Genomic DNA, 922,746 nt, shown 5'->3' on the forward strand with positions numbered 1-922,746 from the left:
AAGACTATTTACCCACTGCCGATCTCGCTGACGCCGATCATGCCGCACTGCAATCTATTCTTGATTATGCCAATGAGAGTGCAATGGCGTGCCAGGCAGAAGAACAGCGTCTCACCAGCGGCTGGGCTCGCTCACAGAAACTGCGCCTCTAATCACAAGGCAGCCCGAACGATGACCGATAACGAACTGAACTACTACGCAGATACTGCCTATAACAGCGAAAAGCCCCGCGATCTGCCGCCGGCCAGAGATCGCGGTGATGACGGCTACTTTCTCAATAAGTCACTCGGCAAACCTGTTAATCTTCCTAAGAAATCGCATTGCCAGGAATTTCTTGGACTAGAAACTGCCGGTCACTGGCACAAGGTTGCAAAACGCCGTGGCATTTGGTCTCGGCCACCATCGCAGGAGGATGGTCCTCATGTGAAGAAAATATGGGGAAACATCTTCGAGTGGCCTGTTTTCATTCGAATGCTTAATCATATTTTTGGGGTAATGCTACTTATAGGCGGGGGAGGTGTAAGTATCATGTCTTTACTTCCCTCCGGCCCGTCAGCGGAGGAAGTTTTCTTTTTCCTTTTTTTTCCCGTATCCATATGGATTATTGTAAAATTCTTAACACGTAAAGAGCCAAAATTAAAGACCGATACTCGATTCCTACGCCGTACCGGTATGGTCAGCATCTATCTGGGCAAGGGAAATCGGCAAGAAATACCCTTCGACGAGTTTGACCCCTATGTCAGTTTCACCACCGGCCCCACAGGCAGCTCAAATCTGGTTTTGAATCTGGTTCATCGCTATTCCAATACCGCAGTTGGATACCATAATTCCTTCATGTTCGAGGAAGATTTAAAAGCCGAATGGGAGCAGCTATGCGATTTCATGGATATCTCCCGCCCTCTACCAGAGACCCCCGTTTACGAGCGCTGCCGCCATTGGGACCCCGTATCTCGCATGTACGATGAACAACATAACCGCACCAGAGATTACTGGTTCAATATGAGCAAAGGTGCCATTCATGCTCTTAGCATGCATTCCTATCGAGCAATCCGCGAATACCCTTGGGGTCAGACCCGCCAGCAAGCTCTAGCCCAAGGCTGGAAGCCCTCCGAACAACGCTGGCGAGAGGAGCAAGAGGCAAGAAGACAGGCTCAGGCAGATGATCTTGTCTGATGCTCATCCTTGATGTCCCTTATGTCTGCCGCGAAGCTCCAACAACATGACGTCACGCAGTACGTTGAGCGCCCTATGAACCCAAATGACAAGACTTCGGTGTATTCCGATACCGCCTACGACAGTCGGAAGCCGCGCTCGATGCCGCCGGAGCCCGAACACAAAGACGGGTTCCTTATGCGCACGGCAAGGGGGCAGCGCATTACGCTCCCGGCGGGCGCACACTGCAAAGAGCATGCCTCTATGGGCTATATGCCCTCGGACGTCAAAGGTAGCATCCAGATCGAGCAGTATGAGCAGGAAAACCGCGGCGGACACAGAATGGTCACATGGCCTGATCTGCTTGAGTGGCCGGTCCTTCAGCGGTCATTACAGTATGTAATCGCATGGTTCACTTTTGCCGGCGGCCTTTTTTCTGCTATCTTTATAGGAATCTTCACCGGATTAAGTAATGGAATTTACTTATTTACATACTTCTTTTTACCGCTATTTTCAATCTGGGTCATTCTTCGTTATTTGAACAGAGGCGAACCCAAACTAAAGAAAGACACTCGCTTCTACCGCCGCACTGGCATGGTCAGCCTGTATCTCGGCAAGGATCAGCCTCGTCAGGAGATTCCCTTCGACGAATTCGACCCGTACATGAGCTTTCGCACCGGCCCCACCGGCTCCAGCAGCTTTGTCCTGCAACTGGCTCACCGCTATTCAGAAACCCTGATCGGACACCCCAACCAGTTTGATCACGTTCATGGGGTTTATCTGGCATGGGAAGAGCTACAGCAATTTATGGATGTCTCGCAGCCCCTGCCTGACACCGTGTACAACGAACGCTTCCGCCCCTTCGACCCTGTCACGGTGGAATTTGATCGCGAGACCAACCGAAAGCCAGATCACTGGCGCCGCTTCGATAATCGCACTTATCTGGATTACTGCGTCGTGGCCAGTGATGCCGCAAAAGACTACCCATGGGGCAAAACGAGGGAACAGGCTCTGGCCGAGGGCTGGAAGCCGTCTGAGCAGCGCTGGCAGGAAGCGCAGCAACGCCGCGAACAGCGTCAGGAGAACGACATCGCATGAGTGCTGCCGGGGTTACTGCTCGTCAGCAGCACGCCAACTGATCCCGGCAGTCACCCCCAACGTGTCCCCTGCCCCCACGAGTACGGCAGCATCCAGATGCAGCCGGCGCACGGCCAGCCCGGCGCCCAGGCTTACGGTGTGGGCCACGTTACCGTCGAGGTCATGGCGGTATCCGGCGGATACCCTGCCCTGGCGGCCCACGCGATATTCACCGCCAACGCGGGCCATGCGGCTACTGTCCAGCTCGCCGTAGCCGGTCCGGCGGGTGACATCTACGCCCAGTTCCGCCTGCCAGCGTTCGCCGCCTTGTCCCAGCGCCACAGCAATCAGGGGCCGCTGGTGGAAGTGCACGCCATCAGGCCCGGAGAAGCGTTGCGGCACCAGATTCTCCACGGTAGCCGCCACCGCCAGGGGGCGTGGGCCATCACTGTGCCACAACGCTGCCAGGTCGATATTCGCGGTGTCATGGTGTCGGCGCTCGGCGCCGCGCAGCAGTTCGCTGATATCGAATCGTGACGCGCGCTGGCTGCTGTTGAGCAGTGATACGCGCTGGTATTTCAGCGTGCCAGCCAGGCGCAGGTTGACGTCGTCATGTTGCCAGCCCTGACGGATACCCAGATCGGTCACCGCTACGCCCGTGGCGATGACTCGAGACTCGATATCGTCGCGTTCAAAAAAAGGGGTGCCGAGCAGGTCGCCAATCAGGTCGATCAGGCCCGGTGTGTTGGCCGCGCGGTTCAGGGTCTCGCGGTCACGCTCATCGTAGCGAAAGCGGATACCCACACGGGTCTGCTGGCGCAGCATCAGCGTCGGCTGCGCGGTTATCGGCGCCACGGTCAACTGACCGCCAAGGTCCACTTGGGCAATCTTGCCGTCGGCCGCTTCCATGCGGTCGGCCAGTGCGTCGCCATCGGCGACCACGGCATTCTGCTGCCGCTCCAGTTCCTGCTCGAACTCGTCCACATCACGCAGCAGGCGATCTTCGTCGCTGGCCAGCACACCCAGCTGAAGGGACATGATGTCATGGGCTGGCCAGCGGCCGGGGCTGTCATCGAACGTCAGACCTACGCCGCCCCGCCCGGCCTGGCGGGCGTCTCTCACGTCTACCTGAGCCGCCTGAACCGCCGCTGGCAGCAGCAGCGCACACGCGACGGCCCACCCATTGATACTGCGTCGTGTCATTCAGGCCTCCTGATCCTCAGCCCCAGCTTAATAACAAAAAACCCGGCAGTGCCGGGTTTTTTGTGGGGCTTGCGTAAGCCGCGTAACGGATTGCGGTGTCTCAGCAACCGTATTTGGCTTTCGCCTCGATGCGACGACGGTGCAGAACCGGCTCGGTGTAGCCGCTGGGCTGCTCGCGGCCCTTGAACACCAGCTCGCAGGCGGCTTCGAAGGCGACGTTGCCTTCGAAATCCGGCGCCATGTTGCGATACGCGGGATCGCCGGCATTCTGCTCGTCAACGATCTTCGCCATACGCTTCATGGCTTCCATCACCTGCGCTTCGGTGCACACGCCGTGGTGCAGCCAGTTGGCGATGTGCTGGCTGGAAATCCGCAGGGTCGCGCGGTCTTCCATCAGGCCGACATTGTTGATGTCCGGCACCTTGGAGCAGCCGACGCCCTGGTCGATCCAGCGCACCACGTAGCCCAGGATACCCTGGCAGTTGTTGTCCAGTTCCTGCTTGATCTCGTCAGCAGACCAGTTGGTCTCCGGCGCCAGCGGGATGGTCAGGATGTCGTCCAGGTTGGCCCGGGTGCGGGACTTCAACTGCTCCTGCACGTCCGCCACATTGACCTGGTGGTAATGCATCACGTGCAGCGACGCAGCCGTCGGAGACGGCACCCAGGCGCAGTTGGCACCGGCCTTCGGATGGCCGATCTTGGCTTCCATCATGGCCTTCATCTCGTCCGGCATGGGCCACATGCCCTTGCCGATCTGGGCGTGGCCCTTCAGGCCTGCGGCCAGGCCGATATCCACATTCCAGTCTTCATAGGCATTGATCCACGCCTGCTGCTTCATGGCCGCCTTGCGCACCACGGCGCCCGCTTCCATGGAGGTGTGGATTTCATCGCCGGTGCGGTCGAGGAAGCCGGTGTTGATGAAGATCACCCGTTCTTTCGCTTCACGGATACAGGCTTTCAGGTTCACCGTGGTGCGGCGTTCCTCGTCCATAATGCCGATTTTCAGGGTGTTGCGCGCCAGGCCCAGCGCGTCCTCGACGCGGCCGAACAGCTCCACGGCAAAGGCCACTTCTTCCGGGCCGTGCATTTTCGGCTTCACGATATACACGGAACCAGTGCGGCTGTTGCGCGCGCCGTCCTGCTTTTTCAGGTCATGCATGGCGGCCAGCACGGTGACCATGCCGTCCAGAATGCCTTCCGGCACTTCTTCGCCGTTGAACAGCACGGCGTTGTTGGTCATCAGGTGACCGACGTTACGCACCAGCAGCAGTGAACGGCCCGGCAGCACCAGCTTGCCGCCGTCAGGCGCGGTGTACTCGCGATCCGCATTCAGCTTGCGGGTCAGCGTCTTGCCACCTTTCTGGAAAGACTCCTGCAGGTCGCCTTTCATCAGGCCCAGCCAGTTGCGATAGACCACGGTCTTGTCGTCCGCGTCCACGGCCGCCACCGAGTCTTCGCAATCCTGAATCGCGGTAATCGCGGATTCCAGCAGCAGATCCTTGATATGGGCCTTGTCTTCAGCACCAATCGGATGGCTGGCGTCGAACTGGATTTCGACGTGCAGGTTGTTATTGCGCACCAGCACCGCAGTCGGCTTGGCCGCATCGCCCAGATAACCGGCCAGCTGGGACGGGTCCTTCAGGCCCGTCTCGCCGCTTTCCGTGCGCACCACCAGGGCACCGTTCACGATGGCATAGCCGGTCGCCGCCTTGTGCGAACCGGACGCCAGCGGCGCGGCCTGATCCAGGAAGTTGCGGGCATACTCGATGACCTTGGCGCCACGCTTCGGGTTGTAGGCGCCACCACGCTCGGCACCGCCTTCATCGGAAATCACATCGCCGCCGTACAAGGCGTCATACAGGCTGCCCCAACGCGCGTTCGCAGCGTTCAGCGCATAACGTGCGTTCATCACCGGCACCACCAGCTGCGGGCCGGCGACGGTGGCAATTTCGGCGTCCACGTTCTGCGTGGTCACCTGGAAGTCATCGCCTTCCGGCAGCAGGTAGCCGATCTCGCTCAGGAACGTCTTGTACTCGTCCATATTGATCGGCTGGCCCTGACGCGCCTGATGCCAGGCGTCAATGCGGGTCTGGATCTCATCACGCTTGGCCAGCAGCGCCTTGTTCTTCGGCACCAGGTCGGTCAGGATCTTTTCCAGCTCGCTCCAGAAGTGTGCGGTATCCACGCCGGTGCCCGGCGCAATTTCCTTTTCCACCAGATCGTGGAGAACTGTGGCGATCTCAAGCGCGCCATGGGTGATGCGATCAGTCATAGTGCTGCTACCCTTTCGGTCAGGAAATGCGGAAAGCGCGGATTCTAGCGGAAAGCCGCCGTCAATTCATGCGCCGGGCTGCACCAGGCGTGACTCGGCGGTCAGCCGCTGGCGCTCAATTGAACAGATTGACCAGGTCCAGTCGGTGCGCCTGGCTGCCGCCACGGGCCACACCCTGCTCCAGCGTGGCAAAATCGAACAGCTGTGCATCCGCAAGCTGCGACGGCGACACGTTCTGGATCGCCGAGAAGATGCTCTCGATGCGCCCCGGATGCTCACGGTCCCACTGCTGCAACATGGCCTTCACCGCCTGGCGCTGCAGATTCTCCTGCGAGCCACACAGGTTGCAGGGGATGATCGGAAATTCGCGATGCCGGGCAAACCGCTCGATGTCCTTCTCACGACAGTACGCCAGCGGGCGAATGACCACATTGCGACCATCGTCGCTACGCAGCTTGGGCGGCATCGCCTTCATCCGGCCGCCAAAAAACATGTTCAGGAACAGCGTCTCGATAATGTCGTCACGGTGATGCCCGAGCGCGATCTTGGTGGCGCCGATTTCCTCGGCAAAGCCATACAGGCTGCCACGGCGCAGGCGTGAACACAGCGCACAGGTGGTCTTGCCCTCGGGGGTCTTCTCCTTGACGATCGAATAGGTGTCCTTCTCCAGGATGTGGTACTGAACACCTTCTTTTTCAAGGTAGTCCGGCAGCACCTGCTCCGGGAAGCCTGGCTGCTTCTGGTCCAGGTTTACCGCCACCAGCTCGAAGCTGACCGGCGCCGAACGCTGCAGGCTGCGCAGGATATCCAGCATGGTGTAGGAATCCTTGCCGCCCGACAGGCAGACCATGATCCGGTCACCGTCCTGGATCATGTTGTAGTCTTCGATCGCCCGCCCCACCTCACGCCGCAACCGCTTTTGCAGCTTGTTGAAGCTGCCGGAACGGGCGGGCGCCGCTCCCTGCGCGGGAGAAGCCGGATAAGCCAGATCTGAGGCGGACATCAGGTTACCTTTATACGACGGATGACTTTGCGGTAGAGCGACGGGAAGAAGCGCTTGAGCCAGATCCCGGCCACTTCGCGGCCGCCAATGATAACCTGCTCGCGGCCACGCTGCACGGCACGCACAATGCGCCCTGCACAGACATCCACATCCAGCCCGGCGGCCTGATGGTCGTCCATCACGCCATGTGCCGAGCCGTCCGCCGTGATGGCGTTGATCGAGACGTTGGTGCGGATAAAGCCGGGCATCACCATCAACACCCGGATGCCCCGGTCATGCTCTTCAGCCCGCAGTGCCTCGAACCAGCCGTGCAGGGCATGCTTGCTGGCGCAGTAGGCCGAGCGCATGGGCGTGGGCAGCTCTCCCACCAGGCTGGATATCACCACCACCTGCCCACCTCCTGCCTCGCGCATGGCGGGCAGCACGGCCTTGGTCAGGCCAATGGCGCCAAAGTAGTTGACCTCCATGACCCGGCGGTCCACTGCCAGATCGGTGTCGATAACGCGCGATCGCTGGCTGATACCACCGTTATTGACGAGGATGTCGATTCGTTGGCATTGCTCGAGCACGCTCTGCGTGGCGGCGGCGAAGCTGTCGCTGTCGGTGAGGTCCAGGGGCAGCACTGTATGCCGGTCGGGATCACGCAGGCTGGCGCGCACACGCTCCAGCTCATCGCGGCGGCGGGCAGACAGCACGAGCCGGGCACCCTGGTGACTGAAGGCGCGGGCCAGGGCCTCGCCGATGCCGCTGGAGGCGCCGGTAATCCAGATAACCTTGTTGTGCAGTGCCATGTGCTGTCCCCGCCTTGTGATCATTGGTGGGGGCAACAATAGGCAATCAGGCGCGATTTCGCCAGCGGAGAGGCTCTTCCGACCGGGGTCACCCTCCAGCAAAGAGGCGTTGAGGCGGGGTGCGCCCTTCCGGGACAGCTCAAGCCATCCATGGGCGCTCTTTCTTTGCCCATCCCTGGGCAAAGATGTCCCTACAGGGCGCACCCCGCCTCAACGCCGCAGCGAGATTCGAGGTCAGGTGGCTATAGAACGTGCTGGAGGAACAAAACCATCGGCCGTCTGCCGGCTTGAAGATCGGGTTGCGCGTGACGGCCCTCGGGGGGCGGGTAAAGGGTTTCTGGACCTTCGAGAGGCATGGATGCCGAACGAGAGCCCCCAGGGATGGGTTCACGGCGTGTCCAGAAACCCTTTACCCGCCCCCCGAGGGCCATAACCACCACAACTGAACAGAATGGCCCAACCAAGGACGATTACTTGAGCTCGCGCGAAGACAACCCAAGCAAGTTACGGGCAACAATCAGTTGCTGGATCTGCTGCGTCCCCTCGAAGATGTCGATGATCTTGGAGTCACGCGCCAGTTTCTCCAGCAGCAGTTGCTCGCTGTAGCCCATCTCGCCACACAGCTCCACGCACTTCAGCGTCACGTAGTTGCCCATGCGCCCGGCCTTGGCCTTGCACATCGACGCCTCCTTGGAGTTAGGCTGGCCGTTGTCCGCCATCCACGCCGCCTTGTAAGTCATCAGGCGCGCCGCTTCCAGGTCGGCTTCCATGCGGTAGAGCTCGGCTTCGATGGCAGTGCTGTTATAAAGTGATTTCGAGTAATCCGCCTTAACCCCTTCTTTTTCAAGGATTTCACGAGTTATCTCCAGCGCAGCACGGGCCACACCCAGCGCCATGGCAGCCACCGCCGGGCGGGTGTTGTCGAACGTTTGCATCACCCCGCCGAAGGCCTTCTTGCGCGCTTCTTCGGTGTCCGCGATCTCCGGCGATCCGAGGATGTTTTCCTTCGGAATACGGCAGTTGTCGAACGACAGCGCGGCGGTATCGGAGATACGCAGGCCCATCTTGTCCTCGACGCGGACCAGGGTCAGGCCCGGCGCGCCCTGGGGCACGATAAATGACTTGATAGCGGCCTTGCCCTTGCTCTTGTCCAGGGTCGCCCAGACCACAATGGCGTCGCCACGCTGGCCAGCGGTGCAGTAGATCTTCTCGCCGTTGAGGACCCACTCATCACCCTCAAGGCGTGCCGTGGTGGAAATGGCGGCGGAATCGGAACCGGCGCCGGGCTCGGTGATGGCCATGGCGCAGTAGAGCTTGCCGAACTTTTCTTTCTGTTCCGGGGTACCGACCGCGTTGATGGCGGCATTACCCAGGCCGGAGCCGGGAATCGACAGCAGCAGGCCGACGTCGCCCCAGCACAGCTCCTCGCCGCCGACGATGCCGGACAGGTTGGCGCCGTTCACGGTACCCGCATCGGCCGATGGCGCTTCTTTCTTGCCGCCGCGTGCGGGGCGGATCGAGGCCATCATCTGCGCCACCGGCTTCAGCTCTTCCGGGGTGTCGCAGTGCTCGATACGGTCGTACTTGCGAGAAATCGGGCGGAAGACGCCACTGGCCAGCTGGTGCGACATCTTCTGGATGTTAAGCAGTTTCTGAGGCAGTTCGAGATTGATCATGACTGTCTACTCCGTATCAGACCAGCGTGGCGGCGTCGAGCAGCGCCACGGCGCGCAGGTTCCGGTACCACATTTCCAGGGGGTAATCGCGCACGAAACCGGCGCCGCCAAAGAGCTGGACGCCGTTGGTGCCGATCTGCATGGCTTTCTCGGCGGCATAGGTCTTGGCCAGATGGGCTTCGCGATGGAACGGCAGGCCCTGTTCGGCGCGGCTGGCGGCGCGCCAGACCAGCAGGCGCATGCCTTCCAGCTCGATCGCCATATCGGAAATCATGAAGGCCACGGACTGGCGCCAGGCAATCGGTTCGCCAAACGCCTTGCGCTCCTTGACGTAAGGGATGCAGTAGTCGAGCACGGCCTGGCAGCAGCCCACGGCCAGCGCCGCACTGCCGATACGGCCCAGGTCGACCAGGCGTTCCAGATCAAAGGCCGCCAGGCGGTGGCTGGCGGGCACGCGCACGCCGTCCAGGGTGACGGTGGCGGTCTCGACGGCACGCAGGCCCATGTAGTCCTGTGCTTCGGCGCTCAGGCCGTCAGTGCCCTGCTCTACCACAAAGGCGGCGGGGCCCTCGCCTTCCAGGTCAGCCACCACCAGCAGCAGTTCGGCGCTGGCGCCGAGGATAACCAGGCGCTTTTCGCCGTTGATGACGTAGCTGTCGCCGTCCTGGCGGGCTTTGGTGGCCAGTTGCGTCGGGTCGAAGGTAGCGCGGCCTTCGGTCAGCGCCACGGTGGCGGGCACGAAGTGCTCCTGGGCCAGGCGCGGCAGGAAGGCTTCGTGCTGGGCCTCGTTGCCGAAGTCCAGCACTGCATTGATGAAAGACAGTGGCGCCAGGGTACCCAGGGCCAGGGAGATATCGCCGTGGGCGAGGTCTTCGGCATTGAGCACGTTGGACATCGGCGAGCGCGGCATGCCCGCGCCGCCATGGGCTTCCGGTATCGGCATCAGGCCAAGCCCGAGTTCCATGGTGGCGGCGTAGAAGCCCTCGGGGGCGGCGCCCGCTTCGTCCGCGTCGCGGGCGATGGCGCGCAGTTGGCGCTCGGCGTAGCGGCGCATGCTTTCCCGGGTAATGCGCTGCTCTTCCGAGAGCGACAGATCAAACGGCAGGTCCTGACTCATGACCACGACTCCTGTACGGCAAATTAGCCAATTAAACGCTTGTTTGAAATCGGTCCACATCGTGACACAGGCAACCAGAACCGGCAAGTCATGTACAAAAACGTGACCTGTGTCATGATATCGGCTGAGAACAGCGTCAACCGTGCGGCTCTGGCCAGGGCACGGTTGATCTCCGGGGGAGCCATCCGTGCCGCATCAACACCATGCACATGATCACCGTCGCACCCTGCGCTTGCGGCGCCAGCGGATGGCGATCTACTCCTATCTGCTGGTATGGGGTGGTGTGCTGCTGGGCATCGAAATCGGTTATTTCGAACCCTACACCCCACACTGGTGGTTGTTCGGCAGCACCCTCGCCGCCAATGTTGTCATCTTTCTGCTGCTCGCCTCCGGTGCGTCGGAACAGTGGGGCGAACGCTTTGGTGATCCGAGCCTGACGATACCGCAGATGATGATCGGCATCATCCTGATCACTGCCCTGCTGCATTTTTCACGGGAACTGCGCGGCGCCATCATGGCGATCTATTTCATGGCCATGACCTTCGGCGTGTTCGCGCTGTCGCGACACCGGATGATCCTCATGGCCCTGTTCGTGCTCGGCTGCTTCACGGCGCTGGAGGTCTGGGAATACCTGGATGCGCCGGAATCGAAGATCATCAGCCTGTCCATCGGTCATTTCGGCATTCTCAGCATGGGCCTGGCCTGGTTCGTCTATGTCGGCGGGCATATCCACAACCTGCAGCAGCGCAATCGCGAGCAACGCAGTTCCCTGCAGGCACAGCAGCGTCATCTGGAGAAGGTCAATCAGCAGTTGCACGACACCATGGCACAGCTGGAAGAAGTCGCCATTCGCGACAGCCTGACCGGGCTGTTCAATCGTCGGCATTTCATGGAACGCATCGAAGAAGAACTGGCGCGCGCCGATCGCCGCCACTCGCCTCTGCATCTGGCGCTGATCGATCTGGATCACTTCAAGCAGATCAATGACAACTGGGGGCATCAGGCCGGTGACCAGGTGCTGGTGCGGTTTGCTGAAACGGCGCGCAGCACGCTGCGACGTGCGGATCTGCTGGCGCGCTATGGCGGGGAGGAGTTCGTGATTCTGTTTACCGATGGGTCGGCAGAGGATATCCGCCATGTGCTGGAGCGACTGCGTTCAGCGCTGTCGGTGCTGCACTTCGGTGGGCGCCCGGGCTTCAGTGTTACGCTCTCCGCAGGCCTGGCCTCCTGGCGCCCCGGCGACACCGTCGATTCACTCTTCCAGCGCGCCGACGACGCCTTGTATCGCGCCAAGGAAACCGGCCGCAACCGTCTGGTCGAGGCGTAGAACCGGTTCGGTCCTAAACCGCTGGATACTTGCGGGACGCATCCCTACACTCTCCAGCACACGCCTTCGCCTCTGAATCACCCACCTAACAGGGTCCCGTCATGGAACTTACCGACAATCCCGGCCTGCGCGCACGCATTGATGCCCTTATCGAACGTTATGGCGAAGATGCCATGAGCTGGACGGAAATCCACGGTTTGCTGTGCGCCGTTTCCGCTGGCCCCGGCCACCCGGAAGGCTGGCAACAGATGGTGCTCGGTGATGCCGGCCCGGTGGACGACGACACCGTTGCCGCGCTGCACGCGTTACAGCAGCGTGTGGCCACCCAACTGGGCGCAGGCGATCGCATCCAGTTGCCGTGCCGCCTTGACCCCTACAGCGAGGACGACAACGGCAACGATCTGGGCGGCTGGTGCGCCGGTTTCATGACCGGGGTGCTGCTGCAGGAAGACGCCTGGTATGCGCAGGACGAAGAGCGCGCCGCCAATCTGCTGCTGCCCTTCGTACTGATCAGCGGTTTCGATGATGATGATCCGGATCTGGATGCCCTGTGGCAGGACACCAAGGTGGTCCGTGGCATGGCGATGGCACTGCCGGAACTGCTTGAAGAACTGTTCCTGTTCTTCAATGCGCCGGACGCACCGGACCAGGGCGACGAGGGCAGCGACGAAGATTAATCGCTTCGCTGTTCCTCTGCGTCGTCACTGACCTCCGGGTTGTGCTGCACTTCCGGTCCCAGCAGCACAGCCAGCCAGCGCGTTTCCTCGCGGCTCTCCAGAGCAATCCGCAGAATCATCGTCAGGGGCACCGAAAGCACCATTCCCACGGGCCCCAGCACCCAGCCCCAGAATACCAGGGACACGAACACCACCAGGGTCGACAAGCCCAGACTCCTGCCCATCAGACGTGGCTCAAGCAGATTGCCCATGCCGGTATTAATGGCCACAAAACCGGCCACGGCGATGGCCGCGACACCGAATCCGTGCAGCACATAGGCCAGCAGGCAGGCCGGAATGGCCGCCAGGAAAGAACCGATATTCGGAATGTAGTTGAACAGGAAGGCGAGCGCCCCCCACAACACCGGGTAATCCACATCCAGCATCCACATCCACAGCGTGACAAGAATACCGGTGGCCAGGCTGACCATCGATTTGATCGCCAGATACTGGTTGACGCCGCTGGCAAACTTCTGGAACACCGACATGCCGGGGCCTTCATCGCCCAGTGCCGCCTTCAGCTTGGAGGGGAAACGCGCCGCTTCCAGCAGGATGAAGGCCACCGTCAGCAAGACCAGCATCAGATTGCCCAGTGCCGAGCCGAAGTGCCCCGCCACCTTGCCGGCCATATTCATCAGGGTGCCGGCATCCAGCTGGTCCTTCAAAATACCCGTATCAAGATGCACGCCAACGCCACCCAGCCATTCCAAGACCCCGGCAAGACGTTCGTTGAGGGCCTCTTCGTACTTCGGCAGTTCGCGCACAAAACCGTTGATGGAGGCGCCCAGCCCGGTCGCGGCACCGATCATGACCACAATCAGGCCGATCATCACCAGCAGGACCGCCAACGCTTCAGGGACGTGATGACGTCGTAACCAGGCCACGCCAGGGGCGCAGACAATGCTCAGGAAAACCGCGAGCAGGAAAGGCTCCAGCAGGCTGGACGATGCGCGCATGCCGGCCACCACGACCACCAGGGCAGCCAGCATTCCAATCCATGGCCAGGAGGCCCTTACATCCGACATATCATTTCACCCGTTTACAAGACCTGCATTGTGCCGACGCGGCCGAGGCCTATCATACGTTGCCAGCACCTGTACCGGACACCCTGACCATGCAAACGATTTCACGTCTCTCGCTGCTTGTTGCCCTGGCGCTGGCAACGCCGTTGCTGGCTGCCGAGGAATGCCCTGAGGTGGATCGCGCGGGGTTCACCTCGGCCATGCAGGCCCGTGAACCCGGAGACCTTCTGGCGCAGGTGCCATCGGAGGCCCGCACCCTGTACTTCTTTACCGACGTGCGCGGTGGCCGGGGTGAGACGCTGATTCATCAATGGCAACACGGCGACACCGATACCGAAGTGCGCCTGCGTATCGGCGCTGACCGCTGGCGCACCTGGTCGAGCCATCGGGTGCCCTCGGCCCAGGGTCATTGGCAGGTCAGTGTCCGCACCGGGCATGGATGCGACCTGGGCAGCTGGTCGCTGGCCGGGGCGCCCGCCCCCTCACAACCCGCTGCACAGCCCCCTGCCCGGGCCAGCACACCTGATACCCCCGCCCCGGCCACACAGCGGGCGCACACGACTCGGGCCGAGCGCCTGGACCAGGCCGCCATGCAGGCCCTGCTGGCGGACAACGACGTCATTGGCTTGCGCATGCTGCTGGATGACGCCGAAGCGCGAGGCGTGAACCGGGACGAGATTTCCAGAGCACGGCGCATCACCCTGGTGCTGGCCAGCGCACGCCGGGAAATCGAGCACGACAGATTGCACACCGCCCGCGCCCGCCTGCTGTCGCTGGCGGGCCAGACCGATATGAGTGAGGAAGAACAGGCGAGCCGGGAGGCGTTGCTTGCCCTGGCAGACGCGCGCGCCAGGGCCCTGTCGCAGGACTACCTCTACTGGCTGGCCGCCTGGGACATCACCCTTAATCGCGGGCTGGCTGGCGGTGCCCTTTGCGCCGACCCGTCCGCTTTTGCCAGCGACTGGCCGGCGCACGTCAATGACAGCCTGGCCTGGGTCGATCGGCAGGACACACCCGGTGGCTATCGGTTCATCCTGCTGGACCACCGCACGGCACAGAGCCATACGCTGACACTGCACTGCCCGATGCGGCACATGCAGTATCTGCGCGGTGGGCAGGTCAGTCTGACAGGGACAGGTGACTGATATCCGGGTTAACCGGCGCCTGTTTCGGCTTCAGTTCTTCCAGATCAGCGCCCGCTGGCGCCATGGACAAGTGACTGATGTCCGGGACCTCGGCGGCAACCCCGCTCTGCCCTTCGGCCATGTCGGCGCCCACCGGCGCCACATCGAAGGGTCCGCTGAAACCGGCACCGCCGGTGCGAATAGTGCCGACCATTTCGCGGTCACCGGCCCGCTCTGCGGGCATGGTCATGGCCGACGTGGAAGCCGAAGCCGACGCCTCAGGGGCCGCCGGGGCCGAGGCGGCGGTGGGCGCCGGTTCTGTCACCGGACTTTCCTCGCCAACCGGCACCAGTTGGCACTGGGCACCAGCCTGCTTCAGCGCCGCGCGGAATTTCATCGCCGTCGCCTGGTCTGCATCGCGCTTCAGGATCACACGCTTGCCGGAAAACAGCGCTGCCACCTTTTCCGGCGGCATGCGAAACAGTTTGCCCAGGTTGGCCTCCACCGCCTCACGGGCGGCACCGGCCACCAGCTGGCCCTCAAATACGATGTGATAGCGAATGTCGTCAGTCATGGTCCGAAGAATACTAATCAATGTGTGAAGCGGCAAACTCTGCCAGTGCCGCGATGGTGCGCGAGGGATTGAGTCCCAGTGCCACCGGCACGACCGCACCGTCCATGACGAACAGGTTGGGATGGCCGAAGACCTCACCGCGATAATCCACCACCCCCTGGGCGGCCGAATCGGCCATCCTGCAACCGCCCAAAGGATGTGGGGTCACCAGGTTCCGGAACCAGCGCCAGGTGGGCGGCACCGACGAACGCCCCCCCGTGGCCTCTGTCAGCTGCACATGCGTGTCCACCAGTGCCTCGACGGCCTTCTCGGCAGCGCGATAATCCCATTTCAGACGCAGGTGGTCCCGTCGCCAGGGGGCGTACCAGCGGCGCCCCAGCGACAGGGTTCCGCCCGGCTCATCCACCGCCTGACCGAACCACAGCATCATCGACGACAACGGGTCGCGCCGGTCGATCATGCCACGCAGCACCCGCGCCAGCAGATTACGCTCCAGCGGCACGCGACCCGTCAGGGCGCGCTTGCGGCGTCGCAACAGGTTCGCCAGCACATCGGGAAAACCGCCATCCTCCACCAGAAAGCGCTCGCCACTGCGGCTGCCGTCAAGAAAATCGATGGCCGCTGAAATGGTCGGCCCTTGCGAGGGTGACAGGTCCCGGCCCGGATAGAACGCGGGCGTCAGAAAGTCGCCATTGGACAGCCAGCCCTGCCCCAACTGCTGGCTCAGATTCGGCAAGGTGCGGTACTGGTCCCGGCATCGCAACAGCAGTTCCGTCGAGCCGACACTGCCCGCAGACAACACCACACGATCCGCCCGCAACGCCAGATCAAGGCCGGCATCGAGGTCGCGCGCATAAACGACATAGCCACCGTGCTCATGCGGGCGAATACAGCGCACATGATGCAACGGCCGGATATCGGCGCCGTGCTGCTCGGCACAGGCCAGATAATTCAGGTCCAGCGTGTTCTTCGCTTGCACCGGGCAACCGATATCACAATTGCCGCAATGCACGCAGGTCCCCTGCTCACGACCATGCGGATTGACCCAGCGCCGGGAATGGGCCAGATCAAAGGGGCGCTCCAGCCCGTAATGCCAGGCGCTGTCAAAAGTCACCGCCTGAGGCAGCACGTGGAATCGGTCCCCCGCACCGATGGCTTCGGCGGCATCCCGCATCAGACGCGTGCGCGCCGTGAACTGGTGGGCAGGCAAAGGCGCCACCGCCAGCATATCGCCGGTCGTGGCAAAGTGCGGAGCCATGGCGTTCCAGGTCACCGCTTCCGGCCAGCCCTGGTCAAAGGTATCCGGGCGCGCCGCGATGCTGATGTTCGCGTAGATCAGCGACCCACCACCGACCCCGGCCCCAGCGACCACGCTCATGTCACCGAACCGGCGAAAGTCGATCCAGCCGTTACGCCGCTCCGGACGGCGTTCATCCCAGAACCAGTTGCGACCGCTGACACTCGGGTAGTCCTTGACCGCCCAGCGCCGACCGCGCTCCAGTACCACCACGCGGCGGCCTTTTTCCGCCAACCGCAAGGCCATCACGGCGCCGCCAAACCCACTGCCGATGATCAGTGTGTCGATATGTTCCATCGCACGCCCCCGCTCCCCAATGTTCCTCCCTGTTGTGCCTCAAGAACGGGGGCGTGTCACGCTTTTTTGTGACTGATTTCTCAGAATGAGAGCGTGGCCTGCGCCCACAGCTTGCGGGTATCGGTCGCGAAATCTCGCGCGTCGTACTCCGCCGCCTTGACCAGCAGGTGCAGCCACGGACGCGCCTGCCAACCCGCCGAAAGGTTCAGCTCACGACCGTAGTCCGCGCCGCCCGTATCCGCCTCGAAACGGTGCGCGGTTACCGTCAACGCCACCGGACCCACCGGCATCCCGGCCCGCACCCAGGTATCACGCAAGCCATCGGCAGGTGTGGCCAGGAACAGATCGGTAAACCCCTGGAAGGCGTGCAGGGTGGCCAGCGGCGTCTGTACCGCCACGCCCGCATCACGGTCAGCACCAAGCTGCTCGTAACCCAGCGTCAGCGTATAACCCGCCTGGCGCACCCCTGCCTCGGCGCGCAGATAATCGGCGGCAAAATCCGTCGGGTTATCGCCATGATCCCGCTGACGCGCGTAGGCCAGCGCCAGCGGAAAGCGCCAGTCACCAAGGTGTGCGTCACCGGACATTTCCAGGCCGGTGGTCAGGCTGGAGAGGCCGGGCGCATTGTCGAAGTCGAGCGCGTAGGCAAAGCCCACCAGCTTGACCGGCCCCAGCGTGCCCGCCAGGTTCAGCAGGTGGCTGTCGCTCTCCAGAGCAGCGGGCGGAGTGCCCTGCTCCGGGCCAAAGATGCGCCGCACCTGATCGATCCACGCATAGCGCAGTGTCACCCCGCCGGGCAGCGTCGCGGTACTGCTCACCGCGTCGAACGTCTGCTCGTTCTGACGCCAGCCCACACCGCCAACAAAACGCTGGTTATCCAGATTGATACGCTGGCGTCCCAGGGTAAACGCCAGAACATCGCTGGCCTGATAATCCAGGGCCAACTGGTTCAGATCCGCCCCTTTCGGGTCAGCCACTACGGGAAAATCGGTGTTGCCGTTGCGGGTATTGTTGAAACGCTGCTCGGTCAGATAGCCGACATGATCCATTTCCACGCGCAGGCGCAGGCCGGACCAGTCACCGCTGGCATAGGTAAGGCGGGTACGCACACTGTTGGCGTTGGCATCCCGATCAAGCAGGTCGGGTTGGCGCACCTGTTCGAACCGATAACGTACGCCGAGGGACACGTTTCCCTCCGTCAGTGCCTCAACCAGTGAATCCGCTTCGACGGCATTGACGCCGCGAACCCCGGTCAGACTGACACAACACAGCACCATGGCTGCAAGCCGATAATGACGCGACATGGACATCTCCGTAATTCCTGTTCAGGTGGATGACGATGCCTGTCCCAAAAAACAGCCTGCACGGGGTCCGCCGTGCCGGCTGTAACGGCCGACGCTATCTCAACGCGGGCGCTTTGCCCTGGCCGGTAGCGCCGTACCTGTTGCCTCTCAAACGTCGGCCGTAGCCTCCAGGCGGTGCTTCACCCGCTCAGGATCCGCCAGGGTGACCACATCGCCGATCATGACCAGACACGGCGACGGTAACTGCGCCTGCGCGGCCGCATCGGCCATACTGGCCAGCGTGCAACGCAGTGCCCGCTGGCGCGCTGTGGTGCCTTCGCTGACCAGGGCCACCGGTGTTTCTGGTGGCAGACCATGGCGCGTCAGTTGCTGGCTGATTTCAGCCAGCTCCGACAGCCCCATGTAGCACACCAGGGTGCGATGCGGGTCTGCGGCCAGCGCGGCCCAGTCCAGCGCGGGGGCGCCATCACGCCGATGCGCGGTAACCAGGCAAACGCTGGCCGCATGATCACGGTGCGTCAATGGAATCCCCGTGCTCGCCGCGCATCCTGCCGCCGCCGTAATGCCCGGCACAACGGAGACGCGCACCCCGGCCTCGCGCAGCTCGGCCATTTCTTCACCGCCACGCCCGAAGATAAACGGGTCGCCGCCCTTCAGTCGTACCACGATACGCCCGGCTTTTGCCTCGCGGACCAGCAGCGCATTGATATCCTGCTGCGGCACACTGTGGCGACCACACTGCTTGCCGACATACAACTTGCGCGTGCCACGCGGGCAATAATCCAGCAACGCGGGTGCCACCAGACGGTCGTAAATCACCACATCGGCCTGTTGCAGCAGGCGCATGCCCCGCACCGTGATCAGTTCCGGGTCTCCCGGCCCCGCGCCCACCAGAAACACTTCACCGCAGCCGCCTTGAGCGGTGGCACGGCGCGACTGCCACCACTGCGTCAGCTTGTCACCGCTGCCTTGCAGCACATCAACCCACGGCGCGAACAGGTGCATGGCTCTCTTCCTTCTCGGTGGCGACCAGCAAGGCGCGCAGTTCCGGTATACAGGAACCGCAGCCGCTGCCAGCCTGGGTGCAGGCGCTGATGGCGGCCACATCGGTGCAACCGCCTTGAATGGCTTCTTCGATACGTGCCTGCCGCACCTGATGGCAACTGCATACCATCGGGCTGTTGTCGCGGCGCCCGCCCGGCACACCGGACAGCAACTGCATCACGTCACTGTCGCCCGCCTCCAGGGCACGGGTCAGCCAGTCTTCATCGAGATCCGGCAGGCTCGGCGCCAGCACCGCCACGCAGGCCGGCTTGCCATCGCGATAACCCACCAGCCGGTAATGGCCCATCGCCTCGTCGGCCATTACCGCAAACTGCTCGATGTCCGGGCAGCGCGCGCGCAACCACTGGGTGTCCACCGGGCGCGTACCGGCGCAACGCAAACGCGTTACCCGCTCGCCCGGAATACGGCACCAGTAGTGCTGGCTGTCCGGCACGTTGATCTCGCCCCGGGTCACAATCAGTGCCTGCCACGACGGCGCATAGGCCAGCAGCTGCACCGGGGTCTGCTTGAATGCGGGCTGGCCGGATTCAGCATCGCAAATCGCCGCCACCAGGGCATCCACCCGCGCAGCACTGGCAAAACAGTCGTTCCAGTGAATCGGCATGAATACGTGGCCGCGCTGCTGGTCGTCGCTGGCGCGCGCCGTGACCACACACCGTGACTGCGGGCTCTGCACATACACCAGATCACCGTCGCGCAGCCCCGCGTCGGCCAGGTCATCCGGGTGCACCGCAACAAAGGGCTCGCTGGTATGGCTGAGCAGGCGTGCAGCGCGGGCCGTACGCGTCATGGTGTGCCACTGGTCGCGCAACCGGCCGCTGTTGAGCAGCAATGGCCAGTCGCGACTGACCGCCGCCTGCGGCAAGCGTGGTGTGACGGGTGCGAAACGGGCGCGCCCGTCGGAATAAAAAAAGTGGCCGTCAGCAAAAAGGCGCTCGGTGCCCACAGCACCGTGATCACCCGGACCAAGGAGACTGACCGGCCACTGGACAGGTAAAAGGTGTTCGTAATCGGCGTCGCTGATCTGCGCCAGCGCACCGATATCGAAGGCACGTTCGCCCTGGTTCTCGAAACCGGACAAGGCGGCATGCTCACGGAAAATGGTGGCCGGCTTTTCATAGTCGAAGGCGTGCCCGTAACCCATGCGCTGCGCCACCTGCGTCATGATCCACCAGTCCGGACGCGCTTCGCCCGGCAAGGGCAGGAACGCACGCTGGCGGGAAATACGCCGTTCGGAGTTGGTCACGGTGCCGTCTTTTTCGCCCCAGCCCGCGGCGGGCAGACGGATATGCGCCATGCGCAGTGTGTCGGTGTCCGACACGCAATCAGACACGATCACCGTAGGACACTGGGCCAGGGCGGCACGCACCAGATCCGCTTCCGGCATGGACACTACCGGGTTGGTGGCCATGATCCAGATGACCTTGATGCGCCCCTCGCCCACCGCGCGGAACAGGTCCACCGCCTTGAAACCCGGCGAGCGTGCCAGCCGTTCCGTTCCCCAGAAGCGGGCCACGCGATCGCGCGATGCCGGCTCAAACCCCATGTGCGCGGCCAGCATATTTGCCAGGCCGCCGACTTCGCGCCCCCCCATGGCGTTGGGCTGGCCGGTGATGGAGAACGGCGTGGCCCCGGGGTGCCCGATACGGCCGGTCGCCAGATGGCAGTTGATGATGGCACTGGCCTTGTCGACGCCGGTATCCGACTGATTGATGCCCTGGGAAAACACCGTCACGGTACGCGGGCAATCGCGGAACCATTGATAGAACTTTTCCAGTTCTGCTTCTGACAGGGCGCACGCCGCGGCCACCGACGCAAGATCCGGGCAGGCGGCTTCGGCCGCCGCCAGGGTGTCGTCGAACTGAACGGTGTGCGCATTGATGTAATCGTGGTCCAGCGCTTTCTCGCGCGCCAGCCAGGCCAGCAGCCCGGCAAACAGATAGCCGTCTGCCCCGGCCTGTAACGGCAGATGCAGATCGGCCAGATCGCAAGTGGCGGTCGCACGCGGATCGATCACCACCACTTTCATGTCCGGACGCGCCTCGCGCGCGGCGACAATGCGCTGATACACCACCGGGTGCGTCCATGCCATGTTGCTGCCGACCAGTATCACCAGATCCGCCAGTTCCAGATCACGATAGCTGCCCGGCACGGCATCCGCACCCAGCGTCTTCTTGTGCGCGGCCACCGCGCTGGACATGCACAGGCGCGAATTGGTGTCGATGTTGGCGGCGCCGATAAAGCCCTTCATCAGCTTGTTGGCCACATAATAGTCTTCGGTCAGCAACTGACCGGACACGTAAAAACCGACCGCTTCCGGACCATGCGTCTCTATCGCCTCGCGCATCCGCACGGCGATGGTGTCCAGCGCCTGGTCCCAGTCCACCCGGCAGCCGTTGATCTCGGGATACAGCAGCCGCTCACGCAAGCCGACCGTTTCACCCAGGGCACTGCCCTTGACGCACAGGCGACCGAGATTGGCAGGATGACTGCCGGTGCCCTGCGCCTGCCAGCCATCGTCCTGGCGTTGCATGGTGACGCCGCAACCGACGCCGCAATAGGGGCAGGTTGTGCAGACGTTGTCTGTCGCGCTCATGCCGCCACCTCCGGAAGTCGTTCTGCAAACAACAGCGTGTCACGCCAGGGAGAAATATCTTCACCGATATGTTTTCCGTACCAGGCACCGGCGCTGGTGTCGCCATACAGCACGACGCCCGCCAGACGGTTACCGTCAAGCCACAGGCGTCGATAATGGCCGGAGACGGGATCACGCCAGTACAGGGTGGCATCCCCTTCCCGCTCACCAGCGGAAAACAGCGAAACGCCGCTGACTTTCAGCCGTGTGGCCGTGTCACGCCAGGCGTAGCGGCGATGGCCCATTTCTGCCAGATGCGCGGCGCAGACCCGCGCCTGTTCGTAAAGCGGCGCCACCAGGCCGAAGGTCCGGTGGCGATGCTCGACACACTCCCCCACGGCATAGATCGTCGGGTCATAGGTTTGCAGGGTGTCGTCGGTCAGCACGCCGTGTCGGCAGGCCAGCCCGGCGTCTTCGGCCAGCGATATGTCCGGGCGAATACCGATGGCCTGCACCACGAGGTCCGCTGGCAAGGTCTGCCCGTCCATCAGCGCCACCGCGCGCACGCGGTTGTCCTCGCGGCGCCCGATAAAGGCGCGGGTGCGCGCATTGAGGCACAGCTGCAGACCACGGCGGGTCAGATCCCGTGCCAGCAGTTCGCTGGCTTCGGCATCCAGTTGCCGGTTGAGCAAACCCGGTCCGGAGTGCACCAGCGTCACGGCAACACCGCGCTGGCGCAGCCCCTCGGCAGCCTCGATACCCAGGAAGCCGCCACCAATGACGACGGCAGCGCGCACTTCGCGGCTGGCCTGGATCAGGGCGCGCGTGTCCCGAAGGTCGCGGAAGGTCATGATGCCGTCGAGCTCACTGCCGTCGCAGGCAAGACGCCGGGGGCGCGAACCCGTCGCCAGCACCAGACGTTGATAAGGCAGTACCTCGCCACTGGCGGTGACCACCTGACGGCGACGGCGTTCGATACGCACGGCGGGATCGCCGGCAATCAGTCGGATATCGTGCCGCCGGTACCAGTCCGTGTCGTGAGTCACCACCGACGCCTCGTTCTGCTCACCGCTGAGCACCGGCGACAGCAACACACGGTTGTAACCCGGAGCCGCTTCAGCGCTGACCACAGTAATCGCATAGCGCTCCGGTGCGAGGGCCAGCAGCTCTTCCAGCAAACGCGTCGCCGCCATGCCGTTGCCAATAATGACGAGGGGGGCTTTCATCGACATTCAGGCCGCCGCAGGCTGTGCGGCGATCAGGATGCGACCGTCGCGTACCGTTACGGGCCACACCGGCACCGACACCGTCATGTCTTCCAGGCAGATGCCGGTGTGCAGGCAAAAATGCTGCTTGTACACCGGCGAGGCCACCACCAGCTTGCCACCGATATCCCCGACTATGCCCCGTGCCAGCACATTGGCGTCACTGAACGGATCATGGTTGCCGACAGCAAAGAAGCCATCATCGGTATGAAACAGCGCCACCTGCATGCCATTCACGCGCGCGGCCACGCCGGTGCCACGCACCACATCGGCCGTCCCGCAGATGTCTTCCCAGCCCACTACATTGGCCTTGACGTTCATGCCGGCTCTCCCTTTTCCTCGGTGACACGCAACCGTTGTTTTTCTTCCGGTCGCGCAGGACGTTTCTGACCCCGTTCGCGCACATAGACGATATGTTCGTCCGGTGTGTCGTCGTTGACGAACGCGTTGAAGCGCTTCACGGCCTCGGCGTCTTCGATGGTGCGTTTCCATTCGCAAACATAGGTATCGACCACCGACTGCATCTGCGCTTCCAGCTCTCCGGCGATGCCGAGCGAGTCATTGATGATGACGTCCTGCAGGTATTCCAGGCCGCCCTCCAGGTTGTCGCGCCACACGGAGGTCCGTTGCAAGCGATCCGCCGTGCGGATATAGAACATCAGGAAACGATCGATATAGCGGATCAGGGTCTGGTCATCCAGGTCGCTGGCAAACAGCTCCGCATGGCGCGGGCGCATGCCGCCATTGCCGCACAGATACAGGTTCCAGCCTTTCTCGGTGGCGATCACGCCGACATCCTTGCTCTGCGCTTCGGCACACTCACGGGTGCAACCGGACACCGCCATCTTCAGCTTGTGCGGCGAACGCAGCCCGCGATAACGCTGTTCCACAAAGATCGCCATGGCCACGGAATCCTGTACGCCATAACGACACCAGGTATTACCGACACAGGATTTCACGGTGCGCAGTGATTTACCGTAGGCATGCCCGGATTCAAAACCGGCTTCAATCAACTCACCCCAGATCAGCGGCAGCTGCTCCACGCGCGCGCCAAACATATCGATGCGCTGACCACCGGTAATCTTGGTGTACAGGTCATACTTCTGCGCCACCTCGCCGATCACGATCAGCTTTTCCGGTGTGATTTCACCGCCAGGCACGCGCGGTACCACCGAGTAGGTGCCATCCTTCTGCAGGTTGGCGAGGAAGTTGTCATTGGTGTCCTGCAGGCCGACATGCTCCGGCTTGAGCAGGAATTCGTTCCAGCAGGAGGCCAGGATCGAGGCCACCGCCGGCTTGCAGATGTCGCAACCGCGCCCCTGTCCGAACTGGCCCAGCAGGTCGTCGAACGTGCGAATGCCATGCACCCGCACCAGGTGGTACAGCTCCTGCCGACTGTAGGCAAAATGTTCACAAATGTGGTTGTTGACCTCCACACCCTGGCGAATCAGTTCGGCATCCAGCACCTGCTTCACCAGCGCTGCGCAACCGCCACAGGTCGAGGCGGCTTTGGTTTCGCTTTTCAGCGCGCCCACCGTGGTGCAGCCGCCGCTGATGGCGCCACACAGATCGCCCTTGCTGACATTATTGCAGGAACAGATCTGCGCCGTGTCCGGCAGTGCATCCACGCCCAGCGCCGGTTTATCGGCCCCCGCAGGCAGGATCAGCGAGGCGGCCTGATCCGGCAGTTTCATATCGTTGAGGCAGTATTGCAGCAACATGCCGTAATCGGCGGTATCGCCGACCAGTACGGCACCGAGCAGCTTCTTGCCGCTTTCGTCGATCACCAGCTTCTTGTAGATACCCGCCGGGCCATCCTCGAAGACACAGCTGGTCGCACCGGGCGCCATACCGTGTGCATCACCGATGGACCCCACTTCCACGCCCAGCAGCTTGAGTTTGGTGCTCATGTCCGCGCCTTCAAAACCGCGCGCGGTATCGCCGCTCAGATGCGCGGCGCAGACACGGGCCATTTCATAACCCGGCGCCACCAGGCCATAAATGCGCCCGGACCAGAGCGCCACCTCACCAATGGCAAATATCGACGGGTCCGAGGTGCGGCAGGCATTGTCGACCACCACACCGCCCCGCTCGCCGGTTTCCAGACCGGCCTCGCGGGCCAGTGCATCGGCTGGCCGGATACCGGCAGAAAACAGCACCATGTCGGTATCCAGCGTTTCACCGTCGGCAAATTCCAGCCGGTAGCGGGACTGCTCCCCGGCCACGATCTGTTGTGTCGCCTTGCTGGTGTGCACCTTGACGCCCAGCGCTTCGATCTTGCGGCGCAGCAAACGGGCACCGCCATCGTCCAGCTGCACCGCCATCAGGCGCGGCGCAAATTCCACCACATGGGTCTCCAGACCCAGATCCTTGAGCGCCTTGGCGGCTTCCAGACCCAGCAGCCCCCCGCCGATCACCACGCCGCTTTTTGATACCGACGCGCTGTCACGAATGGCTTCCAGGTCCTCGATCGTGCGATACACCAGACAGTGCGGCTGATCGTTCCCGGGAATCGGTGGCACGAAGGGGTAAGAGCCAGTGGCCAGCACCAGCTTGTCATAAGGCACGCGCTCGCCGTTGCTGCTGACCACCACTTTGGTATCACGCTCGATCCGCTCTGCGCGCTCCCCCAGCCGCAACGTCATGCCGTGCTCATCAAAGAACGCCAGCGTGGTCAACGCCAGGTCCTCGGTGGTCGCCCCACTGAACCAGCTGCTCAACTGCACCCGGTCGTACGCCGGGCGGGGCTCTTCACAGAACACCGTGATGTTGTAGCCATGCTCGCGGGCGGCCAGCGCCTCCAGCAGGCTCTGTCCCACCATACCGTTGCCGATAACCACCAGTTCCGGTTTGCTCATGAACACACCGCTCCTTCACCTGTCCGGCCTTTCACAAGGCACAAAAAAAAGGCACCCACCGCCCGGAGGTGACCGGGCCGTGAGCGCCTTTGCTCGCAATTTCGTCGTGATCTGTTCTGCGCCCCGCGCGGCTCGCCATTGAGCCGGGCGCGGCATACACCAGGGAAAGAGCAAGAGTTATGCCAGCTTGCTGCTGCGGATCACCCGGGACCCGGCAAACGCCTTCACAGCGCAGCCCTGGCGCGCTCTGCCCGCCCACCGGAGCGCCGCTGATCGGGTACACGGCGCGGCACCTGCGTCGTCTGCCTGCTTCACGCTTGTGCACCGCGCACCACAAGAAGGCACGCCGCCACCGTGGCGCCCCCCATGCCACCGCCGGAATCCACCTTGCGGCCACGGAATATGCCGTGCACGGATATGTGGCATACATCGTGCATCGTTATGGACAGCGCGCAGCAATGGTGCCGCGCGCAACGATTCAACGGGCAACGGCGCCCACCCACCCGGCCTTTATTGCCTGCCGGGCAGGTCTGTGGCCGGTGCCCTTCCATGCAGCGTGCCCAGACGGGTGGCCCGGTCCTCGATATCCGCGAGTACGGAGACTTCATGGCTACACAGCACGCGCGACTCAATCTGCTGAAACTGTCCGAACCCCGCATCCGTCTGCTGCACCTGAGCTGGATGGCGTTCTTTGTCAGCTTTGTGGTGTGGTTCTCCCATGCCCCGCTGATGGGCGAAATCCGCGAGGTGTTCGATCTGACCAGCGATCAGGTCAAGGCCCTCCTTATTCTTAATGTGGCCCTGACGATCCCCGCGCGGGTGGTGATCGGTTCACTGGTGGATCGCTTTGGTCCCCGGCGTGTGTTCGGCGGGCTGCTGATCATCGCCGCGTTGCCCTGCTGGGCGTTTGCGCTGTCCACGACCTACGAACAGCTTGCCGTGACCCGTCTGCTGCTCGGGTTTGTCGGCGCTGGATTCGTGGTCGGTATCCGCCTGATCAGTGAATGGTTTCCGGCCCGCGAAGTGGGCCTGGCAGAAGGCGTCTACGGCGGCTGGGGCAATTTCGGTTCCGCCGCCGCCGCCATGACGTTGCCAACCCTTGCGATGCTGTTCGGCGGCGAAAACGGCTGGCGCTGGGCCATTGCCAGCACCGGGCTGTTGTCCTGCATCTACGGGGTCATCTTTCTCTGGCGCGCGCGTAATACCCCGGCCGGCGCTTCCTATTTCCGCCCCAAGAAGGCCTCGGCCCTGGAAGTCAGCAGCCGTCGCGATCTCTACTTCTATATGGCCATGTGCGTGCCCCTGTACAGTGCGCTGCTGGTCATCGTCTGGCGACTGGGCCCGGGCCAGTTGGGCCTTTACGGCCTGAACGCGCAACTCGCGCTGGTGGCCATCATCGTGAGTCTGGCCATCGTGCAGCTCTGGCAAATCTGGCGCGTGAATCACGCACGCCTGCGCGAAGGCGTGCCACAACACGACCGCTACCGCTTCCGTCAGGTCGCCATTCTTGATCTTGCCTATATGGTGACCTTCGGCTCAGAACTGGCCGTGGTCTCCATGCTGCCGTTGTTCTTCATCGACACCTTCGCACTGAGTGCGGTGTTGGCCGGGGTCCTGGCCTCAGGCTTTGCCTTCATGAACCTGGTGGCCCGTCCGGGGGGCGGCTGGCTGTCTGACCGCTTTGGCCGCAAACGCTCCCTCAGCATCCTGCTCTGCGGCCTGATGCTCGGCTATGGCCTGATGAGCCAGATCGGTAGCACCTGGCCTCTGGTGCTGGCCGTCATGGCGACCATGTGTTGCTCGTTCTTCGTGCAGGCCGGCGAAGGCGCCGTGTTTGCCACCGTGCCCCTGATCAAACGCCGTCTGACCGGACAGATCTCTGGCATGGTCGGTGCTTATGGCAATGCCGGGGCGGTGTGCTTCCTGACCGTACTGACGTTTGTTGATCCGTCGGTCTTCTTCCTGGTGATCGCCGGTTGCGCTGCCGTGACCCTGGCGGCGGTACAGTGGCTTGACGAACCCCGCGGGCATATTGCCGAAGTGGATGAGAACGGTCAGGTCCAGTTGATCGAGGTAAGCTGATGACGAGTATGCCGGACATGGCGGATACCCTGGACGTGCCACAAGGCTCACCACCCGGCACACCCCAGGGCGCCACGCAAGACGCGGCCACCAGCAGCTTGCGTGTGCGCGTGGGCCAGTGCAGCGAGTGCGGCGTAAAACCGCATAATCAGGATGCTGTGGCGGTGCGCTTGCCGGCGGGCGAACCGCTGCGCACCAAGGGTCTTGTGGCGGCGCTGGCCGACGGCCTCAGCTCCGCCGAGGCCGGTCGTGAGGCGGCGGAGGCCTGCGTGCTCGGTTTTATCAATGACTACTACGCCACCCCGTCACTCTGGAGTGTGCCGCGCTCGGCCCAGCGCGTGCTGGAAGCGCTTAACCGCTGGCTATGCCGCCGCACGCTCGCCGGTGAAGATCACCTGTGCACCCTGTCGGTGCTGATTCTTCGCTCGCGACTGGCGCACCTGTTCCAGGTGGGCGATTCACGTATCTGGCGGCTGCGCGGGCGACAGCTGGAATGCCTGACCGAGGACCATAGCCGTCAGGCCGGTGGCCGGCGCCTGCTGACCCGCGCCATGGGCGGGGACACGCGGCTGGATGTCGATTACCGGCATTGCGATCTGCAACAGGGTGACATTTTTCTGCTGACCAGCGATGGCGTCCATGATGCCCTGCCCTGGCCCGTGATCGAGGACACCCTGCTCGGCTCGGAAAACCCGCAAGTGGCGGCCGACAACCTGGTGCGTTTTGCCCTGAATAATGGCAGCCGCGACAACGTCAGCTGCCAGGTGCTCGAAGTGATCAGCCTGCCGGATGCGAGCGCGGACGACGCTCTGGCCAGCCTGCGCGAGCTGCCCCTGCCGCCCCCCCTGGCACCAGGCATGCGCATTGACAACCTGACCGTCGTGCATGAACTCTACGCCAGTGCGCGCAGTCATCTTTATCTGGTGCGCGACGGTGAAGGGCAGCTCAGCGCCCTCAAGGCGCCGTCGATCAATCTGGAAGACGAACCGGAGGCACTCACCCGCTTTGCCCTGGAGGGCTGGATCGGAGCACGTCTGCGTAGCGCACATTTGCTCCGGCCGCTGCCACCGGAGGGCCCGCAGAGTTGCCTCTATCAGCGACTCGAATACATCGACGGCGTCACCTTGCGGCAGTGGCTGCGCGAACACCCCGATGCAGCGGTGGAAGAAAAGCTCTACCTCGCCGATCAACTGCTCAATGGCCTGCGTGCCCTGCACCGCGCCGATGTCATTCATGGCGACCTGAAACCGGACAACATCATGGTCGACCGCCACGGGCTGGTGAAACTGATCGACTTCGGCAGCTGCTATTGTCGCGGCCTGGATCAGCCGCCACCACCACTGCCGCTGGGAACACGACACTACACCGCACGTCATGTCAGCGCCGGCGCTGCACCCGATGAACGCGCAGACTTGTATGCCGCCGCCGTGATTATCCACGAAATGCTTACCGGCACCCTGCCCGACCCGGACAAACCCGCCCTGCGCCTGCAGCAACACAATGCCTTTGTGCCCATGTGGCTCAACCAGGCACTGCAACGTGCCCTGCACCCGGATGCCATCCCCTATGCCGATGCCGCCGAATTCCGGGCAGCACTGCGCAGCCCGGCCCATCATCCGGCGGTCATCACTTCGCAGCAACGCAACACCTTGCGCGCCTGGCAGGCCAGCACCGTGGTCCTGCTGCTGTTGCTGCTGCTCAGCCTCGCCTTGCATGTGTGACCCTGGCATGCGGCGTCGTCCTCGCTCATTTTTCGGGCATGGTTGCACCGGGATAACGCAACTCCGGTGCCACCTGCTCTCCTGCCAGCCAGGGAACGGACCTTTCGCTCACGCGTCGTAAGCCTCACAAGTCACTGATAAATATTTACTTATCCTGCGCATACCGCTGTCTGACCCGAGCCTTCCAGTAAAGCTGGCACACTTCCTGCTTTTATCCCTGTGTGCAACAGGATCAATGCGGGTCCTGTTTGCACAGGTCAATTTGTCGGGCAATGGCGCCCACACGTATTTCGGCTTCGGCCTGGTACGCGTGGGCGTTTTTTTTGGATTTTTTTTCGGGAACGGAAAGAGGGATACGTCATGAGCAAGGTACCGGGCCAGGCACAGGACAAGGCGTCACCGCTAAGCCACAGCGGCCAGCAACGCCGGGATTTTCTCAAGCAATCGGCAGCAGCGCTCGGCGGCGCCACGCTTGCTGCCCCGCTGCTGACAGGTCGGGCGCGGGCCAGTGCCGGCACGCCTGAAACACGCACGGCCAAGTTGGGTTTTATTGCGCTGACGGATGCTGCCCCGCTTTTTGTCGCAGCGGAAAAAGGTTTCTTTGCCAAGCACGGCATGCCCGATGTCGAGGTGCTCAAACAATCGTCCTGGGGCACCACGCGGGACAATCTGGTGCTGGGGTCGCGCCGTAACGGCATTGATGGTGCGCATATCCTGACGCCCATGCCCTACCTTATTTCCACCGGCGCCATGACGGCCAACAATCAGCCGACCCCGATGTATATTGTGGCCCGACTGAACCTGGCCGGGCAGTGCATTTCTGTGGGCCGGGAGTACGCCGATCTGAAAGTCGGCGTGGACACCACGGAGTTCGCCAGCGCGCTGGCCGCCAAACGTGCCCGGGGCGATGCCGTACGCGCGGCCATGACCTTTCCGGGCGGCACCCATGACCTGTGGATTCGTTACTGGCTGGCTGCCGGTGGCATTGATCCGAACAGCGATATTTCCACCATCGTGGTCCCACCCGCACAGATGGTGGCCAACATGCGCGTCGGCAGCATGGATACCTTCTGTGTCTGCGAACCGTGGAACGAACAGCTGATCCGCCAGAATATCGGCTACACCGCCAACACCACCGGCGAGCTGTGGCACAACCATCCGGAAAAAGCACTCGGCCTGCGCGCCGATTATGTCGAACAGAACCCCAATGCCACGAAAGCACTGATCAAGGCCGTCATGGAAGCGCAGATGTACTGCGAGCAACCGGAAAACATCGAAGAAGTGGCGCGCATCTGCTCACGCCGTCGCTGGATCAACGCACCCTATGACGACATCATCCAGCGCATGCAGGGTCACTTCGACTATGGCACCGGTCGTGTGGTGGAAAACAGTCCGCATCGCATGCGCTACTGGAATGATCAGGCATCCTACCCGTTCAAGAGCCATGACCTCTGGTTCCTGACAGAAAACATCCGCTGGGGCTATCTGCCCCGTGATCTGGATATGCAGGCCCTGGTGGACAGCGTCAATCGCGAAGACCTCTGGCGGGCCGCCGCGGCGGAACTGGGTATCGACAAGTCAGCGATCCCCGAAGGCACCTCACGCGGCAAGGAAACTTTTTTTGACGGCAAGGTGTTTGATCCTGAAAACCCGCTTGCTTACCTGGACACCCTGGCCATCAAGCGCATGCGCTGAGGCCCTGAACCGGAGATGCTGTCATGACGACTCACGCTTCTGTTTCTCCCCTGGCTTCCCTGGCCTCGCGTATGTCGGCGGCCAGCGACGTCTGGCCGCGCCTGCGCTATGTTTTGCTGGAGCGCATCCTGCCACCCGTACTGGTCACCACCGCGCTGCTGGTCATCTGGGAACTGCTGTGCCGTGGTGAAGGTGCGCTGCTGCCCGCGCCCAGTACCGTGGTCACAGACACCTGGGACCTGATCGTCAACCCCTTCTATGACTATGGCGGGAACGACGTCGGCATGGCCTGGCAGATCCTGGCCTCGCTGGAACGGGTGGCCTACGGCTATACCCTGGCGGTGTTTGCCGGTGTCGGACTGGGCGTGCTGATCGGCCAGTCTACCTGGGCGATGCGCGGCCTTGATCCGATCTTCCAGGTACTGCGCACCGTACCGCCCCTGGCCTGGCTGCCCATTTCCCTGGCCGGTTTCCAGGACAGCAACCCCTCGGCCATCTTCGTGATCTTCATTACCGCCATCTGGCCGATCATCATCAATACCTCGGTCGGCATCCGGAATATTCCCGAGGACTACCGCAACGTCTCGCGCGTGGTGCGTCTCAATGGCCACGAATATTTCCGCAAGATCATGTTACCGGCGGCCGCACCCTACATCTTCTCCGGGCTGCGCATTGGTGTGGGCCTGTCCTGGCTGGCGATTGTCGCCGCCGAAATGCTCATCGGTGGTGTCGGTATCGGCTTCTTTATCTGGGACGCCTGGAACGCCTCGCTCATCAGCGACATCGTTCTGGCACTGGTTTACGTCGGCATCGTCGGCTTCATGCTTGACCGGCTGGTAATGCTGGCAGGCAACTGGGTAACACGCGGAGAAGGAGGCAAATAATGAGCGCACATTATCTGACCATCGAGAATGTCGACAAGACCTTCGTCAAGGGCAAAACCAGCAGTCACGTGCTCGACAAGGTGAACCTCAAGGTCGACAAGGGCGAATACATCTCCATCATCGGCCATTCCGGTTGCGGCAAGTCCACGGTGCTGAATATCGTCGCCGGACTGCTGCCGGCCTCCTCCGGCGGGGTGATTCTGGATGGCGCGGAAGTCACTGCACCCGGACCGGATCGCGCGCTGGTGTTCCAGAACCATTCGCTGCTGCCCTGGCTGACGGTTTACGAGAACGTCGCCCTGGCCGTGAACAAGACGTTCCGCAAGACCATGAGCCGCGCCGAGCGTCACGAATGGATCTTGCACAATCTGGCCCTGGTGAACATGGGGCATGCTCTGGACAAGCGACCGGCGGAAATCTCCGGGGGTATGAAGCAGCGGGTCGGCATCGCCCGGGCGCTGGCCATGCAGCCCAAGGTGCTGCTGCTCGATGAACCCTTCGGCGCGCTGGACGCGCTGACCCGCGCTCACCTGCAGGATGAGGTCATGCGCATTCAGGGTGAGCTGCACAACACCGTACTCATGATCACCCACGACGTGGATGAAGCGGTGCTGCTGTCGGACCGTATCGTGATGATGACCAACGGCCCGTCGGCAACCATCGGTGAGATACTGAACATCGAATTGCCGCGCCCGCGGGACCGCATCGCCCTGGCCGATGACCCCCGGTACAACCATTACAGGCAGGAAGTGCTGCGATTCCTGTACGAAAAGCAGCGCAAACTGGAGAAAATCGATGCCCATCGAAACAGCCGCAAGGCCACGGACGGCGCCGCCTTCAAGGCAGCGGGAACATAAATCCTTCCGCTATATACCCCTGTTCGATTGACAGAACTCATGGGTTCTATCGTATCCTCGGGGCATGAGTTCTCCGCATGCCCCCGAGGTTACAATGCTGTCACTGGACGCCCTGCGCGCGAAAGTAGAAAACCAGAAGACCCTGATCCCGTCACTGTACGGTGATATCGATTTCTCCATGACGCCGGAACGCTTTACCGCCGACATCGCGGATACCTCACTGCTGCCGGCTGATTTTGCGCGCCGTTATCGTGCCGGCATCCTGGCTGACAGCGAACGCGTCGAACGCGCCCGACTCTACACGCTGCTCGGCGACAATGTGGCCGATGCCTATGCCGCGCTGGCACCGCAGTACGGCATGCGCAAACTGATCAACATGCTCAAGCAGGCCTGCGACGAAGGCGTGGAGAACGTGGAGGACGCGCCACAGGAACTGGTGAATTTCATCCGCGAAATGGAACAGGTGCCCGACTGGGTGGATATGGACCTGGTTCGCCAGGGCGCGCGCATCAGCCGCACCGTGATGGCCACCCTCAGCCCTTTTGCCATTCGCGGGGCCTTTATTGCCACCTTCATGAACAAGTATTCCGGCCTGCCCATGGCGCTGACCGGGGCGCTGTCCGGCCAGTCTGCGGTCCAGCGGGTCAACGAAACGGCCAGCTTCTTCACCACCGCCGCCCTGCCCGGCGCTCTGGAGCGCTACGGCCAGGGCTTCAAGGCCGCCGCCATGGTGCGGCTGATGCACTCGATGGTGCGCTTCAATATTCTCAAGCGCTCGAAAGTCTGGGACGTGGGCGTCTACGGGATTCCCATTCCCCAGGTGGACCAGATGCCGGCGGGCACCATTCCCGCGTTTCTCGCCGCCTTCAACACCGTGCGCAAGGGCAAGAAGGCATTCGGCCCCTCCGACCGTGCGGTTGCGGAACTGTGTCGCTACCAGAGTTATCTGCTGGGGCTGCCCGAGGATCTGCTGCCTGCCGACCCGCAGGACATTTTCGATGTGATGATCACCTACTCCGGCACCCTGCGTGACGGCTATGACGACGCCACCTGTGGCGAACTGGTGCGCGCCACCATGGGCGCCTACCGCCCCAGGGACAAGTCGTTGCGCAGTCGTATCTTCAACACCGCCGAGCGGGGCTTTGCGCGGGTTTTCTTCACCCGCACCTTCCTGCGTGGCGAATCCCGATCACGCGCGAGTCTGATGGGCGTCGAGCCGCGCCTGTTCGATTACGCCATGTTTGCCGCCAGCAGTCTGTATATCCTGCCGCAGATGCAGGCCCACGCCCTGCTGCGCCGTGTTCCCGTTGCCAACGAGATTGCCGACGCGTTCCTGATCCGCAAACTCAATCGCATGCTGGTGGAATACGGCCACGCGGAATATGTCACCGATGCCAGCCAGTATCGCGAACACGGCAGCAGCGAGACCCCCGCCAGAAAGAGCGCCTGACGCGTCAGTTGCCCAGCACATCGGCCATGGCCACCACGGCACGCGCTACTTCGATCAGACGCTTGCCCTGGTTCATGGCCATCTGCCGCAGCAGGCGATGGGCTTCGTCTTCCTGCAGCTTGCGATGTTTCATCAGCAACGCCTTGGCACGCTCCAGCACCTTGCGCTCTTCCAGCGCTTCGCGTGCCGCATTCAGTTCATCCTGCATGCGCTGCAGACGCTGCCCCTGGGTCTGCACCATCTCGATAATCGCCCGCCCCAGTTGCGGGCTGACGCCTTCGGTGTCATACCGCTCCGGCGTCTCACCCTGCCCGTCCGCACTGCTGCCGGTGGCACAGAACACCATGAAAGACTCCCCTTGCCCGTCATCGGCATCCAGCAGTTGTTCGATCAGTGACTGATGGCGGGCCAGCCGCTCACGGGCTTCATGCAGTTTTTCTTCACACAGGCTTTGCAGGCGCTGCTCAAGATGGTCTTCCACCCGCTTCATGGCATCGATGCGTTCTGTGGTCACCTGGAACCAGCGATCTGCCTGTTCTGCTGTCAGCGACGACGGCAACAGCCCGGTGCAGGCCATGCGCCGGAAACGCTCGACCTCCGCCTGGTCGGTGCCCGCCAGCAGCGCCTGCCAGAGCGCCACGCTGTCCGGGTCGGCAAAGCCGGTGAAGATTTCGAAACAGCGCTCCTGTGCCTCGATCAGGTGCTGCATGCGCCGCGCCTGCTCGATATCGAATTCACCCCGGGCGAACCCGGCCGCACCCACCGCCCGTTCCTGACCGGCCGTTTCCTTGCCCTGCATCAGGTTGAACATGGCCACCAGCATCGCCGAGATGGTCGGGTCCATGGCGCTGTCTGCAGCCTCGAACACCACAGCCAGCAAGGCACGCACCAGTTCGCTGTATTGATGAACGGCCTGTTCGGGTGCGAGTTTCAATGCCCGTACCCGGGCGCGCATGGCCGACAGATCACCCAGCACATGCACAGCATGGGCGATGCGGCTGAACAGACGCGCACCACCCTGCACTCCGCTGGTGCGCGTGCCGACCTGTTTCAGTGCAGAAAAGAAGCCCTGCATGGCGCCATCGGCGTCCGCGCTCAGTGCCTGGAGCTGGTGGGCAAAGCGCTCGCCATCAGACCCCAGGAACACGTTGGACGCGCCGCGCTCGCGCTGCAGGGCATGGACCAGGTTGCTGATCGCCGCCACCAGCTGCCCCATGCGCAGAAAGTGCGCGAGACCGTCGATCTCGCACTGTTTGGATGCAATCAGAAAATCGGTGGCGCAGGGGCGCGCGCTATCCGCTTCGGACATGGGCAGTCCCTCCTGGGGAGCGTGAATGCAAGGATCACGCCATACGCAGCCTGGCAGCGCTCCGGGGCTCAGGATTCGGCGCGCGGGTCCTGCCCCAGATGGGCACGCCCCCGCTGCCGCGCCAGTTCGATCTGTTTCTGGCGCTCGGCAAAACGCGCCTTCTGCTCGTCGGTCAACTGGTCATGGCAGTGCGGGCAGGCCACGCCCGGCTGGTAGAGAGGAGACGCCTTGTCGTCGGCGGAAATCGGACGGCGACAGGCATGGCACTGATCGAAACTGCCCGGGCGCAGGCGGTGGTCCACGGTGACGCGTTCGTCAAACACGAAGCATTCGCCCTGCCACAGCGACGTGTCTTCAGGCACGTCCTCCAGATATTTCAGGATACCGCCCTGCAGGTGGTAAACCTCATCAAAGCCCTGCTCTTTCAGAAACGCCGTGGATTTCTCACAGCGAATGCCGCCGGTGCAGAACATGGCAACCTTCTTGTGTTTTGCCGGGTCCAGATGGGTGCGCACGTATTCCGGGAATTCGCGGAAGCTGGTGGTTTCCGGATTCACCGCGCCCTTGAAGGTTCCCACAGCCACTTCGTAGTCGTTACGCGTATCGATCAACAGCACCTCGGGATCGCTGATCAGCGCGTTCCAGTCCTTCGGCTGCACGTAGGTACCCACCACATGGCGCGGGTCAATGCCTTCCACCCCCATGGTCACGATTTCGCGCTTGAGCTTGACCTTGGTGCGCAGGAACGGGTGCGCATCGGTGTAGCTTTCCTTGTGTTCGATCTGCGTCAGCGCCGGCTCCTGCGCCAGCCAGTCCAGCAGAGCATCCACGCCTTCACGCGACCCGGAGACGGTACCGTTGATGCCCTCCACCGCCAGCAACAGGGTGCCGCGCACCTCCAGGCGTTTCATTTCCGCGAGCAACGGCTGTTGCAACGCCTCGAAATGCGGCAGACGAACAAACTTGTAGAGTGCAGCGACAACGATCTGTGACATGGCGTTCGGTAACCTGACCTTCTCTAATCTGACAATATGCTCTGTAGCAAACGGATCAACCGGCCTTGCTGCCCCCACGGCACTGGGGCGAGGCCGCCGTTTCCCCACCGCGCGCCGTCCATTCCTCCGGGGTGAGGGTGTGCAGGGCCAGCGCATGCACCGGCCCCGCCATTTCTTCGCTGACCAGCGCATAAATGCGCTGATGACGTCGCACCAGCGACAACCCCTCGAAATCCGGCGATACCACCACCAGACGAAAATGGGATTCCGCAGCCGGACCACTGTGCAGGTGGCTTTCATTTTCCAGTGACAAGTGTGCCACGGCCAGGCCATCTCGAACCTTGCGCTCGATCAATGCAGCGACTGACATGATCATCCACTCTTGCTGATGCGGGGCGCCATGATACGCCGGTTGCCTTCAGGCTGCATCGTCCCGCTGACCCGGCACCTCTATCACCTCTGCCCAGAAGGCCTCCAGGGGCGCATCGATCAGCGGCCCCTGACCAGCCTGTCGCTCCCCGGCCTCACGACCAAAGTGCTGCGCCTCGGCACGCCGTGCCCAGTCTGCCCAGCCCGGCTGGCCGCTGCGGGCGAAATCACCCCAGGCCTGTTGCACCCGCCCACTCAACGCGGCCGCCTCAGCCCCGCCTCCGGTGAACAGCTGGCCCACCGGCGTGTCGGTGATGCCGAACACGAACGGCACATCCGAGACATGGCAGGCCCCCAGCGGCAACCCGAACGCCGTGGTTTCCCAGGTAAACTCGAAGCCCCAGGCCGCACCGCCCGCAGCCACCTGCGCATCGAGCAGACGGCGGGTGGGTACGCGGAACAACCGGTCCGACTCCATGGCGCTGAAGATATCCAGATCGCAACGTTGCGGGTGGGGGGCCACATGAGCCCGATACAGCTCAAAGGCCTGTTCGCCACGCCCGGGCAAGGCGCGCTCGAATCGACGGCGGATTTCAGCCCCATCCAGTTCCCGCAACCGCTCCATACCGACACCGCCATTGAAGGGCGGCGCATACTGGAACAGATGCCATTCATCCCGGCAGGTGCCGGCCATTATCTGCTTGTCGCGCGCACTGCCCGCTGCGATGGCGTCCACCGGACGGTACGGCAAAAGCCCGGCATCAATAACCGGCAAGAAGGTCATACCAAACTGCGGCGTGCTCTCTCGCAGGCCGCGCCGTACCACACACTTCACGGCCTCCCGCTGGGCACGCACCACATCCTTCGCGGTGGCATGGCGCAGCTTGTCAGCGGCACTGCCGTTGCCCGGCAGACCGGCCACCAGACGCTCGGCCACCAGACTGGCGTCATCCGGCGCCAACACCATATCGCCAGCGCCGGATTGCAGGATCGCGCGCTGAAACAGCGACGCCGCCTCGGGCGCTGCCAGCAGCGTCGCCACACTGAACGCGCCCGCCGATTCGCCGAATATCGTCACCTTCTCCGGGTCGCCGCCAAAGGCAGCGATATTGATGCGCACCCATTCCAGCGCCGCGATCTGGTCGCGCAGCCCGAGATTGCTTTCCGCCTCCAGGGACGGCGCGATATCCGCGAACCAGCCGAACCCCCAGGCCCCCAGACGGTAGGCGGCATTCACCACAATCACCTGCTGTGAGCGGGCCAGTTGCTCGCCGTTATACAGCAGTTGCGATGGCGACCCAGCCAGATAGCCGCCGCCATGAAACCAGACCATGACCGGGAACGGGCCGTCACCTTCCGGCACCCACAGATTGACTGCCAGACAATCGTCACCGATCTCGTCGACGCCCATCAGCGGGTTCTTTTCCTGCCAGGTGGCCACGGCAAAGCGGTCTGCCGCACGCACGCCCTGCCAGGGCTGCACCGGCTGCGGACCACGAAAGCGTGCCGCGCCAGTGGCCGGAGCCGCATAGGGAATACCGCGATACTCGGTGCAGCCTTCACGGGCCAGCCCACTGACCTGACCGCTGCTGATGTCCACCTGCCTCATACCTTCTCCTGAAAATTCCTGACACCTGTTTAATTGTCGGACAGCAGAAACAAAAGTGTCAGGAATGACTGCCTACACTTGCCGCTGTCCTCATGGAGCCACAGGACCTGCTGCCGGGGACCTTAACCTGACATCCAGTATCTGCAAAGGAGCTTGATAATGCCCCAGTTGAACAAGGAAAGCCTTGACCAGGCCCGTGAAGAACTCACTGCCGCCCGCGACAAGGCCATCAAGGCCCTGCGTGGCGCCGTCAGCCGCGCCGAGCAGCGTGGTAATGACCTGTTCCAGGAGCTGGTGAAAGCTGGCGAGGCGCTGCAAAAAGAGCGCGCCAAGGCGCAGAGCAAGGTACAAGGCAAGGTCAAGGCTCAGAAAGCCAGCGCGGAAAGCACCCTGGACACCCTGCGCCAGCGCACCGCCGAACTGCTCGGCCTGCCGACCCGCGACGACGTTGACGCCCTGAACAAGAAGCTCAACAGCCTGACCCGCAAGGTCCGCAAGATCGAAAAAGCCACTGCCGACGCCTGATGTCGGTGCATGACCCCGGCCACGGCCGGGGTCATGCTATTGACACATCTACAGCGCTTCCGTTGACTATGCGGTCTGACTCCTCGGGCTGCATTGCATGAATAATCCGAACAACATCCGCCCCGGCACCCTCACGGTGGCGTCTTACTGGATCGAATACCTGCTGGATGCCGCGCTGCACCTGGGCTGCGATCTCAGTGGCGACCTGCTGCGCCTGGGCATCACCGAAGAGCAACTGGAGCAGCCCCACGCCCGTGTGGCCCTGCGCACCGAACAGGCCCTGTTGCAGGCGGCCGTGAGCCGCACCGCCGACCCCTGCTTCGGCTTGCACATGGGCGAAATGATCCGCCCCCGCTTCATGGGGGAACTCGGCTACGCCACCATGTCCAGCGCCAACCTGCGTCAGGCGCTGGAGCTCACCATCCCCTTCCAGCGCGTGACCAACGAGTTGATGACCCTGGATGTTGAACGTGAAGACAACCGGCTGATCCTGATGTGGGAGGCGATCCTGCCGGATCAGCCGGATAATCACCATCGGGTCGAAGCCCTGTGCGCCGGGGCGGTGACCTTCGGCCGCTGGATTACCGGCACCAGTGAGAATCCGGAGTCCGTGCACTTCCAGCATGCCGCCCCCGAAGACCTGAGCGAATACCAGCGCATCTTCCGCTGCCCGGTGCATTTCAACGCGCCACACAACGCCGTGATTCTGGACAAGCGCCTGCTGGATCTGCCGATTCGCGACGCCGACCCGGAAGTGCACCGCATCATGCGCCAGCGGGTGCATCAGGCGATGACCCAGTTCATGGCCCGCGACAACCTGCTGGACCAGGTGCGTGCCGAGATCCAGCGGCAACTGCTGGACGGCACCCCGCAACTGGAAAGCGTGGCCGAGGCCATGAACGTGAAACCCTGGACCCTGCGCCGCCGGTTGCGCGCCGAGGAAGCCGACTTCACTACCCTGCTGGATGACGAGCGCAAGGCGCTGGCCACCGACTGGCTGATCAACAGCGACCGACCCGTCAGCCAGATCGCCGCCGACCTGGGCTACTCCGAACAGAGTGCCTTCAATCGGGCCTTCCGCCGCTGGTTTGCCTGTACCCCGGTGGCCTATCGTCAGCAGCACCGGGGCTGAGCCAGGCCCGTTTGCTCTGCACCAGCGTCAGGCCCGCCGCAAACCCCTGCATCAAAGGCCGATGCAGGCCCAGCCGCAATAACGCGTATCCGCCCGGCAAGGTGCGATAGAAGGCCCGGGCCAGATGGCGCGTTACCCGCAGTTCACGACGCCAGCTGCTCATCAGCGCCTGATACCGGGCGGCAACCTCCGGCACCCCCTGCGGGGCCCCGAGCAGGGCCGCCGCCGCCATTTGTCCACTCAGCAAGGCCCCGTAAATCCCCTCGCCCAGCAAAGCCTCGGCCATACCGGCGGCATCCCCCGCAAACAACACCCGCCCGGCAGTGATGCGGCGCTGATCGCCGTTGACCGGAATCGGGTAGCCCTGGATACCGGTGAGTGCGTCACTGCCCAGACGCCGCCGGGCATAGTCCAGCAAACGCTCGCGGCTGACACCGTGGCGCTGCCCGTTGCGGCTGTAAAGCCCGACGTTGACGTGATCGCCTTTGGGAAAGAGCCAGCCGTATCCCCCCGGCTGATCGGCAAAATCCAGCTGCATGCCCGGCCATTCGGCCCCGCACTGCGCACGGTCCAGCAATCCCTCGATGGCCACCGCCGCGACGCCCCGGGGTTGCCCGAGCAGCATCCGCCGCACCGGCGAATGCGCGCCATCAGCCGCGATCAGCCAGCGGCCCCGGAACACCTGGCCGTCCTTGCCGGTGACGCTCACTCCGTCGCCATGCTGCGCCACCCGCGCCAACCCGTGCAGCGTGGCCGCTTGCACGCCCGCTGCCACCGCCGCCTCCCGATGCCATTGATCCAGTTCCGGCCGATGGGTCATCAGGCAAACCGTGGAGGCTGCGCTGAAACGATCCGGCCAGCGACCGGCATGGCTCATGTCGATCGCACAGACGGTTTCACGAACCACCGGCGTAATATCAATACGAAAACGCTGCAGCGCCTTGATCGTGACCCCGCCGGCGCAGGGCTTGCTGGCGCTGCCGTCGGGGCGATCCAGCATCAGCACCGACAGGCCACCGCGCACCAGATCCAGCCCCGCCGCCACGCCCGCAGGCCCGGCACCGACAATCAGTACGTCCGCATCCAACACAGCAGGCATGGCATCATCCTGAGTCCACAAGGCACGAAAACCGCAGTGTGCGTGGCCTCGGCGCCGAGGTCCATGACCGCGACAAGGCGGCGCATGGCCTGCACGGCATTCCCCGCCGAAAGTCCAACCCCGGCACAGGCCCCTGCCCCGTGCCATGCGCGCGCGACTCGACTATAATGCGCCCCCTCACCGGGTCATCGCCGTCCAGCTCACAAGGCCGGATGTCGCCGGAAGACTCATCTATCTAGGAGACTGTTCATGAAAGCACCCGTACGCGTCGCGGTCACCGGCGCCGCAGGCCAGATCAGCTATTCCCTGCTGTTCCGCATTGCCTCCGGCGACATGCTCGGCAAGGATCAACCCGTTATCCTGCAACTGCTGGAGATCACCCCGGCCCTGGAAGCGCTGAAAGGCGTGGCCATGGAACTGGATGACTGCGCCTTCCCGCTGCTGGCCGGCATCGTGCAGACCGACGATCCGATGGTCGCCTTCAAGGACGCCCAATATGCCCTGCTGGTGGGCGCGCGTCCGCGTGGCCCGGGCATGGAGCGCAAGGACCTGCTGGAAGCCAACGCCGCCATCTTCTCGACCCAGGGCAAGGCCATCAATGCCGTCGCCAGCCGTGACATCAAGGTGCTGGTGGTCGGCAACCCGGCCAACACCAACGCCCTGATTGCCCAGCGCAACGCGCCGGACATCAACCCGCGTCAGTTCACCGCCATGACCCGTCTGGACCACAACCGCGCCATGGCGCAACTGGCCCAGAAGACCGGCACCACCGTGAACGACATCAAGAAGATGACCATCTGGGGCAACCACTCCTCGACCCAGTATCCGGATCTGCACCACGCCGAAGTCAACGGCAAGACCGCCATCGATCTGGTCGAGCAGGACTGGTACACCGGCAGCTACATCCCGGACGTGCAGCAGCGTGGCGCCGCCATCATCAAGGCCCGCGGTGCGTCCTCCGCTGCCTCCGCGGCCAGTTCTGCCGTGGACCACATGCGCTCCTGGGCGCTGGGCACCGCTGAGGGCGACTGGGTCTCCATGGGTATCTACAGCGATGGCTCCTACGGCATCGAGGAAGGCCTGATCTACTCCTTCCCCTGCACCTGCAAGAACGGCGACTGGGCTATCGTCCAGGGCCTGGACGTCAACGATTTCTCCCGCGAGCGTATGCTGGCGACCGAGAAAGAGCTGGCTGAAGAACGTGATGCTGTGAAGCATCTGCTGCCGTAATCATCTTTTCAGGCAGTATGAAAAAGCGGGGCCATTGGCCCCGCTTTTTTTATGCCGGGGCCAGAGACCCCGGGCGATATGTTCAGGCCAGTGCCTGCGGTGAGGTAATGATGCCGTTATTGTCGGCATAGACAAACTGCCCCGGCTCGAAGGTGACGCCGCCGAAGCAGACCGGAATATTCAATTGGCCTTCACCCCGCCGCACGCTCTTGATGGGTACACAGCCCAGCGTCATGACGCCGATATCCAGCGTGGCCAGAGCATCCACATCGCGGCAGGCGCCGTAAATAATCACCCCTTCCCAGCCGTTTTCCACGGCATTCTCGGCGATCATGTCGCCGATCAGGGCGTTGCGCAGCGAGCCGCCGCCATCCACGACCAGTACCTTGCCAGTGCCGGGGGTGGCCAGGTGTTCCTTGATACGGCTGTTGTCTTCGAAACATTTCACGGTCTGGATTTCGCCGGCGAAGGCATTGCGGCCACCGAAGTGGCGCCAGTTCAGGCCGGTAACCACCGACACTTTTTCGGCATGATCATCACACAGATCACAGGTTACAAACGTCACGGGATACTCCTGACTCACACATGAAGGGTTCAATGCATCACGGCATGCATCACGGCATGCATCACTGGCTGCTGGCTGCCAGACTGCGCAACGCGGCATAACGCAGCCGTCGCGTCCCGGGTTCGGGCAAGGCCGCTGCGGCCACCATGGCCTGCGCCACCGTATCAGACTCGATGGGCAGCCAGCTGGCATCGCTCCAGCCGGCCAACGGCTTCAGCGCTTTGGCGGACCAGATACCCACTTGCTCACCGAGCCGGAACTCTTGCCGGTTTCCCAACAACAGGGACGGCTGGATGATGCTCAGGCTGGGAAAGTTGAGCGCCTCGACCGCGGCTTCCATCTCGCCTTTTATCCGCGAGTAGAAAACCCGGGCACGCGGATTCGCGTTCACCGCAGACACCACCAGGAAATGGTCAGCGCCCTGGCGCCGTGCCAGCCGCGCGGCCTCGACACAGTAATCATGATCAACACGACGGAAGGCGGCTTTCGAGCCCGCCTTGCGCAGGGTGGTCCCCAGACAACAGAACACCTGGTCCACGGCAAAATCATCCGCGCAGGCGTCCATGTCATCCAGCCCGGTCTCGCGTACCACCAGTTTGTCATGGGCCAGCGGGTTGCCCGCCGCATCCACCAGCGGCCGACGTGTGAACACCGTGACCCGGGCCCAGGCAGGATGGGCCAGCAGGCGCGCCAGCACCGCCTGGCCGATCAGGCCGGTGGCACCCAGCAACAAGGCGCGATAGGCAGTGGTCATGAAGATTCCCCCGGGGTGTCATGCTGTTCGTCATCATTCGTTGCCGGCGCCTCTGCGGGCAGCCAGTGGCGCAGCACGGTTTCCAGCCGGTCGAGTTGCAGCGGCTTGGCCAGAAAGTCATCCATACCGGCGGCCAGGCAACGCGCCTGCACGCCTTCCATGGTATTGGCGGTAATCGCGACGATGGGCACACGCCGCAGGGGCGTCTGGGTGATGGCATGCTCGGCCTGTTCGCGCTCGCGAATGCGCCGGGAAACATCGAAACCGTCCATCTCCGGCATCATGCAGTCCATCAGGATCAGATCGAAGGTTTCCTGCTCCATCAGAGCGAGCGCCGTTTCACCTTCGCTCACGCTCTTGACCTGATACCCCAGCTTGGCCAGCATGCCGCGCATCACACGCTGATTGATCTCATTGTCTTCCACCAGCAGCAGACGGTAGTTGCGCCGCCGGGCAAGATCTTCCGGGGTTTCCTTGTATTCGTCATCGCCGGGCAGCGCCTCCTCGATGCCGTACAGGGGCGCCAGCAGGCTGCGCAGACCATAACGGTGCACGGGTTTGGTCAGCACCGGCAGGGCATGCTGTTGCGCCAGCTTCTGCACACTGGCATGGCTGCGTTCATCCACCGTCGCCAGCAATACCACGTGCACGCCGCGCAGGGCCGGGTCATCCAGCACCGCACGGCACAGGTTCAGGGCGCTTTCGCGGCGCTCGCGGGTATCCACCAGCAGCAGATCAAAACCCTGCTGCTCGCGCTGTCCGGCGCGCAGGGTTTGCAAGGCATGGTCGTAATCCGTCGCGGCCTGGCAAGCGGCTTCCAGCACGTCCAGTTCCTCGACCAGAGCGCTGACGGTGCCCGGTGCCGCGCCCGCCACCAGACAACGCTTGTCACGCAGCGCACGGCGCAGTTCACTGCGGTCCCCCAGTTCCGGCTGCATCGGCAACCGCAGGGTAAACCAGAAGGTACTGCCCTGCCCCGGTACGCTCTCGACCCCGATCTGCCCGGCCATGGCTTCCACCAGGCCCTTGCAGACCAGCAAACCAAAGCCGGTATGGCGACTGCTGAACGGGTCCGCGTCAGGGCCCAGGAACTCGTCCTCGAACAGCCGCCGCGCTGCCAGGGGTTCCATGCCGATGCCCTGATCCACCACGCGCACCTGAAGCAGGCCATCGCGCTCGGCATCGCCGAGGTGATCGACCTCGATACGGATTTCACCTTCATCGGAAAACTTGATGGCATTACTGAGCAGGTTGTTCAGCACCTGCAGGAAACGCTCGCGGTCACCCCGCACCCGGCGCGGCAGATGACGGCTCATCACGCAGGTCAGCTCCAGCCCCTTGCCCTGGGCAATATTGCCGTAGGCATCCAGCGACTGTTCCAGCGCGCCGCGCAGATCGAAAAACTCGTAATCCAGCACGATACGCCCGGTGAGAACGCGGCTGTAGTCGAGCACATCATCGATCAGCGACAGCAGCAAACGGCCGGACTGAGCCGCCACCTGATGGTATTCCTTCTGCTCGCGCGACAGGCGGGTCTCTTCCATCAGGGCCAGCATCCCCAGCACGCTGTTCATGGGGGTGCGCAGTTCATGGGCCAGGCGATACACCAGGCTCAACTGGACGTCGCGGGAGCGCTTTTGCGGGTCGGCGTCTGGCAGGGTTTCCGCAGCATGCCCGGGGCGACGTTCCCGTGACAGCGCGTGCCAGAAGGTGTCGTACAGCCCGGCAAACATGCGGTACAGGTAAACGGCATAGACCGCGAGCAGCAACGCCAGTATCAGCGACTGCGCGCCGCCCACCAGCACCAGGGCGACAATGCCGGGCACCAGCATCAGGCCGATATAGCTCTGCCGGGTGGGCAGCGCGGCCATCCAGGCACCGGACAGCGCTGTCGTCACGCCGATGTTGTAGACCGCCACCGCAAAGAAGTTGAAGCTGATGCCATAGCGCAGCGTCACGACGGCCAGCAGCGCGCCCCAGACGATGGCATGGGCCAGCAGGCCAATCCCGAACAGGCGCCGCCAGCGCGCCGGACCGGCGGCGTACAGACTGTCGAAACGCAGTGCGACCAGCAGCCGGTAGGCCGTGACGACGAGAATGGCCAGGCCGAAGCCGATGACCAGCCCTTCGTCGTCGAAGTACAGGCGGCCCCAGTAGGCGACCAGGACAAAAACGGCAAGGGCCGCCAGAAGTCCGGTGACGGAATTCCAGGCGGCCCCATGGTCGATACGGCGGAGAACCTTGCGGTCCTTGCTTGCGGGTGCGGCGGTGCGGGTCATTCAGCGCCATCTCCTTGCGATGACGCGCTAAGGTACCACCGGCCTTCCGGTGCCGCCAGCCCCGTTCAGACGACGCGGATCTGCACTTTACGTTAACGTAAACTTGCGGTAGCGTTTGCCCCCATGAGTGAGCGCAAGACCTACAGCATCGGCGAACTGGCCCGGGAACTGGATATCACCACCCGGACCATCCGCTTTTATGAGGACATGGGGCTGCTGAGCCCCCGGCGGCGTGGCCAGACCCGCATCTACAGTCCCGCTGACCGGGTGCGGCTGAAGCTGATCCTGCGCGGCAAACGGCTGGGCTTTTCACTGGCCGAGAGTCGCGAGCTGATCGAGCTGTACCGCCCTGACCGGGACAACAACCAGATACAGCTGCAGGCGCTGCTCGACAAGATCCAGGAAAAGCGCGACCAGTTACTGCGCCAGTTGCACGACATCGAGGTCATGCAGATCGAACTCGACGAGGCGGAGCAGCGTTGCCGCGACGCGATGCGCACCGCAGCAGATGCCACCACAGGCCCTGATACCACCACAGGACAATAACCATGAGCCACTACCCGACTCTCGACTTTGCTCTCGACGATACCCTCAATGCCCTGCGCGACAGCGTGCGCGCCTTTGCGGACAAGGAAATTGCGCCGATTGCCGCCCAGGTGGACCGCGACAATGCCTTCCCCAACGCGCTGTGGCGCAAGCTGGGTGATCTGGGCGTGCTGGGCATCACCGTGAGCGAGGAATATGGCGGCGCCGCCATGAACTATCTGGCGCATACCATCGTGATGGAGGAAATCTCCCGCGCCTCGGCCTCCATCGGCCTGTCCTACGGCGCGCACTCCAATCTGTGCGTCAACCAGATCTACCTGAACGGCACGGCCGAACAGAAAGCGAAATACCTGCCGAAGCTGGTCAGCGGTGAGCATATCGGCGCCCTGGCCATGAGTGAGCCCGGTGCGGGCTCCGACGTGGTCAGCATGAAACTGCGCGCCGACCGTCAGGGTGACCACTATGTGCTCAACGGCAACAAGATGTGGATCACCAATGGGCCGGACGCCCACACCTATGTGATCTACGCCAAGACCGACATCAACGCCGGGCCACGCGGCATTACGGCCTTTATCGTTGAACGCGATGCACCGGGTTTTTCCCGCGCGCAGAAGCTCGACAAACTCGGCATGCGCGGTTCCAACACCTGCGAACTGGTGTTCGAGGATTGCAAGGTGCCCGCCGAAAACGTGCTGGGCCAGGAAGGCGATGGTGTGCGCGTGCTGATGAGCGGCCTCGACTACGAACGCACCGTGCTGGCCGGTGGTGCCGTGGGCATCATGCAGGCGGCACTGGATGTGGTCGTGCCCTATCTGCACGAGCGCAAGCAGTTCGGCCAGGCCATTGGCGAGTTCCAGCTGATGCAGGGCAAGCTGGCCGACATGTATGTCACCCTGAACGCCAGCCGCGCCTATCTGTATGCCGTGGCGCAGGCCTGTGATCGCGGCCAGACCAGCCGCAAGGACGCTGCCGGTGTGATTCTGTACTGCGCCGAAAACGCCACGAAGATGGCGCTGGAATCCATTCAGTGTCTGGGCGGCAACGGCTATATCAACGACTACCCTACCGGACGTTTGCTGCGCGACGCCAAGCTGTACGAGATCGGCGCTGGCACCAGCGAAATCCGGCGTATGCTGATCGGCCGGGAACTGTTCAACGAAACCCGCTAACGCCAGCACCACCCGCTACCGGAGCGTGCCATGCCCCGCATTCTGAGTCAGATCAATCCGGCCAGCGACGACTTTCGCCGCAACCGGGAGCATAACCTGGCGCTGCGCGACGACTTGCGTCAGCACCTGGCCGCCATCGCCCACGGCGGAGGCGAAGCCGCAGAACAGCGTTTGCGCGAGCGCGGCAAGCTGCCGGTGCGCGAACGGATTGCCCGTCTGCTGGACCCCGGCTCGCCGTTCCTCGAGTTGTCGCCACTGGCGGCCATGGGGGTCTACGGCGAAGACGTGCCCGCTGCCGGTTGCGTCGGCGGCATCGGCCGTGTCCACGGTGTGGAATGCGTCATCGTCGCCAACGACCCCACCGTCAAGGGCGGCAGCTATTACCCGTTGACGGTCAAGAAGCACCTGCGTGCCCAGGCCATCGCCGCCGAGAACCGCCTGCCCTGCATTTATCTGGTGGACTCGGGCGGCGCCAACTTGCCGCGCCAGGATGAAGTCTTTCCTGATCGCGAGCATTTTGGTCGCATCTTCTTCAATCAGGCGAATATGTCCGCGCGCGGCATTCCGCAGATTGCGGTAGTGCTGGGCAGCTGCACCGCCGGAGGCGCCTATGTGCCCGCCATGGCTGACGAAACCATCATGGTGCGCAATCAGGGCACCATCTTTCTGGCGGGGCCGCCGCTGGTCAAGGCCGCCACCGGCGAGGACGTCACGGCGGAAGAACTGGGCGGCGCCACCCTGCATTGTGAAAAATCCGGTGTCGCCGATCACCTGGCCGAAGACGAGCCCCATGCGCTGGCGTTGGCCCGCCAGGCCATTGCGCGCATCAACTGGCGCAAACCGGATCAGGTGACACTGGCCACGCCCGACGCCCCGGCGTGTGATCCGCAGGAACTGTACGGCATCATTCCCGACAACCTGCGCCAGCCGATGCCCGCGCGGGAGATCATTGCCCGCATCGTCGATGGCTCGGAGTTCGACGAATTCAAGGCCCGCTACGGCAGCACCCTGGTCACCGGCTTTGCCCGCATCCACGGTTTTCCGGTGGGCATCCTCGCCAATGACGGCATCCTGTTTTCCGAGTCCGCACTGAAAGGCGCGCATTTCATCGAGCTGTGCAACCAGCGCGGCATTCCGCTGGTGTTCCTGCAGAACATCAACGGCTTCATGGTCGGCCCGAAATACGAAGCCGAGGGTATCGCCAAACACGGCGCCAAGATGGTCAACGCGGTGGCCTGCGCCAGTGTGCCCAAATTTACCGTGGTTATGGGCGGCAGCTATGGCGCAGGCAACTATGGCATGTGCGGCCGCGCCTATGACCCACGTTTCATGTTCATGTGGCCGAATGCCCGCATCAGCGTCATGGGCGGCGAACAGGCGGCCAGCGTGCTGACCCAGGTCAAGGCCGCCTCCATGAAAAAGAAAGGCCAGCCGTGGCCCGAGGACGAAGCACAGCAGTTCCAGCAGGACATGGTCGAGCAGTACGACAACATGGCGCACCCCTACTACGCCAGTGCACGCCTGTGGGACGACGGCATCATTGATCCGGTCGACACGCGCGATGTGCTCGGCCTGGCCATTTCCGCAAGCCTGAACGCGCCCATCGGGGAAACCCGCTACGGCGTGTTCCGCATGTAAGGAGCACGGCATGCCGGTACAACTGCATTACGACGACGCGGTAGCCCGCATCACCCTGAGCCGACCGGAAAAACACAACGCTTTTGATGACCGGGTTATTCGCGATCTCACCGGCGCCTTTGACGAGGCCGGCCAGAGCAGGGCCCGGGTCATCGTCCTCGCCGCCGAAGGCAAGCATTTCAGTGCCGGTGCCGATCTCGGCTGGATGCGCCGCATGGCGGACATGAGCTGGGAAGAAAACCGTGCGGATGCCCGCCTGCTGGCAGGCCTGATGCGCACCATCGACCAGGCCGGCAAACCGGTCATCGCCCGGGTCCAGGGCGCGGCCTTCGGTGGCGCCCTGGGGCTGATCTGTGCCGCAGACATTGCCGTGGCCGGTGACAGCAGCCGCTTCTGCCTGAGCGAAGCACGGCTGGGCATACTGCCCGCCGTGATCGGCCCTTATGTGGTACGCGCCATGGGCGCACGTCAGGCACGCCGCTACATGATGACCACGGAAGTCATGTCCGCAACACGCGCCCTGACACTGGGTGTGGTGCATGAAGTGGTCGCCGATGACGCGCTGGACGACACGGTAGCGGCGCTGGTGGCGCAGCTGCTCAATGGCGCCCCCCATGCTCAGTTGCGCGTGCGCGAACTGGTCAGCCGGGTCAGCGAAGCGCCGCTGGACGATGTACTCACCGACTGGACCGCCGAACTGATTGCCGGCCTGCGCACTGCCGAAGAAGGCCGTGAGGGTCTGGATGCCTTCCTGAACAAGCGCACCCCGGCCTGGCGGCCGCGCGTCGACGGAGATGAATCATGATCCAGCGTCTGCTGATCGCCAACCGCGGTGAAATTGCCTGCCGCATCATGCGTACCTGCGCCCGGCTGGGTATCGAAACCGTGGCGGTCTACTCCGATGCCGACAGCGACCTGCCCCATGTACGCATGGCCGACCACGCCGTGCATCTGGGTCCGGCCCCGGCCCGCGACAGTTATCTTGATATCAGCAAGATCATGGCCGCCGCCCGGCAGAGCGGTGCTGATGCGATCCATCCCGGTTACGGCTTCCTGTCGGAAAACCCGCACTTCGCCGAGGCCTGCGAGGCGGCAGGCATCACCTTCGTCGGCCCGCAGGCCGACGCCATTCGCCTGATGGGCGACAAGGCGGCCGCGCGTCAGCATATGGCCCGCCACAAGGTGCCGGTACTGCCAGGCTTTGATGAAGAAGGCGCCGACGATGCGGCCCTGAAGCACGCCGCAACGGAGGTGGGGTTCCCGCTGCTGATCAAGGCCGTTGCGGGCGGCGGCGGCAAAGGCATGCGCGTAGTCAACAACGCACAGGGTTTTGAAGAAGCCCTGCAGGCAGCACGCCGTGAAGCCCGCAACGCCTTCGGCGACGACCGTGTCTTGCTGGAACGCTACCTGCCCCGTGCCCGACATGTGGAAGTGCAGGTGTTTGCCGACACCCACGGCAATGCCGTGCATCTGTTCGAGCGCGATTGCTCGGTACAACGCCGTCACCAGAAAGTGATCGAGGAAGCCCCGGCCCCCGGCGTAGACCCGACCCTGCGCGAGCGCCTGGGCGAGGCCGCTGTGCGCGCCGCTCAGTCCATCCAGTATCGCGGCGCTGGCACGGTGGAGTTCCTGCTGGCACCGGACGGCGAATTCTTTTTCATGGAGATGAATACGCGCCTGCAGGTCGAGCATCCGGTGACCGAATTGATTACCGGCGAAGACCTGGTGGCCTGGCAGTTGACCGTGGCGGATGGAAAACCATTACCGAAAGCGCAAAGCGCCTTGCAGTTCCGTGGCCACGCGATGGAAGTCCGCCTCTATGCGGAGGACCCGGCGCAGCAGTTCATGCCCTCGTCGGGCCTGCTGGAGGTGTGTCACTGGCCGACCCTGCCAGGCCTGCGCATCGACACCGGTTTTGTCGAAGGCAATCGTGTCAGCGACCATTACGACCCGATGCTGGCCAAGGTCATCGTGTTCGGTGAAGACCGCGAACAGGCGCGCCGTCAGTTGCAGCGCAGCCTGTGCGCGGTGCATCTTGGCGGCGTTCGTCACAACACCGGCTTTCTCGTCAAGGTGCTGAATCACCCGGCATTCATTGCCGCAGACCTGTCCACCCGTTTTCTGGAAGAACACGACGAACTGCTGACCTCCACCCACCTGCCAGACCGCGTGACCCTGTTCAGCGCGGCGGCCCTGCTGTGGCGTGACCTGCTGTCCGATCACGCCGGGCAGGACCCGTGGCAACGGCTGAGCGGCTGGCAGGGGCTCCTGCCCGCCCGCTTCCATACCCGCCTGGCTCTGGACGACGAGGCGGACAGCGTGATGCTCGAGGCCAGCGGAGAGAACTCATGGCAGGTGCGCGTGGGCGAGACTGTGCGCACGCTGCGCTGGCGCAGCGCTCCGGAAGGCACGGTATTCCGGCGCGGGCGTTTGCATACCGAAGAGGCAGATCGCGAGTTCAGCGCCTGCGTGGTAGGCCGCCACTTGCATCTGTTTGCCGACGGCTACAGCTGGTGTCTGACACTGGACCCCGCCTTCGAGAGCGGCGCTGCCGGGCAACGCGGCGCGCCCTTTGCCGCGCCCATGAGCGGCACCGTGGTGGCCCTGCATGTAAAGCCCGACAGCCGCGTCGCCGCCGGTGATCCCGTGATCACCATGGAAGCGATGAAAATGGAACATACATTGCGGGCGCCCGTCGCCGGCAAGGTAACGGCCCTGCCCTTTGCGGCCGGCGATACGGTCAGCGAAGGCACCCTGCTGGTGACCTTCGACCCCGACGAGACGGAGGCCTGAGGATGGCCGACAACCTGCTCTGGCAACCCCCCGCTGATGCCCGCACGCGCACGCGTCTCGGGCAGTTCTGGCAACAGGCCGAAGCACTCAGCGGCGAACGCTTTGCCGATTACGAGGCGCTGCACCAGTGGTCACTGACCGCCCCGGAGGACTTCTGGGGCCTGGTCATGCGATTCAGCGGCCTGATCGTGCAGGGCGAAACGACGCCGCATCTGAGCATGCCGGATGGCGCCGCCACCCCCATGACACGCCAGCGCTGGTATCCGCACCTCACCCTCAACTACGCTGAAAACCTGCTGCGCCGCCGCGATAACCGGGTGGCCATGACCGCCATCACGGAAGACGGCCAGCGCAGCACGCTGACCTTTGCCGCATTGCATCAGCAGGCGGGCCGGGTAGCGGCACAACTGCTCGCTGCGGGCGTGCGGCCCGGCGATCGCGTGGCGGGCTGGCTGCCCAACCGCATGGAAACCGTGATCGCCGCTTTGGGGTGCGCCTGGGTGGGTGCCGTCTGGTCATCCTGCTCCCCGGATTTCGGCGTCAGCGGGGTCACGGATCGCTTCGGCCAGATTGCACCGCGTCTGCTGTTCGTGACCGACGGCTATTTCTACAACGGCAAATGGCAGGACCTGAGCGACAAGGTGGCCCAGGTGCGCGCGCAGCTGGCGCCGGAACAGGTCATACAACTGTCGGGCGGCAAGCAGCGTCTGCCAGAGACGCAGGACTGGGACACCTGGCTGCTACAGGCGGGCACGGCCCCCGATTTTGCGCAGCTGCCGTTCGATCATCCGCTGTATATCCTGTATTCCTCCGGCACCACCGGCAAACCCAAATGCATCGTCCACGGAGCCGGTGGCACCCTGTTGCAGCAGACCAAGGAACATGTGCTGCACGGTGACCTGCACGACAGCGACACGCTGTTCTACTTCACGACCTGCGGCTGGATGATGTGGAACTGGCTGGTGGGCGGTTTGCAGACCGGCGCTGGGATTGTGCTGTATGACGGCAATCCGGCCTGGCCCGATGCCGGGCGGCTGTTTGCCGTGTGCCAGGATGAAGGCATCACCCATTTCGGCACCAGCGCCAAATTCATCCAGGCTGTGGAAAAAGCCGGTGTCACGCCGGGCAGCCAGTTCGATCTGTCAGCGCTGCGTGTGCTCATGTCCACCGGCTCGCCCCTGCTCCATGAAAGTTTCGATTTCATCTATCGCGAGATCAAACACGACCTGCTGCTGAGTTCGATTTCCGGCGGCACCGATATCATTTCCTGCTTTGCACTGGGCAATCCGCTGTTGCCGGTGTATCGCGGCGAACTGCAATGCCTGGGGTTGGGCATGGATGTCGCCGTGTTCAATGACCAGGGCCAGCCGGAGGAAGGCGAAAAAGGGGAACTGGTCTGCCGCCGCCCCTTCCCTTCCATGCCGGTGGGCTTCTGGCAGGACGACGACGGCAGCCGTTATCACAAGGCCTACTTCGCGCGCTTCGAGAACATCTGGGCCCACGGCGACTATGCCGAGATCCGCCGTCATCGTGGCCATCGCGGCCTGGTGATTCACGGGCGTTCGGATGCCGTGCTCAATCCCGGCGGCGTGCGTATCGGCACGGCGGAAATCTATCGTCAGGTGGAAACCCTGGCAGCCGTTCGCGAAAGCATCGTGGTGGGCCAGGACTGGCAAGGTGACGTACGTGTCGTGCTGTTTGTGGTGTTACAGGCCGGGCATACACTCGACGATGCCTTGTGCGCAGAGATACGTGCCGCGATTCGCAGCGGCGCCAGCCCCAGACATGTGCCCGCGGTGATTCTGGAAGTGCCGGAAATCCCACGCACCGTCAGCGGCAAGATCGTCGAACTGGCGGTACGGGAAGTGATTCACGGGCGCCCGGTCAGCAACGAAAGTGCGCTGGCCAACCCGCAGGCGCTGGCGCACTTTCGCCATCGCCCCGAGTTGACGTAGGCCGGGCACACTACCCTTTCAGAAACAGCTCCTGCCCCCGCGCATGAATACCCTGCGCCACCTGCTTGGCCAGCGTCTGCACCGTCCAGTGCGGCGCGCTGGCCATGGGTTCGGGCAACAGGCTGGCATCGGCCACAAACAGCCCTTTCACGTCGTAAACTTCCCCGCGCGCATTGGTCACCGCCTGGTAGCGGTCGACCCCCATGCGGCAGGTGCCATGGCTGCTGAAGGAATTGATCCGCAACGAGTACATGCCGCGTACCCCGTAGGTGATCTCGTCCAGCCGCGCATCCAGATCGAACACGCTGGGCGCAGACAGGCGCTGGAACGATGGCAGATAGATTTCTTCAGCACCGGCGGCAAAGAACACCCGTGATGCCAGCGCCGCGCCATGTTTGAGTTTCTCGAATTCCGAACGGCTCGGGTTCCAGCTGATGACCTTGCGGCCATCCGTATGGCTGCCTTTCCATTTCACTTCGCCACGCCCTTCATCTACCGCGAAGGCATTCAGCCCCGCCAGATGCTTGTAGCTTTTCATGAAGTTGATATGGTCCGGCCCGGCGCCCTGATTGCCCTGGATCATCAACTGTTCGGGTTCTGCCAGTGCCGAGAAGAACATGTAGCCGTCGGTTTCAATAAACTCGTCGATCTCGACGCCCACCAGCGCCCCCCGGAACCCGTGCAGTTCCTCGCGAAAACGCGCCAGCACCTGCACGAAAGGCTGCACCGCCAGATTCTTGCCCAGCTGGCCACTGACATCCGGGATCTCGCTGCGTTGCAGCAGCAACGGCGTCTGGATGGCACCGCCAGCAGCCACCACCACTTCGGCATCAATGCGCAGGTCGGCGACTTTCTGCCGGGTGCGCGGATCGCGCACCACGGCTTCGACGCCATAAGCGCGGCCGTTGCGAATCAGTACCCGGGTCACTTCGGTGTCCGCCATCACCCGCGCGCCGTGGCCCACGGCCCATGGCAAGTGGGTGACCAGGGCCGACATCTTGCGATCCGAGGGGCAACCCGCCAGGCAATGGCCAGTCAGCGCGCACTGGCGCACATTGCGTGACACCGGCTTCCAGCTGAAGCCCATGCGCTCGCAGCCCTGAATCACCTTGTGCGCCGTGGTATTGATCTCATGGGCATCGTTGAGGTGCACATACTGTTCGCGCCCCACTTCCTCGAACAGCGGCTTGATCACGTCCGGCGCCAGGTTCTTCAACCCCAGTTCTCCGGACCAGCGGCGCAGTACGCTGTCCGGCGGCTGCTGCATCACGCAGGCGCCAATCACGGTGGAGCCGCCGACGCAGGCCCCCTCCGGAAACAGCACGTCTGCGGTGGCATTCAACTGGGCCGCCTGCTCCCGGTAGATCTCGGTCATGGTGTCGCCCAGATGCTCGGTAAAGGCGCTGCTGGGATGGTAGGGCCCGGCCTCGACCACCAGCACCTGGCGCCCGGCACGGGCCAGCTCCCAGGCCACCATGGAGCCCCCGGCGCCGGAGCCGATCACCACCACTTCGGTCTTCAGGGTGAAACGGCCGCTGATGCTGTCGTCACGAGCCATATCCCGGGCGGTCGTCACCGGCAGCCCGTCACGGGGAATATTGATTGCACGCATGTCGAGTCTCCCCCTCAGGCCGTGGGCATGGGCGCATTGCCCAGACGGCGCACACCCCAGATGCCCGTCACCGGGCCGTGGTAATCCAGGCCCGGCCAGGTGCGGCTGTCACGCCAGTAGTTGACGCAGACGGCGGTGTGCAGGGTGGTCATCAGACCGCGCTCGAAGAAGGTGCCGGATTGCATGGCACGGACATAGCGCAGCGCCTCCTCGTCATCCAGACGGGTAAAGCGGCTGAAACGGAAGCTGGCCATCGGCCGACGCTCGAAGATCCACAGCACCATGGCCATCAGGTCACGGGTCTGGGGCGCCATATCGCCCGCCATGTCATTGATATTGGCGACAGTGGGCACTTCACCGGTGCTGGAGGGCAAGCCGAACTGCTCTGTAGGCAGCAGGATTTCGGTCAGGCGGGTCAGGACGCGGGCTTCTTCTTCGGAAAGGTGTGCGTAAACCGCCTCGCCATTCGGCGTGCGGCGACCTCCCAGTGAGGCGCAACCGGCGGTCAGTGCCATGCCGGTCAGGGTGGCGGCGCGCAGAAAACCACGGCGGGTCAGCGGTTCAAGCCCTGCTGTTGGCAGGTTGTTGTTATTCATGGCGCTGTCTCGGGCATTGTTGTTTTTATGTAAACGCTGCGAGACAGTCTAGGGCACCTCCGGATAATTATCCAGAGTCGCCCTGCGCCAGTTTTGGCCGCTCAGGTCACCCGGTCCGCCACGTAATTGGCCAGGGCGTAAACCGTGACCTGGGGGTTCACGATCAGCGACGAGGGCAGCAGGCTGGCGTCGGCCACATAGACCCCCTCGACCCCGCGCAGGCGCCCCTGGGGATCACAGGCGCTGTGGGCCGGATCAGTCCCCATGCGGCAACTGCCCTGCGGATGGTAGGAGACCATGCGCAGGTGCTGCGGCTTGTTCACCAGCTTGTCGACCTGGCGGTCGATATCGGCCTCACGGGTGACCGACAGGGCCTCGCTGGACGGCAGGAAGACTTCTTCGGCGCCGGCCGCCAGGTGCATGCGCACGGCCGCCTTCAGTGACGCCATCATGGACGGGAAGTCCTTGTCACTGAGTTGATAGTGAATCGCCTTGTGGTCCCCCTGCCAGCGGATCTCACCCACGTTATGGTCGTGGATCAGGGTCACGATGCCCGCCATGTGGGGGGCGTTCTGCATGTACTCGACAAACGGCTTGCCGGTGCCAGGCTCGTTGATCATGCACAGCTCGGCGATACCCAGCCCACCGACTTCCAGCACGAAGCCGCCCTTGTCGGGGTGCATGAACTCATCCACGTAAACGCCCAGCATGGCGCCGCGCCAGGGGTGAATCGGCTGCGGGTAACGGGCGCCAACATAAAAGGACGGATGGCAGGCGAAATTGCGCCCCACCTGATCATTGCCCAGCCCGCTGCGCTGCAGGATCACCGGGGTCTGCACCGCACCGGCGGCCATAATGACGCGCGGCGCCGTGACCCGGATATCCGCCACATGGCGGCCAGTCCGGTCCACCACCCTGCCCTCGACGCCCACGGCGCGGCCGTTTTCGGTCAGCACCTTGTCAACCCGGGTATCGCTATGGATGCGCGCACCGTGGGCCGCGGCCCAGGGCAGATAGGTCACCAGCATGGACTGCTTGCGCTCGGTCTTGCAGCCGGACAGGCAGTGGCCGGTCAGCGCACATTCGCGGATATTGCGTTTGAAGGGCTTCACCGACCAGCCCAGCTTGCGGGCGCCTTCGCTGAGCACCATGCTGTGCCGGGCGATCTCGTGCGGGCGGTTCTCCTGTATCGACAGGTTCCGTTCCACGCGCTCGAAATAGGGCGCCATACTTTCGGGGGTAAAGTCCGTCAGCCCGTAATCGCGGTGCCATTCCTCAAAGATGAAATCCGGGGTGCGGAACGACACACAACCGTTGACCACGGTGGAACCGCCGACACAGCGCCCCTGCAGTACCAGCAGATCGCCGTCGGTATTCGCCTGGCCGCCGTGATCCTCGTACAGGGTTTCCAGGCTCTCGGTGAAATCCTCGGTAAAGTCCTTCGACGGCACATAAGGCCCGGCTTCCAGCACCAGCACATCCAGGCCACGGCGGGCCAGCTCGTAGGCACTCACGGCGCCACCGGCCCCTGAGCCGATGATGACGACATCGGCACTCAGCTCCAGGCGCTCGCTGCTGATGTCGCTGGCCTGAACCACAGCCAGCCCCTCGCGCGGCATCTCCACGGTATCGATTCGGTCTGCAGTGTCGCTCATGGGCGGCTCTCCACGGTCTGCGCGCCGGTCTGCGGCAGCGCGGATTCATCAGGCAAGGGGGCATTGCCCAGATAGGCGATACCCCAACGGTCGGATACGGGGCCGTCGAACTCCACTGGCGGCCAGGTCTTCGGGTCGCGCCAGTAGCTCACGTAAACGAACTGCTTGATCACGGCATTCATGGTGCGCTGGATGACATTGCCGGTGGACCAGCGGTCGAAATAGGCCACCGCCGCCGCATCGTCCAGATCGACAAAGCGACGCCCGTGCCAGCCCGACACCACCGCCGCGTTATCGAACAGAGCCAGACCGGCGCCGACGTCCTTGCGCAGATGCGCCGGCAGCATGCCGATCATGGCGTCGATATAGGCCACCACCGGCACCTCCTGCAGAGCGGTCAGGGGGGTACCGGCCACGGGCAGCAGCACCTCGGCCGCTCGCCTGAACAGGTGATACTCGCTGTGGCTGAGGTGGCGAATACCGTCAGGCACCGGCATGCCATCCACCGGCGAGCGGCGCAGCACGGCAAAGGTGCCACCGGCCACCACGGCCAGCCCGGCCGTACCCAGCAGGGCGGTCTTGAGAAAGCGACGGCGTGAGACCGCTGCCATGGGCGCAGCGGCCTGACGGGCGGCAGCGCGATCGGATTCGGGGGACGAGGTCATGGTTCCTGCTCCAGCCTGTGACGCATCGGTCATCGTCGCAAGACATTACCCAAGGCGGGGGGACGAAACAAGATGTTTACCTGCACACCCTCACTTGACCGGAGAGTGCATTCAGGTGAAGGCAGAAACGACAACGCCGGCGGTTGCCGGCGTTGTGTTATTCCACTGTCCACGAACGCGCATCTAGCGGCGGGTCATGTCCAGCGTCTTGGTCAGTGCCGCCACGGCAGAACCGATATCGCTCAGCTCGGCGGGCAGGATCATGGTGTTGTTGGTCTGGGCCAGCTTGCCAAACTCACGGACATACTGCTCGGCCACACGCAGCGACACCGCGTCCTTGCCGCCCTCGTTCTGGATGGCCGCGGCTACCCGCTCCAGGCCGCGTGCCGTCGCCTCGGCAATCAGCTCGATTTCCTTGGCCTTACCCTCGGCTTCGTTGATCTGCTTCTGCTTCTCGGCCTCGGACAGGTTGATGGTTTCCTGCTTCTGACCTTCAGACACGTTGATCTTCGACTGACGCTCACCTTCGGACTGCGCCACCACGGCCCGACGCTCCCGCTCGGCTCGCATCTGCTTTTCCAGCGCGTCCAGAATGGTGGCCGGCAGCTCGATGTCGGCAATCTCGTAACGCATCACCTTGACGCCCCAGGGCTTGGCCGCCTCGTCCAGCGCCTCGACCACCTGAGAGTTGATCGTCTCCCGCTCTTCGAAGGTCTTGTCCAGATCGATCTTGCCGACCACCGAACGCAGGGTCGTCTGCGCCAGCTGCATGGCCGCATAACGGTAGTCATTGATGCCGTAGCTGGCCTGTTTCGGGTCGATGACCTGCAGGTAGATCACGCCGTTGACGACCACCTGGATGTTGTCCTTGGTAACACAGGACTGGCGCGGTACATCAATCGCTTCTTCCTTCAGGGTGTGGCGGTAGGCCACCTTGTCGATAAACGGAATCAGCAGGTGGAAACCCGCGTCCAGGGTGGTGGCATACTTGCCCAGTCTTTCCACAACATAGGACGACCGTTGCGGTACGATACGCGCCGTTTTTACGATCGCCGTGACGATGAATGCCAGAAACAGAAGCGCCAGAATAGTCGCTATTTCCATGTAGAACTCTCCCGATTGAATGGTAGTGACGGTTGCGTGATCTTTATGGTTGTGTAGTCGAAACGCGCAGCAGAATGCCCCGGTTGCCGACTACCCAGGCGACCTGGCCAGCCTGCAGCGGCTCAGATGATTCGGCGTCCCACTTGGCGCCATTGAGTTGGACCTGCCCTGCCCCGGCGACAAAATCGGTCAGCACCGTGACCCGGGCGCCGATATGCCCACCGGCCATGTCCCCGCCAGAGCGGTCGCTGACGTTGCCCTTGAACCAGCGCTGGAAGCGCCGCCGCAGCGCAAACAGGGCACCCAGACTGACCAGGCTGAACAGCAACAATTGCATGGGTAACGTCTCGACGATCCCCAACAGCGTCAGCACACCGACCACCAGGGCGCCGATGCCGAAGAAAATGGCGATGATGCCCGTGGCGAAGAACTCGGAAATGATCAGCAAGAGGCCGAGAATCAGCCAGAAGGCGTATCCTGAAAACATGTTTGTCTATCCCTGTATACCCCGGAACCAGAGGCGCATGATAACCGATTGCGCCCTGCTTCAGGGCAAAAAAATCCGGCGCAAAAAAAACCCGGCCGAGGCCGGGTCTTTTCGTGACCGCGTTGTCAGATCTTGCCTTCCAACTCGGGCACCGCTTCGAACAGGTCTGCCACCAGGCCGTAGTCCGCCACCTGGAAGATCGGGGCTTCTTCGTCCTTGTTGATGGCCACGATGACCTTGGAGTCCTTCATGCCCGCCAGATGCTGGATGGCGCCGGAGATACCGACCGCCACATACAGCTCGGGCGCGACGATCTTGCCGGTCTGACCAACTTGCATGTCGTTCGGTACGAAGCCCGCATCGACAGCCGCGCGGGAGGCACCGACGGCAGCACCCAGCTTGTCAGCCACCTTGTACAGCATCTCGAAGTTGTCGCCGTTCTGCATACCACGGCCACCGGAGATCACGATCTTGGCTGCAGTCAGTTCCGGACGGTCGGACTTGGCCAGTTCTTCGCCAATGAAGCTGGACAGGCCAGCGTCCTTGGCCACGTCGATGCTCTCGACGCTGGCAGAACCGCCTTCCGCTGCCACGGCGTCAAACGAGGTGCCACGCACCGTCATCACCTTGATGCTGTCGCTGCTCTGCACGGTGGCAATGGCGTTGCCCGCGTAGATAGGACGCTTGAAGGTATCAGCAGACTCGACCGAAGAAATTTCGGAGATCATGCCGACATCCAGCAGTGCCGCCACACGCGGAGCGAAGTTCTTGCCCGTGGTGGTTGCGGCCGCCAGGATATGGCCGTAGTCCTTGCCCACTTCGGCAACCAGATCACCGATGTTCTCGGCCAGCTGGTGGCCGTAAGCCGCGTTGTCGGCCAGCAGCACCTTGCTGACGCCGTCAACCTTGGCGGCTTCTTCCGCTACGGCAGCGCAGCCTTCACCGGCAACCAGGATGGTGATGTCACCACCGATGGCCTTGGCAGCTGCCACCACGTTCAAGGTGACCCCTTTCAGAGCGGCGTTGTCGTGTTCGGCGTAAACTAAAACACTCATCAGATCACCTTCGCTTCATTCTTCAGTTTATCAACCAGCTCCTCGACGGAAGCCACCTTGATACCCGCCTGGCGCTCGGCCGGCGGCTCGACCTTGATGGTCTTGACGCGCGGCGTCAGGTCGACATTCACGTCCGCCGGGGAAAGGGTTTCCAGCGGCTTCTTCTTCGCCTTCATGATGTTCGGCAGGGACGCGTAGCGCGGCTCGTTGAGGCGCAGGTCGGTGGTCACCACCGCCGGCAGGGACAGCTCAACGGTCTGCAGACCGCCGTCGATTTCACGGGTCACCTTGACCTTGCCGTCGGCCACATTCACTTCGGAAGCGAAGGTGCCTTGCGGCATGCCACACAGGGCGGCCAGCATCTGACCGGTCTGGTTGTTGTCGTCGTCGATGGCCTGCTTGCCGAGGATGACCAGGTCAGGCTGCTCTTTCTCGACCAGGGCTTTCAGCACCTTGGCCACGCCCAGCGGCTGGGCCTGCTCTTCGGTTTCGACCAGGATGGAACGGTCGGCACCCAGGGCCATCGCCGTACGCAGCTGCTCCTGAGCCGCTTTCGGGCCAACGGTAACCGCCACGATTTCGGTGACAACACCCTTCTCTTTCAGGCGCACCGCTTCTTCCACGGCGATCTCGCAGAAGGGGTTCATGGCCATTTTCACGTTGGCGAGGTCAACACCGCTCTGGTCCGGCTTGACGCGAACCTTGACGTTGTAATCCACGACCCGCTTGATCGGTACAAGAACCTTCATAGGATCCTCGGAATAATTCCATTGGTGACAGGACAGGAGGCGTCTGGCGCTTGCCCGAGCTACCCCCGCGCAAATGAGGCGGCTATGTTGACGGCTGGTTTCGCCAAGGTCAATAGCCTGAAATGACCGAACCTTTTGATTTTCCAGCAAATAGATTCCGGAAATTTGACGCGCCGGTCACGAACGGCCTGGCAGCACCGGGCGCTTTTCCTTGTAAATCAAAGGCTTTCGGGGTGATAATTTAAACACTCGTTTGAATCAGCGCACGTGACTGGCCCTGCATCCTGCACCGGTGTCACCTTCGGCCAACCGGCACGACGCTGATGCAGTGGTCACTCCGCAGGCGGCTATATATACTGCGCGCCCTTGTGACTGTGACAAAAGTGACTGTGTCAAAGACCACTTCAGGTACCTAGAAGGAGACAGGCTGTGGAACGCGAAGCAATGGAAGTCGACGTCGTCATCGTCGGCGCAGGCCCTTCAGGGCTGGCAACCGCCTGCCGTCTCGGGCAGATCGCCCAGGAGACCGGCCAGGAACTCAGCGTCGTGGTGGTGGAAAAAGGCTCCGAAGTCGGCGCCCATATCCTCTCCGGTGCCGTACTGGAGCCGCGCGCCCTGAACGAACTGTTCCCGGACTGGAAAGACCGGGGCGCCCCCCTGAATGCCCCCGTGACCGGCGACGACATTTTCTACCTGACCGGCGCCGAGAAAGGCATCAAGGTCCCCGGCCTCTTCGTGCCGAAGACCATGCACAACGACGGCAACTATATTGTCTCGCTGGGCAATGTTTGCCGCTGGCTCGGCGAGCAGGCCGAACAGCTGGGCATCGAGATCTTCCCCGGCTTCGCAGCGACCGAAGTGCTGTATGACGAGAACGGCGCCGTGCGCGGTATCGCCACCGGCGACTTCGGCATCGGCCACGATGGCGAGAAGAAGCCGAGCTACGCCCCCGGCATGGAACTGCATGCCAAGTACACCATCTTCTCCGAAGGCTGCCGCGGCCACCTGGGCAAGCAGCTGATGGACAAGTACAACCTGCGCGACGGCGCAGACCCACAGCACTACGGCATCGGCATCAAGGAGCTGTGGGACATCGACCCGGCCAAGCACAAGCAGGGCCTGGTGATGCACAGCGCGGGCTGGCCACTGACCGAATCCGGCTCCCTGGGGGGCGGTTTCCTCTATCACCTGGAAGGCAACCAGGTCGCCCTCGGCCTGATCACCGACCTGTGCTATTCCAACCCGCACGTCAGCCCGTTTGACGAAATGCAGCGCTGGAAGACCCACCCGGAAGTGAAGAAGTACCTGGAAGGCGGCAAGCGCGTCAGCTACGGCGCCCGCGCCATTGCCAAGGGTGGTCTGCAATCGCTGCCGAAGATGAGCTTCCCGGGCGGTCTGCTGGTGGGCTGTGATGCCGGCACCCTGAACTTTGCCAAGATCAAGGGCAGCCACACGGCCATGAAGTCCGGCATGATCGCCGCCGAGCTGATCGCCGAGGCCCTGAAAGCGGGCCGTGGCAACGACGAACTGAGCGAGTACAAGGCCGCCTTCGAAAGCAGCTGGGTGTATGAAGAGCTGCACCAGCAGCGCAACTTCGGCGCCTACCAGCACAAGTTCGGTAATTTCATCGGCTCCGGTCTGGCCGTGCTGGATCTGAACTTCCTGGGCGGCAAGATGCCGTTCACCCTGCGTGACACCACGCCGGATCACGACACCCTCAAGCCCGCTGCCGAGTGCAAGGAAATCACCTACCCGAAACCGGATGGCAAGCTGACCTTCAACAAGCTGGATTCGGTGTTCCTGTCGAACACCAACCATGAAGAAGACCAGCCCTGCCACCTGCAGCTGAAAGATCCGGACGTGCCGATCAAGCTGAACCTGCCCAAGTGGAACGAGCCGGCGCAGCGCTACTGCCCGGCGGGCGTTTACGAGGTGGTGGACAACGACGACGGCTCCAAGCGCTTCCAGATCAACGCGCAGAACTGCGTGCACTGCAAGACCTGTGACATCAAGGACCCCACCCAGAACATCAACTGGGTGGCGCCGGAAGGCACTGGCGGGCCGAATTACCCGAACATGTAATTCGCCGCACAGGCTTTCGTGTCACCCCGGAAAGGCGCCTTCATCGGCGCCTTTCTGCTATGCGGCCCCGCCGCAGGCCCCAGCCATAGCTCCCCTGACGCGATGATACAAATAAATTCATATGTCTCATTGTGTCGCCCGGACCCGCTCGCTACCATGCCAGTAAAACAAGCGTACGACTGGCGACAGCGAGGACAGCATGACTGCACAAGCCACCACACCGGACAAGCCCCGGCTGGCGCATCAGTGGCCCACGCCCCCCACGGCCAAAGAGCTGGACGCCCGCTTCCCCGGCATTCTGGATGGCGCCATGCTGCTCTCGGGCGGTGCCAACATCATCCTGCAACTGGCCCTGCCCGCCGTGGGCTATGGCGTGGCCGAGAGCCGCGTCACCAGCGGTTCTATCCTGCATCACCCGATCAAGCGCTCGCGCACCACCTTCACCTATCTGACGGTGGCCCTGATGGGCAGCCGCGAGGAGAAGCTGGCCTATCGCAAGGCGGTGAACCGCTCTCACGCCCAGGTGCATTCCACCGAGGCCTCGCCGGTCAAGTATGATGCCTTCGATGAAAACCTGCAGATGTGGGTGGCCGCCTGCCTGTACTGGGGTTTCATGGACGCCCACCAGAAGCTGCACGGCCCCGTGAGCCGGGACAAGCAGGCCGAGTTCTATGCACTGGCACGCCCGCTGGGGACCACACTGCAGGTGCGCGAGGACACCTGGCCACAGGACCTGGACGCTTTCGAGGCCTATTGGGAGCAGGGCCTGGCCAGACTTCACATCGACGACCGCATCCGCGATTACCTGATGATGATCGCCGACCTCAGGTTTCTCGGCCCGGTCCCCCGCGTCCTGTTCGGCCGCTTCAACCGCTTCATGACCACCGGCTTCCTGCCACCGCTGCTGCGCGAACAGATGCAGTTGCCGTGGAACGAGCGCCAGCAGCGCCGTTTCGAGCGCACGGTGCGCACCGTGGGCCGTTTGAGCCTGCTGCTGCCACGGATCATCCGGCAGATGCCCTATAACCTGGTCATGTGGGATTTTCGCCGCCGCCTGAGACGCGGCAAACCGCTGGTATGAGGCCGACCGGGAAAAGAAATGATTGACTTGACGCCAGTTTGGCCTAAGCTGGTCACAGCGTTAAGGCACGCTGCCGTCTTATCAAGTTCAGTCGAAATCGTCCCGTGTTGGCCCATTCCGTTCCGTTCTTTATAAGTAGCTCATGCATTCAAGCGCCATCGGCCCTGCTGAAGCAGGCGCCATTACTCCATAAAGAACAGGAATTTGCATCATGTCCAATACCGTTACCGGCACCGTCAAGTGGTTCAATGAATCCAAAGGCTTCGGCTTCATTTCCCAGGAAGGTGGCCAGGACGTATTCGCCCACTTCAGCGCCATCACTGGCTCTGGCTTCAAGACCCTGGCCGAAGGCCAGCGCGTTGAGTTCACCGTGACCCAGGGCCAGAAAGGTCCGCAGGCCGAGAACATCGTTCCCCTGTAAGGCACGCTGAACTGGCTCCATACTGAACTGGCTCCATAAAAGCCGTTTCAGAAAAGGCAGTGCTCCGGCACTGCCTTTTTTATTGCGCCACGCCTGTGGCATACTGCGCCCCCGCTCACGCCCTGCCCTGCCAAGTCGTGCCCTGCTTCCCCTGATCCGGTATAGATAACAGTGCTGACCACCGCCAATATCACCATGCAGTTCGGCCCCAAGCCGCTGTTCGAGAACGTCTCCGTCAAGTTCGGCGACGGCAACCGCTACGGTCTGATCGGCGCCAACGGCTCCGGCAAATCCACCTTCATGAAGATTCTGGGGGGCGATCTGGAGCCCAGCGCGGGCAATGTGTCCAAGGACCAGAACGAGCGCATCGGCAAGTTGCGCCAGGACCAGTTCGCCTATGAGAAGTATTCGGTGATCGACACCGTGATCATGGGCCACGACGAACTGTGGAAGGTGAAAGCGGAACGCGACGCCATCTACGCCAAGGCCGAGATGACCGAGGAAGACGGGCTGCGCGCCGGCGAGCTGGAAGGCGAGTTCGCCGAAATGGACGGTTACACGGCCGAATCCCGCGCCGGTGACCTGCTGCTGGGCGTCGGCATCCCGGTGGAGCAGCACTTCGGCCCCATGAGCGAAGTGGCCCCCGGCCTGAAGCTGCGTGTCCTGCTGGCCCAGGTGCTGTTTTCCGACCCGGACATCATGCTGCTGGACGAACCGACCAACAACCTGGACATCAACACCATCCGCTGGCTTGAAGGCGTGCTCAACCAGCGTGACTGTACCATGATCATCATTTCCCACGACCGCCATTTCCTGAACAGCGTCTGCACCCATATGGCAGACCTGGATTACGGCGAGCTGCGGGTTTACCCGGGCAACTATGACGAGTACATGACCGCCGCGACCCAGGCGCGCGAGCGCGTGCAGTCGGACAATGCCAAGAAGAAGGCCCAGATTGCCGAACTGAAGACCTTCGTCAGCCGCTTCTCGGCCAACGCGTCAAAATCAAAGCAGGCCACCTCGCGGGCCAAACAGATCGACAAGATCAAGCTGGAGGAGATCAAGCCTTCCAGCCGCCAGAACCCTTACATCATCTTCGAGCAGGACAAGAAACTGTTCCGCAACGCGCTTGAGGTGAAGCAGCTGGCCATGGCTTTCGACCAGCCACTCTTCTCTGGCCTGAATCTCCAGGTCGAAGTTGGCGAGCGCATTGCCATCATCGGCCCCAACGGCATCGGCAAGACCACGCTGATGCGTTGCCTGGTGGGCGACCTGATCCCCACCGCCGGCGAGATCAAATGGTCCGAAAACAGCCGCCTCGGTTATTACGCCCAGGACCATGCCAGCGACTTCGCCGAACCGCTGGATCTGATCAGCTGGATGAACCAGTGGGGTCAGGAAAAGGATGACGAACAAGTGATCCGGGGGACCCTCGGCCGTCTGCTGTTTTCACAGAATGATATCGCCAAGAAAGTGAATGTGCTGTCTGGTGGAGAACAGGGACGTATGCTGTTCGGCAAGATCATGCTGCAACGCCCTAACATCATGCTGCTGGACGAGCCCACCAACCACCTGGACATGGAGTCCATCGAGTCGCTGAACCTGGCGCTGGAGAACTACCCCGGCACCCTGCTGTTCATCAGCCACGACCGCGAGTTCGTGTCGTCACTGGCCACACGCATCATCGAACTGACGCCCACCGGCATCGTCGACTACCACGGCAGCTACGAAGACTACTTGCGCAGCCAGGGCGTGTAAGCCAAAGCAGGACGGCCTGGCGCCGTCCTGCTTCGGAAACGGCTAGCCTCTTGTCCCGCCTGACGCGGCCTGCGCGGCGTCCTCGATGATCACCTCTACGCGCCGGTTCTGCTGCCGCCCATTCGCCGTGCTGTTGCTCGCGACAGGGCGTTGCAGGCCTACCGCCTCGACAGACAGGCGCTGAGCCGCGATACCGCTGCGAATCAGGTATTGCTGAACGGACTCCGCGCGCTGCCGGGAAAGCTGCAGGTTAAACGCGGCACTGCCCACATTGTCCGTGTGGCCTTCGATCAGCAGGCGTTGGTCCGGATACTGCTTCAGAAAACTGGCCAGCTTGTCGAGGTTGGTGTTGGCGCTGCTGCGCAGTTGCGCGCTACCGGTATCAAACAACACATCGCCCAATGTCACCACCTGGCCCCGATCGGTCTGCTTCGCCTGCATGTCGTCAAGACGTCGCTGCATGTCTGCCTCGGACGTACGTGCCTTGGCTGCATCGGCATGAGCCCTGTCTGCCTCGAGGGTGCGCGCCTGCAAGCGTGCATCGCCGCGCGCTTCATCCAGTTGCGAGCGCTGGTCTTCGGCCAGCTTGGCCGCTGCCCTGGCGCGGGCGATTTCAACCTGCTGGTCCGCCATATAAACGCGGTGGGCGCCCAATGCCGCCTGGTCACGAGCCAGCGGCTGTTCCGCCACCTTGACGGCGTCCTCGGCTTCACGGATTTCCACACGCGCACGGCTGGACAGCTCGGGGTCACTTTGCAGCGTGGTGAGTTTGCCACGCACCTCAGCGGCACCGTCCGGGCTGACGGGACCTGAAGCACAGGCAACGAGCAGGAACGCGGACCCGATCAAGAGCGCACACGTCCTTGCGGGATTCATCTGTTTCATCACTCTGTTCATCGTTGCTCTCCCATACGCTTCATTTCTTCATTCAGAGCATCGGCATCGCGGCCCATCTGACGGTTGACCTCGGCCGCCTTGGCGGCGGCCGTCCTGGCCATCGCCAGCTCGGCGGCAATGCGAGACTGATGCGCGAGATGTTCAGCTTCGTTCATCCGTTCAGCAGCCACTGCACGTTCAGCCTGCGCCAGCTTCCGGCTGGCTTCATCCAGTTCGCCACCGGCATACTGCCGGGCATCGGACTGTTCGGCGCTGGCGATCGCATTCCTGGCCGCCTCCAGCGACGAGGTCGGCGCCACAGGGGTCGAGGCACATGCAGCGAGCATCAACGCGATAACGGCCATACCCACGGTAGCAGGCAGGCGTCTCAGAAAGGCGGCTTGTCGTGATTTATGCATCATCATTCTCCATCGGAAGTACACCCCGGCATACGCCATGCGGGCTGACCTCTCGGTACGCCAACGTACTAATGCGGATTGAACAGGCAGGGACGGGGCACGCAGGATCTGTAAAACACAGCCTCGGCGCGCCCCTGTCTTCTTGACGCTTACTTCTTGATGTCGTTCTTGGCATTGCCGTAAGTACTTTGCACTTTTCCTTCGGCATTCTTGGCTTTGCCTTTGCCTTCCATCTCGCTGTTATCCAGCGCCTTGCCGGTCTTTTCCTTGACCTTGCCTTCAGCCTGCTTGAGCTTGCCCTTTACCTGGTCCTTGTTCATGTGATTCTCCTTGTATGATGATTCCCGAGAGCCGAGCCGACACACGCTCGTGCACAGTTCAGGTTATGCGCCTTGCGTCCGGTGATCTGTACGCCAGCACACCGATGCCCGGCCTTGCGTTTACAGGTTTGGTTCGCGCTTGATGACAAGCAGTATGAAGCCGCCGAGCGCCGCCGCAGAACCGGCGACAAAGTACCAGGTGGTGCTGTCGGTGAAACGACCGGCAAAGGTTTCAAATACCTGTTCACCCACGCTCTGTGAGGCCTGATAACCGAAGTACAGCAATACGGCTCCAGCGATCAGGAGAAGAATACCGAGTATGTGTTGAGTGGCCATAAGGGGTCATCCGTGTTATGAAGTATCATGCCAGGGCATGCCTTACCATGAGCCGGCCACCTCCTCGACGTCTGTACGCTGGCCAACATAACCGGGCTACCCAGGACAGTCTCCATGATCAAGGCGCCCCGATATCAGGACAATCAGTTGCTTGGCGCCCTCTCCCACGATGCCAGAGAGCGCCTCTATCCCCACCTGCGTCTGGCCGAGCTTCCCCTTGAGTCGGCGCTTTATGAATCCGGGGATGTCATGAAAGATGTGTTCTTCCCCACCGACGCCGTGATCTCCCTGCTTTATGTCATGGAAGATGGCCATGCTTCCGAGATTGCCATGATCGGCCATGAAGGCATGGTCGGCATTGCATTATTCATGGGGGGATTGAGCACACCCAGTCGCGCCATCGTGCAATGTCAGGGGCATGCCTGGCGCCTCGGCAGAAAACAGTTGATGGCAGAATTTGATCTGCATGGCCAGTTTCATCATCTGCTGTTGCGCTACACCCAGACACTCATTACCCAGATGGCCCAGACGGCCGTCTGTAACCGCCATCACAGCATTGACCAGCAACTCTGTCGTTGGCTGTTGCTGTCACTGGATCGCCGCAAGGGTGACAGGCTGGATGTGACTCAGGAGCTGATTGCGGGCATGCTGGGCGTGCGTCGGGAGAGCGTCACCAAAGCAGCGAGCAAGCTACAGGACGCTGGCGTCATTCAGTACCATCGTGGGCATATTCATGTTCTGAATCGCCCCGAGATAGAACGACGCTGCTGCGAATGCTATGCCGTCGTCAAAAATGAATTTGACCGACTCCTGGATGATGCCAGCAAGATACCGCGGCACCTGAAGGCGCCGACAGAAAAATGAGATGATGTCGTCGCCGATGCCTCGGGCAGGAGGGCACAGCCGCGCCCCCCGCCCGGCCCGCCTCAGAGCTGGATCATGGGTACAAAACCACCGAATATCAGACGCTTGGCGTCAAACGGCATCGGATTGACGTGCGGCTGCAAGCGCGGGTCCTCCATTACCTTCTTCATCCCCGCATCGCGCACCGCCTTCGACGGCCATATGACCCAGGAAAAGATCACGGTTTCGTCCGGTTGGCACTTCACTGCCATGGGGAAGGACGTCACCTCACCGTCCGGCACATCATCCCCCCAGCACTCCACATATTGTGTCGCCCCGTGCTCCATGAACACTGGCCCGGCCTCGTTGATATGCTTCTGAAAGTCAGCCTTGTTTGCAGTGGGTACTGCAGCCACAAATCCGTCTACGTACGACATGCTTGTCTCCTGTGTGTCGCCTTATCACAACGGCAGCACGATGCCGCCGTATCAGACTGTCGTCTCGCTGGCCGCCGTTTCGACAGCCGGTCGAAAACCCCGTGACGACAGCAGGACCATCCCGCCATGAAAAGCACATCACGGCTCATCACCAGATCAATACCGAAGGCGCTGAAGCCATCTGACAATGCCCCGGCCTTGCAGACATAGCAGAAGCCCGACGGCAATGCGCAGCACATCATAAACCAGCTGCGCGCGAATACGTCCCTGGGAAGTCCCTGCGAAACCGCGCTGATCCTGCCAGAGAAACACGGTGTTATAAGCCAGAGAAGGCAGCGCCAGCGCGATCAGGCCAACGCCGAGTACCGCATAGGCAGCAACCTGGAATTCCCCGGCAACAGGGGCCATGGCATTCGCCTGAGACGAGGGGGGCATATCCGGCATCAGGGCCCGGGCCAGCGCCGCTGGCCAGGCTATGAGTGACAGAACCAGAACGAAATAAGCAGCAAACAGGACGGCGTAATACAAATGCCAGCGATCAGGAAACCCCGCGCTGTCCAGCGTGATCATCTCGAGCGCTGCGAATGAGTACAGCAGCATCTGAATACCCTTGAAAACGCCATAGATGCCCAATAAACGAAGGGCCAGCGCAAGCAGCGGCAAAGGGGTCATGGTCGTCTCTATGTGGCATGATCTGCGTAATACTAACCTCACAGATGCGGCAATCCCACACGGTCCGCATCGACACACTCACTCTGAACTACACCATCGAAGGTGATGACAAGCCGCTGCTGCTTGACTGGTTTCGGCAAAAACACCTCGCTCAAGGCGACATAAAATACACCACCATCCGCAAATGCCGGTGTTCGTCCACGGTCAGCATTTCGTGATCGAACTGATGCACCCTGCCCGCCGCATCGCCGACCTCATGGAAGCCCCGCGCATAACCGCTGGGGTCGGATGACGCCCACCAGCGGCGGAAGTCCGGTGATACGGCTTTCAGCCCCTCGACCAGGGCCACCATTGCCGGATCATCCGGCGTGGCCGCCATATCGCAGCGGAACTGCGCCAGCAAACGTGGTGCTTCGTCTCGCCACTGCGGCAGCCGCTGACGCAGCGCCGGGTCGGCAAACAGCATGTGCAGGATATTCCGTTCCTGCCGGGGGCGCTGTTCCAGATCCAGCAGTTGCTGGGCCGCAGCATTCCAGGCAATCACATCCCAGCGCAGGTTGGTGACGTAGGCAGGACGGAGCGTCAGATCATCCATCAGTTGCTGCACACGGGGCGACACCTGGTCCCACTGGTACGCTTCCACCGGCGGCGGGCGGCGCTGGGCGAGCAGAAAAAGATGGCAACATTCCGCGTCATCCAGCTTCAGGGCTTTCGATAACCTGAGAAGGACCTCTTCGGAGGCATTGATATCACGGCCCTGTTCGAGCCAGGTGTACCAGGTCAGCCCCACCCCGGCGAGCGTCGCCACTTCTTCCCGGCGCAAGCCCGGGGTGCGGCGGCGGCCGGTGGGTGGCAAGCCGACATCCACCGGCCGCAGTGTTTCCCGGCGTTGGCGCAGGAAAGCGGCCAGTGCATCGCGACGTCGTTCGAGGCTGCGTTCGGGCATGGTGCGGCTCCCGGCAAGGGTATGGCGACGGATAACGGTATTACTCTGAATACCAGGATAAGCAGCTATATTGTACCTGTATAAATCACAGCACAGACTGACGCCTCCCGTCCACATTCCAGGAGGCACCATGCAGGCCTGCTCCACCGACCTCACCCTTGAAGACGCCCCGCCACCACCCGCCGATGCCCGGGCCTGGGCGGGGCTGGCGGTGCTGGCCCTGCCCACCTTCCTGCTCGGGCTGGATGTCACCGTGCTCTATCTCGCCCTGCCCGCACTCGCCGCCGATCTGCAACCCGGCAGCACCCAGGCCCTGTGGATCATGGATATCTACGGCTTCATGATCGCCGGCTTCCTGATCACCATGGGCGCACTGGGCGACCGCATTGGCCGCCGTAAACTGTTGATGATCGGTGCGGCGTTGTTCGGCCTGGCTTCCGTGCTGGCGGCCTTTGCGCCCAGTGCCAACGCGTTGATCGCCGCGCGGGCGATGCTGGGTATCGCCGGTGCGACCCTGATGCCCTCAACACTGGCGCTGATCAGCAACCTGTTCAGCCAACCCCGGCAGCGGGCCCTGGCCATTGGTGTCTGGGCAACCCTGTTTGCGCTGGGCATGGCTGCCGGGCCGGTGGTGGGTGGCCTGCTGCTGAGTCTGTTCTGGTGGGGCTCCGCATTTCTGGTGGCGGTGCCGCTGGTGCTTCTGCTGCTACTGCTGGCGCCTCGTCTGCTGCCCGAACACCGGGCCAGCAGCCAGGCGCCTCTGGATCTCGGCAGCGTGGCGCTGTCGCTGGCTGCCATTTTGCCGGTCATTTACGGCATCAAGGAACTGGCGCGGCTTGGCCTGCATGGCAACGCGCTGCTGAGTCTGTGTGCCGGGCTGATGCTGGCCGTGGTGTTCGTACGGCGACAACAACGTCTGGCCCATCCCCTGCTGGACATGACCCTGTTTGCCAGCCGCCGTTTCAGCGCCGCACTGGTGGTCTTGCTGGTGGGCCTTGTGGGGGTTGCCGGAGTGATGCTGCTGGTCACGCAATACCTGCAATTGGTGGCGGGCCTGTCACCGCTCGCGGCGGGGCTATGGATGGGGCCGCCAGCCCTGATGATGGTCTGCGCCGGGATCGGCGCCCCCCTCCTTGCGCGGCGTTTCAGGCCCGGGCTCGTGGTCGCCTCGGCCCTAACGCTGTCCACCCTTGGCTATCTGCTGCTGGCCCGATTATCCGCATCGGCCGAAGCCGTACCCGTGGCCATCGCTGGCTTCTCGCTGGTATATCTGGGTCTGGGCACGATCGCCGCGCTGGGCACGCATCTGGTGGTCAGTGCGGCACCGCCTGCCCAGGCAGGCTCGGCCTCTGCCATGTCCGAGATGGTGCAGGAGATGGGCATCGCCCTGGGCGTTGCACTGCTGGGCAGCCTGGCCACCCTGCTCTATCGGGTTCGCATGGCGACGCTGCCGGAAGTCACCGCAGGGGAGCTGGCGCCGGACCACCCGGCTCTGGACAGCCTCTGGGGTGCCGCCCGTGACGCGGGCACGTTGATATCGCCGTCGATGCTGGAGGAGGCGCGCGCCGCGTTTGTGCACGGGCTGAACATCACGGCGGGCCTCAGCGGCCTGGCGATACTGCTGCTCGCGCTGCTGGCCGCCCTGACATTACATCATGTCAGGGCGCTGGATGACGGAAGCCACGCGTGATCCGCGACTGTCGATCTCGGTTGCGGTCAAGCGACTTCATTGACGGCATTGACAAACATACGCTGGAGGGAGAAGCCCATGCATGACGATGCGCGCGCCTACAACGCCCGCCAGACACCGGACGATCGGGCCATCTGCGATCTGCTGGCCCACGAAATCGATCGCCATCTGCCGGAGGCAGAAAGCCGGGTATGGCATGCCCACCCGGTCTGGTTTCTGGATGGCAATCCGGTGGTCGGCTACAGCAAGCTCAAGCACTGCGTGCGCCTGCTCTTCTGGAGCGGCCAGTCGTTCGAGGAACCCGGCCTGAAAAAGGAAGGCCGCTTCAAGGCGGCCGAAGCCCGTTACACCCATGTGGATCAGGTGGACACCGATGCCTTGGCTCGCTGGCTCGGCAAGGCCCGGGACATACAATGGGATTACAAGAACATTGTGCGCCGCAAGGGTCAGCTGGAACGCTTGTAAGCCGCCGCCCATGGCGGACTATCGCCGGTGACGGCAATGCATGATCGCCGGCGACGCCTCGGGCATGTCCATGGCCAGGCCGGCCTGATGCCTGAGCACATTCAGGATGCCCAGTTTGCCGGGTAAAGGACTTTGCGGTGCTCCCCAATGCCGGTACAGGGTAAAGGCGCTGCTGATGGCCCGCTCCGGTGATCCCCAACGGGCGAACGGCGTGCTGCGGAAACGGGAAGACAGCAGTAACTCACGGGCCGCGTCTTGCGGTGGCACGCCGCGAAGGCAGGCCGTGTACAACTGCGCTTGCAAGAATTCCCAGTAGTCGATTTGTTGGCGTACCATCTTGCGCGTGGCCAGCGGCCCGTGGCCCGGTACCAGCACATCTGCATCCAGCTGCAGCAACCGTTGCAGCGCACGAACCAGATTCTCCACCGGCCCGGCCCAGGCAACAGGCGTCGAATCGGCGAATACGATATCGCCGGTGTAAGCCACCCGCCGCTCCGGCACAAATACGATGATATCGCCATCGGTATGGCCCGGGCCCACCTGGGTCAGTAGCAGTTCCACACCATTGATGCGCAGCGCCGTCTCTTGCACAAAGGTTTGCGTGGCGGCTTTTACCCGCACACCCCGAAAATCATAGGGTGACAACATCTCGCCCATGTAGCAGCCAAAGTCAGAGACGGTGCGCATGGGAAAATGCCGCGACACCGAAGCCGCGTGCTTGAGCGCGGTCATGGCGCGGGGGCTGGTGTGGTGCATCTGATCGACGCAGGCTTGCGACGCAATAATGGTCTGCTCCGCAAACAACTGGTTGCCCCAGCAATGGTCACCATCGGCATGTGTATTGATGACATGGCTGATGGGCGAATCCGCTGTAACGGTCTGCATCGCGTCCAGCATTTCGGTGGTATGCCCCAGGTCCCAGCAGGTATCAATCAGGACGCTCTGGCCCTTGCAATCCAGCAAGCCGATATTGGTTTCGCCCCAGGCGCCGTTGGGCACCATCCAGGCATAGCTGTCTTGCGCGACGCGATAGAGCCCCTCACGAAACAGTGGCCGCTCGCCGAAGCGTGTCAGCAACCTTCCGGGGCCCGTCAGCCATGTTGCGCCCATGCCGTCTCTCCGTTACAGGATGGTATGCGTGATCTCGCCGACGCCTTCGATAGCAAGGCGCAAGGTGTCGCCGCGTTCGAGCAAGCGGCCCGCTTCCATCCCGCAGCCGCCGGGCAGTGTGCCGGTGCCGATCAACTCGCCGGGGAACAGGGGCTCGTTACATGACAGAAAAGACAGCAGCTCGCCGAGCGAGTAACGCATGCCGGCCGTAGAGGTGCGTGTCACCAGATCGCCGTTGAGATGAACGGTGCCCGCCAGTGCGTCAATGCGCGGCAGCACTTCGTCGGCGGTGACCAGCTGCTGCGAGATTGACGACATGAAATGTTTGCATTTTTGCGGACCGAAACCGGATTGCATTTCTGCGCGCTGAATGTCCCGGCCTGAAAAATCATTCAACACGACGAAGCCGCCAATGGCGTCCAGTGCTTGCTCGGGTGAGGCGTTGTGCAGCGGTTTGCCGAGCACGATGCCGAGCTCCAGCTCATAGTCGAAAGCGCGGGTGTGATCGGGATAGGCGACGGCGGTATCACCGGCAACGATGCTCAGATGATTGCCGAAGTAATAGATCGGCTGGCGCTGCCACAGGGCGGGTGGCCGGAAGGCCGGGAAGGGCCGGCGCATCACGGTTTCGTACAGCCGCGTCAGGGGATACACCGACGGCATGAAGCGGCGCACATAGCCGCGCGAGGATTGAATCCAGTGGCGCTCGAACAACATGCCGTCGCGAAACGAGCGCGGCTGAAACGGCAGTAATGCGGTTTCCCCGGTCCGGGTAACGTCAGGTTGCAGCCCTGCGACAGCAGGCGCGAGCGGCAACAACCAGTCCGGCGGCTGTGCGCCAGGCGGACCATCGATGACCACCAGGCGTGAGCCTTCCGGGGCGGCTGCGTCGCGCAGGCGTTTGATTTTCATCCACAAGTCCTCCGTGATGCGCTAGCATGTATCCAACTGGATACCTGCGATATGCCGTAAAGTATCCAGTTGGATACCCCCTGTCAAACGGAGCAACGGGATGGCAAAGGTGTCAGGCATCGTTATGCCGGAAGGCAAACGGCTGCTGCTGAACGCTGCGGCACGATTGGCCGCACGTCGCGGCAGCGCGCACGGACTGGTGTTGCGAGAAGTCGCGCGGGAAGCCGGGCTGAACCACAACACCTTCTATCGCCACTTTGATGATATGGACGCGATGTTGCAGGCCATCGCGGAAGACTTCGCCACCCAGCTGCGCCAGGGCATTCGTGCGGCACGGGCGAACGCGGCACCCGGCGCGCCGCCTTCCCTCGACGTGGTCGGCTGGCTGTTCGATCACGCGCAACAGTATGCGGACGTCTTCACCGTCGCCCTGCGTGAACTGCACGGCCCACCGGGGCCGCTGCGTGATGTCGTGCGCCAGACCCTGGCGGATATTGCCCAGGACATGCACGAGGACCTGTGCCGGTTTCCCGGACTTGGCGCGATCGACCCGGTTCTTCTGCGTCAGGCCGTCGACCTGCTGGTGCGCCATAGCGTCTGGCTGTGCCTGGATTTCCTGGAGCAACCCGAGCGCCGCGAGGCGTTGCTGGATAACGCCCGGGAAGCCTTTACCACCCTCACCCTCGGCGTCCTGGCCCGCAGCAAGCCCTGAGCGATCGTCATCTTTCAGTGACGCACGTGGTCGATCAATGCCCGTAACTTTGGCGCCAGGTTTTTGCGCTGTGGGTAATAGAGATAAAACCCGGGGAATGGCGGCAGGAAGTCCTCAAGTAACCAGACCAGCTCGCCGCGTTCCACGTAGGGCCGGAAGGTCTCGCGCGTCGCAAAAGTGATACCGGCACCACACAGCGCCGAACGCAGCATCAGGCGCAGGTCATTGGTGGTGATTTGCGGTGCCACGGCAACGTCAAAGGCAACGTTGTTTTCTTCAAACTCCCACCGGTAAGGCGCAACACTCGGCGCCCGGCGCCAGCCGATGCAGCGGTGGTGAATCAGATCGCGGGGATGGGTGGGCGCGCCATACGTGGCCACGTAGGCCGGTGCGGCCACAACGGCTTCTCGTTGGGCGCCGGTAACGGGCACGGCAATCATGTCCTGTTCAATCACCTCTCCCAGTCGCACGCCCGCGTCGAAACCGGCCGCAACGATATCGAACTCCTCATCGGTGACCGTCACATCAAGGGTGATCGCCGGGTGGGCCTCGGCAAAAGCCGCGAGCAAGGGACCGGATAGAAACTCCTCGGCGATCGAGGTCACGGCGAGCTTCAACAGGCCGCGCGGCTGATCTTCCGCCGCCAGGCTTTCCAGCACCCCGGTAATGTCGGACAGCGGTCGCGCCAGCGCCGCTGACAACCTCTCACCGGCTTCGGTCAGCCTGACCGAGCGCGTGGTGCGCGTGACCAGCGCAGTGCCGATGCTGTCTTCCAGGCGCCGCATGCCCTGGCTTACGGCGGAGCGGGTCACACCGAGTCGGTCCGCCGCAGCGCGGAAGCTATCTGCTTCCGCCACCGCCTGAAACAAAGAGAGCAAATTCAGATCGATATTCATTGTCAAGCACCGCTAACCGCCGAGTCCAGAAGTGAAGGGATACCGGCTACAACGGGAAATGTCTACCTTTCCTTCATCCACACAGAAGGAGAGCACAATGAACAAAATTGTTCTGGTAACCGGCGCGTCCGGCGGCATTGGTGAAGGCATCGCCCGGGAGCTCGCTGCCCACGGCGCCAAGGTGTTACTCGGGGCGCGTCGAGGCGACCGTATTGACGCCATCGCCAAGGAAATTCGTGCAGCCGGCGGCACGGCAGAGGCTCGGATACTGGACGTCACTGATTGCAGCGCCATGGCAGCGTTCGCCCAGGCCGCCCTGGACCTTTGGGGGCGCATCGACGTTTTGGTCAACAATGCCGGTGTCATGCCTCTGTCCCCCCTTGCCGCCGGGAAACTGGATGAATGGGAGCGCATGGTCGACGTGAACATCAAGGGGGTGCTCTGGGGCATCGGTGCCGTGCTGCCGATCATGACGCGGCAGGAGAGCGGTCAGATCATCAACATCGGCTCGATTGGCGCGTTGCAGGTCGTGCCCACTGCCGCCGTCTATTGCGCCACAAAATTTGCGGTGCGCGCGATTTCCGATGGGCTGCGACAGGAAAGCAGTGCCATCCGCGTGACCTGCGTGAACCCCGGCGTGGTGGAAAGCGATCTGGCGTCGACCATTACGCATGAAGACACCAGGGCGGTGATGGATCAGTACCGTGCCATTGCGTTGCAACCAGAGGATATCGCCCGGGCGGTACGTCAGGTGATCGAAGCACCGGATAGCGTGGATACCACCGAGATTACCCTCCGACCCACAGCCTCCCCGCAGTGAAGCGCGGGCATGAGAGGAAGCACCTATGACAGTTTCCCTGGATAATCGCCGCTCGAATCACGTCGCATATGCCGTGCTGATCACGCTGACTTGCGTGATCAGCGCCATGCCGGCGTACGCCACGAAGACATCGGCGGCAGCGCGCAATCAAGCTATCGTGCAGCACGCTTTTGACAACTGGGCTCGGGGCAGCAATGTCTTTACCGAACTTCTGGCCTCTGATGTCAGATGGACAATACACGGCTCGGGCCCGATGGCCGGCACTTACGTCGGTCTTGAACATTTCATTGCGCAAGCTGCTGCGCCGCTGACCAGCCGCCTGATGAGCCCGCTGATTCCCGAGGTTCATGATATCTGGGCGGTGGGCGACGCCGTGATTATCCGCTTCGACGCATCGGCCACAACAACCTCGGGTGGCATCTACACCAACCAGTTTGTCTGGATCTTCAGGATGCACGAGGGTCTTGTCACGGATGCGGAGGCGTTCCTGGATCTCGTGGCCTATCAGGACGTGGTCGACAACAATGTTGCGAGACAGCCGTGATCCCTGGCTTCCGGTTGTGGAGAGGATGTCGAATTGCCACCGCGCCTTTCGACTAACGGCGACCAATCCGGTCAGCCTGATGTGCAGAGCGTTTGTGGAGAGCGTTATGGCAGAAGAGAAAAAGGTACAGGGTCCGGCGTCCTACTTCCCGTCTATCGAGAAGCGCTACGGGTTCCCCATCAGCCACTGGCTTGAGCTGCTGGAAGCACAAAAAGAACTCAAGCACATGGAGATGGTGGCGCTACTGAAGAATGATCACGGGCTTGGCCATGGGCATGCCAATGCGTTGGTCGCTTATTTCCGTCATCAACGCGGCGCTGAGCATTAAACCGTACACAACAACGATCCATGTGCAGTATGGCGTACATTCTGGTGTGTCATGCGCGGGCAATGATGCAGGTTTTCAGCGGGTGCGCAGTAGCAGGCTCATTCCCACCGTGCGCGGTGCGCCCGCCAGGGCGCCGTAGTCGCCGCCGCCATTCAGGGCAAAGACAGCCGTCATGTAATCTTCATCCGTGAGATTGCGCGCCCACAATTCGACCTCCCAGCGCGCATGACGCACACCAACGTGGGCATCCAGCAGTCCCCTGCTGTCGACATGACTGCCGGTGCCGCGCTCGGTGGTGCCGTGATAACCGCTGCGCCAGTGGTAATGCAGGCCGCTGTACAGCTGGCGGCCGTCGCTCAGCAGGTAGACGTGGCGCAGGTCGGCGTAGGCGGTCCAGCGCGGTGCATTGGCCATGCGTTCACCGCTGAGGTCACAGAACAGCTCGCCGGATTCCGGCGGGCACGGTGCTTCCGGAAAATCGAGGTAACGCGCGTCGTTGTAGCCCGCCCCGGTGGCCAGATTCAGGCTGCCAGGCAACGGGGTCTGCGCCTCCACTTCCACCCCGCGGGAACGCACCCGTTCAACATTGATGATGTTATTCATCTGCGGGATCAGTGGCGACGAATCCGGGTTGTAGGTCAGCGCCTGGTAATCACGAATCTCGATCTGGTACAACGTCATGCTCACCTGCGCCTGGCCGGGCAGCGGCGCGATCACGCCGGCTTCCAGACTGCGGCTTTGCTCCGGCCTGAAGGTCGGCGGCACACTGCCAGACACCGTCTCACCATTGATGCCCCCTGGCTTGAAGCCGGTGCTGACGCCGGCCTGATAACGCACGCCCGACGCCATGGTGTAACCGCCATACAGGCCACCATCCAGACTCTCGTCGCGGCGCCGGTGACGGGCATCGCTGTTCTGCCCCAGCAGCGCCGCACGCAGGGCCAGAAACTCGGGGATCGGCGGTATCGGTTGCAGGCCGCCCACGCGTCGCGCTGTGGTGCCGTGCGTACGATCGTGGCTGTGGCGCAATACCGCGCTGACATCAATGCCGGGCCGGGGTGCCCAGTCTGTCTGCGCATAAAGGGCTCGGTGACGAGCGGATTCCGTGCCCGGCGACACCACCGTGCCGCCATCGAGCACACTCGCCAGCAGCGCATCGTCCATCGGCGGCAATCCCATGCCGGCCGTAAACCAGCGCGCCGCATCCGGGCCATATTGCAGGCCTCGCACCCGGTCATGGGATTGCTCCAGATAATAGGCGCCCAGGCGATAATCCAGTGACACGCCCAGCGCCCCTTCCAGACGCAACTCCTGACTCCACTGCTGATGCGCCATGCTGGCCCCACCGCGCGGCGCCACCGCCAGATCGATGCTGTCCAGGTCATACCAGGCATCCATCTGCCAGTCGCGCCAGCCGGTCACACTGACCAGGCGCAGCGCGGGCGACACCCAGGCATCCAGGTGCAGGGTGGCGGAATCCTGATCCATCAGTCGGCGATTGTCCGAGTCTTGCGCCACCTGGCGCGAGTAAGGGTTGGCGGGCAACAGCGGATGTCCCAGTGCAGCCGCCCGGGCCTGCGAGGCCTGGCTGTAGTGCGCGACAGAATAGGCGCAGCACGCTTCATCAAGCCGCGTGCGTTCAAGCAGCAGGCGCGCCCGCATATCCGCCAGCGGCTGCCACAACAGTTGAACCCGGGCGCCATCATGATATTCGTTGTTGAGCTTGCGGCCATCAAACCGGTTGTCGACCACACCGTCGCGCCGGTGACGATAGGCCGATACGCGGGCAGCCAACTGCCCCGGCAGCATTTCGCCGTTGGCCACCAGTTGATGCTGCATCAATCCGTGACTGCCCAGCGTGCTCTGCAAGGCCGCGCCGGTATGCCACTCAGGTGGGCGATGACGCAGATGCAATGCGCCCACGCTGGTCGCCGGGCCAGGCCCGGCCAGTGCCGGCGTACGCACAATCTCCACCGATTCCAGATCGTAGAGATGCGCAGGAAACAGGGCCTGGCGCCCCAGATACACCTCATCCACAGTGACGCCAACACTGCCGCGCATGCCATCATTGAACGCGGTGGTGCCGAGGCCACGCAGAAAAATGCCGGTATTGCGATTATCCGGCTGGGTCATCTGCAACGACACGGTGCGCAATGCCAGCTGTTCGGCATCGATACGATGGTCGCTGATCGACCGGGGCACGTCAGCGCCTTGCTCCGCGACCACATCAATGACCGGTAGCTGCGCCGCCCGGGCGACAGACTGCAAGGCCACCAGGCCCAGCACACTGCACCATAGCGCGACGGTATATGACCACCGCCTGAAGAAGTCGGCCTGACTGCACCACATCCCTGGATTCCCCCCAGAACAGTTTCTTTTTTTATGCCTGCGGACCACCACCCAGCAGTGGCAATCGCAAGCGGGCCACCGTGCCGCACCCGTCTTGCGCCGGCAGCAACGCAATATCGCCGCCATGATGGCGAACGATCTCACGACACACATACAGGCCCAGCCCGGACCCCGCGGTGGTCTGCTCGTTGGCAGCGCGGTAATACTTCTCGAATACCTTTTCCACATCTGCCGGTGGCACGCCCGGCCCCTGGTCGCGCACGGTAATCACGGCATGATCCCCCTCGCGGGACAGGCTGAGCGCCACCGGCGTATCAGCGGGCGCGTATTTCAGTGCATTGTCCACCAGATTGGCCACCACCACCCCGACAAGATCGGGATCAACGCGGGCCGGAATGGCCTCGTCCGGCAAGGAGATATTCAAGCGTTCATCGGCGCTCGGGGCAATGCGACTTTCCAGAATATGGCGCAGATCACAATATTTCAGACGCAGGCGCGACGGGGATGCAATGCGGTCGTCCGCCAGCAGGTTCTCGATGACGCCGATCAACCGGGCCACCGACCGGCGAATACGCGATACGCGGCGATGCACCGGCTCGTCCACCGGCGTCGCTTCGGCCGCCAGGCCCTGCGCGGCGGAGTCGATCACCGCCAGGGGTGTGCGCAACTCGTGGGACAACATGGCGACAAACTGGCGCTGGCTCTGCAGCGCGCGCCGTTCGCTTTCCAGCGCCTCCCGCAAACGCCCCTGAGCGTCGGTGCGCTCGGCCACCTCCGTACGCAAGCGATCGTTGGCCACATCAAGATCGTGCGTGCGTTCCCGCACCCGGGCTTCCAGCGCCCGTTCGGCAGCCTGGGCGGCCTGCAGCGCGGCCTCCTGGGCACGACGGCGCCTCAGTTCCGTGCGCCCGGCGCGTTGCGCCAGCACCAGATTGAGCAGCACCAGATGCACCAGCGCGCCGACGTTCGGCAGATGATCCACCAGCGGCACTGTCTCCAGCAGCTCGAACGCCCTGGCAATCACCGCCAGCAAACCCGCCACCAGCGGCATGAACGCGATGGCATAGACCCGCACGCTGCGATGCCGGAACAAGGCGTGCAGCATCATGCCGGCAAAGCTGACGATGGCCACCACGGTGAGCAACCTGAAGGCGCGTACCGGATCAAACCCCGGCTGCAGGCCTGCCGCGCCGGCCGCCCCCAGTATGATGAAAGCGGCAATCAGCACGCGCCCGAACTGGTAAAGACGCGGATAGTAAAGTCGCGTCCTGAAGGCCAGCAGGACAAAAGACGTCATGAACACCGCACTGGCGGCAAACAGGGTCCGCGAGGTCGGGTAATACCAGGCCGCGAAGGCGGGCACCATCTGTAGCAGGTAGCCGCCGACCACCAGCGAAAACAGCGCCGTGGACAACAGCGCGAGAGCGTAGCGCAGGTAAAGCGGGTCTTTCAGACCGCGCCAGAAAAACAGGTTGATCACCACCACCAGCAGCATCATGCCAAAGTACAGCCCGAACCCGGCATATTCGGCAGCCACAAAACGCGACATGGCGGTATGTTCGAACAGCAGCAGGTCTATCGCCAGGCGCGGTGTGGTGATTTCCAGATAATAGACCGTCACACTGTCGGCGGCGGGAGACAGCAGGAAGGCCGCGCCACGATAGGGAATATCACTGTCATTGCGGCCCTCGGTCAGCGCGCGCACCCGCGTCCTGAAGCCCTCATTCGTCACATCGTGCAGCGCCACGTGCGCGACATAGGCAGGCAGCAACTTCAGTACCCAGTCGCGACGCGCCGTATCGCTGCGTTGCAGGCACAGCCGCAGCCACACGGTTTCATGGTTTTTCACATGCACACCGGAACGGGGCAGCGGCACAAAGGCACTTTCCGGCAAAGCTGCCACCTCTTCCACCGACCCCGGCGACAGCTCCGGGGAGACACGTGTCAGCCCGGCACCCAGTGTGGCGACACCGAATTCGCCCGCTTGCGTGAGCTGTGCCGCCGTACAGCCGGGCGCGGCGGCCGCAGGCGTGCACCAGGACAGCAGCACCAGAGCCAGGCCCCAGCACAAGGCGCCGCCACGCAACATGATCACGGTCTCACCACCGGCAGCCATGTGCTGCGAGCACCTGGCAAGCTGGCTATACTGGCCAACGGACAACGTCGGGCCGGGAAAGGCAACATCAGAAGGGGATACATGATAGGCAAGGGAATCCGTGTCTGTGTGGTCGAAGACGACGAAGACCTGCGCGAGGAGCTGGTCTGCGCCCTGTCGCGGGAAGGCTTCGAGGTACGCGCCTTTCCCGGATCACGAGAGCTTTACGCCGCATTGCTGCATCAGAGCACCGACCTGTTGCTGCTTGATCTGGGTCTGCCCGGTGAAGACGGCCATACCATCATGCGTCGTCTCAAGGATGCCATGCCCGTCGGTATTGTCATCTGCTCTGCCCGCAGCGCCGTGGATGAACGTGTTCTCAGCATGATGACCGGCGCCGATGCCTATCTGGTCAAACCGGTCGACATGCGCGAGCTGGTGGCCACGCTGATCAGTGTTTATCGCCGTCTCGGCAAGAGCACCGCCCCTGCCCTCCCCGATGCCCCACGCTGGTCTCTGGCCGATGAAGGCTGGACACTGCGTGCGCCGGATGGCGCCTCCCTGCCGTTGAGCCCCTCCGAAGGCACAGTCCTGAAACTTTTGTTTAGCACCCCCGGGCAGCCGGTCTCCCGCGACAGTATCGTTCAGGCGCTGGGCCACAACAGCGACTATTATCTGGATCATCGCCTGGACATGCTGTTCAGTCGCTTGCGCCGCAAGGTACGGGAGCATTGTGGCGAGCGCTTGCCTGTGCGTGCGGTGCGAGGTATCGGCTTTATTCTGCGTCCCTGATTTTCCACCGGCGAAGCGGCTCTTCGCAATGCCCCCGGTCGTAATGTGAGTTAGCGGTGAGTTTCGCAACCATCCGTGAGTGTCCCCGTCTTCCCCCGCGTCTAGATTTACCCCCATGTAACGTACCGTAGCTGGATCGTCGCTGCGCCGTAACAGGCCGGGCCAGGCGTTGTGCCTGCAGCCAGGCCAATAACAAACGCTCCTTGGGGGAGATTATCCAATGTATTTGCCTGCTAGCGGCCTTCGCGCCCGCCTGGCCTTGCTGATGCTGGTCCTGCTGACCACGCTGTCCAGCGTGGCCGGGGCCGACATCATTCGCGCTTTTGATACCCGTGCCAGCTTTGATCAGCGCGGTGACATTCAGTTGATCGGCAACACGCTGCTCACCTGTACCGGTACCGGGTGTGCCAATATCCAGAACGGGACGGACACCGGCGGCAGCGCCCATAACGGCAATCGCAACATGGTGTACGTCAATGTCGACGCCATGGCGGGCTTCCCCAATTCTTCCTCTGCCGATCTCGCACTGCCCGCCGGGGCCACGGTGCAGTTCGCCGGCCTTTACTGGGGCGCCCGCGCGGCGGAGACCTCCCTGACCCGGGGCGATATCCGCTTCCGCGTTCCCGGCACCCCCGGTTATCACCAGATCAGTGCCGCGGTAGTCGACACCGTGCCCAATCAGTGGACCAACGCCTCCTCCCATCCTTACCAGGCGATGGCCGATGTCACCGCCCTGGTCGCAGCGGCGGGCTCCGGCACCTACACCGTGGCGGACCTCACCGCCAACAACGGTAACGGCGGCACACTGGGTAACTATGGTGGCTGGGGTCTGGTGATCATCTACCAGGATAGCAACGAGCCCTTCCGTCGGCTGATGGTGTATGACGGCGCCGCCGAAGTGGACAACAGCAACAACGTCAACATCACCGTCGAAGGCCTGCTGACGCCCCTGACCGGCGCGTTCAGCACCTATCTGGGTGCCCTGGTGTGGGAAGGCGACCTGAGCTACTCCGGCGACCAGTTCCGCCTCAATGGCACCGCATTGAGTGATGCCCGCAACCCGGCCAACAATTTCTGGAACAGCACCATCACCCGGCTGGGCCAACACATCACCACCAAGAATCCGCATTACGTCAACCAGCTTGCGGTGGACATCAACTACGTAGATGCCTCCGGCATTCTGGCCAACGGCGCTGACAGCGCCACGCTGACCTTTTCCACCACCATGGACGCCTACGCCCCCCATGCTGTGGCGTTCGTGGTAGAGCTGCATGCCCCCGACCTGATCAGCTCGCTGGATATCGACGGTGTGGATGTGGACGGCGGGTTGCTGCTGCCCGGCGATGAAATCGAATACACCATTACCTTCAGCAACACCGGCGCCGACGATGCCACCAATGTGCTGCTGGAAGCACCGCTGCCTGCGGGCGTGACCCTTGTGCCCGGCAGCCTGGAGATCATGACCAACGCCAGCGGAGCCCCGACAGGCCCGCAAACCGACGCCGTGGGCGACGACCTGGCCGAGTTCGACGGCAATAGCGTGATCTTCCGCGCGGGCACCGGCGCCTCGGGCTCCGAGGGCGGCGCCATGCCGGTGGGCGAAAGTGCCAGCCTGCGTTTCCGGGTGCAGGTGGATAGCACGCCGGCCGTGGTCGGCGAGACCCTGTCCAGCGAAGTCTTTGTGACCTACAACTCCGCCACGCTGGGTACGGAATACAATGCCTCCGGCAGCGTCACCCTCAACCTCAGCGTCGCCAGCGAAGCCGAGATCGAGGACGAACTCGAACTGACCCTGCTGGACATCACGGCCGGCACGCCCACCAGCGTCACGGTCGGTGGTCAGCTGACCTACACCTTTACCGTCGCCAACAGCGGCAACCTGAGCCTCAGCAATCTGAGCCTGGATATCGACCTGCCGGTGACCGGTGTGAGCTGCACCAACGCCAGCCTGGCGCCCTCGGCGCAGACGACCTGCCAGGCCACCGTGACCCTGACCCAGGACATGCTGGACAACGAAGAAGTCAGCTTCAGCGCCAGCGCCACGGCCACCGGGCCACTCGGGACGTTCAGTTCGGTGTCGGTCAGCGAAACCACGCCGCTGGATCTGTTGCCGGAACTGGTCAGCATCGCCCGCTTTGCGCCCATTGATGCGCTCACCAATGCCGACCCGGTCGGCTTCCTGGTGACCTTCAGCAAGGAGGTTACCAACGTCGATGTTAGCGACTTCATGCCTGTCGGCGCCGCCGCAGGGACCGCGTCGATTCTGAGTGTCGCCACGCAAGGCGGCGCGCACAGTTATCTGGTCACCGTCACGGGCATCGCCGAAGCCAACGGCACACTGGGGCTGGCCCTGTCCCCGGCCAATGACATCGAGGACAACGCTGGCGCGGCGCTGGCAGACCTCGCGCCCACCGGCATCAACCAGACCTATACGCTGGACAACACGCCACCGCCAGTTCCTGTGGTGAGCGGCATCAGCGATGACACCGGCGTCAGCGACAGTGACGGCATTACCCAGGACAACACCCTGCTGTTCCAGGGCACCGGTGAAGCAGGCAGCCTGATCACCGTCTACCTGGACGGCACACCGCTGGGCACCACCCTGGTCGACGGCACTGGCGTCTGGACCTTCGACCACAGCGGCACCACGCTGCCCGACGGGACCTACGCCATCACGGCCACCGCCGAAGACAGCCTGGGCAATACCTCTGCACTGTCCGGCGCACTGACCGTAGTCATCGACACGCAAGCCCCTGTCCCGACACTGGATCAGGACGGCGCTCAACTGAACGACAGCACCCCGACCCTGACCGGCACCACGGAACCGGGCGCCTCGGTGGTCGTGGTGGTGGACGGCGAGACCTACACCACCACCGCTGATGCCACCACCGGCCAGTGGAGTGTCACCGTCACCGAGGAACTGGCGGACGGCCAGCACCCCGTCGAGATCACCATTACGGATCTCGCTGGCAACAGCGGCAACGACACCTTCAGCCTGGACATCGACGGCGAGCCGCCTGCGCTGGAAAGTATCCAACGCCACGCCCCCACCGAAGAGATCACCAACGCCAACATCGTGACCTTCCTGGTGAGCTTTGACGAAGCAGTGGTGAACCTGGACGTCACCGACTTTGTGCTGACCGGTGCTGCCGCAGGCGACGCCATGATCAGCAATCTGGTGCCGCAGCCGGGTGGCCTGCAATACCTGATCGAGGTCTCCGGCCTCGACACCGCCGACGGCCTGCTGGGCCTGGCGATTTCCGCCACGGCCGACATTCTCGACAGCCATGGCAATGCCCTGGTGCCCGCCGTGCCGCCGATCAACGAAGGCTATGTTCTCGATAACACAGCGCCAGTGCTGGACGGGGCCACTGTCGACGAGGACACCCTGACCCTGGGCTTCGACGAAACACTGGATGACGCCAGCGTGCCCGCACCCGGCGATTTCACGGTGGTGGTCGATGGCAACCCCGTCACAGTGACCGGCGTGAGCGTGGTCGGATCAGACGTGATACTGACGCTGGAAAACAGCGTCTCCAGCACCGCCGACGTTACCGTCAGCCATACCCCCGGCACCAATCCGATTCAGGATCTCGCGGGTAACCCGGCGACCGGCTTCAACGACGAATCTGTCGCCAACAACACCGCCGACAACGTGCCGCCGCAACTGGACAGCATCACCCGCCACGATCCGGCGGACGAACTGACCAACGCCGACACGGTGATCTTCCAGGTGAGCTTTGACGAAGATGTCGTCAACGTGAGTGCCAGCGATTTCATCGCCACCGGCGCTGCGGCGCTGGATGCAGAAATCACCACGGTGACCGGCAGCGGCAGCGTCTGGTTCGTCACGGTCAGCGGTATTGCTGAGGCCGACGGTGAACTGGGTCTGGCGCTGAGCCCGAGCCAGAACATCGAAGATCTGGCGGGCAACGCCCTGGTCATGCTGACACCTGTGGGCAGCAACCAGACCTACACGCTGGACAACACGCCGCCCACCGTGCCGAGCATCACCGGCATCAGCGAAGACACCGGCGTCAGCGACAGCGACGGCATTACCAGCGACAACACCCTGCTGTTCCAGGGCGAAGGCGAGCCGGGCAGCACCGTGATCGTGCGCCTCAATGGCGATGTGATCGGCACCACCGTCGTGGCCGGCAACGGCACCTGGACCTTCGACCACAGCGGCACCCCGCTGGCGGATGGCAGCTACACCGTGACCACCGTGGCCGAAGATGCGCTGGGCAACACCTCGGACGCCTCGGAGCCCTTTACTGTCGTGGTGGATACTGACACCGCTGACCCGACACTGAACCAGGACGGCGCCCTGCTCAACGACAGCACGCCAACCCTGACCGGCACCGCCGAGCCAGGCGCGACCGTGGTGGTTGAAGTGGATGGCCACAGCTACACCACCACCGCTGACGGCACGGGCCAGTGGACGCTGACCGTGACCGATGAACTGGCTGACGACGAGCACCCGGTGGTCGTTACCGTGACCGATGTGGCGGGCAACACGGCCACCGAGACCTTCACGATCAGCATCGATGGCGAGCCGCCCGCGCTGGAAAGCATCCAGCGGCATACACCCACGGATGCCATCACCAATGCGAACACCGTGACCTTCCTCGTGAGCTTCGACGAAGAAGTGGTGAACGTGGACGCTACCGACTTCGTCCTGACCGGCGCCGCCGCAGGTGATGCGATGATCAGCAACCTGGTGCCGCAAGCCGGTGGCCTGCAGTACCTGGTTGAAGTCTCCGGCATCGACAGCGCTGACGGTCTGCTGGGTCTCGCGATTTCCGCGACCGCTGACATTCTCGACAGCCACGGCAATGCACTGGTCCCCGCCGTGCCGCCGATCAATGAAGGCTACCTGCTGGACAACACGGCGCCCACGCTGGATAACGCCGTGATCAACGACGACACCCTGACGCTGCACTTCGATGAGGAACTGGATGGCGGCAACGTGCCCGCCCCGGCTGACTTCATCGTGCTGGTGGACGGCAACCCGGCCACGGTGACAGGCGTCGCTATTGTCGACGAGACGGTGGTGCTGACCCTGGACGAAGGCATATCCAGCAACGCCACCGTGACCGTCAGCTACACGCAGGACGCCACGCCGCTGCGCGATCTGGCTGGCAACCCGGTGGACAGCTTCAGCGACGAACCGGTCGCCAACAACACGGACGACAATGTGCCGCCGCAGCTGGACAGCATCACCCGTCATGACCCGGCGGATGAACTGACCAACGCCGATACGCTGATCTTCCAGGTGACCTTTGACGAAGACGTTGCCAATGTGGACGCCGGTGATTTCATCGCTACCGGCGCTGCGGCAATTGATGCGCAAATCGCCACGGTGACCGGCAGCGGCAGCGTCTGGTTCGTCACGGTAAATGGTATTGCTGATGCCGACGGTGAACTGGGCCTGGCGCTGAGCCCGAGCCAGAACATCGAAGATCTGGCAGGCAACGCGCTGGTTATGCTGACACCGATTGGCAGCAACCAGACCTACACGCTGGACAATACGCCACCCGCCGTGCCGAGCATCACCGGCATCAGCGAAGACACCGGCATCAGCGACAGCGATGGCATCACCAGCGACAACACCCTGCTGTTCCACGGCGAAGGCGAGCCGGGCAGCACCGTGATCGTGAGCCTGGATGGCGACGTGATCGGCACCACCGTCGTGGCCGGTGATGGCACCTGGACCTTCGACCACAGCGGCACTCCGCTCACGGATGGCGAATATATCGTGACCGCCGTGGCCGAAGATGCGCTGGGCAACACCTCCGATGCCGCCGAGTCCTTTACCGTCATCGTGGTCACGCAGATCGACCCGCCGACCCTGGACCAGGACGGCAGCACGCTGGATAGCGGCACCCTCACCGGCACCACCACCCCCGGCGCCAGTGTGGAGATCGAAATCGATGGCCATACCTGGACCGTCATCGCCGACGAAAACGGCGACTGGTCTGTGGATCTGGACGAGCTTGGCGAAGGCAGCCATGACGTGGTCATTACCGTGACCGACGAGGCCGGCAACAGCGATACCCACACCGGCACCGTCACCGTGCAGGCACCGACGGTGCCCGTGATCAGCGGTATCAGTGACGACACCGGCGTCAGCAACAGCGACGGCATCACCGCCGACAATACCCCGGCCATTCATGGCAGTGGTGCGCCGGGGCAGCTGATTGTGGTCTCCCGCGATGGTACTGAAATCGGCACGGCGCTGGTCGACATGGACGGTCTCTGGTCGCTGCCGCACAGCGGGCTCGCGCTGGGCGACGGCGCCTATGTCATCACGGCGGTGGCCGAAGACACCCTGGGTAATACCTCGGCGATCTCGCAGCCCTTCGCGCTGGTCATCGATACGACCACGGCGATCCCGACGCTGGATCAGGACGGCGAGACCCACGACGCCACCCCGACCCTGACCGGGGACGCGGAGCCGGGCGCCACCATCACCCTGACCGTGGGCGGTGACACCTGGACCACCACCGCTGACGCCAGCGGCCACTGGAGCGTGGAGATCGTGGACGGCCTGCCCAACGGCGATTACACCGTCACCGTGGAAGCCACCGACACGGCGGGCAACACCGCCTCGGGCGATTACACCTTGAGCATCGACATCGATCTGAGTGTGTTGCGCCGCATCGAACGCGATGACCCGCAGCAGCGTGAAACCAACGCGACCCAGGTGCACTTCCTGCTCAGCTTCAGCACGCCGGTGGCTGGTGTCGACGCGACCGATCTGGCCCTGACCGGCCCGGTGGCGAGCGACGCCATGATCAGCCTGGTGACCCCGCTGGGTATGAACACGGACGGCGAGGACATCTACCGTGTCACCGTCATCGTGAGCAACGCACCCAACGGCCAACTGGGGCTGGCGCTGGACGGCGGTCAGACCATTGTGGACCAGTACGGCAACCCGCTGGGCACGACTACTCCTGGCCAGAACCAGAACTACCTGCTGGATAACCGCGCGCCAGAGCTGGCGGCAGATAACGGCGCCACCGTGAACGGGCCGACCCTGCTGCTGGAGTATGACGAGCCGCTGGACGAAAGCGCCGTGCCCGACACGAGCGATTTCACCGTGATCGTGAACGGCACTCCGGTCGCCGTGACCGGCGTCAGCATCAATGGCCCGACCGTTGCGCTGACGCTGGAGACCCCGGTGTCTCCGGGTGCCCAGGTGTCGCTGAGCTACACCCCCGGGACCACGCCGCTCAGCGATCTGGCGGGCAACCATGCAGACGGCCTGACGGACCAGATTGTCAGCAACCGCACCCTGCGCGAGGTCGAAACCGGCCTGCGCGGTGTCGGCAACGGCGGCCTCGGTCTGCTGTTGCTGCTGGGCCTGGCGGCGGGACGGCGGCGCAAGGCCACCTGGCGCGCCGCCGTCGCCGGGCTGGGCCTGCTTGCCACCAGCCTGTTCTCAACCAGTGCACTGGCTGCCAATGATGCCGCGAACGGCCACTACCCTTATGTGGGCGGCGGTATCGGCCAGTCGCGCCTGGCGCCCGACACCCACAACACCGGCTACCGCGTCGATGACAAATACGACACCGCTTTTGACCTGTTCGTCGGCTACCAGTGGCACGCACACTGGAGCGCCGAACTGTCCTGGCATGATCTGGGCGCCGCCGAACTGGCGCCCACCCTGCCGGGCCTGGACCCGCTGGATGTGGACTACCGCTTCCTCGGCCTGTCCGGTATCGGCTACCTGAACGGCTTCGACTGGGACGCTCGCGGCTGGGACCTGTTTGGTCGCCTCGGCGTGGGCACCCTGGATACCTCCGGCAACGGCGGTGTCAGCGTGGATCAGGACAAGGACTGGCAGGTGTTCTTCGGCGCTGGCGTGGAATACCGCTTCGCCCGTGGCTGGGCCACGCGCCTGCAAGCCACGAGCTTTGACAAGGACGCGGCCGTGGTGACGCTGGACCTGCTCAAGCGCTTCGGGCGCCGACCGGCACCGCCCGCACCGCCGCAGGACAGTGATGGTGACGGTGTGATGGATGAGCTGGACCAGTGTCCGGATACCCCGGCGGGTGTCCAGGTGGATGAGGTGGGTTGCCCGATCGACAGCGACGGCGACGGCGTACCGGATTACCTCGACCAGTGCCCGAACACGCCGCGTGGCGTCAAGGTGGACGACACTGGCTGCCCGCTGGACTCCGACGGTGACGGCGTACCGGATTACCGTGATGCCTGCCCCGGCACGCCGCCCGGCGCGGTCGTGGACGAACAGGGCTGTGAGGAAGCCTTTGCACTGGAAGTGCGCAATATCCTGTTCGCCACCAACTCGGCCGCTCTGACGGAGCGCGGTCTTGCCGCCGTAGCACGGGTCGCGGAGTACCTCGGCCAGAGCGACACCCGCTTGCGGATTGTCGCGCACACCGACAGCCAGGGTGCTGCCGCGTACAACCAGCAGTTGTCTGAACGGCGTGCCGCGAGTGTCATGGAGGCCCTGATCGCCCAGGGTGTTGATCCGACCCGGCTTGAATCACAGGGTCGTGGTGAAGAAGCGCCCATTGCCGACAACAGCACGGCCGAAGGCCGTCAGCAGAATCGTCGGGTGGAGTTCATTGTGATCGACGACGACGGAGCATGACGATGAGCACTCGGAGCCGTGCCTATTCCTCCAGCTTCATGGCCATGGTGGCTCTGAGTGCCCAGCGCTCGCAACGTCCCCTGACCGAACTCGCCCGCGAGTTCGGTCTTCCACCCCAGCTTGTCGAGGCGTGGCGGCTGCGACTGGTGACCAACGCCTTTCTGGTGTTTGAAAAGACAGTCCGGCCTGGAGAGGCCGGGCCTGGAGAGGTCCGGCATGGAGAGGTCCGGCATGGAGAGCTCCGGCATGGAAAGCTCCCGCCTGAAAAAGCCGCGCCCGGCAAGGCCCGGCCTGCGGCTCACGCTTCTTACGGCCGTCTGCTGCGGGAACTGAAGATCTTCGATGATTTCCAGGCAGGTTGCTGAACCGCTTCACGCCCTCACGGCGTCAGCCTTGCGGGTCCACCTGCTGGCTGCGCCACTTGAGCCGGTACATGTCGTGGCGGCGGTCCTTGAGGTTGGTGACCGACCCTTCCGTATGCAGCAACTTGAGTTTTTCCAGATCGACGTCGGCAAACAACAGCATTTCGGTATTCGGCACCGCCTCGCTGATGATGCCGTCATGCGGAAAATAGAAATCGCTGGGCGTAAACACTGCTGATTGCGCGTACTGGATATCCACGTTGTCCACACGCGGCAGGTTACCGACGCTGCCGGAAATGGCGACGTAACATTCGTTCTCGATGGCCCGCGCCTGGGCACAGTGGCGCACGCGCAGATAACCGTTCTTGGTGTCGGTCCAGAAGGGCACGATCAGGATCTCCATGCCCTGCTCCGCCAGGATGCGGCCCAACTCGGGGAATTCCACGTCGTAGCAGATCAGGATGCCAACACGACCTGCGTCCGTCTCGAAGACCTGAATCTGGTCACCGCCTTCAATCCCCCAGTCACGGCGTTCGCTCGGGGTGATGTGAATCTTGCGCTGCTCTTCCACGGTACCGTCACGTCGACACAGGTAGGCCACGTTATAGACGTTGTCATTCTCCACCAGCGGCATGGAACCGGCGACGACATTGATGTTGTAGCTGACGGCCAGCTCTGAAATCGCATCACGGATATCATCGGTAAAACTGGCCAGAAAACGGATCGCTTCCAGGGACGGCATATCCAGCTCCAGGCCCATCAGCGGCGCACTGAAGAACTCCGGCAGCACGGCAAAATCAGCACGGTAATCCGACAACGCATCGACAAAGAATTCCACCTGATTGAGCAGGTCCTCCACCGAGCGGGCCGCACGCATGCGGCGCTGTACCACGCCCAGCCGCACCATGGTCTTGCTCTCATAGAAATTCTGGTCGGGGGGCACATAAAGAATATTGTCCCATTCCAGCAACGTGGCATAACCACGCGAGTCTTCGTCCTCCGGCAGATAACGCTTGAGCAGCCGTTTGACATCGAAACCGTTGGAGAGCTGGAACGACAGGATCGGATCATACAGCTTCTGCCGCTCGACCTGATCGATGTACTCCGTCACCGGCATTTCGTCCGCATGGTTGCTGTAACCCGGCAGCCTGCCTCCGGCCAGGATGGCGCGCAGGTTTTCCTCGCGACACAGCTCCTTGCGTGCTTCATACAAACGTCGACCAAGGCGATAGCCGCGATATCCCGGGTGCACAAAAACATCCAGGCCGTAGAGCGCATCGCCCTCGTCATCATGGGAATGCACCTGATTCTCGGTGATCAGGTCTTCGTAGCGGTGCGGGTTGGAAAAACGGTCGTACTTCACCTTGATGGTCAGCGCCGCCGCCACCAGTTCGTCATTGTCGACGATACAAAGCTGGCCCTCGGGAAAGATACGCATCAGCGTGCGCACGGTGTCTTCCGGCCAGGCACCGCCGATGTCGGCGTACACCAGGTTCATCAGACCGGCCAACTCGGCGTAATCGTCGTTGGTCAGTTCACGCAAGCGCAGTTTGGTGCTTTCCTCACCCATCAAGCTCTCCTCGAACGTCGTCTCGGTTCAATGTCGTGCGGCATAGGGAATCAGCCACTGCATGGACTGATTGCGCAGCGCACTGGGCCCGTCAGGATACAGGGCAACACCGTCCGGCCGGATGAACAGCACCGCCCCGCCATGCAGGCCGACAAACCCGGAGGCCTGCTCGCGCACGTAGCCGCTATCGTGCTGCCAGGTCGGGCGCAGGGTCTCGGGAATAGCCTCGTAGCCGAGCACCCCGTTGCCCAGGGGGTCCTCCACGGCGGCGCGATCACGGTATAGCCCGACCGCGGCCGCGCTGATCAGGAGTACCATGTCATGATGAAAGTAAAGCAGGCTGACCGGACCCCGGTCGCCCAGTGTGCAGGTTTCGCGATGGCGGATGATGGTATCGTTCATGGGCCAGAGTATACAGGAAACGGGAGACGCTCCATGCACCGTGTTGTGATCCTGACCGGCGCCGGCATTTCTGCCGAGTCCGGTATCCGCACCTTTCGCGGCGCCGATGGCCTGTGGGAGAACCACCGCCTGGAAGACGTGGCCACCCCCGAGGCCTTCCTGCGCGACCCCGCCCTGGTGCAGCGCTTCTACAACGAGCGCCGGCGCCTGCTGCACAGTGCAGAAATCCGCCCGAACGCGGCCCATGAGGCACTGGCCCGGCTGGAGCAGGCGCTGGGCGATGACCTGCTGCTGATCACCCAGAATATCGACAACCTGCATGAGCGCGCAGGCAGCCAGCGGCTGATCCCCATGCACGGCGAGTTGCTGCGCGGGCGTTGCCGCCTGTGCCACCAGGTCACGCGGGTCGAGGGCGATATCACCCCGGAGAGTGTGTGCGATCATTGCGGGAGTCGGGGCTGTCTGCGCCCGCATGTGGTCTGGTTCGGCGAGATGCCGCTGCAGATGGAACGCATCTACGAGGCGCTGGCGCGCTGCACGCTGTTCGTGAGCATCGGCACCTCCGGCAACGTCTACCCGGCGGCCGGATTCGTCGAGGTGGCCAACCAGGCGGGCGCCCACACGCTGGAGCTGAACCTGGAGGCCTCGCGCGTGCGCAGTGCCTTCCGCGAACACCGTGAAGGACTGGCCAGTGTCCTGGTGCCCGAATGGGTGGAGAGCCTGCTGGCACAGCGCCATCGTGTTTCTTCAGACGTGCGATTCCGCTAGACTGCTTGCCTTTGTTGCATTCCCGGACACGTCATGACTGAAAAGCAAGTAGATGATCTGAATATCGAGTCGCAGACCCTGCTGACCACCCCGCGCGAGCTGAAAGCCAAGCTGCCGCTGTCTGATGCTGCACGGGAAACGGTGGCTGCCGGGCGCGACACCGTGCGCAACATTCTGGATCGCAAGGACCCGCGTCTGTTCATCGTCATTGGTCCCTGCTCCATCCATGATCTGGACGCCGCCAACGAATACGCTGGCCGCCTGAAGAAGCTGGCCACCGAAGTGGAAGACACCCTGGTACTGATACAGCGGGTCTATTTCGAGAAGCCGCGTACCACGGTGGGCTGGAAGGGGCTGATCAACGACCCCTACATGAACGACACCTTCAAGATCGAGGATGGGCTGCATATCGCCCGCAAGTTGCTGCTGGACATGGCCGAGATGGGCCTGCCCACAGCCACCGAGGCACTCGACCCGATCACTCCGCAGTATCTTCAGGATCTGATTACCTGGTCGGCCATCGGCGCCCGCACCACCGAGTCACAGACACACCGGGAAATGTCCTCCGGCCTGTCCAGCCCGGTGGGCTTCAAGAACGGCACCGACGGCGGCCTGGATGTGGCCATCAACGCCATGCTCAGCGTGCGCCACCCGCACCGGTTCCTGGGCATCGACATGGACGGCAAGGTGGCCATCACCGTGACCCGTGGCAACCCCTACGCGCATGTCGTGCTGCGCGGCGGTGGCGGCAAGCCGAACTACGATTCCGTGTCGGTGGCACTGGCTGAACAGGCCCTGAGCAAGGCGGGGGTCTCCACCAACATCATGGTGGATTGCAGCCACGCCAACTCGAACAAGGACCCGGCCCTGCAATCCCTGGTGATGGACAACATCACCAACCAGATCATCGAGGGCAACACCTCGATCATCGGTCTGATGGTGGAGTCACACCTGAAAGCGGGCAATCAGAGCATTCCGGCAGACCTGTCGCAGCTGGAGTATGGCGTCTCGGTCACCGATGGCTGCATTGGCTGGGATACGACGGAAGAGGCTATTCGCAAGATGGCCGATAAGCTGCGCCAGGTTCTGCCCGCGCGCGGCTGAGGCGGGTACGGCAGGTCAGGCTCTCAGACTCACAGGCTCAAGTTGAAAGGCGCACCCTCAACGGTGCGCCTTTTCGCTGTCCAGCACCTTGAGGAAGGCCTGCGGCCGGGGCCGCAACCGGTAGTTGTCGCTCTGATCGACATACACCACATCGCCCTCCTTGCTGGTCACCACCAGCGTAGGCATCAGCGTATGCTGGCCGTGGCCGAGCAGCCGTAAACCTGCGGGCACACCGTAGCGCAGCTCGATGCCCAACGCCCTGGCCGCCTGACCATCGCGATCCTGCAACCACATCAGCGGCACATCGAAACGACGCGCCAGGGCCTGCGTTCTGGCCAGTGGTTGCGGGCTGACCAGCACGACACGCACACCGCGTGCGGTCAGGTCCTCATGCAACGCGACGATCTCCCGCACCTGGGCCACACACAGCGGACACCAGTTGCCGCGGAAGAAAATCCAGACTGTCGGCGTGCCGACCAGACTGTCGGAGGTGACGGGCGTACCGTCGAGCTGATACGCCGTGAACGACGGCAGCGGTACCAGGCGTTGCAGCAGGCGCCGGCGCGGCAAGCGGCTGTACCACAACAGATACAGCAGGAAGCCGCCCAGCCCCAGCGGCAAGGCAAAGAGCACCGGCCACCACAGGGGATCGCGGGATGTCAGGGTGCCGAACACGGCCAGGCAGGCGCCCAGCCAGGCGTAGGCCGTCACGCCGAACAGGTGCGCACTGGTGCGCGCCGGGCGCCGCACATACAACCAGAGGAAGAAGCCCGGCATGGCGGAACAGGCCATCAGGGCACCGAGCAGCTCGATACGCAGATGCTCCACCAGCTGCATGAGCAGGAACACGCAGGCCAGCGTGGCCAGCAACAGGTAGCTACTGAGAAACCAGGATTTCAGACGTTCCATCGCCCCTGCCGCCCTTCAGTGGTCAAGCCGCCCCACCGGGAAACGGACGCCGCGGCTGTGCACCACAAGCCATTCCGTGCCATCAATCCCGGCGCGCTGCCCCTGCTCCACCAGCGCGTAGAACACATTGCGGTGCACCAGCGCTTCCATGCCATCACGCACATACAGATAGGGTGACGGCTCGCCGGTCTCGCTGTCGATGTCCACGCGCAGGGGGTGTTCGGCGTCCGCCACCACCGTAGCGCCCACATTGGTGGTGAAGGCCAGCACCGGCTCGCCCTGCTCTTCCAGCACCTCCAGCGTCACCGCCACAAACGGCGCATCCTCGACCACGATACCCAGCTTTTCCACCGGCGTGACCAGATAATAGCGGTCGCCCTCACGGCGCAGGATGGTGGAAAACAGACGCACCATGGCGGGCCGGTTGATCGGCGTCCCCTGGTAATACCAGGTGCCGTCACGGGCAATGCGCATATCGATATCGGCAACATGCTCAGGGTGCCAGGCGTGCACCGGAGGCAGCCCGCTGGCATCCTTGTCGGCCTGCTCCAGCACCTGCATCAGCTTGTCCGGATCGCGTGTATCGGTCATCGGCCGCGCTGTCCCTTGTTCCCCATGCGGATCCCGATACTGATCAGGAAATCGATAAAGTCTTCCTTGTCGTCGATGAACTTGCGGTAGAACGGCGACTCCATCAGGCCCACAGCGCCATGGGCCAGGGCCCAGGCGGCGGCGATATGATAACTGGCCGGCACATCTTCCAGGGCACCCTCCCGGATGCGCGACTCGATCACCCCGGTCAGGTTATCCAGATTGGCGGCACGGATGGCATGCAACTTCTCCACCAGCTCGGGTACCGCCTGGTCCTTGATGACCTTGTGCTCCAGCCGGTCAAACAGCTGATAGCGGCGCGGATCACCGATACGAAAACGGAAATACTCCCGGGCCAGCTGCTCCTTGTCGGGAGACGGGGCGATCTGACGAAACAGTTCAGCCAGATCCTCTTCATAGCGGATCATCAGGAGCAGGTAGATTTCGTTCTTGGTTTCGAAGTGTTTGTAGATGGTGCCCTTGCCGATACCAACACGATCAGCAATCATCTCTACCGTAACGCGGTCTTCCCCCTGCTCCAGAAACAGCGCCAGCGCGGCATCCAGAATCTCCCTTTCACGCTGCCGGAACTCCTGCGCCTTGCGCGCCGCTTTCTCCAGATCGCCCATCTGTGCTTTTCTCCTCTGCGCATCATCGCGCTCAACCACTGCTTTGGCAGTCTAGCCCACGCCTGCCCCACGGGCCAAGCGGGCGCCTGGCGCGCTATGATGAAGCCCGATCAATGAATGCGCGGATGATACGCCAACCAACACGAATCGCAACGAGGCGCCCATGACCAACATCGCCGACGAGTTCCCGCAGGATCCGGACCTGCTCTACCTCAACCATGCCGCCGTTGCGCCCTGGCCGCGCCGGGCCCGTGATGCGGTGACGGCCTTTGCTGCCGAAAACCTTCATCAGGGTGCCCGTGACTATCCGCGCTGGCTGGCCACCGAGCAGCGGCTGCGCCAGCAATTGCAGGCCCTGATCAATGCCCCGGACAGCGCCGACATCGCTCTGCTCAAGAACACCTCGGAAGGCCTGTCCGTGCTGGCCTGTGGTCTGGACTGGCAGGACGGCGACGAAGTGATCATCAGCAATCAGGAATTCCCGTCGAACCGCATCCCCTGGCAGGCCCAGGCACGTCACGGTGTGACGACCCGGGAGGTCGACATCTCCATGGCCGATCCCGAACAGGCGCTGATTGATGCCATGACCCCGCGTACACGGGTACTGGCCATCAGTTCGGTGCAGTACGGCAGCGGACTGCGCCTGGATCTGGCTCGGCTGGGGAAGGCCTGCCGCCGGGCTGGCGTGCTGTTCTGTGTGGACGCGATCCAGAGCCTCGGCGCCCTGCCCTTCGACGTGCAGGAAATCCAGGCCGATGTGGTGGTGGCGGACGGACATAAATGGATGCTCGGGCCAGAGGGGCTGGCGCTGTTTTATTGCCAACCGGACCTGCGCGAACAGCTCACCCTGTTCCAGTTCGGCTGGCATATGGTGGCGGATGCGGGCAACTACGACCGGCACGACTGGGAGATCGCTGCCGATGCACGACGCTTCGAATGTGGCAGCCCCAATCTGCTCGCCGTGCATGCCCTGTCGGCCAGCCTGTCGCTGCTGCTGGAGGTGGGTATGGACAGCGTCGGTGATGCCGTTCTGGCCCGCAGTACCTGGCTCGACACTGCCCTGCGCGCCTGCGGTCGGGGACAGGTGCTGAGCCCGGCCGCGCCGGAGCGGCGGGCGGGCATCGTGACCTGGCGGCCCGAGGAACCGCTGGATGCCTGTTTCACGCGCCTGCGGGACGCCGGGGTGGTGTGCGCCCAGCGCGGCGGCGGCATCCGCCTGTCGCCGCACTTCTACACTGACCACACGGTCATGGAACGTGCCGTGGCATTGCTGCTAGGATAGCGGCCATGAAACCGGCACACCCCGCCCCGCCACTGCCCGTTGATCAAGGGCCGTCACTGCGTCACTGGTTGCAGCAGGAGCGTCCGCGCCCGGCGTTGCACCTGAGTGACACCGAGCGGCTGCGGCAGCTCCTGCAGCCTTGCGACGTGCTGCTGATCGACGGCTGCACCCGGCTGGACGCTCGCCTGCGGACCATCAGCGGCAGCCGCTGGACCCGTGTCGGCCTGTATATCGGGCGTCTGCATGATCTGCGTGATCCCGCCCTGCGCGCCACCGTCACCGAATACCTGCCCTGCGAGCCGGATACCCAGCTGGTACTGCTGTCGACGGCTGATCGCGGCCTGACCCTGATGCCGCTGGCCAGCCTGTCGGCAGAGCACCTGCGCCTGTGCCGCCCGCGGGGCCTGGAAGGCGATGATCCGCAAACGGTCATCCGCTATGGGCTGAGCCGTCTGGGCACCCACCGGGCCATGAACTGGAGCGATGCCCTGGCCCTGCTGTTGCCCTGGGGCCTGCTGCCACGCCACTGGCGCCCGGGGCTGTTTGCCCGCCTTGCCGGTCGCACCCTGCGCAGTCTGACCGGCAGCATCATTGGTGATGCCTTTTCCTTCATCCAGTTCCCGGTGCTGCCTCTGGTCAAACGCACAGAGAAAGACATGACGCGCCTGTATCGCCGTCATCCTCGCTTGTTCCATGCCGCCGATTTCGACCACTCACCTTACTTCGACATCATCAAATACCCGTTCGTCGACCATAATGACGACCGTCGTATTCGCCTGTTGCCGTGGAAAGGGCGCATTGGTGCCCTGCAAGAAGAGAACCGGCACACGCCGGGGGAGAACGCAGGCAGCGACGCTGCTGCGACAAAACCTTGATTCAGCGCCCGATACGACGGCGATATCCTGCAACCAGCAGCATCAGCCCGGCCATCAGCCCGGCCCCCCCACCGCTGCCACCGCCGCGCCCCCCCACGGGGGCTGCCAGCTCGCCAACCGTCATCTGACGGCTGGCGGCGGTGGCCGGGAAGTTGCCGTTGGCCGCACTGACCTCCATACGCACCACGCCGGAAGACTGAGTACCCAGCACTTCCAGTTGCAGCGACTTCTGTGCGCCGGGGGCCATTTGCCCCAGCGGGCATTCCACCGGGTGACGATCCAGACAGCCACTCTGGTCAGGATTGACCAGCCGCGCGCCAGCAGGAAGGAAAACCTGCAAGGTGGCGCCCTCGGCGGTCACATCCGGTGCTTCATTGACCACCTGGATGCGCAGGCGCGCGCCCTGCTCCCCGTCGCGCTGCACCGGCTCGCGGGTCAGTTGCAAGGTCAGGTCAGGCTGGTCGGAAAAGCGCAGTGCCACGCTGTCTGTGGCCCGCTTGCGGTAGTTGTGTTCGCTGGCAATCGGTGTCACCGCCACCGCCACATCGGCATCCTGATGGCCCGTATAACTGATCTCGAACCGGCGCGCGCTGAGCTGCTGGCCCACCGGCACGTTCCCTGCATTGCGGCACTCGGTATGGTTGGCTGACACCTGCACACAGTTCAGGCCATCAAGACTGCGCACCGCCAAGGGGCGATCGCTGTCCAGGCGCCAGCCCACGGCTGAGGCCTGAGTCGCTGCACTCTGATTGGCGATATCACTGCTGAGCACACGGCGGGTGCTGCGCCGCCCGACAGGCTGATCGGCCTGCGAGGCCGATGCCAGATCCACCAGACTTGCCCAGGCGGTGCGCTCCATCCAGCCGGTGTAATGGGATGCCGCAGTGTAGACCCCTGGTACCCCCACGGTGCCGCACTCGGACGCGCCATAGCTGGTGACCCCCATCAGCCAGTGACGGCCCTCGTGGTACATCACCAGCGGGCCACCGCTGTCCCCGTTGCAGGTATCCCGCGGTGTATCGTCGCTCCCGGCACAGATCTGATGCCCGTTGAGGTTGCGCCAGGTGCGTCCGCAGACACTGCCGGGCACATAGTCCAGATTGACCTCCTGCAGGCGCTGGGCGCCGCTGGACGGATCGTTGGCGCGGGTACGGCCCCAGCCCATGGCGGTGAACAGGTTACGGTGGCTGGTGCGGCCCAGATAGTGGTGCTGCGCCGGCCCGGCCATGTTCACCGGGGTCGTCGAAGAGGGCTGTGCCAGCCGCAGCAAGGCGACATCGTGATGCAGGGTGGCGCGGGTGTACTCCGGGTGCACGTAGACATGGCTGACCGGAAGGGTCTCACCACCACTACCGTCCCGATGAATACTGCCCAGCACGACCTGGAGGTTATGGGCATGCAATTGCTGCCCGGCATTGGTGGTCACGCAATGTGCGGCGGTCAGCACCCAGCGAGGTGCGATCAGCGTGCCACCACAGATCAGGGATTGTTGAGAGTTGTTGGCACCGGACACGAAGTTCACTGCGGCCATCCAGGGCCACTTGCCTGCTGCTGTCTCCGTGCCGCCAATGATTCGGGCCTGTGCTTCGTCCCCCGCCACCCCCTGGCTGGTCAGGCAGGCTGCCATGACCAGGCCAAAGCCCAGCTTACGAAGCATAATGATTTCTACCTACTGTTTTTATGTTTGTAGTAGGTAGACTGGATTAGCAAATGGCGCCCGTACAGTACCAAATGCTCAATTTGTGACCTGAATCATTACACAAACATGCACAACGTAACGAAGCATTACACTTTGGTCGAAGCCGAACGGCAGGAAGGAAGGCGGGAAATCAGACCAGGGAGCGCTCAGGCGTCGCGGTCGTCGCGGTCAGCGTCGGCCATACCCGACAGTTCATCATCGTCCTGAGGAGCGTCCAGGGCATCCGGCAGGGCTGGCAGGTCCTTGCGGGCCTTGGCCCCCAGATCGCGCAGTTGGTGGGCCTGGCGCAGCAGATTGCCCCGCCCTTCAGTAAGGCGTTTATAGCTGGTGTCCCAGGCACTCTGGGCCTGGCCAATGCGGTCCCCCACTTCGCGCAAGGCGCTTTCCAGCAAGGTGATCTGGTCGCAAATCCGGCCAGCTCGGTCGGCGATGCTGATGGCATGGCGGTTCTGGTACTCGGTGCGCCAGATGTTGTTGATGGTGCGCAAGGTGACCAGCAGCGTGGTCGGGCTGACCAGCACGATATTCCGTGAATAGGCTTCGTTATACAGCTCCGGCTGGCGCTCGATGGCGCTCAGGAAGGCCGCCTCCACCGGAATGAACAGCAGCACGAAGTCCAGGGTGCGGACCCCTTCCAGCCCCTCATACTCCTTCTTGTTCAGCCCCTTGATGTGGCTGCGCAGCGACAGGATATGCTGCTCCAGCGCCTGCTGGCGCTCGGTCTCGTCCTCGCTGCTGGCAAAACGCTCATAGGCCACCAGCGACACCTTGCTGTCGATGATCACATCCTTGTTGTCCGGCAAATGGATGATCACATCCGGCTGGCGCCGCTCACCCTGCTCGCCGGTCAGAGAGACCTGGGTATCGTACTCGCGCCCCCTGGTCAGGCCGGACTCTTCCAGAATGCGCTCCAGAATCATCTCGCCCCAGTTGCCCTGCACCTTGGTCTGGCCTTTCAGGGCATTGGTCAGGTTACGCGCATCCTGGTGCATCTGCTGGTTGAGATCATGCAGGCTGCGAATCTGCTCGCCCAGCGTGGCCTGCAGGCGGGTGTCTTCACTGTGGATGTGATCCACCCGGCGGCGGAAGTCGGACAACTGCTCACGAAACGGCTTGAGCAGGTCATCCAGACCGGTGCGGTTCTGTTCCTGAAGCTGTTTGCTGCGATGCTCGAAAATCTTCGCGGACAACTGCTCGAATTCCTGGCGCAACTGCTCGCGGCTGTTCTCCAGCCAGGCCAGCTTTTCCTGCTGGCCCTGCTGGCGCTCTTCAAGGCGTGCCTGTTCAGCGCGCAAGCGGGCGTTCTGTTCGCGGCTCTCCTGCAGCTCACGCGTCAGGGCGGCACTCTGCTGCTGCAACGCCTGAATCTGTTCGCGGGCGGCCTGCAGCGCAGCATCGCGGCTGGCCAGGTCGCTACGCAACGCGTTATCGGCGGTGCGCGCCTGCTCCCGTTCGGCTGCGACACGCCGCTGCATGAACAGCAGCCCCGTCAACAGCCCGGCGGCGCCAGCCAGCAAGGCGACCAGGATCGGCATCAGCAACGGGCTCATGCGGGCACCACCGGCTGCGCCTTGCTGAACAGACGGAAAAAGTTGTCCCGGGTCACCGTGGCCACCGTCCCCGGGGAGACACCTTTCAATGACGCCACCTGAGCGGCCACCTCGGCCACGAAGCGCGGTTCATTGGGCTTGCCCCGGTGCGGCACCGGCGCCAGCCAGGGCGAGTCCGTTTCGATCAGCAACGATGACAGCGGCAAGGCCCGCACCACATCGCGCAGGGCGTCGGCGCTGGCGAAGGTGGCTATACCGGAAATGGAAATCATGAAGCCCATGTCGATGGCCGCTTCGGCCATGGCCAGATCCTCGGTAAAGCAGTGCAGCACGCCACGCACCTCGCCGCCGCCGTGCTCACGCAGCAACGCCAGGGTGTCGGCACGGGCATCACGGGTATGAATGACCAGTGGCAGGCCGGTATCACGGGCGGCCTGGATATGGGTGATGAAACGCTCATGCTGCCAGCTCGGATCGTCACCGGCATAGAAATAGTCGAGGCCGGTTTCACCAATGGCCACCACCTTGGGATGGCGCGCCTGTTGAACCAGTTCTTCGCGGGTAGCGGGGCGTGACTTGCGATACAGCGGATGCACGCCAACGGTGGCATAGACCTGTGGCCAGTCCTCGGCCATGGCCAGCACATTCGGGAAGGTCTCCATGTCCACGCCGATGCACAGCATATGCCCGACCCCGGCGGCTTCGGCAGCGCGCATCACGGCGCCGAAGTCACCCTCATGCGCCTTCAGATCCAGGCGATCAAGATGGCAATGGGAATCCACCAGGGGCAACGCGGGTGCCCCGGCAGCGGCAATGTCTGTCATGACGAATCCGTTGTCCGGCTGCGACTGAGCCTACATGGTATGTGTCGGGCGGTCTGATTCAAGGGACCCGGCCAGATAATTTTCGATGGTGCGGCGCGCCGTGTCGTCCTGATCGGAGAATTGCACGCCGATACCGGCGGCGCGGTTGCCCTGGGCACCCGCCGGGGTAATCCAGACCACCTTGCCCGCGACGGGGATCTTGTCACTCTCTTCCATCAGACTGAGCAGCAGGAATATCTCCTCGCCCAGCTTGTATTGCTTGCTGGTGGGAATGAACAGACCGCCATGCTTGATGAACGGCATGTATGCGGAATACAGGACGGCCTTGTCCTTGATGGTCAGCGACAGAATACCACTGCGACCGCCCGGCATTTTCATAAACTGTTCCCCGACTTGCCTGTTTTCGCTTGTTATAAGCCTAGCATGGTAGCCGCTGGCCGGCTCAGATTTCCAGCGCGGCGGCGTGCTCCGCGGTCACATGCCCGGCCAGGATCAGCAGCAGTTGTTCCAGCAGCAGATCACGATTCGGATTGGCCCCTGACAGAAACAGCCGCCGCGCCCGCGACACGGCGGCCGCAAAATCCAGCAACCGCGTCGCCGGCAATCGCGCCAGCTGCGGCATGGCCCGCGCCAGTTCCGGATCGACCACACTGGTCGCGCCCTGGGACAGCCGCAGTGCCTGGCGTGTCCAGCCGTAGCAGGCTTCCAGCAACGCCTGGGTGTCGTAACCGGCAAACTGGCGTGCAATCACCACCGGGCTGGCCTGGCCAGCGCCGGTACGGGCCAGCGCCTGGACCAGCGCGGCGCGCTCACCGAACCAGTCTGTCTGCTCCAGTGCCACCGCTTTGAGTGGCGCGCCCCCGGCCGCAGCCAGCAGCGCTGCGGCACGCTCCGGCACGGCCAGTTGGCCGGCCACCCAGGGCTCGGCCACCGAGGCAGCCGGCACCGGCAAGGTCTGCTGCTGGCAGCGACTGCGTACGGTGGGCAACAGCGCGCTGAGCTGGTCACACACCAGAATCAGCAGGGTATCGGCGCCGGGTTCTTCCAGCGTCTTCAGCAAGGCGTTCTGGGCGTTGCGGTTCATCGCCTGGGCAGGCATCAGCAGGGCAACACGGTGACCGCCGTACTGGGGCGTACGGCTGGCAAATTCCATCAGTTCCCGCACCTGATCGATGCGGATGGCCTTGCCCGGCTCCGCCGGCATGACCCGGCACAGATCCGGATGTGTGCCAGCGGTGCTCATGTGGCACCCATGGCAGCGACCACAGGCCAGACCGCCACGCGGGGATTCGCACAGCAGCACCTGCAGCAGGCTTTCTGCCAGGCGCCCCTTGCCGATACCGGCAGGGCCGGTGAACAGCAGCGCATGGGGCAAACGCCCGGCATCGCGGCGCGCCAGCACCTGCTGCAGCGTGTCACGATGCCAGGGGCAAGGGGCTTCGATGGCTGCGCTATCCCCCATGCTGTGCCACCAGCGCGTCGATCAGGGTCTGCACCTGCTGACGCACTTCATCCAGCGGCGCCCCGGCATCCAGGCAGCGGAAGCGTTCCGGTTCAGCCTCGGCGCGGGCCAGGTAAGTACTGCGAATTCGTTCAAAAAAAGCGCGGTCTTCACGCTCGAAGCGATCCAGCGTTCCACGCTTGCCTGCCCGGGCCAGCCCGGTGAGCACGTCGATATCGAACAACACGGTGCAGTCGGGGCGCAGATCACCCTGCACCAGCTGCTCCAGCGCGCCGATGCGGGTCATGGACAGGCCTCGACCACCGCCCTGGTAGGCATAGGTGGCATCGGTGAAGCGGTCGCACAGCACCCATTTACCGGCATCCAGTGCCGGGCGGATGACCTGCTGCAGATGCTGGGCCCGCGCCGCAAAGATCAGCAGCAGTTCGGTATCCGGCGCCACCGCTTCCTCATGCGGTGCCAGCAACAGGTTGCGCAGCGCCTCGGCCAGCGGTGTCCCCCCCGGTTCGCGGCTAATCACCACCTCGATACCCGCCGCGCGCAGCAGTTCCGCCGCCCAACCCAGGTTGCTGGACTTGCCTGCACCTTCCACCCCTTCAAAGGTGATAAAGCGACCGCGACTGCTCATGCCCTGTCTCCGTGCTGCTTAGGGGCTTGCCGGCGGGCTCGCCGGAGGGCTTGCTGGCGGCGGCGAGGAACGATAATCCTCACGTCGGTTCAACTGATAACGACGTACCGCGGCGTTGTGTTCTTCCAGTGTTGCCGAAAAGTGGTGTGACCCGTCGCCCCGGGCCACGAAGAACAACGCCTCGGTGCGTCGTGGGTTGACGGCTGCGCGAATGGCCGCGGCGCCCGGCATGGCAATCGGTGTCGGCGGCATGCCGCGAATCACGTAGGTGTTGTAAGGCGTCGGCTCGCGCAAGTCTGCGCGACGGATGCGTCCGTCGTATCGCTCCCCCATGCCGTAGATCACCGTCGGGTCCGTCTGCAAACGCATGCCCAGTTCCAGGCGTCGTACGAAGACACCGGCAATCTTGTCCCGCTCATGCGCCACACCGGTTTCACGTTCGACGATGGACGCCATGATGAGCGCATCATAAGGATCGTTGTAGGGCAGATCATCGGCGCGCTCTGCCCAGGCGTCCTCAAGCAGGCGCTGCTGACGATTCAATGCCCGGCGCAACAGCGCCAGGTCCGTTTCACCGCGCGTATAGAAATAGGTGTCGGCCGCAAACCAGCCTTCCGGATGCATGTCCGGCAAGCCCAGCTCCGCCATGATCTCCGCATCACTCAGTGGCAGGGTCAGGGATTCAATGCCCGGCGCCATGCCCAGCTGGGCACGCAGATCGCGGAACGTCGACCCCTCGATAATCACGAACGGCCGCTGGATCACCTCACCGTTTTCCAGCTTGTCCAGCAGCGACGCCAGGTTCTCACCCGGTTTGACCCGGTACTCGCCGGTATGGATACGGCGCGCGGTGTCGTGCGTCAACGCATACAGGCGCACACTCCAGTGGCGCAGACGGGCCTCGTTGGCGTCGCCAAGCAGGCCTTCGCGGTCCAGTTGCCGGATCACACCATGCAGGGAACCACCACGCGGCACCTCGAGAATATATTCTTCTTCCAGTTGCAGCGGCCGATGCAGATGCCCGGCCAGCCAGGTCAGACCGAGCGGCACCAGCAGCAACGGCAGAAAGACAAGCAGTACAAAATATTTGATATGTCGTTTTTTCATTCGAATCGCTGTTCCAGCCGCCCCTGTATGCTGCGGGTGATCTCACCCACGGGCCATACCCACTGCGCCAGTTTACGGACCGGCAGGATTCCGGCAACACTGTTGCAGGCAAAAACTTCCGTCGCCGCGTCGAGTTGTGACAACGGCCTCGCTGTCACCTGGGTGCTCAGCCCCAGCGCAGGCGCCAGGTCCTCAAGAATCAGCCCCCGGGCCACCCCGGCCACACCGCACTCGGTAACCGGCGGCGTCCACAGCTCACCGGCCACCACGGCGAACAGGTTCATGCTGGTAAATTCCACCGGGCGCCCCCGGGTGTCGCACATCAGGCCCTCCTGCCAACCGGCCTGCTGGACCTCGTGGCGCGCCATCACCTGCTCCAGCCGGTTCAGGTGCTTGAGCCCGGCAAACGCCGGTTGCAGCGCCAGACGCTGCTGGCACAGGCCAGCGACAATACCGTCCGTATAGTCGTGCGGCGAACGCACCGGGCGCGGATGCAGGCTGGCGACCAGTCGCGGCACCATGGCCTCGGGCCAGGCGTAGCCACGGCCACCACTGCCCCGGGTGAGGATAAGCTTGAGCACCTCCGCTCCGGATTCTGACGCACGCCCCAGGGCACTGACCAGCGCCATGTCCAGTTCATCGGCAGAAAGCGGGATGCCCAGACGGGAGGCCCCCGCCAGCAGGCGCGCCCGGTGGCGCGACCACAGGGGGGCCGCACCGGGCGTCAGACGCAGGGTCTCGAAGCAACCGTCCCCGTAGGCCAGGCCACGATCATCGGCGGGCAATTGCTGCCAGACCAGCTCCGTCACAGGCGGCGAAATACCAGCGAGCCGTTAGTGCCACCAAAACCGAAGGAATTGGACAGCGCCACGTCGATCGGCCGCTGCTGGGCGGTATGCGGCACAAAATCGAGATCGCAGCCGTCGTCCGGGTTATCCAGATTGATGGTCGGCGGCGCCACCTTGTCGCGGATGGCCAGCAGGGTAAAGATGGCTTCCACAGCACCGGCCGCGCCCAGCAGATGTCCCACCATGGACTTGGTGGAGCTCACGGCAAGGCCGCGCGCATGGTCACCAAACACCGTCCGGATCGCATTGGCTTCGGCCAGATCGCCTGCCTTGGTCGAAGTGCCGTGGGCGTTGATGTAGCCCACCTCTTCCGGATTGATACCTGCATCGCGGAGTGCATTGCGCATCGCCTGCGCCGCACCGGCGCCGTCTTCGGGCGGCGCCGTCATGTGGAACGCATCACCGCTCATGCCGTAACCGGCCACTTCCGCATAGATATGCGCCCCCCGGGCACGGGCGCGCTCGTACTCTTCCAGCACCAGAATGCCGGCACCGTCAGCCAGTACGAAGCCATCCCGGTCGCGATCCCAGGGACGGCTTGCCGCCTGCGGATCGTCATTACGGGTCGACAGCGCCCGGGCCGCAGCGAAGCCACCCAGACCCAGCGCGCAGGAGGCCTTTTCCGCGCCGCCGGCGACCATGACGTCGGCCGTGCCCAGCATGATCTGCTGCGCAGCAAAACCGATGCTGTGGGTGCCCGTCGTGCAGGCGGTGACCGTGGCAAAGTTGGGGCCTCGGTAGCCATACATGATGGACAGGTTGCCGGAGATCATATTGATGATGCTGCCGGGCACAAAGAAGGGCGATATCTTGCGCGGGCCGCCATCAAGCAGTTTCTGATGATTTTCCTCGATGCCGGTCAGGCCGCCGATACCAGAGCCGATGGCCACACCGATGCGCTCGGCGTCCGCTTCATCGTCGGTCAGCCCCGCATCGCGAATGGCCTGAATGGCCGCCACCAGCCCGTACTGCACGAAGACATCCATCTTGCGTGCGTCCTTGGCCGGCATGTAATCCGCCACCTCGAAGTCCGGCACCAACCCGGCAAAGCGGGTGGAATAGGCGCTGACATCAAAGTGAGTGATATCACGGATGCCACTCTCCCCCGCCACCAGCCGTTGCCAGGTGCTCGCCACATCGGTCCCCAGCGGGCTGAGCATGCCCACGCCGGTGACGACTACTCTGCGTCTTGCCACTGCCTCACCTCCTTCGGATAAAAAAAAGCCGCAAGTCCACTCGTGAACCCGCGGCTTTCTTGATCAGGCCAGAACCGGATCAGGCGTGTGTCTTGACGTAGTCGATGGCAGCCTGAACAGTGCTGATCTTCTCGGCTTCTTCGTCAGGAATCTCGGTCTCGAATTCCTCTTCGAGCGCCATCACCAGCTCCACCGTATCCAGTGAGTCTGCGCCCAGGTCTTCTACAAAGGACGCTTCCGGCTTGACGTCTTCCGGTTTCACACCCAACTGCTCCACGATGATCTTGCTGACGCGTTCTTCAATGCTGCTCATGATCCTGACTCTCTCCTGTTAGTGGTGTCCCTGCACCTCAGGCGGGTATTCTAGGGGAACGCCGTTTGCGCATGCAAGTTACGATCCCGACCCGCCCTGGCACATGTGTTGCGAATTATTCGCCTTTGATTTCAGTACGTTGAGCGATCACTTACCCTGTAAACATGCCACCATTGACATGCAGGGTCGTACCTGTGACATAACCGGCACCGTCTGAAGCCAGCCAAACGACCGCGCTGGCTATCTCATCCGGCTTACCCAGGCGACCCAGCGGTATCTGGCCCAACAGCGTATCACGTTGTGCCTCTGGCAGGGCATCGGTCATGTCGGTCTGGATGAAGCCCGGCGCCACGCTGTTCACCGTGATGGCGCGAGAACCCACTTCCCGCGCCAGGGCACGGGTAAAACCCTCTGCCCCACCCTTGGCGGCCGCATAGTTGGCCTGCCCGGCGTTGCCCATGCTGCCGACCACCGAGCTGATGGTGATGATCCGTCCCCAGCGCGCCTTGGTCATGCCTTTCAGGCACGCCTTGCTGACCCGGAACAGGGCATTCAGATTGGTGTTGATCACCGCATCCCACTCGTCTTCCTTCATGCGCAGCATGATGTTGTCGCGGGTGATACCGGCATTGTTCACCAGCACCAGCGGTGCGCCCCAGCGCGCCTGGATCTGTGCCATGGCCGAGCTGACGGACGCCGTGTCGCTGACATCCATCACCACACCCCCCCCGGCATTGCCCTGAGCGGTCAGTGCCTGGGTGATCCCTTCGGCACCGGCTTCCGTGGTGGCAGTACCGACCACGGTAAAACCGGCCTCGACCAGTGCGGCTGCAATGGCCTTGCCGATGCCACGGCTGGCGCCGGTCACCAGCGCCAGTTTCTGTTCTGTTGTTGTCATCGCGTTACTCCCTGATGGGGCACTCAACCGTTCGGGGTTTCTGCGCGCAAGGCGTCCGCGCTTTCCAGCGCCACCACATTGAGCCCCCGCTCGATACGTTTTACCAGCCCGGCAAGCACCTTGCCCGGGCCACACTCATAGGCCTGTTCGACCCCTTCAGCGCTCAACCGTTGCACGGTTTCCACCCAACGCACCGGCGAATGCAACTGGCGCACCAGGGCATCACGCACGGCGGCGGTGTCCGTTTCCACGGCCACGTCCACGTTATTGATCACCGGGATTTCCGGGGTGTGCAGTGCCATGCCCGCCAGCACCTCTGCCAGCCCTTCGGCGGCCGGGCGCATCAGCGCACAGTGGGACGGCACACTGACCGGCAGCGGCATGGCACGCTTGGCGCCAGCAGCCTTGCAGGCCTCAATGGCACGGGCCACGGCGTCCTTGTCACCCGCAATCACTACCTGGCCGGGCGCATTCAGGTTGACGGCTTCCACCACCTGACCCGCTGCCGCGTCGGCGCAGGCGGAGCGCACCTGGTCATCGTCAAGCCCGAGTACCGCCGCCATGGCGCCAGTGCCCGCAGGCACCGCCTGCTGCATCAGCTGGCCGCGCTTCTCCACCAGGCGCACGGCATCGCCCAGGCTGAACACACCGGCGCAGGTCAGCGCGGTATATTCCCCCAGGCTATGGCCCGCCAGCAGCGCCGGACGATATCCCCCCCGGTGCAGCCACAGGCGCCACAGGGCCACACCAGCGGCGAGCAGCGCAGGCTGGGTCTTGTCGGTGCTGTTGAGGTCGCTCTCAGGGCCATTCTGGATCAACGCCCACAGGTCATAACCCAGCGCGCCGGAGGCTTCATTGAAGGTGTGCTGTACCACGGATTCATCCGCGTAATCCGCCAGCATGCCGACGGACTGGGACCCCTGACCGGGAAACAGAAACGCAGTCTTGCTCATGATTGACATCCACTCCCTGCACAACTGGGCGGCATTATGCGTGCCCCGGCGCCGGATTGCGCGCCGGGCTTGCAACAAAATCTTATCGCGCCTTCCTACAGTGTCTTGCCGATCAGCCCGGGTACGTTGCGACGTGCTTCCAGCAACGCCACTTCCAGCGCCGCAGTAAAGCCCTCCACACCGGCCCCGCCATGGCTTTTCACCACGACACCATTGAGACCGACCAGACTGGCGCCGTTGTAGCGCTCCGGATCCAGACGGCCTTTCAGGCCTTTCAATACCGGTAACGCGAGCAGTCCGGACAGCTTCTTCAGCCAGCTGCGGCCGACTTCCTCGCGGATCATATGGCTGATCATGGACGCCACCCCTTCCATGGTTTTCAGCGCCACATTGCCGACAAAACCATCGCACACCACCACATCGGCCTCGCCGGCAAAAATACCGTTGCCTTCTATATAGCCGATGTAATGGAGTTGAGGGTGGGCCTGCAACAGACGCGCGGCCTGCTTGATCTGCTCACTGCCCTTGATGTCTTCCTCGCCGATATTCAACAGCGCCACACGCGGCTGTTCGACGCCATCCACCGCCCGCACCACGGCCGCGCCCATCAGGGCGAACTGCAACAGATGCTCGGGTTCGGAATCCACGTTGGCGCCGAGATCCAGCATATGGCAATGCCCGGTGCGCGTGGGAATGGCGGTACAGATAGCAGGACGATCAACACCGGGCAACGTTTTCAGCACAAAGCGGCTGACCGCCATCAGGGCGCCGGTATTGCCAGCGCTGACGGCGGCCTGGGCCTGACCGTCACGCACCTGGTTGATGGCCACACGCATGGAGGAGTCGCGCTTGCCACGCAACGCCACCGTGATCGGGTCTTCCATGGTCACGACTTCGCTGGCCGCCACCAGGGACAGACGGGGATGATTGTCCAGCCCGGCCTTCTTCAGGGCCGCAGCCAACGTATCCGGCTGCCCCACCATCAGCACGGCTACTTCTTCATGACGACGTAGCAGCTCTGCCACTGCAGGGACAGTCACCGGTAAACCGGCATCACCGCCCATGGCATCCACCGCCAGGGTCAACTGGGCCATGTCACAGCCTCTCTGGTCTGGTTTTCAAGCCCGCAAAGGATGGAACAGCGGCGCCACATTGGCAAAGAAAAAAATGTGCACAAATAAAAACGGGAGCCGCAGCTCCCGTTTCTTCTTGCCTGGTGTTACTCGTCTTCGTCGGTATCGACGCTGGCGATCACCTGGCGGCCACGGTAGTAGCCGTCCGGCGAGATGTGGTGACGACGATGTACCTCACCGGTGTTGCTGTCTTCGGTCAGGGTCGGCGCGCTCAGGGCATCGTGCGAACGACGCATGTCGCGCTTGGAACGGGTTTTACGGTTCTGTTGAACTGCCATGATCGGCTCCTGTCATGCAAAGCGTTTTACTTCTGGCTTCCTTTGAGGCTCGCCAGAACAGCAAAGGGGTTATCCGCTTTCCCGGCACTCGCGTTGTCCTCGGGTTCATCACCCTCGGGCAGGCGTGTGGGGCATTGCTCGTGCGTGGCCACCAGCGGCAGGGCCAACAGCAATTCCTCTTCCAGCAACGTCGCCAGCGGCATCTTGTCGTCGGTGACGAGCCAGGGATCGTAGCGCTCAGGAAGCGCCTGAATCTCCTCCTCGCTCCAGACCAATGCCAGCATGACCTCTGCGGTGACCGTGCAGGAGACCGGCTCAAGGCAGCGCTGGCAGGTCATCACCAGTTCGGTGGACACCGTGCCGTGGACAATGCGCTGACCATCATCGGCGTCCCGCTCAAAGGTGAGCGCCACCCCGACCGGCTGCGACTGACTGTGCTCGAAATCACCCAGTCTTGGCAGTGCGGAAACGGTGGTCTGGCCACTGATGAGGCCGCCCTGGTCCGCCAGCTTGCGCGGCTCGACGTAGTGCGGCAATTGCCCTGAAAACATAAGCGCGCAATTCTAGGGCCGTGGCCGCCCCCTGTCAAAGCGTTATTGAAAAGCTAACCCTTTGAAGGAAAAGGGGTTTCCCGTGCGCCGCGAAAAGAGTGCCCGTATAATGGCCGCACAGAGCAGAAACCGACCCGAAAACCGCCCCGGAGACACCATGTCCAGCGCCCCCGACCGCGAGCCCATGCCCCTCGTCCTGGCCTCCTCCTCCCCCTTCCGCCGCAGCCTGCTGGAGCGGCTCGGGCTGGCCTTCAGCTGTGACAGCCCGGACATCAACGAGCAGGCGCAGCCCGGCGAGACACCACAGCAGCTGGTGTTACGCCTGGCCCGGGAAAAGGCCCATGCGGTGGCAGCCCGCCATCCCGACGCCCTGATCATCGGCTCGGACCAGGTTGCCGTCACGCCCGAGGGCCAGGTACTGGGCAAGCCTGGAGGCCGCGAGGCCGCCATCGAGCAGTTGCGCGCCAGCAGCGGTCGCAGCGTCACCTTTCTGACCGGCCTGTGCCTGCTGAACGCCGCCAGCGGTCGCCACCAGAGCGGCTGCGAACGCTTCCAGGTGCATTTTCGCACGCTGCGGGATGCAGTTATCGAGCGCTACGTGGATAGCGAGAAGCCCTTCAATTGTGCCGGGAGCTTCAAGTCGGAAGGCCTGGGGATCGTGCTGTTCAAGGCGCTGGAGGGGCGCGATCCCAACGCCCTGATCGGCCTGCCGCTGATCATGCTGACCGATTTTCTGGCGGCCGAAGGCGTTACCCTTCCCCTGTAAGCGCTGCAGTGCCGGGCCGCGGCCACAGATCATCCCCGTCACACGGATCGGCCACCCGTACCGGACCTGCAACGAAGGCGGCTGCCTCGCCAGCGACACCGCATCCCGGCCAGCGCGGCCCAGTTAGGCTTGCCCAGACCGGGCAGAGTAGCAGGCCCACATGTCACCTGATATAAGAACGTCTATCCGATTCGGGAAGGGAGCGTTGCAGTTGCACGGAGAACCTCGCCATGCTTGCCGAGTGAGAGCAACGACACATAACAATACACTGAGCCTCTGAATCTCATGAATCCAGATTATCGTTTAGCGGGATGGATATCACTTCTGAGTGCAGCCTTGATCTTTCCCCAGCTCCTGCTAATCATCAGCGGAGCGCTGGCAGAGGTCTTTCTTGGCAACAATGCAATCACCAGACTGTCCCATGCTGTGGACTGCATACAGTTTGCCTTGAGCTATTACCTTTTGTGGTGCATCAAGCATTTTCTTGACGCACCGAGGCTTGAGCGAACCATCAATGGCCTCATGATCCTGATGGTCGTCTATATTGGGATTTCCTTCCTTCAAATATTATATCTACAGCATGAACTTGTCATAGCATCTATAGGGTTAATCCTGCTCATTCCATCTGGTTTTCTGTATATCTCTCTGGGGATAAAGCTTCGCAAACTGAATACACCAGCCGCCACCTCCTTGCATACTTATGCCGCACTTCTGGTTGCCAGTGGCGCCATGCTGATGACAATCATACTCGCAACCATCGCACTGCCATTATTGATTATCATGAATATAATACTGGCAAAGGTATTTTTCCGCGCCGCCAAGCCCGGCCACGCACAATCCGGGACATCAAATCCGGAAAGCCAGAACAGCCCCGCGAATCACCCTGGAACAGAAATACATATCGCACCGATAATGGCAGCAGGAGCAGCAGTCCTGTTACTTTCTGCTCTTGGTTTGTACGGCTACCGGATACTCAATCTATACAATGTATTGCAGTTCAAAATTGTAATGCATGACACTGTGGTCAGATCCTTGACACATCTTGTGACCGCTGGTGTTGCAGGCATGCTTATCGCGACTGTTGGTTACAGACAGCTATCAACCCAGATCACCTTCTGGCTTTTCGCACTGTTAGCTTTGTCCCTGGGGTTGTCCGGGCATGGCTTTTATCAGATCTATGGCGCGAGCGGCAAACCAGATTTCCCAGAGTGGATCCTGGCCTTCATTCTTGGCGGCATATTCCAGTACCTGGCAACCTTGTCCCTGGCGTTCACTTATTTCATGCTGGGCAGCCACCTGGTCAGCCAACAGAGATCCTTATGGGGCTTCCAATGGCCACTGGCAGCAGGTTGCTTTACAACAGCCTTCTTTCTGGGGACCTATTTTTTCACCACAGCGACCATGGCATCCCTCTGGTATCTGCATTTTGTCCTGCTATCCATGCTGGCCTTCGCCACACTGGGCTGGCCTGGGCTTTTGAAAAAATCAAAGCAAGGAAAAATGTACTACATAGGTGTATTCCTTTGCCTACCCTTGCTACTGATGTCTGCGCGCCCCCTTTACACCGCAAGCAAATTTTTATTTGACCATCAGGAATGGGTGACAGACACCTTCAGGCAACTGATCGACATGGAGTGGACCTCCATGGAAAGGGTCGATACGCTTCCCGAGAAAATCGGACACTACCACGCAGTCCACTTTCAACCACTTTTCATGGATATCTGGTTCAATTCTCGTGAGGAGCGACTGGCCTTCGATGGAACATACCTCTACCGCACCAGTGACGCCGGTCAATCATGGGAGAAAGACCGCGCCCTGGGCTTTACTTGGCCGCGGAGGATGCAGTTCAGCGAGGATGGTCAACGTGGGTGGATCGATTACTCCTGGCAGGGGATGGAAATTACGACAGATGGAGGAAAAACATGGACCGCTCTGACCGAAGAATCTATAAACGAGTCCATACCGGAAACCGACATAATATTTCTGGATGATATCTTCAAAAGCTTATACCTTGACATCGAAACAGGTGCTGGATTTTTTATATACAGATGCCAGCAATTTGAAACCATGGATTTCGGTAAATCCTGGAACATTTATGATTTCAAGGGTGAAAAAGGTGAAAACATATGCATTTACAGCTCTGCATTTTCAATAAACCTTGAAAAAACGCTCATGATCTCCAGGGAGAGTCCTTTCTCCAGGCATCTTTATCGCAGAGATCCGAGCAAAGAATTCTGGCATCCAGTCTGTGATATCGGATACCGATCCGGAAGGAACGAGTATTGCGAAGACCAGCCTCTGGCCGATCATGAAGAAGCTTTCCTGATGTCCCTCAGAGAAGGCGAGGAAGACCGCCACATTGAGTCCTTGCTGTATGATCCTGAAATCAGGAAAGCAATTATTGAGGACAAACATATCCCGATTTCCATGCTGCCAGAATCGCCACGGAGTACCAAAGGCATACACTGGATATCTGATGGCAAGACAATTGCCTATACCATTAATGAGGGAGAGAGCTGGATAGTTGAGCAAACCTACAAGGATTTTGATCATCTGGTTCCCATTGACGACAGCCGGGCATTTGCATGGGACGCCTATGGGGAATCGCTTGATTTCAGTAGTGACAGAGGAAAAACATGGTTACCTCTCCTGGATCTTGGCGAGCCTCCGCATCGCGGCTTGCAGAGTCATTACTCAGATGAAAGGAAACTTATCTGGATACTTTCAAGTAAAGGATTGTTCATGATTGATATTCCTGGCGGCGAACATAAAAAAGTCATTAATACCGAGGATGCCAGTTACGATTATTTGAGAGTATCCCCTGATGGCAGCTCACTATGGGTACTCAATGGAGATGATGGCACCGGAAAGGCAAGCTTCGATGCCGGCGCAACCTGGAATGACTTCGATATTTCCAATCTCTCAGGCAATACAACCGACGACGAATATGAATATGATAATGAGTGGGTTTTCATACAAGCCATGGATTGTCTGACAGACTCAATGCGATGCTTCGTGCTGCTCAGCAATCGCCGTATCTATCAGTCAGACATCTTTGATGGCCATCTTCAGTTTGACGACAACTTCATTGCGCAAGTGCCAAAACCTCGCCAGAGCGAATATCACGACGAAATCAGGGGCGATCTGGTTGTAGACCAGGATGGAAAAAGGATGGTTTACGTGCCGGAAGAATCGCTCTATTTCTATACATCCGGCAATGCAGGCAAGCGCTGGAGAAGGCAATCCATCAAAGTTCATGGCTATTGGATGCCGATGGAGAAAACCCTGGATGGTAAATTGCTGGCAAATGGCGAGAAGGCGCTGGCTATGTCTTCTGATTTTGGTGACACCTGGTCAACGATTCGCCCTTCGGGCTTGCGCGGCGGCACAGCCTATTGCCGTGATAAAGCCACGGAAACATTGCTACTGCTTACTGACTCTTCATCCGGCGGCTACCATGAAATCGCGTTCAGCGGCGATGGCGGCATGAATTGGGCACAAATGGACAACCAGGGAGCCACGCTCTCTCTTTGCGGCATGACCGAGGACTATCTATGGATAATTCGAGACGGCATGCATGTTTACCGTCGAGGTAATTTCTGATCCTTCTCCGGGCGCGATAGATACAGGCCACAGATCATCCCCGTCACACGGATCGGCCACGCCGCCCGGGGTCAGGGTCTCCAGCACCCGAGGGCGGTACTTCGCCAGCAGCGCCCAGAGCCGCGCCAGGGTTTCCGTGTCCAGCACACCATCATGGCGACGCTGGCGAAAATGCAGCTGGAAAGCCCGCACCACATCCCGGGTGGCCGCATCCATCTGCCCACTGACCTCCAGCGGATAACCGTAACCGCGCAATGCCGCCTGCACATCCGGCAGGGATGGCGGTTGTGCTGCCAGCAACACCGTATAGCAGGCCACGGTTTCTTCATCCGGCCAGGCACCAATGCCAGCCTCGTAAAGCCGCTGCCACGGGAAGCGCGGCCCCGGATCCAGCTTGCGCGAGGGGGCAATATCCGAATGGGCTACTACATTGACCGGATCAATATCGTGCCGGGCCACGATATCCCGGGCCAGCGCGATGACCGCCTCGATCTGATCGTCGGGATACGGCGCCCAGTAGAGGCCGAAGAGCGTGCCACGCGGGCCCGCGTTGATGATTTCGATACCGATGGAGGTATCGTTGATGTTGCTGCGCGGCCCCCACTCACTGACACCCGCATGCCAGGCGCGCCGGTGCTCTTCCACCAGTTGATAGACCAGCGGCTCACCGCGATGAAAACGTGCCGGCAGGGGCATCACGTAATGGGCGCTGACATGCGGCCCGGTCAGGGTGCGCAGGGCGCGGGCTTCATGATGTCCGGTGTAATGAATGACGAGATGGTAGATGCGGCTACTGTGACCCGGCGCCACGTGGCTGTGGTCCACCCGGTAGCCTTCGCGCCGTTCGGGCATGGCACAGGCCGCCAGCAACAGCGACCATACCAGAAGCGCCAGGCCGCTCAGCAGCCTGGCGTGGCGCGCGCCCGCAAGCCCGCTTCTGTCAGCGCAGACTCCAGCTATCAACACCCATCACCTGACCAATGCCCTTGCCAATACTGACGCCAAACCCGCGCAGGAAGCGTTCGAACGGATGTGGCAACACGGAATAATCGACAATCTCTTCGTGCCCGATCACGTCGCGGGCCACCTGGCCCGGACTGCCGTGCCCGTCAGCCAGGCCGATGGTCACGGCTTCATCACCGCTCCAGACCAGCCCGGAAAACACTTCAGGGTACTCGTCGACACGCAAACGCTCGCCCCGCCCTTCACGCACGGCGCCAATGAACTGCTCATGCACCCGGTCCAGCATGCGCTGGATATGCACCTGCTGCGACGCTTCCACCGGACCAAACGGGTCGAGCAGGGCCTTGTTGTCACCGGAGGTCATGACACGACGCTCGACGCCCAGCTTCTCGATGGCTTCTTCAAAACCGAAACCGGCCATGATGACACCGATGGAACCGACGATGCTGGCCGGGTCGACATAGATCTCGTCTGCCGCCGCCGCAATATAGTAGGCGCCGGAAGCCCCCAGATCGGTAATCACCGCATAGACTTTCTTGTCCGGGTGCTCGCCCTTGAGCCGCATGATTTCGTTATACACGTACCCGGACTGCACCGGCGAACCGCCGGGGCTGTTGATGCGCAGCATCACTGCTTCAGCGAACTCGGCCTCGAAGGCGCGTCGCAAACCGCTGGTAATGGCGTCGGCACTGGCCTCGGCGCCATCGGCAATGATACCGCTGATATCCACCATGGCCGTATGCGGCTGCGTGGGCGCCGTGAAGCCGCCGGTGCCCAGACGCATCGGCAGGAACAGCATCAGCACCAGAAACAGGTACCCCAGGGTCGCGGCACGGAAGAAGATGCTCCAGCGGCGCTGCTTGCGCTGCTCGTCCTGCATCGACATGACCACTTTTTCAATAAGCTGCCATTCGCGATTGCTTTGCGGTGGCATCGGGCGCTGCCCGTCGTTCCGGTCATTATAGTCAGCCATTGCGTTTTCCCGTTCAGTCAGCGGCTACGCGCTGCGCCACCCCGATCCAGGGCAGCACCTCATCAATCTGTGCCAGCAGGGCCAGCGGTGTATGCGGCATCAGGCGAGCAGGCGGATGCGCACCATATATTACGCCGATTCGATCCACGCCGGCGCGCTCGGCCATTTCCATGTCGAACGATGTGTCACCCACTACCAGCGCCCGGTCAGGCGGACAGTCCAGTTCCTCAAGCAGTTCCTGCACCATGGCCGGGTGCGGCTTGGAGCGGGTCTCGTCGGCACAGCGCGAGGCCTGAAAAAAACGCCCGAGGCCAGTATTGCCCCAGACCCGATCCAGCCCCCGGCGGCTCTTGCCGGTGGCCACCGCCAGTTGCAGGCCTTCGCCCTGCAGCGTCTCCAGCGTCGCCAGCGCCCCCGGAAACAAGGGGCTGGGGGTCTGTTCCGCCGCGATGAAATGCGTCGCATAACACTGACGCATTGCCTCGACATGCTCGCCGCCGGCGTGCGGATACAGCACGCGGATGGCTTCCTCCAGCCCGAGGCCGATGATCGATTGCAGGGTTGCCGCCGGCAAGGGTGGCAACGACACCTCAGCCGCCGCCGCGGCCAGACACTGAACAATGCGACCCGTGGAATCCATCAAGGTGCCGTCCCAGTCGAAAATCACCAGTTGGTAGTGCATTCAGGCCGCTCCCCTTCAGGCCTTGCCCGCGCGCAAGCGTTGCAGCGCCTGCTCGAACGGTTCGTCCAGCGGCGCCTCGATGCGCAGCAGCTCGCCGGTCTGCGGGTGTCGCAGCACCAGTGATCGGGCATGCAGGAACATGCGCGGGTGCCCCAGCCGGGCCGCCCAACCGGCATTGGCGTCTTCGTTGCCGTATTTCGGGTCGCCCACCAGGGGAAAGCCACCATACTGGGCATGCACCCTTATCTGATGGGTCCGCCCGGTACCCAACGTCGCCTCGACCAGTGCCAGGTCACCGAAACGCTCCAGCAGGCGGAAATCTGTGCGCGACGCCTTGCCCTCGCGCGACACCCGCACCACGCGCTCGTTGCCATGGCTCTGCTTCAGCAGCGGCGCCTCGATGGTACGCTGACTGCCGCGAAAACCGTGGCACAGCAGCCAGTAGCGCTTCTCGATGCCTCCGTCCTGCATCAGCCGCTGCAAACGACGCAGAAAAGGCCGGTTGCGCGCCAGCATGATGGCCCCGGAGGTATCCCGGTCCAGCCGGTGTACCAGCTCCAGATGGCGATCCTCGGGCCGCAGCACACGCAACGACTCGATCAGCCCCAGACTCACCCCGCTGCCGCCATGCACGGCCAGACCGAACGGCTTGTTATACACCAGCAGGTGGTCATCGTCGTGAATCAGGCTGCGGCTGAGACGGTCCCCCAGCCCCTGCCCCACCGCTGGCGCCTCACCGGCACTGGCCATGCGCACAGGAGGAATACGCACCTCATCGCCCTCTTCCAGCCGGTAGGTCTGCTTGCAGCGCTTGCGATTCACGCGCACCTGACCGTCGCGGATGATGCGATAGATACGGGACTTCGGCACCCCTTTCAGGGTGGCTATCAGGAAGTTGTCGAGGCGCTGGCCAGCACGGTCGGCATCAATGCGAACGTAGCTGACCGAGGGGGCCACCGACTGGATATCTGACGAGGTATCGGACATGGCGGCGATTCTAGGCGCTGTTCCCGGCAAATGCGATAGCCGGTATCTGATTGATGTTCGGCGGGTTTTCCTGCTATAGTCACGTGTCGGCTGTTATCCGGCCCCGGCGACGCGCAGCGGACATTCGCCGGGCAAGATGCGGAAACACCCGACTGATTGTTACCAGAAATGTGACAGAACCATGACATGGCGCTGATCTGCCTCGCACAACGAAGGCACCGCGCCGCAGGGATTCACCCAGGAGATGCCGCCCGGCCTGATAACCGCTGGCGGCAATGTAACCAACCCAGGTGGCCTGCAGAGACGCCCCGACGCTATGGGCGACAGACACGAAAACGATAGCGGTGCTGCCCCGAACGACGCAGCATCGCAGTGACACGAGACGAACCAGGTTTCATGCCGTCACGGCCCATCATGCCGCGACGCAGACAAGCCGCGTTATCTCCGCTCCATATCGGGGAACCGCGACCACGACGACTGACCGGGATACCCCGGCAGTGGGACATTCCGGCGTTATCGCCGGGCAATGGCCCCGCAACAGTCCGTCTGTCCGGCTCCCGGTCTGATGCCCCCTCGACGGGCCCTCTCAGTGCTGCCCCGTTAATGTGGTAGACACATGAAACGTATGCTGATCAACGCGACCCACCCCGAAGAGGTGCGTGTCGCCCTGGTAGACGGCCAGAAGCTTTACGATCTGGATATCGAACACCGGACCCGCGAACAGAAGAAAGCCAACATCTATAAAGGCAAGATCACCCGCGTCGAACCCTCCCTGGAGGCCGCCTTCGTGGACTTCGGCGCCGAGCGCCACGGCTTTCTCCCGCTGAAGGAAATCTCACGCCAGTATTTCAGCAAGGACCCCAAGGACATCCAGGGCCGCATCAACATCAAGGACGTCATCCGCGAAGGCCAGGAAGTCATCATCCAGGTCGACAAGGAAGAGCGTGGCAACAAGGGCGCCGCCCTGTCGACCTTCATCAGCCTGGCGGGCCGCTATCTGGTCCTGATGCCGAACAACCCCCGTGCCGGCGGCATCTCCCGCCGCATCGAGGGTGACGAGCGCCAGGAACTGAAAGAGGCCATGAGCGCCCTGAAGATCCCCGCCGACATGGGCGTGATCGTGCGCACCGCCGGCCTCGGCCGCACCCCGGAAGAGCTGCAATGGGATCTGGACTACCTGCTGAAGCTGTGGGACAGCATCGAAACGGCCTCCAAGGACCGTCCTGCCCCGTTCCTGGTGTACCAGGAGTCGAATGTCATCATCCGCGCCATCCGTGACTACCTGCGCAAGGATATCGGCGAAGTCCTGATCGACTCCGACGAGACCTTTGCCGAAGCCAACGGCTTTGTCGCTCAGGTGATGAACGACTTCGCCCACAAGATCAAGCTGTACAAGGACGAGACCCCGCTGTTCTCGCGCTATCAGATCGAATCCCAGATCGAGACCGCATTCCAGCGCGAAGTGAAGCTGCCCTCGGGCGGCTCCATCGTCATCGACCCCACCGAAGCCCTGGTGTCCATCGACATCAACTCCTCGCGCGCCACCAAAGGCGCTGACATCGAGGAAACGGCGCTGCAGACCAACCTGGAAGCCGCCGACGAAATCGCCCGCCAGCTGCGCCTGCGCGACATCGGTGGCCTGATCGTGGTCGACTTCATCGACATGGGCCCGGCGCGCAACCAGCGCGAAGTGGAAAACCGCATGCGCGAAGCACTGGAAGCGGATCGCGCCCGCGTCCAGGTCGGCCGCATTTCCCGCTTCGGCCTGATGGAGCTGTCGCGTCAGCGCCTGCGTCCGTCGCTGGGCGAAACCTCCAGCATCGTCTGCCCGCGCTGTAACGGCCAGGGCCATATTCGCGATGTGAAATCCCTGGCGCTGTCCATCCTGCGTCTGGTGGAAGAAGAAGTCATGAAGGAGCGCACCGGCGAGATCCAGGCCCAGGTGCCGGTGCCGGTCGCGACCTACCTGCTGAACGAAAAACGCCAGGCGCTGCGAGACATCGAAGCGCGCTACAAGGTGCGCGTGCTGGTGATTCCGAACCAGAATCTGGAAACCCCGCATTTCGAAGTGCAGCGCATACGCGACGATCAGGTGCAACAGAACGTCACCAGCCATGAAATCGGCCTGCTGGAAGGCGAAGAAGATCCGAGCCTCGTGTCCGCCCAGGACACCGAGATCAAACGCCAGGAGGCGGCGGTAAAACTGGTGGCACCGGATACCGCACCACCGCCGCCGAAACCGGCCCCCGAACCCGTTGCCGCGCCCGTTACCCCGGGCCTGCTGGCGCAGTTCTTTGCTTTCATCGTGCGTATTTTCAAGGGCGATGGCGAAGCGAGACCGAAAAAGTCCGTTGCCAAACAACCGGCACGTAACAACCAGCGCAACCCGAATGCACGCCGTGGCCAGGACAGTAACCGTGGCGGCCAGCAGACCCGCAATCGCCGTGGCGACAACCGCCAGAACGAGAACCGGGGTCGTCGTGGCGGCGAAAACCGCCAGGAGCGCGACGGTCGTCAGGACTCCCGTGGAGATAACCGCAAGGATGCCCGCCAGGAAAAACCTGACAACCGCGGCAACCGGGGTGGCCAGAATCGTCCCGAGCAGCAACGCCCGGAACAGCCACGCCAGGAGCAGCCCACCAAGGCCCGCGACGAAGGTCGTCAGGACAAGCCCCAGGCAGACCCACGCCCTGCCGACCAGGACGGCGGCCAGCAGGAAGCCTCCCCGCCGCGTCGTCGCCGTCGGCGCAACCGCGGCGGTGGCGGTGGTGGCAACGCCCAGAACCCCCAGAACGCCCAGCAGCAGGACGGCCGTCAGCGCCCGCCGCGCGACAGCGATGACGACGAGATCAGCGACAACAACGATATCCGCAGCCAGGACAACGCCGAGCGCCGCACCCAGGCCAAGGATGACCGCCCGCTGCGCCAGCGTCAGCGTCCACAGCGCAAGCAGGACGATGTTGTCGTAGCGTCGGCTGCCACAGCAACGGCTGCCGCAGCAACGGCTGCCGCAGCAACGGCTGCCGCCAGTGATACTGCTGGCGATCACACCAGTGACAAACCCGCGGCCCGTGCGGAAGAAAAACCGCAGCAGGCCAGCAAGGCGCCAGAGCAGACCGCAAGCCCGAACACCGAGCTGAAGAACGCCGAGCCAGCCCCCCAGGCCGAGGCGCCGACGGCCCGGCAAGCGCCGCAGGAAAAACCCGCCGCCAGCGAGGCCCCGAAGGCGGAAGCCGCACCAGAGCAGACCGCGCAGGCACCTCGTGCAGCGGCACCGGCTGCGGATATGGCCACGCCAGCGCCGAGCGACAAGGCGCCGACTGACGCCACCGCATCCGCACCAGCATCACAGGCGGACAAGGCTGCCAACCCCGCCGTCGAAACCGCCGCCGGGCAAAAGCCAGCCCGTACCGCCGTGAGCGAAGCGGCTGCTGAACCGGCCGCAGCACCGAAGGCGCCCCCCGCAGAGCCTGCGGCGGCAGCTGAAAAAGCCAGCAACGCTGAAGTAGCCGAGCCGTCTGAGAACGTCGAGAACGTGGAAAAAGCAGACAGAGCGGACACCGAAGCACCTGCCGAAAAACCGGCAGAGTCAGCCCCGGCCAAGCCCGTACCGGCTACCGAGGAAGCGCCAGCACGCGCCTCCAACGATCCGCGTGTGCTGCGTCGCCAGCAGCAACAGGAAGGCAAATGATCGCCTGAACCTTTACGGCGACCGGGAAAAAGCCCGCTACATCATGTAGCGGGCTTTTTTTTGATTCATCGCGGCAACAACCCCGCCACCGCATCAAACAACACCCGTGTTTCATCACAGATCGCCTCCAGCCGGGCGGGATCATCGTCGCCCAGCAGTAACTGGAAGCGCTTGCCAAAGCCAATGGCGATGCACAAGGCCGCGTAGGTCTGCGCGAGTTGCTGCTGTGCCGCACTCGGGCGAGCGCCGCCGAGCGCCCCCGCAATGGCGCTGGCCAGATGCTGTTTTTCCTGCCCGAAGATCTGCTGCTCCAGCATGCGGCCGATGGCCGGGTCATGCAGCGCCTCGCCGCAAAATAACCGCATCAGACGGTTCTCCTCGACATCCCGCCACAGGGCAAACAGCAGTGTCAGCAGGCGCTCATGCAGCACCGCAGGGCTCATCGGCGGCGCCAGGTCGGCCAGGGCACGGGTGATGCGCGCCGGGCCCATCCGTTCCAGCAGCGCCACCAGTATCTCGCGCTTGCCGCCAAAGTGGTTGTACAGCGACGGCGCACGAATGCCCACCTGGCGGGCGATCTCGCGCATGCCGGTGGCCGCATAGCCACGCTCGGCGAAGCAGATCAGCGCCGCATTGAGGATGCGCTCCCGGGTCGGCTGGGTGGGCTCTGTGTTGGCAACAGTAGTCACGCCGTGTCCTGTCCTGTCATTGACGAACTAACGATCGTTAGTATTATCAGGGGAGCATAACAACAGATCAAGGCCACCGGGAGAGCCATGATGACCGCGACAACAGACCTGCTCATACGCCACGGGACCGTCCACGACGGCACTGGCGCCCCACCCCGCCAGGTGGATATCGCCATCCGCGATGGCCGCATCAGTGCCATCGGCACTGACTTGCCGGCATCCGGGGGGCGCGAAATCGACGCCCGTGGCTGTCTGGTGATGCCTGGCGCCATTGATATCCACACCCACTACGACGCCGAAGTGGAAGCCCATCCCGAGTTGAGCGAGTCCCTGCGCCATGGGGTGACATCGGTGATCTTCGGCAATTGCTCCCTGTCGGCCGCCCTGGGCGATGCCGAGGACATTGCCGATATGTTTGCCCGCGTGGAAAACCTGCCCAGGGATGTGCTGATGCGCTGGTTCCGCGACAAGGACTGGCAAACCCCGGCGGAATACTACGCGCACCTGGAGAAGAAGCCGCTGGGCATCAATATCGCCAGCTTCCTGGGGCACTCCAACCTGCGTCTGGCGGTACTGGGCAAGCAGCGCTGCATGGCGCCCACCGATCTGACCTGGGGTGACAAGAGCGCCCTGCGCACGACGCTCAGCGAGGCATTGGATGCAGGTTATCTGGGCATGAGCGTAGATATGTTGCAATGGCATCGCTGGAAGGGCTTCAAGTACAACGGCGCTTCAGCCCCCTCACACTACGCCACCATGAACGAATTCCGCTTTCTCGGCGATGTATTGCGGCACGGTGGACGCATCATGCAGGCAACCCCGGATGCCGGACGACGTCATCTGATCCCGATCCTGGCAATGATCAGCAGCGGGCTGGGCCGCAAACCGATGAAGCTGTCCATGCTCACCAGCCTGGACTTTACTGCCAACCGCCGTCTGGGCCCGCTGACCCAGCGCCTGGCCACAATCATCAACAAGCTGTTTCGTGGCGACATGCGTTTTCAATCCCTGGCCGTCCCCTTCGAACTCTGGAGCGACGGCTGCAACACGCCCGTGTTCGAAGAAATGCACGCCAGCGCCTGCCTGATGAATGCCGACACACGCGCGCAACGGGAAGCGCTGTACCGTGATCCGGACTGGCGCGGCCAGATGCGGCGCGAGTGGCTGAAGAAATTCAACACCAGCTTCCACAAGGACCTGTCGCTGATGAACGTGGTGGCCTGCCCGGACGGCACGCTGGTCAACCGCACCTTTGCGGATATTGCCCGCGAGCGCGGCACCTCGGCCGTGGATACCTTCATCGACCTGATTTCTGAATTCGACGAAAGCATCCGCTGGCATACAGTGATTGCCAACGATCGCCCGGCATACCTGCGCCAACACCTCAAGCACCCCTATATCCAGCTCGGCTTTTCCGACGCCGGCGCACACAACCGCAACATGGCCTTCCAGAACTCACACCTCTGGTTCCTGCGCGATGCGTTGCTGCACGACGATGCCATGCCGCTGGAAAAAGCGATCTGGCGCGTGACCGGTGAACTGGCAGACTGGTTCGGTCTGGACACCGGCAAGCTGGCCGAGGGCAAACCCGCCGATGTGCTGGTGCTGGATCCGGACGGCCTGAAAAATGATCTCACCGGCCCACTGGAAACCACCGACCCGCGCTTCGATAACGCCATGCGCATGGTCTCCGGCTCAGGCAGTGCGGTACGTCAGGTGATCGTCGGGGGTCACGTGGCGATGGATCAGGGCCAGCCCCACGCTGATCTCGGCAAGCGTGCCTTCGGCCGCCTGCTGCGCAGTCAGCTTCGCGCCTGAAGGAGGTCGTATGCGTTATTCCCTTGAAAACTGGCGTCAGCTGGGCCAGATGCACACGCTGTGCGGTCGCTCGATCTTCGTCGTCGACAGCCTGCGGCACGACCCGTCGGCCAGCAACAAACCCGTGCTGTTGCTGGTACACGGCTATCCCACCTCAACCTGGGACTTCAATCTGATCTACGACGAACTGTGTCGCGATTTTCGCGTGCTGGGTCCGGATCTGCTTGGCCTGGGTTTTTCCGAAAAGCCGTACCCACATCCCTACAGCATCATGGAGCAGGCGGATATCGTCGAGGCCACCCTGGCGGCCACCGACACCGGGCCCTGCCATGTGCTGGCCCATGACTATGGCGACACGGTGGCACAGGAAATGCTGGCCCGGGACAATGCTCGCAGCGCCGCCGCCGGGAACCCCGGCGGCAGTGGCCGCTACCTCAGCGTGACCCTGCTCAACGGCGGCCTGTTCCCGGAAACCCATCTGGCCCGGCCGATGCAGAAACTGATGGCCGGGCCGCTCGGCCCGCTACTGGCCAGACTGGCGTCCCGGCGTAACCTGCTGAAGACATTCTGTTCGGTGTTCGGCGCCGCCACGCAGCCGTCCGAGGATGAACTGGAAGCCGTCTGGCAACTGGTGAATCATCATCAGGGCATGCGTTGCCTGCCGCCATTGCTCGGTTACATGCGTGAGCGGCGCGAACATCGGCGTCGCTGGGTAGCAGCGCTCACCGATACCCGTTCACCACTGGCCGTCATCAATGGCAGCGCCGATCCGGTGTCCGGCGCGCATATGGTGGCGCGCTTCCGTGAACTGGTGGGCGCGCAGCATTTCATTCATGCCTTGCCCGATATCGGCCACTACCCGCATATGGAAGCGCCCGCAGCGGTCCTCAATGCCTGGCGTCATTTCATCGCCGGTTTGCAGGGCCGCACCGACTGAACTGACAACCCGACCGCCGGCTTCACCGGACGCCGCGCCACTGGCGCGGTGTCTGGCCTGTCCAGCGACGAAACGCCCGGGAAAAATTCGACACGTCGTTATACCCCAGCCGCCAGGCAATCTCGCTGACGGCCAGGCGCGGCTCTTCAAGCAGCGCACAGGCACGCTCGCACAGCCAACCGTCCGTGATATCACGATAATTCATGCCTTCTTCCTGCAAGCGGCGCTTGAGCGTGCGACTGGACAGATGCAGCCGCTCTGCCGTGGTCTCCAGTGACGGTATCGGCTCCCCTTCCGGCCAGTTTGCCAGCAATTGACGCAGCCGCTCGGCGACCGATTGCACGGACGCAAACAACTGCCTGAATTCCAGTTCACACTGCTCCTGAGCCAGCGCCGCAACCGTCGGGTCCGCGAGACGCGGGGCCGCCGCCAGCAACACAGCGGGCACCCGCAACTGACACGACTCGCTGCCATAGTGCAGCGGTACAGGCATCTCCCGGGTCAGCGTGTCGGCATAGTCAGGCGGTTCGCCGGTCAGCCATATCTGCCCGCCCAGCAAGGGCGCACCCAGCAACTGCTGGGCCATGTGCGCCAGCCCCACCAGCATGGACTCCATGATGAAACGATCCAGCTCACCCAGGTCCCAGAGGGAGCGCACATGAATCACCGCCACCTCCCCGTCACGCCCGCTCTCCCGGGACTGCGACACCGCCAGGAACGGCGCCCGCAGCGTCACGTAGCGCGCCGCTGCATCCAGGGCGGCACCAATTGACGGACTCGACAGCGCCATCATGCCCACCGACCCATGCAGGGTGACATTCAGCGCCCGGGCATAGGCCAACCCGAGGCCACGATCCCCGGCCAGCGCCACCGCCCGGCAGGCTGCCGTATGACAGATCTGCAGCGACACCCGCCGTTGTCCGTCGAGCAGACTGGCGCGGTCCACACCCAGCCCCTCGATCAGCGCCTGGTCATCCAGCCCCCACCGGCGCACCACATCGCACAGCAGCAGCAGATAAATGGCGGGCACACCCGGCTGATTCGCCCCTGTTGAACGCAACTGGCCTGATTGCACTGGAAATTGGCCTCCGTTTACCAGAATTCAGCGTGTCATCGACCCCACCATATAACCAAGCGCTCGCTTGGCCTGCCATGATTCCACAGCGAACCGGCCAGGCGCAGCAGTCAATGACCACTGGAGTTTATCGTCATGTCCCGAAGCAACGCCGTGAAGAAGCCCGACCAGGTCAGCATCACACCGCAACGCATGGGCTTTACCTTCGACGACGCGCCACGTTACTGGTGCCGCAACGACCCGGTGCTGACGCATTTCCTCAACGCCCTGTCGCTGACGTTTCCGGATGGCGAGCGCTTTTTCGTCGACGCCGTGCGCGCTTTCCGCGATACCGTGACCGACCCGCAACGGCAGAAGGACATTTCCGGCTTTATCGGCCAGGAAGCCATGCACTCCCTGGAACACGACACCTTCAACCAGATGCTGGCCAGTCAGGGCTATCAGGAAGAAGCCGAAGGCGGCCAGAAACTGGCCCGCTATCTGATCAACGAAGGCCGCAAGCGCCTGTCGAAAGAACAACAGCTCGCCGCCACCGCCGCGCTCGAGCACATCACTGCCATCCTCGCCAACCGCCTGCTCAAGGACCCGTCCCTGCTGGCCGACATGCACCCCAGCGTGCGCCAGCTATGGATGTGGCACGCCATCGAGGAAATCGAGCACAAGGCCGTGGCCTACGACCTCTACCAGGACGTGGTCGGCAGCTACCGCATGCGCGTTCGCACCCTGCTGGCCGCCACCCTGGCCCTGGGCAGCTACACCTCGAAATACACCTGGGCCTTCCTGAAGAAAGACGGCATGCACCGCCGCCCCCTGGTACTGGCTCGCGGCCTCTGGCGCCTGTTCGGCATCAACGGCATGCTGACCCGCACCCTGCCCGATTTCATCAGCTTCCTGCGCCCGGACTTCCACCCCTGGCAGGAAGACAACAGCGCCCTGATCGAGGCCTGGCGCGCCCAGTTGACCGCCATTGAAAACGGCGAGGCCACGCAGACACCCGCCTGACCCACCCCCTCCGGGGCGCCTCGCGCCCCGCATTCATACTTTTTCCCTAGCCGGCTGGCCAGCTGGACATGAATCACATTATTATGACTCAATGTGACATCGACCACTGTCATCATAACGGTCGCAGGAGAAGAATATGAACAAGACGCTGCCCGACAGCTTTATCGAATCCGTAGGCGCCTCCTTCCTGGCACGCAGCGCCGAACCCGACCACGACCTGCTGACCCGCTGGCGCCCCACCCGCAGCGCCTGGAACTGGGCCCGCCGCAGCCAGGTGGCGATTTCCGGCCTGCGCCGCAAACACATCTGGCTCGACCAGCACCGCGTCACCCTGCTCGAAGGCGGGCGCATGGACGGCGATCCGGTGGTGCTGGTGCACGGCTTCGGCGCCAACAAGGAAAACTGGCTGCTGATGGCCGGCCTGCTGGCGCGCCGCTACCGCCTGATCATTCCTGACCTGCCCGGCTTTGGCGAAAGCCACTTCGTGGCCAGTTCCAACTACCGCCTGGCCACCCAGGCGGAGCGCCTGAGCCGCATCATCCAGCAAGTCGGCTGCGGCCCGGCGCATCTGGTGGGCAATTCCATGGGCGGCGCCATCAGCGGCATCACCGCCGCCCGTTTCCCCGAGCAGGTGCGCAGCCTGTCGCTGATGAACGCTGCTGGCCTGCGCGGCCACCAGGCCAGCGATTTCGAGGCCGCACTGATGCGCGGCCACAACCCGCTGATTCCGGCCAGCCTCCTCGATGTGGCGCGCCTGTTCCGCATTGCCACCTGGCGCAACCGGCACAGCTTCAGCGCCATGCTGACGCCGCTGATGTACCGGGAAATGGTGCACCGGCAGCCGGTCAACTACCGCATCTTCCGCGACATGCTGGACATCGACGAAGCGCCGGAAGCCGTGTTCAGCGAGATCGAATGCCCGACCCTGATCATGTGGGGCGATCGCGATGCGGTACTGGACGTGAGCTGCGCCGACACCTTCCAGACGGTCATTCCACACGCCCGCAAGCGCATCTTCCAGGGCGTGGGGCACCTGCCCATGCTCGAAGCCCCGGGGCTCAGTGCCCGCGTCCTGCGCAGTCATTGGCGGGAGGCTCGCCAGATATTGGGGCACTGATTGTTGGTGTGTTCCGTTCTTTCCGGTTGTGGTGGTAATGGCCCTCGGGGGGCAGGTAAGGGTTTTCTGGACACGCCGTGAATACATCCATGTAGGCTCTCGTTCGGCATCCATGCCTCTCGAAGGTCCAGAAAACCCTTACCCGCCCCCCGAGGGCCGTCACGTGCAGCACGATCTTCAGGCTGGCAGATGGCTGGCCTTTTTGTTCCTCCAACACGCTCTATAACCACCGAACGTAGAATCTCGCTGCGGCGTTGAGGCGGGGTGCGCCCTGGAGGGACATCTTTGGCCATGGATGGCCAAAGAAAGAGCGCCCAGGGACGGCTTGAGCGGTCCCGGAAGGGCGTACCCCGCCTCAACGCCTCTCTGCTGGAGGGTGACCCACTCCGGAGAGTCTGGCCGCTAACAGGCAACCGCCCAGCGACTCAGGTAGAATGCCCACTTTGCCAAACCCGGAACACCGTGATGAACGCCCTGACCCTGCCCAAAGCCGCCAACGCGCTCTACGACTACCCGCGCTACTGGGCCGAATGCTTCGGCACCGCGCCGTTCCTGCCCATGAGCCGGTCCGAAATGGACCAACTCGGCTGGGACAGCTGCGACATCATCATCGTCACCGGCGACGCCTACGTCGACCACCCCTCCTTCGGCATGGCCATCATCGGCCGCCTGCTGGAAGCCCAGGGCTTTCGCGTCGGCATCATTGCCCAACCGGACTGGCACAGCAAAGACGCCTTCATGGCCCTCGGCAAACCGAACCTGTTTTTCGGCGTCGCCGCCGGCAACATGGACTCGATGATCAACCGCTACACCGCCGACCGCAAAGCACGCTCCGATGATGCCTATACGCCCGGCGGCATGGCCGGCAAACGACCCGATCGCTGCTCCCTGGTGTACAGCCAGCGTTGCCGCGAAGCCTATGGCGATGTGCCCGTCGTGCTCGGCGGTATCGAAGCCTCATTACGCCGCATCGCGCATTACGACTACTGGCAGGACAAAGTGCGGCGCTCCATTCTGGTGGATGCCGCTGCCGATATCCTGCTGTACGGCAATGCCGAACGCGCCGTGGTGGAGATCGCCCACAGGCTGTCGCGCGGCGAGGCGATTACCGACATCACCGATGTGCGCGGCACAGCGTTCATGCGCCGAAACACCCCCGCCGACTGGCTGGAACTGGATTCGACCCGGGTGGATCGACCCGGCCAGGTGGATCGCATCATCAATCCCTATGTGAATACCCAGGAACTGGACAGTTGTGAGCTGGAACGCCGCAATGCACAGCAGATCGACCCGAATGCGGAACAGGTGGTGCAGATTCGCTGGCATGCCCACCGTGATCGTGACCGCACGGTAATTCGACTGCCGAGCTTCGAGAAGGTACGCAATGATCCGGTGCTTTACGCGCACGCCAATCGCGTACTGCATCTGGAAACCAATCCGGGCAATGCGCGGGCGCTGGTGCAGCGCCATGCGGAACAGGACATCTGGATGAATCCACCGCCGATTCCGTTGTCCACGCCGGAAATGGACTATGTCTTTGGCCTGCCCTATGCACGTGTGCCGCACCCTGCGTATGAAGGCGAAAAGATCCCTGCCTATGACATGATACGTTTTTCGGTGAATATCATGCGCGGCTGTTTTGGTGGCTGTACCTTCTGTTCCATTACCGAGCACGAAGGCCGCATCATTCAGAACCGATCCCAGGATTCCATCTTGCGAGAAATCGGCGAAATCCGTGACAAGGTGCCGGGTTTTACCGGGGTCATCTCCGATCTGGGCGGGCCGACCGCCAACATGTACCGCATTGCCTGCAAGACGCGCGAGATTGAAGCCGCCTGTCGCAAACCGAGTTGTGTCTATCCCGGTATCTGCGAGAACCTGAATACCGATCACAGTGCGCTGACGCAATTGTATCGGGAAGCGCGTGCCCTGCCCGGCATCAAGAAAATCCTGATTGCTTCGGGGTTGCGTTACGATCTGGCGGTGCAGGACCCCGAGTATGTGCGCGAGCTGGTCACGCATCATGTCGGTGGCTATCTGAAGATTGCGCCGGAACACACGGAAGACGGGCCGCTGTCGAAAATGATGAAACCGGGCATCGGCGCCTACGATACCTTCAAGCGCATGTTCGAGAAATACTCGAAGGAAGCGGGCAAGGAGCAGTACCTGATTCCCTATTTCATTGCGGCGCATCCCGGCACGCGCGATGAAGACATGATGAATCTGGCGCTGTGGCTGAAGATCAACGGCTTCCGTGCGGATCAGGTGCAGGCGTTCTATCCCTCGCCAATGGCCACGGCGACCGCCATGTACCACACCCGGCGCAACCCGCTGCGGCGGGTCAGCTACAAGAGTGAGCAGATGGAGATCGTGCGCGATGCCGATCAACGACGTCTGCACAAGGCGTTCCTGCGCTATCACGATTCGCGCAACTGGCCGCTGCTGCGCGAGGCGCTGAAAAAAATGGGCCGGGCGGATCTGATAGGCAACGGCAAGCATCAGTTGATTCCCCGCGACCAACCGGAGGCTGGCAACGACTACCGTGCGCCCCGACGCAAGAACTCGCAACAGGCGCACAATACGCGTCGCGGCCGCAAGCTGCTGACCCAGCACACGGGTTTGCCGCCGCGCAAGCAACGCTGAGCTGAGCGCGCCATGTCGTTGCCAGTCACCCGCGATTACCTGGATCTCTTTCTCACCGGGGCGCCGTTGCTTGATGTGCGCGCGCCGGTAGAGTTTGCCAAGGGCGCCTTCCCCGGCGCATGGAACCTTCCGCTGCTCGAGGACAGTGAGCGGCATCAGGTCGGCATCCGCTACAAACACGCCGGCCAGGATGCGGCCATCACTCTGGGGCATGAACTGGTTGGCGGTGCGGTGCGCGCAGCGCGCACTGCCGCCTGGGCGGCCTGGTGTCGGCAACACCCGGAAGGCTACCTCTACTGTTTTCGCGGCGGGCTGCGCTCCTGCACCGTGCAGCAATGGCTTGCCGATGAGGGCGTCACGGTGCCGCTGGTTCAGGGCGGCTACAAAGCCATGCGACGTTTTCTGCTGGAGCGGTTCCAGCAAGATCTCGCGCGCACGCCGCTGCTGCTGGTCTGCGGCCGCACCGGTACCGGCAAGACGCGGGTGATCGAGGCGCTGGACCGGGCGCTGGATCTGGAAGGCCGGGCGCATCACCGTGGTTCAGCCTTTGGTCGCCGTCCTGGTGGCCAGCCGGCACAGATCGATTTCGAGAATGCCCTCGCCATTGACCTGCTGCGTCTGCGTCACACCGGTGATCGCCCGGTGGCGCTGGAAGACGAAGGTCGTCTGGTGGGCCGGTGTGCATTGCCGCTGCCCTTGCAGGCGGCCATGAAAACGGCACCGCAGATCATGATTGAGGAATCGCTGGCCAGTCGCGTTACCGTTACCCTTGAAGATTATGTGATCGCGCCGGTCGACGAATACCTGCAGCTCGGCGACGCGGGCCAGACCGAGCAGGATGCCCGGGCGCGACTGGGTGAATCACTGCTGGCGGCGCTGGACAGGATTCGCAAACGCCTGGGCGGGCTGCAGCATGCGCGCCTGCGCGCCCAGTTGCAGGATGCGCTGGCGCTGCAGGCACGCACGGGCAGCCCCGACGCGCACCGGGTCTGGATAGAAAGCCTGCTGCGCGATTACTACGATCCCATGTATGACTACATGCTCGGCAAGCGCGATGGCCAGGCGCTGTTTACCGGCAGCCGCGCCGAGGTGCTGGCCTGGCTGCGCGAACGCTGCGCATAATCCTGATGATGCACTGGCTCATGCACTGATTGCCGGACACAGTGCCTGAGCGTCATAACCGTCCGGTCTGACTCCCTATTGAACGGAGTGACACCATGATCCACAAGATCCGCGCCCGCCTGATGGCGGCGGCGTTACTGCTGTCTGTTAGCGGCGCCGTGCAGGCCGACACCTTTGTCTTTACCGCCATTCCCGATCAGGACGAATCACGGCTGATGACCCGTTTTGGCCAGGTCGCCGACTACCTGGCCGCCGAACTGGGCGTCGAGGTCCGCTACATTCCGGTCAAGTCCTATGCGGCGGCGGTCACCGCCTTTCGCAATAACGAAGTGCAACTGGCCTGGTTCGGTGGCTTCTCCGGGGTGCAGGCGCAGCGCCTGGTGCCGGGCAGCCGCGCCATTGCCCAGGGCGTGGAGGACCCGCAATTTCTCAGTTATCTGATCGTCCATGCCAGCACCGGTATCGAGCCCGGTGACGACTTTCCCATGGCCCTGCGCGGCAAGCGCTTTACCTTTGGTTCGCGCAGTTCGACGTCCGGGCGCCTGATGCCGGAATACTTCATGCGCGAAGCCACCGGCGAAACCCCGCAGCGCTTCTTCAGCCGGGTGGGCTTCAGCGGCGATCACAGCGCCACCATCGCGTTGGTGCAGAGCGGTGCCTGGGATGCCGGGGTGGTCAACTACAAGGTCTGGGAACAGGAACTCCGCGAAGGCCGCATTGATGAAAACGTCGTGCGCAAGGTCTGGGTCACTCCCCCCTATCCCGACTATCACTGGGTCATTCGCGGTGATGTTGATGAGCGCTTTGGCGAGGATTTTGCCCGCCGCGTGCAAGCGGCACTGATCGGTATTACCGACGAGACATTGCTGGCGGCATTTCCGCGCCAGGGTTTCATTCCTGCCAGCAACGATGACTATCAGCCGATCATCGACACCGCCCGCGCGCTGGACCTGCTCGACTGATGGCAGCACTGTTCCGCTTTCAGGACGACAGCCTGTATCAGGGCACACATGCGGTGCTCACGGGGCTGACACTGACCCTGCAACCGGGCGAGAAAGTCGCCTTGCTGGGGCCCTCCGGTGCTGGCAAGTCGACCCTGCTCGCCGCCCTGCGACGCCAGCGGCCGCAGCAAATTGCCTGGTGTCCGCAGGATGGCGCCCTGGTGCCGATGCTCAGCGCATTTCACAACATCTATATGGGTGCGCTGCCGCGTCACAGCAGCGCCTACAGCCTGCTCAACCTGCTCTGGCCACAACCTCGGGAACGCGAGGCCATCGCCGCCCTGGCCAACCAGCTGGGCATCGCCGAGTGCCTGGGCACCAGTATCGACCGTTTGTCCGGCGGGCAGGCGCAACGTGTGGCGCTGGGCCGGGCGCTCTATACCCGGCGCACCATCCTGCTGGGCGACGAGCCGGTATCCAGTGTTGACGAACACCAGGCGCGGCGTCTGCTGGACCTGGCGCTATCACAGCACGACAGCGCCGTGGTGGCATTGCATGACCGCAGCCTGGCCCTGGCCTGCTTCGACCGGGTGCTGGGGCTGCGGGATGGCGTCCTGGCGCTGGATGCGCCCGCAACCGGGTTATCCCTGGCGGATCTCGATGCCCTCTATGCCTGATCCGCAGCGCGGCAATGCTCGCGATGTGAATACGCTCCATTGGCATACCACGGCAGGCCGCTTCCGGCGTGCCTCCCTGTGGCTCGGATTGTTCGGTTTGCTTGCGTTCCTGCTGGCCGATCTCGAGATCACGACCCTGTCGCCGGGGACCGAACTGGCTCGTATCGGCAGCGGTTTCCTGACACCGGATTTTGCCGCTACGGAATTTCTCTGGCACGCCCTGGCCAACACCCTCGCCTTTGCCTTCCAGGGCGTTGCGCTCGGCGTGATCGCGGGCTTTGTGCTGGCCCTCTGCTGGCAGTACCGCGCCGTGCGCACCGTCAGTGCCGTCATTCGTGCCGTGCATGAACTGTTCTGGGGGCTTATCTTTCTGCAACTTACCGGTCTGTCACCGCTGACCGGCGTGCTGGCGATTGCCGTGCCCTATGCCGGCATCTTCGCCAAGGTGTTCGGGGAATTTCTGGAAGAGGCCGACGGGCGTCCTGCCCGGGCGCTCCCCACTGGCAGCCCGCGCCTGGCTGCTTTTTTTCACGCCCGCTTGCCGCTGATCCTGTTCCCGCTGCGCACCTACAGCGCCTACCGGCTTGAATGCGGCCTGCGGGCCTCGGCCATCCTCGGCTTCATTGGCCTGCCGACCCTGGGTTTTCATCTGGAAACCGCATTTCGCCAGGGCGATTACAGCGCCGGGGCCGCCATCCTGTATCTGTTCTTCCTGTTGATCGGCACCCTGCGCTGGTGGCTGCACCGGCGCCTGCTGCCGCTTTATCTGGGCGCGGCCCTGTGGTGGGCGCCGCCGTTATCGACCGCCCCGGCGGGCACCTTGTGGCGTTTTCTGAGCGAAGATATCGTGCCCGCGCCACTGCGCCAGGGCGCCGGTCTGGAAGGACTGTGGCACTGGACCCTGCGCCTGATGGGCGAGCAAGCCCTGCCGGGGGTGTGGCATACACTGGTGCTCTCCAGCGCGGCGCTGCTGCTCACCGCCCTGCTGTCGCTGCTGCTGTTTCCGTTGATCTCGCCCCGCTTCGGTTCACCATGGCGTCGCGGGATCGGCCATCTGCTGCTGGTCGTCTTGCGCACCACGCCGGAATTCCTGCTGGCGTTCATTCTGCTATTGTTATTCGGCCCGTCGATGCTGCCCGGGATCATTGCGCTGGCGCTGCATACCAGCGCCATTGTCGCCTGGCTCAGCGGACGCTTTACACTGCAATGGCCAGCGCGCGCCGACGGCGCCACCGGGGTGCGCGGCTATTTCTTCGAGGTGCTGCCACGGGTCTATCCAAACCTGCTGGCACTGCTGCTTTACCGTTGGGAAATCATCATGCGTGAAACAGCCATTCTGGGCATTCTCGGTATCACGACACTGGGCTTTTTCGTCGATGCCGCCTTCGCCGAGTTCCGCTTTGACCGCGCCATGCTGCTGATCCTCGTCAGTGTTCTGCTCAATCTGGCGGTGGATGCCTTTTCCCGACGCCTGCGCCAGCACTTGCGTCTGTCGCTCAACGAAGGGCGCACCCTGGCTCGCCTGACACCCGCCATGCCGGGTGCCGCGCGATGAACGGCGCCGCCTCGTCCGCCACGACACATCAGGATCTGGTGCTGGTCGGTGGTGGCCACAGCCATGCCCTGGTCCTGCGCATGCTGGCCATGACGCCGCCGCCGGGGGCACGGATCACGCTGGTATCGCCGGAATCCCTGACGCCCTACTCCGGCATGCTGCCCGGCTTTGTCGCGGGTCATTACCAGGCGGACGACATGCATATCGACCTGGCGGCCCTGTGCCAGTGGGCCGGGGTGCGTTTTGTTCGCGCGCGCGCGGTCGGGCTGGATACCGCGCAGAAGCAGGTACTGCTGGATCAGGGCCCGGCGCTGGCGTATGACGTACTGAGCCTGGATACCGGTGCGTTACCGGACACCCGGGGCGTGCCCGGCGCCGCGGAACATGCAGTGCCGGTCAAGCCGGTGAGCCGTTTCCGGGCGCGCTGGGAGGCATTGCTGTTGCGCCTGCATGATAGCCGTGCCCCCTTGCAGATTACGGTGGTCGGCGCGGGCCCGGGCGGCGCCGAAATGTGTCTGGCGGTGCAACATGCCCTGGCCCGGACCGCCGTGCGCGCCCACCTGCGTCTGGTCAGTGCCGGGCCGCTGTTGCCCGGTCTGGCCCCCGGCGCCCGCCGGGCCATGCAGCGTGCGCTGGCGGCGGCAAACGTCGAGCTGGTGATGGATTTTCCGGTGGCCCGCGTCAACGCCGACTGGATCGAAGGCCAGAACGGGCAGCGCCTGCCAGTGGACTTCGTGCTCTGGTGTACCGGCGCGCGCGGTGCCGACTGGTTGGCGGACTCGCCGCTATCCTGCACCGATGACGGCTTCGTCCGGGTCAGCGACACGCTGCAAAGCCTTTCCCATGCCAACATCTTTGCCGCAGGCGACTGTGCCTGGCCCGAGCCACTCGCCTTGCCACGGGCTGGCGTCTATGCGGTACGCCAGGCGCCGATACTGGCCGCCAATTTGCGCGCTGCACTGAGCGGCGCGGCCCTGACACGCTATCGGCCACAGCGACAGGTGCTGGCCCTGCTGTCCGCCGGGCGGCAACACGCCATCGCCAGTCGTGGCCGCCTCAGCGTGTCCGGCGACTGGGTCTGGCGCTGGAAAGACCGCATTGATCGCCGTTTCATGGCCCGCTTTACCGACCTGCCCGCCCGCCACATGGTCGCTCCGGGCAGCGATGATGGCATGGCCGTGATGCATTGCCAGGGTTGCGGTGCCAAGGTCGGCGCCCAGACGCTCTCGCAGGCGCTGGGCGGACTGCAGGGTGTTCACCATCCGGAAGTGCTGAGTGATTACCGCAGCATAGACGATGCCGCCGTGCTGCAGTGGCCAGCCGGTGAACTGCTGGTGCAGAGCCAGGATTATTTCCCCGCCTTTATGGATGAACCCTGGTTGTTCGGGCGCATCGCGGCGCTGCATGCACTCAGCGACCTGCATGCCATGAATGCGCAACCCCACTCGGCCCTGGCGACCGTGGCAGTGGCTTACCAGCATCCGCGCTTGCAGCAACGAGATCTGCGCCGCCTGATGGAAGGCGCCCTGCTGGAGCTGGATCGCGTTGGCTGTGCCCTGATCGGCGGACACACCATCGAGGGGCCCACCATGGCCGCCGGTTTCATGGTCAACGGTCGCGCCAGCCCGACACACCTGTTGCGCAAGCAGGGCGCCCGACCCGGGGACCGACTGATACTGACCAAAGCACTGGGCAGCGGCACGGTCCTGGCGGGCATGATGCAGGGACGCACGCACGGCGCCTGGCTGGACGCGGCACTGGCAAGCATGCTCGAAAGCAACGCGACAGCCGCCGCGCTGTTTGCCCGGCACCATGCCCGTGCCTGCACAGACATTACCGGCTTCGGCCTGATCGGCCATCTGCGCGAAATGCTTCAGGGGCAGACCTGTGGCGCTCGTCTGAACGCCCACGCGGTACCCCTGCTACCCGGTGCCTTGTCGCTGGCGCATGCCGGCGTGCGCAGTTCGCTGGCACCGGCCAATGTCATTGCACTGCAACAGTGCACGATTGCCCGCTCGCTGACAGATCACCCGTTGCTCAGTCTGCTGACCGATCCGCAAACCAGCGGCGGTCTGCTGGCTGCCATCCCGATGGCGGATTACGACAACTGCATGGTCGCACTGCGCCGGGCGGAGCAACCGGCCTGGCTGATCGGTGTCTGCACGGATAAACCGGGCAACATCGAAATACAGGAATGACTTCACGCTCGGGGTTATGGTGCCGCTGCGGAAACCCCGTTATCATCGCTGCATGAAACCGACCCAGCTGACACCCTCCGCCATCCTGCAAAGCCTGCGCAAAGTGGCACGGGCGCCAGAAGCGCCCGTGGAACACAGTGGCCGCAAGGAATTCACCATTGATGAACTGGCACGCGAGGCCAGCACCACGGTGCGTAATGTCCGTGCCTATCAGGATCGTGGGCTGTTGCCACCGCCGGAAAAGCGTGGCCGCACCGGCATCTACTCTGACGTGCATCTGGCGCGCCTGAAGATCATCGGCCAGTTGCTCAATCGCGGCTTTACCCTGGCCAACATTCGCGACCTGCTGACGGCCTGGGAACAGGGCCGCGACCTCAACGATATTCTCGGGCTTGAGGTGGTGGTCACCAGTCCCTGGAGCGACGAAGCGCCGTCTTACATGAGCTATGAAGAGCTGCTGGAGGCGTTCGGTGACGAGCTCACTCAGGACGTGCTGCTCAAGGCAGTCAATCTCGGTTACATGATTCCGGAAGGCAACCGCCTGCGGGTGCCCAGCCCCCGCATCCTGAATGCGGGGCGGGAACTGGTGGAGGCCGGCATTCCGCTGGATGCCCTGCTGGATGAAGTCAACTCTGTCCGCTCGGAAGTCGACCGCATTGCTGACGGCTTCGTGCGCATGGTGGTCACTCACCTGGTCGATGCGAAGTATGGCGACAAGGAGCTGCCGCGCGGCGACGATGTACCCCGTCTGGCACAGTTCATCCAGCGCGTACGTCCGATTGCCGACATGGTGGTCAGTGCAGAGCTGGCGCGCATCCTCGACAAGGCGATCAACAAGGTCCTGGTTGATCGCCTGGCCACCGTGCTGACGCACCTGGAAGAACAGGAGCAGCAGGACGACGACCCGGCAGGCTGAGACCCGCCTGCCGGGCGCACACCGCCCCACGCTTTCCCCGACATTCTCCCCGACATGCTCCCGGATTTGGCGATCCCGGCACCAGACAGGCACACTGGAAGCCGTTGGTACGCAGAGAAAGGAGATTCCCATGCGCTTCAAGACCATTCATGAGGTTCTGGCCTGGACCGGCAGCTTCCACCAGCATCTGGCTGAAGAGTACCAGCGCTTGTCCAACGGCGAGTCCCGCGAACGACTGCGCCTGATCCTGCAATATCTGGCCGACCATGAACTGGCGCTACAGCAGGCGCTGGCCGCCTACTGCGACGGCGGCCACGACGGCGCCCTCGATACCTGGTACGACTCGGCCCCGGACATTCCCCTGCCCACCCCATCCAGCACCCTGCTCAGCGCGGCACAGCCCGAAGCGGCCATCATGCTGGTGCATGCTGCGCTGGCGTTTCATGACACGGTGATTGAGCTGTACACCAAGATGGCAGCCATTGCACCGAACGAAACGGTGCGGGAAATCTTCGAGAACCTCTGCGCGCTGGAAAACCACGAGAAGTTGCGTCTGGTGCGCGCCACCACGGCGCTGGATGACTGCTGACGCACCGGCGCGAAGGCGCCGGTGCACGGCGCTTCAGCGATGGCTCTTGAGCAAGCCCTCCACCTTGTCGATATACTTCTGCATCGCCTGCTCACGCGGCATACCCTTGATCTTGGCCCAGGCGTCGTACTTGGCACGGCCGACCATGTCGAGCATGCCCGGGCGTTTGCCGCTGACATCACCCTCTGCGCCCTGCTTGTAGTGCGCATACAGGAAAAGCAGATCATCATTGCCCGGCCGCTTGGTCAGGGTCTTCACATCTTTCTGGGCTTGGTCAAATGCCTGCTTGTCGGTCATGGTGTGCTCCTGTCTTTGAATGGCTGTCCGCAACAGGATACATCAGCAATGCCCCGGGCGCGCCAGCGCCGATGTATCCGTCTGATCACCTTTGCTGTTCACCTTTCTCGTCGCTTTCGTCACCCAGGGCTTTCAATGGCGCCGAGAGGCGCTCAGGGCGGCGAGCGACGGCGCCGCGATAATGGACCAGGATGCGTTCCAGATCTGCCGCACTGTCGTCGCCCGGGTAAACCACATCGGCAAAGCGCAGCTCGCGCCGGCCATAGTCCAGCACCGCAACAATGATCGGCACACCCGCTCGCCGCGCGATCTGGTGAAACCCTGTTTTCCAGGCCAGGGCGGCTGTGCGCGTGCCCTCCGGTGCAATACCCAGAAACAGCTTCTCGCGTTCGTTGAACTTGTCGACCGACTGATCCACCACCCCGCGCTTGCTGCGCCGGTCGATCGGAATGCCACCGAGCCAGCGAAACAGCCCACCCAGAGGCCAGCGAAACAGATTGTCCTTGGCCATCAGGCCGATGCGTACGCGCAGACTCAACACCACCGCAGCCGTCACCAGCGCATCCCAGTTGGAACTGTGCGGGGCACCGATCACCACCGCCTTGGGCACATCGGGAAAGGTGCCGGTAATACGCCAGCCGATACAGCGCAACAGCAACCGTCCGAGCCCTTCACTGAAGGCATTTCCGCGACGCGGTACGCAGGGACCCAATGTAACCAGCACGCGCTCTTTATTTTTCATTTTCATTCTTCATCTGTATGGCACATTGCCATCATTATCCAACACTTTTTCGTGACCTCAACCAGCAGCCTGTGCAGGGCCTTATAATAATTGGTTCTACCGTACCAATTGCTTGTATACCCCTTCTCTGCCTAGGCTGACAGCAGGTGGCACGCAAGTACAACAACCCTTCAAAGACCACCGACTCCCTCTGTTTCCCGGCCGTACTCAGAGGACACCGCCATGCCCGCGGTGGGTATGGCGTATAACAAGGACGAGGAGAGCAATAACCATGATATTACGACTGAAACTGCTTGCCATTGCCCTGGCAACATCCCTTTTCGCCCTGCCCGCGCATGCGGAGCTTGGCGACTATAGCGCCTGGAGGACAATGCTCAATCTGGTGAGTCCCCCGGCGCCGGACAACCGCATCACTCCGGGCGATCTCGACGGCCCCTACCCGCTGCTGGCGAACCCCTCAGGCTTCAACGATGGCTTCAGTCCAGGCAATTACTACGCCTGGCAAACCATCCAGATGGCACCGGAAACCGGCGCGGTGTGTGGCAATGGTTCACCGTTCAAGTTTTTCGTCAATCGCGTCCCCAACACCAGCAACACCATCGTCTATTTCGAAGGCGGCGGCGCCTGCTGGGATTACGAAAGCTGCAGCGGCGATTTCGGTATTCGCGGTGCACGCAACCCCGATGGCATTCCCGACGATTACATGAGCCTGCTCAATCCGGGCGCCAGCCTGGTCAGCCCGTTCGTGGTCCGCGCCCATCCGTGGACACGGGTCAAGACGCAGAACTGGAATATCGTTTATGTGCCCTACTGCACCGGCGACATCTATTCCGGTGACACCGTGGCGGTATACGAGGACCCGACGGGTCAGAACGATCCGCTGGTCTGGCATCACAACGGTATTCGCAACACCCGCGCGGTGGTGGCCTGGATGAAGGAAAACCTGCAGCGCTCCGGGCAAATGCTGGCCACCGGGTGCAGTGCCGGGGGTGTCGGCAGCTTTACCAATTACTACACCAACCGTCGCGATCTGGCGCCCACCCGCAGCTATCTGATCAATGATTCCGGCCCGGTGTTCACCGCACCGGTCAATGGCGACCCGGAGGTCTATCCCTCGATCCCGTTGCAGAATCATATCCGTCAGGCCTGGGGACTGGACGCCCCGAACGGCCCGCTGGAGTACATCGCCGAAGAACTGCCGCTACTGGACCTGACAGATCTGGGCACCCTGTATCCGGCGCTGTCTGCCGCCCTGCCCGGTGACCGCATGGGACACACCCATTTCTGGGACGACCTGAACTATTCGTCCTATTCCTATGAGCGTTTCTATGAGGAGATCGAGAACGAGCCGGATCAGGCCGTGCGCGAACAGCTGATTCACGAACGCTGGTATACCGACACCGAACGACTCAAGAATGAGCTGGCCAATCTGGATAACGTGGGTTATTACCTGCCGCGTTACCGGGCCGTCAACGAAAGCCACTGCACCAGCATTATCGAGTTCGCCAATTCAGACATTCAGGAACTGGGGCTTGAGCTGGATCATTTTGTCACTAACGTGATGGAAGGCAGCGGCTCTGTCATGCAAGCGTCCGAAACCGATCAGGTCGCGGACTACCAGAAACCCTTCAACCTGCTCTACTGGCTGCTGGATCAGCTGCTGTAAGTCTGTCGCTGGCCCCCTGGTCATTCACCGGGGGGCTGGCGCTTCCTCTGCGGCGAGCTGCTCTCGCTCGGCCTGTAAACGTTCGCGCAAATATTGCCCCCGGGTCATACCGCCCGGAAAGCTGGTCATCCCCTCCACTTCCTCAATCACTGCCCGTTCGCGCTCACGATAGGCCGCCATCTGTACTGCCTGCTCCTCGCGCCAGACGCGCTCACGCTCGGCGCTGACCTGCGCGGTGTCCTCTATCAGGGCCGTCGCCGCCGCGTCATACTCAGCGTCCTCCACCTGATGTCGCAACAGGGCCAGCTGCAACAACATCACCTCGGCCGCTGACAACTCACCACGCTCGGCATAATCGCGCAATGCGTTCATGCGCGTTGCCGCATACGCCGCCCGTTGCTCAGGCGGCACAAGAGAAGGGTCATCCAGAAAAGCCTGCAATGAGGTAAAGAACGCCTGCCGCGCCTCGTAGCGCGCCACGACCTCGAGGGGCACGCTCTCCCCGCTCATCGCCGGGTCGGTCCGGGCGGCCAGCTGGCCGCTCAATTGCGCGGCTTCTGCGTTCGGATTAACCGGTGGGGGTACCGCTCGCGGCAACAGCCGGGCCGCCATGAACACCCCGACCGCCACCACCAGCAGCACCACGATCATTCGACGTTGCACGGGTTTTCTGAACATGCGGCTCTCCTGTCTGGCTATTTCCCTGCCTGGCTATTCCCCTGCCTGGTCACAATCCTGCGCCGGCAAACTGTCGATCCAGTCGCTGATCAGTGCCACCCCTTCGTCGTGCACCAGAGATCGACCCAGTGGCGGCATGCGATCGCGGGCACCATTGTGCCCCATACGATACGGTAGCACTGACGCCGCCGCATTGCCGGGCACGATGTCGTAATCCAGCCCGGCCGCACCGCCGTCATAGCCCGGTGGTTGCTTGCAGACGCCATAGCGCAAGCTGCCGGGGTCCTCTTCATAGCCGAGTCGCAGACCGGACAATCCACCGCCTCCGCCATCACTGTGGCAGTGACGGCAATTGATATCCAGGTAGCCACGCGCCCGCTCCCCCAGACCGGTATCCGCAGCGTCCGCTGCAGGGACTCGCAACAGTCCGTCCAGATCCGCCGGCACACCCTCGATCAGTCCGCGCTGCGCCCAGTCATGCAGTTGCGCCACGCCGCCCGGGTGACGTGGCTCGTGCAGATACCGGGCACGTACCCCGATCGGCTGCATCGCCCGTACCCCGCTGTCCAGCTGACGCTGATGACATACCCCGCACTGGTTGGCGTCCGGAACACGATAGGTAAAGGCCAGCGTCTCGCCATCACGCAGAATCTCGCGCGGCAACAAGGCACCGCCGAGGCGCAGGTCCGCATCACTGCCATCATCACGCCAGCGATAGGGCAACCCCAGCCAGCGCCCCTGACGATAGATCAGCAGACGGGTTTCTTCGGCGGTATGCGGCAAGTCGCCTGTGGTGCTGGCAGGCAACAGAAAGGTTTTCACCAGCACGCTGCCTTCGGGAAAGGCAAAGGGGGCCTCGGCATCAAAGGTCATTCGCGTGCCCGGTGGCACGAAGACGGCACGTTGCTTGATAGCATAATCAGTAAACAGGGCCACGGGCGGCACGAATGCCACACCCGGTTCGCGGGGTGCACCGTCCGCCTCCAGCAGACGGTAGTCACTCAGCTGCGGGCAATTGCGCTGCGCCAGCGCCGCCCAGTTGACGCCCTCGCCGGCGGCGGTGCACGGGTCGCCGGTGGCCGTGCCCGAACCGCCACCACATCCGCCCAGCAGCGCGAACAGCAACCCTGCCGCGACCATTCTGCTCATCAGGAACCGTTGCAATCGTCTTCAGGCATGCGATCAATCCAGGCGCGCACCAGCGCCAGTCCCTCGTCATGCAAGGTCGCCTTGCCCAGAGTCGGCATGCTATGCCCGGGCGCAACAGTGTTCATGCGGTAAAACAGAATCGACGCCTCGGCGTCCCCGGGCACAATGTCGTAACTGAGGTGCCCTCCGCCATAAGCAATGGGGCGCTTGCAGACACCGTGACGTTCCGGGTCTTCGGCAAAATCACGCCAGAACTCCAGAAACAGCCCTGAGGTGCTGGCACTGCCTTCCTGACGATGACAATGGGCGCAATTGATGTCCAGATAACCTTTCGCATGCCGCAGCAGTGCCGCATCGGTCATGCCATCAATCAGTGAAGCATCCTCGTTTTCGTAGGCGGGCACGGTATCCACCTCCGCCAGCACCGGCGGCGCACCCGTCAGCACGCCGGCATCAATCCAGTGCTGCAACTGGCTCACCGTCTGGTCACCGAGCGTGATCTCCCGGTTCAGGAAACGTGCCTTGGGGCCAATCAGACTCATGGCTGGCACGCCATCGGTCCGCTTCTGGTGGCACGCCGCACACTGGTTACTGTCGGGCACTCGATAGGTAAATGCCCGCTGCGCGCCGTTATGTATCAGCGACACCGGGATGCTGGCGCCTGTCACTCGCAAGACAGCCTCGGTGCGCTCCGCATTCCAGACATAGGGCAGTGCCACCCAGCCACCACTGCGCCGAATCAGCAGTCGCGTCTCCAGTACGGTTTCATGTTCAGGCCCGGTAAAAGCCGTATCCTCAGGCATGGAAAAGGTTTTTGTGATAACGGTGCCGACTGGAAAATCGAACGCTTCCTGATCATGCCAGGCCACGTGCTGGCCCGGGGGCACAAAGATAAAACGGTACTTGCTGGTGTAGTCGGAAAACAGGCTGGTCGTCAGCTCATAGCGCAAACCGTTCTCACGTGGGTTCGCCGTGGGATCGGCGGGATCGACAAACAGATTATAGGTGGACAACGTCGGGGCATTGGTGCGCATCAACGCATCACGATTGATGCAGCCGTTAGCAAATTCGCAGTTGCTCCCCCCACCACTGCCACCACTGCCACCGCAGGCGCTCAGCAACAGCGCAGCGAGGCCAAGACAAAGCGGTACATGACGTACTGCAGACATGATCCGGTTCCTCATACAGGACAGCACACTGCCCGCTGCGCTCAGGCGCAGCGGGCAGACCCATGCAGGTATCAGAGCTGGCAGGCATCGCCATCATCGTCAGCACCACAACCGAAGACGACACCGTTAATGGTCGCCGTGGCAGCGGGCAGGCGTGGTTGCGCACAGTGGATCGAACTGCTGTTACCCGTGTGCACAGCCGGACGCGGAATGGGGTTGAAGTCGCCATCGAATTCAAGCGTGCTGTCATCCGCCGGATCAAACAGATAGCCGACGCTCACTTCGCCATTGTCGCGGGCACAGACGTTATCCGAACCATCTGCGGCAAAGGGCTCTTCCATCAGTGGTGCACTGAACCCCTGATTGGCCAGCACCTCGCCAAGACCGTCATACAGAATCGCCGGGATACCTTCACCGATCAGGGTGAACACCGGCAGCACGATTTCTTCGATCAGTTGGCCGCGTGGATCGCTGCCGCTGGCCCCGATGGTGTTGTCGTGAATATGGATGTTGCGTGGTGTGACCCGGAACCCATCCTCGATAATCGACATCGCTGGCGTGCCGGCAATCTGGTAATCGGTAATGGCAATCGCCGTGGTGTCATGGTCGCTGATCCGGTTGTTGTAGATCTCCACATCGCGGGTGGCGAGCACGATCACACCCGTGCCCGGCGGTACGATATGCACACCGGCGGGGTTACTGCTCTGGTTGGCAAAGTTGTCGGTATTGTTTTCTTCGATATCGTTATCGAACACCCGCACGGTGGACCCGTAGATGGCATTGCCAATAGGCAGATCGAACACCAGCACACCCCCGGTATTCAGGCGCGCGATATTGCTGTAGACATCGGCATTACTGGAGTTCTCGATTTCGATACCGGCAACGTTCTCCTCGGCAATATTGTGTCGCACCACGATATTCTGCGACTGGCCCACATAGATGCCGGCGTCCGCCGAACCACGCACGTAGGAATGCTCGATGACGATATTGGAAGACTCCACCGGATACAGGCCATAGGCACCATTGTCCGAGGTCAGTTCGCCACGCCACTCGGCACCCACGCGCAGCATGTGCACGCCATCTACATTGAGCAGCTTGATACCATTGTTGTTGGCCTCGATCACCGTCAGATCACGAATGGTGATGTTGTTGGCGTTCTGCACATAGATGCCGTCGCCGCCCGCCGAGCTGGAGAAATCCAGCACCGTTTCCTCACGACCCTGGCCGCGCAGGGTCACGTTGTGCAGGCCGTTGGTCAGGCCATCGAGCGTCAGGGTGTCCTCGATCTCGAATTCCCCTTCGGGGAAGACGATCACGTCACCCGGTGATGCATTGATGAACGCCGCCTTGGCGCTCTCGGTCAGGTCGTCAGGGTCCAGCAGGATGGTACGCCCCTCACCAGGGCGATTGCTGGAACTGCTGCCGCCACAGGCCAGCAGCAAACTGGCCGCCAGTGCCAGCACAAGGCCGGTCAGTGGCTTGCTGTAATGGTCCACGATCATGATGCTCTCCCGTTTGCTCTTCTTATGCCCGGTCGGGCGGAACCCTATCGATACTCACGGGCGGGGTGACGGCCCACAATGGTGCGAAGCGCCTCACTGTTTCATGCATGTCGTGTGGCACCACCGTGCCAACGAGAGTAGGGTTAAGGCATGCAGTAAAAGAAGAACAACGGGATACCGCCATGCACCTGACCAAGCACCCTGCTCTGCTGGCCAGCGATGTGCGCTACTGGATGAGCCACGGCCTGTCACTGGAAGAACTGACCCGCGCTGCCGGCGTGCCGGTCTCACCCCATGTGTTGTCCGGCGAACGCTCTGACGCGACAACGATCTATCGCCTGTACTGCTATGCCAGCCGTCGTCTGAACGACCCGCTGATGGGCCTGCGCATCGGCCACCAGACGCTGATCAGCGATATCGCGCCACTGGTGTCGCTGGTCCATTACGCGCCGGATGGCTGGCACATGCTGCGGGCGGTGCAACACTTCTGGCCCCTGCTCAGTGAAGTTGATCAGTTGGAGATCCACGTTGAAGGGGGTCTGTGCCATGCGCGGTTGCGGCCGCTGGCCGATGCGTTGATGCATCCCCAGCAGAGCGAAGCCATGATCAGCGGCTTCCTGCGCCTGGCAGGCGTGGTGCTGGGGATCGACCAGACGCCGGAGGTCTGCGTCCGTCTGCGCCGGGACTGCCCGGCACAACCCGCCCTGTGGCGCGCCCTCAGTGGCGTGCCGGTCCACTTCGGCAGCGCCATGGACGAAGTGTGTTTTGGCCCGGACCTGCTTGACACCCCCAACCCGTCTGCCGACGCCGCCGCGTTTCGCCAGGCGCAGCAGGTGGCCCAGCGCGAGTTGACCCTGCTGCGGCAGCAGTTCTTCAGTGACGATATTGCGGCGCTGATCCGCGACCGGCTTCCCGAGGGGGTACCTGAGATTGCTGATGTGGCGGCGGGTCTGCATGTCAGCGTGCGCTGTCTGCAACGCCGCCTGCAGCAACAACAGACACGCTTCCGCAGTCTGGTGGACCAGGTCCGCTGCCATCAGGCCCGGGCGCTGGTGGCCGGCACCGCCCTGGGCTTCGCCGACATCGCCCAGCAGCTGGGATACACCGAAACCGGCACCCTGTTCCGCGCATTTCGCCGCTGGACGGGCATGACACCCGGGCAGTATCGGGCCCGCCAGGGGCTATCCGCGCCGGGGGCAGGCCCTTCAGGGGTGCGGCCCGCTTAGGCCTTGCCCCGGACGCCGCGCTGCGGTGCGGCGCTGAGCGGATCCTCCGGCCAGGGATGTTTCGGATAACGGCCACGCAGATCACGGCGTACCTGCGGATAGCCCTGCTGCCAGAAACTCACCAGATCGGCCGTCACCGCCACCGGCCGTCGCGCTGGCGACAGCAGATGCAAGGTCACCGGCACTCGCCCGCTCGCGACCGTGGGCGTCTGCTGCTGACCGAACATTTCCTGCAGCTTGACCGCCAGCACCGGCACGCCATCCGCCTGCAGCGTCGGCAGGTAATCCAGCGCGATGCGGCTTCCGCTGGGCACACTGAGGTGGGTCGGCGCCAGCGCCTCCAGTTGCTGACGCGCCTTGTGATCCAGCAACGCCATCAAGGCCTGCGCCAGCGGCAGGTCTGCCAGCTGTTTCAACCGGGTGATACCAGGCAGAAACGGCCCGCACCACCCTTCCAGCGCGGCCGCCAACGCCGCATCACTGACATCCGGCCAGGCATCACCCAACTCGCGACGCAGCAACAGCACCCGCGCCTGCCACTGGCGTAAATCCGGCGTCCATGGCAGCACCGCCAGTCCTGCCTCGCGGATGCCGGTCAGCAGCGCCTCCGCCACAGCCGCAGGCTCCGGCTGCGGCAGCGGCATCCTGCGCAGCACCAGCGCGCCCAACTGCTCGACCGTCTCTGCACGCACCAGTCCCTGCCGCGCATCCCACGCCACCTGCGCACGGCGCACCAGCGCGTCAGCACAGGCCTCCCGTAGCGCCGCCTCGGACACGGCCACCGCCAGGAAGATACGCGCTTCCCGCGCCTCACCATCCAGTTCCACCGCCACCAGATAGTCTGCCGCCGCCAGCGGATCCTCCTCGGGCAACCAGGCACCCCGGCCGTTACTCAGCAGAAAGCGACCGCCCTGCCCGCGCCGCTGGGCAACGCGATCAGGCCAGGCCCGGGCGAGCCATTCCCCGACAAGCGCCTCGGTCGGCGGGGCCGTCTCCGTCTGCCCCTTCGCCAGGCGACGTGCCAGGGCGCGCACCCGATCCAGCGCCGCGCGAGATACCCCGGCCGGGGCCGCACCGTGCAGTGCCTGCCAGCGCCGGAGCAGGTCAGCGCCCTGCTGGCGCGCGAGCGCACCGCTGAACAGGTCCCGCTCACTGAGCAGCGCCGCCAGCTCCGCCGCCTGACGCCCATGGCCTTGCGCTTGCCCGGTCAACAGCAGGTGCCCCAGCCGCGCGGGCAAGGGCACCCCCTGCAGGGCCTGCCCATGGCGGGTCATGCGGCCCTGTGCATCGAGGGCGCCCAAGGCTCGCAGCAGAGCGACCGCGCGGGCCAGCGCGGCCTGTGGCGGCGGGTCCAGCCAGATCAGCGTGGCCGGATCGGTGGCTCCCCAGGCGGCCAGCTCCAGGGCCAGATCCGTCAGATCAGCATGATTGATTTCAGCGGGCGCAAAGGCCGCCAGGCGCTCCGACTCGGGCCACAGGCGCAGGCACTGCCCGGCACTCAGGCGGCCCGCGCGCCCCGCCCGCTGGGTCGCCGCCGCTGCAGACACGCGTTCGGTCAGCAGCCGCGTCAGCCCGGAACCGGGATCATAATGCGGGCGTCGTGACCAACCGCAGTCCACCACGGTGCGCACCCCCTCGATGGTCAGGGAGGTCTCGGCAATGGCGGTGGTCAATACCAGCTTGCGCTGGCCCGGCGGCGGTGGCGCTATGGCCGCGTCCTGGTCGGCCTGGCTCAGCGTGCCCGCCAACGGTCGCAGCTGCACATCCTCGGGCAGCCCCTCCTCAAGGCGAGCCTGCAAGGCGCGAATTTCCCCTGCTCCAGGCAGAAACACCAGGACGCTGCCGGAGTCGGTACCCAGTAACTGGCGGATTTCCCGGGCCGCATGATCCAGCCAGGGCGTGCGCCCCGGCGCGCTGTAGCGCAGCGTCACCGGGTACTGACGTCCGGCGCTGATGATGATCGGCGCCTGATCCAGCAACGCGGCAATGCGCTCGCCGTCCAGCGTCGCTGACATCACCAGCAGGCGCAGCGTCGGCCGCAAGGCCTGTTGCGCCTCCCGCGCCAGCGCCAGCCCCAGATCCGCCTGCAAGGAACGCTCGTGGAATTCATCAAAGATCAGCACGCCGTAGCCGTCCAGCATCGGGTCCTGCTGCAGCATGCGGGTCAGCACCCCCTCGGTCACCACCTCGATCCGGGTCGAGGGTCCGATGCGGGTGTCCAGCCGGGTCCGGTAGCCAACGGTGTGCCCGGCGGTTTCGCCACATTGCCGGGCCATGAAGGTGGCCGCCGCACGGGCCGCCAGACGGCGAGGTTCAAGCATCAGGATGCGTTGCCCGGCCAGCCAGGGTGCGTCGAGCAGCGCCAGCGGCACCCGCGTGGTCTTGCCCGCGCCCGGCGGCGCCTGCAACACCACGGCATCATGCGTCTGCAAGGCTTCTGCCAATGCCGGCAACACGTCATCTATAGGGAGGGACACCCTGGTCTCCGCTGGCTGCAACGCGGCAGAGTGTAGCGGATTTCACCGCTTGCGCGCCGCTGGCGAGGGCGCCCGGGGGCATGCGATACTCGCGCGTCTTTTTTGATGCGGAGCAACCATGTTCAAGGTAAACCAGTATTTTGACGGCCAGGTGGCCTCCATTGCCTTCCAGACCGAGACCCTGCCCGCCACGGTCGGTGTCATGGCCCCCGGCGAGTACGAGTTCGGCACCAGCCAGCACGAAATCATGCAGGTCGTCAGTGGTGCACTGACGGTGCACTTGCCCGGCGCCGACGACTGGCAGACCTTCGCTGCCGGCGAGACGTTCGAGGTGCCCGCCAACAGCCGCTTCCAGCTCAAGGTGGCCGTGGATACCGCCTACCTGTGCCTGTATCGCTGATTACCCCCGATCAGGCCATTCAGGCCGGGTCCAGCAGGCTGTCGAGATTGCGCAGGTCGTCGGCAGCCAGCACCCCCGCCTCGTAACGCAGGTTCAGCAGGTTGACCAGGTACTGATAGCGGGCAGCGGAAAAACCTCGCCGCGCTTCCGCCAGACGTGCTTCGGCATCCAGCAGATCAAGAATGGTACGGGTGCCCGCCTCGTAACCGTGGCGGGTCGCCTCCAGCGCCTCGGCGGCGGACTCTTCACCACGCCGCAGGGCATCCACTTCCAGCAGGTCGGCCTGCACGCCGCGGAACAGCTGGCGAATACGACGATCTGTTTCCAGCGTCAGTCTGGCCAGCTCGGCACGGGCCGCCTCGGCACGGAAACTGGCTTCCCGCCCGCGCGCCCGGCTGACGCCGCCCTGATACAGCGGCACCTGCAATTCGATCCCGACACTGGCCTCACGCCGCTCCAGACCATCGGCAAAGTCCCGGGTGTCGGCATAGTTGTACCCCGCCACGGCATCCAGCGTTGGCGTGTAATCGGAGCGCCGCGCCGCCAGCTCGGACTCGGCATTGACCAGATTCTGTTGCGCCTGCAGCAGCACCAGGCTGTGACGGCGCGAGGTGTCCAGCCAGTCCTGCGCCGTCGCCGGCATCAGAGGTGGCAATGCGGTATCACGCCCCAGGGACGGCAGCTCGGCGTAGCCGTTATTGGTAATTTCATTGAGGGCATCCTGGGCGGCGTCCAGTGCCGCTTCCGCACGGATCGTCCGGGCCCGGGCCAGGTCAGCGCGGGCACGGGCCTCGGTCAGTTCGGTGCGCGCCACCACCCCGGCTTCAGCGCGATTACGGGTATCGTCCAGCGCCTTGTCCAGCGCATCCTGCTCCAGCAGCGCCAGAGCGCGGCCATCACGCGCTTCCAGAACGCCGAAATAGCGCTCGGCCACGCGCAGGATCAACAACTGGATACGGTCCTCGCGACCGATGTCCGCCAGACGGTCGAGCGCCTCGGCCTGGCGGCCGCGGGCCGACCAGTCACGCCGATAGAGCGGTTGCCGTAGCTCGACCCCCGCGTTGTACACGTTGCCCTCGTCCTCACCACCGGGGAACACATTACTCTCGACCCGTGCCCGACCCACGGCAGCACTGCCAAACGCATTCAGCGACGGACGCAGGCTGCCACTGACCTGGCGACCGCGCAGCCGGTCGGCTTCGTAAATGGCCAGCGACTGGGGAATGGCGGGATCGAATTCCGTGGCCAGATCGAACGCCTCGGACAGGCCCATGCCCTGGGCAGAAACAGTAAAGGACAGCATGGCAGCCAGCAGCAGCGGTCTCCCCGGCATGATGGTATCTCCTTGTTATGATTCACGGTGGCGCAGAAACGCGCCACAGCATGCCAGCCTCGTCGGCCAGGCAGAAGGGAACATTATCGCGATAAATGACTACCCCGCCGGTGTGCCGGCGCGGCGCAGACGCCAGCGCAACTGACGACGCAAGCGGCGCAATTGACGGCGGCAGTCTGTGGCCTCGTCGCCAGCATAGGCCGCCTGTTCATAGAGCCCTGCCCAGCGGCGCATGTCATCAGCCACCGCAGGCCATAATTGCCCGGCCCGCTGCGCCAGTTCACGCGGCGGCAAATGCTCCGGCTGAGGCAAACCGGCACGCCGCAACTGGCGTCCCATGGCGTGGTATTCCCGCTGCAGGGGTGACCGGGCCGGGCCACGCTGGCGCAACAGGACCCACAACGCCACCGGCAGCAGCAGGATCAGCATGCCGATCAGCAACGCCTGGGCCAGGCGCCAGGGCGATATTTCCCCCAGCCAGCGTTCCAGAAACGCCAACTGGGCCGTTTCATCGTAACCGAGCACCCATTTCTGCCAGCTGAACTGAATGTAATCCAGGCTGTTACGCAGCCGCGCCAGCATCGGGTGGCTGCCACCACGGCCGCCAAACAGGTTCTGCAAACCGCCCCCGCCCCCGTCGCGGAAGGGTTCCATCCCCTGTTCGATGCGCTCCGGCGCCACCGCGCCAGTGGGGTCGTACTCCACCCAGCCCTCACCCTCGATCCATATCTCGACCCAGGCATGGGCGTGGTACTGGTGCACACGCAAATGATTGCCCATCGGATTCAGTTCGCCGCCCTGGTAGCCCGCCACGATGCGCGCGGGCACACCGGCGGCCCGCATCAGGTAGGCGAACGCCGACGCATAGTGCTCGCAGAAGCCGCGCCGGGAATCAAACAGGAAAGCGTCCACCGTGTCGCCGCGCAGCAAGGGCGGTTCGAGGGTGTAGAAGAATGCCTCTTCACGGAACCAGCGCAGGATACGCTCGGCATACCGGCGCGGGTCTCCCTCGGCCCGCCGGAACCAGTCTTCCGCCAGCAGGCGGCTGCGGCCATTACCGGACTCCGGCAGCGAGAGATTGAAATCACGCTCCCAGTCCGGCAACGGCATGGCGGCCTTAAGCAAGGGGTAGCTGGTAACGGTGTACGCGTAGCGCTGCTCCAGGTCCGCATCGCGCACCAGACGAAAATCCCGCACCAGGCCGATATCGCGCTGCTCGGCAAAGGGCACCGCCAGCGCATACAGCCACGGACGTCGGCTCGGTTCCTGCACCACGCGATAGCGGTATACCGGGCCGGGCACCTGTTCGCGCGCCACGCTGAGCCCCGGGTACCAGGTATTCGCTGGCCCCCGGTTGCCCGGCCCCTGGGCAAACTGCACCAGTTCGTCACGGGGTATCTCCCGGGGCGAGGCCTGGCTCCAGCGGCGGCCATCGAACCAGGAGTACGTGAGCCCGCGCCAGTAGCGCGCCGCTGGCGGCGGCACCTCGCCGTCGAACTCGACCCGGAAGGCGAGTTCGGCAGACTGGGTCAGGTGGCTCACCTCCCCCGGTGCCATGGAATCGGACATGCCGGTACGCGCCTGCTCCTGGCGTATCTCCAGCGCCCACAGGGGCCCGACACGGGGCACCAGCACGAACAGCAGCAGCATCAGCGGCAAGGCCTGCAGCAACATCACGCTGGCCAGGCGGACATGGGCACTGGCCCGGGCCCGCGTTTCCGGCTTGTTGATGCCCACCAGCGCCGCTGTCAGCAACAGCATCGCCAGCAGCACATAGAACGCCGCCAGCGGCCCCTGATAGAACAGGAAGGTGGTGGCCAGCACGAAATAGCCCAGCACCAGCAGCACATAGGCGTCGCGCAGCCGGAACATCTCCAGCAGCTTGAGGCCGAACGCCGCCACCAGCAGGCAGGCCCCGGCCTCGGGACCGGCGATGGTGCCATGGCTGTACACCGTACCGGCAACAATGCCGCCCAGCAGCAATACGCGGATGCTGCGCCCGGGCATGCGCAGGCGACCACGCTGCACCAGCACACGCGCCACCAGCAGCGCGGGAATGAGCAGCTGCAACCAGAGCGGCCCCATCCACAGATGCGGCAGCGCCGCCAGGAAGGTACCCAGGGTCAGCAGCCAGAAGGTATGGTGTGGCACCTGATAGACGCGCATCAGCCCCCCTGCTCCGGCTCACCATGGCGGCCCAGGCGGTCCAGCGCCTGGCGTTGCTGGTCGGCCCCGCTGCCGGGCGCCAGTTCGCCTTCGGGCAAGCGCAGCCCATAGCGCTGCTGGCGTTGCTCCAGGGCCAGCACCCACCAGGCCAGTCGCGACAACCGGGTCTCGATATCCAGGCCGGGCAAGCGCTCCCACTCCAGCCACAACCAGCCTTCCTGGGGATCAGAAAAATCCTTGCTGAACAGGCCGCGCCCGCCGGCATAGGCTTTCCAGTCCACCTGGCGCGGCGAGTCACCGAGCTGGTAACTTCGCAGGCCCTGAAAATCCTCACTGCCACGCTGGCGTGCCCGGTGCGCGCCGCTGCGCTCCTCGCCGCCACCCGCAGGGCACAGGTCGCTGGGCATGGGGCGCGGCCAGCCCAGGCAGGTGTGCGCCATATCCAGCACGCTCCAGGCGCGCAACAACCCGAGCGGGTAGCGGCTCTCGACCCGCAGGCGGCCCGGTGCGTTATAGCCACGTCGGCGCAGCCGCACCGTCAGCCACAGGGATTTTTCCTCGCCGGGCGCGACCGATACTTCCTCGGCGGGCACGCCGGGGTAATGCAGCCACAAACCGGTGTGGGCATGGCGGTCGCCAGCGTGCAGCACGATCTCGAGCGCCCCTTCCCCACCAGCAAAACCCGGCGCCTGCTGGCCCGCCCGCAGCACCAGCCCGGAGAGATTACGAAAGGTGTGCAGGATGGCGATCATGAACAGGCTGGCCATGAGAAAGGCCAGTGCCATGATCAGATTGTTTTCGTAGTTGATGCCCCCCACAAACAGCGCGGCGGCAATCACCAGAAAGAGCAGGCCATAGCCCGTCGGCAGGATGAAGATACGGCGCTGGTTCAGCCGCTGCTGCCGCGCCCCCGGCATGCGCCGGTCGAGCCAGCGGCGGTAGGCCCTGCGCAGCGCGCCAGCCATCAGCGCACCACCGGCACGGCCTCCAGCAGGCGGCTGGCACTGCCTGCGGAAGCGCCCGAGACAGACTGCAGCCGATGCTCGCACACCGGCCTGAATACGGCCTGCACGTCTTCGGGAATCACATAACGCCGCCCGTCGAGCAACGCCCAGGCACGCGCGGCGCGGAGCATGCCCAGCCCGGCACGCGGTGACAAACCGGCCACGAACAGGCCACAACTGCGGCTGTGCTCCAGCAAGCGCTGCACGTAATCCAGCAGATCGTCGGACGCGTGCACCTCGCCCACCTCGGCCATCAGCGCCTGCAGGTCCTCAACACTCAACGCGGGCGCCAGATCCAGCGCGCGCTCGCGCAGGTCACCGGCACGCAGCAGGGCACGCTCGGCATCCGGCGCCGGATAGCCCAGACTGATGCGCATGAGAAAACGGTCAAGTTGCGATTCAGGCAGCGGGAAGGTGCCGCCCTGGTCCACCGGATTCTGGGTGGCGATGACGAAGAAGGGTTGCGGCAAGGGACGTGTGCTGCCATCCAGAGTGACCTGGCGCTCTTCCATGGCTTCCAGCAACGCGCTCTGGGTTTTCGGCGTAGCCCGGTTGATCTCGTCGGCCAGCAGCAGCTGGGTAAACACGGGGCCCTGGCGCAGCACGAATTCACGCGTATCGGCGTTGAAAACCGACACGCCGAGAATGTCGGCGGGCAACATGTCGCTGGTGAACTGCACCCGTTGATAATCGAGAGAAAATATACGTGCCAGCGCATGCGCCAGCGTGGTCTTGCCCATACCGGGCAGGTCTTCGATCAGCAAGTGGCCGCGTGACAACATACAGGCCACGGCGAGGCGCACCTGTTCTTCCTTTCCCAGCACGATGTTGCCGACACGGGTCAGTGCGTCCGTCAGTTTCTGCATCGGGATCCCCCGGAAATGAATGGTAGCGCTCAGACCCTCGAGGTATGTCCCAGGGCCTGAAGGCCGCGCACCATGTCGGCCTTGAGGTCATCGAGCGCCTCCAGGCCCACGGCAAGACGGATCAGGTTTTCGCTGATGCCGCTGCGGCGTTTTTCGTCGTCGCTGACCCGGGCATGGGTGGTCGAACCCGGGTGCGTGATGGTGGTCTTTACATCGCCCAGATTGGCCGTGATGGAGACCAGTCGTGTCGCATCGATAAACCGCCATGCCGCCTGCCGGTCGCGCTGCCCATCGCTGTCTTCCACCTCGAAGGACAGGACACCGCCAAAGCCGCTTTGCTGGCGCGCCGCCAGTTCATGATGCGGATGCGACGTGAGGCCCGCGTAATGAACGCGAGCGATGCCCGGCTGCTGCGCGAGCCACTCCGCCATGCCCAGCGCATTGCGGGAATGGGCCTGCATGCGCAGCGACAGGGTTTCCAGTCCGGACTGGAACACCCAGGCATTGAACGGGCTCATGCTGGCACCGGTGCTGCGCAGGAAACTGTAGACCTCGGTCATGCGCGCTGCCGGGCCGATCACGGCGCCGCCGAGGCAACGGCCCTGCCCGTCCAGATATTTGGTGGCACTGTGAATGATGAAGTCGGCGCCCAGGTCCAGCGGCCGTTGCAGTGCCGGGGTGCAGAAGCAGTTGTCCACGATCAACTCGGCACCATGCGCGTGGGCCAGTTCGGCCAGCGCGGCGATATCGCCCACTTCCGCCAGCGGATTCGATGGCGTTTCCAGATAGAGGAATCGGGTTTGCGGGCGGATCGCCGCACGCCAGGCCTCCAGATCGGCCAGGTCCACCAGCGTGGTGTCGATGCCGAACTTGCGCAGATACTTGTCGTACACCACGTGGGTGGTGCCGAACACGCCACGGGAACTGACGATATGATCGCCCGGCGACAGCAGCGCCATGAAGGTGGCCGTGATGGCCGCCATACCCGAGGCAAACGCCACACATTGTTCGCCACCCTCCAGCGCCGCCAGGCGTTGCTCGAAGGCACGCACCGTCGGATTGGTAAAGCGGGAATAGACGTTCCCCGGCTCCTCACCGGAGAAGCGCGCAGCGGCCTGGGCCGCCGTTTCGTAGACAAAGCTGGAGGTCAGGAAGACCGGATCAGAGTGCGCCATTTCATCCGTGCGCAACTGCGCCGCCCGGATCGCCAGGGTATCAATACCAAGATCATCCGGTAACGGCCTGTCCGACATCACCCACTCCTCTGCTTGATGTTGCTGCACTTGTTCAGCTGCACTTATTCAGCATTGTGCAGGTCGATTACCCCGTTTTCAGCCAGGGCAGCGTTGCGCTGACGATTGCTGTCACGCTTGGCGGCATCATTGCGCAGTTGCTCGAGATAGTCGAGGTAGTCGCGATTGATGTTGCCCGCCAGATAATTGCCGTCAAACACCGAGCACTCGAACTGCTCCACGGCGGGATTGCCCTCGCGGCAGGCTTCGATCAGATCGTCAAGGTCCTGATAGATCAGGCGGTCAGCCCCGATCAGTTCGCAGACCTCTTCCACCGTGCGGCCATGGGCAATCAGTTCCTTTGCCGCCGGCATGTCGATGCCATACACATTCGGATACTGCACCGGCGGGGCCGCCGAGGCAAAGTACACCTTGCGCGCGCCCGCCTCGCGGGCCATCTGGATGATCTCGTTGCAGGTGGTGCCCCGCACAATCGAATCATCCACCAGCAGCACATTCTTGCCGCTGAATTCCAGCTCGATCGCATTGAGCTTCTGGCGCACCGACTTCTTGCGCTGCTGCTGACCCGGCATGATGAACGTACGGCCGATATAACGGTTCTTGATGAAGCCTTCGCGGTACTTCACATCCAGCGTATTGGCCAGTTGCAGGGCCGATGTGCGGCTGGTGTCGGGAATCGGGATCACCACATCGATATCGTGGTTCGGCCATTCGCGGCGGATCTTCTCGGCCAGCTTCTCGCCCATACGCAGGCGCGCCTTGTAGACCGAGATATCATCAATGATGGAATCCGGACGGGCCAGATAGACCTGCTCGAAGATACACGGCGACAGCTGCGTGTGCGCAGCACATTGCTGGGTATGCAGAACACCCTCATCAGTGATGTAGATGGCCTCACCCGGCGCCAGATCGCGCTCCAGGTGAAAGCCCAGGGCCGACAGCGCCACACTCTCCGAGGCCACCATGTACTCCGTGCCCTGCGCTGTTTCGCGCTTGCCATAACAGACCGGCCGCACACCGTAGGGATCACGGAACGCCAGGATGCCGTAGCCGGTAATCATGGCCACCACGGCGTAGGCGCCCTCGACGCGCTCATGCACGCGCCGCACGGCGGCAAAGATATCCTCCGGCCCCGGCACCAGCTTGCCCAGCGACTGCAACTCATGGGCGAACACGTTGAGCAGCACCTCCGAATCGGACGTCGTGTTGATATGACGCAGGTCGGCGCGAAAGATGTCTTCCGCCAGGGCATTGGAATTGGTCAGGTTCCCGTTATGCGCCAGCGTGATCCCGTAAGGGGAATTGACGTAGAACGGCTGCGCTTCGGCCGAGCTCGAGGTGCCCGCCGTGGGGTAACGCACGTGACCGATCCCCATGTTGCCCACCAGACGGCGCATGTGCCGGTTGCGGAACACGTCCCGCACCATGCCATTGTCCTTGCGCAGGAACAGACGGTCGCCGTCGCAGGTGACGATCCCCGCGGCATCCTGGCCACGATGCTGGAGAACGGTCAGGGCATCATAGATGCTCTGATTCACGTTCGAGTGCCCGACAATGCCCACTATGCCGCACATGCTCGGTTCCTCTGCAATTGACTGAAAAACATTATCCGAAACGGGTCACGAATTCGATGAACGCGGAGGCCATCTGTCGCGACCAGTCTTCCATCATGGCGAACTGTGGCACCAGCACCGACTGCTGCCACCACACATCGTCCACAAACATCGGCCCTGCCAGGGCCACCAGCACGATCACCACGACCATGCCACGTACTGCACCAAAGACCATGCCAAACAGGCGGTCGGTGCCGCTGAGGCCAGTGACACGCACCAGTTCACCCAGCAAATGATTGATCAGCGCGCCCACAACAAGCGTCGCGGCAAACAGGGAACCGAACGCCACCGCCATACGGATACTCGGCGTCTCGATAGAAGGTTCCAGCATGACCTCAAGGCCCGGCCCGAACAACCGGGCGATGATGAACGCGGCCACCCAGGTGACCAGGGAAAAGGCTTCGCGCATGAACCCGCGTCGCACACTGATCAGCGCCGACACGGCAATGATGAAGAGAATTACCCCGTCCGCCAGGTTCATAGGCCTACCCGTTGATGAGGACGCGAATGGTAGCAGAGGCGAAGCGGCTTGCCCACGCCGGAAACCGGTTTCCGGCGTGATCCGGGCAGGCCTGTGGCGGGCGGGTTCAAGGCCCCAGGGAGACCACCAGGCCTTGCAGGGCGAAGGCCTCGTCAGCGGCAATCCGCTCACGCAGGGCCGCCGCCCGATCACGTTGCAGTTCAGGCCCCAGATAGACCCGGTGCAGGCGCTGTTCCCCCTGTTCGAACGGTTGGGTGAACGCCCGATAGCCTGCATCACGCAGCGCAGCGGCCAGTTCCGCTGCGCCCTCGGCGCGACTGAAACTGCCCACCTGCACTGCCCAGCCACTCAGGGGCGGATCGTCTTCCGGTTCAGCGGCCACGGGCTCGCGGATCGTCTCCCCCTCCCCGGCCTCGTGCTCATCCTCATGAGCGGGGTCCGGCACCACGGCCAGCGCCTGCTCACCATCGCGCCGCACCTGGTCGCGCTCCTCATCGATGCGCAGCTCCGCCTCGGCCACCTCCTCATCGCTGACCGCCGGCACAATCGGCATCGCCGGGGAGGCCGGCGGCGTCGGCAGTTCCATATCCAGGGCCACACGAACCTGCTCGGGGCTGCGCAGCAGAAACGGGGTGACGATTGCCGCCAGCAGCAGCAACAGAATGGCACCGACAATACGCTGCCTGAGCTGTTTATCCATCAGTCTGCCTCAGGATTCCGGGAGAGCATTCCGGGAAAGCACCGGAGTAGCCTCCGCCACCGTATAAAAAGATCCGAATACCAGAACACGGTCGCCGGGCGACGCTGCCCGCAACGCCGCCTCCACGGCGGCCTCGACCGTGGCGTGGCAGCGCGCGGGGGCCACCGCCGCCGCCAACCGCTCGGCCGAGCCACCCCGGGGGCCGGCCAGATCGGCCAGAAACCATTCATCCACCTGCCCGTGAAACGGCGTCAGCGCCGCCACCGGCTTGTCCGCGAGCATGGCACATACGGCCAGGGTACGACCACCGGCAGCCGCAGGAACGCGAGCCAGAAAGCGTGCCAGCGCCTCCCGATTGTGGCCAACATCCAGATACCAGTCGACGCCCGCGCGCCGCAGATGCTGACAGCGCCCCGGCAAACGCAGTTCCGTCGCCACGGCCGCAATCCGCTCGGGCACGGGCGCATGCCCGAGCAGCACCAGCGCCTGCACGGCAGCGGCGAGATTATCCTCGCCCAGCCAGACATGGGCCAGCGGCAATCTGAGGGTGGCCTCTTCCTGGCGCCACCAGATCTGCCCCGGCTCGCCACCGAACACGTCACCCGCACGCCACAACGGCACCTGATCAGCGTCGGCCAGCGTGGCGATCACCGCCGGCATGTCTCGCTCGCCATACAGCAGCGGTCGCCCGCGGCGCCGGATGCCCGCTTTCTCCGCCGCAATCAGCTCCCGGGTATCGCCCAGCCAGTCAGTGTGATCCAGCCCCACAGAGGTAATGATGGCCACATCCGCATCCACCAGATTGACCGCATCCAGGCGGCCACCCAGGCCCACTTCCAGAATCAGCAGATCCGGTGCCTCGCAGCGGAATACCCAGAACGCCGCCAGGGTGGTGAACTCGAAGTAGGTCAACGGCACCTCGCCCCGGGCGGCGTCGACCGCTTCGAAGGCGCGGCACAGCAGCGCGTCGTCGGCCTCATGGCCGTCGACACGGACGCGCTCGTTGAAACGCAGGATATGCGGGGAAGTATAGACACCGGTGCGCAGGCCGTGATCGCGCGCCAGCGCATCCAGCAACGCCACCGTCGACCCCTTGCCGTTGGTACCGGCGACAGTGATCACGGGCATGGCCGGTTTCAGCAGTTGCAGCCGCGCGGCCACCATGGTCAAACGATCAAGGCCCATCTCGATCTCGCGATGGTGCAGCGATTCGATATGGGCCTGCCAATCGGCCAGCGAGCGATTCATGGCAAGCACCGGCTCATGGGAGGGGCGTCAAGTCAGGCGCTTTCCGCTTCGGCGGGCGGCGCATGCATCATGCTGGCCAGCACACGATGTAGCGTATCGCGCATCTCATGCCGGTGAACGATCATGTCGATGGCGCCATGATCCAGCAGGAATTCACTACGCTGGAAACCTTCGGGAAGCTTCTGTCGCACGGTCTGCTCGATCACCCGCGGGCCGGCAAAACCGATCAGCGCGTTGGGCTCGGCCACGTTGATGTCGCCCAGCATTGCCAGCGACGCCGATACCCCGCCATAAACCGGATCGGTCATCACCGAAATGAACGGCAAACCGGCTTCGCGCATGCGTTGCAACGCGGCGCTGGTCTTGGCCATCTGCATCAGCGAGAACAGCGCTTCCTGCATCCGCGCACCGCCACTGGCCGCGAAACAGACCAGTGGAATACGCCGTTCCAGACAGACATCCACGGCGCGGACAAACCGGGCCCCGACCACAGACCCCATGGAACCGCCCATGAAGTTGAACTCGAAGGCGCACGCCACCAGCGGCAAGGTCTTGAGCTTGCCGCGCATCACGATCAGGGCATCCCCTTCACCGGTCGCCTTCTGTGCCGCGTTCAGACGATCCTTGTACTTCTTCGAATCCTTGAACTTGAGCCGGTCCACCGGTATCAGCTCTGCCCCGATTTCCGCCTGCGGGCTGTCATCCAGGAACAGCTTGAGGCGCTTGCGGGCACCGATACGCATGTGATGGTCGCATTTGGGACACACATCCAGATTGCGCTCAAGCTCCGGCCGGTACAAGACCCCGTCGCAGCGCGGGCACTTGCGCCACAGGCCTTCCGGTACGCTGGCCCGGCGATCTTCGCCGGTGCGGCGGATGGCGGGGAGAATCTTTTCCAGCCAGTTATTTGTGCTCATGCTTCGCTTCGCCTTATTCGCTCTGGTCCATGGCGGCACGCATTTCCGCCAGCAGACCCGCTACCTGCGCCGGAATCGCCTCCGGCTGCTGTGCATGATCGGCGATACGCTGAACCAGCGCGCTGCCCACCACAACCCCATCGGCAACCCGCGAGACCGCCTGTGCCGATGCAGCGTCCTTGATACCAAAGCCGACCCCGATGGGCAATTTCGCATGTTTGCGAATTGTTTCCACCTTGGCCGCGACTTCCTCGGCATTCAGCGACGCGGAACCGGTCACGCCCTTGAGAGAGACGTAGTACAGGTAACCCGTACCGGCCTCGGCGATGGTCTGCATACGCGCTTCGGTGGTGGTCGGCGCCAGCAGAAAGACCCGGTCCAGACCATGCTGATCAAACAGCGGTGCCATCTCGACCGCCTCTTCTGGCGGCAAGTCCACCAGCAGAACGCCGTCGACACCCGCCGCCGCCGCCCGCTCCGCGAACACCTCGTAACCCATGGCTTCCACCGGATTGAGGTAGCCCATCAGGACCACCGGCGTGGTGTCGTTGTCCTGACGGAACTGGCGCACCATGTCGAGGACACCCAGCAAGGTCGTCCCGGCGGCCAGCGACCGCTCACAGGCGAGCTGAATCACCGGGCCATCGGCCATCGGATCGGAAAACGGCATGCCCAGCTCGATGATGTCGGAACCCGCCTCCACCATGGCGTGCATCAGGGGCACCGTCACCGATGCGGACGGATCACCCGCCGTCACATAGGGAATCAGTGCCTTGCGCCCCTGCGCCGCGAGTGCGGCAAAACAACCTGCAATACGACTCACCTGAAACTCCTCGGGATGAATTACTGACCTTCCATGGCGGCGACAGTATGGATGTCCTTGTCGCCCCGCCCGGACAGGTTGATGATGATGCTCTGCTGCGGCGACATGGTCGGCGCCAGCTTGGCGGCATAGGCCACGGCATGTGCCGTTTCCAGGGCCGGCATGATGCCCTCGGTCCGCGTCAGTTCGTGGAACGCCGCCAGCACTTCCTTGTCCGTGGCCGCCACATACTGCACCCGCCCGATGTCCTTCAGCCAGGCATGCTCGGGGCCGACACCGGGATAATCCAGCCCGGCAGACACCGAATGCGTATGGATGATCTGGCCGTCAGCATCTTCCATCAGATAGGTCCGGTTGCCGTGCAGCACCCCGGGACGTCCCGCTGACAACGGCGCCGCATGACGGCCCGTCTCCAGACCGTCACCACCGGCTTCCACGCCATACATGGCAACGCTGTCGTCATTCAGGAACGGATGGAACAGGCCGATGGCGTTGGAGCCACCGCCCACACAGGCCACCAGCGCATCCGGCAGGCGCCCGGTCTGCTCCAGATGCTGGGCGCGCGCTTCGCGACCGATGATGCAATGGAAATCACGCACCAGCGTCGGATACGGATGCGGCCCGGCCACGGTGCCAATGATGTAATAGGTATCATCAACGTTGGTCACCCAGTCACGCATGGCCTCGTTCATGGCGTCCTTGAGCGTGGCCGAACCCGAAGTGACCGGAATCACTTCTGCGCCCAGCAACTTCATGCGAAACACATTCAGCTTCTGCCGCTCGACGTCCTCAGCGCCCATATAGATCTGGCACTTGAGCCCGAGCCGCGCCGCCACCGTGGCGGTGGCCACACCGTGCTGGCCCGCCCCGGTCTCGGCAATCACCCGCGGCTTGCCCATGTGCTTCGCCAGCAGCGCCTGACCGATGGTGTTGTTCACCTTGTGCGAGCCGGTGTGATTCAGATCTTCGCGCTTGAGAAAGATCTGCGCCCCACCCAGTTTCTTCGACCAGCGTTCTGCCAGATACAGCGGCGACGGACGACCCACGTAGTGCGCCATATCACGATCGAAATCAGCCCGGAACACGGGGTCATCACGTAGCTGGACATAGGTGTCTTCCAGCTCGGCCAGTGCCGCCATGAGGGTCTCGGACACGAACCGGCCACCGTAAGCACCGAAGTGCCCACGCGGGTCGGGAAAGGCTGCATAATCGGGACGTTCTGTCACCTGCTACTCCTCGCGTTGGCTGCCGTGGCAACCTGCTCTATGAAGGCGTTGATCGCCGTGGCGCTCTTGATGCCCTTGCACGCGCTGCCTGTCGCATCATGCGCCTCGACACCGCCGCTGACATCCACGGCCCAGGGCTGTACCTGCTGCACCGCCACGGCCACATTGGCAGGCGTCAGGCCGCCCGCCAGAATCAGGGGCAATGGCATGGACGCCGGAATCCGCCCCCAGTCGAAGGTCGCGCCCGTGCCGCCCGGCAGGCCCGGCACCCAGGCATCCAGCAGGATGCCGCGCGCGCCGGCCTCGGCGTAACGCTGCGCTTCGCGCGCCGGGTCCAGCCCGTCGCGCATGGCCAGCGCCTTGAACCAGGGCCGCCCGAAGCTGGCGCAATAGTCCGGCGTTTCCTCACCATGGAACTGGAGCATGTCCAGCGGCACCCGCGCCAGCAGGTCCTGCACCTGTGCTGCGGGCCAATCCACAAACAGCCCGACACTGGTGACAAACGGCGGCAACACGGCACACAGCCCCGCCGCCGTCTCGGCACTGACGGCGCGAGGGCTGGGCGGGTGAAACACCAGCCCGACAGCATCTGCCCCCGCCTGCGCTGCGCTGAGCGCGTCTTCCGGCCGGGTAATGCCACAGATCTTGGTGCGGGTGCGAAACAAAAGACGTCTCCGACGGTGGGCGCCCGGCACCTGTGGCGCCAGCGGCTTGCCCGATGATAACAAAATTCGGTGAGCAGAGCGTAACGGCAGCAGCGCTACCCGCCATCCAGATCGTCCGGCAGCCACTGCGGCCCCAGGCGCCGCGTCGGCAAGGCAAAGTCACTGTCGTAGGTCACCCCCACCAGATACAGCCCGAACGGCGGCGCCGTCACGCCGCCCTGCCGACGATCCCGGGCCGCCAGGACTTCACCGGCCCATTCCGGCGACTTCTTGCCACAGCCGATGGCCATGAGCACACCTGCAATGTTGCGCACCATATGCATCAGAAAGGCATTCGCCTCCGCCTCCAGCACGATCAATGGCCCCCGCTGGTACAGTTCCAGCCGATGCAATGTCTTGATGGGCGACTTGCCCTGGCAGGCGATACCGCGATAAGAGGTAAAATCGTGGGTGCCCCGCAAGGCGGGCAACGCGGCACGCATGCGCTCGACGTCCAGGGGCCGGTAGTTCCAGGTGATCTGCCGGTTGAACAGCGCCGGACGGATCGGGTCGTTATAGATCACGTAACGATAACGGCGCGCCTGGGCGCCGAAGCGAGCATGAAACGTCTCGGGTACCGGCTTCGCCCAGAGAATGGCAATGTCCGGGGGCAGATTGGTGTTGGCGCCGTACACCCAGCCCCGCTCGGTACGCTCGGCATCGGTGTCAAAATGGATCACCTGCCCGGTGGCGTGCACACCGGCATCGGTGCGTCCGGCGCAGCTCAGCGCCACACGATGATTGGCCACCTTGCCCAGTGCTTGCTCCACCGCCAACTGCACAGACGCCACACCCGGCTGCTGTGTCTGCCAGCCGTGGTAGCGGCTACCGTCGTATTCAACACCAAGGGCAATACGGGTCATGGGCTCGGGCACGCGCGCGTTCAGTTACGGGCTGCACAGGATAGCCCCCAACGGGCCGGATGCAAGCGCAGCTTGTTATGATGGCGAGTGGCTGCATCGCACACGCGCCGTGGCAAAGAGGGTCACCCTCCAGCAGAGAGGCGTTGAGGCGGGGTACGCCCTTCCGGGAACGCTCAAGCCATCCATGGGCGCTCTTTCTTTGGCCATCCATGGCCAAAGATGTCCCTCCAGGGCGCACCCCGCCTCAACGCCGCAGCGAGATTTGATGTCCGGTGGCTATAAAGGGTTCTGGAGGAACAAAACCATCGACCGTCTGCCAGCTTGAAGACCGGGCTGCGCGTGACGGCCCTCGGGGGGCGGGTAAAGGGTTTCTGGACCTTCGAGAGGCATGGATGCCGAACGAGAGCCCCCATGGACGGGTTCACGGCGTGTCCAGAAACCCTTTACCCGCCCCCCGAGGGCCATAACCACCCAACCAAAAAAGAATGGAATCACATCCACAAAAAAACCGCCCGAAGGCGGTTTTTTTATCGTGCAACCGAGGCAGGAAATCAGCCCACCTGGGCCAGCAACTCCCGCGCTTCGGATTGCTGCTGGTCGTTGCCCTCAGCGACCACCTCGTTGAGGATGTCGCGGGCACCATCCGTGTCGCCCATGTCGATGTAAGCCCGCGCCAGATCCAGCTTGGTCGCGTTCTCGTCGGTTTCGCCGAGGAAATCGAAGTCATCGTCGTCACCCAGACCGGCATCCTCCGACAAGCGAACCGCCGGTGCAGGAGCGGCCGGGCGCGGCGCTTCAACAGCCGGGGTACTGGCCGCCGGCGGCGCCGGTTCCGGCGTGTCGTCCAGAGACAGGATGTCATCCAGATCATCCGCGCGCGATGCAACAGGCTCCAGCTCGATATCGTCCAGCGAAATCTCGTCATTCAGACCGCTGTCATCCAGATCGACATCCTCGAGACTGATGTCCTCCAGCTCCGGCATGTCCAGGCTCAGGCTGTCATCCGCTGCCGGACGCGGCGCAGGCTCGTCCAGCGTCAGATCATCCAGTGACAGATCCAGATCGTCCTCGTCCACGCTTGCGGTTTCGGTCGTGACACCAGAGAACTCATCGCTGACGTCATCCAGCTTCAGTTCGCCGAAATCCATGTCACCGCCAGCGTCATCCAGCAGACCCGCCCCCGTGTCGAGTTCGAGCACCGGGTCCGCTTTCAGGCTGGCAGAGATTTCTTCGTCCGACAGGCTCTCTTCATCACTGTCGTTGATGCTGTACTTGTTGCTGGCTGCGGCGGGTGTGCGCGGGGCTTCCGGGGCAGGCTCGGACGGCACATCCAGATCGAAATCACCGAAATCGTCGAGGCTGTCTTCCAGCTCCAGTATCTCGTCGTCCTGTGCATCATCCGCACTGTCATCCAGCGTCAGGATATCGTCATCGGCGCTGTCGACCGACGGACGCTCGTTGCGGGGCGCCGGTTGCGCGGTCAGGTCCATGGCCAGGTCGTCAAACGACAGGTCGTCGTCGGCCGCGGTGTCACCGCCACCCAGCCGGGGGCGCAGTGCGGCAATATGCTTGTCCAGATCGCCATTCAGACCACCGAGCTTGGTCGCTTCCTGTTCGAAGGCGGCACTGTCCTGGCTCTCGACCAGTACATCCAGCAGCCGCTTCTTCAGATCAATTCGGCCCGGCTCCTGGGAAATGGCATTGCGCAGATGGGCGGTGGCCTGCGGGTACTGGCCATAGGCCATGAACACTTCGACCTGCTCCAGCGGGTCCTGGCGACCGGCCGCGGGCGCCGCGTCTGCGCCGTCGTCGCTGTCGGCAAACGGGTCTTCGTCATCACTCGCGGACAAATCCGGCAGGAAATCGTCATCGTCACCGAAGGCTTCCATCTCGGCGTCATCGTCCGCCCCGGCGGCGGCGTGCTGACGGCGGCGCTGCAATACCGCCAGCAATACCAGCAGCAGCAACAAAAGGGCCGCACCGGCCAGCACCAGGGGGTTGCCCAGCAGGTTGTCCATCAGCGAGGGCTGTGGCGGGGTCGGCGGCGCGGTCTGGGGCGGCGTGGTCGGCCGCTCGCGCTCGGCCGGGGTGGCCGGGGCAACCGCTACCGCCTCGTCGTCTTCGTCTTCGCGGGTGGCGTCATCGGCATCGGTGATGCGTGCCTCCGACTCGGTAGCGTCTTCACTGCGCTCCTCGTCGTCTGCCTCGTCAGCACCGATCAGTGCAGGGACTGGCGCCAGCAGGCTGTCGTCTTCGTCGGCGTCGATGCCGCGCTCTTCCCGCAGGCGGCGCAGCTCTTCCTGCAGGCGGGTAATCTGGTCGTTGCGCAGCCGCAGGATATCCTCACCGGTATTGACCTGGTCTTCGAGGTCGCGCAGCCGGTCGGCCAGTTCGCGATTCTCGCGGCGCATCTGATCGAGCTGTTCGTCGCGTTGCAGCAGTTCGTTTTCCAGTGCGGCGCCGTCGCCGGCCCGGGCGGAACCGGCTCCCGTGCCGGCCCCGCTGCCCTCGGTGTCCGGTGCCACCAGGGTCACGCGGCCCTGATCCGGGCGCGTGGTCGCTACATCTGTATCACGGGTACGTGGTGTGCCATCCAGCTGCTGTCGGCCAGGCTGCTGGATACCACGTGCCTCCAGCAGCGCACGCCACTGCCGGTTCTGTTCGGCCACCGAAGCCAGTGCCTCGCGGGTGCTGAGGCGGCGGGCCTCTTCTTCGCTGGGCAGGCGCAGTACGGCGCCTTCGCGCACCAGGTTCACGTTATTGTTGATGAAGGCATCCGGGTTCATCTCCTGGATCACCATCATCATCTGCTGCACGGACACGCTGTCGTTGGGCCGGTTGTCACGGGCGATGCGCCACATGGTGTCGGAACCACGAACCGTATGGGTGCGCGTGGTCGCAGGCTCGCGGGTTGCCGGGCGCGGCGTGGCCGGGGCAGCCACGCGCGGCGTATCACGCTCGGGCGCGGTCTCCGGACGCGGTTGCGGGCGCGGCTGCGGAGCCGGGTCCGGGCGCGCTGGCGGGGCCGTCGCGGCCGGTGCCTGGGGGCTGCTGCGCCGATCCGCCGCATAGCTGGGCGGGTCCAGCAGCACCGTGTATTCACGCAACATGCGTCCGGTAGGCCACAGGTATTCGACGAGGAAGTTCAGATAGGGTTCGCGCACCGGCTGCCGAGTGGTAACACGCACCACCCCGCTGCCGTCTTCAGAGAGATTGACTTCGAAGCGAAGCTCGCTGTGCATCGACTGGCGGTCGACACCCGCCACCGCGAAATCGCGATCCGAAGCCAGGCTGACCAGCAGCTGCTCCTGATTCAGGTCGCCGGTATCACGCAACGTGATCTTCATGTCCAGCGGCTGATTGAGGTAGGAATTGAGCGTGTAATCCCCGACACCAAGCGCCGACGCCAGCCCTGGCAAAAACAATGCCACTGCGGTGAAACCGATCCCAAGTCTTCGCAACATGGTTGAACCCTTTATTTATTATGCCTGCCATCCGCGGAGGGATTCATGGCATGTCATCACCCAGCATCACCGAATTGTGCATTCCCAGTCTGCACAAACCTAGAAACTGTGTCACATATTGCCAGTAAGTATCCATCACAGATGGTCTTTTATCAATAATCGGGCAATTTGTACACAGTTGAGGGCGGCGCCCTTGCGCAGGTTATCGGCCACCAGTGACAGATTCAGGCTCTGCTCGCGGGACACGTCCGCACGCACACGGCTGACACGTACGCTGTCCTGCCCCACGGCATCGTCCAGTGCCGTGGCGCCGAGCGGCCCGTCGCTGACCACCAGGCCCGGGGCATTGGCGAGGGTAATGGCCGCCTCTTCCGGCGCCAGCGGCTGGGCAGTTTCCAGCTGCACGGCAAGACTGGTGCCGAAAAACACCGGGATGCGCAGGCAGGTGGCGTTCACCCGCAAGCCCGGATCAGCCAGCAGCCGCAATGTTTCCAGAACCAGCCGCACCTCGGCGCGGCTGGCGCCGCTCTGCAACGCCGGTGAGGTTTCCGGGTGCGCATTGAAAGCGATCTGGCGGCCGAACTGCTTCACTTCCGGGCTCTGGCCGTTGAGCAGGCGCGCCGTCTGGCCCGCCAGCTCATCCACCCCGGCCCGCCCGGCGCTGGACACGGGTTCGCATACGGTCACGTTGACCGCGCCCAGACCCGCCTGATCTGCGAGCGGCTTCAGCACCATGGCCAGCTGTATCGCGGCCGGCGACGGGCTGGCGATGATGCCGCGCTCACGAAAGTCGGCCAGCATGTCGGGGTTGACCTCCGGCACGATCACCGGCACATCCTGCTCGGCGGCAAAGGCACCGCTGCAATCAATGACGATGGCCCCGGCTTCGGCAGCACGCTGGGCCTCATCGCGGGCCACCTCTTCCGGTACCGCAAAGAAGGCCAGCTGCACGCCACTGAAGTCGAAGCCGTCCAGTGCCCGGATGGCCAGATGATGCCCGCGCAACGCCAGCCGTCGCCCGGCGGACTCTTGCGAGGCCAGCAGCGTTACATTGCCCAGGGGCAGATCACTCTCCCCCAGGATCTCCAGCAGCATCTCGCCCACCAGGCCGGTGGCGCCGACAATGGCGATATCGAACTGGCGTCCAGTCTGGTCATCGGTCATACATTGTGCTCAAGCAGGATGCGCAACATGCGACGCAGCGGTTCGGCAGCGCCCCACAGCAGCTGGTCGCCGACGGTAAAGGCGTTGAGGTACTCCGGCCCCATGTTCAGCTTGCGCAGGCGCCCCACGGGCACAGTCAGGGTGCCGGTTACGGCGGTCGGCGTCAGGTCACGCAGGGTCGCTTCACGCTCATTGGGCACCACTTTCACCCAGTCGTTGGCTTCTGCCAGCATGCTGTTGATCTCGTCCATGGGCACATCGCGGGTCAGCTTGATGGTCAGTGCCTGGCTGTGGCAGCGCATGGCGCCGATGCGCACACAGGTGCCGTCCAGCGGGATCGGGTTGCCGCTGCGACCCAGGATCTTGTTGGTTTCCACCTGGGCTTTCCATTCTTCCTTGCTCTGGCCGTTTTCCAGCTGCTTGTCGATCCAGGGCAGCAGACTGCCGGCAAGGGGATGACCGAAATGTTCGACTGGCAGATGACCGCGCATGGTCTCAGCGACCTGGCGATCAATGTCCAGGATGGCACTCTTCGGGTCGGCCAGCAGGCCGCTGACGTCGGCGTTGATCTTGCCCATCTGCGCAATCAGCTCGCGCATGTTCTGTGCACCGGCACCGGACGCTGCCTGATAGGTCTGGGCACTGGCCCACGCCACCAGACCGGCATTGAACAGGCCGCCCAGGGCCATCAGCATCAGGCTGACGGTGCAGTTGCCGCCAACGTAGTTCTTCACGCCAGACTGTACCGCTTCGTCGATCACCCGGCGATTGACCGGGTCCAGAACGATCACGGCATCATCCTTCATACGCAATGCCGAGGCCGCATCAATCCAGTAGCCCTTCCAGCCTGCTTCACGCAGCTTCGGGAATACCTCGTTGGTGTAGTCACCGCCCTGGCAGGTGATGATCACATCCAGCGCTTTCAGCTCATCAATATTGTGCGCGTCCTTGAGCAGCGGGATGTCCTTGCCCACATCCGGGCCCGGCTGGCCGGTCTGGGACGTGGAAAAGAACACCGGCTCGATGTCGGCAAAATCATTCTCGGCGCGCATGCGCTCCATCAGTACCGAGCCGACCATACCGCGCCAGCCCACAAATCCTACCTGTTTCATAATCTGCTCCTGTTGCTCAGCAAGTGTGTGTTCAGGAAGCCTTCAGACGCGCCGCCACCGCATCGCCCATTTCGGCGGTGCTCACCTTGCGGCAGCCGTCTGTATGAATATCCGCTGTGCGCAGGCCGTCCTCGAGCACAGCTTCCACCGCTTTCTCGATGGCGGTGGCCACATCACCCCGATCGAGGCTGTAACGCAGCAACATGGCCAGCGACAGAATGGTCGCCAGCGGGTTGGCAATACCCTGACCGGCAATATCCGGGGCTGAGCCGTGACACGGCTCGTAAAGCCCCTTGCGCTGCTGGTCCAGCGACGCAGACGGCAGCATGCCGATGGACCCGGTCAGCATGGCGGCTTCGTCGGACAGGATGTCGCCGAACAGGTTGCCAGTCACCATGACATCAAACTGCTTCGGCGCGCGTACCAGCTGCATGGCGGCGTTGTCCACATACATGTGTGACACCTCGACATCCGGATAATCGGCAGCCAGTTCGTTGATCACTTCTTTCCACAGCTCGGTCACTTCCAGCACATTGGCCTTGTCGACAGAGCACAGGCGCTTGCCCCGGGCGCGCGCCAGTTCGAAGGCCACCCGGCCGATGCGGCGGATTTCGCTCTCGCTGTAGACATCCGTATTGAAGCCGACGCGCTCACCGTTTTCCTCACGAATGCCACGCGGCTGACCGAAATAGATGCCGCCGGTCAGTTCACGCACGATCAGGATATCCAGACCGCTGACCACTTCCGGCTTGAGGCTGGAAGCACCGGCGAGCTGCGGAAACAGGATCGCCGGGCGCAGGTTGGCGAACAGACCCAGTTCGGCGCGCAGGCGCAGCAGGCCGCGCTCAGGGCGCTTGGCGCGTTCAATAGTGTCCCACTTGGGGCCACCAATAGAGCCGAACAGGATGGCGTCGGCGGCTCGCGCCTTGTCCAGCGACACCTCTGGCAGCGGGTCACCGTGCACGTCATAGGCCGCCCCGCCCACCAGCGCTTCATCAGTGCTGATGTCCAGACCGAAACGTTCGGTCGCCGCATTCAGTACCTTCACCGCCTCGGCGACAATCTCGGGCCCGATACCGTCACCGGGCATGATCAGAATCTGTTTGCTCACTGCGCTTGTCCTGTCTGTCGTGTGGGGGCGTCAACAAATACCCAGGGTTCTTTTTTTGCCCGCTTCGCTTCATAGGCGCGGATCGCATCGGCGTCCTGCAGCGTCAGGCCGATATCATCCAGTCCGTTGAGCAGACAATGCTTGCGGAACGGATCGATCTCGAAGGTAAACCGCTCACCGTCGGGACAGATCACCGCCTGCTCGGCCAGATCAATGGTCAGCTGATAGCCTTCCTGTGCCTGCACCGCCTGGAACAACTGCTCGATCTGTGCTTCGGACAACACAATCGGCAGCACACCGTTCTTGAAGCAGTTGTTGAAAAAGATATCCGCAAAGCTCGGCGCCAGAATGGCGCGGAAGCCGTAATCCAGCAACGCCCAGGGCGCATGCTCGCGGCTCGACCCGCAACCGAAATTACGCCGGGTCAGCAACACGCTGGCGCCCTGGTAGCGCGGTTGATTGAGTACGAAATCCGTATTCAGCGGGCGCTGGCTGTTGTCCTGCCCCGGCTGCCCTTCGTCCAGATAACGCCATTCATCAAACAGGTTGGGACCGAAGCCGGTGCGTTTGATCGACTTCAGAAACTGCTTCGGAATGATCTGGTCGGTATCCACGTTGGCACGATCAAGCGGTGCCACGAGCCCTTCATGTGTCGTGAACTTGTCCATCCTCAGCTCTCCCCGCCAAAGGCGCGAATATCGACAAAATGACCGGCAACAGCGGCTGCGGCCGCCATCGCCGGGCTGACCAGGTGCGTGCGCCCGCCATTGCCCTGGCGCCCCTCGAAATTGCGGTTCGACGTCGAGGCGCAATGCTCGCCCGGCATCAAGCGGTCCGGGTTCATGGCCAGACACATGGAACAGCCCGGCTCACGCCACTCGAAGCCGGCCTCGATGAAGATACGATCCAGACCTTCTTCTTCAGCCTGCTTTTTCACCAGACCGGAACCTGGCACCACCAGCACCTGCTTGACCGAGTCTGCTTTGCGGCGTCCTTTTGCGACGACCGCCGCCGCGCGCAGGTCTTCGATGCGCGAGTTGGTGCAGGAGCCGATAAAGACCCGGTCAACATGAATATCACTGATCTTCATGCCCGGCGTGAGGCCCATGTATTCATAGGCCCGCTGCATGCCGGAACGCTTCACCGCATCGGTTTCTGCCGCCGGATCCGGCAAGGTCGCGTCCACCGGCAAGACCATCTCCGGCGAGGTGCCCCAGGACACCTGCGGACGAATGTCCGCCGCATCGATCTCCACAACGGTGTCGAACACGGCATCGTCGTCGGAATGCAACGTACGCCAGTAGGCCACGGCCTCGTCCCACTGCGCATCGGTGGGCGCAAACGGCCTGCCCTTGCAGTAGTCGATGGTCTTGTCGTCCACGGCCACCATGCCCGCACGGGCCCCGGCTTCGATGGACATGTTGCAGATCGTCATGCGACCTTCCATCGACAGGCCACGGATGGCACTGCCGGCAAATTCGAGGGCATGGCCGTTGCCGCCCGCCGTGCCGATCACACCAATGATATGCAGCACCACGTCTTTCGCCGTCACGCCCGGGCCCAGTTCACCCTCGACACGCACCTGCATGTTTTTCATCTTCTTGGCCACCAGACACTGGGTCGCCAGCACATGTTCGACTTCGCTGGTGCCGATACCGTGGGCCAGACAACCCAGAGCACCGTTGGTGGAGGTGTGGGAATCGCCGCACACCACGGTCATGCCGGGCAACACGGCGCCCTGCTCCGGCGCCATGACATGCACGATGCCCTGACGCGGGTCGCCGATACCGAATTCACGGATGCCGAAACTGCGGGTATTGTCCTGCAGGGTCTGCACCTGAATCCGCGAGGTATCGTCAGCGATCTCGGCAGCACTCTTGTAGGGGGTCGTCGGCACATTGTGGTCGAGCGTGGCGAAGTTGGAGCCCACCCGCCAGGGTTGGCGCCCGGCCAGACGCAGACCTTCGAAGGCCTGGGGCGAGGTCACCTCGTGGATGATCTGCCGGTCGATGTAAATGAGCGCCGAACCATCGTCCCGTTGGGTAACGAGATGGGCGTCCCAAAGCTTGTCGTACAGTGTCTTGCCAGCCATCGGGTGACTCCTGAGGGTCTATTACCCGACAGAGGATAGGGGCTTGCTATCCATAAATCCAATTCATATTATTTATCTTATTGATTCCATAATGGAATGGATGAATGGACACCCACAGCCTTCAGGCCTTTCTCGCGGTCACCGAAACCGGCAGCTTCTCTGCCGCCGCTGAAACGTTGTATGTGACCCAGCCAGCGGTCAGCAAACGCATCGCCCTGCTGGAGCAGCAACTGGGCGTGCGCCTGTTCGACCGTATCGGCCGTCAGGTACACCTGACCGAAGCGGGCCGCGCCCTGCTGCCCCGGGCACGCGGCATACTGCGCGACATGGAAGACACCAGCCGCGCCATCAGCAACCTCTCCGGGGAAGTCAGCGGCACCCTGCGTATCGGTACCAGCCACCACATCGGTTTGCACCGGTTGCCACCAGTGCTGCGGCAGTTTTCCCGCGACTACCCGCAAGTGCAGCTGGATATCCATTTCATCGATTCGGAGGAAGCCTGGGAGGGCGTGCTGCATGGTGATCTGGAGCTGGGCGTGGTGACCTTGCCGCCGGTGGCGGACCCGCGCGTCACTACCCGGGTCATCTGGGAAGATCCGCTGGTCTTCATGGCCGCACCGGAACATCCGCTGGCGAAGGCGCGCCGGGTGACCCCGGCCATGCTCACCCGTTACAACGCCATCTTGCCGTCACCGGTCACCTTCACACGGCGCATCGTGGAGAACCTGTTCAACGACCAGGGGCTGACACTGAACATTTCCATGTCGACCAACTATCTGGAAACCATCTACATGATGGTGTCCATCGGACTGGGCTGGAGTGTATTGCCCGCCACCATGCTGGATGATCAGGTGCGCGCCTTACCGGTGAGTACCACCCTGCCCGTGCGGCAACTGGGTTACGTCATGCATCCGGCGCGCAGCCTGTCCAATGCCGGGCGGCACTTTCTTGAGACGCTGGTCTCAGCGGACACCCCGGCCTCAGGCGTGACCGATAGCATCCGGTGACAACGCCATCTTGTGGCCCCAGGCACGCTCGTAGAACGGCTTGCCCTGATCAAAGAACCACGCATCCAGGCCGTCACGCTCGCGCCTGACGCGGCACAGATCGAGAATCTGCCGGCCACCCACGTATTCACTGACCACATGCCCTGCTTCCCGTAACACCTGCCCGGCATTGCCGTCGACTTCAAGCCCGACCACCAGATGCGCGGAAACCCGGTCGTCCCCGTTGGGCACCACCTGCGCAACCCAGGCGGTGCGCACCGAAGGGTGCCGCCCGAGCAGACGGGTCAGCGCCTCCACCAGACGCTGCGGGTACTGCAGCGGATGATCCAGCTCACAATCCTCTATATCGATGCTGTCCTGGTGCAGCAGCAGCTCGATCTCCCAGGGCTGCAATATCTTGCCCACCGGCTGGCGCGGGTTCAGCACCAGCGTCGAGCCGCGCGTCAGCATGAACAGCTCCCGGGCCGAGATGGCGCGATAACAGGTATCCTCGCTGATCGCCGCGCGCAAAGCCCACAGCGATGTGAACACCGGCAGTACCCGGCTGCCATCGCCCAGGTGCCAGTATCGCAACTGCATGGTGTCCCCGGCTTCAAGGGTACGTGGGCGCATCATGATTTCGCCGCAACCGGGCGACTCGGGACCCAGCACATAAACCGTGGCATTGATCAGCGCGCTGTAGAACCGGCTTCGATAACGCAGGTCCCGTGTCGCGCGATCCAGTAACCGCTCCAGGTTTTCGGCATAATCGTACATCGTGGCTTCCCCTTTATGCGCTCCCGTTTCTTCCGCGCGGTGAAAATGGCGTTCCCGCAACGGCATGTAAAAGGGATGCCACAGGCTGATGGCAAGATGCAATTGTCACGAAAAAAAATTCTGGCGCACTGCTGTTCACCGTAATTGGTCATCACAGGCCTTTTGGCCCCACCTGACCACCCACCGACGTGCAGGAGAGAAAGCCCTGCCGCAGGACATGAATGAGCGGTTCAGCCCGCCTCCCCGGCCACGGCGCCAGAAAAATGAGCTCATCACCTTGATTTACAGGGGTTTGCGCGCTCCGGGCGCTCAGGGCGCGATGATCGACAATGACCGGGGCGTCCCGGCCAGTGCCTTGCACACTCGCCGGGACGCCTCAATCTGGTGCGACACAAGACTCGCCAGTCTTCAAAAAACGGAAAGCTGCTTTTCCATTTTTTATTGACTTTTTTTCACCCGGTTAACAGGTGTACCGGTTTAGAACTGATAGTTGACCTGCACACCGAGGCTGTGCAGCGCACCGTCGTATTCACCTTCGATGCGGTGCTGGGAGCCCGCCGGGTTCTCGCGGTTGTTGATGTCCGAAGGCTCCAGCCGTGTGAACGTATAGGCCGCATCCACACTCAGGTTGTCACGCAGTTGCCAGCCGGCACCAAGCCCGAGGATCAGGCGGTCACTGTCAGGTCCACGGGGCGTACGCCGTTCGGCATTGGGCACGGGTGATTCGTCATAGCTGATACCGGCGCGCAAGGCCCAGCGCTCGATGCCGGTGTAGATGGCACCGATGCCGTAACGGAAGGTATCTTCCCATTCGAAGGGCACCACCAGATCACGGCGGCGCACGTCATCCCCGGTGCCGGTAATGTCGCTGCCGCCACGGTCGGACGAATCCGGATAGGTGAAACGCAGTTCATCCACCCGGCTCCAGTTGGTCCAGGTGACGCCGCCGGTAATGGCCAGGGTATCCAACAGCTGATGATAACCACTCAACGTGGCCACTTCCGGGAAGGTCGTAATCAACTGGATCTTGCCGCCCTGGGCGCCCAGCGGACCTACAGCACGCGCAGCGCCTTCCTCCGCAGATTCCGGTTGCTGGCTGCCAATCGTGCCCACATTGGTCCATATTCCCAGAATACGTGCCTGCAAGCGCAGCGACGCTATTGCATCCTCAAGTGACTGCTGGAAAGCTGGATCGGTCGTCTGGGGTCTGTCTGCCGTACCGTCCGCAACATGCCGGACCGCGCTGGCATAATTGAAGCCTATTCTGGTGCGCTCTGAGGGCTCCCACAAAACACCAAAGTTGAAGCCGTACCCCCAACTGTCCACGGTCATGGTGTTGTCGACGTCAAACTGGTGCGCCAAGGTGTCTACCGCACCCTGATTCCCGTCGCGGAGACGTACATCAACACCAAAGGGACCCTCGGCGTCCTGAATTTCTTCAATCACCGCTTCGGCGACCAGATAGCCAAGATCAATCGTATTACGGAAATCCCCCTCAAAACCCTGGATGACGACTCCCAGACCAAAAGACAAGGTGTCCGTGGCTTGCCAGGCAAAAGCGGGGTTGAAGTTGACCGCCGTGATATCCGTGTCGGTGGCGTGGTAACGCCCCGCCCAGTCATTCGGGTAGCTGGTGGTCGTACCAAAGGGTGCATAGATACCGAAGCCGATGGCCACGTTATCCGCCAGACGCTGGCTGTAGTAGACGTGTGGTGCCACTGAAACGGCGGAGATGCTGCCGCTTTCCCGACCAGGCACTGTGCCCCCCGTCCCCGGGATGAGCTCCCTGTTGACGGTGACATCGTAATCGAACCCGGATCGGATCACCTTGAGGCCACCCACCACCTGCTGACCCTGCAGACGCATGAGGCCCGCCGGGTTATTGGCCACCGCCGAGGCGTCCTCCAGCAGGGCAGCGGAGCCGCCAAAGGCGATACCCATCTCCTTGATGCCGCGCTGGGGCAATTCATAACCGGCGCCCAGGGCCACCACCGGCAACATCAGGGCGCTCAGCGATACAGCACGAGCAAGGGGTTTTACGGCAATACGGAATGAGGGAATCCCGCTCACAGACATAATCAACTCCTGAACTGTTCTTATTAAGGCCTTCTTCTGTTCGTGCGGACGTGTTGCAGCGCTGTCCGCAGGTCTCGCCATCACGGCGAACCCGGCCCTGGCAGATATAGTGACACTCTGTTCACTGGAAAGGCGTAAGGCAAAATAACCAAACTACCGTACCAGGTTCTCATTTTTACATCCTTTTAACGCTGGCTCCGGCTGGCTGCGCTCCTTCGCCCGAGGCATACTTGCCCGCATGGTCGACACCCCCTCCGCTCCGGGACCCCGGCGCCGCACGCTCCTGCATGCCGCCGCAGAGTCCACTCCGCGCCTGAGCTGGCCCTGGCGCAGCCGCTGCACCCTGTCGATACAGGCTGGCGGGCAACGCTATCTGCCGCATATCCGCACCGCGATGCAGGGTGCCAGAAAAAGCATCTGCGTTGAGTTATACATGTGTAACGCGGGCGCGCTTTTCGATGAGTGGCTGGGCGTCTGGGCCGCTGCCGTGGCCAGGGGGGTGGAGGTCCGGCTGCTGCTGGATGCCATCGGCAGCCTGGGGCTGCGCGACGAGGACGCCGAGCGGCTGTGCGCGGCGGGCGTCACGCTGCAGTGGTTCAACCCGGTGCGCACCGGCCATCTGATCGCAACGCTGGTGCGCGATCACCGCAAGCTGATCATCGTCGATGACCAGCGCGCCTGGGTGGGTGGCATGGGCATCGACGATCGCTACGACCCGCGTATCAGCGGCGAGGAGGCCTGGATGGACGCCATGGTGGCCTGCGAGGGGCCGGTGGTGGCGGACTTCCGGAGTCTGTTTGATCAGGCCTGGCATCTCGCTGCTGCTGGCCCCCTGACCGGCGCCGTGCGCTGGCGTCTCGGTGGCCACCCTCGTCCGGCAGCCCGTCGCGCCCACGCCGACACCACCTGGGCCCGGGTCAATGGCTCCCGGGGCGGGCGCAATAATCCGCTCATGCGCACACTGGTGCGACGCGTCCTGCGCGCCCGGGAAGGCGTCTGGCTGTGCACACCCTACTTCCTGCCACCACGCTCACTGCTGAAAGCCCTGCTGTATACCGCCCGGCGTGGCGTACCCGTGCACCTGACCCTGTGCGGCCAGCATACGGATCATCCATGGCTGCGCTATGCCGGCCAGCATTACTACCAGCGGTTACTGGAAGCCGGTGTCCACATCAGCGAATACGATGCGCGCTTTCTGCATCTGAAGGCCGCTCAGGCAGATCAATGGAGCACCCTGGGTTCTTTCAACTATGACCGCTGGAACAGCAGCTGGAACCTGGAAGCCAATGTGGAGGCGGTGGATGGCGAGTTCGCGGACCATGTGCGGGCGCTGCGCGAACGACTGGACAAGGAATCCGTGCACATCAGTGCGGCCGACTGGGCGGCGCGCAGCCACTGGCAGCGCTGGCGCAATGCCTTCTGGAACCGCGCCGGGCTGCGGCTGATCAAGGTGCTGGGCGGTCTGTGGCGCGTTGCCCGTCAGCGTCCGGGGGGCGATGGCTAGGTGACTCGGGGTCTCGCAGGCCGAACCAGGCCAGTATGGCTGCCAGCAATGCCACCCCCGCCGCCAGCAGGAAACTCGTCCCGCCAAGCCGATCCCAGAACAGCCCCGAGAGCGTCGCTCCTGCAGCCCAGCCGGCGCCAAAGCCCAGGCTGGAATACAGCGCCTGCCCCTGGCCCGCCAGCCCGCCCCGAAACGTGCGGTGCAACCAGGCAATGGCCGCTGCGTGAAAGCTGCCGAAGCTGGCCGCGTGCAGCAACTGCGCCAGCAGCAACATCAGCAGACTGTCCGCCAGCGTGCCGATCATCAGCCAGCGCAGGGCCGCCAGCAACAGGCTGACCCGGATCAACGCCACCAGCGAGACATGCGCCAGCAACCGATGCATCAGCAGGAAGACGCCCACTTCGGCCATCACGCCCAGCGCCCAGAGCTGCCCGGCCAGGGTGCGGCTGACACCGAGATCGACCAGGTAGATGGTATAGAAGGTGTAATAAGGCCCGTGCGACATCTGCATCAGAAAGGCACACAGGAAGAAAACGGCCACACCGGGCTGGCGCAGCACCGCCATCAATCCGCCCGGGGTCCTCTGCCGTGATGCCACCTGCTGGCCGGGAAGCGCCAGGGTGCACAGCCAGATGGCCCAGAGCAACGCCAGCAGCACCCAGGGCACCAGACTGACGGGCGCATCGTCAAGCACCCGGCCAAGCACCAGCACGGCCAGGATGAACCCCACTGATCCCCACAGCCGCACCTGACTGTAGCGGTCACTGTGACGACCCAGGGTGTTCAGCGTCACCACTTCGAACTGCGCCAGCACCGCATTCCAGAAGAAGCTGAAGGCCGCCAGCACCAGCAGCATGCTCCAGAAGCCGTCGGCGAAGAACACGCCGGTGAACAACAGGGCCGCCAGCAGATTACCGGCACGAATGATGCGCAGACGCTGGCCGGTGACATCCGCCAGCCAGCCCCACAGGTTCGGCGCCCCGATCTTGGTCAGTTGCGGCACCGCCATCAGCAGGCCGATTTCGGCCGCACTGAAACCGTCCTCGCGCAGGTACAGGCCCCAATAAGGAACCAGTACGCCGAGCAAGGCGAAGTAACACAGATAGAAGGCGGACAGTCGCCAGTAATACGGCAGGTCAGTCATGCGATCCGGCGCGCCGCGCCGTCAGTCGCTGTTCCGGCCCGCCGGCACGGCCACCCCGCTGGGAGAGACATCACCACACTGGGCGCGATGGCGCAGATAATGGTCCATCAGCACCAGCGCCAGCATCGCCTCGGCAATGGGCGTGGCCCGCACACCGACGCAGGGATCATGGCGACCCTTGGTGATCACCTCGACCGGCTCCCCGTCGGCATTGATGGACTGGCCCGGGATCAGGATGCTGGAAGTCGGCTTGAGGGCCATGGAAACCCGCAGGCGCTGGCCGGAGGTAATGCCGCCCAGCACGCCACCGGCGTGATTGCTCAGAAAGCCGTCCGGTGTGATTTCGTCACGGTGCTGCTCGCCGCGCTGTTCCACCACCGCAAAGCCGTCACCGATCTCGACCGCCTTGACCGCATTGATGCTCATCATGGCCTTGGCCAGATCCGCATCCAGGCGGTCGAACACCGGCTCGCCCCAGCCCGCAGGCACACCGTCGGCGTAGACATTGACCCGCGCACCGATGGAGGAGCCTTCCTTGCGCAGGTTATTGATCAACTGCTCCAGCGCCGGCACCTGGGCCGCATCGGGGAAGAAGAAGGGATTGTCATTGACGGTATCCCAGTCAAGGCGCGATGCCCGGATCGGGCCGATCTGCACGACGCCGCCGAAAATGCGCACGCCCAGCCGGGTTTCCAGATATTTGCGCGCGATGGCGCCGGCCGCCACGCGCATCGCCGTTTCCCGTGCCGAGGAGCGACCGCCGCCCCGGTAGTCCCGCTCACCGTACTTGCGGTGATAGGTATAGTCGGCGTGGCCGGGGCGAAAGCGCTGGGCGATTTCGGAATAGTCTTTCGATTTCTGGTCGGTGTTCTCGATCAGCAAGCCGATGGGGGTGCCGGTCGTCCGGCCCTCGAACACACCGGACAGAATCTTCACCTGATCCGGTTCCCGGCGCTGCGTGGCGTAGCGACTGGTGCCGGGCTTGCGCCGATCCAGTTCCTGTTGCAGATCGGCTTCGGTCAGTGGCAGCCCCGGCGGGCAGCCATCGACGATGGCACCCAGCGCTGGCCCATGGCTCTCGCCAAACGTGGAGACTCGAAAAAGTTCGCCGAAACTGTTACCTGCCATGCTGTTCCCCGATTACGCTCATCGTCGGTAGGTGCTGGCGACGTCAGGCCGCAAATGCAGCGCGGTGTGCCAGCAGCTGTTCACGGCTGAGCATGAAGACACCCTGCCCGCCGCGCTCGAATTCAAACCAGAAGAAAGGTACCTCGGGCCAGATGCCGAGCATCGTTTCCCAGGTATTCCCGACTTCCACGATCAGGACGCCCTGATCCGCAAGATAATCCGGCGCCTCGCGCAGCAGGCGCCGGGTGAAGTCCAGCCCGTCGTCGCCGGAGGCCAGGGCCAGCACCGGCTCGTGCCGGTACTCGTCCGGCAGGCTTGCCATGTCGGCGGCATCCACATAGGGCGGATTGGAAATGATCAGATCATAGCGCCCCTCGGCGGCGGACAGACCATCCCCCAGCAGCGGGCGGACCTGACTCTCCAGCCCGTGCAGGGCGATATTGTCACGGCAGACCGCCAGCGCCGCTTCAGAAATATCGCTGGCATCCACCTCGGCATGGGGCAGCGCGCAGGCAGCGGCGATGGCGATACAACCACTGCCGGTGCACAGGTCCAGTACGCGGCCGACCTGCTCCGGCACCAGCCAGGGCTCGAAGCGTTGCTCGATCAGCTCCGCCAGCGGTGAGCGCGGCACCAGCACCCGCTCGTCGACGCGGAATTCCAGGCCACAGAACCAGGCGCGGCCGCTCAGGTAGGCCGCCGGCAGACGCTCGTTGACGCGACGGGTCATCAGGCCCACAAAGGCGTCCCGCTCCATAGGCAGCAAACGGGCGTCCAGCAGACGCGGATCGCTGTCCCAGGGCAGGCCCAGCACATGCAGCAGCAGATTCAGCGTTTCATCGCCGTAATCATCCGTGCCATGGCCCAGAAAGACACCGCCCCGACGCAGGGCAGATTCACCCCAGCGCAGACAATCGCGCACGGTGTGCAGGGTGGCGCAGGCCTGTTGCTGTTCCTGTTCGCTGATCATGCCGGAAGGGTCCTGTTCTGTACGGCCCGGCCGCACGGCCGGGGTCGGCAAGATTAGCACAGAGATGCGTTACAATCTCGCCATCACGGAGACGACAAGAGGGCATTCCCATGGCCTGGTGGCTATTCAAGACCGAACCGGATACCTATGGCATTGATGACCTGCACTTCGAGGGGAGTTGCCACTGGGAAGGCATCCGCAACTATCAGGCGCGCAACCGGCTGCGGGATGACGTACGCTGCGGCGACCAGGTCTTTATCTACCATTCCAGCTGCAAGGTGCCCGCCATCGTCGGGCTGGCCGAGGTGATCGAGGCAGCCCACCCGGACCCGACCCAGTTCAACCCGGCATCGTCCTGCTACGATCCCACCTCCGACCCGCAGGCGCCACGCTGGCTGCAGGTGGACGTGGCCTACCAGGCGCATGCCGGTACGCCGCTGACCCTGGAGGCCGTCAAGGCCGATCCGCGACTGGCCCATCTGGAACTCGTCAACCGCAGCCGACTCTCCATTCAGGCCGTGGACGATGCCACCGCGCAGTATATTGTCGAGCGACTGGCACCACTGATCCGACACCCCTGACGCACGGGCGCACCATCGCAGTGCGCCGCGCCGCCACCACCCCTCGCGGCGTGCCCCCGAACGGCGCCTGACGGCAGCGCACCGCGCGCGACGGGGGCACACAAGCTGGCACGGCGGTTGCAGCAGTTCTGCCACAACGGGGCCTTCCCGGCGCCCCACCTTGTGGAGCTGTAGCACCATGCCAAGCCTGAAACGCCCCACCCTGCCCCGGGTCGCGCTGCTGACCCTGTTGCTGGCCCTGCTTCCCACCGCCGCCCTGGCGGATGACGGCGCCGCAGGCAATATGGTCTGGCTGGCCACGGCCGCCGCGCTGGTCTTCCTGATGCAAGCCGGTTTTGCCCTGCTGGAATCGGGCATGTCCCGGGCCAAGAATGCGCTCAATGTGGTCATGAAAAACTACATGGATGTGTGTATCGGTACGGTCATTTTCTGGGCCCTGGGCTACGGGCTGATGTTCGGTGCCAGCCACGGCTGGTACGGCACCGATCAGTTCATGATCGGCGCGGCCGACAGCGATACCTACGGCATGCTGCTGTTCCAGACCATGTTCGCGGCCACGGCGGTGACCATCGCCAGCGGCGCCATGGCCGAGCGCACGCGATTCGGCGCCTATCTGGTTGGCGCCGTGGTCATCACCGGCCTCATCTATCCGGTGTTCGGCAGTTGGGTCTGGAACGATAACGGCTGGCTCGCCACCATGGGCTTCATCGATTTCGCGGGCTCGTCCGTGGTCCACTCGGTGGGCGCCTGGTGCGCGCTGGCGGGTATTCTCGTGCTGGGGCCGCGTCTGGGCCGCTTCGACGATCAGGGGCGCCCGCGCGAGATCCGCGGCCACAACCTGACCCTGGTCGCCCTGGGGGGCTTCATCCTCTGGTTCGGCTGGTTCGGCTTCAATGGTGGCTCCACGCTGGAAGCCTCCACCGATATCGGCCTGATACTGCTGAATACGCAACTGGCGGCCGCAGCCGGTGCCTGCGGCAGCATGCTGCTGGCCGTCACCACCCGCCGTCCCATCCTGCTCACCGAAACGGTCAACGGCAGTATTGCCGGACTGGTGGCCATTACCGCCGGGGCCGACAGCATGCTGCCGCCCTTTGCCCTGCTCAGCGGCTTCATCGGCGGTATCCTGTGCAGCCTGAGCATGCACACACTGCTGCGCCTGCGGCTGGATGATGTCGTGGGGGCCGTGTCGGCACACGGCATCGCGGGCGTCTGGGGCACCCTGGCCGCCGGACTGTTCCTGGCGGGCGACATGTTCAACATGCAGGTGGTGATGGTGCAGGTCATCGGCATCCTCGCCTGCTTTGTCTGGACGTTCTTCAGTGCTCTGTTGATGTACGGCCTGATCGCATTACTCATGGGCCTGCGCGCGCCGTCGCTGCACGAGCAGCGTGGCCTGGATCTGAGTGAGCATGCAGAGATCGGCTACCCGGAATTCCCCTCCGAAAATACCGCCTATACCGCTGAGCGGGCTGCCGCCATGGAGGGCCGCGCATGATGAGCAACGCACTGAGCGACAAACGGCGCGCCGTCTACACCGGCCTGAAACCGTTTCTGCCCCGCGAAGATCTGATGGAAGCCCTGCATCATTGGGAAACCCACTATGCTGACCGGCCGCGCTTTACCCTGCAGCGCTTTGTCGCCGACATCTGCCGCGATGACAGCCTGCGCGCGCGCCGCTCGGACATACTGCTGAGTCTGGTGCAGGCCATGAACCTGCCCGCCAACGCCCTGCTGCCGGACCCCCTCAAGGGGGATGCCTTGCGCCGTCCGGCAGCGGATGACCACTCCGCCGACACCGCCAGCGCCTTCTGCGCCCTGATGGAAGCCTTGCTGACACGCATTCCACTGTCACAGCGGCACGCCTTTCGCCTTGACCTGCTGGGCTCCGTCAATCGGCAGCAATGGCCTGTTGCGCTGGTGGCCTCGCTGCAGAGCTGGCTCGGCAGCGACCATGCCCCTCTGAAAGTACCCTCAGTGCCCGACCCGCTGTTGCAGGCCCTGGTCAATCGCACCTATGTGGTGCTGGCAGAACGGCTTGGCCCGGTGCCTGCGGACCGGGCGCTGGCCGACGCGTTGCGCCACGTCAAGGCAAGCCAGCCCGCACTGGACAGGCATCTTGCCATGTTGCTCTGAGAAGCCTGGCCGGCGCAGCATGGTTGCCGCCGTCGGCGTCGCCTGCGTATGCTACCCCGTCATAAAAAGGAGACGGGCGTGAAGCTGCACAACCAGATATTCATCGCCATGGCCCTGGCGGCCATAGCAGGCTGGCTGACCACGGAAGAGACGCGGCTGCTGGATATCCCGCTGCTGGCGATTTACGACACCGTGGGGGCCCTGTTCATCAGCGCGCTGCAGATGGTCGTGGTGCCGCTGATTACCAGCGCCATCATCGTCAGTCTGGTGAACCTGGGCGATGGCCGCGACCTGGGGCGCCTGGGCGGCAAGACGGTGCTGTTTTACCTGAGCAGCAGCCTGGTCGCCATTCTCGTCGGTCTGCTGATCGTCAACCTGATCGCCCCGGGTGTGATCGGCGGCGAGCCGGCGGGCGACCGCCTTGGCCTGGCCGAAAACACGGCGGATGTGCTGGCCCGCATCGAGGGACGGGGCGCCGGGGATTTCGCCGGCATCATCATGCAGATGGTGCCTTCCAATCTGATTCATGCTGCCGCCACCGGCCAACTGCTGGGCCTGATCGTATTCTCCCTGCTGTTCGGTTATTTCCTGCGCCAGGTCGAGGGTGAACCCGGTCGGGCGCTGACCCGGGCACTGGATGGCCTGTACCAGACCATGGTGCTGATCACCATGTTCATCATCCGGTTTGCGCCACTCGGCGTCTTCGGTCTGATCGCCGCCACCGTCACACGTACCGGCTTCGATGCCATCGCGCCCCTGGCCTGGTTCTTTGTCACGGTGCTGCTGGCACTGGCGGTGCATGCCTTTGTGATAATGCCGCTGGCGATTCGCCTGCTGGCCAAACGACCGCCCATCCGCCATCTGAAGGCCATGACGCCGGCCCTGCTGACCGCCTTCTCCACCGCCAGCTCGGCGGCCACGCTGCCCCTCACCATGGAATGTGTGGAAAAACGCGCCGGCGTATCGCGCCGCACCGCCAGCTTTGTGCTGCCTCTGGGCGCCACCGTCAACATGGATGGCACCGCGCTGTATGAATGCGTGGCCGTCATTTTCATTGCCCAGGCCTACGGCATGGATCTGACCCTGGCCAACCAGTTCATGATCGTCGTGGCGTCGCTGCTGACCTCCATCGGTGTGGCCAGCGTACCCGCTGCCAGTCTGGTGGCGATCACCCTGATTCTCGGCATGGTGGGGCTGCCACCGGAAGCCATCGGTCTGATTCTGGTGACTGACCGAATTCTCGACATGTGCCGCACCGCCGTGAATATCTGGGGCGACAGTGTCGGCGCCGTACTGGTTGCGCGCAGCGAAGGCGAGGAAGGCGTGCTCTCGGTGCCCGCCCATCAACTGTAAATCCGGTCTACGTGTAAACACACCACAAGAAGGACAACGCACCATGAGCCACCCTGCCGCGCCCACTGTTCTGATTACCGGCGGCGCTTCCGGTCTTGGCCGCGAACTGGCGCTGATCGCTGGCGAACGCGGCTACCGCGTGGCCATCGCCGACATCAACAGCCTGCGTGGCGATGAGGCCTGTCGGGCCCTCGCAGACCTCAATGCCGAACATCTGTTCATCGACTGCAATGTGCGCCGCGAAGGCGATCTGCGCCAGGCCGTGGACCGGGTCGTCAGCCGCTGGGGGCAACTGGATCTGATGATCAACAATGCCGGCGTGGCTGCTGCCGGCCTGTTCGAAACCCTGCCCGCCGATGACTGGGACTGGGTACTGGATATCAATCTGATGGGGGTGGTGCGCGGCACCCGCGCGGCGCTTACCGCGATGAAACGCCAGAGTGCCGGTCGCATTCTGAACATCGCCTCGATGGCCGGCCTGACGCCACCGCCAGGCATGAGCAGCTACAACGTCAGCAAGGCGGCGGTGGTCAGCCTGTCCGAGAGCCTGTACAGCGAACTGCTGCCACTGGGCATTCGCGTCAGCGTTGCCTGCCCGTCCTTCTTCCGTACCAATCTGGGTGAATCACTGCGTGCGCCGGACCCGGTCACCCGGGCCCGTTTCGAAAAGCTGCTGGAAAAACAGGATTACTCGGCGCGGGAAATTGCCGAACGGATTTTTTCGGGACTCGACCGCGATGAGTTCCTGATTCTGCCCCACCCGGCGGCGCGTCGCGCCTGGCGCAGCAAACGCTGGCGCCCGGCGCGATTCCTTGCCGGGATGGCGGCGCTGGGCGAACGGATGCGGCGACGCTGATCAACGCACGCCGCGCCCGACCTCACTGACCAGGCCCGCCTCGATCAGATAGCGATGCGTGGCCTGCGAGTCCTTATCCAGACCCCGGTCCACCTGGTCCGCGATCAACTGGCACAGCTTGCCGCCCACCAGCGGCACACTGCTGCGAATGTGCGCCCGCAAGACCTGGCGGCACCCTCCCGCCACATCAAGCAACTGCATGTCGCCGCTGACGGACACCGGCACACCGCTCACGTCGACACTGAAACGGGCCCGGAACGGCGCCGTCTGCGCCGGCAACCAGACAAACTCGGTCTGCAGCGCCGCTGAACCGGGAATGAAGCGCCTGGCAAAGCCGGGCACCTTGCCGCGCCCCGTATCGGTGCGCAACTGGCGACTGAAGCGAATGGTCAGACTGCCATCATCGTGACGGCATTCCTCGTAACCGTAGTCACTCACCCCGGACATGGCAAAGCGGGCCGCATAGAAGTCGCGGCTGGCGAGCACCTCATACAGGGTTCTGGCAGAAACGGGAAACGATCGACTGCGATCCAGATTGACACTCACACGCTGCTCCGGCTGATAGCGAGACGGGGGCCATGGCCGATTATTACAGCAACGCCAGCAACGGGGCCAGCTGCTGGCGCAGCGCGGGCAGCTGCGCCTTGACCTCCTCGGTGCGACCGGCCTTGAGCATCGCCAGGGCCTGCTCGACACTCATCGGCGGCGGCGAATAGGCCGCCTGCACCGGATCGCTGGGCGCGGAGGGCAACCGGTCCCGCGCCAGACGCCGCAGATCCGCGTCTGTGGCCACGCGATCGCCGCCCGCACTGGCGGCATGCTGGAGCACGGTGGCCGTTTCTTCCAGTACCGTGCGTGCAGTCTGGCCGGGATGGAATGCCGGCGTCAGCACGCCCACCGACAACGTCACCGGCAAGCGGCGCCCGCCGTGGCTGATGACCTGCTCACGCACCTGGCGGCATAGCCGCTCGGCGAACACGCGCGCCCCGGGGCTGTCCGCCGTGGGCAAGGTAATGGCGAACTGCGCCAGACCAATGCGTGCTGCCGTGTCTTCCTTGCGAATAAGGCGGCGCACCAGATCTGCCACCACCACCAGCAACTGATCGGCCGCTTCCTTGCCCGCACGGATGAACAGCTTGTTGAAATGATCCACTTCGACACGCACCACCGACAACGCGTGACGATGGCGTGCCGCAAACGCCAGATCCTGCTTCAGACGGCTATTGAAGAAGGTAGCGTTGCCGAGCCCGGTCAAGGCATCGATGGTGGTGTTTTCTTCGAGTGCACGGCGCGCGCGCTGATAATTGGCATGGGCCGTGGCCCGTGCTGTCAGGTCGGTGGTATTGAATGGCTTGGTGATGAAATCGGTGGCACCCAGCTGCAGCGCTTTTTCGCGCGCGGCTTCGTCGTTTTCGGCGCCGGTGACGACGATGACCGGCAACCCGGCAATGCCCGCATCGTCACAGGTACGGATACGTTCAATCAATCCGTAACCGTCCAGTTCCGGCATGGAAAGATCAGTAAAAACGACCTGGATACTCTGGTCCGAGCGGATGGCCTCCCACCCCTTCTGGCCATCTTCGGCAACCACCACGTCAAAGCGGTCGCCGAGCATCTTGGTTGCCGCTGTGCGCATGACCCGTGAATCATCCACCATGATGAGGCGCGGCTTGCCCCCCGGGCGGCCGGGTAACTGTGTCATCGGATTGTCCTGCCTCTTGTCCGGGCGTCGCGCCGCAGCGTCGTCAACAGATGCTGCGGCCCGACCACCTGCGGGCGTCTGCGGTATGTGTTGTTACTGTGCCCCCCAATGGGCCCTCACAACCATGACAGCATACCGCACCTGCGCCGTATCGGGATGGGACAATACCCCACTTTCGGTGAAAAGGGGTCAGACGAAGTACATCACCAGCCACTCGGCCACCAGAGCCGGCTTGTCCTCACCCTCGATGTCGACGGTGTATTCGAATTTCAGCAACCACTGCCCCGGCTTGCGCTCCGTCGCCTCCAGCAGCGTGGCCCGGGCACGGATGCGTTTGTCCACCTTGACCGGGGCCATGAAGCGCAGCTTGTCGAAGCCGTAGTTCATGCCCATCTTCAGGCCCTTGGGGACCATCAGCCCATCAATGGTGGTCTGCAGGTACGGCAGCAGCGACACGGTCAGATAGCCATGGGCAATGGTCGTCCCGAACGGCGTCATCTTTGCCTGCTCCGGATTGACGTGAATGAACTGATGATCCAGCGTCGCGTCGGCGAAGGCATTGATGCGATCCTGATCAATCCGGAACCATTCCGAGGCACCCAGTTCCTGCCCGACAAAATTGACCAGTTCGGCCGGTTCGACAACCTTCATGCTGTTCTCCTTGTACATGGATCTGTGGATGAGGACCCGTGGATATGAGTCCGGAAATCATACCCGTCCCCTGCACACAGCGGATGACGCCAGCCGATCAGGATTGAGCGATCCGGTCAATGAAGGGATTGATGACTTCCGCCACGGACGCCGCAGCCTCCATGTGCACGTGATGCCGACCGGGCACCCGCACCACCTCGAGATCGGCCACATGACGCACCCGCTCGGCGAAGGCGCCGCCGCCCTCCAGGCCCTGCTCAGCGCCAATCAGCAAGGTCGGCGCGGTAATGGCGGCCAGGAATCCGAGGACCTGTTCCTCGGTCAGGCGCAGCGACGACGGCAACCGCAGACGCGGGTCTGCCCGCCAGGTCCAGCCGCCCGCCACGGATTCCAGCCCCCGTTCGCACAGCAGCCGCGCCGCTTCCTCGGACAGGCCGCCAAACCCCAGGGTGCGCGCTGCCACCGCCTCGTCCACCCGCGTATAGCGCGGCTTGCGCTTGGCGCCCAGCCCCTGCATGGCCTTGATGGCCTTGCGCAGGGTCACCGGCGCTTCGTCACCGGGCGTGGTGGGCGGCCCCAACCCCTCCAGCAACACCAGGCCAGCGATACGTTCCGGGAAGGTGCCAGCAAACAGGCTGGCCACGCCGGCCCCCATGGAATGCCCCAGCAGAATGAAGCGTTCCCAGCGCAACGCATCAGCCACCGCCAGGACATCACGCAGGTTATCGATATAGTGGGTCGCGCTGTGGAAGGGCCGATGCGCTGATTTGCCGTGCCCGGCAAAGTCCAGTGCAAACAGCGGCTGGCGAAGGTGTTCCGACAGCGGCACGAAGGAGTTGGCGTTATCCAGCCAGCCATGCAGCGCCAGAATCGGCACGCCCTCACCGGGCCAGAAACGACCTTGCAGGGACAGGCCCCAGGCTTCGATACGACGCTCTTGCGGGCGCGGTGCAGCACTGCGCGACATCATGACTCTCCGCTTGTCAGGCTTTTTAACCCGTCAAGAATGATGTCTGCCGCCGCCTCAGGATGCTCCAGTGGAAACATATGCCCGCCCGGCGCCAGACGATGAACCATTCCATGGCGCTTTGCATGGCGTCGGGCGGCTGGCAGGAACATGGGTTCCGATTCAGCGCCTGACACCATGAGCCCGGGCACCCGCAAGGGGGGCATGCGTCCTGTATTGCCCGGTGTCGTGCGGAAGACTTCAACTTCCACGTCCGGAGCATAACGCAAGCGCAGCGCCCCGGCATCCCCGCCAGCCGGGTCGGGCTCGAGTCCCGCCGCCAGGTAATCGGCCAGACAACGCGGATCCAGACGCTGGAAAAAAGGACGACGGGAGAAGTAGGATTCGGCCTCAGCACGGCTCGGCCACCCGGCACGGCGCCCCTTGCTGCGTCCCGCTGGCGACACCCGATCCACCTGCCCGAGCCTGCGAGCCGTATTGAACAGCACCCCCTGCCAGCCATTCACCAGCGGGGGGTCAAGCATCACCAGCGCACGAAACCACTCCGGCCGGCGGCTGGCCACCAGACACATGAGCACGCCGCCCATGGAGTGCCCCATGCCGACAATCGGATGCGGCAGGGTCTCCAGCATGGCTTCCAGCTCACGGGACAGGCTGGCCCACCCGGCATCGACCGGGTAGGCCGGATTGTGGCCCAATCGGTCCACGACCTCGACGTCATAGTATTCATGGAAGGGTTCAAGGAAGGTGCGATAGCTGCCGCCCGGAAAACCGTTGGCATGGGAAAACACCAGGGTACTGCGTTGTGTCATGGGGCGCCCTCTGTAACGATGCCCGTATGGAAGCATGCCCGGCACAGTTGTGCCAACTGTCAAAAAACGATGCCGACCGCAAAAACTGGTGGCCTGCGCGAGCTGCCCCTACAATGCCAGCGGACAACGGAGGAAGGCATGAAGCTGGTTTCATTCAATATCAACAGCATCCGCGCCCGGCTACCCCAACTGGACGCCGTGATTCAGCAACATCAGCCCGACCTGATCGGCCTGCAGGAAACCAAGGTGCAGGACGACGAGTTTCCGGTGGAAGCCGTGACCGCCATGGGCTACCACCCCTACTTTTTTGGCCAGAAAGGCCACTACGGCGTGGCCCTGATCAGCCGCGAGCCCCTGCACCATGTGCAGTACGGGTTCCCTGGCGACGATGCTGCCGCCCAGCGGCGCATGATCATCGGCCAACTGGGTGAAGGCGACAATGCCGTCACCGTGCTCAACGGCTATTTTCCGCAGGGCGAAAGCCGCGACCATCCGGTGAAATTCCCGGCCAAGCAAAAGTTCTATGCTGATCTGCAACGCTATCTGCAGGACAACCACTCGCCGGATGAGCAACTGGCGGTGATGGGTGATTTCAATATCTCGTCGCGCGATACCGACATCGGCATTGGCGAGAGCAACCGCAAGCGCTGGTTGCGCGAAGGCAAATGCAGCTTCCTGCCGGAAGAGCGCGCCTGGTTCGAGGAATTGCTCGACTGGGGCCTGGCGGACACCTACCGCATCCTGCATCCCGACGTTGATGACCGTTTCAGCTGGTTCGATTACCGCTCCAAAGGCTTTGAACGCGAGCCGCGCCGGGGGCTGCGCATCGACACGGTGCTGACCACTGCCCCGCTGACCTCGCGTCTGCAAGACTGTGGTATCGATTACGCGATCCGCGCCATGGACAAACCGTCCGATCACTGCCCCGTGTGGGCAGCGTTCCGGGACTGATCCGTGGCCTGGCGCCTGCACCCGGAACGCCTGCGCGGCGGCAACCCGCTGGACCTGCTGGGTCTGCTGATTGACGTCTTCATGATCCTGCTGGTGGTCGTGAACCTGGCGCTGATCGTGTTCGATGCCCTGTTCGCGCTGTCCTGGGTGCAGTCGCAACTGGAAAATGCCACCCCGGCATTTTTCCAGTTCTACCACGACACCATCCATGCCGATTTTTTCTATTACGACCTGTGGTTCGTCGCCGTCTACCTGACCGAGTTCATGATCCGCTGGATAGTGGCCATTGCCCGGGGCACCTACCACCGCTGGTTCTTCTTCCCGTTCGTGCACTGGTACGACCTGCTCGGCTGCATTCCGGTGGGCGGCTTCCGCTGGCTGCGTACGCTGCGCATCATCAGTCTGCTACTGCGTCTGCAACGTATCGGCGTCATCGATCTGCGTGAAACCTATCTGGGTGCGACGGCGGTGAAGTACTACAAGGTACTGGTGGAAGAAATCTCCGATCGCGTGGTGCTCAACGTGCTGGACGGCGTGCAGCGGGAAATCCGCCAGGGCAATCCGCTGATGCAACGCATCCAGACGGAGGTCCTGCAACCACGCCAGAGCGATCTGGTGGACTATGCCGCCGGCCGCCTGATTGCCGCCGCCGAAGCCACCCACGCCGACTACCGTGAACCGCTGGGGCACTACCTGTCACGGCTGACCGACGACGCGCTCGCCAATACCCGCAGCGGCGCCCGCCTGGCCGCCATTCCGGTGGCGGGACCACGGGCCATCGCCCTGATCGGTGATGCAGTGCGCGACGTGGGCGTGGCGCTGATGGACCAGCTGATCCAGGACATCGCCAACCCGGATCATCGCGAGACCGTCGATCAACTGCTCAATGACCTGATCGAGCACGCTGCGGGCGATGCAGAACAGCTCAACGCACTGGTGCGCGACACGCTGCTGGATGTCATCGACCAGATCAAGGCGCAGGTATCGGTGCAGAACTGGAAACTCGAAGAAGAGCGCGCCGAAGCAGAGCGCCGTGCCGCCAGGGCGGCGCGCTCCCGTCATACCTGATCGCGACCCCTGTCGCCGAGGATGCACAGCATGGACTTTGCGGATCTGCCCACCCATCTCACCATTACTGAGGACCGTGTCCCGGGGCTGTTGCGCCGCGGGCGGGTCCTGGTCATTACGCTGGAAGCAGAGGACATCGATGCCTTCAAACCACGCTACGAAGCGTTCAGCCGAGCGCTGGAGCAGTGGTACGGCAAGCGCGGCAAGCGCTGCGCCGGGGTGCGTATCCATGCGCTGATTCATCCCTGGATTGGCGGGCGGGTGCGGGACTATGTAAAGCGACTGCGCGAGATTCCGGCCCATGCCGCGCTACGGCATATGCCCTTGACCCTGATACTCACCGGCACCGATGGCGCCCCGGTCGACGGGCTCGAGCTGCCACCGGAAGATCACTGACGGCAGAACAAAAAAAAACCGACCAGAAATGGTCGGTATCGCGTTGACTCCCGGAAAGGTCGCCCGGTTTCAGGGCCGCCTCCAGCGGCTTCGTTACTCGCCCCCCGGCGCATCGATCAATCCCGGCGCTGCTCAGCGCAATCAGGCGGCATTGATCTGAAGATTACCCAGATCGAGTGTGACTCGACCGGCACGCAGACATCCTGCCACAGCCAGCGGCTGTCCTTCTGCGTCCTGCTGCACATTCATGAGATCAAGAATCCGTGGCCGCTCTAGCGCCTGACCGGCACGGTCCCGGACCACCATCACCTGAGGACGCAAACGGCGGCTCGGGTTCTGTGCCACCACCACACCGACCTCACCCGTCGACAATTCCACCGGCGTGCCGGTCGGGTAGACGCCAATCGCCTGGATGAACTGCTCCACCAGCGTCGACTGGAAACCGGTGTCGCGCAATTCATACAGTACCGACACGGCTTCAGTCGCGGTGCGGGCAGGCGCCCAGGGGCGTTCACTGGTCACCGCATCATAGGTATCCACAATACCGGCAATGCGCGCCAGCAACGGAATTTCACCGCCGCTCAGGGCAAACGGATAGCCGCTGCCATCGTGACGTTCGTGGTGGTACTGCACCACCGCCAGCATCTGGTCGTTCACACCACTGCTGTGTTGCAGCAGGTCCACGCCGTACTGGACATGTTCGCGCATCAACGCCCATTGCTCGGGGCTGAGCGGCTCGGGGCTGGTCAGCATGCTGCGTGGTAAACGGGTCTTGCCGATGTCCATCAGCAGTACGCCGGTGGCCAGATTCTCCAGCACATCCTTGGGCAAGCCGATATGCCGACCGAACACTGTGGCCAGGATCGAGGCCCGGATGCTGTGGGCGTAACCGTAGCTGTCACGATCACGCAGCCGCGCCAGCCAGACCATCGCGTCCGGATTGCGCAGAATGCTGTGCACCATCACAGCAGCGGCTTTTCTGGCCACGCGCAGGTTGAGGCCTTTTTCGGCACGCAGGTCGTTGAGCAGATGGACGACGGCCCGGGTCACCTCCCGGTGATACAGGGTGGCCGACACGACCTCCTGCTTGAGCGTCTGGGTAGCGGTGTAGCGGACCGGTGTGAATTTACCGATGGCACCACGCACACGGTGACGTGACACGGGCGCTGCCACGGGCTCCAGCGGACCGGTACTCAGTTCCCGATCAATGTAGACATGCTGGCACCAGGCCTGCAGCTGGCGGATGTCGTCATCGTTGCGGATATGAAATCCCTGTAACGGGAAAGGCGTCTCGATCCACGGGCGATCCAGCTCGGACACGTACATGCCGACGCTGAGATCCTGTGTGACGATACGCTCTGTTCTGACGGCCATGACGGCGCCCCCGCTCAAGGCATGCCTAATACATTAGTACCAGACACATAACCCATTTAAGCTTATAGTATGTGAAGCTGTCCACAACTACCAGCCCCTCCGGGCCGTCGGTTTAACCGGCCGACGAACGGCTTTCCGGGTCGTGGCTGATGGCGGCGGTCTTCCAGATGGGCCTGACCCGATCACTCCAGAAACAGATCGCCCGGGGCACGCAACCAGAGCAGACGGGCACCGGCCACGGCGGGCACTTCAACCTCAAGCGCCGCCACCGCCCCCACCCCCATGGGCAGACGAGCCCCCGGGCCTTCGCTGAGCTGACCGACCAGATGCGCCACCAGCGGCATATGGCTGACCAGCACCAGAGGGCCACTGTCGTCTCGCGCCAGCAGCCAGTCGAACACCCGTTGCGGATGGCCGTCGGGCACCAGCAGATCGCAGGTGTCGTCCACGGCCAGTCCGCACTGGGCAGCGATCTCATCGGCCGTCTGCCGGGCACGCACGTAAGGGCTGCTGATCAGCGTCGCCGGGCGCACCCCCTCGGCCAGCAGATTCTGCCACAGGCGTTGCACGCCCCGGCGACCCGCATCGGTCAAGGCTCTCGCCTCATCCGTTGTACGCTGCGCTTCCGCCTCGCCATGACGCACCACATACAGACGCATCAGCTCACCGTCCCGTGGACGAATTCCACATCATGGTTATGCTCGCCGCGCATCAGGGCATCAATCACCTTGTGCAGGGGGCGCTGGTTAAACAGGATGTCATAGAGGCCACTGGCCAGCGGCATGTAGATGTCCATCTCACGGGCCCGCTCCGCCACCAGACGGATGGTGTTCACGCCTTCAGCGGTCTGCCCGAGGCTCGCCACTGCCTCCTCGACGGTCTTGCCCTGGCCGATCAGATACCCCACCTGATAATTGCGCGACAGACTGGAGGAACAGGTCACGATCAGATCCCCCACCCCGGCCAGCCCCAGGAACGTCATCGGGCTACCCCCCAGATGCGCGGCAAAGCGGCTCATCTCGGCCAGACTGCGGGTGATCAGCAAGCCCCGGGTGTTGTCACCTACGCCCAGGGCGGCGGCCATGCCGGTGGCAATGGCATAGATGTTCTTCAGGGCGCCACCCAACTCCACGCCAAACATGTCCTGGCTGTCGTAGACCCGGAAATACTCACAGGAAAGGGCTTCCTGGATGCGCTGGCAGACGGTCGGATCAGGGCTGGCAATCACGGTGCCGGTGAACTTGCGCTCGACAATTTCCTTGGCCAGGTTCGGACCGCTGAGCACGCCGACACGGGTGTGCGGCCATTCGCGCTGCAGCAATTGGCTCATCAACAGAAAGCCGTCGGCATGAATGCCCTTGGTGCAGCTGACCACGATGGTGCCCTCGGCGACATCGTCACGCGCCTGGGACAACACCTCGACAAAGGCTTTCGACGGCACCGCCATGAACACCAGTGTCGCGCCGCGCAGCACCTCGCTCAGATCTTCGCTGGCGAGCACGCCCTCCGGCAATTCTGCGCCGGGCAGGTAACGGGGATTTTCGCGGTCATTATTGATGGCGGCGGCGGTCTCCGGATCACGTACCCAGAGCCGTGTCGCGTGGCCTTTCTGCGCCAGTATGGTGGCGATGGCGGTACCAAAGCTGCCACCCCCGAGTACGGCGGCCACTTCTGTCGCGTGAGTCATGATGATGTCGGTTCTCCTGAGGCCATGACGGCGTCTGGCATCCCGGACGCTGGCAGAGTGCCAGCGTGGGCTTGCCGGGCATCATAAGCATCCGTCCCATACACCGCAACGAGCACCGCACCACGCTCAGTCATCCGCAGCGCCGAGCACGGCGTCCAGGGCGGCACTCATCTCCGGATAGCGAAACGCGAACCCCTGATCCTGCAGGCGGCGCGGCAGTACCCGCTGGCCACCCAGCAACAACCCCGACATCTCGCCCAGTGCCAGCTTCAGCGGCCAGCCCGGCACGCGCATGAACCCGGGCCGTCGACTCTTTTCGGCCAACAGACGGTGAAAACGCCCATGGGGCAAGGGCTGGGGCGCCACGGCGTTGTACACGCCGCTGGCGGCGGGCGTGTCCAGGCAACGCAGGATCAGCGCCACCAGGTCGTCAACATGAATCCAGGACATCCACTGCTGGCCATCACCCAGCTGGGCCCCCAGACCCAGCCGATACACCGGCCGCAGACGTGCGAGCATCCCGCCCGGCCCCATGACAACGCCGATGCGCAGGATACACAGGCGCAAGTCCCAGGCCTGGGCCACCTCACGGGCGGCCTGCTCCCAGGCATCGCAGAGCAGATAGGTGAAATCCCGTCTGACCGCAGGTGACGTTTCGGTGAGCTCCGCATTGCCCGCATCGCCATAGAAGCCGATCGCAGAGCCGCTGATCAGCACCTGCGGACGCTGCGCCAGACGTGCCAGCAGATCGCCCAGCGCCTGCGTCACCCCGACACGGCTGTCCAGCAAGACCTGTTTGCGGCGGGCGCTCCAGCGAGCGTCGGCAATGCCCTCGCCGGCCAGATTGATGACCGCATCGAACACCTCGTCCGAGCCGATCTCGTCAAAACGGCGCACACAGCGACTGCCTTCGGGCAGGCGCTGGCGGGCTTGATCGGGATGCCGGGTCAGCACGGTAAGCTGGTGGCCATGGCGCGCCAGTGCAGGACAAAGGTGGCCACCGACAAAGCCGGTGCCACCGGTAATCAGGATGTTCATTGGCCGGATACCTGTTCCAGGTCAGCAATCTCGTCGTACCGGTAGTAGTACTCCAGCGTACCCGAACCCACCGGCACCTCAAGCGTCAGTTGCGATGACCCGATATGCGTGACCACGCCCGTGCGCTGCCGCCCGTCCCGGCCGTGCACACGCACCTGCCGGCCAAGATACTCGCTGAACGGCAACGCCTCTTCCGGCGCGTCGGCGGCAGCGGAATCCGCGGCACCGTCCGGCGTCTCTTCCTGCGTCTGCTCCGGCACGCCCTGTTCATCCGGCACGGGGCCGCTGCCCTCGATATAGATGCGCTGGCCATCGGCCAGTTCGAGCATGCGCACTTCATCGGCGCTGACCGCGTACGACAGGGTGCCGCTGCCGACCGTGGTCTCCAGCAGCAGCCGCTCGCGCGACATGCCACGGATGATCCCGGTCTGGCGACTGCCATCGGTTCGCGTCATGCGCACCTGACGCCCCTCATACTGATCCAGCGCATGGAAAGGCTGCGTGATCGGTCGCGGCGGCGCGCTGGCTTCCTCTTTATGCGTGCTGCGGGGGGCGCTCTCAACGCGTCGCAGCCCGCCCTGCTCACCTTCCTCGATGACGATGACCTCGGCACGCCCCGGGCGTACCGACCAGCCCACTTCAGCACGCGTCAGGTGCAGCAGGCGCTCCTCGATGCGGCCATTGAACAGCACCACCCGCACCCGGCTTGTCGCGGTGCTTTCGCGCCGCTGCATGCGTGTTTCAAGAATGCGCATCTCCTGCACGGCGCCTTCCGGAAACTGCCCGTGCAGGTGCTCGCGCACCAGATAGTTCAATGTGTCGACATGGTCGAAGGTGACATCTACACGGCCATCGACATAACGCAGGCGATTGGTGTGGGCGGTAAAGTCACCGGACAGGAAACTGCGGCGTGTGTCCGGCAGGATCAGCTGCAGGAACCCGGTCAGGCGGTTGTTATCCAGCGGCGCCAGTTGCAACTCCATCCGGTAGCCACTGCGAATGATGCGGGTCTCGGGCAACTCACTGTCCGAGGTCCGCCAGGAGACATGGATCTCCGGCGGCGAGGGATCGTCCGGCCGTACCAGCACGGTACGGCGCTGGGTAATGGGCAGCGGGTCCTGATGCAGCATGATGCGCACCGACAGATCACTGAGGAAGCCATCCCCCTGTTGCGCGGTCAGTACCCCGTTGACCAGTTCCACCCGGTCGTACACGAACGGCTGCCCGTTCAGGTTGCCGCTCAGGCGCGGATTGTCGTCATTGCGAATGGCAATACGAATGGCGTCCTCGGAGCTGACAAAGGTGTTCAGGTCGGCACGCTGACTGCCCGCCAGCATGGGCACACCCTGCTCGCTGGCAAACAGCCGCAGGGGCGACTGCAACAGCAAGGGATCCCGTACCAGCGCCAGCCCCAGGCCAATCAGCACCAGCGCCACGCCAAGCACGCGCATCAATGCCGCCCACCAGACCTCCGCAAAGTGCTCCTGCACATAGCGCAGGCCCACCAGCGGTAACAGGAACCACAATGGACTGCGGCCACGGCCAGCAATGTCGCGCATCAGCGCCAGGGTGCCCAGCAGCACCAGCGTCAGGCCGGCTATCAGTGTCGCCTCGATCATTAGAGTCCCATCTCCCCGGGGGCTTTTGATATTATTCGCTGCACACGCACTGCGCCACCTGCATCACTTTACAAAGCCTGTCGGTCACTGACCAGCAGGCCGGGGACACCATCCTTGGCAACGCTTGACCGCCATCACATTCCGCTGGGTGTTTTTTACGCCGTGGCGACCACGATCGTTGCCAGCACGGCGGCGGCGACGGTGAAGTACATCAGCGCCGACGGCATCTCGCCCTGGCTCATCGTCTGGGTGCAATACGGCCTGTGCACCCTGCTGCTGTTGCCCTGGTTATGCCGCCATGGCGGGCGCGCTCTGGCCACCCGGCGCCCGTTGCTGCACACCGTGCGTTCGCTGGGCGGCTGGCTCGGCTTTACCTGCTATTACCTGGCGCTGCCGCATATTCCGCTGGTGGATGCGACCCTGTTGCGCAGCGCCGCGCCACTGTGGGTGCCGCTGGTGGTGCTGGTGGGCATGCAACAGCGCATTCCCGCTGTGCGCTGGATCGCCCTGCTCGGCGGCTTTATCGGTGTGCTACTGATCCTGCGGCCGGGCCAGCACGGTATTCACGGAGGCCACCTGCTCGGTATCGTCGCCGGCCTGGCGCTGGCCGTCTCCATGGCCACCACCCGCGCGCTCTCCAGCAGTGAGCCCGCCAACCGTGTCCTGTTCTACTACTTCGGCATTTCCTTTCTGGCCAGTACCCCCATGGGCCTGGCCCACCTGCAACCGGTGTCGCCCCAGGCGCTGGCCGGCATGGTCTATGTCGGGCTGTCTATCTTCGTCACCATGGTGCTCTACACCCGTGCCTATAGCCACGCCCCGACCACACTGATTGCGCCCCTGAGCTACGCCGCCGTCCCCGTCGCCGGGTTGCTGGACTGGTGGCTGTGGCGCCAGTTGCCAGACGGCGTCGCTCTGGCAGGGGTCGCGCTGGTCATCGCCAGCGGCGTGCTGGCGGTTCTGGTTGGCGCCCTGAGGGCGCCGTCCGCCATGTCCGGCACTGCCGATCGCCAGCGCTCAGAGCACTGATCCGGCGCGGCAAAGCGCCGCAGGACGGGCTCGCCATCCATCGTCCGACAGGCGGCACAAATTAGTGCAATATTTTTCTTGTCAAGGAAAAAAACAGGCGGTATACAGGCGCTGAGGGTCCTGATCCGGTATCGGTGCCAGGCCGGTTCCCTCCCGTCACGGCAGGCCGCGGCGGCAAGACAGTCAAGTTGAGTGGTACACGCAGGAGGCCCTGCCATGACCGATCATCGCACTGAGCATGACTACGACGAAACGGATGAGATGCTGATGAACGAGGATATCGATTTTCTCGAAGAAGATGCTGAAGAAGAGCAGGAAGACAGTGCTCCGCGTTCGCGCGCCTTCAATCTGGACATGCGCCATCGCATTGAAGACCGGCTGGAGCAGCGGCGACTGGCTCGAGAGATCAATGATTATGAATTCTTCGATCTGGATGATGACGACACATTACACTGATTCCGGAACGTGAAAAGCCGGCTCAGAAGAGCCGGCTTTTTTTATGCCCGGGCTTTTATGCCCGCACTGTCGTGCGGGCCAGCCAGGTTTACCAGCCCGTCAGTTCCTTCAGCGCCTGGCCGATCTGGGCCGGGTTGCGGACGGTTTTCACGCCAGCCTCTTCAAGCACAGCGAACTTCTCGTCTGCCGTGCCCTTGCCACCGGCGATAATGGCACCGGCATGCCCCATGCGCTTGCCGGCAGGGGCGGTCACACCCGCGATGTAGGACACCACCGGCTTGGTCACGTGCTCCTTGATGTAGGCCGCCGCTTCATCTTCGGCCGTACCGCCGATCTCACCCACCATGATGATGGCTTCGGTCTGCGGATCGTTCTGGAACAGCTCCAGCGCGTCGATGAAGGTGGTGCCCGGAATCGGATCGCCACCGATACCAATGCAGGTGGACTGACCAAAACCCAGCGTCGTGGTCTGGTTGACCGCTTCGTAAGTCAGGGTGCCCGAACGGGAAACGATGCCCACCTTGCCCGGCTTGTGGATATGGCCCGGCATGATGCCGATCTTGCACTGGCCCGGAGTAATGATGCCCGGGCAGTTCGGGCCGATCAGGCGTACACCCTCCTTGCGGGTGATGTATTCCTTCACATAAAGCATATCCAGCGCCGGGATGCCTTCGGTGATGCAGACAATCAGCTCGATACCGGCATCAGCCGCTTCGATGATGGAGTCCTTGCAGAAAGGCGCAGGCACATAGATGACCGACGCGGTCGCGCCGGTCTTTTTCACGGCTTCAGCCACGGTGTTGAACACCGGCAGGCCCAGATGCGTCTGGCCACCCTTGCCCGGCGTGACACCGCCCACCATCTTCGTGCCGTAGGCGATCGCCTGCTCGGAATGGAAGGTGCCCTGCGCGCCGGTGAAGCCCTGACAGATGACCTTGGTGTCTTTATCAATCAGTACGCTCACGCTGCACCCCCGACTGCTTTCACGATCTGCTCAGCGGCATCGTCGAAACTCTTCGCCGCAATGATGTTGAGGCCGCTCTCGGCCAGCTTCTGCGCACCCAGCTCGGCATTGTTGCCTTCCAGACGCACCACCACGGGCACCTTGACGCCCACTTCCTCTACCGCGCCGAGAATACCGTCCGCGATCAGGTCGCAACGTACGATACCGCCAAAGATGTTCACGAGTACGCCTTTCACCTGATCATCCGAGAGAATGATCTTGAACGCTTCCGTGACACGCTCCTTGGTGGCACCACCGCCAACATCCAGGAAATTGGCCGGTGCCCCGCCTTTCAGCTTGACCAGATCCATGGTGCCCATGGCCAGACCGGCACCGTTCACCATGCAACCGATATTGCCGTCCAGTGCCACATAGTTCAGATCCCACTCGGCAGCACGACGCTCACGGGCATCTTCCTGGGTCGGATCTTCCAGCGCTTTCAGTTCCGGGTGGCGATACAGGGCACTGCCGTCAATGTTCAGCTTGGCGTCCAGGCAATGCAGATCGCCCTGCTCGGTGATGACCAGCGGATTGATTTCCAGCAGGGCCAGATCCTTTTCTTCGAACAGCTTGGCCAGGCCAAGGAAAATCTTGACGAACTGCTTGATCTGGTCGCCTTTCAGGCCCAGCTGGAAAGCCAGCTCACGGCCCTGATACGGCTGCGCGCCCACCAGCGGGTCGATGATCGCCTTGAGAATCTTCTCAGGCGTTTCCTCAGCCACCTTCTCGATTTCCACGCCGCCTTCGGTCGACGCCATGAACACCACACGACGGGTGGCACGGTCTACCACGGCCCCCAGGTACAGCTCATCGGCGATGTCGGTGCAGGTCTCCACCAGAATCTTCGATACCGGCTGGCCACGCTCGTCGGTCTGGAAGGTCACCAGGCGCTGGCCCAGCCATTTCTTCGCAAATTCCGCTGCGGCTTCCGGGCTTTCCACCAGCTTGACGCCGCCCGCCTTGCCACGGCCACCGGCGTGCACCTGGGCCTTCACCACCCAGCGATCGCCACCGATCTCTTTCGCCTTGGCCGCCACTTCTTCCGGGGTATCACAGGCAAAGCCTGTGGATACCGGCAGCCCGTACTCGGCAAAGAGCTGCTTGCCCTGATATTCATGCAGGTTCATGTCAGGTTTCCACCATCTGTTTGATTAATCGATCGGGCCGCTTTCCTTTTGAGAAAGCGGCCCGAAACCCGTTTTACTTCTTGCGGCGACGTTGTGCCACATGAATGGCCCGGTAATCCGCCGCCAGAGCCGCCTCGTGGACGGTTTCCGACAGCGCCGGATGACTGAACACCATCAACTGCAGGTCTTCGATGGTCGAACCGAACTCGATGGCGATCACACCTTGCTGCACCAGCTCGGAGGCCTGCGGACCGATGACATGCATACCGACAACGCGGTCAGTCTTCTCGTCAACCACGAACTTGACCATGCCGTCAGCATCATCAGCAGCCAGCGCCCGACCGTTGGCGGCAAAAGGCACCACGCCGGTCTTGTAGGCTTCACCAGAGGCCTTCACCTCGTCTTCCGTTTTACCCACCCAGGCCACTTCCGGATGGGTATAGATCACAGCGGCAATCGCGTCGTAGTTCACCTGGGTGTGCTCCCCGGCAATCACTTCTGCCACCATGACGCCCTCTTCCAGCGCCTTGTGCGCCAGCGCCGGGCCACGCACCAGATCACCAATGGCATAAACGCCCGGTGCATCCGTGCGGCACTGGCTGTCGACATAGATGAAATTGCGTTCATCCAGCGATACGCCAGCATCCTGAGACAGCAGGTCGCTGGTCATGGGGCGACGCCCCACCGCCACGATCAGCTTGTCGAAGGTTTCACTGTGCTCACCGGCGCCGTCTTCATAGCTGACGGTGATCTTCTTGCCCTTGGCCTCGGAACCGATGACCCGCGCGCCCAGGCGGATATCCAGCCCCTGCTTGCCCAGCAACTTGAAGGCTTCCTTGCTGATCTGGCTGTCGACATTGGGCAGGAAGGTATCAACGGCTTCGAGCACCACCACTTCTGCGCCCAGACGGGCCCAGACACTGCCCAGCTCCAGGCCGATGACACCGGCGCCGATCACACCGAGGCGCTTGGGCACCGAGGTAAATTCCAGTGCGCCAGTGGAATCCACCACCAGATCGTCCTGCAACGGCGCCACGCCGATCTCGGTAGGCACCGAACCCGCCGCCAGAATGATGTTTTCGGCCTGCAGGGTTTCGGTGTCGCCCTTTTCGTTCGGCGTGAACTCCACCTGCTTGCCACTGAGCAGCTTGCCCGTGCCCTGCAGCCAGGTCACCTTGTTGGCCTGGAACAGCGCGCCGATACCGCCGGTGAGCTTGAGCACCACCTCGTCCTTGCGCTTCTGCATCTGCTTCATGTCAATCTTCGGCGCATTGACCACCACACCGTGGTTGGCCAGCTTGTTCTTCGTCTCGTAATACTTCCAGGACGAATCCAGCAGCGCCTTGGACGGAATGCAGCCCACATTCAGGCAGGTGCCGCCCAGCGCGGGTTTGCCCTGCTTGTTGATGCGCTTCTCGATGCAGGCCGTCTTCATGCCCAGCTGCGCGCAGCGAATCGCCGCAGCGTAACCGCCCGGGCCACCGCCAATAACAATTACGTCGTACTTGTCACTCATAATCTTGTCTTCCTCAGATATCCAGCAGCAGGCGCGCCGGATCTTCGATGAAGTTCTTCACCGCCACCAGGAACTGCACTGCTTCCTTGCCATCAATCAGGCGATGGTCATAGGACAGCGCCAGATACATCATCGGCAGGATCTCGACCTTGCCATCTACGGCCATGGGTCGTTCCTGAATCTTGTGCATCCCGAGAATCGCCGTCTGCGGCGGATTCAGAATCGGCGTAGAGAGCAGCGAACCGAACACACCGCCGTTCGAGATGGTGAAGGTGCCACCCGTCATTTCCTCGATCGACAATTTGCCGTCGCGGGCCTTCTTGCCGTATTCGATGATCTGCGATTCCACCTCAGCCAGACCTTTCTGGTCGGCATCACGCATCACCGGCACCACCAGCCCCCGATCCGAGGACACCGCCACGCCAATGTCGTAATAACCGTGGTAGACGATGTCATCGCCGTCAATGGAGGCGTTCACCGCCGGGAAGCGCTTCAGCGCCTCGACACAGGCGCGGACAAAAAAGCCCATGAAGCCCAGCCGCACGCCATGCGTCTTCTCGAAGTCGGTCTGGTAATGCTTGCGCATGTCCATGATCGGCTTCATGTTCACCTCGTTGAAGGTGGTGAGCATGGCCGCGTCCTGCTGGGCAGACACCAGACGTTCGGCAATACGCTTGCGCAACCGGGTCATGGGTACGCGGCGCTCTTCGCGCTCGCCCGGCACAGCAGGCACCTCGGCATGACCAGGCTGGGGAGCCTTGGCCGCCGGATCGCTGGCACGCCGTTCTTCACGCGACTTGAGTGCCTTCTCGACATCCTCGCGGGTAATGCGGCCACCCTTGCCGGTGCCCTCCACCGAGCCCGCATCAATGCCGTGCTCGCTCATCAGCTTGCGGGCGGCCGGGCCGGCGGCAGCGTCGTCATCACCAGCGGCAGCCTTGCTGTCGCTGGTGCTGTCGCGCTTGCTGTCACCGGAGGCAGCGGCTTCTGCGGGTTTCTTGTCCTCGCTGGCGGCGTCCTTGCTGTCCGAAGACGCAGACTTGCCTCCGGCAGCATCGGTGTCGAGACTGCCCAGCAGTTCCTGGCTCTCGACGGTGTCACCTTCAGCCTTGAGAATCTTGCCCAGCACACCGTCGGCGGTGGCCACGACTTCCAGCACCACCTTGTCGGTTTCAATATCAACCAGTAGCTCGTCCCGCTTGACCTGATCCCCTTCCTGCTTGTGCCAGGTGGCGACCGTACCGTCTGCTACCGATTCCGGAAATTGTGGCGCTTTGATTTCGATTGACATGTTATGCCCTTGATTCCGTGTTCATTCTGGAAATTACTCAAGCCCGAAAGCGTCCTGCACCAGCTTCTGCTGCTGCGCTACATGCTGGGACATCAGCCCGGCCGCAGGCGCGGCGGCGGAATCGCGGCCAGCGTATTGCAGATTCAGCTTCGGATTCAGTCGTGCAACCACATTGCGCATATGGTGCTGGCTGCAATACCAGGCGCCCTGATTCATCGGCTCTTCCTGGCACCACACCACATGCTTGAGCTTGCTGTACTGCTCGATCACCTCGTACAAGCGGTCCTCCGGGAACGGGTACAGCTGCTCGATACGGACAATGGCGGTGTCGGTCAGCCCCTCGGCTTCCCGTTTTTCCAGCAAGTCGAAATACACCTTGCCGCTGCACAGGACCAGACGCGTCACTTTTGCCGGATCGAGCGCTTCCACTTCAGGCAATACGGTCTGGAAGCGGCCACCGGCGAGTTCGTCCAGCGTGGAAATGGCGCGCTTGTGACGCAGCAGGCTTTTCGGGCTCATCACTACCAGCGGCTTGCGCAACGGACGGATCGCCTGGCGGCGCAGCAGATGGAAAATCTGCGCCGGCGTGGTCGGCATGCAGACCTGCATGTTGTGCTCGGCGCACAGCTGCAGGAAGCGCTCCAGACGCGCAGACGAATGCTCCGGGCCCTGCCCTTCATAACCGTGCGGCAGCAGCAGGGTCAGGCCACAGACACGGGCCCACTTGGCTTCACCGGAGGAGATGAACTGGTCGATCACCACCTGGGCGCCGTTGGCAAAGTCACCGAACTGGGCTTCCCAGATCACCAGCGACTTGGGCGCCGTGGTGGAGTAGCCGTACTCGAACGCCAGCACCGCTTCTTCAGACAGCAGCGAGTCGTAAATCTCGAACGGCGGCTGCTCCTTGTAGAGATGCTGCAAAGGCACATAGGGCTCGCCGTTCTTCTGGTTGTGCAGCACGGCGTGACGGTGCGAGAAGGTACCACGACCGCAATCCTGGCCGGTCAGCCGCACCGGGAAGCCCTGATCGATCAGCGTGGCGTAGGCCAGCGTCTCGGCGTAGCCCCAGTTGATCGGCAAGGCACCGGCGGTCATCTTGCGGCGGTCTTCCAGAATCTTCTTCACCTGACGCTGGGCCACGAAGCCTTCCGGCATGGTTTCCAGCTGCGTCGCCAGGCTCTGCATCTTCTTGAGCTTGAAGCCGGTATCCCAGTCGTCCACCACGTCGTGACCGATATACGGCGACCAGTCCACGAACAGCGCCTTGTTCGGCTCACGCACCAGGGACTTCACCACGTGATTCCCCTGATCCAGGGTATTGCGGTAATCCTCGGCCATGCTGCTGCTTTCGCCTTCGGACACCACCGAGGCGCTGATCAGACGCTCGGCATACAGGGTACGCGTGGTCGGATGCGACTTGATCTTCTTGTACATCAGCGGCTGGGTGGCGGACGGTTCATCCGCTTCATTGTGCCCCAGACGGCGATAGCAGATCAGGTCGATGACCACATCCTTCTTGAACTGCATGCGGTAATCCATCGCCACCTGGGTGACGAAAAACACCGCTTCCGGGTCATCGCCGTTCACATGGAAAATCGGGGCCTGCACCATCTTCGCCACGTCGGTGCAATATTCGGTGGAACGCGCATCTTCACGGCGGCTGGTGGTAAAGCCGACCTGGTTGTTGATGATCACATGCACCGTACCGCCGGTCTTGAAGCCGCGGGTCTGGGACATCTGGAAGGTTTCCATGACCACGCCCTGCCCCGCGAAAGCGGCATCACCGTGCAGCAACAGCGGCACCACCTGGTCGCCTTCATCGTCATCACGACGCTCCTGGCGAGCCCGCACCGAGCCCTCTACCACAGGCGAGACGATTTCCAGGTGTGACGGGTTGAAGGCCATGGCCAGGTGCACTTCGCCGCCAGGCGTCTGCACGTTGGACGAGAAGCCCTGGTGGTACTTCACATCACCCGAGCCCTTCTCGTTGAAGGTCTTGCCCTCGAATTCACCGAACAGGTCCGCCGGGCTCTTGCCCAGGGTATTGACCAGTACGTTGAGGCGGCCACGGTGGGCCATGCCGATGACGATTTCCTTGACGCCATAGCTGCCAGCGCGCTGGATCACTTCGTCCACCAGCGGAATCAGGGATTCACCGCCCTCCAGGCCGAAGCGCTTGGTGCCGGGATAGCGGCTGCCCAGGTACTTCTCCAGCCCTTCTGCAGCGGTCAGGCGCTCGAAGATATGCTTGCGCACCTCGTCGCTGTACTGCGGGTGGCTGCGCACACTCTCCATGCGCTGCTGCAGCCAGCGCTTCTCGGCGGTGTTGACGATATGCATGTACTCGGCGCCTACCGTGGAACAGTAGGTGCCGCGCAGGCAGTCAACGATCTCGCGCAGGGTGGCTTCCGGCTTGCCGATAAACAGGTTGCCGGTCTGGAATACGGTATCCAGGTCTGCCTGACTCAGGCCGTGATGGGCCAGGTCCAGATCCGGCACTACTTCACGCTCCATCAGGCCCAGCGGATCCAGGTTGGCCACCTGGTGCCCCCGGTTGCGGTAGGCCGCAATCAGGTGCAGCACCCGCACCTGGCGTCGCTCGTGCTCGGTGCTCACGGCACCGGCACCGAACTTCTGCACCCGGGAGCGGTTCTTGGCCTGCAACAGGAAGTATTCGCGTACGGCGCCGTGGGGCAGATCGGATTCCACGTTGCCTTCGACGCTGGGGAGCTTTTCGAAGTAGGCGCGCCAGTCTTCCGGCACGGAATTGGGATCAGTCAGATAGGATTCGTACAGTTCATCAACATAGGCGGCGTTGCTGCCCCCGATGTGGGAGGTGGCCCACTGGTGCTGCATGGAACTGTCTTGCATCGTGTCCGTTCCTTCTCGGGAGAAGGGACAGGCCCCCTGAGGCCAGTTACTGCGCAGGGGGATCGCCCGATTCCCGCGTGTAGATTACAGAGACGGCGCTTTGTGAGCGCCGACCCTCCCGATACAGATTTCAGGTCGAGGTGGGTAACCCCGAACCCTTATAAGTGTATCGACTTTCACGCCCTATTGTTAGACGCAAAAAGCAAAAAAATTGACAGACTTGCGTGGACTTTGGTCGAAAGTGCGTACAAAAAAGCGGCCCGAGGGCCGCTTGATTGTCAGACACCGGATCAGACCGCCCGCTCAAGGAGCATGGAGCGGATATGACCGATGGCCCGGGTCGGATTGAGCCCCTTCGGGCATACGCTGACGCAGTTCATGATGCCGCGGCAGCGAAACAGCGAGAAGGGATCGTCCAGGTTGCCCAGACGCTCGCCGGTGGCCTGATCGCGGCTGTCCGCCAGGAAGCGGTAGGACTGCAGCAGGGCCGCCGGACCCAGGAACTTCTCCGGGTTCCACCAGAACGACGGGCAGCTGGTGGAGCAGCAGGCGCACAGGATGCACTCGTACAGACCATCGAGCTTGGCCCGCTCTTCCGGGCTCTGCCGCCGCTCGATCGCCGGCGCCGGAGACTCGTTGATCAGATACGGCTTCACCTTCTCGTACTGGTTGTAGAACATGGTCATGTCCACCGCCAGATCACGAATCACCGGCAAGCCGGGCAGCGGGCGAATCACCAGAGGCTTGCGCCCCTCCAGCACACCAGGGGCCACCTCGGACAGCGGCGTGATGCAGGCCAGCCCGTTCTTGCCATTGATGTTCATGCCGTCGGAACCACAGACGCCTTCGCGGCAGGACCGGCGATAGGTCAGAGACGGGTCCTGCTCCTTCACCAGTGCCAGCACGTCCAGCACCATCACATCCTTGCCCTGCGTATCGACCTCGTAGTCCTTCATGAAAGGCTCGCGGTCGGTCTCCGGATTGTAACGATAGATACTGACTTTCATTCCGGGCCTCCGTTAGTAAGTCCGAACCTTCGGCTGGAAGGTCTCGACAGTCTTGGGCGCAAAGTTCACGGCACGCTTGCCGAGCTGCTTGCCCGCAGGGTCATAGATGGAGTGGCACAGCCAGTTCTCATCGTCACGATCCGGGAAATCGTAACGTGAATGCGCGCCACGGCTCTCGGTACGCCCTTCTGCAGCAATGGCAGTCGCTTCAGCCACCTCAAGCAGGTTGTCCAGCTCCAGCGCTTCCACCCGGGCCGTGTTGAAGGCATTGCTCTTGTCCTCGAGGTGCGCATTGGCAATGCGCTCCCGCAGGTCAGCAAGCTTCTTCACGCCTTCTGCCATCAGATCCCCTTTGCGGAACACACCGAAGTGGTTCTGCATGGTCTTCTGCAACTCGGCGCGCAGGGCCATGACAGCCTCACCGCTGGTGCTTTCATTCCAGCGACGCTGGCGGGACAGGGCCGCATCGATATCGTCGGACGACGGCTCCGCCTGCTCCATGCCCTGGCGCAGCGCGTCTTCGATATACAGGCCCGCAGAGCGGCCGAATACCACCAGGTCGAGCAGCGAGTTGCCGCCCAGGCGGTTGGCGCCGTGTACGGACACACAGGCGACTTCACCCACGGCAAACAGGCCGTCAATGATCTGGTCGTCGCCCTGGCTGCCTTCCGACAGGCGGAGTGCCTGACCGTGGATGTTGGCCGGAATGCCACCCATCATGTAATGGCAGGTGGGCACCACCGGAATCGGCTCCTTCACCGGGTCGGCATGGGCAAAGGTCTTGGACAGCTCACAGATCCCCGGCAAGCGGCTGTGCAGCACTTCTTCACCCAGGTGATCCAGCTTCAGGAACACGTGATCGCCATTCGGGCCACAACCGCGACCGTCCAGGATCTCCATCATCATGGAGCGGGCCACCACGTCGCGGCCAGCAAGATCCTTGGCGTTGGGGGCGTAACGCTCCATGAAGCGCTCGCCGTCCTTGTTGACCAGGTAGCCCCCTTCACCACGGCACCCTTCGGTGACCAGGGTGCCTGCACCGGCGATGCCGGTCGGGTGGAACTGCCACATTTCCATGTCCTGGGCCGGTACGCCGGCACGCAGGGCCATCCCCATACCGTCGCCGGTGTTGATCAGGGCGTTGGTGGTCGAGGCATAGATACGCCCGGCACCGCCGGTGGCGAATACCGTTGCCTTCGACTTGAAGAACACCACTTCGCCGGTTTCGATGCACAGGGCAATGACGCCACACACCTGACCCTTCGCGTTCTTCACCAGATCGGTGGCCAGCCACTCGCTGTAGAACTGGGTATTGTGCTTGACGTTCTGCTGATACAGGGTGTGCAGCAGCGCGTGACCGGTACGGTCTGCGGCGGCACAGGTACGGGCCGCCTGGCCACCCTCACCGTAATTCTTGGACTGACCCCCGAACGGGCGCTGGTAGATACGGCCTTCCTCGGTGCGCGAGAACGGCAGACCCATGTGCTCGAGTTCGAACACGGTTTCCGGACCCACGGAGCACATGTACTCGATGGCGTCCTGGTCACCGATATAGTCGGAGCCCTTGACGGTGTCATACATATGCCAGCGCCAGTCGTCATTCGGGTCGGAACTGGCAATGGCGCAGGTAATGCCGCCCTGGGCCGACACGGTATGCGAACGGGTCGGGAATACTTTGGAAATCAGGGCAGTCTTGAAACCCGACTGCGCCAGTTGCAGCGAGGCACGCATGCCCGCGCCGCCGCCGCCGACAATAACGGCATCAAAGGTAACGGTTCTGATCGACATGATTTACGCGCCTCCCCAGATCATCAGCAGGCCCCAGAGCACATAGACCAGGAGCACCAGTACTACCAGCGACTGCACCAGCAAACGCACACCGGTGGCCGCACCGCCAAGCTGGGTGCGGGTAAGATAGTCGGTGGTGACAATCCACAGACCGATCCAGGCGTGCGCGGCAATGGCCAGCACCACCAGGGTGTTGATGATCAGCATCGGCGTGGACGTCATCAGCGCCTTCCACGCCTCGAACTCCAGACCGGGGTTGCAGACCAGATAGCCGATCAGGCCAATCGTGTAGAGTGCCAGCAGCACCGCGCTCGCGCGCTGCACCAGCCAGTCGGACAGGCCGTTACGGCCAAAACTCGTGACGCTGGTTACCATACCCAGACTCCCGCCAGCAGAATCAGTACTACAGATACAGCGATAACCGTGAAAGCGCCGCGACGGCCGCCCTCCAGGGTTTCACCGATCCCCATGTCCATGATCAGGTGTTTGATACCTGCCGCCAGGTGATAGATGAGTGCGGCAAGAATGCCCCAGACCACCAGCTTGGCGAGCGGTGAGGCGAGCAGGTCCTTGAGTTCAGCAAAGCTTTCCGGAGACGCCAGAGAGCGATCCAGCATCCACAGCAGGATCGGCAATGCCACAAACAGGGCAATACCGGCAATACGGTGGGTAATGGAAGCCAGGGCGCTGACCGGGAACTTGATGGTGGTGAGATCCAGATTTACAGGTCGCTTGTCGTTCACGGTAGCCATCACTATTAGCCGGGCCCCGGGGTCACCGGAGCAGTTGTCGGGAACGTCTGGAACCCGGAAACCCCACTCGTGTCGTAATGGACAGCCGGGGATATCTCGAGCTCCCGCACACCGGCCGGGGAGGGTCCGGCGCGCAACGGGGCGGAAGTATATCCCTGCCCCTGCCCGAAAACAAACCACTTTATGCCGCCGGAATACGGCAACACACTGTTTTTCAAGGGCAAGCCGCCTGCTATCGCCTAAAGTATGAATTACCTGTCGCCCTGATAGGCTTATCGTATCGCCGCACTTTCCTGTCGGGCTCATCCGGCGCGCGTCGTAACACCTTGTTTACCGGGCGGTTTGTGACTCGCCGGTTCCGGTGGTGGAAAGCACGGTAAACAGCGCAACTGCGTTGACAAAGGTGTATCAAAACCTTAACGTCCGTCGCGCCTGACGTGCAGCGCCGTATCGGACCGCGCCGTACAGCATATAGTGGGCTATCCAGAACGCCCCCGCGTAGGAGATTTCCATGACCGAGAAGAAAGCCATCCTCAAGGTGGACGGCCGTGAGGATATCGAGCTGTCGGTATACTCCCCGTCTCTGGGCCAGGACGTTATCGACGTCGGCTCGCTGACCGCCAAGCAATTGTTCACCTTCGATCCGGGCTTTACGTCCACCGCATCCTGCGAGTCCAAGATCACCTATATTGATGGTGAAGCGGGCAAGCTGCTGCATCGGGGTTACTCCATCGAGGAACTGGCCGGCCAGTCCGACTACCTCGAAGTCTGCTTCCTGCTGCTGCACGGTGAACTGCCGACTGCGGCACAGAAGGACGAATTTGTCAGCACCATCAAGAACCACACCATGGTGCATGAGCAACTGCAGTTCTTCTATCGCGGTTTCCGTCGTGACGCGCACCCCATGGCCGTCATGTGCGGTGTCGTCGGCGCCCTGTCCGCCTTCTATCACGACTCCACCGACATCAAGAACCCCAAGCATCGCGAGATCACGGCCATGCGCCTGATTGCCAAGATGCCGACGATTGCCGCCATGTGCTACAAGTACGCGGTAGGCCAGCCGTTCATGTACCCGCGCAACGACCTGACCTACTCGGAAAACTTCCTGCACATGATGTTCGGCACGCCGTGCGAGGAATCGAAGATCAGCCCGACCCTGGCCAAGGCCATGGACCGCATCTTCATCCTGCACGCCGACCACGAACAGAATGCCTCCACATCGACCGTTCGCCTGGCCGGTTCTTCCGGTGCCAACCCGTTCGCCTGTATTGCTGCCGGCATCTCGGCCCTGTGGGGGCCGGCACACGGCGGCGCCAACGAAGCAGTGCTGAACATGCTGGACGAGATTGGCGACGTGTCGAACATCGACACCTACATCGCCAAGGCGAAGGACAAGAGCGATCCGTTCAAGCTGATGGGCTTTGGTCACCGGGTCTACAAGAACTACGACCCGCGCGCCAACGTGATGCGCGAATCCTGCCACGAAGTGCTCAGCGAGCTGGGCATCCAGGATCCGCAGCTGGAACTGGCCATGAAGCTGGAAGAGATCGCCCTGAGCGACCCCTACTTCAAGGAGAAGAAGCTGTTCCCGAACGTGGATTTCTACTCGGGCATCATCCTCAAGGCGATGGGCATCCCGACCTCCATGTTCACCGTGATCTTCGCCCTGTCCCGCACCGTGGGCTGGATCGCCCACTGGAACGAGATGATCTCCAACCCCTACAAGATCGGCCGCCCGCGCCAGCTCTACACCGGCGCCACGGAACGCTCTTTCGTACCGGCAGACCAGCGCAAGTAATCTGCGCCCTGCCCGGCATGACAGAAAGCCGCCTTCGGGCGGCTTTTTTGTGTTCGTCTGCCGAGGCGCTTGCGCCATGCCCGGCAAAAAACGAAGCTTGCACATCAGCCAGCAGAAATCGGGGCACCTCCATGAGTGAACGCATTGCCTTTATCGGTCTCGGTGTCATGGGTTACCCCATGGCCGGGCATCTGCAACAGGCAGGGCATACCGTCTGCGTCTATAACCGCACCGCGGCCAAAGCCGACAAGTGGGTCGCCGAACATGGCGGCCTGAGTGCCCCGACCCCTGCCGAGGCGGCGCGGGACGCCACGCTGGTGATGACCTGCGTCGGCAATGATGACGACCTGCAAAGCGTCCTGCTGGGAGACGATGGCGTGCTGGCGGGCATGGCACCCGGCGCCCTGCTGATCGACCACACCACCGCTTCGGCCAATGTGGCCCGTCTGCTGGCCAGCCGCGCCCGCGAGCGGGACTGCGACATGATTGATGCGCCGGTCTCCGGCGGCCAGCAGGGCGCTGAACAAGGCACCCTGACCATTATGTGCGGTGGCCGGGGCGACAGCTTCGAGCGCGCCCGCCCGGTACTGGAACACTATGCCCGCGCCGTCACGCTGATGGGTGAGAACGGTGCCGGACAACTGACCAAGATGGTCAATCAGATCTGCGTCGCCGGGGTCGTGCAGGGCCTGGCGGAAGGCATGGCCTTCGCCGAAAACGCCGGGCTGGACCTGCAACGGGTGATCGACGTGATTTCCCAGGGCGCCGCCAGTTCATGGCAGATGCTGAACCGCCACGGCACCATGATCCGTGATGAATATGAACATGGCTTTGCCGTGGACTGGATGCGCAAGGATCTGGATATCTGCCTGAACGAAGCCACGACCAATGGCAGCGAACTGCCGCTGACCCAGCTGGTCAATCGCTTCTATGCCGAGTTGCAGGAAATGGGCGGCGGACGCTGGGACACCTCAAGCCTGTTCAAGCGTTTGCAGGCGCGCCGGGTCCGCCACTGACCCGGCGGCCTCGCCCGTCAGGCGAACAGATGGCGGGCGTGGTAACGCAGGTGGTCTTCGATAAACGTGGCGATAAAAAAATAGCTGTGGTCATAACCCGGCTGCCGGCGTAGCGTCAGCGGGTGGTCATGCTCGGCGCACACTGCCTCCAGCCGCTCTGGCAGCAACTGCTCGACAAGAAAGTTGTCCGCCTCACCCTGATCCACCAACAACGGCTGCCGAGAGTGGCCCGCCGCCACCAGCGCGCAGGTGTCGTAGGCGCGCCATGCCGCTTCATCTTCGCCCAGGTAGCCCGCCAGCGCCTTGCGGCCCCAGGGGCAATCCACCGGATTCACGATCGGCGCAAACGCCGACACCGAGGCGTAGCGGCCCGGCTGGCGCAGGGCCAGCACCAGCGCCCCGTGACCGCCCATGGAATGCCCGCTGATCGCTTCGCGCTCGCTCACCGGACAATGCGCCCGCACCAGCGCCGGTAATTCTTCGGTGACGTAATCGTACATGCGGTAATGGCTCGACCAGGGCGCCTGCGTGGCGTTGACGTAAAACCCGGCACCCGAACCAAAATCATAGCTGTCATGCTCGCCGGGCAAGTCCAGCCCGCGCGGGCTGGTGTCCGGGCATACGATGGCGATGCCCAGCTCGGCCGCTACCCGCTGGGCGCCCGCCTTCTGCATGAAATTTTCATCGTTGCAGGTCAGGCCGGACAACCACCAGAGCACGGGCACCTTGCCCTGCTCCGCCTGCGGCGGCAGATAGATGGCAAAAATCATGTCGCAATCCAGCACCGCCGAACGGTGCTGGTAGCGCTTGAGCCAGCCACCGAAACTGCGCGTTTCGGACAACAGCACTGGCGCCTGTTTCTGCTGAGTCATGGTGCGCTCCTGCTCGCTCAGTAATGCAGTACGGTGCGGATACTCTTGCCCGCGTGCAGCAGATCAAAGGCCTCATTGATCTGGTCGAACGGCATGTCGTGGGTCACGAATTCGTCGATCTTCAACTCGCCGTTCATGTAGCGATCCACATAACCCGGCAACTCGCTGCGCCCTTTCACACCGCCGAACGCGGAGCCGCGCCAGACACGCCCGGTGACCAGCTGGAACGGGCGCGTGGAAATTTCCTGCCCCGCTCCGGCCACACCAATAATCACTGACTCGCCCCAGCCCTTGTGGCAGCACTCCAGCGCCGAACGCATCACGTTGACGTTACCAATGCATTCGAACGAGTAATCCACCCCGCCATCGGTCATGTCGACGATCACCTGCTGGATCGGATCGCTGTAATCCTTCGGATTGACGAAATCGGTGGCACCGAACTGACGCGCCAGCTCGAACTTGGCGGGATTCATATCGATGGCGATGATACGCGCCGCCTGCGCCATCTGCGCCCCCTGGATCACCGCCAGACCAATCGCGCCCAGACCGAACACCGCCACGGTCGAGCCCGCTTCCACTTTCGCGGTATTCAACACGGCGCCGATCCCGGTGGTGACACCACAGCCGAGCAGACAGATCTTGTCCAGCGGCGCCTCCGGCGACACCTTGGCCAGGGAAATTTCCGGCAGCACGGTATATTCACTGAAGGTGGAACAGCCCATGTAATGGTGTAGCGTCTTGCCTTCCAGTGAGAAGCGCGAGGTCCCGTCCGGCATCAACCCCTGCCCCTGGGTCGCCCGCACCGCCTGGCACAGATTGGTCTTGCCGGACAGGCAGAACTTGCACTGGCGGCACTCTGCCGTATACAGCGGGATCACATGATCGCCAGGCTTGAGGCTGGTCACGCCCTGCCCTACTTCCTGAACGATACCGGCGCCTTCGTGCCCCAGCACCGACGGAAAGACGCCTTCCGGGTCATCGCCAGACAGAGTATAGGCATCGGTATGACAGACGCTGGTGGCCTTGATCTGCACCAGCACTTCGCCGGCTTTCGGCCCCTGAACGTCAATCTCTGCAAGTTGAAGCGGCTTGCCCGCTTCCAGCGCAATGGCAGCACGGGATTTCATCGGCGTCTCCTGTTTCGGTCATGCTGCCTAACCTAGCAGGCGAGGCCACGCGGGGCATCAACAATCCTGTATTTTTTACCCCCCTGTTACCCCTCGCGCTGCAACACCTGATGGGCCAGCGCGGCCAGCGGCGCAAACAGGGCGGCGCGTTCACGTGCACTCGACGACGCCGCCGTGCCGCGCAATACCCGCCCCTGAATACCATGGAGAATCGCCGCAAGGCGGAAGATATTGAACGCAATATAGAACGGCCAGTGATCAATGCCACGGCGTCCCGTGCGCTGGCAATACGCCTGAATACAGGCCGTCTCGTCGGGAATGTTGAGGGCCTTGAGGTCCAGCCCGGCCAGCCCGTTCATGCCCTGGGCGGGCATGTGGTACATCATGGCGTGATAGGCAAAATCCGCCAGCGGATGACCGAGCGTCGACAGCTCCCAGTCCAGCACGGCCAGTACGCGCGGTTCGGTGGGGTGAAAGATCATGTTGTCGCAACGAAAATCACCATGGGCCACCACCGTCTCATCCCCCGGCGGAATCATCTCGGGCAGATCGCGCACCAGGGCATCCATATTCGGGTCGCGCCCGGCTTCGGGGTCACCCAGATACTGCTTTGACCAGAGCCCGATCTGCCGGGCAAAGAAGTTGCCGGGGCGGCCGTAATCCCCGAGCCCCGCCGCCTGCGGATCAATGCGGTGCAACTGCGCCAGCGTGGCGTTCATGGCGTCGAAGTAGTCGGCGCGCGCTGCCAACGGCACCTCCGGGAAGGTGGGGTCCCAGAAAATACGCCCCTCAACATGATCCATCACATAAAAGGCACTGCCGAGCACATCGGTGTCCTCGCACAGGGCGTGTACACGCGGCACCGGGAACCCCTGCCCGGCCAGTGCCTGCTGCACGCGCGCTTCGCGTTCGACGCTGTGCGCGCCCTTGAGGATCGGACCATCAGGTTTGCGGCGCAGCACATAGGTGCCGGAGCCGGCATCGATGCGCCAGGAGGGAATCGACTGCCCGCCGGGAAAGCGGGTCAGCGTTATCGGGCCCTTGAAGCCATCAATATGCTGCGCCAGCCAGGTGTTCAGCGCGGCAGCCTCGAAAGGGAGCGTTTCAGCCTGTGCCATCCTTGCCTCCGGTGATCGGGTTAACGACCCGGATCACCGTATACCAGCCTGGCGGGGGCGAACCATGACCCGGAATGACAGGCTTCCTGACCGGAAAGGCCGCTGACGACCAATAAAAAAGCCCGCTTCTTGCGAAGCGGGCTTTTTTATAATGGCGTCCCCTAGGGGATTCGAACCCCTGTTACCGCCGTGAAAGGGCGGTGTCCTAGGCCTCTAGACGAAGGGGACGGAACCCTGGAATCTGGTGGAGCCAGGCGGGATCGAACCGCCGACCTCTACAATGCCATTGTAGCGCTCTCCCAGCTGAGCTATGGCCCCAGATCGGTCAAACGGTGATGTTGGCAAGCAACGCCCCCGGTTGAGGCTGCGCATTGTAGCAGCCGCCCGGGGGCTGTCAAGCAGTTGAAACACAGGAACTTACTGATCGTCTGTTCCTTGATCAGCCTCGCCCTCGCGCAGTGCGGCCCAGGCCTTTTCCAGCTTCTTGGTCTGCTTCTTGGAGACACCGCCCAGCACCTCGATAGCGTGGCGCAGACGGGCGCGAGACAGGTCCGGGCCAATCACAGCCATGCTGTCCACCACCGAAAAGCTGGCCGGGGTCCCGGCAATGGCCACGAACACGGGGAACAGGAAATCCTTGACCTTGACCCCCTCCCCGTCCGCCAGAGCCTTGGCCTCGGCAAACAGCGCGTCCCGATCCCACTGGCGCAGGGCTTCCAGCGACCAGAGCAGATACTGCAGCCAGACTTTCATGTCTTCGACGTCGAGCTTGTCATGCTGGAAGCTGGCCGCAGTGATGGCTGGCGCATCGCCAAAGCAGAAGCCCGCCTTGTCGACCACCTGGCTCAGGGTCTCGACGCGGGTCTTGATATGCGGGATCACCTTGAGGGCATGGTCGCGGTTGAACAGCCATTGCTGCAGGGTGTCGAGGAAAGCCTCGTCGTCCAGTTCACGCAGCCAGAGGCCGTTGAGCCAGGACAGCTTTTCCAGATCGAATACCGGACCGCCCAGGGACACGCGCTGGATATCGAACTGGGCCTGCATCTCGGCCAGAGAGAATTTCTCGCGCTCGTCCGGCATCGACCAGCCCATGCGGCCCAGATAATTGACCAGCGCCCGGGGCAGGAAGCCCTTGTCGCGATAAAAATTGATGCTGGTGGGGTTCTTGCGCTTGGACAGTTTCGATTTGTCCGGATTACGCAGCAAGGGCATGTGGCACAGCACCGGCATGTCCCAACCGAAGTATTCGTACAGCAGCTTGTGTTTTGGTGCCGAGTTGAGCCACTCCTCGCCGCGGATCACATGGGTGATCTGCATCAGGTGGTCGTCCACCACGTTGGCCAGGTGGTAGGTGGGCATGCCGTCAGACTTGAGCAGGATCTGGGCGTCGGTCAGTGACCAGTCGAGCTCCACCGGGCCGCGCAGCAGGTCGTCCACGACGCAGCGGCCGGTTTCCGGCACACGCATGCGCACCACGCTGGGCGCGCCCGCCGCTTCACGGCGCGCGACCTCGTCGGCGGGCAATTCCAGGTCAGCGGGCTTCAGGGCGCGTTGTTCGCCCTTTTCCTTCAATGCTTCGCGCAGGGCCTCCAGTTCTTCCGGGGTGCGGTAACAACGGAAAGCATGCCCCGCAGCCAGCAGCTGCTCGGCATGCTGCCGATAAATGTCGCCGCGCTCGCTCTGCCGGTAAGGGCCGTGGGGGCCGCCCACGTCCGGGCCTTCGTCCCAGTCCAGGCCGAGCCAGCGCAGGGAATCCAGGATCGCCTGCTCCGAGGCCGCCGTGGAGCGCTGCTGGTCGGTATCTTCGATACGCAGCAGGAACTGGCCACCGTGGGCGCGGGCAAAGCAGAGATTGAACAGCGCAATGTAGGCGGTGCCGACATGGGGGTCGCCAGTGGGCGACGGCGCAACGCGGGTACGGACGGTCATGGTCACTCCGACAATTCAGACTGGCGCGGATTATACCTGCGTTGGCAGCCAGTATCGCCCCCGCTTCACGTCAAGGATGGTCATGATAAGCTGTCAACGATATTCACTCAGAACGAGGGAGCACAATGAACACGACTCATCGCATCACCTTGCTTGCCAGTCTGATCGCCGGGGCACTGCTGACCAGTGCCTGTTCCGACCGCGATCCCCCGGCACCGGAAGCCACCGCTCCGGGCGAAACCGCCGAGCATGCCGCAGACACCCACGCGCATCACACCATGGAAGACACTCGCGGCGAGGGCATTGGCCTGCCACGCAGCCCGGCCCCTGAGGACGCACGGCTCTACTTCGTCTCGCCGCAGGACGGCGATACCGTCAGCAGCCCGGTGAAAGTGGAGTTCGGCCTGGAAGGCATGGCCGTGGTGCCCGCTGGCGAGGAGCGAGACCACGCAGGTCATCACCATATCCTGATCAATGTGGAGGAGCTGCCGGCGATGGATTACCCGTTGCCCGCCACCGAGCAGATCGTGCATTTTGGCGGCGGCCAGACCGAGGCCGAGCTGGACCTGCCGCCGGGCACGCACACCCTGCAACTGCTGCTGGGCGATCACCTGCATATTCCCCATGAACCGCCGGTGCTGTCCGAACAAATCACCATTACCGTCGAGTAATGCCCTCGCCCGCCGGGTGTCCTGCCCGGCGGGCAGATTGATCTGCTTCATGTCATAATGCGCGCCCCGCAGCCATCTCGCGATCATCCTGCCATGTCCGGTCACCCTGCCCCGCTGAATCGCCGCCTGTCCGTTGCGCCGATGATGGACTGGACCACGCGCGACTTCCGTTACCTGTGTCGCCTGATTACCCGGCAGACACTGCTGTACACGGAGATGGTCACTGCGCCCGCCATCCTGTTTGGCCCCCGTGACCAACTGCTCGGGTTCGATGCACTGGAGCACCCGCTGGCGGTACAGCTCGGCGGCAGTGACCCGGTACAGTTGGCCGAAGCCGCGCGGATTTGTGAAGGCTATGGTTACGACGAGATCAACCTGAATGTGGGCTGCCCGTCCGATCGGGTGCAGTCCGGCCGCTTCGGTGCCTGCCTGATGGCCGACCCGGATCTGGTGGCCGAATGTGTGGCCGCCATGGCCGATGCCGTCTCACTGCCGGTGACGGTGAAAAGCCGGATCGGCATTGATGACCGGGACGACTATGCATTCCTGCATACCTTTGTGGACCGGGTGCGCGGCGCGGGCTGCCGCAGCTTCACCATCCATGCCCGCAAGGCCATCCTCAGCGGGCTGAGCCCGAAGGAAAACCGCGACATACCGCCACTGGTTTACGAGCGTGCCTATGCAGTGCGGCGTGATTTCCCCGACTGCGAAATCATCATCAATGGCGGCATCCGCTCACTGGAGGAGATCCGCGAGCATCTGGACCAGGTGGACGGCGTCATGATCGGCCGTGAGGCCTATCATAATCCCTGGTTCCTGCATGAGGCCGACCCGCTGCTGTTCGGCAGCCCGGCGCCCAGTGCCGACCGGCATGCGGTCGCAGAAGCCTTCCTGCCCTATGTCGAGCGCCGCTTTGCCGAAGGGGTGCACCCCAAGCATGTCTTGCGGCATATCCTCAACCTGTTCCAGGCCGTACCCGGCGCCCGCGCCTTCCGCCGTCATCTGAGCATGAATGCCCACAAGCCGGAGGCCACCCCTGAGGTACTGCGTGAGGCCTTGCGGCTTGTGCCGCGTTAACGCAGGCTTGTCATCTGTTATGGATACTCTTACCCGGACTGGCAAGGCAGCACGATCATGAACAGCAAGCGCGTACAACTGGCCCAATGGAGCACCCTGGTTGCCGACACCGGCGACATGGAGGCGATTCGCACCCTGACCCCGGAGGATGCCACCACCAATCCGTCCCTGCTCCTGGCCGTGGCGCAGGCGGGGCGTCACGCCTCCCTGCTGGACGATGCTGCGCATCTGGCTCGCCAGCTGGGCCGCGACGACAGCATGGCGCTGCGCTGCGACGCCTTCGCCACCCTCACGGGCCAGGTCATTCTGGAGACCATCCCCGGGCTGGTGTCCACCGAGGTGGACGCGCGGCTGTCTTTTGACACCATGGCCACCGTCGAGCGGGCCCGGGGGCTGATCGCCCTGTACCGGGAGCTGGGGGTGGATACCGACCGTATCCTGATCAAGATCGCCGCGACCTGGGAAGGCATCCGCGCCGCAGCGGTGCTGGAACAGGAAGGCATTCGCTGCAATCTGACGCTGGTGTTCTGTCTCGCCCAGGCGCTGGCGGCGGCGCAACATTGCGCCACGCTGATCTCACCGTTCGTGGGCCGCATCTACGACTGGCACGTCAAGCGTGGGCTGGAGGTCAGCGGCCCGGAGAATGACCCCGGTGTGCAGTCGGTACGGCAGATTTTCCACACACTGAAGTCCCAGGGGCTGGACACCATTGTCATGGGCGCCAGCTTCCGTAATGTCAGCCAGGTGGAAGCGCTGGCCGGTTGCGATCGGCTGACCATCAGCCCGGCGCTGCTGGAAGCGCTGGACGCCGACCAGGGCGCCCTGGCGCGCCAGCTCGACGCCGGCGACGTGCCGCTGGGCGAGGCCGCGCCCCCACTGGAGGAGGCCGCGTTTCGCTGGGCGATCAACGATGACCCCATGGCCAGCGAACTGCTCAGCGACGGCATCCGCCGCTTTGCCCGGGATCAGGAAGCCCTGGAGCGTCTGCTGGCATGAAGCGCCTGTTCAGCCAGTTGATGGGGCGCGCGGCCGCGCCGGAAGCCGATGCCGACGATCTGCATCTGGCGGCCGCCGCGCTGCTTTATGAAGTGGCCCGCGCCGACGGCCAGATCGATCCGCGCGAACGCGACACCCTGCTCACGAAGCTGGCCGCGCGCTGGGATTTGCCGAGGGATCAGGTGGTGGAAAAGTTCGACGCGGCTGAAGAAGCGGCCGAACAGGCGACGGATTACTTCCAGTTCACCCGGCCCCTGCGCGAGCACTGGTCAGCGGATGAGCGTCGCGCGCTGATTCATGACATGTGGAGCGTGGCCCATGCGGACGGCAAGACCCATCCGCAGGAAGAATACGTGATTCGCAAGGTGGCTGATCTGTTGTACGTGGCGCACAGCGATTTTATCCGTGCTCGCCATGCCACACAGCCAGACAACGACTGACGGCGCTATCCGGCCCGTCCATTACCAGTCGTCGTCATCCCAGTCGTCCATATCCGCACCGAACTCGAAGTCGTCATCCGCGGTGCGCTGGCCTGCGGCGGTGCGCCGGCTTTGCAGGTAATAGTCGCGCAGGAAGGCGTAGCGGTCGCCACTGATGGCGTCTTCGAAGTCCAGAATGCGGGCACGCACATCCAGGGCAAACACCCCGGAATACACCCAGGCGGTGGGCCGGTGCCTGATCTGGCGCTGCAGGCCGATATAGTAATCCGGGTACATGGCTGGCGCGTCACGCAGGGTGGACGGCCCCAGCCCCGGCAGCATCAGATAAGGACCCTCGGGCACGCCCCAGCGCGCCAGGGTAATACCGAAATCGCTGTCGCGTTTGGCCAGTTCGATACTGCTGGCCACATCAAAGAACCCGGCAACCCCCAACGTGCTGTTGATGCTGAAACGGCCCAGATTGTTACCGGCATCGCCCCAGCGCCATTGCAGGATATTGTTCACGCCGCTGCGGAAATCGCGCACGTTCTCGAAAAAATTGCCGACCGGGCGACGAATGAAACCGGGGACAACACGGCGGTAGCCCTGGGCGGCGGGTTTCGCCGCATACTTGTCCACCGTCTCGTTGAACGAGAAGATGCGACGGTTCATGGCCTCCCACGGGTCATTCGGATGGGTCAGCCCTTCATAGGTCTCGCCGCGCTCGGCGGCATGCAGAGCGTCGTCGAAGTCTGCCTGGGCAGACAGCGCCAGACAGCACAGCACGGTGCCTGTCAGGAATGCCACTGTTCGACTCACAACCCCTCCTTCGATGACGTCGATGCCGGCCGCGGAGTATAGCAGATACCCGCGATCACCCCGCGCGCCTGAAGATCCGCCAGCAGATCGGCACCAAACGCCAGCACGCTGTCGGGGGAAGGGTGTTGCATCGCCGCAGCCAGACCGTGCAGCAACGCCTGCCCGGTCTGTGTCCCGTTGCCCTGCATCTGCTGCACCAGTGCCGCCGTCAGCGCATTGAGCTCCATGAAGCGCACCTGCTCTTCCCGGTCGCGATAGACCAGCAGCCAGACCGGTGCCGCCAGCGGCTCGGTCGGCTGGAAGGTCGCGCACAACCGATGCACAGGCCAGTCATACGCCAGTACGGCACACCAGGGCGACAGCACCGGAATGTGCTGCATCAGATCGCCGTCCGGGCTGTCCACCTCCGGCGCCGGGGTGTCGTCGGTATCCAGCACCAGCTCCATCCATTCGTAATGCGCCAGAGCACCCAGCCAGGGAGGGTCATCGGCGTCGGTGCCGCTGTCGGCCAGAAACGTCAGGAAGGCTTCCGGGATATCCCGAAAATACGGGGAGTGGCTGCGGTGCAGGCGCAGGAAGTCGCGCACCAGCGTTTGCCATCGCGCGGCGGGCAGCAGGCTGGTCAGCACCGGAAAGGTGCCGCTCAGGAATTGCGACACATTATTGAAAACCAGGGAGCGGTAGATCTCGACGCGGCGCGCCTCCAGTCCCGGCGGGACGGGATGCGCCGCAGGATCGCGCAAATGCGCGGCAAAGGCCCGTTGCACGGCCTGGAATGGCGGACCACTCCTGTCGCCACTCATGTCGCCACTCATGTCGCCACCCATGCTGCACCCCTGCCCTGCGCCTGGCGCCGCCGGATCTGCTCCACTTCTTCCAGCAGCACCGGCACCTCGGGGAAGTTGAAATCCCGCTCCAGCAAGGTGGGCAGCACACCAAAGCAATCATAGGCATGTTCCAGCAAGGCCCAGACCGGATCGATGACCGGGCTGCCGTGGGTATCCACCTTGAGGTCTTCCGCTTCGTCATAGTGCCCGGCCACATGGACATACATGATGCGCTCGCCGGGCAGCCCGGCGATGAACGCCGCCGGGTCGTAGCCGTGATTGATGCTGTTGACGTAGGCATTGTTGACGTCCAGCAACAGGCCGCAGTCCGCCTCGTCCAGCACGGCACGCACAAACTCCAGTTCGGTCATGGCCTGCCCCGGCAGGACCCCGGGCGGCGTGTAGTAGCTGACATGTTCGATCCCGATACGCTGTTCCAGGGTGTCTTGCACCTGGCGAATGCGCGCTGCCACGTAATGCACCGCTTCTTCGGTGAACGGGATCGGCATCAGGTCATAAAGGTGGGCATCGTCGCTGCAATAGCTCAGATGTTCGGTATAGCACCGCACCTGATAACGCTGCAGGAAGGCGCGAATGTCGGCCAGCAGCGTGGTGTCCAGCGGCGCGGGGGCGCCCAGGGACAGCGACAGTCCATGGGTTACCAGGGGATAGTCCCGGGCAAACGCTTCGAAACGTGATTGCCAGCGGCCGCCCAGACGAATCCAGTTCTCCGGCGCCACTTCCATGAAGTCAACGCGGGAGGCCACCTGGTCGGCGTGCGCGCGCAGGCCGGTCATGAGGCCGCGGCGCAGCCCCAGACCGGCACCGGATACCGGCTGCATCAGTGCGCGCAGCGGGTCATCAGATCAGGCTGAACCACACTTGCCCTCGCCGCACTTGCCTTCACCACATTTACCTTCCCCGCACTTGCCTTCACCGCACTTGCCCTCGGCATCCTTGTCGTGATGCCCGGCAAGCTGGTAGCCCGCATCAAGGTCGGTGGCCGAGAACGGGTTCTCTGCCGCCTGGGCCGGCAGGGACATGCCGCCTGCCATGAGGGCCGCACCAAAGGCAGCAGCCAGGGTCTGGGTCTTCTTGGACATGGTGTTCTCCTTGGTTATGGTGCCATTCTTGGTTGTAGTGCCATCAGAAACGCAGGCAACCTGGCCTGCCATCCCGGTAAACATACCGCACTCCGCCCCCGGGGATGTGAAGACCAGATCGCGAAATACTGTTTTTCCCATAAAGAAACGGAGCCGGCAAATGCCAGGCTCCGTTTCCTTTGTGCGTCCCTGCACGAGTCAGCGATTCAGGCCAGCCCCGAAGGGCTGACCGTCACGCATTGGACTTACCAGCCAGGCTGCTGGGTATCGTCCTGCTCGTCTTCGTCTTCCTCGTCAGCGCCGTCCCAGCCCTGGGCGTCATAGCTGATCATGCTCTGATCGGGGCCCTGGTCTGCCGGTGCGGCGTGAGCCATCGGTGCAAAGGCTGATGCAGCCAGAAATGCAATAGCGGCGATAGCGGCGAACGGGTTGAACTTCTTGATATCCATAATGCTACTCCTCAAATCACTTTGTGGGTTGCATAGTTTTCGTCACCCCGAACGCGCTGATGTTCCTCCTGCGTTGCTCGCCACCTCGTCCTTTTACACCGTTTAATATTCAGACCTGACCAGTTCACAATTACCCGGGATTCAGCACGAATCCTCAGCGTTTCTGCACCACCACACTGCCGATCGAGTAACCCGCACCGAAGGAACAGATGACGCCACGGTCCCCGGACTGCATGTCCTGATTGTGCTTGTGAAACGCAATGATGGACCCGGCGGAACTGGTATTGGCGTATTCATCCAGAATCACCGGCGCATCCTCGCGCGTTGCCGGGCGGCCCAGCACGCGACGGGCGATAAATTCATTCATGCCCAGATTGGCCTGGTGCAGCCACATGCGGCGCAGGTCTTCTGCCGTCATGCCCAGATCGGCGATGTGCCCGCTGATCTGCTCCGCCACCATCGGGCAGACATCCTTGAACACCTTGCGGCCTTCCTGACGAAACAGTTTGTCACGTGCACCCACGCCGGATTCGTCAGCCCGGTTGAGAAACCCGAAGTTGTTGCGAATGTTGTTGGAGAATTTTGTTTGCAGGCGCGTGCCCAGCACTTCCCACTGATTGTCAGAGGTCGCGGCGTCTTTCGCTTCCAGTACCAGCGCAGTGGCCACGTCACCGAAGATGAAATGGCAATCACGATCTTCCCAGGCCAGATGCGCAGAGCAGATTTCCGGGTTCACCACCACCACACAGCGAGCGCTGCCGGTGCGAATGGCATCCACCGCCGCCTGCAAGCCGAAGGTGGCGGCGGAACAGGCCACGTTCATGTCATAGCCCCAGCCACGCTCCATGCCCAGATAGTGCTGGATCTCGATGGCCATGGCCGGGTAGGCACGCTGCATGTTGGAACAGGCCACCAGCACGGCATCCACATCGGCCGGGGTCCGGCCGGCATTGTCCAGCGCCTGGCGGATGGCCTTGACGCCCATCTCGGCCTGCACGGACATCTCGTCATCGCTGCGCTCGGCAATACGCGGCGCCATACGTTCCGGGTCCAGCACGCCATCCTTGTTCAGGACATAGCGCTGGCGGATACCCGAGGCTTTCTCGATGAATTCGGCGCTGGAGGGCTGCAGGGGCTCCACACGCCCGGCCTCGATGTCGGCGGCATGCCGTGCATTGTAGAGTTCGACGTACCGGTTGAAGGACACCACCAGTTCTTCGTTGGTGATGGTCTCCTGCGGGGTCCAGAGACCGGTCCCGCTGATTACTACTGCCTGCTGTGTCACTGCGCTGTCCTCGCATCAGAAACGCCGACGCCTTGGTGCGCCGGCAAGCTGTTCGTGATTTAGTTGTGGATTATCGCGGTTAAGGCGGCGATAGGCAAAGACCTCATTCACGCGGCGCTGATCGTTTCAGCACGTCTCCCACTGCTGGCGCAGGCGCTTGGCCGATACCGGCATGCGGGTCCCCAGTTGCTGTGCAAACAGGCTGACACGGTACTCCTCCAGCATCCAGCGGTACTGCTGCAAGGGCTCCGGCCACTGCCAGGCCGGGCGCGCCCCGGCCCGCGTCGCCAGTTGTGCCATCAGGGCCTCCAGTTCGGCCACCTGAGCCCGGTCCTTGCCAATCTGCCCGCCAAGGCGATCCAGCCGATGTATCAGCGCCTTCACGTAGCGGGGATACTCCGCCAGCCAGGTCTCCGGCACCTCCAGCAGGAAGCCGGGATAGAACAGCCCCGACAACTGCGTCTTGATATCCCGATGGGCATGCGCCCAGGCCAGCGGGAACTGCTTGTCCAGCTTCACAGCAATGCTGCGGTAGTCTGCCAGCAACGCGCCCCAGTCACGCAGCCGGCGTTCCGAGGCCGCCACGAAGTCACCTCGCCCCGCCGCCAGACAGGCCTGGAAGGCGGCCTCGTCGCGCACAGCCGCAAGGCCCGGAAAGTGGTCGCGGGCGCAGCGCAGCAGCGCTTCTTCAAGCACGCCACGCCCCAGCGCGGACTTCTCCGCCGCCATCTTCTGGAAGCCTGGCTGCTGCCCGGCGCTCCGGCGCAGCATGCGGACCTGCTCGCCCAGACGCAGCAAGGCCAGGCGAGCCACACCCCAGGGATGGTGCCAGGCGGCCTCCTCTTCGCTCTGGAACAGGCTGGCAGCCACCGTTTTGCCCTGATCCTGCAGCCCCGGCCAGACGCGCAGCGTTACGCCACCTCGCGCCCGCTCCTCCAGCGGTGCCAGCGTGCCGAAGACCCAGTCCGTGCCGGTCACGGTCTCACCGCCCTGCTCCGCCGCCACGGCGGCCACGGCACGCTCGGAGAAGCGCGCCTGCAGGGCGGCCAGATCACGGCTCTCGGCCAGGGTCGCCCTGCCATCCAGAACGCGGATATTGAAGTGCAGATGCGCGGGGATCTGCTCGGGCTGCCAGGCCTCCAGCTCCACCCGCGTGCCACTCATGCGGGTCAGTTCACGAATCACGGCGGGCAACAGCGGCGTCTCGCCCGGGGTCAGGACCTCCAGCAGGGCCCGCACATAATCCGGTACCGGCACGAAATGCCGGCGCAGGGCCTTGGGCAGGGCACGGATCAAGGCTTCCAGCTTTTCGGCCAGCAGGCCCGGCACCAGCCACTCCAGTCGCTCGGCGGGCACCTGATTGAGCACCTCCACGGGCACCTGCAAGGTCACCCCGTCACGGCTTCCGGTGGGATCGAAACTGTATTCCAGCGGCAGCTGCAGATCACCACAATCCAGGGTGTCCGGAAAGGCCGCCTCGACCATATCGGGATCACGCACCAGCAGGTCCGCCTCGGTCATCAGCAGCGCCTGTTGCTGCTCCGGTGTGGCCTTGCGCTGATACCAGCTTTCCACATGGGTCAAGGTGTACAGGTCTTGCGGCAGGCGCGCATCATAGAAGGCAAAGCGCACCTCTTCATCGGCGATCAGATCACGCCGACGCAGCTTGTGTTCGTAGGCTTCCAGTTCGGCCAGCCGCTCGCGATTGGCGCGGACAAATGCCGGTTCGCGGCTGAGCTGCCCGGCCACCAGCCCTTCGCGAATCAACAGCTCACGGGCCAGCAGCGGATCATGGGGGCCGTAATGCACGCGTCGCCCGGCCACCAGCAACAGTCCGAACAGGGTCACCTGCTCCTTGGCCTGCACGGCGCCACGCTTCTTTGACCAGTAAGGTTCGACGTATCGACGCTTGACCAGATGAGCGCCTTCTTCCTCGATCCATTCGGGCTGCACCTGAGCCACACAGCGGGCGAACAGCCGACTGGTGTCCACCAGCTCAGCCGCCATCAGCCAGGGCGATTTCGTCCGGGACAGCGCCGAACCCGGCCATATCTGCGGCTTGCGATTGCGCGTCGACAGCCAGTCGCCTTCATCGGTGCGGCGGATGACATTGCCCAGCAGACCGGCCAGCAGGGCACGGTGCAGCGCCTCATACGTGGCGGGCGCCGTGTTGCGCTGCCAGCTCATCTCCCGGCACAACAACAGCAACTGGCGATGGGTGTCGCGCCATTCGCGCATGCGTGTCGGCGACAGGAAGGTTTTTTTCAGCAGTTTTTCATACTGATTACGCGACAGCGTCTCCCGCTGTGCTTCGGCCCAGCGCCACAGGTTCAGGAAAAATACGAAATCGGATTGCTTGTCGAGGAACGACTGGTGGGCCTGATCTGCCTGCTGCTGTTGATCGTGCGGACGCTCACGCGGGTCCTGAACAGCCAGGGCAGAAACAATGATCAGGGCTTCTTCCAGCGCATCCAGCGATACGGCCCGCAACAGCATGCGCGCCAGACGCGGGTCCAGCGGAAAGCGTGCCAGTTGGCGGCCCGTCTCCGTCAAGGTGCGTCCCTTGATGGCACCCAGTTCTTCCAGCAGCCGGTAGCCGTCGCGCACCAGGCGACCATCCGGGGGATCAATAAACGGAAAATCTTCCAGCTCACCCAAACGCAGATCCGCCATCTGCAGGATCACAGCGGCCAGATTGGTGCGGCGAATTTCCGGATCAGTAAACGCCGGGCGGCTCAGGTAATCCTCTTCGCTGTACAGGCGATAACAGATACCGGGCATGATGCGCCCGCTGCGCCCCTTGCGCTGATCGGCACTGGCCTGCGACACCGGCTCTATCGGCAGGCGCTGCACTTTCGAGTGCACGCTGTAACGGCTGATCCGTGCCGTGCCCGCATCAATCACGTAGCGAATGCCCGGCACGGTCAGCGAGGTTTCCGCCACATTGGTCGCCAGCACCACCCGGCGCCCCCGATGTGGTGCAAACACACGGTGTTGCTCCTGCTGGCTCAGGCGGGCATACAGGGGCAGGAATTCGGTGTCACGAAACTGGCACCGGCGCAGGTGGTGATGCAGCTCGCGAATGTCCCGCTCGCCGCTGAGAAACACCAGCACGTCGCGGGCGGCGGGCAACTGGCCTCGCTCTTCCTCCTCGATCTCCCGCAGCACGGCCTCAACATCGCGGCGCAGGTCCCGCTCGCCTTCTTCGCCGCTGTCACGATAGCGCACCTCCACCGGAAAAGTGCGGCCGGATACTTCGATCACCGGCGCCCCGCGGAAGTGATTGGCGAAGCGCTCATGGTCGATGGTGGCCGAGGTAATGATGACTTTCAGATCGGGGCGTTTCGGCAACAGCTGGCGCAGGTAGCCAAGCAGAAAATCAATATTCAGGCTGCGCTCATGGGCTTCGTCGATGATCAGCGTGTCGTACTGGTCCAGATACCGATCCTGCTGCATTTCGGACAACAGCATGCCGTCGGTCATCACCTTGATCAGCGACTGCTCACCAAGCTGCTCCTGAAAACGCACCTTGAAACCAACAGTGCCGCCGAGGTTGCTGTCCAGTTCTTCCGCCAGACGTGCCGCCACCGCCCGAGCGGCCAGACGGCGCGGCTGGGTGTGGCCGATATAACCGCGTCGGCCGCGCCCGAGTTTCAGGCACAGCTTGGGGAGCTGGGTGGTCTTGCCGGAACCGGTCTCACCGGCCACCACCACCACCTGATGTGCCGTGATGGCGGCCTCCAGTTCGTCCAGGGCCGCCACCACTGGCAGGTCCGGCCAGCGCAGCGGCACCGGCACGGTCTCGCGCTGCGCCCGGCGGGCAGCGGAAGCGGCCAGCTCGGTCTGCAGGCGCTCGGCGCGGCGGGCATCGTAGCGCTTTTCCAGTTGCCGCACGGCGCGTCTCAGACGCCCCTGGTCAGCACCGAAACAATCGTCGAGCGCGGCACGCAACGCGCGGGGGGCGAGCGTATCGGTCACAGGGCGCGGGGATAACGCAGCCAGTGGCGCGCGGCCTCGTTCAGCTCGTTATCCTGAAGTGTCAGCACCGCCGTATTGGCCTCGCCCGGTGTCAGGGCCACGTCGAACTGCATCAGCTCATCGCGGCGGAACGCGTGCACGCGAATCCGTTCGCCCGGTTGATAGACCGCCAGTTGCTCATCGAAGCGACGGGCATCGGTTTTCAGGCCGTTCAACGCCACAATCACATCCCCTGCGGACAGGCCCGCCGCCATGGCAGGCCCTTGATCGTGGGCCATCTGTATACGCGCCCCGAGGGGGTCTTCGGCCAGTCGCACGCCGAGCCACGCTGGCGTTGTCGTGGCCGCCTTGCCGCCGGCGTCGGCATGCCCTGCAGGAGGGCGCCAGTGCAGCTGCACGCCGCGTGTTGCCAGCAGATCTTCCAGCGGCAACGGAGCCGTGCTGTACAGCGCGAGATCAAAAAAGTCGGCCATGGACTGCCCGGCCAGTTCTTCCGCAATGGCCTGGATGGCCCGCTCGGGTACGCCCTTGTCCTGTTTGCCGTAGCGTTGCCAGAGCAGCCGCATCAGGTCATCCAGGCTCTTTTCCTCGCCAGTGATATCACGCAGCGTCAGATCCAGTGCCAGGGCAACCAGTGCGCCCTTGGCGTAATAGCTGACAATCGCGTTGGGCGCGTTCTCGTCCTGTTTGTAGAAACGCGTCCAGGCATCAAAGCTCGATTCGGTCACCGTCTGCCGTTGCGCGCCGCTGCCACGCTGCACACGGGTCAGCGTCTGCGCCACCAGTTCGAGGTACGCCTGCGGGGTAATCAGCCCGGTGCGCACCAGGGCCAGATCATCGTAGTAGCTGGTGATGCCCTCGAAGGCCCAGAGCAGTTCGGTATGCACTTCCTGGCGCAGGTCAAACGGCGTAAAGGCTTCCGGTTTGATGCGTTTGATGTTCCAGGTGTGGAAATACTCGTGGCTGCACAGGCCGAGATAGGTGCGATAACCGTCACGCAAACTGTCCGGGGCGTCGGTGCGCCGCGGCAGATCATTGCGGGCACACATCAGACTGGTGGAATTGCGGTGTTCCAGGCCGCCGTATCCGTCCCCGGTGACCAGTGTCATGAACACATAATGATCCATCGGCGCCGGTTCACCGAACAGGCGGATGTGCTCTTCACAGATCGGCACCAGATCCCGACACAGGCGCGCCAGATCGGTGAAGTGACGGCCACTGATGACCACTTCGTGGGGCACACCGCATGCCTCGAAAACGGCGTGCTCAAAACGCCCCATCTCCACCGGGTAATCAATCAGCGCATCGTAGTTGTCGGCACGAAAGCGCCCGAAAGTCAGTGCTGCGCCGCTGACCCGCGGCATGCCGGTGGCCAGGCGCCAGCCGCTGCACTGCGGGTGCGCCGGGGCCTCGATCTCGACCTCACAGGGCTGGTCTTCGTGTCCCATGGCGGCGAGGAACACACAGCTGCCATTGAAATAACCGTGCGTGGTATCCAGATGCGCGCCGCGCACCGACAGGTCCCAGGCGTACACTTCTATACGCACCGTCACCGGCCCTTCGACCGGCGCCAGCTGCCAGGTCTGTTTGTCCAGCTTGACCCAGTCCACGCTCTGGCCGGCGGCCCGGGCCTCGAACGACACGATATGCCGGGCGAAGTCACGGATCATGTAGCTGCCGGGGATCCAGGCAGGCAAGGTGAACGCCTGCCCTTCCGGGGTCGGTTCGGACACCGTGACCTCGACGGCAAACAGGTGGGCTTCGGGGCGATGCGGCTGGATGCGATAGTGAATCACACGGACTCCGGTTTACTGCGCAGGATGCCCATAGTATACAGGTCAGCGACACGATTTAAGGAGCCAGCATGGCCAGTGTACTCCCGGATACTCACGTCTCGTCAGGCACCGTCGATAGCGGTGACGGACACGCCATCGCCACACGCCTGTGGGTGGCCGACAACGCCCATGGCGTCGTGCACTGGCTGCATGGCATGGCGGAGCATGGCGCCCGTTATGCCGTGCTGGCGCAGACGCTCAACGCGGCTGGCTGGCACCTGTGCGTGCACGATCACCGGGGGCATGGCGACAGCCAGTCGGCCGAATGCCCGCAGGGTCACTTTGCCGACGAGCATGGCTGGCAACGGGTTATCCGCGACGTGAGCCAGGTGCAACACTGGCTGCGCGAACGCTATCCCGATCTGCCCCACGTTCTGGGCGGCCATTCCATGGGCAGTTTTATCGCCCTGGCCTGGGCGCAACACCATGCTGACGACGCCAGGACACCACTGGCAGGGCTTGTGCTGTGCGGCAGCGATTACCATCCCGGCTGGTTCTACCATCTTGCGCGCCTGCCGATCCTGCTGGAGCGTCGTCGGCATGGCCCGCGCGGCACCAGCCCGCTGATCCGCAGCATGACCTTCGACGCCTGGGCAAAGACCCTGAAGACACGGCACACCGACTTCGACTGGCTGAGCCGCGACAACGACGAGGTGCGGGCCTACATCGATGACCCGGCCTGCGGTTTCGATTGCACCACTCAGCTATGGAGCGACCTGCTGGCTGGCCTGAGCCGCACCCATGCCCGCGCCTCGCTACAGCGCCTGCCTGCCGATCTGCCGGTATTGCTGATGGCCGGTGACCAGGACCCCATGAGCCGCCAGGGCAAGGGAATGAAAGGCCTGCACCGGGCGTTACAACGCCGCGGTCTGCGCGACCTTGTCTTCAACGAATATGCCGGTGGCCGCCATGAAATCCTCAACGACTACTGCCGCGCCGAGGTGATGGCCGGGCTGCAGACCTGGCTGGAAGCTCACCGGCCGTCGTCAGCATCGCCCGCCTGAGCACCACGGACGCGGGGATGCCTCTGTTCGGCCTCTTCCCGGAACAGTGCCAGCCAGTGCCCGGCATGTGAGCGCGCAAGACGCGCCAGCACCCGGGCACGCTGCGTAGCAGCATCGGGGGCGCCACACTGATCCAGTGCCTCGACAATGGCCCCGTTCACCGCTTCCAGATATTCCAGCTGCTCGATGGACAAGGTCAGCGCGTCATAAAGCGCCACCGTCGAGCGGACCTCGCGAATCGGTGCGGGGCCGCCCAGCGGATACACTGCCCCCATGGACGGGCTGATCGGGGTCACTGTCGCGCCTGCGCTGACAAACGGGTGGGTAACGCATTGATTATCGGTCATCTCCGGCTCCTTCCACACAACAACACCGGCATCATGGCACGACCCTCGACAACTGTCCATATGGACAGTGTCCGACATAAAAAAAGCGCACCCTGAGGTGCGCCGTGGTGATGCCGTTGCAAGATGACCGGCGGTCAGCCGAACAGCTTGCTTTTCATGTCGCGGATGCCTTCGGAGACCGAATCCCACGTCTCATCCATCTGCCGCTTGAGATCGTCCCAGGTGTCGTCCGCGCTGTTGCGCGCCTTGTCCATGCGACTGCTCAGATCCTGGCGTTTTTCCTTGAGATCCAGCTTGCGCTTTTCCCACTGGTGGCGCAGGTCCTCGTTGGCCTGACGGGCCTTGATTTCCATCTTGTCGATCTCGTTATCCCACTCGCTCAGCTTGTCCTTGAGCTTGTCGATATATTCCTGACGGGATGCCATGTCTCAACCTCCTGTTAATGAGTGAACGTTTACAGCCTAACCGTCTGAACCCGCTGCTCAAGCAAACAGCCGTTAAATGACGTTAAAGCTGCTCCGAGGATGTCGGGGCGCCCGCAGGGGCGCCCGCAGGGGCATCTGAAGGCGGGCGGTACACGCGCCGGTCCCCGGCCACCATCTCCGCGAAGGCCCGGGCGATCTGTTCGAACTGGATCATCCCCGCCAGCGTGGCACTCGCTTCCTGGAACACGTGTCGTCGCGGCATCAGACGTTCAAAGCCAAAACCTGCCAGAAAGGCCACCGGCAACCACTTCGGCCGGGCAATATGGGGGTACCAGCGCCGGTGTGTATCAACCAGGCGGGCGTGCAGGATCGTCCGGCGATCCGTCACCCTCTGGCGTAGCGCCTGCACCTGACGATGCTCCCTGTGCTGCTTCATCAACATCGCTGTTCTCCCGAGGCAATGTCATACGTAAAGCCGCCAGGGCACGGACGGCCTCGCGGCTGCCGGCAAAGCGCATGTCTGCCGTCAATCGCCGGATCCAGAGCCAGGCCAGACCGGTAGCCACCAGCAGAAAACACACCATCGCCAGTCCGGCCATCAGCGGTGTGAGCCTGCCCGCATCCACCAGTGCCCAGGCGGTGCTGCCACCGATCACCATCAGCGTGCCCGCCAGCAGCAACCCGGTCATGGCGGCCAGCATGATGATGGTCAGTAACGTCGTCAGAAAAAGGCGCAGCTCGGCCTTGAGCAGCACCAGCGTATCGCGGGCGAGCGCCGAAGCGTCACCACCAATGTGGCGAAGATCATCCAGTGCGGCGAACGGGTCCCCGCCCCCCGCGCTGGCCTCTTCCTCAGGCCATGGCGCCCCGGCGTTCTGTTCTGCTTTGCCATGCGCCTGTTCAGAAGGCGTCATTCGACGCCCCTCAACGGCGAGTCAGCGCAGAGAACAAGGTCCCCGCTGCAAAAGCCAGGCCCAAAGCCGTCATCGGGTTCTCGCGAACATAACCCGTGACATTATTGAGTATCTGCTCGGAACGACTGCGGGCATAGTCACCTGTTTCGCGCAGCCGCGCCGCCGCATCGGCAGCTTCCTGGCGCAGCTTTTCTTCTGCAGGGGCGGCGCGTGAGGCGGCGGTATCCACCGCGCCATGAAGAGACTGGGCGACCTTGTCAGTGGTCTGGTGTTGGGTCGAGTTTCCTTTGGCCATGATCTGTTACCTCCTTTCAACGATGCACGGTTGGCAAGACGCCGTAGCGCCTTGACACCATACAAACATACTCCTTCCCGACGAAAAAAGGCAGGCACGCAGAAAGCGCGTAAAAGGCCGTAAAAAGGTGTAACGCCAATCAGCCTCAGGGGTCAGCGACTGAGGTAACGCATGGCCTCTTCCAGGCCCTTGATAGTCAATGGATACATATGGTTATCCACCAGCTGGCGAGTCCACACCGTCGAGGTGGTCATATCCCAGCTGCGCTGCGGCTCGGGGTTGAGCCAGACCACCTTGTCGTAGGTCTCCACGATGCGCTGCATCCAGACGGCACCCGGCTCATCGTTCCAGTGCTCCACGCTGCCGCCCACAGAGTTGATTTCGTAGGGGCTCATGGCCGCATCGCCGATGAAGATCACCCGGTAGTCCGAGGCGTACTTGTGCAGCACATCCCAGGTGGCCGTCTTTTCGTCCCAGCGACGACGGTTGTCCTTCCACACATATTCATAGATGAAGTTATGGAAATAGAAATATTCCATGTGCTTGAACTCGGTGCGCGCCGCCGAGAACAGCTCTTCACAGATGCGGATGTACGGGTCCATGGAGCCGCCGATATCGAAGAACAGCAGCACCTTGACCCGGTTCTCCTCTTCCGGGCGCATGCGGATATCCAGCAGACCGGCGTTGCGCGCCGTGGAGCGGATGGTGTCATCCAGATCCAGCTCTTCCGCACGGCCGGTGCGGGCGAACTTGCGCAGCCGGCGCAGCGCCAGCTTGATGTTGCGAACACCCAGCTCCACCGAATCATCCAGATTACGGTACTCGCGTTTCTCCCAGACCTTGACGGCACGCTTGTTGCGCGACGGCCCGGTAATGCGAATACCCTCCGGATTGGCACCGTGCCCGCCATAAGGCGAGGTGCCGCCGGTGCCGATCATCTTGTTGCCACCCTGATGACGCTTGTGCTGTTCCTCCATGCGCTTGCGGAACTCTTCCAGCAGCTTTTCCAGGCTGCCCATGCGCTGCAAGGCATTCAGCTCTTCGGGGGACAGGTTCTTCTCGATCTGTTTGCGCAGCCACTCTTCGGGGATAGCCTTGGAGAACCAGTCAGGGTCGATGCTGTCCAGACCCTTGAAATAATGGTCAAAGGCACGGTCGAAGCGATCGTAGTATTTCTCATCCTTGACCATGACCGCGCGCGACAGCAGATAGAAGTCATCCACACTGCCGAAGGCCAGATGAGCACCCATGGCATTATGCAGATCCAGCAGTTCGCGCAGGGTCACAGGCACCCGGTGCTCGCGCAGTGTCTCGAAGAAACGAACCAGCACAGCAATCAGCCCTCGCGGCGGGACATGAACGCCAGCCGCTCCAGCAGTTGCACATCCGCCTCGTTCTTGACCAGCGCCCCGTAAAGCGGCGGGATCGCTTTCTTGGTGTCACGGTTCTTGAGGATGTCCTCGGGGATATCATCGGCCAGCAGCAGTTTCAGCCAATCGATCAGCTCGGAGGTGGACGGCTTCTTCTTCAGACCAGGCACCTTGCGCAGGTCGAAGAATATCTCCATGGCTTCCTTCACCAGGCTCTGCTTGATGCCGGGGTAATGCACGTCGATGATCTGCATCATCGTCGCCGCATCAGGGAAGTTGATGTAGTGGAAGAAGCAGCGGCGCAGGAAGGCATCCGGCAGTTCCTTCTCATTGTTCGAAGTGATGATCACGATCGGGCGGCGCACCGCCTTGACCAACTGCTGGGTCTCATAGACATAGAATTCCATGCGGTCGAGTTCCTGCAACAGGTCGTTGGGGAACTCGATGTCCGCCTTGTCGATCTCGTCGATCAGGAGCACCACCTGTTCGTCAGCCTCGAACGCCTCCCAGAGCTTGCCCTTCTTGATGTAGTTACCCACATCCTCGACGCCCTCGGAGCCCAGCTGCGAGTCACGCAGGCGCGACACGGCGTCATACTCGTACAGCCCCTGCTGGGCCTTGGTGGTGGATTTGATGTTCCAGCTCAGCAACCGCAGACCCAGCGATGCCGCCACCTGCTCGGCCAGCAATGTCTTGCCGGTACCGGGCTCCCCCTTGATCAGCAGCGGCCGCTGCAAGGCAATGGCCGCATTGACAGCCATGCGCAGGTCGTCGGTGGCTACGTACTGGTCGGTCCCCTGAAACTGCATCGGTCGATCTCCACTGCGGAATTAAGCCAGCGCCCTACTCTAGCAAGCGGCGGGGCCATGGCAAGGTGAAATCCGGTCAGGGAACTGAGCAGTCAGGTCACCCCGGCGGAAAACCCGCGGGTACTGCCGCCTGCGCGCCGCCTGTGGGATAATCCCGCGCCATGAACCTGCTGCTTCTGACCCCACAAGACCGCCGCGAAGATGGTCACTGGCAGATTGCCGACCGTCGGGCCCACCATGTCCGCACCGTCCTGGGGCTGACACCCGGCGCTACCCTGCGCGCCGGTCTGCTCGATGACGGGCTGGGCCATGCTCACCTGGTCAGCGACGACGGCCGCAACATGGTGCTGGCCTTCAACGCGAGCATGCCACCACCACCGCCACTCCCCCTGACGCTGATCCTGGCGTTACCCCGCCCGAAGATGTTGCGCCGCATCCTCATCGATGCCAGTTCACTGGGCGTGAAGCGAATCGTTCTGCTGAACAGCTACAAGGTGGACAAGAGCTACTGGCGAACACCGGAACTCGGCATGCCCTTACTGGAAGAAAAACTGCGCCTCGGACTCGAACAGGCGGGCGACACCGTCATGCCCTCGCTGTGGTTGCGTGATCGCTTCAAGCCTTTCATCGAAGATGAACTGCCGACCTTGTGCGAAGGCAGCCAGAAGTTGCTGGCCCACCCGGCACCGGGACAGACACAAACACCTCCTGGCGATTGCACCGTCGCCACCACCCTCGCGATCGGCCCCGAGGGTGGCTGGACACCTTACGAAGCATCGCGATTTCTTGACGCAGAATTTACGCCCTGCACACTCGGGCAACGCATCCTGCGTGTAGAAACGGCGGTGCCCGCGCTCATCGCACGAATCATGCGCCTGCCCTGAAAAAAAAGGCGAATGTAATATTCTGTTTTGTTTCTCTCCGCCACCTGTACCGTTCGCCATCAAGCGCAGACAATGTCTTCAAGGCATCGCCGTCGAGCTTTGCCCGGCGGTGCGCCGGCAGTACGAGGGTACGGCGATGGCAAGAACAGGCTGATGACAAAGAATTAGTTTTTTAATGACTCTTTATTATTAGCCGTTACGAAAATCATACCGCGCACCTACGGATTGAACATGAGCCTCGGGTGCATACTACAGCGGTGCCAACATCGTCGGCACCAGGGACCAATTCAGGCTACGATCAAGGAGCAGACATGAAAGCGAAGCTGTTATCCGTTGCGGCGCTTCCGATACTTTCCCTTCCCGCACTGGCTGTAGCCAGCGGCAACATGCCGGACAGCTACGGTTATATCGGTGGGCGAGCGAGCTACAACTTCTTTTACGAGAACAGTGTGTACCTGCGCGATCAGGATGGCCTGGAGAACGACACCTTCTTCGGCGGCCAGGTTGGCTGGCGCTTCAGCCCGGCATGGTCTGTTCAGGCCACCTACGAGCAGGCGGACAGCCGACTGGAAAGCAAGTATGACTCGGGCGCTCGCGTCAACTCCGAGACCTATTTTGCCAGCCTTCGTCACCACTTCCACAACACCAGCATCCTCGGTTTCGAGCCCTATGCCGGCATCAATGCCGGTGAGCTGGATATCCGTCCGACCGCTGGCTCGGCCGGTGACCGCGAGAAGGATTTCATGGCCGGTGTGGAGCTGGGCGTACAACGCGCACTGATCCAGGACCGACTGGCGCTGGACCTGGGCACGCGCCATGCCTACAGCCACGACAACTATTTCACCTACGGCCAGGTGTATGCCGGTCTGAACCTGATGTTCGGTGCACGCACCCAGCGCGCTGCCGAACCGGCGCCAGAACCGACACCGCGTGCAGAACCGACACCGCCGCCGCAGCCGCAGGTCACGCGCCGTCAGGTCGAGGAAACGCACACCGCCAACTTCGACTTTGATGACGCCAGCATCAGCGATGCCAACCGTGCAGAACTGGTCGAGGCCGCGCGCTTCATGCGCCAGCACCCGCAGACCCGCGTTACGCTGGAAGGCCACACCTGCACCATGGGGCCGGAAGAGTACAACCAGCGTCTGTCCGAGCGCCGGGCCGAGAACGCCAAGCGCCTGCTGGTTGACCAGGAAGGCATTGCGGAAAACCGGGTAGAGGTTGTCGGCAAGGGTGAACACGAGCCTGTTGCAGATAACAGTACTCGCGAAGGCCGTGCGCAAAACCGTCGTGTCGAAGCCATCATCACAGGCACGATCGAGGAGCGCCGCTGATCCTGGCGCGCTCAACAATAAAAGCCCGGCATTGCCGGGCTTTTTTTATGCGCCTTGTCAGCGCCGATACGGATTCCGGCGAGGCTTCCGCGGCGGTTTGTCACCGCTGCGCTGGGTGCGCAGCCGGGCACGACCATAAAGCCCGGTGTACTGCTTGCCTTTCAGATCCACGCGAGCCGTAAGGGCCTCGAACTGTTCCGGCGGCAACTCCATCCAGCGCCCCTGGCGCAACTGGGGTGGCAGAGGAATATCGCCGAAGCGAATCCGGATCAGCCGCGCCACTTCCAGCTCCTGGGATTCCAGCAACCGGCGCACTTCCCGGTACTTGCCGCCGACCAGTGACACCTTGTACCAGTGATTGGCACCCTCTTCTGCGCCGCCTGCATCGCTGATGCTCTTGAACCGGGAGATGCCATCTTCCAGCATCACCCCGTCCAGCATCGCCTTGCGTTTTTCCGGCGTCAGCTCACCGCGAACGCGCACCGCGTACTCGCGAACAAAGCCGTTCGACGGGTGCATCAGGCGATGCGCCAGTTCGCCATCGGTGGTGAACAGCAGCAGCCCGGATGTGTTGATATCCAGACGTCCCACCTGCACCCAGCGCATACCCTTGAGACGCGGCAGGTTGTCAAACACCGTCGGACGCCCTTCCGGGTCGTTACGCGAGCACACTTCTCCCGACGGCTTGTGATACATGATGACCCGGCTCACTATCTCTTCCGGGGCCTGAGTACGAATGATATGCCCGTCCACGCGGATAGTATCCTCTGCTTCGGCGCGATCGCCGAGGGTGGCAATGCGACCGTTGACCGACACACGGCCATCGCTGATCCAGGTTTCCAGCTCACGCCGTGAACCCAGCCCGGCTCGCGCCAGGACTTTCTGAAGTTTTTCACTCATCGTCTTCGTTTTCGGCTCCAGCGGTGGAGGGAACCTCCGTCGCTTCAATGGCCTCCCTGGGAGACGCAGGCTTGCGACGGTACTGGGCATCAAACTCCGCCAGCACCGCGTCCACCTTGTCCATGTCCATCAATGTGGACTCGTCGATTTCCGGTTCAGCATCGGCCGGGAGCATACCCAGACCGCCCTGCTGCGGCGCTTCTTCAGCGCCGCCGTGTTGCACTCCTTCCGCACTGTCGTCCAGCGCCGCTTCACGCGGGCGATCATCCAGTGCCAGTTCTTCATTCAGCTTGTCCAGATCCTTGATCTCGGCCAGTGACGGCAGATCCTCCAGACTCTTCAGATCGAAGTAGTCGAGAAACTGCCGGGTGGTCGCGTACATGGCCGGTCGGCCCGGCACATCGCGATGTCCCACCACCCGCGCCCAGCCCCGTTCAAGCAGCGTGCGCACGATCTGGCTGCTTACGGCCACGCCGCGAATCTCTTCGATCTCGCCACGCGTGATGGGCTGCCGATAGGCCATGAGTGCCAGCGTTTCCAGAATGGCACGGCTGTAACGCGGCGCCTTTTCCTGCCACAGGCGGCTGACCCAGGGGCCCATTTCCTTGCGCACCTGAAAACGGAAACCGGATGCCACTTCGCGCAATTCGATACCCCGCCCGGCATAGCTCTCGGCCAGGTCATCCAGCACCTTGCCCAGCGTGGCCTTGTCTGGCCGCTCTGCCTCATCAAAGAGCATCAACATGGCATCCCGGTCCAGCGGACCTTCCGATGCAAAAATCGCGCCTTCGACAATGTTTCTGATCTGTTCCGCGTCCACCTGTGTCTTATCCTTCCTGTATCAGGTCATCAGCGTCGTCATTCTCTTCGAGGATCACGGTACGCGCCTTGACATGGATCGGGGTAAACGGCTGATTCTGGATCAGCTCAATCAGGGATTCCTTGACCAGCTCCAGCACCGCCAGAAACGTCACCACCACCCCGGCACGCCCTTCCTCGATCGGGAAAAGGGCCACAAACGGCACGAATTCCCGACCGCGCAGCCGCTCCAGCACATTCGCCATGCGCTCCCGGGTCGACAGCTTCTCGCGCGAGATATGGTGGCTCTCGAACATGTCCGCCCGGTGCAGCACATCCTTGAAGGCCAGCAGCAACTCACGCAGGTCGACATCCGGCTCCGGGCGCTGGCGGCTGAACTCCGGGCGCTTCGCGGCGGCCAGGAACACATCGCGCTCCAGTCGCGGCAAGGCATCGATGTCTTCGGCGGCCTTCTTGAAGCGCTCGTACTCCTGCAGGCGCCGGATAAGCTCGGCTCTGGGGTCCTCGCCATCCTCGTCGCCTTCGGCTTCCGGGCGCGGCAGCAGGCTGCGCGACTTGATCTCGCCAAGCAGGGCCGCCATCACCAGATATTCTGCCGCCAGCTCGAAATTCAAGGCCTTCATCAGTTCCACGTACTGCATGTACTGAGCGGTAATCTGGGCCACCGGGATATCCAGGATATCCAGGTTCTGGCGCTTGATCAGGTACAGCAGCAGATCCAGCGGGCCTTCGAAGGCTTCGAGAAACACCTCCAGCGCGTCCGGCGGGATATACAGGTCATCGGGCAGCTTGGTGATGGCCTGGCCATACATCAGGCCAAACGGCATCTCGTTCTGCTTCGGATTGAGGGCATCAGCGGCACCGGCACCGGTCTGCACCGGTGTCTCCTGCTGTACTTTCTCCTGTACCTTCTGCTGCAGTCCGGCGTCCGCTGTGTCGTCCATCTTGCCTGGCTCCTAGCGGTAATTAAGGCCCATGGCGCTACGCACCTCTTCCAGCGTGGCGCGGGCTGCCTCGCGAGCTTCCTCGCACCCTTCCGAAACAATGGTACGCACCAGATCGGGATTACGCATGTGTTCCTCGGCCCGGCGCCGGATCGGCTCCAGCTCCGCCTGCACGGCATCGATCACCGGCTTCTTGCAATCCAGACAGCCGATACCTGCACTGGTGCAGCCTTCCTGAACCCAGGCGCAGGTGGCCTCATCGGAATAGACCTTGTGGAATTCCCACACCGGGCACTTCTCCGGCGTTCCTGGATCGTCCCGGCGGACACGGGCCGGGTCGGTGGGCATGCGGCGGATCTTCTGCTCCAGCTCATCCGGGTCCTCGCGCAGGCTGATGGTGTTGCCGTAGGACTTGGACATCTTCTGTCCGTCCAGCCCGGGCATCTTCGATGCCGGCGTCAACAGCGCCTGAGGCTCCGGCAGGATGACCTTGCCGCCCCCTTCCAGGTCACCCAGCAACCGTTCGCGATCGCCCAGGGTGATGTTCTGCTGGTCCATGACCAGGGCGCGGGCCGTTTCCAGTGCGCTTTCATCGCCCTGCTCCTGATAGCGGCGCCGGTTGTCCGCATAGATGCGCGCCTGCTTCTTGCCCATCTTGCGAATCGCCGCCTCGACCGCTTCCTCGAAGCCGGGCTCACGCCCGTACAGGTGGTTGAAGCGCCGCGCGACCTCGCGCGTGATCTCCACATGGGCCACCTGGTCGGCCCCCACCGGCACCATACCGGCACGGTACATCAGAATGTCCGCAGACTGCAGCAACGGATAGCCCAGGAAGCCATAGGTGGCCAGGTCTTTCTCCTTGAGCTTTTCCTGCTGGTCCTTGTAGGTCGGCACCCGCTCCAGCCAACCCAGCGGCGTCATCATCGACAGCAGCAGATGCAGCTCGGCATGCTCCGGCACGCGCGACTGGATGAACAGGGTCGAGGAGCCAGGATTGACACCAGCCGCCAGCCAGTCGATCACCATGTCCCAGACCGCTTGCTCGATCTTCTGCGGGTTCTCGTACTCAGTGGTCAGGGCATGCCAGTCCGCCACAAAGAAGAAGCACTCGAATTCATGCTGCAGACGCACCCAGTTCTTCAGCACGCCATGATAGTGACCCAGATGCAGGCGCCCAGTAGGGCGCATGCCGGACAGAACGCGCTGGGAAGAAACCGCAGAACTCAAAACAGACTCCTGGAAAGACTGGCAGGTGAAGGGCGGCAGTATACCGGCTCAGGGGACCTGTGTTCCACGCTTGATAGCGCTCAGAAAATGCCTTCGAGGCTGCCAGCCCCTTCACGCACCACTTCAGGGCCGTCCCCCTCTGCCAGGGAAATCACCGTGGTTTCGGTAAGACCGCAGAAGCCGCCATCAATGATCAGGTCAACACGACCTTCCAGCACGTTGCGCACATCCACCGGATCGGTCAGCGGGTATTCGTCCCCCGGCAACAACAGGGTCGAGGTCATGATCGGCTCGCCATGCTCGGCCAGCAGACCCTGGCAGATGGCATGTTCCGGCACGCGGATGCCAATGGTGCGCTTCTTCGGATGCATCAGTCGACGCGGCACCTCTCCGGTCCCCTTGAGAATCCAGGTATAGGCACCGGGGGTATGCGCCTTGAGCAATCGGTAATCCGGATTTTCCACCTTGGCATAGGTGGCCAGCACCGACAGGTCCGCACACAACAGGGTGAACTGGTGCTTGTCATCCAGGCGACGCAACTGGATAAGCCTGTCCAGCGCCGCCTTCTCCCCGATACCACAGCCCAACGCATAGGTCGTATCCGTGGGATAGGCAATCAGCCCACCGGCACGCAGCACCTCGACCGCCTGACGCAGCAGACGCGGTTGCGGTGTTTCCGGATGGATATGCAGTATCAGGGTCATGCGGTCGCCCGAGGCTCATGGGAGTGCGGCGGCCATTGTAGGGGCCAGACGCCGCCCCGGCCAGCCTTCAGGCCGCCAGGGCCGCATCGGGCCGGAACAACTCGGCCACCGGGCGGGCGCCCTCGGGCAGCGCAGGCAGGCGGCCCAGAGTGAGCCATTTCTGCGCCGGGGTGTGGAAATCCGAACCGCCCGAGGCGTGCAGCGGGAAATCCCGCAGGCATTCGCGCAGCAGGGCCTGCTGGACGTCATTGAGGCGCGGCATGGCGACTTCCAGCGCCTGCCCACCGGCGTCACAGAAATCCGTCAACAGCTGCCGCAGCTTGCGCCGGGTCAGCCCGTAACGCACCGGGTGCGCCACCACCGCAACCCCCCCGGCCGCCCGCAACACCGCCACGGCCTCGGCCATGTCGACCCAGGGCGTGCTGACATAGGCTGACTGGCCCGCCTTGAGATAGCGATTGAAGGCATGTTCCTCATCGCGCACCTTGCCCGCAGCCACCAGCATGCGCGCGAACCAGGGGCGCCCCGGGGCATCGGTGTCCGCCAGCGCCGCCGCCCGGTCGTAGCTGCCCGCCAGACCGGCCGCCTTGTCCAGCCGCTTGCCGATCATTTCGGCGCGGCGTACCCGCGCCTCCTGCTGCGAGGCCACCAGACCCACCAGCCCGGCATCCGCAGTGTCCATGCCCAGCCCGACGATGTGCAGTTCGCGCCGGGACCAGGAGGCCGACACCTCGATGCCCGGCAGCAGGCTGATACCGTGCACCTGTGCAGCCCGGGCGGCCTCCGGCAGCCCGGCCAGGGTGTCATGGTCGGTCAGCGCCAGCTGCTGCACACCGGCGGCAGCGGCAGCATCGACCAGTGCGGTCGGGCTCAGGGTGCCGTCCGAGGCCGTGCTGTGGCAGTGATAATCGTAGATGACAGACAAGCGTCTCTCCGAGCTGGCTTTCCGGGCAGGTTTCGCGCAGCGTACCCCAGCCCCGGCGACTCCGCCAGCAGCCTGTGCCAGCCGCAGCAGTGGCTGTAGCGCATGCCGCCCCCTATACTATCCGGCTCTTGCGGACTGGAGCCGGCATGAAAAAGGTCTTCGATTACCTGCCAGTGGTGGTGTTTTTCGCGCTCTACTTCCTGAGTGGCCGCGACATCTACCTGGCCACCTGGGGCATCCTCATTGCCTGTCTGGTTCAGGTCAGCGCCGGCTGGCTGATCTGGCGCAAGGTCGAGCGCATGCACCTGCTGGTGTTCGTGGTCACCGTGATCTTCGGCGGCCTGACCCTGCTGCTGCGCGACGATGTCTTTATCAAATGGCGCCCCACCGTCATCTATGGCCTGCTCGCCATGGTGCTGCTCGGTGGCCAGTTCCTGCGTGAACGCATCCTGCTGCAGCGCATGTGTGAAGCCATGATGATCACCGGTCTGGGCCATATCGTGCCGCTGAGCCGGCGCCACTGGACCATACTGAACTTCGCCTTCGTGCTGTACTTCAGCTTCCTCGGCGTACTGAATATCTATGTGGCCTACCAGTTCAGCACCGACTTCTGGGTCAACTTCAAACTGATCGGCTTTACGGCCCTCAATTTCGTCTTCTACATCAGCCTGTTCGGCTACGTTTACACCCTGTTGCCGGAAGAAGAGCGGAACCGCCTGTTCCGCGAAAGCGGCGCCAGCAAGGGCGACAACACAGACGCTCAGGCGAACCCCGAAGACAAAGGATAACTGCACCTATGTTCTACGCGATCATCAGCGAAGACGTTCCCGACAGCCTGGCCCTGCGCAAGCAGGCGCGGCCGGACCACCTGGCCCGGCTGGAGGCCCTGCGCGACGCCGGACGGCTGCTGCTGGCCGGCCCGCATCCGGCGGAAGACTGCGAAGACCCCGGCGAGGCAGGCTTTACCGGGTCCCTCGTGGTGGCAGAATTCGACTCGCTCGAGGCCGCCCGGGCCTGGGCGGACGCCGACCCCTACATGACAGCGGGGGTCTACCGCGCGGTGACAGTGAAACCATTTCGTAAAGTTCTGCCCTGATGTGATGCCGGTCACAACTCTGCAAAAGCGCCTTTCCCTACACTGCGCCCGCACTCAAACATGATTACGGAGAGAAGATTCCGATGCGTCACCTTGCGCTTTGTCTGCTTGCCCTGCTGATCCTCGGCATCACCACACCTCAGGCCGCCCAGGCCAGCACCGGCTGGATCGGCGACACCCTGTTCGTACCGGTACGGGCTGGCGCCGGCAACGGCTTCCGCATTGTCCATCGTGGCCTGCGCACTGGCACCCGGGTTGAAATCCTGGAATGGGAACAAGGCGCAGAATGGGCCCAGATTCGCACCGGCGATACCGAGGGCTGGGTTGAAACCCAGTACCTGAGCCGTTCGCCCATCGCCCAGGTGCGTCTGGAGCAGGCACAGCAGAATGCCCAGCGCATGGAACAGCAACTGGCCACCGCACGGGAAGAGCTGGCCAGCGTGACCCGTGAGCGGGACCAACTGGCCGGGCGCGCTCGCGAACTTGACCAGAGCCTGAACGCTCGGGGGGAAGAACTGGAGAAGTTGCAGGAAGTGGCCGCCGATCCGATGCGTCTTGATCGGGCCAACCGTCAGCTCAATGAGGAAATCAGCCTGCTGCGTACCGAACTTGACCAGGTGCGCGCCGAGAACAGCCAGTTGCGTAACGACCAGACCTTCAAGGGCTGGATGTTTGCCCTGCTGACCATCTTCGGCGGCATGCTGCTGGGCTGGTACTTCAAATCACGCAGTGGGCGCCAGCGCAACAGCTGGGTCTGACGCCTCAGAGAATCCCGAACAGGGTCTCGACCCGTAACACGACCCCCGTGGCCGTGCGGTAGCCTGTCTCCCGCGGCCACAGCAGGTACGGCTCGATCTCGTAGTAGAACCAGGGCCGCCAGGTGTTGCGGCGATAGGTCACCCCGGCCCGGTAGTTTTCCACCTTCGGGTCCGGGCGGGTAAATCCCTCGACACTGACCAGATAACGCATGGCTGACCGCCGCGTCAGCTCGCGGCCGACCACCGCGCTTTGCTGCCAGAACCAGCCTTCCCCCTCGTCGATCAGTTCGTTACTGATTTCCGCGTAGCTGGTCAGACGAAACAGCGTATGGCTGTCCAGTGGCCGGTCGAAATCGAACACGCTGCGTGAACGAAAGCCACGTGTGTCACGCCAGTCCACCGTTTCCGTGAGACGAAACGACCAGTTCTCCGAAATCGGTTTCTGATACCGGTAGCGCGCTCGCCAGAACGCCTTGAAGTTGGAACGCAGGCCGATGTCCATGTCCAGGTCCATGTCATCCGCCGTGCGCAATACCCAGTTCACGCCAGCGCGAAAGGTGTTGTCCTCCCGCTGACCGGTAGTCTCCGGCGAGCCGGGCAAGCCGGCATTGTCATCCTCGAAGTCCCGCTCACTGGCAAACACCAGACTCAGTCGCCGCTCCAGCCCGGGCAGGTGCGCACGCACGCGAAAACGCACATCACTGTCGCGCTCACCGTCGTCCTGCAGCAACTGGGCGGCCACCACCCGCACCGAGGTGCCGGAGCTGCTGCGGCTCTGATCGTCGGGGTCGCCAAAGACACCATCCAGCCATTGGGTGGGCCAGCACAGGCCACGGGAAAACGCGTAATGGGTGCGATCGACCCAACGCAGTTCGTCAACCGACCAGGGGTCACAATCATCAGGAACACGGTAGGCCTGCCCGGTTTTCTCATCCACCTCCAGCACGATGCTGCCGTCGGCTTCTTCCTGCCAGCCTTCCGGGTCGAACAGGGGGGTGTCGTCAACCGGTTCGTCATCCTCCTCGTCCGGGCCTGGATCCCAGAGCATGACGTCACTGTCCAGAGGCTCCTTGTTGCCCTCCAGGGCAGAAGCCGGCACGCACAGCCACCACAACGCCAGGCACCACAGCAGTCGCCGCACCGGGCGCGGCCGTTGTATGGCTGCCGATGTCCTGCGCCCGCACTGCACGCTTCCTGCGCCCGGTCTGATATGAGCTACTGCCACAGCCACCTACTCGCCCTGCCTTGGACGAGCATAGCCCCGCCCATGGAGGCAGGACCAGCAGCGGATTGCAAAATCTGGCCATGGGTCAGAGAATTGCGCCGGATTTCCGCAACGCAGCAATGTCCTCTTCACTGAAGCCCTGCGCTGTCAGCACCTCGGCGGTATGCACGCCCAGCCGCGTGCCGGCAAACCGGTATTCCGGCTTCGACACCGAAAAGCGCATCGGTGACGCCACCTGACGCTGGGTTCGGCCCTCGCCCATCGGCACATCCACCAGCATCTCGCGCGCCTTGAGCTGGGGATGCTCGCAGGCCTCGGACAGGCTCAGCACCGGCTCCACGCAGGCATCAATGGCCGCAAAGATATCCAGCCACTCACTGTAGTCCTTCTGCTTCATCGCCTCGGCGATGCCGGCCTTCACCTCGGCCACGATCTCCGGCGCCATGGCCAGCCCCTTGCCCGCCAGATCGGGGCGCCCGATGGCCTGGCAGAACTGCATGAAGAACTGCGGCTCGATGCCCGCGACAGAGAACCAGCGTCCGTCCCGGGTTTCGTAGCAATCGTAGAAGGAACCGCCGTTGAGCTGGGTGCGCTCCAGCTGCGGATCTTCGCCACCCACCAGCGCCGGAGGCGCCGTCAGGGCATGCAGGCTGAAGGCCGCGTCCGTCATGGAGATATCGATATGCTGACCTTCACCGGTGGCCTGGCGGTGGATGACCGCCGCCAGGATGGCCATCACCGCATGGCAGGAGCCACCTGCCACATCGGCCACCTGAAACGCCATCGGCGCCGGGCCACTGTCGCGCCGACCGTTGTAGCCGGTCATGCCGGCGATCGACAGGTAGTTCAGGTCATGCCCGGCCCGATCCCGGTAGGGGCCGGTCTGGCCGTAGCCGGTGATCGAGCAGTAGATCAGCCCGGGATTGATCGCCCGCAACGCCTCATAGCCCACGCCCAGCCGGTCCATGACCCCGGGACGGAACTGCTCGACCACGATGTCGTAATCCTGCACCAGACGACGGATGACCTCGACGCCTTCGGCCTTCTTCAGGTCTACCGCCACCGAACGCTTGGAGCGGTTCAGGTAGCCGTGCACCGCAGAGACGCCCTCGTCCATCGGCGGCAACATGCGCACCATGTCGGGCCGGGTCGGTGATTCCACCCGCAGCACATCCGCGCCCAGGTCGGCCAGCACCAGCGTGCCGAAGGGTCCGGGCAGCAAGGCGCTGAAATCAAGGACTTTGAGGGTAGAAAGTGGACCAGCCATGGGGGATGCCTCTGCAAGTGATCAAGCGGAAAACTGCCGGCGAGCATAGAAAGCCGCCAGGCCCGCGCCAATGACGCCAATGTTCAAAAAACCTGACCGGAAACACCAGCGGCCAGCCTGTTGACCCGGGCGCCACCCTGCGCCGTCGTGAATGGTCGCCAGACGCCCGCTTTTCCGCTAGGATGGCGCCCCTCTGAATTACTATACAAGTGTATGAATATTATCCATCACCTGCGCGCTGTACTGGCCCTCACCCTGATCGCCGTGAATACGCTGATCCTGGCCATCCCCCTGTACCTGCTGACCCTGGTCAAGCTGGCCATTCGTCGCGAGGGCCTCCAGGTCACCCTGTCGCGCTGGCTGGTGCGCATTGCCGAGCTGTGGATGTCGGTGAACAATACGGTGATCGCCCTGATCAGCCGCCCCCGCTTTCATGTCGAAGGCACCGAGTCCCTGCGTTACGACGACTGGTATCTGGCCACCAGCAATCACCAGTCCTGGGCCGATATCCTGATCATGCAGAAGGTGTTCAACCGCCGGGTGCCGATTCTCAAGTTCTTCCTCAAGCAGGAACTGCTCAAGGTGCCGGTGCTGGGCCACGCCTGGTGGGCACTGGATTTCCCCTTCATGAAGCGCCATACCCGCGAGGAAATCGAGAAAAACCCGAGCCTCAAGGGCAAGGACCTGGAAACCACCCGCAAGGCCTGCGAGAAATTTGCCTACTTCCCCACCTCGGTGATGAACTTCTTCGAGGGCACACGCTTCACCCCGGCCAAGCATGACCAGCAGCAATCGCCCTACAAGTATCTGCTCAAACCGAAAGCCGGCGGCACCGCCTTCACCCTCGGCGCCATGGGCGGGAAATTGAAAACCCTGCTGGATGTGACCATTATCTATCCCAAGGATGCACCGCGATCGCTGAATGCCTTCCTCGGCGGCGCCATTCGTGACATCCAGGTGGTAGTGCAGATACGGGATATCCCCGCCTGGACTGCCGAGGGGGACTACGAAAACGACCCGGCCTTCCGGGCCCGTTTCCAGCAATGGATTTCCGAACTGTGGGCCGAAAAGGACGCACTGTTACAGGCTCGTCTGGATACCTGAGCAGCGCTCTGGCGCTGCTGTGGCTGCTGGCGCCGCTGACGGCGCCCGCCAGCGCCCTGTACCGCTGGCAGGATCACGACGGCCGCTGGCATTTTTCTGACCGCGCCCCCGATCATGACCTGGTGGAAGACCTGTCCGAGCGCTACCGCCAGCCGGACGCTCCGGATATCCGTATCGAGACCCGCGATTACACCCTGTCCCCGGCACTGCGCCAGCGCCTTGAGCTGTCCATCACCCGTATCTTCACCATCTACCGCCAGGCCCTGAGCGTTACGCCGCCCACCGACACCCCTTTCGACATACTGCTTTACGGCGACGCCGAGGCCTATCGTGCCTATGCCCGCGCCACCGCGCCGCAACTGGAAAACCCTGCCGGCTTCTTCAACGGCCAGACCCGCCGTATCACGGCACTCGCCCTGCCTGATCACGATGCCCTGCTGCGCCTGATCACGCACGAGTGTTCCCACGCCATCTCTGCCACCCAGGGCGGCTATGTGCCGATCTGGCTGAATGAGGGGCTGGCCGAATACTTTTCCCAACTGCAGCTCTACGGCATGACCGCCGAGGTCCCGGTGGCCGATCACTGGCTGCGCCAGCTGCGCCGCCAGCCGCTTGCCGCCGATACCCTGCGGCGCACCGTGGACGCCCCGCCCAAAGACTGGCAAGCCGCAGCGGGCTCGGGCCACAGCTACGCCGTCAGCTGGTCACTGGTCTGGTTCCTGATGGACAGCCCGGAGGGTCGCGAGCTGCTGCGCACCCTGCTGGCCCGCGTGGCCGACGACCCACGCCCGTTGCTGCACAGCGTGGAACTCATCGACGCGCACTGGCCCGGCGGCTTCAACGCCCTCGAACAGGCCTGGCGGCAATGGCTGCCGCGCGCCAGCGGTCGGCATCGGTACTAGCCTTATTGTGGTGGAGTGCTGCGCTGGGGCTTATTACCTGAGCGGCTTATGATTATGATGGGCGCCCAGGCACACAGTAAGCGCACAAGGGGACATGCATGCTCGGCAAACTGTTCAAACCGCGCTGGCAACACGCCAATGCAGAACATCGCCTGCGCGCCATCAATGAACTGGCGCCGGACGATCCGCAACGCACACAGATACTCAGTACCCTTGCCCGCGGCGACAGTGCCGCCGAGGTGCGCGCCGCAGCGGCGGGCCACATCACCGACTTCAGGTTTCTTGATCAACTGGTGCATCAGGACCCGGACAACCGCGTGCGCGACGCCGCCGCCACCCGCATCAACCAGCTGCTGGCCGGGCTGGCCAGCGACGGCCCCAGTCTGGATAACCGGCTGCGGCTGGTCCGCCTGACCGACAACCCGGCGGCATTGGCGTTCGTTGCCCGTCACAGCCCGGACAGCATCTGCCGACTGGCCGCCATCGCCCGCACGCAGGACAGCGCCCTGCTGCTGGACCTCGCCGTGCACGGCGAAGACGCCGCCATGCGCATCGCCGCTGCGGAACGACTCACCGACGAAGACAGCCTGCGTCTGTTGCTGCGCGACGGCAGAGACAAGAAGGTACTGCAACATGCGCGCGAACAACTGCGTCATTACCAGCAGGCCCGTGATGCCGCACAAGCCCGCCGCCAGGCACGCAGCAATGTGATCGCCGAGCTCACCCAGCATGCTACCCGTGTCCCGGACGCGCTCTACGCGGCACGACTGACGCAACTGTGCCAGCAATGGCAGACCGTGACCGAAGACGCCGACAGCCATGAACAGCAAGCCTTCGATAGTGCCCGCACCCGTTGCCAGGCGGTTATCGATGACCTGCAACGCGCCCGTGATGAGCAGGCGCGACTGACCGCCGCGCGCAGCGAACAGGAGGCCGCGCTGGCCCAGCTCGAACAGCTGCAAGACGCCCTGGATATCGACATGCTGCCGGAGCAGACCGGCAGCCTGCGTGCCCTGCTGGATACGCAGCAACGCCGCTGGGAAGAAGCCGTCGCCGTGGTGGAACCTGATGCGACCCGGAGCGCCCGCTTCCAGACCTTGCTCGACGACTGGCGTCAGGCGTTGCAGCAACTGCACACCTACCAGAACGCCGAGGACGCCCTGAATCGACTGACGGCGCTGTTGCAAACCCCGGACGACGGCGCAGCCTCAAACGACGACTCGTCCGAGCGCGAAACCCTCGCCGCCCAGGCCCGTGCGCTGGATGCCGACTGGCCGTCGATGCTGCCCAGACCAGCCCTGCTGACCCAGGTCATGGCGTTGCTGACGCCAAAGCGCCCGCCCCCCGAGGCAGCGCCCCGCAAGGCCAGCGGCAAGACGGCGCGCAGCGCCGAACAGGACTCCCTGGACGCCCTGCTGGGCGCGCTGCAACGCGAACTGCGCCAGCGCAACCTGCGCCATGCCAACCGGCTGTGCCACAAGGCCGAAGCCCTGCTGGCCGAGCATCCCGATGCCAGCCGTGCAGCGCGGCTGGAGAAACTGCGCCCGCAACTGGACGAATTGCGTGACTGGCATGCCTTCGCGGCCGAACCGAAAAAGCAGGCGCTGTGCGAACGCATGGACACCCTGTGTGCCGCGCCGCTGGACCCGGAAGAGCAGGCCAGCGCCATCCAGGCCCTGCACGATGAATGGCGCAGCCTGATGTCTTCGGACCAGGACAGTGACCAGCACCTGTGGGATCGCTTCAAGGCGTCATCCGATCGCGCCTACGAACCTTGCCGCGCGCATTTTCGTGAACAGGATGCCGAACGCCAGGCCAACCTGCAGAAACGCGAGGCCCTGTGCGATCAGTTGCAAACCCTGCTGGACAACCAGGACTGGGACAAGGCCGACTACCCCGCCTTGCTCGATATTCGCCGCAAGGCGCCGGAAGAATTCCGCGCATTGCAGCCGGTGCGCTTTACCGACGCACGGGAGGCAGGCCGACGCTTCAGCAACCTGCTGAAACGTTTTTCCGATCAGTTGCAGCGCGTCAGCGATACCCATGCCGCCATCCTGGAACAACTGGCCAGCGAGGCGGAAGCCTTGCTGGAGCAGGACGACCTGCGCCGCGCCACGGACGAGGCCAAAGCCCTGCAGCAGCGCTGGAAAAATGCGGGCTGGGTGATGCCGCAGCAGTACCGAGGCCTGCACAAGCGATTCCGCAAGGCCTGTGATGCTCTGTTTAACCGTCAGAAGGAACTCCGCCAGGCGCAACGTGCCGACGAGGTCCAGGAGCGCGAGGCCGCTCGCGAGGCCCTGACCCGGCTGTCGGGTCTTGCCAACGACCACGACACCCGCCACGACGCAGACACTCTGAAGACCGCACTGCGGGAACTCGAAGCTGTCGCCATCCCGCGCCGCGACAATGCCCTGCAGCAACAACGCCAGGCACTGGCCACGCAACTGCGTGAACAACTCGCCGCCCAACCACGCCGGGCACTGGTGGAACAGTTACTGTCCGATATTGATGCGGCGCCGGATGCCGGCGAGGCGTGCAACGCGCAGCGTACCCTGGCCGTCGCCCTGGAGGTGAGCGCAGACGTGCCCAGCCCCGACGATGCACGCGAAGAAAGGATGCGCTGGCAGCTGGAACAATTACCGAAAGCCATGAAGCAGCAACAGACCCCGGATCGCCTGAAGGCCTGTGCCGAACACCTTGCCGCACAGCGCCCTCTGCTCGGCAGCGGCCTGGCGCCGGGCATTCGTCAACGGCTGCGCAGCGCCGTGCAGGCCTGCGTCCGCTAGGCCCCCCCGTCCGGCAGGCGGGCCCGCGCTATTGTCCGTAGCGCGGGCCTTTTTCGAGAAAGGCCAGCTCGGCCGCCGTACTCTCCCGCCCCAACACCGCATTGCGGTAAGGAAAGCGGCCGAACCGTTCGATGATGTCGGCATGCTCGCGTGCGAAGCGAATATTGCTCGCCAGCTTTTCCCTGATGGCCTCAGGTGCCTCGGCCCGGGCGCGCTCGAAGCAGTCGATGCCGCGCTGTTGCAGATCCAGGTCTTCCGCGTGCATCAACGGCATGTAGAAAAACACCCGCCCGGCCCACGGCAACCCCTTGTCCATGCCGATGGCCAGCCCCTCATTGACCAGCGTCACAGCACGGTGATCGCCGGCGAAGGCCTGTGCCGTACCGCGATACACATTGCGTGCGAACTGATCCAGCAACAGGATCAATGCCAGTCGCGAAAGCGGTTTGCTTTCCCAGTCCACCAGCTCACTGCAAAGCGCAGCGTCCACCAGACCACCGAACTGTTCCGTGATCTCCGCATCCAGGGCAGCGCCGCCAGCGAACCAGCGTTGCTCGAAGAACGGCGCGGGCCACGCGCTTTTCGTATCCTCGCTCTTCATATCCTCGCCGAACCAGAATGCCAGCACCGGTTGCCACAGGGGTTTGACCTCAAACCCGGACGTCTCGAACATCTTATTGCCCTCCCCGCGCCGAGCACAGACGCGCCACTTCAGGTGCCAGCACCGACCAGGCGTTCTCAAGCAGACGCGGTTGCGCGTCAGCCGTCGGATGGATGCCATCACTCTGCATCAGCCGTGGATCATCGCCTACGCCTTCCAGGAAAAACGGCTTGAACGGCAGCTGTTCCTCTTCCGCCACCTGCGCAAAGGCACGCTCGAACAGGTCGCTGTAGGCCGCACCATAATTGGGCGGAATCAACATGCCAAAGAGTACCGGAGTGGCCCCGGCCTCACGGCTGGCAGCCACCATGGCACGCAGGTTTTCCGCCATGCGCGCGGGCGGCTGCCCGCGCAACCCATCGTTACCGCCGAGCTCAATCACCACAATCTGCGGCGCGTGCCGTGTCAGCAACGCAGGCAGACGCGCGCGCCCGCCCGCCGTGGTCTCGCCACTGACCGACGCGTTATTCACTGTCAGCCCCGGACACTCCTCATCAATACGCTGTTGCAGCAACGTGACCCAGCCCTGTTCCTTGTCAAGGCCGTACGCCGCACTGATACTGTCCCCCACGATCAGTACATCGGCTGAGGCCACCAGGCTCAGACAGCCGAACACAATACCGAGTACATACCGCATGACGTCTACTCCAATCCTTACTGCCGACCACCTCGGCAAACGGGTTCCGGGCCCGGAAGGCGAACTGACCCTGCTGGACCATATCGCATTACAGGTGCAACCCGGTGAAAGCGTGGCCATCACCGGCCCCAGTGGCAGTGGCAAGTCTACCTTGCTTGGCATTCTGGCGGGACTCGATCGTCCCAGCGACGGTGAAGTGCGCCTCGACGGCGAGCCTTTCAGTGCGCTGGATGAAGATCAGCGCGCCCTGCGCCGGGGCGCGCTGTGCGCCTTCGTATTCCAGTCGTTTCACCTGGTCAGCGATCTCAATGTACTGGAAAACGTCATGCTGCCGCTGGAAATCAAGGGCACCCGCCAGCCTGCGCAGGTAGCACGGCAATGGCTTGAGCGTGTCGGCCTGGGCCACAGGCTCCGGCATTTTCCCACCACGCTGTCTGGCGGTGAGCAACAGCGTGTGGCCCTGGCCCGCGCCTTCGCGGTCGCGCCCCGGCTGCTGTTTGCGGATGAACCCACCGGCAGTCTGGATCATGCCAACGGCCAGCGCGTCATCGAGCTGCTGTTCGACATGAACCGCGAAGCAGGCACCGCCCTGGTGCTGGTCACCCACGACGACCAGCTGGCCGCGCGCTGCCAGCGCCACCTGCGCCTGGAAGAAGGCCGCCTGCTGACCCCGGAGCCCGTCTGATGCCTGCAGCCCTGACGCGTCCCTGGCGCGATCCGGCGTTTCGCATCCTGGCGCTGGCGCTGGCGATTGCCGCCCTGTCGCTGGCGTCCGTGGTGCTGCTGCGCGCCGAGCTGGAACAACGATTCGATGTGCGCACTGCCGAAGTGCTCGGTGGCGATCTGGTGCTGGCGGGCAGCTACCCCGCTGACGATGCCCAGCGCGCCCTGCTGGCCGCGTTGCGGCAGACCGAGATCGCCGATTTTCCCACCGTGCTGGTGCACGACGATGACATGCTGCTGGTGTCCGCCCGCGCCGCCGGTGACGACTATCCCCTCTATGGCCAGCTGGGTGTGGCCGACGACCGTTTCGCCGCCACCCACGGCATCGACCACGGTCCGGTTCCGGGTGAACTCTGGGTCGCCGATCAGGTGCTCGACCGCCTCGGCGTGGCGCTCGGCGATACCGTTACGGTGGGCCGCCAGCCCCTGACCGTCACACAGATCATCCGCCAGGAGCCGGATCAGGGCGCCGGTTTCTACAGCATGAACCCGCGCATCCTGTTCCACCGCGATGACCTGACCGCCACCGGCATTCTCGGCCCCGGCACCCGGGTCGATTACCGGCTCCTGCTGGCCGGTGACACCACTGAAGTGGCTCGCGCCGCACAGGCCTTGCCCGACACGCTGCGCGAGGATCAGCGCCTGGACACCGTGGCCGATGCCGCCACCCGCTCCATGGGCCCGATGCGGCAACTGACCCTGTGGGTCAGCCTGGGCGTGTTGCTGGTCAGCCTGCTGTGCGGCGCCGCCATCTATCTGGCCACCACGCAAAGGGTGCGGCGCCGGGCCCGCATGGCCGCCCTGCTGCGCAGCTTCGGCGCCCGCCGTCGCCAGGTGCTGACCCGTCTGCTCGGCGAAGAAGCCTGGGCGGTGGTGCCTGCCGTCCTGACAGGCACCTTGCTGGGCATCGCCCTGATGCTCGGCCTGCGCCGCGCCCTCGGTTGGGATGGCCCGCTGGCGGCCGGTGTCGCCGACTGGCTGACCTTGCTGCTCGGGCCGATGGTGTTGTGGCTGGCGTTTGCCCTGCCCCGGCTGAGTGCGCTGGTGCGCACGCCCGCCATGCAGGTCCTGAATGATCGCCTGGCGCCGCGCCAGCTTGCCGGCGTGATCGAACTGGCGGCGGCGCTGGGCGCGCCGGTGCTGCTCGCTGCCCTGCTGACCGGCTCCCTGGCCGAACTGGCGCAACTGCTGACGCTGCTGGTGGTGCTCGGCGCCCTGCTTCCCGCCCTGCTCTGGCCGCTGCTCAAATTGCTGGATATCGCCAGCGCCAGGCTGCCGCTGGCCGCCCGCCTGGCCGTGCGACGGCTGAGCCGCCGCCCGGGCCTGACCCTGCCCTTGCTGGCCTCGCTGACGGTGGCCCTCGCCGTGCTCGGCATGGCCGGGCAGACCGGCAACCAGCTGCTCAGCGACTGGCGCCAGAAGCTGCCGGACGACGCCCCCAACCATTTTGTCTTCAACCTGTTCGACGATGATCTGCCCGCTTTTGCAGACTGGCTGCGCGAACACGAGGCACGCCCGCAACCGGCCTACCCGGTCGTGCGCGGCCGCCTGTCCGAGATCAACGGTGTGCCCGTGCGTGAGGCCGTGACCAAGGAAGACGATCAGACCGAACGCACCCTGAACCGCGACCTGATCCTGACCGAAGCCGACGCGCTGCCGCCCAGCAACCGTATCGCCGCCGGTCGCTGGCAGGCCGACGCCACCGGCGAGGTGTCGGTGGAACAGGAACTGGCCGAACGGCTCGGCCTGGGCCTGGACGATGTGGTGCAGTTCACCACCAGCCAGGGCATCGTCAGCGCCCGCATCACCAGCATCCGCGAGGTCGACTGGGAGAGCTTCGAGCCGAACTTCTACTTCATGTTTGCCGGTGACGGGCTGGCCGGGCAGGACATCACCTGGCTGACCAGCTTCTGGCTGGCCGAGGGCGATGGTGCCCGGCTCGCCCGCCTGCTGCGCGCAATGCCGCATATCACCCTGCTGGATGTGAACGCATTGCTGGATCAGGCCCAGGACATCATTCGCCAGGCCAGCCGCGCCACCGGCCTGATGGCGCTGCTGCTGATGGCCGCCGCCATGCTGGTACTGGGCGCCGCCTTGCTCGGCGCTCAGGCCCAGCGTGGCCGCGACAATGCACTGCTGCGCACTCTGGGCGGCAGCCGCGAACTGATTCGCCGGGTTACCGCACTGGAGTGTCTGGTGCTGGGCGGCGGCGCGGCGCTGGGCGCCACCCTGATCATGCTGGCCGCCCTGTATCCGCTGGGCCAACGGCTGTTCGATGGCGCCCTGCCCTGGTCGCTGTGGTTACTGCTGCCAGCCTTGCTCGGGCTGATCGTCGCCATGACCGGCATGGCCCTGGGACGCGGCGCCCTGCGCCAGCCGCCGCTGGCCCTGTTGCGGCAGGACGCCGGCTAGGATCGGCGGCGTGGCGCCGATTGACCCGCTCGGGCCTGCCGCACCGCCGGCAAATGGGTACCATGGTGCATTATTGATAATGAAGATGGATCTGACCCATGACCCGACGTCGTCGCCGCTGGCCCTGGTTACTGGCTGCCTTGGCCCTGCTGGCCGGGGCTGGCCTGTTGCACACCGCCTGGCCCTTTATCGCCTATCCGGTCACCCACCTGACGATCGACCGCCCGGCGCCGCAGCCCGCTGAAGCCATCCAGGTGCCCCTGGCAGGTGTGGCCGAAGTCGATATCACGCCGCCCATCGGCATCCCCAAGTTCGGCTATTCCGCCTGGGCTCGCCCCGCCGACGGCTTCCGCACCCGGCTGCGCGCCCGCGCCTTTTATCTGCATGCCCCGGACAGCACACCTCTGGCGCTGGTCACGCTGGACCTGGGGGCCGGGTCGCGCGTGCTGCACAGCCGCGTGGCCGAACTGATTGCCGCGCGCACCGATGTGCCCGCCCACGGCCTGAGCCTGCTGGCCACGCACACCCACTCCGGGCCGGGCCAGTACATGGATAACGATTTCTACAATGTGTTCGGCAGCGACAGCCCCGGCTTCGACCCGCAGCTGGCCGAATTTCTGAGCCTGCGGATTGCCGACGCCGTGGTCAGCGCCTTCAACGAACGGCGCGCCGCCCGTGTCGCCACCGGCCAGCGCGAGGTGCGCGGCTTTACCCGCAACCGCTCGCTGGCGGCCTGGGCGCGCAATCCCGGCGCACCGCACGACCCCGACGAGACCGACGCGCTGCGCGCCATCAACCCGCGCCTGACCATGCTGCGCATTGATCTGGAAGCCGACGATGGCCGCTACTATCCGGCCGGGGCCCTGACCGCCTTTTCCATCCACGGCACTGCGATTCCCGCCTTTACCCGCCCCTGGCATGCCGACGTCTGGGCCTGGCTGGGCCGTGATGTCGCGGTCGGCATCGCCGCCGACCATGACACCCCCTTTGCGCCCGTGCACGGGGCCTACCAGGCCACCCACGGCGACAACAACCCGGCCTGGGTGCGCGGCCAACGGGGCGACCGTGAGGCGCGCCGTATCGGTGAAGGCCTGGCGGGACAGGCCCTGCAACTGTTCAACCGCCTGGGTGAGCAGCTCGATGGTGAACTGCGCACCGCCGTCGCCAGCCGCGAACTGGATCTGCTCGCCTTGCCCGACGGGCAACGCCATGGCCTGTGCCCGCGTGCCATCGTGGGCGCGGCCACAGCCGGCGCTGCCGAGGGCGACGAGGTGTTCCCGATTTCCTGGCTGCCGTACCTGCAACATGGCTGGCCGCGCCGCGTCTTCACCGATGGATGTCAGGCTGAAAAACAATGGATGCTGTCGCACCTGCAACGCCTGCTGCCCGCCTCACGTTTCCCGCACCGGCCATTGTTGCAGGTGATCCAGGTGAACGATCTGGTGCTGGTCGCCCTGCCCTGGGAAGTCACGCTGGAAAGCGGCAACCGCCTGCGGGAAGCCGTTACCGCTGAATTGCCGCGGGGCAACTGGCTGGTGGAAATCAGCAGCGTGGCCAACGGCTATATCGGCTATGCCACCACAGCGGAAGAATACAGCCTGCAATATTACGAGGGCGGGCATACCCTCTACGGCCCCGGCACGCTCGCCTTTCTGACCGCCCAGAGCCAGCGGCTGACCCGTGATCTGGTCACCCACGGCGAGGTCGATGAGGCTGGCGGGCCCTGGCATTACCGACTACGCAGCCGTACATACTGGCCCGCTACCGACCTGCCCGTGGCCACCCGCCAGGCCGAGAGCACACCCGCCTTCATGCCGGCTGAAGGCCCGGACGAAGCCCACTGGCGCTTCCGCTTCAGCGGCGAGCATCCCGCCCACCTGGACCTGACCCAGCCATTGCTCAGCGTGGAAGCGGATCACGGCAACGGCTGGTATCCCCTGCTTCGCAACGAGGTGCCGGAAAACGACCAGGGCAGCAATCTGCGCCTGCGCTGGCTGGGCGACACCGCCACCGGTGCCGACTATGCGGTGTACTGGTACAACCCGCCCGCGCCCGATCCGGCGGTCCGTTTCCGTGTGCGCATCGACGGCGACCCGGTGCTGTACTCGCCACCGTTTTAATCCAGGTTCCCCTCCGCATGGAGCATTCCCTGCTATGCTGGCAGCTACCGTGATTGTGGCTGCCGGAGTGCCTGATGAAACGTCTCTCGAGAACGACCGCTTCGCTTTTGCCCATGATGCTGGCGATGCTGAGCGGTTGCGCCAGCACCAGCAGCGTGGAGGTGCACTACACCAGCGACACCCAGCACGGCACCCACCTGCTGCTGGCCGCGCGCACGCCGGAAGAACGCTATCGGGCCGAGTGGGAAAGTGCCTGCGCCCCGATTCTCGCCCGGGCCGGTTATCAGGTGACGCAAAGCCATCGGGTCATGCCCGGCTGGTATGAGCCGGGTAACACAGCCCTCAAGCAGCGTGCGCAGGACTTGCAGTTGCAGAACATTCTGGTGGCGGAACTCACCGCCTTGCTGGTAGCGCAATTCCCGGAAATGCATGAAACCCGCCTGAACCCGGAGGCCGGTTCCGGCATCGCCGGGGTGCATGAACAGATCACGCCGATCCGTGATTACCGCGCCATGCGCGATGTGCCCCCCAGCGACCAGAATGTGGAAGCCACCCTGCTCACCACAGACGGACATCCACTGTGGCGTGGCGATATCACTACCCGTGAGGCCAACAGCATCAAGGCCATTGCCCGCAGCCAGTGCCGCGCCCTGGTCAAGGCGCTTTGAGCAAGGTGCGTTGAGCACACGCTGAATTCCCGGTCATTGCGGGCACCGCGGCGGCTCGCCACAATCCCGGCGAACCGATTTTTCGCAAGGAGCCCGCCATGACAGGCACCCCCACATCCACGCCCACGCCCCGCAGCGGTCCGCTTTCCGGCCTGCGTATCATCGAGCTTTCCGGCATCGGCCCCGGGCCCTTCTGCGGCATGATGCTGGCCGACATGGGCGCCGAGGTGATTCGCGTGGACCGCCCGGGCGGCAACCCGGTGGCGGAAACCGGCCATCAGGTGCTGTTTCGCAATCGCCGCAGCATCAGCCTGAACCTCAAGCACCCGGACGGTGTGGCCGCCCTGCTGACGCTGTGCGAAAGCGCCGACGGCCTGTTCGAGGGCTACCGCCCCGGCGTGACCGAGCGCCTGGGTATCGGCCCGCAGGACTGCATGGCCCGCAACCCGAAACTGGTCTATGGCCGCATGACCGGCTGGGGCCAGGACGGCCCACTGGCCCAGGCTGCGGGCCACGACATCAACTACATTGCGCTCTCCGGTGCCCTGCATGCCATGGGGCGGCGCGGTGACAAGCCACTGCCGCCGCTGAATCTGGTGGGCGACTTTGGCGGCGGCGGCATGATGCTCGCCTTCGGCATGGTCTGCGCGCTGCTGGAAACCGGGCGCAGCGGCCAGGGACAGGTGATCGACGCCGCCATGACCGAAGGTGCCGCCGCCTTGATGGCGATGTTTTACGGCCTCAACGGCCAGGGCCAATTCAGCAACGGCCGGGGCGGCCATATGCTGGATACCGGCGCCCATTTCTACGAGGTCTACGAAACCGCCGACGGCGGCTACATTTCCGTCGGCAGCATCGAGCCGCAGTTCTACGCCCTGTTGAGCGAAAAAGCCGGGCTGGACAGCGACACCTTCGGCGTGCAGATGGACCCGGCCCGCTGGCCGTCGCAGAAGGCACAGCTCGCCGCCCTGTTCCGCCAGCGCAGCCGCGATGAATGGTGCGCCCTGATGGAAGGCACCGACATCTGCTTTGCCCCCGTACTGGATCTGAACGAAGCACCGCACCATCCGCATCACCGCGCCCGGGGCAGCTTCGTCGAGGTCGCCGGTATCACCCAGCATGCCCCGACCCCGCGTTTTTCGCGTACCGCTGCCGCCACACCGGACGCCGCACGCCCCCCCGGCACGGACACCCGCGCCGTGCTGCGTGAGGCGGGCTTCGACGACACCCGCATCGAACACCTGCTGCAAAGCGGCGCCGCCACGCAACTCTGAGCATCGGGGGGGCGACGCCCGGCGTGGCCCTCCTGGCGCGGCCTTCTGACGCGCTTTCCTGACGTTAGTGTCCAGCCGAGCTGTACACCCCTGTCATTGCCTTTCGCGCGCGGCGCCCTACCATGGTATGACCCGAGAGTCACAAGCGAAGTCATAACCCGACATCAGCCCGCGCGCAGGAGAGAGCGATGAACGCCGTGCCACCGATCAAGGACCGCAAACAGGAAAGCGCCGAGGAACGCTGGGCGCGCTTCCCCGTCATCACCACCGGCGAGGAATACCTGGCCAGCCTGCGCAATCGCGGTACCGACCTGTATCTGTTCGGCGAGCGCATTGAAGAACCGGCAGATCACCCGATCATCAAGCCGTCCATCAATGCCCTGCGCGCCAGCTACGATCTGGCCATCGAAGACCCGGATCTGGCCACCGCCTGGTCGCCGCTGATCGACGCCCGCGTGAACCGCTTCCTGCATATCGTGGAATCGCCCGACGACCTGGTGATGAAAAACCGCATGCAGCGCCGCATGGGTCAGATCACCGGCACCTGCTTCCAGCGCTGCACCGGGCTGGACACCATTTCCGTACTGCATTCGATCACCTACGAGATCGACGAAAAACACGGCACCGAGTACCACCAGCGTTACCTGCGCTTCCTGAAGGAAGCCCAGCGCAAGAACATCCTGATCGCCGCCGGCATGACCGACCCGAAAGGCGATCGCTCCAAGCGCCCCCACGAGCAGGCCGACCCGGACATGTTCATGCACGTGTCCGGCCGCAATGACAAAGGCATCTTCGTACGCGGCGCCAAGGCACACATGACCGGCGGCTGGAACCAGCACTGGATCTGCGTGATGCCGACCATGAACCTCACCGAAGAAGACAAGAACTATGCCGTGGTCGGCATGATCCCCGGCGACGCCGAGGGCATCACCTATATCTATGGCCGCCAGTCCTGCGATACCCGCGCCATGGAAGAAGGCAATATCGACCAGGGCAACGCCGAATACGGCGGTCAGGAAGTGCTGGTGTATTTCGACGATGTGTTCATTCCCTGGGAACACGTGCTGATGGATGGCGAGTACGAATTCGCCCAGGACATGGTGGCGCGTTTTACCGCGTATCACCGCGCGTCTTACGTGTGCAAGACCGGCCTGGGTGATGTCCTGGTCGGCGCTGCGGCGTCCATCGCCGAGTACAATGGCCTCGACAAGGTCAGCCACATTCGCGACAAGCTGGTGGAAATGGTGCACCTCAACGAAACCATTTTCTCTTCCGGTATTGCCAGCTCCCACGAAGCAAAAAAACTGCCCAGCGGCATCTTCATGAACGACGCCATGCTGAGCAATGTGTGCAAGCACAATGTCACCCGCTTCCCCTATGAAATCTCCCGCCTGGCCCAGGATCTGGCCGGCGGCCTGATGGTCACCATGCCCAGCGAACAGGACATGAATTCCGAGGAAGTGGGCGGCATCATCAAGAAGTTTCTGAAAGGGCGTGACGATATTGCCGTGGAAGACCGGGTGCGCATCCTGCGCCTGATCGAGAACATGACCCTGGGACGTAACGCCGTCGGCTACCTGACCGAATCCATGCACGGTGCCGGCAGCCCGCAGGCGCAGCGCATCCAGATCCTGCGCGGCATGAACGTCGAAGACAAGAAGTGGCATGCGCGCAAACTGGCCGGGGTGAAACAGGCCTGACCTGAACAGGCCTGATTGACGGTACTGGCGCGGCGTTCTGATCCCGGATTATGATCAAAACGCCAGACCGTCCCGGCGAACCTCAGCGCCCCCGGATGTGCGCGGCATTATCCTGAACGCCATATCCGGAGGGCTCTCCATGCGCCTTGTCATATTGCTTGCCACACTGGCGCTCACCGCCTGTGCAACCCCCTTGCCCAATACCTACGAAAACGTCGAGTTCTTTATCACCAGTCAGTCCCGCGAACCCGTGATGGTGGAATTCTATTCCCAGCATCGCAATGCCGCCTGGCCCGGCGGCGGCAAGGCCTATGTGGTGCGTGACTACGAAGAGCACCGCTTCGCCCTGCACTGCCGCAGCACCGAGCAAATCTGCTACGGCGCCTGGGTGGAACATCGCCCCAACGAATACTGGGGCGTCGGTATGGACGACGCCCATTGGTGTGACAAATGCTGCATGACCTGCAGTGAAGGCAACCGCGCTCGCTTTACCCTGCATGACTGACCGCGCCGAGGTCAGCCGTCAGTCACAGCCGGCCAACAGGCCATCGCAGGTCTGACGGCGACCCGCGCGATCCGTAAAGTCACGAGCGCTGGCGTGATAAAAACTCCAGCGCTCCGACCAGTCCTCATCGGCCAGCAGCCGGGCATCTGCATCATCAAAACCCGGCTCCCCCGGCTGCTTCAGATAGCGATCAAACCAGGCCAGCGTATAGTGCTGCGCCATCGGCAAGCCCCACCCGCCCACGCAACGTCCCTGCTCGATGCGCGGGCACCAGGAGGTCGTGGGAAAGCTCGGCAACAAGGACCACTCGTAATGCGAACTGCCCCGAATGGTGAAGCCGAAGGCGGGCACCTCCGCCGCCTGCCAGGCATCGAACCAGCCCAGGCGCGCACGCGGCTCAGGTGGCGAGCTGAACGGCACTGGCGTCAGACCGTATTCGGAATCCTGGCTCATCATCGGCACCCGGGGCACAAACACCGGCCGCTCGACATCGCCCCCCAACAGACCGAAGACCAGGCTGAGCGGGCTGCCACCGCCGCCACCCTCGGCAGGCACGCTGGCCGGCGGCGTCGCCGCACCGTCCCAGGCCACGGCCACTTTCACCGGGTTCTCCACGTCGAGCTGGCCGTCCCAGGGATCAGCACCGACCCCGCCCAGCCCCTGCACCACCGACACCCCGGTACCGCCCAGTGAATGCCCGGCAATGCCCAGACGCTCGGCGTCGATATGATCGTGATAAGGGTTGAAGGCGGTCACCGGCGTAGGCCAGGTCCCCGCGCAGGTGTCGTTATGCGGATACGGTTGCTCCGGCGCGGAGCGGAAGAAGTCGATGGCGTCCACCAGCCCTTCCCAGAACACCGCCGGATTGAAGTTGCTGCCCTGGACACCCTGCGGCGTGGTCAGATCAGAACGGCCCTGACCGCGCGGATCAAAGGTCAGCACCACATAGCCATTCTCCACCAGCATCTGCGCCGCCCACCAGTAGAGCGTCTCCGGTGCCTGCACCGAACCGTTCTGGATCACCACACCCGGCAGCGTGGCGCCCGCCGGGGTATTCAGCGGACGCCAGACCCGACCGGACAGCCGCGCACATTCCCGGTCGTAGAACACCACCGGCTCTACCGTGCCAACACTGCCGTAGAAGCTGTCCACACCCGGATAGCGGAACGGGTCCCCGGCGCACTGTGCTGCCCAACTGGTGCACAGCGGCGTCACCGGCGTATTGCCGAGCAGGCCGATGGCCGCCATGGGGTCGTTCTGCAGGGCCTCGGCGGTGTCCGTCACCGTATCCTGCACCAGCGTCAGCAGCGCCTGCGGGTCCGTCAGGTTATTGACGATCCCCCCCAGCAAGCCCGTGATGCCGCCCAGCAGCCAGGTGTTATCCGCCGCCGCGCGCTCGGTAAAGCTGGCCGCATTGGCCAGGCTCTGGCTGGTCCAGCGCAGCATAAAGGCCGGGCTGGTGACCTGCTCCACGGGTGCTTCCAGCACGCGTGCATAATTCTCCGCCTCGCGGGCGTACCACTCGGGCGACGGGAAGGCCGGGCCCTGCGCCTGCGCCGCATCATCATCGGCTATCGGGTCATCATGTCCGGGCGCGTCTTGCTCCGGCGCATCGGTACGCGGGCCGCCGTCATCCGGGGCCGCAGACAGGTTGTCGCTGCTGCTGCCACCGCAGGCGGACAACAGAAACAGAGTGAGCGTGGCGACGCCCAGCGTGGACAGGTAGCGCATAATCTCGATCCGGTTGTTGTTTTAAATCGAGTATCCGCGCCCTGCCACCAGGCTCAATTACCCTGCGTTGGCTTTATGTTGGTGATTGGTACGCCCGTGCGCCCTCACGGCTATTGATGCCAGTGGCCCGCGCGATTAAACTCTCGCGCTTCGCCGGTGTAGCTCAGTTGGTAGAGCAGCGCATTCGTAATGCGAAGGTCGTAGGTTCGACTCCTATCTCCGGCACCATATTCAAATGCTCGATCGGCAACTGGCCTCGGCGAATGCGTCGGGGCCTTTTGTTTTTCAGGGAAATGAGTCCCGCAACCGCTGCGAGGCTTTCTGCGCCTCTGCCAGGAGCTGATCCCAGTCATCCGGTGGGTGCCCGCTTTCCAGCATCTTGCGGAAGACCCGGTAGGCGTCGTCGCTGCTTTCATAGGCACGCTTGGTGCCTTCGTCATTCACCCAGGCGTAGACGATCACCTTACTCGCGGCATGGTAGCGGAAGAAAAGCCGGTATTGCTGGAAGAACTTGGCCCGGAACCAGTGCTTGTGATCGCCACCGAGCGTCCCACCCTGGCGGTACTCGGATCGAGTCGGGTCTTGAGGGATGACATCGAAGGCCAGCCTGATGATCGCGGCCAGTCGTTTACTGGCATTCTTCCTGACATACCCGACGGGGTCCTTCTGCTTCAGGCTACCAACCTGCCGCTCTAGCGCCTCAATCTGCGCCAGGAAGAGCGGATGAGCAAACACGGTCCAGCCATGAATGACCAGGGGCTCAGGCTTCCCTGGACTCATTCATCGTCTTCCGACAAAGCGGCATCAAGGTCCACCTCTACGCCACTGACCAGCGACTGGAGCCGCTGAGCGAGACCGGCATCCACGGCTTGCAGCCGCTCGGGATGGCGAGCAATGTCGGCGGCCAGGAAGCCCAAGAACTGACCGAGCACCGGATCCTCATCGCCTGGCGCTTCGGCGCGTGTCAGCACCACCTCTCCGCCGGGGCGGATGGTGTAGTGGATCTTGTCGCGCTTGCCCAGCTTGAGGGCGCGGCGCACGGTTTCCGGCACGGTGGTCTGGTAGCGGTCGGTGAGTGTGGATTCGACTTCGAGGGTCGCGGACATGGCAGTCTCCGGCGGATCTGGGCGATATCCGGATGGTAATGCGGTCGCATTGCCATGTCAATGCAACTGCATTACCGCGAGAGGCCCCGACAGCCTCAATGGGTATTGATAGGCGGTGACGAGAGAATGCTACTTTCTTAAGCAACCCTACTTTTCGGGGGGATTACCCACCGGACCTTGCTGGACGAGCACTTCCGCAATTCGACTAACTTAGAATCGAAACATACTCACCAATAACCCTTAAATCTATGGCTTGATCTTCCGTCAATGGAATGTCCTTGTACCCAAGCGCACTCGTTTTTGGTCTAAGTATGATTCTAGAGTGGCGCCATCCTCCATCCTCAGTATAAGCCTTATCACTATGATACTCCTTAACCGTGTAATGACCTCCCTGCTCAACATCCTGAATGTCTCTGTGTTGCACCAAAACAATCTTTCCTTCGCGAGAACCACCAGGGTCGGCTTTAAAAAGGCACCATGATCCATTGGGAATTCGCCGATTCATGGACTCGCCCAAGACCTGTGCTACAAAGTATCCATCGGACATACGAATATGTTCCGGTAGTTCAACCCAGTCAAAATCACCCGAAGCTTGGTATTCACTGAAATCACCAGCGGCGATTTTCAGGTTATACACAGGCACGGAGTTTATATAGGGCCTAACATCCTTCGCTGGTAAGATATTCAGGTTCAACCCAGGATATTTTTCTTCCAGAGTTATTTCTTTTACTTGTCGAGCCTGATCTATCAATTTTGAAAAGTGCTCGTTAGTTTCTCGGTCGGTGCAAAACAAATAGCAGCCCTTTTGCCCTCGCGTCATCAGTGTTCGATATGTATTCTTAACAATATCGTCGACAACTCTGGCTGCGTCTTCAGGATTTTCCTTCAAGAGCTTTTTGTAGCCCCTGATAGTTTTATCCCTACCATCTCTCTTGCCTGCATCGGTAATAATCTTGCCATTGCGTACGACCAAATCAGGGCCGATAATCACTCCAATGTAATCTACTTCCAGACCTTGACATGTATGGATGCAACCTATCTCTCTAACAGACTCTGGTGAAATAATCCACAGGCTACCATCATTCGTCAAATTCCATTGCGCCTCAAAACCATATTCTGGAATCTGGATGTCCATTGCGTTTTTATCTTTCTTACTTGCCCACTTCCAGCAATACCCGGCAACTAATCGAGCCTTATTATTAATAGCATTCTTCCTGAAAATTTCATCGCGCAAAACGATAGGCGAGTCGAACACTTTGAAATCGTAATCGATATTATCAAGCGTAGTGTTTGCCGTGTCTCGTATCTGTAAAGATGAGTCAAGCCATGCAAGATACCCATCTGAGCCATTGCAGCGGAATTGAGACTTTAATTCCATACGGGAAACGTTCGCACCCAGCTTACTCGACCAATATTCAATCTCCTCAAGCGAACCTATGTCGTTCAGGGTTACACGCTGCTTTTCATCAATAAAAAATACTGAGAGCTTAGATGCATTAATGATTTCCTTTATCTGGTGTTCACCTTGGTTCCCGTAAAGACCTGACTTTTCATTTAATCGGTGGGCTTCATCAACAATCAGCGCATCAAAGAAATTAGTTTCCGCTCCAATATAAGAACCTGAGCCTTTGAACATGTTGTTGATCTTTGTTTTAGTCATGGTCCCGGTCAATTTTGCAGCAAACACAGCCCGAGGCGCTGCGTTCTTAGAAACATACTGGGCATTCATTTCTCGCTTGGTAAGCTCGACCAGTAAATTGATGGCGACCACTGATTTTCCTGTACCCGGCCCACCCTCAACAATCAGCACCTGCTTCCTGCCTTTGTTCGCCTTATGTGCCAGATCAATAGCGGCCTCATAAACCAGCTTCTGATCATCAATCATCAGAAACTCCTGATTACCACTTAACATTGAGACGAGACTATCTGCCAACCCCTTTGAAGGCTTGATTCTGCCATGCTCGATACGATACATGATGTTATCGCTATCGCCGTATCTGACATACTTTTTGAGAAAATCAGCTAGTTTTTTTGCATCTTTTGAAATGAAAATAGGTGCCTTACTGGTGTGTGCTATATAAAAAGGGTCATTAATCGCCGAGTCGGAAATCAAGTTATGCAGATAGGCACAAGGCATTATTCTTATATCTTCTTGCCGAACGGTTTCATTGTAGTCCTCGATCAAAGCCGCATATGTCCAAGCTTGATAGGAGGGGTGACTAGTTTCCCTTTCACCTCCGGCCAAAAAGGTTCTTACTATGCCATCCTTGCTTGTCTTTTTTACTTCACTCCATTGCTTGAGCTCGATGATTACAGCAGTCTCGCGTTTTTTCTCATCTTTTCCCGTCAGAATAAAATCGATGCGCTTGCTAGTTAGAGGCAGCACATATTCAATCGAAACACCAGAGTCATGCGGAATATCTGGATCAATAAGAATCTTGAACATGTACTGCATGGAATTCTTCCATGAAAGAACTTCATTTTTTGATGGGCGCTTTAGTAGCTTCCTTTCAAATTCTGTCAAAATGATACTTTCTATAGCATTCGCGCCGACATCTTCGATAAATTTTTTCTTATTCCCACTGTATACCAGCATGATTAATATTCCGTATACTTCTTGGAGCTACCCTTAACTTTATCTACCGGGTATTTATTTTCATTTATAATTATTTTGTTTTTAGCCACTTCCAGTAAATCAACACCCAGCCTGTCTGCCAACCTGAGCAAGTAAAGAAAAACATCCGCCACCTCCTCCTCCACGGCCTTACGCTGCTCCCGTGTTAGATTATTTGACTGTTCTTCCGTGAGCCACTGAAACAATTCTAATAACTCGCCAACCTCACCTGCCAAAGCCATTGACAGATTTTTGGGAGAGTGAAATTGGTCCCAATCACGTGCTAGCGCAAACTGACTAAGCTTTTCTTTGATTTCATCTATATCATTCATCGCTAATTTTCACTTTAGGGCTGGCCTTCCTTCGATTGATTTGAAATTTGGAACTCTAACAGATCACCGATCTGCGCAACCTAATAATAGACAGATTCTTTCTATCGTTTCCAAATCTACTTTTGAGCAGTTTCTTTATAGAGCAGCGTAACCGTTGCCCGGCTAAGGCCAGTTTTTCTGGCAACGTCGGCAATATGCAGCTTGAGTTCACCCATCATTCGGGATGGTTTTCGGTATTCACGGAGACTCCCTGTATTGTTATGGCTACTGCTACAGGCGCGGCTGCCTTCCTGTGGCCGAACCGAGCGGTCCTGGCGGCAAAGGCAGTGACCGCCCGTGTCCGGGAAAGCGGACATGCTACTACGAAGGTTAACCTGGCTCCAGGCAAGCACCGAGGATCGGACGCGCCCACTCCGGCGTGCGCTCCATCTGCTCCGGGGTATCCGGCCACACCAACCTCCCCTCCTCAATCCGCGCCACCGGCAACGGATCAGGAATCGGTGTGCCGGGCGGCACGGTGTGGCTGTTATCGAACAAATTGACACGCTGCACGTGGGGCAGCAGGCCGATCAGGTTGGCGCGGGCGCTGTCGAAGCGGGCGCGAATCTTGTCTTCGGGGATGTCGTGGCCGCCGACTGCGACGCGGGCCAGGACGCGCTCACGGTGCAGAGCCGGTGAGGTCAGGCCGCAGAACCAGATCAGGACGTCATGGGTCTGGGTCGCGGCGAGAATGCGCTGCGGCAATGTATTGCCGCCCAGGGTGGTTTCCAGGGCGTGGTGTTCTCCGGCGGCCAGCGCCTGATCCAGGCGCCTGACGCCTTCCTGCCAGGCCAGCGCGTTGGCCTGTTGCTGCGGGCAGCCGGTGGCGTCTCTGAGTTCCCGGGCAAAGGTGTCGGGGTTAAACCAGTCGAGGCCCTGCCGACGAATCAGATGGCCGCCAATAGAACTCTTGCCGGCGCCATTGACCCCCGCCAGCACGAACAGGACCGGGCGCGCCACTAATGGCTCTCGCCAGCCCCGACGTCACCGCCCAGGGTGGCGGGATCATCCATCAGTGCCCGCAGGCGGTCTCCGGCATCGGCCTGCTTGAGTCCGGCCAGATGGGTGTCGAAACGCTGGCGCAACTGCGCCAGGGCCGACGCCTGGGTGCTGTCTGCCTGCTTGAGCAGCTGCATCAGCTCGCTGTAGGCCTCGGCCGACAGGATCACGGCTTCCGGCTGGTTGTGGTTGGTCACCAGCAGGCGCCCGCGCTCGCGGACCGAGCGCATGACATCGCGCCAGCCCGCTCGCTTCAGGTCAGAAGCCGGGCGCCGGTCAAGTTCGTCAAACGCTGTATGGGTTGCCATGGGGAGCACCTCGCTCGTTGCCTGACCCTGATACTAGGGCAAACGGGCAAATATGGCAAATTTACCCATTTTGGCCTATTGCCGAACAAAAAAAGGCCCGCCAAAGCGGGCCTCGAAGTTTATCAACAAGGCTACTTACTCAAGACGTTCGGAACACTCGGCCCGGGCGCCATCGTGACGGCAACGGATATTGCGCAGCAGCGACATCATGTCGGCGTTGTAGACACCCTGGCGGGTCAGATCGACACGCGCTTCGCGCATCATCTCGTCATAACGCAGCGTGTCTTCCTCGTTGATGCGGATCCAGCGATCATCGCTCACGTCACTGTAGGAATTGTCCACCACGGCCTGGGCGCGCTCATGCAGGTTCTCGAACACATACTGGCGCGACCAGTCGGCAAAGCCGTTTGGCAGTTTTTCATGACGCGCCACCAGCTGCATGGTCAGTTGCCCCAGCGTGTAGTCCACGATACCGCCGTCCGGCCCCATGCCCCGGTACAGTTCCAGCGCGCTGTAGGCCATCATCGGCGCAAAGCAGATGTCCACGCTGTGGTTGTTGAAGCGACCGGCGAAGTTGGTGATGTCTGACATCACCGGGGACATGCCGACACGCGCCGCCATGCGACCCTGGGCCACATCATGCTCGAGCACGGAAATGGACTTCCCGGCCAGGGCATTGACGTTATTGATGCTCTGGTCTTTCACGAACAGATAGGCCGCTCCCATCGGCGCCATGCCGATCACTTCATAGGAACCGCTGCGCATGTTGGCCTTGATGCGCGGGTTGTTGCTGGCCAGCACCTGCGCCACGGTGCGCATGACATCGTAGTTCGGAATCGCACCGATGGAGTCGAGGCTGCCGACGTAGCTGTTGAGGTTACGCGACCGCAACCCGGTCATGGCGACCAGATCACATTGCCCGCTGAGAAATTCCTCATAGGCAATGTTCTCATCGGTAAACGCGCGCATGCGCAGGTCGACACCCTGATTCAGGGCGGCGGTACGGTAATCCCGCAGCAGATTGAAGGTATCCCCGGAGGTACCGATGATGTCGAAAACGCAGAAGTTGATGCGCGTAGTGGCCTGTGCGGTGCTGACCATCCCCATCATGCCCAAGGCAAGCAAGGCAGAAACAAGACGTTTGCAAAACATGTCACTTCTCCATTTACAGCAGGTCGTCGATATCGATCTGCTCACGGTCATCACGATCATCCCAGAAGGTGCCCAGGCGCCCGTAGGGGGTGCGCTGGCCGGTATTTTCGGTCCACATGCGATCGGATACGCCCTTCACCATCTCCCCGGCAATGGCATCCAGCAGTGCGTTGTCCGGATCCAGTTCGCTGGTGTCGTAGTTGGCGAAATCACGGATGCCACGGCGTACGTGTTCGTCGTTACCCACGCTGTAGGCCGCCACCACATACAGGGCGCTGTTCAGGCGCACACCGGCATCGAAGCCCTTGCGTACGGCGCCTTCCAGTTCAGCCCAGTTGTCGGCGCCTTCCGGTGCCAGCATCGGCAGGATGGTCCACAGGGTCGCGCGGATGCCCTGCGGCACGCCCCACCATTTGTCGTTATCCAGACAGGTCGCAGCACGCTCTGCCTTGGCAGCAATATCGCGCGGCACACCCACGGTGACATCGGCGGTGGCATCATGCAGCAGTGCCTGGGAACCACTGATCTGGCCGACCATGAACACCAGTTCATCGAAGTCGCTGCGCAGGCGCGGGCAGTCCTGGTCGACATCCACTTCACCGTACTGTTTCACGGCACGCTGGTAGGATTCATACAGGCGACGGGCGGCCACTTCGGCGTGCTGTTTCTGCTCGGTGCGCGCGTCCTGTGCTTCCGCGGTATCACCACGGTTCATGGCCCGGTTGTAGCGCAGCTCGGCATCCAGCGCACGCTGATCGGCGCAGGCGGCGGCCATATTGTTGGTCAGCACGGCCAGGCGGGTCGGATTGGCGTGAACGGACTCGAACGACACCAGGAAAGGCGTCAGCCCCTCACCGGTAGCGCAAGCCATGCCTACATCGGTGTAGGTGAGCAGGTAAGGCGTCATTTCGGAACGCCCGTAGTTGACCAGGATATCCCCGGTGGTCTTGTAGATGATGCTGCAGCCCTGCACCAGCATCACGCCAGCCAGAAGGCCAGCCAGGTGCAGAGAACGGAACAGCGGAACGCGTTGTGACAGATTAAGCCTCATGCCGGAAATCTCCTTGTGTTCTTCTGGCTCGTTATTGTTGTGAAACAGCCGGTGTGAACTGAGTCATGTGAAGGCTAGTATCTAAGTCATCAAATCGAAACTGACTATTAAGAAAAGCTGGTTTTCATAAAGTTAACTTCCAGCGCTGAACCGCCCGTCACACGGGCCCTGATGGCACTTTGCCAGCACCCGATGCCGTCACTCGCCCCTCAGACATGGCGCGCCTTCCCTGCCCCGCTCGCCCGGGTTACGAAGCCTTACACAAGACCCCATAAACCACATTCGTTATTTCACGCCACATTGGCCCGCCAGAACGCCCACTGTCAGCGAAGGGCCAGCTCATGACCTGGCTCGAAAGCGATGGAGAGCTCCATGAAAAACAGTGACTTCCTGCTACCTCTTTTTGCCGCCGCCGCCTTGCTGACCGGCTGCGGCGGCAGCTCCGGCGGCTCCCTGCAGCCCGCTGATCCGCCCATGATGGATGAGCCGCCACAGCTACCGGGCAGCGCCCTGCTGATCCTGAGCAGTGACCTGGAGGATGACAGCCCGATCTTCATCCTCTCGTCTGTGGAGGCCAGCAATCCGGGCGAGGCGACCGGCAGCGTCGCGATCACCGGCCTGGCCGACAATGACATACTGGTGGGCATGGATTTCCGCCCGGCCACCGGCGATCTCTATGCAGTGGGTCGGCTCGGCAACCTCTATGTGATCAACCCGCACACCGCGGTGGTGGAAACCACCGTGGCGCTGGTGGCTGCGCCTGACAGCACACCCACCTTCGAAGCGCTGGACGGCACGCATTTCGGTGTGGATTTCAATCCGGTGCCGGACCGCCTGCGCGTCACGTCGGACACGGGTCAGAACCTGCGCATCAACGTGGACAATGGTGCCACCCTGGTGGATGGCCCGCTCGACAGTGGTTCGGGTGAGACCCGTATCACCGGCTCGGCCTACACCAACAGCTTTGCCGGGACGACCTCGACGCGCCTGTTCAATATCGATACGGGCGAACAGATGCTTTATCTGCAAGATCCGCCCAACGACGGCACGCTGGTCAACGGCGTGACCCTGGGCATCGACGCGGACGACGCCAACGGCTTCGTGATCGACGGACGCAATAACGCGGCCATCGCCGCGCTGACCGTCAACGGGCAACCCGGCCTTTACCGCATCGACCTGACCGCCGAGGCCGATGTGGCCTCACTGATCGGCACCCTCAATATACCCGGCACCCTGCTGGGGATTGCGCTGGCGCCCCCTGCACCCCCCGTCGTCATCGGCCTGACGCGCGACAACGCTCTGATCGAGTTCGCTCCTGGCTCACCGGGCATGGTGTCGGCGCCGGTGACGGTAACCGGGCTGATGGAAGACGGTGAAACATTGGTGGGTGTGGACGTGCGTCCGGCCACGGGCGAGCTTTACGGCGTGTCCAACCTCGGCAACCTCTACACCGTCGACGCCCATTCTGGTGTCGCCAGTTTCCAGGCGGCGCTGGTGGCTGCACCGGACTCGGGTTTTGATGGGCTGCTGGGCGATGACTTCGCCATGGATTTCAACCCGGTGCCGGATCGGCTGCGGTTGATCAGCGATCAGGGGCAGAACCTGCGCATCAATGTGGACAACGGCGAGACGATTGTCGACGGTGACATCGCCTATGCAGAAGAAAGTGATCTGGGCGGGATCGAAGACATTCCCCTGCTCGGTCCGCTGCTGGGGCTGATCGGCAGCATCCTGTTGCCCGAGGACGACGCTGCGGTCCCGGCGTTAACCGCAGCGGCCTATACCAACAGCTTCGCCGGCACGGCCACCACGCAGCTGTTCACACTGGACACCGGGAACGATTCCCTCAATCTGCAGAACCCGCCCAACGACGGCACCCAGGTGCCCTTGACGGATACGCCCATCGCGATCAGCGGCGACCAGGGCTTTGACATTATCGGCGGCGATAACGGTCTGGTGCTGGCTGCACTCAGCGGCAACGGCATGGGGCCCTACACGCTCTACAGCATCAATCTGATGACCGGCGCCTTTACCGAGCGCGGTCAGATTGGTGGCGCGGACGGCCCGGCACTGCGCGGCATTACTCTTCAGCTGCGCTGACCTGTTCAACCGGCTCCTGCCAACCGCCCCCCAGTGTGCGGTAGAGCGTGACAATGGCCTGCATCCGCGCCAGCCGGAGCAGGCCGTTGTTTTCTTCGGCCTGATACAACGACTGCTGGGCGTCCAGCAGGGACAGCAGGTCATCGGCCCCCTCCCGGTAACGGGCTTCCGCCAGGGTGAAGGCACGACGTGTCTGGGCCAGTTCTTCATCCTGCTGGAACGCTTGCTCGGCCAGCGTTTCGATGTTGCTCAAGGCCAGGTCGACCTCCGCAAACGCCTGCAAGGTGGCTCCGCGATACTGCTCCAGTAACTCCAGCTGGCGCGCCTCGCTCAGGTCGCGCTGCGCGCGCAGCCGCCCGGCGTTGAAGATGGGCTGCGTCAGTGAGGCACCGACGTTATAGAGCAGATCACCGCTGAACAGCTCACTGAATACATCACTGCGCGTACCCAGGGCGCCGGTCAGGCGTACGCTGGGAAACAGCGCCGCGCGCGCCACCACAATATCAGCCTCGGCAGCTCGCAGACGCGCTTCCTGCTGGCGAATATCGGGGCGCCGCGCGAGCAGTTCCGAGGGCAATCCGCCCATCACCTCGGGAATCGCCAGCGCCGCCAGACGACCTTCGGTCTGGAAACCCTGCGGCGTACGCCCCAGCAGCAACGCCAGCGCCGCCCGGGCATCACGCTCCTGCTGCCGCAGTGGCTCAACGCTGGCACGCTGGCGGGCCACCACGGCCCGTTGCCGCGCCAGATCCAGCGGTGTACCGGCGCCATTGCGCACCCGCGCTTCCACCACGCGCAGAATTTCTTCCGCCAGTTCCAGATTCAGACGCGCAATCTCCAGCCGCTCCTGCAGCGACAGCACTTGCAGATAGGTGTTAGCGACCCCCGCCGTCAGCGTCAGTGCCACCGTTTCACGGTCATAGGCGCTGGCCAGCAGATTGGCGCGCGCGCCAGCCCGCTGCGCCCGGTTGGCGCCCCAGAAATCCAGCTCATAGCTGGCGCCCAGGCTGGCGCTGTAGCTGCCGCTGGCGCCGCCCTGATCCACAATCCCGCTGCGTCCGGCATCCAGCCCGGCGTCCACATTCGGCAGCAGGCTGGCTCCGGCCATGCGAGCCTGGGCCTCGGCCTGCAGAATACGCGCCGCCGCCGCGCCCAGATCCGGGTTATTGGCTTGCGCTTGCTGCATCAACGCATCCAGTTCCGGGCTGGCAAAGCTGAGCCACCAGTGGCGCGCAGGCCAGGCCTCAGTGGCGCCCAGTCCGTATTCCCAGCCTTCGGGCGGCGCGGGCGGCGTCTGTTGTACCGGTGTCGTACCACACGCCACCAACAATACCGGCAAAGTCAGGCTCAACAGGGTCCGTTTCATCATTCGCTACTCAACGCTACAACGGGGTTCAGCCGCGCGGCTTTCAACGCCGGAGCAAAACCGAACACCAGCCCGGTGCCCGCCGCACAGGCGAACGCCAGCACCATGATCGGCACCGAGAACTGCACCGGCATGGCCAGCGCGCCGATCAGTGCGCCGACCCCCACACCGGCCAGCACACCCACCACGCCGCCCATGGCCGAGACCACCACCGCCTCCACCAGGAACTGCTGCAGAATATTGCGCGTGCGTGCACCCGTGGCCATGCGAATACCGATCTCTCGCGTACGCTCAGTGACGCTGACCAGCATGATGTTCATCACGCCAATGCCCCCCACCAGCAGCGAAATCGCGGCAATGGAACCAAGCAGGATAGTCAGGGTGTTTTGCGTGGCAGAGGCCGTTTCGACAATCGCCGCCATATTACGGATGCGGAAATCCTCAACGCCATGCCGTTCCCGCAGCAGGTCCGCCACCATTGCTTCGGTCGCATCCATCTGGCTGACATCGTCCACCGCCACGGTGATCGAGCGCAGGTGCCGTTGACCAGACAAACGCAAGCTGCCCGTGGACAGGGGCACAAAAACGATGTCGTCCGCGTCGTCGCCCCAGGCCGTGGCGCCCTGCTCACTCATCACGCCAATAATCTGGAACGGCACATTATTCAGCAACAGGAATTCACCCAGCGGATCACTCTGCGCAAACAGGGTGCGCGCCACCGTCTGCCCGATCACCGCCACGGCCGCATAACGATGCTGGTCTTCATCACTCAGAAAGACACCACGTTCAGGCTGCCAGTTGCGCAACAAGGGATACGCCGCCGTGGTGGCGTTGACCTGCGTGGTGGTGTCGCGGCCCGCCGCCCGGGCGGTGGCGCGGCTGGTATTTTCCGGCACCGCAGCAATGATGTTTGGCAGGGCCGCCACCGCAATGGCGTCTTCCGGTGTCAGGGTGGCGATGTCACCGTCGACACTGCGACGACCGAAACCCTCGAAGCCCGGCCGCACCACCAGCAGGTTGGTGCCCATGGCGCTGATCCGCTCCATCACCGAGGTGCGTGCCCCCTCACCGATGGCCAGCATGGCCACCACCGATCCGACACCGATCACCACACCGAGCAGCGTCAGCAAGGTACGAAACAGATTCGCGCGCAAGGATCGCAGCGCCATGCTGCACGCCTCCAGCGCTTCGGGAATCACGGATACTGGCGCCACGGTGCCCTGTGCGCCTGGCACCGGCACGGCTCGCGGCTGATGCCGCACCGGGGTACTGCCGCTGTCGCGCACGATTTCACCGTCGGCCAGCTCGATGACCCGATCCGCATGGGCCGCCACAGTGGCGTCGTGGGTAATCAGAATCACGGTGTGCCCTTCCCGGGCCAACTCACCCAAGAGGGCCATCACTTCGGCACCACTGTGGCTGTCCAGCGCCCCGGTAGGCTCGTCCGCCAGAATGATATGCCCGCCATTCATCAGGGCACGGGCAATCGACACGCGCTGTTGCTGCCCCCCGGACAACTGGTTCGGGCGATGATCCATCCGCTCGTCCAGCCCCAGCCGTGACAGCAGCGCCTGGGCCCGGGCGCGGCGTTCGGCACGCGGCGTGCCCGCATACACCGCAGGCACCTCGACATTTTCCGTGGCGGAGCCCGCCGCAATCAGATGGTAGCTCTGGAATACGAAGCCGAAGGCTTCCCGGCGCAGCCAGGCCAGCTGGTCATCATTCAGCGTGGCCACGTTTTCGCCATTGAACAGGTATTCGCCATCACTCGGCTGATCGAGGCAACCGAGAATATGCATCAGTGTGGACTTGCCTGACCCCGAGGCACCCATGATCGCCACGAATTCCCCGGCATGGATATCCAGCGAAATACCACGCAGCACATCCACCGCCACATCACCGGTGACGTAGCGTTTGCGCACCTCACGCAGGCGGATCAGCGGCGTGCTCAAAACAGCCCTCGTGGCATACGCTGCTGCTGCGGGCGGTTACCGGCACTGGCGCGCCCACCGGGGGCCGCATTCACCAGCACGGTCTCACCCTCTTGCAGACCGCTGCGGATTTCCATGGTGATGCGATCACTCACCCCGGTCTCGACCTCGCGCTGCTCACGCTGACCGTTGCCGGTGATGACCGTTACCAGCCCCTTGCCACCACGCAGCGGCTGCACGGCGGACACCGGCACCCGCACCACATCGCGCGCTTCATCCAGCACGAAGAACACCTGGGCCGTCATCTGCGTCATCAGGCGACCATCGTCGTTATCCACGTCGAACAGCGCCGTGTAGAGCACTACGTTATTGAGAATTTCCGGGGTCGGCAGGATTTGCCGCAGCTGGCCTTCCCAGCGCGTGCCGGGCATACCCAGGGGCGAAAAGTAGGCGGGCATGCCCGCGCGCAGGCGGCTGACATCCGCTTCAGAAACTTCGGTCCATACCGTCATGGTGGACAGGTCGGCAATGCGCATCAGAATCGGCGCCACCTGATTGGCGTTCAGGGTCTGCCCCTGGCGCGCCTCCATGGACACCACCACCCCGTCCATGGGCGCAAAAATACGGGTGAAGCCGAGCGTCGCTTCCTCGGCCCGCAGGGAGGAACGGTTCTGCTCGATCTGTGCCTGCAAGGCGCGAATCTGCGCTTCGGTGGTCAGCACCGTGGCCCGCGCAATCTGGAAGGCATCCTCACTGGTGGCGTCATCGGCCAGCAAGCGCTCCTGACGCTGGAACTGCTGCCGTGCCAGGGCCAGTTGCGCCTGCCGTTCGGCCAACTGCGCCTGCAACGCCACCAGCTGCGCACGACCGGCTTCCACCCGCGCCTGCTGCACGTCCGCATCAATCTCGGCCAGCAGATCGCCTTCGCTGACCTGATCCCCCACGTCCACATGCAAACGTACCAGTTGGCCCGATACCTGGGCGCCCACATCCACATAGTGGCGCGGCTGGAGGTTGCCCAGCGCCGTCACCACATACTCGATATCCCCGCGCGTGGCTTCGGCTGTTGGCACTTCGGCCTGCACCGGCTGGCGAAATGCCTGCCAGCCAAACCAAGCGGCCAACAACAGCAAAGGCACCAGCCAGTAAACCAGCCGGCGCCCGCGGGGCGATAAACGATGGACCATGGGAATGCGTGCAACCACCAGATTTGGCTCCTGTCGATATCAAGGGCATGACAACCGGGAACAGGGCAGAGTCTATGGCAGTATTATGGAAAGATTATGGAGTGCGGCAGCCGTACAGCCGCGCATAGCGCTGCGCCGCCCAGCGGCGATAGACGCGCGTGGCCAGTGGTCGCACCGGACCCCAGGCCAGCCACTGCCACAGCAGCCCGATGGGCGTATGCCGCCAGGCGCGCACCGTGGCGTCGACGCCTGTCACCCAAAGCCCGTCCGACGTGCGCAGATGCAGCACTTCGAGCATGTCACGCCTGGGCAACGGTGTCGCATCCCCGAGCCCGTGGATGTCGACCAGATGCAGGGATTCGCGTTTCAGTCTCGCCAGCCATGCCATTTCCCGGCGGCACAGGGGGCATCGACCATCGTAGTAGAGCGTATCCATCGGTATCTCCGCTGACATGGGCGTAGTATCGTTCCCGCCATCACCAGAAAGAGTGAAGATCGCGAGGACCTGTTCATGCCCCTGCTGCTGTGGCTCGACCTGTTCGGCACCATCGTATTTGCGGTTTCCGGGGCCCTGGCCGCCGGGCGCAAGCAAATGGACCTGTTCGGGGTCATGGTGCTGGCCTTCGTGACCGCCATTGGCGGTGGCACCGTGCGTGATCTGGTGCTCGGGGCTACGCCGGTGCTGTGGATCGCCAAGCCGATGTATATCTGGCTGGCCCTGGCCGCTGGCTTTGCCACGGTAGCCCTGGCCCGACACGTCCGCGTGCCCCGCCATGTCTTGCCATTGGCCGATGCCCTGGGCCTGGCCACCTTCTGCGTGATCGGCACCGAACGCGCCCTGCTGCTGGGCTTCGGCCCCGGCGTGGCGATCGTGATGGGGGTGATGACCGCCGTGGTCGGCGGCATGATTCGCGACATCCTTTGTGGCGAGGTGCCGTTGATCCTGCGCAAGGAAATCTATGCCACCGCCGCCCTGCTGGGCGCGGCGGTGACGGCAGGGTGTGTCATGATCGACATGCCCTTGCTGGGCACCTGGGCGGGGTTCAGCGCCGCCCTGGCCTTGCGGCTGGCGGCGCTGTATCGCAACCTTTCATTGCCGCTGTTCACCTTGAGCGACCGGCGTTAGCGGATACCCTCGAGGTCATAGGCGTAGCCCAGCACATCATTATCCGCATCAATGGTCCAACCGGGCGGTACATCGCCGTCCACTGAAGAGGCATTGTTCCAGACCACAACCTGCTCGCCATTGGCGTCAAGCACGTACAGCCGGTCGGTCAGCGGATTGATCACTACATCAGAGGGGCCCTCGAGCGTGGTGTTCTCACCCATAATCGTCCGATCCGGTGTGGTAGCGCCACCCTCCCGTTGACTGGCCTCGTGAAACGCAAATACCGCCTTTGCCGACTGGTCACCGACATAAAGCATGTCCCGCCCTTCGTCCAGGCTGAGACCCCAAGGGTACCAGCACTCCGTATAGGAGATCTGCGCATCCACCGCCGCCGCCCCATCCTGGGCACTGGCATTGGCGAGCCTGATAAGCGAGCAGCTGCCCGGATCAGCGACGTACAGCAGATTCCGTTGGACATCAGCAGCCAAGCGGCTGTCGGCGCTAATGTCCAGCCCGGTGATCACGGCGGCAGGCGCTGCATCCCCATCGATGCTGGCCAGCTCATCGAAGACCAGGATATTCGGATACGCGACCACATACAGCAGGCCCCGTGACGCGTCCAGCGCGGTGTCCGTGGCTGCATTCAACTGCGTGAGCGGGCCACTGATGCTTCGGGAAGGGAGTGACTCTCCGGTGACCGATGAAAAGCCATCGTAGACATGAATTACGTCCGTGTAACCGGCCACGAAAAGCGCATCAATGCCCCGGTGGTAGGTCAGCCCCGTTGGATCAAAAGAGCTACCGGGTACCGTCAAGATCAACGACGGGTCGCCGTTGATATCCTGTTTGCTACCGATATCAAACACTAGCAAAGCGCCGTTACTGTTATCGGTCACCACCAGATGGGTGAAGCTCGCATTGCCACCGCCACCACCACTGCCCCCACACCCCACGACCCCCGTAACCAACAGGCTGGCAAACACCTTCGTTGCTGCGTTCATTCTCATCCCCCGGTAGAGCCGCATTCAGGGCGGCATTTTTTCCGCAAGGAGCATAAGCCCAAGGAAGAAAAATGGACACAAGAAAAAGAGGTCCGAGACATGGAAGCCCCAGAGTCTGCGGCTGGCCACCCTCCAGGGTAATCTGCTGCCATCGACACTGAGCGACCCCAAGTGCTAGCGGATACCCTCGAGATCATAGCTGTAACTCAGCACGTCATTATCCGCAGAAATGGCCCAATCGGGCGGTACATCGCCGTCCACTGTGGACGCATTGTCCCAGACCACAAGCTGTTCGCCATCGGCGTCGAGCACGTACAGCCGGTCGGTCAGTGGATTGACCACTACCTCAGAGGGGCCCTCGAGTGTGGTGGCCTCACCGGCAATCGTGCGATCCGGCACCCTCGCACCGCTCTCCCATTGGCTGGCGCGGTGAAACACAAATACCGCGCCTGTCACCTGATCACTCACATACAGCATGTCCCGGCGTGCATCCAGACTGATACCCCAAGGGTAATCGCATCCGGCATAGGTGATCTCGGCACTGATGACCGCCGCCCCGTCCTGCGCGCTCGCATTGGCAAGCCGGAAAAGCGAACAGCCGCCCGGGTCCGCCACATACAACAGGTTTCGCAGGGGATCAGTGGCCAACCGGCTATCCACAGCGATACCCAGCCCGGTAATCACGGCAGCAGGCGCCACATCCCCATCAATGCTGGCCAGCCTGTCAAAGACCAGAATATCCGGATACTCGACCACGTAGAGCAGACCCCGTGACGCATCCAGCGCCGTATCGGTGGCCTCGCTCAACTGCGTCAGCGGGCCGCTGATGCTCCGGGAGGGCACTGATTCCCCTGTTGCCAGCGAAAAGTCATCATAGATGTGGATGATGCCCATGTAGCCGGCCACAAAGAGCGCATCAATGCCCCGGTGGTAAGTCAATCCGGTCGGATCAAAATGAGGCGTGGGCAACGCCAGCGTCAGCACCGGATCGTGATTGATGGCCTGCTTGTCGGTGATATCAAACAGAAGCAGACCGCCATTGTCGTTATCGGTAACCACCAGATGACTGAAATTCGGATCGCCTCCGTCCCCCACGCTACCGCCGCCACTGCCGCCGCACCCCGATGCCGCCATAGCCAGCATGACCACAAGCCCTTTTGTTGCTGTTTTCATTCTTGTCCCCCATCGCCGGTTCAGCTACCGCATGATACAGACCTCAGAAGCAGAGACGGGGAACAGCTGCACGATTTGGAGGGCCAGCACACACCGAAATTGCCTGCGACCAGGTAGCACAGTAGTCTGGGCATGGTGGTAAGCCGCAAAAAAGCCCACAGAAGGAGTTCAGGGTGCGCTTCAATATCCTCGTGCTGGCCCTGCTCTGGGGCACTACCACGTTTGCCAGCCCCCCCTTCAATGACCTCAGCACCGACTGGCGCCAGGGCGAGCGCTGGCTGACGGTAGAAACGCCCCACTTCCGTATTCATTACCGTGGAGGAGCCCAGGACTGGGTCGCACATACGGCAGACCGGGCCGAAGCGGCGCATGCGCGGCTGAGCAAGGAGCTGAACTGGCAACCCCGGCAGCGCACCGAACTGGTGCTCACCGATAACTACGATCTTGCCAACGGCTGGGCCAGTGCCCTGCCCTTCAATCAAAGCCGCCTGTTTCTGTCGCCACCGGATCGCTTCAACAGTCTGGAAAATCACGACGACTGGCTGGACATGCTGATCACTCACGAATACACCCATGTGCTGCACCTGGACAAAGCCTCGGGCAGCCCGCTGGGAATGCGCCGGGTGCTGGGGCGCTTTCCGTTTCTGTTTCCGAATCAGTTCCAGCCCACCTTCATGATCGAAGGGCTGGCGATCCAGAAGGAGTCCGATGCCGAGCGCCTCCGTGGCCGTGCCTACAGTGCGCTGTACGAAGGGGAGATACGCGCGCAGGTTGCCGCCGGGCCGCGCAGTCTGTCGCAAGTCAGCGTCACCAACCGGCGCTGGCCGTCGGGGGATGGCTATCTGTATGGCGCCTTTTTCTATCGCTTTCTGGAAGAAACCCGGGGTCAGGCACGCATTGATGCGCTGATCGAAGACTACAGCAGCAACCTGCTGCCCTTTGCACTGAACAGCACAGCGCAGCGCGTGTACGGCGAGCGTTTCCCGGCGCTGTGGGCGGCATATCAGCAGTGGTTGCATGATCATTTTGCCGAAGACGGTGAGCCGCTGTCGGGGCAGCCACTGACGCATCACGGGCTGACGAGTTATCCGCCGGTCGCCCGTGGTGAGTCGGTCTATCGCATTCAGGACGACGGCCATGCGCACCCACGGCTAGTGCGTTACCGCGACGGCCACCCACCGGAAACCGTGACGCGGCTGCGCAACCCCGGTCTGTTCGATGTCAGCGCCCAGGGCGATATCGTGATGGCCAGCACGCGGCTGCGTCGGGAAAACCGCGCCTGGAGTGATCTGTATCGCTACACCGGGCGGCGCTGGCAGCGGCTGACGCAAGATGGCCGCTACCGTGAGGCGCGCTGGCTGGGCACCGACACACTGCTCGCACGGCGGATGGTCAACGGCCTGCCCGAACTGCGCCGGCTCGATCGCGACGGCAACGATCTGGGTGCGGTGTGGCAAGGCCAGCCCGGCGAGGTGTTGGGACCTTTCAGTCTGCACCCGGACGCAACGCATCTGGTGGCGGCCTTCAAACCTGCTGGCCGCAGCTGGCAACTGGCGCGCATCGATCTGGCCGACGGCACCCTGACCCTGCTGACCGACAACGCTTTCATTCAGGGAGAGCCGAGTTTTACGGCGGATGGCGGCCTGCTGTTCAGTGCGGACTATCCCACCAGTCCGTCGCGCAGCCGACGTTTCAACGTCTGGCATTGGCCTGCCGACGGAAGTTCACCCCGGCGACTCACAGACGTGAATACCGCCGCACTGACGCCGGTGCAAACCGATGATGGAAAGCACTATGTCCAATATCTGTCAGACAGGGGCTATGACCTGTGGCAACTGGAACCGACCAATGAACCGCTCGACGAACCGGGCGAGCCAGCACCGCTGACGGCCGCTATGCCCCCTGCCCCCGGCCCGCATCCGGGCAGCGAGGCAGGCGCCACTCCCGTCGTCCTCTCCACGCCTCAGCCTTACCGGCCCTGGCACAGCCTGCGGCCACGCTGGTGGTTCCCGGTGTTGCTGGCCAATGACGACAGTACCCAGGTGGGGTTTTCCACGAGCGGCCAGGACAGCCTGGGCGAGCATCAGTATGCGCTCACGCTGACCTGGGAAAACCGTAGCGAGGAACCGGCAGGCTTTGCCGCCTGGCAATTCAGTAACCGCTGGCAACTGTTCGGCGAGCGCGACCTGTCTTTCTCCAGCAGCGACGGCGAGGTCACCCGGGTACGCGCCTCAGACACCCTGAGCCTGTCGCGTCTGAATCTGTGGAATGCGCTGGATGATCGGCTGGAGCTGCGCGCGGGTGTCTTCATCGAGCGCGACAGCGATCGCTTTGTTGCCGAGGGCACAACGCCCTTTATCGACCGCCAGCGCGGCCTGGCAGGCATGGCGTTGCTGTATGACAACCGGCAGTCGTTCCGTTTCAGCATCAGCCCGGCCGCCGGGCGTCGCCTGGCCCTGATCGCTGAAACCAACGAAGCCATCACCAGTGATTTTACCGGCGAGGTGTACAGCCTGGATTACCGCGAATTCATTCACCTGGGGCGTTCCCATGTCCTGGCGCTGCGCGCGGCAGGCAGCTGGGGGAGCGACGCGCCCAAACCGGTCAGGCTGGGCGATCACCACGGGGAAAGCCTCGGCGTATTCGGGCGCGACCGCTATCTTCTGCGCGGCTACCCGGATAATGAACTGTTTGGCCGTCGGGTAGCACTGGGCAGTGCCGAGTGGCGTTTCCCGCTGGCCAGAATCCAGCGCAACGCGCAAACCTGGCCGGTCGGTGTGCGCGATCTGCATGGCGCCCTGTTCAGCGATACAGGCGCCGTATGGAACGACACGCCGGGGCCTTATGACGAGCAGGCCTTTACCGGCGTGGGCGCCGAACTCACCACAGAGCTGGTGCTGGGCTACAACCTGATCCTGCCGCTGCGCGCTGGCGTGGCACGCGGCCTGGACAACGACCTGGGCGAGACCCGGGGGTACATCGCCCTGGGCGCGGCCTTCTGATCAGAAGCGATGCTCGCCACCATTGATCTCCGCCGCAAGCTCGGCGGTCAGGGGCTGGTAATCGATCTGCCCCGGCAGTAATACATAGAGCGGATTATCCTGCCGGGACAGATCATAGCCTTCTTCCTTGAGACGGTTTTTCTGGTATTTGAAAGTGCCGGTGGTCTCCACGGCGTCATAACTGATACGCAGGAAAACCGGTACGGCGTAGATCGGCAGATAACGGTAGAGATGGTTAACAAAGGCCTCGAAATCAAACGCCGCCAGCGATACCTTCAGACATAGCCGCGCCATACCGGCACGGCCGTTGGTGTCCGGAATCTCCACGCCATACACCACCGACTCCTGCACATCCGGGTACTGATCGATGATCTGCTCCACTTCGGTAGTGGAAACGTTTTCCCCTTTCCAGCGAAAGGTGTCCCCCAGCCGGTCCACAAACTGCGCATGGCGATAACCGATATCGCGCATCATGTCGCCGCTGTTGAACCAGGCATCGCCCTTGCGGAAAACATCACGAAAAATGGATTTCTCGGTCTTGTCCTGATCGGTGTAGCCGTCGAAGGGCGTCTTGGCGGTAATTTCACCGATCATCAAACCGGCTTCGCCTTTTTTTACTTTTTTCATGAATCCATCGGCCCCACGCACGGGCTTGTCGGCATCCTTGTCGTACTCGACGATGGCGTAGGAGACGGTGGAAAAACCGACCGTGTTGTCGAAACCGAAGATATTGGCGAAAGCAACATTGCCCTCGGAAGAGCCATAGATCTCGACCACCCGCTCGATACCGAAACGGTCCTTGAAGGCCCGCCAGATGCCGGGCCGCAAACCGTTACCGACAATAATCCGCACCGGGTTGTTCGCATCCCCCGGGCGACGGGGCGCATCGTGCAGATACCGGCACAGCTCGCCTACATAACCGAATGACGTGCATTCATAACGACGCACGTCATCCCAGAACCGGCTGGTGGAAAAACGCCGCGCCAGCACCAGCGCCGCCGAAGCGCAGATGATCGCGCTCCAGCAGGCCACCATCCCGGTAGCGTGATAAAGCGGCAACGTGCAGTACATGCGATCGTCCTTGCTCAGGCCCACCGCAGCATGCCCCAGCCCCCCGTACGCTTTCCACCAGCGCCCGTTGTTGAAAATCACGGCTTTCGGCATGCCGGTGGTGCCCGACGTATAGATATAGAACAGCGGATCCCGAAGCACGATACGGTTCACGGCGTCGGGGTCATGATCGGACATGTCACGCAGTGCTTCCGCAAGGTTCACATAGCCTGGAGGGGCAACACCGGCCTCCTCGCGCGTATTGCGATCCGCCCAGAACAGAAAACCACCGCGCTCCAGGCTGAGTTCGGAACGCACCGCTTCAACGGCCTGATGCATCTCCTCGCCCACAATGATGGCTTTCGGTTCCACCAGGTTGATGCTGTGGATCAGCACTTTTTCACGTTGCGACGTATTGAGCAGCGCCACGCAGATGCCCTGCTTGGCGCAGCCCAGGACCGTCGCGATCAGCTCCGGGCGATTCTCGATGGCCACCGCCACGGTGTCACCCTTGCGCAACCCGCGTGCGGCCAGCGCATGCGCCACCCGGTTGGCCCAGGCATTAAGCTCGCGATAGCTGAAGCGCTGATCCTCGAACATCAGCGCCACACCTTCAGGGTTATTGTTTACCGCCAGCTGAAATCCCCGCGCCAGACCCACCGGTGTGCGGGTATCGGTGATTTTCGACATGCGGGCGCCCTTGATCAGGCCCGGAAGATTGGCGAGCACTCTGGGCAGTCTGGCGACCAGACGCGGTAACGTAATCACATCCGTATTGTGCACAAGCGTATCCCTCTGCTTTGTTGTGGAGGGTTCGAGAATAGCGGTGCAGGAGGCAATGCCTCAACCCGTATCTCGGTTAAGGCTGTGTTGAACAACAGGTGGGCTTTGCGACGTGCGAAGCCTGATATGGAGCGCCCACCACAAATCAGATGGGAAGTTGCGGGTCAGAGATCCTGAGCCAACCAGGGCAGCTGGGTGGTAAGTTCGTGCAGGCGGGCGTGCAGCGATGCCGCATCGCGGGTAAACAGATTGAAGTGCCCCATCTTGCGCCCGGGACGTACCGGGGATTTGGCATACCAGTGCAAATGCAGGTCGGAGATGTGCAGCCACTCCGGGTCCCAGGCTTCACCAATGATGTTGATCATGGCAGCGCACCCGTGCAGTTGCGGGGCGGCCAGCGGCAGATTGCACAACGCGCGCAGGTGCAATTCGAACTGGCAGGCACTGGCCGCGTCCTGGCTCCAGTGGCCGGAATTGTGCACGCGCGGCGCCAGTTCGTTGACCAGCAGGCCTCTGTCGGTATCGAACAGTTCCATGGCCATCACGCCGACATAACCCAGATGATCCATGATGCGGCCCAGCCAGTCTTCCGCTTCGGCTTGCAGATCGGCCACGCAGGCGCCCATCTCGGCCACGGGTGCCAGGGTCAGACGCAGAATGCCATCGCGATGACGATTTTCCACCAGCGGCAGGAATACTTTTTCGCCGTTGGCGTTACGCGCGCCGACCAGCGACAGTTCGCGACTGAAATCAATGTGCGATTCGATGATGGCGCTGTCGGCGGGGGGCAGATCGCCGCCCTTGTTCAACGCCCACTGGCCCTTGCCGTCGTATCCGCCCCGGCGGGATTTGAGCCGGGCGCGGTCACCGAAATCCGCCATGGCCGTCGCGGCGTCACCATGCCACAGGCCCCAGGGCGCGGTAGCGATGGCCAGTTCATCCAGCATGGTTTTCTGCTGCGCGCGGTCCGGCAGCAAGGCATAGGTGTCGGCGTTGGGGAACTTGTTATCGCTGATCAGGGCCTGCACCAGCGGCGTTTGCGGAAAATGTTCCCGCTCGGACGTGATCACGTCGTAACGCGCCAGCACGGCGTCGGCGTCCAGGGTCTGACGCAGGTCAGAGCCGCCGGCAATGATGTCGCCTTCTTCCGGGTGCAGCCGGTCGACCACCACCCCCAGGCGCACGCCGGCCTCGGCCAGCATCATGCCCAGTTGCCCTTCACCGATCACCAGTACATGACGCATCTGTGCTTACTTCCCGGAGTCCAGTTCGGAACGGTCGATGATGGCGGTCTGGCGCACTTCATCGGCACGCTCGGCCTTCCAGTCCGCCAGTTTCTGCAGCAGCGCCGGATCATGGGACGCCAGAATCTGCACCGCCAGCAGGCCTGCGTTATAGGCGCCTGCAGCGCCGATCGCCAGGGTGCCCACGGCCACGCCACGGGGCATCTGCACGATGGACAGCAGGCTGTCCAGGCCAGACAGTGCCTTGCTCTGCACCGGCACACCCAGCACCGGCAGTGGCGTCATGGAAGCAATCATGCCCGGCAGATGGGCGGCGCCACCGGCACCGGCGATGATCACCTGAACACCCCGGGTGTGCGCGGCCTTGCTGAATTCGAACAGGCGCTCGGGCGTGCGGTGCGCAGACACCACCTCCGCCTGCCAGTCGATACCGAACAGATCCAGCACTTCGCAGGCCTCGCGCATGGTGGGCCAGTCGGAACGGGACCCCATCACCACCGCCACGGGGGGCTGTTGCATCATCCTTCTCCACCTTGGTTCCGGCGCCATTCAGGCGGCACCGGCCGGCTTACGCCAGGGCGGCGCGCGGCCCCCGGGCAGTGTCCCGCCAGCAGAAATACCGGCCCCGTCACCGGCCAGAGGGGCGGCGATGCGGGCAATACAGTGAGGCGGGGCGGCAATCCTAGCATCATGGCCGGGGCAAGACCAATGGCCGTATCAGCCCACGGTCATGGAGAGGGTACGGCTGATATGGGCCTGGGGCAGCCCGGATTCCGCCTGCCAGGTGTTGAAGGCCGCCTGGGCCGCACGCCGGTCACGCTGGCTGGCCAGCGCCCGGTCCACCACGCCATTGGCAATCAGACCGGCCAGCACATCGCCGGTGGGGTACCAGGTATCACGGCCCACCATGCGCAGGAAGGCCGGGGCCGAACTGCCCCCCAGCTGTTTGCCCCGGCGGCTGAGGTCACGCCACAGCTCCACCAGGCGATCATCCGGCCACTGGCCGATAAAGCGCCCGAAGCTGCCATGTTCGCGGGCCACATCCAGCACCAGCTGGGCATTGTGGCGGATCGCACGCATCTTGCCGTAATGGCGGATCAGGCGGGTGTCCTGCATGCGCGCGTCCAGCATGTCGTCGGGCATCAGCACCAGCTTTTCCGGGTCGAAGCCGAAGAAGGCGTCTTCAAAGGCCGGCCATTTATTGTCCACCAGCCGGTGCGACAACCCGGCGCGGAAGATGCGCCGCATCATGTTGGACAGATAGAAGGCATCCGGCTTGCGCGCCAGCGCCGCTGGCGTCAGGACCTTGGGCATGGCGGCACGCACCGCCGCCTCGCCGCCGTGGCGCTGGCAGGCCAGGGCATGAATGTCAGCAAAGGATTTCATTCAGGGTCCAGCTCCAGCGAAGCCGAGTTGATGCAATAGCGCAGCCCCGTGGGCGCCGGGCCATCCTCGAACACATGCCCCAGATGCGCGTCGCAGCGGGCGCACAGCGCCTCAACGCGGATCATCCCCAGGCTGGTATCCCGCTGCTCACGGATCACCGCCGGGTCCAGCGGTTGCCAGAAGCTTGGCCAGCCACTGCCGGAGTCATACTTGGTGGACGACCCGAACAAGGGCGTGCCGCAACAGGCACAGCGATAGGTGCCCGGTGTCTTGGTGTCCCAATAGCGTCCGGTGAAGGCGCGTTCGGTGCCGTGCTGACGGGTAATGCGGAAAGTCTCTGGATCAAGCGTGGCACGCCATTCGTCGTCGGAGCGCCTTACCTTGTCATCTGCCATGATCATCTCTCCTGCCTTCATATACAGCGCAGGAAGCGGCATTGTAGAATGCTCGCTCCCTTTCCTGACCAGTCTGATATTCATGAGTGCGGATCAATCCCTGATTCTCAAGTCCGAAAAGCTCAAGGGTGTATGTTACGACATCCGCGGCCCGGTGATGCGTGAAGCCAACCGCATGGAAGAAGACGGCCACCGGATCATCAAGCTGAATATCGGCAACCCGGCGCCGTTCGGTTTTGGCGCGCCGGACGAGATTCTGCAGGACGTGATTCACAATCTGGCAGACTCCACCGGCTACTGCCATTCCAAGGGGCTGTTCCCGGCACGCAAGGCGGTGATGCACTACTGCCAGGAAAAGGGCATCGACGGTGTCACCATTGATGACATCATCCTCGGCAACGGCGTCTCTGAACTGATCGTCATGGCCATGCAGGCGCTGGTCAACAACGGTGACGAGATCCTGATTCCGGCACCGGACTACCCGCTCTGGACCGCCGCCGTGCGCCTGTCCGGCGGCACCCCGGTGCATTACCTGTGCGACGAACAGCAGGACTGGCAACCGGCACTGGATGACATCCGCGCCAAGATCAACCACCGCACCCGGGCGCTGGTGATCATCAACCCGAACAACCCCACCGGCGCCAACTACAGCCCGGCGTTTCTTGAAGAACTGCTGGAGCTGGCCCGGCAGCATAACCTGATCGTGTTTGCCGACGAGATCTACGACAAGATCCTGTACGACGGCGAGCAGCACACCTCCATTGCGGCCATGGCCGATGACCTGCTGTGCGTGACCTTCAACGGCCTGTCAAAAAGCTACCGCGTGGCGGGCTTCCGGGCGGGCTGGATGATCATCTCCGGCACCAAACACCGTGCGGCAGACTTTATTGAAGGCCTGGAAATGCTGGCCTCCATGCGCCTGTGCGCCAACGTACCGGCCCAGCATGCCATCCAGACCGCCCTGGGCGGCTACCAGAGCATCAACGATCTGGTGTTGCCCACCGGGCGCCTGGGCAAGCAGCGTGATCTGGCCGTGTCCCTGCTCAACGACATCCCCGGCGTGTCCTGCGTGACGCCCCGTTCGGCGCTGTACCTGTTCCCGCGCCTGGACCCGAACCTCTACCCGATCGAGGATGATGAAGCCTTTGCCCTGGACCTGCTGCGCCAGGAGAAGGTCCTGGTTGTCCAGGGCACGGCCTTCAACTGGCCGAAGCCGGATCACTTCCGCATCGTCTTCCTGCCGAACGTGGATGACCTGACAGAATCCATCCAGCGTATCGGCAACTACCTGGAACGACTCAGAAAATAATGGCGGACCTTCACATCGACGACTTCTGCCGCGATGCGGCCCGCATCCTGATGCACCTGTACAACGGCTTTCCCCGCCCACAGGCGGTGTACGTGGAGGACATCTCCGGGCCCGATGAACCCGACGAGGTCGGCCTGCATTCACGACGCTATATGGCCTGCCTGGGCACCATGCTGTGGCTGGCCGATGAAGGCTTCCTGCGTTACGCCAACCTGATCTATCAGGACGGTATCGATCAGGCGGTGCTGACCAACAAGGCGTTCGTGCTGCTGAGTGCGGCCAGCGACGTACAGCTGGCCCCCCTGCAACCGGAACTGCCGCGTTCCCTGCTGGCCGAGCGGCGCACCCTGGTGGAGCAGATCCGCACCGCCCTGCGGGCCGGTACCTCTGATGACATCAGCACCATCATGCGCTTCTTTCTGTCACGTCGGCCGGACGCCGTCATCAGCCCCGCCGCTGTGGAGCAATTTCCATCCGGCGGTTGTCAGACCGATATCACTTGAAAACCAGGCAAAACCCCACAATATTGAGGGGCAACGCATAACTCGACTGGAGATTGCACAACAATGATGCGAATCGGCCTCTTTCTGCTGACTAACCTTGCGGTACTGGTAGTGGCGGGTATTGTTCTGAGCCTGCTGGGCGTGGATTCCACGCTGCAGTCCAACGGCGTGGACCTGGATCTGCAGGCCCTGCTGATCTTCAGTGCCGTGTTCGGTATCTCCGGCTCCCTCATCTCGCTGCTCATGTCCAAGTGGATGGCCAAGCGCGCCGCCCGCGTGCGGATCATCGACCAGCCGCGCACCCCTGGCGAGCAGTGGCTGGTGGCCACCGTGCGCGAGCTGTCCACCAAAGCCGGCATCCAGATGCCGGAAGTGGGCATCTTCCCGGCCCAGCAGGCGAACGCCTTCGCCACCGGCTGGAACCGCAACAAGGCCCTGGTCGCCGTCTCCGAGGGCATGCTCCAGCGCTTCTCGCCGGACGAAGTCCGCGCGGTCATGGCCCACGAAATCGGCCACGTGGCCAACGGGGATATGGTCACGCTGGCGCTGGTTCAGGGCGTGGTGAACACCTTCGTGATCTTCTTCTCCCGCATCATCGGTCATGTCGTCGACCGGGTGGTGTTCAAGACCGAGCGGGGTTATGGCCCGGGTTACTACATCACGTCCATCGTGGCGCAGATCATGCTGGGCATTCTCGCGTCCGCCATCGTCATGTGGTTCTCCCGCTTCCGTGAATACCGCGCCGATGCCGCGGGTGCGCAGCTGGCCAACCGCCAGGGCATGATTTCGGCTCTGGAGCACCTGAAAGCCGAATCCGGCGTACCGAACCAGATGCCGGAATCCATGACCGCCTTCGGTATCAACATGGGCGTGCGCAAGGGCATGAAAGCCATGTTCGCCTCGCACCCGCCGCTGGACGACCGGATCGCCGCCCTGCGCGAAAATCGCCACGGCTGATTCCACCCGTCATCAACAAAAAGCCCGGTACACCACCGGGCTTTTTTGTTGGTGCCACCATGCAGGCTGCGCTACGGCGTACCGGCATCCGTGGCGACACGGTAAAGCACTTCGTCTTCGTAGCCAGCGATGACCGGCAGCAGGCCACACAGGGCCCGGTCCAGCGCCGCATCGCCGGTATCCACCAGCAAGGGCCGCCCGCCCAGCGACGCGAGCTTGCTGCGCGTCGCCAGCACATGCAGGTTGTCGCGGCCCACACGGCGAATCACTGCCGGGCTGAGCTGCTGGTTCCCCCGCCCGAACAGATGGCCCTGCCCCCCGATCACCGTCAGCACCGCCCGCGCAGGCCCGTCACCCAGTTGCGCCAGAATCTGGTCGGCCGTGACGTCGCTGGCCAGCAGGGCGCCATCGCGCACCAGATCCACCCCCAGCAGGGTATTCGGCAGACCCAACTGGGCCATCAGCTCGGCTACGGTCGAGCCTGAGCCCATCAGATACGTCACCCCAGGCGCCAGACGCTCTACCAGCCAGGCGCAGGCTTCCGTCACCTGCAAGTCCTCCTGCTCCGGCGCCCCGCACTTCACCTGCTGCAGCAGTTGCGCATCCGCGGGCACGGTCAGGCTGCCGTAGTAACGTGCCCGCACCTGCCCGGCACGGAAGGCCTCCTCGTCGATATCGCGCACCTCGCCCTCGGTGACATTCACCATCTCGCCCCGGGCCAGCGCCACCAGCAGGCGCCCCGCCGCTTCCGGGTTCACCGCGTAAACCGCTGAATGCATCTTGCAGCCCGCCGGAATACCCAGCACCGGCACCGCCGCGCCGACACTGTCCAGCACATCCCGCGCCGTACCATCGCCGCCGGCAAACAGCAGCACGTCTATGCCCGCCGCCAGCAGGGCAGCGGCGGCGGCCCGTGTATCCCCGGCGGAGGTCATGCCCGCGCCCGGCTGGCCAACGACCTCCGCGGACAGTCCTGCGGCATCCGCCCACCGGGCGCCCATATCGCCCCCCCAGACCCGCAGCCGCACCGGCACCTGCGCCTCGGCCAGCAACGCCAGCGCCCGCTGTGTGCGTGGCCCGGCCTGCGGCACCGCCCCCCGCGCCAGCGCCTCCTGCACCACCTGCGCGCCGTCGCTGCCCTTGAGCGCCACGGCACCGCCCAGCCCGGCGCAGGGGTTGACCAGAAGACCGATAACCAGCGGATTTTCCTGAGAATTCATACGGGTGTCATATCTCGAAACAATACTTCACTTGGAGGCAGCAGGAGACCGGCGTTAGGGTAATCCTGTCGGCAAGCCCCACGGGCTGCAGCCTTCAACATCATCAGCCCCCATTAAAGGTGCTCCATGAGCCAGAAAACCGCGAAACTGTACGCCGTAAAGCAGAAGCCGGATTTCCACGGTGCGGCCCTCATTGATGCCCAGGGGCGCGAAATCCCGATCACGGAAGACATGATACAGCAGGCCTGCGAGCGCCTCGAACATGTCTGGCATTATCCTGCACCGTCCCACGCGGCACACCACCGCGCGGGCTGATAGCGTCGGCGCCTGCACGCCGTCCCTGTCCGCAGTAATCAGTACCCTGTAGCAGTAAGGTCCGAACGCCCGGTGTATACCCCTGACACCGGGCTTTTTTATGTGCCCGGTTTACGTGTCAGATTCCGGTGCACGGCGGATTGTCACGCCCAGCGCGGCCAGTAGCGGCTGCCAGCGCGGCGCCACCAGACCCTCCACCGTCACCCCTGCCAGTTCGTGCCGCACCGGAAACTGCCTGCGCAAGCGATCGAAGCCTGCTGCCTTGCCTTCCGGGTCGTCCTCCGCCAGCACCGCCGCCAGCGCGGCATGGGTATCACGCATATCCCAGCGCTGGCGCAACAGCGCCAGCACATCCTCAGGCCCGGTCACACCCGCCTGCCAGCGCATCGGGGCAGGCTCGATCTGCGAGGACACCGCAGGTGGCACCCCGAGGTGCTCACACAGCGCCTGGTAGACCATCAATGAGCCCCGAGTGCGTCCCTCCACACTGTATCCGGCGATATGGGGACTGCCCCGACGCACCCGCGCAAACAGCTCGGCGGGGACCTGCGGCTCGGTTTCCCATACATCCAGCACCACAGAAGGGCCGCCGGACGCCAATCGGGCCAGCAACGCAGCGTTATCGATCACCGGCCCACGGCTGCTGTTGATGAGCAGCTGGGCTGGCCCCAGACGCGCCAGCGCAACCGCATCCAGCAGATGACGTGTGGCATGCGGGCCCTGCTCTGTGAGCGGCACATGCAGCGTGACGACATCACAGGTCAGCACCTCGTCCAGCGGCTCATCCAGCGCCAGGCCGTCGCCGTCCATGCGCTCCCCTGCCGCCACCCGGGGCGGATCGCAACCCCGCACCTGGCATCCCGCAGCGGCCAGCAGCCGTGCCACGCGCCCGCCGGCATTGCCGACACCGACCACGCCCACCGACAGCGAATCCAGCGAACGGCCCTGCTCACAGGCCCATTCCAGCACCGCCTGCAATACGTACTCGGCCACCGCCATGGCATTGCAGCCCGGCGCATGGGCAAAGCCGATGCCCGCCTGCGCCAACCAGGCCGTGTCCACATGATCGGTACCAATGGTGGCAGAACCGACAAAGCGCACGGGCGTATTCGCCAGCAAGGCGGCATCCACCCGGGTCACGGAGCGCACCAGCAGCACCTGTGCTTCGCGCAGATCGGCCTGCGTCAGCCCACGACCGGCACAGCGCGTGACCTCACCCAGGGGCGCAAACAGCGCCAGGGCGGGCATGTTTTCATCGGCGGTGATCTTCATGGTGTGGCGTCATCATCCGGCACGGCATCATTTTCCAGGCACAGGGGAACCCCGCAGTGCTGGGTATGCTCGCGAGTATAGACTGCCTTCAGACCATTGTTCAGGCTGTCTCACCCCCATCATTGATGAGCCATCATCCGGGCGTTATTCAGAAGCACCCGGCTCCAGCACACGCGTGATCACATAACCCACTTGCGCAATCGGCGCCAGATGATCATTGAACTGATAGTACTTGACGTCGTAGTGCCCCGGTTTCCAGGCAGATTCCGGCCTAAAACTGACCCAGTTCTGGTGAGCATCCGCAGTGATATTTTTCTGCGTGAACAGGAGCAGCCGACCGGTATCGCGGTGCTTCCAGCGAATGAACACCTGCCCATCGTGGGGCACGACGCCATAGGTATCAAAATGCGCGAACAGGGTCTGACGAGGCTCAACCTCGAAGACATCCGTAGAAAAACCGGGAAACTCCCGAGAGCTTGACATAAAAGCCTGCCCTGAAAGGAGCGTGGAGGGATCAAACTCCTTCAATGCTTCTTCAACCAATCGGGTGGCAAAGGCTCGTCGGTCATGAATATGATCATTGAGATCACTGTCGCGAAGGACTCTGCGTAATTGCCGGTCGATTTCATGGTCCGGAAGTCGCTGAACCAGAGCAAGCAGATGATCCGGGGCAAGCCCCTCAACATCCGCCAACAAATCCGACGTTTCTTCCGGGCTCTGGTCGCCTTGCGCTACTTGCAAAGCCAGAATCTGATCGCGCAAATGCTCATCATCTGCGAACCAGGAAACGTCTGGCGAGGCAGACTGGCTCGCCGTAGCAAGCCAGTAACCCGCACCAAACGCTGCCACTATGCAGGAAGCCAGCAACAGTCTATGCATGATGTGCATGGCGCGGCCGCCCAACCCTTGTCATTCACAATTCAGGGTTATGCCGTTGATACTCAAGCCATTGGAGAACTGAGACCCTGAGCTGACGACCTGAGGTGCGGTAAACCCCGTTCCGGTCAACAGCCTGATCGCGCTGCCAGAGGACACACAAACCCCGGTCTGATCATTGCCGGACATCTGGAAAATGCATCCTGCGTCAGTCACAGTGACTGAGGTGCCGCTGACACTGCAATGCTCAGTGATCACCGGAGCATCGCCCGGGCAACCGGACTGGCAGGAACAACCGCTGCAATCGCCGCCCTGACAGTCAGTGAAAGCGGACTGGGAGGTGCAGTGATACGTCACACCACCGCTCGTGAAACTTCCGGAAAAAGAAGAGTCGCTACTGCCGCCGCCCCCACAACCGGCCAGCATAAACATCACCATAACGCCGAATACCAAGACAACCTTTTTCATCCCCAAGGACTCCATTTCCAATGAAAGTTCAGAATTATAATCACACCCATAAACCGCAAAATCCTGACGCAGCGGTACCACCTGATACCGTCACGGGTGTCTTTTCAAAAGCAGAGATGATGAGACAAGGAAACCGTATGCCAACGACATCGGTGATGCTGCGTACACGCTTCCTTGCCTGTTTCCCCATGCCCCCGGGAAAGACTGATCCTGCAGTGGCGGCGGAGTGTAAGAACAAAGCGAGATACAAAAAGTGACACGGCTCACAACTTGCAAACCAGGCGGCTCACCTCTCCCCGATGCATTTCAGCGGCCCTGGAACCCCTCAGGAGACCCGGAAGGCACGCAAGCGTTAGCACATGCTAACTTGATTTAAGCCTTTCTTCTCAGTTACAAATAGCTACATCCGCTGATCCCCGAGGGGAGGACGGTGGAGTCAGAACAATAAGAATGCCCATAACAAGAAGACTGGCAGCATCCAACATCAGGCCAATAACAATGAAAATTCGTAATGGATTCATGGCCTTGGCGGTCATGTTCCTGCTCTCTCCGGGGTCCTCTGCCTATGCATCCGATGCACTGGCCGCCACACCACTGTCCCAGCGCATCGAAACCCTGCGCCAGGAAGTCCTTGCCCTGAACCGGGACATCACCCTGCTGGAGGAAGAGCTGCTCTACCCCAGCTCCCAGACGGCCGTGTTCCTGTCCGTGGATGTGGGCACCCCGATCCGGCTGGTGGACGTCAACCTGACCCTCAATGGTCAGCATGTCGGCTATCACTCCTATACCGAGCAGGAATTCGAGGCCCTGACCCAGGGCGGCATCCAGCGGCTGTTCAACGGCAACGTGAAAAGCGGCCGTAACGTGCTGGAAGCCACCATTACCGGCTACGACCCGCGCGGCAAGGACTACCAGCGCAACGCCACCTACACTTTCGAGAAAGGACCAGGACGCAAGTGGATCGAGTTGCGCGTCGTCGATGACCTCGACGCCATGCAGCATCGCTTCGAATTCCACGAATGGGACCAGTGACCATGGCTCGCAATGCCCGGCTTGCCGCGCTGCTGGCCTGTCTCCTGACGTCCGCACCCGTTGTGGGGGGCAACCCTACACGGCTGGTGCTGTTTGACGATCTGCCCACCGGGCCCATGGCCCTGGGGAAAGAGGAGCAGCGCTACCTGGCGTTCGGCGAGGCGATCTTCGATTTCTACAGCGATCGGCAGTTCAGCACCCTGTCCAGCCTGGTGGTGAACCAGGCGCGCGGCTTGTTCAACCCGGACACCACCTATGCCGAACTGCTGATGGGCGAGTTGTATGTCAGCTATGGCCTGCCGGGCGAGGCCGAAGCGATCTTCGACCGCTTGCTGCGCCAGGACATCCTCGCCCAGACGCGGGCGGAAACCTTCCTGCACAAGGCACAATTGCATTATCGCCAGGGCGAATATGCCACGGCACGGCGGCTGCTGGAGAGCCGGGCCTTGCAGGCCCTGCCAGCGGAACTGGCCGGGCAACGCCAGCTGATGCTGGCCAATATCCTGATCAACGAAGCGGACTTTACCGGCGCCGCACGCCAGCTGGAATCCGTGGACCCGGGCAGCGTGGCCGGTGCCTATGCGCGCTATAACATGGCGGTGGCGCAACTGCGCGGCGGCGACATCAGCCGCGGCATGCGAGCCCTGTGGGAGGTGATCCGCCTTCCTCCGCAGGACGGCCAGATCAATGCGCTGCGCGACCGCGCGGCCCTCACCGCCGGGCTCACTGCCCTGCGCGAGGGGCAGCCGGACGACGCCCGCAACGCGCTGCTGCAGGTGCGGGCCGATGGCCCTTTTTCCAATGAAGCCCTGATGGTGCTGGGGCTGGTCAACTTCGAACGCGGCGATGCCCGCGCGGCGCTGCCGCTGTGGCTGACCCTGGCGCGCCGTCACCCTGCCCATGAATCCGTACAGGAAGCCCTGCTGCTGGCGCCACGCGCCTACGAAGAACTGGGCGCCGACAATCAGGCTCTGGCCGGGTACCGCGTGGCGGCGGAGCGCTATCGCAGCGCACTGCATCAGGTAGAGCAAGCGATCCGCAACGTGGACCAGCCCGACTGGCTGAGCACGCTGGCCGATAACGGCGGGCAACGTCGCGACGTCGATCCGATGGCGCGCCTGACCCGTTTCGAGCAAGCCACCGGCGAAGAAATGCCCTATCTGTATGCCCTGTTTGCCAGCCACCGGTTTGCCGAACAGCATCATCAGTACCAGCAGATCGTGCGCCTGCGCGAGCTGCTGGAACGGCACCAGCGGGAATTGCCCGTGCTGATCGACACCGCCCTGCAACGGCAACGGCAGCAGGAACGTGTCCTGGGCAATGCCGAGCAACGCCTGAAGGCACTACGCGCTCGCCAGGAACAGCTCAGCGAACAGGCGGAAATGCTCGCCATGGCCATGCCCTCGCGCCTGGATATGCAGGCCCCCCAGGACGTTGCCGACCTGCCGCAGTCGTTCATGTGGCAGCGGATCGAAGCCTTGACGGCACAGCCCATGGATGCCCGCCAGCGACAGCGGCTCGAACGGGTACGCGGCCTGCTGTTGTGGGAAATTGCCAACGACGCCGAACCCCGGCGCCGCGCCCAGAGTGAGCGCGTCAGCGGGCTGCGCGATGAAACACGCGTGCAAGGGCTGCGCACAGCCGCCCTGGCACAGCTGCTGACAGACAACCGCGAGGCATCGCGCAGCAATCTGCCCGCACGTCTGCGCGCGGAATCGACACGCATCGACGCTCTGCTCCGTGACACCGACGACACCCTGGCCGAGCTGGGCCAACAGCTCAAGAACGAGGCGCTGCGGGTGCTCGCCGATCGTCGCGCCCGACTGGGTGAACAACTCGGCGAGGCCCATCTGGCCATCGCCCGTATTCAGGATGCCGCCTACAGTCGGCGTGGCACCGGGGAGGCACGCCCATGAACCCCTGCACAGGACGCACAACGTGGCGGCCCACCCTGCTGGCGCTGGCACTCGCCACGCTGAGCGCAGGCTGCACCTCGACACCGGCTGACCCTGCACCGCGCTATGGCGGCGCCACCCTGGCAGACCTGGAGCACGCCGACATCACCATCGAGACGGGCAGACTGGAAAACGCCTCGCCCGAGGCCGCGCTGGAAAGTTACCGGCGCGCCATCGAACTGTTTCATGATCCGGCACAGCGCGCTGCGCCACTGCGGCGCATGGCCGATCTCGCGGTGTCCGCCGCCGAAGACCGTGGTTACGCAGAACAGGACCTGAGCGAGCAGCCGCAGGTCGATACCGCTGAAGCGTTCGACCGCAACATCGACAGCATGCTGTATGAAAATTTCATGCGCGATGCCGAACGCACGCAGGACCGCGAGGAACGCTTTGCCCTGCTGGGGCTGGCCAGCGGCATGGCGGCGGAGCTCGACGGCACCACGCTCGACACCAGTTTCGATACCGCCATTCGCCTGTATCACGCCCTGCTGGACAGCACCCGCGATCCGCAGGAACGCGCCGATGCCTGGTACCAGCTCGCCAAAGCCTACGACCTGGCCGGCGACCTGGACAATTCCCTGCGCGCCCTGGACACCCTGGTGCGCGAACACCCCGACAGCGAATACGTCACAGAGGCCCAGTTCCGCCGGGGCGAGTTGCTGTTTGCCGACAATGAGTTCGACACCGCCGCCGACGCTTACGCCGCCGTGGTCGGCGTCTCGCCACGCAGTGAGTTCTTCGAGCAGGCTCTCTACAAGCAGGGTTGGAGCCATTACCGGCTGGGTGACTACCAGCGCTCGCTGAAGGATTTCTTCCAGCTGCTGGACACCTTGCAGGCCGACCGCCAGAGCCAGACCGACGGCAGCATGCAGTCGAAACTGCTCGTGGATACCCGTCGCGTCATCAGCCTGGCCTTTATCAATCTTGATGGCCCGGCCAGCGTGCAGCGCTGGTTCGCCGATCACCCGCCGCGCGAGTATGAAGCCGATATTTACCAGAGCCTGGGCGAGGTCTATCTGCAACAGGAGCGTTTCCGCGATGCGGCGGACACCTTCGACATGTTTGTCAGCGTGCACCCTGGCGACGCGCGCGCGCCGGACTTCTCCACCCGGCAGATCGAGGCGTTCCAGCGTGGTGGTTTCCCCGCCCTGGTACTGCCCGCCAAGGAACAGTTCGTAATGCGCTACGGCGTGAACAGTCCCTTCTGGCAAGCCAATCCGGCGCAGCGCGCGGATTATATCGACCAGCTCAAGGGGCATATCCTGGATCTGGCCCGACACTACCATGCGCTGGCGCAGCAAAGCGGCCTGAGCAGCGACTATCCACATGCCGCGCGCTGGTACCGCGAGTATCTGGACACGCCACCGGCCAGCTCCGATCAGGCGGACATCAACCACCGTTACGCGGAAGTCCTGTTTGCCGGCGAGCAGTTTGCCGAGGCAGTCGTGCAGTTTGAGCGCACAGCGTATGAGTACGAGGCCTATGCCGACGCCGGCAATGCCGGCTACTTCGCCCTGGTGGCCTGGCAGGCACGAATCGGCCAGCTCCCCGCCGCTGATGAAGCCCAACAGGCACAACGCGATGAACTGCTGGGGCACAAGATCGACAGCGGCTTGCGCTTTGCGCGTACCTTCCCGACCCATGAGCGCGTGCCCATGGTGCTGCGCAGTGTCAGCGAAGATCAGTTGGCTGCCGGCGACCTGGAGGGCGCGGTGCGCACGGCCGGGCTGCTGGTCAACCTGACGCCACCGCCGGACGACGCCCTGCTGCGCTATGGCTGGGCCACCATTGCCAACGGTGAATTCGACCTGGGCCGCCACGACGTCGCCGAATACGCCTACAGCACCCTGCTGACCCTGCCGGGCCTGAGCACTGAGGATCGCGTGACCTATCGTGAGCGCCTTGCTGCCAGCGTCTATCGCCAGGCGGAAGCCTTGCGCGATGCGGGCGACCCCATGGGCGCCGCCACCCAGTTTCTGCGCGTGGCAGAGGTCTACCCTGACGCCAGTATTCGGCGCAACGCGGAATATGATGCGGCCAACCTCTACATCGCTGCGGATGAACACCAGGCTGCGATTGCCGTGCTGGAGGACTTCCGCCGCCGTTATCCCGACGACGTGCTGGCCGAAACCGTGCCGGACAAGCTCGCCGTGGCCTATGAAGCCATTGGCAACTTCGGCGCCGCCGCCCGCGAGCTGGAACGCATTGCCGATCTGCATCAGGAAAGCGACCCCGAGCTGTCGCAGCAGGCCCTGTGGCAAGCCGCTCAGTTGCAGGACAAGGCCAACGACCCCGACGGCAGCATTCGCCTGTATCGCAAGTACGTCTGGGCCTGGCCGGAACCCATTGATCTGCGCGCCGAAGGCCAGCACCGGCTGACCGAACTGTATGCCGGCACCGGCGATGAAGAGCGCCGCGAATTCTGGCTGAACAAGCTGGTGGAAACCCTGGCCGACGCCGGCAACGACGCCAGTGACCGGGTCGCCTGGCTCGGCGCCTGGGCCGCCTTCTCGCTGGCCGAAAAAGACTTCGAGACGTTCAGCCAGATCCGTCTGACACAACCCCTGCGTCGCAGCCTGGAACAGAAGACCCGCGCCATGCGCACGGCACTGCAGGGGTACGAGGATGTGGCGGCCATCGGCGTGGCCGAATATGCCACCGCCGCGCAATTCCAGATTGGCGAAATGTACCGCGTGCTGGCCCGCGACATCATGGATTCCGAACGGCCACGCGGGCTCGACGAGCTGGAGCTGGAAATGTACGAGCTGCTGCTGGAAGAACAGGCGCTGCCCTACGAAGACCAGGCCATTGACCTGTATATCGCCAACACCGACATGGTGGTGGATGACATCTACGACGACTGGGTAAAACGCAGCTTCAAGGCGCTGGGCGAGTTGTTGCCGGGCCGCTATGCGAAATACGAACAGGTGGAACCCTATGTCGATATCATTTACTGACCTGCGCGCGGCGGCCGCACCAGCGCTGCGCGTCATGCCGCTTCTCCTGCTGCTGCTCGGCGGCTGTGCCAGCCGCCCGGATATCGGCCTGGACGGCGCCAGTGGCGACCGCACGTTGTCACGCCATGCCGAGCAGCGCGATGGCGCCGCGGCCAGCGACAGCGATGCTGAACATATTCCGCCGGTGCCCCATGACCCGGCGGTGCGACCGATTGCGGAAGCGGCCACTCAGGACTATTTCCGTGGCTTGCAGTATCTGCGCAACAACGAGCTGGAGCGCGCCCTGGTGGTATTCCAGTCGCTGACCAGCCGCTACCCTGCGCTGTCCGGGCCGTGGGTCAACATCGGTCTGATCCACCTGCGTCAGGAAAACTGGGCGGCGGCAGAACGCAGCCTGCGTGAAGCGATTGATACCAACGCGCGCAACCCCTATGCCCACAATGCGCTCGGGCTGGCCTTGCGTGAGCAGGGTCGCTTCATCGACGCGAAACAGCATTATCAGCACGCCGTCACCCTCGACCCGCTCTATGCCCGCGCCCATTTCAATCTGGGCGTGCTGGCCGAACTGTATCTGCAGGACCTGCCCGCCGCACTGGGTCATTTTCGCGAGTACCAGGCACTGCAACGGCAACCGGACCCCACAGTGGCCAACTGGATTGCCGACCTGGAACGGCGCGCGCCCGCCCTGGCTGACCGGAACACGGAGGAACACTGATGCGCCCACCGATCCGTTTGCTCATAGCCCTGCTCACGACATTGCCCCTGGTGCACCCCGCCCTGGCCGAGACGCCGCGCGGCGAAACCGGCACCAATATCATCGGCACGCAGGAAGCCCCCACGGTGCTCAACGTGGTGCCATGGAAAGACCGGGAAGTGCGGCTTGAACGCAAGGACCCGACCACGGCCCTGCTGGACCGCGTACTGGAACCCCTGGATCAGGATGTGCTGCTCAGGGAAATCGATTACCACGAACGGCTCAGTGTTCAACCCGATTAATCAGCCCGAATAACAAACAAAACCTTGATACAGGAGATACACATGTCAACGTCCACCCTCGACGCCGCCACACCGGTGGCAGATCCGGGTCTGCTGGCCACCGTGATCGGTTTCATCCAGGACGGGGGGCCTTTCATGTATCCGATCCTGCTGGTGCTGGCCGTGGGCCTGGCCATCGTGCTGGAGCGGGTCATCTACCTGCAGAGCGTCAAGTTCCGCAACCAGAAAACCTGGCGCGAAGTATTCCCGATGCTGTCCAAGGCGCAGTTCCGCCAGGCCCTGGAAAACCTGCGCGACCAGGAAACCGGCCTGGCACGGGTGATCGGATATGGCCTGGAGCGCGCCCGCACCTCACGCCGTCATGAGGATGTTGAACTGGCCATGGAAGAAGGCCTGATGGAAGTATTGCCGCGCCTGGAAACCCGCACCGGCTACGTCGGCACCCTGGCCAACATCGCCACCCTGCTGGGTCTGCTCGGCACCATTCTGGGCCTGATCGCCGCGTTTACGGCGGTGGCCAACGCCGACCCGGCGCAGAAAGCCGACCTGTTGTCGGCGTCGATTTCCGTGGCCATGAACACCACCGCCTTCGGTCTGATGACCGCCATCCCGCTGTTGCTGGCCCATGCGTTTATCAACTCGATGACCAACAAGATCGTCGACAGCATGGAAATGGCCTCGGTGAAGTTCATCAACGTATACCGCCAGGCCCTTTTGCAGCAGGAACAGCGCAAGGCTGACGGCGAATAATCGAGGAGCCCGGTATGCGCTTTCGCAGACGAGAACGTGATACCGAGGTGGAACTGAACATCACTGCCTTCCTGAACCTGATGGTAGTGCTGATTCCGTTCCTGCTGCTCAATGCAGTATTTGCCCAGGTAGCCATCCTGCAGCTGAACCTGCCCTCGGATGATGCCGCGCCCTCGGAATCAGAAGACAAACGCCCGATCGTGCTGGAAGTACTGATCTATCAGGACCGTTATGAAGTGGTCGACCGTCAAAGCGGCCCTTTGAAGATCCTGCCGAATCAGGACGGCGAGCATGACCGCGATGGCTTGCACCAGTATCTGCTGGAGGTGAAAGAGCGCTTTGCTGAGGTCACCGACATCACCTTGCTGTGCGAGGATGACACGCCGTACGAGTTGCTGATCCATACCATGGACACCGTGCGCCTGCGTGATGTGCGGCTCAATGGCCAGATCATCAAGCGCGAGCTGTTCCCGGATATCGGCATCGGTGCCGCACCGCCCGATCCGCAGCGCGCGGCCGGAGGTGACGCATGAAACAGCAGCAATCGGCACGCAGCCGCCGCAAGGTGCGTCACTACCGTCGACGCCGGAAAACCAATCCGCTGAACCTGACGGCGCTGATGGATATTTTCACCATCCTGGTGTTTTTCCTGCTGGTCAATCAGACCAACACGCAGCAGCTGCCGGACAACCCGGATCTGCAACTGCCCACCTCCATCGCGCAGGAAATGCCCGACGATGTACTGACCGTGCAAGTCAGCAGCCGTGACATTCTGGTGCAGGAGCGCCGCGTGATGAGCGTCAGCGACGCCATGGCCGGCGACGAACGCGTCATTCCCGCATTGGCTGAGGTGCTCAACAGCTACGCCGAGCGCGCCCGCCGTCTGGGAGGCGCCGACGAAGAACGTGAGCTGATGATTCTCGGAGACCGGTTGATGGACTTCGCGCTGTTGCAGCGCATCATGTTCACCGCCAGCCAGACGGATTACAGCCGCGTTGCCTTCGCCGTGTTGCGCACCCACGGGGAGGACGACGAATGAGCAGACAATTCGACGGCACCCTGCCCTGGGACCCCTTGCCCGGAGAGCGCGTCAGGCAGTACGGCATTCTGTTGCTCCTGCTGCTGCTCTGTGTGGTCCTGATCTGGCTGATCCAGAGCACCGAGGTGCCACGCCGGGACACCAGCGCCGACCCGATTCCCGAACGGCTGGCGCGGCTGGTGATCGAGCAGAAGCAGGAACCCCCTGCCCCGCCCGAACCGGTACGCGAGGAAGCCGAACCGGAAGCGCCGCCCGAAGAGGTGCCGCAACCGGAACCGGAGCGCCCGCGCCCCGAACCCACACCGGAGCGTATCGAACAGGCCCGCGAACGCGCGCGCCAGGAAGTGCGCGTGTTCGAGGATTCACTGGCCGGTCTGCGTGATCTGGCGCCGCCGGTGTCGTCCTCCCGCGATCTGCGCCGCGGGGGTGACACCCAGACAGAGGTGCAACGTGATCTGCTCACCAGTCGTTCGGGACGCAGCTCCGGGGGCATCAATACCGGCAGCGTCTCCAGCGGTGGCGGCGGTGGCGGCGAACTGGCCGGGGGTGATGTGGCTCAGGTGGAAAGCGGCATTGCAGCCTCCGCCGCAGCCGCCTCGGAAACCGAACGTCGGCCGGACGGCACCAGTCGCCGTACCAGCGAGCAGCTCCGGCAGACCTTCAATCGCTATGCGGGCCGTTTCAACAGCCTGTATCAGCGGGCGCTGCGGGAGAACCCCGCCATGCAGGGCACGGTGGTACTGAATCTGGAGATTGCACCGGATGGCAGTGTCAGCGATGCGTCGATCCGCTCCTCGGAGCTGAACGATGCAGAGTTGGAACGGCGCATTCTGCTGGTGGTCCGCAACATGGACTTCGGTGCCCTGCCCGTGGAGACCTGGAAAGGCGACTATCCGCTCAACTTCTTCCCGGGTTGATAGAAGCCGGAGAGGGTGTGTAGCCAGCGTGCCCAGCGCTGGTTACGCCTCTGCGCACGATAATGCAGCGCCTGGTGTGCCACCGCCGTCGCAAAGGCCGTGGCATCACCCGTCTCCCCCTCCAGATTGTCCAGCGATACCGCAAAGGGATGCCCGCAGGCTTCACAGAACAGCAATTCCAGCGCCTGCGGCTTGACCTCCACCTGCTCGAAAGCACGTTGCTGCGCCGCATCGCGGCCATCCGGGGCATACCAGTAACCGTAATCCGGCAACTGCCGACGTGCCGCGCCGGCCACACACCAGTGCGCCACCTCATGCAGCGCGCTGCGAAAATAATCACGGGTGTACAGAATCCGGTGCGGCCGCCCCGGCTGATAAAACGGCTCTTCGGCGCCACCACACAACAGCGTGTCGTGGCTGTCGGCAAAGGTCTGCGCGAACAGGCGCTCCAGGTCCCGGGCATCAAATCGCGCCTGCGCCGCGACGGCCGGTTGCGCTATACTGTCCGGGCCGCTGTACCGGTTCTTGTCGATCATCGAATTATCGATCCTCTGCCACAGGACACTGCCTGACGTGCTACCCCGCGCCACTACCCACCGGGCCGAGCTGGGCCTGCTGCTGCGTCTTGCCCTGCCGATTCTCGGCGGTCAACTGGCGCAGACCGCCAACGGCTTCGTCGACACCGTGATGGCCGGTCGGGTCAGCCCCACCGACCTGGCGGCGGTGGCCGTGGGCGCCAGCATCTGGGTGCCGCTGTATCTGTTCATGACCGGCGTGCTGATGAGCGCCACGCCCATCCTGTCACGCACCCTCGGGGGCGCAGCTTACCACCGCATCAGCCCGCTGACACAGCAGGCCCTGTGGCTGGGCCTGGCCCTGGGTGTGGGGGGCTTTGTGCTGTTGCGCAGCGTCACCCCGGTGCTGGTTCTGATGGATGTCGATGAGAGCATGCGTCCCATGGTCAGCGGTTACCTGAAGGCGCTGAGCTGGGGCATGCCGGGCGTGGCCCTGTTCCTCGCCCTGCGCAGCTACACCGAAGCCATGAACCACACCCGCCCGGTGCTGTGGATCAGCATCATCGGCCTGCTGATCAATATTCCCGCCAACTACGTGCTGATTTACGGCAAGCTCGGCTTCCCCGCGCTCGGTGGCGTCGGCTGCGGCTGGGCCACCGCCCTGGTGATGTGGTGCATGGCCCTGATGATGGCCGCCTATGTCGCCCGGCACCGCGTCTATCACCAGGCGCGCCTGGCCCTGCTGCCGTTGCGCCTGGAACCCCGCGCCCTCGGCTACATGTTGCGCCTCGGCCTGCCCGTGGGCCTGTCGATCTTTTTCGAGGTCAGCATCTTTGCCGTGATCGCCCTGCTGATCAGCAGCCTCGGCCCCGTCGTGGTGGCCAGCCACCAGATCGCGCTGAACTTCGCTTCGCTGCTGTTCATGGTGCCGCTGAGCGTGGCCATTGCGGTGACCGTGCGCGTGGGACACGAACGCGGCCGCCGCGATGAAGCGGCTGTGCGCCTGGCCGCCAATACGGCCCTGCGTGTGGCCCTGGCCTGCGCCCTGGTCGCGGCCTCCCTGTTGCTGCTACTGCGCCATCAGGTACCGCGCATTTATACCGACGATGCCACCGTGCAGGCCATGGCGGCCGGGTTGCTGTTGTACGCTGCCCTGTATCAACTGTCGGATGCCTTTCAGGTCACGGCCAATGGCGTACTGCGCGGCTTCGAAGACACCACCGTACCGATGCTGTACACCCTGCTCGCCTACTGGGGCATCGGCCTCCCGGTGGGCATTGTGCTCGGTCGCACCGATCTGCTGGTACCGGCCATGGGCCCCGCCGGCTTCTGGATCGGCCTGCTCGCCGGCTTGACCAGCGCCGCAGTATTGCTGGGCTGGCGACTGCGCCATCGCTTGCGCCAACCCGCGATCTGAACCGGCGCCCCTTGCGGCGCCACGCACAAGCGGCTAACGTGATAGAAACTGGTGAAACGCACTGCAAGGAGGGCACCATGCCCAACATGCACCACCAGCACGGCACCGGGCAGCACGACAACAAGATCGTCTCCCTGTGTGATCACCGCGCCCGGCATCGTGACGAGTCACCGCGCGGTACCTCGCCCCGCATCCTCCGGCTGTCGCCGGAATATGACGGCATAGAACTCCTTTACGCCAACGACCGCCACCCGGACAAACTCTTCTCGTTGAAAGTGCTGGCCTGGGCCCGACTTGATGACGGCAGCGTCACGGCGCTGGTGCCGTGGCTCAAGAAGGTGGCGCCCGCCGAGGCACTCGCCGACCCACTGAACGGACGCTGGATGGGTTATCGCCTGCCGGAAAGCGAGTACCTGTTTACTGAGGCCCCGGAACACAAGGTGCAGGAGCTGGATGCCGCTGTCGCCTTCTTCGGCGAGCCCTCAGCCAGCACCGACATCATTCCCCAACAGATCCCCGACACCATCGGCACCCATGCGGTCTTTTCCAGCGACGGCTTTCACACCATCAGTCTGGTGGAGGTAGTGAGCTGGCAACTGGACCGGCATGGCACGGTACACGCACTGGTGGCCGATGAAACCCGTATCACCCGCACCCCGGTGCTGCCCAATGATCCTTGCCTGATCGATGCCCAGAAGAAAACGGATTTCCGCTATTTCTTCCAGCACGGCATCGCCAACCGTATCAAGGATCAGGATCCGGAGGCGCTGGCGGCGATCGCCACGCTGGCCGACTAGACACCCTCGCTGAGCGCGCCCTGCCGACGTGATAGCAGTTTGCTATCAGAGGCATCAGTGATTTGTACTTCCGCAACGACAGGTGAGCCCCTACTCTGGCACCCATGGGCTGCTGTGGCCCAAACTGTTTACCTGGCGCTCACCGCCAATATGGATGCCCGCCCGCGATCAAGGGAGACGCGAGCGGGCATTTTTTTGTCTCTCGTTTCCAGAGCGTTCCATTCTGCCTGGACCAGTGGCCATGGCCCTCGGGGGGCGGGCAGGGGTGTTCAGGACACGCCGTAAATACGTCCCTGTAGGCTTGCGTTCGGCATCCATGCCTCTCGACAGTCCTGAACACCCCTGCCCGCCCCCCGAGGGCCGTCATGTGCAGCCCGTTCGGAATGGACTCAGCCAACGGCGAGTTTTGTTCCTCCAGAGAGCTCGATAGCCGCTAAAGGCTGAATCTTCCACCAGCGGTGAGGCGGGGTATGCCCTGGAGGGACATCTTTGGCCATGGATGGCCAAAGAAAGAGCGCCCAGGGAGGGCTTGAGCGGTCCCGGAAGGGCATACCCCGCCTCAACGCCTCCCTGCTGGAGGGTGACCCACTACCCGACATCATCAAACCTATTTACGCCGAATCCAGTAGCGAAACAGCGGTCCGCTTTCGGCAGGTTCTTCGTGCTCGTGCAGCAGGGTATGCCCCAGGAACTGGCAGAATTTCGGGATATCGCGCTGGGTGGATGGATCGGTGGCCAGGACCTCCAGCACCTCCCCGGACGCCATGTCGCGCACGCGGTTGTGCAGCAGCATCACCGGCTCCGGACACACCAGGCCGCTGGCATCGAGATGATGGGTCGCCTCGGGAGGCAGGCTGGCAGAAGCATCAGTCACGGCAGGGTTTCCAGGTCGCGAGTGGTCGAAGCATGGCGGCGCAGGTGCCACCATACAGGGATCGCCATTATAGCGGCCAGACACAGCCCCGCCGAGAGCAGGAAATGGTGGCTGTAGCCGAACCAGTGCGCGCTGAAGCCGCTGCCCAGCGAGAACAGCCCCACCGCCATCAGTTGCATGGAGGCCTGCAACGTATAGTCCGCGCCCTCATGCCGCGGCCGGCAGTGGTCCATCATCACGGTGAACAGGGCCACCGTGGCCATCGCATCCGCGCATTGTTCCCAGATCGCCACCGCCCAGATCTGCCAGGTCAACGGCGCTCCACCCGCCAGCCAGGCCCAGCCCGCAAAGGCCGCCGCATGCAGCAGGCCGAACACCACCAGCGCCATGGCCCGTGACCAGCGCATCATCAGCATACCGCCGACGAAGGCGGCCGCCAGGCCAATCACCGACACACTCAGGTCGAGCACACCGATCTGCGGCAGCGACCAGCCTGCGTCGACCAGAAACGGCTTGAGCATACGCGAGCCGAAGCTGTCACCAACCTTGTAGCCGAGCAGCAGCAACAGCCACCAGAGCATGCCGGGGCGGCCCCAGAAGCGCACGATCGCACGGCGCCAGGCGCGAAAATCCAACCGCTCGTGCTGACCCGGATCGCGGGCCACCGCCGGCTCGGGAAAACGCCAGATCGGGTACAGCATCGCCAGCAAGGTCAGCGCCACCAGCAGGAAGGTGGTGGTCCAGCCGAGCAGGCCGACCCAGATCAGCAGCGCGCCGCCACCCAGCATCAGGCCGACCTTGTAGCCGGTCACCTGGATACTGTTGCCGGGTCCGCGCAGCGCCGGGGTCAGCATCCGCACCGCCAGGCCGTCGGCGGCAATGTCCTGGGTCGCGCAGGCGAGATTGAGCAGGCCGATCAGGAAAATCAGCACCATGAAGTGGGTGGTGAAGAGCGCCGCCGGATCAACGAAGGCAATGCCCAGCACCACCAGGGCAGCGGCTGTCTGGCAGGCGACGACCCAGCGCTTGCGGTGGTTGGCGCGGCCCGCGCCGAGGCGGTCCACCCACGGCGCCCAGATAAATTTGAGCGCCCAAGGCAGGGCGGCCAGCGACAGCAGGCCGATATGCGGCAACGGCATGCCGGCATCACGCGCCAGCGCCGGCAGCGCCTTGGCCATCAGCCCGGACGGCAGGCCCTGGGCAAAATAGAACAGGGCCAGCACACCGAGCAGTTGGCGGTGCTGCCAGAAGGGGTGGCGGTGCCAGCCCATCAACATTGGCCCTCTGGCCATGACTGGGCGAGACGGCGCACAGACGCTACACTTGCGCCCGCACACGACCACGAGGGAGCGCAAAGGTGATCCGGGTACTGATTGAAAGACAGATCGTTGAGGGCCTTGAACAACCCTACAGCCAGGCCGTCACCGGCATGATGCAAGCCATCGTCCGGGCGCCCGGCTTCCTGTCCGGGGAATCCCTGCGTGACGCCAATCGCCCCCAGCATCACTTCATTCTCTCCGCCTGGCAGAGTCGTGCCGCCTGGATGCGCTGGCTGCATTCCAGTGAGCGCCGCGAAGCGCTGGACGCGATCAGCCCGTTTCTGGAAGAGCCCGAGCGCATCACGCTGCTGGAGCCCCTGTATAATCGGGGATGAAGGTATAACGGCACCGTCATGCGCCCCCCTGCCCCGGCAACACGACTACGGTGATTTCCTCGCGGTCATGGTAAAGCTGGGCCGCGCGGATCTGCATCGTCAGACCGGCCTCGGCCAGAGAGGCTTCCAGCCGCGCCAGCAAGCTCGATACCGTCGCCTGGCGCTGCTTCATGGGCAGCTTGAGGTTGAACAGCGCCACCTTGGCCCAGCCACGCACCAGCCACTTCTCCATCAGCGCCAGGCTGCGTGACGGCTTGTCGACGATATCGCAGACCAGCACGTCCACGGGCCTGGGCGGGCGCCAGGTGAAGGCGTCCGCCGACACGTGGCTGACGGGATACTCATCCAGCAGGTGCGCCGCCAGTCGGCCATGGTCCACGCCGGTGACGCGCAGGCCACGACGGGCCAGTTGCCAGGTCCAGCCGCCCGGGGCCGCCCCCAGGTCCACGGCGGTGCGCCCGGCGGCCAGCCAGTGGGCCTGCTCCGTGTCGCTCATCAGCCGTAACCAGGCTTCTTCCAGTTTCAGCGCCGAACGGCTGGGGGCCGCGGCGGGCAAGCGCAAGCGCGGGATGCCCTGCTCCCAGGGCGATACCGACGCAGCGGCGGCGCAGCCAAACAGGCCGCGCCCCGAGTCCTCGAAAAACAGATGCAGAATCCGGTCGGCACTTTCGTCCCACAGCTGTGCCTTTTTCAGCGCGGGTTCCAGTGCCTTGCGAAACCCCCGCAGGAAGCGCTGCAGGGTACGCCCGGTGTTGGTATCGGCATGCTCCAGCCGCAGCGCACTGAAAGGACCGGCGGGGGCCACCTGCGCCAGCAGCGGGCTGATACGGTCGTGCTGTGGCAGGTCCTCGAAATGCCCCAGCACCGGCCAGGCCGTGCGCGCAAACACCAGCCCTCCGCTGTGCAGGGTACGCGGCATCAGGGCGGCCACGGGCTGCCCCGGCTGGTGCCAGGTCAGCCAGCCCGCCTCACGGGTCGCACGGGCGTAGCCGCCCTGCCCTTGCCCGGCAGCGCGCTCGGTCAGCTCGGCGGCGCAGTCAGCCTCGAACCCGGCCCGGCAGAGCAGCAGCAAGGTATCAGCGTCGCGATCATGGATGATGGCCATTTATCACCTGGGGTGGTTACAATGGGCGCTATTGTCGTCTCTATAACAAGTAAAACAAACATGACAACACCACTGAAAAAACGTAACGCCCTGCACACCCTCGCTCTGGCGGCCCTGCTGCCGCTGCTGGCCGGTGCCGACACCCTCGAACCGCCTGATGTCGATCTGTTTGCCGAGCTGCAATACAGCCAGTCCGACCTGCGCGCCTTTGGCGAGGACCACCGCGCCGAGGGCTACCGCCTGCGCGGCGGCATCTGGTTCAACAGCCTGGCACGCCACGGGCTCGAATTCGGACTCGAAGCCGCGTTCAACCAGCTGGTGCGCAATACCCGCGACACCGCCTTCAATCGCGCCCCCACTGCCGCCGAGCTGAACAATCCCCCGAACGGCATTGGCACCCTGGAAAGCGTGGATGTGCGCGCTCAGGACCGGCTGGATATCAGCGGTTACGAGATCGGCGGACGCATCATGCATGAACGGCTGGTGTATCTGCGCGGCGGCCTGCTGGCCTACAACATCAAGACCCGCTTCAGCGAAGTGCTGACCTACCGGGGCAGCAGCGACGACCTCACCGGGCCGCCGTTCACGGATGTCGACAGTGTGACCGGCACCGGCCTGTATGCCGGTCTGGGGCTGCATATTCCGCTGGTGCGGGATATTGCGCTGGTGATTGATGCCAGCCGCTATCGTATCGAGTCGGAAAATGTGGACAGCTTTGCCGCCGGGGTGCAGCTGCGCTTCTGAGGTGCCGCGACGCAGGGCCACCCGCCTCAGCGGGTGAACACCACGGTCTTGTTGCCGTCCACGATCACCCGGTCTTCCAGATGCCAGCGCACGGCGCGCAGCAGCACGCCGCGCTCCACTTCCTGCCCCAGTGCCTTGAGTTCCGCCGGGCTGTGCCGGTGTGACACCCGCGCCACGTTCTGCTCGATGATCGGCCCCTGATCCAGATCATCCGTCACATAGTGACTGGTAGCGCCGATCAGTTTGACGCCGCGCTCCCAGGCCTGCTGATACGGGTTGGCGCCGACAAACGCCGGCAGGAAAGAATGGTGGATATTGATGATGCGGTGCGGATAGTGCTGCACGAAATCCGGACTCAGGATCTGCATGTAACGCGCCAGCACCACCAGGTCGGCCTGACCTTCCAGCAACTGCAACGCCTGCTGTTCGGCCTCGACCTTGTTGTCACGGGTCACCGGAATATGGTGGTAAGGAATACCGAACCGCTCCACCTCACCACGCAGGTCATCATGATTGCTGATGACCATGGGAATCACGGCAGGCAGGTCGCCGCCCATGGTCCGCCACAGCAGTTCCAGCAGTGCGTGGTCATGGCGTGACACCATGATCGCCATGCGCTTGCGATCTGCCGCCAGGGTCAGTTGCCAGTCCATGCCGTACTGGCGCGCGACCCGGGTCTCGAAATTGCTTTTCAGGGTATCCCAGGAGCAGTCCAGCCCCGGGGTCTGGAACTCCATGCGCAAGAAAAAGGTACCGGCGTCCGGGTCCGAAGCGTGCTGGTCGAAATCCGTGATATTGGCGCCATGGTGGTACAGGAAGGTACTGACAGCACTGATGATACCCGGCTGATCCGGGCACACGATCAGCAGGCGAGCGGTGGTGGCAGCCACGGCCTCCCGCACATCAGACGATGAGGCATCAGAACTGGGCTGCGTCGCCAAAATACTCTCTCCGGTAGGCGGACGGCGTCTTGCCGGTCCATTTCTTGAAGGCACGGTGGAAGGAACTGGCTTCACTGAAGCCCATCAGCAGCGCGATCTCGTCGATCGACAGCTCCGGCTGCGACAGGTAGTAGATCGAGGCATCCTTGCGGATCGTGTCCTTGATCTCCTGATAGCTGGTATTGCCTTCCTTGAGGCGACGGCGCAGGGTTTGCGGCGTCATGTTGAGCTTTTCACAGATCTCCGAAAAATCCGGGAAGTTGTTGCCGTATTCCTTGGAGATGATAGCCCTGATCTGTGCGGGCAGGCCGACATTGTGGATATTGCCCTCAAGCAGCTGGGCCAGCGAGTCCTTGAGGAACCGCGACAGCGACAGCTGATTCTGAACCAGTGGCAGGTCGAGATAATCGCTGCTGAACACCAGGCAGTTGGTGCTGCTCTCGAAGGTCACCGGGCAGGTGAACACCGACCGGTAATCGTCATCGGCACTGCTGACCCGGGAAAAATCGAACTCCACGCGCTGCGCCTCGATGGCCTTGCCGACCAGCCAGTTCATGAAGCGCAGCGACAGCATCAGGGTCGACTCGATGATGACCTCACGGAAATCCAGCCGCGGATCAGCGTGCACTTGCAGCCAGGCCGTGTCTTCCGAGCGATGCAGCGTGGTATGCACGTCCAGATCGAACAGCTCGTAGAACTGGATACCGCGGCGCACCGCCTTCTCCAGATTCGAGCAGTTGATCACCGCGTGCGCCATCATGCTGAAGGTGCCGGGCTTGGACTTGCGCCCCTGGCCGAAGCCCAGGAACTCATCCTGGGTCTGCTGCATGACTTCCAGCATCAGCCGGATAAAGGTATCCCGCTCGATGCGGGCGTCCGGGTCATCCAGCATACGCCGGGGAATCCCGGCCACCTCGAGCAGCGCCGGGATCGAGGCGCCAGCCCGCGCGGCCCCCTGCAAAACCCGGATCACATGACTGATAGCAATGGTGTTGCGCTTGAACATCCTGAAAGCCACTGCGGCATCCGCCGCCCTTCTGGGTTAATTTTGTATTGTAAATCATGGCGTTGCAGTTTCCATCCCCAGCGCCATCCCGAATCCGGCGCTGGCCCCGGCGGTAAACCGGCACCCATGATAAATAATGTCAGCCAGATTGGCACATTGCGTCATTGAGAGGCCGGCGCCGGGGTTCCAATAATGCCGCCTGTAGGGACAGCCACCAAAACACAACCCGGGACCCGCCATGAAACGCACGCTCTTCACCGATGACCATAGCATCTTCCGCGACAGCTTCCGCAAGTTCTGCCAGGAAGAAGTGCTGCCTCACCAGGAACGCTGGATCGAACAGGGCATTGTCGACCGCGATGTCTGGCTGAAGGCCGGGGCCAACGGCTTTCTGGCGCCCTTCGTCGAGGAACAGTACGGCGGCCTGGGCCTGGAGGACTTCCGCTACGCCCAGATCATGATCGAGGAGCTGTCCCGCATCGGCGAGTCCGGCTTCGCCCTGAGCCTGCACAACGACGTGATCGCCCCCTACCTGCACACCTATGGCACCGAGGAACAGAAAGCCCGCCACCTGCCCGGCGTGGTCAGCGGCGAGACCATTCTGGCGATCGCCATGACCGAACCCGGCACCGGTTCGGATCTGCAGGCGATCCGCACACAACTCGAAGACCAGGGCGACCATTATATCCTCAATGGCCAGAAGACCTTTATTTCCAACGGCATCCTTGCCGATCTGGTGATCGTCGCCGCCAAGGCACCGGAAGGCATCACTCTGGTGCTGGTGGAGCGCAGCATGGAAGGCTTCAGCCGTGGCCGCAACCTGAAGAAGATGGGCATGAAATCCCAGGATACCGCCGAGCTGTTCTTCGAGAACGTCGTGGTGCCGAAGGAGAATGTGCTGGGCAAGCCGGGCATGGGCTTCATGTACATGATGCAGAAACTTGCCCAGGAGCGCCTGGTCTGCGCCATCGGCGCCATCTCGGGGGCCTGGTTTGCCTTTGAAGAAACCCTCAAGTACGTCAAGGAGCGCACCGCCTTTGGCAAGCCCATCGGCAAGTTCCAGAACACCCGCTTCATGATGGCGGAAATGAAGACCGAAATTACCATCGGCCAGCATTTCGTCGACAACCTCGTGCAGCAACATCTGGCGGGCGAGGTCACGCCGGAAGAAGCCTGCATGGCCAAGTACTGGACCACCGACCTGCTCAACAAGGTGGTGGATGACGGCGTGCAATTGCATGGCGGCTATGGCTACATGCAGGAATACCCGATCTGCCGCGCCTATACCGATGCACGCATCACCCGTATCTTTGCCGGCACCAATGAAATCATGAAAGAAGTGATCGGCCGCGGCATGGGGCTGTAAGCCAACACAGAGCGAGGAGCACACGATGTCCACACTGCGTTTTGATGACAAGGTCGTGGTGGTCACCGGCGCCGGTAACGGCCTGGGCCGCAGCCACGCCCTGTCCTTTGCCGCCCGGGGTGCTCGGGTGGTGGTCAACGATCTCGGCGGGTCGGCAACCGGAGAAGGCGCCGACCGCAGCGCTGCGGATCAGGTCGTCGAGGAAATCACCGCCGCCGGTGGCGAGGCGGTCGCCAACCATGACTCGGTCACCGATGGCGACAAGATCGTCCAGTGTGCGCTGGACAACTTCAACCGCGTGGACATCGTCATCAACAATGCCGGCATCCTGCGCGACAAGTCGTTCCACAACATGACCGAAGAAGACTGGGATCTGGTCTATAACGTGCATGTCAAAGGCGCCTTTAAAGTCACCCATGCGGCCTGGCCACACCTGCGTGAGCAGGAATTCGGGCGCGTCATCTTCACCGCCTCGGCCGCGGGCATCTACGGCAATTTTGGTCAGGGCAACTACGCGATGGCCAAGCTCGGCCTGCACGGCCTGGCGCAAAGCCTGGCCATCGAGGGCGCCAAGCGCAATATCGTGGTCAATACCATTGCCCCGATTGCCGGCAGCCGCATGACCGCAACCATCATGCCACCGCAGATCGTCGAGCAACTGAAACCGGAATTCGTCACCCCGCTGGTCCTCAAGCTGTGCCATGAGGAACACCGCGACAGCGGCCAGCTCTATGAGGTCGGCGCGGGCTGGATCGGCAAGCTGCGCTGGGAACGCACCAAGGGCCATGGTTTCCCGATCTCGCAACCGCTGACGCCGGAAGCCATTGTCGAGCAGTGGTCAGGCATTACCGATTTCAGCAACGCCGATCATCCCGGCAATGGCCAGGAAGCCATCATGGCCATCATCGGCAACCTGCAGAACCGCTGACCTGCCCCGGCCGGTCGGGGCGCGGTTGACGCCACCTTGACCGGCACTCACCAATACTGACTGGATACCTTCACGGGGGATCCAGTATGACCGACATCGACACGCTCACCGGGCTTTACCGTCAGGTGCTTGAAACCGTGGGCGAAGACCCGCACCGCGAAGGATTGCGCGACACCCCGAAACGGACCGCCAAGGCGGTGGCCTTCCTGACCGAGGGCTACACCCGATCACTGGCGGAAGTCACCAACAACGCCGTGTTCGAATCCGCCAATGACGAAATGGTCGTGGTGCGGGACATCGAGTTCTACTCGCTCTGCGAACACCATATCCTGCCCTTCTTCGGCACCTGCCATATCGCCTACATCCCCGACGGCAAGGTTCTGGGCCTGTCCAAATTTGCCCGCGTGGTGGATATGTTCGCTCGCCGTTTGCAGATTCAGGAGACGCTGACGCATCAGGTGGCGCATGCCATTCAGGCAGTCACCGGTGCCCGGGGCGTGGGGGTGGTGATGGAAGCACGCCACCTGTGCATGATGATGCGCGGCGTGGAGAAACAGAATTCATCCACCACCACCTCGGTCATGCTGGGCACCTTGCGGGAGTCCGCCGCAGCCCGCAGTGAGTTCCTGTCATTGATCAAGGGTTAGGGCGTGAGCGGCAAGCTGGTACTGATCCTCGGCGACCAGCTCACCGACACCCTGAGCTGTCTCGCCGCAGCGGACCCGAAGCGCGACAAGGTGGTCATGGCGGAAGTCCTGGCCGAGGCCACCTATGTGCGCCACCACAAGAAGAAGATCATCCTGATCTTCTCGGCCATGCGTCACTTTGCCGACACCTTGCGCCGCAAGGGCTGGCACGTCGACTACTTCACCATCAACGATGGCCTGCCGGATATCGCGGCGGCCGTGGCCCGTAGCGCCGCGCAACATGACAGCGAACGGATTGTGACCACCGAGTGTGGCGAATGGCGACTGGACCAGGACATCCGCAGCTGGCCTGAGCAGCTGAAATTGCCCGTCGACATCCTCACCGACGACCGTTTCCTCTGCGACAAGGCGCAATTCGCTGATTGGGCCAGCGGCCGCAAGCAACTGCGCATGGAGTACTTCTACCGGGACATGCGTCGCCAGACGGGTCTGCTGATGACCCCGGACGGCAAGCCCGAGGGCGGCCAGTGGAATTTTGATGCCGAAAACCGCAAACGCTTTGACGGCAGCCGCCCTCTCGCACGCCCGATGCAGTTTACGCCAGACGCCATCACCGACGCGGTCATTGCGGATGTCGAAACACACTTCCCCGATCATTTCGGTGACAGTACACCCTTCTGGTTACCGGTGACACGAAAACAGGCACGCCAGGCGCTGACGCATTTCATGGACCAGGGCCTGCCCGCCTTCGGGGATTATCAGGATGCCATGACCAGCGCCGACGACTTTCTGTTTCATTCGGTGTTATCGCCGGCCATCAACTGCGGCCTGCTGACTCCCGGTGAGGTCTGCCATGCCGCCGCAGAGCGCTACTACAGCGGTCATGCACCGCTGAATGCCGTGGAAGGTTTCATCCGGCAGATCATCGGTTGGCGAGAATACGTGCGCGGTATCTACTGGCTGACCATGCCCGGGTATCTCGACGAAAACCGCCTGGAGAGCCATGCCCCGCTGCCCTGGTTTTACTGGGACGGCAACACGCGCATGCGCTGTGTCAGCGAGGCGGTCCGCGCCACCCGCGAACACGCCTACGCCCATCACATCCAGCGCTTGATGGTCACCGGCAATCTGGCGCTGTTACTGGGGGTGGACATCAAAGCCATTCATGAATGGTATCTGGCGGTCTACGCAGACGCGTATGAGTGGGTGGAGTTGCCCAACACCCTGGGCATGGTCATGCATGCGGACGGCGGTTATCTGGGCTCCAAACCCTATGCCGCCAGTGGCAAATACATACAGCGCATGTCCGACTATTGCGCTGACTGCCCCTACTCCGTGAGCACCGCAGAGCAGGACAACAGCTGCCCCTTCAACAGCCTCTACTGGCATTTCATCCAGCGGCATGAAAAGCGCTTTGCCAACCACCCACGAATGGCAATGATCTATCGAAGTTGGGGAAAAATGGACAAGGGCAAACGCGAGGCGATTCTGGCGCGCGCGAATACCTTGCTGACCCATGTAGAAACGCTCTGACAGGGCGTCGGAATACGCCGCCCCTGAGTGCGCCCCGGCCTTGCTCGCAGCCGGGGCTTACCTCGGCTCAGGGTTCTGCCGGTGCTGAAATGATCGGTTCAGACACATACTCCAGTTGCGCGTCGCCGGTCTCGATGCCGAGGTAGAGCGCGCCGGTCAGCAGCACCGGCTGGCCGATTTCCAGCTCAATGGTCAGCGCGATCGGTGACAGGTTTTGCTGTCTAATTTGCAGGCGGCCATCATCAAGAAACGTCAGCGCCCCGCTCAGCTCCAGCGTCAGCGGATAGCTGCGCAGGTTGTGCGCCACCGGCAACAGTTCACCGCCCAGATTATGATTCACGACCTCGGGGTCCAGTTCCGGCGCGTCCAGGTACAGTGACAGTTGCGCCATGAAACGCGCCTCGCCGGCCTCCTCAACGATCCACCCCTTGATGCGGCCGTAATCCGGCGCTTCACATTCTCCAGAGGCCGCGTTACAGGTATAACGCATGCGCATGACCTGCGGCCCTGTCTGCGCGGGGAGCGCCTCAAAGTTCAGCGATGCGGCGACATCAGACAACTCGACGTGCACCACGGTACCGGACAGCAGCACCTGGGTGGGATGGATATAGGCCAGCACACCCCCCTGATCCTTGACCTGATCGGGAATGCCCGGATCGGCCGCGTCGATGTCTTCCGGTGGTACATAGCCGTACACCTCCACATCCAGATTGCCGTTCAGAAACAGGTAGGTCTCGTCAGGGCAATCCAGCGGCGCATCGTCGGCATCAAAACCACACCCCACATTGGCGTCGCGGAGGGCATTGCCCGAAGCCGCCGTGCCATCAGCATCAGGGTTGGCATCCGGATTGCGTGACAGCCGCGTGCTGTTTGCCAATGCCATCGGGTCCACCGAAGGCAGCGTCTCACCGGCGTCCAATATGAAATTGGCATTCACGTCCGCCCCGGGCAGATTGCGCAAGGCTTGCATCACGGCATGCGACGGCGGCGCACCCAGAAAATGAATCGCCATATCCGGCCCGCCTGCCGTCGCCGGCACGGCCTCGTCGGGAGTTTGCGCCAGTAACCGGGTTTGCAGTGGCAAGCCGCGCCGGTCACAGATGGCGTCGCTGCCGCAGACCGGATCCAGCTCGGACGAACGCAGGGTATAGCGATACAGACTGCCGACCGTCCAGGGCGCGGTCGGGGTAAACGTCAGCGTGCGCATCCCGACCGTCACCTGGCCGTCAACCGGATCACCCACCGGATCGCCTGCGGCGTCAATCTCCTCCACCACAAGGGTGTCTGCGGTCACCGAATCCGGATCCATGTCCTGGGAGAAGGTAACCCTCAAGGAACGATCCGCGGGCAGGCGCGCCAACGGCAGGTGATCGTCGTCCGGCTTCCCACCCAGGCAACGGCCGGCATCATGGTTCGCCAGGTCGGCTTGTTCGGTAACGCAGGGGAAGCCCGGATAGGCACTCAGCACCACCGGGGCACGCGGCTGCTCCGTGACAAAGGTCGGCAAGGCAAACGTATCTTCCTGCACCGCCAGGGCATTGCCCGCCAGGTCGGTAATGCCGTCCTCCAGCACCAGGCTGTATTCGCGCGGCGTGGCATCAGGGCTGTAGATCAACGGTTCCACCGGTCGAATGACCAGGGCGGCACCGTCGGTGTGAACACGGGGCGTCTCCGCCAGCAGACCGTTCTCATACAGGTGCACACGCCCGACCAGTGTGGTGGGGTCGAGAACCTTGGTGAAATTCAGGACCAGCGGATCGCCGGGACGGATCAGCTCAGGGTGGGTGCCGGGCAGCCCGCTCTGCAGCTCGGGCGGCGTCGTGTCGTCCAACGGGGGCGGCGGGTGGTTTTGATCCAGATAGGAGCGCATGGAAAAACTCAGCACACTGCACGCAGATTCGTCGCCCAGGATACGAGGCTCCGCCACGCCCACCGCATCGACGACCAGCCTGCCCTCCTCGACAAACACGGTGCCCACCAGCTCAAGATGCATCAGGTTCTGCGTGACGGCCGCATTGGCCCGGGGATCTTCCGTGGTAATGGCCACGTCCATGTACAGCTTCAGCCAGCGCGGCGCACCGGGCAGGCTGCTGTAGGGATTCTCCAGCATGTAACCCATGGCGTCCGACACAAACTGGATCTCCACCGCGCCCGAGTCGAAACCGGCCGGCACGGCGCCGCCAATCAGCACCTCGAGAGACGTACCGCTCAGGCGCGAGCCGCGCGCAATACGCAACGGTGAGGTATCCGGAAACGTGGGGATATGGGCCAGCTCGGCCCGTATGTCGCCGCTCTGCTGGGTGCTGTTGTCCTCGCCCAGCAGTACCGAGGCCATGGGCACCATATTGACCGGCTCGCCGGTCAGCGGCGACACAACTGCCCCGCCCTGCGCGTCCGGCACTTCCTGCACCAGGGTGGAGCGATTCCCGGTGTCCTGCGGCGAGAACGTCAGGCTGTACGCGTCCAGCGCATCACCATAGGCACTTCGGATGCCACCGAGCAGTTGCAGGGTGTAGTCCTCACCCGGCAGCAACTCGGTCAGGGGATCAAGCGTCAGGTGACGCCCGCGCACCAGCACCTGCGCTGGCACCAGCGCACCCTCGCTGTCGGTCAGGCTCAGGGTATCGCCATAGCGCACCGTGTCCCGCGCCAACGGTTGCGTAAACAGCAACCGGAAGTTGGAGAACGCCAGAATGGGCAACGCCTCGCCATCCGGAATCTGACGCTGCACAGTAAAACCCGTGCTGCTGGCCATCTGTTCACGCGGGCCTTCTGCGGCCGCGCCCGTGGTGAACGAGAAACTGGTCGGTGCCATCTCTCCGGCAGCCAGACTCAGTGCCTCGATCTGCAAGGTGTATTCACTCAAGGGCGCCAGGCGTGCCTCGGGCACAAGCACCAGGCCGCGCCCCTCGCCCACCTCGCGATGGCTGAACGCCACCGTCTCCCCCTCGCCATCCAGTAACGTCAGACGACTCTCCGGGTGCGACGCGGTGATCTCGCTGCTGAAGCGCAGCACCAGCGGTGCCGACGCGGGCACTTCAATCTGTTGCGGCGCCGGATAGCTGTATACCAACCCTTGCTGGCCGGCGTAGCGATCCGGCCCTTGCCGGATGTCCGCCTTGTCATCCCCGCAACCGGCCAGCAGCAGCGCGCCCATCAGCAGCGCCCCGATCAGCGGCGCATTGAATGCAGGTAACCTGATGCCTGTCATGATGTGCTCCTTACTACGCCCGGTCAGAATCGCAGCGTCACGCTGCCCGCAAAAACATGCACCTCGCCCTTGGTGCGCACGGTTTCCAGTGGGTCGGGGTCTGACGGGTCCGACGTCACCAGATCAAACTCGCGATGTTTGAGATGATGGAACTGGTAGCCGACATCAATCTGTACCGGATGCGCCATGAACGGCAGGCGGTGGGCCACCACGCTCAAACCCAGACCCAGCACCAGCTTGTCGTTATCCAGATAATTGACGTCCGGGGTGCGCGTGCTGCGCAACGCCGAACGCTCCCAGGCGGCGCCAGTCTTGACGGTAAAATGCTCACTGACGTCGTGTTCAAGGCCGAGGCGTGGAATCACGATATCGCGAAAACGTGCTTCGGCCTGATCGCGCACGGTGTCCCCTTCGAATTCGCGGCTCAGCCGTTGCCATGCCTGGTATTCCCCGGTCAGCCCCACACGGGTGCGGCCAGCAAACGCGTACTGTATGCCCAGGGTGGTAATCTCCGGCTGAAATGAATCGATGGCTCTGATGGCCAGCTCGAGTCCCGGCCCGGTCACGGTGCCGGGAATTTCTGCCTCGGCATCCACGCGCACACGGGTGTTGGAATAGCCGCGATAGCCCAGTGCAATATCCAGATGATCCATCCAGCAGTCTTGCACGCTGCAGAACGTCTCGCCCATGTTGACGTGGAACCCGAGGATCGGCCGCAGCACCGGCTCGGCGGTGACATCCAGTCGTTCGCGGCGGGTATCTCCCTGGAGATTCGTCTCGGTATACAGCTTGGCGTCACTGTGCAGCGTCAACCGGAGCGCTGCGCCGAAATTAATGCCTCGCCACAATTGGGTGCCGACGCCGATCGACAGGAACAACGGTTGCCGACCGTAGTGCAGGAACTGGCCGAACTCGGATGTCTCGGCATTGAACGCCAGCATCTCCTGCGCATACCGCTCTGATCCCAACATGAAACCGAGGTACAGGGGATGCCGGAACGTTGTCAGGTTGCTCAGATCGGTTTTCAGGCCCAGCAACAACTGCTGCGACGGGGTGTCGTCCAGCACACTGCCACTGCGTTGCGCGGGCGCCGCGCCGCCGAGGCTTTCCGCACGCAAGGTATGGTCCGCATGGAACAGACCGCCCGTGAGTTCACCTCGGCCGTCCCGCGCCAGGGCGGCGGGATTGTAGTAGACCGACGAGACCTGTGTGCTGAACAGGGACAGTGCTTGCGCCGTGGCCACATCATGAGGCAACACACCGTAGGTGGACGGCGCGTTGCCCATGGCGGCCAGCGTCGGTGTCGCCGCCAGGCTCAGCGCCGCACCGAAAAACGTACCCGCAATCGTTGTTATTTTCATAAGGTTGCCTCCGCGATACCGCTCAGGGAAAACAATGGGATGCCGGCAGCTGCCCGGCCAGCCGCTGTTCGATAAAGGCGTTGACGCCCTCATTGCCGTGATAGACCAGATTCAGATGACGGATCACGCCGGTGTCGCCGCCGGTGTCATGGCTTTGCCAGGTCACGTCCACGCCGAGGGCGCAGTAGTCATCGCGCAGGGTTTGCGCCTGCCCATAGGCCACCAGACTGTCCTGCTGCTCGTGGTACAGATACACCGGCACCGCAATGGGTTGATCACCAAGCTGGTTCTCGGCAATGCGATTGAAACGCTCGGCATTGAGGGGATTGATGTCGGTGAGATCATCCAGCGTGATACCCGCAAACCCCTGCAGCAGCTCCAGCACGCACATGTCCTCCTGCATTGCCTGCAACGCCGCCATGCCAGCCTGATTCACAAAGGGCGCCAACGACAGCTCGGGGTACGCATGGTCCTGCCCCAGCAAGGCATAAAACATGACGCCAAAACCGGGCTCCCCGTTGAGCGGCAACGCCACCGCCGCCAGATTGGCGGGCACACCGCCCCCGGCCACACCCACCAGATTCAGGGTCGGCGCGTAATCCGGTTGCATCTGCCCGGCCCACATCGCCGCACCGCCGCCCTGGGAATAGCCACGAAACAGCACGGGCGCCAGATCGGAAAGGCCGGCCTCGGGAAAGCGCTGCGCCGCACGCACGCCGTTGATCAGGGCGGCGCCCATGGATCGGCCGACCATGTAGGTGGTGGCCGGGTCCGGGTGATAGCCCTCATAGTCGGTCACCAGCACGGCATAGCCACGCTGCAGCATGTCGTTGAGGGTGGCCTGTTCATAAAAAGCACCCTTGTCGATCATGCGCGAAGGTGCACAGCGCGCCGCCGGCCCATGCGTCCCCGGGCCCATGCCGATCAGCGGCATGCTGCCCGGATCGCCCGCGCGCGGTACCACCAAGGTGCCCGTCACCGCATTCGCTTCACCGAGGGCATCCGTGGAGCGGTACATGACCTGCCAGGCACGTGCCATGGCGCGCGCGGACGGCGGCCCCGCGTTGACCTCACGCGTTTTGATGATGTCGCCCGGCTCACCGGCAGGCAGCGGGACCGGGGGCTGATACCAGTCATCGGCGACGGCGATCAGCGGGCCGCTGATCACTATCGTCGCCAGCGCCGTCAGCAGCGCGGTCAGCAACACCGTGAGACGTCCTCTGGTGCGTCTTGTGTCAATCCTGGTTGCGTCGATCATGGTTGCGTCCTCTCTGTTGCGCCCGGTGCCAGACTCGGTGCCAGGCCCATTGCCAGCGCCATACGATTGCCCGTGCCGGTCATGAACAGATTGATAAAGCTTTCCAGGCCGCCACAATTCTCGAACGTCGGCATATCGTAGGTCCCCTCCAGATAGACGCCCTCCAGAACGCCTCCCGCTTCCACGTCAAACGCACCACCGGAGGGGGTTGCCAGATGCAGCGTTATCGGTGTGGCGGTTCGACAGGTTTCGCCGCCACCCGACAGCAACGGCAGACCCAGCATGCGCACGCTGATGGCGGGCACCCGCACGTGCATGAGCGTTTCCGTTGTCAGGATGTCGCTGTCGAGGTGACCCCGGGTCTGTGCCACCGGCTCGAACAGCAACTCGGCGTCGGCCATCAGCAAACGCAACAACCAGCGCATGTGCAGCCGGGTGTGGGCAGGCGCGAAATGCATGTCGGCGGCCAGCGCGCCGTCGTCTTCCAGCACGCCGCTGATCTGGCCCTGTAACGCCGCCATGCCGTCTGCGGCACGAATCAGCGTCTGCCCGCTTATCGGCAAGGCAAATTCTCCGCCTGCGCTACCTTCACCCACGATCAGGGTATGCAGGACGTTATCCTGATCCGGTTCAAGCAGACACTCGGCTTCAAATTCGCCGATACCGGTCAGTGCGCCCTGCGCGTCCAGCGGTCGCAGTGTCATGACCAGATGCTCAACCCTGATCGCCACCTCGCCCGCATTCTGTTGTTCAAATATCAACGGCGGCGTCTCGCCCTGCGCGTCAATCTGAAAATCGCCGGGCGCGCCCGGCATGGCTTGCTCGGGCACCGTCATGGGCACCGAGAGGTCCAGCGTCAACGCCGGGCCGTCGATCCGGGCCTGAGCCTGAACCGTGCCCGAAAGCGTGCGCGAACCGAGAAAATCCAGCGCATTGCCAGCTTGCCCGCTGACCAACGCCTCGGCGTTTATCCGGAACGCCTCCGTCAACTCACCCACCGGCACCGTATCCGGTATCTCGGCGGTGATCGCCACCGTGAGGGGCTGTTCTTCCAGCAGCGGGAATACACAGGTGTACTCCAGCATCAATGAGGGGGTATCGTCTTCGGCATGAGCCGGTGCCAGGGTGGCGATGCCGCCCCAGAACGCCGCAGACAGCACACAGGTGCTGATCAGTCGGCCCGGCCGTATCACTGATTTCATGCAGGTATCCCGAAAAAAAAGCCGGATTGCCCAGGCAGGCCAGGCAATCCGGGGGACTGACTTCAGAGGTCAGCCTCAAGTGAGACATGAATGGTGTTATCCGGACCGGCCATGAACATGTTGATAAAGCCGTCGAACCAGCCACCACAGTTTTCAACCGGAGGCAGGGTGTAGGTCGCCTCGAGGTTACCGCCCAGGAAGGGATCAAACTGCTCGCCTTCAGGCGTCTTCAGCTCAATCTCGATTGCTTCGCTGGTCCGGCACTCATCACCCCCGCCAATCGGCAGCGGAATGCCCAGGCCGATCACTCGCACGCGCGGCAGTTTGATATACATGGTCGCGTGAGCGGTGAGCACGCCATCCACCAGGGTGCCGGTGGTTTGCCCGACCATCTCGAACTCCACATCCGCGTCCGATGTGATCCAGCCCATGATCGGACCGAGGAACGGAATATTGTAAAGCGGATAGAGAATCTCGAATTCGCCGTGGGACGGATCAAGCGTGAGATCAGCGACGAAGTCACCCGTTGCCAGATCCAGCACGGCTTGAATGCCACCCGTCAGCGGTACCGTGCCGTGAGGTTTCTTGATGAAAGACTCACCTGTCAGGCTCATCGGGAAATCGACGGTATTCCCGCCCCCGGTGGAACCCTGACCGCTCAGCGGCACCAGCGTGGCGGTGTCCGCCGCGTTGGATTCGATTTCAAGCGTGGCCGCGCGATTGCCGGTGGCCGTGGGCGAGAAAGAGATGGTGATGGCGCAGGTCGCATCCGGCGCGACCGTCGTGCAGTCATTGTTTTCAATAAACTCGCTGGCTTCAGAACCGGTAATGCTGATGCTGTCGACAAACAAGGATTCCAGGCCCGTGTTGCCTATCGTCACCGTCTGCGTCGCGGCGTCGCCGACCTGCACCATGCCGAAGCTGACAGACTCCGGGTTCACGGTGATCTCCGGGGTCGGTGTCATGACACTGGAACCCATCAGCGCCACAGAGACGCTCGGCTCTTCGGCGTCGTTGGACTCGATCACCAGTTCCGCGCTGAAGCTGTCCTCATTGACAGGATAGAAGGTCACATCAATCGTGCAGCTGTCGCCGGCCGCAACGGTGGTGCAATCGTTGCTTTCAGAGAACGCACCGGCATCAGGACCTGCCAGGGTAATATTATGGATACCCAGCTCTGCGCCGCCCGTATTGGAGACGGTGACAGATTCCGTGACGGTCAGGCCACCCTGAACATTGCCGAAATCAAGCTCGTCCGGCGTCACGCTGATACGCGGATCGGTCGGGGTATCGCCCCCCACGGTGAAGCGATGCAGCTCCTGATCCTGCCCGGCATCCGCAGTACAGGACACGATAAAGGCTTCCGGGTTATCCGGATCCGAGTGCCAGCTGCCGCCGAAATCAACGTAGCTGCCATCGGCGCGGCGCGCGATCATGGCCATGCGCAGATTATCTTCGACCACAATGATCACCTCGCCTTCATTGTTCTCCATGAAGGTCAGTGATGGCGTTTCGCCATAAGCGATCAGGTCGAAATCCCCGGCAGATGGGGGCACCGGCTGCTGATCGATGATCATCGGCACGGTCAGATCAAGATTGAGATTGTTGCCGGACAGATTTGAATCAGCATAGGCCATGCCTTCAATCGTCGTGGCGCTGACGATATTCAGGCCGGTCCAGGTGTTGCCCATCGCCGTGGCAACGATATTCAGATCAAAGGCCCCGGTGGGCTCGTTGACCGGTATGGTGAGCGGCATATGCGAACTGATATCCGCACTCAGTGGTTGCACACCGATCAAGGGGTATTCACAGCTGTACATCAGCTGCAGGTTAACGTCGACCGAGTCGGCAATGGCCAGGCTGCTGCCCGCCCCCCCGACGGCCGCGGCCAGCACGGCTGCGGCCAGTTTCTTTTTTATCCCGCATGGCGGGCGTCTGTTACTCGTGGACTCCATGATACTTTCCTCCGTATCCCTGTTATTGGCGTTCTTGATGCAGAATGCTCCGATAGGGACTGCTCAAAACAACGAAGCATGATCAGCGCGATCATTATCTGTTCGGGGAGACGGAGGGGGTCATTGATGTAAACGGCAATGATGTTGTCAAATCGGGAAGGATGGAAAAACCTGTGAAATACGTCATGACCCTTGGTACGTCATGCATCATTTTTCTTTTTGCGACGGCGAACCTCACCGGGTGTTGTGCCCGTCCAGACCCGATAGGCTTTGGTAAAACTGGCCTGATCGCTGTACCCGAGCACCTCGGCAATACGTTGCAAGGAAAGACGAGTCTCCGTCAGATAGCGCGTCGCGAAAGCCTCGCGTATCTCATTGCGCATATCATGGAAAGAGGCGCCAGCCCGGCGCAGATGATGGCGCACTGAGCGGGGGCTCATCTCCAGACGCTCCGCCACGCGCTCCAGGGTGCTGTCGCGCCCCGGGTTATCCAGCAATTTCTGGCGAACCAGTGCGACCACCTCCATATCGTCACTGGCCTGCAAGGATTCGCGCGAGCGCGCACCGGCCAGATAGTAGGACAGCGATGCATCATTGCTCCAGGGCCGTCGGCCTGACAGCGGCATCAGTACCTGGCTGACAGGCGCGCCGAACACCACGCGCGAGCCTTCAACCATGCTTTCCCACTCGCTCGCCGGTCGTTGTGCATGAAAATCGAATTCGAAGCGCAACTGGCGGCACACCAGCGACGCGAGCGAATGAATACTGCCCATATAGATGGCCACCACGAACGGCCTCAAGTCACCCAGATCCCATACATCCTCCAGGCGGACGCTGATGTCCTTGCCCACACATTTGATATCCATGTCCATGATGGGCAGTGCCACACGGATGTACTGCACGTTCATCCTGATCAGATCGCGCTGGTCTTCCTGCCACAGCAATGAAAAGCCAAGGAGTCCGTGCCCGAGCAAATCCAGTTTCTGGCCGAACCGGAAACCGGCCCGTTCATCGTCCAGCAAGCGTCGCGCCTGATTGAGAAGGTGCAACGTCTGGCGCATGCTCAGCATCATGCCGGGGTCGTCGAGTTGCTGCGTGTCCAGATCGGAGCCATGCAGCACAGCGCCCCGGGAAATGCCTTGCGCCTCGACAAAATCAAGAAACTGTCGCGCATAGCGGACCGGGATCAACGGCACCTCGTAGGCCATGGTGTTCGTTTTATGCAACATAATGGGTGTCGCTCGCCTCGACGTTCATCACGCCTTGTCTGGATCGCCACCTTGCGGATCAAAGCGGGAACGCATAGCTGCTGTGAAATATCTCTCCTTCCGGATCACCGTCTTCGGTCAGACCGAACAACTGCGGCAAGGCCCCGTAAGCCCGCAACGATACGGCCTGCTGCTCCAGGCGGGCCCGCAGAAGCGTCTCGCCCCCGGGGCCCGTCATGGAGAATTCCGGATAGGTCTCCACCAACGACAAGACGCCGTCCAGAGGCGGCACGCTGACAGGGTCCAGTTCACCCCAGGACACCTTGCCGCCGCCATAGCGCAAGGCGCCATCGGCACGTTCTACTGCATTATCACGTCGTGTCAGTGCGTTGATACGTATCTCGACCATGCCCTCAGCACGGATATCCGGGAGCAGGTCTTCCACCAGCAGGACGGGCAATGTGACCAGCCACTGCTCCAGTCGCCACCCTCGCCAGCCTCCACCCGCCCAACCCGACGCGTGAAAGTCACCGGCTTCCACGCTCAGGCGCAGACCCGGCGTCAGGCCGCGCCGCTGCAGTGTCCAGCGCCCGAGGAAGCGATGCCCCTGCCAGTTGCCCTGAACCGAGCCGTCCCACCAGACACCGCGTATGCGCGTAATGATCGGACGCTCTGCTTCGGCATCGATGGCCCGCAGCGGCGCCAGTACTGTCGCGGCGGGGAGACCGGCCAGCAGAAAACCACATAGACTGGCCAGAAAAATAGCGCCCAGTATGGTGTGCTCCCTCGCCATCACAGCACTCGACTTGCGCGCCGCACATCACCTGGCGTCTTGCCCGTCCAGGCCCGGTATGCCTTGGTGAAACTGGCCTGGTCGCTGTATCCCACCTTTTCTGCGATGCGGCTCAGCGGCAAGCGCGTATCCTTGAGGTAACGGGTGGCGTAGGTCTCCCTGATACTGTTGCGAATATCGTGAAAGGCGAATCCGGCCAGGTTGAGGTGATAACGCACCGATCTCGGGCTCATGCCCAGCTCTTCGGCAACGCGATCCAGCGAGCCATTGCGGCCCGGGTTGTTCATGACGTGCTGCTTGACCCGCACCACCACCTCGACCGCACTCCCGGATGGCGGCGTGGCCGTCTTTCCGGGGCTATCCGTGCCGATGCTCTCCCTGGACCTTACCGCCGCCAGGCGGCGCGCCAGGCTCTCGTCGCTGCCCCACGGCCGGTAGCCTGAAAGCGGCATCACAATGCGGTTTTCGTTACAGCCAAAACGCACCTCGGCACCACGGACCAGTGTGGCCCAAGCGGCCGCGTTCCGGTCTGCCTGAAAATCGAACTCGAAGACGAAATCGCGACACACCAGCGACGCCAGCGTATGAATGCTGCCCATGTACATTTTCGCCACAAAGGGCCGCAGCGACCCCAGCTCCCAGGTATCCGCGAGCGCAATACAGACCTCATCGCCGAAACACTTGATGCGCATGTCCATGATCGGCAGGGCAACACGCAGATAATCGACGATCATCCTTATCAGTGTGCGAGGATCACGTTTTTGCAGTAATGCGAATCCGAGCACACCATGCCCCTGAAGGTCGAGGCGCTGGCCAAAGGCAAAACCGGATTGCTCGTCTTCCAGCAGCTCCTCGGCACGGCTCAACACGCGCACCACCTGAACCATGGAAAAGAACCGGTTGGGGTCATCCAGGGTTGCTTCGCGCACGCCCGTGCCATTGAGAAGCATCTGTCGGCTGACGCCTCTGCTTTCCACGAAACTGACAAATGCGCGCACATAACGGACTGATATGATAGGCACTTCAAATGCCATGCTGTCTGCTCTGTACATTATTCTTCTCACGCCAGATACAGGTTAATTTTTATTTTCCCCCCAAATCCGTCGTTTTCTTATTATGGCTTTCTTGTCTTATTATTATTCTCCTGCTCGGGCATTCATTGATCTGATCGACAAGATTCTTGTCAAAAGCGGGCACAGATTATTAATTCTGTAAAAAAGCAGAAACCAGGCATCTTTCCGTGAACCAGCGCACACCTGCCGAACCGGAAACGGTACGTTCGCACCGCTTCAGGCCTGTGCTTCGGCATGCTCCTGCTCAACGTCCGACTCGTTGCCGGTCTCCAGGCAGGTCTGGACGGCACGTATCAGCCCCACCAGACTCTGATCAAGCTCGCGGGTCACGTTCAATGCTGTGGAATGCAACAGACCTTGCCAGCCACGCTGCTGAAGCTGCATCAGCAACTGATGCATCGCCTCATTGTGGCGTTCTGCCAGTGCCGCAAGGGTGTGCGCTGAGACACCGCTGTGTGGCACCTCCTCCTGCGACAGGTCCAGCTTGCCGATCAGCAAGGTCTCCAGCGTGTTCAGGGTCGACAGCACATGAGCGCCCAATTCACTGACCCAGGCACTGGTCGCGGTGCGCAGGCGCATATCATCCAGATTGCTGCGCACATCCTTGACGGCCTTGCAGGCATACACGGCGTCTCGGGTTGCTGCCGTCAGCGCGTTCAAACGCCCGGCATGCCCGGGAGACAACTCGCTGGCCTGCATGGCTGTGGCAAACGTCAGCATTTCCCCTTCCAGATTCTTCAGCGCCTGATATTCATCCAGAAAGCCCGGCGCCCCGGCAAGACGGCGGCGCGGCAATGCCGCAGGGCGCAGGGCCTGGCCGGTTCGACCACCGAATACGCTGGCCGTGAGCTGCATTGCCCTGCCCAGAACATGCAGGGTTTCCTTCTCCATGCTGGCCATGGCGGCGTCGCTGATTGACGGCGGTACCTTGCTGACAAACTGACTGACCTGATTACGACGCCCCCCCACATGTTTTTCCAGAAGCGGCGCCGCATACCCCAGCAAGGGGTAGAACAGGAGCACGCCGAGCAGCGTGAAAAAGCTGTGGAACGCCACCAGGCTATACAGTGGATCAGTGATGTTCAGCCAGGCTTGCAGCGGCGCCACAAATGGCAGCAGCACGATGAGGGCAAAGACTGCGGTCGCGGTGCTGTAGACCACATTGAACACCGCCACACGGCGGCTGGCCGCATCGCCACGCAGGGCACCGAGGGCCATGGTACTGGTGGTGCCAATATGCGCGCCGATGGTAATCGCGGCCCCCATGGGCAAGGTAATGACACCGGCATGCAGCGCCGACAGGCTGATCATCATGGTGGCCGAGCTGGACTGCAGCAGGGTGGCCAGCACCAGCCCCACCACCGCGAACACCGCCACCGGGTAGTCCGCCAGCCAGGCCACATCCACCTGGGCGGCGAAGGTCTCCACGCCTTCCTTCATGAAGGCCAGACCAAACAGCAGCAAACCAAATCCCAGCAACAAGCGCGCGGCAGCACCGGGCCGGTTATGTTCCGCCATCATGGCGACACCCAGCCCGCCCAGACCCAGCAGCGGTAACGACAGCGCCCCCATGTCGAGCTTGAAACCGACCGTGGCCACAATCCAGCCGGTCACTGTCGTGCCAACATGGGTGCCTACCACTACACCCAGCGCGTTCTTCATCGGCATGATGCCCGCGCCCACAAAGGCGAGCACCAGCAGGCCCACGAGCGAGCTGCTTTGCATCAGCGCCGTAGCCGCCGCACCGACCAGCACCGCAGTCCAGGCACGCCCGGTGCTGCCGCGCAGCACCCGCACCAGCACATCGTTGCCCAGCCCCTTGAGGCCGCGCTCGATGTAGTCCATACCCAACAGGAACAGGGCCAGGCCCGCCAGCAACTGCCATCCATCCAGCATCAGGTCCCCCGGCTCCGTTAAAACAGATCAGACGCTCTTGCCATGAGCCTCCTACTATACGGGGACTTCGCTGCTCAGCGTAACGGGCGCCCGAAACGGCGGCGACGGGCGTGGCGTCGGGCACCGGGCTGCCCATCACCTGGCCAGTCGATGGGCACCTCCATGGGCGGCACCCGGGTGGGCTCGATACCGATCATTTCGTTATAGGGTGAGGCGTGCAGCAGCGTGGCGTCCAGCACCTCCAGGAAGGCCAGCGCCTTGCGCACGGCTTCCATGCTGCGGAAGCTGAGCACCTTGCCCTGATCGTCCACCAGCACATGCCAACCGCCGCCCAACTGCACCTCGACAGTGTAGAGCGACAGATCCACCGAGCGGATACGCAGACGCCCGACGACCACATTCCGTAACTGGCCAACACGCATTTTCATGCCGTCAGCCTGCCTCGACCAAGGTCAGGTGCAAGTGAAGACGCCGATACGGCAGCATGGCGTATATACTGTTTCCGGATTGCCGCCTCGGGGGATGCATGGCCGACCGCTCTCATCTGACCACCGTGCGCTTTGCCAGTGCGCTGCAACAGGCCTGCCTGCGTGAGCCCTACACCGGTCAGCGCCTGCGCCGCGATCTGCTGGCCGGGCTATCGGTGGGCATCATCGCCATTCCGCTGGCCATGGCGCTGGCGGTGGCCATCGGCGTGCCGCCCCAGTACGGCCTCTATACCGGTATTGTCGCCGGGCTGGTGATTGCGCTCACCGGCGGCGCGCGCTTTTCGGTCTCCGGCCCCACCGCGGCCTTCGTGGTGGTGCTGCAACCGGTGGTTTACCAGTTCGGCCTGGGCGGCCTGCTGCTGGCCACGTTGATGGCAGGCGTGATTCTGGTGCTGATGGCACTGGCCCGTTTCGGGCGCTTTATCGAATATATTCCCGAGCCGGTTACCCTGGGTTTTACGGCGGGTATCGCCATCGTTATCGTCATGCTGCAGCTGCGTGATTTCTTCGGGCTGCCGCTGGCCGAAGTGCCGCCGGATTTTCTCGACAAGCTTCAGGTGCTGGGCAGCCACTTGCCCGCCCTGCACTGGCCCACCTTGCTGACCGGCGCCGCCACGCTGCTGGCGCTGATCCTCTGGCCGCGTCAGCGCACCGGCATTCCGGGGCATCTGCCCGCTGTGCTGATCGGTGTGCTGGTGGCGCAACTGCTGGGGCTGGGCGGGCACAGCATCGATACGCTGGGCAGCCGTTTCAGCTTTACCTGGCCGGATGGCAGTCTGGGCCAGGGCATCCCCCCGTTCCTGCCGGAGTTTCGCCTACCCTGGCACTGGGATACCCCGTCCGGCGCCAGCCTGCTGTCCACCGAGGTCATGCGCGCCCTGCTGCCAGCGGCCTTTACCATTGCCATGCTTGGCGCCATCGAATCGTTGCTCTGCGCGGTGGTGCTCGATGGCATGAGCGGGCGGCGACACAATGCCAACGGCGAGCTGCTGGGCCAGGGCCTGGGTAATATCGCCGCACCCTTCTTCGGCGGTTTTGCGGCCACGGCCGCCCTGGCACGCTCCACCGCCAACTACCGCGCCGGGGCCACCTCGCCGGTGGCGGCCATGGTGCATGCGCTGGTGCTGCTGCTGGCTGTGCTGCTGCTGGCCCGCTGGCTGAGCTACCTGCCCATGGCCTCGATGGCGGCATTGCTGTTGATGGTGGCCTGGAACATGAGCGAGGCGCCCAAGGTGCTGCATCTGTTGCGCAAGGCGCCGCGCGAGGACGTCATCGTGCTGCTGGTGTGTCTGTCGCTGACGGTGGTCTTCGACATGGTGATCGCCATCGCCGTGGGCATTGTGCTGGCCTCGCTCATGTTCATGCAGCAACTCGCGGGCATGACCCGCATCAGCGACGTCAGCGCGCAACGCAAGCTGATCGGCGATACGCCGCTGCCGGAGGACTGGCGTCTGATCAAGATCGTCGGCCCGCTATTCTTTGCGGCGGCAGACCGGGTGTTTGATGATCTGCTGGACGAAACGGCGGGGCGCCGTGGCCTGGTGCTCTACATGGACGGCGTGCCGATTCTGGATGCCGGCGGCCTGAATGCCTTCCTGAAGTTTCTCGACCGGGCCGCCGACCGGGGCACGGAAATCGTGGTGGCTGATCTGCAATTCCAGCCCCTGCGCACCCTGGCCCGGGCGAATGTGCTGCCCAGGCCAGGCCAGTTGCGTTTCACCCCGACGCTGGCCGCCGCGCTGGAGAGCCTGCAACCGGGCGCCGTCAGGGAGTGAAGACAATCTTGCCCGCGCCGCCCTGCTCCAGCGCGCGGTATGCGGATACGCCGTCCGCCAGCGACCATTCGCGGGGCGCCGCCGGCAACGGCAGGTCACCCCGGGCAAACAGTTCCCCCAACCGCTCGAGCATGCCAGCGCAGGTGGCGCTGTCATGCAGCAGCGAGTTCACGCCGATCAGGGTCGCCGCACGGCGATAGAAGCCCAGGATCGGCATCTCGGTGACACCACTGGGCGGCGCCGAAATCGCCACCAGGCGCCCGCCGTTGCCCAGCACTTCCACTCCCGGTGCCAGCCAGAAGCCGGTGGTATCGATGACCACGTCCGCCCCCTCATCACCCCCTTCGCCAACCCGGGCGACGAAGTCATCCGGGTTACCCAGCAGGATGCCCTGGCACCCCGCTGGCACCTCCGCCAGCTGGGCGTCACGACGCACCGCCCCCACCACCGTGGCGCCGCGTGCCAGCGCCAGCAGACTCATGGCCTGACCGACCGCGCCACTGGCGCCGATCACCACAACGCGCGTGCCGGCACGGATGTCCGCGCGCTCAACCCCTTCCAGCGCCGTAATCCAGGGCACGCCGCAACTGGCCGCCTGGGCAAAGCTCAGACAGTCCGGCTTGATCGCCACCGCCTCGGCGGGCAACACCAGATATTCGGCATGGCTGCCATCCCGGGTAAAACCCACCCCTTTGCCCGACCCCCACACCGCCTTGCCTCGCAGTGCGGCGGGGCCTTCGACCACCACCCCGGCAAAATCACGGCCGGGGATGCGCGGCACCGTCGTGTAGGGAAACCGGCCCAGCACATTCTTCAGATCGCTGGGGTTCAGACCTGCGGCTTCGATACGAATCAGCACGTCACCGTCTGCTGCCACGGGTTCAGGCACCTGTTCGTTGAGTATCAGCTTGTCCAGGCTGCCGGTTTCGGCGAACTGAAGGGCTTTCATGAGCATCTCCCGGAAAAAAACACTGTGATCCTGTGCGGAAGTATAGACCATCAGACCTTTGGCCAAGTGTCCTCAAACGGTGTGCTACAGTTCCAGGACCTATCGGAGGCAGGAGCCCGCCATGACGTCAGAGGCATCACCCCGCATTCTTGTGTTCGCAGGCAGCGCCCGCCGCGCTTCCCTGAACAAGCACCTGGCCCGCGCCGCCACGGACAGGCTGCGCCAGCAGGGCAGCAACGCCACGTTCGTGGACCTGCGCGACTACCCCGCGCCGCTGTACGACGGCGACCTGGAAGCCGAGTCCGGCATTCCCGACAAGATCCGCGATCTGAAACGACTGTTTGCCAGCCACGACGGGCTGGTCATCGTGTCACCGGAGTACAACGGCTTCATCACGCCGCTGCTGAAGAACACGCTGGACTGGATTTCACGCCCGGATGGCGACGCCAGCGGCCTGGCCCTGTTCCAGGGCAAGCTGGCCACGGTGATGGCCGCCTCCCCCGGCGGCTTCGGCGGGATGCGCAGCCTGCTGCTGATCCGGCAATTGCTCGCCAACCTTGGTGTCACCGTATTGCCGGAACAGGTCTCTGTGCCGCGCGCTACGGACGCGTTCAACGACCAGGGCGAGATTGTCAGCGACGATCTGGACAAACGTCTGGACAAGGCCTGCAAGGCGCTGGTGACACACCTGCAGCGCCTGCATGGCAAGGGCTGATCAGCTGTCGCCCGCCGCGCGGCGGCGGGCCAGATGGCGCCAGACCCAGCCGTCAGGACGATGCGCGCCGGTATGCACATAGCGCAGGGAATTCAGGTGATGCAGGTTCCAGCCCAGCAGGGCCTCGGCCTGCGGCGTGCCACACCAGAGCATGCGGTCGCCTGCCTGCAGCAAGGTGTCGTCGTCGGGCAGCAGCAGGCATTCCCCGCCACGGCGTAACATCAAGGGCACGGCATTCAGTCGATCCCGTCGCTTGCGCGGATCACGACACAGGTTGCCAAGCTGCACCGGCTCACCGAGCGCCTGCGCCTGCATGACGGCAGGCGCCTGCCTGTCGCCCAGGGTGATGGTCCAGCAATCCGGGGTCATATCACCGCTGATCTCGGCCAGGCGCTTCACCAGCGTGTGATTCCAGTCATTGCCCTGCCGCGCGGACTGCTCCAGAAAATCCCGCAACATGGGCGCACTCAGCACCGAAAGAAAGCGGCTCGCCGTCAGATAGCTGGCCTGCACCGGCAGCGCCGGGTTGGCGGCGCGGAAGAGTTCGCGGTTATACAGACGATTCTCCAGCGACACCATGTAGATATCCGGATTGAGTTGTCGTGCCGTCACCATGATCGAGAGGTTGTCAGCGTCATCGTCCGTGCAGGCCACCAGGGCATCTGCTTCGGAAATGCCAGCCTGATTCAGGGTCACCGCCTCGGTACCCTTGCCCGGGATGCTGCCCGGCGGGCAGTCGTCCACGGCTTCGGCCACCACCAGCACAGACAGCCCGGCCTCGCGCAGGGCGCGATAGACGGCCCGGCCGAAATCACCAAAACCGCAGATGATCCAGCGGCCCTGGGGCGGCTCCGGGCGGTGCGGCAAGGGCGCATTGGGCAACGATGTCAGCCAGTCATACACGCGGTGCGCATCCGGTTCACGCATCCCCATCACCAGCCGCTGGGCGAAGTCCTCACACGGGTTGACCACCAGGTCCGTACCGAACGACAGCATGTTGTTGGCGGTTTCTTCCGTATCAACGCGGCAGAACACCAGAATGTCCCGGTTCAGCAGTTTGGTGGCTATCGCCACCTTGAGATTGGTGTGATCGTTGTCGGTGACAGCAAGCACCCCGGCACACCAGGGGTGTTGCAGCCCGGCATCAATCAGGTTGCCGGGCACCTCCGCGTCCATACAGAAGGCGGGCACATAAATGCCACTGTCGCGGCTACGCAGCTCTTCCACATTGGTCATGTCCCGATCAATCACGACCACGCGCTGCTTGCGCCCCAGCAGCGCCCGGGCCAACAGCTTGCCGGTATCACCATAACCGCAGATCAGATAGAAGGGTTCGCGAATGCCGTGAAGGCTGCGCAACAAGCGCGTGCGCAACAGCGCGTTGCGAAAATCCGTATCCTGGATCAGGGCAATGATAGTGCCCACCGAATACAGCCAGGCGAATACGGTGAGGTAGATGCTGACCATCGTCCACAAACGCTGGGCATTGGAGAAGTCATAGGGCACTTCCCCGAAACCGATGGTGCTGCCGGTGTAGCTGACCACATAAAAGGCCTGGAAGAACGTCATCCGCCAGGGTTCACCCTGATCGTCCACGCCGGGCATCAGGGTGAAGCCGAACACCGCTAACGCGTAAGCGGTGATCAATACAATGATCGGCACCCGCATACGGCGCAGGATGATCGGCACTATGGAGCCCCGCGCCGCGACCGGAGTGGTCATGATGGCTTACCGATGCAAGGTGACCGTTTCCACGGTCAGCAGGATGGTGGACACGGCGTTGGCCAGCAGGGCGCCGCCGGACAGGGAAACGATGCTGGCCATCACGGCGGGCGTCAGCCCGATATCCAGCACATGCACCGCCACGGCCCAGACAATGGCAGCGCTGATCAATTGCAGATCCGCCACCAGACTTGATGCCAGCAACACCGCACCGATCTGGGTGCGCTCACCGAATTTCAGCACCGTGGCAATCAGGCTGACGATGATCGCAGCAAACAGTTCATAGACATTGTGGTGTTCGGGGTTATCGATCTCGCCCAGAAAGAAGCCGAAGTTCAGCGTCAGGGCGAGCAGAATGAAGAAACCGAAGACAACTTTTTCGAGATTCATGGGGCAGTCCTTGTGCGGGCCTGCCCCCGAGACTAGGACATGGCATGAACCGCTGTCCAGCCGCTCATTTCTGGTACTTCGCTTTCCACTCGCTGTAGGGCATACCGTAAACGTGCTCCCGGGCCGCGTCATAGTCGATCTCGACGCCACGCTCCGCCGCTTCGGCGGCGTACCACTTGGCCAGGCAGTTGCGGCAGAAACCGGCCAGGTTCATCAGGTCGATATTCTGCACCTCCTTGTGGGCATCCAGATGGGCCAGCAGGCGACGGAATACGGCGGCTTCGATATCGCGGGTGTCGGTCATGGGCATTCTCCTGTGATCCGGCGGCGCATGTAAAATATGGCCACCAAAGGGTCGGCAGTGTGCGCCGGGGCATGGCACCCCGAGGCAGTCATGTTACGCTGATCCTCCTTGTGAAGCAGCCCGGAACACCGTTCATGTCCTCTCTGAACTCACCACAGACTGACGCCCCGGACAGCGCTCCCGTGCGCCGCATATGGCTGGTCTATGACACCGAATGCCCGGCCTGCGACTACTACTGCAACCTGGTGCGTATCCGTGAATCCGTGGGTGAACTGATGCTGGTGGACGCCCGCGAAAACGGCCCGCTGATGCAGGAAATCACGGCGCGCGGGCTGGATATCGATCAGGGCATGGTGCTGATGGTGGATGAGCAGATGTACTACGGCGCCGATGCCATTCATGCGTTGTCGCTGCTGGGCAGCGACAACGGCCTGTTCAATCGGCTCAACTATCTGGTGTTCCGCTCACCGAAACTGGCCCGGGTGCTGTACCCGGTCTTGCGCAGCTGCCGCAACCTGCTGCTGAAGCTGCTGCGCAAGACCCGGATCAACAACCTGGATCAGCCCGGTAACGACCGTTTCTGATGGCGCCCTGCCCCTCAGGGCTTGAGCACCACCTCAACGCGGCGATTCAGGGCGCGCCCTTCACGGGTGGCGTTATCGGCCAGGGGTGAGGCACTGCCCTGCCCGTCGGCCTCCAGCCGCCCGGCGTCTACGCCCTGCGCTTCCAGCAAGGCCACCACACGCTGCGCACGGCGCAACGACAGCGCCCGGTTGTAGGCCTCCGGACCGCTGCTGTCGGTGTAACCGCGCACCACGACCGACGTCCCGGGATGGCGTTGCAGATAGTCCACGACCTGGTCCAGCTCGGCTTGCACCGGTTCATCGGTACCGAAACCGAAGGTGACGACCCCGACCGTGAACGGTTCCGTCGGCGCCCTCGCCGGTTCGGGTTGCGCAGCGGGTTCAGGTGTCATCTCACGCTCAGGTGCGGCCGCAGGTTCTGTCCTGACGGGCGGCTCGGGCGCAGGCGCGGGCGCGGGCGCAACCTCCGCCGCCACACGCGGACTGCGCCCGAAACGATACAGCAGGCCGATCGCCAGCAGATCGGTGTCATCGTCTTCCACCGTGTAACGGTCCCAGGACGCCCGCACCAGCCAGTGCTGGCCCAGCGCCCAGTGAACGCCCGCCCCGAACGTGGCGTCGGTCCCGGAAAAGGTCTGGCTGTCACCCGCCAGGCCGTACTCGGTTTCCCAGCGCAGGGCCCCGCCCCGCAGGTACGCCGCCAGGCGCTCGGTAAACGGATAGCGCAGCAACACCGCCGCTTCGGCGCCGTTGCCCGAAGCGGCCGGGATACCGCGCAACTGTTCGATGGTCACCGGGCCGGTACCGGCCAGGCCGGTGGCGATTTCCCCCAGATCGACATACCCGGCTTCCACGGCCAGGTAGCGCCAGCCGTAGCCGCCCAGGAGCTTCCAGCCCAGACGATCCTCGTCATCGACGGTGGCCGTACCGGGCAGACCTTCACTGGCCAGACGGGCCTCCACGTCACTGGCGTCGATATCCGTCATGGCCCAACCCAGAGCACCACCCAGATACCAGCCATCACCGGCGTGAGCAGGCCCTGCCAGTGACGCCAGCAGCAGACCGGAGAGCAGCAGGGCCCGCCGCTTCACGCGCAGCAGCATCAGCGCCAGCAGCGGCAGCAGCGACCAGGCCGCACCACCTTTGCTGGTGAAGCGCGCATCACGGAAGGTGTAGGTGGCTTCCGCCACCTCGGACACATTCAGGCCCACCTGATAGGCGATCACCTTGAGCGTGGTCTCGCTGTTCAGCAGCAGTTCGGTGTTGTTCGCCACCTCGGTGCCATGGGACAGCGTGGGGGTAGTGCCGTCTGTGGTGTAACGCAGCATGGCGCCCACCGTCGTGCTTTCCATGCGCACCGTGACCCAGCCTTCGTACTCACCGGCAGGCGGGTTGAAACGTGGCGTTTCGGCGGTCACGGCGGCGACCATGGTGAGGTCGCAAGAGGTGGTGCAGTCCGCGCTCGGCACTGTCACGCTCTGGTAGCCCGCCGCCATCACCTCGACCCGATGATCTGACTCAATCGGGGGCGCGATCAGCGTGAAGTCACCGTAGGTATCCGTCAGGGTTTCATAGCGCCCGTCGCTGTCCTCAATCGGCGTGGTATCCGACAACAGGGTCACGATGCCGCCGACAACGGGTTCGCCCAGTGGTCCGCTCACGCTGCCGTGATAAAGCTGCGCTGCCAGCGCCGCCAGCGTCGCCTGCCCGGTCGGCAGGCCTGGACCTTCTGCACTCAGTGACACTGTGGGCAGCGAGCCCGCCAGATCATCCGGCAAGGTCACCGTGAACACGGCCGGATGACCCGCCTCGGTATCGTCGGTCGCTTCACCGCTGCCGCTGACCAGAATACCCGCAGCGTCCGCCGTGGCATCCACCGTCAACTGCGTGGTGACACCCGGTGCCGCACCCGACACCAGCACCTCGGTGTGGTTACGTGCGGTATCCAGGCTCAGCAGCACCGGACGCGCCACGCTCACACGCAACGGTACGTCGACCAGCAACGAATCGGACCAGTCGGTATGGGGGTCGACGACCGCTACGGTATAGGTCCCGGCAAACGCGCCAGTCTCCGGCGCGGTGAAGCGGTACGTGCACGGTGACGCGGTGCAGGTCACCGAGGTGCTGAACGACTGCGGCCCGTTGACGACGATGTCATAGGTGCTGCCCTCGCCCCCGGCGAGCAGCAGGTCACGACCACTGCCCGGCTGCAAGGGGCCGCCCTGCGGATCACTGACGCTGACTGCATCGAAGATCTCAACCGTCACCGTCTGCCAGTCACTGGCCGCATGGGTCGCGTTACCGGCAAAACGGGCACGGAACTGCTGCGCACCCGGCGCACTGGTCGGTACCGTCAGGCTGGCCGTATCGTCCACCAGCGCAGCCGGCGACAGCGCCACCCACTCCTCGTCTTCCAGCCGCTGGAACACGATATCGCCGCTCGGCAGCGCACCATTGGCACTGAGCACGGCGGTCAGCACGATGTCATCGCCGCTTTCCAGCATGGCCGCATTGCTGCTGAGCAGCAGCGAGGTGGTGATGATCAGGTTGTCCAGATCATAGTGCAGCGGCGCAGCGGCACCGGCGGTATCCGCCGTCACCTGGTAACTGCCCACCACGCCGTTTGCCGTCACCGGCAGCGCTACGGCGCCCTCGGCAGCAATTGACACGACGCTGACCGGATCGGCCAGCGACGCGCCCGTGGCGGGGGCGGTGAACGTCACCTGCCCGCCCACGACGGGCTCGTCGAAGTCGCTGGTCACGGTTGCGCTCAGCGGTACCGGGAAGTTGCTATTGATCGGGGTTTCCTGCTCATCCCCGCCCGCCTCGGCCAGCACGAAGCCGCGCGACTGGAAGGCACCGGCATCACAGCGACCACCGTCGAGGTCGCGCACAATGCCACGGATGTCCGTGTCAGCACAGGTGGCGATATCAGCCGCGCCCAGTGCAGCACTGCCGGGCAGCAGCGCCACATAGGGCAAGGCACCCGCACTGCTGACGGGGAACAGCAACGGATCGCCATCGCGGATCGCTTCGCCGCCGGAGCCACCCTCTGTCACGTTATGACGCAATGTCAGCACATCCCCGGCGGTACCCCAGAGACGGTAATTGCTGCCAGCGTTGTTCCAGAGCACGCTGTTCTCCACCAGAATGGTGGTATTGGCATCGAACCGCTCCAGATAAATCGCACCCTGGGCGTCATTTTCAACGACCGTCATGTGCCGCAATGTCAGTTGCCAGTTGCTCCAGTTCTCGGTAAATGCAAAGGCACCGAGCCCACCGCTCTGATGGCGGATCACCACGTTTTCCAGGGTGGCGACGATGGTGTCACCGCCGATCGCCTCACCGCGCAGGTAGATGGCCCCGCTACCGCTCTGCCCGTTCTCGATGACCACATTGCGGACCAGAACCTCACCGCCCGCGATCTGGGGAGAGATCCGTACAGGACCATGATGCCCGGTAAAGATCACATCCTCGATCGTGGTACTGGTGCCACGGAACTCCAGAGGGCCTTCGCTGCCATGCAGGCTGGCACGGCCATCACTGACCCGCAGGTTACGCAGGGTGAAGGACACGGTCCCGGGGGCCACGTACAGGACCGGCGAGGTGCTTTCCCCGGTCAGTTCGATATCCGCCCCGGCCCCGTCTATCGTCAGGCTCTGATCGATATTGAAGGGACCGGCGGCGGCCGCCGAAATGGCGTTTTCACCACGACAGCTCAGCGCAGGCTCGAATTCGATGCGGTTACCACTGACGGCGTAATCCAGCAGGCGATCAAGACTGCCCCGCTCGCCGCTGTCACACCGGGTCACCCGCCATACCGCGTCCGCCGTGGCGGTCACGGTAAAGCTGCGCTGCAATTGCACGGCCTGGTAGTTGGCGTCGCCATCCGCTGTGGCCCGTACCGTGATCTCACCCGCGCCGAACACCTCCAGTTCATCATCCTGGAGACTGGCCGGACCACTGAGCACCTCAAAGCTGACCTCCGCGCCGGACGAGGCGCTGGCAGTCAGAGTGATCGTGAACGCCTCGCCACTGATGCTCGTGTCACTGATAGCATCGAAATCCAGCGTCTGGGCGGCTTGCTGCACCTGCAGCGTACGCACCACGTCCACGGCGGCCGCATAGTCGTCATTGCCTGCCTGGCTCGCCGTGATATCCACCTCGCCTGCGCCAACGATGGTGACGGTGTTGCCGGATACGGTCGCGACGCTGTCATCCGACGACGCAAAGCTCACCGGCAAGTTGGAATCCGCTGTCGCCGTCAGCGTAAAGGGCGCATCACCAAACGTCACCGGCGCCAGCGCAGCAAAGGTAATGACCTGCTCGGCACGGTTCACTTCCAGTGTGCGGACCACTGCGGTGGCTGCGTTGTAGTTGTCGTCACCGGCCTGACTGGCGGTGATGTCGGTGTCGCCCGCCGCAACAATCGTCACGGTGTTACCGGAGACGGTAGCCACCGACGGGTCTGAACTGACATAGCTGATCGGCAGGCCGGAATCCGACACGGCATCCAGCGTAAAATCTGCATCGCCGACGGTACGCGCTGCCAGGGCATTGAAGGTAATGACCTGATCCGCCTTGCTGATCACCAGCGTGCCGGTTTCCCCGCCTTCGTAATTGTCGTCATTGATCACGACCGCTACGTCATAGGTGCCGGCATCCGTGGGCGGCTCGGTGCTGCCTTCATAGGTCACGGTGACACTGACACCCACCGGATCGGTGGTCACGGTGACGGCACGCGGTGTGCCGTCATAGACCTGCTCGGTGTTGCTGATCGACGCGTTGGCCTGCGCGCGCTGCACGATGAAGGTGTGTTCAACGGGCGTCGCGGCCAGATAGTTGGTGTTACCTGCCTGCGTCGCGGTGAGCGTGCTGCTGCCCGCACCCACGATCGTCAGGGTGGTGCCACTGAGGGTGGCTACCGTGGGGTCACTGCTGGTCAACGTGACCGGCAAGCCCGAGCTGGCCGACGCGCTCAACGTGACCGGGCTATCCCCGAACGTCGCACCGCCCGGTGAGGCGAAGGTAATCGTCTGCGAGGCCTGGGCAATAGCATGGGAATGCGAGCCTGATTGAGACCCTCGATGAGCGGTGTCACCGGAATAAATCCCGCGGAACGACTGGAAGCCCGCATCGTAGGCCTCGCCATCAACGGTAAAGACCGCCACATTAGCAGCCAGCGGCGCTGTGCCGATATCGACCCAGTCGCTGCCGTTATACCGCTGGAACACCACATTGCCCGTCACATCCGTATCGTCAGGCTGAACCGTGGCGACGAGTTCGAAGTCCTGACCATAGGTGCTGCCGCCGCTGCTCAGCGAGGTGCTGGTGGCGTACAGGATCGTGGTCGGGTCCGTCGTGCTGTCCCCGTCGGCATCACCGCCACCGCTGACCGCCGCGGCGTTCACCAGTTCGGCTTCAGCGTCAGTGGCCACAGAGACGGTCAGTGTCACGGCCGGATAGCTCTCGCCACTGGGCAGCACGTCACTGCGCTGGCATGCCAGCGGTGACAGGGTACAGCCCCAGCCGGTGCCTGCCATGCTGACCGCCGTCATGCCGTCCGGCAGGGTATCGGTCAAGGTGACGGCGGAGCCGTTCGTGGGACCCTGACCGGTGTTGCTCACCACCAGGGTGTAGGCGGCATCCGTCTGCCCCTGATAGAAGTTGCCTTCATGGGATTTGCTGAGACTCAGCGCAGGTGGCGCCACGATCGTCAACGTAAAGGTTTCATCGCGCTCGCGCTGGTTGCCGCTGATTTGGCCCGAGACGGAAAGCGTGATGTCCGTGACCCCTTGCGACGACGGCGACAAGGTCACCACCAACTGGCGTTCATGCCCGGTACCGGTTAACGACAAGGCGCTGTCCGGCAGCACACTCTGGTTCGAAGAGGTGGCACTCACGGTCACGCCCAGGCTGGCGTCGCCAACCAGGAACGGGATGCTTTCCGTACGCGTGCCACTGAGCGGGGCCATGGCCGTCTGATCGGCGATGAGGCCCAGCGTCGGATGGGCCTCGTAGGCGCCGATGTCGGTCTGGTTTGTCGGGGTCGATGAGGCGGCGGCCACCGCACGCGGCCAGCCGCGCTGGTCGATAGCGGTCACGCCGGGCAGTGTGGTGTTACCCGCATCCAGTGCCGGGCTGCCGTTACGCAAGGCGTGGGTTTCCGTGGCGCCGTGATAATTCGCCAGCGGGAACAGTCCGGGGTCCGCCACACCGATCTGGTTGGCATTGGCGCCATGCGACAGGCCACCGGCGCCGCCGGTGCCGATCAGGTTGTGCTGGCTGCTGCTGTGCAACACACCGAAGATGTCATCCGCCGTGTCACCGGCGCCGCGGAAGTTGGCGGCCACCAACGTGTTGTACAAGCGCGTCGGCGCGTCGGTGGTGACAACACGCAGCCCGCCGGCGCTGGCATTAGCGTTAACCAGCCCGGAGCGGTTGTCGGCGATGGTGACGTGCGTCAGCCGTGCCTCATTGGCGCTCTCGTGGGGCGCCAGTTCCAGCCCGCCCACCGTGCCTGATGCGGTGTTCCCCGAGATGGTGCTGTTGGTGATCCGCACATCGCCGTAATACTCAAGAATTGCCAGACCGCCTACGCTACTGGTCGCATCCCCTTCAGCACGGTTACGCGACACGGTGGTATTTTCCATCACCAGATTGCCCAGCCGAGTGATGGCCGCGCCGCCTTGCACTTCGGCGCTGTTATCGTCGATGGTCACGCCGCGCAGCACCACATTATTGGTGCCGATGATTTCCAGTGCCCCGGCAGCACCGCCGGTGCCCAGGGCGCGGTTATTGCGAAATTCGGTGCGTTCGATGGTGATCTGCTCACCAAAATAGGCGCCCAGCGCACCGCCGTGGCCCACGTTGGTATTGATGACGTTATCGGAAAAAACCGTGTTGTAGATGCTCAGGGTGCCGACATGCGGCACCAGCTCTCCTTCACTGCCATCCCAGTCGATGGCGCCACCGTACTCGCTGGTGGTGTTGTAACCATGGCGGAACCAGAGCGCTTCGAATACGGTATCGAAGCCGGTATCCCAATCCGGATTGACCAGCATGATCTGACCGTTGGCGGGATTGTTCGCCGTGGCACCGGCCTGAATGATGGTGGCGCGCGGATCACCTTCGCGGTTACCGCCACTGCCCACAAAGGTCATGCTGCGACGCACTTGCAGCACATCACCCAACGTATAGGTGCCCGCCGGAATATGCACGGTAATCACCGGGTGGGCCGCCTCGGGGATCGCGTTGGCCTCACTGATGGCAGCACGCAGTGTACAGGTGTTGGTGCCACCGGCCTGGCAATGGGTGCCCGCCGTCGTGTCCGCGGTACTGTTGACCACGAAGGTCAGTGCCGACGCCGTAGCGGGCATAACCACCATCAACATCAGCAGCAGACCCATCAGCCAGCTGCCGGACTGACGATACCCTCTGCTGCGGGATGGCTGCTTCAGCTCGCCTCCCTGCGCTACCGAATCAAACTCCATTTTTTGTGCCCCCAAAATGTTACGTGTTCAGCGTCGTGTGTGCGCCGTTCTTTCTTGCTTGTCTTTTTCCACCCGGCTTCAGCTACGCGGCGGGAAAATGCCCTGCAGAGCGATACAGAATCTCAGGCCCAGACAGGGCTGACGATTGTTATGCGGTATGCCGCTCCCCGTGGGGGCCAGCGCGGCGGGCGACATCTGCACATCGGCCTGGCCGCTGGCGGCATAATGGGTGACCTGCGCCCGGGCGGTTCCCGCCCAGCCGGCATCGGCCGGCGAACGGCTGGATGGCGTACCCGGCAACGCCCGAAACTGGTGCGCATGCGGGGGCAGGTTCGCTTCCGTCAGCGTCACCGTTTCCGCACCGCCCATCTCGCCCTGGTCATACGCACTCAATCCGGGGCCCTGCCCCCACATCAGTGGCGTGCGACCTTCCAGATTCGGCAGCGCGAAGGTGCTCTTGCCGTCACCGCCGTACATGGTGCCCAACAAGGCAAACAGCGCCGTGTTCTGGGAAAGGGGCATCAACTGCCCGTTACATTCTGCCCAGCTCCTTGGTGCAAAGTTGAATGAGAAAATACTGATTTCGGCCACATAGGGTTCAGACATTCTGAAGACTCCTTGTCAATTCCGGCTGGGGAAGAGGCCCTGAAGGGCCACGCAGAAACTCAGCACGGTATAGGGCTGCATATTGTTGTGCGGCTGCGACCCGCCCGCTTCGGTGACCAGATCACCACGCATCGCGGTTCCACTCACCGGCTCACCGTAGGCATTGGCAGCCGGGCGCGCCCAGATGTTACCCACCGGCGTGGTGCGATCGGCCGCTGTATTACTGGCCGACACCGGGTGTGTATGGGGCGGCATCTCAGCCTGGCTCAGCGTCACGGCGGCGCTACCGAGCGGTTGCCCCTGAACGATGCCACCGTCGACATGTAGCGGGGCACGACCGCGCAGGTCTGGCAACCCAAAGTTGACTTGCCCGTTGCCGCCATACATGGTGCCCATCAAGGCAAACAACGCCTGGTTCTGGTTGATCGGCAACAGCTGCCCATTGCACAAGGCCCAACCCTTGGGGGCAAAGTTGAACGAGAAGACCGAGATCTGGCCAAGATAGGGTTCGCTCATAAAGATGTCCTCCGACGTCGGCCGCTCAGGTCTGGGTGGGAAAAATGCCATACAGGGAAATGATGAAACTGACCGCCAGATACGGCATGCGATTTTCGTGCGGCTGGCCACCGCCGACGCCGTCGCTCAGGTTGGGCGCCATGGCTGAGGGGGAGCCCGCTGTCGCATAGGCATTGCTGGCTGTTGCGGCCCAGACTTGCCCGGCAGGATTGGTACTGCTCGCTTCCGCCGACGACGCCACCGGCACATGGGAATGTGCCGGAATCTGCTGCAGTGTCAGCGTTTCCATTTCCGTACCGCCCCACTGCCCCATAACGAACGTCTGCCCGCCGGCGCCGGTGCCCTGATGCAGCGGAAGCCGGCCACGCAGGTCCGGTACCGCGAAGGTCATCTGGCCGTCACCGCCATAGGTGGTACCGATCAGTGCGAACAGCGCGTCATTCTCGGAGATGGGCAGCAAGGCCCCATCGCAGAAGACCCATCCCGCAGGCGCAAAATTGCCGCCGAACATTCTTATTTCGCCCAGATAACGGTTCCCCATAATCTTCTCCCTTCAGTCTGTGAGGTGGCTGAAAAACGCCACGTAGCCTTCCCCGGCCACACTGTCGTCACTGCTGCGCTGCATGAACAGATCGAAGCGGCCACCCTGGGCGTGCTCGACACGGTAGAGCGCATCCTGAAGCGCGCTGCCCGGCGGCAACTCGAAGCGCAGCGCGAACTGTTCCAGTTGCGCATCGCGTGTGTTGTCTTCCACCCCGACAAGGCGCGCATCCACCGACCCGTAGCGCGGATGGGCGACATAAAAGATGTCACCTTCCAGCGCGCCGAAGTCATGCCGCCGCGAGAGACCCTGCGGCACGACCGGTGCGGGCGGGTGCCCACTGGCGCCCGAACGGTTGCCTTGACTGTCTGCGCCGCAGCCCGCCAGCACCCAGGGGGCAGCGGCCAGACCCGCGACAAAAGTACGTCGTTTCATAGTATTCCCCGGACAACGCTTAACCCTGGCAACTGCAAGCCGCCTCGTAACACATCTGTTCTGCATCCCTGCCCGTCGGTACAAGAAACAATGGCCCCTCACCCAGCACCGGATGACGGATCAGATAGGTGCCCTGCATTAACGGCGCGTCCAGCGGCCCGGAGAAATACAGGGAAAACTGACGAAAACCCTGGTCACTGCGGGCCTCGTTCACGCTGTCCAGTCGCAGGGTCACGGGGGCGCCCTCTGCCACCTCGAACGCGAAATCACTGCCTGTCAGGGGCTGGAGCTGCTCAGGGGTCAGGATCATCGGTTGCCCCCCGCCCGCAGGGCGCCCGTGAGGGTCGCCGGGTACCAGACCATGCGCGCATGGACGCCCGCCTGCTGTTCGATCTGAAAGCCAAGACGCTGGTAGAGGGCAGCCGCGGCCAGGTTGTCCTGCCGCACCGACAGCGTGACCGGCGCGGGCATGCGCGCCGCCACCTGCTGCATGGCACGGATCACGGCGCTGCCGTGGCCCTTGCCGCGCGCCTCGGCACGCAGGGACAGGTCAACCAGGTGTACGCTGCCCTCACTGAAGTCGAGAATCAGGCGACCGATCTCGGTATCCAGCTCTCCGATAATGAGGTGCATGGCGTCGGGATAGCGCTGCCCGTAAGCGTTGCTCTGGGCGGTGAATTGCATTTCGATAAGGGATTCAGACAGGTCGCGATCGCCGATCAGGCGCAAGTCATTGCGGGTCGAGCTGTACAGCCCGGCCAGAAAGCCAGCGTCTGACGAACGGACAGGCCGGAGATACAGCCCGCCAGGAAGATCCACTCCCGACCCCAACATACGCCCCCCTCAGGGCACCCATCGTTATTTATCTGTTATCTATCTGTTTTTTCTCTATTTTTTATATGCTTTGCTGCGTCCCGTTTTATGGGATCTGGTTCACTGCATAATGTAGCGAAATGTATCAGCGCCCGGACGTGAGTGTCCACAGACTTTCTCAGGGTATGGCGCCGGACATGAAAAAACCCCGCTTGTGGCGGGGTTCTCTCAACAAGCCGGATGAGCTTCAGGTTACTTGAAGATTTCACCCTTTTCGGCTTTCTCTACCAGCAGGGCCGGCGGGGTGAAGCGATCACCGTATTTGGCTTTCAGCTCCTCGGCGCGCTTCACGAAGCCACGCAGGCCGCCTTCGTACTGATTGATGAACTGGATGACACCACCGCTCCAGGCGGGGAAGCCGATGCCGAAGATGGAGCCAATGTTGGCATCCGCCACCGCTTCGATCACGCCTTCCTCGAAGCATTTCACGGCCTCGATGGCTTCCACGAACATCAGACGCTCTTTCATGTCCTCGAACGGGATTTCCTTGTCGCCGCCAAAGGCTTCCTTCAGGCCCGGCCACAGGGATTTCTTGCCCCCTTCCGGATAGTCGTAGAAGCCCTTGCCCTGCGCCTTGCCCGGGCGACCCAGCTCTTCGACCATCTTCTTCATGACCTTCTCGGCCGGGTGCTCCGGCATTTCCGGCTTGCCTTCACGCTTGGCATCATCACGGGCCGCCTTGCCGATACGCAGCGCGGTTTCCATGTTGATCTCGTCGATCAGGTTCAGCGTGCCCACCGGGTAACCGGCCTGCATGGCCGCCTGCTCGATGGACTGGGCGCTCAGGCCCTCGCCCAGCATGGCAATCCCTTCGTTGGCGAAGGTGCCGATCACGCGGGTGGTGAAGAAACCACGGGAATCGTTGACCACGATCGGCGTTTTCTTGATCTGCTGCACGTAATCGTAGGTTTTCGCCAGGGCTTCCGGGCTGGTTTCTTCACCGCAGATGATTTCCACCAGCGGCATCTTGTCCACCGGGCTGAAGAAGTGAATGCCGATAAAGTCCTTCTGCCGCTTCACGCCCTTCGCCAGGCCGGTGATCGGCAGGGACGAGGTGTTGGAGCCCAGCACGGCATCCGGCTTGACCACGTCTTCGATTTCCTGGAACACCTTGTGCTTCAGTTCGGTGCTCTCGAACACCGCTTCAATAACAAAGTCGACGCCGTCAAAGTCTTTCGCATCTGCCGTGGCGATGATGCGGGAGAGGACTTCTTCTTTCTTCTCCTTGGTCATCTTGCCTTTGGACACTTCCTTGTCGAGCAGCTTGCTGGAATAGGCTTTGCCCTTCTCCGCATTTTCGATGGAGATGTCTTTCAGTACCGCGACAGCACCGGAACGGGCGGTCACATAGGCGATACCGGCGCCCATCATGCCCGCGCCCAGAATACCGACTTTCTCGGCCTTGAACTTCGGCACGTCTTTCGGCCGGCTGGCACCGGCATTGATCGCCTGCAGGTTGAAGAAGAAGGCGGTGGTCATGTTCTTCGCCACCTGGCCGGTCACCAGGCTGATGAAGTAGCGCTCTTCGATCTTGAAGGCGTTATCCACGTCCACCTGGGTGCTTTCTACCGCAGCGGCCATGATCGCCTTCGGCGCCGGGTAGTTGGCGCCCTTGATCTGCTTGCGCAGGTTAGCCGGGAAGGCCGGCAGGTTCATGGCAAAGGCCGGAACGCTCGGCGTGCCGCCCGGAATCTTGTAACCCTTCACGTCGAACGGCTGCTGGGATTTCGGGTTGGCCTTGATCCACTCTTTCGCCTTGGCGATCATTTCTTCCGGGGTGTCCACCACCTCATCGATCAGACCGACCTGTTTGGCCTTGTCGGCTTTCATGCGCTGGCCTTGCATCAGCACATTCATCAGCGCGTTCTGCACACCCATCATGCGCACGGTGCGCACGATACCGCCCGCGCCGGGCAGCAGGCCCAGGCTGACTTCCGGCAGGCCGAACTGCGCCTTCGGGTTGTTCAGGGCGATACGGCGATGACACGCCAGGGCGATTTCCAGACCACCCCCCAGTGCCGTGCCGTTCAGGGCCGCCACCACCGGAATGCCCAGGGTCTCCAGGCGACGCAGGTCACCTTTCAGCACCCGGCCACCCTCGGCCATCTTGCCAGAATCTTCTTTCTTCACCTTGACCAGGTCCTTCAGGTCGCCACCGGCAAAGAAGGTGCTCTTGGCGGAGGTGATGATGACACCGGCGGTGTCCGCCTTCTCTTGTTCCAGACGGTTCACCATCTCGTGCATCGAGCGGGTGTACCGTTCATTCATGGTGTTCGCAGACTGCTGCGGATCGTCAAGGATCAGGGTGACGATGTTGTCCGCGTCTTTTTCCCAGCGAATGGTTGATTCAGTCATGTCTGTTCTCCGTGTCCGGTAGCCGCTCAGAGGCGCTCAACGATGGTGGCGATGCCCATGCCTGCACCGACGCACAGGGTGCAGAGGCCGAACTTCTTGTCGCGGCGTTCCAGCTCATCGAGCACGGTACCGACGATCATGGCACCGGTGGCGCCCAGCGGGTGCCCCATGGCGATAGCGCCACCGTTCACGTTGGTGATGTCGTGGCTGATGCCCATGTCCTTCATGTAGCGCATGGCCACCGAGGCAAAGGCTTCGTTGATTTCAAACAGGTCGATGTCCTCGACTTTCATGCCCGCCTTGGCCAGCACTTTCCACGAGGCTGGCGCCGGGCCGGTCAGCATGATGGTCGGGTCTGCACCGCTGACGGCGGTGGCGACGATACGGCCACGCGGCTTGGCACCGATCTTGTCGCCCATCGCCTTGCTGCCGATCAGCATCAGGGTGGCGCCGTCCACGATCCCGGAGGAGTTGCCCGGGGTGTGAACGTGGTCGATCTTGTCGACCCAGTGGTATTTCTGCAGGGCCACGGCATCGAAGCCGCCCATTTCGCCCATCATGGCGAAGGACGGGTTCAGGCCAGCCAGTGCGTCAGCGGTGGTGCCCGCACGCACATGCTCGTCACGATCCAGCACGGTCAGGCCGTTCATGTCTTTCACCGGCACCACGGAGCGGGCGAAATAGCCCTTTTCCCAGGCGGCGGCAGCACGGCTCTGGGACGCAGCGGCATACTCATCCACGTCACGGCGCGAGAACCCTTCGATGGTGGCGATCAGGTCGGCACCGATACCCTGGGGGATAAAGCCGGTCTCGTAGTTGGTTTCCGGGTCCATGGCCCACGGCGTACCGTCAGAGCCCATGGGCACGCGGCTCATGGACTCCACGCCACCGGCCAGCACCAGGTCTTCAAAACCGGAGGCCACTTTCTGGGCGCCCAGGTTCACGGCTTCCAGACCGGAAGCACAGAAACGGTTGATCTGCAGACCGGATACGGTTTCCGGGAGGCCCGCCTTGAGGGCGGCAATCTTGGGCAGTACACCACCCTGATCGCCCAGCGGCGACACGATGCCCATGACGATGTCATCAATCATCGCCGGGTCCATGTTCGGGAAGCGCGCCTTGATCTCGTCGATCAGGCCCACCACCAGGGAAATCGGCTTCACCGTATGCAGGGAGCCGTCCTTCTTGCCCCGGCCACGGGGCGTACGAATCGCGTCGTAAATATAGGCTTCGGTCATGGAGAGGGTCCTCTCGCCTTCTTGTCAGCGTGTGAATGGCTGTAGTCGCCGGCCCGGCGCGTCCGCAAAACAGGCATACGCCCGGCCGAAGGGGGCTCTAGACTGCCCCAGCCCCGGTATACAGACAATGACAGGAGTGCTCAAAGCGCTTGATCGAATATGTAAAATGTCAATTGGCCTGCCCGGCGGCCCCGGGGACATTGACCCGCCCCGGGTGCGGTCGTAGTGTTCGTGCCACCCCCGCAGCCCGGACCCTGAGGACACCCTGATGAATGCTGTGCTGGATTTGACAACTTCCCTGCTGGCCACGGTCAGCGAACAGGGACGCGGCGTGCAGAGCAGTGCCGCCGGGCAGCAGCCCGCCGAGCTGCTGGAGCTGTACGATATGGAAGGCTGCCCCTTCTGCCGGGTGGTGCGCGAGGCCCTGACCGATCTGGACCTGGACGCCATGATCTACCCCTGCCCCAAAGGCGGGGTCCGCTTCCGGCCGCTGGTGGAAAAACTGGGCGGGACGCAGCAGTTTCCGTTCCTGATGGACCCGAACACCGATGAAGCCCTGTACGAGTCGGCAGACATCGTTGAATACCTGTATGCCACCTACGGCAGCAAACCGGCCCCGGCGCGCTGGCTGACGCGCTCGGCCCGCACCCTGGGCTCCTTCGGGGCCTCGACACTGCGTATCGGCAAGGGGCTGCGTGCCCGTGACAGTCTGGATATCGGGGAACCACTGGAGCTTTACAGTTTCGAGGCCAGCCCGTTTGCCCGGCCAGTGCGTGAGCTGCTGACCGAACTGGAGTTGCCTTACATCCTGCGCCAGACCGGACGCACGCAGGGACTGGACTGGGTGCTGCCGCCGATACGTGAGCGCATCGCGCCTGATTACATCCCGACCCAGCGCAATCGGGTGGCGCTGCTGGAGCGCACCGGGCGCGTGGCCGTGCCTTATCTGATCGATCCGAACCAGGATGTCGAACTGTACGAGTCACGCCGTATCGTCAGCTACCTGCTGGACACCTACGCCGTCTGAACGACAGGCTCAATCGGGCCGCCCCGGCGGCGGCCTGTTTGCCCGGGGTGCATCGGGGTCTTCGTAATAGGAAGGCTCCGACGTATCCCGCACTTCATCCGGCTCCGCTGGCGTGTCCCCGGCATCCGCAACCAGCATCTCCAGCTTGTCTGCAATATCCCACTCCGCTGGCTCGCCTGGATGATGCTCCTCGAACTCCTCGTTACGCGGATCGATCTCTGTAAGCACCGGTGTGGACGAGGGGGTCACCGTCACGTACTCGCCCTGCTCTTCCACCGGCACCATATCGCTGGCCCGGAAGACATAGAAGACAGCGGCCCCGGCCACCAGCAGACACAGGCTGATGAAGATGAACAGGGCCGGTGCGCCGAGCACCCCCATCAGCACCCCCGCCAGAAGCGGCCCGACCATGGTGCCGACACCATAGGTCCGCAGCATGCTGGCGCAGGCCGCCACCAGTTGATCGTTGGGCAACTGGTCATTGGCCAGCGCCACACTGACCGGATAGGTACTGGCCGCCACCGCAAAGAAAATGCCGCTGAACAGGAACAGGGCGACCACCGAGAAGGCGCCCAGCACCGCCGTAATCGCCGCCGCCAGCGCACCGCAAAACAGCAGCCCGGTGAGCACCGGCAGACGACCGATGCGATCCCCCAGCCAGCCCGCTGGCCATTGCAGCAGCACCGCGCAGATCACGGAAAACCCCATGTACATCGACAGTTGACTGATATCCAGCCCGACACGCAGGGCATACACCGGCGCCAGCGAGAGGAAGGCGCCCAGCGCAATACCCGAAGCCAGCACGCCGGTCATGCCCGCCGGTGCCTGGCGGATCAGCTTGCGCACGCCGAGCGTCTCGGTGTGCGACGGCGAGGTGGGAATCAGGCTCTGCGTCAGCGCCAGTGGCACCAGTGACAGCACGATCAACATGGCCACCACGCTGAACACCACGTATTCCATGGGGTTGCCAAGGCCAACCAGCAGCTGGCCCGAGGCCGAGGCCAGATAGAAGTTGATGGTGTAGATGCCAAGCAGCTTGCCGCGCGATTCATTGGTGGCACGGTCATTGATCCAGCTCTCGGCCACCGTCATCAGGCCCGCCAGACAGATACCGACGACCACACGCATCAGCGCCCAGGACGCAGCCGAGACGATAAGGGGATGCATCAGGGTGGTGGCGCAGGCCACGGCGGCAAACACCGCAAAGGCGCGGATGTGGCCAACCTTGCGGATCACATCGACCGCATAGGTGGCACCGATGATGAAGCCCAGCGAGTAGGCGGCCATCACCACACCCAGGGCCGCATCGGCGACACCTTCCATGTCCAGGCGCAGGGCGATAAGGGTACCCAGCATGGCGCTGCCGCTGACCAGCAGCGCCAGACTGAGAAACAAGGCAATAACGGAGAGCACGACGGTCTTCATGGCGGCCAGTGTACCAGCCCTTTCGTCGCGTTGCGTGGCGGCGCCCCGATTCTTCAGGCTGGCAGACCGAGTCGGCGGGCCTCCATACGGCGCAGGAACTCGAGCATGATCTGCCGGTACAGGTCCACGCCCAGCCAGGCATCCTCAACCCCGGCATCCACATTCGGATTGTCGTTGACCTCCACCACCACCACACGCTCGCCGGACTGCTTCATGTCCACGCCATACAGGCCATTGCCCATCAGCCGGGCCGCCTTCAGCGCCGTGCGCAGCACCTTGGCGGGCACCTCCTGGATCGGCACCGTGCGCGCATTGCCCGACACGGTCTTGCCGCCCTTGTGGTTGTAGATCTGCCAGTGGCCCTTGCTCATGAAATACTGGCAGGCAAACAGGGGGCGGTTATTGAGCACACCGATACGCCAGTCATAGTCCGTGTACATGAATTCCTGAGCCAGCACCACGGCACTCTGCCGGAAGTATTCACCCAGTGCCGTTTCCAGAGCCTCGGCGCTGTCAGCCTTGGTGATACCCCGGGAAAAGCTGCCATCAGGAATTTTCAGCACCACCGGCAAGCCCAGGTCCTCGACCATGGCCTGCACATCATGCTGGCCGTCGCGGAACAGAAAGCGGGTCTTCGGCACCGGTACCTTGTTGGCCTGCATCAGCTCCGCGAAATAGATCTTGTTGGTACAGCGCAGGATCGAACCCGGATCGTCCATCACCACCATGCCCTCCTGCTCGGCCTTGCGCGCGAACTGATAGGTATGATGGTCCAGTGCCGTGGTCTCGCGGATAAACAGGGCGTCGTACTCCGCCAGCCGGGGGTAGTCTTCACGGCCCACTGTTTCCACGTTGATGCCCAGCTCGGCCCCGGCCCGGGTAAACAGGCGCAGCGCCTTGCTGTCGCTCGGCGGCAGGGCTTCGTCCGGGTTCACCAGCATGGCCAGGTCGTAACGGAACTTGCGGCGGCTGCCGACCTTGCGCCATACCCGCGCGTTGAAGGCCTCCAGCGCTGTCGCAAAGGCATCCTCTTCCTTGCCCTTGAGCTGGTGCAAGCCCAGGGGGCGCACGGACTCCACCGTCCAGCTGTCCCGCCGCCGCAGCTCCAGTTGCAGGATCGGCGCGGGCAGCTGATCGAAGATCTGCCGTGCCAGTTCCGCCAGCCCGGCATGTTCGGTCTGGCCAAAGAACACCTTCAATGACAGCCGCTCACCATCCTGGCGGTGCTTCTTCATGGCCTTGTCCAGCGCCGCATCGAACGACTCGAAGTGCAGGCCGTAGAGCGCCTTGCGCGACAGATCGTTGACGGTGCGCACCGATGGCAGCACACGGTGGCCGCGTGCCTCGGCCAGCAGCGAGCAGTAATAACCCGGGCTCAGGTATCGGTAGTTACGGCACAGGTTGATGACCTGGACCCGGCCACTGGGAAAGCTGGTGGTACTGTCCAGATACTCCCGGGCACTCATCAGATGCCGGGCCGGATAATAGGCGGCCCAGTCTCGGCGGTCTTCGACCACCAGAATAACGTTGGTCATGCTGCTCCCTCGACGGTCCCTGCAAGGCTGAAAAGCGTCAATGTTCGCACTGTAGCGTGCCGGTGGCAGGGTCCGCTACAGGCGCAGCGGAGGAAGACCGCGAAATGCATCCCGCAGGCTGTCGGACCAGGCCTCGCGCAGCGCCGTGTAGAAGGCATGCCGCTCGTCGATATGGTAATGACGGCTGCTGTCGAAGCTGTCCTGGGTATAGAGCAGGACATCCAGGGGCATGCCCACGGACAGATTGGAACGGATGGTGGAGTCGAAGCTGATCAGGGCACATTTCATCGCTTCATCCAGAGGCAGCCGATAATCCACCACCCGGTCGATGATCGGCTTGCCATACTTGCTCTCGCCAATCTGGAAATACGGCGTGTCCACCGTAGCTTCGATGAAGTTGCCTGCCGGGTAGACATGGAACAGCCGGCATGGCTCGCCACGAATCTGCCCGCCCACCAGGAAGCTGCCCCCGAAATCGACACCGCTGCCCTGCCCCTGGCCGCCATCACGATGGATCACTTCACGCAGGGTGCTGCCCACCAGTTCGGCGACGTCATACAGGCTGGTGACCTGATACAGGTGACGCGGTGCGTCGTCCCGGATGCGGTTGCGCAGCAGGCTCAGAACACTCTGGGTGGTGGCCAGATTGCCGGCACTCATCAGCACGATCAGGCGTTCACCCTCGCGCTCGAAACGGTGCAACTTGCGAAAGGTGGCAATGTGGTCCACCCCGGCGTTGGTGCGGGAATCCGCCGCGAAGATCATGCCCTGCTCCAGGCGCATGGCCACGCAGTACGTCATGCCAGTTCTCCGTTAATGCGCACCGGGGAAACCCGGGCGCCGATGGCGCAGAGCATAGCGCCGCGGGCCCGCTGGCGGCCAGCGGATTTATTACTGATCGAGACGCTCGACGGTCGCCGTGGCGTGCATCGACTCGGGGCCACCACCGTACCGCACGCCACGCACCGGGCAGGCATCCAGGTAATCCAGCCCGACGGCCAGCTTCAGGTGCTGACGCAGCTGGCGCGTCTGGTTGACCACGTCATAGCTGTGCCAGGCGTCCTGGAACCAGACCTCCGCCCAGGCATGGCTGGCGACGTGTTCCTGATCCTCACTGTACAGGTAGCCACTGACATAGCGGGCGGGCAGACCGAGCAGGCGGCAGCAGGCCAGAAACACATGGGTGTGGTCCTGGCAGACCCCGTGCCCCCCGGCAAAGGCCTCACCGGCAGAACTGCCTGCGTGGGTCATGCCCGGGGTGTAGGCCATACGTGCCAGCAACGCCGCCATCAGCCGCTCCAGGGTCGCTTCATCGGCGCTATCCCCCAGCTCGGCAAGGAAGCTGCGGATCGCCGAGCTGGGGCGAGTCAGCCGCGTGTGCCTGCTGTACACCAGGGGCGACAGGGAAGAGTCATCCTGCTCACGGTCATCATCCGTGATCTCCACCTCGCCACGCGCCAGAATGGAAATACTGGAATGCGGCTGGTCCAGCGTCAGCACATGCAGGATATTGCCGAAGCCGTCACTGCTGACCAGCGGCGTCTGCGGCATTTCCAGCTGCCAGCTGAGTATCCGCTGGCGCGGCGATGGCCTCGGTGTAAGGCGCACATACTGGGTGCTGTGGCGCGCCTCGTGGTCGTACCGATAGGTCGTCAGATGTTCAATCGACAGTCGCATGATCGCCTCACACCAGTTCCAGGTAGGCGGACTGGATGGTATCCGCCAGTTCGTTGATACGGCGCAGGAAATCCGTCAGGTATTCATGCAGCCCGACCTCGAACACATGACTGATATCGCCATACTGCAGACGCGCAAACTGGACCGCCACCAGCCGCTTTGCATCCATGCCTGCTTCACCTTCCACCGACGGCAGCAGCTCCGCGAGCATTTCCACGCAGGAACGCAGGGAACGAGGTACTTCGGCGCGAAAAATCAGCATCTCGGCGATATGCTCAGAGGTGACACGATCGGTATAAATCTCGCGATAGGCCTCGTAGGCGCCAACAGAACGCAACAGCGCATTCCAGCGGTAATACTCCACCGCACTGTTGCCGACGCCGGTATGAATCTGGTGTTTCACATCAAGGATACGAGCCGTGTTGTCGGCCCGCTCGATAAAGGTACCCACGCGCAGGAAGCGGAACGCATCGTTACGAATCATGGTGCCGTAAGCCGCCCCCCGGAACAGGTGCGAGCGCTCCTTGACCCAGTCCATGAAGGCACTGGCACCCATGGCAATCAGACCGTAACGGCGAATGCTCTGCAATTCGATCCAGGTGGCGTTGATGCTCTCCCACACCTCACTGGTAATGCGCCCGCGCACGGCATGCGCATTCTCCCGCGCGCTGCGGATACAGTTGTAGATGCTGCCGGGATTTTCCTCGTCCAGCGAAAAGAAGTGCATCACATTGTTGATCTGCACCGTGTCGTAACGACTGATATAGCGATCCCAGGTCCCCGAGATTTTCAGCGGCGCCGCCACTTCTTCGTCCACCGTCGCTGCAAACGGAATCAGCGACAGGTTCCAGGCCACATCCAGCATCCGCGCCGTGTTTTCCGCACGCTCCAGATGACGGGACATCCAGTAGAGTTCCGAGGCAGTCCGGCTCAGCATGGCGCGTCCTCCAGCACCCAGGTGTCCTTGGTGCCGCCACCCTGGGACGAGTTGACCACCAGCGAGCCCTCCTTCATCGCCACCCGCGTCAGCCCGCCGGGCACCAGACGCACCTCACGGCCACTGAGCACAAAAGGCCGCAGGTCGATATGCCGGGGCGCGATGCCCTCTTCGACAAACACCGGGCAGGTGGACAAGGACAGTGTCGGTTGCGCGATATAGTTCTCCGGCGCCGCCAGCAGCTGCTCGCGGAAGCGGGCAATCTGTTCGCGGGTACTGGCTGGCCCGATCAGCATGCCGTAACCGCCTGCACCGTGGACTTCCTTGACCACCAGTTCATCCAGGTGCGCCAGCACATGGGACAGGTCCTGCGGCTCACGACACAACCAGGTGGGCACATTCTTCAGGATCGGTTCTTCATCCAGATAGAAGCGGATCATGTCCGGCACATAGGGATAGATCGACTTGTCATCAGCCACCCCGGTGCCGATGGCATTGGCCAGCACCACATTGCCTTCGCGGTAGGCCGACAACAGGCCGGGCACGCCGAGCATGGAATCCGGATTGAACGCCAGCGGATCGAGAAAATCATCATCGATGCGCCGGTAGATCACGTCCACCCGCTGCGGGCCCGCCGTGGTGCGCATGTAGACCACGCCATCGCGGGTAAACAGGTCTGCGCCTTCCACCAGTTCAATGCCCATCTGCCGGGCCAGAAAGGCATGTTCGAAGTAAGCGCTGTTGTAACGCCCCGGTGTCAGCAGCACCACACAGGGGTTGGTGACGTGGCAGCTCTGCTCCAGCATCTCGTGCAGGAGTGCGGGGTAGTGATCCACCGGCGCCACCCGATGCCGGGCAAACAGTTCCGGATACAGACGCATCATCATGCGCCGGTTCTCGATCATGTAGGAGACGCCAGAGGGCGTGCGCAGATTGTCCTCCAGCACATAATAATCGCCGTCATTGTTACGGATCAGGTCGACACCGGCGATGTGCGCGTAGACGTCATTGGGCAGGTCGATACCCTGCATGCAGGGCTGATAGTGGGCGTTGGCAAACACCTGCCTGGCAGGAATGCGGCCGGCACGCACAATGGCCTGCTCATGATAGATATCACGCAGGAACAGGTTCAGCGCCTGCACCCGTTGCAACAGACCCCGCTCCAGCATCCCCCATTCGGACGCTGGAATGATGCGTGGCACACTGTCGAAGGGAATCAGCCGTTCGGTACCCTCCTCTGCACCGTAGACATTGAAGGTAATCCCCACACGGTGGAACAGCAGGTCCGCTTCCTTGCGCTTGCGCTCGATCGTGTCCATGGACACGCCCTCAAGCCAGCGCCAGTAAGCGGCGTAGTGGGGTTGTGCCGCGCCAGGCGCGGAAAACATCTCGTCGTACCCCCCGGGCGGCGGGCTACCAGCCTTGATCATGCGGTCCCATCCTCGGTCATGCCTGCAATGGGTCAAGCGAAGCATAAGCCATGCCAGCTTTACGCCTGTGGTGGCGCGCCATGGCGGGGCAAGCGGGCGGCAGCGCACCGTCGGCGCGCATGTGAGCGCACTGCTTTGGGGCGCACCCTTTATGAACCTTACTATGAACCACTGAGCGATACCTGGAAATGATTCCGCTCTGCCGAACCTCCCTGCCTGCGCGGGATGGATAGCTGGATGGGATGAGATTGACCAACGTTCACCACCCCGACGGCCTCAAGGGGCTAGAGTGAGGGAGCGCTTGCGGAGTGGCTGGTGCCACCGTCGGGGGCGCGTTGCGCCCCTGAGGGAGGGATTGATTCGGCCTGCGGCCTCACCCCTTCGGGGCGCGCTGCGCGCGTCCTGCGCCGCTGCGCGGCTTGTCGAACGTAGGGGTCGAATCACCCGGCCACGGCGCCTGCATGCGCCGCGGCGTTCGCTCGCTCGCGACGCTGTGCGTCTGAAACAGAGCGGCTCACCCCTCACCGCCAGATACAAAAAAACCCGCGTTAGCGGGTTCTTTTGTATCTGGCGGTGAGGGAGGGATTCGAACCCTCGATACGCTATTAACGTATACACACTTTCCAGGCGTGCTCCTTCAGCCACTCGGACACCTCACCGAAAACTTGTCGCTCACAGGTTGCTGGCTTGGGGCATACCTGTCGCACGCAATGCGTGCTCTGCTATTCGCCGGTTGCACCGGCTCACCCCTTCGGGGCCGTCGCGGCCATGCCGCAACGTTCGCTTGCCTGTGGCAAGGCGTCAGCCACTCGGACACCTCACCGAAAACCTGGTCACCGTAAAGCCGGTCTCTGCCAGGCTGGCTACAGAGGGCGCGTAGATTACCCGAGTCCTCCGGTGATCGCAACGCGCAAACCAACGCCGGAACTCAATCCACGCGGCCATCGGGGCGGGACAGGTCACGGGCCAGATAATGGGCGGTGAAACGTGCCGCGATCTCGCCGCTGGGGGACGACAGGGTGGCGCTGATGGCCAGGCGGGCGCGCCCGCGGCGGACCAGGCGGCGGGCAAAGCGGGACAGGTCGTCCTCGCTGGCCTGAATATGCAGGGTGGCATCACTGGCCAGCGGCGCCACGTACTGCAATGAGGATTCGGCCGCGACCACATCCACCTGCGGCACCCGTGCTTCGCCTTCCAGCGTCGTCAGGGCCCAACCACCCAGCGTCAGCAGCGCCGCCTGACTGCCTGCGAAGAAGGTGCCCTTGTCGTTCACGTTGGGCGCCAGGGGCGCGGCCAGCAACAGGTCGCCGGGGTGCCAGCGGGTGAAGCTGAAGTCCAGATGCCGGGTCAGCGGAATGGCGCCGCGCACGCGCTCGGCCAGAGCCGTCAGATCACTCATGCAGGCAGCGTCCTGGTATAGCGGCGCGGATCGTCCTCCGGCACCCGTTTGATGGCGCCTGCCGGGGTGCCCAGATAGATGAAACCGACAATCTCGTCCTTGTCGGCAAAGCCCAGCGAGGCCTTGACGTGGCGATGGCGGGCCATGCTGCCGGTACGCCACATGGCCCCTACCCCCAGGGCATGGGCGGCCAGCATGATGTTCTGCACCGCCGCGCCGGTGGCCACGATCTGCTCGAGCACCGGCACCCGGTTGTGTTCATCCGTCTCGGCCACGGCCACCAGGATCAGGGGCGCCCGGAACGGCTTCATGCGCAGCTTGTCCAGGGCCTCGGCGTCGGCGTCAGGCTCGTCCTGAAGGCGCGCCTCGACGAAGATCTGCCCCAGCCGCTGGCGCTGTTCCCCCTCCAGAAACAGAAAGCGCCAGGGGCGCAACACACCATGATCCGGGGCGCGCATGGCCGCCCGCAGCATGACATCCCGTTGCGCTGCATCCGGAGCCGGGCCGCCGAGTACGGCAATGGAAACCCGGTTGTGCAGTGCGCTGATTGCATCCATCTGTGGTCCTCAGGCAGGGCATGGTTCACGAGGTTCCCAAGTCTACATGAGACGCACTCACCCTGCCCGGGCTCCATCATGCCTTTTTACTTCCGCAGCGAGTGGTTTAAGCTTGCCGGACCCAGGGCACATGCAGGCAGTCATGAGACCGGCAAAAGATAACAAGAAGCGGCGCGCGCGGCAGGAAGATCCGCACGCCAGATCACGCCGCCAGGCCAACTACATCCGTTTGCTGGAATTTGTGGTCGCCGCCATCATTCTGACGGCGGGCATCTACTGGCAGCTCTACCCCGAGCTCTACATGCTGATGGTCGCCCTGCTGCTGGGCTACCCGCTGGTGGCGCAGAGCATCGCCTATACGCTGGAACGCAAGGGCCGGCGCCAGCAGGAAGCCCATCGTATTCTGGTGCAGGTCGATGCCGTGCTGATCGGCCTGACCATCGCCGCCCTGCACTTCTCGCTGATTCCATCACTGGCGCTGCTGATCATTGTGCACGCCAATGCCGTCTCCAGCGGCGGTATCCGCCCCTGGCTGCTGAATATCCTGCTCACGGGCACCGGCTGCCTGGCCGGCTGGTTCATCTTTGACGGTCAGGTGCTGGCCCCGGAGGCCACGCCGGTGCTGCTCAACCTGCTGTCCATGGTCGGCCTGGGCATCTACGTGGGAGGCTCGTCGCTGTATGTGCTGAACCAGACACGCAACGTACGGCTGGCACAGGCCTATCTGGCCCGGCAGCAGAAACAGGCCATGGACCTGTCGCGCAAGCTGGCCAAGTACCTGCCGCCGCAGATCTGGGGGCAACTGTTCTCCGGCAAACGTGATGCCAAGCTGGAAACACGACGCAAGCGGCTGACCGTGTTCTTCTCCGACATCAAGGGGTTCAGCAATATTTCCGAAGACTTGCCGCTGGATCAGCTCACCCGATTGCTGAACAGCTACCTGAATGAAATGACCCGCATCGCCCTGCGCTACGGCGGCACCATCGACAAGTTCATCGGTGATGCCGTGATGGTGTTTTTCGGTGATCCGGTCAGCAAGGGCTCGAAGGAAGACGCCTTCAACTGCGTGGCCATGGCGGTGGACATGCAGCGGCAGATGAAACTGCTGCGCCAGCGCTGGGAGCGCGAGGGCATCACGCAGAAACTGGAAATCCGCATTGGCATCAACAGTGGCTATGTGACCGTCGGCAACTTCGGCGCCGACTCGCGCATGGACTACACCATTCTGGGCACCGACGTGAATCTGGCCAGTCGGCTGGAATCCCAGGCACGCCCGGGACGCATCCTGATTTCCGAAGCCACCTGGGAGCTGGTCAAGGACCGGGTGATTTGCCGCAATATGGGCGAGGTCGAGGTCAAGGGCTTCAACCGGCCGATCCCGGTTTATGAAGTGCAGGAGCTGAAAGAAGACGCCGCAGGCCGTGACAAGTTCGTCTCCGTACGCACTGAAGGCTTCGCCCTGCACCTGGATGTGCGGCGGATACGCAACTTCGATCGTGACCGGATTCTGCGCGCACTGGCCGCCACGGCACGCGACCTGCGCCGCGATGCTACACTGGTGCGCGACACAGAAGCCGAAGGCTTCGCCCTGCATGTTGATCGCGCCCGCCTGCGCGACAAGGATCTGGGCAAGGTCATCGAGATCATGGGCAAGGCCGCTCAGCGTATTCGCAAGGAGGTCGTGATTTAATGACTTCACCCCGCCGACATGGCTGGCTCGACCGGCTGGAGCGGCTCGGCAACCATATCCCCCATCCTACGCTGCTGTTTCTCTGGCTGTGTCTGCTGCTGCTACCGCTGTCGGCACTGCTGTCCTGGCTTGACGCCGTTGCCCTGCATCCGACGTCCGGCGAATTCGTGGTGGTCAACAGCCTGCTCTCGGTCGAGGGCATCCGGCAGATGTTCACCGGCGCGGCCAGCAACTTCACCGGCTTTGCCCCGGTGGGCCCGGTGATCGTCGCGTTGCTCGGTGTCGGCATCGCCGAGCGTAGCGGCCTGCTCGGTGCGGCACTGGGGGCACTGGTACGTCGGGCTCCGGGCATGCTGCTGGTGCCCGTCATCGCGCTGGCCGGGGTGCTGTCCAGTGTGGCGGTGGACGCCGGTTATGTGGTGCTGATTCCCCTGGCAGGGTTGATGTTCCAGCTTGCCGGGCGTCACCCGCTGGCCGGCATTGCGGCCGGTTTCGCCGCCGTCGCCGGCGGCTTCAGTGCCAACCTCCTGATCGGCCCGGTGGATGTGATACTGGCTGGCGTCACCACGGAAGCGGCGCGCATGGTCAACCCCACGGCGCTGATCACGCCCAGCGCCAACTACTGGTTCCTGCTTGCGTCGTCCCTGCTGGTGGTGAGCGTGGTGACCGGGGTGACGGTGCGCTGGGTCGAGCCCTGGCTGAACCGGCGCAACGATGTGATCGAGACATTGCCCGGCGACGGCGACCAGGGAGACCGGCGCGCATTGCAACATGCCGGTCTGGCCTTGCTCGCTGTCGTTCTGGTCCTGACGTGTCTTGCCTGGCCCGAAGGCGGTCCGCTGCGCAGTGCCGATGGCGCCCTGCTCACAGGCCCACTGGTCAGCCAGAGCGCCGTGGTGATCGCGGTGATCGCCGCCGCCTGCGGCATTACCTACGGCCGCAGCAGTGGCAGCCTGCCCCACGCGCGGGCGGTCATCGAAAGCATGGAAGAGACGCTGCGCACCCTCGCCAGCTATCTGGTGCTGATGTTTTTTGCGGCGCAGTTCGTGGCCTGGTTTGCCTGGTCGGGCATGGGCCTGGTGCTGGCGATTCGCGGCGCCGACCTGCTTGCCAGCATGGCCCTGCCGGGACCGATACTGCTGGTGCTGGTGGTGCTGCTGATGGCGAGCCTGAATCTGGTGATCGGCAGTGCTGGCGCCAAATGGACACTGGTGGCGCCGGTGCTGGTGCCGATGCTGATGGTGTTGGGCATCAGCCCGGAGATGACCCAGGCGGCCTACCGCGTGGGGGATTCAGGCACCAACATCATTACGCCGCTGATGCCCTACTTTGTGCTGGTGCTGGCGTTTGCCCGGCGGCATGTTGCCGCCACCGGGGTCGGTACGCTGATTACCCTGATGCTGCCCTACAGTCTGGCGCTACTGGGCGGCTGGCTGGTGCTGCTGGGTCTGTGGGTGGCGTTTGACTGGCCACTGGGATTCTGACAACACTCGGTGCTCAACACACCCGACACTCAGCGCTCGCTACGCGCGCTGTCGCGAATCTGGCGCGCCTCGGCAAGCACGTCGTCCACGGTCATGCCATCCAGACCGGCGAAGGGTGACGGCATCTCATCCGGCGGTGTATCCATCTGTGCAGCCATCATGTCGTCACGGGTGATATTGTGCAGCATCACAATCAGCAAGGCCTCGGCAAACGCCTCGCGCTCCTGCTCGCTCATGTTTTCCACCACCTGTTCCAGCGACTGCTCGAACGCCTCTTCGCTGCTGGCATCAAGACGTGGGTCACTGCAACCGGCAAGCAATGCAATACACAGCAGACAGGCGAACAGCTTTTTCATGGTGAACTCCGATAGGGATGGCAGACAGCATCATGCCTGCCTGCGTGGCCTGACGCCAGCCTGTGGTTACTGACGCACCATGCGCAAACGCGGTGCCGGCCCCGGCGTGGTGCTGCGCCAGGGATTGATATCCAGCCCGCCACGGCGGGTAAACAGTGCCTGCACGGACAGCGCCCGGGGCTGGCAGCGACGCATCAGGTCGCAGAAAATCTTTTCCACCACCTGCTCATGAAAGCCGCTGTGGTGGCGGTAGGACACCAGGTAACGAAACAGCCCGGCCGGCTCGATCTCGGCACCACTGTATCGAATGATCACCGTGGCCCAGTCCGGCTGGCCCGTCACCGGGCACAGGCTGCGCAGGCCATGCGTATAGACCTGATGGGCGTCCACCTCGTCAGGGCCCGTTTTCAGGTCACTGTCGCCATGCCCATCGATACCCTCACAGGACACTGGCAACGCATCCAGGCACTGCCCCGCAGGTTTCGCCGCCATCTGGCCGAGCAAGGCGTCCACCTGATCCAGCGTCACCAGCGTCACGCCCACCGCCTGCCCAGCGGCAGCGGACAGATCCGTCACCAGCGTCGCCTGCACCTGCGCCGCATCGGCAAAGCGTGAGCCGGCAAAGCTGTTCAGATACAGCTTCAGGGATTTCGATTCGATGATGCAGGGGCTGCCGCAGGGCACACTGAACTGCGCCATGGCCATCACCGGCTTGCCCTGGTCATCCAGCCATGACAGCTCATAGGCGTTCCACAGGTCTTCCCCGAAAAACGGAGACCGGTCCGGGCCCAGAATGTCCCGCGCCAGCTGGCGCGGAATCGGCGCCAGCAGGGAAGCGTCGTACTCGTGCACATAGTCGGTCTGCCGACCCAACGGAATGTCACCCCAGTCTGCCATGGGCCTGTCTCCTCAGTGACGGATGCCGACGCCGCGATGCAGCAGCCACAAACAGAAGCAGAACATCGCCACCGTGATGGTGAAGATGGCGCCCAGCGATATCCATACGTTCACATCGCTGACGCCCAGAATGCCGTAGCGGAAGGTGTTGACCATATAGACCACCGGATTGAGCAGGGACACGCCACGCCAGAACTCCGACAGCTGATCCAGCGAATAGAAGACCCCGCCCAGATAGGTCAGCGGCGTCAGCACGAAGGTCGGGATGATCGAGATATCATCGAAACTGTTGGCAAAGATGGCATTGATGAAACCGGCCAGCGAGAACAGTACCGAGGTCATCAGCACCACCAGCAGGGTCAGCCACAGATGCTCGGGACGCAGATCGGTAAAGAACAGCGCCAGACAGGTGACGATGGCACCCACCGCCAGCCCGCGCGCCATACCCCCGGCCACAAAGCCGCTGAGAATCACCAGCGAGGACATCGGCGACACCAGCATCTCCTCGATGGAGTGCTGGAACTTGGTGCCAAAAAAAGAGCTGACCACATTGCCGTAGCTGTTCTGGATCACGCTCATCATGATCAGCCCCGGCACGATGTACTGCATGTAGTCGAACCCCCCGACCTCGCCGACACGACTGCCGATCAGGTTCCCGAAGATGACAAAATACAGGGCCATGGTGATGGCCGGCGGCAACAGGGTTTGCGGCCAGATACGCAGGAAGCGGCGAATTTCCTTGGTCAGGATAGTGGTGAAGGCGACCCATTGTTCATACAGGCTCATGCACTGGCCTCTTTCGGCAGGTTACGTTCCACCAGACGCAGGAAAAGCTCTTCCAGCCTGTTGGCCTTGTTGCGCATGCTCATCACGGAGATATCCCGGGCGGCCAGTTGCTGGAACACGCTGTTCAGCGCCTCGCTCTTCGGCACCGCCACTTCCAGCGTGCGGGCATCACGCAACCGCACTTCAAAACCGTTCAGCACCGGCGCCTCGGATACCGGCTGCGCCAGATCAAGAATAAAGGTCTCCACCTGCAATTTTTCCAGCAGGGATTTCATGTCCGTGTTTTCGACGATGGTGCCATGATCAATGATCGCAATACGGCGGCACAGCGACTCGGCCTCTTCCAGATAATGCGTCGTCAGGATAATGGTCTTGCCCAGACCATTGAGCTCCGTCAGAAAATCCCACATGGAGCGACGCAGCTCGATATCCACGCCTGCCGTCGGTTCGTCCAGGATCAGCAGTTCCGGCTCATGCACCAGCGCCCGGGCGATCATCAGGCGTCGCTTCATGCCCCCGGACAGCTGCCGCGCCTGACTGTTGCGCTTTTCCCACAAGCCCAGCTTGCGCAGGTACTTTTCTGCCTGCTGCATCGCCCGTGCCCGGGGAATGCCGTAGAAACCCGCCTGGGTGACCACGATGTCACCCACCTTCTCGAACTGGTTGAAGTTGAATTCCTGCGGCACCACACCAATCATCTTTTTGGCCAGACCGCGCTCGCGCGACAGCGAATGGCCAAACACGCTGACCTCTCCGCCGGAGGCATTGATCAGCGAACTCACAATACCGATGGTGGTGGACTTGCCCGCCCCGTTGGGGCCAAGCAGGGCAAAGAACTCGCCCTTTTCCACATCCAGGCTGATATCGCGCAGGGCCTGGACGCCGCTGGCGTAGGTCTTGCTCAGGTGACGGATCGACAGAGCGGTCAAGAAGTTACCTCGCTGCTTCACGGGGGAATGTCGGAAATCAGGCGGGCAGTATAGCCAGCATCGCGTGAAGGTGGGTCCATGCGGGGCCTTTTTCAAGCCCCCTTCAGCGTCACAGGCGCCGTTTGCCCGGCTCGCCACGCCAGACCCAGTGCAACTGCTCGCCTTCAAACCAGAGCCAGGCACCCTCCATCATCCATGGCCAGTCGGCGTCAGTGATCTGCTCGCGCCCGGCCAGGCCCGCCATGAAGGCCGCCAGAATGGTGTCGTGGGTCACGTGCACCGCCAGCTCTCCGCCACCCGGCTCGCGCTCACGCAGATATTGCCCCAGCTTCTGCAAGCCTTCCTGCGGCGCCAGCACCCCGGCCAGATCGCCCTGCAGGTGGCGGTTGATGAAACCCACCGCACCCAGCTCGAAAAACAGCGGGCCCACACGGATGATGTCCTCCACATAGCAACCCGGCTCGACCAGCACCGTCTCGTGGCGCACCTCCAGATCATGCCCCGCAAGACCACACTCGCGGCCGCCCTCATACATGGCCAGGGCGGTATCCACGCAACGGCCCACCGGGCTGGAATGGAAAGCGGAAATCGGGCGCGGCAACTGACGGCCCCAGTCCCGGGCCATGGCCACGCCTTCCGGTGTCAGCGGCAGGCGGTAGTCAGCAAAGCCGTTCTTCGCCAGCTCGCGCACGGAATGACGGGTCAGCAGGTGAACCGGCCGGTCGGTCGGCAGCAGGGGCAAGGCATCTTGCAGGCGGGGATGCAGGCGCGCCATGAAGCGAGGGTGTCCATGTCATCAAAAGGGGTCACCGGATCATCGGTGAGGCAGACGCAGAGGTCAAATCAGCGGACCAGTTGCAGCACCTCGTCGGCCGCCCGTAACCCGGAGCGCACCGCCCCTTCCACATAACCGTTCCAGTGACTGGCCGTTTCCGTGCCCGCCCAGTGAACACGCCCGTGGGGCACCCGCATCGACTCCCCATAGCGGCTCAACAGTCCCGGCCCGGCCACCCCGGCATAGCAGCCCCGCGACCAGATTTCATCGGCCCAGACATGATCCAGATACTGCAACGGCTGCTGCGCTCGCGGCCCGAAAAAGCGACCCAGCGAGGCCGTCACCACGCGCTGCCGCTCCGCCATCGACGCCAGCCCCCACTGATGCGCCGCACGGCCTTCGATAAAGGCCATCAGCACGCCACGCTGGCTGCCCGGTGGCGTCGCATCGAACGCCACATGCACGGGTGGCAGGTCACCTACCGCAGCCCCTGACAGCCCTTGTTCACGCCAGAAAGGCCGGTCGTACACCGCAAAGCACTTGATCACCCGCCCGGGTGTCAGCTGTTCACACCACCGCTGCCGCGCCACGGGCTGGCCAGGACGAAAATCCACCGCCGCCGCCAGCACCGGTGGCAGCGCGCAGATCACCCGCGCCGCCTCATAACGAGCGGCGCTGGTATGCACTCGCACGCGGTTGCCGGTTTGCTCCACCACCTGAACCGGTTGCGACAACAGCAACGGCACCTGCTGCTCTTCCAGATCAGCCGCCAGCGCACCGGCCAGCCCCTGCAGACCGCCGGTGACCCGGTCCTGCTGGGCACCATTGCGGGACGAGGTCAGCGAGGCCAGGCCCCCACCGCTGTGCAGATAGAACAGCGCATGCAGCAAGCTGATGTCGTCCGGGTGCGCCGCAAACACGCTTTCCACCGCCACCCGCAGGACATTGAACGCGACCCGGCTGTGCAGGTTACGGCGCATCCAGTCGCCCATGGTCTGGCCATCCAGATCCGCCGCCCCCGGCGTCTTCCAGGGTGCATCCAGAGACACGCGCCGTGCCAGCTGCTCCAGCCGCAGGAATCCCCAGGCGATATTGGCCAGCGCCCAGGGCGAGACACGCCAGGGAATCAACCCGCGATAGGTGCGTCGGCGACGGTTCACCAACAACACGTTCTGCCCGGCCACATGCATCGGCCAGACGGTTTTGCCAAAGCGGGCCGCCAGGGCATACATGTGTGTCTGCCCGGGACCGAGCCATTGCCCGCCCAGATCCAGCCACAGATCATCACCATAATGTTCGGTCCGCGTACGCCCGCCCACCCGGTCGCGGGCCTCGATCAACAGCACGCGACGCCCGGCACGGGTCAGGGCATCTGCCGCACTCAGGCCGGCAAAGCCGGCACCCAGCACAATGATTTCTGCATCCATCAGGCAAGCGTCTCTCTTGTTCTTGTCGTACCGCCACGCTGCCCCGGCCCCGCCCTCGGGTCAAGCCTCTGCGCTCCAGTCAACGCCGGGCGGTTTGCGGCCTGCGCCGTGCGGCGCTCACGGCATCTCCCGGCATAGCTGCAACCAGCGCTCGATGCCCCGGCTGCGGTACTTCTGCCGATGCAACACGAAGTAGAACTGGCGCGAAAAATCCCGGTGCGGCACCGATAACGGCACCAGACTGCCACGCCGGAACGCCTCCACCAGCGTCACCTGCGACAGGCAGCCGATGCCCAGCCCGGCCTCCACCGCCCGCTTGATGGCCTCGGTATGCTGCAGCTCCAGCAACACGTTCAGCCCCGGCAACAGACCATGCAGGGCGCGCTCGAAGGTCTGCCGGGTACCGGAACCGCTTTCACGCAGGATCCAGGTCGCCGCACGCAGGTCATCGTCACTCAGCGTACCCTTCGCCGCGAGGGGATGATCCGGGGCACAGAAGACTGTCAGGGCATCATCACGCCAGGGCGTCACCTCCAGATCCGGGTGATGGAATTCCCCCTCGATCAGCCCGACATCCAGACGGAAATGCAGTACCGCGTCGGCAATGTGCTCGGTGTTTTCCACATCCAGCAGCACCCGCGCACCCGGCAACTGCCGGCCGGGTTCACCCTGCATGTAACGCGCGACGATGCCGACGGCCAGATAGTTGCCGATGGTCAACGTGGCCCCCACCCGCAACTCCCCGACCTCCCCCTTGCCCGCCAGCGCATGCTCCAGTTCGCTGGCCTGCTCCAGCAGCCCCTCGGCACGGGGCAGCAGCATGCGCCCCAGCTCATTCAGCTTGAGGCGCTTGCCCGCGCGCTCGAACAGCGCAATGCCGAACTGCTGCTCCAGCTCACGCAACGCGCCACTGGCCGCCGACTGGGACATGGCCAGCGTTTCGGCCGCGCGGGTGATGTTCTCCGACCGGGCGGTGGCCAGAAAGACTTCCAGTTGCCGCAAGGTATAGCGCATGACCCCTCCTGATCGAATAAACCGATTAACTTAATCAGAATATCCCATTTTGCCGATTAAAGACCAGTGGCTATGCTGTCCCCATCAAGCCCACAGGAGTGCGAAACCATGTCGAATCTGAACCGGGAAACCGTGACCAGCGTACGCCACTGGAACGACACGCTGTTCAGCTTCACGACCAGCCGAGACCCTGGTTTCCGTTACAAGAACGGGCACTTCACCATGATCGGCCTGGAGGTCGAGGAGCGGCCACTGCTGCGCGCCTACAGCATCGTCAGCGCCAATTACGAGGAAGAGCTGGAATTCTTCAGCATCAAGGTGCCGGATGGCCCGCTGACGTCCCGCTTGCAGAAGATCCAGGTGGGCGATCAGGTGCTGGTCAGCCGCAAGCCGACGGGCACGCTGGTGGCCGACCACCTGTTGCCGGGCCGCAATCTGTATCTGCTCAGCACGGGCACCGGGCTGGCGCCGTTCATGAGCATCATCAAGGACCCGGACGTGTACGAGCAGTACGACAAGGTGATTCTGACTCACGGTGTGCGTCATGTGTCGGAGCTGGCGTACCGCGACATCATCGAGGAAGAGTTGCCGAACAACGAGTTCTTCGGTGAGCTGGTGCGGGACAAGCTGATCTATTATCCCACGGTGACGCGGGAGCCGTTCCGCAACCAGGGGCGGCTGACCACCTTGATGGAGAACGGCAAGCTGTTTTCAGATATCGGCCTGCCGGACATCGACCCTGAACACGACCGTTTCATGCTGTGTGGCAGCCCGTCGATGCTCAAGGATCTGTGTGCCTTGCTCGACAGCCGTGGCTTCCGCGAAACCCGCGGCGGGGAACTGGGGCACTATGTGATTGAACGGGCTTTTGTTGAGAAGTAGCTTGCTCAGAGGGGCGGACCATTCTGCTTGGTCTGGTGGTCATGGCCCTCGGGGGGCGGGTAAAGGGTTTCTGGACACGCCGTGAATACATCCATGTAGGCTCTCGTTCGGCATCCATGCCTCTCGAAGGTCCAGAAACCCTTTACCCGCCCCCCGAGGGCCGTCACGCGCAGCCCGGTTAACGACTTCCAGCCAACCGAAAGTCTGGTTCGTGCGTCGAGCTACGAAGTGCTGGGCTTGCAGTGACTACTGAACTGAGGCCTCGGTGCGGGGTAACCCCTTCCAGAAGTGTGTGAGGCAGGAGCCGAACGCAAGCCCCCAGGGATGGGTTCACGGCGGCTTCTGGAAGGGGTTACCCCGCACCGAGGCCGGGCTACGGAGCACCGCAACCCGACACATCACCCGACAAAGTTGAGCAGCACCCCGGCGGCGACCGCCGAGCCAATCACGCCGGCGACATTGGGCCCCATCGCATGCATCAGCAGAAAGTTCTGGTTGTTGGCTTCCAATCCCACCTTGTTGGCCACACGCGCCGCCATCGGCACTGCCGACACACCTGCCGCGCCGATGATCGGATTGATCGGCGTGCGTGACAGCTTGCTCATCAGCTTGCCCATCAGCACACCGCTCGCGGTACCGATGCAGAACGCCACCAGACCCAGCACGATGATGCCCAGGGTCTGCGGTACCAGGAAGCCTTCTGCTCCCAGTTTGGCGCCCACCGCCAGCCCCAGCAGGATCGTCACCACATTGATCAGCGCATTGCTGGTCGTGTCCACCAGACGGCTGACCACCCCCGATTCTTTCATCAGGTTACCCAGACAGAACATCCCCAGCAGCGGGGCCGCATCCGGCAGCACCAGCGCCACCAGCAACAGCAGGATGATCGGGAACATGATCTTCTCGCGGCGGCTGACCGGGCGCAGCTGCTCCATGCGGATGCTGCGCTCCTTTTTGGTCGTCAGCAGACGGATGATCGGTGGCTGGATCAGCGGCACCAGGGCCATGTAGGAATAGGCGGCCACGGCCACGGCGCCGAGCAGTTCCGGGGCCAGGCGCGAGGTGACGTAGATGGCCGTGGGGCCGTCCGCACCGCCGATGATGCCGATCGACGCCGCCTGGGCGATGGAGAAGTCCAGGCCGACATAATTCAGTGCCAGGGCGCCCAGCAGTGCGGCAAAGATACCGAACTGGGCCGCAGCGCCAAGCAACAGGGTGCGCGGGTTTGCCAGCAAGGGACCGAAATCGGTCATGGCGCCCACGCCGAGGAAGATCAGCAGCGGGAAGACGCCGGTGGCCAGGCCGACGTTGTAGATCAGGTACAACAAGCCGTCGGTGTAGTTGGCGTCCAGGGCCACTTCATGCACCTGGGCACGCACTGCCGGTTCGGCAGCATGATAGGTGTTGTACAGGGTGCGGGTGCTGCTCTCCGGGTCCGCGCCCAGCAGTTGGCCAATGCCGGCGATCACGTCGGCGCTGCCCAGATGCAGCGCCTGGCTGACGGCGGATTCTGCCAGCCCGGCAATGGGGATATTGGCCATCAGGCCGCCGAAGCCGATGGGCAACAACAGCAGCGGCTCGAACTTGCGGGCTATCGCCAGATACAGCAAACCGAGACAGATCAGGATCATCAGCAACTGGCCCGGTGCCATGTGATACAGGCCGGTGCTGTGCCAGAGTTTTTCCAGTTGTGCCATGCCGGGAAGCCTCCGTCAGCTCAGCGAGACCAGGGCATCGCCCACGGTCACCGCATCGCCTTCCTTCACGTTCACGGCGGCAATGGTGCCGGCGCGGGGAGCGGAAACATCGGTTTCCATTTTCATGGCTTCCAGCACCATGATCTTTTCGCCTTCCTTGACCTGCTGGCCAGGCTTCACCATCACCTTGAAGATATTGCCCGACAGCGGCGCCGGAACCGGCTCACCGCCACCGGCTGGCAAGGCCGCCGGGGTGCCGCCGGTCTCGCCGCTCAGGCTGCGAATGCCGGTGATGTCACCCCCGTTGCTGACGGTAACGGTATAGGCGTTGCCGTCCACTTCAACGGTGTACACCTCTTCACCGTTATCGGTGGTGACCAGGGCCCCTTCATGGCCCGTGGGCACCGGCTCGAAGGCGTCAGGGTTGCCACGATTTTCCAGGAATTTCAGGCCGATCTGCGGGAACAGGGCATAGGTCAGCACGTCATCAATGCGGCGCTCACCGTCGGCCAGCGTGATGCCCTTTTCTTTCGCCCGGGCAGCCAGTTCATCGGCCAGGCTGTCCATTTCGTTGTCCAGCAGATCCGCCGGGCGGCAGGTCACCGGCTCGTCGCCATCCAGCGCGCGCTCCTGCAAGATCGTGTTGAACGGCGCCGGGGCGGCGCCGTACTCGCCGCGCAGCACGCCACGGGTTTCTTTCGACAGCGCCTTGTAGCGTTCGCCGGCCAGGACATTCATGACCGCCTGGGTACCGACAATCTGTGAGGTCGGGGTCACCAGGGGAATGAAGCCGAGATCTTCGCGCACGCGCGGGATTTCCTCGAGCACGGCATCCATGCGGTCGGCGGCGTTCTGCTCGCGCAACTGGCTTTCCATGTTAGTGAGCATCCCGCCGGGCACCTGGGCCACCAGAATGCGCGAATCGACGCCGCGCAGGCTGCCCTCGAACTTCGCGTATTTCTTGCGGACTTCGCGGAAATAGGCCGCGATCTCTTCCAGCAGCAGGATATCGAGGCCGGTGTCGCGCTCCGTGCCTTCGAGAATGGCCACGACGGCCTCGGTGGGGCTGTGACCATAGGTCATCGACATGGAGGACACGGCAGTATCCACATTATCAATGCCCGCCTCGGCCGCCTTGACGATGGTTGCCGTGGACAGGCCGGTGGTAGCGTGGCATTGCATGTGGATCGGGATGGAAACCGTCTGTTTGAGGCGCGTGACCAGCTCATAGGCCGTATAAGGTCGCAGCAGCCCCGCCATGTCCTTGATGCAGATGGAATGCGCGCCCATGTCTTCGATCTGACGCGCCATGTCCAGCCACATCTCCAGCGTGTGGACCGGGCTCACGGTGTACGACAGGGTGCCCTGGGCGTGTTTGCCCTGCTGCAACACCGCCTCGATGGCGCGGCGGATATTGCGCATGTCGTTCATGGCATCGAACACGCGGAACACGTCCACACCGTTCACCGCTGCACGCTCGACAAAACGGTCCACCACGTCATCGGCGTAGTGCCGGTAGCCGAGCAGGTTCTGGCCGCGCAGCAGCATCTGCTGCGGCGTCTTCGGCATCGCCGCCTTCAGCTCGCGGATGCGATCCCACGGGTCTTCGCCAAGATAACGGATGCAGGCATCGAAGGTTGCCCCGCCCCAGGATTCCAGTGACCAGAAGCCCACCTCGTCCAGCTTGCCGGCAATCGGCAGCATGTCGTCGATGCGCAACCGGGTGGCAAACAGCGACTGATGGGCGTCACGCAACACCACATCGGTTATGCCAAGCGGCTTTTTATCACTCATGATGCAATCCCTGATGCTGACTCGGTGGCCGGTGTCACCAGCCCTGTCGACGTTTAAGGAAGGCTCAGCCTTGCCGGGCGCGGTGCTGGCGCACGGCTTCCTGAATCACGGCAAGCACATGGGGGGGCACTGTGTCGCCCCCCGCCTGGGGGACCTCGGGAGCCGGCATGGCAGCGACCGGCTCGGGGAAGAAACGGTTGATCAGGGCGGACATGATGGTCATCAGTACGACCAGCACGATCAGGAAGGCAAACACCACACCGATACCGGTGAGCATCAGTTCCAGGCCTTGTGACATCAACTCGTTCATGGGACACCCCTTTCCTGAAGTGGCCGGGTCGCCGGTGCTGGCCGGGCCTTTTGAACCCGCAGGCACCTGTGCCCGAAGCGCCGAAATGTACCGGGATTGTCGACAATGCGCAATCGCATGAAGGGGTGACCAAAACGCTCACAAAAAAAGGCTTCCCGTTGGGGAAGCCTTTTCCTGTATGGCGCACCCGGAAGGATTCGAACCTCCGACCTTCTGGTTCGTAGCCAGACGCTCTATCCAACTGAGCTACGGGTGCATTGACCTTTCTCTCTGAAGCATACCGCCCTGAGAGGCTGCGCATTATTCCGAATAGGTCTGGCCCCGTCAAGGGTGTAAATGCTGATCGCGCAAAAGATCGCCAGACGACAGGTGTCAGCCCTCTTCCGCCGTGGCCATGTTCTTCTGCAGGTAGTTCTCCAGCCCGACCTTGTCGATCAGGCCCAGCTGGGTTTCCAGCCAGTCGATGTGTTCTTCCTCGGATTCCAGAATGCTGTTGAACACATCACGGGACACATAGTCACGCACCGAATCGCAGTAGGCGATAGCCTCACGCAGCACCGGCAAGGCCTCATGCTCCAGCTTCAGATCGCACTCCAGCATCTCGCGGGTGTTCTCACCGATCTTCAGGCGGCCCAGGTCCTGCAGGTTGGGAATGCCCTCCAGAAACAGGATGCGCTGGACCAGTTGATCCGCATGCTTCATCTCATCAATGGACTCTTCGTATTCCTTCTCGGCCAGCTTCTCCAGACCCCAGTCCTTGTACATGCGCGCATGCAGAAAATACTGATTGATGGCAACCAGCTCATTAGCCAGTGCCTTGTTCAGGTACTCAATAACCTTGGTGTCGCCGCGCATCGTGACTCTCCATGCAACAAAACTCGGGAATCCCCTATTGTCAGTGCGACGCCCGGGCACCGCAACCGCACATTCCCAACGGCAACAGAAAACAGGAATACAAATAAAAACGACTCTCAGCGGATTGACCACTGAGAGCCGTCGTCAGGGGAGCCTCTCTGCAAACAGTCTCGTCTGCGAACAGAGAGTGAGATCAGGCCGGCTGGGGGGTGAAGAGTACCGGCCCGCTGGATCGGGAAGCGGCTGCCGCCACCGCTGCATAAGGTTGCACAGATGCCTGGGCACGGGTATCCCGAAGCACCTCTCGCGCATCCCGGGCGCACTTGCCACACTGACCACCAACCCCGAGTTCCCGACGAAGATCGCGCAAACTGTCGCAGCCCTGTTGGACTGCTTCCCGTATCTGGCCGTCAGTGATGCCCTTGCAGAGACAAACGTACATAGACCGCATCCAAATCCTGATCTCAAGACGGATACTAACCATAATGATAATGATTATCAAGTATATCCGGGGAGAAATTTGCCCTCCCCTCCCTTTTCCCGTTAACTGCCCCTGTCGGGGGACATGTGCAAGACGCGCATGCGACTGTTTAATAGCACTCAAGGAATTGATAATGAACAAAAAAACTCTGATCAGCCTGCTGGCGCTGGGGCTGACCGGGCCCGCTTGGGCCACTGAAGGTCACAGCCAGATGGGCGGCTTTTTCGGCCTCAAGGCAGGCCAGATGATGGTGGATGCCGTAGATGACGGTATCGGCATGGATTTCGACGATAGCACCAATATCGGCTTTTACACCGGCTATGTCGGCGAGAGCGGCCTGGGCTTCGAGATCGAGTACACCCAGCCCACCTCCAAGGCTGGCACGGGCGTACCCTCGGTGGACTATGAACTCACGACCATCGCCGCCTATGGCACCTTTCGCAGCGATGGCAATGTCTACCTCAAGGGCAAGGCCGGGCTGTTACGCGAAGAAGTGAAGGTGTCCGGCCCCGGCGGCTCCTTCTCAGATCGGGACTCAGGCCTGTCGGTAGGCGCCGGGCTGGGATTTATGCTTGGCCGTTCACGGCTCGAGGTGGAGTTCACGATCATCGAATCGGACGTGAACTACCTGAGTGTCGGTTTCATTTTCTGAGCCGCCACGTTCTTCGCTCCCCCGGCATTCCCAGGGGTCAGTAACTGACCCCTTCTTCCGGCTCCGGCCCCGGTTCACTGGCGGCCGGATGCCCGGCCCGCTGCAGGGCTTCCATGACTTCCGGCGGCATGTATTGCTCATCATGCTTGGCCAGCACCTCCGTGGCCTCGAAGCGCGTCGTGCTGACCAGCGTGCCGTTGGCGACGATGCCCTGCCCTTCGCGGAACAGATCCGGCAGGATGCCGGTGTAGTAGACCGTGAAGGTGCCAATGCCGTCCGTCAGGTCGAACTGGTTCTCCAGTGTGTCCTGATCGCGGCGTACCGAACCTTCCACCACCAGCCCGCCCACGCGCATGCGCTGGCCCAGCGGCGCCTCGCCTTCGGCCACCTGCTGCGGCGTGTAGAACAGATTCAGGTTCTCCGAGATCGCATACAGCAACAGCCCTGTCGCCAGTGCCACGCCCGCCAGGGCGCCGACAATTATCAGCAGACGTTGTTTGCGTACCGGATTCATTGTTTCTCCTGCAGGGACTGTCGCCGTATCAGACCACGGATATCACGGCGCACCCGGCGACCCCGGTGTACCGCCCAGACTACATTCAGGGCAATCAATGCCACGCAGATGCCGTAGGCACTCCATACCCAGGGGCCATGTACCCCCATCTGCCAGAGCTCGGCCAGCGAATCGAAATACATCAGGCCACCTCCTCGCGCACCCAGGCGCTCTTGCGTTCACGCCAGAGAATCTCTGTGCGGGCGCGTACCAGCACCGTTACAGCAAACAGGAAGTAGGTGCCGAACATGCACAGCAGCAGTGGCGCCAGCATGCTCGGGTGAATGGCACTGCCCGCAGTACCGAACATGCTCATCGAACTGCCCTGATGCAGGCTCTGCCACCAGTCCACGGAATAACGCACGATGACGACGTTGATCACGCCCACCACGCTGAGCAGGGCGGCCGCCCGCCCCGCCTGGCGCGGGTCACGAATGGCGTTCTGCAGGGCCATCACGCCCAGGTACATGAAAAACAGGATCAGCATCGAGGTCAGCCGCGCGTCCCAGATCCAGTAGGTGCCCCAGGTCGGCCGCCCCCAGATAGCGCCGCTGATCAGCGACACCGCCGCCATGACCGCGCCGAAGGGCGCAATGGCCTTGATCGCGATTTCCGCCATCTTCAGGCGCCAGACCAGCGCCACCAAGCCAGCCACGCCCATGGCGACATAAGCCATCAGGGCCGCGCTGGACGCCGGCACATGCAGATAGATGATGCGATAACTGTTGCCCTGCTCATGGTGGGGCGGCGCAAACGCAAGCCCCCAGACCACGCCCACGACACACAACACGGTCGCAATAATCACCAGCCACGGCAGCCACAGCCCGGCAATACGATAAAAATGCGGCGGCGAGCCCAACTGGTGATACCAACGCTCCAGTGTCTGCCAGTACCAGTGCGGATAGCGCAGGGCGCCGTAATAGAACAGCACCCCCACAGTCCAGCCGCCTGCCAGCCAGACCGTGCGCGCCACCGGCGGCGCGGACCAGATGAACCAGGTCACCAGGGCCAGCAGGCCAGCACTCAGGCTGACAACAAAAAAATGCGCGGGCAGTCCGGCACGGGATACGGCGTCGCTACTCATGCTGCTACTCACTCCCACTGCTCACTACACTGTTCAGTCGATAGCTCATTTGCTCAATCACCACTGCTGATACGCAGCCCCAGGGCGACGGCAAACGGCCCCAGACTCATGGCCATGGCCAGCATGGCACCGAGCACCGCCATCACCGGCGACACCGGCAGACCTTCCAGTGCCCGGCCCAGGCTGCCGGCGCCGAACACCAGCACCGGGATATACAGCGGCAGCACCAGCAATGCCAACAGCATACTGCCTCGCCGCAAAGCCACCGTGAGGGCCGCGCCAATGGCGCCGATAAACATCAGCGTCGGCGTGCCCAGCAACAGGCCCAGCATCAGACTGCCCAGCACCTCGGGGGGCAGTTGCAGCATGTAACCCAGCAACGGCGCCACCAGCACCAGCGGCAGCCCGGTCAGCAGCCAGTGCGCCAGCACCTTGGCCAGCACCGTGAAATACAGCTCCACCGGCGCCACCAGCAACTGGTCCAGCACACCGGCTTCCTCGTCGCTGCGGAACAGGCCATCCAGCGACAGCATCACCGCCAGCAGAGCAGCAACCCAGACCACCCCGGGCGCCATCGCTTCCAGCAGGCCCGGCGTGGGCGGCACCGCCAGCGGAAACAGGCTCACCACCACCACGAAAAAGAACAGTGGGTTCACCATATCCGCCGGGCTGCGTGATGCCAGCAGCACCTCACGGCGCAGTGTGGCGCTGAAACCGCTCACCCGTGCACCGCCATACGCACTTCTGCCGCACCCTGGCCCAGCAGGATCTGACGCGTATCCGCCGCCAGCCGATGGTGCGAGGTATAGATCACCAGCCCGCCTTGCGCAGCGTGATGACGCAGGCGCTCCTCCACCAGCGCGATGCCTTCGGCATCAATGGCGGTAAAGGGTTCATCCAGAATCCAGACCGGCTTGCCCGGCAGCCACAGGCGCGCCAGCGCCACCCGGCGTTTCTGACCCGCAGACAGATGCGCCACAGGCAGGTCCTCGAAACCGGCCAGCCCGGCAGCAGCCAGCGCCTCCATCAGGGCATTGTCATCGCACTGGCCATGCAGGGCACTGAGCCAGGTCAGGTTTTCCAGCGGCGACAGTTCTTCCCGCAAACCGGGGCGATGCCCCAGATACAGCATGGCCTGGCGCAGCACCAGATCCTGTCGCCAGCGCAGCACGCCCTCATAAAAGCCGAACAACCCCGCCAGAATGCGCAGCAAGGTGGTCTTGCCAGCTCCATTGGGGCCCGCCACCTGCCAGATTTCCCCGGCCCGGGCCGTGAACGCCATATCGCTGAACAGCAACCGGTCATCGCGTTCGCAGGCCAGGGCTTCAACGGTCAGCAGCGGATGTTCGCTCACGCAAGGCTCGCTCTGTACTGGGATTCGGGGGGCGGGGCCCCGGCGGGCGCGCAGTATAGCATGCAGACTGCGCATTGTGGCCTGGCGGGCTGGTCAGGCGGCGGCCCCGTTGTTTAGAGTGGAGGCTCAGGGGGAAACACAAGAGAGCGTCATATGAAACGCCTGCAATGGCCGGGAGGGGACCGGTCGTGACCGAACACCATGTCTATTTCGCCATTTTCGGCTTTTCCGAGGACCCGGAGGCGATCACCGCACTGGCAGGCAGGCCACCAGACGACTGCTGGCGCCAGGGCGAGCCCTACAGTGAACTGCTGCCCGAGGCCCGACGGCTGGACAACCGCTGGCTGCTGACCAGCGGCCTGGATCAGCAGGCCAGTCATCAGGAGCACTTCGAGGCCTTGGTGGAGAAACTCGAACAACTCGGTGATCGTCTGCCCGCGCTGCGACGCCACTACCGTTGTGGTATAGGTGTCTCCCAGTATTTCTTCATGGACGATCCGGCTTTTTACCTGCCCGCTGAACTGATGGCCCGCTTCAAGGCACTGGGCCTGACCCTGACCTTCGACCAGTTGGGCCTGGACAGCGACTGACTCCTGACACAGGTATCCCATGGGCACTGAAATCGAACGCAAATTCCTGGTCCGCCACACCAACATGCTGGCCAACGTTACCGGCACCGAACTCAGCCAGGGCTATCTCAGCCACACCCCGGAGGCCACGGTGCGCGTACGCATTCAGGCCGATCAGGCCTGGCTGACCGTCAAGGGGCGCAATGACGGCGCCCGCCGGGCCGAGTTCGAGTACCCGATCCCCGTGGAGGATGCCCGCGCCCTGCTGGCGCTGTGCCCGGCCGGGCGTATCGAGAAGACCCGCTATCGCCTGCCGATGGCAGGGCATATCTGGGAAGTGGATGTGTTCCACGGCGATAACGACGGCCTGATCGTGGCCGAGGTCGAGCTGGACCACGAAGACGAGGCCATACAGCCGCCGGACTGGCTTGGCGAGGAAGTCACCGGCGACGTGCGCTATTACAACAGCGCGCTGAGCCAGCACCCCTACCGCCACTGGAGCGCGAGCGACTGAAGGCTTGAAATACTGTTCATAGGAACAGTATTCTGGAGGTATGGATATCCCGCCCCCGACCACCCCAGCCGAGCCCCCCGTCCTGGACACACTGCTCCAGCGAGCGGATATCTGGCGTGGCCGCGATACCGGCGACACGGCGGCGGAGCCCGTGCTGGACAGCGGCTTTGCGGCGCTGGATCAGGCCTTGCATCGGGGCGGCTGGCCCGCCACCGGGCTGACCGAATTGTTGGCGCCAGCCCCGGGGCCCGCACTGCTGCGTCTGCTGCTGCCCGCGCTGTCCCGTCTGCACCGTGACGACCCCGGCCTGATCCTGCTGGCCAACCCGCCCGCCAGACCCGCTGCGGTAGCGATGAAGCAGGCGGGCATCGACATTGATCGCTTGCTGGTGCTGCACAGCGACGACCCCCAAGGCACCCTGATGCGCGCCTGCCGGGAAGCCGCCGCCTCCGATGCGGTGGCTGCGCTGATCTGCTGGTGGCCCGACACCCTGCGCGACCCGCGCTTGTTGCGGCGCCTGCACCGGGCCGGGCAACAGGGCCGCTGCTGGGTGGTGATCCTGAGAGATCAACGCCATCTTCGTGACAGTTCACCCGCGCCACTGCGCCTGCACTGCCAGCCGCAACTGCACCACGACGCCCCGTGGCAGCTTCACCTGCATATCCTGAAACAGCCCGGTGGCTGGGCAGGTCAACAGCTCACCCTGCCCTGGCACCCCCCGGCCCTGCACAGCGCGCTGGGCCGCGCGGCACGGCTGCTGGCGCCGCATGGCATGCAACAGCGCCTTCAGCAACATGCTCCACAACATGAGCCACTTCCGGCCACGCCCGCCATACAACCACCGCCCGCCGAACCGGTCATCTACCGGCTCGGTCTGCCGGGAAAAGTGCCCGCCATACCACCGCTGGATCTGGGCCCGGTACCGCATGCGGTACCGCCCCCCCTGCCGGACACCACACCGGAACCAGAACCGCTGCCGAGCACAACATCACGGCCGGAGCATGCCTGATGCCCCGGCCCCTGTGGTGTGCCATTCGTCTGCCGCAATGGCCCTTGACGATCTTCCCCGGCGACAACGGCGGCCCCCGTGCCGTGGCCACCCGGCATCATGTGCTGCGTTGCTGTGCACGCAGCCAGGCGGCCGGGGTAACCCCCGGCATGAAACTGGCCACCGCCCACGCACTGATAGATGAATTGCAGGTATTGGAACGGGATCCGACCCGGGAACAGGCGGCACTGACCCGGCTGGCCTGGCAACTGCTGCACTTCACTCCGGGCCTGTGCCTGCACCAACCCGGCCCGGCCGAAGATGATCAGGCCGACCCCGGCCTGTTACTGGATATTGGCGGTAGCCTGAGACTGTTTGGCGGCAGCGAAAACCTGCTGGTAGCCCTGCACACCCTGCTGGGCCACCTGGGGCACGACTGGCATACCGGCGTGGGCCATACCCCACTGGCCGCCTGGCAACTCAGTCATGCGCCGCCCGAAGACAGTCTGCAGGCACTGCGCCAGGCCGATCAGGCCGACACCGCCCGGGCCGCCGCCGACGCCTTCTGCGCGGCACTGGCACGCCAGCCTGTGGCCCGCCTGGCCCTGGCCGCCCCCCTGAAAGGCGCTCTGGCGGCACCGGGTTTTCGCACCCTGGGTGAATTACTCGCCCTGCCCCGCCCGGCACTCGGGCGTCGCTTCGGCAAGGCCCTGCTGTTGTGGTGCGAACAACTGCTCGGCGAACGCCGGGATCCACGCCCGGCCCTGTCGCCGCCGGAACGGTTTATGCTGACCCGGGAATTCAGTGATCCGGTGCGCAACAGCCAGTACCTGTTACCCGTCATGCGGCAGCAACTGGATGCCCTGAGCGCCTGGCTACGGCATCGCCAGCAAGCCGTACGCACCCTGCACTGGCAACTCACCGACCATCAGGGAGACAGTGAAACCCTGCGCATTCGCCGGGCCCGCCCTTGCGCAGAAGCGGCCCTGTGGCACCAACTCACCGAACGGTATCTGGAACAACATCGCCTGCGCGCCCCGGTGCTGGCCCTGACCTTGCGTTGCAGCCGCCCGCAGGCGGCCGCCCCGGAACACCACACCCTGATACAGGCCCACGGCGCCCGCGCAGACGCCCGCGACCTGCTGGAAAAACTCGCCTGCCTGCCACAACTGGCGTTGCAGCGCCTGTCACTGGTGGATGCTCATTTGCCCGAACAGCGCCAGCAGGAAACCGACCCCCTGAAGCCCATGACGGAGCAGGCCGCGCCAATATCCACTGAGCCCGACACGCCCCCCCCCTTGCAGCGCCAACCCCTGTGGCTGCTGAGCCCGGCAGAGCCCCTGCAACAGACGCGACAGGGCGAGTTACGTTGGCGCGGCGGCAAACTGGTGCCCCTGCTGGCCGACCGGCGCCTGAGTCTCGACTGGTGGAACACCAGCGCCGCAGATCAGCCCGGCCAGCGTGATTATTTTCTGGCGCGACATCTGTCCAGCGGCAACCTGTGCTGGATCTATCGCACCGGAGGCAGCGGCGCTCAGGAACGCCAATGGTTCATGCAGGGATTTTTCTAGGCTATTCCAGCGCCTGTGCGGCCACCTCACGCTGCAATTGCGGGTACAGCGTCAGGAAAACCTGCTCCAGCACGTCGTAGTGCTGTGCCAGTTCCTCGGCCACGCCCTGAAAACGGTTGGCAAACCGGATCCGGCCAGCGATCCGGTCCAGCGCCTGCCCCACTTCCTCCAGCGAGCGGTAATAGCGCAAGCCATCATGGGCCACCAGACGGGAAACATGCTCACGCATCGGCGCCGGCATCAGCGGGCGGCCCTGCAACAACAGCTGGTAATCCCGCGCCACACTGGCCGCCAACGCCTCATCATGAAAACGCGCCCAGTGGCGCAGCAGGAAATGATCGAACAACACATCCATCGCCACCCCGGCAAAGCGTCGCCGCGGCGGCGAAAACAGACGCCGGCATGCCATCACATCAGGATGCCGGTCCGTAAGACGGTCTACCAGACGATGATTATGCAGCCCCAGCCTGACCGGCTCGGGCAGCTGCGCAGCGTCCACCCCGCGCATGAAATCACCCAGCAGGTTACCCACCTTGGACGGCACCGTCGGCTGCGCCAGGGCCAGATGTGCCAGATAATTCATGGATGCATGACATTGAAAACAGCACTGGCGCGGGCCACCAGCTGCCCTTCCACCCGGAACAGGCAATCGGCAAAGGCCAGGCTGCGGCCCACCTTGCGCACCTGCGTGTCCACTTCCAGCCAGTCGCCCTCTTTCACGCTGCCGATAAAGTCCATCGTCTGGCTGGCGCTGACCATGGGCGTCGGTGGCTCGGAGGCAAACGCCGCGTTATAGCCCAGCGCAATGTCTGCCAGACTGCAGAACACACCACCATGCATCAGGCCGCGCGCATTGCAATGCTGCATGGCCACCCGCAGACCGAGTATCAGCGCACCCTCATCGGTACGCCGGTTGTGAATCGGCCCGATCAGGTCGGTAAAGGGGCTGGCGCGAAACAGCGGGGTAAAACCTTCGGGAATCCCTGACATGACATCACCTGTGCTCAAGCACTGTCTTCCGAGCATACCTGCCCGACAGCACCGGCGCACGCCTGCCCGAAGGCATCACCCCCGGGTACAAAACAGACAGGAAAGTCGGCACCAGACTGCGTACCATGGTGAACCATCCTTGCCACTGCCACCCCATGACAGAGGACACCATGAACACATCTTCCACTGCACAATTTGATCTGGTGGTGTTCGGCGCCACCAGCTTCGTCGGCCAGATCCTGTGCCGCTACCTGCGGGATACCTTCGGCACCGAAGGCAGCCTGACATGGGCCATCGCCGGCCGCTCGCAATCGAAACTCGATCAGGTACGCAGCGAGCTGGGCCTGGACGCCGCCAGCCTGCCCGCCCTGATCGCCGATGCGGCCGACGACACTGCCCTGCGCGAACTGTGTCAGCGTGCCAACACGATCGTGTCCACTGTCGGGCCCTACGCCCTCTACGGCGAACCCCTGGTGCGCGCCTGTGCCGAAACCGGCACCCACTACTGCGACCTGACCGGCGAGGTGCAGTGGATCCCGCGCATGATCAGCCGCTACGAAGACGCCGCCCGCGCCTCTGGTGCCCGCATCGTGCACTGCTGCGGCTTCGACTCTATTCCTTCCGACCTGGGCGTATATTTTCTGCAAAAAGAGGCAGAAAAGCGCTTTGCAGCGCCATGCAGCACCGTAGCGATGCGCGTCAAGGCGGCCAAAGGCGGCGTCTCGGGCGGCACCGTGGCCAGCATGATGAACGTGGCGCGCGAAGCCGCTTCCGACAGTGACCTGCGCAAGCAACTCGCCAACCCCTATGCCCTGTGTCCGCCGGAGCATGGCTTCACGGCACGCCAGCGCAATGTGTCAACGCCGGTGTTCGACGCCGACTTCCAGGCCTGGAGTGGTCCGTTCGTGATGGCGGGCATCAATACGCGTATCGTGCATCGCAGCAATGCGTTGCTGGGTAATGCCTATGGCGCACAATTCCGTTACGACGAAGCGATGCTGACCGGCACCGGCTTCGGCGGCCGCATGAAAGCACTGGGGCTGGCCACCGGCATGGGGGCCTTCCTGGCGGCGGCGGTGCTGCCCCCCACCCGCTGGGTACTGGAAAAGTTTGTGGTGCCGAAGCCGGGCGAAGGACCGACTCCGACAGCACAGAAAACCGGCTTTTATGATCTGCGCTTTATCGGCAAGACCGAGGCGGGTGAGTCGCTGCAGGTCAAGGTGGTCGGTCAAGGTGATCCCGGCTACGGCTCCACCGCAAAGATGCTTGGCCAGGCAGCGGTGGCGCTTGTGCAGGATGTGGACGACAAAGTCCCGGGCGGTTTCTGGACACCGGCCTCACTGATCGGTGACGCGCTGCTGAAGCGACTGCCCGAGGCGGCGGACGTTCGCTTCGAGGTCGTCGACTGAGGGTCGGGGGTTTTCCATTCTGTTTGGTTGTGGTGGTTATGGCCCTCGGGGGGCGGGTAAGGGGTTTCTGGACACGCTGCAAGTACATCCCTGTAAGCTCTCGTTCGGCATCCATGCCTCTCGAAGGTCCAGAAACCCCTTACCCGCCCCCCGAGGGCCGTCACGCGCAGCCCAGCTAACAACTTCCGGCCAACCGCAAGTCTGGTTCTGGCGACACGCTACGAAGTGGTCTTCGTGTCGTTGGCACTGAACTGAGGCCTCGGGGAGGGGTAAGCCCTTCCAGAAGTGTGTGAGGCAGGATGCCGAACGCAAGCCCCCAGGGACGGGTTCACGGCGGCTTCTGGAAGGGCTTACCCCTCACCGAGGCCGTGCTACGGAGCTACGACACTCCAGAGACCAGCCATCTGCCACCAAACCTAATCCCGACGCCACTCCGGCGCACGCCACAGGTGCTGCAAGCGCCGCCACAGGCCACCACGGCCCTCGGACGAGACCATATCGCGGAACATGTCCTGGTACTCGTGCGTCCACAAGGTCACCAGATCATCCTTCGGTGGCGGCCGGGTAATACCGTATTCGATGCTGTCCTTGTCCTGCTCTTCCACGAAGGTGCCGAACAGACGATCCCAGATAATCAGCACACCACCGTAGTTACGATCAATGCAGCCCGGATTCTTGCCATGGTGCATGCGGTGGTGACTCGGCGTATTGAAAACGAATTCGATAGCCGGGTGCAGCTTGTCCACCAACGTCGTGTGGATGAAGAACTGGTACACCAGCGATAGCGCGAAGGCCGTGCCGATCCAGACCGGGTTCAGGCCCAGCAAGGCCAGCGGCACATAGAAAAGCCAGCCGCCGTTGAAAATGTTGGTGGCGTTCTGGCGCATGGCCGTGGTGAAGTTCATCCGGTGGGACGAGTGATGCACCACGTGCGCAGCCCAGAACCAGCGTATGCGATGGCTGCTGCGGTGCATCCAGTAAAAGCAGAATTCGACACCGATAAAGGTCAGCAGCACCATGCCCCACGTCAGCGACGGATCAAAGAGACGGTAGTGATAGGCCAGCGTGTAGAGCGGGAAAGCGATCAGACCGGCAAACAGCAACTCGGTCATCTGGTAGCCCGCGCCAAGCATGAAATTACGCACGGCTTCGCGACCGTCCATGCGTGCCGGGTCGTTGCGAATGCGGCGGTACTCCCACAGCGCCACGCCAATAAACAGCGGTGTGGCAAAGACGAACACCAGTTGGCGCAGATCCAGGGCCAGCCAGGCGGGCGCCAGATCGAGCAGCGCGTACAGGCCACTGTTGGCCAGCATCTCGTTGATCATGTCAGTAAAAGCCACGGTGACCTCCTGCCAGGCCCATATCACGTCTATTTTTTAGCCTGAGCGCCAAACCTTATTGACCTTTCATGCCTTTGTTTTGACAATCAGTGCCATACAGAGCATGAAAGCAGAAAGATGAGCGTACTGAGACTGACCGGTGCCTGGACACGGCTGCTGACAGACTGGCTGGAAGCCGAGCAATTACCCGCGCCGGAGATCCGCGCGGCGCTGCTGCGTTATGCCCCGGACGACATCGTGCCCGTGCCGGTGTGGCGCCGCCTGCTGGAGCGCGGGCTGGCCTTGCGGCCTGCGGAGGCAGCGCCGGAGCTGGCTGTCGGGGCCGGTGTGCAGCCTCATCATGTGGGCGTGCTGGGTTATCTGGTGCTGGCAGCGGAAAGTCTCGGTGAGGCGATGTTGGCCTACCAGCGCTACGAGAAACTGTTCTACGGCGTCAATGTGGCCGAAGTGCTCGCTGTGGATCAGGACGTGGAGATCCGCTGGCACGGGACCAGCGAACTGCTCGGGCAATCCGCCGACGGGGTCGCCATCGCCGCGCTGATTACCTTCCTGCGGCGGCAGCTGGAAGACCCGCCGCCGCCGTCCCTGGTCGCCTTTGCCGGTGCCCCGACGCGGCCCGGATCGGCTGACGCTTACCGGACGTTTTTCGGCTGCCCGGTGCATTTTAACGACAGCCATGTCCGGGTGCGCTTTCCGGCAGCGTATCTCGGTATCCCCATGCCACAGCGGGACCCGGCGCTGCGTGCCTTGCTGGATCGACAAGCTCAGGCCCTGCTGGACACGCTGCCGGACGACGACCCGTTTGATCGCGCCCTGCAACAACTGCTGCCCCGCCTGCTCGCTGATGGCCGCGCCACGCTGCCGATTGCCGCCCGCGCGCTGCATGTGTCGCCGCGCACGCTGCAACGGCGGCTGGCGGCGCACAATATCAGCTGGCAGACCTTTCTGGACCAGGCCCGTGCGCGGCTGGCGCAGGAATACCTCAGTGACACGTCGCTGTCGCTTTCTGATGTGGCGCTGCTGCTGGGTTTTTCCGAGCAAAGCGCGTTCAATCGTGCGTTCCGCCGCTGGACCGGCAGTACACCCGGTCGCGAACGGCGTCTGCATGGCATGCGGGGCTGAGCATGGAGCTCTGACATGGAAATACTGACACGCGACGATCTGCCGCTGGGCGGCTTCGCCGGTCTGCGCGAGCGGCTCTATGTGATGTCGCCGAGGCAGTTCGGCGACCAGGCGCTGCCGGATACGCATCCCGGACTGGGCAATCTGGTCTATCTGGCGGATGCGTTCTTTCGGCCGCAGGGCAGCACGGGCAGACATTTTCATCGCAACATCGATATCGTGACCTGCCTGATTCGGGGGCGGTTGCTGCACCAGGGCAGTCTCGGGGACGGCGAAATACTGGAAGCCGGTGCGATCCAGATCCAGCAGGCGGGTGCAACGGGTTTCGATCACAATGAAATCAACCCGGATACGCAGCTCAATCACATGATCCAGTTATGGCTGCGCCCTGAGCACCTCATCACGGACGCCAGGTACCGCACGGCCCAACCGGAACCCGACGCACGCACCCGCATTTATGGCAGTGACGACACCGTGCCCAACAGCACCTGGCTGGATATCCTCATCAGCACCCGCCCCCACACCCTGGCCTTGCCAGGCCATACGCTGGGGTATCTGGTGCGTGGCGGCGGTGAACTGGAAGAAGCGGGTCAGCGCCAGGTTCAACGCCAAATTCAACGAGAGACCCTGGCTGCCGATACGCTGTTCACCGTCCATGACGGGCAACTGCAACTGGAGGCAAACAGCTACCTCATTCTGGCGGGGCCGTCGGCGGTGTGATGGCGTGCAGGGCTGCCCGGCCACCGTCGGTGACCCGGATATGCGCAATACCACCGCGCATCAGGTCGCGCTCGAGCGCCAGGGCTTTGTCCTTCGGTGCAAACCAGGCTTCGATGCCGTAGCGCAATCGCAGGATGTCGCCACTGCGATACATGATGCGGCCCCGCACGAAAACGCCGCTGTCCGGGCGCTGGCGGTGAATGGCCGTGGCCTGCCAGGTATTATCGCCGTTTTCCGACTGCTCCAGCATGACATACACCCGACTGCCCGCTTGCAGCGGCGCCCGGTAATCGGACGGCTGCTGCGATACCAGCAGCCCGGCATCCAGCCTGGTGATGGCGTATTCCAGGCGCGCATAATTGCCACGAAACAGATCGCGCGGGTCCACCGGCACCACTTCCAGGGCCACATCGCGACCAGCCCACAATGGATAGCGCGCCGATCCCAACACACCCGCCAGCACCAGCAGTTGCCCCAGCAACACCAGCAGCAACAGCCAGCCGCGCCAGTTCATCGGGCGCTCGGAAATCGCATGTTCGACACTGTCCACCAGTTTATTCGGCATCGGCGCTCTCCTGAAGGCGGCCATTCCGACGGTCATGCCGCTGCCAGTAGCGCGCGGCCAGGAACAGAATGACGCCCGCCACGGCAAACATCAGGGCGCTGCTCAGGTAATCACCGATCAGCGACAGGTAACGCAACATGACCAGCAACAGCAGTAACACCACGCCACCGTAAAAACGCGATGACACACCGTGCTGCATGCCCTGCCGAATCATGGCGATACCCAACCCCAGCAACAGCAGATTGATGCCCACCGCCAGCCACAGCGCCAGGCCCTGGAAGGGCCAGAAGGTCACCAGCAGCAGTACCAGCGTCAGCCCGGCGGCCGAGGCGATGATGGCGCTGCGCTCTGGCATGCGTGTTTGCCAGGCCAGCGCAGCCACCAGCAGCCACACCAGTGGCAGCCACCATTGCAAGGGCAGGCCATGCCGCAACCAGGCCTTGATGAACTCGTCCCAGGCACCGACATAACTGAACACCAGCAGCCCGAGCAGCGCCAGCCGCATCAGCCAGTGGGTCGCCCATTGCGCGTGGGCACGGCGGCCACGGAGCGGATGATCCAGTTGCGTCAGAGTGAGCCCGCGCACCAGCAATACCAGCCAGGCGGTCAGCACCAGGTGTGCGGCCCAGATACCGGGGGGTGGTGAAAAATAATGCCCCATGCTCCAGGCATACAAACCATTGGCCCAGACCAGCAGCAGCACCAGCGCCGCGTCACGGAGCACACCGGAGTGGCTGCGATAGAGCACCTGATACAGGGCGGCCCCGGCAAACAGCGGTAGCAGCCAGGGCAGCCCATAGCGCCACTGGGTCATCATCCACAGGGCGGCCAGCAGCAACTGCAACGCATGCAGCAGGCGGCTGGTGGTCAGCCAGGCCAGCGGCAGGATACCCAGCGCCCAGAGCAGCAGCCCGTCGGGGAAATGTTCGCCAAGATGATAGATCTGGGCGATCAGCATGATACTGGCGCCATAAAGAATGCCGCCGGCAAACAGCCAGAGCACAGCCTGATCGCGATAGCCGCGCACCCACTGCCGGAACCCCAGGGCATTGACCAGACCGGTGGCGCCGATCAAGCCGGCCATGCGCCCGGCGCGGGACAGCTCGTCCCAGTTATGCGACAACAGCAGCAGGACCGCCGCCCCGGCGAAGATGATGGCCAGCGCAGTCAGCACCCTGTAGGCGAGTGGCGTCCGCCCCGAGCCCTCCAGAGACAGGCCGTACCGCGCCAGAATCTGCTCTCCCTGCGCGGCGCTGATCAGCCCCTCGGCCACCCAGTCGCGCACCTCGTCAGCCAATTCACCCCTGAAGAACCGCAATAGCCGCAATGCCCTGCTTCCCTGTCCTGCCGCACTCTGGCGACGTTGCACCAAGCATGGCGGCAAGCCCGCATTCCGGCAAGCCCACATTCCCGCAAACCCAGACTCCGGCAAAAAACAGACTCCGGCAAACCAGAGACCGCCGCCATGTCACTACGGCCAAGGCGCGTGCCCGGGGAAGCCGCTAGTCTGCGAGGCAGTGCTTTCTCACGACATCGCCAACACAGGACAGCCGACCCATGACGGACACGCAACAGGCCAAGGCCGATCAACTGATGAATGCCCAGATTGCCTGGATCATTGCGCAACTGGACAAGAAAACCCTGACGAAGATCGTGCGCGAGGAAGTGGACCTGGCGTTCAAGGCGGCGAAGACCCTGACCCTGAATGAGGTGGTCAGTGTCGACACCGTCAAGGCGACGGCCAGACGCTATGCCATCGACATGGACATTTCCGGCGCCATCCCCGAGCTGATCGGTGAGATTGCCGACCGTCTGTACAACCATCCCGGCCACGACAAGAACAGCTTCGAGGACCTGATCAGCGATCAGGAAGTGGCCGAACTGCTGGATGTGGCCCTGGAAATGAAAGCCCTGCGCCAGCGCCTGATCAGCGAGATCGGCGGCAGCCCGCTGACCCTGAACCTGATTTCCGACATGCTCTATCGCGGCATTCAGGGCTTTATCAATCAGGGCACCAACATGGCCGGCAGCATTCCCGGCGCCAGCTCGCTGCTGAAGCTGGGCAAGTCGGCGGTCAGCAAGGCGGCCCCGGGGCTGGAAAAATCAGCGGAAAGCAGCATCAAGAAATACATTGCCCACAACACCCGCAGCATTATCCGGCAAAGTGAAAAACGTCTGGAAAAGACCATCGAGAGTGGCGAGTTCCGCCAGGCCGTGCTGGATTTCTGGGACGAGATCAAGGAACAGAAAGTCGCCAGCCTGCGCCGCTATGTCACCCGCGATGAGCTGGAAGATGCCATGGTGACCGGCCTCGAAGCCTGGAAGCAGTTCCGGGCCACCCGCTACTTCGGCAACCTGCTGGATGCCGGGGTGGACTTTTTTTTCCAGAAGTACGGCGAGACCTCGCTGGACAAGCTGGTCAAGGAAATGGGCGTGACCAAGAAGATGGTCAGCGACGAAATCATGCACTATGCCCCGCAGGCTATCGATGCCCTGAACGAGAAAGGGCTGATCGAAGCCGCCTTGCGCCGCCGCCTGACGCCCTTCTGGCATGCGGACTCCACGCTGGCGCTGCTGTGACAGGCGAGGCTTGACATACTGCTCATACGGACAGTATTCTGGCTGTCCGGTGAGCACACGGTCATCTGAGTCTGACACCTGATCTGAGTCTGACACCTGAAAGGTACTGCAACCCCTGACAGGTTTACTGCCGTGAGATCTCCCAGGGCCCCCAGTCCCCGCTGTCGGGCCCGCGCCAGGGACGGCGCATTGCTCCCGGGTCTGTTTTTCTCAGGCCGGCACCCCCGGCGTGCCACGGGCGCCCATCATGTTTGCCGAACTGCACGCACAATCCAGCTTCAGTTTTCTGACCGGTGCCAGCCAGCCGGATGAACTGGTCTGGCAGGCCGCCAGTGAAGGCTATGCCGCCCTGGCCATCACCGATGAATGCACCCTGGCAGGCGTTGTGCGTGCCCATCAGGCGGCCCGTGAAGCGGGCCTGCACCTGATTATCGGCAGCCGCATGACCCTCACCGACGGCACCCGTCTGGTGTTGCTGGTCACCGATCGCGCCGCCTACGCCAACCTGTCCACGCTGATCACGGCCGCCCGCCGTGACAGCCCCAAAGGCGAATACCGGGTCACCCCGGCACGGCTGGCCGCCCATGCCGATGGTCTGCTGTGCCTGTGGCGCCCAGGCTGGGAGGCCGAACGGGCCGATCAGCAACTGGCCATGCTCAAATCGCATTTCCACGACCGCCTGTGGCTGGCCTGCGAGCTGCACCAGGACGGCGACGATGTGGCCCAGTATCAGTACCTGTTGCAGCGCGCCAATCACCATGAATTGCCCATGGTGGCCAGCAACGACGTGCATATGCACAGCCCCGCGCGGCAACCCCTGCAGGATGTACTCACCGCCCTGCGTCATCGCACTACCGTGGCGGAACTGGGCCAGCGCCGCTTTGCCAATGGCGAGCGCTATCTGCGCCCGGTGGCGCGCCTGCGCCAGCTCTATCCCGAAGCCCTGCTGGCGGAAAGCCTGCATATCGCCCGGCGCTGCACCTTTTCACTGGATGAATTGCGTTATCAGTACCCGGCGGAAGTTGTCCCGGCGGGCAAGACCCCCGCCGCCTGGCTGCGCCAGCTGACCGAGGAAGGCGCCGCCCGGCGCTGGCCCGAAGGTGTCCCCGACAAGGTCCGTGCCCTGATCGAAAAAGAGCTGGCCCTGATCCGCGAGCTGGATTATGAGTATTACTTCCTCACCGTGCAGGACATCGTCGCCTTCGCCCGCCGCCAGGGCATCCTGTGTCAGGGGCGCGGCTCGGCTGCCAACTCCGCTGTCTGCTACTGCCTGTTCGTGACCGAGGTGGACCCGGTGCACAGCAGCCTGCTGTTCGAGCGCTTCATCAATCGTGAACGTAACGAACCCCCCGATATCGATGTGGATTTCGAACACGAGCGGCGTGAGGAGGTGGTGCAGTACATCTATCGCAAATATGGCCGCGAGCGGGCCGCCCTCGCCGCCACGGTCATCAGTTATCGCATGCGCTCCGCCGTACGGGATGTCGGCCGCGCCCTGGGCTTTGACCGGCACCGGCTGGACCTGCTGAGCCAGCAACTGGCCTGGTGGGACAAACCCGACACCCTGATTGAGCGGTTTCGCGAAGCGGGCCTCAAGGACACGCAGCTGGCGCGGCAATACCGCGCCCTGGTCCTGGAGCTGCTCGGCTTCCCGCGGCATCTGTCACAGCATGTTGGCGGGTTTGTCATCAGCCGCGACCCCATCGCCACGCTGGTGCCGATCGAAAACGCCGCCATGCCCGAGCGCACCATCATTCAATGGGACAAGGATGATCTGGAAGCCCTGGGTCTGATGAAGGTGGATGTGCTGGCGCTGGGCATGCTCACCGCCATCCGCAAGATGCTGGATCTGATCAACGGGTATCGGGCTACGCAGGGCAAGACCGCGCTCAGTGTCCAGCAACTGCCCCGGGAAGACCCGCAGACCTATGCCATGCTCTGCAAGGGCGACAGTGTCGGCGTGTTCCAGGTGGAATCCCGCGCGCAGATGAACATGCTGCCGCGTCTGCGGCCACAGCAGTTCTATGATCTGGTGATTCAGGTCGCCATCGTGCGGCCCGGCCCGATCCAGGGCGACATGGTGCATCCCTATCTGCGCCGCCGGCATGGCCAGGAAGCGGTGGACTATCCCGATGACCGCATTCGCGATGTGCTGTCACGCACCCTCGGCGTACCCATTTTCCAGGAACAGGTGATTCAGTTGACCATGGTCGCCGCCGGATTCAGCGGTGGCGAGGCCGATCAGCTGCGCCGCGCCATGGCACGCTGGGGCAAAAGCGGCGAGTTGATGCAATTCCGTGACAAGGTGATTCACGGCATGCTCGCCAATGGCTACACCCCCGAGTATGCCGAGCGCATTTTTGAACAGATGAAAGGCTTTGGCGGCTACGGCTTCCCCGAATCCCATGCCGCCAGCTTTGCCCTGCTGGTGTATGTCTCGGCCTGGCTCAAGCGGCACCATACGGCGGCATTTTATGCTGGCCTGCTCAACAGCCTGCCCATGGGCTTCTATTCGCCGTCGCAACTGATCCAGGATGCCCGGCGCCATGGCATTGAAACCCGCCCTGTCTGTGTCGATCACAGCCACTGGGATTACACCCTGGAAGACAGCACGCGCCTGGCCTTCGGCATGCAGCCCGCCCTGCGCCTGGGCCTGCGCCAGATCAGTGGCTTCAACGAAGACGCGGCGGCACGCCTTGTCGCCGCCCGGCGCCAGGCGCGTTTCACCGACGTGGAAGACCTGTGCCGCCGGGCACAGCTCCATCGCCAGGAGCGCGACGCCCTGGTGGCCGCCAACGCCCTCGCCCGCCTGACCGGCCATCGGCATCAGGGCCATTGGGAGATACAGGCGGTGCAGGAAACACTGCCGCTGTTTGAACACAGCGCGTCAGACAGCCCGACCGCATTGCACGACGGCGTGCGTCTGGATGCGCCCTCAGAGGTCGACAATCTGCTCAGTGATTACCGCAGCCTGGGGCTGACCCTGGGCCGTCACCCGCTGGCCCTGCTGCGCCACCGGCCCGAATTCGCCCGCTGCAAACGCGCCCGTGACCTGCGCCATCTGGACAGCGGCCGGCTGGTCCATGTGGCCGGGGTGGTCACCAACCGGCAACGACCGGGCACGGCCTCCGGCGTGCTGTTCATGACCCTGGAAGACGAAACCGGCAATACCAACGTGGTGCTCTGGCAAGGCATTCAGGAACAATACCGGCGCGCCATTCTCGGTGGCCAGTTACTGATCATCACGGGCACGGCAGAAAAGACAGAAGAGGGCCTGATCCACCTGATCGCCGGCAAGGTCGAGGATGTCAGCGATGCCCTCGCCAGCCTGAAAAGCCGCTCGCGCGACTTCCACTAGGAGGCATGTTCTTCAGGCAAAAAAAAGCCCCGCCGGGTACGCGGGGCATGTACGCTGCTATCAGGCAGAAGCAGAACAAACCGATCAATTCATGCTCAATTCCAGATTCGGGTTGAAACTGGCGTCGCCGAGATCCGCCAGCCAGGTCTCCACAAAGGTCTTGAGTGTGTCATCGCCCCGGGCACCCCGGGCACGCAAAAAGGCTTCGAAGGACACGCGTCGTCCCGCGTATTCCACCACCGGCGCGTTCAGATCCAGGTCCAGATCAATCGCCAGATACTCCAGATTCTCGGCCAGTTGACCGTTCACTACGGTAGCCAGCAGGGTCTGATCCCCACATGGCAGGTTGAGCACGGCTTCCACCTGGTGATAACCGATCAGCTCAGCCTCCAGCAGGGCCTCCATCTGCGGTGCCAGCGCGCTGTCTTCTGCAGCGGCGCTGCACAGGGCGCTACTCAGGGCGGGATGCAGTTCTGCGCGAGCCGACAGCATGAGGCTGAGCAGGAACAGCGCAGCAAGATAGCGGCGCATGGGAATCTCCAGTTATTTTCACTGGCGGCAATTATACGAAAAAATAACCAAAAGAAACCCTTTCAAAACACATTTACTACGCCGAACGGATGAACGGCGGGTCAGAGTACGCGGCGTGACCCACATGGCCGTTCAGCGAAACAACTGGCCTACGAACAGATTCACCGAACGATGGCCGCCTTCCGCCAACCCCAACGACAGGTAGGCCGGGCCCACCGGGGTGTCCATCCCGAGAAAGGCGCTGCCCGCCGTAATGGCATTGCGGGCACTCATCTCGCTGCGTATTTCCCAGACATTCCCGCGCTCCAGCGAGGCTCCGGCAAACAGCGGCAAGCGAGAGGGCATGCTGCTTTGCGGGCCCAGCGGCACCAGGGTCACCAGCCGCGTCATGGCGCGATGCATGCCCCAGCGACTGCGCGGCGCCAGGCCGGACAATTCCAGAAAACCACCGATGGGCACGATATTGGCCAGATCCTGTTCGTCGGTGTCGCTGACACTCAGGTCGCCTTCCAGCAGCCAGCTGACCCGCCCGGTGGACAGCGCCCAGGTGGCCTCGCCGCTGAAGCGGCGAAAGCGCTGCTCTGCGCGCAGCTCGGGGTCATGCCACTGCCACTGGCTTTTCCAGCGCAGGCCGCGACGCGGAAAGGCCAGATCATCCAGCGTATCCCAGCCCAGACCGACCAGATAATAACCATCGTCGTAGCTGCCCTCGCCGAGGTCCATTCCACCCCGCAACGCCACATCACCGCGTTTGCGCACCACACCGACCCGCACTTCACCGCGCTGACGATAGAGCTGGCGCCCCAGCGCCAGGCCGGCCTGGCGTTCACGGCGCTGATAGGAGGCAATGGCCTCGTCCTGGATGGTGTCATCAAACAGATCAATGCGCTCTGCCTGGTAGAGCAGTTGCGGCTCGATGAAATAACGCATGTGGTAATCCAGCGGCTGTACAAAACGCCCTTCCAGACGCGGCGTCGTGCCGATATCCGAGCGCAGGAAGGCGGTGCCCCCCAGCCGGTTCAGGCCCGCCATGCGCAGACTGGCCCCCACGCCGAACTCCGAATCCCCGCGAAAGTCATCGCTGATGCGCAGCCCCACACGCAGGAAGTTGCTGCCTTCCTGACGCCGCTGGGACACCAGCAGCAAACCGGTCTGCCCGTTCTCCTCGATCACCCGGTAACGGATCTGGCGAAAATAATCGAGCCCGTAGATCGCCGAGATATCCTCGTGCAGGCGCGCCCGATCCAGCGGCTGATGCAGCGGCTGGCGCAGCAGATTGCGGATCACCCGGTCGTCCACCGGGCTGTCATTATTGACGCGAATGAAATGAATGACCGGTGGCTCACCGGGCGCCACCGGTCGGTCTCCGACCGGCACCGGCACCGGCACCCTCCCCTGTGCTTGCAGCGCCGCCACCGCAGCGTGGTATCCGGCTTCCAACGCCGCATCCACTTCCCCGAAACTGCTGTTGGACACCGATTCCAGCTGCGGGCGAATCAGCAGATCGTGCGCCGCCAGCGAGGCCAGTTGCTGGTCACTGTTGCCGCGCACCATCAGTCCGGTCAACTGATCCATCACGTCCACCAGAGACTGGATATCCTCCCGTTTCCGGCGCGGCGTCCCGACATCCACCACCACCAGACGGGTCGCTCCGAGGTCGCGCGCCACATCCACCGGGATGTTGTTGACCACACCACCGTCCACCAGCAGGCGCCCATCCAGGTCCACCGGCTCCAGCAGTCCGGGGATGGACATGCTCGCCCTGACCGCCGTACTCAGACGGCCGCCATCCAGTACTACCTGCTCGCCCGAGACCAGGTCTGCCGCCACGGCACGAAACGGGATCGACAAGGCATCAAAGTCATCCACCCGATCCACTGCCACAAACAGGTCATCCAGCATGGCGGTCATGTGCTGACCCTTGAGCACACTGCGCGGCAACACGATACGCCCGCGGGCCATATGCAGCCGGTAATCCGCCGCCAGCCCGGCATCCAGTTGCCGGAAGATATAAGGCTGATCCTGACGCGGCGACCGGTCGGTAAAGGCCAGCCCCCAGTCCGTGCCCCGGGCCACCCGCTCCAGAGCCTCCGCATCCAGGCCCGAGGCTCGCAAGGCGCCGACAATGGCGCCCATGCTGGTGCCCACAATCAGATCCACCTGCACGCCATATTCCTCCAGCGCGCGCATGACCCCGACATGGGCAAGACCGCGCGCGCCACCGCCGCTGAGGACCAGCGCCACACGTTCTGCCCCGTCCTGCTCCGCCTGCACCTTCCCCGGGCTCCACGCCAGACCACCCGCCAGCACGATAGCGGCCAGAACAACACCACCCACTCGTTTCCTGCGCACCGTACCGTCCTCCGCTGACTTAACCTTCACCACCCGTGCCGATACCTTAACGCATCATGCCATCCTCAACCTCTGAACCCGTTCTGACAGCGCCGCACCTGCTTCGCTATACTCCGGCCATCCATACCCGATACGCCCGGAACGAGGACCTGTCGCGAATGATGCCGCGTCTGTTGATCACTGCCCTGCTGTGCACCCTGTTGCTGGCCACCACAGGCTGCACCCGCGAACTCGTGATGACCGATCAGGAGCGGATCAACGAGCGCATCCCCTGGGAAATCCCGACCCCTGAGGTGGACCTGAATGCCTGGCAAGCCCCGGCGCAGCTCGGCACCTTCAGCTATCAGGGCGATATCAGCCTGGACCAGCGCCATTTGCGCATGCTGCGCTATACCCGTCTCCGCGACGGCAAGGAACAGCGTCTGGAGCTGCAACTGTTCCCCATCCCCGGCGGCTGGGACGACATGCCGCCCAGCCGTCTGATCGCCGGTCAGTACGGCCCGCAACGCCAGCAACTCGGTGAGCGCGCCCTGCATCGCGGCGCGCTGGAAGTGGTGGTGACGGAAGAGCGCGCGGACGTTGAAGACGCCTTGCCACTGCCTGTGGCGGTCGGCCATCTGCAGCAACAATACCGGAACACTCGCGCCGTCACGCTGCTCAGTGTCACCGCCCTGCCCCCCGTGTTTGTCAGCGCCACCGTGACCGGCCACCCCGATCAGGCGGATGATCTGGATGTGGCCGTACGCGAAGCGCTGCTGGCGTTTGCCGCCGCCAACGCCGGGAGCGCTGACGCCTCACCATGACACCCGGCCCCTTCGCCACCCCGATCACGCCAGCCGAACTGGACTGGCAGGCCGACACCCCCGTGGCACTGGCCTACGATGATCCCTACTTCTCACGTGAGGACGGGGCGGCCGAAAGCCGCCATGTCTTTCTGGACGGCAATGCCCTGGGCCGTCGGTTTGCGGCCCTGCCTGCGGGGGCACAGTTCGTGATTGCCGAAACCGGCTTTGGCACCGGGCTGAATCTGCTTTGCGCCATGGATCAGTTTCTGGCCAGGGCGCCCGCAGACAGCACCCTGCATTTCATTTCCATTGAAAAGCATCCGCTGAGGCCTGCGGACCTGCGCCGCGCGCACAGTCACTGGCCACAGTTTGCCCCCCTGACCGAGGAACTCGCACAGGTCTATCCGCCGCTGGCACCGGGCCTGCATCGACGCTGGCTGTGTGGCGGGCGGATAGCCCTGACCCTGATCTTTGCCGACGTGCAGGAAGCGCTGGCACACCTGCACGCCCGGGTCGATGCCTGGTTCCTTGACGGCTTTGCCCCGGCACGCAATCCGGATATGTGGCAGCCGACTCTGTTTCGCACCATGGTCCGACTCAGTGCGCCGGGCGCCAGCTTCGCCACCTTCACCGCCGCCGGGTTTGTGCGCCGGGGGCTGGCCGCCGAGGGCTTTGCGGTGCAGCGGGTGCCGGGCTTTGGCCGCAAACGCGAGATGCTGGTCGGTACCGCCGCCGGTGACTGGCGCCCGGCACAGCCGACCACCGGGCGGGCGGCCATCATCGGAGCAGGCCTGGCGGGGGCCACCTGCGCCCGCGCCCTGGCAGAGCGAGGCTGGCAGGTCACGGTCTTCGATCCCGAAGGTATCGCCCAGGGCGCCTCCGGCAATCTGGCCGGTGTGGTCTACACCACGCCCAGCCCCCATGCGACGGCGCAGAACCGGTTCTATCAGAGCAGTTACCTGAACGCCCTGCACTGGTTGCAGCGCTACACCTTCCCGGCCACCGACAACGACGGCGCGCTCAGTGGTGTGCGCCAGTATCCGCCCGACGGGCGCCAGCAGGCACGCCAGACCGGCGCCCTGCACAGCGGCCTGTGGCCGACGGATCAATTGCAAGCCTGCCCCGATCACGATGGCCTGCTGCTCCCCGGCGGCGGCTATATTCGCCCCCCGGCCTGGTGCACCCATCTGCTTGAGCATCCCCGCATCACGCTGGTGAAACGGCGTGTCATCGACATGGGTGAGCACCACAACGGCTGGTATCTGACGCTGGACGCTGGCGCCCCTCATGTCGCCGACATCACCGTGCTCGCCAATGCTGCCGCCGCCCGTGAACTGTGCGGCCTTGACTGGCTGCCGCTGAAACAGATTCGCGGCCAGGTCACCTATTGCCGGGCCACGGACGCCAGCCGCCGCTGGTCACAGGCCATTTGCCACAGTGGCTATCTGACACCGGCTCTGGACGACCTGCACTGTGTGGGGGCGACCTTCGATCTGCACCGCCATGATCTGCAGCCTGAGGCCGCCGATAACGAGCGCAATCTGGCCGAACTGGCCGCTCAGGTGCCGGATCAATGGGCTGAGTTGGGTGGCGCCGAAGTACGCGTCGTTGGCGAGCGCGTCGGCCTGCGCTGCCAGAGCATCGACTTCCTGCCACTGGCCGGGGAGGTGCCCGATGCCCGGGCCGTACCGCACGCGGTACGGCCCGGACTCTACATGAGCATTGCCCACGGCAGTCGCGGCATCACCGGCACTCCCCTGTGCGCGGAACTGATCGCCGCCCTGGTCAATGACGAACCCCTGCCCGTGGACAGCGCACTGCGTGGCGCCCTGGCCCCGGCACGCTTTATTCTCAGACAACGCAAAAAACAACCGGAGTGGACCCCATGAATACCGCACTGCTGCTACCTGTCACCGCCCTGTACACCGGCCTGTTCCTGCTCCTGATACTGGTGTTGGCAGCCAACGTGGTACGCCAGCGTCTTGGCGGCCAGGTGTCCCTGGGCGACGGCGGCAACCGGACCCTGGCGCAGGCCATTCGTGCCCACGGTAACGCCACCGAATATGTGCCGGTGGTGCTGATCGGCCTGGCCGTACTGGAACTGACCGGCGCACCGGGCGCCGCGCTGCATCTGTATGGCGGGATCTTTTTCCTGGGGCGCCTGCTGCATGCCATCGGCATGACCCGCCCCCGCGCCGTCAACAAGGCGCGCCAACTGGGCATTGCGCTGAGCTGGCTGATCATGCTGGCGATGGCCATCCACCTGATCGGCTGCAAAGTCCTGGGGCTTTCTTGAAGGAGCTTGCCTGAAGGCACTTGTTGCGCAGTGCGCATCACGCTACACTGCGCATCATGATTAAATCATTCCGCCACAAGGGACTGCAGCGGTTCTATAGCACAGGCAGCACACGCGGCATCCGTGCTGACCACGCAAACAGGCTGCGCATGCAGCTTGCTGCGCTTGATACTGCCACGGTCGTCAGCGATATGGACATCCCCGGCTTCTACCTGCATGCCTTAAAGGGCAAAAGCCGGGCGCGCTGGTCAGTCCGCGTCAACGGCAACTGGCGGCTCACGTTCGAATTCAGGGATGGAAACGCCTATATACTTGATTACGAGGATTATCACTGATGAGCATGCATAATCCGCCACATCCCGGTGAATTCATCCGCGACGTCTACTTGTTGCCTTTTGGTATCAGCACCCGTCAGTTGGCCGCCAGGCTGGATGTTTCACCCTCTACGCTTTCACGGCTGCTGAAGGGTGATAGCGGTATCAGCCCCGAAATGGCGCTGCGCCTTGCCAAAGCCATTGGACGCTCACCAGAAAGCTGGCTTGCCATGCAGGACATGTATGACCTGTGGCTGGCACGTCAGAGTGTCAACCTGGATCACATCAAGCCGATGGATTTTGAAGCTGCCTGAGGACCACTCGGCATCAGCGCTCTTCTCCGGTACCGAGACCCGCCTCCTGCATCTGGCGGCGGGTCAGCAGTGACACGGTTTCGGTGGCCTCGTCGAACCAGATCGCCATCTCGCCCTGCGCCAACAGGCGCTCCACTTGCGTGACGCGCTCGGACAGCGATATTTCCCGCTCACCGTAGTCAGTGCCATCGCGGGTCACGAACTCTTCGATCAGGTTCTGCAAGGTCTCGGCGGGGATAGCCTGGGGAGGGACACGCATGTTCGGTTCCGGGGCAGTAACTCGGGGCACACAGTCTGGTATGGGAAGCCCTGATATGCAAAGCCCCGGCGCCCCTTGAGGGCACCGGGGCCGGGCATGGCGATCCGTCTCAGGCCGTTGCGGTCTTCGGGCTCACCGGCACCGCGCTGAAGCTGTAATCGTCACGGCGGTAACGACGAGTGCGCAGCCAGAACTGGAAGGTGAAACCCGGCCACAGGGCGGTGATCTTGCCGTTCTTGTGCTTGTACCAGCTGTCGCAGCCGGTGGCCCAGATCGAGCCCGCCAGACGCTCCTGCAAACGCCGGTTGTAACCGGTCTGCACCGCCTCGCGCACTTCGATCTCCTCACTGCCCTGCTGCTGCATGTCATTGATCAGGCGCTGGATCAGCTCCGCCTGGCTTTCGATCATGAACACCATGGAGCTGTGCCCCAACCCGGTATTCGGGCCGATCATCAGAAACAGGTTCGGGAAGCCATGTACGGTGGTGCCCAGATAAGCCTCTTCCCCATCCACCCAGGCGTCGGCCAGCGTCTGGCCACCGCGTCCGGTGACCGCATGGGCGATCGGATTCTCCGTGGCGTAAAAGCCGGTGCAGAAAATGATGGCATCGATCTCACGCTCGGTACCGTCGGCCGTGACAATCGAGTGCTCGCGGATCTCACGAATACCGTCGGTAATCAGCGACACATTGTCCTGCTGCAACGCCGGATACCAGTCGTTGGAAATCAGAATACGTTTGCAGCCGATGGTGTAGTCCGGTGTCACCTGCTCGCGCAGTACCGGGTCTTTCACCTGGCGACGGATGTGCAGCTCGGCCACTTTCTGGAAAACCTTCATCAGTGCCGGATTGAGCACCATGCCCATGACGCGGGCTTCATGCCCCCAGTAGATAGCGTTGCGATGCAAACGACGGGTGGCGGGCAACGCCTTGAACAGCGTCTTTTCCAGCCCGGTGTAAGCGCGGTCGGGACGCGGGATCAACCAGTTCGGCGTGCGCTGGTACACATCCAGACGACCCGCCACCTTCGCGACTTCCGGCACCAGCTGAATCGCCGACGCCCCGGTGCCGATGACGGCCACACGCTTGCCGCTCAGATCATAGTCATGATCCCAGCGCGATGAGTGGAAGGTCTTGCCCTGGAAACGCTCGACACCGGCAATCTCGGGCAGCTTCGGTTCGGCCAGGCCGCCATTGCCCATGACCAGCGTCCGACTGGTCAGGCTGGATTGGCTGGTGCGCACCGTCCAGCAGGCACGCTGCTCGTCATACTCGGCCGCTTCCAGCGTATTGTCGAAACGGATATGGCGCAGCAGGTCATAATCCCTGGCGATACGCTGCAGGTAGGCATACAGCTCCGGCTGGGTCGGATACTTGCGTGACCAGGCCGGGTTGGGGGCGAAGGAGAACGAATAGAGATGCGAAGGCACATCGCAGGCCGCACCGGGATACTGATTGTCGCGCCAGGTACCGCCGACATCCTGCGCCCGCTCAAGAATCACGAAGTTGTCCTTGCCCTGCTCCTTGAGACGAATGGCCATGCACAGGCCAGCAAAACCACTGCCGATGATGGCGACGTCGAATTGGGGGTGCGTCACGTTATGCATCCTCTTGGGTAAGCTTCTTTTTCTGACAACAGATGATGTCACTTTACTTCTGACAATATGCCATGTCAACATGGCGCCATGACAGACACGCCTTCCACCTCACGCTCCACGGCCAACCGCCCGGCACACGGCCGCGCCTATCGCGGCGTCAGCATTGAACAGCGCCGGGCCGAGCGGCGCGAGAAGCTGATTCAGGCCGGGATCAACGTCTTTGGCAGCACCGGCTTCCAGGGCACCACCGTGCGCGCCCTGTGCGCCGAGGCCGGGCTGACCGAACGCTATTTCTACGAGTCCTTCAGCAACAGTGAAGCCTTGCTGTGCAACATCTATGTGCGCCTGACGGACCAGATCCGCGACAAGGTCAGTGGCGCCATCAGCCGCCAGCAAGGCGAGCCCGACGCCATGGCCGACGCGGCGTTGACCGCCTATTTCGAATTCCTGCACGACAACCCCGGCGCCGCGCGCATCATCATGACCGAGATCATTGGTGTCAGCCCCGAGGTCGATGCCCTGTACCGCAAGGTCATGAACGATTTTGCGGCGTTTCTGCTGGTGGTCTTCCGGGGGCTGCATCCCGAGCGAAGCCCGCATGCTGTTCAGGACACGTTGATCGCCACCGGCATGATCGGCGCGCTGGTCAACATGGCCATGCGCTGGCTGCTGAATGACTTCAAGGAAAGCGTCACCGACATGGTGGCCGCCGCACACTTCATACTGATCGCCGTCAACAATCAGTTGTTACGCACAAAGCCATCGTTGATCCGCGACCGATCGCCGTCGTAGTGCTTGATGACGCGCGGGTCCATGACCCGAAACCACAACGGCGGCACCCACGCCAGAACGATCATCGAGGCATAGCCTCCGGGCAACTGCGGCGCTTCATCAAAATGTCGCAGCGACTGATAGGAGCGAGTGGGAAACGCATGGTGATCGGAATGACGCTGTAGCTGATACAGAAAGATATTGGTCACCCGGCGATTACTGTTCCACGAATGCTCCGGTCGACAGGGCTCATAGCGACCATTGTCTTTCTTCTGCCGCAACAACCCGTAGTGCTCGATATAATTCACCACCTCCAGCAGCTGGAAGCCGAACACCGACTGGATCAGCAGGAACGGCAACACGCCCCAGCCCAGCCAGACCAGCAACACGCCCCACAGCAGCACCGACATGCCCCACGCCTGCAGATTATGGTTGTGCCAGTGCCACACCGGTTTGCCTTCTTTCTGTAACCGCACCGCTTCCAGCTCCCAGGCCGAACGCAGGCTGCCAAATACCACCCGCGGCAAGAACCGGTAGAAACTTTCGCCGAAGCGCGATGAAGCCGGGTCTTCCGGCGTGGACACGCGCACATGATGGCCCCGGTTATGCTCGACAAAGAAATGCCCGTAAAACACTGGCGCCAGCGCCAGCTTGGCCAGCGTGCGCTCGAAACGATTGGTCTTGTGGCCGAGTTCGTGGGCCGTGTTGATGGCGATGCCCATGGCCGTGCCGGTGGTAATGGCCAGGCCCAGGTAGCTGTACCAGGGCAAGGACGCCGTGGCCGCCACCTGCGCCGCAACCAGGAACGCCCCGTACTGGAACACCACCGCGATCCACACCGCCACCCGGTAATAGCTGTCCTGCTCCAGATGCGGCACCACCGACTCGGGGGGATTTTCGGTTTCCTCGCCCAGCAGATGGTCGAGAATCGGGATACCGATAAACACGAAGATCGGACCGAACCACCAGAACAACGCCAACCCGGTGCGCTCCACCAGGCCAATCGCGGCCAGCGGCAACAGCATCGTCAGCGTACTGAGCAACCACAGATAGCGGCGCTTGTCGGTCCAGCCCTGTTGCAGCGTTGCCTCGCCCACGGCACACCTCCGACTGATCGTTTTTTATACAAACAGATTACGCCTGCACTCTGCCGTGGGCAATATTGGTGCACGACCACTAACGCAACACTGTTGCGTTAGTGGTGCCCATCTCGCTAGACTGCCCACACTCGACAACCCGGGACTGACCGACAAACGCTCATGAATGCCCCCGCGCGCACCCAACTTGCCGAGGCCGGCCTGCGCTGCACACCGGCCAGCGAAACCCTGCTCACCCTGTTCATGGCACAGCCGGGCCGTTACCTGTGCCACCATCAGGCTGCCGAAGCCCTGCACAGTGAAGGGGTCGCCATTCACCGGGTCACGCTGTATCGACTGCTCAACCGCCTGGCCGGGGCCGGGCTACTGAACGAACAGATCGGCGAGGACCGCGTCAGCCGGTTTGCCTGGCTGACCAGCCCTGAGCCTCGCTGTGAAAGCCATTTCGAATGCCGCCGCTGTCATAACCTCTACCAGCCGGGCGCCCCTGACGCGCCCCTGATCCGTTTGCTGGAGCAACTGGCCACCGACCCGGCCTGGCAGGCCCATCAGGCAGACCAGATCAGTCTGACCTTGCGCGGCCTGTGCGCCCGCTGCCGGGAAGACCGCCCATGCTGAAGCGCCCCCCTTCTCCACATTCCCCGCATCGTCTGGCTCTGGCAATGCTGTCAGGGTTACTGGTTGCCGCCCTGATCGCCCTGCGCCCTGCCCCGGTGACCGGCCACCTGGTGCACCGGTCCGATGGCTGGCTGACACGGCAACTGGCTCCACCGGCTGAGGCCCACGAACCGCTCGAACACCACTATCAGGTCAAACCCGGCGATACGCTCGGCGGCATCTTTGGTGATCTGGGGGTGGATCGCGCCGCCCTGCGCGGCGTGCTCGCGGCCGATACGGAATTGCTCGCCCTGGATGTCCTGCACCCCGGCCAGCAGCTGCGCTTCACCTTCGACAGTGACCACCGCACACTGGCGCAACTGACCCTGATCCTGCACCCGGGGCACCGGATTCATTATCACCGCGCCACGGCGTCGGTGTTCGAATTCGAGGAAGAAGTCCAGCCTACCTACTGGCGCCAGCAGACCTATGCCGGCGTGATTCAGGGCACCTTCTATCAGACGGCGCGGCATGCGGGATTGCGTGACCGGGACATTATCGAAGCCCAGCGAATCTTCGATGAACGTATCAATTTCCGCCGCGATCTGCGCGCCGGCGACACCTTTGCACTGGTGCTGGGCAGCGAGTTCACCGAAAGCGATGAACCCACCGGCCGCCGCCGTATTGAAGGCGTGCGCCTGCTGGCCCGGGGTACGGCCCACAACGCCTTTTTGCACGATGACGGCAACTACTACGACAGCCACGGCGAAAGCCTGAACCGCGCCTTCCTGCGCTACCCCACCGTGGCCCGATACCGCATCAGTTCCCCGTTCAACCTGCGCCGCAAGCACCCCGTTACCGGACGTATCGCGCCCCACCACGGCGTTGACTTCGCCACGCCGATCGGCACGCCGATACTCAGCACCGGCGACGGCGTGGTGACCCGCGTCGGCAACCACCCTTTCGCCGGCAAGTATGTGGAAATCGAGCATCACGGGGCCTTCAAGACACGTTATCTGCACCTGGATCGCATTCTGGTGGCACGCGGTCAGCAGGTCAGCCGTGGCGATCGTATTGCGTTGTCCGGCAATACCGGGCGCAGTACCGGGCCACACCTGCATTTCGAACTGCACGTCAACAACCGGCCGGTGGATCCGATGACCGCCGACATCCCCATGGCCCAACGCCTTGCGGATAGCGAACTGGATGCGTTCAGGCAACGCGCCGCGCAGTTGGCCGCACGACTGGACCGCAGTGACCTGCGGCTGGCACAGCAGCAAATGCGCAGCGCCCCGCCGGGCACATGACCCTTTCTTTCCTGCCCACAAGGACACCGCATGGCCTCCCCCTCCCGCTTCGCTGATCTGATCATTCGCCAGGGCACGGTCATTACGCCCGGCGGGCCGGTGCTCGCAGATGTCGTGTGCAGCGACGGCCTGATTGTGGCGCTGGACAGCCGCGGCTGGCAGGCAAAGGACACCATGGAGGCCCAGGGCCTGCACGTCTTGCCAGGCGTCATCGACAGCCAGGTGCACTTTCGTGAACCGGGGCTGACCCACAAGGAAACGCTGGAAGCGGGTACACGCGGCGCGCTGCTCGGCGGTGTCACCGCTGTGTTCGAAATGCCCAATACGCACCCCCTGACCCTGTGGCAAGACGATCTGCAGGACAAGCTCGACCGCGCAGCCGGGCGCGCCTGGTGCGATTACGCTTTCTATATGGGCGGCGCAGCCGCCAACGCCACACACCTGGCAGACCTGGAAACCCTGCCCGGCTGTGCAGGCATCAAGGTCTTTATGGGCAGCTCTTTCGGCGATCTGCTGGTCGACGAGGATGATGTTCTGCGGCGCATTCTCAGCCACGGCCATCGCCGGGTGGCCATCCACGCCGAAGATGAAGCCCGGCTGATGGAGCGCCGCGCCCTGGTGGAGGCCTCTGCGGACGTACGCGATCATCCCCGTTGGCGCGATGAAGAAAGCGCCCTGCTGGCGACCCGCAAGATCCTTCGTCTGGCCGAGGAAGCGGGTCGCCGCCTGCACCTGCTGCACGTTTCCACGGCGGCAGAAATGGCCTTGCTGGCCCGACACAAGCGCAGCGTCAGCGTCGAGGTCACACCGCACCACCTCACCCTGACGGCACCGGAGTGCTACGAGCGACTGGGCAGCCTCGCACAGATGAACCCCCCGGTGCGCGACCGCCATCATCAGGCGGCGCTGTGGCAGGCCGTGCGCGACGGTGTGGTGGATGTGCTGGGCAGCGACCATGCGCCGCATACTCTGGAGGAAAAGGCCCGCCCCTACCCGAACAGCCCCAGCGGCATGACCGGGGTGCAGACACTGCTGCCGATGATGCTGGATCACGTCAACGCCGGTCGGCTGAGCCTCATGCGCCTGGTGGACCTGACCAGCGCAGGGCCAGCCCGGCTCTTCGGCCTGCCCGGGCGCGGTCGCATCGCGGTAGGCCAGAGCGCCGCCCTGACCCTGGTCGACATGAACGCCCGCCGCCGCATCGAAAACCGCTGGATCGCCAGTGTAAGCGGCTGGACGCCCTATGATGGTGTGACGGTGCAGGGCTGGCCGGTGGCCACTGTACTGCGCGGCCAGTTGGTCATGCGAGACGACGACGTCATCGGCCCGCCTCTGGGCAGCCCGGTGCGCTTCGACGAGACCCGCCGCTGACCGGGCGGCCAGAGAACAGGCCAAAACGCAGCAGACAAAAAAGCCGGCGCTTTTCAGGGCCGGCTTTTTCGAATTTGGAGCGGGAAACGAGGCTCGAACTCGCGACCTCAACCTTGGCAAGGTTGCGCTCTACCAACTGAGCTATTCCCGCATTAAGTGGCGTCCCCTAGGGGATTCGAACCCCTGTTACCGCCGTGAAAGGGCGGTGTCCTAGGCCTCTAGACGAAGGGGACCCCGGACGCCCCGGGGTTACCCCCGAAAGCGGCGCAAAGGATAACAGGCGCTGCGATGACGTCAAGGGAAAAATCGTTCGATGGTTGCTGCCATTGACCCCTGCCCGGCACCTTGTTCTGATAAGCCGCATCATGAACAGATGAGGCTCCTCATGGCGATCAAACTCTATGGCGCGGCGCTGTCGCCCTTCGTCCGCAAGACCCGGGTGTTTCTGGCCGAAAAGGACATTCCCTTCGAATCGGTGCATGTCGATCCCTTCAATGCGCCGGAAGACTACAGCAACATCAACCCCCTGCGCCGCATCCCCGCCATGGAGCACGATGGCCGGCTGCTGGCCGACTCGGCCGTGATCTGCGCCTACCTGGAGCGCGCCTTCCCGGAGACACCCGCGCTGTATCCCATGGACGCGGCGGATTACGCCCATGCCCTGTGGCTGGAGAAATACGCCGACTATGAACTGGCCCCGCTGACCACCTTCACCGTATTCCGCAACCGGGTGATCATGAAGTTGATGGGCAAGCCCAGCGATGAAGAACGCATCGCGCGCGCCCTCACCGAAAAACTGCCGCCGCACTTCGCTTACCTGGAAAGCCAGATCAAGGGCCGGGAATGGCTGGCCGGAGAGCAGTTCTCCATCGCCGATATCGCCGTGGCGTCCCAGTTCGCAAACTTTGCCCACGGCGGCGAGCATCTCGATCCGCAGCAGTACCCGTCGCTGGCCGCGCATGTGGACAAGGTGCTCTCCCGGCCCAGCTTCAGCGCCCTGCTGGAGCGTGAAAACAGCTTCGTGGCCAAGCTGCGCGGCGGCTGACGCCTGCACTCTGCCTTATCCCCCCAAGGGCAGGTATGCTAGGGCAACACTGATAACAACCATTGGGGGGACCAGACGTGATCAGTCTGGCCATGGTGGAAGATGATCCGCAGTTCCGGCATGCGGTGCGCCGGGCTGTGGAGGCCACCGACGATATCCGGTTAACCGCCGAAGCCGGGAACTGCGCCCAGGCCAACACCTTGCTGGACGGACCCGCCCACGACGTGCTGCTGGTGGATCTGGGGCTGCCTGACGGCTCCGGCATCAGCGTCATTCAGGCCGCCCGCAGGCGCTGGCCGGATTGCGCCATCATGGTGGCCACCCTGTTTGACGAGGCCCAGCCGGTGCTGGACAGCGTGCGCGCCGGCGCCACCGGTTATCTGCTCAAGGACGCCCTGCCCCCACAGGTCGCTGCCCACATTCGCATGCTGCACCAGGGCGGCAGCCCGATCAGCCCCATGATTGCGCGGCATCTGCTGGTTGAAATCGCCCCGGAAACCCCGCAACCCGAGACCGCACTGTCAGCACAGGAGCAGAATGTCCTGGCGCTGATCAGCCAGGGCCATGCGATGGCGGACATCGCCCAGCGCCTGGGCGTCTCCCCCTGGACCGTACAGACGTATATCCGCCGCATTTACCAGAAGCTCGGGGTGAACTCGCGCGCCGGTGCCGTCAGCGAGGCCTGGCGGCTGAATCTGCTGGGCAGGCCAGACTGAGCATGGCCCCGGGCGCGCGGTTACTGTGGTGGGCCAGCCTGTGCCTGCTCTGCGCCGGCACGCACGCCGCCAACGCCGTGCATCAGGCCGAGCGCCTGACCCTCACTGCGGACAGTCCGCACTTCATGGCGCCACCGCCCCGGATCGACGTCCTCCCCGACACAGGCTGGCAGCGGGTCTCGCTACCCGATGTCGCCCTGCCTCGGGACGGCCAGGGTGAGGGCATCACCACCACCTGGTATCGGCTGCCCGTCCCCGCGCCCCACGACAACCCCACCCTCTACCTGCCCCGCTGGCAGACCGTGGGGCAGGTCGCGATCTATGGCGATGGCGTCCTCTTGTGGCGCTCATCGGGCGACCTGGTATGGAACGGTTTCAATCGGCCCGTCTGGCTGCCGCTGACACCCCTGGATGGCCGTGCCGCCCCCGGCGAACTGTTGATCAGGATGGATTCGGTCACCGGGTTGGGCGGCGGCCTGAGCCGGGTTTATCTGGACGATACAGATGCCCTGATCTGGCGCTACCGAACACGTCTGTGGCTGCAAGCGGTACTGCCCGGCGCCATCGCGCTGGTCTTCCTCACGCTTGCCGCCTTCGGGCTCAGCCTGCGCCACTCACGAGAAGACCGCACCCTGTCACGCCTGTTTCTGGCAGCCGCCCTGCTGTTTGCCCTGCGTGGCCTGCATTTCTCCGGGCCCCTGGATACCCGCCTGATGTCGTCAGACTGGTTCGGCTGGCTGACGGTCAACGCCCTGCTGGGGCTGGTTCTGGTCAGCCTGCTGTTCAATCTGCGCTTGTGCCAGCGCCGGCTGCCCTGGCTGGAATACACCCTGGGAGGCTCCCTCCTGCTGGCGTTGCTCACCAGCCTGCCGCTGTTTCAGGCGTCCGAGCAGATTGTCGCCCTGGCAGGGGCCACCTACGGTATCGCCCTGTTGCTCTCGTCAGGGGCTTTCACGCTGGTGGCAGTTCTGGCCTGGCGCAGCGGCATCCGCTCGGCGCAAGTGCTGGCCACCTGTAATCTGATCGGTTTGCCGCTGGCCGCCCATGACCTGCTGCTGATGCAATACCAGATCAATCTGGAACATCCTTATCTGCTGGTGTACTGGGAAATCACCTTCTGCCTGCTGTTCAGCCAGATTCTGTACCGCCGCTACCGGCAAGGGGTGGACGCCCTGGAGCATCATCGCCGCATCCTTGCGGACACGCTGGCCCGTCGTGAACAGGAGCTGGACGCCAGCTACCGCAAGCTGCGCGAAGTGGAACAGCGGGAACTGCTGGCGCTGGAACGACAGCGGCTGATGCGCGACATGCACGATGGCCTGGGCGCCACCCTGACCAACGCCCTGCACATCGCACAGCAGCATCGCGGCGAGGACGACACCCTGACCCGAACACTGCAGGAGGGCATCGACGAGCTCAGGCAGACCCTGGACTCACTGACCCCGGTCGGTAACGACCTGACCACCTCGCTGGCAACACTGCGTTATCGCTTGCAGCCCCGACTCGAAGCCGCCGGACTGACGCTGCACTGGAGCATGGACGCCCTGCCGGCACAGCACACGCTGACCGCAGAGCACATTCGCCATGTGCTGAGCATTCTTCAGGAAGCCATCACCAATATTCTCAAGCACAACCGCGCCGACACCCTGCATTTCAGCACGCGGATGGATCACGGCGACGTGCTCATCGAACTCACCGACAACGGCACGCCGTTCTCGCCCCAGAACTTGTCTACTGCCGAGACCTCGTCTGTTGAAAGACGCGGCCGAGGGCTGACCAATATTCTCAGCCGCGCGGCCACAATCCAGGCCAAGGCCAGTTGGCAACCTGACACTGTCGGCACCCGCTTCACATTGCGCGTGCCCGGCACTCGCCCAACACACCACCAACCGGTACCGCATCAAACTCCGTCCTGAGGCGTGTCTTTTTTATCAACCCGTCTAGACGCCTGATAACTTTTTGTATAGTTACGGCGCGAACCGTCACTTTCTGTGCCTCCGACTGATGCTTTCGGTCAATCAGGCTCCCCCCCACCGCTAGAGTGCGCCCGCTCCCCATGGAACACTCGTGGGTCACTTCCGCTGCTGCATACACATATACCACCAGGAGGCCAAGCATGGGCGCATTACCGGAGAGCCATATCTCAAGCCAGACAGAAGACTGGGCCGCAGAGGCTGTTGCCCGGCAACGGCGTTACTTTGAATCCGGCGCCACGCGAAGCCTGGCCTTTCGAATGCAACAACTGCGCACGTTGAAAGACGCCATCGTTGAATACCAGAGTGACATACAGGACGCTCTGAAAGCCGACATCGGCCGCCCGCCATTCGAAGCCTATATCGAGATCAGCACAGCCATCGAAGATCTCAAGCACACGCTCAAACACCTGAAAGGCTGGATGAAGCCGCGCCGTGTCAGCACGTCCATGTGGGCGCAACCCGGCCGCAGCCGGATTGAATCGACACCGCAGGGCGTGACCTTTCTGCTCGGGCCCTACAACTACCCGTTCCTGCTGCTGATCCAGCCGCTGATCGGCAGCATCGCGGCAGGCAATACCGCCGCGCTGAAACCGTCATCGCTGAACCCTACCGTGGCCGATGTGGTCGAGAAGATCATCAAGCGGTGTTTCAGCGAGGAGTATGTGTCCGTCTTCAAGGGCAGCACTGAAGTGACCAACGTGCTGCTGGAACAGCGTTTCGATCATATCTTCTTTACCGGCAGCCCCCGCGTGGGCCGCATTGTCATGGCCGCTGCCGCGAAACATCTGACCAAAGTCACGCTGGAACTGGGCGGCAAGAGCCCCACCATCGTGCACAAGGATGCCAACCTGAAAGTGGCGGCCCGCCGTATCCTGGCCGGCAAGATGCTCAATGTCGGGCAAACCTGCGTGGCACCGGATCATGTCCATGTACACGAAGACATCAAGGAGGCGTTCGAGCAGACCCTGGTCGCCACCCTGAAAGAATTCTATGGCGACGATCCGAGCCAGAGCCCGGATCTGGGGCGCATGATCAATGAACGTCATTTTGATCGTGTGGCGGGCCTGATCGACACCGGCAAGGTGCTCGCCGGTGGCCAGACCGACCGCGCACAGAAATACATCGCGCCGACCTTGCTCAAGGATGTGACGATGGATGATCTGATCATGCAGGAGGAAATCTTCGGGCCGGTGCTGCCGCTGCTCACCTACCGTTCTATCGAGGAGCTGGTGGGCAATCTGAAAAAACTGCCGGAACATCCGCTGGCCCTGTACCTGTTCACGGCCAGCGAACAGGTGGAACGGCAAGTGCTCGACAACACACAGTTTGGCGGCGGCTGCATCAACAATACCGTGATGCACGTGGCCAACCCGAACCTGCCGTTTGGCGGTGTGGGGGAAAGCGGCATGGGCGCCTATCACGGCAAGAATTCGTTCGATGTCTTCTCGCACCAGCGCGGTATTCTCAAGGCCACCACGCTGTTCGACATCAAGTTTCGTTATGCGCCCTACAAGGACAAGGTGAATCTGATCAGGAAGATGATTCGCTGAAGCTGCTCGCCCAGGCGCGGCCATCGCCGCGCTCCAGGTCCAGTGCAATGCCCGCCAGCAACTGACCGTCACTGTGGCCACACCAGGCCACGGTGCCATGCAGATGGCAAAGCCGGTCATCGTCCTCGGACAGCACCAGTGACAGTTCCACGTCGGTATCCGGTCTGATGGGTTCAGGCAGCAGCACACTGATGCCTGCCAGCGAGATGTCGTGCGTGCTCACATGCAGTCCGCGCGAGGCTTCCGCAGAGCCCGGAACCCGGGGCCGCAGAATGAGCGAAAGGGTCACCGCGTGGGCTGTTCTGGGGTAGCGTCGCTTGTCCTTTGCTGTTGCCATGGGCCTGATCCATCCCGTGTCACGTCATCTCTCCGGGTGGGCGTCACCCGCAGGGCATAACTGGCATGGTAGCCCGATCAGGGGCCAGGCCTCCAGTGATCGGCACCCTGGGCGGCTCTGGCCAGCGGCCGCCATACCCAGCCCTGTCGGCCGCCTGTGGCACCCGGCCCTCGCGTGTTACCTCGTTTGTGTGGTACTCAATCCCCCGCTCCACCCCATAGCATGTCCGGACGATTGCTATGGAGAGACCCTATGTCACGCAGACACCTCGCCCTGCCGGCCGGAACGCTCGCCGCCAGCCTTGCTGCGACGGCCCTGCTTGCGGCCTGTGGTGGCGGCGGCGGTTCATCGTCGTCCGACCACCGCATCTCCGTGGACGCCCCTGAGGGCCTTTCCGCCACCCCGGGCAACGCCGAGGTCACCGTTGAATGGGATCCGGTGGACGACGCCGACAGCTATAACCTTTACTGGGCTCCCGCCGCGACAGGCCTTGATATGGAGAACCCTGGTGCCGGCGATGCCGGTTGGCAGCCCTCGGTCACCAGCCCGCACACCGTTACCGAGCTCGAGAATCACCAGAATGTCGTGTTTGTGGTGACAGCCGTCGCCGAGAGCCGGGAAAGCGAGCCCAGTAACGAGGTCACCGCGCTACCGGCCCCACCACTTTCCGGCTACTCGATTGAAACGAACGACAGCACCTTGGACGCGGGGGATTACGACATGCTGGGCGCGTCCTGCGGTGCGCAGCGCATTCCGGTCAGCGGCGGCCTGCGCGTCATGAATGTGGACAGCGACACACGGCCTGGCTTGCATGTTCAGGAGTCATGGCCGACTCAGGTCAATCTCGGTGGCGGTAATATCCATAATGTCTGGGCGATCAAGGCGCTCAATGACAGTGGCAGTGCCCGAGAGATCAGGGCCTATGCCATTTGCATTGAGCCACCGGACGATCTCGAAACCCTGAGCCGTGAGATCACGCTGGCAGCGGGCGAAACGCGCTCGGAAACCCTCGATTGCGCAGAGAGCAGCGGGCGCGTCATGCTGGGTGCAGGTGTTTCCCACGACACCGGATCCACCAGCCCGAACGTCAGGATTAACAGTTCGGAGCCTGCCTTTGCCCGGAATGATCGCTGGTCCTTCCGACTGGCCAACGACAGCGCCGTGACGCGCACTGTCACCTTGCACGGGTTCTGTGCCCTGCAGCCGCTGGGCTACAGGAGAGGGGGCAGCGGTGGCCCGTTCATTGACGGGGGCACCTACGATCACGACAGATCTTCCGCTTGCAACTCGATACTCTACGACGAGAACTCGGTCGTGCTGGCGGGCGCACACCGGGGCCACGACGCATACAGTGCCTCATTGCGCCTGGAGCAGAGCTACCCGAGCGACGACGGCACACGCTGGCGCGCTGGCGTCTTCCACACAGGCAGCGACAGAATGCCCTGGTATCGCTCCCCGCTGTGCGCCATCCGGGAACCGTAAATCACATCGATAAAAGGCTACTGCCTGCGCACCTGTAACTGGTAGGCGCCCTGCTCGGGGCTGAAGGCTCGGGCAATCAGCAGGTACTCACCCGCAGGCAGATCGACGTTGAGGCGTGCATCGGTACCGGTGCCGCCATCATCGTCAAGCCAGGCGCCAGCGTCACCGTACAGCTCCAGAAAGGCATCCAGTTCCTGCGACCGCATTTCCACAATATAGCGGCCCGGCTCGGGGACGATCAGGCGATAGTGATCGGCGTCAGCGATCAGGCGATGGCTGCTGTCGGCACCCGGGCGGAGCGACGGCAGACCGTTCACCGCCTCGGCCAGCACAAACGGCGCCACCGTGGCGCTGAGTTCGAACAGGCCTTCCTGGCCGCTGATGTCGCTGGCCATCACCTGATAGGTGCCGGGAGCCAGCAGCGCATCGATCCGGGCATTGAGGTCCTCGCCACCGTCGTCGTCAGCGTGCGCCACGCCGTTGCCCGCCAGTTCCAGATAGGGGTCCAGCAGCGGCGAGGTCATGTCGATCTGCACCCGGGACAGTGCCTCCACCACCAGGGTGTAGGTCAGCGCGGCCCCGGCCATCCAGCCCTCGACGGTCTCGCCCGGCCGCAGCGGGCCGCTCTGCCGCAGCGACACCCCTTCGGGCACCGGCAGGGTCTCCACCGCCAGGGTATACAGGCCCCGGCTCTGCTGCTGGGTCCAGCCCGCATCGATGTCGTAATGCCCCGGCAACAGGTAGGCCGTCAGCCGCGCATCCAGGCCGCCAGCGCTGTCATCATCTTCCTGATGTATCGGGTCACCGTCGTCCGTCCTGCCGCGCAGGGTCAGATACGCATCCAGCGCCTCGGAGCGCATGATGATCTGGTAAAGACCGGCTTCGGTCACGGCCAGCGTGTAGGTATCCACCACACCGTCGAGCCAGCCGGCACGCTCCTCCCCCGCCTCGATCGGCCCGCCCTCTGCCACGCTCAGCAGGCGACTGCTGACACGAAAAGGCCCATAGCTGCGGTGATCCAGGCCACTGACGGCCAGCAGATAAAGCCCCGCCTCATCGGCACGATGGCTGAGAGACATGCGGTCAGCGCCACCCTGACTCGCCGCCAGGAACTCGCCTTCCGGCGTATGCAGCGAGAGGCTGCCCTGCAAGGCTCCCGTCAACTCAAAGCGCGCGACCTGCCCCGCCTGCAGCGGCACGGCGAAACGCTGGAAACGGCTGCCGTCGTTGACGTTATAACTGCTGCGCGAGGTCAGTTCGCCGCGCCGGGTTTCCCCGGGGTTCAGGCGATCCGCCGTACTGTCTGCGCCGCCGACCGGCCGCTGTTGGCAAGCCCCCAGGATCAGTGCGACAGCCACTATCCCGAGCATGACTCCGTTGCGAAGCATCATTCCCATCATCTTCCCCATCCCAAGCGCCTGTGCATTATGAACCGACGTGATTCTGACACACCCTTGGAGGGCACAGTGAGGCGTTGTTAACACCACACGAACACCACAAACTGACTATTTCCCTTACCCTCGCCTCGCGCTAAGGTGAATACCTGTGCACCGCTACAACAATATCGTTACAACAAGAAAAGGAGCCCCGGATGGCCGAACAGCAAGCGCAACCGACACCCGAAAAGGGCTGGCTCTCACGACTGGCCGTGCTCACCGACATGTTCGCCTACCCTCTGCGTACCTCCCATTACGTGGAACTGGTCAATCCGCTGTGGACCACCCACCGGATGCAGGCCCGGGTGGTGGATGTCTGGGATGAAACCCGCGACGCCCGCACCGTCACCCTGAAACCCGGCGCCCACTGGCGCCTGCACCGCGCCGGCCAGCATGTGCGCGTGGGCATCCCGGTGGACGGTCGTCACTACACCCGCACCTACACCATTTCTTCACCGCCGGAGCGCGACGACGGCTGTTTCACCATCACGGTCAAGGCCATCGACGGCGGCCGCCTGTCGCACCACATTGTGCGCAAGCTGAAGGTCGGTGATTACATTCCTGTGGGGCTGCCCCAGGGCGACTTCTACCTGCCGGATGCGTCACCGATCCAGCCGCTGTTCATTACCGCCGGTAGCGGCATCACGCCAGCCATGAGCATGCTGCGCAGCCTGATCCTGCAGCAGCGCCTGCCCGACACGGTGCACATCCACTATGCGCCCAACGAATTCGATACGGTCTTCGGCAAGGAGCTGCGCCAGATCCACCGCGAGCAGCGCTACTACCATCTGCACGAAATCCACACTCGGGCCGTGGGCGATACCACCCCGACAGCCGGGCATTTCAGCCCGGCGGAGCTGGCCCGCCTGTGCCCGGACTGGCGCGAGCGCGACTGCTATGCCTGCGGCCCGCCGGGGTTGCTGGCGGCGCTGGAGCAGACCTGGGCCGAGGCGGGCCTGTCGCACAAGCTGCATATCGAGCGCTTCCGGGCCGAACTGGCGCGAATTCCCGACGACGCCGTGGGCGGCACAGTGCGCTTTGCCAGCAGCGGTGTCGAGGCGCAGGCCGATGGCCAGACCAATCTGCTGCGCGTGGCCGAAGATGCCGGCATGAACCCGCCCCACGGGTGCCGCATGGGCATCTGCCACACCTGCAACACCACACTGAAATCCGGCTGCGTGCGCGATCTGCGCAGCGGCGATTTCATCAATGAACCCGGCGCCATCGTGCAGACCTGTGTCTGTGCCGCCGCCGGTGATTGCGAACTGGACCTGTAGGAGATCAGCATGGGTACGAAGAAACCGTTGCCGGTGGATCTCACCGAGGCACAGATCGACGAGTTCGGCCGCGAGATGGATGCCATCTACTATGACACCCTGGCCTCGCGCGGTGAGAAGGATCGCCTGTATATCCTGCGCCTGATCCGCACCCAGCGCAGCCTGGCACTGGGGGGGCGGCTGGTGATCTATGCCAGCCTGTTCCTGCTGCCCGCCTGGCCGCATGCCCTGGCCAGTTGGGGCACCGCACTGATCGTCATGGCGCTGGGGGTCATCATGCTCGGCGTGGCCAAGATTCTCGAAAACATGGAAATCGCGCATAACGTGCTGCACGCCCAGTGGGACTGGATGAAAGACCCGGAAATCCAGTCCAACACCTGGGAGTGGGACACCATGAGCCCGTCGGATCGCTGGATGCATTCGCACAATGTGGTGCACCACACCTGGACCAATGTGCTGGAAAAAGACCTGGATGTGGGTTACGGCATCATGCGCGTTACCCCGTTGCAGCCCTGGAAACCGGCGTATCTGCTCCAGCCGATTTATTTTCTGCTGCTGATGCTGTTCTTTGAGGAGGGCGTGGCGGTGCACGAGCAGGCGATCATCGATGTGGGCGAAGGCAAGAAGAAGCCGCGCGAAATACTGCCGTTGATGAAACATATCGGCCGCAAGGTCTGGGGTCAGGTGCGCAAGGATTACATCATGTGGCCAGGGGCGGCGGCACTGGTGGCCGTGCCGATCTCCTTCTTTATCCCGGAATCACCGTGGCTGATTTTTCTGCTGGTGGCCGGAGCCAATGCGGTGGCCAATATCATTCGCAATATCTGGGCCTTCGTAATCATCTTCTGCGGGCATTTCCCCAGCGGTGTTTATAACTTCACGCCGGATCAGGTGGAGGGCGAATCCAAAGGCCAGTGGTATATCCGCCAGTTGCTGGGTTCGGCCAATATCAGCGGCGGTCCCCTGTTCCACGTGATGTCCGGCAACCTGAGCCACCAGATCGAGCATCACCTGTTCCCCGATCTGTGCAGCAACCGCTACCCGGAAGTGGCCCCACGCGTGCGTGCCCTGGCCGCCCGTTATGGCCTGCCCTACAACACCGCCCCGCTGTGGCGGCAGTTCGGCACCACTTGGCTGAACAACCTGCGCCTGGCGTTTCCCGGCGGCACACCGCCACCGGAACCGGCCCGGGGCTAGCACGACGGGCGGGGCGGCCTACTGCCCCGCCCGCACCAGCAACACCCTGACATTACTTCTATCAAAGGAATCCGTGGTCACGTTGGCCGTTCCGGTTGTGATGTACCACGCATGGCCATGCGAGCTGCTGCGCACGGGCGACGACGTCCAGACGGCTGCGGAAGGCCCAGGGAATATGGCGGCGTTTACAGCCCCGCCAGAACAACGCTGTTCCGTAATTGAAAGCAGCTCTTTCACGTTGGGTAATCGCCAGTCGTTGTAACCCGCAAAACCCGCGCCCGAATCGGATGCATTGACCGTTTGTGCCCGTTGCAAAGCCTGCTGCCAGTTAAAGGAACCTCCACCACCGCCGCAGGTGTTATTGCTACTGTTCCAGGTTTGCCCTTCAACGCACCGTTTCCACATCAGTCCGGTGGGCGTATGGGTCACCGTACCGTCACCATGGTCAACGAAATCCGCCGTCGGCGTGCTCGCCAGCATATGCAAATTCTCCGTGCCCGCACAGGTTGTCGCGCCCCCGACCAGAGGCTGCCCACCCGCCACCAGGCGCACACCACGACCGGCACCGTCCTTGCTGTAAAGATTGTAGCCGCCTGAGTGGTTGATGATCGCACGCGCCAGATCAGGTCGAGAGGCCAGCGTCGCTGCCGACCAGTAGTCGCTCAACATCATGTTCGGAAAATAGTCCGTATCCAGTGCCGGGTAGCTGCGCCCGTAATGAGCAATGGACTGCAATGCCACGCGATCGGGCATGCGCCAGTCGTTCACACCGCACAGGCCGTTACCCTCATTCAGCCCATTGATGGCGGCCACATAAGCCTGGGTGTCGCAGGCGCTGCCCGCGCAAGTGCCGCCGTCGGGCCTGCCGGCATCCCCGCCGTTCGTGTCCGGATCAGTGTTGTACCACGTATAGGTATGCCCGCCATGACGCAATTGCCCAGGGTCATCAAGCTTGACCTCCCAGATCAGCCCGGTCACGTTGTCGCGGGTGCAGGCCCAGTCGTTAGGCCCATCGCCCGGCGTCGGGTTCTCCGGGCATTCGCCGAAACCGGCAACCGCACCGCTGCCGCAAAGACGCGTAAAGTCGAAGCCTGCGGCACCCGCACCGATCTTCTGGAAATCCTCATCATCCCGCGCCTGGGCGTCCCGGCCGTGAACCGCGTCCTGTCCGGGGTAATCGGTCACCGCCGCATCATCACAGGGAAGACTCGCCTCGGAGCTGGTTGTACACGTATCAATGCCAGTATCGTTCAGCCCGCCCACCGGCACGAACGGCTGCGGCGTGGCCGTCACCTGTTCGCTGCCCGCGCTCTCGGCCTGTCCGTTCAACGCCGTAACCCGGAAATAGTAGTGCGTGCCGTTTTCGAGCCCGGTCACTGTGTGAGGGCTGGTCACATCCAGCACCAGTTCCGCACCGGGAATGCTGCCGTGGTTATCGATGTCATCAATGCTTTCTGTGGCGTAGTAGAGGTGGTATCCGGTGGCATCACTGACGGAATCCCAGCGGATGGCCACCTTGCTGTCGCCCGCCTGCGCCTGCACATTCTCCGGCGGCTCCCCTGCCATGTCTCCCGGGGAGATGCCCACACGAGACTCTGCGCCGCAGCCCGCCAGCGTCAACGCCAACGCCAACGCCAACGCAAGCAAGGCTCCGAAGACGCGCGATCTGGTGGTACCGAGTGCGTTACGATTCATTGCTCGTCTCCTCCCGGCAAGGTGATGTCGACCCGGCGGTTCAATGCCCGGCCTTCCGGCGTGTCGTTGTCGGCCAGCGGCTCGCGACTGCCTGCACCACTGACCCGCAAGCGCTCCGCCGCGATGCCTTGCGCCATCAGCAGCGCCGCTACCGCTCTGGCCCGCTCCAACGCAAGCTGCTCGTTGTACTCCTCCGGTCCCTGATTGTCGGTATGGCCCCGCACGATCACCCTCGCCTCGGAATGACGATCCAGATAGGTGACGATCTGGGCCAGTTCGGTCGTGGTCGGCTCGCGCTCACCAAAATGAAAGGTCAGCACACCGATGGTGAACGGGGAAGCATGGGGGTCAGGCGCCGTATCGGACTCCGGAGCGGACGGGGGTGACATGGGAGAAGCAACAGGCGCTGGTTCGGGCAAGGGTTCGGCCACCCGTTGATCTGTTGCAGCCGGAGCACGACCGACATAACGCACGAGCGCCAGGCTGATCAGATCGGTGTCATCCGGACCGACCTGATAGCGGTCCCAGCCAAGCCGCATGCGCCAAGGGCCAGGGCTGCGCCATTCCAGCCCGGCGCCCCAGGTCGGGTCGGTGCCGGTAAAGCGCTTGCGCGTCTGCGCACGCAGGCTGTATTCCCAGTGAAACAGACCGCCGCGCAACCATAGACTCATGTGATCGGTAAAAGGGTATCGTGCCAGCAGCGCCACTTCCGCGCCGTTACCCGAAGCTGGCGCCACATCCCCCAGATCGTCAACGCTGATCGCGCCGACGTTCTGAAAATCACTGTCGGGGGTATCCAGATGCACATAGGCCCCTTCCAGCAACAGATAACGCCAGCCGTATCCAGCCAGCACCTTGCCTGCCAGGCGATCCTCATCCTCCACCTGCGCAGTGCCGGGAATACCGGCGGCGGCCATGCGCTCCATCACCGTGGCACTGTCAATATCGGTCATCGCCCAACCCAGGGCACCTCCCAGATAAAACCCCTGCCCGGCCTGTGCCGGCAGCATCGCTGCCAGCAGGCAACCTGTCAGGAAAAAGCGAAACATCAGCAAACACCCCAAGCCTTAATCATGCATTTTTTATGATCAGCGTCATTATGCGCAGTAACGCTCGGGGTGACATGTCCCTCAAACAAGGGACATGTCAGGTTTTCAACGCGCTATGTTCTGGAACAGAATCGACACCGTACCCGGAATGCCTGAAATACCGATAAAGCCACGTCTTATCAGTTCCTGCTCGGTGCCTGCGTCAATCACAGCGACCATCATGACCGCCGGAATATCCTTGGGCAGCCGCTTCAGCTTCTGTATGTCCTCGTTGACACTGTTCAGAAAGTTGCTCTGTATCGATTTCACCGTTTGCGCCTTGAGATTCACAGCGACGGGCGATGTCGTGGTCAGGCTGTTGATCAGCCAGTCGACGCGGACACCAGCCCCCTCAATCGTGACTTCGCGGCGAAAATCATACTGCTCACCCTCCGCGGCGCCCTGACTCGCATCGAGCCAGGCCGGGAACTCGATCTGCCACCAGTATTCCCAACCCCATTCCTGCCAGGGAATGGGCGCCATGAAGCGTTGTGCCAGCCAGTTACCGGTATCAGTCGCTACGCGACCGAAGAAATCATAACTTCTCATGTTCGTTCTCCCTGTGGTTCGGGCATGCCCGCACACGGACATGCCCGGGCCAAATCAGTCTTTCTCGGTGAATTTGCCGATCTGCGGGTTGTACTCCAGCGTCAGATCCGTGACATCACCGCCAAAGCGCGCGATGGTCGGCGCCCCGAAAATCTTGGTGATGATGGTTTCACTGGAAAATTCCGCCTGCAGCCAGATATAGACCTGGGTAAACGGCGTCATGGCAGCCGCCTGGGTGGCCAACACCGGCGTAGCCGAAATCGGTTTGCGATCCACCGGCATCTGGTTGATCAACGCCGACTGCGTCAGCCCGAACGTCAGCGAGGGATACTCGTCATAGGGCATCTGGTTGTGGGCAGCGAAGGTACCGCGCGGGACTTGCTGATCCGCATTCGGACCTTCAAAAAGGGCCTGGGGCGTCAGGGTGTAATAGGCGCCGTCCTGCGCCGGGACCCCCGTTTCAGAGATCTTGGTGATCTGGGCGCCATGCTGGATGGCCGCGTTGGAGGCGTAAATACCGTACTCCTCCTTCCATACCACTTCCGTACTCTGGAACGGATCGATGGATTGCCAGACCACGTTCGGCGTTCCGCTGTTCACGGGCTTGGCCAGCATGATCCGCTGCCGGGCATTCTTCACTTCCCGCAGGGCTTTCTTGTCAAACAGCAATTGCAGACGGTATTCCATGATGTTGCTCCTTGTCAGATAGAAATATCGGACAGCCGGCGTTTGCCTGACTGCAGGAGCACTGTCTCGCGCTAGCGACCTCGGCGCTGTTCCCTGGGGAACAGCAACAAGGGATCGATCATTTCATCTCTGCGGCCTGCACCAGCGCAGACAGCTTGTCCCTGTCCACGGAAGCAATAGCACCACCGCGCAATGCAATGGCGCCGGCCCGGTGAAAACGCTGAAGCTGACGATTGACCTTGGGGCGCGAACCGTTCGCCATGGCAGCGATCAGCCCCTGATGAAAATGACGCGGGTGCATGGCTTCCATACCCTCACCTTGCATATCCAGCATGCAAAGCACTTTGGCCAGGCGCACATCCAGTTCATCCAGCGCCAGGCTTCCGGTCTGGGCCAACACAGCGCGCCACTGTCGGCATACGGCCTGACAGAGCAGATCATCCAGAAGGGTTGAATGCAGTGCGCGCCCCGCAGAATACGGAACGCTTACAACGCGCAAGGGGGCCATTACCGTACAGTCTGCTTCCCGTGGGGCACCATCAAAGTAGGCGGCAGCCCCCACCAGATCCCCGGGACCCGCTACACAGGAAATGAACTCACGGCCCGAAGAGGACAACAGTGAGGTGTACACCACCCCTTCTGCGATCACGAAAAAGCAGTCGGCACGATCACCGCGGCGAAACAGGAGGCTGCGAGTGCCATGGCGCTGGCTGGTGGCGCGGCGAGCAATCTGCGCGCACAGATCCCGACACAGCGCCTGCAAGCAGCGGCACCGTGCTATGACATCAAGGTGATCGTCGTATCTGCTGATTCCGCCCATGTTTTGCCAGGGCCGGAATCAGCCATTCGAACAAGAACAGCATCCCGCCATCATGTGCCCCCGCACCCGCTTGCATCCCGGTACCGTCCGGGTGGGCGCGTCGTGTCTTTCCTGCGCGCCTTGCAACGACTGCACACTGCATTATCGTCAGGGCATTATCAATGGTGGCGAATTGCCAGCCTCAGCGTTGCCGGATAGCCGCCTGCATGGCCCTGACCGCATCACGATGACTTTGCGGCGTAAAGCAGATCGGCTCCGCAAATTCTTCCATTACGATGGCCTGATCCCAGGGCATGTCGACCACCTTGCGCATCTGTACCTTGGCCATTTCCACTACGTTGGCCGGTAATGCGCAGACCCGGTTTGCCCAGGCTTGTGCCTCGTCGAGGAGACGATCGTGCGGCACTACCCGATTCACCAATCCCAGTTCCAGTGAACGCTCGGCAGACAGCCGTTCTCCGGCGATGAACAGCTCCATCGCTTTCTGGTAGCCGAGTCGGCGCGTCAACTGCCAGTTGCATCCGACTTCCGGCACCAGACCAATGGCCGCGAATGCCAGCACCAGTCTGGCGCGCTCGGACGCCAGCAGGTAATCCGAGGCAAATGCAAACGACAAACCGACGCCGGCGGCAGGGCCGTTCAGTGCCGCGATAATATATTTGTCACTCTGCGCCAGCAGCCGCGCCACACCACCGAACTGACGTCGAATCCAGCGCCATACCGTTACCGCGCCTTCGTTACCATGACGCAGTGAATCCTCCGCCATGAGGATAAAGTCCAGATCGCCGCCCGCACAGAACGCCGGGTCGGTGCCCGTCAGCACGATGACCCGCACATCCGGCGTTTCAACCACTGAACGTAAAGCCTGTTGCAGCTGGTAGCACAACACCGGCGTGAGGGAGTTGAGCCGCTCGGGATTGTTCAGGGTAACGGTGGCTATCGGCCCCTCGGTGGAGACCTCCACGTACTGACGCGTCTGCGCCCTGCACGCGCGGATCAGGTCCGCATAGGTCATTTCTGTCATCAGATTGGTGGTCATCACATGCCCTCTTTTAATATTAGAGAATACTCTCTATAATTATCATCCATGGGACGACCAGGCAAGTTCACAACCGATATCGTGCTGGACGCTGCACTCGATGTGCTGGAGCGTGATGGCATGCGCGCCCTGACCATGACCCGGGTGTGCGAGCAACTGAATGCCCCCAGCGGGTCGCTGTATCATCGGTTTCCTTCACGGGATGCATTGCTGGTAGCACTGTGGTTGCGCTGCGCGGAGCGTTTCCAGAGCGGCATGGAGGCCGTATTGCTGGAGCATGACGACACACGCGCTGCCGCCCATGCGGCGGTGCGTTACTTCATTGCGCGCACGCGGCAACACCGAGCCGAAGCGCTGGTGCTGATGGCCTGGCGGCGCGAAGACCTGCTTGGTTCACACTGGCCCCCCAAGGTGCGCAAACGGGCCGAAGCACTCGCGGCCGATCACCATCGCGTGGCGAAAGATTTCGCCAGACGCCTCTGGCCCCATGGGCAGGGCGACCTGGCGCGACTGAACTACGCCCTGAGCGGCTTGCCCATGGCTGCCGTACTTGACGAACTGCGCGGCAGCAGGCCAATGCATAACGCCGAAGACTGGGTCATTACTGCACTCGATGCCGTACTACAGGATTGCTGGTAACAAAGGCGGAAAAGCAGGGGTCAACGCGGCATGCGAATGCCGCTGAGATCGCGAAAGCACAGCTCCCGCGCCATGGCGAGAAAATCCTGGATATAGGCGGCCTGCTCCTCCTCCACACGCACCGCCGCATAGAGCGTACGCCACACGCCGTCCTCGCCCAGGCGACACGTCGCCAGCAGTTTCTGTGACAAATATTCCGTCAACGCCCAGTTCGGCAACGCCGCGACACCGCGGCCACTGGCGACCAGCTGCGCCATCATCGTCGTCAGTTCGGCGGTACGTAGCGCAGCCGGTTCGACGCCCGCCGGATCAAGAAAGGCCGTAAACACATCCAGCCGGTCCCGTTCTACCGGGTAGGTGATCAGGGTCTGGTCAGCGAGTTGTGCCGGGCGCACAAAACGTGCCGCAGCCAGCGGCGCATCGCGGGCCACCGCCAGCACCAATTCATAGCGGAACAGCGGGATATAACTCACTGCCTCCATCTCGATCGGGTCCGACGTAATCACCAGATCCAGATCACCGCGCACCAGCGCCGGCAGCGGCGCAAAGGAAAAGCCCGCCGACAGGTCCAGTTGCACTTCCGGCCATTGGCCGCGAAACACATCCAGCGTCGGCATCAGCCACTGGAAACAGGAATGGCATTCGATAGCCAGATGCAGCCGCCCGGTCTGCCCCGCAGCCAGTCGCTTCAGCTCGCGTTCGGTGCCGCGCAAGCGCGGCAGCACCTCGTCGGCCAGGACAAGGAGGCGCAGCCCGGCGGTGGTAAACCGCACCGGGCGGGTGCGCCGGTTCAACAGTTGCAGCCCCAGACGATCCTCCAGGTCGCGTAATTGATGAGACAACGCAGACTGGGTGACATGCAGCCGCTCGGCGGCCTCCACCAGACTGCCGCCCTCGCGAATGGCGGTCAGGGTCTCCAGGTGGCGAATCTCTATCATGATGAACAAATCTCATAGTATGGATGCATATGTTGATTTTTACTCAACAAGCATACCCAGCACAATAGCTGCCATCGTTCATCAACCATGGAAAAGACCGCACATGAGCAGCCAACGCCCGACCCTGCATAACCTGGGCTTCCCCCGTATCGGCGCCCACCGCGAACTGAAGAAGGCCCAGGAGGCCTACTGGGCTGGCACCCTGCAAGCCTCCGAACTGGCCCATGTGGGCCGCGAACTGCGCGCCCGCCACTGGGCCGCCCAGGCCGAGGCCGGGCTGGACACCGTGCCGGTGGGCGATTTCGCCTGGTACGACCAGATTCTGGAGTGGACCACCCTGCTCGGCGCTGTGCCGCCGCGCTTCAACCAGCGTGACGATCAGTCGGTCAGCCTGGACACCCTGTTTCGCATGGCCCGTGGCCGGGCGCCCAGCGGCGAACCGGCGGCCGCCTGCGAGATGACCAAGTGGTTTGATACCAACTACCACTACATCGTGCCGGAGCTGCATCCGGAACAGACCTTCCGCATTGCCCGCGAGGAGCTGTTCCAGCAGGTCAGCGAGGCGCAACAGCAGGGGCATCAGGCGCGGCCGGTGATCCCCGGCCCCCTGACCTGGCTGTATCTGGGCAAGGGCGACGCGTATGACGGGGCCGCCGACGCAGCCAAACTGGACCTGCTGGCACGGCTGATCCCGGTGTACCGCGAGGTGCTCAAGCGCCTGGCGGCTCAGGGCGTGACCTGGGTGCAGATCGACGAACCGATTCTGGTACAGGACCTGCCGGAGGCCTGGCAGCGGGCTTTCGTGCGCGTCTATGAACAACTCGCCGCCAGCCCGGTGAAACTGCTGCTGGCGACCTATTTCGGCGGCCTGGACGACAACCTGTTCACCACCCTGGCGTTGCCTGTGGCGGGTCTGCACCTGGACCTGGTGCGCGCGCCGGAGCAACTGGCGACGGTACTGCCGCGTCTGCGCGACGATCAGGTGCTGTCCGCCGGGATCATCAACGGCCGTAATATCTGGCGCACCGATCTCGACGCCGCGCTGGAAACACTCAAGCCCGCCGCCGAGGCGCTGGGCGAGCGCCTGTGGCTGGCACCCTCCTGCTCGCTGCTGCATGTGCCGGTGGATCTGGCGCACGAGAAAAAGCTGGATGACGAACTCAAGAGCTGGCTCAGCTTTGCGCATCAGAAGCTGGATGAACTGGCGCTGCTGGGCCAGGCACTGGTCGACCCGGCCGTGTGCGCCGACGCCCTGACGGCACAACGTAACGCGCTGGCTGCTCGCCGTACGTCGTCGCGCATCCATAATGCAGCCGTTCAGACGCGCTTCAGCAACATCGGTGAGATCCGCCAGCAACGCCCGCCGTTTGCCGAGCGCATCGCGCAGCAACAGAGCGCCCTGCAACTGCCCGCCTACCCCACCACCACTATCGGCTCCTTCCCGCAAACGCGCGAAATTCGTGCGCTGCGCCGGGACTGGAAAAAAGGCACGCTGGATGATGCGGCATACACCGACGCGATCCGCGCCGAAATCACCCGCTGCATCCGCTTCCAGGAAGAGGCGGGGCTGGATGTGCTGGTCCACGGCGAACCGGAGCGCAACGACATGGTGGAGTATTTCGGAGAGCTGCTGGACGGCTTTGCCTTCACCCAAAACGGCTGGGTGCAGAGCTACGGCTCTCGCTGTGTGAAGCCGCCGGTCATCGTTGGCGACGTATCGCGCCCCGCGCCGATGACAGTAGCGTGGACAGCGTTTGCGCAGTCGCTCACCGACAAGCCGGTCAAGGGCATGCTCACCGGCCCGGTGACGATCCTGCAATGGTCCTTCGTGCGTGATGACCAGCCGCGCCAGCGCACCTGCGAACAACTGGCGCTGGCGTTGCGCGATGAAGTGAACGACCTGGAAGCTGCCGGCATCCATGTTATCCAGATCGACGAACCCGCGTTCCGCGAAGGCCTGCCCCTGCGCCGCGCGGACTGGGGCGCCTACCTGGACTGGGCTGTGGCCTGTTTCCGCCTGAGCACCACCGGCGTGCAGGACAGCACCCAGATTCACACGCACATGTGCTATTCAGAGTTCAACGACATCATCGAAGCGATTGCCGCACTGGACGCGGACGTGATCACCATCGAGACATCCCGCTCGAACATGGAGTTACTGGAAGCGTTTGAGAAATTTCACTACCCCAACGACATCGGCCCGGGCGTGTACGACATTCACTCGCCGAACATTCCCGAGGTGGACTGGATGGTGAACCTGATGCAAAAGGCAGCACGGCAGTTGCCGGCAGAACGACTCTGGGTCAATCCCGATTGCGGGCTGAAAACGCGCGGCTGGCCGGAAACCGAAGAGGCCCTGCTGGCCATGGTGGAAGCGGCGCGGCAACTGCGCAGCGCCGCCTGAGATCGGGAACCGGGGATCAGGCGATAGCGCCTTCCCTGGCCCATTCACAGCGCACGCGCAGGGGTTCGTCACCGGGTTCGTGGCAAACCTCTGCGCAATCCCAGACAAACGTGTGGTGGCCGGCCAGCTCGGTTTCCAGATGCACGACCGCACTGACCCAGTACATCTGCTTGAGCAGCGACTCGAACTTGTGCAGCCAGTGCTCCCACTCGTATTCCACCGCCTGGTAGGACATGCCGAAGTGAATCACCTGGGTCTGGAAGGTGCCGCCCATCAGATCATCGCCCGGCACGGAAAACATCTCGCGGCACAGGAACGGCCATTCATCAGCCTGCGGCAGTTGCCGGATCACGCGCCGGTTCCGGACATAGCTGGCCTGGCGCTGCACCTTGTCGCCGAAGGGCAGATGCTTGATGCAGCCATAGACAATCGATTCGTTATCCATCGCTATTCGTTATCCATGACTACAGGCGCCCGCATTGGCGCAACTGGCGTTCATAGGTATCGGACATCGAGGCCACCCTGGCTGCCGCGTTGATGATGGTACGGTTGTTGCGATAGTTACCCCGCGCATAGCCACCATGCCCGGAATAGTAGGCCAGGTAAAGATTGTAGGCGTCGGTCTTCGCGATGCCGTTACGCTGATGCGACTGATCATGGTACCAGCCGACAAAATGCACGGCGTCCTTGAAGCGCGTACGTCGCGCCCACCAGACGCGGTTGGCATCTTCCTTGTACCAGTCCCAGGTGGAATTCAGTGCCTGGGCGTAACCGAAGGCATTGGACGGGCGACGCCAGGGAATAAAACCGAGCAACTTGCGCCGGGGCGGGCGCGCACGCGGCTGGAAGCGCGATTCCTGATAGATGGTGGCCATCATCACCGGCACCGGCACGCCGAATTCACGTTCAGCCTTGCGCGCCTGGCGGTGCCAGTTGTTGAACAGGCTGTTGCGCTGGTCAAAGATCGCACAGGCGTTGTCCACGTTATCCGGCGCACGCATGGCACAGCCGCTTGTCAGCGACACGATCAGCAACAACGGCAGTAGTAGCGCAAGTTTTATCATGAGTCAGGAGTTAACCCGTGTTCGGCCAGCAAGGCAAGCAGCGCGTCTTCGTCCTGCACCGGGATGCCAAGCTCTTCCGCTTTTTTCAGCTTGCTGCCCGCCGCTTCACCGGCAAACACGCGGCTGGTCTTCTTCGATACGGAACCTGCCACCTTGGCACCCAGCTGTTCCAGCAGCGCCTTGGCGTCATCGCGTGTCAGGCGTGACAGGCTGCCGGTGAGCACCAGGGTTTCACCCGCCAGCGGCAGCGATGCCGACGATGACGCGGGCGCCCGGTCGCGCAGGGCGTCACACTGGGCTTGTGCGTGCGCCAGCCGCGCACACCAGCTTCTGTCAGCCTGAAGACGGCGCACCGCCTCGACCCCGGCGGCATTCAGGCCGGATTGCAACAGCGCCTCGTCATCGGCGTCACGCAACGCAGCGAAAGTGCCGAAGTGCGCGCCCAGTTTTTCCAGCGAGGTCTGCCCGATGCCGTCCAGCGGCGCCTGCAGGGCCTTGGCAGAGACCAACAGGTGCACCAGATCCAGCCGCGCCACGAATTCCGCTGAGGGGCGGTCCTCGCCCTGAGCCTGCACGCCCTGGGCCAGCAAGGCATCAATCACGTCCTGGTTATGCTGCTCATGAAAAAAGGCGGCAATGGATTGCGCGACCTTCTGGCCCACATCCGGCACCGCCAGCAACAGCAAGGGGTCCGCCTCACGCAACGCGTTCAGGTCGCCAAAGGCTCTGGCCAACGCCTTGGCGGTTTCCTCGCCAATCTGCATGATGCCGAGCGCAAACAGGACGCGCGCCAGCGGCATCTGCTTGCTCTTTTCCAGCGCCGCCATCAGGTTCGCGGCGGATTTCTCACCCATGCGCTCAAGGCGGGCCACCTGTTCGGCATCAAGCCGGTACAGATCGGCAATGTGGTTTACCAGCCCCTGATCCACCAGGGCTTCCACCAGCTTGTCGCCCAGGCCCTCGATATCCATGGCCCGGCGCGACGCAAAATGCTTGATCGCCTCCTTCTGCTGCGCGCCGCAGATCAGGCCGCCGGTGCAGCGGGCAATCACTTCGCCTTCCGGGGTAAAGATGTCGCTGCCGCACACCGGGCAGGCGGCCGGCAACTGCACCGGCCTTGCGTCATCCGGGCGCCGGTCGGCCAGCACACTCACCACCTTGGGAATCACATCGCCGGCGCGATAAATCACCACGCTGTCGCCGATGCGCAGATCCAGGCGGGCAATTTCATCCATGTTGTGCAACGTGGCGTTGCTCACTGTTACGCCGCCCACCTGCACGGGTTCCAGGCGCGCTACCGGCGTGATGGCACCGGTACGCCCTACCTGAAACTCGACATCCCGCAGTACCGTGATTTCTTCCTGGGCAGGAAACTTGTGTGCCACAGCCCAACGCGGTGCCCGAGACACAAAGCCGAGCTGCTCCTGCCAGTCAAGCCGATCCACCTTGTAGACCACGCCGTCGATGTCGTAGCCCAGCGCAGCGCGACGCTCGAGAATATCGTGATAAAACGCCAGCAGTGCGCTTACGCCCTGGCACTGGCGCACTTCCCGGTTGACGCGGATTCCCCAGTCGCGCACCCACGCCAGCAGATCGCTGTGCCGCCGGGGCCAGTCGCGCCCCTCAAGCCGGGCCACGCTGTAAGCGAAGAAATCCAGGGGGCGCTCTGCGGCGATGCGTGAATCCAGTTGCCGCAAACTGCCTGCCGCCGCATTGCGGGGATTGGCAAAGACCTTGTTGCCGGCCTCGCGCTGACGCGCATTGAGGGCCTCGAAGCCCTGGTGGGTCATCACCACTTCACCGCGAATTTCCACCAGCGCGGGCACATCACCGCGCAGCCGCAATGGCACGCTGCGCAGGGTACGAATATTGCTGGTGATGTCTTCGCCGGTTTCACCGTCGCCACGGGTGGCGCCTCGCACCAGCTCACCCTGTTCATACACCAGGCTCACGGCGAGGCCATCCAGCTTGGGCTCCGCGATGTAGTCGATATCGCCGGACACGTTCAGCCGTTCGTGAACGCGCCGGTCGAAATCCGTCAGGTCGTCATCATCGAAGGCATTGCCCAGTGACAGCATGGGCACTTCATGACGTACTTCTTCGAAGGCATCCAGAGGCCGGTCACCCACCCGCTGCGTGGGCGAGTCAGGGCTGACCAGTGCCGGATAGTCTGCTTCCAGCTTGCTCAATTCGCGAAACAGGCGGTCGTACTCGACGTCCGGGACAGCCGGATCATCCAGCACGTAATAGCGATAGCTCCAGTCGTTCAGCTTGTCGCGCAGCGCGCTGGCCTGCTCGGTGATCTCAGCGGGCGGGGGGGTACTGCGGGTCATCGGTGATTGCGTCCATCAGTGTCAGCTGCCCTGGTGCACACGCATACGGCGCTCGAATTCCTGCACCCGCTGGCGCATATGCTCCATGGTCTGCGGGGTCAGCACGCTGCGCTGTTCATCCTTGAGTTCGCCATCCAGCGCATCGGCCAGGCGGCGTACGGTCTCCAGCATCCCTTCCAGGGCCGCAATCGGCTTGCCGGGCCCAGGCAACTTGAGGAAGAAAGTAACGCCTGCGAAGGCCTCGCTTTCCATATGATCGATATCGAAAGTACCCGGTTCCACAGCGTTAGCCATGCTGAAGTGCAGCACGTCCCGGCCCGCTTCGCGGCGATGGCAGTGGAAGATATTCATGTCACCGAAACGCAGGCCATTCTCCAGCAGCTGCTCCAGCAGCAGGCGGCCATCGAAGCGGCTGCCGCGCGGGGCAATCAGATGGACCACAATCACCTCCAGCAGGTCCGGCGCCATGCGCGGCGGCTCTGCCCGGGCGGCCGGACGTGCCGCCTCACGCGGTGCCGGCTCCCGGGGCGCCGTAGCCCGCGGCGCGGGCGGCGCGGAGGCCTCCTCGCGGGTGGCGCGCAGTGCGGGCATGGCCTCGTCATCGGCGTCGTCATCATGACGGATCGCCGCACGGGGCGGCTCGGCCGCCGGGGGCGGTGCGGAGGTGGACCGGGCAGAGGGCCGGGCAGCGGGCCGGGGCGTCGGCGCGGCAGGGCGCGGGGCGGAGATCTCCCCTGCCGCATCATCGGCATCATCAAACAGGGGTTGCTGGGTGGCACGGCTCACCGGGGCCTGACGGACATCTTCCGGTTCCATCACCAGCGGCGGCGATACCCGGCCGCCATCACCGGCATCGGCCTCGGCGGCTTCGCGCGCCTGGCGGGCGGCATCGGCGGCCTCCTGTTCGGCGCGCTGGGCCAGCATACGCTGCACCACCCGCGCGCCGCCCGACGGCAGTTCCGGATTGTGCTCAACGGGTTCGGCAGCATCATCGTCATCACGGTGGCGACGGGGCTCGATCTTCATCCGCAACGAAGAGTGCCGTTCACGCAGCATGCGACGCAGGCCGTCTGCCATGATAAGCAGGATCAGAATAACCAGTATGCCGACCAGGGTCTCAAGATTCAGGCCCATAACCTTGCCTCTTCCATGTTGCGCCGTTTCATATGCCGCTGCTCAAAGCGCTGCCATTTCGGCAGCCTGATCCACATCCACGGAAACCAGACGTGACACGCCCGGCTCATGCATGGTGACGCCCATGAGCGCGCTGGCCATTTCCATGGTGATCTTGTTGTGCGTGATATAGATGAACTGCACCACCTCGGACATTTCGCGCACCAGATTACAGAAGCGCCCCACGTTCGCGTCATCCAGCGGTGCGTCCACTTCGTCAAGCATACAGAAGGGGGCCGGGTTCAATTGAAAAATTGAGAAAACCAGCGACAGCGCCGTCAGCGCCTTTTCCCCACCCGAAAGCAGATGAATGGTGCTGTTCCGTTTGCCCGGCGGCCGCGCCATGATGGCCACGCCGGTATCCAGCAAGTCTTCGCCCGTCAGCTCCAGGTAGGCATGCCCCCCACCGAAGACTTTCGGGAACAGCTCCTGCAATCCCTTGTTGATACGATCGAAATATTCCTTGAAGCGGGTCCGCGTTTCGCGATCGATCTTGCGAATGGCGTTCTCCAGAGTACGCAGGGCATCTTCCAGGTCTTCGTTCTGCCGGTCCAGATAGTCCTTGCGCTCCGCCTGGCTCTTGTACTCGTCGATGGCCGCCAGGTTGATCTGGCCGAGGCGACCGATACGCGCGGCAATGGCTTCCAGTTCCTCGTTCCACTGCTGCTCACTGGCATCGTCCGGCAGGTTCGCCAGCACAGTCTGCAGATCGAACTGCTGTTCCTGCAATTGCTCCTGCACCGTGGTGCGGCGCACCTTGATTTCCTGCCATTGCATGCGCTTGGCATCCAGTGCACTCCGCACTTCCTGAGCCTGCTGCTCAAACTGCTGGCGCTGACCATCCAGATTGCGCACTTCGTGATCGATGGTTTCCAGTTCGCGACGCACCTCTTGCAGGCGCTGCTCGGCCTCCAGCCGCAGCTCCAGCTTTTCCTCCAGCTGCGCTTTCAGCTCGATGCCCGGATCGTCACCTTCATCCAGTTGCTTTTCCAGCAGTGCCTTGCGTTCGGTCAGGCTGGCCACCTGCACATCCAGACGGGCCAGCCCCTGACGCAGTGAATCAGCCTGGGTACGGGCGCCCTGCACTTCCATGGCCAACTGGTGCGTCTGATCGCGCTGCTGGCGCGCCTTCTGGCGTGCTTCATCCAGCCGCGCGCGGGCAGCATCACGGTGCGACAACAGCTGCTCGCGCTGGCCGCTGTCCTGCTCCATGGCATCCAGCGCTTCTGCCAGAATGGCGCGGGCCTCTTTCAGTTGTTCCTGTTCCTGCTCGCGCTGGGCGCGGCTTTCATCAAGCTCACGCCCCAGTCGTTCGCGACGCATGGTGATCTGCTCCAGCCGTACCTGGCGGGCGCTCACCTGCGCATTGATCTCACCCAGTTCGCGGTTGATGCGGGTGGTCTGGCGCTGGCGCTCCTCGCGCTCCTGCTCCAGTTCCTGCACCTGCTCGCGCCCGGCGTCCAGTGCCTCGCGATTGGCGGCCACACGGGCCTCCAGTTCCGGCACCCGGGTTTCCAGCTCTTCGAGCTCACGACGGCGAGCCAGCACACCGGCTTCCTGATCCTGCTCACGCGCCACACGCAGCCAGTCCGGCCCCACCTGGATGCCGTCCCGGGTCACGGCAGACTCGCCCGCGCCCAGCTGCGCCCGCAGCGCCAGCGCGTCGCCCAGGCTTTCCACAGCGTGCACCTGACCCAGCAGCGCCGGGGCCGGCCCCGATACCAGACTGGCCAGTGTGCGGCCCGAGGCCTGCGCGGAGCCGCCCGTGGCATTGCCGGACACCAGCAGGGTGACGCGCCCCTGGGTCAGGTCACCGAGCCAGGATTCCACCTGGTCCAGTCCTTCCACACACAGCCCCTGCAGCGCGTCACCGAGCACCACTTCCACGGCGCGCTCCCAGCCGGGTTCAACGCTCAACTGGTCTGCCAGACGCGGCCGCTCACTGAGTTGATGGCTGGCCAGCCAGTCGCTGACACTGCCGTCATCCCCCATGGCCGCCTGCTGCAGGGCCTGCAGGGTGGCCTGGCGACTGGTCAGTTTCTGCAAGGTCTCGCGGTCGGCATCCAGGGCACGGCCCCGCTCACCGTTCTCGCGGCGAATATCGCTGATCTGCTCCTGCACCGCCTCGGCGCGCATTTCCGCTTCTTCAAGCTGCTCGCGCAGCTCCGCCTGCTGTGCCTCGAACTGGCGCATTTCCTCCGCCAGCGGGCCAGAATCCAGACTGCCCTGTTCCTTGCCCAGACGGTCCATACGGTCGGTCAGGCGCTCGATAGACGTTTCCAGATGCTGGATGCGTGACTGTTCCACTTCCGCCTTGCGGCGCGACTCGGCGCTGCTGTGGTTGAAGCCTTCCCATTGCTGCTGCCACTGCTGCATCGCTTCTTCGGCCTCAGCCAGCCCTTCGCTGGCTTCGGCTTCCTGCTCACGCAGCATCTCCAGCTGCGGCTCCAGCTCGGCCAGCTTTTCATCCAGTTCAGCGATACGCTCGCCGTCGCTGCTCAGATGGCTGCTGGCCTCGCGCCAGTTCTGCTCCACCTGCATCAGCTCTTCGTTCAGTTGCTGCTTGCGCTCACGCTGATGCTGGATGCTCTGCTCCAGGCGCGCCACTTCGGCACCCAGCCCGTAATAGTGCTGCTGTACCGAGTTGAAGCGATCCTGCACATCCGTGTGGCTGTCGCGCAACCGCTCCAGTTCGGCATCCACCCGGCGCTGCTCGGCAATACGTGCTTCCACCGCCACTTCCAGTTCGCGCATCACGTGCTCGATCTGCTCGACCTGGGTATTCAGCGAACGCCAGCGCAGGGCGCGCACCTGGGCGCCAAGCTGGCGCTCTTCTTCCTTGTACTGCTTGTATTTTTCTGCCGCGGCGGCCTGCCGTGACAGGCGCTCCAGCTGACGCCCCAGCTCGTCGCGAATATCGGTCAGCCGCTCCAGGTTTTCCCGGGTGCGGCGCATGCGGTTCTCGGTTTCACGGCGGCGTTCCTTGTAGCGTGAAATCCCCGCCGCCTCTTCGATATAGACGCGCAGTTCCTCCGGCTTGGCCTCGATCAGCCGCGAGATCATGCCCTGCTCGATAATGGCATAGCTGCGCGCGCCCAGGCCGGTGCCCAGAAACAGGTCGGTGATGTCCTTGCGGCGGCACTTGGTGCCATTGAGGAAGTAGGCAGACTGGCCGTCGCGGGTGACCATGCGACGCACGCCGATCTCGGCAAAGCTGGCGTATTCGCCACCAATCTTGCCGTCGCTGTTGTCAAATACCAGTTCGATAGAGGCCTGGGCCACCGGCTTGCGGCCGTTGGAGCCATTGAAGATGACATCGGTCATCGACTCGCCGCGCAGGTGCTTGGCCGAGGACTCCCCCATCACCCAGCGCACAGCGTCGATGATGTTCGACTTGCCACAGCCGTTGGGACCGACGACAGCGGTCAGGTTCTCCGGGAACAGGGCGGTGGTCGGGTCTACAAAGGACTTGAATCCCGCGAGCTTGATACTTTTCAGTCGCATAGCCGTGATGAACCTGGTCGTGGTGCCGCGTCCGGCGGCGCCTGTGAAATCAAACACTTGCCTGTCCCGGCGCGGCGCCTGACGGGCAATACCGGAAAAACGGCTAGTGTATATAAAACACGCCAGAAATGCCCCTACTTGCGGCGGCGATTGCCCCAGGCGGCCTCGATCTGGCGTGCCCGCACAATGGACTCCTGCACCAGTGAAGACTGGTGCTCGGCGAACTCGCGAATGATTTCCAGAGCAGAGCGCACATCGCGGCGGAAGATGGTCTCAATGATCGCCTTGAAGAAGGCCAGGCATTCCTTCATCTCATCCTGGTCGATGTGCAAGGCCATGTAGTAGGCCCGCTGGATGGCGGGCTCCAGATTGTCGAGGATATCCTCGACAAAGGCGTTGCGGGCAAAGGGATAGGCCAACCCGAAGAAGGCGAAACTATGCTCGAAGAAGGCCTCGGTGTCGCGTTCCTCCACCTGGACCTGGAGCAGGTGAATCAGCTCGATAAAGGGATCGAGGTCGTCTTCCTTCATGACCTTGATGGCCTTGCGAATCACCAGCCCCAGCAGCACCTGCATGACCTCGTAGAGGCCACGCACATGGGCCTCGGACATGTCCTTCACCACCGCGCCCCGGCGCGGCAGGATGTCGATCAGATGGCGACGTTGCAAAATCAGGAGGGCTTCACGGACAGAACCGCGGCTCACCTCCAGTTCGGCAGCGATACGCAGTTCCTGAATGCGGTCGCCGGGCAACATCTCGCCACGGATGATCTGGCGGCCCAGATGCTGGGCAATTTGCTCGGACAGACTGTCGTTGGCTTTGAAACTCACCGGCATCCCTTCGATTTGTTCAACAATTCACGCGCCGTGCTCTGCAAGCTGTCCGACTATACTACAACCGGATGCCGGGAACAGTGCCAGAAATGCAACGCTCAAGTTACCCACAGAATCTGTGGATAACTCTGTGCGTAATAGTGTGGGAAACTGGCGCAAGCCCCCTGAGAAGCGGCGAACCGGCAAACTGACGAAAAAGTGCTCAAAAAATAAATCTTATGTTTTTCATTGGGTTACACAATCACCCGGAGAAATCAAGGGGTTACGCCATGATGCTGAAACATTCGTGAAATATGCTCAAAAGCTGTGCAAAACTTCGTAGCACCACTGCACCCTTGCGGGCCGAAAAGCTCAGACAACCCCCTCATCGACGCAGGCTGAGGGTCACACCCAGGGTGAGTTGCGGCTCTGCATCCAGGTCATGACGACGGCGTTTTGCCTCGGTGTCACACTGTGCAGACGGTCGATAGTCGCCACAATCCAGCGGCTCCAGCACGGCCAGGCCGGCACTGAGTGTCAGGCGGACATGGTTGCCCACCCACTGATGCCCCATTTCGGCGCCCAGCCCCAGGCGTTCGTAACGTTTCTCGCCGCCCAGATCGCCCGCCAGCAGGCCGCCGAAGAAACCGTTGGTCACGGTCGTCCCGCCATCAAGGCGACGGCGCATGCCGACCGCCCAGCGCAGATCGTCATCCTGGAAGCCCTGGCTACCGATATGCGCACCGGGCAGTGCCCAGACGGAGGTATGCCGCCAGGCCCATTCGATATTCGGGCCGACCACGCCATTGAGGAAGCCGGCACCCACCAGCAGTTCGGCACGGGCAAAGCCCGGCGACAGCAGCAGCGCCAGCAGAAGTACGCGAATCAGGGTCACGGAGGAGTCCTCTTTATTGTTGTTATGAGCTGTTGTTACCAGCTGTGGGGACTTATTGTGGGCAAGCGGCCGGAGTATGACAAGCCGCCAGACCCTTCAGGTGGCAGGCGGCGGCAACTGGCGCACATTCACCACGCCCTCAATGGCCGCGATGCGGGCCAGCACGTCGGGCGCCGGGGCGGTTTCCAGATCCAGCAGGTTATAGGCAATCTCTTCACGGCTCTTGTTGAGCATATCGACCACATTCAGCTCGGCGTCCGCCAGCACCGACAGCACATGACCCAGCATCTTGGGCACATTGCGGTTGGTGACCGCCAGCCGGACACCGCCGTTGCGCTCCAGTACCAGCGTCGGGAAATTGACGGCATTGACGATATTCCCGTGCTCCAGAAAGTCGATCAGTTGATCCGCTGCCATGCGGGCGCAGTTCTCCTCGGATTCGCCGGTGCTGGCGCCCAGGTGGGGCGTTGCCACCACGCCGGGCACGCCCTGCAACAAGGTCGAGGGGAAATCCGTAAGGTAGGCACGCAGCCGCCCGCCCTGCAACGCCTCCAGCGCCGCCCGATCATCAACAATACCGTCGCGGGCAAAATTGAGCAGGCAGGCCCCCGGCCTCAGCGCGCCCAGGGCATCGCCATTGATCAGGTGACGGGTCGCGGGCAACAGGGGCAAGTGCAGGCTGATATAGTCGGCCCGTGACATCAGCGCCGCCAGGCTGTCCATGCGACCGACCTGATTGGGCAGCCGCCAGGCGGCCTCCACCGACAGCGCCGGATCATAGCCGATCACCCGCATACCCAGTGCCAGCCCCATTTCGGCCACCTTCGAGCCGATGGCCCCCAGGCCGACCACCCCCAGGGTTCGCCCGGCCAGCTCACGACCACGGAACTGCTTCTTGCCCGCTTCAACCGCCGCATGCAGCGCCGCCTCGTCGTTGATCTCCAGACCGCGCACCCACTCGATGCCCTGCATGATGCCGCGCGACCCCAGCAACAGGGCCGCCAGCACCAGTTCCTTGACGGCATTGGCGTTGGCGCCGGGCGTATTGAACACCGGGATACCCGCTTCGGTGCAGGCGGCCACATCAATGTTGTTGACCCCGGCACCCGCGCGGGCAACGGCCTTCAGACCCTCGCCGAGTGCGTCAGCGCCCAGCCGGTGGGACCGCAGCAGGATGGCATCCGGCTGGGTGAATTCGCTGGCCACTTCATAACGATCGCGGGGAAACCGCTCCAGACCGCAAACGGCTATCTGGTTGAGTGTCTGGATATGAAACATCGGCGCTCCCTGTGCAGAGCCGACGCGGCAACGCCCCCGTTCAGATCGGGATGTCGTCGATACGATCGGCCACCTTGTCAATGGAGGCATTGGCCTCACGAAATACGTCGTTGATCGGGTTACCCACCACCGGCAGCACCGACAGGGTTGATCCGACCACTGTCCCCGCAGACCCGACCAGTCGCATGGGCGTCGTCACGATCTTGGTCAGGAAACAGCCGGAAAGCAAACTCACCAGCAGGCTCAACAGGACTATTCTTGTCAGCGTTTTCATGATTCACCTGTTCGTTATTGTTATGGGTCTTGCATGGTTATTAAGTGACCAATTCAAAACCAGGCGCAGGCCAGATAGCAAGCGCCGCGCGCAGGAATACGACCAAGTGCACAAGCAGGGGGAGCGTACAGGGGAAAACGGGGACAGTGCTCCCCGGACGGGGAGCACTGGACAGGAAGTGTGAGGGATCAGTATTCGAAGGTCATGCCCAGGCGGCGACCCACTTCTTCGTAGGCTTCCACCACACCACCAAGGCCCTGGCGGAAGCGGTCCTTGTCCAGCTTCTCGCGAGTCTCGGCATCCCACAGGCGGCAGCCGTCGGGGCTGAATTCGTCACCCAGCAGCACCTCGCCATCAAAAACGCCGAATTCGAGCTTGTAGTCCACCAGCAACATGCCGCCATCCAGAAACAGTTGCTTCAGGATGTCGTTGACCTTGAAGGTCAGCACCTTCATCTGTTCGATCTGGCCCGGCTCGGCCCAGCCGAAGCTGCGCACGTGGAATTCGTTGATCATCGGGTCGCCCAGGGCGTCGTTCTTCAGGAACATCTCGAAGGTGGGCGGATTCAGTTCCTTGCCCTCTTCCACGCCCAGGCGCCGGCACAGGCTGCCGGCGGCCAGGTTGCGCACCACGCACTCCACCGGAATCATCTGCAACCGCTTGACCAGTGATTCGTTGGCCGACAGGCGTTTGACGAAATGGGTAGGAATACCCGCCTCGGCGAGCTTTTCCATGATGAAGGCATTGAACTGGTTGTTCACCGCCCCCTTGCGCGCCAGCTTCTCCATCTTCTTGCCGTCAAACGCTGAGGTGTCATCGCGAAAACTCAGCACCATCAGGTTGTCATCGTCCGTGGTGAACACGGATTTGGCCTTGCCGGAATACAGTTCTGTGCGCTTTTCCATCTGTTCCATCCGTTCGTCATTCCACGGCCAGCCAGGGGAAGCCCTCGGCCTGGTTCGCCACCCGCAGGCGGCGCCTGTCATCGAATCCCGCTTCCGCCACCGCTTCCAGGGCGTGAGCCGGGGTGTTGTTTTCCTCGCTCAGGTGCGACAGCACCAGATGCTGAAGCCGGTCCTGCTCCAGCTCGGCCACCAGCGAGGCGGCCTGCCGATTATTCAGATGCCCCCACTGACCACCCACACGCCGTTTCAGCGACAGCGGATAGCGGCCATTGGCCAGCATGTCCATATCATGATTGCATTCCAGCACCAGTGCATCACAGGCGGCGTAAGCCTCGCTGACATGCGTGGTGATCATGCCCAGATCGGTAAGCACCCCAAGCCGGTAGCGGGCGTCTGCAAGCACATACTGGCAGGGCTCGCGTGCATCATGGGGTACCGGCACCGGCGTGATGGTCAGGGCCCCGACCGTTACGTCGCGCCCCGGTCGCACCTCATGCAGGGTCACGCCGCCGGCGTCGTGCCGGGCGCCGCGCTCCGCCAGCGCACGGGCGGTGCCGTGGCTGAGGTAGACCGGCACCCCGAGGCGCCGCGCCAGCGGCAAGACGCCACGCACATGGTCACCGTGCTCGTGGGTCACGAAAATGGCGGTCAGCCGGGCGGGATCAATACCCTGTCCGGCCATGCGTGCCAGGGTTTCCCTGACCGAAAAGCCGCAGTCCACCAACACCAGGGTGTCATCGCTCTGCACCAGGGTGGCATTGCCCTTGCTGCCACTGCCGAGCGAGGCGAACTTCACAGGTCACTCTTCACAATTCGTTGTACAGGCGCTCGAGAATCGCCTGCCCCGGCGCCTGCTGCACCAGGGTGGTACCACGCTGGTTCAGCACCGCCACCTGGATGCCGTTGACCGTATGGCTCAACTTGATCTGTGCCTGCCGCTCGCTGAGACCGTAGCTGGACGGCACGCGAATGTAATAGATACCGGATTCCCGGTTGCGGTCTTCAATGTTCAGGTCGGTGCGCCCGAGTGCCTGGCCCACATACTCCCACGCCCAGACAAACTGGGTGCTGAGCATCAGGATCGGGTAGCCGTTACCGTCACGCCCCATGATGGCCGTAAGGCGACCAGGGTCTTCGCTCTGCGCGGCGTCGGCGTCCTCACCCAGGCGGCCAAGAATCGCCAGCTGCGGCGGGGAAGGCGCCCGGAAACGCTCTCCGGAGGGCGCCACCCGGTCTTCCGCGTCAGGGATCGGGTAACTGTCCTGGAAGCCGACGAAATGCATGCCCTCGGGCACCTCCATACGTTCGGCCGTCTCCGCATCGCGATAGACCAGGGTGCGATCCGGCAACCAGCTGCAGCCGGTCACCAGGCTGCTGCCCAGCACGAGCAGCCATGCGGCCACCGGCAGCGCCCTCATTTGACCTTCTCTCATTTCACCTCCAGCAAACCGCACTCACGCAGGGTTTGCCGCACACGTTCCTGGGCTGGCGCCGACAACGGGGTCAACGGCAGACGAATACCCCGATCAATGCGCCCCATCTCGTACAGGGCCCACTTGACCGGAATCGGATTGGATTCCACGAACAGCACCCGATGCAGGGCTTCCATCTGCGCGTTCAGGCGGCGCGCCTCGTCACCCTCACCGGCCAGTGCCGCATTACAGGCCGCAGCCATGGTGCCCGGCACCACGTTGGCGGTCACGGACACATTGCCATGGCCACCCAGCAGGATGAAATCGATGGCCGTGGCGTCATCACCGGAGTACAGCATGAAATCCGGGCTGCAACGCTCCATCAGTTCACGGGCACGATCCAGGTTGCCGGTGGCTTCCTTGATGCCGACGATGTTCGGCACCTTGCTCAGGCGCTCCACCGTCTCCGGCAGCATGTCACAGGCCGTGCGCCCCGGCACGTTATAGAGAATCTGCGGGATATCCACTTCCCGGGCGATGGCCAGGTAATGCTGGTACAAACCTTCCTGGGTCGGCTTGTTGTAGTACGGCGTCACCAGCAGACAGGCATCGGCACCAGCGCGCTGGGCGTCGCGGGTCAGGCGAATGGCCTCTTCGGTGGAATTGGCGCCGGTGCCGGCAATCACAGGGATACGCCCGGCCGCCGCCGAGATGATCTCGCGGATGACCAGATCGTGTTCCTCGAAGCCGAGCGTGGCAGACTCGCCGGTGGTGCCCACGGCAACAATGGCATGGGTCCCTTCGGCCACATGCCAGTCAACCAGTTTTCTCAGGCGCTCCCAGTCCACCGAACCATCGGCATGCATCGGGGTAACCAGCGCTACAATACTGCCGCGAATGTCCACGTTTGCTCCGGCATCATCATGGTGAAAGGCGCCATATGGTACTGGCCGCCCCCGGCGGCGACAACTGGCGCCGTGTACGGCCCGACGCCGTGCTGGCTTCAAGCCATCCGCGCAGGCCGGTACACTCTTTCCCCTGGCCCTACACCCCAGGCCCTACACAGGCACACACAAGGAAAGCAGGCATGGATCAATTGATCGTCATTTCGGCGCTGGGTTCCGACCGCCCGGGTATCGTACGCGCCCTCTCCGGCGCCGTGCTGGCCGAACAGGGCAATATTCTCGACTCCCGAATGACCGTGCTCGGCGGCGAGTTCGCCGTGCTGATGCTGGTCAGCGGCAATGAGGCCACCCTGGCCCGACTGGAGGAGGCCCTGCCGCCGGTCGCGGGCGAACTGGACCTGACCCTGACCCTGCGCCGTACGGCACCTCGGGAAGCGCCCGCAGGCGCCCGTCCCTACCAGGTGGAGGTGGTGGCCATGGACCATCCGGGCATCGTCCATGAGATCGCCCAGTTCTTCTCCGCCCGGGGTATCAACATCAGTGATCTGAGTACCGGCACCTATGCCGCTCCGCATACCGGCACGCGCATGTTCAGCCTTCACCTGACGCTGAGCGTGCCGGTTGAAGAATCCGTGGCCCGGTTGCGCGATGCCTTCCTGGATTTCTGCGAAGAACGCAATCTTGATGCCACCCTGCAACCCCGCCGTAGCTGAAGCCTGCCACGGTTCAACAGAGGACAGCCGATGAGCAAGACCGCACAACTGGACAAGACCATTCCTGCCTTCACCGCCGCCGCCACCAGCGGCCAGACCGTCCGTTCACGCGACTTCAAGGGGCACAAGGTGGTGCTCTATTTCTATCCCAAGGACAACACGCCGGGCTGCACCACAGAGGGCAGTGACTTCCGTGATCTGCACAGCGATTTCGAGAACGCCGGTTGCCTGGTGTATGGCGTGTCCAAGGACAGCCTGCGCAGCCACGAGAATTTCCGCAACAAACTCGGGCTGCCCTTCGAGCTGATCTCGGACGAGGACGAAACCCTGTGTCGGCTGTTCGACGTGATCAAGCTGAAGAAGATGTACGGGCGTGAGTTCGAGGGCATTGAACGCAGCACCTTCCTGATTGACGCCGACAGCACCCTGCGCCGGGAATGGCGCAAGGTAAAGGTCAAGGGCCACGCTGAGGACGTGCTCGAGGCAGCGCGCGCGCTGTAGCGCGCCGCCGCTCCGGGCTGCCCACTCAGAGCGGCCCGTTATGCGCCTCGTCCGCCGCCACGGAGGGTGGCGGCGGATCCACCACTATCCCGCCCTGCTGTTGTCGCGGCCAGGCATACAGCACCGCCTTGATCAGCGTCGCCAGCGGAATGGCGAAGAAGACGCCCCAGAACCCCCACAGGCCCCCGAAGAACAGGATGGCGGTGATAATGGCCACCGGGTGCAGGTTGACGGCCTCGGAGAACAGGAACGGCACCAGGACGTTGGCATCGAGAAACTGGATCACGCCATAGACGATCATGACGAGGGCGAATTCCCCACCCCAGCCGAACTGCACCCAGGCCACGGCGGCCACCGGAATCGTCACCACCGTGGCACCGATATACGGAATCACCACCGACAGGCCTACCAGCACCGCCAGCAGCAGCGCGTAGTTCAATCCGAGCACTTTGAAGGCGATATAGGTGACCACCCCGACGATCAGGATTTCGATCGCCTTGCCACGCACATAATTGGCAATCTGCTGATCCATCTCGGCCCAGACATTGCCCAGTACGCGGCGCCGGTTTGGCAGCATCGACGCGCTCCACTCGAGCAGGCGCTTGCGGTCGGCCAGAAAGAAGAACACCAGCAGCGGCACCAGCACCAGGAAGATCATCACATCGACAATGCTGGGAATGGTCGCCAGGGACAGGGACAGCACGGCCTGGCCGGCGTTGGCGAGCTGATGCTGCGCCGTGTCGACAATCGCATCCACCTGGCGCATGGAAATCATGTCCGGGTAGGCGGCGGGCAGCTCGCGCAGCCAGCGTTCGCTGTTATTGAGAATACGTGGCAGCTGGTCCTGGACCAGATTCACGGTCTGCTTCCAGATCACCGGCAACAGCAACACCAGCGTCGCCACCAGCAGGCTGACGAACAGCAGGTAGACCAGCAGCACCGCCAGTTTCTCCGGCAACCCCCAGCGCATCAGCGCGCTCACCAGCCCCTGCATCAGGTAAGCCAGCACCAGCGCCGTGAGCACCGGCGCCAGCATGCCGCCAAAGAGCAGGATGACCAGCAATCCCCCGGCGAGCAGGAAGAACAGATATACCGCCTCTTCGTCCGAGAAATAGGCGCGAAACCAGTTACGGACAATATCCAGCACTTAAGAGTCTCCCTTGGCTGTGCGGATCAGGAACCAGAATTCTTCATCGACCTCGCCACTGCGAACCAGTTCATGTCCTGATTGTCTCAGATAGGCGGGAATGTCGCGTCGTGAACCGGCATCGGTGGCGCGCACCAGCAGGGTGTGCCCCGACGGCAAGTGGCGCAAGGCCTGCCGCGCGCGCAGCAGGGGCATGGGGCAACGCAAGCCGCGCGCGTCAAGGACGTCGTCCGCGGTGGGCAGTGGTCCGGTGGCAACTGTGCCGCTGGTCATGGTCATGGCCCCCTGGCGCGCATCACGTCATAGCATCGTTGAGTGCATTATACTGATCGCAGGCATGAACAGGAGATCACGTTGATACGGTTGTTGCCACTGGTGCTCATCATGGCACTGGCCAGCGGCTCCGTGGGCGCCAATACCCAGCTTCCGGATCTGGGGGACCCCACCGGCACCATTCTGACCCCCGAGCAGGAGTACCGGCTCGGGCGTGCCTGGCTGCGCAGCCTGCGCAGCCAGGCGCCTATCCTTCAGGACCCGCTGGTGCAGGATTACGTGGAGCATCTGGTCTATCGGCTGGCATCGCACAGCGATCTGGCGGAGCCGGATCTGGCCATCGTGGTGGTGAATAATCGCGAGATCAACGCGTTTGCCGTACCCGGAGGCGTCATCGGGCTCAATGCCGGCCTGTTCCTGAACGCCGAAACCGAAGACGAAGTGGCCGCCGTGGTCGCCCACGAAATCGCCCACGTGAGCCAGCGTCACTTCACCCGTCGCTATGCCGACAGCCGCCGCATGAACCAGGCCATGCTCGCCGCCATGCTGGCCAGCCTGGCGGTGGCCATCGCCGGCGATGCCCAGGCCGGCATGGCCGGTATCGCCACCAGCCAGGCGGCCGCCATCCAGTCACAACTGGCCTACTCCCGCCACCACGAGCGCGAAGCGGACCGGGTGGGCATGCAGACCCTGGTCAACGCGGGGATGGACCCGCATGCCATGCCGCGATTCTTCGAGCGTATGGCCCGCAGCCGCCAGTACGCGGGGTCGCCGCCGGAATTCGTGCTGACCCACCCGGTCACCGAAACGCGGATTGCCGACAGCCGCAACCGCGCTGAGTCCCTGGCCCGGCCACGCCTGCGAGCCACCCCGGAGTTCGATCTGATCCGCGCCCGTATTCAGGCCGCCTTCATCAGCGATGCCCAGCAGGCCCTGACCCATTTTCGCGGCCAGTACGAAGGCGGCAGCAGTATCGCCCAGCAGGCCGCCGGCTTCGGCCTGGTCATGAGCGCCCTGCGCGCGCGTCAGTATGATCTGGCGGAAAGCACATTGCATCGACTGATGGAACATGACCCGGACCAGTTCTGGTACCGCCTGGCACTGGCCGAAGTGGCCGAAAACCGCGATGACCATGCCCGTGCCATCGAGATTCTGGAACAGGTGCTGGATCTGATGCCCGGCAACTATGCGACCTCGGTGATGCTGGCACGCAATCTGATTGCCACCGAGGACTACGCCGAGGCGCGCCGCCTGCTGGATCGCCTGCTGCTGAAACGCCAGGACCCGATGCTGTGGAGCATGATGGCCGACGCCTGGGGCAGGGAGGGTGATCGCGCCCGCGCCCATCAGGCCCGGGGGGAGTACCTGTTTGCCATTGGTCAGGAACAGCGCGGCCTGGAGCAGATGCGCTTTGCCCTGAACCAGAGCAACGAGCGGTTTGCCCTGCACAGCCAGGTCCGTGCCCGGCTCCAGGAAATGGAACGGCTGGCCAACGAGCGCTTCTGAGGGCTATACTGCCGCGTCGCTTCCAGTCAGCGACGGCGCCGATTGCGCCCTATTCCCGATTTTCTTTACGCCCGTGACTGGTCCTGAATGCAGCGACGGGCGCCCGACTTTTTCCGGAGCATCATGTCCTTTTCTGAACTTGGCTTGTCCGAAGCCATTCTGCGTGCCGTGCGCGAGCGCGGTTATGACACCCCCACCCCGATCCAGCGCCAGGCCATTCCCGCCGTACTCCAGGGCGGTGACCTGCTGGCAGGCGCCCAGACCGGCACCGGCAAGACCGCTGGCTTTACCCTGCCGATCCTGCAGCGTCTGAGCGAAACAGCGCCGCGCAAACGCGGCGCCGTGCGCGCCCTGATCCTCGCCCCGACCCGGGAGCTGGCCGCCCAGGTGGAAGAATCCGTGCGCCTGTATGGCCAGCATGTGGATCTCACCTCCATGGTCATGTTCGGCGGTGTCGGCATGCAGCCGCAGGTGGATCGCCTGAAGAAACGCGTCGATATCCTGGTGGCCTGCCCCGGCCGTCTGCTTGATCACGCTGGTCAGGGCACTGTCGATCTGTCGAATATCGAGATCCTCGTCCTGGACGAAGCCGACCGCATGCTCGACATGGGCTTTATCCATGATATTCGCAAGGTCCTGCGGCTGGTGCCGAAGAACCGGCAGAATCTGCTGTTCTCGGCAACCTTCTCCGATGAGATCAAGACGCTGGCCGATAGCCTGCTGAACAGCCCGGCCCTGATCGAAGTGGCGCGCCGCAATGCCACTGCGGATACCGTCGCACAAACGGTCTACCGCGTGGACCGCGAGCGCAAACGCGAATTGCTGGCCGAACTGATTACCCGCCACAACTGGTATCAGGTGCTGGTCTTTACCCGCACCAAGCACGGTGCCAACCGCCTTGCCGAACAGCTTGCGAAACAGGGCATCAGTGCCCTGGCCATCCATGGCAACAAGAGCCAGTCAGCACGGACACGCGCCCTCGCCGAGTTCAAGGCGGGCAGTCTGCAAGTGCTGGTGGCCACCGATATTGCCGCACGCGGTATCGATATCAGCGAATTGCCCCATGTGGTGAATTTCGAATTGCCGAACGTGGCAGAAGACTATGTGCACCGTATTGGCCGCACGGGCCGGGCTGGCGCAGTGGGGGAAGCCATTTCCCTGGTCTGCGTGGACGAAGACAAGCTGCTGGCCGGGATCGAAAAGCTGATCAAGCGACGCCTGCCGGTCGAAATACTGCCCGGCTTCGAACCGGACCCGCGCATCAAGCCGGAACCGATTCCCAACGGGCGCCAGCAACGCGGTGGCGGTGGCGGTCGTGGCAATGGTGGTGGCGGTCAGGCCCGCAGTCAGGGTCGTGGCGGCAACGGCGGCGGACAACGCCCGCAGGGCAGCGCCCCCGGGGGCAACAAACCGGCCAACAGCCGTCCTCGCCGTCGCCGTACCCCTCAGCCCGCCTGATACGGCGGCACGCAGGCTGGGTCGAGCCCAGCCTGCTGCGCGTCAGCGTTTCAGAGAGGCGCCGAAGTCGAGCATGCGGTTCAGGGGGATCATGGCCTGTTCCGCAATCTTCGGATCGACGAAGATTTCCTGTCCCGCGCCATGCTCGTCCTCGAGCACCCGGCACATGTTGTCCAGCGCGTTCATGGCCATCCACGGGCAATGGGCGCAGCTGCGACAGGTGGCGCCGCTGCCGGCGGTGGGCGCTTCAATGAAGGCCTTGCCGGGTGCCAGCTGCTGCATCTTGTAAAAGATGCCCCGGTCAGTGGCCACAATCAGGGTCTGGTTGGGCAGATCACAGGCCGCCTTGATGAGCTGGGAGGTCGAGCCCACCACATCGGCAATGTCCACCACCGCCTGCGGTGATTCGGGGTGCACCAGCACCGCCGCGTCCGGATGCGCCTTCTTCAGTTCCAGCACCCCGCGCGCCTTGAATTCCTCATGCACGATACAGGCACTGTCCCAGCACAGCACATCGGCGCCAGTCTGGCGGGCCACGTAATCGCCCAGGTGCTTGTCTGGCGCCCACAGGATCTTTTCGCCCTGACGGTCCAGATGTTCGATCAGCTCCACCGCAATACTGGATGTCACCACCCAGTCGGCGCGGGCTTTCACGGCTGCCGAGGTATTGGCATACACCACCACGGTGCGATCCGGATGGGCATCGCAGAACGCCGAGAAAGTCTCTACCGGGCATCCCAGATCCAGCGAGCAGGTCGCCTCCAGCGTCGGCATGAACACACGCTTCTCCGGGCTCAGGATCTTGGCCGTCTCGCCCATGAAACGCACACCGGCCACGATCAGGGTCGAGGCCGGATGTGCCTTGCCGAAGCGCGCCATTTCCAGCGAATCCGCGACACAGCCGCCAGTCTCTTCCGCCAGCGCCTGGATTTCCGGATCGGTGTAATAGTGAGCCACGAGCACCGCGTCGCGCTGCTGTAACAATTGCCTGATACGCTGGCGGAATGCTTCGCGCTGAACGTCATCAAGCTCGGTGATCGGGTGAATGCGGTCCAGGTGCTCCCGGACCAGCTCTTGGGCCTGTGCTGTCATCGGCATCACAGGGAAGTTTTGCTTCCCTTTCAACAAGTTGACACGAGGCGCCCGGCGCGGCATCGCGCCAGGCACCAGGGTGCTTTATGGGCACCGTGAAAGGTCGATCATAGCATAGGTGGGGGTATTGCCGACATCAGCGGCCCGGTCGGTAGTCGGGCCCGGCTCCCAGCAGTTGTACCGTACTGATGGCACGTTCCCGGAAGGCCCCCTCGCAATAACACAGATAGTATTCCCACATGCGCTGGAAGCGACCATCGAAGCCAAGGGCCGTCACCTGCTTGCTGGCGGCCATGAAGCGCTCCCGCCAATCGGCAATCGTTTTTGCATAGTCGATGCCTATGTCCTGCACATCCAGGGGGGTCATGCGAGTGCAGACGGACAGCTTGTCGCACATCACACGCAGAGACGGCAGGAAGCCGCCCGGAAAGATGTAGCGCTTGATGAAATCCACATGGCTGATGGCATAGGCATAGCGCTGATCGGGAATGGTGATGGCCTGCAACAGAATCAGGCCGTCGTCGGTGAGCAGTTCATCGAGCTTGCCGAAGTAGTTGTTCAGATACTGGTGCCCCACCGCCTCGATCATCTCCACCGACACGATGCGATCGTAGCGGCCCTGCAACAGCCGGTAATCCTGATCCAGCACCGTGACACGAGACTCAAGCCCCTCGGCGGCCACCCGTTCACAGGCATGCTTGTGCTGTTCCGCCGAGATGGTGGTGGTGGTGACCCGGCAGCCGTAATGTCTGGCCGCATGCACCGCCAGCCCGCCCCACCCCGTGCCGATTTCCAGCAAATGGTTGTCCGGACCCAGCTTGAGCTTCTGGCAGATCACATCCAGCTTGTGCACCGCCGCCGCATCAAGACTCATGTCCTCACTGGCGTAGATGGCACTGGAATACATCATGGTTTCGTCCAGAAACAGACGAAAGAAATCGTTGCCCAGGTCGTAATGTGCCGCGATATTGCGGCGGGAGCCGGTGATCGAGTTGCGATTCATGTTGTGCAGCACAGCCAGCAATGGGCTGAACAGCCGCGCGGCGCCCTTTTCCAGATCCTGCATGGCACTGACATTGGCGGCGAAGTAACGGATCACGCCGGTCAGGTCCTCGCTGCTCCAGAGCTTTTCCATGAAGGCTTCACCCGCACCCAGGGAGCCGCCGGTAAACAGCATGCGGTAGGTGCGCCAGTCGTGCATCATGATCCGCCCGGTGGGCTGACCATGGCCGATGACCGTCTGGTTGCCGTCCGGTTCGGTGATGACAAGTTGCCCGGCAGGAAACTGCCGCAGCGTCTTCAGCACAAAACGCCGCGCGACGCGGTCCAGCAATCCGGTATCCGGTATCGCGCCCGTATCCTGCAGTTTCATCATCCCCATTTGCCTGTCTCCACCTGTGAATACGTCACTGCTTGTCGGGATGCCCGTGAAACGGCACCCCCTTGCGCCACAGGCGGAACGCCTGGGCATAAATGCCTGCGCTGACTCGCAGTGATTGCCAGCCAAAGCGCCGTATGACCTGCCCCATGTTCAGGGCGTCGGCCTCCTGCCGGTCGAGGGTCATGCCCGCCGTGAACAACTTGCCATCGCTGTCCCAGTTTTCTATGCGCACCGTGAGGCTGGCGTCATGCAGCACCACCGTCCAGCGGTAACGCTGCGCCATGGCCATAAAAGGCGACACATGGAAACCCTTGTCATGTTCTGCGGTATATTCATTCCCCCCGGCAGGCGCCAGCACCAGCGGATACCAGTGCGTCTGGTGCCACGGGGTATTGCTGACCTCGGCCAGCAGTTGATCCGGCACCGGGCTGCCCGGGGCAAAATGCCAGTACAGCACCAGCGGATTGAACAGCCAGCCGAACAACCGCGGCTGCGCCAGCATGATCACCCGCCCCTGCTGCCAGTCCATCCCGAGCGCTGCAGCCTTGTCACGTACTGCCGCCGACAACCCCCTGTCGCCGCTCGCCTCACCGGCAAGATAATCGCGATCGCGCAGCACTACCGGACGCCGTTTCCGGCCCCACCAGCGATGTCGCGCCAGCAACGTCGCGGTATCGTCAATATCCACCGCCAGCAGCCACAGGGGGTAGCTGAAACGGTGCACTACCGGGCGCTCACGCTGATGCCAGACGCACCCGCTGTAGAGCCCGTGCTCCGGCTTCACAACGTCTCTCCGAAGGCTTCCGCCACGCGCAACGCCGACACCACCCCGTCTTCGTGAAAACCGTTGCGACACCAGGCGCCGCAGAACCAGGTATGACGTGCGCCGTTGGCGGCCTCGATCGCATGCCGCGACGCTATGCCCGCCGGGGTGAACACCGGGTGAGCAAAGCGGTGTCGGCTGATAATCGACGCAGGATTGATACGATCTGTTGCATTCAGGGTGACACAGAAGGTTTCCGGCGCCTCGATGCCTTGCAGGATATTCATGTTGTAGGTGACCTGGATAAGATCGCCCGGTATCTCCGGCAACAGGGCGTTCCAGCTCGACCAGACCTTGCGGCTGCGCGGTAACAGACGAGTGTCGGTATGCAGCACCACGTCATTATCCTGGTAGGGAATGTCACGCAGGCGCTGTTGCTCCTGTGCATCGGCATCCGCCAGCAAGGACAGTGCCTGATCGCTATGACAGGCCAGGATCACCTCGTCATAGTGCTCGCTGCCGGCGGCGCTGAGCACCGTCACACCCTCGTTCTGCCGGGTCACCTCGAGCACCCGGCAGCCGCGACGTATCTCGGCATTGATGGCCGGCACCAGCTTGTCCAGATAGCGCGAGGAACCACCGGGCACCACATGCCATTGCGGCCGGTTCTTCAGGCTGAGCAAGCCGTGATGATCGAAAAAGCGAACGAAGAACCTGGCCGGGAACTCCGCCATGCGCTTCTCGCTGCAGGACCAGATGGCGCCCCCCATGGGCAGGATATAGTGGCTCATGAAGCGCTCACTGTACCCCTCACGACGGAGGTACTCCCCCAGGGGCAACTCGCCATCCTGGTTGTCGAGCAAGGCTGGCGCCTCACGATTGAAACGCAGGATGTCACGAATCATCCGCCAGTGGGCCGCTGACACCAGATTGCGGCGCTGGGCGAACACACCGGCCAGGTTGCGGCCGCAATATTCAACGCCGGTGCGCTCGCAACTGATGGCAAAACCCATCTCGGTGTCTTGTCGACCAACACCGATCTGGTCCAGCAGGCGATTGAAATGGGGATAGGTGCGGTCATTGAAAACGATGAAGCCAACGTCTATCGCATAGTCGCCGTGCGGCCGGGTTACCGGCACGGTGTGAGTGTGCCCGCCAAGCGTCTGTTCTGCTTCGAACAGCGTGACCTGATGCCGACGACCGAGCAGCCAGGCCGCTGTCAGACCACTGATACCTGCGCCAATAATGGCGATTTTCTTGCTCAACGGGTTTCTCCCTTGCGGTGATGATCGGTGTCATGAGTGTTGTCGTAGATATCCCGGGCTGCCTGGAATGCAGCGGTAACACGCTCTCGCACGCCGTCCAGGGCAACAACAGGTGTCGGGTAATCCGGTGCCAGCATGGGGCTGCGCCATGGCTGGTGAATGCTTTTGCCATCAAGATGCGCCAGCTCGGGGATCTGACTGCGAATGAAGTGGCCTTCCGGGTCGAAGCGCTCGCTCTGCCGCACCGGACTGAACACGCGGAAATAAGGCGCGGCATCCGTACCGGTGGACGCACTCCACTGCCAGCCACCGTTGTTGGCGGCGAGGTCTCCGTCAATCAGCGTCTGCATGAAATAACGCTCGCCCAGGCGCCAGTCGATAAACAGGTTCTTGGTCAGGAACATGGCGCTGACCATGCGCAGCCGGTTATGCATCCAGCCGGTGCTGTTCAGCTGGCGCATGGCCGCATCCACCAACGGGTAACCGGTGCGCCCTTCGCACCAGGCCTGGAAGTGTTCGTCGTTGCCCGACCACTGCACGAAACCGGTTTCAGGACGGAACGGTTCGCCCCGGGCCAGATGCGGGAAATTGGCCATGATCTGCCGGTAAAAATCACGCCAGGCCAACTCACTGATCCAGGTCGCCACACCCTCGCGCCCGGCGCTGCGCCGGGCATCTGCTTCAATAAAGCAACGCGCCACGCTGAGCGTGCCTGCCGAGAGCGCGGTGGACAACAGGCTGGTGCCCGGCAAGGCTGGCATGTCACGGTCACGCTTGTAGTGCGGCAAGGGGCCATCAACAAATGCCTTCAATTGCGCCAGCGCCGCCTTTTCGCCCGCCTGCCAGCCTTGTGTCATCGAGGCGGGCAGCGACAGTGTGGTCAGCGCCTTGTCCAGCACGCGACTCTCGAACGACACCGCGCGGGTCGAACGGGTCGGCCCGGGCGTCAACGGCAAGGTCGGCGGCTGCTCCGCCAGCAACGCATCCCAGCGGCGACGGTACGGGGTAAACACCGTATAGGGCGTACCCTGCCCGGTGCGCAGGCTGCGTGGCGGCACCAGCACCGCGTCATCGAAACCCTTGAGGTCCACGCCCAGTGGCCGCAGGGCATCCACCACCGCATGATCGCGGCGACGCTCATTCAGCGGGTATTCACGGGTGCTGAACAGTGTCCGGACGGCGTGGCGGCCGCAGTAATCCGCCAACGTCCTCGGCACCGCAGCGAAGTCGCCACAATCCAGGATGTCCAGCGGGATACCCAGTCGACCCAGGCTGCTGCCCAGTTCACGCAGCGAGGCCAGCACATACCAGCGCCGCAAGGGCGCGACGTCATGGGCGTCCCACTGTGCCGGACACAACAGATACAGGGCGCGCACCGGCTCGCCACTGGCCAGCGCCGCGCTCAGCGCCTGGTGATCCTGCACGCGCAGGTCATTGCGGTACCACACCAGTGTGGTCATGACGCACCCCCCTGTTGTCGTGCCAGCTTCTGCACCACGGTATCCATATCGCCGGATAGCGCTACCAGCCCCTCCGGCAGGCTGTTCAGTGTCAGCAGCCCCTCGCCACAGGCCCACAAGCGGCCATGCAGGTGCCGTGCAGCCGCCCCCAACCCACGCCGCAACAGCGTAACGGTGATATCGGCAGGCAGCACCAGCAGCAGACCTTGCACGTCCTGGCGATGTGCGAGCACGCGCAGTGTTTCTGCGGGTGGCATGCCCGGTAACAGTATGCAGGGCAGATCGGCTTCGCCACACAGGGCGGCCAGCATCAGCGGCGCCAAGGCCGTGCCCTGTCCCATTGGCAGAATGACCCAGCGCGGCGTTCGGCCTGCGCGGCGTTGGGCGGCCAGCAGCCGTGTCCCCAGCTTGGCCCGGACAAAGGTTTCAAGCACCCCGGATGCGGCACAGGCCCCGGGCAGGGCCGCCTGTGCCTTGAGGGTCGCCCGCAGGGGCGCCAGCCAGTGACTGAACACGCGGGCCAGCGGATACTCAGATGCGAGCCGATTGAACTGCTGCTCCAGACGATGCGGCGCCAGCGCCATGGCCGCCTGACGCCCCGCCTCCACGGCCTCGGCCCAGTCCGGGGCGATGTCCGTCATGTCGGGGCGCTCGGCATCCAGCAACGGGCGCACGCGACTGATCGCCACGCCCTTGTCCAGCCAGAGGACAATCTGTCGTATGCGCTGCACATCCGCATCGCGGTAAAGCCGATGCCCCTGCTCCGTGCGGTGTGGGCGCAACAGCCCATAGCGACGCTCCCAGGCCCGCAGGGTGACCGGATTCACGCCCGTCAGCGCACCCGCGGCGCTGATCGACAGCAACGGTTCGGCGGCCGCGCTCACAGACGATTCCTCAGGCCCAGAGCATCCGGGTACGGCGCCAGATAGTGTTGCCGCGCCAACCAGGCATCCGGCGCCTGTTGCTGCATGAGCCGCAGCAGCGTCAGCGGCACCACCAACGGCACTTCACCGCGCTGATAAGCCGCAATCTGGGCGTCTGCAGCCTCGCGCAGCGCCGCATCCGTATTGCGGCGAAAATAGCCCAGCACATGTTGCATCACGTTCACATGAGCACCGGGCGAGACACGCTGTCGCATCAGGTGCATGACCCGGGCGATGTACTCGTCCGCCAGGGCGTTCAGATCCACCCGCTTGAGATCCGCCAGCAGCCGCCCGAGCTCACGATAGCCCTGCTGGGAATGGGCCAGCATCTGCAGTTTGTGGCGGGTATGGAAATCCAGCAGGGTGGCGGCACTCAGACCCGCAGCGCGCAGCCGGCACCAGTCATCGTAAAGAAACACCCGCTCCATGAAGTTCTCGCGCAAGGCGTCATCATTCAGGCGCGCCGCTTCTTCCACCGGCAGCAACGGATAACGCTGCATCAGGGCCACAGCAAAGAGCCCGCTGGCATCACGGCGCACGACATCCCCTTCCGGGTTGTACACCCGAATCCGGCTCATCCCGCAACTGGGCGACTTGGCTGTCAGAATGAAGCCGCGCAGGTCGGCCAGGGCATCCAGCTGGCTGGCGCTCCACGCCATCACGGCATCGGTGACATCATGGTCGTTACGCGGACTGATCAGACGCACGGCCTCGCCACGCTGTTCCAGCCGCATGCTGGGCCGGGGGGTGCCCAAACCGGCGCCCGCCTCCGGGCACAAGGGGCGCAGGGTGAACCAGCGCGACAGCACCTCGGTGCAATAGCGGGAGTGCTTGTGCCCCCCGTCGTGGCGCACCGTCTGCCCTGTCAGGCAGGCGCTGATACCTACTGGAATCGTGCTCATGACCTGTCCACCCGTTGCTTGTACAGATGATTCTAGCTGTACAGGGCGTGACCGGACTGTGAAGGAACAGCGGCACAAACAAAAACGCCCCGGCAGGAGCTGCCGGGGCGTTTCTGAAGATGGTGGGCCGTGATGGATTCGAACCATCGACCAATTGGTTAAAAGCCAACTGCTCTACCGCTGAGCTAACGGCCCGTCGAAGAGGCGCAAATGATACTAATTTTTTGCCCGGTTACAAGGGGCAGCGGGTAATTAGTTTGTCATGACTGATATCGCGTGGGATCAGGCACCCCGGCATCGTCGAACCCGGCGCGGCGCAAGCGGCAGCTGTCGCAGCGGCCACAGGCCCGCCCCTGATCGTCAGCCTGGTAACAGGACACGGTCAGGCCGTAATCCACACCAAGCTTTGTACCGGTGCGAATGATGTCGGCCTTGCTCAGGGTCAGCAGCGGTGTTTCGATGAAGGGACCGTGCCCTTCCACCCCGGCTTTGGTCGCCACCGCCGCAAGCGTCCGGAAGGCATCGACAAAGGCCGGGCGGCAGTCCGGGTAGCCGGAATAATCCACGGCGTTGACCCCGATATAGATGGCCCTGGCATCCAGCACTTCCGCCAGCCCCAGTGCCAGCGACAGGAATACCGTGTTGCGGGCGGGCACATAGGTGATCGGGATGCCTTCGCCGCCGTTTTCCGGTACCGCCAGGGAGGTATCGGTCAGCGCCGAGCCGCCGATGCTGCCCAGATCCAGACGAATCACCCGGTGGCTCGCCGCGCCCTGCGCCTGGGCAATACGTTCCGCAGCCAGCAACTCGGCCCGGTGCCGCTGGCCATAGTCGAACGCCAGCGTATGCACGGTAAAGCCAGCCTTGTGGGCCAGTGCCAGGCAGGTGGCCGAGTCCAGACCGCCAGAAAGCAGCACCACGGCGGTATCGTTGGCATGTTCCATCTGTCAGCCTCGCTGTCAGCGCCCCCGGGCATCTTCCCAGAGCAGCTTGTGCAACTGCATCTGGAAGCGCACCGGCAGGCGATCTTCAAGTATCCAGGCGGCCAGATCCGCCGGCTTCAGCTGCCCCCAGACCGGCGACAACAGCACATCCTGCACCCGGGTCGCCAACTGATGCAGATCAATCTGCATGCGCGCCCAGTCATAATCACTGCGGCTGGCCAGCACGAACTTGACCTGATCAACAGACTTGAGCAGCGGAATATTGGCCAGACGGTTGTTGTGCATTTCGCCCGAAGCCGGTGCCTTCAGGTCCATCACCACCACCACACGCGGGTCCACGCCGGCAATATCCATCGCGCCGCCAGTCTCCAGGCTGACCTCGTAACCCGCGTCGCACAAGGCTGTCAGCAGGGGCAGACAGTTCGGCTGGGCCAGTGGCTCACCGCCGGTGACCGTGACGTAGCGGGCGCCAAACCCGGCCACGGTCTCCAGAATCTCCCCCAGGTGACGCCTCTCGCCGCCCTGGAAGGCGTACTCGGTATCACACCATACACAGCGCTGAGGGCACCCTGTCAGGCGCACGAATACCGTCGGGCGGCCCACGGTGCGGGCTTCGCCTTGCAGGGAATGGAAAATCTCGGTGATGCGCAGGTCCACGGTGAACTCGCCCGAATGCCGGAGAATACAGGGGCGGCGATTCTATCACAGCTGGCCGAAACGGGGTTCAGCTGTTGTCGCCGAGCTGCTCCAGCATGCTGCGCGCCAGACGCGCCTCGGAGGAATCCTCGTACTGGCGGATAATGCGGTTCAGGGTTACCCGGGCGCGGTTGGTGTCGCCGGTTTCTGCCTGCAACGTCGCCAATTTGTAGAGGGCGGCAGGCACCTGACTGTGGTCGGGGTACTCATCCACCACGATACGGAATTGCTGCATCGCCTTGTCACGATCAGGCGTGCTGCGGCTGCGGTAGATTTCACCCAGCCAGAAATGGGCGAATGGCCGGAACTGGCCCTTCGGATAGTCGGAAAGGTAGCCCTCAAAGGCCTTGCCAGCCTCCTCGAACTGTCGGCCCAGCAATTTCTCACGGGCAGCCGCATAGGCGGCGCGGTCATCTTCCGCGCTGGCGCTGTCACGGGTACCGCCACGTGCCTGGGCGGTCTGGCGCTCACCCTGCTCAATGGAGGCTTCTGCCAGCGCATTGATGCGGGTATCCAGATCCAGATAGCGCTCGCGTTCGGCACGGCGGCCGGATTCGAGCTCGTGTTGCAACTCTTCTACACGCCCTTGCAGGCGCTGAATCTCGTCTTCCATCTGGCTCATCTGCTGCATCAGCAGCATCAGGCCATCCTGGGGCACGGCCTGACCGCCACTGCCAGCGCCCTGATGGGGCGGTGCGGGGCTGCCGGACTGCGGCCGCGGATAGACGCGATCCTCAACGGATAAAGGCCCGGTCGGGGGCTGCGCGAACGCAGCCCCCGCCAGGCTACCGATAACCAGACCTGCGAGCAGGCGTTTCATCGGTGTCAGCACGACCTTACGGACGGCCAGCGGTGTAGTTCAGCTCTACACGGCGGTTCTTGGCCCAGGACATTTCGTCAGAGCCACGCGCTGCCGGCTTCTCTTCGCCGTAGCTGACGGTCTCGATCTGGGAAGCAGACACGCCCTGTACACGCAGGAACTGCTCAACGGCCTTGGAACGACGCTCGCCCAGGGCAACGTTGTACTCGCGGGTGCCGCGCTCGTCAGTGTGACCTTCCAGACGGATGCGCGCGTTGCTGTTGCGCTTCAGGTGGTTGGCGTGGGCGCGCAGGCTGTCGAACGCAGCGGCCGGGACTTCAGAGCGGTCAAACGCGAAGTAGATGACGCGGGTGTTGGTGGTGCCGTCATAGTGAGACGGATGGTTGTGGTAACCCTCGGCAGTCAGCGGAATGTGGCTGTAATCCGGGCGCGTCGGCTCGGCCGGGGTCACCGGACGGGTGTCAGCGTCACGCTCGACCTGCTGGTCGGTAGCGGAGGTGTCGTCCTCGGTCGGCGTGCTGGAGCAGGCTACCAGCATTGCAGACGCGATCAGAGCGACTGAAAAACGGCTAAAGATGGATGAAGCGCGCATGTCTAGAACTCCTGTTATTACCCATTGGTAGGTCCGAAAAAAACCCTTTGTCAGAGGAACGGCGACCACGCCGGTTCCCTCACTTCCCCTTCCTTCGATGGCAGCCTTACACGAACCCTGCCATCGATGGATACGGCTTCGAGGACACCTGCCCCCCCCTGTTGTGTGCCATAAATTATCATAGTTCCATTAGGCGCAACACTGGGGGACTCGTCCATATTTGATGCGGTCAGCACATTGAAGGTGCCGCGCCGCATATCCTGCACACCAATCTGGAAACGTCCGTCCACCCGGTGAACGAACACCAGGTAGCGGCCATCCGGCGTCACGTCGGCCCGCGCGTTGTACGGACCCTCGAATGTCAGCCTGCGCACCGAGCCGTCGCGCAGGTCCAGACGGTAAATCTGCGGGCCGCCGCTGCGGCTCGACGTGAACACCAGCGACTCGCCGTCCGGCAGCCAGCGCGGCTCGGTATCAATCGAGCGGCTGTTTGTCCGTCGCACCAGGCGATTGGTTTCCAGATCCAGCGTATATATTTCCGGGACACCGTCCCGCGACAGCGTCAATGCAAGACGCGTACCGTCTGGCGAGAAGGCTGGCGCACCATTAATGCCCGTTTCGCGCGATACCACCCGACGCTGGCCGCTGTTCACTTCGTGAACATAAATCTTCGGCAGGCCGTCCCCCTCGAAGGAGACGTAGGCCACCTTGCTGCCATCCGGCGACCAGGCCGGGCTCATGATCGGCTGGCGGCTGCTCAGGATGGTCTGCACCCGATGCCCGTCAGCATCGGCGTATTGCAGCTGGAACGGCTGACTGCGCCGCTCGTCCACCGTCACGTACAGGATCTTGGTACCGAAGGCCCCCGGGATCCCGGTCAACTGCTCGAACACCTTGTCGGAGATCGAGTGCGCCATGTCACGCAGCTGGCTGGCGCTGCCGGTGTAGCTGGCGGCAATCATGCGCGCCCCGCGGGCGACATCATGCAGCTCATACTCGACGCGGTAACGCCCGTCATCCTGGCGGTTTACCCGGCCCAGCACGACGTATTCCATGTTCATGACCCGGAAATCGCGCCATATGATGTCCTCACCGCGGGCAGGCCGACTCAGCAGGTCGCCGCTGTCCAGCGGCCGGAACTGGCCACTACGATGCAGGTTGGCAGCAATAATAGACGCAACATCCTCTTCTGGCTGGCCTCCGCTGGTGGCAAACGGCACCACCGCAATCGGCAATGCATCATCACGCCCCTGGGTAACCTCGATCACCAGACTGGCGTGCACCATATTCGCGCAAGCGAGCAACATCATCAGCAGCAACTTTCTCACAACCGCATATCCTCCGGTCGGAACAGGAAATCAAATTGACGAAAATTTTCAAACTCGCGACCGGAAGGCACCGGCAGCGGGCTTGCGTTTCTGACCGCAGCAACGGCAGAACGATCCAGCGCGCCATCACCGCTGGGCGTAATCACCGATACGTCCAGCACATCACCACCGGGCGCCAGGCGCACACGCAAGCGGACTTCCATGTTGTTGCGCGCACTCGGCGGCCGGGTCCAGCGGCGACTCACGGCATTACGGATATCGCGCTCATAGCCTGCCATTTCGGCGCTGTCGCCCAATGCACGCCCCGCAGTATCGGTGAGGGCGCTGTCGGCCGCCGCCTGGTCCTCGCGATCACGCTGCGACAGCGCCATCTCTTCCTCGGCCAGCAACGCATCCAGATCGGGCTGGCTGAAATCCGGGCGCGGCTCAGGCCGGGGCTCGGGCTTCGGCTCAGGCCTGGGTTCCGGCTTCGGTTGCGGTGTCGGCTCAGGCCGGGGCTCGGGGCGCGGCTCAGGACGCGGGCGCGGCACCTCTGCCGGCGGCTCGGGCCGTGGCTCAGGGCGTGGCTCAGGACGAGGCTGAGGCTGGGGGCGCGGTTGCGGCTGCGGCTGGGCGCGCGGCGGCGCCGCCGCAGGCCGCTCGATCACCACGGCCTGCACATGCCGGGGCGCACTGGGCTTGATCTCCCGCGCGGTGGTGCCAAACCAGGTAACGCCCACCAGCGCCACCACCGCCACATGCAGTGCCAGTGAAAAGCCGATCGCCGGGGCATGCTCACGCCAGCTCATCAATCGGCCCGATCCGGCGGTTCCGTGACCAGCCCGAGCCGCTCGATGCCCGCGCTCTGCAGCGCCGCCATCAGTTCGATGATCTTGCCGTAAGGCACCTGGGTATCGCCCTCGACCAGGAACAGGGTCTGTGGCGCGTTGCGCTGAATGCGCTGGGCATGTCCTCTCAGGGTATCCAGCGAGGCCGTGGTCTGCTGGTTCTCACCGATATTGATATAGTAGCCGCCGTCACGGCGCACACTGACAATCACCGGTTCATCATCGACAGAAATGGGGTCACTGCTGGTGCGTGGCAGATCCACCTGAATACCCTGCGTCAGCATCGGCGCGGTGATCATGAACACGATCAGCAGCACCAGCATCACGTCGATGTACGGCACCACATTGATCTCGGCCACCAGCTTGCGTGGCGCGCGCACCTTGATCATCAGCCTTCTCCCCGCCCATGGGCCTGGCGATGCAGGATCGAGGAAAACTCTTCGGCAAACATTTCGCTGTCGCCCACCAGGCTGTCGGTGGCTGACGCATAGCGGTTATAGGCGACCACAGCCGGGATAGCGGCAAACAGGCCCATGGCGGTCGCGATCAGCGCCTCGGCGATGCCCGGCGCCACAATGGCCAGACTCGCCTGGGTCACATTGGCCAGCGCGAGGAAGGAATTCATGATCCCCCATACCGTACCGAACAGACCGATATAGGGACTGGTGGACCCCACGGTGGCCAGAAACGGCAGGCTGTCTGTCAGGCGCGACTGCTCGCGCTGCAGGGCCACACGCATGGCACGCTGGGCCCCCACCATCACCGCATCGCCATCGCGGGAGCTCTTGGACAAGCGCACAAATTCATGGAAACCGGCACGAAAGATGGCTTCCTGGCCACATTCCGGGTTCGGGGACTTCTTGACCTGCTGGTACAGGGTCGACAGATCCTCACCGGACCAGAAGCGCTCTTCGAAGGCCGCCCCGGCACGGCGCGCACCACCAATGACCTTGTAGCGGCGATAGATCATCGCCCAGGACGCCACCGACAGGCCCACCAGCAGCAGCATCACCGCCTGCACCACCAGATCGGCGCTGGCGATCAGATACCACATGGACAAACTGTTACCGTCACCCATTTACCCGTTCTCCTCGTTGAGCTTGCATGGCATCCCGCAGTGCGGCGGGCAATGCCGTCGGCCGCAGGTCGCTGGCACGGACACAGGCCACACGGACCTCAGCCTCGCACAATAATTCCCCATCGCGGCGTACTTGCTGTAAAAAATCCAGCGCTGCCCGGCCCACCTTCTTCAGTGTGGCCGTCACCACCAGCGCGTCATCAATACGCGCGGGGCGGTGGTAGCGCACGGCGCAGGAGTGCACCACAAACTGGTAGTCCTCCTCCGCCAGGGTGTAATGCTGGTGCCCGAGACTACGCAGCAGCTCGGTGCGCGCACGCTCCATGAACTTCAGGTAGTTCACATAATAGACAATGCCGCCGGCGTCAGTGTCTTCGATATAGACGCGCAGCGGCAGTATGAATTCCCCGGTACTGGTCATGGTTTTACGAACCGACTCAATCATCAAACAGATCCGGTGCCGTCGCTGACCCGGGTGGCCGCAAGCCGAAATGGCGCCAGGCGTGGTTGGTCACCTGGCGGCCCCGTGGCGTGCGATGAATGAAGCCCTGCTGAATCAGGTAGGGCTCCACCACTTCTTCCAGGGTACCGGCATCCTCGTTCAGGGCAGCGGCCAGACTCTCCAGCCCCACCGGCCCACCGTCGAATTTTTCCATCATGGTCGTCAGCAGTCGCCGGTCGGTGCCGTCCAGACCGCAGGCGTCGACCTCAAGCATATCCAGCGCAGCCCGAGCAATATCCCCGGTGATGCGGCCATTGCCACGGACCTCGGCATAGTCACGCACCCGGCGCAGCAGGCGGTTGGCGATACGCGGGGTTCCCCGTGCACGGCGCGCCACCTCTGCGGCGCCGTCATCATCCGCATCCAGGGCGAAGATGTCGCAGGCACGGCGCACAATACCGGTGAGATCTTCCACCGAATAGAATTCCAGCCGCTGCACGATACCGAAACGATCCCGCAGCGGCGCCGTCAGCAGGCCGGCGCGTGTCGTCGCCCCCACCAGCGTAAAGGGCGGCAGCTCGATCTTGATCGAACGCGCCGCAGGGCCTTCGCCGATCATGATATCCAGCTGATAGTCTTCCATCGCCGGGTAAAGGATTTCCTCGACCACTGGCGACAGGCGATGAATTTCATCCACGAACAGTACGTCGCCCGCTTCCAGATTGGTCAGCAGCGCGGCCAGATCACCGGCTTTTTCCAGCACCGGGCCAGAGGTGCTTTTCAGCTCGGCGCCCATTTCCCGGGCAATGATATGCGCCAGCGTGGTCTTGCCCAGCCCGGGCGGGCCGAACAGCAGCGTGTGATCCAGAGCTTCACCGCGCATGCGCGCCGCATCAATAAAGATCTCGAGACGCTGGCTGACCTTCGGCTGACCACGGTAGTCCGCCAGACTGGCGGGGCGGATAGCGCGCTCGACCTGCTCGTCGCCGTCGGCGCTGTGCGCGGAAATGATGCGTTCGGTATCCATCGGTGTCAGCTCCGCGGCCAGGTCAGCGCGACAGTGATTTCAGGGCCAGCCGAATCATGCTGGCGCTGTCGAGGCTGTCATCCTCGACCCGCGCCACCGCCTGTTCGGCGTCGCGTAAACGGTACCCGAGCGCTTCCAGCGCCGCCACCGCATCCTGCCGGGCGCCCACAGCCGCCGTGCTGACGGCAGGCTGGCCCGGGACAATCGGCGCGCCCTCGAGCCGCCCCAGCCGGTCTCGCATCTCGATCACCAGCCGTTCGGCGGTCTTCTTGCCGATACCCGGCACGCGCACCAGCGACGTGGTGTCCTGCTCCTCGATGCAGCGTACCAGCCGCGCCGCCTCAATGCCGGACAGGATAGCCAGCCCCATTTTGGGGCCGACGCCGTTGACGCGGATCAGCGCACGGAACAGCTCGCGCTCGAAGCGCTCGGAAAAACCATAGAGAAGCTGTGCATCTTCGCGCACAACAAGATGAGTATGCAGGATGATTTCCTGGCCCGGCACGGGTTGCTGGTAAAAGGCGGTCATCGGCGCCTCGACTTCATAGCCGACCCCGCCGGCCTCCACCAGCAACCAGGGCGGGCGGGCTTCAAGCAGGATGCCGCGGAGACGTCCGATCATCGTATTCTTCTTCTGCGTATGGCGGTGGCGCCCGCCATGCGCGCGAGGCTGACTCGCATATGCGCATGGCAGATGGCGATCGCCAGGGCATCGGCAGCATCTGCTTGCGGCGCTTTTTCCAGCCCCAGCAGATAACACACCATCTGCGCCACCTGGTGTTTTTCCGCGCCGCCACGCCCCACCAGTGCCTGCTTCACCTGTCGTGCCGAATACTCGAACACGGGCAGATCATGCTGCACCACGGCGGCAATGGCAGCGCCCCGTGCCTGACCCAGCTTCAGCGCCGAATCGGCATTGCGCGCCATGAATACCTTCTCGATGCTCACTTCGACCGGCGCATGCACGCCAACCACGTCATTGAGTTCACGGAATATCTGCCCCAGGCGCGGGGCAATATCGTCACCCCGGGTGGCGATGGTGCCGCAGGCGACCAGGCGCGAGGACTGGCCAACCTGGTCTATCAGGCCGTAACCGGTAAACCGGGATCCGGGATCAATGCCGAGAATGCGCGTCATGCGGCATTGATACTCAACTTATGGACAGTATGCAAGCGCTACCGGACCCGGACGGCGCTCAGCCTTCGAAATCATCCGGGAAGCGCACATTGGTGTAGACGTTCTGCACGTCGTCCAGGTCTTCCAGGTGATCGATCATCTTCATCACCTTCGGCGCGATCTCCGCATCCACGTCGGCCTCGGTGCCCGGGTGCATGGTGACCTCCGCATTGGCCGGTTCGAAACCGGCCGCCTTGAGGGCATCGACCACCTCGCCGAAGCTGCGGTCCGCTGCAGTAATCACGGTAAAGGACCCGTCATCATGAGTCTGCACGTCCTCGGCACCGGCCTCCAGGGCGGCCTCCAGCAGCACATCCTCGTCCGGGCCGGGCTCCAGGAATACCTCGCCGCGTTTGCTGAACAGGTAGGCCACCGAGCCGTTGGTGCCCAGATTACCGCCATGTTTGGTAAAGGCATGGCGCACGTCGGACACCGTGCGGTTGACGTTGTCGGTCATGGTTTCCACCAGCACCGCTACACCGCCCGGGCCATAGCCCTCATAGGTGATTTCGGACATGTCGGCATTGTCGTCACTGCCAGCACCACGCTTGATCGCCCGATCAATCGTGTCGCGGGTCATGTTGGCGGTCAGCGCCTTGTCCACCACCGCGCGCAAACGCGGGTTGTCGTTCGGCTCCGGACCGCCCAGACGGGCGGCCACGGTAATTTCACGAATCAGCTTGGTGAACACCTTGCCACGCCTGGCGTCCTGGGCCGCCTTGCGATGCTTGATGTTTGCCCATTTACTGTGACCGGCCATACCAACCTCGTATTATCGGTCCTTGTTCTCAAGGTTGCGCAGCTGAATGCCCAGCTCGCGCAGTTGCTTCGGCGCCACCTCGGCCGGGGCCTGGGTCAGCGGGCAGGCCGCCGTCTGGGTTTTCGGGAACGCGATCACGTCGCGAATCGACTCGCAACCGGTCATCAGCATCACCATGCGATCCAGACCGAACGCCAGGCCACCGTGCGGCGGCGCGCCAAACTTCAGCGCATCCAGCAGGAAGCCGAATTTCTCTTCAGCTTCTTCGTCGCTGATACCCAGCGCCTTGAACACGGCACGCTGCATGGTGGGCTCGTGAATACGAATGGACCCCCCACCCAGCTCGGTTCCGTTGAGCACCATGTCATAGGCTTTCGACAGGGCGGCCCCCGGGTTGGCCGCCAGTTCGTCGGGCGAGCAGGAAGGCATGGTGAAGGGGTGATGCAGCGCCGCCCAGTGGCCGTCGTCATCTTCCTCGAACATCGGGAAGTCCACGACCCACAGCGGCGCCCAGTCGCCCTCGACCAGATTGCGATCGTGGCCGACACGCACGCGCAGCGCGCCCAGTGCTTCGTTGACGATCTTCGCCTTGTCGGCGCCGAAGAAGATCAGGTCGCCGGTCCGGGCGCCGGTGCGTTCCAGAATGCCGGCAATGGCGTCATCGGTCAGGAACTTGAGAATCGGGGACTGCAGGCCATCGTTGCCCGCCGCCAGATCATTGACCTTGATGTAGGCCAGCCCCTTGGCGCCATAAATACCGACAAATTTCGTGTAGTCGTCGATCTCCTTGCGGCTCATCTCGCAGCCACCCGGCACGTTCAAGGCGGCCACCCGGCCTTTCGGATCATTCGCCGGGCCAGCAAAGACCTTGAATTCCACCTTGGCGAGCAGATCGCCAATGTCCACCAGCTCCAGCGGAATGCGCAGGTCCGGCTTGTCAGAACCGAAACGGCGCATGGCCTCGGCAAACGGCATGCGCGGGAAGGCGGGCAACTCCACCTGAAGCAACTGGCTGAATACCTGGCGCACCATGGTCTCGGCCACCTGAATCACGTCTTCCTCGGTCACGAAGGAGGCTTCCAGATCGATCTGGGTGAACTCCGGCTGCCGGTCGGCACGCAGATCTTCATCGCGGAAGCACTTGGCGATCTGGTAATAGCGATCGAAGCCCGCGACCATCAGGAGCTGCTTGAACAGCTGTGGCGATTGCGGCAACGCAAAGAAACTGCCTGGATGCGTGCGGCTGGGCACCAGGTAATCGCGCGCGCCTTCCGGCGTCGCCTTGGTCAGGATCGGGGTCTCCACATCCATGAAGCCCTGTGCTTCCAGCGCCGTGCGCACCGCAGCCGTCAGCCGCGAGCGGAAGCGGAAGTTGGCCAGTACATCAGGACGACGCAGATCCAGGTAGCGGTACTTGAGGCGCACCTCCTCCCCGGCCTGGCTGTACTCGTCCAGCTCGAACGGGGGCGTTTCAGCCGTGTTCAGCAGTGTCAGCGCGGTGCCCAGCACCTCGATGTCGCCGGTGCTCATACGGCTGTTACGCACCGCTTCATCGCGCAGCCGTACCCGCCCCGTGACCTGCACCACATACTCGCTGCGCAGGCGATCTGCCAGGGCGAAGGCCTCTACCGTATCCGGGTCGAATACCACCTGCACCAGCCCGGCGCGGTCACGCAGGTCGAGGAAGATCACCCCCCCGTGGTCACGGCGGCGATGCACCCAGCCGCACAATGTCACCGCTTCCCCGTCGTGGGAGGCTCTCAAGTCACCGCAGTAATGGCTTCGCATAACATCTCGTTCCGCTGGATCTGACGGCGCGGCCCGGGGAGCCGCGAAAGGCGCAATAGTATAGCGATTCACCTCGCGCGCAGCCATGCCAACGCATTGTCCGGGCCAGCCCGCGCCAGGCGGCGACCTCCGGCACGGGCAACCCCCTGCCCCCTCAACCGAAAAAATACAAAAAAACCCTGAAAAACAGGGCCCGGACGCTTGCTGACACCTGCGCCATGGCATATAACTGGCGCGGAAGCCGCTTGAATACAGGCTTCCGGGTCGTTCAAGGACAGACTCAGACACACCAGGACCTGCCCGGACAGCCTTCTCCAATAACCCGGGCAACGTCGACAACCGGCTGCTCGACGCAGCTGCATCAACCAACAGGGGTACGCACAGCAATGGCCGTAAAGAAGAAAGCCGCCGCCAAGAAAACCGCCGCCAAGAAACCGGCTGCAAAGAAAGTCGCAGCCGCCGCCGCACCGGCAGCCCGCAAGGTCAAGCCGATCACTGAGCCGATGAGCAAGACGCAAGTTACTGCCAACATCGCCGAAACCACCGGTCTGACCAAAAAGCAGGTGTCTGCGGTACTGGAAGAGCTGACCGGGATCATCGAAGGCCATGTGAAAAAGCGTGGCGCAGGTCAGTTCACCCTGCCCGGCCTGATGAAGATCACCACCGTGAAGAAGCCCGCCACCAAGGCGCGCAAGGGCATCAACCCCTTCACTGGCGAAGAAACCGTGTTCAAGGCCAAGCCGGCCAGCATCGCGGTCAAGATTCGTCCGCTGAAGAAACTGAAAGACATGGCTGCCAGCTAAGCGGCCTCGCGGTACGGGGCCAACGCCCCGTACCGCGCCCTGCCCCACCACTTGCCCCTTCCGTCACGTCCTGTGATGCTATCTTTCTGTGTACCGTTGCGGCTGACCTGACAGGGCTCCCATGGTCATTCATGAGCAGGCACCCGAGTTCGAGCGCTTCGTACTGTTGCCCAATCGCTCGGCAAGCTGGGCGCAGATTCGTGGCCTCATCCTGATCGTCCTGGGCTTTTCTCTGGCCATGATGCTGTTTTTTCTGTGGATCGGTGCCTGGCTGGTGGTGCCCTTCTGCGGCGCGGAAGCGGCGCTGCTTATATGGGCCCTGTGGTACGCCAACCAGCGCACCTGCTGGCGAGAGGTCATTACCCTGACACCCGAGCGCGTCGACATTGCACGGGGGCGGCGCGGGCCGGTAGAGACCATCTCGCTCGAGCGCTACGGGCTGCATCTGCACAGCCATATCCCCGATAACGATTTTTACCTGCCCCATCTGGCGCTGCGCCGCCACGCCCGCGACTGGGTGATCGGTGAAATGCTCAACCGTGAGGACAGGATCACGCTGATACGGGGCCTCAAGCGCACCCTCGGGGGGCAACGCTGAGGCCTCCCTGGCCAGGAGCACCACGAATCTGGCAAAAAATGTCCCTCCCAATCGAGTGACCCGGTGGTCATGAGGCCCGAGTATTGCTAACTTTGCCCCACGCCAGATTCTGCCTTCAGCCACGGATACGCCCGACATGAAACTTGTTCTGTCTCCGGAAGACCAGCAGTTCCGCGAGGAAGTCCGCGACTTCCTCAATGAGCACCTCAGTGCCGACCTGCGCCGCGCCGGCGCCCTGATGACCAGCGTCTTCGCGGACTTCGATGCCGCCATGACCTGGCAGCGTATCCTGCACGAGAAGAAGGGCTGGGCAGCCCCCAGCTGGCCAAAGGCTTTTGGCGGCACCGACTGGAGCATCACCCGGCACTATATATATGCCGTAGAGTCGGCCGCTGCCGATGCACCGCGCCTGCTGCCCATGGGCCTGGACATGTGCGGCCCCTGCCTGATCGGCAAGGGCACCGACGCCCAGCGAGCCGAATACCTGCCGCGCATGCTCAGCGGCGAGCATTTCTGGTGCCAGGGCTACTCCGAGCCTCAGTCCGGTTCCGACCTGGCCTCACTGAAACTGAAAGCCGATCGCGACGGCGACCACTATGTGCTGAACGGCTCCAAGATCTGGACCACCTACGCCCACCATGCCAGCCACATGTTCCTGCTGGTACGCACGCGCAGCGACGGCAAGCCCCAGCAAGGCATCACCTTCCTGCTGCTGGACATGAACACCCCCGGCATCACCATCGATCCGATCATCAGCATCAGCGGCGAGCACGAACAGAACCAGGTGTTCTTCGAGGATGTACGCGTACCGGTGGCCAATGTGGTGGGCGAGGAAAACGACGGCTGGACCGTGGCCAAATACCTGCTCGAATTCGAACGCGGCGGCCAGGCCTACAGCCCGCGCCTGCAAGTGTCGCTGGACAAGGTGCGCCATCTGGCCGCCCAGGGACAACCGGGCGAGCGGCCGATTGACGACGAACTCTTCCGCCTCAAACTGGCCCGCGCCGAAGTCAGCGTGCGCGCTGTGGAGGCTGCCGAACTGAAGGTGATGTCGGCACTGTCCAGCGGCCAGAACCCGGGCGCCATTTCCTCCATGCTGAAGATCATCGGCTCGGAAGCCTCACAACAGGTCACCGAAATGGCCATCGAGGCGCTGGGCAGCTGGGCGCAAATCTGGCAGCCCCAGGCCCTGAACCCGGCCACTGCGGGCAACGCGTCTGCCATCGGGCCAGTCTCCGGGGTACCCGTCCTGTCGACCTACCTGAACACCCGCGCCACCACCATCTATGGCGGCTCCAACGAGATTCAGCGGAACATCATCGCCAAACAGGTGCTCGGGCTCTAGGAAGAGGGCCCTTAGACTTTCTCCCCGGATTTATGTCATAAAGAAGCCTCACCGGGGAGTCACTATGCCATCATCATCCGCCCGTCCAGCGGCCAGCACGCCGCGTCTCATCTGGCACGGGCGCAGTCGCTATGTACGGGTGCTGGGCACCATTCGCCAGTTGCAGCAGGCCCTGTGGCTGCATCGGGACCTGTTGCGTGCCAGCAGCGAAGCCGACCGCATGCCGCTGCATCAGGACGTGGCCGATGCCTTTGCCGCGCTGTGTCGGCGCAACGGCGGCGCCTGGATCAAGTTTGCCCAGTTCCTGAGCTGTCGCCCGGATCTGCTGCCGCCGCCCTATATCGCGGCCTTCACCGCCCTGCGCGAGGACGCGCCCAGCGCCCATTTCGATGACGTGCAGCCCTGGCTGGAAGAACTGCTCGGCAAGGACTGGGCGCAGACCTTCAGCGCCTTCAACATTATTCCGGTCGCCTCGGCCTCTATCGCCCAGGTACACCGCGCCTGCCTGGCCGACGGCACCGAAGTCGCGGTCAAGTTGCAACTGCCCCGGGTACGCCAGGAATTCTACGAAGATGCCGCCGCTCTGCGTGCGCTGAGCCGGGTGCTGGCACCTTTGCTGCGGGAAATCGACCTGCGCCAGGTGGTCAACCAGCTGATCACCACCACCGAACGTGAGCTGGATTTCACCGAAGAAGCGCGCCACCTGGAAGCCTTTGCCGCCCTGCCCCACCGCGCCGGCATCCGGGTACCGAAAGTCTTCCCGCAACTGTGCAGCGAACGCCTGCTGGTGACCGAGTGGATGGAAGGCCCGAGCCTGTCACAGGTACTGGAAAGCGAGGACGATGCGCGTATTCGTCCTCTGCTGGAAACCCTGCTCGACAGCACCTTGCAGCAGGTCCTGGAATTCGGCCTGTTCCACGCCGACCCGCACCCGGGCAATTTCATTGTCACCGCCCCGGACACTCTGGCAGTGCTGGATATGGGGGCCGTGGAAAACCTGACCCCCGAGGCACGCCTGCAGTACACCGCCTTGCTGATGCGCCTGCTGGGCCAGGGGGAGGCACCGCTGCAGCCCCTGTTCGAGGCCGCCGGCTTCGGCGGTGTGGACGAGGCACGATTGCAGGCACTGTCTCAGGCATTGGTTGATGCCCAGACCCGCGACGACACCCTGGTGGACAACCTGCGCACGCTGATGGATGAATTCCGCCGCCTGCGCCTGGTGATCCCCGACCCCTTCGTGGCCATGGTGCGCGTGCTGATCACCATCGGCGGCCTGATGACCCGTCACCAGATCCCCTTCCGGATGCGAGGTTGAATCCCTGCGCACGGGGCCGGATAATCCCCGCCCGCACAGCGAAACCCCGACCGCAGGCACGACAAGAGAGCAACCCGGCATGAGCGAACGCAAGGACAAGAAGAAAGTCATCGGCGAACCGATGACCGACGAGCAGATCAAGGTGTTTCTGGACATCGAACCGGAAAGCGGCCTGAACGCAGACTTCCATGCCTTGCAGCGCGCTTACCGCAGCCTGCGCGAAGAAGACTTTGACCGCTTCCTGGGCTTTTTCACCGCCGCCGGCCGCAACCCGGCTGCCACCGACCCGCAGGGTCGTACCCTGGCCAGTATCGTGAGCCAGCATGTCCGTCATGCGGCCTACGCAGAGATCCTCAAGCGCCACGGCGGCTGACTCGCCCCGGTTACAATAATCCGACGAACTTCCGGCGCCGTTCCTCTCCCCCCTCTGGCGCCGGGCTTGTCCGCCACTCAAGCACCAACTCCTTGATTTTAATAAATTCGTCATCCTGATGTCGCATTCCCCCGGGGGGCCGCCACCGTCAATACCGTACGATTGTCCCAATTGGACCCCGCGTGCGGGGCTGGACGGTCTGTTCAAATGCGCCAGGACTGTGGCATGGTTCCTCTGATTCCGTTGGCCCCTCGCCGACGGATAAAAAAATAAAAGCGTTACGCTATTCAGCCAAAAGAGTCCCAGACCATGGATACGACCTCTGTTTCGGCCGGAGCCCGCTGGCTCGCGCTATTGCTTGCTTTGAGTCTTGCCCTCTCCGCCTTGCCCCGCCTCGGTTACGGCCTGATTGACGACGACGGCCCCGATGACGAGAGCGACGAAGTGACCGCAGAAGAACTCTCGTACATCGACATTCCCGTCGATGAACGCATCTTCCTGGTGCGCTGGAACGAAGTGCCCTACAACAAGCGCTTCTTTGACTATTCCCACGCCGAAATCGAACAACGCTGGGATGAATTCATGGTCGGTGTGCGCGCGCCCTTTCCGTCCGCCGGCTACCTGGAATACATGGGCTCCAACTACCCGGAGATGCTCAATGGCATCGAGAATTTCCAGGGCTATGAGGACCTCAGTCGCCGCCTGATCGAGGTATGGCGCCTGTTCCTGCGTGGCGATTTCCAGGACGCCCGGGAAGCGGGCCTGAAACTGGGCATCATGGGCCTTTATCCGGCCATGTTCGCGCAGATCACTTATGCCATCTATCTGGCTGACCGGCAGACCGAGAAATACATGATGCTGCAGGACGTGGCCAACCGCGTACGCGAGCATATCGACCTGATCGAACGCGCCGAAAACGACCCCATCGCCGCCGAACTGGTCGCCTTCACCAAGCTCGGCTACGCCTATGCCATCGCCCGGATCGCAGAAGAATCACCGGTGCCGGTGATCGTGGTGCGTGGCTATATCGGCCGCATCAAGGACAACGCGGAAGAAATCGTCGAACTGATCCCGGACCATCCGCTGGGCCATGCCTTCCGCGCCGCCGTAGACGCCAACATCATGCGCCGCGTCGGCCGCGCCACTGGCCGCATCACCTACGGCGCCCGCAGCACCGTGGTGGACGAATCCTTCGGCAAGGCGTTCAAAATGGCGCCGGACATCCCCATTCTGAACTACGAGTACGCCAACGCGATCATGTACATGAGCCGCAAGCGCGACCTCAACCAGGCCATCGACTATCTCAACAAGGCCACCCGCTACACGCCCACCTGGTCGATGGACGCCCTGGACACCATGTACGCGTTCAAACGACTGCAGGAAGCGCACCTGTACGACCAGCATTACCGCAGCTTCCGCGCCTTCGAGCGTCATCGCCGCCGGTTCAGCCGGGTGACCGACCACAACCTGACCAACGTGTTGAGTCCGCCGCTGAACATGCACATGATGGAGAACCCGCACGAATACAAGTTGCCGGACGTTGAGTAACCTGTAACGGAGGCCTGATGGGCTGGTACGCCGACACGCTGTTTCCGCCCCTGCTGGACTGGGCCACCCGGCCGCTGAACCGTGATCGTGACGCCCTGCTGGCCGGGGCGCGCGGTCGCGTACTGGAACTGGGCGTCGGCACCGGCGCCAACTTCGGTCGTTACACCGCTTCAGCCACCGAAATACACGGCATCGAACCCGGTGCCGCCATGCTCGCCAAGGCACAGGCCACAGCGGCCGCCCTGCCGAACCCGGGACGTTTTCATCTGATCGAAGCGGGCGCTGAAGCCCTGCCCTACCCGGATCATCACTTCGACACCGTGATTGCCTGTCTGGTGTTCTGCACCATCCCCGACCGTGAGGCCGCCGCCCGCGAAGTCGCCCGCGTACTGCACCCCGACGGCCAGTTACTGGTGCTGGAACACGTACAGAGCGAGCGACCGCTGACCCGTCGCGTGCAGCACGGCCTGAACCCGGTGTGGCGACATCTGGCCTGCGGCTGCCAGTTGACCCGCGACACCGGCACCCTGCTGGCCGACCACGGCTTTGACACCTCCGCCCTGCGCCGCTGGCGCCACCCCAAATTGCCCGGCTTCGCCGGTGAACTGCTCCAGGGTATCGCCACCCGCAGGATCTGAGGGCGACGGGGCAATTTGCCGCACCCGGCACTCCCCGCGAGCCGCTAGAATAAAGCGTTGTTTTACTTCTTCGATCGGGACATCGCGATGCTGAGCCACTGGAACGATCCCCGCGCCTGGCGCCGTCGACTGCTGTACCTGCGCGGCGGGCTGGTCACCGCGCTGGGCCTGCTGTTTCTGGTGGCCGACATGCAAGCCGCCTCACCGATTCCCACGGTGCTGGCGCTGTTCTGGCTGGGTCTGCTGTGGCTGCCGTCGCTGTTGTTCCTGGCCACCCGCAACCGCCCCGGACGCCAGCAATGGCCGCTGCTGTGGCTGGACGTGCTGCTGGATCAACTGCTGTTCCTGGCGCTGCTGCACCAGCTCGGTGGCTCCACCAATCCGCTCGCCTTCTATCTGCTGTTGCCGGTACTGGTGGCCGCCATGGCCCTGCCGCTGACCGCCAGCGCTGCCCAGACGCTGATCGCCGTCACCGGCTATGGCCTGACCCTGCACTGGCATCAGGTGCCCGGCCATGGCACCCACCTGCATGCCCTGACCCACGACATGCATCCGGATCACGGTGTCGGCATGTGGCTGGCCTTCAGCCTGGTGGCCGTGGTGCTGACCGCCCTGGGGCACCTGTTGCGACAAAGCCAGCAGCGCAGCCTGCGGCATCAGGGCACTGCGCTGGCCCTGGCGCTGCAACGCGAACGTATGTACCAGGTGGGTGCCACCCTGGCAGACCGGGCCCATGAACTGAACACACCGCTGTCGACGCTGCTGCTGCTGTCCGACGATCTGGCCAGCCGCGACGGCATGCCGGAGGATTGCCGCGAAGATCTGGATCAGATCAGCGCCCTGAGCCGCCGCATTGCGGCCTTGCTGCGCCCCCCCGCCAGCAATGCGGAGGACAACAGCGCGAAACGCCCCCTGTCCGAGCTGTGTCAGGAACTGGCCGCCACGCTGCGCCATCTGGCCCCATCGATGCGGGTCACCTGGGAAGGCCCCGACGATCCGGTGCTGGGCAACATCGCCACCTGGCAGCGCGTGCTGGCCAACCTGGGCTATAACGCCTGCGATGCCGGGGCCAGCCGGTTGCAGGTCGCCTGCCGCCGCGACGGGGATGTTATCCTTGTGCAGATCAGCGACGATGGCCCGCGACAGACCGCGCAGCGCGACCGCGACGGCCTGGGTATCGGCCTGGCGCTGGTGGAAACCAGCCTGGCCGCCCTCGGCGCCACCCTGACCCTGGATTTCGACCACCGCTGGACACAGGCCCGCATTGCCCTGCCAGCGCGCCACACTGACTGAGGACCCCGGATGCAGCATCTGCTGGTTGTGGAAGATGACACCGCGCTGCGCACCCAGATGCAGCGGCTGCTGACGCGCCGGGGGTTCACCGTGGGCAGCGCCGAAGACGCCGAGACCTGCCGGGCCTGGTTGACACAGCACAACACCTCACTGGATGCCGCCATCCTTGACCTGAGTCTGGGAGAGGACAACGGCCTCGACCTGATTGCCCCGATCCTCGCCCATTCCCCGGGCTGCCGGGTGCTAGTGCTGACCGGCTACGGCAGCATCCCCACCGCCGTCACCGCCACCCGGCGCGGGGCCTGCAACTACCTGACCAAACCCGCCAGCCTGGATGACATCCTGGCGGCCCTGGCCACCGACAACCTCGGCGCCACCCCGGCCCTGCCCAGTTCGCCCCCCTCACTGGAGCGGCTGGAATGGGAGCACATCCAGCGGGTGCTGGAAGATCACGACGGCAACATCTCCGCCGCCGCCCGGGCCCTGGGCATCCACCGCCGTACCCTGCAGCGACGCCTGAAAAAAAGGCCCAGCGCCATGGATTTTGCACGGGATTTCGGTGCCGTGGATGACCTGCCTGAATGACTGCACGGCCCTTCTTCACGACATTTCCCTGTTTTTTTCATGCTTCGCCCTTCTAAGACACAGCAACGCACTGCAAACTGGCGATACCTTCTGGTAGTGTGACGCGCCCTGACCTGAAGGCCCCATGGCGGCACCGGGATACGAACCCGCCCCGCCCTTTCCGGTCAGAACCCTGGACGCCGGTCGAACCTCGGATACAGCGCGTCAACTTGCTTTGGTCAGGGACTCCGTCTTGATGCCCAGAATCAGAATACAGCCGGGTCGCATACTGGCGCTGCTGGCACTGTTATGGGCCGGACAGGCCATGGCCAACTCACCCACCGTCCGTGTCAGCGGCGGCGACGATGCCGTGCAGGACAATATCCGGGCCCATATCTCGGTGAGCAGCGAACCCTGCGACCTGCCCGCCTGGCGCGAGCGCGCCATGCTGCGCAATGCGCGGCAGAACGCCGACCGGGGGTTGCGTGCGCTGGGTTACTACCGCGCGCAGATCGATGCCCGCCTGGAACGCGACAATGGCTGCTGGCGACTGCTGGTGGATGTCGAACCCGGCCAGCGTGTGATCGTGCGCGAAGTGAATGTGCGAGTGACCGGCGAAGCAGAGGAAGACAACGCGTTCCGGCAGATTTTTGTCAATCGCCGCATCCGCGAGAACGAACCCCTGATCCACTCACACTACGAAGATACCAAGAACCTGCTGGTGCGCACCGCCGCCGACCGCGGCTACTTCGAAAGCCGGTTGCGTGAACATCGCCTGGAAGTCGACGCCGATGCCGGCGAGGCGCGCATCCACTTGTGGCTGGATTCCGGCCCCCGCTACCGCTTTGGCAGTGTCACCCTGGAACAGGACGTCCTCAACGATGACCTGGCCTATCGCTTCATCCCCTTTACCGAGGGCGATTACTACGACAGCCGTCAGTTGATCTCGCTGCAGCAGTCGCTCAATGCCAGCGGCTATTACGCTAGCGTACGCATTGACACCGACCCCGACGAAGAGGCCCTGCGGGTGCCCGTGCACGTCACGGCAACGCCCCGTGCCCGGCACGGCTATATGGCCGGCATCGGCTTCTCCACCGATATCGGCCCGCGTCTGCGTCTGGGTTACGAGAATCGGCGCGTGAACCGGCGCGGGCATCGTTACAACACCGAACTGGAAGCCTCGCCGGTGCGCTCCGGTGCCGGTATCAACTACGAGATTCCGCTGGATGACCCGAACCGCGAACGGATCAACCTGTCATCCAGCTTCCAGCAGGAAGAAACCAGCACCAGCGAGAGCGAACGATACCGCGTGGGTGTTGCGTATTTGCGCGAGCTGCGCACCGGCTGGATTGCCACCACGTCACTGGAATACGAACGTGAATACTTCACCATCGCCAGCCAGCGTGACCGCACCGACCTGCTGATGCCGGGCTTCGAACTGTCGCGCACGCGCGGTAACCATCCGATCTACCCGACCCGCGGCTGGACCGTCAGCGGCAAGGTCCGCTTCGCCGAAGAACAGGCACTGTCCAGCGTCAGCTTCATCCAGGTGCGCGGCCGCGCCAAAGCCGTCATGCCCTTTCTCGGTGGCCGCGTGCTGACACGCGTCGAGGGCGGTGCCACCGAAGCGGATGAAGTCATCGAGCTGCCCACCTCCGTGCGTTTCTTTACCGGCGGTGACAACACGGTGCGCGGCTACGGCTACCAGCGCCTGGGCCCACGCAATGACGACGGCGAAGTGATCGGTGGCCGGCATATGGTCGCCAGCAGTATCGAGTATGACTACCTGTTCCTGCCCAGCTGGGCCGTCGCCGTATTCGTGGATGCCGGCAACGCCTACGACACCCTGAACGACTTCGAAGCCCTGTACGGCTACGGGATCGGCGTGCGCTGGCGCTCGCCCATCGGCCCGATCCGTATCGACGTGGCGCGACCGTCTGACGGCCGCGATCCCTTCCGCCTGCATGTCAGCATGGGGCCGGATCTGTGACGGCGGGCGGGCGCGTCATCCGTATCCTCCGGGCACTGGTGCGCTGGGCACTGGTGGGTACGCTTTTGCTGCTTATCCTGCTGCCCGCCGCCCTGCTCGGACTGATGGCCCATGAAGGCGGCAGCCGCTGGCTGCTGCTCAAGGCGGCTGAACTGGCCCCCGGCGAGGTCAGTGTGGCGGAAATCCAGGGCACGTTACTGCACGGCATCACCTTGACAGACGTGCACTATGCGCACCCCGCCGTGACCGTGGAAAGCGATCGCTTCAGCCTGGCGGTGGTCATGCCTGCCCTGCTGCAACGGCGCGTTGCCATCAACACCCTGCAGGCCGACCGCCTGCGCGTTACCCTGCATGCCAGCGAGCGCGATGAGGACGATCTGCCCGATGACGAGGCCCCGTTCCATATCGACCAACTGGACGATATCCGCCTGCCGGTGGCCATCGCCGTATACGGCGCTCACGTCACCGACTTCACCCTGACCCTGGCCAACGGCACCGACATCCACCTTGACGAGATACTGCTGGCTGCCAATACCGACGGCAACCGCTTGCATGTACAGCAACTGTTCGTGCGCGAGGATACCGCCCGCATCAGCCTCAGTGGCAACATGGGTCTGGCACAGCCGTTTGCCCTGGACACCTGGCTGGACTGGCAAGCGCCACTCCCCGAAGCCTTGCACGGGGCGCTGGCGGGCCCCGAGGCCGACCCGGCGGAACCGCTGATGGCGCGCGCCGATGCCCGCGTACGCGGCACCCTGGCCGAACCCACTCTGGTCCACCGCCTGCATGCCCCCGTCACCCTGCGCAGCGAAGGGTCACTGCGGCCCTTCGATACCCCGCTGGCCTTCGATCTGGACAACCACTGGGACGCCTTCACCCTCTACGGCGCCGACGGTCAGGCTCTGGCCCTGGCCGACGGCCGACTGGAGATTGATGGCAGCCTGGAGGACTACCGCCTGCAACTGGCCAGTGGCACCACCCTGCCCGACCTGCCCGCCATCGGCGTCGAAGTCCGCGCTCACGGTAATCTGCAGGCCGCCCATATCGAGCGGGCGCGCCTGGACGTAGCAGACAGCCGCATCGAGCTGGCCGGCGATGTGACCTGGGCGCCCGACCTGACCTGGGATATCCAGCTCGGCATTGAAGACTTCGACCCCGCCCTGCTGGTAGCGGAATTGCCCGGCCGTCTGGCTCTGGATACCCGCGTGCAGGGCAGCCTCAAATCAGAGCACCTGACCCTGGACCTGGCATTAAACCGCCTGAGCGGCGAGGTGCGCGGCCAGCGCCTGGACGGCGGCGGCTCGCTGCAACTGACCCGCGCCCCGGATCAGGCCATCAGCGAGGCGCGTCTGCGCAGCGACCTGCAACTGCGTGCGGGCAATAACCGCGTCAGTCTGCGCGGCAGCGCCAACCAGCGTCTCGACCTGCATCTGGCACTGATCGGCGACGACCTGGCTGCCCTGTGGCCCGACCTGCACGGCACGCTGCACCTGGATGCCCGGGTGCACGGCACCCGCAGCGCCCCCGTGCTGCAAGCCCGCATCAACAGCGAGGAGATCGGCTACGCCGAATGGCGCCTGCACGACCTGTCGCTGGTGGCCGATGCCACCAACGGCCCCGACGCCCCGCTGATGAGCCTGGCGCTGGGCACCGGCCACCTCACCCGCAGTGGCGATGTTGTGCTGGAACGCGTGGCGGTCAACGGGGATGGCGACGCTTCGGATCACCGCATGACCTGGGCCATCACCGCCCCCCAGGGCAGCACCCGGGGTGCCGCCGCAGGCATGCTTGAGGACCTGCGCGCCTGGCAAGGCATGCTCCGCGCCCTCGAGATCGACAGCCCGATCTCCGGCCTGTGGCAGCTCGACCGCCCGGTAGCCCTGGGCGCTTCCGCCGAAGCTGCTCACCTGGCGCCCATGTGCCTGGTGGCCGAAGAAAGCCGCCTGTGCCTGGATGGCCACTGGCGCGCCGAGGGCCCCACCGAGGCCCGCCTAGATCTGACCAACCTGGCCCTCGCCTACCTGGCCCGCGAACTGCCCGAAGACGCCGCCGAACTGGAAGGGGTCATCAACCTGAGCGCGCGCTTCAACCAGCGCGACGGCCGCAACACCGCCGAGGCCGATCTGCAAGTGAGCGCAGGCCGCATGGCGCTGTCCAGCGGCCGCGACGAACCCTATGAACTGGCCTGGCGCGGCCTGTCGGCCCACCTGAACCTGGACGGCACCCAACTCACCAGTCACGCCCACTTTGACGTGGACGACACCAGCGGCACCCATGCGCGACTGAATGCCGAACTGGACGGCGACAACACGCGCCTCGACGGCGAACTGAACACCTATCTGGACGACCTGGGCTGGGTGGAAGTTTTCGTGCCCGACCTGCGCAATATTCGTGGCCGCGTCCGCGGCGACCTGACCTTGCGCGGCACCGTGGCGGCTCCCCGATTCGGCGGCCAATTGATACTGGACGAGGCGGCCGCCGATGTGCCCGAGGTCGGCCTGTCGCTGACCGATATCCGCCTGCTGGCCGAGGCCGAGCGTGGCGGCGACCTGACCCTGACCGGGCAAGTCACCTCCGGCGACGGCACCCTGAACCTGGACGGCGTTCTGGACACCAGCGAACCCCTGCCCTGGCCGGTGCGCCTGCAGGTACGCGGCGAGAATTTCCTCGCCGTGCAACGCCCGGATGCCCGCGTACTGATCAACCCGGATCTGGATATCCGTGTGGCCCGCAATCTGATCACCATTCGCGGCGACATTACGATACCGCAGGCCCGTTTCGAGCCCCGCGATCTGCCCCAGCAGGCGGTGTCCGTGTCGCGCGACGAAATCATCGTCAGCGACGAACCCGACGAAAGCTCCCCCTGGCAGGTGGACACCGAAGTCACCGTGCGGCTGGGCAACCGCGTCAGCATGCAGGGCTTCGGCTTGCAGGCGCGCTTTGTCGGCGACGTGCGCATTGAAGACAAACCCGAGCGCACCCCGCGCCTGATCGGTGAAATCCGTATCGAAGACGGTCGCTACCGGGCCTACGGCCAGGATCTGCACGTGGAACGCGGCACTCTGATCTTCCAGGGCCCGCCCGACAATCCCGGCCTGGACATCGTCGCGGTGCGTATCGTTACGGCCTACAACGTGCGCGCCGGCCTGCGGATCGGCGGCACCCTGCAAGACCCGCGCTCGCGTGTCTTCTCCGAACCGAGTATGGAAGAAACCGAAGCCATGTCCTTCCTGCTCACCGGCCGCCCTCTGGACAGCGGCTCCGACGCCGACGCCGTCATGATCATGCAGGCCATCGCCCTGTACGGCATCGAACGCGGCGAATTCATCACCGAGCGACTCGGCCAGACACTGGGCCTCGAGCTGGGCGTCGATACCGAAGGGGAGTTCGAGGATACCGCCCTGATGCTGGGCAAGCAGATTTCATCGCGCCTGTATCTGCGCTACAGCGTCGGGCTGTTTGAAGCCCTGAACACCGTCATGCTGCGCTACACCCTGAGCCGCAGCCTGAGCCTTGAGACACGCACCAACTCGAAAGAGAACGCGATTGATCTGATCTTCAGAACCGAGCGCTAAGCACATCGGGGAACCCCGGCCGTCACGGGGTGCCTAACGCGGCATGGACACAACAGGTGAAGCGCATAACCTCGAAGCGCTGATACAGCAGATTCGGGACGCGTCCGAAACGTCCGGGGAGGTTTCCATTGGCCAGATCATGGAGGCCATCGGTCGCCGCTCTTTCGGGCCGATCCTGCTGTTTGCGGGCGTCATTACACTGGTGCCGGTCATCGGCGGCATCCCCGGCGTGCCGACCGCAGTGGCCATTCTGGTATTGATTGTCGCCGCCCAGCTGATCGTGAAACGCGACCGGGTCTGGCTTCCCGACTGGCTGCTGCAGCGCGCCGTGTCTCGCGACAAGGTACTGAAAGCCCTCGGCTGGTGCGAACGTCCCGCAGACTGGCTGGACCGCATCATGAAACCCCGGCTGGAAGTCTTCGTTGAGGGCACCGCCTTCTATGTCATGACAGCCCTGTGCATTGCCGTAGCCGCCATGATGCCCGTCATGGAGCTGGTACCGTTCAGCGCCATCGCGGCAGGCGCCGCGCTCACCGCGATGGGGCTGTCACTGATTGCGCGGGATGGTGTGTGGGCGATTATCGCGATCGTCATTGTGCTGATCGGTGTGGCCGGATTGCTGTACTACTTCTTGTAGCGGCTCTGCGTTTTAGCCGCTCCTGTCCACCCCTTCCCTGAATCCCCCTTCATGGCAACGCGTAAATGCCTGTCACATGCGCCACCGGTGCGTCTTCAGGCTGCCCGGCCCCGTCATCCGAAAACAGACTGACTTCCAGCACCACCGAACGCCGTCCCAGGCGAATGATGCGGCATTCGGCGATCAGGTCGCGGGGCGCCGGGCGGCGCAGAAAGTTGATGTTCAGGTTCTGGGTCACCGCCATTTCCACCCGGCCCAGGGTGCCGAGGATGGCGGCATACATGGCGGCGTCGGCCAGGCCCATCATGGTGGGGCCAGACAAGGTGCCGCCGGGACGGATCATGCTGTCGCGGAAAGGCTGGCGCACCCGGGCGCTGTGGTTGCCGGCCTGCTCCACCTGCAGGCCGGTGTCGGCGGTGGCAGGCAGGCCACTGTAAATCACGTTCTGGACTTGTTCGGCGCTGAGCATCGGTTCTCCCCGGCGGTGATAGGCGCGGACTCATCATAGCGGCATGTGGCGGTGGTGGCACCGTGGACATGGGGCGTGGCTGGCTTACAATGGCGACCTTGTTGGCTTTCATTCACCCCGACTATCAGGATTGAGCAATGCGCGCTTCCCGTTACCTGCTGGCCACCGTCAAGCAAACCCCCGCCGATGCGGTCGTTACCAGCCATCAGTTGATGCTGCGTGCAGGCATGATCCGCAAGCTCTCCTCGGGCCTCTACAGCTGGCTGCCGCTGGGGCTGCGGGTGCTGCGCAAGGTCGAGAACATCATCCGTGAGGAGATGGACCGCAGCGGCGCCCAGGAGGTGATGATGCCGGTGGTGCAGCCGATGGAGCTATGGGAGGAGTCCGGTCGGGCCTCGGCCTATGGCCCGGAGCTGCTGCGCATCACGGATCGCCACAACAATCCCTTCTGCCTGGGGCCAACGCACGAGGAAGTGATCACGGATCTGGTGCGCAACGAGCTGCACAGCTACAAGCAGTTGCCGATGAACTTCTACCAGATCCAGACCAAGTTCCGCGACGAAATCCGGCCGCGCTTCGGGGTGATGCGCTCGCGCGAATTCATCATGAAGGACGCCTACTCCTTCCACCTGGACAACGAGAGCCTGGCCGAGACCTATCAGGTGATGTACGACACCTACTGCCGCATCTTCGACCGGCTGGGACTGGATTACCGGCCGGTGGCGGCGGATACCGGCGCAATAGGTGGCTCTGCGTCGCATGAGTTCCATGTGCTGGCTTCTTCCGGAGAGGACGATATCGCCTTCTCCGACAGCTCGGACTACGCCGCCAATGTGGAGCTGGCCGAAGCCATTGCTGAAGGCGAACGGGCCGCGCCCGCTGAAGCGATGAAGCAGGTGGACACGCCGAACGCAAAAACCATTGCCGAACTGGTGGAGCAGTTTTCGCTGCCCATCGAGAAAACAGTGAAGACGCTGATCGTGCAGGCCAGCGACAGCGCTGGCGGCGGGCTGATCGCACTGCTGGTGCGCGGCGATCACGAGCTGAACGATATCAAGGCAGAAAAGCTGCCCCAGGTGGCGGCGCCCCTGCGCTTCGCGACGGATGAAGAAATCCGGGCGGCCATTGGTGCAGGGCCGGGCAGTCTGGGTCCGGTCAAACTGCCGATTCCGTGCATTATCGACCGCAGCGTGGCGCTGATGAGCGACTTCGGTGCGGGCGCCAATGAAGACGGCAAGCACTACTTCGGCATCAACTGGGAGCGTGATCTGCCGCTGCCGGAGATCGCTGATCTGCGCAACGCCGTGGACGGCGACCCCAGCCCGGATGGCGAGGGCCGCCTGACCATCAAGCGCGGCATCGAGGTGGGGCATATCTTCCAGCTGGGCACCAAATACTCCGAAGCCCTGAAGGCCGCCGTGCTGGATGAAAACGGCAAGAGTGTGGTGATGCCCATGGGCTGCTACGGCATCGGCGTCACCCGGGTGGTGGCCGCCGCCATCGAGCAGAATCATGATGAGCGCGGCATTATCTGGCCGCAGGCGATTGCCCCGTTCCAGATCGCCCTGATTCCGGTAAATCTGAAGAAGAGCCCGCGCGAGCGGGAGCTGTGCGAGCAGCTGTATTCTGACCTGACGTCGGCGGGCTATGAGGTGTTTTACGACGACCGCGAGAAAGAGCGGCTGGGCGTGAAGCTGGCCGATGCCGAGCTGATCGGTATTCCGCACCGTATCGTGGTGGCGGAACGCGGTCTGGATGCCGGGGAACTGGAATACCGGGCGCGCCGTGACGATGACAACACGCTGGTGCCGGTGGAGGACATTCTGGACTTTATCGAGCGACGGCTGAGCCGCGGATAAAGGGTTCCCTCAGGAACGCCGCCGGGCGAGCAGCTGGCTCATGGCCTGATCACCCAGCGGCGTCAGTTGCCAGGCCACCTGGGTGCGGCCGGGGCGTGGCGGGCATTTTCGGATCAGTCCCAGCGCGCGCAGGTGAATCTTCACCTGATTGAAGCTGTCGGTATCCAGCACCACATTACGCACAGCGTGGGCCTTGGGCATACTGACCTGCACGTCGCTCAGGGCATGACGGGCAATATGCTCTTCCAGGGCCTGGCGCATCACGTTTTCCGGCACTTCATCCAGCATCTGTGGTGCCACACAGGCGGTCACCTGATCCCAGGTCATGCTGGTCTGGGCACTGCTCACCTTGCAGTCCCCCTTGATGAAGACATTGCAGCTGTAGCCCAGCGTGACCCGATCGCTGCCACGCGCCAGGTGCTCCAGCGGCGGGCGCAGGCCCTGGGTCAGCTCTTCTTTCTCGCGCTCCAGCGCTTCGATGCGCTGTTTCAGCATCTGTACCTCCAGATCCGACGCGGCATCCGAGGTGGCGGCGCGCACCCAGCCGGATGACGGGGCCTTCTGCACCAGTGCGGGCATGCCCTTCCTGACGGCTTCGGCCAGATCAGCGGGGGCGTTCCAGTAGCGCACCAGGCACTTCTGTTGCAGCAGCTTGCGGAAATCGTTGAAGCGCACATCGCCTTCGCGGGTGGCTTCGCGGCGCTCCGACGGCAGGAAATCCGGGGCGTCATGCAGAAGCGCCAGCACCGGCTTGCCCTTGGTGGCCGCATAAACGTATTCGCGGTGGGTATACGACAGGCCAATGGGCGACAGGGTGCCGTAGCGGCCCCCTACCAGCACCAGATAGTAATCACACTCGTTGATCAGCTTCTGGATCATGGCCCAGTGGTTATTGGACTCGGTCGGGTACAGCTCCATGCCCACGGGAATCATGCCCAGTGACAGCAAGGCCAGCATCAGCTCCTGCCGCGCTTCGGGCAGGTCGCTGTAGGTGGAGCTGACGAAAACCTGGTACTTGCGCTCGATACTCAAGCAGACTCCTGTCGCGGGCGCGGTGTCGAAATGGCTGTGAGAGGACGTATTAAATCCACTTTGCCCCCCGGTCACAAGGTGCGGTCGCCCGTGGCCGCCACCGGAACCCTGGGGTACAGTACGGGTTCCAGGGTTTCGGGGGCCTGGCCCCGGGGAGCGTCCGATGCAGACGATTGCCTTCTACAACCTCAAGGGCGGCGTGGGGAAGACCGCCGCCGCCGTCAATGTGGCATGGCATGCCGCGCGCTGGAAGCACCGCACCGTGCTGTGGGATCTTGATCCTCAGGGTGCAGCCAGCTTCTATCTGGGCGTCAACGGCGAGAAAAGCTACAAGGCCGGCAGCCTGGTCAAGGGCAAACAGCCCGTCGGCAGACTGCGCGTGCCGACCCGCTATCCCCAACTGGACGTGATCCCCTCTGATATCAGCTTGCGCAATATGGACCTCAAGCTGGCCGAACCCGGCGCCGGGCGTGGCAGCCTCAAACGTCTGCTGGAACCCCTGGGCGAAAGCACCCGTCTGGTCATGCTGGATTGCCCGCCCACGCTCAGCCCGGTGGCCGAAAGCATCTTCGCAGCGGCGGATTGCCTGGTGGTACCGGTCATCCCCACACATCTGTCGTTGCGTGCTCTGGAGCAGGTCAGACAGTGGCTGGACGACAAGGGGCTCAGGCATCTGCAGGTGCTGCCCTTCTTCAATATGGTGGACCGGCGTCGGCTGCTGCATGTGGAGATGCTGGTCAAGCCACCCGCCGCCATGCGTGGTGGTCTGAAGACCTGGATCCCCTACTCCACGCATGTCGAGCAGATGGGTGAACACCGTGCGCCGGTGGGCGAGTTCGCCCCGCACACACCGGCGGCACGGGCCTTTCAGTCGCTCTGGTTCGAACTGGCCAAGCGACTGAAGCTGTAGCTCAGAAGCTCACCGACAGGGCCAGATAGGGGCCACCGAATTCCAGGTCGGCATCCAGGCCACTCACGTCATCCAGCTTGATGTTGAAGTGGCTGTAACCCAGTTCCACCCCCAGCAGGAAGTCGGAAACCCAGCCCACGCGTGCGGTGTAGTCCTCAAGGCGGCTGCCGTCATAGCGGATGGTGTTGATTTCGCCTCCGGCATAGAAACCGCTGAACGGCAGATTGACCCGCGCGCCCAGGTGCAGCATCGGGAAGGTTTCGCGGGCAGACTCATTACCTTGCACCGCAGCGGGTTCGGTACGCACATCGAACTCGGCGTCGAGGCGGCGTACATTCAGGCCCGCATCCAGCTTCACCATATTGTCCAGCGGCGTGTAATAGAGCGTCAGGTCTGTCATGTCGAGATCGAAGCTGGAACGCACATCCCCCGCAAAGGCCTGGCCGTCAAATACGAAGCCAGCGGTGGTGGCACGACCGGAATCCGACAACGCCATATGCCGCAAACGCACGTTCGGCACCAGCGGCACAAAGTGCTCCAGCCCGAAATACAGTACATTCTGGCGCGAGCGATCAAATCCCAGGTCGTCTTCCATATCCACCCGATCACCGTCGGTATCGACATAGCCCGACACGTCGGCGTTCCAGGTATAGGCACCCGCGTAGATATTCACCAGCGGGGCGGCGTGTGCGGCGGGGGCGAGGGCCAACGCGCCTGCGGCGGCCAGCACAATGGTCTTGCGCATCATGGAATCTCCTTGGTCATTTTTGCTGCTTTTTATGCAGCAAGTATGGCATCCAGACCGCACCACCACCACCGGCAGCGCTTCAGCGACCATAATCCAGACACAGTTTGCCGGTGTGCCCGGCCGCCTGCATGGTCTGCAACGCCTGTGGCAAGCCATCAAACCCGAACACGTCGCCCACCACCGGACGCAGCTGATGCAGTGATATGGCCCGATTCATGGCCTCGAACTGCTCACGGTTGCCCACGGTAATGCCGCGCACGGTCACATTCATGGCCATGATCTTCGCCGTGGGCACATTGGCCGCCACACCGGCCAGCACGCCGATCATCGAGATATGCGCACCGATACGCACGGCATTGAGTGATTCCGGCAAGGTGCCCGCACCGCCAATTTCCACCACCAGATCCACGCCTTCACCAGCACAGGCCTCACGCACAGCCCGACCCCAGCGCGGTTCACGCTGGTAATTGATCAGATGATCCGCGCCCAGGCCTCGCGCCAGTTCCAGTTTTTCGTCACTGGAGGAGATCACCACGGTTTCCGCACCGAGCAGACGAGCAAACTGCAGCGCAAACAGGCTGACACCGCCGGTACCCTGAATCAGTACCCGATCACCGGCCTTGATCCGGCCCTCGACCACCACCGCCCGCCACGCGGTCAGGGCAGCGCATGGCAGCGTCGCCGCTTCAATGTCGGTGAGATGCGCCGGGCATGGCACGAAGGCGCTGGCCGGAGCGACCATCTGCTCCTGCAGGGCACCCGGCAGGGTTTCGCCGGTGACGCCGCGCAGCACCGCCAGCGAGGGCCCGCCCGCCACCCAGCCAGGAAAGAAGCTGGTGGTAACCCGATCTCCCACGGCCAGCGTGGTCACGCCATCGCCCAGCGCCTCAACCACCCCGGCGCCGTCCGACAGGGGCACCTGGGGCAGCGGCATCTTCGGGTTGGCCATCCCCATCACTGTGGCCAGATCGTGGTAGTTCAGCGACGCCGCGTGCATGCGCACCCGGACCTGACCCGGGCCGGGCTCGCCAACGGCCTTGTCTACCGGGACCAGGCCATCGGGGCCGAAGCGTTCCAGCTGTATCGCGCGCATGAGATTCTCCTTCTGGTCTGAAGGCCGCAGCATACATGACCAGCCGGTCACTGTTACACCCTGAAATATCACGCTGCTATGCCCACAGGGCGCATTTGTTTACACTTTCTTCACCTTTTCAGGCCATTTCTCGACAACAACTATGACTTTCTGGTTTGGTCTCGACCGCCTCTTCTTCTTCATTGCCCGCCTGTTTCTGACCTGGTGTACCCGCGTCACCTGCTTTCCCCGGGATATCAGCGAGCTGGAACTGGATGCCACCCGGCCGATCCTCTATGTGCTGCGTGATGCCTCAGTGGCCGACATGCTGCTGCTGGATCGTGAAACGCGGCGCATGGGGCTGCCGAGCCCGCTGGACAACCTGGCCCTGCCCGGGCACACCTTGCGGCGCAGCTACTACTCGCTCTACCGGCGCAACAATCTGGTCGGTCGCGAACGTGTCAGCCCGCCGCCCCGGCGATTGCTGCGCGCGGTGGAGCATCTGGCGGAATATGTCGATGAAGATGTGCAGATCGTGCCGGTCGCCCTGTTCTGGGGTCGCCGACCAGAGAAGGAAAACTCCCTCTGGAAGATCATGTTCGCCGACAACTGGTCGCCACCGGGCTTCATCAAGAAATTCTTCATCATCCTGACCCAGGGGCGGCAGCTGTTCATGAATATCAGCGCGCCGATTTCCCTGCGCCAGCTGGTGGACCAGCCTGCGGATGTGGAGCGCACCGTACGCAAGACCCAGCGCATTCTGCGGGTGCATTTCCGCCGCCAGCGCGAGGCCATGATCGGGCCTGACCTGTCACACCGCCGTACCCTGGTGAATACCCTGCTCGACAGTGCCCCCGTGCGCGAGGTGATTCGCAAGGCCGCCGACGAGGCGGGCGAGCCCTATGAAAAGCATGAGGCGCATGCGCGTCGTTACGCCATGGAAATCGCGGCGGATTATTCACACACCGTCATCCGCTTTCTCGAAGTGGTACTGGAATGGGTCTGGAACCGGCTGTACAGCGGTCTGCGGGCCTACAACATGGATACCCTGCAACGCATCGCGCGCGATCATGAGGTGATCTACGTGCCCTGCCATCGCAGCCATGCCGATTACCTGCTGTTGTCCTATCTGGTCTACAAGCATGGCCTGGTACCGCCGCATATTGCGGCGGGCATCAACCTGAACCTGCCAGTGATCGGGACGATCCTGCGCCGGGGCGGCGCTTTCTTCATGCGCCGCAGCTTCAAGGGCAATCCGGTTTATGCCGCCGTATTCAATGAATACATGCACATCATCCTCAGCCGCGGCTATTCCATCGAATACTTCGTCGAAGGCGGTCGCAGCCGCAGTGGCCGCATGCTCAAGCCACGCCCCGGCATGCTGGCCATGACCGTGCAGAGCTTCCTGCGCGATCACAGCCGCCCGATTGCCCTGGTGCCGGTGTACATCGGCTATGAAAAGCTGATTGAAGGCAGCACCTATATCGGTGAAATGCACGGTCAGAAGAAGGAAAAGGAAAGCATCTTCGGCTTCCTGAAATCCCTCTCCGTGCTGCGCAAGCATTTCGGCGAAGTCCATGTGAACTTCGGTGATCCGATCAAGCTGGGCAGCTTTCTCGATGAGCAGACCCCTGGATGGCGCCGCATTGATCTGAAGCAGCCGCTGCCGGACAGCATCAAGCAAACGGTGGACGCGCTGGGCACCGAGGTGGTGACGCGTATCAATGCGGCGGCCGTGGCCAACCCGGTCAACCTGCTCAGCCTGGCCTTGCTGGCCACGCCGAAACACACCATGGACGAGGTGCAACTGGGCCGCCAGTTGGCCCTCTATGCGCACCTGCTGGGCGAGGCGCCTTACAGCCGCTCAGCGATGCTCGCCCGCAGTGAGCCTGGCGAGATCATCCAGTACGGCATGGATAACCATTTCATCCATCGCATCGAGCATGCCATGGGCGACCTGATCAGCACCGATCCGGTCACCGCGCTGCAAATGGCGTATATCCGCAACAACAGCCTGCATCTGTTTGTGTTGCCGGGGCTGGTGTGTTCACTGCTGGGCGATGGCCGCGATATTCCACAGCGTCATCTGCAACGCCTGGTCCGACTGTTGTATCCGTTCTTCCGTTCGGAGTACTTCCTGCACTGGCGCGAAGACGGCGAGCTGGATCAGGCGGTGGAGCAGATTCTGCGCGTGCTGGCCGATCAGGGCCTGATCCTGCGCGAAGGCGACATGGTGCGCAGTGCACCGCTGCATACGCTGGAATCCGACCTGCTGGCGCACCTCGGGCAGACCGTGGCGCAGGCGCTGGAACGCTACTACCTCACCATCCGCATCCTGGTTCAGCACGGCAACGCCCGGCTGGACGCCGAAACGCTGGAGGAACTGGCGCACCTGACCGCGCAGCGGCTGTCGCTGCTGTACGAGTTCAATTCACCGGAGTTTTTCGACCGCGCCGTATTGCGCAACTTCATTCACCAGCTCCAGGTGTACAAGCTGGTGGAGCGGGATGACCACGGCATGCTGTGCTTTGATGATCGCCTGCAGGCCATGGATGACGAGGCCCGGCGCATCCTCAGCCCGGACCTGCGCCAAGGCATCGTGCGCCTGACGCGACTGTGTGAGGCCCGGCAACAGGCAGCGCAAACTCAGGCCGGCAACACGCCGTAAACATCGAAGCGCACCGTCTTGCCGCTGTGGGCATGGGACGGTGCGCGACCTGCCAGAGGCGCGGCTCGCAGGGGCCGCTTCACCACCACCCGCTTGCTGGCCGTCGCCAGGGCCGCCGCCAGCAGTGCGGCCTCTTCCGTCTCATCGGGCGTAGCGTCGGTCAACCACTGCAGCCAGACCAGTTCCTTCTTCACCGCCGCCGACTTGTCGCGGGCCGGAAACATCGGGTCCAGGTAGACCACCGTCGGTGCCTCACTGGACTGTGCCAGCCAGGCGCAGCTGTCTGCCTGCACCAGAGTGAGGCGCCCGGCCAGCAGCGGCGCGCGGGCCAGGCCATCGGCCAGCAGCGCATGCAGCACCGGGTGCCGTTCCAGCATCACCACCTGCCAGCCTGCCGCCGCCAGCAGGGCGGCGTCACGGCCCAACCCGGCCGTGGCATCCACCAGCAGGCCGCCCTCATCCGGCAATCGCCCCGCTGCGCGCACCAGACGCTCGTGACGCGCCCGTTCCGCTGACAGACGATAGCCCATGCGGCCACCGGAGAAATCCACGTAGAGCGGCGTCTCGCGCCCCTGAGGACGCCACAGGGCCAGCACACCGTCTCGCGTGCCGAGCACCAGCGGATACGCCGCAGCCGCAGCCTCGTCCGGCAGGCGTGGCCCGGCCAGCTGCGCCGGGGCGCCCGGCAGCAGGGCCAGCCGGGCCGGGCCGGTTGCCTGACAGGCGTCGGTCACAGGAAGATCGGTCACAGGAAGAACAGCACCAGCAGCAGCCCCAGCGCCAGGCGATAGATCACAAAGGGCAGCATGCCCAGACGTGTCACCATGGCGATAAAAAAGGCGATGGTCAGATAGGCCACCACGCCGGAGATCACGCAGGCGACCAGCAACTGCATCAGGGTAAAGATCTGCTCGGCCTGAGCCAGATCGGTGCTCATCAGCACGATCGCGCCGAGAATCACCGGGATCGACATCAGGAAGGAGAAGTTGGCGGCATCCTCGCGGCGCAGGCCAAGCAGCAACGCAGCCGTAATGGTGACGCCGCTGCGAGACGTGCCGGGGATCAATGCCAGCGCCTGCGCCAGACCGATCAGCGTGGCGATACCGAGCCCCACGCCCATCACCGTCAACTCGCGACGGCCGACAACATCAGCGACCCACAGCAGCACACCGAACACCAGCGTGCTGGACGCAATCACGGCCACCGAGCGGGTATGTTCGGAAATCAGGTCCTTGCCAAGAAAACCGACAATGACCGCTGGCAGCGTCGCCCAGCCAATCAGCAACGCCAGGCGCAGGTCGGGATTCAGTTGCCGGGTGCGCAATCCCCCCAGCGCCCCGCCCGCCATGGCCCCCAACGAACGGCGGTAATACCACATCACCGCAAACAGGGTGCCGATATGTACGGCGACATCAAACGCCAGGCCCTGATCTTCCCAGCCCAGCATCTGCGCCGGCAGGATCAGATGTGCAGAACTGGAAACGGGCAGGAATTCGGTCAGGCCCTGGATCACCGCCAGGACAATCGTTTGCAGCCAATCCATCAGGTGTCCTGCTGTTGCGGCAACGATTGTTGCGATGACGGCGCCTCAGGTGCCGGGTACCCGCGCACAAATTCTTCCGGCATGCGCTTCGGCTTGCCGCTGTCCAGCGCCACACAGACCCAGTCCGTATCGCCCCGCACCAGCGTCTCACCGTCGCGCTCGCGCACGATCTGGTAATGCCGCGTCATGCTCAGGCGCTGATCATTGCGGGCGATCCAGGTGGCCACCAGCAGCGTCTCACCGGCCAGCGCCGGGCGCAGGTACTGGATTCGGGTTTCCCGGGCCACAAAACCGCGATTGAGGCGCTGGTACAGCGCCCAACCCAGGCCCAGTGCTTCAGTATGTGCCCAGGCCGCCACTTCAAACCACTGCACATAGGCCGTGTTGTTGGCATGGCCCATGCGATCAATGACATCGTCGCCGACCGTGATGCGGCTGATGAAAGGTTGCGGATAATCCCATTGCGTCATGGTGTCTTTCTCGCCTGCGCCGCTTTGGTGTGGACCACCCGATCACGCAGGTACACCGGCAACGCCTGCTCTGCCGGCACACCTTCACCGGCCGCCAGGCGCGGCGCGGCGAGCCGGGCAACCGTGCCTGCCCGCGGGTGAATGGTTTCGTCCCAGTTGGCCAGCGCCGGCTCCACCGCCTGCAGCGCCGCCCGATGTACCCCTCCCGAACCGGCACCGCCGCGCAGTCCTTTCGGCAGCACGGGCAGCGCCTGGGGATGGGCCAGGCAGTCCGGTAACAATACTTCCAGGCGGTCGGTACCGGCACTGCGATAGGCGCCCAGATAAAGTTCGTCCATACGCGCATCGAAAGCAATCAGCAGCGGCGCATCAAGGCCACGATCCAGCGCCGCCAGCGCCGCCGAGGCCAGGGTCGAAATCCCCATCACCGGACGATCCAGCGCAAAGGCCAGGCCCTGGGTCACGGCCACCGCGACTCGCACGCCGGTAAAGGCCCCGGGACCCTGCCCGAAGGCAATGCCATCCAGTTGATGACGGCTGATACCTGCCTCGGCCAGCAGGCTGGCCACCATCGGCAGCACCCGCTCGGTCTGGCGCCGCGGCGCCAGTTCGAACTGCTCCAGCAGCCTGCCATTATCCAGCAGCGCGACAGAACAGGTTTCCGTTGCTGTTTCAATTGCCAGTATTTTCATCCTGCGCCTTCAACATGCGAAAGAAGCGCTCCACAACCTCCTGCTTTCGGGTCCGGGTCATGCCCGGCAGGCTGTCGAGAAACAGGCGGCCATAGCCGCGATTAACGATGCGTGGGTCAGCCACCACCAGCAAGCCGCGATCCTGCGGATCACGAATCAGGCGGCCTGCCCCTTGCCGCAACGTCAGCACGGCTTGCGGCAGTTGAAATTCACGAAACGGCTGCCCGCCACGCTGGCGAATGGTTTCAATACGCGCAGCCGCCACCGGATCTCCAGGGGAACCGAACGGCAGCTTGTCGATGATCACGCAACTGAGCGTGTCACCGCGCACATCGATACCTTCCCAGAAACTCGCCGCACCGAGCAGCACGGCATTGCCACGCTGGCGAAACTCATCCAGCAACTGGCGACGCCCGGCCTCGCCCTGCACCAGCAGCGGAAAATCCAGCCGTGACCTTAGCAGTTCAGCGGCTTCACGCAAGGCCCTGTGACTGGTAAACAGGAAGAAGGTTCGGCCTTCGGCGGCACGAATCACCGGAATCATGACCTCCACCACAGCACGGGTGTAATCCGGTGAATCCGGCATGGGCAGATTTTCGGGCACATAGAGCACCGCCTGACGGCGAAAATCGAAGGGGCTTTCCAGCCGCAAGGTGCGCGCCTCCCCCAGCCCCAACCGATCGGTAAAGTGACGGAAGTCCCCGGCCACGGACAAGGTCGCCGACGTAAACACCCAGGCACACCGATGTCGCGTGCGGTGCGCATCAAAGGCATCCGCCACCGTCAGCGGCGTAGCGTGCAGCACGAACGCCCGGCGGAAATTCTCGAACCAGTAGACCTGCTGCGGATCAGCCGCCGCCACCAGTCGCCGCAACGTGGCCAGCAACTCACTGCATCGTCGGCAACAGTTATCCAGGCCACGACTGGTCTTGTGCAGCGGCGTCAACGCCTCGTCCAGCTCCTCCAGCCGCGCCAGTAACGCATTGACGGCCTCGTTCACCGCCGGCAGACCCGCCACCTCCGACCAGGGCGCACGGCGCCCCTCATCGCCCATTGCCAGGCGCATGTCCGCCACAGCTCGATCAATGGCCGCGCACAGGCTGTTCAACGCCTGCAGATCGGCCGCCGTATGCCCGGCTTCGCTGAGCAGATCGCGGGTCAGCTCGTTGACCTGACGGGCACTCAGGGATTCGCCAAAGAACGACGCCGCCACATCCGGCAACTGATGCGCCTCATCAAAGATCACTGCATTGGCGCTGGGCAACAGCTCTGACACGCCCTCGCCCTTGAGGGCCGCATCAGCAAAAAAAAGATGATGATTGACCACCACCAGGTCGGCCTCCTGCGCCGCCTGACGTGCCCGCATCAGCGGACACTCGCTGTATTGCGGGCAATCCTGCCCCAGGCAGTTGTCGGTGGTACTGGTCACCCATGGCCAGACCGGCGCGTCTTCGGGCAGCTCTTGCAGTTCCGCCAGATCACCGGTGCGCGTGCGCCCCGCCCAGTGCGCCACCACCTGCAACTGCTCGGCCGTTTCCCGCGTCAGAAAACGAGCCTCTTCCCGGTGCAACGCCAGGCGGTAGGGGCACAGGTAATTGGCACGGCCTTTCAACAGCGCCACCTGGCGACGCACACCCAGCGCGCGAATCACGACCGGCAGATCCTTGAAGAACAACTGATCCTGAAGGCTCTTGGTCCCCGTGGACACAATCGTCGGCCCATCCGCCAGCAGCGCGGGCACCAGATAGGCCAGCGTTTTACCGGTGCCGGTTTCAGCTTCCACCACCAGCGTGCCCAGAGTCTCCAGCGCATCGGCCACGGCCGCCGCCATATCCAGCTGCGGCGCCCGCGCACTGAACCCGGGAATGGCAGCGGCAAACCGCTCGCTGTCGCGCAGCACCTGAATTACCTGATTCGCCGCTTCCGTTGTCATCCTGGGCCTGTTGAAATAGGGCAGTGAAAGGCATGAGTGCCGCGCGAAGCATAACGGATGCCGCTGACCGACCCAACCCGGGAGATTCAATGCCAGTCTGCTCACTGATCCTGCTTGCCGGTGGCGCCGGACGGCGCATGGGCGGCGTCGACAAGGGATTGCTGCCCCTGGAAGGCCAACCGTTGATCAGCCACCTGCTGTCGCGCTTCGCCGGGGGGCATCAGGTGCTGATCAGCGCCAACCGCAACCAGCTCGCCTACCACGCCCTCGGCAGCCCCGACATCAAGGTCTGCCCTGACCTGCGTCCGGATTTCCCCGGTCCACTGGCGGGCATCGAAGCCTGTCTACCCTTCGCACAACATGATCGCTGCGTGGTCTTGCCGTGCGACATGCCATGGCTACCGGAAAACCTCGTGCAGGCCCTGCTTGACGCACGCCATGACCGCGCTCAGATAAGCACCCTGCACGACGGAGAACGCCGACAGCCACTGTGCATGGCATTTTCCCGGCGGCACTGGGCGAACAATCTGCGCGATTATCTGGATCACGGCGGCCGCAGCGTGCATGGCTGGCTGGACGACAAGCCGGTCATCGACGTGCGCGTGAAGGGCAAAGCGCGCGACTTCGACAATCTCAATACGCCCGACGCCTGGCCACACTGAAAAGTGTTACCAATCGGAACAGTTCGCCCATAAAAAAACCCCGCCGAAGCGGGGTTTTCTTTACTGCGTGCTACCTTCAGCTGGCTTTCGCCTTGGCCTTCGGCGGACGACCACGACGGGCTGCTTTCTTGCGCGCCGGTGTCTTGCGGGCCGCTTTCTTGCGAGCTGGCGTCTTGCGAGCCGCCGTCTTGCGCGGTGCTGTCGCTTTTTTCACCTTGGTTTTGGCTTTGCGAGCCTGCTTCTTGGCCTTGGCGGCAGCCTTCTTGGCCGCCGCTTTGGCTTTGGCAGCCGCTTTCTTGGCAGCAGCCTTGGCCTTGGCAGCCGCTTTCTTCTGCGCAGCCTTCTCTTTCTTGGCGTCTTTGGCCGCCTGAGCACGCACCTTGGTCGCGTAGTTACGCTCTGCGGTACGCAGTTTCTTGCGCTCACGGGTGACCAGTTTCTTGGCCGCCGCCTGCTCGCCACGCACCAGCTTCATCTGGTCACGCAGTTCCTTGACCTTCAGACGCAGGGTGTTGACCTTGGCGCGTGCAGCTTCCACGGTGCGCTTGGCCGCAACGGTGTTGCTCTTGCGAGCCTTTTCACGCTTGGTTTTCAGGTCGGCGCGGGCCTTGACGAGCTTGGCGTTCTCCGCGTCTACCTTCTTGCGCTGCTGGGCCAGCTTGGTGGTGGCCTGATCTACCTTCTTGGCGGCCTGATCCAGGACTTTCTGCTGGAGTTTGACCTTCGCTTCTGCATTGCTCACCGACTTCGGCACTGCCACTTTCTTCACTGCCGGGGTCTTGCGAGCAGCAGCCTTTTTACGGACTGCCTTCTTCTTCGCTACTCGAGCCATGATTGATCTCCTAAGCCATTACTCTGTTTTTGGTACTGCAACGGCTGAAAAGTAGCATAAAAAAAAAACGGTTGGTACATAAAATAGCCAACATTTTTTCCCGAAAGTAAAAAAAACGGCCGTTGAGCCCCCTTGGTTGCCCTTAAAACCCCTTTTTCAGAAAAAAATCACCGGCGACCACATTTTTACGCAGATCGACGGGACTCTCCCAGTGACGCAGATTGTCACCCGAAAATCATGCTGTTCAAGGGAGAGAGTATTCGTCTTGAGTGGGTTCCATTCTGTTTTTTTCAGTGGTTATGGCCCACGGGGGAGGGGTAAGGGCTTTCTGGACCTTCGAGAGGCATGGATGCCGAACGAGAGCTTACAGGGACGTACTTGCAGCGTGTCCAGAAAGCCCTTACCCCTCCCCCGAGAACCCTGACCGCCAAACCAACCAGAATGGAGCCCAAAAAAAGCCCGCTGTGTTGGCAGCGGGCCGGGTATTGCGTGCCGTCAGGGCAGCAGATGGATCAGGACGGGTGGTTTTCTGGCAGGGTGATGTTCAGTTCCAGGATTTCGCAGCCGGAATCCCGATCCACCTGGACATTCACCGCATCCGGGTCCACCGGCACGTACTTGCGCACCACCGCCAGCAGTTCTTCCTGCAATTGCGGCAGGTAATCCGGACCACCCCGCGTGCTGCGCTCCCGCGCCACAATAATCTGCAAACGCTCCTTGGCGACCGCCGCCGAGCGCTGCTTTTTCGGTAGCAGATAACTGAAAATGCTCATCACTGCCCCCCGAACAGACGACCCAGCAGGCCCTTGCGCCCCGCGGTCAGGAAACGGTGCGGCACCTCGTCACCCAGAAAACGCGCCACCGCGTCCAGATAGGCCTGGCCCGCATCGGATTCCGTGTCCAGAATCACCGGCGAACCGGCGTTGCTGGCATTGAGCACCGCCTGGGATTCGGGAATGACCCCCAGCAGGTCGATCGCCAGGATTTCCCGCACATCGTCCACCGACAGCATCTCGCCCCGGATCACACGCTCGGGGGAGTAGCGCGTCAGCAGCAGACGGGCCGGGATATCGCCACCGCCCTGCTCTGCGCGCCGGGTCTTGCTGGCCAGAATGCCCAGCATCCGGTCTGAATCGCGCACACTGGAGACTTCCGGGTTGGTCACCACCACGGCCTCATCGGCATAGTAAGCCGCCATCAGGGCGCCCTTCTCGATGCCAGCGGGGCTGTCGCAGATGATGTAGTCCATGGCCATGTCGTCGCGCAAGGCATTGAGCACACGCTCCACGCCTTCCTGGGTCAGGGCGTCCTTGTCGCGGGTCTGCGAGGCAGGCAGGATGAACAGGTTGTCCACCCGTTTGTCCTTGATCAACGCCTGGCGGATGTTGGCGTCGCCATTGATCACGTTGACCAGGTCGTACACGACGCGGCGCTCGCAACCCATAATCAGGTCCAGGTTACGCAGGCCCACATCAAAATCGATGACAGTGGTCCGGAACCCCCGCAGGGCCAGTCCTGTGGCCAGCGCCGCGCTGGTGGTGGTTTTGCCGACACCACCCTTGCCGGATGTCACAACCACGATTTTCGTCACGCAATACTCTCCTTCAGATTAACGACGCTTCAAAGAGGGAATGAGCGGCGAGAACTGCATGATCTCGCCGTCCAGGGAAATCTGTACCGGCTTGTCCCGGCAGTCATCAGGCAGGTCTTCCGCCACGCGATAATGGCCGGCGATGGAGATCAGCTCGGCATTGAGTTGCTGGCAGAATACACGCGCTGACGTGTCACCCCGCACGCCGGCAATGGCGCGGCCACGCAGGTTGGCATAGACGTGTATGTGCCCTTCGGCGAGCAGTTCGGCACCGGTGCCCACGGGCGCCAGCACGATCATGTCACCCCGGCTGTAAAGCTGTTGCCCGGAACGCACTGGCTGATCAACGACCAGGGTTTCGGCGCGATTGGCCAGCAGCGGCGGCTCGGCCTCTTCCCGGGCGGCAGGCGCAGGGGCCGGCTCACGCTTTACCGGGCGGCCGTTGCCCAGCGCCATCACCCCCAGACCCAGGGCGCGCATCTCGGACTCGTCCACCGCCGGAGAGGCAGCCACCGCCACCAGATTCATCTCGCGATCGCGCAGCAGCTCCAGAATCAGCGCCAGCTCCACCACGGAGGCACCGCTGGCAGGCAGGTCAAGGACGATAGGCACCTGCCGCAGCCAGTCGGGGGACTCGGCCAGATTACGGTCCAGTTGCGTGCCCAGGGTGTCAGTATCGAGGGTTTTCAGATGCAGGACCGTCATCATCAACATGCGGCCCTTGAATTCAAGAACGGTATTTTCTTCAACCACGGCGGTCATTCAGATCTGCCTTGAAAAAGATGATCTCCGATGGAGCATGCGCGCGGAGCAAAGTTTCTCGGGAAATTGTAAAAAAAGGAAACGGTGTGAACCTGGCCCCGGCCAGCATGAGAGGGCCGGGGCGCGCGGGAAGTCTTACTTGCTGCCGAGTCCGGCAAAGATGCGGTCACGGATATCCTGCATGGAACCGATGCCCGGGACGCAGATATACACTGGCACCTTGTCGTTGCCTTCCACGGCCGCCAGCTTGCGGTAGAAATCCACCAGCGGACGGGTCTGTTGCTGATAGACCTCCAGCCGCTTGCGCACCGTCTCTTCCTTGTCGTCGTCACGCTGTACCAGCGCTTCGCCGGTCACGTCGTCCTTGCCCGCTTCCTTCGGCGGGTTGTGGTCGATGTGATAGACGCGGCCCGAGGCCGGGTGGACGCGACGGCCGGACAGGCGAGCGATGATCTCCTGATCATCCACGTCCAGCTCGACGATAAAGTCGATGTCGATGCCCGCATCGACCAGCGCCTGTGCCTGGGGAATGGTCCGCGGAAAGCCGTCAAACAGGAAGCCGTTGGCGCAATCCGGCTGCTGGATGCGTTCCTTGACCAGGCCGATGATGATGTCATCCGATACCAGGCCGCCCGCATCCATTACCTTTTTGGCTTCCAGGCCCAGGGGCGTGCCCGCCTTCACCGCGGCGCGCAGCATGTCGCCGGTGGAAATCTGCGGGATACCATACTGTTCCATGATGAACTGCGCCTGAGTGCCTTTACCGGCCCCCGGCGCGCCAAGCAGGATAACGCGCATAGAACTCTCCATCTGTGGCCCAGGGCCCCGAAAACGCGCCACTTTACCCGCAAGACCGGCAGCGGACAAGCGCCGCCGCCTCGTAGAATGGTCGAACGCCGGGCCGCATCAGCGCAGGATGACGCGGGTTTCCTCGCCGCCGAACGGCACCCGCTCGGCCTCGAACTCGCTCTGGTCCACACCCGCGGCAGTGCGCGGACTGTAACGGGCCCCGGCCACCAGCGCCTGGTCCGCATCCGGATAGGGCTGCAGCCAGTCCTGGCCGCGCAGCGTTACCCGCACCGGGAAGCGCTCCGCCAGAACACGCCGGGCCGCCAGTGGCTGCCCGGGGTTGTCCGGGTCGCGCAAGAACACGAACAGGGAGCCACCGGGCGGCACGTCACCCTCGACCTCGACCCGCACAGCGACATCGGCAAAGCGCGGTGCATTGGCCAACTGGTGGCGAGCAAACGCCAGGCTGCGGCGCAGCACCGGCGCCGCTTCACCCTCATCGTGACGGCTCAACAGCTCGGTCCAGGCTTCTTCAGCCAGGGCATAATCACGGTTCTGGCTGGCGCCCATGCCCAGCAGCATCCAGGCACCATCGTGGGCAGGCTGTTCAGCGACCACCCCCCGCAGCAGGGCCTCGGCCTCGCTGTTCATGCGCCCCTCGCCCTCTTCCACCAGGCTCTGGGCCAGCAACATGCGCGCCGACACGCTTTCCGGGGCCGTCTCCAGCGCCTTGCGCGCCGCGGTCACCGCCATGTTCGGCGCGCCCAACTGGCTGTACAGCAGCCCCAGCGCGTACCAGCCCTCGCGGGACGGCGTCATCACCAGCTGGCGCTGCAGCACCCGTACCAGCGCGGCAGGCGGGATGTCCTGTGGCAAAGCCTGCGGGGGCTGACCGGCCACCAGCTGCTCCGCCACCGGCCGCAGGGCCGCGTAATCTTCCAGCCACTCGCGGGTCTCGGTGTGATACCCCCAGCCCAGATACACCAACACCCCGAATGCCGGCGCCAGCACCCCGGCCAGCAGCATCGGCGCGCTCAGGGGTTGACCCTCCCGGCGTGCCTCGCGAGCCCACAGCCACAGCAGCCATAACAGGGTCAGGGCCGCAACGGCACCGCATAACAGAAACAGCATCATCAGTGGGTCTCCGGTGGCGGAAGGTCGTCGTCATCCTGATCGGCCGCTCTGGCCGCCCGACGCATCAGGCGAAATATCAGCAAGCCGCCAAACAGCAGCACGATGCCCGGCCCCAGCCACAGCACCGCCGTATTGGCCGCCAGCGGCGGACGATAGCTGACGAAATCGCCGTACCGCTCGCGGAAAAAATCCACCACTTCGCGATCACTGTGGCCGTCGCGGATCATCTGCGCGGTACGTGCGCGCATGTCCCCGGAAATATCGGCATCAGAATCGGCAATGCTCTGGTTCTGGCATTTCGGGCAGCGCAATTCCTGAGTCAGGCTGCGAAAGCGCGCCTCCTGCTCCGGCGAGTCAAATTCGTAGACATCAATGGCGGCCAGTACCAGCAATGGCAGTGCGCAAAGCAGGCTTGCCAGGCTGCGGCTGATCATGACTCTCATGGCGTATCCTCCCCGCCACCGTGATAGGCCTCATACCGGGCCATCAGCGGCACGAACTTTTCTTCCCACACATGGGCATTCACCTCACCGGCATGACGCAGCAGAATCTTGCCTTCCGGGCTCACCAGGAAGGTTTCCGGCGCGCCGTACACGCCCAGATCCAGGGCCAGATTGCCCTGCTTGTCGACCACCACTTCGGTGTAGGGGTTACCCAGCTCCGCCAGATAACGACGCGCCTTGTCGTCATCATCCTTGTAGTTGACGCCGACAATGGCCACCCCGGAACGGGCCAGCTCGATAAAATACGGATGCTCCACATAACAGGTCGGACACCAGGTGGCCCAGATGTTCAGCAGCGACCAGCGGCCCTTGAAAATTTCCTGGTCATAGCTGTCGCGGTTCGACGCCAGCGCCGGCAGATCAAAGGCGGGCACAGAGCGCCCCACCAGCGCAGAAGGCATGGACTCGGTATCACGGCCCAGATTGGCGTTGAGCAACAGGGCCAACGCCGCGAACAACGCGAGCGGTATCAAACCCCACAGATACTTCATGCCGTTGTCTCCTGCTGCATCGGCTTGCGGTAACGCTTGTCGGCCACCGCCAGCAGACCGCCCAGCCCCATGAGCAGGGCACCGGCCCAGATCCAGCGCACGCCGGGCTTGAAGTAGACGCGCACCGCCCAGGCGCCGGGGGCATCCAGCGGCTCACCCAATGCCACATACAGGTCATTGATGACTCCAGGGCGCAGCGCCACCTGCGTCATCACCTGGCCGCCCACCCGATAGGTGCGTTTTTCCGGATACATGGTGGTCACGCGACGCCCGTTACGGGTCACCTCGAAAACGCCGCGAATGGCATCGAAGTTGGGCCCGGCACGATTACCGATATCGGCAAAGTGGAAATCATAACCGCCCACGTTGACCGTATCGCCCGGCACCATGCGCACATCACGCTCGATTTCGTGGTGCGTCACCATGACAATCCCCGCCACCAGCAACGCCAGGCCACAGTGCGCCAACACCATGCCTTTGTAGCCGCGGGACAGCCGCCCGAAACCACGCACCAGTCCCACCCGGAACGCCAGCGACTTGCGCAGCACGTCCTCGACATGCGCCAGCACCACGAACACCACCGCAATAAAGCCAAGCGTACCCAGCCAGCCGGTGGGGCCCGGCAACCGACTCACAATCAGACCGCCCACCACCGCCGAAGGCACCAGCACATAGAGGCGGCGCTTGAGCGGATCAGGTTGCTGGGATTTCCAGTTGCTGAGCATGCCCGGCACCAGCAGCGCCATCAGCACCAGCGTCAGCGGCACAAAGAACTTGTTGAAATAGGGCGCACTGATGGAGATGCGCAAATCCATGGCATCGCCAATCAGCGGGAACAGCGTGCCCAGCAGCACCACAAAGGTGGCGGTGAGCAGCAACAGGTTATTGCCCAGCAGGAACGTTTCCCGCGACAACATGCGGAACCCCGACGTGCTGCGCAGCGATGGCGCACGCAGCGCGAAGAGGGCCAGTGAGCCGCCTGCGACCAGCGCCATGAAGATAAGAATGAAGCGCCCTCGCTCCGGATCATTGGCGAAGGCATGCACCGACGTCAGGATGCCCGAGCGCACCAGGAAGGTGCCCAGCAAGCTCAGCGAGAAGGTCAGGATCGCCAGCAGCACGGTCCAGGCGCGGAACATGTTGCGCTTTTCCGCCACCGCCAGGGAATGGATCAGGGCGGTGCCCGCCAGCCAGGGCATCAGTGAGGCGTTTTCCACCGGGTCCCAGAACCACCAGCCGCCCCAGCCCAGTTCGTAGTAGGCCCACCAGGAGCCCAGGGCAATCCCTACGGTCAAAAACGCCCAGGCCACGGTGCTCCAGGGCCGCGCCCAGCGCGCCCAGGCCGGGTCCAGGCGGCCTGCCAGCAGCCCTGCCACGGCAAAGGAAAAGGCCACCGAGAAGCCGACATAGCCCATGTACAGCATGGGCGGGTGCACGATCAGGCCCGGGTCCTGCAACAGGGGATTCAGGTCACCGCCGTCAATGGGGAACCAGGGCAAGGTGCGATCAAACGGATTCGAGGTGAACAGCATGAACGACAGGAAGCCGATGCTGACCATGGCCATGACCGCCAGCACCCGCACCACCATGTCGCTGGGCACCGAGCGGCTGAAAAAGGACACCGCCGCGCCCCAGCCTGCCAGCATCCATACCCAGAGCAGCAAGGAGCCCTCATGCCCCCCCCAGATCGCAGAAATCCGGTATCCCCAGGGCATCGCCGAGTTGGAGTGCCCGGCCACGTAGCTGATGGTGAAGTCATTGAAATAAAAGGCATAACCCAGGGCAAACAGGGCACCGGACAGCAGCATGAACTGCATCAGCGCCAGCGGTCGGCCCGTGGCGATCAAGGCCCGGTTACCGCGCCAGGCGCCCCACAGGGGAAGAACCGCCTGCAACAGGGCAAGCGCCAATGCCATCCAGACTGCAAAGTGTCCCAGTTCCGCTGTCACGCTTGCTCCTTCGGGGTCAGAGGGCCCGGTCATGTTCGCCACACAGGCCGCCAGGGCCGCAGGGCATGGGAATGGGGTCAGGTCATGGGGCGCAACGGATCACACCAGCGGTGTACCAGCGCACAGATCCATTGCCTTCGGGGCTGCATAGCTTGGTGCAAAAAACACGCTATTTCAATCCTTTGCGGCACTTTAGCAGCACTTTTCAGCGCCTTTCCCTGTTCCACGTCAATAACGGAAACACCCTGACATAATTCTGCTGCCCTGTGACGCGCCCCTGTCACGACGCCTTTGCTATGATACCGGCGCCCGCATCATGACAGCGGCAAGGAGACCCATAAACAGATGGCATCACGACAACATAGCTACGACCGCGAGGCCCTGCTGGCCTGCGCACGGGGCGAACTCTTCGGGCCGGGCAACGCCCGCCTGCCCCTACCCAACATGCTGATGATGGACCGTATCACCCATATCAGCGACGCCGGCGGCGCCTACGGCAAGGGCGAGATCCGTGCCGAACTGGATATCGACCCGAGCATGTGGTTCTTCCAGTGTCATTTTGAAAGCGACCCCGTGATGCCCGGCTGCCTGGGCCTGGATGCGCTCTGGCAACTGGTCGGCTTTCACCTGGGCTGGCTCGGCCACCCGGGCCGCGGCCGCGCCCTGGGTGTGGGTGAAGTGAAATTCTCCGGCCAGGTCCTGCCCACCGCCAAACGGGTGACCTATCAGCTTGATATTCGTCGGGTGATCGCTCGCAAGCTGATTCTGGGTCTGGCAGATGGCACCGTGTACGTTGACGGCCGCGAGATATACGCTGCGAAAGAATTGCGCGTAGGTCTGTTTACTTCCACCGACGGTTTCTGAGGAATTCTGGCAATGAGAAGAGTCGTGATCACCGGCCTGGGCATCGTATCCTGTCTTGGCAATGATGCCGCCACCGTCACTGATGCGTTGCGCAAGGGCCGCTCGGGCATTCGCAGCAAACCCGAATACGCCGAACGCGGTTTGCGCAGTCAGGTTGCGGGCTACCCCGACGTTGATCTGGACAGCCTGATCGACCGCAAGACGCGCCGCTTCATGGGCGATGCCGCCGCCTACGCCTACGTTGCCATGCAAAACGCCATGGACGACGCCGGCCTGACCCGCGAACAGATCTCCGGCCCGCGTATCGGCCTGATCGCCGGTTCCGGCGGCGCCTCGGCTGCCAACCAGGTGGAAGCCATCGACATCGCCCGCGAGCGCGGCGTCAAACGCATGGGGCCTTACATGGTCACCCGGACCATGGCCAGCACCGTGTCCGCCTGCCTGGCCACGCCCTTCGGCATCAAGGGCCTGAACTACTCGATTGCCTCCGCCTGCGCCACCAGCGCGCACTGCATTGGTGCAGCGATGGAGCAGATCCAGCTGGGCAAGCAGGATGTCATCTTCGCCGGCGGCGGCGAGGAAGAGCACTGGACCATGAGCGCCATGTTCGACGGCATGGGCGCCCTCTCCACCAAGTACAACGATGACCCGGCAAAAGCTTCCCGCGCCTATGACGCCTCGCGCGATGGCTTCGTGATCGCAGGCGGTGGCGGGATGGTGGTGGTAGAAGCGCTGGAACATGCCCAGGCACGCGGCGCGAAAATCTACGCCGAACTGGTCGGCTTTGGCGCCACCTCGGATGGCGCCGACATGGTCGCCCCCAGCGGCGAAGGCGCCACCCGCTGCATGCAACAGGCCATTGAGGGCCTGGAAGGCCCCATCGACTACATCAACGCCCACGGCACCAGCACACCGGTGGGTGACGTCGCCGAACTGAAAGCCATCCGCAACGTGTTTGGCGATCAGATCCCGCCGATCAGTTCCACCAAGAGCCTGTCCGGTCACTCGCTGGGCGCCGCCGGGGTCCACGAGGCCATTTACTGCCTGCTGATGATGCAGGACGGTTTTATCGCCGGCTCCGCCAACATCGAAACCCTGGACGAGGCGGCCGACGGCATGCCTATCCAGCGCCAGACCGAAGAACGTGCGCTCAATCAGGTGCTGTCCAACAGCTTTGGTTTCGGCGGTACGAATGCGTCGCTGGTGTTGCGACGGTTTGAGGGCTGAGCTGGTCTTGCCGGGCAAAAAAAGAAAAGGGGCGCTTCAGCGCCCCTTTTTCATGGCCCGCTCAGAAGCGAACCTTCAGCTCCGCTGCAATTGACTCGAAATCGTCGAACTTCTCGTACTCGAGCCCGCCACTCACCAGCGGCGTGAAGAAGTAACGCGTTCCCAGTCCGAACCCTGAATCGCTGACATCATCGTCATCCAGGTGAAAATAGCGCGCACCGAGACTGACACGGTGATTCAGATAATAATCCGCTGCCAACGTCAGAGAGGAAGAATCCACAGCATCATCCCGGGTCTGGTAGAAAGCTAACAGGTTGAGAGCAGTCTCTCCCTCAAGCGCCGTGACGTACTTGGCGCCCACCGACAAGATGTCGAAATCGCTGTCTACGCCACCGTCACCGCGACCATATCCGGCGAAAAGAAGCAGGCTTTCTGCCGGGAAAAAACCGATAGTGGCGCCATAATCCGTCAGTGAAGAGCCATTTGAAAGACGCTGCACCTGAGCCGAGAAGAAAAGATCGTTATGATAAATCTGTACATCCGCATCAAGGATGCTGAGGCTGGCGTCATCCAGTGACACATAGCTCACGCCGAAGCTGCTGACGCGGTTCAGAAAGGAGGCTTCAGCCAACGGCACATTTGCCGTTGGAACCATATCGAAGTGATAACGGAAGTCAGCCCCGTATAGCACATCGGTTCCCAGATCCGGATCATCTGAATCCAGGTAGCCAAGCACAACCCCGAATTCCCCCTGATAATCCATAGCGTGCACTGCGGGCACAAGAGCAAGCATGGCGACGGAGGCCGCCAGAACGGTCTTTTTGAACATATTGATCCCCACTTTTTGTTAGATAAAAAAAAGGGGCCTGAAAAGGCCCCTTCTGTTCACACCGTCAGAACCGGTGTTCTGCACCGATACCGACCACGGCGAAGTGGCGGTCACCGTCAACTTCCTGACGGGTGGTGTAGATGTAGGTTTTGGTTTGCTGGCCGAGCATATAGTCAGCGCCGATAGTAGCCTGGCGTGCCTTGATGTCGGTAGCGCGGAAGTCCGTCTCACCATACTGTGCCTTCAGCTTGACCATGTCAGTCAGCTCGAAGCCAGCGCTCAGCAGGTAGGAACGGTTCTTGTTGTCAGAGTCATTGACGTCTTCAGCTTGCTGAAGCAATACGCCGATTTCCAGTGCGTCCATATTAATGCCGGCAACCACACGGTAGATATCGTTGCTGACACCCAGATCCAGGCTGGAAATACCAAGGCCGGTATCCGCATAGGCGTCGCTCAGGTAAAGACCGTTGCCACCCTGAATACCGTAGTTGTTCTTGTCGTAGCCCAGACCGGCGTAGAAATCACCCAGGTCCAGCATTGCCGAGATGGACAAGGTATCGAACAGCTTGTTGTTCGGGTTGCCGCTGCCGGTAGCATCGTCCTGATTTTCAGCTGCGACCGTCGCCACAGCAACCGTCAGCATGTCGGCGATCTTCGGCGTGGTGTACTGGATGACATTGTCTGCACGCCATTCACCGGCAACGATGTTGGCGAAATCTGCATAACGAATGTCGCGGAACTGGTCTACACCAGCACCCATGGCGCGCAGCGGGGTATCAAACCGGCCGGCCTGTACAGAACCGAAACCGCTTTCCACACCCAGGAAGCTGTTACGGGTGAAGAGCAGATCATCGCCGGTCACACCTTCATCAACATTCACACCGAACTCGAGCTGATAGAAGCCGCGCAGCCCAGCTGTCAGGTCCGCGCCACCACGAATACCAAAGAACGACTTGTTGGAGTTGAGTTGATAGGTGCCAGCTTCCTCATCGAAGCCAATCCCTGCAGGGACGCCAGCTTCCTTGCCGTCAAAGTGATCAATTGCAAGATTGATACGGCCGTACAGTTCAGCATTGGCCAGTGCGGAAACCGGAGCGGCAATCACTGCGCCCACGGCAAGTGCAAGCAACTTCTTTTTCATTGGAGATCTCCCTGATAAAGCGTTGGTCCTCATTAATATTAATGGCCGGTACCTGCATACCGACTCACCCGACTATATGACAGAAGGATTTCAGTGAAAAGACCTTTTGGTATAGGTCTTGTGACCAACCATCGGCTCATGCGCGCGCATCAAACGAGCGTGAAAACGCAGTCGCAAGGTTTTAATTAACAGTATTTTACAATTCGATCCGGACATGACATGCCGTGAAGATCATGCGAATTAAAAAGCGAGGAGTGTTTGAGCAGGAATGCAAGGCAGGAGGAAGTGCGGGCAAGCCGTCAGGCCTGCCCGCTGGTACATCAGAAGCGTGCAGACAGCCGCACACCAATGGTGTCAAAACTATCCTCAGTCTCGTACTCCAGTTCGCCGCTGATCGTCGGCGTAAAGAAGTAACGGGCTCCAACACCGTAAGCGGTCTTCTCTCCGCTCACACCACTGTCAGATACGCGCACACCCGCACTGAATTCATTGGTGAAAAAGTAGTCGCCCAGCACGGCGATGCCGGTATCCCCGTCCGTATCACTGATGGATGCTTCCAGGTTCACGAAGTTGTTGCCCAGCTTGGCCACATACTTGGCGTTCAGGGAAATGGTCTCTTCTTCGATTTCCTCGCCATCATCGTAGCCGACACTGAGCAGGAGATTGTCGGACAGCATGTAACCCAGCCGCACGGCGTACTCTGCGTCTCCATCAAAATCGGTATAGGCAGCGGCCACATAAAAGTCATTGATCCAGAATTCACCACCCAGAGCGAAAACGTCGACATCCAGCTCATCGACCGTAACGTAGCTGGCAAAAATATTGTTGTTACGGCCCAGAAAGGCCGCTTCAGCCAGCGGACGACCCGCTGTTTGCACCTGGTCAAGGTAGAAGGTGCCGTCAACGCCAATGGCATGATCGTCACCGTCCAAGTCAATATAGAAAATACCGGCTTCTACCTGGTAATCCTGGGCCTGGGCAACCCCATGAAAGGAACAGGCAGCGGCCACAGCCAACGCCAGACAGGTCTTTTTCATTGTGCGAATCCTTTTGTCTTGAGTTATTGGTATCCATGCCCCCCGAACAGAGGCTCTACGAATATATGACGATGGGATGACAATGTGAAGCCCCGTTCAGGTGCGTCCGCACCGCATCGGTGCGCGCAGAGGGGGTCCATGCGGGATCGAGGCAAGCCCGGCACAAAAAAAGGCCCGCTTTCGCGGGCCTTGAAGGTGTTACCGTTTTACTCAGCCTTGCATCTTCTTATGAGGGTTGTCCTCAGAAGTCGTAACGCAGACCCAGGGAGAAGCCACTGGCGTCTTCGCCCGCCGCACCCGATGCGTCGGTGCTGCGGCCTTGCTGCCACGGAGTCAGGGCGATGGCATCGTCATTCATCGCTACGGCGTAGTTAACGTAGACACGCAGAGCGCGGTCAATACGGTGCTCGAAGCCCAGAGCCACCAGGTCGGTGCTCAGGTCATCGTTGTCAGCATCGCGGGTCAACCACATGCCGCGCACGTAGTTCTTCGGTGACACCTTGAACTCCGCACCCAGGCCGTACACGTCAGCGTCCAGATCATCGTTCACGTCGTGATCAACCGTCTGATAGAACGCTACCAGCTTCAGCGGATCCGTGATCTGGTAAGACAGGGCCAGACGAACGGCGTTACGCTTGTCGCGGCTATTGTCTTCACCATACTGCTCATAAGCCAGAGCGGAATCCAGGGCGCCGTTCTTGTAGGTGACAGACACGGACATACCCTCGTCCTTCTCACCATCACCCTTGTTTGTACCTTCATGCACAGAATAAGCGATGTTGAGTTGCAAGCCGTCGAAGCTCGGGGTCTGGTAGTGGATGGTGTTAGGCATACGCTCATCAAAGCGCGCGTCACCCACCCGCGTCAGGTTACGCATGTCACCGACCTGATCACCAAACAGGTTGGCCGGGTTACGGGCGCGCTTGAACGGCGAGTCGAACTGACCCACGCGGAACATACCGAAGTCACCCTTCACCCCCACGAAGGTATCGCGGCCGGACAGGTTGCTGTTGCCCTGGTTATAGGTAATCTCACCTTCCACCTGGAAAATACCGGAAATACCACCGAAGTCCTTCTCGCCCTTGAAGCCCAGACGGGAGGAGTTGCTGGAGACGTTCAGTTCGCTGTAATCGTCGCCGTCATCCAGATAATCCAGAGATACGTGCGCGCGGCCATAAATGCTGACATCAGCAACCGCGGCCAGCGGCATTGCAACCGCAGCCCCCACAGCAATGGCAAGCAGCTTCTTGTTCATTCGGGTTCTCCCTCAATAAGGCTTCTGCATACTTTGGTGACGCAACAACATGCTGCGACTGGCGTGAAGTATGGAAATGAGGGATGACCGTCAGGTTGCTCTTGTGTGAACTTTTCATGAACGGGGAACTATCGCGTCTGGATACCGGTAACCACCACATCCACGCGCCGATCCGGGGCCAGGCAGGCGATCAGTTCGCAGATCACCAGGTCCTGCGGGCATTCGCCGTCTTCGGTCAGGGGCTGGTCCGGCCCCCGGCCTTGCACGGTGATGGCCTCGGCGGGCAGGCCCTGCTCCACCAGGCGGGCCTTGACGGCGGCGGCGCGCTGTTCCGACAGCTGCTGGTTGGCCGCGCGGGTGCCGATCCGGTCGGTGTGGCCGGTCAGAGTGATATGCAGGTTCCCGGCCCGACGCAGGCGGATACGCACCGCCAGCTGGTCCACAGCGCGTTCGCCGGCCAGACTCAGGCGATGGTGACCGAAGTGAAACGAGGCATCCGCGTCGAGTCGGAAGGGCCGCTCTGCGGACATCTCCGGTTCCGGTTCGGGCTCAGCCTCGTGGTGAACCACGTCGTCCTCCACTGGCCACTCCTCCTCCACGGGTCGGGCCATGGCGGTGCGGTCCAGCGGCGCCTCATCGGGTTCCGGTTCGGCGCGCAGCCGCTGGCGCCGGGCCACTTCCGGGTCGCATTGCGGCACGGCAAACGCCGGGCGCCAGGCGGCGGTGCGCCAGCACTCGCCGTGTTCGTTGAACAACAGCTGGCCGTCAGGGGTGGTCAGATAGCCGGGGATACGGCTGTCCACCGGGGTGGCCTGGCAACCGGCGAGCAGCATCAGGATAAAAAGCATGCAGAACCGCATCATGTCACCACCGCACATTCAGGCTGAGCAAGGCGCTGTGTTCGTCCACCGCGCCGCCAAAACGCCCCTGATAGCCGCCCCACAGGGAGACGCCACGGGCCAGATAGACTTCACCGCCGAGGGCGGTGGCCAGTTGCAACGCATCGTTGTCGGCGCCGCTGACCGTAAAGGGCACCTCGGTGCCGCTGAAACGCGCCTGCTGGGTAAAGCGGGTGTCACCAAACGCCTTGATCAGGCTGGCGCCCGCCTGCACCTGGGCCCAGCGGTCGGCGCCGAGCAGCCAGGGGCGCGATACCTCCAGCCCGGCACTGGCCTCCCCGGTGCTGAATCGCCCGGTCTCTACTTCCAGTCCGGCGCCGCCGGCCTCGCTCTCGTCAAAGGCGTTGCGCTGGATGCGCTGCCATTGCAGGCCCAGATGCGGGCGCAGGCCATAGTTGCCGAGGTGCAGGCCGGTGCCGGCTTCCAGTGCCAGGGTGGTGACATCGGTGGCCGCTTTCGAGCGCGCGCCCTGATTGCCGGGGGGCACGGTGCGGCGCAGCGCGGTGTCGGTGCGGCCGTGACTCAGGGCACTGGTGACATGCAGGTCACCGAAGCTGTTCCAGCGGCTGTAAGCGCCCACTTGCCAGGTATCCAGATCCCCCTGCGCGTCACGGTCGTCGAAGCGCAGATCGCCCTGCCCCAGCCCGACCCCGGCACCGACAATCAGTTGTTCACTCCAGTAGCCGTCGAGCCCGGCGGAGACCAGTTGCCCGTTCAGGGTAAAGGCGGCGTTGCCGGTGGCGTCATCCTGCTTTTCCTTGAGTTGCAGGGCGCGTGCCTGCACCCAGGCGCCTTCCAGGGGGCGCACCGGGCCGCCAGCCTGATGCGGGGCCAGGGTGTCGGCCACCACGGGAGCATTGCCGGTCAGGGCACCCAGATGATGATCCAGGCGCTCTTCAACGCGCCCGCGTGAGGTGCTGCCGAGGCGGCTGGTGCGTTGTTGCAGATGGTCGCTGAAAAGGCGGCCCATGCGGGCGCCGCCGGTCAACCCGGCGGTCAGGCTGTCGCCACTGAGCTGATCGTAGGCGCGGCGTGCCCCCTGCGCATTCAGGCCGGAAACATAAGCCGCCACGGGGTTGGCCGGGTCCAGTTCATCCAGCGCCCCGGCGACGGCGCGCTGGTTGCGGGTCAGGGACACCTGCACGAACTGGGTATCGTTGCGGCCCAGGATCAGGTCGACATAATTGCTGCCCACGTTCAGCGTCGGGGTCAGGAACACCAGATCCGAGGCCACGGAGTCGAATTCGCCGGACACGCTGGCGGCATTGAGAATGCGGTAGACGGTGCCATCGGCATAGTCGCCCCCGCCGCCCCCACCCACCAGCACCAGCAGATCACCGCCCAGTTGCGCGCTGCCCGCCACCTGCAAGGGGGTCACACCGCCGTCGGCGCGGACACCCAGTTGCCAGAGGCTGCCGGGTTCGAACACCAGATGCCCGCCCACCGTCAGGTTGCCACCGAACGCCGGGTTGGCCAGGGTGCCGCCGCTGGCCAGACGCAGGTCGCCGTCGAGTATCCCGGCGCCCAGCAGCATGCCGCCGGTCACGTCCAGATCGCCGCCCAGACGGCCGTCCAGATACAGGCGCCCGGCGCGCACTTCGGTGATGCCATTGAAGGCGCTGCTGTTGGCGGTCAGATACAGGCTGCCCGGGCCGTGCTGCTCGATACGGCCGCTGCCACTGAGGGCACCATTGAAGCCCAGGGTGTCGGCGCGTTCGAAGCCCAGCGTGGCACCACTGTCGACAAACACGTTACCCAGAAGGGTGCCGCTGTGGCCGCCGTCACCGATACGCAATTCACCGCCAGTCACGTGGGTGGTGCCAGCGGCAATCAGGCCGGTCAGGCTGAGCACGCCGTCGCCGGCCTTGGTGAAGTCGCCGCTGCCGCTGATGATGTTGCTGTACACCACATCAAAGCCGTTGGTATCCAGCGCGCCGCCCACGCTGGTCAGGCGCACGCCGCGCAAATCGTCAAAGGCCTGCGCCCAGGCGAAGGCGCCGCCGTCCAGAATCAGGTCCCCACTGCCCAGGCGGTGGTCGGCATCCGCCGCCAGTCGGCCATCGAGCACGCGCACATCGCCGGTGAACGCATTGTTGCCGGTCAGCACGGTGGTGCCCGTCCCCACCTGGTACAGCCCGCCCGCGCCGCTGATATCACCCGCCAGGGTCAACAGGTCGCTGCGATCCAGCAGCAGGCCCGTACCGGCATCCAGCTGCACCGGGCCGCTGAGGCTGCCCTGGGTGCCGCCGTCGCCGATTTGCAGGCCACCACCGGCCACCCGGGTGCCGCCGGTATGGCTGGCGTCGCCGGTGAGGATGAGAATGCCGCTGCTGGTGGTCGCCAGCGCGCCGTCGCCGCTGATGTCCCCGGCAAACAGGTAGTCGTCACTGCGATCGAACAGCAGGCGAGCACCGGCATCGATCACAGCATCGCCAAGCAGACTGCCTTCGGTGCCGCCCAGGCCCACCCGCACACTGCCGGATTCCACATGCGTGCCGCCGGTGTAGTGCTGATCGGTGAGCATCACCAGTTCCCCGGCGCCGCGCATGATGACACCGCCTTCGCCACTGATAGTGTGGGCGTAACCGGACAGGTCATCACGGCCGAAGGCCAGCGCCGCGCCGGCCTCCACGGTCACGTCGCTGGCCAGTATGCCGCGCAGCCCTTCGCCCACTTGCAACACGCCCTCGGCCACATGGGTACTGCCGCTGTGTTCGGCCACGCCGGTAAACACCAGGGTGCCGTCACCGCTTTTCAGAAGGTCGCCGGTGCCGAAAGTGTCGCCGCGCAGCTCAAAGGTGTCGGGACCATCCACACGCAGTTCGCCGCCACCGGTGGCGATTTCCAGATCCGCACGCAGGTTGCTGCCGAACAGCAGACCGCCGCCATCCAGTGTCACCGGACCCAGCCCCAGCAGCGCCTCGGCATCGAAGCCCACATAGCCCTGCTGCACGCGCAGGCCGCCGGTGAACATATTCATGTGCGTGCCGGAAAACTGCAGCACGCCGGGGCCGTCCATGACGATGCTGCCAGCGCCGTGGATACGGCCATCCAGTGTCAGCACCCCATCGCGATGCACATCCAGTCGGGCGTCCTGAGCAATAAGGATATCGCCTGCCAGCGATCCCGACGTGCCGCCTTGCCCCAGCTGCAAGACGCCTTCGGCAATATCGGTGAGGCCGGTATAGGCATTGTCGCCGGTCAGGATCAGGGTGCCGCTGCCCAGTACACGCAGGCCATCGCTGGCCGTGGCGCCGGTAATGGCGCCGGAGGAAATGACCTGATAGACACCGGTATCGAGGGTGCCCCCGCCGTTGGAAAGCAGGATCGGCAGCAGGTCATCCGTATCGGTCAGCAACCGCAGGCCGCCCAGCCCGGACAGTTCAAGCTGCCCCTGGCCAAGCGCCTGCTCCCGCGCCAGGGCCAGAAAACTGTGCTGGCCTTCTACGATGGTGTTGCCGACATAGGTGTTGTCGGCATCCAGAATCACGGTGCCGTCACCACTGATGCGCAAGTCACCGCTGCCGGAAATGGCACCGGTGAGGGTCACTGTGGTGCTGTTGAAACTGTTGAGGGTACCGCTGCCTTCCAGCACCAGTTCATGGGCGCTGACCGTGCTCTCGGCAAAGCGCAGGCCACCCCCGGCCAGCGTGAGCGGACCGAGGCCCAGGTTGTGATCGCCCTGCACATTGAGAAGGCCGCTTTCGACGCGCGTGCTGCCGTGGCTGTTGTGGCCGCGCAACAGGAATTCACGGCCGCCAGACAGGACCAGTTGGCCCGCGCCGGTCAGGGTGCCCTCAAAAAGGCCCGCATCGCCGTCCCGGGCCTCCGCCAACAGCAACCGCAACTGCCGGTCCTCCAGGTTGACGGTGCCCTCCCCGGACAGGTCGGTCAGCACACGATCGGCACCGCCCAGATTCCAGTTGGCATCCGCAGCCACATCCAGCGCCGACACACTGACGGCGCCCGTGACGGTGCCGGATTCAATGTACGTATTCCCGGCGTACAGCGCCGGACCGGTCACGATGAACTCGCCGTCGCCGCGATAACGCACATCGCCAATCCCGGCGAGCGCATTCGGCAAGGTAATGCTGTGGCCGCCATTATCGAAACGGGCGCCGCCCTCACCAATCAGCACCGTGCGCAAGTCATCAAAGGCATCGCTGAACAGGATGCCGCCGCCATCCATGATCAACGACGAGCTGCCCAGCCGGGCATCGCTGTCCAGCACCAGGTTGCCGCCACGCAAGATCCAGCTCCCCGCAAAGGCGGTGTCCGTGGCCAGCACCAGATTGCCCTCGCCCGCCAGCGTCACGCTGCCCTCGCCGGTGACATCGCCCTGCACCGTGGCCGTGCCGCCCGCCTGCACCGCAAAGTGCCCGCCACCGCTGTTGATCATCACGTCGCGGGTCAGGTTGAATCCGTTCCCCATGCCCAGGCCGCCACCGTCGAGCACCACAATGCCGTTGCTGCCGCCGAGGTTGGCATCCTGTTGCACCACCAGCGTGGTGCCGGTGACATAGGTGTCGCCACTGTAAGTATTGTTGCCACGCAGATGCACCTCGCCCTCAAGGCTGGTGCCGGTGACGATCAGGTTCCAGCGATCATAATCATTGGCGCCCGCCAGCCCCGCGCCGACACTGTCCGCAATGCTGTCGGCGATCACCAGTTGCTGGCCGCTGCCCGGGCCGCGCAGCGTCAGGTTGCCGGAGCCCTGCAGGAACAGGCCCTCGCCCGCCGCCTGGCCCTCGCCCGCCCCGGTGCCGCCCAGGCCGCCCTGCACGCCACCGCCAGACAGCGACGACCTCCCGGCCACGGTCAGCCCGCCTCCCTCCGCCACAAAGATCGCACCGCCCAGACCGGCACCACCGCCGCCTCCCGTGCTGCTGCCCTGGCCGCCACCGACACCGCCCGCCCCGCCTGTGCCCCCGGCACCACCACCGCCGCCCAGGCCACCGGCACCCCCCTGGGTGCCACTGCCACCGCCGCCCCCGAAACCACCGTCACCGCCCACACCGGCGACGGCACCGCCACCACCTCCCCCGGTGCCGCCCTGACCGCCCGCCGCCGTGCCAGCACCGCCGCCACCGCCGCCGCCAAACCCACCGGAGCCCGCGCTACCGGAGGCACCGTCCGCACTGCCGCCACCGCCGCCCAGAGTGCCGCCCGCGCCGCCGGACGCAGCGCTGCCGTCCTGGCCGTCAAAACCACCGCCGCCACCCCCACCGGGCAGGGCACTGTCACCCGCACCGCCGCCACCGCCCTGCTGACCGCCACTGCCGCCGCCGTGCCCCGCACCCGCCTCAGCGTTCGCCCAAGGCTGATCCCAATGACCGTCCGCACCGTCTTCTTCACCCGGCCGGGCATGGCCGCCCGAGGCCAGACCACCGCCGCCACCACCACTGGCCGCGCCCCCGTCGCCGCCCGCCGCCAGACCACCGCCGCCGCCACCACCGATCTCCCCGGCGCCGCCATCGCCTTGCAGGCCACCCCCGCCGCCACCGCCATCAGCGCCCGCCGCACCGCCATCACCGCCAAGACCACCGCCGCCGCCACCCAGGCCATCGCTGCCCTGCCCACCGCTGGCCGCGTTGTCCGCCAGCGAGACATTGTTCAGCACCACATCTGCCCGGCTGTTGACGAACACCGCCCCCCCGGCCCCCATCCCACCGCCGCCGCCATCCTGGCCAGCGCCCCCCTGGGCATGCCCCTCGCGCAGCACGATGTCATTCAGGTTCACCAGAATGCGCGGCCCACCGGCATCCGGCCCGGCCCCGATCAACAGCAGCCGCTCATCCCCCTGACCGCTGAGCGTGTGGCCATGCCCCTTGATGGTGACGCTGTTCAGCACCGGCGGCAGCGGACCGGACAACGCAATGGATTGGGTAAATTCGATGAAGTGCGGCCCCTGGCTGCCATTGACGCTTTCCAGCGCGGCCACCAGCTCGGCTTCATTGCTGACATGGAACGTGGCCGCCGCAGCGGGGAGGGTTACACAAAGCAGGACACCACAGCAGAGCCGGGCGCACAGGCGAATACCTGCCCGGCGGGCGAGAGAGACGGGGCGCATGGTGGCTCCTTCGTTATTATTCTGTTTGTCGTTATTGTTTTTGAACTTTCAAACTAGCGCGCGACGCCGCACAGCGCAATACACAAGAATGTTTACCCGTTTATTCCTCCTTCTGCTTGGCCGCCCGCCACAGCGCTTCCAGCGCCTCCGCATCCAGCGTTGCCAACCCCGTGTCACGCTCCCCCGCCAGCGCCTCCATCATGCGGAAACGACGCTCGAACTTGTGCGTCGCCCCACGCAACGCCTGCTCGGCCTCCACATGCACATGACGCGACAGATTGACCACCGTGAACAGCACGTCACCCAATTCATCCGCGACCGCCCCCTGATCCCCCGACGCCATGGCCGCCTCCAGCTCGTCCAGCTCCGCACGCACCTGCGCCAGCACCGGCCCCGCCTGCGGCCAGTCAAACCCCACCCGCGCCGCTTTTTTCTGCACCTTGGCCGCCCGCTGCAAAGCCGGCAACCCCGCAGGCACGCCATCCAGCTGACTTTCGCGCGGCGCTCCCCGCTGCGCCTGCTCCGACGCCTTGGTGGCCTCCCACGTATCCTTGATCTCGGCCAGACTCGCCCCCTGCCGATCACCAAACACATGCGGATGCCGACGCACCATCTTGTCGATCAGCCCGCGCGTCACGTCATCAAAATTGAACAGCCCCTGCTCTTCCGCCATGCGCGCATGAAAGATCACCTGCAACAGCAAATCCCCCAACTCATCACGCAGCCCTTCATGGTCTCCCGCTGCAATGGCATCAGCGACCTCAAAGGCTTCCTCGATGGTATAGGGCGCAATACTGGAAAACGTCTGCTGCAGATCCCACGGACACCCCGTCTCGGGGTCGCGAAGACGCGCCATGACTGCAAGCATCTCTTCGATACTGTTCGCTTCACCCATAACTGCTCCACTTTTTTCGTGACGACAGCCCCGAACGCAGACAGGCCCTCGGGGGCGGGTACTGCTTTTCAGGACTGTCGAGAGGCATGGATGCCGAACGCAAGCCTACAAGGACGTATTCACGGCGTGTCCTGAAAAGCAGTACCCGCCCCCGAGGGCCGTGACCACCGCTCCCTGCCAGATACGATGCTTCATTTTTTGTAGCGTCGTACTTCAAGCACCCCAGGCAACTGATCCATCCGCGCCAGCACCTTGCCCAGATTCCCCAGACTGGAAATCTCGATCGTCAGCAACATCGTCGCCGTGTTGTCCTCCACATGCGATTCCGTATGCACCGCCGTCACATTCACCCGCTCATTGGCCAACACCGACAGCAGATCACGCAACAACCCCTGCCGGTCCCACGCCCGGATATAGATATCCACCGGATAACTGATCCGGTCCGCATGCCCCCAGCTCACCTCGATCACACGCGCCGGATCATCCGCCTGCATGGCCAGCAGGTTCGGGCACGTCGCCCGATGCACCGTCACGCCACGCCCGATGGTGATATACCCCATGATCGGATCGCCCGGAATCGGCTGGCAGCAGGCCGCGATATGGGTCATCAGATTGCCCACACCTTCGATGGTAATGTCGCTGGCGTCCTCACGGCGCGCATCCCGGGACTTGCGTGGAATGAATTCCAGCTCACGCTGCGTCCCGTCAGCATCCAGCTGCCCCTGGACATGATTGACGACACTGGCCGGACGCAGATCGCCCGCCCCCAGCGCCGCCAGCACATCTTCGCCCGTCTTCAGATTGAATTGCGGTGCCAGCTGGTCCAGGTCTATATGCCCGAGTGCCAGACGCGACAGCTCGCGTTCCAGAATCGCCTTGCCCTGGCTGATATGCGTGCCGCGATCCTGACGCTTGAACCAGTGCTGAATGCGAGCACGGGCCGACGCACTGTGCACATAGCCCAGCGATGCCGTCAGCCAGTCGCGGCTGGGGCCGCCCTCGCGCGTCGTCAGGATTTCCACCTGCTCACCGGTCTGCAAGGTGTAGTTCAGGGGCACGATATGCCCATTGACCTTGGCGCCCCGGCAACGGTGCCCGACTTCAGTGTGAATCTGGTAGGCAAAATCGACCGGCGTGGCGCCCGCCTCCAGATCGACCACATGGCCATCCGGGGTGAACACGTAAACGCGCTGGCCGGTTTCCTGGCTGCGGAAATCGTCGACCAGATTGGCAATACTGGTTTCACCAAGCTCGTCGTGCCACTCCAGCACCTGGCGCAACCAGGCGATCTTGTGTTCGTAGTCGGCCCCCTTGCGGCGCGGCCCACCCTCCTTGTAACGCCAGTGGGCACAGACACCCAGCTCCGCATCCTCGTGCATATCGAAGGTCCGGATCTGCACTTCCAGCATCTTGCGTTCCGGCCCCACTACGGCGGTGTGCAGACTCTGGTAACCGTTCTCCTTCGGCGTGGCGATATAGTCATCGAATTCTTTTGGCACATGCTGCCACAGCGAATGCACGATACCGAGAGCCGCATAGCAGTCACGCATTTCCGGCACGCGAATACGCACGGCACGCACATCGTAGACTTCATAAAAGTCCAGATGCTTTTTCTGCATCTTTCGCCAGATGCTGTAGATATGCTTGGCGCGGCCATCTACCTGCGCGCCGTGAATGCCGGAGCGCTCCAGGTGGCCCTTGAGTTCATTGATGACATTGTCGATGTACTGCTCGCGATCGAGCCGTTTTTCATCGAGCAAACGCGCGATCTTCTTGTAGGCGCCCGGTTGCAGGTAACGGAACGACAGGTCTTCCAGTTCCCATTTCAACTGGCCCACACCCAGACGATGGGCCAGCGGTGCATAGATATCGAAAATCTCGCGGGCCACCTTGCGGCGACGCTCTTCATCGGCATCCTTGAGGGCACGAATGATGACCGTCCGTTCGGCCAGCTTGAGCAGGGCCACGCGCACATCATCGACCATGGCCACCAGCATCTTGCGGACGTTGTCGAGCTGTCCCTCCTGCTGGCCCAGCACCGGTTTGCGCGTCGGGTTGAGCACGGCACTGATGGCCGCCATACGCAGTACACCCTCCACCAGCCGGGCGATGGTCTCGCCGAACTCGCGCTCGACTTCCAGCAGCGACAGGTGGCCCTCACGCACGGAGCGGTAGAGCACGGCGGCAGGCAGGATTTCCCCGTCGGCACGAAGGTCTGCGAGGATTTCGGCCATTTCCAGGCCGATGCGGTAACAACCGATACCATAGGGCCAGCGGCGCCCGGCAAGGTCACCCGCTTCCTCGCACTGTCGCGCGCGATCACAGGCCCGCGCCAGCAGCTCCGTGTCCGGCAGGTGGCAACGGGCCTCCACGCTGGCCAGCCAGGTGGGCAAGTCGGTGTACTCTCCGGCCAGCGGCGGCTGACGGCGGACGGTAACCATGTTTCTACTCCCTCGGGCCCGGTACCGGAATCAGTACCCTCAGCACCGCTCGAACAGGGCGATGGATTCCACATGGGTGGTATGCGGGAACATGTCCATCACGCCCGCACTCACCAGATCGTAGCCCAGTGCCTTCAACTCCCCCGCATCACGGGCCAGCGTGGCCGGATTGCAGGAGACGTAAACCAGTTTACTGGCCCCGAAATGGGGCATCAGACGAACCATTTCAAGCGCCCCGCTGCGCGGCGGGTCGATCAGCACCCGGTCAAAGTGGCTGTCTGCCCACGCCTGACCACTGATGTCCTGGCTCAGATCCCAGGCATGAAACGCCACATTATCCAGGCCATTGGCCCGCGCATTTTCGTAGCCCCGCGCCACCATGGTGTCGCTCAGTTCCACACCCACCACCTCACGGGCGCGGCGCGCCAGTGGCAGGGTAAAATTGCCAAGACCACAGAACAGATCCAGCACCCGATGGTCCGGCTGGATATCCAGCAAGTCCAGTGCCAACGGCACCATGCGCTGGTTGATCTCGCTGTTCACCTGGGTGAAGTCGTTGGGGTGAAACGCCATGCGCAAATCAGCGCCGGGGTGCCGATAATGCAGCCGTGTCGGGACCGCATCCCCTTCCGGCGGCGCCACCCGATGCACAGTGCTTTCGTTGCCGGGCTGCAGGTAGCAGTGCCAGCCACGGGCCACACAAAAATCGATCAGTCGCTGCTGGTCCGCCGCGCTGAGCGGGTCCATATGGCGAAACACCAACGCGATGGCATCCTCGCCTGCGGCCACTTCTATCTGCGGAATACGGCGACGGCTTTCCAGGCTGTTGAGCAAGGCGCGCAGGTCCATGAAGGCATGGCCCACTTCCGGAATCAGCACCTCGCAGCCTTTCAGGTCGGCCAGGAAGTTGCTGCGCTTTTCACGAAAGCCGACAAACGCCGTCTCCCGGGCATCCACATAGCGCGCGCCAAGACGCGCCTTGGTCCGATACCCGGTGCGCGGGCCAAGTAGCGGGTCCAGCCAGGTGCGCGGGGTCAGGCCGCCAAAATGATCCAGCTGCTCGGCCAGCACCTGCTGTTTCAGGCGTATCTGCGCCTCGGGGTGCATGTGCTGCAGGCTGCAACCGCCGCAGATGTCGGCATGCTGGCATGGCGGGGCGACCCGCTCTGGCGCGGGCTGGCTGATGGTTTCGGCCACACCCTCATCAAACTTGCCGCGGCGCCAGGTGTAGCGGAATTCCACGGTCTCGCCCGGCAGGGCATTGGCGATGAAGGTGGTCTTGCCGTCCAGACGGGCAATACCACGGCCGTCGTGGCCCAGCGTTTCGATCTGTGCAGTGAAGGTGCCCTCGGGCAGGGGCTTGCGGCGCTGACGTCGACCCATCAGACCGCTCCGGCCGGCGCCCGGAACACCCCGGTGGACAGGTAACGGTCACCCCGATCACAGACAATAGCGACGATCACGGCGTTCTCCACCTCACGGCTGAGTTGCAGCGCCGCCGCGATGGCGCCGCCCGAGGACACCCCGCAGAAGATGCCTTCCTCACGCGCCAGGCGGCGCATGGTGTCTTCCGCCATCTGCTGGCTCATGTCCACCACCCGGTCCACCCGGCTGATATCGAAGATGCTGGGCAGGTACTCTTTCGGCCAGCGGCGGATGCCCGGGATCTGCGCGCCATCCGTCGGTTGCAGACCGATGATCTCGATATCCGGGTTCTGTTCCTTGAGGTACTTCGACACCCCCATGATGGTGCCGGTGGTGCCCATGGAGGAAATGAAATGGGTGATGCGGCCGCCGGTATCACGCCAGATCTCCGGGCCGGTGGTCTCGTAGTGGGCCAGCGGGTTGTCCGGGTTGGCGAACTGGTCCAGCACCCGGCCTTCTCCCCGGGCCTGCATCGCCTGCGCCAGATCGCGGGCACCTTCCATGCCCTCCTCCTTGCTCACCGAGATCAGCTCGGCGCCGTAGGCCGCCATGGCATCACGACGCTCCTGACTCTGGTTGGCGGGCATGATCAGCTTGATGCGGTAGCCGCGCATGGCCGCCGCCATGGCCAGGGCGATGCCGGTGTTGCCACTGGTCGCCTCGATCAGCGTATCGCCCGGGCGGATCTCGCCACGCGCCTCGGCTTTCATGATCATGTTCAGGGCCGGGCGGTCCTTGACGGAACCGGCCGGGTTATTGCCCTCCAGCTTGGCCAGGATGACATTCGAGGTGTCCCCGGGCATGCGCTGCAGGCGCACCAGCGGCGTGTTACCGACGGTGCTCTCGATATTGGGGTATGGGGTGGATGCGCTCATGGGCGCCATTGTAGGCGCCACCGCGCCGCGCCGCCAGCAGGGGTGATGCCGGCCCCGTGGCCGTGCATAATGCCGGAATGCCAGGACACAATAATGACTGATCTCAATCTGCGCACACGTATCCTGCTGCTGACCGCCGTGCCGGTAGTCATCGCGGCATTGGCGCTGGGCGGCTATGTGCTGTCGAGTCGCGTCAACGAGATTCGCGACAACACCCACAACCTGCATCGCCTGATTCTGGACAGCTACGCCGCCCGCCTGCAAGCGCTGGACGCCGCAGATCTGGCCGGCCACCAGCGCGTGATGCAGGCCCTGCTCGATGAAGCCGACGTGCGCGCCGCCACCCTGCGCCAGGGCCCTGATGCCGTGCACGCCGGGCCGCGCATGCGCCCGCTGAATGGCGACAACCAGACCTTCAACAGCCTGTCGCCGGACACCCACATCCTGCCCACCGGCGACACCTGGCGCTGGCGCCAGCAGTTGCACGCCGACCCCGAACGGGTACTGGAAATCGAGTTCTCCGGTCACCGGCAACGTATCGAGATGCTGGAGACCCTGCTCACCCTTGTTCTCAGCACCCTGACCATCATCGGCCTGGCCCTGATTCCGGCCCTGCGCTTCAGCCGCCGTATGACGGCGCCGATGACCGCCTTTACCGAAACCCTGCAGCAGATCCGCGACGGCGCCCTGAACAGCCGCGTGCATGTGGGGGCCGGGGGCGAACTGGGCCAGCTTGAACGTGCCATCAACGCCATGGCCGAAGCACTGGAAGAGGCGCAGACGGAACTGCAACAGAACGTCGATCAGGCCACGGAAGACCTGCGCGAAACACTGGAAACCATCGAGATCCAGAACATCGAACTGGACATGGCACGCAAGCAGGCGCTCAAGGCCAGCCAGATCAAGTCCGAGTTCCTGGCCAACATGAGCCACGAAATCCGCACGCCGCTGAACGGCATTATCGGCTTCACCCGGCTACTGCTGCGCTCGGAACTGAGCCCGCGCCAGCGCGATTACCTCAGCACCATCCGCAAGTCCTCCGAAGCCCTGCTGTCGATCATCAATGACATCCTCGACTTCTCGAAGATCGAGGCCGGCAAACTGAGCCTGGATCGCGTGCCCCTGAACCTGCACGACCTGATCGAGGAAGTGCAGACCATGCTGGCGCCGCTGGCCCAGGAAAAGAGCCTGGAACAGGCCGCCATCATCTATTCCGACGTGCCACTGCACCTGCTCAGCGACCCGCTGCGCATCCGCCAGGTGCTGACCAACCTGGTCAACAACGCCATCAAGTTCACCGAGCGCGGCTCGGTGGTAGTGCGCACCATGCTGGAAGAAGAGCGCGACCATATGGCCACCATCAAGGTGGCCGTGACCGACACCGGCAGCGGCATCAGCGAAGAAATGCAGAAGGAGTTGTTCAGCGCCTTTACCCAGGTGGACCAGAGCAGCGCCCGGCGCATGGGCGGCACCGGCCTGGGCCTGGCCATCTCGAAACGCCTGGTGGAAGAAATGGGCGGCGAGATCGGTGTCGACAGCACCCCCGGCCGCGGCTCCACCTTCTGGTTCACCCTGCGCGTGGAAATCGACGAACACACCCCCGTCACCGACAGCTTCCGCGCCTTTCGCGGCGCCACCGCCATCCTGATCGAACCCAACGAGCATGCCCGCCTGGGCCTGTACCACATGCTGCGCGCCTGGGGGCTGGAAGTGACCACCCTGCAAGCGCTGGATGCCCTGCTACCCATGCTGGAAGACAACAGCCTGCCCGCAGCAGACTTCGCCATCATCGGCATGCCCCCCGGGCACGATCAGGACGACGAAGTGCGGCGAGCCGCGGAGCTGCTCTGCGGCCAGCAACAACGCCGCCTGGTGGTGCTGTGCAACCAGGCTGACCGCCTGAGCCGGCGACTGCCGGAATACCCGCAACTGCATCGCGTGCTCGGCAAACCCGCCACCCGCATGCGTCTGTATGACGCCCTGCTGGAATTGAGCGGCCAGGAGAATGACCACCGCAGCCAGCGCGGCGGCGAGCCACGCTCCGATCTGAACCTGAACGTCATGGTGGTGGACGATCACCCCGGCAACCTGCGCCTGGCCACCGTATTCCTGGAAGAAATGGGCGTGCGTGTGCGCGCCTGCCACAGCGGCGCCGACGCCATCGCCGCCTTTGCCGAACAGACCTTCGACCTGGTGTTCATGGACATCCAGATGCCGGACATGGACGGCATGCAGACCACCCGTGAACTGCGTGCCCTGGAGCAGGACCAGCGCCACACCCCGATCATCGCCCTGACCGCGCATGCTCTGGCCAGCGAGCGCCAGACCCTGCTCCAGGCCGGGATGGACGACTATCTGTCGAAACCGGTGAGTGAAGGGCACCTGCGCCACATGCTGGAAAAATGGGTCGCCGCCCCCGACGTGCAGCGCATCAGGACTGCCGCGCCGACCGACGACCCGCAGGACGACGACGCCCCCTTGCCCGGCGAAGAAACCCTGCCGGTGTTCGACCCCGCCCTGGCGCTGGCCCGCGCAGGTGACCGCCCGGCCCTGGCCCAGGAGATGCACAGCATGTTGCTGGCCAGCCTCGACCAGGATGCACCGCGGATCAGCGCCCAGGCCGAAGCCGACAGCCTGACGCCGTTACTGGAAAGCGTGCACAAGCTGCACGGCGCCACCCGCTACTGCGGCGCGCCGCGCCTGGAACGGGCCGCCCGGACCCTGGAAGAAGCCTTGAAGACCGACGCCCCCGACAACGTGCGCAACGACGCCGTGGATCGCCTGCTGCTGGAGATCGAAGCCGTGCGTACTCAGGTGCCGGATTCAATTACCGCAAACGCCAGCACATAGTCCTGTTCATCGCTGATCGACACATGCGCACGGCAGCCGCCCCCGGCGCGCTCAAGCCGCGCCGCCCCGGCACCGAACCAGAACACCTCCGGACGCCCCAGCGCATCAGGCAGCACCGCCATGTCACGCCAGCTCAACCCCTGGCGCAACCCGGTCCCCAATGCCTTGAGCAACGCCTCCTTGGCCGCAAAGCGCTTGGCCAGCCAGCGCACCGGGTCCTTGTGCGCCTGCCATATCTGTAATTCATCATCGTGCAGCAAGCGCTGCGCCAGCGCCGCACCGCGCCGCCCACAGGCCGCCTGCATGCGTGCAACCGCTACAATGTCCGTACCGATACCGACGATCACACCCGCCGCCCGGCGCGCACCGCCGCCTGATCAATCAGCGCCCGCATGCTGCGCACCGCCTCATCGAGCCCGGTAAGCACCGCGCGGGCGACAATGGCATGGCCGATATTCAGCTCATGAATACCCGGCAGCGCGGCAATGTCCTGCGTATTGTGATAGTGCAGCCCATGCCCGGCATTCACGATCAGACCGTTTTCCTTGCCCAGATCCAGCCCGGTGTGGATACGCCGCAGCTCCTCGATACGCGTGGCCTCGTCGTCTGCCTCTGCGTACTGCCCGGTGTGCAATTCAATCGCGGCGGCACCGCAGGCCACGGCGGCCTCGATCTGCGCGGGCACGGCATCAATAAACAGCGACACCTGAATACCCGCATCATTGAGACGGCCACAGGCGGCTTTCAATTCCTCGAAATTCCCGACCACATCCAGGCCACCTTCGGTGGTGAGTTCTTCGCGCCGTTCGGGCACCAGGCAGCAATGCGGTGGCCGCAGGCGGCAGGCAATATCGAGCATTTCGCGGGTGGCGGCCATTTCCAGATTGATACGGGTCTGGGCGGTCTGCATCAGCAGTTCCACATCCCGGTCGTTGATATGACGGCGATCTTCACGCAGGTGCACGGTAATGCCGTCGGCGCCGGCCTGTTCGGCCATCAGCGCAGCCTGCACGGGCTCGGGATAACGGGTGCCGCGCGCCTGGCGCAGCGTAGCGATGTGGTCGATATTCACGCCCAGCAGGACACGTTGCATGATGAGTCGGTTTCCCTTGGTCGTCGGATGGAAGCTCTGGTTTGTCAGTATAAACCCTTGGGCTGTGAGTTGTCGGTATGGACCATTGCTTCCTGGTTTGGTGGTTATGGCCCTTGGGGACGGGGACTGCGTTTCAGGACACGCCGTGAATACATCCCTGTAGGCTTGCGTTCGGCATCCATGCCTCTCGACAGTCCTGAAACGCAGTCCCCGTCCCCAAGGGCCGTCACGTGCAGCCAGTCCCAAAGGCTGCCAGCCAACCGGGAGTCATGTTCTTGCTGCCGCCGCGAGCCCGGACCAGACAATGAAGTCCCAGCACGAACCCATCTTGCCGTTCGCTGAACGTCCATTGATCCCACTGAACGTGCCGGTCCAAGGGGGCGGGCATTCCCTTTCAGGACCTTCGAGAGGCATGGATGCCGAACGAGAGCTTACAGGGATGTACTTGCAGCGTGTCCTGAAAGGGAATGCCCGCCCCCTTGGACCATGACCACAGGACGATGAAGAATGGAACAATCAGCGAAACAGCTCACGACTGACCAGAGGCCGATCACCGAGCAAGGGCGCAAGGGCCTGGCGCAGCAGGTCGCGGGCGACGCGGCGGGCGGTGTCGTGCCAGTCGCCGGCGGCGATGGCCAGCAAGGCGTCGCCTGGGAAGCCTTTGGGGTCGGGGATCAGGCCGAGGGTGGTGTCGAGGCGGTAGCCATGGCCGGCGTTCAGGGGCTCGCCTTCCGCGTCATGGTCGAGGGAGAAGCCATAGCCCAGGGCCTCCAGCAGCGTCAGCTCGAAACGGCGCAGCAGCACATCCTGCGGCATGTCCGCGTCAGTAAGCAGCGACAGCGTGGCGCGGTACGGCTCCAGCAATTCCGGGTGAGGGTCAAAGCGATGCAGCAAACGCACCAGGATTTCGTTCAGGTAAAAGCCGCAGAACAGCGCCCGGCCCTTGAGCGGCAACGCCGGGGCTTCCGCTTCGCAGTGGATCAGGGTGAGCAATTCGCCGCGACCGCTGAAGCTGGCCAGCAACGGACGAAACGGCTGCAGCAGCGTATTGCGCCGACCGCCACGGGCGACGGCACCGATGCGACCCTGGCGGGCACCAAACAGCTCAAGAATAACGCTACTGTTGCGATAGGGACGACTGTGCAGCACCCAGACGGACTCCAGGCCGCCGGGGCCGGGTGCAGCGTCCGTCGTCATACTCAGTCGCCGTAGCCCAGCGAGCGCAACGCGCGGCTATCGTCAGACCAGCCGGAGCGGATTTTTACCCACAACTCCAGCATCACCTTGCGTTCGATCAGCGCCTCGATGTCCTGGCGGGCTTCGGTGCCGATCTTCTTGATGCGGTCGCCGCCGCTGCCAATCAGGATTTTCTTCTGCCCACGGCGTTCCACCAGAATGGCCGCATTGATGCGCGTCACCGTGGGCGTGTCTTCCCACAGCTCGACTTCCACGGTGATCTGGTGCGGCAGTTCCTGGCCGAGCTGTCGGAAGACCTTTTCGCGGATCATTTCCGCCGCCATGAAGCGCAGGCTGCGATCCGTGATCTGGTCTTCGTCGTACCAGAAGTCTCCGGCTGGCAGACGTTGCGCCAGGGCGGCTTCCAGAGCGTCGAGGTTGTGCCCGCCGAGGGCAGACACGGGAATCACGTCAGCGAAATCGTACAGGGCACTCAGCCGCTGGATATGAGGCAGCAACGCGGCCTTGTCTTCCAGGCTGTCGACCTTGTTGATAATCAACAGTACCGGCACCTCGGCGCGCTGAAGCAGGGCCAATACATGCTCATCGGCGTCGGTCCACTTCAGGGCGTCGACCATGAAGCAGATCAGATCGATCCCCGCCAGGGCCGTCAGGGCCGACTGGTTCATCGCCTTGTTCAGGGCGCGCTGGGCGTCCTGATGAATGCCGGGCGTGTCGGCAAAGATAATCTGGTAGTCCTCGCGGGTCAGAATCCCGTGGATACGGTGCCGGGTGGTCTGCGGCTTGCGCGAGGTGATGCTGATCTTCTGCCCGATGAGGTGATTCATCAGGGTGGACTTGCCCACGTTCGGGCGGCCGATGATGCTGACCACGCCACAGCGGGTGGTCGAGGCGGACTCAGTCACGCAATTGCTCCTCAAGCCAGGCCAGGGCCTGGGCGGCCGCGGTCTGTTCTGCCCGGCGGCGGTTGCTGCCCCGGGCGGTTTCCTGATGATCATACCCCGGCAGGCGGCAGATCACCTCGAAGGACTGGCGCGGGGGCTGGCCGCTCACGGTCAGTATGTCGTATTCCGGCAGCGGCATCTGGCGCCCCTGAAGCCGTTCCTGCAGTTGTGTCTTGGCATCCTTGACGGTTTCGGTGGGAGACACGCCATCCAGGCGGTCACCGAACCAGGCGAGCACGCGCTCGCGGCATACCTCGGGGCCCGCATCCAGCCGCACAGCGCCGATAATCGCTTCCAGGGCGTCGGCCAGGATGGAGGCGCGCCGCTCACCGCCGCTTTTCATCTCGCCGCCCCCCAGACGAATGCAGGGGCCCAGGTCCAGCCCGCGGGCAACGTCAGCCAGGGTCTGGCCACGCACCAGGGCAGCGCGCATACGCGTCAGCTGGCCTTCGCTGGCCTCGGGAAAGCGCTGGAACAGCCAGTGGGCGATGATCTGCCCGAGCTGGGCATCGCCAAGGAACTCCAGACGTTCGTTGTTCACCTGACGGTGGGCGCTGCGGTGGGTCAGGGCCTGCTCGAGCAGGGCCTGGTCTGTGAAGTGGTAACCCAGCCGCTTGCACAGCCGGGTCAGTTCAAGCTCGGTCATCGGGTGCTTTTCTCGTAATCCTTCTGGAAAGCGATCACGAGATCAATATTCCCGAACAGTGGCTCACGGACTTCGTAATCCAGGCCGATATGCAGACGCCCGCCATCCTTGCTGATGGCCAGATCACGGGACGATACCGCCGTGACATTGTTGACCGAAAAACGCCGGTCGATGGCCTGCCGGATTTCGTTATCGGACTGCATGATGATGCGGCTGTCCTGCAAGGTATTATTGATCGCCGTATTGATCGTGCTGTATTCCAGATAGGCGGGAATAATGCGAATCGCCGCAGTGCCAAGCACAACGGCGATGACGATGACGACCATCCACCCGACCATGGACAGCCCACGCATACGCGATGGCAGTGTTGTCATTATTGTGTCTCCACCTCAACCTTGTCGATGGCCCCGTTACGGGAGAAGCTGGGCAATGACAGCCCCGGCCGCCAGTGCATCCAGATCATGAACGCCTTGCCGACGATCAGGTCTTCCGACACCGCGCCCCACATGCGGCTGTCGCTGCTGTTGTCCCGGTTGTCGCCGACCATGAAATAATGCCCTTCCGGCACTTCCCAGTCATTATCCTCGCTGCGCGACAGCGTCTGGCCTGTGAACCGATTCACGACAGACTCGGTGCGCACCAGATGGACTGCCTCTCCCAGCGTTTCGATATACAGGTCTTCACGGTAGCGGCCCGCGCTGCGGCTGTCGACCTGCTCGCGCTCGACCGGCTCGCCGTTGATCAGCAGCCGGCCATCGCGCTGGCTGACCACATCACCGGGCAGACCGACGACCCGCTTGATGAAATTCTGGTTCCGGTTCAGCGGGTAGCGAAACACCATGACGTCGCCCCGCTCCGGGTCGGCGATGCTGACGACGCGGGTATTGGTCACCGGCAGGCGTAGCCCATAGGCAAACTTGTTCACCAGAATGAAGTCGTTCACTTCCAGGGTCGGCAACATGGAGCCCGAGGGGATGGTGAAGGGCTCGACCAGGAACGAGCGAATCAGCAGGACCACCAGGAACACCGGCAGCAACGAGTTGGTGAACTCCACGGTCTCGCGCACGGCCTTGCCGCCACGCTCGCGCAACCGCCATTTCTTGTCCGCCAGCCACAGCACCCCCGAAACCAGTACCGCCAGCGTCAGCCAGAAGCCGATATCAATATCCATCAATCACTCACCTTGAGCACGGCCAGGAAGGCTTCCTGGGGGATTTCCACACTACCGACCTGCTTCATGCGCTTCTTGCCGGCTTTCTGTTTCTCAAGCAGCTTGCGCTTGCGGCTGACATCACCGCCATAGCATTTTGCCAACACGTTCTTGCGCAGGGCCTTGACCGTCTGGCGGGCGATGATCTTGTTGCCAATGGCCGCCTGGATGGCCACGTCGAACATCTGCCGGGGCACCAGCTCCTTCATCTTCTCAACCAGGATACGGCCACGATACATGGCCTGGTCGGCGTGGCAGATCATCGCCAGGGCGTCCACTTTCTCACCGTTGATCAGCACGTCCACACGCACCAGCCTGGCCGCCTCGAAGCGATCAAAGCTGTAATCCAGTGAGGCATAACCCCGGCTGCAGGACTTCAGCTTGTCAAAGAAATCCAGCACCACTTCCGCCATCGGAATGTCATAGGTGAGCGCGACCTGCTTGCCGAGGAACTGCATGTTCTTCTGCACGCCACGGCGCTCGACCGACAGGGTCATCACGGCACCGACATACTCCTGCGGCACCAGAATATTGACGCGGGCGACAGGCTCGCGGAATTCCTCGACCTTGTTGGTTTCCGGCAGGTCAGAGGGGTTGTCCACATGCAGAATGCTGCCGTCCGCCAGCAGCAGTTCGTACACCACCGTCGGCGCCGTGGTAATCAGGTCCAGATCGTATTCGCGCTCCAGACGTTCCTGAATGATTTCCATGTGCAGCATGCCCAGGAAACCCACACGGAAGCCAAACCCCAGGGCATCGGAGCTTTCCGGCTCATAGAACAGCGAGGCATCATTGAGGGCCAGCTTGGACAGGGCGTCACGGAAGTTTTCGTAATCGTCGGCACTGACCGGAAACATGCCGGCGTACACCTGCGGCTTGACCTTCTTGAAGCCAGGCAGGGCTTCCACTTCCGGGGTCTTGGCGTGGGTCAGGGTGTCGCCCACGGGGGCGCCGAGAATTTCCTTGATGCTGGCGCTGATCCAGCCCACCTCGCCCGCTTCCAGGACGGTGCGTTCGGTGCGCTTGGGGGTAAAGATGCCGAGCAGGTCCACCGAGTGGGTCTGGCCGGTGGATTTCACCAGGATCTTGTCGCCTTTCTTCAGGCGGCCGCGGGTCACTCGCACCAGCGACACCACCCCCAGATAGTTGTCGAACCAGGAGTCGATGATCAGGGCCTGGAGCTTGTCCTCGCGCTCACCCACCGGTGGCGGAATCCGCTCGACCAGCTGTTCCAGCAGATCTTCAATGCCGACCCCGGTCTTGGCCGAGACACGGCAGGCATCGTGGGCATCCAGGCCGATGATTTCCTCGATCTCCTGGATCACCCGCTCGGGCTCCACCTGCGGAAGATCGATCTTGTTCAGCACCGGCAGCACTTCCAGATCCTGCTCGATGGCGGTGTAACAGTTGGCCACGGACTGCGCCTCGACACCCTGGGCAGCATCCACCACCAGCAGGGCCCCTTCGCAGGCAGACAGGGAACGGGACACCTCGTAGGAGAAATCCACGTGGCCGGGGGTGTCGATGAAGTTGAGCTGGTAGGTCTCGCCGTTACGTGCCTTGTAATACAAGGTCACGCTCTGCGCCTTGATGGTGATGCCGCGTTCGCGCTCCAGATCCATGGAGTCCAGCACCTGCTCCTTGAGCTCGCGATCAGACAGCCCGCCGCAGACCTGGATAAAGCGGTCCGCCAGGGTGGATTTGCCATGATCGATGTGGGCGATGATGGAGAAATTTCGAATATGGCTGATATCAGTCACGCAGGAGCCTCAGGGTGGCGCGCAGTCACGGGCGCAGTTGCCGGTCATAAGGCGGCTGATTCTAGCGGATTTGAAGCCGTGGGGCGATGATGCCCCACGGCCGGGGAGCACTTATTCCTCGCTCTCGGCGTCGCCGTCGGCTTCCACCCGCAACGCCAGGAAGCGCGGGTTCTCGCCCCGCTGGATCAGCGCGGGCACCCAGGCGTTCTGCGGCAGGGTCGTCAGAATCTCTTCCAGTGCCTCAGGGTCATCCACCGTCATGTTGTTCAGGGTGCGCAGGATGTCACCCCGGCGGATACCCGCGCGGGACGCCGGGCCAGGCCGTACATCCGTAATCTTCACGCCGTGGTCCAGACCCATGTTCTCGCGCTCTTGCGCGGTCATGGGCTCCACAGTCAGACCCAGTGGGTCGGCTTGTACTTCGGGTGTTTCGACTTGCGCGTCGCGGCTGCGGCGACCGCCGTCTTCCGGCAATTCACCCACCGGCACCTTCAATGTCACCCGCTTGCCATCACGCATCACCACGGCCTCTGCCTCGGTGCCGGGCACCACACGCCCCACCACATGCGGCAACTGCGAGGAGCGGTGAATACGCTCGCCGTTGAACTCCAGCACCACATCACCGGCCTGGATACCGCCTTTCGCTGCGGGCGAGTCGGACATCACCTGAGCCACCAGCGCCCCGGCAGGCTTGTCCAGCCCGAACGACTCGGCCAGATCACGGTCCACGTCCTGGATCAGCACGCCAAGCCAGCCCCGGGCCACCCGGCCGGTCTCGCGCAGCTGCTTGACCACGTCCATGGCCATGTCGATGGGAATCGCAAAAGACAGCCCCATGAACCCGCCCGAACGCGAGACGATCTGGGAGTTGATGCCCACCACTTCGCCATCCAGATTGAACAGCGGGCCACCGGAGTTGCCCGGATTGATGGCCACATCCGTCTGGATGAAGGGCACATAGTTCTCATTCGGCAGGCTGCGACCCACGGCGCTGACGATCCCGGCGGTCACGGTGCTTTCGAACCCGAACGGTGCGCCGATGGCCAGCACCCAGGCGCCGACCCTCAGATCGCGGGACGAACCGATGCGCACCACCGGCAGGTCCCCGGCCTCGATACGCAGCAGCGCCAGGTCGCTCTGCTCGTCCTGCCCCACCAGTTCGGCTTCCAGTTCACGGCGATCCTGCAGGCGCACCAGTATCCGGTCAGCGTTACGCACCACATGGTAGTTGGTCAGGATGTAGCCATCGCGGGAGATGATGAAGCCCGAGCCCTGGGATTCGGCATCCCGGGGCGGGGTATCGAAATGGTCTTCCATGCCTTCAAAAAAGTGCCGGAAGAACTCCGGAACACGCTGCCCCTGGCCACGGCGCCCTTCGACACGCTGCAGGGTGCTGATGTTGACCACCGCATCCTGATTATCTTCCACCAGCGCGGTGAAATCCGGCAAGGTCCCGGCATGCGGCCGACAGCTGATCAACAGCCCGACCAGAAACACGAAAATCCAGCGTGCAGGCACTTGTGTCTTCATCAGATGTCATCCCCTGTTTTCCGACGTGGCATGCGTATCAGCGTCGCATGCTCTCAGTGATGGCAGAGCGAAACAGGCTGCGCGGCAGCGGCCGGCGCACCGGCCCGGCGGACGACCTGTGGATGCAGGGCGGGGTCGCGGGCGTGCTGTTGACTGTACCAGCGATTGACCAGAAAACCGATCGCCAGACCGGCAACGCCGAACGGTGCAGCCAGATCGCCGCCGGGCAGGCCGGACGGCAGCGCCGCACCGACCAGTGCCGCCACAAACATCAGCAGCAGCGGCACCAGATAAAGCATCACGGCGCCACGCAACAGCGCCCCTTCGGGGATACCCACGACCACGGCATCGTCCACCGCCAGCGTCAGGGTCGGGTTCAGCGCCCGCACCCGAGCCCGGGCACCGGCACGTTCGCTGTCCATCAGGCCATGGCCACAGCCCTTGCGGGCGCTGCAATCACGGCAGGCGCTGAAACGCAGCGTTTCCACCCAGACGGCGCCGGGCTCTACGGCCACTACGCGTCCGGATTCCTCAATCATTGCGCGGCATCCAGTCGCACACTGGCAGCCGCCAGCACGCGCTCGGCGGTGGCCTGCGGGATCTCTCCCACCAGCGTCACCAGCCAGGCACTGTCACCCTGCTCCAGGCGACGGCTGACCGCCACGGTAGGCCCCATGCGTGACATGCCCTCCTCGACCGTCGACTCGGCAGTGACCGGCTCGACAAACAAGGTGAACGAGGCGAGGCCATCGCCATAGGCCAGCGCGGACACCGGCACCTGCTCGGGCGTAGCCCGGCGCAGGTCACGGTCCAGCGCGGCAAAGCCTTCCGGCAGCCACTCGATATCAATCTCCAGACGCCCCTGCGGGTAGGCTCCCGGCTCCACCCCTTCGATGGCGGTTTCCATGGCCGCCTCCGGGGTGGCGAAATCGTCGGCGGTCAGCGTTGCCGCGGTGTCCAGCGCCACGAATTCCATGCGCTCCAGCACCATGCCACTGGCATCCACCATCTCGGATTTCAGCAGCAGCTTGCTGTCCTGATCGATCCACAAACGATAGCCATGCCGGTGGCTGTCCAGCGGCGCAATGCGCAGGTGCCAGGTCTGACGCCCGGCGACACGGCCTTCTCCGTCGAGCAGCACGTTGTACTGCTCCGGCAGGGCCCGGTCGAGACGATCCTGGAACGGCATCGGCGCCAGGCCGGACTGCGCTGGCAGGCGGGTAATACTGCGGTCGGGGTGGATGCAGATCACCTGGTCATCCCGGCGGATCAACTCGGCGAGTTGACCATCCAGATGCGTCAGGCGCTCGTACTCATGCCCGTCAATCACGGCATGCCGCACCTTCATGGTGGACAGCTCATTGCCGTGCATATAGAGAAAGCGGCCCTGGTAATCGAGGCTGCGATTCGCCTCGGCCATGGCCGCCAACAGCGTGCGGGGTTCGGAGTCAGACTGCGACGTGTCCGCGAAGGCCCAGGTCGACAACAGAATCGGCAACAGAGCAAGCCGCAGGGCAGCACGACGCAGCATGTGAGTCATCTCGTCTTACTTGTCCTGTTGCCGGGCATCCGCGCTGACCAGCCGGGCGTAGGGCACCATGCCCTGGCCGCCGTGGCGCGCTGCCATTTCACTGTGCCGGATCATCAGCGGATTGATCTGGCTCCCGGCGTCAGCCCGCAGGCCGTCGCTGCGCGGCGTCGCCGTCAGCCCCTGGCCGACCAGGAAGGCATCACCAAACGGCCGGCTGCGGGATTCCACCACCGGTGCAGACGCCACCATACCCGGCGCCTCGCCAGCGTGCTGCGCGCCCCAGAACTGCCAGCCCACGGTCACCGTCGCCGCTGCCACGGAGGCCGCCACGGCGGTCCGGGCGATACTTCCCAACCAGTGATTGCGGCTGCGCCCTTCGGCGTTCAATGCCGCGCTGAGACGCGCATTGAAGTCCGCCGGCACGGCCGCCACCGGCTGCTTGCGCGCGACATCGCCGGCCAGCTGCCAGCGCTGCCACAGGGCTGCACCTGTGTCGTCCAGATCACGCAGTATGCGCCGCGTCTCCAGTTCGCTGGTTTCACCGTCCAGCAGACTGGACAGCAGTTCCCGCTCGCGTTCTGTGCTCATGGCATCACCTTCTGCTTGCCATCAAGAAAGGCCTGGTGTCATTACCGCTGCATGAGCGGACGCACCACCTGATCTATCGCCTCACGGGCGCGGAAGATACGTGATCTTACCGTGCCCACCGGGCAATCCATTACCGCCGCGATGTCCTCATAGCTGAGACCGTCGAACTCCCGTAACGTTACCGCAGTTTTGAGCTCCTGGGGCAATCCGTTGATGGCCTCATGGATGGCGGTCTCAAGTTCATGGGACAACGCCAGTGACTCCGGGGTTCCAACTTCGTGCAATCCGTCGGCACCGATGAACTGCTCGGCGTCGGCGGCATCCACATCTGATCCGGGGGGGCGCCGACCGGCGGCCACCAGGTGATTCTTGGCTGTATTGACCGCAATGCGGTACAGCCACGTATAAAAGGCGCTGTCGCCACGGAAACGGGGCAAGGCCCGCCACGCCTTGATAAAGGCCTCCTGGGCGACATCCTGCACTTCATCATGGTCACGCACATAGCGGCTGATCAGCGCAAAGATCCTGTGCTGATACTTGCGCACCAGCAGATCAAATGCCCGTGAATCACCCTTCTTGGCGCGTTTGACCAGTTCCTCGTCAGTCACCCGTGCTCCCCCGACTGGCCGCTCGGGCCCTGAATGCGTGTTCAGATGCCCGCAGACGGCACAAGTTCCGTATTGGTGTCCGTGATAGCGTCCACGATAGCGTCATAGTCTCATCCCGACCGGTTCTCCGGTCGCGCTTGCAAAGCGGAGCATTGTAGCAAAGCCGCACTGGCGGCGTCCCCTGCCGCCCGCGCTGTTTTATGAATTGATACAGTCGGGCCGCGCCTGCGTTCACACGCTCGGGCATGGTGCGAATGCCCCGCCCTTCTTATACTGGCCGCCTGCCCAATGGAGCACTTATGGCCACCTTTCATCACGATGTTCTGATTATCGGCAGCGGGGCTGCCGGTCTGACCGTGGCGCTGCACCAGCCCGCCGACAGCTGCATCGCGCTGCTGTCCAAGGGCGAGTTGACAAGCGCCAGCACCTATTACGCCCAGGGTGGCGTGGCGGCCGTCATGGACCAGAAGGACTCGCTGGAGTCCCATATCAAGGATACCCATGTCGCCGGTGCCGGGCTGTGCCACGATGATGCCGTGCGCATGACCGTGGAACATGGCCCGGCGGCCATCAACTGGCTGATCGACCAGGGGGTGGGGTTCACCCGCTTCGAGGAAGACGGCCAGCAGCGTTATCACCTGACCCGCGAAGGGGGCCACAGCCATCGCCGCGTCATCCATGTGGCCGATGCCACCGGCCTGGCCATCTCCGGCGCCCTGATCGACCAGGTCAGGCAGCGCGACAACGTGACCCTGTACGAGCACCGCGTGGCCGTGGACCTGCTCCACGACACCGGCCCGGACGGTCGCCGCCGCTGCATTGGCGCCTATGTCCACGACAGTCTGCGCGGCCAGACTGATGTCTTCCTGGCCAAGTGCGTGGTGCTGGCCACCGGCGGCGCCTCCAAGGTCTACCTCTACACGTCCAACCCGGACGTGGCCACCGGTGACGGCGTCGCCATGGCCTGGCGCGCGGGCTGCCGGGTGGCCAACATGGAGTTCATGCAGTTCCATCCCACCTGCCTGTACCACCCCAAGGCCAAGTCCTTTCTGGTCACCGAAGCCATTCGCGGCGAGGGCGGGCGCCTGTTGCTGCCCGACGGCGAGCGCTTCATGCACCGCTTCCATGAGCGTGCCGAACTGGCACCCCGGGACGTGGTGGCCCGTGCCATCGACTTTGAAATGAAACGCCTGGGGGCAGACTGCCTGTACCTGGACATCAGTCATCGCCCGGCGGATTTCATCATCAACCACTTTCCCACGGTCTATGCCAAGTGCCTGCAACTGGGCATCGATATCACCCGGGAACCCATGCCGGTGGTGCCCGCTGCCCATTACACCTGCGGCGGTGTGATGACCGACCTGAACGGCCAGACCGATCTGGATGGCCTCTATGCCATCGGTGAGACCGCCTTTACTGGCCTGCATGGTGCCAACCGCATGGCCAGCAACTCACTGCTGGAATGCTTCGTCTTCGGTCAGGCGGCGAGCCAGCATATCGCCAGCCGTCTGGCGGACCTGCCCGCCCCCGAGGCGGCACCGGAGTGGGATGCCTCCCAGGTCACCGATTCCGATGAGGACGTCATCATCAGTCACAACTGGGACGAGCTGCGCCGTTTCATGTGGGACTACGTGGGCATCGTGCGCACGGTCAAGCGCCTGGAACGCGCCTCACACCGGATCGAGCTGCTGAAGCGGGAGATTGCCGAGTACTACTCCAACTACAGCATTTCCAATGACCTGCTGGAGCTGCGCAACCTGGTGGTGATCGGCGAGTTGATCATCCGTTCGGCATTGCAGCGGCGCGAATCCCGCGGGCTGCACTACATGCTGGATTATCCGGATACCCGTGCCGAGGTGGCCGACACCGTACTGGTGCCGGAGAATCCGGCACGCCCCTGACGCAGCGACTCACGCTGCCTGCAACAGCATCAGCAACCGGCGCCAGGCGTGCGCCGGCAGTTGATCGCGGTACACCACCCCCTCAGCAAACACCACGCAGCCGGGCCAGCGCACCGCCGACAGGGGCTGCTCATACACCACGCGCTGCGCCATGGGCTGTCGGCCCCGGCGCCAGGTGATCGATACCGCCGAGGGCCAGACGATCAACTGGATGGCGCATGGCCGACGCCAGGCCGCGCCGCACCACAGCAGCGTCAGGACCAGCATCACCAGCAGGCAGAACAGGGGGGATATCGTCTGCAGGCCGGAAAGCCAGCAGGCACACCACAAGGCAGGCAATGGCAGCAGCGGCATGACGCCCCGCCACCGCCCCGGCAGCACCTCAGTCTTTTGCCCCCACGAGGGTGAGCATGTGGCGGACGAAGGCATCCAGTTCTCCGTCATCAGGGCGACTCCGGCGGGTAAACCATTCGAACAGGTCCGCATCCTGACACGCCAGCAAACGTTCGAAGGTCTGCTGATGAGCAGACGTATCGTGCAGAAAGTGCTCGTCCAGATAAGCGTTCAGCACCACGTCGGTTTCCAGCAGGCCTCGACGGCACTGCCACACCAGGCGGCGCTTCCTTTCCTCGGCGGTAAGTCTCGGCATGGTCATGCGTTCCTGCCCATCTCGTTTGCAGCGGGAGTTGAGCGCGCATTATCGGTGCATTTTGCACGCTTTGCCACGAGGCCTCCCGCCAGGCCACCGCTCACGACGTACATTGTTCATGCACCGCGCTTCGCGTACCTTGCTTTAACACAGGGTGCACCACATATACTGCACCCGCTGTCAGCCAGGAGTGATAGATCATGTCCGCCATCCACGATACCCGCCCCGCCGCCTGGACATCGTTGCTCGATGACGCTGGCGCCCGGCGCGACCAGGACGGTATTGCGCGCGATCTTGGCACCCTGCCCGGCGACGCCGCCGCCGACATGGCCTATGCCTGTGACCACCTGCAACTGCTCGCCCTGCGCGGCCCGGATGCCGCCACCTTCCTGCAAGGCCAGGTCACGGCCGATATCCGCGATCTGAGCCAGCAACGCAGCCGCCTTGCCATGCACCTGAGTCTGAAAGGGCGCGCTCTGGTCAGCTTCCGCGTGCTGCCCGCCGAAGAGGGCCTGGATCTGCTGGTGCCAGCGACCATGGCCAGCGCCCTGCAGGAAAAACTGGGTAAATACATGGTCTTTTCCAAGGCCACACTGACCCTCGACACGCAGCGCGTGGTGATCGGACTGAGCGGCCCCGGCGCCTCCGAGACGCTGTCCGGTGCCGGCCTGCCCCTGCCCCGGGACAGCGACGCCTGGGCCAGCAACGACACCATCAGCGTGGTGCGTGCGGGCCACCGCTATCTGGTGGTCGCGCCCGTGGAAGACGCGCTGGACCTGTGGCCGTCCCTGACCGACGACCACGACACCGGCGCCGCCGACCATGCCCTGCTGGCCGACATCGCCGACGGTGAAGGACACATCTTCCCTGGCGCCGAGGATCTGTTCCTGCCGCAGGTGCTCAACTATGACCTGATCCACGGCGTCAGCTTCAACAAGGGCTGCTATACCGGCCAGGAAGTGGTGGCCCGGATGAAGTTCAAGGGACAACTCAAGCAGCGCATGCGCCGCTTGCAATGGGAAAGCGACCGACCGCTGCCCCCGGGCACCGTGCTGCGCAACAACGGCGGCCAGTCCGTGGGTGAGGTGGTGGTCAGTGTGCTGACCCGCCAGGGTGTGCAGGCCCTCGCGGTGCTGCGCCACGACGCCGAAGGCCCTTTGCTGGTGGACGGCCTGCCGCTGGGCCACCGTCCCGCGCCACTGCCCTACGCACTGCCCGAGGACGCGCCAGCCAACGACTGAGCGCAGCCTATGGGCTACGGGCGTGCCGATCTGGTTTACATGAGGGGGCGCAGGAAACCGAAGAAACGGCTGACCACGCCCGCCTGCACGCGGCGGCTGCGCAATGCCACTTCGGGAAACTCGCCTTCCGGTTCATAGTGCAGCAGAAAATCCGGATCATCCGGCAACACCGGGCGCCCCCCGTCGACCAGCGAATAATTCTGGCTCATGTGGGCGGGCCACAGGTCGAGGGTCGGCAGGCGCCGGGAGACACGGGCCGCCCCGCGATTGACGGCGCCCAGCACCGGCACCCGCGAGGGCGTCAGCCCGTGGGTCCAGCTGTTGCTGTCTGCCATCAATCGCTCCAGCTTGTCTGCCATGACGCCCGCGAAAGCAGCGTCATGGATGATCAGGCCATTTTCGGTGTTGTACACCTCCGAGCGCGGATCAAAATTGTGCGAGGTAATCACCGCCACTTCCCGGTCTATCACCAGCACCTTGCCGTGCACACTGACCCGCGGCCCGGGGCTGTCCGCCACCGGCGAGCGCGGATCACCGCTCATGGGCATGGCAATACCTGCCGCTTTTTCCTCGATCAGCAGATCGTAACGCGGCACATAATCGGCAATGTCCTCGGGGAAGGGGCGCAACTCGTGAATCGTCAGATGATGCTGGCGCAGCATCCGCTCGCGCTGGCGTCGACTGATGGCATAGACCGGGAAGGCATCCGTCGCGGCCAGCGAGTTGGTGCTGATACGCCAGGTCACTGCGGGGTCGCGGTGCTCACGCAGGAAGCGCTCGAAATCCCGCGACATGACCCAGTACGGGCTTTGCAGGTGGATGGAGTGCTGTGCTGAGGCCATCAGCGCGCGCAATTGCCCGGTGCTGTCTTCCTCCGGCTCCTGCGGTGCCACCCGGATCTTGTCCGGCGGATCATTGAAATAGCTGACCTCGCCCACCACATGGCCGAAATGCTCGATCAGTTCGGCCAGCCAGTCCGGATCACGCGCCAGATCAATGAACGGCGCGATGCGTGCCGAGCCGATCTCCGGCCACAATACCGGGCTGCCTTCCAGCGCCTCGGCCACATCGCGGGTGTGACGCGGCGACCGCACCCGGTCATGATCCCAGTAGCGGAAAAAACCCGCCTCAGCCTCGTGTACGATCTGCCCGGTGACCAGCACCTCGAAATCGATGAAATTCATGCGCGTGTCGAGATCGAAGTAACGCCCGGCCGTATTCCGCCCGCCGACAATCATGTGCCGACCGTCCACCGCGAACAGCTTGTTGTGCATGCGGTGGTTAAGCGTGCGGAAACAGCACAGGGCCGAGGTGATCACATGGCGACCGCGCGCCACCGCCAGCTCGCGCCGGGGCCCGCCCAGGGGATTGTACAACCGCACCTGGAAATTCGGATGGGCCATTTCCAGCGCCGCCTGCACGGCAGGGTCAGGCAACGACAACAGGGCGTCCACCAGGATATGGACCTCCACCCCTCGCCGGGCGGCGGCCAGCATTTCCGCCAGCAGCAACTGTCCGGCCTCGTCGTCATAGAGGATGTAGTTCTGTAACAGAATACGCTCGCGGGCGCTGCGGATCAGATGCAGGCGGGCAGCCAGCGCATCCGTTCCACGTTGCAGGGTAATCACATGATGACTGTCGCCGCTGCCGTCGTACAGGTCAGCCAGCGGGCTGTCGGGCGCACAGACACGGGGATGGCCCGGCGGGCAGGTGCGCTGGTCCTGCTGCAGGGCGGCCACGCGCTGGTCCATGCGGTCCGGGTCCACGGGTGTTGCGCTGCAGGCCCCCAGGCACAGCAGACTGATGATCAGGGCGACCCGCATGGCCACCTCCTGTCGGCAGACAATACCAGCCCTCCAGCACAACACAGCGAGCGTGACCAGCGCGCCAAACCCCTCATCATTTTTTGTGTATGATCAGCAAGCCAGAACCAAGGGAGACGACCCGTGATGCGTGTGCCTGCCGCGCTGCTGATTGTTCTACTGCTGTTACTCAACACCCTGATCCTGATCGGCCCGATGATGCTGATCGCCCTGCTCAAGCTGGTACTGCCCGGCCAGACGCTCAAGGATGCCTGTTCCCGTGCTGTCATGTGGATTGCCGAAACCTGGGCCGAGCTGTGCAAGGCCACCTTTGCCCTGCTGACGCCCACCCACTGGGACATCCGCTGCGACGTGCCGCTGCGCCAGGACACCTCCTATCTGGTCGTCAGCAACCATCAATCCTGGGTGGATATTCCGGCACTGGTACAGGCCTTCAACCGCAAGACACCCTATTTCAAGTTCTTTCTCAAGCAGGAGCTGATCTGGGTGCCGTTCCTCGGGCTGGCGTTCTGGGCACTGGATTACCCCTTCATGAAGCGCTACAGCAAAAGTGTGCTGGCAAAACACCCCGAACTGCGCGGCAAGGATCTGGAAATCACCAAAGCCGCCTGCCAGAAATTCCGGCGCATGCCCGTCACCGTGGTCAACTATCTGGAAGGCACCCGCTTTACCCCCGCCAAACATGCTGCCCAGCAGTCACCGTATCGCAATCTGCTGAAACCGAAAAGCGGCGGCGTTGCCTTTGTGCTGGGCGCCCTGGGCGAACAGATTGACGCCCTGCTGGATGTCACGGTGGTCTATCCGGACGGCCCACCCCCGGGCTTCGCGGACCTGCTGATGGGTCGGGTGCCACGGGTCATCGTCGATATTCGCGTCACACCGCTGGAGGACTGGCTCTGGCAAGGCGACTACGAGAACGATCGGCAATTCCGTGCGCGCATCCAGCGCTGGGTCAGCGACCTCTGGCACGCCAAGGATGCACGGATCGACGCCCTGAAACAGGCCAGCGGCTGACAGCGGCGACCGCCCCCTCTTACAGGTCAGCAAGAGGATGGCTGGCCGCCGGCAGTTCGAAAAAGCCGTCGATATAGCCCACCGGCACCTCTTCCGGCTTGTGGTAGCGGAACTGCGGCGCGCCATCCTTTTCGATCAGCAGCGCCCGCACACCCTCACGGAAATCCGGGTGCATGGCGCACTGCACCGACATGATCCATTCCATCCGGAACACGTCACCCAACGACAGATGCCGGGCGCGACGCAACTGCTCCCATACCAGCCAGGCGGTCTGGGCACAGCCACGCTCGAAGGTAGATACCGCCCGCTGCATCCAGTCGCTGTACCCCTTGCTGTGCAACAGGGCTTCGCCCACTTCCACCAGGGTGGCGCCATCACAGACACGATTGATGTCGTCAAAATGCTCGCGCACTGGCGAGGCAGGCGTCTCCTGCGGTGACGCTTCCCGCAACAGCCGGTGCACCAGCGCATGATCGGTGGCCGCATCGCCGCTCAGTGACAGTGCCTGCAGCGCCGACAACACTGCATCGCGACGCTCGGCGTGGATAAACACGTCGGCCATGCCCATGAACAGCGCGTCTCCGGCGTTCAGATGCACGCCGGTCAGCCCGGCAAACAGGCCGGTCTTGCCCGGCGTGCGATTGAGGAAGAAACTGCCGCCCACATCCGGGTACAGGCCAATGGTGATTTCCGGCATCGCCAGTTTTGTTTTTTCCGTCACCACCCGTTGCGACGCACCCTGCATCAGCCCCATGCCACCGCCCATGACAATGCCATGGGCCCAGCAGATCAGGGGTTTCTCATAGACATGAATCAGATGGTCCAGACGGTATTCACTGGCGAAGTAATCTTCGATAAACGCGTTGCGCTCGCCCACGGGCGTCATGCTCCGGTACATCTCGACGATGTCACCGCCCGCACAGAAGGCTTTCTCGCCCGCCCCTTCCAGCCAGACACAAGCCACCCGCTCATCGGCAGCCCAGGCGGTCAGCTGCTCATGCAGCAGATGAATCATCGGCAGGCTCAGGGCATTCAGGCTACGTTGGGCATTGAGCCGGGCCAGACCGATCACACGATCGGATTCACAGGGCAGTTCTTCAAAGACAACCGGGGCGTCGGTGCTCATCGACAGGCTCCTTCAGGCTATTGGTTTCAGGCGGACTGGCCAGCGATCAGGCGCAGAATGCTGGCAAAGTCCAGCCGCCCGGCCCCCTGCCCGCCGTGCAGACCATACAGGTTGCGAGCCAGTGCGCCCAGCGGCGTGCGGGTGCCAGCACGCAACGCATTGTCCATGGCCAGCCCCAGATCCTTGTTCATCAGATCCACCGCAAAACCGCCCTGGTAATCATTCGACGACGGCACCCCGTCCATGACACCGGGCCAGGGGTTGTAGACTTCCAGCGACCAGTTGCGGCCGGAACTGGCCAGCATGATCTCGGACAGCACCTTCGGGTCCAGACCATTGTCTGCGCCGAGTTGCAGGGCTTCGCAGGTGCCGATCATCTGGATCGCCAGCAGCATGTTGTTGCACAGTTTCGCCGTCTGCCCGGCACCACTGTCGCCCGCGCGGAACACCTTCTTGCCCATGGCCTCCAGCACCGGCCTGGCCCGCGCTACCGCGTCGGCCGGGCCGCCACAGATGAACGTCAGGGTCCCGGCCCGCGCACCGCCGACACCACCGGATACCGGCGCATCAATCATCACCCGCCCGCGTGCGGCGGCATCGGCCGCCACCGCCTTGGCGGTATCCGCGTCAATGGTCGAACAGTCGATAATCAGCGCCGTGGCAGGAATCTGCGCAAGAATGCCCTGCTCCCCCTGGTACAGCCCCGTGACCGCCGCCGCCGAAGGCAACATGCTGATCACCACCTCGGCCTCCGCCACGGTTGCAGCTGGCGACGCCCCGGTCTGCACGCCGTCACCCGCCACCAACTTGAGCAACTCGGCGGACAGATCGTACGCGGTCACCACGTGCCCGGCCTTGACCAGATTGATGGCCATGGGCCCGCCCATGTTGCCCACGCCAAAGAATGCGATCTTCATGCCTGTCTCCCTGTTGTGATGTCGATGGTGCGTCGATGGTGCTGTCAGCGCCCGGCCAGCAGATGCCGGGCAATGATGACGCGCATGATTTCGTTGGTGCCTTCCAGAATCTGGTGTACCCGGGTATCGCGCACATAACGCTCCAGCGGATATTCGCGGATATACCCGTAGCCACCGTGCAGTTGCAGCGCGTTGTTGCAGATATCGAAACACAGATCGGTGGCCAGCCGCTTGGCCATGGCACAGGCCGCCGTGCGATCCGGCAGACCCGCGTCGAGCTTCCACGCCGCCTGACGCACCATCAGCCGCGCCGCCTCCAGCTCGGTGGCCATGTCCGCCAGACGGAACTGCACCGTCTGGAAATCCGCCAGCGGCTGATCGAACTGGCGCCGCTCACTGACGTAGGCCAGTGACTGATTCAGGGCCGCCTGCGCCGTACCCAGCGAGCAGGAGGCAATATTGATCCGCCCGCCATCCAGCCCGCGCATGGCAATACGAAAACCCTCGCCTTCTTCACCCAGGCGATAACGCGCCGGGATGCGCACGCCCTCGAGCTGCACCTGCCGCGTCGGCTGGCTCTTCCAGCCCATCTTGTCTTCATTGCGGCCATAGCTCACACCCGGCGCATCGCCGGGAATCAGGAAGCAGGAAATGCCTTTCGCCCCCGCCTCGCCGGTACGCGCCATCAGCACCAGCACATCGGTGCTGCCGGCGCCGGAAATAAAGGCCTTGCTGCCCTCCAGCACATAGTCATCGCCATCACGACGCGCGCGGGTTTTCAGCGACGCCGCATCCGAACCCGCATTGGGCTCGGTCAGGCAGTAGGACGCCAGCGCGTCCCCCGACGCCAGGGCCGCACACCATTCGTCACGCACGGCATCACCGCCGAAGGTGGCCACCATCCAGGTCGCCATGTTGTGAATGGTGATATAGGCCGTGGTCGAGGTGCAGCCCTCAGCCAGCACCTCGAAAATGAGGCTGGCATCCAGGCGCGACAACCCGAGACCGCCCTGCGCTTCCGGGGTGTAGAGCCCCATGAAACCGAGCTGTCCGGCCGCGCGCAACACCGGCACCGGAAAATGGCTGTTGGCATCCCAGTCTGCGGCATGCGGCGCCAGTTGTTTTTCCATGAACTGGCGCGCGGTATCGCAGTAGGCCCGTTGCGTCTCGCTGAGTGAAAAGTCCATGGCTTACTTCAGGCTGATGGTCATGTTGGCTTCGTGCACCACGTCATCGTCCGGCCAACGCGAGGTCACGGTCTTGGTTTCGGTGTAGAAACGCACCGCCTGCTTGCCGTAGGCGTGCAGGTCACCATAGAAAGACCCTTTCCAGCCGGTAAAGGAGAAGAACGGCAGCGGCACCGGAATCGGCACATTGATCCCCACCTGCCCGACTTCCACCTCATGCTGATACTTGCGCGCTGCCGCGCCACTGGCCGTAAAGATCGAGGTGCCATTGCCATAGGGGTTGTTGTTCACCAGCGTGATCGCCTCGTCGAGGGAATCGACACTGGTGCAGCACAGCACCGGGCCGAACACCTCTTCGCGATAGATTCGCATCGACGGGGTCACATTATTGAACAGCGTCGGTCCGACCCAGTTGCCGTCCGGGTAGCCGTCCACGGTGCAGTCACTGCCGTCCAGCAGGCATTCGGCGCCCTCCTCACGGCCCGCCGCAATCAATGCCAGCACCCGCTCCTTCGCCTGCGGACTGATCAGCGGCCCGTAACCGGCGTCCTCATCATTCCAGGCGCCGGGGCGCACCTTCGCCAGCGCATCGCGCAGCGCCGGAATCATGTCCTTCGCCTTGCCGACAAACACCGCCACCGAGATCGCCATGCAACGCTGCCCGGCCGCGCCCACGGAAGCGCCCACCAGTTGATTGACCACCTGCTGCGGATTGGCATCCGGCATGATTACCATATGATTCTTGGCCCCGGCAAAACACTGGGCGCGCTTGAGATTCTGCGTCGCGGTGCGATAGACATGCTGGCCCACCGGCACCGAGCCCACAAACGACACCGCCCGCACGGTGTCGTGATTCAACAGCGTGTCCACCTGCGTCTTGCCGCCATGCACCACCTGCAACACCCCTTCAGGCGCACCGGCTTCAAGGAACAGCTCTGCCAATCGCACCGCCGTCATCGGGTCCTGCTCCGACGGTTTGAGCACAAAGCTGTTACCGCAGGCGATGGCCATGGGAAACATCCACAACGGAATCATGGCCGGAAAGTTGAACGGGGTGATGCCGACACACACGCCCAGCGGCTGAATCCAGGAATGCGTATCCACACCACGGGCCACGTTCTCGACCGTCTCGCCCATCATCATGGCGGCCACATTGGCGGCCTGCTCCACGACCTCGATACCGCGCCAGACGTCTCCCTTGGCATCGGCAAAGGTCTTGCCGGTTTCCTGCGACACCAGCTCACCCAGTTCATCATGGTGCTGCTTGAGCAGATGCTGGTAACGCAGCATCACCCGTGCCCGCTCCGACACCGCAACCTCGCGCCAGCTGAGAAACGCCTCGGCAGCACTGGCGAGCGCTTGCTGCATCTCGGCGTCGGTGGCCATGGGCACCTCCCACAACACCTTCTGCGTGGCCGGATCGGTCACCGGCAGCCAATCGGATGAGGCGCTTTCCTGGAAAGCACCGGCAATGAGTTGCGGCACGCGGCGGGTCATGGGCTATCTCCTGGGTCGGTGGGCCGTTCCTGCAAACCCCTGTTTTAGCACACCCGGGCTTGCAGGTAAGATGGCATTCCTTGCACGAGATGGACTTTATTGCATGCTGCACACCTCCAACTGGCCCCTGCCCGCGCACGGCGAACGGGTCCTGCTGCCCCGCCCGCTTACCGACGCACTGGCCCGCCACCCGTTGTCTCGCGACTGCCACCCGCTGGCCTTCGGCTACTACCCCAGCGCCCGGGGCCACCAGATGGCACGCCAGACGCCGGAGGATCATCTTGTGATTTATTGCGTGGAAGGCGTGGGCTGGGCGACCTGCGGCGAGCATCGCGAAACGGTACAGCCGGGCGACATGCTGCTGCTGCCGGCGGGGCAGCCGCACGCCTATGGCGCCTCTTCAGCCAATCCCTGGAGCCTTTACTGGATGCATCTGGGCGGCGATCGCGTCCCGGACCTGTTTCAGCATGTGGGGCTGACGGGGCGCTGCACGGTCGGCCTGCACGAGCGGCTGGTCTCCGACTTCCGGGCGCTGCTGGCGCTGGCCCGGGGCGGCTACCGCGAGACCGCCTTCCTGCACGGCGCCGACCTGTGCCGCAGCCTGCTGAGTTATGCGGCGTTACTGCGCCAGCGCGCCAGCGACGACAACGAGGGCCATTTGGACCTGGACCGCCTGCACCACCTGATGGCCAGCCAACTGGACACCCGCCCGACCCTGGCCGACCTGGCCCGCGCCGCAGGCCAGCGCTCGCCATGGCAGTTCATCCGCCGCTACCGGGCGCTGACGGGACAAACGCCGATGCAGGCGTTCCTGCATCGCAAGATCGAGCGGGCCTGCTATCTGCTGGACGTGAGCGATCTGACGGTGGCGGATATCGCCCGGCAACTGGGGTATGACGATCCCTATTACTTTTCGCGGCTGTTTCGGAAAATTACCGGCGTGAGTCCGCAGCGGTATCGGGTTGGGGGGGCATGATCTCGTTGTTTTCCATTCTTTTCTGGTCAGGTGGTTGTGGCCCTCGGGGGGCGGGTAAGGGTGTTCAGGACACGCCGTGAATACCTCCCTGTAGGCTTGCGTTCGGCATCCATGCCTCTCGACAGTCCTGAACACCCTTACCCGCCCCCCGAGGGCCGTCACGCGCAGCCTGGTCAACAGCTTCCAGCCAACCGAAGGCTTGATTCTTCCGCTAGGCCGGGCTGAGCAGCACGAACAAAACGTTCCGTTGGCTGGTGGCTTGTTAAACGGGCTGCGCGTGACGGCCCGCAGGGGTGGATGTCCCCTTTCAGGACCTTCGAGAGGCATGGATGCCGAACGAGAGCTTACAGGGATGTACTTGCAGCGTGTCCTGAAAGGGGACATCCACCCCTGCGGGCCATCACCACCACACCACCAAAACATGGCACCTCAATCCAGACGCCAGTCGATCGGCGCCTCCCCACGATCCATAAGGTATTCGTTCACCCGCGAGAAATGCCCGCAGCCAATAAAGCCACGGTGCGCCGACAAGGGCGAAGGATGTGGCGCCGTGAGGACCAGATGGCGCTGGCGATCAATCAGGTTGCCCTTCTTTTGCGCGTAGCTGCCCCACAACAGGAATACCAGCCCCTCACGGCCTGCATTGAGACGCTCGATCGCCCTGTCGGTAAAGCGCTCCCAGCCCCGCCCCTGATGGGACGCCGCCTGGCGCTGCTCCACACTCAGCACCGCATTGAGCAACAGCACCCCCTGCTCGGCCCAGCGTTGCAGGCAACCATGCCCCGGAATCGGCAGACCCAGATCGCGGTGAATTTCCTTGAAGATGTTGACCAGACTCGGCGGCGGGGGAACGCCTTCCGGCACAGAAAAGCTCAGGCCGTGCGCCTGGCCAGGACCGTGATAAGGGTCCTGGCCCAGAATCACCACACGTACCGCGTCGAACGGCGTGCTGTTGAAGGCGTTGAACATCAGCGGACCAGGCGGGTAGATCACCTTGCCCTGGCGTTTCTGATCACGCAGGAAGGCGCGTAGCGCCTGCATGTAGCCGCTGTCGAACTCCGCAGCAAGCTGCTGTTTCCAGCCTGCCTCCAGATCGATGCCCCGTTCCTGCTGTGTCATACCGCCCCTTAACCCTGACCAGAGTGGACCAGCAGATTGAGCAGGTGGTGGATACGCGCGCGCACGTCGGCCTCACTGTACTGATCCGGCGAGGCCAGCAGTTCGTATTCCAGGTGCAGCAGCGCGCCGTACATCAGCTCCGCGTCCAGCGGCGGCGCAGTGGTGCCCAGCTTTTCACAGGCGCGCACCAGCACTTCAATCTGTTTGGCCTTGTACAGGTCGGCCAGGCCACGCAGGCGCTCGTCCAGCACGGCTTCGTGCATGAAGGCCTGTTCGGCAATCAGGTGGTCGCGCTTGTTGGTGACTTCGCCAACGACATAAGCAGTGGTCATCTCGGCCAGCATGTCCAGCAACTGTCTGCGCGCTTCGGGACTGTCCGCCACTTGCGGTGGCGCGCCATCGATCAGTGCAAAGGCCTGGTCGCGGAACGGCTCGATGACTTCCTCCATGGCCTGCTCGGCGAACAGGGTGAAGGTGTCAGAGATGAGGTCGGTAATGTCCTTGAAGTAATAGGTGGTGGCGGATAACGGCACATCGGCTTCGGCGGCGACAGCGCGATGGCGCACACTGCGCACCCCTTCACGTACGATCAACCGCAGTGCGGCTTCGAGAATGGCCCGGCGGCGCTGTTCGCTGCCCGCCCGGCGTGCCTTGCGTCCCTGATACTGGATTGCAGACGTCATGTACTGCCCTTTTTGATTGTGGTGGATCCCTGAACTGTTGCAGGTTGCCCCACCCCGCGGGGCTGCACCGCCCTGACAGCGGTGCCCTGCTACCCATCAGCGGCCCGTCGGCCGCATATGAGGAAAGAGAATCACATCCCGGATGGAAGGCGAATCGGTAAAAAGCATGACCAGTCGATCAATGCCAATTCCTTCACCTGCTGTGGGCGGCATGCCGTACTCCAGCGCGGTCACGTAATCCTCGTCATAGAACATGGCTTCGTCGTCGCCGGCTTCCTTCTCGGCCACCTGATTGCGGAAGCGCTCGGCCTGATCTTCGGCGTCGTTGAGCTCAGAGAAGCCGTTGGCAATCTCGCGGCCGCCGACAAAGAACTCGAAGCGGTCGGTGACGAAGGGGTTCGTGTCCGAGCGGCGCGCCAGCGGCGAAACTTCGGTCGGGTATTCGGTGATGAAAGTGGGCTGCATCAGGCGATGCTCCACGGTCTTCTCGAAGATTTCGATCTGCACCTTGCCGAGGCCGTAGCCGTCCTTGAGCGGAATGCCGAGTGCCGAGGCAATCTCGCGGGCACCGGCTTCGTCCGCCAGCTTGTCCGCCTGGATATCCGGATTGAACTGCAGGATAGAATCGAACACGGACAGGCGCGCAAACGGCTTGCCGAAATCGAAGACCTCGCCCTGATAGGTCACAGTGGTATCACCGAGCACGTCCTGCGCCAGAGTGCGCAGCATGTCTTCGGTCAGGTCCATCAGGTCGTTGTAATCGGCGTAGGCCTGATAGAACTCGACCATGGTGAATTCAGGATTGTGCCGGGTAGACAGGCCTTCATTGCGGAAATTGCGGTTGATCTCGAACACACGATCAAAACCGCCCACCACCAGCCGCTTCAGATACAGCTCCGGCGCGATGCGCAGGTACATGTCCATATCCAGGCTGTTGTGATGGGTGATAAAGGGCCGCGCGGTGGCGCCACCGGGAATCACCTGCAGCATCGGTGTTTCGGCTTCATAGAAGCCACGATCAGCCAGATAACGACGAATACCGCTGATCACCTGCGCACGAATACGGAAGGTGCGCCGGGTGTCCTCGTTGGTCATCAGATCAACGTAACGCTGGCGATAGCGAATTTCGGTGTCGGTAAGCCCTTTGTGTTTTTCCGGCAGCGGCCGCAGTGATTTGGTCAGCAGACGATGCTCGTCCATCATCACATACAGATCACCCTTGCCGGATTTGCACAGCTTGCCACGCACCCAGATGATATCGCCCAGATCCCAGTGTCTGGTGTCCTTCTGTACCTCTTTGGTGGCGTAGATCTGGATGCGGCCGCTCTGGTCCTGCAATACCTTGAAGGCCTTGCGATCCAGCATCAGGCGCCCGGCCACAGACACGGTAATGCCTTCGGCTTCCAGGCTTTCCTTGTCGCGCTCGCCGTACTGCGCCAGCAGATCGGCGGCCTGATGTTCCGGGCGGACATCGTTGGGGAAGGCCTGGCCCTGCTCGCGCAATGCGGCCAGTTTTTCGCGCCGTTCGGCAATCAGCCGGTTTTCATCCAGTTGTTCAGTCATTTTTCACCCGCAGGATTACAGCCCCGATTTCAGTGAGGCTTCGATAAAGCGATCCAGATCACCGTCCAGCACCGCCTGGGTATTACGTGTCTCGACGCCAGTGCGCAGATCCTTGATGCGCGCATCATCAAGCACATAAGAACGGATCTGGCTGCCCCAGCCGATATCCGCCTTGGTATTTTCCAGGCGCTGCTTCTCGGCGTTGCGTTTCTGCATCTCCAGCTCGTAGACACGGGCCTGCAGCATCTTGATGGCCTGATCCTTGTTCTGATGCTGGGAACGACCACTCTGGCACTGCGTCACCACGGTATGTTCTTCGCCCGTGTCCGGGTCCTTGAACACATAGGTCAGACGCACCGCCGAGTCGGTCCGGTTGACGTGCTGACCGCCCGCGCCGGACGCGCGGTAGGTGTCCACCCGCACGGCCCCCATGTCGATGTCGATATCGATGTCGTCGTCCACTTCCGGTGACACGAAGACCGAACTGAAAGAGGTATGACGGCGACCGCCGGAATCGAACGGCGATTTGCGCACCAGCCGGTGCACGCCGGTTTCCGTACGCAGCCAGCCGTAGGCGTATTCGCCCTGCACGTGGATGGTGGCACTCTTGATGCCGGCCACTTCGCCAGCGGAGGCTTCCACCAGTTCGGTCTTGAAGCCGTGGGCTTCGCACCAGCGCAGGTACATGCGCAGCAGCATTTCGGCCCAGTCCTGGGCTTCGGTGCCGCCGGAACCGGCCTGGATGTCCACATAGGCGCTGTTGGCGTCCATTTCACCGGCGAACATGCGGCGGAATTCCAGATGGGCGACCTGGGCTTCAAGCTTGTCCAGTTCACCGGCCAGTTCCGCGAGCATGCTCTCGTCTTCCTCGTCCACCGCCAGTTCCAGCATGGCTTCGCTGTCCTCGAACCCGCCGGCCAACTGGTCCAGCGTCTCGACAACGCCGCCCAACTGGGCGCGCTCACGCCCCAGGGCCTGGGCTTTCTCGGGGGTATTCCAGACGGCGGGATCTTCGAGCTCGCGCTCGACTTCGGTCAGACGTTCACGCTTGCCAGCGTAGTCAAAGATACCCCCTCAGCGCGTCGGTGCGCGCCTTGAGGTCGGCCAGCTGGTTGCGCAGCGGATTGATTTCCATAGAAAAGCGTTCCGGTTGAGGGTCAACGGCCAGGCCCGGAGGGCCCGGCAACGAAGCACGCGATTCTACCGATTAGCAGCGTGACTGGCTATTCCGAGAGCTCGTAGACGTGATAGGACTCCGGGCGCAGCATGTCCACGGCGGTACCACAGAAGACCGCATGATCAGGAATCCCGTCGCCGGTATGGAAAACCCGGAAGCGGCGCGCCACCTGGTCGTCCTCGATCACGCTGCCCGCAGGCACTTCCACCCATACATAGAGCAGGCGCTCCTGCTGGCTGAAGGCGACCTGCCGGACCACCCCTTCGGCGTCCATTTTCAGGGTCTGTATCTCGTTCCCGGTCTGTAGCCGGTGTTTGTGCATGGTTTTCACTGGGGATCTCCCTTGTTCAATGAAACGCCCGCCTTGTGGGCGGGCGGCAGACTCATGGTAACGGCATCACGCGTTGCCCGGTAGGGCCGTCTACAACCGCAATCGGTAGGCCGCCTCCAGCGCCACCGGCCGGTCCAGCATCGCCTCGAGCTGCAACTTGAGTTCCTGCAGGTCGCCGGGGGCCAGCATCTGCGCGCTGATCACGTCGGCGCGCACACGCAGTTCCTCGCGGCTCACGTTCAGCGAGATGTCGGCCAGTCGCAAGGGCTTGCCGTTGACGGTGAACTCCTGCACCAGCAGGCGGTGCTCGATCTGCCAGTGCTGGTTGATGTTGTTGAACGAGATCGCCAGCGGAATCGACACCAGCAACACCAGCGCCAGCGACCAGCCGAGCCCTTTGGTGGCCCGCTTGACCGGCGCATAGCCGAGCATCATGAACGTCAGCAGCCCGGCCAGGGCGATACCCACCAGGTTGGTCAGGAACAGCAGGCTGGCGCCGCTGATGACTTCCCAGCTCATCCAGCCCACACCGATCCCGGCCACACACAGCGGTGGCACCAGCGCCACCGCGATGGCCACGCCGGGCAGGCTCTTCATCACGCTTTCGCGGGCATGGGCATAAGCGCCGGCGACGCCGGAACCCACAGCCACGCCCAGGTCGAGCAACGAGGGCTGCAAGCGCCCGGCGATCTCCGGCGTGATCTTCTGCAAGGGCACAATCAGCGCGGCCAGGGCCGAGGCGCCGAGCGCCAGCAACACCCCCAGCCCGATGGTGCTGAGCGACGTGCGAATCAGGGCGGTGTCGTTACGCAGCGCGCCCATCGACAGGGAGATGATCGGCGCCATGAGCGGCGCCAGCACCATGGCGCCGATGATCACCGCCGCGCTGTTGAGGAACAGCCCGAGGCTCGCCACCAGACTGCTGAGCACCATCAGGATCACGTAGTCACGGCTGCCCCGGGCGTTGTCCTTGAGCAGCAGGAACAGGTCCTTGAAGTCTTCCTCGATGGCCCGGGTAAAGAACGGCAGGTGCTTCTGGATCATTTCCACCCGCGCTTCATTCTGCGGCAGGTTGTCCACCTTCATGGTGTCTTTCTTTTCGCCAGCGGACTCATGCCGTTCGTAGAACTCGTCGTTCAGATTGATACGCACCGATTGCGGTTCGACCCGCACCAGCAACTTGCTCGCTTCGCGGCGGCGACCGTCCACGAAGTACGGCAGTGTCTTGCTGCCCGCGATTTCCAGACGGTCCGTCTTGATATAGCTGATCGCCGCCGGCAACTTCTTGCCGATGCGGCTGCCCTGGAACAGGGCAATCACCAGAAACGCCAGGTACTCGACCACCGATTTGGGCGCAATCAGTACCGAGGACACCTTGGCGTCCTGCACCGAGATACTGGTGTTCACCAGACGGGCCGCCGCGCTGTGCACTTCGTTCTCGATCAGCACAATGCCAGTGACCGCGGTCTTCAGGGTCACGTCACGGCCGGTGGTGAGCGTGACCGGAAACGGCTTGATGCGGAACAGGTTGGCGATACTGACAAAACAGGACTGGATAAAGGTCCACAGGCGCGAGAGCTGGCTCGGGTGCTCACTGACATAGCCCTTGCTGCGCTGATCCAGAAACGGCGTCTCACCGAGCATGACCATGCCCAGCACCACTTCATCGTTGCACAGCACCACGTCCACCGCCCGCCCTTCGGCCATGAAGGCCAGCGGCAGCGATTCTTCCAGCTTGCGAGGAATATTGAACAGCCGCCAGGTCAGCGAGCGCGGGCTGACCGGGATGATGCCCACCGAGTAATCATGCACCCGCGCGCCATGGATGATGCGCGACAGGTCGCCGTCGTTCACCAGCGCCAGGACATGACGGCTCTTTTCCAGCCAGCTACCGGGGTTCTCGGCAAATTCGTCCAGAGAGACGGGAAACAGGGTGATGTCGTGTTCCGAGGCGTGGGCGCTGACGCGCTCCAGCAGGGCTTCGCCTTCGTCCTTGTACACCGCCAGCGCCGTGCGCACAGCCGTCATGGGGGCTCCTTGGAGGGGATGATCCGGAAGCACATCTTCCCTTCCCGAGTCCGTGAGGGTCAATCCATGACGACATCCGACAGGCCCTGAACATCATTCACATTCCAACACATGAAACGATAACTGTTATCTCTTGCAAATCATTCTCATTATAAATAGCATTCACGCCCTCTTGATTCTTTTGCTTGCCCAGACAACAGGAGCCCGCATCATGCCTTGCTTGCGCCTCGCCTATTTACCGCTCTGCCTGCTGGTCTTGACCAGTCCGATACAGGCCAGCGAGCCCGCCGCCGATGCACCAAACCGGCTGGACCAGGTGGATGTCGTCTCGACCGCCGCCGGTTTTACCCAGAAACTGACCGATGCCCCGGCCAGCGTCACCGTGGTGACACGCCAGGAACTGGAGAACAAGCCCTACGCGGGACTGGCGGACGCCCTCCGGGATATCGAAGGCATTGATACCGGCGCCAATCTCGACAAGAACGGCAATATCAGCATCACCCTGCGCGGCCTGCCCCCCGAATACACGCTGATACTCATCAATGGTCGGCGGCAGAGTGACATCGGCAACATCGGCCCGAACAATTTCGGCAACAGCCAGTTCATGTACATGCCACCTCTGGACGCCATCGAGCGTATCGAAGTCGTACGGGGCCCCATGTCGACCTTGTATGGGGCAGACGCCATGGGCGGGGTCATCAACATCATCACCCGCAAGGTGGCCGATCAATGGGGCGGCTCGGTATCACACAGCCTGACCCTGCAGGAGCAATCCCAGTTCGGCGATGACCGTAAAACCGACTTCTTTGCCACCGGCCCTCTGGTCCAGGGGCTGCTGGGCATGAGCGTCCGCGCCAGCCTGTTTGAGCGCGACGACAGCGACCCCGGATACGCCGGCAATCAACTGCCACTGCCTCCGGAAGATATCAATGACGTTCCCAACCCCCCGTTCTTCGAAGACAGCGGCAACTTTGGCGACCGAAAGATCGTGGCGGCAAAGAACTGGAATGCGGGCGTCAGCTTCAATCTGACGCCGCTCGAGAACCATGACTTTACCCTGGAGTACGATGTCGCGCGCCAGCGCTACGACAACACAGAGGGCCAGACGGGTACCCTGGATGGCCCCGACAGCCTCTGGCGTCAGGGCACTGGCGGTACGGCCGGCATCGTCGCCCCTCGGGTCGGCTATAGCGAATATCAGCGCGTGGAGCGCGACCAGGCAGTGCTGGCCCATACTGGCAGATGGTCGTTTGGCACCACCGAGAGCAGCTTCACCCACAGCCGCAGCGCCAATCTGGGACGCTCCCTGCCGCTGACAGTGCAGGAACGTGAAGCACTTCAGGCCATCTGGGACCAGGCCAAGGCGGACCAGGGCATTGCCGGTAACGGTGCGCCCGAACTCACCGATGATATTCGCACCGAACTGGAAAACACCTTCCTGCCCCGCCAGCGACGTGAGCTGGAGATCCGCAACAACATCTTCGACAGCAAATTCCATGGTGAAGTGGGCCGGCACCTGTTCACGCTCGGCGGGCAATACTTCCATGCCGAAATGGAAGACGGCGTCTTCGGCATGTTCGGCGACGGCTTCCGCGATGGCACCGTCCAGAAACATGAGCAATGGGCGATCTTCGCCGAAGACAACTGGGACATCGTCGATGCGCTGACCATCACGCTGGGCACGCGTTACGACCATCACAACATATTTGGCAGCCAGGTCAGTCCGCGCGGTTATCTGACCTTCCGGGCAAATGACAACTGGACCCTGAAAGGCGGTGTCAGTACCGGTTACAAGGCGCCAAGACCAGAGCAACTGTTCCCCGGTATCACCGGCTTCGGCGCACAGGGTGTCAGCCCGATGGTCGGCTCGCCGGATCTGCAACCGGAAACCAGCATCAACTATGAACTGGCGGCTTATTTCACGAACTGGGATAACTTCAACGGGAACATTACCGTCTTCTTCAATGATTTCAGGGACAAGATCGTTAATCAGGACAATGCGCCCAATTGCTTTGACAACAATGGCAACCAGGTGCTGACAGAAAACTGCGTCAACATCGGCCCGGGCTGGGCAGAACTCGGGTACACCCAGTTCAGACAAGCCACCAACGTCGACAAGGCAGAAACCCGCGGCGTGGAACTGGCCGGCCGTTACCACTTTACCCCGGCGCTGTGGCTGCGCATGAACTATACCTACACGGATAGCGAGCAGAAGAGCGGCGCAGAGCGCGGTCTGCCGCTGGTCAACACGCCCGAACACATGGCCAATGCCACGCTGGGATGGGACGCCACGGAAAATCTGAGCCTGTCGCTGATCTCGGAAATCCGTGACGAGCGCTTCCGTGGTGTGGCGGATGCCAGCGGCCCGCAGCAAGTCTCTCAAAAGCTCTACTACAAGGGCTATGAGGTACTGAGCGCTGGCGCCCGATACACCGTCAGCGATCAACTGACCCTGCACGCGCGGGTCAACAATCTGCTCGACAAGGATATGTCCGGCCGTACCTGCACCCTCAATGCGGAGCAGAACGGCTACCACTGCGCCAATGACTACAACGTGACAGAAAAAGGCCGCAGCCTCTGGCTGTCCGCCAACATGCATTTTTGAGGCGACCGTCGTGGCGATTTCTTCCAGTCTGTGGCGCCAGGTCGTGCAATGGCACTGGATCAGTTCCGCCGTATGCCTGATCGGTATGCTGCTGTTTGCCCTCACCGGCATCACGCTGAACCACGCCGCAGACATCGAGGCGCATCCGGTAGTCAGCACCTGGCAAGGCACCCTGCCCGCGCCCCTGCGCGCCTCGCTGGACGCGCAGGACGACGGCGCGGCGCCGCTGCCACGCGCGCTGCGCGAGTACCTGGTGCGGGAAACCGGCAACGACCCCGGTGCCCGGGTAGCGGAATGGGATGACGGCGACCTCTATCTGTCGCTGCCACGCCCCGGTGGCGATGCCTGGTTAAGCGTGGATATCGACAGCGGCGAGTGGCTGCTGGAGCGCACCGATCGCGGCGTCATCGCCTGGCTCAACGATCTGCACAAGGGCCGCAACACCGGCACCGCCTGGTCCTGGTTCCTCGACATTTTCGCGCTCGGCTGTGTGGTGTTCTGCCTCACCGGCCTGCTGTTGCTTTATCGCTATGCAGGCGCGCGGCACAGCACCTGGCCACTGGTCGGCCTCGGTGTGGTGATTCCCGCGCTGCTGCTGCTTCTTTTCGTACACGCATGAGGATTTGTTCCATGAGGAGATCACGATGCGCTTTCCAATCCTGATCGGCCTGTCGATGCTGCTGCCTGTCAGCAGCCTGGCTGCCGAACTGACCGTCTCGGTGGAAGTGCCGCGCCTGAACGTGGCCGAGTACCACCGCCCCTATGTGGCCCTCTGGCTGGAACATGCCGACACCGGCGAGATCACCAGCCTGTCGGTCTGGTACGACCTGAACCTGCGCAACCGCGAGGGCGAAAAATGGCTCAAGGACATGCGCCAGTGGTGGCGCCGCGACGGCCGCAGCCTGACCTTCCCGGTGGACAGCGTCAGCAGCGCCACCCGCCCGGTCGGCCACCACACCCTGACGTTCGTTCCCGGCGAGTCGCCGCTGAACGCGCTGCCCGACGGCGACTATCGCCTGCTGGTGGAAGCCGCCCGCGAAGTGGGCGGGCGTGAAGTCCTGACCCTGCCCTTTACCTGGCCCGTGTCGGCGGCGCACACCGTCGAGGCACAGGGCGAACATGAACTCGGCGCGGTCTCGTTAACCGTCGCACCTTGAAACGCATCATCAGGAGAACATCCATGAACACTACGGCCACCCGTTTGCTGTTACCTGCCCTGGCACTGGGCAGCGCCCTGCTGCTGCCACTGACCGCCCAGGCCCACCGCGGCTGGATCCTGCCCGCCGCCACGACGCTGTCCAGCGAGGACGCCTGGGTCACGTTTGATGGCGCCATTTCCAACGATATTTTCCACACCGACTATGCGCCGCTGCGCCTGAACAATCTGGAGGTGGCGGGCCCCAACGGTGAGGCGATCACCGTGCACAATGCGCACACCGGCAAGTACCGCAGCACCTTCGACCTGAACCTGACCGAACGCGGCACCTACCGGATCAGCGCCGTCAACACGGGCATCTTTGCCAGTTGGGAAGAAAACGGTGAACGCAAACGCTGGCGCGGCAGCGCGGAAGAATTCGCGAATGCGGTACCGCGCCGGGCGAAAAAACTCGAAGTCACCGAATTCTCCCGCCGCCTGGAAACCTATGTCACCGCCGGCGCCCCGGACAAGTCGGTGTTTGTCACCGAAGGCACGGGCCTGACGCTGGCGCCGGACACCCACCCGAACGATCTGTTTGCCGGCGAAACCGCGCGCTTCCGCTTCCTGATCGACGGCAAACCCGCCGCCGGTGCCAGTGTGGAGGTGATTCCCGGTGGCATGCGCTACCGTAACCATCAGGATCTGGAAACCCTGACCACTGATGAGGACGGGTACCTGAGCATCCAATGGCCCGGCGCGGGTATGTACTGGATTGGCGCCAGCTACGACGATGACCAGGCCAGCCGACGCGGTGCGCGACGTCATGCCAGCTACAGCGGTACCTTCGAGGTGTTGCCTGACTAAGCGATGCGCCTCGACATGACGGCTTCCGCAAACACCACCTGGCGACTGCCCGATGCGCCATCCCGTCCCGGGGTGGCGCGCTCCTTTGCCGCCCTGAGTGTCGCGGCGTTGCTGCTGTGTCTGTTATGGCCCGGCGAACGGGTACTCCTGTGGCTGAACCCCTCGCTCCCCACGCCCGACATGACGGAGCGTGCGCTGCCCGCCGCGCCACTGATCCGCCGCATTGAAGCCGCCGAACCGGCCCTGCGCGTGCACCAGCTGCGTCTGCCCACCGCACCAGGACAACTGGCCCGGGCGACGCTGATCGACAACAACGGCACGGCACATCAGCGGCTGGTCAATCCGGTGACCGGCGCACTGCACAGCGAACTGCGCGGCGCGGCGCTCCATCAACGCATGGAGCGCGCCCGGCAGCGCCTGCTGCGGACGCTGGGCGCGCCCCTGCCTGCCGCGTTCCTGATGTTATTCGGCTATGCCCTGTGGAGTCGCAGCCTGCTGCGCCGTGCGCACCCCGCTGCAGCATCCGGGCGCCCCGGACCCACCACACTGGTCGGTTACGCCAGCCAGACCGGAGGCGCTGAAGCGCTGGCCCGGCAGGCCGCCGACGTCCTGCAACAGGCCGGTCGCCAGGCCCGGCTGTTACCACTGAATGCCATCACTGCCGAGCAGCTGGCCGACACCCGCGAGGCCCTGTTTCTGGTCAGCACCCACGGCGATGGTGACCCGCCGGACAATGCCGCCGTCTTCGCTCGCCGCCAGTTGCCCGCCAGCGCGGACCTCAAAGGTCTGCGCTTCGGTCTGCTCGCTCTGGGTGACCGTCGCTATACGGATTTCTGCGGCTTCGGCCGCAGCCTGCACCAGTGGCTTTGCCAACACGGCGCCTGCGCATTATTTCCGCCGCTGGAAGTCGATGATCAGTGCCCGGACGCCTTGATGCAGTGGCAGGCTCACCTGCAGGGGCTGAGCGGCCAACCCGCTGTTCACGCCAGTGACAGCGCAGCGACCTTCTCGGCACCCGGCGTGCACACGGCCACACTGGTGCGGCGCCAGCCCCTGAATCCCGGCAGCCCCGGCAACCCGGTCTGGCAGGTGGATTTTGACGCCAGCACGCTACCCACCTGGGAGGCGGGCGATCTGGCGCTGCTGCATCTCGATCAGAACGAAACCCGCAGCTACTCGATTGCCTCGCTCCCGGGCAGCGGTGTCTTGCGCCTGCTGGTACGTGCCATGTACCGACCCGACGGCACACCCGGCCTGGGCTCCGGCCTGCTGACTCGGCAGCTTGCGCCGGGCGAGGAGGCCCGTCTCAGCCTGCGCAGCAACCCCGGCTTCCGCCCGCCTGCCGCCGACACGCCCCTGATCCTGATCGGCAACGGCACTGGCCTGGCGGGCCTGCTCGCCCATCTGCACCAGCGCATGGCCGATGGCGCCTGTCGCAACTGGCTGCTTTTCGGCGAGCGCAGCCCGCAACACGATCGCTTCTGCAACGACATCCTGGACCTCTGGGTTCAGCAGGGCTCGTTGCACATGCAGCGCGTCTTCTCCCGCCCCTTTTCTGACACCCCCGCCAGCACCCTGTCCTACGTTCAGGACCTGCTGCCCGCGCACGCTGACACCTTGCGCGAATGGCTCGCCGACGGCGCTGTGCTCTGTGTTTGCGGCAGCCTGACCATGGGCCAGGGCGTCGACCAGACCCTCCGCCATCTCCTGGGCGACGACGACGTGGACGCGTTGCTGACTGCAGGGCGGTATCGTCGGGATGTCTACTGAAGTGTGGCTGGTGCCATTACTTTCGGGTGTGGTGGTTATGGCCCTCGGGGGGCGGGTAAAGGGTTTCTGGACACGCCGTGAACCCATCCATGGGGGCTCTCGTTCGGCATCCATGCCTCTCGAAGGTCCAGAAACCCTTTACCCGCCCCCCGAGGGCCGTCACGCGCAGCCCGGTTAACAACGTCCAGCCAACCGGGAGCCTGGTTCTGGCGACATGCTACGAAGTGGGATTCATGTCGTTGGCACTGAACTGAGGCCTCGGGGCGGGGTACTCCCTTCCAGAAGTGTGTGAGGCAGGATGCCGAACGCAAGCCCCCATGGATGGGTTCACGGCGGCTTCTGGAAGGGAGTACCCCGCCCCGAGGCCGTGCTACGAAGCTCCCACACCACAAAGCCCCCCCAAAAAGCAGACAAAAAAAACGCCGGGAGTACCGGCGTTCATAAGGAGGGTTCGGAGAAAACCATGAAGAACAATCGCACTAACAGAATCAGCTATGTCCTGCATTCTGTGACGCGACGTGAAGAAAAAAGTTCACCTTGATTCGTCTTTTTCCGCCATTTGCTATGCTTCCCACGCGCTACTGACCCATTTCGCCTGAAATCAGGCACTTACAACACAACGAGGCCCGGAATGACCAAGAGCCCGATCATGGACCGCCGTAACCTGGATTTCCTGCTGTATGAAGTCCTCGGCGCCGACCAGTTGACCACCCTGCCCGCCTTCAACGACCACAACCGCGAGACCTTCGACGCCGTCATCGACCTGGCCCACAGCCTCGCGCTGGAGAAGTTCCTGCCGCACAACCGCAAGTCCGACCTGCAGGAACCGGAGTTCGACAACGGCCGGGTCCGTATCATCCCGGAAGTGAAGGAGGCCCTGGACGCCTATATTGCCGCCGGGTTCATGAGCGCCACCGTGCCAGCAGACCAGGGCGGCATGCAGTTGCCTTTCCTGGTGGATACCGCTGCCGGCAGCGCCTTCGGCGCCGCCAATGTCGCCACCTTTGCCTACGTCATTCTTGCCCGCGGTGTCGCCAGCCTGCTGGGCGCCCACGGCAACGAGGATCAGAAACAGCGCTATCGCGACCCGATTCTGGCCGGGCGCTTCTACGGCACCATGTGCCTGAGCGAGCCGCAGGCGGGCTCCTCGCTGGCCGATATCCGCACCCGCGCCACGCCGCAGGAGGGCGGCCACTACCTGCTGGAAGGCGCCAAGATGTGGATCAGCGGCGGCGAGCATGAACTGGGCGAGAACATCGTGCATATGGTGCTGGCACGGTTGCCGGACGCACCGCCGGGGGTCCGGGGCATCAGCCTGTTCGTGGTGCCGAAGTTTCATGTCAACGACGACGGCAGCCTGGGCGAGCGCAACGATGTGGTGCTGGCCGGGGTGAACCACAAGATGGGTTACCGGGGCACCGTGAACACGTTCCTCAAGTTCGGCGAGAACGGCCACTGCAAGGGCTGGCTGGTGGGTGAGCCAAATCAGGGGCTGGCCTGCATGTTCCATATGATGAATGAGGCGCGCATCGGTGTCGGCCTGGGCGCCATCATGCTGGGCCAGGCGGGTTATCTGCATTCGCTGGAGTATGCGCGAGAGCGTTCGCAGGGCCGGTTGCCGGACCAGAAGGACCCGGTCAGCCCGCCAGTACCCTTGATCGAACACGCCGACGTGCGGCGCATGCTGTTGCAGCAGAAAAGCTATGTGGAGGCGCCGCTGGCGCTGACGTTGTACGGCGCCAGACTCGTGGATGAAAAGGCCCACGCCGAAGACGAGGCCACCCGTACCGAGGCAGGGCTGCTGCTGGAGGTGCTGACGCCGATCATCAAGGCCTGGCCGTCGGACTGGTGCCTCAAAGCCAACGAGTTGGCGATCCAGATTCTGGGCGGCTACGGCTACACGCGCGAATATCCGGTGGAGCAGTTCTACCGCGACAACCGCCTGAATCCGATTCACGAGGGCACCAACGGCATCCAGGCGATGGACCTGCTGGGCCGCAAGGCGATGATGCACAACGGCGCGGGGCTGAAGCTGCTGCTGCAACGCATCACCCGCACGCTGGCAGGTTGCCAGGGCATCGAGCGCTTGCAGGAGGAGTGCGCCAGTGTGCAGGCCGCCCTGCAGCGCATTGGTGAGGTCACGGCCTTTCTGGGCCAGCAACTGGCGACGGGCCAGGTGCGGCTGGCGCTGGCCAATGCGACCCACTACATGACACTGGTAGGCCATACCGTGATGGCCTGGATGCTGCTGGAACAGGCACGCCTCGCCGCCGGGGCGCTACCGTCGGCCTCGGGCAGTGACCGCGATTTCTACGAGGGAAAACTGCTGACGTGCCGCTTCTTCATGCGCCATGAATTGCCGGTGATCGAGCATAGCGCGACGCTGTTGCTGTCGATGGATGACACGACGCTGGTGATGCCGGAAGCGGGGTTCTGATAAAAAACAGGCAAAAAAAGGGCGTGCTGTCAGGTAGCACGCCCTGGGTGTGCCCGATGACCGGGCAAGCTCTCCGACGTTTGGCATCGCGAGGCGATGCGCATTCTTTCAGGCGGCTCACGCCGCATGCAGTGCGGGTGTGTAGCGCACACCCGTAAAAACGTGCCGCTATCTTGGCGCATCCGGCAAAATAATGACTTGAACGCTACTGCTATCTTTCAGTACAGCGGACGGTCGTAAACCGAACATGCGGCGGAAGGTCCGGCTGAAATGGGCTGAATCGGAGAAGCCCGCCATCAGCGCTGCTTCCGTCAGGGAAATCCCCCTCTCCAGCATCTGCACGGCGCGGCTGACACGCAGCCACAATAGATACTGGCTCAGGCTCAGGCCCAGTTCCTGCTTGAACAGGTGCTGCAGGCGCGACACCGACAGGGCGGCGACCCGCGCCAGCCGCTCGACACCCGGTGGCTGCTCCAGGTTGCGGATCAGCAGCTTGCGAACCCGCTCTACCCGGGGGTCACGCCGCAGCGGCCCGGGCGCCCCGGCGGCCAGCACGTCCACCGCACGCTGGAAGAACCCCACCGCGCGACCCGGCGACCAGTCATCGGCAGGCAGGGCTGCCACCATGTCCGCATGTTCCCCGGGGCTCATTTCCACCCAGGGCTTGCCGTGCAGGCGCTGACCGAAGCGGCGGTAGCTTTCGCGATCCGGGTCCACCTGCATGATGATCACGCGGTCGTCCGCCGTGCGCAGCTGTTGCGTTACGCACGGTGCCACCAGCAGGCCATTACTGGTTACCCAGCGGCCGTCGTGGCCGAAGCGGAACGGTTTGCCGGTCGCCAGCAGGATGGAGGCGTTGTAGTGCGCATGGGGCGGGTTGTGCACCGGGCAGCCCACCAGCATGGCATGGCCTCCCGCCACGAACAGGCGTCCGACCGGCGAGGGGCGCGCATCAGCGTCCTTCTTCATCATCGTTTTTTCCAGTATTCAACCCAGCACGCGGCGGCGATAGGCCCCGGGTGCGCAACCTTCCCAGCGTTTGAAGGCATGATAGAAATTGGCGGTGTCAGAAAACCCCAGGCTGCAGGCCAGTTGCTCCATGTCGCAGTCCGGTTCCGCCAGGGCAGCGCGGGCATACCGATGCCTGACTTGATCACGCAACTCGGCAAAGGTAACACCTTCCCGGCGCAAGCGCCGTTGCAGGGTTCTCGCACTGAGATTCAGACTGCTGGCGATGGCCTCGACATGGCTGTCCGGCTGGCCGAGGCGCGCCTCCAGCAACCCCTGCACCTGGCCGGCCAGCCCCTGGGCGCGGCTCAGGCGGGCCAGTTGCTGATCCGCCACCCGGCGCAGGCGCTGATTATAGCGCGGATACGCCGTGGGCAGGGCAACATCCATGCCCTCGCGGGCGATCACGATCTCATTGCGGGCCTCACCAAACTGCAATGGCACCTGAAAGAAGGTCTCGTACTGCGATATGTCGGCAGGCTGGCGATGCCGGAAACACACACGGCGCAGCCCCAGCTTGCCACCCATCAGGGAATTGCCGATGGCCACCATGGTGGCCACCACGACCTCGTTGTGGGTGCGTGTACGGGTAAACTGGAGCAGTTGCTCGTCCGAAGTACTGGCCAGCACCACCTGGTCATCGGTTTCGATGAGTTCGAACTCCAGATAAGGCACCAGCAGGTCCTTGTAGCGCAGCAGCAGGTTCAGTGCCTCGCGCAGACTGCCTGCGGTGGCCATCAGGTTGCCGAGCAGGTCAAGGTTGCCATAGTGGTTCTCCTGGCCAACACGCAGCCCGAAGAACGGGTCGTCCTGGGCCACGGAAAAAGCGGAGGACAACAAGGTATCCAGTTGCGCCAGGGTAATGAACTGATCGTGGCGCCCGACGACATCGGGATCGATCCCGGCACGGTCGAACAGCGCCTGGATATTGAGGCGGCTCTTGAGTGCAATTTCCAGCAACCCGGGCAGGATGGAGGCGGGCAGAAGGCTACCGGCCATCGCAACTCTCCTTAGTCGTATTTTTCTTGTCTTATCGCGCAGCTTGCTTCGGCGCCGGTTCACCCGGCGCGCAAGGTGCTGGCCCATCCCCTGACGGTTGGGTACTCTTGGCCACCAGAGTATCGCATCATGGTGCCAGTTGTGGCAGCCGCCGCCGGTCGCCCTTTCCAATTGTCCCGGCAGGACCGGCACCCTGCACGCCGCCCGTAAACAAAATCACAGAGACCGTTTATGCTCAAGCGCTATTATGCCGACATGGTTACCGAAGCTGCCGTGCCGCCCGCCCAGGCGTTCCGCTTCTTTTGTCAGGTGAACGACTGGCAGGACTGGTCCAGCGTCATCCACAAGGCACGGCTGCTCAACGGCGAGTGGCGCAAGGGCTCGCTGCTGCTGTTCATGCCCAAGCTGCCCGGCCTGCCGCCCGCCCCGCTGGTGGTGCCGATTCTGGAATTTGAAGAGAACCATCGCATTACCTGGGGCATCGACCTGCCCTTCGCCCGGATGCTGCATCGCTTTACCTTCACGCCGGTCGAAGGCGGCAGCTGCCGCATCCACCACGAAGAGTGGTCCGAAGGCATCGTCAGTCTGCTGACCTTGCCGGTCACCCGCGCCCTGCGCCGCTTCAATGACCGCTTTGCCCGCGAACTGGCGGCCATGTTCTGAACGCCCTGACACAAGGATTCGTCGTGACGCATTTCATCTTCAACCTGTATCAGCGCCTGGTGCTGCGACACCCAGCCATCTGGCTCGTTCTGCTCACCCTGGTGAGCAGCTATGCGCTCTGGGAAACGCGCAACTTCCGGCTCGATGCCTCTGCCGACTCGCTGGTACTGGAGAACGATGAAGCACTGGCCATGTACCGCGAGGTCTCACGGCAGTACGGCGGCAGTGAATTCCTGATCATCACCTTCGAACCCACCGCCTACGACCTGTTCAGCCGCGAGGCGCTGGACACCATCGCCCGTCTGCGTGGCGAACTGGCCGAGATGGATCGCGTGAGTTCGGTCTACACCCTGCTGGATGTCCCGCTACTGTTCAGTCCGCAGGTGAGCTTTGGTGATCTGGCCAGCGGCTACACCACGCTGGCCGACGAGGACGTGGACCTGGCGCTGGCGCGCGAGGAGTTTACCGGCACCAACCCCATGTACGAGGACTTGCTGGTCAATCGCCAGGGCACCATCACGGCCCTGCTGATCACCATGTCCCGGGACCGGGAATATTTCCGCCTGCTCAATCGCCGTGATGACCTGCGGCAGAAAGACCGGGACGGCACCCTGACCCACGAGGAAGAACGCGAGCTGGCGCGTATCACCCGCGAATTCAGCGACTACACCGCGCAAACCCAGGCGCGCAGTGCCGACGAGATCGCCCAGGTACGCGCCCTCATGGACGGCTATCGTGACGAGGCCAACCTGTTCCTGGGCGGCGCCGCGATGATCGCCACCGACGTCATCAGCTTTGTGCGCAGCGATCTGCAGGTATTCAGCGTGGGCGTCGCCATCTTCCTGATCCTGACGCTGTTCATTATTTTCCGGCGTCCGCGCTGGGTGGTCATTCCCATGCTCTGCTGCGCCATGACCGCCATCTGGATGGCTGGCTGGCTCGGTTTCATGGACTGGAAAGTGACGGTGATCAGCTCGAACTTCGTGTCGCTGCTGCTGATCATCACCATGTCGATGACCATCCACCTGACCGTGCGCTACCGCGAACTGCACGCCGCCAGCCCCGGCGCCAGCCAGCAGCAACTGGTCAACGATACCTTTGCCAAAATGTCGCGGCCGATTCTCTATACCGGCCTGACCACCATGGTCGCCTTCTCGTCGCTGGTGTTCAGCGATATCCGCCCGGTGATCGACTTCGGCTGGATGATGACCCTGGGCATCGGTGTGGCGCTGCTGCTGTGCTTTACCCTCTACCCCACCCTGCTGGGTCTGCTCAAGCCGGGCGAGCCGCAAAAGCTGCGCGACTTTACCCGCCGCGCCACCCTGCGGATCGCCGCTTTTACCCGGCGCTACACCATCGCCCTGCTGATCGGCGCCGTCGCCATCGCCCTGATCTCACTGGCCGGGGTGGCGCGTCTTACCGTGGAAAACCGCTTCATCGACTATTTCCAGAAGGACACCGAGATCTATCAGGGCATGCTGGAAATCGACCGTAATCTGGGTGGCACCACGCCCCTCGACATCATCCTGCGCGCCCCGGCGGAACCTGCGCCCGCCGCCAATGATGCGGAGGCCGCCGATGTCGCCGCCAGCGATAACGACGAAGACTGGGGCGACGACTGGGGCGATGATCCCTTCGACGATGATCCCTTTGCCGACGGCTTTGCTGACGATGGCGACAGCGACAACCCGCTGGAGGGCAGCTACTGGTACAACCCCGAGCAGCTCGACCGGCTACTCGCCATCCAGCACTATCTGCAATCCCTGCCAGAGACCGGCAAGGTGCTGTCCATTGCCTCCATGTATGAAGTGGCGACCATCCTCAACGAAGGACCGCTGAGCTATGTGGAGCTGATGCTGCTGGCCAGCTTCGTACCCGATGAACTGCGCAACCAGTTGATCCGCCCCTACCTGTCGGACGACGGCAACGAAGCGCGCATCAGTATTCGCATGATCGACTCGGACGAGAACCTGAACCGTAACGAGTTGCTCAAGCGCATCGAAGTAGACCTGATCGAGCAGTTCGGGCTGGAGCCCGAGCAGGTCCAGTTGACCGGCGCCATGGTGCTCTACAACAACATGCTGCAGAGCCTGTTCGATTCGCAGATCAAGACGCTGGGGTTCGTGTTCCTGGCCATCTTCGGCATGTTCCTGATCCTGTTCCGTTCGCCGCTGCTGGCCCTGATCGCCATGCTGCCCAACCTGTTCAGCGCCGCCTTCATTCTCGGGCTGATGGGCTGGATCGACCTGCCGCTGGACATCATGACCATCACCATTGCGGCGATCACCATCGGCATTGCCGTGGACGACACGATTCACTATATCCATCGTTTCCGCGAGGAATTCCCGAAGGATCAGGACTACATGGCCACCATGGAGCGCTGCCATGGCTCCATCGGCACGGCGATCTACTACACTTCGCTGACCATCATCGCGGGCTTTTCGATCCTGGTGGTGTCGAACTTCAACCCGACGGTGTATTTCGGTGTCCTGACCGCCCTGGCCATGCTGGTGGCGCTGCTGTCGAACCTGACGCTGCTACCCGCCATGATGTCCATCATCAAGCCACGGATTCCGAAGCTCTGAGCGTGAAACGCGCATGAAAAAAGCCGGGCATTGCCCGGCTTTCCTGTCTTTACGACATCACTGTGGAACGAGCGGCCTACTGCGCCGCCACGGCGGCCTCTTCCACCATCTTGTCCAGTTCACCCGTGCGGTGCATTTCCAGGATGATGTCGCTGCCGCCGACCAGTTCACCCTTGACCCACAGCTGCGGGAAGGTCGGCCAGTTACCGTACTGCGGCAGGCCCGAACGGATCTCCGGAGCCTCCAGCACGTTCACATAGGCAAACGGCTTGCCAATGGTGGTCATGACCTCCACCGCCCGGGCGGAGAAGCCGCACTGGGGAAACTGGGGCGAACCCTTCATGTACAGGATGACCGGGTTGTTCTCGATCTGCTCCTGGATCACTTTCATTACGTCGTCCATAGGGAACCTCAAAGCGGGGGGTGGACAGAAGGTGGGCCATTCTATCAGGCGCGGTGAGCCGACGCCAAACGGCGGAGGCCGGGCCATTGGCCCGGCCTCCGCCGACCTCGGCGCGGTTGGCGCCGCCTCAGTGGGCAACCTCAGAACTGATAGCGGAAGCCCGCCTCATAGGAGCGCTCGGGGCCAACGTAGATCCCCTGACGCAGACTGGCGATATAACGCTCATCGGTCAGGTTCTTGATGGCACCGAACAGCTCCAGATTCCCGCTGATGGCATAGCGGGTGCTCAGGTCCATGGTGCGCTGCGGACCAATCTTGCCCGTGAAGAAGCCCGACGTATTCTCCTGGATATTCAAGGTGTTCATTTCATCCGTGAACTGGGAGCCGGTGTAGTTGGCGCTCAGCAGGGTTTTCAGGTTGCCGACTTCATAGCCCAGGCTGACATTGGCGATCCACTCCGGCGTAAACGGCACACGGTTACCATCGGGAGCGGTCAACACGTCCTGAGAAAGATCGTCATCCCACGCGAAACGGTCACCGACAAATTCCGCATCGGCAATCCAGGTCACGTTACTGACAAGACTGAAGCCAGCGCCCAGATCCAGACCCGCAGCCGCTTCGATCCCCTGATGCATGGTCTTGCCGGCATTGGTAGTCTGGAAGTTGGTGTTGCTGTTGGCTGGAATGACCTGATTACGGAAGTCCATGCGGAAGGCAGTGGCTTCGTAGGTCAGACGATCATTACGACCGCGCACACCCACTTCCACGTTCACCGAACGCTCGGCATCCAGATCCTGGTCTTGCATACCATCCAGCGCATCGCCGTTCAGAGCGGGCGCGAAGGCACGATATACCCCACCAAAGAACTGCAGGGTCGGCAGCAGATCAAAGGTGGCACCGACACCCGGCATCACTTCCGTGTTGGACGTGCTGACGCTGGTCGTGTTCTGCAGGTTCTCCCGGGACTGCTCGTAATATTCGACCCGCACCCCGGGGGTAACGGCCAACCTTTCGGTAACCCCGAAGCGGTTCTGTGCAAACAGGGCATAGCTGTCAGCCGTGTCGATCCGGTCGCGGCCAAAGCCACCCCGCGCTGCGTTCGGTGTGCGCGGAGCACTGCGCACCGCCAGAACAGTGCGATCATGCATTTCTTCATTCATATAGCGCAGACCAACTTCGGCTTCACCCGGCATGCCAAACAGATTGTTGGTTACCGTCAGGCGCGTCTCCACACCGAAGCGTTCAAAGGCACGGTTGTTGCCGTCCACGTTATCGGTGTACACCCAGCTCCCTTCGGCTGCAGAGTCCGCAGCATTAACCCGGTAACGCCAGTAGTCCCGATTCATCTGGCTCCAGTAGACCAGAGTCTTCAGACTTGCGTCCGCACTGATTTCCCAGAAATGGTTGATATCAAACGAGGTGCGGTCCGTCAGGTAGTAATCGTCGGGCGCGGGGTTGTTCGTGGCGCCATCCTTGTATTCACCCAGGAACAAACCACGATAGGAGATGTTGGCGTCATTCTCATGGCGGCTGAACTTGATGCCCAGCCACTGGGTATCACCGATGGCGGTCCCGGCCTTGATCATGGCGTCAGTCATTTCATAGCCCTTGTCCATGAAGCCGTCGCTTTCCACACGGCTGAGCACGGCGCCGAAAATACCGTCACCACTGGGCGCGCTGCCGCCGATTTCTACCGTGGCGCCGAAGGTATTCCAGGAGCCCGCTGAAGCTTCAACCGCCAGGCCATCCTCCGGTTGCTTGGTACGATAGTTGATGACCCCACCGATGGTGCTGGGGCCATAGCGCAGTGAGGCTGCGCCCTTGAGCACTTCGATATCATTGATACGCTGAATGCGCGGGTTGTAGTAGCGGCCATTGCCCACAAACAGGCCTGGTGCAATCGGCACCCCGTCTTCGAGTACCAATGTCTTGTAATCGTTCGAACTGAGGCCTCGAATACCGATGTTGGCCACGATGGCAGACTCTTCTTCACGCTTGATGTAGACACCGGGAACACGGCGCAAGGCGTCTTCTGTGGAGCGCGGCTGCACCAGATCCATTTCTTCCCGAGTCACCAGCGACACCGCCCCCGGCTGGCGCGAGACGTCTTCCTCACTACGCCCAACCACATCAATCTGAGGCAGCAATACAGCCTGACGCTGAGTTTGCGCAGCCTGTCCCTGCTCGACGGTATCCGCCGATACCATGACCGGCATGCACGCTATGGCAAGCGCCAACAGCTTTTTCTGATGCATCTGCAGACTCCTGAAATCCCCGAATCGACCACCCCGATGGCGGTCAGGCGGGGAAAGTCTATCTGCGGATGACAAGCGAATGCAAATCGTTCTTCTTTAGATAAACAAAACCAGTACGCTTTTGTTCCCGTGAAAACCATCAATCAGAAAATGAATTGGGTTCAAGGGCGGATTCTGCCCCCCAGCCACCGCCTCCCGGCGAGGCCACCTCAAGCCGGTCGCCCGGCCGGGCCGCAAACGTGGTCTTGCCCGGCAAGCGGGTGCCATTAAGCACATTCTCCCCGGGTGTCCCCGACGCCCCCCCGGCCAGCCCCCACGGCGCGTGGGTTCGCCGCTCTGTCAGCAAGGTCACCTGCGCCGGCGCCAGAAATTCCAGCTCACGCACCAGGCCATCGCCGCCCCGGTGCTGACCCGCCCCGCCACTGCCTGTGCGCAAGGCATAGCGCCAGACCCGCAGTGGATAATGCTGCTCCAGACTCTCGATCGGGGTGTTCAGCGTGTTGGTCATGTGCGTCTGCACACCACTCAGCCCCGCTCCCCGGGCCGAAGCGCCCATGCCGCCGCCCATGGTCTCGTAATAATCCCATTCGCCCTGCCCGTCTGCAGCGCGAGCCCCCATGGCCAGATTGTTCATGCTGCCGTGGCTGGCAGCGGGAATGCGATCCGGCAGGGCGGGCGCCAGCGCCCCCAGCACGGCATCCACGATGCGCGAACTGGTCTCTACATTGCCGGCGGCCACTGCTGCCGGGCGACGGGCATTCACCAGGCTGCCCTCGGGCGCACTCAGGGTGATGGGTCGAAACAGCCCGGCACAGGCAGGTACCGAGGCGGGCAGCAGACACCGGAAGCAGTAATAGACGGCAGCGGCGGCCACCGAGAGCGGGCAATTGATATTGCCTGCCACCTGTTCGCCGGTGCCGCAGAAATCCACATGGGCGCGGTCGCCACGCACGGCGATATGCACGGCGACGGGAATATCCCGGGTGCCCTGGCCATCGTCATCGAGGTAGTCGGTAAAGCGGTAATCGCCGTCGGGCAATGCCGCCAGCAGTTGCCCGGTCAGGCGCTCCCCATAGGCATTCAGTGCGCTGACGCCATCAACGAACCAGCTCAACCCGCGTTCGCTCAGCAGACTGCCCAGCCAGCGGGCACCGGCTTCGCAGGCGCTGGCCTGGGCCACAAAATCACCGAAGCGCGGCGACTGCTCCGGCGCGGCGAGGGAGGCGTCGCCCACCAGGGTGCGCACCAGCGACATGGTCCAGCGGCCTTCACGGCGCAACCATTGCGGGGCGATCACCACGCCCTCTTCGTCCAGATGCCGGGAGACCGGCATCGATCCGGGGGCATTGGCACCGATATTCGCATGGTGGGCACGGGTTACGGCGAACGCCACCGGCGCCACCTCGCCCTCATGGAACACGGGCGCCACCACCGTCACATCCGGCAGGTGGGTGCCGCCCAGATAAGGGTCGTTGACCACCAGCAGACTGCCCGGTTGCCAGTCGCGCCCGGCCACCAGATCGCGCATGGCATAGGCCATGCTGCCCAGATGCACCGGAATGTGTGCGGCCTGGGCGCACAGCTCGCCGTCGGCATCGAAGATCGCGCAGGAGAAATCCAGGCGGTCCTTGATATTGGGCGAGAAGGCACAGCGGCGCAGCAGCGCGCCCATCTCATCACAGATCCCCGACAGGCGATTGGCGAATATGGAAAGCTGGACTGGGTTCATGGCGGCTCCCTGTTCTGACGGCAGCAGTCTGGCGGCAGCAGTGCCGCAGTATAGCACCGGCAAGGCCGCACAGAGCCCGGGGTCTGATTGCGTGGCCTTGCCCCGGGAGCTATCATCAGGCTCCAGCGGCAGCCATGGCTGCCGTTTTTCGTTTACGAAACCGCTGTTCGGGTCCGAGGGATGAACGACAATTATCTGATGCCGACCTATGCGCGGCAGCCACTGAGTTTCACCCGGGGCGAAGGCGTCTGGCTGTACGACAGCGACGGTCGTGCCTGGCTGGACGGCGTCTCCGGCATTGCCGTGTGCAATCTGGGCCACTGCCATCCGGCGGTGAGCCGTGCCCTGGCACGCCAGGCCGAAACCCTGGTGCATACCTCGAACCTGTATCGCATCGACGCCCAGGCGCGTCTGGCGGAAGCGCTGTGCGAACTGGCCGGCATGGACAAGGCGTTCTTCTGTAATTCCGGCGCCGAGGCCAACGAAGCCGCGATCAAGATCGCGCGGCTGTATGGTCATCGGCGCGGCATTGATGTGCCGACCATCGTCGTGTTGGAGAGCGCCTTCCACGGCCGTACCATGGCGACCCTGACCGCCACCGGCAACGTCAAGGCGCAGCAGGGCTTCGAACCACTGGTGGCAGGCTTTGTGCGCGCGCCGTGGAATGACGTCGAGGCCATTCGTGCGCTGGCCGCAACCCACAACAATATTGTGGCCGTGCTGGTCGAGCCGGTGCAGGGCGAAGGCGGCGTACGGGTACCCTCAGCCGACTTCCTGCCGCAACTGCGGGCTCTGTGCGACGAGCAGGACTGGCTGCTGATGCTGGACGAAGTGCAGACCGGCAACGGCCGTACCGGCCGTTACTTTGCCTGCAACCATAGCGGCGTCACGCCGGACGTGCTGACCACCGCCAAAGGCCTGGGCAACGGTTTTCCGATTGGCGCGTGCCTGGCCGCGGGCAAGGCCGTCGATGTGTTCGGCCCCGGCAACCACGGCAGCACCTACGGCGGCAACCCGCTTGGTTGCACCACGGCCCTGGCGGTGGTGGAAACCCTGCGCGATGAAGTCATCCCCGGTGTGACGCGTAAAGGCGAGGCACTGGTAGCGGGCCTGCGCGATGCGCTGAAAGACCTGCCGCTGGTGCGCGAGATTCGCGGCCAGGGGCTGATTGTCGGCATCGAACTGGACCGCGACTGCGGTGAAATCGTGGCGCTGGCCCGCGACAACGGCTTGCTGGTGAATGTCACCGCAGGGCGGGTGGTGCGGCTGCTGCCGCCGCTGATCATCAGCGAGGCCGAACTGGCAACACTGATCGAACGGACAAGCGCCGCCATCAAGGCGTTTGCCCGGCAACAGGAGGCCGCATGAGCGTGCGCCATTTTCTGACCCTGCGTGACCTGTCCCGCGACGAGCTGGGCTATGTCATTCAGCGGGCCATCGAACTCAAGACCATGCTGCGCAATGGCCAGCGGCACATGCCCTTCGTCGGCAAGACGCTGGGCATGATTTTCGAGAAATCCTCGACCCGCACACGGGTATCGTTCGAGGTCGGCATGAACCAGTTCGGCGGCGCCAGTATCTTTCTGTCACCGCGTGACACCCAGCTGGGGCGCGGTGAACCTATCGAGGATTCCGCGCGTGTACTGTCGCGCATGGTGGACGCGGTGATGATTCGCACCTTTGCCCATGAGACCGTGGAAACCTTTGCCGCGCATTCCTCCGTACCGGTCATCAACGCCCTGACCGACGACTTTCACCCCTGCCAGTTGCTGGCCGATGTGCAAACGTTCGTAGAACATCGCGGCAGCATTCAGGGCAAGCGTGTGGTCTGGGTCGGCGACGGCAACAACATGTGCAATTCCTACATCAATGCGGCGCGCCAGTTCGATTTCGAGCTGGTCATCTGCGCACCGGAGGGTTTCGATCCCCGCGCTGATCTGGTGCAGGAAAACAGTGACCGGGTGCGTATCGAGCGCGCCCCGCAGAAAGCCGTGGAAGGCGCCCATCTGGTGGTCACCGATGTCTGGGCCTCCATGGGCCAGGAAGAAGAGCAGGCCCAGCGTGAAGCCGCTTTCCGCGAGTACCAGGTCAGCCCGGCTCTGATGGACCGCGCCGATTCGCAGGCGCTGTTCATGCACTGCCTGCCCGCACACCGCGGTGAGGAAATCAGCCACGACATGCTGGATGATCCCCGTGCCGTGGTCTGGGACGAAGCAGAAAACCGCCTGCATGCGCAGAAAGCGCTGCTGGAATTCCTGCTCTGATGGCCTCGCGCTGATGGAAGGTCATGTCTGAGCCGCTGCTGAGCCTGAACAAGATCGGCTGCCATTACGACGACAACGAAGTCGTGCGCCGTGTCAGCTTTACCCTGCAGGCAGGGCAGATTGCCTGTCTGCTGGGCCCCTCCGGCTGCGGCAAGACCACCACCCTGCGCGCCATCGCGGGGCTTGAAGCACTCACCAGCGGCCGCATCCATATCAAGGGCCGCGAGGCTTCACGCCCCGGCTGGCAGTTGCCGCCGGAAAAGCGCGGCCTGGGCATGGTGTTTCAGGATCATGCACTGTTCCCGCATCTGAGCATTGGCGAGAACGTCGCCTTTGCCCTGCGCCGGGAACGCCGCGATGCGCGCCGCCAGCGCGTGGCCGAGTGCCTGGAGATGGTACGCCTGAGCGGCATGGAACAGCGCTACCCGCACGAGCTGTCCGGCGGCCAGCAACAACGCGTCGCACTGGCTCGCGCCCTGGCGCCTCGCCCTCCGTTGATCCTGCTGGACGAGCCCTTTGCCAGTCTGGATCTGGACCTGCGCCGCCAACTCAATCAGGAAGTGCGCGATATTCTGCTGCATGAAGGCATCACCGGCGTGATCGTGACCCATGATCAGGAAGAGGCCTTCGCCATCGCCACCCATGTGGGCATCATGCGCGACGGCGAACTGATCCAGTGGGACAGCCCTTACAATATCTACCATTCCCCCATTACGCGTTTCGTGGCGGAATTTGCCGGTTCCGGCGCGTTTCTGGATGGTACCGTGCTGCCGGACGACAGGGTGGCCACCGCGGCCGGTGAGCTGCGCAGCCATCGCCCACTCGGCTACCCGCCCGGCTCACCGGTCACCGTGTTGCTGCGCCCCGAAGATGTGGTGGTGGATGATCAGGGACCGCTGCGCACGTCGGTGATTCACCGCGTCTTTACCGGCCCCAACATCCTGTATCGGCTGGCCCTGGAAAATGGCGAGCAACTGACCTGTCTGACGGGCAGCCACGAGGACATGCCGGTCGGTGCGGCCCTGCCGGTACGCATTGCGGCCAAGCATCTGGTGCTCTTTCCCGGCTGACACGGCCCTCATTCTGGTGCCAGAACACGTTCGGGATGCTCCAGCAGTTTCTCAGTCACGACCTGATCGCGCCCCGCCAGCTTTGCCTGATACAGACAACGATCCGCCCGCGCCAGGGTGGCAGCCAGCAACTCGCCCGGCAGGTACTGGGCGATGCCGATGGAGATGGATGCACTCAGTGCATCATCCAGATCGCTGAAGTCCTCATTCGCCACCGCGCGTCGCAGACGTTCCGCCACCAGCACGGCGTTATCGAGATCGCTCTGGGTGAGCACCAGCACAAATTCCTCGCCACCCAGGCGCCCGGTATAATCCGCCTCGCGCAGGCAGCGCTCGGACAAGGCGGCAAAGCGACGCAGCACCTGATCACCGGCCGCGTGCCCGAAGCGGTCGTTGATGCGCTTGAAATGATCCAGGTCGACGAAGCACAGGGAGAAGGTGTAGTCACCGGAATCGGCCAGTGCCTGCTGCTGGTTCAAGACTTCCATGATGTGGCGGCGATTGAACAGGCCGGTGAGTTCGTCGCGGATCGCCATGTCACGCACCTGGGTCAGCGCATCGCTGAGCTGGCGGTTCTTGGCGGTCAGGCTGGTGCGCAAGGCATTGATGCCCACACCCGTCACCACCAGGCTGGTGGCCGTCATACAGAAAATCAGCCACTGCAGCAGCTCCAGCGTCAGGTTCATGCTGAGGCTGCGCGCCTGCCAGGCCAGAATCACCACCAGCAGATAACCGAACATGCCGACGCTGCTCAATGCCAGCAGGCCCGGCAAGGATTGCCGGAACGACGCCAGCAGCATGGCGGCAAAGAACAGCATCAGCACACTGATACGGAACTCGTTCATGCACCAGGCGCTGGCCAGAAAGCCCAGTGTCAGCCACAGGTTCCAGGGCAGCGACACGCTGGGGTCACGGTAGTCGGCGCTCTGGCCACTCACCACCCAGCTGGCCAGCAGCAGGTTACCGGCCCAGATACCGGCAAACAGCAAGGCCAGCACGGCCCCCGACACGACGAAGTAGCCCCCCTGGAAATAGAACAGGCAGATCATGGTGTGCAGCAGGCTGATGGCGATGGCGGTGAGGCTGTGGCGACGCGCCAACCGCTGGTCATCCAGCGCCAGCGAACGTGCCTTGTTCATGTCCTGGATCATGCGTCGCCCTCCCCGACCACCACCCGGTTCCGGCCGAGCCCCTTGGCGTGGTACAGCGCAGCATCCGCCCGCGCCAGCCAGTCTTCCAGCGGCTCGCCGGGATGGCAGACGGCCAGCCCGATGGACACCGTGGCATGCAGGTCGGGCGCCTGCTCGAAACGCGTGTGGGCCAGGGTATGGCGCAGCTGCTCCAGCACTTCACGGGCGCGCTGCAGGTCGGTCTTCACCAGCACCAGCAGGAACTCCTCGCCACCAAAGCGGGCACAGAAGTCCCGTCCACTCAGCAGGCTGCGCGCCTGGCGGGCAAATTCCCGCAGCACCTCGTCGCCCAGGCTGTGCCCGTGGCGATCATTGATCTGCTTGAAATGGTCCAGGTCGGCATAGGCCACCACCACGCCGAAGGCGCCGCGTTCGGCCATCTCACGAATCTTGGCAAGACGCTCCATGGCATAACGGCGGTTATACAGGCCGGTCAGTTCGTCGCGAATGGCCAGGCTCTGGATGCGATCCACGATCTGACCCAACTCGTGGTTGCGCTCGCGCAGCTTGATGCGAATGGCGGAAATTTCATCCGACAGGATGATCATGGCCATCGTCATCAGGGCAAAGGTGGCCCACTGGATCAGCTCGCCGGTCAGATCCACCGCTTCGGGGTACCAGTGCCACAGGGACACGACGATGCCCAGATAGGTGAGCACGCACACACCGCCCAACAGAACCAGCTCGCGGCTGCGGCAGCGAAACACGCCCATCTGCAATATGGCGAAGAACAGCAACATCACACACAGGCGGATATGATCGACGTACCAGGCCGACACCAGCAGGACGGACGTAGACCACCACAGCAGTGGCAATGTCAGCGACGGGTCGCGGAACAGACGATTGAAGCCGAGCAGTGTCAGACCGATCAGTAGCAGGTGCCCGGACCATATCCAGGCAAACAACTGCATGAAGGCGTCGCCACCGCCGCGAAAGAAATCCAGCTGCGCTGCAATCCAGCACACGATGGTATGCGCCGAGCCCCCCGCCAGCGTGGCAAACAATACCCGCTGAAGGATGCGTCCCTGATGCGCATCCGCCTCACCTGTTATTAACCATCCCTGCATGCCGTCCGCCTGAGCAAAGTCAGCCCCCCCCAGGGCACCGAGCGAGACCGATCAGGCCCCCTGCCCGACTCATCGACTCGCCGTTGGCACCACACTTAATGATGACAAAGTGCCATCACTTCACCCGATAGTATTAGATGTCGTGATGTCTGTCACATATTTTCAGACGGGCGTTTTCTCGGGCTGGGCCTGGGCGCTACACACGCGGGAGACCGCTTCACGCCAACCGGCATACCGCCGCTGACGATCGGCTTCCAGCAAGGAGGGGGAGAAATCGCGATCGCACTGCCAGTGGCTGGCAATGGCGTCCAGATCGGGGAAGACACCAGCCTGCAAACCCGCCAGATAGGCGGCGCCCAGGGCCGTGGTCTCGGTGATGACGGGGCGGTCTACACGGACCCCGAGGATATCGGCCAGATTCTGTGCCAGCCAGTTGTTGGCCACCATACCGCCGTCCACGCGCAGTGCCGTCGGCTTGCCGGCCCCGTCGGCTATCATCGCCTCCAGCAGGTCCAGACTCTGATAGCACACCGCCTCCAGGCCCGCCGTGACCACTTCGGCAATGCCGGTATCCCGGGTCAGGCCCAGCAACGCCCCGCGGGCATGCGGGTCCCACCAGGGGGCGCCCATGCCGGTAAACGCTGGCACCAGATACACGCCTTTGCCGCCCCCGGCGCTGCGCGCCAGGGCCTCGCTTTCGCTGGCATGACTGATCAGACGCAGGCCATCACGCAGCCACTGGATGGTGGCCCCGGCGACAAAGATGGACCCTTCCAGGGCATAGGTGGTGCGGCCATTCAGGCGGTAACCCACGGTTGTCAGCAGGCGGTTCTCGGAGGCCACGGCCTGCTCACCGGTATTCAGCACCATGAAGCAGCCGGTGCCGTAGGTGCTCTTGACCATGCCCGGCTCGAAGCAGGCCTGGCCCACCAGAGCAGCCTGCTGATCCCCGGCGATACCGGCAACGGCCACGGGCGTGCCCAGCAACGAAGGTTCGGTGCGACCGAAATCGGCGGCACTGTCACGCACCTCCGGCAACAGGGACGCCGGGATGTTGAACAGCCGCAGCAGTTCCTCATCCCAGCGCTGGGTATGGATATTGAACAACAGGGTGCGAGAGGCATTGGTGGCGTCGGTGGCGTGAACCCGACCGCCGGTCAGCTTCCAAAGCAGCCAGCTGTCGATGGTGCCGAACGCCAGATCACCCGCCTCGGCCTTCTGCCGCGCGCCATCGACGTTGTCCAGCAACCAGGCCAGCTTGGTGGCTGAAAAGTAGGGGTCCAGCAGCAGGCCTGTCTTTTGCTGCACCAGGGGTTCATGGCCGTCGTGGCGCAGTTGCTCGCAACGCTCGGCGGTACGCCGGTCTTGCCAGACAATGGCCCGCGCCAGCGGGGTGCCGGTGGCACGGTCCCAGAGCACGGTGGTCTCGCGCTGGTTGGTGATGCCGATGGCCGCCAGTTCGCCCGCATCGATATGCGCATTGCGGATCGCCTTGCGGCATAGCGCCAGGCAATCGGTCCAAATCTCGCCTGCATCGTGCTCCACCCAGCCGTCTTCCGGGTAATGCTGGGCAAATTCCTTCTGCGCCTGACCACGCACCGTGCCATCGGCAGCAAACACGATAGCCCGGGAACTGGTGGTGCCCTGATCCAGAGCCAGCAGGTATCCGTTCATCGTTGCTCTCCCAAAACATGTCCCGCGCGTTGTTCCCGGGGCCAGGAGACCCGGAACAGGGCGCCGCCCTGGTCACTGCGGCCTACCTCAATGCGCCCACCATGCCATTCGACGATGCGTTGGACAATCGACAGCCCCAATCCATAGCCCCCACTCGCCCGGTGGCGGCTCTTGTCCAGGCGGGCGAAGGGCTTGAAGATCCGCTCGCGCTCGTTCTCGGGAATGCCAGGGCCATCATCCCCGACTTCCATGACCGCCATGCCCTGCTGCACGCTGTAGCGCAGGGTGATCTCCTGGCGCGCATAACGCAGCGCATTGGTGACCAGATTCTGCAGGATGCGGTGCAGGTAGCGCTCTTCGCCCTCGGCCTGGCGGGCCGCCTCGCTGAACTGCGTCCAGTCGGTGACATCACGCAGGGTCAGGTCCCCCTTGATCGGGTCGATCTGCCGGCGGATCTGATCGAACAGATCGTGCATGTCCACCGGCTTCAGGTCGATGGTCGGCGTGCCCTCTTCCAGGCGGGCAAAGGTGAGGATCTCATCGATCAGTTCATCGAGCTGCTCGATATCCCCGTCCAGTTCGTCAAGCTTGCTGCGACGTTCATCTGCAGCGTCACAATCCGCCAGCATCTCCAGGCCGAAGCGCAACCGCGCCACCGGGGTGCGCAGTTCATGGGAGACCGCCCGGGTCATCTCGCGCTGCGATTCGATCAGCCGCCGGATATGCTCCGTCATGCCATTGAAGGTCAGCCCGAGCTGGCCGATGGCATCCTGCCCGGACACGTCCGCCCGGGCATCCAGATCGCCACTGCCGAGCTGTCGTACGGCGGCATCCAGCTTGCGCAACCGGCTTTGCAGGGGGCGCACCAGAAAGTAGGTGGCCAGCCCCATGGCGGACAGCCCGAGCACCCCGACCAGCACCGACATTTCCAGCGGCATCCAGTCGAACAGCGCCAGCGGCCCCAGCACCAGCACCTCGCCGGTATTGCCGATGGGGGCATAGACCATGACGGATGAGCGCGCCCGCGACGCCCCCTCGTCGAGCACCAGCACCACCTCGCGGCGCGCCAGGCGCTGGCGCTGCTCGCCGTCGAGGCGCAGCGTTTCCATGGGCACCCGCGCCAGCGGATAGCCGAACCGTTTGCTGATGCGCTCGAATTCGGTGTCCCACTCACTCAGTGGGTACTGCGCCAGTTCATCCAGCAGCAACAGCGCCGTGGCCCGCGCCTGCTGTTCAGACACCTTGTCCATACGGGTCTGGATGTACACCGGCTCGCCTGGCAGCTGATAGAAGATGTCGGCATAGGATTCGGCCTGGTTCAGCCGCATCACCACAAACCCCTGCTCCAGATCCAGGCGTTCGCGATAGGTCAGAACGACGTCGTCTTCCGGTTGCAGCAGGATCTCGGCACCCAGCAGGCGGCTCAGCAGTTCGCGGCGCGCTTCACGCTCTGCCGCCGACCCCTGCCGCTGCAGCCCTTTGGCCATCAGATAAAAGGTGCCATGCGCCATGCTCTCGCGGTAAACGTCCGAGCGATAGCCGTTGATCAGCTGCACCAGCCCATAGGAAAAGGCCCCGACCAGCAGAACGGCCAGGAGCATGCCGGCATAGATACGCAGAAAGATGCTGTTCAAGGGGGCGGGTGGGCGCCGTCAGACGGGCCCCACCTCCTTCACGAACAGATAGCCCTTGGAGCGGACCGTCTTGATACGGCGCGGGTTGTCCGGGTCGTCACCGACCTTGGGGCGGATGCGCGAAATGCGCACATCGATAGAGCGGTCCTGGCCGTCGTACTGGATGCCACGCAGCTTTTCAAAGATGGTTTCGCGGGACAGCACGTTGCCGGCATTGGAAGCCAGCAGCCAGAGCAGGTCGTATTCGGCACTGGTCAGGTCTACGGACTTGCCTTCCAGCACCACCTCACGGGCGGAGTTGTCGATCACCAGGTTACCGAACTCCAGGCGCATCTGCGGCTGGTCACGCTCATGCTCGGTCTCTACCCGGCGCAGCAGGGCCCGGATGCGGGCCAGCAGCACGCGCGGCTTGACCGGCTTGGCGACATAATCATCGGCACCCATTTCCAGACCCAGCACCTGATCCATGTCATCGGTGCGGGCGGTAAGCATAAGGATGGGATTGCGGAAGGCGGGGCGCACTTCGCGGCAGACGGTCAGCCCGTCGGCACCTGGCAGCATCAGATCCAGCACCACCAGATCCGGTTGATCGGCCCGGATGCGACGCACGGCCTCTTCACCGTCGTTCACCACCGTGACTTCCATCCCGTTACTCTCAAGGTACTCGCGGGTCAGGGTGGCCAGACGTTCGTCATCTTCGACTATCAAAATTCGCGGCGGATTGTCCTGCACTGAGCTCATTCCGTGCTGTTCCTGTTTTTATCGTTACCGTTATCGTCGCGTTCGTCACAACCCTGGATGACGCCTACACAAGTTATACGCATCCGTTACTTCTGCGGCAACACTGACTTACAACCGCGACCGGGCGACACACTACGGCAGCACCGGGCTACGGTCGATATACGAACTGTAACCGGCACAATATATTGTGTTTCCCCCGTTTCAGCCACCCTCGCCTGCGGGCGCGACCAGGGGCCCTTTCCGGCCCGTGAACCGGGCCAGTGCCACACGGATGAAACACCCACCGCAAACCCACATTTTTCCCACAGACTTGTCCACAGGCAGACTCTTGCATTGGATGGCAAAGCGCTATACCTTGTATCCACCAACACGGACAAACCCCATATGTTGGGTTTTGTCACGCTGCCAGACCAAGTGAATAACAGACACAACATAATGCCCGCCCCCTCTGGGCCAGCGCACAGAAAGCGCATGAAAAGCCCCGGGATACGCCGCCTTCGGCTCCTCCCGGCAGCGCCAGCGGCGGGCAGGGACAGGACAGCACATGAACACTACATCTTGTGTTTCAACCCATGGACCCCGGCCCGCATCCAGTGCGCCGGGGTCCATGCGTTAACACACAACCGATAACGGAGAGCGGGTCATCATGCAGACGGATACTCAACACACCAGCCAGACCGGCACCCAGGCCCCCCGCAACGACGGGGGTGACGACGCCCTGAACGCCACCGCCCCGGGCCAGCTGCGCGTCATCAAGCGCAACGGCAAGGTGGTGCCCTACACCGACGACAAGATCGCGGTCGCCATCACCAAGGCCTTCCTGGCCGTGGAAGGCGGCACGGCAGCCGCCTCGTCACGCATCCACGAGACCGTGGCGCGCCTGACCGAACAGGTCGGCACCACCTTCCGGCGCCGTCTGGTGTCCGGCGGCACCATCCACATCGAGGAAATCCAGGACCAGGTGGAACTGGCCCTGATGCGCAATGGCGAGCACAAGGTGGCCCGCTCCTATGTGCTGTACCGCGATGAACAGGCGCGCAAGCGTGCCGAGAAAGCGAAGCAGCAATCTGCCGCCAGCAGCGAGCACACGCACCCGAGCGTCACCGTGACCATGGAAGACGGCAGCAAGGCGCCGCTGGACATGGCACGTCTGGAAGGCCTGATCATCGAAGCCTGCAGTGGCCTGGACGATGTGGATGCCAACAAGATCATCGGCGAGACGGTCAAGAACCTGTATGACGGCGTCTCCATCCGCGACGTCAACACCTCCATGGTGATGACCGCCCGCACCCTGATCGAACAGGAGCCGAACTACTCCCAGGTCACCGCCCGTCTGCTGATGGACAGCCTGCGCGCCGAAGCACTGCAGTTCCTCGGCGTGGCCGAGCGTGCCGACCAGCACGAGATGGAAGCCCTGTACGGCACCGCACTGAAAGCCTACGTCCATAAAGGCATCGAACTGGAATTGCTGGACCCGGAGCTGGCCCGCTTCGATCTGGAGCGCATCGGCGCTGCCCTGAAAGGCGAGCGCGACATGCAGTTCACCTATCTGGGCCTGCAAACCCTGTACGACCGCTACTTCATCCACAGCAAGGACACCCGCTTCGAGCTGCCGCAGTGCTTCTTCATGCGTGTGGCCATGGGTCTGGCTGTGCGCGAGGACGACCGCGAAGCGCGTGCCATCGAGTTCTATAACCTGCTGTCCAGCTTCGACTACATGAGCTCGACGCCGACCCTGTTCAATGCCGGCACCCTGCGCCCGCAGTTGTCCAGCTGCTACCTGACCACGGTGCCGGATGACCTGCACGGCATCTACAGCGCCATCCGCGACAACGCCATGCTGTCCAAGTTTGCCGGCGGCCTGGGCAACGACTGGACCCCGGTACGTGCACTGGGCGCCTACATCAAGGGCACCAACGGCAAGAGCCAGGGTGTGGTGCCGTTCCTGAAGGTGGTCAACGACACCGCCGTGGCGGTCAACCAGGGCGGCAAGCGCAAGGGCGCGGTCTGTGCCTACCTGGAAACCTGGCACATGGACATCGAGGAATTCGTCGAGCTGCGCAAGAACACCGGCGATGACCGCCGCCGTACCCATGACATGAACACCGCCAACTGGATTCCTGACCTGTTCATGAAGCGGGTCATGGAAGAAGGCGAATGGACCCTGTTCTCGCCCAACGACGTGCCGGACCTGCATGACCTCTACGGCCAGGCCTTCGAGAAGCAGTACCTCGAATACGAAGCCATGACCCGCGATGGCCGCATGAAGCTGTTCAAGCGCATTCCGGCGATCAATCTGTGGCGCAAGATGCTGTCCATGCTGTTCGAGACAGGCCACCCGTGGTTCACCTTCAAGGACCCGTGCAACCTGCGCAGCCCACAGCAGCACAGCGGTGTGGTGCACTCCTCCAACCTGTGCACCGAGATCACCCTGAACACCAATCAGGACGAGATCGCCGTGTGCAACCTGGGCTCGGTCAATCTGACCCACCATATCGGTGCGGACGGCGGCCTGGACATGGACAAGCTGCGGACCACCGTGCGCACCGCCGTGCGCATGCTGGATAACGTCATCGACATCAACTACTACAGCGTGCCGCAAGCGGAGAACTCCAACCTGAAGCACCGCCCGGTAGGCCTGGGCATCATGGGCTTCCAGGATGCGCTGTACATGCAGAAGATCGCTTACGCGTCGCCGGAAGCTGTGACCTTTGCTGACCGCTCCATGGAAGCCATCAGCTACTATGCCATCGAGGCCTCCGCCGAGTTGGCCCAGGAGCGTGGCAGCTATCAGAGCTTCGACGGTTCCCTGTGGAGTCAGGGCATCCTGCCGATCGACTCCATCGAACTGCTGGCCCAGTCACGGGGCAGCGAGAAGTTCCTGATGATGGACCGTGGCCAGACGCTCGACTGGGATCGTCTGCGCGAACAGGCGCGCCAGGGCATGCGCAACTCCAACGTGATGGCGATTGCGCCGACGGCGACCATTGCCAACATCACCGGGGTGTCGCAGTCCATCGAACCGACCTATCAGAACCTGTATGTGAAATCGAACCTGTCCGGCGAGTTCACCGTGGTCAACCCCTTCCTGGTCAACGACCTGAAGGCGCGTGGCCTGTGGGACAACGTCATGGTCAACGATCTCAAGTACTACGACGGTTCGGTGCAGCCTATCGACCGCATTCCGCAGGATCTGAAAGAGATCTACCGGACCGCGTTCGAAGTGGAACCGCGCTGGCTGGTGGAAGCGGCCAGCCGTCGCCAGAAATGGATCGACCAGGCGCAGTCGCTGAACCTGTATATCGCTCAGGCGAACGGCAAGAAGCTGGACATCACCTACAAGATGGCCTGGCTGAGCGGTCTGAAGACCACCTATTACCTGCGCGCCATCGGTGCCACCACGTCCGAGAAGTCGACCATCAGTGATGGCCGCCTGAACAGCGTGTCGGCTGCACCGACGAGTGATACAGCGAGTTTCGAGCAAGCCGCGGACGTACCGCAGGCCTGTTCTATCGACGACCCCGATTGTGAGGCGTGCCAGTAAACGGGCACACAACAGGACGAATCAAGGAGTATCCTTATGCTGAGCTGGGATGATTTTCATGCGGAAGAGAAGCCAGTCCCCCGGACACAGCCTGCAACCACAGCGCCGCAGAAACCTGCGGCACCGGCAGCGCCAGCGGCTGACACTGCTGCAGCACCGGCGCCGCGAGCAGATGCTGATGATCTGGCAGCTGCCGCCGACACCGGAGCGGGAACAGGACACCTGGACAACACCGCCCTCTCCGACGCCGTAAAGCGCGCCCGCGCCAGCGTCAACAAGATGGACGTTGCCGAAGGCGTGGCTGAACTGGAAGGCACAGCAGGCCGAGTACAGGTGGACGACAAGCGCATGATCAATTGCCGCGCTGACCTGAACCAGCTGGTGCCCTTCAAGTACGACTGGGCCTGGCAGAAATACCTGGATGGCTGCTCCAACCACTGGATGCCCCAGGAAGTGAACATGTCGGCTGACGTGGCGCTGTGGAAGAACCCGGAAGGCCTGACCGACGACGAGCGTCGCATCATCAAGCGCTCCCTGGGCTTTTTCTCCACCGCCGATTCGCTGGTGGCCAACAACCTGGTGCTGGCCGTTTATCGCCTGATCACCAACCCGGAGTGCCGCCAGTACATCCTGCGCCAGTCGTTTGAAGAAGCCATTCACACCCACGCCTACCAGTACTGCATCGAGTCACTGGGCATGGATGAAGGCGAGATCTTCAATATGTACCGCGAACTGCCGTCTGTGGCGAAGAAGGCGCAATGGGGTATCCAGTACACACGGGAAATGTCCAATCCGGAGTTCACCACCGGCACCGTGGAAACCGACAAGGCCCTGCTGGAAAACCTGATCGCGTTCTACTGTGTACTGGAAGGCATCTTCTTCTACTGCGGTTTCACCCAGATCCTGTCCATGGGCCGCCGTAACAAGATGACCGGCGTCGCCGAGCAGTTCCAGTACATCCTGCGCGACGAGTCCATGCATGTGAACTTCGGCGTCGATGTGATCAACCAGATCAAGATCGAGAACCCGCATCTGTGGGATGCGCAAATGCGCGACAAGGCCACGCAGATGATCCTGGAAGGCACCGAGCTGGAAATCCAGTATGCCCGCGACACCATGCCGCGCGGCGTACTCGGCATGAACGCGGCCATGATGGAAGAGTACCTGCAATTCATCGCCAACCGGCGTCTGGCCCAGCTGGGTCTGCCGGAGCAGTTCAAGGGTGTCAACAACCCTTTCCCGTGGATGAGCGAGATCATGGACCTGCGCAAGGAGAAGAACTTCTTCGAGACGCGCGTGATCGAATATCAGACAGGCGGTTCGCTGAGCTGGTAATGCAAAAATGACAATAGACCGTCCCGAAATTTTCTTCGAGAGAATACACCCTTATAAAGGTGGGGACGGCTCTGTTGTTCTTGAGCGACTGCTCAATAAAAAGCCTCAGCGCATGTTAGTACCCCCAAGAGAACTTGAGATTCTTTCAAGACGCATCTATAACCTAAAAGATGTTAGGTTCTCGACCGGCTGCTTTTCGGGATTACCGCTACTACTGAATATGCGCAGCACATCGTGCTGCACGGTGCGAATACCAAAGAGCCAAGGAAATCAAACGTTCCACATAGTAACGATGAGGCTCGATAGATCGGGCATCCCCCTATGCTCTGTATGTGTAGATGATGGGAGAGAGCTTACCTTCATATGGACCTTTGAATCTCCGATACAGAAAAGGGAGTTCTTCGACGCCCATATAATTCAAAACACCATAAAGGAAAAGATCGAAGAGTTCAGCCCCACACAAGATTCCGCCGACTTAAGCTCTTTAATCCCCTTCGTCGGGTCGCAAAACTCGAAAACAGGAGTTCACGCTGCCCCCAGGCATATAGGGAAGAGCTACTCGAAAGAGTTTCTCCGAGAAAAAATACTAGACCTCACACCAGCATCCAAACGAGACAAACACCTCCGAAATGCCGGCCTTCTTTTAGAGCTCCAATCTCTTTTTGACAGCAGATGGTGGGCAATAAGTTCTTCACCAGAGCAATGCAAAAACTGGGTGTTATTCTTTGGAGTTGCGTTATCCCCTTTCTGTTCACCCAAGCAGATGGAGCTGGAACTTAAAGCTATTTCCGAGTCCATAGAACAGAAACCTTGGCGCGACATTAAAGAAAAATATAAAGGGATAATTGGATCGATCACATCTTCCTGCCATGATGGATTCATAAAGTACAATGGCTCCATCTACTCCGTGTATGCCCCACACTGGCCCGAATGGGTAAAGGGAGCTCTTAGCATATCTAATGATGAAATCTCTGACCTTGATCTAAAGCTATTAAGCGGAGAGGCCAGTCTGTCACCTCATCTAAGTAACCCTACACGGCGCTTCCTGCCAGTCGGGAACTGGGAGTTCGTACCTGAAAGCCGTTTCTTACTCAAGAAGGTAAGTTAGTTCTCACTCATAGAAACGGTTGCGGCCGAGAAATTCCGTACGTCCATAACTCCCCGTTGCATTCTTGTTATGGTATGTTGTAGAGGCTGAAGGGCGTCATTACCTCTTGGCACCGAACCACTACAGGAGCACATGTATGAGCGATCACCTGGAACTGGATGCGGAAGACCTGCTCACTACCCTGGAACATGTGGAAGAAACACTGACAGTCATGTCCGGCGTCGTCAGCCACCTGAAAGAACAGGTGCTGGCACAACTGGACGAGGGGGAAATGGTGGAGCTCAGCGCCGAGGAATTTCTCGAGTGCTGTGACAACGCCACCGGCACCTGGCACTGACAGCGAGAACCTGACAGCGCCAACCGGAGGACACATCCGCAGATAGCCGGGGCCACCCGGTGTCGGCGGACGGCCCCCTTTTCAATCCTGCCTCTTGCCAACTCAATGTAGCCTGGCACTCATTGACTCGCCCCCCCTGCCCCCCCTGGACTGTCCAGCCGCCTGCGCAATGAACAGGATATGAACAGGCCATTAACCGCAAATTACCAGAACAGCCCCATCACCGCTCTTCACCTCAAGAAGCCCATTTCTGTTCATATCGCGGCTATTGCTGCGCCCTCGCCCCAGTCGTTTCATAGCCACGTTGTCACAAGGCGCCAGCCCAGCGACTTTGCTGCCGCGCTGACCTCGTTATCCGGCAACAGATGCCAACTGGAGACTGACTATGAAAAAGATCATCAAGATGACTGCACTGGCGGGCGCCTGTCTGACTGGCACTGCCGCCATGGCCGCCACCGTAAGCGACACCTTTGAAGTACGTATCACGCTGGAATCCGCCTGTGAAATCAGCGGCACCGTCGCCGGTGGCGATCTCGGCGCCAGCGACCTGAACTTCGGCACCCACCCCGGCCTGCTCGACGCCAACATCGATGCCAACAACGGCAGTGACGGCATTGCCGTGCGCTGCTCCAGCGGCACCAGCTACAGCATCGGCCTGGACGACGGCAACAACTTCGACGACGGCCCGGTTGCCAGCAGCCGCGCCATGGCCAACAGCGGCGAGTTCGTCAGCTATGAGCTGTTCCAGGACGGCGCCCGCAACACCCGCTGGGGCGCACTGGGCAGCGGCGAAGAAGTCGATGCCGTCGGCACCGGCGCTCGCCAGGTGTTCTCCGTGTTCGGTCGCGTACCGGCCCAGGCACTGGATCTGGACGCCGTGGACCTGAGCAACGGCCCGGCCACCTTCACCGACACCATCACCGCCACGGTCGAGTTCTGATCCTGCCGGTTCCGCACCACCCTGCCCGCCTCTGGCTGCCGTAGCAGCCAGAGGCTTCTACAGCCCCCCTCATCTGGAGAAGCGTGCCATGCCGTCAACGCCCTTCCGATACGGCCTTGTTGCCGGGTGGCTGCTGTTCGCGGGGCTGCCTTCCGGCGCGTCCGCACAGGGCGGCACGGAGGCCTTACCGCAACTGGCAGCGCTGGATCTTGCCAGCCTGTCCGTCGCACAGCTTTCGCACAACGATATCGAGGCACTCAAATCCGCCGCACGCGGCGGCGCCTCACACCAGTATCCCGCCTGGCCGGAGGTCGTCATCAATGGCGTCAACACCGGCCAGACGCTTCATGTCATGCTCGCGGGCAGTGACCTGCGTGTACGCCCTGCTTCATTGAGCGCCCTCTCGGTGGCCTTGCCTGAGCCGTTGACGGCCACGGGCGGTAACGACTGGACGTCGTTCAATGCCCTGCAGATCAGCAGCCGTTATGTGCCGGGCGAACAGCGGCTGTATCTGGACCTGCCGCCGGAATGGCTGCCCGCCCAGTTCATTCGCAGCGGCAATCTGTCCGGTTACCGCGAGGTATCGCGCGGCAGCGGCGCGCTGATGAACTATGACGTGTTTGCCACCCACCTTGACGACGGCAGCCAGTCCCTGGCCGCCAGCCATGAGCTGCGCCTGTTCAGCGAATTCGGCACCTTCAACAGCAGCGGCGTCACCCGCTGGAACGATGCAGCGCCGGACGACAACGGCCAGTACGTGCGCCTGGACACCTTCTGGCGCTATTCCGACCCGGCCAGCATGCTCACCTACACGGTGGGTGACACCATTTCCGGTTCACTCGGCTGGAGCAGCGCCACACGTCTGGGCGGCGTGCAGATCGCCCGGAACTTCGCCACACGCCCGGACCTGATCACCTTTCCGCTGCCCAGTTTCAGCGGCTCCGCCAGCGTGCCCACCGCGCTGGAGATTTTCGTCAACAACCTCAAGGTCGGCGAGCAGGCGCTGCAGCCAGGCCCCTTTACGGTGGAAACGGCCCCGCTGCTCACCGGGCTTGGCGAAGTGCAACTGGTCACCACCGACGCCCTGGGCCGCCAGAGCGTCGAAACCGTGCCGTTCTATGTGTCCCCGCAGCTGCTGCGGGAAGGGCTGCTGGATTACTCCGCCAGTGTCGGTCTGCCACGGCAGCGCTTCGGTGTCGCCTCGTCGGACTACCGCGACACCCTGCTGGCCACCGGTGTACTGCGTTACGGCCTCAGCGATACCATCACCGCAGAATCCAGCGCCACCGTCATGGATGACCTGCGCGTGGCCGGCGCTGGCCTGGTGACCCGCCTGGGGCTGCTGGGTGTATCCGGCGTTTCCCTGAGCCACAGTGAAAGCCAGCGCCAGAGCGGCGGGCAGATTACCGCCAGCCATGAATTCCGCCAGCGCCGCTACGCCTTGAGCGCCCAGCACACCCATCGCGAACGGGGCTTCCGCGACAGCGCCAATTATTTCAGTGATCGCGATCTGCTGCGCAGCGCCACGCAAGTGAACGCCAGCCTGCGCGCCGGGCGCCAGGGCAGCGTCAATGCCAGCTACCTGCACACGCGCCAGTTCGATGCCGACGACAATGAATTTCTGGTGCTGGGCCATACCCGCAACCTGTTGCAGCGCGTCTCCCTGAGCCTGAGCGTCAACCAGAACCTGCGCGACAGCGACGACCGCACCCTGTTTGCCTCGGTCAGCATGTCGCTGGACCGTCCGGGCCAGCGTAATCTGAGCGCCAGCGCATCGACCTCCCACAGCGACAACGGCACGCGCTCGCAGCTCAACCTGCGCCGCCCGGTACAGGCCTTCTGGGATGTGGGCTGGAATCTGGGCTATAGCCATGACCACAGCGATGTCACCCGCGCTGACGCCACCTGGCGCACGCCTTACGCGCAGATCCAGGGCGGCGCCTCCCGTGGCCACCAGGGCACCGACCTGTTTGCCAGCGCCGATGGCGCCCTGGTGTATGGCGGCGGCGCTCTGTTTGCCGCCAATCGCGTCACCGACAGCTTTGCCATCGTCGACACCTCCGGCTTCGCGGGTGTGCCCGTTCGGCAATCCAATCTGCTGATCGGCCACACCAACCGGCATGGCAAACTGCTGGTGCCCAATCTGGTCTCGTTCGTGCCCAACAAGCTCGCCATCGACATTGATGATCTGCCCGTCAACGTCCACATCGAGCGCCCGCAGACCGAGGTCACGCCAGCGGATCAGGTCGGCCTCGTGGTACGCTTTGACATCATGCGGCAACACAGCGCCATCGTTGTGCTGCACGATGCCACCGGCCACGCGTTGCCCCTGGGCACCGCCGTGCTGCTGCCGGACGGTTCACGCAGCGTAGTGGGTCATGACGGTGAAGTCTTTGTCCCGCATCTGTTGCCGGACGCCGCATCATCCACCGCCGTGCTGACCGTCCTCTCCGGGGACAGCGATGGCTGCCAGGCGTTGTTCGCCGTACCGGAGCAGCGCAACGCCCTGCCTCGCATCGGGCCGATCACGTGCAGCGTTAATGATTGAGGGAGTGACCCGCATGTTGATGAAACACTTCAGATCCGGCAGCACCAGCCAGCGCCTGGCGCGCATCCTGATGCTGGTATTGCTGTGGACCATGACGCTGTCGCTGGCGCTGTTTTCCGCCCTCTCTCACGCAGGCAGCCTGTCGGTGAGCCCGGTACTGATCACGCTGGAACCAGCACAGCAAAACCGCACGCTCACCTTGCGCAATACCGCCGCCCGCGAAGGCTACTATCAACTGCAGCTTTTCGCCTGGTCGCAAGAGGACGGCGAAACGCGGCTGACACCTCAGGAATCACTGATCGTCACCCCGCCGCTGGCGCTTATTGCACCCGGTGCCTCACAGCTCGCCCGCATCGTCCGCGCAGATCAAGGCGTCTCCAGTGATCGCGAGGGCAGCTACCGGCTGATCATCAGCGAAATCCCCCATGACCTGCTGGAACAGGGCGACGCCGCCGTCAATGTGCTGCTGCGCGTGTCCGTGCCCGTTTTTACCCAGGGGCCTGCCGATGCGGCGCCCCGGTTGCAGGCCAGCCTGACCACCCGGAACGGCCAGCCCCACCTGCGCCTGGACAACCGGGGCAATCGCCATGCCCGGCTCACCGATGCCTCCCTGGCCGACCCGCAAGGGCAGATCACCCCGTGGCGGGCTGGCCTGCTGGGCTATGTGCTGCCCGACTCCGTCTTCTACTGGCCGCTACCGGATGACGGCACTGACGCCACGCAGTTGCGCGTCAGCGTCAACGGCACGGCCACGACACTGACGCTGGAGCAGGCGCCATGAGCCGCGCAGGCTACCCCGCAGCGACGGTCCGCCGGCTGGGCCTGCTGGCGCTGTTGCTGTGCCTCGCTGCGCCGTCCTGGTCTGCCGTGAACTGCAGTATCACCAACAGCCCGGTGCTGACGTTCGGCAATGTGGACCCGTTTACGCAGACCATCCAGGACGCCACTGTACAGCTGAACTGGCAATGCGAACGAGGTCTCTTCGACAGCACCGCCAACACGATGTGCGTTTACGCCAGCGCCGGGAACGGTCCCATCGCGCCCCGTCAGTTGAGCCACCCCGCCGGGGGGCCGCCACTGAACTTCAACCTGTTCCGGGATTCCGCGCGCAGCATCATTCTTGGCCAACCGGGCGAAAGCGAAAATCGCGGCCTGTCCGTCAATGTCTCCCTGCCCTTGCTCAACTTCTCCACCAGCGGCACCGTGACCCTGTATGGCCGTCTGCTCACCCCCCTGCCCGCCAACACACGCGCCGGGCTGCACGAGAATCTGCTGATCAATTCCCGTGTCGGCGTGCGCACCGGCGGCACCGGGCAGAGCTGTGACAATATCAGCAACTTCTCAACGTCCAGTACCTACACCCTGCAAACCCGGGTGAACATTCTGGACCAGTGCCGGGTCGAGACCACCGATATGGATTTCGGCACCCAGGGGCTGCTGCTCAACGCCGTGGACAGCACCTCTGCCGTGCGCGTGCGCTGCAGCAACCAGACCGCCTTTACCGTGCAGCTCAACGACGGCCTGCACGCCGCCGCCGGCAACCGGCGAATGCGCAGCACCAGCAACAACTTCCTGATCTATGAGCTGTTTCGTGATCCGGCACGGAGCCAGCGCTGGGGCAGCAGTGCCGGGCAGCGGGTCGTCGGCACGGGCATCGGACCGGGCAACATCATCGAATTGCCAGTGTACGGTCGTGTGCCCGCCGCCCCGGCAGCAGCGCCGGGCAGCTACAGCGATACCATTACGGTGACGGTGGAATTCTGATCGGTCGAACCTGACGCACGCCGTGCGGGACCACGCCGTCCTGGACAAAGGACTGCATCAAGGCGAGGCAGAGGCTATAGTGTGGGACCGACGTTAGCCCCTGGACCCCACCGGAGCCCCATTGATGAAAGCCTCCGATCTGTTCGTCAAGGCACTGGAAGCCGAAGGTGTCGAATACCTGTTTGCCATTCCCGGCGAGGAAAACCTGGATCTGCTGGAATCCCTGCGCCACAGCCAAATCCGTCTGATCGTCACCCGCCACGAGCAGGGCGCGGGTTTCATGGCCGCCACCTATGGCCGCCTGACCGGCAAGGCCGGGGTCTGCCTGGCCACACTGGGCCCGGGCGCCACCAATCTGGTCACCGCCGCAGCCTACGCCCAGCTGGCTGCCATGCCCATGGTGATGATTACCGGGCAAAAGCCGATCAAGAGCAGCAAGCAGGGGCAATTCCAGATCATTGATGTGGTCGACATGATGCGGCCGCTCACCAAGTTCACCCGGCAGATCGTCAGCGGTGACTCCATCCCCTCGCGGATACGCGAGGCCTTCCGCCTGGCCCAGGAAGAGCGCCCCGGCGCCACCCACCTGGAACTGCCTGAGGACATCGCCCGCGAAGACAGCAACATGAGCGTGCTGCACCCGAGCATGGCACGCCGCCCGACGGCCGAAGACAAGGCCGTGCACGCCGCCGCCGAGGCCATCCGCCATGCCCGCCGCCCCCTGCTGCTGGTGGGTGCCGGCGCCAACCGCAAACTCACCTGCAAGATGCTGCGCCAGTTTATCGACAAGCTCGGCATCCCGGTGGTCACCACCCAGATGGGCAAGGGCGTGATCGACGAGACCGACCCTCACTTCATCGGCAATACCGCGCTGTCCGATGGCGACTTCGTCCACCGCGCCATTCATGCCGCTGACCTGATCATCAATCTGGGTCACGATGTGGTGGAAAAACCGCCCTTCTTCATGCGCCCGGGTGGACCGAAAGTCGTGCATATCAACTTCAATTCGGCCCAGGTCGATCCGGTCTATTTTCCGCAGATCGAAGTCGTCGGGGATATTGCCAACAGCCTGTGGCAACTCAAGGAAAGCCTGGATGTGCAGTCACATTGGGATTTTTCCGACTTCCAGCGCATCCGCGATGCGCTGATTACCCATATTGCCGAGGACGCCGACAGCGACAGCTTCCCGATCAAACCCCAGCGTCTGGTACGCGACGTGCGCCGGGTGATGCCGGAAAACGGCATCATTGCCCTGGACAACGGCATGTACAAGATCTGGTTTGCACGCAATTATCCGGCCTACCTGCCCAATACCGTGCTGCTCGACAATGCCCTGGCCTCCATGGGCGCCGGGCTCCCGTCGGCGATGGCAGCCCGCCTGGTGTACCCGGATCGCCCGGTCATGGCGATCTGCGGCGACGGCGGTTTCATGATGAACTCCCAGGAGCTGGAAACCGCTGTGCGTCTGAAGCTTGATCTGGTCGTACTGATCCTGCGCGATGACGGTTACGGCATGATCAAGTGGAAACAGGCACAGATGAAATTCGATGATTACGGCCTCGACTTCGGCAATCCGGATTTTGTCGCCTATGCCCGTGCCTACGGTGCCCACGGCCACCGCGTCAACCGCACCGATGAACTCGTGCCGTTGATCGAACAGAGCATTGCCGCAGGCGGCGTGCATGTCATCGATGTGCCCGTGGACTACCGCGACAACGACCGTATTCTCAACAACGAAATTCGCGAACGCAGCCAGGCGCTGTAAGCGCTGTCATCAGGAGAGCATGCATGCTGAAGGATGCCTATCCCTACTATCTGGCCAACGAGGCCATCTACGCCAACCGGGATCTGCCGGTCACCGACAAGTATTCCGGTGAAGTGGCCACCCATGTGGCCATGGCGGACCGCAAGGCGATTGATCAGGCGATTGCCGCCAGTGTCGCCGCTGCCCCGGCCATGGCCGCCATGGCCCCCTTCGAGCGCCAGGCGGTACTGGATCATTGCGTGGTGCGCTTCCGCGAACGGGCCGAAGAACTGGCCATGGCCCTGTGCATCGAAGCCGGCAAACCGATCCGCGATGCACGCGGCGAAGTATCACGCCTGATCGACACCTTCCGGGTCGCTGCGGAAGAGGCCGTGCGCATCGACGGCGAAACCCTGAATCTGGAAATCTCGGCGCGCGCCAAGGGCTATCGCGGCTTTACCAAGCGCGTGCCCATTGGCCCCTGCTCTTTCATCTCGCCGTTCAATTTTCCGCTGAACCTGGCCGCCCACAAAGTGGCGCCCGCCATCGCGGCGGGTTGCCCGTTCGTGCTCAAGCCCGCCAGCCGCACCCCCATCGGTGCGCTGATCATCGGTGAAGTGCTGGCCGAAACCGATCTGCCCAAGGGGGCGTTCTCGGTGCTGCCATGCCACCGCGATGGCGCCGAACTGTTCACCGAGGACGACCGCCTGAAGCTGCTCAGTTTCACCGGCTCCCCACAGGTGGGCTGGGACCTGAAAGCCCGCGCGGGCAAAAAGCCGGTGGTACTGGAGCTGGGTGGCAACGCCGCCTGTGTGGTGGATGAAGATGCCGACGTGGACGATGCCGTAGCGCGTCTGGTCTTCGGCGCTTTCTACCAGTCCGGGCAGAGCTGCATCGGCGTGCAGCGTATCTTCATTCACAGCGCCATTTACGACACGCTGAAGAAAAAACTGGTGGAAAAAACCCGGGCCCTGCGCATGGGCGACCCGCGCGACGAGGATACCTTTATCGGCCCGGTCATCTCCGAGGGCGAAGCCCGGCGACTGGAAGACTGGATCAAGGAAGGCGTGGAACGCGGCGGCACCCTGCTGTGCGGCGGTGAACGTGATGGCGCCATGCTGGCCCCGACCCTGATGGAAAACGTCCCGGCAGAGTGCAGTATTGTGGCGGAGGAAGCCTTCGGCCCGGTCGCCGTCCTGTCACGCTTCGATGATTTCGACGCCGTGCTGGAGGAGGTCAACAACAGCGCCTTCGGCCTGCAGGCGGGCATCTTCACCCGCGACCTGTACAAGGCCCATCGGGCCTGGGATCGTCTCGAGGTCGGCGGGGTCGTGATCGGCGATGTGCCCTCATGGCGGGTCGACAACATGCCCTACGGCGGGGTCAAGGATTCCGGCCTGGGCCGCGAGGGCATTCGCTGGGCGATCCGCGACATGACCGAAGAGCGTCTGCTGGTCATCCGCACACCGTAACGCTGCCGTCCCCGGGGCATCCCGTGCCCCGGGGAGGCTCATCGCTTGCACTGTCTTGCACTGCGCTTTGCCCTGCCCCTTGCACTTTCTGCACGCTGGCCACACCATATCGCTCTAACCATAACAATAACGGCATGACGCCAGCATCGGCGCAGCCCATCTATCAGGAACCCTGGGGGAAACGCCCGGCCTGATCCTATTACAACAGTGGCCGGTTAACGGCGCTCCCCCATTTTGGCGTGCTACATCACTCTGACGATGGGGAGAACACTCATGACCAGTACTGCTATGACACCCCGGCCCCGCCCGGCCGTGGGCCCGCTGTTCCGTATCCTGCTGTCCCTGCAACGCTTCGTGCCGCTGTTCATCAAGGTGCCCTTTGTGACCCATGTGCTCGGCCCGCGCCGCACCGCTACCCTGGCCGTGCATACGCCCGGCCCGCTGATGCTGCCGGTCACGCAACGTCTGGCACCGGCCTTCAATGCCGAAGTCACCCGCTATCTGGCGCCCAAGGAGATCCGCGATCTGCTGGATCACATGCCCAACGACGTGTGGATCGCCATTGCCCGCGCCTTGATGGACAAGGGCGAATTCGAGATCACCGCCGGCTTTGCCGATCTGCTGACGGAAAACGAAATTCGCGCCTTTGTGGTCACGCTGAATGATCCCGAAGGTGTGATGAATATTGCGCCGCACCTGGCCGACCCCGAGCGCGTGGTCAACATTGCCCGCCGTTTCTCCAACAACTACCTGACCAGACTGGCCCTCGCGGCCTGCACCGGCGGTCATCACGATATCGCCGCCCGCGTGTGTCTGGGGCTGTCTCCTGACCGGCAACAGGTGGTCCTGGATGCGTTGAACGCCGCGGATCGCGACAAGGTGCTGGCTCATTATTCCGGCGCCGAGCGCTCCGCCCTCGACGGAGAAGCAGAGGGCGCCTAGCGTCGATGATTGACACGCCTCATACCGGCACCGGAAAAACGATGTCCCGACTGGCGGCGCCATGCCCGCCAGCCGGGACGTTCCCCGGTTTCCGTACCGTCTTACAGGGAGCGCATGAACTCCGCCACCGCCATGATCTCGGCCTCGGACAGATCATCCGGAACACCCGCGAGATTTCTGGCATAGGTTTCCACGACCTCTTCCAGGGTGGCGGCACTGCCATCATGGAAGTAGGGCGCTGTCAGCCGCACACCGCGCAAACCCGGGGTCTTGATGCCACCGGCAAGCCCTCCCATGGGCGTCTCATCGGTAATGCTGGCGGTAATGACCGGGCCGGTAAATTCAGCGCTGCCGTGGCAACCGCCGCAGTTGGCGCGACCATAGAAAAGCCGGAAGCCGTCTTCCGCAAGCGCCTCGTCGAAGCCCGCCGGTGCCGGGCTGGTGAAGCTGCGCTGCCAGTCCTGCACATCCAGCAGATCCTGAGCAGGAATGAGATTGGGGGTATTGGCCGCCGCTGCGATGGCGGCCAGCAGTTCTTCGGACGGTGCGGTGCGCAAATGCGGCGGCAACGATCCCGTCTCGGTACCGAAGGCCCCCTTGCCGCCCATCACCAGGTGATAGACCGCTTCAGCCTGACTGGCCAGCCCGTTGGGCAGCCCCCCTTCGATGTCATTGATGAACTCACCGTCCCAGTTGTAGGCATACCCCTGATCGCGAAGATCAAGAAAATTCCACAGCGGCGGAAAGGTGGTGGGATTATCCACATCGTCATCCAGCGGGTTGAACGCCCCGAACGCCCGGACATCGTGCCGCCCGGGACCCCAACCCTGCAGGGCGGCGATCAGTGCGTCACGCATTTCATCATCCTCCATCGCCTGAACGAACGGCGTCAACGAAATGATCGCGCCGGTATTCATGGCAAAGTTGGGCAAACCGTCCAGCGCCAGCGGGCCCACAGGCAGCAGGGTCGGCCCGCCGGTAAGCTCGAATTCAGTCGGCTCGACGTTCACATGGCACAGCGCACAGGTAATGCCGGCGGACGTCAGCATGTCCTCGTTCTCCGGATCGTCGAAAAAGCCGCGCACACCAACCACCGCGTCCGCCTTGAGCAGGGCACGTGTTACGGCGGGATCTGCCAGGGCCTCATCCTTCGCAGCCAGATCGTCGCCAACCAGCACATCGACGATTGGCTGCGGCACACGCGCCAGGTCCACCTGCACACCGACACCCACGGCCGTCGCCGGATCGAGACCGTTAAGCAGCTCATGCAATCCGAGCACGCCGCCCCAGATATCTTCATTCTCATAGGTTTCGTACAAAAAGATCTGCTCGCCGCGCGCCACACCGTCTCCGGACGCAGACTGCAACGTACGATGGACCGCCTGATACAGGCCCTGACCATCGGTCAAGGCGATGGTGCGCTGCATACTGGCGCGGAAGAAGCTGCCCCGGGTCCGCGCCCAGCCGTCAGCGCCGAAACGCATCATCTCGGCAATCTGCGGATGCTCAGGTGCTGCGGCAGCCCGAATTTCCACGGCAATACGCTCGCCCTCCAGCACCGTCGTATTCAACAGCTGTACGTCGTAGGCGGCGCTGACCGCCATCAGGTTGGCCGGTTGCGCCGGCGGACGTCCGGCACGCACCACGCGCACAATGCCGTCATTCTCCAGCGCCCCCGGAGGGATATCCACGGTCACCTGTTCGTCGGCGGTGGTGAAGACACCGCCTTCGAGCGCGGAGACCGGCTCAGCGAGCAGCAACACATTCGGCCGGGCACTGCTGCTACCCCCGCACGCCGTCAGGAGCGACATCAGGACCGTCATCACCCAGATGCCAGGATGCGCTCTGAACCCTCGTTTGAATATGCTTCTGCACACGATGAAAATGTCTGGAATTTTCACGACCCGAACCTCCATTTTTCTTTGGCGCACAGGCGCGCGCACCGCTCGAACCACGCCACCGTCTTGATAGCGGATCATTGCAAGCTGTGCCTCGGAACGTCAGGATCAGGTGAATATTCACGATCAACGCCGGCTTTTTTTCCTGTGTTGTTGCGGCGTAACGAGGAAGTAGCGAAGCGTAAGGAAAAAGACCGTGAATTCACATCAGCGCGACGTGATATTCACGGTCAGCCTTCACGTTCAGTCGCGATATTTTTCAGCGATACCAGAGAATCGCGCGGCGGCGTCGTTGAACTCGCGGCGCAAGCGCGCGGCCAGTTCGCTGACCGGCGGCACATCGCGAATACCGCCGATACCCTGGCCGGAACCCAGAATGTCTTTCCAGACTTTTTTCTCGGTATTGCCGCCCGACCCGAAATCCATCTTCGACGGATCGCCTTCCGGCAGCTTGTCGGGATCGTAACCGGCTTCGGCCACCGATGCCTTGAGATAATTGCCATGCACACCGGTAAACAACGAACTGTAGACCACATCATCCGCCGAGCCCCGCACCAGCATGTCACGGTAGCGCTGGTCGGAATTGGCTTCCTGCGTGGCGATGAAGCGCGTGCCCATGTAAGCCAGGTCGGCGCCCATGGCGATGGCACCCGCCACCGAAGCGCCATCAGAAATGGCGCCGGACAGAATCACCGTGCCATCGAACCAGGATTTCACTTCGCGCAACAGCGCAAAAGGACTCAGCGAGCCCGCATGCCCGCCGGCACCGGCACTGACCAGAATCAGGCCATCGACACCTTGCTCAGCGGCCTTGCGCGCATGGCGCTGGTTGATGACATCGTGGAACACCAGGCCGCCGTAGGAATGCGCCGCCTCCACCAGCTCCGCTGGCGGCCGCAGGCTGGTGATGATGATGGGCACCTGCTCTTCGACACACACTTCCATGTCGGCCTTCAGACGGTCGTTGCTCACATGGCAGATCTGGTTGACCGCAAAGGGCGCCACCGGTCGTTCCGGATGTGCCTCGGCATAGGCCGCCAGCTCCGATTTGATGCGTCGAATCCATTCGCGCAGCGCCGACTGTGGCCGGGCATTCAAGGCCGGAAAGGAGCCGATGATGCCAGCCTTGCATTGTTCGATGACCAGTTCGGGTCCGGAAACGATGAACATGGGGGATGCCAGCACCGGCAGGCTGAGCCGACCGGACAACATTTCAGGCAGGGCCATAACGCGATATCCTCAATCATAGGGTCGCGCAAACCTTAGCAGGTCACTCTCTGGCGGTGAAGAATGTATACCCGATAACGGATCCATGATCTGTATCAGGGTTTTATTTTCAAGCACAGGCAAGGATTGCAGTATGACACTGGTAACACTCAATATCGGCAGCACGTCGGCCCGATTCGCCTGGTTTGAGGCCCGCCCCGACGGTTGGCATGTGCAACGTCGGCGCATCGAGGTGCTGCCCACCCAGCCCAAATTCCGGAACGCGGCGCTGGGTGAGCTGGTCGATGCCCTGCCGCGCGAGGGCAGCATCCTCTATCGCGTGGTGCATGGCGGCAGCGGCCATCGCGGCGAACTGGCGACCCACGACCTGCTCGACGAGCTGGAAAACCTGACCCCGATGGCACCGCTGCATCAGCCCCCGGTACTCGATACGCTGCGCCGGGCCATGCAGAGTCGTCCGGGTTGCCGGCATATTGTCGTCTACGACAGCCTGCCCCCCGGCCCACTGCCCGATGCCCTGCGTCATTACCCGCTGCCGGAATCCATTCGCCCCTCCTGGCCCCTGCAGCGCATGGGTTTCCATGGCTTTGCTCACCAGTCGCTGCGAGCGCAGTCCTCCCTGCCGCCCGATCCACAGCGGCGGCTGATCACCCTGCAGCTGGGTGGCGGGGTGTCATTGACCGCCTGGCGTGGCGATCAGATGGTGGACACCTCGATGGGCGCCACCGCGCTGGAAGGTCCGATGATGGGCACCCGCAGCGGCGATATCGATCCGGGCTTGCTGCTGGCACTGATCAGCGAAGGCGTGGTCAGTGCCACCAACCTGAGCAGCATCCTGTATCAGGACAGCGGCCTGCTGGGCATGTCCGGCGGTCGCAGCGACCGACCGGACCGTCTGGACCAGTCCGGCGACCCGCGCGCGATGCGCGCACTGGAGGCCTATCACCATCGATTGCGCCGCTATCTGGGCGGCTTCCTGGGCGTGCTGGGTGGCTGCGATGAACTGATCATCGGCGGCGGCGCCGGTGAGCAACAGCCCGAGTTGCGGGAGGCCCTGCTGGACACCTTCGGCGAACTGGGCCTGCGTCTGGACCCGCAGCGCAACCTGGCCGCCACGCCACCGGAGCAGGCCACCAATATCGAGGCCGACGACAGCCGCATCCGCATCCGTGTCGGCCGTGTCGATGAAGAACAGGAGATGGTCGCCGCCTGCGCTGCAGAGCCCGGCCTGCTACCCGACTTACCCAAGGAGAAAGTGATTCATGACCGCGTCCACGACTGACCCGCACCGCGACAACGACATCGAAGCCCTGCGCAAGCGCGACCCGGCCTTCGATGCCTGGGCCGCCGGCCATGGCGTGATCCGCCATACCCGGACCACCCAGCAACGCATCGCGGGTCTGCTCGAACAAGCCCGCGACGAGGCTCAGCGCACGGCCTGGCTGAATGCCTTTCGCGCCGCCGACCAGCTTGCCTGCATGGGCATGTGGCTGGTGGCCCACATGACCTATGTGCGCCGTCCCCGCCTGGACGGCAGCCCGCTCACCGCCGACGATTTCAAGCCCACGCCGGAAGGCCACACCGGCGGCGCCCTGAACATGGTGCCCGCCTACACCGGCTACCTGCTGGCCAACACTCTGACCGGCCACACCCGGGCCTGGATGATGGGCCAGGGCCACTGTGTGGCGGCCATTGATGCCATGAACCTGCTGCTCGACAACATGCTGCCCGCCCATGCCGAGCGCTACGCCCTCACCGATGACGGGCTGGCCCGCTTCACCGGCGATTTCTACCACTATGGCGTCAGCCCTGACGGCGCCCCGCTGTCGCCGCTGGGCAGCCATGTCAACGCCCATACCGCCGGGGGCATCAGCGAAGGCGGCTATCTGGGCTTTGCCGAATTGCAGTATGTGCACATGCCGCTGCCGGGCGATGCCCTGGTCGCCTTCCTCAGCGATGGAGCCTTTGAAGAGCAGCGCGGCAGCGACTGGAGCCCGCGCTGGTGGCGTGCCGAGGACACCGGCACCGTGTTGCCGGTGATGATTGCCAATGGCCGCCGTATCGACCAGCGCACCAGCATGAAACAGTCCGGCGGCACGCCCTGGTTCCGTGAGCATCTGGCCCTGAACGGCTTTGACCCGGTGAGTATCGACGGGCGCGACCCTGCAGCGTTTGCCTGGGCACTGATCGACGGCGAGGCCCGGTTGGCACACCGCAGCCGCCTGCAACGGGAAGGCTCGCTCGATTACCCCTTGCGCCTGCCCTACGTGATCGCTGAAACGGTCAAGGGCTTCGGTTTTCCCGGCGCGGGCAGCAACGCCGCGCACAACCTGCCGCTGGAAGAGAATCCGGCCCGCGACGAGCAGGCCCGCGAGCGCTTCAACGCCGGCGCCCGGGAACTGCATGTGCCGCTGGACACGTTGCGGGACGCCATCAGCGCCTTCAACAACCACGACCAGAACGGACGCCCCCGGGAACGCGAGCACCCGCTGGCCGACCCGGCCCCACGGGCCGCCATTCGTCCGCCACTGACCCCGACCGCCCCCGGCGACAGCGTCTCGCCCATGGCCGCCATCGATGATGCCTTCGTGGCCGTGGTGCGCGCCAACCCGGACCACCGTGTGCGCGTGGGCAACCCGGATGAAATGCGCAGCAATCGCCTGAATGCCTCACTGGACCTGCTGCGCCACCGCGTCACCCACCCGGAACCGGGCATTGCCGAATCCCTGCACGGCAGCGTGATCACGGCCCTGAACGAGGAGGCCGTGGTCTGCGCGGCGCTGGCCAACAAGCAGGGCCTGAACCTGGTGGCCAGCTACGAAGCCTTCGCCGTGAAAATGCTCGGCGCGATGCGCCAGGACATCATTTTTGCCCGCCACAAGCGGGCTGCCGGACGGCCTGCACAGTGGCTGTCATGGCCGGTGTTGTGCAGCTCGCACACCTGGGAAAACGGCAAGAACGAGCAGTCGCACCAGGACCCGACCCTGTGCGAAGCCTGGCTGGGTGAAATGAATGACGTGGCCCCGGTGCTGTTTCCGGTGGACGGTAACAGCGCCGCCCAGGCCCTGCTGGATCTGTATGCCACACGCGGGCGCCTGGCCGTGATGGTGGTACCGAAGAACGCCCTGCCTGCACAACTGGATGCAAGCCAGGCCAAGCAGCTCAGCGACGATGGCATCCTGTGCCTGCACACGGATGTGCAGCCGCAGGTGCAGCTGTTTGCCATCGGCGCCTATCAGTTGCTGGAAATGCAGCGCCTGAGCCAGCGTCTGGGCGAGCGCGGCATCGCCCATGCCCTGTTCGCCCTGCAGGCACCCGGGCGATTCCGCGCCGCCCGCGATGCGGAGGAGGCGCAGAGTGTGCACGATGCCGCCAGCCGGGCACGGCTGGTGCCGGAATGCGCGGCCCGGGTGTTCCTGTGCCATGGTCGGCCAGAGGTGTTCTCCGGTGTGCTGCGGCCGCTGGATACCGGCGCCCGCAGCCAGTTCCTGGGTTACCGCAACCGCGGAGGCACCCTGGACACCTTCGGTATGCTGTATGCCAACCAGTGCACCTGGGCCCACGCGGCACACGCGGTCGCCGAGGTATGCGGGCTGGCACCGGCGGCGCTGTTGACGACGGAGGAGGCTGACGCTGTCAGCCAGCGGGGCAATCCGGACCTGTTGCGGTGAGGTGACGGCCTGAGGTCAGCGAGAGCATGCCGGGCTGAGCACCGCAAAGCCCGGCACGCCTGTAACCCCGTCAGCCCTCCCCGGCCCCGCCAAACCGGCGTGCTATGGCCTTGTCGATTTCCACCAGCAACGGCACGACCAGCGCCACCGCCGCAGCCTCCAGCCAGTGCGCCGGACTCAGCGCCTGCGACTCGAACAGCGCCTGCATCGGCGGCAGCACCGAGTACAGCCATTGCAGCACCAGCACCGCAGCCACCGCGATCAGGGCCGGCATCAGTCCGCGCACACTGGGTTCGTGCCACAGGGGCGCGTGCAGGCGGCGGCAGCAGAACAGGTACCAGACCTCGACAAATACCAGCGTCAGCACGGCCATGTTACGCGCCAGCGTCAGGTCTTCCGCGTAACGCATGAACTGACCGATCACCAGCAGCGTGCCGACAACCCCCACCAGCGCCAGGCGGCGCAACAGCAAAGGGGTCACCAGCCCTTCCTGCGGCGATCGCGGCGGGCGCCGCATCAGCCCGGACTCGCCGTGCTCGAAGGCCAGCGCCAGCGCCAGCGTCACAGCGGTAATCATGTTCACCCACAGGATCTGCACCGGCGTGATCGGCAGCGCTGACATACCGATGACCAGCGCCAGCAGCAACACCGCCGCCTGCACCACACTGGTGGGCAAAATGAACTGGATCGCCTTGACGATGTTGTCGTACACCGTGCGCCCGGCCCTGACCGCCGCCGCAATGGTGGCAAAGTTGTCGTCCGTCAGCACCATGGCCGAGGCATCGCGGGCAGCGTCCGTACCCTTGCGCCCCATGGCCACACCGATATCGGCGCGCTGCAGGGCCGGCGCATCGTTGACGCCATCGCCGGTCATCGCCACCACCTCGCCACGGGCCTGCAACGCCTCCACCAGGCGCAACTTGTCGGCCGGGCTGGTGCGCGCATAGACATCCACCTCCACCAGCGCCTCACCCAGCGCAGCATCGTCCAGCGCGGCCATGTCCTTGCCGGTCAGCACCCGTTCGTGGCGCAGACCAAGCTGCGCGGCAATGGCACCGGCGGTGCGCGGGTTGTCGCCGGTAATCATCTTCACCTGAATGCCGGCGCGGCGGCACTGGGCCACCGCCTCAATCGCTTCATGGCGCGGCGGATCGGTGGTGCCGGTCAGGCCCAGGAACACCAGCCCCTGCTCGACATCCGCCGTGCTGATACGGGCGCTGTCGCCGGGCATCGGCTTCCACGCCAGCCCGAGCACGCGCAAGCCATCGCTCGCCAGGCGCTCGAGCGCCGCATGCCAGTAATCGGTGTCCAGCGGCGCGGGCCCTTCCGGCTGCTGCTGTTGCGTGCACAGTCCCAGCAGCCTCTCCGGTGCCCCTTTCACCAGCATCAGGCACCCCTCCTCGTGGCGGTTCAGGGTGGCCATGTAGAGCCGCTCGGTGGCAAACGGGATGACATCCAGCCGTGGCCAGCGCTCGCTGGCTTCCGCGGGTGACAGACCCGCCTTGCAGGCCAGGGCATACAACGCGCCTTCCGTGGGGTCACCGTGCAGCACCCAGTCGTCGCCTTCGTGACTGATATGGGCATCGTTGCACAGCAACGCCACCTGCGAGGCCAGCGTCTTCAGGGGCAGCACCTCACCGGCATCACCGTCGCCGGCATAATCCACCTCGCCCTGCAGCGCATAGCCCTCGCCGGACACCTCGAAATCACCCGCCGCCGTCACCAGCCGCCGGGTCGTCATCTCATTGCGGGTCAGGGTGCCGGTCTTGTCGGAACAGATCACCGTGACCGACCCGAGCACCTCCACCGCTGGCAATTTGCGAATCACCGCGCGGGAAGCCGCCATGCGTTGCACGCCGATGGCCAGGGTAATCGTGACCACCGCCGGCAGCCCCTCGGGAATGGCCGCCACGGCCACGCCCACCGCCACCCGGAACAGGTCGGCCACGGGCATGCCCACCACCAGATAACCCCACACCATCACCAGCGCGGTGATGGCCAGAATCAGTGCGGCCAACTGCCGCCCGAACATCCCCAGTGAGCGCGTCAGCGGGGTATCCGGCGCGCTGACGGTGTCCACCATATGGCCGATGCGGCCCAGTTCGCTGTCCGTGCCGGTACCCACCACCAGACCGCGCGCGCCACCCGCCGTCACCAGCGCTCCCATCCAGGCCATGCCATGGCGATCCGCCAGCATGGCCTCCCGGGATACCGCCTCTTCGTGTTTCGCCACCGGCACCGATTCGCCCGTCAGCATCGACTCATCGCAGTGCAGCTCGCGGACTTCAAACAGCCGCAGGTCCGCAGGCACCCGGTCGCCCGCCGCCAGCAACACCACATCACCGGGCACCAGCGCGCTCGACGGTATCTGCCGCGTCTCCCCGTCGCGCACCACCAGGCACTCCGACACCAGCATCTGCTGGATGGCCCGCAGCGCCGCCTCTGCCTTGCCTTCCTGCACAAACCCGACCAGGGCATTGATGATGACCACGGCAGCAATCACCAGCGCGTCCGTGGCGTAGCCCAGCAACAACGTCACCAGGGCCGCGCCCATCAGCACGTACAACAACACATTGTGGAACTGGCCCAGCAGACGCCGCCAGGCGCTACGCTGGCGCCGGGCCAGCAGGCGATTTTCGCCATACTGCTCCCTGCGTTTCTGAGCTTCGGCGTCGCTCAACCCGCGTCGGTCTGTGCGGCACGCCTGCATGGCCTCTTCGGCGGTCAGTGCGTGCCAGGCTGGGGCGTTTTCTGACATGGACATTACCCTTTAACGCTGTACTTCATTCAACGGCCAGGGCTCGCCCGGTACCGCAATACTCACGTCATGGCCCTGCCCGGCCAGACCTTCTGCCAGGCTTTCCAGGGCCTCTGCCTCGCCATGCACCAGGCGCAGGGCGGGCTCACCACCAATGGCTGACGCCCAGCGCATCAGTTCCGTGCGCCCGGCATGGGCAGAAAAACCGCCCAGCGTATGCACCTGCGCATGCACCGCATAGCGCTGGCCGAACAGGCGCACCTGCTTCGCGCCGTCCACCAGTTGCCGGCCCAGCGTCCCGCGCGCCTGAAAGCCCGCAAAGATGATGTGATTGCGTGCCTGCCAGAGACGGTGCTTGAGGTGATGGCGGATACGACCGCCAGTGCACATGCCACTACCGGCAATGATGATGGCGCCACGTTCCATGCGGTTGATCTGCATCGAGTCCTCCACGGTGGGTGTGGGCGACAGTATCGGCAGAAACTGGCTCAGGGTATGGGCACCGAAATGCCGCATCACGCGCTGATCGTCATGATCCAGCGCGTCCAGCCACTGGTCATACAGGCGTGTCACTTCGATGGCCATGGGGCTGTCCAGAAAGACATGCCAGTTCTTCAGCAACCCTCGGTGGTACAGGCAACCGAGATGGAACAACAGCTCCTGGGTGCGGCCCACGGCGAAGGCCGGCATCAGGATATTGCCGCCATCGCGCGCCGCCTGCTGGATGATCTCTTCCAGTTCTGCCACGGTGGCATCCTGGGAGCGGTGGTCCCGGTTGCCATAGGTGCTTTCCATCAGCACCAGATCCGCCACCTCCGGCACTTCCGGCTCGCGCATCAGCACCCGCTCGGAGGCGCCCAGATCACCGGAGAACACCAGCCGCCAGGGCCGCTCGCCGCCACGATTGAGCGTGACGATGGCGGAACCGAGAATATGCCCCGCATCAAGAAAACGCAGGGTCAGATCACCCTCGATGGCCACCGCCTGATGCCAGGCCACCGGCTGGCAGCACTGCAGCACGGTCAGCACATCATCCATGCTGTAACGGGGCTTGATCTGCCGACTGCCCGCGCGCCGTCGCCGCGTGTTGGCGCTCTCCAGATCACGCAGGTACAGACTCGCCGCATCTTCGAGCATGATCGCCAACAGGTTGCGGGTGGCCTCGGTGCAGTAGATCGGCCCGTAAAAGCCCTCGGCCACCAGCAGCGGCAGCAAACCACAATGATCCAGATGCGCGTGGGAGAGCACCACCGCATCGATATCCCGCGGGCGAAATGCAAAGCGTTCCTTCTGCAGGCGACTGACACTGTCGCCCCCCTGATGCATGCCGCAGTCGAGCAACACACGCGCTGTATCCGTTTCCAGCAAGTGGCACGAGCCGGTGACTTCGCGGGCCGCACCCAGTGACGTGATCGTGTCCATGGTTCTCCTGATATAGACCGCTCAGCCGTTATGGCTGCATATCTGTTGCGCCGCATAATCGGCCGCATCGCGGTACGGCCGCAGAATCTGGTCGATCCCGGCGTCGCGCAGCAACTCGGCGTCCTGCTCGTGATGGATGGTCACCGCGATCTTTCCCCGGTACCCCTGAGCCCGCAACGTTTCCGCCAGGTTCTGATTGAGCTTCAGATCCGGAATACTGCTGATGACCCAGCGTACCGCGCCCAGCTCCAGATGCTCCAGAAAGTCGCGGCTCTCCAGATCACCATAGGCCACGTTCAGCTTCTCGCGGCGCGCCTGACGAATGATTTCCGGATCGAAATCCAGACCCAGCACACCGACATCGCGCTGGTGCAACTGTTTCACCAGACGGCCACCGTAGCGCCCCAGCCCGAACACCAGCACGCTGGCTTCTTCCAGCCTGGTCTGCGCCTGCTCGGCCTCCCGGAACGGGTTGCGCCGCTCGAAGGGGCGCAGATAAGGCGCCAGCCAGTCGTACAACTTGCTTGAATAAAGAATCATGTAAGTGGACAGGGTGATGGTGACAATGCCCACCAGCGTGATGAGCCCGAGGGTATTGTCATCCACATGCCCCAGGGCAATGCCCATGGCCACAAAGATGATGGAAAACTCGCTGATCTGCGCCACCGTCAACCCCGCCAGGAAACCGGTGCGCCGCCGATACCCCATGATGCCCATGATGACCATCACGATCAGCGGGTTGCCAATCAGTACGAACACCGCAAAGATCAGTGCCGCACCCAGCTCCTCGCCCAGGGCCGCAAATTCCAGCTGTGAGCCCAGGTGAACGAAAAAGAAAAGCAGCAGGAAATCACGCACGCTGCTCAGGCGCGCATTGACCGCCTCGCGATAGCGGGTCGAGGCCAGCGAGAAACCCGCCAGGAAAGCGCCCACCTCCTTGCTGAAGCCGATCATGTCGCCCAGCGCCGCCAGGGAGGTGCCCCAGGCAATGGCAAACACGAGCAGCAATTCCGGCGAACGCGCCAGCAACTCCATCAGACGTGGCAGCACATAGCGCATCATCACCACCACCAGCACGATGGCCGCCGCCAGCTTGGCGATAATGCCCAGCACCAGCATGCCGGTCTGCTCTGCGTCGATCCCCTCGCTGGCACTCATGCTGCCCACCACCATCATGGCGATCACCACGGCAATGTCCTGGACAATCAGGAAGCCCATGGCAATACGGCCATGCAGCGAATCGATCTCGCGCTTGTCCGAGAGCAACTTGACGATAATGATGGTACTGGAAAAGGTCAGCGCCACAGCGACATACGTCGCCTTGACCCAGTCCATGCCCAGTCCCAGAGCGATAAAAAAACCGAAAACAATTGTAAAAGCCAGCTGCCCGAGCCCCGTTGCCAGCGCTACCGGGCCAAGATGGCGGACCAGATGCATGTCCAGCTTCAGGCCGACCACAAACAGCAGCACCGTGACGCCAATCTCGGCCAGCAATTCGATCTCGCTCTCGGCGCTGATCACATTGAGCAGTGCCGGACCAATCAGGATGCCCACCAGAATGAACGCGACAATCAGTGGCTGGCGCAAGCGCACGGCAATGGCACCCACCACCGCCGAGGCAAACAGCAATGCCGCAAATTCGTAATACAGATGCTCCATCGGTCCCCCATTGTCCGCCGCTATGGCTCTTCACTATGACTACCAACGATAGTCGCTATTCATGTGGCCTGCATCTGGGCGTAGTATGAAGGAACCCCCGAAATCCGCGACAAGGGAGCGTGTCATGACACAGATTGGCCAAGATACCCTGAACACCGCCACGACGCTTGAGGCAGGTCAAGACAAGGTACATTACTTCAGTCTGAAGAAGCTCGCCGACAAGGGCTGGGGCGATCTGGACAAACTGCCCTTCTCTCTCAAGGTGCTGCTGGAGAACCTGCTGCGCTTCGAGGACGGCAAGACCGTCCGTACCGAGGATATCGAAGCCCTGGTGCGCTGGCCTGAAACCCGCACCTCTGATCGCGAAATCGCCTACCGCCCGGCCCGGGTACTGATGCAGGACTTTACCGGCGTGCCGGGCATTGTTGACCTGGCCGCCATGCGCGACGCCATCGTCGCCGCCGGCGGCGACCCCCAGCGCATCAACCCGCTGGCGCCCGTCGACCTGGTCATCGACCACTCGGTGATGGTGGACAAGTTCGGCAACGCCCAGGCCTTTGCCGAGAACGTGGACATCGAGTTCCAGCGCAACCGTGAGCGCTACGAATTCCTGCGTTGGGGCCAGAAAGCCTTCGACAACTTTCGCGTGGTGCCACCCGGCACCGGCATCTGTCACCAGGTGAACCTTGAGTACCTGGCCCGCGGCGTCTGGTCTTCCGAAGACCCCGAGGGCAAGACCTGGGCCTACCCGGACACCCTGGTGGGGACAGACTCCCACACCACCATGATCAACGGCCTGGGCGTGCTCGGCTGGGGCGTGGGGGGCATCGAAGCCGAGGCGGCCATGCTCGGCCAGCCGGTATCCATGCTGATACCCGAAGTCATCGGCTTCAAGCTGACCGGCAAGCTGAAAGAAGGCGTCACGGCCACCGACCTGGTGCTGACCGTGACCGAGATGCTGCGCAAGAAGGGCGTGGTCGGCAAATTCGTCGAGTTCTTCGGCCCCGGCCTGGCAGACCTGTCACTGGCTGACCGCGCCACCATTGCCAACATGGCCCCCGAGTACGGCGCCACCTGCGGCTTCTTCCCCATTGATGAACGCACCACCGAATACCTGACCCTGTCCGGCCGCGACGAGTCCACCATCGCGCTGGTGGAGGCCTACTGCAAGGCCCAGGGCCTGTGGCGCCAGGATGGCCAGCCCGACCCGGTGTTCACCGACACGCTGGCCCTGGATCTGGATGACGTGGTCCCCAGCCTCGCCGGGCCCAAGCGCCCCCAGGACCGGGTCGCCATGACCGACGTGAAACGGGTCTTCCTGGAACTGCTGCGCGACACCCTCGGCAACGACACCGACATTGCCGATCTTGAAGACGAAGGCGGCGGCCAGACCGCCGTAGGCGGCACCGAACATGCCGGCGCGGTCCCCATTACCGTCGAGGGCGAAAAGCATATGCTGGCCCATGGCGACGTCGTGATCGCCGCCATCACCTCCTGCACCAATACGTCAAACCCCAGCGTCATGCTGGCCGCTGGCCTGGTGGCCAGAAAAGCCATCGAGAAAGGCCTGCGCCGCAAGCCCTGGGTCAAGACCTCCCTGGCCCCTGGCTCAAAAGTGGTCACGGACTACCTGGCCAAGGCCGGCCTGCAGGACGTGCTCAACGAACTCGGCTTCAATCTGGTCGGCTATGGCTGCACCACCTGCATCGGCAACTCCGGCCCCCTGCCGGAAGAGATCGACAACGCCATCGCCAAGGGCGATCTGGTGGTCGCGTCGGTGCTGTCCGGCAACCGTAACTTCGAAGGCCGCGTGCACCAGAGCGTGCGCACCAACTGGCTGGCCTCGCCGCCGCTGGTGGTGGCCTACGCCCTGGCCGGTACCGTGAAGATCAACTTCGACAAGGACCCGATCGGCTACGACAACGAGGGCAACAAGGTCTTCCTGAAAGACATCTGGCCAAGCAGCAGCGAGATCCAGCACGCCCTGACCTCGGTCACCGGCGCCATGTTCCGCAAGCAGTATGCCTCGGTATTCGACGGCGACGAGATGTGGCAATCCCTGCCGGTGGGCGATGCCATGACCTACGACTGGCGCAGCGATTCCACCTACATCCAGCACCCGCCATTCTTCGAAGGGCTGGGCAAGCAGGTGCCACCGGTAACATCGGTGAAGAACGCCCGCATCCTGGCCCTGCTCGGCGACTCCATCACCACCGACCATATCTCACCGGCCGGGGCCATCAAGGGCGACAGCCCGGCAGGCCACTACCTGCAAGGCCATGGCGTGGAGCCGATCGACTTCAACTCCTATGGCTCGCGGCGCGGTAACCACGAAGTGATGATGCGCGGCACCTTCGCCAATATCCGTATCCGCAACGAAATGGTGCCGGACACCGAAGGCGGCTTTACCAAGCACATGCCCGGCGGCGAAGAACTGCCGATTTACGGCGCCGCCATGCGCTATCGCAAGGAAGGCGTGCCGTCCGTGGTCATTGCCGGCAAGGAATACGGCACCGGCTCCAGCCGCGACTGGGCCGCCAAGGGCACCAACCTGCTGGGCGTGCGCGCCGTGATCGCCGAAAGCTTCGAGCGCATTCACCGCTCCAACCTGATCGGCATGGGCGTGCTGCCGCTGCAATTCCCTGAAGGCACCGACCGCAAGACACTCAGGCTCGACGGCAGCGAAGAAGTGGATATCCCTGATCTGGATGACAACATCAAGGCAGGGCAAAAGGTCGAGGTGGTGTTCCGCAAGGGCGACAATACCGAGAAGGTCTCCATGGTGTGCCGCCTGGATACCGCCACCGAGGTGGAATATTTCCGTCACGGCGGCATCCTGCACTATGTGCTGCGCAACATGATGTCGTGAACCGGCAGGGCGCCGCCGTCAGGCGGCGTCATCGCCGTCCGGGGGCAGAAAAGGCTCGCGCAGGTGGTCGGCGAAGCGTTCGCAGACATCGGTCCAGGTAAAGATGCCGGCCAGTCGGTCATGGTGCACGATGACCACGACCGACTGGTGGCTTTCGGCCATCATTTCCAGCACTTGATCGGCCCGCATGTGGGCATCCACACAGGGCACCGTCTCCACCCAATCCACCAGGGCATCCGGTGTATCCGGGAGCGCGGCCAGGGTCACCAGGCCGATGACCTGATGTTCGCTGTCGGTCACAGGCAAGTGGTGAATCCCCTGCCGCATCATCAGGGTACGCGCCTGGGCCACGGTGCCGCTGGCTTCCAGGTGCCAGGGGAAGGGAGTCATCAGGGCGCTGATCGCGGGTATGCGCTTCATCCCGGGGTCCTCATGTCGCTGTCCGGCCTCTGTTGAGCCTACACCCTGCGCCGACGGGCAGACAGATGCGATGCCGGGCGGCGGATTTGCTATGATCCGGGTTCTGGAGTGAGAGGCGTCGAAGTCTGGCGCGCTGTAGCCCGGCCTCGGGGAGGGGTAAGCCCTTCCAGAAGCCGCCGTGAACCCATCCCTGGGGGCTTCTGGAAGGGCTTACCCCTCCCCGAGGCCTCAGTTCAGTACCAACGACACGAACGCCACCTCGTAGCCTGTCGCCAGAACCAGACTTGCGGTTGGCTGGAAGTGGTTAACCGGGCTGCGCGTGACGGCCCTCGGGGGGCGGGTAAAGGGTTTCTGGACCTTCGAGAGGCATGGATGCCGAACGAGAGCCTACAGGGATGTATTCACGGCGTGTCCAGAAACCCTTTACCCGCCCCCCGAGGGCCATAACCACCCAACCCAGAAGAAACGGAAAACATGATGAAAAAACACGCCCTGCTGCTCACCACTCTGCTCACCACAGCAACGGCCAGCTTCGCCGACGACGCCACGCTGCGCGACGAAGCCCGTGATGCCGCTGCCCGTGAGCAGCGGGAACTGCAGGAGCGCGCCGAGGCGCTGGCACAGCAGCTCGAGGATGCCAGGCAACTTCAGGCCCTGCAGGACGAGTATCTGCGGCGTCTGGAGGCCGAACTGGGTGCGTTGCGCGACGATGACGCACAACGGACCGGGCGCTGAGCATGTTTGACTGGTTGCGTCGCAAGCGCCCGCCCCGGCATCGCAGCGTCCCTGTTGCGGAGCCAGAGCCTGCCGCGCCAATTCCAGTGGCGCCGGTCGACGACACAGACCGCTTGCCGGACATTGGTGCAGGCCCGTTCATGATTCGTCCGCTGGAAGACAGCGATTTGCCGTGGCTGCCGCGCATCTTTCGTGCAGCGATCAAAGGTCAGGGGGCCGACTTTTATACCTCAGCGCAGTGCGATGCCTGGGCCGCGACGGCCGAGGATGAAGCGCAATTCGTGGCACGCCTGGGTGAAGGTGTCACCATCGTCGCCGAGCTGGATGGCAAGCCCGGGGCCTTTGCCCAGTTGTATCCCGATGACACCATCGAGATGCTGTACGTGGCGCCAGGCCTCGGCGGTTACGGCATTGCCACCCTGCTCTGCCAGTATCTTGAAGACGAAGCCCGTATCGCAGGTACGGCCACACTGCACACCGCCGCCAGTCTGGTGGCGAAGAAATTCTTCGAGAGCATGGGATTTCGCAGTGAGGGCGAGGAAAGCGTGGAGCGCCACGGCGTCGCCCTGACCCGCCATAAAATGGTCAAGGCGCTGCGTTAGCGCACGAAGTACAGGCTGATGGCGGGCACGTAGGTGATCAGCAGCAGCGCGATAATCAGCACCGCCATGAACGGCAACGTCGCCGCATACAACGACGTGATCGGCTGGCGGAAGCGATAGCTGGCGATAAACAGGTTCATGCCCACCGGCGGGGTGAAATAGCCGATCTGCATGTTCGCCACGAAAATGATGCCCAGGTGCACCGGATCGATGCCGTAACCAATGGCCACCGGCAGAATCAGCGGCACCATGATGACCAGCGCCGCGAAGATATCCAGCACCGCCCCCAGGATCAGCAGCACGATATTCAGCAGGATCAGGAACATCAGCTTGCTGGAGACGTGTTCCTGCATGAAGCCGAACAGGCTTTCCGGCACCCCCGCGTAAACCAGATAGCCCGCAAACGACATGGCCACCGCCAGAATCAGCAGGATGCCGCCCACCATGGTCATGGATTCGCGCATGACGGCGGGTAGGCGTCGCAGCCCGACCTCTCGATAGATGAAGACTTCCACGATGGTGACGTACAAGGCCGTGATCGCGGCCGCTTCGCTGATGACAAGAAAACCGGAGAAGATGCCGCCCAGCACCACGAACGGCAGCGGCAGTTCCCAGCGCGCTTCCCAGGCGGCCTGGCGCAGTTCTTTCAACTGGAAGGTCTGGCGCGGAATCGGGTTGCGGCGCGTTGCCCACAGGCAATAGACGTAGAGCAGCGCGATCATCAGCAGCGCAGGCAGGATACCCGCCAGATAAAGATCAACAATCTCCACCGAGGGCATGTCCAGATTCTGCGACATCTGCTGGGCAATGATGCCGTAGATCAGCAGCGGCACGGACGGCACCAGCAGCAGGCCAAGGCTGCCGGAGGTGGTGACCAGGCCGGTGCTGAAACGCTTCGGATAGCCGCCCTTGAGCAGGGCGGGCAACAGCAGGCCGCCGAGGGCAACGATGGTCACGCCGCTGCCGCCGGTCAGGGCGGTAAACACGGCGCAGGCAATCAGGGCGACAAACGCCATGCCCCCGGGCATCCAGCCGAAGGCGGCCTGCGACAGGCGCAACATGCGATCGGCGGTTTTCGATTCGCTGAGCAGGAACCCGGCATAGGTGAACAGCGGCAACGCCATCAGCACCACCGAGGTGCTGACCTGATAGATATCGATATGCAGGACGGACAGGTCGATGCCGAGGCCGTAGTAGCCCAACGCGGCAGCCGCCAGGATAATGGCAAACAGCGGCGCCCCCATCAGGGCCAGCAACACCAGCAGGAGGACCAGCAGCCAGATCATGCGCCGGTCTCCACCAGGGGTTTTTTCTTCAGCGCCGGGCGGCGCCCCATCACGCCAAGCACGGTCAACACGGCGTAGCGCAGGGCGATGGAGACAAAGCCAAGCGGGATGATGATCTGCAACCACCAACCCTGCACATCCAGATGGCCGATGCTGAGCAGCACACCGCCAAACTCGGCTTCATCACGCACCGCGTTCAGGCTGTACCAGCCCGCCACAGCGCAGATCATGCAGGTGAACAGGTCCACGCACACCGCCAGCCAGCGCAGCAGCGTTTCAGACAGGTAATGGGACAGGGCATCCACACTGATGTGATCGTCGTTGCGCGACGCAATCATGGCGCCCAGCAAGCCGATCCACAGCACCGCGTTCTGCAGCAGGGGTTCGATCCAGGTGAGGCTCATGCCGAGAAAGTTGCGCAGCAGGATCTGCAACACCGCCAGCAGGATCATACCTGCCAACACCAGCACGATAAGTGCATCCTCGAACCGATGCAGCAACCGGATCAGCCCCATGGATGCGCTCCGTCGCGGCGATCAGCCGCCACGGTACTCGTCCAGCAGGGTGTTCAATCGCTCCAGCATCTCTGCACTGATTTCGCCACCTTCCACCAGTCGATCGGTGGCCTGGTTGGCCAGCTTGCGCCACTCGGCCAGTTGTTCGTCATCCGGTTTTACCGGCTCCAGCCCCTGCGCTTTCAGCGCCTCCATGGCGCGCTGGTTGTCCGCGCGCTCCTTGCGGTCCATCTCGGCAAAGGCCTCGCCCAGCACACGCCGCAGCGTGGCCTGGTCCGCGTCGCTGAGCCGCGCCACATGCTGCTTGCCCAGCGCCAGAATGCCGTAGGTGTACAGCAGCGGCATGTCGGTGTAGTGATTGACCCGGGAATACCACTGCAGCGTCAGCGCCGGCACGGCCGGGGCGGCGAACGCATCAATGGTGCCGGTCTGCAATGAGGTCAGCACCGCACCGAGATTCAGCACCACCGGCGACACGCCGAATTCCCGCGCCGCCATGGCGGAACCGGAATCCCCGGCGGGCAACCAGACCTTCTGCCGACGCAGGTCAGCCACACTGGCCACCGGGTTGCGGGTCATCAGATAGGCAAAGCCGCCATCCACCGGCCCGAAGACCACCCAGCCGTTTTCCTCGAAGCCGTCCCGGATCACCGGGTCGAGCGTTTCACGCACATGATCCACTTCGTCCAGCGAGCGAAACGACAACGGCAGGTTGAGAATCTGGCTGTCCTTGTAATGCGAGGCGAAGGCCCCGGCCTGGGCCAGTTGCCCGTGCAACTGGCCGATGCGGATACGGCGCTGTACCGCGCGGTCATCCCCCATGGTGCCGCCCGCATAGACACGAATGCTGACGCGGCCGTCGGTTTCCTCCGCCAGCTGCTTGCCTGCGGCGCGCAGTGTATTCACGGCGCTGGTGCCGTCCGGATACAAGGTGGAAATCTTCAGTTCCATGGCCCCCAGGGATACGGGCAAGCTGATCAGGCCGACCAGCGCCATGCGTCGAAACGTCTTGAACACTGACATGCGAACTCCGGTTCAGTCAGAAGTAATCTGCGGATTCCGCCAGCAGGCGCTCGGCCTCCTTGCGGGCAAAGGTATTCTGCAGGGTCAGGCCATGCTCTTCAGGATCAGCATCCAACACCTGCTGTAACAGCTCGTCATGAAGGGCCTGATCGCCAGCCATGCGCGCGTAGCGTTCGGCAAACAGGACTTTGGCCAGCAGGTTGCGACCATCGGACAATTCGATGGCGCGTTCGAAATGCATGCGCGACGCTGCGGGGTGTCCACCAAGCGCCTCCGGCAGCAAGCTGTCCAGCACGGCCAGGTACATGGTGGCCTGGCCATGCTCATGTCGTTCATCCAGTGTCACGACCCGATCCAGAATGACCCGTACACGGGCCAGATCGGCCACCGCGTTCCAGTCGTCACTGTGTGCCTGGACGTACCCGGCCCAGGTGACGCCCAGGGTATAGAGGGCGGCGACATCGCGCTTGCGCGTGCCATCGAGGGCTTCCTCCAGACGGGGCACCGACATGCCACGCACCTCGCACAGCGTCTTGCGGCGACTGCAGGCCGCCCGTTCGGCGTAGCCCAGCGCCTTGGCGGACAGGGCACGCTGGCGTTCCGGCTCTTCCACCACCAGGCCCGCGTAGGCGCCGTAGAGACTGGCGCCACTGCGCAGCAGGTCTTCGCTCCTGGGCCAGTTGACGATCAACCCGTCCACCATCAGCAGGTAGGTGGGCAAGCCATCGGCCACCAGTTCGACGTCGTCGTTGTTGAGAATCCCGTACGGCAAGCTGTCACCCACCCGGGTGACCGCGCAGGCAGAAAGGCCCAGTGTGAGCAGCGTCAGCAACGCCAAGTTATTGATTATGCGCATACTTCATCCTGAGCAAAAACGACTGCCTTTATAACAGGGGGGCTGTGGCAACTCAAACCACGCCCCATGACGGCACTAGCGGCGGTAGTACTTTTCGCGCCGGTACCAGCCCGTCGCCGCGCCCAGTGCACAGCCGCTCAGCAGGCCAAACAGGTGCGCCTCGTTGGCCACAATGCCCGCCAGACCGACATAACAGATCACCAGCCAGGCCAGCATGAACAGCACGATCTCGCGGCGCAGCCCGTATCCCGCCTGCGGATTGACCTTGCCGTAGATCCACAGATACCCGAGTAACCCGTAGACCACCCCCGACAGGCCACCAAAGGCGGGACCGGAGGCGAGAAATTGCGCCATGGCCGACACGACCGCCGTCACCAGCGTCACCCCGACCAGCTGCGGCCCGGACTGGAAGCGCTCAATGATGCGCCCCAGCTCCATCCACCAGAGCAGGTTGAAGGCCAGATGCAGCAGGCCGAAATGCAGTAGCATGGGCGTGACGGCACGCCAGGGCTCCAGCGCCAGCATGCCCAGCGATTCCGGGAACATCAGGTAGCGGTAGACCGTGGGGCCCATGAACTGCTGCGCCAGGAACACCACCAGCGTGACGCCGAGCACCGCCCGGGTCACCGGGCCCATGCTCGACAGCCAGGCGCCGCTGAACAGCGGCGGCTGGTCCAGATCGCCGCGGTCCCCGTCCTGACGGGCTTGCGCCGGCGCACTCGCCTGCCAGGCCGCGCCAGCAAAACGCGGATCAGCCGGGTTCCGCAGAAACAGTTCCACCAGGGCGCGCGCTTCATCAAAACGAGCAGCATCCTGCAAATACAGCACCACCTCGCCCTGCTCGTCGCGAACCCGTGCGGCGATACCGTCGCCGCGCAAGGCCGCTACCAGCAGATGGGCGGGCTGGGCATGTCTGAAACGGGCCAGTTCAATCATCCTGAGCTTCCCGAAGGGCCTCCATGACTACGATACGTTGTTCGGCAGGCAGCGCGGCGATCCGTTCCACCTCCCGCCAGAAGCACGACCAGTGTCCACCACAATCGAGCAGCAGGGCGTCAAATGCCGGCACCCAGTCATTGTAGTCACTGAAGGTGTTGAGCTGGGCATTATTCAAGGGCCCGGCAAACCAGTTGGCGTAGCGCCCCAGCGCGGGCTCGGCCTCACGCGCCTGCTCGAAGGTGTCACGCAAGCGCGCCTGTATGGTCTGCTTGCCAGCACGCAGACGGGCCGGCTCTTCTTCGCTGGCGTACAGCCGCGCCAGGTCGGCCCGGGCGTCGCTGACCATGGCCAGCACCCGGGCGCGCAACGCGGCCGACAGGGTGATCTCGTCAATCAGCGCAGGATCTCCCTGCGCGGCGAGCCAGCGGCGGGCGCCCTCGCGGCCCACCGTGGTGGCCAGACTCTCGTTGAAACGCGTATCACCGCGCAGATAGAAACGCCGGTGGGCCAGTTCATGAAACAACAGGTCGGCCACCTGGGCTTCATTACCGGCCAGCATGGGTGTGGTCAGCGGATCGGCAAACCAGCCGAGCGTGGAATAGGCAATGGCACCGCCACCGTAGACATCATACCCCTGAGCGCGCAAACGCTCGGCCTCGCGCTCGGCACGCGCCAGGTCAAAGAAGCCACGATAGCTGGTGCACCCCGCCACCGGAAAACACCAGGTGCGCGGGCTCAGGGAAAATTCGGGGGCGGCAAACAGATTCCAGACCACGAAGCCGCGATCCAGGGTCACGTAGCTGCGATAGGCGTTATCGACCGGCAGCGCCAGTTCATTCTCGGCAAAGACCAGCATCGCCTCGGTGCGCGCCAGGCGCTCGCGCACGGAAACCGGGGTGTCCGGGTCAGCCAGCACCTGCTCCACCGGCGTGCGGGCACGCATCAACTCGCCATGCCCGCGCGCCAGATGCATGTAATAGCCCGCCTGGCAGCCGCTCAACACCAGCAGCATGGCGATCACCAGGCAGCGTCTCAGGGATCTCATGTCGCATGTCTCCGTGAATCCGGAGGGCATTATCCATGGGACAGGGCACGCTGCACCAGCGCATGGGTGGTCTCGGCAAGCTGCTCGGGGGTCATGGCCGCCACCTCGGCCGCTGGCAGCGGCGCGCAGCAGGTCACCGTGACGCGAATGCGGTCACGCAACAGCAATGCCCAGAGGTGGGTGTGAAAGGCATCGTCACCGATGAACGGCACCTGCGAATCGGGGTGCCCCTGCTCATTCCGGTAACGCAGGGCCACTGGCTGAACCGGAGCTGCCGCCTGCACCGGTGCGGCGAACAGCGGACGAAAGAAACGCCGCACTGCGTGGCCATCCGTGGTGGTGCCTTCGGGGAACACACAGATGGTGCGGCCGCTGCGCAGGTGAGCCGCGATTTCGTCGGCCTTGAGGCGTGATTCACCACTGCCCCGGCGAATGAACAGGGTGCCGGCCGCCAACGCCAGCCGACCGACCAACGGCCAGTCCTGCACTTCCGCTTTGGACAGGAAATGCACGTCACCGTGGGCACACAGCACAGGGATATCCAGCCATGACACATGATTGCTGGCCAGAAAGGCGCCCGCCTGCGGGGCCGGGCCACACCACACCACCTCGACCCGCAACAGACGCAACAGCTGCGCCGCCCACTGGCGCGCCGCCCGGCGCACCGGCGCGGTATGCGGCGCCTGCACGGCACGCAGCCTCAGCGCCAGCCACAGGCCATAGCCGATGTGCAACAGCACCCGCAGCAGGCGCCACAGACGCCGCAGTGGCGGCCAGGGCGATGCGCCCCGGCGACGGCCCAGCACACCCTGCTGGCTGCTCATACCGCGCGGACCACCGGGTTCAGGAAGTGCTGCACATAGCGGGCGGGCAGATCATCCACCGCCATCAGGATAAAGAAATCCAGGCAGTTGAAATCCGGATCCCAGCACGGCTCACCGCAGACGCGGGCGCCCATGCGCAGGTAGGCCTTGAGCAACGGCGGCAAACGTGTGGCCACCGCCTCCGTCGGCATCGGACCGGCATGGCTCAGCCGCGGCACCGGCTGCAACGGCGTGACACGCTGCCCCACCGGACTCATGTGCCGGGCGCGAATATCGCTGATGATGGCACGCAAATCATAGCCTTCATTGAACGATACGCTGGCACAACCCATCAGGTAGCGAATGTCCTGCTCCACCATGAAACGCGCCAGGCGCGACCACAGTACCGTGATCACGGCGCCACCCCGGTAATCCGGGTGAATACAGGTGCGGCCGATTTCAGCCACCTGCCCGGGCAGACGCTGCACCATCGACAGGTCAAACTCACTGGCGGAATAAAAACCGCCGGTGCGTCGCGCCGCCGCTTGCGTCAGCACGCGGGTATACCCCACCAGCTCGCCGGTCTGGTTGTCACGCACCATCAGATGCAGGCAGTGCTTGTCGAAGCGATCACGGTCGAGCCCGAAGGGCGCCTTGATGCTGGCACCGTATTCTTCGCTGAAGATGCGGTAGCGCATGCGCTGGGCGCGCATGATGTCGCGCCGTGAACTGCTGAACCAGGCGCTGAAGCGCCCGCTCTGCTCCGCATCCTGCGGCAAGGGCGCACGCAACATGCCTGCGGTGGCCACGAACGGCTTCGCCAGCGCCTGTCTGATACCCTGAATAGCCATGTACGACTCCCTGAGCCTGTTTCGCGCAGTGTCGATCCGGCGAATTGCTGTGGGGTGACAGTGAGATGACAATTCGGAGACAGACCATGAGCCAGATTCGCTACCCGCTACCCATGGAAGTGGAAAAGGACAAGACCTATCACTGGTGCGCCTGCGGACGCAGTGCGCGGCAACCGTTCTGCGACGGCAGCCACATGGGCACCGGCATCACTCCGGTGGCCTACACCGCCCCCCGGGACAAGATCGTCTATTTCTGTGGCTGCAAGCAGACCCGCGAGGCGCCCCTGTGCGACGGCACCCACAAGACGCTGTGACGCCACACCGGCTGTATCAGCCGGTATTGCGCAAGCCCGCCGCGATGCCCGTGATGGTGACCATCAGCGCGCTTTCCAGACGTGGGTCCGGTTCATGGGTGTCGCGCAGCCGCCCCATCAACTCAGCCTGCAACAGATGCAGCGGGTCGGTGTAGGGATTGCGCACCTGCACCGACCAGCGCATTACCGGATTATTGGCCAACAGGTCGCGGCGCCCGCTGACCCCCTGCAACGCACTGACCGTGCCCTGTAGACGCTCGCGTAATTCCGCCCCCAGTTCCCGCAAGGTGCGGTCGCGGGTGAGACGCTCTTCATAGTAACTCGCCACCGCCACATCGGCTTTCGCCAGCACCATTTCCAGCATGTCGAGCATGCCCTGGAAAAACGGCCAGTCACGCTGCATCGCATCCAGCACCTGACGTCGCTGCGGGTCGGCCAGGGCTGAATTCAGGGCCACCCCGGTGCCCAGCCAGGCGGGCAACATCAGACGAATCTGCGTCCAGGCAAACACCCACGGAATGGCGCGCAGCGACGCCAGGCCGCCTGCGCGCTTGCGTCGCGCGGGCCGACTGCCCAGCGCCAGCCGGGTCAGTTCCTGCTCCGGTGTCACCGTGCGCAGGTAATCCACCAGGGCCGGGGTGTCACGCACCACCTCGCGATAAGCGGCCACCGCCTGCCCGGTCAGGGCCGCCATCTCCGCCCGCCAGTCCTCGCCGGGGGCCACCGGCGGCAGCAAGGTCGCCTCCAGGGTCGCGGCCACATACTGTTCCATATTGTGGATGGCGATCTGCGGCATGCCGTACTTGAAGCGAATCACCTCCCCCTGCTCGGTCACCCGGATACGCCCGGCCACCGACCCCGGCGGTTGCGACAGCAACGCTGTACGGGTCGGCGATCCACCGCGGCTGATGGAGCCGCCACGACCATGAAACAGCGTCAACGCAATGCCATGTTCGGCGAACAGCGCGGTCAGTTCCTCCTGTGCCCGGTACTGCGCCCAGGCGGCAGCAAGAAAGCCCGCATCCTTGGCCGAATCGGAATAGCCGATCATGATTTCCTGGCCGTCGCCTACCGCCTCGCGGTAGCTGTCCACGGCCAGCAGGGCACGCAACGTCGCGCCAGCGCCCTGCAGATCACTCAGGGTTTCGAACAGGGGTACCACCCGCATCGGCGAGCTCACGCCCATCATGCGTTGCAGCAACATGACCGCCAGAATGTCCGACGGCGAGGTGGCCATGGAAATCACGTAGGCGCCCAGGGCTTCCGCCGATTCACTGGCGATCACAGCGCAGGTGTCCAGCACCTCGCGCACCTCATCGGTACATTCTTCGCTGCGATAGAAACGCGCATCAATCAAAGGCCGCCGGCTGTCCAGTTCAGCCAGCAGAAAACGCTGCCGCTCGGCCTCGGACCAGTCCAGATAACAGCCCAGCCCCAGATAGCGTGTCACGGCATCCAGCACCGCGCTGTGGCGCGACGATTCCTGGCGAATATCCAGCCGCAACAGGGTGACACCGAAGGCATGGGCGCGCCGCACGGTATCGCGCAGCGCGCCGTCCGCCAGGGCCGCCATGTTGCACGCACGCAGCGACCGGTCGATCAGCATCAACGGCGCCAGCAGATCCTCCCGGCAGCGGATGATGTCGCCCCCCGGTGGCTCGGCACCATTGACCAGCGACTCCATGTGCGCGCGGGTATGGCGCAGCCTTTCGCGCAGACCTCGCAGGACAATGCGGTAGGGTTCGGCAGACGGCCCCGTGTGCGCCAGCAGTTCATCGCTCGCTTCATGCATGGCGAAGTCCGCCAGCAATTCCTCCACGTCACGAATATACAGATCCGCCGCCATCCAGCGCGCCAGGCGCAACACCTCGCGGGTCACGCTGGCGGTGACATTCGGATTGCCGTCACGGTCGCCGCCCATCCAGGAGGCGATACGGATCGGCGCCACCGCTGCGGGCAGGGGGCCGCCCAGCAACTCACTGGCTGCGTCGTCGAGCTCACGCAGGAAAACAGGCAGTGCCTGCCATAACGACTGCTCCAGCGTGGCAAACCCCCACTTGGCCTCATCCACCGGCGTCGGCCTTTCGCGCCGGATTTCGTCCGTACACCAGGCCGACAGGATGCTGCGCCGCAGACCTTCGCGACAGCGCCCCCGTTCATCTTCGCCCAGATCAGTACGGTCCAGCGCGGCCAGCCATTCAGCCATCTGGTCATACTTGCGAATCAGGGTGCGGCGCGACACCTCTGTCGGGTGCGCGGTCAGCACCAGCTCCACCGACAGTGTCGACAAGGTCGTGCGCACGGTCTCTGCAGACAGCCCACTGTCCAGCAACCGCTGGATCACCTGACGCAGGCTTTCGGTACTGCCGATGTCGGCATCGTACCCCTGGCGACGGCGGCGCAAGCGCACGCGGTGCTGCTGCTCGGCCAGATTGGCAAGATTCAGGAACTGGCTGAACGCCCGCGCCACATCCAGCAGTTGCTGTTCATCCAGCGGCGTCAGCAATTCGCTCAGGCGGCGCATATCCACCGCCCCGCTCGATCGTGCTTCCACGGCTACCTGACGAATGCGCTCCACCAGGGCAAACAGCGCCTCGCCCTGTTGTTCACGCAAGGTCTGGCCCAGCATATCGCCCAACAGGCGTACATTTTCCCGCAACGGGGCATGCAGATCGGCTTCCGTCACCTGTTCTCTCCCGATTGGTCAAATCATGCTCACAGCATACGCCGGATTGATGGGTTCTGCGCTTGCCGCCATGATCCGGATACCGCACCATTGGCGGGCGATGGTCGGCGCTCACTCGGGGGAGGCTGCCCATGACGCAGCCCGCTTGTGGATGACCAGAATTGTGACTATGAATCTACCCAGCTCGCTTGCCACCGATCGCGGTACCAACACACTCCAGCTGACAGCACGCATACTGTTTGCGTTGCTCGTCGCCGCCTATTTTATCGCCTTGCCCGCACTGCATCTGCCGCTGCACGGCGCGCTGATGGCATTGCTGGTGGCACTGTATCTGTTGTTGCAGGGCGGCCTCTTCTTCCGCCCTTTCTCCGGTGCGCCGCTGGTCAGCAATCTGGTCGACCTGGCCGCCCTGGGGGTGCTGATACTGCTTGATCCCGGCGAGCCGCCCCCGACACTGGCACTGATGATCGTCGCGGTACTCAGCACCGGCCTGCTCAATGGCCTGCCGCGTTTTCTCTACAGCCTGGCCATCGCTGCCGCCGTGTTGCTTGTGGTACTGCCGTTGCGGCTGCAGCAGTCGGACACCCCGCTTGCCGCCAGCTCCCTGTTCCTGCTTGCGGTGATGCTGACCTGCGCGGTCTATTTCGGCCTGCTGCTGTATCGCAACAAGGTCCTGACACGGCTGGCCCAGGAGGCCACCTGGCAAGACCCGGAGACCGGCCTGATCAGCCGCACCGCCCTGAGCCACACGGCAGGCTGGCTGTTGCCCCTGCACGAGCGTCTGTCCAGCCCGCTGACCGCCGTCATGCTGCGCCCGCATGACCCGAGCCAGCTGGATGCCCTGGCCAGCGGCCTCAGCCAGCGCCTGCGCCGCAGCGATATCGGCGCCCGCGCCGACGAGCTCTGTCTGGCCCTGCTGCTGCCCGACACCAATGTCGCCAATGCCGAGCGGGTTATCACCACTCTGCGCGAGCATACTCCGCCGTTCACCGCCGTGATGACCTCCGTGCCCCGGGAAACCAGCCTCGACCTGGTGATCGACCACCTGGGCGAGACGTTCCAGCGCGGTGACACCAGCGACCGTGAGCTGATCCACGCCCCGCCGCTGCGAGTCTGATCTGTTCTTCACCCCTGAGCGCCCCGAGCGGGTTACACTCAGGGGTGACGACTGCGGGTAAACAGAAGAAGGTCCCCATGCGCATCGCGGCGCGCACGCTTTGCTGTCTCAGTCTGATGGCAAGCCTGACCCATACCGGGCAGGTCACGGCCAACGACGTCAGCACACGCATTTTTGGAGGCGAAGAGGCCCAGGCCAGTGACTGGCCCTGGATGACGGCGCTGCGCATCTCTTTCAGCGATGGCACCGCCGGTTTCTGCGGTGGCCAACAGATTTCTCCAGACTGGGTGCTGACCGCTGCGCATTGCCTGGTCAAGGACGGTCACAACGGTGCCCGCGTGGAGGCCACGGTGGCCGACGTTTTTTACGGCGCACCCACCTTTCCCAATGGCGATTTTCCAGCCCCCGGATCGGGCGATGAACCGGCGGGACTGATGATCCTGCATGGCGCTTTCAATTTCCGGAATCTGCTCGAAGGCTACGACATCGCCCTGATTCCCGTCAGCGAAGCGCCCCTGCTCCAACGCTATCCGGATCTGGCTGATGACACGCTGGTGCAAGCTCTGGAGGCAGCCCCCGCGCTGGACCGCGACGACCGCATGACGGCGCTCGGCTGGGGCGAAACCGCACCGTCTTCCGGCATCTCCGAAACCCTTCAACAGGTCGCGCTGGACTATATCAACCGCGCTGCCTGCGGCAGCTTCTGGTTCAGCGCTGACACCGACCTGCTGGTATGCGCTGGCGAACCCAACCCGCCCTTCGATGCCGAACTCGGCCAGGACACCTGCCGCGGCGACAGCGGCGGCCCCTTGCTCACGGGCACGCCCGACGATCCCGTGATCGTCGGCCTGACCAGTTTCGGCTCCAGCCAGGGTTGCGGTCTGGCCCACGTGCCCAGCGGCTACACCAGTACTGCCGACATGGTGGACTGGATTGAGCAGATCACCGCATCACCACCAGGGGGCGCTCCTGCCCATCCCTTGATTGATGCCGCCATCGCTATTCCCCGTTATCACACGATGCCTGCAAATACCCCGGACGGCTACACCATCGATTTTTCGCTGCGTAATGACAGCAAGATGAATGCGGCCACACTGCAACGTCTGACCCTGACCGGCGAGAACATGGACAACCTGTCGCTGTCTCTGGAAAACAGCGTCTGCCCTGATGCCGACTGTGATTTATCCGCTGAAATGCCGCTGGCGCCGAACGACGAACTGGCGGGCCAGGTCGCGCTGTCGTCGTTACCCGCAGGCGACGACCAGCGCGTAACGATGTCGCTGCAACTGGACACGCAAGAGCACGATTACCGCAGCAGCAACAATCGTCCGACGGTGCGCATTTTTCTGACCGACAAACCTGATCTGAACCTGGTGGCCCCCGGCTTTGTGCGCGGCACCTTCACTCAGCAGCAACGCCGTGCCAGTGTCCGCACACGCCTGGAAAATCTCTCTACCCATGCCAGCACCGAGGGCGCAGGCCTGAGCATCGTGTTACCGCCCGCCACGCAACTGCTGAACAGGCAAGCCTTGCAGTGCACCCAGTCTGCCGAAGGGCTGTTCTGCCCGGCACCGCCCCTGGCGCCCGGCGGTCAACACAGCATGACACTGGAGCTGTCCTCACTGGATGGCCTGCCGCGCACCCTGCAGCTGACAGCCCACACCCCCGCCGGCACCTTCGGGGTGGGTCAAACCGAGGCCGCCGTCGCCGTCCAGTACCCGGACACCGAAACACCGGTATTACGCATGGGCAGCGGCGGCGCGCTCTGGGGCGGGCTCCTGCTGATTCTCATTCTTCTGCGACGCCGCCACGTCAATCGACATGTCTGGCCAGATCCATCCCGTCATAAAGTATGCGCAGGACATCAATAACCTGCTCGCCGCCGATGCGGAAAACAATGAAGTGTCGACCCTTGCGGCCCTGCCTGGCGACATGGAGCAAGCGCACATTCCCGGGCAAGCCACCCCGTTGCCGCGCCCCCGGTGTGTCAGGCCCCGCTTCAAGCGCGGCAAGCGCCAATGCAATGGTTTCTGCGTAGATCGTCGCCTGATATGTCCCGAAGCGGGTCGCTGTCCAGCGAATGATTCTGGCCCTGTCCGCCCTGGCGCTGGCCGTCTCCCGCACCCTCCAGACGGCGCTCATGTCCTGTCTTTTTGTGCGTCGGCCACTTCCGCGATGATGGCCGCCGCTTCCGCCCGGAAGTCGTCGGCCAGGGCGCTGGCGGAATCGAAGGTGGTGTAACGTCCCGCTTCGATATCCTCCATCCCTTCCTGCACCGCCGTCCGCAGCGCTTCCAGCTTGCAGGCGTACTCGGCGCGGCGCTCTTCCACCAGCCGCAAGCCCTCGCGCAGCACCTCGCTGGCGTTCTGGTATTGGCCGCTTTCCACCAGTTCTTCAATCAGCGCGGCCTGGCGGTCGGTAATCACTACATTTCGGGTCGGCATGGCTTGGCCCTCACCGGATTGGCATATATTGCCAATCTAGACATAGCACCCGCGGCGGTCAACCGTCGCGAAAACCCTGTTTCGGCAACTCATCACGCCGACGACACAAAATCCCCCTATACTGGAGGCACACATTTTTTAGCCGGATGTCTCCATGCACGTTTTACATCAGGTTTCCATCCCCGCCCTCCTCTGCCTGGGCAGTGCCGTGCTTTCCTCCGCCCACGGTTCGGGCCTGACACCCTATATCTACGGCGGCGACGATGCCAAGCAAGGCGCCTGGCCATGGATGGCGTTGCTGGCGATCGTCGATCCCGCTTCGTCCCCCGGCAGTCGCCAGGTTCGCGTCTTCCGCTGTGGAGGCATCCTGATCAACGAGGACTATGTCCTGACCGCGGCCCACTGCCTGTTCAACACCGATGAAGACCCGCCGTTGCAGGCGCAGGACATACGGATCGCCTTCAACCAGATCGAGGCACCCGGCAGCCTCAATGGTTACCAGACCTTCGCTGCCGAAATTATTATTCACCCGGATTACGATGAGTACCTGAGCTCAGGCCTGAACGATGACATTGCGCTGTTGCGGCTGAACGAACCCGCTTCCGTCGTGACCACTTTCCCAGCTCTGGCCAGCCAGACAGATATCAATACACTGGAACTGCTGACGGACGCTGAACGTGATGACATCGCCCTGGCACTGGGATGGGGACAGACAGAAGATGGCAATGTTGCGTCAACGCTGCAACAGGTGCTGCTGGATTATATTCCGCGCGGGAAGTGCAACCAGGCCTGGGGCGGCGTTCACATCAGCGACAAGATGGTCTGTGCCGCCGAACCCCATCCGCCAGAGACGGCAAGCGATGGCCAGGATACCTGCTTCGGTGACAGTGGTGGCCCCCTGCTGATCGACGCTGATAGCGAAACGCCCATCTCCATCGGTATTACCAGCTTTGGAACAAGCGATTGCGGCAACCCGAATCCACCCGGTGTGTACACCAACGTGGCTTTTTACCGGGAGTGGATCAGCGCCGTAGTGCACGGAACAGCCCCTGTCGACGAGCCGGCGGCTCCCCCTGCCGACGCGCCTGAAGAATCCGCAGATGATCCTGCCTCCGACCCGGAAGCGGAGACGGACCTCGCCCGGACAGGCTCATCGGGCGGCTTCAGCATCAGTTGGCTGCTGCTGGCCTTGCCACTGCTATCGATGCGCCGTCAGTCGCGCCGCGCCAGCAGATCCGCAAGATAACCCACCAGTTCATCGGCATCCGTCAGCAGACCACGGAAGGCCAGATGCCCGTCCGGCCGCACCAGCCACAAGCGGCCTTCGCTGCCGAAGCGCTCGGCGAAGGCCTCACCGGCATGGCACCACAGCTGCATGGCCGCGCCCGGCATCGGCTGGCTCAACAGATCCTTCAGGGCATCGGGCCAGTCACCGGGGGCGATCAGTTGCACGCCCAGCAGGGCACCGAATTCGTCCGGCAAGCGGGTCAGCAGTGCATAGATGGACAGCACTGCGGCATGGTCCGTATCCAGCGTGTCGGGCAACTGGATCAGCAGCTGGAAGGCCCCGTCACGCAGACAGTCATGCAGCCGCGCCTCCACGTTCTCCGCCTTATCCCCACACGCCGCCCGCAGCGGGGCGTCCGGCACACGATCGCCCGGCAACGGCCCCCGGTCGCGGCGAGCAGGCAGATCTCCGGAGCTGCGCGCCACAATCGGTGAGTGCCGGTAATTCACATCCAGCTGGCTGGCGCGCCGCACCAGACGCGCACCCAGCCCAGGCCGGTTGCCCGCCAGGCGCAGCACCCCGTCGCGCACCCGCCGCCATGGCGCTGCACGCGTGAACGAGCCCTTTGACAGCAGATCGACCGCCGTCAGCATCTGCCGTGCCACCGGGCGGCGTTCCTGCTCGTAGCTGTCCAGCAGACGACCATCACCATGCCCTTGCAGATAAGCCGCCAGCTTCCAGCCCAGATTGAAGGCATCCCCGATGCCGGTGTTCATGCCCTGCGCGCCCAATGGACTCTGGATGTGGCAGGCATCGCCCGCCAGCAGCACGCGGTTGCGGCGATACCGCCCGGCCAGCCGTCGATGGATCGAAAAACGGCTCAGCCAGCGGGGCTCGCCCAGCCCTGGCGGCGTCTCCAGGCAGTGCTCCAACCGCTCACGAAACGGCTCGATATCCAGCTGCGGAGCGAGATCCTCATCATCACGCTGGTTGATGATCAACCGCCAGCCCTGCGGCAAGGGAATGGCAATCAGCACCCCCTCCCCCAACAGAAAACCATGGGAACTGTCGCGGGGCAGATCCCATTCGATATCCAGGTCAGCGAGCAGAAAATGATCCGGGTAACGCTCACCGTCAAAACTGATGCCCAACACATCGCGCACGCGGGAATTGGCGCCATCGCAGCCGACCATGACATCCGCGCGCAGGAACTGATCACCGGCCGCCCAGTGCAGACGCGCCACCACACCATCGTCATCCTGGGAAAAGTCACGCAGATCGCAATCGCGCACCAGCATGCCGCCCAGCGCGGCGAAACGGTTCGCCAGGCACGCCTCCACTTCAGCCTGCGGGCAGGACAGCACATGCGGATAGGGCGCATCCAGCACATCCAGATCCAGCGTAAACAACGGCCCCCGGTCGCCGTAGACACTGACCGCGCGCTGCGCCAGGCTGCGCTCACTGATGGCGGCCTGCACCCCCAGTGCTGCCAGTATCTCCTGGGTCCGGGCATGCAGCCCCAGGGCACGCGACCAGGGCAACGGCGCGGGCAGCTTGTCGACGATCAGGCAATCGATGCCGCGCTGGCGCAGGGCAATGCCCAGCGTGAGGCCGGTGGGCCCGGCGCCAATGATGAGGACCTGGGTGCGTGTCGGCCATCCCTTCATGGACGCTGCCTTTTCTGCCACATGCTTTATCCTTGTACTGAATGAACCCTTACTGCCACCGTCGGGGGCGACATGAAAACCCGTTATGCCGAGCTACCGGCCTATACCACGCGCGATGCATCAGAGATCCGCGAGCTGCTGCATCCGGACGTGCATGCCGCCCTGGGCGTGCGCCATCAGTCCCTTGCCGAAGCGCGCGTGGCGCCCGGAGCCGCTACGGTATTGCATCGGCATCATCGTAGCGAGGAAATCTACCACATCACTGCCGGCGGCGGTCGCATGACACTGGGCGAGGAAACCTTCACCCTCCGCGCTGGCGATACCGTCTGCATTACCCCCGGTACGCCGCATCGGCTGGAAAATACCGGTGACACGCCACTGGTCGTGCTGTGCGCCTGCTCGCCGCCCTATGCGCACGATGATACCGAGCTGCTTGAGGCGCCATGAGCGACACCGCGCAGCAAAAAATCATCCACGTCGATTGCGATTGCTTTTACGCCGCCGTGGAAACCCGCGACGACCCTCGCCTGCGCGGTCGCCCGGTTGCGGTGGGCGGTGACCCCGGTCGACGTGGCGTGATTGCCACCTGCAATTATGAGGCCAGGCACTACGGCGTGCGCTCGGCCATGGCCTCTTCCCAGGCGCTGCGGCTGTGCCCGGAGCTGGTCATCCTGCCGCCGCAGTTCGACAAGTACCGCAAGGTGTCCGCCAGCATCCAGCAGATATTTCGCCGCTATACCCCGCACATTGAACCGCTGTCGCTGGATGAAGCCTTTCTGGATGTCTCCGAAAGCACGCATTTCGACAACAGCGCCACGCGCATTGCCCAGGCGATTCGCGACGCCGTGCGCAAGGAAGTCGGCATCACCGTATCGGCGGGCGTAGCCCCGAACAAGTTTCTCGCCAAGATCGCCAGTGACTGGCGCAAGCCCGATGGCCTGTTCGTCATTCGCCCGGAGCAGGTCGCTGATTTTGTCAGCGCCCTGCCCGTACAGCGTCTGTCTGGCGTGGGGCGCGTGACGGCGGGCAAACTGGACGCCATGGGCATACGCACCTGCGCCGACCTGCAGGGCTTCGACAAGCTGACCCTCAGCCAGCAGTTCGGCAGCTTCGGCGAACGTCTGTGGCACCTGGCTCGCGGCGAAGACGACCGCCGTGTGCAAAGCAGCCGCCGACGCAAGTCGGTGAGCGTGGAAAAAACCTATGCCGAGGACCTGGTCTCGCTGACCCGCTGGCGGGCGCAACTGCCCGACCTGCTGGTGCGCCTGCGCGCACGCCTGAGCCAGCTGGATCACGGCTATGTGATCCAGGGCCTGACGGCGAAGGTGCGTTATCAGGATTTCTCGCAGGCGACGTGCGATGGGCCCGGGGAGCAGTTGGATGAAGCGGCCTTTGCCCCGTTACTCGACGCCTTGTGGGAACGTCGTGGGGAAGCGGCGAGGCTGGTGGGTATCGGGGTGCGGCTACGCGATCTGAATGCGCCGGAGCAGCCGGATCTGTTCGAGGAGGAGCGCCAGCGCGCGCTGGCGAATCAGCGCGCGCAGCTATGATTCAGTGATCAGGATTCAGTAATCAGCCGTGCAAACGGACCTGATACCGGGAACCGGCCTGGCGAGCAGCGCTGTGCACAGCACCCAGCTCGGCCATCCAGTCATCAAACTGCTCGGGCAGCAGCTGCTCCATGATCTCGGTGCCGCGACGACGCACAGCGTCCATCTGGCCGTCGAGATAATCCCGCAGTGTCTGCGCGCACTCGGCGCAACGACGGTACTGCTCTACGCCGGGGTGCTCACGGGCATCTTTCACCGCACGATCCAGTTCGTTCAAGTATTTGAGCAGCATGACCTGAGGCTCCTGACGTTGGCATTGAAATGCTGAAAACCACACTAGCAGCGTCAGACCACAGGCATAAGCGCGGGTGCTTGAAAGATTGTGTCAGGATATTACTGTGCACCAGTGACTCAATGGTCACACTACAAAAATAGGAAAAACGCATTAGTACGGCGCGATGTGGCTTACGCTTCATCGCGAAGCTGCCGACAGAGGAAGCTCCGGACAGGTGGGCCACCCTCCAGCAGAGAGGCGTTGAGGCGGGGTGCGCCCTTCCGGGACCGCTCAAGCCCTCCCTGGGCGCTCTTTCTTTGGCCATCCCTGGCCAAAGATGTCCCTCCAGGGCGCACCCCGCCTCAACGCCGCAGCGAGATTTGAAGGGCGGTGGCTATAGAGACTGCTGGAGGAACAAAACCACCGGCCATCTGCCAGCTTGAAGATCGGGCTGTGCGTGACGGCCCTCGGGGGGCGGGTAAAGGGTTTCAGGACTGTCGAGAGGCATGGATGCCGAACGCAAGCCCCCAGGGACGGGTTCACGGCGTGTCCTGAAACCCTTTACCCGCCCCCCGAGGGCCATAACCACCACACCAGACAGAATGGGGCAAGCAACCAATCCAGCCGGCTCGCAGCCCCCCGGAGATTTGCCGCTTAGCGCGGCTGCATCCGGATGGCGCCGTCGAGGCGGATTGTCTCGCCGTTCATGAAGCTGTTCTCGATCATATGGCACACCAGCGCCGCAAATTCCGGCGGATGCCCCAGACGTTTCGGGAACTGGGTCATGTCGATCAGCGGCTGTTTGACCTTGTCCGGGGCCGCATTCATCAACGGCGTGTTGAAGATACCCGGCGCGATGGTGTTGCAGCGAATGCCCAGCGGCGCCAGGTCACGGGCGATGGGCAGGGTCATGCCGACCACGCCACCCTTGGTGGCTGAGTAGGCGACCTGGCCCACCTGACCGTCGAACGCCGCCACGGAAGCCGTGTTGACCACCAGACCGCGCTCGTTGTCCTCGCCCGGGGCGTTCTCCGCCATGGCCGCTGCGGCCAGACGAGTCACATTGAAGGTCCCGATCAGGTTGATCTTGACCACCATCTCGAACACACCCAGATCATGCGGCTTGTTCTCGCGGCCCACGGTCTTCATGGCAGAACCGACACCCGCGCAGTTGACGCACACATGCAGCGCACCGAACTTGTCGACCGCAGCCTTGATCGCCGCCTCGACCGAGGCCGCGTCCGTGACGTCGCAGGCCACGCTGGCCGCGTTGTCGCCCAGATCCGCCGCCACGGTGGCAGCGCGCTCGGCGTCACGGTCCAGAATCATCACGCGGCCGCCCTTGGCGACAATGGCTTCAGCAGTGGCCTGGCCCAGGCCCGAAGCACCGCCGGTAATGACGGCCACGACATTGGCGATATCCATGGTGTTCTCCTCATTCTGGATTTGCGATAAAAGGGGCTGACGCCGGAGTATACAGGCTGGTATCCGCTGACGGGGTGGCAGGAAGTGACACGCCTGACCACAAGGATTGGCACCCACTCGGCGGGGCATGACCCAGGGGTTGATAGCACCCTGACATCGGCCCGGAAAGGTGGCTATACTGCGAAGCGCGTACGGGCCTGTCACCCGTCCGGGGGAGGAAAGTGGATGTTTGAGTTGATCAGTGCCGCCCGTCGCCGCAAACGACCGCCGACGCACGGCATCTTTGACACGATTTCGATGGAGTTCCGGGTTGGCTTGCTCGATCTCGATCTGAATCTGCACCTGAATAATGCCAAGTATCTGCGCTTCATGGACCGTTGCCGCCTGGAGCACTCGGTGCGCACCGGCCTGCTCAACAGCATGATCGAGGCACGCTGTAATGTGGTCGTGGCCAATACGGAAATTGCCTACGTGCGCGAGTTGCGTCCGTATCAGCATTTTGCCGTGCGCACACGGGTGCTCGGCTGGGATGAAAAGTACATGTACTACGACCAGCGTTTCGAGGCCCAGGGCAAGCTGCACACCCATGCGCTGCTGCGTGTCGTGAACATGTATGGTGGCAAATCGATCAGCCCGCAGGCGGTGCAGGAAATGACCGGCATGAACATGACGTCCCCCGCCCTGCCGGAATATGTAGAGCAGTGGAAGCGTCTGTTGCAGAGCAAGCGGCGCTATACCGAACAGGGGCTGGATATCCCGCCTGCCTGATGGTCAGTGCGGTTCCCGTGACGCCCCGGAGCACGCCCTGCGACGCCCGTCGCAGGGCGCTGTTGTATCAGTCGTCCAAGCTCCGGAACGGCGCCCAGCGCGGTTCCCGATACGCCTCACCGCCGTAGTACACACCCGGTTCATCAAGACGCAGGTTGCGGATTTCGCGCAGGGCGAGGCCCTCGGGCACCTGTTGCAGGGGTCCGGCCTGAACGAATTTCTCCGGATCGATGCCATGACGCTCGAAATCCAGCGGCTGGTCTTCGGAATAGCGGAAGTAATAGGTGTTGCCGCCTTCCACGGCCAGCGGCAGCTCGAAGATGGTCTTCAGAAACAGGATGCTCAGCGGTCGGCGGGCGTAGAAGTCGTACTCCCCCCCATGCAGCTCCAGCCAGGTATAGGCCCCGCTCTTCAGCCCGAACAGCATCTGCTCGTTAATGAAAAAGCTCGGTGCCTGCACCTCCTCGTAGCCCCACTGATTCACGGGTCGATAGAGATAGACCATGGCGTTACGGGGATCAAGGGTATCCATCGGTTCGAAGGTATTGCCCTGGGCGGCCTGGATGAAGGCACCCGGCGTGCGGGGGATGGCCATGGAGCAACTGGCCAGCGACAGGGCCAGCAGCAGGGTCAGGATCGCGCGCATCGTTGTTATTCTCTTTGTTTTTGATTGCACAGGCGCCTAACTATCGCCGATTTGCAGGGCCTTCACAAGTTACCGTATGGCCGCAGCGACGGGCCTTGGGTACACTTGCCGCCATGACTGTCAAACGTGTCCGCACCCCCTGCATCGGCGTCTGCTCAACGGTTTTCGGCGATACCGTTTGCCGGGGCTGCAAGCGCTTCGTGCATGAAGTGGTGCACTGGAACGCCTACTCCGATGAAGAGAAGGCCGTGGTCTGGCGCCGTCTTGATGGTCTGCTCAAGCTGGTGGTCAGCAATTATGTGCGGGTAGACCATGCCGATCTGCTGCAAACGGGCATGGAATACCAGAACCTGCGCTTCCAGCCGGAGCTCTCGCCCGAGGGCTGGGTACCTGATCTGCTCAAGGCCGCCGGCCACCAGCCGCTGGACTATGCCGCCTTTGGTCTGACGCTGCTGGTGGACCCGGCCACGCACTCGCCACGGGGGCTGTACGACACCATCAGCGCCGAATTCTATGCCCTCTCCCATGCGCATCACGAGCGCAGCTACAGCCAGCCCGCGCGGCTGATCGACCTGGCCCGCGAGGTCGCCGAGGACCTGGGCGCCCGCCAGGCCTGAGCGGCTGCGGCCTGTCTCTGCACGGCTTCCCGGCACGGCATCCCTTCACCCCGCCTTCAGTTGGTCCTGCTGACCGGCGCGTCTGGTCGTTTGGGTCAACCAAGCGCTTGTCCGGGGCTGGCGTTGTGCCATACCCGATTGTACCATCGAGTAATGTCACAATACTTAGAGGAACACCCCATGAATATGGCCGTCCTCCCGATCCGCCGCGATCTGAAGTTCAATCTGCCCGCTGACAAGGCCACCGACTGGCACCACGCTGGCATGCATGTGGCGCAGTTCTTCAACACCATGAGCCTGTTCTTCCCGGTGGGCGAGCGCTTCTTCATCGACTCGGTGCGCCACTTCCGTGACCAGATCGACGACCCGGAACTGAAGAAGGCCGTCACCGCCTTTATCGGCCAGGAGGCCATGCATGGTCGCGAGCACGACGAGCTCAACGAGCTGCTGCAGAACGCCGGTGTGCCCGCCAAGGCGCAGGAAAAGTTCGTGCACGCGCTGCTCAAGGGCATCCAGAAGTACGCCCCGGCCAAGTTCCAGCTGTCGGCCACCGTGGCGCTGGAGCATCTGACCGCGATTCTGGCGGACTCGCTGCTGCGCAATCCGGAAACCCTGGCAGGCTCGGACGAGCGTTTCACGGCGCTGTGGAACTGGCATGCGCTGGAAGAAACCGAACACAAGGCCGTGGCCTTTGATGTCTACACCAAGGTCATGGGCAAGACCCTGCCGGGCTACCTGCTGCGTACCTCCTCGCTGGTACTGGCCACGGGCATCTTCCTGGCCATCCTGTATCCCTATTACATCGAGAACGTGCGCCGCAAGGGCGGCCTGTTCAACCTGCGCGGCTGGATGACGTCACTGCAATATCAGTGGGGCAAGCCGGGCACGCTGCGTCAGGCGGTGGGCGACTGGCTGGACTGGTTCAAGCCGGGCTTCCACCCCTGGGATCATGACAACCGCCACTTCCTGACGCAGATCGATGCGCTGCTGGAAGCGATTACGGATAAAGAGGCTGCCTGAGAGGCGTCCCGCTTTTTTGCATAACGGCAAGCTCTCCGGCTTGTTGCTGTGGGCCACATGATGTGGCCCCTTTTTTTGGGCCACGTGTTTTGGCCCGATCAGTGGTCGCCAGCATCCCTCCTGCCCGGTAGGCTGATGCGCGGTGCACGTGCCCGTTTTCTGTCATGGAGCTCTCATTTTGCCAAGCCTGACTGCCCGACTGATCAAGGCGTTTTCGCGCCGCATGATTCGCCGCGAGAACCTGCAACACGATGACCTCATCCGGCATCTTCGCAAGACCTTCAATCACACACCGGGCCTGACGCTATTGCCGCGCGGTATTCGCCTGCGCACGATCGAGACACCCGGATTCAGTGGCGACCTGATCACCGCCGCACGCCCGACCATGACCGTGCTGTATATCCACGGCGGTGCCTACATTGCCGGGGTGACCAGGACCTACCACAACCTGGCCGGACGACTGGCCAAGGACCTGCAAGCGGCGGTCTATCTGGTGCGCTACCCGTTTGCGCCGGAGTCGCCTTTCCCCGGTGCCGTGAACCGCTGCATCGAGGCCTATGAGTGGCTGCTGGCCGACGGGCATGCGCCGGAGGATATCGCCATTGGCGGTGACTCGGCGGGCGGTGGCCTGACTCTGGCCCTGCTGCTGGCCATCCGCGATCGCGGGCTGCCGCGCCCGCGCTGCGCCTTCACCTTCTCCCCGGCGGGCGATGGCCACTGCCGGGGCCCGAGCATCGATGCCAACGACCACAGCGACTGCATGCTGTCGGCCTCCATGGTGCGCACCGTCGCCGATATCTATATGGCCGATGCCGACCGCAACAACCCCTATGCCTCACCCTGTCTGGGCGACTACACGGGCCTGCCGCCGCTGATGATTACCGCCGCCACGGACGAGTGCCTGTACAGCGATGCGGAAGCGATTCGCGCCCGGGCCGAAGCCGCCGGTGTGCCGGTGACCTGGGTGGCCCGTGAGGGGCTGTTCCATGTCTGGCCGATCCTGTTGCCGTGGCTGCCGGAAGCCAGGGAAGATGTGAGCACGGTGGTGGCTTTCATTCGCGCTCAGAAGTGAGCGCGCAGGCCCAGTGAAATGATGCGCGTATCAATCCGGTCCATGGCATACCATCCATAGCCGATATCCAGGCTGACCGGGGCCAGGGGGCCGAAACGAAGGCCCGCTTCCAGCATCGGATCCGTGCCTTCGAGACGACGCAGGCTGCGCCCGAAGCCGGGCCTCAGCCGCGTCTTCCAGTGCCAGGCCCCGGCCCGTCCGTAGATCCCGACCACCTGGCGCGGGGCCCAGGTCGCATCCAGCGCCAGCCGCACGCCGCGCCCGTAAAGGTTCTGCCCGTCCAGTTCGCTGAACACCCGATCCATATCCATTTCGATCCAGGCGATATCCAGGGCCAGAGCGGTCGTGACATGGTAGCCACCCCCCAGCGTAAACCCCAGATTCCCGTCACGGAACGAGCGCTCCCCGCCATCGCGCAGGTAATCCGGGTCAGCCCGGTGATCCAGTACCGCCATGCCGGTGTGGATGTAGAAACCACTGCCGTTCTCGCGGCTATCCGCCAACACGGTCATCGGCAGCGCCGTGAGGCAACAAGCCAGCAGGACGGGGTATCGTGGTGAGGTCATCTGGCCGCACTCCCAGGCATCGTTATGCCATGGGAGGGCCCGCAGCGCGGCACTGGACGCGCGTCAGTGACGTAACCGCCAGCGCTCGACCCGGTCGCGCCAGCGCGGGCCGAGCACCGTATGTCCGGCCGGGTGCAGCGCCCAGGGCATATAAGACTGGCTGTCGCCACGATACAGCCACTCCGGTTCCGTGCCCGCAGGCAGGTGCAGCACCCGGAAACTGTCACCGTCGAACAGCAAGGCCCGGCCGTTGCTCGTCACGGCCATACCCCGCAGTGCCGGGGCCTCGCGCACCATGAGGCGGCGCTTTTCGTCGAGATCCCAGGCTTCGACATAGTGATGGCCTGCAGGGGTGCCGTAGACATTCTCGGCCTGGTGACGGAACGCACGGAGCAGATAACGGCCATCGGCACTGAGCGCCGTCTGCTGCGCCTGCGCCGGCTCACCGGCACGCCCGAAACCCTGAACCTCATCCCGAGGGAGCTGCCAGCGCGCCTGCTCCACCCACTCGCCACCGGCCCCCGGCGTCAGGTCGACCATCACCCCGTATTCGTCCACCACGCGGACGCCATCACCACGGATGGCCAGGCCGCGCACGAACCCCGGTAATGACACCGGCAGTGTCTGCGTGGTGCCGGCATCGACATCGAACAAACGCACTCCGCGCCCGGGGAACCCCCCTTCCACCAGCACGCGCCGCCCGTCTGCACTGAACGCGGCGGCCGACAAATCACGGGCCAGATGCCCGTCCTGATCACGCCCCTCCTGATCACGACCACCCAGCACCACCTGCTCGCCGGTCTGCAGATCAACGCGCTGCAAGACATAGTCGTCCGCCAGCACCAGGGCATACCGCCCGCTGGCGTCCACCCGCAGACTGCGCGGCTGGTCCAGCGCCAGCGGCACCTGCGTCTGCAGGGTGCCCTGCTCGGCATCGAAGCGGCGCAGCCCTTCGTTCTGCAAGGTGACGACGGTGCGGCCATCGCCACTGAAGGCCATCGCTTGCGCGTGGGACAGGTCGGCATCGTCATCAGCAAATCCCAGCGACCAGGTTTCCTGCACGGGCAGGGTGGCGCGGGTGATGGCGAAGTCGAGGGCGGGATTGCTGCCGCGCACCGTGGGCACCTGGCGCCCCTGAGTGCGCTCCGCCACGCGGTCGGCCACAAAGCGGCGCAATTCGTCGACGCGAATCTGGCGGTCGCCGTTGAGGTCGGCCGCCATGGCTTCCAGCCCCTCCAGTACCGCTGCGGTAAAGACACCGTTGTTCCAGCGGGCTGACTCCAGCGCAAACTCCATCGCGCCGGATGCGGCAATCACATGCGCGCCACTGCCTTCGCGCAGCTCGACAAAGATATCTTCCAGCAGCGGCCTGTCGATCTCCGGTGCATCGTCGGGTATGGCGCCGATGCGTCGCAGCCCGCGTGCTGACACCTCGCCATCGCCGCCTGCCAGCAGCATCGGCGTGGGCAGCAGGCCCGCCGCACCGTCGTCGTTTTCCCCGGCATGGCAGCTGTCGATGAAGATCAGCCGTTCGCGGGCACGGGTGTTCGCCAGCAAGCCTTCGATCTCGTCAAAGCGCACCCCCCGGCGGCCCGGGGCCTCGAAGTCCATGTCGGTGGGTGCAAAATAGTAGACCCCGTCGTCCGCCAGCACGCCGTGTCCGGCGAAATACAAAATCACCCGGTCATCCAGCCCGGCGCGGGCAAGAAAACGCTGCGCCCGCAGAATCGCACTGCGCGTCGCCTGCCCGTCGGTGAGCAACAAGGTCTCGATATGCTCGCCTTCCAGGGTGGCAAAATGCGCGGCCACATCCTCGATATCCTTGGCGGCATAACGCAGGTCGTATTGCGATTGGGCGTACTCGGACACCCCCACCCCGACCAGGAAGGTGCGTCGGGTCGTCGCGGCGGCGGTGCTGTAGACCTGTGCCATCAGGTCGTCCGAACGGCGCCCGTCGGCCAGCGTCAGATGCGCCGTAATCCGGTTTTCGCCCGGCATCAGCGACAGCGTATGGCGCGCCTCACCGCCGCGCACCGGCACGCCGTCAGCCGGCGTCGCCCGCACGTTGGCCACAAACAGATGCAGCCGCGCGCCGTCCGGGCCACCCACGGCCACCTCCAGCTCGCGACGGTCGTGCACCAGCGGCGGGGTGCGCGACCAGGTCGGCAGCAGGTCACCTGACAGCCGGGCGCCACGTGTGGCCAGCCGCTGCTGACGCAACGTCACCAGCTGCGCCAGTTGCGCCAGATAGTCCGGCTGCGCGTGCCCCAGCGCCGCCAGCACGCGATCCGGGCGATTACGCTCGCCATCAAACAGCGTAAAGGCGCGCAGTGTCATGCCATCACGGCGGGTGACCTGGCTGACCGCATCGCGGGAGGCTGCATACTCCCCGTCCGGGGTCAGAATCAACGCGCCCTGATCCGCCACCGGGTAGATACTGGCCAAGAGCGCCAGCGTCACCGGCGCCTCGATATCCAGCACATGCACCGCCGCATCGCTGGTCTGCGCATACAGCCGCTGGCGACCAAACAGCAGGGTGCGTATCGGCAAATCCCCCACCGGCACCGCCTCACCCAGCGCGCCCGTTGAAGGCTGGTACAGTCGCACGCCCTCCTCCGTGGCCAGCGCCAGCCGGTCCTGGTCCGGCGCGTAGGCCGACGCCGTCACGTTACCGTTGTAGGGCTGCCGGTCGTCACCGATGAACAGACCATAGCGGGTCAGCATCCAGAGCTCCCCCGCGTCGCTGAAGTCCAGCTCCAGCAAGGTATTGACGGAGGGCATGCCGCTGCCGTCAGCGAACGGGTCGATGCGGGTGCGCCCCAGCGAGGTGCCCGCTGGCCACGCCAGCATTTCCAGATCGCCCTGGCTGTCATTCAGGAACAGGAGCGGGTCTTCATCGGGCAGCTCGCGCAAGCGCAGCCAGGTCACCGGCGGGCCATCGCGCTGCATCCGGGTCGTGATGACGCCATCCTGGCATTGGTACACCATGTTGCCCACCGCCAGCAGCAGGCTGCCATCGCTATGCCGCGCACTCGCATCCAGCCGGTCAGGATGGGTGTCCGCATCAAAGCAGGCCCACGGGTCGGGATGATCCGCCGGCGCGCTGGCCGGACGTCGCTCCCCGGTCCCCAGGTCCCATTCCTGCATACCCGTCTGCGGCACCGGCCCCATGGCGCGATCGGGCCAGGCGAAGAACAACGGATGCGACAGCGCCTGCTCCAGCGACACCTGTAACAGGCCGCGCGTTTCATCCACACCCACCAGGCGCGTCTGGGTCGGCACGGCATCCAGTTCGCCAAGCACCGCGCCACTGGGCGCATGCACCAGACGCCCGGCACTGAAGACCACATCCTCATCCGTGATCGCAAAGGCGGCGCGGCTGTCCCGTCGGCAGGTCACCGGCAACGCCTCCGGGGTGCCCCCCGGTCGCTGGCGTTGCAGGCAGGTGTCTTCGTCGAAATAGATCAGCGATCCGTCGGCCATGAAGCGCGGCTCGCGGGCATTCGGCAGCGGCTGGCGCTGGCCGCTGTCGATCTCCAGCAGCCAGCCGCCCGGGCGCCCTGCCATGCCGGTGGACACCAGCAATTGCGATCCATCGGGGGAGAAGCGTAAACCACCAGGATAGAAAGGACGCTCACTGGACGTGATCGGCCAGGCCGCTCGCTCGGCCAGCGTATCGGTGGCCAGAATGCGCACCGCGTCGTACCCCATCACGGCCAGCCAGGCGCCGTCCGGGCTCAGGGCCAGACGTGCCCCGGCCGCGCCCGGCAGGGGCACCACCTCTTTGTCACCCTGACCATCCGGGCGAGACAACCCCGCCTCACTGAAATCATTGAAGGCAACATGGCCACCATCACGGCTGACCGCCAGGTCCACCAAAGGCGCGCTGTCGCCCTCCACCGCCTCGCCCCACATCAGGCTGACCGGATGCTGGAGCAGCATCGTGCGCGTGGTCGTGTCGAACAGCGAAAACTGCTGCGCGGTGGTGACCAGCAAGCGAGTGCCGTTGTCCAGCCACTGCAACTGGCGCACGCCGTCCATCACATGGGCACCGGCCTGTAGCGAGGCAATCCGGTAGCGCATGGACAGGTTCCACAACACCACGCGGCCATCGGCATAGCCCACCGCTGCGGTAACGCCGTCACGGGCCACATCCACCGCTGTTTCGCCACTGCCCCAGACGTCCACCGGCACGGCTGATTGCAGTACCAGCGCCTCATCGGCGGTGCCTGTCGCGGCCAGCAGGCACATCATCAGCGCCAGCCAGCGCCTCTTCCACTTCCCCATGGATACCGCCCCTTTTGTTGAAGTCATGGCCCATGACTGCTTACATGACAGCACGATTACCTTCGACACGCTTGTGAGAGAGGTCATCCGTTTGCACACCACCGGCGCACGCCCACAGTCAGCGCACTCACCGATACCGGTAGCCGTGATCGGCGCCGGGCACTTCGGTCGCTGCCATGCGCGCCAGTATCTGGCGCATCCCGATGCCCGACTGGTCGCCCTCGTCGACACCCACCCCGAGGCGCATCCGGCGCTGACCGACACCTTGCCAGTGCCTGTCGCGCGCACACTGCAAGATCTGCCCCGCCCCGTTCAGGCCGCCAGTATCGCAACACCCGCCAGCACGCATTACCGTGTCGCCCGCTCGCTCCTGCGGCAAGGCCTTCATGTGCTGCTGGAGAAACCCATGACCCTGACCCTGAAGGACGCCGATGCCCTGACCCGCCTGGCCCGCCAACACCGCGTGCTGTTGCAACCGGGGCTCCAGGAGCGCTATGTCCTGCACAACCTCGGGCTGACCGGCGCCGGCCGCCCGCTGCGTCTGCACGCCATCCGCTGCCATCCCCCGATGACCCGCAATACCGATTGCAGCGTGGTCCACGATCTGATGATGCATGATCTCGATACCCTGCACACGCTCAACCCGGCGCCCGTTGAGCACCTCAGCGCCAGTGGCCACCGCCATCACACCGCCCACGCCGACGAAGTACGCGCGCAGCTGCGCCTGGATGATGGCTGCGAGGCGTTGCTGGAAGCCAGCCGCGCCGCCGACACCGCGCAGCGCCGACTGGCCCTGACTTACGCCGACGGCACCCTGACACTGGATTTTCTTGCCGCCACCGCCGTCAACCTGACGGGCCGCGCCCTCGGCGCACTCACGGCCGATCCGGCCCCGCAGCCGCTGCCGGAGATTGATCCGCTGGCCCGGCAGATCGGCGACTTTTTACGTGCGGTCCGCACCGGCCAGCCCGCGCCCGTCACCCTCGCCCAGGCGCGCCGCGCGCTGGCCACCGCCGAAGCCATTCAGGCGCACCTGCCCGCACCGCTCACTCACACACGCCACAGGGACACCCGGCATGCCTGATCACGCCCCCCCCGCCGTCCACGCTGCGGAGCACGACCGCTCAGCGATCCGCTTCCTCGACCTCGACACGCCCTATCGCCTGCTCAAGCAGGACATCCTGAGGGCCATGGAAACCGTGCTCGACAGCCATGCCTTTATCCATGGCCCCCCCGTGGCCGAACTGGAAAGCGCGCTGGCCGAGCACACCGGCGCCGCCCATGTGGTCACCGTGGCCAGCGGCACCGATGCCCTGTATCTGGCCATGCTGGCGCAAGGGATCGGCCCTGGCGACGCGGTGTTCGTGCCCGCCTACACCTACTGCGCCACCGTCAACGCCGTGATGCACACCGGCGCCACGCCGGTGCTCGTGGATGTCGACCCGGACACGTTCAATATTGATGTGAGGGATTTGCGGCACCGTCTGGACACCCTCGACCGCGCGCTGCGTCCACGCCTGATCATGGCCGTGGACATCTTCGGGCTACCGGCGGATTACCCCGCCCTGCAAGCCCTGGCGGCCAGGGAAGGGTTACTGCTGATGGCCGACGCCGCACAGAGCTTCGGCGCCAGTCTGAACGGCACCCGCTGTGGACGACTGGCGCCGGTGACCGCGACCAGTTTCTATCCCACCAAACCACTGGGCGGTTACGGCGACGGCGGCGCCATCCTGACCGATGACGCAGCACTCGCGGCACATTGCCGCTCCCTGCGCTGGCACGGCATGGACGACTCCCGCACCGAATCCCTGCGCCCTGGCACCAACAGTCGCCTGGACACCCTGCAGGCCGCCGTGCTGCTGGCCAAGCTGCGGTTGTTCCACGGTGAGCACGCCGCCCGCGAACAGATGGCCGCGCACTATGCGGCCTGTCTCCGCGACTCGGAGGTCCGCCCTCAGCTGATCCCCGAGGGCTACCACAGTGGCTGGGCCCATTACACCGTGCGAGCACCGAACGCCGCACACCTGGCAGACAAACTGGACACGGCAGGCATCCCCTTCAAACGCTATTACCAACAGCCCCTGCACTGGCAGCCCGCCTTCCGGCACCTGGCGCCCGACGGCGGCCTGCCGGTCACCGAACAGCTGGCCAAAGAGGGCCTGACGCTGCCCATGCATCCCTATCTGACGACAGGGCAAGTGGAGAGAGTGTGTGCAGTACTGGGGACGTGATGATGGTGCGCCAGGAGGGACTTGAACCCCCACACCTTTCGGCACCAGAACCTAAATCTGGCGTGTCTACCAATTCCACCACTGGCGCGTGGAGGGGCATTCTAGAACGTGAAGGGCCGCCACGCCACTTCCCCATGCGCGTCACCCTGTCAGGGACCCTCAGGGCGAGTCAGCTTGTGCAGCGCCGGTGGCAATGGTCGCCGTTCCGCCTCGCCCTGCGCCGGGAGCGCTTGCTGCAACGCCTTGATACGTTCACGGGTCAGGGGGTGCGACTGAAACAAGGCTTGCCAGCGCCCGGCATCCTGATCCGCGAGGCTCTGATGCGCCACCATGGCCTGGAAAAACTCATCCGCGCCCTGCACATGCCCGTAATGCGCTGCCAGCATCTCCAGCGCGTACTGGTCCGCTCGACGTTCCATGTCCCGATTGAAGCGCAGGGCGGTCAAGCCACCGCTCTGCCCGAACAGTGTCTGCATGGCAAAGTTCTCGCCGCCCGTCACCGCCGCCCACAGCAGCCCGATCACTGCGCTGCGGCTGAGCACGGCAATCGGATCACGGTGCTGGATATGCCCGATCTCGTGCGCCAGCACCATGGCCAGGCCGTTCTCTGACGTCACACTGTCCAGCAGCCCGCGAGTAATCAGCACATGACCACCGAGGGTGGCAAACGCATTGGGGATCTGCATGTCGATCAGGCGCACCTGCACCGGTATGGCAGGCGGCGGGTCCATGCTCGCCATCAGGTCATCGGCCAATTGATTGAGCGCCGCATCCGCCTGCGGCCAGGGCGCGCTCACAGGCACGTCGCTCACCGCTGCCGCTTCCCAGCGAAACGGGATATGCGGGGCCAGAAAACCCGCCAGCAGCACGAGCAGCAACGTCAGGGCGGCCATGACCAGACCGACCATCGCCACCAGGCTGCCGAATTCCAGCAGCGCATTCTGCGGCGGGTTATTGATGTGCTCCGGAACCCGCGGATTGCCGTCCGGCAGCGGTGTCATCGCGCGGCGTTGCTCCGGGGATAGAGCGCCGTGCCATACGCCATGACTTCCACGGAACCCACACCGCGGGAGGCATCACCGGACACCCGGCAGGTTTCGAGTTTGACGTTGAAGATGACGACGCCAGTGCCCAGCGCAGCGGCCTGCTCCTGCATGCGCAAGATGGCTTCGCGGCGAGCCCGGTCCAGCAAGGATTCGAACGCACCGATGGAGCCCCCGACAAGATTACGCAGTGTCGCGATCATCATCTTGAAGTAATCCACCGATACCACGACATTGCCCATCACCAGGCGAGATTCATGGCTCGTCACATACTCGGGCGGCAAATGCCGTTCAGCCAGCACCAGCAACTGCCGATACTGGTCTTCCCTGGCTTGAATCGAGCGATAGTGTCGCCGCTCCGCCAACCGCCCGAACACATAGCCCAGCAACAGCAGACTCAGCAGGATGATCAACTCATAGGGCAGCATCATACCCCCATGCGCTCCAGCTCGACCGCCGTGCCATAGACCAGGATTTCCGACGCGCCAACGGCGATCGTGGAGGTCGCAAAACGCACATTCAGGATGGCGTTGGCGCCGAGCGCTGTGGCCTGCTCCTGCAACCGGGCCATGGCCGCCTCACGGGATTCATTCATCAATTCCGTGTAACCCGTGAGTTCGCCACCGAAGATATTCTTCAGCCCGGCCATGAAGTCCTTGCCGACATGCTTGGCCCGCACGGTGCTGCCCTGAATCAGGCCCAGATGCCGCCGCACACGCATGCCCGGCACCATTTCAAGATTACTGATCAGCATTCCCTTCTTCCCCTGTATGGATTCCCCCACCGCACACGCGGCCCGCCCCCTGCTCTCACGGTCTCAGGCCTTCACTGCCTTATGCCTTCACTGCCCGGTGCCCTCACAGAGAGGCTGCCCAGGGAAAATCAGGGCAAAGACCGGCGCTCAGCAGCAAGACAGCCCGAGAACAGATGCTGGACAAATATTCAGGATACGGGTGGGAAAATCAACAGAGCAGGATGTACAAATACGGCACCGGAACCTGACGGTCCGCCACGCCAACCGGCGTGACGGACCCGGTGGGAGGCTCAGCGGCGTTCCAGTGTGTCCAGCCGGTTGTTGACCTCGCGGCGGTAGGCGTCGAAGGCGTTGATGGCCGACTCGATCTCCTTGATACGGGTGCCCAGGTCGCCGTTATCCCCCCGCAGTGCTGCGCGCACTTCATCAATGGCGCGCTGCTGGTTGCGGCTGCGGGTTTCCAGTTCGCCAATGGTCTCCCGGGCCAGCTCGATCTGGGTCTGCATCTGGTTGCGGGCCACGGTGTGCTGCTGCACCTCACGACCGGCACTGGCGGCCTGGTCGGCAGCCTGTTTGGCCTGGGCCTGGGCCGTCTCGACGGCCTTCTTGGCGGTGTTCAGCTCGTTACGCAGCGCGGCCACGGCCCGTTCCTGGGCGGTGAGCTTTTCCTGCAGGGCCTTCACCGCCTTCTGGTTTTCCTCGATCCAGCCGCGGTTACGCACGTTGGCGACATCCCAGAGCTTGCGGATCTCGCTGAGATGAAGATCCAGCTGCTCCTGCACCTTGCCGGAAGACTGGGTCAGGCTTTCGTCGGTGGCCGACAGCTGCGATGCCAGGCTGCCCAACTGTTCAGACGACTCGCTGATGCGCGAGTCCAGTTGCCCCCGCACGGCGCTCAGTTCCCGGAACATGAAGGCGCCCATGGCCAGGGTGATGAACAGCAGCACCAGCGTGGCCAGGATCCAGGGGCCGTTGCCACCGCCACCACCACCGGGTTTGCCCGCCGCGGCCACCGGCCGACGCCGGGCCGGCTCGCCGCCACTGCGGCGCGGGCCGTCACCACCGGGCCGCTGGCCGTCGCCGCCCTTGTCACCACCACCGCCACCACTGGGCTGTCGCGGCGGGCGCTGGGGCGCCGCCGGGCGCTGCGCCTTGGCCGGGCGATCATCGTCGAGCGGTACATCACTGATATTGCCAAGTGGCAGATCACGATCCTGGGTCATAACGTCTTGCTTCTGCTGTAGGACATCGAAAGCGGAGTAGCTTAACAGGACCGGGTGTCCCGCGCGCGCCAGCCCGCCGGAATGGACACGCTGGCGCGTTCCGGGTTCCCGCCAGCAGGCGGGTCAGTCCCTGGACTCGGCCGACGCCGGAAAGATCGGCTGTTCGCTGGCGTAATAGATCAGTTCCCCCGCCTCATGCCGACCTGCCTCGTTGCGCACGAACGGCAGGAACAGGACCCAGGGGCGCTCCTTGCGGTGATCCACCTGCACCCAGATGCCGGGCACCTTGTCGCCCGCCTTGCTCGGCACTTCATGCAACCGCACCAGGGCGACGGCCCGCAAACCCATGTCCTCATCGCGGGTCATCTCCTGCAGGCGCAGGAACAGGGCTTCTGCCCATTGGGTGGGTGGCGGCGCGGCCTCGCGCTCGCCCTGATAACCGAGAATCTGGTTGTTGTCGCCTTCACGGGCGATCACGGCAAACGGGTACAGGCCGCCGGATTCCTCCACCGCCTTCAGGGCCATCTGCATGGCCGCTTCTGCCAGGCGATTCATTTCCTGAATCTCGGGGGAGTGGCGTTCTTCACGCTCGGCCAGCGCGGGGGCGGCCAGCAGGCAGATCAGGAGCCCTGTCAGCACATTCAACCTGTTCATGATACTGCTCCGGTCGTTTGTTCTTATAGGAAGCCAACGCAAGAGGCCGCCTGAAGGGCGGCCTCTGCGGCAACTCAGTGTATCAGGTCCGACCGGACTCAGGCACCGAAGTTCTTGGCCGCGAAGTCCCAGTTGGCCAGGGCCCAGAAGGCTTCCAGGTACTTGGGACGGGCATTGCGGTAGTCGATGTAATAGGCGTGTTCCCATACATCCACGGTGATCAACGCTGTCTTGCCGTCGGTGATCGGGGTGGCCGCATTGCTGGTGTTGACGATGTCCAGCTCGTTGCCGCTCTTGACCAGCCAGGTCCAGCCGGAACCGAAGTTGTTGACGGCGGCGTTGCTGAACTCTTCCTTGAACTTGTCAAAGCTGCCCCACTTGGCCTTGATCGCATCAGCCAGGGCGCCAGTGGGCTCGCCACCACCGTTCGGGCTCAGGCTGTGCCAGTAGAAGGTGTGGTTCCAGACCTGGGCAGCATTGTTGAACACCGGACCGGGGCCCGCGCTCTTGATGATGTCTTCCAGGGATTTGCCTTCGTTGTCGGTGCCCTTGACCAGACCGTTGAGCTTGTCGACGTAGGTCTGGTGATGTTTACCGTAGTGGTACTCGAGGGTTTCTGCGGAAATATGCGGCGCAAGCGCATCCTTCGCATAAGGCAGAGCAGGAAGTTCGAAAGCCATGTCATTTCCCCTGACGTTGGTATCGATGAATGGAAGATGGATCGGACGGCGATCATAACAACCGTCAGTAACAGCGGCCAGTGTGGCCATCACGCCGTGCCGTGAGGAAGGACACTGGGGGCGCCACCCGGCCTTTTCAAGGGCGCGGCGGGATGCGCCCGCGCCGCATCCACAGTACAATCGCCGCCCTCGACCAGCAGGAGTAAGCCATGAGCAACGATGCCATCGTCATCGTCAACGGTGCCCGGACCCCGATGGGGGGCTTCCAGGGTGCACTCGGCCCCGCGACCGCCCCGCAACTGGGTGCCGTGGCCATCCGCGAGGCCATTCAGCGCGCTGGCCTGGAGGCCGGTGATATCCAGGAAGTCATCATGGGCTGCGTACTGCCCGCTGGCCTGAAGCAGGGCCCGGCACGCCAGGCCATGCGCCAGGCGGGCCTGCCGGACAGCACCGGCGCCACCACCATCAACAAGCTGTGCGGCTCGGGCATGAAGGCCACCATGTTTGCCTTTGATTCGATTGTCGCGGGCACCAACGACATCGTCCTGGCGGGCGGCATGGAGTCCATGACCAACGCCCCCTACGTGCTGGACAAGGCCCGTGGCGGCCTGCGCATGGGCCACGGCCAGGTGTATGACCACATGTTCCTGGACGGCCTGGAAGATGCCGAAACCGGTCGCCTGATGGGCTCGTTTGCCCAGGAAGTGGCGGACAAGCGCGGCATCACCCGCGAGGACATGGACAACTACGCCATCGAATCCCTCAAGCGCGCCCAGACGGCCATCGCCGAAGGCTGGTTCAAGGACGAGATCACGCCAGTGACGGTACAGACCCGCAAGGGCGAGGTGGTCGTCGACACGGACGAGCAGCCGGGCAACGCCAATATCGACAAGATCCCGACCCTGCGCCCGGCCTTTGCCAAAGACGGCACTGTCACGGCCGCCAACGCCAGCTCCATCTCCGATGGGGCCTCGGCGCTGGTCCTGGCCCGTGAGTCGGTGGCCAATGAGCGCGGCCTGAAACCGCTGGCCCGCATCCTGGCCCATGCCACCAACTCGCGTCACCCGAGCGAGTTCACCATCGCGCCGATTGGCGCCACCGAGCGACTGATGAAGAAAGTCGGCTGGAGCGTGGACGACGTGGACCTGTTCGAGATCAACGAAGCCTTCGCCATGGTGGCCATGATGCCGATGATCGATCTGGGCATCCCGCACGAGAAGGTGAACATCCACGGCGGCGCCTGCGCCCTGGGTCACCCGATCGGCTCCACCGGTTCACGCATCATCCTGACCCTGATCCATGCGCTCAAGCGCACCGGCGGCAAGCGCGGTATCGCCAGCCTGTGCATTGGCGGCGGTGAAGCCACGGCGGTGGCCGTCGAGCTGATCTGACGCGGCCCTGTTGCCACGCCCCGGAACCGGCAGCCCGCTGCCGGTTCCACCCCCTCTCCCCCCTGTCCCCTGAAGTCTCCTGTTACAACTCTTCCGCCAGCACGACGATTGGCTAACTGTCTGTGGCGGGCGCTTTCTGTAAAATCGCGTGACTCGTCAGTCACATAATCTGGAGAAGCGTCCTTGTCCGCCCTGCCCGTGATCACCGCCTTCGGCGGCATCAATCCCGCCGGCCGCAGTGCCTGTCATCATGGTTTTCATCGACTGGTTCTTGACGCTCTGGACAGCACCACCCGACAGCGCACCCTGGCGGCCCTGGGCGCGCTCATGCCGTCGGGCGCCGGACACAGCGAACCGTTGCTGCAAGGCACCCTGGTGCGGCAGATGGAAACCAACCTGTTCGACCCGAACGCACAACCGATCCAGGTGAACGCAGAAACCGGCAGCGATATCACCGTGATCGTCCGCAACATGGATCTGCCCGAACCGATCCCGGCGCACTGGCGGGTCACGCCAGCGGGCGACAAGCGCAGCCAGGTGACACTGCCTGCCGGTGCCTCACTGCTGCTGGGCGCCAGCCAGCGCGGCCGGGTGCAGGCCGCCGGGCAGTTGCCCAGCGGCTTTGATCCGGCGGCCTGTTACCCGTCCCGGCACCATCCACGCGCCTTGCAGATGGCGGTCTTCGGCGCTTCCGACATGCTCGGCATGCTGGGGATCGACTGGTGCCGTATCCAGCAACGGCTGCCGCCGGAGGCCATCGCCGTGTATGCCTCCAGCGCCATGGCGCAACTGGACGACAACGGTTTCGGCGGCGTGCTGCGCAACCCCTCGCTGGGTCGGCGTATCACCTCCAAACAGCTGCCACTGGGCTTTGGCGGCATGAGCGCGGACTTCATCAACGCCTACATTCTGGGGACGGCGGGCGCCACCGGCGGCATGCTGGGCGCCTGCGCCACCTTCCTGTACAACCTGGACCGGGCCGTACAGGACATCCGCAGTGGTCGCCGCAGACTGGTGGTGGTGGGCACCAGCGAAGCGCCGCTGGTGCCGGAAGTGATCGAGGGCTACCGCGCCATGGGCGCACTCGGAGAGGACGAGGCGCTGGCGCGTCTTGATGGCACCGACACGCCGGACTACCGTCGCGCCTGCCGCCCGTTCACCTTCAATGCCGGTTTCACCATCGCTGAATCGGCCCAGTTTGCGATACTGATGGACGACGCCCTGGCGCTGGAGCTCGGCGCGGATATCCTGGGCGCCGTGCCCGACGTGTTCATCCACGCCGATGGCCCGAAGAAATCCATTTCCGCGCCGGGCGCTGGCAACTACCTGACCTTCGGCCGGGCCACCGCCCTGGCCCGGCACCTGCTGGGCGACGAGGGCCTGCGTCAACACACCTTTGTGCACGCCCACGGCACCGGCACGCCGCAGAACCGCACCACCGAATCCCATGTGCTGGACAAGGTCGCGGCGGCCTTCGGCATCCAGCACTGGCCCGTGGCCGCCATCAAGTGCTATCTGGGCCACAGCCTGGGCAGCGCGGGCGGTGACCAGATGGCAGCGGCCCTGGGCACCTTCGCCAGCGGCATCCTGCCGGGCATCGCCACCCTTGAGCAGGTGGCGCCGGACGTGCACGGCGCTCGCCTGCGCCTGCAATCCGCGCACAGCAGGCTGGAGGCGCCGCAGGCCAGCCTGATCAATGCCAAAGGGTTCGGCGGCAACAACGCCACAGCACTGGTGCTGTCGCCGCAGAAAGCGCTGGCCATGCTGCAACGCAAGCACGGGCAGCAGGCCATGCAGGCCTGGCAGGATCGTGTCGAGACCACGCGGGCGCAGGTCAGTGACTGGGATGAACAGGCCTGCGCCGGCAAGACCGCGCCGGTGTATCGCTTTGGAGAGGGCGTGGTCGAAGGCGATGACGTCGCGCTGAGCCAGGACGCCATTCACTTGCCCGGCTGGGCAGAAGCCGTGAGCCTGGGCGCCCACGGCGACTTCGACAGCTACCTGTAACCCTTACCTGTCACCTTGGCTGCGCATCAGCCGCGGGGGATGAGGGGGGCGCCGATAGCGTCTGCCGGCAGGGCCTCACGGCCCTCTGCGGTCAGCAGCGGCAGGCGCACCTCGCCTTGCACGTCCACCAGAATCGAAAGCAGTTCGCGCGAGAACGTGGCTACAAATGTGGGATGCACGCCGTACAGCATCAGGTACAACTGGTCCCCCGGTGTCAGACGTTCCGCAATGCCTTCCAGCATGACCTCATGGGTGCCGAAGCCGCGCAAGGGAAAGACCTGCTCATCGATCAGGTCCGGCAGGGGTAACGGCAGGGGCACACCGGGAATCGCCTCGGCACGGATCACCCCGATACCGGCGAAGAGGATGATGTCCTCCCCTTTCAGGGCAATAACCGGCGCGGTGTCGTTGCACAGCAGAGGATCAATCAACGGCCCCAGCAGACCACGGATCACGTCGTTGCACAGCAACGGGTCCAGCACCACTTCCTGCAACGGATCCAGTTGTGCCAGCGGGTCCGTCAACGTCACGCTCAGTGTCGGAATCCCGGCGATCACGGCGTCCTCGGTCACGGATCCCAGGCCCACCAGCGTCGGCAGCACACCCAGCGCCCCCGAGCGCGCCACCACCGGCAGGCCGCCGGGGCCACTGATGTCGAACGCCTGCCCACCCACAGTCACTTCAGGCACATTCACCGAATCGCCATAGGTCAGGGTCATGCACACGTCCTGCCCCATGGTGATCACGTCATCGGCGTTACCGATGCCGCGCAGTTTTTCATCAAACCAGGCGACCGTGGCCGCCGCCGCATCCACCCCGCCACATTCGGCAAAGATATCCAGACCGCCGTCCGCCAACGTCGGCAGCGCCGGAATCAAGGTCGGCACGCCACGCACCAGCTCCACCACAAAGCCCACGTTCGGTGAAAAGAAATGGTGCCCGAACGGATAGGTAAGCAGACGAACATCGCCCCCGGCGCCGCGCAGACACTCATAGTTCCAGTAGGCTTCGTTGAAGGTGAACAGCGAATCCCGGAAGCCCTGGAACATGAGCACATCCACCGGGTACAGCTCACCCGGGGGCTGATTGACGATATAGCTGCCACCACCGGTCAGCGGCGCCAGCAACTGCAACAGCGGATCAAGGGAAAAATCACTGGTGTTGCCCGCCTGTTGCAACATCAGGTTGCGCGGGTTGCCGCAGCCATAACTCAGCCCGCTGTAGGCCAGAAAATCCTGCGACACCGGCGGCATCACATTGGTCACAGCAGCTTCCACCAGGGTCGCGCGCAGCAGCGGGTCCATCGCCAGGCCGGTACCGGCATCCCCGGCACCGGACAGGAACAGACCCCAGTAGGACTTCACGGCATCGCCGGGGCTCAGGCTGTAACTCAGATCATGCCAGGTGATGTGCGGCACCATGGCATCCAGACGCTGGTCCGGGTCCATGCCATAGAGCATGTACTGGAAACCGCCGCCGTAGCTGGCGCCGACCGCGCCCAGCAGCAGATTGTCGAAACCGGTGTGGTTCGGCGCATAGGCCAGGTAATCCAGATGCGCTTCGGCCCAGTCAACGATCTGCACCAGATCCTGGCCCTCGAAGTCCGGCGTCATGACACGCACGGTGCCCCCGCTGTCACCGTGGCCACGCTGGTCGATACTGATGACCGCATAACCCGCCTCGACCAGTTGCGCCACGGGTCCGGCAAACGCGGTGCCCGCCTCGGTCTGGCGCCCCCCGGCAAAACCGTGCCCTTCAAGAATCAGCGGATGCCCGTTGACGCAATCCAGCGTGCGCGGTTCAAACACCTGAAAGGTGATGGCCGCACCATCGACCCGCGACGGCATGGTGACGCGGTAACTGCGGCCGCCATCGAGGGCTTCGCCCGCGGCACAACTGGCCGCTTCGGCGTCCGCCTGGCTCTGCGGCAAGGGCCGCTGTTCACGATCGGGGTCAGGATTGGCTGGCCCGACACCGGGCGGGTTGCCGCCAGGGCTGCTCAGCGAACCGGATTGGCCACCGCCACAGGCGGCCAGGGCCGATACCAGCAGGGCGGGCAACAGGAAACGGGAAACATGCATGGCGCGACACCTGAATTATTATGCTTGTGCACTATCAGGCCACAGGCGCCGGGTTCGGGCTGTCGGGGAAATGTCAGGAATATGTCACGGCTGTTAAAGACGGGCGGTCAGAATGTAACCCGCCTCAGGCGCGGGCCGCCACCTGCCGCCGCGCCCACCACCAGCGCGCGGGCAGCACCGCACACACCAGCGTGACCAGCACCAGGCTGCCGCCCAGCGCCAGGCCATGGCCGCTGTCGATCAGCGCGGTGTGCGGCACCCGCAGCACCAACAGCAGCACCCAGGCGGCCCACACCAGCGCCGGCAGTACCAGAGCATCAAGGTGCGCGGGCACGGCTCCCCTCAGGCGCAGGGTAGCGCGCAACGCCTGCAGACTGGCCCCGCTGAGCAGCAGGCTGCCGAAGAGAATCGCCATCATCGATTTTCGCCCTTTTTTTAGGAACAATGAGCATATCATGTGACGGGTGGAGAACACCCGGAGGAGAACACCTGAAGGAGAGCGCCTTGAAATACCTTGTGTTCGGCGGGCTGCTGCTCCTGCTGCTGGTGGGCATCACCGGTCTGGTCCATCAGCGCAAACCACCGCCGGAGGGGGTCGGCATCGCCTGGCCGGAACGGCCGCTCGGCGACGCCGTGCTCTTGCATGATCTGACCTGGCACGATGACACCGGCACACGTCACCTGCAGCAACAGATCTTCGACGACATCCTGCGTCTGATCAGCCAGGCCGAACAGCTGATCCTGCTGGACATGTTCCTGTTCAATGCGTTTCAGGGCGAACCGCCGGAAACCCATCGCGCCCTGTCCGCTGAGCTGACGGCGGCCCTGCTGGCACGCCGTCGGGCGTCGCCGGACCTGCCGATCATCGTGATCACCGACCCGGTGAATACCCTGTACGGTGGCCTGCACGCGACACACCTGGACAAGATGGAGTACGCCGGTATCCAGATACTGGAAACCGAACTGCGGCCACTGCGCGACAGCAATCCGAGCTGGTCCGGGCTGTGGCGCCTCTGTTGCCAGTGGTTCGGCAACCGCCCTGACGGTGGCTGGCTGCCCAACCCCATGGGCGACGGCCGCGTCACCCTGCGCAGCTATCTGGCCCTGCCCAACTTCAAGGCCAATCACCGCAAGACACTGGTGGTGGACGACGGGGACAGCTGGCAGGCCATCATTACCTCCGCCAATCCCCATGATGGCAGCAGCGCGCACAGCAATGCGGGCGTGCATTTCCGTGGCGCTGCAGCACTGGACCTGCTGGCATCGGAAGCCGCCGTGCTGGCCCTGTCCGGCGTCAGCCCGATCACCACACTGCCGACACCGCCGCCTGCATCCGTGCTCGAACCCGGCACCCCGTCCCTGCAGATTCTTACCGAGGGCGCGATCCGTGATGCCCTGCTCGATACCGTCAACCATGCCGCTGAGGGTGATCAGCTGGATATCGGCGTGTTCTATTTTTCCCACCGCCCGTTGCACCGCGCCGTGCAGCGGGCGCATGCGCGCGGGGTCCAGGTACGCGTACTGCTGGACCCGAACAAGGATGCCTTCGGCCGGGAAAAGAACGGCATACCCAACCGCCAGGTGGCCGCCCGCCTGCACGCCGCCGGGGTGCCGGTGCGCTGGTGCGATACACGCGGTGAGCAATGCCATACCAAGCAACTGCACTGGCGCGGCACCCAGGGCAATGCCATCCTGATTCTGGGCTCCGCGAACTTCACCCGTCGCAATCTCGACAACTACAACCTGGAAACCAGCGTGCGTATCCGGGCAACACCGGAGCACGCCCTGATGCAGGACGCTCAGGCCGTCTTCGAGGCACGCTGGGACAATACAGGCGGGCGCCATTTCAGCCTGCCCTATGCGGCCCATGCGGACCACACGCGCTGGCGCCAATGGCTCTATACGTTCATGGAAATGACCGGCTGGAGCAGCTTCTGAACCGCGATATCAGGGCAGGCGACGCTGCATGATGACCTCTGAGACCGGTTGCCCGGCGGCACCGACAAACTGAGTGGATGGGCGCTCATCACAGACGCTGAAGCCCATCCTCTCGAATACCGCGACGTTCCCGGTTTCGCGAATGGTGCACAACTCCATGTGCGACAGGGGGTAATGCTGGCCGATGTCGGCGACATGCTCGATCAGGGCGCGTGCCACCCCCTGGCCACGGAAACGGTTCGCGACGCCCAGCCCCTGCAGGTACAGGGTTTCATGCGCCAGCGTGTATTCAAGTGTGCCAGCCAGTTCACCGCCCATCCAGGCGACCAGCACATCGAAGCGCGGCATGATACGGCGATGGGCCGCACCGCCGGTTACCGGCAGATAGATACGCCGAAGTGCACTGGTGACCTCATCACGCAACGCGCCGAGCGCGCCCCGGTCGGCGGTGCGGGCCAGACGTACCTGAATCATCTTGTCCGGTGACACTGCCATCGCCTGATACTCCCTGCCATGAACCTGTGAGGTTCGACCGGCGGGGCGCACAGGGTTTCCCGTGAAGGCGCGACTGATACAGCCTTTTACGATCGCGCCAGAAAATCCGTATCCATGACATAGCGGCCCGGCTTCTGCGGGTCCATCCACACGGTGATGCTGTGCTGCCGGATATGCTCGGAGGGATCGAACCAGAGGTTACGACTGAAGAAGACCTGCACCTCACCAGTGGCCGGATTCTGCCACTGGGTCACGATACGCTGCGGGTGACGTCCGTTTACGGTCAACCGGGTGTTCGCCTCCACCCCCTGAAACCGGGTTTCGATACGCCGACCCGTCTGTCGCAGTTGTGCCGCGCGGCGCCGTGCCCACAGCGGGGCCAGTGCCGCCACGCCCCCCACCGACGTGAACATCACGCCCACCAGAGCGCAGATCAGCACACCGCCCCACAGCGAAAACAGGCCCTTGATACGTGCGTTGTCCGGCTGCTCCGGGGCATACAGCACCGTCACCGTTTCGCCACGCTTATAGGCCGGCGGGTTGCTGCTGACCTGGCTGGAAAAGCGATAGGTCTGACCGTCTCCGGCGCGGAAACTGACCACCGGCCGCCAGGTCGTACCACCGTCGCTGGAGCGCGATGCGTCCAGCGCCACCACCTGCCCGGTGGCGGTGTGACTTTCGGCCACGAAACGCTGGGTGTTCAGCCCCAGCCCGACGGCTACCGCCAGTAACACGACACCCACTGCCGTGAAAGCAATCGTTATGATTTTCATCCCTTTTCCCCCGGATTTTCCCACTGCGCGGATTCTACCCCGCAAGACAGGTCATGGGGGTCCGTATCCCTGGAAGTGCAACCGGCATCACAGAGCAGCGAGCGTATCCTCGAGCCAGGAGAGGGCGGCCGCCGTGGCATCGCCGCGCCAGAGAAAGCCGGTGATGTGTCCGCGCCATGCCTGCTCATACAGCACGACATCCCCCCCGGCCGCCTCGAGTGCGACCTGAAAATCCGTAGCGTGATCCAGCGACACGGTGCGGTCCTGGCGTGCATGAAACAGAAAGAATGGGGGCGCATCACGATGCACGTGGGTGACCGGGGAGGCGGCCGCAAATACCTCGGGTACCTCATCCCGGGTGCCACCAAGAAAAGCCGGCACAAGACGCCCCCCGGAATACTTGCGCAGATCCATTGGCGCGCCACCGGCCACCACCGCCTGAATGCGGGTGTCCTCGCCACCGTAGGGCTGATCCAGCACGCCCCCCTGCCCGGCCACCAGCCCGAGCAGGCTGGCCAGATGGCCGCCGGAGGAATACCCCAGCACAGCAACACGATCAGCATCCACATCAAGGTCTGTGGCGTGCTGGCGCAACCAGCGCACGGCAATCTGCAGGTCATGCAGCTGCGCCGGAAACACATGTTCGGGGGCAAACCGGTAATCGATATTCATGGCAACATAACCGGCTTGTGCCAGCTCTCGGGCGATACCGTCCATGTCGTCACGGCTGCGCCGGGCCCAGCCGCCGCCATGCACCACGATCACCGCGGCATGCGGCCCGCGCCCCTCGGGAAGGTGAATGTCCGCATACAGTGTCTGCTCCCAGTCCGGCGGCGAAAACGCCTGCTCGGTGAGCACCGAGGGCAACGCAGCGCCGCCACCGGACACGCATCCCGCCAGAATGATGACCGCACTCACCAGGGCACTGAAACGGCGCATCATCAACGCTCCTGTGCCAGCGTGCCGACAGGCCGGTCCAGACGCTGCAACAAGGCATCAGACGGCACCAGCGAGGCGAGAAACGCCAGCAACTGACCGCGCTGGGCCGGGGTAACGTCAGTCCCCGGCAGTAAGGCCGTCGGCCGCGGCAGTCGATCAAACCAGAACTGCCCGCTGCCCTGGGCGGCCACCGGCGCACTGGCCAGCCAGACGATGGTATCGGCACCCATGCGCGCATCGCGCAACCAGCGCTGCAACCGGGCATTGAAGGCCGGCAGGGATTTCGCCACCCCCGGCGTGGCCGCCCAGCCAGGGTGCATGCTGTGGAAGGTCACCCCCGGCACCCGCGCCGCAGCGATTGCCGTCAGGTCCACCAGCGCCCGCTTGGCCCGGGCATACGCCTTGCTGCCATCGTACGGCTCGTCGAGATACTGCATGTCTTGCGGGTGCAGAGCCTGGGCATACAAGCCACCACTGGCGACATTGATCACCCGCCCGCCAGCGGCCTCCAGTTGCGGCAACAGCAGTGACATCAGACGCCATGGCGCCAGCAGATTGATGGCCAGCGCCCGCTCCTGCCCTTCGCGGGTCAACCCGTGCTCGGCAAACAGGGCGCCCGCATTGTTGATCAGGCCATCCAGTTGCGGCGCCGCCGCCTGCAGGACCGGCGCAATGCGCTCGACCTCGGACAACAGCGACAACTCGGCCTCGAAGATCTCCAGCTGCGTCGTCGCACAACCGCTGAAATCCCGGATATGCGCCACCGCGTCTGCCAGCCGGGCCGTGTCGCGGCCCACCAGCAACAGCCTGGCACCCAGCCGCGCCAGCTCGCAGGCTGTCGCCAGCCCGAGCCCGGAGGTCGGCCCGGTAATGACAAACGTCTTGCCGTCGACGCGATGGCTGAGTCCCTTGTTGGTCATGCGCAGGTAGCCGCGCTCGGTAAACGACCAGGCTGCGGGCAGGAGGGTGCGATGTGCCAGCCGGTCACGCAGGCCGGGGCCGGGCAGTTGCGTTTCCGGTGTCAGGGCGCGGGCCAGCCCGGCAACCGCCTGGCGCCCGACCCGCCGCAGCCAGGGATGCAGCAACGGCTCGATACGCGCGACACGGCCTGTGAAGGTGAAATCGGCACGGTAGCGGATACGGGTCCGCCCGTGTCCGGCATCGTCCAGCGAGATCGTGTCCAGGGCGCGCAGCCCCTCGGCCTCGCCCTGCATCACGATTTCCCGGGGCGGCGAAAGCCGGGTGATCCGGTATTGCATCGGCAGCCGACGCCCGGCCGAATTCAGCAGCAGATCAAATTGCGTGCCCACCATGACCGGCCCCGGCGTCTGCTTGACCGCCCGGTAGACCCCGGGGTCCCACTGCTCCGCCGTGGAAAAATCCTGCAGGTAGCGGTAGCAGTCCTGCACAGTGCGCGGCACAGTCATCACTTCCTCAAGACGAATCATGGCACCTCCTGTCCTTCACACGACCTCGCACTACACCATAGCACCCGTGAAGGCGCCGCAAGGTTGAAATGATCCGGACTGCCCCCAGACCTGCTGCACAGCGCTATCAAGGAGCCCCTGATGAGTTCATCCACCCCATCCCGCCACTTCGAAGCCGCCCCCGGCCTGTGCGAATCCCCTGACCGGGAAACGCAGGACTATGTGTTCAACCACAGCATGATGCGTATCAAGGATCCGGCGCGCAGCATGGACTTCTATACCCGCGTGCTGGGCATGCGTCTGATCCGCAAGCTCGACTTCCCGGAGATGAAGTTCTCACTCTATTTCCTCGGCTTTGTCAGTGATGAACAGGCTGCCCGCATCAGTCAGGACGACGGCGAGCGCACCACCTGGACCTTCAGTGGCAGCGGCATGCTGGAATTGACCCATAACTGGGGCACCGAGGACGACCCGGAATTCCGCTACCACAATGGCAATGACCAGCCGCAGGGCTATGGGCATATCGGCCTGGCGGTACCGGACGTCTACCGCGCCTGCGAACGACTGGAATCCCTCGGCGTGGACTTTGTGAAGCGCCCCGATGACGGGAAGATGAAGGGGATCGCGTTTATTCGCGACCCGGACGGTTACTGGATCGAAATACTGCAGCCGAACATGCTGGCATCGCAGGGCAAGGCCTGAACAACCGGGCGGGCAGCCATGCAGGCCGCCCGCCCGGCGCGATACTCAATCTGCGTAGAACAGATATTCCAGCATGCGCTCCTCGGCGGTACGCCCGGTCGCACCGAAAAACTCATCCGCCGTATGGAAGGTGCTGAAGAAGACCTGCCCGCTGTCATCCCCATGCGGGAAACGCAGCGTTAACACACGACTGCCGCCACGGTCGGTCACCAGGGGCACCACATCCGCATTGTGGGGTGCCAGCACATCATCGCCGTAACCCGTCAACGTGAAGCGGCCATTGCTGTCGACGCAGGCATTACCGTTGCGACAGGCCATGGTGCGCATCCAGTTACGCAGCGCGGTATTCGCCACCTGCACCCGGGCGCCAGTGTCCACGCCCCCCTCCGACATGTCGTCCGGTGCAACGTAGCCATAGAAGGACTCTGTCACCCACTCACTGGACAGGTCCGTCACGTACAGAAGGCCACCCTGACCCACGAACTCCTGAATGGAGACATTCCAATTGGTATCCTCGGGCACCGGCGCATCGCAGTTTACGTACAGAATATCGTAGTTCATCAGGCGCAGCTGCCCACCGTCCATTTCGAACAGCTCGTCCATGTCCGGATAATCTTCGCCACCTCCCCCATAGCGCCGGGAACCGATATACAGATCGAAGGTTTCGCTACCCAGCCACTGGGGCGGCTCGTGCACGTAATCGTCACACCATTCAGGCGGGGGTGGCCACGACATGTCGGGCGGCCACCACCAGGGCGGATCCTCCGACGGATCACAGTAATCGGGCTCCTCATCACCCATGGACACCATACGCGGCTGGGCGGCCCCGTGCGCAGGGCCGTGGTGCCTGTGGTCATGCGTGGGCTCGGTTACGGACGCCAGCATCTGGCCCTGCGCCGGATTGACAGTCATCCCGAGACGCACCAGCACATTCTCTATCTGATCAAACGTCCCGGTAATTACAGCGATGCGCGGCGCTCCGGCTTGCGGATCACTGGAGAACGGCAACACCCCGGCATAGTCACCCAGGGTGTCGATACTGGCCTGGCCGCTCCATTTGCCTTTGGCGAAGTTCAGCTCCAGAGCATCCGGCAAGGGATCCAGGCCGCCGAATTCCAGCACGAAATAGCCGTACTGATCCGTGCAGGCCCACAAGGCGTTGCTGTCTGCGGGCGGTGCACAGCCCTGCTGTGATGATTGCAGCCCGAGCGAGCGCCCAGCGAGCAAACCCAGGCCCTGGCCGGCGTCGGCGTGGTACACCGTAACGCCCGCCACCGGCGTTTGGCCATTGGGCGCCGTGATCTTGCCACTGACACCGGTGGCACCGGGATCAGGCGGCGGCATCTGAACCGGAGGATCCGAGGCGCCACCGCCCCCGCCTCCTCCACCGCCACAGGCGGCAAGCGCCAGCGCTGACAGCGCCAGCAGAACACTCTTGCTGATAGATTTCATGGCAGATATCCCCGCTCACGTTTTCCTTGTGACATACCCCATGCCCATTACCCGGCACCAACGCATTCATGCCATAACCGGGGTGCGGGGTTCCAGCGATGCCATCACAATGTCGTAATCCCGCGCATCAAAGGCAGCCAGCAGGCGACGCATGGTCAGGGTGCTCCAGGGGAATCCGGTGCTGTTGAGGCCATTGGCATCAATGTAATAGCTGGAGCACCCCCCTGTGTTCCACACCGTGCCCTGTAATGCGGCCTGCACACGTGCATTGTAATCGCGCTGTGCCGTCTCGCGGACATCAAGGCGGGCAATGCCCTGCTCACGCATGGCCTGCAATGCAGACAGCGCGTAACGAATCTGCGCCTCGATCACAATGAACGCCGAGTTGTGACCAATGGCGAGATTCGGCCCCAGCACCAGAAACAGATTGGGGAAGCCGTGAATGGTTGTGCCACGATACGCCTGCGGGCTGCCCGCCCAGGTGGCCGCCAGCGTTTTGCCACTCGCCCCCTGCACGCGATGCGCAATCGGCTGATCGGTGACATGGAATCCGGTACCGAGGATAATCGTGTCCACTTCACGCTCACTGCCGTCATCTGCCACGATCACGTTGCCACGAATTTCGCGCACACCGGTGGCAAACACTTCCACATTCGGCTGCGCCAGCGCCGGATAATAGTCATTGGAGAGCAGCACGCGCTTGCAGCCCAGGGTGTAATCCGGCGTCACTTTTTCACGCAGTACCGGATCCTTGATCGCCAGGCGAATATGCGCCCGCGCCAGGCGCTCGACCTGGCGCAACAGTGCCGGCTTGCGAAAACCGATACCGAAAGTTTCAAAGCCACTGTACAGAAGCCCGCGCAACAGCTGCCGCACGCCGGGCCAGCGTAACAGGCCCCTGGCCCGGCCTTTCAACTCGGTATCCGGCTTCGGCAGTATCCATTGCGGCGTGCGCTGATAGACCTTGAGTTCACCAACCTGCGGCTGGATCTCCGGCACAAACTGGATGGCAGATGCCCCGGTTCCAATGACCGCCACACGTTGCCCGCGCAGGTCATGGGCATGATCCCATTGCGAAGAATGGAACACCCGCCCGGGAAAATCCTGCAAGCCCGGCAAATCCGGAATAATCGGTTCATGCAGGTAGCCCGTGCAGGCCATAACGGCCCGTGCCCGGTAGGTCTGGCGCGGCGTGCGCACCACCCAGCAGTGCGCAGCCTCGTCCCAGGCCGCCTCCTCCAGCGGCTCGCCAAAGCGGATAAAGCGCGCAACATCATGGCGCCTGGCGGTGTCCTGCACATAATCCAGAATTTCCGCCTGGCCGGCGAAAAAGCGACTCCAGTCCGGCTTCTGGGCAAAGGAATAGGAGTACAGCGCCGACGGCACATCGCAGGCGCAGCCCGGATAGGTATTGTCGCGCCAGGTGCCGCCCAGGCTGTCGGCCTTTTCCAGCACGGCAACATTGTCGATCCCCTGCTCACGCAGACGAATGGCGGCACCGATACCGCTGATACCGGCACCGATGATCAGAACGTCAAACCACTGAGGTGTTGTGTTGGTCATGAAACGCCTTTCCCCTCGCCCGATATGAAGGGCACAATCGTGAAGCAGACCCGGGAGGCATTGCTTATCATCCGGGGCCATTATCACCGCCGCGCAGACCTTTATGACTGATTTACGGCACCCGTGCCGCCTTGAGCGCCCATGACCACAGCCCCCCTCGGCTATCGTGCCCTGATCCAGCTCGCCATCCCGGTCATTCTCGCCAATATCGCCGTGCCGTTACTCGGCCTGGTGGACACCGCCGTGATCGGCCACACCGGCGATGCGGCCGCCCTCGGCGCCATCGCGCTGGGGGCGCTGGTGTTCAGTTTTGTTTACTGGGGTTTCGGCTTTCTGCGCATGGGCACCACCGGCTTTATTGCCCGTGCCACCGGCGCCCGCGATAACGATGAAGTGCGCGCCGCCCTGACCCGCGCCCTGTTGCTGGGGCTGGGCATCGGCCTGCTGCTGATTGTGCTGCAAGGATTGATCAGCCAGCTTGCCCTGTTGCTGCTCGGCGGCAGTGACGACGCCCGCGCCCTGTTGCGCGAATATATCCAGCTGCGGATCTGGGGCGCCCCCGCGACCCTGGCCACCTTTGCATTGCTCGGCACTCTGATCGGCCTGGGGCGCACGCGGCACCTGCTGGTGCTGCAAGTCTTCCTCAACGGTCTGAATATTCTGCTGGATGTGTACTTCGTGCTGGTGCTCGACTGGGGCGTGGCGGGCGTTGCCCTGGGCACCGTCATTGCAGAATGGAGCGCCTTGTTGCTGGGCCTGTGGCTGCTCTGGCCGCTGGTCCGTCCGGCCCCCGGCCAGCCCTGGCCGTGGCCATTGCTGCGTCAGAGGCAACGCTGGCAGGCCACCCTGCGCACCAACAGTCACATCATGTGGCGCACTCTGTTTCTGCTCGCCGGGTTTGGCTGGTTCGCGCGCCAGGGTGCCGCGCTGGGGGATGATGTACTGGCCGCCAATCATGTGCTGCTGCAATTCATCGCCTTCTCGGCTTTTTTTCTTGATGGCTACGCCTTCGTGGTGGAATCACAGGTGGGTCAGGCCGTCGGGGCACGAGACCGGCAACGCTTTCGCGACGTGATTGTGCGCAGCAGCCATCTGGCCGTCGGCACTGCCCTGCTGCTTGCGGTGCTGGTGCTGTTACTGGGGCACTGGGGCGTGCACGCCCTCACCAGCATCGACAGCGTGCGCGAGGTCGCCATCGCCCAGCTGCCCTGGGTGGCGCTTTATGTGGCCCTGTCCTGCGCCGCGTTTCAGCTGGACGGCATTTTTATCGGCACCTCGGAAAGCCGCCCCATGCGCAACAGCACACTGGTGGCCCTGCTGTTGTTCATCGGCGCCTCCGCCGGCCTGGCCTCCTGGGGCAACACCGGGTTGTGGCTGGCGTTCGTGTTATTCGTGGTGTTCCGTGGCCTGACCCTGGGCGCCTGCCTGCCCGGTCTGTACCGGCGTCATTTTCACCAGGACGCCGCCGACTGACGCAGAGGCTGATCAGAAACGCACGTCCGCCAGCGCCGGCATCACCACCTCCCGCACGAAGGACACTTCCGACAGCGATAGCGCACAGCGCAGCACACTGACGACATCCTGCAACGGAATCTGTGAGGCATCCGCCTCGTCCCCTGTTGCCAGATAACCGGGGTGCAGACAGGTCACCGCCAGACCGCGCTGACGAAATCCTTCGCGCAAGGCATCGGCCATGCCGTTCAGTGCATGCTTGCTGGCACCGAACGCCACCTCCGGACGCCCGGCATGGGGACGTCCGGAGGTAGAGCCGATCAGAATGATGTGGGACTTGCGATGGGTCAGCAGGCGCGGCAACAACGCCTGACACAACAACAGGGTGCTGGTGATGTTGATATCCACCAGCCGACGCAGCATGTCCGGCGCATCCGAGAGGAAGTCGTAATCGTCCTCGAAGGCGCGTGGTTCCCAGATGCCGACATTGCAGATCAGTACATCAGGGCAGGCAGCGCCCAGCGCACTCAGTATTGTCTTGCTGGCAGCCTCGCCCTCGCTCAGGTCCGCCGGAATCCAGTCGATCTGCGCCTGCACACGGGAGCGCACTGTCGCAGGGCGCCCGCGTGACACGCCGGTCATGCGATCGCCCGCCTGCCCCAACCCTTCCACCAACGCGCGGCCCAGGCCCTGGCTCGCACCGGTAATCACAGCATGCATCACTCACCTCCTGACAAAACAGGCTTGAGGTTAAGACCTCAAGCCCGGTCGAGGTCAAGACGCATGCGAGACGGGTTTAGTGATCGTGGTCGTGGTGGTGATCGTGGTCATCCTCAAACCCGGTCCAGGCCAGACCCACAGGGGCGAAGCCCAGTTCGTCCACTACCACGTCATGGGACAGTGTTTCCAGATCCAGTGCGAGGATGCGCTGGTCCGCCGGGTCCGTCAGGTAAGCAACGCCGCCCAGTCGGCTGAAGGTCAGCACCGGGGCGAGCGCACCCGCCGGCACCTGGTCCAGCAACTTCACACTGCCCTGATGCGTCCAGGTCGCGGTATCAACCACATGCACATGGCCGGTTTCATCCAGCACCACCAGATGCTCGCCGTGAGCGTCCAGCCCCATCGCGGTGTAAACCGCCGCCACCGGGTCGTCGTCACCGTTGACCGCGCCATCGCGCCAGTCGACCAGTTCAACCGTCTCGCCCACCGGGTCGATGGTATAGAGATTCAGGGCAGGCCAGGAGAAGCCGACAAACAGCGGCAGGTCTTCATGCCCGTAGACAATCGAAATGCCTTCAGCCGGTTCATCCAGTCTGGTGGCCTCGAAATCGTTACCCAGCCGCTCGACGATCAGAACACCGTCGCTGCAACCGAACACGGAATAAACACTGTGGGTGGCACCTCCATGCAGGCCCGGGCAGGCTTCCGGCAACAGACCTTCATTATGGAAATGATCACCGTGGACCTCGAACAGGCGAATACCGGAAGCGCTTTCACCGGATTCCGCATCGCTGGCCAGCACCCAGCCCGAGAGCGGCTCGGCAATGCCATGGTGCGCGCTGGTGAGGGTACGCGAGGCCACTACACCGCCCTGGGACAGGCTCGCATCGGTGAACAGATCGAAGCTGGCCATCAGGCCGGCATCGTGATCACCATCGTGAAATACCGCGCCATGATCACCGTTGTAGCGGTAATGAGTGGGGCGTACGCCATCCAGCGTCAACGGCAACAGCACCGGCGGGTCCACATGGGGATGGTCGCCATGCCACCAGAGGCCGCTGTCCAGTATCGACACCTGATCATTGTCGCGGTGCATGACCAGCGCGTAGCGACCACCCGGGCTGGGGTACACGGCATTGGCGGGGTGGCTCAGGGCAAAATCATCCAGCATCGCTTCTTCGTGCAGGTCATACACATAGACCCGGGAGTTACTGCCTGCAGCGTGGCTGAATACCAGACGCCCTGCAGCATCCCCATGGTCATGGTCGTGGTCGCCGGGCAGCGCGGTGCCCCCCGTATCGTTGTTGCACGCGGCAAGCGCCAGCGCGGCAAACAGGATTGTCACGTTTCTTGTCAGTAATCTTTTCATGGTGGTTATTTCCCTCTTCAGAATTCGATACGCAATCCGGCAGACAGATTGCGGCCTGGCTCCGGAACGGTTTGTGCAAGAAAGGAGGTGTGGTTCCAGACTTTTTCGCCGAGCAGGTTATTGCCACGCAGGAAAACGCTGTATTGATCAGCACGCCCGAAGCGATAACCCAGTGAGGCGCTGAGCAGGTCATGCCCGGCGGTGCGCGATTCCTCAGGCGCCAGCCGGTCCTGGGCAAACACGCGATAAAAGGCAACATCGCCTTCCACACCGCGCCAGAAGGTATCGACGCCCACGCCCAGGCGGTCGGCGGGAATGCGTGGCAGGTTTTCGTCGTTGCGCAGCGCGCCGCGCACCGTGTCACCGAACACGCGGGTGCTGAGCCAGTCTGCCCAGGTATAACGGACTTCCAGCTCTGCCCCGTTGAAGACCGCATCATCCTGGGTGTATTTGATCAGGCGGAATTCATCCACCTGATCCAGCGTGCGCGCATAAATGTAGTCATCGATGCGGTTGTGAAACAGCCCCGCCTCGAAGGTGAGTGCCCCCAGCGTTCTTTTCAGGTTGAGGCCGATGTTGTGCGACGTTTCGGTTCTGATCGGCGCATCGTTTTGCGGGCCGCCGCAGGTAAATGCATCCGCCGCCAGACCGCACTCGTAGGTATTGGTGGCCAGATGCACGCCGCGTGCATACATCTCCTGCGCGTGGGGCGAGCGCTGGGCCCGATCCAGCGACAAAGACAACTGGTACCCGTGCACGGGCTGCCACAACAAGGCAGAAGACAGGGAGGTCGCGCCGTTACTGAAATCCGGCCGGTTCTGCGGATCGTCCACCGTGGCCAACCACTGGTGCTCGTGGCGCGCGCCCAGCTCCAGCCGCAGCGCTTCATTGATGCGGTAACGCTCGATCAGGAAAACGCCGATCAGACGGGTGTCGGTTTTCGGGATGAAGGCTTCCACCCCGAAGGTATTGAACTGGCTATCCTGGTACTGGATGCCGACGAGTCCTTCCCATCCGGCCAACGGCTGGTGCTCGGCCTCTATGCGGGTTTCATAGCCGCGATGCCGGAACGTCGTACCGATCTCGCCCTCATCAATTTCATGGTGCCGGTAGTTGGTATGGCTTGACCGCAACATGATGCGTTCGATGCCCGGTATCAGCGGCGCCCGGTATTCGCCCCGCACCTCTACACGCCGACTGACCAGATCCACGTAAGGCGCTTCACCATGCTCATGGTTGTGCTGACCGCCACCACCGCAATCGAGTTGCGCGCCCACCGGCACGCAATCTTCGTAATCATGGCTGTGACCCGGCAGGCCGTACTCATCCTCGCGGTGACGGTAGGCCAGCCCGATAAAACCGTCTTCGCCGATCCACGACAGCCCCAGGCTGGCGTTATCGCTTTCCGCATAAGTGGCCGGGACACGCCGCTGGGTGAAGCCGTTGACCTGATAATCGTTGGCCCGCCGCTGGGCACCTTCCACGCGCAATGCCAGATTGGTGCCCAGTCGCGTTGTCACGCCCGCCGCTGCCGCTTTTTCATCCGCCACGGTGTTGCCTCTGAGCGCCGCAAACCCGGTGGCGGCGCCTTCCGGCATCTGCTCGGGCACACTGCTGTCCAGCACATTGATGACACCACCAATCGCCCCGCCGCCATAGCGGAGCGTTGCTGGCCCACGCAGCACTTCCATGCGCTGCGTCAACATCGGCTCCACCGTGACCGCGTGATCCGGCGACACCGCCGAGGCGTCAAGCAGGCTGGCGCCATCAGAGAGCACACTCACGCGGGGGGCCGTCTGCCCGCGAATGACAGGCCGTGCGGACCCGGCACCAAAGGTGTCGGCATGCACGCCCGGCAAACCATCCAGCGTCCCGCCCAGCGTGGCGGCACCCCGCCGAAACAGGGCATCGCCGTCCAGCAGGTCCAGTGGCGTGGCCGTAAGGCCATCCTCGCCACTGAATGCCGCCGAAATACGCACCGGCGCCAGCATCACCTCACTCTCGTCCTCGGCCTCCGCTGCCAACGCTATGCCCGCACCCGACGTCACCAGGCCAGCTACCAGAAGAATCCGAAACACTTCACGCATCATTCACCCCAACCGAGAATCATGCGCATTTATAATGTTATAACATTACATTTTCAAGTCATAAGGTCGCGCCCCGTCACCAGAAGCCTCAGTATCGGGGGTAAATTCACGGATTGAACGGCAAGGACCACTGACGATGGATGCTCCCTTCTGGCACAACCGCTGGGCCCGGAACGAGATCGGCTTTCATCTGCCGCACCCGAATCCCATGCTGACCGCCTGGTGGCCCACCCTGGACTTCGCCCCGGACAGTGCGGTCTGGGTGCCCCTGTGTGGCAAGACGCACGATATGCGCTGGTTGCGCGATCACGGTCATGTGGTGATGGCTGTCGAGCTGTCTCGCGAGGCGCTTGACGCGTTTATCAATGAGCAGAAGCTGGCGCTCACCTGGCGCGAGCGCAACGGCATGCCCATGGCAAGCGGTCAGGGCTACACCCTCTATTGCGGGGATTTCTTCGATATTTCAGCCGACATGCTACGTAATGTCGGCGCGGTCTATGACAGGGCCGCCCTGATCGCCTTGCCGCCGGACATGCGCGCACGTTACGTCGAGCACTTGCTGGCCACGCTGCCCGCTCGCTGGGACATGTTGCTGATCACCCTGGAATACCCGGACTCAGAAATGGCGGGGCCGCCGTTCAGTGTCGATCAGGACGAGGTGCAGCGACTCTTCGCCGACTGCAACGTGCAGTTGCTCCAGGCCCGCAACGTCCTGGCCGAACAGCCCCGTTTCCGCGAGAGCGGCCTGAGCACGCTGATCGAGCGCGCCTGGCGCATCCGGCCCCGGGAACCTGCCGGGCACACCTCGCTCTGAGCACATCAAGGCCCACACAACAAGGCTTACCAGCTGCCCGGGCAGGCGGGTAGAATGCGCGCTTTCCCGCCAGCCCGACGAGTCGCCGATGCGGACATCGCCCGACAAGATAGCCGAGCCCGACCGGCAGTTGCTGGCGCTGCTGGCTGCGCTCGGCGCCTCCGACAAGGCCCTGCTGCCCACGGATGTCGCCGCGCGCCTGGCAAGGCTGTTGTCCATCAGCGATGCGGCCGCGCTGGATGCCGCCGCGCGGCGCCCCCTGAGCGGCCCATTCCACCTGGACCCGGCGCTGCCTGACCTGCTGCGGGAAGATCTGCTGCGCACGCGCGAGGGCGTGCTCGCCCCACTGGCGCGCAGCCTGGCCGGCGATGCGGAGAACAGCCCGATCATCGCCCCTCGCCCACCGGAGGGCCTGGCGGCAGACCAGCGCCCGCCCTTCCGGCCGTGGGAGGCCTTTTACCTGGCCTGGCAACGCCGCATCGCCGCAGCCATCGGCGACCTGCGTCGGCGGGTGCGTCAGGCCCTCGTCACCGGGAGTCCGGCCCTGGCACGCATGGCCCATCTGGATGCGGCGCTGGAGCAGAGCCTCGGCGGCTACAGCCAGCGCGGCTTCAATACCGTGCCGTTGCTGCTGGAGAAGGCCTACCGGGCACGCTGGCAAGCACGCGACCCCGATGACGACACGGGCGCCTGGCTCACTGCCTTTCACCACACACTGCAAGCCTGCCTGCTGGCAGAGATGGATGCCCGCCTGGCCCCGGTGCTGGGCATGCTGGATGCACTTGATAGCAAGGATATGAACACCCCATGAGAATCGCTCCCTTTGCGCTGACCTGCCTGGCCGGTGCCCTGGCCATCCTGTGGATCGGCTTCAGCTTCATGAACGGCAACCCGGCCGCGCCGGTCATCATCGTCGCCATCGCCGTCGGCTATGCCGTGGGCGTGGGCGAGTTGCTGGGCTACCGCCGCGATACCCGTGCGCTGGGTAGCGCGCTTGATCGCCTGCCCGCGCCGCCTGAACACCTGACCCCGTGGCTGCTTGAACTGCCCGCCGCCTTGCGCGATACGGTGCGCCGGCGCATCGACGGCGACGCGCTGCCGCTGCCTGGGCCGCACCTGACACCCTATCTCACCGGGCTGTTGGTCATGCTCGGTCTGCTGGGCACCTTCGTGGGCATGATCATTACCCTGCAAGGCGCTGCCATGGCGCTGGACAGCAGCACTGAATTGCAGGCGATCCAGCGCGCGCTGTCGGCGCCGATTGCCGGCCTGAGCCTGGCTTTCGGCACCTCGATTGCCGGGGTCGCCGGTTCCGCCATGCTGGGTCTGGCCACCGTGCTGTGCCGCCGCGAGCGGGTCGCCGTGTCCCGACAACTCGACCGCGCCACCGGCGGCCCCTTGCGGCCCTTCTCTGCCGCCGCGCGCCGTGACACCGCTTATGATGCGCTGACGCAACAGGCGCAGGCGCTGCCGCAACTGGTGGCCACGCTGCAGGGCATGAGCGAACAGATGCAGCGCAGCAATGAGCAACTCACCGCGCAACAGCGCGACGCCGCAGCACACACAGAACGGCAGTTCAACGCCCTGGCCGAAAATGTCAGCCATAGCCTGCGTACCGCCGTGACCGACAGCAGCCGGGTGGCCAGCGAGCAACTGAAACCGCTGCTGAATGACACGCTGGCCGGATTCGCCGAACAGGTACACCAGCAGCAAAAGCAACTGCATGACACCGCCGAGCGACACCTGAACGAACTGGCGGCACGCTTCGCCGATACCACGCTGCAGGCCGCGACCCAGTGGCAGACCGGGCTGGAGCAACAGCACCAGCACAATGCGGCGTTGCTCGCCCAGATGCATACATGGCTGACCGACCATCAGGCACGCACCGACCAGAGCGCAACGGACCTGCTCGAAGGCCATGCCACCGGCATGCAAGCCTTGCGAGAGACCCTGCAGCAGCAACTCGGCGCCTTACGGGAACAGGAAGCGGGCCACACGCAGACGATGGCGCAGCATTTCGACGCCCTGGAGGCCCGCGTGGCGACCCATCTGGCGACGCTGGGCACGGCACTGGAAGCCCCCATGACGCGCCTGATCGAGACCGCGTCGGAAACCCCGAAAGCCGCCGCAGACGTCATCAGCCGCCTGCGCGAGGAAATCGGCCATCACGCCGAGCGCGACAACGCGCTGTTGGAGGAACGCCAACGCATCATGACCGAGCTGGACCAGCTGCTGCACCGTCAGCGCGAGGCCACCGTTGCCCAGCAGCAGGCCATTGATACGCTGATAACGCACGCCAGCCGCAACCTCGCCGAGGTCAACAGCCAGTTCGCCGGGCAAGTGGAAACCCAGCGCCAGCAACTGGATGATCTGGTCACGGATGTGCGCAGCAGCGCCGTCGACATTGCCAGCCTGGGCGATGCCTTCGGCGCCGGGGTCGGCCAGTTTGCCGACGCCAATCAACAGCTGCTGGAGACACTGCAACAGGTACAGACCGCCCTGACCGACAGCGCCACCCGCAGCGATGAACAACTGGCCTATTATGTGGAACAGGCGCGCGAAGTGATCGAGCTGAGCCTCAGCCTGCGCCGCGACGGAAGCGCCGCCTGATGGAGACGCTGCACGACGATGCACAGTCCTCGCCGGTCTGGGCCATCTTCGCTGATCTGATGGCCGCGCTGGCCGGCATTCTGGTGCTGACGCTGGTCTGGGTCATCGGCATCCAGCTGGAGCTGAGCCAGTCCCTGGACGCGGAAAAACAGAAACGGCTGGCCGAAGAACAACGACGCATGGCGCTGGAAGCGGCACTGGACAATCCGTTGACCCATGGTCGCGTCACCTTCCAGGACGGCCGCATCGGCATCAGCGGCAATGTGCTGTTTGCGCTCAACTCCGACCGCTTGCAGGGTGACGGCGAACAATTGCTGGAAACACTGGTGCCCGTACTGCGCGAGTATCTGGGCGAGCACGATGAATTGCTGATGGTCAGCGGCTTCACCGATGACTTGCCGGTGCAGCGCGGCAATGCGCGCTACACCGATAACTGGGGCCTGTCTGCCCAACGCGCACTCACCGTGACACGCACCCTGGTGGAGCTGGGCATGCCCGCCGATCAGGTGTTTGCCGCCGCCTTCGGCGCGCATCAACCCGTGGCCAACAACCAGACCGATGAAGGCCGGGCACGCAACCGGCGCGTGGAGCTGACGGTGATGCCGCGCGGGCAACGCGACACCAGCACAGAGGCGCGCGATGACTGAAGGCGATATGCAGACCTTCTCAGACGCGCTGAGGCAGCTAGGCGAACAGGATGCCGCTGTGCACGACCCGATACGTTATGCCTGGCTGCGCAGCCTGCACACACGCCTGGAGCGCCTGCCCCGCGTGCCCGCACGCCTGGGGCAAAGGCTGGAAGCCGGCCTGGAGCAATGCCAGGACACCGTCGCTCGCAGGCACGCCGCAGACCAGATGTCCCGCCCGGAAAAACCTTCACCTCTGGGGTCGCTACTGGCGCAACTGAGCCCGCCTGACGTGCCGCAGGCGGAGGACACCTCGCTGGCCGAACTTCTGCGCCAGCAAGCCCGACAGTTCCTGCCCGACGCGCAGCCACCGTCCGCTGCGCAGCCCTCCGGACTGCGCCATCTCGCATCCCTGCGCGAGGCCCGGGCGCTTCAGCAACGCCGACAGCGCCTTCACGACATGATCCGGCAAGCACCCCATGACGCGGGCCCGCTGAATTCGCATCGCATCGTGGCGCGTGCCCTGAACACCCTGCAACAGTCCACACCCGCCTACCTCGACCACCTGCTCAACTATCTGGACACCCTGAGCGCGCTGGAACAGATGCGCTGAGTCCCGCCGCCCCGACGTTTCACCGTTATGTCATAAACACCCGGCACCATCGCGCCCTGATCATCAGGAACCCACCCATGGTTGTCAGATTCGCGGCCCCGGCAAAATTGTTGTTGCTCCATTGGTTGGCGACGTTCGCCCTGGTAATGAGTCTGCTCACCGGTTTGCGCCTGTTTGTCAGCAACACCTGGCATGGCGCGCTGGACGCCCGCTGGACCGACTGGCTCCCACGCGGCGATATCTTTGCATTGCATGTAGCGCTGGGCTGGTTGTGGCTGGCCATCGTCATTATCTGGATGGTGCGGCGTTATATATCGGGCGCTATCCGTCGCGAACGGGCCCGCCCCCCCACAAGCGCCCTGGCGCGCCTCAACCTGAACATCCTGCGTGCCGGCCGTATCATCCTGCCGCTGCTGCTGTTGAGCGGATTGCTGCTCTGGAGTGGCATAAACCTGTGGCGGCCCGGACTGATCATCCTGCATGCCGCCCTCGCACTGGCAGCACTGGTGTGCGCCCTGGCACATATCATTGCCCAGTTGAGCGCCACCTGGTGGCAAGGCTTCAAGGCCGTCTACCTGCGCCTCCCCGCGTGGCGCGCGCTGCTTACCGCGTCCCTGGTGGTACCCCTGGTGCTGACCGCAACGGCCTGGCTGTGGCGTGACGCCCTGAACAGCGCCTCGGCGACAGATCTGATCGTGCGCGAGATTCCACCAGGGCAGCGCCTGCAACGGGATGGCGTCCTGGACGAACCCTTCTGGCAGGACGCCACGCCGGTGACGGTGGTGACGCGTGTCCCCGGTAGCGCCGCACACGTCCCCGTTGAAATCCGCGCGGCGCGCCAGGGCCTGGTCATCTATTTCGCCTTCACCTGGGAAGACCCGACGCAAAGTCTGGCCCACCTGCCCCTGATCAAGACCGAAGCGGGCTGGAAAGTGCTTCACGAGGGGGTGGCAGAAAATGATGAGCGCCGCTGGTACGAAGACAAGTTTGCCGTCGTCTTCTCCGACCAGCCTGATATCGCGGGAAACGGCTCGTTTCACTTCGGCACCGGCCAACCGGAAACCAGCCGCAGTGAATCACGCCGTGGCGCGCATTTTGTGGAGTCCGGCCTCGTCGACATGTGGCACTGGAAAGCCGTTCGCAACCACGGTTACGGCGTACTGGATGACAGCCATTTCGGCACGCCCTACCCGCGTGTACCGGGCGAGCAACGCTATACCGCTGGCTACAAAGCAGATCCCTCGCAAACCAATCCCTTCAGCAGCAACTACCTCTGGTTCTACGAGGACATCGTGGTCCCCAAGCGCCTGCCCAACGATCCGGCACAGCTGGAGCCATTCCAGACGTTGCACGACGACGAAAACGCGGTGCCCTTCGCGCTCTCCTGGTACGAGACCAAGCCGTACTCAGCAGAGGATGACCATTACCCGGTGGGCACACTGATGCCTTCCGTGCTGTGGATCACCAATCCGGATACCGATCGCTCGGATGCCGCAGCATATGGCCGTTGGCACGATGGCCGCTGGACCCTGGAAGTGGCGCGTGGCATTGCAGCCGAGTCCGACTTCGATCTGGATATCACCGATGGCACCTACCTGTGGGTAGCGACTTTTGATCATGCGCAGGTCAATCATTCCTACCATTTGCGCCCGTTGCGCATTCGCTTCAAGTGAAAGGGGCGTCTGTCATGTCTATCCGCTACTGCCGTCTTGTTGCCGCGTCGCTGACGCTCAGTGTTCTGATCGGGTGCAGCGCCCCCGAGGAACCGATAATGCGCTGGGAAAAATATGATCTTCAGGGCAACGCTCTGCCGGTTCAGGACGGCCCCTGGGCCTGTGTGCACGATCACGAGACCGGGCTGCGCTGGGAAGCTAAAAGCGATAATGAGGGCCTGTCGTACGCCGGCTCCACCTACTACTGGAAAATGGATACCCCGGTATACGACGGCGGCTGCATGTTGCAACCCGGGCAGTCCTCGGCCTGCGACATCGATATGCTGATTGATCATCTGCGCAGCACGCGCCGCTGCGGACGCGATGACTGGCGCCTGCCCCACGTATCGGAACTGGAAACCCTGCTTTATGACACCGGCTTCCCGGGCAGCGCGCGCACCGTGACCGGCTTTTTTCCCCACGGTGGCCGCGAGGCGTTCTGGGCCGCCGATACAGGCGTTGATCAGCGTGGCCGTCCGGCGGCCATGATCCTGCATTTCGGCACGGGCGAAAAAAGCTGGCTACCCCGGGACCAGGTAGCCCGTGTCCGTCTGGTGAGCGGCCCGTAAAAGGAAACCGTCACTTAACCTTCACTTGAACACCCCTGCCTTGTCACACATTCGGCGTAGATTCAGGAGCGACCCGGGCACCGCACCCGGTCGTCTGCACCCATTATTACTACGACATTCCGAGGGCAAGGCAATCATGACTCTTTCGCCAGCAAGAATGGCGGCGTTGATCTTTTTCAGTGTCACCATGCTATTCACGCAGAGCGCATTCGCAGACACGAAATATGTTCGTGTCGCCTGGGACAGCGATCCCGCCACCCGCGCCATTGTCGGCTACACGCCAGACGCCGAATTGAGCAATCCCTATATCACCTACGGCCATAATGCCGATGGCAGCGACTGGATGACGCTGGCCAACCCGGTCGAACGTGTGTTCAAGACCGACCTGCACTCCGGCTTCTATCGCCTGTCTGGCCTGACGCCGGACAGTAATGTCTACTTCCGGCTGTGTGACGACGCAGGCTGCGGCGATCGTTACTTCTTCCGCACCGCGCCGGACAGTGCACAGCCGATGACCTTTATCAGCGGCGGTGACTCGCGCAATAACCGGGCTCCGCGCCAGCAAGGCAACCGCCTGGTGGCCAAGATCCGGCCGCATTTTGTGGCTTTCAGCGGTGACTACACCGACCGCCATACCGTGCAGGAATGGAACGAATGGCTGACCGACTGGGAGCTGACGCTCTCACCCACGGATATCGACGGCGTCGCCTACAAGCAGGTCTACCCGATCATCCCGACCACCGGCAATCACGAATCCTCTGACTTGTTGTTCATGTGCCGGATCTTCGGCATCGATATCGAGGAAAATGGCGTCTGCTCACTGCGCGACGCCTATTATGCCTTCAACATCGGCGGCGACATGCTGCGTCTCTATTCGCTGAGCACCGAGTTCACCGGCAGCTCCTATGCCAACGAACGCGCTGCGCAGTTGGCATGGCTCAAGGACGATCTGGCGACGCATCATCAGAACGCCAGCTGGATTATGGCGCAGTACCACATCCCCATGTTCCCGCGCACGGCCAGCAAATCCGGCAGCCCGGTGTCCCGTGCCTGGTCAGAGATTTTCTATGACTATCGTGTGAACCTGGTGGTGGAATCTGACACCCACCTGGTCAAGTACACCCTGCCGGTGCGCCCGAACGGTCCCATGGATTACATCCAGGCTGAAGCCGGCATCGTCTATATCGGTGAAGGCGCCTGGGGCGCACCACTGCGCACCGCCAACGTGCATCACGACTGGATTCTCGATCAGGGCAGCTTCTCCCACTTCATGGTCAACCAGATCGACGCTGACAAGATCACGGTGCGCACTGCACGCTTTGATGGCGAAGCGGACACGGCCATGCTTGAGCACAGCGTGCGCGAAGCTGACCCGTTCGCCTTGCCCGCCGGGCTGAGCCTGTGGGATGCCGCCGGTGTCGGCCACGCCATGACCATCACACGCCAGGACACGACACAGCGCAGCCAGGTGCTGGACGTGGACTACGACATTCCCGAACCCGAACCGGATCACTACACCGTGGTAGAACTGGTGCGCAAGGGCAGCGTCTGGAAGTATCTGGACAATGGGTCCGATCAGGGCATGGACTGGATCGCCCCGGACTTTGACGACAGCAGCTGGGCCGGTGGCGCTGCACCGTTGGGTTACGGCGGCTATGATGGCGAAACGACCACTGTCGGTTTCGGTCCAGATGACCGGAACAAGTATCCGACCACTTACTTCCGTCACACCTTTGAAGTGGACGACATCAGCGAATTCTATGGTGTCGATCTGGGCATCATGCGTGACGACGGTGCCGTGGTGTATCTCAATGGTGAGGAAGTCTTCCGCAACAACATGCCTTCCGGCGAGATCGACTACCAGACGCTGGCCGCCAGCACCATCAACAAGGATTACACCTACCATACGACCCGCCTTGACCCGGCCCTGTTGAATGAAGGCGTCAATGTGTTGGCCGTATCCATTCACCAGGACCGCGTAACCAGTTCCGATATCGTGCTGGACCTGGAAATGGTCGGCAAGATCGAACTGAAGAATGTCCGCGAGGAAGAACTGATCAGCCGAGGCAGTGTCTGGAAATATCTGGACAACGGCTCCGATCAGGGCTGGGCCTGGACGGAACTCGGCTTTGATGACGTCGACTGGTCAGCGGGCCCGGCACTGCTCGGCTACGGCGGCTATGACGGCGAAACCACCATCGTGGGCTTCGGCCCGGACAGCAGCAACAAGTACCCGACCACCTACTTCCGCCGGACATTCAACGTTGAGGACACCACCGGCCTGATAAGGCTGGATCTGAGCCTGCTGCGTGATGATGGCGCCGTGGTCTACCTGAACGGTGATGAAATCTACCGCAATAACATGCCGGACGGGATCATTGATTACCTGACACTCGCCGCATCAACCATCGGCAAGGACTACAACTACCACACCGCCAGCATCGATCCGGCGCTGTTGCGCCAGGGCGAGAACGTGGTCGCCGTGTCGATCCATCAGGACCGTGTCAGCAGTTCGGATATCGTCATGGATATGGACCTGATTGCGCTGTTCGAGGACTTTGGCGATGAAGAGGAAGGTCCGGGCACCACACCACCGGGATCAGGCAACGGTGGCAACAGTTCATCCGGCGGTGCCGCCGGTCTGTTCGCTGGCCTGTTCCTGCTGATGCTCTCCCTGGGTCGTCGCCGACGCGCCTGAACCAGACCGCTGGCCGCCCGTCCGGGTGGCCAGCATCTTATCCCCCTCTGGACATCGACCCGACAACTCCGTTTACACTCGGGTCATGAAATACATCTTTGAAGTCCATATCCGCGATGGCTACCGTGCCGAGGATTATGCCGAAGCCTGGGTCCGCGCCAGCGAACTGATCCAGCAGGCCCCCGGCGCGCGCGGCACTACGCTGCACCGCAAGATCGGCGATCCGAAGGTGCTGATCGCGATTGCCTACTGGGACAGCAAAGCCGACCGCGATGCCATGGAAGCCAAAGACAATCCGGCCGTGACCGAGATCATCCGCAGCGCTTCGCATGTATGCGACATTCGACTGATCGGGGAAGTTGAAGAACCCGAGTGGGTCGTTGACCCACCCGGTTGATGCGGATCAGATCTCCCGCGTTTCGCGGAAACGGATCTCGGGATGTCGCTCGGTGGCCAGTTGCAGGTTGACCCGCGTAGGTGCCAGATAGGTCAGGTGCCCGGCGCCGTCAATGGCCAGGTTGTCATAGGCCTTGTCGCGGAATTTCTCCAACTCGCGCTCGTTATCCGCTTCCGTCCAGCGGGCGGTCGCTACGGAAATGGCGTCGTAGGCGCACTCCACCCCGTATTCATGCTTGAGCCGATGCGCCACCACGTCGAACTGGAGCATCCCGACAGCGCCCAGAATCACATCGTTGTTGCGCAGCGGGAAAAACACCTGCGTAGCGCCCTCTTCCGCCAGCTGGGTCAGGCCCTTGTGCAACTGCTTGCTCTTGAGGGGGTCACGCAGCACCACACGGCGGAACAGCTCCGGCGCGAAGTGCGGAATGCCGGTGAACTGAAGCTGCTCGCCCTCGGTAAAGGTATCACCGATCTGGATGGTACCGTGGTTATGCAAACCGATGATGTCACCGGCGAAGGCCTCTTCCACGTTCTCGCGCTCACCGGCCAGGAACGTCAGCGCATCTGCCAGGCGCACATCCTTGCCGGTGCGGCACTGTTTCAACTTGATGCCTTTCTGATACTTGCCGGAGCAGATACGCAGGAAGGCAATACGGTCGCGGTGACGCGGGTCCATGTTGGCCTGGATCTTGAACACGAAGCCGGTAAATTTATCTTCGGTGGCGGCCACCTCACGCTCATTGGCATGGCGCGGCAGCGGCGGCGGCGCCCACTCCACCAGGCCATCGAGCATATGGTCCACACCGAAGTTGCCCAGCGCGGTGCCAAAGAACACCGGTGTCAATTTGCCCTGCAGGAAACGCTCGAGATTGAATTCGTGGCTGGCGCCCTGCACCAGCTCCAGGGTGTCGCGCAGCTCCTGCGCATAATCGGCGCCCACCGCCGCATCCAGCTCCGGATTGTGCAGTCCTTCGATGGCCCGCACGTCCTGGATGGTATGCCCCTGCCCGGTCTTGTAGAGCACGGTCACATCCTTGAGCAGGTTGTAGACGCCCTTGAAGCTCTTGCCCATGCCGATGGGCCAGGTCACCGGGGCGCACTCGATCTTCAGTACGTCCTCGATTTCATCCAGCACTTCGATGGGCTCGCGCACGTCGCGATCCAGCTTGTTGATGAAGGTGAGAATCGGCGTATCGCGCAGGCGGCAGACTTCCATCAGCTTGATGGTGCGCTCTTCCACGCCCTTGGCGCAGTCGATCACCATCAGCGCCGAGTCCACCGCGGTCAGGGTGCGATAGGTATCTTCAGAGAAATCAGCATGCCCGGGCGTATCCAGCAGGTTGACCATGGCATGCCGGTAGGGAAACTGCATCACCGAGGTGGTCACCGAAATGCCCCGCTCCTTTTCCATCTCCATCCAGTCGGAGGTGGCATGGCGGCCGGACTTCTTGCCTTTCACCGTACCCGCCATCTGGATCTGGTTGCCGTACAGCAGCAGCTTTTCAGTGATGGTGGTCTTACCGGCATCCGGGTGCGAGATGATCGCGAAGGTGCGGCGTTTGCGGATTTCGTCGAGCGGATTCATGACACGGCCTTGTTCGAGTGCGGCGCGCAGTATAGCAGCGGTGCCGGGGTCCGGCACGGGTCAGAGATGGCGCAGCATCAACAGGGCATCCTCGTGGCCCGTCGCCGTGCGGTAGTAGGCCTTGCGGTGCCCCGACAGGACAAAGCCGAGCCGCTCGTACAGCGCGCGGGCACCCCGGTTGCTGTCGCGCACCTCCAGGTAGAGTACGCTGAAGTCCTCGGCGGCAAGCGCTGTCATGGTCTGCTGCAGCAGCGCTGCAGCGATACCGCGCCGTTGCCAGTCCGGGTGCACGGCAACATTCAGCAGATGCGCTTCATCCAGCACGGTGTGGATCACCTGGAAGGCCACCAGCACCGGCCTGCGCGCCTCCCCGCAGCCGACCTCGGCCTCCACCGCCGTGGCGCGATACCCGCTGCGAAAGCAATCACGAAAGACCTCGGCGCTCCACGGCGTCGGCTGACCCGCCGCCTCGATGGGCAGCAGGGCGGGGATATCATCGGGTTGCAGCGCGCGCACCCGGAAGCCGGGTAACAACTCAGGCATGCAGGCCCGCCTGAACCATGGCGTGCCAACTGCGGCGCTTGTGGGTGCCCGGGTCGTCCAGCATTTCAGCCAGGCTGCTGATCGCCAGCCAACCTGCCTGGTCGCCCTCGCCCATGATGAAACGCTGCGGCAGGATCAGCCTGGCGGTGTCCTCGCTGGCACACAGCAACACGCGGCGCGCACTGCCGGAACGCGTCAACCCTTGCAGAAAGGCCCCCAGGGCCAGGCCCGCATCATCCGGTGTGATGTGCTGACCGTCCGGCGGACACAGAAAACGACGCGGCTGCCCCGGCCCGACCTGCCAGACACGCAACAGGTTGGCCAACAACCCCTGTGCGGCGCGCCCCAGCTCCGGTGCATCCGCATCCTCCTGCTCCACCACCACCCAGACGTTGGGCGTGGCGTAAGCCTGCAAGGTAAAGCGCGGCCCCCTGGCCACCGCAGCCCGCGGCGCCTGCGGTGCAGGTTCCGGGCGCGGCGCGCTGGCCCGCGCCGGTGCCGTCAACGCCTCGGAAGCCTGGCGCAACACGGCGCCCCCCGCCTCCGGGCCGGCCCCCGCCCCGGCTGCAGAGGGCGACTCGCCCGCTCCAGCCCCGGGCGAGGCCTGACGCTCGGGCGGCAAGGGGTTCCTGGCCTGGGCCCGCCCCTGTGCAGGAGCCGGCGCAGGCTGCCCGAGCCAGACCGGCGCTGCGGCACCCGGCAACGGCGCACGCGCCACCCAGGGCGTCAGGCCCATGGCCTTCAGCCAGGCCTGGCGTTGTTGTTCGCGCGTGACAGGAGTCATAGTCGGTACCCGGAAAACGGATCGACAGTCTATCAGACTGAACGCCGGCCCAGCAGGCCTGCCCCTGAAGCCAGCAACACGCCGGACACCGCACCGTAGAGGTGGGCATTCACATAGACGCTACCGTCGATCCAGCCTTGCAGATAGTTCACGTCATAGCCGGGCAGTTGCTCGTAGATCAGCCGCCCGGCCAGCAGGGCCAGCACCAGGGCATGAATCCAGGGGTGCTGGCGAAAACCCAGCAGCAAGGCCATCACCAGCCAGCCGTGCAGGGCGCCGGACAGGCCAACATAAGTACCGGGCGTCTGATCCACGACCAGCATCACCAGGCTGATAAACAGTGGCGAAAAGACCAGCCAGGCCAGGAAGCGCTCGCGGCTGTACACGTCGGGAAAGAAGTAGGCACACAGCACGAAGCCCCCCAGGTTCATCGCCAGATGCCACAGGTTCAGGTGCACCAGATGGGCGCTCCAGAGCCGCCAGAGCTGGCCGCCCAGAATGGCCTCGCCTTCGTAATTCAGCCACGGATTGACCCAGCCATGCAGCAGGCCCAGCACCGCCAGCAACGCCACGAACCCCACCAGCCAGGGCCACAGCGCCGGATCACGGGTGAGCAGGACGGGCGTTTTGTTGGAGGCAGACATGCACGGAATCATCGAATCGGGAGAGTTTGCGAGCCTACCATAAACCTGCCATAAAAAAGGCCCCGCATTGCTGCGGGGCCTTTTTCAGATCGCCTGAGCGAGGAACGGCTTACATCATGCCGCCCATACCGCCCATGCCACCCATGCCGCCCATATCCGGGCCGCCAGCGCCTTTCTCTTCCGGCTTGTCCGCCACCATGGCTTCGGTGGTGATCATCAGGCCAGCGATAGAGGCAGCCGCCTGCAGCGCAGAGCGGGTGACCTTGGCCGGGTCGATGATGCCCAGTTCGAGCATGTCACCGTACTCACCATTGGCCGCGTTGAAGCCGAAGTTGCCTTCGCCCTGACGCACGGTCTGAACCACCACAGAGGCTTCGGCACCGGCGTTGCTGGAGATCTGGCGCAGCGGGGCTTCCAGCGCGCGAATGGCCAGCGCGATACCGACGTTCTGGTCTTCGTTGTCGCCTTTCAGGCCGCCGATCTTGCTCAGGGCACGTACCAGGGCTACACCACCGCCAGGTACCACGCCTTCTTCAACGGCCGCACGGGTCGCGTGCAGGGCGTCGTCGACACGGGCCTTTTTCTCTTTCATTTCCACTTCCGTGGCAGCGCCGACCTTGATCACGGCCACACCGCCAGCCAGCTTGGCCACGCGCTCTTGCAGCTTCTCGCGATCGTAGTCCGACGAGGACTTCTCGATCTCGGCACGAATCTGGTCGACGCGGGCCTTGATGTCGCCTTCGTTGCCAGCACCGCCCACGATGGTGGTGTTTTCCTTGTCGATGTTCACTTTCTTGGCAGAACCCAGATCTTCGACAGAGGTGTTTTCCAGGCTCAGGCCCACTTCTTCGGAGATCACGGTGCCGCCGGTCAGGATAGCGATATCCTGCAGCATGGCCTTGCGGCGGTCGCCGAAGCCCGGGGCTTTTACGGCGGCGCACTTGATGATGCCGCGCATGTTGTTGACCACCAGGGTGGCCAGGGCTTCGCCTTCCACGTCTTCAGCGATGATCAGCAGCGGCTTGCCGGATTTGGCAACGCCTTCCAGCACCGGCAGCAGTTCGCGGATGTTGGAGATCTTCTTGTCCACCAGCAGCAGGTAGGGGTCTTCCAGCTCGACCGCCATCTTTTCCTGGTTGTTGATGAAGTAGGGGCTCAGGTAGCCGCGGTCGAACTGCATGCCTTCAACCACTTCCAGCTCGTTGTCCAGGCTGGTGCCTTCTTCAACAGTGATCACGCCTTCCTTGCCTACGCGCTCCATGGCGTCGGCAATGATCTTGCCCACAGAGCTGTCGGAGTTGGCGGAGATCGTGCCCACCTGCTCGATGCCCTTGGAGGTTTCGCACGGGGTGGACAGCTTCTTCAGCTCTTCCACGACCGCGGCCACGGCCTTGTCGATGCCGCGCTTGAGGTCCATCGGGTTCATGCCCGCTGCGACCGACTTCAGGCCTTCGTTGACGATGGCCTGGGCCAGCACGGTGGCGGTGGTGGTGCCGTCACCGGCTTCGTCGTTGGCTTTGGAAGCGACTTCCTTCACCATCTGGGCGCCCATGTTCTCGAACTTGTCTTCCAGTTCGATTTCCTTGGCCACGGACACGCCGTCCTTGGTGATGGTCGGGGCGCCGAAGGATTTCTCCAGCACCACGTTGCGGCCTTTCGGGCCCAGGGTCACTTTTACCGCGTCAGCCAGAATGTTGACGCCACGCAGCATGCGCTGGCGGGCTTCATCGCGGAACAGAACTTCTTTAGCAGCCATGTCTTTCAATCCTCAATTCGGTTCAGGGTCAGGTCCGGGAGCCTCAGGCTTCCACGACCGCCAGAATTTCGTTCTCGCTCATTACCAGCAGTTCTTCGCCGTCGAGCTTGACGGTGCTACCGGCGTACTGACCGAAAATCACCTGATCACCTACCTTGACGTCCAGCGGGCGGACGTCGCCGCTTTCGGTGATCTTGCCGTTGCCGACAGCCAGCACTTCGCCACGGGCCGGCTTTTCGGCCGCAGATCCGGGCAGCACGATACCGCCAGCGCTCTTGGTTTCTTCTTCAGCGCGGCGGACCACGACGCGATCATGCAAAGGACGGATTTTCATTGCCTCGTATCTCCTGTTGAGGTTCAGCAATTTATTGAACTGGGTGCCCGTCGCCGGGTTTGGCACTCGGCGCCGGGCAGTGTTAGCACTCTCGGCTTGTGAGTGCCAATCATAATTCCCGGCCTCGCAGAGTCAAGAGCCAGGGGCCGGTCACTCTGCGGGCCTGCGGCGGGAGTTGGGGGCGGCCTGCCCCGGTTTCAAGGGGCGGGCTGCTTCCGGTCATTGCGGGCAAACCGTGCCGGGGCAATAATGCCGACCTTGTCTAAACACCCTGTATAAGCTCGGGAGCTGTCATGAACCTGAAAGACAAAGTTGTAGTCGTTACCGGCGCAGGCCGTGGCCTGGGCCGTGGCATTGCCACCCTGCTGGCGGGCAAGGGCGCGAAGATCGCCTGTGTCGACCTGAACCAGGATGATCTCAGCGAGACGGTCAGCCAGTGCCAGGCCGCCGGCGGCGATGGCAAGGCCTATCTGGTCAATGTCGCCCGCGAAGACGAGGTGGTGAAGCTGTTTGATGACGTGGTGGCGGACTTCGGCAGCCTGCACGGTGTGGTCAACAATGCGGGCATCACCCGCGACGGCCTGCTGGTGAAGGCCAAGGATGGCGAGATCACCACCATGAGCTTGCAGCAGTGGCAGGCGGTCATCGACGTGAACCTGACCGGCGTCTTCCTGTGCGGCCGTGAAGCTGCGGCACGCATGATCAAGCTGGGCGTGGAGGAAGGCGTGATCGTCAACATTTCCTCGCTGGCCCGTCAGGGCAGCTTTGGCCAGACCAACTACTCGGCCGCCAAGGCGGGCGTGGCCGCCATGGCCGAATCCTGGGCCAAGGAGCTGGCGCGCTACAACATCCGCACCGGCGCGGTGGCGCCCGGCACCATCAATACCGACATGATCGCCGCGATGAAACCGGAAGCCCGCGACCGTCTGATCGGCGCGGTGCCGCTGAAGCGTCTGGGTGAGCCGGAGCATATCGCCATGTCCGTGGCGTTCATCTTCGAGAACAGCTACTTCACCGGCCGTTGCATCGACACCGACGGCGGGCTGCGCTGAGCAGGCCACCATGGTCGCCGTCACCGACCCGGAATCGGAATTTGCCCGTGCCGTCTGGCTGATTGTCGGATCGATTCCGCCGGGCCGGGTCTGCGCCTATGGCCAGGTGGCGGCGCTGGCGGGTTATCCCCGCCATGCCCGCCATGTCGGCAAGCTCATGGGGCGCCTGCCCGCTGGCTCCAGCCTGCCCTGGTTTCGCGTGGTCCGGGCCGATGGCCGTCTGGCGGTCGGGGCGCGGCAACAGCAGCACCTGGAAAACGAAGGCGTGCAGATCACCGGCGGCCGCGTCAGCCTGCGTCGCTATGGCTGGCCGGACGGCTAGCCGTGAAGACCTACTGAAGGCATACTGGATTTTTCGTCCGGCCACGCTGTCGGATCTGTTCGACTTGCCCTGACCAGGACGCCACCGCGCCCCATGCCATCCCCCCTTTTCAGCAGTCTTGCCACCTACATGAACCGGCGCATGCTGACGCTGCTGGCGCTGGGCTTTGCCAGTGGCCTGCCCGCGCCCATGGTGTTCAGCAACCTGTCCATCTGGCTGCGCGACAACGACGTCAGCCGCACCGATATCGGCCTGTTTGCACTGGCGGCCACCCCGTATGCGATCAACTTTCTCTGGGCACCGCTGATTGATCGCTTGCGCCTGCCGCTGCTGGGCGGCCTGGGCCAGCGCCGCAGCTGGGCACTGCTGACGCAGATCCTGTTGATGGCGGCCATTCTGTGGATGTCGCTATCCGACCCGTCACAGCAACTGATGGCCATGGCCATGGCCACCCTGCTGGTGACCACGGCCAGCGCCACCCAGGACATCGTGATTGATGCCTACCGCATCGACGTGCTGGAACCACACGAGTACGGCAGCGGCGCGGCCGTGGCAATCTGGGGCTGGCATATCGGCGGCACCCTGGTGGGCGGCGCGGGCGGGCTGTATCTGGCCCACAGCTTCGGCTGGTCCGTGGCGTATCAGGTGCTCGCCTTCGGCGTGCTGGTGGGCATGATCGCGATCCTCGCCAGCCCCGAGCCGGTGCGCCGGATCAGCCGCGAGGTCAACGCACGCGAAGCCCGCGCCAGCGCGGCCCTGTCGGCCCGTTTTGCTGCCCGCCCCGCTGCGATACTGGCCTGGTTGCACAATGCCGTGGTGGCGCCGTTTGCCGAATTCATGCGCCGCGACGGCTGGTGGCTGATCCTCGCCTTCGTGTTCATCTTCAAACTCGGTGACGCCATGCTCGGCCGCATGTCCGGCGTGTTCTACCGGGAACTGGGCTTTGGCCTGGATGACATTGCCGAGGTGTCGAAGATCTACGGCTTCGCCGCCAACATGTTCGGCGTCTTCCTGGGCGGGGTGCTGGCCGCCCGCATCGGCATCCTGCGCGCCCTGTTCCTGGCCGGGCTGCTGACCGCCGCCACCAACCTGACCTACGCCGCCCTGGCCCTGGTGGGCCAGGAAAAATGGATGCTGGCCGTCGCCGTGGTGTCGGATAACTTCACCACCGGGCTGGTGACGGTGGCGTTTGTCGCCTACCTGTCGAGCCTGTGCAATGTGGCCTACACGGCCACCCAGTACGCCCTGCTTGCCTCGCTGGGCAATCTGGCGCGCATCTGGCTGTCCGCCAGCAGTGGTTATATGGTGGATAAACTGGACGGGGACTGGGCGGTGTTCTTCGCGCTAACCGCCGTGATCGCCCTGCTCGGGCTGCCGTTACTCTGGCTGCTGATGAAGCGTTTCCCCCGGCATACTGAAGACGCCCGCCCGGGCGCGCCACCAGGTCAGGAGAGCCGGTAACACAGGGCCGGTAACAAGGAGTACAGAAGATGCCCCACAAGGAAACGCCGATTCTGGTGGTCGATGACACCCGGTTTTCCGCCACCATCGTGCTGCGCACACTGAACCAGGCCGGTTACCTGGATGTGCGCCATGCGCTCTCTGCCGAGGAGGCGTTGACGATGCTCGCGCGACGCCCGGCGCAGATCGTCATTGCCGACTGGATGATGCCGGAGATGGACGGCCTGGAGCTGACCCGCCACATTCGCCGCCACGACGAAGCCGACAACCATTACACCTATATCCTGCTGCTCACCGCACGCGAGGAAGAAGACGCCCTGCGCCAGGCGTTCGATGAGGGCGTGGACGACTATGTCACCAAGGCCAGCATGAACGTGCAATTGCTGCCCCGGGTACTGGCTGCCGATCGCCTGGTCACCGTGCATAACCGGGCACTGGCTGACAATGAGCGGTTGCTCGGCACCCTGCGCCGCTTGCGCCAGCGGCCCTTGCTGGACCCGTTGACCGGCTTCGGCAACCACAGCTATGCCCACCGCCGTATGGAAGATGCGCTGCGCCAGGCCGATGCACGCGGCGGTGCGGCCTGCCTGCTGCTGATGCGGGTGGAGGGCTTCGCCGGGCTGCGCGACAGGCTGGGCCGGGCCAGCAGCCGCCAGTTGCTGCTCAACCTGAGCCGGCGCCTGCAACAACTGGTGCGTCCGATGGACATTCTGGCGCGCACCGGCGTCAGCACCTTTGCCCTGATCACCCATCAACCCGATGACACCGGCTGCACACCGGACAGCTTTGCCCGACTGCATGAAGGCCTGAATCAGCGCCCCTTCGAGGTCGCGGGCGAACTGCTGATGCTGCGCGTCAGCATGGCCCTGCATGTCAGCCGTCCCGGCGAAATCACCGACAGCGCCACCCTGTTCCGGCAGACTGCTAACCGGCTCTCCAGTTCACCCTCACAGACCGGCATCGCCACCACCGAGACGCTGCCCGCATGACCTGGCATCTGCTCGGCGCCGGGAATATAGGCACTCTGGTGGCCAGCTACCTGATCCAGGCGCAGCAGCCGCTGCGCCTGGCAGGGCGTGGCGGCCCACCGGTGCTGCGCACGCTGATCTGGCCCCAGGGCGCCCAGCGCACCCTGACCCTGCCGGGTGACGATGACGCGCCCATCAGCCAGTTACTGATCACCACCAAGGCGCAGGACACCGCCGCCGCGCTGCGCCCACTGCTGCCCCGCCTGACAGATACGGTCCTGCTGGTGCGCCTGCAGAATGGCCTCGGCAGTCTCGACGGCCTGCCCCTGCCCGACGGCAGCCGCATCATCGAAGGCATCACCACCAGCGGCGCCTGGCGCGACGGCCCCCGCATACAGGTGGTGGCGGAAAACGACACCCTGCTCGGCGACGCCGACGCCAGCCCGGAGCCCCCGGCGGCCATTGCCGCGCTGCTGCCACACTGGCCCGGCGCCCGCTGGTGCACGGACATACGTCGCCAGCAATGGCTCAAGCTGTCGGTGAATGCAGTGATCAACCCCATTACCGCCCTCAATGACTGCCCCAACGGCGCCCTGTGTGATGACCCTGCCCGCCAACAGCAGGCCCGGGCGCTGGCCGAAGAAGCCGATGCCCTGCTCCGCCGCCTGGACCCGGACTGGCCCGGCGACACCTACGGCCGCGCCCTGGCCGTGGCCCAGGCCACCGCCGCCAACATGTCGTCCATGCGGGCCGATCTGCGCGCGGGCCAGCGCACCGAAATTGCCTTCATCAATGGCTGGCTGTTGCGCCAGGCCGACCGGCTCGGCATGAGCCTGCCCTCGCACCGTTTGATGGTGGCGGCACTGCCCGCCTGATGTTCACGTTCTGCGTGTGGTGGCCGGGTGTCCAACACGGTATCCTCAGCGCTCGAAACACGCCTGATGGAGGAAGCATGCGCCGAGCGCACCTGTTCCCGGCGGCCATGCTGCTGACGCTGGCCGTAGCCCCCCTTGCCAGCACAGCCAGCGATCTCGATACCGTTCATGTCACTGCCTCGCGCACCAGTCACCTGACTGACGCCCTGCCCGTGGGCGCCGTGGTGCTGACCGCCGAGGACATCCGGCGCATGCCGGTGCGCAGTCTGGCGGACGTGCTGGACACGGTCGGCGGCGTGCGCGCAAGCCGGCTGTACGGTCTGGGCGACAGCGCCAGCACCATCGACCTGATGGGATTCGGCGCCAGCGCCACCCAGAACACCCTGGTGTTGCTCAATGGCCGTCGGCTGAATGACATCGACATGGCCAGCGTGGACTTCTCGGCCATTCCGCTGGCCGCCATCGAACGGATCGAAATCCTGCCTGGCAGTGGCGGTGTGCTGTATGGCAGTGGTGCCTCCGGCGGCGCCATCAATATCGTCACCCGTGAACGCTATGACGACAGCCTCGGGGTTGAACTCGGTGGCGGCAGTTTCAATACCCGCAGTGGCAACCTCTGGGGCACCCTGGGTGATGATCAGACCAGCGCCCTGCTGTCCCTGCGCGCGCTCAACAGCGACGGCTACCGGGACAACAACGCCCTGCGCCAGCGCAATGCCTTTGCCGACCTGCGCCACCGCGAAGCGCGCAGCACCTGGTACCTGAGCGTGCAGGCAGACCGCGAGGAACTGGGCCTGCCCGGCGCGCGGCTGATCAACCCGGGCACCGGCCTGAATGAATTCCGCGACGACCCGCGCGGCGCCCAGACCCCGAACGACTATGCCGAGCGCGAAGGCGTCACGGTAATGCCCGGCGCGGCCATCGCGCTGGGCCAGCAGGTCACCTTGCACCTGGACACCGGCGTGCGGCGCAAATGGCAGACCTTCTTCCAGGATGGCTTCGGCAGCCTGTCTTACGGTGAAACGGAGATCCGGGGCTACAGCCTCAATCCGCGCCTGCAGGGCCACCTGGATCTGGGGTCCGTGCAGACCCACTGGACGCTCGGCGCTGACTACCAGGACAGCGACTATCAGGCCGACCGCGCCGTATCACAGGCGGCGTTCCCCGACCCGAACGAACGCGTGACCGCCGGGCAACGGCAAAGCGGCTATTACCTGTTCCTGTCCAGCGCCCTGACCGAACGCCTCACCGCCACCGCCGGCGCTCGCCAGGAACGTGTACGGCAGCGTTTCGATACCAGCGCCGCGCCCACCGAGCGGCGCGAGGATGATCTGGAAATGTACGAAGGCGGCCTGGTGTTCAGCCCGCTGGACCATTTCAGTCTGTTCGCCAACGCAGCGCGTACCGCCCGGGTGGCCACCCTGGATGAAGTGGTTTCCGTTTTTGCCGGCAGCATTGACCCGCTGAGCCCACAGACCGGCGAGGTCTACACCAGCGGCATGCGCTGGCATGACGGCCGTCAGCGCTCGATGCTGACCTACTGGTATGCGCGCTTCGACGACGAAATCATTTATGACCCGGTCACCTTCAGCAACACCAACCTGGACGACCGCACCCGCCGACGCGGTGTGACCCTGAACAGTCGCTGGCGCCTGGAAGAAGGCCTCTGGATGACCTTCAACGCCACCCTGCAGAACGCCCAGTTTGCCGACGGCCCGTTCAGCAATAACCAGATTCCGGATGTGCCACGCCGCAGCGGCTACCTGCAGGTCGACTGGGAAGCCCTCCCCTGGCTGACATTCTCTGGCGCGCAGCGCTATACCGGCTCACGCTTCTACAGCGAAGACAACGCCAACAGCAGCCAGCGCCAACCGAGTTATCGCTGGACCGATCTCAGTGCCACGGCCCGCTACCGCCACGCCTATCTGCGCGCCACGGTGCATAACCTGCAGGATCGTCGCGTCAGCGATCGCGGCTTCTTCTTCAACGACGGCACCAACGATGTGTTCGGCACCTACCCGCTGCCGGGCCGCTATTACCTGGTCAGCCTCGGCGCGGAGTTCTGACGATGGCAAGTAAAGGGGGCTTCCTGCGCAACCGCTTCCTGCGTTTCCGTCGCGAAGCGGTGGTGCTGTTCTATGCGTTTCGCCATCCGCTGACACCAACACACCTGAAAGTCGCCAGCGTCTTGCTCGCGCTGTACCTGATCAGCCCGTTCGACCTGATTCCGATCATGATTCCGTTCTTCGGGTTACTGGATGACCTGATCATCGTGCCCCTGGGCGTATCCATGGTGGCCAAACGGCTACCGCCCGAGGTGTATCAACAGGCAGACCAGCAAGCCGGGCGCTTTATCGGCCGCTATATCAAACGCCCGCTGCTGTTCGCCCTGGTGGTGCTGCTGGCCCTGCTGCTGATCTGGGCCGGGCTCCTGTGGCTGTTCTGGTGGCTCATCTGGGGCTGAAGGGGATCGTGAAAATTCTGTGCAGCGCACAGCAGATGCCCGACGCTGCGCTATGATGTCCTGACACTGCCAGACTCAGGATGTCCCGTGCACAGTATCCAGACCCGCCTGTTCCTGATGTTGACCGCCACCGGCATTGCGCTGGTGCTGGTCGCGACAGTGCTGTACCAACTCAGCCTTGAGCGCAGCATGCAGGATTACCTGTCGGAACGTGAGCGCCATCGCGTGCAGGAGGTCAGCGAACGGCTGGCCGAATACCGTGCCGGAGGCGGCCGCTGGCCCCGCGCCGAGCACGAATGGCACCGGCGCGGGCCGGGGACGCCGCCGCGTGTTCCCCGTTACCTGCTGGTGCTCGACAACCAGCGCACACCGATTTATGGCGATTTCGAGCTCAACCCCGACGACCTGACACTGGTGCCGATACAGCACGGCGAGCAGGTGTACGGCTGGGTCGGCTACCCGCAACGCACCGCGCCGATCCAGGACGCCATAGATCGGCAGTTCCGCGCCCAGCAGTTGCGCACGCTGGCCCTGACCACCGGCATTACCCTGTTACTCGCCCTGCTCGGCTCCTGGCTGCTGTCGCGCTATCTGGTGCGGCCCATTACGGCGATTGCCTCCATGTCGCGACAAATGGCACGCGGCGATTTCGCCTCGCGCCTGCCGACCGAGCGCCGCGATGAACTGGGCGCACTCAGCCGCGACATCAACCACCTCGCCAGCAGTCTGGGCCAGGCCGCCCGCGCCCGGGACCGCTGGCTGGCGGATATTTCCCACGAACTGCGCACCCCGCTGGCCATTCTGCAGGGCGAAATCGAAGCCCTGGTGGACGGCATTCGCCCCGCCGACCCGAAACGCCTGGCCTCACTGCATCATGAAATCCTGCACCTGCGGCGGCTGATCGACGACCTGCACGATCTGGCCCTGGCGGATGCCGGCACACTGCGTTACCAGATGGCCCCGCTGGATCTGGCCGAACTGGTGGACGAGCAGGTCGACCTGTTCGAACCCCGCTTCCGCGAGCGCCGTATCGCCGTGCAGCGGGATATCGCCGCACCACTGCCCATGGACGGCGACGCCACCCGGCTACGCCAGCTGCTCGCCAACCTGCTGGCCAACAGCGCCAAGTACACGGATGAAGGCGGTCAGGCACGGCTGCGGCTGCGCGCCCACGTCGGCGCCGGTAACCAGCGCTGGCTGGAACTGATCCTGGACGATTCAGCACCGGGCGTCCCGGACGAGGCCCTGCCACGTCTGTTCGATCACCTGTTCCGGGCCGAAACCGCCTCACGCAACCGCGCCCTGGGCGGCTCCGGCCTCGGCCTGTCGCTGGCACGGCGAATCGTCGAAGCCCACGGCGGCACCATCGATGCCAGCGCCTCGCCGCTGGGCGGCGTGCGCATTACCGTATCCCTGCCTGCTTCGGCCTGAGAGGAGACCTCCATGGCACGCATACTGATCATCGAAGACGAACCGAAAATCGCCAGCCTGCTGTCGGACTATCTGAGCCATGCCGGGCACGACACCGCCATTGCCGGGACCGGCGAAGCGGGCCTGGCGGCACTGCGCGAGCAGCGCACCGACGTTGTGCTGCTGGACCTGATGTTGCCGGACATGGACGGCCTGGAGGTCTGCAAACGCCTGCGCACCTTCACCGATACGCCGGTGATCATGGTCACTGCCCGGGTGGAGGAAGTGGATCGCCTGCTGGGCCTGGAACTGGGCGCCGACGATTACATCTGCAAGCCCTTCAGCCCGCGCGAAGTGGTGGCACGGGTCAAAGCCCTGCTGCGCCGCATCGACACTCTGGGCCAGGACAAGGCCGGCGACGCAGCGGCCTCCGGCCTGGAGCTGGACGACAACCGTATCGAAGTCCGCTACCAGGGCAAGGCGGTGACCCTGACGGTGGTGGAATTTGCGCTGCTGAAGACACTGGCGTCTCACCCCGGCCACATCCGCTCACGCCAGCAATTGATCGACCGCATCTACAATGACAACCGCGTGGTCAGCGACCGCACCGTAGACAGTCACATCAAGAAGCTGCGCCGCAAACTGGCGGACGCCTTCCCCGAGGTGGAGTTCATTCATTCGATTTATGGCGCGGGTTACCGTTTCGAACTGGCACCGCGCGACGAGGCCGATTGAGGTTCCGCAATTGCTGCATACTGCTTGCACACTGGCTGGCGAGACTGACCCTCACCTCACAGTATCCGCAAGGAGAAACACGATGAAACATGCACTGATTGCTGGTCTGTCCCTGTTTGCACTCTCTACTGTTACCTTCTCGGGTGCGGCCCTGGCGGATCGCCCTGTGGATCGTCAGGCCATGATGGAGCAGCGCTTCAGCCATATGGCTGAACGACTCGAACTCACCGACAACCAGCGCGAAGCGCTGCGCGATATCTTTACCGAACAGCGTCAGGCCATGCAGCAGGTACGCGCTGAAACCGACAGCAAGGTGAGCAGTGTGCTGACCGCCGAGCAGAAAGACACCATGACGGCGATGCGCGAAGAGCGCCGCGAGCGTTGGGCCGAGCGCGGTGAACGCCGGGGCGACCGCGAAGCCCGAGGTGAGCGTCGCGGGCGAGATGGCGCCTATCGAGGAGAGAAACGCGGCAAGCGTGGCGAGCGTCGCAGTAACGGTTGAGGTGCCAGGAGCGAACCATCCTTTGATGCGCAGTGGTCATGGCCCGCGGGGGCGGGTACCCCCTTTCAGGACACGCTGCAAGTACGTCCCTGTAAGCTCGCGTTCGGCATCCATGCCTCTCGACGGTCCTGAAAGGGGGTACCCGCCCCCGCGGGCCGTCACCTTCAGTGGTATTCGACCTGCTTTAAAGCAAAGCCCTCCGCAAGTCTGTCAGCGTCGCCGCCAGGAACTGGGTAAAGCGCGCTGCATCCGCCCCATCAATCACACGATGATCGTAAGACAGTGACAACGGCAGCATGTCGCGCGGGATGAATTGCTTGCCGTCCCACACCGGCTTCGTCTGCGTACGGCTCACGCCCAGGATCGCCACTTCGGGCCAGTTGACGATCGGCGTAAAGGCCGTGCCACCGATACCGCCCAGCGAGGAAATACTGAAGCTGCCGCCCTGCATATCCCCGGGCGTCAACTTGCGGTTGCGCGCCTTTTCCGCCAGTTCGCCCATCTCGCTGGCGATGGCCAGGATACCCTTGGTATCGGCATCGCGAATCACCGGCACCACCAGCCCGTTGGGCGTATCCACCGCCACGCCGATATGAATATAGCGTTTCAGGATCAGGGTTTCGCCCGAGGCCGACAGTGAACTGTTGAAGGTAGGGAATTCGCGCAAGGCCACCGCGCAGGCTTTCACCAGAAAGGCCAGCATGGTCAGCTTGACGGGTTTGGCATCGCCGCGCGCCGACTTGGCGAGACGCTGGTTCTCGCTTTGCCGGAACGCTTCAAGATCGGTGATATCCGCTTCATCGAACTGCGTGACATGCGGCACCGTGATCCAGCTGCGGTGCAGATTGGCCGCCGCCACGCGGCGCAATTTACTCTGCTCGCGTTCCTCGATCTCGCCAAACTTGCTGAAGTCGATCTCCGGCAAGGGGGCGCCGGGCACACCCGCAGCGGGCGCCGGCTTTTCGGTCAGCAGCGCCTTGACGTGGGCATGAACGTCTTCCTTGAGGATGCGCCCTTTCGGGCCGGTGCCGGAGACCTTGGCCAGATCAGCGCCGAGTTCCCGCGCCAGTTTGCGCACGGCAGGCCCCGCATGCACGGGACCGGAGGGCGCACCCGCTTCGGCACCCCGCATGCGCGTATCCGCCGCATCCCGGGGCTCGGGCTTGCCTTGTTCCCGGGTGTCGCGGCTGGCGGTCTTCGCCTCCGGGGCGGGTTCGCTGGCTGCCGGTGTGTCGTCACTGGCTTCGTCACTGGCGTCATCACTGGACGAAACAGACAGCGTCATGAGGGCATCGCCGGTGCTCAGGCGATCACCGACTTTCACCGCCAGCGCACTGATGCGGCCGGCGGCCGGGGACGGAATTTCCAGCGAGGCCTTGTCGGATTCCAGCACGCCGATAATCTGTTCGGCTTCGACCTCATCGCCTTCCTTGACCAGCAACTCGATCAGTTCGGCGGCGTCGATATCGCCGAGATCCGGCACGGTGATGTCGCGGCTGCCGCCTGATGTTTTCGCGGCCGTTTTTTTCGTGGATGAGGCCGCCTTGGGGGCCGGCTCCGGTTTGCTCTCGTCCTGTTTATCGGGCTTGCTGGTTTCGGCCTTGCTGTCTTCGGCGGTGTCAGCGGCGGCTTCCACTTCCAGCAACGGGTCGCCTTCGCGCACGCGATCGCCCACGCTGACCAGCAGCTTGCTGACCTTGCCCCCCTTCGGGGCAGGCACTTCCACGGTGGCCTTGTCGGATTCCAGCACCACAATGGTATCTTCCGGCGCAATGGTATCGCCGACCTTGACGGAGACCTCGATCACATCAACAGGATCACTGCTGCCTGTGTCGGGTACCTTGATGACTTCACTGCTCACGCATCAGCTCCTTATACGCTCGGCGGGTACGGTTTTTCCGCGTTGATACCGAAACGCTTGATGGCGTCGGCGACCTTGCTGCGGCCAATGACACCCTTGTCCGCCAGCCCGTTCAGGGCGGCCAGCACAATGAAGTAGCGATCCACCTCGAAGAACTCGCGCAGCCTGGCGCGCGAGTCACTGCGACCAAAGCCATCGGTGCCCAGCACGATATAAGGCGCCTCGACCCAGGGGCGGATCTGGTCGGCGAAGATTTTCATGTAATCGGTGGCCGCAATGATCGGGCCCTGGCGCTGCGCCAGGCAGGTCTGCACCCAGCAACGGCGCGCCTCTTCCTGCGGGTGCAGCATGTTCCAGCGCTGCACCTGCAACCCTTCGCGGCGCAGTTCGTTGAAGCTGGTGACGCTCCAGATATCGGCTTCGACGCCATAGACATCCTGCAGGATCTCCGCCGCCGCCTCGACTTCGCGCAAGATGGTCCCGGAACCCAGCAACTGCACGGTCTTCTTGCTCTTGCGCTCGGCTTCCTGCAACAGATACATGCCTTTGCGAATGCCTTCTTCCGCGCCCTTGGGCATGGCCCGGTGCACGTAGTTTTCGTTCATCAGGGTGATGTAGTAGAAAACGTTTTCCTGTTCGGCATACATGCGCCGCAGGCCGTCCTGCAGGATCACCGCCAGCTCGAAGGCGTAGGTCGGGTCGTAGCTGATGCAGTTCGGCACCGTGCTGGAGAGCAGATGGCTGTGGCCATCCTGATGCTGCAAACCTTCACCGTTGAGCGTGGTCCGCCCGGCGGTGGCGCCCAGCAGAAAGCCGCGCGCCTGCATGTCACCGGCCGCCCAGGCCAGATCACCAACGCGCTGGAAGCCGAACATCGAGTAATAGATGTAGAACGGCACCAGCGGGAAATTGTGATGGCTGTAGCTGGTGGCCGCCGCCATCCAGCCGGACATGGCACCGGCTTCGTTGATGCCTTCCTCAAGAATCCGGCCTTGCCGGTCCTCGCGGTAATACATGACCTGCCCGGCGTCCTCCGGCTCGTACTTCTGCCCGCCTGCGGAATAGATGCCCAACTGCCGGAACATACCCTCCATACCGAAAGTGCGCGCCTCATCCGGCACGATGGGCACCACCCGGTCGCCGATGCCTTTCTGCTTGATCAGCGAGGACAACATGCGCACGAAGGCCATGGTGGTGGAAATGGCCCGGTCGCCACTGCCCTCCAGGAAGTTGCCGAACAGGCCGACATCAGGCACTTCGAGTTTTTCCGAGTTGCGCCGCCGTACCGGCACGCTGCCGCCCAGCGCGCCTCGACGCTCACGCAGATAGCGCAGTTCCGGGCTGTCTTCGTCCGGCCGGTAGTAAGGCAGCTTCTCCAGTTCCTTGTCGGAGAACGGCATGTTGAAGCGGTCGCGAAAATCCTTGAGGCTGTCCAGATCCAGCTTTTTCATCTGGTGGGTCTTGTTGGTCGCCTCGCCCGCGCCGGTGGCATAACCCTTCACCGTCTTGGCCAGAATCACGGTGGGCTGGCCAGTGTGATTGACCGCCTGATGGTAGGCCGCATACACCTTGAAGGGGTCGTGGCCGCCGCGATTGAGCTGGTAGATCTCCTCGTCGGACAGGTGCTCCACCAGCTTGGCAAGCTCCGGATACTTGCCGAAGAAATGCTCACGCGTATAGGCGCCGCCGTTCTTCTTGTAGGCCTGATATTCGCCGTCCACGCACTCTTCCATGCGGCGCCGCAGTACACCTTCGGTATCACGCTCCAGCAGCGGATCCCACAGACGCCCCCAGACCACCTTGATGACGTTCCAGCCGGCCCCCCGGAACAAACCCTCCAGTTCCTGGATGATCTTGCCGTTGCCGCGCACCGGGCCATCGAGCCGCTGCAGGTTGCAGTTGACCACAAAGATCAGGTTGTCCAGATGCTCGCGCCCGGCCAGCGACAGGGCGCCGAGGGATTCCGGCTCGTCCATCTCGCCGTCGCCGAGAAACGCCCACACCTTGCGCCGCTGCGACGGAATCATCTCGCGGTTTTCCAGGTACTTCATGATGTGGGCCTGGTAGATCGCCTGGATCGGACCCAACCCCATGGACACCGTGGGGAATTGCCAGAAATCCGGCATCAGCCACGGGTGTGGATAGGAGGACAGGCCCTTGCCATCGACCTCGCGGCGGAAGTTATCCAGCTGTTCTTCGCTCAGACGCCCTTCCAGGAAGGCGCGGGCGTAAATGCCTGGCGCCGAGTGGCCCTGGTAATACACCAGGTCGCCGCCGTGCCCGTCGGTGGGGGCACGGAAGAAATGATTCATGCCGACATCGTAGAGCGTGGCCGACGACGCGAACGAGGCGATATGGCCGCCCAGCTCATCATCGTTCAGGTTGGCGCGCATCACGGTGGCCAACGCATTCCAGCGCACCAGCGAACGAATACGGCGCTCCATGAACATGTCACCGGGGAACGGCGCTTCTTCACGGGTGCTGATGGTATTCAGATAGGGGGTGTGCAAGTGAGCCCGATACAAGCCCTGGGACTGGGCCACATCGGTCAGGCGATTGAGCAGCCAGGTGGCGCGCTCGGGGCCTTCGTTCTCAACGATCGAGGACAGGGCCTCGAACCATTCCCGGGTTTCGGCCGGGTCGTTGTCATCAAAAAAATGGCCGGGAATAAACGGTGTTGCCATGGGCATTGCGTCCTTTTTCGCTGCACCGACGTAGCCGGTCGGGGTTCTTCCCGACCGGCAACCAGAGTCGGACCCTCGCTGATACAGTGCGAACAGCGTGATCCTGCAACGCGGTCTGCCGGGTAGGCAGACCGCGTAAAACATTACGATAACGACCCGGGCGACTCAATGCGACTTCAGGCGAACACCGGGGTGATACTTCGGGTCATTGCGCTTATCCGGTGATCACGATCCAGATAGCGGCCAGAATCAGCCAGATCGCCAGACAACGCAGCAAGACGCCCTGCAATTCTTCAAGCCGGTCGACACCGGCCTGCAAGCGATCTTGTGCCTGCGCCGAGGGGTCCGGTTTTTCCAGCGCGCCTTCCAGGGCATCGTCCAGCAGCGCCTCGCCGTCATCCAGTTTCCAGACCCGGCCGGAGACGGCATCGGCCACCCGACCAAAATTGCCCGCCAGGGCCAGGCACAGCACCAGCAGACGCGACGGCAACCAGAACAGGGCGGTATGCATCAGCCGCGCCGGGCTCGGCTCCGGCGCCGTCTCATCCAGGGCTTCCTCACGCACGAGTGTCAGGTTGAGCACATAAAGCAGCGCCGCCCAATAGCCCAGCGCGATCAGCCAGAACACCGTGGCGAACAATTGCCGCGCGTCCTGACGCAGGATGCGCCGGTAGAGACGAGTGAAATAATCAGGCTGCTCGGCGTCACCGATGTCGTCCACGTCACCGGCCAGTCCGAAATGCCGCTCGGCGGCCTCGGAAAAGGCATCCGGGTCGTTCATCCGGCCACGCTCCAGCAGGCTCTCCTGCTGACGGAATTCGCTTTCCGCTCCGAGCAGCCAGAGCAGCAGCACGCCACCCGCGATAAAGCCCGGCAAGCCCCAGAGAAAGCCGTGCAGCAGACACAGCAGCAGTGCCACCACCGCCACCGGCACCAGCACCAGTAGCGCCCAGCGCACCACTGCAGGCAGGCCAATGCCATCGACCCGGTCGCGCAGCGGCGCCAGCGCCTCGCTGAAACGCTCGCGCCGCAGGAACATGCCCGGCCAGGCAAAATCAAGGCGCCGCAGCGCCAGTACCACCAGCAATACCACCAGTTTCATGACGTCCTGTTCTCCCCCGGGCTGGCGGCCAGACGTTGCCACAGCCCGTCCCAGTCAAATGCCGGGCCGGGGTCGGTCTTGCGCCCCGGCGCGATGTGTTCATGCCCCACTATCGCATCTGCTGCGATACCTGGGTAGGCCCTGCGCAACAGCTGGACCAGCGGCACCAGCACATCATACTGCGCCGCCGTAAAGGGCACAGTATCGGCGCCTTCCAGCTCGATACCAATGGCGAAATCGTTGCAATTCTTGCGCCCGCGCCAGGCGGACTCGCCAGCATGCCAGGCGCGCCGGTCGCAGGCGACATACTGGTTCAGCTGGCCATCGCGGCGAATCAGGAAATGCGCCGACACCTTCAGGTGGGCTATTTCGGCAAAGTACGGATGGGCATCGGGCGACAGGTCATTGCTGAACAGCGCGTCGATATGCGGCCCGCCGAATTCGCCCGGCGGCAAACTGATGTTATGCACCACAATCAGGGAAATATCCGCCGGGTCCGGACGCTCGCCGGCATTGGGTGAGGGAATGTGACGGGCCTGATCGACCCAGTGCTTGCTGAGAGTGAACACACGCCATCCTGGTCCGGGCAGGGCACCCGGCACGGGCGTGCTTCAGGTGCGCTGCTGCAACTTGCGAAGATCGCCGATTACGGCTTCCAGCGCCCGGTCGAACAGGGCGCTGTCCTCAATCAGTTTAGCGGCCCCCTGCTGCAACGCAACGGCCAGACTCATGGCGCTGTGTTCGCACACCTTGATGCCCCGGCGATTGATGAACACCAGCTTGTCACCGCCGCGCAGATTGGCCGCCAGCTTGCAGCGCTGCCCGCTGTGCGGCTGGTCGCCTTCGGCAAATTCCACCCACTGCCCCGGACGCAGGCCACGCAGGGCACGCACCTGGGGGTGATCCGAGGGCAAGCGCAGCTCCTCTTCCACCGGCGCAACGGCCACCTCGGCCTCCACCACCGGCTGCTCGGCCGCCACGGCCACACGTTCGGTTTCCAGGCCACGCAGCAAGGAATCGTGCACGGTCTGCAACCCGATCAGCAGGCTGTTGGCTTCCAGCACGTCGTAGCTGATGCGCTCCAGGCCGGCCTTGATGCTGTTCAGCAGCTTCGGGCTGAGGGCGCGCAAACGCTCCAGCGCGGCCTGCTCCCGGTGGGGCAGCACGCTCCACACCACGGCATCCACCACCTTGCCATCACGGGCCCAGGCCTCGCTGTCTTCGCCTTCGCGCAGATGCGTCAGGTAAAGCACCTGCTGCCAGGCCTGACGCAGCAGGCGCACCGCCACGTCCGGCAGTTGCCGCCCCGCCATGCGCTGATCCAGCGCCGCCGTCACCGCCAGTCGCGCGACATCGGCCCGGGCGCGCCCTTCCTCGACTTCGCGAATGCGTGCCTCGACCCTTTCCGTGCGAGCGCTCTGCTGGCTGAAAAAAGCCTCGAAGTCACGCAGCAGCGTGCCGAACAGGGCCACGTCCTCATCGTAATCATTGAGAATGCTGAACACGGACTGCTCGATCTGCTGATACAGCGCATCCTCGGTGCCCTGATCCGGGCTCCACTGGGCGCCGGCCCGCGCCAGGGTATTGAGCAGCTGCCGTGCAGGATGATCGTCATTGCTGAAGAAGGTCTTGTCCGCAATCGCCACCTTCAACAGCGGAATCTGCAAGCGGCCCAGCAGGGCCTTGATGTCGGTGGACAACCCCTGGTCGTCCAGAATGAAATCGAACAGCATCGACACCAGGTTGATGACATCGTCATCCGCCTGGTCCAGCGCATGCACGGCATCCGCCCCGATCTCGCTCTCCAGCAGGCCGGACAGCTCGGCGCGCACATCCACTTCGTCCAGCGCGCCCGGGGTGGCGGCGCTCTCCAGCGAGCGCTCCACCCGCTGCAGACGATTCAGCATCTGCAGCAGGTCTTCGGAATTCACCGCATTGACCTGGGTGCCCGTGGCCAGCGGCGCACCGTTTACGAACGGCACCCCGTTGTGCATGACCGCCATGTTGGTCGGCCCCGAGACCGCTGGCGCGAAGCCGCCTGTGGGCATACCTGCGGGCAATGCACCAGACGCCCCGGCAGCTCCGGCTGACGGCGCCCCGCCGCCCATACTGCGCATGGCCGACAACAACTCCTGCAGCACGCCGAACACCTGGCCGTTATCCACCACCGCATCGCCCGCCCCGCCTGACGAGCCTGCGGCGGCTCCCCCGCCCCCCGTGCGCGCCTGACCGGGCTGCCGGGCCGGGCGGATCGGCGGCGCCTTCATGTCCGGCAGCACGCCAGCATCGATGAGCAATTGATTGGCCTCGCTCACCGCAAAGCCGATTTCCGACAGCACCATGCGCTCGAACAGCTTGAAGACAATCAGCTTGCTGCGAATGTCCAGATCCAGCTTCTCGACACAGGTATGGAAGCACTCCGCCACCTGGCGTGGCTCCAGCGGGTTACCGCGCTCCCCGAATTCCCGCCGCCCCTCGAACAGGTATTCCAGGCGGTGATTGAAGGCGCGCAGGTGTTGCTCACAGGGACCACGCACCCGGCGCGCCATGTTGTCGATCGCCACGCCCGTTTCCAGCTGGTCTTCGTTGACCAGCGTCAGGCTGTCGATATCAATATCCTGATCATCCAGCACGCGCTGCTCGGCCGGGTTGTCGAGCAAGGTGCGGAAGCTGTTATGCAGGGCCTGGCGGAAGCCGGTTTCCATGCCCGCCCGCTTCACGCGCAGCTCGCGCATGGCGTCGAAGTAGCGGTCACGGTCGGTATCGGTGGCGGATTCCGCCAGATCAAAGAGGGTGTCATCGGCGCCATCGAGCATGCCCGCGAGGTATTTACCCAGCAGTTCGCCAGTACGCTGCTGGACCTGTTCCAGCGGGCGCGGCAACTGACGCAGGGCGTCGGGAGCGGATGCCGCAGCCTTGACCGGCTTGAGTTGGGCAACCTTCTTCATGAGTGCTCTCCGGGGTTAGCGGGCGCAAACTTTGCACAGCGTTTGTAGAGAGAGTGCGGGTTTGCGTCGCTTTCTGCCGATTTTGGGAAACTGACAACCAGCCTAGCACGCCGACCAGGCCAGAATTATGAACGAGTTATCAACCTACGCATATTTCAGTAGTTATCTGCTCTGTAACCAGACGAACGTGCAAACAGACATCCTTGAGGCCCAGCTTCCCCCGTTCGGCAATTTCCAATAGGCTCAGGCCTTTGCGCCTGCCGTGGCCCGCCCCACGGCGAGCAGGGGGGCCGCCCGGGGCGGCAGCGACATCTGAGGGACCACACCCATGGAACAACCCACTACACTGGAGCAGTTCACCGCTGTGCTGGAGACCCTGTCCGGCTGGGCCTGGGGCCCGCCGATGCTGTTGTTGATCGGCGGCACCGGGCTCTACCTGACCCTGCGCCTGGCCTTTCTGCCCCTGCGGCGCCTGGGTTTTGGCCTGCGGCAGCTGATTCGCGGCAGCGAGGGCGAGGGTACCATCGGCTCGCGCTCGGCCCTGGCCGCCACTCTGGCCGCCACCGTGGGTACCGGCAATATCGCGGGCGTGGCCACCGCGATTCACTGGGGCGGCCCCGGCGCGCTGGTGTGGATGTGGCTGATTGCCCTGGTGGGCATGGCCACCAAGTATTCCGAGGCCGTGCTGGCCGTGAAATTCCGCCGCCAGGACAGCCGTGGCCAGTATATCGGCGGCCCCATGTACTACATCCGCGACGGCCTGGGGCCGCGCTTCGCCTGGCTGGCCGTGCTGTTCGCGGTGTTCGGTACCATTGCCGGCTTCGGCATCGGCAATACCGTGCAGGCCAATTCCGTGGCCGACGGCTTTCAGGACAGCTTCGGCATTGCCCCCGCCCTGACCGGCAGCGTGCTCGCCGTGCTGGTGGGGCTGGTCATCCTGGGCGGCATCCGCCGCATCGCCAATATCGCGGCCGCCCTGGTGCCCCTGATGGCCGCCATTTACCTGGCGTTGGGCGCATTCGTACTGCTCATGCACGCCCCGCAATTGCCCGCCGCCGTCATGCTGTGCCTGCAAAGCGCCTTTACCGGCACCGCCGCTACGGGCGGCTTTGCCGGCGCCACCGTGTGGGCGGCGATCAGCTACGGCGTTGCCCGGGGCATCTTCTCCAACGAAGCCGGGCTCGGCAGTTCCCCCATCGCCCACGCCTCGGCCACCACCGACCACCCGGTGCGCCAGGGCAGCGTGGCCATGCTCGGCACCTTTATTGACACCCTGATTATTTGCTCCATCACCGGCCTGGCGATTGTCGTCACCGGCGCCTGGGAAAGCGGCGCCACCGGGGCCCCGCTGTCGGCCCTGGCGTTCTCCGCCAGCTTCGGCGAGCTCGGCCAGATGGTGGTCGCCCTGTCCCTGGGCGTGTTCGCCTTTACCACCCTGCTCGGCTGGAGCCTGTACGGCGAACGCTGCGCCCAGTATCTGTTTGGCGACCGCGCCGTGGTACCCTTTCGCGTGCTCTGGGTGGCTGCCGTTCCGGCCGGTGCCCTGCTGAGCCTGGATATCGTCTGGGGCATTGCCGACATCCTCAATGCCCTGATGGCCATCCCGAACCTGATCGCCCTGCTCCTGCTGAGCCCGGTGATCCTCAAACTGACACACGAGTTCTTCCGCAATGAGCCACATTGAGATGCCCGAATGGGTGCGCGCCGACATTCCCGAACAGGTGCGCCGCGCCCTGCATGAAGACGTGGGCAGCGGTGATATCACCGCCGAACTGATTCCGCTGGAGGCCGAAGCCAGCGCCCGCGTGATTACCCGCGAACCCATGACCCTGGCGGGCACCGCCTGGGTGGATGAAGTCTTCGCCCAGCTCGGCGGCCGCATCGCCATCGACTGGCAGCATCAGGATGGCGACCGCGTGGCCGCCGACAGCCTGCTGTTCACCCTGCAGGGCCGCACCCGCACCCTCCTCACCGGTGAACGCACCGCGCTGAACTTCCTGCAAACGCTGTCCGCCACCGCCACCAGCGCCCAACGCTATGCCGACATGGTCGCCGGCACCGGCGTGACCCTGCTGGATACCCGCAAGACCCTGCCCGGCCTGCGCACCGCACAGAAATACGCCGTGACCTGCGGCGGCTGCGCCAACCACCGCATCGGTCTGTATGACGCCTTCCTGCTGAAGGAGAACCACATCGCCGCCTGCGGCTCCATCACCGGCGCCGTGCAGCGCGCCCGCGAGCTGTATCCGCACCGTTGGGTGGAAGTGGAAGTGGAGAATTTCCGCGAACTGGACGAAGCCCTGGCCAGCGGCTGCGACGTGATCATGCTGGACAATTTCAGCCTGGAGGATTTGCGCCGCGCGGTGACGCAGGTGGCGGGCAAGGTAAAACTGGAAGCCTCCGGCGGCATCGACGACAACACCCTGCGCAGCGTGGCAGAAACCGGCGTGGATTATATTTCCATCGGCGGACTGACCAAGCATGTGCGGGCGATTGATTTGTCGTTGCGGCTGGTGTGACCCGATGGGGCACCCGGTATCAGCCCGAGTGCCCCGCTACTTTTTTCTCAGAAGCGATAGCCCACGTAGAGCCCATAGGCCCACGGGTCGATATTCGCCTTGCCTACCTTGGCACCATCCAGCTTCACATCGCTGTCGATATCCATATGGCGCACATCCGCGCCGACCAGCCAGCGCTCACTCAGCGGGACATCCACCCCCACCTGACCCGCCAGCCCCCAGGAGTCCTCAAGTTTCAGTCGGCTGCCGGACAAGGCCCCCGTGGTGCGCGTGTGGAAAAAGCGGGTGTAGTTCAGACCCACCGACGCATACGGCTGGATCATCGCCCCCGGCAGGAAGTGATACTGCACCGACACCGTGGGCGGCAGATGCCGCGTGGAACCCACATTACCCACTCCTTCCAGATCAATCTTGTGGCGGAACGGCACCGCACCCAGCACCTCCACCCCCACACGATCGCTGGCCATCCAGGTGAGGCTGACGCTGGGGCGCGTATTACTGCCGATATCCAGATCCATCCCCGCCGCCTGACCGTTGTCCGACGACGGCTCGATATGGTGCACCCCGCCCCGCACAATCCAGTCCCCGGCCATAGCCGCGCCAGAAAAAAGCACTGCCGTGCTGACCAGCGTGAGTTGCAGATACTTGCCCATCTTCATGCTGTTTCTCCTTTTCCTGATACCCGACAGCGGGCGGAGACAGCATGGGCGGGCACCCCGCGTGCAACGTTGACCCGGATCAAGGCGAGCGTCGCGGGACCGCTGAATCATGGAAAAACCATGACACAGATCAGGAAACCTTCGGCCTGTAACACCAGTCCATATATGATGAATCCAGATACCCGGAACCGGAGCCGCGCCATGCGCTACCTGCTTGTGATTGCTGCCGCCCTCAGCCTGGCAGCCTGCGCTTCATCCAAACGCATCATTGTTGATGACCAGGGCGTTGATCAGGCCGCCTACCAGCGCGACCTGGCGGATTGCGAGCGCATCGCTGCTCAAGTCTCTACCGGCGGTGACGCCGCCGAAGGGGCTGTGGGCGGTGCTATTGTTGGCGGCGCTCTGGGCGCGATCTTCGGAAATCGCAGCTCCGCCGCACGCGGCGCAGGCGGTGGCGCCGTGATTGGCGGCGCAAGCCGGGCCGGGGATGCGGAGCAGGAGAAGCGGCGGGTGATGCGGAATTGTATGACGGGGAGGGGGTATCGGGTTTTGAATTAGGTGGTGACTAAGCTGGAGTCAAACGCCGGTTCAGGCACTCGGCTTTTCAGCTTTGCTATGTGTGTTTGCCCACCTGGGGCAATGGACTTGCGGCATGCCAGTGCCGACAACGGCAGCCGGTTATCATTACTGCCTGCAGCTAGCAGCCGATGAGCGATAGGGTAATCCCCCCCTTTTTAACGGCACCCAGAAGTAGAATCAGGCCACCATGGCCAACTTCTGTTTGGGGGTAATGCCTCCCAAGGCCATATTCGGCCGTTCGTTGTTATAAGTCCAAAGCCATCGCGTGGCAAATTCCTGAACCTGTTCAATGGATCCGAACAGATACTGCGCCAGCCAGTCGTAGCGTACGGTCCGGTTGTAGCGCTCGATATAGGCGTTCTGCTGAGGCTTTCCCGGCTGGATGTATTCAAGCCGGATGCCGCGCTGCAGCGCCCAGGCCGACAAGGCGCCACTGATGTACTCCGGGCCGTTGTCGCAGCGCAGCGCCCGGGGCTGGCCCCGCCACTCGATGATCTGATCCAGTGCGCGGATCACCCGCTCCGAGGGCAAGGACAGGTCCACCTCAATGGCCAGGCCTTCGCGGTTGAAGTCATCCAGCACATTGAATAGGCGATAGCTGCGACCATCCTCAAGCTGGTCGTGCATGAAGTCCATCGACCAGCATTCGTTGATGGCCCTAGGCTCTGTCAGCGGCTCTGGCTTCTCCCGTACGATGCGCTTCTTCGGCTTGATACGCAGGTTCAGCTCCAGCTCCCGGTAGATGCGGTAGACCCGCTTGTGATTCCAGCCGTAACCCTTGACGTTGCGCAGGAACAGGAAGCACAGGCCGAATCCCCAGTTACGCTGATTAGCGGTCAGCCGAACCAGCCAGTCAGCGATCTCGGCGTTCTCGTCGCTCCGCAGTGGCTGGTATCGGTAGCAGGTCTCACTGATGCCGTAGGTTTCGCAGGCCAGCCGAATGCTAACGCCACGTTCGGTGACAGCCTCCCTCGCCAGCGTGCGTCGCAGGGAAGGCTTCACCACTTTTTCTCGAGGGCTTCCTTGCGCAGCTCGGACTTCAGCCTTTCCTCGGCATACATCTTCTTCAGGCGCCGGTTCTCATCCTCCAGCTCCTTCAGGCGTGCCATCAGGGAGGCGTCCATACCGCCGTACTTGGCGCGCCATTTGTAGAAGCTGGCGCTGCTCATGCCGTGCTCACGGCACAGCTCCGGCACCGGCACCCCGGACTCGGCTTGCTTGAGGATCGCCAGTATCTGGCTGTCCGAAAAACGTGACTTCTTCATGCAGAATCTCCTTCGTCATAGGTTACGAGAAAATTCTACTTTTGAGCACCCTTACTTTTCGGGGGGATTACCATTCGACATCACGGTATAGGCGAAGACATCCACGGCAAACACCTCCCCAAGCTCCGCCACGCGCTCCACCACCAACGCCTTGCGATGCGCCTAGGAATGGCCGCTGAAGTGGTCTTCACCACAGAGAAAGGCGCGCCGCACACAGCGGCTGATACAGTGATAGTACGGCGTCGCATCCAGCAACACCTGCTGGCTTCGTGCTCTGGGCATGACGGCCTCCTTGCTGTCATAACCAAGCCTAAACACCTTCCAGGGCGAGGTGCATCAGCCTAATGCCAGAAAGAATGTCAACCATTGGCTAAATGGTGGGTGTCTAGGCTTGTTGAAAGCATCAACCCCTTATTATATAGCTGCCCTCGGTGCTGCTGGTAGAATAACACTCTACACCTTCATTTTTTTACAGGTGACGTGCCAGAAAATAAAACAAAAAAAGAAGGAATGAAAGATATAAACAAAATACTGGAAAATGAATCAAGGTGCATTAGAGACCTAATAAAAAGTATGCCATAGTCACCTGGTATTACAAAGTACAAATAAACCAAAGATGAGAAAGAGCAAAAAAACGAGAAAAACAAGGAGTACCCAGAACGAGACAATTCCATGAGAAAATAGAATAATGCAGAGCATACCATCACGCACAGCATCACCCCCAACGGAGGCCACCCAAAAAGGTTCGGACTAAATGAATAATATGCAGACATCAACCTCTCAAAGACAAAGGCATACAAAAATGAAGCCGCAACATAAAAAACATTCCTAAGCACATGGCATTTCATATAAACAACACCAAAAAAATCAATTAATCTGGATAAGGACTGTCGCCACAGGGAGGGCATTCACACCTGCAAAAATCAGAGCATTCCATATCACATTTTATGCCTTTGCTGGCCACCTGACATGCGCGCTTTGCAGGATTGATCTGGATTGGTATCCCGAAAGGTTTTACTTCCTTTCCGGGGATGAGATTGCAAAGAGCACTACCACTCGACTCTGACTTCATGCAATTCTCCATACATGAACAATTATGAGTGGGTGGATAAACGGCATGATCCCAAGGCTTTGCTCTCATTCCATCATCATCGAACCTACTAATAGGATTACTCTCCGCGTATATGTAATAATTCACTCCGCCGCCAATACCAATTGGATCACTTTGCATATAACGCCCTAGACTACCGCTATACTCACGATGAAAATTATAAAGAAGCCCTTTCTCTTCGTCATAATATTGCCCCGGGAACCTGATAGGGTTGCTGACTTTCTCTATATAAATCTCCACCGATCCAAAAGCTTGCCAATATGCGCCCCAGATCACCTCTCCCCCTCTGCCGAAAAGCTTCAGTGGCTGGCCGATATGGCCTGCATAGTAATAACCGATACTATAATCCTCACCGTCCCGCCTGAACAAGGGATCTGTCATCCACATACTATTAGGCCAATATTGATATTCGGCAATCAGCGATCCATTATCATCGTATTCCGCCAATAGGCCGCTATCATCGTAGTGGAAGTAAATTGTTCCTTCTTGAGTAGTCTTACTTACTCGCCGACCGAACGGATCATAGCGGTAGCTTCCCAGTATCGCACCGCCCTCAATCCGAACCTGCCGCAGACGCTCGGCAAGATCATATTCGTATAGCGTAACCGTGCCATCCTGCTCGACTTTGCGCACGGTATGTCCGTTTGCATCGTACTCGAAGGTGGCTCCGGGCTTGCTGATCAATTGATGATTTTCATTATATTCCCAAGGCTCACCACCACCTTCTGTCAAGCGATTGGCCACACCATCATAGGTGTACGACTCGTTCTGCAACCCCATATCTTCTGCGAACCGGGCTTCAATCAAACGATATAGCTCGTCATAGGTGTACAGATGCTCCCCTGTTTCGGAATCGATACGGACAATGTGATTTTCACTATTGTACTGGTAGCTTCTGTAGGCACGCGGTGTGTCCGCTGCGTCCAGTAGTTCTGTTGTACCGGGACGCAGCAGGCCATCTACATCATGACGGATTCGCGTGCCGCCGGGATATACCGTTTCAATGGGAGTGCGCCATTGGTACTCCGTTACCGCTATAGTGCCTTCGCCGGGAATAGTCAGGCTCTGGAAGTCACCATCCGGAGTCCACGTGTAGGTATAGGTCACACCCTCCGGGTTCGTATAGGTGGCTTTACGGCCATCCTGATCATACGTATAGCTGTGCGTTTTGCTGAATGGACCGTAGTTGACGGTTACTTCCGTGACACGCCCCAGAAGATCATATGCATAGCTACCACTACTTACTGTACTGCCATCCTGCTGGTCGCTATAAGCCGTCAGTAGGCCCAGGGCGTTGTACTCGAAGGACGAGGTGCGCCCTGGTGTGTTCTGGTCTTTTGCTTGCGGGCTGGCGTAATAGTTGACTGCGATCAGTTGGCCAGCATCGTCATAGCTATAATGAGTGATCTGGCCCATGCCATTTATTTCACTCTTGCGCAAACCACCGGGGTAATAAGTATAGTCACGCGTTTCGCCTCCGGGGCGAGTTTCTCTTGATAAACGTCCATGAGCATCATAAGTAAAGGTGGTAGTGCTTCCTTCCGGATCAGTGACCGCGATCAGATTATCGCGCGCATCGAATTCAAGCCGTGTCATACCACCGATGGCATCGACCATACGTATCGGGCGCTGCAAGGCGTCGTAGGAGGTCACTGTCTCCAGGCCTTCAGCGTCCAGCTCCGTGACGGGGTTGCCCGCAGTATCGTAACCCACACGCCGAGTCTGGCTGATCTGCCCTATCTCGCTGGTGGTATCTATCCGTGTGATCCGGCCCATTTCGTCCAGCGTGAATGCTTCACTATAGGTTGGATAGTCGACGGCCGTCAGGCGCTCTCCGTCATAGTGATAACGAATACTGTTTCCCGAGGCATCCGTTTCCTGGGCCAGGCGCCCTTCTGCGTCATACTGCTGCTGTGTCATGGCGCCACTGGGAAGCCTCACGCCAAGCATGCGTCCGTTCTCGTCATACTCGAATACTGTCTTGTGACCCAACGCATCCGTAATGCTCAGTGGCCGCCCGGCGCCGTCGACCTCCCACTGGCTTGTTGCGCCATTGGGAAGAGTCATACCGGTCTTGTCACCCGCTGTGTTGTAGTGGTGTTCGGTGATACGGTCCAGTGGGTCTGTTTCACCCAATAATTTGCCTGCAGCATCATACTCATACCGGGATATCGGCCCGCGCGCGTCCACATACACCGACGGGTTACCCAACGCATCAAACCCACCGTGCTCGGGATGCACAAACGCAGTCACTTCATTATCCGGCGCCGTAATGCGAATGCGATTTCCGTGGTCGTCGTACTCATAGACGTACAGAGCATCCGGGGTGTCGCCGCTGCTGCGGTATAGCACAGACAACAATTGCCCATGACTGTCGCGGGTGTAGGTGGTCACTTGCTCATCCGAGGTGTCGGCAGCCAGCACCTGGCGCGTCAGGGCGCCATGCTCGTCGTATTCCCAGGTGCTGACGGTGCCATCCCAATCGGTATGGCGGGTGCGCTGGTGGTGTACCGGGTGCCATTGCGTATGTTGCTCTGCACCATCGCTGCTGCGGTGGCGGCGAATCACGTTGCGGCGTTCGTCAAACCAGGTAGTCAGGGTTTCACCATAACGATCTGTGCGTTCGGTGCGGGCCAGGTAGGCAGCCGGTTTGCCAGCGTCGCTGTTGCGAATATTGGCGGGGCGTTCGGCGCGGGTGGATTCATCGCCGTATAGCCCGGCCGGGGCGCCGCCTACGGCTACTTCTTCCCCGTCACTGAGAAAGCTGCGCACGGAGAATTCGGTTTCGCCGTTAACGATGCGTGCGGCGACCGCGCCCAGGGCGTTGTAGCGGGTTTCCACGGTGCGGCCATCCGGTTCGCGACGAATCTGAATAAAGGTATCGGCCTCGCCGGAGTTGCTGAAACGTGTGGCGTGGCCATCCGGGTTGACCAGGCGGGTCATCAGGCCCGCATCGTTTACTTCAATCGTGCTGGCGCGGCCTTCCGGGTCGGTCACGCTGGTGATATGTCCCTGGCTGTTATACGCGTAAAGCCAGTCGTGACCCAGCACGTCGTTCACGCGCACCAGGCGATGGTCTGAATCGTAGTGATAACTGACGCGTCGGCCGGTGTAATCCTCTACTGCCACGGGACGGTGATATACGTCGCTCACGCCTTCGCCCTGCTGGAAGGTCACGCTTTCGTATTCGAAGGTCAGGATCACTTTATCGAAGGTATCGCGTACCGCCACAAGGTTGCCGGCGCTGTCGTAATGCAGAGTGTTGCGGTTGCCATAACGGTCTGCAAACGCCTGGGTTTGACCATTCAGGTCGTAGTCCATGGTGTCGTGGTTGGGGCCGCGCCAACGCAGAAGGTCGCCCTCGCGGCGCAGGCTGTCGGCGTAGTTCACGCCGCTGCTGCCGGTGCCGGGGTTCTGGGTGCGGTAGAGCACCGGGTTGTCCTCGGTCACTGATCCGGGCAAGGGGTAATAACCGAAGCCTGCGCGGAACACGCCGTTGCGCAAGGTTGTAGCCAGGTCATCCACGATGCCCGGGCGGTGGAGCAATACGCTGCCGATCTGCACCTGGGCCTCATGGCTCTGGTCGGTGACCGGCGCCCAGCGGCGGTTGAATTCCCAGCGGCCACCAATCCAGGTGCGGCTGCTGTGGAGATAACCGCCCATCACCTTGACGCGAATATCCTGCGCTTCCATGCGCAGCAGGCCGTTGCGGGTCTCGCTGGCGACATCAAAGTCGTGCTCGATACCGGGCGCGGCGTAAAGCGGTGCCGCCACCAGCAGGCAGATGCTGCCGAGCCAGCCTTTCCATGATCCCTTCAATGTCATCCTGCGCATGATCCCTTCCCGTTTTTCTGTATTCGTTGTAATGCTCATCGTCTTGCCTCGCCCTCAGCAGCCATCAGGCGGGCCGCAGCCATCGCAACCGCAACCACCCGGGTTGGGCGGGGCACTGGGCGCCGGACGGCTGCCGACACCGCCCCCGCCGCTACCACCACCCCAACCGCCACCGGCACCCCCACCGATGCTGCCGCCAGAACAGCTGTTACGCTGCCGCCCGCTGATGCTGCTGGAAGCGCTCGTAGACACCCGCTCACCATTGGCGCACTCGTATTCACACGTCACCCGGGGGCGCAGCGGAGTGGGGTTACGGCAATTGCTGCCTGATGTGGAGACCTGCTGCGACATGAGTCCGTACAGTGCCATCTGACGACTGGCAGCCAGGCTGCGATCCTCCAGCAGCACCGAGGCGATCTCGTTGCTGGTCTGGCCAACATCCTGCAATGCGGTCACGCGATAGGGCATCACCACCACCTGCCCGGCTTCCAACTCGGCCGGGGGCGTCGTCATAAACTCCAGGCGATACCACTCGTTGCTCAGGTTCAGATCCGCCTGCACGTTCTCCGCGCGGATCAGGCCGTAGTTGGTCAAGCGGAGTTCGCCCTGGAACACATCGCCTTCCCGCATGGGCGGCAGCTGCACGCTGGCCGGTTCCATCACCACCACGGCGGCGGGCACATTGGTTTCAAACACGGCGCGCAGCACGATGTCGTACTGGTCCTGAAGGGTAATTTCCTCAACCGACCACTCGATGGTCACCAGCTGATTCAGCAGGAAGACGTCCTGATTGCCGGTGACGCCGGGGCGCACCCAGATATGCCCCGATCGAGCCTCACGATTTGGTGCGCTGGCGCGGTAGTAGTACTGCCCCACCGGCAGGTCATCGAATTCCGCCAGGCCGAAGCTGTCTGTGGTGGCCTGGTAGGTCTCGCTGAGCACATTGACGTTCTGCAAGCTGATGCGCGCGCCTTCCAGTCCGGGAATCGGATTGCCGTATTCATCCAGTGTGGCGGTGTAGATATCCGAGGCATGGAAAATAAAGCCGCCGGTATCCGCGTTGGTGACTACCACATAGACAGGAATATCGAACGGCGCCAGATTATCGCCGGTGATCCGCAGGCGGTATTCGTACTCGCCTTCACCCACCAGTTCGCCAGGGTTGGCCGACACGGTAATGCCCAGGCTGCTGCCCGCTTCCAGTGCGGCCGGCAAATGGGCCACTGCACTGATCCAGGCGGGCGCACTGCCGCTGCCAGAGGTGTTAACCAGGCTCACACGTGGATTGGCCAGCGCGCCGTGCCCCATGTTGGTCACCAGCATCTGTTCGCTGGTGTATTCCCCGGCGCGGGTGCCCAACTGCAAATAGGGCCGGCCTGCCCGCAGCGCCGGGGCCGAGGCGACAATCTGGTAACTCAGGTTGATGGACGACAAACGCTGGCCTGTATGGTCACGCAACACCAGCGGAATCTGGCCCTGAGCCCCCGGGCTGTCGCTCGCGGTAGCGTACAGGGTCCAGCGATGCCGCTCGCCCGGCGCCAGCGTGATCGGTTCACCCAGTTCCAGGCTGACGCCATCGGGAATGCCACTGCCGATCTGCCAGTGCAGGCCTTCCACGGTTTCGGTGCCGACGTTGCGCAACTCCACCGGAATGGCCTGCCGGTAGTCACGCGGCAGATTGCCTTGCAGGCGCGTGGGCTGCACGGCGATACCGCCCACCGTGAAGGTGTGCTCGCTGCTGCGCAGTGCGCTGCCGGGATAAATGGCCGATACCGTATAAACACCGGCATCCTGAAGCGTGGGCCGGAAACGATAGCTGAAGCGGCCCTGCGCATCCGTGGTGACGGTGCGCACACGTTCGAAGCCATTGTTGTCCAGCACCAGTTGCACGGGCACATCGGCCAGGGCCGCGCCTGAGTTTTCTGACCAGGCATCACCCTGAATCAGTACCTCGTTGTCTTCACCTTCCACCCAGGTCAGTGCGGTCGGGGTCAGGGTATCGATACGCGGCTGATACGGCAGATCCCGCGTCGACACCTGACGGGAGGCGCGCATGCCCGGTGCCATGACACTGACCAGGCCCTGATGACGATGCTCGGTGGCCGTAATATCCAGCACCACACGCACATCGTCCTGAGTAATAGCGGCGGTGCTGATTTCCAGCGCGGAGGACACGAACTCCTCACCGGGATAGACCCTCGCCACCGTCACGCCGTCGGTGCGTGTCACAACATTACCCGTGGCCAGATGCACAGGCTGGCGCATCAGCAGGCTGTCATCGTCTACGTCGCGCAGCTCGATAAAGGCGGTTTGCGAGGGGCGGCTGCCGTTGTGGCGTGCCGTTTCCACTTCCACCGGCAACGCGCCCGGGTTGCGCAGCACCAGCCGCAGTGTGCCCTGCGAGACCTTCTGCAGGCCCGCCACTTCGACATCCGCCTGGTAGCGGCGCGCCTCCACCGGCACATCGGCGGCAAACGGCATATGCAACCGGGTGCCGTCAGCCAGTGTTGCGGTGATCATCGCCTGCACAGTGGTGGTGCCCGGGGTCAGACCTTCGGCAGCGGCCAGTGGCAGGGCCAACTCTGCTGTATCGCCCGGCACCAGGGTGCTGACACGGTCTGTGGCCTCGGTGGCATCGTGCAGCCAGGCGGTCACCGCCGTCACCGGAGCAGGCCCACGATGGCTGACACGCAACGGCACACGGTTGTGAATGCGATCCCCCAGCGGCCCGGACATCTCGCCCAGGGTGATACGCAGATCCGGCACTTGCCACTCACGCGCGCGCAACACCTCTCCGTCTTGCGTACGCGCTTCGATACGGTAACGACGCCCCTGCGGATCAGGCTGATAGTCTTCGTCGGTTACGGTGTACTGGCCCTGCCCGGCCACCAGGCCTCCCGGCGGGGTCAGCGGCCGATCACTCGCGCCGGTCAACACATGGTAGCTGTGCACCGCTTCGCTATCGTGGCGCCAGTGCAACGTCAGACGATCACCGTCGCGATGTGCCTCCACGTCGGCCAGCGGCAATACGGCGTCGCTCACATGCACGGGCTCACTGAGCGGGGAGATATTGCCGGCCGCATCTTCCGCCGCCACCTGGTAGTAGCGGGTCAGTTCGCTGGGCTGCGGGTCCTGCCAGGTGGTGTCGGCCGGGGTGGCCACCAGCGCGTCTTCATCCGGCAGCGCCTCGCCTTGCAACGGCGTCGCCAGACGGTAGACGCGATAGGTCGCGACCGAAGCAGGCTCGGCATGCGTCCAGGTCAGTTCCACGCCGGTGTCCTGCACCGTAGCGTCCAGGCCTTCCGGCGCCTGCGGTGGTGTCGCATCGGCGTCCACCGACACTTCGTTACTGCGGCCACTTTCGGCTTCGTCATCCCCCACCTGACGCAAGGTCGCCACGGCGTAGATGTAAGTGCCTTCCTGCAAGCCGTCGCGGTCTGCGGCGGCAAAGCCATGCGCGCCGGTATCGCGCCAGGCCGCCGTGTCGGCGGGTAGATCCAGCACCGCCACCGCTGCCGACTCACCGGGCCCGCGCCGGAACACGCGCACGCCATGGTTTTCCCCATCCAGCGTCCAGGACAGGGCAATCTCGCCACCTGCCCGAGCATGGCCCACCAGATCGCGGGGGGCCTCGAAGGGCGGCAGATCACCCTGATAGACCTGGAAGGCATTGTGGGCCGTTATACGCTCGGAGCTGTTACCCAGCGCGTCTTCCGCCTGCCAGGTGAACGACAAGCGCTGCACCGCAGGATCGCCTGCACTGTCCAGCCCGGCCTCAGCGGGCAGGTCAAAGGTGCCGGACCAGTGGCGGCGGCCGGTGTGCGGATCAATTTCCGAGAGCAGCGACAGGCCCGACGCGTAACCGCTAACGGGCACATCATCAATATGCGGCACCAGCACCGGCTCACCCACCAGTTCAGCGTCCGCCGCTGCGGTGACCAGCACCCGATTCAGACCGCCGCTGTCGGACGGATTGTTGTCAATCGGGGAGCCCGGCATGACCTGCAAGGTATCCAGTGCCGGGCCATCCGTGTCGATCCACGGCGCGTTGTCGCTGTAGGTGAGCGCTGCACGGTTACCGATGACATCCACCGCCGTGCTGGACACCGTGACGCGACCGGATGGCGTATGCGGGTGCACGGTGATATGGCCGTGGTACCGTCGATCGTTTTGCGCATCACGTTGCAGCGTAACGGGAATGGGCACCAGACCTTCGATCAGCAGCGCGGTGTACGGCACCGCTCGCAACGGTTCGGAGAACAGCAAACTCACATCCAGTCGGCCAACACCAATGCGCTGTGTCTCCGGATCGTGCGCGCCTTGCGGCGTGTAGGTGACCGCCTCCAGCGTGGGCGGGGTGCCATCAGCCACCGCCTGAACCGGCGACGTGGGCGCGCTTTCAAGCCCGGTAATGCCGACCGCCGTCACCCGGTAGAAGTAGGTGTCATCAAACGGCGGGATATCGGCCAGCTCGTTGCGCGTAATGGGCTGCGCATTCACTTTTGTGGCCGCCTGCAAGGGCATGTCCGCCGTCATGGCGCGGTAGACATTGAAACCGGCAATGCTGTCGGTCTGGCCGATCCAGGCCAGATCCACCTGGCGGCCGGGGCGCGAGCGCGCGGTGAGACCGGAGGGTCGATCCGGCACCACGGAATCCAGCGTCACCACCACTACTTCCGAAGGCTCACCAAATTGCGTGCGGTTGGCATAACGCGAACGCACACTGATCTGGTTTTCGCCCTCCTGCAACAGGATCTCGCCCCGGTATTCACCGCGGCTGTCGAGCGGTTGCGCCGTAATCTGGTCAGCACCGTTCACCTGCACGGTGACGACCGTACCGGCCTCACCCGCCAACCGCAGTGCAATCTGCTCGTCTGCGGTCATCAGGCCATTGCTGGGCGCAGTAATCATGGCGGGCTCTGCCGGGTCCAGCAGAATACTCACTGGCCAGGTGTGCTCGCTCACATTGCCCAGCGTGTCCGTGGCACTGACACGCAGAAGCTGTTCGCCATCCTCGAAGTTCGGGGTCGACACACTGATACGGTACTCCGGCCCGCTGCGCGCGGTGCCCAGCGCCGTCTCCCCGAACCAGGCGGCGATACTCGCCACACCGGATTCATCTTGCGCGGTAAAGCGCAGCGTGCCGCGACGGGTGATGACCAACCCCGGCTGCAATGCCTCCGCATCAAAGAAGGCACTGGTGATTTCCGGCCCGTCTGTATCTTCTTCCGGCGTGACGGCGATGGAATTCACGACCGGATTGATGCCGCCCGACAGGTTCTCAGCCGCCACGGCCAGGTAGTAGGTGCGGTCATTCTGCAAACCCGTCACGGTGGCCTGAACGCGGTTTGCCGCCACCGTCAGCACCGGCGTGGCTTCGGCTATATCGGTGAAGGCCGCATCCGCCACATAAATGCGCTGGCGCGCCACCAGGTCACCGGGTTCAGTGGGCTGCCATTGCAGGATGGCCCGCGACATGCCCGGTACACCCTCGGTCAGCACGGGGTTGGCCAATAGCGTGACGCCCGGATTGGTGCGCGACGGTGAAGCGTTGCCATCATGATCCACAGCCGTGACCGCCACATCATGCCGTGTTGCCGCCGCAAGCCCGTCGATCAGCAGGGACGTTTCTGACGTTTCGGCATGCAGTTCGCCGCCCAGGTAAACCCGATAGTGTTTCAGGTCGCCATCTGTGTCTGCAGAGGGGGCCCAGCTGACCAGCAACGCGTCATGCCGACTTTCCACCTGCAACACGCCCGGCCGCTCCGGCGGACGAATATCCACCGGTGTGGCGCCCACCGACTGCACCTGCGAATCCAGGAAACCGTGGGTGTCCACCGCAACCACCGCGACAAATACCGGCAGGTTGCGCGGCAAACCGGTCAGGCGATACTCACGCGCGCCTGCTGGCAAGCTGGTCACATACTCAGCTTGTGCAATGTCCGTAAAACCTGCTGCGGCGCGATAGATACGGTACTGCACCACCGTGCTGCTCTGCCCGGCTTCGTCATAACCCGCCCAGGACAGCCCCACATCTGTGCCCCGCCCCTCGGGCTCAACACTGACCGCAACCGGCGCGGGAGGCTCATTGTCATAACGCACGGTGACCGTGACCGGTTCGCTGAGGTTGCCCGCCCGGTCCATGGCCCGGAATACCAGCTCGTTCGGGCCCGGCTCCAGATGCACAGTGTAAGACCACTGCTCCGACTCACCGTGGCCCACCACCGTTTCGGCGCCCGCGCCCATCACGATAGCGGCGTAGGCTTCGCGCGTTCCGGTAAGTTGCAGCGCTTCGTCCGTTACGGACACCGGCACCGGATCGATCACCGGCGGCGGTGGCGGTGTAGTGTCCAGCGTAAAGGCTGCGGACTGCACGGCACTCTGATTACCCGCAAGATCCTGCAACATCACCGAGATCGAGTATTCGCCCTGTGGCAGGGAAATGCCTGGCACAAACACCACACCGGCATCCGACACCGCAAGCTGGCCCTGCAACTGCACACCGTCGCGCATCAGACGCACCCAGGACTGACTCAGGCTCAGGCCGGCCCCGTCCTCGATCGCCAACACTTCGATATAGTCCGGCGCGATATTGATAAAGCCATCCGGCTGCACACCGATAATCTGCGGCGCGGTCGTGTCACGCAGGAACGCCAGCACCGTTGCAGGCGAAACATTGCCCGCCTGATCCACCGCCGTCAGGCTGAAAGAGTTCATGCCTTCGGTAAGCGGCAATTCCGTCTGCCAGCTACCGGAGGGCGATGTCGACACAGCCACCTCCCCCAGGAATACGGTGCTGTGCGCCTCCGCAGTGCCTTGCAGCGTCACGGCGGTTTGCGATGTGATATTGACCTGACCATCCACCTGCCATTGCGCTACCTGCGGCGCAGGCGGGGGTGTCGTCTTGATCTGCACGGTGGTCTGGAACACATCATCCGGCTGGCCAGGCTGACCATCACCGGACTGATCCATGCCGTGGCCGGATTCCGACAGCAAGCCGGGGCCTACGCTGAGCAGGTACTCGCCTTCGGCTGTCAAGGACGAGATCAAATGGAAGCGGTACCGCAGGGTGGACAACCGCTCTGCATGAGATAACGAGGCAACCCCATCAATACGAAGCTGACCCTGAGAAGCCGAGGTCAAATCCAGTGGCTTGTTGAAACGCACATCCAGATATGTCACGGGGCCCGCTGTTACCGGCGAACCTGCCACTCCAGTGACGTGAAGCAGCGATTGAGGGTCCTCAACATGGATAATTGCCTCCTCGATCTGCGAGGCCAACCAACCGGATCGGTACACACGAGCGCGCACCTGAAGCAGCTCATCCATGCCTATTTCGAACGGCTGTTGATATATCGATGATTCAGATGTGGGGTCACTGCCATCCAGGGTATAGCGGATAACCCCTTCACCCGAGGGTTCAGAAATCGAGAGCTGTTGCGGCGTGAAGTAGCGATCCGACGGCAGAGAAAAGACCGGGGATTCAGCAGTGCCCCAGGAAAAAAGCACATGGTCACTGATTCGGTTAGCCTGACCATCCGGGTTCTGAACGGGATGATAGGGGCCACTGGGGTGACCCCAATCAACGGTGCGGGCGTCAACCTGAGCGCTGGCTGATTCTGCATAGACACCACCACCATTGTTAGCTATCAAGCATTGATCAAGAGTTACCGGCGCCCCTGCATTATAAACGGCCCAAGTCTGAGCATGAGTTATCTCGCAGCCTTTAACCAGTGGCGAGGAGGAGCCTGACAACCACAAGCCATACCCCTGAGCAGTCGTATTGTTCGAGCCCTGCCCCGCATATCGAATACGCACATGCTCCAGCTCCGGGGACGCCGTTCTGATCCGCACCGCTCCCCGATGAGCAGTACTACCTGTTGAGGTTGCCTGCCCCCCCCCATACTCTACCGTCACATAACGTAACAACCCGGAGCTTCCATTATGGAAATCAATATGGCCCCAATCTCCTTGTTCCGGGACCTCTGAAGAAGAAGTAAAAACAACACGCCCTTCCTCATTTCCACCATCAGCAATCAGGCTGCCGTATACATCCAGATAGGTCCAGCGGTCATTTCCATAAACGGTGACGCCTGGACGAATCGACAATACTGCGGTTGCACGAATCACCATTCTTCCGGTCAGACTAACGTCTGAGTCCCAGGTAACCTCAGCGTCAATAGTGCCTTGTATTTCAAGTGCATCTCGCCGACCGTTGCCTGTGTAGGTATTCCCCAGGATCACCGGCGCATGGCTGGAAGAATAATTAACCCATCCAACGCTGGCCGAGTTGACAACCTCATTATCCCTGAACGTAAAACTGCCAGTGGATTCTGAATACAGCCCATAGGTTTGGGCGCCCTCGATAACACTATGCTGGATAATCGGCGCGCCGCTTCCTGACAACCACAATCCATACCCCTGAGCAGCGGTATTATTCGGACCCTGCCCCGCATATCGAATATGCACATGCTCCAGCTCCGGGGACGCTGTTCTGATCCGCACCGCCCCCCGATGAGCAGTGCTACCTGTTGAGGTTGCCTGCCCACCGCCATACTCTACCGTCACATAACGTAACAACCCAGAGCTGCCATTACGGAAATCAATGTACCCCCAATCTCCTCGTGAGGGAACTTCAAAAGAAGAGGTAAAAATAATACGCCCTTCCTCATCTTCCCCATCAGCAGTCAGGCTGCCGTATACATCCAGATAGGTCCAGTGGTCATTCCCGTATACGGTGACGCCTGGACGAATCGACAATGCTCCGGATGCACCAACGATAACCCTGCCGACGAGCCGGACATCCGAGTCCCAAACAACCTCCGCATCAATAGCGCCTTGCACCTCAAGCGCATCACGCCGACCGTTTCCAGCATAGGCATTACCCAGGATCATCGGCGCATGGCCGGAAGAATAATTAACCAACCCAACGCTGGCCGAGCTGATAACCTCATTATCCCTGAACGTAAAACTGCCAGTGGATTCTGAATACAGCCCATAGGTTTGGGCGCTCTCGATAACGCTATGCTGGATGATCGGCGCGCCGCTTCCTGACAACCACAATCCATACCCCTGAGCAGCTGTATTGTTCGAACCCTGCCCCGCATATCGAATATGCACATGCTCCAGCTCCGGGGAGGCCGTTCTGATACGCACCGCTCCCCGATGAGCAGTGCTACCGGTTGTGAGTGCCTGCCCACCGCCATACTCCACCGTCACATAACGCAACAACCCAGAGCTGCCATTATGGAAATCAATGTACCCCCAATCCCCTCGTGATGGCACCTCAGAAGAAGAGGTAAAAACGATACGCCCATCCTCATTTTCACCATCAGCAATGAGGCTGCCATATACATCCAGATAGGCCGAACGGTTATTCCCGTATACGGTGACGCCTGGACGAATCGACAACACTCCGGATGCACCAACAATAACCCTGCCGACGAGCCGGACATCCGAATTCCAGACAACCTCCGCATCAATAGTGCCTTGCACCTCAAGCGCATCACGCCGACCGTTGCCAGCGTAGGCATTTCCCAGAATCACCGGCGCATGGCTGGAAGAATAATTAACCAACCCAACGCTGGCCGAGTAGATAACCTCATTATCCCTGAACGTAAAACTGCCAGTGGATTCTGAATACAGCCCATAGGTTTGGGCGCTCTCGATAACGCTATGCTGGATGATCGGCGCGCCGCTTCCTGACAACCACAATCCATACCCCTGAGCAGCTGTATTGTTCGAACCCTGCCCCGCATATCGAATATGCACATGCTCCAGCTCCGGGGAGGCCGTTCTGATACGCACCGCTCCCTGATGAGCTGAGCTGCCTGTTGTGAGTGCCTGCCCGCCGCCATACTCCACCATCACATAACGTAACAGCCCGGAGCTACCATTCTGGAAATCAATATGCCCCCAATCTCCTCGTAACGGAATTTCGGAATCTGACGTAAAAACGATGCGACCAACGTCACTTTGTGCACTCGCCGTCAAGTTTCCACTTACACTCAAGTTCACGCTTCGTGCTGTCGACTGAATAATGCTACCCGCAGCAATATCCAGTGTGCTTTCGGCAGATACCGAAGCAGCAGAGACAAGCCGATACGGCAGAATATGCCCTATGCCCGACCTATCCCATTGAAGCGTATGGTCCGAAAGATTGCCGCCAAGGCCAGCCCTTGCCTGATAACCCAGCGCTTCACCCCAGATTCGCTGCCCGGATTCCTCACGATAAGGCTCAATCAGAAAATCTACGATCTCACCCTGCGTCGTGCTGAGAGTGGACTGGCCTGACCAGGTTCCGTCGATCCAGGTTTGGTAACTACCACCTTCTGCGCGATGCATCACTCGAACCCGGCTGTATCCGCTAGGCAGGGAGAAGCGCAGGGATATGCCCCCTGCCGTGGCGACGGTGTGCAGACCGGAGACCACAGCAGACGACGGAGAGACAGGAACGGCCAGGGTTTCCGTATGCTGATAACCATTGTCCCCGACAATACTCACAGAGATATCGTGAGCTTGCTCTTCGGCGACCAGCTCCATCCTGACGCGGCCATTGATAAGCCTGCCGCGCTGCTGGCCGTCCACGAAAACAGTGCCGTCGAATACCGGCATACCGTTTGCATCCACAATATCGCCATACAGGCGATAGGTGCCGCCCGGGCTGATATCGCTCTCCAGAATCGTCAACGGTAGTGCCTGCACATCACCCAGTACTCGGTGTTGCAATGGCAGCCCTTTTTCCGATTCCGCGCAGGCGTATTGCACCCCCAGCCGGTAACGCACGGCTTGAGGATCTTCCGCAAAAAGATGAAAGCCCCCGGCTAAACCTGTCTCCAACAGCGTCTCGTGCTGCTGTGGCGGCTCCTCAGGATCTGCTGCCGGAGTTTCATAAACAGCGTAAAGGGAGTACTGCGCACCGGGGTTGCGATCTTGCCAGACCACACGGGCGCCACCGGGCTGGTCGGTGTAGAGGACGCCGCCAGCAATCGGTCGGTAATCCGGGTCTTCCGCGCAATTGTCTGTCGCCCAGGCCTGCGGGCTCAGGCCGACCATCAGCGCGCACGCCGCACCCCACAAAACGTTATTGATCTTCTTCATCTTGTCTTTCATCCCCGATATCCCTCTCAGGAGAACCAGCGGCGGAAAAAGCCGCCGATGGCCTCAATGATTCCACCAATCACACCGATGATGCGGTCGATCAGCCCCGGCGGGTCTTCCGGTTCGGCGGGATCATCCGGGTCATCAGGATCGCCCGGCTCTTCGGGTTCACCTGGTTCCTCTGGATCCGTCGGCTCTTCATACCAATCACGCTCATGGCGGAAACGCACCAGTGCAGGAGCATGGATACCATCGTGGGAATACACGTAGAGATGTCGCCCGTCATTGGACGGTGCCATCAGACTGGCGTGGTGCATGCTGGTCAGCACTTCGCCTGCCGGATCGGCATCACCTTGTGCCAGGGAGTGGATGGCGTCCGCTATGCCGCGCCCGAGGTCGTACCCGTACACGGCCACTCCATTCACTCCGCAGGCGCCGTAGAACAGGCGTTGCCCCAACCCCAGAGCGAGGGCGGTTTCGCCACATTGTTCGTGGGATACTTTTTCTTCCAGCGACTGAAAACGCAGTGCCGAGGTATCCAGCACACGCATTCCCGCACTGGCCCGGTTCGCCGCAAGGGCGTAGTCGCCGCCCTCGTGGCCCACCAGAGCCGACGCTGCGGGCCATTCCTCTGCAGGCAGCACAAATTCAGCGTAATCCGCCAAGGTGCCGTCGTTGGCGTTGAAGGGCACAGCCCCGGTGCCCGATGCGCCTGACACCAGAAGCAGATCCGTCCCTGCAACCGGCAACACTGCGTTGATGCCAGACAACAGGGCCAGCCCGGTGTTCTGCTGGCTGCGTGTCTGGGCAAGGCGCAGATCGCCGTCGCTCAGGTCCAGAAGATAAATGGCTGATCTGTCACTGACCGGCAACCAGGCCCACTCGCCGGAGGCTGAGAGCGCCGGGCGCCCCAATGCACTGTCACCCGGTGCGTCGTGGAGGGTCAGCAACCGAATCAGTGTCACCGCCTCCAGCGCGGGATCGGCATCCAGCAACGCCACTTGGTAACCCGACTCGCTTCGACCGTTCACCAGCAAGCGATCATCTGGCAATGGGGTGATCCGGCCTTCCACAAACGGCAATGCGAGAGTGCCGATATCGGCGAGCTCGCCCGATGGCAGCGTTCGCGCCAGCACCGTCAGCACACCGTCGCCGGTAAGCCGAAACATACGCTCGCCCATGTCGTCCAGCACCATGTCTGTCCAGACTGGCGCTTCAAGGTCGAGTGGTTGCTGATCATCAACAAACAGGCGCGCCACTGTCAGCGGCGTGCTGTCCGGATCGTTCGGGTCACTGCCTGCCAGGTATTCTTCCAGCAGGGTAAAGCCGTCGCCGTCCAGGTCCTGCGCGCCCTCCACGGGATCGTAGGGGTCGCCACCGAGTTGTTCCTTCAACCAGTCCGGGATGCTCTCGCCGTCACCGTCTTCATCCACAGGCACCACTGACACCGACACCAGCATCTGGCTCTGGCCGTAAGCGTTGCTTGCGGTAAAGCTGAGTTGATAGTGCCCAGCCGCCGACAGTGGAACCGGCCAGTAGGCAATGCCCTGGGTGGCGTCGGTCATGTCCAGATAGGCCCCCTGTGGGCCAGCCTCCAGGGCCAGCGTGACCGGGGTGCCCGCCGGACCCTCGGCACGCACCAGAAACGCCAGCGTATCGCCCGCGTTCACCTGCCTGGCAGGCACCGGCTGGAACACCGGGGCATAGCCTTGCTGCTCGGCCTGGCCGACTGTCACTTGATAAAGCTCAGCGGGTTGCTGGGTGAAGATGTTGAGGAAGTAGTTGAAGCTGATCTTGTCGTCGTCGCGCTCCTGCGAAACCCAGACATTGGCGCGCGACAGGGCGCGCGCCTCACCGCCATGCAGCGCGTGGGCAGACAACACCTGCTGCCCCTGCAATGCGGGCATGTCGAGCTTGATATAGGTGGTTTCTCCTTGATTGACCGCGGCGGGCTCAACGGTGATCAGCGCGCCGCCTCCAGGTCGTGCTGCCGACGTATGGGTGGCTGACCGCCGCACCACGGGCTGGCAATGCTGGCACACGGGTAACGACTGCCCTGTTGCCTCGGACTCGAACAGCAGGAAGTCCTGCCCCTGCACTACCAGGAAATCGCGCACCTGATCGCGGCCCGGCAGGTCTGCCAGCACGTCCTTGACCAGAAAATGGGTGTTGATGCCGGAGATCAGGGAGGTCAGCGCGCCGCCAAGGTCCTCCGCATGGGTATAGGTCGCGCTGAAATCGGTGAATTGGCCCGACAGCGTGCTCTGCATGATCCAGCGGGCGACACGTGCCACCCCGGGCTCAAGATCACCCAGGTGGACGTTCAGCGAGGGCTCGGCCATCTGGTTGCCGACATAACTCCCGAGTATCTCGAAGGCCACCGCCAGCCCCTGCTCGTTCTCCACGATGCGCGGCTGCGACGAGGCAATACGGAAATCGCGGGCCGTGCCCTCACCATTGTTGATGGCGCGCAGGCCCAGGGTGTATGGCACCGGCGGCTCGATTTCAGGGGTAAAGGGGTCGTTGGCGATCACTTCGCGGGTCAGGAAGTAATCCAGCGCGATCTCGGGCATGGGCCGCACGATGATGGTGTCAGGCGCCACGCGCACGGTTTCCTGGTCGTTACCGAACCGATAGGCGACTTCTGCGCCCACGTAATACAGGGTGCCACTGGGCGACTCGGCAGCGCCCGGCGCCGGCACAATCAGCCACTCCAGCCGTGCGGTGCTGGCGGGTGCGATACTGCCGGTGCCGTCGGTAGCGGTGATACCGCTCGACTGATCCAGGGTGATGAAGAACAGGGCATCGGTGCTGCTGGTATTGGAGGTGGCCACCACCGGATTGCCGTCGGCGTCGGCAAAGTGCACGTCGATACGCACATCATCCAGCGAGAACTGGTCCAGCCCGTTATTGATGGCCATCCTGGCCATGAAGCCCTGGCGCTCGAAGGTGACTTCCTGCTCGATTTCGATCACCACGACGGCGCACAGCGGTTCCGAGGCGCGCGCAGCGGCCATCAACAGCAGTATCAGGCCTGCTGCCAGTAGTTTTGTTTTCAATGTCCCTTCCCCTGATTTTCCCCGATCGTTCCTGTTTTACCGGCGGCAGTAAGCCGTCCGACCCACCAGATCCCTCCTGACGGAATACCCCGCGTAATCCACCAGTTCGCTTATTGATCCATCCAGCACCACTATCCGGGCCTGAATATCCGTGCGCTCAACCAGCGCGATATCTTCCACCACCAGCATGCCGGGTAAGCCAGAAGGCAGCTGATCCATGTTTGAGTAAACGCTCCAGCCGTCCCGCAAGCGGCCAGGATCCAGGTGATCACCGGTAATGAGCGACACCAGACCAGCGTCTCGTAACAGCAGGCGTGCAGCCTCCGGTACGCCTAGCGTTGAGGTCACGGATGGCTCAGAAGATGATTCATCGATCTGCAGGTAAGTAGCGGTGAATCCGCTACGATAGAAGCGCTCGCACAATGCCCGGGCATGGCGAGCATCGCCGCCGTGAATAATCAGGAGAGGCTCTGTTGCCCAATGACGCTGTGAGAGGACTGCATGAAGAGGGAGTTGCTCGCCTGGCGCCATGGACTCACCACTGACGCCTTCCAGATAGACCTTGCGATACAACTGATAGTCGGCAGGAACGGCCTGCTCCAGCGAACCACAATCTGCAACCGACATGAAGCGTGGCTCGCTCCAGACCGCCTCCATTCCGGCAAGCAGGCCAATCGCCCAAAAAAGAAAAAACAATGACTTACGCACAATCCTTATGCCCTGATTCTTACAACTGGATTCTTATGGGGTTCCATCCTAGCGCATGATCATGGATAGCTCCATGATGTCATATTGATATCAATCCCGATTTCGGCGCAAATATACTGGAGCCAAATCCTGATATACCCATTTCTCAAAATCATAAAAAAGGCGCGCTAACAAGCGCGCCTTTTACTCTAGCAGATACCCGCGTGATTACGGACGGCAAGCAGCTGGCAGATATTTCGGATCGAGGCCATCACATTCCCAACGAGCAATCTGATTGTTCGCGGCGTTAGGAATAGCTTCCAGAGTCATGGTCTCACCAGCATGAACACCGGACTGAAACGCAACCGAAATTGTTCCAGGGCCAGTCAGGCTCGCGTTACCAGCGCCGAAATACTTACCTTCGAGGTCGGCCAATGCCTGATCAAGCGAAGCACTATCGCCAGCGTCCGGCAGCGCTGCTTCCTCAGCAATATACACACCAATATCAGCGCGAATGCCTGCCGTGGCGCTCAGAGCTTCGGAAGCCTGGGCACGACCAGTGTAATCCTGGTAAGCAGGCAGCGCGACGGCAGCCAGAATACCGATAATCGCCACCACGATCATCAGTTCGATAAGGGTAAAGCCCTTCTGTACCTGTTTCATAACAGCCTCTCCACAGTCTTTAAGATAAATTCTTATGCTCGTCCCCCGGATGGCACCCCCAGGTTGCGACGACCTGAACGTTGTAATGCATTTACCGGGCCAATTGCAACGAGGATCAGAAGGATTGCGTAGTAGTTGTGTTTCAAGCGCATCGCAAGCGGAGCTGCGCACTGGCTTTTCGACGCAGAGCGTCATTTGGTGCCTTTTTTTGTCACTCTGGCATGTCATTTATCGTCGCTCTTTTCTAACGAGAACGATCCGCACTTCAGAGTGATTGGTACTGCCAGCCCAGGCACACCCTCCAAACATTGTGACCCGCATCACACTGGACCCGACTACCTGGGGCGGGACGACGACTCAGCCTGATGCACGACCACCTCTAATACTTTATGTGTAGCCCGCTAATAGTGTATAAACAGAGAACCAAGGCTCTGCTGGCGCATGCGAGCCATTTAAAATCAATAAGATAGGCTGCACTCACCCATGTCCACTCCCCTTTCAGGGCTTGCGCGACGTCTGGTCCAGAATTCCATCCTGACCGAGGACAAGGCCAGGGAGGCCCTGTCAGGCGCCCGTCAGGAAAAAACCAGCCTCGTCAGCTACATCTCCCAGAAGGGGGTCGCGAAGGGCCATGACGTAGCCCTGTCGGTGGCTGAGGAATTTGGTGATCCGGTGCTGGATCTGTCGGCGTTCTCACCAGACCAGATGGCCCAAGGCCTTGTGGACCATCGCCTGATCTCCAAACATCGTGTCTTGCCGCTGTTCAAACGGGGCAGTCGGCTGTTCGTAGCCGCTTCTGACCCGACCAACCTCCAGGCCCTGGAGGATATCCGCTTCAACACCGGCATGAATATCGAGACCATCATTGTCGAAGACGACAAGCTGGGCCAATGGATTGATGCCGTGGTCAGCGAAGCGGAAGGCGGCGCCTTCAAGGATCTGGACGAAGACCTGGATGATATCGATATCTCGGGCGGCGAAGCGGTTGACGCCAGAAAGGAAGAAGAGAGCTCTGGCGCCGACGACGCTCCTATCGTGCGCTTCGTCAACAAGCTGTTGCTCGACGCGATCAAGATCGGCGCCTCGGATCTGCATTTCGAGCCTTATGAGAAGACCTACCGGGTGCGCTTTCGTCAGGACGGCATCCTGCGCGAGGTCTCAAAACCCCCGCCGGGCAGCGCTGGCAAGATCGCAGCCCGCCTCAAGGTGATGTCGCAGCTGGACATCTCGGAGCGGCGGGTGCCGCAAGACGGTCGCATGAAGCTCAAGGTCTCCAAGACCCGGGCCATCGATTTCCGGGTGAACACCTGCCCCACGCTTTTCGGTGAAAAGATCGTGCTGCGGATTCTCGATCCCGAAAGCGCCAAAATGGGTATCGACGCACTGGGTTACGAGGACTTCCAGAAGAAACTGTATATGGACGCCCTGGAGAAGCCGCAGGGCATGATTCTGGTGACCGGCCCCACGGGGTCAGGCAAGACGGTGTCCCTGTACACAGGGGTAAATATCCTGAACACACCTGAGCGGAACATTTCCACGGCAGAGGATCCGGTGGAGATCAACCTGGAAGGGGTCAATCAGGTCAACGTGAACACTAAGACCGGGATGGACTTCTCCGCCGCGCTGAAGGCCTTTCTGCGCCAGGACCCTGATGTCATCCTGGTCGGGGAGATCCGTGATCTGGAAACCGCCAGCATCGCGGTCAAGGCGGCGCAAACGGGGCACCTTGTGCTCTCGACCCTGCACACCAACAGTGCGCCGGAGACACTCACGCGTCTGCGCAATATGGGCATCCCTTCCTTTAACATTGCCACTTCTGTCATCCTGATCATTGCGCAACGTCTGGCCAGGCGACTGTGTGAGCACTGCAAGGAGGTGGTGGACGTACCCAGGCAGTCCCTGCTTGAGATGGGCTTCACGGAAGAGGACATCGCTTCCGGGTTTACTGTATACGGCCCTAAAGGGTGCGAAAAGTGCACCAATGGCTACAAGGGGCGCGTGGGGGTCTACGAAGTCGTCAAAATTACGGACGGCATCGCCAGAATCATCATGGAAGAAGGCAACTCCATCCAGATTGCCGATCAGTGTCGCAAGGAAGGCTTCAACGACCTCACCCGCTCTGGCCTGGTAAAGGTGATGCAGGGCCTTACCAGCCTTGAAGAAATCAACCGCGTCACATCCGGACACTGATTATGGCGAATGCAGCAGCAGTCAAGCAGCAGAAGAAAGTCCCTTTCACCTACGAGGGAGTGGATCGGCGCGGCGCCAAGATCAAGGGCGAGATGCTCTCACCCAACGCCGCATTGGCCCGGGCAGAGCTGCGCAAGCAGGGCATCAATGCATCCAAGATCCGCAAGAAAGCACAGATGTCGCTTTTCAGCGGCAAGAAGAAGATCAAGCCCGGAGATATCGCCATCTTTACGCGCCAGATGGCAACCATGATGAGAGCCGGGGTCCCTCTGGTTCAGTCCTTTGAAATCGTTGCCGACGGTCTGGACAACCCCACCATGAAAGAGCTGGTGCTGCAAATCAAGAATGATGTCGAAGGCGGTAACAACTTCGCCGGCGCACTCAGGCGGCACCCGAAGTATTTCGATGATCTTTACTGCAGTCTGGTAGAGGCCGGTGAACAATCTGGCGCGCTTGAAACGATGCTGGATCGCGTGGCGTTGTACAAGGAGAAGAGCGAGGCACTGAAGTCAAAGATCAAGAAGGCGATGAAGTATCCGGCAACCGTTCTGGTCGTGGCCGCCGTAGTGACTGCCATCCTGTTGATCAAGGTGGTACCCACCTTTCAGGAGCTTTTCGACAGTTTTGGCGCGGAACTGCCTGCCATGACTATGTTCGTTATCGGGCTGTCCGAGTCGTTGCAGGCTAATGGCTTCTTTATCCTGGTTGGCATCGCCGCTATCGTGGCAGCGTTTACTCAAGCGCGCCGGAGATCCAGGGCCTTTGCTGATGCGGTAGACAAGTACCTGCTCAAGCTGCCGATCGTGGGTGACATTATTTTCAAGGCTACCATTGCGCGCTTTTCACGCACCCTGTCCACCACCTTTGCTGCGGGCGTGCCTTTGATTGATGCACTTGAGGCCTGCGCTGGCGCCACCGGCAATGCGGTCTACCGCAAGGCCGTTTACGACATCAGGGACGACGTCTCCACCGGCCAGCAGCTGCAGTTTGCCATGCGATCGACCGGCGTTTTCCCCAGTATGGCATTGCAGATGACTGCCATCGGGGAAGAATCCGGTGCGCTGGACTCCATGCTGGCAAAAGTTGCCCAGTATTATGAAGATGAAGTCGATAACGCCGTGGACGGTCTGACCAGCATGATGGAGCCTTTGATCATGAGCTTCCTCGGCATCGTGGTCGGCGGCATGGTGGTGGCCATGTACCTGCCCATCTTCCAGATCGGTGCGGTGGTCTGATTTGTCATGACACTAACTCAACTGCTCCAATCCAGCCCGGCCGCTCTGGCCGGGTTTGTTTTTATCCTCGGCCTGCTGGTCGGCAGCTTCCTCAACGTGGTGATCTACCGCCTCCCGAAGATGATGGAGCGCGCCTGGCAAGCCGAGGCACGCTCCCTTCTGGAGCTGCCTGAGCAGCCTGAGCCGGCCCCCTTCAATCTGGTTCTGCCGCGCTCGGCCTGCCCGCACTGTGGCCACCAGATCCGCTGGTATGAAAATATCCCGCTGGTCAGTTGGCTGGTCTTGCGCGGCAAGTGCAGCCAGTGCGGCAAGGGCATCTCCGTGCGCTATCCGCTGGTGGAACTGGCCGCAGGCCTGCTGGGGCTGATGGCGGCGCTGCATTTTGGCTACGGCGCCTGGCTGGTGGCCGTACTGCTGGCCAGCTGGGTGCTGCTGGCGCTGGCGATGATCGATTTTGACACCACGCTGCTGCCAGACAGCCTGACCTATCCGCTGCTGTGGGGCGGGTTACTGGCCGCCTGGGCGGGTATTTCGCCGGTGTCACTGCATGATGCCGTGATTGGCGCTGCCGCCGGTTATCTGGCGCTGTGGAGCGTCTACTGGGCCTTCAAGCTGCTCACCGGCAAGGAAGGCATGGGTTATGGCGACTTCAAGCTGCTGGCAGCACTGGGGGCCTGGCTGGGCTGGCAGATGCTGCCGCTGGTGATCCTGCTGTCGTCCGTGGTCGGCGCGGTGGTCGGCGGCTTGCTGATGGCCACCGGGCTGGTGAAGCGGGATCAGGGCATTCCGTTTGGTCCTTATCTGGCGGGCGCGGGGCTGATTGCGCTGCTGTGGGGGCAGGCCATCGTGGATGGCTATCTCGGCATGATGCAGTTCTGAGCGGTGGAGACTGGCATGTTCGTAGTGGGGCTCACCGGTGGCATCGGCAGTGGCAAGACGGCGGCGTCGGATTATCTGGCGAGCCTGGGTATTACGGTGGTGGATGCCGACCTGGCGTCGCGGGTGATTGTCGAGCCGGGCCAGCCAGCGCTGGCGGCCATCGAGGCGCATTTCGGTGCCGAGGTGATCGCGGCGGACGGCACCCTGGACCGGCGCGCGCTGCGTGAGCGGGTGTTTGCCGACCCGGCGGAGCGCAAGGCGCTGGAAGGCATTACCCACCCGGCCATCGCGGCAGAAATTATGCGCCAGCTCCAGGCATCACGCTCGCCCTACACGCTGCTGGTGTCACCGCTGCTGCTGGAAACCAGTCAGCACCGCATGGCGCAGCGCATTCTGCTGATCGACGTGCCGGAGGCGGTGCAGGTAGCGCGCACCACATCGCGCGACGAGGTCCCTGCGGCCCAGGTGGAGGCGATCATGGCGGCGCAGATGCCGCGTGATGAGAAGCGCGCCCGCGCCGATGACATCGTGGTCAACGACGGCGACCTCTCGCACTTGCATGCGCAGCTGGATACACTGCACGCTCGATATCTGGAGATGGCCCGAACGCAGCGCAATGACTGATTCTTCCGAGACTCCCGCCAGCAATACCACCCGCGTTTACCCTTGCCCGCAGTGCAAGAAGTTGATCCAGTGGCGCAATGACAATCCGTGGCGGCCGTTCTGTTCAGAGCGGTGCAAGTTGATTGATCTGGGGGACTGGGCGTCGGAGCGGCATGCCATTCCGGGGGAGCCGGATTTGCTGGGGGACGAGTTCGGGGATGAGTTCGGGGATGAGTTTCCGGAGCGGTAGGCGCAAAGCCCCGCATTACCAGAAGGCGCGTGTACCGGCCACGCCCCGCGCGCCATGTTCGCGCGCCACGTCCAGATCCTGGGGCCCCACTCCACCCAGTGCATAGACGGCAAACGGCTGCCCCTCCGCCAGTGTTCTGAAGCGCTCCCAGCCCAGCCCGGCGGCGTCCGGATGTGTGGGCGTCGCTCGCACAGGCGACAGCATCACCAGATCCACCCCTGCCCGGCGTGCGCGCTCCAGCTCGGCCTCATCGTGGCAGGCCATGGAATACAGCAGGCTGTCCCCGCCCTCCTTGATCACTTGAGCAATCTGCGCGTCAGTCAGGCCGCTGCGCAGGTGTACGCCATCCGCCCCTGTCGCGCGTGCCAGGGCCGCATTGTCGGCCACCAGCACTCGGGCACCCGCCGCCTGCGCAACGCGCGCCAGAGACGCCAGCGTGGCTCTGTCGTGGTCGCCGCGCAGGTACACCAGCCTGCAACCCGCCGCGACAGCATCGGCCAGGCGCTTCTGCCAGTCGTCTGGCGGGGTGTAAGACATGGTTTCAGACAAGGTGTCGGGCAGTACGAGCAGTTGATCGGGCAGCCCCAGCGCGGTGACCACGGGCTGATTCGCTTCCGGGAACGGCAAGTCCGCCAGGGCATCCGCGGTGAACCAGTCCACCGGCTGGCCTTCGCGGCCATGAGGCTCCCCCTCGAAAGCCGTGACTTCGCGGAAGCACAGGCGCACGGACAGTTCGGGATAGGTGTGATCAATGGTCATGAAGGGGCGGCACTCGCGCACCGTCAGGCCAAGCTCTTCGTGCAGTTCACGGGCCAGGGCGGCGTCCAGGGCTTCGTCGGGTTCCACCTTGCCACCGGGAAATTCCCAGCAGCCGCCCTTGTGCTTGTGGGCGGGCCGCTGGCTCAGCAGGATACGGCCGTTGTCGGGGTGGCGGATGATGGCCGCCACCACGAGCAGCACGGACTCATGTCCGGTGCTCATGTTCTATATTCAGCATTAATCTTCACATAATCGTAGCTGAAGTCGCAGGTCCAGACGGTGGCGCTGCCGGGGGCGTCGCCCAGGCGGATGCGGATGCTGATATCGCTCTGCGCCATCACAGCGGCGCCGCGCGCTTCGGTGTAATCCGCCGCCACGCCGCCGCGGGACACGATTTGCACTTCGCCCAGCCAGATGTCCACGGCGTCCACGTCCAGCGCCGCAATCGGGGCGCGACCGACGGCGGCCAGAATACGGCCCCAGTTGGGATCGGACGCAAACAGCGCGGTCTTCACCAGCGGAGAATGCGCCACGGTTTCGGCCACCGCACGGGCATCGGCGTCCGAGGCGGCGCCGCTGACGTCGATTTCGACAAACTTGGTCGCCCCTTCGCCGTCACGCACGATGGCCTGGGCCAGTTCCACAAACACCTGTTCCAGGGCGTGGTACAGCGTGGCGGCCTCCGGGTGGTCGGCGTCCGCGATCTCGGCCATGTCCGCCTGGCCGGTGGATACCAGCATGCAGGCATCGTTGGTGGAGGTGTCGCCGTCCACGGTCACGCGATTGAACGATACGTCCGCCAGCGCTTTCACCCAATGCGTCAGCAATGTCTGGGCTATGGGGGCATCGGTGGCCACAAAACCGAGCATGGTCGCCATATTCGGCTTGATCATGCCCGCGCCCTTGGCGATACCGGTCACAGTGACTTCGGTGCCCGCCAGCTGTACGCGGCGGCTGGCCACCTTGGGCCGGGTGTCGGTGGTCATGATGCCTTCGGCGGCCTGACCCCAGGCATGTTCATCCAGGCTGTCCAGCGCCTGCGGTATGCCACGCTCGAACGGCGGCAAGGTGAACAGCTCGCCGATCACGCCGGTGGAAAACGGCAGCACTTCTTCGGCCTGGCAGCCCGCCTGCTGTGCCAGCAGATCACAGGTCGCCACAGCACGGCGATGGCCTTCGTCACCGGTGCCTGCGTTGGCATAACCCGTGTTGATCAGCAGGTAACGCGGTGACGCCTTGCCCAGATGGTCGCGCGCTATGCGCACCGGCGCCGCGCAAAAGCGGTTCAGGGTGAACACGCCTGCCGTGCGGCTGCCTTCCGCCAGTTCAAACACCACAATGTCACGACGGCCGGGCTTCTTGACGCCCGCCTGCACCGCCGCCAGGCGTACGCCCGGCACAGGAAACCACTGCTGCGTCTGCATGGGCGTCAGGCCTCGAGTTTGCCGTGGCAGTGTTTGTATTTCTTGCCGGAACCACACCAGCAGGGATCGTTGCGGCCCAGCTTGGGCCCTTCGCGCTTGAAGGGTTGTGCGGGCGCGGGCTGCCCCTGGCCGCCTTGCTGCCCGCCCACCTGCTCGCGCGGCACACCGCGACTGCCCATCTCTGGCGTCTGGGTGCGCATCTGCTCGGCCTGGCGGCGCGCTTCTTCCTCGCGCTGGCGCTCAAGGCGTTCCACCGCGTCGTCACGGCGCAACTCCAGCGTGCTCAGCACACGCACCAGTTCGTTCTGGATCTGGTTCATCATGGCCTGGAACAGCTCGAAGGCTTCGCGCTTGTATTCCTGCTTCGGGTTTTTCTGCGCGTAGCCACGCAAGTGAATGCCCTGGCGCAGGTGGTCCATGCTGGCCAGATGGTCTTTCCAGTGGCGATCCAGCACTTGCAGCATCAGGTGCTTCTCCACCCGGCGCAGGTCTACACCCAGCTCCGCCACTTCCCGCTCCTTGCGGGCATAGGCTTCTTCCAGCGCGGCGATCACTTTTTCCACCACGCCATCAATATGCAGGCTGGAATCCTGATCCAGCCACTGCTGCACCGGGGCACGCAGATGGAATTCGGTGTCCAGCGCCCTTTCCAGGCCCGGCACATCCCACTGGTCTTCAATGGAGCCGACCGGCATGAAGCTGTGCACCAGCTCGGTACCCACATCGCGACGAATACCACGCACACTTTCCGACAGGTCTTCAGACGCCAGAATCTGGTCGCGCTGGCTGTAGATCACGCGGCGCTGGTCGTTGGCCACGTCATCGTATTCCAGCAGGTTTTTCCGGATATCGAAGTTACGGCCTTCCACCTTGCGCTGGGCATTTTCGATCGCCTTGGTCACCCAGCGGTGCTCAATGGCCTCGCCCTTTTCCAGGCCCAGGCTGCGCATCAGGTTACGGATGCGATCCGAGGCGAAGATACGCATCAGATCATCTTCCATGGACAGGAAGAAGCGGGTGTCACCCGGGTCGCCCTGACGACCGGCGCGGCCACGCAGCTGGTTGTCGATACGACGGGATTCGTGCCGCTCGGTGCCGATGATGTGCAGGCCGCCGGCCTCCATCACTTTTTTCTGGTCCGCTTTCTGGCGATCGCGCACCGTCTGGATTTCTGCTTCGCTCGGGTCCACCAGCTCGGCAATCGCGGCATCGGGGTTACCCCCCAGCACGATGTCGGTACCCCGACCGGCCATGTTGGTGGCAATGGTCACCGCGCCGGGCCGACCGGCCTGGGCAATGATTTCGGCTTCCTTGCGGTGGAATTTGGCGTTCAGCACCTGATGCTTGATACCGGCCTTGTTGAGGCGCTGCGACAGATATTCCGAGGCGGCAATCGTCGCGGTACCTACCAATACCGGCGCGCCTTTTTCGACCGCCTCGCGCACCGCATTGATAATAGCGTCGTACTTGTCTTCCAGAGACAGGTACACCAGATCATCGGCATCCACCCGCACCATCGGCCGATGGGTGGGAATCACCACCACGTCGAGGCCATAGATCTGGCGGAATTCTGCGGCTTCGGTATCAGCCGTACCGGTCATGCCGGACAGCTTGGTATAGATACGGAAATAATTCTGGAATGTGGTCGATGCCAGCGTCTGGTTTTCCTGCTGGATCTGCAGCTGCTCCTTGGCTTCCACCGCCTGGTGAATGCCTTCGGACCAGCGCCGCCCCGGCATGGTCCGCCCGGTGTGCTCATCGACAATCACGATCTGGTCGTTCTGGACGATGTAGTCCTTGTCACGCTTGAACAGCACATGCGCTTTCAGGCCCGCATGCACATGATGCAGCAGACCCAGACTCTGGGCGGAATACAGGCTCTCGCCTTCTTCCAGCAGCTTCTCGTCGATCAGCAGCTTTTCCACCAGCTGGTGGCCGGCTTCCGTCAGCTCAACCTGACGGTTCTTTTCATCAATATTGTAGTCACCCTCGTACTCTTCCGAGGGTGGCTTCAATTTTGGAATCAGCAGGTTGATGCGGCGATACAGTTCAGAGCTGTCCGACGCCGGACCAGAAATAATCAGCGGCGTACGGGCTTCATCGATCAGAATCGAATCCACTTCATCGACGATGGCGTAGTTCAGACCGCGCTGCACCCGGTCTTCCAGACGGAAGGCCATGTTGTCGCGCAGGTAGTCGAAGCCGAATTCGTTGTTGGTGCCGTAGGTGATGTCCGCCTCGTAGGCGCCCTTCTTCTGCTCCGGCGGCTGCTGGGACAGGATGACGCCCACCTTCAGGCCCAGAAACTCGTACAGCGGCCGCATCCAGTTGGCATCACGCTCGGCCAGGTAGTCGTTCACCGTCACCACATGCACGCCGTCGCCGGACAGGGCATTCAGATAGGCAGGCAGGGTCGCCGTCAGGGTCTTGCCCTCACCGGTGCGCATCTCGGCAATCCGGCCTTCATGCAGGGCGATACCCCCCATCAACTGCACGTCGAAGTGGCGCATGCCCATCACCCGGGTGGCCGCCTCGCGGACCACCGCGAAGGCCTCCGGCAACAGCTCGTCCAGTGACTTGCCATCGGCGTAGGCCTGTCGCAGCTCGGTGGTGCGTGCCTTCAGGGTGTCGTCATCAAGCCCTTTCATTTCATCGCCGAGCTGATTGATCTCCGCGACGATCTTCTGCATGCGCTTGATTTCTCGGTCGTTCTTGCTACCGAAGATGTTCTTGACTAGAGATGAGAGCATGAAACTTCCGGTGTCGAGTCCAGTGGTTGACGATACGCGAGCGCCATTCTACCCGTTCGCAGGCGCGAAGGGCCATCCGGAACAGATGGGGGCAACCCGGTCGGGATCAAGCCCCGGCATCACTGCCGGGAGCGGGCCACATAGGGGGTGGGATCAACCTGGCGGCCATTGCGCAGCACTTCATAGTGCACATGCGGGCCGGTGGAGCGGCCAGTGGTGCCCACCAGGGCGATCACGTCGCCAGCGCGGACAATATCGCCCGCCTCGACGAGGATTTCCTTCATGTGCGCGTAACGTGTGGCCAGACCGTTGCCATGATTGATCTCCACCAGGTTGCCATAACCCCAGCGGGTACCGGCAAAGGTCACTACCCCGGCACCGGTGGCGATCACGTCAGACCCTTCCTTGGCGGCAAAATCTACACCACGGTGCATGCTCAGGCGACCGGAGAAGGGATCGGTGCGCTGACCGAAGCGTGATGACAGCCAGCCCCGGCGAATGGGACGGCCGGACAGCTCGGTCTTGGACGCCATGCGACGGTTGTCCATCAAACGCTCCAGAATCGAGAGCTGCTGCTCACGGCGATCCAGGGTCAGGGACAGGTCCGTCAGGGCGTCGGTAAAGGAGGGGGCGGTGTAGGCGATGGAGCGGTCATCCGGCAGTTCCGGCCCGCCGATCGCCATGGGCGCGCTGAAATCGAATTCGTCAGAAGGGATACCGGCCACGTCCACCAGCCGCTCGCCCAGCGCATCAAGGCGTACCAGGCGCGCCTGCATCTCGGCCAGACGGATAGTAAGCGCTCGCAATTCTTCGTCGGTGCGGGCATTCACCTGATCCAGGACCTGGCGCTGTTCGTCCAGCTGCCCCTGCCAGCGGGCGGTCATGCGTTGATCCAGCACCGGATCGCCCCAGTGATACATGGCGTAGTAGGCGCCCGCACCCACCAGGGCAGGCAACAACACCAGACAACCCAGCAGCACCGCCGGCAGGAAGCGCGGCAGGCGCAGGGTGCGTGACTGGTGGCCACGACCATTGAGGACTATGATATTCATGAATACGGCTTCCCAGTTTATTAATATTCAATGACTTACAAGCCGTTCTTGCCGCAAAGCCTTTGAAGCGAGTCGTTATACTAGGAAAATATCATGGCTAAGGCAATTGGCCCACAATCCATCAGCCTATTATTGCAGGGCCAGACCAATCTGAAGCCTCTGAGCCAGCGTGCACGCCAGTGGCAACAGGGTGATGAGGGGCCGCGCCCGGTCACCAGCCAGCGCCTGCCCCCCGCCATGGCCTCCAGAGTGCAGCTGCTGCGGGACGGCGATACCCTGCTGCTGCTGGCCGAGAACAACGCCGTGGCCCAGCTACTGCGCTTCCACGGCCCGTCACTGGCGGCGGAACAGGGCCTGAAGGACTGGAAGGTGCGGGTCAGCCGCTTGCCAGCGGCGATCAGCACTGGCCCCAGCGAAAGCCGCCTGACGCCCCCTGTGCTGGCCAGCAACGCCCCCGCCTGCCTGCATGAAGCCGCCGACGCCATTGATGACCCGGACCTGAAGGCCGCCTTGCGCCGTCTGGCCGACGCCGGCCAGCTCTGAATCCTCAGAAAAGCGAAAGGCCCGGCGGGAGACCGGGCCTTTCTGTTCGACAACGTACTGGTGCTTTTATTGCTACTCGGCAGCGAGCACCGGCTTCATATAGGAAATCGGCGCCGTCGCCTCATCCTCGAAGGTCACCACTTCCCAGGCATCCTCTTCCTGGAGCAGTTTGCGCAACAGCTGGTTATTCAGTGCATGGCCGGACTTGTGGCCGATGAACTCGCCGATCAGGCTGTGACCCAGCATATACAGGTCACCGATGGCATCGAGCATCTTGTGTTTGACGAACTCGTCTTCGTAGCGCAGCCCGTCCTCATTGAGGATACGGTGATCGTCCACCACAATGGCGTTGTCCACACTGCCACCCAGTGCCAGGTTCTGTGAGCGCAGATACTCGATATCGCGCATGAACCCGAAGGTGCGAGCCCGCGCCACTTCCTTCACAAATGATGTGGAGGAAAAGTCGATGCTCGCCGTCTGGTTGCGATTGGCAAAGACCGGATGGTCAAACTCGATACTGAAGGTCACCTTGAAGCCGTTGAACGGTACGAAGACAGCAGACTTGTCGCCTTCTTCCAGCCGCACCTCGCGTTTGATGCGGATGAATTTCTTCGCTGCCGCCTGCTCCTCGATACCTGCTGATTGCAGCAGGAACACGAAGGGCCCGGCACTGCCGTCCATGATCGGCACTTCCGGCGCCGACAACTCCACATAGGCGTTATCGATGCCCAGCCCGGCCATCGCCGAAAGCAGGTGCTCCACGGTACCGACTTTCACACCGTCCTGAACCAGCGTGGAAGACAGCGTCGTTTCGCCCACCTTCTCCGCTTCGGCCCGGATTTCCACCACCGGATCCAGGTCCACACGGCGGAACACGATACCGGTATCAACAGGGGCTGGCCGTACGGTCAGGTAGACCTTGTCGCCGGTGTGCAATCCGATGCCGGTGGCGCGGATTACATTCTTGAGCGTGCGCTGTCTGATCATCAATCCTGTCGCTCATTTACTGAACACGTAAGCAGGGGGCGGATGCTAGCATGACCCGCAGTGCCTGCACCATTGGCCTTCGCGCCGCCTGTCGGCCCTCAGACCCCGCCCGGAGGGGCATCCCGGGGCATGACCCTGCCATGCCCGCCGGAAACCGACCGGTAACGGTGTCCGCGTGGGCCGGTCAGTCGGCCTGGCGGCGCAGGAAGGTCGGGATATCAATGAAATCCAGATCTTCCGAGGCGTTCACGGCAGCCTGCGCATTGCGGCGCGTCTCGTTCTGCGGCCGTTTGCGACCAAAGGCAGGACGGTCCAGCTCGTCATAGTCCAGACGGCCGTCAGCCCGTACCGGAGTTTGATTGCCCCGCACGACCTTAAGTTCCTGTGCCGCACCACCCAGGCCGGTCGCCACCACGGTCACGGTGAGTTCATCACCCATGTCCGGATCAATGGCGGTACCGATGATCACGTTGGCATCGTCAGAGGCCAGTTCCTGAATCGTGTCACCGACTGCGGTGAATTCCTGCAGCGAGATGGATTCACTGGCGGTGATATTGATCAGGATGCCGCGTGCACCGTGCAGATCCACGTCTTCCAGCAGCGGGCTGGAAATCGCCGCCGTGGCCGCCGCTTCTGCCCGGCCTTCGCCGATGGCGCTGCCGGTACCCATCATGGCCATGCCCATTTCGCTCATCACGGTACGCACGTCCGCAAAGTCGACGTTGATCATGCCCGGTTTGACGATCAGATCGGCAATCCCTTTCACCGCGCCCAGCAGTACATCGTTGGCCGCCTTGAAGGCATCCAGCAGGCTCGTGGAGCCGCCCAGGACCGATTGCAGTTTCTCGTTCGGAATGGTGATCAGGGAATCCACATGCTCACGCAATGCTTCGATACCCTGCTCCGCCACTTTCATGCGCTTGCGGCCTTCGAACGGGAACGGCTTGGTGACGACCGCCACGGTCAGAATGCCCAGTTCGCGCGCCACTTCGGCCACGATCGGTGCCGCACCGGTGCCGGTACCGCCGCCCATGCCTGCGGTGACGAACACCATGTCAGCGCCTTCCAGCAACTCGGCCAGCCGCTCGCGATCTTCGATCGCGGACTGCCGCCCGACATCCGGGTTGGCGCCTGCACCCAGGCCCTTGGTGACCTGATTGCCCAGTTGAATCACCGTGCGTGCTGTCGCATTGCGCAGTGCCTGGGCGTCGGTGTTGGCGCAGATGAACTCCACACCATCAACATTCGAGCGCACCATGTGATCCACAGCGTTACCGCCGCCACCACCTACGCCCACCACTTTGATTACCGCGCCATGCGGTACGCTGTCTTCCAGTTTGAATTGCATGATCAATCTCCCGATTGTGCTTCCCTGTGTTGTCGAACGTTCCGGTGTCGTCGCCACGCCACCGTAAACCCTGTCAGAAATTGCCCTTGAACCAGCGCCGGAAGCGCTCGATCCAGTCCACGCTGCCGCCACCGGCTTCGTGCCGGGCGGAGCGCCCTTCCTGTTCCATACGCTGCGCATACAGCAGCAGCCCCACGCCGGTGGAATAAATCGGGTTGCGCACCACGTCGGTCAGCCCCGCCACGCCCTGGGGCAGGCCCAGCCGCACCGGCATATGGAAAATCTCTTCCGCCAGATCCACTGCGCCCTCGATCTTCGATGAACCGCCGGTCAGCACGATGCCACCGGGAATCAGGTCCTCGAAGCCGCTGCGGCGCAGCTCGGCCTGAATCAGCGTGAACAGCTCGTCGTAGCGCGGCTCCACCACCTCGGCCAGATTCTGGCGGCTGAGGGTACGCGGCGGGCGATCACCCACCGACGGCACCTTGATGGTTTCGTCAGCCCCGGCCAGCTGGGTCAGCGCGCAGGCATACTTGATCTTGATTTCATCGGCATGTTGCTTCGGTGTGCGCAGCGCCATGGCGATGTCGTTGGTGACCTGATCGCCGGCAATGGGAATGTTCGCCGTATGCCGGATGGCGCCTTCGGTGAAGATCGCGATATCGGTGGTGCCACCGCCGATGTCCACCATGCATACGCCCAGCTCGCGCTCGTCTTCGGTGAGCACGGCATAGCTGGAGGCCAGTTGCTCCAGAATGATGTCGTCCACTTCCAGGCCACAACGGCGCACGCACTTTTCGATGTTCTGCGCCGCATTGACGGCGCACGTCACCAGATGCACCTTGGCTTCCAGGCGCACGCCGCTCATGCCGACCGGCTCGCGCACGCCTTCCTGGTTGTCCACCACGTATTCCTGTGGCAGCACGTGCAGGGTCTTCTGATCCGCCGGAATCGCCACCGCCTGGGCCGCGTCAATCACCCGGTCGATATCGGCATGCAACACTTCGCGGTCACGAATGGCGACAATGCCGTGGCTGTTCAGGCTGCGCACATGGCTGCCGGCAATGCCGACATATACCGAGTGAATCTGGCAACCGGCCATCAACTCCGCCTCTTCCACCGCGCGCTGGATGGAGCGCACCGTGGCCTCGATATCCACCACCACGCCTTTCTTCATGCCGCGCGATGGCTGCGAGCCGATGCCGATCACGTCCATGGTGCCGTCCACGTTTACCTGACCGACAATCGCCACCACTTTCGAGGTGCCGATATCGAGGCCAACGATCATCCGGTCCTGTGCTGAATTCGCCATGGCTTCAGACTCTCTTGTCGCTACGCAGGTTGTTACTGTTTCGGGCTTCATCCGCCCAGGTCACCGCCATGCCATTGGCATAGCGCAGATCCACGCGGGCCAGCTGACGTTCCTCGTCGCTGAGCACGCGTTGATACAGCTGCACAAAACGGCGCAGCTTGGTGGCATATTGCTCGCGATCCACCAGCAGCAGCATGCCGTCTTCTAGTTCCACTTCTGCACCCAACCGGGCATCCACGCGCATGTGGCGAATGTTCATGTCCACCTGCGCCAGAATGCGGCTCATGCTGTGGTAATAACTCATCACATCCTCCAGCCGCGCGGCCGGGCCATTAAGACGCGGCAGGGCTTCGATGTTGTACTTGGCCAGCGCGTGAAAGGTTTCACCGCTGCTGGCCACCAGCACTTCGTCATTCCAGATCGCCACCGGCACCCGCTCGGTGACTTTCAATATCAGTTGATCCGGCCACTGGCGTCGCACTTCTGCATCGTCCACCCAGGCCAGGGCGCTCACTTCCTGATGCAACGCCTGCAACGGCACCGAGAAAAAGTTCTCGTCGCGCACCAGCGCCGCCAGGGCCAGCTGCACTTCCTGTTGCCGACGTTCGTCCTGCACGCCTTCTACCCGCACCTGCTCCAGCGGATACTGATCCAGCATGCGCGGCAGGTAGATCAGGCCGGTCATCACCGCCAGCAAGGCCACACTGGCCAGCAGCCAGGGCAGTGCCCGTGTCACCCGCACCGCCAGTGGCACCGTGGGTGCCTTGCGCTCACGCCGCGCCTTCGGGGCGGGTTTGCGCACCGCGCCCTGAACGCGCTCACGCCGGGCCACGGGCGTCCTCTCCATCCTGGGCAGCACCCGGCAATCCGGCCATCAGCAGAATGCGCGCCACCAGTTCATCAAACGCCATGCCTGCTGCCTTGGCGGCCATCGGTACCAGCGAGTGATCGGTCATGCCGGGCACGGTGTTGATTTCCAGCAACTGGAACTGGCCCTGGGCATCCTGCATCACATCCACCCGCCCCCAACCACTGGCTCCCACGGTGCGGAAGGCCCGCAGTGCCAGCGCCCGCAAACGGGTTTCTTCTGTCTCATCCAGACCACAGGGGCACAGGTAGCGTGTGGTATTGCTGCGATACTTGGCTTCGAAATCATAAAAACTGTTCGGCGTCTCCAGGCGAATGGCAGGCAAGGCCTCATCACCCAGGATCGCCACGGTAAATTCCGGCCCCTGCACCCATTGCTCCACCAGCACCTCGGCGTCATAGCGGCGCGCTTCGGTCACGGCTGCGGCCAACTCGGCACTGGTGTTCACCTTGCGCATACCGATGGATGACCCTTCACGAGCCGGTTTCACCATCAACGGGAAACCCAGTGCCAGTTCGTCTTGCCCGGCCACATAAAAACCCGGCGTCGGCAGACCGGCGCCAGCCCACAACAGCTTGGTGCGCACCTTGTCCATGCCAATGCCCGACGCCATCACACCGCTGCCGGTGTAGGGCACTTCAAGATGTTCCAGCACACCCTGGATAACGCCGTCTTCACCGCCGCGACCGTGCAGCGCAATAAAGACACGCTCAAAACCGGCCAGGGTATCCACAGACACTTCCGCCGGATCCACCAGCTCGGCAATCACGCCGAAACCGCGCAGCGCAGCATGGACGGCGCGACCGCTTTTCAGCGAGATCTCGCGTTCCGCCGAGCGCCCGCCCGCCAGCACGGCAACCCGGCCGACACGGGCCAGCGCCTTTTTCAACTGGTTACGGTCCACACTCATATCGCTCACGTTCTGACTCCTGCACTGGCCAACTGCCGGGCAATGGCACCGACATTACCGGCACCCTGAGTGACCAGCAGATCACCATCGCGCAACAGTTTCTCCAGAATGCCCGGCAACTTGTCCGGGTCTTCCACAAACACCGGCTCCACTTGACCACGCTGGCGGATACTGCGGCACAACGCGCGGGCATCGGCACCGGGAATCGGTTCTTCCCCTGCGGCGTAGACATCCAGCATCAGCAGTACATCCACACCGGACAGGGTTTCCACAAAATCTTCATAGAGATCACGGGTCCGCGTGTAACGATGCGGCTGGAACAACATCACCAGACGCTTTTCCGGCCAGCCTTCGCGAATTGCATCAATCGTGACTTTCACTTCGCGCGGGTGATGGCCATAGTCATCCACCAGCATCGCGGTGCCATCCGGGCAGGTGTAATCACCCAGCACATCGAAACGGCGGCCCACGCCCGTAAACTGCTCGAGCCCACGCACGATGGCGTCATCACTGGCGCCCTCGTCCGCCGCCACCGCGATGGCGGCCAGGGCGTTCTGCACGTTATGACGGCCTGGCAGATTCAGGCGGATATCCAGATCGCGCGAGCCCTGACGCAGCACCCGGAAATGCGTGGTCATGCCCGTCTGGCTGATCACCTGGGCGCGGATATCGGCATCAATGCTGAAGCCGTAGCGGATCACCTGACGGTTCACGCGCGGCAGCAGTTTGCGCACCACCGGATCATCCACACACATCACCGCGATGCCGTAGAAAGGCAGGTTGTGCAGGAACTCCACAAAGGTGTTTTCCAGTCGGGAAAAATCACCGCCATAGGTGTGCATGTGATCGGCATCGATATTGGTGACCACCGCCACCATCGGTTGCAGATGCAGGAAGGAAGCGTCTGACTCGTCCGCTTCAGCCACCAGAAAGCGGCTCTGCCCAAGGCGTGCATTGGTGCCCGCGCTGTTCAGACGGCCACCGATCACAAAGGTCGGATCCATACCGGCCTCGGCCATCATCGCGGCGATCATCGAGGTGGTCGTGGTCTTGCCATGGGTGCCGGCCACAGCGATGCCGTGACGGAAGCGCATCAGCTCCGCCAGCATCTCGGCACGCGGCACCACCGGCACCCGCGCATTGTGGGCGGCCACAACTTCTTCGTTATCCGTGCTGACCGCCGTGGAGGTCACCACCACGTCCACGTTGGCGACATTGGCAGCCCGATGACCGATATCCACCCGCACGCCCAGTTCACGCAGACGCGCCACCACAGGCGACTCACGCAGGTCCGATCCACTGACCTCGTAACCCTGGTTCTGCAGCACTTCGGCAATACCGCACATGCCTGCACCGCCGATGCCAACAAAATGAATCCGGCGAATACGGCGCATTTCCGGCACGGCGTGCTGTGTCATCGCTGTTGTGTTGCGGGATGTCTCAGCCACGCAGCACCTCCTCACAAATATCGGCCACATGCGTGGCGCTGTCGGTATGGGCCAGGGCGCGCGCCTGCACGGCCATCGTCGCCAGGCGAGCCCGGTCAATGGCCCCTTCGGCCATGACGGGGCGCAGACGTTCCGCCAGGGCGGCGGCATTGAGCTGCTGTTGCTCCAGCACCAGCGCAGCGCCCTGCCCGGCCAGCCATTCGGCGTTATGCCGCTGGTGATCGTCCACAGCCGTCGGCAGAGGCACGAACAGGGCAGCCACCCCGGCAGCCGCGACTTCCGCCACCGTCAGGGCGCCAGCCCGGCAGATCACCAGATCCGCCCAGGCATAGGCCGCAGCCATGTCATCAATAAACTCGTCCACCGCGGCTTCCAGTGCGGCGGAGGCGTAAGCGCCAGCGGCTTCGTCGCGGCGACCGCGCCCGGCCTGATGGCGTATCACCGCCGGCTGCGCCTGCAGCAACCGCGCCAGCGCCGCTGGCAAGGCTCTGTTCAGGGCAAGCGCCCCCTGGCTGCCGCCCAGCACCAGGATGCGCAAGGCACCATCCCGTTCGGCGTAACGCTGTGCCGGATCAGGCAAGCTCACGATCACGTTGCGTACCGGATTACCCACCGCCCGCGCGCGCCCGCCGAAGGCGCCGGAAAAACCTTCCAGTGTCTGGTTCGCCAACCGGGCCAGCACCCGGTTGGTCAGGCCCGGAATGGCATTCTGTTCGTGCACCACCAACGGCACGCCCGAGAGCCGCGCCGCCAGACCGCCCGGGCCGCTGGCAAAACCACCGAAGCCCACGGCCAGCACGGCCGACGTGCCGCGCAGGACACGCCGGGCCGCCAGCACCGCGCGCAACAGCAGGAAGGGCGCCTGCAGCTTCCGCCACACTCCGCCGCCACGTACGCCGCGCACCTTCAAGGCGTGCAACGGATAACCCGCTGCGGGGACAAGACGGTTCTCGATACCGCCCTGCGCACCCAGCCAGGCAATGTCATAGCCGCGTTCGCGCAGGACATCGGCCACGGCCAGCGCCGGAAATACATGTCCGCCGGTCCCGCCGGCCATCATCAGGACAGTGCCGCTCATGTGCGCACCCTCCCGCGTTCCCGCTCTTCGTATCCTTTCAACTCGGTACCAGCACGCAGCACCAGCGCAATCATCACTGCCGAAATCAGCAGGCTGCTGCCGCCATAGCTCACGAAAGGCAAGGTCAGCCCCTTGGTGGGCAACAGGCCCATGTTCACGCCCAGATTGATCAGCACCTGAGTGCTGAACACCAGCGCAATGCCGTACACCAGCTGCGCATGGAACTGCCAGCCACGGGCTTCCAGGCGACCACCGAGCAGGAAAATGCGCGCAATCAGCAGGGCGAAAGCGGCAATCATCAACAGGTTACCCAGCAGGCCCAGCTCTTCGGCCAGCACGGCATAAACGAAATCGGTATGCGCTTCCGGCAGGTAGAACAGCTTCTGCACACTGTTGCCCAGGCCCACGCCCATCCAGTGGCCACGCCCGAACGCGATCAGGCTCTGGGTCAACTGATAGCCGCTACCAAACTGATCGGCCCAGGGGTCCATGAAGGACATCAACCGGGCCACACGGTACGGCTGGGCAAAGGCGACCAGCGCAGCAAGGCCGCTGAGCAACAGCGCCAGCAACAGGAAACGCCGGGTCGGCACGCCGCCGAGAAAGAGCATGCCCATCGCCGCCACACCCATCACCACCACGGCCCCGAAATCCGGTTGCATCAGCAGCAATACCGCCAGCATGCCGAGCACCCCCAGCGGAATCAGGAACGCCTGCCAGGTGGTTTCCAGTGCCTGCTTGCGCACCGCGATATACCCGGCCAGGTACATGACAAAACCGAGTTTGGCGATTTCCGAAGGCTGCACCGTGAAGCCCGCCAGGTTGAGCCAGCGCAGCGAGCCATTGACCTCACGGCCCAGACCGGGAATGAACAGCATCAGCAACACGGCGATGGACGCCGGCAACGCCAGCACCCGCAGTTTTTCCAGCCAGGCCATCGACACCAGCATGTACACCGCAGCGCCCAGCGCCAGACCCATGCCCAGATAGACGCCGTGACGCAACGCGTAATAGAAAGGCTGGCCAAGCCGCAGCTCCGCGATCTGCAACGACGCTGACGCCACCATGACCAGACCGAGCAGCGACAGCCCCAGGGCGGCGCTCAGCAGTGGCAGGTCGATGCGTTGCAGCGACGGACGCAGCATGGTCAGGGCAGGCATCATGATTCACCTCCCCGCTGATCCAGCGCCCGCACCTGGTGCATGAATTCATCACCACGGGCCACGTAGCCGCTGAACATGTCGAAGCTGGCACAGGCAGGCGACAGCAATACGGCATCACCGGGCTGAGCCATCGCCGCAGCACGCTGCACTGCCGCCTGCATGTCCGTCACCCGCTCGCAGGGCACGCGACTCAGTGCCACCGCCAGCCGCTCGGCATCCTGGCCCAGCAACAGAGCGGCGCGCACATGCTGCTGCGCGGGCACGGCCAGAGGTGAGAAATCCTGGCCCTTGCCCTGGCCGCCCGCGATCAGAATGATCTTGCCGTCGATGGCCGGCCCGGTGCCCGCCAGAGCCGCCAGGGTGGCCCCCACGTTGGTGCCTTTCGAATCGTTGAACCACTGCACCCCGTGGCGCTCCGCCACCAGTTGGCAACGATGCGGCAAACCGGGGAAACGCGCCGCAGCGGCCAGCGCCTGTTCACGCGGCAAGCCCAACGCTTCCGCCATGGCCAGCGCCGCCAGCACATTGAGCACGTTATGGTGGCCACGCATGGCCAGTTGCGATGTGGGCAACAGGTCCTCGCCACGGCATTGCAGTACCTGCCGCGCGCTGTCCAGCCGGTAGTCCGCCTGGGCATGCTGACCGAAAGTAATTTCACGCGGCACCTGGCGCTGCGGCCGGGTCACCTCGTCGTCACGGTTCCACACTGCGACTTCACAACCGTCATAGATGCGCTGCTTGGCGGCGATGTAATCGGCCAGGCTGTGATAACGGTCCATATGATCTTCGGACACATTGAGAATGACAGCGGCCTGGGCATCGAGGCTGTACGTGGTTTCCAGCTGGAAACTGGACAGCTCCAGCACGTAAAGCTGCGCGTCCGCTTCCAGCAACTCCAGCGCCGGGGTGCCCAGGTTGCCACCGATCAGCGATTGCCGCCCTGCCGCCAGCGCCATCTCACCCAGCAGGGTGGTCACCGTGCTCTTGGCGTTGGAGCCGGTAATCGCCGCCACCGGCACACTGGCGGCGCGGGCGAACAGTTCGATATCACCAATCACTTCCTTGCCGCTGGCCACATGGCGCGCAATCTCCGGCGTCGAGACTGCAATGCCCGGACTGACGATCAGACGGCGGGCATCACGCAGCCACTCCTCGCGGTAGCCCCCCAGGTGCAGCGGCACGTCCGCAAAACGCGCACGCCAGGCATCCAGCCCCGGCGGCTGGGCACGCGTATCCAGCGCACGCACCGGCATCCCGCGTTCTGCCAGATAGCGAACACAGGATTGTCCGGTGATGCCCAGACCGATGACCAGATCGAACGCGTCGTTACTCATCGCCTCGCCTTAACGGATTTTCAGGGTCGCCAGACCCACCAGTACAAGAATCACGGTAATCACCCAGAACCGGACAATGATCTTGGGCTCCGGCCAACCCTTGAGCTCGAAATGATGATGAATTGGTGCCATGCGGAAGATGCGCCGCCCGGTGAGCTTGAACGAGGCCACCTGCAACATCACCGACACGGTTTCCATCACGAACACACCGCCCATGATGAACAGCACGATTTCCTGCCGAACGATGACCGCCATGACACCCAGCACGGCGCCGAGCGCCAGTGCGCCGACATCGCCCATGAACACCTGGGCGGGATAGGCGTTGAACCACAGGAAGCCGAGCCCGGCACCGCAGATCGCAGCACAGATCACCACCAGTTCACCGCTACCGGCCACAAAGGGGATATGCAGGTAGTTGGCAAATTGCGCGTGACCGCTGAGGTAAGCGAACACGCCCAGCGCCCCGGCCACCAGCACCGTCGGCATGATCGCCAACCCGTCCAGGCCATCCGTCAGGTTGACCGCATTGCTGGTGCCGTTGATGACGAAATAGGTCAGCACCAGATAGAACAGCCCGAGGTTGATGGCGACATCCTTGAAGAACGGCACGATCAGTTGCGTTTCCACCGGTGACTGCGCGGTAAAATACAAGGCACAGGCCGCCGCAATGGCACCGATCGACTGCCAGAAATATTTCCAGCGTCCGGGCAGGCCGCGCGGATTCTTTTCCACCACCTTGCGCCAGTCATCCACCCAGCCCACCGCGCCGAATACAAACAGCACACCCAGCGTGATCCAGACGAAGCGATTGGTCAGATCCGCCCACAGCAAGGTCGCCAGCACAATCGCCACCAGAATCAGCGCACCGCCCATGGTGGGCGTGCCCGCCTTGCTCAGATGGCTCTTCGGGCCATCGTCACGAATCGCCTGGCCCACCTGATACTGGCGCAGCTTGCGAATCATCGTCGGCCCGACCATGAAGCACACGATCAGCGCCGTCAGCACGCTGAGAATCGCGCGCAGTGTCTGGTATTGCACCACCAGAAAACCCGGGTGTACCTGCCCCAGTCGTTCAGCCAGCCATAACAGCATCAGTGAGCCCCCCCCATTGCACGTCCCCCGTCCCGCAGCGATGCCACCACGGCATCCATGCCAGCACTGCGCGAGCCTTTGACGAGCACGGTACCGCCCTCATCCAGTATCGACTGCGCTTCCCGCGCCGCCGCATCGTGTGTGTCGACCTGCTGCGCGCCAACACCGAATGCCGCCACGGTGTGCGCCGTCAGCGCGCCGTAGCAAACCAGTTTTTCTATGCCGGCTTCGCGGGCGGCCTGGCCCAGCGAGGCATGGATGTCTGCGGCCTGAGGACCGAGTTCCGCCAGCGCACCCAGCACCAGCATGCGGGGCCCAGGCGATGCCGCCAGCAGTTCGATCGCCACACGCACCGACCCGGGGTTGGCGTTGTAGCTGTCATCGATCAACAAGCCGTTGCCGCAGGCCATCCGGTTGACCCGCCCGGGCACCGGCTTGAGCAGTGCCAGACGCTGGATGGCCACGGCCAGCGAGACGCCACTGGCCAGTGCCGCCGCCAGCGCCTGCAAGGCATTACTGACCTGATGCCGCCCCGGCAGTGGCACCAGCACCGGCCACTGTTCGCCGGCGTGGCTCAGCGTGAAGCGAACCTGGTCCGCCCCCGCCTGAATATCGGTGGCCAGCAGATCAGCGCCTTCCACCTGGCCAGTCCGCAGCAACTGCAACCCGGCCTGCCGGGCCTGCGCCGCAAAGAAATCAGCAAAGCTGTCATCCAGATTGATGATGGCGGTGCCGCCCCGGGCCATGCCGGCAAACAGTTCCGCCTTCGCCTCGGCAATGCCCTGGAGCGTGCCGAAGCCTTCCAGGTGCGCGCCAGTCACATTGGTAATCAGGCCGACCTGTGCCTTCACCAGCTGGCTGGTCCAGGCAATTTCGCCCGGCGCATTGGCACCGAGTTCGAATACGCCATAACGATGCTGGTCATCAATCGACAACAATGTCAGCGGCACACCAATGTCGTTGTTCAGATTGCCGCGTGTGGCCAGCGTCTGTTCGCCCAGCATTACGGCAATCATTTCCTTGACGGTGGTCTTGCCCGCGTTACCGGTCACGGCCACCCGGCGCAGGGCAAAACGATCAGCCCAGCCGGCGGCCAGTTCACCCAGCGCGCGGCGGCTGTCGGTCACCTGCACGTAATCGGCAAACGCCGTGGTCGGACGTTCCACCACAGCGGCCAGCGCACCGGCAAGACGCGCTTGCTCCAGATAATCGTGGGCATCGAAACGCTCGCCGCGCAGGGCCACAAACAGATCGCCCTCCTGCAGGTTGCGGGTGTCCGTACTCACCCGGGTTACCGGGCGGTCTGCACCCACCCGGTGTCCCCGGGTCAGGGTAGCGATATCACTGAGCATGAAAGGCGCGCTCATGGGGCCGTCCTCGCGGTCAGGGCCGTGCGCGCCAGCGCACGGTCATCCAGGGGATAGCGCTGACCGCGAATCTCCTGATACGTTTCATGCCCCTTGCCCGCGATCAATACGAGATCGCCGATATCGGCGGCGTTGATCGCCGCCGTGATGGCCTCGCGCCGATCACTGATGACCCACGCCTGGTCGGCCGCAGCCAGCCCCGCACGCATTTCCGCCAGAATTGCCTCGGGTTCTTCAAAACGCGGGTTGTCGCTGGTCAGTACCACCTGGTCCGCCAGCGCCTCTGCCACCGCAGCCATCTGCGGTCGCTTGCCACGGTCACGGTCGCCACCGCAACCGATCACGCAGAACAGACGGCCTGCAGGGAAATGCACCCGGGCGGCCTGCAAGGCTTTTTCCAGACCGTCCGGCGTGTGCGCGTAATCCACCAGCACGCGCGGAGCCTGCATCGAGCCCACCGGCATCGGGTCGGCCTGCACCGGCTCCATGCGGCCCGGCACCGGCGTCACCGCATTCATCCCTGCGCTGATCTGCGCTGCATCCAGACCCAGCGCATGCAGCACACCCGCCACCGCCATCAGATTGTCGCGATTGAACGCGCCGTACAGCGGCCGGGCCACTTCCACACGCTCGCCCGCCACCTGCAGGCTCAACCGCATGCCGGCTTCATCCGCATCGAAGGCGCTGCACTGGACGGTGGCGTCGGCGGCCTGGCCGCAGGTCACGGCATTGACCTGCGCGGGCAGCAGCGCCAGCATGCGCCGGCCCGCCGCGTCATCGATATTGATCACGGCGTGGCGCAAGGATGGCAGGGCAAACAGCTTGGCCTTGGCATCGAAATAAGCCGCTTCACTCCCGTGGTAATCCAGATGGTCGCGGCTCAGGTTGGTAAACACCGCCACCGCCACCGGCGTGCCGTTCAGGCGCCCCTGATCCAGCGCGTGCGAAGACACTTCCATGACCAGTTGCTGTGCGCCGGCATCGCGGCAACGCGCCAATGCTGCCTGCAGGCTGACGGGGTCCGGGGTGGTGTGGCCCAGATCTTCACTGATATCGGCAAAGCGCACGCCCAGGGTGCCGATCAGCGCGCAGGGCAAGCCCGCAGCGTTCAGGGCATCGGCGAGGAACCAGGTGGTGCTGGTCTTGCCGTTGGTGCCGGTCACGCCGGTAATCGACAATGCCTGGCCGGGCTCACCGTGCAGGCGCGCGGCGATCACACCCAGATGCTGGCGCAGCGCAGGCACGCCGATCACCGGCACACCGGCTTCCTCGCCCAGATCCGCGTCGTCGTGCTCCGCCAGCACCAGTGCCGCTCCGGCAGCAATGGCATCGCGAATGAACGTGCGCCCATCGCGGGCATGACCGGCCAGCGCCACGAAAGTGTCGCCGCGCTGTACCCGGCGGCTGTCCAGACACAGCGCATTAACCGGCAACGCTGCCAGCGGGGTGGGCAGCGTGCGTTCGGGGAGCAGTTGTTGCAGAGGCAGGCTCATATGCGGCCCTCCTCTTTGCCGACACCGGCGTAGATCGCCGGTGGCGGTGACGTGTCCGGTGGCTCGATATCCAGCGTGCGCAATACGCCGGCCATGATGTTGGAAAAGACCGGCGCCGCCACCAGGCCGCCGAAGTAATCCCGGCCACGGGGGTCGTCCACAATCACCACGGTCACGATGCGCGGATCTTCTGCCGGTGCGACACCGGCAAACAACGCGACATAACGATCATCGGCGTAACCACTGGGCAACAGCTTGTGCACGGTGCCGGTCTTGCCGGCCACCCGATAGCCGGGCACCTTGGCACGTCGCGCTGTGCCCTCTTCCGACACCACGGTTTCCAGCATGTCGACAATGGCGCGGGCGTAGACCGGGCTGATCACCTGCTCGGCAAAGCGGTTTTCTGCCTCGGCATAATCCGCATTGACCCGCTCCAGCGAGACCGGCAACCGGCGCCCGTCGTTGGCCAGTACGGCGTAGGCACGGGCCAGCTGCAGCGCGGTAACCGACACACCATAGCCGTAAGACAGCGATGCCTTTTCGATATCCCGCCAGCGATGACGGATCGGCAGCATGCCCGCGCTCTCACCGGGGAAACGCACGCCGGAGTGAATACCCAGACCCACCCGCTCCAGGAAACCGGGCAGCGCCTGGTCATCCATGTCCAGCGCCAGCTTGGTGGTACCCACGTTGGAGGATTTGGTCAGCACGGTGGCCACGTCGATCACACCGTAGTTGCGATGATCGCGAATCGTCTTGTTGGCCACACGCATGGTGCCGGGGCGGGTATCGATCTGCGTCGCCGGGGTGACCAGGCCACTTTCCAGGGCCGCCGCCACAGTGAAGGGCTTGACGGTGGAACCCGGCTCGAACACATCCGTGACCGCACGGTTACGCAACGCCGCCGTGTTGACGCCGCTGCGATTGTTCGGGTTGTAGGAGGGCTGATTGACCATCGCCAGCACTTCGCCGGTGCGCGCATCCAGCACCACGGCGCTGCCGGCGGCCGCGCGATGGCGATTCACCGCCGACAACAACTCGCGGTACGCCAGGTATTGCAGGCGCAGATCAATGCTCAGGTAAACGTCTTCACCGGAGTGCGGCTCGTCCAGCACTTCGATGTCCTGAATCACACGACCGTGCAGATCACGCACGACTTTCTTGCGCCCCGGTGTGGCGCGCAAGCGGCTCTCCATCGCCAGCTCGATCCCTTCCTGGCCCACTTCATCAATGTTGGTGAAGCCGACAAGATGGCTGGTCACTTCACCGGCCGGATAGTAACGGCGGTACTCGGTCAGCGGATAAATTCCCGGCACCTGCAAGGCCAGCACCTGCTCCGCCTGCTCGGGCGCCAGGTGCCGGGCCAGATAAATGAATTCACGGTGGGCATTGGCTTCCACGCGGCTCGCCAGCATGCTCATGTCGAGCACCGGATTGCCCCGCAGACGGCTCCAGGTTTCGCGTGCAGCCAACACTTCACGCGGATTCGCCCACAGGGTCGTCACCGGTGTGCTCACGGCCAACGGCCGCCCTTCCCGATCACGAATGACACCACGATGCGCCACCAGCGGTTCGATCCGCAGATTGCGCAGGTCGCCCTGGCGCTGCAGGAATTCGTGCTGCCCCACTTGCAGATCCATGGCCCGCCAGCCGAGCAGCAGCGCGCACAGGCCCAACCCCGTCAGGACGACATGAAGTCGCCGGGGGCTGTAGCTCTGCTGTGCCTGCTGAGGCTTGCGCCGTGCTGTCATGGCCGGATTACCACCCGTTGATTGCCGGTCGGTTGCATCATGTTCAACTCCTCACGCGCCAGGCGTTCCACCCGCGCGTAGGAGCCCCAGGTACTCTGTTCCAGGAGCAATTGCCCCCATTCCGTCTGCAGGCGGTACTGCTCGCGCTGCAGTTGTTGCGACTGGGCAGTGAGCTTGCGTGCTTCGTGCACGCTGTAGCTCACTCCCAGGGCCGAGACCACCAGCGCCGCCGTCAATGCCAGATTCAGCAGCACGGTGCCGGGCCGGACGGGCGCGCTCACGCCGCCACCTTTTCTGCCGCGCGCAATACCGCACTGCGGGCACGGGCGTTAACCGCCACTTCCTGTTCACTGGCCAGGCGCGCCTTGCCAAGCAGATGCATGCGTGCCGGCGGCGCCTCCACCGGCAAACCGCGCGGCTGCGGCGTGCGACCTGCGGCATCGCGCATGAACAGCTTCACCAGGCGGTCTTCCAGCGAGTGGAAACTGATCACCGCCAGCCGACCACCCGGCGCCAGGCATTCAAGCGCCTGATCAAGCACCGCTTCCAACGCCGCGAGTTCCTGATTGATATGAATGCGAATCGCCTGGAAGCTGCGCGTAGCCGGGTGTTTGCCCGGTTGGCCGCGGCCCAGTACCGATTCGATCAATGCCGCCAGTTGTCGCGTCGTGGTAATCGGCTGCGCCGAACGTGTTTCGCAGATACGGCGAGCGATGGCGCGTGAACGCCGCTCTTCGCCGTAGCGGTACAGCACATTGGCGATGTCTTCCTGCTCGGCGCGCGCCAGCCAGGCGGCGGCACTTTCGCCAGAGGTGGGGTCCATGCGCATGTCCAGCGGGCCATCGCGCATGAAGCTGAAGCCCCGCGCGGGGTCATCCAGTTGCGGCGACGAGACACCCAGGTCCAGCAGCACGCCGTCCAGGGGACGCCCGATACGCGCCACCACTTCGGCCAGGCAATCGAAGCGCCCGGCATGCATGCTGAAGCGCGCATCCTCTGCGGCCAGCGCCTCGCCCGCCGCCACCGCCAGCGGGTCGCGGTCGATGCCCGCCAGATGCCCGTCGGCAGAGAGCCGGGCCAGCAGGGCGCGGCTGTGTCCGCCGCGACCGAAGGTGCCATCGACATAAAAGCCGTTGGTTCGCGTGGGCAACAACTCCAGCACCTCCTCCAGCATGACCGGCTGGTGTACGTACTGCTCGGCGTGCGTCATGGCGTGGCCTCGATGTGTCTCAAAATGCCAGCTTCTGAACGCTTTCCGGCATGGCCGCATGATCCAGCTGGCCATACTTGTCCTGTTCGGCCTGCCAGGCCGACTCGCTCCAGACTTCGAAGCGATGAATCTGGCCCACCAGCATGGCGCGCTTCTCCAGCCCGACCAGCTCGCGCAATTCCACCGGAATCAGATAACGGCCGTTGCCGTCCATCTCCAGCTCCACGGCCTGGCCGAGGAAACGGCGCTTGAGGTAACGCACGGCGGGGTCGGCATCACTGAGGCTGGCCACCTGGCGGGCAATATCGTTCCACTGCTGTTCGGGGTAGAGGGACAGACAGTTGTCGTAGGGGTGATGCGTGAGCACAGCCCGACCGCCGGCGGCATCCTGCAATGCATCCCGGTGTCTTGTCGGTATGGCCAGACGCCCTTTGGCGTCCAGGTTAAGGGCACTGCGCCCGCTGAACACGATGACTTACCCCGCTGTCGGTTCCATCCACGTTTACCCCCCTGCAACGGGGGCTAAAACCCACTAATTCCCACATTTCTCCACATTGCGACACTCTATGGCCACGGCAATTTCAAAGTCAAGCGGGCGTGAGTGTGGGAATGTAAAAGAAAGCGTTTACGAATCAGTCGGTTAGATGATTATTGCCATGGGTGGGGGGATGTGGGAGCGGGAATGCCCGAACGTTATCAGCGAGGTGGCGTCAGCTTGTGAGAAGTTACATTAACTTTTAGATCAATTGGGAATATAGGGGCGCCAAAATGATGTCATGGTGACATATCAGACCCGCTGGCGGACGGCAGTCCCACAGGGGGGCGCTGCCGCCAGCAGGCGAACAGAAGAAGGTGGATCAACCGATAAGCCGGGTTCTGTCGTGGACAGTCATTCATCTGGGACCGACGTCGCCGTCGGCCTCTAGCGACCTACCCGGTTCCAGCGCGGGCCACGCCATGGGAACCCTATTTGGTCTTGCTCCGAGTGGGGTTTACCCTGCCACGTCTGTTGCCAGACGCGCGGTGCGCTCTTACCGCACCTTTTCACCCTTACCTGTGCACCGTTTCCGAAGAAGCGGGCCATCGGCGGTATCTTCTCTGCGGCACTTTCCGTAGCCGTACCGTCGCCAGTACGGCCCCCAGGCGTTACCTGGCACCCTGCCCTGTGGAGCCCGGACTTTCCTCCAGCAATACGAGATTGCCAGCGACTGTCTGGTTGATCCGGGGCGGAGTGTAGCGGCGCCCGGGCAGATGGACCAGCAAAATAGCCTAGGGGCCGGACAGGGTCTCGAGCCAGGCGTAGAGCTCCTGGCGTTTGCGGCCGGTGACGGCGGCCAGCACCTTGGCCGCGCGCGAAGCAGGCAGTTCGGCCAGCAGGGCGCGGGCCAGCGGCAACAGCTCGGCGTCCTCGGCGGACTGGGTATCGGCACCGGAGAGCACCAGCACGATCTCGCCGCGTTGCTGGTCGCTGTCGGCCGCCACCCAGTCACGCAAGGCCGCCACCGTATCGCGGCGCACGGTTTCAAAGTGCTTGGTCAGTTCCCGGCACAGGGTGATTTCGCGCTCACCCGCCCCGGCCGCCAGCAGCGCATCCAGCACGGCCAGCAATCGATGGGGCGCCTCGAACAGCACCGAGGTGGCGGTATTGCCCAGCACCCTTTCCAGCGCCTGAACGCGGGGCGCCCCCTTGCTGGGCAGAAATCCCTCGAAAACAAAACGGTCTGTCGGCAGGCCAGCCACCGCCAGCGCCGCCAGCACCGCGCTGGCGCCGGGAATCGGCACCACCGGCACCCCGGCCTCCTGGCAGGCCCGCACCAGGCGGTAGCCCGGATCGCTGACCAGCGGGGTCCCCGCATCGGAAATCAGCGCCACCGATTCGCCCTGCTGCAAGCGCGCCACCAGCTGCGGGCTGCGCGCCGCTTCGTTATGGTCATGGCAGCTCACCAGCCGGGTGCGGATGCCCAGTGCATCCAGCAACTGGCCGCTACGCCGGGTATCCTCGGCCGCCACGGTGTCCACCTCGCCCAGTACGCGCAAGGCGCGGCGAGTGATGTCTTCAAGGTGACCGATGGGCGTACTGACAATGTATAAAGTCCCGCTCATTCGGGAACCTCTGCAGATGGACGATGGACGTAGTGTGGAGAGGCCCTACAATAGTCGCTTCGTTCCAACAATTCGACCGCGGGTGATCATGAACCGTTTGCGTGTAGTTTCCCTGAGCCTGTTGATGCTGTGCTGCATCAGTGCCTGCACCACCACCCCGACCCAGCCGGTGGACCCTGCCGCAGACGCCACCGCACCGCAGAAGCTGGATGACGCCCTGAGCACGCTGAACGACCTGCGCATGCCCGCCCGCGCCAGCCAGGGCCTGTCCTGGGCCCGCAGCTATCTGGCCATGGGGCGGCCCCAGGATGCCGAAGTGCTGCTGGCGCAGTTCGATCCTCGCCGACTCGACGGCGACCAGCGACTGGAATGGATCATGCTCAGCGCCCGTCTGAAGCTCGCGCGCCAGGATGGCGAGGGGGCACTGGCACTGCTGGAGGACGAGCGTCTGGAGGTCGCGCGGCTGCAGAACGAGGCGCCGCTGGCACTGCAGAATCGCATGCAGCTGCTGCGCGCCGACGCTCTGGCCATCGCCGGCGATCTGCGCGCCAGCCTGCGCGAGCGGGTAGCCGTGGACGGCCTGCTGGAAGACGACGACCGCGCCTACAATCACCAGATGATCTGGGCATTGCTGATGCACATGCCACAGAACGACCTGCAAACGCTCACCCAGGAGAGCCGGGACACCCTGCTCGGCTGGGCGGAACTGGCTCGCGTCTACCGCGATCCTCTGGCTGATCTCGACAGTCAGGTAAGCCGCCTGGACGCCTGGGCGCGCAACTGGTTCGATCACCCCGCCGCCCGCGACATGCCGCCCATGGTACGCGCCCTGCAACAGGCGGTCAGCGAGCGGCCGCGCCGGGTCGTCGCGCTGCTGCCCCACAGCGGCCCCATGTCCGAGGCTGGCCAGGCGTTGCGCGACGGCATGCTGGCGGCTTATTACAGCGCCCTGGAACAGGGCCACCCGGTACCGGCCATTACCTTTATCGACAGCCAGAGCGCCGACATCGGCACCCTCTACAATCAGGCACTGGTCGAGGGCGCCGACTTCATCATCGGCCCACTGGAACGGGACAAGGTCGAGCAGCTCGTCGGCGCCTCGGGCCTGCCGATCAACACCCTGGTACTGAACTATGCTGACGAACCGCCACGCTCGGACAAGATCTTCCAGTTCGGGCTGGCCCCGGAAGATGAAGCCCGCCAGGTAGCAAGACAGGCCTGGGAGGAAGGCGCACGATTGGCCGGAGTGCTGTATCCACGCACCGACTGGGGTCAGCGTGTCGCCGCCGCCTTCAGCAGCGAATGGACCGCCCTGGGCGGCCTGATCAGCACCGAAACCACCTACGGCGATGATGCCAGTGGTGCGGTACGCGACATGCTGGCGCTGGGCCAGAGCGAGGCCCGCGCCCGCGCCCTGCGACGCCACGCGCCCGGCAGCCTGGAATTCGAACCGCGCCGACGCCAGGATCTCGACTTTCTGTTCATGGCTGCCAACCCGGCCCAGGGTCGCCAGCTGAAACCGGCCCTGAACTTCCATTACGCCGGCGACCTGCCGGTGTACAGCATCTCCAACATCTACGGCGGCCAGCCGGAACCGGATCGCGATCACGACCTCAATGGCATCCGTTTCGTCGATGTGCCCTGGTTGCTGGATCGTGACTCCACCCTGCATCAGGCCACAGCCTCCGTCTGGCCCCAGGGCCACGGGCGCTACGAACGGCTGTTTGCCATGGGCGTGGACGCCTATCGGCTGCAGGCACGTCTGGCGCTGCTGCAATCGGTGCCGGAAAGCAGCCTGCCCGGTGCCTCCGGCGCCCTGCGCCTGGGCGAGGACAATCGCCTGATACGCGAACTGGACTGGGCCTGGTTCCGGCGCGGCGTGCCGCAGCGTGCTCCGGTGGTGCAATCAGGAAACACCCATCGCTGACACAGGATCGTCATCATGTACCGGGTAAGGAAACCCTTCAGTCGGCGTGGCCAGGGTCACGCCGCCGAACATCAGGCAGAGGCCTGGCTGCAACAGCAGGGCTTGCGCACCGTGACGCGCAATTTCCATTGTCGCCAGGGCGAGATCGATCTGGTGATGCGTCACCAGGAGATGCTGGTGTTCGTGGAGGTTCGCTTGCGCGCCTCGGAACAGTACGGCGGCGCGCTGGCGTCGGTAACGCACCCTAAACAGCAGCGCCTGATACGTGCGGCGCGTTATTATCTGGCTCGCTATCCGGCCTGCCAGCAACTACCCTGCCGTTTCGATGTGCTGGGCATGGCGCCGGACGACGACGGTTACCGTTATGACTGGGTGCCCAATGCTTTTTATGCCGACTAGCAAGAGACGAGTATCGCCATGAGTGTCGACCGGGTGCGTCAGCTTTTTGTGGACAGCATCGAAACCAAGGTGAAGGCCGCCGAGGTGCTGCCGGATGTATTGATGATTGCAGGCCAACGCATGGTCGAGTGCCTGCTCGGCGGCGGCAAGATTCTGGCTTGCGGCAACGGCAGCAGCGGCAGCCAGGCGCAGCATTTTGCCAGCGCCCTGCTGAATCGCTTCGAACGCGAGCGCCCCGCCCTGCCTGCGCTGGCGATCGGTCCCGATGCCGTGACACTCAGCGCCATTGCCAACGACTATGCCTACAACGAAATCTTTTCCAAACAGATCCGTGCGCTGGGCAACAGCGGCGACCTGCTGCTGGCCATCTCGCCGCTGGGGCAATGTGGCAATATCATCCAGGCGGTGCAGGCCGCCCATGACCGGGACATGCAGGTCATTGCCCTGACCGGATACGAAGGCGGCGACCTGGCCAACCTGTACAGCGCCGGCGACGTGGAAATCCGCGTACCGTCCGCCGTCGAAGCACGCATACATGAAGTTCATCTGCTGGTCATTCAGACGCTGTGTGATGTCATCGACCAGCAACTTTTTGGAGGGGAATGATGTTGAGTCCGGCCTGGCTGCGCACCCTGTGCACAGTGCTCATGATCGGCCTGCTGCCGCTGGCGACCACCGGCTGTGTACGCATGGTCGCCACCTTTTCTGATGAACCCGTGGATCAGAACCACGGCAAGCGCACCGCCGGTTCACGGCTGGAAGATCGCAATATCGTGCGCAAGGCACGCATCAACCTGTACCGCGCCGACGAGCGCTTTCGCCAGGCGCCAATGAAGGTGGTCAGCTTCAACGGCAATCTGCTGTTGGTGGGCCAGGTGCAGGACGCCCAGCTCAAGGCGCGCGCCAGCGATATCGCGGGCCGGGTCCGGCATGTGCGCAACGTGCACAACGAATTGCAGGTGGGGGGCGGGCGCAGCTTCTGGGCGCGCACCAATGACACCTGGATCACCACACGCACCAAAAGCCGCATGCTGGTGGACGGTGACGCACAGGGACGCCGTACCCGGGTGGTAACGGCCAATGGCGTGGTCTATCTGATGGGCCTGCTGACACGCGCCGAAGCGGACGCCGCCGTTGAGCAGGCACAGAAGGTGTACGGCGTGCAGAAGATCGTCAAGATCATCGAATATATCGACTGACCCGGGCAGCTATTTCACCACCTTCAGGGCCGGACGGCGGCCCCCGTTATCGTCGGGGCTGTCGTCCGAGGGCTCGGGCGGCTCCGGGGGCGCCACAGGTTCAAACGCCATCCCCTCACCGTTTTCGCGCGCGAACACCGCCAGCACCGCATTCACCGGCACAACAATATTCATCGCCCGCCCGCTGAAGCGGGCAGAAAAGACAACCTCATCGTTACCCGCCATGAAGCCCTGCACCGCCCCGGGCGCCACATTCAGAATGATCTGCCCTTCGTTGACATGCTCCCGGGGTACCTGGACCCCGGGGTAGCCTGCATCGACCAGCAGATGCGTGGTGAGCCCGTTATCACAGATCCACTCATGCACAGCGCGGATCAGATAGGGGCGGTTAGGCGTCATCGTCATCAGAGCGGATTGCGGATTTCGCGTTCCTGCTCTGACAGGCTGGCCTGGAAGCTGTCACGGCTGAAGATGCGCTCGGCATAATCCAGCAGCGGCTTGCAGGGTTTGCCCGTCAGCTCCACGCCCAGATGATTCAGGCGCCACAGGATCGGGGCAATGGTGCAATCCACCAGCGTGAACTCTTCATTCATGAAGAAGGGCTTCTCGGTAAACACCGGCGCAATGCTGGTCAGCCCTTCACGCAGCGCCTTGCGGCGCTTGTTCAGCTCGGCTTCCTTCTCTGCACCCGCCATCAGCGCATCCACATGACCACACCAGTCACGCTCGATACGGTGGATCAGCAAGCGACTGTGGGCGCGCGCCACCGGGTACACCGGCAACAGCGGCGGATGCGGAAAGCGCTCGTCCAGATATTCCATGATGACGTTTGACTGATACAGCGTCAGTTCACGGTCCACCAGGGTCGGCACTTCGTTGTAGGGATTCAGCGAGGCCAGATCTTCGGGCTTGTCGTTGTCATCAACATCAACGATGTCGACGGTGACCCCTTTCTCGGCCAGCACGATACGCACCCGGTGGCTGTAGTGATCCCGGGGGTTGGAAAAGAAAGTCATCGAGGAACGCTTGGTCACAACGCCCATGGCTATGTGGTCTCCCGCGGTTTATCAATCGTCAATGCTACAGACAGAAACAGGGCAGCCGGTCAACGGCTACCCTGTCAGAGGCCGGAAAGGCGCTGTTGTCAGTGCACGTCTTTCCAGTATTCCTTCTTCAGCAAATAGGCCGGGATCCACAACAGGAACAGGAACACCAGCACATATACCCCGATACGCTCGGCATCGACGCGCACCGGCTCGCCGATATAGGCGAGGAAATTGGTCAGATCGAGCATGGCACGGCGGAAATCTTCCTCGCCAAGCTCTTCTTCCATGGCGGCCATCACATGCGGCATGCCCACGTTCTCGAACACGCGGTTGTTAAAGCCGTAAGGCTGGTCCGCATCTTCATAGAAATTGATCAGGTAAGAGTACACCCAATCGGCCGTGCGCAGGCGGGCCACGTTGGTCAGATCCGGCGGCGGCGCACCAAACCAGGCGGCGGCCTCGTCTTTCGGCATGGCAATCTGCATGGTGTCGCCAATCTGGTCCGTGGTGAAGTTCAGGTGCTCCAGCACCAGCTCTTCGGGGATATCCAGACCAGAAGCCAAACGGCTGTAGCGCTCGTACTGCAGGGAATGACAGCCCATGCAGTAGTTCACGAACAACTGCGCACCACGCTGCATGGACGCCTTGTCTTTCAGGTTCACCGGCGCAGATTCAACGTGTTCGTTGTAACCGCCGGCCGCCAGGCCAAGGGCCGGGAGACAGCTGAGTAGCAGAACAGCAAGCTTTTTCATCAGTGGCCTCCGGTCACACGCTCGGGCACCGGCTTGGATTTCTCGAAGCGATGGCCGAACGGCAGCACAAACAGGAAGTAGAAGAAGTAGTAGAAGGTACCCAGACCCGCCAGATGCGTGTAGGTCACGTCAGCCTCCGTAAACGGAATGGTGAACGCCACCTGATCCGGCTGAGTACCGAAGTAACCCAGCACCACGAAGACAAAGGCGAACAGCATCAGCGTCACTTTGCTGAACATACCCTTGTAACGGATCGACTTGACCGGGTGACGATCCAGCCACGGCACCACGAACAGGATGGCAATGGCACCGCCCATCACGATCAGACCCCAGGACTTGGCGTCCAGCAGGAAGCTGAAGGTCGTGGCACGCAACATGGCGTAGTAGGGGCCGTAGTACCAGACCGGCGCAATGTGGTCCGGCGTGGCCAGCGGGTTGGCCGGCTCGAAGTTCGGGCGCTCGATGAAGTAGCCGCCACCTTCCGGGAAGAAGAACACCACCACGGCGAAGACCATCAGGAAAATCACGATGCCAGCCAGGTCCTTCACGGTGTAGTAGGGGTGGAACGGAATGCCGTCTTTCGGAATGCCGTTTTCGTCCTTGTTCTTCTTGATTTCAACGCCGTCCGGGTTGTTGGAGCCGACTTCGTGCAGCGCCAGGATGTGCAGTACCACCAGCGCCACCAGCACCAGCGGAATCGCAACAACGTGCAGGGCGAAGAACTTGTTCACGGTGGCATCGGACAACAGATAGTCACCACGCACCCAGGTGGTCAACGCTTCGCCGATGGCCGCCGACTGCTGCGCATCCACGAACGGGATCACCTGGAACGGAATCGCTTCCGCCAGGGAGATGATCACCTGCGCCCCCCAGTAGGACATGTTGCCCCAGGGCAGCACGTAACCCAGGAAGCCTTCCGCCATCAGCGCCAGGTAGATCATCATGCCGAAGATCCACACCAGCTCGCGGGGCGGCTTGTAAGAGCCGTACAGCAAACCGCGGAACATGTGCAGATAGACCACGGCGAAGAAAGCCGAGGCACCTACCGCGTGCATGTAGCGGATCAGCCAGCCGAACTGCACATCACGCATGATGTATTCCACCGATGCGAACGCATCGGTGGGCGAGTAGAACATGGTCAGCCAGATACCGGTGAGCAGCTGGTTGACCAGCACCACCAGGGAGAAGACCCCGAAGTAGTACCAGAAGTTGAAGTTCTTCGGCGCGTAGTATTCGGACATGTGCTTCTTGAAAGCATCCACGACCGGCAGGCGCGCATCCACCCAGTTAACGAGACCCTTGGCAATAGACATCAGGCGGTCTCCCCTTCTTCAGAACCCACGATGATGACATCGTCATCCAGATAGGAGTGCGGCGGCACCACCAGGTTGGTGGGGGCCGGCACACCACGATACACGCGACCGGCGAAGTCGAACGTGGAGTTGTGGCACGGGCAGAAGAAGCCGCCAAACTCCAGCTGAACAGTCGGCCGGGGGTTGTAGGTGGGCGAACAGCCCAGGTGGGTACAGGTCCCGATCAACACCAGCACTTCCGGCTTGATGGAACGGTATTCGTTGCGGGCATAGGCCGGCTGCTGGGTATCCACACTGGATTCCGGGTCTCGCAGGGCACCGCCGGAGGCCAGTTCTTTCAGGCCATCCAGCATTTCCGGCGTGCGGCGAACCACCCACACCGGTTGACCCCGCCATTCACGCACGACGCGCTGACCGGCTTCAAGTTTGCTGATATCCACGGTTACCGGTGCGCCTGCGGCTTCTGCGCGGGCACTGGGCTGCCATGACTTAACGAAGGGCACTGCCAGCCCCACCGCACCTACGGCGCCGACGGCGGACGTCAGGCCAATCAGAAAGGTGCGCCGGCTGGTGTTTACGCCGTCTTTACTCATCGAGATGATCTCCCCTGGAGGCTGCTCCCCATCCCGGGCTCGGGTTGGAACGGTCAATGTGAGGACAAACCCCCACAAACCGGGCGGAATAAGGCGCGGCAAATGGTAAAGAAAAAGCCCTTAGCTGACAACCGGATTTACCGCGGTCGGCCAGCCAAACTACTGATTCAGACGCAAAAAAGCCCAGCCATACTGACTGGGCTTTTGCATGATCGACGATCCAGCGTGAAATTAACGCTTGGAGAACTGCGGACGCTTGCGCGCCTTGTGCAGGCCGATCTTCTTACGCTCGACTTCACGCGCATCGCGGGTCACATAACCGGCGCGGCGCAGTGCAGAACGCAGGGTATCGTCGTAATCCATCAGGGCGCGGGTGATACCGTGACGGATAGCACCGGCCTGGCCGGTGGTGCCGCCGCCGGCCACGGTGACGTAAACGTCAAAGCGCTCGGTGGATTCGGTCAGTTCCAGCGGCTGACGCACGACCATGCGTGCAGTTTCACGGCCAAAGTACTCGTCCAGCGGACGGCCATTGACGGTGATCTTGCCACTGCCGGGGCGCAGGAACACGCGCGCGGCGGAGGTCTTGCGACGGCCAGTGCCGTAATTCGAAGCTGCGGTTGCCATCTGCTACCCCTTAGATTTCCAGTGCCTGCGGCTGCTGAGCGGTGTGCGGATGCTCAGCGCCAGCGTAGACCTTGAGTTTGCCCAGCATGGCGCGACCCAGCGGGTTACGCGGCATCATGCCTTTCACCGCCAGCTCGAGCACCTGTTCGGGTTTCTTCGCGATCAGGGTTTCGAAGTTGGCTTCCTTGATACCGCCCGGGAAGCCGCTGTGACGGTAGTACATCTTGTCGCTGGCTTTCTTGCCGGTCACGTGAATCTTTTCGGCATTGACCACAACAATGTAGTCGCCGGTATCAACGTGCGGCGTGTATTCCGGCTTGTGCTTGCCGCGCAGACGCGTGGCGATTTCGCTGGCCAAACGACCCAGCGTCTTGCCGGAGGCGTCTACCACATACCAGTCGCGCTTGACGCTGTCCGGTTTGGCGCTGAAGGTTTTCATGAATTCTGCCCCAAATTCAGGAATTTACGGGTAATTGGACCCTTCGCTGATGACCCATCACGGACCACGGCGAATAAGAGAGCGCGGATTGTACCCAAGGGGGTGCATCAAGACAAGCAGCAAACGTCAGGTCCGGTAGCCACAATGAAACCCGAACGGCACATGATGCCTCAGGGGGACCGCCGCCACCTCGCCCAACTCACCGCTGCGCGCGTCCAGCAACAGCACTTCACTGCGGTGCTGGCGGGCATCATACACCATTGCGCACAGATAGCCTGCCCCCTCGGCATCCCCTTCCGGCACAAACATGGCCTCGGACACGAACCGGCCCGGCCCCAGATCATGCAGCACCACCTCGCCGGTCTCGGTGTCCAGGCGCTGCACGGCGTTGAAGAAGCCCGCCGTGCCGTTGTCGGCCATCGCAGCCGTATAGAGGAAGCGGCTGGGCTGCCCGGTGCGGCGCAGGTCGAACTGGGGGAACTCGCAGCCCGCCAGGCTCGGCAGTGGCGCGGCGGCCACCGCGCCCGTGCGCAGGTTGAAGCGATACTGCCAGGGCACCCCGCCCTGCGCATCACTGCGGCCGAACACATCACGCAACTGGGCGGCCACGCTGTAATCCTCGAAGCGCACCAGGTCCACCACCAGCTCGTCCCCCTGCTCCCGGCAGTTGCCGTAGTGGAACACCACAAACGGGTCCAGCTCGAAGACATGCGCCACCGTCAGCGTCTCCAGCGACACCAGATACGCCTTCATGCCCCACTCCGGGCGATAGACAACGCTCTCATCGAACGCCTTGCGCCCCAGAACAAAAGGCCAGACGCTGTCCATCCCCAGCGGCGGCACCAGCAGCACCATGTAACGCGACGACAGCCCCGCGCCATGCACGAAGGCCAGCCTGTCGATCGCAAAATGCCGCTTGCGGGTCAGCCGCCCGGCCGGATTGATTTCATACAGGTTGATGCGCGGCCCGCCCGGCCCCAGGGTCACGCCGTGGTTATAGTAGTAGCCGGTCTGCGGGTGCGTATTGCCATGGGCACTGAACGGGTCCGCCATGCCCAGCGCGCCGTCGAAGTTGTGCTCGCCCAGCGTCTCCAGAGTGTCCGGGTCCAGTGCCCAGGGCCTGCCGCCCTCCCAGAGGGCCAGCAGCTTGCCGGCATGGCAGGAGATCGCCGTGTTGGCCGCATTGGCCGGTGGACGACCGATATTGCGCAGCATGCCACCAGGCGCGTTATGCCCGAAGCTGCGGCAGACAATCCGGCCTGCGGCCGTCTCCTTGCAGTACTTCGGCGTGCGCACATAGCGATTGCGATACCAGGCGCCCGCCTCCGTGAAGGTCAGCGCATGCATCATGCCGTCGCCATCAAACCAGTGGCCGAAAGTGTCGTGGCCAATGCGGTTGCGGCCCGGCCCGATGCGCAGGAAGGTGCCGCGCACCGACTCGGGAACGCGCCCGCGCATGGCGCTGGCGGGCACCGTGTAGCTGTGCTCTTCATGCAGCGCCTCGAACCCGCCCACATGAGCCAGATCGCCCTCACCCTGCATCACGCCGTCGTCCATGTCTCGCTCCTGTCACGCCACCTGCAACCGCTATCTGCAACCACCGCAGAACCTGCGAGTTCCGGTATAGACCATTCACGCCGGGCACGCAATGCCAGCCTGTGCGCTGCGGTCATGCAGCGGCCACCGGCAGTGCTATCATCTGGCCCCTGAGCCTCTACACCGAATTCGACAGGAGCACACCATGGAATACCGCCGCCTCGGCCGCACCGATCTGAACGTCAGCGCCCTGTGCCTGGGCACCATGACCTGGGGCAAACAGAACACCGCCGAGGAAGGCTTCGCGCAAATGGACCTGGCCGTGGAACACGGCATCAACTTCTTCGACACCGCCGAGATGTACGCCGTGCCGACCTCCGCCGAGACCGCTGGCAAGACCGAAGAGATCATCGGCCAGTGGTTCGCCCGCAGCGGCCGCCGCCAGGACATCATTCTGGCCACCAAGGCCGCAGGCCCCGGCGACTGGATCAAGCATATTCGTGGCGGCCCGCGCCTCAACCGCGAACATCTGGAGCAGGCCGTGGAGGGCAGCCTGCGCCGCCTGCAGACCGATGTGATCGACCTGTACCAGCTGCACTGGCCCGAACGCAGCACCAACTTCTTCGGCCGCCTGGGCTACAAGCACCGCCAGGACGACGCCGCCGTGCCGATTGAAGAGACCATCGAAGCGCTGGACGGCCTGGTCAAAGCCGGCAAGATCCGCCACTACGGCCTGTCCAACGAGACCGCCTGGGGCACCATGAAGTACGTGATGGAGGCCGAACGCCTGGGCGCGCCCCGCCCGGTGTCGATCCAGAACCCCTATTCCCTGCTCAACCGCAGCTTCGAAGTCGGCCTGGCCGAAGTGGCCCACCGCGAGGACATCGGCCTGCTGGCCTATTCCCCGCTGGCCTTCGGCATGCTCTCCGGCAAATACCGTCACAATACCTGGCCGGAGGCGGCCCGCCTGACCCTGTTCAAGCAGTTCTCGCGCTACACCAACCCGCAGGCCGAGGCCGCCACGGAGAAATACTGCCAACTGGCCGAGGCCCACAACCTGAGCCCCGCGCAGCTGGCCCTGCAATACGTCACCACACGCCCCTTCGTCACCAGCAACATCATTGGCGCCACCAGCCTGGCGCAACTGGAGGAGAACCTGCGCAGCATCGAGGTGCCGCTGGACAAGGAGCTGGAGAAGGCGCTGGATGCGATTCACGCCGAGCACCCGTATCCGTCCCCCTGAGGTCGCCGTGCGCACCCTGCTGTGCTGGGCACTGGTCCTGGCGCTATTGCCCCTGCTGGCGCTGCTATTACCCCTGCTGGCGCTACAGGGCCGCCACACCCGTCGCACGGCCCTGCGTCTGCCGGAAGCCGAAGGACCCTCCTGCGGCCAGTTGCACCCGCCAGACGGGGCCGTGGGGCCGCCGCTGCACCTGCTGATCATCGGGGAATCCCCCGTCGCCGGTGTTGGCGTGACCCACCACACCGACGGCGCGGGGCCCGGCATGGCCCGCCCCCTGGCCGCCCTGAGCGGGCGCAGCGTGCACTGGCAATGCCATGGCCACAACGGCCTGCGGCTGGCAGGCCTGCTGGCGCGCCCCCTGCCCGATGCCCCGCCCCGAGCCGATCTGGTGCTGGTCATGATGGGCGTCAACGACACCACCGGCCTGACACGCTTGCGCCGCTGGCGCCATCAGCTCCATCAACTGGTGGACACCCTGCAACAACGACAGCCCGGCGCCCGCATCGCCTTCGCCCCGGTACCGCCCATGCACCGCTTTACCGCCCTGCCCCAGCCGTTGCGCGCCGTCATCGGCCTGCGCGCCCGGCAGCTGGACCGGGTCTTGCGCCAGGTGAGCGCCCGCCGACACTGCCCGGTGCTGGATTATGGCGACCCGAGCGATCCCGCCCTGCTGGCGGAAGACGGCTATCACCCCTCCGCAGCAGGCTTTGCCGCCATGGGAGAGCGCCTGGCCCGACAGGCGATTGAGAAACTTCCTGATCTGCGTCAGTCTGAGGGGGAAGGAGGCATGCCAGAGTAAGTGGGCAAGACCAGCCCCGGCACCGCCGTTTCGTCATCCCCCACAGGAGGCGCCCCATGGACAAGACCTGGATCGTTGTCGCTGAAAGCTCCCGCGCTCGTATTTTTTTCGCCCCCAATCGTGTACAGCCCCCGCAGGAAATCGAAAGCTTCGCCTTCCCCGAAAGCCGCCTCAGAGACCAGGACATCTACAGCGACCGACCCGGACGCACCTTTGAAAGCGCCAACGACAGCCGCAGCGCCATGGAGCCACCGGATGTGCGCGACCAGCAACACCACACCTTTGCCCGCACCATCAGCGAGGCCCTGGAAAAAGGCCGCGTCAAAGGCAAGTTCGACAAGCTGGTGATCATCTCACCGCCCGCCTTCCTCGGCGCCCTGCGCCATATGCTGAACGACAATCTGAGCAAGATGGTGGACAAGACCATCCAGAAGAATCTGGCCGGGGAGGATGAGGAGACGATCAGGCGGTATGTGTTTGATTGAGGCGCAAAGCCTGGATCAAGTGGACATGAACCGCACCTTGAAATAACATCTGGACGTTAACCACATTAATAGGGCGGGCTAGTGTCCAGGACCACCACATGCGGCAGAGCGAGGCCATCAAAAGACTCACAGACTGGGACCGTCGCGGGAGATACGTCTTTGCCGCAGCGGATATGGCGAAGGTGTTTGCTGAGGACTCGCCCAGAGGCCGGGAAGCCACCCTGACCCGCCTGGTTCGCGAGGGCCTTCTCGAACGGCCCTCCAAAGGCGTGTACCTCTACGCCCTCTCGCGCCACAAGGGCCCGGATACGCTTGAACTGATTGCCAGAACCCTGCGACGCGGCGCCTACAATTACATCAGCCTGGAATCAGCCCTGTCGGAGTACGGCGTGATTTCCCAGATCCCGGTGGGCCGCCTCACCGTCATCACCACCGGCCGCAAGGGTGAATACTCAACGCCCTACGGGGTCCTTGAATTCACTCATACGCAGCGCTCTGTTTCGGATATCTTGCGCTCCACGCTTGACCGAGACCGGCCCTTGAAGATTGCAACAGTGCAAGCGGCGTTAAGAGATTTGAGGCGCGTGGGCAGGAATATGCATCTGGTGGATGAGGAGGTGGTCTATGAGCAAGCGTGATAATCAGGATTTCCAATACCTGGTTGCTCAAGCCATGGAGAACCCGGGCCTGGCCAACATGCGGCCGGTGGTAGAGAAAGAGCTTCTGCATTACGACATCCTGTTTGCGCTCGATCGCCACCAGCTTCTTGATGACATCGTCTTCCAGGGCGGCACGTCCCTCAGACTGTGCTACAACGGCAACCGCTTCAGCGAAGATCTCGACTTTGCCGGAGGCGCGGATTTTTCATCGCGCCAGCTCAAGGATATGAAAGCGTGTATCGAAGACCACCTGGGCCAGCGCTATGGGCTTGAGGTCACCGTCAAGGAGCCCGCATCACTCAGAGCAGAGACCGCCCGTAACGGCATTAATGTCGACAAATGGCAGATCAGAATCGTGACGTCCCCGGAGCAGCCGGACCTGCCCAAACAGCGGATAAAGCTGGAAGTAGCGAGCATCCCGGCACACACACGAGAAGCCCGCCCACTGTCACGGAACTATGCCTTTCTTCCAGACGGCTATAACGATGTGTTGATCATGGTAGAGACAAAAGCCGAGATCATGGCCGACAAGCTGGTCTCCCTGCCCGTTGGCTCAGACCCGGAGAAACGGGTGCGGCATCGCGACATATGGGATCTGGCCTGGCTTCACAGGCAAGGCACCCGGATGGATGTGGATATGGTACGGAGGAAAATCGATGATTACCTTGTTTCAGATTATGATGACAAGGTCGTCCGAATGATAGAGTGGCTTCCAGACATCATCAGCGGGCGTGCCTTCCTGGATGAAATGAAGCGATTTGTTCCTAAAGACGTATATGAGCGGACCCTGGGTCAGGATAAGTTTTCTACATTTTTGCTGACCAACATTCGGGAGCAGCTGATTGATGTGAGGAACTCATTGCAAGGAACTCGCACTGAGGCACCTCTATTCAAGATGTAATAAACTTGATTAGTACCTGAAAATAGTAATGGGATATTCGGCCAACATTGAGGATACTCTACATACTGGCACGCACAGGGAAGCACTATCACTTGACTGACTGCATACTGATCCATCCGCGCGCCTATTCCGGTTTCCCGCCAGCCAAAATTTCGATAAGCTCCTAGCAGGGGCGCCGTACAGTTATTGACACGTTCCGATTCCCCATTCCCCACCATCGGAAAGTTCGATAAGCTCCTTTACGGTGGAACACCTCGGTCAGTAACAGTTCCGATTCCCCACCATCGGAAAGTTCGATAAGCTCAGGTTTTAGTACCACCTCATTATGGCTGGAGTTCCGATTCCCCACCATCGGAAAGTTCGATAAGCTCAATCCCCGGTTAGGTGAAGCGCAAGCGCTAGTTCCGATTCCCCACCATCGGAAAGTTCGATAAGCTCGCTTTTCTTTTTATATCAGTTAGTTGCATAGTTCCGATTCCCCACCATCGGAAAGTTCGATAAGCTCCCGGCGGTAAGCAGGTGCAGCGGCCCGATCGTTCCGATTCCCCACCATCGGAAAGTTCGATAAGCTCCGTTCTGCGCGCGACTACAATCCCCTGGAGGTTCCGATTCCCCACCATCGGAAAGTTCGATAAGCTCAAGAAAGCCCGCGCAGCCCTCGCCAAAGCAGTTCCGATTCCCCACCATCGGAAAGTTCGATAAGCTCGTGACGGGCTGCGGCGCCGACACCACGGCGGTTCCGATTCCCCACCATCGGAAAGTTCGATAAGCTCCGTTCTGCGCGCGACTACAATCCCCTGGAGGTTCCGATTCCCCACCATCGGAAAGTTCGATAAGCTCAAGAAAGCCCGCGCAGCCCTCGCCAAAGCAGTTCCGATTCCCCACCATCGGAAAGTTCGATAAGCTCTCTTGTTCTTCGTCGGCTTTGTTGCCTATGGTTCCGATTCCCCACCATCGGAAAGTTCGATAAGCTCCGTGGGGAACGCAATACATCGGGTGGGCCTGTTCCGATTCCCCACCATCGGAAAGTTCGATAAGCTCCCCGGCGTCTGCCGCCTGCCCTGCCGCCTCGTTCCGATTCCCCACCATCGGAAAGTTCGATAAGCTCGGCAGCTCGCGCACCGCGACCGAGAGGAGTGTTCCGATTCCCCACCATCGGAAAGTTCGATAAGCTCGCCCTCCCCCTCGGCCCGCAAGGGTGGCCGGTTCCGATTCCCCACCATCGGAAAGTTCGATAAGCTCAGTGTCTCCAGGGTAATGGCCGCCTCAGTGGTTCCGATTCCCCACCATCGGAAAGTTCGATAAGCTCGACCGGATCAACGCAAAGCGGATATATGTCGTTCCGATTCCCCACCATCGGAAAGTTCGATAAGCTCGTTTGACCTTCATCCCCTGCACCAGACCTTGTTCCGATTCCCCACCATCGGAAAGTTCGATAAGCTCCGCTCCGCGCGCGACTACAATCCCTTGGAAGTTCCGATTCCCCACCATCGGAAAGTTCGATAAGCTCCGAGTTTGTGCCAACGCTGCCTGAGTTCTTGTTCCGATTCCCCACCATCGGAAAGTTCGATAAGCTCCATAATTACACGGTCATGAGGATAAACTTCGTTCCGATTCCCCACCATCGGAAAGTTCGATAAGCTCTGCCGGGCAAAGCTACGGCGGGAACCACGGGTTCCGATTCCCCACCATCGGAAAGTTCGATAAGCTCGTCGGGGCGGTCTCCCAGGTAATTTTCTGGGTTCCGATTCCCCACCATCGGAAAGTTCGATAAGCTCCGCTCTGCGCGCGACTACAACCCGTTGGAGGTTCCGATTCCCCACCATCGGAAAGTTCGATAAGCTCCTTTTTCATATCGGCCATGGCGCGCTGGTAGTTCCGATTCCCCACCATCGGAAAGTTCGATAAGCTCCGCGAGGTGTCGAACCCCCTTGAGGCGATCGTTCCGATTCCCCACCATCGGAAAGTTCGATAAGCTCGGAATTCATGGTGAGCAGGGAGGCAAGAACGTTCCGATTCCCCACCATCGGAAAGTTCGATAAGCTCCACCGCACCAGGTGAATACGCAATCCAGGAGTTCCGATTCCCCACCATCGGAAAGTTCGATAAGCTCGAGAATAAAACAATCCCATAACTGCCCTTAGTTCCGATTCCCCACCATCGGAAAGTTCGATAAGCTCGAGGCGGCGCTGGACGCCATCGACGATCTGGTTCCGATTCCCCACCATCGGAAAGTTCGATAAGCTCGGCGCAGCAGTCCATCCAGCAGGTCGGCCTGTTCCGATTCCCCACCATCGGAAAGTTCGATAAGCTCCTGGAACACTTCGAGGGCTGCGTGTACGTCGTTCCGATTCCCCACCATCGGAAAGTTCGATAAGCTCCCATTCTTCACGAGCGTGACCGGCTTCGCCGTTCCGATTCCCCACCATCGGAAAGTTCGATAAGCTCCTTTGCGGCACACCCACAAGATGCGCTCCGGTTCCGATTCCCCACCATCGGAAAGTTCGATAAGCTCCGCCAACGGTGGCAGGGTCTGGGCCGAGGTGTTCCGATTCCCCACCATCGGAAAGTTCGATAAGCTCCTACGAACAGTGGTCCCCCGTCGATATGCCGTTCCGATTCCCCACCATCGGAAAGTTCGATAAGCTCCTGCATATGTGCAACGTGGATCATTTCATAGTTCCGATTCCCCACCATCGGAAAGTTCGATAAGCTCCCTGCCGGTGAAAATGCGCGTCATCATACCGTTCCGATTCCCCACCATCGGAAAGTTCGATAAGCTCAAACAAGTGGTCCATGTGATGTTTTTCTCGGTTCCGATTCCCCACCATCGGAAAGTTCGATAAGCTCGTTGATGCGACCATTTTGGTTCCTTGGTTGGTTCCGATTCCCCACCATCGGAAAGTTCGATAAGCTCTTCGGCCCTTGCACCTTGATGTTGGACAGCGTTCCGATTCCCCACCATCGGAAAGTTCGATAAGCTCGCTTCATCTGGCAAGCCGTCAAACGGCAAAGTTCCGATTCCCCACCATCGGAAAGTTCGATAAGCTCCACGGCGCAAGCTCATGCGGTGAGACGCCGGTTCCGATTCCCCACCATCGGAAAGTTCGATAAGCTCCGGGCGAGTTGACGCGCCAGTAAGGGCATGGTTCCGATTCCCCACCATCGGAAAGTTCGATAAGCTCACCTATGATGGCCGTTACATCGACCCGCAGGTTCCGATTCCCCACCATCGGAAAGTTCGATAAGCTCCTGCTCAAGGACGGCATGCTGCTGCGGCCTGTTCCGATTCCCCACCATCGGAAAGTTCGATAAGCTCCACCTGATGCGCGTCGCGGCCGTCGTGTGGGTTCCGATTCCCCACCATCGGAAAGTTCGATAAGCTCTGAATCAACCTAACCCTTTGTCAGGGTTAGGTTTTTCTTCTATATCAGCATGATCTGGTCTGGCGCATCAGGTCTTTGCTGTTTAGGGCGCGGGCCAAGAAACTCGCGGGTCATGGCGTATTGCTTGTCTGTCATGAGCATAAAAGCAACCTTGGCATCGCTCGGAATCTGGTGTTTCAGACGCTGGATCATGGCCTCAGCGGCGGCCATCGTGGGAAAGTGACGAACATAAAGAGAGTATTGCACCTGTATAAACGCGTTCTTTAACAGACGCTTACGGAATACAGTGTACTCATGCCGAGCTTCCGGCGTGGTCATGGGGCAGTCATAAACAGCAATTAACCACATGACTCTCCATCCGTTGATTGCCATGGCCTATTGCGGGCGCTCAGGCAGCAGCAACTTTCGGCGGCGCCCCACCCCTCCCGCCTCCAGAATCCGGAGGTAGCTCGCGATGGTTTTTCGTATCGCAGCTGGTAGGCGAAAATCCTGATCGCCAAGGCGCACATTCTGCTCAAATAAACCGGAGATAATCTGCCTGCGGTGTTCCGAGGAAAACTTCTCCCCCTTATGAGGCGGGCGCGATACCACCAAGCGCTCCACTAGAAACCGATACGGCTCTAAAAAATCATCAGCCAGATTGAAAGGGTTCTCGGTACTTCTGTGCCCCACACCCAACTCAGGGCGCAACGCCGCCTGGGCTAACTCTCGCGTGATCAATGAGCGCAACAGGGAGTACCCGAAATTAAGGTGGATATTAATCATGTCCTTAGCATCGCGTTTTTTACGCTTGAACGGTTGATCGAAGAGACTATCCCAGTACAGCCTGGCGCCCTGTCCCTCAAGGTGCCCCGCATCCCCCGGTTCAACCAAACCAGCCAAGCGAGCCAGCCTGGCAGCCGGCGCCCTTCCATAAGCCTCAAGCACCCAAGACTGACTACGCAATCTGGCAGAAACCAGTTGCTGCCAAACCAGTGCGTGCAGCTTACTCCTATCCAGCTCAATCTGCTGTCGCAAGCGAACAGTCGCGTGAGGACGGCCAAAGGTCGGTAGCATCATGCCAGATGGTTGATGCTGGTCATCCACAACTAAAATAGCCGCACCAGATTCCGTCAACCTTCGTAACACATGCACAGACAACTGCACCGTATGATGGTGGAGACAAAGTACAGCAATATCGGAAGGACGTATCCGAATGGGCTCTTCGCCGGCCCGACTAATCTTCAAGCACTCAAGGTGAATATTGAGCGCACATGGATTCTCGATCAGAAGGACATGATGCTCGGACATACTGCGCACCTACACCGGCCTGAAATTCAGAAGCCCCTTTCCTGAAACTTTTTTTAGCCCCCACTTGCTGTCAAGATCACGCACTGGTCGCGTTTCGGTCACCGGTGCCATAACCAACATACCACCACCTTGCGCTTTAATCTGATGAATGACATAGCGCATACCGCTATTTTTATTCTCAACTGTGTCACTCTTATAGAAACGAACAACTCCTTCCTTAGTGTCATGAAGTTTTATCTTGCAGCCTTCACGGGGCCTAACGAGGTTAGGGTTTCCAACCAAGCCCCCTGCCTCAACATGCAACTCCATATAAGCGTAACCATCATTCAAAAGATACTTATAATGTAGTCCCTGTCTACTATTATGCTCAATTCGAACATGATCTGACGCTTTGGAAGCGTAACAGCGGACTTTCCTGAGAATATTGCCCTGGAACTCAATCGGCTCCCGCAGCGCCTGCTGCGGTGTCATTCCGGAGTTAACACGCCTTTCAAATACACTCCGGACATGAAGGCGGACACCCTCGCCTACGATGTCATCTATATTTTTCCTAACCTTATCGGCACTCCACTTATCTGGTGCCAGCGAAGTCAAAGGTTCTCGCTTGACCAGCCACTCTTCTGGCTCTCCGGTCGCCGGATTCATGCGTTTCTCCAAGCCATACGCAGTGTCTTGAAAGAAGCGACCATCCGGATATCGATCCGGCTTGTGGCTAATGCGGCACTCTCGCACCGCTGCAAGCGCCACATCACGAATATTAGGCACAGGGACAGGCAGCTCAACCCTCACGTTTATACTCCCATTCTTGCGCTCTTCCTCCGCAATTCTCCAGGCATTGGCATAGCGCTGATACAGGCTTCGGGACGTCAATGCAATCACAATGGCATCTATCAAGTGGTGTCGATGATCAATTCTCTTGTCCGGGCGACGATCCGTGCGTGTTTCTCTGGTAACAGGGTGCCCCTCCCATTGAGGGCGAAACCTATTAAATTCCTCATGGGAAATGAGCTCACCGCTTTCATCAACCAGCGGCAGCCCGGTTTCTAAGCGAACTTGGGGAATAACAGTGTCCAACCCCCATCGACGACGCAGATTGGCCGTAAGAGAGCCGCGCGAAACATAAACATCGCTACCCAGCGTGGACAACCACTGGGTGGCAACTTTAGCCAGCCAGGAGCTTTCATGAAGCTGCCGGTCCGAGAACTCAGCAATTGACTTATCAGTAAGAACCTCGCCTTCGAAGTCTTTCATCACAAGAAGATTTGCCTTGCGATATGACTTCTTCTTGCGCAACGCTTCTGCACGAGCCTCGATAATCTGCCAACGCTTGTCATCCCTTTCACCGAATGCCTGCCAAGGGGTGCGATTACCTTTCTCGTCATTGCAGTCGCGGTGCGCCAGAACAATCTCAGAGCGTTTGTAACCGACCTGCGTCAATGATCTAGGGAGAATATGCTCAAAGTTTGTATGCGCACCGCTTAACGCATCACTTATTCCCAGGCTACTTTCGCAATAGGGGCATTGATGGTTTTGCTCTTCCCACAATTGATAGCGCTTAATAAGCGTAGGAGTGGGCGACTTTCCCGCCTGAGCAATTCTTTTAGCTGCCTCCTTCCTCTCATTGGAAAATCGCTTGCTTTTCCTTTCCATATCATTACGACGAGTTACTCCGCCTTTCATTTCCCGGGCAAGCTCAACCACTATCTGAGCTGGAGTGCCTCCATTGGCGTCAATAGCGTTGTTGATGATTACCCTCAGTTGCCGCAAGGCCACGTCAACAACTTCATTGCCGGTTGACGAGGGCAAGCCTAACCGGCCTACAGCCTCCTCGGCATCTTCGCTCAGATGATCTGGATAGCACTCCCTGATAGCAGCATCCTCATCAACACGAGGAATATTCGGCATTTCCTCCCAACTTGGATATTTAAGCCATTTTGTAATCCTAACCAAGGCTTTCACCGAATAACTTGCTCGGCCTGCATCAAAGCCCATCTTGCTCATGCGATCGAACTTGTCATTCGCCCTGAGCTTATCAATAAAGGATACAAATCCCCGGGAGAAATTTCTTGGCTTGCCCGATTTACCTCTGAAACGCGAAGGCCAATCATCAACATCCAACTGCTCTGGTGAACCCAGACCTGAAAGGAAATTAATCACCTGAATCTGGGTAACTTCATCGAGGCCCAGCCAATCCCCCTCCAGCCCAAGTTTACGCCATGCATGTAACGTCGTATTACCTGTTAAGCTATCACGCCCTCCAAGCACTGCGCGATCCATATTCAACCCTTTCCCTGAAGGCCCTGAGCAACCGGACTTCTCCAGTGCTTTATAAATCGCCTTGAAAGATGCCTCTCTCTGCTTTCCCAGAATAGCACGAACAACCTCTTTCTGTTCCTCAGAAAGGGTTTCAGAATTTTTCCCCATCCCCCAACGCAAATCGGCGAGTTGCTTCTCTATCCTGAAATCCTGAGCGGCCATTTGAGCCCTTGGCGCTCTTGGCAAATGAACCTCCAGGGAACATTTACCCACTTTATCTTCGAAAGATTTTAGAGGACGCTGATAGAATATTGCCGCAAAAAGGCTATCCCGAACCCCCTCTTTTTTTAGAGCTGGATGAAATTCCTTCTGTACATTCCATATCTGATGGAACTCTGCCTCAAGGGACTCACGCAAAGCGTACATATTGGGCAACTGATGCCGCCCGTCCTCGCGTACTGGAAGGCCAAGGTATTCCCGAAACGCAGGATACTTAGGAGCAATATAATCATTATTAGCTGCAACTTTCAGACGAGCAGGCAAACCATACTGAACACGTGCATACAGATATTCACCAACCGTGACACTCTGAACATCTTTCTTTCTCGCCAACGCATCCATTTCTTCAGTCAGCACAGACGAACCACTCGCGACCACACCAGCATCCCCAGTTTTACTGGCCACCTTCAGAGTCCCTGCATAGCCCCGCTTCTTTGCCATGCGCATCAACACAGCGAACAGTTCGTTCAACTCAATACGTTCTCGGGCGGCTTTTGCCCGAAGGAAAGGAACATCATTGGAAAAAGAGGACGTGTCTGTTTGAACAGGATCGATACCGATAAGCCTTGCAGTGTGAGCGACCCGGCGTAAGCGAGAAGCTCGCCGATCAATCTGGCGACGCTGCTGACGTGCCAATCTTCGATCTGCTTTCTTGGGCTTTAACTGCCCCTTATCGTTTATCAGCGGTTCGGAGAAAAGCCGCTCGTGAAACCAGATCAGCTTCTCTGGCTCGCCTTGCTCATCCATAGAGAAGGCAGCACAACCAATGGACGCAGTTCCAAGATCAAGTCCTAGTCTATAACGCATATTCGTTCCCCATTATCCGTAACCCGTAATCTGATCTCACCTTGTTGACACGAGCGCCCTCAGCGCGCTAGCCTTTGCAATGTATCGAACTTTCCGATGGTGGGGACCTTCGGTAACAAGATGAGAGCTTCGGCTCGACATCACCGATACTGGATAGCCCCTTCGGGGGCTTTCTTTTTTCTTGCCCACCATCCTCTCCCTTAATCCCACTGTTCCACATTCTCAAGCCTAGCAAGCTACGCTGCGCCAGAATGGCACTACCCTTTTGTACAGTGCCCCTGCAATTAACCATACCGCTTCACCGCCTCGCGCAACCTTGCAGCCACCGCCTCTCTCAGCTCCTCCGGCTCCAACACCTCCACATCAGCCCCGTGTCGCAAGATCTCCTTGATCAGCTCTGTCGGATTCGCGTAGGGCACCGTCAGGTGGTAGTGCTCCCCACGCCACTCCCCCTGCTGGTCCGGATGCCAGTGCTCATCCGCCACCCACTGGGCCGCACTGGCATTGAAGCGCAAGTGAGCGTAATCGCGGGCCGGACCCAGAAAGATCCCGAAGCTGCCCTCGGTATCCAGCTCCAGTTCCCCATTTGAAAGCTGCCGGGCGGGCCTCTCCTGCGCCACCGGTTGCTCGATCTTGTCCAGGGAGAACAGCCGCAGGGCATCGGCCCGGTGGCACCAGCCCAGCAGGTACCAGTTATCACGGTAATGCAGCAGCCGCTGGGGGCTAACCTGGCGCGTTTTGCGTTCGGCCTTGCTGCGCGCCTGATACTCGAAGCCCAGTTGCCACCCCGCCATCAAGGCATCCGCCACCACCTGGAATGTAGCGCTGTGGACGCTGCGGTAGAGGACTGGCTGGACTTTCACGCGGGTGCTGATGTCGGTGTCCCCCCGCCCGCCCGCTTTCAGCAGTTCGCGGATGCGGTCTTTCAGGGGCTTCATCAGGTCTTCAATGGCGTCGAACTGCAGGCCTTCGAGCATTTGCTGGCAAACCAGCAGAGCATGGAGCTCGGCAGCGGTGAACCACAGGCCGGGGAGCTCAAAGGCGTCAGCCTCGGGGTCGTAGTAATAGCCGTTCAGTTGCTGGTTGTACTTGATAGGCGCCCGGAAGTGGTCACGCAGGTAGCGGATGTCCTTCCTGGCTGCTCCCTCGGTGACTTCCATGGCCTCCACCATGCGCCGAAGCGGCACTGGATGGCGGGCGTCACGCAGGGTTTCGTGGATAAGGTAAAGGCGCTCCAGCCGGTTCACGTGGCATCCCTTCTTGTTGTCGGTCGTGTTACTCGGTCTAACCCCCATATGGATTCAAGCAGATATCGTGATGCGTGTCACACCCTCACCACCTAAATATTTGCATATGACGCCACAATAAATTTATATAAATTTGCGTAAAAAGCATGTTCAGGCCTGTGATATCGACGATGTCGTGGATATGGAGCAAGTACGCAGTTGGCTTCATGAAGTTAGGGTGTATCTGGGAAGGAGAGTCTGGCGCGGGCGTTGGATTGGCTGGAGGTATGAAAAAGGCGGCCATGTGGCCGCCTTTGTCGTTCTGGAACAAGCGTTACATCAGTCCGCCAGAATCTGCTTGGCGATGATGGTCTTCATGATTTCGTTGGTACCGCCGTAGATACGCTGTACGCGGGAGTCGGCGAACATGCGGGCGATCGGGTATTCCCACATGTAGCCGTAGCCGCCGTGCAGCTGCAGGCACTCGTCGATCACTTCGCACTGCAGGTCGGTGATGTAGTACTTGGATGCCGCCGCGGTGGGGATATCCAGTTCCTTCTTGAGGTGCAGTTCCAGACAGCGGTCCACATAAGCGCGGCCCACTTCCAGTTTGGTGTGCAGCTCTGCCAGCTTGAACTGGGTGTTCTGGAATTCAGCGATGCTCTTGCCGAAGGCCTTGCGGTCTTTCACGTAGCGCACGGTCTGCTCGAAGGCACTCTCGGCCATGGCCAGGCCGTTGATGGCGATGCCCAGACGTTCCTGCGGCAGCTCTTGCATCAGGTAGATAAAGCCCATGCCTTCCTGGCCCAGCAGGGCCTCTTTCGGCAGGCGCACGTCCTGGAAGAACAGCTCGGAGGTGTCCTGGGCTTTCATGCCCACTTTCTTCAGGTTCTTGCCTTTTTCGAAGCCGGGGGTGCCGGCGTCCAGCAGAAACAGGCTGATGCCCTTGGCGCCCTTGGTCGGATCGGTCTTGGCCACCACGATCACCAGATCGGCATTCTGGCCGTTGGTGATAAACGTCTTGGAGCCGTTGAGGATATAGCCGTCGCCGTCCTTGACGGCGGTGGTCTTGATGCCCTGCAGGTCGGACCCGGCAGCCGGTTCGGACATGGCGATGGCGCCAATGATGTCGCCGGACACCATCTTCGGCAGGTACTTCTGCTTCTGCTCTTCGCTGCCGTAATGCTCGATGTAGGGCGCCACGATCTCCGTGTGCAGGCCCCAGCCGATGCCGGTCAGGCCGGCGCGGGAAATTTCTTCACTGACCACCACGCTGTAAAGAAAATCAGCGCCCAGGCCGCCGTATTCTTCAGACACCATCGGGCACAGGAAGCCCTGCTCGCCCGCCTTGCGCCACAGCTCTTTCGGCACCTGGCCGGTGTGCTCCCATTCTTCGTGGTGCGGCGCAGCTTCGTTCTCCAGAAACTTGCGCACGGTGTCGCGGAAGGTGTCGTGATCAGACGAAAACAGGGTACGGGGTATCATGTTTGCTCTCCTGTGAGGCGTTTGCACCAGACGCTCAGGCCTTGTGCTCGCGTGCCAGATAGTCATGTGACTGCATTTCCAGCAGTCGGCTGCGGGTGCGATCGAACTCGAAGTCCAGGCGACCGCCGATGTAAAGCTCGCTGATCGGGGTTTCGGCCGTGATGATCAGCTTCACGCCCCGGTCATAGAACTCATCCACCAGATTGATAAAGCGGCGGGCCCGGTCATCCGAAGCCGCCCCCATACGTTCCACATTGCCCAGCAATACCGTGTGAAATTCCCGCGCCAGCTCGATGTAATCGTTCTGGCTGCGCGGGCCATCGCACAAGGCACGAAAGTCGAACCAGACTACATCATCGCTGACCTTGCGCGCGCGAATCGGTCGCCCTTCCACGTCCAGATCCACATTTTCACGATGGTTGGCGTGTTCCGTTTCCAGGGTTGCAAACCGCTCGGCCAGAAACGCCTCGGCCTCGTCGCCCAGCGGGCAATGATACAACTCGGCCTGCTCCAGCAAACGCAGGCGGTAATCCGTGCCGCCGTCCACGTTCAACACATCGGTGTGGTTGTTGAGCAGGGCAATAGCGGGCAGGAACCGGGCACGTTGCAAACCGTCGCGATAGAGACCGTCAGGTTCGATGTTCGATGTCGCCACCAGCGTCACGCCCTCGGCGATCAGCGTATCCAGCAACGTCGCCAGAATCATGGCGTCGGTGATGTCGGTGACGAAGAACTCGTCGAAACATAACACCCGGGTGCTGTGGGCAAAATCACGGGCGATGGCCACCAGTGGATTTTTCTGTCCTTGACGGGCGCGCATCTCGTGGTGCACGTGCTGCATGAAGCGGTGGAAGTGCATGCGCCGCTTCTCGGTGAAGGGCAGGGATTCGAAGAAGACATCCATCAGGTAGGTCTTGCCGCGCCCGACGCCGCCCCACATGTACAGCCCCTTCACGGGGGCCGGGCGGCGGCGGAACAGGCGCGATCGGGAAGGCGACCGTGACACCAGCTGATGATACAGAGCATCCAGCCGCTCCACCGCACGCGCCTGCGCGGCGTCGCGGAAAAACTCCGGACGCGTCAGGTCGCGCTGGTAGTGCTCAAGTGGTGTCATGGCCCCGTTCGCCCCCGGCGCGGAAGTGCCCGCGCATCACTATACCGATCAGGGCGGCCAATGTAGCGCCGGTGGCCCGCCGTGGCAATCAGCCGTCACCGGCAGCCGCGCCCTTAGGCAGCCGGCTGCGCGCCACCTCGGCCAGCTGCACCAGGCGCCCGTGATAGAAATGCCCGGCATCGGGAAAGCGGATCAGGTCCGGCGCCAGCGGGGTCTCTTCGGTCCAGCGGAACACCTGTTCCGCTGGCACCACCTCGTCATCCTCGCTCATCACCACAGTCACCGGGCAGCCGCTGTGCTCGATACTGGCGAAGTCATAGTTGTGCACCGGCGGCGCCACCAGGAACAGATGGCTGGCGTTACGGTTGTTATCCGCCAGGATCCGGGCACCGCGCGCCGCCACATAGCTGCCGAACGAGAAGCCGGCCAGCCACAGCGGCAGATCCGGCCAGCGATGCCGCAGCCAGGCCTCGGCCGCCAGCAGGTCTTCGGCCTCACCCAGGCCGTCGCTGTAGGCCCCCTGGCTCTGGCCCACACCGCGAAAATTGAAGCGCAGCGCGGCGCCGCCGGCATCCCGGCAGGTGCGGGTCAGGGTGGTCACCACCTTGTTCTGCATGGTGCCGCCGAACAGCGGGTGTGGATGACACACCAGGGCGCAGAAGCGCGGTGTCTCGTCGCCCTGCTCGTAGACGGCTTCCAGCTGGCCAGCGGGCCCTTCCAGCATGAATCGTTCGGTCGTTCCTGTGGCCATGAGGGGCCTCCGTGATGGTATGACCGTAATGGTATGCCACGAATTCTAACAATTCGCTGCCCTCACTGCTTGGCGAGGCCGGAACAGCTATGCTGCAATAGATGCCGTTATCCTGCGAGGAGTGAATCATGGAAAACCTGTCTGCAGTGCTGCTGACATTCGCCGCCGGCCTGCTGGTCGGGGCCGCCGGGGCCTTTCTGCTGTTGCCCGCCCGCCGTCAGCGCAAGCAACTGGAGCAGGAGCGTGACGAGGCGCTGGCCACCCTCACCCGGCACCGTGAAGAGGTCGACAACCATTTCCTGCGCACGGCCGATCTGGTGAACCAGCTCACCGGCGCCTACCGCTCGGTGCATGAGCACCTGTCCGAGGGCGCGCGCACCCTGTGCAGCGAACAGGGTCGGCGCCTGGCCATGGCCAAGTCGCTGGACAGCCTGCCGGGTTATCCGGGCGATCAGGGCGGCGACAAGGTACCGCTGTCCCAGCCGCTGGATTATGCGCCAGCGGCGCAGGGCACGCTGTCCGAGGATTTCGGCCTGCGGATCAAGGCAGACGGCCCCTTCTCTCCCCTGGATGACTTTGCCCGGCCGCGCGAGCCAGAGCTCGACGATGTGGTGGCGCCGCCCCGCGACTATGCCGAGGGCTGTGAGGATCAGGGCTGCTCTACCGCCGACGACAAGCGCTAGACAGGATTGTCGATATCGATAAAGACGTGCTCGATACCGTATTCAGCCGCCAGCCATTCCCCCACGGCCTGCACGCCGTAGCGCTCGGTGGCGTGGTGGCCGGCGGCGAAGTAGTGGATGCCGGTTTCCCGGGCAAAATGCACCGTCGGTTCTGAGATCTCGCCGCTGAGGTAGGCATCCACCCCCAGCGCCTGGGCCTGCTCGATAAAACCCTGGGCGGCGCCCGTGCACCAGGCCAGGGTTTCGATCTCGTCTTCTGCCTCGCCGATATGCAGCGCCTCGCGGCCGACGGCGTCTTCCACCAGCCGGGCAAACTCCAGCGCGCTCATGGGTTCGGGCAACCGCCCGATCAGGCCGATCCCGTCATCACGCAGGGCGCCCGTCACCTCTACCCCCAGGCGGCGGCCCAGCTCGGCGTTGTTGCCCAACTCCGGGTGGGCATCCAGCGGCAGGTGATAGGCAAACAGGTTCAGATCATGTCGCAGCAGCGTCTGCAGGCGCTGCTTTTTCATGCCCCGCACGGCCGGTTCTTCGTTTTTCCAGAAGTAGCCATGGTGTACCAGTACGGCATCGGCTTCTTCGATCAGAGCGGCATCCAGCAGCGCCTGGCAGGCCGTTACGCCGGTCACCAGGCGGCGGATCTGTTCGCGCCCCTCTACCTGCAGGCCATTCGGACAGTAGTCACGAAACGCCTGGGGCGTCAGCAGCTCGTCCAGAATACGAAGCATGTCGTCACGTTTGAGCATCAGTTCCTCTCCGGGTGGCGTCCTCTGGTACAGCACTCTCTGGTACACTCCGGGCCAGTGTACTCGAGTCGCGGGACGACATTGTAATGAAGCTGCTGAGATTTCTGGCCGGCCCGGCGCTGACGGGCGTGATTGTCGGCCTTGCCGTGCTCTGGTGGCACCAGAGCGGCCCCGGCGCCAATGGCAACCGGCAGGTGGTCAGCACCGGCCAGCTGGCCACCTCCTACGCCGATGCGGTGAACCATGCCGCCCCGGCGGTCGCCAATATCTACACCACGCAGGTGGTCACCCGCGGCGAAACCCCGGACGATCCCCTGTTCCAGCGTTTCATGGAAGAGCCTCGCCGCGAGCGCATTCTGGCCAGCCTGGGTTCGGCGGTGATCGTCTCGCAGGAAGGCTACATGCTGACCAGTTATCACGTCATCCGCGACGCGGACGAGGTGCTGGTGGCGCTGCATGACGGCCGCGAGGCAGCGGCGCGCATCGTCGGTATCGATCCGGAAACCGATCTGGCGCTGCTGCAGATCCCGCTGGATAACCTGCCGGTGGTGCGCCTGGGCGACAAGGCCCCCAGTGTCGGCGATGTGGTGCTGGCCATCGGCAACCCGCTCGGCGTCGGCCAGACGGTCTCCATGGGTATTGTCAGCGCCACCGGGCGCAATCTCGGTATCGCCACGTTCGAGAATTTCATCCAGACCGATGCGGCCATCAACCGCGGCAACTCCGGCGGTGCGCTGATCGACACCCAGGGCAACCTGATCGGCATCAACACGGCCATCCTGTCCGCCGGTGGCAGTTGGGAAGGCATCGGCTTTGCCTCACCGGCTTCCACGGCGCGCAAGGTGATGACCGACTTGATCGAACACGGTCGCGTGATCCGGGGCTGGCTGGGGGTAACGGTGCAGGACATTACGCCGAACCTGGCGGCCTCGTTCGGACTCGACGAAGCCCGTGGCGGGCTGGTATCGGAAGTGGTGCGCAACGGCCCCGCGCACCAGGGCGGGCTGCGTCCCGGCGATGTGCTGGCCGGCATCAACGGCCGTGGCGTGCGCGACGGCTTCGAGGCCATGAACATCATTGCCGGCACTGCGCCGGACACTGAAATCGAACTGAACGTGATTCGCAATCGTGAACCACTGACACTGCAAGTGGTTATCGGCACCCGGCCGCCCGCCCAGAATGATCGCGAGCGCCGCCACTGAGGGCGGCGCGGCACCTTACAGCAGGCTGTCCAGCGCGCTGAGCAGCGCCTGATTCTGCTCCGGGGTGCCAATCGTGATACGCAGGAACGGCGAGATCCGCTCTGGCCGCTGAAAATGCCGCACGATCACGCCGTGCTCGCGCAGACCGGCCGCCAGCGCCTCACCAGCATGGCCCGGGTGGCGGGCAAAGACGAAATTGGCGGCCGACGGCAGTACCTCGAACCCACGAGCCGCCAGGGCCGCTGTCAGGGCCTCCCGCTCCGCCACAATGGCGTCCACGCACTCCGAAAACCATGCTTCATCGTCCATGGCTGCGACACCGGCAACGATGGCGAGCCGATCCAGCGGGTAGGAATTGAAGCTGTTCTTGATCCGCTCCAGGCCGTCGATCAAGGGCGCCTGGCCCACGGCAAAGCCGATCCGCAGACCGGCCAGCGAGCGGGATTTGGAAAACGTCTGGGTGACCAGCAGGTTCGGATAACGGCTCACCAGAGCGACGGCGGATTCGCCACCGAAGTCCACGTAGGCCTCGTCCACCACCACCAGTGATGCCGTGTTGCGTTGCAGCAGCGCCTCGATGTCCGCCAGGGGTAACAGGCGTCCGGTGGGCGCATTCGGGTTGGGAAAAATGATGCCGCCGTTGTCCGGCGGATAATCGGCCAGCCGGATACCGAAGTCGTCATCCAGCGGTGGGGTACGGTAGTCGATGCCGTACAGGCCGCAATACACCTTGTAGAAGCTGTAGGTGATGTCCGGAAACAGGATCGGCTTGTCCTGGCGGAAAAAGCCCATGAACAGATGCGCCAGCACTTCATCAGAGCCGTTGCCGACAAACACCTGATCGGCCTGCACCGCATAACGGCGCGCAATGGCCGCTTTCAGGGCCGAGGCGTCGGGGTCCGGATACAGACGCAAATCATCGCCGCTGGCCGCCGCAATGGCCGCCAGCGCCTTCGGCGAGGGGCCAAAGGGATTCTCGTTGGTGTTGAGCTTGACCAGCCGCGCCATCTTCGGCTGCTCGCCGGGCACGTAGGGCTCCAGGTCGTGAACGAAGCGGCTCCAGTAGCGGCTCATGGGTCAGTCCTTGTCCGCGCGACGCATTTCCGCGCTGCGCGCGTGGGCGGTAAGCCCCTCGCTGCGTGCGAGCGGCCCGGCGATGTACGACAAGCGGTCGGCACCCTGCGGGGAACAACCGATCAGTGAACTGCGCTTCTGGAAGTCATAGACCCCCAGCGGCGAGGAAAAGCGTGCCGTGGCCGACGTCGGCAGCACGTGATTGGGCCCGGCACAGTAGTCGCCCAGCGCTTCCGGCGTGTGACGGCCCAGGAAGATCGCTCCGGCATGGCGAATACGCCGAGCCATGGCAAGCGGCTCCTGCACCGACAACTCCAGGTGCTCGGAAGCAATCCGGTTGGCCAGGTCCACGGCCTCGTCCAGATCACGGCACTGGATCAGCGCGCCCCGATCCGCCATGGCGGTGCGGATAATGGTCTCGCGCTCCAGGGTGACCGCCAGCGCTTCCATGCTGTCCGCCACCCGGTCGAGAAACGCCGCGTCCGGTGACACCAGAATGGCCTGGGCTTCCTCGTCATGCTCGGCCTGGGAAAACAGGTCCATGGCGATCCAGTCGGGGTCGGTCTTGCCGTCACAGATCACCAGGATTTCAGACGGACCGGCAATCATGTCGATACCGACCTTGCCGAACACCTGGCGCTTGGCTTCCGCCACATAGATGTTGCCCGGGCCAACGACCTTGTCCACGGCGGGAATACCGGCCGTGCCCCAGGCCAGTGCCGCCACCGCCTGCGCGCCACCGATGGTGAACAGCCTGTCCACACCCGCAATGGCGGCGGCGGCCAGCACCGTATCGTTGAGCACACCACCCGGGCTGGGCGACATCATGATGATTTCACCGACCCCCGCGACCCGCGCCGGAATCGCGTTCATCAGCACCGAGCTCGGGTAAGCGGCCTTGCCGCCGGGCACGTAGATGCCTGCCCGGTCCAGTGCCGTGATCTGCTGGCCCAGCAAGGTGCCGTCGGCATCCTGATAGTCCCAGGACTCCTGGCGCTGGCGCGTGTGGTAGTCACGCACGCGCTCGGCCGCCGCTTCCAGCGCCTCGCGCTGTGCGGCAGGAATACGCGCCAGGGCGGCATCGAGCTGCTCGCGGGTCAGTTCCAGTTCGCTGATATCCGCCACATCGCGCTGGTCGAAGCGGTTGGTGTACTCCACCACCGCCGCATCACCGCGCTGGCGCACCTGGGCAATGATATCGCGCACACGCTGGGCCACTTCGGCATCACGCTCTTCGCTCCACGCCGTCAGCGCCGCCAGCCGGGTGTCGAAATCAGCGTCTGCAGTATTCAGCCGGTTGGTCTTCATGTCGGGTTACCCGCGGTTGGCCGCCACAGCCGTGGCCAGTTGATCAATGATGGCCTGGATATCGGCATGCCGGGTCTTCATGCTGGCCTGGTTGACGATCAGGCGGCTGGACACGTCGGCAATCACTTCCGTCGGCTCCAGGCCATTGGCACGCAGGGTATTGCCGGTATCCACGATATCCACGATGCGGTCCGCCAGCCCGACAATGGGCGCCAGCTCCATGGCGCCGTACAGCTTGATCACATCAGCCTGGCGACCCTGGCTGGCGAAATACTGCCGGGCGACATTGACGAACTTGGTGGCCACGCGCAGCCGCCCGCTTACCGGGGGCGCATCACGCAGCGCCGCCACCATCAGCTTGCAGCGGGCAATTTCCAGATCCAGCGGCTCGAAGATGCCCGCCGCGCCATGCTCCATCAGCACGTCCTTGCCTGCCACGCCAATGTCCGCCGCGCCGTATTGCACATAAGGCGGGACATCCGTGGCACGCAGGATGACAATGCGCACGTCGTCGCGGCTGGTCTCGAAGATCAGCTTGCGCGACTTGTCCGGATCCTCCAGCAGACGGATACCTGCCACCGCCAGCAGCGGCAGGGTGTCCTTGAGAATCCGGCCCTTGGACAGGGCGATGGTCAGTGGCCGATCAGTTGCCATGCGTTCCTCGATGCGTCAACCAGGCACCCGGCGAATGGTGGCGCCGAGCATCTGCAGTTTTTCTTCAATACATTCGTAGCCGCGATCAATGTGATAGATACGGTCCACTGTGGTGTCGCCGGACGCCACCAGCGCCGCAATCACCAGCGACGCCGAGGCGCGCAGATCCGTGGCCATGACCGGCGCACCGGTAAGCTGCGGCACACCGCGAATGATGGCGGTGTTGCCCTCGACCTGGATATCTGCACCCATGCGGTTCATTTCCTGCACGTGCATGAAGCGGTTCTCGAACACCGTCTCGACAATGGTGCCGGTGCCTTCCGCCACCGTATTCAGCGCCGCAAACTGCGCCTGCATGTCGGTGGGCATGGCCGGATAAGGCGCCGTACGCAGGGACACCGATTTCGGCCGACGGCCTTCCATGTCCAGCGTGATCCAGTCTTCGCCTACCTCGATTTTCGCCCCCGCCTCGGTCAGCTTCTGCAGCACCGCATCCAGTAACTTGGGCGCCGTGTCGCGCACGCGGATACGGCCGCCCGTGGCCGCCGCCGCAATCAGGAAGGTGCCGGTCTCGATGCGATCCGGAATCACATTGTGGTGGCAACCATGCAGTCGTTCCACACCCTCGATGGTAATGGTGTCGGTACCGGCACCCTGAATACGCGCGCCCATCTTGGTCAGGCAATCCGCCAGATCCACCACTTCCGGTTCGCGGGCCGCATTCTCGATCACCGTGATGCCATCGGCCAGGGTGGCGGCCATCAACAGGTTCTCGGTACCGGTCACCGTCACGGTGTCCATCACCAGGCGCGCGCCGCGCAACCGGCCATCCACCGTGGCGTGCACATAGCCGTTGATCACTTCGATCTTGGCACCCATGGCCTCAAGGCCACGCAAATGCAGATCCACCGGGCGGCTGCCGATGGCACAGCCCCCCGGCAGCGAGACAATCGCCTTGCCGAAGTGCGCCACCAGCGGCCCCAGTACCAGAATCGAGGCGCGCATCGTCTTGACCAGTTCATAGGGCGCCTGGAAGTCGGAGATCGTCGAGGCGTCCACCTCCACGTTCATGCGGTCATCGATCACCAGACGCACGCCCATGCGGCCGAGCAGTTCGATCAGGGTGGTGACATCCTGCAGGTGCGGCAGGTTACCCACGGTCACCGGCTCATCTGCCAGCAAGGTGGCAGCGATAATCGGCAGCGACGAATTCTTGGAGCCGGAAATGCGGATGTCGCCGTCGAGCCGCTTGCCGCCGGTGATGATCAATTTGTCCATGAGGGTGTGTCCTGGTCGGGATAGTCGGTCAGTGGGGCGTCGCGCGGCTTACATGAGCCCGCGACGCTGGGCCTGCTCCCACTCGGCGGGGGTCAGTGCCTGGATGTTCACGGCGTGAATGCTGCCATCGGCGATCTGGGCATTGATGCAGCCGTAGACCAGCTGCTGCTTCTTCACCGGGCTGAGGCCCTCGAAGGCGGGCGCAATCACCAGCAGGTCGAACTTGCCACCATCGCCCTGCACCCGGGCCTCGGCACCGTCGATGCCTGCTTCCAGTAGCGCCTTGATCTGTTCGGGATTCATGCCCTCTCCTGTGCCCTGTGCGGTCAGCCTGTACGGTTAGCTACTCGCGGGCACGGCACACAGCACACCGGCCCGCATATCGGGCCGGCTATCATAGAGGGTTGACGGCTTTTTTTCATCCGTCGGCTCAGTTGCTGGTGGTATTGATCTCGTCGGGGTCCAGTTCCACCGTCCAGCCGGCAATCACCTTGTCGATGTCGCCCTGATGCTGACGCACCGCCTGGTCGAACTGCATGCGGTAGACACGGCCCAGGTTGAGGCCGTTGACGATCACGTTATCGACCTTCCACTGCTCGCCATCCAGAAACAGGGTGTAGGCAATGGGCATCGGCCGACCGCTCTCGGTGCCGAATTCCATCTGCACGCGGGCTCGATTGTCGCGTACGTCACCATCCTGAAGCGGCAACACGCGGATCGGCTGGCCTTCGTACATGGTCACGCCTGCTGCATAGGTCTGCACCAGGCTGGAACGGAAACGCTCCATGAAACGACGGCGCTGTTCACCGCTGGCGTTCTGGAAATGGTCCCCCATCACCAGACGGGTGATGCGACGGAAATCCACCAGATCATCCAGCTCTTCGTTGACCACGCGCCGGGCGTAAGACGGCTCACTCTTCAGGCGCTCGCGATCTGCGTCGATCCGCTGCGTCATGCGTTCAACTGCCTCACGGATCACATCGTCCGGCGACGGCGCGGCCTGGGCTGTAGCCACCATGGCCAGCATCAGCGTGCAGACCAGCGTGGCCTGGCGCCACAGTGCGGTAATCGGGTTACTTTGCATTCCATCTCTCCTGGCGTTCTGGACCTGCTGACAGGCTGAACCCTGGTTAACAGGCAAACCTATCTAAGCGAGCCATTGGACCCTTGTCCAGCCTGATCGTTGCACGGCGGGCTTGCCGACATGCAGCCACTGCCTATCTAATGGCGCCTTTCGTTACCTGTTGGAACAGCGTCACCGTCGGAGGTTCCATGCTCACAGCCCTGTCAGCCTGCGTTGTCGGCCTTGCCCTGCTGGTATGGAGTGCCGACCGCTTTGTGGCGGGCGCTGCCGGTCTGGCCCTGCGCCTGGGCATGACCCCCATGACCATCGGCCTGACGCTGGTCGCTTTCGGCACCTCGGCACCGGAAATCCTGGTCTCGGCCACTGCCGCGCTGACCGGCAGCAGCGATCTGGCTATCGGCAATGCGCTCGGCTCCAACATTGCCAACATCGGCATGGTGCTGGCGCTGACCCTGCTCGCTCGCCCCATTCTGATTACCGCCGACACCCGTCATCAGGATCTGCCGGTCTACCTGCTGGTGGCCCTGCTGGCCGGGCTGTTCCTGCTCGACGGGCACCTGTCACGCCAGGACGGCATCCTGCTGCTGGCGGCCATGGCGCTGATCGGCACCCTGATGTGGACCTTCCGCAAGGCGCGCCCCGAGGCCGCCGAGGTCGAGGTGCCCGAGCACGGCAGCACAGCGGCCCGTGACTGGCTGCTGTTCATCAGCGGCCTGGTGGTCTTGCTGGGGAGCGCGCGCATGCTGGTCTGGGGGGCCGTGGAACTGGCCCTCGGGCTGGGCGTCAGCGAAACCGTGATCGGTCTCACTCTGGTGGCCGCGGGCACCAGCCTGCCGGAGCTGGCCGCTTCGGTGGCCGCTGCCCTGCGCGGCCATGCCGATCTGGCCATCGGCAATATCGTCGGCTCCAACGTCATGAACCTGCTGGCGGTGTTGCCGGTACCGGCCCTGCTGGCACCGGGCGTGATCGATCCGGCCTTGCTGGTGCGTGATTACCCGGCCATGCTCGCGCTGTCGGTGCTGCTGCTGGTCCTGGTGCTGGCCGCCGGACGCGCCACACTCGGGCGGCTGGCAGGGCTGCTGTTGCTGAGTGGCTATGTGGCCTACCTCGCCCTGTTGGCGGCACAGAGCCTGTAACCTCGGCCTGTCACCCGCCAACCTGTAACCCAGGGTCGCCGCTGGAGCGGGACGCCCTGTATAATGCGCGCTGACCCGCTGGAGCAAGCATGAGCAACCGTTTTCAGGACACCGCCCGCCGCGTTTTGCGCCTTGAAGCGGACGCGGTGGCCGAACTCATCGAAGCCCTGGACGACACCTTCGACCAGGCCTGCGCACTGATGCTGGCCTGCCGCGGCCGAGTGATCGTCACCGGCATGGGCAAGTCCGGACACATTGGCGACAAGATCGCCGCCACCCTCGCCAGCACCGGCACCCCCTCTTTCTTCGTGCACCCCGCCGAGGCCTCGCACGGCGATCTGGGCATGATTACCGAGGGCGACATCGTGCTGGCACTGTCCAATTCCGGCGAAACCGGCGAAGTGCTGGCCATCCTGCCGGTGCTCAAACGGCGTGGCATTCCCCTGATCAGCCTGACCGGCCGCCCGGCATCGACGCTGGCCCGACAGGCCGATGTGCATATCCCGGTGGTGGTCAGTATCGAAGCCTGCCCGCACAATCTGGCCCCCACCTCCAGCACCACGGCGGCGCTGGCCATGGGCGATGCGCTCGCCATTGCGCTGCTGGAAGCCCGCGGTTTTTCTGCCGAGGACTTCGCCATGTCACACCCGGGCGGCAGCCTGGGGCGACGCCTGTTGCTGGCGGTGGACGACATCATGCACGACGGCGACCGCCTGCCCTGTGTCCGCGAAGGCACGTCACTGAGCGATGCCCTGCTGGAAATCAGCCGCAAGGGGCTCGGCATGACCGCCGTGCAGGGCGCTGACGGCCTGCTCAGCGGCGTTTTCACCGACGGCGACCTGCGCCGGGTACTGGACCAACCGGCGCTGGATATCCGCACCTGCGCCATCGAACAGGTGATGACGCGCGATCCCGTGGTCATCGAAACAGGACATCTGGCCGCCGAAGCGGTCAATATCATGGAACAGCGCAAGATCAACGGTCTGATCGTGGTCGATGCCCGGCGCCGCCCTGTGGGGGCGCTGAACATGCATGACCTGTTACGCGCCGGCGTCGTCTGAGGAGAACCACCCGCATGCATCCAGCCCCCAGCGCATCCGCTCCCCTCGGCCAGGGCAACGCGACCCTGCGCGCCCGTGCGCGGCAACTGCGCCTGATGGCCTTCGATGTGGACGGCGTCATGACCGATGGCCGCCTCTACTACGGCCCGGACGGTGAAACCTTCAAGGTGTTCTGCACGCTGGATGGCCACGGCCTCAAGCAACTGGCCGCCGCGGGCGTGACCCTGGCGATCATTACCGGGCGCCAATCCGCCATGGTGGCGCGCCGCGCCGCCGACCTCGGCATCCAGCACGTCATCCAGGGGCGTGAAGACAAGGGCGTGGCGCTGGCCGCGCTGGCCGGGGAGCTGGGTTTCGAAGCCAGTCAGGTCGGCTATGCCGGTGACGATGAGCCGGATGTGCCAGCGCTGGTCTGGGCGCAACTGGGCTTTTCCGTGCCCAACGGCCACCCCTGCGCCCGAACCGCCGCCGATCTGGTCACCGAATGTCGCGGCGGCGAAGGCGCGGTGCGTGAAATCTGTGATTTCATCCTGGGGGCACGATCGTGATCCGCAATCAGGGCGTCCTCAGCGCCATCGGCGTCACCGTCATGGCGGCCGTGAGCCTGCTGGCGCTGCACGAGTGGCGGGACCGGCCGACCGTTGTCGAGGATGCGCGCGAGCTGCCGCCCGCCCTGATCGTGGAGCGTGTCTCGGCCCGTACCTTTACCGAAAGCGGCGACCTGCAGTACGACCTGCGAGCCGAACGCATTACGGAAATGGATACGCGGGGCGAAACACTGGTGGAGCAGCCACGGCTGGCGCTGCATGATCCGGCGCTGGCCTGGGAGCTGACCGCCGATCGCGGCGAAGTCCGTGACCGGGGCCGCCATGTGACCCTGCGCGGTGCCGTGGAGGCACGCGATCACGGCCCCGATGGCCTGCTGGTGCAGAGCGAAGAGCTGGTTTACGAATCCGCCCTTGAGCGCCTGACCAGTCCCGGTACCGTGGAGATTACCCACCCCGGCGGCCGCACCCGTGCGGGCGCCATGGAAGCCAACAGCGCCGACGGCGAAGTGCAACTGCTGCAACAGGTGGAAAGCCGCTATGACCCGACCTGATTTCCCCATCGCACGCGCGGCCCTGATCGGGCTGCTCGCGCTGCTGGCGTTGCCCGCCGCCGCCCAGGAAGCCGTGATCAGCGCCGACCGCGCCGTATTCCGTCAGGAAACCGGCATCGGGGTCTATGAGGGCAACGCCGAAATGATGCAGGGCGAACGGCGCCTGAACGCCGAGCGCATCGAACTGACCATGAAAGATGGCGAGCTGACCCGCGTTGTGGCCACGGGGGCCCCCGTACGCTTGCGCGAAGGCGCAGACATCCATGCCCGGGCCAGCCGACTGGTCTATGATGTGGCCGCCCAGACCATCACCCTCAGCGGTGATGCACATATCGAAAACCGGGGCCGCCGCTTTCAGGGCGCCCGGGTGGTCTACAACCTCTCGACCCGGGATATCGAGGCCAGCGGCGACGGTGCAGAGCAGCGCGTGCGGCTGGTGATTCCGGCGGAAGACAGCAACAGGGAAACACAGCCGTGAGCCTGCTTAGCGCGCACAATCTGGCCAAGAGCTACAAAGGCCGTCGAGTGATCGAGGATGTCTCGCTTCAGGTGGAAGCCGGTCAAGTGGTGGGGCTGCTCGGCCCCAACGGCGCGGGCAAGACCACCTGCTTTTACATGATTGTCGGGCTGGTACCGCCGGATGCCGGCTATATCAGCATCAACGGCGACAACATCACGGCCCTGCCGATGCACGGCCGCGCCCGCCGTGGCATCGGCTACCTGCCGCAGGAAGCCAGCATCTTCCGGCGCCTGAGTGTCGCCGACAACATCATGGCGATCCTGGAAACCCGCAACGACCTGAACAAGGCCGAACGCCAGGAACGACTGGAGCAGCTGCTGCAGGAATTCAGCATCACGCATATTCGCGACAGCCTCGGCATGAGCCTGTCCGGGGGCGAGCGGCGCCGGGCCGAGATTGCCCGTGGTCTGGCGACGGACCCGGCCTTCATCCTGCTGGACGAGCCTTTTGCCGGGGTAGACCCGATCTCGGTGAACGAGATCAAGGGCATCATCACCCACCTGCGCGACCGGGGTATCGGCGTGCTGATCACCGACCACAATGTGCGCGAGACCCTCACCATCTGCGATACCGCGTATATCGTCAGCGGCGGCCACATCATTGCTGCCGGTAACGCGGACACCATCCTTGCCAACCAGCAGGTGCGGGATGTCTATCTGGGCGCCGATTTCCGCCTGTGACACACCCGACTGGCGCAAAAAGTGCGCCATAACAGTGCATGAAGCGCCGACCTAGCCCATTCGCCGTATGAATTCAAGAATGGGCACGAAAATTGCTGGTTGCTATCCTTGGACCCTGTTGACGTGAAGATCAGTTAACCGCCCTGCCGGTTATTGCGACACGTTCGGGGGACACACCATCAGATGAAACCAGGTCTGCAGATACAGATCGGTCAGCACCTGACCATGACACCACAACTGCAGCAGGCCATCCGCCTGCTGCAGTTGTCGACGCTCGACCTGCGCCTGGAGATCCAGGAAGCCATCGAAGCCAACCCCTTGCTGGAGCTGGACGAAGAGGACTACGCCAGCGACAGCCTGAGCGATACGGCGGGCGAGGAACCCCTGGAACCCGGTGAAGTGACGGGCAACGATGACGCCGTGGTGGACGACTACGACAGCGGCGTCGATACCGACTGGGAGGACCCCTTCACCGAGGCCCCGAGCGCGGGCGCCCCCGAGGACGACCTGGAAGCCTGGGAGCAGCGTACCGCCGCCAGCGCCAGCCTCGACGAACACCTGCTGTGGCAACTCAACCTGACGCCCATGGGCGACGCCGACCGCGTCATCGCCTACGCGATCATTGAAAGCCTTGATGATCGCGGCTACCTGACCTGCTCCCTCACGGATATCGCTGAAGCCGCGCGGCGCAGCCTGCCCTCAGGCATCGAGACGCCGTGGCCGGAAGAGGACGAGGTCCTGGCCGTGCTGCATCGCCTGCAGCACTTCGACCCTCCTGGCGTGGCCGCCCGCGACCTGGCCGAGTGCCTGGCCATCCAGCTGCGCCTGCTGCCTGACGAGACCCCCTGGCGTGACGCCGCCCTGCGCCTGACCCAGCACCTGCCGCTGCTGGAGAGCCGCGACTACGCCCAGCTGCGCCGTCTGGTGGCGGTCACCGAGACTGAACTGGTGGAGGTGATCCGTCTGCTGCGCAGCCTCAACCCGCACCCCGGCGACAGCATCGTGGAACAGGCCGAGACCTATACCGTGCCGGACGTGATCGTGCGGCGGCAGGGGCGGCGCTGGCGTGTCGAGCTGAACGGCGATGCCCTGCCCAAGGTACGGCTGAACGCGGGTTACGCCGCCATGGCGGGCAGCAAGCAGTTGCGTGACGATGACAACAGCTACCTGCGCAATCAGCTGCAGGAGGCTCGCTGGTTCCTGAAGAGCCTGCAAAGCCGCAATGAGACGCTGCTCAAGGTCGCCACCCGCATCGTCGAGGTCCAGCAGGACTTCTTCGAGTACGGCGAGGAGGCCATGAAACCGCTGGTCCTGGCGGATATCGCCAGCGCCGTGGAGATGCACGAGTCCACCATTTCCCGGGTCACCAGCCAGAAATTCATGTTCACGCCCCGGGGCATGTTCGAGCTGAAATTTTTCTTCTCAAGTCATGTGGGCACCGAAGGCGGAGGTGAATGTTCAAGCACCGCCATTCGTGCCATCATAAAGAAGCTGATCGCCGCCGAGAGCCCGAAAAAACCATTGAGCGACAGCCGGCTGGCCAGCCTGCTCAATGAACAGGGCATTCAGGTGGCGCGACGCACTGTCGCCAAGTACAGAGAGGCGATGCGTATACCGGCATCCAGCGAGCGCAAGCGGCTGGTCTGACCCACGCAGGGCCCGGCTGGCACCGATCGCGGGATAGGCGGTCAACTGAAGCAGGTACAGGAGTCAGCCATGCAGATCAACATCAGCGGTCACCACCTGGATATCACCGATGCCCTGCGCGAGTACATCAATGAGAAATTCACCCGGCTTGAACGGCATTTTGATCACATTACGAGTGTTCAGGTGATCCTGTCGCCGGAACCGAAGACGCACAAGGCGGAATCCACCATTCGGGTGGCCGGCGGTGAGGTCTTCGCCACTGCCGAGGCTGGCGACATGTACGCTGCCATCGACATGCTGACTGACAAGCTCGACCGACAGATCCTCAAGCACAAGGAAAAGTCGGTCAATCGTAACCACGGACACTGAGATCTGAGTACCCATCATGCGCGTACGGGAACTGCTGACACCGGAGCGAACCCACTACCACCTGCAGGGCGTGAGCAAGAAGCGTCTGCTCGACCAGGTGGCGGAACTGGCCACACGGGATAGTCCCGGTTTGAGCGAACAGGAAGTCTTTGACGCCCTGATTGCGCGTGAACGCCTGGGCAGTACCGGCATCGGGGAAGGCATCGCCATTCCCCATTGCCGGCTGGCCTCATGCAGCAAACCCCTCGGCCTGCTGGTCAGCCTGGCCGAGGCCATTGATTTCGACGCGGTGGACAGCCGCCCGGTGGACCTGGTGTTCGTACTGCTGGTCCCCGAAGACAACCCGGAACAACATCTGAAAACCCTCAGCCACCTGGCAGCGCTGTTCAACGAGCCCGCATTCCGCGATGGCCTGCGCCAGGCTACCTCGGCAGCGCACCTGTTCAGCACGGCCGTCGATTCTGAAGCGGAACTGCGACTGGCGTCCTGACCCGATGAAACTGGTAATCCTCAGCGGCCGCTCAGGCTCCGGCAAGACCACCGCCCTGCAAGCTCTGGAAGATCTGGGCTTTTACTGTGTGGACAACCTGCCTCTTGGCCTGCTCTCTACCCTGGCGACCCAGCTGCGCGAAGAGAGCAGCGAGATTGAACGCATTGCTGTGGGCATCGATGCGCGCAACCTGCGCAGCCAGCTGCCGCGCTTCTCCGAACTGCTGCGCGCGGTGCGCGAACAGGGCCTGACCTGCGAAGTCATTTATCTGGATGCCGACCACGACACCCTGTTGAAACGCTTCAGCGCCACCCGCCGCCGCCACCCGCTGAGCGACCAGGACATGTCGCTCTCGGAAGCCATCGCCCACGAAGGCGAGTTACTGGCCAGCATCCAGACCAGCGCAGACCTGCTGGTGGACACCAGCAAGATGGACCCACACACCCTGCGCAACATGATTCGCGATCGTGTGGCCCAGCGCAGCGGTCGCCTGTCGCTGCTGGTGGAGTCCTTCGGCTTCAAGAATGGCGTGCCACCGGATGCCGACCTGGTCTTCGACGTGCGCATGCTGCCCAACCCGCACTGGGATGCCACCCTGCGCCCCTTTAACGGCCGCCAGAAACCGATCCAGGATTTTCTCGGCAGCCAGAGCGACACCCCTGAACTGCTGCACGATATCGAACAGCTGCTACTGCGCTGGCTGCCGCGCTATGAAGCGAACGATCGCACCTACATGACGGTGGCCATCGGCTGCACCGGCGGCCGCCACCGCTCTGTGTACATGGTGGAGCAGTTGGCAGAGCGTCTCTGCAAGGCTGGCTGGGATGCCCAGATCCGGCATCTGGAACTGGAATAAGCATGCCCGACACTGTGCTGGAAGCAGAACTGCCCGTTATCAATCGCCTGGGACTGCATGCCCGCGCTGCCGCCAAAGTGGTCAGCGTGGCCTGCCGTCACGAGGTCAGCATCCTGCTGCGCTGCAATGGTCGCGAGGTCGAAGCCCGTAACATGATGGGCGTGCTGACGCTGGCCGCCGCCAAGGGCAGCAAGGTGGGAGTACGCGTGGAAGGCGAACAGGCGAGAGAAGCCCTCGACGAACTCACCGACCTGTTTGCCCGGCGGTTCGACGAGGGCGAGTGACTTACAGCGTATCGGTATAGATATCCCGGAACGAGCTGTAGTAGCTCACCGCCAGCACCGGCAACAGCACCAGCAGCCCCAGGCCCAGCGGAATCACCGCCAGAATCATCAGAATGATCATGACGATGCTGTACCAGAACATCGGCAGGATGTTCTTCAGGCAGCCCATCAGGCTTTCCTTGAGCGACTCGCCGATACCGCGATTGCCGAAGAACACCAGCGCCGGTGAAAACCAGTACATCGCCATGACCGGCAACATCACTGCCATGAACAGCAGCACAAGCAGGGCGAGCCGCAACATCATGTCATCGGCGAAGGCCGGTGCACCCCCCTCTTCCATCGCTTCCAGCATGGCAAAGGATGCCACCAGGGCATCTGCCATCAGCAGATAGGCCAGCAGACCCACGATCAGCGCCGCACCCAGGATCAGCCCCATGTAAGCCAGCCCCAGCATGACCAGCTGCGGAAACTTGTTCTGGAACCCGGCAAAGATATCGCTGATCGAGGGACTCTGCCCCTCATCCGCTTTCCAGGCCAGCACCAGCAGACCCACGCTGAATACAGGCGTCAGTATCATGGACGCCAGAAAGCCCACCAGCGGCACCCACTGAATGGCCATGGAGATCAGCCACAGCAGCAGCAGACCAAAAAAGATCTGCACCCAGGCACTCTTGAACACACGCCAGCCATCGGCAATCCAGCGCCAGCCCGCGCCAATATCACGCCCCCGAGGCGGGTTGACGGCCATCTCGGACGCCTCACGCAACGGCATCACATCGGCCTGCGGTTGTTGATACGGATTTTCCCCTTGCATCACTGTTCCCTCATTGAATTGAAAATCAGTCCTGTGCAATCTTCATTGGCGACCTTGAAGTCGCCACAATGAAATTGCTCCGTCGACACCCCTCTCCCTCCCTGACTGCTGAAAAAATGAACTTCAGCCACGCCAGGGATCAGAGGGTATCAGTATAGATGTCCCGGAACGAACTGTAATGACTCATCAAGAACACGAGAATCATCACAATCAAGAAAAAAATCAAAACCGCAACACCGAAAACCCCAAGGTAAACCATCAAGAACGTCATACCGCCGACCACCAGAAGCGACACTATAAAGGCGACACAGCCGTACCAGATAAAAGGAACAATATTCTTGTAGAACCCCGATATGCTTTCAGTGATGGCATCCGGGATACTCTTTCCTCCCAGAAAAACCAAACCCGTTGAAAACCAGAAGAAAGAGAAATAAGCGAGAAAAACCAGAGTCGTAATTACATAGTATCCCGCCATGCCGGAGAGATCACCCGACTCATCCAGCCCTCCCGCCGACGTCCCGAAGAACCCCAGCACCTCATATATTTGCGGGGTCGTTGCAGGGAAAACAAGATAGTTCAACACCCAGCCAACTGCCGTCAAACCCAGAAGGGCGGCCATCATCACCACACCCATCAGGAGCAGCTGGGGGCATTTTTCCCCAAAGCCCGCAAACGCATGCTTGAAAGATACCCGGCGGCCTTCATCCGCCTTCAGGCCAAGCATCAGAATGCCGGCTTCGAAAAACGGCATAAACAACGTCTGGGAAGCTATATATCCAACAACAGGTATACTCTGGATAGCCATCAACAGAAAGAAGAGCAGAAAGATACCGAAAGCAATTGGAAGCCAGGCACTACGAAGTATGCGCGCAGCATCCACAAACCAGCGCCACCCGGCGCCCATATCTCTGCGCCTTGGCGGATGAATCGATAACACCAGCCTGTCTTGCTTCGGCAAGAGCTCTGCCTGCGGCTCCTGGTATGGGTTTTCCCCTTGCATCCCTGTCCCCCATTGAAATAAAAATCAGATCCCCGCAATCTTCATCGGCGACAGCAACAGGCTGCCGCAATGAATGTTGCCCCGTCGATCCACATCGCTCCCCACGACCTGCAAACCGGCAAACATCTCGCCAAGGTGCCCGGCAATGGTGAACTCTTCCAGTGGCCCGGCGATCTCGCCGTTTTCCACCCGGAACCCGGAGGCACCCCGGGAGTAATCCCCGGTCACCAGATTGACGCCCTGCCCCATCACCTCGGTAATCAGGATACCTTTATCCATACGTCGGCACAGCGCGGCCTGGTCCTCTTCGCCATGGGTCAGCGTCAGGTTGCGCACACCCCCTCCATTGCCGGTAGGCGCCATACCCAGTCGCCGGGAGGCATACAGGCCCAGCGCATAGCTGACCAGCACACCGTCCTGCACGAACGCCTGCTCCCGCGTCGGCAGCCCGTCGCTGTCGAACGGCGCTGAGGCGCTGCCCCGCGGCAGGTGTGGCCGCTCGCGAATTGTGACCCATTCCGGGAAAACCTGGCTGCCGATCCGGTCACGCAAAAAAGACGCCTTGCGATACAGGGCCCCACCGCTGATCGCCGAGACGAAATGGCCGATCAGTCCCTTGGCCACCTCCGGCGCGAACAGCACCGGCAGTTCGGCGGTCGCAGGCCGACTGGCACCAAGACGCGCCAGCGTACGCCGTGCCGCGCGCTCACCCACCACTTCCGGTGCCTGCAACACCGTGGCGTCACGCTGGCTGTCATACCAGTAGTCACGCTGCATGGCACCGTCCTGCTCGGCCACCAGCACACAGGAGAGACTGTGCTGGGTGCTGCGCCAGCCATCACAGAAGCCATGACTGTTGGCATAGATGCGCGCCCCCGCATGACTGCTCACCGTCGCGCCCTCGGAATTGACGATACGGGCATCGCGACGCCCGGCGTTCTCGCAAGCCAGTGCCATATCGATCGCCTGTTCCGGGGTCAGCGACCAGGGGTGGTGCAGATCCAGATCAGGCAGGTCCCGGGCCAGTGCCTCCGCAGGCGCCAGGCCGTTGTGCGGATCGGCACCGGTCTGCCGGGCAATCGCCATGGCGGCCGCCACGGTTTCGCACAGACTGCTCTCGGCGTCGTCACTGCTGCTGGCACTGCCCTTGCATTGACCGACAAACACCGTGACCACCACCGAACGGTCGCGGTTGAATTCCAGCGTCTCGACCTCGCCCAGACGTACGGTAACAGAGAGCCCCTCACCGGCGCTGATGGCGGCTTCGGCCGCGTCGGCGCCCTGGCGGGCAGCCTCGTCGATGACGAAACGTGCCTTGCGCCGTAACGCGTCAAGGGTGTCAGGCGCGATGGCCGCCAGTGTGGCAGGATAGTTATTCGAAGGAGTCATAAGTAAACTTGGCGGCTGACAGCCACAGTAGAAAGCGAATGGACGAGTATAACGACGACGATCTGCCCAGCAAATCAGCCCGCAAGCGTGAGGTCAACGCACTTCAGGATGTGGGCGACAAGCTGATGAGCCTCAAACCCGCTGATCTGGCACGCCTGCCCCTGACCGACGCCTTGATGCGCGCCATCGAGGAAAGCCGACGTATCACCGCCAACGAAGCCCGACGGCGCCATGCGCAGTATATCGGCAAACTGATGCGCGCGGCCGACGGCGATGCCATTGAGCGCGGCCTGGCGGCACTCGAAGACCCGCTGCGCCACAAACGGCTGCTCGACTGGATGGAACGGCTGGAACGCAGCGAAGACAGCAAGGCCGCCCAGGGCATCTTGCAGGAAGTCATCGACACCTACGCCGCCGCCGACCGCCAGCACCTGCGGAACCTGACCCGCAATTTCTTCGCCAGTCGCCTGCCGGATGACGGCGCTCCCTTGCCCGACCCGGCCGCCGACAAGGCCGCCCGCGAGCGCTTCAAGCGCGAACGCCGCAAGGTCTACGATTACCTCAACGACCTGGAGCGCAACGCGCCCCTGCCCTGAGGAAAGCATGCCGGACTGGCGCACCAGCCCGGCATGGCGGCAAATCAGTTGAGGGGTAGCATGTACTGCGCCAGTTGCGCGGAGGTGCGCCGCAGATTACCGCTGAGCAGTCGCGCAATATTCATCAGGATGACATGGGCCGCCTGCGGCGAACGCTTGCGCAATTGCTCGAACCCCTTGCGTGTCAGCACGATCACCGTGCTGTCCTCGCTGGCCAGTGCCGATGCCGAACGCGGCTCATGGTCGATCAGCGCCATCTCACCCAGCGAGTCGCCCGCGTGCAGGTGCGCAATCACCACATCCCGTTCATCCTGCCCGCGCTTGATGATATCCAGGCGACCACGCACCACAAAGCACATGAAATCACTGTGGTCCCCCTCACGGCAGACCACATCGCCCGCGGAAAAGCGATTCACGAACACCAGCTTTTCCACCTGCTGCAGATCCTCGGCCGCCATCCCGGCGAACAGACGCATGCGCGCCAGCACCTCGCCAACGGCCGCCATCAGGCTGTCCCGCCCACGGTCAACGCCTCCACACGCAGGGTCGGCTGGCCAACGCCCACCGGCACCGACTGCCCTTCCTTGCCGCAGACACCGATACCACTGTCCAGCGCCAGATCATTGCCGACCATGGAAATCTGCTGCATGACATCCGCGCCGCTACCGATCAGCGTGGCGCCACGCACGGGCGCCACGATGCGGCCCTTTTCCACCAGGTAGGCCTCGCTGGTGGAAAACACGAAGCGGCCCGAGGTGATATCCACCTGCCCGCCACCAAAATTCACCGCATAAATGCCGCGATCCAGCGACGCAATGATCTCTTCCGGGTCGGATTCACCGGGCAGCATGTAAGTATTCGTCATGCGCGGCATGGGCAGATGGGCATAGGATTCCCGGCGACCGTTGCCGGTGGGTGCAAAGCCGCTCAGGCGCGCGTTCATCTTGTCCTGCATGAAACCGGTCAGACGCCCGTTTTCGATCAGCGTGGTGCAGTGAGTAGGCGTCCCTTCGTCATCCACGTTGAGCGACCCGCGCCGACCGGGCAACGTACCGTCATCCACCACCGTGCACAGCGGCGACGCCACCTGCTCACCAAAACGGCGCGCAAACATGGACGTGCCCTTGCGGTTGAAATCGCCTTCCAGGCCATGCCCCACGGCCTCGTGCAACAGCACGCCGGGCCAGCCCGGCCCCAGCACCACCGGCATGGTGCCCGCCGGGGCCGGTTGCGCCTCCAGATTCACCAGCGCCTGACGCACGGCCTCACGGGTCCAGTGCTCGGCACGCCCCTCGGCTTCCAGCCAATCGTAATCCACCCGGCCACCACCACCGGCGCTGCCACGTTCACGGCGACCATTGCGCTCGGCAAGCACGGAAATATTCAGGCGCACCAGTGGCCGCACGTCGGCCGCCAGGGTGCCGTCGGTGGCCGCCACCAGCACTACATCGTGTACGGCATTCAGCGACACCGTCACTTCCGTCACGGCGCTGTCGAGACGGCGCGCCAGCTTGTCCAGGCGTTCCAGCAAGGCCACCTTGCGCGGTGCCTGCCAGGTCGCCAGCGGATCAAACGCGGCATACAACGACGGCGAGGTGACCGGCGCCAGCACAGGTGTCCGCCCTTCACTGCCCTGGCGAACAATGGCGCGGGCCGCCCGCGTCGCCTGTTGCAGCGCGGGCAAGGCAATCTCGTCGCTGTAGGCGAAGCCGGTGCGCTCGCCACTGATCACCCGCACGCCGGTACCGCGTTCCAGGTTGTAACTGGCATCGCGTACCACACCATCTTCCAGCACCCAGCCCTCGTGGCGGCTGTGCTGAAAATACAGATCGGCATAGTCCACGCTCGGTGCCAGGGCAGCGTCGAGCAGCCGCGCCAGCCCCTGCGGATCAAGGCCCGCCGGGGTCAGTAGCAGTTCCTGCGCCGTGCCAAGCACGTCAGTCACCGGTGTGGTCGTGGTAGTGGTCGCGGATGTCATCAGGTAACCCTGTCAGAAAGCGCGCGTGCTGGTGAACCGGCAATCGTTGCCGTATCTCCGCCACACGCGCGGGATCAATGTCGGCGCAAAGTACACCCGGCTCCTCTCCGAGCCGGGCCAGCACTTCACCCCATGGATCGCATAGCAGGCTGTGGCCAAAACTGGCGCGGCGCGCACTGTGCTGGCCGCACTGGTTGACCCCCAGCACATAGCAACCGGTTTCGATGGCCCGTGCCCGCAGCAGCACTTCCCAGTGGGCCGCCCCCGTCAGTGCCGTGAAGGCGCTGGGGTACACCAGCAGGGTGGCACCGCGATCTGCCAGGGCCCGCGCCTGGGCCGCGAAGCGCAGGTCATAACACACCGCCAGACCCAGCGTGATGTCATCCACCGGCGCACAGACCAGGGCATCCCCCGGCTCGAACAGGTCCGACTCACAGTAACGCCCCTGGGCATCCGGCACGCTGGCATCGAACAAGTGCAGTTTGTCATAGCGAGCCGCCACTTGCCCATCAGGCTGATACAGCAGGGACGCGGCACGCACCCGCTGCCCCGGCACCGGGCTGCCGTCCGGGCGTTGCGGCAACGGCAGGGTACCCGCCAGCAGCCACACGCCGAGCCCGCGCGCCTGCTCCGCCAGCCAGGCCTGCCATGCCCCGGCGTCGGCCTCGGCGATATCACGGTAGGGCCCGCCGTAGCAGACAAAATTCTCTGGCAACACCAGCAGGCGCGCCCCGCGTGCGGCGGCCTGCGCCAGCGCCTCCCCGGCCCGGCTCAGGTTGTCTGCCGGCACGTTACCGGCGCAATACTGGATCCCTGCAATACGCATGCGCACTCCAGAGGCGCCTGCCGACCGTTACTCTGGTGTTGGCAGCGCGCTCTCGGTTTCCTCGACATCCGGCTCATCCCAGCTGCCGGACACGTGATAGCCCATGGAGGTCATCTTCTCCAGACGCTCGCCCCACAGCCGCTCGACCACAAAAATCCCGGCACAGGCTGCCGGGCCGGCCAGGCAGCCTGCATACAGGTTACCCGACAGTGGCAGGGTCACTTCAATATCGTAATCCATGGTCTGGGCCTGCAGATCAAGACCGCCTGCAATGGCAAACTCGGCCGACGGGGAGCGAATACGCAGGTTGTCGGTGTGGATCTGCGGGCCGTCCACCGAGAAGTTGCCACGAATGCTGTCGGCCACCAGGCCCTGACTGACCACGTCCGAGAAATCCAGGCGCAGCCGTCTGGCCAGCGTGTTGCCCACATTCACCAGACCAAGCAGGCGCAGCGCAGAGGTGCGGCGATCCGCACTGGGCAGCAAGGCATCCCGCACATCCAGCGACACATCGCCCTGCAGACGCCGGTAATCGAACTCCAGCGGCGAGCCCTGCCAGCCAAGTTCCAGGCTTCCGCGCGCATCCCGGCTTTCGACGAAGGTTTCCATCGCGAACAGCGACAGCAGGTCGGCAAGCTGGCCACTCTCGACGCTGCCGGCAAACCGGCTGTGCTGTGCCCCGACATCATCCAGGCGCCAGTCCAGGTCGCCAGCCACGGATGTCTCTCCCCAGCGACCACGGACGCCTGCCACGCGCAGGTCCTCGCCTTCAGGCCGCAACTGCGCCTGCCACTGGCCGAAGTGGCGGCCATAGAGGGTCACGTCCGCCGCACGAATGTCTGCCACCGGCATACGCGACGGATCAGGGGACAGGACCAGGGACGACACCAGCTCGCCGGTCTGGTCACCGGCCAGCTCCGCCGCTGCCTCCACCACCCGCTGGGCCGCGCTCGGGCCGTCCGCATCCGGCGGCAGGGGCGCCGTCAAGGGCCAGCGCAGACGGTCGATATCCAGCTGCATGGGCTGGTCACCCCGGGGGGCATACCCCGCTGGCACCCGCACTTCGCCCACCAGCGGCTCACTGGCCAGCGCCAGGCTCCAGTGCCCCCCGGTTTGCCGGGCACTGAAGCTGGCCGGACCAAGCGGTTCGTTGAGCAGCAGCAACTGATCGGTATCCAGTGCCAGACGCACCGGCGGCAACGGCGTCGCAGGGCCATCCGTATCCGGCCCCAGCAGAACACCGACCCAGGCGCCGAGATCCAGCACCTCTGTCCGGCCATCCACCAGCACACCAGAGGGCGGCAGGCCTGCCTCACGTTCACCGAAGCGAATCCCGCCACGCGTCAGGCCAGTGTCATCGTATTCCAGCCGCGCGGACAGCAGCGCCGGTATGGTCAGCGACAGTCGCCCGGGGTCGCCGCCCTCAAGGATCAGCTGCAAACGCCGGGACGTGGAGGCGGTCTTGCCCAGCGGCGGCGGCAAGGCCACGGCCACGCCCTGCAGGTCGGTGTTCACCGTAAGGCGCGGTGCACCGGCCCCCGCCCGACGGGGCAGACGCAGCCGGGCCCGGTAATCGGTCTCGCCGTCCAGCGGCGTCAGCCAGGGCATGCGCAACCAGTCACGCAGCTGCGTCATGGTCAGTGCGCCATCGATATCCAGGTGTGTATAACGGCGATCGCTGGTGACGGATGCCGACACCGGGGTATCGAACAGACGCCCACGCAAGGTCGGGAAATGCAGCCCGTCCTCCAGGGAGAAACGCCCCTCGCCCTGAACATCGCTGACCATGAGGCGACGGTCGGGGTTATGCAGGGTGCCCGCGTCAACCGCAGCATCCGCCTCCACGCGCAATGCCGGACTATGCGCGGCCAGCGGAATACCCAGCTCCAGACGCCCCGCAAGCGTCCCGTTACGCACAGTCCAGTCGACGATTTCTTCCGGCAGCTGGGCACGCACCGGCGTACCCTGAAAAAGTCGCTGCAGCGCCGCCAGCGGTCCATCGATATTGGCCGTCACCGTGAGCCGGGGCTGGCCGTCAGGCTCGGTCCCGAGCACATCGACATCGGCATCGCGGATCTCGGCATCCAGAAACCGGCCGCGCAGATGGCGCCCATGCACCGTGACGCCGTCCACCAGCACCGTCCCCTGCACGGCTTCGACCTCGGGCCAGTCGGTCAGGAAGCGCAGACCAAAATCCTCCACCGCAAAGGTCATCTGGAAGGTGCGGTCCTGCTGACGCGCCGGATCAATCCCCACCGCGCCTTCATAAAGAAAACGGCCGCGCGTCACCTGGCCGCCGCTGAAGGCATGGCCAAACCAGTCACTGAGCGCCGGGGGCATGCGTTGTAGCGGTATGTAGCGACTGGCCTGGGCGGCCACGCCATCATGGATATCCGCCAGCAAGCGCAGACGCGGGCGGTAACCCGCCGCGAGATCGAGCCCGAACACTGCGGCACCGCGCGCATCGGCATTGGACGCCTGCAGCCGCCCACTCTCGATATGCCAGACCGGCACCTCGCCCTGATCAGCCTCTGTATCCTCATGGGTCTCCGTGACCCCGGGCATCGGCAGCATGCCGGCGCGACGCTCCTGCGCCGCGCTGCCGCTGTCGCGCTGCCAGCGCATCGCGCCCCCCATGGAGGCTGCCACCGGCTCGTCAAACAGGGTATTCAGTTCCAGTACCAGCGCAGGACTGGCCAGATGCAGTACCCCGGAAGCAGGCGTGCCCGCCGCCCAGCCCGACAATCCCTGCACGCCCGGCTGGGCCTCGTCGGCACTGATGGCCAGATCGACAAACCGGGCGCTGAAGCGCGCCAGGCGAGCCCCTTCACCTTCCACATGCACCGCGCTGAGTTCACCCGCTGGCGCCAGATCGACCAGCCGCTGGCGCAGCGCCAACAGGTTCTCCGGCAGCGGAAACGGCCAGGCCACCAGTTGCTCGCGCAACCGTGTGGCATTGATCTGTTCGGCACGCACCGCCCAGCGGCTGTCTGCGCGGCGACGTCCATCCCAGCGCAGGGCCAGCGGCCCGGCCCGCAGGGCACCGGCAGCCTCTGTGCTGGCGCTGACCTCATCCAGGACCACCACATACTCGCCCCGCTCGCGGCGCACCGCCAGGCTGGCCTCCAGGCCATCAAGCAGCCAGCGCTCGTCAGCCTGCACATGGCGCAGGGCCACATCCCGGGTCGCCAGCACGACGTTGGCCTGTTGCACGTCCCCCCTTCGCAACACAGCCCAGGCTTCCACCTGCCCGCTGGCGGTTTCCGGCTTCAGCGGCAGAGGCCAGTCCTCCGGCAGCCAGTATTCCAGGTTCTCGCCCCGCACCCGCACATAAGCGCTGCCATCCAGCTCCTCAAGCGAATAGGCGGTACCGCGCAGTCGCAGCCGCACGTCCAGTTCCAGGGGCCGGTCAGTGGCCGACAGGGTTACCGCCAGGCGGTGTTCACCCTCCTCCCTCACCAGCGCCAGCGTCAGGTCGTCGGTACGCAGCGGCGGCAACCCGGGCCAGTCGAAACGGGCGCTGACATCGTCCAGCACAATGCGCTGCTGACGATAGACGTGATCAAGCACTTCGCTGAGGCTGTCCACCGCGTCCAGCTGGTCCTGCTCGAAGGCTTCCAGGCCACGAAAACGGATGGCGCCCTCTTCATCGCGCACCAGATGCAGGTCCACGCCGCTGATCCACAACTGACGCAACCGCAGGCCTCGGGCCAACAGGGAATCAAGGGGGGCGACGCTGATTTCCACGCGCCGCAGGGTCAGTGGTGCGGCATCGTCATCGGCCGGAGACAGCGCCACATCATCGAACACGAAAACCGGATTCATGCCGTCCATGTGGCCATGGAACTTGCCGATGGTCACCGGCATGTCCAGCGCGCTGGCCAGATGGCTCTGCACCGTATCGCGAAACTCCGGCAGCATGCTCATCAACTGCCTGGCGAGGACGATATACAGGGCCAGCAACAGCAACAGCGCCGTGGCACACCACCACACATGGCGGCGCCAGCGCGGCGAAACACGACGCCAGAAAGGCTGCGTGGGCTGCTGCTCAGTCAAGACATGCTCCGTCTGTGGTCAGGGGCTGGCAGGTGCCTGCCATAGGGGCACCCCGGCGGCGGTCAGCAAGGACCGGGTTTCAGTCAGGGGCAGGCCCACCACACCACTGTAGCTGCCCGCCAGCGAGGCCACCAGCACGGCACCATAACCCTGGATACCGTAGCCCCCGGCCTTGTCGAACGGCTCGCCCGTGGCCAGATAAGCGTCGATGTCCGCCGCGCTCAGCACCACAAAGGTCACCCGTGTGGTGGACAGAACCGTGCAAGGGTCGTTCCACTGTCCCTGCTCGTCCCGGCAGACCAGCGCCACCGCCGACAGCACCTCATGGGTCTGGCCGGACAAGCGGCGCAGCATACCCGCAGCGTCATCGATGTCCGTCGGCTTGCCCAGAACAGCCCCGCCCAGCACCACGCTGGTATCGGCGCCGAGGACGGCGGCAACCCCCGACCCGGACATGGCTGCCGCCCCGGCCAGCGCCTTTTCCCGGGCCATGCGCAACACGTAATCCGGCGCCGTCTTGTCAGGCGCCGGTGTTTCATCAATACCGGGGAAACGCAGTACCGAAAACGGCACGCCGATCTGGCGCAGCAGTTCGGCACGACGCGGCGAGGTAGACGCGAGAAAAAGCGGGGTCGCCATCAGCGGATCGCCTCAGCGCACCATGAACCGGCGCCGCACCCAACGGAGCAGGCCGAAAACCGGGCGCCAGATCAGTGCCGACACCAGCGCGGGCAGCAACACCCAGACTGGCGGCACCAGCACCCGGCCCACCGCGCTCTGCACGGTGTAGGCAATCAGTGCTCCGGTACCGGTGAGCAGAAACACCACCACCGACTGCTGCAACGGCGGGAAGACACGAATACGCTTGTGGGCCGCCAGCGCGACATAGGCCACCACCGCCAGGGCCACCGCATGCTGCCCCAGCACCACGCCCGTCAGCACATCCTGAAACAACCCGACGGCAAATCCCCACAACACGCCGATACGGTGCGGCAGGGCAATGACCCAGTAAATCAGCGCCAGGGCCAGCCAGGTGGGGCGGCCAAACTCGACGGCATCCGGTAACGGCAACACCGTCAGCCAGGCGGCCACCAGGAAGGTCCCGATAATGGCGGCAGTGCCCTGATGTTCACGCTCCCGCATTCTCATTGCTCCGCGCCCTCCTGCTGACGGCGCACGGGCCGTTCCACCAGCAGCACATGGCTGGCGCGATCAATGCTTGCCGTGGGGCGCGCCTCGACTATGGCAAAGGGCGCACCGGGATCATGATCCAGACGCACCACTTCGGCGACCGGATAACCGCGCGGAAAACGCTGATCCAGGCCCGTGCTGACCAGCAGATCGCCTTCGATGATGTCGGCGGTGTCCGGCACAAACAGCAACCGCACCCGATCAGGTTGGCCGGTGCCGGCCAGGATGGCACGCACGCCATTGCGATTGACCTGTACCGACAGCGCATGGCTGGCATCGGTAATCAGCAGCACCCGAGCCGTGAAGGGCCCGGCATCCACCACCTGGCCGAGCAGCCCCCCCGCATCGAGCACCGCCTGGCCACGATAGACGCCCGCGTGGGTGCCCTTGTTGATCACGAATTCCTGGCGGCTGGGGTCCGGCTCGATACCGATGATTTCGGCGGCCAGCACCCGGGCATCCAGTTCCGCAGATGAGTTGAGCAATTCGCGCAGGCGCACATTCTCGGCCTCCAGCACGGCCAGACGCTGGACGCGCTGCTGAAGTACCAGAATCTGACGCTCAAGATGCTGCTTGTCGGCCTGCAGGTCGGCGCGGGACACCGCCTGGCTGGACGCCCACTCGCCGATGGCGGAAGGCATATGGGCAAGATAATGAATGGGCGCAGTAATATAGCCGATGGCAAAGCGCACCGGCTGCACATGATCACTGCGCTGATCCAGCAACATCAGGGCAGCACCCACCACCAGCGCCAGGACCAGCCGGTATCCGGGATTGGGAGTGTCCGCAAACAGGCCTTTGATGGTCTACCTCGTCTGTCTGCTGTCCGGCAGTGCGCCCGGGAGGTCCCGGGCTGCCATTCAGCTCAGCGCCAGGGTATCGAAGCCGCGGGTATCCATCAGTTCCAGCGCCTTGCCCCCACCCCGGGCGACGCAGGTCAGCGGATCGTCAGCCACGATGACCGGCAGGCCGGTTTCTTCGCTCAGCAGACGGTCGATATCACGCAGCAAGGCGCCCCCACCCGTTACCACCAGACCGCGCTCGGCGATATCGGAGGCCAGTTCCGGCGGCGACGCTTCCAGCGCGTTCTTGACCGCATTGACGATGCTGTTCAGAGGATCCTTCAGAGCTTCGAGGATTTCTTCACTGTTCAGGGTAAAGCTGCGCGGCACCCCTTCGGCCAGGTTACGACCACGCACATCAATTTCCAGAATTTCGCCGCCCAGATAGGCGGTGCCGATTTCCTGCTTGATACGCTCGGCGGTGGATTCGCCGATCAGGCTGCCGTATTCCTTGCGCACGAACGAGACAATCGCTTCATCAAAGCGGTCGCCGCCCACACGCACGGATTCAGCGTAGACAATGCCGTTCAGGGAAATGATGGCGATTTCAGTGGTACCACCACCGATATCCACCACCATGGAGCCGCTGGCTTCATCCACCGGCAGCCCGGCGCCAATGGCGGCCGCCATGGGTTCCTCGATCAGGAAGACTTCCCGGGCACCGGCGCCATAGGCGGAATCCTGAATCGCCCGGCGTTCCACCTGGGTGGATTTGCAGGGCACACACACCAGCACCCGAGGTGCCGGCGGGAAGAAGCCGCTCTCATGTACCTTCTTGATAAAGTACTGGAGCATCTTCTCGGTCACTTCGAAATCGGCGATCACGCCGTCTTTCATCGGCCGGATGGCGGTAATGTTGCCGGGGGTCCGGCCCAGCATACGTTTGGCGTCCATGCCCACTGCGGCCACGCTTTTCTGGGCGCCATGGTGCCGGATCGCCACAACCGAGGGTTCGTCGAGCACGATACCCCGGCCCCGGACATAAATAAGGGTATTGGCAGTCCCCAGGTCAATGGAGAGATCGGTGGAGAACATCCCCCGAATACGCTTGATCACGGACATTCTGGCCAGCTTCCTGAATGTTTGAGGCGAGACGAGACCGCTACCTGCGTAGCGGTACAGAAGGCGCAACTCTAGCAACGGCGGGGGGTTTGGGCAACTGCGATACCCCCCTGAGCGCTTTAGATGCCCCGGGCATTGCCGTATATTATGCCCCTTTTAACCATTCATTACCTGTGGCGTCGCTTGATGGCGCCCTGCAACGGCCCCTGGAGAGATCATGGCCCTTGACCCGAAGGCGCTGTCTGGCGTCGCCCATCTGGCGCGCCTGCACCTGGACCCGGCAGACACCGACGCCCTGACCGAGCGGTTGAACAGCATTCTAGGCATGGTGGACCGGCTGCAAGAGGCGGATGTCACCGACGTCGCCCCGCTGGCCCACCCGCTGGACGCCACCCAGCCGCTGCGCGACGACACCGTCAGCGAAGCGGACATCCGCGAACAGGTGCAGCCCCTGGCCCCCGCCACCGGGGACGGCTGCTACCTGGTTCCCCGCGTTATTGAGTGAACACTGCCGAGCCGGACATGCCCATGCATCGCAAGACCCTGACCGAACTGAAGGCCGGCCTCGACGCCGGAGATTTCTCCGCCCGGGAACTGGCCGAACATTTCCTGGCGCGTATCGACACCCTGGACCCGCAACTGAACAGCTTTATCAGCGTGACCCGGGACCAGGCTCTGGCCCAGGCCGACGCCGCCGATCAGGCCCGCGCAGCTGGCCAGGCCGGGCTGCTCAACGGCCTGCCCATCGCCCACAAGGATATTTTCTGCACACGCGGCGTTCGCACCAGCTGCGGCTCGCGCATGCTCGACAATTTCATCTCGCCCTACGACGCCACCGTGGTCGAACGCATGCAGGCCGCTGGCGCCGTGATGCTGGGCAAGACCAACATGGACGAGTTCGCCATGGGCTCGTCGAACGAAACCAGTTGGTATGGCCCGGTAAAAAATCCGTGGGATACCGCACGTGTTCCGGGCGGCTCTTCCGGTGGCTCTGCTGCCGCCGTCGCGGCACGCCTGGTGCCTGCGGCGACCGGCACCGACACCGGCGGCTCGATCCGCCAACCTGCAGCACTGACCGGCATCACCGGCCTCAAACCCACCTACGGCCGCGTGTCCCGCTGGGGCATGATTGCGTTTGCGTCGAGTCTGGATCAGGCCGGCCCGATGGCCACCAGCGCCGCCGATTGTGCGCTGCTGCTGTCCGCCATGTCCGGTCATGATCCGCGCGATTCCACCAGCGTCCATCAGGCCGTGGAGGATTACAGCGCAGCACTGGATCAGCCCCTGAAAGGATTGCGCATCGGCGTGCCGGAAGAATTTTTCCCCGCCACACTTGACGACCGCATCGCCAGCACCACCCGCGCTGCCATGGCTGAACTGGAAAAACAGGGCGCCACCCTCGTGTCCATTCGCCTGCCCAGTGTCGACCTGTCGGTACCGGCCTATTACGTGATTGCACCGGCGGAAGCGTCCTCCAACCTGTCGCGTTTTGACGGCGTGCGCTACGGCTACCGCTGCGATGACCCGCAGGACCTGGAAGACATGTACAAGCGCTCCCGCTCCGAAGGTTTTGGTGCCGAAGTGAAGCGCCGCATCCTGGTCGGCACCTATGCCTTGTCGCACGGTTACTACGACGCCTATTACCTGCGCGCACAAAAGGTACGCCGCCTGATCAGCAATGATTTTGCCCGCGCCTTTGACGACGTGGATGTGATCATGGGCCCGACCTCTCCGGAGCAGGCCTTCGCCCTCGGCGCCAAGAGCGACGATCCGGTGACCATGTATATGGCGGATGTCTTTACCATTGCCGTCAACCTCGCTGGCCTGCCTGCCCTGTCCATGCCTGCGGGCATGATCGACGGCCTGCCTGTCGGCATTCAGGTGATCGGCAATTATTTCCGCGAAGGACAGATTCTGAATGTTGCCCACCAATTCCAGCAGGCCACTGACTGGCATCAGCAGGCACCGGCATTCGGGGAGAGCGCATAAATGGAATGGGAAACCGTGATTGGCCTGGAAGTGCATGTACAGCTTTCCACCGCCACCAAGATATTTTCCGGCAGCAGCACCGCCTTCGGCGCCGCGCCCAACAGCCAGGCCAGCCTGGTGGACCTGGCCATGCCCGGCACCCTGCCGGTGCTGAACCGCGCTGCCGTGGAAAAGGCCGTCCTGTTCGGCCTGGCCATCAATGCCGAGATCGGCAAACGCTCCGTGTTCGAGCGCAAGAATTATTTCTATCCCGACCTGCCCAAGGGCTACCAGACCACACAGCTCGAAGCCCCCATCGTTGGCCGCGGCGACGTCGAGATACAACTTGAAGACGGCACCCGCAAGACCGTGCGCATTCACCACGCCCATCTGGAAGAAGATGCAGGCAAGTCCCTGCATGAAGCCTTCCACGATGAACAGGGCCGGGGCATGACCGGCATTGACCTGAACCGCGCCGGCACCCCGCTGATCGAAGTGGTCACCGAACCGGACATGCGCAGCCCCGAAGAAGCCGTCGCCTTCGCCCGCAAGCTGCATGCCATCGCCACCACCCTCGGCATCTGCGACGGCGATATGTCCCAGGGCTCCATGCGTTTCGACGTCAATGTGTCCGTGCGCCCCAAAGGCGAGGAAAAACTCGGCACCCGCACCGAAACCAAGAACCTCAACTCGTTCCGTTTCATGGACGCCGCCATCCGCCAGGAAATTCGCCGTCAAATAGAGCTGATCGAAGACGGCGGCAGCGTGGTCCAGGAAACCCGTCTGTTTGACGGCGACACGCAAACCGCGCGTTCGATGCGCACCAAGGAAGACGCCAACGACTACCGCTACTTCCCCTGCCCCGACCTGTTGCCCGTGGAAGTCACCGATGCGGACATCGACCGACTGCGCGCCCAGCTGCCGGAACTCCCGGACGCCCGCGCCGAACGCTTCATGCAACAGTACGCCCTGTCTGGCTATGATGCGGGCCTGCTGGCCGCAGACCGGCATATCGCTGACTATTTCGAAGCGGCCGCAGCGGCCGCTGGCGACGCCAAACTGACCGCCAACTGGGTCATGGGCGACGTCAGCGCCCGCCTGAACGCCGAAAACCTGGACATCCGCCAGGCGCCGCTGAGCGCCACCGGCCTCGGCCAGCTTATCCAGCGCATCAAGGACGGCACCATTTCGTCAAAAATCGCCAAACAGGTTTTCGACGCCTGCTGGCAGGGCGAAGGCAGCCCGGACGAGGTGATCGACGCCAGGGGATTGAAACAGGTGTCCGACAGCGGCGAGCTGGAGAAAGTGGTCGATCAGATCATTGCCGATAACGCCGACCAGGTGGCCGCCTATCAGGCCGCCGAAGGCGCCAAGCAGAAAAAGATGTTCGGCTTCTTTGTCGGCCAGGCCATGAAGCTCACCCAGGGCAAGGCCAACCCGCAGCAGATCAATGCCTTGCTGCAGGAAAAGTTGCAATAACACTGACGCCCCAGGGCACGCCACAGGAGCACACCAGCATGGCCGAGCCACAACGTTTTCGCGACCGTATCAGTCTGCGTATCGAAGACAGTATTGCCTACGTCAGCCTGTCACGGCCGGAAAAGTACAACGGCCTCGATCTGGACATGCTCCAGGGGCTGGTAGACGCCGGCCGTTTTCTGAAAAAAGACCGTACCCTGCGCGCCGTCATCCTCCAGGGCGAAGGAAAGTCATTTTGCGCCGGGCTGGACTTTGCCACGGTGACCCGACAACCGGGCCGTATCCTGCGCAGCTTTCTCAGCCATCTGGGCATTCGCCGCGCCAACCTGTTCCAGTACTGCTGCTGGATCTGGCGCGAGTTACCGATGCCGGTCATTGCCGTGACACACGGCCACTGCTTCGGCGGTGGTCTGCAAATCGCCCTGGGTGCGGACTTCCGATTCAGCACGCCGGACTGTCAGTTTTCTGTCATGGAAATCAAATGGGGCCTGCTGCCGGACATGAGCGGCACCGCCAGCCTGCGTGAACTGTTGCCGATGGATGTCGCCAAGGAACTGGCCATGACCGGCCGCGTCTTCGATGGCCGGGAGGCCCACGCCCTGCATCTGGTCACCGGCATCAGCGACGACCCGCTAGCCCAGGCCCAGGCCCTGGCCGCCGACCTCGCCACCCGCTCCCCGGATGCCCTGGCGTCCATCAAGACACTGTTCCAACGCAACTGGCTGGCCAGTGAACGCCGCGCCTTCCGTAACGAACGCTGGCTTCAGGTGGGTCTCTTCATGGGCAAGAATCAGCGGCGTGCCATGCAGGCGGCCATGAAAAAGGAACCGCCTGTTTTTGGGCCTCGTGGTCGGTAGCGTTGGGGGCCATTCTTTTTGTTGGGGTGGTTGTGGCCCTCGGGGGGCGTCACGCGCAGCCCGATCTTCAAGCGGGCAGATGGCCGATGGTGTTGTTCCTCCAACACGCGCTATAACCACTGAACGTAGAATCTCGCTCCGGCGTTGAGGCGGGGTGCGCCCTGGAGGGACATCTTTGCCCAGGGATGGGCAAAGAAAGAGCGCCCAGGGACGGCTTGAGCGGTCCCGGAAGGGCGCACCCCGCCTCAACGCCTCTCTGCTGGAGAGACACCAACCCGACGAAGTGAGATCACTACAGTCAAAAAAGCCAACCTCGTTCACAGCACCATGCGCTCTGTGAGGCTGACACCCGCCACCAGCTAAGCCATACTCGAAGCTCTGCCCCCGAGACGCCGTATTCCGCCGGAGCATGCATCAATGATTTCAATTGCCGAACCCACCAGCGGCTTCCCCACTCTGGTGCGCCAATACAAACGCCTGGTCATCGAACTCACCCGACACATTGAACTCGACGGCACGCCGCTGCACCTCGGCCCCACCGATGATGCCACCCGCGCCGGCATGACCCCCGACAGAATCTGGCTGGTCAAAGGCGGCATGCTCAACATGAGCTGCCAGCAGCGCAAACTGTTCACCTGGGATGAAGGTGATCTGATCCTCCCCGACGCCGTGGAAGAACCCCGCGCCCGGGATCGCATTACCTTTCACGCCGATGCCGCCGTGCTGCTGGTCGGCTATGAAACCCTGCCACTGGTGCGCAGCCTGCTGGCCAACGAAGACAGCGCACGCCTCTGGACACAGCTGCTGATCACCCAGCAAAGCATCCTGCTACGCCTGCTGGCCGCGCATATAGAAGAAGACCTGCACCCGACACCCGGCTTCGCCTATTTTCAGCCCGGCGACATCATCATCCAGCAAGGTGACGAACCACGGCACGTATACAGCCTGTTCGAAGGCGAAGCCGATGTGCTGGTCGACGGCGTCGAAGTGGGCAGCGTCAAGGAAGGCGAAGTGCTGGGTGCCCTGGCGCTACTGACACATCAGCCCCGCACCGCCACCGTGCGCGCACGCAGCCGGTGTGCCGTGGTCAAGGTGCCCAAGGATCAGTTCCGCCAGCTGATCCGCTCCAACCCCGCCATGATCCAGGGGCTACTCACCGACATGGCCCGGCAGATCGTCCAGCTGAACAGCCAGGTGGTGGCGCTAAAATATTGAAAAACAACGCCTTGAAAACTGGTGCCCGTCTGCGGCTGTGCTAGCCTTTAATGATATCCATAGCCGCACAGGACGCCGCTCATGAAAACCAAGACGTTGATTGCCCGTTCTCTGGCCGTGATCTTTCTGGCCGTACAAACGCTGATGATGCCCGCCGCACACGCCGCCATGATTGGCACCGATCAGGTGCTGGCGCAGGAACAACGCAGCGCCTATGAAGAGCGCGTGCTGACGGCCCTCAGCCGCGACGATGCCGCCGATGCCCTGGGACGCTTTGGTGTCAGTGAAGAGCGCATTCAGGATCGTCTGGACCGACTCAGTGACGCCGAACTGGCCACGCTGGCACAGCAGGCCGATAACCTGCCCGCCGGTGAAGGCGCACTGGGTGTGCTGGTGTTCATTCTGGTCCTGCTGATCCTGCTTGATCTGCTCGGCGTTACCAATGTCTTCCCGGCCATCAAGAGTGCCGGTTGAAATACGGAGCAGCCTTAACACTGCTGATCATGTTTGCGGCGCTGAGCGGCTGCCAGAGCCGCGCGCCGCTACCGGACGCAGCGTCGTCGTCCCGGCACATTGATGATGTGCCCTTCTTTCCGCAGGACGATTACCAGTGCGGCCCCGCAGCCCTCGCCACCGTGCTGGGCCATGCCGGCGTAGAGGTGTCCGCAACCGAACTGGTGGATGAAGTCTGGCTGCCCTCGCGTCAGGGCAGCCTGGCCATGGAGCTGGTCGCCGCCGCTCGCGCCCGTGACCGGCTGGTCTATCCGGTCACAGGCAGCGACACCCTTTTTGCATCACTGGATGCCGGGCTGCCGGTGCTGGTGATGCAGAATCTGGCGCTGCCCCGCTGGCCGCAATGGCACTTTGCCGTGGTCACCGGGTACCGCGACGACGGCCGCACCGTGATCCTGAACACCGACACGCGCGAGGCACACCCGCAAGCCTGGAACCGTTTTGTGCGCACCTGGGCCCGGGCAGACTATCAAGGCTGGGTGCTGCCAGCGCCGGGGACGCTGCCGTCGTTCGCCAAACCCCTGACCACCGTGCAGGCCCTGCAGGATCTTTCCGGCAGCGCCGGGGCGGCGGCAGCTGATGCGCACTGGCATACTGCGGCGGCGCGCTGGCCGGATCATTATCTGGTGCAATTCGGTTACGGCAATCACCTGTGGCAACGTCGTGACCCGCACGCCGCCGTAGCAGCGTGGCAGGCCGCCGCCGAGGCCCGGCCGGACGCCTTTGCGCCCTGGCATAACCTTGCCCTGGCGTATGCGGGCCTGGGCTGCAGCGACGCCAGTCAGGATGCGCTGTTACAGGCAAGACGCGCCTCGACCAATGCAGAGTTGCTCGCTGCGCTGGAGCAACGTTTCGCCGACACGCCACCCGTGGACCCTCCACCCGCAGACCGGGGTGCCACGGCGTGCCCATGACAAGGTTTCCGAATTTTTGCAGGGCTTTACACCGGATGTGACCCGGATCACCCACAGCCCGTGCGGGCCTGCATAAAGTAGCGATCACAAAAAAGGACCAACCTGAGGATCACACCATGAAGGTAAATCGCATTGCAGCCATAACGTTCGGCCTGACGGCAGGCGCCGCCGCAACGCTCGCCAGCACTTCAGCCCTGGCGCAGACCAGTGCCAGTGATGTGCGTCTGTTCCAGAACTACTACTTCGACGCCGTGATTACCGGTACGCCGTACATCGGCGGCCGCGTCTCCTATGTGGACTATGACAATGGTCTGGACGCAACAGATATCGATGTCTTCGGTGGCTTCACCGTCAACCCGGACATGGAACTCGAAGCGCAGATCGGCCATCGTCGCGTGTCCAACGGCAGCAGCGAATCGGGCCTGAAGGATGCCTTCCTCACGGGGCGCTACATGCTCGATATCGACAGCCCGGCAGACGTGGCCATCGGTTCTTATGTGACCCTGCCGATCGGCAAGGAAGAAGTGGGCCAGGACCGCTTTGATGTCGGCGTCTACGCCGCCAGCCGCTATATCGTGTCACCGCGCGTGACGCTGACCGGTAATGCATCCTTCCATCTGTTTGATGGCACCGGCCCCGGCAATGACAGCCGCTACAGTGGCCTGCAACTCGGCGCTGGCATGATCTACGGCCTGAGCAACGACACGCATCTGGTGGTGGAAGCAGCCTCCGGTCCCACCCGGGGATTCGGCGGCACGCCGACGGCAGGCACCTCGCTGGCGGGCGCCATCAGTGCTGGTCTGGACCACAACATCGGCGCAGCCCGTGTTCGCGGTGCCCTGATGGTTGGCACCGAAGACAGCCTGTTCGATGACGTCGGTCTGATTGCGGAATTCACTCTGCCGCTGTAATGCCCCGCCTGCCCGATCAGGCATGAAAAACAGACCGGCAGCGCCCTGTGGCCTGCCGGTCTTTTCATTGGTGTTCCCTGTCCCGATTTCTGCGATCATGAAGCCGCTGCGACGGATTTGTCAGCCACAGGGAGTTTCCATGATCCGCGTTTCACCCACATCATTTCCGTACTCGCTGGCCTGCTGGCTCCCGATGCTGCTTCTGTGCCTGATGTCGACCACAGCATCAGGGCTGGGCAGCGAGGACGATTTGCCAGATCGTGATGCCGTGCAGGCGCAAATCGATACGCTCGAAGAACGGGAACTGCCCGCTGCGCGCAAACGCCTGATCCAGGAAGATCTGGACCTTACGCTGCAACACCTGCAAGAACGCGCCGACTACCAGGCGCGGCTGACCCAGACCCGGGAGCGCGCCGAAGTACTGCCCCGGGAGATTCTGTCCACCCGCCAGGCGCTGGCCAGCTTTACCGCTACCGATACCGATGCCCTGACCGCCTCATTACAGGACGCCGACATCGGCGATGTGGCGGAAGCCCTGTTTTCTCGCCTGACGACGCTGGAACGCCTGCAAGGCGCCCTCGGGCAAGCCAATACCGATCTGGCCAGCAGCCAGTTATTGCCCGAGCGGGCCCAGGCGGACATCGCCAGCACACTGGCGCGCATGGAGATCGCCCGCGCGGATCTGATTCGCCTCAATATCAATGACGACGCGCTGGAAAATCAGGCGGCAATCCAGCGGCTGCGTGCAGAAATTGCCGCGCAGGATGCGCGACTGGCCCTGCGTCGTACTGAATTGCAGAGCAATCCCGACCGCCAGTCGCTGGCCAACCGCCAGCGTGAACTCCTGCAACGGCGAATTGCCGATCAGGAGCGGGCCATGGATGCTGTGCAGGCGGTGCTGGATCAGAAGCGCCGCGAACGCACCCAGGCCATTATTCGTGAAGCCCAGGCGCCGCTGGCGAACCTGCCTCCCAGCCCGTTGCTGCAAGCTGAACTGCGCCGCAACACCCGGTTGGCCGAACGGATCATGGAGGTCACGGAGCAGGTCAATACGCTGATACGCGAAAACGTCTCCCTCGGCTCGCAACTGGAGCGCGTCCGGCAACTGGAGCGCACCCTGGTCGAGCAGGTGGCGGCCCTGCAAGGCAGCCTGCTGCTGTCACGCATGCTCTACCAGCAACAACAACAGCTGCCCAAGCTGGACCCGCGCAGCGCCCGTCAGATCGATGTCGCCGACCTGCGCCTGGAACAGTACCAGCTGGGCGAACAGCGCGAGCAACTGATGCAGCCCTCGCAGCAAGCGGCGCTGATGTTGCGGCGCAGCGGCGAGACCGGCAATGAGGCGGTAGCTCAGGCGCTGGAGCAGATACTGACCACCCGACTGGAACTGATCGAGCAGCTGGAGCCCGAACTGAACCGGCTGTTGAATCTGGCCATCAGTCATCAGGCCACCCACCGGCAATTGCAGTCGGCCAACCGTACCGCCCGCGACACCATCAGCGAGCAGCTGTTCTGGATGCCCAGCACGCGGCCGTTGAACACCGAAACACTTCGCGCCCTGCCCGCTGCCCTGGTCGCGCAGATCGGCAGCCTGCTGTCCGCCGAGCCCTGGGTGCAGGCCGCCGAACGCCTGCGGGCGCGCTGGCCCGCGCCAGCACTCGCCCTGATCATGGCCCTGGGCCTGCTGTGGCGTCGGCCCGCCTTTACCCGCGCGTTGCAAACGCTGAACGAACAGGTCGGCTACCTCAAGCATGACTCGCAGCAGCATACGCCCCGGGCGCTCGGCCTCATTCTGTTGAAGATCGCCCCGCTGCCGCTGGTTCTGGCGGTCACCGGCCTGACACTGCGCACCGACGACATGCTGGGCGCCACGGTCATTGGCGCCATCTTGCTGAAGATCGCCATGATCCTGCTGGTGTTCGGTCTGCTGCAACGCCTGCTGGGCAAGAGTGGCGTTGCCGCCAGGCACTTCCGCTGGCCCGACGACAACGTGCGTGTGCTGCGCCGTACCATGGCCATGACCGCCCTGATTTTCATCCCGCTCGGCATGGTGATCGCCGTCGGTGAGCAGGCCCCGGAACTGCTCGCCGAGGACCGCCTCGGCCTGCTGATCATGCTGTGCAGCGGGCCGGCACTGGCCTGGTTGCTGGCGCGCGCCGCCCTACACTACCCGACGCGCCGGCAACTCAAGGGCGGCCTGGTGCGCGGCACGACGGCAGCGAGCATGGCCGCCATACCGCTGACGCTGACGGTCCTCAGTGCCATCGGCTACCACTACACGGCCATTCGTCTGGGCGGCCGCCTGGTGGATACTTTCTACATTCTGCTGTTGTGGATTCTGGTCGCCGCCACCGCACGGCGCGGCCTGGCCGTGGCCGCGCGGCGGCTGGCCTATCGCCGCGCCGTGGCGCGACGAGAGGAGTTGCGCCAGCAGCAACAGACCGCGCGCACCGACAGCGATGCCGGCGAGGCGGTGGAAGAGCCCCCCCTGGACATGGAGCAGGTCAGCGCCCAGTCATGGCGGCTGACCAATCTGTTCCTGCTGATCACGTTCGGTATCGCCATCTATCTGGTCTGGGCCGACCTGCTCGGTGCCATGGCCTACCTGGACAATATCGTGCTCTGGCAGCAGGTGATTGGTGAAGGCGAGCAGGCCATGTTCGTGACCACCAGCCTGCGCGACGTGATTTTCGCCTTCGCCTTCCTGATGGTGGCGATGATGATGGCGCGCAACCTGCCCGGCTTGCTGGAGGTACTGGTACTGTCCCGGCTGGAACTGAAACCGGGCAGCGCCTACGCCATCACCTCGATGATGGCCTACACCCTGACCATCGTCGGTCTGGTGGTGGCGCTGGGCAATCTGGGCGTGTCATGGAGCAAGCTGCAATGGCTGGTGGCGGCCCTGGGTGTGGGTCTCGGCTTCGGCTTGCAGGCCATCTTTTCCAACTTCGTTTCCGGGATCATCCTGCTGTTCGAACGCCCCATTCGTATCGGCGATGTCATCACCATCGGAGACTTGTCCGGCACCGTGATGCGCATCCGGATTCGCGCCACAACGATTCGTGATTTCGATCGCAAGGAAATCATCGTGCCGAACCAGAAGTTCGTGCAGGAACAATTGATCAACTGGTCACTGAGCGACAACGTCACGCGGCTGGTGCTGAAGATCGGCTTCGCCTACGGCAGCGACCTGAAGCGGGCCCACGAAGTGCTGCTCCAGGCGGCGGGCGAAAACGAGCGCGTGCTGCGCGATCCTGCGCCCACCGCCTTTTTCCTCGGCTTCGGTGCCAGCACGCTGGATCATGAACTGCGCGTGCATGTTGCCGAGCTGGCCGACCGCCTGCCGGTGCAGGATGAGCTGAACCGGCGCATCGACCAGCTGTGCAAGGAAAACGGTATCGAAATTGCCTTCAGCCAGCTCGACGTGCACATCCGCACCCCGAAAGGCAAGGAGCTGTGCGTGCAGAAAGACGCCGGTCGCGAGCCGCCCGACGACAACGAGACCCGCTGAGGCTCAACCGGCACCCGCCGTATCCCGGGCCAGCACCTGCACCCATTGCTCCAGGCGCTGGCCATGCTGGTCCACCAGCGTGATGCGATGCCAGCCTGGGGGCAGGCGCAAGGCCAGGTCATGGAAATGGCGAGTCTCGGCCTGGAAGCGGTCGTTGATATGCCAGCGCACCGTGGCGCGCGGGTCGCGGTGCACGGCGCGGAACAGCACCTTGCCCAGCCGACCATCCAGATCCACCGGCACCATCAGGCGGGTGCCGTCCTGTGGATAGAGCAGCCCCATGACCGGCTCATCGCTGTAATCTGCCAGCCCTTCCAGACAATCGCTGCGCCATGGCGGAGGCGGCGCGTAACCGGGGGTATGGCTGCGCCAGAAGAAGGCCTGCACCGGGGGCAACTGGAACCAGGCCCGGGGCTGCATATGGGCCGGGCGTTCGCAGCCCGCATGAACACGGTAGCCCTCGGCATCCAGATGCAGTGTCGTGTAATGCGGCGAGACGCGACTGAAGTGGCTGCCCCGTGGCGCCCGGGCCTCGCGGGTCGGGCAATCGGCCCGAACCAGATAGCCGTCGTCGGCACACACCGTCAGTGTCTGCAGCGACTGCACCGGCTCGCGCAGCCACGGCACGGCACCAAGCAGCCCGAACACCTCCAGCATCAGCGGCGCCGCCGCCAGGGTGCCGGTCAGGTCGGGCACGCCCTGCCCTTCGGCATTGCCGGTCCAGACGCCCACCGTGTAGCGCCCGTTGCTGCCAATCGCCCAGCCGTCGCGCAAGCCGAAACTGGTGCCGGTTTTCCAGGCAATCGGCTGGCTGGCACCGAACTGGCGCCACAATCCTTCATGGCCAGGCCGCACCACATCGATCAACGCGTCGAGGGTCAGCCAGCTGGCGCCCTGGCTAAGCACCGGGGTAGTGAGCACCGGTACGTTCGGCGGCGCCGGGCCTGACGGTTGCAACAGTGTCGGCATACGCGGCGCGTGGCGCACGCCGTCACGGGCGGTGGCGGTCAGGTTCGCGTACAGGCCGGTGAGTTCCCACAGGCTGGCTTCCGAGCCACCGAGGATCAGCGTCAGACCGTAATCATCCGGCGCCCTGAACAGGGAGGTCAGGCCCAGTCGGCGCAACTGGTCATGGAAGCGGTCCACACCGTAGTCGCGCAGCATACGCACCATGGGCACGTTCAGTGAGCGCGCCAGCGCCTCCCGTGCGGGCACGGCGCCGCGATGCAGGCGGTCGAAGTTTTCCGGGCTGTAACCGGCAAACTGGGTCGGGATATCGGCCACCAGGGTCTCCGGCAGCAGCAGGCCCTCGTCCAGCATCAGGGCATACAGGAACGGCTTGAGCAGGCTGCCATTGCTGCGCGGACGGCGCACCAGATCCAGCATGGCGCCCGGGCGATCTGCCACACCGGCACGATGATTGCCTACATAGGCCTGCACGGTCATGTCGCGGTGGTCCACCACCACCAGCGCCAGATCCTGAATGCCCTCGGCCCCCAGTCGGCGGCCATGATGATCGGCCAGCGCACTGACCCGGCTCTGCAAACGACCGTCCAGCGTGGTGCGGTAAATGCCATCGCTGGCCGCCGCACTGCGGGTCAGCGTGGCGAGCAGATGCGGCGCTTCACGGGGCAACGGCCGGGGTGCATCGGGCAGCGGCTCTGCCAACGCCAGGCTCAGTTCCAGATCATCCAGCGCCCCCTGGGCATGCAACCGCTGGAGCAGCCCATCGCGCCGCGCCGCCAGCGCGTCGCGATTGCGCCCGGGGTGCAGCAGCGCCGGATTATTCGGCAGCACGGCCAGCACCGCCGCCTCGGCCCAGCTCAGGGCTTCCGGCGGACGATCAAAATAACGCCACGCCGCTGCATTGAGCCCCACCACATTGCCACCAAACGGCGCATGACTTGCGTACAGGGCCAGCAGCGTGTCCTTGTCATGCCGCCATTCCAGGCGCAGGGCCAGCCAGGCTTCGTACACCTTGCTGCGCAGGGTGCGGGCACGCGGCGGGCCTATCTGACGCGCCAGTTGCATGGTCAGTGTGCTGCCGCCGCTGACGACGCGTCCCTGGCGGACGTTATCGCGGGCCGCCCGCAGCACCGCCAGGGGGTCCACGCCCGGATGATGGCGAAAACGACGATCCTCGAAGGTGAGCAGTGCCTCGGCAAAGCGTGGCGGCACCGACTGCACCGGCGCGAACCGCCATTGCCCGTCTGCCGCAATGGTGGCCGCCAGCAGGCGGCCATCGCGGTCCAGCACCGCTGTGGCATGGGGCGCCTCGAACAGCGGCGCAGGCAAGGGCCAGCCCAGCAGCACGCCCAGCGACACCAACACGGCCACCACGCCGATCAGCGCGCGGCGCCCCGGACAACGACGACGGGCCCGGTCAGGCATCAGCGCGCCAGCACTTCGACCCAGCGACCGGCCAGCCGTCCCTGTACGGCGGCGTCATACATGTTCTCCACCTGCCAGCCCGGCAGATAGAAACGACCCGCAAACGACGCGTTCAGTGACAGCTCCAGCGTCCGCTGCTCGCCCGCATTCAGGCTCAGGTAACTGAGCACCCGGTCATCACGAATATCCTGATAATCCAGCACCGCCACCTCGTCTTCACCGGCCATGCGGGTGTTGTTCACCTGCCAGCCACTGGGCAGGATCTGCGTCAGCGCCAGTTCCGTCTGGCGGCGACCGCTGGTATTGGTCACCGTGACCCGGGCAACCAGGTCGGTGCCCTGCGGCAGGCGGCTGATGTCCAGCGGCTGCCCGTCCGTACCCAGGAACCGGGTCTCCAGCCGCAGGCCTGCCGTGCGCGCCGTTTCCTGCCCGGCGGCGGGCACGCCTTCATTGGCGAACAACAGGTACAGAGGTTGTTTGCTGTCATTACGCAGCGCGACTTCACCCGCTTCCGGCGTCACCGCCTGCTGTGTCATCACGCCCGGGAGATGCCGGGGTTGCCATTCGCTCTGGCCGGGCTCACGCCAGGCCCAGGACAGCGCAGGCGGCTCTTCATCGCCCTGACCTTCTATGCCCTGACCTTCTATGCCATAGAAGCGGCTCAACGCCAGCAAGGCCCAGGACACCGCCTGGGTGCTGTGCCACTGATCGCCCGACAGACTGTCGGCCATCTGCCGGGCCAGCGTCTCGGCGGTGTCATGCGCGTCACGCGCCGCCAGCACCGGCAAGATCAGGGCCTGGTCACGCAGCGTCGAGGCAAAGGTCGCATCCGGTCGCGCCCGCTCCGGCGGGGAAGTCCCCAGGTCAGTCACCAGACGCTCCACCACCGCGGGCATGCCGATCTGCTGATAGGCGGCCGCCAGTTGCCAGCGCGCCATCACGGCCAGCCCGGTCTCCTCGCGCAGCCGGTTCATGGCACCGGTTTCCGGCTGACCGGCCAGCGCCAGGGTGTACAGGCGATAGGCCTGAATCAGTTGCCCGGTTTCGTCACTGGCCACGTAGGCACGCGCCTGACGGCGCTGGTGCTCACGCCAGCCATCGAGCATTTCGGTCGGCACGGCATAGCCCAGACGCCGTGCTTCCAGCAGGAAGTGCCCGGCATAGCTGGTGCTCCAGTCGTTAACGCTCGCCGCGCCCGGCCAGTAAGCGAAGCTGCCATCCGCCAGCTGATAACCGCGCAACCGATCCACCGCCCGCTGGATATTGGCCCCGGTGCGCTCACGCTGGTCGTTGTCCAGCACCAGCAGACGCGGCAGATACAACTGCGGGAACGCCGCCGAAGTCACCTGTTCCAGGCAGCCATGCGGATAGCGGATCAGGTATTCGAGACGCTGACTCAGGTTCAGCGGTGGCACACTGCTCACCTCCAGGGTCGCCCGATTGGTGCCGGGCAGGCCGTGGGGGGTAAAGTCGTGCGTCCAGGTCTCTCCCGGCGCCACGCGCGCACGCACCTGGTCCAGCGACGGCGGATTCGGGCTGCGCACCGTCATGTGCACGGTCTCGCTGGCCTCATGACCCGCCCCGCTGGCGCGTACGGTAATGTCGCCCTGCCCCACGGCATCGCCCACCGCCAGGCCCAGACGCACGATGGCCTCACCAGGGCGTTCCAGGCGCACGTTCTGGCGCGCCTCGGTCACCCGGAACAGCTCGTCGGCCTCCAGCTCCACCTCGACCTCGTCGATGGCGGCATCCTGCACGAACAGGTTGACGGGCACCGTCAGCGTTTCCTGCGGCCCCAACACGCGCGGCAAGGTACTCAACAGCGACAGCGGGTCACGCACCAGTACGGTCCTTTCCGCCTTGCCGTAACGGCCATTGTCACCGGCCACCAGCATCACCCGCACGGCACCGAGATACGGCGGCAAGGTGACCTGATGCTCGCGGCTCTCGTTGCTCGCCAGCGGGAAGGCACCGAGGAAACGCACCACCGGCGGGAAGCGCCGTCGACGACTGGCTTCATCATCCAGCTCCGCTTCATCACTGCCGCCGATGGCCACCAGACGTTCCAGCGTCCCGGCAAAGGCGCCCGCCACCTCATCAAACAGATCCCAGGTGCGCACCCCCAGCGCCTCGCGCCGGAAGAACTGGCGATGCGGGTCCGGCGTACGGTAGCCGGTCAGGCCAAGCAGGCCTTCGTCTACCACCGCCAGGGTATAGGTCATGGGGCGGCCATGGGTTTCCCGCACGGTAACCGTAAAGGTGCTGTCAGAGGTCACTTCTTCCGGTGCCTGCAACACCGGCTCCAGATGGGTGGCCGGGTCTGATACCGCCAGCGGCAGAATGCCGAACAGTCGCAGCGGCCGGTCGTTGCTGCGGCCGGCGTGGGGCTGCACCAGGGTCACGCTGACATAGACATTGGGCGCCATACTGGGGGTGATTGGCACCGCGAAACGACCCGGGCCATCTTCCAGATCCAGCCAGAACTGACGCAGGATGCGGCTGCCGGTTTCCAGACTCACCAGCGCCCGGCCACCGCCTTCGACGTCCGGCAACTGCACCGTCGCCGTCTCGCCCACCTGGTAGTCGGTGCGCTCGCTGTACAGGGTCAGGCGCGCCGGACCTTCGCCGCGTTCCTCGCGGGCGCGGCCGGCCCAGCCCGGCCAGTCCATGTAGAACACTTCGCCGGTGCAGTGGCCACCCGCCGAATCGCACACCCGCAGCAGGTAACGGCCCCATTCCGGATGATTGATACGCAGGCTCCATTCGGCTTCGCCGTCAGCATTGGTGCTCACCCGACCGCGCTGCAAGGCCTCGTGCCCGGCGGCGCTGGCGTAACGCGCCAGCGACTCCCCGCTCTGGTCCCACCACCAGCGCCACTCGATCTTGTACAGCGACACCTCCAGATCACGCAGCGCCGCAGGCCGCCCGGTGTTGTCCAGCGCAGCAATGCGCACCCGGTGATCCGTATCGGTCAACAGCATGTTGCGGGCCTCGTCCCCCGCCGGCAGCCGCAGGCCCACATAATGGGGCCAGGGGTGATAATCCTGACGCTGGCTCTGGATACTGAACTGCCCACCCTGCTCGAAGACACGACTGGTGAACACCGCGCGCAACATGCCCGGGGCGGCCTCGTCATGGACCAGTTTCAACGGAAACGCCATGCGCCCCTGACTGTCCAGCCGCCCCTCATGCACCGTCTGCTCACCACTGCTGAAACTGCGTGCCGGGTCATCAAAGGTGTAATCGGTAAAGCGGTCGAAACGTGTCCGCGTGGGCACCAGCCGGGCCCGCACATCAGCGCGCAATCCCGACGCCGTCGCACCGCTGAGCCATTGCGCAGACAGCACCGCATCACGCGGCAGGGCATCCACGCGCAGCGCCTCGTCACCGGCGTCCAGCTCCAGGCTCAGGCGGTTGGGCACCACCGTCTCGATCAGCAACGGGCGCTCGAAACGCATGCCCCCGAGACGCGCCACGGCCCGCCAGGTGCCGGTCGGCGCGTCCTCATCGGTGCGCAGGGTAAACGGATAGAACTGCCCCACCGGACGCGTGTGCGTGCGCCGCTGCACCACATTGCCGCGCGGATCAATCAACTCCAGCGTGACCGGATGATCGGCGGGCAGCGTCTGCTGCCGATCCTCCAGTACAAAAGTCAGATAAATATTGTCACCGGGCCGCCAGACATCACGCTCGCCGTACAGGAAGCCCTTTACCGCATTGCGCACCTCGACACCGCCCACATCATACTGACTGGTCGGCAGTGCCAGGCCGCGCGAGAGTTTCAGATAGCCACGGTCATCGCCACGTTGCGCCACCATGTAGAAGGGCACGCCATCCAGCGGAATGACCGCCATGCCGGTGGCATCCGTCGTGCCACGGCCAATGCGTTGCTGCTGGTAATTGAACACCTCGACGTTCGTACCCGCCGCCGCACGGCCGCTGCGCAACAGCGTGGTCGCCACATGCAGGTTGCTGTCATGCCCCTGCTTGGCCAGCAGCCCCAGATTGGACGCCAGCAGGTTGCGTTCATCGCTGACGGCGTTGTCATGGCTGTAAACGTAATAGGCGGCATCACAGGGATTGTGGCGCTGGCTCCAGGCCACATAGCCACTGTTGTTGTACCACTGCTCGATGCCGTCCCAGCCACTGCCCTCAATCTGGCCACGGGCTTCCCAGTTGCCCAGCGGCCGTTCCGGATCCTGCACCGGACTGGTGTCCTCGCACCCGAACAGCGTCTGGTCCCGGTCGATGGACAGGGTCAGTTGATACAGCGCCCCCGGCGCCTCGCTCACCAGATCACTGACATCCAGCAGATAACGCTGCCAGCGGTCACGCGGCAGATCGTTGAGGGGAATTTCCCGGCGCCACAGATAGCGGCCCACGTTCTGCAAACCGTACTGCTGGTTCAGATCATTGTTCTGCAGGAACTGGCCAATGTTGTCGCGATAAACGCGCAGGGCGGTCACGGTCACCGCGCGCACGTTAACCGCCTCGAACGGCACCGTCAGATGCTCGGTGTCCGGCAGCACCACGCCCTGCCCCACAAAGCGAACCCCGGGCCGCAGGCTGACAAACGTCAATTGCTCTTCATGCGCCTCACCCAGACGTCCGTTACCGGCGCTGCGCAAACCGCCTTCCAGCCGCAGGGTCACCGGCCCGGTATGCCGCTCGGGCGGATACACCTGCAAGGTGCTGCCTTCGATACGCGCCGTCGCATCCTGACTGTCCAGACGCACCAGCCCGGCCAGGTTCTGCCGGGCGTCCAACGGCTCACTGAACGTCACGGCGATGTACTGGCGTTCGGCCGCCGTAATGCGCACATCGGTAATGCTGAATTCATTCCGCGCCGGTACCCGCAGGCGTCGCTCACCGCGCTGATCGGTCCCCAGCGGGCGCCCGTCCCAGCGCAGCAGCACTTCACTGGCCGCTTCACCCCGGACAATCTCGTCCACCACAAAGGTATGCATGCGGCCACTGCTGTCCTGCTGCCAGGACAACGACAGGGCACGACCATCCTGCTCGGCGCGCAGCACCCGGGCGACCGTGTCCGGCGCCGCGCGATCGATGGTCGTCAACTCTCCGGACAGGCTCATGCGCTCGCCATCCGTCACCGGCACCAGCCCTTGCAGGCGCAGATCCAGGCGCTGGGTCAATGCTGCGGTGCGGAACTGCCAGCGACTGGTCAACGGCAGCCCCGGCAGGGCGGCCCCGGCCAGCGACACGGTGTAGGTCTGCCCGGGGGTCAATGGCTGCGCCGGGGTAATCACCAGTTCGTGCTCGCGCACAAACACAGCCTCCACCGCCAGGGCGGGCGACACCGTCACCAGATCCTCGATGGGTTTGCCGACTTGCTCGCTGTCCACCACCGGGCGGGTAAAACGCACGCGCAGGGGCTCGCTGGCGGGCACCTGTGCAGGCGAATGGCTGGCAATGAACGGCGCCCAGGCGGCCTGGGTGGCTTCACTGGCGGGCTCATCGGCAGCGGGTTCCGGATCACGGTCACAGCCCCACAGCAGCAGTGCGGGCAACAGAAACAGCAATGCGCCGAGGCGGCGCCCGTGTGCAACAGTCTTCATGATCGGCTTCCAGGCCTGTTGTTCTGGGTTGGGAGGGTCACAGGCGTTGATTCATACACCCCGCAACGCCCTGTAACGGCAAGTAGGACAATAGCAAGAAGCCCGAGTGCTCTCTATCACCCGTGGTATCCGACCGATGGTGTCGCCCGGGCTGATGTCGGGGATCTGTTGAGCGGTTTGCCATTCTGCTCCTGTCGGAGATGTTGGCCCTCGGGGGGCGGGTAAGGGTTTTCTGGACACGCCGTGAATACATCCATGTAGGCTCTCGTTCGGCATCCATGCCTCTCGAAGGTCCAGAAAACCCTTACCCGCCCCCCGAGGGCCGTCACGCGCAGCCCGGTTAACCACTTCCAGCCCACCGAAAGTCTGGTTCCTGCGTCGAGCTACGAAGTGCTGAACTTGCAGTGACTACGAAACTGAGGCCTTGGTGCGGGGTAAGCCCTTCCAGAAGTGTGTGAGGCAGGATGCCGAACGCAAGCCCCCATGGGTGAGACAAGCGTCTTGCGACGCATGCGTCGCGCGCAGTCGAACGCCCGCCATCTGTGATGGCGGGCCGGGCCCGGAGGGGGTTCACGGCGGCTTCTGGAAGGGCTTACCCCGCACCGAGGCCGAGCTACGAAGAACCCATCCCGGCAGCGCGGACGGAAACACCCTGACGGTGCTACACTGCCCGCCCTGCGTAACAACCTGATGATCCGGACCCGTTCATGCCGCTGCTTACCCTGCGAGATATCCAGCTCAGTTTTGGCACCCATGCCCTGCTTGACCACGTTGACCTGAGCATCGACAAAGGTGAACGCCTGTGTCTGGTCGGTCGCAACGGAGCAGGCAAGTCCACCCTGATGAAACTCATCGCTGGCGAGATCCAGGCCGACGACGGCAGTATCGAGCAGGCTCAGGGGCTGCGCGTGGCGCGTCTGGTGCAGGAGGTACCCGGCGACACCGACGGCAGTGTCTTTGAAGTCGTGGCGCAGGGACTCGGTGAAGAGGGTCGTCTGCTGGCCGAATACCAGCAACTGACGCGGCGTCTGGAACAGGGCGAGGATGTCATGGATGCCTTCAGCCGGGTGCAAGGCGCGATTGATGATCGTGGCGCCTGGGATGCATCGCAGCGCGTCGATACCGTGCTGTCGCGGCTGACGCTTGATGGCCATCTGGATTTTGCCGGGCTGTCCGGGGGCATGAAGCGCCGGGTGCTGCTGGCGCAATCTCTGGTACAGGCGCCGGACATCCTGTTGCTGGACGAACCCACCAACCATCTGGATATCGATGCCATCCGCTGGCTGGAAGAATTCCTGCGCCAGTATGAAGCGACGCTGGTCTTCATTACCCATGACCGCGCCTTCATTCGTGCACTGGCCACGCGCATCATCGAGCTCGACCGGGGCCGCCTGAGCAGTTGGCCCGGCAACTATGACAGCTACCTGCGCGGCAAGCAGGCGGCGCTGGATGCCGAAGAAAAAGCCAATGCCGAGTTCGACAAGAAGCTGTCACGCGAGGAGGCCTGGATTCGTCAGGGCATCAAGGCACGGCGCACCCGGAATGAGGGCCGCGTGCGTGCACTGAAAGCCTTGCGTCAGGAGTTCGCGGCGCGGCGCACCCGTCAGGGCAGTGTCACCATGAGCACCCAGGAGGTACAGCGTTCCGGCAAGCTGGTGCTCGAGGCCGAAGGTGTGTCGCAGCGTTACGGCGACCAGTCGATCCTGAAGGACTTTTCGCTCACGGTGATGCGCGGCGATCGCATCGGCATCATCGGCCCCAACGGCTGCGGCAAATCGACGCTGCTGCGCATCCTGCTGGGCAAGCTGACGCCGGATGCCGGCAGTGTGCGTGTGGGCACCAATCTGGACATTGCCTACTTCGATCAGCTGCGCAACACCCTGGATGAAAACAAATCCGTGATCGAGAATGTCACCGAAGGCAGCGACATCCTGACCATCAATGGCGCGCCCAAACACGCGGTGGGTTATCTGCAGGAATTCCTGTTCGAGCCGCAGCGCATTCGCCAGCCGGTGAGTGCGCTGTCCGGGGGCGAGCGCAACCGGCTGCTGCTGGCCAAACTGTTCACACGTCCGTTCAACCTGCTGGTGCTGGACGAACCGACCAATGATCTGGATGCGGAAACCCTCGACCTGCTGGAAGAGCAGCTGACGCAATTTACCGGCACGCTGCTGCTGGTCAGCCATGACCGCGCCTTCATTGATAACGTCGTCACGAGCACGCTGGTGTTCGAGCAGGGCACCGTCAACGAATATGTCGGTGGCTACGAAGACTGGTTGCGGCAGCGTCCTGATCCAGCGGCACGCGCCCCGGAAAAACCGGCCCCGGCAAAAGAAAAGCCGGCGGCGGCGAACGCTCGCAAGCTGTCCTATGCCGAGCGTCTGGAACTGGAGCGGTTGCCCGCAGAGCTGGAAGGCCTGGAAGCGCAAATCAGCGCGCTGGAGGCGCGTATGGGTGATCCTGATTTTTTCCAGCAGGACGCCGACGTGGTCGCTGACGCCACGCGTGAACTGAATGCGCTTCAGGAACAGCTGGAAACCCGTTTCGCCCGCTGGGAAGCCCTCGACAACGCGTCATGAAACAGCCGCTATACTGACGGAACCTATGGCAAGGCCCGCCCTCAAACCGGCGAGCCTCACCCACCGGGAGGCCCCAACAGAACAGGCCCCACCAAAAAGGAGAGCACCTTGCCGCCGTTGCATCACGTTCACCGCGCCCTCCACATGGCCGCCCTGCTATCCCTGCTGGCGGTAGCGCCATCGGGCGCCACCGAGGTGGAGGACGAGGACCTGCCCGCTCTGGAGCACGTGCATATCCTGCCCGTGGCACCCTCCCCCGCCACTGAAGACGAGCTGGCCGACGGTGACAGTCCGGTGCCGGTGGAAGCGGGTCGGCCGCTGCCGCTGCGCCTGCTGAGCGACGAGGTGCCTCCGGGCGAGATCAAGACACTCTACTGGATGCCGGAACAGTCCTTTGCCTCGATTGCCACGCCGGTGCCGGTGCTGGTGGCCCACGGCAAGCAGCCTGGCCCGGTGGTCTGCATGACAGCGGCCGTCCACGGCGACGAGCTCAACGGCATCGAGATGGTGCGCCGGGTGATGTACCAGCTGGAACCGGAGCGCCTGAACGGCACCGTGATCGGTGTCCCCATTGTCAATCTGGACGGCTTCCGCCGTGGCTCACGCTACCTCGCCGACCGGCGCGACCTGAACCGCTATTTCCCGGGCCATCCGCAAGGCAGCTCTGCCGCCCGCATTGCGCATTCGCTGTTTACCGACATCATCCAGCACTGCCAGTTTCTGGCTGATCTGCACACCGGCTCGTTGCGCCGGGTCAACCTGACGCAGCTGCGCGGCGACATGACCGACCCGAATATCGTCGAGTTCGCCCGCAAGTTTGGCGGCATTACGGTACTGCACGGCCGCGCGGCCAGCGGCACCTTGCGGCGCGCGGCGTCGGAGGCCGGCATCCCCACCGTCACCATGGAAGCCGGTGGCCCCAATCGGCTGGAAGAAGACGCGGTCGACAGCGGCGTGCAGGCGATCGAGACCATGCTCGACAACCTCGGCATGCGCAAGACGCGGCGCTTCTGGAGTTCACCGCAACCGGTGTTCTATGAGTCCCAGTGGTTGCGCGCCGACCAGGGCGGCATTCTGATGTCGAAGGTAAAACTCAACGACAAGGTGCGCCCCGGCCAGGTGCTGGGCACCGTCACCGACCCGGTCACCAACACCGGCAGCGCCATCATCGCGCCGTTCGCCGGGCGAGTGCTGGGCATGGCGGAAAACCAGGTGGTGCATACCGGCTTCGCGGCGTACCACATCGGCATCGAGAAGGCGCCGGAAGAAGTGCAGGAAGAAGCGCGCCAGGAGGAGGAATCCCGCCAGGAGCCGCGCGAGGCACCGCGGCCGGACGAGGACGCACCGATCATGGAACCCGAACCGGGCGAGACCGATTCATCGGGTGGCGCTCTGCAGCCGCGCGACGACGAGCACGCGCACTGACCGCACCTCCGCAGCGCGCTTTCACGGCGCCCTGTCATGGCACCCGGGATACTCGATCCCCTTCGACGATGTTCCGGAGTGCCCATGTGTCACGGCTATCGAGTGTGTCACCGCTATCGAACCCTCTCCGCGCTGCCCCTGGTACTGCTGGCGCTGCTGCTCGGCGCCTGCCAGCGCAGCCATCTGCCCGAAATCCGCCATGCCGAGGCCGTGGAGCTGGAGCGCTTCATGGGGCGCTGGTATGTGATTGGCAATATCCCGACGGTATTCGAACGCGGCGCGCACAATGCCATCGAGCACTATGCACTGCGCGACGACGGCCGCATCGATACCACGTTCAGCTTTCGCCGCGACAGCTTTGATGGGCGGGAGAGAGAAATGAATCCCGTCGCCACCGTGCGTGACGATCCCAGCAATGCCCTCTGGGGCATGCAGTTCCTGTGGCCGTTCAAGGCGGACTTCCGCATCGTGCATGTGGACGAGGATTACCGCGAAACCATCATCGGCCGGCAGAAGCGTGACTACGTCTGGATCATGGCGCGCACCCCCACCCTCAGTGAGGTCGACTATCAACGTCTGCTGGCCTTGCTGGACGAGGAAGGCTACGACATCAGCGCCATCCAGCGCGTGCCGCAATGCTGGCAGGACGAGTGCCCGGCCGGCGACCGGACGGCAATGCCCTGACGGCCCCGCCCGTCGCCGGTGCTGATATGCTTGGAGAACGAGGGCCGGACGAGGGTGCACCCCCATGACGCCGTTCAGAACCGCCGTTGACGTCAGCCTGCTAGTCGGCTTCGCTCTGCTGGCGAGCGCTTGCCAGCCTGGTGGGCCAGAAGCCCTGTGGCAAGACTATCTGCAACGGCTCGAACGACTGGCCGACCTGCGCGCCGAACCGGCGCCCCCGATCTCCGCCACCCGCTACCCGCGCAGCCGTGACGTGCGCCAGCCGATCCCCGAACTGCGCACCGGCATGCGCCGCTATTTCGGCCTGGCCCAGTGCGACATGATGGGCCTGGTCAGCGCCCGTAACAGTAGCCTGGGCCGCTTGCAGACGGCTTCGCTACGCTTTGCCTATGAGCTGGATTTCATCCGCCAGGCGGAGACCTGTCTGATCGAAGACCGGTTGGCCGAACGCGAAGACCTGGACGCCTGGCTGACGGAAATCAGTCGCCTGAAACGCGAATCCCTGCCTGCCCTGTACTGGAATGCAACGCTGGGCAGTCAGGAGATGGCGAGCTTTTTCACCACCACCGCGCGGCCCGCCGACGCCGGCACCCTGGCCGACCTGACCACGGTTGAAACCCTGTTCGACCGAATGGCGCTGACCGCCAGCCAACTGACCGGCGACACACTGCCCGCCGACGTCGGGGTCCTGGAACAGGACATCGCCCACCTGGCTCACAGCGACACCGGCGGACGTATCCTTCAGGGCCTGGCGCTGGCCACCGGTGAACTGCAACGCAGCGCCAGCCTTCTGGAGCAGGTAGATACCGCCCGCCTGTGCCCGGACCAGCGCCCCAGCGAACAGGCCCGCTATTTCAACAATGTCTTCACCGCCGTCTACGGCGAGCGGGTACAGCCGTGGCTGGCCGATCTGGACCGCGCCAACCGGCGCCTGGTGCAGGCGGTGGCCCGCCTGGCCGACGCCCTGCCCGCCGACAGCCCGGCCTTCGACGCCTGGCATCACCGCCATCTGGATCCCGACGGTCCGCTGCAACAGGCCTGGCATGCCGCCATGCAACGCCACACACGCGCCTGGCAGCACCTGCTGGGCGACTGCGGCATGCCGCCCGGCGCCCACCCAGCCCCTTCCGGCTGACCTGCGCAGCCCGCATAATGGCGCTGACCACAGGGAGACCACGGATGACGGATTTTCTGCCGCAACGCATTCCACTGAGCATCTACGATGAGCTGCTACTGCACCTGGACAAGCCTGGCTCGCCCCTGAGCCTGCAAATGGAAGTCCGGGTCAGCGGCCATCTGGATGAGGCCCGGCTAGTCGCCGCGATACGCACGGCGGCCGACCACCACCCGCTGATGCGCGCCGCCCTGGCCCCCCACAGCGACACCGACACCCAGTACTTCTGGCAGATTCAGGACAGCCTGACGAGCGTGCCCCTGCGCATCATCACCTGCTGCGACGAAGAGGCGCTGCATGAGGCGCGCAGCGCCCTGCACAGCCTGTCGGTGCCGCTGGCAGAAGCGCCGCCCTTCCGCTGCGCCCTGGCGCATTGCGGCGAGAAAGGCGATTTCTTCATGATCAACATGAACCACACCGTCAGCGACGGCGTGGGCCTGTACAGCTTTATGGTGTCGATCCTGCGCGCCTACGCGGGGGTCGACGATCCGGTCCGCAGCCTGGACGTCATGCAGATGCGCAACCGCCAGCACGACGGCGATACCGCCCGGTTCGCCGACCACCTGGTGCGCATCAGCCGTCTGCTGAAGGTCATCGGCAGCACCCTGAACCCCCCGGCCCGCATCGCCGCCGATGGCCAGGAAGACCAGACCGGTCTGTCGTTCATGCCGGTACGCTTCAGCAGCGAGCAGACCCGCCGCCTGCAGCAGTTGCGCCACAACGGCGCCACCATCAACGACATTCTGGCCACCGCCCTGCACCTGGCCATCGACGAGTGGAACCAGTCCCACGACCAGCGCACAGACCGCATCAGCATGATCATGCCGATGAACATCCGCGAGGCCGCCCTGCGCAACAGCGTGGCCAGCAACCTGTCCGTCTGGGTCAACCTGGTGTCCCAGCCTGATGACCGCACCGACTTCCGCAGCCTGCTGAACGTACTCACACAGCAGACTTCGGAGCTCAAGGAAAGCGGCACCATGGGCCTGCTGATCGACCTGATGCACGAGGTACGCGGCCTGCCCGCCTGGATTCGCAAGGCGGTCCCCGGTCTGCTGCCGCTGACCGGCAACCGGATCGCCAGCACCACGGTGCTCGGCAATCTGGGCCATGCCCGTTCGCCCCTGCCCGGCGACAGCGAGCTGAGCCTGAAGGAAATGTGGTTTTCACCGCCCTGCCGGATGCCCATGGGCCTGTCGCTGGGCGCGGTCACACTGCACGATCACCTGCATCTGTCGTTCCGCTACCACCGCCAGCAGTTCAGCCGCGAGGGCGCCTGGGCTTTCGCGGAAACGTTCCTGGATGTGCTCAATCGGGAGGTACCGGGCGCCTGAGATGCAGGCATGGCGGGCTGAAACGCCATCCGGTTTACAGCGTGATTGGCTGTAACGCAAGGCGGAAATGTCAAGACAGCGAATCGCATCACAGCGCACAAGAGTACACTGAGTGCTCAGCTTCAGCATGGCTGAGGGCGCGGAAATTTGTCCCTTCCGGGCCTGGAGATCATTCTCCGGACAAGCTCTCCCGAGCAAAAACCTGCGGCGCCCTCCGGGCGCCGTTTTTTTTTGGGTGGCGCGCGGCAGCCCTCAGACCACGAGCAACGGCGCCGCCCGCTGCAGACGCCCGTGACTGTGCCGGGAAAACTGCCCCCGCAGAAACTCCATCTGGTCACCGCGAATCCGGTGGCTGTTGATCAGCGCCAGGTACTCGGCCATGTTTGGCACAAACGGCAGCGCCAGCAGCTCCATGTTGCACTCTTCCAGCAGCCGGTCACCCTTGTGCTGGTTGCAGCGACGGCAGGCCGCCACCACATTGAGCCAGTGGTCCCGCCCGCCCCGTGACGTCGGCACGATATGATCCCGGGTCAGTTCGTGGTCGTGGAAATGCCGCCCGCAGTACAGGCAGATGTTCTGTTCGCGACGAAACAGCGCCCGATTGGTCAGCGGAGGACGAGAACGGGGATGGGGGTTGATACGCCCGTCGCAGGCGATGATGGAATGCAGATGCATCTGGGAGCGCTCGCCAGTGCAGCGGGAAATCCCGCCCTGCAGGCGATAGATGACATCCCCGAGCGTCCAGGTGACCAGACCGCGCGCGTACAGACAGGCGGCGTCCTGCCAGCTCAGCCACTCCACCGGCTTGCCCGCAATATCCAGCCTGAGAATACGTTCAGACATATCAGCTCCCGATCAGCCCATCGACAGGTGCCCGATCTGTTCCGCAACAGTGAAGGGCACCGCATCTGTTACCGGCAGGCGGCGGCATCAGGTTAGCCAGCCGACATGACCGGTGTGTTGCAGCGAAGGCACATGAGCCGCCGCTGCATTGGTTCTGTCGAGGCAGGGTGGTGTCACCACCCTGCCCTGCAATTCGGGGCCGCGCGGGACTGCGGCTGTCGGGTATCAGGTTGCCGAAATAATAACCACCGGTGTCATGCCATCACAAGTGCGGGGATGCATGCAGGCTGGGCAGCCGATAACAGGCACTGGCCTCACCGCGGGTATTGTCGGCATCGGTCATCACGGCGACGGCGGCGATCTCTTCGATGTCCAGGTCATGATAACGGCGGAAATCCTCCACCACGTTACGCTCGAACTCATGCCATGTGCCCAGCCCCTCATCACCGCTCTGCACCACCACCATGACGGCATTGCGGGTGAAGGGGTTGGCCCAGTGGCTGCCCACCGGGTGCTCGCGCGACCAGACATAGTTGATGGCACGGGTCTGCCAGAAGAAGCGCCCTTCATGCACCACGTAAACGCGGGTCACGAAGTCATCCCCGGCACGGCTGCGCTCGGCGGCCTCCTGACCGGGTTGCAGTGGCGCCTCGGCCTGCCAGGCCCAGCGCAACCAGGGGGTGACACTGGCCTCGGCGCGCACTTCGCGAACCAGTCCCGAGGCACTGTTGCGGGCCTCGGCGCGCACGCACTCCGCATCAGCATCCTGCCGGTAGCGGGTCCGCTCGTTGAAGATCACCTCATCCCAGCCCTCAATGGGGCTGGGCACGGTCTGCCGGGCCTGGGCAGGGGTCGCCAGCAGCAGGGCCAGCAGGCAGGCCAGCGGTACGCGGGCAGCAAGGGGGCGGCCGGCAACCGCGCGAAACAGGGACACAAACAACATGGGCAAGGCTCCCGCCTGACAGGGGTGACCCAATGGTCACAAATAGACTTCGGTGTTCGCTTGAGGTTTCCTACAATTGCAGCACGATTGTGGGCGGCACTGTGACAGTCCACAGCGATAACAACAGGACACCCGCATTATGTCTTTTGATTACCTGATCATCGGCGGCGGCTCCGCCGGTTGCGTGATGGCCAACCGCCTCTCCGAAAATCCGAATCACCGGGTCTGCCTGCTTGAGGCCGGCCCCGCCGACAACAGCCTGCTGATCAGCATACCAGCGGGCATCATCGCACTGATGCGCTCCAACAAGCGAAACTGGCGTTATTACACGGTGCCACAGAAGGCGTTGAACAACCGTGAAATCTATATCCCCCGGGGCAAGACCTTGGGCGGGTCCAGTGCCGTCAACGCGATGATCTACACCCGGGGCCACAAGTGGGACTACGACCACTGGGCCGAGCTGGGCAACACGGGCTGGGGCTGGGATGACGTGCTGCCCATCTTCAAGCGCAGCCAGAATCAGGAACGCGGTGCCGACGAGTTCCACGGCACCGGCGGTCCGCTGAACGTGTCTGACCTGCGTTACCAGCATCCGGTCAGCGGGGCCTTCATCAAGGCCTGCGTGGAAGCCGGGCTGCCGCCGTCCAACGACTTCAACAACGAGAAGCAGGAAGGCGTCGGCTTTTATCAGGTCACGCAGAAGGACGGCGAGCGCTGCGGTGTCGCCAAGGCGTATCTGCATCCAGCCCTGGAGCGCCCCAACCTGACCGTGATTACCGATGCCCGGGTCAGCCGTCTGATCCTTGATGGCAAGCGCGTCATCGGCGCCGAATACCAGCGCAAGGGACGCACCGAGCGGGTCGAGGCCGGAGAGACCCTGCTGTGCGGGGGCGCGATCAATTCACCACAGGTACTGCTGCTGTCCGGCATCGGTCCGGGCGAGGAACTGCGCAAGCACGGTATTGCTGTGCAGCATGAGTTGCCCGGTGTCGGCGAGAACCTGCAGGATCACCCGGATATCCTGCTGGTCGCACGTTCGCTCAAGCGCGATACCCTGAGCCTGTCACCCGGTGCCCTGCCCAAACACATCAAGGCGCTGTACCAGTACCTGCGTTATCGCACCGGGCCGTTGACCTCCAACGTGGCAGAGTCCGGTGGCTTCATCAAGTCACGCCCCGAGGAACCGATTCCCGATCTGCAATTGCATCTGACGGCGGCCATGCTCGACAACCACGGGCTGAATCTGCTGTTTGCCATGGGCTGGGGCTATTCGGCGCACGTCTGCATCCTGCGGCCCAAGAGCCGGGGCCGGGTGGCCCTGCACAGTGCAAATCCGGGCGACAATGCGCTGATTGATCCCAACTTCATGACCCATGAAGACGACATAGAGCGCATGGTGCGCGGTATGAAGATCATGGGCGATGTGATGCAGCAACCGGCACTGACACCGTGGCGTGGCGCTAACGCTTTCCCGGAAAAAGTGCTGCAGACGGACGATGATTACCGCGATTTCCTGCGCCGCAAGTGTGACAACATCTATCACCCGGTGGGCACCTGCAAGATGGGTATCGATAACATGGCGGTCGTGGCGCCGGACAGCCTGCGTGTTCATGGGCTGGAGGGATTGCGTGTGGTGGATGCCTCGATCATGCCCACCCTGATCGGCGGCAATACCAACGCACCGACGGTCATGATTGCCGAGAAAGCGGCCGACATGATGCTGGGTTAACGCACGTGTAACTGCGCGCGAAAATCACTTTTCCACCAGAGCCACGCCACGCCCAGGGCGTGGCCGTTGATCAGCAGCGCCAGCACCCACTCGAAGGCATCATCAATCTGACTGTACAGGCCATAGGCAAAGGTGGTGAGGATCACCGACAGGATGCCGATGGCCAATGCGGTCTGGCAGACACGGAAAAGTCGCCGGGCCCAGTCACGCCAGGCCGGGACATTCAACAAGGCGGCAGTGAGTAAAAGCTGGGCCAGAAAGGTCAGCGAGAAATACAGGATCACGCCCGTGCGGCGGATAAAACGAAACAGGTCGCCGGCATGGCCCAGCGCCATGGTATAGGCGGCCAGAAACAGACAGGCCACCAGACCCAGCCAGGGCAACCAGGCGATGCCGCGCCCCGATGCACCCAGCTCACGCAACCAGCGGGCGTTGAGCCACCAGAACAGGATGCCCAGCAGGGCTGCCGGTAACATCGCACCCTTGAAAATAAAATAACTGACGCCGTACCGGCCGGTGCGGCTGATGCTGGTGCAGCTGTCCCAGTACGGCATGCACCAGGGCACGTGACCTTCCAGTGCCGACACCAGGTACGTCGTATGAATGGTCACCAGCGGAATGAGGCTGGCCGCCAGGGCGATGCCCCACAGGGGGAGTGCAGGCGAATGTTCGCGGTTCATGGCATTACCGTCGCGCGATCCGGCGGGCGTGTCAACGCCCGCCGGAAAGGGTCCGGAGGTCAGCGAATCACGACGAAAAAGACGCCGCCGGCGCGATTCACGCGCAACAGCAGCGCCGCGTCCCGGTCGGGTACGGCCTGCCGCAACTCATCCAGCGTGGCGATATCCCGGCGATTCGCATTGATGATGACGTCACCGCTACGCAGCCCTGCACGCCACGCGGCGGTGTTGCGCTCGACCTCCTCCACCAGTACGCCGTTGCTGGCGTGGTCCCGTTCCCCGTCACGCAGATCGCGCATCCGCGCGCCCTTGAGATAGCGGGACAACGCCTCGCCATCGGCACTGATGCCACCGGTCTCGCGAATGATCGCCAACACACTCATGGCGCTCCCGTCACGCAGGATATCCAGGCGGATATGCTCGCCCACCGGCGACAGCCCGACACGATTGCGCAGATCCGCCGCGCGAACCACCGGCCGACCGTCCACGGCGGTGACAATGTCGCCCGGTTGCAGGCCCGCCTCCGCAGCAGCGCTGTCTTCCAGCACCTGGGTAATGACCACGCCCCGGGTTTCCTTCACATCAAAGGCTTCCGCCAGTTCCGGCCCCAGGTCCTGGATGCTCACGCCCAGCACCCCGCGACGCACCTCGCCGTGTTCGATCAACTGGCCCATGACGTTGGTGGCCATTTCGGTGGGAATGGCAAAACCGATGCCGACATTGCCGCCCGCTGGCGCAATGATGGCGGTATTGATGCCGACCAGTTCGCCGCGCAGGTTCACCAGTGCCCCGCCGGAATTACCCGGGTTGATGGAGGCGTCGGTCTGGATGAAGTTCTCGTAGCCGTCGAGTCGCAGGCCGGTGCGGCCCAGCGCGGAAACAATGCCCGAGGTCACGGTCTGGCCAAGCCCGAAGGGGTTGCCGATGGCAATCACGAAGTCGCCCACCCGCAAGGTGGTCGAGTCGGCGATCTCGATCTGCGCCAGGCCTTCCGCCTTGACCCGCAGCACGGCCAGATCCACCTGACTGTCCATGCCGACCATCTCGGCCTTGACGGTGCGCCCGTCCACCAACGTCACTTCGATCTCGTCGGCATTGCGCACCACATGGGCGTTGGTCAGCACATAGCCCTGGGCGGCATCCACGATGACACCCGAACCGGCACTGGTGGCTCGACGCTCCGGCATCGGCCCGCGTTGCTCCGGCACATTGAAGAAACGACGAAAGAAGGGATCATCCATAAGCGGGTTGGGCTGACTGCGCACCCGCGTATGGGTGGCGATGTTCACCACCGCAGGCGACACCCGCTCCAGCATCGGTGCCAGCGATGGCAAGGGTTCACCGTCGCCCGTGGCCGCCGGGAGCATGGCGTGCGCCGGCAGGGCCATCAGCGCCCCCCAGACCAGCCCACCCTGGAAAAGTCCGATCAGCGGCGCCCACGCACGCCGCAACGCTGCGCTTCGCAAGATGCAAGCCTCCTGTACGCGTTGATGTTGGTTCGCCGGTTTCGACCGGTGCAGCCGCCTCAGGGTTCCGGGAAGCGGAACAGCCGCACGCGATTGAACTGGGTGGACTCGCCCAGGTCCGGCCAGGTGGTGGCCGTGGCCTCTTGCATACGCTGGTAGCCCGGCGGGTTCAGGTCCGGCACCCGGGAGTCCGCCAGAATCACAGTGGGGACGGAACGAAAGGTCTCAAGCAGGCCCAGATTGTCCCGGTCGTAGAGGATGTCCGCCGCCAGCAACAGGTCCACCTGATCCAGCCGTTCCGGCAGGGCGGCCAGCACCTCCAGCTGCACATCGTTGCCGGCCGCATTGAGGGCGATGGCCGTGCGCGCCACCGGGTCCAGGTCGCAGGCCAGCACCCGTGCCGCCCCCGCCCTGGCGGCCGCAATCGCCACCACTCCGGAACCGCTGCCCACATCCAGCACCGTGCGCCCGGCCACCTGTTCCGGGTGCGCCAGCAACCAGTCCGCCAGCACCTGGCCGGACGCCCAGCAGAACGACCAGTAAGGCGGCGCATCCATCAGCGCATTGATGACCTCGGGCTCCAGCCGCTCCCCACCCAGGATGTCGTCGAGCAACCACAGCGATAACGACGGTGCGGCGGGCAGGGCCGTCCAGGCCAGCCGCGCCTGCGGCAGCAATGCTTGCAGATGATCGTGCAAGGCGGTCAACCAGGGTCCTGTCTTTCTCGCCTCAGGTGTCATACGCTTTTCCGCCTCAAGTGAACGCCGCTGCGAGCATAGCAGCAAACCGGACCAGGGAGCCCAGCATGTCCACCACACCGCGTCAGCCGCTCGCCGGCATTCGTGTCATCGAACTCGGCCAACTGCTTGCCGGGCCGTTTACCGGCACCCTGCTGGGCTATTTTGGCGCCGAGGTCATCAAGGTGGAGCCGCCCGGCGGCGATCCGGTACGCGGCTGGCGGCAACTGGATGACAGCGGCACCTCCTGGTGGTGGCGCAGCCTGGGCCGCAACAAGAAGTGCGTGACCCTGGACCTGAAGCAACCGCAGGGCGTGGCACTGGCCCGCCAACTGATGGAAAGCGCCGACGTGGTGATCGAGAACTTCCGCCCCGGCACCCTGGAAAGCTGGGGCCTGGGCCCGGAGGATTTCAGTGAAACCGCGCCGCAGCTCATCTATGCCCGCATCTCCGGTTATGGCCAGACAGGCCCCTGGGCACACAAGCCCGGCTACGCCTCGGTCTGCGAAGGGGTGGGCGGTTTCCGCTACGTCAACGGCTTCCCCGGTGAGCGCCCGGTGCGCCCCAACCTGTCCATGGGCGACACGGTGGCCGGTCTGCACGCTGCCCTGGGCATCATGCTGGCCTTGTTCGAGAGAGAGCGCGGCGGCCGCGGCCAGGTCGTGGACGTGGCCCTGTTCGAGTCGGTGTTCAACCTGCTGGAAGCCGTGATTCCCGAGTTCGACGCCACCGGCCTGGTGCGTGGCCCCTCCGGCTCGACGGTAACCGGCATCGTGCCCACCAATACCTATCTGTGCAGCGACGGCCGCTACGTCATCATCGGCGGCAATGGCGACTCCATCTTCAAGCGCCTGATGCAGGCCGCAGGCCGACCGGACATGGCCGAAGACCCGCGCCTGGCCAGCAACGCTGGCCGCGTCGTCCACGAAGCCGAAATCGATGCTGCCCTGACAGACTGGTGCGCCGGATTGCCCAGCGAGCAGGTGCTGTCGATGATGGAAGACGCCAGAGTGCCCGCCGGGCCGATCTATTCCGCCGCTGACATGATGGCCGATCCGCACTTCCAGGCACGCGGCCTGTTCGAGCAGGTGGAGATCAACGGCAAACCCTTGAAAATCCCCGCCATCCTGCCGCGCCTGACCGGCACGCCCGGCCGCACCCAGTGGCCCGGGCCGGAAGTCGGCGCGCACAACGAAGAAATACTCAAGCAGGGACTGGGGCTGAGCGACGAGGCCTTCGCCGCCCTGCAACAGCAGGGCGTGCTGGGTTAGCGGCCTCTGCGGAGCAATGACAATTCATCAGCACTCGGCGCCGGTCACATCGACGATGACCTGCTCAGCAGGGCACGACATGGAACCCGGAATGCGGATGATGTCACCGACCCCCAGGCAACTGCCGCCAATGAAGTTGGACCAGGTTACGGCCACCCCCTGGCCCGCCAGGGTCCCGGGGCATCGCGCCTCAAAACTGACCCGGCAACCGGATGTGGACGGCCTGCTCGTCTGGATGAGGTAACTCCCGTCGCACCTGACCGCTCGGGCGGACAACCCACTCACCAGATTACGCGCAGCCTGCTCCCTTTCCTGTTGTCGTTTCAATCGCGCCTGCTCTTCAGCCTGACGGCGCTCTTCTGCCTGTCGTTGACGATTCGCCTCTGCGGCTTCCGCTTGCCGTCTGCGCTCCGCCGCCTGCGCCGCAGCCAGCCGTTCCTGCTCCTGACGACGCAGCTCGGCTTCGCGGGCAGCCTGCGCCTGCTGCGCCTGGCTCTGGGCCTGCGCCACCTGCTGGTTGTAGGCGACAACCTGTTGCTGACGTCGGGCCTCTGCCTCGGCGTTCGCCGCCGCTTGTCGTTGCCGCTCCTGTTCTGCGGCTTGCTGCAGCAGCAGGTTATGCTGGCGCTGACGTTCCGCCTGGGCCTGGCGCTCCAGCTCCGCCTCCTGGGCAATCGTGCCGACGGTTTCAAACAGGGCGCCCATGAAGGCTGCCCGTTGCTGGGCCTTGCGTTGCCGTTCGGCTTCTTCTGCGGCGCGCTGTTGCGCCAGCCGTTCCTGTCGCGCCCGGATGATGTCATCGGCGGTCTGGTTATTCTGATTGCGCAGGCTTCGGTCGGCACCCGCAGCTACCAGCAGCCGATACCCTTCCATATAGTCATCCAGTGCGGCCTTGTGCAGCGGCGTCCATCCGCCTGTGGTGGTGGCGAGGTTCGGGTTGGCCCTGGCCTCAAGCAGACTGCGGGCCAAGTCCGGCCGCTTGAGCTGTATGGCAAGATACAGCGGCGTAAACCCGTCATTGTCGGCAAGATCCGGATTGGCCTTGCCCGCCAGCAGATCAACCAACGCCTTGTTGCCCGCCGCCACCGCCAACCTGAGCGCCGTATGGCCTTGCCCGGTGCGCAGGTCCGGGTCGGCGCCAGCCGCCAGCAGCGCACGCACCATGGCCACGTCATTCTTTAGCACCGCTGTATGAAGCGGCGTCCGGAGGCTGGTCGCCGAGACCACATCGGGTTTGGCGCCAGCCGCCAGCAAGGCCGCCAACAGCTCTGCATCCTGACGATCCGCCGCCAGGTGCAGCGCTCGCCACTGCTCTTCACCCAGCCCGCCCAGATTCGGGTCCGCACCGGCCTCAAGCAAGCGCCGCACCATGCCGCCCTGGCGGTCACGCACAGCCACCAGCAAGGCGGTAAGCTGATCCGGCTCGGCAGCCCACTGTTCGTTGACCTCGGCACCCGCCGCCAGCAATCGTTGCATCAGACCTTCGCGGTGATTCAGCGCCGTCATCGCCAACGGCGAGGGGCCCTCCAGCGGACGGCTGCTGCGCAGGCGGCCCGGATTCGGGTTGGCCCCGGCTTCCAGCAGCATGGCCGTCAACTCCAGATGATCCTGTTCGATCGCGACTTGCAACGGTACCCAGGCCTTGCCCTCCTCCTGCACCCGGTTGGGGTCGGCGCGCGCGGCCAACAGGCGTTGCGCCAGGGCGGGTCGGCGCGCCGCCACGGCGCGCTGCAATGCCGTGTTGCTGCCCGGGGCCACCAGATCCGGGCGCGCGCCCGCCTCCAGCAACGCCTGCACCATCGCTTCCTGATTGTGCTCCACAGCCACCAGCAAAGGCGTCAACCCCGACTGCATCACCGTATTGGGGGTGGCCCCGGCGTCCAGTAATTGCCGGGCAATCTCCAGATGGCCCGCAGAAACCGCTGCTATCAACGGTGTATTGATATCACCCGATCCACCCGGGCGTGCCCCGGCACGCAGCAACTGCGTCACGATCTCACCGTGCCCCGCAGCCGCAGCCAACGTCAGCGCCATAAGCCCGTCCTCGCCCGTCGCGTTGGCGTTGGCCCGCGCGGCCAGCAATGCGGCCACCACCGACGCATGGCCCGCTTCGGCGGCCTCGAACAAGGGCGTGCCACCACGGGCGTCCGTCACCTCAGTGCGTGCACCCTGCGCCAGCAGCCATTCGACCAACGGCAGGTTATCGTGCGCGGCGGCAGCATGCAGGGCCGAGGGCCTCCGGGGTACCTCGCCCAGGTGGTTGACGACGTCCCGCGCGACCGCCGCAGGATGAAGCGACCGAATCGCCGCCATCAGGACGGCTGCCGTGCCCATGATGTCCGCATCGGGACCTGGCGCAGCGTTATTCGCCAACAGGCTCAAGGCAGTCTGTTGCAGCGCATCCCGGGCCAGTGGGTCAGCACCGCGAGCCAGCAAATATTCACTCAGGTCACGATAGCCCAGACCTGCCGCCAGCAGCAGCGGCGTCAGAGCCTGATCGGTATTGCGGCTTTCGATGTCTGCCCCCGCCGCCAACAGTGCTTCCGCACTGGCGCGCTGGTTGGCCTGCGAGGCCACCGCCAGCGGCGTCATATCCTCGGTGTAGCCGTGCGCACGACGTCCCACCACGGCCTCCAGCGCGGACTGGCTTCGCCAGGCCCATTGCTGCAACACGGGGCGCGCCGCGCCGGATTCCTGCGCCGAGATATCCCGCACCTCCACGTCGGCCCCGGCGGCCACCAGTTGGCGTACCACCTGGTCATGGCCATTCTCGGCCGCCAGCGATAACAGCGTGCGACCCGTCCGGTCGTTACGATCCAGGTCCTGGACGGCTGCCAGCTTCTTTTCCACCCTCTCGGTATTGCCGTCCTGCACCGCTCTGTGAAGCCCGGTGGAGGCGCAGGCCACAAGAACGCCGGTGACCCACAGCAGCACGCCCACACGGGAACACCGCATCAACCAGATACGCCCCTTCATCTGCCCCTTCCCCATTAGATTTTTGCCGCCAGCCTAATCGCAACACCGTGCGGCGCTCATACCCCATTTTGGGTATGAGCGCCTGCTCCCCCGTGATGTCGCGGACTTTACTTTTGCCCGGGCATCCGTAAATCTTCCGGAATAATCGTGTGACAGAGTTGTCACCATAAATATGACTGGAGTCCCACAGATGCTGAAAGATGATCAGCACTGGCTGTCGGTAGTGGAAAACTTCAGCGCCGCAGCACTGGGCACTGGCACCTGGATCACCGCACTGGAAAACATGGCTGACGTCACCGGATCGCGCGCCGGTGAGTTGATTGGTCTGGGTGCCGACAATGCCGTGCCGTTCAACTGGCTGACCGATCTGGGGCAGGACTGGGCCGACGACTTCATCGCAGCAGACGGCGGGAACCCCGAGGTCAATCCGTATGTACGCCACGGCGCCGGACTCAGCGAATTGCAGGTGGCCAGCAGCGCGGAGATCGTGACGCCCGGAGAGCGCCGCACTACCCCCTTCATGATGGAATTCCTGGCCCATTACGACGTGCCCTATATCTGCCTGTCGCCGCTGGTCAAGGAACCGGGGCTGCTGGTCGGGCTGGCCGTAGTGCGCAGTCAGGGTCAGGGCGAGATCACTGCTGCGCAACGAGCCGTTTTCAGCTCATTGGCCCCACACGTCCGTTCTGCCGTCAAAACACAGATGGCTCTGGAGCATCAGGGGGCTGATCTGGTGGCTGGCACGCTGGAAGCGCTGTCGTTCGCGGCCTTCGTCTGCGACCGTCTTGGCGTGGTGCGCTCCATGACGCCCCTGGCGGAACAGCTGGTGTCCGAAGGCGGCCTGCTGAAACTTCGCCACGGCGTGCTGACCGGGCCGTCGCGCCACGAAAGCCGTCGTCTCGCTGCTCTGATTGATCGTGCAGCGCTGGGGCTTGTCGTGCCCGGTGCGCCGCTGACACGTACCTTGATTCTCAACGCCGGGGCCTCGGCACCTCTGGTGCTGGACGTGGTCCCCCTGCCCAGGCAGGACTATGCATTCAACTTTCGCCCGCGCGTACTGGTGATCGTTCGTGCCCGGCAGTCCAATCCCGACCATGTCTGCACGCTACTGCGCATGGCACACGGCCTGACTCAGGCTGAAGCCGATGTCGCGGTGCGCCTTGCCGCGGGCGAGTCGCCGGAGCACATCGCTATGGCGCGCGGCGCCAGCATCGCAACGGTAAGGGTGCAGATCCGCGCGGTCTACCAGAAACTCGGGGTCCACCGGGCCGGTGAACTGGCGGCACACCTGAAAGGTATCGGCTGAGAAAAGGTGGGGGTAGCGGCGGCGACATTTGCCGCCGCCGCCTCACAGGGCTATCCGTTCTTCGCCAGACAGTCGCCCGTGGCATCAGGAATCGGCGCGAAAAACATCACCACGTCCTCGTCGTCAGGCTCCAGCACCAGGCAGCCTGATTCATCCACGCTCAGTATGATGCTGGCCTTTTCCCCGGTCTCCGGATCGTGCAATCCGGTGTCGTCGTTGGTATCGGTGTAGATCTCATCGGGCGTCAGCACACCGTTACTGAGCAGGTAGCTGCCCACCTCCACACCGGCATCCTCGTCCAGCTGTGCCACCATGTAGGTGCCGTCAGCCAGAATCGTGAGCACCGCCGTCAAGGTATCTTCCTGCTCTTCAGCGATGGCCCAGCTGCCGTAAATACCGTCGTTAACAATCCGGTTCAGGAACATCGGCGGATCTTCCAGCTCTTCGGGGTGCCGCGACACCAGCATGAACCGGTTTTCATTCACCAGAGCGAAGCCGCTGATGTTGTTTGCCGCATCGTTTTCGTAGTGGAGGCCGCAATCGCCGTTCACGCCGGTGGTATCCGGGCTGGCACCCGTGGTGCGCAGTTCACCGGCCAATGCATCCAGCTCGAAGGTGCCGTACTCCACGCCGTCAAAACATTCCGGGTCATCACCGTGGTTCACACCCAGCACATAACGACCACCAGGAAAGAATGAAACGACGGCCATGAGCGCCTCAGCGGTTTCATCTGTCTCCAGACGCCAGCTGCCGTACAGCTTGCCCAGCACGGTATTGTTCACGTGCTCTTCGGCGTCGGCAGGTGTCACGACCGTGTAATCGTCCCCGGCCAGATTCAGCAGTTCCGCGTCTGCGGCAAACGCGGTTGGAAGCTGGAGGAAATTCAATGCCGTTGTCGCCGCCCCCGCCACCGCCGGGTCGATGCGAATACCGTCACCCTGCTCGCTGTCGAAGGTCTGCAGGAAAATGGCAATATTCAGCGCCACGTCAGCGGCCGTCACGCCGGCCTGCAACAGGGTGTCGGCATCCATCGCGCTGGCCAGGGTCTGCGGCGTCATGATGCCAACCGCTGGCGCCGAACCCAGCAGGATCGCGCCCACGGAGAAGCTCACCGTGTCACCGTCCCGGTACAGGAACTCACCCGCAGCATTGGTCGTGCCCGCCAGTCCCGATGGCGAGGCGTGCCAGGTCAGCCCCTCGACCTCGGCATCCAGAAACACACCCGTACTGGTGGTGCCACCACCACCCTTGCCACCGCCACTCCCTCCTCCGCCACAGGCGGCGATCAACAGCACCGCCGCCAGAACCGTCCAGCCTCGTGCAAACCCGATTCGTTTTTTCATGTGATATCCCCTTTTCAGACAGGTCGACCACCCCCGTCAAAAGGGGTGGAGCCATTGGCAAGGAGATTAGAGGGACAGCATGATCCGTTCATACCACAACTGGGGTATGAACCGGGCAGGAGGCCAGCAGACCGACGCCTGTTACCAGTCGATACGGCGGGTAAGAATGTCTTTCCACATGACGAAGTCACCCGCCAGGCTGTACCACGGGTGTTTGAAGGTGGCCGGGCGGTTCTTCTCGAAGAAGAAGTGGCCCACCCAGGCGAAGCCGTAGCCGATCACCGGCAGCCCGAACAGCCACCAGGCGCTCAACGGCCCCAGCACCACGGCCAGCAGCAAGGCGATCACCAGGCTGGTGCCGATGAAATGCAGGCGCCGACAGGTGCTGTCACTGTGCTCCTGCAGATAATAGGGATAGAACTCCGCGAAGCTCTGGAAGCCCGACTGCTTGATGGTGGTCATGGCGCACTCCTGTGTTGTTCTCATGGGGGCCAGTATCCGCGCTGCCTGGCTCTGGCGGCTTGTATGCAACCGCTACCTGTATGGCGCATGATGAATTGTGCAATGACGTCAGCGCAAGCCAGGCTGACGTCAGGCGCCATTGACCCGGCATGGCGCCTGCGCACAATAGCATGCAGATATCCACATAAGACTGGAGCGCTCTCTGCCCATGGCCCTGTTACCACACCTTGCCGCGCCTGCTTATACCACCACGCCGTTGACGCGCCGCAGTGATACGGGCGCCGAAGCCGCGCCCGGTGAGACCGGGCTGTCGCTCGACGCCCTGAGCGCCATTGAGCGCGATCTGGGGCGCCTCTATGGCACCGGCATGAGTCCGGGGGTGGCACTGCACTTGCGCCACAAGGGGCAGACGGTGTTCGACCGGGCCCTCGGCTATGCCGACCCGGACACGGGGACGCCCCTGACGGTGGACACTCCCGTCTGTCTGTTCTCTGCCTCCAAGGCCGTCACCGCGATGCTGGTGCATCACCTGGCCGAGCAAGGCGTGCTTGATCTGCACCAGCGCGTCAGCCACTACTTGCCGGAGTATGGCCAGGCAGGCAAGCATCGCACCACTCTGATGCATGTGCTGACCCATCGTGCCGGGGTGCCGCGCATCCGTGAGCCGGTGACGCCGGAGGACCTGTTCGACTACGAACGCATCATGACGCTGATGAGCCGGGCCCGACCGGAAAAACCCGGCCGCCAGCAGGCCTACCACGCCATCACCGCCGGCTTCGTGCTGGGTGAAGTCATTCGCCGGGCGACCGGCGAATCCATCGACGCGCTGCTCGATCGCGTTATCCGCCAGCCCATGGGGATGCGCAATTTCACCTTCGGCCTGTCGCGCCCTGCGGTCGCGCCAGCGCGCAATGTAGCCACCGGGTTGCAACTGGCGCCCATCGACAGCTTCCTGCGCCATGCTGTCGGCGGCGGGCTGCAAGAAGTGGTGGACGTGTCCAATGATCCGCGCTTTCTGGAGGCCACCATTCCGGCAGGCAATCTGTACGCCACTGCAGAGGAAGCGAGCCGCTTTTTCCAGATGCTGCTGGATGATGGTCGCTACGGCGACACCCAGCTGTTCCATCCGGATACGGTGCGGCGTGCGGTGGGACGCACCGGGCGCGGCGGTCGTATTGATCGCACACTGATGCTGCCACTGGAATTTTCACCGGGCTTCATGCTGGGCGCCAAACGAATCAGCCTGTATGGGCCGGGCACGCAGAGCGCCTTTGGCCACCTGGGCTTCATCAGTATCTATTGCTGGGCCGACCCGGACCGCGACCTGTCCGGTGCCCTGCTGACCACCGGCAAGGCGGTGATCGGTCCGCATTTCCCCGCGTTGCTGAAATTGCAGTACACCATCAACAAGGCCACAGCACGTCAGCGAAACTGAGTGACGCGGGCCGGTTACGGCCCGCCCGATCCGTTGCCATCCCGGAACCGCGACAGGCGCCCCTTCTGCCAGAGAAATTCCGGCTCATCGCCAGCGCCTCGTAATTCAAGCCACTCTTCGTGCAGGCCCCGGCGCAGGCTGTAGCACATCACCAGCAGCACCACCGCAAAGGGCAGCCCCGTCAGCACCGAACCGGCCTGCAACGCTTTCAACCCACCGGCCAGCAACAGTGCCCCGGCCACCACACCTTCGGCAATCACCCAGAACACCCGCTGGATGACCGGCGAATTCTCCGCGCCGCCGGAGGTGATGGTATCCACCACCAGCGAACCGGAATCCGAGGAGGTGACAAAAAAGCTGACGATCACCACCACGGCCACGCCAGAGGTCAGCAACACGGCGGGGTAGCGTTCCAGCAGCGCAAACAGCGCCAGGGCATAATCTTCACTGACCACTTCGGCAATCCCCCCCGCGCCGAAGACCTCTTCATGCAACGCCGAGCCACCGAACACCGTCATCCACACGGCGGTAATCAGCGCAGGCACCAGCAGCACCGCCGTAATGAATTCCCGCACCGTGCGCCCCTTGGAAATGCGCGCGATGAACATTCCCACAAAGGGACTCCAGGCAATCCACCAGGCCCAGTAGAAAATGGTCCAGGTGTGCTGCCACTGGGTATTGCCGTAGGACTCTGTCCAGGTACTCAGTTCGATCAGCTCACGCAGGTAGCCGCCAAAGTTCTGGATCACGGAGTTCAGAATGAACAGGGTCGGCCCGAGTGCGAAGATGAACAGCATCAGCAGCGCCGCCAGCACCATGTTCACCTCGGACAGACGCCGGACACCGCCATCCAGACCGTTGATTACCGACACCAGCGCAATGAAGGTGATGACGGTAATGATGATCAGCTGGGCGCCCGTGCCCTGCTCAATGCCCATCAGGGCGCCCAGCCCGGCGTTGACCTGCTGGGCACCCAGCCCGAGCGAGGTGGCCAGACCAAACATGGTGGCCACCACCGCAAGCACGTCGATGGCATGGCCGATGGGGCCATGGATACGCTCACCGAGCAACGGGTAGAACGCCGAGCGCACCGTCAGCGGCAAGCCACGGTTATAGGCAAAAAACGCCAGCGACAGGCCGACCACGGCGTATATGGCCCAGGCATGGAATCCCCAGTGGAACAGGGTGATGGTCATGGCGCGCTTGGCGGCATCGACCGTGGCGCCCTCCAGCCCCTGCGGGGGCGACGTATAATGGTAGATCGGTTCGGCCACCGCCCAGAACACCAGCCCGATCCCCATGCCGGCCGAGAACAGCATGGCCAGCCAGCCACGCGTGGTGAACTCCGGTTCCGCGCCCTGGCCGCCGAGACGAATGCGCCCGTAGCGGCTGAACAGCAGGCTGACGACAAAGATCAGGAAGATATTCACGCAGATGACGTAAAACCAGCCGGCGTAGGTCGCGAAGGCCTTCTGGGCCGCATTGAAGGTCTCCCCCATTTCTGCGGTGTAGAGAAAACTCAGCACCACAAACACCAGGATCAGGGCCGCAGAGGCGCCGAACACAAACGGCTGGATGGTCAACTTCAAGGGATTCGAGAAGGGCTTCAAGCGTCAGCTCCTTTCAGTCAGTGTCTCGGTCAGAAACAGTGTCTCATTCAGAAATAGAAGTCTGCGGTCAGGTAGACGGCATCGAAATCGCCTTCCACGATATCACCGGCGCGGTCGATATCGCCGTCCTGCCACAGGTATTCCAGATAGATCCAGCCCGGCCCGTACTGGTATCGGGCTCCCGGCGACCAGGCATACACCCGGCCCGTGTCCGCGCCCCGGGTCCGGCTTTTGGCGGTGCTCCCCTCAACAAAGAAAAACCATCGATCCCGGTGATACCCGGTGGTCAGCACCTGACGGCCATTGCGCACCGGATCATCAAACCGCGGCAGATCGCGACGCACTTCAATATGCTGGGCCGCCACCTGCCAGGCCCCGCGCCGGTACTGATAGTTGAGGGCCAGCGCCTGATGATCGCCGTTGACCCGGCTGTTGCCGGTGATGGTGCCGGAGACATCCACCAGCGGTGCCAGATCCTGCAATCGCCCCCATTGGGCGCCCAGGCCCAGGGTATGATGCGCGTGGACCTGCCAGTCCAGCGTGCCGGCCAGGGTCTGCACCTTGCGATAGGCCAGATCGCAATCCGTCGCCGCCAGCGCATCACAGACTGACTGGCCCCAATGGCCATTGTCATCCATGGTGTCGGTGCTGGTGCCGCCGAAATCGTCGGCGTGAAAGTACCCCACGGCATAACTCAGGGCCCCGGCGCTGTCCTCGAAACGCACACCGACATCCTGTACATCACCATAACCGCCACGCAGCATCTCGCCAGGCCAGAAATTCAGACGCGGCACACCAAAAGGCACGGCCACCTTGCCAAACTGCACCAGCGCCGTGTCACCCCACTGGCGGCCGACCCAGGCATATTTGAAACCGAAATTGTCGCCGGTGTGGTTGTTCTCCGGCTGTGTGAAGGAGCCATCGCCCAGGCGAAATTCAACACCGAGGCGATAATCTCCGAACCGACCCTCATCGTCGGCGTAAAGTATCAGTGCCACATCACCCAGTTCACCGCCGGTCTGGCGATCCACGGGGTTATTGTCATCAAAGGCATGGTTGAACCAGACGCCGCCACTCAAGGCGGCTGACTCGGCGAACCCGTGAGCGGGAATACCGAGCAGGCAGGCGAGCGTCGCTGTACGGCACAGGCCCCGGCACAAGTACAAGACAGACACATGGCGATCAGACATCGGGCTGCCTCCGTTCCGTAGAGTCAGTGTCCTCAGTTGTTCGTCGTACCAGTGTCTGGTGGATGAGGGACAAATAGCAAGGGGTGTTCAGTAGGTGTCCTGTATCAACCGGGATTGTCCGCCGGTTCCGTGGTGTGCTGGTCAATGACGCTGGCCGCGATCAGATCACCCGTGACATTGAGGGTGGTGCGGCTCATGTCCAGAATGCGGTCTACACCGATAATCAGGGCGATTCCTTCCGCCGGGATGCCAACGGTACCGAGGAGCAGTGCCAGAATCACGATACCGATACCCGGCGTGCCAGGGGACCCGATTGACGCCCCCACGGCCAGCACCACGACAACCAGCAACCCCGACAACCCTACATCCACGTGAAAGACCTGCGCCAGAAACAGCGTGGCAATGACCTGATAAAGCGCCGTGCCTGCCATATTGATGGTCGTACCCAGCGGAATCACGAAGCGGGCGACGCTTTTTCTGACGCCCAGCTTTTCTTCGGCCGTGCGGATGGTCAACGGCATCACCGCCGCCGAACTGGAGGTGGAAAAAGCCAGCAGCAGCACGTCCCGGCTCTCGCGCAAGAACTGCCAGGGAGAACGCCGACGCAGGCACGCATAGAGCAGCAGGTAGAACACAAACGCCAGCAGCAGCGCCAGCAGAACGGTGATCACATAGACCCCCATGCCCACCAGCGCATCGAGCCCCATGCGCGCGGTCAACTGGGCCATCAGACCAAACACCGCGACGGGCACCAGATACATGGCCCAGCGCACAACAACCATGCTCACTTCCTGAATCGCCCCCAACAGATCAATCAGGGGCCCGGCCTGTTTCGGCGCCATGGTCACCAATGCCACCCCGACAAAGATCGCAAAGACCACGACCTGCAGCATGTTCTGCTCGACACTGGCCCGTAACGGATTGGTGGGAATGATGCTGACAATGTGGGCGGGCAGCTCCGCCAGCATCGGCGTCCGGGCCTCTGCGGTAGCCACCAGGTCAGGCGTCACCTGGGTCATGTACTGACCCGGCTGGATACTCAACGCCACCGCAAGGCCGATCATGACCGCCACCAGGGTGGTCACCAGGAAGAACAAGGCGGCGCGCCAGCCGATACTGCGCAATTGCTGCGTGTCGCCACTGCTGGTCATGCCGAGGATGATTGAGGCGATCACCAGCGGGATAACAATCATCTGCACCATAGACAGAAACAGGTATCCCGGTATGGCCAGCCAGTTGGCCACCAGGTGCGCGGCCTGTGGCTCCAGCCAACCCACCGTCGGCCCGATGGCCATACCGACCGCCATCCCGGCAAACATGGCCACAAGGACCTGCAGCCAGAGGCGGCCACGGACGAAGCCACTCAGCCGGAACGCCAGTCTGCGCATGGAAGGATGAGTGGAGATGGGCAAGGATGACACGGCAGGCACCTGATGAGCGACGAAACGGTCTGGCTACAGTCTCCGAGTCGGAAGCACAGACCGCAAGCCGGATATCAGTAGGCTTCGCTTATCAGCCTGACACCAGGCGCCAGCACCCGGCGCCACTGGTCTCCCAATGTGGCGCTGTACTGCAAATCGTGCCGGGCCACGGCTTCCACCAGGGCATCCAGCCACTGGCCGTACCAGGCCGGGTTGATGTTGTAGCCATGGCGATTGTGAGTCCGCCCGAGATCACGCAGCTTGCCACCGGAAGCGCCACGGGCGTACATGATCAGCCACATGACCCCGGCACGCAGCAGGCGCCGCTGTTCGGGCATGTCGGTATTGGCAAACACGGCGCTGATCGCCTCGGACTTGCTCATGAACAGCTCATAGAAGTCCGCAAAGAAACGGTCATTCCGGCAGCAGCGGCCGTAGCTCTGGAAGACGGCGTCGGTATCAGCAGAAGGCAGGGAATGCATGGTCGGCTCGCAACTCAGATGATGAATGCAGGCAGCCCGGCCCGCAGGCCGGGCGTATCCCTCGCCCGAGGTGCTGAGTATTACATGTGCGTGAGAATGGCTTCCTTGACCGAGGTCAATTGTGCGTCGATGGTCACCATCCGTGCATCACGGCATTGCGCGATGGCCGTATCCGGATCTTTCAGTCCGTTACCGGTCAGTGTGCAGACCACGGTGGAGCCCTCCGGGATGCGGCCGCTGCGAATGTCACGCATGGCGCCGCCGATGGACGCCGCAGAGGCCGGCTCGCAGAAGATGCCTTCTTTTTCCGCCAGCAGTTTTTGCGCCGCCAGAATGTCGTCGTCGCTGAGTTCATCAAACCAGCCGCCAGACTCTTCCTTGACCTTCAGCGCCTGCTCCCAGCTCTGCGGATTACCGATGCGGATCGCCGTGGCCACCGTTTCCGGGTTCTTCACCGCGGCACCACGCATGAACGGGGCAGAACCTTCCGCCTGGTAGCCGACCATGACCGGGCGGTTGCCCACAACCGGCCCGCCAGCATAGCGGCAATTGCCGCCGCAGAAGGTGCAAGACTGGGTAACATCAGAGCCGCGCGCCGCCGAGTACTCGCAGTAGCCGATCCAGTGCGCTGTGATGTTGCCGGCATTGCCGACCGGCAGGCAGTGGTAATCCGGTGCCCGGCCGAGTTCCTCGACGATCTCGAAAGCCGCCGTCTTCTGCCCCTGCAACCGATACGGGTTGACCGAGTTCACGATGGTCACCGGCGCTTCCGCCGCCACCTGCTTGACCAGCTCCATCCCTTCATCGAAGTTGCCGCGAATCTGCATGATCACAGCGCCATACATCATCGCCTGAGCCAGCTTGCCCATGGCAATCTTGCCTTCCGGGATAATCACGAAGGCAGTGATGCCAGCCCGGGCAGCATAGGCTGCCGCTGCCGCCGAGGTATTGCCGGTGGAAGCACAGATGATGGCGTTGCTGCCCTCTTCCACCGCCTTGGTCACGGCCATGGTCATGCCACGGTCCTTGAACGAGCCGGTCGGGTTCAGCCCCTCGTACTTGACGTAGATGTCTACGTCCTTGCCGAGGTGACGCGGAATGTTCTTCAGGCGGATCAGCGGGGTGTTGCCCTCGCCCAGGCTGATGATCGGCGTGTCATCATTGACCGGCAGGTGGTCACGGTAGCGGTTGATCAGGCCGGTGTAGCGGTCACGAAATGGCATAACGGGTCTCGGTATCTCGGTGTCGTCAGGGCTCAGGCGTCGAGCATTTCCACGCGAATGCGCATTATATCGTCAAGCACTGCCTCCAGGGCAGCTATCTGTTCCAGCGCCTCCCGCAGGGCGCTCTCGCGGATGCGATGCGTCATCAGCACAATGGGCACGGCCTCGCCGTCGTCCACGTCCTTCTGATACATGGCTTCGATGCTGACGCCCTTGTCGCTGAGAATGCGGGTGATGTCGGCCAGCACGCCGGTGCGATCCTGCACGTGCAGACGAATGTAGAAGGAGCACTCGACATCGTCCATCGGCAGTACCGGCGCTTCGGACATGGACTCGGCGTGGAAGCCGAGGTAAGGCACGCGCTCATCGTGATCCACGGTCAGGGCGCGCCCCAGCTCGACGATATCGGCCACGACGGCAGAGGCTGTCGGCTCTGCGCCGGCCCCCGCGCCGTAGAACAGGGTCGGGCCCACCGCATCGCCGTCTACCATCACGGCGTTCATGACACCATTGACCGAAGCCAGCAGCACTTCCTTGGGGATCAGGGTCGGGTGCACGCGCAGCTCGACACCGTTACCGGTGTCCTTGGCAATGCCGAGGTGCTTGATGCAGTAGCCGAAGTAATCGGCGGCCTTGATGTCCTCGGCGGTGATGCGGCTGATCCCCTCGGTGTAGACCTTGCTGAACTGCAGCGGAATACCGAAAGCAATGGATGCCAGAATGGTCAGCTTGTGCGCGGCGTCGATGCCTTCCACGTCGAAGGTCGGGTCTGCCTCGGCATACCCGAGGGCCTGGGCTTCCGCGAGCACGTCGGCAAAGTCACGGCCCTTGTCCCGCATCTCGGTGAGAATGAAATTGCCGGTGCCGTTGATGATGCCCGCCACCCAGTGAATGTGGTTGGCCGCCAGGCCTTCGCCCAGCGCCTTGAGAATCGGGATCCCCCCCGCCACCGAGGCTTCGAACGCCACGTCCACACCGTTCTCGTGGGCCGCATGGAAAATCTCGTTGCCGTGCTCGGCAATCAGCGCCTTGTTGGCCGTCACGATATGCTTGCCGTTGCGGATCGCGGCCAACACCAGTTCGCGGGCCGTATCGGTGCCGCCGATCAGCTCCACCAGGATATCCAGCTCCGGATCGGCGGCCAGGGCGAAAACATCGCGGGACACACGAATGCCGCCGATGTCGCAGGCCGGGTTGTCACGGCGCGCACCAATATGGGCGATCTCGATCGGCCGACCGATACGGCGCGCAATCTCGCTGGCGTTGCGTTTGAGCACATTCACGGTGCCGCTGCCGACGGTCCCGAGACCGGCGATACCCACCTTTACAGGTTTCACTTGCTTGACCTCGCTCATAACCCTCATCACCCGAGTCAGTCGCGCAGCAGGCCATCCTGACGGAACATCTTGCGAATGCCCCGGATCGCCTGCCGCGTGCGGTGTTCGTTTTCGATCAAGGCAAAGCGCACATGATCATCCCCGTATTCCCCGAAACCGACACCCGGCGACACGGCCACCTGGGCTGCCTCCAGCAGTTTCTTGCTGAATTCCAGCGAGCCCATGGCGCGGTAGGCTTCCGGAATCTTCGCCCAGACGAACATGGTGGCACGCGGTGGTGTCACGGCCCAACCGATATCATTGAGCCCCTGACAAAGCACATCGCGGCGCCGCTGATACATGTCGCGGATATCGCTGACGCACTGCTGGTCACCCTCCAGCGCGGCAATGGCTGCCACCTGGATGGGGGTGAAGGTGCCATAGTCCATGTACGACTTGATGCGTGCCAGGGCACTCACCAGCTCAGCGTTGCCACAGCAAAAGCCGACCCGCCAGCCGGGCATGTTGTAGCTCTTCGACAACGAGAAGAACTCCACCGCCACGTCGCGGGCCCCGGGCACCTGCAGAATCGACGGCGCCTGATAGCCATCAAAGACGATGTCGGCATAGGCGATGTCCTGCACCACCCAGATCCCATGCTCCCGGGCGATGGCCACCACACGTTCGAAGAACGGCAGGTCGACGCACTGCGCTGTCGGATTGCCGGGAAAATTCAGCACCAGCATTTTCGGTTTTGGCCAGGACTCTTTCAGTGCCCGTTCCAGTTCCTCGAAGAAATCCATCCCTTCCACCATGGGCACATGGCGGATATCGGCGTTGGCAATGACAAAACCGTAAGGATGAATCGGGTAGCTGGGATTGGGCACCAGCACCGTGTCACCGGGGCCCATGGTGGCCAGCGCCAGATGCGACAGGCCCTCCTTGGAGCCGATGGTGACAATGGCTTCGCTCTCCGGGTCCAGCGTCACATCATAACGGCGCTGGTACCAGTCGCAGATCGCCTTGCGCAGGCGTGGAATCCCCTTGGATTGCGAGTAGCGGTGGGTGTCGCCACGCTGCACCGTCTCGGTCAGCTTGGCCACGATATGCGGCGGCGTCGGCTGATCGGGGTTACCCATGCCGAAGTCGATGATGTCTTCCCCCCGCGCACGGGCGGCCTTCTTCAAATCGCCAACGATATTGAAGACGTAGGGGGGCAGACGCCGGATGCGCTGGAATTCAGCTTCCACGAAGGGCCTCGGGGTTCATCAAGGGTGTAAACGGAAAGCGGGACACCTTACTTGGGTGCCCCGCTGGCGTCAATCGGCGCGAGCCAGTAACGACGCGGCTTTCAGCGCACCGGCAGCGCGCTCAGCCGCCCAGCCCCAGGGTCTCTATCAGGCGATCTGCGGGCATGTACCCTCCCAGCTGACGGCCATCCAGGGTAAAGACGGCCGGGGTGCCACGCACACCGGCCCGGGCGCCCAGGCGGTACTGCTCGGCCACGGTATCACCGCAACCGCCACGCACCTGCACCCGCTCACTGACCCGGCCGCGCAGTTTGGCGTCGGTCATGGCCTTCTGCCGGTCGCTGGCGCACCAGATCTGCTGCATCTGCTCACCCGGCTGGGAGTCGGCCCCGGCACGCGGATACGCCAGATAGTGCACGGTCACCCCGGCCCGATTCAGGGCCTCCATGTCTTCATGGAGACGCCGGCAGTAGCCGCACGACGGGTCCGTAAACACGATGAGTTGGGCCTTTTCGTCCTTGGCGGCAAAGCTCACCAACTCTGCCGCATCCAGATCCTTGAACAGCGCTTCACGCACGCTCTCCAGGCGCTTGTCGATCACATTGACCGGGCCGCTCGCCTGCATCTCGTACATGTCACCGGCAATCAGGTACCGGCCATCGGCCGAGGCGAAGAACCGCTCGGCCCCGTTGACCACCACCTCGACCACCCCGGGAATCTGCGAGGGCGCGACATCGGTCACCCGCACCGGCTGGCCACTGCTGCCCAGGCTGGCCTCGATACGGCGCTTGAGTTCAGCATCATCGCCTGCCGCCACCGCCGCTGGCAGGATCAGGGACAGCATCAGCGACGATGCCAGCAAGCCGGCATGAAACAGTTTCATTATGGTTCTCCGTCTGTGTCGTGCTTGTCAGACCCCATCTTCGGGCGCGGGTTTCCCGCCCGGGGGTGATGTATCGCATGCAGTTGCCGCAGCCGCTGCTGGGCAACATGCGTGTAGATCTGCGTCGTCGACAGATCACTGTGCCCCAGAAGCAACTGGACCACCCGCAAATCGGCGCCATGGTTGAGCAGATGGGTGGCGAACGCATGCCGCAGTGTATGGGGCGACAGCGGTTTGTGCACCCCCGCCTGCACCGCCAGCTGGCGCAGCCGATGCCAGAAGGTCTGGCGCGTCATCACCGCCCCGCCCCGCCCGGGAAACACCTGCTCGCTGGCACAACCGCCCAGCAGCACCGCACGCGCTTCGCGCAGGTAGCGCTCCAGCCAGGCCAGCGCCTCTTCACCCAGCGGCACCAGCCGTTCCTTGTTGCCCTTGCCGACAATGCGCACCAGGCCCTGGCGCAGGCTGACCTGGGTCAGGGTCAGCCCGACCAGTTCGGACACCCGCAGCCCGGCGGCGTACAGGACCTCGAGCATGGCCCGGTCGCGCAGCCCGAGCGGCGTCGCCGTGTCCGGCGCGCGCAACAGGGCATCGACATCCGCTTCGGTCAGGGTCTTCGGCAAGGGACGACCCAGTTTCGGCCGCTCCACCCGCAGGGTCGGATCTTCACTGATGCGGCCCTCGCGCAGCAGCCAGCGGTAGAAACCGCGCAGGGCGGAAAGCTGGCGGGCCACGGAGCGCGCGCTCACCCCCTGCTTCTGACGATCGGCCAGATAGTCGTACAGGTCACCACGATGGCAGCCCGCAAGTCCATACTGGCGCTGTGCCAGCAACCACTGCGCCAGTTGCAGCAGATCCCGCCGGTAATTGCTCAGGCTGTGGTCGCTGAGCCCCTTTTCCATCCAGCTGGCGTCCAGCCACTGCTCCACCAGGGCCGTTTCGGCGGCCAGTGCTGCGGGATCTGCGGAAGAAACGGGAGACGTCATGGGCATGCATGATCGCAGTTGCCGGGCCGGGCCGCCACATGCTCTATTTGGCAGGGCGCCATCTAACAGGACATCATCTAGCAGGACATCGTTACCAGGGAGAACGGAGCATGGGTATTCTGTCGTGGATCATTCTGGGGCTGATCGCCGGCGTACTGGCCAAATGGATCATGCCGGGCAAGGACCCGGGCGGGGTCATCGTAACCATCCTGATCGGCATTGCCGGGGCCTTCGTCGGCGGCTGGCTGGGCAGCGTCACCGGGCTGGCCGGGCCTGTGGACCGCTTCAGTCTGGGCGGTATTGTCACGGCCACGCTAGGCGCCATTGTACTGCTGGCGCTGTATCGGGGCCTGAAGAACGCCTGAATCGGCACACCTCTCGACACAACGCAAAACGGCCACCCGAGGGTGGCCGTGCGTGATACGGCAACAACGCCTTATTTGGCGGTGGTGCGTACCTTTTCCTTGATCCGTGCGGATTTGCCCGAACGGTCGCGCAGGAAGTACAGCTTGGCGCGGCGCACGTCACCACGACGCTCTACCTTGATGCTGTCTACCAGCGGGCTGTGGGTCTGGAACACCCGCTCGACGCCCACGCCGTGGGACACCTTGCGCACGGTGAACGCAGAGTTCAGGCCGCGGTTGCGCTTGGCAATCACCACACCCTGGAACGCCTGCAGACGCTCACGGTTACCTTCTTTCACCTTCACCTGCACGGTGACGGTGTCACCGGGTGCGAAGTCGGGCACATCGCTTTTCAGCTGGGCCTGTTCGATGTCCTGCACCAGGGGTTTCTTGCCGCTCATGACTGCCTGCTCCTGTAATCTCAAGCTTACTGGTCCGGTCAATCGCGACCATCACCAGATCCGGTTTCCTGCTCGCGGATGAATTCCGCCAGCAGTGTCTGTTCTTCATCACTCAGTCCCGGCGACGCCTTGCGGGCCGCGAGCAAGTCGGGCCGGCGTTGCCAGGTGCGTCCCAAAGCCTGCTTGAGACGCCAGCGGCGCACTGCCTCGTGGTGACCACTGAGCAGCACATCCGGTACACGTCGGCCGGCAAATTCCACCGGGCGCGTGTAGTGCGGACAATCCAGCAGGTTCTCCAGCTCACCGCTGAAGGAATCCTGCTCTGCCGAGCCCTCATGCCCGAGCACACCGGGCAAGCGGCGCGCCATGGCATCCATCAGCACCATGGCCGGCAGTTCGCCGCCGCTGAGCACATAGTCACCAATCGACCATTGCTCATCCACTTCCGCGTCCACGAACCGCTCGTCGATCCCTTCGTAGCGGCCCGCGATCAGAATCATCGCTGGCTCCCTGGCCAGGCGTTCAACCGCCGGCTGGTCAAGCCGTTTGCCCTGGGGCGTCAGGTACACCACCCGGGCCTGCTCACCGACCCGTTGCCGGGCGTCGCTGAGCGCCGCCATCAGCGGCTCCATCTTCATCAGCATGCCGGGGCCACCACCAAAAGGGCGATCGTCCACAGTGCGATGCCGGTCAACGGTGAAATCCCGGGGATTCACCGTGGTCACCGAGAGCAGCCCGCGTTCTGCGGCCCGCCCGGTCACGCCATGGGCGGTAATGGCCTGGAACATGTCCGGAAACAGCGTCAGCACGGCAATGTTCATCGCGGCCTCGCGCTCAGAAGTCCGGGTCCCAGTCTACCTCGACCAGCCCTGCCGACAGGTCCACCCGGATGACCACCTGCTCCATGATCCATGGCACCAGGCGTTCCTTGCGGTCGATACTGTCAGCGTTCCCCTGCACCACCATCACGTCGTTGGCGCCGGTTTCCAGCATGCGGCGTATCACGCCAATGAGGCGACCATCGGTCAGTCTGACTTGCAGACCCACCAGGTCGCTCCAGTAATACTCACCTTCTCCGGCCGGCGGCAAGGCCGAGCGGGGAACGGCAATCTCGCGGCCCACCTGGGTGGTTTCCGCGAGTGTGCGGTCGTCACAGGCATCGATCCGGGCCACCAGGCCCTTGCCCTGCGGGCGACCGTTGGTCAACTTGACCGCCTGCCAGCCATCCGGGCCTTTCAGATACCAGGGCCCGTAGCTGAAAATATTCTCTCTCGGGTCGGTGAAGGAAACGACCTTCACCCAGCCCTTGATGCCATGGGCCGCCGTGACGCGACCCACTACCAGGGCATCGTCGTCTGCCAGCATCAGCCGTTCTGCTTGCGGTATTCCTTGATCAGCGCGCTGACGCGATCGGACGGGTTCGCACCCTGGCCCAGCCAGTGCTCAATGCGCTCCAGCTCCAGCTTGAGGGGGATCTCACCGCCACGGGCGATCGGGTTGAAGTAACCCAGACGCTCGATGAAACGGCCGTCGCGGGCATTGCGGCTGTCAGTCACCACAACGTGATAGAAAGGGCGTTTCTTGGAGCCACCACGGGCCAGACGAATCACTACCATGCTTCAGATACCTTCGTTCAATCCGGTTTCCCGGCCCGATGCGCACTGGCAGCAGGCCTTCGTATCCGCTTGAAAATGGTCTCACCCGCCATGTGATGCAGGGAAACCGCCGTTTCGCGCCGCCTTCAGGGCCATCTCGGGCCGGGCCGACTGCGAAGGGTGCGCATTGTAGCCATGTCAAGATGACTTTTAAAGAGGTTTCTGGCGCTGCAGCCCGCTTACAGCCCCGGGAAGCCGCCGGGGGGCAGGCCACCGGGACCGCCCATGCCGCCGCCAGGGCCGCCCTGACCTCCGCCCTGGCCGCCCATCATGCCGCCCATGCCCCTCATCATGTTCTGCATGCCGCCCTTGCCTTTCATCTTCTTCATCATCTTGCCCATCATCTTCTGTTGCTTGATGAGCCGGTTCAGATCCTGAATCTCCAGACCTGCGCCCGCCGCGATACGGCGCTTGCGGGACCCCTTGATGAGTTCCGGGTTGCGTCGCTCACCCGGGGTCATGGAGTCGATCAGTGCTTCCATATGCTTGAACTGCTTCATGGCCGCCTGGTCCTCGGTCATCTTGGCCAGGCCACCCATGCCGGGCAGCTTGTCCAGCAGCGAGGCCATGCCGCCCATGTTGCGCATCTGCTGGAACTGGTCCTTCAGATCCTCGAAGTCCATGGCCTTGCCTTTCTTGAACTTCTTCGCGATCTTCTCGGCCTTGCCCTTGTCCAGCTTGCGCTCGGCTTCCTCCACCAGCGACAGGACATCACCCATACCCAGAATGCGTGAGGCAATCCGCTCAGGGTGGAACAGCTCCAGCGCATCGGTCTTCTCACCCATACCGATGAACTTGATCGGCTTGCCGGTGATCGCCCGCACCGACAGCGCGGCACCGCCACGGGAGTCGCCGTCCGCCTTGGTCAGCACCACGCCGGTCAGCGGCAGCGCCTCGTTGAAGGCGCGCGCCGTGTTGGCCGCATCCTGACCGGTCATGGCGTCCACCACGAACAGCGTTTCGGCCGGTTGGATGGCCGCGTGCAGGCGACGGATCTCCGCCATCATCTGCTCATCGATGGCCAGACGACCGGCGGTATCCACGATCAGCACATCGGCAAAGCGGCGCCGCGCCTCGGCCAGCGCCGCGTTGGCAATGGCCACCGGATCCTGATCTGCCGTGGAGGGGAAGAAGTCGACACCCACTTCCTCCGCCAGGGTGCGCAACTGCTCGATCGCCGCCGGGCGATAGACGTCGGCGGACACCACCATGACTTTCTTCTTTTCGCGCTCTTTCAGGTGACGCGACAGCTTGGCCACCGACGTGGTCTTGCCCGCCCCCTGCAAGCCCGCCATCAGGATGATCGCTGGCGGCTTCACCGCCAGATTCAGCCCGACATTGGCATCGCCCATGACATGCACGAGCTGATCGTTGACGATCTTGACGAAGGCCTGGCCGGGATTGAGGCTCTTGAGCACGTCCTGCCCGAGCGCCAGTTCCTTCACCTGGTCGGTGAAATCCTTGACCACCGGCAGCGCCACGTCCGCCTCCAGCAGCGCCTTGCGCACCTCGCGCAGGGTGTCGCGGATGTTGTCCTCGGTGAGCTGGCTCTGGCCTGTCAGACCGCGCAGGGAATCGCCAAGGCGCTCGCTGAGATTCTCGAACATGACTGTCTCCGGGTAAGACCGTTTATCGCGGCCGCGCAGTATAGCGCGCTCCTGCCGTTCTGTGCAGGCATCCGACGCGGCGCGGGCATCCGGCATGGCGCCCGGGGCAACCGTTTCGCAGCGGCGAACGGCTCCCGCTTCAAAACCGCCCGCCGCTGTGACACACTTCGTCGGTTTCCCGCTAAAACAGACACTTATGGGCACTGCAACCTGGGCCGGGCTGGCCGCGATGACGCTGTATCTGGTCGCCTCCGTAGTGGTACTGCGGCGGCTGCGCGGCGCCGCCACCGATAACCGACGCCTGCTGCTGGTGCTTGGCCTGGCCGCCGTGACCCTGCATGCACTCTGCTTGTGGCTGACCATCGTCACCACCGACGGCGTGCATCTGGGCCTGTTCCCCATGGCGTCGATGGTCACCGGCACCGGTGCCGCCCTGGTCGCCGTCACCAGCCTGTACCGACGGATCGAATGGGTCAGCGCGCTGGTCTTCCCTCTCAGCGCCCTGAGCATTCCGCCACTGCTGTGGGCCGAATCCGGCTACCCGCCGCACCCGTTGGCCCATGGCATGGCCATCCACGTGCTGCTCTCGATTCTGGCCTATGCCGTGCTGGCCATTGCCGCCGCCCAGTCGCTGCTGCTGCTGATCCAGCATCGGCAGCTCAAGAGCGGGCATATCCGCGGCGTGATGCGTGTTTTTCCGCCCATTCAGGTCATGGAGACGATGCTGTTCGAGCTGCTCTGGGCCGGTGCGCTACTGCTCACCGCCGCCATGGTGGCCGGTTTCCTGTATGTCGATGACCTGCTCGCCCAGCGCGTCGCTCACAAGACGCTGCTCACCCTGCTGGCCTGGGCCCTGTTTGTCACCCTGCTGGCCGGACGGCACTTCCTGGGCTGGCGGGCCGTGACCGCTATCCGGCTGACACTGGCGGGATTTGTGCTGCTGGTGGTCGCCTTTTTCGGCTCGCAGCTGGTCATCGAGTACATCGTGCGTGGTTGACACCCGGGAGTTGACACCCGGGAACACCGCTTCCCAGAATAGCTGTTCGTCCATAACCGGGGTCGGCCCCTGCCTTGAGTGATATTCCCGAAACCTTTCTGATCACCGCGTTGGTGATCCTGATCTTTGCTTCTGCATTTTTCTCCGGCAGCGAAACCGGCATGGTGGCGCTCAACCGCTATCGCCTGCGCCATCTGGCCCGCCATGGGCACAAGGGCGCGCGCCGGGTAGAGAAACTGCTCAAGCGCATGGACCGCTTGCTGGGCGTGATTCTGATCGGCAACAACTTCGTCAACAACTACGCCGCCACCATCGCCGCACTGCTGGCACTGGCCTGGTTTGGCAATGCTGGCGCGGCGGTGGCGCCCATCGTCTTTACCATCGTCATGCTGGTGTTTGCCGAAGTCACACCCAAAACCTATGCGGCGCGCAAACCCGAGGGCCTGGCCTTTTTTGCCAGCCTGATACTGAAACCATTACAGGTCATCTTTGCACCGCTGGTGTGGGCGGTCAGTGGCATCAGCAATGGCATCCTGCGCCTGCTGGGTGTGCGCGAACCGGAAGACGGCGCTGACGACCTGAGCCCGGAAGAGCTGCGCACGGTGGTGAATGAAGCCGGCGGCCTGATTCCGAAACGACACCAGAAAATGTTGCTCAACATCCTTGATCTGGAAAAGGTAACGGTCGAGGACATCATGATTCCGCGCAGCGAAATGGTGGGCATCGATCTGGATGCGGACATGAGCGACATCATCAGCATGCTGCGCAATTCCCAGCATACCCGCCTGCCGATCTACCGTGGCGACCCGAACCATATGCTCGGCGTGCTGCACCTGCGCAAGATCAACCGGCTGCTGATGCGCCAGGAGATCAACAAGGCCGAGCTGATGCAGTTTTCCGTGGAGCCCTATTACGTTCCTGAAGGCACGCCATTGCATCGCCAGTTGATCAACTTCCAGAACGCGCGCCGACGCATGGGCATCGTGGTCGATGAGTACGGCGATGTGCTCGGCCTGATCACCCTGGAAGATATTCTGGAAGAGATCGTCGGTGAGTTCACCACCGACCTGGCCGCCAGCAGCCCCGACATACTGCCGCAGGAAGATGGCAGCTATGTCATCGACGGCAGCACCCACCTGCGCGAAATCAACCGCACCCTGCACTGGGAACTGCCCACCGACGGCCCCAAGACCCTGAACGGCCTGATTCTGGAGCATCTGCAACAGATACCGGAAAGCAATACATCGCTACGGGTCGGCGACTACCTGATCGAGGTCATGCAGGTGAAGGACAACATGGTCAAGGCAACACGCATGCGGCATCGCAGTCAGGCCTGACCCGCACTCACAAGGCCAGACCTCAAAGACGGTCCATCAACCAGCGAATGCGCTCTGAGTAGGCGCGCACCAGACGACGACCTTCCTCGATGGCATCGCCGGCGCGATGAAAGTCCATCATGGCAAAATCTTCCAGCATCGGAATCAGGCTCAGCTCGGCGGGTTCGCCCGCCATACGGCTGCGGGTAATGCGGTCCTGCATGATATTGATACTGGCCCCCACAACATCGAAAAAGCCCGGCGCCGGCTCAGCCGTTTCACCGGAGGAAAAGTAACTCATCATCTTGCCCCATACCGAACGCTCCTCTTCGGTAGTGGCCGCTTCCATATCGCGCACGTTGGCCTCGTCGCGACTCAGGTGGCGGCCGATAAGCTGGCCGTTCAGATTCACCGCGATCACCAGCTCCGCCCCCAGCGCACGGCACACGGACACCGGCACCGGGTTCACCAGGCCGCCATCCAGCATCCAGCGGCCGTCATGCTTGACCGGCGAAAACAGGCCCGGCAAGGCACAGGACGCCCGGGCGGCATCCAGAATCGGCCCTTCCTGAATCCAGACCTCGCGCCCGAACTGCATGTCCGTTGCCACGGTCGCAAAACGCTGATCGAGATCTTCGATACGGGGATTGAGATGCTGCTCGGAAAAGAAATTGAACAGGCGCTCGCCCTTGACGAAGCCACCGGAAAAAGAGATATCCAGGAAGCCAATGACATCGCGGAAGGTCAGTTTCGTGACCCATTTTTCGAAGGCATCCAGCTGACCGGCCACATAGACACCGCCGACCAGTGCGCCAATGGACGTGCCCGCAACCACATCCGGGCGGATGCCCATGGCTTCCAGTTCCTGGATCACGCCGATATGCGACCAGCCACGCGCAGAGCCACTGCCCAGGGCCAGACCCACGCGCGGCTTGCGCCCCGGTTGCGGCGGCGGGTTGGCATCACGCCCGGCGATATCCCCTGGTTCCGTCATGCTCAACCTTGCTCCGCCAGTCGCGCTTCCGTGACCACGCACGGCGCCTGGGCGCCATACATGCGCTGCTGGCAGCGCATCAGCACCTCCCGCTGCCGCGACGCAGGCAGGCGTCCCCAGTAACTGATTTCCTGGCCGGTGCGGAAACAACCCACGCAGATGTCATCGCCATCCAGCGCGCAGATACTGACGCAGGGTGAGGCCACCATGTCACTCATGCAGGTCACTCATGTTCGTCGTGAAACCGCGGATCGGGCTTGAGCTCCTTGGCAAAATGCTGGCCATGGGCCACATAGTGCATGCCACCCATAGTGATCATGGCCTTGTGGCCATCACCGATTTCCTTCACCACCTTGGCGGGCGAGCCCATGACCAGGGAATTGTCCGGAATCTCCATGCCCTCTGGCACCAGTGAATTGGCGCCGATAATGCAGTTGTTGCCAATCTTGACCCGGTTCAGGACCACAGCATTGATGCCGATCAGGCTGTTGTCGCCAATGGTGCAGCCATGCAGCATCACCTTGTGGCCCACGGTGACGCCCTTGCCGATGGTCAGCGGCACACCCGGATCAACGTGCAGCACGGCACCGTCCTGGATATTGGTGTCATCACCGATGGTGATGGTGTCATTGTCAGCCCGCAGTACCGCGTTGAACCAGATGGTCGCGTTGTTGCCCAGCACCACAGAACCGATCACGGTGGCGTTCGGCGCAATCCAGTAGCTGTCGCCCTTGAGCTCCAGCGCACGGCTGCCGATGGTATAGATCATGTGTTGCTCCCGTCGCCGAGGTCGTAATAAATGCCCGCATCGAAGGCATGGTTGAGCAGGTCAAGGATCATGAAGGCGGTCAGCCCCCAGATGCGCTTGTCCTCGTAATAATAACTGGGGATACACAGCTTGCGGCCGAAGAAGTCGATCGGGCTGGACATGTCCGGTGTGGAATCCAGAAAGAAGTGCAGCGGCACCCGGAAGATGCTGGCGATCTCGCCCGGTTCGGCAACCAGGTGCACATGGGGATCCACCACGCCGACAAAGGGCGTCACCTTCATGCCATAACGCGATGGCAACGGCGACAGTTGTCCCAGCACCTGCACGTCATGGTGGGTCAGCCCCACTTCTTCGCGGGATTCACGCAGCGCGGTGGCCAGCAGGTTTTCATCCGCGGGATCACGCTTGCCGCCGGGAAAGGCCACTTCACCGGCATGCGTCGGCATGGCCGAGGAGCGCACCGTCAGGATCAGTTCCGGCTCCGGTTCATCGGTCACCGGCATCAGCACGGCCGCTTCCGGGAGCTGCAAGGGCAGGTCCCGCAACCGGTAGTCACGCAGTCGCTCTTCTATGGTCTTGATCACCCTGGGCTCCTGTGTATTCAAACGACAGTTTGAACAGACCCTGAGAGGCAGGCAAGGACAAAAAAGTTCTGTTAGTCTCGCCAACAGTCCCTTCCAAAGGCCTCGATCTGGAATCCCGATGAAATTCTGCAGCCAGTGCGGCAGCGACAAGCTACGCTTCGATGTGCCCGCCGGGGACAACCGGCCCCGCTACTGGTGCCCGGACTGCGGCACCATCCACTACCAGAACCCCAAGATCGTGGTCGGCGCGCTGCCGGTATGGGAAGGCCGCATTCTGCTGTGCAAACGCGACATCCAGCCGCGCAAGGGCTACTGGACCCTGCCCGCCGGCTTCATGGAGAACGGCGAGACCCTGCAGGAGGGCGCCGCCCGGGAAACCTGGGAAGAGGCCTGCGCCACGGTCAACATCAAGGATCTGTATACCGTGTTCAACCTGCCGCATATCTACCAGGTGTATGTGTTCTTTCTGGGGGAACTGGCGGACGGCAAGTACGGCGTGGGCGAGGAATCCTCGGATGCCGGGCTGTTCCTGCCCGAAGAAATTCCCTGGGATGAGTTGGCCTTCCCGACCATCAGCCGCACCCTGAAATACTACCTGCAGGACCTTGAGACCGGGGACTACCCCATCCGCGTCCAGGACATCGCGCCGCTGGGCGCCTGAGCCGGGCTCAACTCGACCCGGCCTCCAGCAGCGCCTCGCGGAAGCCCGCAGCGTCGGTAGCCGCCGGACAAATGACCTGCAGGCGGTTTTCCGTCGCCTCCGGCAGGGGCGTCAGGCCGATGTCTCCCGCCACCGCATCCAGCCGCCAGCCGCCCCCGGGCGCCGCCAGCGTGCCCTTGATCCGCTCCCAGTCCCACCCCGCCAGCGCCCGGCGCAACGCCGCCTCATCAATGCACCAGTCGGCGGGCGGGTACCAGCTGAACGCCTGCCAGTCCGCCAGCCCCGCATGACCGTGAGCATGGCCGTGAGCATGGCCATGCTCGCATGCAGGCTCCGCAGCGCCGGCGCTGGGCGGCAAGGCGAGCCAGGCACTGTCGAGCCCGTCTGGCCCGCAACGGGTATAACGGGCCCCCGGCCAGCGCTGGCGCAAGGCCTCGAAATCCGCCTCTGCCTGCGTGTCCCACAGGTCCTGCTTGCTGCCCACCACCAGATCCGCCGCATCGAGCTGCGCTGGCCATAGCGGCGACGCCGCAAAACGCGGTTCACGCAAACGGCGCGGGTCGATCAGGCACAGGTGCGCAGCAGGGGTCAGCACGCCCTGATAATGCTCCGCACGCAGCAAGCGCAGTAATTCCGCCGGATGCCCCAGGCCGGTGGGCTCGATCAACAGCCGGTCGGGACGAGCCTCCCGTAGCAGGCGGTTCAGTTCCACCCGCAACGTCACCGCCGCCGTACAGCCCATGCAGCCTCCCTGGACTTCACGCACCGGCACACCGCAGCCTCGCAGCCAGTCACCATCAAACCCGGCATCACCGAATTCGTTGACCAGCACCGCCCAGCGCTCACCCGCCGGGCGGTGCCGGATCAGGTTGCGCAGTAACGTGGTCTTGCCGGCGCCGAGCATGCCGGTGATCAGGTGAAAGGGAATCTGTTCGGCGCGCCAGCGGCGGCCCTGAGGCTCGTCGGTCATGCCTTGTCGTGACCGGCAATCTGGTCTGCACCCTGGCAATTGGCGCAAACACCATGCAGCTCCAGTGGCCGGGCCCCCACCTCGAACCCATGGCTACCGGCCTGCCGCGCCAGCGCGTCCCGCAGGGCACCGGGCAGCGGCACCTCACGGGCCTCGCCACAGCGGTCGCACAGCAGGAATTGCGGCCAGTGCTCGCCCTGCTCCCTATCACCGTGACAATGGGCATGATTGCAGGGCAGATAGCTGTTGGTGGACTCGATCCGGTGCACCAGTTCATTACGCATCAGGAAGTCCAGCGCCCGATAGACGGTCGGCGGCTGGGCCCCGGGGTGCTCGTCGCGCAACTGATCCAGCAACTGGTATGCCGTCAGCGGCTGCGCCTCCCGCAACAGAATGCTGAGCACACGGCGCCGCGCCGGGGTAAAGCGGGCGCCGTGCGCCTCGCAATGCTCGGCAGCGTGGGAGAGCGCCTTGTCGATGGCCGTCATTGCATCCGTCCTCTGCGTGTCTCGTGGTAACCGGCGGTCAAGGCCTGTGATTGTGGCGACAGCCCATGATCATGTCGAGCCAACCGCCTCGGGTTCCTCGAACCAGGCCGGGAAGGGATCGGGCAGCGTGCGCCACATGGCCTGACCGGCCAGCAACTCCTCGTCCGTCAGCAGACAGGCGTCCAGCTCGGCACGCAACCGGGCAAAGTCGATATGCTGACCGATGAACACCAGTTCCTGACGCATATCGCCAAAGGGCTCTTCCCATTTCTCGCGAATCAGCGCCCGGGTTTCATCATCCTGCGGCCAGCGCGCCTCCGGCACCGCCTTCCAGAACATGCCCGCCGGCGAATGCCGGGCAATGCCCCCCGCCTGGCTCCACTGCCCGGCGAACTGCGGCCGCGTCGCCAGCCAGAACCAGCCCTTGGAGCGCAGCAGGCGGCCGTTCTCCCAGGTCGCGTGCAGAAAGTCGAAGAACTTCTGCGGGTGGAACGGACGCCGCGCCAGGTAGGTATCGCTGGCGATGCCGTACTCCTCGGTCTCCGGCACATGCTCGCCCCGCATCTCCCGCAGCCAACCCGGCGCCAGCTGGGCGCGTTCGAAGCTGAAGCGACCGGTATCCAGCACCTTGTCCAGCGGCACCTGGCCCATCACCGCTGGCACGATGTCCGCCTCCGGATTCAGGCTGCGCAGAATACCCGTGAGTTCCTCCAGCTCCTCCGCACTGACCAGATCCGTCTTGCTCAGCACCAGCACATCACAGAACTCCACCTGGTCGGTCAGCAGGTCGGCCACATTGCGCTCATCGTCGTCTCCCAGCGACTCACCGGTTTCCAGCAAACTCCGCGCCGCATGGAAGTCACGCAGGAAATTGACCGCATCCACCACCGTCACCAGCGTATCCAGCCGCGCCACATCGCCCAGGCTGCGGCCCTCTTCATCGGCGAACGTGAAGGTCTCGGCCACCGGCAAGGGCTCGGAAATACCGGTGGACTCGATCACCAGATAGTCGAATCGCCCTTCCCGGGCCAGCGCCGCCACCTCCTGCAGCAGATCCTCGCGCAGGGTGCAGCAGATACAGCCGTTGCTCATCTCCACCAGCTTCTCTTCGCTGCGGTTCAGGGCCACCTCGCCCTTGACGATGCCAGCGTCGATATTGACCTCACTCATGTCATTGACGATCACCGCCACACGACGGTGGTCACGGTTATTCAGGATATGGCTCAGCAGGGTCGTCTTGCCGGCACCCAGAAAGCCGGACAGGACGGTAACGGGCAGGCGTTGCATGGGCGAACTCCGGGGGTCAGGTCTCAAAACCGATACGTTATAACATAACATAATGACCTGAGTAAGTAGAGTTGCCTGTTCTGTACGCTTCGTTGCGCCTTTGTTCTGAAACTGTAGCGGCCGCTTGTGGAGTTAACAGCGTCTGGGCAAATAATCCGTTATGGGACGCCACAGCGATTGCGGCCCGACAGCGCGGGAAGGGGATACGCGCGCCCTTGCAGGATTTAGCCCACCTTTTTTTCGGGCACGACGGAGAAGACCATGACGCTGTTTCAGGCTTTGAGATGGCTAGATGAACTCGAATATGTCATCGAAGCCCTGGCCCAGGAGGCCAATGCAGAGGCGCGCGCCACGCTGGTGGAACTGATTCTGGAAGCCGAATCCGACGCCCATCTGGACGTCAACGAACGCACCATGCTGCTGAATACCCTCGAGCGTGCTCGCCTGGCCCTGCTCGACAGTCAGGACACCGCACGCCAGAACAACAGAAGTGCCACCCACAACCCGGAGACCCCTGGACAGGCAGACCCCATGCCGGCCGCCATCCTCAGCGGCCTGACCCGTCGCCTGTGGCAACAGGTCCATTAGTTTACAGGCCGCTGATATCGATCAGCGGCCACACATCGACAGCAGGCTCCTCATAGGGATGCGCCTGGCGCAGCGCCGCAAGCGCGGCAGGCAGCCGGTGCCCCGGACACAACATCTCGACCCGGTACTCCGGCACCCGCTCCAGCTGATCCTGCTGGCCGATATGCGGCTGGCTGCCCGCCAGCGGCCGGAACTGCCCCTCGCCCGCCACCTGGAACGCACAACAGTCGTAATCGCCCTGACGCCCGGCCCCGGCGGCGAACACCGCCGCCTTGACCGCCTCGGCATCCTCCCGGGGCACGTAGAAACACAGCTTGTAGGGCGTATCAGGATCAATACGCTGGCCCATATCAGCTCTCCTGTCTGCTCTCCGGCATGGCCTCGGCCAACGGCGCCACCGACGTGCGCGTCCGCACCGGACCATACTCGCCACGGGCACAAATCCAGATCCCTTCGGCGGTCACCGTCGTCTCACCGTTAACGATAAAGCGCGCCTCGGCGATCAGCTTTCGCCCTTTGACCTCGCGCACCCGCGCTTCCATATCAATCGGCGTTTTCAGCGGTGTACCGGCCACATAGCGCAAGCTCAATGTGCCGGTCATGCCGATGCCACCCACCAGATCCTGAGTCTTGGCCAGCAGGATATCCATCATCAGCGCAATGACGCCACCGTGCACCCGCCCCGGCGGCCCCTGCCATGCCAGGCCCAGCTCGGCGCGGCCACGGACGACGTCCCCGTCCAGCCACAGATCCAGTGGCGGCGCCAGCACCGAAGCCCGGCCGGTCATGATCTCGTGATCCATCAAGTCCAGCACATCCTGGTGGCTGCCCTGCCCGTCCATCAGGCGCTGTAACAGGGCGCCCTGGGGGCGGCGCGGCCATGGTGCGATGTCGTCGCGCAGGCTGCGCAGGCGGGCGGCGTAGTCTTCCAGTTCGGCCTGGGGGGCATCCATGCGCACCAGGCGGTCGGTGATGGCGCGCAATGATTCGGCAATGTCGCGGCGCACGGCGCCTTCGGGGGTGGGCGGCCAGGGTTCGCCGACCAGGATATCCTTGAATCCGTACTTCGTGGACACGGGTCTGTCCCCTATCTGCAATCAACAAGGGCGACAGGCTACCGCGATCTGTCTACCGGCCCCATGACCGGAAATGACTTCTGCCGCTCGGTGGCGGAAAGGTTCCATTCTTGCTGGCGTGGTGGTTGTGGCCCTCGGGGGGCGGGTAAAGGGTTTCTGGACACGCTGCAAGTCCCCTGCGGGCCCGGCCCGCCATCACAGATGGCGTGCGTTCGACTGCGCGCGACGCATGCGTCGCAAGACGCTTGTCTCACCCCTGTAAGCTCTCGTTCGGCATCCATGCCTCTCGAAGGTCCAGAAACCCTTTACCCGCCCCCCGAGGGCCGTCACGTGCAGCCCGATTAACAACTTCCAGCCAACCGAAAGCCTGGTTCTGGCGACAAGCTACGACGTGCCAGCGGTGAAGTGACCTCTGAACTGAGGCCTCGGGGAGGGGTAAGCCCTTCCAGAAGTGTGTGAGGCAGGAAGCCGAACGCAAGCCTACAGGGACGTATTTACGGCGGCTTCTGGAAGGGCTTACCCCTCCCCGAGACCGGGCTACGCAGTGCGCACCAACCGGAAAGGATCCCTTACTTCTTGCCAAACCGGGGCTGAAAGAAAACACCTTCGGCAGCGACTGTTTGAGTGTCACCATCGAAGATAGCGCCTTCGATAAACATCTTGCGGCCGTCGATCTCGCGAATGCGCGCCGTACAACGCAGAGGGGTTTCGATGGGCGTGGCCGCCATGTAGCGGATATTGAGCGTGCCGGTGACACCGATCTTGAAGGCCGCATGCATGGCGCGCGACAGCACCGCATCGAGAATCCAGGCGATAACACCACCATGCACCCGCCCGGGCGGGCCCTGGTAATGCAGCCCCAGACAGATTTCACCCTCGACACCGTCCTGGCTTTCGTTGCGCCATACCAGTTGCGGCGCAATCGGATTGGACAAGCCGCCCACCGGATCGAAATCCATCATGTCGAAAATATCGCGCGACGTTGCCTTGCCGCTGAACATGCGCCGGTTGGCATCACGGGTATCACGGCGTTCCGGCGTACCGACCTGCTCCACCAGCGATTCCAGCACTCCGGCCCAGTCCTCCAGCGCAGACTGATCCGCTTCCGCGCGAATCAGGCGCTCCGAAAGCTGCTGCATGGCCGCCGCGATGCGGCGGCGGGCGATAAAGTCCGACGGGACCTCGCCCTTGTGCGCAGCGGTCAGCTCGAACGGGCCGAAGGTTTTTTCCTGTTCTGTTGTACTCATTATGTTGTGCTCTTTTTTCAGCCCACCCACTTGCGGGCATTCTGGAACATGCGCAGCCAGGGGCCGTCTTCGAAGCCGCGCCAGTCGTCCGGGTACCAGCTGTTCTGCACCACGCGGAACACACGTTCCGGGTGAGGCATCATGATGGTCACGCGACCGTCGCTGTTGGTGAAGCCGGTAACGCCCTGGGGCGAGCCGTTGGGGTTGGCCGGGTACTGTTCGGTGGGATTGCCCAGGCCGTCAACATAGCGGGCGGCGAGCAGACGCTGTTCGACGCAGCGTGCCAGGCTGTCGTCACTGATTTCGGCCTGGCCTTCGCCGTGCGCCACCGCAATCGGAATGCGCGTACCCGCCATGCCCTCGAAAAAGATCGACGGGGACGGGGTGATTTCCACCAGCGCGGTGCGAGCCTCGAACTGCTCGCTCTGGTTGCGCACGAAGCGCGGCCAGTGTTCGGTGCCAGGGATCAGACTTTTCAGGGCCGACAGCATCTGGCAACCGTTGCACACGCCCAGGGCGAAGGTGTCTTCGCGGAAGAAGAAGCGGTTGAAGGCATCGCGCAGGGCGTCGTTATACAAAATGGTCTTGGCCCAGCCCTCACCGGCACCGAGCACATCACCGTAAGAGAAGCCGCCGCAGGCCACCAGGCCACGGAAGTCTTCCAGTTGCACGCGGCCTGCCAGCAGGTCGCTCATGTGGACGTCGATGGCGCTGAAACCGGCGCGGTCGAAAGCCGCGGCCATTTCCATCTGGCCGTTGACACCCTGCTCGCGCAGGATAGCGACGCGCGGGCGCTCGCCTTTGGCCAGCATCGGGGCTGCCGGGTTATCGGTCATGTCGAAGGTCAGGCGGACATTCAGGCCCGGATCGATATTGCGCGGGATCGCATCGAATTCCTGACGGGCACAGGAGGGGTTGTCGCGCAGGGCCTGCATGCGGTAGCTGGTTTCTGCCCAGGTGCGGTGCAGTTCGCGGCGCGGGCCTTCCAGCAGGATGGCACCGCCCAGACGAAGGCGCAGCACATCGTCGGCGTTCGGTTCGCCAATGCGATGCACGCATTCACCCAGACCGGCTTCGGCGTACTCGGCAATCACATGGTCGGCCAGGTCAGCGCGCACCTGCACCACGGCACCGGCTTCTTCGGCGAACAGGGCTTCCAGGGCTTCGTTGTGATCCCCGGCCACATGGTCGAGCACCAGGTCCACGCCGGTGCGCCCGGCAAAGGCCATTTCCAGCACGGTGACCAGCAGGCCGCCGTCGGAGCGGTCGTGATAAGCCAGCAGGGCCTCTTCCGCCAGCAGTTTCTGGGTCGTTTCAAAGAAGCGTTTCAGGCGACGCGGCTCGTCAATGTCCGGCGCCACGTCACCGACCTTGCCGAACACCTGGGCCAGGGCGGAACCGGCCAGGCGGTTCTGGCCGCAGCCCAGGTCCAGCAGCAACAGCACCGTGTCCGGTTCGCTGCGCAGTTGCGGGGTCACGGTCTTGCGGATATCGCTGACCGGGGCAAAGGCCGAGATCACCAGCGACAGGGGCGCGGTGACTTTCTTGTCCAGGCCCTTGTCTTGCCACACCGTGCGCATGGACAGTGAGTCCTTGCCTACCGGGATATTGATGCCCAGCGCCGGGCACAACTCCATGCCCACCGCCTGCACGGTGTCGAACAGGTTCTGGTCTTCACCGGGGTGCCCGGCGGCCGCCATCCAGTTGGCGGACAGGCTGATCTGACCGATGTCGCCAATCAGGGTGCCAGCGATATTGGTCAGCGCTTCGGCCACCGCCATACGTCCGGAGGCGGTGGCATCCACCAGGGCCATCGGGGTGCGCTCGCCCATGCTCATGGCTTCGCCGGTGTAGTGGTCATAGCCTGCAGCGGTCACGGCGCAATCGGCCACCGGCACCTGCCACGGCCCCACCATCTGGTCACGGTGTACCAGGCCGGTAATGCTGCGGTCCCCAATGGTGATCAGGAAAGTCTTGGCGGCCACGGACGGCAGGCTCAGGACGCGCTGGATGGCGTCGCGCAGCTCGATGCCCTCGACATCAAACGGCTGGCGTTCGAAATCAGCGCGGTCGAATTCTCGCTGCATTTTCGGCGGCTTGCCGAACAGCACATCCATGGGCAAGTCCACCGGCGCTTCATTGAAGTGACTGTCGTCGACGCGCAGGTGCTCGTCTTCGGTGGCTTCGCCCAGCACGGCAAACGGCGCGCGCTCGCGTTCGCACAGGGCGGCGAAGCGCGCCAGATCCTGCGGCAGCACCGCCAGCACATAACGCTCCTGGGCTTCGTTGCACCAGATTTCCACCGGGCTCATGCCCGGCTCGTCGCAGGGGATGCCGCGCAGTTGCAGGGTCGCGCCCCGGTCAGCGTCGTGCACCAGCTCCGGCAAGGCGTTGGACAGACCACCGGCGCCGACATCGTGTACCGAGACGATCGGGTTACGCTCACCCAGCGCCCAGCAGCGGTCGATCACTTCCTGGCAGCGGCGTTCGATTTCCGGGTTGTCCCGTTGCACCGAAGCAAAATCCAGATCCTCGGCGCTCTCGCCAGAGGCCATGGACGAGGCGGCGCCGCCACCCAGACCAATCAGCAGTGCCGGGCCACCCAGCACAATGATCTTCGCCCCGGCGGGAATCGGTTCTTTCTGGACGTGGCCATCGCGGACACTGCCCAGGCCACCGGCAATCATGATCGGCTTGTGGTAGCCGCGCATCTCGTCGCCGCCGACACCCGGCGCCTCGATTTCCAGCGTGCGGAAATAGCCGCACAGATTCGGGCGGCCGAATTCATTGTTGAAAGCGGCGCCCCCGATCGGCCCTTCCAGCATGATGTCCAGCGCCGAGGCGATCCGCTCCGGTTTGCCGTAATCCCCTTCCCAGGGCTGTGCAAAGCCGGGGATCCTCAGGTTCGACACCGAGAAGCCGGTCAGGCCGGCTTTCGGCTTGCCGCCACGGCCGGTGGCGCCTTCATCACGGATCTCACCGCCCGCGCCCGTGGCCGCGCCAGGGTGCGGGGCGATGGCGGTGGGATGATTGTGGGTTTCCACCTTCATCAGGATATGCACCGGCTCTTCCACGGCCCGGTATTCACCGCTGTCCGGGTCGGGGAAAAAGCGGCTCGCTTCATGCCCGCGCATCACGGCGGCGTTGTCCTTGTAGGCCGACAGCACCTGCCCGGGATGCTTCTGAAAGGTATTGCGGATCATGCCGAACAGGCTGTGCGACTGGGCTTCGCCATCAATGGTCCAGTCGGCGTTGAAAATCTTGTGGCGGCAATGTTCGGAGTTCGCCTGGGCGAACATCATCAGTTCTGCGTCACTGGGATTGCGGCCCAGGCGGGTGAACTGGCCGACCAGGTAGTCGATCTCGTCCTCAGCCAGCGCCAGCCCCAGGTCGCTGTTGGCCGCTTCCAGCGCCTCGCGGCCGCCACCCAGTACATCGACCCGGCTCAGCGGACGTGGCGACTGGTGGCTGAACAGGCAGGACGCGCTGTCCAGATCGTCCAGCACGGCCTGGGTCATGCGGTCATGCAGGGCGGCGCGCACGGCGGCCAGGGTCTCGGCGCTGTCATCACACGCCACCCGGTACTCAATACCCCGCTCCACGCGGCGCACCTGCGCCAGACCGGCGTTATGGCAGATATCCGTGGCCTTGGACGACCAGGGTGAAATCGTGCCGGGGCGCGGCACCACCAGGAACAGACGCCCTTCGGGCAGGGCCGTCGAGCCTGATGGCCCATAGGTCAGCAGCTTTTCCAGCACCGCCTGGGCGCGGCTGTCCAGGGTGCCTTCCACCTCGGCGAAGTGCACGAAACGCGCGCCCAGCGCGGTAACACCGGGCAAGGACTGCAGCAGTTTTTCCAGACGGAACGCAGACAGCGCGGAGGAACCGGGAAGTATCAGCATGAGACGCCTTTTTTTCAGCTGTTGCCGGGAGGAACTGGGGGAGGCGCAATGATACGGGATTTGCCCGCTGATGGCAGCCGCCTTCACCCATTGAAGACGCCATAAGGCAGGTGCAGCAGACCCGGAAGGCGGCCTCAGCCACTATTCCGAGGCTGTGCCCCCGGCATCAGGCTGAAAATCGCCCAGGTGTTACCTATCGACACAATTGTCGGACAAATACGGGTGAAATCCACCTTTTCGCCTGCTAGAGTCCGCGCCGAACTCGTGATACACATCACACAAGGCAGTGTGATTTCACGATGCTCCTGTTCAGCACGCCTGTTCAGAGAGCAACGGTCGGAAGCGGCAGTACCGGCCTGTCACAGACATGATGACAGAGCAACGGACCAGGATATGAGCGCACTGATACGGCAACTGAAATACCTGCTGATCCCGGCAGTCTTGCTGGGCACCGTAGCCATCACCACCGCCATGCAGCCCACCCCCGGGCCGCTGGAACAGGTGCTGGCCCGCGGCGAACTGGTGGTGGCAACCCGTGCTGCCCCGACAACCTATTACATGGATCAGTACGGCGAGACAGGCCTCGACTACGAGCTGGTCGCGGGCTTTGCCCATGAACTCGGCGTCAGCCTGCGCGTTATCGAAGCCGATACACTGGATGAACTCTTCGCCCTGGTGCGCAGCGGCCGTGCTGACCTGGCCGCCGCAGGCCTGTCCATCACACCGAACCGCTCACGCCACTTCGATTTCTCAACGGCCTACCAGACCGTGGATGAAAAGGTCATCTACCGCATGGGCGGCGCACGCCCCCGCGACATCAGTGATCTGGCTGGCCTGCGCGGTGTGGTGCTGGCGGGCAGCAGCCATGCCGAGCGTCTGGACCTGATGGCCGCGGACATCGGTGATATGGAGGTCGTTGCGCTGGAGGGCGCCAGCGTCGAGCGCCTGCTGACGCTGGTCGATGAGGGCCACTTCGATTACACCCTGGTGGACTCCAACGCCTATGCCATCCACCGGGCGCTGTTCCCGGAACTGATTGCCGCCTTTGATGCTGGCCAGGCCCAGTTGGGCTGGGCCTTCCGCCGTGACAGCAATGGCCAGTTACGGCATGCCGCCCAGCGTTTTCTGACCCGGGCCAAGGCCAACGGCACCGTGGCGCGGCTGGAGCAGCGCTTCTACAGCCACGAAGAGCACTTCAACCTGTATGCGGCGCGCTCCTTCATCCAGCATCTGGATTCACGCCTGCCGCAGTACACCCAGGCCTTCATCGACGCCGGTGAAGCCACCGGCTTCGACTGGCGCCTGCTGGCAGCACTCGGTTACCAGGAATCCATGTGGGACGCCGAAGCCGTATCGCCCACCGGCGTGCGCGGGCTGATGATGCTCACCCAGCGCACCGCGCTGGAAATGGGCGTGGCTGATCGCACTGATCCGTACGAAAGCATTCACGCGGGCGCCGCCTACCTGCGCAAGATCTACGACCGTATCCCGGAACGCATCCCTGAGCCGGATCGCACCTGGTTCGCCCTGGCGGCTTACAACGCCGGCTTCGGTCACATGGAAGATGCCCGCGTGCTGACCCAGCGCAAGGGCGGCAATCCGGATTCCTGGGAAGACGTACAGCAGCATATGCCCAAGCTGCGCCAGGCGCGCTACTACCAGCACGCCCGCCACGGCTATGCCAGCGGCGGCGGCCAGGCGGTGATCTATGTGCGTGCCATTCGCGGCTACTACGACACCCTGGTCTGGGCCGGTTCTTCCGAGCGCCATACCCGCATGATGCTGGCGATGGTGGACTGAACCGCGACCGGTCTAGCGACGTTTGCCCGCAAAGAAGCCGCGCAACAGCGCGGCGCTGTCTTCTGCCAGCACCCCACCCGTTACCGCCACCCGATGATTGTAGAAGGTCTGCTCCGGCAGCCGCAGCTGGCTGACACAGGTGCCAGCCCGCGGCTCGGTGGCGCCATACACCAGCCGGGCAATACGCGCATGCATCAGCGCGCCGAAGCACATGGTGCAGGGCTCTATGGTCACGTACAGGGTAGCCCCGGTCAGTCGATAGTTGCCCAACCGCGTCGCGGCATCACGCATCGCCACCACCTCCGCATGCGCGGTGGGATCATGGCCGCTGATCGGCTGGTTCCAGCCCTGGCCGATGATCTCGCCATCGCGCACCACCAGCGCCCCCACCGGCACCTCGCCCACCTCGGCGCCACGCGCCGCCAGCACCAGTGCCTGGCGCATCCAGTGTTCATCGGTGTGCTGATCGCTGTGGTCGCTGACGGTCATGCTCGCTCCTCAAAGCCCGCCGCAAAGTGTAGGCAAGGCCACCACACATCACCAGCAGGGATGCGGTAAACTGCGCCGATCCCCAAACAGCGCAACAGCTCAGGAGCAACCGGCATGACCTCTGCAACACTTGGCACCCCGCTTTCGCCAACGGCCACCCGTGTGCTGCTGCTGGGCAGTGGCGAGCTGGGCAAGGAAGTGGTCATCGCGCTGCAACGGCTGGGCTGCGAAGTGATTGCCGTGGACCGTTATGCCAACGCCCCCGCCATGCAGGTTGCCCACCGCAGTCACGTCATCAGCATGCTCGACGGCGATGCCCTGCGCGCCGTGGTGGAACAGGAGCAGCCCCATCTGATCGTGCCGGAGATCGAGGCCATTGCCACGGAAACCCTGGTCGCGCTGGAGCAGGAAGGCTTCCGCGTGGTCCCCACAGCCCGCGCTGCACGGCTGACCATGAACCGTGAAGGGATTCGCCGCCTGGCCGCCGAGGAGCTGGGCCTGAGCACCTCTCCCTATCGTTTTGCCGAAACCGAAGCGGAGTACCGTGCCGCCGTGGCGGAGGTCGGCATGCCCTGCGTGGTCAAGCCCGTCATGTCATCCTCTGGCAAAGGCCAGAGCACAGTGAAAACCGAAGCCGACATCGCCGCTGCCTGGGACTATGCGCAGTCCGGCGGCCGCGCCGGCAAGGGCCGTGTCATTGTGGAAGGCTTTGTCGATTTCGATTACGAGATCACACTGCTGACGGTACGCCACATTGACGGCACTACTTTCTGCGCCCCCATTGGCCACCGCCAGGAAAAAGGCGACTACCGCGAATCCTGGCAGCCACAGCCCATGTCTGACACTGCGCTGGGCGAAGCAGAGAAGATCGCGGGCGCGATCACCGAAGCCCTGGGCGGGCACGGGCTGTTCGGCGTCGAGCTGTTCGTGAAAGGCGACACCGTGTATTTCAGCGAAGTGTCACCGCGCCCGCACGACACCGGCATGGTCACGCTGATCTCCCAGAACCTGTCCGAATTCGAACTGCACGCTCGCGCCATTCTCGGCCTGCCCATCCCGCTGATCCGTCAATACGGCCCGAGCGCTTCGGCCGTGTTGCTGGTGGAGGGGGATTCCGACCGCATGCAGTACGGCAACCTGGCTGCCGCCCTGGCGGAACCTGACACCGACTTGCGCCTGTTCGGCAAACCGGACGTGCACGGCGAGCGTCGCCTTGGGGTGGCGCTGGCGCGCGCTGACAATATTGACGACGCCATACAGAAAGCGCTGCGCAGCGCCCGCGCCATTGAGGTCACACTCTGATGAACAGCAACGACACCCACAGCAAGGTCATCGGCTATCTGCTCTGGCTGTTCGGCTTTCTTGGCGCGCACCGTTTCTATTATGGCAAGCCGATTACCGGCACCATCTGGTTCTTCACGCTAGGGCTTTTCTTTATCGGCTGGATTATCGACCTGTTTCTGATTCCGTCCATGGACCGACAGGCAGACCACCGATTCCAGAGCGGACAGATCCATTACAGCCTGACCTGGATACTGCTGACCTTTCTCGGCATTTTCGGCATCCATCGCATGTACATGGGCAAGTGGATCACCGGCATCCTCTACTTGCTGACGTTAGGCCTGCTGGGCCTGGGCTACCTGTATGACCTGTGGACGCTGAACAGTCAGATTTCCGAACGCAACCGGATTCTTGCCCGGCGCAGTTACTGAGAGACCGCCAACAAATCAGAAGAAGCCACGAAAATATAACAAACCACAGGGAAGGGAAGACAATGGGAAGCAGGGGCAATCATGTTCAGACATACCTGAAAAACGTCATTCTATCTTTGCTATGCCTGACAGCTTTTATCATCAGCGGCTGCGCCCGACAGCAAAGCCCCATTTATCAACATTCTTTTACCGAAACAGGCCAAGACTGCCCCACCTGGAGGCATGGCGAGATACGTCATACCCGTCGTTTGGAAGACCACATAATCCGGATCAATCCAGACGGCCTTATGCTTCACCCCCGAACCGGTGAAATCCTTGACCCACACGGCACAGGTGAGGCTTTCCTTCGTCATATCTTCTGCGAAGCAGAGCAGCTTTCAAGAAAACGGGGCAGTGACAAGATCAGGGTCCTGTTTTACGTCCATGGTGGTCTTAACAGTTTCCAAAGCACCGATCGGAAAATTGAGAATGGGCAAGCGCTCGATATCATGATCGATGATGAGCACTGGCATTACCCCGTCTATATTTCATGGAACTCGGGACCGATTTCGACCTGGGCTGAACACATCACTCGTTTACGCGAGGGGAACAAAACCAACCTGGGCATCGGCTATTCCACAGCTGGCGTTATTTTCGCATCTGATCTACTTACTTCTCTGGGTCACCTCCCCGCCACTGTCTACTATCAGGGCAGCAACGAGAAGGATCGGCTCGCCTCCGCATATAAAAGCAGCTGGCTTTCAGGCGCCTGGAAGAATGCGCAAACCCGTTTCGCGCACGACGACGGAAATCATCCGGCCGAGGCACTTTATTACGGCGAGCATTCTGGTCTGGTCGCCAACCTCAGCGGTTACAAGACAAACCGATGGCGCCGTGCAGGGCGAGGCCTGGTTCAGACGATCACCTTCCCTGTGCGCTACACCGTTGGCAGCCTTTGGCATAGCACATTTTCATCTTCTTCGTGGGATGTGATGAAGAGGCGCACACAAACCGGTTTTGCTCCTCCCTCTTACTTCGACGGTCGCTGGCCATCCGGGATGCCGGGCAGCGCCGTCTTCCCGTGGCTGTTTTCCGACCACACTCCTCGCAGTCGCGAGTATGAGATCACCCTGGTCGGTCATAGCATGGGCACAATGTTCCTCAATCGTGCCCTGACGGAATATCAGGACGAATGGCTACGGACCGGGGTGCTGAAAAATATCGTTTATATGGCAGCCGCTGCCGACATTGAGAGTTCACTGGCAGCCATCGCTCCCGTCATTCGTCTGTCATCCTCGTCTGATCACGATGGCCAGCCGGTAAACTTCTACAACCTCACACTGAATCGCGTGGCGGAGGTATCAGAAGTGCATGTAGCCGGCCTCATTCCAACAGGCTCCTTGCTGATATCCATAGACCAACACCACGAACGGCCCGAACACCCCCTGCGACGCACCATGGGTTCGGAGGTCAACGTGCTGTCATCCATCGCCATCATTGACAGAGCTTTCCGAGGTGCCCAGGGCAACATCGTATTCAAGTCTTTTGACCGCGAGGACGGCAGCAGCCCCCGGCAGCATGGTGATTTCGGACGTATTCCCTTCTGGCGGCCGACCATTTGGCAGCTGGACGCATCGGGATATCCGGAATAGCACCCAGGCTAGGGGGGCGTCTCTTGCAGGCGCCCCTCCTCAACACTGAAGCGATCGAGGGGACGCAGCATGTGGAAGGCGCGGTCGTGTTCGCGGCTGTGGCGCTTCAGGCCCTCCATCGCGCCGTGGAAGTTGTCCAGCAAGGGGCCCAGGGGGTGGGTGTCGTGGTCGAGCACGGTGAAGAAATCATCCCAGTGCATGGGAATGACCGTATGCGCGCCGGTGGTGAGCACCATTTCCTCGAAGTAGCGGCGCTGATAATCGTCTGACTGACGGCCCAGTGAACCGGTGGAGAGCAGGGCGATATCCGCTGACTGCCCTTGCAGTTCACCGCCGACAAATCCGGCACTGCCCTGAATCAGCAGGTTGCCCTGTGGATGACGCAACATCAGCGCGTAACTCTGGCCTTCTTTCCAGGCAGAAATCGATGCCGGGGGCACCAGCGGTTCATCAATGGTTTTGCCATGGCCGGTCAGGCGCGCCACCATAGGCAGCATGGGCACGTGCGCAGAAGGCACCAGTTCCAGTTCGAAATGTCCGAAGCGCAGCACCTCGCCGACGTCCGGCACATGAATGGATGACTCGGGCAAACGCCAGCCGCGACCGACGTTGGCGGTGCTTTCCGAGCCCACCAGCAACGCGCCCGTGCGGCGCGCCACTTCCGGTGCATCCATGGCGTGATCGTAATGCGAGTGGAGCACCACCACGGCATCGAGCTGCTGGACACCGGCCGTCTCCAGGCCCTCCCCGATACGCTCCAGATCCGGTTCGACAGGACCGCTCGCCACGCTCAGCAACGACTGCCGGGAAAAGAAACCATCGGTCATGATGGCGTTTTCGCCATCCGTCACCAGCACCGTGGCGGTACCCAGCCAGGTCACCTGCAAAGGCGCGGGCGGCGCCTCGAGAATACGAAAGGGCTCCCAGCGATCCAGAGAGGGCTGCCAGTGCAACAGCACCACAAAGACGGTCAGCGGCAGCACGAGAAGCGACACAGCCAGCCATAATCGCCAACGATGGCGAGCGGGGGTCATCCTGCGGATGGTCATGCGCGAGTCCTTGCGTGGCGAGTCCGGTCGACCCTGTGCCGACAGCTCCCTGAGCCGGAAAGTGTCGCCCCGCGACGCCCGTCAAACAACCCTCATTTCAAGCCAGTTTGCGGGAGGCGCCAGCGCCCGCCTTCAGGGCGGGGCGGCCGCTGATTCAGCGCTCCACCCATTGCCCTTCCGGTGTGCGTACCCAGGTGCCCGGTTCCGCGCGGCTGATGGCACGCTGCCCCGCCATATTGGCCACCTGCTCGATGGTGATGCCGTTCTCCCGGGCGATGCGCTCATAGGCCTGGCGCCGCCGGGTGTTGATGTCCTGGGCCAGCTCTACCGCTTCCGGTGTCGCCTTGACCACACCGAGGTAACCGTTGGGCTGCTCGCCCACCAGTCCCTGCGCCTTGGCGCTGTCCAGATCCAGAGCCAGCACCGCCGAGCTCAGTGCCAGCATGGCCACAACTATCATGCCTGCAATACGTTTCATGGTGCGCTCTCCCCGCTGTCAGAACAGGTCACTGTCATCGCTGAACAGTTCATCCAGATCCCGCTCCACCCGCAGGCGGATTTCGTGATCGATCTTGACGTTCAGATTGATGGTAATGGGCTCCTTCGGCGCCTCCAGCGCCAATCGGGGTGTACAGGCCGTGGTCAGTGCCAGCAGCACCGGCAGGGCCAGCAGCGTAAAACCTGATCGCGTCATCTTCAGTTGCTCCGTTGCTGCTGCATGAACTGGCGCTGGATGTCGTCGCCAATACGCAGGCTGCGCAGCAACGCCAGAATATTTTCCTGATGTGTGTAGTTGAAAATTACCGGCAGCCGCTGCTGCGGGTTATTGCCATGTATCGTGACTGCCGCATCCAGCCAGCCGTCAGCCGACATGCTCAGCCGCGCCTGGAAGGTACTGATCAGCATGGTGCCCAGTGCGTCGAGCGCTATCTGCACGGCACGGTTTGCACCTGCCATCGCCTGCACACCGGAGCCGGGCATGATCATCATCGACAGCATCTCTTCATTGGCCAGACGCCCCTCTTTCACGGCGACAAAATCACGGCCCAGCATGATCGGCAAATAGCCACCCACGCGCCCCGACAGCTGCACCGCGGGATCCGGTTGCAGCGCAGCCACTCGATCCAGATCAATACGGGTCAGCACAATCGGCTCGTAGATCTGCGATGGCCAGTGCAGTCGCGGCGCCAGGATGTCACCGCCGAAGGCTTCGGCACGGATATCCGTTAGACGCCAGTCGTCGAGATTGGTGCCGACCTGAGCCTGAATATTGCGCAGCGGCGCGCCCACGTCCAGCTCGGCCAGTTTCAGCGGTCCGACGCTCTCCAGCCACAGGTCGTCACCGTGCCAGCGCAGGCGCATCCGGCCGTCGCCGCCGCGCGCCCGGATGCCGCCGAAATCCGCCGTCAGCCTGGCCACCGTCATCTCGCCATCCACCCGCAGCAGATCGTGCCAGCGCCAGTCGGCCCAGGCCTCCACCTGGCCACGCTCCAGCGTGGCCGGCAAGCCGCGACTCATCGGCGCCGACAAGGGCGTCGACAGCCGTACCGTGCCCTGCGCACCCGCGTCATCCCGCCGCACCGACAGCGCCATGCTGCTCTGCCAGGCCGGTATGCGCAGGTCCGCCGAGGCAGACTGCCCGGCCAGGGTGATCGGCCCTTCCACCGGCGGCAGAATCCAGCGCGCTGCGGTCAGCCCCTCGCTACGCGCCTGCAGGCGCCCCTGCACTCCCTCGGCATCCAGTCGCAGGGGCGTGCTGGCCAGAAGGTGTAGTGGCCGGATCAGCACGGCCTCCACCAGGCCCTGGGCAACGCGCACCTCACTGCCCTGGTCGAGCACGAAGTCACCGGCAAACCGCCACGGCAGCCGGACATCCACCTCACCACCACTGTCGTAGAAGGGCAACCGCGACCGCAGTCTGGCTTCGCCGCGCCAGTCGCCGCTGGCCTGGGAGGCGGTTGCCGTGCCGGAAAACGGCGTCTGCTGCCAGGCGCCCTCGAAGGTCGCCCGGGTGGACCAGGCCGGCGCGCGCATGGCGGTCACGGGTACGCTGGCCCGCAACGACAGATCATCGCCCTGCACCGACAGCTGCAGCGGCTCACCCGACAGCCCTTGCATCGTGACACCGCCGCGCCAGTGTCCGCGCAGACGATAACCGGCCTGCTCGCCCTCCAGCGCAAGCGCTCCTTGCCAGGCCCACTCCGCCCCCTGCCACTGCAGCACACTGTCCCGGGCCGTTATCTGCACCCCCTCATGCTCCACCGTCAGCGGCAACCGGGCTTCACCCCGAGCCGCCAGCGGCACTGTCAGGGCTGACGTCCAACGCACCTGCGTCGTCGCGTAGCGCACCTCGGCGGGCGCCAGTGTCAGCTCACCTCCTGACCAGCGCAGGGGTATCTCACCCGCCAGCGACGGGCCACGCAGTTGCATACGGCCATGCCCGGCCAGCAGATCGTCCGGTTCAGCCTGCAGCGCCAGCGCCACTTCGCCCGGCGGCCCGGACGCGGTGGCCTGCCATGTCAGTTCGTCAACGCTGTCCAGATCGCCCGCCGCACGCAACGGCTGTTGTGCCGCCAGGGTCCAGTCGGCGCCCAGGGCCAGAGGGGCGTCCAGCATGGCCTCCAGGGTCCAGCGCGTCTGTGCCAGCGTGAGCCGGGCACTGGCGCTGGCACGCTGCGGTTGCGCGGCATGGCCCAGCGCATGGCCGGTTACGGCCAGATCGCCCGACCAGTGCTCCTCCCCCAGTTCACCCGCGCCCTCCAGATCGATACGCCCCAGCAGCGCCTCGTCCCAGTCCGGCAGATACAACTGACCCCTGAGCTGCCAGCCAGACGCGTGCTGATCGTGGACCAGCGCCATCTGACTGCGCCCCTGGCGGGCAGCCAGTTGCCACACCCCGTCCGCCTGGGTCATCTGCACTGCCAGGGGCGGCAGCGTCATGACATGCAGGGCATGGATATCCAGTGTCAGCGCGGGCAGGTCGGGGAGCGCCAGGCCGGGCGTGAGGGGCGCCGCATCGTCCGCCGGGCAAGGGGTCACCCGGACGTCTGCCACGCTGATCGTCACAGGACGCCAGCCGCGCAGGCGCAGCGACTCAGCCCGCAGCAGGGTGCAGGCATCCTGTTGCCAGCGCAGTTGTGCCACCTGGAGGCCCTCGGCGCGGCTCCAGCTGACCCCCTGCACCGCCAGGCCCGCAGGCCAGAGACGCCACACCACCAGCGCCGCCAGCACCATGAGGGCCAGCAACAGCAGCAGCGCACGCAAGGCGATCACAGGGAATCGACGAGAAGCTGACATGGCATCCTGCTCCGGAAAATCAGTGTCATCATACGGGTGTGCCACCACTCATGGCCAAACATCGGGCAAGCGCCTACACTTCTGGCCATGAACACTCTCCTTCTCGCTCACGGTCACCCCTTGGTCCGCGCCGCCCTGCGCGGCGCGCTGGTGTGCGCCTTGTGCGCGCCGCTCGCGCCCTTCCATTCCTGAGCCGGTCCCCGTCGTTGTTCTACCCGGGGCCCGGCGCCCCGCACAGCAACCCGATAACACGACGCATCACCTGACGCACAGATTATGGAGAACGACCATGCCTGCACCGGAACAACCCGGCTTGCCCGCCATCACCGTATCCACCCGGGACAGCGACCGGCTTTACGCCCTGCTGGATCGCCTGGATGAGCCCGCCGACGTTATCGAGGCGCTGTACGGCGAGCTGGAACGCGCCCGAACGCTCCTGCCGGAAGAAATGCCCGACGATGTTGTGACACTGGGGTCGCGGGCGCGGTTCGAAAATGAAACCACCGGCAAGGTACAGACCCTGACCCTGCTGCTACCCGCCGAGCTGGATGGCAGCCCGGGGCAAGTCTCGGTACTGGCCCCTGCGGGCGCCGCACTGCTCGGCCTGCGGGTCGGCGACAGGATTGACTGGCCCTCTGGCCATCGCACCCTGCGCCTGCACCTGGTCGAGGTGGCCCAACCGCCGCATTCTTGATCCAGATCAATAAACGGCAGACTGGGGCTTGCACTGTCGTGGGGCATCGTTAGCGTGAAAGATCTATTCACACGCAGGGAGGCCCCATGGCAGACGATATGCCCCGCGACAACGGGACGCCGCGTCGGCGACGTGAATTACTCACCTTCCTGTTCCTGTGTGTGGTGCTGTTTCCCGCGCTCAGTATCGCCCTGATCGGCAGCTACGGGCTGGCGGTCTGGATCAGCCACGCCATGGGGGGTTGATACGATGCCGGCCAACGACACCACACGGATTCCCTCCCGCACCACCACAACACCCGATCCGGGCATGGACCGGCGCGCCTTCCTGCGCCTGCAACTGGCCGCGCTGGCGGCGGCGGGCATCCCGCTGCCCGCGAGGGTCGAGGCTCAGGCGCTGCCGGAGGATCTCACCGGCATCACCTGGCACAAGGCCCCCTGCCGCTTCTGCGGCGTGGGCTGCGGCATGCAGATCGGCGTACGCGGCGGTCGCGTGGTGGCCGCCACCGGCGATCCGGAGGTGGACGTCAACCGGGGGCTGGCCTGCGTCAAAGGCTACTCGCTGCCGGGCATTCTCTACGGTGGCGACAGGCTGACCCGGCCACTGCTGCGCCTGCGCAATGGCGAGTATCACAAGCAGGGCACCCTGACCCCGGTGAGCTGGGACCGGGCGCTGGACATCATGACGGAAAAATTCCGCGAGGCCCTGCGCACAGGCGGCCCGGACAGCATTGCCATGTTCGGTTCCGGCCAATGGACCATCTGGGAAGGTTACGCCGCCAACAAGTTCATGAAAGCCGGCCTGCGCAGCAACAATCTGGATCCGAATGCACGCCATTGCATGGCCTCGGCGGTCATGGGCTTCATGCGCACCTTCGGCATGGATGAACCGCCCGGTTGCTATGACGACATCGAACACGCCGATGCTTTCGTGCTGTGGGGCGCCAACATGGCCGAAATGCACCCGATCCTGTGGACACGGGTGATCGCGCGTTGCCGCGAAGCGGGGGCGAAGCTGCTGGTGCTGTCCACCCTGCAGAACATGTCCTGTGATCTTGCCGATCGGGCCATGATCTTCAAACCACAGACCGACCTGATCATTCTCAACTACATTGCCCATTATCTGATCGAGGAAGACAAGGTCGATCACGACTTCCTGCGCCGTCACGCGCGTTTCAGGCGCGGCAATACGGACATCGGTTACGGCCTGCGCCCTGAAGATCCACGCCAGAAGTCAGCCCGCCATGCGGATGATCCGGGCGGCGGCGAGGACATTGATTTCGAAGCCTTCCGCGAATTTCTCAAGCCCTATACGCTGGCACGCACGGCGCGGGAATCGGGCCTGCGCGAGGTCGAACTGAAAGCCCTGGCCGAAGCCTATGCCGACCCGGACACCCGGGTCATGTCGTTCTGGACCATGGGCTTCAACCAGCACACCCGTGGTGTCTGGTGCAACAACATGATCTATAACCTGCACCTGCTCACCGGCAAGATTTCCACCCCGGGCAACAGCCCTTTTTCCCTGACCGGGCAACCGTCCGCGTGTGGCACCGCCCGCGAGGTCGGCACCTTTGCCCACCGGCTACCGGCAGACAAGTTGCTGGCCAATCCGGAGCACCGCGCCTTTGCCGAAAACATCTGGAAACTGCCTGCGGGCACCCTGCGTGCAGAGGCCGGGCTGGATGCCGTCGCCCAGAGCCGTGCGCTGAAGGACGGCAAACTGAAGGTCTACTGGACCCAGGTCACCAACAACATGCAGGCCGGGCCGAACGTCAGCCAGGAGATCCTGCCCGGCTGGCGCAACCCCGAGGCCTTCATCATCGTCTCGGACATCTATCCGACACTGTCGGCCCAGGCCGCCGATCTGGTGCTGCCGGCCGCCAGCTGGGTGGAAAAGGAAGGCGCCTTCGGCAACTCCGAGCGCCGCACCCAGTTCTGGCATCAACTGGTCTCTCCCCCCGGTGAGGCGCGCTCTGACCTGTGGCAGATCATCGCCCTGTCGCGGCGGCTGAAGGTGGCCGATGCCTGGCCCGAGGCACTGCTCGCCAAGGCGCCTGCACTGCGTGACAAGACCCTGTTTGACCTGCTTTTCGCCAATGGCCAGGTGGACGCCTTCCCGCCGGACGAGGACCACCCCAACGACGAGAGCAGCCAGCTCGGCTTCTACCTGCAGAAAGGCCTGTTCGAGGAATACGCCCGCTTTGGACGTGGGCTGGCCCATGACCTGGCGCCGTTCGAGGTGTATCACGCCACGCGCGGCGGCATGCGCTGGCCGGTGGTGGACGGCGAGGAAACGCGCTGGCGCTATCATCGCGACCATGATCCCTATGTGGCACAACACAGCGATGCCGAAGACGGTGACTTTGCCTTCTACGGGCACCGCGACAACCGGGCCATTATCTTTGCCCTGCCCTACGAACCGGCGCCGGAACTGCCCGATGACGACTACCCCTTCTGGCTCAACACCGGGCGCGTGCTGGAGCACTGGCACAGCGGCACCATGACCCAGCGCGTGCCGGCCCTGCATCGGGCCGTACCGCAGGCACTGTGCTACATGCATCCGGACGATGCCCACGAACTGGCGCTGCGCCGTGGCAGTGAAGTGGAAATTCGCTCGCGCCGCGGCCACATGCGCGCCCGGGTGGAAACCCAGGGCCGCAATCGCCCGCCCCGCGGCATGGTGTTCGTGCCCTTTTTTGACATCAACCGTCTGGTGAATGCCTGCACGCTGGACGCCACAGACCCGATTTCCCGGCAAACGGATTTCAAGAAATGTGCCGTGCGCATCGTGCCGGTCAGGGGGGCCGTATGATGATGACGCGCTTGCTGTGCGCCCTGCTGATCGCCCTGGCCAGCCTGATCGCCCAGGCGGAGGACCCCGCCAGGCATCTTGACCAGCCCGGCCCGACCCCGATGATGGGCCCCGAAGAAGATCGCGACCATTCACGCCTGCCCGGTGACAACCCGCTTGGCGCGCCGACCATTCCGCACCGCATCACCGGCCACCAGATGGATCGCCAGTTCAACCGCTGCCTGAGTTGCCATGGCCGCGATGCGCCGCCACAACTTGGTGCCAGCCCGATGCCCGATTCCCATTACCAGGACCGCGATGGCAAACAGCACAGCCAGGGGGCGGCCAACCGCATCCCCTGCACCGCCTGCCATGTCCCGCAGATGCGCGGCAGCGGCGCGCCACTGGGACACTTACCGGCACACACACCGGCTTACGGGGAGCCCTGACATGCACATGCTGAACCGACGTTCTGTCGACATGGAGGTATCATGCGCCGCTGGCTGAGCCGCTACTGGCATGTTTTCCGCAGCCCGAGCCTGCATTTTTCCCTGGGCTTTCTGGTGCTGGGCGGCTTCGTTGCCGGGATCATTTTCTGGGGCGGCTTCAACACGGCCATGGAATACACCAACACCGAATCCTTCTGCATCAGTTGCCACGAAATGCAGGACAACGTGTACGCGGAACTCAAGTACACGGTGCACTACCACAATCGTTCCGGCGTGCGCGCCACCTGCTCCGACTGCCATGTGCCGCACGAGTGGGGCAACAAGATGGGCCGCAAGATGGAAGCCTCGAAAGAAGTCTGGGGCAAGATTTTCGGCACCATCAATACGCCGGAGAAGTTCGCCGACAAGCGCCTGGAAATGGCGGAACGGGAGTGGCGGCGCCTGAAGGCCAACGACTCGCTGGAATGCCGCAACTGCCATGAATTCGAGTACATGGATTTCAGTCGCCAGACGCCGGTGGCCCAGCGCATGCACGAGAAAGCCTTCAGTGGCGAGATCGAGGCCACCTGCATTGATTGCCACAAGGGGATCGCCCACCGCTTGCCCGACATGAGCAATGTCCCTCTGTGGCCGGAGACAACGCCCTAGACCTGGACCTGGATCTAGACCTGGGCCTGGGCCTCGCCCCGCCCCCAGGCCTGCAACGGGTCCTGCCGATAGAACAGCGCCAGCTGCGCATAAACGTCCGGCCAGTGGCTGGCCAGGTGCCCGGGAGCATCAAAGAAACATTCCGACAGCACGGCAAAGAACTCGCCGGCATCCTCCAGCCCATAGGGGTCCAGCGGCAAGGGGGTACCGCTGGCCTCGGCACGCTCCAGTTCATTCCAGGCGGTCTGCATGACATCGTGCCAGCGCTTCGGGTCCATACCGCGATGCAGCGGCGGCGCGCCATTGGCACCGCCGGGGCCGCACATGTCGAGCTTGTGGGCCATTTCGTGAATCACCACGTTGTAGCCCGCGTTGTCCGGCTCGTCGCTGGCCAGCACGTCTTCCCATGACAGGATCACCGGCCCTTGCATCCAGGCTTCACCGGTCAGGGGTGCATCACTGACATGCACCACCCCCGTCTCATCCTGCCAGTC

General features: G+C 63.2%; 805 protein-coding genes, 9 tRNA genes, 1 other RNA gene, 2 pseudogenes and 1 CRISPR repeat array (2 of these 818 running past the window's edge). Of the genes and pseudogenes, 306 read left to right on the forward strand and 511 right to left on the reverse strand.

What is annotated here, in order from left to right; genetic code table 11:
* The 3 genes in view from DKW65_RS07530 to DKW65_RS07540 are tightly spaced (at most 21 nt apart) and all read left to right on the forward strand, a layout consistent with a single transcriptional unit that may run on beyond the window.
* Window positions 1-152: the final stretch of a hypothetical protein gene (locus tag DKW65_RS07530; RefSeq protein ID WP_162925763.1), read on the forward strand. Its footprint begins 205 nt before the window's first position; the window shows 152 of its 357 coding nt (coding positions 206-357); its start codon lies off the left edge, out of view; it ends in the stop codon at window positions 150-152.
* A gap of 19 nt (window positions 153-171) precedes the next feature.
* Window positions 172-1,173, forward strand: coding sequence for a hypothetical protein (locus DKW65_RS07535; RefSeq protein WP_162925764.1), 1,002 nt, complete (start codon window positions 172-174; stop codon window positions 1,171-1,173).
* A gap of 21 nt (window positions 1,174-1,194) precedes the next feature.
* A complete protein-coding gene (locus tag DKW65_RS07540; protein ID WP_111656670.1) occupies window positions 1,195-2,250 on the forward strand; it encodes a hypothetical protein in 1,056 nt (351 codons plus the stop codon).
* A 12-nt stretch (window positions 2,251-2,262) separates the two neighbouring features.
* Here DKW65_RS07540 and traF read toward each other — a convergent pair whose 3' ends face one another.
* The 6 genes from traF to DKW65_RS07570 form a co-directional block, all read right to left on the reverse strand.
* Window positions 2,263-3,432, reverse strand: a complete 1,170-nt coding sequence (traF, locus tag DKW65_RS07545; RefSeq protein WP_111656671.1) for a conjugal transfer protein TraF — start codon at window positions 3,430-3,432, stop codon at window positions 2,263-2,265.
* Between the two features lie 100 nt (window positions 3,433-3,532).
* Window positions 3,533-5,704: a malate synthase G gene (locus DKW65_RS07550; protein ID WP_111656672.1), complete on the reverse strand. Its 2,172-nt coding sequence runs from the start codon at window positions 5,702-5,704 to the stop codon at window positions 3,533-3,535.
* A 115-nt stretch (window positions 5,705-5,819) separates the two neighbouring features.
* Entirely contained in the window at window positions 5,820-6,707 is an 888-nt protein-coding gene (gene ttcA / locus DKW65_RS07555; RefSeq protein WP_111656673.1) for a tRNA 2-thiocytidine(32) synthetase TtcA, read from the reverse strand.
* Window positions 6,707-7,498, reverse strand: a complete 792-nt coding sequence (locus DKW65_RS07560) for an SDR family oxidoreductase (protein WP_111656674.1) — start codon at window positions 7,496-7,498, stop codon at window positions 6,707-6,709. The genes ttcA and DKW65_RS07560 overlap by 1 nt, the downstream gene beginning before the upstream one ends.
* 470 nt (window positions 7,499-7,968) lie before the next feature.
* Window positions 7,969-9,174, reverse strand: a complete 1,206-nt coding sequence (locus DKW65_RS07565) for an acyl-CoA dehydrogenase family protein (RefSeq protein ID WP_111656675.1) — start codon at window positions 9,172-9,174, stop codon at window positions 7,969-7,971.
* Between the two features lie 16 nt (window positions 9,175-9,190).
* The gene (locus tag DKW65_RS07570; protein WP_111656676.1) at window positions 9,191-10,291 is read right to left on the reverse strand and encodes an acyl-CoA dehydrogenase family protein; all 1,101 of its coding nucleotides are present in this window, start codon (window positions 10,289-10,291) and stop codon (window positions 9,191-9,193) included.
* A gap of 187 nt (window positions 10,292-10,478) precedes the next feature.
* Here DKW65_RS07570 and DKW65_RS07575 point away from each other — a divergent pair, with 187 nt between their 5' ends.
* Together DKW65_RS07575 and DKW65_RS07580 are read left to right on the forward strand one after the other, a co-directional pair.
* A complete protein-coding gene (locus tag DKW65_RS07575) occupies window positions 10,479-11,618 on the forward strand; it encodes a GGDEF domain-containing protein (protein WP_245932426.1) in 1,140 nt (379 codons plus the stop codon).
* A 101-nt stretch (window positions 11,619-11,719) separates the two neighbouring features.
* Complete coding sequence (locus DKW65_RS07580; protein WP_111656678.1) at window positions 11,720-12,295, forward strand: YecA/YgfB family protein; 576 nt, start codon at window positions 11,720-11,722, stop codon at window positions 12,293-12,295.
* Here the strand turns inward: DKW65_RS07580 and DKW65_RS07585 are convergent.
* On the reverse strand, window positions 12,292-13,359 hold the full coding sequence (locus DKW65_RS07585; RefSeq protein WP_162925765.1) for an AI-2E family transporter: 1,068 nt from the start codon (window positions 13,357-13,359) through the stop codon (window positions 12,292-12,294). The genes DKW65_RS07580 and DKW65_RS07585 overlap by 4 nt on opposite strands.
* An 89-nt stretch (window positions 13,360-13,448) precedes the next feature.
* Here DKW65_RS07585 and DKW65_RS07590 point away from each other — a divergent pair, with 89 nt between their 5' ends.
* On the forward strand, window positions 13,449-14,501 hold the full coding sequence (locus DKW65_RS07590; protein ID WP_162925766.1) for a DUF2914 domain-containing protein: 1,053 nt from the start codon (window positions 13,449-13,451) through the stop codon (window positions 14,499-14,501).
* On the opposite strand, the gene DKW65_RS07595 is transcribed toward DKW65_RS07590, so the two are convergent.
* The 8 genes from DKW65_RS07595 to nirB form a co-directional block, all read right to left on the reverse strand.
* On the reverse strand, window positions 14,476-15,054 hold the full coding sequence (locus tag DKW65_RS07595) for a hypothetical protein (RefSeq protein WP_111656681.1): 579 nt from the start codon (window positions 15,052-15,054) through the stop codon (window positions 14,476-14,478). The genes DKW65_RS07590 and DKW65_RS07595 overlap by 26 nt on opposite strands.
* 13 nt (window positions 15,055-15,067) lie before the next feature.
* The gene (locus DKW65_RS07600; protein WP_111656682.1) at window positions 15,068-16,648 is read right to left on the reverse strand and encodes a GMC oxidoreductase; all 1,581 of its coding nucleotides are present in this window, start codon (window positions 16,646-16,648) and stop codon (window positions 15,068-15,070) included.
* An 80-nt stretch (window positions 16,649-16,728) separates the two neighbouring features.
* The gene (locus DKW65_RS07605; RefSeq protein WP_162925767.1) at window positions 16,729-17,952 is read right to left on the reverse strand and encodes an alginate export family protein; all 1,224 of its coding nucleotides are present in this window, start codon (window positions 17,950-17,952) and stop codon (window positions 16,729-16,731) included.
* A 147-nt stretch (window positions 17,953-18,099) separates the two neighbouring features.
* Entirely contained in the window at window positions 18,100-18,957 is an 858-nt protein-coding gene (gene cobA / locus DKW65_RS07610) for a uroporphyrinogen-III C-methyltransferase (protein WP_170124529.1), read from the reverse strand.
* The gene (locus DKW65_RS07615) at window positions 18,932-21,613 is read right to left on the reverse strand and encodes a nitrate reductase (protein ID WP_111656685.1); all 2,682 of its coding nucleotides are present in this window, start codon (window positions 21,611-21,613) and stop codon (window positions 18,932-18,934) included. Before DKW65_RS07615 ends, cobA begins: the two co-directional genes overlap by 26 nt.
* Entirely contained in the window at window positions 21,610-22,824 is a 1,215-nt protein-coding gene (locus DKW65_RS07620) for an NAD(P)/FAD-dependent oxidoreductase (RefSeq protein ID WP_111656686.1), read from the reverse strand. Before DKW65_RS07620 ends, DKW65_RS07615 begins: the two co-directional genes overlap by 4 nt.
* A complete protein-coding gene (nirD, locus tag DKW65_RS07625) occupies window positions 22,825-23,178 on the reverse strand; it encodes a nitrite reductase small subunit NirD (protein ID WP_111656687.1) in 354 nt (117 codons plus the stop codon).
* Window positions 23,175-25,715, reverse strand: a complete 2,541-nt coding sequence (nirB, locus tag DKW65_RS07630) for a nitrite reductase large subunit NirB (protein WP_111656688.1) — start codon at window positions 25,713-25,715, stop codon at window positions 23,175-23,177. The genes nirD and nirB overlap by 4 nt, the downstream gene beginning before the upstream one ends.
* Window positions 25,716-26,321: 606 nt before the next feature.
* Here nirB and DKW65_RS07635 point away from each other — a divergent pair.
* The 6 genes from DKW65_RS07635 (at window position 26,322) to DKW65_RS07660 (ending at window position 34,404) form a co-directional block, all read left to right on the forward strand.
* Window positions 26,322-27,797, forward strand: a complete 1,476-nt coding sequence (locus DKW65_RS07635) for a NarK family nitrate/nitrite MFS transporter (protein ID WP_111657570.1) — start codon at window positions 26,322-26,324, stop codon at window positions 27,795-27,797.
* Window positions 27,797-29,518 carry a bifunctional protein-serine/threonine kinase/phosphatase gene (locus DKW65_RS07640; protein WP_245932427.1) on the forward strand — a complete coding sequence of 574 codons (1,722 nt, stop codon included), beginning with the start codon at window positions 27,797-27,799 and terminating at the stop codon, window positions 29,516-29,518. The genes DKW65_RS07635 and DKW65_RS07640 overlap by 1 nt, the downstream gene beginning before the upstream one ends.
* A gap of 360 nt (window positions 29,519-29,878) precedes the next feature.
* Complete coding sequence (locus tag DKW65_RS07645; RefSeq protein WP_111656689.1) at window positions 29,879-31,213, forward strand: CmpA/NrtA family ABC transporter substrate-binding protein; 1,335 nt, start codon at window positions 29,879-29,881, stop codon at window positions 31,211-31,213.
* Window positions 31,214-31,236: 23 nt separating this feature from the next.
* Window positions 31,237-32,097 carry a nitrate ABC transporter permease gene (gene ntrB / locus DKW65_RS07650; protein ID WP_111656690.1) on the forward strand — a complete coding sequence of 287 codons (861 nt, stop codon included), beginning with the start codon at window positions 31,237-31,239 and terminating at the stop codon, window positions 32,095-32,097.
* Window positions 32,097-32,954, forward strand: a complete 858-nt coding sequence (locus tag DKW65_RS07655; protein WP_111656691.1) for an ABC transporter ATP-binding protein — start codon at window positions 32,097-32,099, stop codon at window positions 32,952-32,954. Before ntrB ends, DKW65_RS07655 begins: the two co-directional genes overlap by 1 nt.
* Window positions 32,955-33,048: 94 nt before the next feature.
* Window positions 33,049-34,404, forward strand: a complete 1,356-nt coding sequence (locus tag DKW65_RS07660) for an oxygenase MpaB family protein (protein WP_111656692.1) — start codon at window positions 33,049-33,051, stop codon at window positions 34,402-34,404.
* Between the two features lie 4 nt (window positions 34,405-34,408).
* On the opposite strand, the gene DKW65_RS07665 is transcribed toward DKW65_RS07660, so the two are convergent.
* The 4 genes from DKW65_RS07665 to DKW65_RS07680 form a co-directional block, all read right to left on the reverse strand.
* On the reverse strand, window positions 34,409-35,713 hold the full coding sequence (locus DKW65_RS07665; protein WP_111656693.1) for a nitrate regulatory protein: 1,305 nt from the start codon (window positions 35,711-35,713) through the stop codon (window positions 34,409-34,411).
* A gap of 68 nt (window positions 35,714-35,781) precedes the next feature.
* Window positions 35,782-36,708, reverse strand: coding sequence for an oxygen-dependent tRNA uridine(34) hydroxylase TrhO (gene trhO / locus DKW65_RS07670; RefSeq protein WP_111656694.1), 927 nt, complete (start codon window positions 36,706-36,708; stop codon window positions 35,782-35,784).
* Window positions 36,709-36,763: 55 nt separating this feature from the next.
* Complete coding sequence (locus DKW65_RS07675; protein ID WP_111657572.1) at window positions 36,764-37,078, reverse strand: BolA family protein; 315 nt, start codon at window positions 37,076-37,078, stop codon at window positions 36,764-36,766.
* Window positions 37,079-37,126: 48 nt separating this feature from the next.
* Window positions 37,127-38,686 (reverse strand): carboxylesterase/lipase family protein, encoded by a 1,560-nt coding sequence (locus DKW65_RS07680; RefSeq protein ID WP_111656695.1) that lies wholly within the window; start codon window positions 38,684-38,686, stop codon window positions 37,127-37,129.
* A 159-nt stretch (window positions 38,687-38,845) separates the two neighbouring features.
* On the opposite strand from DKW65_RS07680, the gene DKW65_RS07685 reads away from it, so the two are divergent.
* Window positions 38,846-39,211: a phasin family protein gene (locus DKW65_RS07685; RefSeq protein WP_111656696.1), complete on the forward strand. Its 366-nt coding sequence runs from the start codon at window positions 38,846-38,848 to the stop codon at window positions 39,209-39,211.
* Window positions 39,212-39,308: 97 nt separating this feature from the next.
* Complete coding sequence (locus tag DKW65_RS07690) at window positions 39,309-40,343, forward strand: AraC family transcriptional regulator (RefSeq protein WP_111656697.1); 1,035 nt, start codon at window positions 39,309-39,311, stop codon at window positions 40,341-40,343.
* Here the strand turns inward: DKW65_RS07690 and DKW65_RS07695 are convergent.
* Window positions 40,276-41,442, reverse strand: coding sequence for a geranylgeranyl reductase family protein (locus tag DKW65_RS07695; protein WP_245932428.1), 1,167 nt, complete (start codon window positions 41,440-41,442; stop codon window positions 40,276-40,278). The two genes, DKW65_RS07690 and DKW65_RS07695, sit on opposite strands and share 68 nt — an antisense overlap.
* A gap of 249 nt (window positions 41,443-41,691) precedes the next feature.
* Between DKW65_RS07695 and DKW65_RS07700 the strand changes: the two genes are divergently transcribed.
* Window positions 41,692-42,672 (forward strand): malate dehydrogenase, encoded by a 981-nt coding sequence (locus tag DKW65_RS07700; protein ID WP_111656698.1) that lies wholly within the window; start codon window positions 41,692-41,694, stop codon window positions 42,670-42,672.
* An 82-nt stretch (window positions 42,673-42,754) separates the two neighbouring features.
* Here DKW65_RS07700 and rraA read toward each other — a convergent pair whose 3' ends face one another.
* The 3 genes from rraA to DKW65_RS07715 form a co-directional block, all read right to left on the reverse strand.
* Window positions 42,755-43,237 (reverse strand): ribonuclease E activity regulator RraA, encoded by a 483-nt coding sequence (gene rraA / locus DKW65_RS07705; protein ID WP_111656699.1) that lies wholly within the window; start codon window positions 43,235-43,237, stop codon window positions 42,755-42,757.
* Between the two features lie 61 nt (window positions 43,238-43,298).
* Window positions 43,299-43,991, reverse strand: a complete 693-nt coding sequence (locus DKW65_RS07710) for an NAD(P)H-binding protein (RefSeq protein ID WP_111656700.1) — start codon at window positions 43,989-43,991, stop codon at window positions 43,299-43,301.
* Window positions 43,988-46,270 carry a response regulator gene (locus DKW65_RS07715; protein WP_111656701.1) on the reverse strand — a complete coding sequence of 761 codons (2,283 nt, stop codon included), beginning with the start codon at window positions 46,268-46,270 and terminating at the stop codon, window positions 43,988-43,990. The genes DKW65_RS07710 and DKW65_RS07715 overlap by 4 nt, the downstream gene beginning before the upstream one ends.
* Window positions 46,271-46,393: 123 nt before the next feature.
* Here DKW65_RS07715 and DKW65_RS07720 point away from each other — a divergent pair, with 123 nt between their 5' ends.
* Genes DKW65_RS07720 through DKW65_RS07745 form a run of 6 tightly spaced genes read left to right on the forward strand, consistent with a single transcriptional unit; the run spans window position 46,394 to window position 54,371 of the window.
* On the forward strand, window positions 46,394-46,816 hold the full coding sequence (locus tag DKW65_RS07720) for a MerR family transcriptional regulator (protein ID WP_111656702.1): 423 nt from the start codon (window positions 46,394-46,396) through the stop codon (window positions 46,814-46,816).
* Window positions 46,817-46,818: 2 nt separating this feature from the next.
* Window positions 46,819-47,985, forward strand: a complete 1,167-nt coding sequence (locus tag DKW65_RS07725; RefSeq protein WP_111656703.1) for an isovaleryl-CoA dehydrogenase — start codon at window positions 46,819-46,821, stop codon at window positions 47,983-47,985.
* A gap of 30 nt (window positions 47,986-48,015) precedes the next feature.
* Entirely contained in the window at window positions 48,016-49,623 is a 1,608-nt protein-coding gene (locus DKW65_RS07730; RefSeq protein ID WP_111656704.1) for a carboxyl transferase domain-containing protein, read from the forward strand.
* Window positions 49,624-49,633: 10 nt separating this feature from the next.
* Window positions 49,634-50,428, forward strand: a complete 795-nt coding sequence (locus tag DKW65_RS07735; RefSeq protein WP_111656705.1) for an enoyl-CoA hydratase-related protein — start codon at window positions 49,634-49,636, stop codon at window positions 50,426-50,428.
* Window positions 50,425-52,416 carry an acetyl/propionyl/methylcrotonyl-CoA carboxylase subunit alpha gene (locus DKW65_RS07740; RefSeq protein ID WP_111656706.1) on the forward strand — a complete coding sequence of 664 codons (1,992 nt, stop codon included), beginning with the start codon at window positions 50,425-50,427 and terminating at the stop codon, window positions 52,414-52,416. The genes DKW65_RS07735 and DKW65_RS07740 overlap by 4 nt, the downstream gene beginning before the upstream one ends.
* Before the next feature lie 2 nt (window positions 52,417-52,418).
* Window positions 52,419-54,371: an acetoacetate--CoA ligase gene (locus DKW65_RS07745; protein WP_111656707.1), complete on the forward strand. Its 1,953-nt coding sequence runs from the start codon at window positions 52,419-52,421 to the stop codon at window positions 54,369-54,371.
* Between the two features lie 10 nt (window positions 54,372-54,381).
* Here DKW65_RS07745 and DKW65_RS07750 read toward each other — a convergent pair whose 3' ends face one another.
* From DKW65_RS07750 to DKW65_RS07785, 8 genes are all read right to left on the reverse strand, one after another.
* The gene (locus DKW65_RS07750; RefSeq protein WP_111656708.1) at window positions 54,382-55,983 is read right to left on the reverse strand and encodes an FAD-dependent oxidoreductase; all 1,602 of its coding nucleotides are present in this window, start codon (window positions 55,981-55,983) and stop codon (window positions 54,382-54,384) included.
* Window positions 55,984-55,997: 14 nt separating this feature from the next.
* Window positions 55,998-56,579, reverse strand: a complete 582-nt coding sequence (locus DKW65_RS07755) for a transcriptional initiation protein Tat (protein ID WP_111656709.1) — start codon at window positions 56,577-56,579, stop codon at window positions 55,998-56,000.
* A gap of 101 nt (window positions 56,580-56,680) precedes the next feature.
* On the reverse strand, window positions 56,681-58,234 hold the full coding sequence (locus DKW65_RS07760) for a GMC family oxidoreductase (RefSeq protein ID WP_245932429.1): 1,554 nt from the start codon (window positions 58,232-58,234) through the stop codon (window positions 56,681-56,683).
* Window positions 58,231-58,899: a twin-arginine translocation signal domain-containing protein gene (locus DKW65_RS07765; RefSeq protein WP_245932430.1), complete on the reverse strand. Its 669-nt coding sequence runs from the start codon at window positions 58,897-58,899 to the stop codon at window positions 58,231-58,233. Before DKW65_RS07765 ends, DKW65_RS07760 begins: the two co-directional genes overlap by 4 nt.
* Window positions 58,900-59,082: 183 nt before the next feature.
* A complete protein-coding gene (locus DKW65_RS07770; RefSeq protein WP_111656710.1) occupies window positions 59,083-60,003 on the reverse strand; it encodes an SPFH domain-containing protein in 921 nt (306 codons plus the stop codon).
* Window positions 60,004-60,046: 43 nt separating this feature from the next.
* The gene (locus tag DKW65_RS07775) at window positions 60,047-60,490 is read right to left on the reverse strand and encodes an NfeD family protein (RefSeq protein WP_111656711.1); all 444 of its coding nucleotides are present in this window, start codon (window positions 60,488-60,490) and stop codon (window positions 60,047-60,049) included.
* 125 nt (window positions 60,491-60,615) lie between these two features.
* Window positions 60,616-61,545, reverse strand: coding sequence for an electron transfer flavoprotein subunit alpha/FixB family protein (locus DKW65_RS07780; RefSeq protein WP_111656712.1), 930 nt, complete (start codon window positions 61,543-61,545; stop codon window positions 60,616-60,618).
* Window positions 61,545-62,294: an electron transfer flavoprotein subunit beta/FixA family protein gene (locus DKW65_RS07785; RefSeq protein ID WP_111656713.1), complete on the reverse strand. Its 750-nt coding sequence runs from the start codon at window positions 62,292-62,294 to the stop codon at window positions 61,545-61,547. The genes DKW65_RS07780 and DKW65_RS07785 overlap by 1 nt, the downstream gene beginning before the upstream one ends.
* Window positions 62,295-62,723: 429 nt before the next feature.
* Here DKW65_RS07785 and DKW65_RS07790 point away from each other — a divergent pair, with 429 nt between their 5' ends.
* The 4 genes from DKW65_RS07790 (at window position 62,724) to DKW65_RS07805 (ending at window position 67,636) form a co-directional block, all read left to right on the forward strand.
* Window positions 62,724-64,376, forward strand: a complete 1,653-nt coding sequence (locus DKW65_RS07790; protein ID WP_111656714.1) for an electron transfer flavoprotein-ubiquinone oxidoreductase — start codon at window positions 62,724-62,726, stop codon at window positions 64,374-64,376.
* A gap of 199 nt (window positions 64,377-64,575) precedes the next feature.
* Window positions 64,576-65,457 carry an oxygenase MpaB family protein gene (locus DKW65_RS07795; RefSeq protein WP_111656715.1) on the forward strand — a complete coding sequence of 294 codons (882 nt, stop codon included), beginning with the start codon at window positions 64,576-64,578 and terminating at the stop codon, window positions 65,455-65,457.
* A gap of 211 nt (window positions 65,458-65,668) precedes the next feature.
* Window positions 65,669-65,878, forward strand: coding sequence for a transcription antiterminator/RNA stability regulator CspE (gene cspE, locus DKW65_RS07800; protein ID WP_111656716.1), 210 nt, complete (start codon window positions 65,669-65,671; stop codon window positions 65,876-65,878).
* Window positions 65,879-66,049: 171 nt separating this feature from the next.
* Complete coding sequence (locus DKW65_RS07805) at window positions 66,050-67,636, forward strand: ABC-F family ATPase (protein WP_111656717.1); 1,587 nt, start codon at window positions 66,050-66,052, stop codon at window positions 67,634-67,636.
* Window positions 67,637-67,678: 42 nt separating this feature from the next.
* On the opposite strand, the gene DKW65_RS07810 is transcribed toward DKW65_RS07805, so the two are convergent.
* The 4 genes from DKW65_RS07810 to DKW65_RS07825 all read right to left on the reverse strand — a co-directional run bounded on the left by DKW65_RS07810 (window position 67,679) and on the right by DKW65_RS07825 (window position 69,587).
* Window positions 67,679-68,485, reverse strand: a complete 807-nt coding sequence (locus DKW65_RS07810) for an OmpA family protein (protein WP_211315756.1) — start codon at window positions 68,483-68,485, stop codon at window positions 67,679-67,681.
* A 44-nt stretch (window positions 68,486-68,529) separates the two neighbouring features.
* A complete protein-coding gene (locus tag DKW65_RS07815; RefSeq protein ID WP_162925768.1) occupies window positions 68,530-68,931 on the reverse strand; it encodes a DUF4398 domain-containing protein in 402 nt (133 codons plus the stop codon).
* A 149-nt stretch (window positions 68,932-69,080) separates the two neighbouring features.
* Window positions 69,081-69,251, reverse strand: a complete 171-nt coding sequence (locus tag DKW65_RS07820) for a CsbD family protein (protein WP_111656719.1) — start codon at window positions 69,249-69,251, stop codon at window positions 69,081-69,083.
* Between the two features lie 120 nt (window positions 69,252-69,371).
* The gene (locus DKW65_RS07825) at window positions 69,372-69,587 is read right to left on the reverse strand and encodes a DUF3185 family protein (RefSeq protein WP_111656720.1); all 216 of its coding nucleotides are present in this window, start codon (window positions 69,585-69,587) and stop codon (window positions 69,372-69,374) included.
* Window positions 69,588-69,701: 114 nt separating this feature from the next.
* Here DKW65_RS07825 and DKW65_RS07830 point away from each other — a divergent pair, with 114 nt between their 5' ends.
* Window positions 69,702-70,451: a Crp/Fnr family transcriptional regulator gene (locus DKW65_RS07830; RefSeq protein WP_111656721.1), complete on the forward strand. Its 750-nt coding sequence runs from the start codon at window positions 69,702-69,704 to the stop codon at window positions 70,449-70,451.
* Between the two features lie 62 nt (window positions 70,452-70,513).
* Here the strand turns inward: DKW65_RS07830 and DKW65_RS07835 are convergent, their stop codons facing one another.
* From DKW65_RS07835 to DKW65_RS07845, 3 genes are all read right to left on the reverse strand, one after another.
* Window positions 70,514-70,867 (reverse strand): DUF1428 domain-containing protein, encoded by a 354-nt coding sequence (locus tag DKW65_RS07835; protein ID WP_111656722.1) that lies wholly within the window; start codon window positions 70,865-70,867, stop codon window positions 70,514-70,516.
* 156 nt (window positions 70,868-71,023) lie between these two features.
* Window positions 71,024-71,539, reverse strand: coding sequence for a hypothetical protein (locus DKW65_RS07840; protein ID WP_111656723.1), 516 nt, complete (start codon window positions 71,537-71,539; stop codon window positions 71,024-71,026).
* 151 nt (window positions 71,540-71,690) lie between these two features.
* Window positions 71,691-72,485, reverse strand: a complete 795-nt coding sequence (locus DKW65_RS07845) for a helix-turn-helix transcriptional regulator (RefSeq protein WP_111656724.1) — start codon at window positions 72,483-72,485, stop codon at window positions 71,691-71,693.
* A gap of 130 nt (window positions 72,486-72,615) precedes the next feature.
* Between DKW65_RS07845 and DKW65_RS07850 the strand changes: the two genes are divergently transcribed.
* Complete coding sequence (locus tag DKW65_RS07850; protein WP_111656725.1) at window positions 72,616-74,175, forward strand: MFS transporter; 1,560 nt, start codon at window positions 72,616-72,618, stop codon at window positions 74,173-74,175.
* A 78-nt stretch (window positions 74,176-74,253) separates the two neighbouring features.
* Window positions 74,254-74,640 (forward strand): DUF1801 domain-containing protein, encoded by a 387-nt coding sequence (locus DKW65_RS07855; protein WP_111656726.1) that lies wholly within the window; start codon window positions 74,254-74,256, stop codon window positions 74,638-74,640.
* 18 nt (window positions 74,641-74,658) lie between these two features.
* Here DKW65_RS07855 and DKW65_RS07860 read toward each other — a convergent pair whose 3' ends face one another.
* On the reverse strand, window positions 74,659-75,750 hold the full coding sequence (locus tag DKW65_RS07860) for an MBL fold metallo-hydrolase (RefSeq protein ID WP_111656727.1): 1,092 nt from the start codon (window positions 75,748-75,750) through the stop codon (window positions 74,659-74,661).
* 12 nt (window positions 75,751-75,762) lie between these two features.
* Window positions 75,763-76,662, reverse strand: a complete 900-nt coding sequence (locus tag DKW65_RS07865) for a fumarylacetoacetate hydrolase family protein (protein WP_111656728.1) — start codon at window positions 76,660-76,662, stop codon at window positions 75,763-75,765.
* A 100-nt stretch (window positions 76,663-76,762) separates the two neighbouring features.
* Here DKW65_RS07865 and DKW65_RS07870 point away from each other — a divergent pair, with 100 nt between their 5' ends.
* On the forward strand, window positions 76,763-77,374 hold the full coding sequence (locus DKW65_RS07870) for a TetR/AcrR family transcriptional regulator (protein WP_111656729.1): 612 nt from the start codon (window positions 76,763-76,765) through the stop codon (window positions 77,372-77,374).
* A 14-nt stretch (window positions 77,375-77,388) separates the two neighbouring features.
* Here DKW65_RS07870 and DKW65_RS07875 read toward each other — a convergent pair whose 3' ends face one another.
* Window positions 77,389-78,270: a LysR family transcriptional regulator gene (locus DKW65_RS07875; protein WP_111656730.1), complete on the reverse strand. Its 882-nt coding sequence runs from the start codon at window positions 78,268-78,270 to the stop codon at window positions 77,389-77,391.
* Window positions 78,271-78,367: 97 nt separating this feature from the next.
* Here DKW65_RS07875 and DKW65_RS07880 point away from each other — a divergent pair, with 97 nt between their 5' ends.
* From DKW65_RS07880 to DKW65_RS07890, 3 genes are all read left to right on the forward strand, one after another.
* Window positions 78,368-79,090 (forward strand): SDR family oxidoreductase, encoded by a 723-nt coding sequence (locus DKW65_RS07880; protein ID WP_111656731.1) that lies wholly within the window; start codon window positions 78,368-78,370, stop codon window positions 79,088-79,090.
* A 25-nt stretch (window positions 79,091-79,115) separates the two neighbouring features.
* Window positions 79,116-79,634, forward strand: a complete 519-nt coding sequence (locus DKW65_RS07885) for a nuclear transport factor 2 family protein (protein WP_111656732.1) — start codon at window positions 79,116-79,118, stop codon at window positions 79,632-79,634.
* A gap of 106 nt (window positions 79,635-79,740) precedes the next feature.
* On the forward strand, window positions 79,741-79,962 hold the full coding sequence (locus DKW65_RS07890) for a DUF4287 domain-containing protein (protein WP_111656733.1): 222 nt from the start codon (window positions 79,741-79,743) through the stop codon (window positions 79,960-79,962).
* Between the two features lie 75 nt (window positions 79,963-80,037).
* Here the strand turns inward: DKW65_RS07890 and DKW65_RS07895 are convergent, their stop codons facing one another.
* Entirely contained in the window at window positions 80,038-82,248 is a 2,211-nt protein-coding gene (locus DKW65_RS07895) for a TonB-dependent receptor (protein ID WP_162925769.1), read from the reverse strand.
* 94 nt (window positions 82,249-82,342) lie between these two features.
* The gene (locus tag DKW65_RS07900; protein ID WP_111656735.1) at window positions 82,343-84,427 is read right to left on the reverse strand and encodes a sensor histidine kinase; all 2,085 of its coding nucleotides are present in this window, start codon (window positions 84,425-84,427) and stop codon (window positions 82,343-82,345) included.
* Window positions 84,428-84,508: 81 nt separating this feature from the next.
* Here DKW65_RS07900 and DKW65_RS15880 point away from each other — a divergent pair, with 81 nt between their 5' ends.
* From DKW65_RS15880 to DKW65_RS07915, 3 genes are all read left to right on the forward strand, one after another.
* A complete protein-coding gene (locus DKW65_RS15880) occupies window positions 84,509-85,198 on the forward strand; it encodes a response regulator transcription factor (protein ID WP_162925770.1) in 690 nt (229 codons plus the stop codon).
* A 220-nt stretch (window positions 85,199-85,418) separates the two neighbouring features.
* Entirely contained in the window at window positions 85,419-93,818 is an 8,400-nt protein-coding gene (locus tag DKW65_RS07910; protein WP_111656736.1) for an Ig-like domain-containing protein, read from the forward strand.
* Window positions 93,819-93,820: 2 nt separating this feature from the next.
* Window positions 93,821-94,183: a hypothetical protein gene (locus DKW65_RS07915; RefSeq protein WP_111656737.1), complete on the forward strand. Its 363-nt coding sequence runs from the start codon at window positions 93,821-93,823 to the stop codon at window positions 94,181-94,183.
* A 22-nt stretch (window positions 94,184-94,205) separates the two neighbouring features.
* Here DKW65_RS07915 and DKW65_RS07920 read toward each other — a convergent pair whose 3' ends face one another.
* Both DKW65_RS07920 and DKW65_RS07925 read right to left on the reverse strand, forming a co-directional pair.
* Complete coding sequence (locus DKW65_RS07920) at window positions 94,206-95,750, reverse strand: bifunctional GNAT family N-acetyltransferase/carbon-nitrogen hydrolase family protein (protein ID WP_111656738.1); 1,545 nt, start codon at window positions 95,748-95,750, stop codon at window positions 94,206-94,208.
* Between the two features lie 27 nt (window positions 95,751-95,777).
* Entirely contained in the window at window positions 95,778-96,152 is a 375-nt protein-coding gene (locus DKW65_RS07925; RefSeq protein WP_111656739.1) for a hypothetical protein, read from the reverse strand.
* Window positions 96,153-96,185: 33 nt separating this feature from the next.
* On the opposite strand from DKW65_RS07925, the gene cobB reads away from it, so the two are divergent.
* Window positions 96,186-96,920 carry a Sir2 family NAD+-dependent deacetylase gene (gene cobB / locus DKW65_RS07930; RefSeq protein ID WP_245932431.1) on the forward strand — a complete coding sequence of 245 codons (735 nt, stop codon included), beginning with the start codon at window positions 96,186-96,188 and terminating at the stop codon, window positions 96,918-96,920.
* Window positions 96,921-96,953: 33 nt separating this feature from the next.
* Window positions 96,954-98,024, forward strand: coding sequence for a 3-deoxy-7-phosphoheptulonate synthase (locus DKW65_RS07935; protein WP_111656741.1), 1,071 nt, complete (start codon window positions 96,954-96,956; stop codon window positions 98,022-98,024).
* A 57-nt stretch (window positions 98,025-98,081) separates the two neighbouring features.
* Here DKW65_RS07935 and DKW65_RS07940 read toward each other — a convergent pair whose 3' ends face one another.
* The 3 genes from DKW65_RS07940 to DKW65_RS07950 are packed head-to-tail and all read right to left on the reverse strand — an operon-like array spanning window position 98,082 to window position 100,153.
* Window positions 98,082-98,933 carry a peroxiredoxin family protein gene (locus DKW65_RS07940; RefSeq protein ID WP_111656742.1) on the reverse strand — a complete coding sequence of 284 codons (852 nt, stop codon included), beginning with the start codon at window positions 98,931-98,933 and terminating at the stop codon, window positions 98,082-98,084.
* 15 nt (window positions 98,934-98,948) lie between these two features.
* On the reverse strand, window positions 98,949-99,524 hold the full coding sequence (locus tag DKW65_RS07945; protein ID WP_111656743.1) for a DUF1285 domain-containing protein: 576 nt from the start codon (window positions 99,522-99,524) through the stop codon (window positions 98,949-98,951).
* Window positions 99,521-100,153 carry a TetR/AcrR family transcriptional regulator gene (locus tag DKW65_RS07950; RefSeq protein WP_111656744.1) on the reverse strand — a complete coding sequence of 211 codons (633 nt, stop codon included), beginning with the start codon at window positions 100,151-100,153 and terminating at the stop codon, window positions 99,521-99,523. Before DKW65_RS07950 ends, DKW65_RS07945 begins: the two co-directional genes overlap by 4 nt.
* Before the next feature lie 163 nt (window positions 100,154-100,316).
* Here DKW65_RS07950 and DKW65_RS07955 point away from each other — a divergent pair, with 163 nt between their 5' ends.
* Window positions 100,317-101,435, forward strand: a complete 1,119-nt coding sequence (locus DKW65_RS07955; RefSeq protein ID WP_111656745.1) for an aminotransferase class V-fold PLP-dependent enzyme — start codon at window positions 100,317-100,319, stop codon at window positions 101,433-101,435.
* 5 nt (window positions 101,436-101,440) lie between these two features.
* Window positions 101,441-102,310, forward strand: a complete 870-nt coding sequence (locus tag DKW65_RS07960) for a hypothetical protein (RefSeq protein ID WP_111656746.1) — start codon at window positions 101,441-101,443, stop codon at window positions 102,308-102,310.
* Window position 102,311: 1 nt separating this feature from the next.
* Here DKW65_RS07960 and DKW65_RS07965 read toward each other — a convergent pair whose 3' ends face one another.
* The 15 genes from DKW65_RS07965 to DKW65_RS08035 form a co-directional block, all read right to left on the reverse strand.
* Complete coding sequence (locus DKW65_RS07965; RefSeq protein WP_111656747.1) at window positions 102,312-103,967, reverse strand: S1 family peptidase; 1,656 nt, start codon at window positions 103,965-103,967, stop codon at window positions 102,312-102,314.
* 188 nt (window positions 103,968-104,155) lie between these two features.
* Window positions 104,156-105,559 (reverse strand): DNA recombination protein RmuC, encoded by a 1,404-nt coding sequence (locus DKW65_RS07970; RefSeq protein WP_245932432.1) that lies wholly within the window; start codon window positions 105,557-105,559, stop codon window positions 104,156-104,158.
* Window positions 105,556-106,383, reverse strand: a complete 828-nt coding sequence (locus DKW65_RS07975; protein ID WP_111656748.1) for a TatD family hydrolase — start codon at window positions 106,381-106,383, stop codon at window positions 105,556-105,558. Before DKW65_RS07975 ends, DKW65_RS07970 begins: the two co-directional genes overlap by 4 nt.
* A 30-nt stretch (window positions 106,384-106,413) precedes the next feature.
* Window positions 106,414-106,761: a PilZ domain-containing protein gene (locus tag DKW65_RS07980; RefSeq protein WP_111656749.1), complete on the reverse strand. Its 348-nt coding sequence runs from the start codon at window positions 106,759-106,761 to the stop codon at window positions 106,414-106,416.
* 64 nt (window positions 106,762-106,825) lie between these two features.
* Window positions 106,826-107,845 (reverse strand): DNA polymerase III subunit delta', encoded by a 1,020-nt coding sequence (locus tag DKW65_RS07985; protein ID WP_111656750.1) that lies wholly within the window; start codon window positions 107,843-107,845, stop codon window positions 106,826-106,828.
* Window positions 107,835-108,473: a dTMP kinase gene (tmk, locus tag DKW65_RS07990; protein ID WP_111656751.1), complete on the reverse strand. Its 639-nt coding sequence runs from the start codon at window positions 108,471-108,473 to the stop codon at window positions 107,835-107,837. The genes DKW65_RS07985 and tmk overlap by 11 nt, the downstream gene beginning before the upstream one ends.
* 18 nt (window positions 108,474-108,491) lie before the next feature.
* Window positions 108,492-109,580: an endolytic transglycosylase MltG gene (gene mltG, locus DKW65_RS07995; protein ID WP_111656752.1), complete on the reverse strand. Its 1,089-nt coding sequence runs from the start codon at window positions 109,578-109,580 to the stop codon at window positions 108,492-108,494.
* The gene (pabC, locus tag DKW65_RS08000; protein WP_245932433.1) at window positions 109,577-110,389 is read right to left on the reverse strand and encodes an aminodeoxychorismate lyase; all 813 of its coding nucleotides are present in this window, start codon (window positions 110,387-110,389) and stop codon (window positions 109,577-109,579) included. The genes mltG and pabC overlap by 4 nt, the downstream gene beginning before the upstream one ends.
* Entirely contained in the window at window positions 110,386-111,624 is a 1,239-nt protein-coding gene (gene fabF / locus DKW65_RS08005) for a beta-ketoacyl-ACP synthase II (protein ID WP_111656753.1), read from the reverse strand. The genes pabC and fabF overlap by 4 nt, the downstream gene beginning before the upstream one ends.
* Before the next feature lie 79 nt (window positions 111,625-111,703).
* Window positions 111,704-111,937 (reverse strand): acyl carrier protein, encoded by a 234-nt coding sequence (gene acpP, locus DKW65_RS08010; RefSeq protein ID WP_111656754.1) that lies wholly within the window; start codon window positions 111,935-111,937, stop codon window positions 111,704-111,706.
* A gap of 151 nt (window positions 111,938-112,088) precedes the next feature.
* Window positions 112,089-112,835, reverse strand: coding sequence for a 3-oxoacyl-ACP reductase FabG (gene fabG, locus DKW65_RS08015; RefSeq protein WP_111656755.1), 747 nt, complete (start codon window positions 112,833-112,835; stop codon window positions 112,089-112,091).
* 23 nt (window positions 112,836-112,858) lie between these two features.
* Entirely contained in the window at window positions 112,859-113,788 is a 930-nt protein-coding gene (gene fabD, locus DKW65_RS08020) for an ACP S-malonyltransferase (protein WP_111656756.1), read from the reverse strand.
* A gap of 95 nt (window positions 113,789-113,883) precedes the next feature.
* Window positions 113,884-114,882: a phosphate acyltransferase PlsX gene (plsX, locus tag DKW65_RS08025; protein ID WP_111656757.1), complete on the reverse strand. Its 999-nt coding sequence runs from the start codon at window positions 114,880-114,882 to the stop codon at window positions 113,884-113,886.
* 125 nt (window positions 114,883-115,007) lie between these two features.
* Window positions 115,008-115,199 (reverse strand): 50S ribosomal protein L32, encoded by a 192-nt coding sequence (gene rpmF, locus DKW65_RS08030; RefSeq protein WP_111656758.1) that lies wholly within the window; start codon window positions 115,197-115,199, stop codon window positions 115,008-115,010.
* A 26-nt stretch (window positions 115,200-115,225) separates the two neighbouring features.
* Window positions 115,226-115,750, reverse strand: a complete 525-nt coding sequence (locus DKW65_RS08035; RefSeq protein ID WP_111656759.1) for a YceD family protein — start codon at window positions 115,748-115,750, stop codon at window positions 115,226-115,228.
* A gap of 157 nt (window positions 115,751-115,907) precedes the next feature.
* Here DKW65_RS08035 and DKW65_RS08040 point away from each other — a divergent pair, with 157 nt between their 5' ends.
* Both DKW65_RS08040 and DKW65_RS08045 read left to right on the forward strand, forming a co-directional pair.
* On the forward strand, window positions 115,908-116,516 hold the full coding sequence (locus tag DKW65_RS08040; RefSeq protein WP_111656760.1) for a Maf family protein: 609 nt from the start codon (window positions 115,908-115,910) through the stop codon (window positions 116,514-116,516).
* A 285-nt stretch (window positions 116,517-116,801) separates the two neighbouring features.
* Complete coding sequence (locus tag DKW65_RS08045; protein ID WP_162925771.1) at window positions 116,802-120,119, forward strand: beta propeller repeat protein; 3,318 nt, start codon at window positions 116,802-116,804, stop codon at window positions 120,117-120,119.
* Here DKW65_RS08045 and DKW65_RS08050 read toward each other — a convergent pair.
* The 4 genes from DKW65_RS08050 to DKW65_RS08065 are packed head-to-tail and all read right to left on the reverse strand — an operon-like array spanning window position 120,069 to window position 123,724.
* A complete protein-coding gene (locus tag DKW65_RS08050) occupies window positions 120,069-121,082 on the reverse strand; it encodes an N-acetylmuramoyl-L-alanine amidase (protein ID WP_245932434.1) in 1,014 nt (337 codons plus the stop codon). The genes DKW65_RS08045 and DKW65_RS08050 overlap by 51 nt on opposite strands.
* On the reverse strand, window positions 121,060-122,055 hold the full coding sequence (locus tag DKW65_RS08055) for a S49 family peptidase (RefSeq protein WP_111656762.1): 996 nt from the start codon (window positions 122,053-122,055) through the stop codon (window positions 121,060-121,062). The genes DKW65_RS08050 and DKW65_RS08055 overlap by 23 nt, the downstream gene beginning before the upstream one ends.
* A 13-nt stretch (window positions 122,056-122,068) precedes the next feature.
* The gene (locus tag DKW65_RS08060; RefSeq protein WP_111656763.1) at window positions 122,069-122,737 is read right to left on the reverse strand and encodes an HAD-IA family hydrolase; all 669 of its coding nucleotides are present in this window, start codon (window positions 122,735-122,737) and stop codon (window positions 122,069-122,071) included.
* 15 nt (window positions 122,738-122,752) lie between these two features.
* Window positions 122,753-123,724: an RluA family pseudouridine synthase gene (locus DKW65_RS08065; RefSeq protein ID WP_111656764.1), complete on the reverse strand. Its 972-nt coding sequence runs from the start codon at window positions 123,722-123,724 to the stop codon at window positions 122,753-122,755.
* 616 nt (window positions 123,725-124,340) lie between these two features.
* On the opposite strand from DKW65_RS08065, the gene rne reads away from it, so the two are divergent.
* Complete coding sequence (gene rne, locus DKW65_RS08070) at window positions 124,341-127,415, forward strand: ribonuclease E (RefSeq protein ID WP_111656765.1); 3,075 nt, start codon at window positions 124,341-124,343, stop codon at window positions 127,413-127,415.
* Window positions 127,416-127,480: 65 nt separating this feature from the next.
* Here the strand turns inward: rne and DKW65_RS08075 are convergent, their stop codons facing one another.
* Complete coding sequence (locus DKW65_RS08075; protein WP_111656766.1) at window positions 127,481-128,104, reverse strand: TetR/AcrR family transcriptional regulator; 624 nt, start codon at window positions 128,102-128,104, stop codon at window positions 127,481-127,483.
* Window positions 128,105-128,191: 87 nt separating this feature from the next.
* Between DKW65_RS08075 and DKW65_RS08080 the strand changes: the two genes are divergently transcribed.
* Together DKW65_RS08080 and DKW65_RS08085 are read left to right on the forward strand one after the other, a co-directional pair.
* Window positions 128,192-129,922 (forward strand): N-acyl-D-amino-acid deacylase family protein, encoded by a 1,731-nt coding sequence (locus DKW65_RS08080; RefSeq protein WP_111656767.1) that lies wholly within the window; start codon window positions 128,192-128,194, stop codon window positions 129,920-129,922.
* A gap of 10 nt (window positions 129,923-129,932) precedes the next feature.
* Window positions 129,933-130,859 carry an alpha/beta fold hydrolase gene (locus DKW65_RS08085; protein ID WP_111656768.1) on the forward strand — a complete coding sequence of 309 codons (927 nt, stop codon included), beginning with the start codon at window positions 129,933-129,935 and terminating at the stop codon, window positions 130,857-130,859.
* Window positions 130,860-130,881: 22 nt separating this feature from the next.
* Here the strand turns inward: DKW65_RS08085 and DKW65_RS08090 are convergent, their stop codons facing one another.
* The gene (locus tag DKW65_RS08090) at window positions 130,882-131,889 is read right to left on the reverse strand and encodes an AraC family transcriptional regulator (RefSeq protein ID WP_245932435.1); all 1,008 of its coding nucleotides are present in this window, start codon (window positions 131,887-131,889) and stop codon (window positions 130,882-130,884) included.
* 180 nt (window positions 131,890-132,069) lie between these two features.
* On the opposite strand from DKW65_RS08090, the gene DKW65_RS08095 reads away from it, so the two are divergent.
* The 10 genes from DKW65_RS08095 (at window position 132,070) to DKW65_RS08140 (ending at window position 144,694) form a co-directional block, all read left to right on the forward strand.
* The gene (locus DKW65_RS08095) at window positions 132,070-132,936 is read left to right on the forward strand and encodes a metal-dependent hydrolase (protein ID WP_111656769.1); all 867 of its coding nucleotides are present in this window, start codon (window positions 132,070-132,072) and stop codon (window positions 132,934-132,936) included.
* Between the two features lie 136 nt (window positions 132,937-133,072).
* The gene (locus DKW65_RS08100; RefSeq protein ID WP_111656770.1) at window positions 133,073-134,053 is read left to right on the forward strand and encodes an alpha/beta fold hydrolase; all 981 of its coding nucleotides are present in this window, start codon (window positions 133,073-133,075) and stop codon (window positions 134,051-134,053) included.
* Window positions 134,054-134,518: 465 nt separating this feature from the next.
* On the forward strand, window positions 134,519-136,696 hold the full coding sequence (locus DKW65_RS08105; RefSeq protein WP_111656771.1) for a YgiQ family radical SAM protein: 2,178 nt from the start codon (window positions 134,519-134,521) through the stop codon (window positions 136,694-136,696).
* 12 nt (window positions 136,697-136,708) lie between these two features.
* On the forward strand, window positions 136,709-137,818 hold the full coding sequence (gene mnmH / locus DKW65_RS08110; RefSeq protein ID WP_111656772.1) for a tRNA 2-selenouridine(34) synthase MnmH: 1,110 nt from the start codon (window positions 136,709-136,711) through the stop codon (window positions 137,816-137,818).
* Window positions 137,819-137,913: 95 nt separating this feature from the next.
* Window positions 137,914-138,780 (forward strand): putative selenate ABC transporter substrate-binding protein, encoded by an 867-nt coding sequence (locus tag DKW65_RS08115; protein WP_111656773.1) that lies wholly within the window; start codon window positions 137,914-137,916, stop codon window positions 138,778-138,780.
* On the forward strand, window positions 138,780-139,436 hold the full coding sequence (locus tag DKW65_RS08120; protein ID WP_111656774.1) for an ATP-binding cassette domain-containing protein: 657 nt from the start codon (window positions 138,780-138,782) through the stop codon (window positions 139,434-139,436). The genes DKW65_RS08115 and DKW65_RS08120 overlap by 1 nt, the downstream gene beginning before the upstream one ends.
* Window positions 139,429-140,991, forward strand: a complete 1,563-nt coding sequence (locus DKW65_RS08125) for a PhnE/PtxC family ABC transporter permease (RefSeq protein WP_245932436.1) — start codon at window positions 139,429-139,431, stop codon at window positions 140,989-140,991. Before DKW65_RS08120 ends, DKW65_RS08125 begins: the two co-directional genes overlap by 8 nt.
* Entirely contained in the window at window positions 140,988-143,189 is a 2,202-nt protein-coding gene (gene selD / locus DKW65_RS08130; RefSeq protein WP_111656775.1) for a selenide, water dikinase SelD, read from the forward strand. The genes DKW65_RS08125 and selD overlap by 4 nt, the downstream gene beginning before the upstream one ends.
* A 52-nt stretch (window positions 143,190-143,241) precedes the next feature.
* Entirely contained in the window at window positions 143,242-144,105 is an 864-nt protein-coding gene (locus DKW65_RS08135; RefSeq protein ID WP_111657581.1) for a MerR family transcriptional regulator, read from the forward strand.
* 130 nt (window positions 144,106-144,235) lie between these two features.
* Window positions 144,236-144,694 (forward strand): hypothetical protein, encoded by a 459-nt coding sequence (locus DKW65_RS08140; protein WP_111656776.1) that lies wholly within the window; start codon window positions 144,236-144,238, stop codon window positions 144,692-144,694.
* A gap of 33 nt (window positions 144,695-144,727) precedes the next feature.
* Here DKW65_RS08140 and DKW65_RS08145 read toward each other — a convergent pair whose 3' ends face one another.
* Together DKW65_RS08145 and DKW65_RS08150 are read right to left on the reverse strand one after the other, a co-directional pair.
* Window positions 144,728-144,991: an acyl-CoA-binding protein gene (locus tag DKW65_RS08145; protein ID WP_111656777.1), complete on the reverse strand. Its 264-nt coding sequence runs from the start codon at window positions 144,989-144,991 to the stop codon at window positions 144,728-144,730.
* Between the two features lie 85 nt (window positions 144,992-145,076).
* Entirely contained in the window at window positions 145,077-145,733 is a 657-nt protein-coding gene (locus DKW65_RS08150; protein ID WP_245932437.1) for a lysophospholipid acyltransferase family protein, read from the reverse strand.
* A gap of 271 nt (window positions 145,734-146,004) precedes the next feature.
* On the opposite strand from DKW65_RS08150, the gene DKW65_RS08155 reads away from it, so the two are divergent.
* The gene (locus DKW65_RS08155) at window positions 146,005-147,399 is read left to right on the forward strand and encodes a pectin acetylesterase-family hydrolase (RefSeq protein ID WP_111656778.1); all 1,395 of its coding nucleotides are present in this window, start codon (window positions 146,005-146,007) and stop codon (window positions 147,397-147,399) included.
* Between the two features lie 24 nt (window positions 147,400-147,423).
* Here the strand turns inward: DKW65_RS08155 and DKW65_RS08160 are convergent, their stop codons facing one another.
* The 4 genes from DKW65_RS08160 to DKW65_RS08175 form a co-directional block, all read right to left on the reverse strand.
* Window positions 147,424-148,077 carry a hypothetical protein gene (locus tag DKW65_RS08160; RefSeq protein ID WP_162925772.1) on the reverse strand — a complete coding sequence of 218 codons (654 nt, stop codon included), beginning with the start codon at window positions 148,075-148,077 and terminating at the stop codon, window positions 147,424-147,426.
* Window positions 148,078-148,110: 33 nt separating this feature from the next.
* Window positions 148,111-149,226, reverse strand: a complete 1,116-nt coding sequence (locus DKW65_RS08165; RefSeq protein WP_211315758.1) for a hypothetical protein — start codon at window positions 149,224-149,226, stop codon at window positions 148,111-148,113.
* Window positions 149,226-150,395, reverse strand: a complete 1,170-nt coding sequence (locus tag DKW65_RS08170) for an SO2930 family diheme c-type cytochrome (RefSeq protein WP_111656781.1) — start codon at window positions 150,393-150,395, stop codon at window positions 149,226-149,228. Before DKW65_RS08170 ends, DKW65_RS08165 begins: the two co-directional genes overlap by 1 nt.
* A 71-nt stretch (window positions 150,396-150,466) precedes the next feature.
* Window positions 150,467-151,897 (reverse strand): parallel beta-helix domain-containing protein, encoded by a 1,431-nt coding sequence (locus tag DKW65_RS08175; RefSeq protein ID WP_111656782.1) that lies wholly within the window; start codon window positions 151,895-151,897, stop codon window positions 150,467-150,469.
* A 182-nt stretch (window positions 151,898-152,079) separates the two neighbouring features.
* On the opposite strand from DKW65_RS08175, the gene DKW65_RS08180 reads away from it, so the two are divergent.
* A complete protein-coding gene (locus DKW65_RS08180; RefSeq protein WP_162925773.1) occupies window positions 152,080-153,123 on the forward strand; it encodes an AraC family transcriptional regulator in 1,044 nt (347 codons plus the stop codon).
* Here DKW65_RS08180 and hrpB read toward each other — a convergent pair.
* Window positions 153,120-155,600: an ATP-dependent helicase HrpB gene (gene hrpB / locus DKW65_RS08185; RefSeq protein ID WP_111656784.1), complete on the reverse strand. Its 2,481-nt coding sequence runs from the start codon at window positions 155,598-155,600 to the stop codon at window positions 153,120-153,122. The genes DKW65_RS08180 and hrpB overlap by 4 nt on opposite strands.
* 118 nt (window positions 155,601-155,718) lie before the next feature.
* Between hrpB and ppnP the strand changes: the two genes are divergently transcribed.
* A complete protein-coding gene (gene ppnP / locus DKW65_RS08190) occupies window positions 155,719-156,000 on the forward strand; it encodes a pyrimidine/purine nucleoside phosphorylase (protein WP_111656785.1) in 282 nt (93 codons plus the stop codon).
* Between the two features lie 19 nt (window positions 156,001-156,019).
* Here the strand turns inward: ppnP and DKW65_RS08195 are convergent, their stop codons facing one another.
* The 20 genes from DKW65_RS08195 to leuC all read right to left on the reverse strand — a co-directional run bounded on the left by DKW65_RS08195 (window position 156,020) and on the right by leuC (window position 180,140).
* Window positions 156,020-157,333 carry a TolC family outer membrane protein gene (locus DKW65_RS08195; RefSeq protein WP_111656786.1) on the reverse strand — a complete coding sequence of 438 codons (1,314 nt, stop codon included), beginning with the start codon at window positions 157,331-157,333 and terminating at the stop codon, window positions 156,020-156,022.
* 99 nt (window positions 157,334-157,432) lie between these two features.
* Window positions 157,433-159,499 (reverse strand): transglutaminase TgpA family protein, encoded by a 2,067-nt coding sequence (locus DKW65_RS08200; RefSeq protein ID WP_111656787.1) that lies wholly within the window; start codon window positions 159,497-159,499, stop codon window positions 157,433-157,435.
* Complete coding sequence (locus DKW65_RS08205) at window positions 159,499-160,464, reverse strand: DUF58 domain-containing protein (protein ID WP_111656788.1); 966 nt, start codon at window positions 160,462-160,464, stop codon at window positions 159,499-159,501. The genes DKW65_RS08200 and DKW65_RS08205 overlap by 1 nt, the downstream gene beginning before the upstream one ends.
* Window positions 160,464-161,369: an AAA family ATPase gene (locus DKW65_RS08210; protein WP_111656789.1), complete on the reverse strand. Its 906-nt coding sequence runs from the start codon at window positions 161,367-161,369 to the stop codon at window positions 160,464-160,466. Before DKW65_RS08210 ends, DKW65_RS08205 begins: the two co-directional genes overlap by 1 nt.
* 29 nt (window positions 161,370-161,398) lie before the next feature.
* On the reverse strand, window positions 161,399-162,622 hold the full coding sequence (locus DKW65_RS08215; protein WP_111656790.1) for an O-succinylhomoserine sulfhydrylase: 1,224 nt from the start codon (window positions 162,620-162,622) through the stop codon (window positions 161,399-161,401).
* Window positions 162,623-162,666: 44 nt separating this feature from the next.
* Entirely contained in the window at window positions 162,667-164,196 is a 1,530-nt protein-coding gene (gene purF, locus DKW65_RS08220) for an amidophosphoribosyltransferase (protein WP_111656791.1), read from the reverse strand.
* A gap of 31 nt (window positions 164,197-164,227) precedes the next feature.
* Window positions 164,228-164,716 carry a CvpA family protein gene (locus DKW65_RS08225; RefSeq protein ID WP_111656792.1) on the reverse strand — a complete coding sequence of 163 codons (489 nt, stop codon included), beginning with the start codon at window positions 164,714-164,716 and terminating at the stop codon, window positions 164,228-164,230.
* 106 nt (window positions 164,717-164,822) lie between these two features.
* The gene (locus tag DKW65_RS08230) at window positions 164,823-165,416 is read right to left on the reverse strand and encodes an SPOR domain-containing protein (protein WP_111656793.1); all 594 of its coding nucleotides are present in this window, start codon (window positions 165,414-165,416) and stop codon (window positions 164,823-164,825) included.
* Between the two features lie 9 nt (window positions 165,417-165,425).
* Window positions 165,426-166,664, reverse strand: a complete 1,239-nt coding sequence (gene folC / locus DKW65_RS08235; protein ID WP_111656794.1) for a bifunctional tetrahydrofolate synthase/dihydrofolate synthase — start codon at window positions 166,662-166,664, stop codon at window positions 165,426-165,428.
* A 32-nt stretch (window positions 166,665-166,696) separates the two neighbouring features.
* Window positions 166,697-167,581, reverse strand: coding sequence for an acetyl-CoA carboxylase, carboxyltransferase subunit beta (gene accD / locus DKW65_RS08240; protein ID WP_111656795.1), 885 nt, complete (start codon window positions 167,579-167,581; stop codon window positions 166,697-166,699).
* 13 nt (window positions 167,582-167,594) lie between these two features.
* The gene (gene trpA, locus DKW65_RS08245; RefSeq protein ID WP_111656796.1) at window positions 167,595-168,404 is read right to left on the reverse strand and encodes a tryptophan synthase subunit alpha; all 810 of its coding nucleotides are present in this window, start codon (window positions 168,402-168,404) and stop codon (window positions 167,595-167,597) included.
* Between the two features lie 20 nt (window positions 168,405-168,424).
* On the reverse strand, window positions 168,425-169,630 hold the full coding sequence (gene trpB / locus DKW65_RS08250) for a tryptophan synthase subunit beta (protein ID WP_111656797.1): 1,206 nt from the start codon (window positions 169,628-169,630) through the stop codon (window positions 168,425-168,427).
* The gene (locus DKW65_RS08255; protein ID WP_111656798.1) at window positions 169,627-170,295 is read right to left on the reverse strand and encodes a phosphoribosylanthranilate isomerase; all 669 of its coding nucleotides are present in this window, start codon (window positions 170,293-170,295) and stop codon (window positions 169,627-169,629) included. Before DKW65_RS08255 ends, trpB begins: the two co-directional genes overlap by 4 nt.
* A gap of 95 nt (window positions 170,296-170,390) precedes the next feature.
* Window positions 170,391-171,197: a tRNA pseudouridine(38-40) synthase TruA gene (truA, locus tag DKW65_RS08260; protein ID WP_111656799.1), complete on the reverse strand. Its 807-nt coding sequence runs from the start codon at window positions 171,195-171,197 to the stop codon at window positions 170,391-170,393.
* Window positions 171,198-171,748: 551 nt separating this feature from the next.
* On the reverse strand, window positions 171,749-174,661 hold the full coding sequence (locus DKW65_RS08265; RefSeq protein WP_111656800.1) for a motility hub landmark protein FimV: 2,913 nt from the start codon (window positions 174,659-174,661) through the stop codon (window positions 171,749-171,751).
* Between the two features lie 135 nt (window positions 174,662-174,796).
* Window positions 174,797-175,825: an aspartate-semialdehyde dehydrogenase gene (locus DKW65_RS08270; RefSeq protein ID WP_111656801.1), complete on the reverse strand. Its 1,029-nt coding sequence runs from the start codon at window positions 175,823-175,825 to the stop codon at window positions 174,797-174,799.
* The gene (asd, locus tag DKW65_RS08275; RefSeq protein ID WP_111656802.1) at window positions 175,822-176,937 is read right to left on the reverse strand and encodes an aspartate-semialdehyde dehydrogenase; all 1,116 of its coding nucleotides are present in this window, start codon (window positions 176,935-176,937) and stop codon (window positions 175,822-175,824) included. Before asd ends, DKW65_RS08270 begins: the two co-directional genes overlap by 4 nt.
* Window positions 176,938-176,968: 31 nt before the next feature.
* Window positions 176,969-178,027: a 3-isopropylmalate dehydrogenase gene (gene leuB / locus DKW65_RS08280; RefSeq protein ID WP_111657583.1), complete on the reverse strand. Its 1,059-nt coding sequence runs from the start codon at window positions 178,025-178,027 to the stop codon at window positions 176,969-176,971.
* Window positions 178,028-178,044: 17 nt separating this feature from the next.
* A complete protein-coding gene (gene leuD / locus DKW65_RS08285) occupies window positions 178,045-178,716 on the reverse strand; it encodes a 3-isopropylmalate dehydratase small subunit (RefSeq protein WP_111656803.1) in 672 nt (223 codons plus the stop codon).
* 2 nt (window positions 178,717-178,718) lie between these two features.
* Window positions 178,719-180,140, reverse strand: coding sequence for a 3-isopropylmalate dehydratase large subunit (leuC, locus tag DKW65_RS08290; RefSeq protein ID WP_111656804.1), 1,422 nt, complete (start codon window positions 180,138-180,140; stop codon window positions 178,719-178,721).
* A gap of 104 nt (window positions 180,141-180,244) precedes the next feature.
* Between leuC and DKW65_RS08295 the strand changes: the two genes are divergently transcribed.
* Entirely contained in the window at window positions 180,245-181,147 is a 903-nt protein-coding gene (locus DKW65_RS08295; RefSeq protein ID WP_111656805.1) for a LysR family transcriptional regulator, read from the forward strand.
* Here DKW65_RS08295 and DKW65_RS08300 read toward each other — a convergent pair.
* On the reverse strand, window positions 181,121-181,903 hold the full coding sequence (locus DKW65_RS08300) for an enhanced serine sensitivity protein SseB C-terminal domain-containing protein (protein ID WP_162925774.1): 783 nt from the start codon (window positions 181,901-181,903) through the stop codon (window positions 181,121-181,123). The two genes, DKW65_RS08295 and DKW65_RS08300, sit on opposite strands and share 27 nt — an antisense overlap.
* Before the next feature lie 477 nt (window positions 181,904-182,380).
* The gene (locus DKW65_RS08310; RefSeq protein ID WP_162925775.1) at window positions 182,381-183,979 is read right to left on the reverse strand and encodes an OmpP1/FadL family transporter; all 1,599 of its coding nucleotides are present in this window, start codon (window positions 183,977-183,979) and stop codon (window positions 182,381-182,383) included.
* 238 nt (window positions 183,980-184,217) lie between these two features.
* On the opposite strand from DKW65_RS08310, the gene DKW65_RS08315 reads away from it, so the two are divergent.
* Complete coding sequence (locus DKW65_RS08315) at window positions 184,218-185,483, forward strand: phospholipase D-like domain-containing protein (RefSeq protein WP_111656809.1); 1,266 nt, start codon at window positions 184,218-184,220, stop codon at window positions 185,481-185,483.
* On the opposite strand, the gene DKW65_RS08320 is transcribed toward DKW65_RS08315, so the two are convergent.
* The 3 genes from DKW65_RS08320 to prmB are packed head-to-tail and all read right to left on the reverse strand — an operon-like array spanning window position 185,425 to window position 188,725.
* On the reverse strand, window positions 185,425-186,627 hold the full coding sequence (locus DKW65_RS08320) for an MFS transporter (protein WP_342767591.1): 1,203 nt from the start codon (window positions 186,625-186,627) through the stop codon (window positions 185,425-185,427). The genes DKW65_RS08315 and DKW65_RS08320 overlap by 59 nt on opposite strands.
* A gap of 21 nt (window positions 186,628-186,648) precedes the next feature.
* The gene (gene aroC, locus DKW65_RS08325; RefSeq protein ID WP_111656810.1) at window positions 186,649-187,755 is read right to left on the reverse strand and encodes a chorismate synthase; all 1,107 of its coding nucleotides are present in this window, start codon (window positions 187,753-187,755) and stop codon (window positions 186,649-186,651) included.
* Between the two features lie 43 nt (window positions 187,756-187,798).
* A complete protein-coding gene (gene prmB, locus DKW65_RS08330; RefSeq protein WP_111656811.1) occupies window positions 187,799-188,725 on the reverse strand; it encodes a 50S ribosomal protein L3 N(5)-glutamine methyltransferase in 927 nt (308 codons plus the stop codon).
* Window positions 188,726-188,835: 110 nt separating this feature from the next.
* On the opposite strand from prmB, the gene DKW65_RS08335 reads away from it, so the two are divergent.
* From DKW65_RS08335 to DKW65_RS08355, 5 genes are all read left to right on the forward strand, one after another.
* Window positions 188,836-189,306 (forward strand): EVE domain-containing protein, encoded by a 471-nt coding sequence (locus DKW65_RS08335; RefSeq protein WP_111656812.1) that lies wholly within the window; start codon window positions 188,836-188,838, stop codon window positions 189,304-189,306.
* Between the two features lie 178 nt (window positions 189,307-189,484).
* Window positions 189,485-190,804: an ammonium transporter gene (locus DKW65_RS08340; protein ID WP_111656813.1), complete on the forward strand. Its 1,320-nt coding sequence runs from the start codon at window positions 189,485-189,487 to the stop codon at window positions 190,802-190,804.
* A complete protein-coding gene (locus tag DKW65_RS08345; protein ID WP_111656814.1) occupies window positions 190,801-191,442 on the forward strand; it encodes a hypothetical protein in 642 nt (213 codons plus the stop codon). The genes DKW65_RS08340 and DKW65_RS08345 overlap by 4 nt, the downstream gene beginning before the upstream one ends.
* 78 nt (window positions 191,443-191,520) lie before the next feature.
* Window positions 191,521-192,795 (forward strand): dicarboxylate/amino acid:cation symporter, encoded by a 1,275-nt coding sequence (locus DKW65_RS08350; RefSeq protein ID WP_111656815.1) that lies wholly within the window; start codon window positions 191,521-191,523, stop codon window positions 192,793-192,795.
* Between the two features lie 43 nt (window positions 192,796-192,838).
* Window positions 192,839-193,651 (forward strand): SDR family oxidoreductase, encoded by an 813-nt coding sequence (locus DKW65_RS08355; protein WP_111656816.1) that lies wholly within the window; start codon window positions 192,839-192,841, stop codon window positions 193,649-193,651.
* Here DKW65_RS08355 and DKW65_RS08360 read toward each other — a convergent pair whose 3' ends face one another.
* The 5 genes from DKW65_RS08360 to DKW65_RS08380 form a co-directional block, all read right to left on the reverse strand.
* Window positions 193,652-194,197, reverse strand: coding sequence for a DUF2505 domain-containing protein (locus tag DKW65_RS08360; protein ID WP_162925776.1), 546 nt, complete (start codon window positions 194,195-194,197; stop codon window positions 193,652-193,654).
* Between the two features lie 43 nt (window positions 194,198-194,240).
* Complete coding sequence (locus tag DKW65_RS08365) at window positions 194,241-195,353, reverse strand: GGDEF domain-containing response regulator (protein ID WP_111656818.1); 1,113 nt, start codon at window positions 195,351-195,353, stop codon at window positions 194,241-194,243.
* Window positions 195,354-195,542: 189 nt separating this feature from the next.
* The gene (locus tag DKW65_RS08370) at window positions 195,543-196,004 is read right to left on the reverse strand and encodes a MaoC family dehydratase (RefSeq protein WP_111656819.1); all 462 of its coding nucleotides are present in this window, start codon (window positions 196,002-196,004) and stop codon (window positions 195,543-195,545) included.
* Window positions 196,005-196,101: 97 nt separating this feature from the next.
* Window positions 196,102-196,974 (reverse strand): alpha/beta fold hydrolase, encoded by an 873-nt coding sequence (locus DKW65_RS08375; protein ID WP_245932439.1) that lies wholly within the window; start codon window positions 196,972-196,974, stop codon window positions 196,102-196,104.
* A complete protein-coding gene (locus tag DKW65_RS08380; RefSeq protein ID WP_111656821.1) occupies window positions 196,971-197,783 on the reverse strand; it encodes an alpha/beta fold hydrolase in 813 nt (270 codons plus the stop codon). The genes DKW65_RS08375 and DKW65_RS08380 overlap by 4 nt, the downstream gene beginning before the upstream one ends.
* A gap of 138 nt (window positions 197,784-197,921) precedes the next feature.
* On the opposite strand from DKW65_RS08380, the gene xthA reads away from it, so the two are divergent.
* From xthA to DKW65_RS08395, 3 genes are read left to right on the forward strand one after another with little or no spacing between them, the layout of a single operon-like run.
* Complete coding sequence (xthA, locus tag DKW65_RS08385) at window positions 197,922-198,734, forward strand: exodeoxyribonuclease III (RefSeq protein ID WP_111656822.1); 813 nt, start codon at window positions 197,922-197,924, stop codon at window positions 198,732-198,734.
* Between the two features lie 3 nt (window positions 198,735-198,737).
* Complete coding sequence (locus DKW65_RS08390) at window positions 198,738-199,802, forward strand: ion transporter (protein WP_111656823.1); 1,065 nt, start codon at window positions 198,738-198,740, stop codon at window positions 199,800-199,802.
* A gap of 30 nt (window positions 199,803-199,832) precedes the next feature.
* Window positions 199,833-200,198, forward strand: coding sequence for a hypothetical protein (locus DKW65_RS08395; RefSeq protein WP_111656824.1), 366 nt, complete (start codon window positions 199,833-199,835; stop codon window positions 200,196-200,198).
* A 141-nt stretch (window positions 200,199-200,339) separates the two neighbouring features.
* Here the strand turns inward: DKW65_RS08395 and DKW65_RS08400 are convergent, their stop codons facing one another.
* From DKW65_RS08400 to DKW65_RS08420, 5 genes are all read right to left on the reverse strand, one after another.
* Window positions 200,340-201,572 (reverse strand): HD-GYP domain-containing protein, encoded by a 1,233-nt coding sequence (locus DKW65_RS08400; protein WP_111656825.1) that lies wholly within the window; start codon window positions 201,570-201,572, stop codon window positions 200,340-200,342.
* 182 nt (window positions 201,573-201,754) lie between these two features.
* The gene (gene sixA / locus DKW65_RS08405) at window positions 201,755-202,231 is read right to left on the reverse strand and encodes a phosphohistidine phosphatase SixA (protein ID WP_111656826.1); all 477 of its coding nucleotides are present in this window, start codon (window positions 202,229-202,231) and stop codon (window positions 201,755-201,757) included.
* A complete protein-coding gene (locus DKW65_RS08410; protein WP_111656827.1) occupies window positions 202,231-203,259 on the reverse strand; it encodes an NAD(P)H-dependent glycerol-3-phosphate dehydrogenase in 1,029 nt (342 codons plus the stop codon). The genes sixA and DKW65_RS08410 overlap by 1 nt, the downstream gene beginning before the upstream one ends.
* A gap of 126 nt (window positions 203,260-203,385) precedes the next feature.
* Window positions 203,386-204,297, reverse strand: coding sequence for a TIGR01777 family oxidoreductase (locus tag DKW65_RS08415; RefSeq protein WP_111656828.1), 912 nt, complete (start codon window positions 204,295-204,297; stop codon window positions 203,386-203,388).
* A complete protein-coding gene (locus DKW65_RS08420) occupies window positions 204,294-205,916 on the reverse strand; it encodes a hypothetical protein (protein ID WP_111656829.1) in 1,623 nt (540 codons plus the stop codon). Before DKW65_RS08420 ends, DKW65_RS08415 begins: the two co-directional genes overlap by 4 nt.
* A 114-nt stretch (window positions 205,917-206,030) precedes the next feature.
* Here DKW65_RS08420 and DKW65_RS08425 point away from each other — a divergent pair, with 114 nt between their 5' ends.
* A complete protein-coding gene (locus tag DKW65_RS08425; RefSeq protein ID WP_111656830.1) occupies window positions 206,031-206,945 on the forward strand; it encodes a DMT family transporter in 915 nt (304 codons plus the stop codon).
* 216 nt (window positions 206,946-207,161) lie between these two features.
* Window positions 207,162-207,401 (forward strand): PA3496 family putative envelope integrity protein, encoded by a 240-nt coding sequence (locus DKW65_RS08430; RefSeq protein WP_111656831.1) that lies wholly within the window; start codon window positions 207,162-207,164, stop codon window positions 207,399-207,401.
* 88 nt (window positions 207,402-207,489) lie between these two features.
* Here the strand turns inward: DKW65_RS08430 and sucD are convergent, their stop codons facing one another.
* The 9 genes from sucD to sdhC form a co-directional block, all read right to left on the reverse strand.
* Window positions 207,490-208,365 (reverse strand): succinate--CoA ligase subunit alpha, encoded by an 876-nt coding sequence (gene sucD, locus DKW65_RS08435; RefSeq protein ID WP_111656832.1) that lies wholly within the window; start codon window positions 208,363-208,365, stop codon window positions 207,490-207,492.
* The gene (gene sucC / locus DKW65_RS08440) at window positions 208,362-209,531 is read right to left on the reverse strand and encodes an ADP-forming succinate--CoA ligase subunit beta (protein ID WP_111656833.1); all 1,170 of its coding nucleotides are present in this window, start codon (window positions 209,529-209,531) and stop codon (window positions 208,362-208,364) included. The genes sucD and sucC overlap by 4 nt, the downstream gene beginning before the upstream one ends.
* A 73-nt stretch (window positions 209,532-209,604) precedes the next feature.
* Complete coding sequence (gene lpdA / locus DKW65_RS08445) at window positions 209,605-211,047, reverse strand: dihydrolipoyl dehydrogenase (protein ID WP_111656834.1); 1,443 nt, start codon at window positions 211,045-211,047, stop codon at window positions 209,605-209,607.
* A 13-nt stretch (window positions 211,048-211,060) separates the two neighbouring features.
* A complete protein-coding gene (gene odhB, locus DKW65_RS08450; RefSeq protein WP_111656835.1) occupies window positions 211,061-212,338 on the reverse strand; it encodes a 2-oxoglutarate dehydrogenase complex dihydrolipoyllysine-residue succinyltransferase in 1,278 nt (425 codons plus the stop codon).
* Between the two features lie 33 nt (window positions 212,339-212,371).
* Window positions 212,372-215,209, reverse strand: a complete 2,838-nt coding sequence (locus tag DKW65_RS08455) for a 2-oxoglutarate dehydrogenase E1 component (protein ID WP_111656836.1) — start codon at window positions 215,207-215,209, stop codon at window positions 212,372-212,374.
* A gap of 290 nt (window positions 215,210-215,499) precedes the next feature.
* The gene (locus tag DKW65_RS08460) at window positions 215,500-216,216 is read right to left on the reverse strand and encodes a succinate dehydrogenase iron-sulfur subunit (RefSeq protein ID WP_111656837.1); all 717 of its coding nucleotides are present in this window, start codon (window positions 216,214-216,216) and stop codon (window positions 215,500-215,502) included.
* 12 nt (window positions 216,217-216,228) lie between these two features.
* Entirely contained in the window at window positions 216,229-218,004 is a 1,776-nt protein-coding gene (sdhA, locus tag DKW65_RS08465; RefSeq protein WP_111656838.1) for a succinate dehydrogenase flavoprotein subunit, read from the reverse strand.
* Window positions 218,005-218,007: 3 nt separating this feature from the next.
* On the reverse strand, window positions 218,008-218,379 hold the full coding sequence (sdhD, locus tag DKW65_RS08470; protein WP_111656839.1) for a succinate dehydrogenase, hydrophobic membrane anchor protein: 372 nt from the start codon (window positions 218,377-218,379) through the stop codon (window positions 218,008-218,010).
* Complete coding sequence (gene sdhC, locus DKW65_RS08475) at window positions 218,373-218,747, reverse strand: succinate dehydrogenase, cytochrome b556 subunit (protein WP_111657585.1); 375 nt, start codon at window positions 218,745-218,747, stop codon at window positions 218,373-218,375. Before sdhC ends, sdhD begins: the two co-directional genes overlap by 7 nt.
* A gap of 520 nt (window positions 218,748-219,267) precedes the next feature.
* On the opposite strand from sdhC, the gene gltA reads away from it, so the two are divergent.
* Entirely contained in the window at window positions 219,268-220,554 is a 1,287-nt protein-coding gene (gene gltA / locus DKW65_RS08480; RefSeq protein ID WP_111656840.1) for a citrate synthase, read from the forward strand.
* A gap of 131 nt (window positions 220,555-220,685) precedes the next feature.
* Window positions 220,686-221,570, forward strand: coding sequence for an NAD(P)-dependent oxidoreductase (locus DKW65_RS08485; protein ID WP_111656841.1), 885 nt, complete (start codon window positions 220,686-220,688; stop codon window positions 221,568-221,570).
* A 17-nt stretch (window positions 221,571-221,587) separates the two neighbouring features.
* Here the strand turns inward: DKW65_RS08485 and fghA are convergent, their stop codons facing one another.
* The 6 genes from fghA to gltX all read right to left on the reverse strand — a co-directional run bounded on the left by fghA (window position 221,588) and on the right by gltX (window position 226,616).
* Complete coding sequence (fghA, locus tag DKW65_RS08490; protein ID WP_111656842.1) at window positions 221,588-222,442, reverse strand: S-formylglutathione hydrolase; 855 nt, start codon at window positions 222,440-222,442, stop codon at window positions 221,588-221,590.
* A gap of 17 nt (window positions 222,443-222,459) precedes the next feature.
* Window positions 222,460-223,569 carry an S-(hydroxymethyl)glutathione dehydrogenase/class III alcohol dehydrogenase gene (locus DKW65_RS08495; RefSeq protein WP_111656843.1) on the reverse strand — a complete coding sequence of 370 codons (1,110 nt, stop codon included), beginning with the start codon at window positions 223,567-223,569 and terminating at the stop codon, window positions 222,460-222,462.
* An 86-nt stretch (window positions 223,570-223,655) separates the two neighbouring features.
* Window positions 223,656-224,687, reverse strand: coding sequence for a phosphotransferase family protein (locus tag DKW65_RS08500; protein WP_111656844.1), 1,032 nt, complete (start codon window positions 224,685-224,687; stop codon window positions 223,656-223,658).
* A 152-nt stretch (window positions 224,688-224,839) separates the two neighbouring features.
* Window positions 224,840-224,915 (reverse strand) — tRNA-Glu (locus DKW65_RS08505).
* 14 nt (window positions 224,916-224,929) lie between these two features.
* Window positions 224,930-225,005 (reverse strand) — tRNA-Ala (locus tag DKW65_RS08510).
* Between the two features lie 99 nt (window positions 225,006-225,104).
* The gene (gene gltX / locus DKW65_RS08515) at window positions 225,105-226,616 is read right to left on the reverse strand and encodes a glutamate--tRNA ligase (protein ID WP_111656845.1); all 1,512 of its coding nucleotides are present in this window, start codon (window positions 226,614-226,616) and stop codon (window positions 225,105-225,107) included.
* 125 nt (window positions 226,617-226,741) lie between these two features.
* Between gltX and DKW65_RS08520 the strand changes: the two genes are divergently transcribed.
* From DKW65_RS08520 to DKW65_RS08535, 4 genes are all read left to right on the forward strand, one after another.
* Window positions 226,742-227,287 (forward strand): DUF4399 domain-containing protein, encoded by a 546-nt coding sequence (locus tag DKW65_RS08520; protein ID WP_111656846.1) that lies wholly within the window; start codon window positions 226,742-226,744, stop codon window positions 227,285-227,287.
* A 93-nt stretch (window positions 227,288-227,380) separates the two neighbouring features.
* A complete protein-coding gene (gene dusA / locus DKW65_RS08525; RefSeq protein WP_111656847.1) occupies window positions 227,381-228,364 on the forward strand; it encodes a tRNA dihydrouridine(20/20a) synthase DusA in 984 nt (327 codons plus the stop codon).
* Window positions 228,365-228,421: 57 nt separating this feature from the next.
* Entirely contained in the window at window positions 228,422-229,360 is a 939-nt protein-coding gene (locus tag DKW65_RS08530) for a transaldolase (RefSeq protein WP_111656848.1), read from the forward strand.
* Window positions 229,357-229,800, forward strand: a complete 444-nt coding sequence (locus DKW65_RS08535) for a tellurite resistance TerB family protein (protein ID WP_111656849.1) — start codon at window positions 229,357-229,359, stop codon at window positions 229,798-229,800. Before DKW65_RS08530 ends, DKW65_RS08535 begins: the two co-directional genes overlap by 4 nt.
* 21 nt (window positions 229,801-229,821) lie before the next feature.
* Here the strand turns inward: DKW65_RS08535 and DKW65_RS08540 are convergent, their stop codons facing one another.
* The 8 genes from DKW65_RS08540 to DKW65_RS08575 all read right to left on the reverse strand — a co-directional run bounded on the left by DKW65_RS08540 (window position 229,822) and on the right by DKW65_RS08575 (window position 240,036).
* Window positions 229,822-230,598 carry an MlaA family lipoprotein gene (locus DKW65_RS08540; RefSeq protein WP_245932441.1) on the reverse strand — a complete coding sequence of 259 codons (777 nt, stop codon included), beginning with the start codon at window positions 230,596-230,598 and terminating at the stop codon, window positions 229,822-229,824.
* On the reverse strand, window positions 230,595-231,425 hold the full coding sequence (locus DKW65_RS08545; protein WP_245932442.1) for an HvfC family RiPP maturation protein: 831 nt from the start codon (window positions 231,423-231,425) through the stop codon (window positions 230,595-230,597). The genes DKW65_RS08540 and DKW65_RS08545 overlap by 4 nt, the downstream gene beginning before the upstream one ends.
* Entirely contained in the window at window positions 231,410-232,267 is an 858-nt protein-coding gene (locus DKW65_RS08550; protein ID WP_111656850.1) for an HvfB family MNIO-type RiPP peptide maturase, read from the reverse strand. The genes DKW65_RS08545 and DKW65_RS08550 overlap by 16 nt, the downstream gene beginning before the upstream one ends.
* Before the next feature lie 24 nt (window positions 232,268-232,291).
* On the reverse strand, window positions 232,292-232,528 hold the full coding sequence (locus DKW65_RS08555) for an HvfA family oxazolone/thioamide-modified RiPP metallophore (protein WP_111656851.1): 237 nt from the start codon (window positions 232,526-232,528) through the stop codon (window positions 232,292-232,294).
* A gap of 245 nt (window positions 232,529-232,773) precedes the next feature.
* Window positions 232,774-232,977 carry a hypothetical protein gene (locus tag DKW65_RS08560; RefSeq protein WP_111656852.1) on the reverse strand — a complete coding sequence of 68 codons (204 nt, stop codon included), beginning with the start codon at window positions 232,975-232,977 and terminating at the stop codon, window positions 232,774-232,776.
* A 154-nt stretch (window positions 232,978-233,131) separates the two neighbouring features.
* Complete coding sequence (locus DKW65_RS08565) at window positions 233,132-234,262, reverse strand: beta-ketoacyl-ACP synthase III (protein ID WP_111656853.1); 1,131 nt, start codon at window positions 234,260-234,262, stop codon at window positions 233,132-233,134.
* A 126-nt stretch (window positions 234,263-234,388) separates the two neighbouring features.
* A complete protein-coding gene (gene hrpA, locus DKW65_RS08570) occupies window positions 234,389-238,240 on the reverse strand; it encodes an ATP-dependent RNA helicase HrpA (RefSeq protein ID WP_111656854.1) in 3,852 nt (1,283 codons plus the stop codon).
* Window positions 238,237-240,036 carry a M61 family metallopeptidase gene (locus DKW65_RS08575; protein WP_111656855.1) on the reverse strand — a complete coding sequence of 600 codons (1,800 nt, stop codon included), beginning with the start codon at window positions 240,034-240,036 and terminating at the stop codon, window positions 238,237-238,239. Before DKW65_RS08575 ends, hrpA begins: the two co-directional genes overlap by 4 nt.
* 68 nt (window positions 240,037-240,104) lie before the next feature.
* Between DKW65_RS08575 and DKW65_RS08580 the strand changes: the two genes are divergently transcribed.
* Window positions 240,105-241,079, forward strand: coding sequence for an alpha/beta fold hydrolase (locus tag DKW65_RS08580; protein ID WP_111656856.1), 975 nt, complete (start codon window positions 240,105-240,107; stop codon window positions 241,077-241,079).
* Here DKW65_RS08580 and DKW65_RS08585 read toward each other — a convergent pair.
* The 7 genes from DKW65_RS08585 to DKW65_RS08615 form a co-directional block, all read right to left on the reverse strand.
* The gene (locus tag DKW65_RS08585; protein ID WP_111656857.1) at window positions 241,049-241,426 is read right to left on the reverse strand and encodes a hypothetical protein; all 378 of its coding nucleotides are present in this window, start codon (window positions 241,424-241,426) and stop codon (window positions 241,049-241,051) included. The genes DKW65_RS08580 and DKW65_RS08585 overlap by 31 nt on opposite strands.
* 134 nt (window positions 241,427-241,560) lie before the next feature.
* Window positions 241,561-241,851: a sll1863 family stress response protein gene (locus DKW65_RS08590; protein WP_111656858.1), complete on the reverse strand. Its 291-nt coding sequence runs from the start codon at window positions 241,849-241,851 to the stop codon at window positions 241,561-241,563.
* 82 nt (window positions 241,852-241,933) lie between these two features.
* The gene (locus DKW65_RS08595) at window positions 241,934-242,239 is read right to left on the reverse strand and encodes a hypothetical protein (protein ID WP_111656859.1); all 306 of its coding nucleotides are present in this window, start codon (window positions 242,237-242,239) and stop codon (window positions 241,934-241,936) included.
* Entirely contained in the window at window positions 242,199-242,765 is a 567-nt protein-coding gene (locus DKW65_RS08600; RefSeq protein ID WP_111656860.1) for a hypothetical protein, read from the reverse strand. The genes DKW65_RS08595 and DKW65_RS08600 overlap by 41 nt, the downstream gene beginning before the upstream one ends.
* A gap of 10 nt (window positions 242,766-242,775) precedes the next feature.
* Window positions 242,776-243,060 (reverse strand): ElaB/YgaM/YqjD family protein, encoded by a 285-nt coding sequence (locus DKW65_RS08605; RefSeq protein ID WP_111656861.1) that lies wholly within the window; start codon window positions 243,058-243,060, stop codon window positions 242,776-242,778.
* 152 nt (window positions 243,061-243,212) lie between these two features.
* On the reverse strand, window positions 243,213-244,391 hold the full coding sequence (locus DKW65_RS08610) for a vWA domain-containing protein (RefSeq protein ID WP_111656862.1): 1,179 nt from the start codon (window positions 244,389-244,391) through the stop codon (window positions 243,213-243,215).
* 5 nt (window positions 244,392-244,396) lie between these two features.
* A complete protein-coding gene (locus tag DKW65_RS08615) occupies window positions 244,397-245,239 on the reverse strand; it encodes an AAA family ATPase (RefSeq protein WP_111656863.1) in 843 nt (280 codons plus the stop codon).
* 161 nt (window positions 245,240-245,400) lie between these two features.
* On the opposite strand from DKW65_RS08615, the gene DKW65_RS08620 reads away from it, so the two are divergent.
* Together DKW65_RS08620 and DKW65_RS08625 are read left to right on the forward strand one after the other, a co-directional pair.
* Window positions 245,401-246,123, forward strand: coding sequence for a 16S rRNA (uracil(1498)-N(3))-methyltransferase (locus tag DKW65_RS08620; RefSeq protein WP_111656864.1), 723 nt, complete (start codon window positions 245,401-245,403; stop codon window positions 246,121-246,123).
* Between the two features lie 311 nt (window positions 246,124-246,434).
* Complete coding sequence (locus DKW65_RS08625) at window positions 246,435-247,457, forward strand: OmpA family protein (RefSeq protein WP_111656865.1); 1,023 nt, start codon at window positions 246,435-246,437, stop codon at window positions 247,455-247,457.
* Between the two features lie 57 nt (window positions 247,458-247,514).
* Here the strand turns inward: DKW65_RS08625 and rluB are convergent, their stop codons facing one another.
* The 6 genes from rluB to DKW65_RS08655 form a co-directional block, all read right to left on the reverse strand.
* Window positions 247,515-248,357, reverse strand: a complete 843-nt coding sequence (gene rluB, locus DKW65_RS08630) for a 23S rRNA pseudouridine(2605) synthase RluB (protein ID WP_111656866.1) — start codon at window positions 248,355-248,357, stop codon at window positions 247,515-247,517.
* Window positions 248,350-249,177, reverse strand: coding sequence for an SMC-Scp complex subunit ScpB (gene scpB / locus DKW65_RS08635; protein ID WP_111656867.1), 828 nt, complete (start codon window positions 249,175-249,177; stop codon window positions 248,350-248,352). The genes rluB and scpB overlap by 8 nt, the downstream gene beginning before the upstream one ends.
* 7 nt (window positions 249,178-249,184) lie before the next feature.
* Entirely contained in the window at window positions 249,185-250,120 is a 936-nt protein-coding gene (locus tag DKW65_RS08640; protein WP_342767592.1) for a segregation and condensation protein A, read from the reverse strand.
* Between the two features lie 12 nt (window positions 250,121-250,132).
* Window positions 250,133-251,347 (reverse strand): tryptophan--tRNA ligase, encoded by a 1,215-nt coding sequence (locus tag DKW65_RS08645; protein WP_111656868.1) that lies wholly within the window; start codon window positions 251,345-251,347, stop codon window positions 250,133-250,135.
* Window positions 251,348-251,427: 80 nt separating this feature from the next.
* Window positions 251,428-252,051 (reverse strand): L-threonylcarbamoyladenylate synthase, encoded by a 624-nt coding sequence (locus tag DKW65_RS08650; RefSeq protein ID WP_111656869.1) that lies wholly within the window; start codon window positions 252,049-252,051, stop codon window positions 251,428-251,430.
* 67 nt (window positions 252,052-252,118) lie between these two features.
* Entirely contained in the window at window positions 252,119-252,976 is an 858-nt protein-coding gene (locus tag DKW65_RS08655; protein ID WP_111656870.1) for a PHP domain-containing protein, read from the reverse strand.
* A gap of 146 nt (window positions 252,977-253,122) precedes the next feature.
* On the opposite strand from DKW65_RS08655, the gene DKW65_RS08660 reads away from it, so the two are divergent.
* From DKW65_RS08660 to DKW65_RS08670, 3 genes are all read left to right on the forward strand, one after another.
* Window positions 253,123-253,764: an inner membrane-spanning protein YciB gene (locus tag DKW65_RS08660; RefSeq protein WP_111656871.1), complete on the forward strand. Its 642-nt coding sequence runs from the start codon at window positions 253,123-253,125 to the stop codon at window positions 253,762-253,764.
* Window positions 253,765-253,772: 8 nt separating this feature from the next.
* Entirely contained in the window at window positions 253,773-254,072 is a 300-nt protein-coding gene (locus DKW65_RS08665) for a YciI family protein (RefSeq protein WP_111656872.1), read from the forward strand.
* 83 nt (window positions 254,073-254,155) lie between these two features.
* On the forward strand, window positions 254,156-254,830 hold the full coding sequence (locus tag DKW65_RS08670; protein WP_111656873.1) for a TIGR04211 family SH3 domain-containing protein: 675 nt from the start codon (window positions 254,156-254,158) through the stop codon (window positions 254,828-254,830).
* A gap of 4 nt (window positions 254,831-254,834) precedes the next feature.
* Here the strand turns inward: DKW65_RS08670 and DKW65_RS08675 are convergent, their stop codons facing one another.
* Together DKW65_RS08675 and DKW65_RS08680 are read right to left on the reverse strand one after the other, a co-directional pair.
* Window positions 254,835-255,929: a hypothetical protein gene (locus tag DKW65_RS08675; RefSeq protein ID WP_162925777.1), complete on the reverse strand. Its 1,095-nt coding sequence runs from the start codon at window positions 255,927-255,929 to the stop codon at window positions 254,835-254,837.
* 211 nt (window positions 255,930-256,140) lie between these two features.
* A complete protein-coding gene (locus DKW65_RS08680) occupies window positions 256,141-257,322 on the reverse strand; it encodes a CaiB/BaiF CoA transferase family protein (protein ID WP_111656875.1) in 1,182 nt (393 codons plus the stop codon).
* A 213-nt stretch (window positions 257,323-257,535) separates the two neighbouring features.
* Between DKW65_RS08680 and DKW65_RS08685 the strand changes: the two genes are divergently transcribed.
* From DKW65_RS08685 to DKW65_RS08695, 3 genes are all read left to right on the forward strand, one after another.
* Complete coding sequence (locus tag DKW65_RS08685) at window positions 257,536-258,426, forward strand: acyltransferase (RefSeq protein ID WP_111656876.1); 891 nt, start codon at window positions 257,536-257,538, stop codon at window positions 258,424-258,426.
* Window positions 258,381-259,328, forward strand: coding sequence for a DUF4124 domain-containing protein (locus DKW65_RS08690; RefSeq protein WP_162925778.1), 948 nt, complete (start codon window positions 258,381-258,383; stop codon window positions 259,326-259,328). Before DKW65_RS08685 ends, DKW65_RS08690 begins: the two co-directional genes overlap by 46 nt.
* A 98-nt stretch (window positions 259,329-259,426) precedes the next feature.
* Window positions 259,427-262,114, forward strand: coding sequence for a DUF349 domain-containing protein (locus DKW65_RS08695; RefSeq protein WP_111656878.1), 2,688 nt, complete (start codon window positions 259,427-259,429; stop codon window positions 262,112-262,114).
* 28 nt (window positions 262,115-262,142) lie between these two features.
* Here DKW65_RS08695 and DKW65_RS08700 read toward each other — a convergent pair whose 3' ends face one another.
* Both DKW65_RS08700 and DKW65_RS08705 read right to left on the reverse strand, forming a co-directional pair.
* Window positions 262,143-262,787, reverse strand: a complete 645-nt coding sequence (locus DKW65_RS08700; RefSeq protein WP_111656879.1) for a DUF924 family protein — start codon at window positions 262,785-262,787, stop codon at window positions 262,143-262,145.
* Window position 262,788: 1 nt separating this feature from the next.
* Window positions 262,789-263,412, reverse strand: coding sequence for an arylesterase (locus DKW65_RS08705; protein WP_111656880.1), 624 nt, complete (start codon window positions 263,410-263,412; stop codon window positions 262,789-262,791).
* Here DKW65_RS08705 and DKW65_RS08710 point away from each other — a divergent pair.
* The 7 genes from DKW65_RS08710 to DKW65_RS08740 all read left to right on the forward strand — a co-directional run bounded on the left by DKW65_RS08710 (window position 263,411) and on the right by DKW65_RS08740 (window position 272,814).
* Window positions 263,411-264,097, forward strand: coding sequence for an ABC transporter ATP-binding protein (locus DKW65_RS08710; RefSeq protein ID WP_111656881.1), 687 nt, complete (start codon window positions 263,411-263,413; stop codon window positions 264,095-264,097). The two genes, DKW65_RS08705 and DKW65_RS08710, sit on opposite strands and share 2 nt — an antisense overlap.
* A complete protein-coding gene (locus tag DKW65_RS08715; RefSeq protein ID WP_111656882.1) occupies window positions 264,097-266,547 on the forward strand; it encodes an ABC transporter permease in 2,451 nt (816 codons plus the stop codon). The genes DKW65_RS08710 and DKW65_RS08715 overlap by 1 nt, the downstream gene beginning before the upstream one ends.
* 98 nt (window positions 266,548-266,645) lie before the next feature.
* Complete coding sequence (locus DKW65_RS08720) at window positions 266,646-268,667, forward strand: neutral/alkaline non-lysosomal ceramidase N-terminal domain-containing protein (protein ID WP_111656883.1); 2,022 nt, start codon at window positions 266,646-266,648, stop codon at window positions 268,665-268,667.
* A 74-nt stretch (window positions 268,668-268,741) separates the two neighbouring features.
* Entirely contained in the window at window positions 268,742-269,335 is a 594-nt protein-coding gene (locus tag DKW65_RS08725; RefSeq protein WP_162925779.1) for a hypothetical protein, read from the forward strand.
* Between the two features lie 98 nt (window positions 269,336-269,433).
* Window positions 269,434-270,609, forward strand: a complete 1,176-nt coding sequence (locus DKW65_RS08730; protein ID WP_111656885.1) for a CaiB/BaiF CoA transferase family protein — start codon at window positions 269,434-269,436, stop codon at window positions 270,607-270,609.
* 188 nt (window positions 270,610-270,797) lie between these two features.
* Window positions 270,798-272,309: a 4-hydroxyphenylacetate 3-hydroxylase family protein gene (locus DKW65_RS08735; RefSeq protein WP_111656886.1), complete on the forward strand. Its 1,512-nt coding sequence runs from the start codon at window positions 270,798-270,800 to the stop codon at window positions 272,307-272,309.
* A gap of 139 nt (window positions 272,310-272,448) precedes the next feature.
* Complete coding sequence (locus DKW65_RS08740) at window positions 272,449-272,814, forward strand: hypothetical protein (RefSeq protein ID WP_111656887.1); 366 nt, start codon at window positions 272,449-272,451, stop codon at window positions 272,812-272,814.
* Between the two features lie 18 nt (window positions 272,815-272,832).
* Here DKW65_RS08740 and DKW65_RS08745 read toward each other — a convergent pair whose 3' ends face one another.
* Window positions 272,833-274,545, reverse strand: a complete 1,713-nt coding sequence (locus tag DKW65_RS08745) for an alpha/beta hydrolase family protein (protein WP_111656888.1) — start codon at window positions 274,543-274,545, stop codon at window positions 272,833-272,835.
* Window positions 274,546-274,697: 152 nt separating this feature from the next.
* Here DKW65_RS08745 and DKW65_RS08750 point away from each other — a divergent pair.
* Window positions 274,698-274,773, forward strand: a tRNA-Thr gene (locus DKW65_RS08750).
* Window positions 274,774-274,830: 57 nt separating this feature from the next.
* Here DKW65_RS08750 and DKW65_RS08755 read toward each other — a convergent pair.
* The 9 genes from DKW65_RS08755 to DKW65_RS08795 all read right to left on the reverse strand — a co-directional run bounded on the left by DKW65_RS08755 (window position 274,831) and on the right by DKW65_RS08795 (window position 282,146).
* A complete protein-coding gene (locus DKW65_RS08755) occupies window positions 274,831-275,325 on the reverse strand; it encodes a type II toxin-antitoxin system YhaV family toxin (RefSeq protein WP_111656889.1) in 495 nt (164 codons plus the stop codon).
* Window positions 275,322-275,651 carry a type II toxin-antitoxin system PrlF family antitoxin gene (locus tag DKW65_RS08760; protein ID WP_111656890.1) on the reverse strand — a complete coding sequence of 110 codons (330 nt, stop codon included), beginning with the start codon at window positions 275,649-275,651 and terminating at the stop codon, window positions 275,322-275,324. The genes DKW65_RS08755 and DKW65_RS08760 overlap by 4 nt, the downstream gene beginning before the upstream one ends.
* Before the next feature lie 205 nt (window positions 275,652-275,856).
* Entirely contained in the window at window positions 275,857-278,247 is a 2,391-nt protein-coding gene (locus DKW65_RS08765) for a DNA/RNA helicase domain-containing protein (RefSeq protein ID WP_111656891.1), read from the reverse strand.
* Window positions 278,248-278,249: 2 nt separating this feature from the next.
* Window positions 278,250-278,597, reverse strand: coding sequence for a nucleotide pyrophosphohydrolase (locus DKW65_RS08770; protein WP_111656892.1), 348 nt, complete (start codon window positions 278,595-278,597; stop codon window positions 278,250-278,252).
* Between the two features lie 116 nt (window positions 278,598-278,713).
* On the reverse strand, window positions 278,714-278,953 hold the full coding sequence (locus DKW65_RS16150) for a helix-turn-helix domain-containing protein (protein WP_425451925.1): 240 nt from the start codon (window positions 278,951-278,953) through the stop codon (window positions 278,714-278,716).
* 13 nt (window positions 278,954-278,966) lie between these two features.
* On the reverse strand, window positions 278,967-279,596 hold the full coding sequence (locus tag DKW65_RS08780; RefSeq protein WP_111656893.1) for an ATPase: 630 nt from the start codon (window positions 279,594-279,596) through the stop codon (window positions 278,967-278,969).
* Window positions 279,596-279,943, reverse strand: coding sequence for a type II toxin-antitoxin system prevent-host-death family antitoxin (locus DKW65_RS08785; protein ID WP_111656894.1), 348 nt, complete (start codon window positions 279,941-279,943; stop codon window positions 279,596-279,598). Before DKW65_RS08785 ends, DKW65_RS08780 begins: the two co-directional genes overlap by 1 nt.
* A 135-nt stretch (window positions 279,944-280,078) precedes the next feature.
* Window positions 280,079-281,095, reverse strand: coding sequence for a putative solute-binding protein (locus tag DKW65_RS08790; protein ID WP_111656895.1), 1,017 nt, complete (start codon window positions 281,093-281,095; stop codon window positions 280,079-280,081).
* 13 nt (window positions 281,096-281,108) lie between these two features.
* Window positions 281,109-282,146, reverse strand: a complete 1,038-nt coding sequence (locus tag DKW65_RS08795; RefSeq protein WP_211315759.1) for a hypothetical protein — start codon at window positions 282,144-282,146, stop codon at window positions 281,109-281,111.
* 372 nt (window positions 282,147-282,518) lie between these two features.
* Here DKW65_RS08795 and DKW65_RS08800 point away from each other — a divergent pair, with 372 nt between their 5' ends.
* The gene (locus DKW65_RS08800) at window positions 282,519-284,246 is read left to right on the forward strand and encodes a DUF4394 domain-containing protein (protein ID WP_162925780.1); all 1,728 of its coding nucleotides are present in this window, start codon (window positions 282,519-282,521) and stop codon (window positions 284,244-284,246) included.
* Here the strand turns inward: DKW65_RS08800 and DKW65_RS08805 are convergent.
* The 4 genes from DKW65_RS08805 to DKW65_RS08820 all read right to left on the reverse strand — a co-directional run bounded on the left by DKW65_RS08805 (window position 284,227) and on the right by DKW65_RS08820 (window position 289,166).
* Window positions 284,227-285,615 (reverse strand): efflux transporter outer membrane subunit, encoded by a 1,389-nt coding sequence (locus DKW65_RS08805; protein ID WP_111656897.1) that lies wholly within the window; start codon window positions 285,613-285,615, stop codon window positions 284,227-284,229. The two genes, DKW65_RS08800 and DKW65_RS08805, sit on opposite strands and share 20 nt — an antisense overlap.
* Complete coding sequence (locus tag DKW65_RS08810) at window positions 285,612-287,564, reverse strand: MacB family efflux pump subunit (RefSeq protein ID WP_111656898.1); 1,953 nt, start codon at window positions 287,562-287,564, stop codon at window positions 285,612-285,614. The genes DKW65_RS08805 and DKW65_RS08810 overlap by 4 nt, the downstream gene beginning before the upstream one ends.
* On the reverse strand, window positions 287,561-288,748 hold the full coding sequence (locus DKW65_RS08815; RefSeq protein ID WP_245932443.1) for an efflux RND transporter periplasmic adaptor subunit: 1,188 nt from the start codon (window positions 288,746-288,748) through the stop codon (window positions 287,561-287,563). Before DKW65_RS08815 ends, DKW65_RS08810 begins: the two co-directional genes overlap by 4 nt.
* A gap of 76 nt (window positions 288,749-288,824) precedes the next feature.
* Entirely contained in the window at window positions 288,825-289,166 is a 342-nt protein-coding gene (locus tag DKW65_RS08820; RefSeq protein WP_111656900.1) for a thiol-disulfide oxidoreductase DCC family protein, read from the reverse strand.
* Between the two features lie 75 nt (window positions 289,167-289,241).
* Here DKW65_RS08820 and DKW65_RS08825 point away from each other — a divergent pair, with 75 nt between their 5' ends.
* Window positions 289,242-289,856: a trimeric intracellular cation channel family protein gene (locus DKW65_RS08825; protein WP_111656901.1), complete on the forward strand. Its 615-nt coding sequence runs from the start codon at window positions 289,242-289,244 to the stop codon at window positions 289,854-289,856.
* Here DKW65_RS08825 and DKW65_RS08830 read toward each other — a convergent pair.
* Together DKW65_RS08830 and DKW65_RS08835 are read right to left on the reverse strand one after the other, a co-directional pair.
* Complete coding sequence (locus DKW65_RS08830) at window positions 289,853-290,839, reverse strand: NHL repeat-containing protein (RefSeq protein WP_111656902.1); 987 nt, start codon at window positions 290,837-290,839, stop codon at window positions 289,853-289,855. The genes DKW65_RS08825 and DKW65_RS08830 overlap by 4 nt on opposite strands.
* A 174-nt stretch (window positions 290,840-291,013) precedes the next feature.
* A complete protein-coding gene (locus DKW65_RS08835) occupies window positions 291,014-292,012 on the reverse strand; it encodes an NHL repeat-containing protein (RefSeq protein ID WP_162925781.1) in 999 nt (332 codons plus the stop codon).
* Window positions 292,013-292,185: 173 nt separating this feature from the next.
* On the opposite strand from DKW65_RS08835, the gene DKW65_RS08840 reads away from it, so the two are divergent.
* Complete coding sequence (locus tag DKW65_RS08840) at window positions 292,186-295,014, forward strand: hypothetical protein (RefSeq protein ID WP_111656904.1); 2,829 nt, start codon at window positions 292,186-292,188, stop codon at window positions 295,012-295,014.
* Here DKW65_RS08840 and DKW65_RS08845 read toward each other — a convergent pair whose 3' ends face one another.
* The 5 genes from DKW65_RS08845 to msrB form a co-directional block, all read right to left on the reverse strand.
* A complete protein-coding gene (locus DKW65_RS08845; RefSeq protein ID WP_111656905.1) occupies window positions 295,015-296,847 on the reverse strand; it encodes a long-chain-acyl-CoA synthetase in 1,833 nt (610 codons plus the stop codon).
* A gap of 164 nt (window positions 296,848-297,011) precedes the next feature.
* Window positions 297,012-298,091, reverse strand: a complete 1,080-nt coding sequence (locus tag DKW65_RS08850; RefSeq protein WP_111656906.1) for a 5-(carboxyamino)imidazole ribonucleotide synthase — start codon at window positions 298,089-298,091, stop codon at window positions 297,012-297,014.
* Window positions 298,092-298,097: 6 nt separating this feature from the next.
* Window positions 298,098-298,610, reverse strand: coding sequence for a 5-(carboxyamino)imidazole ribonucleotide mutase (gene purE / locus DKW65_RS08855; RefSeq protein WP_211315797.1), 513 nt, complete (start codon window positions 298,608-298,610; stop codon window positions 298,098-298,100).
* 198 nt (window positions 298,611-298,808) lie between these two features.
* The gene (locus DKW65_RS08860; RefSeq protein ID WP_111656908.1) at window positions 298,809-299,477 is read right to left on the reverse strand and encodes a DNA-3-methyladenine glycosylase I; all 669 of its coding nucleotides are present in this window, start codon (window positions 299,475-299,477) and stop codon (window positions 298,809-298,811) included.
* The gene (gene msrB, locus DKW65_RS08865) at window positions 299,474-299,872 is read right to left on the reverse strand and encodes a peptide-methionine (R)-S-oxide reductase MsrB (protein ID WP_111657590.1); all 399 of its coding nucleotides are present in this window, start codon (window positions 299,870-299,872) and stop codon (window positions 299,474-299,476) included. Before msrB ends, DKW65_RS08860 begins: the two co-directional genes overlap by 4 nt.
* An 82-nt stretch (window positions 299,873-299,954) precedes the next feature.
* On the opposite strand from msrB, the gene DKW65_RS08870 reads away from it, so the two are divergent.
* The 3 genes from DKW65_RS08870 to htpX all read left to right on the forward strand — a co-directional run bounded on the left by DKW65_RS08870 (window position 299,955) and on the right by htpX (window position 302,641).
* Window positions 299,955-301,181, forward strand: coding sequence for a pyridoxal phosphate-dependent aminotransferase (locus DKW65_RS08870; RefSeq protein ID WP_111656909.1), 1,227 nt, complete (start codon window positions 299,955-299,957; stop codon window positions 301,179-301,181).
* Entirely contained in the window at window positions 301,181-301,684 is a 504-nt protein-coding gene (locus DKW65_RS08875; protein WP_111656910.1) for a hypothetical protein, read from the forward strand. Before DKW65_RS08870 ends, DKW65_RS08875 begins: the two co-directional genes overlap by 1 nt.
* A gap of 63 nt (window positions 301,685-301,747) precedes the next feature.
* Complete coding sequence (gene htpX, locus DKW65_RS08880; protein ID WP_111656911.1) at window positions 301,748-302,641, forward strand: protease HtpX; 894 nt, start codon at window positions 301,748-301,750, stop codon at window positions 302,639-302,641.
* A 71-nt stretch (window positions 302,642-302,712) separates the two neighbouring features.
* Here htpX and DKW65_RS08885 read toward each other — a convergent pair whose 3' ends face one another.
* Window positions 302,713-303,861, reverse strand: a complete 1,149-nt coding sequence (locus tag DKW65_RS08885) for an ATP-NAD kinase family protein (protein WP_111656912.1) — start codon at window positions 303,859-303,861, stop codon at window positions 302,713-302,715.
* A gap of 126 nt (window positions 303,862-303,987) precedes the next feature.
* Here DKW65_RS08885 and DKW65_RS08890 point away from each other — a divergent pair, with 126 nt between their 5' ends.
* Window positions 303,988-304,176 carry a PA1571 family protein gene (locus DKW65_RS08890; RefSeq protein ID WP_111656913.1) on the forward strand — a complete coding sequence of 63 codons (189 nt, stop codon included), beginning with the start codon at window positions 303,988-303,990 and terminating at the stop codon, window positions 304,174-304,176.
* Between the two features lie 111 nt (window positions 304,177-304,287).
* Here the strand turns inward: DKW65_RS08890 and DKW65_RS08895 are convergent, their stop codons facing one another.
* From DKW65_RS08895 to DKW65_RS15890, 3 genes are all read right to left on the reverse strand, one after another.
* Entirely contained in the window at window positions 304,288-305,448 is a 1,161-nt protein-coding gene (locus DKW65_RS08895) for a 4-phosphoerythronate dehydrogenase (protein WP_111656914.1), read from the reverse strand.
* A 144-nt stretch (window positions 305,449-305,592) separates the two neighbouring features.
* Window positions 305,593-306,336, reverse strand: a complete 744-nt coding sequence (locus DKW65_RS15885) for a hypothetical protein (RefSeq protein WP_162925782.1) — start codon at window positions 306,334-306,336, stop codon at window positions 305,593-305,595.
* A 21-nt stretch (window positions 306,337-306,357) separates the two neighbouring features.
* Window positions 306,358-306,792, reverse strand: coding sequence for a hypothetical protein (locus DKW65_RS15890; protein ID WP_162925783.1), 435 nt, complete (start codon window positions 306,790-306,792; stop codon window positions 306,358-306,360).
* Between the two features lie 498 nt (window positions 306,793-307,290).
* On the opposite strand from DKW65_RS15890, the gene DKW65_RS08905 reads away from it, so the two are divergent.
* The 9 genes from DKW65_RS08905 to DKW65_RS08945 are packed head-to-tail and all read left to right on the forward strand — an operon-like array spanning window position 307,291 to window position 316,438.
* Window positions 307,291-307,824, forward strand: a complete 534-nt coding sequence (locus DKW65_RS08905) for a hypothetical protein (protein WP_245932444.1) — start codon at window positions 307,291-307,293, stop codon at window positions 307,822-307,824.
* 2 nt (window positions 307,825-307,826) lie between these two features.
* Entirely contained in the window at window positions 307,827-309,740 is a 1,914-nt protein-coding gene (locus DKW65_RS08910) for a tetratricopeptide repeat protein (protein ID WP_162925784.1), read from the forward strand.
* Entirely contained in the window at window positions 309,737-312,736 is a 3,000-nt protein-coding gene (locus tag DKW65_RS08915) for a tetratricopeptide repeat protein (protein WP_111656917.1), read from the forward strand. The genes DKW65_RS08910 and DKW65_RS08915 overlap by 4 nt, the downstream gene beginning before the upstream one ends.
* The gene (locus DKW65_RS08920) at window positions 312,717-313,451 is read left to right on the forward strand and encodes a tetratricopeptide repeat protein (protein WP_245932445.1); all 735 of its coding nucleotides are present in this window, start codon (window positions 312,717-312,719) and stop codon (window positions 313,449-313,451) included. The genes DKW65_RS08915 and DKW65_RS08920 overlap by 20 nt, the downstream gene beginning before the upstream one ends.
* A complete protein-coding gene (locus DKW65_RS08925; protein WP_245932446.1) occupies window positions 313,451-313,732 on the forward strand; it encodes a hypothetical protein in 282 nt (93 codons plus the stop codon). The genes DKW65_RS08920 and DKW65_RS08925 overlap by 1 nt, the downstream gene beginning before the upstream one ends.
* Window positions 313,733-313,774: 42 nt before the next feature.
* Window positions 313,775-314,482 (forward strand): MotA/TolQ/ExbB proton channel family protein, encoded by a 708-nt coding sequence (locus tag DKW65_RS08930; RefSeq protein ID WP_111656918.1) that lies wholly within the window; start codon window positions 313,775-313,777, stop codon window positions 314,480-314,482.
* 14 nt (window positions 314,483-314,496) lie between these two features.
* Window positions 314,497-315,015: an ExbD/TolR family protein gene (locus DKW65_RS08935; protein WP_111656919.1), complete on the forward strand. Its 519-nt coding sequence runs from the start codon at window positions 314,497-314,499 to the stop codon at window positions 315,013-315,015.
* Window positions 315,012-315,521: an ExbD/TolR family protein gene (locus tag DKW65_RS08940; protein ID WP_111656920.1), complete on the forward strand. Its 510-nt coding sequence runs from the start codon at window positions 315,012-315,014 to the stop codon at window positions 315,519-315,521. The genes DKW65_RS08935 and DKW65_RS08940 overlap by 4 nt, the downstream gene beginning before the upstream one ends.
* On the forward strand, window positions 315,518-316,438 hold the full coding sequence (locus DKW65_RS08945; protein WP_111656921.1) for a TonB family protein: 921 nt from the start codon (window positions 315,518-315,520) through the stop codon (window positions 316,436-316,438). The genes DKW65_RS08940 and DKW65_RS08945 overlap by 4 nt, the downstream gene beginning before the upstream one ends.
* Here the strand turns inward: DKW65_RS08945 and DKW65_RS08950 are convergent.
* Window positions 316,411-316,974: an elongation factor P hydroxylase gene (locus DKW65_RS08950; protein ID WP_111656922.1), complete on the reverse strand. Its 564-nt coding sequence runs from the start codon at window positions 316,972-316,974 to the stop codon at window positions 316,411-316,413. The two genes, DKW65_RS08945 and DKW65_RS08950, sit on opposite strands and share 28 nt — an antisense overlap.
* A gap of 37 nt (window positions 316,975-317,011) precedes the next feature.
* On the opposite strand from DKW65_RS08950, the gene DKW65_RS08955 reads away from it, so the two are divergent.
* Window positions 317,012-318,370, forward strand: a complete 1,359-nt coding sequence (locus DKW65_RS08955) for an MATE family efflux transporter (protein ID WP_111656923.1) — start codon at window positions 317,012-317,014, stop codon at window positions 318,368-318,370.
* Window positions 318,371-318,447: 77 nt separating this feature from the next.
* Window positions 318,448-319,167, forward strand: coding sequence for a hypothetical protein (locus DKW65_RS08960; RefSeq protein WP_111656924.1), 720 nt, complete (start codon window positions 318,448-318,450; stop codon window positions 319,165-319,167).
* Window positions 319,168-319,774: 607 nt separating this feature from the next.
* Here the strand turns inward: DKW65_RS08960 and tusA are convergent.
* Together tusA and DKW65_RS08970 are read right to left on the reverse strand one after the other, a co-directional pair.
* Window positions 319,775-320,041, reverse strand: coding sequence for a sulfurtransferase TusA (gene tusA / locus DKW65_RS16075; RefSeq protein ID WP_281271658.1), 267 nt, complete (start codon window positions 320,039-320,041; stop codon window positions 319,775-319,777).
* Entirely contained in the window at window positions 320,038-321,312 is a 1,275-nt protein-coding gene (locus DKW65_RS08970) for an MFS transporter (RefSeq protein ID WP_111657593.1), read from the reverse strand. The genes tusA and DKW65_RS08970 overlap by 4 nt, the downstream gene beginning before the upstream one ends.
* Window positions 321,313-321,398: 86 nt before the next feature.
* Between DKW65_RS08970 and DKW65_RS08975 the strand changes: the two genes are divergently transcribed.
* Window positions 321,399-321,695 (forward strand): antibiotic biosynthesis monooxygenase family protein, encoded by a 297-nt coding sequence (locus DKW65_RS08975; RefSeq protein WP_111656926.1) that lies wholly within the window; start codon window positions 321,399-321,401, stop codon window positions 321,693-321,695.
* A 16-nt stretch (window positions 321,696-321,711) separates the two neighbouring features.
* On the opposite strand, the gene rlmM is transcribed toward DKW65_RS08975, so the two are convergent.
* On the reverse strand, window positions 321,712-322,800 hold the full coding sequence (gene rlmM, locus DKW65_RS08980; RefSeq protein WP_111656927.1) for a 23S rRNA (cytidine(2498)-2'-O)-methyltransferase RlmM: 1,089 nt from the start codon (window positions 322,798-322,800) through the stop codon (window positions 321,712-321,714).
* A gap of 60 nt (window positions 322,801-322,860) precedes the next feature.
* Here rlmM and DKW65_RS08985 point away from each other — a divergent pair, with 60 nt between their 5' ends.
* Window positions 322,861-323,544: an outer membrane beta-barrel protein gene (locus DKW65_RS08985; protein ID WP_111656928.1), complete on the forward strand. Its 684-nt coding sequence runs from the start codon at window positions 322,861-322,863 to the stop codon at window positions 323,542-323,544.
* A gap of 26 nt (window positions 323,545-323,570) precedes the next feature.
* On the opposite strand, the gene purU is transcribed toward DKW65_RS08985, so the two are convergent.
* Window positions 323,571-324,434 (reverse strand): formyltetrahydrofolate deformylase, encoded by an 864-nt coding sequence (gene purU / locus DKW65_RS08990; protein ID WP_111657594.1) that lies wholly within the window; start codon window positions 324,432-324,434, stop codon window positions 323,571-323,573.
* Between the two features lie 28 nt (window positions 324,435-324,462).
* Window positions 324,463-325,491, reverse strand: a complete 1,029-nt coding sequence (locus DKW65_RS08995; protein ID WP_111656929.1) for an AraC family transcriptional regulator — start codon at window positions 325,489-325,491, stop codon at window positions 324,463-324,465.
* A 238-nt stretch (window positions 325,492-325,729) separates the two neighbouring features.
* Here DKW65_RS08995 and DKW65_RS09000 point away from each other — a divergent pair, with 238 nt between their 5' ends.
* From DKW65_RS09000 to DKW65_RS09015, 4 genes are all read left to right on the forward strand, one after another.
* Complete coding sequence (locus DKW65_RS09000; protein ID WP_111656930.1) at window positions 325,730-326,857, forward strand: acyl-CoA dehydrogenase family protein; 1,128 nt, start codon at window positions 325,730-325,732, stop codon at window positions 326,855-326,857.
* Window positions 326,858-326,882: 25 nt separating this feature from the next.
* Window positions 326,883-327,785: an SDR family oxidoreductase gene (locus DKW65_RS09005; RefSeq protein WP_111656931.1), complete on the forward strand. Its 903-nt coding sequence runs from the start codon at window positions 326,883-326,885 to the stop codon at window positions 327,783-327,785.
* A gap of 86 nt (window positions 327,786-327,871) precedes the next feature.
* Window positions 327,872-328,432: a GTP cyclohydrolase I FolE gene (gene folE, locus DKW65_RS09010; protein WP_111656932.1), complete on the forward strand. Its 561-nt coding sequence runs from the start codon at window positions 327,872-327,874 to the stop codon at window positions 328,430-328,432.
* Between the two features lie 3 nt (window positions 328,433-328,435).
* Complete coding sequence (locus DKW65_RS09015; protein WP_111656933.1) at window positions 328,436-329,965, forward strand: cryptochrome/photolyase family protein; 1,530 nt, start codon at window positions 328,436-328,438, stop codon at window positions 329,963-329,965.
* A 67-nt stretch (window positions 329,966-330,032) separates the two neighbouring features.
* On the opposite strand, the gene DKW65_RS09020 is transcribed toward DKW65_RS09015, so the two are convergent.
* The 10 genes from DKW65_RS09020 to DKW65_RS09065 all read right to left on the reverse strand — a co-directional run bounded on the left by DKW65_RS09020 (window position 330,033) and on the right by DKW65_RS09065 (window position 344,350).
* Window positions 330,033-333,176, reverse strand: a complete 3,144-nt coding sequence (locus DKW65_RS09020; RefSeq protein ID WP_111656934.1) for an Ig-like domain-containing domain — start codon at window positions 333,174-333,176, stop codon at window positions 330,033-330,035.
* A gap of 23 nt (window positions 333,177-333,199) precedes the next feature.
* A complete protein-coding gene (locus DKW65_RS09025) occupies window positions 333,200-334,537 on the reverse strand; it encodes an OmpP1/FadL family transporter (protein ID WP_111656935.1) in 1,338 nt (445 codons plus the stop codon).
* 22 nt (window positions 334,538-334,559) lie between these two features.
* The gene (locus DKW65_RS09030) at window positions 334,560-335,795 is read right to left on the reverse strand and encodes a lipase family protein (protein WP_111656936.1); all 1,236 of its coding nucleotides are present in this window, start codon (window positions 335,793-335,795) and stop codon (window positions 334,560-334,562) included.
* Window positions 335,792-336,997 carry a DUF6801 domain-containing protein gene (locus DKW65_RS09035; protein ID WP_111656937.1) on the reverse strand — a complete coding sequence of 402 codons (1,206 nt, stop codon included), beginning with the start codon at window positions 336,995-336,997 and terminating at the stop codon, window positions 335,792-335,794. Before DKW65_RS09035 ends, DKW65_RS09030 begins: the two co-directional genes overlap by 4 nt.
* Window positions 336,998-337,059: 62 nt before the next feature.
* A complete protein-coding gene (locus DKW65_RS09040) occupies window positions 337,060-338,952 on the reverse strand; it encodes a choice-of-anchor D domain-containing protein (RefSeq protein ID WP_111656938.1) in 1,893 nt (630 codons plus the stop codon).
* 200 nt (window positions 338,953-339,152) lie between these two features.
* The gene (locus DKW65_RS09045) at window positions 339,153-340,181 is read right to left on the reverse strand and encodes an AraC family transcriptional regulator (protein WP_111656939.1); all 1,029 of its coding nucleotides are present in this window, start codon (window positions 340,179-340,181) and stop codon (window positions 339,153-339,155) included.
* A 58-nt stretch (window positions 340,182-340,239) separates the two neighbouring features.
* Window positions 340,240-340,953 carry a type II secretion system protein N gene (gspN, locus tag DKW65_RS09050; protein ID WP_111656940.1) on the reverse strand — a complete coding sequence of 238 codons (714 nt, stop codon included), beginning with the start codon at window positions 340,951-340,953 and terminating at the stop codon, window positions 340,240-340,242.
* A complete protein-coding gene (locus DKW65_RS09055; protein WP_111656941.1) occupies window positions 340,953-342,005 on the reverse strand; it encodes an AraC family transcriptional regulator in 1,053 nt (350 codons plus the stop codon). Before DKW65_RS09055 ends, gspN begins: the two co-directional genes overlap by 1 nt.
* A gap of 237 nt (window positions 342,006-342,242) precedes the next feature.
* Window positions 342,243-343,922 (reverse strand): Na/Pi cotransporter family protein, encoded by a 1,680-nt coding sequence (locus DKW65_RS09060; RefSeq protein WP_111656942.1) that lies wholly within the window; start codon window positions 343,920-343,922, stop codon window positions 342,243-342,245.
* Between the two features lie 74 nt (window positions 343,923-343,996).
* Window positions 343,997-344,350: a DUF6482 family protein gene (locus DKW65_RS09065; protein WP_211315760.1), complete on the reverse strand. Its 354-nt coding sequence runs from the start codon at window positions 344,348-344,350 to the stop codon at window positions 343,997-343,999.
* Window positions 344,351-344,448: 98 nt separating this feature from the next.
* Between DKW65_RS09065 and dauA the strand changes: the two genes are divergently transcribed.
* Complete coding sequence (gene dauA / locus DKW65_RS09070) at window positions 344,449-346,185, forward strand: C4-dicarboxylic acid transporter DauA (RefSeq protein WP_111656943.1); 1,737 nt, start codon at window positions 344,449-344,451, stop codon at window positions 346,183-346,185.
* On the opposite strand, the gene DKW65_RS09075 is transcribed toward dauA, so the two are convergent.
* Window positions 346,175-347,134 (reverse strand): quinone oxidoreductase family protein, encoded by a 960-nt coding sequence (locus tag DKW65_RS09075; protein WP_111657595.1) that lies wholly within the window; start codon window positions 347,132-347,134, stop codon window positions 346,175-346,177. The two genes, dauA and DKW65_RS09075, sit on opposite strands and share 11 nt — an antisense overlap.
* A 121-nt stretch (window positions 347,135-347,255) precedes the next feature.
* Here DKW65_RS09075 and DKW65_RS09080 point away from each other — a divergent pair, with 121 nt between their 5' ends.
* Window positions 347,256-347,849, forward strand: coding sequence for an NADPH-dependent FMN reductase (locus DKW65_RS09080; RefSeq protein WP_111656944.1), 594 nt, complete (start codon window positions 347,256-347,258; stop codon window positions 347,847-347,849).
* Here DKW65_RS09080 and DKW65_RS09085 read toward each other — a convergent pair whose 3' ends face one another.
* From DKW65_RS09085 to DKW65_RS09095, 3 genes are all read right to left on the reverse strand, one after another.
* Window positions 347,850-349,571 (reverse strand): potassium channel family protein, encoded by a 1,722-nt coding sequence (locus DKW65_RS09085; protein WP_111656945.1) that lies wholly within the window; start codon window positions 349,569-349,571, stop codon window positions 347,850-347,852.
* Between the two features lie 6 nt (window positions 349,572-349,577).
* The gene (locus tag DKW65_RS09090; RefSeq protein WP_111656946.1) at window positions 349,578-349,961 is read right to left on the reverse strand and encodes a DUF6394 family protein; all 384 of its coding nucleotides are present in this window, start codon (window positions 349,959-349,961) and stop codon (window positions 349,578-349,580) included.
* Between the two features lie 64 nt (window positions 349,962-350,025).
* Window positions 350,026-350,265, reverse strand: a complete 240-nt coding sequence (locus tag DKW65_RS09095) for a DUF1244 domain-containing protein (RefSeq protein WP_111656947.1) — start codon at window positions 350,263-350,265, stop codon at window positions 350,026-350,028.
* A 134-nt stretch (window positions 350,266-350,399) separates the two neighbouring features.
* Here DKW65_RS09095 and DKW65_RS09100 point away from each other — a divergent pair, with 134 nt between their 5' ends.
* Entirely contained in the window at window positions 350,400-350,849 is a 450-nt protein-coding gene (locus DKW65_RS09100) for a DCC1-like thiol-disulfide oxidoreductase family protein (protein ID WP_245932448.1), read from the forward strand.
* A gap of 14 nt (window positions 350,850-350,863) precedes the next feature.
* Here DKW65_RS09100 and DKW65_RS09105 read toward each other — a convergent pair whose 3' ends face one another.
* From DKW65_RS09105 to DKW65_RS09145, 9 genes are all read right to left on the reverse strand, one after another.
* Window positions 350,864-358,258 (reverse strand): choice-of-anchor Q domain-containing protein, encoded by a 7,395-nt coding sequence (locus tag DKW65_RS09105; protein WP_162925785.1) that lies wholly within the window; start codon window positions 358,256-358,258, stop codon window positions 350,864-350,866.
* A gap of 162 nt (window positions 358,259-358,420) precedes the next feature.
* The gene (locus DKW65_RS09110) at window positions 358,421-358,948 is read right to left on the reverse strand and encodes a phage tail protein (RefSeq protein WP_111656949.1); all 528 of its coding nucleotides are present in this window, start codon (window positions 358,946-358,948) and stop codon (window positions 358,421-358,423) included.
* 15 nt (window positions 358,949-358,963) lie between these two features.
* Window positions 358,964-359,464, reverse strand: coding sequence for a phage tail protein (locus tag DKW65_RS09115; protein ID WP_111656950.1), 501 nt, complete (start codon window positions 359,462-359,464; stop codon window positions 358,964-358,966).
* 25 nt (window positions 359,465-359,489) lie between these two features.
* Window positions 359,490-360,005, reverse strand: a complete 516-nt coding sequence (locus tag DKW65_RS09120) for a phage tail protein (RefSeq protein ID WP_111656951.1) — start codon at window positions 360,003-360,005, stop codon at window positions 359,490-359,492.
* Between the two features lie 12 nt (window positions 360,006-360,017).
* Window positions 360,018-360,440, reverse strand: coding sequence for a DUF6916 family protein (locus tag DKW65_RS09125; protein WP_111656952.1), 423 nt, complete (start codon window positions 360,438-360,440; stop codon window positions 360,018-360,020).
* Window positions 360,441-360,459: 19 nt separating this feature from the next.
* Window positions 360,460-360,750, reverse strand: a complete 291-nt coding sequence (locus DKW65_RS09130; RefSeq protein ID WP_111656953.1) for a DUF6916 family protein — start codon at window positions 360,748-360,750, stop codon at window positions 360,460-360,462.
* The gene (locus tag DKW65_RS09135) at window positions 360,747-361,274 is read right to left on the reverse strand and encodes a GNAT family N-acetyltransferase (RefSeq protein WP_111656954.1); all 528 of its coding nucleotides are present in this window, start codon (window positions 361,272-361,274) and stop codon (window positions 360,747-360,749) included. Before DKW65_RS09135 ends, DKW65_RS09130 begins: the two co-directional genes overlap by 4 nt.
* A 231-nt stretch (window positions 361,275-361,505) precedes the next feature.
* Complete coding sequence (locus DKW65_RS09140; protein ID WP_111656955.1) at window positions 361,506-363,668, reverse strand: 3-hydroxyacyl-CoA dehydrogenase NAD-binding domain-containing protein; 2,163 nt, start codon at window positions 363,666-363,668, stop codon at window positions 361,506-361,508.
* Between the two features lie 26 nt (window positions 363,669-363,694).
* Window positions 363,695-364,906 (reverse strand): acetyl-CoA C-acetyltransferase, encoded by a 1,212-nt coding sequence (locus tag DKW65_RS09145; protein WP_111656956.1) that lies wholly within the window; start codon window positions 364,904-364,906, stop codon window positions 363,695-363,697.
* A 268-nt stretch (window positions 364,907-365,174) separates the two neighbouring features.
* Between DKW65_RS09145 and DKW65_RS09150 the strand changes: the two genes are divergently transcribed.
* A complete protein-coding gene (locus DKW65_RS09150; protein WP_111656957.1) occupies window positions 365,175-365,933 on the forward strand; it encodes a glutathione S-transferase N-terminal domain-containing protein in 759 nt (252 codons plus the stop codon).
* Between the two features lie 9 nt (window positions 365,934-365,942).
* Here the strand turns inward: DKW65_RS09150 and DKW65_RS09155 are convergent, their stop codons facing one another.
* From DKW65_RS09155 to DKW65_RS09195, 9 genes are all read right to left on the reverse strand, one after another.
* The gene (locus DKW65_RS09155) at window positions 365,943-367,358 is read right to left on the reverse strand and encodes an MFS transporter (protein WP_111656958.1); all 1,416 of its coding nucleotides are present in this window, start codon (window positions 367,356-367,358) and stop codon (window positions 365,943-365,945) included.
* Window positions 367,359-367,411: 53 nt separating this feature from the next.
* A complete protein-coding gene (locus tag DKW65_RS09160) occupies window positions 367,412-368,893 on the reverse strand; it encodes a RimK family protein (protein ID WP_111656959.1) in 1,482 nt (493 codons plus the stop codon).
* Between the two features lie 75 nt (window positions 368,894-368,968).
* Window positions 368,969-369,694 (reverse strand): proteasome-type protease, encoded by a 726-nt coding sequence (locus DKW65_RS09165; protein WP_111656960.1) that lies wholly within the window; start codon window positions 369,692-369,694, stop codon window positions 368,969-368,971.
* A 90-nt stretch (window positions 369,695-369,784) separates the two neighbouring features.
* Window positions 369,785-370,570, reverse strand: coding sequence for a transglutaminase family protein (locus tag DKW65_RS09170; RefSeq protein WP_111656961.1), 786 nt, complete (start codon window positions 370,568-370,570; stop codon window positions 369,785-369,787).
* Between the two features lie 7 nt (window positions 370,571-370,577).
* Window positions 370,578-371,507, reverse strand: a complete 930-nt coding sequence (locus DKW65_RS09175; protein WP_111656962.1) for an alpha-E domain-containing protein — start codon at window positions 371,505-371,507, stop codon at window positions 370,578-370,580.
* A complete protein-coding gene (locus tag DKW65_RS09180) occupies window positions 371,501-372,937 on the reverse strand; it encodes a circularly permuted type 2 ATP-grasp protein (RefSeq protein WP_111656963.1) in 1,437 nt (478 codons plus the stop codon). The genes DKW65_RS09175 and DKW65_RS09180 overlap by 7 nt, the downstream gene beginning before the upstream one ends.
* A gap of 568 nt (window positions 372,938-373,505) precedes the next feature.
* Window positions 373,506-373,596: transfer RNA gene (locus tag DKW65_RS09185), tRNA-Ser, on the reverse strand.
* A gap of 269 nt (window positions 373,597-373,865) precedes the next feature.
* Window positions 373,866-374,336 (reverse strand): YiiD C-terminal domain-containing protein, encoded by a 471-nt coding sequence (locus DKW65_RS09190; RefSeq protein WP_111656964.1) that lies wholly within the window; start codon window positions 374,334-374,336, stop codon window positions 373,866-373,868.
* Window positions 374,333-374,893 carry a nitroreductase family protein gene (locus DKW65_RS09195; RefSeq protein WP_111656965.1) on the reverse strand — a complete coding sequence of 187 codons (561 nt, stop codon included), beginning with the start codon at window positions 374,891-374,893 and terminating at the stop codon, window positions 374,333-374,335. Before DKW65_RS09195 ends, DKW65_RS09190 begins: the two co-directional genes overlap by 4 nt.
* Window positions 374,894-375,035: 142 nt before the next feature.
* Here DKW65_RS09195 and DKW65_RS09200 point away from each other — a divergent pair, with 142 nt between their 5' ends.
* Entirely contained in the window at window positions 375,036-376,583 is a 1,548-nt protein-coding gene (locus DKW65_RS09200; RefSeq protein ID WP_111657597.1) for an adenylate/guanylate cyclase domain-containing protein, read from the forward strand.
* Window positions 376,583-378,067: an AbgT family transporter gene (locus DKW65_RS09205; RefSeq protein ID WP_111656966.1), complete on the forward strand. Its 1,485-nt coding sequence runs from the start codon at window positions 376,583-376,585 to the stop codon at window positions 378,065-378,067. Before DKW65_RS09200 ends, DKW65_RS09205 begins: the two co-directional genes overlap by 1 nt.
* A gap of 29 nt (window positions 378,068-378,096) precedes the next feature.
* Here the strand turns inward: DKW65_RS09205 and DKW65_RS09210 are convergent, their stop codons facing one another.
* From DKW65_RS09210 to DKW65_RS09240, 7 genes are all read right to left on the reverse strand, one after another.
* Window positions 378,097-378,423 (reverse strand): DUF6694 family lipoprotein, encoded by a 327-nt coding sequence (locus tag DKW65_RS09210; protein ID WP_111656967.1) that lies wholly within the window; start codon window positions 378,421-378,423, stop codon window positions 378,097-378,099.
* A 66-nt stretch (window positions 378,424-378,489) separates the two neighbouring features.
* Window positions 378,490-379,320: an NADPH-dependent 7-cyano-7-deazaguanine reductase QueF gene (gene queF / locus DKW65_RS09215; protein ID WP_111656968.1), complete on the reverse strand. Its 831-nt coding sequence runs from the start codon at window positions 379,318-379,320 to the stop codon at window positions 378,490-378,492.
* Between the two features lie 12 nt (window positions 379,321-379,332).
* On the reverse strand, window positions 379,333-380,106 hold the full coding sequence (locus tag DKW65_RS09220; RefSeq protein ID WP_111656969.1) for an ABC transporter permease: 774 nt from the start codon (window positions 380,104-380,106) through the stop codon (window positions 379,333-379,335).
* The gene (locus DKW65_RS09225; protein ID WP_111657598.1) at window positions 380,103-381,035 is read right to left on the reverse strand and encodes an ABC transporter ATP-binding protein; all 933 of its coding nucleotides are present in this window, start codon (window positions 381,033-381,035) and stop codon (window positions 380,103-380,105) included. Before DKW65_RS09225 ends, DKW65_RS09220 begins: the two co-directional genes overlap by 4 nt.
* 109 nt (window positions 381,036-381,144) lie before the next feature.
* Window positions 381,145-381,810 carry a histidine phosphatase family protein gene (locus tag DKW65_RS09230; RefSeq protein WP_111656970.1) on the reverse strand — a complete coding sequence of 222 codons (666 nt, stop codon included), beginning with the start codon at window positions 381,808-381,810 and terminating at the stop codon, window positions 381,145-381,147.
* Window positions 381,811-381,878: 68 nt separating this feature from the next.
* Window positions 381,879-383,237: a flavin monoamine oxidase family protein gene (locus DKW65_RS09235; RefSeq protein ID WP_111656971.1), complete on the reverse strand. Its 1,359-nt coding sequence runs from the start codon at window positions 383,235-383,237 to the stop codon at window positions 381,879-381,881.
* A 117-nt stretch (window positions 383,238-383,354) separates the two neighbouring features.
* Complete coding sequence (locus tag DKW65_RS09240) at window positions 383,355-384,251, reverse strand: LysR family transcriptional regulator (RefSeq protein ID WP_111656972.1); 897 nt, start codon at window positions 384,249-384,251, stop codon at window positions 383,355-383,357.
* Between the two features lie 108 nt (window positions 384,252-384,359).
* On the opposite strand from DKW65_RS09240, the gene DKW65_RS09245 reads away from it, so the two are divergent.
* Entirely contained in the window at window positions 384,360-385,133 is a 774-nt protein-coding gene (locus DKW65_RS09245) for a ferredoxin--NADP reductase (RefSeq protein WP_111656973.1), read from the forward strand.
* Window positions 385,134-385,531: 398 nt separating this feature from the next.
* Here the strand turns inward: DKW65_RS09245 and DKW65_RS09250 are convergent, their stop codons facing one another.
* The 6 genes from DKW65_RS09250 to DKW65_RS09275 all read right to left on the reverse strand — a co-directional run bounded on the left by DKW65_RS09250 (window position 385,532) and on the right by DKW65_RS09275 (window position 390,273).
* Complete coding sequence (locus DKW65_RS09250) at window positions 385,532-386,830, reverse strand: sodium ion-translocating decarboxylase subunit beta (protein ID WP_111656974.1); 1,299 nt, start codon at window positions 386,828-386,830, stop codon at window positions 385,532-385,534.
* A 15-nt stretch (window positions 386,831-386,845) separates the two neighbouring features.
* Entirely contained in the window at window positions 386,846-388,624 is a 1,779-nt protein-coding gene (gene oadA / locus DKW65_RS09255) for a sodium-extruding oxaloacetate decarboxylase subunit alpha (protein WP_111656975.1), read from the reverse strand.
* Between the two features lie 64 nt (window positions 388,625-388,688).
* Complete coding sequence (locus tag DKW65_RS09260) at window positions 388,689-388,934, reverse strand: OadG family protein (RefSeq protein WP_111656976.1); 246 nt, start codon at window positions 388,932-388,934, stop codon at window positions 388,689-388,691.
* A gap of 179 nt (window positions 388,935-389,113) precedes the next feature.
* A tRNA-Arg gene (locus tag DKW65_RS09265) sits at window positions 389,114-389,190 on the reverse strand.
* Window positions 389,191-389,306: 116 nt separating this feature from the next.
* Window positions 389,307-389,789 carry a bacterioferritin gene (bfr, locus tag DKW65_RS09270; protein ID WP_111656977.1) on the reverse strand — a complete coding sequence of 161 codons (483 nt, stop codon included), beginning with the start codon at window positions 389,787-389,789 and terminating at the stop codon, window positions 389,307-389,309.
* A 193-nt stretch (window positions 389,790-389,982) separates the two neighbouring features.
* Window positions 389,983-390,273: a bacterioferritin-associated ferredoxin gene (locus DKW65_RS09275; protein WP_342767601.1), complete on the reverse strand. Its 291-nt coding sequence runs from the start codon at window positions 390,271-390,273 to the stop codon at window positions 389,983-389,985.
* 130 nt (window positions 390,274-390,403) lie between these two features.
* Here DKW65_RS09275 and DKW65_RS09280 point away from each other — a divergent pair, with 130 nt between their 5' ends.
* Window positions 390,404-390,922 carry an outer membrane beta-barrel protein gene (locus DKW65_RS09280; RefSeq protein WP_162925786.1) on the forward strand — a complete coding sequence of 173 codons (519 nt, stop codon included), beginning with the start codon at window positions 390,404-390,406 and terminating at the stop codon, window positions 390,920-390,922.
* 37 nt (window positions 390,923-390,959) lie between these two features.
* Here DKW65_RS09280 and ccmE read toward each other — a convergent pair whose 3' ends face one another.
* From ccmE to ccmA, 5 genes are read right to left on the reverse strand one after another with little or no spacing between them, the layout of a single operon-like run.
* Entirely contained in the window at window positions 390,960-391,436 is a 477-nt protein-coding gene (gene ccmE / locus DKW65_RS09285; protein WP_111656979.1) for a cytochrome c maturation protein CcmE, read from the reverse strand.
* Window positions 391,433-391,618 carry a heme exporter protein CcmD gene (gene ccmD, locus DKW65_RS09290; protein ID WP_111656980.1) on the reverse strand — a complete coding sequence of 62 codons (186 nt, stop codon included), beginning with the start codon at window positions 391,616-391,618 and terminating at the stop codon, window positions 391,433-391,435. The genes ccmE and ccmD overlap by 4 nt, the downstream gene beginning before the upstream one ends.
* Entirely contained in the window at window positions 391,618-392,559 is a 942-nt protein-coding gene (gene ccmC / locus DKW65_RS09295; protein WP_211315761.1) for a heme ABC transporter permease CcmC, read from the reverse strand. Before ccmC ends, ccmD begins: the two co-directional genes overlap by 1 nt.
* Window positions 392,560-392,612: 53 nt before the next feature.
* Complete coding sequence (ccmB, locus tag DKW65_RS09300) at window positions 392,613-393,281, reverse strand: heme exporter protein CcmB (RefSeq protein ID WP_111656981.1); 669 nt, start codon at window positions 393,279-393,281, stop codon at window positions 392,613-392,615.
* Entirely contained in the window at window positions 393,278-393,913 is a 636-nt protein-coding gene (gene ccmA, locus DKW65_RS09305) for a cytochrome c biogenesis heme-transporting ATPase CcmA (protein WP_245932449.1), read from the reverse strand. Before ccmA ends, ccmB begins: the two co-directional genes overlap by 4 nt.
* A gap of 188 nt (window positions 393,914-394,101) precedes the next feature.
* Here ccmA and DKW65_RS09310 point away from each other — a divergent pair, with 188 nt between their 5' ends.
* From DKW65_RS09310 to DKW65_RS09325, 4 genes are read left to right on the forward strand one after another with little or no spacing between them, the layout of a single operon-like run.
* A complete protein-coding gene (locus tag DKW65_RS09310) occupies window positions 394,102-394,503 on the forward strand; it encodes a DUF4279 domain-containing protein (protein WP_111656983.1) in 402 nt (133 codons plus the stop codon).
* 19 nt (window positions 394,504-394,522) lie between these two features.
* Window positions 394,523-394,996 (forward strand): CYTH domain-containing protein, encoded by a 474-nt coding sequence (locus tag DKW65_RS09315; RefSeq protein ID WP_111656984.1) that lies wholly within the window; start codon window positions 394,523-394,525, stop codon window positions 394,994-394,996.
* Between the two features lie 40 nt (window positions 394,997-395,036).
* On the forward strand, window positions 395,037-396,005 hold the full coding sequence (locus DKW65_RS09320) for a hypothetical protein (protein WP_111656985.1): 969 nt from the start codon (window positions 395,037-395,039) through the stop codon (window positions 396,003-396,005).
* Complete coding sequence (locus DKW65_RS09325; protein ID WP_111656986.1) at window positions 396,005-397,555, forward strand: Y-family DNA polymerase; 1,551 nt, start codon at window positions 396,005-396,007, stop codon at window positions 397,553-397,555. The genes DKW65_RS09320 and DKW65_RS09325 overlap by 1 nt, the downstream gene beginning before the upstream one ends.
* A gap of 1 nt (window position 397,556) precedes the next feature.
* On the opposite strand, the gene DKW65_RS09330 is transcribed toward DKW65_RS09325, so the two are convergent.
* Both DKW65_RS09330 and DKW65_RS09335 read right to left on the reverse strand, forming a co-directional pair.
* The gene (locus DKW65_RS09330) at window positions 397,557-398,138 is read right to left on the reverse strand and encodes an acyl carrier protein phosphodiesterase (protein ID WP_111656987.1); all 582 of its coding nucleotides are present in this window, start codon (window positions 398,136-398,138) and stop codon (window positions 397,557-397,559) included.
* A complete protein-coding gene (locus DKW65_RS09335; RefSeq protein WP_111656988.1) occupies window positions 398,135-398,545 on the reverse strand; it encodes a PaaI family thioesterase in 411 nt (136 codons plus the stop codon). The genes DKW65_RS09330 and DKW65_RS09335 overlap by 4 nt, the downstream gene beginning before the upstream one ends.
* 170 nt (window positions 398,546-398,715) lie before the next feature.
* Here DKW65_RS09335 and DKW65_RS09340 point away from each other — a divergent pair, with 170 nt between their 5' ends.
* Window positions 398,716-399,954, forward strand: a complete 1,239-nt coding sequence (locus tag DKW65_RS09340) for a saccharopine dehydrogenase family protein (protein ID WP_111656989.1) — start codon at window positions 398,716-398,718, stop codon at window positions 399,952-399,954.
* 416 nt (window positions 399,955-400,370) lie between these two features.
* Here the strand turns inward: DKW65_RS09340 and DKW65_RS09345 are convergent, their stop codons facing one another.
* The gene (locus tag DKW65_RS09345; RefSeq protein WP_111656990.1) at window positions 400,371-401,297 is read right to left on the reverse strand and encodes a sterol desaturase family protein; all 927 of its coding nucleotides are present in this window, start codon (window positions 401,295-401,297) and stop codon (window positions 400,371-400,373) included.
* A gap of 117 nt (window positions 401,298-401,414) precedes the next feature.
* On the opposite strand from DKW65_RS09345, the gene DKW65_RS09350 reads away from it, so the two are divergent.
* Both DKW65_RS09350 and DKW65_RS09355 read left to right on the forward strand, forming a co-directional pair.
* Window positions 401,415-402,419 carry a helix-turn-helix domain-containing protein gene (locus DKW65_RS09350; RefSeq protein ID WP_111656991.1) on the forward strand — a complete coding sequence of 335 codons (1,005 nt, stop codon included), beginning with the start codon at window positions 401,415-401,417 and terminating at the stop codon, window positions 402,417-402,419.
* A gap of 15 nt (window positions 402,420-402,434) precedes the next feature.
* On the forward strand, window positions 402,435-403,139 hold the full coding sequence (locus DKW65_RS09355; RefSeq protein ID WP_111656992.1) for a pirin family protein: 705 nt from the start codon (window positions 402,435-402,437) through the stop codon (window positions 403,137-403,139).
* Here the strand turns inward: DKW65_RS09355 and DKW65_RS09360 are convergent.
* The gene (locus tag DKW65_RS09360; RefSeq protein WP_162925787.1) at window positions 403,111-403,704 is read right to left on the reverse strand and encodes a GDYXXLXY domain-containing protein; all 594 of its coding nucleotides are present in this window, start codon (window positions 403,702-403,704) and stop codon (window positions 403,111-403,113) included. The two genes, DKW65_RS09355 and DKW65_RS09360, sit on opposite strands and share 29 nt — an antisense overlap.
* On the reverse strand, window positions 403,694-405,001 hold the full coding sequence (locus tag DKW65_RS09365; RefSeq protein ID WP_162925788.1) for a DUF2157 domain-containing protein: 1,308 nt from the start codon (window positions 404,999-405,001) through the stop codon (window positions 403,694-403,696). The genes DKW65_RS09360 and DKW65_RS09365 overlap by 11 nt, the downstream gene beginning before the upstream one ends.
* A 260-nt stretch (window positions 405,002-405,261) precedes the next feature.
* Between DKW65_RS09365 and DKW65_RS09370 the strand changes: the two genes are divergently transcribed.
* Window positions 405,262-406,284 carry a hypothetical protein gene (locus tag DKW65_RS09370; protein WP_111656995.1) on the forward strand — a complete coding sequence of 341 codons (1,023 nt, stop codon included), beginning with the start codon at window positions 405,262-405,264 and terminating at the stop codon, window positions 406,282-406,284.
* 247 nt (window positions 406,285-406,531) lie between these two features.
* Window positions 406,532-409,642 carry an error-prone DNA polymerase gene (locus DKW65_RS09375; protein WP_211315762.1) on the forward strand — a complete coding sequence of 1,037 codons (3,111 nt, stop codon included), beginning with the start codon at window positions 406,532-406,534 and terminating at the stop codon, window positions 409,640-409,642.
* An 84-nt stretch (window positions 409,643-409,726) separates the two neighbouring features.
* Here DKW65_RS09375 and DKW65_RS09380 read toward each other — a convergent pair whose 3' ends face one another.
* On the reverse strand, window positions 409,727-410,173 hold the full coding sequence (locus DKW65_RS09380) for a hypothetical protein (RefSeq protein WP_111656996.1): 447 nt from the start codon (window positions 410,171-410,173) through the stop codon (window positions 409,727-409,729).
* 132 nt (window positions 410,174-410,305) lie between these two features.
* Entirely contained in the window at window positions 410,306-412,525 is a 2,220-nt protein-coding gene (locus tag DKW65_RS09385) for a patatin-like phospholipase family protein (RefSeq protein WP_162925789.1), read from the reverse strand.
* Between the two features lie 158 nt (window positions 412,526-412,683).
* Here DKW65_RS09385 and DKW65_RS09390 point away from each other — a divergent pair, with 158 nt between their 5' ends.
* Genes DKW65_RS09390 through DKW65_RS09410 form a run of 5 tightly spaced genes read left to right on the forward strand, consistent with a single transcriptional unit; the run spans window position 412,684 to window position 416,234 of the window.
* A complete protein-coding gene (locus tag DKW65_RS09390; protein ID WP_111656998.1) occupies window positions 412,684-413,328 on the forward strand; it encodes a hypothetical protein in 645 nt (214 codons plus the stop codon).
* Window positions 413,325-415,199, forward strand: a complete 1,875-nt coding sequence (gene mnmC / locus DKW65_RS09395; protein ID WP_111656999.1) for a bifunctional tRNA (5-methylaminomethyl-2-thiouridine)(34)-methyltransferase MnmC2/FAD-dependent 5-carboxymethylaminomethyl-2-thiouridine(34) oxidoreductase MnmC1 — start codon at window positions 413,325-413,327, stop codon at window positions 415,197-415,199. The genes DKW65_RS09390 and mnmC overlap by 4 nt, the downstream gene beginning before the upstream one ends.
* A complete protein-coding gene (locus DKW65_RS09400) occupies window positions 415,196-415,606 on the forward strand; it encodes an MAPEG family protein (protein WP_111657000.1) in 411 nt (136 codons plus the stop codon). The genes mnmC and DKW65_RS09400 overlap by 4 nt, the downstream gene beginning before the upstream one ends.
* A gap of 23 nt (window positions 415,607-415,629) precedes the next feature.
* Window positions 415,630-415,941: a type II toxin-antitoxin system RelE/ParE family toxin gene (locus DKW65_RS09405; protein WP_245932450.1), complete on the forward strand. Its 312-nt coding sequence runs from the start codon at window positions 415,630-415,632 to the stop codon at window positions 415,939-415,941.
* A complete protein-coding gene (locus tag DKW65_RS09410; protein WP_111657001.1) occupies window positions 415,941-416,234 on the forward strand; it encodes a HigA family addiction module antitoxin in 294 nt (97 codons plus the stop codon). The genes DKW65_RS09405 and DKW65_RS09410 overlap by 1 nt, the downstream gene beginning before the upstream one ends.
* A 13-nt stretch (window positions 416,235-416,247) precedes the next feature.
* Here the strand turns inward: DKW65_RS09410 and DKW65_RS09415 are convergent, their stop codons facing one another.
* Together DKW65_RS09415 and DKW65_RS09420 are read right to left on the reverse strand one after the other, a co-directional pair.
* Window positions 416,248-416,493: a YheU family protein gene (locus DKW65_RS09415; RefSeq protein WP_111657002.1), complete on the reverse strand. Its 246-nt coding sequence runs from the start codon at window positions 416,491-416,493 to the stop codon at window positions 416,248-416,250.
* Between the two features lie 109 nt (window positions 416,494-416,602).
* Entirely contained in the window at window positions 416,603-418,099 is a 1,497-nt protein-coding gene (locus DKW65_RS09420; protein ID WP_111657003.1) for a flavin-containing monooxygenase, read from the reverse strand.
* Window positions 418,100-418,177: 78 nt separating this feature from the next.
* Here DKW65_RS09420 and DKW65_RS09425 point away from each other — a divergent pair, with 78 nt between their 5' ends.
* Complete coding sequence (locus DKW65_RS09425; RefSeq protein ID WP_162925790.1) at window positions 418,178-418,882, forward strand: TetR/AcrR family transcriptional regulator; 705 nt, start codon at window positions 418,178-418,180, stop codon at window positions 418,880-418,882.
* Here the strand turns inward: DKW65_RS09425 and DKW65_RS09430 are convergent.
* The gene (locus DKW65_RS09430) at window positions 418,831-419,958 is read right to left on the reverse strand and encodes an alkane 1-monooxygenase (protein WP_211315763.1); all 1,128 of its coding nucleotides are present in this window, start codon (window positions 419,956-419,958) and stop codon (window positions 418,831-418,833) included. The two genes, DKW65_RS09425 and DKW65_RS09430, sit on opposite strands and share 52 nt — an antisense overlap.
* Before the next feature lie 162 nt (window positions 419,959-420,120).
* On the opposite strand from DKW65_RS09430, the gene DKW65_RS09435 reads away from it, so the two are divergent.
* Genes DKW65_RS09435 through DKW65_RS09445 form a run of 3 tightly spaced genes read left to right on the forward strand, consistent with a single transcriptional unit; the run spans window position 420,121 to window position 423,233 of the window.
* Complete coding sequence (locus tag DKW65_RS09435; RefSeq protein ID WP_111657005.1) at window positions 420,121-420,576, forward strand: Fur family transcriptional regulator; 456 nt, start codon at window positions 420,121-420,123, stop codon at window positions 420,574-420,576.
* Window positions 420,570-421,862: a peptidoglycan DD-metalloendopeptidase family protein gene (locus DKW65_RS09440; protein WP_111657006.1), complete on the forward strand. Its 1,293-nt coding sequence runs from the start codon at window positions 420,570-420,572 to the stop codon at window positions 421,860-421,862. Before DKW65_RS09435 ends, DKW65_RS09440 begins: the two co-directional genes overlap by 7 nt.
* Window positions 421,863-421,892: 30 nt before the next feature.
* Window positions 421,893-423,233, forward strand: coding sequence for a dihydroorotase (locus tag DKW65_RS09445; RefSeq protein WP_111657007.1), 1,341 nt, complete (start codon window positions 421,893-421,895; stop codon window positions 423,231-423,233).
* 75 nt (window positions 423,234-423,308) lie between these two features.
* On the opposite strand, the gene DKW65_RS09450 is transcribed toward DKW65_RS09445, so the two are convergent.
* Window positions 423,309-423,384 (reverse strand) — tRNA-Gly (locus tag DKW65_RS09450).
* Window positions 423,385-423,390: 6 nt separating this feature from the next.
* Window positions 423,391-423,466 (reverse strand) — tRNA-Glu (locus DKW65_RS09455).
* A gap of 152 nt (window positions 423,467-423,618) precedes the next feature.
* Here DKW65_RS09455 and DKW65_RS09460 point away from each other — a divergent pair.
* The 4 genes from DKW65_RS09460 (at window position 423,619) to DKW65_RS09475 (ending at window position 428,520) form a co-directional block, all read left to right on the forward strand.
* Window positions 423,619-424,278 carry a glutathione S-transferase family protein gene (locus DKW65_RS09460; RefSeq protein WP_111657008.1) on the forward strand — a complete coding sequence of 220 codons (660 nt, stop codon included), beginning with the start codon at window positions 423,619-423,621 and terminating at the stop codon, window positions 424,276-424,278.
* Between the two features lie 77 nt (window positions 424,279-424,355).
* Window positions 424,356-424,994 (forward strand): response regulator, encoded by a 639-nt coding sequence (locus tag DKW65_RS09465; protein WP_245932452.1) that lies wholly within the window; start codon window positions 424,356-424,358, stop codon window positions 424,992-424,994.
* Window positions 424,995-424,996: 2 nt separating this feature from the next.
* On the forward strand, window positions 424,997-426,910 hold the full coding sequence (locus DKW65_RS09470) for a sensor histidine kinase (protein WP_111657009.1): 1,914 nt from the start codon (window positions 424,997-424,999) through the stop codon (window positions 426,908-426,910).
* 140 nt (window positions 426,911-427,050) lie between these two features.
* The gene (locus DKW65_RS09475) at window positions 427,051-428,520 is read left to right on the forward strand and encodes an aldehyde dehydrogenase (RefSeq protein WP_111657010.1); all 1,470 of its coding nucleotides are present in this window, start codon (window positions 427,051-427,053) and stop codon (window positions 428,518-428,520) included.
* Here the strand turns inward: DKW65_RS09475 and DKW65_RS09480 are convergent.
* A complete protein-coding gene (locus tag DKW65_RS09480) occupies window positions 428,501-428,857 on the reverse strand; it encodes a PilZ domain-containing protein (RefSeq protein WP_111657011.1) in 357 nt (118 codons plus the stop codon). The two genes, DKW65_RS09475 and DKW65_RS09480, sit on opposite strands and share 20 nt — an antisense overlap.
* A gap of 252 nt (window positions 428,858-429,109) precedes the next feature.
* On the opposite strand from DKW65_RS09480, the gene DKW65_RS09485 reads away from it, so the two are divergent.
* Window positions 429,110-430,339 (forward strand): fibronectin type III domain-containing protein, encoded by a 1,230-nt coding sequence (locus DKW65_RS09485; protein ID WP_111657012.1) that lies wholly within the window; start codon window positions 429,110-429,112, stop codon window positions 430,337-430,339.
* Window positions 430,340-430,356: 17 nt separating this feature from the next.
* Here the strand turns inward: DKW65_RS09485 and DKW65_RS09490 are convergent, their stop codons facing one another.
* Window positions 430,357-431,730, reverse strand: a complete 1,374-nt coding sequence (locus DKW65_RS09490; protein ID WP_162925791.1) for a hypothetical protein — start codon at window positions 431,728-431,730, stop codon at window positions 430,357-430,359.
* A gap of 200 nt (window positions 431,731-431,930) precedes the next feature.
* Between DKW65_RS09490 and DKW65_RS09495 the strand changes: the two genes are divergently transcribed.
* Both DKW65_RS09495 and DKW65_RS09500 read left to right on the forward strand, forming a co-directional pair.
* Window positions 431,931-433,052 carry a ferredoxin reductase gene (locus DKW65_RS09495; RefSeq protein WP_111657014.1) on the forward strand — a complete coding sequence of 374 codons (1,122 nt, stop codon included), beginning with the start codon at window positions 431,931-431,933 and terminating at the stop codon, window positions 433,050-433,052.
* A gap of 9 nt (window positions 433,053-433,061) precedes the next feature.
* Window positions 433,062-434,249 carry a fatty acid desaturase family protein gene (locus DKW65_RS09500; protein ID WP_111657015.1) on the forward strand — a complete coding sequence of 396 codons (1,188 nt, stop codon included), beginning with the start codon at window positions 433,062-433,064 and terminating at the stop codon, window positions 434,247-434,249.
* An 18-nt stretch (window positions 434,250-434,267) separates the two neighbouring features.
* Here the strand turns inward: DKW65_RS09500 and DKW65_RS09505 are convergent, their stop codons facing one another.
* The 6 genes from DKW65_RS09505 to DKW65_RS09530 form a co-directional block, all read right to left on the reverse strand.
* Window positions 434,268-435,944 carry an Lcl C-terminal domain-containing protein gene (locus DKW65_RS09505; RefSeq protein ID WP_111657016.1) on the reverse strand — a complete coding sequence of 559 codons (1,677 nt, stop codon included), beginning with the start codon at window positions 435,942-435,944 and terminating at the stop codon, window positions 434,268-434,270.
* A complete protein-coding gene (locus DKW65_RS09510; RefSeq protein WP_111657017.1) occupies window positions 435,941-436,993 on the reverse strand; it encodes an OmpA family protein in 1,053 nt (350 codons plus the stop codon). Before DKW65_RS09510 ends, DKW65_RS09505 begins: the two co-directional genes overlap by 4 nt.
* A 105-nt stretch (window positions 436,994-437,098) precedes the next feature.
* Window positions 437,099-437,581, reverse strand: a complete 483-nt coding sequence (locus DKW65_RS09515; protein ID WP_111657018.1) for a hypothetical protein — start codon at window positions 437,579-437,581, stop codon at window positions 437,099-437,101.
* A 54-nt stretch (window positions 437,582-437,635) separates the two neighbouring features.
* Window positions 437,636-438,268, reverse strand: coding sequence for a hypothetical protein (locus tag DKW65_RS09520; protein WP_111657019.1), 633 nt, complete (start codon window positions 438,266-438,268; stop codon window positions 437,636-437,638).
* 118 nt (window positions 438,269-438,386) lie between these two features.
* On the reverse strand, window positions 438,387-439,031 hold the full coding sequence (locus tag DKW65_RS09525) for a Crp/Fnr family transcriptional regulator (protein WP_162925792.1): 645 nt from the start codon (window positions 439,029-439,031) through the stop codon (window positions 438,387-438,389).
* 238 nt (window positions 439,032-439,269) lie between these two features.
* Entirely contained in the window at window positions 439,270-440,127 is an 858-nt protein-coding gene (locus DKW65_RS09530) for an enoyl-CoA hydratase/isomerase family protein (RefSeq protein WP_245932454.1), read from the reverse strand.
* A 48-nt stretch (window positions 440,128-440,175) separates the two neighbouring features.
* Here DKW65_RS09530 and DKW65_RS09535 point away from each other — a divergent pair, with 48 nt between their 5' ends.
* Window positions 440,176-440,766, forward strand: coding sequence for a TetR/AcrR family transcriptional regulator (locus DKW65_RS09535; protein ID WP_111657021.1), 591 nt, complete (start codon window positions 440,176-440,178; stop codon window positions 440,764-440,766).
* A 20-nt stretch (window positions 440,767-440,786) separates the two neighbouring features.
* On the opposite strand, the gene DKW65_RS09540 is transcribed toward DKW65_RS09535, so the two are convergent.
* Window positions 440,787-441,704 (reverse strand): LysR family transcriptional regulator, encoded by a 918-nt coding sequence (locus DKW65_RS09540; RefSeq protein ID WP_111657606.1) that lies wholly within the window; start codon window positions 441,702-441,704, stop codon window positions 440,787-440,789.
* A 103-nt stretch (window positions 441,705-441,807) separates the two neighbouring features.
* Between DKW65_RS09540 and metE the strand changes: the two genes are divergently transcribed.
* Window positions 441,808-444,108 (forward strand): 5-methyltetrahydropteroyltriglutamate--homocysteine S-methyltransferase, encoded by a 2,301-nt coding sequence (gene metE, locus DKW65_RS09545; protein ID WP_111657022.1) that lies wholly within the window; start codon window positions 441,808-441,810, stop codon window positions 444,106-444,108.
* A 16-nt stretch (window positions 444,109-444,124) separates the two neighbouring features.
* Here the strand turns inward: metE and DKW65_RS09550 are convergent, their stop codons facing one another.
* From DKW65_RS09550 to dapA, 13 genes are all read right to left on the reverse strand, one after another.
* On the reverse strand, window positions 444,125-444,553 hold the full coding sequence (locus DKW65_RS09550; protein WP_111657023.1) for a hypothetical protein: 429 nt from the start codon (window positions 444,551-444,553) through the stop codon (window positions 444,125-444,127).
* A 19-nt stretch (window positions 444,554-444,572) separates the two neighbouring features.
* Window positions 444,573-445,172 carry a transglycosylase SLT domain-containing protein gene (locus DKW65_RS09555; protein ID WP_111657024.1) on the reverse strand — a complete coding sequence of 200 codons (600 nt, stop codon included), beginning with the start codon at window positions 445,170-445,172 and terminating at the stop codon, window positions 444,573-444,575.
* The gene (ligA, locus tag DKW65_RS09560; protein WP_111657025.1) at window positions 445,169-447,505 is read right to left on the reverse strand and encodes an NAD-dependent DNA ligase LigA; all 2,337 of its coding nucleotides are present in this window, start codon (window positions 447,503-447,505) and stop codon (window positions 445,169-445,171) included. Before ligA ends, DKW65_RS09555 begins: the two co-directional genes overlap by 4 nt.
* A 21-nt stretch (window positions 447,506-447,526) precedes the next feature.
* Entirely contained in the window at window positions 447,527-448,639 is a 1,113-nt protein-coding gene (gene zipA, locus DKW65_RS09565; RefSeq protein WP_111657026.1) for a cell division protein ZipA, read from the reverse strand.
* Between the two features lie 42 nt (window positions 448,640-448,681).
* Window positions 448,682-452,182, reverse strand: coding sequence for a chromosome segregation protein SMC (smc, locus tag DKW65_RS09570; protein ID WP_111657607.1), 3,501 nt, complete (start codon window positions 452,180-452,182; stop codon window positions 448,682-448,684).
* A gap of 134 nt (window positions 452,183-452,316) precedes the next feature.
* The gene (locus tag DKW65_RS09575) at window positions 452,317-453,018 is read right to left on the reverse strand and encodes a GntR family transcriptional regulator (RefSeq protein WP_245932455.1); all 702 of its coding nucleotides are present in this window, start codon (window positions 453,016-453,018) and stop codon (window positions 452,317-452,319) included.
* 361 nt (window positions 453,019-453,379) lie between these two features.
* Complete coding sequence (locus DKW65_RS09580) at window positions 453,380-453,889, reverse strand: hypothetical protein (protein WP_245932456.1); 510 nt, start codon at window positions 453,887-453,889, stop codon at window positions 453,380-453,382.
* A 96-nt stretch (window positions 453,890-453,985) separates the two neighbouring features.
* Complete coding sequence (locus tag DKW65_RS09585; protein WP_111657027.1) at window positions 453,986-455,167, reverse strand: phosphoglycerate dehydrogenase; 1,182 nt, start codon at window positions 455,165-455,167, stop codon at window positions 453,986-453,988.
* Window positions 455,168-455,207: 40 nt separating this feature from the next.
* Window positions 455,208-455,441, reverse strand: a complete 234-nt coding sequence (locus DKW65_RS09590) for a DUF6726 family protein (protein ID WP_111657028.1) — start codon at window positions 455,439-455,441, stop codon at window positions 455,208-455,210.
* A 188-nt stretch (window positions 455,442-455,629) separates the two neighbouring features.
* Window positions 455,630-456,346, reverse strand: coding sequence for a phosphoribosylaminoimidazolesuccinocarboxamide synthase (purC, locus tag DKW65_RS09600; RefSeq protein WP_111657610.1), 717 nt, complete (start codon window positions 456,344-456,346; stop codon window positions 455,630-455,632).
* Between the two features lie 16 nt (window positions 456,347-456,362).
* Window positions 456,363-457,142, reverse strand: coding sequence for an MBL fold metallo-hydrolase (locus DKW65_RS09605; protein ID WP_111657030.1), 780 nt, complete (start codon window positions 457,140-457,142; stop codon window positions 456,363-456,365).
* 10 nt (window positions 457,143-457,152) lie between these two features.
* Window positions 457,153-457,779, reverse strand: a complete 627-nt coding sequence (bamC, locus tag DKW65_RS09610; protein WP_245932457.1) for an outer membrane protein assembly factor BamC — start codon at window positions 457,777-457,779, stop codon at window positions 457,153-457,155.
* Window positions 457,776-458,663: a 4-hydroxy-tetrahydrodipicolinate synthase gene (gene dapA / locus DKW65_RS09615; protein ID WP_211315764.1), complete on the reverse strand. Its 888-nt coding sequence runs from the start codon at window positions 458,661-458,663 to the stop codon at window positions 457,776-457,778. The genes bamC and dapA overlap by 4 nt, the downstream gene beginning before the upstream one ends.
* A gap of 182 nt (window positions 458,664-458,845) precedes the next feature.
* On the opposite strand from dapA, the gene DKW65_RS09620 reads away from it, so the two are divergent.
* Entirely contained in the window at window positions 458,846-459,376 is a 531-nt protein-coding gene (locus DKW65_RS09620; protein ID WP_111657032.1) for a glycine cleavage system transcriptional repressor, read from the forward strand.
* A 30-nt stretch (window positions 459,377-459,406) separates the two neighbouring features.
* Window positions 459,407-459,877: a peroxiredoxin gene (locus tag DKW65_RS09625; protein ID WP_111657033.1), complete on the forward strand. Its 471-nt coding sequence runs from the start codon at window positions 459,407-459,409 to the stop codon at window positions 459,875-459,877.
* 25 nt (window positions 459,878-459,902) lie between these two features.
* Here the strand turns inward: DKW65_RS09625 and DKW65_RS09630 are convergent, their stop codons facing one another.
* Together DKW65_RS09630 and DKW65_RS09635 are read right to left on the reverse strand one after the other, a co-directional pair.
* Window positions 459,903-461,024 carry an AI-2E family transporter gene (locus DKW65_RS09630; protein WP_111657034.1) on the reverse strand — a complete coding sequence of 374 codons (1,122 nt, stop codon included), beginning with the start codon at window positions 461,022-461,024 and terminating at the stop codon, window positions 459,903-459,905.
* Window positions 461,025-461,297 carry a sulfurtransferase TusA family protein gene (locus DKW65_RS09635; protein ID WP_111657035.1) on the reverse strand — a complete coding sequence of 91 codons (273 nt, stop codon included), beginning with the start codon at window positions 461,295-461,297 and terminating at the stop codon, window positions 461,025-461,027.
* Between the two features lie 81 nt (window positions 461,298-461,378).
* Here DKW65_RS09635 and DKW65_RS09640 point away from each other — a divergent pair, with 81 nt between their 5' ends.
* A complete protein-coding gene (locus DKW65_RS09640) occupies window positions 461,379-462,803 on the forward strand; it encodes a M48 family metalloprotease (RefSeq protein WP_245932458.1) in 1,425 nt (474 codons plus the stop codon).
* Window positions 462,804-462,926: 123 nt separating this feature from the next.
* Window positions 462,927-464,261, forward strand: a complete 1,335-nt coding sequence (locus tag DKW65_RS09645; protein ID WP_111657036.1) for a DEAD/DEAH box helicase — start codon at window positions 462,927-462,929, stop codon at window positions 464,259-464,261.
* Between the two features lie 42 nt (window positions 464,262-464,303).
* Here the strand turns inward: DKW65_RS09645 and nadA are convergent, their stop codons facing one another.
* The 22 genes from nadA to aspS all read right to left on the reverse strand — a co-directional run bounded on the left by nadA (window position 464,304) and on the right by aspS (window position 483,525).
* Window positions 464,304-465,353 (reverse strand): quinolinate synthase NadA, encoded by a 1,050-nt coding sequence (gene nadA / locus DKW65_RS09650; protein ID WP_111657037.1) that lies wholly within the window; start codon window positions 465,351-465,353, stop codon window positions 464,304-464,306.
* Window positions 465,354-465,489: 136 nt separating this feature from the next.
* A complete protein-coding gene (locus tag DKW65_RS09655; RefSeq protein ID WP_245932459.1) occupies window positions 465,490-466,728 on the reverse strand; it encodes an SAM-dependent methyltransferase in 1,239 nt (412 codons plus the stop codon).
* A 31-nt stretch (window positions 466,729-466,759) separates the two neighbouring features.
* The gene (locus DKW65_RS09660) at window positions 466,760-467,518 is read right to left on the reverse strand and encodes a DUF1365 domain-containing protein (protein ID WP_111657039.1); all 759 of its coding nucleotides are present in this window, start codon (window positions 467,516-467,518) and stop codon (window positions 466,760-466,762) included.
* Entirely contained in the window at window positions 467,515-468,762 is a 1,248-nt protein-coding gene (locus DKW65_RS09665) for an NAD(P)/FAD-dependent oxidoreductase (RefSeq protein ID WP_111657040.1), read from the reverse strand. The genes DKW65_RS09660 and DKW65_RS09665 overlap by 4 nt, the downstream gene beginning before the upstream one ends.
* Window positions 468,759-470,222, reverse strand: a complete 1,464-nt coding sequence (gene phrB, locus DKW65_RS09670; RefSeq protein WP_111657041.1) for a deoxyribodipyrimidine photo-lyase — start codon at window positions 470,220-470,222, stop codon at window positions 468,759-468,761. Before phrB ends, DKW65_RS09665 begins: the two co-directional genes overlap by 4 nt.
* Complete coding sequence (locus tag DKW65_RS09675) at window positions 470,219-471,106, reverse strand: MerR family transcriptional regulator (RefSeq protein WP_111657042.1); 888 nt, start codon at window positions 471,104-471,106, stop codon at window positions 470,219-470,221. Before DKW65_RS09675 ends, phrB begins: the two co-directional genes overlap by 4 nt.
* Complete coding sequence (locus DKW65_RS09680; protein ID WP_111657043.1) at window positions 471,103-472,047, reverse strand: YbgA family protein; 945 nt, start codon at window positions 472,045-472,047, stop codon at window positions 471,103-471,105. Before DKW65_RS09680 ends, DKW65_RS09675 begins: the two co-directional genes overlap by 4 nt.
* A 120-nt stretch (window positions 472,048-472,167) precedes the next feature.
* Window positions 472,168-472,242, reverse strand: a tRNA-Lys gene (locus tag DKW65_RS09685).
* 65 nt (window positions 472,243-472,307) lie between these two features.
* Window positions 472,308-472,991 (reverse strand): 7-cyano-7-deazaguanine synthase QueC, encoded by a 684-nt coding sequence (queC, locus tag DKW65_RS09690; RefSeq protein WP_111657044.1) that lies wholly within the window; start codon window positions 472,989-472,991, stop codon window positions 472,308-472,310.
* 15 nt (window positions 472,992-473,006) lie between these two features.
* On the reverse strand, window positions 473,007-473,648 hold the full coding sequence (gene queE, locus DKW65_RS09695) for a 7-carboxy-7-deazaguanine synthase QueE (RefSeq protein WP_111657045.1): 642 nt from the start codon (window positions 473,646-473,648) through the stop codon (window positions 473,007-473,009).
* A 67-nt stretch (window positions 473,649-473,715) separates the two neighbouring features.
* On the reverse strand, window positions 473,716-474,507 hold the full coding sequence (ybgF, locus tag DKW65_RS09700) for a tol-pal system protein YbgF (RefSeq protein WP_111657046.1): 792 nt from the start codon (window positions 474,505-474,507) through the stop codon (window positions 473,716-473,718).
* A 16-nt stretch (window positions 474,508-474,523) separates the two neighbouring features.
* Window positions 474,524-475,099, reverse strand: a complete 576-nt coding sequence (pal, locus tag DKW65_RS09705) for a peptidoglycan-associated lipoprotein Pal (RefSeq protein ID WP_111657047.1) — start codon at window positions 475,097-475,099, stop codon at window positions 474,524-474,526.
* Window positions 475,100-475,149: 50 nt separating this feature from the next.
* Window positions 475,150-476,406 carry a Tol-Pal system beta propeller repeat protein TolB gene (gene tolB, locus DKW65_RS09710; protein WP_425451943.1) on the reverse strand — a complete coding sequence of 419 codons (1,257 nt, stop codon included), beginning with the start codon at window positions 476,404-476,406 and terminating at the stop codon, window positions 475,150-475,152.
* A 17-nt stretch (window positions 476,407-476,423) separates the two neighbouring features.
* Complete coding sequence (tolA, locus tag DKW65_RS09715; RefSeq protein WP_111657049.1) at window positions 476,424-477,215, reverse strand: cell envelope integrity protein TolA; 792 nt, start codon at window positions 477,213-477,215, stop codon at window positions 476,424-476,426.
* Entirely contained in the window at window positions 477,215-477,643 is a 429-nt protein-coding gene (gene tolR / locus DKW65_RS09720; RefSeq protein ID WP_111657050.1) for a protein TolR, read from the reverse strand. The genes tolA and tolR overlap by 1 nt, the downstream gene beginning before the upstream one ends.
* Window positions 477,643-478,332 carry a protein TolQ gene (gene tolQ, locus DKW65_RS09725; protein ID WP_111657051.1) on the reverse strand — a complete coding sequence of 230 codons (690 nt, stop codon included), beginning with the start codon at window positions 478,330-478,332 and terminating at the stop codon, window positions 477,643-477,645. The genes tolR and tolQ overlap by 1 nt, the downstream gene beginning before the upstream one ends.
* Window positions 478,325-478,777, reverse strand: a complete 453-nt coding sequence (gene ybgC, locus DKW65_RS09730; RefSeq protein WP_111657052.1) for a tol-pal system-associated acyl-CoA thioesterase — start codon at window positions 478,775-478,777, stop codon at window positions 478,325-478,327. The genes tolQ and ybgC overlap by 8 nt, the downstream gene beginning before the upstream one ends.
* Complete coding sequence (gene ruvB / locus DKW65_RS09735; RefSeq protein ID WP_111657053.1) at window positions 478,770-479,801, reverse strand: Holliday junction branch migration DNA helicase RuvB; 1,032 nt, start codon at window positions 479,799-479,801, stop codon at window positions 478,770-478,772. The genes ybgC and ruvB overlap by 8 nt, the downstream gene beginning before the upstream one ends.
* Before the next feature lie 22 nt (window positions 479,802-479,823).
* Window positions 479,824-480,423, reverse strand: a complete 600-nt coding sequence (ruvA, locus tag DKW65_RS09740) for a Holliday junction branch migration protein RuvA (protein WP_111657054.1) — start codon at window positions 480,421-480,423, stop codon at window positions 479,824-479,826.
* Window positions 480,420-480,938: a crossover junction endodeoxyribonuclease RuvC gene (gene ruvC / locus DKW65_RS09745; protein WP_111657055.1), complete on the reverse strand. Its 519-nt coding sequence runs from the start codon at window positions 480,936-480,938 to the stop codon at window positions 480,420-480,422. The genes ruvA and ruvC overlap by 4 nt, the downstream gene beginning before the upstream one ends.
* 58 nt (window positions 480,939-480,996) lie before the next feature.
* Window positions 480,997-481,737 (reverse strand): YebC/PmpR family DNA-binding transcriptional regulator, encoded by a 741-nt coding sequence (locus tag DKW65_RS09750; protein ID WP_111657056.1) that lies wholly within the window; start codon window positions 481,735-481,737, stop codon window positions 480,997-480,999.
* Between the two features lie 12 nt (window positions 481,738-481,749).
* The gene (gene aspS, locus DKW65_RS09755; protein ID WP_111657057.1) at window positions 481,750-483,525 is read right to left on the reverse strand and encodes an aspartate--tRNA ligase; all 1,776 of its coding nucleotides are present in this window, start codon (window positions 483,523-483,525) and stop codon (window positions 481,750-481,752) included.
* A 386-nt stretch (window positions 483,526-483,911) separates the two neighbouring features.
* Between aspS and DKW65_RS09760 the strand changes: the two genes are divergently transcribed.
* The 12 genes from DKW65_RS09760 (at window position 483,912) to DKW65_RS09815 (ending at window position 498,204) form a co-directional block, all read left to right on the forward strand.
* Window positions 483,912-484,328, forward strand: coding sequence for an HU family DNA-binding protein (locus DKW65_RS09760; RefSeq protein ID WP_111657058.1), 417 nt, complete (start codon window positions 483,912-483,914; stop codon window positions 484,326-484,328).
* Window positions 484,329-484,449: 121 nt separating this feature from the next.
* Window positions 484,450-484,926 carry a DUF2244 domain-containing protein gene (locus DKW65_RS09765; RefSeq protein ID WP_111657059.1) on the forward strand — a complete coding sequence of 159 codons (477 nt, stop codon included), beginning with the start codon at window positions 484,450-484,452 and terminating at the stop codon, window positions 484,924-484,926.
* A gap of 136 nt (window positions 484,927-485,062) precedes the next feature.
* Window positions 485,063-486,271, forward strand: coding sequence for an acyl-CoA dehydrogenase family protein (locus DKW65_RS09770; protein WP_111657060.1), 1,209 nt, complete (start codon window positions 485,063-485,065; stop codon window positions 486,269-486,271).
* Window positions 486,272-486,335: 64 nt separating this feature from the next.
* Window positions 486,336-487,586 carry an ABC1 kinase family protein gene (locus DKW65_RS09775; RefSeq protein WP_162925793.1) on the forward strand — a complete coding sequence of 417 codons (1,251 nt, stop codon included), beginning with the start codon at window positions 486,336-486,338 and terminating at the stop codon, window positions 487,584-487,586.
* Between the two features lie 79 nt (window positions 487,587-487,665).
* A complete protein-coding gene (locus DKW65_RS09780) occupies window positions 487,666-487,959 on the forward strand; it encodes a PA4642 family protein (protein WP_111657062.1) in 294 nt (97 codons plus the stop codon).
* A 309-nt stretch (window positions 487,960-488,268) separates the two neighbouring features.
* Window positions 488,269-489,507 (forward strand): hypothetical protein, encoded by a 1,239-nt coding sequence (locus tag DKW65_RS09785; protein ID WP_211315765.1) that lies wholly within the window; start codon window positions 488,269-488,271, stop codon window positions 489,505-489,507.
* Window positions 489,508-489,524: 17 nt separating this feature from the next.
* The gene (locus DKW65_RS09790; protein ID WP_111657063.1) at window positions 489,525-490,145 is read left to right on the forward strand and encodes a class I SAM-dependent methyltransferase; all 621 of its coding nucleotides are present in this window, start codon (window positions 489,525-489,527) and stop codon (window positions 490,143-490,145) included.
* An 87-nt stretch (window positions 490,146-490,232) separates the two neighbouring features.
* Window positions 490,233-491,438, forward strand: coding sequence for a HAMP domain-containing histidine kinase (locus DKW65_RS09795; RefSeq protein ID WP_162925794.1), 1,206 nt, complete (start codon window positions 490,233-490,235; stop codon window positions 491,436-491,438).
* 9 nt (window positions 491,439-491,447) lie between these two features.
* Entirely contained in the window at window positions 491,448-492,023 is a 576-nt protein-coding gene (locus DKW65_RS09800; RefSeq protein WP_111657065.1) for a response regulator transcription factor, read from the forward strand.
* A 235-nt stretch (window positions 492,024-492,258) separates the two neighbouring features.
* Window positions 492,259-493,992 (forward strand): autotransporter assembly complex protein TamA, encoded by a 1,734-nt coding sequence (locus DKW65_RS09805; RefSeq protein WP_111657066.1) that lies wholly within the window; start codon window positions 492,259-492,261, stop codon window positions 493,990-493,992.
* Entirely contained in the window at window positions 493,989-497,567 is a 3,579-nt protein-coding gene (locus tag DKW65_RS09810; protein ID WP_111657067.1) for a translocation/assembly module TamB domain-containing protein, read from the forward strand. The genes DKW65_RS09805 and DKW65_RS09810 overlap by 4 nt, the downstream gene beginning before the upstream one ends.
* Before the next feature lie 43 nt (window positions 497,568-497,610).
* Window positions 497,611-498,204, forward strand: a complete 594-nt coding sequence (locus DKW65_RS09815) for an exopolysaccharide biosynthesis protein (RefSeq protein ID WP_111657068.1) — start codon at window positions 497,611-497,613, stop codon at window positions 498,202-498,204.
* Between the two features lie 49 nt (window positions 498,205-498,253).
* Here the strand turns inward: DKW65_RS09815 and DKW65_RS09820 are convergent, their stop codons facing one another.
* Window positions 498,254-498,673 carry a PaaI family thioesterase gene (locus DKW65_RS09820; protein WP_111657069.1) on the reverse strand — a complete coding sequence of 140 codons (420 nt, stop codon included), beginning with the start codon at window positions 498,671-498,673 and terminating at the stop codon, window positions 498,254-498,256.
* A 137-nt stretch (window positions 498,674-498,810) separates the two neighbouring features.
* Here DKW65_RS09820 and DKW65_RS09825 point away from each other — a divergent pair, with 137 nt between their 5' ends.
* The gene (locus tag DKW65_RS09825) at window positions 498,811-500,532 is read left to right on the forward strand and encodes a proline--tRNA ligase (protein WP_111657070.1); all 1,722 of its coding nucleotides are present in this window, start codon (window positions 498,811-498,813) and stop codon (window positions 500,530-500,532) included.
* A gap of 9 nt (window positions 500,533-500,541) precedes the next feature.
* On the opposite strand, the gene DKW65_RS09830 is transcribed toward DKW65_RS09825, so the two are convergent.
* Window positions 500,542-501,564 carry a DUF4062 domain-containing protein gene (locus DKW65_RS09830; RefSeq protein ID WP_245932460.1) on the reverse strand — a complete coding sequence of 341 codons (1,023 nt, stop codon included), beginning with the start codon at window positions 501,562-501,564 and terminating at the stop codon, window positions 500,542-500,544.
* A gap of 163 nt (window positions 501,565-501,727) precedes the next feature.
* Between DKW65_RS09830 and DKW65_RS09835 the strand changes: the two genes are divergently transcribed.
* Window positions 501,728-502,474, forward strand: a complete 747-nt coding sequence (locus tag DKW65_RS09835) for a ParA family protein (protein WP_111657072.1) — start codon at window positions 501,728-501,730, stop codon at window positions 502,472-502,474.
* Between the two features lies 1 nt (window position 502,475).
* Here DKW65_RS09835 and DKW65_RS09840 read toward each other — a convergent pair whose 3' ends face one another.
* A complete protein-coding gene (locus tag DKW65_RS09840) occupies window positions 502,476-503,222 on the reverse strand; it encodes a TIGR04219 family outer membrane beta-barrel protein (protein ID WP_245932461.1) in 747 nt (248 codons plus the stop codon).
* A gap of 79 nt (window positions 503,223-503,301) precedes the next feature.
* Entirely contained in the window at window positions 503,302-504,315 is a 1,014-nt protein-coding gene (locus DKW65_RS09845; protein ID WP_111657073.1) for a zinc-dependent alcohol dehydrogenase family protein, read from the reverse strand.
* Window positions 504,316-504,457: 142 nt separating this feature from the next.
* Between DKW65_RS09845 and plsB the strand changes: the two genes are divergently transcribed.
* Complete coding sequence (gene plsB / locus DKW65_RS09850) at window positions 504,458-506,962, forward strand: glycerol-3-phosphate 1-O-acyltransferase PlsB (RefSeq protein WP_111657074.1); 2,505 nt, start codon at window positions 504,458-504,460, stop codon at window positions 506,960-506,962.
* On the opposite strand, the gene DKW65_RS09855 is transcribed toward plsB, so the two are convergent.
* The 5 genes from DKW65_RS09855 to yoaA are packed head-to-tail and all read right to left on the reverse strand — an operon-like array spanning window position 506,941 to window position 511,600.
* Entirely contained in the window at window positions 506,941-507,711 is a 771-nt protein-coding gene (locus tag DKW65_RS09855) for a class I SAM-dependent methyltransferase (protein WP_245932462.1), read from the reverse strand. The genes plsB and DKW65_RS09855 overlap by 22 nt on opposite strands.
* A complete protein-coding gene (locus DKW65_RS09860; RefSeq protein ID WP_111657075.1) occupies window positions 507,708-508,505 on the reverse strand; it encodes an undecaprenyl-diphosphate phosphatase in 798 nt (265 codons plus the stop codon). The genes DKW65_RS09855 and DKW65_RS09860 overlap by 4 nt, the downstream gene beginning before the upstream one ends.
* Window positions 508,505-508,975, reverse strand: a complete 471-nt coding sequence (locus DKW65_RS09865) for an acyl-CoA thioesterase (protein ID WP_111657076.1) — start codon at window positions 508,973-508,975, stop codon at window positions 508,505-508,507. The genes DKW65_RS09860 and DKW65_RS09865 overlap by 1 nt, the downstream gene beginning before the upstream one ends.
* The gene (gene tsaB, locus DKW65_RS09870; RefSeq protein WP_111657077.1) at window positions 508,972-509,667 is read right to left on the reverse strand and encodes a tRNA (adenosine(37)-N6)-threonylcarbamoyltransferase complex dimerization subunit type 1 TsaB; all 696 of its coding nucleotides are present in this window, start codon (window positions 509,665-509,667) and stop codon (window positions 508,972-508,974) included. The genes DKW65_RS09865 and tsaB overlap by 4 nt, the downstream gene beginning before the upstream one ends.
* Complete coding sequence (gene yoaA / locus DKW65_RS09875; RefSeq protein WP_111657078.1) at window positions 509,648-511,600, reverse strand: DNA repair helicase YoaA; 1,953 nt, start codon at window positions 511,598-511,600, stop codon at window positions 509,648-509,650. The genes tsaB and yoaA overlap by 20 nt, the downstream gene beginning before the upstream one ends.
* A gap of 89 nt (window positions 511,601-511,689) precedes the next feature.
* On the opposite strand from yoaA, the gene mobA reads away from it, so the two are divergent.
* On the forward strand, window positions 511,690-512,262 hold the full coding sequence (gene mobA / locus DKW65_RS09880; protein ID WP_162925795.1) for a molybdenum cofactor guanylyltransferase MobA: 573 nt from the start codon (window positions 511,690-511,692) through the stop codon (window positions 512,260-512,262).
* Between the two features lie 76 nt (window positions 512,263-512,338).
* On the opposite strand, the gene DKW65_RS09885 is transcribed toward mobA, so the two are convergent.
* The 9 genes from DKW65_RS09885 to DKW65_RS09925 all read right to left on the reverse strand — a co-directional run bounded on the left by DKW65_RS09885 (window position 512,339) and on the right by DKW65_RS09925 (window position 520,313).
* Entirely contained in the window at window positions 512,339-513,094 is a 756-nt protein-coding gene (locus tag DKW65_RS09885) for a hypothetical protein (RefSeq protein ID WP_162925796.1), read from the reverse strand.
* Window positions 513,095-513,606: 512 nt separating this feature from the next.
* A complete protein-coding gene (gene minE, locus DKW65_RS09890) occupies window positions 513,607-513,867 on the reverse strand; it encodes a cell division topological specificity factor MinE (RefSeq protein WP_111657080.1) in 261 nt (86 codons plus the stop codon).
* Window positions 513,867-514,685, reverse strand: a complete 819-nt coding sequence (gene minD / locus DKW65_RS09895) for a septum site-determining protein MinD (RefSeq protein WP_111657081.1) — start codon at window positions 514,683-514,685, stop codon at window positions 513,867-513,869. The genes minE and minD overlap by 1 nt, the downstream gene beginning before the upstream one ends.
* Window positions 514,686-514,703: 18 nt before the next feature.
* Entirely contained in the window at window positions 514,704-515,447 is a 744-nt protein-coding gene (minC, locus tag DKW65_RS09900) for a septum site-determining protein MinC (protein ID WP_111657082.1), read from the reverse strand.
* Between the two features lie 135 nt (window positions 515,448-515,582).
* Window positions 515,583-516,245 carry an adenylate kinase gene (adk, locus tag DKW65_RS09905; protein WP_111657083.1) on the reverse strand — a complete coding sequence of 221 codons (663 nt, stop codon included), beginning with the start codon at window positions 516,243-516,245 and terminating at the stop codon, window positions 515,583-515,585.
* A gap of 108 nt (window positions 516,246-516,353) precedes the next feature.
* Window positions 516,354-517,370, reverse strand: coding sequence for a tetratricopeptide repeat protein (locus DKW65_RS09910; RefSeq protein WP_111657084.1), 1,017 nt, complete (start codon window positions 517,368-517,370; stop codon window positions 516,354-516,356).
* Window positions 517,370-517,813, reverse strand: a complete 444-nt coding sequence (locus tag DKW65_RS09915; protein WP_245932463.1) for a cytochrome c-type biogenesis protein — start codon at window positions 517,811-517,813, stop codon at window positions 517,370-517,372. Before DKW65_RS09915 ends, DKW65_RS09910 begins: the two co-directional genes overlap by 1 nt.
* Window positions 517,810-518,364, reverse strand: a complete 555-nt coding sequence (locus tag DKW65_RS09920) for a DsbE family thiol:disulfide interchange protein (RefSeq protein WP_111657086.1) — start codon at window positions 518,362-518,364, stop codon at window positions 517,810-517,812. Before DKW65_RS09920 ends, DKW65_RS09915 begins: the two co-directional genes overlap by 4 nt.
* Entirely contained in the window at window positions 518,361-520,313 is a 1,953-nt protein-coding gene (locus DKW65_RS09925; protein WP_111657087.1) for a heme lyase CcmF/NrfE family subunit, read from the reverse strand. The genes DKW65_RS09920 and DKW65_RS09925 overlap by 4 nt, the downstream gene beginning before the upstream one ends.
* Before the next feature lie 345 nt (window positions 520,314-520,658).
* Here DKW65_RS09925 and fabA point away from each other — a divergent pair, with 345 nt between their 5' ends.
* Window positions 520,659-521,177 carry a 3-hydroxyacyl-[acyl-carrier-protein] dehydratase FabA gene (gene fabA, locus DKW65_RS09930; protein WP_111657088.1) on the forward strand — a complete coding sequence of 173 codons (519 nt, stop codon included), beginning with the start codon at window positions 520,659-520,661 and terminating at the stop codon, window positions 521,175-521,177.
* Window positions 521,178-521,189: 12 nt separating this feature from the next.
* The gene (gene fabB / locus DKW65_RS09935) at window positions 521,190-522,404 is read left to right on the forward strand and encodes a beta-ketoacyl-ACP synthase I (RefSeq protein WP_111657089.1); all 1,215 of its coding nucleotides are present in this window, start codon (window positions 521,190-521,192) and stop codon (window positions 522,402-522,404) included.
* Window positions 522,405-522,465: 61 nt separating this feature from the next.
* Here the strand turns inward: fabB and DKW65_RS09940 are convergent, their stop codons facing one another.
* From DKW65_RS09940 to cysM, 10 genes are all read right to left on the reverse strand, one after another.
* Window positions 522,466-523,233 carry a putative porin gene (locus DKW65_RS09940; protein WP_162925797.1) on the reverse strand — a complete coding sequence of 256 codons (768 nt, stop codon included), beginning with the start codon at window positions 523,231-523,233 and terminating at the stop codon, window positions 522,466-522,468.
* Window positions 523,234-523,297: 64 nt separating this feature from the next.
* Window positions 523,298-524,374 (reverse strand): porin, encoded by a 1,077-nt coding sequence (locus DKW65_RS09945; protein ID WP_162925798.1) that lies wholly within the window; start codon window positions 524,372-524,374, stop codon window positions 523,298-523,300.
* 320 nt (window positions 524,375-524,694) lie between these two features.
* The gene (locus DKW65_RS09950) at window positions 524,695-525,411 is read right to left on the reverse strand and encodes a putative porin (protein WP_111657092.1); all 717 of its coding nucleotides are present in this window, start codon (window positions 525,409-525,411) and stop codon (window positions 524,695-524,697) included.
* Between the two features lie 241 nt (window positions 525,412-525,652).
* Window positions 525,653-526,666 carry a porin gene (locus tag DKW65_RS09955; protein WP_111657093.1) on the reverse strand — a complete coding sequence of 338 codons (1,014 nt, stop codon included), beginning with the start codon at window positions 526,664-526,666 and terminating at the stop codon, window positions 525,653-525,655.
* Between the two features lie 128 nt (window positions 526,667-526,794).
* Window positions 526,795-527,529, reverse strand: a complete 735-nt coding sequence (locus tag DKW65_RS09960; RefSeq protein WP_162925799.1) for an OmpA family protein — start codon at window positions 527,527-527,529, stop codon at window positions 526,795-526,797.
* A 1-nt stretch (window position 527,530) separates the two neighbouring features.
* Window positions 527,531-533,635 (reverse strand): autotransporter-associated beta strand repeat-containing protein, encoded by a 6,105-nt coding sequence (locus DKW65_RS15895; RefSeq protein ID WP_111657095.1) that lies wholly within the window; start codon window positions 533,633-533,635, stop codon window positions 527,531-527,533.
* Between the two features lie 100 nt (window positions 533,636-533,735).
* On the reverse strand, window positions 533,736-534,530 hold the full coding sequence (gene mazG, locus DKW65_RS09970; protein ID WP_111657096.1) for a nucleoside triphosphate pyrophosphohydrolase: 795 nt from the start codon (window positions 534,528-534,530) through the stop codon (window positions 533,736-533,738).
* Window positions 534,531-534,721: 191 nt separating this feature from the next.
* Window positions 534,722-536,971, reverse strand: a complete 2,250-nt coding sequence (gene relA / locus DKW65_RS09975; RefSeq protein WP_111657097.1) for a GTP diphosphokinase — start codon at window positions 536,969-536,971, stop codon at window positions 534,722-534,724.
* Window positions 536,972-537,010: 39 nt separating this feature from the next.
* The gene (gene rlmD, locus DKW65_RS09980) at window positions 537,011-538,354 is read right to left on the reverse strand and encodes a 23S rRNA (uracil(1939)-C(5))-methyltransferase RlmD (RefSeq protein WP_111657098.1); all 1,344 of its coding nucleotides are present in this window, start codon (window positions 538,352-538,354) and stop codon (window positions 537,011-537,013) included.
* Window positions 538,354-539,271 carry a cysteine synthase CysM gene (gene cysM, locus DKW65_RS09985; protein ID WP_342767595.1) on the reverse strand — a complete coding sequence of 306 codons (918 nt, stop codon included), beginning with the start codon at window positions 539,269-539,271 and terminating at the stop codon, window positions 538,354-538,356. Before cysM ends, rlmD begins: the two co-directional genes overlap by 1 nt.
* 93 nt (window positions 539,272-539,364) lie before the next feature.
* On the opposite strand from cysM, the gene DKW65_RS09990 reads away from it, so the two are divergent.
* Window positions 539,365-542,121, forward strand: a complete 2,757-nt coding sequence (locus tag DKW65_RS09990; protein WP_111657100.1) for a response regulator — start codon at window positions 539,365-539,367, stop codon at window positions 542,119-542,121.
* Here the strand turns inward: DKW65_RS09990 and acpS are convergent.
* The 13 genes from acpS to rpoE form a co-directional block, all read right to left on the reverse strand.
* Window positions 542,082-542,468, reverse strand: coding sequence for a holo-ACP synthase (gene acpS, locus DKW65_RS09995; protein WP_111657101.1), 387 nt, complete (start codon window positions 542,466-542,468; stop codon window positions 542,082-542,084). The genes DKW65_RS09990 and acpS overlap by 40 nt on opposite strands.
* A complete protein-coding gene (pdxJ, locus tag DKW65_RS10000) occupies window positions 542,465-543,214 on the reverse strand; it encodes a pyridoxine 5'-phosphate synthase (RefSeq protein ID WP_111657102.1) in 750 nt (249 codons plus the stop codon). The genes acpS and pdxJ overlap by 4 nt, the downstream gene beginning before the upstream one ends.
* Before the next feature lie 516 nt (window positions 543,215-543,730).
* Entirely contained in the window at window positions 543,731-544,411 is a 681-nt protein-coding gene (gene recO, locus DKW65_RS10005) for a DNA repair protein RecO (protein WP_111657103.1), read from the reverse strand.
* A gap of 2 nt (window positions 544,412-544,413) precedes the next feature.
* Window positions 544,414-545,316 (reverse strand): GTPase Era, encoded by a 903-nt coding sequence (gene era, locus DKW65_RS10010; protein ID WP_111657104.1) that lies wholly within the window; start codon window positions 545,314-545,316, stop codon window positions 544,414-544,416.
* On the reverse strand, window positions 545,309-546,001 hold the full coding sequence (gene rnc, locus DKW65_RS10015) for a ribonuclease III (protein WP_111657105.1): 693 nt from the start codon (window positions 545,999-546,001) through the stop codon (window positions 545,309-545,311). Before rnc ends, era begins: the two co-directional genes overlap by 8 nt.
* Window positions 545,998-546,375, reverse strand: coding sequence for a DUF4845 domain-containing protein (locus tag DKW65_RS10020; RefSeq protein ID WP_245932464.1), 378 nt, complete (start codon window positions 546,373-546,375; stop codon window positions 545,998-546,000). Before DKW65_RS10020 ends, rnc begins: the two co-directional genes overlap by 4 nt.
* The gene (gene lepB / locus DKW65_RS10025; RefSeq protein WP_111657107.1) at window positions 546,375-547,172 is read right to left on the reverse strand and encodes a signal peptidase I; all 798 of its coding nucleotides are present in this window, start codon (window positions 547,170-547,172) and stop codon (window positions 546,375-546,377) included. The genes DKW65_RS10020 and lepB overlap by 1 nt, the downstream gene beginning before the upstream one ends.
* On the reverse strand, window positions 547,172-548,971 hold the full coding sequence (gene lepA, locus DKW65_RS10030; protein WP_111657108.1) for a translation elongation factor 4: 1,800 nt from the start codon (window positions 548,969-548,971) through the stop codon (window positions 547,172-547,174). Before lepA ends, lepB begins: the two co-directional genes overlap by 1 nt.
* Window positions 548,972-549,082: 111 nt before the next feature.
* Window positions 549,083-550,501: a DegQ family serine endoprotease gene (locus DKW65_RS10035; RefSeq protein ID WP_111657109.1), complete on the reverse strand. Its 1,419-nt coding sequence runs from the start codon at window positions 550,499-550,501 to the stop codon at window positions 549,083-549,085.
* Between the two features lie 53 nt (window positions 550,502-550,554).
* Window positions 550,555-551,040, reverse strand: coding sequence for a SoxR reducing system RseC family protein (locus DKW65_RS10040; RefSeq protein WP_111657110.1), 486 nt, complete (start codon window positions 551,038-551,040; stop codon window positions 550,555-550,557).
* Window positions 551,037-552,032: a MucB/RseB C-terminal domain-containing protein gene (locus DKW65_RS10045; protein ID WP_111657111.1), complete on the reverse strand. Its 996-nt coding sequence runs from the start codon at window positions 552,030-552,032 to the stop codon at window positions 551,037-551,039. The genes DKW65_RS10040 and DKW65_RS10045 overlap by 4 nt, the downstream gene beginning before the upstream one ends.
* Window positions 552,033-552,047: 15 nt before the next feature.
* A complete protein-coding gene (locus DKW65_RS10050) occupies window positions 552,048-552,620 on the reverse strand; it encodes a sigma-E factor negative regulatory protein (protein WP_111657112.1) in 573 nt (190 codons plus the stop codon).
* A 41-nt stretch (window positions 552,621-552,661) separates the two neighbouring features.
* The gene (rpoE, locus tag DKW65_RS10055) at window positions 552,662-553,228 is read right to left on the reverse strand and encodes an RNA polymerase sigma factor RpoE (RefSeq protein ID WP_111657113.1); all 567 of its coding nucleotides are present in this window, start codon (window positions 553,226-553,228) and stop codon (window positions 552,662-552,664) included.
* Window positions 553,229-553,527: 299 nt separating this feature from the next.
* Here rpoE and nadB point away from each other — a divergent pair, with 299 nt between their 5' ends.
* Window positions 553,528-555,129 carry an L-aspartate oxidase gene (gene nadB, locus DKW65_RS10060; protein ID WP_111657114.1) on the forward strand — a complete coding sequence of 534 codons (1,602 nt, stop codon included), beginning with the start codon at window positions 553,528-553,530 and terminating at the stop codon, window positions 555,127-555,129.
* A gap of 9 nt (window positions 555,130-555,138) precedes the next feature.
* Here nadB and DKW65_RS10065 read toward each other — a convergent pair whose 3' ends face one another.
* Window positions 555,139-555,483, reverse strand: a complete 345-nt coding sequence (locus tag DKW65_RS10065) for a hypothetical protein (protein WP_111657115.1) — start codon at window positions 555,481-555,483, stop codon at window positions 555,139-555,141.
* A gap of 28 nt (window positions 555,484-555,511) precedes the next feature.
* Window positions 555,512-555,778, reverse strand: a complete 267-nt coding sequence (locus tag DKW65_RS10070; RefSeq protein WP_111657616.1) for an FAD assembly factor SdhE — start codon at window positions 555,776-555,778, stop codon at window positions 555,512-555,514.
* Between the two features lie 200 nt (window positions 555,779-555,978).
* Between DKW65_RS10070 and ygfZ the strand changes: the two genes are divergently transcribed.
* On the forward strand, window positions 555,979-557,019 hold the full coding sequence (gene ygfZ, locus DKW65_RS10075; RefSeq protein WP_111657116.1) for a CAF17-like 4Fe-4S cluster assembly/insertion protein YgfZ: 1,041 nt from the start codon (window positions 555,979-555,981) through the stop codon (window positions 557,017-557,019).
* Window positions 557,020-557,054: 35 nt separating this feature from the next.
* Here the strand turns inward: ygfZ and DKW65_RS10080 are convergent, their stop codons facing one another.
* On the reverse strand, window positions 557,055-558,842 hold the full coding sequence (locus DKW65_RS10080) for a phospholipase D-like domain-containing protein (protein WP_111657117.1): 1,788 nt from the start codon (window positions 558,840-558,842) through the stop codon (window positions 557,055-557,057).
* Between the two features lie 126 nt (window positions 558,843-558,968).
* On the opposite strand from DKW65_RS10080, the gene DKW65_RS10085 reads away from it, so the two are divergent.
* Entirely contained in the window at window positions 558,969-559,856 is an 888-nt protein-coding gene (locus DKW65_RS10085; protein WP_111657118.1) for an acyltransferase, read from the forward strand.
* Between the two features lie 19 nt (window positions 559,857-559,875).
* On the opposite strand, the gene DKW65_RS10090 is transcribed toward DKW65_RS10085, so the two are convergent.
* Genes DKW65_RS10090 through DKW65_RS10105 form a run of 4 tightly spaced genes read right to left on the reverse strand, consistent with a single transcriptional unit; the run spans window position 559,876 to window position 564,583 of the window.
* A complete protein-coding gene (locus DKW65_RS10090) occupies window positions 559,876-560,982 on the reverse strand; it encodes an enoyl-CoA hydratase/isomerase family protein (RefSeq protein WP_111657119.1) in 1,107 nt (368 codons plus the stop codon).
* A gap of 26 nt (window positions 560,983-561,008) precedes the next feature.
* Window positions 561,009-561,899 (reverse strand): 3-hydroxyisobutyrate dehydrogenase, encoded by an 891-nt coding sequence (gene mmsB / locus DKW65_RS10095; protein ID WP_111657120.1) that lies wholly within the window; start codon window positions 561,897-561,899, stop codon window positions 561,009-561,011.
* A gap of 44 nt (window positions 561,900-561,943) precedes the next feature.
* Complete coding sequence (locus DKW65_RS10100) at window positions 561,944-563,086, reverse strand: acyl-CoA dehydrogenase family protein (protein ID WP_111657121.1); 1,143 nt, start codon at window positions 563,084-563,086, stop codon at window positions 561,944-561,946.
* A gap of 3 nt (window positions 563,087-563,089) precedes the next feature.
* On the reverse strand, window positions 563,090-564,583 hold the full coding sequence (locus DKW65_RS10105) for a CoA-acylating methylmalonate-semialdehyde dehydrogenase (RefSeq protein WP_111657122.1): 1,494 nt from the start codon (window positions 564,581-564,583) through the stop codon (window positions 563,090-563,092).
* 103 nt (window positions 564,584-564,686) lie between these two features.
* Here DKW65_RS10105 and DKW65_RS10110 point away from each other — a divergent pair, with 103 nt between their 5' ends.
* Window positions 564,687-565,559 (forward strand): AraC family transcriptional regulator, encoded by an 873-nt coding sequence (locus DKW65_RS10110; RefSeq protein ID WP_111657123.1) that lies wholly within the window; start codon window positions 564,687-564,689, stop codon window positions 565,557-565,559.
* A 429-nt stretch (window positions 565,560-565,988) separates the two neighbouring features.
* Here DKW65_RS10110 and ung read toward each other — a convergent pair whose 3' ends face one another.
* From ung to DKW65_RS10140, 6 genes are all read right to left on the reverse strand, one after another.
* A complete protein-coding gene (gene ung, locus DKW65_RS10115; RefSeq protein ID WP_111657124.1) occupies window positions 565,989-566,678 on the reverse strand; it encodes a uracil-DNA glycosylase in 690 nt (229 codons plus the stop codon).
* An 8-nt stretch (window positions 566,679-566,686) separates the two neighbouring features.
* Window positions 566,687-567,361, reverse strand: a complete 675-nt coding sequence (locus DKW65_RS10120; RefSeq protein WP_111657125.1) for a TetR/AcrR family transcriptional regulator — start codon at window positions 567,359-567,361, stop codon at window positions 566,687-566,689.
* Window positions 567,362-567,457: 96 nt separating this feature from the next.
* A complete protein-coding gene (gene lysS / locus DKW65_RS10125; protein WP_111657126.1) occupies window positions 567,458-568,924 on the reverse strand; it encodes a lysine--tRNA ligase in 1,467 nt (488 codons plus the stop codon).
* 15 nt (window positions 568,925-568,939) lie between these two features.
* Window positions 568,940-570,059 (reverse strand): peptide chain release factor 2 gene (gene prfB / locus DKW65_RS10130; protein WP_111657127.1). Its coding sequence is split into 2 segments (ribosomal slippage): window positions 568,940-569,986 and window positions 569,988-570,059, totalling 1,119 coding nucleotides; the frame shifts between segments, so codons are not numbered across the junction.
* An 88-nt stretch (window positions 570,060-570,147) separates the two neighbouring features.
* Window positions 570,148-570,423, reverse strand: coding sequence for a DUF7352 domain-containing protein (locus DKW65_RS10135; protein ID WP_245932503.1), 276 nt, complete (start codon window positions 570,421-570,423; stop codon window positions 570,148-570,150).
* 99 nt (window positions 570,424-570,522) lie between these two features.
* Window positions 570,523-572,460, reverse strand: coding sequence for a DUF389 domain-containing protein (locus DKW65_RS10140; protein ID WP_111657129.1), 1,938 nt, complete (start codon window positions 572,458-572,460; stop codon window positions 570,523-570,525).
* A 211-nt stretch (window positions 572,461-572,671) separates the two neighbouring features.
* Between DKW65_RS10140 and DKW65_RS10145 the strand changes: the two genes are divergently transcribed.
* The 6 genes from DKW65_RS10145 (at window position 572,672) to DKW65_RS10170 (ending at window position 581,274) form a co-directional block, all read left to right on the forward strand.
* Window positions 572,672-575,065 carry a TonB-dependent receptor domain-containing protein gene (locus tag DKW65_RS10145; RefSeq protein ID WP_111657130.1) on the forward strand — a complete coding sequence of 798 codons (2,394 nt, stop codon included), beginning with the start codon at window positions 572,672-572,674 and terminating at the stop codon, window positions 575,063-575,065.
* Window positions 575,066-575,075: 10 nt separating this feature from the next.
* On the forward strand, window positions 575,076-575,684 hold the full coding sequence (locus tag DKW65_RS10150) for a PepSY-associated TM helix domain-containing protein (RefSeq protein WP_111657131.1): 609 nt from the start codon (window positions 575,076-575,078) through the stop codon (window positions 575,682-575,684).
* Window positions 575,685-575,709: 25 nt separating this feature from the next.
* Window positions 575,710-576,222, forward strand: a complete 513-nt coding sequence (locus DKW65_RS10155; protein WP_111657132.1) for a DUF2271 domain-containing protein — start codon at window positions 575,710-575,712, stop codon at window positions 576,220-576,222.
* A gap of 23 nt (window positions 576,223-576,245) precedes the next feature.
* Window positions 576,246-577,067, forward strand: a complete 822-nt coding sequence (locus tag DKW65_RS10160; protein WP_111657133.1) for a DUF4198 domain-containing protein — start codon at window positions 576,246-576,248, stop codon at window positions 577,065-577,067.
* A 15-nt stretch (window positions 577,068-577,082) separates the two neighbouring features.
* A complete protein-coding gene (locus DKW65_RS10165) occupies window positions 577,083-578,837 on the forward strand; it encodes a sulfite reductase subunit alpha (RefSeq protein ID WP_162925800.1) in 1,755 nt (584 codons plus the stop codon).
* A gap of 649 nt (window positions 578,838-579,486) precedes the next feature.
* Complete coding sequence (locus DKW65_RS10170) at window positions 579,487-581,274, forward strand: acyl-CoA dehydrogenase (RefSeq protein ID WP_211315766.1); 1,788 nt, start codon at window positions 579,487-579,489, stop codon at window positions 581,272-581,274.
* Window positions 581,275-581,442: 168 nt separating this feature from the next.
* Here DKW65_RS10170 and DKW65_RS10175 read toward each other — a convergent pair whose 3' ends face one another.
* Together DKW65_RS10175 and DKW65_RS10180 are read right to left on the reverse strand one after the other, a co-directional pair.
* On the reverse strand, window positions 581,443-582,246 hold the full coding sequence (locus tag DKW65_RS10175; protein ID WP_111657136.1) for an AraC family transcriptional regulator: 804 nt from the start codon (window positions 582,244-582,246) through the stop codon (window positions 581,443-581,445).
* A 15-nt stretch (window positions 582,247-582,261) separates the two neighbouring features.
* Window positions 582,262-583,281 carry an AraC family transcriptional regulator gene (locus tag DKW65_RS10180; RefSeq protein ID WP_111657137.1) on the reverse strand — a complete coding sequence of 340 codons (1,020 nt, stop codon included), beginning with the start codon at window positions 583,279-583,281 and terminating at the stop codon, window positions 582,262-582,264.
* A gap of 231 nt (window positions 583,282-583,512) precedes the next feature.
* Between DKW65_RS10180 and DKW65_RS10185 the strand changes: the two genes are divergently transcribed.
* On the forward strand, window positions 583,513-583,944 hold the full coding sequence (locus DKW65_RS10185) for an SRPBCC family protein (RefSeq protein WP_111657138.1): 432 nt from the start codon (window positions 583,513-583,515) through the stop codon (window positions 583,942-583,944).
* A gap of 23 nt (window positions 583,945-583,967) precedes the next feature.
* On the forward strand, window positions 583,968-586,529 hold the full coding sequence (locus tag DKW65_RS10190) for an efflux RND transporter permease subunit (RefSeq protein WP_111657139.1): 2,562 nt from the start codon (window positions 583,968-583,970) through the stop codon (window positions 586,527-586,529).
* A gap of 76 nt (window positions 586,530-586,605) precedes the next feature.
* Here DKW65_RS10190 and grxD read toward each other — a convergent pair whose 3' ends face one another.
* The 3 genes from grxD to DKW65_RS10205 form a co-directional block, all read right to left on the reverse strand.
* Window positions 586,606-586,920 (reverse strand): Grx4 family monothiol glutaredoxin, encoded by a 315-nt coding sequence (gene grxD / locus DKW65_RS10195; RefSeq protein ID WP_111657140.1) that lies wholly within the window; start codon window positions 586,918-586,920, stop codon window positions 586,606-586,608.
* Between the two features lie 152 nt (window positions 586,921-587,072).
* A complete protein-coding gene (locus DKW65_RS10200) occupies window positions 587,073-589,187 on the reverse strand; it encodes a TonB-dependent receptor family protein (protein ID WP_111657141.1) in 2,115 nt (704 codons plus the stop codon).
* Between the two features lie 139 nt (window positions 589,188-589,326).
* Window positions 589,327-590,916 (reverse strand): hydantoinase B/oxoprolinase family protein, encoded by a 1,590-nt coding sequence (locus DKW65_RS10205; RefSeq protein WP_111657142.1) that lies wholly within the window; start codon window positions 590,914-590,916, stop codon window positions 589,327-589,329.
* A 180-nt stretch (window positions 590,917-591,096) separates the two neighbouring features.
* On the opposite strand from DKW65_RS10205, the gene DKW65_RS10210 reads away from it, so the two are divergent.
* Genes DKW65_RS10210 through DKW65_RS10220 form a run of 3 tightly spaced genes read left to right on the forward strand, consistent with a single transcriptional unit; the run spans window position 591,097 to window position 594,250 of the window.
* The gene (locus tag DKW65_RS10210; protein ID WP_111657143.1) at window positions 591,097-592,284 is read left to right on the forward strand and encodes an aspartate aminotransferase family protein; all 1,188 of its coding nucleotides are present in this window, start codon (window positions 591,097-591,099) and stop codon (window positions 592,282-592,284) included.
* Complete coding sequence (argF, locus tag DKW65_RS10215) at window positions 592,281-593,180, forward strand: ornithine carbamoyltransferase (RefSeq protein ID WP_111657144.1); 900 nt, start codon at window positions 592,281-592,283, stop codon at window positions 593,178-593,180. The genes DKW65_RS10210 and argF overlap by 4 nt, the downstream gene beginning before the upstream one ends.
* Before the next feature lie 23 nt (window positions 593,181-593,203).
* Window positions 593,204-594,250, forward strand: a complete 1,047-nt coding sequence (locus DKW65_RS10220; RefSeq protein WP_111657145.1) for an ABC transporter ATP-binding protein — start codon at window positions 593,204-593,206, stop codon at window positions 594,248-594,250.
* Window positions 594,251-594,258: 8 nt separating this feature from the next.
* On the opposite strand, the gene DKW65_RS10225 is transcribed toward DKW65_RS10220, so the two are convergent.
* From DKW65_RS10225 to DKW65_RS10245, 5 genes are all read right to left on the reverse strand, one after another.
* Window positions 594,259-595,401 carry a GGDEF domain-containing protein gene (locus DKW65_RS10225; protein ID WP_111657146.1) on the reverse strand — a complete coding sequence of 381 codons (1,143 nt, stop codon included), beginning with the start codon at window positions 595,399-595,401 and terminating at the stop codon, window positions 594,259-594,261.
* Complete coding sequence (locus DKW65_RS10230) at window positions 595,398-596,507, reverse strand: GGDEF domain-containing protein (RefSeq protein WP_111657147.1); 1,110 nt, start codon at window positions 596,505-596,507, stop codon at window positions 595,398-595,400. Before DKW65_RS10230 ends, DKW65_RS10225 begins: the two co-directional genes overlap by 4 nt.
* Window positions 596,508-596,669: 162 nt before the next feature.
* A complete protein-coding gene (gene glpK, locus DKW65_RS10235) occupies window positions 596,670-598,181 on the reverse strand; it encodes a glycerol kinase GlpK (RefSeq protein WP_111657148.1) in 1,512 nt (503 codons plus the stop codon).
* Window positions 598,178-599,815: an ATP-binding protein gene (locus tag DKW65_RS10240; RefSeq protein ID WP_111657149.1), complete on the reverse strand. Its 1,638-nt coding sequence runs from the start codon at window positions 599,813-599,815 to the stop codon at window positions 598,178-598,180. Before DKW65_RS10240 ends, glpK begins: the two co-directional genes overlap by 4 nt.
* A gap of 18 nt (window positions 599,816-599,833) precedes the next feature.
* The gene (locus DKW65_RS10245) at window positions 599,834-600,556 is read right to left on the reverse strand and encodes a response regulator (protein WP_111657150.1); all 723 of its coding nucleotides are present in this window, start codon (window positions 600,554-600,556) and stop codon (window positions 599,834-599,836) included.
* 646 nt (window positions 600,557-601,202) lie between these two features.
* Here DKW65_RS10245 and DKW65_RS10250 point away from each other — a divergent pair.
* The 11 genes from DKW65_RS10250 to DKW65_RS10295 all read left to right on the forward strand — a co-directional run bounded on the left by DKW65_RS10250 (window position 601,203) and on the right by DKW65_RS10295 (window position 616,290).
* Window positions 601,203-604,100: a ribonucleoside-diphosphate reductase subunit alpha gene (locus tag DKW65_RS10250; RefSeq protein ID WP_111657151.1), complete on the forward strand. Its 2,898-nt coding sequence runs from the start codon at window positions 601,203-601,205 to the stop codon at window positions 604,098-604,100.
* A 36-nt stretch (window positions 604,101-604,136) separates the two neighbouring features.
* Window positions 604,137-605,435: a ribonucleotide-diphosphate reductase subunit beta gene (locus DKW65_RS10255; RefSeq protein ID WP_111657152.1), complete on the forward strand. Its 1,299-nt coding sequence runs from the start codon at window positions 604,137-604,139 to the stop codon at window positions 605,433-605,435.
* Between the two features lie 7 nt (window positions 605,436-605,442).
* Complete coding sequence (locus DKW65_RS15900; RefSeq protein ID WP_162925802.1) at window positions 605,443-606,543, forward strand: hypothetical protein; 1,101 nt, start codon at window positions 605,443-605,445, stop codon at window positions 606,541-606,543.
* Between the two features lie 136 nt (window positions 606,544-606,679).
* On the forward strand, window positions 606,680-606,880 hold the full coding sequence (locus DKW65_RS10260; RefSeq protein ID WP_111657153.1) for a hypothetical protein: 201 nt from the start codon (window positions 606,680-606,682) through the stop codon (window positions 606,878-606,880).
* A 385-nt stretch (window positions 606,881-607,265) separates the two neighbouring features.
* Window positions 607,266-607,820, forward strand: a complete 555-nt coding sequence (locus DKW65_RS10265; RefSeq protein WP_111657154.1) for a Csu type fimbrial protein — start codon at window positions 607,266-607,268, stop codon at window positions 607,818-607,820.
* Between the two features lie 88 nt (window positions 607,821-607,908).
* The gene (locus tag DKW65_RS10270; RefSeq protein WP_111657155.1) at window positions 607,909-610,368 is read left to right on the forward strand and encodes a fimbria/pilus outer membrane usher protein; all 2,460 of its coding nucleotides are present in this window, start codon (window positions 607,909-607,911) and stop codon (window positions 610,366-610,368) included.
* A 13-nt stretch (window positions 610,369-610,381) separates the two neighbouring features.
* Window positions 610,382-611,149 carry a fimbrial biogenesis chaperone gene (locus tag DKW65_RS10275; protein WP_162925803.1) on the forward strand — a complete coding sequence of 256 codons (768 nt, stop codon included), beginning with the start codon at window positions 610,382-610,384 and terminating at the stop codon, window positions 611,147-611,149.
* Window positions 611,146-612,132, forward strand: coding sequence for a Csu type fimbrial protein (locus DKW65_RS10280; RefSeq protein WP_111657157.1), 987 nt, complete (start codon window positions 611,146-611,148; stop codon window positions 612,130-612,132). Before DKW65_RS10275 ends, DKW65_RS10280 begins: the two co-directional genes overlap by 4 nt.
* Before the next feature lie 124 nt (window positions 612,133-612,256).
* Window positions 612,257-613,897 carry an acetolactate synthase large subunit gene (locus DKW65_RS10285; protein ID WP_111657158.1) on the forward strand — a complete coding sequence of 547 codons (1,641 nt, stop codon included), beginning with the start codon at window positions 612,257-612,259 and terminating at the stop codon, window positions 613,895-613,897.
* A gap of 23 nt (window positions 613,898-613,920) precedes the next feature.
* Complete coding sequence (locus DKW65_RS10290; RefSeq protein WP_111657159.1) at window positions 613,921-615,348, forward strand: aldehyde dehydrogenase family protein; 1,428 nt, start codon at window positions 613,921-613,923, stop codon at window positions 615,346-615,348.
* Window positions 615,349-615,621: 273 nt separating this feature from the next.
* Window positions 615,622-616,290 (forward strand): hypothetical protein, encoded by a 669-nt coding sequence (locus tag DKW65_RS10295; protein WP_162925804.1) that lies wholly within the window; start codon window positions 615,622-615,624, stop codon window positions 616,288-616,290.
* 101 nt (window positions 616,291-616,391) lie between these two features.
* Here DKW65_RS10295 and DKW65_RS10300 read toward each other — a convergent pair whose 3' ends face one another.
* Window positions 616,392-618,101: a hypothetical protein gene (locus DKW65_RS10300; protein WP_162925805.1), complete on the reverse strand. Its 1,710-nt coding sequence runs from the start codon at window positions 618,099-618,101 to the stop codon at window positions 616,392-616,394.
* Window positions 618,102-618,431: 330 nt separating this feature from the next.
* Complete coding sequence (locus tag DKW65_RS10305) at window positions 618,432-619,415, reverse strand: NAD(P)H-dependent flavin oxidoreductase (protein ID WP_111657162.1); 984 nt, start codon at window positions 619,413-619,415, stop codon at window positions 618,432-618,434.
* A 133-nt stretch (window positions 619,416-619,548) separates the two neighbouring features.
* Here DKW65_RS10305 and DKW65_RS10310 point away from each other — a divergent pair, with 133 nt between their 5' ends.
* Together DKW65_RS10310 and DKW65_RS10315 are read left to right on the forward strand one after the other, a co-directional pair.
* Window positions 619,549-620,697, forward strand: coding sequence for an acetate/propionate family kinase (locus DKW65_RS10310; RefSeq protein WP_162925806.1), 1,149 nt, complete (start codon window positions 619,549-619,551; stop codon window positions 620,695-620,697).
* Window positions 620,678-623,086 (forward strand): phosphoketolase family protein, encoded by a 2,409-nt coding sequence (locus DKW65_RS10315; protein WP_111657164.1) that lies wholly within the window; start codon window positions 620,678-620,680, stop codon window positions 623,084-623,086. The genes DKW65_RS10310 and DKW65_RS10315 overlap by 20 nt, the downstream gene beginning before the upstream one ends.
* Window positions 623,087-623,156: 70 nt before the next feature.
* Here the strand turns inward: DKW65_RS10315 and DKW65_RS10320 are convergent, their stop codons facing one another.
* From DKW65_RS10320 to DKW65_RS10330, 3 genes are read right to left on the reverse strand one after another with little or no spacing between them, the layout of a single operon-like run.
* The gene (locus tag DKW65_RS10320) at window positions 623,157-625,844 is read right to left on the reverse strand and encodes a cation-translocating P-type ATPase (protein WP_245932465.1); all 2,688 of its coding nucleotides are present in this window, start codon (window positions 625,842-625,844) and stop codon (window positions 623,157-623,159) included.
* A 12-nt stretch (window positions 625,845-625,856) separates the two neighbouring features.
* A complete protein-coding gene (locus tag DKW65_RS10325; protein ID WP_111657166.1) occupies window positions 625,857-627,266 on the reverse strand; it encodes an MBL fold metallo-hydrolase in 1,410 nt (469 codons plus the stop codon).
* 21 nt (window positions 627,267-627,287) lie between these two features.
* Window positions 627,288-628,925: a cation:proton antiporter gene (locus DKW65_RS10330; protein ID WP_111657167.1), complete on the reverse strand. Its 1,638-nt coding sequence runs from the start codon at window positions 628,923-628,925 to the stop codon at window positions 627,288-627,290.
* 124 nt (window positions 628,926-629,049) lie between these two features.
* Between DKW65_RS10330 and acnA the strand changes: the two genes are divergently transcribed.
* Complete coding sequence (acnA, locus tag DKW65_RS10335) at window positions 629,050-631,794, forward strand: aconitate hydratase AcnA (RefSeq protein WP_111657168.1); 2,745 nt, start codon at window positions 629,050-629,052, stop codon at window positions 631,792-631,794.
* Window positions 631,795-631,812: 18 nt separating this feature from the next.
* On the opposite strand, the gene DKW65_RS10340 is transcribed toward acnA, so the two are convergent.
* A complete protein-coding gene (locus DKW65_RS10340) occupies window positions 631,813-632,214 on the reverse strand; it encodes a CBS domain-containing protein (protein ID WP_111657169.1) in 402 nt (133 codons plus the stop codon).
* A gap of 474 nt (window positions 632,215-632,688) precedes the next feature.
* Here DKW65_RS10340 and DKW65_RS10345 point away from each other — a divergent pair, with 474 nt between their 5' ends.
* On the forward strand, window positions 632,689-632,949 hold the full coding sequence (locus DKW65_RS10345; RefSeq protein ID WP_162925807.1) for a hypothetical protein: 261 nt from the start codon (window positions 632,689-632,691) through the stop codon (window positions 632,947-632,949).
* Between the two features lie 2 nt (window positions 632,950-632,951).
* Window positions 632,952-633,551 carry a GNAT family N-acetyltransferase gene (locus DKW65_RS10350; RefSeq protein WP_245932466.1) on the forward strand — a complete coding sequence of 200 codons (600 nt, stop codon included), beginning with the start codon at window positions 632,952-632,954 and terminating at the stop codon, window positions 633,549-633,551.
* Here DKW65_RS10350 and DKW65_RS10355 read toward each other — a convergent pair.
* The 8 genes from DKW65_RS10355 to DKW65_RS10390 form a co-directional block, all read right to left on the reverse strand.
* Entirely contained in the window at window positions 633,548-634,837 is a 1,290-nt protein-coding gene (locus tag DKW65_RS10355; protein WP_111657171.1) for a TRAP transporter large permease, read from the reverse strand. The genes DKW65_RS10350 and DKW65_RS10355 overlap by 4 nt on opposite strands.
* The gene (locus tag DKW65_RS10360) at window positions 634,834-635,352 is read right to left on the reverse strand and encodes a TRAP transporter small permease (protein ID WP_111657172.1); all 519 of its coding nucleotides are present in this window, start codon (window positions 635,350-635,352) and stop codon (window positions 634,834-634,836) included. The genes DKW65_RS10355 and DKW65_RS10360 overlap by 4 nt, the downstream gene beginning before the upstream one ends.
* A 21-nt stretch (window positions 635,353-635,373) precedes the next feature.
* Complete coding sequence (locus DKW65_RS10365; RefSeq protein WP_245932467.1) at window positions 635,374-636,375, reverse strand: TRAP transporter substrate-binding protein; 1,002 nt, start codon at window positions 636,373-636,375, stop codon at window positions 635,374-635,376.
* A 16-nt stretch (window positions 636,376-636,391) separates the two neighbouring features.
* Window positions 636,392-637,231 carry a TRAP transporter TatT component family protein gene (locus DKW65_RS10370; RefSeq protein WP_111657173.1) on the reverse strand — a complete coding sequence of 280 codons (840 nt, stop codon included), beginning with the start codon at window positions 637,229-637,231 and terminating at the stop codon, window positions 636,392-636,394.
* Between the two features lie 75 nt (window positions 637,232-637,306).
* Window positions 637,307-638,167, reverse strand: coding sequence for a rhomboid family intramembrane serine protease (locus tag DKW65_RS10375; protein ID WP_111657174.1), 861 nt, complete (start codon window positions 638,165-638,167; stop codon window positions 637,307-637,309).
* Entirely contained in the window at window positions 638,160-639,215 is a 1,056-nt protein-coding gene (locus tag DKW65_RS10380; protein ID WP_111657175.1) for an aminopeptidase, read from the reverse strand. The genes DKW65_RS10375 and DKW65_RS10380 overlap by 8 nt, the downstream gene beginning before the upstream one ends.
* Window positions 639,216-639,244: 29 nt before the next feature.
* Window positions 639,245-640,039 carry a lysophospholipid acyltransferase family protein gene (locus DKW65_RS10385; protein WP_111657176.1) on the reverse strand — a complete coding sequence of 265 codons (795 nt, stop codon included), beginning with the start codon at window positions 640,037-640,039 and terminating at the stop codon, window positions 639,245-639,247.
* Entirely contained in the window at window positions 640,036-640,869 is an 834-nt protein-coding gene (locus DKW65_RS10390) for a GNAT family N-acetyltransferase (protein WP_111657177.1), read from the reverse strand. The genes DKW65_RS10385 and DKW65_RS10390 overlap by 4 nt, the downstream gene beginning before the upstream one ends.
* Window positions 640,870-640,955: 86 nt before the next feature.
* Between DKW65_RS10390 and DKW65_RS10395 the strand changes: the two genes are divergently transcribed.
* Window positions 640,956-641,183, forward strand: a complete 228-nt coding sequence (locus tag DKW65_RS10395; protein WP_245932468.1) for a CDGSH iron-sulfur domain-containing protein — start codon at window positions 640,956-640,958, stop codon at window positions 641,181-641,183.
* A gap of 16 nt (window positions 641,184-641,199) precedes the next feature.
* On the opposite strand, the gene ppc is transcribed toward DKW65_RS10395, so the two are convergent.
* Window positions 641,200-643,869: a phosphoenolpyruvate carboxylase gene (gene ppc, locus DKW65_RS10400; RefSeq protein ID WP_281271660.1), complete on the reverse strand. Its 2,670-nt coding sequence runs from the start codon at window positions 643,867-643,869 to the stop codon at window positions 641,200-641,202.
* Window positions 643,870-644,038: 169 nt separating this feature from the next.
* Between ppc and DKW65_RS10405 the strand changes: the two genes are divergently transcribed.
* Window positions 644,039-644,986: a nucleotidyl cyclase domain-containing protein gene (locus tag DKW65_RS10405; RefSeq protein WP_111657178.1), complete on the forward strand. Its 948-nt coding sequence runs from the start codon at window positions 644,039-644,041 to the stop codon at window positions 644,984-644,986.
* 77 nt (window positions 644,987-645,063) lie between these two features.
* Window positions 645,064-646,857 (forward strand): serine protease, encoded by a 1,794-nt coding sequence (locus tag DKW65_RS10410; RefSeq protein ID WP_111657179.1) that lies wholly within the window; start codon window positions 645,064-645,066, stop codon window positions 646,855-646,857.
* On the opposite strand, the gene DKW65_RS10415 is transcribed toward DKW65_RS10410, so the two are convergent.
* Together DKW65_RS10415 and DKW65_RS10420 are read right to left on the reverse strand one after the other, a co-directional pair.
* Complete coding sequence (locus tag DKW65_RS10415; protein ID WP_111657180.1) at window positions 646,799-647,128, reverse strand: type II toxin-antitoxin system RelE/ParE family toxin; 330 nt, start codon at window positions 647,126-647,128, stop codon at window positions 646,799-646,801. The two genes, DKW65_RS10410 and DKW65_RS10415, sit on opposite strands and share 59 nt — an antisense overlap.
* On the reverse strand, window positions 647,125-647,430 hold the full coding sequence (locus DKW65_RS10420) for a type II toxin-antitoxin system ParD family antitoxin (protein ID WP_111657181.1): 306 nt from the start codon (window positions 647,428-647,430) through the stop codon (window positions 647,125-647,127). Before DKW65_RS10420 ends, DKW65_RS10415 begins: the two co-directional genes overlap by 4 nt.
* Window positions 647,431-647,584: 154 nt before the next feature.
* Here DKW65_RS10420 and DKW65_RS10425 point away from each other — a divergent pair, with 154 nt between their 5' ends.
* The gene (locus DKW65_RS10425; RefSeq protein WP_111657182.1) at window positions 647,585-648,676 is read left to right on the forward strand and encodes a S1 family serine peptidase; all 1,092 of its coding nucleotides are present in this window, start codon (window positions 647,585-647,587) and stop codon (window positions 648,674-648,676) included.
* Here the strand turns inward: DKW65_RS10425 and DKW65_RS10430 are convergent.
* The gene (locus DKW65_RS10430) at window positions 648,643-650,325 is read right to left on the reverse strand and encodes an FAD-dependent monooxygenase (protein WP_111657183.1); all 1,683 of its coding nucleotides are present in this window, start codon (window positions 650,323-650,325) and stop codon (window positions 648,643-648,645) included. The two genes, DKW65_RS10425 and DKW65_RS10430, sit on opposite strands and share 34 nt — an antisense overlap.
* Before the next feature lie 72 nt (window positions 650,326-650,397).
* On the opposite strand from DKW65_RS10430, the gene DKW65_RS10435 reads away from it, so the two are divergent.
* Both DKW65_RS10435 and dinB read left to right on the forward strand, forming a co-directional pair.
* Window positions 650,398-650,772 carry a cupin domain-containing protein gene (locus DKW65_RS10435; RefSeq protein WP_111657184.1) on the forward strand — a complete coding sequence of 125 codons (375 nt, stop codon included), beginning with the start codon at window positions 650,398-650,400 and terminating at the stop codon, window positions 650,770-650,772.
* On the forward strand, window positions 650,769-651,875 hold the full coding sequence (gene dinB, locus DKW65_RS10440; RefSeq protein ID WP_111657185.1) for a DNA polymerase IV: 1,107 nt from the start codon (window positions 650,769-650,771) through the stop codon (window positions 651,873-651,875). The genes DKW65_RS10435 and dinB overlap by 4 nt, the downstream gene beginning before the upstream one ends.
* 22 nt (window positions 651,876-651,897) lie before the next feature.
* On the opposite strand, the gene DKW65_RS10445 is transcribed toward dinB, so the two are convergent.
* On the reverse strand, window positions 651,898-652,167 hold the full coding sequence (locus DKW65_RS10445) for a hypothetical protein (protein ID WP_111657186.1): 270 nt from the start codon (window positions 652,165-652,167) through the stop codon (window positions 651,898-651,900).
* Between the two features lie 636 nt (window positions 652,168-652,803).
* On the reverse strand, window positions 652,804-653,574 hold the full coding sequence (locus DKW65_RS10450) for an SDR family NAD(P)-dependent oxidoreductase (protein ID WP_111657187.1): 771 nt from the start codon (window positions 653,572-653,574) through the stop codon (window positions 652,804-652,806).
* 225 nt (window positions 653,575-653,799) lie between these two features.
* On the opposite strand from DKW65_RS10450, the gene DKW65_RS10455 reads away from it, so the two are divergent.
* Window positions 653,800-654,342 (forward strand): acyl-CoA thioesterase, encoded by a 543-nt coding sequence (locus tag DKW65_RS10455; RefSeq protein WP_111657188.1) that lies wholly within the window; start codon window positions 653,800-653,802, stop codon window positions 654,340-654,342.
* Between the two features lie 67 nt (window positions 654,343-654,409).
* Here the strand turns inward: DKW65_RS10455 and DKW65_RS10460 are convergent, their stop codons facing one another.
* Window positions 654,410-654,988: a DUF2846 domain-containing protein gene (locus tag DKW65_RS10460; protein ID WP_111657189.1), complete on the reverse strand. Its 579-nt coding sequence runs from the start codon at window positions 654,986-654,988 to the stop codon at window positions 654,410-654,412.
* Window positions 654,989-655,101: 113 nt separating this feature from the next.
* Here DKW65_RS10460 and DKW65_RS10465 point away from each other — a divergent pair, with 113 nt between their 5' ends.
* The 3 genes from DKW65_RS10465 to DKW65_RS10475 all read left to right on the forward strand — a co-directional run bounded on the left by DKW65_RS10465 (window position 655,102) and on the right by DKW65_RS10475 (window position 657,697).
* The gene (locus tag DKW65_RS10465) at window positions 655,102-655,605 is read left to right on the forward strand and encodes a DUF1289 domain-containing protein (RefSeq protein WP_111657190.1); all 504 of its coding nucleotides are present in this window, start codon (window positions 655,102-655,104) and stop codon (window positions 655,603-655,605) included.
* 180 nt (window positions 655,606-655,785) lie between these two features.
* Complete coding sequence (locus DKW65_RS10470; RefSeq protein ID WP_111657191.1) at window positions 655,786-656,625, forward strand: metal-dependent hydrolase; 840 nt, start codon at window positions 655,786-655,788, stop codon at window positions 656,623-656,625.
* A 178-nt stretch (window positions 656,626-656,803) separates the two neighbouring features.
* Entirely contained in the window at window positions 656,804-657,697 is an 894-nt protein-coding gene (locus DKW65_RS10475) for an alpha/beta hydrolase fold domain-containing protein (RefSeq protein WP_245932469.1), read from the forward strand.
* On the opposite strand, the gene DKW65_RS10480 is transcribed toward DKW65_RS10475, so the two are convergent.
* Window positions 657,688-658,263 (reverse strand): outer membrane beta-barrel protein, encoded by a 576-nt coding sequence (locus DKW65_RS10480; protein ID WP_111657192.1) that lies wholly within the window; start codon window positions 658,261-658,263, stop codon window positions 657,688-657,690. The two genes, DKW65_RS10475 and DKW65_RS10480, sit on opposite strands and share 10 nt — an antisense overlap.
* 63 nt (window positions 658,264-658,326) lie before the next feature.
* Window positions 658,327-662,550 (reverse strand): caspase family protein, encoded by a 4,224-nt coding sequence (locus DKW65_RS10485; protein WP_162925808.1) that lies wholly within the window; start codon window positions 662,548-662,550, stop codon window positions 658,327-658,329.
* Between DKW65_RS10485 and DKW65_RS10490 the strand changes: the two genes are divergently transcribed.
* Both DKW65_RS10490 and DKW65_RS10495 read left to right on the forward strand, forming a co-directional pair.
* Entirely contained in the window at window positions 662,549-663,634 is a 1,086-nt protein-coding gene (locus DKW65_RS10490) for a Gfo/Idh/MocA family protein (protein ID WP_111657622.1), read from the forward strand. The genes DKW65_RS10485 and DKW65_RS10490 overlap by 2 nt on opposite strands.
* Window positions 663,627-664,781, forward strand: coding sequence for a DegT/DnrJ/EryC1/StrS family aminotransferase (locus DKW65_RS10495; protein ID WP_111657194.1), 1,155 nt, complete (start codon window positions 663,627-663,629; stop codon window positions 664,779-664,781). The genes DKW65_RS10490 and DKW65_RS10495 overlap by 8 nt, the downstream gene beginning before the upstream one ends.
* A gap of 3 nt (window positions 664,782-664,784) precedes the next feature.
* Here DKW65_RS10495 and DKW65_RS10500 read toward each other — a convergent pair.
* The 7 genes from DKW65_RS10500 to DKW65_RS10530 form a co-directional block, all read right to left on the reverse strand.
* A tRNA-Leu gene (locus DKW65_RS10500) sits at window positions 664,785-664,869 on the reverse strand.
* A 61-nt stretch (window positions 664,870-664,930) separates the two neighbouring features.
* Window positions 664,931-665,782 (reverse strand): M48 family metallopeptidase, encoded by an 852-nt coding sequence (locus DKW65_RS10505; RefSeq protein ID WP_111657195.1) that lies wholly within the window; start codon window positions 665,780-665,782, stop codon window positions 664,931-664,933.
* Window positions 665,779-666,255 carry a YbjQ family protein gene (locus tag DKW65_RS10510; RefSeq protein ID WP_111657196.1) on the reverse strand — a complete coding sequence of 159 codons (477 nt, stop codon included), beginning with the start codon at window positions 666,253-666,255 and terminating at the stop codon, window positions 665,779-665,781. The genes DKW65_RS10505 and DKW65_RS10510 overlap by 4 nt, the downstream gene beginning before the upstream one ends.
* A complete protein-coding gene (locus DKW65_RS10515) occupies window positions 666,252-666,578 on the reverse strand; it encodes a YbjQ family protein (protein WP_111657197.1) in 327 nt (108 codons plus the stop codon). Before DKW65_RS10515 ends, DKW65_RS10510 begins: the two co-directional genes overlap by 4 nt.
* A 290-nt stretch (window positions 666,579-666,868) precedes the next feature.
* Window positions 666,869-667,801: a coiled-coil domain-containing protein gene (locus DKW65_RS10520; protein ID WP_111657198.1), complete on the reverse strand. Its 933-nt coding sequence runs from the start codon at window positions 667,799-667,801 to the stop codon at window positions 666,869-666,871.
* A gap of 123 nt (window positions 667,802-667,924) precedes the next feature.
* A complete protein-coding gene (locus DKW65_RS10525) occupies window positions 667,925-668,455 on the reverse strand; it encodes a hypothetical protein (RefSeq protein ID WP_111657199.1) in 531 nt (176 codons plus the stop codon).
* Window positions 668,456-668,553: 98 nt separating this feature from the next.
* Complete coding sequence (locus DKW65_RS10530) at window positions 668,554-669,135, reverse strand: superoxide dismutase (protein ID WP_111657200.1); 582 nt, start codon at window positions 669,133-669,135, stop codon at window positions 668,554-668,556.
* 209 nt (window positions 669,136-669,344) lie between these two features.
* On the opposite strand from DKW65_RS10530, the gene DKW65_RS10535 reads away from it, so the two are divergent.
* Together DKW65_RS10535 and DKW65_RS10540 are read left to right on the forward strand one after the other, a co-directional pair.
* Window positions 669,345-670,526, forward strand: coding sequence for an acetyl-CoA C-acyltransferase (locus DKW65_RS10535; RefSeq protein ID WP_111657201.1), 1,182 nt, complete (start codon window positions 669,345-669,347; stop codon window positions 670,524-670,526).
* 183 nt (window positions 670,527-670,709) lie between these two features.
* Entirely contained in the window at window positions 670,710-672,533 is a 1,824-nt protein-coding gene (locus DKW65_RS10540; RefSeq protein ID WP_111657202.1) for a beta-ketoacyl synthase, read from the forward strand.
* 26 nt (window positions 672,534-672,559) lie between these two features.
* Here DKW65_RS10540 and DKW65_RS10545 read toward each other — a convergent pair whose 3' ends face one another.
* Window positions 672,560-674,614 (reverse strand): CocE/NonD family hydrolase, encoded by a 2,055-nt coding sequence (locus DKW65_RS10545; protein WP_111657203.1) that lies wholly within the window; start codon window positions 674,612-674,614, stop codon window positions 672,560-672,562.
* 124 nt (window positions 674,615-674,738) lie between these two features.
* Window positions 674,739-675,032, reverse strand: coding sequence for a hypothetical protein (locus DKW65_RS10550; protein ID WP_111657204.1), 294 nt, complete (start codon window positions 675,030-675,032; stop codon window positions 674,739-674,741).
* Window positions 675,033-675,118: 86 nt separating this feature from the next.
* Between DKW65_RS10550 and DKW65_RS10555 the strand changes: the two genes are divergently transcribed.
* Window positions 675,119-676,552 (forward strand): phospholipase D family protein, encoded by a 1,434-nt coding sequence (locus tag DKW65_RS10555; protein ID WP_245932470.1) that lies wholly within the window; start codon window positions 675,119-675,121, stop codon window positions 676,550-676,552.
* Window positions 676,553-676,561: 9 nt separating this feature from the next.
* Here DKW65_RS10555 and DKW65_RS10560 read toward each other — a convergent pair whose 3' ends face one another.
* The 4 genes from DKW65_RS10560 to DKW65_RS10575 all read right to left on the reverse strand — a co-directional run bounded on the left by DKW65_RS10560 (window position 676,562) and on the right by DKW65_RS10575 (window position 680,207).
* The gene (locus DKW65_RS10560) at window positions 676,562-677,047 is read right to left on the reverse strand and encodes a GNAT family N-acetyltransferase (RefSeq protein ID WP_111657206.1); all 486 of its coding nucleotides are present in this window, start codon (window positions 677,045-677,047) and stop codon (window positions 676,562-676,564) included.
* A gap of 86 nt (window positions 677,048-677,133) precedes the next feature.
* A complete protein-coding gene (locus DKW65_RS10565) occupies window positions 677,134-677,820 on the reverse strand; it encodes a DUF3592 domain-containing protein (RefSeq protein WP_111657207.1) in 687 nt (228 codons plus the stop codon).
* Between the two features lie 87 nt (window positions 677,821-677,907).
* Window positions 677,908-678,762 carry an alpha/beta hydrolase gene (locus DKW65_RS10570; protein ID WP_111657208.1) on the reverse strand — a complete coding sequence of 285 codons (855 nt, stop codon included), beginning with the start codon at window positions 678,760-678,762 and terminating at the stop codon, window positions 677,908-677,910.
* Window positions 678,762-680,207, reverse strand: a complete 1,446-nt coding sequence (locus tag DKW65_RS10575; RefSeq protein ID WP_111657209.1) for an SDR family NAD(P)-dependent oxidoreductase — start codon at window positions 680,205-680,207, stop codon at window positions 678,762-678,764. The genes DKW65_RS10570 and DKW65_RS10575 overlap by 1 nt, the downstream gene beginning before the upstream one ends.
* Before the next feature lie 120 nt (window positions 680,208-680,327).
* Here DKW65_RS10575 and gloA point away from each other — a divergent pair, with 120 nt between their 5' ends.
* Window positions 680,328-680,888 carry a lactoylglutathione lyase gene (gene gloA, locus DKW65_RS10580; protein WP_111657210.1) on the forward strand — a complete coding sequence of 187 codons (561 nt, stop codon included), beginning with the start codon at window positions 680,328-680,330 and terminating at the stop codon, window positions 680,886-680,888.
* A 45-nt stretch (window positions 680,889-680,933) separates the two neighbouring features.
* Here the strand turns inward: gloA and DKW65_RS10585 are convergent, their stop codons facing one another.
* Both DKW65_RS10585 and DKW65_RS10590 read right to left on the reverse strand, forming a co-directional pair.
* The gene (locus DKW65_RS10585; RefSeq protein WP_111657211.1) at window positions 680,934-682,340 is read right to left on the reverse strand and encodes a hypothetical protein; all 1,407 of its coding nucleotides are present in this window, start codon (window positions 682,338-682,340) and stop codon (window positions 680,934-680,936) included.
* A 66-nt stretch (window positions 682,341-682,406) separates the two neighbouring features.
* Window positions 682,407-683,903, reverse strand: coding sequence for a flavin-containing monooxygenase (locus DKW65_RS10590; RefSeq protein ID WP_111657212.1), 1,497 nt, complete (start codon window positions 683,901-683,903; stop codon window positions 682,407-682,409).
* Window positions 683,904-684,044: 141 nt separating this feature from the next.
* Between DKW65_RS10590 and DKW65_RS10595 the strand changes: the two genes are divergently transcribed.
* Entirely contained in the window at window positions 684,045-685,376 is a 1,332-nt protein-coding gene (locus DKW65_RS10595; RefSeq protein WP_111657213.1) for an MATE family efflux transporter, read from the forward strand.
* A gap of 12 nt (window positions 685,377-685,388) precedes the next feature.
* Here DKW65_RS10595 and DKW65_RS10600 read toward each other — a convergent pair whose 3' ends face one another.
* The 3 genes from DKW65_RS10600 to DKW65_RS10610 form a co-directional block, all read right to left on the reverse strand.
* Window positions 685,389-686,075 carry an SDR family NAD(P)-dependent oxidoreductase gene (locus DKW65_RS10600; RefSeq protein WP_111657214.1) on the reverse strand — a complete coding sequence of 229 codons (687 nt, stop codon included), beginning with the start codon at window positions 686,073-686,075 and terminating at the stop codon, window positions 685,389-685,391.
* 76 nt (window positions 686,076-686,151) lie between these two features.
* A complete protein-coding gene (locus DKW65_RS10605) occupies window positions 686,152-687,444 on the reverse strand; it encodes a YncE family protein (protein ID WP_111657215.1) in 1,293 nt (430 codons plus the stop codon).
* Between the two features lie 17 nt (window positions 687,445-687,461).
* Window positions 687,462-689,531 (reverse strand): TonB-dependent receptor domain-containing protein, encoded by a 2,070-nt coding sequence (locus DKW65_RS10610; protein WP_245932471.1) that lies wholly within the window; start codon window positions 689,529-689,531, stop codon window positions 687,462-687,464.
* Window positions 689,532-689,667: 136 nt separating this feature from the next.
* Here DKW65_RS10610 and DKW65_RS10615 point away from each other — a divergent pair, with 136 nt between their 5' ends.
* The 9 genes from DKW65_RS10615 to DKW65_RS10655 all read left to right on the forward strand — a co-directional run bounded on the left by DKW65_RS10615 (window position 689,668) and on the right by DKW65_RS10655 (window position 699,570).
* Window positions 689,668-690,345 (forward strand): thiopurine S-methyltransferase, encoded by a 678-nt coding sequence (locus tag DKW65_RS10615; protein ID WP_111657217.1) that lies wholly within the window; start codon window positions 689,668-689,670, stop codon window positions 690,343-690,345.
* An 88-nt stretch (window positions 690,346-690,433) separates the two neighbouring features.
* A complete protein-coding gene (locus DKW65_RS10620) occupies window positions 690,434-691,156 on the forward strand; it encodes a DUF3348 family protein (RefSeq protein ID WP_111657218.1) in 723 nt (240 codons plus the stop codon).
* Window positions 691,153-692,955, forward strand: a complete 1,803-nt coding sequence (locus DKW65_RS10625) for a DUF802 domain-containing protein (protein WP_111657219.1) — start codon at window positions 691,153-691,155, stop codon at window positions 692,953-692,955. The genes DKW65_RS10620 and DKW65_RS10625 overlap by 4 nt, the downstream gene beginning before the upstream one ends.
* A complete protein-coding gene (locus tag DKW65_RS10630; protein WP_111657220.1) occupies window positions 692,955-693,602 on the forward strand; it encodes an OmpA family protein in 648 nt (215 codons plus the stop codon). Before DKW65_RS10625 ends, DKW65_RS10630 begins: the two co-directional genes overlap by 1 nt.
* On the forward strand, window positions 693,595-694,194 hold the full coding sequence (locus DKW65_RS10635; protein WP_111657221.1) for a DUF2894 domain-containing protein: 600 nt from the start codon (window positions 693,595-693,597) through the stop codon (window positions 694,192-694,194). Before DKW65_RS10630 ends, DKW65_RS10635 begins: the two co-directional genes overlap by 8 nt.
* Window positions 694,195-694,271: 77 nt before the next feature.
* Window positions 694,272-695,867 carry an ethylbenzene dehydrogenase-related protein gene (locus DKW65_RS10640; protein ID WP_111657222.1) on the forward strand — a complete coding sequence of 532 codons (1,596 nt, stop codon included), beginning with the start codon at window positions 694,272-694,274 and terminating at the stop codon, window positions 695,865-695,867.
* 14 nt (window positions 695,868-695,881) lie between these two features.
* A complete protein-coding gene (locus DKW65_RS10645) occupies window positions 695,882-696,475 on the forward strand; it encodes an Lcl C-terminal domain-containing protein (RefSeq protein ID WP_111657223.1) in 594 nt (197 codons plus the stop codon).
* Between the two features lie 136 nt (window positions 696,476-696,611).
* Window positions 696,612-699,173: a purple acid phosphatase family protein gene (locus DKW65_RS10650; RefSeq protein WP_111657224.1), complete on the forward strand. Its 2,562-nt coding sequence runs from the start codon at window positions 696,612-696,614 to the stop codon at window positions 699,171-699,173.
* Between the two features lie 85 nt (window positions 699,174-699,258).
* Window positions 699,259-699,570 (forward strand): antibiotic biosynthesis monooxygenase family protein, encoded by a 312-nt coding sequence (locus DKW65_RS10655; protein WP_111657225.1) that lies wholly within the window; start codon window positions 699,259-699,261, stop codon window positions 699,568-699,570.
* A 6-nt stretch (window positions 699,571-699,576) separates the two neighbouring features.
* Here the strand turns inward: DKW65_RS10655 and prfC are convergent, their stop codons facing one another.
* From prfC to DKW65_RS10685, 6 genes are all read right to left on the reverse strand, one after another.
* Window positions 699,577-701,157 (reverse strand): peptide chain release factor 3, encoded by a 1,581-nt coding sequence (prfC, locus tag DKW65_RS10660; protein WP_111657226.1) that lies wholly within the window; start codon window positions 701,155-701,157, stop codon window positions 699,577-699,579.
* A 60-nt stretch (window positions 701,158-701,217) separates the two neighbouring features.
* Window positions 701,218-701,700: a ribosomal protein S18-alanine N-acetyltransferase gene (gene rimI, locus DKW65_RS10665; protein ID WP_111657227.1), complete on the reverse strand. Its 483-nt coding sequence runs from the start codon at window positions 701,698-701,700 to the stop codon at window positions 701,218-701,220.
* The gene (locus DKW65_RS10670; RefSeq protein ID WP_111657228.1) at window positions 701,693-702,484 is read right to left on the reverse strand and encodes a hypothetical protein; all 792 of its coding nucleotides are present in this window, start codon (window positions 702,482-702,484) and stop codon (window positions 701,693-701,695) included. Before DKW65_RS10670 ends, rimI begins: the two co-directional genes overlap by 8 nt.
* A 32-nt stretch (window positions 702,485-702,516) precedes the next feature.
* On the reverse strand, window positions 702,517-703,128 hold the full coding sequence (gene rrtA / locus DKW65_RS10675) for a rhombosortase (protein WP_111657229.1): 612 nt from the start codon (window positions 703,126-703,128) through the stop codon (window positions 702,517-702,519).
* A 109-nt stretch (window positions 703,129-703,237) separates the two neighbouring features.
* Complete coding sequence (groL, locus tag DKW65_RS10680; protein WP_111657230.1) at window positions 703,238-704,884, reverse strand: chaperonin GroEL; 1,647 nt, start codon at window positions 704,882-704,884, stop codon at window positions 703,238-703,240.
* 43 nt (window positions 704,885-704,927) lie between these two features.
* Complete coding sequence (locus DKW65_RS10685) at window positions 704,928-705,218, reverse strand: co-chaperone GroES (protein WP_111657231.1); 291 nt, start codon at window positions 705,216-705,218, stop codon at window positions 704,928-704,930.
* 293 nt (window positions 705,219-705,511) lie between these two features.
* On the opposite strand from DKW65_RS10685, the gene DKW65_RS10690 reads away from it, so the two are divergent.
* From DKW65_RS10690 to DKW65_RS10735, 10 genes are all read left to right on the forward strand, one after another.
* Window positions 705,512-706,270 (forward strand): SDR family oxidoreductase, encoded by a 759-nt coding sequence (locus DKW65_RS10690; protein ID WP_111657232.1) that lies wholly within the window; start codon window positions 705,512-705,514, stop codon window positions 706,268-706,270.
* A 10-nt stretch (window positions 706,271-706,280) separates the two neighbouring features.
* Entirely contained in the window at window positions 706,281-706,592 is a 312-nt protein-coding gene (locus DKW65_RS10695) for an MGMT family protein (protein ID WP_111657233.1), read from the forward strand.
* Window positions 706,593-706,685: 93 nt separating this feature from the next.
* A complete protein-coding gene (locus DKW65_RS10700) occupies window positions 706,686-708,053 on the forward strand; it encodes an AmpG family muropeptide MFS transporter (RefSeq protein ID WP_111657234.1) in 1,368 nt (455 codons plus the stop codon).
* Window positions 708,054-708,082: 29 nt separating this feature from the next.
* Window positions 708,083-709,042: a GGDEF domain-containing response regulator gene (locus tag DKW65_RS10705; RefSeq protein ID WP_111657235.1), complete on the forward strand. Its 960-nt coding sequence runs from the start codon at window positions 708,083-708,085 to the stop codon at window positions 709,040-709,042.
* On the forward strand, window positions 709,039-709,896 hold the full coding sequence (locus tag DKW65_RS10710) for a ketopantoate reductase family protein (protein WP_111657236.1): 858 nt from the start codon (window positions 709,039-709,041) through the stop codon (window positions 709,894-709,896). Before DKW65_RS10705 ends, DKW65_RS10710 begins: the two co-directional genes overlap by 4 nt.
* Before the next feature lie 77 nt (window positions 709,897-709,973).
* Complete coding sequence (locus tag DKW65_RS10715; RefSeq protein ID WP_162925809.1) at window positions 709,974-711,962, forward strand: TonB-dependent receptor plug domain-containing protein; 1,989 nt, start codon at window positions 709,974-709,976, stop codon at window positions 711,960-711,962.
* Window positions 711,963-711,964: 2 nt separating this feature from the next.
* Window positions 711,965-712,360, forward strand: coding sequence for a YkvA family protein (locus DKW65_RS10720; protein WP_111657238.1), 396 nt, complete (start codon window positions 711,965-711,967; stop codon window positions 712,358-712,360).
* 87 nt (window positions 712,361-712,447) lie between these two features.
* Window positions 712,448-713,791, forward strand: coding sequence for an ATP-binding protein (locus DKW65_RS10725; protein WP_111657239.1), 1,344 nt, complete (start codon window positions 712,448-712,450; stop codon window positions 713,789-713,791).
* Between the two features lie 12 nt (window positions 713,792-713,803).
* A complete protein-coding gene (locus tag DKW65_RS10730; RefSeq protein WP_111657240.1) occupies window positions 713,804-714,505 on the forward strand; it encodes a response regulator in 702 nt (233 codons plus the stop codon).
* 82 nt (window positions 714,506-714,587) lie between these two features.
* Window positions 714,588-715,007 carry a Spy/CpxP family protein refolding chaperone gene (locus DKW65_RS10735; protein WP_111657241.1) on the forward strand — a complete coding sequence of 140 codons (420 nt, stop codon included), beginning with the start codon at window positions 714,588-714,590 and terminating at the stop codon, window positions 715,005-715,007.
* Between the two features lie 184 nt (window positions 715,008-715,191).
* On the opposite strand, the gene aceF is transcribed toward DKW65_RS10735, so the two are convergent.
* From aceF to DKW65_RS10760, 5 genes are all read right to left on the reverse strand, one after another.
* Window positions 715,192-716,868: a dihydrolipoyllysine-residue acetyltransferase gene (aceF, locus tag DKW65_RS10740; protein ID WP_111657242.1), complete on the reverse strand. Its 1,677-nt coding sequence runs from the start codon at window positions 716,866-716,868 to the stop codon at window positions 715,192-715,194.
* Between the two features lie 11 nt (window positions 716,869-716,879).
* Window positions 716,880-719,552, reverse strand: a complete 2,673-nt coding sequence (gene aceE / locus DKW65_RS10745) for a pyruvate dehydrogenase (acetyl-transferring), homodimeric type (protein ID WP_111657243.1) — start codon at window positions 719,550-719,552, stop codon at window positions 716,880-716,882.
* 214 nt (window positions 719,553-719,766) lie between these two features.
* Window positions 719,767-720,654 (reverse strand): regulatory signaling modulator protein AmpE, encoded by an 888-nt coding sequence (ampE, locus tag DKW65_RS10750; protein ID WP_111657244.1) that lies wholly within the window; start codon window positions 720,652-720,654, stop codon window positions 719,767-719,769.
* Complete coding sequence (gene ampD / locus DKW65_RS10755; protein ID WP_111657245.1) at window positions 720,651-721,223, reverse strand: 1,6-anhydro-N-acetylmuramyl-L-alanine amidase AmpD; 573 nt, start codon at window positions 721,221-721,223, stop codon at window positions 720,651-720,653. Before ampD ends, ampE begins: the two co-directional genes overlap by 4 nt.
* A 42-nt stretch (window positions 721,224-721,265) precedes the next feature.
* Window positions 721,266-723,602 carry a DUF1631 domain-containing protein gene (locus DKW65_RS10760; protein ID WP_111657246.1) on the reverse strand — a complete coding sequence of 779 codons (2,337 nt, stop codon included), beginning with the start codon at window positions 723,600-723,602 and terminating at the stop codon, window positions 721,266-721,268.
* A gap of 328 nt (window positions 723,603-723,930) precedes the next feature.
* Between DKW65_RS10760 and DKW65_RS10765 the strand changes: the two genes are divergently transcribed.
* Window positions 723,931-725,286, forward strand: a complete 1,356-nt coding sequence (locus DKW65_RS10765) for an amino acid carrier protein (protein ID WP_111657247.1) — start codon at window positions 723,931-723,933, stop codon at window positions 725,284-725,286.
* Complete coding sequence (nadC, locus tag DKW65_RS10770) at window positions 725,273-726,121, forward strand: carboxylating nicotinate-nucleotide diphosphorylase (RefSeq protein WP_111657248.1); 849 nt, start codon at window positions 725,273-725,275, stop codon at window positions 726,119-726,121. Before DKW65_RS10765 ends, nadC begins: the two co-directional genes overlap by 14 nt.
* A 47-nt stretch (window positions 726,122-726,168) precedes the next feature.
* On the opposite strand, the gene DKW65_RS10775 is transcribed toward nadC, so the two are convergent.
* Window positions 726,169-726,780: an OmpW/AlkL family protein gene (locus DKW65_RS10775; RefSeq protein WP_111657249.1), complete on the reverse strand. Its 612-nt coding sequence runs from the start codon at window positions 726,778-726,780 to the stop codon at window positions 726,169-726,171.
* A gap of 201 nt (window positions 726,781-726,981) precedes the next feature.
* Between DKW65_RS10775 and DKW65_RS10780 the strand changes: the two genes are divergently transcribed.
* Window positions 726,982-727,338, forward strand: a complete 357-nt coding sequence (locus tag DKW65_RS10780; RefSeq protein ID WP_111657250.1) for a glycine zipper family protein — start codon at window positions 726,982-726,984, stop codon at window positions 727,336-727,338.
* 198 nt (window positions 727,339-727,536) lie between these two features.
* On the opposite strand, the gene DKW65_RS10785 is transcribed toward DKW65_RS10780, so the two are convergent.
* The 4 genes and pseudogenes from DKW65_RS10785 to DKW65_RS16155 form a co-directional block, all read right to left on the reverse strand.
* Window positions 727,537-728,624 (reverse strand): IS3 family transposase gene (locus DKW65_RS10785; RefSeq protein WP_245932472.1). Its coding sequence is split into 2 segments (ribosomal slippage): window positions 727,537-728,372 and window positions 728,372-728,624, totalling 1,089 coding nucleotides; the frame shifts between segments, so codons are not numbered across the junction.
* Window positions 728,625-729,495: 871 nt separating this feature from the next.
* Window positions 729,496-733,608 carry an RHS repeat-associated core domain-containing protein gene (locus DKW65_RS10795; protein ID WP_111657251.1) on the reverse strand — a complete coding sequence of 1,371 codons (4,113 nt, stop codon included), beginning with the start codon at window positions 733,606-733,608 and terminating at the stop codon, window positions 729,496-729,498.
* 15 nt (window positions 733,609-733,623) lie between these two features.
* Entirely contained in the window at window positions 733,624-740,607 is a 6,984-nt protein-coding gene (locus DKW65_RS10800) for a fibronectin type III domain-containing protein (protein WP_245932473.1), read from the reverse strand.
* A 243-nt stretch (window positions 740,608-740,850) separates the two neighbouring features.
* Window positions 740,851-744,111: pseudogene (locus DKW65_RS16155) on the reverse strand (right-handed parallel beta-helix repeat-containing protein); the annotation flags it as partial.
* On the opposite strand from DKW65_RS16155, the gene DKW65_RS15905 reads away from it, so the two are divergent.
* The gene (locus tag DKW65_RS15905; RefSeq protein ID WP_162925811.1) at window positions 744,040-744,264 is read left to right on the forward strand and encodes a hypothetical protein; all 225 of its coding nucleotides are present in this window, start codon (window positions 744,040-744,042) and stop codon (window positions 744,262-744,264) included. The pseudogene DKW65_RS16155 and the gene DKW65_RS15905 overlap by 72 nt on opposite strands.
* Window positions 744,265-744,695: 431 nt before the next feature.
* Here DKW65_RS15905 and DKW65_RS10805 read toward each other — a convergent pair whose 3' ends face one another.
* From DKW65_RS10805 to DKW65_RS16165, 4 genes and pseudogenes are all read right to left on the reverse strand, one after another.
* The gene (locus DKW65_RS10805; RefSeq protein ID WP_162925812.1) at window positions 744,696-747,728 is read right to left on the reverse strand and encodes a COG1361 family protein; all 3,033 of its coding nucleotides are present in this window, start codon (window positions 747,726-747,728) and stop codon (window positions 744,696-744,698) included.
* Between the two features lie 36 nt (window positions 747,729-747,764).
* Complete coding sequence (locus DKW65_RS10810) at window positions 747,765-748,436, reverse strand: hypothetical protein (RefSeq protein WP_162925813.1); 672 nt, start codon at window positions 748,434-748,436, stop codon at window positions 747,765-747,767.
* A gap of 207 nt (window positions 748,437-748,643) precedes the next feature.
* Window positions 748,644-748,913, reverse strand: a complete 270-nt coding sequence (locus tag DKW65_RS16160; protein WP_245932504.1) for a pilin — start codon at window positions 748,911-748,913, stop codon at window positions 748,644-748,646.
* A gap of 56 nt (window positions 748,914-748,969) precedes the next feature.
* Window positions 748,970-749,078 (reverse strand): annotated as a pseudogene (locus tag DKW65_RS16165) (pilin); the annotation flags it as partial.
* A gap of 483 nt (window positions 749,079-749,561) precedes the next feature.
* Between DKW65_RS16165 and pilB the strand changes: the two are divergent.
* From pilB to yacG, 5 genes are read left to right on the forward strand one after another with little or no spacing between them, the layout of a single operon-like run.
* A complete protein-coding gene (gene pilB / locus DKW65_RS10820; protein WP_111657256.1) occupies window positions 749,562-751,268 on the forward strand; it encodes a type IV-A pilus assembly ATPase PilB in 1,707 nt (568 codons plus the stop codon).
* A 2-nt stretch (window positions 751,269-751,270) separates the two neighbouring features.
* Window positions 751,271-752,503 (forward strand): type II secretion system F family protein, encoded by a 1,233-nt coding sequence (locus tag DKW65_RS10825; RefSeq protein WP_111657257.1) that lies wholly within the window; start codon window positions 751,271-751,273, stop codon window positions 752,501-752,503.
* A 6-nt stretch (window positions 752,504-752,509) separates the two neighbouring features.
* On the forward strand, window positions 752,510-753,382 hold the full coding sequence (locus DKW65_RS10830; protein ID WP_111657258.1) for a prepilin peptidase: 873 nt from the start codon (window positions 752,510-752,512) through the stop codon (window positions 753,380-753,382).
* Between the two features lie 15 nt (window positions 753,383-753,397).
* Window positions 753,398-754,006, forward strand: a complete 609-nt coding sequence (gene coaE, locus DKW65_RS10835) for a dephospho-CoA kinase (RefSeq protein ID WP_111657259.1) — start codon at window positions 753,398-753,400, stop codon at window positions 754,004-754,006.
* Complete coding sequence (gene yacG, locus DKW65_RS10840; RefSeq protein WP_111657260.1) at window positions 753,999-754,235, forward strand: DNA gyrase inhibitor YacG; 237 nt, start codon at window positions 753,999-754,001, stop codon at window positions 754,233-754,235. The genes coaE and yacG overlap by 8 nt, the downstream gene beginning before the upstream one ends.
* 15 nt (window positions 754,236-754,250) lie before the next feature.
* On the opposite strand, the gene DKW65_RS10845 is transcribed toward yacG, so the two are convergent.
* From DKW65_RS10845 to DKW65_RS10860, 4 genes are all read right to left on the reverse strand, one after another.
* Window positions 754,251-755,216: a Nudix family hydrolase gene (locus tag DKW65_RS10845; protein WP_111657261.1), complete on the reverse strand. Its 966-nt coding sequence runs from the start codon at window positions 755,214-755,216 to the stop codon at window positions 754,251-754,253.
* Window positions 755,213-756,418, reverse strand: a complete 1,206-nt coding sequence (argJ, locus tag DKW65_RS10850; RefSeq protein WP_111657262.1) for a bifunctional glutamate N-acetyltransferase/amino-acid acetyltransferase ArgJ — start codon at window positions 756,416-756,418, stop codon at window positions 755,213-755,215. The genes DKW65_RS10845 and argJ overlap by 4 nt, the downstream gene beginning before the upstream one ends.
* A 5-nt stretch (window positions 756,419-756,423) precedes the next feature.
* Window positions 756,424-759,168, reverse strand: coding sequence for a preprotein translocase subunit SecA (gene secA, locus DKW65_RS10855; RefSeq protein ID WP_111657263.1), 2,745 nt, complete (start codon window positions 759,166-759,168; stop codon window positions 756,424-756,426).
* A gap of 119 nt (window positions 759,169-759,287) precedes the next feature.
* A complete protein-coding gene (locus tag DKW65_RS10860) occupies window positions 759,288-760,220 on the reverse strand; it encodes a M23 family metallopeptidase (protein ID WP_111657264.1) in 933 nt (310 codons plus the stop codon).
* Window positions 760,221-760,313: 93 nt separating this feature from the next.
* Here DKW65_RS10860 and DKW65_RS10865 point away from each other — a divergent pair, with 93 nt between their 5' ends.
* Entirely contained in the window at window positions 760,314-760,763 is a 450-nt protein-coding gene (locus DKW65_RS10865; RefSeq protein ID WP_162925814.1) for a hypothetical protein, read from the forward strand.
* Between the two features lie 72 nt (window positions 760,764-760,835).
* On the opposite strand, the gene lpxC is transcribed toward DKW65_RS10865, so the two are convergent.
* From lpxC to rsmI, 18 genes are all read right to left on the reverse strand, one after another.
* On the reverse strand, window positions 760,836-761,750 hold the full coding sequence (lpxC, locus tag DKW65_RS10870; protein ID WP_111657266.1) for a UDP-3-O-acyl-N-acetylglucosamine deacetylase: 915 nt from the start codon (window positions 761,748-761,750) through the stop codon (window positions 760,836-760,838).
* A gap of 184 nt (window positions 761,751-761,934) precedes the next feature.
* Window positions 761,935-763,098, reverse strand: a complete 1,164-nt coding sequence (gene ftsZ / locus DKW65_RS10875) for a cell division protein FtsZ (RefSeq protein WP_111657267.1) — start codon at window positions 763,096-763,098, stop codon at window positions 761,935-761,937.
* A gap of 73 nt (window positions 763,099-763,171) precedes the next feature.
* A complete protein-coding gene (gene ftsA, locus DKW65_RS10880; RefSeq protein WP_111657268.1) occupies window positions 763,172-764,410 on the reverse strand; it encodes a cell division protein FtsA in 1,239 nt (412 codons plus the stop codon).
* A 4-nt stretch (window positions 764,411-764,414) separates the two neighbouring features.
* Complete coding sequence (locus DKW65_RS10885; RefSeq protein ID WP_162925815.1) at window positions 764,415-765,257, reverse strand: cell division protein FtsQ/DivIB; 843 nt, start codon at window positions 765,255-765,257, stop codon at window positions 764,415-764,417.
* Window positions 765,229-766,182 (reverse strand): D-alanine--D-alanine ligase, encoded by a 954-nt coding sequence (locus DKW65_RS10890; RefSeq protein ID WP_111657623.1) that lies wholly within the window; start codon window positions 766,180-766,182, stop codon window positions 765,229-765,231. Before DKW65_RS10890 ends, DKW65_RS10885 begins: the two co-directional genes overlap by 29 nt.
* 11 nt (window positions 766,183-766,193) lie before the next feature.
* Complete coding sequence (gene murC, locus DKW65_RS10895; protein WP_111657270.1) at window positions 766,194-767,606, reverse strand: UDP-N-acetylmuramate--L-alanine ligase; 1,413 nt, start codon at window positions 767,604-767,606, stop codon at window positions 766,194-766,196.
* Window positions 767,607-767,628: 22 nt separating this feature from the next.
* On the reverse strand, window positions 767,629-768,714 hold the full coding sequence (murG, locus tag DKW65_RS10900; RefSeq protein ID WP_111657271.1) for an undecaprenyldiphospho-muramoylpentapeptide beta-N-acetylglucosaminyltransferase: 1,086 nt from the start codon (window positions 768,712-768,714) through the stop codon (window positions 767,629-767,631).
* Window positions 768,711-769,874, reverse strand: coding sequence for a putative lipid II flippase FtsW (gene ftsW / locus DKW65_RS10905; RefSeq protein ID WP_111657624.1), 1,164 nt, complete (start codon window positions 769,872-769,874; stop codon window positions 768,711-768,713). Before ftsW ends, murG begins: the two co-directional genes overlap by 4 nt.
* The gene (murD, locus tag DKW65_RS10910; RefSeq protein WP_111657272.1) at window positions 769,874-771,211 is read right to left on the reverse strand and encodes a UDP-N-acetylmuramoyl-L-alanine--D-glutamate ligase; all 1,338 of its coding nucleotides are present in this window, start codon (window positions 771,209-771,211) and stop codon (window positions 769,874-769,876) included. Before murD ends, ftsW begins: the two co-directional genes overlap by 1 nt.
* 9 nt (window positions 771,212-771,220) lie before the next feature.
* The gene (mraY, locus tag DKW65_RS10915; RefSeq protein WP_111657273.1) at window positions 771,221-772,303 is read right to left on the reverse strand and encodes a phospho-N-acetylmuramoyl-pentapeptide-transferase; all 1,083 of its coding nucleotides are present in this window, start codon (window positions 772,301-772,303) and stop codon (window positions 771,221-771,223) included.
* The gene (locus tag DKW65_RS10920; RefSeq protein ID WP_245932474.1) at window positions 772,303-773,670 is read right to left on the reverse strand and encodes a UDP-N-acetylmuramoyl-tripeptide--D-alanyl-D-alanine ligase; all 1,368 of its coding nucleotides are present in this window, start codon (window positions 773,668-773,670) and stop codon (window positions 772,303-772,305) included. The genes mraY and DKW65_RS10920 overlap by 1 nt, the downstream gene beginning before the upstream one ends.
* The gene (locus tag DKW65_RS10925) at window positions 773,667-775,163 is read right to left on the reverse strand and encodes a UDP-N-acetylmuramoyl-L-alanyl-D-glutamate--2,6-diaminopimelate ligase (protein WP_111657275.1); all 1,497 of its coding nucleotides are present in this window, start codon (window positions 775,161-775,163) and stop codon (window positions 773,667-773,669) included. Before DKW65_RS10925 ends, DKW65_RS10920 begins: the two co-directional genes overlap by 4 nt.
* Complete coding sequence (locus tag DKW65_RS10930; protein WP_111657276.1) at window positions 775,160-776,914, reverse strand: peptidoglycan D,D-transpeptidase FtsI family protein; 1,755 nt, start codon at window positions 776,912-776,914, stop codon at window positions 775,160-775,162. The genes DKW65_RS10925 and DKW65_RS10930 overlap by 4 nt, the downstream gene beginning before the upstream one ends.
* Complete coding sequence (gene ftsL / locus DKW65_RS10935) at window positions 776,911-777,195, reverse strand: cell division protein FtsL (RefSeq protein ID WP_245932475.1); 285 nt, start codon at window positions 777,193-777,195, stop codon at window positions 776,911-776,913. Before ftsL ends, DKW65_RS10930 begins: the two co-directional genes overlap by 4 nt.
* The gene (gene rsmH, locus DKW65_RS10940) at window positions 777,192-778,124 is read right to left on the reverse strand and encodes a 16S rRNA (cytosine(1402)-N(4))-methyltransferase RsmH (RefSeq protein ID WP_111657277.1); all 933 of its coding nucleotides are present in this window, start codon (window positions 778,122-778,124) and stop codon (window positions 777,192-777,194) included. Before rsmH ends, ftsL begins: the two co-directional genes overlap by 4 nt.
* Window positions 778,125-778,143: 19 nt before the next feature.
* Complete coding sequence (gene mraZ / locus DKW65_RS10945; protein ID WP_111657278.1) at window positions 778,144-778,593, reverse strand: division/cell wall cluster transcriptional repressor MraZ; 450 nt, start codon at window positions 778,591-778,593, stop codon at window positions 778,144-778,146.
* 380 nt (window positions 778,594-778,973) lie between these two features.
* An RNA gene (rnpB, locus tag DKW65_RS10950) (RNase P RNA component class A) lies at window positions 778,974-779,348 on the reverse strand.
* 45 nt (window positions 779,349-779,393) lie between these two features.
* Entirely contained in the window at window positions 779,394-780,227 is an 834-nt protein-coding gene (rsmI, locus tag DKW65_RS10955; protein WP_111657626.1) for a 16S rRNA (cytidine(1402)-2'-O)-methyltransferase, read from the reverse strand.
* An 88-nt stretch (window positions 780,228-780,315) separates the two neighbouring features.
* Here rsmI and DKW65_RS10960 point away from each other — a divergent pair, with 88 nt between their 5' ends.
* The 4 genes from DKW65_RS10960 to DKW65_RS10975 are packed head-to-tail and all read left to right on the forward strand — an operon-like array spanning window position 780,316 to window position 783,752.
* A complete protein-coding gene (locus DKW65_RS10960) occupies window positions 780,316-782,154 on the forward strand; it encodes a penicillin-binding protein activator (protein ID WP_162925816.1) in 1,839 nt (612 codons plus the stop codon).
* A gap of 15 nt (window positions 782,155-782,169) precedes the next feature.
* Window positions 782,170-782,553, forward strand: coding sequence for a YraN family protein (locus DKW65_RS10965; RefSeq protein WP_111657280.1), 384 nt, complete (start codon window positions 782,170-782,172; stop codon window positions 782,551-782,553).
* Window positions 782,554-782,571: 18 nt separating this feature from the next.
* A complete protein-coding gene (locus DKW65_RS10970; RefSeq protein ID WP_111657281.1) occupies window positions 782,572-783,159 on the forward strand; it encodes an SIS domain-containing protein in 588 nt (195 codons plus the stop codon).
* Window positions 783,156-783,752: a BON domain-containing protein gene (locus tag DKW65_RS10975; RefSeq protein ID WP_245932476.1), complete on the forward strand. Its 597-nt coding sequence runs from the start codon at window positions 783,156-783,158 to the stop codon at window positions 783,750-783,752. Before DKW65_RS10970 ends, DKW65_RS10975 begins: the two co-directional genes overlap by 4 nt.
* Before the next feature lie 9 nt (window positions 783,753-783,761).
* Here DKW65_RS10975 and DKW65_RS10980 read toward each other — a convergent pair whose 3' ends face one another.
* The 8 genes from DKW65_RS10980 to DKW65_RS11015 form a co-directional block, all read right to left on the reverse strand.
* Complete coding sequence (locus DKW65_RS10980; protein ID WP_111657627.1) at window positions 783,762-784,151, reverse strand: ClpXP protease specificity-enhancing factor; 390 nt, start codon at window positions 784,149-784,151, stop codon at window positions 783,762-783,764.
* A gap of 5 nt (window positions 784,152-784,156) precedes the next feature.
* On the reverse strand, window positions 784,157-784,795 hold the full coding sequence (locus tag DKW65_RS10985; protein WP_111657283.1) for a glutathione S-transferase N-terminal domain-containing protein: 639 nt from the start codon (window positions 784,793-784,795) through the stop codon (window positions 784,157-784,159).
* Window positions 784,796-784,896: 101 nt separating this feature from the next.
* On the reverse strand, window positions 784,897-785,550 hold the full coding sequence (locus DKW65_RS10990) for a cytochrome c1 (protein ID WP_111657284.1): 654 nt from the start codon (window positions 785,548-785,550) through the stop codon (window positions 784,897-784,899).
* Entirely contained in the window at window positions 785,550-786,863 is a 1,314-nt protein-coding gene (locus tag DKW65_RS10995) for a cytochrome b (protein WP_111657285.1), read from the reverse strand. Before DKW65_RS10995 ends, DKW65_RS10990 begins: the two co-directional genes overlap by 1 nt.
* On the reverse strand, window positions 786,863-787,456 hold the full coding sequence (gene petA, locus DKW65_RS11000; protein ID WP_111657286.1) for a ubiquinol-cytochrome c reductase iron-sulfur subunit: 594 nt from the start codon (window positions 787,454-787,456) through the stop codon (window positions 786,863-786,865). Before petA ends, DKW65_RS10995 begins: the two co-directional genes overlap by 1 nt.
* Window positions 787,457-787,687: 231 nt before the next feature.
* Window positions 787,688-788,083 (reverse strand): 30S ribosomal protein S9, encoded by a 396-nt coding sequence (rpsI, locus tag DKW65_RS11005; protein WP_111657287.1) that lies wholly within the window; start codon window positions 788,081-788,083, stop codon window positions 787,688-787,690.
* 10 nt (window positions 788,084-788,093) lie between these two features.
* On the reverse strand, window positions 788,094-788,522 hold the full coding sequence (gene rplM / locus DKW65_RS11010) for a 50S ribosomal protein L13 (protein WP_111657288.1): 429 nt from the start codon (window positions 788,520-788,522) through the stop codon (window positions 788,094-788,096).
* Between the two features lie 126 nt (window positions 788,523-788,648).
* A complete protein-coding gene (locus tag DKW65_RS11015) occupies window positions 788,649-790,079 on the reverse strand; it encodes a carotenoid oxygenase family protein (protein ID WP_111657289.1) in 1,431 nt (476 codons plus the stop codon).
* Between the two features lie 184 nt (window positions 790,080-790,263).
* Between DKW65_RS11015 and DKW65_RS11020 the strand changes: the two genes are divergently transcribed.
* The 5 genes from DKW65_RS11020 to DKW65_RS11040 all read left to right on the forward strand — a co-directional run bounded on the left by DKW65_RS11020 (window position 790,264) and on the right by DKW65_RS11040 (window position 794,145).
* Window positions 790,264-791,301, forward strand: coding sequence for an aldo/keto reductase (locus DKW65_RS11020; RefSeq protein WP_111657290.1), 1,038 nt, complete (start codon window positions 790,264-790,266; stop codon window positions 791,299-791,301).
* Window positions 791,264-792,100 (forward strand): SGNH/GDSL hydrolase family protein, encoded by an 837-nt coding sequence (locus tag DKW65_RS11025; protein WP_111657291.1) that lies wholly within the window; start codon window positions 791,264-791,266, stop codon window positions 792,098-792,100. The genes DKW65_RS11020 and DKW65_RS11025 overlap by 38 nt, the downstream gene beginning before the upstream one ends.
* 56 nt (window positions 792,101-792,156) lie before the next feature.
* Window positions 792,157-792,585 (forward strand): host attachment protein, encoded by a 429-nt coding sequence (locus DKW65_RS11030; protein ID WP_111657292.1) that lies wholly within the window; start codon window positions 792,157-792,159, stop codon window positions 792,583-792,585.
* A 98-nt stretch (window positions 792,586-792,683) separates the two neighbouring features.
* Window positions 792,684-793,223: a type IV toxin-antitoxin system AbiEi family antitoxin gene (gene abiEi / locus DKW65_RS11035; protein ID WP_111657293.1), complete on the forward strand. Its 540-nt coding sequence runs from the start codon at window positions 792,684-792,686 to the stop codon at window positions 793,221-793,223.
* Window positions 793,210-794,145, forward strand: a complete 936-nt coding sequence (locus DKW65_RS11040; RefSeq protein ID WP_111657294.1) for a nucleotidyl transferase AbiEii/AbiGii toxin family protein — start codon at window positions 793,210-793,212, stop codon at window positions 794,143-794,145. The genes abiEi and DKW65_RS11040 overlap by 14 nt, the downstream gene beginning before the upstream one ends.
* Window positions 794,146-794,345: 200 nt before the next feature.
* Window positions 794,346-797,531: direct repeats of the CRISPR family, unit length 37 nt; unit sequence GTTCCGATTCCCCACCATCGGAAAGTTCGATAAGCTC.
* A gap of 39 nt (window positions 797,532-797,570) precedes the next feature.
* On the opposite strand, the gene cas2 is transcribed toward DKW65_RS11040, so the two are convergent.
* The 7 genes from cas2 to DKW65_RS11080 all read right to left on the reverse strand — a co-directional run bounded on the left by cas2 (window position 797,571) and on the right by DKW65_RS11080 (window position 806,739).
* On the reverse strand, window positions 797,571-797,879 hold the full coding sequence (gene cas2, locus DKW65_RS11045) for a CRISPR-associated endonuclease Cas2 (RefSeq protein WP_162925817.1): 309 nt from the start codon (window positions 797,877-797,879) through the stop codon (window positions 797,571-797,573).
* Window positions 797,880-797,906: 27 nt separating this feature from the next.
* Complete coding sequence (gene cas1 / locus DKW65_RS11050) at window positions 797,907-798,821, reverse strand: type II CRISPR-associated endonuclease Cas1 (protein ID WP_162925818.1); 915 nt, start codon at window positions 798,819-798,821, stop codon at window positions 797,907-797,909.
* Window positions 798,822-798,830: 9 nt separating this feature from the next.
* Entirely contained in the window at window positions 798,831-802,163 is a 3,333-nt protein-coding gene (gene cas9 / locus DKW65_RS11055) for a type II CRISPR RNA-guided endonuclease Cas9 (RefSeq protein WP_111657297.1), read from the reverse strand.
* A 284-nt stretch (window positions 802,164-802,447) separates the two neighbouring features.
* Entirely contained in the window at window positions 802,448-803,410 is a 963-nt protein-coding gene (locus DKW65_RS11060; protein ID WP_111657298.1) for a helix-turn-helix transcriptional regulator, read from the reverse strand.
* Between the two features lie 318 nt (window positions 803,411-803,728).
* Window positions 803,729-804,874 carry an acyl-CoA dehydrogenase family protein gene (locus DKW65_RS11070; protein ID WP_111657300.1) on the reverse strand — a complete coding sequence of 382 codons (1,146 nt, stop codon included), beginning with the start codon at window positions 804,872-804,874 and terminating at the stop codon, window positions 803,729-803,731.
* Window positions 804,875-804,908: 34 nt separating this feature from the next.
* Window positions 804,909-805,988 carry a cell division protein ZapE gene (gene zapE / locus DKW65_RS11075; RefSeq protein WP_111657301.1) on the reverse strand — a complete coding sequence of 360 codons (1,080 nt, stop codon included), beginning with the start codon at window positions 805,986-805,988 and terminating at the stop codon, window positions 804,909-804,911.
* 88 nt (window positions 805,989-806,076) lie between these two features.
* Window positions 806,077-806,739 carry an alpha/beta hydrolase gene (locus DKW65_RS11080; protein ID WP_111657302.1) on the reverse strand — a complete coding sequence of 221 codons (663 nt, stop codon included), beginning with the start codon at window positions 806,737-806,739 and terminating at the stop codon, window positions 806,077-806,079.
* A gap of 128 nt (window positions 806,740-806,867) precedes the next feature.
* On the opposite strand from DKW65_RS11080, the gene DKW65_RS11085 reads away from it, so the two are divergent.
* Complete coding sequence (locus DKW65_RS11085) at window positions 806,868-807,422, forward strand: Z-ring associated ZapG family protein (RefSeq protein WP_111657303.1); 555 nt, start codon at window positions 806,868-806,870, stop codon at window positions 807,420-807,422.
* Here the strand turns inward: DKW65_RS11085 and DKW65_RS11090 are convergent.
* Window positions 807,419-808,168, reverse strand: coding sequence for a Nif3-like dinuclear metal center hexameric protein (locus tag DKW65_RS11090; RefSeq protein WP_111657304.1), 750 nt, complete (start codon window positions 808,166-808,168; stop codon window positions 807,419-807,421). The two genes, DKW65_RS11085 and DKW65_RS11090, sit on opposite strands and share 4 nt — an antisense overlap.
* Before the next feature lie 86 nt (window positions 808,169-808,254).
* Here DKW65_RS11090 and DKW65_RS11095 point away from each other — a divergent pair, with 86 nt between their 5' ends.
* The gene (locus DKW65_RS11095; RefSeq protein ID WP_111657305.1) at window positions 808,255-809,370 is read left to right on the forward strand and encodes a S1C family serine protease; all 1,116 of its coding nucleotides are present in this window, start codon (window positions 808,255-808,257) and stop codon (window positions 809,368-809,370) included.
* A gap of 15 nt (window positions 809,371-809,385) precedes the next feature.
* On the opposite strand, the gene hisC is transcribed toward DKW65_RS11095, so the two are convergent.
* The 6 genes from hisC to DKW65_RS11125 form a co-directional block, all read right to left on the reverse strand.
* Window positions 809,386-810,444, reverse strand: a complete 1,059-nt coding sequence (hisC, locus tag DKW65_RS11100; protein ID WP_111657306.1) for a histidinol-phosphate transaminase — start codon at window positions 810,442-810,444, stop codon at window positions 809,386-809,388.
* Window positions 810,445-810,447: 3 nt separating this feature from the next.
* Window positions 810,448-811,752: a histidinol dehydrogenase gene (hisD, locus tag DKW65_RS11105; RefSeq protein ID WP_111657307.1), complete on the reverse strand. Its 1,305-nt coding sequence runs from the start codon at window positions 811,750-811,752 to the stop codon at window positions 810,448-810,450.
* Window positions 811,753-811,758: 6 nt separating this feature from the next.
* A complete protein-coding gene (gene hisG / locus DKW65_RS11110) occupies window positions 811,759-812,406 on the reverse strand; it encodes an ATP phosphoribosyltransferase (RefSeq protein WP_111657308.1) in 648 nt (215 codons plus the stop codon).
* Window positions 812,407-812,421: 15 nt separating this feature from the next.
* Window positions 812,422-813,684, reverse strand: a complete 1,263-nt coding sequence (gene murA, locus DKW65_RS11115) for a UDP-N-acetylglucosamine 1-carboxyvinyltransferase (RefSeq protein WP_111657309.1) — start codon at window positions 813,682-813,684, stop codon at window positions 812,422-812,424.
* Between the two features lie 48 nt (window positions 813,685-813,732).
* On the reverse strand, window positions 813,733-813,987 hold the full coding sequence (locus tag DKW65_RS11120; protein WP_111657310.1) for a BolA family protein: 255 nt from the start codon (window positions 813,985-813,987) through the stop codon (window positions 813,733-813,735).
* 127 nt (window positions 813,988-814,114) lie between these two features.
* Window positions 814,115-814,768: an MlaC/ttg2D family ABC transporter substrate-binding protein gene (locus DKW65_RS11125; protein WP_245932477.1), complete on the reverse strand. Its 654-nt coding sequence runs from the start codon at window positions 814,766-814,768 to the stop codon at window positions 814,115-814,117.
* A 188-nt stretch (window positions 814,769-814,956) separates the two neighbouring features.
* On the opposite strand from DKW65_RS11125, the gene DKW65_RS11130 reads away from it, so the two are divergent.
* The 11 genes from DKW65_RS11130 to DKW65_RS11180 all read left to right on the forward strand — a co-directional run bounded on the left by DKW65_RS11130 (window position 814,957) and on the right by DKW65_RS11180 (window position 822,910).
* On the forward strand, window positions 814,957-815,904 hold the full coding sequence (locus DKW65_RS11130) for a calcium/sodium antiporter (RefSeq protein ID WP_111657311.1): 948 nt from the start codon (window positions 814,957-814,959) through the stop codon (window positions 815,902-815,904).
* Between the two features lie 89 nt (window positions 815,905-815,993).
* Window positions 815,994-816,965: a KpsF/GutQ family sugar-phosphate isomerase gene (locus DKW65_RS11135; RefSeq protein ID WP_111657312.1), complete on the forward strand. Its 972-nt coding sequence runs from the start codon at window positions 815,994-815,996 to the stop codon at window positions 816,963-816,965.
* 14 nt (window positions 816,966-816,979) lie between these two features.
* Window positions 816,980-817,513: a KdsC family phosphatase gene (locus DKW65_RS11140; RefSeq protein WP_111657313.1), complete on the forward strand. Its 534-nt coding sequence runs from the start codon at window positions 816,980-816,982 to the stop codon at window positions 817,511-817,513.
* Entirely contained in the window at window positions 817,510-818,064 is a 555-nt protein-coding gene (lptC, locus tag DKW65_RS11145; protein WP_111657314.1) for an LPS export ABC transporter periplasmic protein LptC, read from the forward strand. Before DKW65_RS11140 ends, lptC begins: the two co-directional genes overlap by 4 nt.
* Complete coding sequence (gene lptA, locus DKW65_RS11150; RefSeq protein WP_111657315.1) at window positions 818,051-818,542, forward strand: lipopolysaccharide transport periplasmic protein LptA; 492 nt, start codon at window positions 818,051-818,053, stop codon at window positions 818,540-818,542. The genes lptC and lptA overlap by 14 nt, the downstream gene beginning before the upstream one ends.
* Window positions 818,539-819,264: an LPS export ABC transporter ATP-binding protein gene (gene lptB / locus DKW65_RS11155; RefSeq protein ID WP_111657316.1), complete on the forward strand. Its 726-nt coding sequence runs from the start codon at window positions 818,539-818,541 to the stop codon at window positions 819,262-819,264. Before lptA ends, lptB begins: the two co-directional genes overlap by 4 nt.
* 183 nt (window positions 819,265-819,447) lie before the next feature.
* Window positions 819,448-820,911, forward strand: coding sequence for an RNA polymerase factor sigma-54 (locus DKW65_RS11160; RefSeq protein ID WP_111657317.1), 1,464 nt, complete (start codon window positions 819,448-819,450; stop codon window positions 820,909-820,911).
* A gap of 69 nt (window positions 820,912-820,980) precedes the next feature.
* The gene (gene hpf, locus DKW65_RS11165; RefSeq protein WP_111657318.1) at window positions 820,981-821,280 is read left to right on the forward strand and encodes a ribosome hibernation-promoting factor, HPF/YfiA family; all 300 of its coding nucleotides are present in this window, start codon (window positions 820,981-820,983) and stop codon (window positions 821,278-821,280) included.
* A 16-nt stretch (window positions 821,281-821,296) separates the two neighbouring features.
* A complete protein-coding gene (ptsN, locus tag DKW65_RS11170) occupies window positions 821,297-821,770 on the forward strand; it encodes a PTS IIA-like nitrogen regulatory protein PtsN (protein WP_111657319.1) in 474 nt (157 codons plus the stop codon).
* A 4-nt stretch (window positions 821,771-821,774) separates the two neighbouring features.
* A complete protein-coding gene (gene rapZ / locus DKW65_RS11175) occupies window positions 821,775-822,626 on the forward strand; it encodes an RNase adapter RapZ (RefSeq protein WP_111657320.1) in 852 nt (283 codons plus the stop codon).
* Between the two features lie 2 nt (window positions 822,627-822,628).
* Entirely contained in the window at window positions 822,629-822,910 is a 282-nt protein-coding gene (locus tag DKW65_RS11180; protein ID WP_245932478.1) for an HPr family phosphocarrier protein, read from the forward strand.
* Window position 822,911: 1 nt separating this feature from the next.
* Here the strand turns inward: DKW65_RS11180 and DKW65_RS11185 are convergent, their stop codons facing one another.
* The 3 genes from DKW65_RS11185 to pmbA form a co-directional block, all read right to left on the reverse strand.
* On the reverse strand, window positions 822,912-823,724 hold the full coding sequence (locus DKW65_RS11185; protein ID WP_111657321.1) for a BPSS1780 family membrane protein: 813 nt from the start codon (window positions 823,722-823,724) through the stop codon (window positions 822,912-822,914).
* Window positions 823,725-823,863: 139 nt separating this feature from the next.
* Window positions 823,864-824,724 (reverse strand): BPSS1780 family membrane protein, encoded by an 861-nt coding sequence (locus DKW65_RS11190; RefSeq protein WP_111657322.1) that lies wholly within the window; start codon window positions 824,722-824,724, stop codon window positions 823,864-823,866.
* Between the two features lie 24 nt (window positions 824,725-824,748).
* Entirely contained in the window at window positions 824,749-826,113 is a 1,365-nt protein-coding gene (gene pmbA, locus DKW65_RS11195; protein WP_111657323.1) for a metalloprotease PmbA, read from the reverse strand.
* Window positions 826,114-826,151: 38 nt separating this feature from the next.
* Here pmbA and yjgA point away from each other — a divergent pair, with 38 nt between their 5' ends.
* A complete protein-coding gene (gene yjgA, locus DKW65_RS11200; RefSeq protein ID WP_111657324.1) occupies window positions 826,152-826,709 on the forward strand; it encodes a ribosome biogenesis factor YjgA in 558 nt (185 codons plus the stop codon).
* Window positions 826,710-826,753: 44 nt separating this feature from the next.
* Here the strand turns inward: yjgA and DKW65_RS11205 are convergent, their stop codons facing one another.
* The 8 genes from DKW65_RS11205 to DKW65_RS11240 are packed head-to-tail and all read right to left on the reverse strand — an operon-like array spanning window position 826,754 to window position 836,658.
* The gene (locus DKW65_RS11205; RefSeq protein ID WP_111657325.1) at window positions 826,754-827,215 is read right to left on the reverse strand and encodes a cyclic nucleotide-binding domain-containing protein; all 462 of its coding nucleotides are present in this window, start codon (window positions 827,213-827,215) and stop codon (window positions 826,754-826,756) included.
* Window positions 827,215-828,687, reverse strand: coding sequence for a metalloprotease TldD (gene tldD, locus DKW65_RS11210; protein WP_111657326.1), 1,473 nt, complete (start codon window positions 828,685-828,687; stop codon window positions 827,215-827,217). Before tldD ends, DKW65_RS11205 begins: the two co-directional genes overlap by 1 nt.
* Window positions 828,647-829,513, reverse strand: a complete 867-nt coding sequence (locus tag DKW65_RS11215; protein ID WP_111657327.1) for a carbon-nitrogen hydrolase family protein — start codon at window positions 829,511-829,513, stop codon at window positions 828,647-828,649. The genes tldD and DKW65_RS11215 overlap by 41 nt, the downstream gene beginning before the upstream one ends.
* Window positions 829,514-829,540: 27 nt before the next feature.
* Window positions 829,541-833,569 (reverse strand): YhdP family phospholipid transporter, encoded by a 4,029-nt coding sequence (locus DKW65_RS11220; RefSeq protein WP_111657328.1) that lies wholly within the window; start codon window positions 833,567-833,569, stop codon window positions 829,541-829,543.
* Window positions 833,570-833,587: 18 nt separating this feature from the next.
* Window positions 833,588-834,208 (reverse strand): Maf family protein, encoded by a 621-nt coding sequence (locus DKW65_RS11225; protein ID WP_111657329.1) that lies wholly within the window; start codon window positions 834,206-834,208, stop codon window positions 833,588-833,590.
* 12 nt (window positions 834,209-834,220) lie between these two features.
* Complete coding sequence (gene mreD / locus DKW65_RS11230) at window positions 834,221-834,712, reverse strand: rod shape-determining protein MreD (protein ID WP_111657330.1); 492 nt, start codon at window positions 834,710-834,712, stop codon at window positions 834,221-834,223.
* A gap of 2 nt (window positions 834,713-834,714) precedes the next feature.
* Window positions 834,715-835,563, reverse strand: coding sequence for a rod shape-determining protein MreC (mreC, locus tag DKW65_RS11235; protein ID WP_342767602.1), 849 nt, complete (start codon window positions 835,561-835,563; stop codon window positions 834,715-834,717).
* A gap of 57 nt (window positions 835,564-835,620) precedes the next feature.
* Window positions 835,621-836,658: a rod shape-determining protein gene (locus DKW65_RS11240; RefSeq protein WP_111657630.1), complete on the reverse strand. Its 1,038-nt coding sequence runs from the start codon at window positions 836,656-836,658 to the stop codon at window positions 835,621-835,623.
* Window positions 836,659-836,881: 223 nt separating this feature from the next.
* On the opposite strand from DKW65_RS11240, the gene gatC reads away from it, so the two are divergent.
* From gatC to mscK, 9 genes are all read left to right on the forward strand, one after another.
* Entirely contained in the window at window positions 836,882-837,169 is a 288-nt protein-coding gene (gene gatC, locus DKW65_RS11245) for an Asp-tRNA(Asn)/Glu-tRNA(Gln) amidotransferase subunit GatC (RefSeq protein WP_111657332.1), read from the forward strand.
* Between the two features lie 23 nt (window positions 837,170-837,192).
* Window positions 837,193-838,653, forward strand: a complete 1,461-nt coding sequence (gene gatA / locus DKW65_RS11250) for an Asp-tRNA(Asn)/Glu-tRNA(Gln) amidotransferase subunit GatA (RefSeq protein ID WP_111657333.1) — start codon at window positions 837,193-837,195, stop codon at window positions 838,651-838,653.
* Entirely contained in the window at window positions 838,654-840,111 is a 1,458-nt protein-coding gene (gene gatB / locus DKW65_RS11255) for an Asp-tRNA(Asn)/Glu-tRNA(Gln) amidotransferase subunit GatB (RefSeq protein ID WP_111657334.1), read from the forward strand.
* A 38-nt stretch (window positions 840,112-840,149) separates the two neighbouring features.
* Window positions 840,150-840,968: a crotonase/enoyl-CoA hydratase family protein gene (locus DKW65_RS11260; protein ID WP_111657335.1), complete on the forward strand. Its 819-nt coding sequence runs from the start codon at window positions 840,150-840,152 to the stop codon at window positions 840,966-840,968.
* A gap of 417 nt (window positions 840,969-841,385) precedes the next feature.
* Complete coding sequence (locus DKW65_RS11265) at window positions 841,386-842,183, forward strand: cyclic nucleotide-binding domain-containing protein (RefSeq protein ID WP_111657336.1); 798 nt, start codon at window positions 841,386-841,388, stop codon at window positions 842,181-842,183.
* Window positions 842,184-842,264: 81 nt separating this feature from the next.
* Window positions 842,265-842,657 (forward strand): PA2779 family protein, encoded by a 393-nt coding sequence (locus tag DKW65_RS11270; RefSeq protein WP_111657337.1) that lies wholly within the window; start codon window positions 842,265-842,267, stop codon window positions 842,655-842,657.
* Window positions 842,654-843,610, forward strand: coding sequence for a PA2778 family cysteine peptidase (locus DKW65_RS11275; RefSeq protein ID WP_162925820.1), 957 nt, complete (start codon window positions 842,654-842,656; stop codon window positions 843,608-843,610). Before DKW65_RS11270 ends, DKW65_RS11275 begins: the two co-directional genes overlap by 4 nt.
* A 116-nt stretch (window positions 843,611-843,726) precedes the next feature.
* The gene (locus DKW65_RS11280) at window positions 843,727-844,521 is read left to right on the forward strand and encodes a hypothetical protein (RefSeq protein ID WP_111657339.1); all 795 of its coding nucleotides are present in this window, start codon (window positions 843,727-843,729) and stop codon (window positions 844,519-844,521) included.
* Between the two features lie 139 nt (window positions 844,522-844,660).
* On the forward strand, window positions 844,661-848,032 hold the full coding sequence (gene mscK / locus DKW65_RS11285; RefSeq protein ID WP_162925821.1) for a mechanosensitive channel MscK: 3,372 nt from the start codon (window positions 844,661-844,663) through the stop codon (window positions 848,030-848,032).
* A gap of 3 nt (window positions 848,033-848,035) precedes the next feature.
* Here the strand turns inward: mscK and pbpC are convergent, their stop codons facing one another.
* Complete coding sequence (gene pbpC, locus DKW65_RS11290) at window positions 848,036-850,423, reverse strand: penicillin-binding protein 1C (protein WP_111657341.1); 2,388 nt, start codon at window positions 850,421-850,423, stop codon at window positions 848,036-848,038.
* On the reverse strand, window positions 850,423-855,999 hold the full coding sequence (locus DKW65_RS11295) for an Ig-like domain-containing alpha-2-macroglobulin family protein (protein ID WP_111657342.1): 5,577 nt from the start codon (window positions 855,997-855,999) through the stop codon (window positions 850,423-850,425). Before DKW65_RS11295 ends, pbpC begins: the two co-directional genes overlap by 1 nt.
* 707 nt (window positions 856,000-856,706) lie before the next feature.
* Between DKW65_RS11295 and DKW65_RS11300 the strand changes: the two genes are divergently transcribed.
* The 5 genes from DKW65_RS11300 (at window position 856,707) to DKW65_RS11320 (ending at window position 863,195) form a co-directional block, all read left to right on the forward strand.
* Window positions 856,707-858,578, forward strand: a complete 1,872-nt coding sequence (locus DKW65_RS11300; protein WP_111657343.1) for an ATP-binding cassette domain-containing protein — start codon at window positions 856,707-856,709, stop codon at window positions 858,576-858,578.
* Window positions 858,579-858,686: 108 nt separating this feature from the next.
* Window positions 858,687-860,003: a succinylglutamate desuccinylase/aspartoacylase family protein gene (locus tag DKW65_RS11305; protein WP_245932480.1), complete on the forward strand. Its 1,317-nt coding sequence runs from the start codon at window positions 858,687-858,689 to the stop codon at window positions 860,001-860,003.
* Window positions 860,004-860,087: 84 nt separating this feature from the next.
* Complete coding sequence (locus tag DKW65_RS11310; protein WP_111657344.1) at window positions 860,088-860,687, forward strand: lipocalin family protein; 600 nt, start codon at window positions 860,088-860,090, stop codon at window positions 860,685-860,687.
* A 64-nt stretch (window positions 860,688-860,751) separates the two neighbouring features.
* Window positions 860,752-861,822, forward strand: a complete 1,071-nt coding sequence (locus tag DKW65_RS11315) for a DUF3080 family protein (RefSeq protein ID WP_111657345.1) — start codon at window positions 860,752-860,754, stop codon at window positions 861,820-861,822.
* Window positions 861,823-861,866: 44 nt separating this feature from the next.
* The gene (locus DKW65_RS11320) at window positions 861,867-863,195 is read left to right on the forward strand and encodes a condensation domain-containing protein (protein WP_162925822.1); all 1,329 of its coding nucleotides are present in this window, start codon (window positions 861,867-861,869) and stop codon (window positions 863,193-863,195) included.
* A 252-nt stretch (window positions 863,196-863,447) separates the two neighbouring features.
* Here the strand turns inward: DKW65_RS11320 and DKW65_RS11325 are convergent, their stop codons facing one another.
* Both DKW65_RS11325 and DKW65_RS11330 read right to left on the reverse strand, forming a co-directional pair.
* Window positions 863,448-864,038 (reverse strand): HNH endonuclease, encoded by a 591-nt coding sequence (locus tag DKW65_RS11325; protein WP_111657347.1) that lies wholly within the window; start codon window positions 864,036-864,038, stop codon window positions 863,448-863,450.
* A gap of 262 nt (window positions 864,039-864,300) precedes the next feature.
* The gene (locus DKW65_RS11330) at window positions 864,301-864,981 is read right to left on the reverse strand and encodes a DUF3047 domain-containing protein (RefSeq protein ID WP_111657348.1); all 681 of its coding nucleotides are present in this window, start codon (window positions 864,979-864,981) and stop codon (window positions 864,301-864,303) included.
* Window positions 864,982-865,120: 139 nt separating this feature from the next.
* Between DKW65_RS11330 and DKW65_RS11335 the strand changes: the two genes are divergently transcribed.
* Window positions 865,121-866,710, forward strand: a complete 1,590-nt coding sequence (locus DKW65_RS11335) for a GMC family oxidoreductase (RefSeq protein ID WP_111657349.1) — start codon at window positions 865,121-865,123, stop codon at window positions 866,708-866,710.
* On the opposite strand, the gene DKW65_RS11340 is transcribed toward DKW65_RS11335, so the two are convergent.
* The 3 genes from DKW65_RS11340 to DKW65_RS16125 form a co-directional block, all read right to left on the reverse strand.
* Window positions 866,707-867,390 (reverse strand): Frag1/DRAM/Sfk1 family protein, encoded by a 684-nt coding sequence (locus DKW65_RS11340; RefSeq protein ID WP_111657350.1) that lies wholly within the window; start codon window positions 867,388-867,390, stop codon window positions 866,707-866,709. The two genes, DKW65_RS11335 and DKW65_RS11340, sit on opposite strands and share 4 nt — an antisense overlap.
* A 59-nt stretch (window positions 867,391-867,449) precedes the next feature.
* The gene (locus DKW65_RS11345) at window positions 867,450-868,778 is read right to left on the reverse strand and encodes a DegQ family serine endoprotease (RefSeq protein ID WP_111657632.1); all 1,329 of its coding nucleotides are present in this window, start codon (window positions 868,776-868,778) and stop codon (window positions 867,450-867,452) included.
* 137 nt (window positions 868,779-868,915) lie between these two features.
* Window positions 868,916-869,563, reverse strand: coding sequence for a class I SAM-dependent methyltransferase (locus tag DKW65_RS16125; RefSeq protein ID WP_281271663.1), 648 nt, complete (start codon window positions 869,561-869,563; stop codon window positions 868,916-868,918).
* A gap of 98 nt (window positions 869,564-869,661) precedes the next feature.
* Between DKW65_RS16125 and DKW65_RS11355 the strand changes: the two genes are divergently transcribed.
* Window positions 869,662-870,864: a CaiB/BaiF CoA transferase family protein gene (locus DKW65_RS11355; RefSeq protein ID WP_111657352.1), complete on the forward strand. Its 1,203-nt coding sequence runs from the start codon at window positions 869,662-869,664 to the stop codon at window positions 870,862-870,864.
* A 27-nt stretch (window positions 870,865-870,891) separates the two neighbouring features.
* Here DKW65_RS11355 and DKW65_RS11360 read toward each other — a convergent pair whose 3' ends face one another.
* The gene (locus tag DKW65_RS11360; RefSeq protein ID WP_162925823.1) at window positions 870,892-873,840 is read right to left on the reverse strand and encodes an ankyrin repeat domain-containing protein; all 2,949 of its coding nucleotides are present in this window, start codon (window positions 873,838-873,840) and stop codon (window positions 870,892-870,894) included.
* A 190-nt stretch (window positions 873,841-874,030) separates the two neighbouring features.
* Between DKW65_RS11360 and DKW65_RS11365 the strand changes: the two genes are divergently transcribed.
* Window positions 874,031-875,146 (forward strand): helix-turn-helix transcriptional regulator, encoded by a 1,116-nt coding sequence (locus DKW65_RS11365; protein WP_162925824.1) that lies wholly within the window; start codon window positions 874,031-874,033, stop codon window positions 875,144-875,146.
* Window positions 875,147-875,196: 50 nt separating this feature from the next.
* On the opposite strand, the gene DKW65_RS11370 is transcribed toward DKW65_RS11365, so the two are convergent.
* Window positions 875,197-876,489 (reverse strand): hypothetical protein, encoded by a 1,293-nt coding sequence (locus DKW65_RS11370; RefSeq protein ID WP_111657355.1) that lies wholly within the window; start codon window positions 876,487-876,489, stop codon window positions 875,197-875,199.
* Between the two features lie 141 nt (window positions 876,490-876,630).
* Complete coding sequence (locus tag DKW65_RS11375; protein WP_111657356.1) at window positions 876,631-876,951, reverse strand: Mpo1-like protein; 321 nt, start codon at window positions 876,949-876,951, stop codon at window positions 876,631-876,633.
* A gap of 208 nt (window positions 876,952-877,159) precedes the next feature.
* Between DKW65_RS11375 and DKW65_RS11380 the strand changes: the two genes are divergently transcribed.
* Complete coding sequence (locus DKW65_RS11380) at window positions 877,160-878,386, forward strand: serine hydrolase domain-containing protein (RefSeq protein ID WP_111657357.1); 1,227 nt, start codon at window positions 877,160-877,162, stop codon at window positions 878,384-878,386.
* Window positions 878,387-878,400: 14 nt separating this feature from the next.
* Here DKW65_RS11380 and DKW65_RS11385 read toward each other — a convergent pair whose 3' ends face one another.
* The 9 genes from DKW65_RS11385 to xerD form a co-directional block, all read right to left on the reverse strand.
* Entirely contained in the window at window positions 878,401-879,996 is a 1,596-nt protein-coding gene (locus DKW65_RS11385) for a BCCT family transporter (protein ID WP_245932481.1), read from the reverse strand.
* Between the two features lie 47 nt (window positions 879,997-880,043).
* Window positions 880,044-881,186 carry a hypothetical protein gene (locus DKW65_RS11390; RefSeq protein ID WP_111657358.1) on the reverse strand — a complete coding sequence of 381 codons (1,143 nt, stop codon included), beginning with the start codon at window positions 881,184-881,186 and terminating at the stop codon, window positions 880,044-880,046.
* Between the two features lie 104 nt (window positions 881,187-881,290).
* Window positions 881,291-882,607, reverse strand: a complete 1,317-nt coding sequence (locus DKW65_RS11395) for a dicarboxylate/amino acid:cation symporter (protein ID WP_245932482.1) — start codon at window positions 882,605-882,607, stop codon at window positions 881,291-881,293.
* Window positions 882,608-882,681: 74 nt separating this feature from the next.
* Window positions 882,682-883,089, reverse strand: a complete 408-nt coding sequence (locus DKW65_RS11400) for a globin (RefSeq protein WP_111657360.1) — start codon at window positions 883,087-883,089, stop codon at window positions 882,682-882,684.
* 80 nt (window positions 883,090-883,169) lie between these two features.
* Window positions 883,170-884,312, reverse strand: a complete 1,143-nt coding sequence (gene thrC, locus DKW65_RS11405) for a threonine synthase (RefSeq protein WP_111657361.1) — start codon at window positions 884,310-884,312, stop codon at window positions 883,170-883,172.
* A gap of 32 nt (window positions 884,313-884,344) precedes the next feature.
* Entirely contained in the window at window positions 884,345-885,649 is a 1,305-nt protein-coding gene (locus DKW65_RS11410) for a homoserine dehydrogenase (protein WP_111657634.1), read from the reverse strand.
* Between the two features lie 35 nt (window positions 885,650-885,684).
* The gene (gene alaC, locus DKW65_RS11415) at window positions 885,685-886,878 is read right to left on the reverse strand and encodes an alanine transaminase (RefSeq protein ID WP_111657362.1); all 1,194 of its coding nucleotides are present in this window, start codon (window positions 886,876-886,878) and stop codon (window positions 885,685-885,687) included.
* 121 nt (window positions 886,879-886,999) lie between these two features.
* Entirely contained in the window at window positions 887,000-887,761 is a 762-nt protein-coding gene (locus DKW65_RS11420; RefSeq protein WP_111657363.1) for a DsbC family protein, read from the reverse strand.
* Window positions 887,761-888,747 carry a site-specific tyrosine recombinase XerD gene (gene xerD / locus DKW65_RS11425; protein WP_111657364.1) on the reverse strand — a complete coding sequence of 329 codons (987 nt, stop codon included), beginning with the start codon at window positions 888,745-888,747 and terminating at the stop codon, window positions 887,761-887,763. The genes DKW65_RS11420 and xerD overlap by 1 nt, the downstream gene beginning before the upstream one ends.
* Before the next feature lie 110 nt (window positions 888,748-888,857).
* Between xerD and DKW65_RS11430 the strand changes: the two genes are divergently transcribed.
* Window positions 888,858-889,112: a GlsB/YeaQ/YmgE family stress response membrane protein gene (locus tag DKW65_RS11430; protein WP_111657365.1), complete on the forward strand. Its 255-nt coding sequence runs from the start codon at window positions 888,858-888,860 to the stop codon at window positions 889,110-889,112.
* Between the two features lie 71 nt (window positions 889,113-889,183).
* On the opposite strand, the gene rplS is transcribed toward DKW65_RS11430, so the two are convergent.
* From rplS to ffh, 5 genes are all read right to left on the reverse strand, one after another.
* Complete coding sequence (gene rplS / locus DKW65_RS11435) at window positions 889,184-889,552, reverse strand: 50S ribosomal protein L19 (RefSeq protein ID WP_111657366.1); 369 nt, start codon at window positions 889,550-889,552, stop codon at window positions 889,184-889,186.
* Between the two features lie 38 nt (window positions 889,553-889,590).
* A complete protein-coding gene (trmD, locus tag DKW65_RS11440; RefSeq protein WP_111657367.1) occupies window positions 889,591-890,373 on the reverse strand; it encodes a tRNA (guanosine(37)-N1)-methyltransferase TrmD in 783 nt (260 codons plus the stop codon).
* A gap of 13 nt (window positions 890,374-890,386) precedes the next feature.
* Window positions 890,387-890,917 (reverse strand): ribosome maturation factor RimM, encoded by a 531-nt coding sequence (rimM, locus tag DKW65_RS11445; protein WP_111657368.1) that lies wholly within the window; start codon window positions 890,915-890,917, stop codon window positions 890,387-890,389.
* Window positions 890,917-891,168 (reverse strand): 30S ribosomal protein S16, encoded by a 252-nt coding sequence (gene rpsP, locus DKW65_RS11450; protein ID WP_111657369.1) that lies wholly within the window; start codon window positions 891,166-891,168, stop codon window positions 890,917-890,919. The genes rimM and rpsP overlap by 1 nt, the downstream gene beginning before the upstream one ends.
* A gap of 218 nt (window positions 891,169-891,386) precedes the next feature.
* Entirely contained in the window at window positions 891,387-892,814 is a 1,428-nt protein-coding gene (gene ffh / locus DKW65_RS11455) for a signal recognition particle protein (protein ID WP_111657370.1), read from the reverse strand.
* 196 nt (window positions 892,815-893,010) lie between these two features.
* Here ffh and DKW65_RS11460 point away from each other — a divergent pair, with 196 nt between their 5' ends.
* Together DKW65_RS11460 and DKW65_RS11465 are read left to right on the forward strand one after the other, a co-directional pair.
* Window positions 893,011-893,811, forward strand: coding sequence for a cytochrome C assembly family protein (locus DKW65_RS11460; RefSeq protein ID WP_111657371.1), 801 nt, complete (start codon window positions 893,011-893,013; stop codon window positions 893,809-893,811).
* A 74-nt stretch (window positions 893,812-893,885) separates the two neighbouring features.
* Window positions 893,886-895,148, forward strand: a complete 1,263-nt coding sequence (locus DKW65_RS11465; protein ID WP_111657372.1) for an HlyC/CorC family transporter — start codon at window positions 893,886-893,888, stop codon at window positions 895,146-895,148.
* Window positions 895,149-895,170: 22 nt separating this feature from the next.
* Here DKW65_RS11465 and rssA read toward each other — a convergent pair whose 3' ends face one another.
* From rssA to DKW65_RS11485, 4 genes are read right to left on the reverse strand one after another with little or no spacing between them, the layout of a single operon-like run.
* A complete protein-coding gene (gene rssA / locus DKW65_RS11470; protein ID WP_111657373.1) occupies window positions 895,171-896,121 on the reverse strand; it encodes a patatin-like phospholipase RssA in 951 nt (316 codons plus the stop codon).
* A 2-nt stretch (window positions 896,122-896,123) separates the two neighbouring features.
* Window positions 896,124-896,339, reverse strand: a complete 216-nt coding sequence (locus tag DKW65_RS11475; protein WP_111657374.1) for a DUF1289 domain-containing protein — start codon at window positions 896,337-896,339, stop codon at window positions 896,124-896,126.
* A gap of 5 nt (window positions 896,340-896,344) precedes the next feature.
* A complete protein-coding gene (locus tag DKW65_RS11480) occupies window positions 896,345-896,890 on the reverse strand; it encodes a gamma carbonic anhydrase family protein (RefSeq protein ID WP_111657375.1) in 546 nt (181 codons plus the stop codon).
* Window positions 896,887-897,474, reverse strand: coding sequence for a CoA pyrophosphatase (locus DKW65_RS11485; protein ID WP_111657376.1), 588 nt, complete (start codon window positions 897,472-897,474; stop codon window positions 896,887-896,889). The genes DKW65_RS11480 and DKW65_RS11485 overlap by 4 nt, the downstream gene beginning before the upstream one ends.
* Before the next feature lie 118 nt (window positions 897,475-897,592).
* On the opposite strand from DKW65_RS11485, the gene DKW65_RS11490 reads away from it, so the two are divergent.
* Window positions 897,593-898,135 (forward strand): NUDIX hydrolase, encoded by a 543-nt coding sequence (locus DKW65_RS11490; protein ID WP_111657377.1) that lies wholly within the window; start codon window positions 897,593-897,595, stop codon window positions 898,133-898,135.
* 7 nt (window positions 898,136-898,142) lie between these two features.
* Here the strand turns inward: DKW65_RS11490 and DKW65_RS11495 are convergent, their stop codons facing one another.
* The 3 genes from DKW65_RS11495 to zigA all read right to left on the reverse strand — a co-directional run bounded on the left by DKW65_RS11495 (window position 898,143) and on the right by zigA (window position 900,880).
* Window positions 898,143-899,105 (reverse strand): CobW family GTP-binding protein, encoded by a 963-nt coding sequence (locus DKW65_RS11495; RefSeq protein WP_111657378.1) that lies wholly within the window; start codon window positions 899,103-899,105, stop codon window positions 898,143-898,145.
* A complete protein-coding gene (locus tag DKW65_RS11500; RefSeq protein WP_111657379.1) occupies window positions 899,102-899,593 on the reverse strand; it encodes a transcriptional repressor in 492 nt (163 codons plus the stop codon). The genes DKW65_RS11495 and DKW65_RS11500 overlap by 4 nt, the downstream gene beginning before the upstream one ends.
* 69 nt (window positions 899,594-899,662) lie before the next feature.
* Complete coding sequence (gene zigA / locus DKW65_RS11505; RefSeq protein WP_111657380.1) at window positions 899,663-900,880, reverse strand: zinc metallochaperone GTPase ZigA; 1,218 nt, start codon at window positions 900,878-900,880, stop codon at window positions 899,663-899,665.
* A gap of 261 nt (window positions 900,881-901,141) precedes the next feature.
* Between zigA and DKW65_RS11510 the strand changes: the two genes are divergently transcribed.
* Window positions 901,142-901,468 carry a hypothetical protein gene (locus DKW65_RS11510; RefSeq protein WP_111657381.1) on the forward strand — a complete coding sequence of 109 codons (327 nt, stop codon included), beginning with the start codon at window positions 901,142-901,144 and terminating at the stop codon, window positions 901,466-901,468.
* Between the two features lies 1 nt (window position 901,469).
* Here the strand turns inward: DKW65_RS11510 and DKW65_RS11515 are convergent, their stop codons facing one another.
* From DKW65_RS11515 to purL, 4 genes are all read right to left on the reverse strand, one after another.
* A complete protein-coding gene (locus tag DKW65_RS11515) occupies window positions 901,470-901,817 on the reverse strand; it encodes a YqfO family protein (RefSeq protein WP_111657382.1) in 348 nt (115 codons plus the stop codon).
* A gap of 1 nt (window position 901,818) precedes the next feature.
* On the reverse strand, window positions 901,819-902,544 hold the full coding sequence (locus DKW65_RS11520) for a PaaI family thioesterase (protein WP_211315768.1): 726 nt from the start codon (window positions 902,542-902,544) through the stop codon (window positions 901,819-901,821).
* A gap of 569 nt (window positions 902,545-903,113) precedes the next feature.
* Complete coding sequence (locus DKW65_RS11525) at window positions 903,114-903,791, reverse strand: PaaI family thioesterase (protein ID WP_111657383.1); 678 nt, start codon at window positions 903,789-903,791, stop codon at window positions 903,114-903,116.
* A gap of 17 nt (window positions 903,792-903,808) precedes the next feature.
* Window positions 903,809-907,693: a phosphoribosylformylglycinamidine synthase gene (gene purL / locus DKW65_RS11530; protein WP_111657384.1), complete on the reverse strand. Its 3,885-nt coding sequence runs from the start codon at window positions 907,691-907,693 to the stop codon at window positions 903,809-903,811.
* Window positions 907,694-908,086: 393 nt separating this feature from the next.
* Here purL and mltF point away from each other — a divergent pair, with 393 nt between their 5' ends.
* Complete coding sequence (mltF, locus tag DKW65_RS11535; protein WP_111657385.1) at window positions 908,087-909,493, forward strand: membrane-bound lytic murein transglycosylase MltF; 1,407 nt, start codon at window positions 908,087-908,089, stop codon at window positions 909,491-909,493.
* Window positions 909,494-909,505: 12 nt separating this feature from the next.
* Here the strand turns inward: mltF and tadA are convergent, their stop codons facing one another.
* Entirely contained in the window at window positions 909,506-909,982 is a 477-nt protein-coding gene (tadA, locus tag DKW65_RS11540; protein ID WP_111657386.1) for a tRNA adenosine(34) deaminase TadA, read from the reverse strand.
* 114 nt (window positions 909,983-910,096) lie between these two features.
* Between tadA and purT the strand changes: the two genes are divergently transcribed.
* The 3 genes from purT to DKW65_RS15910 all read left to right on the forward strand — a co-directional run bounded on the left by purT (window position 910,097) and on the right by DKW65_RS15910 (window position 913,325).
* A complete protein-coding gene (purT, locus tag DKW65_RS11545) occupies window positions 910,097-911,284 on the forward strand; it encodes a formate-dependent phosphoribosylglycinamide formyltransferase (RefSeq protein WP_111657387.1) in 1,188 nt (395 codons plus the stop codon).
* Window positions 911,284-911,694 carry a TM2 domain-containing protein gene (locus tag DKW65_RS11550; protein ID WP_211315769.1) on the forward strand — a complete coding sequence of 137 codons (411 nt, stop codon included), beginning with the start codon at window positions 911,284-911,286 and terminating at the stop codon, window positions 911,692-911,694. Before purT ends, DKW65_RS11550 begins: the two co-directional genes overlap by 1 nt.
* Before the next feature lie 62 nt (window positions 911,695-911,756).
* The gene (locus DKW65_RS15910; protein ID WP_162925825.1) at window positions 911,757-913,325 is read left to right on the forward strand and encodes a hypothetical protein; all 1,569 of its coding nucleotides are present in this window, start codon (window positions 911,757-911,759) and stop codon (window positions 913,323-913,325) included.
* A gap of 8 nt (window positions 913,326-913,333) precedes the next feature.
* Here the strand turns inward: DKW65_RS15910 and DKW65_RS11565 are convergent, their stop codons facing one another.
* The 4 genes from DKW65_RS11565 to DKW65_RS11580 all read right to left on the reverse strand — a co-directional run bounded on the left by DKW65_RS11565 (window position 913,334) and on the right by DKW65_RS11580 (window position 917,671).
* The gene (locus DKW65_RS11565) at window positions 913,334-914,374 is read right to left on the reverse strand and encodes an MBL fold metallo-hydrolase (RefSeq protein ID WP_111657391.1); all 1,041 of its coding nucleotides are present in this window, start codon (window positions 914,372-914,374) and stop codon (window positions 913,334-913,336) included.
* A gap of 154 nt (window positions 914,375-914,528) precedes the next feature.
* Entirely contained in the window at window positions 914,529-914,852 is a 324-nt protein-coding gene (locus DKW65_RS11570) for a YdbL family probable chaperone protein (RefSeq protein WP_111657392.1), read from the reverse strand.
* Window positions 914,853-914,870: 18 nt separating this feature from the next.
* On the reverse strand, window positions 914,871-915,068 hold the full coding sequence (locus tag DKW65_RS11575) for a YnbE family lipoprotein (RefSeq protein ID WP_111657393.1): 198 nt from the start codon (window positions 915,066-915,068) through the stop codon (window positions 914,871-914,873).
* Between the two features lie 2 nt (window positions 915,069-915,070).
* Complete coding sequence (locus tag DKW65_RS11580; RefSeq protein ID WP_162925826.1) at window positions 915,071-917,671, reverse strand: intermembrane phospholipid transport YdbH family protein; 2,601 nt, start codon at window positions 917,669-917,671, stop codon at window positions 915,071-915,073.
* A gap of 289 nt (window positions 917,672-917,960) precedes the next feature.
* Here DKW65_RS11580 and rnk point away from each other — a divergent pair, with 289 nt between their 5' ends.
* The 5 genes from rnk (at window position 917,961) to DKW65_RS11605 (ending at window position 922,252) form a co-directional block, all read left to right on the forward strand.
* A complete protein-coding gene (rnk, locus tag DKW65_RS11585; protein ID WP_111657395.1) occupies window positions 917,961-918,365 on the forward strand; it encodes a nucleoside diphosphate kinase regulator in 405 nt (134 codons plus the stop codon).
* An 86-nt stretch (window positions 918,366-918,451) separates the two neighbouring features.
* Complete coding sequence (locus DKW65_RS11590) at window positions 918,452-918,610, forward strand: periplasmic nitrate reductase, NapE protein (protein ID WP_245932483.1); 159 nt, start codon at window positions 918,452-918,454, stop codon at window positions 918,608-918,610.
* 4 nt (window positions 918,611-918,614) lie between these two features.
* Window positions 918,615-921,176, forward strand: a complete 2,562-nt coding sequence (gene napA / locus DKW65_RS11595; RefSeq protein WP_245932484.1) for a nitrate reductase catalytic subunit NapA — start codon at window positions 918,615-918,617, stop codon at window positions 921,174-921,176.
* On the forward strand, window positions 921,173-921,604 hold the full coding sequence (locus DKW65_RS11600) for a nitrate reductase cytochrome c-type subunit (protein ID WP_162925827.1): 432 nt from the start codon (window positions 921,173-921,175) through the stop codon (window positions 921,602-921,604). Before napA ends, DKW65_RS11600 begins: the two co-directional genes overlap by 4 nt.
* Window positions 921,605-921,646: 42 nt before the next feature.
* The gene (locus tag DKW65_RS11605; RefSeq protein ID WP_111657397.1) at window positions 921,647-922,252 is read left to right on the forward strand and encodes a cytochrome c3 family protein; all 606 of its coding nucleotides are present in this window, start codon (window positions 921,647-921,649) and stop codon (window positions 922,250-922,252) included.
* 14 nt (window positions 922,253-922,266) lie between these two features.
* Here the strand turns inward: DKW65_RS11605 and DKW65_RS11610 are convergent, their stop codons facing one another.
* Window positions 922,267-922,746, reverse strand: partial view of a M90 family metallopeptidase gene (locus tag DKW65_RS11610; RefSeq protein WP_111657398.1) — the 3' portion only. Its footprint extends 318 nt past the window's final position; 480 of the gene's 798 nt are visible here — the last part of the coding sequence; the start codon falls outside the window, past its right edge — the gene reads right to left on this strand; the stop codon is at window positions 922,267-922,269.

It is taken from the genome of Isoalcanivorax indicus, from assembly GCF_003259185.1.
Taxonomy (GTDB): Bacteria; Pseudomonadota; Gammaproteobacteria; order Pseudomonadales; family Alcanivoracaceae; genus Isoalcanivorax; species Isoalcanivorax indicus.

Excerpts from the sequence above, each read along its gene's own strand:
- DKW65_RS07535 (WP_162925764.1), top strand. The coding sequence starts at position 172 with ATGACCGATAACGAACTGAACTACTACGCAGATACTGCCTATAACAGC.
- DKW65_RS07540 (WP_111656670.1), top strand. The coding sequence starts at position 1,195 with ATGTCTGCCGCGAAGCTCCAACAACATGACGTCACGCAGTACGTTGAG.
- traF (WP_111656671.1), bottom strand. The coding sequence starts at position 3,432 with ATGACACGACGCAGTATCAATGGGTGGGCCGTCGCGTGTGCGCTGCTG.
- DKW65_RS07550 (WP_111656672.1), bottom strand. The coding sequence starts at position 5,704 with ATGACTGATCGCATCACCCATGGCGCGCTTGAGATCGCCACAGTTCTC.
- ttcA (WP_111656673.1), bottom strand. The coding sequence starts at position 6,707 with ATGTCCGCCTCAGATCTGGCTTATCCGGCTTCTCCCGCGCAGGGAGCG.
- DKW65_RS07560 (WP_111656674.1), bottom strand. The coding sequence starts at position 7,498 with ATGGCACTGCACAACAAGGTTATCTGGATTACCGGCGCCTCCAGCGGC.
- DKW65_RS07565 (WP_111656675.1), bottom strand. The coding sequence starts at position 9,174 with ATGATCAATCTCGAACTGCCTCAGAAACTGCTTAACATCCAGAAGATG.
- DKW65_RS07570 (WP_111656676.1), bottom strand. The coding sequence starts at position 10,291 with ATGAGTCAGGACCTGCCGTTTGATCTGTCGCTCTCGGAAGAGCAGCGC.
- DKW65_RS07580 (WP_111656678.1), top strand. The coding sequence starts at position 11,720 with ATGGAACTTACCGACAATCCCGGCCTGCGCGCACGCATTGATGCCCTT.
- DKW65_RS07585 (WP_162925765.1), bottom strand. The coding sequence starts at position 13,359 with ATGTCGGATGTAAGGGCCTCCTGGCCATGGATTGGAATGCTGGCTGCC.
- DKW65_RS07590 (WP_162925766.1), top strand. The coding sequence starts at position 13,449 with ATGCAAACGATTTCACGTCTCTCGCTGCTTGTTGCCCTGGCGCTGGCA.
- DKW65_RS07595 (WP_111656681.1), bottom strand. The coding sequence starts at position 15,054 with ATGACTGACGACATTCGCTATCACATCGTATTTGAGGGCCAGCTGGTG.
- DKW65_RS07600 (WP_111656682.1), bottom strand. The coding sequence starts at position 16,648 with ATGGAACATATCGACACACTGATCATCGGCAGTGGGTTTGGCGGCGCC.
- DKW65_RS07605 (WP_162925767.1), bottom strand. The coding sequence starts at position 17,952 with ATGTCGCGTCATTATCGGCTTGCAGCCATGGTGCTGTGTTGTGTCAGT.
- cobA (WP_170124529.1), bottom strand. The coding sequence starts at position 18,957 with ATGCACCTGTTCGCGCCGTGGGTTGATGTGCTGCAAGGCAGCGGTGAC.
- DKW65_RS07615 (WP_111656685.1), bottom strand. The coding sequence starts at position 21,613 with ATGAGCGCGACAGACAACGTCTGCACAACCTGCCCCTATTGCGGCGTC.
- DKW65_RS07620 (WP_111656686.1), bottom strand. The coding sequence starts at position 22,824 with ATGTCGATGAAAGCCCCCCTCGTCATTATTGGCAACGGCATGGCGGCG.
- nirD (WP_111656687.1), bottom strand. The coding sequence starts at position 23,178 with ATGAACGTCAAGGCCAATGTAGTGGGCTGGGAAGACATCTGCGGGACG.
- nirB (WP_111656688.1), bottom strand. The coding sequence starts at position 25,715 with ATGAGCAAACCGGAACTGGTGGTTATCGGCAACGGTATGGTGGGACAG.
- DKW65_RS07635 (WP_111657570.1), top strand. The coding sequence starts at position 26,322 with ATGGCTACACAGCACGCGCGACTCAATCTGCTGAAACTGTCCGAACCC.
- DKW65_RS07640 (WP_245932427.1), top strand. The coding sequence starts at position 27,797 with ATGACGAGTATGCCGGACATGGCGGATACCCTGGACGTGCCACAAGGC.
- DKW65_RS07645 (WP_111656689.1), top strand. The coding sequence starts at position 29,879 with ATGAGCAAGGTACCGGGCCAGGCACAGGACAAGGCGTCACCGCTAAGC.
- ntrB (WP_111656690.1), top strand. The coding sequence starts at position 31,237 with ATGACGACTCACGCTTCTGTTTCTCCCCTGGCTTCCCTGGCCTCGCGT.
- DKW65_RS07655 (WP_111656691.1), top strand. The coding sequence starts at position 32,097 with ATGAGCGCACATTATCTGACCATCGAGAATGTCGACAAGACCTTCGTC.
- DKW65_RS07660 (WP_111656692.1), top strand. The coding sequence starts at position 33,049 with ATGCTGTCACTGGACGCCCTGCGCGCGAAAGTAGAAAACCAGAAGACC.
- DKW65_RS07665 (WP_111656693.1), bottom strand. The coding sequence starts at position 35,713 with ATGTCCGAAGCGGATAGCGCGCGCCCCTGCGCCACCGATTTTCTGATT.
- trhO (WP_111656694.1), bottom strand. The coding sequence starts at position 36,708 with ATGTCACAGATCGTTGTCGCTGCACTCTACAAGTTTGTTCGTCTGCCG.
- DKW65_RS07675 (WP_111657572.1), bottom strand. The coding sequence starts at position 37,078 with ATGTCAGTCGCTGCATTGATCGAGCGCAAGGTTCGAGATGGCCTGGCC.
- DKW65_RS07680 (WP_111656695.1), bottom strand. The coding sequence starts at position 38,686 with ATGAGGCAGGTGGACATCAGCAGCGGTCAGGTCAGTGGGCTGGCCCGT.
- DKW65_RS07685 (WP_111656696.1), top strand. The coding sequence starts at position 38,846 with ATGCCCCAGTTGAACAAGGAAAGCCTTGACCAGGCCCGTGAAGAACTC.
- DKW65_RS07690 (WP_111656697.1), top strand. The coding sequence starts at position 39,309 with ATGAATAATCCGAACAACATCCGCCCCGGCACCCTCACGGTGGCGTCT.
- DKW65_RS07695 (WP_245932428.1), bottom strand. The coding sequence starts at position 41,442 with ATGCCTGCTGTGTTGGATGCGGACGTACTGATTGTCGGTGCCGGGCCT.
- DKW65_RS07700 (WP_111656698.1), top strand. The coding sequence starts at position 41,692 with ATGAAAGCACCCGTACGCGTCGCGGTCACCGGCGCCGCAGGCCAGATC.
- DKW65_RS07710 (WP_111656700.1), bottom strand. The coding sequence starts at position 43,991 with ATGACCACTGCCTATCGCGCCTTGTTGCTGGGTGCCACCGGCCTGATC.
- DKW65_RS07715 (WP_111656701.1), bottom strand. The coding sequence starts at position 46,270 with ATGACCCGCACCGCCGCACCCGCAAGCAAGGACCGCAAGGTTCTCCGC.
- DKW65_RS07720 (WP_111656702.1), top strand. The coding sequence starts at position 46,394 with ATGAGTGAGCGCAAGACCTACAGCATCGGCGAACTGGCCCGGGAACTG.
- DKW65_RS07725 (WP_111656703.1), top strand. The coding sequence starts at position 46,819 with ATGAGCCACTACCCGACTCTCGACTTTGCTCTCGACGATACCCTCAAT.
- DKW65_RS07730 (WP_111656704.1), top strand. The coding sequence starts at position 48,016 with ATGCCCCGCATTCTGAGTCAGATCAATCCGGCCAGCGACGACTTTCGC.
- DKW65_RS07735 (WP_111656705.1), top strand. The coding sequence starts at position 49,634 with ATGCCGGTACAACTGCATTACGACGACGCGGTAGCCCGCATCACCCTG.
- DKW65_RS07740 (WP_111656706.1), top strand. The coding sequence starts at position 50,425 with ATGATCCAGCGTCTGCTGATCGCCAACCGCGGTGAAATTGCCTGCCGC.
- DKW65_RS07745 (WP_111656707.1), top strand. The coding sequence starts at position 52,419 with ATGGCCGACAACCTGCTCTGGCAACCCCCCGCTGATGCCCGCACGCGC.
- DKW65_RS07750 (WP_111656708.1), bottom strand. The coding sequence starts at position 55,983 with ATGCGTGCAATCAATATTCCCCGTGACGGGCTGCCGGTGACGACCGCC.
- DKW65_RS07755 (WP_111656709.1), bottom strand. The coding sequence starts at position 56,579 with ATGAATAACAACAACCTGCCAACAGCAGGGCTTGAACCGCTGACCCGC.
- DKW65_RS07760 (WP_245932429.1), bottom strand. The coding sequence starts at position 58,234 with ATGAGCGACACTGCAGACCGAATCGATACCGTGGAGATGCCGCGCGAG.
- DKW65_RS07765 (WP_245932430.1), bottom strand. The coding sequence starts at position 58,899 with ATGACCTCGTCCCCCGAATCCGATCGCGCTGCCGCCCGTCAGGCCGCT.
- DKW65_RS07770 (WP_111656710.1), bottom strand. The coding sequence starts at position 60,003 with ATGGAAATAGCGACTATTCTGGCGCTTCTGTTTCTGGCATTCATCGTC.
- DKW65_RS07775 (WP_111656711.1), bottom strand. The coding sequence starts at position 60,490 with ATGTTTTCAGGATACGCCTTCTGGCTGATTCTCGGCCTCTTGCTGATC.
- DKW65_RS07780 (WP_111656712.1), bottom strand. The coding sequence starts at position 61,545 with ATGAGTGTTTTAGTTTACGCCGAACACGACAACGCCGCTCTGAAAGGG.
- DKW65_RS07785 (WP_111656713.1), bottom strand. The coding sequence starts at position 62,294 with ATGAAGGTTCTTGTACCGATCAAGCGGGTCGTGGATTACAACGTCAAG.
- DKW65_RS07795 (WP_111656715.1), top strand. The coding sequence starts at position 64,576 with ATGACTGCACAAGCCACCACACCGGACAAGCCCCGGCTGGCGCATCAG.
- cspE (WP_111656716.1), top strand. The coding sequence starts at position 65,669 with ATGTCCAATACCGTTACCGGCACCGTCAAGTGGTTCAATGAATCCAAA.
- DKW65_RS07815 (WP_162925768.1), bottom strand. The coding sequence starts at position 68,931 with ATGCATAAATCACGACAAGCCGCCTTTCTGAGACGCCTGCCTGCTACC.
- DKW65_RS07820 (WP_111656719.1), bottom strand. The coding sequence starts at position 69,251 with ATGAACAAGGACCAGGTAAAGGGCAAGCTCAAGCAGGCTGAAGGCAAG.
- DKW65_RS07825 (WP_111656720.1), bottom strand. The coding sequence starts at position 69,587 with ATGGCCACTCAACACATACTCGGTATTCTTCTCCTGATCGCTGGAGCC.
- DKW65_RS07830 (WP_111656721.1), top strand. The coding sequence starts at position 69,702 with ATGATCAAGGCGCCCCGATATCAGGACAATCAGTTGCTTGGCGCCCTC.
- DKW65_RS07835 (WP_111656722.1), bottom strand. The coding sequence starts at position 70,867 with ATGTCGTACGTAGACGGATTTGTGGCTGCAGTACCCACTGCAAACAAG.
- DKW65_RS07840 (WP_111656723.1), bottom strand. The coding sequence starts at position 71,539 with ATGACCCCTTTGCCGCTGCTTGCGCTGGCCCTTCGTTTATTGGGCATC.
- DKW65_RS07845 (WP_111656724.1), bottom strand. The coding sequence starts at position 72,485 with ATGCCCGAACGCAGCCTCGAACGACGTCGCGATGCACTGGCCGCTTTC.
- DKW65_RS07850 (WP_111656725.1), top strand. The coding sequence starts at position 72,616 with ATGCAGGCCTGCTCCACCGACCTCACCCTTGAAGACGCCCCGCCACCA.
- DKW65_RS07855 (WP_111656726.1), top strand. The coding sequence starts at position 74,254 with ATGCATGACGATGCGCGCGCCTACAACGCCCGCCAGACACCGGACGAT.
- DKW65_RS07860 (WP_111656727.1), bottom strand. The coding sequence starts at position 75,750 with ATGGGCGCAACATGGCTGACGGGCCCCGGAAGGTTGCTGACACGCTTC.
- DKW65_RS07865 (WP_111656728.1), bottom strand. The coding sequence starts at position 76,662 with ATGAAAATCAAACGCCTGCGCGACGCAGCCGCCCCGGAAGGCTCACGC.
- DKW65_RS07870 (WP_111656729.1), top strand. The coding sequence starts at position 76,763 with ATGGCAAAGGTGTCAGGCATCGTTATGCCGGAAGGCAAACGGCTGCTG.
- DKW65_RS07875 (WP_111656730.1), bottom strand. The coding sequence starts at position 78,270 with ATGAATATCGATCTGAATTTGCTCTCTTTGTTTCAGGCGGTGGCGGAA.
- DKW65_RS07880 (WP_111656731.1), top strand. The coding sequence starts at position 78,368 with ATGAACAAAATTGTTCTGGTAACCGGCGCGTCCGGCGGCATTGGTGAA.
- DKW65_RS07885 (WP_111656732.1), top strand. The coding sequence starts at position 79,116 with ATGACAGTTTCCCTGGATAATCGCCGCTCGAATCACGTCGCATATGCC.
- DKW65_RS07890 (WP_111656733.1), top strand. The coding sequence starts at position 79,741 with ATGGCAGAAGAGAAAAAGGTACAGGGTCCGGCGTCCTACTTCCCGTCT.
- DKW65_RS07900 (WP_111656735.1), bottom strand. The coding sequence starts at position 84,427 with ATGGCTGCCGGTGGTGAGACCGTGATCATGTTGCGTGGCGGCGCCTTG.
- DKW65_RS15880 (WP_162925770.1), top strand. The coding sequence starts at position 84,509 with ATGATAGGCAAGGGAATCCGTGTCTGTGTGGTCGAAGACGACGAAGAC.
- DKW65_RS07910 (WP_111656736.1), top strand. The coding sequence starts at position 85,419 with ATGTATTTGCCTGCTAGCGGCCTTCGCGCCCGCCTGGCCTTGCTGATG.
- DKW65_RS07915 (WP_111656737.1), top strand. The coding sequence starts at position 93,821 with ATGAGCACTCGGAGCCGTGCCTATTCCTCCAGCTTCATGGCCATGGTG.
- DKW65_RS07920 (WP_111656738.1), bottom strand. The coding sequence starts at position 95,750 with ATGGGTGAGGAAAGCACCAAACTGCGCTTGCGTGAACTGACCAACGAC.
- DKW65_RS07925 (WP_111656739.1), bottom strand. The coding sequence starts at position 96,152 with ATGAACGATACCATCATCCGCCATCGCGAAACCTGCACACTGGGCGAC.
- cobB (WP_245932431.1), top strand. The coding sequence starts at position 96,186 with ATGCACCGTGTTGTGATCCTGACCGGCGCCGGCATTTCTGCCGAGTCC.
- DKW65_RS07935 (WP_111656741.1), top strand. The coding sequence starts at position 96,954 with ATGACTGAAAAGCAAGTAGATGATCTGAATATCGAGTCGCAGACCCTG.
- DKW65_RS07940 (WP_111656742.1), bottom strand. The coding sequence starts at position 98,933 with ATGGAACGTCTGAAATCCTGGTTTCTCAGTAGCTACCTGTTGCTGGCC.
- DKW65_RS07945 (WP_111656743.1), bottom strand. The coding sequence starts at position 99,524 with ATGACCGATACACGCGATCCGGACAAGCTGATGCAGGTGCTGGAGCAG.
- DKW65_RS07950 (WP_111656744.1), bottom strand. The coding sequence starts at position 100,153 with ATGGGCGATCTGGAGAAAGCGGCGCGCAAGGCGCAGGAGTTCCGGCAG.
- DKW65_RS07955 (WP_111656745.1), top strand. The coding sequence starts at position 100,317 with ATGACCAACATCGCCGACGAGTTCCCGCAGGATCCGGACCTGCTCTAC.
- DKW65_RS07960 (WP_111656746.1), top strand. The coding sequence starts at position 101,441 with ATGAAACCGGCACACCCCGCCCCGCCACTGCCCGTTGATCAAGGGCCG.
- DKW65_RS07965 (WP_111656747.1), bottom strand. The coding sequence starts at position 103,967 with ATGCTTCGTAAGCTGGGCTTTGGCCTGGTCATGGCAGCCTGCCTGACC.
- DKW65_RS07970 (WP_245932432.1), bottom strand. The coding sequence starts at position 105,559 with ATGAGCCCGTTGCTGATGCCGATCCTGGTCGCCTTGCTGGCTGGCGCC.
- DKW65_RS07975 (WP_111656748.1), bottom strand. The coding sequence starts at position 106,383 with ATGACAGACATTGCCGCTGCCGGGGCACCCGCGTTGCCCCTGGTGGAT.
- DKW65_RS07980 (WP_111656749.1), bottom strand. The coding sequence starts at position 106,761 with ATGAAAATGCCGGGCGGTCGCAGTGGTATTCTGTCGCTGACCATCAAG.
- DKW65_RS07985 (WP_111656750.1), bottom strand. The coding sequence starts at position 107,845 with ATGGGGGATAGCGCAGCCATCGAAGCCCCTTGCCCCTGGCATCGTGAC.
- tmk (WP_111656751.1), bottom strand. The coding sequence starts at position 108,473 with ATGAGCAGTCGCGGTCGCTTTATCACCTTTGAAGGGGTGGAAGGTGCA.
- mltG (WP_111656752.1), bottom strand. The coding sequence starts at position 109,580 with ATGAAAAAACGACATATCAAATATTTTGTACTGCTTGTCTTTCTGCCG.
- acpP (WP_111656754.1), bottom strand. The coding sequence starts at position 111,937 with ATGAGCAGCATTGAAGAACGCGTCAGCAAGATCATCGTGGAGCAGTTG.
- fabG (WP_111656755.1), bottom strand. The coding sequence starts at position 112,835 with ATGACAACAACAGAACAGAAACTGGCGCTGGTGACCGGCGCCAGCCGT.
- fabD (WP_111656756.1), bottom strand. The coding sequence starts at position 113,788 with ATGAGCAAGACTGCGTTTCTGTTTCCCGGTCAGGGGTCCCAGTCCGTC.
- plsX (WP_111656757.1), bottom strand. The coding sequence starts at position 114,882 with ATGGCCCAGTTGACCCTGGCGGTGGATGCCATGGGCGGTGATGCCGGT.
- rpmF (WP_111656758.1), bottom strand. The coding sequence starts at position 115,199 with ATGGCAGTTCAACAGAACCGTAAAACCCGTTCCAAGCGCGACATGCGT.
- DKW65_RS08035 (WP_111656759.1), bottom strand. The coding sequence starts at position 115,750 with ATGTTTTCAGGGCAATTGCCGCACTACGTCGAGCCGCGCAAGCTGGCG.
- DKW65_RS08040 (WP_111656760.1), top strand. The coding sequence starts at position 115,908 with ATGTCCAGCGCCCCCGACCGCGAGCCCATGCCCCTCGTCCTGGCCTCC.
- DKW65_RS08045 (WP_162925771.1), top strand. The coding sequence starts at position 116,802 with ATGAATCCAGATTATCGTTTAGCGGGATGGATATCACTTCTGAGTGCA.
- DKW65_RS08055 (WP_111656762.1), bottom strand. The coding sequence starts at position 122,055 with ATGGCTGACTATAATGACCGGAACGACGGGCAGCGCCCGATGCCACCG.
- DKW65_RS08060 (WP_111656763.1), bottom strand. The coding sequence starts at position 122,737 with ATGCACTACCAACTGGTGATTTTCGACTGGGACGGCACCTTGATGGAT.
- DKW65_RS08065 (WP_111656764.1), bottom strand. The coding sequence starts at position 123,724 with ATGTCCGATACCTCGTCAGATATCCAGTCGGTGGCCCCCTCGGTCAGC.
- rne (WP_111656765.1), top strand. The coding sequence starts at position 124,341 with ATGAAACGTATGCTGATCAACGCGACCCACCCCGAAGAGGTGCGTGTC.
- DKW65_RS08080 (WP_111656767.1), top strand. The coding sequence starts at position 128,192 with ATGATGACCGCGACAACAGACCTGCTCATACGCCACGGGACCGTCCAC.
- DKW65_RS08085 (WP_111656768.1), top strand. The coding sequence starts at position 129,933 with ATGCGTTATTCCCTTGAAAACTGGCGTCAGCTGGGCCAGATGCACACG.
- DKW65_RS08095 (WP_111656769.1), top strand. The coding sequence starts at position 132,070 with ATGTCCCGAAGCAACGCCGTGAAGAAGCCCGACCAGGTCAGCATCACA.
- DKW65_RS08100 (WP_111656770.1), top strand. The coding sequence starts at position 133,073 with ATGAACAAGACGCTGCCCGACAGCTTTATCGAATCCGTAGGCGCCTCC.
- DKW65_RS08105 (WP_111656771.1), top strand. The coding sequence starts at position 134,519 with ATGAACGCCCTGACCCTGCCCAAAGCCGCCAACGCGCTCTACGACTAC.
- mnmH (WP_111656772.1), top strand. The coding sequence starts at position 136,709 with ATGTCGTTGCCAGTCACCCGCGATTACCTGGATCTCTTTCTCACCGGG.
- DKW65_RS08115 (WP_111656773.1), top strand. The coding sequence starts at position 137,914 with ATGATCCACAAGATCCGCGCCCGCCTGATGGCGGCGGCGTTACTGCTG.
- DKW65_RS08120 (WP_111656774.1), top strand. The coding sequence starts at position 138,780 with ATGGCAGCACTGTTCCGCTTTCAGGACGACAGCCTGTATCAGGGCACA.
- DKW65_RS08125 (WP_245932436.1), top strand. The coding sequence starts at position 139,429 with ATGCCTGATCCGCAGCGCGGCAATGCTCGCGATGTGAATACGCTCCAT.
- selD (WP_111656775.1), top strand. The coding sequence starts at position 140,988 with ATGAACGGCGCCGCCTCGTCCGCCACGACACATCAGGATCTGGTGCTG.
- DKW65_RS08135 (WP_111657581.1), top strand. The coding sequence starts at position 143,242 with ATGAAACCGACCCAGCTGACACCCTCCGCCATCCTGCAAAGCCTGCGC.
- DKW65_RS08140 (WP_111656776.1), top strand. The coding sequence starts at position 144,236 with ATGCGCTTCAAGACCATTCATGAGGTTCTGGCCTGGACCGGCAGCTTC.
- DKW65_RS08145 (WP_111656777.1), bottom strand. The coding sequence starts at position 144,991 with ATGACCGACAAGCAGGCATTTGACCAAGCCCAGAAAGATGTGAAGACC.
- DKW65_RS08150 (WP_245932437.1), bottom strand. The coding sequence starts at position 145,733 with ATGAAAAATAAAGAGCGCGTGCTGGTTACATTGGGTCCCTGCGTACCG.
- DKW65_RS08155 (WP_111656778.1), top strand. The coding sequence starts at position 146,005 with ATGATATTACGACTGAAACTGCTTGCCATTGCCCTGGCAACATCCCTT.
- DKW65_RS08160 (WP_162925772.1), bottom strand. The coding sequence starts at position 148,077 with ATGTTCAGAAAACCCGTGCAACGTCGAATGATCGTGGTGCTGCTGGTG.
- DKW65_RS08165 (WP_211315758.1), bottom strand. The coding sequence starts at position 149,226 with ATGAGCAGAATGGTCGCGGCAGGGTTGCTGTTCGCGCTGCTGGGCGGA.
- DKW65_RS08170 (WP_111656781.1), bottom strand. The coding sequence starts at position 150,395 with ATGTCTGCAGTACGTCATGTACCGCTTTGTCTTGGCCTCGCTGCGCTG.
- DKW65_RS08175 (WP_111656782.1), bottom strand. The coding sequence starts at position 151,897 with ATGATCGTGGACCATTACAGCAAGCCACTGACCGGCCTTGTGCTGGCA.
- DKW65_RS08180 (WP_162925773.1), top strand. The coding sequence starts at position 152,080 with ATGCACCTGACCAAGCACCCTGCTCTGCTGGCCAGCGATGTGCGCTAC.
- ppnP (WP_111656785.1), top strand. The coding sequence starts at position 155,719 with ATGTTCAAGGTAAACCAGTATTTTGACGGCCAGGTGGCCTCCATTGCC.
- DKW65_RS08195 (WP_111656786.1), bottom strand. The coding sequence starts at position 157,333 with ATGCCGGGGAGACCGCTGCTGCTGGCTGCCATGCTGTCCTTTACTGTT.
- DKW65_RS08200 (WP_111656787.1), bottom strand. The coding sequence starts at position 159,499 with ATGCGCGTCTATCAGGTGCCACACCATACCTTCTGGCTGCTGACCCTG.
- DKW65_RS08205 (WP_111656788.1), bottom strand. The coding sequence starts at position 160,464 with ATGGCTGGCGCGCTGCGCAGGGCCTACCGCCGCTGGCTCGACCGGCGC.
- DKW65_RS08210 (WP_111656789.1), bottom strand. The coding sequence starts at position 161,369 with ATGCAGAAACTGACGGACGCACTGACCCGTGTCGGCAACATCGTGCTG.
- DKW65_RS08215 (WP_111656790.1), bottom strand. The coding sequence starts at position 162,622 with ATGTCGGACAGGCCGTTACCGGATGATCTTGGTATTGATACCCTGGCG.
- purF (WP_111656791.1), bottom strand. The coding sequence starts at position 164,196 with ATGTGCGGCATAGTGGGCATTGTCGGGCACTCGAACGTGAATCAGAGC.
- DKW65_RS08225 (WP_111656792.1), bottom strand. The coding sequence starts at position 164,716 with ATGAACCTGGCGGACGGGGTAATTCTCTTCATCATTGCCGTGTCGGCG.
- DKW65_RS08230 (WP_111656793.1), bottom strand. The coding sequence starts at position 165,416 with ATGGATAAACAGCTCAGGCAGCGTATTGTCGGTGCCATTCTGTTGCTG.
- folC (WP_111656794.1), bottom strand. The coding sequence starts at position 166,664 with ATGAATCGCTCGCTGGCCGATTGGCAGGCCCATATCGAATCGCTGCAC.
- accD (WP_111656795.1), bottom strand. The coding sequence starts at position 167,581 with ATGAGCACAAATAACTGGCTGGAAAAGATTCTCCCCGCCATCCGCCGC.
- truA (WP_111656799.1), bottom strand. The coding sequence starts at position 171,197 with ATGACCCGTATTGCCCTTGGTGTTGAATACGACGGTAGCCGCTACCAC.
- DKW65_RS08265 (WP_111656800.1), bottom strand. The coding sequence starts at position 174,661 with ATGTTGCGAAGACTTGGGATCGGTTTCACCGCAGTGGCATTGTTTTTG.
- DKW65_RS08270 (WP_111656801.1), bottom strand. The coding sequence starts at position 175,825 with ATGACCGATGACCAGACTGGACGCCAGTTCGATATCGCCATTGTCGGC.
- asd (WP_111656802.1), bottom strand. The coding sequence starts at position 176,937 with ATGAAACAGGTAGGATTTGTGGGCTGGCGCGGTATGGTCGGCTCGGTA.
- leuB (WP_111657583.1), bottom strand. The coding sequence starts at position 178,027 with ATGCCCGGTGACGGTATCGGGCCCGAGATTGTCGCCGAGGCGGTGAAG.
- leuD (WP_111656803.1), bottom strand. The coding sequence starts at position 178,716 with ATGGACAAGTTCACGACACATGAAGGGCTCGTGGCACCGCTTGATCGT.
- leuC (WP_111656804.1), bottom strand. The coding sequence starts at position 180,140 with ATGGCTGGCAAGACACTGTACGACAAGCTTTGGGACGCCCATCTCGTT.
- DKW65_RS08295 (WP_111656805.1), top strand. The coding sequence starts at position 180,245 with ATGGACACCCACAGCCTTCAGGCCTTTCTCGCGGTCACCGAAACCGGC.
- DKW65_RS08300 (WP_162925774.1), bottom strand. The coding sequence starts at position 181,903 with ATGTACGATTATGCCGAAAACCTGGAGCGGTTACTGGATCGCGCGACA.
- DKW65_RS08310 (WP_162925775.1), bottom strand. The coding sequence starts at position 183,979 with ATGTCTGTGAGCGGGATTCCCTCATTCCGTATTGCCGTAAAACCCCTT.
- DKW65_RS08315 (WP_111656809.1), top strand. The coding sequence starts at position 184,218 with ATGGTCGACACCCCCTCCGCTCCGGGACCCCGGCGCCGCACGCTCCTG.
- DKW65_RS08320 (WP_342767591.1), bottom strand. The coding sequence starts at position 186,627 with ATGACTGACCTGCCGTATTACTGGCGACTGTCCGCCTTCTATCTGTGT.
- aroC (WP_111656810.1), bottom strand. The coding sequence starts at position 187,755 with ATGGCAGGTAACAGTTTCGGCGAACTTTTTCGAGTCTCCACGTTTGGC.
- prmB (WP_111656811.1), bottom strand. The coding sequence starts at position 188,725 with ATGATCAGCGAACAGGAACAGCAACAGGCCTGCGCCACCCTGCACACC.
- DKW65_RS08335 (WP_111656812.1), top strand. The coding sequence starts at position 188,836 with ATGGCCTGGTGGCTATTCAAGACCGAACCGGATACCTATGGCATTGAT.
- DKW65_RS08340 (WP_111656813.1), top strand. The coding sequence starts at position 189,485 with ATGCCAAGCCTGAAACGCCCCACCCTGCCCCGGGTCGCGCTGCTGACC.
- DKW65_RS08345 (WP_111656814.1), top strand. The coding sequence starts at position 190,801 with ATGATGAGCAACGCACTGAGCGACAAACGGCGCGCCGTCTACACCGGC.
- DKW65_RS08355 (WP_111656816.1), top strand. The coding sequence starts at position 192,839 with ATGAGCCACCCTGCCGCGCCCACTGTTCTGATTACCGGCGGCGCTTCC.
- DKW65_RS08365 (WP_111656818.1), bottom strand. The coding sequence starts at position 195,353 with ATGACACAGTTACCCGGCCGCCCGGGGGGCAAGCCGCGCCTCATCATG.
- DKW65_RS08370 (WP_111656819.1), bottom strand. The coding sequence starts at position 196,004 with ATGAAGGTTGTCGAACCGGCCGAACTGGTCAATTTTGTCGGGCAGGAA.
- DKW65_RS08375 (WP_245932439.1), bottom strand. The coding sequence starts at position 196,974 with ATGATGTCGCGCAGTGCTGCACCGCGCCCGCAAGAGCGTCGTATCGAA.
- DKW65_RS08380 (WP_111656821.1), bottom strand. The coding sequence starts at position 197,783 with ATGACACAACGCAGTACCCTGGTGTTTTCCCATGCCAACGGTTTTCCG.
- xthA (WP_111656822.1), top strand. The coding sequence starts at position 197,922 with ATGAAGCTGGTTTCATTCAATATCAACAGCATCCGCGCCCGGCTACCC.
- DKW65_RS08395 (WP_111656824.1), top strand. The coding sequence starts at position 199,833 with ATGGACTTTGCGGATCTGCCCACCCATCTCACCATTACTGAGGACCGT.
- DKW65_RS08400 (WP_111656825.1), bottom strand. The coding sequence starts at position 201,572 with ATGGCCGTCAGAACAGAGCGTATCGTCACACAGGATCTCAGCGTCGGC.
- sixA (WP_111656826.1), bottom strand. The coding sequence starts at position 202,231 with ATGCGTCTGTATGTGGTGCGTCATGGCGAGGCGGAAGCGCAGCGTACA.
- DKW65_RS08410 (WP_111656827.1), bottom strand. The coding sequence starts at position 203,259 with ATGACTCACGCGACAGAAGTGGCCGCCGTACTCGGGGGTGGCAGCTTT.
- DKW65_RS08415 (WP_111656828.1), bottom strand. The coding sequence starts at position 204,297 with ATGAACATCCTGATTACCGGTGGCACCGGCTTTGTCGGTGGCCACCTT.
- DKW65_RS08420 (WP_111656829.1), bottom strand. The coding sequence starts at position 205,916 with ATGATCGAGGCGACACTGATAGCCGGCCTGACGCTGGTGCTGCTGGGC.
- DKW65_RS08430 (WP_111656831.1), top strand. The coding sequence starts at position 207,162 with ATGACCGATCATCGCACTGAGCATGACTACGACGAAACGGATGAGATG.
- sucC (WP_111656833.1), bottom strand. The coding sequence starts at position 209,531 with ATGAACCTGCATGAATATCAGGGCAAGCAGCTCTTTGCCGAGTACGGG.
- lpdA (WP_111656834.1), bottom strand. The coding sequence starts at position 211,047 with ATGAGTGACAAGTACGACGTAATTGTTATTGGCGGTGGCCCGGGCGGT.
- odhB (WP_111656835.1), bottom strand. The coding sequence starts at position 212,338 with ATGTCAATCGAAATCAAAGCGCCACAATTTCCGGAATCGGTAGCAGAC.
- DKW65_RS08455 (WP_111656836.1), bottom strand. The coding sequence starts at position 215,209 with ATGCAAGACAGTTCCATGCAGCACCAGTGGGCCACCTCCCACATCGGG.
- DKW65_RS08460 (WP_111656837.1), bottom strand. The coding sequence starts at position 216,216 with ATGAAAGTCAGTATCTATCGTTACAATCCGGAGACCGACCGCGAGCCT.
- sdhA (WP_111656838.1), bottom strand. The coding sequence starts at position 218,004 with ATGTCGATCAGAACCGTTACCTTTGATGCCGTTATTGTCGGCGGCGGC.
- sdhD (WP_111656839.1), bottom strand. The coding sequence starts at position 218,379 with ATGGTAACCAGCGTCACGAGTTTTGGCCGTAACGGCCTGTCCGACTGG.
- gltA (WP_111656840.1), top strand. The coding sequence starts at position 219,268 with ATGACCGAGAAGAAAGCCATCCTCAAGGTGGACGGCCGTGAGGATATC.
- DKW65_RS08485 (WP_111656841.1), top strand. The coding sequence starts at position 220,686 with ATGAGTGAACGCATTGCCTTTATCGGTCTCGGTGTCATGGGTTACCCC.
- fghA (WP_111656842.1), bottom strand. The coding sequence starts at position 222,442 with ATGACTCAGCAGAAACAGGCGCCAGTGCTGTTGTCCGAAACGCGCAGT.
- DKW65_RS08495 (WP_111656843.1), bottom strand. The coding sequence starts at position 223,569 with ATGAAATCCCGTGCTGCCATTGCGCTGGAAGCGGGCAAGCCGCTTCAA.
- DKW65_RS08500 (WP_111656844.1), bottom strand. The coding sequence starts at position 224,687 with ATGGCACAGGCTGAAACGCTCCCTTTCGAGGCTGCCGCGCTGAACACC.
- gltX (WP_111656845.1), bottom strand. The coding sequence starts at position 226,616 with ATGACCGTCCGTACCCGCGTTGCGCCGTCGCCCACTGGCGACCCCCAT.
- DKW65_RS08520 (WP_111656846.1), top strand. The coding sequence starts at position 226,742 with ATGAACACGACTCATCGCATCACCTTGCTTGCCAGTCTGATCGCCGGG.
- dusA (WP_111656847.1), top strand. The coding sequence starts at position 227,381 with ATGTCCGGTCACCCTGCCCCGCTGAATCGCCGCCTGTCCGTTGCGCCG.
- DKW65_RS08530 (WP_111656848.1), top strand. The coding sequence starts at position 228,422 with ATGAACAGCAAGCGCGTACAACTGGCCCAATGGAGCACCCTGGTTGCC.
- DKW65_RS08535 (WP_111656849.1), top strand. The coding sequence starts at position 229,357 with ATGAAGCGCCTGTTCAGCCAGTTGATGGGGCGCGCGGCCGCGCCGGAA.
- DKW65_RS08545 (WP_245932442.1), bottom strand. The coding sequence starts at position 231,425 with ATGGGTGGCGACATGAGTGGCGACATGAGTGGCGACAGGAGTGGTCCG.
- DKW65_RS08550 (WP_111656850.1), bottom strand. The coding sequence starts at position 232,267 with ATGCAGCCGGTATCCGGTGCCGGTCTGGGGCTGCGCCGCGGCCTCATG.
- DKW65_RS08555 (WP_111656851.1), bottom strand. The coding sequence starts at position 232,528 with ATGTCCAAGAAGACCCAGACCCTGGCTGCTGCCTTTGGTGCGGCCCTC.
- DKW65_RS08560 (WP_111656852.1), bottom strand. The coding sequence starts at position 232,977 with ATGGATATCAAGAAGTTCAACCCGTTCGCCGCTATCGCCGCTATTGCA.
- DKW65_RS08580 (WP_111656856.1), top strand. The coding sequence starts at position 240,105 with ATGGCCAGTGTACTCCCGGATACTCACGTCTCGTCAGGCACCGTCGAT.
- DKW65_RS08585 (WP_111656857.1), bottom strand. The coding sequence starts at position 241,426 with ATGACCGATAATCAATGCGTTACCCACCCGTTTGTCAGCGCAGGCGCG.
- DKW65_RS08590 (WP_111656858.1), bottom strand. The coding sequence starts at position 241,851 with ATGGCATCCCGTCAGGAATATATCGACAAGCTCAAGGACAAGCTGAGC.
- DKW65_RS08600 (WP_111656860.1), bottom strand. The coding sequence starts at position 242,765 with ATGACGCCTTCTGAACAGGCGCATGGCAAAGCAGAACAGAACGCCGGG.
- DKW65_RS08605 (WP_111656861.1), bottom strand. The coding sequence starts at position 243,060 with ATGGCCAAAGGAAACTCGACCCAACACCAGACCACTGACAAGGTCGCC.
- DKW65_RS08615 (WP_111656863.1), bottom strand. The coding sequence starts at position 245,239 with ATGCAGTTTCAGGGGACCGACCAGTACGTAGCCACCGACGACCTGCGC.
- DKW65_RS08620 (WP_111656864.1), top strand. The coding sequence starts at position 245,401 with ATGAACCTGCTGCTTCTGACCCCACAAGACCGCCGCGAAGATGGTCAC.
- DKW65_RS08625 (WP_111656865.1), top strand. The coding sequence starts at position 246,435 with ATGAAAGCGAAGCTGTTATCCGTTGCGGCGCTTCCGATACTTTCCCTT.
- rluB (WP_111656866.1), bottom strand. The coding sequence starts at position 248,357 with ATGAGTGAAAAACTTCAGAAAGTCCTGGCGCGAGCCGGGCTGGGTTCA.
- DKW65_RS08640 (WP_342767592.1), bottom strand. The coding sequence starts at position 250,120 with ATGGACGACACAGCGGACGCCGGACTGCAGCAGAAGGTACAGGAGAAA.
- DKW65_RS08650 (WP_111656869.1), bottom strand. The coding sequence starts at position 252,051 with ATGACCCTGATACTGCATATCCATCCGGAAACACCGCAACCGCGTCTG.
- DKW65_RS08660 (WP_111656871.1), top strand. The coding sequence starts at position 253,123 with ATGAAAAAGGTCTTCGATTACCTGCCAGTGGTGGTGTTTTTCGCGCTC.
- DKW65_RS08665 (WP_111656872.1), top strand. The coding sequence starts at position 253,773 with ATGTTCTACGCGATCATCAGCGAAGACGTTCCCGACAGCCTGGCCCTG.
- DKW65_RS08670 (WP_111656873.1), top strand. The coding sequence starts at position 254,156 with ATGCGTCACCTTGCGCTTTGTCTGCTTGCCCTGCTGATCCTCGGCATC.
- DKW65_RS08680 (WP_111656875.1), bottom strand. The coding sequence starts at position 257,322 with ATGGCTGGTCCACTTTCTACCCTCAAAGTCCTTGATTTCAGCGCCTTG.
- DKW65_RS08685 (WP_111656876.1), top strand. The coding sequence starts at position 257,536 with ATGAATATTATCCATCACCTGCGCGCTGTACTGGCCCTCACCCTGATC.
- DKW65_RS08695 (WP_111656878.1), top strand. The coding sequence starts at position 259,427 with ATGCTCGGCAAACTGTTCAAACCGCGCTGGCAACACGCCAATGCAGAA.
- DKW65_RS08700 (WP_111656879.1), bottom strand. The coding sequence starts at position 262,787 with ATGTTCGAGACGTCCGGGTTTGAGGTCAAACCCCTGTGGCAACCGGTG.
- DKW65_RS08710 (WP_111656881.1), top strand. The coding sequence starts at position 263,411 with ATGACGTCTACTCCAATCCTTACTGCCGACCACCTCGGCAAACGGGTT.
- DKW65_RS08705 (WP_111656880.1), bottom strand. The coding sequence starts at position 263,412 with ATGCGGTATGTACTCGGTATTGTGTTCGGCTGTCTGAGCCTGGTGGCC.
- DKW65_RS08715 (WP_111656882.1), top strand. The coding sequence starts at position 264,097 with ATGCCTGCAGCCCTGACGCGTCCCTGGCGCGATCCGGCGTTTCGCATC.
- DKW65_RS08720 (WP_111656883.1), top strand. The coding sequence starts at position 266,646 with ATGACCCGACGTCGTCGCCGCTGGCCCTGGTTACTGGCTGCCTTGGCC.
- DKW65_RS08725 (WP_162925779.1), top strand. The coding sequence starts at position 268,742 with ATGAAACGTCTCTCGAGAACGACCGCTTCGCTTTTGCCCATGATGCTG.
- DKW65_RS08730 (WP_111656885.1), top strand. The coding sequence starts at position 269,434 with ATGACAGGCACCCCCACATCCACGCCCACGCCCCGCAGCGGTCCGCTT.
- DKW65_RS08735 (WP_111656886.1), top strand. The coding sequence starts at position 270,798 with ATGAACGCCGTGCCACCGATCAAGGACCGCAAACAGGAAAGCGCCGAG.
- DKW65_RS08740 (WP_111656887.1), top strand. The coding sequence starts at position 272,449 with ATGCGCCTTGTCATATTGCTTGCCACACTGGCGCTCACCGCCTGTGCA.
- DKW65_RS08745 (WP_111656888.1), bottom strand. The coding sequence starts at position 274,545 with ATGCGCTACCTGTCCACGCTGGGCGTCGCCACGCTCACTCTGTTTCTG.
- DKW65_RS08755 (WP_111656889.1), bottom strand. The coding sequence starts at position 275,325 with ATGAGTCCAGGGAAGCCTGAGCCCCTGGTCATTCATGGCTGGACCGTG.
- DKW65_RS08760 (WP_111656890.1), bottom strand. The coding sequence starts at position 275,651 with ATGTCCGCGACCCTCGAAGTCGAATCCACACTCACCGACCGCTACCAG.
- DKW65_RS08765 (WP_111656891.1), bottom strand. The coding sequence starts at position 278,247 with ATGCTGGTATACAGTGGGAATAAGAAAAAATTTATCGAAGATGTCGGC.
- DKW65_RS08770 (WP_111656892.1), bottom strand. The coding sequence starts at position 278,597 with ATGAATGATATAGATGAAATCAAAGAAAAGCTTAGTCAGTTTGCGCTA.
- DKW65_RS16150 (WP_425451925.1), bottom strand. The coding sequence starts at position 278,953 with ATGTCCGCTTTCCCGGACACGGGCGGTCACTGCCTTTGCCGCCAGGAC.
- DKW65_RS08785 (WP_111656894.1), bottom strand. The coding sequence starts at position 279,943 with ATGGCAACCCATACAGCGTTTGACGAACTTGACCGGCGCCCGGCTTCT.
- DKW65_RS08790 (WP_111656895.1), bottom strand. The coding sequence starts at position 281,095 with ATGTTTTGCAAACGTCTTGTTTCTGCCTTGCTTGCCTTGGGCATGATG.
- DKW65_RS08795 (WP_211315759.1), bottom strand. The coding sequence starts at position 282,146 with ATGAGGCTTAATCTGTCACAACGCGTTCCGCTGTTCCGTTCTCTGCAC.
- DKW65_RS08800 (WP_162925780.1), top strand. The coding sequence starts at position 282,519 with ATGAAAAACAGTGACTTCCTGCTACCTCTTTTTGCCGCCGCCGCCTTG.
- DKW65_RS08805 (WP_111656897.1), bottom strand. The coding sequence starts at position 285,615 with ATGATGAAACGGACCCTGTTGAGCCTGACTTTGCCGGTATTGTTGGTG.
- DKW65_RS08820 (WP_111656900.1), bottom strand. The coding sequence starts at position 289,166 with ATGGATACGCTCTACTACGATGGTCGATGCCCCCTGTGCCGCCGGGAA.
- DKW65_RS08825 (WP_111656901.1), top strand. The coding sequence starts at position 289,242 with ATGCCCCTGCTGCTGTGGCTCGACCTGTTCGGCACCATCGTATTTGCG.
- DKW65_RS08830 (WP_111656902.1), bottom strand. The coding sequence starts at position 290,839 with ATGAACGCAGCAACGAAGGTGTTTGCCAGCCTGTTGGTTACGGGGGTC.
- DKW65_RS08835 (WP_162925781.1), bottom strand. The coding sequence starts at position 292,012 with ATGAAAACAGCAACAAAAGGGCTTGTGGTCATGCTGGCTATGGCGGCA.
- DKW65_RS08850 (WP_111656906.1), bottom strand. The coding sequence starts at position 298,091 with ATGCGTCATGTACTGGTGATCGGTGAAGGGCAACTGGGCATGATGCTG.
- purE (WP_211315797.1), bottom strand. The coding sequence starts at position 298,610 with ATGCAACAGCCCCCCGTGGCGGTGGTGATGGGGTCCCGTTCCGACTGG.
- DKW65_RS08860 (WP_111656908.1), bottom strand. The coding sequence starts at position 299,477 with ATGAAATCCTTTGCTGACATTCATGCCCTGGCCTGCCAGCGCCACGGC.
- msrB (WP_111657590.1), bottom strand. The coding sequence starts at position 299,872 with ATGGCAGATGACAAGGTAAGGCGCTCCGACGACGAATGGCGTGCCACG.
- DKW65_RS08870 (WP_111656909.1), top strand. The coding sequence starts at position 299,955 with ATGAGTGCGGATCAATCCCTGATTCTCAAGTCCGAAAAGCTCAAGGGT.
- DKW65_RS08875 (WP_111656910.1), top strand. The coding sequence starts at position 301,181 with ATGGCGGACCTTCACATCGACGACTTCTGCCGCGATGCGGCCCGCATC.
- htpX (WP_111656911.1), top strand. The coding sequence starts at position 301,748 with ATGATGCGAATCGGCCTCTTTCTGCTGACTAACCTTGCGGTACTGGTA.
- DKW65_RS08885 (WP_111656912.1), bottom strand. The coding sequence starts at position 303,861 with ATGAATTCTCAGGAAAATCCGCTGGTTATCGGTCTTCTGGTCAACCCC.
- DKW65_RS08890 (WP_111656913.1), top strand. The coding sequence starts at position 303,988 with ATGAGCCAGAAAACCGCGAAACTGTACGCCGTAAAGCAGAAGCCGGAT.
- DKW65_RS08895 (WP_111656914.1), bottom strand. The coding sequence starts at position 305,448 with ATGAAGATCACCGCCGATGAAAACATGCCCGCCCTGGCGCTGTTTGCG.
- DKW65_RS15885 (WP_162925782.1), bottom strand. The coding sequence starts at position 306,336 with ATGCACATCATGCATAGACTGTTGCTGGCTTCCTGCATAGTGGCAGCG.
- DKW65_RS15890 (WP_162925783.1), bottom strand. The coding sequence starts at position 306,792 with ATGAAAAAGGTTGTCTTGGTATTCGGCGTTATGGTGATGTTTATGCTG.
- DKW65_RS08905 (WP_245932444.1), top strand. The coding sequence starts at position 307,291 with ATGAAAATTCGTAATGGATTCATGGCCTTGGCGGTCATGTTCCTGCTC.
- DKW65_RS08910 (WP_162925784.1), top strand. The coding sequence starts at position 307,827 with ATGGCTCGCAATGCCCGGCTTGCCGCGCTGCTGGCCTGTCTCCTGACG.
- DKW65_RS08915 (WP_111656917.1), top strand. The coding sequence starts at position 309,737 with ATGAACCCCTGCACAGGACGCACAACGTGGCGGCCCACCCTGCTGGCG.
- DKW65_RS08920 (WP_245932445.1), top strand. The coding sequence starts at position 312,717 with ATGTCGATATCATTTACTGACCTGCGCGCGGCGGCCGCACCAGCGCTG.
- DKW65_RS08925 (WP_245932446.1), top strand. The coding sequence starts at position 313,451 with ATGCGCCCACCGATCCGTTTGCTCATAGCCCTGCTCACGACATTGCCC.
- DKW65_RS08930 (WP_111656918.1), top strand. The coding sequence starts at position 313,775 with ATGTCAACGTCCACCCTCGACGCCGCCACACCGGTGGCAGATCCGGGT.
- DKW65_RS08935 (WP_111656919.1), top strand. The coding sequence starts at position 314,497 with ATGCGCTTTCGCAGACGAGAACGTGATACCGAGGTGGAACTGAACATC.
- DKW65_RS08940 (WP_111656920.1), top strand. The coding sequence starts at position 315,012 with ATGAAACAGCAGCAATCGGCACGCAGCCGCCGCAAGGTGCGTCACTAC.
- DKW65_RS08945 (WP_111656921.1), top strand. The coding sequence starts at position 315,518 with ATGAGCAGACAATTCGACGGCACCCTGCCCTGGGACCCCTTGCCCGGA.
- DKW65_RS08950 (WP_111656922.1), bottom strand. The coding sequence starts at position 316,974 with ATGATCGACAAGAACCGGTACAGCGGCCCGGACAGTATAGCGCAACCG.
- DKW65_RS08960 (WP_111656924.1), top strand. The coding sequence starts at position 318,448 with ATGCCCAACATGCACCACCAGCACGGCACCGGGCAGCACGACAACAAG.
- DKW65_RS08970 (WP_111657593.1), bottom strand. The coding sequence starts at position 321,312 with ATGGGCTGGCACCGCCACCCCTTCTGGCAGCACCGCCAACTGCTCGGT.
- rlmM (WP_111656927.1), bottom strand. The coding sequence starts at position 322,800 with ATGGCCATCATCCATGATCGCGACGCTGATACCTTGCTGCTGCTCTGC.
- DKW65_RS08985 (WP_111656928.1), top strand. The coding sequence starts at position 322,861 with ATGACAACACCACTGAAAAAACGTAACGCCCTGCACACCCTCGCTCTG.
- DKW65_RS08995 (WP_111656929.1), bottom strand. The coding sequence starts at position 325,491 with ATGTTCAAGCGCAACACCATTGCTATCAGTCATGTGATCCGGGTTTTG.
- DKW65_RS09000 (WP_111656930.1), top strand. The coding sequence starts at position 325,730 with ATGAAACGCACGCTCTTCACCGATGACCATAGCATCTTCCGCGACAGC.
- DKW65_RS09005 (WP_111656931.1), top strand. The coding sequence starts at position 326,883 with ATGTCCACACTGCGTTTTGATGACAAGGTCGTGGTGGTCACCGGCGCC.
- folE (WP_111656932.1), top strand. The coding sequence starts at position 327,872 with ATGACCGACATCGACACGCTCACCGGGCTTTACCGTCAGGTGCTTGAA.
- DKW65_RS09020 (WP_111656934.1), bottom strand. The coding sequence starts at position 333,176 with ATGACAGGCATCAGGTTACCTGCATTCAATGCGCCGCTGATCGGGGCG.
- DKW65_RS09025 (WP_111656935.1), bottom strand. The coding sequence starts at position 334,537 with ATGAAAATAACAACGATTGCGGGTACGTTTTTCGGTGCGGCGCTGAGC.
- DKW65_RS09030 (WP_111656936.1), bottom strand. The coding sequence starts at position 335,795 with ATGATCGACGCAACCAGGATTGACACAAGACGCACCAGAGGACGTCTC.
- DKW65_RS09035 (WP_111656937.1), bottom strand. The coding sequence starts at position 336,997 with ATGAAATCAGTGATACGGCCGGGCCGACTGATCAGCACCTGTGTGCTG.
- DKW65_RS09040 (WP_111656938.1), bottom strand. The coding sequence starts at position 338,952 with ATGGAGTCCACGAGTAACAGACGCCCGCCATGCGGGATAAAAAAGAAA.
- DKW65_RS09045 (WP_111656939.1), bottom strand. The coding sequence starts at position 340,181 with ATGTTGCATAAAACGAACACCATGGCCTACGAGGTGCCGTTGATCCCG.
- gspN (WP_111656940.1), bottom strand. The coding sequence starts at position 340,953 with ATGGCGAGGGAGCACACCATACTGGGCGCTATTTTTCTGGCCAGTCTA.
- DKW65_RS09055 (WP_111656941.1), bottom strand. The coding sequence starts at position 342,005 with ATGTACAGAGCAGACAGCATGGCATTTGAAGTGCCTATCATATCAGTC.
- DKW65_RS09060 (WP_111656942.1), bottom strand. The coding sequence starts at position 343,922 with ATGCTGGATGGATGGCAGTTGCTGGCGGGCCTGGCCCTGTTCCTGTTG.
- DKW65_RS09065 (WP_211315760.1), bottom strand. The coding sequence starts at position 344,350 with ATGAAAATGCGTGTTGGCCAGTTACGGAATGTGGTCGTCGGGCGTCTG.
- dauA (WP_111656943.1), top strand. The coding sequence starts at position 344,449 with ATGGCCGACCGCTCTCATCTGACCACCGTGCGCTTTGCCAGTGCGCTG.
- DKW65_RS09075 (WP_111657595.1), bottom strand. The coding sequence starts at position 347,134 with ATGAAAGCCCTTCAGTTCGCCGAAACCGGCAGCCTGGACAAGCTGATA.
- DKW65_RS09080 (WP_111656944.1), top strand. The coding sequence starts at position 347,256 with ATGACGTCAGAGGCATCACCCCGCATTCTTGTGTTCGCAGGCAGCGCC.
- DKW65_RS09085 (WP_111656945.1), bottom strand. The coding sequence starts at position 349,571 with ATGACCACTCCGGTCGCGGCGCGGGGCTCCATAGTGCCGATCATCCTG.
- DKW65_RS09090 (WP_111656946.1), bottom strand. The coding sequence starts at position 349,961 with ATGAATCTCGAAAAAGTTGTCTTCGGTTTCTTCATTCTGCTCGCCCTG.
- DKW65_RS09095 (WP_111656947.1), bottom strand. The coding sequence starts at position 350,265 with ATGACCGACACCCGCGATATCGAAGCCGCCGTATTCCGTCGCCTGCTG.
- DKW65_RS09100 (WP_245932448.1), top strand. The coding sequence starts at position 350,400 with ATGTCCTCTCTGAACTCACCACAGACTGACGCCCCGGACAGCGCTCCC.
- DKW65_RS09105 (WP_162925785.1), bottom strand. The coding sequence starts at position 358,258 with ATGGGTCTGCTGCTGATGTTGATGGTGGTTATGCCCGCTACGGCGTCG.
- DKW65_RS09110 (WP_111656949.1), bottom strand. The coding sequence starts at position 358,948 with ATGTCTGAACCCTATGTGGCCGAAATCAGTATTTTCTCATTCAACTTT.
- DKW65_RS09115 (WP_111656950.1), bottom strand. The coding sequence starts at position 359,464 with ATGAGCGAACCCTATCTTGGCCAGATCTCGGTCTTCTCGTTCAACTTT.
- DKW65_RS09120 (WP_111656951.1), bottom strand. The coding sequence starts at position 360,005 with ATGGGGAACCGTTATCTGGGCGAAATAAGAATGTTCGGCGGCAATTTT.
- DKW65_RS09125 (WP_111656952.1), bottom strand. The coding sequence starts at position 360,440 with ATGAAACGACGTACTTTTGTCGCGGGTCTGGCCGCTGCCCCCTGGGTG.
- DKW65_RS09130 (WP_111656953.1), bottom strand. The coding sequence starts at position 360,750 with ATGATCCTGACCCCTGAGCAGCTCCAGCCCCTGACAGGCAGTGATTTC.
- DKW65_RS09135 (WP_111656954.1), bottom strand. The coding sequence starts at position 361,274 with ATGTTGGGGTCGGGAGTGGATCTTCCTGGCGGGCTGTATCTCCGGCCT.
- DKW65_RS09140 (WP_111656955.1), bottom strand. The coding sequence starts at position 363,668 with ATGACTGAATCAACCATTCGCTGGGAAAAAGACGCGGACAACATCGTC.
- DKW65_RS09145 (WP_111656956.1), bottom strand. The coding sequence starts at position 364,906 with ATGACCGAAGCCTATATTTACGACGCGATTCGTACGCCCCGTGGCCGG.
- DKW65_RS09150 (WP_111656957.1), top strand. The coding sequence starts at position 365,175 with ATGAATGCTGTGCTGGATTTGACAACTTCCCTGCTGGCCACGGTCAGC.
- DKW65_RS09155 (WP_111656958.1), bottom strand. The coding sequence starts at position 367,358 with ATGAAGACCGTCGTGCTCTCCGTTATTGCCTTGTTTCTCAGTCTGGCG.
- DKW65_RS09160 (WP_111656959.1), bottom strand. The coding sequence starts at position 368,893 with ATGACCAACGTTATTCTGGTGGTCGAAGACCGCCGAGACTGGGCCGCC.
- DKW65_RS09165 (WP_111656960.1), bottom strand. The coding sequence starts at position 369,694 with ATGACGTACTGCGTGGCCATGCGCCTGGAGCAGGGCATGATCTTCGCG.
- DKW65_RS09170 (WP_111656961.1), bottom strand. The coding sequence starts at position 370,570 with ATGCGACTGTCGATTGAACATCTGACGACCTATCGGTACGACCACGAG.
- DKW65_RS09175 (WP_111656962.1), bottom strand. The coding sequence starts at position 371,507 with ATGCTGAGCCGGACTGCCTCGGAACTCTACTGGATGTCCCGTCATCTG.
- DKW65_RS09180 (WP_111656963.1), bottom strand. The coding sequence starts at position 372,937 with ATGATCAAGGCTGGTAGCCCGCCGCCCGGGGGGTACGACGAGATGTTT.
- DKW65_RS09190 (WP_111656964.1), bottom strand. The coding sequence starts at position 374,336 with ATGAGTGATCTGACGGCTCTGGCCGAGCGCGTGCGCGGCGCCATTCCG.
- DKW65_RS09195 (WP_111656965.1), bottom strand. The coding sequence starts at position 374,893 with ATGGATGCAATCAGCGCACTGCACAACCGGGTTTCCATTGCCGTACTC.
- DKW65_RS09200 (WP_111657597.1), top strand. The coding sequence starts at position 375,036 with ATGAGACCGGCAAAAGATAACAAGAAGCGGCGCGCGCGGCAGGAAGAT.
- DKW65_RS09205 (WP_111656966.1), top strand. The coding sequence starts at position 376,583 with ATGACTTCACCCCGCCGACATGGCTGGCTCGACCGGCTGGAGCGGCTC.
- DKW65_RS09210 (WP_111656967.1), bottom strand. The coding sequence starts at position 378,423 with ATGAAAAAGCTGTTCGCCTGTCTGCTGTGTATTGCATTGCTTGCCGGT.
- queF (WP_111656968.1), bottom strand. The coding sequence starts at position 379,320 with ATGGCAGACTGGGGTGACATTCCGTTGGGTCGGCAGACCGACTATGTG.
- DKW65_RS09220 (WP_111656969.1), bottom strand. The coding sequence starts at position 380,106 with ATGAGCCTGTATGAACAATGGGTCGCCTTCACCACTATCCTGACCAAG.
- DKW65_RS09230 (WP_111656970.1), bottom strand. The coding sequence starts at position 381,810 with ATGGCGCGCCTGCATCCCCGCCTGCAAGATGCCTTGCCCCTGCTGCCG.
- DKW65_RS09235 (WP_111656971.1), bottom strand. The coding sequence starts at position 383,237 with ATGGATGCAGAAATCATTGTGCTGGGTGCCGGCTTTGCCGGCCTGAGT.
- DKW65_RS09240 (WP_111656972.1), bottom strand. The coding sequence starts at position 384,251 with ATGCGCTATACCTTGCGGCAACTGGAAGTCTTTCTGGCCACCGCCCGG.
- DKW65_RS09245 (WP_111656973.1), top strand. The coding sequence starts at position 384,360 with ATGTCGAATCTGAACCGGGAAACCGTGACCAGCGTACGCCACTGGAAC.
- DKW65_RS09250 (WP_111656974.1), bottom strand. The coding sequence starts at position 386,830 with ATGGCACAACTGGAAAAACTCTGGCACAGCACCGGCCTGTATCACATG.
- oadA (WP_111656975.1), bottom strand. The coding sequence starts at position 388,624 with ATGAGTGATAAAAAGCCGCTTGGCATAACCGATGTGGTGTTGCGTGAC.
- DKW65_RS09260 (WP_111656976.1), bottom strand. The coding sequence starts at position 388,934 with ATGAACGAGTTGATGTCACAAGGCCTGGAACTGATGCTCACCGGTATC.
- bfr (WP_111656977.1), bottom strand. The coding sequence starts at position 389,789 with ATGCGCGGCGACACCAAGGTTATTGAGTACCTGAACAAGGCACTGGCT.
- DKW65_RS09275 (WP_342767601.1), bottom strand. The coding sequence starts at position 390,273 with ATGGTTAGTATCCGTCTTGAGATCAGGATTTGGATGCGGTCTATGTAC.
- DKW65_RS09280 (WP_162925786.1), top strand. The coding sequence starts at position 390,404 with ATGAACAAAAAAACTCTGATCAGCCTGCTGGCGCTGGGGCTGACCGGG.
- ccmE (WP_111656979.1), bottom strand. The coding sequence starts at position 391,436 with ATGAATCCGGTACGCAAACAACGTCTGCTGATAATTGTCGGCGCCCTG.
- ccmD (WP_111656980.1), bottom strand. The coding sequence starts at position 391,618 with ATGTATTTCGATTCGCTGGCCGAGCTCTGGCAGATGGGGGTACATGGC.
- ccmC (WP_211315761.1), bottom strand. The coding sequence starts at position 392,559 with ATGAGTAGCGACGCCGTATCCCGTGCCGGACTGCCCGCGCATTTTTTT.
- DKW65_RS09315 (WP_111656984.1), top strand. The coding sequence starts at position 394,523 with ATGGGCACTGAAATCGAACGCAAATTCCTGGTCCGCCACACCAACATG.
- DKW65_RS09320 (WP_111656985.1), top strand. The coding sequence starts at position 395,037 with ATGGATATCCCGCCCCCGACCACCCCAGCCGAGCCCCCCGTCCTGGAC.
- DKW65_RS09325 (WP_111656986.1), top strand. The coding sequence starts at position 396,005 with ATGCCCCGGCCCCTGTGGTGTGCCATTCGTCTGCCGCAATGGCCCTTG.
- DKW65_RS09330 (WP_111656987.1), bottom strand. The coding sequence starts at position 398,138 with ATGAATTATCTGGCACATCTGGCCCTGGCGCAGCCGACGGTGCCGTCC.
- DKW65_RS09335 (WP_111656988.1), bottom strand. The coding sequence starts at position 398,545 with ATGTCAGGGATTCCCGAAGGTTTTACCCCGCTGTTTCGCGCCAGCCCC.
- DKW65_RS09340 (WP_111656989.1), top strand. The coding sequence starts at position 398,716 with ATGAACACATCTTCCACTGCACAATTTGATCTGGTGGTGTTCGGCGCC.
- DKW65_RS09350 (WP_111656991.1), top strand. The coding sequence starts at position 401,415 with ATGAGCGTACTGAGACTGACCGGTGCCTGGACACGGCTGCTGACAGAC.
- DKW65_RS09355 (WP_111656992.1), top strand. The coding sequence starts at position 402,435 with ATGGAAATACTGACACGCGACGATCTGCCGCTGGGCGGCTTCGCCGGT.
- DKW65_RS09360 (WP_162925787.1), bottom strand. The coding sequence starts at position 403,704 with ATGCCGAATAAACTGGTGGACAGTGTCGAACATGCGATTTCCGAGCGC.
- DKW65_RS09370 (WP_111656995.1), top strand. The coding sequence starts at position 405,262 with ATGACGGACACGCAACAGGCCAAGGCCGATCAACTGATGAATGCCCAG.
- DKW65_RS09375 (WP_211315762.1), top strand. The coding sequence starts at position 406,532 with ATGTTTGCCGAACTGCACGCACAATCCAGCTTCAGTTTTCTGACCGGT.
- DKW65_RS09380 (WP_111656996.1), bottom strand. The coding sequence starts at position 410,173 with ATGCGCCGCTATCTTGCTGCGCTGTTCCTGCTCAGCCTCATGCTGTCG.
- DKW65_RS09390 (WP_111656998.1), top strand. The coding sequence starts at position 412,684 with ATGATGCCGCGTCTGTTGATCACTGCCCTGCTGTGCACCCTGTTGCTG.
- mnmC (WP_111656999.1), top strand. The coding sequence starts at position 413,325 with ATGACACCCGGCCCCTTCGCCACCCCGATCACGCCAGCCGAACTGGAC.
- DKW65_RS09400 (WP_111657000.1), top strand. The coding sequence starts at position 415,196 with ATGAATACCGCACTGCTGCTACCTGTCACCGCCCTGTACACCGGCCTG.
- DKW65_RS09410 (WP_111657001.1), top strand. The coding sequence starts at position 415,941 with ATGAGCATGCATAATCCGCCACATCCCGGTGAATTCATCCGCGACGTC.
- DKW65_RS09415 (WP_111657002.1), bottom strand. The coding sequence starts at position 416,493 with ATGCGTGTCCCTCCCCAGGCTATCCCCGCCGAGACCTTGCAGAACCTG.
- DKW65_RS09420 (WP_111657003.1), bottom strand. The coding sequence starts at position 418,099 with ATGCATAACGTGACGCACCCCCAATTCGACGTCGCCATCATCGGCAGT.
- DKW65_RS09425 (WP_162925790.1), top strand. The coding sequence starts at position 418,178 with ATGACAGACACGCCTTCCACCTCACGCTCCACGGCCAACCGCCCGGCA.
- DKW65_RS09435 (WP_111657005.1), top strand. The coding sequence starts at position 420,121 with ATGAATGCCCCCGCGCGCACCCAACTTGCCGAGGCCGGCCTGCGCTGC.
- DKW65_RS09440 (WP_111657006.1), top strand. The coding sequence starts at position 420,570 with ATGCTGAAGCGCCCCCCTTCTCCACATTCCCCGCATCGTCTGGCTCTG.
- DKW65_RS09445 (WP_111657007.1), top strand. The coding sequence starts at position 421,893 with ATGGCCTCCCCCTCCCGCTTCGCTGATCTGATCATTCGCCAGGGCACG.
- DKW65_RS09460 (WP_111657008.1), top strand. The coding sequence starts at position 423,619 with ATGGCGATCAAACTCTATGGCGCGGCGCTGTCGCCCTTCGTCCGCAAG.
- DKW65_RS09470 (WP_111657009.1), top strand. The coding sequence starts at position 424,997 with ATGGCCCCGGGCGCGCGGTTACTGTGGTGGGCCAGCCTGTGCCTGCTC.
- DKW65_RS09475 (WP_111657010.1), top strand. The coding sequence starts at position 427,051 with ATGGAACACTCGTGGGTCACTTCCGCTGCTGCATACACATATACCACC.
- DKW65_RS09480 (WP_111657011.1), bottom strand. The coding sequence starts at position 428,857 with ATGGCAACAGCAAAGGACAAGCGACGCTACCCCAGAACAGCCCACGCG.
- DKW65_RS09485 (WP_111657012.1), top strand. The coding sequence starts at position 429,110 with ATGTCACGCAGACACCTCGCCCTGCCGGCCGGAACGCTCGCCGCCAGC.
- DKW65_RS09490 (WP_162925791.1), bottom strand. The coding sequence starts at position 431,730 with ATGATGCTTCGCAACGGAGTCATGCTCGGGATAGTGGCTGTCGCACTG.
- DKW65_RS09495 (WP_111657014.1), top strand. The coding sequence starts at position 431,931 with ATGGCCGAACAGCAAGCGCAACCGACACCCGAAAAGGGCTGGCTCTCA.
- DKW65_RS09500 (WP_111657015.1), top strand. The coding sequence starts at position 433,062 with ATGGGTACGAAGAAACCGTTGCCGGTGGATCTCACCGAGGCACAGATC.
- DKW65_RS09505 (WP_111657016.1), bottom strand. The coding sequence starts at position 435,944 with ATGAATCGTAACGCACTCGGTACCACCAGATCGCGCGTCTTCGGAGCC.
- DKW65_RS09510 (WP_111657017.1), bottom strand. The coding sequence starts at position 436,993 with ATGTTTCGCTTTTTCCTGACAGGTTGCCTGCTGGCAGCGATGCTGCCG.
- DKW65_RS09515 (WP_111657018.1), bottom strand. The coding sequence starts at position 437,581 with ATGAGAAGTTATGATTTCTTCGGTCGCGTAGCGACTGATACCGGTAAC.
- DKW65_RS09520 (WP_111657019.1), bottom strand. The coding sequence starts at position 438,268 with ATGGAATACCGTCTGCAATTGCTGTTTGACAAGAAAGCCCTGCGGGAA.
- DKW65_RS09530 (WP_245932454.1), bottom strand. The coding sequence starts at position 440,127 with ATGACCACCAATCTGATGACAGAAATGACCTATGCGGACCTGATCCGC.
- DKW65_RS09535 (WP_111657021.1), top strand. The coding sequence starts at position 440,176 with ATGGGACGACCAGGCAAGTTCACAACCGATATCGTGCTGGACGCTGCA.
- DKW65_RS09540 (WP_111657606.1), bottom strand. The coding sequence starts at position 441,704 with ATGATAGAGATTCGCCACCTGGAGACCCTGACCGCCATTCGCGAGGGC.
- metE (WP_111657022.1), top strand. The coding sequence starts at position 441,808 with ATGAGCAGCCAACGCCCGACCCTGCATAACCTGGGCTTCCCCCGTATC.
- DKW65_RS09550 (WP_111657023.1), bottom strand. The coding sequence starts at position 444,553 with ATGGATAACGAATCGATTGTCTATGGCTGCATCAAGCATCTGCCCTTC.
- DKW65_RS09555 (WP_111657024.1), bottom strand. The coding sequence starts at position 445,172 with ATGATAAAACTTGCGCTACTACTGCCGTTGTTGCTGATCGTGTCGCTG.
- ligA (WP_111657025.1), bottom strand. The coding sequence starts at position 447,505 with ATGACCCGCAGTACCCCCCCGCCCGCTGAGATCACCGAGCAGGCCAGC.
- zipA (WP_111657026.1), bottom strand. The coding sequence starts at position 448,639 with ATGGGCCTGAATCTTGAGACCCTGGTCGGCATACTGGTTATTCTGATC.
- smc (WP_111657607.1), bottom strand. The coding sequence starts at position 452,182 with ATGCGACTGAAAAGTATCAAGCTCGCGGGATTCAAGTCCTTTGTAGAC.
- DKW65_RS09575 (WP_245932455.1), bottom strand. The coding sequence starts at position 453,018 with ATGCCGGTGAGTTTCAAAGCCAACGACAGTCTGTCCGAGCAAATTGCC.
- DKW65_RS09585 (WP_111657027.1), bottom strand. The coding sequence starts at position 455,167 with ATGTTTCATATCCAGACACTCAACCAGATAGCCGTTTGCGGTCTGGAG.
- DKW65_RS09590 (WP_111657028.1), bottom strand. The coding sequence starts at position 455,441 with ATGAAAACGCTGACAAGAATAGTCCTGTTGAGCCTGCTGGTGAGTTTG.
- purC (WP_111657610.1), bottom strand. The coding sequence starts at position 456,346 with ATGGAAAAGCGCACAGAACTGTATTCCGGCAAGGCCAAATCCGTGTTC.
- bamC (WP_245932457.1), bottom strand. The coding sequence starts at position 457,779 with ATGAGAGAAGGTCAAATGAGGGCGCTGCCGGTGGCCGCATGGCTGCTC.
- DKW65_RS09620 (WP_111657032.1), top strand. The coding sequence starts at position 458,846 with ATGGATCAATTGATCGTCATTTCGGCGCTGGGTTCCGACCGCCCGGGT.
- DKW65_RS09625 (WP_111657033.1), top strand. The coding sequence starts at position 459,407 with ATGAGCAAGACCGCACAACTGGACAAGACCATTCCTGCCTTCACCGCC.
- DKW65_RS09635 (WP_111657035.1), bottom strand. The coding sequence starts at position 461,297 with ATGACCAGCGGCACAGTTGCCACCGGACCACTGCCCACCGCGGACGAC.
- DKW65_RS09645 (WP_111657036.1), top strand. The coding sequence starts at position 462,927 with ATGTCCTTTTCTGAACTTGGCTTGTCCGAAGCCATTCTGCGTGCCGTG.
- nadA (WP_111657037.1), bottom strand. The coding sequence starts at position 465,353 with ATGACAGCACAGGCCCAAGAGCTGGTCCGGGAGCACCTGGACCGCATT.
- DKW65_RS09655 (WP_245932459.1), bottom strand. The coding sequence starts at position 466,728 with ATGATGAAACTGCAGGATACGGGCGCGATACCGGATACCGGATTGCTG.
- phrB (WP_111657041.1), bottom strand. The coding sequence starts at position 470,222 with ATGACCACACTGGTGTGGTACCGCAATGACCTGCGCGTGCAGGATCAC.
- DKW65_RS09680 (WP_111657043.1), bottom strand. The coding sequence starts at position 472,047 with ATGAGCACGATTCCAGTAGGTATCAGCGCCTGCCTGACAGGGCAGACG.
- queC (WP_111657044.1), bottom strand. The coding sequence starts at position 472,991 with ATGGAACATGCCAACGATACCGCCGTGGTGCTGCTTTCTGGCGGTCTG.
- ybgF (WP_111657046.1), bottom strand. The coding sequence starts at position 474,507 with ATGAAACGCCTGCTCGCAGGTCTGGTTATCGGTAGCCTGGCGGGGGCT.
- pal (WP_111657047.1), bottom strand. The coding sequence starts at position 475,099 with ATGCGCGCTTCATCCATCTTTAGCCGTTTTTCAGTCGCTCTGATCGCG.
- tolB (WP_425451943.1), bottom strand. The coding sequence starts at position 476,406 with ATGTTGCTCGCTTGCGCGAATATGGTGCACGCCAGTCTGGTGATCGAG.
- tolA (WP_111657049.1), bottom strand. The coding sequence starts at position 477,215 with ATGAGCTGGCGTGAGCATGCCCCGGCGATCGGCTTTTCACTGGCACTG.
- tolR (WP_111657050.1), bottom strand. The coding sequence starts at position 477,643 with ATGATCAAGGTGCGCGCGCCACGCAAGCTGGTGGCCGAGATCAATGTG.
- tolQ (WP_111657051.1), bottom strand. The coding sequence starts at position 478,332 with ATGGGTGACGGTAACAGTTTGTCCATGTGGTATCTGATCGCCAGCGCC.
- ybgC (WP_111657052.1), bottom strand. The coding sequence starts at position 478,777 with ATGATTGAGTCGGTTCGTAAAACCATGACCAGTACCGGGGAATTCATA.
- ruvB (WP_111657053.1), bottom strand. The coding sequence starts at position 479,801 with ATGGATACCGAACGCATCATTTCCGCGCACAGCGCCGACGGCGACGAG.
- ruvA (WP_111657054.1), bottom strand. The coding sequence starts at position 480,423 with ATGATCGGACGTCTCCGCGGCATCCTGCTTGAAGCCCGCCCGCCCTGG.
- ruvC (WP_111657055.1), bottom strand. The coding sequence starts at position 480,938 with ATGACGCGCATTCTCGGCATTGATCCCGGATCCCGGTTTACCGGTTAC.
- DKW65_RS09750 (WP_111657056.1), bottom strand. The coding sequence starts at position 481,737 with ATGGCCGGTCACAGTAAATGGGCAAACATCAAGCATCGCAAGGCGGCC.
- aspS (WP_111657057.1), bottom strand. The coding sequence starts at position 483,525 with ATGCGAAGCCATTACTGCGGTGACTTGAGAGCCTCCCACGACGGGGAA.
- DKW65_RS09760 (WP_111657058.1), top strand. The coding sequence starts at position 483,912 with ATGGCCGTAAAGAAGAAAGCCGCCGCCAAGAAAACCGCCGCCAAGAAA.
- DKW65_RS09765 (WP_111657059.1), top strand. The coding sequence starts at position 484,450 with ATGGTCATTCATGAGCAGGCACCCGAGTTCGAGCGCTTCGTACTGTTG.
- DKW65_RS09770 (WP_111657060.1), top strand. The coding sequence starts at position 485,063 with ATGAAACTTGTTCTGTCTCCGGAAGACCAGCAGTTCCGCGAGGAAGTC.
- DKW65_RS09775 (WP_162925793.1), top strand. The coding sequence starts at position 486,336 with ATGCCATCATCATCCGCCCGTCCAGCGGCCAGCACGCCGCGTCTCATC.
- DKW65_RS09780 (WP_111657062.1), top strand. The coding sequence starts at position 487,666 with ATGAGCGAACGCAAGGACAAGAAGAAAGTCATCGGCGAACCGATGACC.
- DKW65_RS09785 (WP_211315765.1), top strand. The coding sequence starts at position 488,269 with ATGGATACGACCTCTGTTTCGGCCGGAGCCCGCTGGCTCGCGCTATTG.
- DKW65_RS09790 (WP_111657063.1), top strand. The coding sequence starts at position 489,525 with ATGGGCTGGTACGCCGACACGCTGTTTCCGCCCCTGCTGGACTGGGCC.
- DKW65_RS09795 (WP_162925794.1), top strand. The coding sequence starts at position 490,233 with ATGCTGAGCCACTGGAACGATCCCCGCGCCTGGCGCCGTCGACTGCTG.
- DKW65_RS09800 (WP_111657065.1), top strand. The coding sequence starts at position 491,448 with ATGCAGCATCTGCTGGTTGTGGAAGATGACACCGCGCTGCGCACCCAG.
- DKW65_RS09805 (WP_111657066.1), top strand. The coding sequence starts at position 492,259 with ATGCCCAGAATCAGAATACAGCCGGGTCGCATACTGGCGCTGCTGGCA.
- DKW65_RS09815 (WP_111657068.1), top strand. The coding sequence starts at position 497,611 with ATGGACACAACAGGTGAAGCGCATAACCTCGAAGCGCTGATACAGCAG.
- DKW65_RS09820 (WP_111657069.1), bottom strand. The coding sequence starts at position 498,673 with ATGCTCAGCGCCGAACAAGTCCAGAACGTGATTTACAGTGGCCTGCCT.
- DKW65_RS09825 (WP_111657070.1), top strand. The coding sequence starts at position 498,811 with ATGCGCGCTTCCCGTTACCTGCTGGCCACCGTCAAGCAAACCCCCGCC.
- DKW65_RS09835 (WP_111657072.1), top strand. The coding sequence starts at position 501,728 with ATGCAGACGATTGCCTTCTACAACCTCAAGGGCGGCGTGGGGAAGACC.
- DKW65_RS09840 (WP_245932461.1), bottom strand. The coding sequence starts at position 503,222 with ATGATGCGCAAGACCATTGTGCTGGCCGCCGCAGGCGCGTTGGCCCTC.
- DKW65_RS09845 (WP_111657073.1), bottom strand. The coding sequence starts at position 504,315 with ATGCGCGCGATACAGCTGGAACGCTTCGGCCCCGATGGCCTGGTCCCG.
- plsB (WP_111657074.1), top strand. The coding sequence starts at position 504,458 with ATGACTTTCTGGTTTGGTCTCGACCGCCTCTTCTTCTTCATTGCCCGC.
- DKW65_RS09860 (WP_111657075.1), bottom strand. The coding sequence starts at position 508,505 with ATGGATTGGCTGCAAACGATTGTCCTGGCGGTGATCCAGGGCCTGACC.
- DKW65_RS09865 (WP_111657076.1), bottom strand. The coding sequence starts at position 508,975 with ATGACGCAATGGGATTATCCGCAACCTTTCATCAGCCGCATCACGGTC.
- tsaB (WP_111657077.1), bottom strand. The coding sequence starts at position 509,667 with ATGAAAATACTGGCAATTGAAACAGCAACGGAAACCTGTTCTGTCGCG.
- yoaA (WP_111657078.1), bottom strand. The coding sequence starts at position 511,600 with ATGACAACGGAAGCGGCGAATCAGGTAATTCAGGTGCTGCGCGACAGC.
- mobA (WP_162925795.1), top strand. The coding sequence starts at position 511,690 with ATGCCAGTCTGCTCACTGATCCTGCTTGCCGGTGGCGCCGGACGGCGC.
- DKW65_RS09885 (WP_162925796.1), bottom strand. The coding sequence starts at position 513,094 with ATGGCTCGAGTAGCGAAGAAGAAGGCAGTCCGTAAAAAGGCTGCTGCT.
- minE (WP_111657080.1), bottom strand. The coding sequence starts at position 513,867 with ATGAGCATTTTCAGTTATCTGCTACCGAAAAAGCAGCGCTCGGCGGCG.
- minC (WP_111657082.1), bottom strand. The coding sequence starts at position 515,447 with ATGACCGCCGTGGTTGAAGAAAATACCGTTCTTGAATTCAAGGGCCGC.
- adk (WP_111657083.1), bottom strand. The coding sequence starts at position 516,245 with ATGCGCGTTATCCTGCTTGGCGCGCCGGGGGCCGGTAAAGGCACTCAG.
- DKW65_RS09910 (WP_111657084.1), bottom strand. The coding sequence starts at position 517,370 with ATGATGCTGTTTCTGTTATGCGGTGCCGTTGCGGCCCTGACCCTGTTA.
- DKW65_RS09915 (WP_245932463.1), bottom strand. The coding sequence starts at position 517,813 with ATGAGAGTCATGATCAGCCGCAGCCTGGCAAGCCTGCTTTGCGCACTG.
- DKW65_RS09920 (WP_111657086.1), bottom strand. The coding sequence starts at position 518,364 with ATGAAGTATCTGTGGGGTTTGATACCGCTCGCGTTGTTCGCGGCGTTG.
- fabA (WP_111657088.1), top strand. The coding sequence starts at position 520,659 with ATGGCATCACGACAACATAGCTACGACCGCGAGGCCCTGCTGGCCTGC.
- fabB (WP_111657089.1), top strand. The coding sequence starts at position 521,190 with ATGAGAAGAGTCGTGATCACCGGCCTGGGCATCGTATCCTGTCTTGGC.
- DKW65_RS09940 (WP_162925797.1), bottom strand. The coding sequence starts at position 523,233 with ATGTTCAAAAAGACCGTTCTGGCGGCCTCCGTCGCCATGCTTGCTCTT.
- DKW65_RS09945 (WP_162925798.1), bottom strand. The coding sequence starts at position 524,374 with ATGAAAAAGAAGTTGCTTGCACTTGCCGTGGGCGCAGTGATTGCCGCT.
- DKW65_RS09950 (WP_111657092.1), bottom strand. The coding sequence starts at position 525,411 with ATGAAAAAGACCTGTCTGGCGTTGGCTGTGGCCGCTGCCTGTTCCTTT.
- DKW65_RS09955 (WP_111657093.1), bottom strand. The coding sequence starts at position 526,666 with ATGAACAAGAAGCTGCTTGCCATTGCTGTGGGGGCTGCGGTTGCAATG.
- DKW65_RS09960 (WP_162925799.1), bottom strand. The coding sequence starts at position 527,529 with ATGATGCGGTTCTGCATGCTTTTTATCCTGATGCTGCTCGCCGGTTGC.
- DKW65_RS15895 (WP_111657095.1), bottom strand. The coding sequence starts at position 533,635 with ATGCGCCCCGTCTCTCTCGCCCGCCGGGCAGGTATTCGCCTGTGCGCC.
- mazG (WP_111657096.1), bottom strand. The coding sequence starts at position 534,530 with ATGGGTGAAGCGAACAGTATCGAAGAGATGCTTGCAGTCATGGCGCGT.
- relA (WP_111657097.1), bottom strand. The coding sequence starts at position 536,971 with ATGGTTACCGTCCGCCGTCAGCCGCCGCTGGCCGGAGAGTACACCGAC.
- rlmD (WP_111657098.1), bottom strand. The coding sequence starts at position 538,354 with ATGGGTCGACGTCAGCGCCGCAAGCCCCTGCCCGAGGGCACCTTCACT.
- cysM (WP_342767595.1), bottom strand. The coding sequence starts at position 539,271 with ATGAGCGCATCCACCCCATACCCCAATATCGAGAGCACCGTCGGTAAC.
- DKW65_RS09990 (WP_111657100.1), top strand. The coding sequence starts at position 539,365 with ATGACTGATCTCAATCTGCGCACACGTATCCTGCTGCTGACCGCCGTG.
- pdxJ (WP_111657102.1), bottom strand. The coding sequence starts at position 543,214 with ATGCAACGTGTCCTGCTGGGCGTGAATATCGACCACATCGCTACGCTG.
- recO (WP_111657103.1), bottom strand. The coding sequence starts at position 544,411 with ATGACGACGGACGCTGCACCCGGCCCCGGCGGCCTGGAGTCCGTCTGG.
- rnc (WP_111657105.1), bottom strand. The coding sequence starts at position 546,001 with ATGACCGAGCTTGAACTGACCCGGCTGTGCAAGCGGCTGGGTTACCAC.
- DKW65_RS10020 (WP_245932464.1), bottom strand. The coding sequence starts at position 546,375 with ATGACAACACTGCCATCGCGTATGCGTGGGCTGTCCATGGTCGGGTGG.
- lepB (WP_111657107.1), bottom strand. The coding sequence starts at position 547,172 with ATGGATATTGATATCGGCTTCTGGCTGACGCTGGCGGTACTGGTTTCG.
- DKW65_RS10035 (WP_111657109.1), bottom strand. The coding sequence starts at position 550,501 with ATGAAGACACAAGTGCCTGCACGCTGGATTTTCGTGTTTCTGGTCGGG.
- DKW65_RS10040 (WP_111657110.1), bottom strand. The coding sequence starts at position 551,040 with ATGATTGAGGAATCCGGACGCGTAGTGGCCGTAGAGCCCGGCGCCGTC.
- DKW65_RS10045 (WP_111657111.1), bottom strand. The coding sequence starts at position 552,032 with ATGCTGCGTCGTGCTGCCCTGCGGCTTGCTCTGTTGCCGATTCTGTTG.
- DKW65_RS10050 (WP_111657112.1), bottom strand. The coding sequence starts at position 552,620 with ATGAGCACAGAACGCGAGCGGGAACTGCTGTCCAGTCTGCTGGACGGT.
- nadB (WP_111657114.1), top strand. The coding sequence starts at position 553,528 with ATGGCCACCTTTCATCACGATGTTCTGATTATCGGCAGCGGGGCTGCC.
- DKW65_RS10065 (WP_111657115.1), bottom strand. The coding sequence starts at position 555,483 with ATGCCGCTGCTGCCATTGCCTGCCTTGTGGTGTGCCTGCTGGCTTTCC.
- DKW65_RS10070 (WP_111657616.1), bottom strand. The coding sequence starts at position 555,778 with ATGCCGAGACTTACCGCCGAGGAAAGGAAGCGCCGCCTGGTGTGGCAG.
- ygfZ (WP_111657116.1), top strand. The coding sequence starts at position 555,979 with ATGTCCGCCATCCACGATACCCGCCCCGCCGCCTGGACATCGTTGCTC.
- DKW65_RS10080 (WP_111657117.1), bottom strand. The coding sequence starts at position 558,842 with ATGCGGGTCGCCCTGATCATCAGTCTGCTGTGCCTGGGGGCCTGCAGC.
- DKW65_RS10085 (WP_111657118.1), top strand. The coding sequence starts at position 558,969 with ATGCGTGTGCCTGCCGCGCTGCTGATTGTTCTACTGCTGTTACTCAAC.
- DKW65_RS10090 (WP_111657119.1), bottom strand. The coding sequence starts at position 560,982 with ATGAGCACCGACGCCCCGGTTGTCTTTGAAGAACTGCCCTGTGAATCC.
- mmsB (WP_111657120.1), bottom strand. The coding sequence starts at position 561,899 with ATGAAGATCGCATTCTTTGGCGTGGGCAACATGGGCGGGCCCATGGCC.
- DKW65_RS10100 (WP_111657121.1), bottom strand. The coding sequence starts at position 563,086 with ATGGACTTTTCACTCAGCGAGACGCAACGGGCCTACTGCGATACCGCG.
- DKW65_RS10105 (WP_111657122.1), bottom strand. The coding sequence starts at position 564,583 with ATGACCCGCCGCGTGCCGCAACTCATTGCCGGTGCTTTCCAGGAAAGC.
- DKW65_RS10110 (WP_111657123.1), top strand. The coding sequence starts at position 564,687 with ATGCTGCACACCTCCAACTGGCCCCTGCCCGCGCACGGCGAACGGGTC.
- ung (WP_111657124.1), bottom strand. The coding sequence starts at position 566,678 with ATGACACAGCAGGAACGGGGCATCGATCTGGAGGCAGGCTGGAAACAG.
- DKW65_RS10120 (WP_111657125.1), bottom strand. The coding sequence starts at position 567,361 with ATGACGTCTGCAATCCAGTATCAGGGACGCAAGGCACGCCGGGCGGGC.
- lysS (WP_111657126.1), bottom strand. The coding sequence starts at position 568,924 with ATGACTGAACAACTGGATGAAAACCGGCTGATTGCCGAACGGCGCGAA.
- DKW65_RS10135 (WP_245932503.1), bottom strand. The coding sequence starts at position 570,423 with ATGCACAAACACCGGCTACAGACCGGGAACGAGATACAGACCCTGAAA.
- DKW65_RS10140 (WP_111657129.1), bottom strand. The coding sequence starts at position 572,460 with ATGACGGCTGTGCGCACGGCGCTGGCGGTGTACAAGGACGAAGGCGAA.
- DKW65_RS10145 (WP_111657130.1), top strand. The coding sequence starts at position 572,672 with ATGCCTTGCTTGCGCCTCGCCTATTTACCGCTCTGCCTGCTGGTCTTG.
- DKW65_RS10155 (WP_111657132.1), top strand. The coding sequence starts at position 575,710 with ATGCGCTTTCCAATCCTGATCGGCCTGTCGATGCTGCTGCCTGTCAGC.
- DKW65_RS10160 (WP_111657133.1), top strand. The coding sequence starts at position 576,246 with ATGAACACTACGGCCACCCGTTTGCTGTTACCTGCCCTGGCACTGGGC.
- DKW65_RS10165 (WP_162925800.1), top strand. The coding sequence starts at position 577,083 with ATGACGGCTTCCGCAAACACCACCTGGCGACTGCCCGATGCGCCATCC.
- DKW65_RS10170 (WP_211315766.1), top strand. The coding sequence starts at position 579,487 with ATGGACCGCCGTAACCTGGATTTCCTGCTGTATGAAGTCCTCGGCGCC.
- DKW65_RS10175 (WP_111657136.1), bottom strand. The coding sequence starts at position 582,246 with ATGATGAAGAAGGACGCTGATGCGCGCCCCTCGCCGGTCGGACGCCTG.
- DKW65_RS10180 (WP_111657137.1), bottom strand. The coding sequence starts at position 583,281 with ATGGCCGGTAGCCTTCTGCCCGCCTCCATCCTGCCCGGGTTGCTGGAA.
- DKW65_RS10185 (WP_111657138.1), top strand. The coding sequence starts at position 583,513 with ATGCTCAAGCGCTATTATGCCGACATGGTTACCGAAGCTGCCGTGCCG.
- grxD (WP_111657140.1), bottom strand. The coding sequence starts at position 586,920 with ATGAAAGTGATCCAGGAGCAGATCGAGAACAACCCGGTCATCCTGTAC.
- DKW65_RS10200 (WP_111657141.1), bottom strand. The coding sequence starts at position 589,187 with ATGCATCAGAAAAAGCTGTTGGCGCTTGCCATAGCGTGCATGCCGGTC.
- DKW65_RS10205 (WP_111657142.1), bottom strand. The coding sequence starts at position 590,916 with ATGAACCCAGTCCAGCTTTCCATATTCGCCAATCGCCTGTCGGGGATC.
- DKW65_RS10210 (WP_111657143.1), top strand. The coding sequence starts at position 591,097 with ATGAACGACAATTATCTGATGCCGACCTATGCGCGGCAGCCACTGAGT.
- argF (WP_111657144.1), top strand. The coding sequence starts at position 592,281 with ATGAGCGTGCGCCATTTTCTGACCCTGCGTGACCTGTCCCGCGACGAG.
- DKW65_RS10220 (WP_111657145.1), top strand. The coding sequence starts at position 593,204 with ATGTCTGAGCCGCTGCTGAGCCTGAACAAGATCGGCTGCCATTACGAC.
- DKW65_RS10225 (WP_111657146.1), bottom strand. The coding sequence starts at position 595,401 with ATGATCCAGGACATGAACAAGGCACGTTCGCTGGCGCTGGATGACCAG.
- DKW65_RS10230 (WP_111657147.1), bottom strand. The coding sequence starts at position 596,507 with ATGCAGGGATGGTTAATAACAGGTGAGGCGGATGCGCATCAGGGACGC.
- glpK (WP_111657148.1), bottom strand. The coding sequence starts at position 598,181 with ATGAACGGATACCTGCTGGCTCTGGATCAGGGCACCACCAGTTCCCGG.
- DKW65_RS10245 (WP_111657150.1), bottom strand. The coding sequence starts at position 600,556 with ATGAGCTCAGTGCAGGACAATCCGCCGCGAATTTTGATAGTCGAAGAT.
- DKW65_RS10250 (WP_111657151.1), top strand. The coding sequence starts at position 601,203 with ATGCAGACGGATACTCAACACACCAGCCAGACCGGCACCCAGGCCCCC.
- DKW65_RS10255 (WP_111657152.1), top strand. The coding sequence starts at position 604,137 with ATGCTGAGCTGGGATGATTTTCATGCGGAAGAGAAGCCAGTCCCCCGG.
- DKW65_RS15900 (WP_162925802.1), top strand. The coding sequence starts at position 605,443 with ATGACAATAGACCGTCCCGAAATTTTCTTCGAGAGAATACACCCTTAT.
- DKW65_RS10260 (WP_111657153.1), top strand. The coding sequence starts at position 606,680 with ATGAGCGATCACCTGGAACTGGATGCGGAAGACCTGCTCACTACCCTG.
- DKW65_RS10265 (WP_111657154.1), top strand. The coding sequence starts at position 607,266 with ATGAAAAAGATCATCAAGATGACTGCACTGGCGGGCGCCTGTCTGACT.
- DKW65_RS10270 (WP_111657155.1), top strand. The coding sequence starts at position 607,909 with ATGCCGTCAACGCCCTTCCGATACGGCCTTGTTGCCGGGTGGCTGCTG.
- DKW65_RS10275 (WP_162925803.1), top strand. The coding sequence starts at position 610,382 with ATGTTGATGAAACACTTCAGATCCGGCAGCACCAGCCAGCGCCTGGCG.
- DKW65_RS10280 (WP_111657157.1), top strand. The coding sequence starts at position 611,146 with ATGAGCCGCGCAGGCTACCCCGCAGCGACGGTCCGCCGGCTGGGCCTG.
- DKW65_RS10285 (WP_111657158.1), top strand. The coding sequence starts at position 612,257 with ATGAAAGCCTCCGATCTGTTCGTCAAGGCACTGGAAGCCGAAGGTGTC.
- DKW65_RS10290 (WP_111657159.1), top strand. The coding sequence starts at position 613,921 with ATGCTGAAGGATGCCTATCCCTACTATCTGGCCAACGAGGCCATCTAC.
- DKW65_RS10295 (WP_162925804.1), top strand. The coding sequence starts at position 615,622 with ATGACCAGTACTGCTATGACACCCCGGCCCCGCCCGGCCGTGGGCCCG.
- DKW65_RS10300 (WP_162925805.1), bottom strand. The coding sequence starts at position 618,101 with ATGTCGCTCCTGACGGCGTGCGGGGGTAGCAGCAGTGCCCGGCCGAAT.
- DKW65_RS10305 (WP_111657162.1), bottom strand. The coding sequence starts at position 619,415 with ATGGCCCTGCCTGAAATGTTGTCCGGTCGGCTCAGCCTGCCGGTGCTG.
- DKW65_RS10310 (WP_162925806.1), top strand. The coding sequence starts at position 619,549 with ATGACACTGGTAACACTCAATATCGGCAGCACGTCGGCCCGATTCGCC.
- DKW65_RS10315 (WP_111657164.1), top strand. The coding sequence starts at position 620,678 with ATGACCGCGTCCACGACTGACCCGCACCGCGACAACGACATCGAAGCC.
- DKW65_RS10320 (WP_245932465.1), bottom strand. The coding sequence starts at position 625,844 with ATGTCAGAAAACGCCCCAGCCTGGCACGCACTGACCGCCGAAGAGGCC.
- DKW65_RS10325 (WP_111657166.1), bottom strand. The coding sequence starts at position 627,266 with ATGGACACGATCACGTCACTGGGTGCGGCCCGCGAAGTCACCGGCTCG.
- DKW65_RS10330 (WP_111657167.1), bottom strand. The coding sequence starts at position 628,925 with ATGGAGCATCTGTATTACGAATTTGCGGCATTGCTGTTTGCCTCGGCG.
- acnA (WP_111657168.1), top strand. The coding sequence starts at position 629,050 with ATGACACAGATTGGCCAAGATACCCTGAACACCGCCACGACGCTTGAG.
- DKW65_RS10340 (WP_111657169.1), bottom strand. The coding sequence starts at position 632,214 with ATGAAGCGCATACCCGCGATCAGCGCCCTGATGACTCCCTTCCCCTGG.
- DKW65_RS10345 (WP_162925807.1), top strand. The coding sequence starts at position 632,689 with ATGATGAAAAAACACGCCCTGCTGCTCACCACTCTGCTCACCACAGCA.
- DKW65_RS10350 (WP_245932466.1), top strand. The coding sequence starts at position 632,952 with ATGTTTGACTGGTTGCGTCGCAAGCGCCCGCCCCGGCATCGCAGCGTC.
- DKW65_RS10355 (WP_111657171.1), bottom strand. The coding sequence starts at position 634,837 with ATGATCTGGCTGCTGGTCCTCCTGCTGGTGTTGCTGGCCCTGATGGGG.
- DKW65_RS10360 (WP_111657172.1), bottom strand. The coding sequence starts at position 635,352 with ATGGGGCTGATCCGGTTGCTGCATCGGTTCGAGGATGCACTTATCGTG.
- DKW65_RS10365 (WP_245932467.1), bottom strand. The coding sequence starts at position 636,375 with ATGTCAGTGTTCAAGACGTTTCGACGCATGGCGCTGGTCGGCCTGATC.
- DKW65_RS10370 (WP_111657173.1), bottom strand. The coding sequence starts at position 637,231 with ATGCGCATAATCAATAACTTGGCGTTGCTGACGCTGCTCACACTGGGC.
- DKW65_RS10375 (WP_111657174.1), bottom strand. The coding sequence starts at position 638,167 with ATGATTGAACTGGCCCGTTTCAGACATGCCCAGCCCGCCCATCTGCTG.
- DKW65_RS10380 (WP_111657175.1), bottom strand. The coding sequence starts at position 639,215 with ATGAGATCCCTGAGACGCTGCCTGGTGATCGCCATGCTGCTGGTGTTG.
- DKW65_RS10385 (WP_111657176.1), bottom strand. The coding sequence starts at position 640,039 with ATGAGCAGCCAGCAGGGTGTGCTGGGCCGTCGCCGGGGCGCATCGCCC.
- DKW65_RS10390 (WP_111657177.1), bottom strand. The coding sequence starts at position 640,869 with ATGGCTATTCAGGGTATCAGACAGGCGCTGGCGAAGCCGTTCGTGGCC.
- DKW65_RS10395 (WP_245932468.1), top strand. The coding sequence starts at position 640,956 with ATGAGCCAGATTCGCTACCCGCTACCCATGGAAGTGGAAAAGGACAAG.
- DKW65_RS10405 (WP_111657178.1), top strand. The coding sequence starts at position 644,039 with ATGAATCTACCCAGCTCGCTTGCCACCGATCGCGGTACCAACACACTC.
- DKW65_RS10410 (WP_111657179.1), top strand. The coding sequence starts at position 645,064 with ATGCGCATCGCGGCGCGCACGCTTTGCTGTCTCAGTCTGATGGCAAGC.
- DKW65_RS10415 (WP_111657180.1), bottom strand. The coding sequence starts at position 647,128 with ATGAGCGCCGTCTGGAGGGTGCGGGAGACGGCCAGCGCCAGGGCGGAC.
- DKW65_RS10420 (WP_111657181.1), bottom strand. The coding sequence starts at position 647,430 with ATGCCGACCCGAAATGTAGTGATTACCGACCGCCAGGCCGCGCTGATT.
- DKW65_RS10425 (WP_111657182.1), top strand. The coding sequence starts at position 647,585 with ATGCACGTTTTACATCAGGTTTCCATCCCCGCCCTCCTCTGCCTGGGC.
- DKW65_RS10430 (WP_111657183.1), bottom strand. The coding sequence starts at position 650,325 with ATGAAGGGATGGCCGACACGCACCCAGGTCCTCATCATTGGCGCCGGG.
- DKW65_RS10435 (WP_111657184.1), top strand. The coding sequence starts at position 650,398 with ATGAAAACCCGTTATGCCGAGCTACCGGCCTATACCACGCGCGATGCA.
- dinB (WP_111657185.1), top strand. The coding sequence starts at position 650,769 with ATGAGCGACACCGCGCAGCAAAAAATCATCCACGTCGATTGCGATTGC.
- DKW65_RS10445 (WP_111657186.1), bottom strand. The coding sequence starts at position 652,167 with ATGCTGCTCAAATACTTGAACGAACTGGATCGTGCGGTGAAAGATGCC.
- DKW65_RS10450 (WP_111657187.1), bottom strand. The coding sequence starts at position 653,574 with ATGGATATCGCCAATGTCGTGGCCGTCATTACCGGCGGTGCTTCGGGC.
- DKW65_RS10455 (WP_111657188.1), top strand. The coding sequence starts at position 653,800 with ATGTTTGAGTTGATCAGTGCCGCCCGTCGCCGCAAACGACCGCCGACG.
- DKW65_RS10460 (WP_111657189.1), bottom strand. The coding sequence starts at position 654,988 with ATGCGCGCGATCCTGACCCTGCTGCTGGCCCTGTCGCTGGCCAGTTGC.
- DKW65_RS10465 (WP_111657190.1), top strand. The coding sequence starts at position 655,102 with ATGACTGTCAAACGTGTCCGCACCCCCTGCATCGGCGTCTGCTCAACG.
- DKW65_RS10470 (WP_111657191.1), top strand. The coding sequence starts at position 655,786 with ATGAATATGGCCGTCCTCCCGATCCGCCGCGATCTGAAGTTCAATCTG.
- DKW65_RS10480 (WP_111657192.1), bottom strand. The coding sequence starts at position 658,263 with ATGACCTCACCACGATACCCCGTCCTGCTGGCTTGTTGCCTCACGGCG.
- DKW65_RS10490 (WP_111657622.1), top strand. The coding sequence starts at position 662,549 with ATGGATACCGCCCCTTTTGTTGAAGTCATGGCCCATGACTGCTTACAT.
- DKW65_RS10485 (WP_162925808.1), bottom strand. The coding sequence starts at position 662,550 with ATGGGGAAGTGGAAGAGGCGCTGGCTGGCGCTGATGATGTGCCTGCTG.
- DKW65_RS10495 (WP_111657194.1), top strand. The coding sequence starts at position 663,627 with ATGCCTGATCACGCCCCCCCCGCCGTCCACGCTGCGGAGCACGACCGC.
- DKW65_RS10505 (WP_111657195.1), bottom strand. The coding sequence starts at position 665,782 with ATGACACCGCTGCCGGACGGCAATCCGCGGGTTCCGGAGCACATCAAT.
- DKW65_RS10510 (WP_111657196.1), bottom strand. The coding sequence starts at position 666,255 with ATGATGCTGCCCTATGAGTTGATCATCCTGCTGAGTCTGCTGTTGCTG.
- DKW65_RS10515 (WP_111657197.1), bottom strand. The coding sequence starts at position 666,578 with ATGCTGATCAGTAATCTTGAAATGGTGCCGGGCATGCGTGTGCGGCGG.
- DKW65_RS10520 (WP_111657198.1), bottom strand. The coding sequence starts at position 667,801 with ATGACCCAGGATCGTGATCTGCCACTTGGCAATATCAGTGATGTACCG.
- DKW65_RS10525 (WP_111657199.1), bottom strand. The coding sequence starts at position 668,455 with ATGAACAGGTTGAATGTGCTGACAGGGCTCCTGATCTGCCTGCTGGCC.
- DKW65_RS10530 (WP_111657200.1), bottom strand. The coding sequence starts at position 669,135 with ATGGCTTTCGAACTTCCTGCTCTGCCTTATGCGAAGGATGCGCTTGCG.
- DKW65_RS10535 (WP_111657201.1), top strand. The coding sequence starts at position 669,345 with ATGAGCAACGATGCCATCGTCATCGTCAACGGTGCCCGGACCCCGATG.
- DKW65_RS10545 (WP_111657203.1), bottom strand. The coding sequence starts at position 674,614 with ATGCATGTTTCCCGTTTCCTGTTGCCCGCCCTGCTGGTATCGGCCCTG.
- DKW65_RS10550 (WP_111657204.1), bottom strand. The coding sequence starts at position 675,032 with ATGATGGCGATTCTCTTCGGCAGCCTGCTGCTCAGCGGGGCCAGTCTG.
- DKW65_RS10560 (WP_111657206.1), bottom strand. The coding sequence starts at position 677,047 with ATGGCAGTGTCACCGGACAAGATGATTCAGGTACGTCTGGCCCGCACC.
- DKW65_RS10565 (WP_111657207.1), bottom strand. The coding sequence starts at position 677,820 with ATGAAAATCATAACGATTGCTTTCACGGCAGTGGGTGTCGTGTTACTG.
- DKW65_RS10570 (WP_111657208.1), bottom strand. The coding sequence starts at position 678,762 with ATGATGCGCCGTTTCAGTGCCCTGGTGAGTGCGGTCATCATTCTGGCG.
- DKW65_RS10575 (WP_111657209.1), bottom strand. The coding sequence starts at position 680,207 with ATGATTCGTCTTGAGGAAGTGATGACTGTGCCGCGCACTGTGCAGGAC.
- gloA (WP_111657210.1), top strand. The coding sequence starts at position 680,328 with ATGAGTTCATCCACCCCATCCCGCCACTTCGAAGCCGCCCCCGGCCTG.
- DKW65_RS10585 (WP_111657211.1), bottom strand. The coding sequence starts at position 682,340 with ATGAAATCTATCAGCAAGAGTGTTCTGCTGGCGCTGTCAGCGCTGGCG.
- DKW65_RS10590 (WP_111657212.1), bottom strand. The coding sequence starts at position 683,903 with ATGACCAACACAACACCTCAGTGGTTTGACGTTCTGATCATCGGTGCC.
- DKW65_RS10595 (WP_111657213.1), top strand. The coding sequence starts at position 684,045 with ATGACCACAGCCCCCCTCGGCTATCGTGCCCTGATCCAGCTCGCCATC.
- DKW65_RS10600 (WP_111657214.1), bottom strand. The coding sequence starts at position 686,075 with ATGCATGCTGTGATTACCGGTGCGAGCCAGGGCCTGGGCCGCGCGTTG.
- DKW65_RS10605 (WP_111657215.1), bottom strand. The coding sequence starts at position 687,444 with ATGAAAAGATTACTGACAAGAAACGTGACAATCCTGTTTGCCGCGCTG.
- DKW65_RS10610 (WP_245932471.1), bottom strand. The coding sequence starts at position 689,531 with ATGCGTGAAGTGTTTCGGATTCTTCTGGTAGCTGGCCTGGTGACGTCG.
- DKW65_RS10615 (WP_111657217.1), top strand. The coding sequence starts at position 689,668 with ATGGATGCTCCCTTCTGGCACAACCGCTGGGCCCGGAACGAGATCGGC.
- DKW65_RS10620 (WP_111657218.1), top strand. The coding sequence starts at position 690,434 with ATGCGGACATCGCCCGACAAGATAGCCGAGCCCGACCGGCAGTTGCTG.
- DKW65_RS10625 (WP_111657219.1), top strand. The coding sequence starts at position 691,153 with ATGAGAATCGCTCCCTTTGCGCTGACCTGCCTGGCCGGTGCCCTGGCC.
- DKW65_RS10630 (WP_111657220.1), top strand. The coding sequence starts at position 692,955 with ATGGAGACGCTGCACGACGATGCACAGTCCTCGCCGGTCTGGGCCATC.
- DKW65_RS10635 (WP_111657221.1), top strand. The coding sequence starts at position 693,595 with ATGACTGAAGGCGATATGCAGACCTTCTCAGACGCGCTGAGGCAGCTA.
- DKW65_RS10640 (WP_111657222.1), top strand. The coding sequence starts at position 694,272 with ATGGTTGTCAGATTCGCGGCCCCGGCAAAATTGTTGTTGCTCCATTGG.
- DKW65_RS10645 (WP_111657223.1), top strand. The coding sequence starts at position 695,882 with ATGTCTATCCGCTACTGCCGTCTTGTTGCCGCGTCGCTGACGCTCAGT.
- DKW65_RS10650 (WP_111657224.1), top strand. The coding sequence starts at position 696,612 with ATGACTCTTTCGCCAGCAAGAATGGCGGCGTTGATCTTTTTCAGTGTC.
- DKW65_RS10655 (WP_111657225.1), top strand. The coding sequence starts at position 699,259 with ATGAAATACATCTTTGAAGTCCATATCCGCGATGGCTACCGTGCCGAG.
- prfC (WP_111657226.1), bottom strand. The coding sequence starts at position 701,157 with ATGAATCCGCTCGACGAAATCCGCAAACGCCGCACCTTCGCGATCATC.
- rimI (WP_111657227.1), bottom strand. The coding sequence starts at position 701,700 with ATGCCTGAGTTGTTACCCGGCTTCCGGGTGCGCGCGCTGCAACCCGAT.
- DKW65_RS10670 (WP_111657228.1), bottom strand. The coding sequence starts at position 702,484 with ATGACTCCTGTCACGCGCGAACAACAACGCCAGGCCTGGCTGAAGGCC.
- rrtA (WP_111657229.1), bottom strand. The coding sequence starts at position 703,128 with ATGTCTGCCTCCAACAAAACGCCCGTCCTGCTCACCCGTGATCCGGCG.
- groL (WP_111657230.1), bottom strand. The coding sequence starts at position 704,884 with ATGGCTGCTAAAGAAGTTCTGTTCCGCGATGAAGCCCGCCAGCGCATG.
- DKW65_RS10685 (WP_111657231.1), bottom strand. The coding sequence starts at position 705,218 with ATGAAAATCCGTCCTTTGCATGATCGCGTCGTGGTCCGCCGCGCTGAA.
- DKW65_RS10690 (WP_111657232.1), top strand. The coding sequence starts at position 705,512 with ATGAACCTGAAAGACAAAGTTGTAGTCGTTACCGGCGCAGGCCGTGGC.
- DKW65_RS10695 (WP_111657233.1), top strand. The coding sequence starts at position 706,281 with ATGGTCGCCGTCACCGACCCGGAATCGGAATTTGCCCGTGCCGTCTGG.
- DKW65_RS10700 (WP_111657234.1), top strand. The coding sequence starts at position 706,686 with ATGCCATCCCCCCTTTTCAGCAGTCTTGCCACCTACATGAACCGGCGC.
- DKW65_RS10705 (WP_111657235.1), top strand. The coding sequence starts at position 708,083 with ATGCCCCACAAGGAAACGCCGATTCTGGTGGTCGATGACACCCGGTTT.
- DKW65_RS10710 (WP_111657236.1), top strand. The coding sequence starts at position 709,039 with ATGACCTGGCATCTGCTCGGCGCCGGGAATATAGGCACTCTGGTGGCC.
- DKW65_RS10715 (WP_162925809.1), top strand. The coding sequence starts at position 709,974 with ATGCGCCGAGCGCACCTGTTCCCGGCGGCCATGCTGCTGACGCTGGCC.
- DKW65_RS10720 (WP_111657238.1), top strand. The coding sequence starts at position 711,965 with ATGGCAAGTAAAGGGGGCTTCCTGCGCAACCGCTTCCTGCGTTTCCGT.
- DKW65_RS10730 (WP_111657240.1), top strand. The coding sequence starts at position 713,804 with ATGGCACGCATACTGATCATCGAAGACGAACCGAAAATCGCCAGCCTG.
- DKW65_RS10735 (WP_111657241.1), top strand. The coding sequence starts at position 714,588 with ATGAAACATGCACTGATTGCTGGTCTGTCCCTGTTTGCACTCTCTACT.
- aceE (WP_111657243.1), bottom strand. The coding sequence starts at position 719,552 with ATGGCAACACCGTTTATTCCCGGCCATTTTTTTGATGACAACGACCCG.
- ampE (WP_111657244.1), bottom strand. The coding sequence starts at position 720,654 with ATGAAACTGGTGGTATTGCTGGTGGTACTGGCGCTGCGGCGCCTTGAT.
- DKW65_RS10760 (WP_111657246.1), bottom strand. The coding sequence starts at position 723,602 with ATGAAGAAGGTTGCCCAACTCAAGCCGGTCAAGGCTGCGGCATCCGCT.
- DKW65_RS10765 (WP_111657247.1), top strand. The coding sequence starts at position 723,931 with ATGGAACAACCCACTACACTGGAGCAGTTCACCGCTGTGCTGGAGACC.
- nadC (WP_111657248.1), top strand. The coding sequence starts at position 725,273 with ATGAGCCACATTGAGATGCCCGAATGGGTGCGCGCCGACATTCCCGAA.
- DKW65_RS10775 (WP_111657249.1), bottom strand. The coding sequence starts at position 726,780 with ATGAAGATGGGCAAGTATCTGCAACTCACGCTGGTCAGCACGGCAGTG.
- DKW65_RS10780 (WP_111657250.1), top strand. The coding sequence starts at position 726,982 with ATGCGCTACCTGCTTGTGATTGCTGCCGCCCTCAGCCTGGCAGCCTGC.
- DKW65_RS10795 (WP_111657251.1), bottom strand. The coding sequence starts at position 733,608 with ATGAGCATTACAACGAATACAGAAAAACGGGAAGGGATCATGCGCAGG.
- DKW65_RS15905 (WP_162925811.1), top strand. The coding sequence starts at position 744,040 with ATGCTGATAACCATTGTCCCCGACAATACTCACAGAGATATCGTGAGC.
- pilB (WP_111657256.1), top strand. The coding sequence starts at position 749,562 with ATGTCCACTCCCCTTTCAGGGCTTGCGCGACGTCTGGTCCAGAATTCC.
- DKW65_RS10825 (WP_111657257.1), top strand. The coding sequence starts at position 751,271 with ATGGCGAATGCAGCAGCAGTCAAGCAGCAGAAGAAAGTCCCTTTCACC.
- DKW65_RS10830 (WP_111657258.1), top strand. The coding sequence starts at position 752,510 with ATGACACTAACTCAACTGCTCCAATCCAGCCCGGCCGCTCTGGCCGGG.
- coaE (WP_111657259.1), top strand. The coding sequence starts at position 753,398 with ATGTTCGTAGTGGGGCTCACCGGTGGCATCGGCAGTGGCAAGACGGCG.
- yacG (WP_111657260.1), top strand. The coding sequence starts at position 753,999 with ATGACTGATTCTTCCGAGACTCCCGCCAGCAATACCACCCGCGTTTAC.
- DKW65_RS10845 (WP_111657261.1), bottom strand. The coding sequence starts at position 755,216 with ATGAGCACCGGACATGAGTCCGTGCTGCTCGTGGTGGCGGCCATCATC.
- argJ (WP_111657262.1), bottom strand. The coding sequence starts at position 756,418 with ATGCAGACGCAGCAGTGGTTTCCTGTGCCGGGCGTACGCCTGGCGGCG.
- secA (WP_111657263.1), bottom strand. The coding sequence starts at position 759,168 with ATGCTCTCATCTCTAGTCAAGAACATCTTCGGTAGCAAGAACGACCGA.
- DKW65_RS10860 (WP_111657264.1), bottom strand. The coding sequence starts at position 760,220 with ATGAATATCATAGTCCTCAATGGTCGTGGCCACCAGTCACGCACCCTG.
- DKW65_RS10865 (WP_162925814.1), top strand. The coding sequence starts at position 760,314 with ATGGCTAAGGCAATTGGCCCACAATCCATCAGCCTATTATTGCAGGGC.
- lpxC (WP_111657266.1), bottom strand. The coding sequence starts at position 761,750 with ATGATCAGACAGCGCACGCTCAAGAATGTAATCCGCGCCACCGGCATC.
- ftsZ (WP_111657267.1), bottom strand. The coding sequence starts at position 763,098 with ATGCAATTCAAACTGGAAGACAGCGTACCGCATGGCGCGGTAATCAAA.
- ftsA (WP_111657268.1), bottom strand. The coding sequence starts at position 764,410 with ATGGCGAATTCAGCACAGGACCGGATGATCGTTGGCCTCGATATCGGC.
- DKW65_RS10885 (WP_162925815.1), bottom strand. The coding sequence starts at position 765,257 with ATGGAGAGGACGCCCGTGGCCCGGCGTGAGCGCGTTCAGGGCGCGGTG.
- murC (WP_111657270.1), bottom strand. The coding sequence starts at position 767,606 with ATGACACAGCACGCCGTGCCGGAAATGCGCCGTATTCGCCGGATTCAT.
- murG (WP_111657271.1), bottom strand. The coding sequence starts at position 768,714 with ATGAGCGGCACTGTCCTGATGATGGCCGGCGGGACCGGCGGACATGTA.
- ftsW (WP_111657624.1), bottom strand. The coding sequence starts at position 769,874 with ATGCCTGCCCTGACCATGCTGCGTCCGTCGCTGCAACGCATCGACCTG.
- murD (WP_111657272.1), bottom strand. The coding sequence starts at position 771,211 with ATGAGTAACGACGCGTTCGATCTGGTCATCGGTCTGGGCATCACCGGA.
- mraY (WP_111657273.1), bottom strand. The coding sequence starts at position 772,303 with ATGCTGTTATGGCTGGCTGAACGACTGGGGCAGGTACACCCGGGTTTT.
- DKW65_RS10920 (WP_245932474.1), bottom strand. The coding sequence starts at position 773,670 with ATGAGCGCGCCTTTCATGCTCAGTGATATCGCTACCCTGACCCGGGGA.
- DKW65_RS10925 (WP_111657275.1), bottom strand. The coding sequence starts at position 775,163 with ATGAGCCTGCCTCTGCAACAACTGCTCCCCGAACGCACGCTGCCCACC.
- DKW65_RS10930 (WP_111657276.1), bottom strand. The coding sequence starts at position 776,914 with ATGACAGCACGGCGCAAGCCTCAGCAGGCACAGCAGAGCTACAGCCCC.
- rsmH (WP_111657277.1), bottom strand. The coding sequence starts at position 778,124 with ATGACGCACGCCGAGCAGTACGTACACCAGCCGGTCATGCTGGAGGAG.
- rsmI (WP_111657626.1), bottom strand. The coding sequence starts at position 780,227 with ATGAGCGGGACTTTATACATTGTCAGTACGCCCATCGGTCACCTTGAA.
- DKW65_RS10960 (WP_162925816.1), top strand. The coding sequence starts at position 780,316 with ATGAACCGTTTGCGTGTAGTTTCCCTGAGCCTGTTGATGCTGTGCTGC.
- DKW65_RS10965 (WP_111657280.1), top strand. The coding sequence starts at position 782,170 with ATGTACCGGGTAAGGAAACCCTTCAGTCGGCGTGGCCAGGGTCACGCC.
- DKW65_RS10970 (WP_111657281.1), top strand. The coding sequence starts at position 782,572 with ATGAGTGTCGACCGGGTGCGTCAGCTTTTTGTGGACAGCATCGAAACC.
- DKW65_RS10975 (WP_245932476.1), top strand. The coding sequence starts at position 783,156 with ATGATGTTGAGTCCGGCCTGGCTGCGCACCCTGTGCACAGTGCTCATG.
- DKW65_RS10980 (WP_111657627.1), bottom strand. The coding sequence starts at position 784,151 with ATGACGCCTAACCGCCCCTATCTGATCCGCGCTGTGCATGAGTGGATC.
- DKW65_RS10985 (WP_111657283.1), bottom strand. The coding sequence starts at position 784,795 with ATGGGCGTTGTGACCAAGCGTTCCTCGATGACTTTCTTTTCCAACCCC.
- DKW65_RS10990 (WP_111657284.1), bottom strand. The coding sequence starts at position 785,550 with ATGAAAAAGCTTGCTGTTCTGCTACTCAGCTGTCTCCCGGCCCTTGGC.
- DKW65_RS10995 (WP_111657285.1), bottom strand. The coding sequence starts at position 786,863 with ATGTCTATTGCCAAGGGTCTCGTTAACTGGGTGGATGCGCGCCTGCCG.
- petA (WP_111657286.1), bottom strand. The coding sequence starts at position 787,456 with ATGAGTAAAGACGGCGTAAACACCAGCCGGCGCACCTTTCTGATTGGC.
- rpsI (WP_111657287.1), bottom strand. The coding sequence starts at position 788,083 with ATGGCAACCGCAGCTTCGAATTACGGCACTGGCCGTCGCAAGACCTCC.
- rplM (WP_111657288.1), bottom strand. The coding sequence starts at position 788,522 with ATGAAAACCTTCAGCGCCAAACCGGACAGCGTCAAGCGCGACTGGTAT.
- DKW65_RS11015 (WP_111657289.1), bottom strand. The coding sequence starts at position 790,079 with ATGGACGACGGCGTGATGCAGGGTGAGGGCGATCTGGCTCATGTGGGC.
- DKW65_RS11020 (WP_111657290.1), top strand. The coding sequence starts at position 790,264 with ATGGAATACCGCCGCCTCGGCCGCACCGATCTGAACGTCAGCGCCCTG.
- DKW65_RS11025 (WP_111657291.1), top strand. The coding sequence starts at position 791,264 with ATGCGATTCACGCCGAGCACCCGTATCCGTCCCCCTGAGGTCGCCGTG.
- DKW65_RS11030 (WP_111657292.1), top strand. The coding sequence starts at position 792,157 with ATGGACAAGACCTGGATCGTTGTCGCTGAAAGCTCCCGCGCTCGTATT.
- abiEi (WP_111657293.1), top strand. The coding sequence starts at position 792,684 with ATGCGGCAGAGCGAGGCCATCAAAAGACTCACAGACTGGGACCGTCGC.
- DKW65_RS11040 (WP_111657294.1), top strand. The coding sequence starts at position 793,210 with ATGAGCAAGCGTGATAATCAGGATTTCCAATACCTGGTTGCTCAAGCC.
- cas2 (WP_162925817.1), bottom strand. The coding sequence starts at position 797,879 with ATGTGGTTAATTGCTGTTTATGACTGCCCCATGACCACGCCGGAAGCT.
- cas1 (WP_162925818.1), bottom strand. The coding sequence starts at position 798,821 with ATGTCCGAGCATCATGTCCTTCTGATCGAGAATCCATGTGCGCTCAAT.
- cas9 (WP_111657297.1), bottom strand. The coding sequence starts at position 802,163 with ATGCGTTATAGACTAGGACTTGATCTTGGAACTGCGTCCATTGGTTGT.
- DKW65_RS11070 (WP_111657300.1), bottom strand. The coding sequence starts at position 804,874 with ATGATACCCCGTACCCTGTTTTCGTCTGATCACGACACCTTCCGCGAC.
- zapE (WP_111657301.1), bottom strand. The coding sequence starts at position 805,988 with ATGACACCACTTGAGCACTACCAGCGCGACCTGACGCGTCCGGAGTTT.
- DKW65_RS11080 (WP_111657302.1), bottom strand. The coding sequence starts at position 806,739 with ATGGCCACAGGAACGACCGAACGATTCATGCTGGAAGGGCCCGCTGGC.
- DKW65_RS11085 (WP_111657303.1), top strand. The coding sequence starts at position 806,868 with ATGGAAAACCTGTCTGCAGTGCTGCTGACATTCGCCGCCGGCCTGCTG.
- DKW65_RS11090 (WP_111657304.1), bottom strand. The coding sequence starts at position 808,168 with ATGCTCAAACGTGACGACATGCTTCGTATTCTGGACGAGCTGCTGACG.
- DKW65_RS11095 (WP_111657305.1), top strand. The coding sequence starts at position 808,255 with ATGAAGCTGCTGAGATTTCTGGCCGGCCCGGCGCTGACGGGCGTGATT.
- hisC (WP_111657306.1), bottom strand. The coding sequence starts at position 810,444 with ATGAGCCGCTACTGGAGCCGCTTCGTTCACGACCTGGAGCCCTACGTG.
- hisD (WP_111657307.1), bottom strand. The coding sequence starts at position 811,752 with ATGAAGACCAACCGGCTGAATACTGCAGACGCTGATTTCGACACCCGG.
- hisG (WP_111657308.1), bottom strand. The coding sequence starts at position 812,406 with ATGGCAACTGATCGGCCACTGACCATCGCCCTGTCCAAGGGCCGGATT.
- murA (WP_111657309.1), bottom strand. The coding sequence starts at position 813,684 with ATGGACAAATTGATCATCACCGGCGGCAAGCGGCTCGACGGCGACATC.
- DKW65_RS11120 (WP_111657310.1), bottom strand. The coding sequence starts at position 813,987 with ATGAATCCCGAACAGATCAAGGCGCTACTGGAAGCAGGCATCGACGGT.
- DKW65_RS11125 (WP_245932477.1), bottom strand. The coding sequence starts at position 814,768 with ATGCAAAGTAACCCGATTACCGCACTGTGGCGCCAGGCCACGCTGGTC.
- DKW65_RS11130 (WP_111657311.1), top strand. The coding sequence starts at position 814,957 with ATGCTCACAGCCCTGTCAGCCTGCGTTGTCGGCCTTGCCCTGCTGGTA.
- DKW65_RS11135 (WP_111657312.1), top strand. The coding sequence starts at position 815,994 with ATGAGCAACCGTTTTCAGGACACCGCCCGCCGCGTTTTGCGCCTTGAA.
- DKW65_RS11140 (WP_111657313.1), top strand. The coding sequence starts at position 816,980 with ATGCATCCAGCCCCCAGCGCATCCGCTCCCCTCGGCCAGGGCAACGCG.
- lptA (WP_111657315.1), top strand. The coding sequence starts at position 818,051 with ATGACCCGACCTGATTTCCCCATCGCACGCGCGGCCCTGATCGGGCTG.
- DKW65_RS11160 (WP_111657317.1), top strand. The coding sequence starts at position 819,448 with ATGAAACCAGGTCTGCAGATACAGATCGGTCAGCACCTGACCATGACA.
- hpf (WP_111657318.1), top strand. The coding sequence starts at position 820,981 with ATGCAGATCAACATCAGCGGTCACCACCTGGATATCACCGATGCCCTG.
- ptsN (WP_111657319.1), top strand. The coding sequence starts at position 821,297 with ATGCGCGTACGGGAACTGCTGACACCGGAGCGAACCCACTACCACCTG.
- rapZ (WP_111657320.1), top strand. The coding sequence starts at position 821,775 with ATGAAACTGGTAATCCTCAGCGGCCGCTCAGGCTCCGGCAAGACCACC.
- DKW65_RS11180 (WP_245932478.1), top strand. The coding sequence starts at position 822,629 with ATGCCCGACACTGTGCTGGAAGCAGAACTGCCCGTTATCAATCGCCTG.
- DKW65_RS11185 (WP_111657321.1), bottom strand. The coding sequence starts at position 823,724 with ATGCAAGGGGAAAATCCGTATCAACAACCGCAGGCCGATGTGATGCCG.
- DKW65_RS11190 (WP_111657322.1), bottom strand. The coding sequence starts at position 824,724 with ATGCAAGGGGAAAACCCATACCAGGAGCCGCAGGCAGAGCTCTTGCCG.
- pmbA (WP_111657323.1), bottom strand. The coding sequence starts at position 826,113 with ATGACTCCTTCGAATAACTATCCTGCCACACTGGCGGCCATCGCGCCT.
- yjgA (WP_111657324.1), top strand. The coding sequence starts at position 826,152 with ATGGACGAGTATAACGACGACGATCTGCCCAGCAAATCAGCCCGCAAG.
- DKW65_RS11205 (WP_111657325.1), bottom strand. The coding sequence starts at position 827,215 with ATGGCGGCCGTTGGCGAGGTGCTGGCGCGCATGCGTCTGTTCGCCGGG.
- tldD (WP_111657326.1), bottom strand. The coding sequence starts at position 828,687 with ATGACATCCGCGACCACTACCACGACCACACCGGTGACTGACGTGCTT.
- DKW65_RS11215 (WP_111657327.1), bottom strand. The coding sequence starts at position 829,513 with ATGCGTATTGCAGGGATCCAGTATTGCGCCGGTAACGTGCCGGCAGAC.
- DKW65_RS11225 (WP_111657329.1), bottom strand. The coding sequence starts at position 834,208 with ATGGCGACCCCGCTTTTTCTCGCGTCTACCTCGCCGCGTCGTGCCGAA.
- mreD (WP_111657330.1), bottom strand. The coding sequence starts at position 834,712 with ATGCGGGAGCGTGAACATCAGGGCACTGCCGCCATTATCGGGACCTTC.
- gatC (WP_111657332.1), top strand. The coding sequence starts at position 836,882 with ATGGCCCTTGACCCGAAGGCGCTGTCTGGCGTCGCCCATCTGGCGCGC.
- gatA (WP_111657333.1), top strand. The coding sequence starts at position 837,193 with ATGCATCGCAAGACCCTGACCGAACTGAAGGCCGGCCTCGACGCCGGA.
- gatB (WP_111657334.1), top strand. The coding sequence starts at position 838,654 with ATGGAATGGGAAACCGTGATTGGCCTGGAAGTGCATGTACAGCTTTCC.
- DKW65_RS11260 (WP_111657335.1), top strand. The coding sequence starts at position 840,150 with ATGGCCGAGCCACAACGTTTTCGCGACCGTATCAGTCTGCGTATCGAA.
- DKW65_RS11265 (WP_111657336.1), top strand. The coding sequence starts at position 841,386 with ATGATTTCAATTGCCGAACCCACCAGCGGCTTCCCCACTCTGGTGCGC.
- DKW65_RS11270 (WP_111657337.1), top strand. The coding sequence starts at position 842,265 with ATGAAAACCAAGACGTTGATTGCCCGTTCTCTGGCCGTGATCTTTCTG.
- DKW65_RS11280 (WP_111657339.1), top strand. The coding sequence starts at position 843,727 with ATGAAGGTAAATCGCATTGCAGCCATAACGTTCGGCCTGACGGCAGGC.
- mscK (WP_162925821.1), top strand. The coding sequence starts at position 844,661 with ATGATCCGCGTTTCACCCACATCATTTCCGTACTCGCTGGCCTGCTGG.
- pbpC (WP_111657341.1), bottom strand. The coding sequence starts at position 850,423 with ATGCCTGACCGGGCCCGTCGTCGTTGTCCGGGGCGCCGCGCGCTGATC.
- DKW65_RS11295 (WP_111657342.1), bottom strand. The coding sequence starts at position 855,999 with ATGAAGACTGTTGCACACGGGCGCCGCCTCGGCGCATTGCTGTTTCTG.
- DKW65_RS11300 (WP_111657343.1), top strand. The coding sequence starts at position 856,707 with ATGCCGCTGCTTACCCTGCGAGATATCCAGCTCAGTTTTGGCACCCAT.
- DKW65_RS11310 (WP_111657344.1), top strand. The coding sequence starts at position 860,088 with ATGTGTCACGGCTATCGAGTGTGTCACCGCTATCGAACCCTCTCCGCG.
- DKW65_RS11315 (WP_111657345.1), top strand. The coding sequence starts at position 860,752 with ATGACGCCGTTCAGAACCGCCGTTGACGTCAGCCTGCTAGTCGGCTTC.
- DKW65_RS11320 (WP_162925822.1), top strand. The coding sequence starts at position 861,867 with ATGACGGATTTTCTGCCGCAACGCATTCCACTGAGCATCTACGATGAG.
- DKW65_RS11325 (WP_111657347.1), bottom strand. The coding sequence starts at position 864,038 with ATGTCTGAACGTATTCTCAGGCTGGATATTGCGGGCAAGCCGGTGGAG.
- DKW65_RS11330 (WP_111657348.1), bottom strand. The coding sequence starts at position 864,981 with ATGTTGTTTGTGTCCCTGTTTCGCGCGGTTGCCGGCCGCCCCCTTGCT.
- DKW65_RS11335 (WP_111657349.1), top strand. The coding sequence starts at position 865,121 with ATGTCTTTTGATTACCTGATCATCGGCGGCGGCTCCGCCGGTTGCGTG.
- DKW65_RS11340 (WP_111657350.1), bottom strand. The coding sequence starts at position 867,390 with ATGAACCGCGAACATTCGCCTGCACTCCCCCTGTGGGGCATCGCCCTG.
- DKW65_RS11345 (WP_111657632.1), bottom strand. The coding sequence starts at position 868,778 with ATGGCCCTGCCGGCGCACGCCATGCTCCCGGCGGCCACGGGCGACGGT.
- DKW65_RS11355 (WP_111657352.1), top strand. The coding sequence starts at position 869,662 with ATGTCCACCACACCGCGTCAGCCGCTCGCCGGCATTCGTGTCATCGAA.
- DKW65_RS11360 (WP_162925823.1), bottom strand. The coding sequence starts at position 873,840 with ATGAAGGGGCGTATCTGGTTGATGCGGTGTTCCCGTGTGGGCGTGCTG.
- DKW65_RS11365 (WP_162925824.1), top strand. The coding sequence starts at position 874,031 with ATGCTGAAAGATGATCAGCACTGGCTGTCGGTAGTGGAAAACTTCAGC.
- DKW65_RS11370 (WP_111657355.1), bottom strand. The coding sequence starts at position 876,489 with ATGAAAAAACGAATCGGGTTTGCACGAGGCTGGACGGTTCTGGCGGCG.
- DKW65_RS11375 (WP_111657356.1), bottom strand. The coding sequence starts at position 876,951 with ATGACCACCATCAAGCAGTCGGGCTTCCAGAGCTTCGCGGAGTTCTAT.
- DKW65_RS11380 (WP_111657357.1), top strand. The coding sequence starts at position 877,160 with ATGGCCCTGTTACCACACCTTGCCGCGCCTGCTTATACCACCACGCCG.
- DKW65_RS11390 (WP_111657358.1), bottom strand. The coding sequence starts at position 881,186 with ATGTCTGATCGCCATGTGTCTGTCTTGTACTTGTGCCGGGGCCTGTGC.
- DKW65_RS11400 (WP_111657360.1), bottom strand. The coding sequence starts at position 883,089 with ATGCATTCCCTGCCTTCTGCTGATACCGACGCCGTCTTCCAGAGCTAC.
- thrC (WP_111657361.1), bottom strand. The coding sequence starts at position 884,312 with ATGCCATTTCGTGACCGCTACACCGGCCTGATCAACCGCTACCGTGAC.
- DKW65_RS11420 (WP_111657363.1), bottom strand. The coding sequence starts at position 887,761 with ATGAAACTGTTTCATGCCGGCTTGCTGGCATCGTCGCTGATGCTGTCC.
- xerD (WP_111657364.1), bottom strand. The coding sequence starts at position 888,747 with ATGACGTCTCCCGTTTCTTCCGCAGATCCCGCAGCACTGGCCGCCGAA.
- DKW65_RS11430 (WP_111657365.1), top strand. The coding sequence starts at position 888,858 with ATGGGTATTCTGTCGTGGATCATTCTGGGGCTGATCGCCGGCGTACTG.
- rplS (WP_111657366.1), bottom strand. The coding sequence starts at position 889,552 with ATGAGCGGCAAGAAACCCCTGGTGCAGGACATCGAACAGGCCCAGCTG.
- trmD (WP_111657367.1), bottom strand. The coding sequence starts at position 890,373 with ATGAACATTGCCGTGCTGACGCTGTTTCCGGACATGTTCCAGGCCATT.
- rimM (WP_111657368.1), bottom strand. The coding sequence starts at position 890,917 with ATGCTGGCAGACGACGATGCCCTGGTAGTGGGTCGCGTCACGGCGGCC.
- rpsP (WP_111657369.1), bottom strand. The coding sequence starts at position 891,168 with ATGGTAGTGATTCGTCTGGCCCGTGGTGGCTCCAAGAAACGCCCTTTC.
- ffh (WP_111657370.1), bottom strand. The coding sequence starts at position 892,814 with ATGTTCGAGAATCTCAGCGAGCGCCTTGGCGATTCCCTGCGCGGTCTG.
- DKW65_RS11460 (WP_111657371.1), top strand. The coding sequence starts at position 893,011 with ATGGGCACTGCAACCTGGGCCGGGCTGGCCGCGATGACGCTGTATCTG.
- rssA (WP_111657373.1), bottom strand. The coding sequence starts at position 896,121 with ATGACGGAACCAGGGGATATCGCCGGGCGTGATGCCAACCCGCCGCCG.
- DKW65_RS11475 (WP_111657374.1), bottom strand. The coding sequence starts at position 896,339 with ATGAGTGACATGGTGGCCTCACCCTGCGTCAGTATCTGCGCGCTGGAT.
- DKW65_RS11480 (WP_111657375.1), bottom strand. The coding sequence starts at position 896,890 with ATGATCTATACCATCGGCAGCCGTGCGCTGGAGCTCAAGGGCGACAGC.
- DKW65_RS11490 (WP_111657377.1), top strand. The coding sequence starts at position 897,593 with ATGAAATTCTGCAGCCAGTGCGGCAGCGACAAGCTACGCTTCGATGTG.
- DKW65_RS11495 (WP_111657378.1), bottom strand. The coding sequence starts at position 899,105 with ATGACCGACGAGCCTCAGGGCCGCCGCTGGCGCGCCGAACAGATTCCC.
- DKW65_RS11500 (WP_111657379.1), bottom strand. The coding sequence starts at position 899,593 with ATGACGGCCATCGACAAGGCGCTCTCCCACGCTGCCGAGCATTGCGAG.
- zigA (WP_111657380.1), bottom strand. The coding sequence starts at position 900,880 with ATGCAACGCCTGCCCGTTACCGTCCTGTCCGGCTTTCTGGGTGCCGGC.
- DKW65_RS11510 (WP_111657381.1), top strand. The coding sequence starts at position 901,142 with ATGACGCTGTTTCAGGCTTTGAGATGGCTAGATGAACTCGAATATGTC.
- DKW65_RS11515 (WP_111657382.1), bottom strand. The coding sequence starts at position 901,817 with ATGGGCCAGCGTATTGATCCTGATACGCCCTACAAGCTGTGTTTCTAC.
- DKW65_RS11525 (WP_111657383.1), bottom strand. The coding sequence starts at position 903,791 with ATGAGTACAACAGAACAGGAAAAAACCTTCGGCCCGTTCGAGCTGACC.
- purL (WP_111657384.1), bottom strand. The coding sequence starts at position 907,693 with ATGCTGATACTTCCCGGTTCCTCCGCGCTGTCTGCGTTCCGTCTGGAA.
- mltF (WP_111657385.1), top strand. The coding sequence starts at position 908,087 with ATGAGCGCACTGATACGGCAACTGAAATACCTGCTGATCCCGGCAGTC.
- tadA (WP_111657386.1), bottom strand. The coding sequence starts at position 909,982 with ATGACCGTCAGCGACCACAGCGATCAGCACACCGATGAACACTGGATG.
- purT (WP_111657387.1), top strand. The coding sequence starts at position 910,097 with ATGACCTCTGCAACACTTGGCACCCCGCTTTCGCCAACGGCCACCCGT.
- DKW65_RS11550 (WP_211315769.1), top strand. The coding sequence starts at position 911,284 with ATGAACAGCAACGACACCCACAGCAAGGTCATCGGCTATCTGCTCTGG.
- DKW65_RS15910 (WP_162925825.1), top strand. The coding sequence starts at position 911,757 with ATGGGAAGCAGGGGCAATCATGTTCAGACATACCTGAAAAACGTCATT.
- DKW65_RS11565 (WP_111657391.1), bottom strand. The coding sequence starts at position 914,374 with ATGACCATCCGCAGGATGACCCCCGCTCGCCATCGTTGGCGATTATGG.
- DKW65_RS11570 (WP_111657392.1), bottom strand. The coding sequence starts at position 914,852 with ATGAAACGTATTGCAGGCATGATAGTTGTGGCCATGCTGGCACTGAGC.
- DKW65_RS11575 (WP_111657393.1), bottom strand. The coding sequence starts at position 915,068 with ATGACGCGATCAGGTTTTACGCTGCTGGCCCTGCCGGTGCTGCTGGCA.
- DKW65_RS11580 (WP_162925826.1), bottom strand. The coding sequence starts at position 917,671 with ATGTCAGCTTCTCGTCGATTCCCTGTGATCGCCTTGCGTGCGCTGCTG.
- rnk (WP_111657395.1), top strand. The coding sequence starts at position 917,961 with ATGCCTGCACCGGAACAACCCGGCTTGCCCGCCATCACCGTATCCACC.
- DKW65_RS11590 (WP_245932483.1), top strand. The coding sequence starts at position 918,452 with ATGGCAGACGATATGCCCCGCGACAACGGGACGCCGCGTCGGCGACGT.
- napA (WP_245932484.1), top strand. The coding sequence starts at position 918,615 with ATGCCGGCCAACGACACCACACGGATTCCCTCCCGCACCACCACAACA.
- DKW65_RS11600 (WP_162925827.1), top strand. The coding sequence starts at position 921,173 with ATGATGATGACGCGCTTGCTGTGCGCCCTGCTGATCGCCCTGGCCAGC.
- DKW65_RS11605 (WP_111657397.1), top strand. The coding sequence starts at position 921,647 with ATGCGCCGCTGGCTGAGCCGCTACTGGCATGTTTTCCGCAGCCCGAGC.